At 64.6% G+C, this 902,998-nt stretch carries 812 protein-coding genes, 14 tRNA genes, 3 rRNA genes, 1 other RNA gene and 5 pseudogenes (2 of these 835 only partly in view); 420 read left to right on the top strand and 415 right to left on the bottom strand.

What is annotated here, in order from left to right; all coding sequences use genetic code 11:
- The 9 genes and pseudogenes from DVB37_RS21995 to DVB37_RS21955 form a co-directional block, all read right to left on the bottom strand.
- Positions 1 to 396: the beginning of a DUF1501 domain-containing protein gene (locus DVB37_RS21995; protein ID WP_120156767.1), read on the bottom strand. It extends 1,011 nt beyond the left edge of the window; 396 of the gene's 1,407 nt are visible here — the first part of the coding sequence; the start codon lies at positions 394 to 396; its stop codon lies beyond the left edge, outside the window.
- Positions 393 to 1,907, bottom strand: coding sequence for a DUF1800 family protein (locus DVB37_RS21990; RefSeq protein ID WP_120156766.1), 1,515 nt, complete (start codon positions 1,905 to 1,907; stop codon positions 393 to 395). The genes DVB37_RS21995 and DVB37_RS21990 overlap by 4 nt, the downstream gene beginning before the upstream one ends.
- Before the next feature lie 112 nt (positions 1,908 to 2,019).
- Positions 2,020 to 2,724, bottom strand: coding sequence for an SDR family oxidoreductase (locus tag DVB37_RS21985; protein WP_104145578.1), 705 nt, complete (start codon positions 2,722 to 2,724; stop codon positions 2,020 to 2,022).
- A gap of 124 nt (positions 2,725 to 2,848) precedes the next feature.
- On the bottom strand, positions 2,849 to 3,298 hold the full coding sequence (gene azu, locus DVB37_RS21980) for an azurin (RefSeq protein WP_046805249.1): 450 nt from the start codon (positions 3,296 to 3,298) through the stop codon (positions 2,849 to 2,851).
- A gap of 171 nt (positions 3,299 to 3,469) precedes the next feature.
- Positions 3,470 to 4,813 (bottom strand): sorbosone dehydrogenase family protein, encoded by a 1,344-nt coding sequence (locus DVB37_RS21975; protein ID WP_205571581.1) that lies wholly within the window; start codon positions 4,811 to 4,813, stop codon positions 3,470 to 3,472.
- A 126-nt stretch (positions 4,814 to 4,939) separates the two neighbouring features.
- Complete coding sequence (locus DVB37_RS21970) at positions 4,940 to 5,368, bottom strand: universal stress protein (RefSeq protein ID WP_046805211.1); 429 nt, start codon at positions 5,366 to 5,368, stop codon at positions 4,940 to 4,942.
- Between the two features lie 17 nt (positions 5,369 to 5,385).
- Positions 5,386 to 5,811: a universal stress protein gene (locus DVB37_RS21965; RefSeq protein WP_120156765.1), complete on the bottom strand. Its 426-nt coding sequence runs from the start codon at positions 5,809 to 5,811 to the stop codon at positions 5,386 to 5,388.
- 187 nt (positions 5,812 to 5,998) lie between these two features.
- The gene (murI, locus tag DVB37_RS21960) at positions 5,999 to 7,018 is read right to left on the bottom strand and encodes a glutamate racemase (RefSeq protein ID WP_240433955.1); all 1,020 of its coding nucleotides are present in this window, start codon (positions 7,016 to 7,018) and stop codon (positions 5,999 to 6,001) included.
- 276 nt (positions 7,019 to 7,294) lie between these two features.
- Positions 7,295 to 8,209: pseudogene (locus DVB37_RS21955) on the bottom strand (LysR family transcriptional regulator); the annotation flags it as partial.
- Between the two features lie 161 nt (positions 8,210 to 8,370).
- Here DVB37_RS21955 and DVB37_RS21950 point away from each other — a divergent pair.
- From DVB37_RS21950 to DVB37_RS21940, 3 genes are read left to right on the top strand one after another with little or no spacing between them, the layout of a single operon-like run.
- Entirely contained in the window at positions 8,371 to 8,946 is a 576-nt protein-coding gene (locus tag DVB37_RS21950) for a chromate transporter (RefSeq protein ID WP_046805213.1), read from the top strand.
- A complete protein-coding gene (locus tag DVB37_RS21945; protein ID WP_120156764.1) occupies positions 8,943 to 9,467 on the top strand; it encodes a chromate transporter in 525 nt (174 codons plus the stop codon). The genes DVB37_RS21950 and DVB37_RS21945 overlap by 4 nt, the downstream gene beginning before the upstream one ends.
- Positions 9,468 to 9,497: 30 nt before the next feature.
- Complete coding sequence (locus DVB37_RS21940; protein WP_240433954.1) at positions 9,498 to 10,343, top strand: DUF1345 domain-containing protein; 846 nt, start codon at positions 9,498 to 9,500, stop codon at positions 10,341 to 10,343.
- A 201-nt stretch (positions 10,344 to 10,544) separates the two neighbouring features.
- Here DVB37_RS21940 and DVB37_RS21935 read toward each other — a convergent pair whose 3' ends face one another.
- The 7 genes from DVB37_RS21935 to DVB37_RS21905 form a co-directional block, all read right to left on the bottom strand.
- Positions 10,545 to 11,666, bottom strand: coding sequence for a class I SAM-dependent methyltransferase (locus tag DVB37_RS21935; RefSeq protein WP_120156763.1), 1,122 nt, complete (start codon positions 11,664 to 11,666; stop codon positions 10,545 to 10,547).
- A 139-nt stretch (positions 11,667 to 11,805) separates the two neighbouring features.
- Entirely contained in the window at positions 11,806 to 13,473 is a 1,668-nt protein-coding gene (locus DVB37_RS21930) for an OFA family MFS transporter (RefSeq protein WP_046805216.1), read from the bottom strand.
- 74 nt (positions 13,474 to 13,547) lie between these two features.
- Positions 13,548 to 13,805 (bottom strand): formate dehydrogenase subunit delta, encoded by a 258-nt coding sequence (locus tag DVB37_RS21925; protein ID WP_120156762.1) that lies wholly within the window; start codon positions 13,803 to 13,805, stop codon positions 13,548 to 13,550.
- Positions 13,806 to 13,882: 77 nt separating this feature from the next.
- The gene (gene fdhD, locus DVB37_RS21920; protein WP_104145572.1) at positions 13,883 to 14,713 is read right to left on the bottom strand and encodes a formate dehydrogenase accessory sulfurtransferase FdhD; all 831 of its coding nucleotides are present in this window, start codon (positions 14,711 to 14,713) and stop codon (positions 13,883 to 13,885) included.
- Positions 14,714 to 14,741: 28 nt separating this feature from the next.
- On the bottom strand, positions 14,742 to 17,618 hold the full coding sequence (gene fdhF, locus DVB37_RS21915; protein WP_120156761.1) for a formate dehydrogenase subunit alpha: 2,877 nt from the start codon (positions 17,616 to 17,618) through the stop codon (positions 14,742 to 14,744).
- A 15-nt stretch (positions 17,619 to 17,633) separates the two neighbouring features.
- A complete protein-coding gene (locus DVB37_RS21910; RefSeq protein WP_120156760.1) occupies positions 17,634 to 19,238 on the bottom strand; it encodes an NADH-quinone oxidoreductase subunit NuoF in 1,605 nt (534 codons plus the stop codon).
- Positions 19,235 to 19,804, bottom strand: coding sequence for a formate dehydrogenase subunit gamma (locus DVB37_RS21905; RefSeq protein ID WP_120156759.1), 570 nt, complete (start codon positions 19,802 to 19,804; stop codon positions 19,235 to 19,237). The genes DVB37_RS21910 and DVB37_RS21905 overlap by 4 nt, the downstream gene beginning before the upstream one ends.
- A gap of 181 nt (positions 19,805 to 19,985) precedes the next feature.
- Here DVB37_RS21905 and DVB37_RS21900 point away from each other — a divergent pair, with 181 nt between their 5' ends.
- The 3 genes from DVB37_RS21900 (at position 19,986) to mobA (ending at position 22,848) form a co-directional block, all read left to right on the top strand.
- Positions 19,986 to 21,065 (top strand): substrate-binding domain-containing protein, encoded by a 1,080-nt coding sequence (locus DVB37_RS21900; RefSeq protein ID WP_046805221.1) that lies wholly within the window; start codon positions 19,986 to 19,988, stop codon positions 21,063 to 21,065.
- A gap of 42 nt (positions 21,066 to 21,107) precedes the next feature.
- Positions 21,108 to 22,223, top strand: a complete 1,116-nt coding sequence (moaA, locus tag DVB37_RS21895; protein ID WP_046805222.1) for a GTP 3',8-cyclase MoaA — start codon at positions 21,108 to 21,110, stop codon at positions 22,221 to 22,223.
- A 61-nt stretch (positions 22,224 to 22,284) separates the two neighbouring features.
- Entirely contained in the window at positions 22,285 to 22,848 is a 564-nt protein-coding gene (gene mobA, locus DVB37_RS21890) for a molybdenum cofactor guanylyltransferase MobA (RefSeq protein WP_240434170.1), read from the top strand.
- A gap of 18 nt (positions 22,849 to 22,866) precedes the next feature.
- Here the strand turns inward: mobA and glp are convergent, their stop codons facing one another.
- Genes glp through moaC form a run of 5 tightly spaced genes read right to left on the bottom strand, consistent with a single transcriptional unit; the run spans position 22,867 to position 25,804 of the window.
- The gene (gene glp, locus DVB37_RS21885) at positions 22,867 to 24,072 is read right to left on the bottom strand and encodes a gephyrin-like molybdotransferase Glp (RefSeq protein ID WP_120156758.1); all 1,206 of its coding nucleotides are present in this window, start codon (positions 24,070 to 24,072) and stop codon (positions 22,867 to 22,869) included.
- Positions 24,073 to 24,075: 3 nt separating this feature from the next.
- Entirely contained in the window at positions 24,076 to 24,597 is a 522-nt protein-coding gene (moaB, locus tag DVB37_RS21880; protein ID WP_120156757.1) for a molybdenum cofactor biosynthesis protein B, read from the bottom strand.
- Positions 24,594 to 25,076, bottom strand: a complete 483-nt coding sequence (locus DVB37_RS21875) for a molybdenum cofactor biosynthesis protein MoaE (protein ID WP_120156756.1) — start codon at positions 25,074 to 25,076, stop codon at positions 24,594 to 24,596. The genes moaB and DVB37_RS21875 overlap by 4 nt, the downstream gene beginning before the upstream one ends.
- Before the next feature lie 7 nt (positions 25,077 to 25,083).
- Positions 25,084 to 25,335, bottom strand: coding sequence for a MoaD/ThiS family protein (locus DVB37_RS21870; protein ID WP_046805226.1), 252 nt, complete (start codon positions 25,333 to 25,335; stop codon positions 25,084 to 25,086).
- Positions 25,316 to 25,804, bottom strand: coding sequence for a cyclic pyranopterin monophosphate synthase MoaC (gene moaC, locus DVB37_RS21865; protein ID WP_046805227.1), 489 nt, complete (start codon positions 25,802 to 25,804; stop codon positions 25,316 to 25,318). The genes DVB37_RS21870 and moaC overlap by 20 nt, the downstream gene beginning before the upstream one ends.
- A 137-nt stretch (positions 25,805 to 25,941) precedes the next feature.
- Between moaC and DVB37_RS21860 the strand changes: the two genes are divergently transcribed.
- Both DVB37_RS21860 and DVB37_RS21855 read left to right on the top strand, forming a co-directional pair.
- Positions 25,942 to 29,688: a DUF748 domain-containing protein gene (locus DVB37_RS21860; RefSeq protein ID WP_120156755.1), complete on the top strand. Its 3,747-nt coding sequence runs from the start codon at positions 25,942 to 25,944 to the stop codon at positions 29,686 to 29,688.
- 65 nt (positions 29,689 to 29,753) lie between these two features.
- The gene (locus tag DVB37_RS21855; RefSeq protein ID WP_046805229.1) at positions 29,754 to 30,632 is read left to right on the top strand and encodes a dienelactone hydrolase family protein; all 879 of its coding nucleotides are present in this window, start codon (positions 29,754 to 29,756) and stop codon (positions 30,630 to 30,632) included.
- A gap of 21 nt (positions 30,633 to 30,653) precedes the next feature.
- Here DVB37_RS21855 and DVB37_RS21850 read toward each other — a convergent pair whose 3' ends face one another.
- The gene (locus tag DVB37_RS21850) at positions 30,654 to 31,079 is read right to left on the bottom strand and encodes a hypothetical protein (RefSeq protein ID WP_120156754.1); all 426 of its coding nucleotides are present in this window, start codon (positions 31,077 to 31,079) and stop codon (positions 30,654 to 30,656) included.
- Positions 31,080 to 31,323: 244 nt separating this feature from the next.
- On the opposite strand from DVB37_RS21850, the gene DVB37_RS21845 reads away from it, so the two are divergent.
- Both DVB37_RS21845 and DVB37_RS21840 read left to right on the top strand, forming a co-directional pair.
- Complete coding sequence (locus DVB37_RS21845; RefSeq protein ID WP_046805231.1) at positions 31,324 to 31,827, top strand: peroxiredoxin; 504 nt, start codon at positions 31,324 to 31,326, stop codon at positions 31,825 to 31,827.
- 87 nt (positions 31,828 to 31,914) lie between these two features.
- A pseudogene (locus DVB37_RS21840) lies at positions 31,915 to 33,238 on the top strand (MFS transporter); the annotation flags it as partial.
- Positions 33,239 to 33,695: 457 nt separating this feature from the next.
- Here the strand turns inward: DVB37_RS21840 and DVB37_RS28560 are convergent.
- The 9 genes from DVB37_RS28560 to DVB37_RS21790 form a co-directional block, all read right to left on the bottom strand.
- Positions 33,696 to 34,739, bottom strand: a complete 1,044-nt coding sequence (locus DVB37_RS28560; protein ID WP_371683145.1) for an EamA family transporter — start codon at positions 34,737 to 34,739, stop codon at positions 33,696 to 33,698.
- Entirely contained in the window at positions 34,736 to 35,821 is a 1,086-nt protein-coding gene (bioB, locus tag DVB37_RS21825) for a biotin synthase BioB (RefSeq protein WP_240433953.1), read from the bottom strand. The genes DVB37_RS28560 and bioB overlap by 4 nt, the downstream gene beginning before the upstream one ends.
- Positions 35,822 to 36,187: 366 nt before the next feature.
- Entirely contained in the window at positions 36,188 to 37,681 is a 1,494-nt protein-coding gene (locus DVB37_RS21820) for a helix-turn-helix transcriptional regulator (protein ID WP_120157598.1), read from the bottom strand.
- A gap of 271 nt (positions 37,682 to 37,952) precedes the next feature.
- Positions 37,953 to 38,029, bottom strand: a tRNA-Asp gene (locus DVB37_RS21815).
- 78 nt (positions 38,030 to 38,107) lie between these two features.
- Positions 38,108 to 38,183 (bottom strand) — tRNA-Glu (locus tag DVB37_RS21810).
- 53 nt (positions 38,184 to 38,236) lie between these two features.
- A tRNA-Ala gene (locus DVB37_RS21805) sits at positions 38,237 to 38,312 on the bottom strand.
- 104 nt (positions 38,313 to 38,416) lie between these two features.
- Positions 38,417 to 38,493 (bottom strand) — tRNA-Asp (locus DVB37_RS21800).
- Positions 38,494 to 38,562: 69 nt separating this feature from the next.
- Positions 38,563 to 38,638 (bottom strand) — tRNA-Glu (locus tag DVB37_RS21795).
- Between the two features lie 54 nt (positions 38,639 to 38,692).
- Positions 38,693 to 38,768: transfer RNA gene (locus DVB37_RS21790), tRNA-Ala, on the bottom strand.
- 362 nt (positions 38,769 to 39,130) lie between these two features.
- On the opposite strand from DVB37_RS21790, the gene DVB37_RS21785 reads away from it, so the two are divergent.
- Complete coding sequence (locus tag DVB37_RS21785; protein WP_120156752.1) at positions 39,131 to 40,186, top strand: aldo/keto reductase; 1,056 nt, start codon at positions 39,131 to 39,133, stop codon at positions 40,184 to 40,186.
- A gap of 12 nt (positions 40,187 to 40,198) precedes the next feature.
- Here the strand turns inward: DVB37_RS21785 and lnt are convergent, their stop codons facing one another.
- From lnt to miaB, 5 genes are all read right to left on the bottom strand, one after another.
- Positions 40,199 to 41,830 carry an apolipoprotein N-acyltransferase gene (gene lnt, locus DVB37_RS21780; protein WP_120156751.1) on the bottom strand — a complete coding sequence of 544 codons (1,632 nt, stop codon included), beginning with the start codon at positions 41,828 to 41,830 and terminating at the stop codon, positions 40,199 to 40,201.
- The gene (locus DVB37_RS21775; RefSeq protein ID WP_046805235.1) at positions 41,827 to 42,717 is read right to left on the bottom strand and encodes an HlyC/CorC family transporter; all 891 of its coding nucleotides are present in this window, start codon (positions 42,715 to 42,717) and stop codon (positions 41,827 to 41,829) included. The genes lnt and DVB37_RS21775 overlap by 4 nt, the downstream gene beginning before the upstream one ends.
- 216 nt (positions 42,718 to 42,933) lie before the next feature.
- Entirely contained in the window at positions 42,934 to 43,410 is a 477-nt protein-coding gene (gene ybeY, locus DVB37_RS21770; RefSeq protein ID WP_046805236.1) for an rRNA maturation RNase YbeY, read from the bottom strand.
- Positions 43,400 to 44,425: a PhoH family protein gene (locus DVB37_RS21765; RefSeq protein WP_120156750.1), complete on the bottom strand. Its 1,026-nt coding sequence runs from the start codon at positions 44,423 to 44,425 to the stop codon at positions 43,400 to 43,402. The genes ybeY and DVB37_RS21765 overlap by 11 nt, the downstream gene beginning before the upstream one ends.
- Positions 44,422 to 45,876, bottom strand: a complete 1,455-nt coding sequence (gene miaB, locus DVB37_RS21760) for a tRNA (N6-isopentenyl adenosine(37)-C2)-methylthiotransferase MiaB (protein ID WP_120156749.1) — start codon at positions 45,874 to 45,876, stop codon at positions 44,422 to 44,424. The genes DVB37_RS21765 and miaB overlap by 4 nt, the downstream gene beginning before the upstream one ends.
- Before the next feature lie 192 nt (positions 45,877 to 46,068).
- Between miaB and DVB37_RS21755 the strand changes: the two genes are divergently transcribed.
- Positions 46,069 to 46,836, top strand: a complete 768-nt coding sequence (locus DVB37_RS21755; protein ID WP_120156748.1) for a phosphatase PAP2 family protein — start codon at positions 46,069 to 46,071, stop codon at positions 46,834 to 46,836.
- A 63-nt stretch (positions 46,837 to 46,899) separates the two neighbouring features.
- On the opposite strand, the gene DVB37_RS21750 is transcribed toward DVB37_RS21755, so the two are convergent.
- From DVB37_RS21750 to queA, 7 genes are all read right to left on the bottom strand, one after another.
- Complete coding sequence (locus DVB37_RS21750) at positions 46,900 to 47,637, bottom strand: alanyl-tRNA editing protein (RefSeq protein ID WP_120156747.1); 738 nt, start codon at positions 47,635 to 47,637, stop codon at positions 46,900 to 46,902.
- A gap of 35 nt (positions 47,638 to 47,672) precedes the next feature.
- Positions 47,673 to 48,350, bottom strand: a complete 678-nt coding sequence (locus tag DVB37_RS21745; RefSeq protein ID WP_120156746.1) for a VOC family protein — start codon at positions 48,348 to 48,350, stop codon at positions 47,673 to 47,675.
- Positions 48,351 to 48,611: 261 nt separating this feature from the next.
- The gene (secF, locus tag DVB37_RS21740; RefSeq protein WP_120156745.1) at positions 48,612 to 49,547 is read right to left on the bottom strand and encodes a protein translocase subunit SecF; all 936 of its coding nucleotides are present in this window, start codon (positions 49,545 to 49,547) and stop codon (positions 48,612 to 48,614) included.
- Between the two features lie 54 nt (positions 49,548 to 49,601).
- On the bottom strand, positions 49,602 to 51,482 hold the full coding sequence (gene secD / locus DVB37_RS21735) for a protein translocase subunit SecD (RefSeq protein ID WP_046804351.1): 1,881 nt from the start codon (positions 51,480 to 51,482) through the stop codon (positions 49,602 to 49,604).
- A 113-nt stretch (positions 51,483 to 51,595) separates the two neighbouring features.
- A complete protein-coding gene (gene yajC, locus DVB37_RS21730) occupies positions 51,596 to 51,940 on the bottom strand; it encodes a preprotein translocase subunit YajC (protein WP_006221220.1) in 345 nt (114 codons plus the stop codon).
- A gap of 250 nt (positions 51,941 to 52,190) precedes the next feature.
- A complete protein-coding gene (gene tgt / locus DVB37_RS21725) occupies positions 52,191 to 53,327 on the bottom strand; it encodes a tRNA guanosine(34) transglycosylase Tgt (protein ID WP_046804352.1) in 1,137 nt (378 codons plus the stop codon).
- On the bottom strand, positions 53,324 to 54,382 hold the full coding sequence (queA, locus tag DVB37_RS21720) for a tRNA preQ1(34) S-adenosylmethionine ribosyltransferase-isomerase QueA (protein ID WP_120156744.1): 1,059 nt from the start codon (positions 54,380 to 54,382) through the stop codon (positions 53,324 to 53,326). The genes tgt and queA overlap by 4 nt, the downstream gene beginning before the upstream one ends.
- Before the next feature lie 193 nt (positions 54,383 to 54,575).
- On the opposite strand from queA, the gene dacB reads away from it, so the two are divergent.
- Complete coding sequence (gene dacB / locus DVB37_RS21715; RefSeq protein WP_162941267.1) at positions 54,576 to 56,024, top strand: D-alanyl-D-alanine carboxypeptidase/D-alanyl-D-alanine-endopeptidase; 1,449 nt, start codon at positions 54,576 to 54,578, stop codon at positions 56,022 to 56,024.
- Positions 56,025 to 56,165: 141 nt separating this feature from the next.
- The gene (gene upp / locus DVB37_RS21710) at positions 56,166 to 56,804 is read left to right on the top strand and encodes a uracil phosphoribosyltransferase (RefSeq protein ID WP_120156742.1); all 639 of its coding nucleotides are present in this window, start codon (positions 56,166 to 56,168) and stop codon (positions 56,802 to 56,804) included.
- A 157-nt stretch (positions 56,805 to 56,961) separates the two neighbouring features.
- Here the strand turns inward: upp and cysG are convergent, their stop codons facing one another.
- Positions 56,962 to 58,380 (bottom strand): siroheme synthase CysG, encoded by a 1,419-nt coding sequence (cysG, locus tag DVB37_RS21705; RefSeq protein ID WP_120156741.1) that lies wholly within the window; start codon positions 58,378 to 58,380, stop codon positions 56,962 to 56,964.
- A gap of 227 nt (positions 58,381 to 58,607) precedes the next feature.
- Between cysG and DVB37_RS21700 the strand changes: the two genes are divergently transcribed.
- From DVB37_RS21700 to DVB37_RS21685, 4 genes are all read left to right on the top strand, one after another.
- A complete protein-coding gene (locus DVB37_RS21700) occupies positions 58,608 to 59,333 on the top strand; it encodes a hypothetical protein (RefSeq protein WP_082134441.1) in 726 nt (241 codons plus the stop codon).
- 84 nt (positions 59,334 to 59,417) lie between these two features.
- Positions 59,418 to 59,735, top strand: coding sequence for a YqjD family protein (locus DVB37_RS21695; RefSeq protein ID WP_006221213.1), 318 nt, complete (start codon positions 59,418 to 59,420; stop codon positions 59,733 to 59,735).
- A gap of 66 nt (positions 59,736 to 59,801) precedes the next feature.
- A complete protein-coding gene (locus tag DVB37_RS21690; RefSeq protein ID WP_046804358.1) occupies positions 59,802 to 60,215 on the top strand; it encodes a phage holin family protein in 414 nt (137 codons plus the stop codon).
- Positions 60,216 to 60,218: 3 nt separating this feature from the next.
- A complete protein-coding gene (locus tag DVB37_RS21685; protein ID WP_046804359.1) occupies positions 60,219 to 60,569 on the top strand; it encodes a hypothetical protein in 351 nt (116 codons plus the stop codon).
- A 137-nt stretch (positions 60,570 to 60,706) separates the two neighbouring features.
- Here DVB37_RS21685 and DVB37_RS21680 read toward each other — a convergent pair whose 3' ends face one another.
- Entirely contained in the window at positions 60,707 to 62,251 is a 1,545-nt protein-coding gene (locus DVB37_RS21680) for a UbiD family decarboxylase (protein WP_120156740.1), read from the bottom strand.
- An 83-nt stretch (positions 62,252 to 62,334) separates the two neighbouring features.
- Between DVB37_RS21680 and DVB37_RS21675 the strand changes: the two genes are divergently transcribed.
- Positions 62,335 to 63,153, top strand: a complete 819-nt coding sequence (locus tag DVB37_RS21675) for a lytic transglycosylase domain-containing protein (RefSeq protein WP_046804361.1) — start codon at positions 62,335 to 62,337, stop codon at positions 63,151 to 63,153.
- A 125-nt stretch (positions 63,154 to 63,278) separates the two neighbouring features.
- Here DVB37_RS21675 and DVB37_RS21670 read toward each other — a convergent pair whose 3' ends face one another.
- The gene (locus DVB37_RS21670) at positions 63,279 to 64,439 is read right to left on the bottom strand and encodes a pyridoxal phosphate-dependent aminotransferase (protein WP_120156739.1); all 1,161 of its coding nucleotides are present in this window, start codon (positions 64,437 to 64,439) and stop codon (positions 63,279 to 63,281) included.
- A gap of 44 nt (positions 64,440 to 64,483) precedes the next feature.
- Here DVB37_RS21670 and DVB37_RS21665 point away from each other — a divergent pair, with 44 nt between their 5' ends.
- The 4 genes from DVB37_RS21665 (at position 64,484) to DVB37_RS21650 (ending at position 69,517) form a co-directional block, all read left to right on the top strand.
- Positions 64,484 to 65,410: an FAD-binding protein gene (locus DVB37_RS21665; RefSeq protein WP_120156738.1), complete on the top strand. Its 927-nt coding sequence runs from the start codon at positions 64,484 to 64,486 to the stop codon at positions 65,408 to 65,410.
- Between the two features lie 144 nt (positions 65,411 to 65,554).
- Entirely contained in the window at positions 65,555 to 67,843 is a 2,289-nt protein-coding gene (locus DVB37_RS21660) for an NADP-dependent malic enzyme (protein WP_046804364.1), read from the top strand.
- Positions 67,824 to 69,053, top strand: a complete 1,230-nt coding sequence (locus DVB37_RS21655) for a patatin-like phospholipase family protein (RefSeq protein ID WP_370512738.1) — start codon at positions 67,824 to 67,826, stop codon at positions 69,051 to 69,053. Before DVB37_RS21660 ends, DVB37_RS21655 begins: the two co-directional genes overlap by 20 nt.
- Positions 69,050 to 69,517, top strand: a complete 468-nt coding sequence (locus DVB37_RS21650; RefSeq protein ID WP_046804365.1) for a barstar family protein — start codon at positions 69,050 to 69,052, stop codon at positions 69,515 to 69,517. Before DVB37_RS21655 ends, DVB37_RS21650 begins: the two co-directional genes overlap by 4 nt.
- Before the next feature lie 75 nt (positions 69,518 to 69,592).
- On the opposite strand, the gene DVB37_RS21645 is transcribed toward DVB37_RS21650, so the two are convergent.
- Positions 69,593 to 70,324 carry a 16S rRNA (uracil(1498)-N(3))-methyltransferase gene (locus DVB37_RS21645; RefSeq protein WP_120156737.1) on the bottom strand — a complete coding sequence of 244 codons (732 nt, stop codon included), beginning with the start codon at positions 70,322 to 70,324 and terminating at the stop codon, positions 69,593 to 69,595.
- Positions 70,325 to 70,541: 217 nt separating this feature from the next.
- Here DVB37_RS21645 and tkt point away from each other — a divergent pair, with 217 nt between their 5' ends.
- The 3 genes from tkt (at position 70,542) to DVB37_RS21630 (ending at position 74,893) form a co-directional block, all read left to right on the top strand.
- Positions 70,542 to 72,578 (top strand): transketolase, encoded by a 2,037-nt coding sequence (gene tkt, locus DVB37_RS21640; protein ID WP_046804367.1) that lies wholly within the window; start codon positions 70,542 to 70,544, stop codon positions 72,576 to 72,578.
- Between the two features lie 14 nt (positions 72,579 to 72,592).
- Positions 72,593 to 73,603, top strand: a complete 1,011-nt coding sequence (gap, locus tag DVB37_RS21635) for a type I glyceraldehyde-3-phosphate dehydrogenase (protein ID WP_046804368.1) — start codon at positions 72,593 to 72,595, stop codon at positions 73,601 to 73,603.
- Positions 73,604 to 73,696: 93 nt separating this feature from the next.
- Positions 73,697 to 74,893, top strand: coding sequence for a phosphoglycerate kinase (locus DVB37_RS21630; protein WP_120156736.1), 1,197 nt, complete (start codon positions 73,697 to 73,699; stop codon positions 74,891 to 74,893).
- Positions 74,894 to 75,002: 109 nt separating this feature from the next.
- Here DVB37_RS21630 and DVB37_RS21625 read toward each other — a convergent pair whose 3' ends face one another.
- Entirely contained in the window at positions 75,003 to 75,986 is a 984-nt protein-coding gene (locus DVB37_RS21625) for a tripartite tricarboxylate transporter substrate binding protein (RefSeq protein ID WP_120156735.1), read from the bottom strand.
- A 340-nt stretch (positions 75,987 to 76,326) separates the two neighbouring features.
- Here DVB37_RS21625 and DVB37_RS21620 point away from each other — a divergent pair, with 340 nt between their 5' ends.
- Positions 76,327 to 78,018, top strand: a complete 1,692-nt coding sequence (locus DVB37_RS21620) for a SulP family inorganic anion transporter (RefSeq protein WP_185975369.1) — start codon at positions 76,327 to 76,329, stop codon at positions 78,016 to 78,018.
- Between the two features lie 2 nt (positions 78,019 to 78,020).
- On the opposite strand, the gene fabI is transcribed toward DVB37_RS21620, so the two are convergent.
- The 6 genes from fabI to DVB37_RS21590 form a co-directional block, all read right to left on the bottom strand.
- Positions 78,021 to 78,815, bottom strand: coding sequence for an enoyl-ACP reductase FabI (gene fabI / locus DVB37_RS21615; RefSeq protein WP_104144621.1), 795 nt, complete (start codon positions 78,813 to 78,815; stop codon positions 78,021 to 78,023).
- 26 nt (positions 78,816 to 78,841) lie between these two features.
- Positions 78,842 to 80,035, bottom strand: a complete 1,194-nt coding sequence (locus DVB37_RS21610) for an acetate/propionate family kinase (protein ID WP_104144600.1) — start codon at positions 80,033 to 80,035, stop codon at positions 78,842 to 78,844.
- A gap of 81 nt (positions 80,036 to 80,116) precedes the next feature.
- Positions 80,117 to 81,061 carry a phosphate acetyltransferase gene (locus DVB37_RS21605; protein ID WP_120156734.1) on the bottom strand — a complete coding sequence of 315 codons (945 nt, stop codon included), beginning with the start codon at positions 81,059 to 81,061 and terminating at the stop codon, positions 80,117 to 80,119.
- A complete protein-coding gene (locus DVB37_RS21600) occupies positions 81,058 to 83,649 on the bottom strand; it encodes a DUF3141 domain-containing protein (RefSeq protein ID WP_120156733.1) in 2,592 nt (863 codons plus the stop codon). The genes DVB37_RS21605 and DVB37_RS21600 overlap by 4 nt, the downstream gene beginning before the upstream one ends.
- 260 nt (positions 83,650 to 83,909) lie before the next feature.
- On the bottom strand, positions 83,910 to 84,545 hold the full coding sequence (gene yfcF, locus DVB37_RS21595) for a glutathione transferase (protein WP_120156732.1): 636 nt from the start codon (positions 84,543 to 84,545) through the stop codon (positions 83,910 to 83,912).
- A gap of 167 nt (positions 84,546 to 84,712) precedes the next feature.
- Positions 84,713 to 85,042 (bottom strand): DHCW motif cupin fold protein, encoded by a 330-nt coding sequence (locus tag DVB37_RS21590; protein WP_120156731.1) that lies wholly within the window; start codon positions 85,040 to 85,042, stop codon positions 84,713 to 84,715.
- A gap of 223 nt (positions 85,043 to 85,265) precedes the next feature.
- Between DVB37_RS21590 and DVB37_RS21585 the strand changes: the two genes are divergently transcribed.
- From DVB37_RS21585 to DVB37_RS21575, 3 genes are all read left to right on the top strand, one after another.
- Positions 85,266 to 86,207: a DnaJ C-terminal domain-containing protein gene (locus tag DVB37_RS21585; RefSeq protein WP_120156730.1), complete on the top strand. Its 942-nt coding sequence runs from the start codon at positions 85,266 to 85,268 to the stop codon at positions 86,205 to 86,207.
- Between the two features lie 2 nt (positions 86,208 to 86,209).
- Positions 86,210 to 86,524 carry a chaperone modulator CbpM gene (locus DVB37_RS21580; protein WP_046804377.1) on the top strand — a complete coding sequence of 105 codons (315 nt, stop codon included), beginning with the start codon at positions 86,210 to 86,212 and terminating at the stop codon, positions 86,522 to 86,524.
- A 70-nt stretch (positions 86,525 to 86,594) separates the two neighbouring features.
- Positions 86,595 to 87,209, top strand: coding sequence for a glutathione S-transferase family protein (locus DVB37_RS21575; RefSeq protein ID WP_120156729.1), 615 nt, complete (start codon positions 86,595 to 86,597; stop codon positions 87,207 to 87,209).
- A 4-nt stretch (positions 87,210 to 87,213) separates the two neighbouring features.
- Here the strand turns inward: DVB37_RS21575 and DVB37_RS21570 are convergent, their stop codons facing one another.
- The 4 genes from DVB37_RS21570 to DVB37_RS21560 all read right to left on the bottom strand — a co-directional run bounded on the left by DVB37_RS21570 (position 87,214) and on the right by DVB37_RS21560 (position 90,863).
- Entirely contained in the window at positions 87,214 to 87,870 is a 657-nt protein-coding gene (locus DVB37_RS21570; RefSeq protein WP_120157597.1) for a DsbA family protein, read from the bottom strand.
- A 107-nt stretch (positions 87,871 to 87,977) separates the two neighbouring features.
- The gene (locus tag DVB37_RS21565) at positions 87,978 to 89,453 is read right to left on the bottom strand and encodes an inorganic phosphate transporter (RefSeq protein WP_104144595.1); all 1,476 of its coding nucleotides are present in this window, start codon (positions 89,451 to 89,453) and stop codon (positions 87,978 to 87,980) included.
- A 107-nt stretch (positions 89,454 to 89,560) separates the two neighbouring features.
- Entirely contained in the window at positions 89,561 to 89,686 is a 126-nt protein-coding gene (locus DVB37_RS28850) for a hypothetical protein (RefSeq protein WP_255221300.1), read from the bottom strand.
- A gap of 52 nt (positions 89,687 to 89,738) precedes the next feature.
- Positions 89,739 to 90,863, bottom strand: a complete 1,125-nt coding sequence (locus tag DVB37_RS21560) for a D-alanyl-lipoteichoic acid biosynthesis protein DltD (RefSeq protein WP_104144594.1) — start codon at positions 90,861 to 90,863, stop codon at positions 89,739 to 89,741.
- A 288-nt stretch (positions 90,864 to 91,151) separates the two neighbouring features.
- Between DVB37_RS21560 and mog the strand changes: the two genes are divergently transcribed.
- The 3 genes from mog (at position 91,152) to DVB37_RS21545 (ending at position 93,061) form a co-directional block, all read left to right on the top strand.
- On the top strand, positions 91,152 to 91,784 hold the full coding sequence (mog, locus tag DVB37_RS21555; protein WP_046804381.1) for a molybdopterin adenylyltransferase: 633 nt from the start codon (positions 91,152 to 91,154) through the stop codon (positions 91,782 to 91,784).
- Between the two features lie 63 nt (positions 91,785 to 91,847).
- On the top strand, positions 91,848 to 92,186 hold the full coding sequence (locus DVB37_RS21550) for a hypothetical protein (RefSeq protein ID WP_046804382.1): 339 nt from the start codon (positions 91,848 to 91,850) through the stop codon (positions 92,184 to 92,186).
- Between the two features lie 53 nt (positions 92,187 to 92,239).
- The gene (locus DVB37_RS21545) at positions 92,240 to 93,061 is read left to right on the top strand and encodes a peptidoglycan DD-metalloendopeptidase family protein (RefSeq protein WP_120157596.1); all 822 of its coding nucleotides are present in this window, start codon (positions 92,240 to 92,242) and stop codon (positions 93,059 to 93,061) included.
- A gap of 33 nt (positions 93,062 to 93,094) precedes the next feature.
- Here the strand turns inward: DVB37_RS21545 and DVB37_RS21540 are convergent, their stop codons facing one another.
- The 3 genes from DVB37_RS21540 to DVB37_RS21530 all read right to left on the bottom strand — a co-directional run bounded on the left by DVB37_RS21540 (position 93,095) and on the right by DVB37_RS21530 (position 94,861).
- Positions 93,095 to 93,382, bottom strand: a complete 288-nt coding sequence (locus tag DVB37_RS21540) for a hypothetical protein (RefSeq protein ID WP_046804383.1) — start codon at positions 93,380 to 93,382, stop codon at positions 93,095 to 93,097.
- A 175-nt stretch (positions 93,383 to 93,557) separates the two neighbouring features.
- Entirely contained in the window at positions 93,558 to 93,821 is a 264-nt protein-coding gene (infA, locus tag DVB37_RS21535) for a translation initiation factor IF-1 (RefSeq protein WP_006221179.1), read from the bottom strand.
- 602 nt (positions 93,822 to 94,423) lie between these two features.
- Entirely contained in the window at positions 94,424 to 94,861 is a 438-nt protein-coding gene (locus DVB37_RS21530; RefSeq protein ID WP_120157595.1) for a GFA family protein, read from the bottom strand.
- A gap of 204 nt (positions 94,862 to 95,065) precedes the next feature.
- Between DVB37_RS21530 and phnC the strand changes: the two genes are divergently transcribed.
- The 3 genes from phnC (at position 95,066) to phnE (ending at position 97,781) form a co-directional block, all read left to right on the top strand.
- The gene (gene phnC / locus DVB37_RS21525) at positions 95,066 to 95,908 is read left to right on the top strand and encodes a phosphonate ABC transporter ATP-binding protein (protein WP_046804385.1); all 843 of its coding nucleotides are present in this window, start codon (positions 95,066 to 95,068) and stop codon (positions 95,906 to 95,908) included.
- Between the two features lie 65 nt (positions 95,909 to 95,973).
- The gene (gene phnD / locus DVB37_RS21520) at positions 95,974 to 96,957 is read left to right on the top strand and encodes a phosphonate ABC transporter substrate-binding protein (RefSeq protein ID WP_046804386.1); all 984 of its coding nucleotides are present in this window, start codon (positions 95,974 to 95,976) and stop codon (positions 96,955 to 96,957) included.
- A gap of 29 nt (positions 96,958 to 96,986) precedes the next feature.
- A complete protein-coding gene (gene phnE, locus DVB37_RS21515) occupies positions 96,987 to 97,781 on the top strand; it encodes a phosphonate ABC transporter, permease protein PhnE (RefSeq protein WP_046804387.1) in 795 nt (264 codons plus the stop codon).
- Here phnE and DVB37_RS21510 read toward each other — a convergent pair.
- The 3 genes from DVB37_RS21510 to DVB37_RS21500 all read right to left on the bottom strand — a co-directional run bounded on the left by DVB37_RS21510 (position 97,778) and on the right by DVB37_RS21500 (position 101,222).
- The gene (locus DVB37_RS21510; protein ID WP_120156728.1) at positions 97,778 to 98,290 is read right to left on the bottom strand and encodes a GAF domain-containing protein; all 513 of its coding nucleotides are present in this window, start codon (positions 98,288 to 98,290) and stop codon (positions 97,778 to 97,780) included. The two genes, phnE and DVB37_RS21510, sit on opposite strands and share 4 nt — an antisense overlap.
- Complete coding sequence (locus DVB37_RS21505) at positions 98,287 to 99,261, bottom strand: tripartite tricarboxylate transporter substrate binding protein (RefSeq protein ID WP_046804389.1); 975 nt, start codon at positions 99,259 to 99,261, stop codon at positions 98,287 to 98,289. Before DVB37_RS21505 ends, DVB37_RS21510 begins: the two co-directional genes overlap by 4 nt.
- A 125-nt stretch (positions 99,262 to 99,386) precedes the next feature.
- Entirely contained in the window at positions 99,387 to 101,222 is a 1,836-nt protein-coding gene (locus DVB37_RS21500; protein ID WP_120156727.1) for a gamma-glutamyltransferase family protein, read from the bottom strand.
- 117 nt (positions 101,223 to 101,339) lie between these two features.
- On the opposite strand from DVB37_RS21500, the gene DVB37_RS21495 reads away from it, so the two are divergent.
- Complete coding sequence (locus DVB37_RS21495; protein ID WP_046804391.1) at positions 101,340 to 102,314, top strand: LysR family transcriptional regulator; 975 nt, start codon at positions 101,340 to 101,342, stop codon at positions 102,312 to 102,314.
- Here DVB37_RS21495 and phnN read toward each other — a convergent pair.
- From phnN to phnF, 4 genes are all read right to left on the bottom strand, one after another.
- Positions 102,311 to 102,901, bottom strand: a complete 591-nt coding sequence (gene phnN / locus DVB37_RS21490) for a phosphonate metabolism protein/1,5-bisphosphokinase (PRPP-forming) PhnN (protein WP_120156726.1) — start codon at positions 102,899 to 102,901, stop codon at positions 102,311 to 102,313. The genes DVB37_RS21495 and phnN overlap by 4 nt on opposite strands.
- Positions 102,898 to 103,641, bottom strand: coding sequence for a DUF1045 domain-containing protein (locus DVB37_RS21485; RefSeq protein ID WP_120156725.1), 744 nt, complete (start codon positions 103,639 to 103,641; stop codon positions 102,898 to 102,900). The genes phnN and DVB37_RS21485 overlap by 4 nt, the downstream gene beginning before the upstream one ends.
- 2 nt (positions 103,642 to 103,643) lie before the next feature.
- Entirely contained in the window at positions 103,644 to 104,837 is a 1,194-nt protein-coding gene (locus DVB37_RS21480; RefSeq protein WP_120156724.1) for an alpha-D-ribose 1-methylphosphonate 5-triphosphate diphosphatase, read from the bottom strand.
- 93 nt (positions 104,838 to 104,930) lie between these two features.
- Positions 104,931 to 105,653: a phosphonate metabolism transcriptional regulator PhnF gene (gene phnF / locus DVB37_RS21475; protein WP_120156723.1), complete on the bottom strand. Its 723-nt coding sequence runs from the start codon at positions 105,651 to 105,653 to the stop codon at positions 104,931 to 104,933.
- A gap of 195 nt (positions 105,654 to 105,848) precedes the next feature.
- Between phnF and phnG the strand changes: the two genes are divergently transcribed.
- From phnG to DVB37_RS21430, 9 genes are all read left to right on the top strand, one after another.
- On the top strand, positions 105,849 to 106,319 hold the full coding sequence (phnG, locus tag DVB37_RS21470; RefSeq protein ID WP_120156722.1) for a phosphonate C-P lyase system protein PhnG: 471 nt from the start codon (positions 105,849 to 105,851) through the stop codon (positions 106,317 to 106,319).
- A gap of 91 nt (positions 106,320 to 106,410) precedes the next feature.
- On the top strand, positions 106,411 to 107,049 hold the full coding sequence (phnH, locus tag DVB37_RS21465) for a phosphonate C-P lyase system protein PhnH (RefSeq protein WP_120157594.1): 639 nt from the start codon (positions 106,411 to 106,413) through the stop codon (positions 107,047 to 107,049).
- A 1-nt stretch (position 107,050) separates the two neighbouring features.
- A complete protein-coding gene (locus DVB37_RS21460) occupies positions 107,051 to 108,166 on the top strand; it encodes a carbon-phosphorus lyase complex subunit PhnI (RefSeq protein ID WP_046804398.1) in 1,116 nt (371 codons plus the stop codon).
- Complete coding sequence (locus DVB37_RS21455; protein ID WP_305781988.1) at positions 108,163 to 109,137, top strand: alpha-D-ribose 1-methylphosphonate 5-phosphate C-P-lyase PhnJ; 975 nt, start codon at positions 108,163 to 108,165, stop codon at positions 109,135 to 109,137. The genes DVB37_RS21460 and DVB37_RS21455 overlap by 4 nt, the downstream gene beginning before the upstream one ends.
- Positions 109,134 to 109,910 (top strand): phosphonate C-P lyase system protein PhnK, encoded by a 777-nt coding sequence (gene phnK, locus DVB37_RS21450; RefSeq protein ID WP_046804399.1) that lies wholly within the window; start codon positions 109,134 to 109,136, stop codon positions 109,908 to 109,910. The genes DVB37_RS21455 and phnK overlap by 4 nt, the downstream gene beginning before the upstream one ends.
- Before the next feature lie 2 nt (positions 109,911 to 109,912).
- Entirely contained in the window at positions 109,913 to 110,653 is a 741-nt protein-coding gene (phnL, locus tag DVB37_RS21445; protein WP_104144582.1) for a phosphonate C-P lyase system protein PhnL, read from the top strand.
- Complete coding sequence (locus tag DVB37_RS21440; protein WP_104144581.1) at positions 110,635 to 111,834, top strand: alpha-D-ribose 1-methylphosphonate 5-triphosphate diphosphatase; 1,200 nt, start codon at positions 110,635 to 110,637, stop codon at positions 111,832 to 111,834. Before phnL ends, DVB37_RS21440 begins: the two co-directional genes overlap by 19 nt.
- A 25-nt stretch (positions 111,835 to 111,859) precedes the next feature.
- The gene (locus DVB37_RS21435; RefSeq protein ID WP_046804402.1) at positions 111,860 to 112,402 is read left to right on the top strand and encodes an MOSC domain-containing protein; all 543 of its coding nucleotides are present in this window, start codon (positions 111,860 to 111,862) and stop codon (positions 112,400 to 112,402) included.
- 125 nt (positions 112,403 to 112,527) lie between these two features.
- Positions 112,528 to 112,962 (top strand): hypothetical protein, encoded by a 435-nt coding sequence (locus tag DVB37_RS21430; RefSeq protein ID WP_046804403.1) that lies wholly within the window; start codon positions 112,528 to 112,530, stop codon positions 112,960 to 112,962.
- A gap of 115 nt (positions 112,963 to 113,077) precedes the next feature.
- Here the strand turns inward: DVB37_RS21430 and DVB37_RS21425 are convergent, their stop codons facing one another.
- Both DVB37_RS21425 and DVB37_RS21420 read right to left on the bottom strand, forming a co-directional pair.
- Positions 113,078 to 113,452: a hypothetical protein gene (locus DVB37_RS21425; RefSeq protein WP_046804404.1), complete on the bottom strand. Its 375-nt coding sequence runs from the start codon at positions 113,450 to 113,452 to the stop codon at positions 113,078 to 113,080.
- Positions 113,453 to 113,619: 167 nt separating this feature from the next.
- Positions 113,620 to 114,861, bottom strand: a complete 1,242-nt coding sequence (locus DVB37_RS21420; RefSeq protein WP_104144615.1) for a dicarboxylate/amino acid:cation symporter — start codon at positions 114,859 to 114,861, stop codon at positions 113,620 to 113,622.
- Between the two features lie 292 nt (positions 114,862 to 115,153).
- On the opposite strand from DVB37_RS21420, the gene DVB37_RS21415 reads away from it, so the two are divergent.
- Both DVB37_RS21415 and fba read left to right on the top strand, forming a co-directional pair.
- The gene (locus tag DVB37_RS21415; protein WP_120156721.1) at positions 115,154 to 116,053 is read left to right on the top strand and encodes an SMP-30/gluconolactonase/LRE family protein; all 900 of its coding nucleotides are present in this window, start codon (positions 115,154 to 115,156) and stop codon (positions 116,051 to 116,053) included.
- A gap of 188 nt (positions 116,054 to 116,241) precedes the next feature.
- A complete protein-coding gene (gene fba, locus DVB37_RS21410) occupies positions 116,242 to 117,306 on the top strand; it encodes a class II fructose-bisphosphate aldolase (protein ID WP_046804412.1) in 1,065 nt (354 codons plus the stop codon).
- 127 nt (positions 117,307 to 117,433) lie between these two features.
- On the opposite strand, the gene DVB37_RS21405 is transcribed toward fba, so the two are convergent.
- On the bottom strand, positions 117,434 to 117,889 hold the full coding sequence (locus DVB37_RS21405) for a GFA family protein (protein WP_104144577.1): 456 nt from the start codon (positions 117,887 to 117,889) through the stop codon (positions 117,434 to 117,436).
- 242 nt (positions 117,890 to 118,131) lie between these two features.
- On the opposite strand from DVB37_RS21405, the gene DVB37_RS21400 reads away from it, so the two are divergent.
- The 6 genes from DVB37_RS21400 to DVB37_RS21380 all read left to right on the top strand — a co-directional run bounded on the left by DVB37_RS21400 (position 118,132) and on the right by DVB37_RS21380 (position 122,907).
- On the top strand, positions 118,132 to 119,013 hold the full coding sequence (locus DVB37_RS21400) for a phosphoribosylaminoimidazolesuccinocarboxamide synthase (protein ID WP_046804414.1): 882 nt from the start codon (positions 118,132 to 118,134) through the stop codon (positions 119,011 to 119,013).
- Between the two features lie 190 nt (positions 119,014 to 119,203).
- On the top strand, positions 119,204 to 119,362 hold the full coding sequence (locus DVB37_RS28445) for a DUF5993 family protein (RefSeq protein WP_046804415.1): 159 nt from the start codon (positions 119,204 to 119,206) through the stop codon (positions 119,360 to 119,362).
- 10 nt (positions 119,363 to 119,372) lie between these two features.
- Positions 119,373 to 119,945 (top strand): disulfide bond formation protein B, encoded by a 573-nt coding sequence (locus tag DVB37_RS21395; protein WP_046804416.1) that lies wholly within the window; start codon positions 119,373 to 119,375, stop codon positions 119,943 to 119,945.
- Between the two features lie 106 nt (positions 119,946 to 120,051).
- A complete protein-coding gene (gene purE, locus DVB37_RS21390) occupies positions 120,052 to 120,582 on the top strand; it encodes a 5-(carboxyamino)imidazole ribonucleotide mutase (protein ID WP_046804417.1) in 531 nt (176 codons plus the stop codon).
- On the top strand, positions 120,579 to 121,769 hold the full coding sequence (locus DVB37_RS21385) for a 5-(carboxyamino)imidazole ribonucleotide synthase (protein ID WP_120156720.1): 1,191 nt from the start codon (positions 120,579 to 120,581) through the stop codon (positions 121,767 to 121,769). The genes purE and DVB37_RS21385 overlap by 4 nt, the downstream gene beginning before the upstream one ends.
- Before the next feature lie 79 nt (positions 121,770 to 121,848).
- Positions 121,849 to 122,907 (top strand): L-threonylcarbamoyladenylate synthase, encoded by a 1,059-nt coding sequence (locus DVB37_RS21380; protein ID WP_104144575.1) that lies wholly within the window; start codon positions 121,849 to 121,851, stop codon positions 122,905 to 122,907.
- Positions 122,908 to 123,120: 213 nt separating this feature from the next.
- Here DVB37_RS21380 and DVB37_RS21375 read toward each other — a convergent pair whose 3' ends face one another.
- Genes DVB37_RS21375 through DVB37_RS21360 form a run of 4 tightly spaced genes read right to left on the bottom strand, consistent with a single transcriptional unit; the run spans position 123,121 to position 126,350 of the window.
- Entirely contained in the window at positions 123,121 to 123,948 is an 828-nt protein-coding gene (locus DVB37_RS21375) for an IclR family transcriptional regulator C-terminal domain-containing protein (protein WP_046804420.1), read from the bottom strand.
- Positions 123,948 to 124,589 carry a 3-oxoacid CoA-transferase subunit B gene (locus DVB37_RS21370; protein ID WP_120156719.1) on the bottom strand — a complete coding sequence of 214 codons (642 nt, stop codon included), beginning with the start codon at positions 124,587 to 124,589 and terminating at the stop codon, positions 123,948 to 123,950. Before DVB37_RS21370 ends, DVB37_RS21375 begins: the two co-directional genes overlap by 1 nt.
- Before the next feature lie 9 nt (positions 124,590 to 124,598).
- Positions 124,599 to 125,279, bottom strand: a complete 681-nt coding sequence (locus tag DVB37_RS21365; RefSeq protein WP_104144613.1) for a 3-oxoacid CoA-transferase subunit A — start codon at positions 125,277 to 125,279, stop codon at positions 124,599 to 124,601.
- A 51-nt stretch (positions 125,280 to 125,330) separates the two neighbouring features.
- Positions 125,331 to 126,350, bottom strand: coding sequence for a tripartite tricarboxylate transporter substrate binding protein (locus tag DVB37_RS21360; RefSeq protein ID WP_120156718.1), 1,020 nt, complete (start codon positions 126,348 to 126,350; stop codon positions 125,331 to 125,333).
- Positions 126,351 to 126,704: 354 nt separating this feature from the next.
- Here DVB37_RS21360 and DVB37_RS21355 point away from each other — a divergent pair, with 354 nt between their 5' ends.
- The 7 genes from DVB37_RS21355 (at position 126,705) to DVB37_RS21325 (ending at position 134,022) form a co-directional block, all read left to right on the top strand.
- Positions 126,705 to 127,727, top strand: coding sequence for an amino acid ABC transporter substrate-binding protein (locus DVB37_RS21355; RefSeq protein WP_104144572.1), 1,023 nt, complete (start codon positions 126,705 to 126,707; stop codon positions 127,725 to 127,727).
- A 156-nt stretch (positions 127,728 to 127,883) separates the two neighbouring features.
- The gene (locus DVB37_RS21350) at positions 127,884 to 128,750 is read left to right on the top strand and encodes an IclR family transcriptional regulator (RefSeq protein ID WP_046804424.1); all 867 of its coding nucleotides are present in this window, start codon (positions 127,884 to 127,886) and stop codon (positions 128,748 to 128,750) included.
- A gap of 284 nt (positions 128,751 to 129,034) precedes the next feature.
- Complete coding sequence (locus DVB37_RS21345; RefSeq protein WP_120156717.1) at positions 129,035 to 129,943, top strand: arginase family protein; 909 nt, start codon at positions 129,035 to 129,037, stop codon at positions 129,941 to 129,943.
- Between the two features lie 57 nt (positions 129,944 to 130,000).
- Entirely contained in the window at positions 130,001 to 130,789 is a 789-nt protein-coding gene (locus tag DVB37_RS21340; protein ID WP_120156716.1) for an ABC transporter substrate-binding protein, read from the top strand.
- 31 nt (positions 130,790 to 130,820) lie between these two features.
- On the top strand, positions 130,821 to 131,513 hold the full coding sequence (locus DVB37_RS21335; protein WP_120156715.1) for an amino acid ABC transporter permease: 693 nt from the start codon (positions 130,821 to 130,823) through the stop codon (positions 131,511 to 131,513).
- Between the two features lie 40 nt (positions 131,514 to 131,553).
- Positions 131,554 to 132,270, top strand: a complete 717-nt coding sequence (locus DVB37_RS21330; protein WP_371683144.1) for an amino acid ABC transporter ATP-binding protein — start codon at positions 131,554 to 131,556, stop codon at positions 132,268 to 132,270.
- Between the two features lie 192 nt (positions 132,271 to 132,462).
- Positions 132,463 to 134,022 (top strand): acetolactate synthase large subunit, encoded by a 1,560-nt coding sequence (locus DVB37_RS21325; protein WP_120156713.1) that lies wholly within the window; start codon positions 132,463 to 132,465, stop codon positions 134,020 to 134,022.
- Between the two features lie 21 nt (positions 134,023 to 134,043).
- Here DVB37_RS21325 and DVB37_RS21320 read toward each other — a convergent pair whose 3' ends face one another.
- The 7 genes from DVB37_RS21320 to DVB37_RS21290 all read right to left on the bottom strand — a co-directional run bounded on the left by DVB37_RS21320 (position 134,044) and on the right by DVB37_RS21290 (position 140,881).
- On the bottom strand, positions 134,044 to 134,772 hold the full coding sequence (locus tag DVB37_RS21320) for an ABC transporter ATP-binding protein (RefSeq protein ID WP_120156712.1): 729 nt from the start codon (positions 134,770 to 134,772) through the stop codon (positions 134,044 to 134,046).
- Entirely contained in the window at positions 134,742 to 135,548 is an 807-nt protein-coding gene (locus tag DVB37_RS21315; RefSeq protein WP_104144569.1) for an ABC transporter ATP-binding protein, read from the bottom strand. Before DVB37_RS21315 ends, DVB37_RS21320 begins: the two co-directional genes overlap by 31 nt.
- Positions 135,541 to 136,638 carry a branched-chain amino acid ABC transporter permease gene (locus DVB37_RS21310; protein WP_240433952.1) on the bottom strand — a complete coding sequence of 366 codons (1,098 nt, stop codon included), beginning with the start codon at positions 136,636 to 136,638 and terminating at the stop codon, positions 135,541 to 135,543. The genes DVB37_RS21315 and DVB37_RS21310 overlap by 8 nt, the downstream gene beginning before the upstream one ends.
- A 2-nt stretch (positions 136,639 to 136,640) precedes the next feature.
- Positions 136,641 to 137,522: a branched-chain amino acid ABC transporter permease gene (locus tag DVB37_RS21305; protein WP_104144568.1), complete on the bottom strand. Its 882-nt coding sequence runs from the start codon at positions 137,520 to 137,522 to the stop codon at positions 136,641 to 136,643.
- 25 nt (positions 137,523 to 137,547) lie between these two features.
- Positions 137,548 to 138,708: an ABC transporter substrate-binding protein gene (locus tag DVB37_RS21300; protein WP_046804433.1), complete on the bottom strand. Its 1,161-nt coding sequence runs from the start codon at positions 138,706 to 138,708 to the stop codon at positions 137,548 to 137,550.
- A gap of 81 nt (positions 138,709 to 138,789) precedes the next feature.
- The gene (locus DVB37_RS21295) at positions 138,790 to 140,334 is read right to left on the bottom strand and encodes a benzoate-CoA ligase family protein (RefSeq protein WP_120156711.1); all 1,545 of its coding nucleotides are present in this window, start codon (positions 140,332 to 140,334) and stop codon (positions 138,790 to 138,792) included.
- Positions 140,335 to 140,404: 70 nt separating this feature from the next.
- The gene (locus DVB37_RS21290) at positions 140,405 to 140,881 is read right to left on the bottom strand and encodes a DUF4863 family protein (protein WP_120156710.1); all 477 of its coding nucleotides are present in this window, start codon (positions 140,879 to 140,881) and stop codon (positions 140,405 to 140,407) included.
- Between the two features lie 201 nt (positions 140,882 to 141,082).
- Between DVB37_RS21290 and DVB37_RS21285 the strand changes: the two genes are divergently transcribed.
- From DVB37_RS21285 to DVB37_RS21265, 5 genes are all read left to right on the top strand, one after another.
- A complete protein-coding gene (locus DVB37_RS21285) occupies positions 141,083 to 141,991 on the top strand; it encodes a helix-turn-helix transcriptional regulator (protein ID WP_046804436.1) in 909 nt (302 codons plus the stop codon).
- A gap of 117 nt (positions 141,992 to 142,108) precedes the next feature.
- The gene (gene boxC / locus DVB37_RS21280; RefSeq protein ID WP_120156709.1) at positions 142,109 to 143,797 is read left to right on the top strand and encodes a 2,3-epoxybenzoyl-CoA dihydrolase; all 1,689 of its coding nucleotides are present in this window, start codon (positions 142,109 to 142,111) and stop codon (positions 143,795 to 143,797) included.
- Positions 143,798 to 143,872: 75 nt separating this feature from the next.
- Positions 143,873 to 145,300 (top strand): benzoyl-CoA 2,3-epoxidase subunit BoxB, encoded by a 1,428-nt coding sequence (boxB, locus tag DVB37_RS21275; RefSeq protein WP_006221121.1) that lies wholly within the window; start codon positions 143,873 to 143,875, stop codon positions 145,298 to 145,300.
- A gap of 54 nt (positions 145,301 to 145,354) precedes the next feature.
- Positions 145,355 to 146,629, top strand: coding sequence for a benzoyl-CoA 2,3-epoxidase subunit BoxA (gene boxA, locus DVB37_RS21270; RefSeq protein WP_120156708.1), 1,275 nt, complete (start codon positions 145,355 to 145,357; stop codon positions 146,627 to 146,629).
- Positions 146,630 to 146,709: 80 nt separating this feature from the next.
- The gene (locus DVB37_RS21265; protein WP_046804439.1) at positions 146,710 to 147,153 is read left to right on the top strand and encodes a MaoC family dehydratase; all 444 of its coding nucleotides are present in this window, start codon (positions 146,710 to 146,712) and stop codon (positions 147,151 to 147,153) included.
- 127 nt (positions 147,154 to 147,280) lie between these two features.
- On the opposite strand, the gene DVB37_RS21260 is transcribed toward DVB37_RS21265, so the two are convergent.
- Both DVB37_RS21260 and DVB37_RS21255 read right to left on the bottom strand, forming a co-directional pair.
- Positions 147,281 to 148,474, bottom strand: a complete 1,194-nt coding sequence (locus DVB37_RS21260; RefSeq protein WP_006221118.1) for an acyl-CoA dehydrogenase — start codon at positions 148,472 to 148,474, stop codon at positions 147,281 to 147,283.
- A 137-nt stretch (positions 148,475 to 148,611) separates the two neighbouring features.
- Positions 148,612 to 150,294 (bottom strand): thiamine pyrophosphate-binding protein, encoded by a 1,683-nt coding sequence (locus DVB37_RS21255; protein WP_104144564.1) that lies wholly within the window; start codon positions 150,292 to 150,294, stop codon positions 148,612 to 148,614.
- A 136-nt stretch (positions 150,295 to 150,430) separates the two neighbouring features.
- On the opposite strand from DVB37_RS21255, the gene DVB37_RS21250 reads away from it, so the two are divergent.
- From DVB37_RS21250 to ybaK, 3 genes are all read left to right on the top strand, one after another.
- Positions 150,431 to 151,345, top strand: coding sequence for a LysR substrate-binding domain-containing protein (locus DVB37_RS21250; protein WP_120156707.1), 915 nt, complete (start codon positions 150,431 to 150,433; stop codon positions 151,343 to 151,345).
- Between the two features lie 75 nt (positions 151,346 to 151,420).
- Positions 151,421 to 152,404 carry a site-specific tyrosine recombinase XerD gene (gene xerD, locus DVB37_RS21245; RefSeq protein ID WP_120156706.1) on the top strand — a complete coding sequence of 328 codons (984 nt, stop codon included), beginning with the start codon at positions 151,421 to 151,423 and terminating at the stop codon, positions 152,402 to 152,404.
- 93 nt (positions 152,405 to 152,497) lie between these two features.
- Complete coding sequence (gene ybaK, locus DVB37_RS21240; RefSeq protein WP_104144562.1) at positions 152,498 to 152,986, top strand: Cys-tRNA(Pro) deacylase; 489 nt, start codon at positions 152,498 to 152,500, stop codon at positions 152,984 to 152,986.
- A gap of 14 nt (positions 152,987 to 153,000) precedes the next feature.
- On the opposite strand, the gene DVB37_RS21235 is transcribed toward ybaK, so the two are convergent.
- On the bottom strand, positions 153,001 to 153,894 hold the full coding sequence (locus DVB37_RS21235) for a LysR family transcriptional regulator (RefSeq protein ID WP_240433951.1): 894 nt from the start codon (positions 153,892 to 153,894) through the stop codon (positions 153,001 to 153,003).
- A 141-nt stretch (positions 153,895 to 154,035) separates the two neighbouring features.
- Between DVB37_RS21235 and DVB37_RS21230 the strand changes: the two genes are divergently transcribed.
- The 4 genes from DVB37_RS21230 to DVB37_RS21215 all read left to right on the top strand — a co-directional run bounded on the left by DVB37_RS21230 (position 154,036) and on the right by DVB37_RS21215 (position 157,493).
- Positions 154,036 to 154,974 (top strand): dihydrodipicolinate synthase family protein, encoded by a 939-nt coding sequence (locus DVB37_RS21230; RefSeq protein ID WP_120156704.1) that lies wholly within the window; start codon positions 154,036 to 154,038, stop codon positions 154,972 to 154,974.
- Positions 154,975 to 155,073: 99 nt separating this feature from the next.
- Entirely contained in the window at positions 155,074 to 156,054 is a 981-nt protein-coding gene (locus DVB37_RS21225; protein ID WP_120156703.1) for a tripartite tricarboxylate transporter substrate binding protein, read from the top strand.
- Entirely contained in the window at positions 156,044 to 156,748 is a 705-nt protein-coding gene (locus DVB37_RS21220; RefSeq protein ID WP_120156702.1) for an SDR family NAD(P)-dependent oxidoreductase, read from the top strand. Before DVB37_RS21225 ends, DVB37_RS21220 begins: the two co-directional genes overlap by 11 nt.
- A gap of 166 nt (positions 156,749 to 156,914) precedes the next feature.
- Complete coding sequence (locus DVB37_RS21215; RefSeq protein ID WP_046804448.1) at positions 156,915 to 157,493, top strand: DJ-1/PfpI family protein; 579 nt, start codon at positions 156,915 to 156,917, stop codon at positions 157,491 to 157,493.
- A 152-nt stretch (positions 157,494 to 157,645) separates the two neighbouring features.
- Here the strand turns inward: DVB37_RS21215 and adhP are convergent, their stop codons facing one another.
- Positions 157,646 to 158,671: an alcohol dehydrogenase AdhP gene (gene adhP / locus DVB37_RS21210; RefSeq protein WP_046804449.1), complete on the bottom strand. Its 1,026-nt coding sequence runs from the start codon at positions 158,669 to 158,671 to the stop codon at positions 157,646 to 157,648.
- Positions 158,672 to 158,971: 300 nt separating this feature from the next.
- Between adhP and DVB37_RS21205 the strand changes: the two genes are divergently transcribed.
- The gene (locus DVB37_RS21205) at positions 158,972 to 159,361 is read left to right on the top strand and encodes a ribbon-helix-helix domain-containing protein (RefSeq protein ID WP_120156701.1); all 390 of its coding nucleotides are present in this window, start codon (positions 158,972 to 158,974) and stop codon (positions 159,359 to 159,361) included.
- Positions 159,362 to 159,472: 111 nt separating this feature from the next.
- Here the strand turns inward: DVB37_RS21205 and pbpG are convergent, their stop codons facing one another.
- Both pbpG and DVB37_RS21190 read right to left on the bottom strand, forming a co-directional pair.
- On the bottom strand, positions 159,473 to 160,714 hold the full coding sequence (gene pbpG, locus DVB37_RS28800) for a D-alanyl-D-alanine endopeptidase (RefSeq protein ID WP_162941266.1): 1,242 nt from the start codon (positions 160,712 to 160,714) through the stop codon (positions 159,473 to 159,475).
- A 310-nt stretch (positions 160,715 to 161,024) separates the two neighbouring features.
- Positions 161,025 to 161,099, bottom strand: a tRNA-Arg gene (locus DVB37_RS21190).
- 275 nt (positions 161,100 to 161,374) lie between these two features.
- On the opposite strand from DVB37_RS21190, the gene DVB37_RS21185 reads away from it, so the two are divergent.
- Positions 161,375 to 163,033 carry a PAS-domain containing protein gene (locus DVB37_RS21185; protein ID WP_205571580.1) on the top strand — a complete coding sequence of 553 codons (1,659 nt, stop codon included), beginning with the start codon at positions 161,375 to 161,377 and terminating at the stop codon, positions 163,031 to 163,033.
- Here the strand turns inward: DVB37_RS21185 and DVB37_RS21180 are convergent.
- The 4 genes from DVB37_RS21180 to DVB37_RS21165 all read right to left on the bottom strand — a co-directional run bounded on the left by DVB37_RS21180 (position 163,023) and on the right by DVB37_RS21165 (position 167,706).
- Positions 163,023 to 163,679 (bottom strand): response regulator transcription factor, encoded by a 657-nt coding sequence (locus DVB37_RS21180; protein ID WP_120156699.1) that lies wholly within the window; start codon positions 163,677 to 163,679, stop codon positions 163,023 to 163,025. The two genes, DVB37_RS21185 and DVB37_RS21180, sit on opposite strands and share 11 nt — an antisense overlap.
- Before the next feature lie 7 nt (positions 163,680 to 163,686).
- Entirely contained in the window at positions 163,687 to 165,642 is a 1,956-nt protein-coding gene (gene acs / locus DVB37_RS21175) for an acetate--CoA ligase (RefSeq protein WP_120156698.1), read from the bottom strand.
- Between the two features lie 112 nt (positions 165,643 to 165,754).
- Positions 165,755 to 167,431, bottom strand: coding sequence for a cation/acetate symporter ActP (gene actP, locus DVB37_RS21170; RefSeq protein ID WP_104144555.1), 1,677 nt, complete (start codon positions 167,429 to 167,431; stop codon positions 165,755 to 165,757).
- Entirely contained in the window at positions 167,428 to 167,706 is a 279-nt protein-coding gene (locus DVB37_RS21165; RefSeq protein WP_162941345.1) for a DUF485 domain-containing protein, read from the bottom strand. Before DVB37_RS21165 ends, actP begins: the two co-directional genes overlap by 4 nt.
- Positions 167,707 to 168,062: 356 nt before the next feature.
- Here DVB37_RS21165 and DVB37_RS21160 point away from each other — a divergent pair, with 356 nt between their 5' ends.
- The 12 genes from DVB37_RS21160 (at position 168,063) to DVB37_RS21100 (ending at position 184,558) form a co-directional block, all read left to right on the top strand.
- Positions 168,063 to 169,274 (top strand): MFS transporter, encoded by a 1,212-nt coding sequence (locus tag DVB37_RS21160; protein ID WP_046807928.1) that lies wholly within the window; start codon positions 168,063 to 168,065, stop codon positions 169,272 to 169,274.
- 184 nt (positions 169,275 to 169,458) lie between these two features.
- Positions 169,459 to 169,638: a hypothetical protein gene (locus tag DVB37_RS21155; RefSeq protein ID WP_046807929.1), complete on the top strand. Its 180-nt coding sequence runs from the start codon at positions 169,459 to 169,461 to the stop codon at positions 169,636 to 169,638.
- A 102-nt stretch (positions 169,639 to 169,740) separates the two neighbouring features.
- Positions 169,741 to 172,404, top strand: coding sequence for a PD-(D/E)XK nuclease family protein (locus tag DVB37_RS21150; RefSeq protein WP_120156697.1), 2,664 nt, complete (start codon positions 169,741 to 169,743; stop codon positions 172,402 to 172,404).
- A gap of 3 nt (positions 172,405 to 172,407) precedes the next feature.
- Complete coding sequence (locus DVB37_RS21145; RefSeq protein WP_120156696.1) at positions 172,408 to 176,118, top strand: exodeoxyribonuclease V subunit beta; 3,711 nt, start codon at positions 172,408 to 172,410, stop codon at positions 176,116 to 176,118.
- A gap of 638 nt (positions 176,119 to 176,756) precedes the next feature.
- Positions 176,757 to 176,854: signal recognition particle sRNA small type (ffs, locus tag DVB37_RS21135), an RNA gene on the top strand.
- A 151-nt stretch (positions 176,855 to 177,005) separates the two neighbouring features.
- Complete coding sequence (dnaX, locus tag DVB37_RS21130; RefSeq protein WP_120156694.1) at positions 177,006 to 179,567, top strand: DNA polymerase III subunit gamma/tau; 2,562 nt, start codon at positions 177,006 to 177,008, stop codon at positions 179,565 to 179,567.
- Between the two features lie 45 nt (positions 179,568 to 179,612).
- Positions 179,613 to 179,939, top strand: a complete 327-nt coding sequence (locus DVB37_RS21125) for a YbaB/EbfC family nucleoid-associated protein (RefSeq protein ID WP_006221090.1) — start codon at positions 179,613 to 179,615, stop codon at positions 179,937 to 179,939.
- Between the two features lie 21 nt (positions 179,940 to 179,960).
- The gene (gene recR / locus DVB37_RS21120) at positions 179,961 to 180,569 is read left to right on the top strand and encodes a recombination mediator RecR (protein WP_046806911.1); all 609 of its coding nucleotides are present in this window, start codon (positions 179,961 to 179,963) and stop codon (positions 180,567 to 180,569) included.
- 76 nt (positions 180,570 to 180,645) lie between these two features.
- On the top strand, positions 180,646 to 181,905 hold the full coding sequence (locus DVB37_RS21115) for a CaiB/BaiF CoA-transferase family protein (protein ID WP_120156693.1): 1,260 nt from the start codon (positions 180,646 to 180,648) through the stop codon (positions 181,903 to 181,905).
- Between the two features lie 12 nt (positions 181,906 to 181,917).
- Entirely contained in the window at positions 181,918 to 182,958 is a 1,041-nt protein-coding gene (locus DVB37_RS21110) for an ABC transporter substrate-binding protein (protein WP_046806909.1), read from the top strand.
- Complete coding sequence (locus DVB37_RS21105) at positions 182,951 to 183,760, top strand: ABC transporter ATP-binding protein (protein WP_104144548.1); 810 nt, start codon at positions 182,951 to 182,953, stop codon at positions 183,758 to 183,760. Before DVB37_RS21110 ends, DVB37_RS21105 begins: the two co-directional genes overlap by 8 nt.
- 3 nt (positions 183,761 to 183,763) lie before the next feature.
- Positions 183,764 to 184,558 carry an ABC transporter permease gene (locus DVB37_RS21100; protein WP_006222859.1) on the top strand — a complete coding sequence of 265 codons (795 nt, stop codon included), beginning with the start codon at positions 183,764 to 183,766 and terminating at the stop codon, positions 184,556 to 184,558.
- A 31-nt stretch (positions 184,559 to 184,589) separates the two neighbouring features.
- Here the strand turns inward: DVB37_RS21100 and DVB37_RS21095 are convergent, their stop codons facing one another.
- Genes DVB37_RS21095 through DVB37_RS21080 form a run of 4 tightly spaced genes read right to left on the bottom strand, consistent with a single transcriptional unit; the run spans position 184,590 to position 188,413 of the window.
- Positions 184,590 to 185,165 carry a biliverdin-producing heme oxygenase gene (locus DVB37_RS21095; RefSeq protein WP_120156692.1) on the bottom strand — a complete coding sequence of 192 codons (576 nt, stop codon included), beginning with the start codon at positions 185,163 to 185,165 and terminating at the stop codon, positions 184,590 to 184,592.
- A 10-nt stretch (positions 185,166 to 185,175) separates the two neighbouring features.
- Entirely contained in the window at positions 185,176 to 185,817 is a 642-nt protein-coding gene (locus DVB37_RS21090; RefSeq protein ID WP_240433949.1) for a hypothetical protein, read from the bottom strand.
- 25 nt (positions 185,818 to 185,842) lie between these two features.
- The gene (locus DVB37_RS21085; RefSeq protein WP_223264912.1) at positions 185,843 to 186,196 is read right to left on the bottom strand and encodes a response regulator; all 354 of its coding nucleotides are present in this window, start codon (positions 186,194 to 186,196) and stop codon (positions 185,843 to 185,845) included.
- 24 nt (positions 186,197 to 186,220) lie between these two features.
- Positions 186,221 to 188,413 (bottom strand): ATP-binding protein, encoded by a 2,193-nt coding sequence (locus tag DVB37_RS21080; protein WP_120156690.1) that lies wholly within the window; start codon positions 188,411 to 188,413, stop codon positions 186,221 to 186,223.
- A 99-nt stretch (positions 188,414 to 188,512) separates the two neighbouring features.
- Between DVB37_RS21080 and DVB37_RS21075 the strand changes: the two genes are divergently transcribed.
- On the top strand, positions 188,513 to 189,040 hold the full coding sequence (locus DVB37_RS21075) for a carboxymuconolactone decarboxylase family protein (protein ID WP_046806903.1): 528 nt from the start codon (positions 188,513 to 188,515) through the stop codon (positions 189,038 to 189,040).
- An 88-nt stretch (positions 189,041 to 189,128) separates the two neighbouring features.
- Here the strand turns inward: DVB37_RS21075 and tal are convergent, their stop codons facing one another.
- Positions 189,129 to 190,082, bottom strand: a complete 954-nt coding sequence (gene tal / locus DVB37_RS21070) for a transaldolase (RefSeq protein WP_120157591.1) — start codon at positions 190,080 to 190,082, stop codon at positions 189,129 to 189,131.
- 212 nt (positions 190,083 to 190,294) lie between these two features.
- Between tal and carA the strand changes: the two genes are divergently transcribed.
- From carA to DVB37_RS21055, 3 genes are all read left to right on the top strand, one after another.
- Positions 190,295 to 191,449, top strand: coding sequence for a glutamine-hydrolyzing carbamoyl-phosphate synthase small subunit (gene carA, locus DVB37_RS21065; RefSeq protein ID WP_162941265.1), 1,155 nt, complete (start codon positions 190,295 to 190,297; stop codon positions 191,447 to 191,449).
- Between the two features lie 10 nt (positions 191,450 to 191,459).
- A complete protein-coding gene (gene carB, locus DVB37_RS21060) occupies positions 191,460 to 194,705 on the top strand; it encodes a carbamoyl-phosphate synthase large subunit (protein ID WP_046806901.1) in 3,246 nt (1,081 codons plus the stop codon).
- A gap of 105 nt (positions 194,706 to 194,810) precedes the next feature.
- The gene (locus DVB37_RS21055; protein ID WP_120156689.1) at positions 194,811 to 195,575 is read left to right on the top strand and encodes an SDR family oxidoreductase; all 765 of its coding nucleotides are present in this window, start codon (positions 194,811 to 194,813) and stop codon (positions 195,573 to 195,575) included.
- Between the two features lie 37 nt (positions 195,576 to 195,612).
- On the opposite strand, the gene DVB37_RS21050 is transcribed toward DVB37_RS21055, so the two are convergent.
- The 6 genes from DVB37_RS21050 to DVB37_RS21025 all read right to left on the bottom strand — a co-directional run bounded on the left by DVB37_RS21050 (position 195,613) and on the right by DVB37_RS21025 (position 202,025).
- Positions 195,613 to 196,257 (bottom strand): histidine phosphatase family protein, encoded by a 645-nt coding sequence (locus tag DVB37_RS21050; protein ID WP_046806899.1) that lies wholly within the window; start codon positions 196,255 to 196,257, stop codon positions 195,613 to 195,615.
- Positions 196,258 to 196,282: 25 nt separating this feature from the next.
- Complete coding sequence (locus DVB37_RS21045) at positions 196,283 to 197,191, bottom strand: LysR family transcriptional regulator (RefSeq protein WP_120156688.1); 909 nt, start codon at positions 197,189 to 197,191, stop codon at positions 196,283 to 196,285.
- Between the two features lie 10 nt (positions 197,192 to 197,201).
- Positions 197,202 to 198,287, bottom strand: a complete 1,086-nt coding sequence (locus DVB37_RS21040) for an ABC transporter ATP-binding protein (protein WP_120156687.1) — start codon at positions 198,285 to 198,287, stop codon at positions 197,202 to 197,204.
- Entirely contained in the window at positions 198,284 to 199,996 is a 1,713-nt protein-coding gene (locus DVB37_RS21035) for an iron ABC transporter permease (RefSeq protein WP_120156686.1), read from the bottom strand. Before DVB37_RS21035 ends, DVB37_RS21040 begins: the two co-directional genes overlap by 4 nt.
- A gap of 113 nt (positions 199,997 to 200,109) precedes the next feature.
- Entirely contained in the window at positions 200,110 to 201,447 is a 1,338-nt protein-coding gene (locus tag DVB37_RS21030) for an extracellular solute-binding protein (protein ID WP_120156685.1), read from the bottom strand.
- A gap of 131 nt (positions 201,448 to 201,578) precedes the next feature.
- Positions 201,579 to 202,025, bottom strand: a complete 447-nt coding sequence (locus tag DVB37_RS21025) for a FlxA-like family protein (protein ID WP_120156684.1) — start codon at positions 202,023 to 202,025, stop codon at positions 201,579 to 201,581.
- A gap of 142 nt (positions 202,026 to 202,167) precedes the next feature.
- Here DVB37_RS21025 and DVB37_RS21020 point away from each other — a divergent pair, with 142 nt between their 5' ends.
- Together DVB37_RS21020 and greA are read left to right on the top strand one after the other, a co-directional pair.
- On the top strand, positions 202,168 to 203,493 hold the full coding sequence (locus tag DVB37_RS21020) for a solute carrier family 23 protein (protein WP_046806893.1): 1,326 nt from the start codon (positions 202,168 to 202,170) through the stop codon (positions 203,491 to 203,493).
- Between the two features lie 421 nt (positions 203,494 to 203,914).
- Positions 203,915 to 204,391, top strand: a complete 477-nt coding sequence (gene greA, locus DVB37_RS21015; RefSeq protein WP_006221068.1) for a transcription elongation factor GreA — start codon at positions 203,915 to 203,917, stop codon at positions 204,389 to 204,391.
- A gap of 130 nt (positions 204,392 to 204,521) precedes the next feature.
- Here greA and DVB37_RS21010 read toward each other — a convergent pair whose 3' ends face one another.
- Complete coding sequence (locus tag DVB37_RS21010) at positions 204,522 to 205,124, bottom strand: YhbY family RNA-binding protein (RefSeq protein WP_104144536.1); 603 nt, start codon at positions 205,122 to 205,124, stop codon at positions 204,522 to 204,524.
- Between the two features lie 18 nt (positions 205,125 to 205,142).
- Between DVB37_RS21010 and DVB37_RS21005 the strand changes: the two genes are divergently transcribed.
- The 5 genes from DVB37_RS21005 (at position 205,143) to DVB37_RS20985 (ending at position 211,107) form a co-directional block, all read left to right on the top strand.
- On the top strand, positions 205,143 to 205,775 hold the full coding sequence (locus DVB37_RS21005; protein ID WP_046806891.1) for an RlmE family RNA methyltransferase: 633 nt from the start codon (positions 205,143 to 205,145) through the stop codon (positions 205,773 to 205,775).
- Between the two features lie 216 nt (positions 205,776 to 205,991).
- Positions 205,992 to 207,881, top strand: a complete 1,890-nt coding sequence (gene ftsH, locus DVB37_RS21000; protein WP_104144535.1) for an ATP-dependent zinc metalloprotease FtsH — start codon at positions 205,992 to 205,994, stop codon at positions 207,879 to 207,881.
- Positions 207,882 to 207,899: 18 nt separating this feature from the next.
- Positions 207,900 to 208,745 carry a dihydropteroate synthase gene (gene folP / locus DVB37_RS20995; RefSeq protein ID WP_120156683.1) on the top strand — a complete coding sequence of 282 codons (846 nt, stop codon included), beginning with the start codon at positions 207,900 to 207,902 and terminating at the stop codon, positions 208,743 to 208,745.
- Positions 208,742 to 210,085: a phosphoglucosamine mutase gene (glmM, locus tag DVB37_RS20990; protein WP_046806888.1), complete on the top strand. Its 1,344-nt coding sequence runs from the start codon at positions 208,742 to 208,744 to the stop codon at positions 210,083 to 210,085. Before folP ends, glmM begins: the two co-directional genes overlap by 4 nt.
- A 215-nt stretch (positions 210,086 to 210,300) precedes the next feature.
- Positions 210,301 to 211,107: a GNAT family N-acetyltransferase gene (locus DVB37_RS20985; protein WP_120156682.1), complete on the top strand. Its 807-nt coding sequence runs from the start codon at positions 210,301 to 210,303 to the stop codon at positions 211,105 to 211,107.
- A 177-nt stretch (positions 211,108 to 211,284) separates the two neighbouring features.
- On the opposite strand, the gene ppx is transcribed toward DVB37_RS20985, so the two are convergent.
- Positions 211,285 to 212,772 carry an exopolyphosphatase gene (ppx, locus tag DVB37_RS20980; RefSeq protein WP_046806886.1) on the bottom strand — a complete coding sequence of 496 codons (1,488 nt, stop codon included), beginning with the start codon at positions 212,770 to 212,772 and terminating at the stop codon, positions 211,285 to 211,287.
- 223 nt (positions 212,773 to 212,995) lie between these two features.
- Here ppx and ppk1 point away from each other — a divergent pair, with 223 nt between their 5' ends.
- The 6 genes from ppk1 to DVB37_RS20950 all read left to right on the top strand — a co-directional run bounded on the left by ppk1 (position 212,996) and on the right by DVB37_RS20950 (position 219,495).
- Complete coding sequence (gene ppk1 / locus DVB37_RS20975; protein ID WP_046806885.1) at positions 212,996 to 215,071, top strand: polyphosphate kinase 1; 2,076 nt, start codon at positions 212,996 to 212,998, stop codon at positions 215,069 to 215,071.
- A 219-nt stretch (positions 215,072 to 215,290) separates the two neighbouring features.
- Positions 215,291 to 216,331 (top strand): phosphate ABC transporter substrate-binding protein PstS, encoded by a 1,041-nt coding sequence (pstS, locus tag DVB37_RS20970; RefSeq protein ID WP_046806884.1) that lies wholly within the window; start codon positions 215,291 to 215,293, stop codon positions 216,329 to 216,331.
- 176 nt (positions 216,332 to 216,507) lie between these two features.
- A complete protein-coding gene (pstC, locus tag DVB37_RS20965) occupies positions 216,508 to 217,524 on the top strand; it encodes a phosphate ABC transporter permease subunit PstC (protein ID WP_046806883.1) in 1,017 nt (338 codons plus the stop codon).
- Positions 217,525 to 217,550: 26 nt separating this feature from the next.
- Positions 217,551 to 218,405 carry a phosphate ABC transporter permease PstA gene (gene pstA, locus DVB37_RS20960; RefSeq protein ID WP_082134619.1) on the top strand — a complete coding sequence of 285 codons (855 nt, stop codon included), beginning with the start codon at positions 217,551 to 217,553 and terminating at the stop codon, positions 218,403 to 218,405.
- Between the two features lie 48 nt (positions 218,406 to 218,453).
- The gene (pstB, locus tag DVB37_RS20955) at positions 218,454 to 219,230 is read left to right on the top strand and encodes a phosphate ABC transporter ATP-binding protein PstB (RefSeq protein ID WP_006221056.1); all 777 of its coding nucleotides are present in this window, start codon (positions 218,454 to 218,456) and stop codon (positions 219,228 to 219,230) included.
- 188 nt (positions 219,231 to 219,418) lie between these two features.
- Positions 219,419 to 219,495: transfer RNA gene (locus DVB37_RS20950), tRNA-Pro, on the top strand.
- A 120-nt stretch (positions 219,496 to 219,615) separates the two neighbouring features.
- On the opposite strand, the gene DVB37_RS29000 is transcribed toward DVB37_RS20950, so the two are convergent.
- The 4 genes from DVB37_RS29000 to DVB37_RS20930 all read right to left on the bottom strand — a co-directional run bounded on the left by DVB37_RS29000 (position 219,616) and on the right by DVB37_RS20930 (position 223,381).
- The gene (locus DVB37_RS29000) at positions 219,616 to 219,834 is read right to left on the bottom strand and encodes an AlpA family transcriptional regulator (protein WP_120156681.1); all 219 of its coding nucleotides are present in this window, start codon (positions 219,832 to 219,834) and stop codon (positions 219,616 to 219,618) included.
- Between the two features lie 67 nt (positions 219,835 to 219,901).
- Entirely contained in the window at positions 219,902 to 220,126 is a 225-nt protein-coding gene (locus tag DVB37_RS20940) for a hypothetical protein (RefSeq protein WP_120156680.1), read from the bottom strand.
- 444 nt (positions 220,127 to 220,570) lie between these two features.
- Positions 220,571 to 221,854, bottom strand: coding sequence for a DUF1173 family protein (locus DVB37_RS20935; RefSeq protein WP_120156679.1), 1,284 nt, complete (start codon positions 221,852 to 221,854; stop codon positions 220,571 to 220,573).
- A gap of 1,101 nt (positions 221,855 to 222,955) precedes the next feature.
- Complete coding sequence (locus DVB37_RS20930) at positions 222,956 to 223,381, bottom strand: hypothetical protein (protein ID WP_120156678.1); 426 nt, start codon at positions 223,379 to 223,381, stop codon at positions 222,956 to 222,958.
- A gap of 72 nt (positions 223,382 to 223,453) precedes the next feature.
- Between DVB37_RS20930 and DVB37_RS20925 the strand changes: the two genes are divergently transcribed.
- The 5 genes from DVB37_RS20925 to DVB37_RS28785 all read left to right on the top strand — a co-directional run bounded on the left by DVB37_RS20925 (position 223,454) and on the right by DVB37_RS28785 (position 226,895).
- Positions 223,454 to 223,714 carry a hypothetical protein gene (locus tag DVB37_RS20925; RefSeq protein WP_120156677.1) on the top strand — a complete coding sequence of 87 codons (261 nt, stop codon included), beginning with the start codon at positions 223,454 to 223,456 and terminating at the stop codon, positions 223,712 to 223,714.
- 100 nt (positions 223,715 to 223,814) lie between these two features.
- Positions 223,815 to 224,564, top strand: a complete 750-nt coding sequence (locus DVB37_RS20920) for a ParA family protein (RefSeq protein WP_120156676.1) — start codon at positions 223,815 to 223,817, stop codon at positions 224,562 to 224,564.
- A complete protein-coding gene (locus DVB37_RS28995) occupies positions 224,561 to 225,739 on the top strand; it encodes a ParB/RepB/Spo0J family partition protein (RefSeq protein ID WP_120156675.1) in 1,179 nt (392 codons plus the stop codon). The genes DVB37_RS20920 and DVB37_RS28995 overlap by 4 nt, the downstream gene beginning before the upstream one ends.
- 536 nt (positions 225,740 to 226,275) lie before the next feature.
- Positions 226,276 to 226,623 carry an H-NS family nucleoid-associated regulatory protein gene (locus tag DVB37_RS20905; protein ID WP_120156673.1) on the top strand — a complete coding sequence of 116 codons (348 nt, stop codon included), beginning with the start codon at positions 226,276 to 226,278 and terminating at the stop codon, positions 226,621 to 226,623.
- A 140-nt stretch (positions 226,624 to 226,763) separates the two neighbouring features.
- On the top strand, positions 226,764 to 226,895 hold the full coding sequence (locus DVB37_RS28785; protein WP_240434165.1) for a hypothetical protein: 132 nt from the start codon (positions 226,764 to 226,766) through the stop codon (positions 226,893 to 226,895).
- 506 nt (positions 226,896 to 227,401) lie between these two features.
- Here DVB37_RS28785 and gcvA read toward each other — a convergent pair.
- The gene (gene gcvA / locus DVB37_RS20890; RefSeq protein WP_120156671.1) at positions 227,402 to 228,313 is read right to left on the bottom strand and encodes a transcriptional regulator GcvA; all 912 of its coding nucleotides are present in this window, start codon (positions 228,311 to 228,313) and stop codon (positions 227,402 to 227,404) included.
- Positions 228,314 to 228,417: 104 nt separating this feature from the next.
- On the opposite strand from gcvA, the gene yfcF (DVB37_RS20885) reads away from it, so the two are divergent.
- The gene (yfcF, locus tag DVB37_RS20885) at positions 228,418 to 229,053 is read left to right on the top strand and encodes a glutathione transferase (RefSeq protein WP_120156670.1); all 636 of its coding nucleotides are present in this window, start codon (positions 228,418 to 228,420) and stop codon (positions 229,051 to 229,053) included.
- Between the two features lie 369 nt (positions 229,054 to 229,422).
- Positions 229,423 to 229,866: a GNAT family N-acetyltransferase gene (locus tag DVB37_RS20880; protein WP_120156669.1), complete on the top strand. Its 444-nt coding sequence runs from the start codon at positions 229,423 to 229,425 to the stop codon at positions 229,864 to 229,866.
- Positions 229,867 to 230,064: 198 nt separating this feature from the next.
- Here DVB37_RS20880 and DVB37_RS20875 read toward each other — a convergent pair whose 3' ends face one another.
- Positions 230,065 to 231,525, bottom strand: coding sequence for a hypothetical protein (locus tag DVB37_RS20875; protein WP_162941264.1), 1,461 nt, complete (start codon positions 231,523 to 231,525; stop codon positions 230,065 to 230,067).
- A gap of 280 nt (positions 231,526 to 231,805) precedes the next feature.
- Here DVB37_RS20875 and DVB37_RS20870 point away from each other — a divergent pair.
- Positions 231,806 to 232,156: pseudogene (locus DVB37_RS20870) on the top strand (cupin domain-containing protein); the annotation flags it as partial.
- Positions 232,157 to 232,354: 198 nt separating this feature from the next.
- Here DVB37_RS20870 and DVB37_RS20865 read toward each other — a convergent pair.
- The 3 genes from DVB37_RS20865 to DVB37_RS20850 all read right to left on the bottom strand — a co-directional run bounded on the left by DVB37_RS20865 (position 232,355) and on the right by DVB37_RS20850 (position 234,788).
- On the bottom strand, positions 232,355 to 232,981 hold the full coding sequence (locus DVB37_RS20865) for a tyrosine-type recombinase/integrase (RefSeq protein WP_120156666.1): 627 nt from the start codon (positions 232,979 to 232,981) through the stop codon (positions 232,355 to 232,357).
- A 731-nt stretch (positions 232,982 to 233,712) separates the two neighbouring features.
- Entirely contained in the window at positions 233,713 to 234,138 is a 426-nt protein-coding gene (locus DVB37_RS20855) for a hypothetical protein (protein WP_162941263.1), read from the bottom strand.
- Between the two features lie 299 nt (positions 234,139 to 234,437).
- Positions 234,438 to 234,788, bottom strand: a complete 351-nt coding sequence (locus tag DVB37_RS20850; RefSeq protein ID WP_120156663.1) for a hypothetical protein — start codon at positions 234,786 to 234,788, stop codon at positions 234,438 to 234,440.
- A 459-nt stretch (positions 234,789 to 235,247) separates the two neighbouring features.
- Between DVB37_RS20850 and DVB37_RS28990 the strand changes: the two genes are divergently transcribed.
- On the top strand, positions 235,248 to 235,976 hold the full coding sequence (locus DVB37_RS28990) for an H-NS family nucleoid-associated regulatory protein (protein ID WP_120156662.1): 729 nt from the start codon (positions 235,248 to 235,250) through the stop codon (positions 235,974 to 235,976).
- Between the two features lie 358 nt (positions 235,977 to 236,334).
- On the opposite strand, the gene DVB37_RS28430 is transcribed toward DVB37_RS28990, so the two are convergent.
- On the bottom strand, positions 236,335 to 236,559 hold the full coding sequence (locus DVB37_RS28430) for a hypothetical protein (RefSeq protein ID WP_162941261.1): 225 nt from the start codon (positions 236,557 to 236,559) through the stop codon (positions 236,335 to 236,337).
- Between the two features lie 773 nt (positions 236,560 to 237,332).
- Here DVB37_RS28430 and DVB37_RS20840 point away from each other — a divergent pair.
- Positions 237,333 to 238,877, top strand: coding sequence for a PAS domain-containing sensor histidine kinase (locus tag DVB37_RS20840; RefSeq protein ID WP_120156661.1), 1,545 nt, complete (start codon positions 237,333 to 237,335; stop codon positions 238,875 to 238,877).
- A 333-nt stretch (positions 238,878 to 239,210) separates the two neighbouring features.
- On the opposite strand, the gene DVB37_RS20835 is transcribed toward DVB37_RS20840, so the two are convergent.
- Both DVB37_RS20835 and DVB37_RS20830 read right to left on the bottom strand, forming a co-directional pair.
- Positions 239,211 to 240,902 (bottom strand): mechanosensitive ion channel family protein, encoded by a 1,692-nt coding sequence (locus DVB37_RS20835; RefSeq protein ID WP_162941260.1) that lies wholly within the window; start codon positions 240,900 to 240,902, stop codon positions 239,211 to 239,213.
- Between the two features lie 1,305 nt (positions 240,903 to 242,207).
- Positions 242,208 to 242,378, bottom strand: coding sequence for a hypothetical protein (locus DVB37_RS20830; protein WP_240433948.1), 171 nt, complete (start codon positions 242,376 to 242,378; stop codon positions 242,208 to 242,210).
- Positions 242,379 to 242,580: 202 nt separating this feature from the next.
- Between DVB37_RS20830 and DVB37_RS28985 the strand changes: the two genes are divergently transcribed.
- Positions 242,581 to 243,030: a CrpP-related protein gene (locus tag DVB37_RS28985; RefSeq protein WP_371683082.1), complete on the top strand. Its 450-nt coding sequence runs from the start codon at positions 242,581 to 242,583 to the stop codon at positions 243,028 to 243,030.
- A 313-nt stretch (positions 243,031 to 243,343) separates the two neighbouring features.
- Here DVB37_RS28985 and DVB37_RS28780 read toward each other — a convergent pair whose 3' ends face one another.
- Both DVB37_RS28780 and DVB37_RS20810 read right to left on the bottom strand, forming a co-directional pair.
- A complete protein-coding gene (locus DVB37_RS28780) occupies positions 243,344 to 243,718 on the bottom strand; it encodes an SOS response-associated peptidase family protein (protein ID WP_240434164.1) in 375 nt (124 codons plus the stop codon).
- Positions 243,719 to 244,067: 349 nt separating this feature from the next.
- Positions 244,068 to 244,442, bottom strand: a complete 375-nt coding sequence (locus tag DVB37_RS20810) for a hypothetical protein (RefSeq protein WP_120156658.1) — start codon at positions 244,440 to 244,442, stop codon at positions 244,068 to 244,070.
- Positions 244,443 to 244,996: 554 nt separating this feature from the next.
- Here DVB37_RS20810 and DVB37_RS20805 point away from each other — a divergent pair.
- Entirely contained in the window at positions 244,997 to 245,407 is a 411-nt protein-coding gene (locus tag DVB37_RS20805) for an antirestriction protein (protein ID WP_120156657.1), read from the top strand.
- Between the two features lie 404 nt (positions 245,408 to 245,811).
- Here the strand turns inward: DVB37_RS20805 and DVB37_RS20800 are convergent, their stop codons facing one another.
- Both DVB37_RS20800 and DVB37_RS20795 read right to left on the bottom strand, forming a co-directional pair.
- On the bottom strand, positions 245,812 to 248,238 hold the full coding sequence (locus DVB37_RS20800) for an AAA family ATPase (RefSeq protein ID WP_120156656.1): 2,427 nt from the start codon (positions 248,236 to 248,238) through the stop codon (positions 245,812 to 245,814).
- Between the two features lie 298 nt (positions 248,239 to 248,536).
- Positions 248,537 to 249,223 (bottom strand): M24 family metallopeptidase, encoded by a 687-nt coding sequence (locus tag DVB37_RS20795; protein ID WP_120156655.1) that lies wholly within the window; start codon positions 249,221 to 249,223, stop codon positions 248,537 to 248,539.
- A 254-nt stretch (positions 249,224 to 249,477) separates the two neighbouring features.
- Between DVB37_RS20795 and DVB37_RS20790 the strand changes: the two genes are divergently transcribed.
- Complete coding sequence (locus DVB37_RS20790; RefSeq protein ID WP_120156654.1) at positions 249,478 to 250,440, top strand: GlxA family transcriptional regulator; 963 nt, start codon at positions 249,478 to 249,480, stop codon at positions 250,438 to 250,440.
- Positions 250,441 to 250,737: 297 nt separating this feature from the next.
- Here the strand turns inward: DVB37_RS20790 and DVB37_RS20785 are convergent, their stop codons facing one another.
- Entirely contained in the window at positions 250,738 to 251,397 is a 660-nt protein-coding gene (locus DVB37_RS20785) for an HD domain-containing protein (RefSeq protein WP_120156653.1), read from the bottom strand.
- Between the two features lie 174 nt (positions 251,398 to 251,571).
- On the opposite strand from DVB37_RS20785, the gene DVB37_RS20780 reads away from it, so the two are divergent.
- The 4 genes from DVB37_RS20780 to DVB37_RS20765 all read left to right on the top strand — a co-directional run bounded on the left by DVB37_RS20780 (position 251,572) and on the right by DVB37_RS20765 (position 254,983).
- Entirely contained in the window at positions 251,572 to 252,981 is a 1,410-nt protein-coding gene (locus DVB37_RS20780) for a PLP-dependent aminotransferase family protein (RefSeq protein WP_120156652.1), read from the top strand.
- Between the two features lie 119 nt (positions 252,982 to 253,100).
- A complete protein-coding gene (locus tag DVB37_RS20775; RefSeq protein WP_120156651.1) occupies positions 253,101 to 253,517 on the top strand; it encodes a cupin domain-containing protein in 417 nt (138 codons plus the stop codon).
- Positions 253,518 to 253,541: 24 nt separating this feature from the next.
- Positions 253,542 to 253,997 (top strand): carboxymuconolactone decarboxylase family protein, encoded by a 456-nt coding sequence (locus tag DVB37_RS20770; protein ID WP_120156650.1) that lies wholly within the window; start codon positions 253,542 to 253,544, stop codon positions 253,995 to 253,997.
- Positions 253,998 to 254,203: 206 nt separating this feature from the next.
- A complete protein-coding gene (locus DVB37_RS20765) occupies positions 254,204 to 254,983 on the top strand; it encodes an HD domain-containing protein (RefSeq protein ID WP_120157588.1) in 780 nt (259 codons plus the stop codon).
- An 817-nt stretch (positions 254,984 to 255,800) separates the two neighbouring features.
- Here the strand turns inward: DVB37_RS20765 and DVB37_RS28425 are convergent.
- Complete coding sequence (locus DVB37_RS28425) at positions 255,801 to 256,412, bottom strand: hypothetical protein (protein ID WP_162941259.1); 612 nt, start codon at positions 256,410 to 256,412, stop codon at positions 255,801 to 255,803.
- Positions 256,413 to 256,599: 187 nt separating this feature from the next.
- Positions 256,600 to 257,589: an IS110 family transposase gene (locus DVB37_RS20755; protein WP_120156648.1), complete on the bottom strand. Its 990-nt coding sequence runs from the start codon at positions 257,587 to 257,589 to the stop codon at positions 256,600 to 256,602.
- Positions 257,590 to 257,853: 264 nt separating this feature from the next.
- On the opposite strand from DVB37_RS20755, the gene DVB37_RS20750 reads away from it, so the two are divergent.
- The 12 genes from DVB37_RS20750 to DVB37_RS20700 all read left to right on the top strand — a co-directional run bounded on the left by DVB37_RS20750 (position 257,854) and on the right by DVB37_RS20700 (position 265,557).
- The gene (locus DVB37_RS20750; RefSeq protein ID WP_120156647.1) at positions 257,854 to 258,753 is read left to right on the top strand and encodes an N-6 DNA methylase; all 900 of its coding nucleotides are present in this window, start codon (positions 257,854 to 257,856) and stop codon (positions 258,751 to 258,753) included.
- Positions 258,754 to 259,053: 300 nt separating this feature from the next.
- Positions 259,054 to 259,701 carry a DNA methyltransferase gene (locus DVB37_RS20745; protein ID WP_120156646.1) on the top strand — a complete coding sequence of 216 codons (648 nt, stop codon included), beginning with the start codon at positions 259,054 to 259,056 and terminating at the stop codon, positions 259,699 to 259,701.
- Entirely contained in the window at positions 259,698 to 259,952 is a 255-nt protein-coding gene (locus DVB37_RS20740; protein WP_120156645.1) for a hypothetical protein, read from the top strand. The genes DVB37_RS20745 and DVB37_RS20740 overlap by 4 nt, the downstream gene beginning before the upstream one ends.
- A 3-nt stretch (positions 259,953 to 259,955) precedes the next feature.
- Positions 259,956 to 260,150 (top strand): hypothetical protein, encoded by a 195-nt coding sequence (locus DVB37_RS20735; RefSeq protein WP_120156644.1) that lies wholly within the window; start codon positions 259,956 to 259,958, stop codon positions 260,148 to 260,150.
- 466 nt (positions 260,151 to 260,616) lie between these two features.
- Positions 260,617 to 260,952, top strand: coding sequence for a ClpX C4-type zinc finger protein (locus tag DVB37_RS28980; RefSeq protein WP_120156643.1), 336 nt, complete (start codon positions 260,617 to 260,619; stop codon positions 260,950 to 260,952).
- Positions 260,953 to 261,439: 487 nt separating this feature from the next.
- Positions 261,440 to 261,871 carry a hypothetical protein gene (locus tag DVB37_RS20725; protein WP_162941258.1) on the top strand — a complete coding sequence of 144 codons (432 nt, stop codon included), beginning with the start codon at positions 261,440 to 261,442 and terminating at the stop codon, positions 261,869 to 261,871.
- A 13-nt stretch (positions 261,872 to 261,884) separates the two neighbouring features.
- Positions 261,885 to 262,115, top strand: coding sequence for a hypothetical protein (locus tag DVB37_RS20720; protein WP_120156641.1), 231 nt, complete (start codon positions 261,885 to 261,887; stop codon positions 262,113 to 262,115).
- Between the two features lie 18 nt (positions 262,116 to 262,133).
- Positions 262,134 to 262,556, top strand: coding sequence for a hypothetical protein (locus DVB37_RS28545; protein ID WP_205571578.1), 423 nt, complete (start codon positions 262,134 to 262,136; stop codon positions 262,554 to 262,556).
- Between the two features lie 69 nt (positions 262,557 to 262,625).
- The gene (locus DVB37_RS28420) at positions 262,626 to 262,775 is read left to right on the top strand and encodes a hypothetical protein (protein WP_162941257.1); all 150 of its coding nucleotides are present in this window, start codon (positions 262,626 to 262,628) and stop codon (positions 262,773 to 262,775) included.
- 26 nt (positions 262,776 to 262,801) lie between these two features.
- A complete protein-coding gene (locus tag DVB37_RS20710) occupies positions 262,802 to 264,787 on the top strand; it encodes a ParB/RepB/Spo0J family partition protein (protein ID WP_120156640.1) in 1,986 nt (661 codons plus the stop codon).
- Positions 264,788 to 264,925: 138 nt separating this feature from the next.
- On the top strand, positions 264,926 to 265,165 hold the full coding sequence (locus DVB37_RS20705) for a type II toxin-antitoxin system Phd/YefM family antitoxin (RefSeq protein ID WP_120156639.1): 240 nt from the start codon (positions 264,926 to 264,928) through the stop codon (positions 265,163 to 265,165).
- Positions 265,162 to 265,557 carry a type II toxin-antitoxin system VapC family toxin gene (locus DVB37_RS20700; RefSeq protein WP_120156638.1) on the top strand — a complete coding sequence of 132 codons (396 nt, stop codon included), beginning with the start codon at positions 265,162 to 265,164 and terminating at the stop codon, positions 265,555 to 265,557. The genes DVB37_RS20705 and DVB37_RS20700 overlap by 4 nt, the downstream gene beginning before the upstream one ends.
- Before the next feature lie 81 nt (positions 265,558 to 265,638).
- On the opposite strand, the gene DVB37_RS20695 is transcribed toward DVB37_RS20700, so the two are convergent.
- The gene (locus tag DVB37_RS20695) at positions 265,639 to 266,415 is read right to left on the bottom strand and encodes an APH(3') family aminoglycoside O-phosphotransferase (RefSeq protein ID WP_120156637.1); all 777 of its coding nucleotides are present in this window, start codon (positions 266,413 to 266,415) and stop codon (positions 265,639 to 265,641) included.
- Between the two features lie 823 nt (positions 266,416 to 267,238).
- Between DVB37_RS20695 and DVB37_RS20690 the strand changes: the two genes are divergently transcribed.
- Positions 267,239 to 267,919: a hypothetical protein gene (locus DVB37_RS20690; RefSeq protein WP_120156636.1), complete on the top strand. Its 681-nt coding sequence runs from the start codon at positions 267,239 to 267,241 to the stop codon at positions 267,917 to 267,919.
- Between the two features lie 269 nt (positions 267,920 to 268,188).
- On the opposite strand, the gene mobF is transcribed toward DVB37_RS20690, so the two are convergent.
- From mobF to DVB37_RS20510, 35 genes are all read right to left on the bottom strand, one after another.
- Positions 268,189 to 271,062, bottom strand: coding sequence for a MobF family relaxase (mobF, locus tag DVB37_RS20685; RefSeq protein ID WP_120156635.1), 2,874 nt, complete (start codon positions 271,060 to 271,062; stop codon positions 268,189 to 268,191).
- 55 nt (positions 271,063 to 271,117) lie between these two features.
- Positions 271,118 to 272,746 carry a type IV secretion system DNA-binding domain-containing protein gene (locus DVB37_RS20680; RefSeq protein ID WP_120156634.1) on the bottom strand — a complete coding sequence of 543 codons (1,629 nt, stop codon included), beginning with the start codon at positions 272,744 to 272,746 and terminating at the stop codon, positions 271,118 to 271,120.
- A gap of 63 nt (positions 272,747 to 272,809) precedes the next feature.
- Positions 272,810 to 273,139 (bottom strand): hypothetical protein, encoded by a 330-nt coding sequence (locus DVB37_RS20675; RefSeq protein ID WP_162941256.1) that lies wholly within the window; start codon positions 273,137 to 273,139, stop codon positions 272,810 to 272,812.
- An 86-nt stretch (positions 273,140 to 273,225) separates the two neighbouring features.
- The gene (gene stbB, locus DVB37_RS20670) at positions 273,226 to 273,933 is read right to left on the bottom strand and encodes a StbB family protein (RefSeq protein ID WP_105558061.1); all 708 of its coding nucleotides are present in this window, start codon (positions 273,931 to 273,933) and stop codon (positions 273,226 to 273,228) included.
- A 9-nt stretch (positions 273,934 to 273,942) separates the two neighbouring features.
- Positions 273,943 to 274,371: a hypothetical protein gene (locus DVB37_RS20665; protein WP_120156632.1), complete on the bottom strand. Its 429-nt coding sequence runs from the start codon at positions 274,369 to 274,371 to the stop codon at positions 273,943 to 273,945.
- Between the two features lie 44 nt (positions 274,372 to 274,415).
- Complete coding sequence (locus DVB37_RS20660; RefSeq protein WP_120156631.1) at positions 274,416 to 275,294, bottom strand: hypothetical protein; 879 nt, start codon at positions 275,292 to 275,294, stop codon at positions 274,416 to 274,418.
- Between the two features lie 735 nt (positions 275,295 to 276,029).
- Complete coding sequence (locus DVB37_RS20655) at positions 276,030 to 277,079, bottom strand: helix-turn-helix domain-containing protein (RefSeq protein WP_162941255.1); 1,050 nt, start codon at positions 277,077 to 277,079, stop codon at positions 276,030 to 276,032.
- A 64-nt stretch (positions 277,080 to 277,143) separates the two neighbouring features.
- Positions 277,144 to 277,413, bottom strand: a complete 270-nt coding sequence (locus DVB37_RS20650) for a hypothetical protein (protein ID WP_046804256.1) — start codon at positions 277,411 to 277,413, stop codon at positions 277,144 to 277,146.
- Between the two features lie 294 nt (positions 277,414 to 277,707).
- On the bottom strand, positions 277,708 to 278,727 hold the full coding sequence (virB11, locus tag DVB37_RS20645; protein ID WP_120156629.1) for a P-type DNA transfer ATPase VirB11: 1,020 nt from the start codon (positions 278,725 to 278,727) through the stop codon (positions 277,708 to 277,710).
- 115 nt (positions 278,728 to 278,842) lie between these two features.
- Positions 278,843 to 280,009 (bottom strand): type IV secretion system protein VirB10, encoded by a 1,167-nt coding sequence (gene virB10, locus DVB37_RS20640; protein WP_120156628.1) that lies wholly within the window; start codon positions 280,007 to 280,009, stop codon positions 278,843 to 278,845.
- Positions 280,006 to 280,824, bottom strand: a complete 819-nt coding sequence (locus DVB37_RS20635) for a TrbG/VirB9 family P-type conjugative transfer protein (RefSeq protein WP_120156627.1) — start codon at positions 280,822 to 280,824, stop codon at positions 280,006 to 280,008. The genes virB10 and DVB37_RS20635 overlap by 4 nt, the downstream gene beginning before the upstream one ends.
- Positions 280,821 to 281,408, bottom strand: coding sequence for a hypothetical protein (locus tag DVB37_RS20630; RefSeq protein ID WP_120156626.1), 588 nt, complete (start codon positions 281,406 to 281,408; stop codon positions 280,821 to 280,823). Before DVB37_RS20630 ends, DVB37_RS20635 begins: the two co-directional genes overlap by 4 nt.
- A 5-nt stretch (positions 281,409 to 281,413) precedes the next feature.
- Positions 281,414 to 282,109: a virB8 family protein gene (locus DVB37_RS20625; protein WP_120156625.1), complete on the bottom strand. Its 696-nt coding sequence runs from the start codon at positions 282,107 to 282,109 to the stop codon at positions 281,414 to 281,416.
- Positions 282,110 to 282,733: 624 nt separating this feature from the next.
- Entirely contained in the window at positions 282,734 to 283,627 is an 894-nt protein-coding gene (locus DVB37_RS20615) for a type IV secretion system protein (protein ID WP_120156623.1), read from the bottom strand.
- Complete coding sequence (gene virB5, locus DVB37_RS20610; protein ID WP_162941254.1) at positions 283,627 to 284,376, bottom strand: P-type DNA transfer protein VirB5; 750 nt, start codon at positions 284,374 to 284,376, stop codon at positions 283,627 to 283,629. The genes DVB37_RS20615 and virB5 overlap by 1 nt, the downstream gene beginning before the upstream one ends.
- A gap of 2 nt (positions 284,377 to 284,378) precedes the next feature.
- Positions 284,379 to 286,865 carry a VirB4 family type IV secretion/conjugal transfer ATPase gene (locus DVB37_RS20605; protein WP_120156621.1) on the bottom strand — a complete coding sequence of 829 codons (2,487 nt, stop codon included), beginning with the start codon at positions 286,863 to 286,865 and terminating at the stop codon, positions 284,379 to 284,381.
- On the bottom strand, positions 286,862 to 287,263 hold the full coding sequence (locus DVB37_RS28975; protein WP_120156620.1) for a type IV secretion system protein VirB3: 402 nt from the start codon (positions 287,261 to 287,263) through the stop codon (positions 286,862 to 286,864). The genes DVB37_RS20605 and DVB37_RS28975 overlap by 4 nt, the downstream gene beginning before the upstream one ends.
- 1 nt (position 287,264) lies before the next feature.
- Positions 287,265 to 287,591, bottom strand: a complete 327-nt coding sequence (locus DVB37_RS20595; RefSeq protein ID WP_120156619.1) for a TrbC/VirB2 family protein — start codon at positions 287,589 to 287,591, stop codon at positions 287,265 to 287,267.
- Positions 287,592 to 287,700: 109 nt separating this feature from the next.
- Positions 287,701 to 288,366, bottom strand: coding sequence for a lytic transglycosylase domain-containing protein (locus tag DVB37_RS20590; RefSeq protein ID WP_120156618.1), 666 nt, complete (start codon positions 288,364 to 288,366; stop codon positions 287,701 to 287,703).
- A 3-nt stretch (positions 288,367 to 288,369) separates the two neighbouring features.
- Positions 288,370 to 288,993 carry a TrbM/KikA/MpfK family conjugal transfer protein gene (locus tag DVB37_RS20585; RefSeq protein WP_120156617.1) on the bottom strand — a complete coding sequence of 208 codons (624 nt, stop codon included), beginning with the start codon at positions 288,991 to 288,993 and terminating at the stop codon, positions 288,370 to 288,372.
- A gap of 16 nt (positions 288,994 to 289,009) precedes the next feature.
- A complete protein-coding gene (locus DVB37_RS20580; RefSeq protein WP_120156616.1) occupies positions 289,010 to 289,840 on the bottom strand; it encodes a hypothetical protein in 831 nt (276 codons plus the stop codon).
- Positions 289,841 to 289,901: 61 nt separating this feature from the next.
- Positions 289,902 to 291,179: a type II secretion system protein gene (locus DVB37_RS20575; RefSeq protein WP_120156615.1), complete on the bottom strand. Its 1,278-nt coding sequence runs from the start codon at positions 291,177 to 291,179 to the stop codon at positions 289,902 to 289,904.
- Between the two features lie 66 nt (positions 291,180 to 291,245).
- On the bottom strand, positions 291,246 to 291,869 hold the full coding sequence (locus DVB37_RS20570) for a type 4 pilus major pilin (RefSeq protein ID WP_162941253.1): 624 nt from the start codon (positions 291,867 to 291,869) through the stop codon (positions 291,246 to 291,248).
- Between the two features lie 75 nt (positions 291,870 to 291,944).
- Positions 291,945 to 293,045: a hypothetical protein gene (locus DVB37_RS20565; RefSeq protein WP_120156613.1), complete on the bottom strand. Its 1,101-nt coding sequence runs from the start codon at positions 293,043 to 293,045 to the stop codon at positions 291,945 to 291,947.
- A complete protein-coding gene (locus tag DVB37_RS20560; protein WP_120156612.1) occupies positions 293,042 to 294,835 on the bottom strand; it encodes an ATPase, T2SS/T4P/T4SS family in 1,794 nt (597 codons plus the stop codon). The genes DVB37_RS20565 and DVB37_RS20560 overlap by 4 nt, the downstream gene beginning before the upstream one ends.
- Positions 294,832 to 295,368, bottom strand: coding sequence for a hypothetical protein (locus DVB37_RS20555; RefSeq protein WP_120156611.1), 537 nt, complete (start codon positions 295,366 to 295,368; stop codon positions 294,832 to 294,834). Before DVB37_RS20555 ends, DVB37_RS20560 begins: the two co-directional genes overlap by 4 nt.
- Positions 295,352 to 296,713 carry a hypothetical protein gene (locus DVB37_RS20550; protein WP_120156610.1) on the bottom strand — a complete coding sequence of 454 codons (1,362 nt, stop codon included), beginning with the start codon at positions 296,711 to 296,713 and terminating at the stop codon, positions 295,352 to 295,354. Before DVB37_RS20550 ends, DVB37_RS20555 begins: the two co-directional genes overlap by 17 nt.
- A 2-nt stretch (positions 296,714 to 296,715) precedes the next feature.
- Positions 296,716 to 298,407, bottom strand: a complete 1,692-nt coding sequence (locus tag DVB37_RS20545) for a type II secretion system protein GspD (protein ID WP_120156609.1) — start codon at positions 298,405 to 298,407, stop codon at positions 296,716 to 296,718.
- Between the two features lie 24 nt (positions 298,408 to 298,431).
- The gene (locus DVB37_RS20540) at positions 298,432 to 299,169 is read right to left on the bottom strand and encodes a TcpQ domain-containing protein (protein ID WP_120156608.1); all 738 of its coding nucleotides are present in this window, start codon (positions 299,167 to 299,169) and stop codon (positions 298,432 to 298,434) included.
- Positions 299,170 to 299,209: 40 nt separating this feature from the next.
- The gene (locus DVB37_RS20535; RefSeq protein WP_120156607.1) at positions 299,210 to 299,560 is read right to left on the bottom strand and encodes a hypothetical protein; all 351 of its coding nucleotides are present in this window, start codon (positions 299,558 to 299,560) and stop codon (positions 299,210 to 299,212) included.
- Complete coding sequence (locus DVB37_RS20530; protein ID WP_120156606.1) at positions 299,544 to 299,819, bottom strand: hypothetical protein; 276 nt, start codon at positions 299,817 to 299,819, stop codon at positions 299,544 to 299,546. Before DVB37_RS20530 ends, DVB37_RS20535 begins: the two co-directional genes overlap by 17 nt.
- Before the next feature lie 216 nt (positions 299,820 to 300,035).
- Entirely contained in the window at positions 300,036 to 301,514 is a 1,479-nt protein-coding gene (locus DVB37_RS20525; protein WP_162941252.1) for an integrase arm-type DNA-binding domain-containing protein, read from the bottom strand.
- A gap of 254 nt (positions 301,515 to 301,768) precedes the next feature.
- Positions 301,769 to 301,990: a hypothetical protein gene (locus tag DVB37_RS20520; RefSeq protein ID WP_120156604.1), complete on the bottom strand. Its 222-nt coding sequence runs from the start codon at positions 301,988 to 301,990 to the stop codon at positions 301,769 to 301,771.
- A gap of 166 nt (positions 301,991 to 302,156) precedes the next feature.
- A complete protein-coding gene (locus tag DVB37_RS20515) occupies positions 302,157 to 302,621 on the bottom strand; it encodes a DUF2269 domain-containing protein (protein ID WP_120156603.1) in 465 nt (154 codons plus the stop codon).
- The gene (locus DVB37_RS20510) at positions 302,621 to 303,919 is read right to left on the bottom strand and encodes an SDR family oxidoreductase (protein WP_120156602.1); all 1,299 of its coding nucleotides are present in this window, start codon (positions 303,917 to 303,919) and stop codon (positions 302,621 to 302,623) included. Before DVB37_RS20510 ends, DVB37_RS20515 begins: the two co-directional genes overlap by 1 nt.
- A gap of 115 nt (positions 303,920 to 304,034) precedes the next feature.
- Between DVB37_RS20510 and DVB37_RS20505 the strand changes: the two genes are divergently transcribed.
- The gene (locus DVB37_RS20505) at positions 304,035 to 304,562 is read left to right on the top strand and encodes a hypothetical protein (RefSeq protein WP_120156601.1); all 528 of its coding nucleotides are present in this window, start codon (positions 304,035 to 304,037) and stop codon (positions 304,560 to 304,562) included.
- A 133-nt stretch (positions 304,563 to 304,695) separates the two neighbouring features.
- On the opposite strand, the gene DVB37_RS20500 is transcribed toward DVB37_RS20505, so the two are convergent.
- Positions 304,696 to 305,202 carry a ferritin-like domain-containing protein gene (locus DVB37_RS20500; protein ID WP_046806222.1) on the bottom strand — a complete coding sequence of 169 codons (507 nt, stop codon included), beginning with the start codon at positions 305,200 to 305,202 and terminating at the stop codon, positions 304,696 to 304,698.
- Between the two features lie 94 nt (positions 305,203 to 305,296).
- Positions 305,297 to 305,881: a DUF4142 domain-containing protein gene (locus DVB37_RS20495; protein ID WP_046806259.1), complete on the bottom strand. Its 585-nt coding sequence runs from the start codon at positions 305,879 to 305,881 to the stop codon at positions 305,297 to 305,299.
- A 179-nt stretch (positions 305,882 to 306,060) separates the two neighbouring features.
- Between DVB37_RS20495 and DVB37_RS20490 the strand changes: the two genes are divergently transcribed.
- A complete protein-coding gene (locus tag DVB37_RS20490; protein WP_104144530.1) occupies positions 306,061 to 307,230 on the top strand; it encodes a zinc-dependent alcohol dehydrogenase in 1,170 nt (389 codons plus the stop codon).
- Between the two features lie 31 nt (positions 307,231 to 307,261).
- Here DVB37_RS20490 and DVB37_RS20485 read toward each other — a convergent pair whose 3' ends face one another.
- From DVB37_RS20485 to DVB37_RS20475, 3 genes are all read right to left on the bottom strand, one after another.
- Positions 307,262 to 308,170: a DNA/RNA non-specific endonuclease gene (locus tag DVB37_RS20485; RefSeq protein ID WP_162941251.1), complete on the bottom strand. Its 909-nt coding sequence runs from the start codon at positions 308,168 to 308,170 to the stop codon at positions 307,262 to 307,264.
- A gap of 85 nt (positions 308,171 to 308,255) precedes the next feature.
- Entirely contained in the window at positions 308,256 to 308,858 is a 603-nt protein-coding gene (locus DVB37_RS20480; RefSeq protein ID WP_120156600.1) for a LysE/ArgO family amino acid transporter, read from the bottom strand.
- Between the two features lie 172 nt (positions 308,859 to 309,030).
- Positions 309,031 to 309,939: a LysR family transcriptional regulator gene (locus DVB37_RS20475; RefSeq protein ID WP_104144528.1), complete on the bottom strand. Its 909-nt coding sequence runs from the start codon at positions 309,937 to 309,939 to the stop codon at positions 309,031 to 309,033.
- 150 nt (positions 309,940 to 310,089) lie between these two features.
- Here DVB37_RS20475 and DVB37_RS20470 point away from each other — a divergent pair, with 150 nt between their 5' ends.
- From DVB37_RS20470 to DVB37_RS20460, 3 genes are read left to right on the top strand one after another with little or no spacing between them, the layout of a single operon-like run.
- Positions 310,090 to 311,082 (top strand): hydroxymethylglutaryl-CoA lyase, encoded by a 993-nt coding sequence (locus tag DVB37_RS20470; protein WP_120156599.1) that lies wholly within the window; start codon positions 310,090 to 310,092, stop codon positions 311,080 to 311,082.
- Positions 311,083 to 311,111: 29 nt separating this feature from the next.
- Positions 311,112 to 312,338 carry a CaiB/BaiF CoA-transferase family protein gene (locus DVB37_RS20465; protein ID WP_104144526.1) on the top strand — a complete coding sequence of 409 codons (1,227 nt, stop codon included), beginning with the start codon at positions 311,112 to 311,114 and terminating at the stop codon, positions 312,336 to 312,338.
- 33 nt (positions 312,339 to 312,371) lie between these two features.
- Positions 312,372 to 313,358: a tripartite tricarboxylate transporter substrate binding protein gene (locus DVB37_RS20460; RefSeq protein WP_162941250.1), complete on the top strand. Its 987-nt coding sequence runs from the start codon at positions 312,372 to 312,374 to the stop codon at positions 313,356 to 313,358.
- 17 nt (positions 313,359 to 313,375) lie between these two features.
- Here the strand turns inward: DVB37_RS20460 and DVB37_RS20455 are convergent, their stop codons facing one another.
- A complete protein-coding gene (locus DVB37_RS20455; protein ID WP_120156598.1) occupies positions 313,376 to 313,600 on the bottom strand; it encodes a YdcH family protein in 225 nt (74 codons plus the stop codon).
- Between the two features lie 254 nt (positions 313,601 to 313,854).
- Here DVB37_RS20455 and DVB37_RS20450 point away from each other — a divergent pair, with 254 nt between their 5' ends.
- On the top strand, positions 313,855 to 315,003 hold the full coding sequence (locus tag DVB37_RS20450) for a sterol desaturase family protein (RefSeq protein ID WP_120156597.1): 1,149 nt from the start codon (positions 313,855 to 313,857) through the stop codon (positions 315,001 to 315,003).
- Between the two features lie 14 nt (positions 315,004 to 315,017).
- Here DVB37_RS20450 and DVB37_RS20445 read toward each other — a convergent pair whose 3' ends face one another.
- From DVB37_RS20445 to DVB37_RS20420, 6 genes are all read right to left on the bottom strand, one after another.
- Entirely contained in the window at positions 315,018 to 315,815 is a 798-nt protein-coding gene (locus DVB37_RS20445) for an anti-sigma factor domain-containing protein (protein WP_120156596.1), read from the bottom strand.
- Positions 315,812 to 316,381, bottom strand: coding sequence for a sigma-70 family RNA polymerase sigma factor (locus tag DVB37_RS20440; protein ID WP_046806212.1), 570 nt, complete (start codon positions 316,379 to 316,381; stop codon positions 315,812 to 315,814). The genes DVB37_RS20445 and DVB37_RS20440 overlap by 4 nt, the downstream gene beginning before the upstream one ends.
- Before the next feature lie 121 nt (positions 316,382 to 316,502).
- A complete protein-coding gene (locus DVB37_RS20435; RefSeq protein WP_120156595.1) occupies positions 316,503 to 317,066 on the bottom strand; it encodes a DUF3455 domain-containing protein in 564 nt (187 codons plus the stop codon).
- A gap of 144 nt (positions 317,067 to 317,210) precedes the next feature.
- The gene (gene ycaC, locus DVB37_RS20430) at positions 317,211 to 317,837 is read right to left on the bottom strand and encodes an isochorismate family cysteine hydrolase YcaC (protein ID WP_046806210.1); all 627 of its coding nucleotides are present in this window, start codon (positions 317,835 to 317,837) and stop codon (positions 317,211 to 317,213) included.
- A 116-nt stretch (positions 317,838 to 317,953) separates the two neighbouring features.
- Complete coding sequence (locus DVB37_RS20425) at positions 317,954 to 318,925, bottom strand: LysR substrate-binding domain-containing protein (protein WP_120156594.1); 972 nt, start codon at positions 318,923 to 318,925, stop codon at positions 317,954 to 317,956.
- Between the two features lie 77 nt (positions 318,926 to 319,002).
- On the bottom strand, positions 319,003 to 319,968 hold the full coding sequence (locus DVB37_RS20420; RefSeq protein ID WP_046806208.1) for an AraC family transcriptional regulator: 966 nt from the start codon (positions 319,966 to 319,968) through the stop codon (positions 319,003 to 319,005).
- A 314-nt stretch (positions 319,969 to 320,282) separates the two neighbouring features.
- Here DVB37_RS20420 and DVB37_RS20415 point away from each other — a divergent pair, with 314 nt between their 5' ends.
- The 3 genes and pseudogenes from DVB37_RS20415 to DVB37_RS20405 form a co-directional block, all read left to right on the top strand.
- Positions 320,283 to 321,329 (top strand): aldo/keto reductase, encoded by a 1,047-nt coding sequence (locus tag DVB37_RS20415; protein WP_120156593.1) that lies wholly within the window; start codon positions 320,283 to 320,285, stop codon positions 321,327 to 321,329.
- Positions 321,330 to 321,460: 131 nt separating this feature from the next.
- Entirely contained in the window at positions 321,461 to 322,186 is a 726-nt protein-coding gene (locus DVB37_RS20410; RefSeq protein ID WP_120156592.1) for a lysozyme inhibitor LprI family protein, read from the top strand.
- A gap of 72 nt (positions 322,187 to 322,258) precedes the next feature.
- Positions 322,259 to 323,011: pseudogene (locus tag DVB37_RS20405) on the top strand (YoaK family protein); the annotation flags it as partial.
- A 10-nt stretch (positions 323,012 to 323,021) separates the two neighbouring features.
- Here the strand turns inward: DVB37_RS20405 and DVB37_RS20400 are convergent.
- The 5 genes from DVB37_RS20400 to DVB37_RS20380 form a co-directional block, all read right to left on the bottom strand.
- Positions 323,022 to 323,867, bottom strand: coding sequence for a hypothetical protein (locus DVB37_RS20400; RefSeq protein WP_240433947.1), 846 nt, complete (start codon positions 323,865 to 323,867; stop codon positions 323,022 to 323,024).
- A complete protein-coding gene (locus DVB37_RS20395) occupies positions 323,864 to 324,589 on the bottom strand; it encodes a tetratricopeptide repeat protein (protein WP_046806205.1) in 726 nt (241 codons plus the stop codon). Before DVB37_RS20395 ends, DVB37_RS20400 begins: the two co-directional genes overlap by 4 nt.
- A gap of 269 nt (positions 324,590 to 324,858) precedes the next feature.
- The gene (locus DVB37_RS20390; protein ID WP_120156591.1) at positions 324,859 to 325,407 is read right to left on the bottom strand and encodes a fasciclin domain-containing protein; all 549 of its coding nucleotides are present in this window, start codon (positions 325,405 to 325,407) and stop codon (positions 324,859 to 324,861) included.
- Positions 325,408 to 325,494: 87 nt separating this feature from the next.
- Positions 325,495 to 326,175, bottom strand: a complete 681-nt coding sequence (locus DVB37_RS20385; RefSeq protein ID WP_104144516.1) for an anti-sigma factor domain-containing protein — start codon at positions 326,173 to 326,175, stop codon at positions 325,495 to 325,497.
- Positions 326,172 to 326,717 carry a sigma-70 family RNA polymerase sigma factor gene (locus DVB37_RS20380; RefSeq protein WP_120156590.1) on the bottom strand — a complete coding sequence of 182 codons (546 nt, stop codon included), beginning with the start codon at positions 326,715 to 326,717 and terminating at the stop codon, positions 326,172 to 326,174. The genes DVB37_RS20385 and DVB37_RS20380 overlap by 4 nt, the downstream gene beginning before the upstream one ends.
- Before the next feature lie 234 nt (positions 326,718 to 326,951).
- Here DVB37_RS20380 and DVB37_RS20375 point away from each other — a divergent pair, with 234 nt between their 5' ends.
- Positions 326,952 to 327,614, top strand: a complete 663-nt coding sequence (locus tag DVB37_RS20375; RefSeq protein WP_120156589.1) for a thiopurine S-methyltransferase — start codon at positions 326,952 to 326,954, stop codon at positions 327,612 to 327,614.
- A gap of 45 nt (positions 327,615 to 327,659) precedes the next feature.
- Here the strand turns inward: DVB37_RS20375 and DVB37_RS20370 are convergent, their stop codons facing one another.
- The 6 genes from DVB37_RS20370 to DVB37_RS20345 all read right to left on the bottom strand — a co-directional run bounded on the left by DVB37_RS20370 (position 327,660) and on the right by DVB37_RS20345 (position 334,124).
- A complete protein-coding gene (locus tag DVB37_RS20370; protein WP_104144514.1) occupies positions 327,660 to 328,427 on the bottom strand; it encodes an SDR family NAD(P)-dependent oxidoreductase in 768 nt (255 codons plus the stop codon).
- Positions 328,424 to 329,419, bottom strand: a complete 996-nt coding sequence (locus DVB37_RS20365) for an NAD(P)H-quinone oxidoreductase (RefSeq protein WP_104144513.1) — start codon at positions 329,417 to 329,419, stop codon at positions 328,424 to 328,426. Before DVB37_RS20365 ends, DVB37_RS20370 begins: the two co-directional genes overlap by 4 nt.
- A gap of 16 nt (positions 329,420 to 329,435) precedes the next feature.
- A complete protein-coding gene (locus tag DVB37_RS20360; protein WP_046806198.1) occupies positions 329,436 to 330,140 on the bottom strand; it encodes an ABC transporter ATP-binding protein in 705 nt (234 codons plus the stop codon).
- Positions 330,133 to 331,914 (bottom strand): ATP-binding cassette domain-containing protein, encoded by a 1,782-nt coding sequence (locus DVB37_RS20355; protein ID WP_046806197.1) that lies wholly within the window; start codon positions 331,912 to 331,914, stop codon positions 330,133 to 330,135. Before DVB37_RS20355 ends, DVB37_RS20360 begins: the two co-directional genes overlap by 8 nt.
- Before the next feature lie 22 nt (positions 331,915 to 331,936).
- Positions 331,937 to 332,803 (bottom strand): branched-chain amino acid ABC transporter permease, encoded by an 867-nt coding sequence (locus tag DVB37_RS20350; protein ID WP_046806196.1) that lies wholly within the window; start codon positions 332,801 to 332,803, stop codon positions 331,937 to 331,939.
- Between the two features lie 121 nt (positions 332,804 to 332,924).
- Entirely contained in the window at positions 332,925 to 334,124 is a 1,200-nt protein-coding gene (locus tag DVB37_RS20345) for an ABC transporter substrate-binding protein (RefSeq protein ID WP_046806195.1), read from the bottom strand.
- 332 nt (positions 334,125 to 334,456) lie between these two features.
- Between DVB37_RS20345 and DVB37_RS20340 the strand changes: the two genes are divergently transcribed.
- The 3 genes from DVB37_RS20340 to DVB37_RS20330 are packed head-to-tail and all read left to right on the top strand — an operon-like array spanning position 334,457 to position 337,123.
- Positions 334,457 to 335,239, top strand: coding sequence for an SDR family oxidoreductase (locus DVB37_RS20340; RefSeq protein WP_120156588.1), 783 nt, complete (start codon positions 334,457 to 334,459; stop codon positions 335,237 to 335,239).
- Positions 335,239 to 336,195: a 3-hydroxyacyl-CoA dehydrogenase gene (locus tag DVB37_RS20335; RefSeq protein ID WP_120156587.1), complete on the top strand. Its 957-nt coding sequence runs from the start codon at positions 335,239 to 335,241 to the stop codon at positions 336,193 to 336,195. Before DVB37_RS20340 ends, DVB37_RS20335 begins: the two co-directional genes overlap by 1 nt.
- Positions 336,188 to 337,123, top strand: coding sequence for a 3-keto-5-aminohexanoate cleavage protein (locus DVB37_RS20330; protein ID WP_046806192.1), 936 nt, complete (start codon positions 336,188 to 336,190; stop codon positions 337,121 to 337,123). The genes DVB37_RS20335 and DVB37_RS20330 overlap by 8 nt, the downstream gene beginning before the upstream one ends.
- A 58-nt stretch (positions 337,124 to 337,181) precedes the next feature.
- On the opposite strand, the gene DVB37_RS20325 is transcribed toward DVB37_RS20330, so the two are convergent.
- Both DVB37_RS20325 and DVB37_RS20320 read right to left on the bottom strand, forming a co-directional pair.
- On the bottom strand, positions 337,182 to 338,252 hold the full coding sequence (locus DVB37_RS20325; protein WP_120156586.1) for a glycerol dehydrogenase: 1,071 nt from the start codon (positions 338,250 to 338,252) through the stop codon (positions 337,182 to 337,184).
- Positions 338,253 to 338,261: 9 nt separating this feature from the next.
- Complete coding sequence (locus DVB37_RS20320) at positions 338,262 to 338,966, bottom strand: GntR family transcriptional regulator (RefSeq protein WP_046806190.1); 705 nt, start codon at positions 338,964 to 338,966, stop codon at positions 338,262 to 338,264.
- A 125-nt stretch (positions 338,967 to 339,091) separates the two neighbouring features.
- Between DVB37_RS20320 and DVB37_RS20315 the strand changes: the two genes are divergently transcribed.
- The 4 genes from DVB37_RS20315 to DVB37_RS20300 all read left to right on the top strand — a co-directional run bounded on the left by DVB37_RS20315 (position 339,092) and on the right by DVB37_RS20300 (position 343,428).
- Positions 339,092 to 339,949 (top strand): transketolase, encoded by an 858-nt coding sequence (locus DVB37_RS20315; RefSeq protein ID WP_104144509.1) that lies wholly within the window; start codon positions 339,092 to 339,094, stop codon positions 339,947 to 339,949.
- On the top strand, positions 339,950 to 340,936 hold the full coding sequence (locus DVB37_RS20310) for a transketolase family protein (protein WP_120156585.1): 987 nt from the start codon (positions 339,950 to 339,952) through the stop codon (positions 340,934 to 340,936).
- 28 nt (positions 340,937 to 340,964) lie between these two features.
- The gene (locus DVB37_RS20305; RefSeq protein ID WP_120156584.1) at positions 340,965 to 341,768 is read left to right on the top strand and encodes a shikimate dehydrogenase; all 804 of its coding nucleotides are present in this window, start codon (positions 340,965 to 340,967) and stop codon (positions 341,766 to 341,768) included.
- A gap of 61 nt (positions 341,769 to 341,829) precedes the next feature.
- Positions 341,830 to 343,428 carry a GMC family oxidoreductase gene (locus tag DVB37_RS20300; protein WP_120156583.1) on the top strand — a complete coding sequence of 533 codons (1,599 nt, stop codon included), beginning with the start codon at positions 341,830 to 341,832 and terminating at the stop codon, positions 343,426 to 343,428.
- Positions 343,429 to 343,517: 89 nt separating this feature from the next.
- Here the strand turns inward: DVB37_RS20300 and DVB37_RS20295 are convergent, their stop codons facing one another.
- Genes DVB37_RS20295 through DVB37_RS20275 form a run of 5 tightly spaced genes read right to left on the bottom strand, consistent with a single transcriptional unit; the run spans position 343,518 to position 348,352 of the window.
- Positions 343,518 to 344,531 (bottom strand): proline racemase family protein, encoded by a 1,014-nt coding sequence (locus tag DVB37_RS20295; protein ID WP_120156582.1) that lies wholly within the window; start codon positions 344,529 to 344,531, stop codon positions 343,518 to 343,520.
- Between the two features lie 51 nt (positions 344,532 to 344,582).
- Entirely contained in the window at positions 344,583 to 345,374 is a 792-nt protein-coding gene (locus DVB37_RS20290; protein WP_046806185.1) for an ABC transporter permease, read from the bottom strand.
- A complete protein-coding gene (locus DVB37_RS20285) occupies positions 345,371 to 346,237 on the bottom strand; it encodes an ABC transporter permease (protein WP_120156581.1) in 867 nt (288 codons plus the stop codon). The genes DVB37_RS20290 and DVB37_RS20285 overlap by 4 nt, the downstream gene beginning before the upstream one ends.
- Positions 346,234 to 347,286 (bottom strand): ABC transporter ATP-binding protein, encoded by a 1,053-nt coding sequence (locus DVB37_RS20280; protein ID WP_120156580.1) that lies wholly within the window; start codon positions 347,284 to 347,286, stop codon positions 346,234 to 346,236. Before DVB37_RS20280 ends, DVB37_RS20285 begins: the two co-directional genes overlap by 4 nt.
- Before the next feature lie 13 nt (positions 347,287 to 347,299).
- Positions 347,300 to 348,352 (bottom strand): ABC transporter substrate-binding protein, encoded by a 1,053-nt coding sequence (locus DVB37_RS20275; RefSeq protein ID WP_120156579.1) that lies wholly within the window; start codon positions 348,350 to 348,352, stop codon positions 347,300 to 347,302.
- 145 nt (positions 348,353 to 348,497) lie between these two features.
- Here DVB37_RS20275 and DVB37_RS20270 point away from each other — a divergent pair, with 145 nt between their 5' ends.
- The 6 genes from DVB37_RS20270 to DVB37_RS20245 all read left to right on the top strand — a co-directional run bounded on the left by DVB37_RS20270 (position 348,498) and on the right by DVB37_RS20245 (position 353,703).
- The gene (locus DVB37_RS20270; protein WP_120156578.1) at positions 348,498 to 349,580 is read left to right on the top strand and encodes a GlxA family transcriptional regulator; all 1,083 of its coding nucleotides are present in this window, start codon (positions 348,498 to 348,500) and stop codon (positions 349,578 to 349,580) included.
- A gap of 26 nt (positions 349,581 to 349,606) precedes the next feature.
- A complete protein-coding gene (locus DVB37_RS20265) occupies positions 349,607 to 350,317 on the top strand; it encodes a glutathione S-transferase (protein WP_120156577.1) in 711 nt (236 codons plus the stop codon).
- A 516-nt stretch (positions 350,318 to 350,833) separates the two neighbouring features.
- Positions 350,834 to 352,318, top strand: a complete 1,485-nt coding sequence (locus tag DVB37_RS20260) for a methyl-accepting chemotaxis protein (protein WP_046806180.1) — start codon at positions 350,834 to 350,836, stop codon at positions 352,316 to 352,318.
- A 97-nt stretch (positions 352,319 to 352,415) separates the two neighbouring features.
- Entirely contained in the window at positions 352,416 to 352,649 is a 234-nt protein-coding gene (locus tag DVB37_RS20255) for a DUF1653 domain-containing protein (protein ID WP_046806179.1), read from the top strand.
- Between the two features lie 29 nt (positions 352,650 to 352,678).
- Positions 352,679 to 353,335, top strand: coding sequence for a PolC-type DNA polymerase III (locus DVB37_RS20250; protein WP_370512762.1), 657 nt, complete (start codon positions 352,679 to 352,681; stop codon positions 353,333 to 353,335).
- An 8-nt stretch (positions 353,336 to 353,343) separates the two neighbouring features.
- A complete protein-coding gene (locus DVB37_RS20245) occupies positions 353,344 to 353,703 on the top strand; it encodes a nucleotide pyrophosphohydrolase (protein WP_104144500.1) in 360 nt (119 codons plus the stop codon).
- Positions 353,704 to 353,770: 67 nt separating this feature from the next.
- Here DVB37_RS20245 and DVB37_RS20240 read toward each other — a convergent pair whose 3' ends face one another.
- Complete coding sequence (locus DVB37_RS20240; RefSeq protein WP_046806177.1) at positions 353,771 to 354,061, bottom strand: antibiotic biosynthesis monooxygenase; 291 nt, start codon at positions 354,059 to 354,061, stop codon at positions 353,771 to 353,773.
- A 52-nt stretch (positions 354,062 to 354,113) separates the two neighbouring features.
- Between DVB37_RS20240 and DVB37_RS20235 the strand changes: the two genes are divergently transcribed.
- The 3 genes from DVB37_RS20235 to DVB37_RS20225 all read left to right on the top strand — a co-directional run bounded on the left by DVB37_RS20235 (position 354,114) and on the right by DVB37_RS20225 (position 356,200).
- Positions 354,114 to 354,554, top strand: coding sequence for a hypothetical protein (locus DVB37_RS20235; protein ID WP_240433946.1), 441 nt, complete (start codon positions 354,114 to 354,116; stop codon positions 354,552 to 354,554).
- Between the two features lie 388 nt (positions 354,555 to 354,942).
- On the top strand, positions 354,943 to 355,419 hold the full coding sequence (locus tag DVB37_RS20230; RefSeq protein WP_046806176.1) for a hypothetical protein: 477 nt from the start codon (positions 354,943 to 354,945) through the stop codon (positions 355,417 to 355,419).
- Positions 355,420 to 355,462: 43 nt separating this feature from the next.
- Positions 355,463 to 356,200: a hypothetical protein gene (locus tag DVB37_RS20225; RefSeq protein WP_120156576.1), complete on the top strand. Its 738-nt coding sequence runs from the start codon at positions 355,463 to 355,465 to the stop codon at positions 356,198 to 356,200.
- A gap of 62 nt (positions 356,201 to 356,262) precedes the next feature.
- Here DVB37_RS20225 and DVB37_RS20220 read toward each other — a convergent pair whose 3' ends face one another.
- Positions 356,263 to 358,680, bottom strand: a complete 2,418-nt coding sequence (locus tag DVB37_RS20220) for a DUF3772 domain-containing protein (protein WP_120156575.1) — start codon at positions 358,678 to 358,680, stop codon at positions 356,263 to 356,265.
- A gap of 227 nt (positions 358,681 to 358,907) precedes the next feature.
- The gene (locus tag DVB37_RS20215) at positions 358,908 to 359,834 is read right to left on the bottom strand and encodes a LysR family transcriptional regulator (protein ID WP_046807946.1); all 927 of its coding nucleotides are present in this window, start codon (positions 359,832 to 359,834) and stop codon (positions 358,908 to 358,910) included.
- 258 nt (positions 359,835 to 360,092) lie between these two features.
- Between DVB37_RS20215 and DVB37_RS20210 the strand changes: the two genes are divergently transcribed.
- Entirely contained in the window at positions 360,093 to 361,610 is a 1,518-nt protein-coding gene (locus tag DVB37_RS20210; RefSeq protein ID WP_104144496.1) for an acetyl-CoA hydrolase/transferase family protein, read from the top strand.
- 7 nt (positions 361,611 to 361,617) lie between these two features.
- Here DVB37_RS20210 and DVB37_RS20205 read toward each other — a convergent pair whose 3' ends face one another.
- Positions 361,618 to 362,586 (bottom strand): LysR substrate-binding domain-containing protein, encoded by a 969-nt coding sequence (locus DVB37_RS20205; protein WP_240433945.1) that lies wholly within the window; start codon positions 362,584 to 362,586, stop codon positions 361,618 to 361,620.
- Positions 362,587 to 362,713: 127 nt separating this feature from the next.
- Between DVB37_RS20205 and DVB37_RS20200 the strand changes: the two genes are divergently transcribed.
- From DVB37_RS20200 to rrf, 4 genes are all read left to right on the top strand, one after another.
- On the top strand, positions 362,714 to 362,980 hold the full coding sequence (locus DVB37_RS20200; protein ID WP_223264899.1) for an isoleucyl-tRNA synthetase: 267 nt from the start codon (positions 362,714 to 362,716) through the stop codon (positions 362,978 to 362,980).
- A gap of 1,016 nt (positions 362,981 to 363,996) precedes the next feature.
- Positions 363,997 to 365,527: ribosomal RNA gene (locus DVB37_RS20195) — 16S ribosomal RNA — on the top strand.
- Positions 365,528 to 365,870: 343 nt separating this feature from the next.
- Positions 365,871 to 368,755, top strand: a 23S ribosomal RNA gene (locus tag DVB37_RS20190).
- A gap of 203 nt (positions 368,756 to 368,958) precedes the next feature.
- Positions 368,959 to 369,071: ribosomal RNA gene (gene rrf, locus DVB37_RS20185) — 5S ribosomal RNA — on the top strand.
- The 16S, 23S and 5S rRNA genes sit together here, the layout of an rRNA operon.
- A gap of 150 nt (positions 369,072 to 369,221) precedes the next feature.
- Here rrf and DVB37_RS20180 read toward each other — a convergent pair.
- Both DVB37_RS20180 and DVB37_RS20175 read right to left on the bottom strand, forming a co-directional pair.
- On the bottom strand, positions 369,222 to 369,962 hold the full coding sequence (locus tag DVB37_RS20180) for an aldolase (RefSeq protein ID WP_120156574.1): 741 nt from the start codon (positions 369,960 to 369,962) through the stop codon (positions 369,222 to 369,224).
- Between the two features lie 70 nt (positions 369,963 to 370,032).
- Positions 370,033 to 370,746 (bottom strand): haloacid dehalogenase type II, encoded by a 714-nt coding sequence (locus DVB37_RS20175; RefSeq protein WP_120156573.1) that lies wholly within the window; start codon positions 370,744 to 370,746, stop codon positions 370,033 to 370,035.
- A 110-nt stretch (positions 370,747 to 370,856) separates the two neighbouring features.
- On the opposite strand from DVB37_RS20175, the gene DVB37_RS20170 reads away from it, so the two are divergent.
- Positions 370,857 to 371,735, top strand: a complete 879-nt coding sequence (locus DVB37_RS20170; protein ID WP_120156572.1) for a LysR substrate-binding domain-containing protein — start codon at positions 370,857 to 370,859, stop codon at positions 371,733 to 371,735.
- A 10-nt stretch (positions 371,736 to 371,745) separates the two neighbouring features.
- Here DVB37_RS20170 and DVB37_RS20165 read toward each other — a convergent pair whose 3' ends face one another.
- The 4 genes from DVB37_RS20165 to DVB37_RS20150 all read right to left on the bottom strand — a co-directional run bounded on the left by DVB37_RS20165 (position 371,746) and on the right by DVB37_RS20150 (position 374,980).
- Positions 371,746 to 372,147 (bottom strand): YchJ family protein, encoded by a 402-nt coding sequence (locus DVB37_RS20165; protein WP_104144200.1) that lies wholly within the window; start codon positions 372,145 to 372,147, stop codon positions 371,746 to 371,748.
- A 19-nt stretch (positions 372,148 to 372,166) separates the two neighbouring features.
- On the bottom strand, positions 372,167 to 372,439 hold the full coding sequence (locus DVB37_RS20160; RefSeq protein ID WP_046807808.1) for a GNAT family N-acetyltransferase: 273 nt from the start codon (positions 372,437 to 372,439) through the stop codon (positions 372,167 to 372,169).
- A 128-nt stretch (positions 372,440 to 372,567) separates the two neighbouring features.
- Positions 372,568 to 373,515 (bottom strand): 3-hydroxyacyl-CoA dehydrogenase NAD-binding domain-containing protein, encoded by a 948-nt coding sequence (locus DVB37_RS20155; RefSeq protein ID WP_120156571.1) that lies wholly within the window; start codon positions 373,513 to 373,515, stop codon positions 372,568 to 372,570.
- Between the two features lie 67 nt (positions 373,516 to 373,582).
- Complete coding sequence (locus DVB37_RS20150) at positions 373,583 to 374,980, bottom strand: MFS transporter (RefSeq protein WP_120156570.1); 1,398 nt, start codon at positions 374,978 to 374,980, stop codon at positions 373,583 to 373,585.
- A gap of 165 nt (positions 374,981 to 375,145) precedes the next feature.
- On the opposite strand from DVB37_RS20150, the gene DVB37_RS20145 reads away from it, so the two are divergent.
- Together DVB37_RS20145 and DVB37_RS20140 are read left to right on the top strand one after the other, a co-directional pair.
- The gene (locus DVB37_RS20145; RefSeq protein ID WP_046807806.1) at positions 375,146 to 376,015 is read left to right on the top strand and encodes a LysR family transcriptional regulator; all 870 of its coding nucleotides are present in this window, start codon (positions 375,146 to 375,148) and stop codon (positions 376,013 to 376,015) included.
- Between the two features lie 94 nt (positions 376,016 to 376,109).
- The gene (locus DVB37_RS20140) at positions 376,110 to 377,537 is read left to right on the top strand and encodes an amidase family protein (RefSeq protein ID WP_120156569.1); all 1,428 of its coding nucleotides are present in this window, start codon (positions 376,110 to 376,112) and stop codon (positions 377,535 to 377,537) included.
- Positions 377,538 to 377,567: 30 nt separating this feature from the next.
- On the opposite strand, the gene DVB37_RS20135 is transcribed toward DVB37_RS20140, so the two are convergent.
- From DVB37_RS20135 to DVB37_RS20095, 9 genes are all read right to left on the bottom strand, one after another.
- On the bottom strand, positions 377,568 to 378,353 hold the full coding sequence (locus DVB37_RS20135) for a 2-keto-4-pentenoate hydratase (protein WP_120156568.1): 786 nt from the start codon (positions 378,351 to 378,353) through the stop codon (positions 377,568 to 377,570).
- 4 nt (positions 378,354 to 378,357) lie between these two features.
- Entirely contained in the window at positions 378,358 to 378,738 is a 381-nt protein-coding gene (locus tag DVB37_RS20130) for a hypothetical protein (RefSeq protein WP_185975433.1), read from the bottom strand.
- Positions 378,739 to 378,897: 159 nt separating this feature from the next.
- Entirely contained in the window at positions 378,898 to 380,178 is a 1,281-nt protein-coding gene (locus DVB37_RS20125; RefSeq protein WP_046807802.1) for a glutamate-5-semialdehyde dehydrogenase, read from the bottom strand.
- 106 nt (positions 380,179 to 380,284) lie between these two features.
- Complete coding sequence (gene holA / locus DVB37_RS20120; RefSeq protein WP_120156567.1) at positions 380,285 to 381,340, bottom strand: DNA polymerase III subunit delta; 1,056 nt, start codon at positions 381,338 to 381,340, stop codon at positions 380,285 to 380,287.
- A gap of 3 nt (positions 381,341 to 381,343) precedes the next feature.
- Positions 381,344 to 382,006: an LPS assembly lipoprotein LptE gene (gene lptE, locus DVB37_RS20115; protein WP_046807800.1), complete on the bottom strand. Its 663-nt coding sequence runs from the start codon at positions 382,004 to 382,006 to the stop codon at positions 381,344 to 381,346.
- Positions 382,007 to 382,017: 11 nt separating this feature from the next.
- Positions 382,018 to 384,675 carry a leucine--tRNA ligase gene (gene leuS, locus DVB37_RS20110; protein WP_120156566.1) on the bottom strand — a complete coding sequence of 886 codons (2,658 nt, stop codon included), beginning with the start codon at positions 384,673 to 384,675 and terminating at the stop codon, positions 382,018 to 382,020.
- 100 nt (positions 384,676 to 384,775) lie between these two features.
- The gene (locus DVB37_RS20105) at positions 384,776 to 386,017 is read right to left on the bottom strand and encodes an MFS transporter (RefSeq protein WP_104144194.1); all 1,242 of its coding nucleotides are present in this window, start codon (positions 386,015 to 386,017) and stop codon (positions 384,776 to 384,778) included.
- A gap of 132 nt (positions 386,018 to 386,149) precedes the next feature.
- On the bottom strand, positions 386,150 to 386,668 hold the full coding sequence (locus DVB37_RS20100) for a MarR family winged helix-turn-helix transcriptional regulator (protein WP_046807264.1): 519 nt from the start codon (positions 386,666 to 386,668) through the stop codon (positions 386,150 to 386,152).
- Between the two features lie 144 nt (positions 386,669 to 386,812).
- Positions 386,813 to 387,271: an HU family DNA-binding protein gene (locus DVB37_RS20095; RefSeq protein WP_046807265.1), complete on the bottom strand. Its 459-nt coding sequence runs from the start codon at positions 387,269 to 387,271 to the stop codon at positions 386,813 to 386,815.
- A gap of 288 nt (positions 387,272 to 387,559) precedes the next feature.
- Here DVB37_RS20095 and DVB37_RS20090 point away from each other — a divergent pair, with 288 nt between their 5' ends.
- The 4 genes from DVB37_RS20090 to DVB37_RS20075 all read left to right on the top strand — a co-directional run bounded on the left by DVB37_RS20090 (position 387,560) and on the right by DVB37_RS20075 (position 392,296).
- Positions 387,560 to 388,720, top strand: coding sequence for a D-alanyl-D-alanine carboxypeptidase family protein (locus DVB37_RS20090; RefSeq protein ID WP_082134647.1), 1,161 nt, complete (start codon positions 387,560 to 387,562; stop codon positions 388,718 to 388,720).
- Positions 388,721 to 388,748: 28 nt separating this feature from the next.
- The gene (locus DVB37_RS20085) at positions 388,749 to 389,297 is read left to right on the top strand and encodes a hemerythrin domain-containing protein (protein WP_120156565.1); all 549 of its coding nucleotides are present in this window, start codon (positions 388,749 to 388,751) and stop codon (positions 389,295 to 389,297) included.
- 115 nt (positions 389,298 to 389,412) lie between these two features.
- Positions 389,413 to 390,285, top strand: a complete 873-nt coding sequence (locus tag DVB37_RS20080; RefSeq protein WP_120156564.1) for a phosphonopyruvate hydrolase — start codon at positions 389,413 to 389,415, stop codon at positions 390,283 to 390,285.
- Positions 390,286 to 390,490: 205 nt separating this feature from the next.
- Positions 390,491 to 392,296, top strand: a complete 1,806-nt coding sequence (locus DVB37_RS20075; protein ID WP_120156563.1) for a SulP family inorganic anion transporter — start codon at positions 390,491 to 390,493, stop codon at positions 392,294 to 392,296.
- On the opposite strand, the gene DVB37_RS20070 is transcribed toward DVB37_RS20075, so the two are convergent.
- The 6 genes from DVB37_RS20070 to DVB37_RS20045 form a co-directional block, all read right to left on the bottom strand.
- Positions 392,272 to 393,033: an ABC transporter ATP-binding protein gene (locus tag DVB37_RS20070; RefSeq protein WP_120156562.1), complete on the bottom strand. Its 762-nt coding sequence runs from the start codon at positions 393,031 to 393,033 to the stop codon at positions 392,272 to 392,274. The two genes, DVB37_RS20075 and DVB37_RS20070, sit on opposite strands and share 25 nt — an antisense overlap.
- Positions 393,030 to 394,907, bottom strand: coding sequence for an ABC transporter permease (locus tag DVB37_RS20065; protein ID WP_120156561.1), 1,878 nt, complete (start codon positions 394,905 to 394,907; stop codon positions 393,030 to 393,032). Before DVB37_RS20065 ends, DVB37_RS20070 begins: the two co-directional genes overlap by 4 nt.
- The gene (locus DVB37_RS20060; RefSeq protein WP_120157585.1) at positions 394,907 to 396,136 is read right to left on the bottom strand and encodes an ABC transporter substrate-binding protein; all 1,230 of its coding nucleotides are present in this window, start codon (positions 396,134 to 396,136) and stop codon (positions 394,907 to 394,909) included. Before DVB37_RS20060 ends, DVB37_RS20065 begins: the two co-directional genes overlap by 1 nt.
- Before the next feature lie 147 nt (positions 396,137 to 396,283).
- Positions 396,284 to 396,451 (bottom strand): 50S ribosomal protein L33, encoded by a 168-nt coding sequence (gene rpmG, locus DVB37_RS20055; RefSeq protein WP_003810296.1) that lies wholly within the window; start codon positions 396,449 to 396,451, stop codon positions 396,284 to 396,286.
- A gap of 37 nt (positions 396,452 to 396,488) precedes the next feature.
- Positions 396,489 to 396,725: a 50S ribosomal protein L28 gene (gene rpmB, locus DVB37_RS20050; protein WP_006385639.1), complete on the bottom strand. Its 237-nt coding sequence runs from the start codon at positions 396,723 to 396,725 to the stop codon at positions 396,489 to 396,491.
- A gap of 337 nt (positions 396,726 to 397,062) precedes the next feature.
- A complete protein-coding gene (locus DVB37_RS20045) occupies positions 397,063 to 398,211 on the bottom strand; it encodes a Bcr/CflA family multidrug efflux MFS transporter (RefSeq protein ID WP_046807272.1) in 1,149 nt (382 codons plus the stop codon).
- Between the two features lie 206 nt (positions 398,212 to 398,417).
- Here DVB37_RS20045 and DVB37_RS20040 point away from each other — a divergent pair, with 206 nt between their 5' ends.
- The 5 genes from DVB37_RS20040 (at position 398,418) to DVB37_RS20020 (ending at position 404,134) form a co-directional block, all read left to right on the top strand.
- The gene (locus DVB37_RS20040) at positions 398,418 to 399,692 is read left to right on the top strand and encodes a class I SAM-dependent methyltransferase (protein ID WP_120156560.1); all 1,275 of its coding nucleotides are present in this window, start codon (positions 398,418 to 398,420) and stop codon (positions 399,690 to 399,692) included.
- A 503-nt stretch (positions 399,693 to 400,195) separates the two neighbouring features.
- Complete coding sequence (locus DVB37_RS20035) at positions 400,196 to 401,197, top strand: ABC transporter substrate-binding protein (RefSeq protein WP_046807273.1); 1,002 nt, start codon at positions 400,196 to 400,198, stop codon at positions 401,195 to 401,197.
- A 309-nt stretch (positions 401,198 to 401,506) separates the two neighbouring features.
- Entirely contained in the window at positions 401,507 to 402,364 is an 858-nt protein-coding gene (locus DVB37_RS20030) for a proline/glycine betaine ABC transporter permease (protein WP_104144186.1), read from the top strand.
- A complete protein-coding gene (locus tag DVB37_RS20025) occupies positions 402,361 to 403,614 on the top strand; it encodes a glycine betaine/L-proline ABC transporter ATP-binding protein (protein ID WP_120156559.1) in 1,254 nt (417 codons plus the stop codon). Before DVB37_RS20030 ends, DVB37_RS20025 begins: the two co-directional genes overlap by 4 nt.
- Before the next feature lie 145 nt (positions 403,615 to 403,759).
- On the top strand, positions 403,760 to 404,134 hold the full coding sequence (locus tag DVB37_RS20020) for a tautomerase family protein (RefSeq protein WP_006220931.1): 375 nt from the start codon (positions 403,760 to 403,762) through the stop codon (positions 404,132 to 404,134).
- A gap of 57 nt (positions 404,135 to 404,191) precedes the next feature.
- Here the strand turns inward: DVB37_RS20020 and DVB37_RS20015 are convergent, their stop codons facing one another.
- Positions 404,192 to 405,190, bottom strand: coding sequence for a tripartite tricarboxylate transporter substrate binding protein (locus DVB37_RS20015; RefSeq protein WP_120156558.1), 999 nt, complete (start codon positions 405,188 to 405,190; stop codon positions 404,192 to 404,194).
- 111 nt (positions 405,191 to 405,301) lie between these two features.
- Entirely contained in the window at positions 405,302 to 406,471 is a 1,170-nt protein-coding gene (locus DVB37_RS20010) for a CaiB/BaiF CoA-transferase family protein (RefSeq protein ID WP_046807277.1), read from the bottom strand.
- 193 nt (positions 406,472 to 406,664) lie between these two features.
- On the opposite strand from DVB37_RS20010, the gene DVB37_RS20005 reads away from it, so the two are divergent.
- The 5 genes from DVB37_RS20005 to DVB37_RS19985 all read left to right on the top strand — a co-directional run bounded on the left by DVB37_RS20005 (position 406,665) and on the right by DVB37_RS19985 (position 412,900).
- Positions 406,665 to 407,729 carry an AraC family transcriptional regulator gene (locus tag DVB37_RS20005; RefSeq protein ID WP_120156557.1) on the top strand — a complete coding sequence of 355 codons (1,065 nt, stop codon included), beginning with the start codon at positions 406,665 to 406,667 and terminating at the stop codon, positions 407,727 to 407,729.
- 166 nt (positions 407,730 to 407,895) lie between these two features.
- Positions 407,896 to 409,080: a lipid-transfer protein gene (locus tag DVB37_RS20000; protein ID WP_120156556.1), complete on the top strand. Its 1,185-nt coding sequence runs from the start codon at positions 407,896 to 407,898 to the stop codon at positions 409,078 to 409,080.
- A gap of 88 nt (positions 409,081 to 409,168) precedes the next feature.
- Complete coding sequence (locus tag DVB37_RS19995) at positions 409,169 to 409,993, top strand: SDR family NAD(P)-dependent oxidoreductase (protein ID WP_120156555.1); 825 nt, start codon at positions 409,169 to 409,171, stop codon at positions 409,991 to 409,993.
- The gene (locus DVB37_RS19990; protein ID WP_240433944.1) at positions 409,990 to 411,165 is read left to right on the top strand and encodes an acyl-CoA dehydrogenase family protein; all 1,176 of its coding nucleotides are present in this window, start codon (positions 409,990 to 409,992) and stop codon (positions 411,163 to 411,165) included. Before DVB37_RS19995 ends, DVB37_RS19990 begins: the two co-directional genes overlap by 4 nt.
- A gap of 40 nt (positions 411,166 to 411,205) precedes the next feature.
- Positions 411,206 to 412,900 carry a long-chain-fatty-acid--CoA ligase gene (locus DVB37_RS19985; RefSeq protein WP_120156554.1) on the top strand — a complete coding sequence of 565 codons (1,695 nt, stop codon included), beginning with the start codon at positions 411,206 to 411,208 and terminating at the stop codon, positions 412,898 to 412,900.
- A gap of 35 nt (positions 412,901 to 412,935) precedes the next feature.
- Here DVB37_RS19985 and DVB37_RS19980 read toward each other — a convergent pair whose 3' ends face one another.
- On the bottom strand, positions 412,936 to 413,850 hold the full coding sequence (locus tag DVB37_RS19980; RefSeq protein ID WP_046807282.1) for a LysR family transcriptional regulator: 915 nt from the start codon (positions 413,848 to 413,850) through the stop codon (positions 412,936 to 412,938).
- Between the two features lie 252 nt (positions 413,851 to 414,102).
- On the opposite strand from DVB37_RS19980, the gene mdlC reads away from it, so the two are divergent.
- From mdlC to pcaG (DVB37_RS19945), 7 genes are all read left to right on the top strand, one after another.
- Complete coding sequence (gene mdlC / locus DVB37_RS19975; protein WP_240434163.1) at positions 414,103 to 415,638, top strand: benzoylformate decarboxylase; 1,536 nt, start codon at positions 414,103 to 414,105, stop codon at positions 415,636 to 415,638.
- 108 nt (positions 415,639 to 415,746) lie between these two features.
- Positions 415,747 to 417,237 carry an aldehyde dehydrogenase family protein gene (locus DVB37_RS19970; RefSeq protein WP_120156553.1) on the top strand — a complete coding sequence of 497 codons (1,491 nt, stop codon included), beginning with the start codon at positions 415,747 to 415,749 and terminating at the stop codon, positions 417,235 to 417,237.
- 107 nt (positions 417,238 to 417,344) lie between these two features.
- Entirely contained in the window at positions 417,345 to 418,574 is a 1,230-nt protein-coding gene (locus DVB37_RS19965) for a 4-hydroxybenzoate 3-monooxygenase (RefSeq protein WP_120156552.1), read from the top strand.
- A gap of 31 nt (positions 418,575 to 418,605) precedes the next feature.
- A complete protein-coding gene (locus DVB37_RS19960; protein ID WP_120156551.1) occupies positions 418,606 to 420,063 on the top strand; it encodes an MFS transporter in 1,458 nt (485 codons plus the stop codon).
- Positions 420,060 to 421,031, top strand: a complete 972-nt coding sequence (locus DVB37_RS19955) for a ketopantoate reductase family protein (RefSeq protein WP_120156550.1) — start codon at positions 420,060 to 420,062, stop codon at positions 421,029 to 421,031. The genes DVB37_RS19960 and DVB37_RS19955 overlap by 4 nt, the downstream gene beginning before the upstream one ends.
- Positions 421,028 to 421,813: a protocatechuate 3,4-dioxygenase subunit beta gene (gene pcaH / locus DVB37_RS19950; protein ID WP_082134649.1), complete on the top strand. Its 786-nt coding sequence runs from the start codon at positions 421,028 to 421,030 to the stop codon at positions 421,811 to 421,813. The genes DVB37_RS19955 and pcaH (DVB37_RS19950) overlap by 4 nt, the downstream gene beginning before the upstream one ends.
- Before the next feature lie 9 nt (positions 421,814 to 421,822).
- A complete protein-coding gene (gene pcaG / locus DVB37_RS19945; protein WP_120156549.1) occupies positions 421,823 to 422,431 on the top strand; it encodes a protocatechuate 3,4-dioxygenase subunit alpha in 609 nt (202 codons plus the stop codon).
- Positions 422,432 to 422,624: 193 nt separating this feature from the next.
- On the opposite strand, the gene DVB37_RS19940 is transcribed toward pcaG (DVB37_RS19945), so the two are convergent.
- From DVB37_RS19940 to DVB37_RS19930, 3 genes are all read right to left on the bottom strand, one after another.
- On the bottom strand, positions 422,625 to 423,047 hold the full coding sequence (locus DVB37_RS19940; protein WP_046807288.1) for a GreA/GreB family elongation factor: 423 nt from the start codon (positions 423,045 to 423,047) through the stop codon (positions 422,625 to 422,627).
- Positions 423,048 to 423,426: 379 nt separating this feature from the next.
- Positions 423,427 to 424,263, bottom strand: coding sequence for an alpha/beta fold hydrolase (locus DVB37_RS19935; RefSeq protein WP_120156548.1), 837 nt, complete (start codon positions 424,261 to 424,263; stop codon positions 423,427 to 423,429).
- A gap of 172 nt (positions 424,264 to 424,435) precedes the next feature.
- Positions 424,436 to 424,966: a CinA family protein gene (locus tag DVB37_RS19930; protein ID WP_120156547.1), complete on the bottom strand. Its 531-nt coding sequence runs from the start codon at positions 424,964 to 424,966 to the stop codon at positions 424,436 to 424,438.
- A 179-nt stretch (positions 424,967 to 425,145) separates the two neighbouring features.
- On the opposite strand from DVB37_RS19930, the gene DVB37_RS19925 reads away from it, so the two are divergent.
- A complete protein-coding gene (locus DVB37_RS19925; protein ID WP_046807121.1) occupies positions 425,146 to 425,400 on the top strand; it encodes a hypothetical protein in 255 nt (84 codons plus the stop codon).
- A gap of 197 nt (positions 425,401 to 425,597) precedes the next feature.
- Here the strand turns inward: DVB37_RS19925 and DVB37_RS19920 are convergent, their stop codons facing one another.
- The 3 genes from DVB37_RS19920 to DVB37_RS19910 form a co-directional block, all read right to left on the bottom strand.
- A complete protein-coding gene (locus DVB37_RS19920; RefSeq protein ID WP_240433943.1) occupies positions 425,598 to 426,797 on the bottom strand; it encodes a mechanosensitive ion channel family protein in 1,200 nt (399 codons plus the stop codon).
- A 66-nt stretch (positions 426,798 to 426,863) separates the two neighbouring features.
- Complete coding sequence (locus DVB37_RS19915) at positions 426,864 to 427,241, bottom strand: response regulator (RefSeq protein WP_046807122.1); 378 nt, start codon at positions 427,239 to 427,241, stop codon at positions 426,864 to 426,866.
- A 10-nt stretch (positions 427,242 to 427,251) separates the two neighbouring features.
- The gene (locus DVB37_RS19910) at positions 427,252 to 430,386 is read right to left on the bottom strand and encodes a CheR family methyltransferase (RefSeq protein ID WP_120156545.1); all 3,135 of its coding nucleotides are present in this window, start codon (positions 430,384 to 430,386) and stop codon (positions 427,252 to 427,254) included.
- 199 nt (positions 430,387 to 430,585) lie between these two features.
- On the opposite strand from DVB37_RS19910, the gene DVB37_RS19905 reads away from it, so the two are divergent.
- The 4 genes from DVB37_RS19905 to DVB37_RS19890 all read left to right on the top strand — a co-directional run bounded on the left by DVB37_RS19905 (position 430,586) and on the right by DVB37_RS19890 (position 432,625).
- Positions 430,586 to 430,765: a hypothetical protein gene (locus DVB37_RS19905; RefSeq protein WP_104144168.1), complete on the top strand. Its 180-nt coding sequence runs from the start codon at positions 430,586 to 430,588 to the stop codon at positions 430,763 to 430,765.
- A 13-nt stretch (positions 430,766 to 430,778) separates the two neighbouring features.
- Positions 430,779 to 431,165: a hypothetical protein gene (locus tag DVB37_RS19900; protein WP_146073912.1), complete on the top strand. Its 387-nt coding sequence runs from the start codon at positions 430,779 to 430,781 to the stop codon at positions 431,163 to 431,165.
- A 38-nt stretch (positions 431,166 to 431,203) separates the two neighbouring features.
- A complete protein-coding gene (locus tag DVB37_RS19895) occupies positions 431,204 to 432,211 on the top strand; it encodes a chemotaxis protein CheB (RefSeq protein ID WP_120156544.1) in 1,008 nt (335 codons plus the stop codon).
- 81 nt (positions 432,212 to 432,292) lie between these two features.
- Positions 432,293 to 432,625, top strand: a complete 333-nt coding sequence (locus DVB37_RS19890) for a four-helix bundle copper-binding protein (RefSeq protein ID WP_046807127.1) — start codon at positions 432,293 to 432,295, stop codon at positions 432,623 to 432,625.
- Between the two features lie 38 nt (positions 432,626 to 432,663).
- Here DVB37_RS19890 and DVB37_RS19885 read toward each other — a convergent pair whose 3' ends face one another.
- The 4 genes from DVB37_RS19885 to DVB37_RS19870 all read right to left on the bottom strand — a co-directional run bounded on the left by DVB37_RS19885 (position 432,664) and on the right by DVB37_RS19870 (position 434,712).
- On the bottom strand, positions 432,664 to 432,882 hold the full coding sequence (locus DVB37_RS19885; protein ID WP_046807128.1) for a hypothetical protein: 219 nt from the start codon (positions 432,880 to 432,882) through the stop codon (positions 432,664 to 432,666).
- A gap of 285 nt (positions 432,883 to 433,167) precedes the next feature.
- Positions 433,168 to 433,992 (bottom strand): DUF2243 domain-containing protein, encoded by an 825-nt coding sequence (locus DVB37_RS19880; protein ID WP_120156543.1) that lies wholly within the window; start codon positions 433,990 to 433,992, stop codon positions 433,168 to 433,170.
- Positions 433,989 to 434,456 carry a hypothetical protein gene (locus DVB37_RS19875; protein ID WP_104144163.1) on the bottom strand — a complete coding sequence of 156 codons (468 nt, stop codon included), beginning with the start codon at positions 434,454 to 434,456 and terminating at the stop codon, positions 433,989 to 433,991. Before DVB37_RS19875 ends, DVB37_RS19880 begins: the two co-directional genes overlap by 4 nt.
- Positions 434,446 to 434,712 carry a hypothetical protein gene (locus tag DVB37_RS19870; RefSeq protein WP_104144162.1) on the bottom strand — a complete coding sequence of 89 codons (267 nt, stop codon included), beginning with the start codon at positions 434,710 to 434,712 and terminating at the stop codon, positions 434,446 to 434,448. Before DVB37_RS19870 ends, DVB37_RS19875 begins: the two co-directional genes overlap by 11 nt.
- A gap of 229 nt (positions 434,713 to 434,941) precedes the next feature.
- Between DVB37_RS19870 and glf the strand changes: the two genes are divergently transcribed.
- From glf to galU, 5 genes are all read left to right on the top strand, one after another.
- Positions 434,942 to 437,320, top strand: coding sequence for a UDP-galactopyranose mutase (gene glf / locus DVB37_RS28970; RefSeq protein ID WP_120156542.1), 2,379 nt, complete (start codon positions 434,942 to 434,944; stop codon positions 437,318 to 437,320).
- 13 nt (positions 437,321 to 437,333) lie between these two features.
- A complete protein-coding gene (locus DVB37_RS19860; protein WP_120156541.1) occupies positions 437,334 to 438,479 on the top strand; it encodes a beta-glucosidase in 1,146 nt (381 codons plus the stop codon).
- A gap of 3 nt (positions 438,480 to 438,482) precedes the next feature.
- Complete coding sequence (locus DVB37_RS19855; protein ID WP_120156540.1) at positions 438,483 to 440,318, top strand: ABC transporter ATP-binding protein; 1,836 nt, start codon at positions 438,483 to 438,485, stop codon at positions 440,316 to 440,318.
- A gap of 74 nt (positions 440,319 to 440,392) precedes the next feature.
- Complete coding sequence (locus DVB37_RS19850) at positions 440,393 to 441,283, top strand: manganese catalase family protein (protein ID WP_104144158.1); 891 nt, start codon at positions 440,393 to 440,395, stop codon at positions 441,281 to 441,283.
- A gap of 94 nt (positions 441,284 to 441,377) precedes the next feature.
- Complete coding sequence (gene galU / locus DVB37_RS19845) at positions 441,378 to 442,214, top strand: UTP--glucose-1-phosphate uridylyltransferase GalU (RefSeq protein WP_046807134.1); 837 nt, start codon at positions 441,378 to 441,380, stop codon at positions 442,212 to 442,214.
- A 64-nt stretch (positions 442,215 to 442,278) separates the two neighbouring features.
- Here the strand turns inward: galU and nadE are convergent, their stop codons facing one another.
- Together nadE and DVB37_RS19835 are read right to left on the bottom strand one after the other, a co-directional pair.
- A complete protein-coding gene (nadE, locus tag DVB37_RS19840) occupies positions 442,279 to 443,187 on the bottom strand; it encodes an ammonia-dependent NAD(+) synthetase (protein WP_120156539.1) in 909 nt (302 codons plus the stop codon).
- A 116-nt stretch (positions 443,188 to 443,303) separates the two neighbouring features.
- Positions 443,304 to 443,534 (bottom strand): CrpP-related protein, encoded by a 231-nt coding sequence (locus tag DVB37_RS19835; protein WP_104144156.1) that lies wholly within the window; start codon positions 443,532 to 443,534, stop codon positions 443,304 to 443,306.
- Between the two features lie 370 nt (positions 443,535 to 443,904).
- Between DVB37_RS19835 and DVB37_RS19830 the strand changes: the two genes are divergently transcribed.
- Entirely contained in the window at positions 443,905 to 444,114 is a 210-nt protein-coding gene (locus DVB37_RS19830; RefSeq protein WP_046807136.1) for a hypothetical protein, read from the top strand.
- Positions 444,115 to 444,132: 18 nt separating this feature from the next.
- Here the strand turns inward: DVB37_RS19830 and DVB37_RS19825 are convergent, their stop codons facing one another.
- The gene (locus DVB37_RS19825; RefSeq protein ID WP_104144155.1) at positions 444,133 to 448,257 is read right to left on the bottom strand and encodes a CheR family methyltransferase; all 4,125 of its coding nucleotides are present in this window, start codon (positions 448,255 to 448,257) and stop codon (positions 444,133 to 444,135) included.
- A gap of 128 nt (positions 448,258 to 448,385) precedes the next feature.
- On the opposite strand from DVB37_RS19825, the gene DVB37_RS19820 reads away from it, so the two are divergent.
- The 15 genes from DVB37_RS19820 to DVB37_RS19750 all read left to right on the top strand — a co-directional run bounded on the left by DVB37_RS19820 (position 448,386) and on the right by DVB37_RS19750 (position 464,646).
- Positions 448,386 to 449,108, top strand: coding sequence for a PIG-L deacetylase family protein (locus DVB37_RS19820; RefSeq protein ID WP_162941249.1), 723 nt, complete (start codon positions 448,386 to 448,388; stop codon positions 449,106 to 449,108).
- Positions 449,105 to 449,977 (top strand): glycosyltransferase family 2 protein, encoded by an 873-nt coding sequence (locus DVB37_RS19815; protein WP_104144153.1) that lies wholly within the window; start codon positions 449,105 to 449,107, stop codon positions 449,975 to 449,977. Before DVB37_RS19820 ends, DVB37_RS19815 begins: the two co-directional genes overlap by 4 nt.
- 71 nt (positions 449,978 to 450,048) lie before the next feature.
- On the top strand, positions 450,049 to 450,522 hold the full coding sequence (locus DVB37_RS19810) for a hypothetical protein (protein ID WP_120156537.1): 474 nt from the start codon (positions 450,049 to 450,051) through the stop codon (positions 450,520 to 450,522).
- Between the two features lie 114 nt (positions 450,523 to 450,636).
- A complete protein-coding gene (locus DVB37_RS19805) occupies positions 450,637 to 453,411 on the top strand; it encodes an ATP-binding cassette domain-containing protein (protein ID WP_120156536.1) in 2,775 nt (924 codons plus the stop codon).
- Positions 453,412 to 453,570: 159 nt separating this feature from the next.
- The gene (locus DVB37_RS19800) at positions 453,571 to 454,842 is read left to right on the top strand and encodes a glycosyltransferase family 1 protein (RefSeq protein WP_120156535.1); all 1,272 of its coding nucleotides are present in this window, start codon (positions 453,571 to 453,573) and stop codon (positions 454,840 to 454,842) included.
- A gap of 57 nt (positions 454,843 to 454,899) precedes the next feature.
- Positions 454,900 to 455,643, top strand: a complete 744-nt coding sequence (locus DVB37_RS19795; RefSeq protein WP_104144149.1) for an SDR family oxidoreductase — start codon at positions 454,900 to 454,902, stop codon at positions 455,641 to 455,643.
- Positions 455,634 to 456,224, top strand: a complete 591-nt coding sequence (locus tag DVB37_RS19790) for an HAD-IIIA family hydrolase (RefSeq protein WP_046807143.1) — start codon at positions 455,634 to 455,636, stop codon at positions 456,222 to 456,224. The genes DVB37_RS19795 and DVB37_RS19790 overlap by 10 nt, the downstream gene beginning before the upstream one ends.
- 2 nt (positions 456,225 to 456,226) lie before the next feature.
- On the top strand, positions 456,227 to 457,351 hold the full coding sequence (locus DVB37_RS19785) for a glycosyltransferase family 9 protein (RefSeq protein WP_120156534.1): 1,125 nt from the start codon (positions 456,227 to 456,229) through the stop codon (positions 457,349 to 457,351).
- Positions 457,332 to 459,071: a carbamoyltransferase C-terminal domain-containing protein gene (locus tag DVB37_RS19780; RefSeq protein ID WP_120156533.1), complete on the top strand. Its 1,740-nt coding sequence runs from the start codon at positions 457,332 to 457,334 to the stop codon at positions 459,069 to 459,071. Before DVB37_RS19785 ends, DVB37_RS19780 begins: the two co-directional genes overlap by 20 nt.
- A complete protein-coding gene (locus tag DVB37_RS19775; RefSeq protein ID WP_120156532.1) occupies positions 459,068 to 460,054 on the top strand; it encodes a glycosyltransferase family 2 protein in 987 nt (328 codons plus the stop codon). Before DVB37_RS19780 ends, DVB37_RS19775 begins: the two co-directional genes overlap by 4 nt.
- On the top strand, positions 460,051 to 461,112 hold the full coding sequence (locus DVB37_RS19770) for a glycosyltransferase family 9 protein (protein ID WP_120156531.1): 1,062 nt from the start codon (positions 460,051 to 460,053) through the stop codon (positions 461,110 to 461,112). Before DVB37_RS19775 ends, DVB37_RS19770 begins: the two co-directional genes overlap by 4 nt.
- The gene (locus tag DVB37_RS19765) at positions 461,109 to 462,077 is read left to right on the top strand and encodes a glycosyltransferase (protein WP_120156530.1); all 969 of its coding nucleotides are present in this window, start codon (positions 461,109 to 461,111) and stop codon (positions 462,075 to 462,077) included. The genes DVB37_RS19770 and DVB37_RS19765 overlap by 4 nt, the downstream gene beginning before the upstream one ends.
- Complete coding sequence (locus tag DVB37_RS19760) at positions 462,077 to 463,141, top strand: UDP-glucuronic acid decarboxylase family protein (protein ID WP_082134641.1); 1,065 nt, start codon at positions 462,077 to 462,079, stop codon at positions 463,139 to 463,141. The genes DVB37_RS19765 and DVB37_RS19760 overlap by 1 nt, the downstream gene beginning before the upstream one ends.
- A 69-nt stretch (positions 463,142 to 463,210) precedes the next feature.
- Positions 463,211 to 463,438, top strand: coding sequence for a hypothetical protein (locus DVB37_RS19755; protein WP_143215474.1), 228 nt, complete (start codon positions 463,211 to 463,213; stop codon positions 463,436 to 463,438).
- A complete protein-coding gene (locus DVB37_RS19750; RefSeq protein ID WP_104144143.1) occupies positions 463,438 to 464,646 on the top strand; it encodes a zinc-dependent alcohol dehydrogenase in 1,209 nt (402 codons plus the stop codon). The genes DVB37_RS19755 and DVB37_RS19750 overlap by 1 nt, the downstream gene beginning before the upstream one ends.
- Positions 464,647 to 464,758: 112 nt before the next feature.
- On the opposite strand, the gene DVB37_RS19745 is transcribed toward DVB37_RS19750, so the two are convergent.
- The 4 genes from DVB37_RS19745 to DVB37_RS19725 all read right to left on the bottom strand — a co-directional run bounded on the left by DVB37_RS19745 (position 464,759) and on the right by DVB37_RS19725 (position 468,535).
- Complete coding sequence (locus DVB37_RS19745) at positions 464,759 to 464,986, bottom strand: hypothetical protein (RefSeq protein ID WP_120156529.1); 228 nt, start codon at positions 464,984 to 464,986, stop codon at positions 464,759 to 464,761.
- A gap of 431 nt (positions 464,987 to 465,417) precedes the next feature.
- Positions 465,418 to 467,109, bottom strand: coding sequence for a YbfB/YjiJ family MFS transporter (locus tag DVB37_RS28540; RefSeq protein ID WP_205571577.1), 1,692 nt, complete (start codon positions 467,107 to 467,109; stop codon positions 465,418 to 465,420).
- A gap of 177 nt (positions 467,110 to 467,286) precedes the next feature.
- Positions 467,287 to 468,150: a LysR family transcriptional regulator gene (locus DVB37_RS19730; protein ID WP_120156527.1), complete on the bottom strand. Its 864-nt coding sequence runs from the start codon at positions 468,148 to 468,150 to the stop codon at positions 467,287 to 467,289.
- A gap of 16 nt (positions 468,151 to 468,166) precedes the next feature.
- The gene (locus DVB37_RS19725; protein WP_046804895.1) at positions 468,167 to 468,535 is read right to left on the bottom strand and encodes a VOC family protein; all 369 of its coding nucleotides are present in this window, start codon (positions 468,533 to 468,535) and stop codon (positions 468,167 to 468,169) included.
- Between the two features lie 93 nt (positions 468,536 to 468,628).
- Here DVB37_RS19725 and DVB37_RS19720 point away from each other — a divergent pair, with 93 nt between their 5' ends.
- A complete protein-coding gene (locus DVB37_RS19720; protein WP_046804791.1) occupies positions 468,629 to 468,853 on the top strand; it encodes a hypothetical protein in 225 nt (74 codons plus the stop codon).
- Here DVB37_RS19720 and DVB37_RS28885 read toward each other — a convergent pair.
- Positions 468,806 to 469,063 carry a CrpP-related protein gene (locus tag DVB37_RS28885; RefSeq protein WP_104144140.1) on the bottom strand — a complete coding sequence of 86 codons (258 nt, stop codon included), beginning with the start codon at positions 469,061 to 469,063 and terminating at the stop codon, positions 468,806 to 468,808. The two genes, DVB37_RS19720 and DVB37_RS28885, sit on opposite strands and share 48 nt — an antisense overlap.
- 269 nt (positions 469,064 to 469,332) lie before the next feature.
- Between DVB37_RS28885 and DVB37_RS19710 the strand changes: the two genes are divergently transcribed.
- Together DVB37_RS19710 and DVB37_RS28965 are read left to right on the top strand one after the other, a co-directional pair.
- Entirely contained in the window at positions 469,333 to 469,812 is a 480-nt protein-coding gene (locus DVB37_RS19710; protein WP_120156526.1) for a carboxymuconolactone decarboxylase family protein, read from the top strand.
- Positions 469,784 to 469,873: pseudogene (locus DVB37_RS28965) on the top strand (hypothetical protein); the annotation flags it as partial. The gene DVB37_RS19710 and the pseudogene DVB37_RS28965, both read left to right, overlap by 29 nt.
- On the opposite strand, the gene DVB37_RS19700 reads toward DVB37_RS28965, so the two are convergent.
- Positions 469,862 to 470,959 (bottom strand): LysR family transcriptional regulator, encoded by a 1,098-nt coding sequence (locus DVB37_RS19700; RefSeq protein WP_120157583.1) that lies wholly within the window; start codon positions 470,957 to 470,959, stop codon positions 469,862 to 469,864. The pseudogene DVB37_RS28965 and the gene DVB37_RS19700 overlap by 12 nt on opposite strands.
- A gap of 174 nt (positions 470,960 to 471,133) precedes the next feature.
- On the bottom strand, positions 471,134 to 472,012 hold the full coding sequence (locus DVB37_RS19695; protein WP_120156525.1) for an RNA polymerase sigma-70 factor: 879 nt from the start codon (positions 472,010 to 472,012) through the stop codon (positions 471,134 to 471,136).
- Positions 472,013 to 472,245: 233 nt separating this feature from the next.
- Between DVB37_RS19695 and DVB37_RS19690 the strand changes: the two genes are divergently transcribed.
- Positions 472,246 to 473,178 (top strand): MBL fold metallo-hydrolase, encoded by a 933-nt coding sequence (locus DVB37_RS19690; RefSeq protein ID WP_120156524.1) that lies wholly within the window; start codon positions 472,246 to 472,248, stop codon positions 473,176 to 473,178.
- Between the two features lie 32 nt (positions 473,179 to 473,210).
- Here the strand turns inward: DVB37_RS19690 and DVB37_RS19685 are convergent, their stop codons facing one another.
- From DVB37_RS19685 to DVB37_RS19605, 17 genes are all read right to left on the bottom strand, one after another.
- Positions 473,211 to 475,637, bottom strand: a complete 2,427-nt coding sequence (locus DVB37_RS19685) for a TonB-dependent receptor (RefSeq protein ID WP_240433942.1) — start codon at positions 475,635 to 475,637, stop codon at positions 473,211 to 473,213.
- 217 nt (positions 475,638 to 475,854) lie between these two features.
- Positions 475,855 to 476,931, bottom strand: a complete 1,077-nt coding sequence (locus DVB37_RS19680; RefSeq protein WP_120156523.1) for a FecR family protein — start codon at positions 476,929 to 476,931, stop codon at positions 475,855 to 475,857.
- Complete coding sequence (locus DVB37_RS19675) at positions 476,918 to 477,418, bottom strand: RNA polymerase sigma factor (RefSeq protein WP_120156522.1); 501 nt, start codon at positions 477,416 to 477,418, stop codon at positions 476,918 to 476,920. The genes DVB37_RS19680 and DVB37_RS19675 overlap by 14 nt, the downstream gene beginning before the upstream one ends.
- Positions 477,419 to 477,518: 100 nt before the next feature.
- Complete coding sequence (locus DVB37_RS19670) at positions 477,519 to 478,253, bottom strand: helix-turn-helix domain-containing protein (protein ID WP_046804799.1); 735 nt, start codon at positions 478,251 to 478,253, stop codon at positions 477,519 to 477,521.
- A gap of 178 nt (positions 478,254 to 478,431) precedes the next feature.
- Entirely contained in the window at positions 478,432 to 479,097 is a 666-nt protein-coding gene (locus tag DVB37_RS19665) for a response regulator transcription factor (protein WP_082134470.1), read from the bottom strand.
- Positions 479,082 to 480,170: a PAS domain-containing sensor histidine kinase gene (locus DVB37_RS19660; protein WP_120156521.1), complete on the bottom strand. Its 1,089-nt coding sequence runs from the start codon at positions 480,168 to 480,170 to the stop codon at positions 479,082 to 479,084. The genes DVB37_RS19665 and DVB37_RS19660 overlap by 16 nt, the downstream gene beginning before the upstream one ends.
- Before the next feature lie 175 nt (positions 480,171 to 480,345).
- Positions 480,346 to 480,870, bottom strand: a complete 525-nt coding sequence (locus DVB37_RS19655) for a flavodoxin family protein (protein WP_104144133.1) — start codon at positions 480,868 to 480,870, stop codon at positions 480,346 to 480,348.
- Between the two features lie 28 nt (positions 480,871 to 480,898).
- On the bottom strand, positions 480,899 to 481,354 hold the full coding sequence (locus DVB37_RS19650; RefSeq protein WP_046804803.1) for a CBS domain-containing protein: 456 nt from the start codon (positions 481,352 to 481,354) through the stop codon (positions 480,899 to 480,901).
- Positions 481,355 to 481,521: 167 nt separating this feature from the next.
- Complete coding sequence (locus tag DVB37_RS19645) at positions 481,522 to 481,947, bottom strand: universal stress protein (protein WP_104144132.1); 426 nt, start codon at positions 481,945 to 481,947, stop codon at positions 481,522 to 481,524.
- Positions 481,948 to 482,048: 101 nt separating this feature from the next.
- Positions 482,049 to 482,894, bottom strand: coding sequence for an N-acyl homoserine lactonase family protein (locus tag DVB37_RS19640; RefSeq protein WP_120156520.1), 846 nt, complete (start codon positions 482,892 to 482,894; stop codon positions 482,049 to 482,051).
- Positions 482,891 to 484,168, bottom strand: a complete 1,278-nt coding sequence (locus DVB37_RS19635) for an alpha/beta fold hydrolase (RefSeq protein ID WP_120156519.1) — start codon at positions 484,166 to 484,168, stop codon at positions 482,891 to 482,893. The genes DVB37_RS19640 and DVB37_RS19635 overlap by 4 nt, the downstream gene beginning before the upstream one ends.
- Entirely contained in the window at positions 484,113 to 484,853 is a 741-nt protein-coding gene (locus DVB37_RS19630; protein WP_120156518.1) for a GntR family transcriptional regulator, read from the bottom strand. Before DVB37_RS19630 ends, DVB37_RS19635 begins: the two co-directional genes overlap by 56 nt.
- Before the next feature lie 117 nt (positions 484,854 to 484,970).
- Complete coding sequence (locus tag DVB37_RS19625) at positions 484,971 to 485,684, bottom strand: ABC transporter ATP-binding protein (RefSeq protein WP_104144128.1); 714 nt, start codon at positions 485,682 to 485,684, stop codon at positions 484,971 to 484,973.
- Entirely contained in the window at positions 485,681 to 486,421 is a 741-nt protein-coding gene (locus tag DVB37_RS19620; RefSeq protein WP_104144127.1) for an ABC transporter ATP-binding protein, read from the bottom strand. Before DVB37_RS19620 ends, DVB37_RS19625 begins: the two co-directional genes overlap by 4 nt.
- Positions 486,414 to 487,391, bottom strand: a complete 978-nt coding sequence (locus tag DVB37_RS19615) for a branched-chain amino acid ABC transporter permease (RefSeq protein WP_104144126.1) — start codon at positions 487,389 to 487,391, stop codon at positions 486,414 to 486,416. The genes DVB37_RS19620 and DVB37_RS19615 overlap by 8 nt, the downstream gene beginning before the upstream one ends.
- Positions 487,388 to 488,248, bottom strand: coding sequence for a branched-chain amino acid ABC transporter permease (locus tag DVB37_RS19610; protein ID WP_046804809.1), 861 nt, complete (start codon positions 488,246 to 488,248; stop codon positions 487,388 to 487,390). Before DVB37_RS19610 ends, DVB37_RS19615 begins: the two co-directional genes overlap by 4 nt.
- A gap of 48 nt (positions 488,249 to 488,296) precedes the next feature.
- Entirely contained in the window at positions 488,297 to 489,517 is a 1,221-nt protein-coding gene (locus tag DVB37_RS19605) for an ABC transporter substrate-binding protein (protein WP_104144125.1), read from the bottom strand.
- 228 nt (positions 489,518 to 489,745) lie between these two features.
- On the opposite strand from DVB37_RS19605, the gene DVB37_RS19600 reads away from it, so the two are divergent.
- The 3 genes from DVB37_RS19600 to DVB37_RS19590 all read left to right on the top strand — a co-directional run bounded on the left by DVB37_RS19600 (position 489,746) and on the right by DVB37_RS19590 (position 492,163).
- Entirely contained in the window at positions 489,746 to 490,159 is a 414-nt protein-coding gene (locus tag DVB37_RS19600; RefSeq protein WP_046804811.1) for a carboxymuconolactone decarboxylase family protein, read from the top strand.
- Complete coding sequence (locus tag DVB37_RS19595) at positions 490,156 to 491,070, top strand: NAD(P)-dependent oxidoreductase (RefSeq protein WP_120156517.1); 915 nt, start codon at positions 490,156 to 490,158, stop codon at positions 491,068 to 491,070. The genes DVB37_RS19600 and DVB37_RS19595 overlap by 4 nt, the downstream gene beginning before the upstream one ends.
- 115 nt (positions 491,071 to 491,185) lie before the next feature.
- Positions 491,186 to 492,163 (top strand): tripartite tricarboxylate transporter substrate binding protein, encoded by a 978-nt coding sequence (locus DVB37_RS19590; RefSeq protein ID WP_046804813.1) that lies wholly within the window; start codon positions 491,186 to 491,188, stop codon positions 492,161 to 492,163.
- Between the two features lie 19 nt (positions 492,164 to 492,182).
- Here DVB37_RS19590 and DVB37_RS19585 read toward each other — a convergent pair whose 3' ends face one another.
- Positions 492,183 to 493,073, bottom strand: coding sequence for a LysR substrate-binding domain-containing protein (locus DVB37_RS19585; RefSeq protein ID WP_046804814.1), 891 nt, complete (start codon positions 493,071 to 493,073; stop codon positions 492,183 to 492,185).
- 134 nt (positions 493,074 to 493,207) lie between these two features.
- Here DVB37_RS19585 and DVB37_RS19580 point away from each other — a divergent pair, with 134 nt between their 5' ends.
- The 4 genes from DVB37_RS19580 (at position 493,208) to DVB37_RS19565 (ending at position 497,748) form a co-directional block, all read left to right on the top strand.
- Positions 493,208 to 494,254, top strand: a complete 1,047-nt coding sequence (locus tag DVB37_RS19580) for a tripartite tricarboxylate transporter substrate binding protein (protein WP_120156516.1) — start codon at positions 493,208 to 493,210, stop codon at positions 494,252 to 494,254.
- Positions 494,255 to 494,345: 91 nt separating this feature from the next.
- Positions 494,346 to 495,725, top strand: coding sequence for an MmgE/PrpD family protein (locus DVB37_RS19575; protein WP_052946014.1), 1,380 nt, complete (start codon positions 494,346 to 494,348; stop codon positions 495,723 to 495,725).
- 77 nt (positions 495,726 to 495,802) lie between these two features.
- Positions 495,803 to 496,816 carry a tripartite tricarboxylate transporter substrate binding protein gene (locus DVB37_RS19570; RefSeq protein WP_082134473.1) on the top strand — a complete coding sequence of 338 codons (1,014 nt, stop codon included), beginning with the start codon at positions 495,803 to 495,805 and terminating at the stop codon, positions 496,814 to 496,816.
- A gap of 32 nt (positions 496,817 to 496,848) precedes the next feature.
- The gene (locus DVB37_RS19565; RefSeq protein WP_046804815.1) at positions 496,849 to 497,748 is read left to right on the top strand and encodes an NAD(P)-dependent oxidoreductase; all 900 of its coding nucleotides are present in this window, start codon (positions 496,849 to 496,851) and stop codon (positions 497,746 to 497,748) included.
- Between the two features lie 54 nt (positions 497,749 to 497,802).
- On the opposite strand, the gene DVB37_RS19560 is transcribed toward DVB37_RS19565, so the two are convergent.
- The 4 genes from DVB37_RS19560 to DVB37_RS19545 form a co-directional block, all read right to left on the bottom strand.
- Positions 497,803 to 498,867: a hypothetical protein gene (locus DVB37_RS19560; RefSeq protein ID WP_120156515.1), complete on the bottom strand. Its 1,065-nt coding sequence runs from the start codon at positions 498,865 to 498,867 to the stop codon at positions 497,803 to 497,805.
- Positions 498,868 to 499,119: 252 nt separating this feature from the next.
- Positions 499,120 to 500,463: an MFS transporter gene (locus tag DVB37_RS19555; protein WP_240433941.1), complete on the bottom strand. Its 1,344-nt coding sequence runs from the start codon at positions 500,461 to 500,463 to the stop codon at positions 499,120 to 499,122.
- A 6-nt stretch (positions 500,464 to 500,469) separates the two neighbouring features.
- Positions 500,470 to 501,480: an NAD(P)-dependent oxidoreductase gene (locus tag DVB37_RS19550; RefSeq protein WP_120156514.1), complete on the bottom strand. Its 1,011-nt coding sequence runs from the start codon at positions 501,478 to 501,480 to the stop codon at positions 500,470 to 500,472.
- 98 nt (positions 501,481 to 501,578) lie between these two features.
- The gene (locus tag DVB37_RS19545; RefSeq protein WP_104144119.1) at positions 501,579 to 502,232 is read right to left on the bottom strand and encodes a hydrolase; all 654 of its coding nucleotides are present in this window, start codon (positions 502,230 to 502,232) and stop codon (positions 501,579 to 501,581) included.
- Between the two features lie 263 nt (positions 502,233 to 502,495).
- Here DVB37_RS19545 and DVB37_RS19540 point away from each other — a divergent pair, with 263 nt between their 5' ends.
- Positions 502,496 to 503,386 (top strand): LysR family transcriptional regulator, encoded by an 891-nt coding sequence (locus tag DVB37_RS19540; RefSeq protein WP_120156513.1) that lies wholly within the window; start codon positions 502,496 to 502,498, stop codon positions 503,384 to 503,386.
- Positions 503,387 to 503,460: 74 nt separating this feature from the next.
- Here DVB37_RS19540 and DVB37_RS19535 read toward each other — a convergent pair whose 3' ends face one another.
- The 4 genes from DVB37_RS19535 to DVB37_RS19520 all read right to left on the bottom strand — a co-directional run bounded on the left by DVB37_RS19535 (position 503,461) and on the right by DVB37_RS19520 (position 508,105).
- Positions 503,461 to 505,746, bottom strand: coding sequence for a bifunctional diguanylate cyclase/phosphodiesterase (locus DVB37_RS19535; protein WP_120156512.1), 2,286 nt, complete (start codon positions 505,744 to 505,746; stop codon positions 503,461 to 503,463).
- A gap of 78 nt (positions 505,747 to 505,824) precedes the next feature.
- Complete coding sequence (locus tag DVB37_RS19530; RefSeq protein ID WP_082134474.1) at positions 505,825 to 506,001, bottom strand: DUF3606 domain-containing protein; 177 nt, start codon at positions 505,999 to 506,001, stop codon at positions 505,825 to 505,827.
- Positions 506,002 to 506,082: 81 nt separating this feature from the next.
- Positions 506,083 to 507,009, bottom strand: a complete 927-nt coding sequence (locus tag DVB37_RS19525; protein WP_120156511.1) for an oxidoreductase — start codon at positions 507,007 to 507,009, stop codon at positions 506,083 to 506,085.
- Between the two features lie 94 nt (positions 507,010 to 507,103).
- A complete protein-coding gene (locus tag DVB37_RS19520) occupies positions 507,104 to 508,105 on the bottom strand; it encodes an NADPH:quinone reductase (protein ID WP_240433940.1) in 1,002 nt (333 codons plus the stop codon).
- Between the two features lie 124 nt (positions 508,106 to 508,229).
- Here DVB37_RS19520 and DVB37_RS19515 point away from each other — a divergent pair, with 124 nt between their 5' ends.
- Entirely contained in the window at positions 508,230 to 508,583 is a 354-nt protein-coding gene (locus tag DVB37_RS19515) for a helix-turn-helix domain-containing protein (protein ID WP_120156509.1), read from the top strand.
- 82 nt (positions 508,584 to 508,665) lie between these two features.
- Here the strand turns inward: DVB37_RS19515 and DVB37_RS19510 are convergent, their stop codons facing one another.
- Positions 508,666 to 509,490, bottom strand: a complete 825-nt coding sequence (locus DVB37_RS19510; protein WP_240433939.1) for a L,D-transpeptidase — start codon at positions 509,488 to 509,490, stop codon at positions 508,666 to 508,668.
- Between the two features lie 524 nt (positions 509,491 to 510,014).
- Here DVB37_RS19510 and DVB37_RS19505 point away from each other — a divergent pair.
- The 3 genes from DVB37_RS19505 to DVB37_RS19495 all read left to right on the top strand — a co-directional run bounded on the left by DVB37_RS19505 (position 510,015) and on the right by DVB37_RS19495 (position 513,827).
- Positions 510,015 to 511,682: a SulP family inorganic anion transporter gene (locus tag DVB37_RS19505; RefSeq protein ID WP_120156507.1), complete on the top strand. Its 1,668-nt coding sequence runs from the start codon at positions 510,015 to 510,017 to the stop codon at positions 511,680 to 511,682.
- Between the two features lie 220 nt (positions 511,683 to 511,902).
- Positions 511,903 to 512,220, top strand: a complete 318-nt coding sequence (locus DVB37_RS19500; protein WP_120156506.1) for a hypothetical protein — start codon at positions 511,903 to 511,905, stop codon at positions 512,218 to 512,220.
- Entirely contained in the window at positions 512,217 to 513,827 is a 1,611-nt protein-coding gene (locus tag DVB37_RS19495; protein ID WP_120156505.1) for a bifunctional aspartate transaminase/aspartate 4-decarboxylase, read from the top strand. Before DVB37_RS19500 ends, DVB37_RS19495 begins: the two co-directional genes overlap by 4 nt.
- A gap of 548 nt (positions 513,828 to 514,375) precedes the next feature.
- On the opposite strand, the gene DVB37_RS19485 is transcribed toward DVB37_RS19495, so the two are convergent.
- From DVB37_RS19485 to DVB37_RS19470, 4 genes are all read right to left on the bottom strand, one after another.
- Entirely contained in the window at positions 514,376 to 515,689 is a 1,314-nt protein-coding gene (locus tag DVB37_RS19485; protein WP_120156504.1) for a 3-hydroxyacyl-CoA dehydrogenase, read from the bottom strand.
- Positions 515,690 to 515,712: 23 nt separating this feature from the next.
- Positions 515,713 to 516,864 (bottom strand): acetyl-CoA acetyltransferase, encoded by a 1,152-nt coding sequence (locus DVB37_RS19480; protein WP_120156503.1) that lies wholly within the window; start codon positions 516,862 to 516,864, stop codon positions 515,713 to 515,715.
- 91 nt (positions 516,865 to 516,955) lie between these two features.
- Positions 516,956 to 517,363 (bottom strand): Zn-ribbon domain-containing OB-fold protein, encoded by a 408-nt coding sequence (locus DVB37_RS19475; RefSeq protein WP_240433938.1) that lies wholly within the window; start codon positions 517,361 to 517,363, stop codon positions 516,956 to 516,958.
- Between the two features lie 260 nt (positions 517,364 to 517,623).
- Complete coding sequence (locus DVB37_RS19470; protein ID WP_052946018.1) at positions 517,624 to 518,526, bottom strand: LysR family transcriptional regulator; 903 nt, start codon at positions 518,524 to 518,526, stop codon at positions 517,624 to 517,626.
- A 299-nt stretch (positions 518,527 to 518,825) separates the two neighbouring features.
- On the opposite strand from DVB37_RS19470, the gene DVB37_RS19465 reads away from it, so the two are divergent.
- From DVB37_RS19465 to DVB37_RS19455, 3 genes are read left to right on the top strand one after another with little or no spacing between them, the layout of a single operon-like run.
- Positions 518,826 to 522,143, top strand: a complete 3,318-nt coding sequence (locus DVB37_RS19465; RefSeq protein ID WP_120156501.1) for a carboxyl transferase domain-containing protein — start codon at positions 518,826 to 518,828, stop codon at positions 522,141 to 522,143.
- Positions 522,144 to 522,176: 33 nt separating this feature from the next.
- Entirely contained in the window at positions 522,177 to 524,624 is a 2,448-nt protein-coding gene (locus DVB37_RS19460; RefSeq protein WP_120156500.1) for a CoA transferase, read from the top strand.
- A gap of 54 nt (positions 524,625 to 524,678) precedes the next feature.
- Entirely contained in the window at positions 524,679 to 525,686 is a 1,008-nt protein-coding gene (locus DVB37_RS19455; RefSeq protein ID WP_120156499.1) for a tripartite tricarboxylate transporter substrate binding protein, read from the top strand.
- A 255-nt stretch (positions 525,687 to 525,941) separates the two neighbouring features.
- On the opposite strand, the gene DVB37_RS28415 is transcribed toward DVB37_RS19455, so the two are convergent.
- Together DVB37_RS28415 and DVB37_RS19445 are read right to left on the bottom strand one after the other, a co-directional pair.
- Complete coding sequence (locus DVB37_RS28415) at positions 525,942 to 527,288, bottom strand: hypothetical protein (RefSeq protein ID WP_162941248.1); 1,347 nt, start codon at positions 527,286 to 527,288, stop codon at positions 525,942 to 525,944.
- Between the two features lie 268 nt (positions 527,289 to 527,556).
- On the bottom strand, positions 527,557 to 528,183 hold the full coding sequence (locus DVB37_RS19445) for a tyrosine-type recombinase/integrase (protein ID WP_120156497.1): 627 nt from the start codon (positions 528,181 to 528,183) through the stop codon (positions 527,557 to 527,559).
- 205 nt (positions 528,184 to 528,388) lie between these two features.
- Here DVB37_RS19445 and DVB37_RS19440 point away from each other — a divergent pair, with 205 nt between their 5' ends.
- The 9 genes from DVB37_RS19440 (at position 528,389) to DVB37_RS19400 (ending at position 542,168) form a co-directional block, all read left to right on the top strand.
- Entirely contained in the window at positions 528,389 to 530,767 is a 2,379-nt protein-coding gene (locus DVB37_RS19440) for an AAA family ATPase (protein ID WP_120156496.1), read from the top strand.
- A gap of 721 nt (positions 530,768 to 531,488) precedes the next feature.
- On the top strand, positions 531,489 to 532,652 hold the full coding sequence (locus DVB37_RS19435) for a Fic family protein (RefSeq protein ID WP_120157580.1): 1,164 nt from the start codon (positions 531,489 to 531,491) through the stop codon (positions 532,650 to 532,652).
- Positions 532,649 to 533,989 (top strand): hypothetical protein, encoded by a 1,341-nt coding sequence (locus DVB37_RS19430; protein WP_120156495.1) that lies wholly within the window; start codon positions 532,649 to 532,651, stop codon positions 533,987 to 533,989. Before DVB37_RS19435 ends, DVB37_RS19430 begins: the two co-directional genes overlap by 4 nt.
- A 5-nt stretch (positions 533,990 to 533,994) precedes the next feature.
- Entirely contained in the window at positions 533,995 to 536,361 is a 2,367-nt protein-coding gene (locus tag DVB37_RS19425) for a hypothetical protein (RefSeq protein WP_120156494.1), read from the top strand.
- Between the two features lie 913 nt (positions 536,362 to 537,274).
- Positions 537,275 to 538,609 carry an SMEK domain-containing protein gene (locus DVB37_RS19420; RefSeq protein ID WP_120156493.1) on the top strand — a complete coding sequence of 445 codons (1,335 nt, stop codon included), beginning with the start codon at positions 537,275 to 537,277 and terminating at the stop codon, positions 538,607 to 538,609.
- Positions 538,610 to 539,176: 567 nt separating this feature from the next.
- Entirely contained in the window at positions 539,177 to 540,157 is a 981-nt protein-coding gene (locus DVB37_RS19415) for a tripartite tricarboxylate transporter substrate binding protein (protein ID WP_120156492.1), read from the top strand.
- 114 nt (positions 540,158 to 540,271) lie between these two features.
- Positions 540,272 to 541,054, top strand: a complete 783-nt coding sequence (locus DVB37_RS19410; protein WP_120156491.1) for an aldolase — start codon at positions 540,272 to 540,274, stop codon at positions 541,052 to 541,054.
- 165 nt (positions 541,055 to 541,219) lie between these two features.
- Positions 541,220 to 541,774, top strand: coding sequence for a helix-turn-helix domain-containing protein (locus DVB37_RS19405; protein ID WP_120156490.1), 555 nt, complete (start codon positions 541,220 to 541,222; stop codon positions 541,772 to 541,774).
- A gap of 28 nt (positions 541,775 to 541,802) precedes the next feature.
- Complete coding sequence (locus DVB37_RS19400) at positions 541,803 to 542,168, top strand: cupin domain-containing protein (RefSeq protein WP_046804839.1); 366 nt, start codon at positions 541,803 to 541,805, stop codon at positions 542,166 to 542,168.
- A gap of 32 nt (positions 542,169 to 542,200) precedes the next feature.
- On the opposite strand, the gene DVB37_RS28755 is transcribed toward DVB37_RS19400, so the two are convergent.
- On the bottom strand, positions 542,201 to 542,620 hold the full coding sequence (locus tag DVB37_RS28755) for a hypothetical protein (protein ID WP_240433937.1): 420 nt from the start codon (positions 542,618 to 542,620) through the stop codon (positions 542,201 to 542,203).
- Positions 542,621 to 542,849: 229 nt separating this feature from the next.
- Here DVB37_RS28755 and DVB37_RS19390 point away from each other — a divergent pair, with 229 nt between their 5' ends.
- From DVB37_RS19390 to pdxK, 15 genes are all read left to right on the top strand, one after another.
- Positions 542,850 to 543,533, top strand: a complete 684-nt coding sequence (locus tag DVB37_RS19390) for a secretin and TonB N-terminal domain-containing protein (protein WP_240433936.1) — start codon at positions 542,850 to 542,852, stop codon at positions 543,531 to 543,533.
- A complete protein-coding gene (locus tag DVB37_RS19385; protein ID WP_082134478.1) occupies positions 543,523 to 544,110 on the top strand; it encodes an RNA polymerase sigma factor in 588 nt (195 codons plus the stop codon). Before DVB37_RS19390 ends, DVB37_RS19385 begins: the two co-directional genes overlap by 11 nt.
- A 2-nt stretch (positions 544,111 to 544,112) precedes the next feature.
- Positions 544,113 to 545,069: a FecR domain-containing protein gene (locus DVB37_RS19380; protein ID WP_240433935.1), complete on the top strand. Its 957-nt coding sequence runs from the start codon at positions 544,113 to 544,115 to the stop codon at positions 545,067 to 545,069.
- Positions 545,070 to 545,181: 112 nt separating this feature from the next.
- The gene (locus DVB37_RS19375) at positions 545,182 to 557,979 is read left to right on the top strand and encodes a filamentous haemagglutinin family protein (protein ID WP_120156487.1); all 12,798 of its coding nucleotides are present in this window, start codon (positions 545,182 to 545,184) and stop codon (positions 557,977 to 557,979) included.
- A 341-nt stretch (positions 557,980 to 558,320) separates the two neighbouring features.
- Positions 558,321 to 559,934 (top strand): ShlB/FhaC/HecB family hemolysin secretion/activation protein, encoded by a 1,614-nt coding sequence (locus DVB37_RS19370; RefSeq protein WP_120156486.1) that lies wholly within the window; start codon positions 558,321 to 558,323, stop codon positions 559,932 to 559,934.
- A 34-nt stretch (positions 559,935 to 559,968) separates the two neighbouring features.
- Complete coding sequence (locus tag DVB37_RS19365) at positions 559,969 to 561,954, top strand: DUF2341 domain-containing protein (protein WP_120156485.1); 1,986 nt, start codon at positions 559,969 to 559,971, stop codon at positions 561,952 to 561,954.
- 10 nt (positions 561,955 to 561,964) lie between these two features.
- Positions 561,965 to 562,384 (top strand): biopolymer transporter ExbD, encoded by a 420-nt coding sequence (locus tag DVB37_RS19360; RefSeq protein ID WP_046804844.1) that lies wholly within the window; start codon positions 561,965 to 561,967, stop codon positions 562,382 to 562,384.
- Positions 562,385 to 562,400: 16 nt separating this feature from the next.
- Positions 562,401 to 563,114, top strand: coding sequence for a TonB C-terminal domain-containing protein (locus tag DVB37_RS19355; RefSeq protein ID WP_046804845.1), 714 nt, complete (start codon positions 562,401 to 562,403; stop codon positions 563,112 to 563,114).
- Between the two features lie 36 nt (positions 563,115 to 563,150).
- Positions 563,151 to 564,845 carry a putative porin gene (locus DVB37_RS19350; protein WP_046804846.1) on the top strand — a complete coding sequence of 565 codons (1,695 nt, stop codon included), beginning with the start codon at positions 563,151 to 563,153 and terminating at the stop codon, positions 564,843 to 564,845.
- A 10-nt stretch (positions 564,846 to 564,855) separates the two neighbouring features.
- The gene (locus tag DVB37_RS19345) at positions 564,856 to 565,548 is read left to right on the top strand and encodes a DNA repair protein (protein ID WP_240433934.1); all 693 of its coding nucleotides are present in this window, start codon (positions 564,856 to 564,858) and stop codon (positions 565,546 to 565,548) included.
- Positions 565,549 to 565,605: 57 nt separating this feature from the next.
- Complete coding sequence (locus DVB37_RS19340; RefSeq protein WP_104144094.1) at positions 565,606 to 566,079, top strand: YbjN domain-containing protein; 474 nt, start codon at positions 565,606 to 565,608, stop codon at positions 566,077 to 566,079.
- A gap of 26 nt (positions 566,080 to 566,105) precedes the next feature.
- A complete protein-coding gene (locus tag DVB37_RS19335; protein WP_120156483.1) occupies positions 566,106 to 567,245 on the top strand; it encodes a peptidylprolyl isomerase in 1,140 nt (379 codons plus the stop codon).
- A 13-nt stretch (positions 567,246 to 567,258) separates the two neighbouring features.
- A complete protein-coding gene (locus tag DVB37_RS19330; RefSeq protein ID WP_223264850.1) occupies positions 567,259 to 567,720 on the top strand; it encodes an antitoxin Xre/MbcA/ParS toxin-binding domain-containing protein in 462 nt (153 codons plus the stop codon).
- Positions 567,717 to 568,250 (top strand): RES family NAD+ phosphorylase, encoded by a 534-nt coding sequence (locus tag DVB37_RS19325; protein ID WP_120156482.1) that lies wholly within the window; start codon positions 567,717 to 567,719, stop codon positions 568,248 to 568,250. Before DVB37_RS19330 ends, DVB37_RS19325 begins: the two co-directional genes overlap by 4 nt.
- A 58-nt stretch (positions 568,251 to 568,308) precedes the next feature.
- Complete coding sequence (gene pdxK, locus DVB37_RS19320; RefSeq protein WP_046804851.1) at positions 568,309 to 569,172, top strand: pyridoxine/pyridoxal/pyridoxamine kinase; 864 nt, start codon at positions 568,309 to 568,311, stop codon at positions 569,170 to 569,172.
- Between the two features lie 162 nt (positions 569,173 to 569,334).
- Here the strand turns inward: pdxK and cynS are convergent, their stop codons facing one another.
- The 6 genes from cynS to DVB37_RS19290 form a co-directional block, all read right to left on the bottom strand.
- Positions 569,335 to 569,778, bottom strand: a complete 444-nt coding sequence (cynS, locus tag DVB37_RS19315) for a cyanase (protein WP_046804914.1) — start codon at positions 569,776 to 569,778, stop codon at positions 569,335 to 569,337.
- An 11-nt stretch (positions 569,779 to 569,789) separates the two neighbouring features.
- On the bottom strand, positions 569,790 to 570,584 hold the full coding sequence (locus DVB37_RS19310) for an ABC transporter ATP-binding protein (RefSeq protein ID WP_104144090.1): 795 nt from the start codon (positions 570,582 to 570,584) through the stop codon (positions 569,790 to 569,792).
- A 4-nt stretch (positions 570,585 to 570,588) separates the two neighbouring features.
- Positions 570,589 to 571,431, bottom strand: a complete 843-nt coding sequence (gene ntrB, locus DVB37_RS19305) for a nitrate ABC transporter permease (protein ID WP_104144089.1) — start codon at positions 571,429 to 571,431, stop codon at positions 570,589 to 570,591.
- Positions 571,431 to 572,843 carry a CmpA/NrtA family ABC transporter substrate-binding protein gene (locus DVB37_RS19300; protein WP_120156481.1) on the bottom strand — a complete coding sequence of 471 codons (1,413 nt, stop codon included), beginning with the start codon at positions 572,841 to 572,843 and terminating at the stop codon, positions 571,431 to 571,433. Before DVB37_RS19300 ends, ntrB begins: the two co-directional genes overlap by 1 nt.
- Positions 572,844 to 572,977: 134 nt before the next feature.
- On the bottom strand, positions 572,978 to 573,616 hold the full coding sequence (locus tag DVB37_RS19295; RefSeq protein WP_046804855.1) for a response regulator transcription factor: 639 nt from the start codon (positions 573,614 to 573,616) through the stop codon (positions 572,978 to 572,980).
- Between the two features lie 36 nt (positions 573,617 to 573,652).
- Positions 573,653 to 574,795, bottom strand: a complete 1,143-nt coding sequence (locus DVB37_RS19290; RefSeq protein ID WP_104144087.1) for a PAS domain-containing sensor histidine kinase — start codon at positions 574,793 to 574,795, stop codon at positions 573,653 to 573,655.
- An 801-nt stretch (positions 574,796 to 575,596) separates the two neighbouring features.
- Between DVB37_RS19290 and hydA the strand changes: the two genes are divergently transcribed.
- Together hydA and DVB37_RS19280 are read left to right on the top strand one after the other, a co-directional pair.
- The gene (hydA, locus tag DVB37_RS19285) at positions 575,597 to 577,066 is read left to right on the top strand and encodes a dihydropyrimidinase (RefSeq protein ID WP_120156480.1); all 1,470 of its coding nucleotides are present in this window, start codon (positions 575,597 to 575,599) and stop codon (positions 577,064 to 577,066) included.
- A gap of 95 nt (positions 577,067 to 577,161) precedes the next feature.
- Positions 577,162 to 578,094 carry an N-carbamoyl-D-amino-acid hydrolase gene (locus tag DVB37_RS19280; protein WP_189371524.1) on the top strand — a complete coding sequence of 311 codons (933 nt, stop codon included), beginning with the start codon at positions 577,162 to 577,164 and terminating at the stop codon, positions 578,092 to 578,094.
- Here DVB37_RS19280 and DVB37_RS19275 read toward each other — a convergent pair.
- Positions 578,091 to 579,038 (bottom strand): LysR family transcriptional regulator, encoded by a 948-nt coding sequence (locus DVB37_RS19275; protein WP_120156479.1) that lies wholly within the window; start codon positions 579,036 to 579,038, stop codon positions 578,091 to 578,093. The two genes, DVB37_RS19280 and DVB37_RS19275, sit on opposite strands and share 4 nt — an antisense overlap.
- Positions 579,039 to 579,114: 76 nt before the next feature.
- Between DVB37_RS19275 and DVB37_RS19270 the strand changes: the two genes are divergently transcribed.
- Positions 579,115 to 579,771, top strand: a complete 657-nt coding sequence (locus DVB37_RS19270; RefSeq protein WP_120156478.1) for an aspartate/glutamate racemase family protein — start codon at positions 579,115 to 579,117, stop codon at positions 579,769 to 579,771.
- 80 nt (positions 579,772 to 579,851) lie between these two features.
- On the opposite strand, the gene DVB37_RS19265 is transcribed toward DVB37_RS19270, so the two are convergent.
- The 5 genes from DVB37_RS19265 to DVB37_RS19245 form a co-directional block, all read right to left on the bottom strand.
- Complete coding sequence (locus DVB37_RS19265; protein WP_120156477.1) at positions 579,852 to 581,612, bottom strand: ABC transporter ATP-binding protein; 1,761 nt, start codon at positions 581,610 to 581,612, stop codon at positions 579,852 to 579,854.
- 12 nt (positions 581,613 to 581,624) lie between these two features.
- A complete protein-coding gene (locus DVB37_RS19260) occupies positions 581,625 to 583,079 on the bottom strand; it encodes an amidohydrolase family protein (protein ID WP_120156476.1) in 1,455 nt (484 codons plus the stop codon).
- Between the two features lie 120 nt (positions 583,080 to 583,199).
- Positions 583,200 to 584,777: an ABC transporter substrate-binding protein gene (locus DVB37_RS19255; protein ID WP_120156475.1), complete on the bottom strand. Its 1,578-nt coding sequence runs from the start codon at positions 584,775 to 584,777 to the stop codon at positions 583,200 to 583,202.
- 46 nt (positions 584,778 to 584,823) lie between these two features.
- Positions 584,824 to 585,729, bottom strand: a complete 906-nt coding sequence (locus DVB37_RS19250) for an ABC transporter permease (protein ID WP_240433933.1) — start codon at positions 585,727 to 585,729, stop codon at positions 584,824 to 584,826.
- Complete coding sequence (locus DVB37_RS19245) at positions 585,726 to 586,664, bottom strand: ABC transporter permease (protein ID WP_104144078.1); 939 nt, start codon at positions 586,662 to 586,664, stop codon at positions 585,726 to 585,728. Before DVB37_RS19245 ends, DVB37_RS19250 begins: the two co-directional genes overlap by 4 nt.
- Before the next feature lie 411 nt (positions 586,665 to 587,075).
- Between DVB37_RS19245 and DVB37_RS19240 the strand changes: the two genes are divergently transcribed.
- Entirely contained in the window at positions 587,076 to 588,014 is a 939-nt protein-coding gene (locus DVB37_RS19240) for an ornithine cyclodeaminase family protein (protein WP_120156473.1), read from the top strand.
- A gap of 73 nt (positions 588,015 to 588,087) precedes the next feature.
- Here DVB37_RS19240 and DVB37_RS19235 read toward each other — a convergent pair whose 3' ends face one another.
- Together DVB37_RS19235 and DVB37_RS19230 are read right to left on the bottom strand one after the other, a co-directional pair.
- Positions 588,088 to 589,380: a phospholipase A gene (locus DVB37_RS19235; RefSeq protein ID WP_104144076.1), complete on the bottom strand. Its 1,293-nt coding sequence runs from the start codon at positions 589,378 to 589,380 to the stop codon at positions 588,088 to 588,090.
- Between the two features lie 198 nt (positions 589,381 to 589,578).
- Positions 589,579 to 591,081 carry an aldehyde dehydrogenase family protein gene (locus DVB37_RS19230; RefSeq protein ID WP_120156472.1) on the bottom strand — a complete coding sequence of 501 codons (1,503 nt, stop codon included), beginning with the start codon at positions 591,079 to 591,081 and terminating at the stop codon, positions 589,579 to 589,581.
- Positions 591,082 to 591,312: 231 nt separating this feature from the next.
- Between DVB37_RS19230 and DVB37_RS19225 the strand changes: the two genes are divergently transcribed.
- The 7 genes from DVB37_RS19225 (at position 591,313) to DVB37_RS19195 (ending at position 596,472) form a co-directional block, all read left to right on the top strand.
- A complete protein-coding gene (locus DVB37_RS19225) occupies positions 591,313 to 592,062 on the top strand; it encodes an amino acid ABC transporter ATP-binding protein (RefSeq protein WP_120156471.1) in 750 nt (249 codons plus the stop codon).
- Positions 592,063 to 592,167: 105 nt separating this feature from the next.
- On the top strand, positions 592,168 to 592,959 hold the full coding sequence (locus DVB37_RS19220; protein WP_120156470.1) for an ABC transporter substrate-binding protein: 792 nt from the start codon (positions 592,168 to 592,170) through the stop codon (positions 592,957 to 592,959).
- Between the two features lie 51 nt (positions 592,960 to 593,010).
- Positions 593,011 to 593,703, top strand: a complete 693-nt coding sequence (locus DVB37_RS19215; protein ID WP_120156469.1) for an amino acid ABC transporter permease — start codon at positions 593,011 to 593,013, stop codon at positions 593,701 to 593,703.
- Positions 593,704 to 593,705: 2 nt separating this feature from the next.
- Positions 593,706 to 594,395, top strand: coding sequence for an amino acid ABC transporter permease (locus DVB37_RS19210; RefSeq protein WP_046804863.1), 690 nt, complete (start codon positions 593,706 to 593,708; stop codon positions 594,393 to 594,395).
- Positions 594,396 to 594,411: 16 nt separating this feature from the next.
- The gene (locus DVB37_RS19205) at positions 594,412 to 595,704 is read left to right on the top strand and encodes an FAD-binding oxidoreductase (RefSeq protein ID WP_120156468.1); all 1,293 of its coding nucleotides are present in this window, start codon (positions 594,412 to 594,414) and stop codon (positions 595,702 to 595,704) included.
- A gap of 13 nt (positions 595,705 to 595,717) precedes the next feature.
- A complete protein-coding gene (locus tag DVB37_RS19200) occupies positions 595,718 to 596,302 on the top strand; it encodes a helix-turn-helix domain-containing protein (RefSeq protein WP_046804865.1) in 585 nt (194 codons plus the stop codon).
- 93 nt (positions 596,303 to 596,395) lie between these two features.
- A tRNA-Arg gene (locus DVB37_RS19195) sits at positions 596,396 to 596,472 on the top strand.
- A 188-nt stretch (positions 596,473 to 596,660) separates the two neighbouring features.
- On the opposite strand, the gene DVB37_RS19190 is transcribed toward DVB37_RS19195, so the two are convergent.
- The 10 genes from DVB37_RS19190 to DVB37_RS19145 all read right to left on the bottom strand — a co-directional run bounded on the left by DVB37_RS19190 (position 596,661) and on the right by DVB37_RS19145 (position 604,049).
- Positions 596,661 to 596,975: a hypothetical protein gene (locus DVB37_RS19190; RefSeq protein WP_120156467.1), complete on the bottom strand. Its 315-nt coding sequence runs from the start codon at positions 596,973 to 596,975 to the stop codon at positions 596,661 to 596,663.
- The gene (locus DVB37_RS19185; protein ID WP_120156466.1) at positions 596,972 to 597,355 is read right to left on the bottom strand and encodes a GFA family protein; all 384 of its coding nucleotides are present in this window, start codon (positions 597,353 to 597,355) and stop codon (positions 596,972 to 596,974) included. The genes DVB37_RS19190 and DVB37_RS19185 overlap by 4 nt, the downstream gene beginning before the upstream one ends.
- 70 nt (positions 597,356 to 597,425) lie before the next feature.
- Complete coding sequence (locus DVB37_RS19180) at positions 597,426 to 597,701, bottom strand: type II toxin-antitoxin system HicB family antitoxin (protein ID WP_120156465.1); 276 nt, start codon at positions 597,699 to 597,701, stop codon at positions 597,426 to 597,428.
- A 194-nt stretch (positions 597,702 to 597,895) separates the two neighbouring features.
- Positions 597,896 to 599,296: a 3-carboxy-cis,cis-muconate cycloisomerase gene (locus DVB37_RS19175; protein WP_120156464.1), complete on the bottom strand. Its 1,401-nt coding sequence runs from the start codon at positions 599,294 to 599,296 to the stop codon at positions 597,896 to 597,898.
- A gap of 22 nt (positions 599,297 to 599,318) precedes the next feature.
- A complete protein-coding gene (gene pcaG, locus DVB37_RS19170) occupies positions 599,319 to 599,894 on the bottom strand; it encodes a protocatechuate 3,4-dioxygenase subunit alpha (protein WP_120156463.1) in 576 nt (191 codons plus the stop codon).
- 3 nt (positions 599,895 to 599,897) lie between these two features.
- Positions 599,898 to 600,599 carry a protocatechuate 3,4-dioxygenase subunit beta gene (pcaH, locus tag DVB37_RS19165; RefSeq protein WP_046804879.1) on the bottom strand — a complete coding sequence of 234 codons (702 nt, stop codon included), beginning with the start codon at positions 600,597 to 600,599 and terminating at the stop codon, positions 599,898 to 599,900.
- Positions 600,600 to 600,688: 89 nt separating this feature from the next.
- Positions 600,689 to 601,969: a TRAP transporter large permease gene (locus DVB37_RS19160; protein ID WP_104144064.1), complete on the bottom strand. Its 1,281-nt coding sequence runs from the start codon at positions 601,967 to 601,969 to the stop codon at positions 600,689 to 600,691.
- Positions 601,966 to 602,541, bottom strand: coding sequence for a TRAP transporter small permease (locus DVB37_RS19155; protein ID WP_120157578.1), 576 nt, complete (start codon positions 602,539 to 602,541; stop codon positions 601,966 to 601,968). Before DVB37_RS19155 ends, DVB37_RS19160 begins: the two co-directional genes overlap by 4 nt.
- 37 nt (positions 602,542 to 602,578) lie before the next feature.
- Positions 602,579 to 603,022, bottom strand: a complete 444-nt coding sequence (locus DVB37_RS19150; protein WP_104144063.1) for a type II 3-dehydroquinate dehydratase — start codon at positions 603,020 to 603,022, stop codon at positions 602,579 to 602,581.
- Between the two features lie 19 nt (positions 603,023 to 603,041).
- Positions 603,042 to 604,049, bottom strand: a complete 1,008-nt coding sequence (locus tag DVB37_RS19145) for a TRAP transporter substrate-binding protein (RefSeq protein WP_046804883.1) — start codon at positions 604,047 to 604,049, stop codon at positions 603,042 to 603,044.
- Positions 604,050 to 604,181: 132 nt separating this feature from the next.
- Between DVB37_RS19145 and DVB37_RS19140 the strand changes: the two genes are divergently transcribed.
- A complete protein-coding gene (locus tag DVB37_RS19140; RefSeq protein WP_120156462.1) occupies positions 604,182 to 605,003 on the top strand; it encodes an IclR family transcriptional regulator in 822 nt (273 codons plus the stop codon).
- Between the two features lie 22 nt (positions 605,004 to 605,025).
- On the opposite strand, the gene DVB37_RS19135 is transcribed toward DVB37_RS19140, so the two are convergent.
- Positions 605,026 to 605,844 (bottom strand): IclR family transcriptional regulator, encoded by an 819-nt coding sequence (locus DVB37_RS19135; protein ID WP_120156461.1) that lies wholly within the window; start codon positions 605,842 to 605,844, stop codon positions 605,026 to 605,028.
- 154 nt (positions 605,845 to 605,998) lie between these two features.
- Between DVB37_RS19135 and DVB37_RS19130 the strand changes: the two genes are divergently transcribed.
- From DVB37_RS19130 to DVB37_RS19110, 5 genes are all read left to right on the top strand, one after another.
- A complete protein-coding gene (locus DVB37_RS19130) occupies positions 605,999 to 607,030 on the top strand; it encodes a TRAP transporter substrate-binding protein (RefSeq protein ID WP_120156460.1) in 1,032 nt (343 codons plus the stop codon).
- Between the two features lie 2 nt (positions 607,031 to 607,032).
- Positions 607,033 to 607,746 carry a hypothetical protein gene (locus DVB37_RS19125; protein WP_120156459.1) on the top strand — a complete coding sequence of 238 codons (714 nt, stop codon included), beginning with the start codon at positions 607,033 to 607,035 and terminating at the stop codon, positions 607,744 to 607,746.
- A 126-nt stretch (positions 607,747 to 607,872) separates the two neighbouring features.
- On the top strand, positions 607,873 to 608,331 hold the full coding sequence (locus tag DVB37_RS19120; RefSeq protein ID WP_046804888.1) for a hypothetical protein: 459 nt from the start codon (positions 607,873 to 607,875) through the stop codon (positions 608,329 to 608,331).
- An 88-nt stretch (positions 608,332 to 608,419) separates the two neighbouring features.
- Positions 608,420 to 608,692 (top strand): hypothetical protein, encoded by a 273-nt coding sequence (locus DVB37_RS19115; protein ID WP_046804889.1) that lies wholly within the window; start codon positions 608,420 to 608,422, stop codon positions 608,690 to 608,692.
- A 349-nt stretch (positions 608,693 to 609,041) separates the two neighbouring features.
- A complete protein-coding gene (locus tag DVB37_RS19110) occupies positions 609,042 to 610,418 on the top strand; it encodes an amidohydrolase family protein (protein WP_371683143.1) in 1,377 nt (458 codons plus the stop codon).
- Between the two features lie 416 nt (positions 610,419 to 610,834).
- Here the strand turns inward: DVB37_RS19110 and DVB37_RS19100 are convergent, their stop codons facing one another.
- On the bottom strand, positions 610,835 to 611,641 hold the full coding sequence (locus DVB37_RS19100) for an IclR family transcriptional regulator (RefSeq protein WP_240433932.1): 807 nt from the start codon (positions 611,639 to 611,641) through the stop codon (positions 610,835 to 610,837).
- Positions 611,642 to 611,808: 167 nt separating this feature from the next.
- Between DVB37_RS19100 and DVB37_RS19095 the strand changes: the two genes are divergently transcribed.
- From DVB37_RS19095 to DVB37_RS19085, 3 genes are all read left to right on the top strand, one after another.
- Positions 611,809 to 612,651 (top strand): enoyl-CoA hydratase/isomerase family protein, encoded by an 843-nt coding sequence (locus DVB37_RS19095; RefSeq protein WP_120156457.1) that lies wholly within the window; start codon positions 611,809 to 611,811, stop codon positions 612,649 to 612,651.
- On the top strand, positions 612,648 to 614,768 hold the full coding sequence (locus DVB37_RS19090; protein ID WP_120156456.1) for an acetate--CoA ligase family protein: 2,121 nt from the start codon (positions 612,648 to 612,650) through the stop codon (positions 614,766 to 614,768). Before DVB37_RS19095 ends, DVB37_RS19090 begins: the two co-directional genes overlap by 4 nt.
- Positions 614,769 to 614,868: 100 nt before the next feature.
- Entirely contained in the window at positions 614,869 to 615,861 is a 993-nt protein-coding gene (locus tag DVB37_RS19085; protein WP_120156455.1) for a tripartite tricarboxylate transporter substrate binding protein, read from the top strand.
- Positions 615,862 to 616,073: 212 nt separating this feature from the next.
- Here DVB37_RS19085 and DVB37_RS19080 read toward each other — a convergent pair whose 3' ends face one another.
- Positions 616,074 to 616,745: an NTP transferase domain-containing protein gene (locus DVB37_RS19080; RefSeq protein WP_240433931.1), complete on the bottom strand. Its 672-nt coding sequence runs from the start codon at positions 616,743 to 616,745 to the stop codon at positions 616,074 to 616,076.
- On the opposite strand from DVB37_RS19080, the gene DVB37_RS28750 reads away from it, so the two are divergent.
- The 5 genes from DVB37_RS28750 to paoC all read left to right on the top strand — a co-directional run bounded on the left by DVB37_RS28750 (position 616,711) and on the right by paoC (position 622,117).
- Positions 616,711 to 617,121: a hypothetical protein gene (locus tag DVB37_RS28750; RefSeq protein ID WP_240433930.1), complete on the top strand. Its 411-nt coding sequence runs from the start codon at positions 616,711 to 616,713 to the stop codon at positions 617,119 to 617,121. The two genes, DVB37_RS19080 and DVB37_RS28750, sit on opposite strands and share 35 nt — an antisense overlap.
- Before the next feature lie 97 nt (positions 617,122 to 617,218).
- Positions 617,219 to 618,301 (top strand): XdhC family protein, encoded by a 1,083-nt coding sequence (locus DVB37_RS19075; protein ID WP_120156453.1) that lies wholly within the window; start codon positions 617,219 to 617,221, stop codon positions 618,299 to 618,301.
- Between the two features lie 15 nt (positions 618,302 to 618,316).
- Positions 618,317 to 618,961 carry an aldehyde dehydrogenase iron-sulfur subunit PaoA gene (gene paoA, locus DVB37_RS19070; protein ID WP_046806014.1) on the top strand — a complete coding sequence of 215 codons (645 nt, stop codon included), beginning with the start codon at positions 618,317 to 618,319 and terminating at the stop codon, positions 618,959 to 618,961.
- A complete protein-coding gene (locus DVB37_RS19065) occupies positions 618,958 to 619,908 on the top strand; it encodes a xanthine dehydrogenase family protein subunit M (protein ID WP_120156452.1) in 951 nt (316 codons plus the stop codon). The genes paoA and DVB37_RS19065 overlap by 4 nt, the downstream gene beginning before the upstream one ends.
- Positions 619,909 to 619,912: 4 nt before the next feature.
- Positions 619,913 to 622,117 carry an aldehyde oxidoreductase molybdenum-binding subunit PaoC gene (gene paoC / locus DVB37_RS19060; RefSeq protein ID WP_046806012.1) on the top strand — a complete coding sequence of 735 codons (2,205 nt, stop codon included), beginning with the start codon at positions 619,913 to 619,915 and terminating at the stop codon, positions 622,115 to 622,117.
- A gap of 83 nt (positions 622,118 to 622,200) precedes the next feature.
- On the opposite strand, the gene DVB37_RS19055 is transcribed toward paoC, so the two are convergent.
- Positions 622,201 to 623,256: an Ldh family oxidoreductase gene (locus DVB37_RS19055; protein WP_120156451.1), complete on the bottom strand. Its 1,056-nt coding sequence runs from the start codon at positions 623,254 to 623,256 to the stop codon at positions 622,201 to 622,203.
- Positions 623,257 to 623,763: 507 nt separating this feature from the next.
- Between DVB37_RS19055 and DVB37_RS19050 the strand changes: the two genes are divergently transcribed.
- The 5 genes from DVB37_RS19050 (at position 623,764) to DVB37_RS19030 (ending at position 629,879) form a co-directional block, all read left to right on the top strand.
- Positions 623,764 to 624,348: a fimbrial protein gene (locus DVB37_RS19050; RefSeq protein WP_120156450.1), complete on the top strand. Its 585-nt coding sequence runs from the start codon at positions 623,764 to 623,766 to the stop codon at positions 624,346 to 624,348.
- 14 nt (positions 624,349 to 624,362) lie between these two features.
- Positions 624,363 to 625,124, top strand: coding sequence for a molecular chaperone (locus DVB37_RS19045; RefSeq protein WP_120156449.1), 762 nt, complete (start codon positions 624,363 to 624,365; stop codon positions 625,122 to 625,124).
- A gap of 110 nt (positions 625,125 to 625,234) precedes the next feature.
- Positions 625,235 to 627,841, top strand: a complete 2,607-nt coding sequence (locus DVB37_RS19040) for a fimbria/pilus outer membrane usher protein (protein WP_240433929.1) — start codon at positions 625,235 to 625,237, stop codon at positions 627,839 to 627,841.
- Positions 627,838 to 628,599: a molecular chaperone gene (locus DVB37_RS19035; RefSeq protein WP_120156448.1), complete on the top strand. Its 762-nt coding sequence runs from the start codon at positions 627,838 to 627,840 to the stop codon at positions 628,597 to 628,599. The genes DVB37_RS19040 and DVB37_RS19035 overlap by 4 nt, the downstream gene beginning before the upstream one ends.
- A 122-nt stretch (positions 628,600 to 628,721) precedes the next feature.
- The gene (locus tag DVB37_RS19030; RefSeq protein ID WP_120156447.1) at positions 628,722 to 629,879 is read left to right on the top strand and encodes a fimbrial protein; all 1,158 of its coding nucleotides are present in this window, start codon (positions 628,722 to 628,724) and stop codon (positions 629,877 to 629,879) included.
- 98 nt (positions 629,880 to 629,977) lie between these two features.
- Here the strand turns inward: DVB37_RS19030 and DVB37_RS19025 are convergent, their stop codons facing one another.
- The 3 genes from DVB37_RS19025 to DVB37_RS28410 all read right to left on the bottom strand — a co-directional run bounded on the left by DVB37_RS19025 (position 629,978) and on the right by DVB37_RS28410 (position 634,866).
- The gene (locus DVB37_RS19025; RefSeq protein WP_162941342.1) at positions 629,978 to 632,656 is read right to left on the bottom strand and encodes a filamentous hemagglutinin N-terminal domain-containing protein; all 2,679 of its coding nucleotides are present in this window, start codon (positions 632,654 to 632,656) and stop codon (positions 629,978 to 629,980) included.
- A 64-nt stretch (positions 632,657 to 632,720) separates the two neighbouring features.
- Positions 632,721 to 634,226, bottom strand: a complete 1,506-nt coding sequence (locus tag DVB37_RS19020) for a ShlB/FhaC/HecB family hemolysin secretion/activation protein (protein ID WP_162941247.1) — start codon at positions 634,224 to 634,226, stop codon at positions 632,721 to 632,723.
- A 298-nt stretch (positions 634,227 to 634,524) separates the two neighbouring features.
- Positions 634,525 to 634,866 (bottom strand): Hpt domain-containing protein, encoded by a 342-nt coding sequence (locus DVB37_RS28410; RefSeq protein WP_046806005.1) that lies wholly within the window; start codon positions 634,864 to 634,866, stop codon positions 634,525 to 634,527.
- A gap of 432 nt (positions 634,867 to 635,298) precedes the next feature.
- Between DVB37_RS28410 and DVB37_RS19010 the strand changes: the two genes are divergently transcribed.
- Positions 635,299 to 636,000: a response regulator gene (locus tag DVB37_RS19010; RefSeq protein ID WP_046806004.1), complete on the top strand. Its 702-nt coding sequence runs from the start codon at positions 635,299 to 635,301 to the stop codon at positions 635,998 to 636,000.
- A gap of 85 nt (positions 636,001 to 636,085) precedes the next feature.
- Here DVB37_RS19010 and ggt read toward each other — a convergent pair whose 3' ends face one another.
- On the bottom strand, positions 636,086 to 637,681 hold the full coding sequence (gene ggt / locus DVB37_RS19005) for a gamma-glutamyltransferase (RefSeq protein WP_120156443.1): 1,596 nt from the start codon (positions 637,679 to 637,681) through the stop codon (positions 636,086 to 636,088).
- 27 nt (positions 637,682 to 637,708) lie between these two features.
- The gene (locus DVB37_RS19000; RefSeq protein ID WP_104144042.1) at positions 637,709 to 638,695 is read right to left on the bottom strand and encodes a tripartite tricarboxylate transporter substrate binding protein; all 987 of its coding nucleotides are present in this window, start codon (positions 638,693 to 638,695) and stop codon (positions 637,709 to 637,711) included.
- Between the two features lie 217 nt (positions 638,696 to 638,912).
- Here DVB37_RS19000 and DVB37_RS18995 point away from each other — a divergent pair, with 217 nt between their 5' ends.
- Positions 638,913 to 639,569, top strand: a complete 657-nt coding sequence (locus DVB37_RS18995) for a GntR family transcriptional regulator (RefSeq protein WP_104144041.1) — start codon at positions 638,913 to 638,915, stop codon at positions 639,567 to 639,569.
- 264 nt (positions 639,570 to 639,833) lie between these two features.
- Complete coding sequence (locus tag DVB37_RS18990) at positions 639,834 to 641,102, top strand: MFS transporter (protein WP_046806000.1); 1,269 nt, start codon at positions 639,834 to 639,836, stop codon at positions 641,100 to 641,102.
- A 1-nt stretch (position 641,103) separates the two neighbouring features.
- On the opposite strand, the gene DVB37_RS18985 is transcribed toward DVB37_RS18990, so the two are convergent.
- On the bottom strand, positions 641,104 to 641,976 hold the full coding sequence (locus tag DVB37_RS18985; RefSeq protein WP_104144040.1) for an NAD(P)-dependent oxidoreductase: 873 nt from the start codon (positions 641,974 to 641,976) through the stop codon (positions 641,104 to 641,106).
- Between the two features lie 219 nt (positions 641,977 to 642,195).
- On the opposite strand from DVB37_RS18985, the gene DVB37_RS18980 reads away from it, so the two are divergent.
- The 4 genes from DVB37_RS18980 to DVB37_RS18965 all read left to right on the top strand — a co-directional run bounded on the left by DVB37_RS18980 (position 642,196) and on the right by DVB37_RS18965 (position 645,771).
- Positions 642,196 to 642,624, top strand: coding sequence for a PaaI family thioesterase (locus DVB37_RS18980; protein WP_046806026.1), 429 nt, complete (start codon positions 642,196 to 642,198; stop codon positions 642,622 to 642,624).
- A 111-nt stretch (positions 642,625 to 642,735) separates the two neighbouring features.
- Positions 642,736 to 643,965, top strand: a complete 1,230-nt coding sequence (locus DVB37_RS18975; RefSeq protein ID WP_120156442.1) for a CaiB/BaiF CoA-transferase family protein — start codon at positions 642,736 to 642,738, stop codon at positions 643,963 to 643,965.
- A 28-nt stretch (positions 643,966 to 643,993) separates the two neighbouring features.
- Positions 643,994 to 644,968, top strand: a complete 975-nt coding sequence (locus DVB37_RS18970; RefSeq protein WP_162941246.1) for a tripartite tricarboxylate transporter substrate binding protein — start codon at positions 643,994 to 643,996, stop codon at positions 644,966 to 644,968.
- Between the two features lie 20 nt (positions 644,969 to 644,988).
- Positions 644,989 to 645,771: an enoyl-CoA hydratase gene (locus tag DVB37_RS18965; protein WP_120157573.1), complete on the top strand. Its 783-nt coding sequence runs from the start codon at positions 644,989 to 644,991 to the stop codon at positions 645,769 to 645,771.
- Between the two features lie 53 nt (positions 645,772 to 645,824).
- On the opposite strand, the gene DVB37_RS18960 is transcribed toward DVB37_RS18965, so the two are convergent.
- Together DVB37_RS18960 and DVB37_RS18955 are read right to left on the bottom strand one after the other, a co-directional pair.
- Entirely contained in the window at positions 645,825 to 646,742 is a 918-nt protein-coding gene (locus tag DVB37_RS18960; RefSeq protein ID WP_120156441.1) for a LysR family transcriptional regulator, read from the bottom strand.
- A gap of 101 nt (positions 646,743 to 646,843) precedes the next feature.
- Entirely contained in the window at positions 646,844 to 648,301 is a 1,458-nt protein-coding gene (locus DVB37_RS18955; RefSeq protein WP_120156440.1) for a phospholipase D-like domain-containing protein, read from the bottom strand.
- Positions 648,302 to 648,474: 173 nt separating this feature from the next.
- Here DVB37_RS18955 and DVB37_RS18950 point away from each other — a divergent pair.
- Together DVB37_RS18950 and DVB37_RS18940 are read left to right on the top strand one after the other, a co-directional pair.
- Positions 648,475 to 648,550, top strand: a tRNA-His gene (locus DVB37_RS18950).
- Between the two features lie 719 nt (positions 648,551 to 649,269).
- A complete protein-coding gene (locus DVB37_RS18940) occupies positions 649,270 to 649,803 on the top strand; it encodes a GNAT family N-acetyltransferase (protein ID WP_205571575.1) in 534 nt (177 codons plus the stop codon).
- A 590-nt stretch (positions 649,804 to 650,393) separates the two neighbouring features.
- Here the strand turns inward: DVB37_RS18940 and DVB37_RS18935 are convergent.
- Positions 650,394 to 651,074: a trans-aconitate 2-methyltransferase gene (locus DVB37_RS18935; protein WP_120156437.1), complete on the bottom strand. Its 681-nt coding sequence runs from the start codon at positions 651,072 to 651,074 to the stop codon at positions 650,394 to 650,396.
- 227 nt (positions 651,075 to 651,301) lie between these two features.
- Between DVB37_RS18935 and DVB37_RS18930 the strand changes: the two genes are divergently transcribed.
- Positions 651,302 to 652,300, top strand: coding sequence for an SDR family oxidoreductase (locus DVB37_RS18930; RefSeq protein WP_104144036.1), 999 nt, complete (start codon positions 651,302 to 651,304; stop codon positions 652,298 to 652,300).
- Positions 652,301 to 652,575: 275 nt separating this feature from the next.
- Here the strand turns inward: DVB37_RS18930 and DVB37_RS18925 are convergent, their stop codons facing one another.
- Positions 652,576 to 653,418 (bottom strand): MBL fold metallo-hydrolase, encoded by an 843-nt coding sequence (locus DVB37_RS18925; protein ID WP_046805992.1) that lies wholly within the window; start codon positions 653,416 to 653,418, stop codon positions 652,576 to 652,578.
- 267 nt (positions 653,419 to 653,685) lie between these two features.
- Between DVB37_RS18925 and DVB37_RS18920 the strand changes: the two genes are divergently transcribed.
- On the top strand, positions 653,686 to 654,120 hold the full coding sequence (locus DVB37_RS18920) for a hypothetical protein (protein ID WP_120156436.1): 435 nt from the start codon (positions 653,686 to 653,688) through the stop codon (positions 654,118 to 654,120).
- 27 nt (positions 654,121 to 654,147) lie between these two features.
- On the opposite strand, the gene DVB37_RS18915 is transcribed toward DVB37_RS18920, so the two are convergent.
- Positions 654,148 to 655,221, bottom strand: a complete 1,074-nt coding sequence (locus tag DVB37_RS18915; RefSeq protein WP_120156435.1) for a S24 family peptidase — start codon at positions 655,219 to 655,221, stop codon at positions 654,148 to 654,150.
- A gap of 71 nt (positions 655,222 to 655,292) precedes the next feature.
- Here DVB37_RS18915 and DVB37_RS18910 point away from each other — a divergent pair, with 71 nt between their 5' ends.
- From DVB37_RS18910 to DVB37_RS18795, 23 genes are all read left to right on the top strand, one after another.
- Positions 655,293 to 655,532: a YdaS family helix-turn-helix protein gene (locus DVB37_RS18910; protein ID WP_104144033.1), complete on the top strand. Its 240-nt coding sequence runs from the start codon at positions 655,293 to 655,295 to the stop codon at positions 655,530 to 655,532.
- The gene (locus tag DVB37_RS18905; protein WP_120156434.1) at positions 655,529 to 656,368 is read left to right on the top strand and encodes a YdaU family protein; all 840 of its coding nucleotides are present in this window, start codon (positions 655,529 to 655,531) and stop codon (positions 656,366 to 656,368) included. Before DVB37_RS18910 ends, DVB37_RS18905 begins: the two co-directional genes overlap by 4 nt.
- Complete coding sequence (locus DVB37_RS18900; RefSeq protein WP_046805988.1) at positions 656,355 to 657,038, top strand: hypothetical protein; 684 nt, start codon at positions 656,355 to 656,357, stop codon at positions 657,036 to 657,038. The genes DVB37_RS18905 and DVB37_RS18900 overlap by 14 nt, the downstream gene beginning before the upstream one ends.
- Positions 657,039 to 657,159: 121 nt before the next feature.
- Positions 657,160 to 657,576, top strand: coding sequence for a hypothetical protein (locus DVB37_RS18895; RefSeq protein ID WP_240433928.1), 417 nt, complete (start codon positions 657,160 to 657,162; stop codon positions 657,574 to 657,576).
- Entirely contained in the window at positions 657,573 to 657,854 is a 282-nt protein-coding gene (locus DVB37_RS18890; protein ID WP_046805986.1) for a hypothetical protein, read from the top strand. The genes DVB37_RS18895 and DVB37_RS18890 overlap by 4 nt, the downstream gene beginning before the upstream one ends.
- Positions 657,855 to 657,943: 89 nt before the next feature.
- Positions 657,944 to 658,480 carry a hypothetical protein gene (locus DVB37_RS18885; RefSeq protein ID WP_120157572.1) on the top strand — a complete coding sequence of 179 codons (537 nt, stop codon included), beginning with the start codon at positions 657,944 to 657,946 and terminating at the stop codon, positions 658,478 to 658,480.
- A 63-nt stretch (positions 658,481 to 658,543) separates the two neighbouring features.
- Positions 658,544 to 659,902: a DUF3383 family protein gene (locus tag DVB37_RS18880; protein WP_120156433.1), complete on the top strand. Its 1,359-nt coding sequence runs from the start codon at positions 658,544 to 658,546 to the stop codon at positions 659,900 to 659,902.
- A gap of 13 nt (positions 659,903 to 659,915) precedes the next feature.
- Entirely contained in the window at positions 659,916 to 660,344 is a 429-nt protein-coding gene (locus DVB37_RS18875; protein WP_046805984.1) for a phage protein, read from the top strand.
- Complete coding sequence (locus DVB37_RS18870) at positions 660,344 to 660,829, top strand: phage tail assembly chaperone (RefSeq protein WP_046805983.1); 486 nt, start codon at positions 660,344 to 660,346, stop codon at positions 660,827 to 660,829. The genes DVB37_RS18875 and DVB37_RS18870 overlap by 1 nt, the downstream gene beginning before the upstream one ends.
- A gap of 148 nt (positions 660,830 to 660,977) precedes the next feature.
- Entirely contained in the window at positions 660,978 to 663,320 is a 2,343-nt protein-coding gene (locus DVB37_RS18860) for a tape measure protein (RefSeq protein ID WP_120156432.1), read from the top strand.
- Positions 663,321 to 663,328: 8 nt separating this feature from the next.
- Positions 663,329 to 663,916 carry a phage baseplate protein gene (locus tag DVB37_RS18855; protein ID WP_104144028.1) on the top strand — a complete coding sequence of 196 codons (588 nt, stop codon included), beginning with the start codon at positions 663,329 to 663,331 and terminating at the stop codon, positions 663,914 to 663,916.
- Positions 663,913 to 664,245, top strand: coding sequence for a hypothetical protein (locus tag DVB37_RS18850; RefSeq protein ID WP_046805979.1), 333 nt, complete (start codon positions 663,913 to 663,915; stop codon positions 664,243 to 664,245). Before DVB37_RS18855 ends, DVB37_RS18850 begins: the two co-directional genes overlap by 4 nt.
- On the top strand, positions 664,232 to 665,182 hold the full coding sequence (locus DVB37_RS18845) for a hypothetical protein (RefSeq protein WP_120156431.1): 951 nt from the start codon (positions 664,232 to 664,234) through the stop codon (positions 665,180 to 665,182). The genes DVB37_RS18850 and DVB37_RS18845 overlap by 14 nt, the downstream gene beginning before the upstream one ends.
- The gene (locus DVB37_RS18840; protein WP_240433927.1) at positions 665,179 to 665,787 is read left to right on the top strand and encodes a Gp138 family membrane-puncturing spike protein; all 609 of its coding nucleotides are present in this window, start codon (positions 665,179 to 665,181) and stop codon (positions 665,785 to 665,787) included. Before DVB37_RS18845 ends, DVB37_RS18840 begins: the two co-directional genes overlap by 4 nt.
- 87 nt (positions 665,788 to 665,874) lie before the next feature.
- A complete protein-coding gene (locus tag DVB37_RS18835; RefSeq protein WP_120156430.1) occupies positions 665,875 to 666,243 on the top strand; it encodes a hypothetical protein in 369 nt (122 codons plus the stop codon).
- Between the two features lie 25 nt (positions 666,244 to 666,268).
- Positions 666,269 to 667,720 carry a hypothetical protein gene (locus DVB37_RS18830; RefSeq protein WP_120156429.1) on the top strand — a complete coding sequence of 484 codons (1,452 nt, stop codon included), beginning with the start codon at positions 666,269 to 666,271 and terminating at the stop codon, positions 667,718 to 667,720.
- Positions 667,720 to 668,385 carry a DUF2612 domain-containing protein gene (locus DVB37_RS18825; RefSeq protein ID WP_046805974.1) on the top strand — a complete coding sequence of 222 codons (666 nt, stop codon included), beginning with the start codon at positions 667,720 to 667,722 and terminating at the stop codon, positions 668,383 to 668,385. Before DVB37_RS18830 ends, DVB37_RS18825 begins: the two co-directional genes overlap by 1 nt.
- On the top strand, positions 668,385 to 670,817 hold the full coding sequence (locus DVB37_RS18820) for a hypothetical protein (protein ID WP_120156428.1): 2,433 nt from the start codon (positions 668,385 to 668,387) through the stop codon (positions 670,815 to 670,817). The genes DVB37_RS18825 and DVB37_RS18820 overlap by 1 nt, the downstream gene beginning before the upstream one ends.
- A 16-nt stretch (positions 670,818 to 670,833) precedes the next feature.
- Positions 670,834 to 671,439 (top strand): tail fiber assembly protein, encoded by a 606-nt coding sequence (locus DVB37_RS18815; RefSeq protein ID WP_120156427.1) that lies wholly within the window; start codon positions 670,834 to 670,836, stop codon positions 671,437 to 671,439.
- A gap of 44 nt (positions 671,440 to 671,483) precedes the next feature.
- Entirely contained in the window at positions 671,484 to 671,774 is a 291-nt protein-coding gene (locus DVB37_RS18810; protein WP_120156426.1) for a holin, read from the top strand.
- 60 nt (positions 671,775 to 671,834) lie between these two features.
- Positions 671,835 to 672,329, top strand: coding sequence for a hypothetical protein (locus DVB37_RS18805; protein ID WP_120156425.1), 495 nt, complete (start codon positions 671,835 to 671,837; stop codon positions 672,327 to 672,329).
- Positions 672,313 to 672,579: a hypothetical protein gene (locus tag DVB37_RS18800; protein WP_120156424.1), complete on the top strand. Its 267-nt coding sequence runs from the start codon at positions 672,313 to 672,315 to the stop codon at positions 672,577 to 672,579. Before DVB37_RS18805 ends, DVB37_RS18800 begins: the two co-directional genes overlap by 17 nt.
- 223 nt (positions 672,580 to 672,802) lie before the next feature.
- On the top strand, positions 672,803 to 673,273 hold the full coding sequence (locus DVB37_RS18795) for a carboxymuconolactone decarboxylase family protein (protein ID WP_046805967.1): 471 nt from the start codon (positions 672,803 to 672,805) through the stop codon (positions 673,271 to 673,273).
- Positions 673,274 to 673,293: 20 nt separating this feature from the next.
- Here DVB37_RS18795 and DVB37_RS18790 read toward each other — a convergent pair whose 3' ends face one another.
- The 3 genes from DVB37_RS18790 to DVB37_RS28405 all read right to left on the bottom strand — a co-directional run bounded on the left by DVB37_RS18790 (position 673,294) and on the right by DVB37_RS28405 (position 676,423).
- Positions 673,294 to 675,084, bottom strand: a complete 1,791-nt coding sequence (locus tag DVB37_RS18790) for a hypothetical protein (protein WP_162941245.1) — start codon at positions 675,082 to 675,084, stop codon at positions 673,294 to 673,296.
- A gap of 18 nt (positions 675,085 to 675,102) precedes the next feature.
- A complete protein-coding gene (locus tag DVB37_RS18785) occupies positions 675,103 to 676,092 on the bottom strand; it encodes a DUF4105 domain-containing protein (RefSeq protein ID WP_120156422.1) in 990 nt (329 codons plus the stop codon).
- A 163-nt stretch (positions 676,093 to 676,255) separates the two neighbouring features.
- A complete protein-coding gene (locus tag DVB37_RS28405) occupies positions 676,256 to 676,423 on the bottom strand; it encodes a hypothetical protein (RefSeq protein ID WP_162941244.1) in 168 nt (55 codons plus the stop codon).
- Between the two features lie 554 nt (positions 676,424 to 676,977).
- On the opposite strand from DVB37_RS28405, the gene DVB37_RS18780 reads away from it, so the two are divergent.
- Entirely contained in the window at positions 676,978 to 677,172 is a 195-nt protein-coding gene (locus DVB37_RS18780; RefSeq protein WP_046805965.1) for a hypothetical protein, read from the top strand.
- A gap of 126 nt (positions 677,173 to 677,298) precedes the next feature.
- The gene (locus DVB37_RS18775; protein ID WP_120157571.1) at positions 677,299 to 677,931 is read left to right on the top strand and encodes an FMN-binding negative transcriptional regulator; all 633 of its coding nucleotides are present in this window, start codon (positions 677,299 to 677,301) and stop codon (positions 677,929 to 677,931) included.
- On the opposite strand, the gene DVB37_RS18770 is transcribed toward DVB37_RS18775, so the two are convergent.
- Positions 677,891 to 679,186: an MFS transporter gene (locus DVB37_RS18770; RefSeq protein WP_120156421.1), complete on the bottom strand. Its 1,296-nt coding sequence runs from the start codon at positions 679,184 to 679,186 to the stop codon at positions 677,891 to 677,893. The genes DVB37_RS18775 and DVB37_RS18770 overlap by 41 nt on opposite strands.
- Before the next feature lie 87 nt (positions 679,187 to 679,273).
- Here DVB37_RS18770 and DVB37_RS18765 point away from each other — a divergent pair, with 87 nt between their 5' ends.
- From DVB37_RS18765 to DVB37_RS18755, 3 genes are all read left to right on the top strand, one after another.
- Entirely contained in the window at positions 679,274 to 680,011 is a 738-nt protein-coding gene (locus DVB37_RS18765) for a helix-turn-helix transcriptional regulator (RefSeq protein WP_120156420.1), read from the top strand.
- A 269-nt stretch (positions 680,012 to 680,280) separates the two neighbouring features.
- Positions 680,281 to 680,937 (top strand): hypothetical protein, encoded by a 657-nt coding sequence (locus tag DVB37_RS18760; RefSeq protein WP_046805963.1) that lies wholly within the window; start codon positions 680,281 to 680,283, stop codon positions 680,935 to 680,937.
- A gap of 229 nt (positions 680,938 to 681,166) precedes the next feature.
- On the top strand, positions 681,167 to 681,439 hold the full coding sequence (locus DVB37_RS18755; protein ID WP_046805962.1) for a hypothetical protein: 273 nt from the start codon (positions 681,167 to 681,169) through the stop codon (positions 681,437 to 681,439).
- Here the strand turns inward: DVB37_RS18755 and DVB37_RS18750 are convergent.
- The 3 genes from DVB37_RS18750 to DVB37_RS18740 all read right to left on the bottom strand — a co-directional run bounded on the left by DVB37_RS18750 (position 681,436) and on the right by DVB37_RS18740 (position 683,772).
- On the bottom strand, positions 681,436 to 682,200 hold the full coding sequence (locus tag DVB37_RS18750; RefSeq protein ID WP_046805961.1) for a hypothetical protein: 765 nt from the start codon (positions 682,198 to 682,200) through the stop codon (positions 681,436 to 681,438). The two genes, DVB37_RS18755 and DVB37_RS18750, sit on opposite strands and share 4 nt — an antisense overlap.
- A complete protein-coding gene (locus DVB37_RS18745; RefSeq protein ID WP_046805960.1) occupies positions 682,197 to 682,733 on the bottom strand; it encodes a hypothetical protein in 537 nt (178 codons plus the stop codon). The genes DVB37_RS18750 and DVB37_RS18745 overlap by 4 nt, the downstream gene beginning before the upstream one ends.
- A 187-nt stretch (positions 682,734 to 682,920) precedes the next feature.
- Positions 682,921 to 683,772, bottom strand: a complete 852-nt coding sequence (locus DVB37_RS18740; RefSeq protein ID WP_046805959.1) for a neutral zinc metallopeptidase — start codon at positions 683,770 to 683,772, stop codon at positions 682,921 to 682,923.
- An 86-nt stretch (positions 683,773 to 683,858) separates the two neighbouring features.
- On the opposite strand from DVB37_RS18740, the gene DVB37_RS18735 reads away from it, so the two are divergent.
- From DVB37_RS18735 to bamC, 4 genes are all read left to right on the top strand, one after another.
- On the top strand, positions 683,859 to 684,485 hold the full coding sequence (locus DVB37_RS18735; RefSeq protein ID WP_046805958.1) for an L-threonylcarbamoyladenylate synthase: 627 nt from the start codon (positions 683,859 to 683,861) through the stop codon (positions 684,483 to 684,485).
- A gap of 72 nt (positions 684,486 to 684,557) precedes the next feature.
- Entirely contained in the window at positions 684,558 to 685,205 is a 648-nt protein-coding gene (locus DVB37_RS18730) for a site-2 protease family protein (RefSeq protein ID WP_046805957.1), read from the top strand.
- 87 nt (positions 685,206 to 685,292) lie between these two features.
- Positions 685,293 to 686,198, top strand: coding sequence for a 4-hydroxy-tetrahydrodipicolinate synthase (gene dapA, locus DVB37_RS18725; RefSeq protein WP_046805956.1), 906 nt, complete (start codon positions 685,293 to 685,295; stop codon positions 686,196 to 686,198).
- 17 nt (positions 686,199 to 686,215) lie between these two features.
- Positions 686,216 to 687,340, top strand: coding sequence for an outer membrane protein assembly factor BamC (gene bamC / locus DVB37_RS18720; protein ID WP_046805955.1), 1,125 nt, complete (start codon positions 686,216 to 686,218; stop codon positions 687,338 to 687,340).
- A 246-nt stretch (positions 687,341 to 687,586) separates the two neighbouring features.
- On the opposite strand, the gene DVB37_RS18715 is transcribed toward bamC, so the two are convergent.
- The 3 genes from DVB37_RS18715 to mutS all read right to left on the bottom strand — a co-directional run bounded on the left by DVB37_RS18715 (position 687,587) and on the right by mutS (position 691,870).
- The gene (locus tag DVB37_RS18715; protein WP_082134552.1) at positions 687,587 to 687,808 is read right to left on the bottom strand and encodes an endopeptidase; all 222 of its coding nucleotides are present in this window, start codon (positions 687,806 to 687,808) and stop codon (positions 687,587 to 687,589) included.
- 217 nt (positions 687,809 to 688,025) lie between these two features.
- Positions 688,026 to 689,219, bottom strand: coding sequence for a cupin domain-containing protein (locus tag DVB37_RS18710; RefSeq protein ID WP_120156419.1), 1,194 nt, complete (start codon positions 689,217 to 689,219; stop codon positions 688,026 to 688,028).
- The gene (mutS, locus tag DVB37_RS18705; protein ID WP_120156418.1) at positions 689,216 to 691,870 is read right to left on the bottom strand and encodes a DNA mismatch repair protein MutS; all 2,655 of its coding nucleotides are present in this window, start codon (positions 691,868 to 691,870) and stop codon (positions 689,216 to 689,218) included. The genes DVB37_RS18710 and mutS overlap by 4 nt, the downstream gene beginning before the upstream one ends.
- 225 nt (positions 691,871 to 692,095) lie before the next feature.
- On the opposite strand from mutS, the gene DVB37_RS18700 reads away from it, so the two are divergent.
- Complete coding sequence (locus DVB37_RS18700; protein WP_240433926.1) at positions 692,096 to 692,956, top strand: aldose 1-epimerase; 861 nt, start codon at positions 692,096 to 692,098, stop codon at positions 692,954 to 692,956.
- A 68-nt stretch (positions 692,957 to 693,024) separates the two neighbouring features.
- Positions 693,025 to 693,381, top strand: coding sequence for a hypothetical protein (locus tag DVB37_RS18695; RefSeq protein ID WP_046805952.1), 357 nt, complete (start codon positions 693,025 to 693,027; stop codon positions 693,379 to 693,381).
- A gap of 19 nt (positions 693,382 to 693,400) precedes the next feature.
- Here the strand turns inward: DVB37_RS18695 and DVB37_RS18690 are convergent, their stop codons facing one another.
- From DVB37_RS18690 to DVB37_RS18660, 7 genes are read right to left on the bottom strand one after another with little or no spacing between them, the layout of a single operon-like run.
- Entirely contained in the window at positions 693,401 to 694,162 is a 762-nt protein-coding gene (locus DVB37_RS18690; protein WP_120156416.1) for a carboxymuconolactone decarboxylase family protein, read from the bottom strand.
- Positions 694,150 to 695,484: an SDR family NAD(P)-dependent oxidoreductase gene (locus tag DVB37_RS18685; protein WP_240433925.1), complete on the bottom strand. Its 1,335-nt coding sequence runs from the start codon at positions 695,482 to 695,484 to the stop codon at positions 694,150 to 694,152. The genes DVB37_RS18690 and DVB37_RS18685 overlap by 13 nt, the downstream gene beginning before the upstream one ends.
- Positions 695,484 to 696,242, bottom strand: a complete 759-nt coding sequence (locus tag DVB37_RS18680) for an SDR family NAD(P)-dependent oxidoreductase (RefSeq protein ID WP_104145938.1) — start codon at positions 696,240 to 696,242, stop codon at positions 695,484 to 695,486. The genes DVB37_RS18685 and DVB37_RS18680 overlap by 1 nt, the downstream gene beginning before the upstream one ends.
- Positions 696,243 to 696,251: 9 nt before the next feature.
- Entirely contained in the window at positions 696,252 to 697,196 is a 945-nt protein-coding gene (locus tag DVB37_RS18675) for an acyl-CoA dehydrogenase family protein (protein ID WP_120156415.1), read from the bottom strand.
- Complete coding sequence (locus DVB37_RS18670; protein WP_120156414.1) at positions 697,193 to 698,398, bottom strand: acyl-CoA dehydrogenase family protein; 1,206 nt, start codon at positions 698,396 to 698,398, stop codon at positions 697,193 to 697,195. The genes DVB37_RS18675 and DVB37_RS18670 overlap by 4 nt, the downstream gene beginning before the upstream one ends.
- Entirely contained in the window at positions 698,377 to 700,680 is a 2,304-nt protein-coding gene (locus DVB37_RS18665) for an acetate--CoA ligase family protein (RefSeq protein WP_120156413.1), read from the bottom strand. The genes DVB37_RS18670 and DVB37_RS18665 overlap by 22 nt, the downstream gene beginning before the upstream one ends.
- Before the next feature lies 1 nt (position 700,681).
- The gene (locus tag DVB37_RS18660) at positions 700,682 to 701,452 is read right to left on the bottom strand and encodes an enoyl-CoA hydratase/isomerase family protein (protein WP_046805945.1); all 771 of its coding nucleotides are present in this window, start codon (positions 701,450 to 701,452) and stop codon (positions 700,682 to 700,684) included.
- Between the two features lie 277 nt (positions 701,453 to 701,729).
- On the opposite strand from DVB37_RS18660, the gene DVB37_RS18655 reads away from it, so the two are divergent.
- Positions 701,730 to 702,608: an SMP-30/gluconolactonase/LRE family protein gene (locus tag DVB37_RS18655; RefSeq protein WP_120156412.1), complete on the top strand. Its 879-nt coding sequence runs from the start codon at positions 701,730 to 701,732 to the stop codon at positions 702,606 to 702,608.
- A 57-nt stretch (positions 702,609 to 702,665) separates the two neighbouring features.
- On the opposite strand, the gene DVB37_RS18650 is transcribed toward DVB37_RS18655, so the two are convergent.
- Positions 702,666 to 703,613: a LysR family transcriptional regulator gene (locus DVB37_RS18650; protein WP_120157569.1), complete on the bottom strand. Its 948-nt coding sequence runs from the start codon at positions 703,611 to 703,613 to the stop codon at positions 702,666 to 702,668.
- 108 nt (positions 703,614 to 703,721) lie between these two features.
- On the opposite strand from DVB37_RS18650, the gene DVB37_RS18645 reads away from it, so the two are divergent.
- Entirely contained in the window at positions 703,722 to 704,786 is a 1,065-nt protein-coding gene (locus DVB37_RS18645) for an LLM class flavin-dependent oxidoreductase (protein ID WP_120156411.1), read from the top strand.
- 11 nt (positions 704,787 to 704,797) lie between these two features.
- Entirely contained in the window at positions 704,798 to 705,595 is a 798-nt protein-coding gene (locus tag DVB37_RS18640; RefSeq protein ID WP_046805942.1) for a flavin reductase family protein, read from the top strand.
- 100 nt (positions 705,596 to 705,695) lie between these two features.
- On the opposite strand, the gene DVB37_RS18635 is transcribed toward DVB37_RS18640, so the two are convergent.
- From DVB37_RS18635 to DVB37_RS18625, 3 genes are all read right to left on the bottom strand, one after another.
- Positions 705,696 to 706,658 (bottom strand): tripartite tricarboxylate transporter substrate binding protein, encoded by a 963-nt coding sequence (locus DVB37_RS18635; protein WP_104145945.1) that lies wholly within the window; start codon positions 706,656 to 706,658, stop codon positions 705,696 to 705,698.
- Positions 706,659 to 706,851: 193 nt separating this feature from the next.
- Positions 706,852 to 707,865 carry a zinc-binding alcohol dehydrogenase family protein gene (locus tag DVB37_RS18630; RefSeq protein ID WP_120156410.1) on the bottom strand — a complete coding sequence of 338 codons (1,014 nt, stop codon included), beginning with the start codon at positions 707,863 to 707,865 and terminating at the stop codon, positions 706,852 to 706,854.
- A gap of 36 nt (positions 707,866 to 707,901) precedes the next feature.
- On the bottom strand, positions 707,902 to 708,696 hold the full coding sequence (locus tag DVB37_RS18625) for an SDR family NAD(P)-dependent oxidoreductase (protein ID WP_046805939.1): 795 nt from the start codon (positions 708,694 to 708,696) through the stop codon (positions 707,902 to 707,904).
- Positions 708,697 to 708,819: 123 nt separating this feature from the next.
- Here DVB37_RS18625 and DVB37_RS18620 point away from each other — a divergent pair, with 123 nt between their 5' ends.
- The gene (locus DVB37_RS18620) at positions 708,820 to 709,722 is read left to right on the top strand and encodes a LysR family transcriptional regulator (protein ID WP_120156409.1); all 903 of its coding nucleotides are present in this window, start codon (positions 708,820 to 708,822) and stop codon (positions 709,720 to 709,722) included.
- Between the two features lie 33 nt (positions 709,723 to 709,755).
- Here the strand turns inward: DVB37_RS18620 and DVB37_RS18615 are convergent, their stop codons facing one another.
- Entirely contained in the window at positions 709,756 to 710,277 is a 522-nt protein-coding gene (locus DVB37_RS18615; RefSeq protein ID WP_104145949.1) for a DUF6496 domain-containing protein, read from the bottom strand.
- A gap of 186 nt (positions 710,278 to 710,463) precedes the next feature.
- On the opposite strand from DVB37_RS18615, the gene DVB37_RS18610 reads away from it, so the two are divergent.
- Positions 710,464 to 710,679: a dodecin gene (locus DVB37_RS18610; RefSeq protein ID WP_050449258.1), complete on the top strand. Its 216-nt coding sequence runs from the start codon at positions 710,464 to 710,466 to the stop codon at positions 710,677 to 710,679.
- Between the two features lie 652 nt (positions 710,680 to 711,331).
- On the opposite strand, the gene DVB37_RS18605 is transcribed toward DVB37_RS18610, so the two are convergent.
- The 4 genes from DVB37_RS18605 to hpxZ form a co-directional block, all read right to left on the bottom strand.
- Positions 711,332 to 712,045, bottom strand: coding sequence for a DUF6708 domain-containing protein (locus tag DVB37_RS18605; RefSeq protein WP_240433923.1), 714 nt, complete (start codon positions 712,043 to 712,045; stop codon positions 711,332 to 711,334).
- 126 nt (positions 712,046 to 712,171) lie between these two features.
- The gene (locus DVB37_RS18600) at positions 712,172 to 715,348 is read right to left on the bottom strand and encodes a T6SS effector BTH_I2691 family protein (RefSeq protein ID WP_120156408.1); all 3,177 of its coding nucleotides are present in this window, start codon (positions 715,346 to 715,348) and stop codon (positions 712,172 to 712,174) included.
- Positions 715,349 to 715,835: 487 nt separating this feature from the next.
- Positions 715,836 to 716,390 carry an NADPH-dependent FMN reductase gene (locus DVB37_RS18595; RefSeq protein WP_046804184.1) on the bottom strand — a complete coding sequence of 185 codons (555 nt, stop codon included), beginning with the start codon at positions 716,388 to 716,390 and terminating at the stop codon, positions 715,836 to 715,838.
- A gap of 180 nt (positions 716,391 to 716,570) precedes the next feature.
- Complete coding sequence (gene hpxZ, locus DVB37_RS18590; RefSeq protein ID WP_120156407.1) at positions 716,571 to 716,945, bottom strand: oxalurate catabolism protein HpxZ; 375 nt, start codon at positions 716,943 to 716,945, stop codon at positions 716,571 to 716,573.
- Positions 716,946 to 717,144: 199 nt separating this feature from the next.
- Between hpxZ and DVB37_RS18585 the strand changes: the two genes are divergently transcribed.
- Entirely contained in the window at positions 717,145 to 717,687 is a 543-nt protein-coding gene (locus DVB37_RS18585) for an antibiotic biosynthesis monooxygenase (protein ID WP_046804182.1), read from the top strand.
- 13 nt (positions 717,688 to 717,700) lie between these two features.
- Here the strand turns inward: DVB37_RS18585 and DVB37_RS18580 are convergent, their stop codons facing one another.
- From DVB37_RS18580 to DVB37_RS18535, 10 genes are all read right to left on the bottom strand, one after another.
- On the bottom strand, positions 717,701 to 718,408 hold the full coding sequence (locus tag DVB37_RS18580) for a GntR family transcriptional regulator (RefSeq protein ID WP_104144223.1): 708 nt from the start codon (positions 718,406 to 718,408) through the stop codon (positions 717,701 to 717,703).
- A 64-nt stretch (positions 718,409 to 718,472) separates the two neighbouring features.
- Complete coding sequence (locus DVB37_RS18575; RefSeq protein ID WP_120156406.1) at positions 718,473 to 719,861, bottom strand: AtzE family amidohydrolase; 1,389 nt, start codon at positions 719,859 to 719,861, stop codon at positions 718,473 to 718,475.
- A complete protein-coding gene (locus tag DVB37_RS18570; RefSeq protein ID WP_046804179.1) occupies positions 719,858 to 720,040 on the bottom strand; it encodes a DUF4089 domain-containing protein in 183 nt (60 codons plus the stop codon). The genes DVB37_RS18575 and DVB37_RS18570 overlap by 4 nt, the downstream gene beginning before the upstream one ends.
- Before the next feature lie 72 nt (positions 720,041 to 720,112).
- Positions 720,113 to 720,934 (bottom strand): ABC transporter ATP-binding protein, encoded by an 822-nt coding sequence (locus DVB37_RS18565; RefSeq protein WP_046804178.1) that lies wholly within the window; start codon positions 720,932 to 720,934, stop codon positions 720,113 to 720,115.
- Positions 720,935 to 721,729, bottom strand: a complete 795-nt coding sequence (locus tag DVB37_RS18560; RefSeq protein ID WP_120156405.1) for an ABC transporter permease — start codon at positions 721,727 to 721,729, stop codon at positions 720,935 to 720,937. It lies immediately after the preceding gene.
- An 84-nt stretch (positions 721,730 to 721,813) separates the two neighbouring features.
- A complete protein-coding gene (locus tag DVB37_RS18555; protein ID WP_046804176.1) occupies positions 721,814 to 722,821 on the bottom strand; it encodes an ABC transporter substrate-binding protein in 1,008 nt (335 codons plus the stop codon).
- Between the two features lie 240 nt (positions 722,822 to 723,061).
- Positions 723,062 to 724,051, bottom strand: a complete 990-nt coding sequence (locus DVB37_RS18550; RefSeq protein WP_120156404.1) for an NAD(P)-dependent oxidoreductase — start codon at positions 724,049 to 724,051, stop codon at positions 723,062 to 723,064.
- A 141-nt stretch (positions 724,052 to 724,192) separates the two neighbouring features.
- On the bottom strand, positions 724,193 to 725,152 hold the full coding sequence (locus DVB37_RS18545; protein ID WP_120156403.1) for a tripartite tricarboxylate transporter substrate binding protein: 960 nt from the start codon (positions 725,150 to 725,152) through the stop codon (positions 724,193 to 724,195).
- A gap of 129 nt (positions 725,153 to 725,281) precedes the next feature.
- Positions 725,282 to 726,082, bottom strand: a complete 801-nt coding sequence (locus DVB37_RS18540; RefSeq protein WP_104144226.1) for a class II aldolase/adducin family protein — start codon at positions 726,080 to 726,082, stop codon at positions 725,282 to 725,284.
- 105 nt (positions 726,083 to 726,187) lie between these two features.
- A complete protein-coding gene (locus DVB37_RS18535; RefSeq protein ID WP_046804208.1) occupies positions 726,188 to 727,114 on the bottom strand; it encodes a LysR family transcriptional regulator in 927 nt (308 codons plus the stop codon).
- Positions 727,115 to 727,325: 211 nt separating this feature from the next.
- Here DVB37_RS18535 and DVB37_RS18530 point away from each other — a divergent pair, with 211 nt between their 5' ends.
- The 5 genes from DVB37_RS18530 to DVB37_RS18510 all read left to right on the top strand — a co-directional run bounded on the left by DVB37_RS18530 (position 727,326) and on the right by DVB37_RS18510 (position 733,384).
- Complete coding sequence (locus tag DVB37_RS18530; protein ID WP_120156402.1) at positions 727,326 to 728,624, top strand: imelysin family protein; 1,299 nt, start codon at positions 727,326 to 727,328, stop codon at positions 728,622 to 728,624.
- Positions 728,621 to 730,138, top strand: coding sequence for a di-heme oxidoredictase family protein (locus DVB37_RS18525; RefSeq protein ID WP_162941243.1), 1,518 nt, complete (start codon positions 728,621 to 728,623; stop codon positions 730,136 to 730,138). Before DVB37_RS18530 ends, DVB37_RS18525 begins: the two co-directional genes overlap by 4 nt.
- Positions 730,139 to 730,299: 161 nt before the next feature.
- Positions 730,300 to 731,328 carry an imelysin family protein gene (locus DVB37_RS18520; protein ID WP_120157566.1) on the top strand — a complete coding sequence of 343 codons (1,029 nt, stop codon included), beginning with the start codon at positions 730,300 to 730,302 and terminating at the stop codon, positions 731,326 to 731,328.
- Positions 731,318 to 732,430 carry a DUF1513 domain-containing protein gene (locus DVB37_RS18515; RefSeq protein ID WP_162941242.1) on the top strand — a complete coding sequence of 371 codons (1,113 nt, stop codon included), beginning with the start codon at positions 731,318 to 731,320 and terminating at the stop codon, positions 732,428 to 732,430. Before DVB37_RS18520 ends, DVB37_RS18515 begins: the two co-directional genes overlap by 11 nt.
- Before the next feature lie 108 nt (positions 732,431 to 732,538).
- Positions 732,539 to 733,384, top strand: a complete 846-nt coding sequence (locus DVB37_RS18510) for a mechanosensitive ion channel family protein (RefSeq protein ID WP_120156400.1) — start codon at positions 732,539 to 732,541, stop codon at positions 733,382 to 733,384.
- Between the two features lie 102 nt (positions 733,385 to 733,486).
- Here DVB37_RS18510 and DVB37_RS18505 read toward each other — a convergent pair whose 3' ends face one another.
- Positions 733,487 to 734,248, bottom strand: coding sequence for an IclR family transcriptional regulator (locus DVB37_RS18505; protein ID WP_120156399.1), 762 nt, complete (start codon positions 734,246 to 734,248; stop codon positions 733,487 to 733,489).
- 160 nt (positions 734,249 to 734,408) lie between these two features.
- On the opposite strand from DVB37_RS18505, the gene DVB37_RS18500 reads away from it, so the two are divergent.
- On the top strand, positions 734,409 to 735,398 hold the full coding sequence (locus DVB37_RS18500) for a tripartite tricarboxylate transporter substrate binding protein (protein WP_120156398.1): 990 nt from the start codon (positions 734,409 to 734,411) through the stop codon (positions 735,396 to 735,398).
- Between the two features lie 73 nt (positions 735,399 to 735,471).
- On the opposite strand, the gene DVB37_RS18495 is transcribed toward DVB37_RS18500, so the two are convergent.
- A complete protein-coding gene (locus DVB37_RS18495; protein WP_120156397.1) occupies positions 735,472 to 736,263 on the bottom strand; it encodes an RNA methyltransferase in 792 nt (263 codons plus the stop codon).
- A 130-nt stretch (positions 736,264 to 736,393) separates the two neighbouring features.
- On the opposite strand from DVB37_RS18495, the gene DVB37_RS18490 reads away from it, so the two are divergent.
- The 3 genes from DVB37_RS18490 (at position 736,394) to DVB37_RS18480 (ending at position 739,839) form a co-directional block, all read left to right on the top strand.
- Positions 736,394 to 737,179 carry an inositol monophosphatase family protein gene (locus tag DVB37_RS18490; protein WP_046804166.1) on the top strand — a complete coding sequence of 262 codons (786 nt, stop codon included), beginning with the start codon at positions 736,394 to 736,396 and terminating at the stop codon, positions 737,177 to 737,179.
- 191 nt (positions 737,180 to 737,370) lie between these two features.
- Positions 737,371 to 738,957, top strand: coding sequence for a TerC family protein (locus DVB37_RS18485; protein ID WP_046804165.1), 1,587 nt, complete (start codon positions 737,371 to 737,373; stop codon positions 738,955 to 738,957).
- A gap of 18 nt (positions 738,958 to 738,975) precedes the next feature.
- Entirely contained in the window at positions 738,976 to 739,839 is an 864-nt protein-coding gene (locus DVB37_RS18480; protein WP_046804164.1) for an undecaprenyl-diphosphate phosphatase, read from the top strand.
- Positions 739,840 to 739,946: 107 nt separating this feature from the next.
- Here the strand turns inward: DVB37_RS18480 and DVB37_RS18475 are convergent, their stop codons facing one another.
- The 3 genes from DVB37_RS18475 to DVB37_RS18465 all read right to left on the bottom strand — a co-directional run bounded on the left by DVB37_RS18475 (position 739,947) and on the right by DVB37_RS18465 (position 742,040).
- Positions 739,947 to 740,720 (bottom strand): UDP-2,3-diacylglucosamine diphosphatase, encoded by a 774-nt coding sequence (locus DVB37_RS18475; protein ID WP_120156396.1) that lies wholly within the window; start codon positions 740,718 to 740,720, stop codon positions 739,947 to 739,949.
- On the bottom strand, positions 740,713 to 741,222 hold the full coding sequence (locus DVB37_RS18470; protein WP_006225507.1) for a peptidylprolyl isomerase: 510 nt from the start codon (positions 741,220 to 741,222) through the stop codon (positions 740,713 to 740,715). Before DVB37_RS18470 ends, DVB37_RS18475 begins: the two co-directional genes overlap by 8 nt.
- A 134-nt stretch (positions 741,223 to 741,356) precedes the next feature.
- A complete protein-coding gene (locus tag DVB37_RS18465; protein ID WP_046804161.1) occupies positions 741,357 to 742,040 on the bottom strand; it encodes a tetratricopeptide repeat protein in 684 nt (227 codons plus the stop codon).
- Between the two features lie 268 nt (positions 742,041 to 742,308).
- On the opposite strand from DVB37_RS18465, the gene cysS reads away from it, so the two are divergent.
- The 6 genes from cysS (at position 742,309) to DVB37_RS18435 (ending at position 748,287) form a co-directional block, all read left to right on the top strand.
- Positions 742,309 to 743,763 (top strand): cysteine--tRNA ligase, encoded by a 1,455-nt coding sequence (cysS, locus tag DVB37_RS18460; RefSeq protein ID WP_104144232.1) that lies wholly within the window; start codon positions 742,309 to 742,311, stop codon positions 743,761 to 743,763.
- Positions 743,764 to 743,783: 20 nt separating this feature from the next.
- Positions 743,784 to 744,428 (top strand): DNA-3-methyladenine glycosylase, encoded by a 645-nt coding sequence (locus DVB37_RS18455; protein ID WP_104144233.1) that lies wholly within the window; start codon positions 743,784 to 743,786, stop codon positions 744,426 to 744,428.
- A 36-nt stretch (positions 744,429 to 744,464) separates the two neighbouring features.
- Positions 744,465 to 745,430: an acetyl-CoA carboxylase carboxyltransferase subunit alpha gene (locus tag DVB37_RS18450; protein WP_046804158.1), complete on the top strand. Its 966-nt coding sequence runs from the start codon at positions 744,465 to 744,467 to the stop codon at positions 745,428 to 745,430.
- Positions 745,431 to 745,491: 61 nt separating this feature from the next.
- Positions 745,492 to 746,694 (top strand): tRNA lysidine(34) synthetase TilS, encoded by a 1,203-nt coding sequence (gene tilS / locus DVB37_RS18445; RefSeq protein WP_240433921.1) that lies wholly within the window; start codon positions 745,492 to 745,494, stop codon positions 746,692 to 746,694.
- Positions 746,695 to 746,839: 145 nt separating this feature from the next.
- Positions 746,840 to 748,105 (top strand): aspartate kinase, encoded by a 1,266-nt coding sequence (locus DVB37_RS18440; RefSeq protein ID WP_104144234.1) that lies wholly within the window; start codon positions 746,840 to 746,842, stop codon positions 748,103 to 748,105.
- An 89-nt stretch (positions 748,106 to 748,194) separates the two neighbouring features.
- Positions 748,195 to 748,287 (top strand) — tRNA-Ser (locus DVB37_RS18435).
- 140 nt (positions 748,288 to 748,427) lie between these two features.
- Here DVB37_RS18435 and mnmH read toward each other — a convergent pair.
- On the bottom strand, positions 748,428 to 749,486 hold the full coding sequence (mnmH, locus tag DVB37_RS18430; RefSeq protein WP_120157564.1) for a tRNA 2-selenouridine(34) synthase MnmH: 1,059 nt from the start codon (positions 749,484 to 749,486) through the stop codon (positions 748,428 to 748,430).
- 184 nt (positions 749,487 to 749,670) lie between these two features.
- On the opposite strand from mnmH, the gene DVB37_RS18425 reads away from it, so the two are divergent.
- Both DVB37_RS18425 and DVB37_RS18420 read left to right on the top strand, forming a co-directional pair.
- Positions 749,671 to 749,747 (top strand) — tRNA-Arg (locus DVB37_RS18425).
- 182 nt (positions 749,748 to 749,929) lie between these two features.
- Positions 749,930 to 750,006, top strand: a tRNA-Arg gene (locus tag DVB37_RS18420).
- 51 nt (positions 750,007 to 750,057) lie between these two features.
- Here the strand turns inward: DVB37_RS18420 and DVB37_RS18415 are convergent.
- Positions 750,058 to 750,279, bottom strand: a complete 222-nt coding sequence (locus DVB37_RS18415; RefSeq protein WP_104144235.1) for a DUF3079 domain-containing protein — start codon at positions 750,277 to 750,279, stop codon at positions 750,058 to 750,060.
- 319 nt (positions 750,280 to 750,598) lie between these two features.
- Here DVB37_RS18415 and DVB37_RS18410 point away from each other — a divergent pair.
- Positions 750,599 to 750,675: transfer RNA gene (locus tag DVB37_RS18410), tRNA-Arg, on the top strand.
- A gap of 183 nt (positions 750,676 to 750,858) precedes the next feature.
- Here DVB37_RS18410 and DVB37_RS18405 read toward each other — a convergent pair.
- Positions 750,859 to 751,455 (bottom strand): short chain dehydrogenase, encoded by a 597-nt coding sequence (locus DVB37_RS18405; protein ID WP_104144236.1) that lies wholly within the window; start codon positions 751,453 to 751,455, stop codon positions 750,859 to 750,861.
- Between the two features lie 145 nt (positions 751,456 to 751,600).
- Here DVB37_RS18405 and DVB37_RS18400 point away from each other — a divergent pair, with 145 nt between their 5' ends.
- Positions 751,601 to 752,485 carry a LysR family transcriptional regulator gene (locus DVB37_RS18400; protein WP_104144237.1) on the top strand — a complete coding sequence of 295 codons (885 nt, stop codon included), beginning with the start codon at positions 751,601 to 751,603 and terminating at the stop codon, positions 752,483 to 752,485.
- 60 nt (positions 752,486 to 752,545) lie between these two features.
- On the opposite strand, the gene DVB37_RS18395 is transcribed toward DVB37_RS18400, so the two are convergent.
- The 3 genes from DVB37_RS18395 to DVB37_RS18385 form a co-directional block, all read right to left on the bottom strand.
- Entirely contained in the window at positions 752,546 to 752,797 is a 252-nt protein-coding gene (locus DVB37_RS18395) for a hypothetical protein (RefSeq protein WP_205571574.1), read from the bottom strand.
- Between the two features lie 96 nt (positions 752,798 to 752,893).
- Positions 752,894 to 753,493 carry a helix-turn-helix domain-containing protein gene (locus DVB37_RS18390; protein ID WP_120157563.1) on the bottom strand — a complete coding sequence of 200 codons (600 nt, stop codon included), beginning with the start codon at positions 753,491 to 753,493 and terminating at the stop codon, positions 752,894 to 752,896.
- A gap of 121 nt (positions 753,494 to 753,614) precedes the next feature.
- A complete protein-coding gene (locus DVB37_RS18385; protein ID WP_120156394.1) occupies positions 753,615 to 754,541 on the bottom strand; it encodes an NAD-dependent deacylase in 927 nt (308 codons plus the stop codon).
- A 224-nt stretch (positions 754,542 to 754,765) separates the two neighbouring features.
- On the opposite strand from DVB37_RS18385, the gene DVB37_RS18380 reads away from it, so the two are divergent.
- Positions 754,766 to 755,392 carry a cysteine dioxygenase gene (locus DVB37_RS18380; protein ID WP_120156393.1) on the top strand — a complete coding sequence of 209 codons (627 nt, stop codon included), beginning with the start codon at positions 754,766 to 754,768 and terminating at the stop codon, positions 755,390 to 755,392.
- A 79-nt stretch (positions 755,393 to 755,471) separates the two neighbouring features.
- Positions 755,472 to 756,236 carry an IclR family transcriptional regulator gene (locus DVB37_RS18375; RefSeq protein ID WP_120156392.1) on the top strand — a complete coding sequence of 255 codons (765 nt, stop codon included), beginning with the start codon at positions 755,472 to 755,474 and terminating at the stop codon, positions 756,234 to 756,236.
- On the opposite strand, the gene DVB37_RS18370 is transcribed toward DVB37_RS18375, so the two are convergent.
- Entirely contained in the window at positions 756,136 to 757,851 is a 1,716-nt protein-coding gene (locus DVB37_RS18370) for an FAD/NAD(P)-binding protein (RefSeq protein ID WP_240433920.1), read from the bottom strand. The genes DVB37_RS18375 and DVB37_RS18370 overlap by 101 nt on opposite strands.
- Positions 757,848 to 758,813, bottom strand: coding sequence for a tripartite tricarboxylate transporter substrate binding protein (locus DVB37_RS18365; RefSeq protein WP_120156391.1), 966 nt, complete (start codon positions 758,811 to 758,813; stop codon positions 757,848 to 757,850). The genes DVB37_RS18370 and DVB37_RS18365 overlap by 4 nt, the downstream gene beginning before the upstream one ends.
- Before the next feature lie 312 nt (positions 758,814 to 759,125).
- Between DVB37_RS18365 and DVB37_RS18360 the strand changes: the two genes are divergently transcribed.
- Genes DVB37_RS18360 through DVB37_RS18340 form a run of 5 tightly spaced genes read left to right on the top strand, consistent with a single transcriptional unit; the run spans position 759,126 to position 764,264 of the window.
- Positions 759,126 to 760,295 carry a CaiB/BaiF CoA-transferase family protein gene (locus DVB37_RS18360; protein WP_120156390.1) on the top strand — a complete coding sequence of 390 codons (1,170 nt, stop codon included), beginning with the start codon at positions 759,126 to 759,128 and terminating at the stop codon, positions 760,293 to 760,295.
- Positions 760,292 to 761,014: an enoyl-CoA hydratase/isomerase family protein gene (locus tag DVB37_RS18355; protein WP_104144241.1), complete on the top strand. Its 723-nt coding sequence runs from the start codon at positions 760,292 to 760,294 to the stop codon at positions 761,012 to 761,014. The genes DVB37_RS18360 and DVB37_RS18355 overlap by 4 nt, the downstream gene beginning before the upstream one ends.
- Positions 761,015 to 761,046: 32 nt before the next feature.
- Positions 761,047 to 761,880 (top strand): CoA transferase subunit A, encoded by an 834-nt coding sequence (locus DVB37_RS18350; protein WP_104144242.1) that lies wholly within the window; start codon positions 761,047 to 761,049, stop codon positions 761,878 to 761,880.
- Positions 761,873 to 762,607, top strand: a complete 735-nt coding sequence (locus tag DVB37_RS18345) for a CoA-transferase subunit beta (RefSeq protein WP_104144243.1) — start codon at positions 761,873 to 761,875, stop codon at positions 762,605 to 762,607. Before DVB37_RS18350 ends, DVB37_RS18345 begins: the two co-directional genes overlap by 8 nt.
- A gap of 10 nt (positions 762,608 to 762,617) precedes the next feature.
- Positions 762,618 to 764,264, top strand: a complete 1,647-nt coding sequence (locus tag DVB37_RS18340; RefSeq protein WP_120156389.1) for a class I adenylate-forming enzyme family protein — start codon at positions 762,618 to 762,620, stop codon at positions 764,262 to 764,264.
- Positions 764,265 to 764,347: 83 nt separating this feature from the next.
- On the opposite strand, the gene DVB37_RS18335 is transcribed toward DVB37_RS18340, so the two are convergent.
- The 4 genes from DVB37_RS18335 to DVB37_RS18320 are packed head-to-tail and all read right to left on the bottom strand — an operon-like array spanning position 764,348 to position 770,865.
- A complete protein-coding gene (locus DVB37_RS18335) occupies positions 764,348 to 765,475 on the bottom strand; it encodes an ABC transporter permease (RefSeq protein WP_046804143.1) in 1,128 nt (375 codons plus the stop codon).
- Between the two features lie 2 nt (positions 765,476 to 765,477).
- Positions 765,478 to 768,297 carry a ribosome-associated ATPase/putative transporter RbbA gene (rbbA, locus tag DVB37_RS18330; protein WP_162941241.1) on the bottom strand — a complete coding sequence of 940 codons (2,820 nt, stop codon included), beginning with the start codon at positions 768,295 to 768,297 and terminating at the stop codon, positions 765,478 to 765,480.
- The gene (locus DVB37_RS18325) at positions 768,297 to 769,364 is read right to left on the bottom strand and encodes an HlyD family secretion protein (RefSeq protein ID WP_046804142.1); all 1,068 of its coding nucleotides are present in this window, start codon (positions 769,362 to 769,364) and stop codon (positions 768,297 to 768,299) included. Before DVB37_RS18325 ends, rbbA begins: the two co-directional genes overlap by 1 nt.
- Before the next feature lie 16 nt (positions 769,365 to 769,380).
- Complete coding sequence (locus DVB37_RS18320) at positions 769,381 to 770,865, bottom strand: efflux transporter outer membrane subunit (protein WP_120156388.1); 1,485 nt, start codon at positions 770,863 to 770,865, stop codon at positions 769,381 to 769,383.
- Between the two features lie 199 nt (positions 770,866 to 771,064).
- On the opposite strand from DVB37_RS18320, the gene DVB37_RS18315 reads away from it, so the two are divergent.
- Positions 771,065 to 771,667 (top strand): TetR/AcrR family transcriptional regulator, encoded by a 603-nt coding sequence (locus DVB37_RS18315; RefSeq protein WP_120156387.1) that lies wholly within the window; start codon positions 771,065 to 771,067, stop codon positions 771,665 to 771,667.
- Positions 771,668 to 771,674: 7 nt separating this feature from the next.
- On the opposite strand, the gene DVB37_RS18310 is transcribed toward DVB37_RS18315, so the two are convergent.
- The 6 genes from DVB37_RS18310 to DVB37_RS18285 form a co-directional block, all read right to left on the bottom strand.
- Positions 771,675 to 772,664: a GntR family transcriptional regulator gene (locus DVB37_RS18310; RefSeq protein ID WP_120157561.1), complete on the bottom strand. Its 990-nt coding sequence runs from the start codon at positions 772,662 to 772,664 to the stop codon at positions 771,675 to 771,677.
- Positions 772,665 to 772,669: 5 nt separating this feature from the next.
- Positions 772,670 to 773,722, bottom strand: coding sequence for a 4-hydroxythreonine-4-phosphate dehydrogenase PdxA (gene pdxA / locus DVB37_RS18305; RefSeq protein ID WP_046804139.1), 1,053 nt, complete (start codon positions 773,720 to 773,722; stop codon positions 772,670 to 772,672).
- A complete protein-coding gene (dtnK, locus tag DVB37_RS18300; protein ID WP_120156386.1) occupies positions 773,719 to 774,936 on the bottom strand; it encodes a D-threonate kinase in 1,218 nt (405 codons plus the stop codon). Before dtnK ends, pdxA begins: the two co-directional genes overlap by 4 nt.
- On the bottom strand, positions 774,933 to 775,898 hold the full coding sequence (locus DVB37_RS18295; RefSeq protein ID WP_240433919.1) for a 2-keto-3-deoxygluconate permease: 966 nt from the start codon (positions 775,896 to 775,898) through the stop codon (positions 774,933 to 774,935). Before DVB37_RS18295 ends, dtnK begins: the two co-directional genes overlap by 4 nt.
- A 260-nt stretch (positions 775,899 to 776,158) precedes the next feature.
- The gene (locus DVB37_RS18290) at positions 776,159 to 778,285 is read right to left on the bottom strand and encodes a TonB-dependent siderophore receptor (protein WP_120156385.1); all 2,127 of its coding nucleotides are present in this window, start codon (positions 778,283 to 778,285) and stop codon (positions 776,159 to 776,161) included.
- A gap of 257 nt (positions 778,286 to 778,542) precedes the next feature.
- Positions 778,543 to 779,067, bottom strand: coding sequence for a MarR family winged helix-turn-helix transcriptional regulator (locus DVB37_RS18285; RefSeq protein WP_120156384.1), 525 nt, complete (start codon positions 779,065 to 779,067; stop codon positions 778,543 to 778,545).
- A gap of 180 nt (positions 779,068 to 779,247) precedes the next feature.
- Between DVB37_RS18285 and DVB37_RS18280 the strand changes: the two genes are divergently transcribed.
- A complete protein-coding gene (locus DVB37_RS18280; RefSeq protein WP_120156383.1) occupies positions 779,248 to 780,222 on the top strand; it encodes a Bug family tripartite tricarboxylate transporter substrate binding protein in 975 nt (324 codons plus the stop codon).
- A 9-nt stretch (positions 780,223 to 780,231) separates the two neighbouring features.
- Positions 780,232 to 781,800, top strand: coding sequence for a sulfatase-like hydrolase/transferase (locus tag DVB37_RS18275; protein WP_120156382.1), 1,569 nt, complete (start codon positions 780,232 to 780,234; stop codon positions 781,798 to 781,800).
- Positions 781,801 to 781,975: 175 nt separating this feature from the next.
- On the opposite strand, the gene DVB37_RS18270 is transcribed toward DVB37_RS18275, so the two are convergent.
- The 10 genes from DVB37_RS18270 to DVB37_RS18225 all read right to left on the bottom strand — a co-directional run bounded on the left by DVB37_RS18270 (position 781,976) and on the right by DVB37_RS18225 (position 796,309).
- On the bottom strand, positions 781,976 to 783,673 hold the full coding sequence (locus tag DVB37_RS18270; RefSeq protein ID WP_120156381.1) for an AMP-binding protein: 1,698 nt from the start codon (positions 783,671 to 783,673) through the stop codon (positions 781,976 to 781,978).
- Between the two features lie 16 nt (positions 783,674 to 783,689).
- Positions 783,690 to 784,304, bottom strand: coding sequence for a chalcone isomerase family protein (locus DVB37_RS18265; RefSeq protein ID WP_120156380.1), 615 nt, complete (start codon positions 784,302 to 784,304; stop codon positions 783,690 to 783,692).
- A complete protein-coding gene (locus DVB37_RS18260; RefSeq protein ID WP_046804197.1) occupies positions 784,268 to 784,813 on the bottom strand; it encodes a PaaI family thioesterase in 546 nt (181 codons plus the stop codon). The genes DVB37_RS18265 and DVB37_RS18260 overlap by 37 nt, the downstream gene beginning before the upstream one ends.
- A gap of 31 nt (positions 784,814 to 784,844) precedes the next feature.
- Positions 784,845 to 786,044 carry an acetyl-CoA C-acyltransferase gene (locus tag DVB37_RS18255; RefSeq protein ID WP_120156379.1) on the bottom strand — a complete coding sequence of 400 codons (1,200 nt, stop codon included), beginning with the start codon at positions 786,042 to 786,044 and terminating at the stop codon, positions 784,845 to 784,847.
- 10 nt (positions 786,045 to 786,054) lie between these two features.
- Positions 786,055 to 788,445 (bottom strand): 3-hydroxyacyl-CoA dehydrogenase NAD-binding domain-containing protein, encoded by a 2,391-nt coding sequence (locus tag DVB37_RS18250; protein ID WP_120156378.1) that lies wholly within the window; start codon positions 788,443 to 788,445, stop codon positions 786,055 to 786,057.
- A 56-nt stretch (positions 788,446 to 788,501) separates the two neighbouring features.
- Positions 788,502 to 789,824 (bottom strand): OmpP1/FadL family transporter, encoded by a 1,323-nt coding sequence (locus DVB37_RS18245; protein ID WP_104144256.1) that lies wholly within the window; start codon positions 789,822 to 789,824, stop codon positions 788,502 to 788,504.
- Between the two features lie 65 nt (positions 789,825 to 789,889).
- Positions 789,890 to 791,908, bottom strand: coding sequence for a 3-hydroxyacyl-CoA dehydrogenase NAD-binding domain-containing protein (locus tag DVB37_RS18240; RefSeq protein WP_120156377.1), 2,019 nt, complete (start codon positions 791,906 to 791,908; stop codon positions 789,890 to 789,892).
- Positions 791,905 to 793,200, bottom strand: coding sequence for an acetyl-CoA C-acetyltransferase (locus DVB37_RS18235; protein WP_120156376.1), 1,296 nt, complete (start codon positions 793,198 to 793,200; stop codon positions 791,905 to 791,907). Before DVB37_RS18235 ends, DVB37_RS18240 begins: the two co-directional genes overlap by 4 nt.
- Positions 793,201 to 793,212: 12 nt before the next feature.
- A complete protein-coding gene (locus DVB37_RS18230; protein WP_120156375.1) occupies positions 793,213 to 795,561 on the bottom strand; it encodes an acyl-CoA dehydrogenase in 2,349 nt (782 codons plus the stop codon).
- Between the two features lie 76 nt (positions 795,562 to 795,637).
- Positions 795,638 to 796,309: a TetR/AcrR family transcriptional regulator gene (locus tag DVB37_RS18225; protein ID WP_046804126.1), complete on the bottom strand. Its 672-nt coding sequence runs from the start codon at positions 796,307 to 796,309 to the stop codon at positions 795,638 to 795,640.
- Positions 796,310 to 796,698: 389 nt separating this feature from the next.
- On the opposite strand from DVB37_RS18225, the gene DVB37_RS18220 reads away from it, so the two are divergent.
- The 3 genes from DVB37_RS18220 to DVB37_RS18210 all read left to right on the top strand — a co-directional run bounded on the left by DVB37_RS18220 (position 796,699) and on the right by DVB37_RS18210 (position 800,637).
- Positions 796,699 to 798,303, top strand: coding sequence for a hypothetical protein (locus DVB37_RS18220; RefSeq protein ID WP_046804125.1), 1,605 nt, complete (start codon positions 796,699 to 796,701; stop codon positions 798,301 to 798,303).
- 562 nt (positions 798,304 to 798,865) lie between these two features.
- The gene (locus DVB37_RS18215) at positions 798,866 to 799,615 is read left to right on the top strand and encodes a response regulator transcription factor (protein ID WP_104144260.1); all 750 of its coding nucleotides are present in this window, start codon (positions 798,866 to 798,868) and stop codon (positions 799,613 to 799,615) included.
- 356 nt (positions 799,616 to 799,971) lie between these two features.
- Positions 799,972 to 800,637 (top strand): response regulator transcription factor, encoded by a 666-nt coding sequence (locus DVB37_RS18210; RefSeq protein ID WP_046804123.1) that lies wholly within the window; start codon positions 799,972 to 799,974, stop codon positions 800,635 to 800,637.
- Between the two features lie 236 nt (positions 800,638 to 800,873).
- On the opposite strand, the gene DVB37_RS18205 is transcribed toward DVB37_RS18210, so the two are convergent.
- The 13 genes from DVB37_RS18205 to DVB37_RS18140 form a co-directional block, all read right to left on the bottom strand.
- Positions 800,874 to 802,166 (bottom strand): glycosyltransferase WbuB, encoded by a 1,293-nt coding sequence (locus tag DVB37_RS18205; protein ID WP_120156374.1) that lies wholly within the window; start codon positions 802,164 to 802,166, stop codon positions 800,874 to 800,876.
- Positions 802,163 to 802,723, bottom strand: coding sequence for a putative colanic acid biosynthesis acetyltransferase (locus DVB37_RS18200; protein ID WP_046804121.1), 561 nt, complete (start codon positions 802,721 to 802,723; stop codon positions 802,163 to 802,165). The genes DVB37_RS18205 and DVB37_RS18200 overlap by 4 nt, the downstream gene beginning before the upstream one ends.
- Complete coding sequence (locus tag DVB37_RS18195; RefSeq protein WP_104144263.1) at positions 802,720 to 803,607, bottom strand: glycosyltransferase family 2 protein; 888 nt, start codon at positions 803,605 to 803,607, stop codon at positions 802,720 to 802,722. Before DVB37_RS18195 ends, DVB37_RS18200 begins: the two co-directional genes overlap by 4 nt.
- A 13-nt stretch (positions 803,608 to 803,620) precedes the next feature.
- Positions 803,621 to 804,748, bottom strand: coding sequence for a glycosyltransferase (locus DVB37_RS18190; RefSeq protein ID WP_120156373.1), 1,128 nt, complete (start codon positions 804,746 to 804,748; stop codon positions 803,621 to 803,623).
- Positions 804,741 to 806,045 (bottom strand): O-antigen ligase family protein, encoded by a 1,305-nt coding sequence (locus tag DVB37_RS18185; protein ID WP_046804118.1) that lies wholly within the window; start codon positions 806,043 to 806,045, stop codon positions 804,741 to 804,743. Before DVB37_RS18185 ends, DVB37_RS18190 begins: the two co-directional genes overlap by 8 nt.
- Positions 806,046 to 806,057: 12 nt before the next feature.
- Positions 806,058 to 806,960 carry a glycosyltransferase family 2 protein gene (locus tag DVB37_RS18180; RefSeq protein WP_046804117.1) on the bottom strand — a complete coding sequence of 301 codons (903 nt, stop codon included), beginning with the start codon at positions 806,958 to 806,960 and terminating at the stop codon, positions 806,058 to 806,060.
- Positions 806,961 to 806,982: 22 nt separating this feature from the next.
- Positions 806,983 to 808,299, bottom strand: coding sequence for an oligosaccharide flippase family protein (locus DVB37_RS18175; RefSeq protein WP_120156372.1), 1,317 nt, complete (start codon positions 808,297 to 808,299; stop codon positions 806,983 to 806,985).
- A 33-nt stretch (positions 808,300 to 808,332) separates the two neighbouring features.
- Positions 808,333 to 809,295, bottom strand: a complete 963-nt coding sequence (locus tag DVB37_RS18170; RefSeq protein WP_120156371.1) for a GDP-L-fucose synthase — start codon at positions 809,293 to 809,295, stop codon at positions 808,333 to 808,335.
- A 6-nt stretch (positions 809,296 to 809,301) separates the two neighbouring features.
- Complete coding sequence (gene gmd / locus DVB37_RS18165) at positions 809,302 to 810,411, bottom strand: GDP-mannose 4,6-dehydratase (RefSeq protein WP_046804114.1); 1,110 nt, start codon at positions 810,409 to 810,411, stop codon at positions 809,302 to 809,304.
- A gap of 10 nt (positions 810,412 to 810,421) precedes the next feature.
- Positions 810,422 to 810,814 (bottom strand): VanZ family protein, encoded by a 393-nt coding sequence (locus DVB37_RS18160; protein WP_120157560.1) that lies wholly within the window; start codon positions 810,812 to 810,814, stop codon positions 810,422 to 810,424.
- 178 nt (positions 810,815 to 810,992) lie between these two features.
- On the bottom strand, positions 810,993 to 812,423 hold the full coding sequence (locus tag DVB37_RS18150) for a mannose-1-phosphate guanylyltransferase/mannose-6-phosphate isomerase (protein WP_046804113.1): 1,431 nt from the start codon (positions 812,421 to 812,423) through the stop codon (positions 810,993 to 810,995).
- Positions 812,424 to 812,428: 5 nt separating this feature from the next.
- Positions 812,429 to 812,881: a GDP-mannose mannosyl hydrolase gene (locus DVB37_RS18145; RefSeq protein ID WP_120157559.1), complete on the bottom strand. Its 453-nt coding sequence runs from the start codon at positions 812,879 to 812,881 to the stop codon at positions 812,429 to 812,431.
- Positions 812,882 to 812,951: 70 nt separating this feature from the next.
- Positions 812,952 to 814,361, bottom strand: a complete 1,410-nt coding sequence (locus tag DVB37_RS18140; protein ID WP_120156370.1) for an undecaprenyl-phosphate glucose phosphotransferase — start codon at positions 814,359 to 814,361, stop codon at positions 812,952 to 812,954.
- Positions 814,362 to 814,605: 244 nt separating this feature from the next.
- Between DVB37_RS18140 and DVB37_RS18135 the strand changes: the two genes are divergently transcribed.
- From DVB37_RS18135 to DVB37_RS18105, 7 genes are all read left to right on the top strand, one after another.
- Positions 814,606 to 815,742, top strand: coding sequence for a polysaccharide biosynthesis/export family protein (locus DVB37_RS18135; RefSeq protein WP_046804111.1), 1,137 nt, complete (start codon positions 814,606 to 814,608; stop codon positions 815,740 to 815,742).
- Between the two features lie 81 nt (positions 815,743 to 815,823).
- The gene (locus DVB37_RS18130) at positions 815,824 to 818,085 is read left to right on the top strand and encodes a GNVR domain-containing protein (RefSeq protein WP_120156369.1); all 2,262 of its coding nucleotides are present in this window, start codon (positions 815,824 to 815,826) and stop codon (positions 818,083 to 818,085) included.
- Positions 818,086 to 818,105: 20 nt separating this feature from the next.
- Positions 818,106 to 819,509, top strand: a complete 1,404-nt coding sequence (locus DVB37_RS18125; protein WP_046804109.1) for a phosphomannomutase/phosphoglucomutase — start codon at positions 818,106 to 818,108, stop codon at positions 819,507 to 819,509.
- A gap of 13 nt (positions 819,510 to 819,522) precedes the next feature.
- Positions 819,523 to 821,190 carry a glucose-6-phosphate isomerase gene (pgi, locus tag DVB37_RS18120; RefSeq protein ID WP_046804108.1) on the top strand — a complete coding sequence of 556 codons (1,668 nt, stop codon included), beginning with the start codon at positions 819,523 to 819,525 and terminating at the stop codon, positions 821,188 to 821,190.
- 11 nt (positions 821,191 to 821,201) lie between these two features.
- Complete coding sequence (gene galE / locus DVB37_RS18115; protein ID WP_120157558.1) at positions 821,202 to 822,275, top strand: UDP-glucose 4-epimerase GalE; 1,074 nt, start codon at positions 821,202 to 821,204, stop codon at positions 822,273 to 822,275.
- A gap of 148 nt (positions 822,276 to 822,423) precedes the next feature.
- Entirely contained in the window at positions 822,424 to 823,371 is a 948-nt protein-coding gene (gene epsC / locus DVB37_RS18110; RefSeq protein ID WP_046804107.1) for a serine O-acetyltransferase EpsC, read from the top strand.
- Between the two features lie 19 nt (positions 823,372 to 823,390).
- Positions 823,391 to 824,209, top strand: coding sequence for an NAD-dependent protein deacetylase (locus tag DVB37_RS18105; protein WP_120156368.1), 819 nt, complete (start codon positions 823,391 to 823,393; stop codon positions 824,207 to 824,209).
- Between the two features lie 142 nt (positions 824,210 to 824,351).
- Here DVB37_RS18105 and DVB37_RS18100 read toward each other — a convergent pair whose 3' ends face one another.
- The 3 genes from DVB37_RS18100 to DVB37_RS18090 all read right to left on the bottom strand — a co-directional run bounded on the left by DVB37_RS18100 (position 824,352) and on the right by DVB37_RS18090 (position 828,310).
- The gene (locus tag DVB37_RS18100) at positions 824,352 to 825,209 is read right to left on the bottom strand and encodes an inositol monophosphatase family protein (RefSeq protein WP_120156367.1); all 858 of its coding nucleotides are present in this window, start codon (positions 825,207 to 825,209) and stop codon (positions 824,352 to 824,354) included.
- A gap of 197 nt (positions 825,210 to 825,406) precedes the next feature.
- Positions 825,407 to 826,876, bottom strand: coding sequence for an NAD-dependent succinate-semialdehyde dehydrogenase (locus tag DVB37_RS18095; RefSeq protein WP_046804104.1), 1,470 nt, complete (start codon positions 826,874 to 826,876; stop codon positions 825,407 to 825,409).
- A gap of 171 nt (positions 826,877 to 827,047) precedes the next feature.
- Positions 827,048 to 828,310 carry a 4-aminobutyrate--2-oxoglutarate transaminase gene (locus DVB37_RS18090; protein ID WP_046804103.1) on the bottom strand — a complete coding sequence of 421 codons (1,263 nt, stop codon included), beginning with the start codon at positions 828,308 to 828,310 and terminating at the stop codon, positions 827,048 to 827,050.
- A 96-nt stretch (positions 828,311 to 828,406) separates the two neighbouring features.
- On the opposite strand from DVB37_RS18090, the gene DVB37_RS18085 reads away from it, so the two are divergent.
- Positions 828,407 to 829,900, top strand: coding sequence for a PLP-dependent aminotransferase family protein (locus DVB37_RS18085; protein ID WP_370512735.1), 1,494 nt, complete (start codon positions 828,407 to 828,409; stop codon positions 829,898 to 829,900).
- Between the two features lie 10 nt (positions 829,901 to 829,910).
- Here DVB37_RS18085 and DVB37_RS18080 read toward each other — a convergent pair whose 3' ends face one another.
- On the bottom strand, positions 829,911 to 830,807 hold the full coding sequence (locus DVB37_RS18080) for a DUF72 domain-containing protein (RefSeq protein WP_120156366.1): 897 nt from the start codon (positions 830,805 to 830,807) through the stop codon (positions 829,911 to 829,913).
- A 91-nt stretch (positions 830,808 to 830,898) separates the two neighbouring features.
- Between DVB37_RS18080 and DVB37_RS18075 the strand changes: the two genes are divergently transcribed.
- The 7 genes from DVB37_RS18075 (at position 830,899) to DVB37_RS18045 (ending at position 841,520) form a co-directional block, all read left to right on the top strand.
- The gene (locus DVB37_RS18075) at positions 830,899 to 833,034 is read left to right on the top strand and encodes an ATP-dependent helicase (RefSeq protein ID WP_120156365.1); all 2,136 of its coding nucleotides are present in this window, start codon (positions 830,899 to 830,901) and stop codon (positions 833,032 to 833,034) included.
- A 64-nt stretch (positions 833,035 to 833,098) separates the two neighbouring features.
- Complete coding sequence (locus DVB37_RS18070) at positions 833,099 to 834,187, top strand: magnesium and cobalt transport protein CorA (RefSeq protein WP_120156364.1); 1,089 nt, start codon at positions 833,099 to 833,101, stop codon at positions 834,185 to 834,187.
- Positions 834,188 to 834,357: 170 nt separating this feature from the next.
- The gene (locus DVB37_RS18065) at positions 834,358 to 835,008 is read left to right on the top strand and encodes a thermonuclease family protein (protein WP_120156363.1); all 651 of its coding nucleotides are present in this window, start codon (positions 834,358 to 834,360) and stop codon (positions 835,006 to 835,008) included.
- 104 nt (positions 835,009 to 835,112) lie between these two features.
- Positions 835,113 to 837,347 (top strand): ABC transporter substrate-binding protein, encoded by a 2,235-nt coding sequence (locus tag DVB37_RS18060; RefSeq protein WP_046804098.1) that lies wholly within the window; start codon positions 835,113 to 835,115, stop codon positions 837,345 to 837,347.
- Positions 837,344 to 838,321 carry an ABC transporter permease gene (locus tag DVB37_RS18055; RefSeq protein WP_104144273.1) on the top strand — a complete coding sequence of 326 codons (978 nt, stop codon included), beginning with the start codon at positions 837,344 to 837,346 and terminating at the stop codon, positions 838,319 to 838,321. The genes DVB37_RS18060 and DVB37_RS18055 overlap by 4 nt, the downstream gene beginning before the upstream one ends.
- A 5-nt stretch (positions 838,322 to 838,326) precedes the next feature.
- Entirely contained in the window at positions 838,327 to 839,835 is a 1,509-nt protein-coding gene (locus DVB37_RS18050; RefSeq protein WP_120156362.1) for an ABC transporter permease, read from the top strand.
- A complete protein-coding gene (locus DVB37_RS18045; RefSeq protein ID WP_046804095.1) occupies positions 839,832 to 841,520 on the top strand; it encodes an ABC transporter ATP-binding protein in 1,689 nt (562 codons plus the stop codon). Before DVB37_RS18050 ends, DVB37_RS18045 begins: the two co-directional genes overlap by 4 nt.
- A gap of 70 nt (positions 841,521 to 841,590) precedes the next feature.
- Here the strand turns inward: DVB37_RS18045 and DVB37_RS18040 are convergent, their stop codons facing one another.
- The 3 genes from DVB37_RS18040 to DVB37_RS18030 form a co-directional block, all read right to left on the bottom strand.
- Positions 841,591 to 842,136 carry a MarR family winged helix-turn-helix transcriptional regulator gene (locus tag DVB37_RS18040; RefSeq protein WP_046804094.1) on the bottom strand — a complete coding sequence of 182 codons (546 nt, stop codon included), beginning with the start codon at positions 842,134 to 842,136 and terminating at the stop codon, positions 841,591 to 841,593.
- Between the two features lie 27 nt (positions 842,137 to 842,163).
- Entirely contained in the window at positions 842,164 to 843,933 is a 1,770-nt protein-coding gene (locus DVB37_RS18035) for a collagen-like triple helix repeat-containing protein (RefSeq protein ID WP_120156361.1), read from the bottom strand.
- Positions 843,934 to 844,308: 375 nt separating this feature from the next.
- Complete coding sequence (locus DVB37_RS18030; RefSeq protein WP_120156360.1) at positions 844,309 to 846,018, bottom strand: ShlB/FhaC/HecB family hemolysin secretion/activation protein; 1,710 nt, start codon at positions 846,016 to 846,018, stop codon at positions 844,309 to 844,311.
- 488 nt (positions 846,019 to 846,506) lie between these two features.
- Between DVB37_RS18030 and DVB37_RS18025 the strand changes: the two genes are divergently transcribed.
- From DVB37_RS18025 to DVB37_RS17945, 17 genes are all read left to right on the top strand, one after another.
- On the top strand, positions 846,507 to 847,337 hold the full coding sequence (locus DVB37_RS18025; RefSeq protein ID WP_120156359.1) for an MHYT domain-containing protein: 831 nt from the start codon (positions 846,507 to 846,509) through the stop codon (positions 847,335 to 847,337).
- A 116-nt stretch (positions 847,338 to 847,453) separates the two neighbouring features.
- Positions 847,454 to 847,633 carry a Flp family type IVb pilin gene (locus DVB37_RS18020; RefSeq protein ID WP_046804090.1) on the top strand — a complete coding sequence of 60 codons (180 nt, stop codon included), beginning with the start codon at positions 847,454 to 847,456 and terminating at the stop codon, positions 847,631 to 847,633.
- Positions 847,634 to 847,784: 151 nt separating this feature from the next.
- Entirely contained in the window at positions 847,785 to 848,306 is a 522-nt protein-coding gene (locus DVB37_RS18015; RefSeq protein WP_046804089.1) for a prepilin peptidase, read from the top strand.
- Positions 848,276 to 848,713, top strand: coding sequence for a TadE/TadG family type IV pilus assembly protein (locus DVB37_RS18010; RefSeq protein WP_371683079.1), 438 nt, complete (start codon positions 848,276 to 848,278; stop codon positions 848,711 to 848,713). The genes DVB37_RS18015 and DVB37_RS18010 overlap by 31 nt, the downstream gene beginning before the upstream one ends.
- Position 848,714: 1 nt before the next feature.
- On the top strand, positions 848,715 to 849,197 hold the full coding sequence (locus DVB37_RS18005; RefSeq protein ID WP_046804087.1) for a TadE/TadG family type IV pilus assembly protein: 483 nt from the start codon (positions 848,715 to 848,717) through the stop codon (positions 849,195 to 849,197).
- The gene (cpaB, locus tag DVB37_RS18000) at positions 849,194 to 850,162 is read left to right on the top strand and encodes a Flp pilus assembly protein CpaB (protein WP_046804086.1); all 969 of its coding nucleotides are present in this window, start codon (positions 849,194 to 849,196) and stop codon (positions 850,160 to 850,162) included. Before DVB37_RS18005 ends, cpaB begins: the two co-directional genes overlap by 4 nt.
- Before the next feature lie 62 nt (positions 850,163 to 850,224).
- A complete protein-coding gene (locus tag DVB37_RS17995; protein ID WP_104144279.1) occupies positions 850,225 to 851,607 on the top strand; it encodes a type II and III secretion system protein family protein in 1,383 nt (460 codons plus the stop codon).
- A complete protein-coding gene (locus DVB37_RS17990) occupies positions 851,604 to 852,944 on the top strand; it encodes a MinD/ParA family protein (RefSeq protein WP_046804085.1) in 1,341 nt (446 codons plus the stop codon). Before DVB37_RS17995 ends, DVB37_RS17990 begins: the two co-directional genes overlap by 4 nt.
- Before the next feature lie 34 nt (positions 852,945 to 852,978).
- Positions 852,979 to 854,337 carry a CpaF family protein gene (locus DVB37_RS17985; protein WP_120156358.1) on the top strand — a complete coding sequence of 453 codons (1,359 nt, stop codon included), beginning with the start codon at positions 852,979 to 852,981 and terminating at the stop codon, positions 854,335 to 854,337.
- Positions 854,337 to 855,260 (top strand): type II secretion system F family protein, encoded by a 924-nt coding sequence (locus DVB37_RS17980; protein WP_104144282.1) that lies wholly within the window; start codon positions 854,337 to 854,339, stop codon positions 855,258 to 855,260. The genes DVB37_RS17985 and DVB37_RS17980 overlap by 1 nt, the downstream gene beginning before the upstream one ends.
- A 12-nt stretch (positions 855,261 to 855,272) precedes the next feature.
- Positions 855,273 to 856,274: a type II secretion system F family protein gene (locus tag DVB37_RS17975; protein WP_046804082.1), complete on the top strand. Its 1,002-nt coding sequence runs from the start codon at positions 855,273 to 855,275 to the stop codon at positions 856,272 to 856,274.
- Positions 856,274 to 857,206 carry a tetratricopeptide repeat protein gene (locus DVB37_RS17970; protein ID WP_240433917.1) on the top strand — a complete coding sequence of 311 codons (933 nt, stop codon included), beginning with the start codon at positions 856,274 to 856,276 and terminating at the stop codon, positions 857,204 to 857,206. The genes DVB37_RS17975 and DVB37_RS17970 overlap by 1 nt, the downstream gene beginning before the upstream one ends.
- Positions 857,207 to 857,359: 153 nt before the next feature.
- Positions 857,360 to 857,797: a DUF3613 domain-containing protein gene (locus DVB37_RS17965; RefSeq protein WP_120157555.1), complete on the top strand. Its 438-nt coding sequence runs from the start codon at positions 857,360 to 857,362 to the stop codon at positions 857,795 to 857,797.
- Positions 857,798 to 857,847: 50 nt separating this feature from the next.
- Entirely contained in the window at positions 857,848 to 859,950 is a 2,103-nt protein-coding gene (locus tag DVB37_RS17960; RefSeq protein WP_240433916.1) for a TadG family pilus assembly protein, read from the top strand.
- A gap of 49 nt (positions 859,951 to 859,999) precedes the next feature.
- Entirely contained in the window at positions 860,000 to 861,382 is a 1,383-nt protein-coding gene (locus tag DVB37_RS17955; RefSeq protein WP_120157553.1) for a sigma 54-interacting transcriptional regulator, read from the top strand.
- 116 nt (positions 861,383 to 861,498) lie between these two features.
- On the top strand, positions 861,499 to 862,209 hold the full coding sequence (locus DVB37_RS17950) for a DUF2968 domain-containing protein (RefSeq protein WP_120156357.1): 711 nt from the start codon (positions 861,499 to 861,501) through the stop codon (positions 862,207 to 862,209).
- Between the two features lie 135 nt (positions 862,210 to 862,344).
- Positions 862,345 to 862,803, top strand: coding sequence for a DUF1178 family protein (locus DVB37_RS17945; RefSeq protein ID WP_120157552.1), 459 nt, complete (start codon positions 862,345 to 862,347; stop codon positions 862,801 to 862,803).
- Between the two features lie 78 nt (positions 862,804 to 862,881).
- Here the strand turns inward: DVB37_RS17945 and efp are convergent, their stop codons facing one another.
- The 3 genes from efp to DVB37_RS17930 all read right to left on the bottom strand — a co-directional run bounded on the left by efp (position 862,882) and on the right by DVB37_RS17930 (position 865,903).
- The gene (efp, locus tag DVB37_RS17940) at positions 862,882 to 863,439 is read right to left on the bottom strand and encodes an elongation factor P (protein ID WP_046804079.1); all 558 of its coding nucleotides are present in this window, start codon (positions 863,437 to 863,439) and stop codon (positions 862,882 to 862,884) included.
- Between the two features lie 133 nt (positions 863,440 to 863,572).
- The gene (gene earP / locus DVB37_RS17935; RefSeq protein ID WP_120156356.1) at positions 863,573 to 864,685 is read right to left on the bottom strand and encodes an elongation factor P maturation arginine rhamnosyltransferase EarP; all 1,113 of its coding nucleotides are present in this window, start codon (positions 864,683 to 864,685) and stop codon (positions 863,573 to 863,575) included.
- A 15-nt stretch (positions 864,686 to 864,700) separates the two neighbouring features.
- Complete coding sequence (locus DVB37_RS17930; RefSeq protein ID WP_046804077.1) at positions 864,701 to 865,903, bottom strand: DUF2863 family protein; 1,203 nt, start codon at positions 865,901 to 865,903, stop codon at positions 864,701 to 864,703.
- A gap of 229 nt (positions 865,904 to 866,132) precedes the next feature.
- On the opposite strand from DVB37_RS17930, the gene DVB37_RS17925 reads away from it, so the two are divergent.
- Positions 866,133 to 866,915 (top strand): class III extradiol ring-cleavage dioxygenase, encoded by a 783-nt coding sequence (locus DVB37_RS17925; protein WP_082134420.1) that lies wholly within the window; start codon positions 866,133 to 866,135, stop codon positions 866,913 to 866,915.
- 121 nt (positions 866,916 to 867,036) lie between these two features.
- Here DVB37_RS17925 and acnA read toward each other — a convergent pair whose 3' ends face one another.
- Positions 867,037 to 869,742 carry an aconitate hydratase AcnA gene (acnA, locus tag DVB37_RS17920; protein WP_046804075.1) on the bottom strand — a complete coding sequence of 902 codons (2,706 nt, stop codon included), beginning with the start codon at positions 869,740 to 869,742 and terminating at the stop codon, positions 867,037 to 867,039.
- Between the two features lie 338 nt (positions 869,743 to 870,080).
- Entirely contained in the window at positions 870,081 to 871,013 is a 933-nt protein-coding gene (locus DVB37_RS17915) for a LysR family transcriptional regulator (protein WP_120156355.1), read from the bottom strand.
- A 141-nt stretch (positions 871,014 to 871,154) separates the two neighbouring features.
- Between DVB37_RS17915 and DVB37_RS17910 the strand changes: the two genes are divergently transcribed.
- The 3 genes from DVB37_RS17910 to DVB37_RS17900 all read left to right on the top strand — a co-directional run bounded on the left by DVB37_RS17910 (position 871,155) and on the right by DVB37_RS17900 (position 874,647).
- Entirely contained in the window at positions 871,155 to 872,042 is an 888-nt protein-coding gene (locus tag DVB37_RS17910) for an SDR family oxidoreductase (RefSeq protein WP_120157551.1), read from the top strand.
- Positions 872,039 to 873,565 (top strand): AMP-binding protein, encoded by a 1,527-nt coding sequence (locus tag DVB37_RS17905; RefSeq protein WP_120156354.1) that lies wholly within the window; start codon positions 872,039 to 872,041, stop codon positions 873,563 to 873,565. Before DVB37_RS17910 ends, DVB37_RS17905 begins: the two co-directional genes overlap by 4 nt.
- 86 nt (positions 873,566 to 873,651) lie before the next feature.
- Positions 873,652 to 874,647: a tripartite tricarboxylate transporter substrate binding protein gene (locus DVB37_RS17900; RefSeq protein WP_046804072.1), complete on the top strand. Its 996-nt coding sequence runs from the start codon at positions 873,652 to 873,654 to the stop codon at positions 874,645 to 874,647.
- Between the two features lie 75 nt (positions 874,648 to 874,722).
- On the opposite strand, the gene DVB37_RS17895 is transcribed toward DVB37_RS17900, so the two are convergent.
- Positions 874,723 to 875,631, bottom strand: a complete 909-nt coding sequence (locus DVB37_RS17895) for a LysR substrate-binding domain-containing protein (protein ID WP_120156353.1) — start codon at positions 875,629 to 875,631, stop codon at positions 874,723 to 874,725.
- Between the two features lie 166 nt (positions 875,632 to 875,797).
- Here DVB37_RS17895 and DVB37_RS17890 point away from each other — a divergent pair, with 166 nt between their 5' ends.
- Together DVB37_RS17890 and DVB37_RS17885 are read left to right on the top strand one after the other, a co-directional pair.
- Complete coding sequence (locus DVB37_RS17890) at positions 875,798 to 876,949, top strand: pirin family protein (RefSeq protein ID WP_205571573.1); 1,152 nt, start codon at positions 875,798 to 875,800, stop codon at positions 876,947 to 876,949.
- A gap of 259 nt (positions 876,950 to 877,208) precedes the next feature.
- The gene (locus DVB37_RS17885) at positions 877,209 to 879,446 is read left to right on the top strand and encodes a TonB-dependent siderophore receptor (protein ID WP_046804070.1); all 2,238 of its coding nucleotides are present in this window, start codon (positions 877,209 to 877,211) and stop codon (positions 879,444 to 879,446) included.
- A 238-nt stretch (positions 879,447 to 879,684) separates the two neighbouring features.
- Here the strand turns inward: DVB37_RS17885 and DVB37_RS17880 are convergent, their stop codons facing one another.
- The 4 genes from DVB37_RS17880 to DVB37_RS17865 form a co-directional block, all read right to left on the bottom strand.
- Complete coding sequence (locus DVB37_RS17880) at positions 879,685 to 880,284, bottom strand: lipoprotein (RefSeq protein WP_046804069.1); 600 nt, start codon at positions 880,282 to 880,284, stop codon at positions 879,685 to 879,687.
- A 321-nt stretch (positions 880,285 to 880,605) separates the two neighbouring features.
- Positions 880,606 to 883,197: a bifunctional aconitate hydratase 2/2-methylisocitrate dehydratase gene (gene acnB, locus DVB37_RS17875; protein WP_120156352.1), complete on the bottom strand. Its 2,592-nt coding sequence runs from the start codon at positions 883,195 to 883,197 to the stop codon at positions 880,606 to 880,608.
- A gap of 243 nt (positions 883,198 to 883,440) precedes the next feature.
- Positions 883,441 to 884,367, bottom strand: coding sequence for an FxLYD domain-containing protein (locus DVB37_RS17870; RefSeq protein ID WP_120156351.1), 927 nt, complete (start codon positions 884,365 to 884,367; stop codon positions 883,441 to 883,443).
- Positions 884,357 to 885,241 carry an FxLYD domain-containing protein gene (locus DVB37_RS17865; protein WP_120156350.1) on the bottom strand — a complete coding sequence of 295 codons (885 nt, stop codon included), beginning with the start codon at positions 885,239 to 885,241 and terminating at the stop codon, positions 884,357 to 884,359. Before DVB37_RS17865 ends, DVB37_RS17870 begins: the two co-directional genes overlap by 11 nt.
- A 216-nt stretch (positions 885,242 to 885,457) precedes the next feature.
- Between DVB37_RS17865 and DVB37_RS17860 the strand changes: the two genes are divergently transcribed.
- Complete coding sequence (locus tag DVB37_RS17860) at positions 885,458 to 886,222, top strand: sulfite exporter TauE/SafE family protein (protein WP_046804065.1); 765 nt, start codon at positions 885,458 to 885,460, stop codon at positions 886,220 to 886,222.
- Between the two features lie 73 nt (positions 886,223 to 886,295).
- Here DVB37_RS17860 and DVB37_RS17855 read toward each other — a convergent pair whose 3' ends face one another.
- The 4 genes from DVB37_RS17855 to DVB37_RS17830 form a co-directional block, all read right to left on the bottom strand.
- Positions 886,296 to 886,736: a CBS domain-containing protein gene (locus tag DVB37_RS17855; protein WP_046804064.1), complete on the bottom strand. Its 441-nt coding sequence runs from the start codon at positions 886,734 to 886,736 to the stop codon at positions 886,296 to 886,298.
- 129 nt (positions 886,737 to 886,865) lie between these two features.
- A complete protein-coding gene (locus DVB37_RS17850) occupies positions 886,866 to 887,771 on the bottom strand; it encodes a LysR family transcriptional regulator (protein ID WP_120156349.1) in 906 nt (301 codons plus the stop codon).
- A gap of 218 nt (positions 887,772 to 887,989) precedes the next feature.
- Positions 887,990 to 889,300: an acyl-CoA dehydrogenase family protein gene (locus DVB37_RS28745; RefSeq protein ID WP_240433915.1), complete on the bottom strand. Its 1,311-nt coding sequence runs from the start codon at positions 889,298 to 889,300 to the stop codon at positions 887,990 to 887,992.
- A 168-nt stretch (positions 889,301 to 889,468) separates the two neighbouring features.
- Positions 889,469 to 890,617: an acyl-CoA dehydrogenase family protein gene (locus DVB37_RS17830; protein WP_120156348.1), complete on the bottom strand. Its 1,149-nt coding sequence runs from the start codon at positions 890,615 to 890,617 to the stop codon at positions 889,469 to 889,471.
- Positions 890,618 to 890,840: 223 nt separating this feature from the next.
- On the opposite strand from DVB37_RS17830, the gene DVB37_RS17825 reads away from it, so the two are divergent.
- Both DVB37_RS17825 and bktB read left to right on the top strand, forming a co-directional pair.
- Complete coding sequence (locus DVB37_RS17825) at positions 890,841 to 891,626, top strand: crotonase/enoyl-CoA hydratase family protein (protein ID WP_046805447.1); 786 nt, start codon at positions 890,841 to 890,843, stop codon at positions 891,624 to 891,626.
- Between the two features lie 40 nt (positions 891,627 to 891,666).
- On the top strand, positions 891,667 to 892,848 hold the full coding sequence (gene bktB / locus DVB37_RS17820; RefSeq protein ID WP_120156347.1) for a beta-ketothiolase BktB: 1,182 nt from the start codon (positions 891,667 to 891,669) through the stop codon (positions 892,846 to 892,848).
- Positions 892,849 to 892,959: 111 nt separating this feature from the next.
- On the opposite strand, the gene DVB37_RS17815 is transcribed toward bktB, so the two are convergent.
- Entirely contained in the window at positions 892,960 to 893,733 is a 774-nt protein-coding gene (locus tag DVB37_RS17815; protein ID WP_120156346.1) for an IclR family transcriptional regulator, read from the bottom strand.
- 121 nt (positions 893,734 to 893,854) lie between these two features.
- Between DVB37_RS17815 and DVB37_RS17810 the strand changes: the two genes are divergently transcribed.
- The 8 genes from DVB37_RS17810 to DVB37_RS17770 form a co-directional block, all read left to right on the top strand.
- Positions 893,855 to 894,658 (top strand): enoyl-CoA hydratase, encoded by an 804-nt coding sequence (locus DVB37_RS17810; protein ID WP_046805444.1) that lies wholly within the window; start codon positions 893,855 to 893,857, stop codon positions 894,656 to 894,658.
- Positions 894,655 to 896,760: an acetate--CoA ligase family protein gene (locus DVB37_RS17805; RefSeq protein ID WP_120156345.1), complete on the top strand. Its 2,106-nt coding sequence runs from the start codon at positions 894,655 to 894,657 to the stop codon at positions 896,758 to 896,760. The genes DVB37_RS17810 and DVB37_RS17805 overlap by 4 nt, the downstream gene beginning before the upstream one ends.
- A 46-nt stretch (positions 896,761 to 896,806) precedes the next feature.
- The gene (locus DVB37_RS17800) at positions 896,807 to 897,790 is read left to right on the top strand and encodes a tripartite tricarboxylate transporter substrate binding protein (RefSeq protein ID WP_120156344.1); all 984 of its coding nucleotides are present in this window, start codon (positions 896,807 to 896,809) and stop codon (positions 897,788 to 897,790) included.
- Positions 897,791 to 897,795: 5 nt separating this feature from the next.
- The gene (locus DVB37_RS17795; protein WP_205571572.1) at positions 897,796 to 899,187 is read left to right on the top strand and encodes an acyl-CoA dehydrogenase family protein; all 1,392 of its coding nucleotides are present in this window, start codon (positions 897,796 to 897,798) and stop codon (positions 899,185 to 899,187) included.
- A 48-nt stretch (positions 899,188 to 899,235) separates the two neighbouring features.
- On the top strand, positions 899,236 to 900,282 hold the full coding sequence (locus tag DVB37_RS17785; protein ID WP_240433914.1) for an acyl-CoA dehydrogenase family protein: 1,047 nt from the start codon (positions 899,236 to 899,238) through the stop codon (positions 900,280 to 900,282).
- 38 nt (positions 900,283 to 900,320) lie between these two features.
- The gene (locus tag DVB37_RS17780; protein ID WP_046805440.1) at positions 900,321 to 901,091 is read left to right on the top strand and encodes a spermidine synthase; all 771 of its coding nucleotides are present in this window, start codon (positions 900,321 to 900,323) and stop codon (positions 901,089 to 901,091) included.
- Positions 901,092 to 901,201: 110 nt separating this feature from the next.
- Positions 901,202 to 901,954 (top strand): GntR family transcriptional regulator, encoded by a 753-nt coding sequence (locus DVB37_RS17775; RefSeq protein ID WP_120156343.1) that lies wholly within the window; start codon positions 901,202 to 901,204, stop codon positions 901,952 to 901,954.
- Positions 901,905 to 902,998: the 5' portion of a malonyl-CoA decarboxylase domain-containing protein gene (locus DVB37_RS17770; RefSeq protein WP_046805438.1), read on the top strand. 226 nt of this gene lie beyond the right edge of the window; only the first 1,094 of its 1,320 coding nucleotides appear in the window; it begins with the start codon at positions 901,905 to 901,907; the stop codon falls past the right edge of the window. Before DVB37_RS17775 ends, DVB37_RS17770 begins: the two co-directional genes overlap by 50 nt.

The raw sequence follows: 902,998 nt of genomic DNA, 5'->3' as shown, positions 1-902,998 counted from the left end.
GCTTTCGTACAGCGGGGCCAAGGGGGCCAGCGCGGGCGCCAGCGCAAATTGCGCACCGCCTGCGGCGGGTGCCTTGCCGCGCAAGACGGTGGCTTGCAACGCGTCGCGTGGCAGGGCGATGTCGCCGCGCGCGGCGGCGTAGGCGCGATAGGCGGGCGAGTCAAAGGGAACGATCGTGTTGTAGGGGTCGTTGCCGCCATACAGGAAGACGCATACCAGCGCCTTGTAGGAAGATGGCGACCCCGACCCCGATGCCGATGGCTCCGGCAGGGATTGCGCGGCCGCGGCACCCAGGGCCGCCAGGTTCAGCGCCAGCGGCGCGGCCGCACCCGTCGCCCCCAGCGCGCAGGCGCGAAGCAGGAAGGCGCGGCGGTCGGCGTCGTGGCTTCGTTTCATTTTTGCACCAGGTATTCGGGGCTGGCGGCCACCAGCATGATCGCGGCGCGCACGCGGTCGCGCGGCCGGTGGGCGGGCAGGGTAGCCACCGCTTGCGCGATGGCGCTGGCGGTTGTTGCGCTGAAGGCATCGCCCGCCAGCAACAGCACCACGCGCGCCACCAGCGCGTCGGGGTCGCGCGCCAAGGCAATTTCGGGCGCATACGATGTCTGCAAATCTTCCCAGCCGCGATCGGCGTAGACCGCCAGAAAATTCAGGTAGCCGGCAATGCTGGTCTCATCCGTGATCTGTAGTTCGGGCGCGACCAGATGCCGACGGGCCAACTCGGTGACGGGTGGCGTATAGCGCGGCCGAAAAAAGTTGAACACAGTGGCCGACCGCATCGGGCTTTGCGCCAGCCGTATCGTGTTGTCGGTGGTGTCCGGCATCGCCCACGCGCCATTGGTCGACGTGGCGCCGAACGCGCGCGCCCATCCCGAAAAGCGCAGGATGGGTTCGCGCACCTTGCCCCAGCCGGGGTTCGCCAGATCGGGGTTGCGCGCCTCCGGGTCCAGCAAGATGGCGCGCAGCACCGCCTTGAGGTTGCCGCGCGCGCCGCTGCCGTCGTCGTCAAACACGGCCGATACGCGCCGCACATACGCCGGGCTGGGGTTGCTGGTGACCAGCCGCTGTATCAGTTGCATGCCGATGAAAGGGCCCACGTTCGGATGCGCGCAAATGACGTCCATGGCGCGCTTGAGCGACAGATGCCCATCGGTGCCCGCGGGAATCACCGTGCCCAGGAAGCGCTTTTCCGCCATGGAGTGCTGCGCGTTGTTCAGCGCCATGGGGCGGCGATGAAATTGCACGTCGGTCTCGGGGCCGTTGATGTCCCAGCCGGTGAACACGCGCGCCAGCCCCTGCACATCGGCGTTGGTATAGGTTTCGACCGGCGCGCCGTTGACCTTCCTGACGGTACCATCGGGCTCCAGTTCCAGCAGCCCGATGCTGAACAGCTGCATGACCTCGCGCGCGTAGTTCTCGTCGGGATGGCGGCCGGTCTTGGGGTCTTCCTTGCGGTTGCCGCGATAGGTCAGCATGCAGCCCATCGACAGGTTCTTGGTCACGGCGGTCAGCAGCGCCTGGTAGCTGCCCAGCGCGTGCTCGGCCAGCAGGTCCATGAAGCCGGCCGCGCCGAACAGCGGCCACGAGGCGGTGATGGACTGCACGCCCACCACGAATATTTCCGACAACGCGAAGGCCATGCGCGTGCGCACCTGGTCTTCGGCGCTGATGAACTTGCGCCACAGCGTGGATTCCAGCGGCGCGTTGATGCCGTTGCCCTTGAATGCCTCGGTGTTTTTCTTCTGCTGTAGCAGCCAGTCGAAATGCGTTTGGGATGGCGGCATCGCCAACTGCGCGTCCAGCCACGCAGCGTAGCCGTCGCGCACCACGGCGTCGATCAGGGCGGGGGTGGGCCCGAACGTGGCCTGCGCCAGAAAGCGCGAGGCCTGGCCGGGGGTAACTGTCATCGCAAGCCTCTCATCGAATGCGAAAAACTACGGTACTGAACCGCGCGGCGCGCTTCAATACCGTCATTCGGACGAGAGGATTAATCCTTAAGCATGAGGCCCGGGCCGGGGCTCAGACCGAGCGCGTGATGCCGCCGTCGATACGGATGTTCTGGCCGGTGATGTAGGACGACGCGTCGGACGCCAGGAAGGCGATCAGGTCCGCCACTTCTTCGGCGGTGCCGTATCGGCCCATGGGGATGCGCGCGCGGCGGTCTTCCTTTTCGGGCAGGCTGTCGATAAAGCCAGGCAGCACGTTGTTCATGCGCACATTGTGTTCGGCGTATTCGTCGGAAAACACTTTGGTGAAGGCGGCCAGGCCGGCGCGGAACACGCCGGAGGTGGGGAACAGCGCTTCAGGTTCAAAGGTGGCGTACGTGGAGATATTGACGATGGCGCCGGACTGTTGCTGCTTCATCACCGGCGCCACCAGGCGCGCGATGCGCACGACGTTCAGCAGGTAGTACTCCATGCCCAGGTGCCAGTCTTCGTCGCTGATGGACAGAAGCGGGCCCTTGGGACCGTGGCCCGCGCTGTTGACCACCGCATCGACTCGGCCCCACTTTTGCAACGTGGTTTCCACCAGCCGGGCCAGGTCTTCGGGCGAGCGGTTCGAGCCGGTCACGCCCAGCCCGCCCAATTCACCCGCCAGGGATTCGCCCTTGCCGGACGACGACAAGATCGCGACGCGGTAGCCGTCGGCCGCCAATTTGCGCGCCGCCGCAGCGCCCATGCCACTGCCGCCCGCCGTCACGATCGCTACTTTTTCCGTGCTCATGCCTGCTCCCTGTCGGTGTGTACGAGAAAGCGGCCATTGTAGGGGGAACGCACCCAATGGAAACGGGCTGTCGCCCCGAAAGAATCGGGGGCGACAGCCCGTGTCGGCCGCGGCGTCAGGCGGGTCAGTCGACCAGCTTCAGGCTGCCTTTCATCAGCGCGAAGTGGCCGGGGAACGAGCAGAAGTAGGTGTAGTCGGTGCCGGCGGCCAGCTTGCTGACATCGAAGGTGACGGAGTCGGACTGCCCGCCGCCGATCACCTTGGTGTGCGCGATGACGCGCGCGTCGCCCTTTTTGACGTAGTCGTTGTCCAGGCCGGCGGCCATGCCGTCGTTGACGGCGCCCTGCATGTCGGCGGAGGTGGTCAGCACCCAGTTGTGGCCCATGACGTTCTTGGCCAGGTTGCCCGGGTGCTTGAGGTTCACGGTGAACTGCTTGCAGCTTTTGCTGACCGTGATTTCCTTCTTGTCGAACTGCATCTGGTCATTGCCGGCGATATCCACCGAGCATTCGGCAGCCAGGACCGGGGCGGATGCGGCAGCCAGGATCGCGGCCACGCAAAGTTTCTTGAACATCATTTCTTGCCTCCAACGTTTCACTACAAGCGGATTTCCGGCCTGCGCTTGCGCGCCGTGACCGGTTTCACGACATTCTGACTCCGCTACCGGCCAGAATGCCAACACCCGCGCAAGCGGGCTTGATGCAGCGCAAGCCAAGACGATTGAGTTGCGTGAAAGCGTGGCCGGTCAGGGCTTGGGGCTGACGCGCCAGATCACGTTGCCGACGTCATCGGCCACCAGCAAGTCGCCTTGGCCATCAATGGCGACCCCTACCGGGCGCCCCTGCGCCTGGCCGTCCTTGTTCAGAAACCCGGTCAGCACATCGCGTGCCGGGCCATTGGGCGCGTTATTTTCAAAGGGTACGAAGATGACTTTGTAGCCACTGCGCGGGTCGCGATTCCAGGAACCGTGCTGGCCGACAAACATGCCGCCGGCGTAGGGCGCGGGCAACCGCGCGGCGCCGGACCAGGCCAGCCCCAGCGAGGCGGTGTGCGGACCCAACGCATAGTCGGGCACGATGGCGCGCGCCACCAGGTCCGGGCGCGGCGGCGTGACCCGGGTGTCCACGTGCTGCCCGTAATAGCTGTAGGGCCATCCGTAGAAGCCGCCGTCTTTTACCGACGTCATGTAATCGGGAACCAGGTCGCTGCCCAGCTCGTCACGCTCGTTCACGGCCGTCCACAGTGTCTTGCCGTCGGGCGCCCAAGCCATGCCGACCGGGTTGCGCAGGCCCGTGGCGTAGAGCCGCTTGGTGCCGGTGGCCACATCGATTTCCCAGATGGCGGCGCGCCCCTCTTCGATGTCCATGCCGTTTTCCGCCACATTGCTGTTGGACCCGACCGACACGTACAGCTTGCTGCCGTCCGCGTTGGCGATCAGGTTCTTGGTCCAGTGGTGGTTGATGCCGGCGGGCAGGTCGGTGACGTGCACGCCGGGGGCCTGAATCTGCGTCTGGCCGGGCTGGTACGGAAAGCGCAGCACGGCGTCGGCGTTGGCCACGTAAAGCTGGTTGCCGACCAGCGCCATGCCGAAAGGCGAGTTCAGGTTTTGCAGCAGCACGCTGCGCGTTTCCGCCACGCCGTCGTGGTCGGCATCGCGCAGCAGGGTGATGCGATTGGCGCTGGGCGTCTTGGCGCCGGCGCGCTTCATGACGATGCCCGCCGCCCATTCCTTGATGCCGCCGCCCGCGCCTTCGGGCTTGGGCGGCGCGTTGGTTTCCGCGACCAGCACATCGCCGTTGGGCAGTACGTAAAGCCAGCGCGGATGGTCCAGGCCGCCGGCGTACGCGTTAACGGCCAGGCCGGCGGCGGCCACGGGCTGTGCGCCGTCGGACCAGCCGACGGCCTTTGCGGTGTTGACGGTGGGGATCAGCGTGGAGTTGGGCGCGGGCAGCGTCGGGTTCGGACCCATGCCGGATTCCACGGGCAGGGTGGCGATTTCACCGCAGGCGGCAAGCGTGGCCAGGGCGGCCATCGCGCCGATCGTCAGGCCGGCCTTCGCCAGGGGGCGCGCGGTACGCGGGGTGGGCATGATGCGACTCCAGGCTGTGGATTCGCATCATCATACCTAGCTGGGTGCGCCGGGCATCGGTTCGGCCCGGGCGGGGCCTCGGATTGCCGCTGCCACGAGGGATCGCGGCCGGGTCCGCGTAGCCATTCACTTCACCAGCGTGACCGGTACCTCGGCAAGTTGCAGCACCTGGTTGGCGACGGACCCCATCAGGATGTTGACCAGCGTACCGTGACCGCGAGTGCCCATCACGATGCGAGCGCAGTGCTGGTCGCGGGCGTATCCGGCGATCTCGGTGGCGGGGTGGCCAAACAGCACCTGGCTGGTGTGGTCGGTGCCCGTCGCGCCCAGCAGCTGCCGCGCATCTTGCGTGGCCTCCTGGCCCTCGCGGGCGTAGAACTGGTCGATCATGTCTTGCGTGATCAGGCGCGACACGCCGGCGCGGCCATGCGTGGGTGTCTGGACGTTGATCAGGTGGATGCGCGCGGACGCCGCGCCTTCGGCCAACTGACGGGCATAGAGCACTGCGCGGTTGGCATTGTCGGAGCCGTCGACCGGGACAAGGATGTTCAACATGGTTGCTCCTGTGTGCGTTACTTGACCAACGTGACGGGCAGGTCCGTCAGGTGCACAACGCGCGTGGCGATGGACCCCATGAACAGAGACGATACCGAGCCCAGGCCGCGCGAGCCCATGTAGATTTCGTCCGCATCGGATTCCGCCGCCACGCGGATGATGGTGTCGGCGGGTTCGCCGACTTCGATGCGCACGTCGAACGGCACGCCGGCTTTGGTGAGCAGGTCGCTGCTGGCCCGAAGCGCGGCGCGGGCTTCATCCCGGTGGTACGCATCAATGTCGGCTTGCGCCAGACCGCGTCCGATCTTGCCCGACTTGAGCGGAATCTGCACCGTCAGCAACTCGACGTGCGCGACGGGATCGTAAGCACGTGCCGCCAGCAAGGCTTGGACGGCGTGCAGCGCGGGCGGCGAGCCGTCGACGGGTATCAGGATGCGTTTCATGCGCGTCTCCTTGGGTGCGAGCCTGGGCAGGCGGATTTTTCTACTGTATTCGAATTATTCGCCGGTTTCGGGCCGGGGAAGATGCGCTGGATCAAGCGGGGCGCAGACAGGGAGTTTGCCGCGGTGCGGGATACTTGGGGTTTTTTCACCCCGATTTTTCGCCTGCAATGTCGACCGAGGGCCGCCGCTACCGCCAGCGCGCGGGAGTTTGAGCGACTGCCACGCCCGGCGCCCAAAGCCGGTCCGCCAGGGCGGCCACGGCCGGCGCATGGCCGGTCGTCTCCAGTTGGCAGATGGCGTGGGGGTGGTGGTCGGTGGCGGGGTCGCCACGGTCCGAGCGGCTTTGGTCCGAGGTGCCTTTGTCCAAGGTGCCTTTGTCCGAGGTGCCTTGGTCCGAGTCGTCGTTGTCCGAGCCGCCTTGGTTCGAGCGGTCTTTGTCCGAGCCGCCTTTGTCTGATCCGCCTTGGTCCGAGCCGCCTTGGTCCGGGACGGTCTTGCCCGGGTCGGCTGTGCCAGCGGCGCCAGAGCGCAACAGCCGGCGTTGCTGCAACTGGTGCTTGAGCCAGCGGGCGACGGGCGCGCCCGTTTCCAGCAACGGCACGCCAGGGCCGGCCGACGCCTGGATTGCGTCGCGCAAAAACGGAAAGTGGGTGCAGCCCAGCACCAGCACGTCGGCCCCGGCCGCGCGCAGTTCCTCGACGGGCGCGCGCACCGCCGCGTCCACCTCGGGGCCTGACAATTTGCCTTGTTCCACCAGCGCCACCCATTCGGGGCAGGGCCGCAATACGATGCGCACCTCCGGCGCCTCGCGCTGGACCAGCGTGGCGAACTTGGGGCTGGCCAACGTGCCGGTCGTGGCGAACACGCCGACCACGCCGCTATGCGTGAGATGCGCGGCCGGCTTGATGGCGGGCTCTACGCCGATGATGATCAGGTCGGGGTATCGCGCGCGCAGCGGCGCGATGGCGGCGGCGGTGGCGGTGTTGCATGCCACGACCATGGCCTTGGCCTGCCGCGAGACAAAATAGTCCGCCATGGCGTAGGCGCGCTGCAACACGAAGTCCTGGGTTTTGTCGCCATACGGCACGTGGGCCGAGTCGGCCACGTACAGCAAGGATTCATCGGGCAGGGCGTCACGAATGGCGCGCAACACGCTCAGGCCGCCAACGCCGGAATCGTATACGCCGATGAGGGAATCACAAGACATGGTGGCAACGCAAAAAGGAAAGACACGTGCCGCGCAGTGTAGCGCTGCGAGCAGGGCGTCCGGGCCGTGGTCCGGCCCGTCGTCCGGCCCCTAGTCCGAGTCCGATCCTGGACCTGTACCCGATCCCAGACCTGAAGCCGATCCTGTGCCCAAACCCGAACCCGAGCCCGAACCCGAGCCCGAACCCGAGCCCGAACCCGAACCCGAGCCCGAACCCGGAGCTGGCGCTGAACCCGAACCCGACTCCGCGCCTTCGAACCCGCCTTCGCCCGCGCCGACGCCGTCCGCGCGATGCCGGCGCACTTCGTCGATCAGCTTGCGGGTCGCGCCCGACAGCGGCGCATCGCGCCAGATCAGCTTCAGCGCGGCGCGCAGCGCCACCGGGCCGGTCACGTTGACGTACACCACGCCTTCGATGTTCACGCGCCGCAATGACGCGGGCACAAGCGACACGCCCAGCCCCGCCGCCACCAGGCTCAAGGTGGACAGCATGCGCGGCGCTTCCTGCACCACGCGTGGGCTGAAGCCCGACGCGCTGCATGCCGTGATGATGGCGTCGTACAGGCCCGGGCCGCTGTGCCGCCGATACAGAATCAGGGATTCCTCGGCCAGCTCGGACAGCGCGATCTGCTGTCGCGCGCGCCCCTTGACGGCGGGATGGTCGGCGGGAAAAGCGGCCAGCATGGTTTCTTCCAGCACCGTTTCCTCGGCCACGCCCGGCGTGCTGGCATACGCGCCGCGAATGAAGGCCACGTCGACCCGGCCTTCACTGACCGCGTCGCGCAGTTCGCCCGAGCTGCTTTCTTCCAGCACCAGCCGCACATTGGGCGCGCTTTCCCGAAAACGGCGGATGACCGACGGCACGAAGGGATGGAACGCCGCCGACCCGGTAAACCCCACCGTCAGCCGGCCGGCTTCGCCCTGCGAGACCCGGCGCACGCCGTCCACCGCCTGATCGACCAGCGCAAGAATGCTGCGCGCGTCTTCCTTCAAGGCACGGCCGCTTTCGGTGAGCTCCATGCCGCGCGGCAGGCGATGAAACAGGGTCACGCCAAGCTCCTGTTCCAACACGCGTATCTGTTGGCTCAGCGGGGGCTGGCGGATGCCAAGCCGTGCCGCGGCCTTGGTCAGGTGAGCTTCCTCGGCGACGGCCAGGAAGTAGCGCAGCAGGCGCAGGTCTACAGATGCCATATGCAGTGAATATGATTGGTTGCGTGGTCATATATTAGACATTATCCAAGCCGAAGAGTAGGCTGCGAGCCTTGATTTTCCGCTGTCGCCGCGCGCGTTTCGCGTGGTGAGAACGACGCGCCAGCCCTTGCCCCGCCGGCCTTGCCCCGGCCTACGACCCTATGAATGCAGCAGCCTTGACCCCCGACGCCGCCACGCGGCCGCCGCCCACTTGCGGGCAATTGTTCACCGGTTTCCTGATGCTTGGCCTGACCGCTTTCGGCGGCGCGTTGCCCCTGGCGCGCCGCATGGTCGTTGAAAAGCACGGCTGGTTGAGCGGCCCCGAATTCACCGACCTGCTGGGGCTGTGCCAGTTTCTGCCCGGCGGCAACATCATCAACCTGTCGGTGGCGCTGGGCATGAAGTTTCGCGGGCCGCGTGGCGCGTTCGCCGCCTTGATGGGGCTGATTCTTGCACCGTCGGCCATCGTCATTTTGCTGGGCATGGTGTACGACCGCTTTCAGAACGATCCGCATATCCAGCACCTGTTCGCCGGCCTGGCTGCGGCGGCGGCGGGGCTGCTGATTTCGATGGCGGTCAAGATCGGCGTGCCGGTCATCAAGCGCCGCGACTGGCTGGCGGGCGTGGTGGCAACGCTGTGCTTCGTGGCCGTGGCGGTGCTGCGCATTCCGCTGTTGCCCACCATGGCGGTGCTGACGCCGTTGAGCATTCTGCTGGTCTGGAGGCAACGTCGATGATCCACACACTGATTGCCCTGGCCCTGATCTTTTCCCAGCTATCGGTGCTGGCGTTCGGCGGCGGCAACACGATCCTGCCCGAGATGCAGCGCCAGGTCGTGGACGTGCACGGCTGGATGACGGCGGCCGACTTTTCGGCGCTGTTCGCGCTGGGGCAGGCCGCGCCGGGGCCGAACCTGATGGTGGTCACGCTGGTGGGCTGGCATGTGGCCGGTTGGTGGGGCATGTTGGTCACCACCATCGCCAAGTTCGGCCCGTCGTCGCTGATCACCATCGTGGCGCTGGGCTTGTGGGAACGCTTCAAGGACCGCCCATGGCGGGGCGTGATCCAGGCGGGTATTTTTCCCATGACGGTGGGGTTGGTCGCGGCCAGTGCGGCGCTGATCACCGAGGCGTCCGTGCACTCGTGGCTGCTGGCCGCGATCACCACCGTCGTGGCGGTACTGGGCAGCACCACGCGCGTTCACCCGCTATGGCTGTTGTTTGGCGGCGCGCTGGTGGGTTTGTTGGCGATCGGTTAGCGTAGGCGCTTGCCTAGCGCAGGAGCCCCCATGACCCAACCGAGTACGACCAAACCTCGGGTTGAAGAACCAAAGGACGGCGAACAAAAGGTTCGGACGGCGCAGCCCGACGAAGCGGATCGGGGCGATACCGATCGGGACAACGGTGAGCCGGACGACGCAGAGCCGGGCGAAGCCGAGCCCGACCACGCCAAGCCCGGCCACGCCAAGCCGAACGACGGCCACGGCGCCTCAGTTGAGCGCCTTCCCTTTTTTCACGCGCATCGACGCCTGATGTTGTGCGGCATGCTGTTCCTCGCGGTGGGCGGCGGCGCGTACGCGTGGGGGCGTTCAGTCAGCCTGGCGCTGTTGCTGGGCTTCGATGCCGCCGCGCTGGTGTTCCTGGTGCTGACGGCGCGGGTGTTCGGCAAGGCCAGCCCCGCCTCAATGCGCGTGCAGGCCCGGCAGCAGGACGTGGGCCGTTTCGGCGTGCTCTGGAGCAGCGTGGCCTTGTCCTGCATGGTGTTGATGGCGCTGTGGGTCGAACTGCACGGCGAAAGCAGCTCGGGCGGCGCACTGGATATCCTGGCGGCGGGCGCGACCATCGTGCTGTCGTGGCTCTACATGAACATGATTTTTGCGCTGCACTATGCGCATGGCTACTACGGCCATCGGACCGGCGCGCACAAGGGCCTGGATTTTCCCGGCACGCAGGAACCGGACTACTGGGACTTTGCGTATTTTGCGTTGGTGCTGGGCATGACGTTCCAGGTGTCAGACGTGCAGATCGTCAACCGCCGCGTGCGCCGCATGGCGTTGATGCACAGCGTGATCGCGTTCTTCTTCAACGTGTTCATCATCGCAATCAGCGTGAACGTGGCGGCGGGAAAAGCATAGCGAAAGCGGAGAGGGAATGCCCCCACGCGGCGCACGCTACGCGCGCTTGCTGCCCCCCGAGGGGGCGCCTCCCGCCTTGGGGCGGCCCGGCGGCGGGAGGGAATGCCCCCACGCGGCGCACGCTAGGCGTGCTTGCTGCCCCCTGAGGGGGCGTCTCCCGCCTTGGGGCGGCCCGCGCCGCAGGCGTCGGGGCCTTCGCGATCAGGCGGCGGCGCCCAATCTCCACAGCGAGGTGACTTCCTTTGAGCGCGCGGCGTACAGCGGGTCGCTGGGGTCTTTGGCGCGGGCGTGCGTGGGGCGGGTGTCCAGGCGTTCGATGACGCGCAGGCCGGCCGTGGCGATCATTTCAAGCAGCTGTTCGCGCGTGCGCAGGCCCAGGTGCTCGGCCAGGTCAGACAGGATCAGCCAGCCTTCGCCGTTGGGCGTCAGATGCGCCGGCAGCCCGTTCAAAAAGCCGCGCAGCATGCGGCTGTCGGGGTCGTACACGGCTTGCTCCACCGGCGAGCTGGGGCGCGCGGGCAACCACGGCGGGTTGCAGACCACCAGCGACACCCGGCCTTCGGGGAACAGGTCGGCGTCAACCACGTCGACCTGTTTGTCCAGGCCCAGTCGTTCCAGGTTTTCGCGGGCGCACGCCAACGCGCGCGGGTCCTGGTCGGTGGCGATGACGCGCTTGCCGCCTCGGCGTGCAATCACGGCCGCCAGCACGCCGGTGCCCGTGCCGATATCGAACGCCACGCTACCGCGCGGCATCGGCGTATTCGCCACCAGATCCACATACTCGCCACGCAGCGGCGAGAACACGCCGTAGTGCGGATGGATGCGGTTGTTCAAAGCGGGGATCTCAACGCCCTTCTTGCGCCATTCAAACGCGCCGATCAAGCCCAGCAGCTCGCGCAGCGACGCCACATAAGGCTCGTCGGCCGGGCCGTGCGCTTCTTCGCAGGCCTGGCGCGCATCGGGCGCGCGGCGCAGCGAAATGCCGTGGCCGGCGTCAAACGGAATCAGCAGCATGCCCAGGATGCGGGCGCGCTGCGATTGGATCTGGCGATGCTGGTTGAACGCTTCCAGCATGGTCTCGACCGGCTTGCGCGGGCGCTTGTCCACGCGCCGCGTCATGGCCAGCAGCAGCTGGCGGGCGTTCTGGAAATCTCCGCGCCACAGCAGGCCCGCGCCTTCGCACGCCTGGCGGTACGCCATGTCGGCGGTCAGTTTGTCGTCCACTACCACCACGCGCTTGGGCGGCGTTGCGCCGGTTTCAGAGCGCCAGCGGGCGGAATGGGGGACATCGTTTTCAACCCAGTGCAATTCGGGGGCGCTCAATGTGTCGCTCCAGCAAGGACGGGGGAAGGGGTAAGGATCATGGGGACCAATAAAAAAAGATAGGGCGCGGGCTGCCAATGTAGCAGCTTCGCGCCCCGGGGCGGGCGCGCGGCACGCCGGCCGCCGCGCGCAACACGCATCAGTGGAAAAGGACCACCGCCTTTTGCAACGTGATCCAGATCCCCCAGGCCAGCGGGATGCCCACGCAGGCCCAGGCAAACAGCACCAGCACGGCGGGTGTGCGGAACGTGGACGCGCCCACGCCGTGCGTTTCGGCGGCGGCCGCGCGCTCGTGCGCCAGCGCTTTTTCATGCGCCAGCTCGTCATCCGACATGAAGTACTTCGGATTGACCGGGCGTATCGCCAGATTGCACAGGAAGCCCAACACCAGCATGCCCGCCAGGATGTACATCGTGATGTCGTACACCTGCGCGCGCGGCACGCCGATCGACAGCTGGTATTCGCGGATATAGTTCACCAGCACCGGGCCGAAGATACCGGCCGCCGACCACGCCGTCAGCAGGCGACCGTGAATGGCGCCCACCATCTGCGTGCCGAACAGGTCCGCCAGATACGCCGGTACGGTGGCGAAGCCGCCGCCGTACATGGACAGAATCACGCAGAACGCGGCCACGAACAGCGCCAGCGCGCCGATGTGGGCCGTCCAGGGAATGGCGGCGTACAACACGAAGCCCAGCACGAAGAAGATCAGATACGTCATCTTGCGGCCCAGCTTGTCCGACAGGCTGGCCCAGAAGAAGCGGCCGCCGATGTTGAACAGGCTGAGCAGGCCCGTGAAACCGGCCGCAATGGCGGCGATGGCGGCCAGTTGATCCTTGTCCAGCTGGCCAAAGCCCAGTTCCGGCTTGTTGATCAGCCCGCCGCCGAACACCTCCTGCAACAGCGGCGACGCCATGCCCAGAATGCCGATGCCGGCCGTGACGTTCAGGCACAGCACCAGCCACACCAGCCAGAACTGCGGCACGCCCCAGACGCGCTTCACGTGCACGTGGCCCTTGGTGATCATGGCGTTGTTGGCATGCTTGGCCGGGGCGGTCCACCCTTGCGGCTTCCAGCCCGTGGGCGGCACGCGGTAACCCAGCGCACCCGACATCATGAACACGAAATACACCACGGCCATGGTCAGAAACGTTTGCCACACGCCCGGCGAGGTCGGCGTTGCGAAGTGGCGCATCAGCAAGTCGGCCAGCGGGGCGCCGATCATCGCGCCGCCGCCAAAGCCCATGATGGCCATGCCGGTGGCCATGCCGCGCCGGTCGGGAAACCACTTGATCAGCGTGCTGACGGGCGAGATATACCCCAGCCCCAGCCCGATGCCGCCGATGACTCCCGAGCCCAACCACAGCATCCACATCTGATGCAGGTACACGCCGATGGCGGAAATGACCAGGCCGCCGCACCAGCACACGGCCGACACCACGCCCGCCTTGCGCGGGCCGGCGCGTTCCAGCCAGCCGCCCCATAGCGCGGCCGAGCACCCCAGCAGCACGAAGAACAGGGTGTACATCCACCCCATGGTTGAAATTTTCCAGTCGCAGCTGGTGGTGAACAACTCGGCCACCAGGCTCATGTCGGCCGGGCAGGCCAGCGGCTTGGCGCCGCCCACCACTTTGGACAGCGGCAGCCAGAACACCGAAAAGCCATAGGCCATGCCGATGCACAGGTGGATGGCCAGGGCGGCCGGCGGCACCAGCCAGCGCGAGAAACCCGGCCCGGCGATGGTGCGTTCTTTATCAAAAAAGCCCGGCTTAGCGCCGGGCAGGTCCAAGGTGGCGGTGCTTTCCATGTAGTCTCCTCGATGGGTGCGGCTTTATCGCCGCTATGTTTTGTTTTGACTGCGGGTAAAGCGGTGGCGCCCGGCTAGTTCACGCGGGGCGCGGGCGTCAGGCGCTGGCGGTTCTGCGTGACCGCGTCCAGCACCAGCGGATGCAATTGTTCGTCGCCGGCATCGCCGTTTGGGGTGGCCGCCAGGAAGCCCAGCAGCTCGTTGCGCATGCGCGGTTCCCAGAACTTGTGGATATGGTTGGCCACGCCTTCCAGCGCTTCGTGGCGGTCCGGCATGGCGTCAAAGAACTGGCCGATGCGGTTGGCCATGCGGATCAGGTTGCCGATTTCCATTGCGAGTCAGGGTCCGGTTCAAGTGCGATTCAGGATGCGATTCAAGGTGCGATTCAAGGTGCGCTTCAACCCGCGCTTCAGGCGATGAATCGTTCGGGGTGCGAATACAGCGTGGCGTCGTCGCCGCGTAAGAAGCCCACCAGGCTGACGTTGGCGTCTTGCGCCAGGCGGATGGCCAGCGCCGTGGGGGCGGACACCGCGGCAAGCACGGCCACCCCGGCCGCCGCCGTCTTCTGCACCATTTCAAAACTGGCGCGGCTAGACACCAGCACGATGCCGTTACCGCCGTGCATCGCCTGTCGTGCCAACGCACCGATCAGCTTGTCCAGCGCGTTATGGCGGCCCACGTCTTCGCGCAGCAGCGCCACGGCGCCGTCGCCGCCCGCCCAGCCGGCCGCGTGCGTGGCGCCCGTGATGTCGTGCAGCGCCTGGCGCGCGCGCATGTCGCGCATGGCGGCCAGCACCGCGCGGATGCGCACGGCCGACCCGTTCGTCACGGGCGCCACCGGCCGCAGCACTTCGGGCAGCGTTTCCACGCCGCACAGGCCGCAGCCGGTGCGTCCGGCCATGGCGCGCCGCCGCGTTTTCAACCGCACTTCGCAAGCGCTTGAAATTTCCACCTGCACCACGATGCCATCGCATTGCGGCAGCACATCAATGCCGCGCACATCGCTGACGCTGTCGATGATGCCTTCCGACAGCGAAAAGCCCACGGCAAAGTCTTCCAGGTCGGCCGGCGTGGCCAGCATGGTGGCGTGGCTGATGCCGTTGAATTCCAGCGCCACCGGCGTTTCCTCGGCAACGAAATCCGATTCGGCGGCGGGGGCGATGGCCCCGCCCCGCACGCGCGTGACCTGGGTCGGCGTGCAGTCGGGGCGGGGCGGCGGGGGCGTTGTCTGGGAAGTCATGGCATCCGGGGCAGTAGCTGGCAGGCGGTCATTTCCCGGTCAGCGCCGCTTCGTTCTCGCGCGATCGCTCGCGCAGCAGCTTTTGCTGGATGTCGGCAAAGCGCGACCATTGGCGTTGCCATTCCGAAGGCTGGGACACGCGCGTCACCTGCACGGCCGTGACCTTGTATTCGGGGCAGTTGGTCGCCCAGTCCGAGCTGTCCGTCGTGACGACGTTGGCGCCTGACTCGGGAAAGTGGAACGTGGTGTATACCACGCCCGGCTGCACCCGGTCGGTCAGCGTGGCGCGCAGCACCGTTTCGCCGGCGCGGCTCTGGATGCCGACCCAATCGCCTTCGGCCACGCCCCGATCCTCGGCGTCTTGCGGATGCAGTTCCAGCACGTCCTCGCCATGCCACATCACGTTGGGCGTACGCCGTGTCTGCGCGCCCACGTTGTATTGCGACAGGATGCGGCCCGTGGTCAAGAGCAGCGGGAAACGGCGCGTGCTGCGTTCGTCGGTGGGCACGTACTTGGTGATCATGAACTTGCCCTTGCCGCGCACGAACGTGTCGATGTGCATGATGGGCGTGCCCTCCGGCGCATCGTCATTGCACGGCCATTGCAGGCTGCCCAGCTTGTCCAGCTTGTCGTAGCTGACGCCTGCGAACGTGGGCGTCAGCCGCGCGATTTCCTCCATGATTTCGCGCGGGTGCGTGTAGTTCATGGGGTAGCCCAACGCGTTGGACAAGGCCACCGTCACTTCCCAATCCGACTTGCCGTTCTTGGGTTCCATCACCTTGCGCACGCGCGAGATGCGGCGTTCGGCGTTGGTGAAGGTGCCGTCTTTTTCCAGGAACGACGAGCCCGGCAGGAACACGTGCGCGTACTTGGCGGTCTCGTTCAGGAACAGGTCCTGCACCACGATGCACTCCATGGCCGCCAGCGAGGCCGCCACGTGCTGCGTGTTGGGGTCGGACTGCACGATGTCTTCGCCCTGGCAGTACAGGCCCTTGAACGAGCCGCCCAATGCCGCTTCGAACATGTTGGGAATGCGCAGGCCGGGTTCCGGTTGCAGCGTCACGCCCCAGTCGCGTTCGAATTGCGCGCGCACGGTGTTGTCGGAAATGTGGCGATAGCCGGGCAACTCGTGCGGGAACGAGCCCATGTCGCACGAGCCTTGCACGTTGTTCTGGCCGCGCAAGGGGTTCACGCCCACGCCCTCGCGCCCGATGTTGCCGGTGGCCATGGCCAGGTTGGCAATGGCCATCACGGTGGTGGACCCCTGGCTGTGTTCGGTCACGCCCAGGCCGTAGTAGATGGACCCGTTGCCGCCGGTGGCGAACAGCCGCGCCGCGCCGCGCACGGCTTGCGCCGGCACGCCGGTGATTTCGGCCATGGCCTCGGGCGAGTTCTCGGGCAGCGATACAAAGTCGCGCCATTCGTTAAAGGCCTTGGCTTCGCAGCGTTCGGCCACGAAGGCCTCGTCGATCAGCCCTTCGGTGGCGATCACGTGGGCCAGCGACGACAGCAGCGCCGTGTTGGTGCCCGGCCGTACCTGCAAGTGATAGTCGGCCTTGATGTGCGGCGAGCTGACCAGTTCGATGCGGCGCGGATCAATCACGATCAGGCGCGCGCCCTGGCGCAGGCGGCGCTTCAAGCGCGAGGCAAACACCGGGTGCCCGCTGCTGGGGTTGGCGCCCATCACGATGACCACGTCGGTGTGCATGACCGAATCAAAGGTCTGCGTGCCGGCCGATTCACCCAGGGTCTGCTTCAGGCCGTAGCCGGTGGGCGAATGGCAGACGCGCGCGCAGGTGTCCACGTTGTTGGTGCCGAAGGCCGCGCGCACCAGCTTTTGCACCAGCCAGGTTTCTTCGTTGGTGCAGCGCGACGACGTGATGCCGCCCACCGCGTCGCGGCCGTACTGGCTTTGGATGCGGCGAAATTCCGACGCCGCGTAGTTGATGGCCTCGTCCCAGGACACTTCCTTCCAGGAATCGGTGATGTGCTTGCGGATCATGGGCTTGAGCACGCGTTCCTTGTGCGTGGCGTAGCCCCATGCAAAGCGGCCCTTCACGCACGAGTGGCCGCGGTTGGCCTGCCCGTCTTTCCAGGGCACCATGCGCACCACTTCCTGCCCCTTCATCTCGGCCTTGAAACCGCAGCCCACGCCGCAGTACGCGCAGGTGGTGATGACCGAGTGTTCGGCCTGACCCATCATGATGACGGTCTTTTCCTGCAACGTAGAGGTCGGACAGGCTTGCACGCAGGCGCCGCAGGACACGCATTCGCTATCCAGGAACGGCTGGTCCTGTCCGGGCGACACGCGCGATTCAAACCCCTTGCCAGAGATCGTCAACGCAAACGTGCCTTGCGTTTCTTCGCAGGCGCGCACGCAGCGGTTGCAGACGATGCACTTGGACGCGTCGTAGCTGAAGTAGGGATTCGAATCGTCGACCTTCGCGTCCAGGTGGTTGGCGCCGTCATAGCCGTAGCGCACGTTGCGCAGGCCCACCACGCCGGCCATGTCCTGCAATTCGCAGTCGCCGTTGGCGGGGCAGGTCAGGCAGTCCAGCGGGTGGTCCGAGATGTACAGCTCCATCACGCCGCGCCGCAGCTCGTGCAGCTTGGGGGTTTCGGTGACCACCACCATGCCGTTTTCCGCCGGCGTGGTGCAAGACGCGGGATAGCCGCGCCGGCCCTCGATCTGCACCAGGCAAAGGCGGCACGACCCAAAGGGTTCAAGGCTGTCGGTCGCGCACAGCTTGGGGATGTTGATGCCGGCCTCGGCGGCCGCGCGCATCAACGACGTACCCTCGGGCACGCAGATTTCCTGGCCGTCGATGGTCAGGGTAATGGTGTTGGCGGACTCGCGCGCCGGGGTGCCCAGGTCGCGGTCGCGCTTGATGACGGTTTCTAGCATGGTCGTCTCTCGGGTTCAGGCCGCGTGCGCGGCAGACTGCGAGGACTCGATGCCGAAGTCCTGCGGAAAATGGTTCAGCGCGGACAGCACGGGGTAGGGCGCCATGCCCCCCAGCGCGCACAGCGAACCGCCCATCATCGTGTCGCACAAGTCACGCAGCAGGTGCACCTGTTGTTCGCGCTGCGCGGGGCTGACGCCGCCGGCCGCGATCTTGTCGATGGTTTCAACGCCGCGTGTGGAACCGATGCGGCACGGCGTGCACTTGCCGCAGGATTCAATCGCGCAGAACTCCATGGCATAGCGAGCCATGCGCGCCATGTCCACGGTGTCGTCAAACGCGACGAGCCCGCCGTGGCCGATCATGGCCGAGATCTGTATGTAGGCTTCGTAATCCAGCGGCACGTCCCATTGCGATTCGGGCAGATAGGCGCCCAGCGGGCCGCCCACTTGCACGGCGCGCAACGGCCGGCCGCTGGCGCTGCCGCCGCCGAAGGTGTAGAGCAGGTCACGCAGGCTCAGGCCGAACGCCTTTTCCACCAGGCCGCCTTGCCTGACGTTGCCGGCCAGTTGGAACGGCAAGGTGCCATGCGAGCGGCCCACGCCGTAATCGCGGTAGTAGGCGGCGCCCTTGGCCAGGATGATGGGCACCGTGGCCAGCGATATCACGTTGTTGATGACGGTGGGCTTGCCGAACAGGCCCGAGATCGCGGGCAGCGGCGGCTTGGCGCGTACCACGCCGCGCTTGCCTTCCAGGCTTTCCAGCAGCGAGGTTTCTTCGCCGCAGATGTAGGCGCCCGCGCCCTTGCGCACTTCCAGGTCGAAGCGGCGTCCGCTGCCGTGCACGTCGGCGCCCAGCCAGCCGACGCTGCGCGCGCGGGCGATAGCGGCTTGCAGGGTATCGATGGCGTGCGGGTATTCCGAGCGCACGTAGATGTAGCCGTAGGTGGCGCCCACGGCCAGCCCGGCAATCGTCATGCCTTCGATCAGCACATAGGGGTCGCCCTCCATCAGCAGGCGGTCGGCGAAGGTGCCCGAGTCGCCTTCGTCGGCGTTGCACACGATGTACTTCTGGTCGCCGGGCGTGCCCGCCACCGTTTTCCATTTGATGCCGGTGGGAAACGCCGCGCCGCCGCGTCCACGCAGGCCGGAGGTGACCATTTCGTCGATGATGGCGGCCGGGTCCATTGCCAGCGCCCGCTTCAGGCCCGCCAGGCCGCCGTGCGCGGCGTAGTCCTGCAAGGACAGGGGGTCGATCACCCCGACGCGGGCGAAGGTCAGCCGCTCTTGCTGTTTCAGGTAGGGGATGTCTTCGGTCAGGCCCAGGCGCAGCGGGTGTTTCGGCGCGGCGCCTGCGGCGTTGTCGTGGTGCGTCAGCCAGCCGGCATCGAACAAGCCGGCCACGTCTTCGACCGCCACGGGGCCGTAGGCGACGCGGCCGTTTGGCGTGGTCACTTCCACCAGCGGTTCCAGCCACAACAAGCCACGCGATCCATTACGTACGACCTGCACGGCCAGGCCGCGCGCATCGGCGATGCGTTCGACCTCGCGCGCCACCGCGTCCGCGTCCATGGCCAGCGCGGCCGCGTCGCGCGGCACGTAGATGACGACGGGGGCGCTCATGGGGTGGTCTCCTGCGGTTGGGCCAACGTGCGCGCCAACAAGCGGTCCAGCTTCTCGGGCGTGACGCGGGCATGCGGCCGGCCATCGATCATGATGGCGGGCGACTGCGCGCATAGCCCCAGGCAGTAAACGGGTTCCAGCGTGAAATTGCCGTCAGCGGTGTGGGCATGAAAATCGCAGCCCAGATGCGCGCGGGCATGGGCGGCCAGCTGTTCGCCGCCCATCGCCTGACAGGACTCGGCGCGGCACACTTCCAGCGTGTGGCGCGCGGCCGGCTGGCTGCGAAAGTGCGGGTAGAACGTGATGACGCCGTGGACTTCGGCGCGGGACAGGTTCAGGGCCTCGGCGATGGTTTGCACCGCTTCGGCCGGGATACAGCCCAGTTCATGCTGCACCTGATGCAGCACCGGCAACAAGGGGCCGGGCAGGTCTTTCAGCCGCGCAACGATGCGGGCGGTGGTGGCAATGGCGGGGGTGGTGGACGCCTGGGCGGCGTCCAGAGCCAATTGGCCGCCCCGGGCGCCGCCGCTGGACGCCAAGTCGGATGTTGCCTCGCGCTGATGCACGGTGGTCTCCTCCAGTGTTGCTGGGCCCCTTGACGGGGTCTGTTGTGGCGGTCGAATGTTCGGGTATTCCCAGGCAATTAATATGCTTTTAAAAACATAATAAAAACCAGTCCGCCGCGTTATTTGTGTACTCTAACCACGTACTTGAACGCCTTCAATAAGAAATAAATGACATATAAAAATGACATATAAGTTCCGAATCGGGCTGCGGCCGCAATGGACCTTGGGCGGGGGCGACGACACGGCTCCTTTGCCCTTGCAGGACATGCTGGCGCTGTTGGCCGCCATCGACGCCACGGGCAACATCACCGGCGCGTGCCGCGCATGCGGGCTGTCTTACCGCCATGCCTGGGGCGTGCTGCGGCGCTTTGAAACGCTATTTGGCACGCAGCTGCTGGTGACGAACCGGCGCCAGGGCACGCAGTTGGCGCCGTTCGCGCAGCGCCTGCTGTGGGCCAACCGGCGCATCGAAGCGCGGCTGATGCCCACGCTGGACAGCATGGCGTCGGAATTGCAGGAAGAACTGGAAAAGCTGCTGCCCGAAAGCGGCCCGCATCTGCGGCTGCACGCCAGCCACGGCTTCGCGGTGGAATCGCTGATGCAGCACATGGGCGGCAGAAAGCCCGGGCTGGAACTGCGCTATCGCACCGCCATCGAGGCGCTGGCTTCGCTAGAGCGCCACGAATGCGATCTGGCCGGTTTCCAGGTGCCGCTGGGCGACTTTGAAGCGCCCATCATGGAACGCTACGCGCAGTGGCTGCACGCCGATGAATACCTGCTGATCCATCTGGCCGTGCGCAACACCGGCTTGTTCGTCACGGCGGGCAACCCCAAGCAGATACGCGGCATGGCCGACCTGGCGCGCCCGGATGTGCGCTTCGTCAACCGCCAGATCGGGTCCAGCACGCGTTACCTGGTCAGCTTGATGCTTCAGCGCGCAGGCGTGTCGATTGGCGAAGTCCAAGGCTACGAAACCAACGAATTCACCCATATGGCCATTGCCGCGCATATCGCCAGCGGCATGGCGGACACGGGCGTGGGCGTGGAAACCGCCGCCTGCCGTTTCGGGCTGGACTTCATCCCGCTGGTGCGCGAACGCTACTTCTTTGCCATCCGCAAGTCGGCACTGGAAACGCCCGCCATGCAAGACCTGCTGTCCATCATGCGCAGCGCCGACTATGTCGGCTACGTGGGGCAGCTGGTGGGTTACGACGCCAAGGACACCGGCCGCCTGCAAACCCTGGAAGAGGCCTTCGCCTAGGGCCGCCGCCCGGGACGCCGCTTGCCGATATATGATCGCCCCATGAGCAAAGTGATTTTCCTTGCCGACCGCCGGTCCGACCGTTCGGCGTGGCCCGCGCCCGGCGAACTTCCGGCCGACGGCCAGCCCGCGCTGGACCGGCGCGCCCGTCCGCTGCGCGACCTGCGCATTTCCGTGACGGACCGCTGCAACTTCCGCTGCACCTACTGCATGCCGCGCGAAGTGTTCGACGCCAGCTATACCTTCATGCCGCATTCGGCGCTGTTGTCGTTTGAAGAAATCAGCCGCCTGGCCGGCATCTTCACGCAACTGGGCGTGGAAAAGATCCGCCTGACCGGCGGCGAACCGCTGCTGCGCAAACATATCGAAAACCTGGTCGGCCAATTGGCGGCGCTGCGCACGCCGGCGGGCCAGCCGCTGGACCTGACGCTGACCACCAACGGCAGCGTGCTGGCGCGCAAGGCGGCCGCGCTGAAAGCCGCCGGGCTGACCCGCGTCACCGTCAGCCTGGACGCGCTGGACGCGTCGATGTTCCAGGATATGAGCGACAGCGGCTTCACGCCCGACGACGTGCTGCGCGGCATTGACGCCGCCGCGGACGCGGGCTTGGCGCCGGTCAAGGTCAACATGGTGGTGCGGCGCGGCCTGAACGACGGCCAGATCCTGCCCATGGCCGAACGCTTCCGGCACAGCGGGCACATCCTGCGCTTTATCGAATACATGGACGTGGGCAACACCAACGGCTGGAACCTGTCTGAAGTGGTGCCCAGCCAGGAAGTGCTGGACCGCATCGGCGCGGCCTACCCGCTGGAACCGGTGCAGTCCGCCGACATGGGGCGCGTGGCCGAGCGCTGGCGCTATCTGGACGGCGGTGGCGAAATCGGCGTCATTTCCAGCGTCACCCACGCATTCTGCGGGGGCTGTACGCGCGCGCGCCTGTCGCCGGAAGGCAAGCTGTTTCTGTGCCTGTTCGCACACGAAGGCTTTGACCTGCGCGCGCCGCTGCGCGATGGCGCCACCGACGCCGAACTGGCCGCGATGCTGGCCGGCATCTGGGGCGGGCGCGCCGACAATTATTCCGAACTGCGCGGCCGCAACATGGCGGACCCAACGCCGGACCCGGGCCGCAAAGTCGAAATGAGCTACATCGGTGGGTGACGCGTCGTTGCTGGCCCCTTGCATCGCCGGCTTGATCCTGGCGGGCGGGCAGGGCTCGCGCATGGCCCATCAGGACAAGGGGCTGGTGCTGTTGAACGGTGAGCCCATGGTGGCGCATGTCGCGCGCCGGCTGGCGCCGCAAGTGGCGCGGCTGATCATCAGCGCCAACCGCCATGCCGACCACTATGCGCGCTACGGCACGGTGGTGGCGGATAACGAACCGGGCTTGGAAAAATACCAGGGTCCGCTGCTGGGCATCGCGGCGGGGTTGGCCGCTGTGGCCGCAGTGGCGGATGTGGACTGGGTCGTGGTGGTGCCGTGCGACACACCGTTTCTTCCCGGCGATCTGGCCGCGCGCCTGGTCGACGCCGCGCAATCCGCGCAGGCGCCCATGGCCTATGCCATGGTAGGCGAACAGCGCCATTCGGCCTGCATGGCGCTGCGCCCATCGCTACTGCCGGGCTTGCGCGCCTACCTGCACGGCGGCGATCGAAAAGTCGGTCTGTGGCAGGCGCGCGTGGGCGCCGTGGCGGCGCGCTTTGACGACGCGCCGCATGCCTTCATGAACGTGAATACGCCCGAAGAATTGGCCGAGGCCCAGCGCTACGCCAGCCAGGGCCGCTGATCCGGCCAACGCCCGGCGCTACGCCAGCCAGTGCCGCAAGTCGTAATACGGCACGCGGTCGCCATCGTTGACCAGCACGTCGGCCGGCAGGCGCGCCAGGCCCGTGGCCCACGGCATCGAACTGATCACGCCCGAGCCTTGATGGCCGTAGGGCACCAATTCGGCGGTGCCTTCGGTGGCGACACGGCGCTGCACCCGCAGGAATTCCTCGCGTCCGTCCTTGCGCGGATTCTCGGTGCGCAGCGGCAGCAGGCTGACGGGCGGGAAGATCTCTTCGCGGCCTTGCATGCGGCGCACCAGCGGCGACACCAGCATGGCGAACACGGCGTAGGCCGACACGGGGTTGCCCGGCAGGCTGACGACGGGCTTGCCGTTGATCTGTGCCAAGGCCACCGGCTTGCCCGGTTTCATGCGCACTTTCCATAGCGACAACTCGCCGCCCAAGGTGGCCAGCGCGGGCTTGACCAGATCGCGTTCGCCCACCGACACGCCGCCCACGCTCAACACCAGATCGCAGTCGGTCAGCAGCGTCTTGAACGCGGCCAGCAGGTCTTCTTCGGTGTCGCGCGCGTGCAGCACGTGCACGGGCACGGCGCCGAGGCCGCGCGCCAACGCGGCTAGCATCGGGCCGTTGGAGTTGTAGATCTGTTCGGGGGCGCGGGGCGAGCCGGGCGGTACGAGTTCATCGCCCGTGGTCAGGATGCCCACGCGCAGCTGGCCGACCACCGGCACGGTGGCAAGCCCCTGCGAGGCCAGCAAGGCCACGTGCGCGGCTTGCAGCATGGCGCCGGCCGCAAGCAAGGGTGCGCCAGCCATCGTGTCTTCACCCCGGCGGCGGATATGCTGGCCGGGCGCGGGCTCACGCGAGATTTCCACGTGGTTGTCGGCTTCCACCGTGTCTTCCTGCATGACGACGGTATCGGCGCCGTCGGGAATCAGGCTGCCGGTGAACAGGCGGATGGCGTGGCCGGGCTTGAGCGGTTCGGGCACATCGCCGGCATAGCAGCGTTGCTGGATCGGCAGGCGCGCGCCGGCTTGCCAATCGGCCACGCGCAAGGCGTAGCCGTCCATGGCGCTGTTGTCGGCGGGGGGGATGTCCACCGTGGCTTGCAGGTCGGTGGCCAGCACGCGGCCGGAGGCCTCGGTCAAGGCGATGTCTTCGCGGCGTTGCAGCGGCCCGGCCGCATTGGCCAGCAGGGTCTGGGCGTGATCAAAATCCAGCATGGGTCAGTGGTCTTCTTTCTGAGGCTTGAAGTGCGAGGCGAAATTGCACGGGCGGTGGGCGCTGTCGAACTGCTCACGCAATATCTGCGCCCAGGCCGTTTCGCAGGCGTTGTTTGAACCGGGCAAGCAGAAGATCAGCGTCTGGTTGGCCGAGCCCGCGAACGCGCGCGACTGGATCGTTGAACTGCCGATCTCGGTGTACGAGAGTTGCCGGAACAGTTCGCCAAAGCCCGGAATCTCGCGGTCCAGCAGCGGCAGGATGGCAGCCGGCGTGTGATCGCGATGCGAAAAGCCCGTGCCGCCGGAGGTCAGGATGACCTGCACTTCGGGGTCGGCAATCCAGTCGCTGATGACGCGGCGGATCTGGTAGATGTCGTCGCGCACGATGTCGCGGCGCACGCACTGGTGGCCCGCATGCGCCAGGTTGTGGGCAAGCAGATTGCCGGAGGTGTCGTCGCCCGCGCTGCGGGTGTCGCTGACCGTCAGCACGGCGCAGGCCAGCGAGACGGGAATTTCTTCGCTCATTTGCTTTCCTTCGGTGGGGCGGTGTCTTCATCCCAGGCGTCGGTGCGGTCCTGGTCGGCCTGGCGTTGTTCTACCCAGAAGCTGTTGCCGCTGGCCAGCGTCTCGCGCTTCCAGAACGGCGCGCGCGTCTTGAGCGCGTCGATGATGTATTCGCAGCCGCGAAAGGCATCGCCCCGGTGGGCGCTGGCCGCCGCCACGAACACGATCTGCGCATTGCGCGACAGCGCGCCCACGCGGTGCACGATGACGGTGCCGTCCAGCTTCCAGCGCTGGCGCGCGGTGTTGGCAATGGCTTCCAGCTCGCGCTCGCACATGCCCGGGTAGTGTTCCAGGTAGAGCGTGTCGGTGGGCGAGTCGGGCGCGTAGTCGCGCACATAGCCTACGAAGGTGACAATGCCGCCCACGCCGGACCCGGCGTTCTCGCGTAGCGCCGCCGTCAGCGCGGCGGCGTCGAAATCGGCTTCCTGGACGCTGATCATGGCGTTCTCAGCCTCCGGTCACGGGTTCGAACACAGCCACTTCGTCGCCGGGCCGGATCGTTGCCGTGGGTTTGGAATGGGTTTGGTTGATGGCCAGTTTCAGGCGCGTGGCGGGCGCCAGCTGCGGGTAGCGTTCCCCCAGCGCGGCCAGCAATTGCGCGCCGGTGGACTCGCTGTCCAGCGGCCAGTCTTCACCGCGCTTGCCGACCAGTTCGGCCACGCGGGCGAAGTACAGAAGATTAATCGTTGCGCCATTCACCGCTTTTTCCTCCGGCCTTGTACTTAAGGCGAACTTGTTCAACCACGATGCCCTTGTCGGCGGCCTTGCACATGTCGTAGATGGTCAGCGCGGCCACGCTGCACGCCATCATGGCTTCCATTTCCACGCCGGTCTTGTAGCTGGTGCGGCAGGTGGCCTGGATGTCGATGCGGTGCGCGGCGTCGTCCAGCGAGAAGTCCACGCCCACGAACGCCAGCGGCAGGCTGTGGCAAAGCGGGATCAGTTCCGCGCAGCGCTTGGCGGCCAGCACGGCGGCCACGCGGGCAGTGTTGAGCACTTCGCCCTTGCCCTTGCCCGGCTGCGTCAACAGGCCATAGGCCACGGCATTCATGCGCACGCTGGCCACGGCAATGGCCACGCGTTCGGTGTCTGTCTTGGCGATGACGTCGACCATGCGGACCTGGCCGGCTTCGTCCAGGTGGCTCAGGGTGGGGGTGGCAGATGACATTGGGAATCGGGATCGAGAATTGTTAATGTTTGAAAAGGGCGGTCCCGGCAGGCCGGGCAGGCCGCTGTTCCGCCTATGATAGACGAGCCCTAATCGGGGCGCGATAATCGCCATCAACTCGTCTCAGGAGACTCGCGATGCCCTTGCGGCGCCCCAAGCTTCGGTTCACCCGGCGCGCCGGCAAAATCTTGTTGGGCATAGTGGCGGTTGTGCTGATCCTTTGCGCAATTGCCGCCTGGCAAGTCCCAAAGGTGCTGCACAACGTGCTGACGGACGACGTGGCCAAGATGATCGGGCGCGACGTTTCCGTCGGCAAGATCACCTTCAATCCGTTCACGTTGACCCTCCGCGCACGCGACCTTGCCGTGGCGCAACCGGGTTCGCAGACGCCGCTTCTGGCGCTGGCTGAAATGGATGTCAGCGCCGCGTGGAGCTCCTTGTTCTGGTTCGCGCCCGTCGTGGATCGGCTGACGCTGCGCCAGCCTACCATCGCCATCGTGCGCGAAGACGTCACGCGATTCAATTTCTCTGACATACAGCAACGCGTCGCGCAATTAACCGCCGCCCAGCCCGAAGAACCGCCCAAGCCCGATACCGGCCTGCCCCGGTTTTCGCTGAACAACATGGTGATCGAGGGCGGCGCCATCACGCTGGACGACAAGGTCACCGGGCGCAAACAGGTAGTGGACGAACTGGGCCTGGGCGTGCCGTTCATTTCCACCTTCGGCTATGCCACGGATATCGACGTGCAGCCGCGCGTGCACCTGCGCATCAACGGCAGCCCGTTTGACCTTACGGGCGTGGCGCGGCCGTTCGACAAGGTGCCGTCCTCCACCTTGCGCGTTGCGTTCAATGGCCTGCAACTTGAAAAGTGGGCCGACGTGTGGCCCATGCCGCTGCCGTTCAAGCTGGACAGCGCGCTGCTGGATTCGAACCTGCAAGTGGTGTTTGAACAGCCCAAGGACGCGCCGCCCAAGATACGTGTGGTGGGCGATCTGGCGCTGCGCCGCTTCGATCTGCGCGATACCGATGGCGACACGCTGGCCGCCTGGAGCGCGTTGACCGTCACGCGTCTGGAACTGGAACCCATCGCGCGCCAGGTGTATGTAGGCGAAGTGGGCCTGTGGGCGCCGCAGGTGCATGTGCGGCGCTACGCCAATGAACACCTGAACTGGCAGGACGTGGTGGTCAAGCTGAAGGCGCTGGGCGGCGTGGCCGCGACCGACACCCCCGTGGCGGACAAGCTCAAGCGCGACCTGGGGCTGAAGGTCGCGCCGAAGGCGCAGGAGGGCGCCGCGCCCGGCGCCGGCACCGGTGATGCGCCTGCCACTGGCACCGGCACGGCACCTGGGACCGACCCGGCACCGGCCACCGGCACCGCGCCCGCCACCGGCACCGCGCCCGCCACCGGCACCGCGCCCGCCACCGGCACCGCGCCCGCCACCGGCACCGCGCCCGCCACCGGCACCGCGCCCGCCACCGGCACGGCACCGGCCACCGGCACCGCACCCGCCACCGGCACCGCACCCACGACCGATCCCGTGCCCGCCCCAACGGCTCCGCCCGCGACGCCGCCCGCCGCGCCCGCGCCGTCCGAATGGAAGGTGACGCTGGACGCCTTCAACCTGCATGAAGGCGAGCTCTACCTGACCGATGCGGTCAGCAAGCTGGATTACGTCATGACCGGGATCGGCGCCACCGTGGAAGGCGTGGTGGTGCCCGAGGTCAAGAACCAGCCCATCGACCTGTGGCTGACGGTGGACAACAGCACCGACGGCGGCTGGATACGCGCGAAAGGCCCGCTGGAGTTGTCGCCGCTGTCGCTGGAACTGGGCGTGCGCTTGGGCAACATTGCCCTGGCTCCGTTGGCGCCGGCCGTGCGCAGCGTGGCCCCCATCCTGCTGCAAGACGGCCGGCTGGCCGCCAACGCGCAGATCCACGTGCGCGAAAAAGGCGGCGCCATCGACGCCTCGGCCACCGCTGTCCAGGCCGACCTGACCCAGTTCAAGGCACGCGACGAAGCGCAAAAACCTCCGCTGGACATCGCGCTGCAATCGCTGCACGTCACGGCCGACCGCCTTGCCATGGGCCCGGGCCAAAGCCGCTTCACGCTGGCGGCGGCGGGCATCCAGGGCAACGGCAAGCTGAACCTGGCGGGCGCGTTCACGCCGCAGCCGCTGACCTTCGCGTCGTCCGTCGACCTGTCCGACCTGAACGTCGCGCCGTTCGCGGCCTACGCCGCCGGCAGCCTGAACGCCACCGTGCGCGCCATTACGCTGGGGGCCAAGGGCGACGTGGCCTATGCCGCCGCCGCCGGCAACGCGCCCATGCGGGTCAACTGGAAAGGCGGCGTCGAGATCACCGGCGTTGACTTGCAAGACCGCGTCAACAACGACGACTTCCTGAATTGGAAGCGGCTGGCCTTTGCCGGCATGGACGTGTCCGTGGCGGGCGACAAGGTGGGCGCCAAGCTGGGCGACATCGCGCTGGAAGACTTCTACGGCCGCATTCTGTTGAATGCCCAGGGCCGGCTGAACGTGATGGACCTGGTGGCGGCGCCGGGCCAGGCGGGCGGCTCCATCACGCAGGACACGCAAACGCCGGGCCGCCAGTCGCCCGCCGCGCCGGCATCGTCGGGGGCGTCCAAGGCGGCATCCCCGGCAGCCTCCAAAGGCGGCGACGGCGCGGCCATGCCTGACATCGCCGTCAACAGCGTCACGCTGTCGCGTGGCCGCATGACGTTTACCGACCGCTTCGTCAAACCCAACTATGTGGCCGAGCTGTCGGCCATCGAAGGCGCGATCTCGGCCGTGTCGTCCACCAACCCGCAGCCCGCCAAGGTCAAGGTCACGGGGCGCGTCTACACCACCGCGCCGCTGTCCATCAGCGGCATCGTGCAGCCGTTCGCCAAATACCTGACGCTGGACTTGAAGGCGTCGGCCAAGGGCGTGGACCTGCCGCGCTTCAACACCTATTCGGCCAAGTACGTGGGCTACCCGATCAAGCGCGGCAAGCTGTCGGTGGACCTGGAATACAAGATCAAGGACCGCGCATTGCAGGCGTCCAACCACGTCGTGCTGAACCAGCTGACCTTCGGCGACAAGACCAACAGCCCCGACGCCACCAAGCTGCCGGTGCTGCTGGCCGTGGCGCTGTTGAAGGATTCGCGCGGCAATATCGACATCAACCTGCCCGTGTCCGGCTCGCTGGACGACCCGGAATTTTCGGTGGGCGGCATCGTGGTGCGCGTGATGATGAACCTGGTCGTCAAGGCGGTGACGTCGCCGTTCAGCTTGCTGGCCTCGGCCTTCGGCGGCGGCGAAGAGTTGTCGTATGTGGAGTTCGCGCCGGGCAGCGCGGTGCTGACCGAGGACTCGGTGCAGCGCATCGACACGCTGATCAAGGCGTTGACGGACCGCCCCGCGCTGAAGATGGACATCAGCGGCCGCGCCGATCCCAAGACCGACCTGGACGGGCTGCGCCAAGCCTGGGTCGACGCCCAGATCCGCGCCGCCAAGGCCGCCGACACGACGCCGCGCGGCAAGAAGCCCGACCCGGCCGGCGTGAAGGTGTCGGCCGCCGAACGCCAGAAGTATCTGGAAGAGGTCTACGACGACGCCGACATCAAGGACAAGCCGCGCAATTTCATCGGCATGTCCAAGTCGGTGCCGGCCGCGCAAATGGAAGCCATGCTGCGCGGCGTGGCGAAGGTGGGCGACGAGCAGTTACGCCAATTGGCCGATGCCCGCGCGCAGGCGGTATATGAGAAGTTGCAAGCCCAGGAAGGACTCGCGGACCGTGTCTTCATCGTCGCGCCGCAGCTGGACGCGGACGGCATCAAGGACGAGGGGCAACCCTCGCGCGTGGACTTCTCCCTGAAGTGAACCCGGCTTGGCCCACGGTGCGCATGGCGCCCCGGGGTCGGGCTTTTTTTGCCAGGAGATTCTCGATGAAAGATCAGGACGCGCACTTCGACAGCCTGCTGCCGCCCCTGCGGCTGGATCGGCGGGGCTTCATCGCCACGACCGTCGCGGCGGGCTTTTCCCTGGCTGCCGGGCAAGCCGTGGCGCAGACCGCCATCGCCACCGACGCCAAGGGGCTGACGGCGGGCAAGATCGATATTCCAACCGCCGACGGCAAGATGCCGGCCTACCGCGCGGCGCCCGAAGGCAAGAAGAACCTGCCCACCGTCATCGTCGTGTCCGAGATCTTCGGCGTGCACGAATATATCCAGGACGTGTGCCGACGCCTGGCGCACCTGGGCTATCTGGCGATCGCGCCGGAACTGTTCGCGCGCCAGGGCGACCCGTCCAAGTACACCGAAATCCCCAAGCTGCAAGCCGAGATCATCGGCAAGGTGCCTGACATCCAGGTGCAGGGCGATCTGGATGCCACCGCAAAGTGGGCGGCCGCCAACGGCGGCAACCCCGACCGGCTGGGCATCGTGGGCTTTTGCTGGGGTGGCCGCCAGGTGTGGCTGTACGCGGCCCACAACCCCAAGCTGCGCGCGGGCGCGGCGTTCTACGGGCAGTTGGCGGGCGAACCCAGCGAACTCAAACCCAAATCGGTGCTGAGCCTGGTGAACGAATTGAAAGCGCCCGTGCTGGGCGCCTACGGCGGCAAGGACGCCGGTATTCCGCTGACGGACGTGGACAAGATGCGCATCGAACTGGCCAAGGGCCCGGCCCCGGCAAAGGCGTCGCGCATCGACGTCTACCCGGAAGCACCGCACGCGTTCCATGCGGACTACCGGCCGTCGTACCGCAAGCCGGAAGCCGAGCAGGCCTGGACGCGGATGCTGGATTGGTTCAAGCAGAACGGGCTGTAGCCCGTCGGCTAGCGCGGCGGTCTACTGGGCTTCTTCGCCCGGCAGGCCGTCGCTGACTTCGGCCAGCGCGCTTTTCATATCGTCGTAGCTGATCGCGCGTTCGTTCTGAAAACTGCCCAGCACGCCCCGGCAACCGTCCACGCCGGAGCGCTTCATGTCGTCCATCATCGTCTTGCCTTCGGCCAGGCCCTTCTGGAACAACGCGTCGTAGGACGCGGCTGAAAATCCATATTCCTCGGCGTAGCGCGCCAGGTTCTTGTGGGCCGTTGCCTGATGCTGCGCCAGGTCGGGCTCCGATGCGCCGCACGCGCGCGCCGCGCCGTTCGATGCGCCGGCGGCCACCACGAAGGAATCGTATTGCGCCTGCTCGCTGGCGTCCGGTGCCGCCCAGGCCGGGGCGGCGGCGGTGGCCAGGACCCAGGCCAGGGCTGTCAGAAATTTGTGCATCTGTGGATCTCCGCTGGATGCCCGGCGGGCGATGGGCGATGTAGGCGCCGCGCGGGCGTGGGACACTCGCGCATTATGACAAGCAGCCGTATCCACGCGATGAGGTCCGGGTGTGGAGTCGTTTCAGACTGTGCGTGTTCTTTTCGTGTCGCTCTGGCGCAGCGGGCAGGGCGCGCACGCACTATGATGGAGGGTGTGAGGCGATCCTGCCTCAATGCATTGCCCCACTTTCCCTGGAGATACCATGACGATCAAAGTCGGCGACCGCGTGCCGGAAGGCACCCTGACCGAATTCATCGAAACCGAAACCGCCGGCTGCTCGCTGGGCCCCAACGCGTTCCAGGTTTCCGACCTGACCCGCGGCAAGACCATCGCGCTGTTCGCCCTGCCGGGCGCGTTCACCCCCACCTGCTCGGCCAAGCACCTGCCTGGCTACGTGGAACAAGCCGACGCCCTCAAGGCCAAGGGCGTGGACGAAATCTGGTGCGTGGCCGTCAACGACGCGTTCGTCATGGGCGCCTGGGGCCGCGAACAAAAGACCGAAGGCCGTGTCCGCATGCTGGCCGATGGCTCGGCGCTGTGGACCAAGGAACTGGGTCTGGAACTGGACCTGATCGCGCGCGGCATGGGCGTGCGTTCGCAACGCTACTCGGCGCTGATCGTCGACGGCGTGGTCAAGCAGCTGAACGTGGAAGGTCCTGGCAAGTTCGAAGTCAGCGACGCCGCCACGCTGCTGTCGCAAATCTGACCTAACGTAGCTTCCAGTTTTACCGCTCAACGCGGCGGGTTGCCTTTGCAGCCCGCCGTGCTAATGCCAGCAGCGGTTGCCAACGCCATGCTCGCCACCCTCTCCTCATTCTCGTCCCTGTACTTCGCGACCTTGCTGATGCTGATCGGCACGGGTCTGTTCAACACCTACATGGGCCTTCGCCTGACCGCGCAGTCCGTCAGCGAAGTGTGGATCGGCGTCCTGATCGCCGGCTACTACCTGGGCCTGGTGTGCGGAGCCCGATTGGGGCACAAGCTCATCATTCGCGTGGGTCATATCCGCGCGTTCGTCGCGTGCGCGGCGATTGCCACCAGCATGATCCTGGCCCAGACGCTGGTTGATTCCATGCCGTTGTGGCTGGTCTTTCGCCTGATTTCCGGCGTGGTCATGGTGACGGAATTCATGGTCATCGAAAGCTGGCTGAACGAACAAACTGAAAACCACCAGCGCGGCCGGGTGTTCTCGGTCTACATGGTGGTGTCCGGGCTGGGCACCGTGCTGGGGCAGTTGGCGCTGACCGCCTACGCCACGCTGGACCTGCGGCCCCTGACGCTGGTGGCCATGTGCCTGGTGTTGTGCCTGGTGCCCATTGCCGTCACCGCGCGTTCCCACCCGCCCACGCCGCTGCCCGCGCCGCTGGACATCCGCTTCTTCATGCGGCGCGTGCCGTTGTCCATGACGGTGCTGTTCGTGGCGGGCAACCTGTCGGGCGCGTTCTACGGGCTGGCCGCCGTCTACGGCGCCAAGCACGGGCTGACGACGTCGCAGGCCGCCGTCTTTGTGGCCGCCGCCGTCACGGCGGGGCTGCTGTCGCAATGGCCGATGGGCTGGCTGTCCGACCGCATCAACCGCGCGGGCCTGATCCGTTTCAACGCCTTGCTGCTGGTGCTGCTGCCCACCGTGATGTGGGGCTGGCTGACCTTGCCGTATTGGGCGCTGGTGGCCTTGTCGTGCGTGTTCGGCATTTTGCAATTCACGCTGTACCCGCTGGGTGCGGCATTCGCCAACGACCACGTGGAGTCCGAACGCCGGGTCAGCCTGTCGGCCGTCTTGCTGATGACCTATGGCGTGGGCGCGTGTATCGGCCCGATGGTGGCGGGGCTGATGATGTCGCTGGGCGGGCCCAGCATGTACTACGTCTTCATCTCGGCTTGCGCCTTGATCCTGGTATGGCAGGTGCGCCCCACGCGCGTCACCGGCGCGCACCAGGTGGACGAAGCGCCGACGCACTTCGTGCCGATGCCCGACACGCTGCAAAGCTCGCCCGCGGCGGCAGTGCTGGACCCGCGCGTGGATCCGGAAAACGACATCGCGATGGAAATGGTGCAGCCGGACCCCGCCGCCGCGCCGGTCGCCGCCACCGAGGACCCGGTCGTCGAAGAGCCGGCACTCAAGCAGGAATGGCCGGCGGACGCTGCGGCAGCCGATGCTGCGGCAGCCGATGCTGCGGCAGCCGATGCTGCGGCGGGCGATGCTGCGGCGGGCGATGCTGCGGCGGGCGATGCTGCGGCAGCCGACGCTGCGGCAGGCGATCCTGCGGCAGCCGATGCTGCGGCAGCCGACGCTGCGGCGGGCGATGCTGCGGCAGTTGACGATGCGGCAGGCGATCCTGCGGCAGCCGACGCTGCGGCGGGCGATCCCGCGGCAGGCGATCCTGCGGCAGGCGATCCCGCAGCAGGCGATCCCGCGGCATCCGATGCCACGGCAGCCGGTACCGGCGCGCCAGCTGGCGCTCGTGCTGCTGATGTTGAATCCGGGGCAGGCGAGAAGGATGCCTCGCCCTCGGAAACCGAATCCGACACCCAGCGCCGCCGCCGCACGGGCACCTGACGATCGCGCGGCGGGGATTACCAGGGCGCCATCACGACGATCGCGCCCAGCGCCAGCGCGATACCCAGCGCGTTGATCCGGGTCAGCGGCTCACGAAACACTAACGCGCCCACCAGCGTCCCGAGCGTGATCACGCCCATGTTCATCGACGCAAACACCAGCGCCGGATGTTCAGGCAAGGACTGGTGCGCGCGGATGTAGGTCAGGATGTTGCCAAAATTGGCCACGCCAAGCGCCACGCCCGCCAGCAGATGGCGTGGCTGCCAACGCACCCGGCGCGCCAGCAGATACGCCAACATCAACACGCCCGCCAGCACGAAGGCCAACAGCAGCCCGCCGGCAAACGCGGTGCCGGCGCGCGCCACCTGCTTGAACAGGATATCGATCACCCCGTATCCCGCCCACACCGCCAGCGGCCACAGCCAGATGCCACCGTCAGAGGCGGCGGCGTTGGTGGCGGCGTTGGTTGTGGCGGCGGTCGTGGTGGCGGCGGTCGTGGTGGCGGCGGCGGCGGCGGCGGTTGTGGCGACGGTTGTGGTGGCGGTGGTGGCGGCGTTCGTGGCGGCAGTCGTGGCGGCAGTCGTGGCGGCAGTCGCGGCGGTCCCGGCGGTGCGCGCAGCCGCGCCTGCCGACGCCCAGCGCGTCGGCCGCAGAAGCAAGCACGCCAGCGCGGCAAACGCCAGCAGGACCGCCGCCAGCTTGCGGCCATTGACGGGTTCGCCAAACAACAGGAACGCCGCCAGCAGCGGGATGAACAGCGACAGGCGCTGCGCCGCGTCGCTGCGCACGATGCCGGCGTGGCGCACCGCCGCCGCCATTGCCAGGAACACGCTGGGCAACAGCACCCCAAGCGCGGCCAGAACGGCCCACGGCGTGCTCGGCGTGAACAGCGCGGCAGGGTTCGGTTTCAGCACGGCCCAGCAAAGCAGGGCGGCCACGGCGTAGTTCATGGCAATCGCCTGCCGCACGTCCACGTCGTAGCGGCGCGCCAACTTGAGCAGCACGGCTACTGTGACGCTGCACGTCACGCTGGCCAACAGGTAAAGAACGCCAGGGGTCAACGGCATGTCGTGCCGCCTTCTGCGCAGGGTTGGCCGGAACCGGCTTGAGGTTGGGCGGCATGCCCCGCGCCCGAGAACTCCGGCGCGGCATGGTGCGGCGCCGGCTCCACGTGCATGCCCAGCCGTTGCAGCAGGCGCTGGTCGGCCTGCATCTGCGGGTTGGCGGTGGTCAGCAGCGCGTCGCCATAGAACATCGAATTGGCGCCCGCCATGAAGCACAGCGCCTGCATGGCGTCGTCCATGGTTTCGCGTCCGGCCGACAAGCGTACGGCCGCGCGCGGCATCGTGATGCGCGCCACGGCGATCGTGCGCACGAACTCGAACGGGTCCAGCGGCTCGACCTTGGCCAGCGGCGTGCCTTCCACCTGGACCAGGTTGTTGATTGGCACCGACTCAGGATAGGGCTCCATGTTGGCCAGTTGCGCGATCAAACCGGCGCGTTCCCGCCGCGATTCCCCCATGCCCACAATGCCGCCGCAGCACACGCTGATGCCGGCCTCGCGCACGCGCGCCAGCGTATCCAGGCGGTCCTGGTAGGTACGGGTGGAAATGATCTTGCCGTAGAACTCCGGCGACGTGTCAAGGTTGTGGTTGTAGTAGTCCAGACCGGCGTCCTTGAGCTGCTCGGCCTGACCGTCGCGCAGCATGCCCAGCGTGACGCAGGTTTCCAGCCCCAAGGACTTCACCGCGCTGACCATCCGCGCCACGGCTTCCAGATGGTGCGGCTTCGGGCTGCGCCAGGCCGCGCCCATGCAAAAGCGTTGCGCCCCGCCTGCCTGCGCGGCCTTCGCGGCGGCCACCACTTCATCCAGCGGCATCAGCTTGTCGGCATCAAGCCCGGTGTCGTAGTGCGACGACTGCGGGCAGTACGCGCAATCCTCCGGACAGCCCCCGGTTTTGATCGAGAGCAGGCTGGACAGCTGCACGGCATTCGGGTCGAAGTGCGCACGATGGACCTGCTGGGCGCGGTGCATCAAGTCGATGAACGGCATCGCGTACAGCGCCAGGATGTCGTCGGGGGTCCAGGCCGGGGCGGCTCGGTTGCGGGTCGTTTGCGGGACGGGGATGTAGGCGGTCTGCAAGGGCGGGCTCCAATCGATCTATCGAAAACCACGCCGCTTGCCTGGCGAGGCAAGGGCGGGATCGGCGGATCGTAAGAACCTGCGCGGGGTTTGCGCAATGCAGGCCCACTGCACGAAAATGCGGGCCACTTCGACGCATGTTCGCCGCGAATAGAAGATTTAACCGTGCGGCGCGGTCTAACGCGATGGCATCTTCGTCGACGCCGACCCCCTCAATATATTGATTCTAATTGTAAATTCCGGGCGCATCCGGCGGCGCCGGGACGGCACCATTGCGCGGCGGTCACTTTGCCGGATCACCCCGTTGCGACGACCCCGTTGCGACGACCCCGTTGCGATGACCCCGTTGCGATCACCCCGTCGCGATCACTCCTTAGCCGGCTTGTCACGCACCCGCGCGGACTCGTGGCCCGTGATCCCTCGATCGCGCGCCCAGACAATCGCCGCGCTACGACGGTGCACGCCGATCTTGCTGTAGATCGTGGCCACATGATTGCGCACCGTATTGCGCGACAGCTTCAACGCCTTGGCGATGCCGTCGTCGTCGTGGCCCTGGCAGAGCAGGCCCAGCACTTCGCGTTCGCGCGTGGTCAGTTGCGCCAGTTCCGCCACATCGCGCGAGGCCGGCGCGGGCTGGCGCAACTGCGCCAGCTTTTCGATGATGCCCCGGCTGAACCACGACGTGTCCTGCATCACCGCTTCGATCGCGGCCAGCAGTTCGATCTCGGAGCGTTTGCGTTCGGTGATGTCCTGCATCACGATCAGCAGTCGGCGTTGCCCGCCGATCATCACGGGCTCGGCCGACACCAGGCAATCAAGCGCGCCGCCATCCTGTGTGGCCAGCGTGGCTTCGCGGTTGCGCGCGCTTTCGCCGCGCTTCAGGCTGGCGGCCATGCCTTCGTAGGGTTGCAGGCCTACGTCGGTCAAGGCCGCGCCCACGCTGTCTTCGGGCGATGCGCCGGTTACCGCTGCAAAGGCGTCGTTGATATCCAGCACGCGCAGCGTATCGCCTTCGCATACGGCCATCGGCACGGGCGCCAGCTTGAACGCCTTGGAAAAGCGCTCTTCGCTTTCGCGCAGCGCCATCTCGGTGCGTTTGCGCGCTTCCAGGTCGATGAAGGTGAACAGCATGCAGGGTTCGTCCTGCATGTCGATCGGTTGGCCGGCGACCATCACGAATTTGGCGCCGCCGTCCGCCAGCTTCACGACGCCTTCGCGCTGTGTAATGGTCTTGCCTTCGTTCAGATTGGCCACGGCCTGTTCTTTGTCGTCGCCGCCGTCCAGCACATCCAACTCGTACGCGGACTTGCCCAGCACGGTCTCACGCGTGTAGCCCGTCATTTCCAGAAAGCCCTGGTTGACCTTGACGTAGCGCAGGTCGGAAAGCCGGCAAATGAGGGCGGGCGCCGGATTCGCGCCGAAGGTGCGTTCGAACCGTTCTTCGGCGTTGATCTGCTCGGTCTGGTCGTGCAGGATCAGCACGCGATAGTCAGCGCCTTTGTCGCCTTCCAGGTTCAAGCCGCGTGCGCGCACGTTGCGCAGGAACTCTTCGTCATCCTTGCGGCTCAGGTCCAGCAGCAGATCGTCAAACGTTTCTTCAGCGGCCAGGCGGTCCAGCGGATATTGGCGCGCGGGTACGCGGTGATGGTTGCGGTAGGTCAGCGTGTAGCGCTTGCGGTAGCCGGCGGGCGTGCCGCCCAACGCTTCAAGATTGTCGACGCCGTGTAATTCAAGTGCGCTGTTATTGGCCCATGCAATTGAGCCGTCGGGTTCAAGCAGGATGATGCCTTCATTCAAACCCGCGATGATGGCTTGCAGGTGTTGGCGATGCGCGTGTGGCGCGGCGGCGTTTGCGGTCACGTAGGCCTCTTCGGTTCGCGTGGCGTGAGCCCACAGGATGCAGGGGCGCGGCAAAGCTGTCCAGACAGCAAAACGGACGAGTCTTAGCGGCGGGGTAAAAGGAGGGGAGAACGCACAAAATAACGCGCGGACAATGCGGGCGCTGAAATGCAAAAAGCCCCGGAATCCGGAGCTTCAATGTGTACTGCGACGATGCGTATTGCGATAGTGGGTATTGCGAGGATCTGTCGTGCGATCTTTCAAGCTGCATGCTGGCAAACACCAAAGTGCTTGGCGGAGCGGACGGGGCTCGAACCCGCGACCCCCGGCGTGACAGGCCGGTATTCTAACCAACTGAACTACCGCTCCGCAGCGGCTTACTCAACAACTTCAAACTTCATCACTACACTGCGGTGTCAAGGCAGCTTGTACTACGTGCCAGAAATCTGGCGTCCCCTAGGGGATTCGAACCCCTGTACTCACCGTGAAAGGGTGATGTCCTAGGCCTCTAGACGAAGGGGACCTGAACTAACAGAACTGCAAACAACTTTACTACGGTACTGCGGTACTGCGTGCTGGTGGAGGTAAGCGGGATCGAACCGCTGACCTCTTGCATGCCATGCAAGCGCTCTCCCAGCTGAGCTATACCCCCCAGGGCGCCCTGATGTTCCAAACTTCAAACAACAAGGTCTCACACTCTATAAAAGCAAAAAGCCCCGAAGACGGAGCTCTTGAAAGACTCAGAGCGAGAGCTTTTGGCGGAGCGGACGGGGCTCGAACCCGCGACCCCCGGCGTGACAGGCCGGTATTCTAACCAACTGAACTACCGCTCCGCAGCGGCTTACTCAACTACTTTGTCACTTCAACTGCACTTATCTACTTCTTTACTGCTGCCAGTGAACTGGCGTCCCCTAGGGGATTCGAACCCCTGTACTCACCGTGAAAGGGTGATGTCCTAGGCCTCTAGACGAAGGGGACTTGGACTTGCTGTACTGCATAACTGGTACTGCAACTACATTCTTCGCTGTTGACTGGTGGAGGTAAGCGGGATCGAACCGCTGACCTCTTGCATGCCATGCAAGCGCTCTCCCAGCTGAGCTATACCCCCGTTTCTCTAATCAATTCCTGCTACGTTTTACGGTAAAAACACACGTTTTATTGTGCGCCTTTTCGTAGTTCGTTGCCGGTTTTGTTTAGTGCCGTTGGCGAAGAAACGAGATTATGCACGAACAAAATCGGGTGTGCAAGTCGATCGCGGGCAAAAATCATAAAACGACAAAAAAAATAGGGGTGGGATGCCTTTTTCTGCTTATTTTGTGAGCGAAATCAGACCATCCAAGGCCGGGTGCTAGCTCGTGGATTCCAGAAAAATCAAAGGCTTGTGCGGATGCTATCGTGGGCGATAAAAAATTTTCGACATCCTGTGGCTTGCGCGTAAAAAAAGCCGCGCGACAACCTGAGAATTCCGGCATGAGCACAAAGACTTCGTTTCCCACCCGGCCCCTGGGCCGCAGCGGCATGCACATCACGCGTATCGGATTGGGCGCCTGGGCCATCGGCGGCAACGGCTGGGCGGTGGGGTGGGGGCCGCAAGACGACGCCGATTCCATCGCCGCGATTCGCCTGGCCGTGGACCGGGGCATCAACTGGATCGATACGGCGGCGGTGTACGGGCTGGGTCACTCCGAGGACGTCGTGCGTCGCGCGCTGGCGCAGATGGCGCCCGGCGATCGGCCCTATGTGTTCACCAAATGCGGGCTGACGTGGTCCACCGATAATCCGCAAGCGATGCCGCGCCGTACCGGCGCACCGGCCAGCATTCGCCGCGAAATCGAAGGGTCGCTGCGCCGGCTTGGCGTCGAGCGCATCGACCTTTATCAAATGCACTGGCCGGCCGGCGACGGCACGCCGCTCGAAACCTATTGGCAGGAACTGCTGAACCTCAAGCAGGAAGGCAAGGTTGGCGCCATTGGCCTGTCGAACCACAATCTGGCGCAGTTGCAGGATGCCCAGGCGCTGGGCCATGTGGATTGCCTGCAACCGCCTTTTTCGGCGATCCAGCGTGGCGCGGCGGCCGACCTTATTCCCTGGTGCGCGCAGCATGACGTGGGCGTGATCGTCTACAGCCCCATGCAGTCCGGGCTGCTGACCGGCGCGTTTACCGCCGAACGTGCCCGGGCGTTGCCGCCGGACGATTGGCGCGCGCGCAATGCCGAATTCACGCCGCCGAACCTTGCCCGCAACCTGGCGCTGGCGGATGCGATGAAACCCATCGCGGAACACCACGGCACGACGGTGGCTGCGGTCGCCGCGGCGTGGACGTTGGCATGGCCGGGCGTTACCGGCGCCATCGTCGGCGCGCGCAGTGCCGCGCAGGTCAATGGTCTGCTGGGCGCGGCCGAACTGGAATTGGATAGCGACGACTTGGACGCCATCGCCGAGGCCATTGAGCTGACGGGGGCGGGCGAGGGGCCTGTGCGCCCGCCGCAAGACAGCGGCAGGTTGCCCGAAAACCTGTTCGCCTAGGAAAACCAGCGGTCAGTTGGCGGGCCGGGCCTTGCGGTGGCCGCCAATGGCCGCGATAAGAATCAGGCCCATCAAGGCCAAAGCCAGTTTGTCGCCAAAGCGCGCATACGGGGTCAGCCCTGTCATGCCTTGCACCGATACCGGCAGCACGCCGGGCTGCAACGGAGCAAGCTGCGCCGCCACGTGGCCCTTGGCGTCGATAGCGGCGGTAATGCCGGTATTGGTGGCCGTCAGCATGGGCCGAGCGGTTTCCATCGTGCGCAGGCGGCCGATTTGCAAGTGCTGGCGCAACGCCCACGAATTGCCGAACCAGCCCAGGTTGCTGACGTTGACCAGGATGGTTGCGCCCGGCTCGCCATTGGCGCCCGGCTGTAGCGCGGGCAAGAGGTCGGGGCCGAACAGGTCTTCGTAGCAGATGTTGAACGCGATGTGCTGGCCGCCCACCCCGAACGGCGTCTGACGCGCCGCGCCGCGATCGAAATCGCCCAGCGGGATGTTCAGCATGTCGACAAACCAGTGAAAACCGGGCGGCACGTATTCGCCCCACGGCACCAGATGGCGCTTGTCGTAACGCATGGCCGTGCTGCCGGTCAGCAGTTGCTGGACCGGCGTGTTGCCGTCGAATCCCACCACGCTGTTGGTGTAGCTGTCGCGACCATTGACGCGGTCATGCAGCGGCACGCCCATCGCAATCGTCATGTTGCCGCGCGCGGCCACGCCACGCCAGGCATCCCAGATGCGCGGATCCAGCTGGTCCTGAAAAACCGGCATCACGGTTTCGGGAAGAATCACAAGCTGCGGCGCCGGCACGCCGGGCGCGGGCGGCAGCGCGGTCATTTCCAGATGGCGCACCAGGCTTTGTTCCAGCAGCGCGGGGTCGAATTTTTGCGATTGCTCGATGTTGCCCTGGATCAGCCTGACGTTAAGCGGGTCACCGGTGGGCGAAGACCAATCGATGCGCGACAGCGGCCAACCCACGGCGGCCAGCGCCACCGCGACGCCCGCCGCCAGGGCCTGGCGCGAGTCCATGGCCTTTTTGCGGGACGGCTGCCACAGGCTGGCGATGGCGGCGGCGGCGAACGCAGCCACAAAGGCCATACCGTGCACGCCAAGAATGGGCGCCCATCCCGCAATCGGGCTGTCCACCTGCGCGTAGCCGATGTTCAGCCACGGGAACCCGGTCAGCAAAACCGCGCGCAGCCATTCGAAGGCGGCCCACAGGGCGGCCCAGGCCAGCGTGGATGACAGCCTGCCCAGCGGCGTGGCGCCCGCCGTCAGCGGAACGTAGCGGCGCGTCAGCGCACTGGCGGTGGCGGGAAACAGCGCCAGGAAGGCGGACAGGGCCAGCACGCCGGCCACGGCCAGCGGCGCGGCCAGATCGCCGTAGCGATGCATGCTGATGAATAGCCAATACAGGCCCACCGCGTAGGTGGCAAAGCCGAATAGCCAAGCGCGGAGCCAGGCTTGCGTGGCCGACGGCGCGGTCAGCGTGACGCGCGCCGCGATGGCCAGCATCAGTATCTGCGTGATGGCCAGCGCCCAATCCGGCAGCGGGCCGGGTGCGAAGGTCAGGGCGTGCACGGCGCCCGCCAGCGTCAAGCCGGCGGCGCCGCGCAGGAGGATGCTGCGCGGGGTACGGCTCATGCGTCGTCGTTGGGGCGGGAGGATTGGGCAGGCACGTTGCGCTTGACGCGCAACCAGATGGCGCGGCGGGCGTCACCGCGAGCCACTTCCAGGCGCAGGCCGTCGAATTCGGCTACGTCGCCACGGCGCGGAATGCGGCCCAGCTGGCCCCCCATCCAGCCGCCCACGCTGTCGTATTCGTCGTCAGGCAACTGGCAGCCGAAGACCTCGTTGAAGTGCGAGATGTCGGTGGCCGCCATGACGCGCCACTGGTTTTCGCCTTCGGGGAAGATCTCGTCTTCTTCGGTTTCGTCGAATTCGTCTTCGATGTCGCCGACGATCTGTTCCAGCACGTCTTCCATCGTGACCAGCCCGGAAATGCCGCCATGCTCGTCAATGACGATGGCCTGGTGGTTCCGGCTGGCGCGAAATTCGTGCAGCAGCACATTCAAGCGCTTGGACTCGGGGATGAACACGGCGGGGCGGACCAGGGTGCGCAGTTCGATGCCGGGTTCCAGCATGCAGCGCAGCAAGTCCTTGGCCAGCAGGATGCCGATGATGTTGTCGCGATCACCCTCGTACACCGGGAACCGCGAGTGCGCGGTTTCAATGACGGAGGCCACCAGGTACGGGATGGGCTGCGTGACGTCCAGCAGGTCCATGCGCGAGCGCGGAACCATGATGTCGCCGACCGTGCCTTCGGACACGGCCAGCGCGCCCTTGATCATCTTGTAGGACTCCGCATCCAGCAGGTTGCGGTCGTGGGCAGCTTCCAGAATGGCCTTGATGCCTTCGCGGTCCTCGGGCTCTCGGCGCACAAGGGAAAGCAGGCGGTCTAGAAGGGATTTGGTGGCGGGTTTGGATGAGCGAGCAGAGGTCGCTTCAGGAGCAGGGTAAGGGTCAGACATCGTCCGGGAGGACAAGTTATGGAGGGGCCAGCATAACCGAAACTGGCGTGGGTTTTGTAACGACGGCCCTGAAAATGCGGGCAAACGACGACATCTGCGCGTTGCTTGACGCCATTTTTCGCCAGAAGCTAGGGGTTGACCCGAGGGGCCGCAAGCGGCATGCCCGAACGCACGGCGGCGTTGGACACACGGGTGGTCACGGCCTGCCGGGCCTGCCTAGTCGGCCGCCACGTACGGGTCGGCAATGCCCATCTGCGCCAGCGTGGCCGTTTCCAGGGCTTCCATGCGTTTGGCGTCGCGCGCCTTGATGTGGTCGTAGCCCAGCGCATGCAGCACGCCGTGAATCGTCAGGTGCGCGGCGTGCTCCAGCAGCGGTTTGCGCTGTTCGCGCGCCTCGCGCACCAGCACCGGCACACACATCACGATATCGCCGCGCGCCACACCCAACGGGTCCACGCCGTACTCGAAGGTGAGCACGTTGGTGGCGTAGTCGCGTTCGCGGAAATCGCGGTTCAGGCGCCGGCCCTCGGCCGCGCCGACCAGGCGCAGGCTGAGTTCCGCAGCCGAAAAATCCACCAGCCCGTCTTCGGCCGCCGCCGCCAGCGCACGCTCGGCCCACCGGCGCAGGCGCCAGCGGGGCAGGCGGGCTTCCTCGACCCCGTACTGCACGGACAGGGACAGATCAGGCTTCATTTTCAGAGGCGCGATCGTAGGCGTCGACGATGCGGGCCACCAGCGGGTGGCGCACGACATCGCGGCTGGTGAAGCGGGTGGTGGCGATGCCCTGAACGTCTTCCAGCACCTTGACCGCATGGGCCAGGCCGCTGTCCTGACCGCGCGGCAGGTCCACCTGCGACGGGTCGCCGGTGATGACGGCCTTGCTGCCGAAACCGATCCGAGTCAGGAACATCTTCATCTGTTCCGGCGTGGTGTTCTGCGCTTCGTCCAGGATGACGAACGCGTGGTTCAGCGTGCGGCCGCGCATATAGGCCAGCGGCGCGATTTCGATGGTCTGCTTTTCGAACAGGCGCTGCACCTTTTCAAAGCCCATCAGGTCGTACAGCGCGTCGTACAGCGGGCGCAGATACGGGTCTACTTTCTGGGCCAGATCACCGGGCAGAAAGCCCAGGCGCTCGCCGGCTTCGACGGCCGGGCGCGTCAGCACCAGCCGCTGCACCGTATCGCGTTCCATGGCGTCGATGGCGCAAGCCACCGCCAGCCAGGTCTTGCCCGTGCCGGCGGGCCCGACGCCGAACGTGATGTCGTGCTTCAGGATATTGTTCAGGTAGTCGCGCTGGCGCGGCGTGCGCGGGCGCAGGTCACTGCGCTTGGTGCGCAGCGCGATGCTGTCGCTGTCGTCGTCCAGGGCCGGCAAGGCATCGGCCTCGCGCACCTGGGCTTCCTGCGGCTTGTCTTCCTGGCGGCCAACGCCGATTTCCACCAGGCCCAGCTGGATGTCATCGATCGACAGGGCGCGGTGCACGGCTTGTTCGTGAAAGCGTCGCAAGACCCGGCCGGCCAATTCGGCGCGTTCGCCTTCGATGGTGACGCGGCTGCCGCGACGCGACAGGTTCACGCCCATGCCGTCGGCCAGCTGGCGCAGGTTCTCGTCCAGGGGGCCGCACAGATTGGCCAGGTGGGTGTTGTCGCCGTCCAGGTTGACGACGGCGGGCATGCTGCGACGGGCGCGGGAACGGGGAGTGGTCATTCGGCCTCTTGGGGAACGCGGTCTACATCGGCCACCCGGGCGCGCAACGAATTGGTGTGCGCTTCGGTGATGATGACGTCGACCATTTGTCCGATGAGCCGCGCGGGCGCGGCGAAGTTCACAATGCGGTTGTTCTCGGTGCGGCCCATCAGTTCGTTGGGGTCGCGGCGCGAGGGGCCTTCCACCAGCAGCCGCTGGCGGGTGCCGACCATGTTGCGGGCGATGCTGGCCGCCTGCTCGTTGATCAGCGCTTGCAGGCGCTGCAAGCGGCGCAGCTTGACGTCTTGCGGCGTGTCGTCCGTGAGGTCGGCGGCGGGCGTGCCCGGCCGGCGCGAATACACGAACGAGAACGAGGTGTCGAAGCCGACGTCTTCGATCAGCTTCATGGTTTTTTCGAAGTCTTCTTCCGTTTCGCCGGGAAAGCCCACGATGAAGTCGGACGACAGCGTCAGGTCGGGGCGGGCCGCGCGCAGGCGCCGCACCACCGACTTGAATTCCAGCGTGGTGTAGCCGCGCTTCATGCCGGCCAGCACGCGGTCGCTGCCGGCTTGCACGGGCAGGTGCAGGAAGGACACCAGCTTGGGCAGGCGGGCGTAGGCGTCCACCATGCGCTGGGTCATTTCCTTGGGGTGCGACGTGGTGTAGCGGATGCGTTCGATGCCCGGGATTTCGTGCACGTATTCCAGCAGCATGGCAAAGTCGGCGATCTCGTCCGAGCCTTCCATCTTGCCGCGGTACGCGTTCACGTTCTGGCCCAGCAGGGTCACTTCCTTCACGCCCTGATCGGCCAGGTCGGCCACTTCGATCAGCACGTCCTCGAAGGGGCGCGACACTTCCTCGCCGCGCGTGTACGGCACGACGCAGAAGCTACAGTATTTGCTACAGCCTTCCATGATGGACACGAACGCCGTGGCGCCGTCCACGCGCGGGGGCGGCATGTTGTCGAACTTTTCGATTTCCGGAAAGCTGATGTCCACCTGCGACCGGCCCTCGGCGCGGCGGCGCGCGATCAGGTCGGGCAGGCGGTGCAGCGTCTGCGGGCCGAACACCACGTCGACATAGGGCGCGCGCTTGACGATGGCCGCGCCTTCCTGGCTGGCCACGCAACCGCCCACGCCGATCACCAGGTTGGGATTGGTTTTTTTCAGGTGCTGCACCCGGCCCAGGTCCGAGAACACCTTTTCCTGCGCCTTTTCGCGCACCGAACAGGTGTTGAACAGGATGACGTCGGCTTCTTCCGGGTTGTCGGTCAGTTCCAGGCCCTGGTCGCCGCGCAGCACGTCGGCCATCTTGTCCGAGTCGTACTCGTTCATCTGGCAGCCAAAGGTGCGGATGTACAGCTTGCGGGGGGAACCGGTGCCCGCGTCGGCGGCGGCAGTGTCCGGAAGGGCGGCGGCGGCGGAATCGCCGGCGCTGGGCGCGTTGGCGCGCTTGAGGGAGGTAGCTTGCATGAGTGTCGCCGTAACGGGTGTAGATCCCGGGGGCTGAAAGGGGTGGAAAGGCGGAATTTTAACCTTTGCCGGAAAATTGTTTCTTGGCCCCGCGGGTACGTCGCCGTTACGATAGCGAGCCGGCTCGATTCCCGCCGCAAGTAATATTCCCGTTTCCCCTTAAGCGTTCCTCTTTTCCCGTAAGCGGCACCGATGACACCGAACCCCCTGACGCCCCAGGCCGCCGCCTCCGTGCCCCCTGCCGCGCCCGGCCCCTCCGCCCAAAACCAGATCCGCAACCCATTTTCCTGGACGCCCTGGCTGTTGCTGGCCGCGGCCCTGGCGTTGCTGGCCGGCGCGAGTGCGCGCTGGGTGGACCTGCCCCTGGCCATCTGGATCAAGCAGTCGGTGTCCGCCGGCGTGAACGAATCTTTTGAATGGGTGGGCGAATTGGGCGAAAGCGGCCCGTATATCGGCGTGGCGCTGGCTTTCTACGTGGTGGGCTTGATCGGCCTGACGCGTGGCTGGCGCAACCCGCTGCGCATGAGCTATTCCAGCATGGCGCGCGGCAGCTTGCTGATGCTGTCGACCATGGCCGTGGGCGGGGTGGTCGTGTTGTTGCTCAAGCGGTCGGTCGCGCGTGCGCGTCCCGAGTTGTTCTTCGAAAAGGGCATCTACGGGCTGGGCGAATCGTTTTCACGCGCGCAGCAGTTCAATTCCTTTCCGTCCAGCCACACCTATGCGGCCTTTGCCGTGGCCGTGGTGCTGAGCATCCTGGCGCCGCGCTGGCGCGTGGTGTTTCTGCTGCTGGCCGCGTTGGTGGCGATGAGCCGGCTGGTCAACCTGGACCACTACCTTTCCGACGTGATGACTGCGGCGGGCATCGCGGTGCTGGTAGGACATCTGCTGGCGCCCCGCGTGTTGGGCAGCCAGTATCAATGGCCGCTGCGCGCGCCTTGGCGTTGGTGGAAGAAAGCTTGAACCCTGGCGCTCGTCAAACAAGGGCCGCGATAACATCGCGGCCCTTTTTTTATCGCGCATCGCTTATGCAAAGTTGACGACCACGCGTCGATTCGTGCGGCTTTTCTTTTCGATCTTGGCGATGGTCACCGAGCCGATTTCGCCGGTGTTGCGCACGTGGGTGCCGCCACAGGGCTGGCGATCCACCCCGGGGATATCCACAATGCGGATCTTGGCCGTGCCCGTCGGGGGCGCCGCGCCCACCGTGCGCACCAGGTCGGGCTGCGCGGCCAGTTCTTCCGGGGTGATGCCGGTGACGGTGACGTCCAGGCCACGGTTGATCAGCGCATTCAGGCGCTCGGTCAGCTCGGCCTTTTCCAGGGTGGATTCGGGCAGGTCGAAATCGATGCGGGCGGAGTCGGCCGAGATGCTGCATCCGGTCACGGGGGCGGGCACCAGCGCGCCCAGCAGGTGCAGACAGGTGTGCAGCCGCATCAGGCGATGGCGGCGCGGCCAGTCGATGGCCACGGTGACGCGGTCGCCCACTTGCGGGGGCGCGTCGCCGTCGGCCAGGCTCAGCACGTGCAGGATGCGCTGGCGGTCGTCCGCGTAGACCGTGTCCGCCAACGTCAGCACGCGTCCGTCCGTCAGCGTCACCGTGCCGCTGTCCCCCGCCTGCCCGCCGCTACGCGCATAGCAAACGGTCTCGTCCAGCTCGACGCCTTCGGGGCTGACGGCTGTGATGGTGGCCTGGCATTGGTCCAGATAGGGTTCGTCGTCGAAACGTTTGCGGGTGGCTGTGGCTGTGGCGGTGGCTGTCATGCGGGGTCTCCGGTTTGAATGCGATGTGCGGGCGGTTACGCCAGGGTCTTCTGCCCTTGCGGCGTGTCGATCAGCGCGGTCAGGCGCGGCTGCCCGTCGGTTTGTTCCAGGTCGATCAGGGTGTCCGCACCCATCCAGGTCAGCCCCTGGCGCAGCAGGCCGGCCTGCGGGTGGCATCCCGTCAGGCGCACCAGCGTCAACGGTTGCGGCGGCAGGCTGACGCCAGGGTAGGCGTCCACATCCCATTGGATCAGCGTAGGCAGCAAGCCGTCGCCGGCCGTGTGACCCGCTTCGCGCCACGCCGGCAGGCTGCCGTCGTCCGGCACCGTCAAGCGCCAGCGCAGATCACCGCGCGTCATGGGGATGACGGGGGCGATACGTTCGGGGTGTTCGGCCTGCATGCGCGTCAGGTCCAGCGGCGCTTGAACGCGCGCGGCCCAATGCGCCAGGAAAGGGCCCTGTTGCAAGCGCGCGCGCATGTCGCCCTGGTCCAGCCCGAACCAGCGCGGCCGCTCGGGTGCGGGCGCGTCCGGGTCAATGGCGATGACCTCCAGATACATGCCGCCCGCCATGCCCAGCACGCGGTTGTGGGTGCCCATGCGCGGATGCGCGCCGCCGCCTTGTGGCGCGATGCCCAGCAGCCCGGCGACATATTCCGTACCGCTGGCAAGGTCCGCCGCGGCGATGACGAGATGATCAATGGTGAGTTTCATGGGGACCTATGGTAGCGAATGCCGGCGGATTCGTACCCGCATGAATATATCTGTTCGGATATAACCGTCAATACGCCCCGCAGCGAGAACGGCGAAGGTAAGCACTTGGGGCCAACGCGGCTATTCGTAGCGGCCGCGGATTGTCGACGTGCCTTGCACGCCGCCCCAAAAGCAAAAACCCGTCGCGCATGCGACGGGTTTTTGTTTGCAGCCCGACCGGGATCGGGACCGGGACCGGGATGGGGGGTCAGCGGGCGGGAATCAGGCGACTTCGCCTTCTTCGCCTTCCTTCTTGACCGGCTTGATCAGGTCTTCGCGCTTGACGCCCATCCACATGGCCAGCGCGGCAGCGACGAACACCGACGAATAGATGCCGAACCAGATGCCGATGGTCAGCGCCATGGCGAAGTAGTGCAGGCTGGGGCCGCCGAAGAACAGCATGGCCAGCACCATCATCTGCGTCGAACCGTGGGTGATGATGGTTCGCGAAATGGTCTGGGTGATGGCGCTGTTGATGACTTCGGTGACGTCTGCCTTGCGGTACTTGCGGAAGTTCTCGCGGATACGGTCCATGATGACGACCGATTCGTTCACGGAGTAACCCAGCACTGCCAGCACCCCCGCCAGCACCGCCAGCGAGAACTCCCATTGGAAGAACGCGAAGAAGCCCAGGATGATCACCACGTCGTGCAGGTTGGCGATCACGCCGGCGACGGCGAATTTCCATTCGAAGCGAAAGCCCAGGTACACCATGATGCCGATGACCACGACAAGCAGGGCCATCAGGCCGTTGTGCAGCAGTTCCTGGCCCACCTGCGGCCCGACGAATTCCACGCGGCGCAGTTCGACGCTGGAATCGGCCGTCTTCAGCGCGGCCAGCACGCTTTCGCTTTGCGTGGCCGACGTTTGGCCTTCCTGCAGCGGCAGGCGGATCATGACGTCGCGCGAGGTGCCGAAGTTCTGCACCTGGAAGTCGGAGTAGCCCAGCTTGGACACCACGCCGCGCACGTTTTCCAACTGCGCCGTCTGGGCGTAGTTGACTTCCATGACCGTGCCGCCGGTGAATTCGATCGACAGGTGAAAGCCCCGCGTGACGATGAAGAAGATCGCCAGCACGAACGTGACGAGACTGATGATGTTCAGCACCAATGCATGGCGCATGAACGGGATGGTGCGGTGAATACGGAAAAATTCCATTTTTCGCCTTCGGTTCTTTTTATGGCGGACGGCTGTGGGCCGTCCGCCTTATTGTCAGTTTGCCTTCGGTTTCCAGATCTCGCCGATGGAGATCGAAGAGAGCTTCTTCTTGCGGCCGTAGTACAGGTTGGCCAGCGCGCGCACGCCCACCACCGACGAGAACATCGACGTCAGGATGCCCAGGCAATGCACCACCGCGAAGCCCCGGATCGGGCCCGAACCGAAGGCCAGCAGCGCCAGGCCGACGATGAGCGTCGTGAGGTTCGAGTCAAGAATCGTGCCCCAGGCGCGTTCGAAACCTTGGTGGATGGCCTGCTGCGGGGTTGCCCCGGCGCGCAGTTCTTCCCGTATCCGCTCGTTGATCAGCACGTTCGAGTCAATGGCCATGCCCAGCGTTAGCGCGATAGCGGCAATACCCGGCAAGGTCAGCGTGGCTTGCAGCATGGACAGCAGCGCCAGAAGCAGCAGCACGTTCAGCGTCAGGCCCACCGTGGAGAACACACCGAACAGGTGGTAGTACAGGATGATGAAGACGGCGATGGCCAGGAAACCGTACAGCGTCGAATGGAAACCCTTCGAGATGTTGTCGGCGCCCAGGCTCGGGCCGATGGTGCGTTCTTCGATGATCGACATCGGTGCGGCCAGCGCGCCGGCGCGCAGCAGCAGGGCGGTGTCGGCGGCTTCTTCGGAGCTCATGCTGCCCGAGATCTGCACCTGGCCGCCCGCGATTTCGCTGCGGATGACCGGCGCGGTGACCACTTCGCCCTTGCCGTTTTCAAACAGCAGGATGGCCATGCGCTTGCCGATGTTGTCGCGCGTGACGTCGCGGAAGATGCGCGCGCCCTTGGAGTCCAGCGTCAGGTGGACCGCGGCTTGTTGGGTTTGCGAATCACGGCCCGGCTGCGCGTCTTGCAGGTTTTCACCCGTCAGCACGACCTGGCGGCGAACCAGGATCGGACGGCCGTCGCGGTCGTTGTAGCGTTCCAGGCCAAAGGGCACGGTGCCGCCCAGCAGCGCGGCTTGCGCGGTGGGGGTGTCGTCGACCATGCGGATTTCCAGCGTGGCGGTGCGGCCCAGCAGTTCCTTGGCCTTGGCCACGTCCTGCACGCCGGGCAGTTGCACCACGATGCGGTCCGCGCCTTGTTGCTGGATGACCGGTTCGGCCACGCCCAGTTCGTTGATGCGGTTGTGCAGGGTGTTGATGTTCTGCTTCAGCGCGGAATCCTGCACGCGCTGGACGGCGGCCGGGTTCAGGGCGCCCAGCAGCACTTGCTTGCCGCCTTCTTCGCGTTCCGTGAATTCCAGGTCGGGCAGGCGGGTGCGCAGGGTGGCGATGGCGCGGTCACGGTCGTCGGTGTTGGCGAACGTGGCGGCAACGCCCATGCCCGAGCGCTCGACGCCGGCCACGTTGACCTTTTGGTCACGCAGCACCGAGCGCACGTCGGCGGCCAGGGAGTCGTAGCGGGCGGTCAGCGCGCCTTGCATGTCCACTTGCAGCAGGAAGTGCACGCCACCGCGCAAGTCCAGGCCCAGGTACATGGGCTTGGGGGCGAACCAGCCCATCGCGCGCATCCAGGCGGGCGAGGCGGGCAGCAGGTTCAGCGCCACGGTGTAGTGCGGGTCGCCGGCAACGGTGTTCAGGGTTTTGTCGAGCAGGTCGCGCGCCTGCAATTGCAGGTCGGTCGAGGGGAAACGGGCGCGCACGGTGCCGAGCGTGCCGTTTTGTTCGTAGAAGACGCCTTCGTTCGGAATCTTGGCGTCGGTCAGGATTTGATCGACCCGGTTCAACATCGCCGCGTCCACCTTGATGGTGGCCTTGGCGCTGGAAACCTGGACCGCGGGCGACTCGCCGTAGAAATTCGGAAGCGTGTACAAGAGGCCAATGATGACCGCGATCAGGACCGTAATGTACTTCCAGAGGGGATAGCGGTTCATTGCCGGCTACTTCATGTCAGGGTGATAAAAGGGCCGCCCGGGCGATGAACGCGGCGGGCGGCGGTGGGTCCCGTCAAACGTAATAAGAGCCCGACGGGGCTCCTATTAGACGCTTAAAGGGCCTTGATGGTTCCTTTAGGAAGCACCGTCGAAACCGACGACTTCTGCATGATGACTTCAACGGGCTTGTCGGCCAGTTCGGACACTTCAACGGTCACGTAGCTGTCGTTGACCTTGGTGACCTTGCCCAGCATGCCGCCGGCCGTGACCACTTCGTCGCCTTTGGCCAGGGCGGCGATCAGGTTGCGGTGTTCCTTCTGACGCTTCATCTGCGGGCGGATCATCAGGAAGTAGAGGATCACGAACATCAGGACGATGGGCAACATGCCCATCAACGCATTACCTTCAGGGGCGGCGGCTTGCGCCACGACGAGGCTTGCGGTATCGATAACGGACATTGAATTCTCCTGCGTTTAAGTCTGTGTGGGTTGTTTGTTGCTACGGCCAGCCATGCCCGGGTTCTTTATGTAACCGTGGGTCATTGCCAAACCCCTTAGCTGTGTTGTTATGCGCCCATCCCCGCGCGAGCCATGGATAGGGCAAGCCGACTATTGTATCTATGTTATTGCCGGCCTTTCACTAGGGATGGATCCCAATCTATGGGGACGGAATCCCGATAAAAAAGACCCCCCCTGGAAAAAGGCCCGGTTATTCGATGCCGCGCGCCCGGTCGGCGGCGAACTGCGCGCGCCAGGCGTCAAAGCGTCCTTGCCCGATGGCTTCGCGCATTTCCTGCATGATCGTCAGGTAGAAATGCAGGTTGTGCAGCGTGTTCAGGCGCGCGCCGGTGATCTCGTTGGCCCGTTGCAGGTGGTGCAGGTAGGCGCGCGAGAAGTTGCCGCAGGTGTGGCAGCCGCAGCTGGGGTCCAGCGGGCGGGTGTCGTCGCGGTACTTGGCGTTGCGGATCTTGACGTCGCCGAAGCGCGTGAACAGCCAGCCGTTGCGCGCGTTGCGGGTGGGCATGACGCAATCGAACATGTCCACGCCGCGGCTGACGCCTTCGACCAGGTCTTCCGGCGTGCCCACGCCCATCAGGTAGCGCGGCGCCTGGGCCGGCAGCTTGGGGGTGACGTGCGCCAGGATGCGCATCATGTCTTCTTTGGGCTCGCCCACCGACAGGCCGCCGATGGCGTAACCGTGAAAACCGATGTCTTGCAGGCCGGCCAGCGATTCGTCGCGCAGCGATTCGTACATGCCGCCCTGCACGATGCCGAACAGCGCGTTGGGGTTGCCCAGGCGGTCGAATTCGTCACGCGAGCGGCGCGCCCAGCGCAACGACATGCGCATGGACCGGGCGGCTTCCTCGACCGTGGCGGGGCGGCCGTCGATTTCGTACGGCGTGCATTCGTCGAACACCATCACGATGTCGGAATTGAGCGAACGCTGGATACGCATCGATTCTTCGGGCGTCAGGAACAGCCGCGCGCCGTCGATGGGCGACGCAAACTTCACGCCTTCCTCGGTGATCTTGCGCATGCCTTGCAGGCTGAACACCTGGAAGCCGCCCGAGTCGGTCAGGATGGGCTTGTCCCATTGCATGAAGCCGTGCAGGCCGCCGTGCTTTTCCATGATGTCCGTGCCCGGACGCAGCCACAGGTGAAACGTGTTGCCCAGCACGATCTGCGAGCCAATCTCTTTAAGCTCGTGCGGCATCATGGCCTTGACGCTGCCATAGGTGCCCACGGGCATGAAGATGGGCGTCTCGACCACGCCATGGTTCAGCGTGATGCGGCCGCGGCGGGCGCCGCCGTCGGTGGCTAGCAGTTCAAAGTTCAGACCGGTCATGGGGCGGGGGACTCGATAAACATGGCGTCGCCATAGCTGAAGAAGCGGTAGCGCTGGGCCACCGCATGGGCGTAGGCGCGGCGGATCGGCTCGACGCCGGCCAGCGCCGACACCAGCATCAGCAGGGTCGACTGGGGAAGGTGAAAGTTGGTGACCAGGGCGTCCACGACGCGGTACCGGTAGCCGGGGGTGATGAAAAGGCGGGTGTCGCCCTGGGCGGCGGCCAGCGGCAGGCCGGGGGCCGTGCGCCCTTCGGTTTGCGCCGCCGCCGATTCCAGCGCGCGCACGCTGGTGGTGCCCACGGCGATCACGCGGCCGCCCTTGGCGCGGGTGGCGGCGATGGCGTCCACCGTGGCTTGCGGCACCGTGAACCATTCGGCGTGCATGATGTGGTCGGCCAGGTTGTCGACCCGCACCGGCTGGAAGGTGCCCGCGCCCACGTGCAGCGTGACAAAAGCGCGTGCGATTCCCAGGTCGGCCAGTCGGTCCAGCGTGGGCTGGTCAAAGTGCAGGCCGGCCGTGGGGGCGGCCACCGCGCCGGGCTCGCGGGCGTAGACGGTCTGGTAGCGATCGTCGTCGCCCGCGTCGGCCGCGTGCGTGATGTAGGGCGGCAGCGGCGTGGCGCCGTGCGCGTCCAGCAGGTCCAGGACCGGGCCGGGAAAGCGGATGTCGAAAAGCTCGCCTTCGCGGCCCAGCACGGTGGCGTCAAAGGCATCGGCCAGGCGCAGCACCATGCCCGGCCCCGGCGATTTGCTGGCGCGCACATGGGCCAGCACGCGGTCGGACTCGGTGATGCGTTCGACCAGCACTTCGATCTTGCCGCCGGTGATCTTGTGGCCAGCCAGCCGCGCCTTGATGACGCGAGTGTCGTTGAACACCAGCAGGTCGTTCGGCCGCAACAGGCCGACCAGGTCGGCGAACTGGCGGTCGTGCAGCTGGCTGGCTGCGTCCAGATGCAGCAGGCGGCTGCCCGTGCGCTGGGCGGCGGGCGTCTGCGCGATAAGTTCTGGCGGCAGCTCGTAATTGAAGTCGGAAACGGTCAGGGACTGGGTCACGCGGGTATCTGCGGGTATCTGTCTGTCAGGAGGGGCGGCCCGGTAAACGCTGATGACGGCGGCCGGGCAAGCTCGGGGCAACCGGCTATTGTAAAGGCGAAGGTTATCAGGGTCGGATCTGCCCGCCGCCCGCAACCGTCCCAGGTTTTGTATGCTCTCGGTCTTGAGAGCAATAGCAACCGGTGGACAAGGCATGACGGGACAAGCGATGAAGCGGTGGGGCGGGCTGAAGCGGTGGCTGGCCGGCGCGCTGGTGGCCCTGTCGGCCGGCAGCGCCTGCGCGCAGGTCCAGGGCCTGCCGCCCAACGTCGTGAATGCCTGGAAGGCCAGCAAGTTGCCCGACAGTTCGCTGTCGCTGGTGGTGCAAGAGCTGGGCGGGCAGCGGCTGATCGCGCTGAACGCGAAAGAACCGCGCAACCCGGCGTCGGTGATGAAACTGGTCACGACGTGGGCCGCGTTGTCCGAGCTGGGCCCGAATTACGTCTGGCGCACCGAATTCATGACGGCGCCCGGCGCCCGGCCCGACGCCCGCGGCGTCCTGGCCGGCCCCCTGTACCTGCGTGCCGGCGGCGACCCTCAATTTCTGATGCAGGACCTGTGGGCGCTGCTGCGCGAACTGCGTCTGCGCGGCGTCAAGCAAATCAATGACCTGGTCATCGACCGCAGCATTTTCGGCCAGGTCGCCACGGACCCGGGCGCTTTCGACGGCGCCCCGGACCGCGCCTACAACGCCAGCCCCGATGCGCTAATGGTGGGTTTTGGCGCGCTGCGCCTGTTGTTCACGCCCGACCCCGTGGCCCAGAAATGGGTGCCGCTGATCGACCCGCCCTTGCCCGGTCTGAAGATTGAAGGCAGCGTGCAATGGAGCGACGTCCGCTGTCCCGGCCCCCCGGTCGTCACGACGGAACCCCTCATTACCCAGCAGGGCGTGACGATCCGGGTCGGCGGCAAGGTGGCCGGGTCTTGCGGCGAATTCAGCCTGTATCGGCTGGCGCTGTCGCAGCCGGATTACGCCACCGAAATCTTTCGCATGTTGTGGAAAGAGCTGGGCGGCACGTTCAAGGGGCAGGTCAAATCGGGCATGGTGCCGGCGGACGCCGTGGTGCTGGCCTCGCATGAATCCCCGACCTTGTCCGAGGTCATCCGCCAGATCAACAAGCGCAGCAACAACGTCATGGCGCGCACGCTGCTGCTGACGCTGGGCGCCGAGCGCGGCCGGCGGCCGGCCACGGTGACCAGCAGCGAGGCGGCGGCCAAGGGCGCCCTGATCAAGCAGGGGCTGGACATGCCCGAACTGGTCATCGACAACGGTGCGGGCCTGTCGCGCGAGGCCCGGGTGTCGGCCGACAGCCTGGCCTCGATGTTGACCGTGGCGTGGAATTCGCCGGTCATGCCCGAGTACATTTCGTCCTTTGCCATTGCCGGGGTGGATGGCACGGTGCGCCGCCGCCTGAAGGGCGATGGCACGCAGGGCATGGCGCACCTGAAGACCGGCTCGCTGCGCGACGTGCGATCCATCGCCGGCTACGTGCTGGGAGCCAGCGGCAAGCGCTACGTGGTCGTCAGCATCGTGAACCACGAACAGGCGGGTGCCGTCCGGGCCTTCGACGACGCCCTGATCGCATGGCTGGCCGATCAATGAAGGTGGCCCCCACGCGGCGCGCACGATGTGCGCTTGCTGCCCCCCAAGGGCTTTAAACCGATTACGATCCTCAGTTGCGGCATGCGAACGGCCGCCTGAGGCGACAAACCCTGTATTTCAATATTCTGGAGAATTACGCACATGCCCGTGCACGAAATCCGCCACCCGCTGATCCGCCATAAGCTCGGGATCATGCGTCGCGCCGACCTCAGCACCAAGAGCTTTCGAGAGTTGTCGCAGGAAGTGGGCGCGCTGCTGACGTACGAAGCGTCCAAGGACCTGCCGCTGGCGCCCGCCACCGTCGAGGGCTGGTGTGGACAGGTCGAGGTCGAGAAGATCGCCGGCAAGAAGGTCACCGTGGTGCCGATCCTGCGCGCCGGCATCGGCATGCTGGACGGCGTGCTCAGCCTGATTCCCGGCGCCAAGGTCAGCGTGGTGGGCGTGGCCCGCAACGAAGAGACGTTGGAAGCCCATACCTACCTGGAACGCCTGGTCGGCGAGCTGGACCAGCGCCTGGCGCTGATTGTCGACCCGATGCTGGCAACTGGCGGTTCGATGGTCGCCGCTATTGATTTGCTCAAGCGCGCCGGCTGCAAGGAAATCCGCGCCTTGGTGCTGGTGGCCGCGCCCGTGGGCATCGACGCCGTGCTGTCCAAGCACCCCGACGTGCATATCTATACGGCGTCCATCGATGACGGCCTGAACGAACACGGCTACATCATGCCCGGCCTGGGTGACGCGGGCGACCGCATCTTCGGTACGACCCAGAAGACGGTCTGACGCGGGGAGCCCGGCGGGCGACTGTCTGGCGGCCGGGCTGTCTGGCGATCCGGCTGTCTCGCGATCCGGCTAGCTAGTGAACCGGCTAGCTAGTGATCCGGCTAGCTAGCGCCTCGGACGGCTGCCGATCCGGCAGCCGGGGCCTGCGCGACGCAGCTCACGCGCCAGGTGCGCGGACCGCTTCCGCGTCGATGTGTTGGCCGAACCACCGCAGCTTTGGTGCCAGCCCGGCCACCTCGCCCACGATCAACAGGGCGGGGGACCGGATGCCATGTTCGGCCGCGAGTTCGGGCAGCGCTTGCAGCGTGCCCGACAGCACCCGCTGTTCCGGCCGGCTGCCGTTTTCGATCAGCGCGAATGGCGTGTCGGCTGCGCGGCCATGGCCCAGCAGGCGCCGGGTCAAGAGTTCCAGCTGCCCCACGCCCATATAGAAAGCCAAGGTCTGCTTTTCACGCGCCAGCGCGGGCCAGTCCAGGTTGTCTTCGTCTTCGCGGCAATGCGCCGTGATCAGCCGCACCGATTGCGCGTGCTCGCGATGCGTCAGCGGAATGCCGGCATAGGCCGCACAGGCCAGCGCCGCCGTAATGCCGGGCACCACTTCAAAGCGCACGCCATGCGCGCGCAGATGTTCCAGTTCTTCGCCGCCCCGGCCAAAAATAAAGGCGTCGCCCCCTTTCAGCCGCACCACGCGCTTGCCCGCTTGCGCGTGCTCGACCAGCAGGGCGTGAATGCGAGCCTGGGTAGCGTGATGGTTTTCGCCGGGCAGCTTGCCCACGCAAATGCGGTCGGCGTCGCGGCGGGCCAGCGACATGACGTCGTTGCTGACCAAGCGGTCGTAGAGGATGACGTCGGCTTCGTTCAGCGCGCGCAGCGCTTTCAATGTCAGCAGCCCGGGGTCGCCGGGGCCGGCGCCCACCAGCACGACGCTGCCTTCAGCGGGCGCAAGCGGTTTGTCCAGCGCCTGGCTTAGCGCGGCTTCGGCCTGGGCCGGTTGTTGCTGTCGCAGCAGGCCGGCCACGGGGCCGTCCAGCAGCCAGTCATAGAAGCGGCGGCGCGCGCCCAGGTCGGGATGGCTGGCGCGGATACGCTTGCGATAGGTTGCGGCCAACGCGGCCAGCTGGCCCAGCGTGTGGTCAAACAGGGATTCAATGCGCTCGCGCACGCGGCGCGCCAGCACAGGCGCGACGCCCGACGACGAAATGGCGACGATGACGGGCGAGCGGTCAACGATGGACGGCACCTGGAACGAGGACAGCTCCGGGTCGTCCACCACATTCGTAAAGATCCGGCGCGCGCCGGCCGCCTCGGACACGGCGGCGTTGGTGGCGCGGTCGTCGGTGGCGGCCACTACCAGCCAGACGTCCTCCAGCCAGGCGGCGTCAAAGCGGCCTGGCAAATGTTCAACGCGGCGCTGGGCCACCAGTTCGGTCAATGCCTGCGTCAGTTCCGGCGCGCCCACCACCACTTGGGCAAAGGCTTCCAGCAGTGCCAGCGTTTTGCGTTCGGCTACCGCGCCGCCACCCACCACCAGCACCCGCCGACCCTTCAGGTCAGCAAAAATCGGGAAAAGCTTCATCGTGTGCCCGCCTCGGGCGTACCCGGCAAAATATCCCCCGATCATAGGGACGGGCCTTCATCCCCACAACTTTTGATTTCTTGAATTCATATATCCAGAATTTATTTGGCGGGCAGCGATTAGCCGACACGAGTGGACATATGTCGGGCACGGCAACCGGTGTAGTATCAACCCAGCCGCCGCCAGCCGTGGGTGGCAAGTCCCGAATTCTGGAGTGGCAATTGACGATGCAAAAAATCGCATCCTTGGTGTTGTGCATGGGCGCGGTGGGCGCCTCGGCGTCGGTGCAGGCGGGCGTTTGCGACGCCCAGTTCATGCATGACGGTGGCGCGGTGCAGTTGACCGGCTCGGGCAACCTGTCCCTGGGCGCGGACCTGACCTTCACCGAAGTTACCAAAAGCAATGGCGATAACTGCCGGGCGCGCGTGCAAGGCGTGGCCACGTTTGGCTATGCGGGCCTGCCGCCGGGCAAGTCCAAGCTGGATTACCTGATGACGGTCAAGGGCGGGCAGGCCACCTTCCTGCGCTATGCCTCGGCGGGCGAAGCCCCCAAGCCTTCCGAGGGCCAGTTCGACCTGCGCATGCTGGGCTTGTTTGCCTACGACGGCAAACTGAACGCCGGGCAAAAGCTGCCCGGCTCGTCGTTCCGCTTGAAGATCGGCAAAGAAGCGCCGGTCGGGGGCCAGCCCAGCACCACGGTGCGCATCGGCGAGAAAAGCGTGGGCCAGAAAACGTCGTTGAACACGGCGTTGGGCAACCAGTCCTGTCACCCGGTCACCTACACGCGCAACTCCGACCCCACCATGGCCACGTTCCAGGGCCTGACCATTCCGATACCCGGCATGAACACGACGGTCACCGATTGGTATTGCCCGGCGGTGAACCTGGTGATGAAGCAAGACATAGATCAATCAGGCGTGAAATCAGCGGTTGAAATTACGCAGATCAAGTAGCACACGGTATCAAGCACGTCTTGCTGCGGGCAGGGCGGCTGGTATTATATTTTTGTCATAGACACACAACAGGAGCTCAAAAAAATGGCCACGAGAAAATCCGAAGAAGTCGCAAAAGAAAAACTGATCGACAGTGTCAAGACCAGCCTGAATGACGCCGAAAACCTGCTGCGCGAAGCGGCCGGCACCACGGGCGAAAAGGCCAACGAATTGCGCGACCGCGCCATGACCTCGCTCAAGCGCACCCGCGAAGCCCTTTATGAAGCGCAAGACGCCGTGCTCGAACGTGGCCGCAAAGCCGCTCGCGCCACCGACGACTACGTGCATGACAACCCCTGGCAAGCCATCGGCATCGCAGGCGTGACCGGCCTGCTGCTCGGCTTGCTGATCAGCCGCCGCTGATTGGTTTGAACGATCGGGCGGGCAACGTCGGCATGCCGGCGCTGCCCGCCCGCCGTTCCTGACAACATGGGTCTACGAAAATCTGTTTTCGGCGTCGCGTCCAGCCTGGTCGGGCTGTTGCGCACCCGCCTGGAGCTGCTTGCGCTGGAAGCCGCCGACGAAAAGGCGCGCCTGCTCAAGCTGCTGGGCATGGCCTTCGCGGCGTTGCTCTTTTTGACGCTTGCGGTGCTGGTGTTCACGGTAACGGTGGCGGTGTTGTTCTGGCCCACCGAAGACCGCTACATGGCCTTGGGCCTGCTGGCGGCGTTCTACGGCATTGTGGGCATTGCGTTGTTGCTGGTCGTGCGCCATGGCCTGGTCTATGGCGCGGTGCCCTTTGCGGCCACCCTTGACGAGCTCAGCCGCGACGCGGAACTGCTTGAACGGGTCCGCGACGCGCAAGACGACGAGCCCCCGGCGCGCCGACGCGAGGAGGACTGAACCATGTCGAAAAGGTCTCCCACCGTGGACCGCGCCGTGCGCATCGAATTGCTGCGCGCCCGCGCCGCCATCGAACGCGAATCGCTGGTGCATGACATCGTGACGACCGGCCATCGGCTGGAACCCGCCGCGATCATCCGGGGACTTCTACCCCGGCTGGCTGCGGGCGGGGCGTCGCGCTGGGCCTTGCAGGCCATCACGCTGGCGCGTCGTTATCCGGTCGTCACCTCGTCCGTGTCGACCTTGCTGATGCGCGGCGGCAAGCGCTTCAAGCTGCTCAAGATCGCGGGCGGCGCATTGGTCGGCTGGCAGCTGTTCAAGATGTGGCAAAGCTCGCGCCAGGACGACGAATAACGCGTTCAACCTTGCTGCGGCTTGCGCCATAAAAAAGCGCCACAAAAAACCCCGCGATGCCTCTGCATTGCGGGGTTTTTTTTTGGTCAGGACCAAAGCCTGACCGTGCGGCCACGGGCTGCACGCCACAGCCACAACTACAGGCCCAGCTGACTCCAGATATCGTCCACACGCTTCTTGACGTCGGCATCCATCGTGATGGGCGTGCCCCATTCGCGTTGGGTTTCGCCGGGCCATTTGTTGGTGGCGTCCAAGCCCATCTTGCCGCCCAGCCCCGAGACCGGCGAGGCGAAGTCCAGATAGTCGATGGGGGTGTTTTCGACCAGCAGCGTATCGCGCACGGGGTCCATGCGCGTCGTCATCGCCCAGACCACTTCCTTCCAGTCGCGCGGGTTGATGTCTTCGTCCACCACCACGATGAACTTGGTATACATGAACTGGCGCAGAATGCTCCACAGCCCGAACATGACGCGCTTGGCGTGCCCCGCGTATTGCTTGCGGATCGACACCACCGCCAGCCGATAGCTGCACCCTTCCGGCGGAAGATAGAAGTCGACGATTTCCGGCAACTGGCGGCGCAGCAGCGGCACGAACACTTCGTTAAGCGCCACGCCCAGCACGGCGGGCTCGTCGGGCGGCTTGCCGGTGTAGGTGGAATGGTAAATGGGGTTGCGTCGCATCGTGATGCGTTCGACGGTGAACACCGGAAACCAGTCCTGCTCGTTGTAGTAACCGGTGTGGTCGCCGTACGGCCCTTCCAGCGCCATCTCGTAGTCGCTGTTGGGCGGCGGGTTGACGCCGTCCGGCACCACGGGCTTGACGGCGCGCGGGTCGGAAGAGGGCAGCAGATGGCCTTCGAGCACGATCTCGGCCCACGCCGGTACCGACAGGTTGCTGCCCAGCGCCTGGGCAACTTCGGTGCGCGAACCGCGCAGCAGGCCGGCAAATTGGTATTCGGACAGGCTGTCGGGCACCGGGGTGACCGCGCCCAGCGTGGTGGCCGGGTCGGCGCCCAGTGCGACGGCGATGGGGAACGGCGTGCCAGGGTTGGCCAGCGCGTGATCGCGGAAATCCAGCGCGCCGCCGCGATGCGACAGCCAGCGCATGATGAGCTTGTTCGGGCCCAGCAGCTGCTGGCGATAGATGCCCAGGTTCTGCCGCTTGGCGTTCGGGCCGCGCGTGATCACCAGGCCCCAGGTCAGAAGCGGCGCCACATCGCCGGGCCAGCAGGTCTGGATCGGCAAGCGGTTCAGGTCCACATCCTTGCCTTCCCAGACAATTTCCTGGCAGGCCGGGCTCTTGACGTTTTTCGGGCTCATGTCCCACAACGCCGCTTTCAGCATCGACACCTTGGCCAGCGCATCGCGCAGGCCCTTGGGGGCTTCGGGCTCGCGCAGCGACGCCAGCAGTTCGCCGATATCGCGCAGTGCGCTGACGTTGTCGGCGCCCATGCCGCGCGCCACCCGGGACGGCGTGCCGAACAGATTGGTCAGCACCGGCATCTGCGCCGGTTGGCCGTCGTGCAGCGCTTTTTCAAACAGCAGGGCCGGGCCTTCGGCGCGCAGCACGCGGTCGGAAATCTCGGTCATTTCCAGCCGGGTGGACACCGGCGCGGCAATGCGTTTGAGGTCGCCCATGCGTTCAAGTTGGGCGAGGAAGTCTCTAAGGTCGCGGTATTTCACTACAGATCCCAGCGATTTGGTTACATTTGAGGTCGAAAGAGAGGTTAACATTGACTCCCTCTTTTTCCACGCAGGAGGTTTTCATGCCCGATGCGTCAGTGGCCAGCCTGTTCAGGAATATGGCCCAAGGAGTGCACGAATATCTTGCCGAGTCCTTGCGTATTTGCTCAGTCTATCTGGGCATTGCAGTGATTGTGACGGTAAGCATGGGATTTGCCCTGCCAGGTTTGCGCGACCAGGCATTGCAAGTGCACAAAGCCTTGTTGACCGCCCTAGCGCCTTCATCCATGCAAACCGGCGTCGAACCCGACACCGGCTCCGAACTGGGTTCCGACACGGCGTCGGCAATTGCCATGGCCGTACCAACCGCTCCTGCCAGCAATGCCACCGGCATGCTGGGGCCGGCGCGCGTCGCGCCGCCGGTGCCCAAGAAGCCCGCCTTGTCGGCGACCGGCCCGCAGGCAGAAGCGTTGCGCAACTATATCTCGCGCAAATACAAGGTGGCGTATGACGCTACCGGCCCGCTGTTGAACACCGTCTACAAGGTCAGCCGCGAAAAGCAGCTGGACCCCTTGCTGGTGCTGGCGGTCATCGCCATCGAGTCGCGCTATAACCCGCTGGCCGAAAGCCATGTGGGCGCGCAAGGCCTGATGCAGGTGATGACCAGCGTGCACCAGGACAAATTCGACGCCGTGGGCAAGACCGCCCTGGACCCAGCCGCCAACATCGGCGTCGGGGCGACGATTCTGCGCGACTGTATCAACCGGCGCGGTTCGGTCGACGCCGGGCTGGCCTGCTACGTGGGTTCCACGGGGCCGGACGACAACGGCTACGGCGCCAAGGTCCAGGCGGAACGCCGGCGCCTGGCCCTGGCATCGGGCATTGCCCTGGCGCGGGACTGATACCGGACACCCTGTCTGCGCGATACCGCCCGGCCGGCCAGACGAAAAAGCGCGCTCTTTACCGAGCGCGCTTTTTCATTGGGACGGTATCGCAACGACCGCCGGAAGCGCCGGCAAATGGCGGATCAGCGTTGCAGCAGCTTGCCGATGCGGGCCACGGCTTCCTCCAGGCGGTCCAGCCCCGTCGCGTAGGAAAAGCGCATGGTGTGCTTGCCGTGGGCCGGCCCGAAATCCAGTCCCGGCACGGCAGCCACGCCGGCTTGCAGCAGCAGCTGCTGCGAAAACGTGGCGCTGTCCATGCCCAGGTTGCTGATGTCGGCATAGATATAGAACGCGCCGTCTGGCTTGACGGGTACGTGGATGCCCAGGCGTTCGAATTCGGGCAACAGGTAGTCGCGCCGCTGCTTGAACGCTTCACGCCGGTGCTCGAAGGTTTTCATCGCCTGTTCGGTAAAGCATGCCAGCGCGGCGTGCTGGGCCAGCGTGGGCGCGCAGATCGCCAGGCTGGCGGCGATTTTTTCCACGGGCGCCACCATGTCTTCCGGCACGATCATCCAGCCCAGGCGCCAGCCGGTCATGTGAAAGAATTTCGAGAAACTGTTGATGACGATGATGTCATCGTCCAGCGTCAGCGCGGATCGCGGCGCGTTTTCATACGACAATCCCAGGTAGATTTCATCGACGATGGCAAAGCCGTCGCGCGCACGAACCTGCGCCAGCAGTTGCGCCAGTTCTACGTGTGCGATGGATGTGCCGGTGGGGTTGCTGGGTGACGCCACCAGCACGCCCTGCGTCGCAGGCGTCCAATGCCGGGCCACGTCGTCGGCCGACAGCTGGAAGCGTTTGGCGGCGGAACTGGGAATCAAGCGCGGCACGCCGCCCGCCGCCAGCACGAAGTTGCTGTTGGCCGGGTAGGACGGGTCAGGCATCAGGACTTCGCCACCGTGGTTGACCAGCGCCGCGCACGCCAGCGTCAGTGCACCGGATGCGCCGGCCGTGACAATAACGCGCGCCGGATTGATCTTGGCGCCGAACTTGTCGTGGTAGAACTGCGCAATGGCCTCGCGTAGCGGCATCAGCCCGGCGGGCGGGCCGTAGCCGCTAAGCCCGGCGCGGGCGGCGCGTTCCAGCGCTTCCACCACCTGGGGCGGCGCGGTAAAGTCCGGTTCGCCGATGCCCAGGCTGATAATGTCGTGGCCCGCCGCCTGTAGCGCCTGCGCCTGCTTGAATAGTTCCACTACCTGGAATGTCAGAAAGTCTTGAGTGCGAGCGGCAAGGCGGGGCATTGGATTCTCGAAAAGCGTCTTTGAAGCAAAAAGGAATTGTAGTCATGCAGCCATCCCGGCGCGCTTTCCTGCTTGGCAGGCGGCCCGCGCAAACGCCATGGGCCGCTTTCATGCAGCGGCTGAAGCTGCTTTGCCAAGGCCAGGTTGTTGATCTGGGCGAGAACGGCCCGGGTGGCGCGCAAGCCATTCTGACGCCCGCGCGTGACGGCGACGTGGCGCACGCCCGCGCGCTGTGCGCCGAATATCGCGTCGTGATGGCGCTGGAGGGCGCAACGGGGCCTTACGCGGCGAGCAGCGCACCGCGTTTGCGTATCGACCCGTCGCGGTTGGCGGGCTTGGCGCGCTTGGCCGGCGACACCCCCCGCTGGCGCGCGCAGCCCGGCGTGCCGATGGCCGCGCTGGCCCAGGCCGGGCTGCGGCAGTTCGCCGGTTTTCCTGACGCCATGACCTTGGCCGAATGGCTGGCCGCACCGGCGCCGTGGCCCGCGGGTTGCTGCGCGGCCTCGGGCGTGCTCGGGGTGGACGTGATGCTGGCCGACGGCGTTGAGGAAACCTTGGGGCCGTTTGGCGAGGCCGACGTGCAGCCCCTGCGATCGGCCACCGTGCAGGCCCTGGTGCCCGCGCTGTTCCAGCTGGCCTCGGGCGGCGATGCGTTCGCAACGAACGACGGCTATCACTGGCTGGGCCGCTATCGGCTGGACGCCCTGAAGCCGCAGGCGCCGGCCACGGTGAACCTGGCGCATTTGCTGTTGGGGCATGGCGGTACGCTGGCCTGGGTGCAAAGCGTCACGCTGATTGATGTGCCGCCCTCTAGCAAGCCCCAGCCCGAGCCCCAGCCCGAGCCGCAGCCGGGCGCCCATGTGCCGTCCCCGGCAACCCCCGGCTTGGCGACGTTTCGGCTGGACGCCCGCGTCAAGACGCTGTTCGATCCCGCGGGTCGATTTCCCTTATTCCTGCCCAATGAAACCTGAATTGTATTCAGGTTACTGTAAGATTTCGGCGCCTGCCCCGTCCGGTGGGCGAGCTTTCACCAGCGCTTTCGCAAACGTATCGCGGCGCGCGCCATGGGAATAGAATTCCTCCCTCTGTTTCACTTATAGCCAGTAGCCGCCCCTATGGATGCCAACCTTCGCAAAGCCGCCCTTGAATATCACGAGCACGGTCGCCCCGGAAAAATCTCGGTCACCCCGACCAAGCAGCTGACCAACCAACGCGATCTGGCGTTGGCGTATTCGCCCGGCGTGGCGGCGGCCTGTGAAGAAATCGTGGCGGATCCGGCCAATGTGTTTCGCTACACCGCGCGCGGCAACCTGGTGGGCGTGATCACCAACGGCACAGCCGTGCTGGGCCTGGGCAACATCGGCGCGCTGGCTTCCAAGCCCGTCATGGAAGGCAAGGCGGTGCTGTTCAAGAAGTTTGCCGGCCTGGATGTGTTCGACATCGAAATCAATGAAACCGACCCGGACAAGCTGGTCGAGATCATTGCCGGGCTGGAAGCCACTTTCGGCGGCATCAACCTGGAAGACATCAAGGCGCCGGAATGCTTCACCGTCGAGCGCAAGCTGCGCGAGCGCATGAAGATTCCCGTGTTCCACGACGACCAGCACGGCACCGCCATCACGGTATCGGCCGCGTTCATCAACGGCTTGAAGGTCGTGGGCAAGGACATCAAGAAGGTCAAGGTCGTGACCTCGGGCGCGGGCGCTGCTGCCCTGGCGTGCCTGGATTTGATGGTGGACCTGGGCCTGCCGCTGGAAAACATCTGGGTCACCGACATTGAAGGCGTGGTCTACGAAGGCCGTGTCGAACTCATGGACCCGGACAAGGCGCGTTTCGCGCAAAAGACCGATGCCCGCAAGCTGGCTGAAGTGATTCAGGACGCCGACGTGTTCCTGGGCCTGTCCGCCGGTGGCGTGCTCAAGCCCGAGATGGTTGCGGCCATGGGCACGCGTCCGCTGATCCTGGCGCTGGCCAATCCCACGCCGGAAATCCTGCCCGAACTGGCGCATTCCGTTCGCGATGACGTGGTCATGGCCACGGGCCGTTCCGACTACCCGAACCAGGTCAACAACGTTCTGTGCTTCCCGTACATTTTCCGGGGCGCGCTGGACGTGGGCGCCACCACCATCACGCGTGAAATGGAAAAGGCGGCGGTCTACGCCATTGCCCAGCTGGCCCAGGAAGAACAGAACGAAGTCGTGGCCGCGGCCTACGGCACGTTCGATATCTCTTTTGGCGCGGAATACCTGATCCCCAAGCCGTTCGACCCGCGTTTGATCGTGCGTATCGCGCCGGCCGTGGCCAAGGCCGCCATGGAAGGCGGTGTGGCCACGCGCCCGCTGGCCGACCTGGAAGCCTACGAAGAACAGTTGCAGCAGTTCGTGTACCACTCGGGCGCGTTCATGAAGCCGCTGTTCTCGGCCGCCAAGCGCATCGTGCGCGAAGGCGGCCCGGCGCGCATCGTGTTCGCGGAAGGCGAAGACGAACGCGTGCTGCGCGCGGTGCAGGTCGTGGTTGACGAAGGCCTGGCCCGCCCCATCCTGGTGGGCCGCCCATCGGTGCTGCTGACCCGTATCGAAAAGCTGGGGCTGCGCCTGCGCCTGGGTGAAGACGTTGAAGTGACCAACCCGGAATACGACGAACGCTTCCATCAGTACTGGACGACGTACTGGGAACGCATGTGCCGGCGCGGCATCACCAAGGAAATGGCGCGCGTGGAAATGCGCCGCCGCATGACCTTGATCGGCGCGATGATGGTGCACCTGGGCGATGCCGACGGCATGGTCTGCGGCTCGGTGGGCGCCTACCACGATCACCTGCGGTTCGTGGACGAAGTGATCGGCCGGCGCCCGGGCCATAACGTGTATGCCGCGATGAACATCCTGCTGCTCAACGAGCGCACGGTGGTGTTGGTGGACACGCACGTCAACGACGAACCCACGGCCGAGCAGATCGCCGAATTCACTATCGCGGCCGCCAACGAAATGCGCCGTATGTACCTGGCTCCCAAGGTGGCGCTGCTGTCGCGATCAAATTTCGGATCGGGCAGTTCCGCGTCGGGCGCCAAGATGCGTCGCGCGCTTGAAATCGTGCGCGAAAAAGAGCCCGAGCTTGAAATCGACGGCGAAATGCACGGCGATTGCGCGCTGGACGAAGCGCTGCGCATGCGCATCCTGCCGTCGTCCACGCTCAAAGGCGAGGCCAACCTGCTGGTGTGCCCGAACGTGGATTCGGGCAACATCGCCTACAACCTGCTCAAGACGGCCGCGGGCGGCAACGTGGCGGTTGGCCCGTTCCTGCTGGGCTGCAACGCGCCGGTGCACATCCTGACCTCAAGCTCGACCGTGCGCCGCATTGTGAACATGACCGCGATGACTGTGGTCGATGTCAACACGCCACGTTGAAGTGAGTCCCGCCGGTCCGGCGTGCCCACGCACGCCGACCGGTCTGGTCCTGACGGGTGGGGGCGCGCGGGCCGCGTACCAGGTGGGCGTGCTAAGCGCCATCATGGACTTGCTGGACCCCGACTGGCATTCGCGCTTTCAGAATCCCTTCGACATCATCTGCGGCACCTCGGCGGGGGCCATCAACGCCGCTGCGCTGGCGTGCCGCGCCGATCGCCCGCACCTGGGTGTGCGCCGTATCCGCCGCTTGTGGTCGTCGCTGAACACCGACATGATTTACCGCGCCGACGCGCCCGGCCTGATTCGCACGGGCGTGCGTTGGCTGGGGTTGCTGGCGCTGGGCTGGATGTATTCGGGCCTGACGCGCAAGCGGCCGCAGTCACTGCTGGACAACAGCCCCATGGAGGCGCTGCTGGGCCGCGTGCTGAACTTCGACCACCTGCGCGGCAACCTCGAGCGCGGGTCGCTGTCGGCGCTGGCGATCACGGCGTCGGGCTATACCAGCGGCGAGCACCTCACGTTCTACCAGGCGCACACGCCCATCGAACCCTGGCATCGCTACTTGCGGCTGGCCATACCCACGCCTATCGGCATCGACCATCTGATGGCCTCGTCGTCCATCCCGTTCGTGTTTCCCGCGCGCCAGGTGCCGGTGCACGGCAAGGGTGAATGGTGCGGCGACGGGTCCATGCGGCAACTGGCGCCGATCAGCCCCGCCATACACCTGGGCGCCCATCGCGTGCTGGTGATCGGCACGGGCTTTCGGGATGACACCCATCCCGAGAACCGGGAAGATTCTCCGCCCTATCCGTCGCTGGCCCAGGTGGGCGGGCATGCGCTGTCCAGCATTTTCCTGGACGGCCTGTCGGTGGACGTCGAGCGCCTGGAACGCATCAACTACCTGATGGACCACGCGACGCCGGAGGGCGCGCAGATCAACGTGCGCCGCATCCAGGTGCTGACCATCACCCCCAGCCAGTCGCTGGATACGATGGCGCTTGAGCACTTGGATGACATGCCCGCGCAAGCCCGTGCTCTTTTCCGCGTACTCGGTGTATCGTCCGACCCAGGCCGTCCTGGCGGCGGTGCGCTGATGTCGTATCTGCTATTCGAATCCAGCTACACCAAGCGATTGATCGAACTGGGTTATGCCGATACGATGCAGCGTAACGAAGAAGTGATCGCCTTTTTCAAGGAGGCTCAGGCATGACGCGCAATGGCCAATCTACGTTGCAGAAGCAGCTTCTGCGCGGGGGAGCGCTGCCTCATGAGGGGCTGGACAAGAAGGCCGTCGTGGACGCCTCGCACGAGCTTGGCTTGTCCTTGTTCGTTGCCAACTGTGACCCCGCCCGCAGTCGTTCAGCGGTGCTTCGCGCCATCGTCAAGGCGGTGGATTTCCCCGAGTACTTCGGCGGCAACCTGGATGCGCTGTACGACTGCCTGTGCGACACGGTCCTGGACCACAAGACGGGCGTGGTGTTGTGGCTGTACCGCCTGCACTCCGGCGACCCGGTGCTGGAAGAAGACGCCGCAAAAATTGAAACCGTGTGTTCGGACGCTGCCGACTTTGCACGTGAAAACGGCCGCATCTTTGCGTTTGTGATCGAACACGCGGGCCGCCACCCCGACCCGGAACCCGGCATCGCCGCAGCGCCCTATGGCGAAAACGATTAACCGCGGGCGAAAACGATTAACCGCGGCCTAAAACGATTCTCTGCGGGCGCGGACGATTAACCGCGCATCCTTCCGCTACCAGCTCATCAACGCGCTGACCGCCGCCAGCAGCGCCAGCCCGGCCGTTTCGGTGCGCAGCACGCGCGGGCCGAAGCGAACCGCCTGGACGCCGGCCTGGCGGGCCAGTTCCAGTTCTTTGTCTGACCAGCCGCCTTCGGGGCCGACCAGCAAGGTCAACGCCTGCAAGCCCGGCGTGGCGCGCAGCTTGCCGGCCAGATCGTCGCCGGCTTCCGGGTGACACAGCAGCCGCAGGCCGTCCGCCGGCTGGGCCAGCCAATCGGCAAGCGTTTGCGGCGCATCCACCGCCATCAAGCGGTTGCGGCCGCATTGTTCGCCGGCCGATTGCGCAATGCGCTGCCAATGCGCCACGCGCTTGTCCAGCCGAGGGCCCGATAACTGCAACACGCTGCGTTGCGCGGCAATGGGGCTGACGCGGGCGGCGCCCAGCTCAACCGCTTTTTCCACCACCCAATCCATCTTGTCGCCGGACGGCAGACCCTGCACAAGCGTGATGCGCCCGGCAAGCTCGGCTTCGCGCGGGTTGAAGTCGCCCAGCGTGGCGTAGCCCGCCTTGCCGTCCACTTCAAGCACGGCCGGGTATTCGCCGCCCTGGCCGTTGAACAGCACAACGGTTTCGCCCGCTTTCAAGCGCAGCACGCGCAGCGCGTGGTGCGCCAGGGCGTCGGGCAAGGCGATACGGGTACCGGCGGAAAGGGCGATGTCGCAGAAGAAGCGGGGGGCGGACATGAGGTTCGGGCGAAGAGGGCGGCTACGAGGGCGCGGGCAATCGGATTATTCGAGCGCGTAGCCTACCACTTTGATTCCCGGCGACACGCTTGTTTACATCGGGCTTAAGGGCGATGGCGTGAGGGAAATCCCCTGATGCTAAAATCGTCTGCTTCGCAACCCACTCAACTGGCCCCTATATTTCCCGTAGGCGCGCCAGCTTCAAAGAGCCTTCCGAATGAGCAATCCGACCGCCCCTAAACTTGCCTTGGCGGATGCCATCCGCGCCCTGGCGATGGATGCAGTGCAACAAGCGAACTCCGGGCATCCGGGTGCTCCCATGGGCATGGCGGAAATCGCCCAGGCCTTGTGGACGGGCAACCTGCGCCACAACCCGAAGGATCCCGCCTGGGCCAACCGCGACCGCTTCGTGCTGTCCAACGGCCACGGCTCGATGCTGATCTACGCGCTGCTGCACCTGACGGGTTACGACCTGTCGATCGACGAACTCAAGAATTTCCGCCAGCTGCATTCCAAGACGCCGGGTCACCCCGAAGTGGGCATCACCCCGGGCGTGGAAACGACCACCGGCCCGTTGGGCCAGGGCCTGGGCAATGCCGTGGGCATGGCGCTGGCCGAAGCGCTGCTGGCCGCTGAATTCAACAAGCCCGGCCACACCATCGTCGACCACCACACCTACGCCTTCACCGGCGACGGCTGCCTGATGGAAGGCATCTCGCACGAGGTGTGCTCGCTGGCTGGCACGCTCAAGCTGTCCAAGCTGGTCGTGCTGTATGACGATAACGGCATCTCGATCGACGGCCACGTTGAACACTGGTTTGCCGACGACACCGCCAAGCGCTTCGAAGGCTACGGCTGGAACGTGATCCGGGGCGTTGACGGCCACGACGTCGCCGCCGTGGACGCCGCCATCAAGGCCGCGCGTTCGCAGTCGGAAAAGCCCACGCTGGTGATCTGCCGCACCGTCATCGGCAAGGGTTCGCCCAACATGGCCGGCACGCACAACGTGCACGGCGCGCCGCTGGGCAAGGACGAAATCGCCGCCACGCGCGCCGCGCTGGGCTGGTCGTCGGAACCGTTCCAGATTCCGCAAGACGTGTATGACGGCTGGGATGGCCGCAAGTCGGGCGCCGCGGCCCAAGCCGAATGGCAGACCGCGTTTGACGCCTACAGCGCCGCGTTCCCCGCCGAAGCCGCTGAATTCACGCGCCGCATGAAGGGCGAAATGCCTGAGGGTTATGCCGACCAGTTCAAGGCTTTCCTGGCCTTAACGCTGGAAAAGGCCGAAACCGTCGCCACCCGCAAGGCTTCGCAATTCGCGATCGCCGCGCTGGCGCCGTTGCTGCCCGAAATGCTGGGCGGTTCCGCCGACCTGACCGGTTCCAACTTTACCGACTGGAAGGGCGTGGGCGCCGTTCGCGCCGGCGACAAGGGCATTCAGTTCGGCCGTCACATCAACTACGGCGTGCGCGAATTCGGCATGGCCGCCATCATGAACGGCGTGGCGCTGCACGGCGGCTACCTGCCCTTCGGCGGCACGTTCCTGACGTTCTCGGACTACTCGCGCAACGCCATCCGCATGGCCGCGCTGATGAAGCAGCGCGTGGTGCACGTGTTCACGCACGATTCGATCGGCCTGGGCGAAGACGGCCCGACCCACCAATCCATCGAACACGCTGCCAGCCTGCGCCTGATCCCCAACCTGTCGTTGTGGCGCCCTTGCGATACGGCTGAAACCGCCGTGGCCTGGAACGCCGCCGTGACGCGCCCGACCAGCATCGGCATGGACGTGCACGAGGGCGGCCCGACCGCGCTGCTGCTGTCGCGCCAGAACCTGCCGTTCGTGCCCCGTGATGCCGCCACCGTGGACGCTATCGCCCGCGGCGGCTACGTGTTGCGCGATGCCGAAGGCGCCCGCGCCGTCATCATCGCCACCGGCTCCGAAGTGGCCATTGCGCTGGACGCGCAGGCGCAGCTGGCCAAGGAAGGCATCGCCGTGCGCGTGGTTTCCATGCCCAGCACCGACGTGTTCGACAAGCAGGACGCCGCCTGGAAGCAATCCGTGCTGCCCAAGGGCCTGCCGCGCGTGGCTGTCGAAGCCGGCGTGACCGCGTTCTGGCACAAGTACGTGGGCCTGGAAGGCGCCGTGGTCGGCATCGACCGCTACGGTGAATCCGCCCCGGCCGGCGCATTGTTCAAGTTCTTCGGGCTGACCGCCGACAAGGTGGCCGAGACCGTCAAACAGGTTTTGTAAAAAAGGAGCTTAGTATGACTATTCGCGTCGCCATCAACGGTTACGGTCGCATCGGCCGCAACATCCTGCGTGCCCACTACGAAGGTGGCAAGAAGCACGATATCGAAATCGTCGCCATCAACGACCTGGGTGATCCCAAGACGAACGCGCACCTGACGCGCTACGACACCGCCCACGGCAAGTTCCCGGGCACCGTCGAAGTCGACGGCGACTTCATGGTCGTCAACGGCGACAAGATCCGCGTGCTGGCCAACCGCAACCCGGCTGAACTGCCCTGGGGCGACCTGAAGGTTGACGTCGTGCTGGAATGCACGGGCTTCTTCACGACCAAGGAAAAGGCCGGCGCGCACATCAAGGGCGGCGCCAAGAAAGTCATCATCTCGGCCCCGGGCGGCAAGGATGTGGACGCCACCATCGTGTTCGGTGTGAACCACGGCGTGCTCAAGTCGACCGACACGGTCATCTCGAACGCATCGTGCACCACCAACTGCCTGGCCCCGCTGGTCAAGCCGCTGAACGACAAGCTGGGCCTGGAAAACGGCCTGATGACGACCGTTCACGCCTACACCAACGACCAGGTCCTGACCGACGTCTACCACGAAGACCTGCGCCGCGCGCGTTCGGCCACGATGAGCATGATCCCCACGAAGACCGGCGCTGCCGCCGCCGTGGGCCTGGTGCTGCCGGAACTGAACGGCAAGCTGGACGGCTACGCCATCCGCGTCCCGACCATCAACGTGTCGCTGGTCGACCTGTCGTTCGTGGCCAGCCGCGACACGACCGCCGAAGAAGTGAACAGCATCCTGAAGGCCGCGTCGGAAGGCGAGCTCAAGGGCATTCTGGACTACAACACCGAGCCCCTGGTTTCGGTGGACTACAACCACAACCCGGCCTCCAGCACCGTTGACGCGTCGCTGACCAAGGTCTCGGGCCGCCTGGTCAAGGTCTCGTCCTGGTACGACAACGAGTGGGGCTTCTCGAACCGCATGCTCGACACCACCGTCGCGCTGATGTCGGCCAAGTAAGCAACACGGTCAGTCCATAGGGGACGGATTTGTTTTCCGCCAATGCGGAAAATGGGTTCGTCCCCTTTGTTCGCCTATCGTAGGAAAGCAAATATGTCCAAGGTCAATACCCTGTCCGCGCTGGCCAAGTCCGGCGCCCTGTCCGGCAAGCGTGTGTTCATCCGCGCCGACTTGAACGTGCCGTTCGATGACGCCGGCCGCATTTCCGAAGACACGCGCATCCGTGCATCCGTGCCTGGCATCCGCCTGGCGCTGGACGCCGGCGCCGCCGTGATGGTTACGTCCCACCTGGGCCGCCCGAAAGAAGGCGTGCTGACCGACGCCGATTCGCTCGCCAAGGTCGGCCAGCGCCTGTCCGAATTGCTAGGCATGCCCGTGCAGTTGGTGCGCGATTGGGTCGACGGCGTTCAGGTCGATCACGGCCAGGTCGTGCTGCTGGAAAACTGCCGCGTGAACGTCGGCGAAAAGAAAGATGACGAAGCGCTGGCCAAGAAGATGGCCGCGTTGTGCGACGTGTACGTCAACGACGCATTCGGCACCGCCCACCGCGCCGAAGCCACCACCCACGGCATCGCGCGCTTTGCGCCCGTGGCCTGCGCCGGCCCCTTGCTGGAAGCCGAGCTTGACGCCCTGGGCCGTGCGCTGCACGAACACAAGCGCCCGCTGGTCGCCATCGTGGGCGGCTCGAAGGTGTCGACCAAGCTGTCGATCCTGCAATCGCTGGCCGACAAGGTTGATCAGTTGGTCGTGGGCGGCGGTATCGCCAACACCTTCCTGCTGGCTGCCGGCCTGCCCATCGGCAAGTCGCTGGCGGAACCCGACCAGGTTGAGCAGGCGCGCGCCGTGATCGACATGATGAAGCAGCGCGGCGCGGCCGTGCCGATTCCGGTGGACGTGGTGTGCGCCAAGGCATTCGGCGCGGACGCCGAAGCCACCGTCAAGGCGGCCACCGACGTGGCCGATGACGACATGATTCTGGACATCGGCCCGCAGACCGCGGCGCAGCTGGCCGAGATCCTGAAGAAGGCCGGCACCATCGTGTGGAACGGTCCGGTGGGCGTGTTTGAATTCGACCAGTTCGCCAACGGCACCGAAGTGGTAGCGCGCGCAATCGCGGAATCGGACGGCTTTTCGATCGCCGGCGGCGGCGACACGCTGGCTGCCATCGCCAAGTACGGCATCGGCGAACAAGTCGGCTACATCTCGACGGGCGGCGGCGCGTTCCTGGAATTCCTGGAAGGCAAGACCCTGCCTGTCGTGGCCGTGCTGGAAGCGCGCGCGGCGGAGTAAGGCAGGGCGGCAGCGCCCAAGTCGTGGCGCTTGCCGCGCGCCGTTCTCCATGAAAAACGCCCCTTGGTTCGGGGCGTTTTTTTCGTCCGTGCGGGGTGCAAGGGCGGCGTTATTCCAACTTGGCGCCCGAAATTTTCACGATGTCCGCGTAGCGCGCGATTTCCGATTGGATGAAGGCGCCGAATTGCTCGGCGGTTTGCCCCGCCGGTACCAGCGCGCCCATGCTTTCCATGCGCTGCTTGACCTCGGGCTCGGCCACCACGGCGTTCACTTCCTTATTCAGGCGCTGCACCACGGCGGGCGGCGTGCCGGCGGGGGCAACGATGCCGTACCAGGCCGACGCGATCATCTTGGGCACCCCCGCTTCCTCGAAGGTGGGCACGTCCGGCAGTGCCGGCAGACGCCGGTGCGACGCGACGGCCAGCGCGCGCAACGCGCCCGCCTGAACCTGCGCCAGCGAGCCGGTGTCCAGCATCATGTCGACTTGCCCGGCCAGCAGATCCGACACGGCGGGGCCACTGCCCTTGTACGGAATGTGCAGCACGTCGGCGCCGGTCAGGTGCTTGAACATCGCGCCCGCCAGATGCTGCGAAGACCCTACGCCGCCCGAACCGTAGTTCAACTTGCCGGGTTCGGCCTTGGCGCCGGCGATCAGGTCGGCCACCGATTTGAAGGGCGACTGCTTGGGCACTTCCAGAATGTTGGGGATCTCGGCCACGAAGGCCACGGGCGCGAAGTCCTTGGACGCATCGAAGCCCAGGCGGGAATACAAATGCGGGTTTGCCGCGTTGGTCGAACTGGTGGCCATCAGCAACGTGTAGCCGTCGGCCTTTTCGCGCACGAACGACGCCGTGCCAATATTGCCACCCGCGCCCGCCTTGTTGTCCACGATCACCGTCTGGCCCAAGCGGTCGGTCAGGCGTTGCGCCAGCAGGCGCGCCAGGGAATCGGTGGCGCCGCCCGGGGGCCAGGGCACCACCAGCTTGATGGGGCGCTCGGGGTAAGTCTGGGCGTGGACAGCGGGGGCGATGCCGGCGGCAAGCGCGGTCAGAACCAGGGCGCGGCTGACGCGCCGAAGAATGGGCAAGGACATGGAGTCTCCTGAAATGCCGGCCTTGGGTCCGCGCCGGGTGGCAAGGGCGGTAGGCCGTGTCGGTGTGCGATGGTGCGGCGTGGCGCCGCTTTTCTTATGCCGAAGGACTCTACGCAATCCGGCTTTTCGATAAAAGAGATAAAAACGCAACGATCTTCATTCCTTTTGGGAATGCTCTGGATCTTCGAACCCCGGCGTGTTTTTCTGAAGGTGGCGAAAAAGCCCGCCTGATTTCGTGGCGACTTGATCTGAAGCCGTTGCCGTGGCTTGGCCTTGGTGTAGCCTTGACCGTCTATGCGTGTTGTCGCGCAGTCTCTTCGATCAGGTCGCTTGCAGCATCATGAACCTACGTTTTTTTCCCGGCCTGAATAATTTCCGCGGCATGACGCGGGAATCGGCACGACGCGACATCATGGCCGGCTTAAGCGTGGCCGCCGTCGGCCTGCCGGTGGGTCTGGCCTACGCGGCGATGATGGGCGTGCCGCCCGTAGCCGGGCTGTGGGCCGCCATTGCGGGCATGTTGGGCTATGCCTTGTTCGGCTCGTCACGCACGCTGATCGTGGGGCCGGACACGGCCACCTGCACCCTTATCGCCGCCACTTTGACCGGCATGGCGCTGACCTCCCCGGAAGACCGGTTGGTGGCCGCCACCGGCATTGCATTGACCGTGGGGGTCGGCTGCCTGATTGCGCGCGTGCTGCGGCTGGGCGTTCTGGCCAACCTGCTGTCGCGCCCCGTGCTGATCGGCTACATGGCGGGCGTGGCGATCACGTTGGGGCTGTCGCAACTGAGCGGGCTGACGGGGGTGGGGCTGCGCAACAGCGGCCTGGTGCACCCCTTCCTTGAGCTATCGCGCCGTATCCAGGAGATCCAGATTCCCACACTGTGCCTGGGGCTGGCGTCCTGCCTGTTGCTGGTGGCCTTCAAGCGCTGGCGCCCGACCTGGCCGGGGCCGATCCTGCTGGTGGTGGGCGGCTGCCTGTTGTCATGGCTATTCGATTTTCCCAGCCTGGGCATCGCGGTGGTGGGCGAGGTGCCCGCCGGCTTGCCGGGCATCAGCCTGCCGGTTCGGCTTGAGGGGGTCGACAGCATTCTGCTGGGCGCGGCGGGCGTGCTGGTGGTCAGCTTTTCCAGCGGCATCGTCACCGCGCGCAGCTTTGCGGCGCGCACGGGCGAACACGTGGACCCCAACCGCGAGCTGGTGGGCTTCGGCGCGGCCAATGTGGCGGCCGGACTGTTCCAGGGGTTTGTGGTGACGGGCGCGGATTCGCGGACGGCGGTGGGCTTGGTGGCGGGCGGCTCGTCGCCGCTGGTCAGCGTCAGCGCCGCCTTGGCGTTGGCCATCGTGGTGGGCCTGTTGAGCGCGCCCTTGTTCTGGCTGCCGCAGGCGGTGCTGTCGGCCATCTTGTTGCTGGCCGCCGCCAGCCTGTTCGACGTCAAGGCCTTCCTGCGCCTGGCGCGAATTTCCCGGATCGAACTGGCGTTTGGCATCCTGGCTGCCGTGGGTGTGGTGGGCTTTGGCGTGCTGCGGGGCGTGGCGGTGTCGGTGGGGGCGACCTTGCTGTATGCGATGTATGTGTCGGGCAACCCGCGCGATGCGCTGCTGGGCCGGCTGCCCGGCGAGTCCGTATTGGGCAAGCTGCACCTGAATCCAGATGCGCATCCCGTGCCCGGCACGGTGATCTGGTTGTTTGAATCGTCGATCTGGTTTTTCAACGCCGATGCGTTTCGGCGCCGCGCGCGCGACGTTATCGAGCAGGCGGCGGCCGACACCCAGTGGTTCGTGCTGGATGCCGAGGCCATGACGCAGGCGGATGCCGATGCGGTGGAAGCGCTTTATGAACTGAAGCGCGAACTGGACGCCCGCAACATCACCTTGTTGCTGGCGGGCGGGCACGGCCAGTTCCGCATGGCGCTTGAGCGTTCGGGGCTGGTCAAGAAGATCGGCCGCGACAAGATCTTCGGCACCCCGGAACAGGCGGTCGATGCGATCGAGCGCTGGCGCCAGGCGCCGCCGGCCACCTTGGCCTGAGCCTAATCGATGATGTGATAGCCGCCGTCGATATACAGCGTCTGGCCCGTCATCAGGCGCGCGGCGTCGGTGGCCAGCCAGGCGGTGGCTTCGCCCACGTCGTCGATGGACACCAGGCTGCGCGCGGGCGCCTTGGATTGGGCGCGGTCCAGCAGGGCATCGAATTCGGCAATGCCCGATGCGGCGCGCGTTTTCAATGGCCCGGGTGATATCGCGTGCACCCGGATGCCCTGCGGCCCAAGCTCGGCGGCGAGGTAGCGCGTGGCGGATTCCAGCGCGGCCTTGACCGGACCCATCATGTTGTAGTGCTCGACGACCATCTGCGAGCCGTAGTAGCTCATGCAGAACAGCGCGCCGCCTTTTTTCATCAACGGTTCGGCCAGTTTCGCCATGCGGATGAAAGACCAGCACGACACGTCCATGGCTTGCAGGAAGCCTTCGCGCGAGCAGTCGGTAACGCGGCCGTGCAGGTCGGCGCGCGGGGCGAACGCAATGGAATGCAGCACGAAATCCAGCTGTCCCCATTCGGCCGTGATGCGGTCGAACACGGCTTCGAGTTCGCCGTCGTTCAGCAGGTTAAGCGGCATCAGCAAGGGCGCATCCACCTGGCGCGCAAGGGGCTCGACGTGGGGCAGCGCCTTGTCATTCAGATAGGTCACGGCCAGTTCGGCGCCCATGGCGCGAAATGCCTTGGCGCAGCCCCAGGCAATGGAATCGGCGTTGGCGATGCCGGTGACCAGGCCGCGCTTGCCGGCCAGCGGCAGCGCCGCGCTAGAGGAGGGGGCGGGGGAGTTCATCGTCGGCTTGCTCATTGTTGGCTTGCTCATCGTTGGCGCACCAAAGCCAGCGTGTGCTGCGCGATGATCAGCTCTTCGTTTGTGCGCACCACGTAGACGCCGATGCGGCTGTCGTCGCTGGAAATGCGCGGGCCTTGATGGGCGTTGCGCTCGGGGTCCAGCTTGATGCCCAGCCAGCCCCAGTGGTCCACGATCATCTGCCGGATCTGGGGCGAGTTTTCGCCCACGCCGGCGGTAAAGACGATGCCGTCGATGCCGTTCATGGCGCAGCCCATGCCGATGATGCCTTCGGCCACGCGCCACGCGAAATACTTCAGCGCCAGCTGGGCCGACGGCGCGTCGCTGGCCAGCAGTTCGCGCATGTCGTTGCTGATGCCGGACAGGCCCTTCATGCCGCAGTCGTGATACAGCAGGTGTTCGATCTGGTCGTGGTCCATGCCGCGTTCCATCATCCACAGCACCACGCCCGCATCCAGCCGGCCCGGGCGCGTGCCCATGGGCAGGCCTTCCAACGCCGTGAAGCCCATCGTGCTGTCCACGCTTTTGCCTTCATGCATGGCGCAGGCGGACACGCCGGAACCCAGGTGCGCGGCAATGATCTTGCCCATGGCCAGTTCGGGCAGTGCCTGCTTCAAGCGCTGCGCGATGTATTCATAGGACAGGCCGTGAAAGCCGTAACGGCGCACGCCTTCCTGGTACAGCGATTCGGGCAGCGCGTAGCGGTCGGCCACGTCGGAATGGCTGCGATGAAACGCGGTATCGAAGCACGCCACTTGCGGTATCCACGGCCGACGCTCGCGGATGACGCGGATGGGCGCCAGGTTGTTGGGCTGATGCAGCGGAGCCAGCGGCGTGAACGTGTCCAGCTTGGCCAGCACACCGTCGTCGATCAGCACGGGTTCGGACAGATCAGGCCCGCCATGCACCACCCGATGGCCCACCGCCAGCGGCGTACCGCCCAGATGGCCGCTAAGCCACGTGCCCACGACTTCCTGCGCGTTGGGCACGTCGGGCGCATGGCCGGGCGCGATGTCGCGTTCCACCAGTGTCTGGCCCGCCGCGTCACGTACGCGCAGCTTGGGGTGCGACGTGCCGATGCCCTCAAGCTGCCCGCCCAGGCGCGGCGCAAGTTGCTCGTTGCCGTCGACGTCGTACAGGTAGAACTTGATGCTGGAACTGCCGGCATTGATGACGAGGATGGTGTCGCGGGTGTCACTCATGGCTCTGGGTTCCGGTGGTGGTAGGGGAGCGGCGAGAGGTGCGGCAACAGGGGCGGCAATACTTGCGGCAATAGGCGCGCGTCAGATCAGCGGGCGGGCCGCCAACTGGCTCAGGTGGTGCGCGTAGATGGCCGCCACCGCGCACGAGGCCAGCCGCGAACGCGGGCTGTCGGCGCGGCTGGTCAGGATGATGGGCACGCGTGCGCCCAGCACGATGCCCGCCGCTTCGGCGTTGGCCAGGAACGTCAGGTTCTTGGCCAGCATGTTGCCCGCTTCAAGATCGGGCACGACCAATACCTGCGCCACGCCCGCCACGGGCGAGCGGATGCCTTTGATGCGCGCCGCCTCGGGGCTGATGGCGTTGTCCAGCGCCAGGGGGCCGTCCAGCAGGCCGCCCGCGATCTGCCCCCGATCGGCCATCTTGCACAAGGCCGCCGCTTCGATGGTGCTGGGAATATTGGGCGTGACCTGTTCCACCGCCGACAGTATCGCCACGCGGGGCTCGCCCAGCCCCAGCCCGTGATGCAGGTCGATCACGTTGCGGATGATGTCGGCCTTGGTTTCCAGGTCCGGAAAAATGTTGATGGCCGCGTCCGTGATGAACAGCGGGCCGGCATAGGTGGGCACCTCCATGATGAACACATGGCTGATGCGCCGGCCGCTGCGCAGCCCCGTTGTGCGCGCGACGACTTCGTGCATGAGTTCGTCGGTGTGCAGGCTGCCCTTCATCAGCAGCGTGGCCTCGCCGTTGCGCACCAGCGCCACGGCGGTTTCGGCGGCAGCGTGGCTGTGCGGCGCATCCACGATACGGGCATCGCCCAGGTTCAGCTTGAACTGCGCGGCGGTATCGCGGATCTTCTGTTCCGGCCCCACCAGGATGGGGTGCAGCAAGCCCAGATCACGCGCCTCCAGGGCGGCCGACAAAGACGGTTCGTCGCAAGGGTGGGCGATGGCGCAGAAGGCGGGCTCCAGCGTCTGGGCGCGCGCGATCAGCGTGTCGTAATGCGTCGAGGTAGGCAGTGTCATGCGCGCTTGGCCTTGGCGGGTTGACCGGCGCCGGCGTTACCGGCGGACTTGGCGGCGGGCTTTGCCGCGCGCTTGGCCGCGGTCTTTGCGGCGGGTTTGGCCCCGGCCGTGTCAGCCGGCTTCCCGGCTGTCTTGCCGGTGCTGTTCGCGGCAGGCTTGGCATCGGACCTTGCGGTGGCCGGGGTTGCGGACTTTGCGGCAGACTTTGCAGCGGACTTTGCAGCGGGCTTCGGTGCCGACTTCGGTGCCGACTTCGCCACCGAGTCTTCCGCCGATTTGGCGGCTGCCGGGTGCGGCTTGGCGGTTTTGGTCGGTACCTGGGCGGCTGCGTCGATCAAGCTCAACGAAGGCGCCGTCGGCGCCGGGGCCAACGTCAGTTGCGCGGGCGCGTGGGTCTGCTCGCGCTTCTGTGCACGGCGTTCGGCGGCTTCGAAGATGCGCTCCATTTCCGTCAGGCTTTCGCGCGCGGCCGGGCTCAGCGGTTCGGCCGCTTCCAGCACGTGCTTCATGGTGTTCAGCGCGTCGCGAATCGCGGCCGGCGATGACTTGTCCAGCAGGCGCGGCATGGCCTGAATGGCCGCATCGGAATCCAGCGTCAGGATCAGGGCCTGGTCGCGTATGGTGTCCTTGAACTCCTGTAGCGTCATGGCGTTGTCGGACTCGGCGCGCACTTTGCGGATCAGTGCGAAGCTGCGTTCGTCCAGACCGCCTTCCGCGCCGGACACGTACAGCAGCATGCGGATCGCGGCCACGCGCAGGCCGCCTTCCTGGAGCAGCGAACGCAGGTCCGCCGTGCGTTCTTCCATGAAGCGGCGATGCTCGGGCGACACGCCCGGGTGCTTGCGCGGGGGGCCGGACCGTGCGCCCAGCCCGGCCAGGTCCTGCACCAGCGGCGATCCGTACACGCCCATGAACGTGCGTTCGTCCGCCGAGTCGCGCATTTCCTGCCAGATGTTCAGGCTGGTTTCGACCCAGTTCGAGAACATTTCCTGCGCCATCAGGAACGGGTTCGACTCGGACACCGGCTGGCGGTGCGCGCGAACCTGTTCCGCCACCTTCGCAATGGGCGCGATGGCCGGGTTGCGGTCCGAAATCAGCTCGTAGGGCAGGCGCAGCGGATGCAGGCGCTGCGCCCATTCGGCCGACTGCGGCGTGACCATGGCGCGCAGCCACGGTTGCACGAAGCTGCGGTACATGCCCAGGTTGATGTCCGAAATGCGGGCCACGGCGGCAAAGCGCCGATCGTCCTCTTCCTTGCGGTCGACAATGGTGCGCACATCATCCAGCGTGCGCTGCTCGAACGACAGCACGTAGTTGCCAAAGGCCAGGTCGGCGTTGGGCGTGTCGGGCGTCTTGTCGGCGATTTCGGCCTCGTAGATGCCCGGCGGCAGGACGTCAATCATGTCGATGTTCGACGTGAACTCCTGGTGTTCCTTGCGGGCCACGCTGCCCGACACGAAGATGCCCAGGTGGCCGATGCTTTCGTGCACGGCATAGACGATGGTCTGGCCATGAGCCAGCACTTCGGCTTCGTTCTGGTACAGGTCGGGGATCCAGCCCAGTGCTTGCGGCGGGGGCGTGATGTTGTCGCCCTTCGAGCAGAACACCACGATGGGCGAACGGATATTGCGCAGGTCGATGCGGATGCCGTCCGAGGTCACCAGGCCGGCCGTGGCCAGGCGGTTGCCCACGAACAGGTTGTCCACGATGTACTGGATTTCGGGGCCGTTCAAGAAGACGTGGCCGCCCCACCATTTTTCAAAGCTCAGGTAGCGCTGGGCCTCGGTGTCCACCTTGGAATACAGGTTGTACTGCTTGGACCAGAGCGTATTGGCGGGATTCAGGTTTTCGAAGTTCTGCACCAGCCAGGCGCCGTCGAACTTGCCGTTACCCAGGTCGCTGGTCATTGCCGTCAGCCAGCTGCCACCGAGCAAGCCGCCGGAATAGCGCATGGGATTCATCCCGCGCCAGCCCGCCCAGTACGACAGCGGGGCGCCGGCCACGATGATCGGGCCGAACAGTTCGGGGCGTATGGCGGCGGTCATCATGATCTGCCAGCCGGCCTGGCAGTTGGCCACCACCACGGGCTTGCCTTCCGCATCGGGATGCAGCGCGATGATTTCTTCCAGGAAGCGCGCTTCGGCCATCATCACATCTTCGACGGTCTGCTCCGGCATGGGCTGGGGCAGGAAGGTGGCGAAGTAGCAGGGGTGGCCGGCACGAATGGCTACGCCAATTTCACTTTCCGGCTTGAAGCCGCCGATGCCCGGGCCGTGCCCGGCGCGCGGGTCAACCACCAGGAAAGGGCGCTTGATCGGGTCGGTTTCCACGCCTTCGGGCGGCTTGATGCGCAGCAGCCCGTAGTTGACGGGGCGGGGCAGCTCGCGGCCGTCCAGCACAAACTCGGACTCCATGCTCAGCACGTTGGGCGCGCGCTTGGCCATGTGGTCGTGGTACTGGTTGCCGCGCTGGCGCAGCACGTCGGCGTAGAGCACGCCGCGTTGCCAGGCGTCCAGGGCGTATTCGTAGGCGGCCGTCCAGGGGTTCATGGGCGGGGCGGGGACGCGATCGTTGCCGGAATCGGCCATGGCGATCTCCTGTAAGTTGCTTCCGGCGGCGACGTGCCGCCGGGCCGGCCCCGAGTGGAACCGGCCAAGTTGACCTCCCCATTACACCGCAACGAATGCTGCGCCGCAACATAAGTCGGAGGGGGCCTGCAAAAAAGCGTGAAGCGTCCCTGCTTTTCAGATGTGTCCGACAACGCTGCCGGACCCCGGTGGGCGGCAGCGTCGCTTGCAAGACGGTCGTGCAGTGGCTGCTGCCACGGCGCCGTGGCGTGAACAGGCGCTTAGTCGCGCGCGGCGGCGTTGTGCTCCAGCCATTTCTGAACAGACGGGCGTTGCCACTGCGCGTCGACGTAGGCGCGCAACGGGTCGGGCAAATCATCCAGCGCCAGGCGCTTGAGCATCACGGCCAGGTCCAGGTCGGCAATACACCAATCCTCGAACAGCGTGGTCTGGCCCACCCCGATCAGATAGCTGGCCACCTGGATCAGCTTGGCCGAGGCAGCATGCGCGGCGTCCGACAAGGGCTGCCCCGGGGTGCCGTAGAACACGGTTTCGGTGGGGCGCTCCTGGCGCAAGGGGGCCAGGTCGCTGCGCAGCCACGCCTGCAACTGGCGGGCGCGGGCGCGTTCGCGCACGCCCGACGGATACAGCGCGGCGTGCTTGGGCGCGGGAAAAACCTCTTCCAGGTATTCGGCGATGACGCTGGATTCCGTCAGGTTGAAATCGTCATGCGTCAGCGCGGGGACCCGGGCAGTCAGCGCCCGACATTGGTAGGGCTGCATCCGTTGCTCGCCGGCGTTCAGGTCGATGGGGCGCACTTCGAAAGGCAATTGCTTTTCGGTCAGCGCCACGTACACCGACATGGCGTAGGGGCTAAGGAACTGGGAATCAACGTAAAGCGTAATCGGGGCGCCCAAATCTAGTCTCCGGTCAGGCGAGGGGTCTGGCAGGTGGCAATGCATCGACACGCGGCGGTGTGCCGCATGATTTTCAAAGCGTAACGCAACTGCAATTTTGCGTGTCGCGTGGCCGCGTCAGTGCGTCCCCGTGGCATTGCATCGTTGCGCTCGTTGCGCCGGCGGGATCAATCCACGATGAAGAGCTTGGCGCCCGTGGTGGTGGACGAACGGTGCGGCTCGGCCTGGTCGGCCACCTGGTAGCTCATGCCGGGGGTCAGCATGAACTGGCGGCCGTCTTCCAGTTCAGTGTGAAGCTCGCCTTCCAGACAGAAGAGGATGTGTCCCTTGGTGCACCAGTGGTCGGCCAGGTAGCCCGCCGTGTATTCGACCATGCGCACGCGCACGTCGCCAAATTGGCGGGTGCGCCAGTAGGCCATGCCCGTGTCGCCGGCGTGTTCGGTGCGTTCGACTTCGGACCAATCCGTGGTGCCGAAGGGGATGTTGCTCATCTTCATCGTGGATCCTGCGTGGGGGTAGGGCGGTGGCGGGGCCACCGGTAAAACGCCGGTAACAGCACCGGTAAAAACAGATACTACGCCACTCGGGTGACAGGGCGCATCCGCGACTTGGTCTGATATTGCGCATTGATAAATCGGTCCGCAACCCCTATCTTCTTGATATCCCAGGCCGGATACGGCACAGCCCGCGGCGGCCGAAACCCTTAAGGTGAGCTGGCATATGGAGTTCAAGGACTACTACAGCATTCTCGGGGTGGAGCGCGGCGCGTCGGAAGACGAGATCCGGCGCGCATACCGCAAACTCGCCCGCAAATACCATCCCGACGTCAGCAAGGAAAGCGACGCCGAGACCCGCATGCGCGACGTCAACGAAGCCTATGACGTCTTGCGCGACCAGGAAAAGCGGCTGGCCTATGACAACCTGGCCGCCGGCGTGTCGCCCGACGGCGGCTTTCAGCCCCCGCCCGGATGGGACGAAGGTTTCGAATTCCACCGAGGCTCGGCGCCCGGCGACGAGGCGCAGTTCAGCGACTTTTTTTCGTCGTTGTTCGGCGGCCGCGGGCAACGCGGCGGCGCGCGCCAGCAGGAGTTTCGTGCGCGCGGGGACGACCATCACGCCGCCATCGAAGTGGACCTGGAAGACGCGCTCAAGGGCGCCACGCGCGACATCAGCCTGCGGTCCATGGAAATGGACGAGCAGGGACGCCCACAGATGAAAACGCGCACCCTGAGCGTGCGCATCCCCGCGGGCGTACGCGAAGGCCAGTACATCCGCCTGTCGGGGCAAGGCATGCCCGGCTACGGCGGCGGCGAAAACGGCGACCTGTATCTGGAGGTGCGCTTCAAGCCGAATTCGCGCTACCGCGCCGATGGCCGTGATCTTTACATGACCCTGCCGGTGGCGCCCTGGGAAGCCGCGCTGGGCGCGAAAGTGAACGCGCCCACGCCCGGCGGCACGGTGGAAGTCTCGATTCCGGCGGGGTCGGGCAACGGCCGCAAGCTGCGCCTGCGCGGCCGCGGCATTCCCGGTGATCCCCCGGGCGACCTGTACCTGGTGCTGGACCTGGTGTTGCCGCCCGCCGATAGCGAGGCGGCCAAGGCGGCCTACCGCAAGCTGCAACAGGATGCGCCGTTCAACCCGCGACGCCACATGGGGGTTTGACCATGAACAAAGTTGTCATCACCAGCGCCACCGTCGTGGGCAAATCCCAGCCGCTCAGCGCCCATGACCTGGCCCGCGCCTGCAACGCGGAAGTGGAATGGGTAGCCCAATTGGTCGAGGTCGGCATCGTCAACGCCGACGGCCGCCAACCCGAGCAATGGTGCTTCTACAGCATGGACTTGCAGCGCGCGCTGCATGCTCGCAAGCTTGAGCACGATTTCGGCGCCAGCCTGGATGCCGTGGCGCTGATCCTGGACCTGAGCCAGGAAGTGCGGCGGCTGAAAGCGCAATTGCGGGCCTTGGGCGCGGCGGAATAATCCGCAATCTGGCGTCTTTCGCCCGTGCGCAAGCCCAGGCAAAATGGTCGGTGTCCAAAGGAGGCCGACCATGCTTACGCTCTACCATGCGCCGCGTTCGCGCTCGTTCCGGGTTCTGTGGCTGCTTGAAGAACTGGGTGTGCCGTACGACACCGAAATGGTGTCCATCCGGGGCACCGACAGCGCCGGGCACATGCCCGCCGACTACATCGACATTCATCCGCACCGCAAGGTGCCGGCCGTGGTGCACGACGGTGTGCCCATCTTTGAAACCCCTGCCATCGCGCTGTACCTGACGGACCTGTTCCCCGAGAAAGGCTTGGGTCCGCGCATCGGCGACCCCAATCGTGGCCCGTATCTGACCTGGTTGGCGTATTCCACCGGGGTGTTCGAGCCGGCCATGGTCGAACGCGCCTTCAAGCAGCCGCATCATGCCGGCGCCCCGGGGTGGGGGTCGGCCGACGAAGTCGAACAGGTCCTGACCCGCGTGCTGCAAGCCCGGCCCTTTTTTCTGGGCGACGCGTTTTCAGCGGTGGACATCGTGCTGGGCGGTTCGCTGCAATACATGATGCAGGTGAACGTGATTGCCGAATCGGACGTGTTCAACGGCTACATCGAACGCCTGGCCGCGCGCCCGGCCATGCACCGGGCTCTGCAACGCGACGGCGACATCGAAGAGTCCTGACCGCCTAAGCCGCCGCTTGGATCCGTTGCCGCAGGTCGGCCTGCCATTGGGCGGGGCGGCCCAGGTAGCGAGCCGGTTCCAGCAGCGTGTAAACGCCACCGATTTCCAGCGCAAACGTGGGGAAACCGCTGCCGCCTACCCGGGCTAGCAACTGCCGGCTGGCCGCGATGTGCGCTGCCGTGTCGGCGCCTTGCGCCGCGCCATAGGCGGCGTCGAACGCTGCGCCGTCCAGCCCGATGTCGCGCGCCAGGATGCCCAGCACGGCCGGGTCCGCAATGCGGCGGCCCTCTACGTAGTGGGCGTGCTGCAAGCGCTTGAGCAGGTCCAGCCCGCGCCCGTCCAGCTGCTCGGCGGCGAGGATGGCGGTGGTGGGGGGCTCGGAGTCAAACACCGCGCCGCTGTCGCGCAGCAGGCCGTCGAAATAGTCCTTGCCGAAGACCTGGCCGGTCAGGCCGGCGATGCGTTCGTCGTGCGGCATGACATAGCGGCGTAGGGCGTCGGTGACGGGCTGGCGGTTGCCGCCGGTCATCATGCCGCCGCCGTGCGGCGCCACGTGCAGGCCGGCGATATCGCGGGCGGCGTCCACCAGCGGCGCGGCGCCGTAGCACCAGCCGCAAAGCGGGTCGAAGACGTAATGCAGGGTGGGGGTCGGGGTAGCCATGGCGTGATGGTAGACGCGGGCTGCGGGCGGAAAAAGCCCGACGTGATCGCCAGAGTGTTGCATCGGCCGTGCAGATTGCCCGCACGGCCGGCAAAGACGTCAGCCGGTCAGCCGGTGAACTGCACGCCGATCCAGAACAGCGCGGCCGCCAACGCCATCGAGGCGGGCAGCGTCAGCACCCAGGCCAGCAGGATGTTGCGCACCGTATTGCCTTGCAGGCCGCTCTTGTTGGCGATCATGGTGCCGGCCACGCCCGAGGACAGCACGTGGGTGGTCGATACCGGCAGGCTGAACACGTTGGCCAGCCCGATGGCTGCCACGGCCGTCACCTGCGCCGACATGCCTTGCGCGTAGGTCATGCCCTGCTTGCCGATCTTTTCGCCCACCGTCAGCACCACGCGGCGCCATCCCACCATGGTGCCGGCGCCCAGCGCCAGGGCCACTGCCACGATCACCCAGAAGGGGGCGTATTCGGTGGTGGCGGTCAGGTCGGCGCGCAGGCGTTGCAGGTCGGCGCGTTCGCGGGCGGGCAGCCCTTCGATGCGCGCCACCTTCTTGGCGGTGTCGTCCAGGCACAGCAGGTAGCGGCGCACGTCAATGCGCTTGTCGGCCGACAGGTCGGCGTAGTTGGCGACACCGGCCAGGTCCGTTTGCAGCGCGGCGATGGTGGGCACGGTCAATTCGGGGTCGCAGCGAAAGTTGCGCGGCAGGTCGGACGCGGCCGGCGCCCGCTTCAGCGCCAGGAAGTCGCCCAGCATGGCTTCGTTGCGCTGGTAGAACACGTTCAGGTGGTTCGCGGCGTCGCGGGTGCGTTCGATCTGGTAGGTGGTGCTGGTCGTATCCAGCACGAAGTTGGCCGGCACGATGCCGATCAGCACCAGCATGATCAGGCCGATGCCCTTCTGCCCGTCGTTGGACCCGTGCACAAAGCTCACGCCCATGGCCGACAGCACCAGCACCAGCCGGTTCCAGAACGGGGGGTGCTTCTTGTTGTCGATGGCGCGGCGCTGTTCGGGCGTCTTGTGCATCTTGGAGGTGGGCAGCCAGCGCTTGAGCAGCAACAGCAAGCCGCCCGCGACGATGAAGCCGGCTATTGGCGAGGCCACCAGCGACATGCCGATGTCCACGGCCTTGCCCCAGTTGACCCCCTCGCCCAGCGGCAGGTCGGTGATCAGTGCATTGGCCAGGCCCACGCCAAGAATCGAGCCGATCAGCGTGTGCGAACTGGACGCGGGGATACCGAAGTACCAGGTGCCCAGGTTCCAGGCGATGGCGGCGGCCAGCATGGCGAACACCATGGCCAGCCCGCGGCCGGTGTCCACGTTGATCAGCAATTCCACCGGCAGCAGGTGCACGATGGCGTAGGCAACGCCCACGCCGCCCAGCAACACGCCAAGGAAATTGAAGATACCGGACAGCACGACCGCAAGATGCGGCGGCATGGCCTTGGTGTAGATGACCGTGGCCACGGCGTTCGCCGTGTCGTGGAAACCATTGATGAATTCGAAGGCCAGGACGAATGTCAGGGCCAGCACAAGACTGAGGCCGACCCAGAGATCAAGGCCGTGGAAGAGGTCGAACATGGAGGCGGGGGGCGAGGTTCCGGCGTGAGGAGCCGATTATTGCAGATTTGTGACCTGGCCCTGGTTGCGTTGGAAAACCAATTTTCCCCGCCCTGGGGGGCGCGCCGTCAGAATTTCGAATACTGGAACTCGATCTCCATCGGCTTGCCCAGATTGGCGGAGGTGTCCGCCTGGATCAGCAGCACGGCGAACACGCCGAGGTAAAGCAGGCACAGCCACAGCGTTCTTTTCATTGCGGCATCCCTCCAGCGGGAAAGGTCTGGCCAGGGGCGGGGCGGGCAGGGGTCATGGCCGGAACACCTGGGCAATCTTCTGGTTCACGCGCAGCCAGCCGAGCTCGCCCAGGTGCTGCACGTCGCGCAGCATGCCCACTTCAAAGGGGGCGTCGTACATATCCATGCACGTCATCGCATAGCGCCGGCACAGGGCGCCCACTTCCTCTTGCACGGGCTGGAAACGGTTCAGGTCCTTGAAGACCATCGGGTGCAGCGGCTGCATGACAAACAGCGCATTCACGCCATGCTGGTGCAGCAGCGCCATCAGGGCGGTCAGTTCGCGCAGTTCGTCGCGGCCTGTCAGGGGTTGCGGCAGGTACGCGGTTTTGCCGCCCTCGGGAAGGGTCCGCAGGTATTTGTTGAAGAAGTCGTCCCGCACCGCGTAGCGGTTGCCGGTCATCAAGTCCTGCTCGGCGCGTTGCGCCTCTTCGGCCAGTGCGTCCCAATCCACCACGCGGGCAGCAGCAGCGGGGCCCTCGCGTTCCCGCTCGGGGGCGGGGGCGGCATGGGCAGGTGTCCACAGGTCGACCAGCCGTTGCCTGAAAACATAGGCCTGCTCGGTCATCATCGACCAAGCCACGCCCGCATCACCTTTGTCGCGCAGCCAGCGTGCCAGTTCGGCGCGGCCTTCGGGTTGCTTGAGCAGCCGGGGCAGCAGCGGGTTGGCGTGTTCCTTGAATTCGTCAGCGCCCAGCCCGCCATCGCCGTCGAACCATCCGGGCGACAACATCACCACCACGCGCGAGGCGGGCGACAGGTCATCGGCCAGTGCAGCCAGCACTAGCTGCATTCCCAAGGACTGGAAGCCCGAATGGCCGTAGGCCAGCACCGGCATCTGTAACTCGTCGGCCAGATAGCGGTAGGGGACAAAGCGCAGGTCGTTGCTGGTCAGCTCGGAAGACCCCAGGATCACCACCCGGTCGCCGGTGCGCAGTGCCTGGCTCAGGCGCGACAGGTTGCGCGTCTGTTCTTGCAGCGTATTGCCCAGGTTGGGAATGTAGATGCCCGGGGCGGCGGCGGGCACGGGTTCTGTTTTCAATGCCAGCGTATGCCAGGCGAGCCATCCCGCGGCGACCGCGGCCGTCAGGGCCAGCGCGGCGGCCAGCGCGTGCTGCCGTAAAGTGCGTTTGAACATGGAGACAACAGGCGCGATGGGCCAGCCAGGGAAGTATTTTGTTAGCGGATGTTATCCAGGCCCCATGACGCAAACAAGCGCGCGAAACCGGGGCCACGGACGATTCGCTTTTTTGCCACACGTCCGCAGGCGGGTTGGTGGGGGCGGGGACGCCTTTTTCCTGGGAAAGAATGCGATAGCATCGTCATCGCGGCCGTCTTCTGGATTTCCATGATTGACCGCCGCGCCGCCCGCCTTATTGCCCGGCGCACCCGTTCCCCTTGTCGCTTTCAGCCATCGCCACCGCCTATGACCACGCCCACCCGAATCGCCCGCCGCCATCCCGACGACCTGATCATCGGCCTGGTGTCCGTCTCTGACCGCGCCGCCACCGGCGTTTACCAGGATCAGGGCCTGCCCGCCTTGCGGGAATGGCTGGGGACGGCGCTGGTGTCGCCGTGGCAGGCGGTGGACCGCCTGATTCCCGACGAGCCCGCGCGTATTTCCGAAACACTGATTGAACTGGTGGACATCTGCGGTTGCGACCTGGTGTTGACCACGGGCGGCACCGGCCCCGCCCGCCGCGACGTCACCCCCGAGGCCACGCTGGCCGTGGGCACCAAGGAAATGCCCGGCTTTGGCGAACAGATGCGCCAGATCAGCCTGCGCTTCGTGCCCACCGCGATCCTGTCGCGCCAGGTGGCCGTCATCCGCGAAACGCCGTCGCACGCCGCGTTGATCGTGAACTTGCCGGGCCAACCGAAGTCCATCCGTGAAACGCTGGAAGGCTTGAAGGGCGATGACGGCACGGTGATCGCGCCGGGCATCTTCGCCGCGATCCCGTATTGCATCGACCTGATCGGCGGGCCGTACGCCGAGACCCGCCCCGAGATCATCGACGCCTTCCGTCCCAAATCGGCCCGTCGCGCCCCGCAGTCCTGACCGGCTGCTGCGTTATAGTTTTGGCCGCTCCGTCCACTTATTTGCTTAAAGAGTCCTACCGTCATGAAGGTTCGCATCGCCCTGTCCCTCGCCGTCCTGACCGCCTTGTCAGCCTGCGCCAACGTGCAAGACGTGCGCAAGCGCGACCCCGTTTTCTACGGCGCCACCCAGCGCACGGCCGACGACTACACGACGTGCGTGGCCGACGCCTGGAAGAACATGGGCGTTAACTTCAAGCGCCAGGAAATCCGCAACGGGTTTGAATTGGTCCAGGAAGACAGCCTGGGTGTCGAAGCCGTGCTCAGCACGACTACCTGGAAGGGCAAGACCGAAGCGCGCCTGTCCACGCGCATCGCCCGCCGCGACCAGAGCATCATCGAACCGGCGAACCTGTGCCTGTAAGCCGTCTGATCCTGCGCCGCGACGTTCTGCGCCTGGGCCTTGCGGTGGCGGCCATGGCTTGCGGCCTGCCGGCGCGCGCCGCCACGCAGCAAGGCTTTATTTCACGCAAGCTGAACGCGCCCGTGCCGGGCGGCGTCGCCATCCTGCCGCTGGGCGATGCCGACCGCGCGCCCGAGGTCACCTTCCTGGACCGCCGCGTGATGGTGGTGCGCGAAGAGGGCAAGCAGTGGATCGCCGTGCTTGGCATTCCGCTTAGCGTCAAACCGGGCGAGCAGCAGGCCGTGGTGCGCGATGCCAACGGCGAACGCAAGGTGTCGTTCTCGGTGGGCACCAAGGAATACGTGGCGCAGCACATCACCTTGAAGAATCCGCGTCAGGTCGACCCCAACCCGGACGACATGAAGCGCATCGAACGCGAAATGGCCGAGCAAAGCGCGGCCAACCGGACCTACCGCGCCGGCGTCACGCCCAGCAACCTGTTGCTGGACCGCCCGGTAAGCGGTGGCCGTCTATCCAGCCCGTTCGGGCTGCGCCGCTTTTTCAACGGGCAGGAACGCAACCCGCATTCGGGCCTGGACTTTGCCGTGCCCGCGGGCACGCCGATCAAGTCGCCGGCGGCGGGTGTGGTGGTGTTGGTGGGGGATTATTTCTTCAACGGCAAGACGGTGTTCGTCGACCACGGCCAGGGCTTCATCAGCATGTTCTGCCACATGTCGGCCATTGACGTGAAGGTGGGGGATGAGGTGCCGCGTGGCGGCGTGGTGGGCAAGGTCGGCGCCACCGGGCGCGCCACCGGGCCACACCTGCACTGGAATGTCAGCCTGAACGATGCGCGGGTCGATCCCGCCATTTTCATCGGGGCGTTCAAGCCCTGATGCACCGCCGGGCGTGGCTGCCCGGCCGGCGCGTTACGCCGTGGCGGCCTGCTGCGCGATTTTGTTCAGCACGAACTGATGCATGCGCTCGGCATATTCCATCTGCTGGCGCACATGAAGCTGTTCGGCTTCCTGTTCGTCCAGGCAGTTGTCGTACTTGATCTTGGCTTCGGCGTAGGTCAGGCCGGTGTTGCGCAGGCTGTTGATGAACGCCTCGCGCGATTGACGCAGCAGGCGCAGCCCTTCCTCCCCTTTGGCGAATTTTCTTCGCGTCCGGGAAAGCTGGTCAGCAGCGGCTTGCAATTCTTCTGTGAAATCCATCTTGCTTCATGCGTATCCCGCCAGACATTGCGCCTGACCGGGTTGCCATTTTTTCACGAACGGACGTTCCACGCATTACGGCATGTCGCGGTTTGGCCTTAAGGGCGGTAAGGCCCCGGACCGGTGCGACATAAAGACAGGGAGCCGGCCTTGTGGCCGGCCCTGAGGTCCTGACTTAACGGCGGTATTGCTGGGGACGGTGCGGCGCGGGTGCGCGCTCGTCTTTGTGACGGAAGTTGATGCGGCCCTTGGTCAGGTCATACGGCGACATTTCCAGGGTGACGCGATCGCCCGCCAGGATGCGGATGCGGTGCTTGCGGATACGGCCGGAGGCGTAAGCGCCAACTTCGATGCCGTTGTCCAGTTTGACGCGGTAGCGGCTATCGGGCAGCACTTCGTCAACAATGCCATCCAATTCGATGAGTTCTTCTTTAGCCATTCTCTACTCCTTGATCAATACGCGCAGCCAGGCCGGCGGCATGACGCGCCGCACGAAGCGGCAAGCGCGTTGGACACAGATAACCAGGTCCAGCGGTTGAACGTAAAACGTTCGGGCAAGCGCGGGTAATGGCCACGGCATCCCGGGTGGATGTCTGAAATGACGGATACTCGCGCAGCGTGGGCAATGTGCGCGCACGGCGCGGCTTGGTCGCGATACCGTGCAAGTGCACAGCACCGGAAGAAGCGGGTTGGAACTTTTGCTGCGTGCCTTGCGGCGCAGAGGGCTGCGGCGCGTGGGACAGTCGTGACGTCGCCGACAGTAGGAAGGTCGCCCGGCAAGGTTCAACCAAACCGGGGGCAGCCTGGGTATCTTGGGGGGTGACCCGAAGGAGTACAGGTTGGCACGCAGAGTGACCGAAGCCCGGTTTTTGCGGAAAAATCACGGACTTATGTTACTGCAAAGCGCGCCGATTAGCCAGTATTTATCTGCGGCAAAGCCGCGATAGTTGCTGCTGGACGACTCATGGGCGCCCCGGGGGCAAACACGCAAGCCCGCGCGGTCTGCTCTATTTATGGGGGCAAATCGCGCCGCTTCAATGCCTAGCTGACGTTTTGCGCCTGCGCGTCCGGTTCGACTACGCCGGGGAAGTCGTCCGGGTATTGCGGCAGGTCGTCTGTGATGTCGAACCATGGCGCCTTGCTGGCCACGTGGCAGTGGGCGGCGGGCTTGACGCCCGGGTCGTCGTCCAGCGCGCCCAGCGGCAGGCCATAGGTGTCGGGCGTCTGATCAAAGCGGCTTAGCAAAGGCGTGCCGCAAGCTTCGCAAAAACCGCGATAACTGCCGGGTGACGAGGCATACCAGGTGACGTGGTTTTCGCCCTTGGTCCATTTGAAATCAGACACTTGCACCGAAGCGCGGCTGCGGAAAGCCGCGCCGTGGGACTTGCGGCACATGATGCAGTGGCAATTCAGGGCGTTGGTGAGGGGGCCGTTGATCTCGTAAGCCACGCGGCCGCACAGGCAGGAACCGGTAATCATGATGAGCGCCAAGCGAGTGGGGGATTTCCTGAATATACCCGCGCCGACCCAGGCTGCAAGCCGTCGGCGGCGGCGATTGTGACGGATCTCTTTCAGTGCGTTGCTGACCCCGGTTTTTATCCCATCCGAATTGTCCGCCGGGTCATCGCGCTGTCATGCCGCGAAAACAGAATGCGCCCATGACCACAGACAAGGGGATCAGCGATGACGGTCGCCATTGAAGTACAGGGCTTGAGCAAGACCTTCCATGCCGGGGCCAAGGCGCTGGACAACGTCAGCCTGCAAGTCGCCGACGGCGAAATGGTGGCGCTGCTGGGCGCGTCCGGTTCGGGCAAGTCCACCTTGCTGCGCCATCTGGCCGGCTTTGTGGCCGGGGATGCGGGCCAGGGCAGCGTGACCGTCAACGGTCAGCTTATTCAGCAGCATGGCCGGCTAAGCCGCAACGTGCGCGCCGCGCGCGCCGGCATCGGCTTTGTGTTTCAGCAATTCAACCTGGTGGGCCGCCTGCCGGTGATTACCAATGTGTTGACCGGAATGTTGCCGCGCGTGCCGCTGTGGCGCAGCCTGACCCGCTGGTTCCTGCGCGCCGAAGTGCGTCAGGGCCTGGATGCGCTTGCCCAGGTTGGTATAGACGACTACGCATTTCAGCGCGCCTCGACGCTGTCCGGCGGGCAGCAGCAGCGCGCCGCCATTGCCCGCACGCTGGTGCAGAACGCGCGCGTGATCCTGGCCGACGAACCCATCGCATCGCTGGACCCCGAATCGTCGCGCCGCGTAATGGACACGCTGGCCCACATCAACCGCACGCGCAAGGTGGCGGTGGTGGTGTCGTTGCATCAGGTGGATGTCGCGTTGCGCTACTGCCCGCGCGTAGTGGCGTTGCGCCACGGCAAGGTGGTGTACGACGGCCGCGCCGCCGACCTGACCCCCGAAATGCTGCGCGACCTGTACGGCTCAGAACTGTCCGAGCTGCTTCCCGAATACACGCAGCAGTCGCCCGCCATGCCGGCGCTGGCGCCGCTGTCGCGGTTGGCGCACGCCGCCTGATCCGATCCTTGATTGCAACGCCGCGACCCCACGGCCTTTTCACCGTATCCACTCCGGAGTCATCCATGCTACGCAGAACCTTCTTTACCCTGATCGCCGCCGCCGCGCTGTCCACCCAGGCCGTCGCGCAAGACGCCAAGACGTTGAACTTCGGCATCATCTCGACCGAATCGTCGACCAACCTGAAGTCGGTTTGGCAGCCCGTCATCGACGACCTGAGCCGCGCCATCGGCGTGCCGGTCAAACCCTTCTTCGCCTCGGACTACGCGGGCATCATCGAAGGCATGCGCTTTAACAAGGTGCAGATGGGCTGGTTCGGCAACAAGTCGGCGATTGAAGCGGTGGACCGCGCCAAGGGCGAAGTGTTCGCGTCGGTGATCGACAAGGACGGCAACCCCGGCTATTGGTCGCTGCTGATCGTCAACAAGGACAGCAACCTGAAGACGCTGGACGACGTGCTGAAAAACGGCGGCAAGCTGAGCTACGGCGCGGGCGACCCCAACTCCACGTCCGGCACCGCCGTGCCCGGGTACTACCTGTGGGCCGCCAACAAGATCGAACCCAAGACGTTCTTCAAGACGGTGCGCGCCAGCAACCACGAAACCAATCTGCTGTCGGTCATCAACAAGCAGGTGGATGTTGCCGTCAACAACACGGAAGCGCTGGAGCGCTATCGCCTGAATACGGGCAAGGACGCCAACGACAGCGTGCGCGTGCTGTGGAAGTCGCCGTTGATTCCGGCTGATCCGCTGGTCATGCGCTCGGACCTGCCGGCCGACCTGAAGGGCCGCATCCGCGACTTCTTCGTCAACTACGGCAAGGGCAAGGACGCCCAGCGCGAATTGGCCAACCTGAAGGCGCTGACGTACCAGGGCTTCCGCGCGTCGGATAACCAGCAGCTCGTGCCCATCCGCCAGATCGAATTGGCCCGTGAAAAGGCCAAGGTAGAAGGCGACAGCACGCTGGGCCAGGCCGAAAAGCAAAAGCAGTTGGCCGACCTGGACGGCAAGCTGGCCGCGCTGGGCCAACCCGCCGTCGCCAAGCAATAACTTTCCTGATCGCCATCCATCGGACCGCCATGAGCCTAGCCACCCATTCCCCTCGCCTGCCCACCGCGCCGCGTTCTTCGCTGCCGGTCTTGCTGGTCTGGGCCTTTGTTCTTGCACTGCTGGTGATGTCATGGGGCGGCGCGGACATGCGGCCGATGGATCTGTTGCGCGACTCGGGCAACATGGCGCAGTTTGCCGCCGACTTCTTCCCGCCGAATTTCCGCGACTGGCGCATGTACCTGGACGAGATGATCGTCACCGTGCAGATCGCGGTGTGGGGCACGTTCCTGGCCATCGTGGTGGCCGTGCCGCTGGGTCTGCTGTGTTCGTCGAACATGGTGCCGGCGTGGGTCTACCAGCCCATGCGACGCCTGATGGACGCGTGCCGCGCCATCAATGAAATGGTGTTCGCGATGCTGTTCATCGTGGCCGTGGGCCTGGGTCCGTTCGCGGGCGTGCTGGCCTTGTGGGTGCACACCACCGGCGTGCTGGCCAAGCTGTTCTCGGAAGCCGTTGAAGCCATCGATCCGCGTCCGGTCGAAGGCGTGCGCGCCACCGGGGCCAACGCGTTGGAAGAAATCGTGTACGGCGTGATCCCGCAAGTGTTGCCGCTGTGGATCTCGTATTCGCTGTACCGCTTTGAATCCAACGTGCGCTCGGCCTCGGTGGTCGGCATCGTGGGCGCGGGCGGCATCGGCACGGTGCTGTGGGAAATCATCCGCAGCTTCCGCTACGCCGAAACCTGCGCGGTGATGATCATCATCGTGGCCTTCGTGGTGGCCATAGACATGTTGTCCTCGCGCATCCGGCGCGCGCTGATCTAGTCGGTGCGGCGTAGCGCCAGCAGGGCGGGCAGGGCCAACAGGCCCGCCAGCCTAGCGTGGTCGATATCCGCGTCCGACACCCTGGGGCGCGGCATCAGGAAGTTGACGGTGCCCAGGCAAACCCCGTCATACGACACCGGCACGTTGATGACCGATTGCAGGCCCAGTTCGCGGATGGCGTCGTGGTCGTTGAAGAATTCGCGGATGGCGGCTTCGCCTTCGCCCACGAACACGCGCTGGTCCAGCAGCACGTGCTGGCCCCACGGCGTGCCGCGCTTGTCCTTGCTGCCGCCCGGCGGATAGGCGTTGGGGTTCGAGCTGTACAAGCGCACCACGCGCATGGTGTCGGCGTCAAAGCGGTTGACGGTGCACAAGGCATGTTCAAGCCGGCCATGGGCGTAGGCGTCTATGGCCTGCAAGGCCGCCGTCGCATCCGCGGCGGCGTAGGCTTGTGCAATGGCCGACACGCCGGCTGCCGCCGGCGTCACGGAAGTCGGCGTGGCGTTCATTCCGCCGTGATCCCCAGTTCCTTGATCAGCTTGCCGTACTTGTCGGCATCGCGCGCCAGGATCTGGCCGAACTGCTCGGGCGTTGTTTCCGTCAGCAGCACGCCCATGTCGCCCATCTTCTTGATGACGTCGGGGCGCTTGAGGATCAGGTTGATCTCGCGGTTCAGGCGCGCGGTCAGCTCCGGCGGCATGCCGGCCGGGCCGAACGCGCCGTACCACACCGACAGCTCATAGCCCGGCAGCGTTTCGGCCACGGTCGGTACCTCGGGCAACAGCGGCGAACGGTTTTCTTCGGTCACGGCCAACAGCTTCAGCTTGCCCGACTGCACGTGCGGCAGGGTTTGCGTGCCGGCGCTGAACAGCACCTGCGTACGACCGGCCACGGTGTCCAGCACCGCGGGCGCGCCGCCACGATAGGGGATGTGCATCATCTTCACGCCGGCGGCTTTCTCGAACAGCGCGGCGCTCAGGTGGTTGGTCGACCCTTGGCCGGCCGAGGCATAGGCCACCGCATCCGGGCGGTCTTTCACGTAGGCGATGAATTCCTTCACGTTGCTGACGGGCACCGAGGGGTGCACCACCATCGTGTTCGTCACCAGCGCCAGTTCTGCGATGGGCGTGAAGTCCTTGACACCATCGAACGGCATGTTGGAATACAGCGCCTGGTTCATCGTGTGCGTGCTCATCGAGCCCACCAGCAGCGTGTAGCCGTCCGGCTTGGCGCGCGCCACGAAGGTGGTGCCGATGTTGCCGGACGCGCCCGACCGGTTTTCCACGATGACCGGTTGGCCCAGCGATTGCGTCAGCCCTTCGGACAGCACGCGCGCCAGAATGTCGGTGGACCCGCCCGCGGCCCACGGCACGATCAGCGTGATCGGCTTTTCAGGCCAGGCGGCCTGGGACAAGGCGGGCGTGGCGAGGGCCAGGCCTAGCGCGCACACGCGCATCAGTCGTTGGAAAGACAGTTTCATGGTGATTACCCCTGTGTAAGTGCCGGTCTGGACGCCGGCTGTTTGAAAAAGTGGATGTGATTCGTGAATGGGGTTTGCGGTTTGCGGTTTGTGGTTTGCGTATGCGTGTTCAATGCCGCCTGTTGTCACCGGCCAACGGCGTACCCCTGCATGCCGCGCGGGTTGGCCCCCGCGCGCAGCAGCAAGCCGCCGCCCATGCCCGGTTCACGCGTGCACGCGCTGATGCGCCCTTCGGACCACGCGGGGCCGACCTTGACGTCGTGGCCCGCCGCGCGCAGCGCGTCGATGGTGGCCTCGGGCAGACGCGATTCCACCGTCAGGCGGTTCAGCGTTTGCGTGCGTGGCCAGAACGATCCCGGGAAGTGATCGATGTGCCAGGACGGCGCGTCGATGGCTTCCTGCAAATTCATGCCCATGGCGTGACGCAAGAAGAACGCCACCGTCCATTGGTCCTGCTGGTCGCCGCCCGGCGTGCCGAACGCCATATAAGGTTGCCCGTCGCGCAGCACCAGGCCTGGCGACAGCGTCGTGCAAGGGCGCTTGCCCGGTTGCAGCTGGCCGGGCACGCCATCGTCCAGCCAGGTCATCTGCAAACGGGTCGTCAGCGGAAAGCCCAGGCCCGGCACGACCGGGCTGGACGATAGCCAGCCGCCCGACGGCGTGGCGGCCACCATGTTGCCGTCGCGGTCAATCACGTCGATCTGGCAGGTGTCGCCCACGAATATCTCGCGCGCGGCCCATTCGGCCACGGGCGGCAAGGCTGCGAACGTGGGTTCGCCCACGCCAAAGCGGGTGTCCGAGGCGGCCAGCGTGCGGGCCGCGGCGTCCAGGTCCGGCAGGCGGGGCGCCAGGCCGGCCGGGCTGCCGGGGCGGAAATCGGGCGACGCGTTGGTGCCGATCAATGCCGCGCGTTCGCGGGCATAGGCGTCGCTTAACAGCGCGGCCAGCGGCACCGGGGTGAAGTCGGGGTCGCCATACCAGGCGGCGCGGTCCGCGAAGGCCAGCTTGGCGGCTTCGGCAATGCGGTGCACGAATTGCGGCGAGGTCGGGTCCAGCCCGTCCATGCCCAGATGCCGCAGCATTGCCAGCTGCTGCAAATGCACCGGCCCTTGCGACCACACGCCGCACTTGGCCACGGTGTAGCGGCCGTACTGGGTGGTAACAGGCTCGTCGTAGGTGGCGCGCCAATCGGCCAGATCGGACTTGCGCAGCAGGCCACGGTTGCGCTGCCCCGTGGTGTCGCGCACCGGCTCATTGGTGTAGTAGGCGTCGATGGCATCGGCCACAAAGCCGCGATACCAGCAGTCCAGCGCGGCGTCGATGCGCCCGCGCCGGTCGGTGCTGGCGGCGTGCGCCTCGTCCAGGATGCGCGTGTACGTGTCGGCGATGGCGGGCGTGCAGAACAGCGAATCGGGCGCGGGTACGCGGCCGTCGGGCATCCAGACGTCGCGCGAGGTGGTCCATTCATCACGAAACAGCGCCTGCACGGCCAGCACGGCCTGCGACACGCGCGGCACCAGCGGGAAGCCGTTGCGGGCGTAATCGACGGCGGGGCGCAAGACGTCGGCCAATTCCCACGTGCCGTAGTCGCGCAGCAACGTCAGCCAGGCGCCGAACGCGCCAGGCACGGTGGCCGGCAGCAGCCCGATGCCGGGCACCATCTCCACGCCCAGCGCGCGGAACGCGGCCGGCGTGGCCAGCGCGGGCGCGGGCCCCTGGCCGCACAGCGCGCGCATGCGCTTTTCGTTTTCGTTCCAGAGCAGGATGGGCACTTCGCCGCCCGGGCCATTCAGGTGGGGCTCGACGATTTGCAGCGTGAAGCCGCCGGCCACGGCCGCGTCGTAGGCGTTGCCGCCGCGTTCCAGCACGCCCATGGCTACCTGCGACGCCAGCCAATGTGTGGACGACACAACACCAAAGGTGCCGCGAATTTCAGGACGGGTGGTAAAGGATGCGCTCATGGGGCGGCTCGGTGACAGGCGGGGAACGACCGCAGTATAGGGTCGTGAAATAACTGGAATCATCTTTATGGGCATGATTCAATAACCGTCTGGTTATAGAACGCCACCGAGTACCGCATGAGCTGGGACCCCACCCGACTGTCCAATCGACTGAAGCACCGCCATCTGGCCCTGCTGGCCAACATTGCCCGGCATGGGTCCCTGACTCGTGTGGCGGCGGCTACCGGCATCAGCCAGCCCGCCGTCACCAAGGCGCTGGCCGAACTTGAAGATATTTTCGGCGGGCCGCTGTTTCTGCGCAGCGGTCGTGGCCTGTTGCCCACGCCGCTGGGCAACCTGGCGCTGGTGCGCGCGCGCCACCTGCAAAGCGACCTGGACCTATGGGCGCGCGAAGTCCAGGCGCTGCATGCCGGCCATTCCGCGCACCTGAACGTGGGCGTGGTGCCCTACGTGTCCAGCGCCTTGCTGACCGCCGCCATCAGCCGCCTGCATCAGCGTTATGGCGTCACGTTGACCCTGCATCGCGCGACCACGGACCACCTGGTGCCCATGCTGCGCCGCCACGAGCTGGATTGCATCATCAGCCGGGCCACGTCCACCGTGGCGCTGGACGACCTGATGCACAAGGTCCTGTACCGCCAGCGGCCGCGCCTGATCGCCCACAGCAGGCTGGCGCAACGGCTGGCGCGGCGCAAGCCGGATTGGGCCGCTGTCGCCGCCATGGATTGGGTGCTGCCCGCCGCCAACACCCCCACGCGGCAATTGATCGTTGAACACTTCATCCGCGCGGGATTGCGGCCGCCGTCCCCCGTGCTGGAAGCCTATTCCACGGATGTCATCGAAGGCATGTTGACGATGAACGAAACGCTGATATCCGTGGTGCCGGAAGACATCGCGCGCGAGCTTTGCCAGCGCGGAAAGCTGGGCATGCCGCCCTGGGACTTCGGGTGGGAACTGCCGCCCATCAACCTGATCCGACGCAAACGCGATCAGGTGCTGGCGGCCGAGGAACGGTTTTCGGAGATCCTGCTGGACCTGTGCGGCGACGCGGGGGCGTCCATTGGTACGGGGGCGGCCCCGGCTCCGGCCTAAACGGCGATTGTTCGCCGCACGATGTCCAGCAACTCGGCGGCCGCCACATCGGGGTCGGCATCGTTGCTGACGCGCCGTATCACGCACTGCGCCGGCACCGCGTAGTCCTGCGACGCGCGTGCCAGCCGTTGTGCGATCTGCTCGCCGCTTTCACGGCCCCGGCCCGCCAGCCGCTGCGCAAGCAGCGCCGGGGCAACGGTCAGCGCTACCGCCGTCAACGCGGGATAGCGCGCGTGCGCGATGGGCAGGTGCGCGCGCGAACCGTTCACGATCACCACCGCGCCACACGCCAGCCAGGTGTCGATTTCGATGCCGATGCCGTATTGCAGCCCGTGGCTGGCCCAACGCATCGCAAAGCAACCCAAGGCCGCGCGGCGGTCGAATTCGTCAGGCGTCAAAGACAGCGCGTCTTCCGTGGCGCCGCTGTCGCGCGTGATGTAGCGGTGCGCCACCAGCACGGGTTCATGCGCGTGCAATTGGGCGCGCACACGACGCAGCAGCGTGTCCTTGCCGCTGCCCGATGCGCCCATCAAGTAGATCAGCCGCGCGCCGCAAGCCGGCGGCGGAACCGGTGCGGGCCCGGTCATGGCGCGGGGGCGCCTTGCAAGGCCTGCACGCCGATGGCGTCTGTTTGCGCGCCGTCGAAATGGTAGTGGCGCGCGGCGACGAAATCCGCACCCGGCTCCGGCTGCACGAACAGGCTGACGCCAGACACGGGCATGGCCTGCCCGCGCAACGGCTCGGCAAAGGCGGCCACGCTGTGTTGCGCCGCGGCCAGCGCGTCGCCTTCCAACTTGCCGGTCAGCGTGATGTGGAACGTGTACGTATCGAAGACATAGGGGTAGCCCCAGCGCGCCAACATGGCTTGCTGCGCGGGCGTCAACGCAGTGGCCTGGCGCCTTGCCAGTTCGTCGGCGGTGGGGGGCGCACGCAGGGCGTCAAGATCGCGCACGGCCGCGTCCGCCAAGGCCTGGATGCGGCTGTGGCCAACGGCATCCGCCTGCGCGATGCGCCAGGCCAGGAAGCCGCGCAGCCTGGCGCATTCCAACATGACGCTAAAAGGCGCGAAACCGCGCGCAAGCGTGCGAGCCGCGTCGTCCAGCGCCTGCGGGGTCGCGCCCGATGCCAGGCGAAAGGGCGGCTTCAGCGTGGCATGCAGGCCGTAATGGCGTGGCGCGGCAGTCCAGTCGCGCGCGGCGGATGGCATGCCCGGCAGGGGCGGCAGCGCCGCGCCCGTGTCGGCGCAGCGTCCCAGCCAGCGGCTGCCAACATCGCGCCAGGGTTTGGCGGGCGACAGGTACAGGGCGTAGCGATGCGCAAGCGCCATGGTCAGGCCGCCATGCGTTGGCTGTGATCGTCGCCGAAGACCCGCGTGGCATAGCGCAGTTCGCCGCCGACTATGGCGGCCACCACGCGCGGCAGTCCCGGCAGATGGTCGTCCACCACGATGGCGTCGGCGATCAGGCCCGGCGCCAAGGCGCCCCGGTCTTTCAGGCCGGCGGCGCGCGCGGGGTTCATCGACACCAGGTTCCAGGCCTGCGCCAGGGGCAACACGCCGTCCTGCACCAGCCGCATCACGGCGGCCAGCGGCGCGGGGTAGTAGTAGTCGGACGTCAACACGTCGCACAGCCCGGCCTGGATCATCTGGGTGGCGCCCGGCGCGCCCGTATGGCTGCCGCCGCGCACGACGTTGGGCGCGCCGAAGACCACGGCGTTGCCCAGATCGCGGGCGACGCAGGCGGCTTCGCGGGTCAGCGGAAATTCGGCCACGCCGCAACCCAGCTGGTGGTAGTAGCGGCGCGTGGCGGCGTCGGGGTCGTCGTGCGAGGCCACCTTCAGGCCCGCGGCCTGCGCGCACAGCGCCAGGTCACGCATGGCGTCCGCCACGGAATCGGCCGCCGACATCGCGGCGCGGATGCGTTGCTGGAAGGCGTCCAGATCGCACTGCGCGCGGTCTGCGTACTGCATCAGCTTGCGTTCATCGCCAAGACGGCGCGCCATGCTGGGCAGGTGATCGTTCAACGCCAGAAAGCGCACCCGGCCATCGCGAATCCACTGCTGCGCCAGGTCCACGCCGCCGATGTGGTGGGTTTCAAAACGCAGGTGCACATAATGCCGTGCGCCCATCATCGGCTTCATGCGCTCCAGCGCGTCGAACATGCGTTCGGCATAGGCTTCGCCGCGCAGGCCGCCTTCCCAGGACAGGGTCACGCCATGGAATTCGGTGGTGATGCCGTTGGCCAGCAACTGGCGGTCGACATCGAACAACGCGCTGTCATACGGAAAGGTGACACTGGGGCGCGGCATGATGGCGCGTTCAAACGCGTCGCCGTGCAAGTCCACGATGCCGGGCAGCACCAGCAGGCGGCCGGCGTCGAACCACGGCGCGCCGCGCGCGGGGGCGCTTGCGCCGTCGTCGATCAGTCCGCCTTGAAAGCGCAGGCTGGCCTGTTCAACGCCGCGCGGCGTCAGGATGCGTTGGCCTGTGACACCGGCCAGGGGCGAGGGGGCGTGTGAGTTCATTGCGCCAAGTTATCGGTCTAGCATGACAGCCAGATGTCTAGATGATTGATATTGCATTTTCCGCGCCGGTGCGCGGCACGGCGAGCCGGCCGATCAGCTGTCGTCCGCCACCATCAGCTGCACCAGGTCGCCGACAAAGCGGGTGATGCTGTATTGCAACGGCGCGCCCTCCTGGTCCACGTTCAAGGCTTCCACTTGCAGGATGGGCCGCGTTTTGGGCTGACCCAGCAAGCGCGCGGTTTCGGGCGTGGGTAGTGTGGCGGTAATGCGCGACCACTTGCGCGTGTAGTCGCCAATGCCGTAGTGGCCATACACCTTCGACACCGAGCGCAGCGCGGTCAGCCGGTCGGCAAAATCGGGAAAGCGCTTTTCGTCGAAGTAGTGTTCAGAGGTACTGATGGTTCGGTTTTCGGCCTTGCCAACAATCTGCACGCGCAACAGCGGCGCCGTGCGAGCCAGGCCCAGGTGCTTGGCGATATCGGCGGCGCGCAGCGTCTGGCTGCCCAGCGCCTCCTGGTGGCCCAGCACGCCCTGGCTACGCAGGTTTTCGGAAAAGCGCGTGCGCTTGCCGATGGCGTAATCAATGGCGTGTTCTTGCACGAACGTGCCGCGGCCCTGTTCGATGCGCACCAGCCCGCTTTGCTCAAGCTCGCCCATGGCGCGGCGGATGGTGTGCCGGTTGACTGAAAACTTGGCGGCCAGTTCGGGCTCGGACGGCAGCTGTTCGCCCGCCATATAGAGCTTGTTGCGGATGTCGTCCGCCAGGGACTCGCCAATTTGCCGCCAGACGGCGATGCCGGAACCTCGTTCGACCATAGGGTGCGCTCTTGCTGTCACATCAGCTTCATGAAGAATGGCTGTGATTGTGCACCATGCGGCGGCGGCCGGGTAGGCGATGTGCAGCCGATGCATCGCCGCCGCAACTGTCATCAAAAATTCACGCCAGACTGTTGAACTTCAATTTGTCAGCGATCATACTTCATCCAGTCGTCTAGACGTGTAGAGGAAATAATGGATCACTCACAAGCAGGGCAGAACGCGGCGAACGCCAGGCGTGCCGCCTGGATGCGCGTGCTGTCGTTGGCCGACCCGGCCGCGCTGGAAGGCGCTTTAAGAGGGTTGGGCGGCGTACCCGCCCACCAGATGCTGCGGCCCGCGCAGACCGGCATGGCGATGGTGCGGGCGCGTAGCGGCGGCACCGGGGCGCGCTTCAACCTTGGCGAAATGACGGTGACACGTTGCGCCGTCATGCTGGCCGACGGCGTGGTGGGCATGGCCTATGTGCAGGGGCGCAGCGCCCGGCACGCCGAACAGGCCGCCGTGGCCGATGCGCTGCTGCAACTGCCCGAATGGCACGACACGGTGGATGCACAAGTGATCCAGCCGCTGGCGCGGGCGCATGCCGACAAGGTCGATGCCCAGGCCCGCGTGGCCGCGCAAACCAAGGTCGAATTCTTCACGATGGTGCGGGGCGAGGACTGACATGCCGACACAGACCATGCAGGCACAAAGCCTGCAAGCACAAAGCCTGCAAGCACACAGCGCGCAAGCACAGGACCTGCAAGCCCAGGCGATGCCGATCCGCACCGACGCCGCGCCCGCCGCGCGGCGCGGCTTGTTGCCCGGGTTTGCCAACCCCGTCAACGATGCGCAAACCACCTTCCGCGCCGCGTTGCGTGCGTTGGCGCATCCCGGTCGCATCCAGCGGATCACCGCGCGCACCGGCGTGCCTGCCGGGCTTTCGATGGCGATGACGGCGTTGCTGCTGACGCTGGTGGACGGTGACACCCCGCTGTGGTTGCCGCCCGGCGTGAACGAGGACGTCGTGACGTTCCTGCGCTTTCACTGCGGATGCCCCTTCGTGCCGTCGCCGTCGCTGGCTCGCTTTGCCGCCGTGCCGTCCGGCCACGCCGCGCCCGCGCTGTCGGCCTGCCATGCGGGCGACCCGGCGTATCCCGACCTGTCCACCACGTTGCTGATCGACGTCGACGCGCTGGCCGACGACGGCGTTATGAACGCCGCGCATGACACCGTCAGCCTCGGCGGCCCCGGCATCAAGACCTGTCACGCGCTGTCGGTAGCGGGCTTGCCCGACGGCTTTTGGCGCGAATGGCGCCTGAACCACCAACGTTTCCCGCTGGGCGTCGACGTGTTCCTGACGCAAGGCGAGCGGATCTGTGGATTGCCGCGCACCACGCGCGTGGAGAACTGACATGTACGTCGCCGTCAAAGGGGGCGAGCGCGCCATCCTGAATTCCTATCGCATGCTGGACGACTACCGCCGCGGCAACCGCGAGGTGCCCGAGCTAAGCCTGGACCAGATCCGCGAACAGATGCCGCTGGCCGTGTCACGCGTGATGGCCGAGGGCTCGCTCTACGATCCGCAACTTGCCGCGCTGGCGCTAAAGCAAGCCGCCGGCGACCAGATCGAAGCCGTGTTCCTGCTGCGAGCCTATCGCACAACGCTGTCGCGGCTGGGCTATACGCAGCCGATCGACACCGGCGCCATGCGCCTGCAACGCCGCATTTCGTCCACGTTCAAGGACGTGCCCGGCGGGCAGATCCTGGGCCCCACCTACGACTACACGCAGCGCCTGCTGGACTTCACGCTGGCGGCCCAGCGCGAGGCGGACGCGCTGCCCCCGGGCGCTGACGCCCTGGACAGCGACATGCCGCGCGTGACGGACCTGCTGGCGCACGATGACCTGATCGACGCCGAGCCCGTGCCCGAGGGCGACCCCGAGCCTTTCGACCTGACGCGCCAGCCGATGGAATTTCCGGCATCGCGCCCGGCACGCTTGCAAAACCTGGCACGCGCCGACGAAGGCTTTCTGTTGTCCATGGGCTATTCCACGCAGCGCGGCTATGGCAACACCCATCCCTTCGCCGCCGAGATCCGCTACGGCACGCTGGAAGTCGACATGATGGTGGAAGAGCTGGGCTTTGCCGTCACGGTGGGCGAAATCGAAATCACCGAATGCCAGATGGTCAGCCAGTTCGCCGGCAACGGCGAAGACGGCCCGAAGTTCACGCGCGGCTACGGCCTGACGTTCGGCTACGGCGAACGCCGAGCCATGTCGATGGCGCTGGTGGACCGTGCGCTAAAGGCGCAAGAACTGGGCGAGCGCGCCGACTCGCCCGCCAACGATCACGAATTCGTGCTGTATCACAGCGACAACGTCGAGGCGTCCGGTTTTGTGCAGCACTTGAAGCTGCCGCACTACGTGGACTTCCAGGCCAACCTGGAACTGCTGCGCCGGCTGCGCGCCGACCGGCACGCCCCGCAACCCGCTTCCCGCGACCTGATGGACGAGGCTGTTTCGCAATGACCCCGAACACGAATGCAACGCTGAACAACAAGGCGGACGCGACGGCCAACGCCACGGTCCGCGCCATAGCCAACGATCCGGCCACCGCCTCGGCTGCCTCGGCCGCCACGGTCCCGCGCGACGAGCACTACAACTTTGCCTACCTGGACGAATCCACCAAGCGCATGTTGCGCCGCGCCTTGCTCAAAGCCGTGGCCATCCCCGGCTACCAGGTGCCGTTCGGCAGCCGCGAAATGCCGCTGCCGTATGGCTGGGGCACGGGCGGCATCCAGGTAACGGCGGCCATCATCGGCACGGATGACGTGCTTAAGGTCATCGACCAGGGTTCGGACGACACGACCAACGCCATCAACATCCGCCGCTTCTTCGGCCGCGTCACGGGCGTGGCCACCACCACGTCCACGCCCGCGGCGACTATTGTGCAAAGCCGCCACCGCATCCCGGAAACCCCGCTGCGCGAAGGGCAGGTCATGGTGTTCCAGGTGCCCATCCCCGAGCCCCTGCGCTGGTTGGAACCCAGCGAAACCGAAACGCGCACCATGCACGCGCTGGCCGAGTACGGCGGCATGCACGTCAAGCTGTACGAAGACATCGCGCAGCATGGCCACATTGCCACCACCTACGATTACCCCGTCATCGTGAACGACCGCTACATGATGCGGCCGTCACCCATCCCGAAGTTCGACAACCCCAAGCTGGACGGCAGCCCCGCGCTGATGCTGTTCGGCGCCGGCCGCGAAAAGCGCGTCTACGCCGTGCCGCCCTACACCTCGGTCAAGAGCCTGGACTTCGACGATCACCCGTTCACCGTGGAAACCTGGGCCGAATGCTGCGACCTGTGCGGCTCGCGTGACAGCTATCTGGACGAGATCATCCTGGACGACGCCGGCACACGCCGCTTTGTGTGTTCGGACACCGAATACTGCAATCACCGCCAAACGCAGCAACGCGACAACGAGGCCGCCGCATGAACGCGCATCCACTGCTTTCCGTGCGCAAGCTGACCCGCACGTGGGACGGCGTGCACGGCTGCCGCGACGTCAGCTTTGACCTGTATCCGGGCGAAGTGCTGTGCATCGTGGGGGAATCGGGCTCGGGCAAAAGCACCTTGCTGTCGGCCGTGTCGCACCAGACCGCGCCCGATGCCGGCAGCGTCTGGTACGACACGCGTGACCAGGGCTTCATCGACCTGGCCGGCCTGCAAGGCGCGCGGCTGCGATTGTTGTCGCGCACCGATTGGGGCTTCGTGCGGCAGAACGCCCGCGACGGGCTGCGCATGCAGGTCAGCGCGGGCGCCAATATCGCCGAGCGGCTGATGGCGGTGGGCGACCGGCACTACGGCGACCTGCGCGCCGTGGCGGGCAATTGGCTGCAAAAGATGGAGATCGACGTGGGCCGGCTGGACGATACGCCGGTGTCGTTTTCCGGCGGCATGCAGCAGCGTCTGCAAATCGCCCGCAACCTGGTAACGCACCCGCGCCTGGTGTTCATGGACGAACCCACGGCATCGCTGGACGTGTCCGTGCAGGCGCGGCTGCTGGACCTGCTGCGCCAACTGGTCACGGACCTGGGCCTGGCCGCCATCGTCGTCACGCATGACCTGGCGGTGGCGCGGCTGCTGGCGCATCGCACGCTGGTGATGCGCGGCGGCGTTGTGGTTGAAAGCGGGCTGACCGACCAGATTCTTGACGACCCTCAACACCCCTACACCCAGTTGCTGGTGTCTTCCATTTTGCAGAGCTGACCATGCATGCATCCTTACCCATGATCGAAGTGCGGGGGCTGGTGAAACGGTTCACGCTGCACAACCAGGGCGGCATGCATCTGCCCGTGCTGGATGCCGTGGACATGACCGCCGCCGCCGGCGATTGCCTGGTGCTGGCCGGCCCGTCGGGCACCGGAAAAAGCACCTTGCTGCGTTGCCTGTATGGCAACTACCTGGCTACCGAAGGCAGCATCCGCGTGCGCGCCCATGATGAATGGGTCGAGCTGGTGGGCGCGCCCGAACAGCGCATCCTGGCGCTGCGCCGCGACGTCATCGGCTACGTCAGCCAGTTCCTGCGCGTCATTCCCCGGGTGTCCGCGCTGGACGTGGTGGCCGAGCCGCTGCGCGTGGCGGGCGTGGACGCCGCCGATGCGCGCGAGCAGGCCGGCGCCTTGCTGCAACGCTTGAATGTGCCGCCGCGTTTGTGGGGCCTGGCGCCCGCCACGTTTTCCGGCGGCGAGCAGCAGCGCGTCAACATCGCGCGCGGCTTTATTGCGCGCCATCCGATTCTGTTGCTGGACGAACCCACGGCGTCGTTGGATGCCGATAACCGCCGCGTGGTGATCGCGCTGATCCACGAAGCACTGGCGGCGGGCCGCTGCCTGCTGGGCATCTTTCACGACGCCGAAGTGCGCGACGCCGTTGCCACCCAAACCCTGGCGCTGCGCCCCGCGCCGCCCGCCTCGCTTGCCCTGGAGCCCTCATGCCAAGCTCATACCTGACCCATGCCCGCGTGATCATGCCCGACCGCGTGCTGGAGAACAGCGCGGTGCTGATCGATGACGGCCGCATCGTGGCCATCGAGCCGGACGGCGCGCGGGCGGACCGCGTGGTTGACCTGCAAGGCCAGACCTTGATGCCCGGCTTGATCGACCTGCATTGCGACGCCATCGAAAAGGAAGCGGAGCCTCGCTCGCGCGTGCTGTTTCCGTTCGATTTCGCGGTGGCGCAGGTCGACCGTCGCAACGCCGCCGCGGGCATCACCACGCCTTTTCATGCGCTGTCTTTCGCCAACAATGAATGGGGCGTGCGCAACAACCAGACGGCGGCGCAGGTGGTGCGCGCGGTGCATGCGTTCCGCCCGCACAGCCTGGTGGACAACCGCGTGCATTGCCGCTACGAAGTCACCGACCCAACCTCAGTGGACGTATTGCGCGCATTGATGGACGAAGGCGCGGTGGACCTGTTGTCGGTGATGGACCATTCGCCGGGGCAGGGGCAGTTCAAGACGCTGGAATCCTATCTGCAATACATGATGGGCAACCACGCCATGAGCCGCGAGCAGGCCGAAGAGGCGGCCCACGCCAAGACACGCGCCAAGGACGGGGCGGTGACGCGCGTGCAGGCACTGCTGGCGCACGCGCATGCGCTGGGCATCGCCACCGCCAGCCATGACGACGATTCCGTGCAGCGCATCGCCACGATGCGCAACCTGGGCGTGTCGATGAGCGAATTCCCCATCACGCTGGACACGGCGCGCGCGGCGGTTTCCTGCGGCCTGCCCACCATTCTCGGGGCGCCCAACGTGTTGCGCGGGCAAAGCCAGAGCGGGTCAATGCGCGCCATCGACGCCATCCGCGCGGGCGTGGCCAGCTGCCTGTGTTCGGACTACCAACCGTCCACGCTGATCGCCGCCGCATTTGCCGTGGCGGCGCAAACCGACCTGAGCTGGCCGCAAGCCATCGCGCTGGTCACGGCAAACCCGGCCGACGCCTGCGGGCTGTCCGATCGGGGCCGGATCGCGGTGGGCCAGCGGGCGGATCTGGTGGCAGTGGCACAAGTTGGCGCGCTGCCACTGATCAGTCACACCTGGTCGGCCGGCCGGCTGGTATTCTCCACGCACTACCTGCCGACGCGCACGCACGCGGCGGCGTCGCCCGAGGCGCAACGCGAGGCGGCATGACACCCTGTTTTTCCGGAGTACCGCGATGAATCCGATCGTGATTGCCGTGGCGCTAAGCGCAACGCATGCGTTCAGCAAGCCGGTCGTGCCGACCATCCTGCTGGTCAAGGGGCTGGGCGTCGAAGGCGACGCGCATCAGGGGGTGACCGTCAAGCATCGCTCGCGCGTGCGGGCCGACCCCACGCAGCCCAACCTGCGCCAGGTGCATCTGATTCAGGCGGAACTGCACGACGAGCTGCAACTGGCCGGCTTCAATGTGGCCGAAGGCACGATGGGCGAAAACATCACCACGCGCGGTATTGACCTGTTGGCGTTGCCGCGTGGGGCGCGACTGCGTATCGGCGAAGACGCAATCATCGAAATCACCGGGTTGCGCAATCCGTGCGTGCAACTGGACCAATATCAGAAAGGTCTGATGGCCGCCGTGCTGGGCCGCAACCCCGACGGCAGCCTGCAACGGCGCGCCGGCGTGATGGGGATTGTGATCGAGGGCGGGGCGGTCAGCCCGGGCGACAGTATCCGAACCGAGCTTCCCGCACTGCCGCATTTGGCACTGGAACGGGTGTAGCGTCAAAAACATCGCGGGCAGCCACAGACGGGTCGCCGCGCATCTGGTTAAATGGCGAAAGGCGTAACGGCCTGAGGCGCAGCCGATACTTTTTCGGCTCGCCATCCAATTTTCCGGAGCGCGCAATGGCACGATTCAATTTCACCCAAGACCCCGAAGAACCCGATCTGTGGGCGGCCGAAAACGTGCCTGCCGGCGATGGCCGGCCCCCCATTCACGTCATGATCCAGACGGATGGCGAAGAGCCCGACAGCGGCGCCTCCAAGGTGGTCAAGGGCATCATCGACAATCTTGACGATCACATCCTGGCAGCGGCCGAGTTCCTGCTGGATAACTATTCGTACGAGCACTACAAAAAGCTGGGTCTGGAAGACGACCAGCTGCTGCAGGAAGAAACCGCCGACGCCATGGCCGAAAAAGCCGTGCTGCGCGCATTGTGGCTGTTCGACGAAGACGGCGACGGCTACGAACTGTGGTTCACGCTGCCGTGGGATCCGGTCCACACGTATGACGTCGAATTCGAAGACGGCGCGCCGGTGTCGTGCTCGGTCAACGACTAAGCAGTTGAAAACCCGGCCAGGCGCTGACAGTCCGATCAAGCACTGAAAGCCTGACCCAGCACTGAAAGCCGGTTGCGCGCTCCGCCGATCCGCCCTCGTGGCGGCGGCGGGGTCTTCAGCGGACCAGCTCGAATTTTGTCGACAGGCTTTGCCCCAACGATTCGTCGTAGCGGTAACGCAGCTTGATTGGCTTGCCCTGGCGAATCTGGCCGGGCGGCGTGTCCTCCAGCGACACGTCCATTTCGCGGTTTACGAATTCGGTGCAATCCGTATCCGCGCGCGCGCCTTCCGGAATGTCGGCCGCCTTGACCTTGATACGAAACGTGGTTTGAGACAGCGTCGTGCCGTCGGTGCGGCTTTGCCGCATCTGTAGCGCGGGCGTGGTGACTGTGCCGGCCAGGTCGCAGGAAATGCGGGTCCAGGCGTTTGCGTCAGCGGCGGCAACCAGGGCGATTGCCGCCAGGATGCCGCGCAGGGGGAGGGGTGTCATGGCATTGCATGGGGCGGGCGCCGCCGGATGGCACGCCGCGCCGCAGGTCAAGAACGGGAAGCCTATGTTGCGCCCGCGCTTGCGGCGCGGTCAAGCGCCCGATCATGTGGCCCGATTACGTGGCCCGATCAAGCAGCCCGATCCAACAGCCCGATCCAACAGCCCGATCAAGCCGCCGCATCGTCGCGGTCGTCTTCCAGTTTCGCAATGACGGCGGTGGCCAGGCTGTTGCCCACCACATTGGTCGCGGTGCGGCCCATGTCGAAAAACTGGTCGATGCCCATGATCAGCAGCAGGCCCGCTTCCGGCAAATGGAACATCGGCAGGGTGGCGGCCACCACGACCAGCGACGCGCGCGCCACGCCCGCCATGCCCTTGCTGGTCACCATCAGCACCAGCAACAGCGTCAACTGCTGCGCAAAGCTCATCTCAATGTTGTAAGCCTGCGCAATGAACAGGACGGCGAACGACTGATACATCATCGAGCCGTCCAGATTGAACGAATACCCCAGCGGCAGTACAAAGCCCGAAATGCGCTTGGACACGCCAAAGCGTTCTAGTGCTTCGATGGTCTTCGGATAGGCCGATTCGCTGCTGGCCGTGGAAAATGCCAGCAAGGTCGGCTCTTTGATCAGCCCGCCCAGGCGGCGCGTGGACTTGCCCAGGAACAGGTAACCGACGCCAAACAGAATGGCCCACAGCAGCGCCAGGCCCAGGTAGAACTCGCCGATCAACTTGCCGTAGCTGACCAGCACGCCCAGGCCTTCGGTGGTGATGGCGGCGGCCATGGCGGCGAACACGCCCAGCGGCGCAAAGCGCATCACGTAGTCGGTGACGCGGAACATGATCTTGGCCAGCTCGTCGATCATGGTGTAGATCGTGTGGTGGCCCTTGCCGCGTATGAACGACAACGCTGCGCCAAAGAACAGCGAGAACACCAAAATCTGCAAGATCTCGTTGTTGGCCATCGCTTCGGCGATGCTCTTGGGGAACACGTGCGCGATGAACGCCTTGAGCGTGAAGTCGCCCGTCTTCAAGCCCGAGGTGATGCCCGTGTCCGGAATCGCCAGGTTCATGTGTGCGCCCGGCTGGAAGATATTGACCAGCAGCAGGCCCAGCAGCAAGGACACGGCGGACGCCGCGATGAACCACACCATGGCGCGCAGGCCAATGCGGCCCACGGCGTTCGCGTCGCTCATGCTGGCCAGGCCCGACACCAGCGTCGCGAAGACCAGCGGCGCGATGATCATCTTGATCATGCGCAGGAAGATGTCCGTGACCAGGCTGAAGTACGACGCAATTTCCGCTGCGTGCTTCGCGTCCTGCGCCGTCTTGTTGCACACGTAGCCCACCACGACGCCCAGCACCATGGCGATGCCGATGTAACGCGTCAGCTTCTTTGTATTCATGATCAAAACGGAAACAAGGGACCCGCCGCATAGCGCCCCGGGGTGGGGGTCGGCCCGCCGGCATGGGGCGGGAAAGGCGGTCCGGTTTTGGGGATGCCAAGGCAAATCCCGGGGTACGGGTTTTCCCTTGGGGCGCGATGTTAACGCCCGCCACCTGACAGTCAGTTGTCATCTTGGGGACATATCCGTAACACCTTTGACGTGACAGAATGGGTCCGCCCGGCCGAACGCATCGGCCATGCGGCGCATTTGAAAAGCCGGCCCCGATGGGGCGATAACAGGAGACAAGGCAATGCCGAAACGCGAACTGTCCGTGCTGGCAACGGGATACACCTACCTAGAGGGCTTGCGATGGCACGAAGACCGCTTGTGGGCGTCGGACTTCTATACCGGGCAGGTCATCGCCGTGGATCTGAAGGGCAATATTGAGCTGATCTGCCGCGTGCCCCAGCAGCCCTCGGGCCTGGGCTGGCTGCCCGATGGCCGCTTGCTGATCTCATCCATGAAAGACCGCAAGGTGTTGCGCCGGGAAGCTGACGCCACGCTAAGCGTGCATGCGGATTTGTCCTCGCTGGCGGGCGGCCCGATCAATGACATGGTGGTGGATGCGCAGGGCCGGGCGTACGTCGGCAACTTCGGTTTCGATTTGATGGCGGGCGAACCCGTCGCGACCACGGCGCTGGTGCGCGTCGACACGGACGGCGTTGCGCAGGCCGTGGCCGATGGGCTGTGCTTTCCCAATGGCTTGTTCATCACGCCGGATGGCAACACGTTGATTGTCAACGAGACGTTCGGCAACCGGATCTCGGAATTCGACATCCTGCCCACGGGGGCACTGGGCCCGCGCCGCGACTGGGCCAACTTCGGCCCGTTGCCGGATAGCGACGACCTGTCGGTATTGATCGCCGCGTCGGCCATCGCGCCGGATGGCGGCGCGCTGGATGCCGAGGGCGCGCTGTGGGTGGCGGACGCCATCGGCAAGCGCATCGTGCGGGTGGAGCGGGGCGGCACCATTCTGGAACAGATCGATACCGGCGAATTCGGCATCTTCGCCGCGGCGCTGGGCGGTCCGGACGGCTGCACGCTGTTCATGGCGGCCGCGCCGGATTTCATCGAGGCAAACCGCCGCGCCAAGCCCGAAGCCCGCATCCTGACGACTCGGGTGGACGTACCGCACGCCGGTCGGCCCTGAGACCGGGGCCGGAGTCGGGCGGGGGGCTGGGTGGAGGCTGAAGGCGTAGACCGGTTCTACGCCTTCCGTCCTCGGCTGAATGGACTGGATACCGGCGGTTGCAAGACCTTTCCTGGAAACCCCCGTAAAATCACCCCATTCAGCAAGCCTTCAACCATTTCAATAAACAGTACTTAGGAGGACCACTCATGGCCCTAGTCTCCATGCGCCAGTTGCTCGACCACGCCGCCGAGAACGGCTACGGCATTCCGGCTTTCAACGTCAACAACCTGGAACAGGTCCAGGCCATCATGGAAGCCGCTGCGGAGACCGACAGCCCGGTGATCATGCAAGCCTCGGCCGGCGCGCGCAAGTACGCGGGCGAAGGCTTCCTGAAGCACCTGATCCAGGCCGCGGTTGAGTCCTACCCGCACATCCCCGTCGTGATGCACCAGGATCACGGCCAGTCGCCCAAGGTCTGCCAAGGCGCCATCGACCTCGGTTTCTCCAGCGTGATGATGGACGGTTCGCTGAAAGAAGACGGCAAGACCATTGCCGACTACGACTACAACGTCGAAGTGACCAAGAAGGTCGTGGACGTGGCCCACAAGCTGGGCGTGACGGTTGAAGGCGAACTGGGCTGCCTGGGTTCCCTGGAAACCATGGAAGGCGACAAGGAAGACGGCCACGGCGCCGACGGCAAGCTGACCATGGACCAGCTGCTGACCGACCCGGAACAGGCCGCCGACTTCGTGCGCCGCACCCAGCTGGACGCGCTGGCGATTGCCATCGGCACCAGCCACGGCGCCTACAAGTTCACGCGCAAGCCCACCGGCGACATCCTGTCGATTTCCCGTATCAAGGAAATCCACGCCCGCCTGCCCAACACCCACCTGGTGATGCACGGCAGCTCCAGCGTGCCGCAGGAACTGCTGGCTGAAATCCGCGAATTCGGCGGCAACATGAAGGAAACCTACGGCGTGCCGGTCGAGGAAATCCAGGAAGCCATCAAGTACGGCGTGCGCAAGATCAATATCGACACCGATATTCGTCTGGCCATGACCGGCGCGATCCGCCGCTTTTTTGCCGAGAACCCCGAAAAGTTCGACCCGCGCGAATACCTGAAGCCCGCCCGCGCCGCCGCCAAGGCGATCTGTGTGGCTCGCTACACGGAATTCGGCACCGCCGGCAACGCCAGCAAGATCCGCGCGCTGCCGCTGACCGAAATCGCCGCGCAATACGCGTCGGGCAAGCTGTCGCAAGTGGTGCAGTAAACCTATCCAGCGCCGCCTTCGGGGGGCGCCGGGATAGCAAAAAGGGGTGGGTCCGTCGTGGACCCACCCCTTTGTTTTGGCCGGCTGCCAAGACGGGCGTATCGGCTGGCCGCGTCAGCCCCGCAAGTCAGGCGGGCGGCGAGTTTTGCGGGAAGTGCGGCACGCTGCGGTCCACGTGGTGCCAGGACGGCGCCGAACTCGTCCACAGGCTGGCCTTGGCGTGAAAGGCTTCCGGATCGTCCAGCGAGCCCGCGCGCACCACTTCGTATCCCATGCCTTCCGAGCCGCCGAATAGCGGCGTGCCACAGGCGGCGCAGAAGCTGCGCATGACGGTGTGCCCGGAATCGCCCTTGTAGCGGTGTTCCTTGGCCTGGCCGCGCAGCATCGTGATCGAGCCGGCGGGAAAGATCAGCGCATGGGCCGGCGCGCCGCCGCTGGAATATTGGCAGTCGCGGCAGTGGCAGGTGGCGGCGGTGATGGGTTCGTCGGTGACGGCGTAACGGATCGCGCCGCACTGGCAACCGCCAGTCAGGTGTACCTGCGCGTCGGCGGCGGACGGGCGTTTAAGGGAAGCATCCTGCATACGGCTTTGTCTCCGGGCGTGAGGTCTGCGCCGTGACGCGGCTGGGGCGGTCGGCGCGAATCGTGAGTCGGGAATCAGAGGCTAACCCGGCCCTTGCCGCCCGGCAAGACGGGCATATTTGCAGTAATCTATGCGTCTTGCACAGGCCATGCCGCCTTTTGCGCAAGTTTCGATTTCGTTCTACTTCCCGCCCTGGCGCTCGCCCGTGGCGGGAATCTTCATTTTTGCCATAGGCCATTCCCGTGACTTCTGCTTTGCATCAATCCAGCATCAAGTCCTTGCCGCTGCTGGGCCGCGGTAAGGTGCGCGATATGTACGCGGTGGGCGACGACAAGTTGCTGATCGTCGCGTCGGATCGTATCTCCGCGTTCGACGTGATTCTTGACGACCCCATTCCCGGCAAGGGACAGGTGCTGACCGAGCTGACCGAATTCTGGTTGCAGAAGCTGGCCCACATCCTGCCGAACCACTCCACCGGCGTGAAGCCCGAAGACGTGGTGGCGCCGGACGAAGTTGACCAGGTGCGCGGACGCGCTGTCGTGGTCAAGCGCCTGAAGCCGATTTTGGTGGAAGCCGTTGCACGCGGCTACCTGATCGGCTCCGGCTGGAAAGACTACCAGGCCACCGGCAGCGTCTGCGGCATTCAGTTGCCCGCCGGCCTGCAACAGGCCAGCCAATTGCCCGAACCGATCTTCACGCCCGCCGCCAAGGCCGAATTCGGCATGCACGACGAAAACGTGGACTTCGCGCACGTGGTCAAGGAAGTGGGTCAGGAAATGGCCGAACGCATCCGCGACGTGACCCTCAAGCTGTACGCCGAAGCCGCGCGCTTTGCCGCCACCAAGGGCATCATCATTGCCGACACCAAGTTTGAATTCGGCCTGGACGATAACGGCACGCTGCACTTGATGGACGAAGTGCTAACGCCCGATTCGTCGCGCTTCTGGCCGGCCGACGGCTACCGCGTGGGCATCAGCCCCCCGTCGTTCGACAAGCAGTTCGTGCGCGACTGGCTGGAAACCCAGACCTGGGACAAGACCCCGCCCGCCCCGCGCCTGCCGCAAGAAGTGCTGGAAAAGACCGCCGCCAAGTACCGCGAAGCGCTGGACCGCCTGATTGCCTGATCCCGTCGGGCGCCGTTGACGCCGCCTAGACGAAAACAAACCCGCCGGTGAGTCCACCGAGCGGGTTTTTTCTTTGGGGGGACGCATAAGTTCGCCGCGCGCGCATCCGGGCTTTCGATAACAAATATGTCGGATTGTTACGTTATACTCCTCGGTTGCTTACAGGACGCCGCCGACAGGAGCCCGTCGCATGATCATGATGTTGCCGTTTCTGACTGGTCTGATCGCCGTGTGGTTTGGCGTGCTGGGCCGTCGCCGTCCATGCGTGACCTTCTGGCTGCTGACCTTGCTGATCTTCGCGGCCTGGTGCGTGCATCACATGAATACGCCGCTGGCGTTGTCGCTGTAAAGGCCGGGCGATGATCTTCTCTGGTAATCCGGCGCGTGGCTCGCGTGTCATCAATGGGCTGGCGCTGCTGGGCGTGACCGGCATCCTGGCCATGGCGTTCGCCTGGCAACTCATTTATGACGAACTGCCGTGCCCGCTGTGCCTGCTGCAACGCGTGGCGCTGATTCTGGCCGGCGTGGGGTTCCTGCTGAACCTGCGCCTGGGCCCGTCGCCCATGCATTACGCGATGAGCATCGCGGCGTCGCTGGGCGGCATGGTCGCCTCGGGCCGGCAAGTGCTGCTGCACCTGGCGCCCGGCGATCCCGGCTATGGCTCGCCATTCCTGGGCATGCACTTCTATACCTGGGCGTTCATTGCGTTTGCGGCCATCATCGTCTTCTGCGTGCTGATGCAGACGGCCGACCGCAAATGGGGCGACACCATGCTGAAAAAGCCCGTGTCGGCGCTGGGCGTCCTGGTCATGGCCCTGTTTTTTGTCATGACGCTGGCCAACGTCGGCGGCACCACGCTGGAATGCGGTTTTGGCCCGTGCCCGGACAACCCCGACACCTATCTGTGGCTGCCCAAGGCCACCGCGCCATAGCCTGCCGCGCGCGCCGGGTAAAATACCGGGTTTCGCGGACTGGATCCGCGGTCCATTGACATTCCGCGGGCAGGTTTCCGCGGTCTTACCCTCTTTGACACCGGTTATGACAGCCAAGACTTCCGCAGCGGCCAAGGCCTCGCCCGTGGTGGGCGTGATTATGGGATCTTCCAGCGATTGGGAGGTCATGAAGCACGCGGTCAGCATGCTTGAGGATTTCGGCGTGGCCTATGAGGCGCGCGTGATTTCCGCGCACCGCATGCCGCAGGACATGGCCGAATACGGCGCGGCCGCGCATGGCCGTGGCCTGCGCGGCATCATCGCCGGCGCTGGCGGCGCGGCGCACCTGCCGGGCATGATGGCGGCGCTGACCGAAGTGCCGGTGTTTGGCGTGCCGGTGCCGTCCAAATACCTGCGCGGCGAAGATTCTCTGCTGTCCATTGTGCAGATGCCCAAGGGCGTGCCGGTGGCCACGTTCGCCATCGGCGAAGCGGGCGCCGCCAACGCGGCGCTGCACGTGATTGCCACGCTGGCCGGCACCGATGCGGACCTGCATCAGAAGCTGGTGGCGTTCCGCGCCCGCCAGACGCAAGCCGCGCGCGACATGAAGGTTCCGCCCGAGGCGTCGATCGTATGAGCCAATCCACTTCTTTCATGATCGCTCCCGGTGGCTGGTTGGGCTTGTTGGGCGGCGGCCAATTGGGCCGCATGTTCTGCCATGCGGCGCAAAGCCTGGGCTACAAGGTCGCGGTGCTGGACCCGGCCGACGAATGCCCCGCGGGCATGGTGGCCGACCTGCACATCCAGGCTGCCTATGACGACGAAGCCGGGCTGGCCCGTTTGGCCCAGACCTGCCAGGCCGTCACCACCGAATTCGAAAACGTCCCTGCCGACAGCCTGCGTACGCTAGCCACGCGTTGCCGCGTCAGCCCGGCCGCCGACGCCGTCGCCATCGTGCAGGACCGCATCGCCGAAAAGACCTTCATCGCCTCGCAAGGCATCGCCGTGGCGCCGCACGCCGCCATCCGCACCGAAGCAGACCTGCGCGCCGCGCCCGACGCCTTGTTCCCCGGCATCCTGAAAGTGGCGCGCCTGGGCTATGACGGCAAGGGCCAGGCCCGCATCAACACGCGCGACGAAGCGCTGGCCGCCTTCGCCGAATTTGGCGGCGTGGCCTGCGTGCTGGAAGCGCTGATGCCGCTGGACTACGAAATCTCGGTGGTGCTGGCGCGCGGTTTCGACGGCGCAAGCGTCGTCTTCCCGGTGGCGCGCAACGTGCACCGCGACGGCATCCTGGCGGTGTCCACCGCCGCGCCCGTGCAGTCGGACGCCGCGCATGCCGAACGGCAGGCCCGCGCGACCGAAGCCGCGCAATCCATTGCGCAAGGCCTGGGCTATCACGGCGTGCTGTGCGTGGAATTCTTCGTGCTGAAAGACGGCAGCCTGATCGTCAACGAGATCGCGCCGCGTCCGCACAACAGCGGCCACTACACGATGAACGCCTGCGTCACCAGCCAGTTCGAACAGCAGGCACGTGCCATGGCGGGTTTGCCGCTGGGCAGCACGGCGCTCTTGGCGCCCGCCGTCATGCTGAACATCCTGGGCGACATCTGGTACGAATCGCCCACGGCCACGCAGCAGCGCGAACCCGATTGGGCGGCGGCCCTGGCGGTGCCCACCGCCAAGCTGCACCTGTACGGCAAGCGCGATGCGCGTCGCGCCCGCAAGATGGGTCACATCACCATCGTGGCTCCCACGCTGGAGCAGGCCCGCAGCGATGCCGCGAGCGTGGCTGCCGCGCTGGGCATGCAGGCGCCCGAGTAACGCCCGAGTCACGCCCGAGCCATCCCCGAGTCACGCCCGAATAACGCCGAGTCACTCCGAGTCACCCGCGACCATCCCGATGTCTTCCTTGCCCCCGCCCGACTCCGCCAGCGACGCGGAAATATCCCACGCCGCGCAACGCCTGCTGGACGGTGAACTGGTCGCCTTTCCGACCGAAACCGTCTACGGCCTGGGCGCGGATGCGCAAAGCCCGCAGGCGGTGGCCAAGATCTACGCGGCCAAGGGCCGGCCGTCGAACCACCCTGTCATCGTGCACATTGCGCCCACGGGCGACGTGGGCTATTGGGCGGCAGACGTGCCGACCGAGGCGCGTCTGCTGATCGACGCGTTCTGGCCCGGCCCGCTGACGCTGATCCTCAAGCGCGCGCCGCACATCGCCGACACCGTCAGCGGTGGGCAGGACAGCATCGGCATCCGCTGCCCGTCGCATCCCGTGGCGCAGGCGCTGCTGGCGGCGTTCGCGGCGGGCAAGCCAAACGGGCAGGGCGGCGTGGCGGCGCCTTCGGCCAACAAGTTCGGCCAGGTATCGCCCACCCGCGCGGACCACGTGCGCGCCGAATTCCCTGATGAAGTCGCGGCCGGCATGCCGGTGCTGGAAGGCGGCGCATCGGAAGTGGGCATCGAATCCACCATTCTTGACTTGTCGCGCCTGGATCGCGGCGCGGGTCCCGTGTTGCTGCGCCCGGGCCATATCAGCGCCGCGCAGATCGAAGCGGTGCTGGGCGTGCAGGTGTTCGCGCCGGATGCCGCCGCGCCGCGCGCCTCGGGCACGCTGAAGGCGCACTACGCGCCCCGCACCCCCCTTGAGCTGGCATCCGACGACCGCCTGCGCGACGTGGCGCAAGGCCGCAACCTGCCGCCCGGCAAGGTGGTGGTGGTGGCGTATGGCGACAAGCCCGACGCGCTGGATGCGCGTCTGCAATGGCACCCGGTGCCGGCGGACCCGGCGCGTTATGCGCAGGCGCTGTATGGCTTGCTGCGGGATCTGGACAAGCAGGGCTATGCGCGCATCGTCGTGCAGGCGCCGCCTGCCACCGACGCCTGGCACGCCGTCAACGATCGCATCGGCCGCGCGGCGGCGGCGTTCACGCTGGATACCACCGACCTGGCTTCATAGGGACAGGCGCGCGTCACAGAACGGGCTCGAATAGAAGGGGCCCGCACAGCACGGGCTCGATCAGGAGGGGCTCAACGGATCGGGGCTCGAACAGATCGGGGCTCGAACAGATCGGGGCTTGAACATCGGGGCTCAAACAGAACGATGCTCGAACGCCGGGCCGTCGTTCCCCCACAGCGGCGGCCGCCTTGCCCTGGCCGCGCGTTCACCTTCCTACGCCACCAGGAATTCCCCGATTCGTTCCACCGCCTGACGCAGCGGCGGCAGGAACTCGTCCGTCAGCCGCGTCAGCGGCACGCGCGCCGCTTTGACGCTGACATTCACGGCGCCGCACGCCTTGCCGCTGGCCGAGCGCACCGGCACCGAAATCGCGCGCACGTTCAATTCCAATTCCTGGTCGACCACCGCGTAACCCTGCTCGCGAATGCGCGCCAGTTCGGCGCGCAGCGGGGCTTCGGTGGTCAGCGTGAATTCCGTGTAGGGCTGCAACGGCGTGGCGGCAAAGTAGCGGGCCAGCGCCGGCTCGGGCAATTGCGCCAGCAGCACGCGCCCGATCGATGTGCAATACGCCGGCAGGCGGCTGCCCAGCCCCATGGACGTGGCCAGCAGGCGGTTCACTTCCGAACGCGCCAGGTACAGCATTTCGTTGCCTTCCATGATGGCCAGCGCGCAGGTCTCGTTGACCGTGGCGCTTAGCTCTTCCAGCACCGGCTGGGCCAGGGACACGAACGGCGTGGACGAGAAATACGCGTAGCCCAGGCCCAGGATGCGCGGCGTCAGCACAAACAGCCTGCCGTGCTGTTCCGCGATGCCCAGCAGCACCAGCGTGTGCAGGCAGCGCTGCACCACGGCGCGCGGCAGCCCGGCGCGGCGGCTCAGTTCAGCGGCGGTTTGCGGATGGCGGCGCGTGCCGAATGCGCGGATCACGTGCAGGCCGCGCGCCAGGGTCAGCATGTAGTCCGGGTCGCCACGGAACTGGTCGGGATGTTCGTCCTCGGCCAGCGGCAGCGCGTAGCCGGGTGGGGGCAGGTTGGGCAGCATCAGCCCGCGCGCAGCGGCGCGCCGGTGCGTCCTTGCAGTTCGGTCAGCGTCATGCCGTCGATCATATCTCGAACAATCAAGCCGTCCGGCGTCACGTCGATCACGGCTAAATCCGTGTAGATGCGGTCAACCACGCCCGCGCCCGTCAGCGGATAGGTGCAGCGTTCGACGATTTTCGGATCGCCGTTCTTGCTGTTGTGTTCCATCATGATGAACACGCTGCGCGCGCCCACCGCCAGGTCCATCGCGCCACCCACGGCGGGCGCTTCGCCCGGCTTGGCCAGCGACCAGTTGGCCAGGTCGCCGTTGGCCGCGACCTGCATGCCGCCCATGACGCAGATGTCCAGATGGCCGCCACGCATCATCGCGAACGAATCCGCGTGGTGAAAATATGCGCCGCCGGCAAGCAGCGTCACCGGCTGCTTGCCGGCGTTGATCAGGTCCAGGTTGATGGCGTCTTCCGAAGGCGGCGGGCCCATGCCCAGGATGCCGTTTTCACTGTGCAGCACGATCTCGCGATCATCGGGCAGGCAAGCGGCCACCAGCACCGGCATGCCGATGCCCAGGTTGACGTAGCTGCCGTCGGGAATATCCAGGGCCAGGCGGCGCGCCATGGCCTCGCGGGTCAGGGGTTGGTACATACGTGGGCCTCAGCTGGAAAAGGCGGCGTTCGCCACCTCGGTGATGCGCTTGACGAAGATGCCGGGCGTGACGATGGCTTCGGGCGGCAGCTCGCCCAGGTCGGCTTTGGCGCGCACCTGCACGATGGTGGTCTTGGCCGCCATGCACATGATCGGGCCGAAGTTGCGCGCGCTCTTGTGATAAGTCAGGTTGCCCCAGCGGTCGCCCTGGTCGGCCTTGACCAGCGCAAAGTCGCCATGCAGCGGCGTTTCGAATACGTGGCCGCGTCCGTTGATGATGCGCGTTTCCTTGCCTGCCGCCAGTTCGGTGCCGTAGGCAGTGGGCGTAAAGAACCCGCCCAGCCCGGCCCCGGCCGCACGCAGCCGTTCGGCGATGGTGCCCTGCGGCACGCATTCCAGTTCGATGCCGCCGCGCCGGTACAAGTCGTCAAAGACCCAGGAGTGCGAGGCCTTCGGAAACGAGCAGATCACCTTGCGCACGCGGCCCGCCTTGATTAGCGCGGCCAGCCCGGTTTCGCGATTGCCCGCGTTATTGCTGACCACGGTCAGCTCGCGCGCGCCCTGGTCGATCAGCGCGTGGATCAGTTCGGTGGGCATACCCGCGCCGCCGAAGCCGCTGATCAGCACCGTGGCGCCGTCGTGGATATCCGAGACCGCGGCCTCGGGGGTGTCGATGAACTTGTTGATCATGGTGAAGCTCCGATCGGGCGGGCGCCCGGCCATGCCGCCGCCCGCCGCCTTTCAGTTCGCGGTGATGCCGACTTGCTTGATGACCTCGGCGTAGCGGGCCGACTCTTTCTGCATCAGGTCGGCGAATTGCGCGGTCGTGCCGCCCACCGGCATGAAGCCCACGTCCACGAATTTGCGCTTGACCTCGGGGTCCTTGACCACCTCGGCGATCTCGCGCGCCATGCGGTCGATGATCGGCTGAGGCGTGTTGGCCGGCGCCAGCAGGCCCGCCCATGATCCCGTTTCAAAGCCCGGCTGGCCGGCTTCGCCCATGGTGGGAATGGAGGGCTCGTCGGGCCAGCGTTCCTTGCCGGTGAAGGCCAGTGCCTTCAGCCGGTTCTGCTTCACGTACTGCATGGGCACCAGGATGGGGTCGAACACCATCGACACGCGCCCGCCCAGCAGGTCGGTCAAAATCGGCGCGCTGCCCTTGTAGGCCACGTGCGTCATTGCAATCTTGTTCTGCGAGGCGAACATGGCGCCGGTCAGGTGCGCGTTCGACCCCGTGCCGCTGGAGGCATACGTCAGCTTGTCGGGGTGCTTGCGGCCATAGTCGACCAGCTCGGCCACGGTCTTGACGGGCACGTCTTCGGACACGAACAGGAACAGCGGCAGGTCGGCCATCTGCACAACCGGCACCAGGTCGGTGGGCTTGAAGTTCAGCTTGTACAGGTGGAAATTGACCAGGTAAGCGGGAAGCATCGCCAGAAAGGTGTAGCCGTCGGGGTCGGCCTTGGCCGCCATGGCCGAGCCCACGCTGCTGTTCGCGCCGGGCTTGTTTTCCACAATGATGGTCTGGCCCAGGCGCGGCGCCAGCTTTTCCACCACGATGCGGGTGACGATGTCGGTGGAGCCGCCCGGCGTGTAGGGCACGATGATCTTGATGGGCTTGGTGGGCCAGTCATCGGCGGCATGCGCGGGGCCGGCCATCATGCCGACGGCGGCCAGCGCTGCGCACAGCACGGTTTTCAGGGCAAGGCGGCGCGGGGCGACGGCATTGCGGCGGGGCTGCGAGTTGCAAACATGTGCCATGGATTTGTCTCCTCCATGAATCGACCGAATATCGATGCGCGCCGGGTTTTTTATGTGGCGCGCTCGGCGTTTTAGGGCTGGGGCGGCGATGCCGCGTATCGGACATCGACGCAAAAAAAGTATGGCATGCAGGGGCCTGCCATACGGGGCGCAAGGGTTCGATAAAGTTCGGTCATCGGACAAATGCCCGGAATCTATCAAGCTTGTCATCCTTGGGGTTTCCTCTAGGGAAAGCCGCGTTGTTCACGCCGTGGACATGGCGTAATCTGGCGGCCGGCCCTGTAAAGCCGGGCTTGGTTTCAGCCGCCGCCGTCTTACAAGCCGGCACGGACATCACTCTCAGGAGAGGCATCAATGAAGCGGTCAACTTTGTTTGCAGCCGGCGCCCTGGCCCTGGCTTGTGTGTCCCAGGCGGCGCTTGCCGGCCCCACGCTGGATGCGGTCAAGAAAAAGGGATTCGTGCAATGCGGTTTGACCGACGGCGTCTCCGGCTTTTCGGCCACCAACAGCAAGGGTGAATGGGAAGGGATGGACGTGGACATCTGCCGCGCCGTCGCCGCAGCCGTATTCGGGGACCCCACCAAATTCAAGGGCACCGCGCTGTCCACGCAGCAACGCTTCACCGCTTTGCAGTCCGGTGAAGTCGACGTGCTGCTGCGCACCGTCACGCTGACGCAAACGCGCGATACGTCGCTGGGGCTGTCCGCCGTGGCCGCCAGCTTCTATGACGGCCAGGGCATTCTGGTCAACAAGAAGCTGGGCGTGAAAAGCGCCAAGGAGCTGAACGGCGCCACGGTCTGCGTGCAACCGGGCACCACCACCGAACTGAACCTGGCCGACTGGTTTCGCGCCAACAAAATCGAATTCAAACCCGTGGTGATCGACAAGGTGACCGAAGTGGTGCGCGCCTTTGAATCCGGCCGCTGCGACGCCTTCACCGACGACGCCTCGCAACTGGCCGCCGTGCGCGCCACGCAGGTGGCCAAGCCGGACGACTACGAAATCCTGCCCGAACGCTTCTCCAAGGAACCGCTGGGGCCGATGGTGCGCCAAGGCGACGAAAACTGGCTGGGCATCGTCCGCTGGACGTTGTTCGCCCTGCTGGAAGCCGAGGAATACGGCATCACGCAAAAGAACGTGGACGAGATGCTCAAGAGCAACAACCCCAACGTGTCCCGCATCCTGGGCGTGACGCCGGGCGCGGGCAAGAACATGGGGCTGGACGAAAAATGGGCCTACAACGCCATCAAGGCAGTGGGCAATTACAGCGAAGTGTTCGAGCGAAACGTCGGCAAGGACAGCAAGCTGGGCCTGCAACGCGGCACGAATGCACTGTGGAGCAACGGTGGCGCCATGTACCCATGGCCGATCCGCTGACGCTGCCACACTGACGAGACGGCCTGCGCATGCAGGCCGTTTTTCTTGTGAGCGCGGTGACGGCGATCCGAGGTCGGATTGTCGCCCCAATCGCCATGCGATATAAGCGAACCGTTATACGGTACGCTATGCGCTTTATCCTGCATGCGCTGCGCCATGACCCAGACGCCACATCCCGAAGATTCGCCTTTGTTCATTGCCGCGCTGGCGCGCGGCATTTCCGTATTAAGGGCGTTCAACGAAGGCGAGCCTGCCATGACGCTGCCGGAACTCGCGGAAGCCACCGGCCTGGGTAAAAGCGCGGTTCAGCGCTTTACCCACACGCTCTGGACGCTGGGCTACCTGCGCAAGGATCCCGTCACCAAGAAGTTCTCGCTGGCGCCCTGGTCGCTGGAGCTGGGCATGCACTACGTGCAGACAAGCCCGCTCGTTCTGGGCGGAAACCCGTTCCTGCACACGCTGAACCGCAACAGTCAGGAGACGTGCAGCCTGGCGGAGCCCGACGGTTTGGACATGGTCTATGTGGCGCGCTTTGCCACGCACAAGGAAATGTTTGTGAACATGCCGGTCGGCATGCGCTTGCCTTTCTATTGCACGGCAGCGGGGCGCGCGGTGCTGGCCAAGTTGGACCCCGGCGTTGCGCAAGACTTGCTGGAACGCTGCGACCGCAAGCCTTTCACGGGGAATACGATCACCAGCATGGACGCCTTGCTGGCCGAACTGGAGTTCGCCCGGCGCCACGGCTATGCAAGGTCCAACGGCGAGTTTTACCCCGGTGACATCACGGTCAGCGCGGCGGTCCTGGATGCCGGCGGCACCCCCTTGGGCGCCGTGAACGTGTCCGTGCCTTCCAGCCGCTGGTCTTTTGAACAGGCGCAAGCCGTGTTCGGCCCGCAAGTGGTGGAGACCGCGCACGCCATTAGTGCATCACGCACCTTGGGCCGTACGCATCCCTTCTACTTGATGGAACCACCAGGTGGCGCGTTGCGCGGGGCGATGCCCTTGCCAGACGACGAGGTCTGATCCCTTTCGCACGCCCGTTTTCGGTGCACGCGGCGCGCCATGACGGGGCGCATTCTTTTTTAATCCCGACTATTCAAATCAAGTAATTCCACGCCTGTAGGGGGAACACCCTAATAGGCCGGCCAAGTTTTTGCCTGCTAATCTATTTACGACACACTCGTATCGCATGGCGATTCGACTGAATCTAAATATAGCAACGCCCGCCTATCAACGACGGGGCAAATCCAGGGAGCCGCGCAGTGCCGCAGTCATCTGAAGTTAGTTTCCATCCCGCAGCCGGGTTCATGGGTTTGCCATCGGCCCGCGAGTCTGAAGCGGGCAGGGCACGCGCTTGCGTGGTGGGCATTCCGTTCGATTGCGGCACGCACCCCTTTCGCGTGGGATCGCGGCAGGGTCCCGACGCGATCCGTGAGCAATCCCGTTTGCTGCGCCCCGTCGACATCTTTCGCCGCCATGGCATCGACAGTCCTCCTGAATTCCTGCGCGCCATCGATGTGGGCAACGTGGCGTGCCACCCGGGAGACCCCGACGCTTCGTACCCGCTGATCGAAGCCGGCATCGGCGCCATCCTGGACGCGGGTGCCATCCCCATCTCGATGGGCGGTGACGGCGCGGTGACGTTGCCGCAGTTGCGTGCCGTGGGGCGCCGCCATCCGAATTTCGTCGTGCTGCATTTCGACTCGCACACCGACACCTATCCCATCCCCGGCTACAACACGGCCACCACGTTCACGCGCGCCGCCGAAGAGGGTCTGCTGGACGTCGCGGCCAGCTTTCACGTAGGCACGCGCGGTAGTTCTTTCATGCCCGGGGTGCTGGAGTTCGGGCGCGAGGTCGGCTACACGATCGTGCCCTACGACGACTTCGACCAGGACCAGAAGGCCACGCTGGCGGACATCAAGCAGCGTATCGGCCAGCGCCCGGTGTACCTGTGCTTCGACATGGACATCTTTGACCCCTCCTGCGCGCCAGGAGTTTGCACGCCGGAGTGGGGGGGCTTGTCGGCCAAGGAAGGGCTGGCGCTGGTGCGCCAGCTTGCCGGCCTGAACTTCGTGGCGTTCGACATCAATACCGTGTCGCCGCCGCAAGACGTGCAGGGAGCAACAGCCTTCCTGGCCGCCACCGTGATGCAGGAATTCTTCGCGCTGGCGGCGGTGGCAGTGCAGCAGTATCCGCAAGGGCGTCCGGCCTGAGACGAGGCGTTCGCATCATCCATGTTCGCGGCAATCATTCATCCAAGGGGAAAAACGATGACATTCAAAGCCATTCTGCTGGGCCTGGCGGCCGCCGGCCTGCTGATTCAAACCGGCGCGCAGGCGCGCACGCTGGACGAAGTGCGCGCCGATAAAAGCCTGGCCGTCGTCACCACCGCATCGGCGCCGCCGCACGGGTTCAAGAATCCAAAGTCCAACGAGCTGGAAGGCATCATGGTGGACGTGGCGGCGGGCGTGGCCAAGCATCTGAAGGTATCGGACAAGCTGTCCGACGTGCCATTTTCCGGCCTTATTCCCACGCTGACCTCGGGGCGGGCGGACGTCATGTCGGCGCCGCTGTTCATTACCGAAGAACGCGCCAAGGCCATCGACTTTTCAGTCCCGGTCTACGGATGGGGAGAGGGCGTGGTAGTCAGCGACAAGGCGACCAAAAAGTACGCCAAATTCGAAGACATGCAGGGGCAGCGGGTAGGCGTGCTGGTGGATTCTGTCCAGTTCAACATGATCAAGGACATGCCGGACACCAAAGTTACGACGTACCAGGACTATTCAACCTTGCTGGCTGACGTGCGCGCTGGCCGCGTCGACCTTGGCATCGTGGATCCCCCCAGCATCATTTACCAAATCCAGACCAAGAACATCCCGGGCGTGAAGCTCGATACGGGCTACCAGCCGCAACGCACGTGGCAAGTGGGCATGGCCGTGCAAAAAGGCAATACCGCGCTGCTTGAAGCCGTCAACAAGGCAATTGCCGACATGAAGGCGAACGGCGAAATGGCCGCCATTGGCAAGAAGTGGGGCGTGTCCGACCTCATCAGCAAGTAAGCGCCGTTACGGCACGGATAAGGAGCACGACTTGGATCTCCCTACGCTGCGCATGTACCTGACCCCGTTGGCCGAGGGCACGGTCTGGACCCTGGCGCTGTTTTTCTGTTCGGCTTTCCTGGCGGTGGCGTTGGGCCTGGTCGTTTGCTTGTGCCGCCTGTCGCCTTCGCGCCTGTTGAGCCGTGGCGCGCGGTTCTACATCGAGGTGATTCGCGGCACGCCCCTGCTGCTGCAATTGTTCTACATCTACTACGGCCTGCCCGAGATGGGCGTCGTGATCAACGGCTTTGTCGCCGGGGTGCTGGGCCTGACCTTGAACTTCGGCGCGTACCTGGCCGAACTGTTCAGAAGCGGCATCCAGTCGGTGGACACGGGTCAGTACGAGGCGGCGCGCGCATTGGGTCTGCGCAAGGTGCAGCGGCTGCGTCGCATCGTATTGCCGCAAGCGCTGCGCACGGTCTTCCCGGCTTTGGGCAACTACGCGCTGGTGCTGATCAAGGAGACTTCGCTGGTGGCCGTTATCAGCGTGTACGAATTGATGCGGGCGGGCGAGATGCTGGCCGGTGCGACCTTCCAGGCACTGACGGTCTACACGATGGTGGGGGTCATCTACTTCGCCATGTGCAGCGTGCTGTCGTACCTGTTCCGACGCTCTGAAAAGCGTCTGACGGTGCCGGGCTACTGGAGCGGCGCCGGCGAAAACCACGACATTTCCAAGGCTTGAGACGATGAATGCAACGACTGCCTTGGCGCCCATCATCACGATGCAGGGCGTCAGCAAATGGTATGGAGACTTCCAGGTACTGAACGACCTGGCCCTGGAAGTGTCGCCCGGAGAAAAGCTGATACTTTGTGGGCCGTCGGGCTCGGGAAAGTCCACGACGATCCGCCTGCTGAACCGGCTGGAAGAGCACCAGAAGGGCCGCATCGTTGTCGACGGCATAGAGCTCAATGAAGACGTCAAGAACATCGAGCGCATCCGCGCGGAAGTCGGCATGGTGTTCCAGCACTTCAATCTGTTTCCGCATTTGACGGTGCTTGAGAACTGCACGCTGGCACCGCTGCTGGTCAAGGGCGTGCCGGCGGACGAAGCCCGGTCGCGCGCCATGGAATATCTGGAACGGGTGCGCATTCCGCAGCACGCTGACAAGTATCCCGGCCAGCTCTCGGGCGGCCAGAAGCAGCGCGTGGCGATTGCGCGCGCCTTGTGCATGCAGCCCAAGATCATGCTGTTCGACGAACCCACGTCGGCGCTGGACCCCGAGATGGTCAAGGAAGTGCTGGACACCATGGTCGCGCTGGCCAAAGACGGCATGACCATGGTCTGCGTCACGCACGAAATGGGTTTTGCGCGAGAAGTGGGGGATCGCGTCGTCTTCATGGACCAGGGAGCCATCGTGGAAGCCGACACGCCGGAGAACTTCTTCAATGCCCCCCGATCGGAGCGGGCGCAGGCATTCCTGGGGCAGATCCTGGGGTGATGTGGGCAGCGCTCATGCCTGCCGTCACGCCAGCGCTAATTCCGGCTGGCGGAACGCGGCGGCCATATCCCGGAATGGTTCCATGCCCGCAAGCTGAAATGGGTCTATCGCGTTTTTGATACGCTACCTATCATGCATATCAGGCGGGCGCGGATGCGCCCGCATCGCCATTGAAAACGACTAGGGAAAATCATGAACGGCGCTGACAGTCTCTGCGATACCTTGCTGGCCAACGATGTGGACGTGTGTTTTGCCAACCCCGGCACGTCTGAAATGCACTTCGTCGCGGCTTTGGATCGCAAGCCCCGGATGCGGTGTGTGCTGGGTCTGTTCGAAGGCGTGGTGACGGGCGCTGCCGACGGTTACGCGCGCATGGCCGACAAGCCGGCCGCCACCTTGCTGCACTTGGGGCCTGGCCTGGGCAACGGGCTGGCCAACCTGCACAACGCCAAGCGCGCGCGTACGCCCATGGTCAATATCGTGGGCGACCACGCCACTTATCACGTGCAATACGACGCGCCGCTGACCAGCGACGTGGAAGGCGTGGCGCGGCCGATGTCGCACTGGGTCAAACGCACGATGACGGCCGCTGCCGTGTCGGCGGACGCCGCCGAAGCCATTGGCGTGGCGCGGCAGGCGCCCGGCAATATCGCCACGTTGATCCTGCCGGCCGACACCGCCTGGACCGATCTGCCCGACAACGCGCCCGCGCCCGTACAAGTCAAGGATGCCGCGCTGGCGCAGACTTCCGCCGACGCCGTGCGCGCGGCGGCCGCGGCGATCCGTTCGGGCGAAGTGACCGTGCTGATGCTGGGGGGCGCCGCGCTGCGCGAACGCGCGCTGAACGCCGCCGGGCGCATCGCCCGCGCGACGGGTGTGCGCCTGATGTCGGAAACGTCCAACCGCCGCATCGAGCGCGGCGGCGCGCGCACCCCGGTCGATCGCTTGCCGTATCCGATTGATCTTGCGGTGGCCAAGCTGAAAGACGTCAAACATCTGGTGCTGGCAGGGGCGAAGGCGCCGGTGGGGTTTTTTGCTTACCCCGGCAAGCCCAGCCTGTTGGCCCCGGCTGACAGCAATCAGGTGGTGCTGGCCTCGGCCGAACAAGACCTGGCCCACGCGCTGGAATGGCTGGCCGACGAACTGGGCATTGCCGCCGACGCGCCGCGCCTGGCCACGCCGGCCGCCGCCTATGAGGTGCCGTCCTCGGGCAAGCTGACGGGCGCCGCTGTGAACATCCTGATCGCGCATACCTTGCCCGAGCAGGCCATCGTGTGCGATGAGTCCATCACGCAGGGCCGCGAATTTCCGATCTACAGCGCCAGCAGCGCTCCGCACGATTGGCTGATGCTGACGGGCGGCGCAATCGGTATCGGCCTGCCGCTGGCCACGGGCGCGGCCGTGGCGTGCCCGGACCGCAAGGTCATCACGCTGCAAGCCGACGGTAGCGGCATGTACACCTTGCAGGCGCTGTGGACGCAGGCGCGCGAAAACCTGGACTGCCTGACAGTGATCCTGGCCAACCGTTCCTACGCCACCTTGCACGGCGAGATGAAAAACGTGGGCGTGGAGGAACCCGGCCGCAATGCGCGCCGCATGCTGGATCTGGAAGAACCCTACCTGGACTGGACGCACCTGGCGCGCGGCATGGGCGTGGAGGCGGTCAGCGTGGATACGGTGGAAGGCTTCGCGCGCGCGCTGGCCGACGGCCTCAAGCGCCGTGGCCCCTTCCTGATCGAAGCCATCATCTGAAGTACGGCGGGGCGCGTACGTCTACACGCCCAGATAGCGCGTCAGCTGTTCCGGTTGCCGGGCCAGCGACGCGCTATTGCCGTCTTCGACTATCAGTCCTTTTTCCATCACCAGACACCGGTCGGTGTGTTCGAGCACCGCGCGATAGTTGCGGTCGACGATCAGCGTGGACATGCCGGTCAAGCGGATCTCGCGGATGATGCGCCAGATCTCGGCCACGATCAGCGGGGCCAGCCCTTCGGTGGCTTCGTCCAGAATCAGCAGATCGGGGTTGGTCATCAGCGCGCGTCCGATGGCCAGCATCTGCTGTTCGCCTCCTGATAGTTGCTGCCCGCCGTGGCCCAGCCGTTCGCGCAGTCGGGGAAAGGTCTCCAGCACGCGCGCGTAAGTCCAATCGCGCCCGCCGCGCACGCCGGCACGCGCCGCCACTTGCAGGTTTTCGCGTACGTTCAAATTTGGAAATATGCCTCGGCCTTCGGGCACGTAGGCCACGCCCAGTTGTGCAATGGCGTGCGCAGGCGCCCGTGTGCAATCGCGCCCGGCCACGCGCACCTGGCCGCGCGAGCTCTTGACCTGGCCCATCAGGCTGCGGATCAAGGTGGTTTTGCCCATGCCGTTGCGGCCGACAAGCCCAACGGATTCGCCGCGCGCGATGTGCATGTCGACACCGCGCAGCACATGGCTGGCGCCGTAGTACACGTGCAGGCCGCCGGCCTCGATCAGCGCGTCGTGGTTTGCGATGGCGTGCATGCGGCGGCTCCTGGTGCGTGGGTGGGCTGGGCGTCTTCACCCAGGTAGGCGGTGCGCACGTCGGCGTTGGCGCGTATGGCCTCGGGCGTGCCGCTGGCGATGGCGGTGCCGTTGACCATTACCGTGATGGTTTCGGCGATACGAAAAACCGCGTCCATGTCGTGCTCGACCAGCAGGATGGCGTGGCCCGTCTTCAATGTTTGCAGCAGGTCCAGGATGCGGTCGGTTTCTTCCGGCCCCATGCCGGCAAGGGGCTCGTCCAGCAACAACACCTGCGGCTCGCCCGCCAGGCACATGGCGATTTCAAGCTGACGCTTGCGGCCGTGTGGCAACAGGCCGGCCGTGCGCGTGGCATCGCCGGCAAGGCCGGTGCGTTCCAGCGCGTGGTGCGCCAGCTCGGCGCTGCGGCGGCAGTCGGCGGCTGGGCGCCACCAATGCCAGAAGCGCTGGCGTGCCGCCTGCGCGGTCAGGCGGCAGTTTTCGAACACGCTTAATTCGGGGAATAACGTGGACCGCTGGTAGCTGCGGCCCAGCCCGGCGCGGGCTCGTTGCGGTTGGCGCCAGGCGGTAATGTCCTGTGCGCCCAGCATGACCTGCCCGCTGCTGGGCGCAAGCTCGCCGGACAGGATATTGATCAGCGTGGACTTGCCCGCGCCGTTGGTGCCGATGACGGCGTGCACTTGCCCGCGCGCCAGCGACAGGGACACGCCGTTCACGGCGGTCAGCCCGCCAAAGCGCCGCGTAACGCCCGTGGCGGCAAGCAGAAGATCAGACATGAGGTTCCCCTTGGACGGGCAGGCGATCCTGCGGCAGGCGATCCTGCGGCAGGCGTCCCTGCGGCAGGCGAACCGTAGAGACGGCAGGCGAACCTGCGGCATGCGTCCCTGCGGCATGTGCGGCCGCGACTCGCGCATCGCGGCGTTGTCGCCATTGCGCGGGCAGGCCCGCGATGCCGTTGGGCAGCAAGGCCACCAGCGCGATGATGGCGATGCCCAGCGGCAGATGCCAATGGCGCGCGTAGTCGCCAAACAAGGCTTGCGACTGAAACAGCTCTTGCATCAGCACCAGCGCCACGGTGCCGATGACCGCCCCTCCCAGGCTGGCCATGCCGCCCAGGATCACCATCAACAGCACCAGCCCCGATTGTTCCCAGGCCAACAGTTCCGGCGTGACAAAACCGTCTTTCAGCGCGAACAAAAACCCCGCCAGGCCCGCCAACGTGGCGCCCACGACATACGCCGTCAGCTTGTAGGGATACGTGGAATACCCGGCCGCGCGCATGCGCTGCTCGTTGATGCGGATGCCTGCCAGCGCCGCCCCGAACGGCGAGCGCCGCAGCAGCGCCAGGAAGCCCCAGGTCAGGGCCAGGCAGGCGAGTACAAAAAAGTAGAACGTGGTGGCGGTGCCCAGGTCGAACGGCACCCAACTGCCCAGCGCCAATTCGGGCCGGAAATACAGATAGATGCCGTCGCTGCCGCCGCCCACTTTGGTGTCGTGAAAGACGTAGTAAGCCATCTGCGAAAACGCCAGCGTCACCATGATGAAGTACACGCCGCGCGTGCGCAGCGCCAGCGCACCCGTCACCACCGCATAAAGCGCGGCCGCCAGCAGGGCCGCCGGCAGCAGCCACCACAGGCTTGCCGCCTCGGATTCCGGTGACAGCAACGCCGCCACGTAGGCGCCGATGCCGAAGAACGCCGCGTGCCCCAGGCTGACCAAACCGGCTCCGCCGACCAGCAATTGCAGGCTTAGCGCGAAGATGGCGTAGATCATCACCTTGATCGCCAGCCCGGTGTAGTAGTCGCTGCCGCTGAACGCGAAGGCGGCCAGCGCCAGCAGCGTTGCGACGGGAAGTAGTTTCTGCATGGCTAGCCCTGTTTGAACAGCCCTTCGGGCTTGCATAGAAGAATGAACGCCATCAGCAGATACACCAGCACGCCCGCCGCCGACGGAAACAGCACCTGGCCAAAGGTTTCGACAAAGCCCACCAGCATCGCGGCCAAAAAGGCGCCGCGTATGGAACCGATGCCGCCGATCACGACCACGACGAAGCAGATGATCAGCACGCCGTTGCCCATGCCCGGGTACACCGACGACACGGGCGCGGCGATGGTGCCGGCCAACGCGGCCAACGCCACACCGGCCGCGAAGACCAGCCGGTACAGCTTGTTGACGTCGATACCCAGCGACCCCGTCATCTCGCGGTTGCTGGCGCCGGCGCGCAGCATCATGCCCAGCCGGGTGCGCGATATCACCCAATACAGCAGCAGCGCTACCGCAATGCCGACGGCAGAAATGAACAGCCGGTAGACCGGATACGTCATCACGCCGCCCAGGGAAATGCTGCCCTGCAGCCACGCCGGCAACGGCACGCCGTGCACGTCGTTGCCCACCAGAATGCTGCGCAGTTCTTCAAAGACCAGGATCAGCCCGTAGGTCATCAGCACCTGCTGCAAGTGGTTGCGGTGGTACAGGTAGCTGAAGAAGGCGGCTTCCAGCACATAGCCCAAAGCACCAGCCAGCACCACGCACACGGCCAGCGTGGTGAGGAAGCCGCCGCCCAGCCAGCGGTCCACCACCGGCCCCAGCGCAAACGCCATGTAGGCGCCGATCATGTAGAAGCTGCCATGGGCCAGGTTGATGATGCCCATGATGCCGAAGATCAGCGTCAGGCCGCTGGCCACCAGGAACAGCAGCAAGCCGTACTGGAATGCGTTCAGGCTTTGAATAAGCAGGATGCTGATGTCCATGGGGCCCTCCTGTGGCCGCGTCGCGTCAGAGCTTGCAGCCGCGGGCCGGGTCGGCCAGCTTCTTCACGGCGACGTCCACCACCTTGTTCTCCAGGCCGTCCACGCGCCGCAGGTAAATGTCCTGCACCGGGTTGCCGGCCGCCGACAAGGTGAACGGGCCGCGCGGGCTGTCCACCGTCGCCCCGCGCATGGCGCTGCGAAAGTCCGCCTTCTTGGCAAAGTCGCCCTTGACGGCCGTCAGGCCCGATTGCATGAGCTGCGCCGCGTCATAGCCCTGGACGGCGTAGACGTCGGGCGGGGCGTTGTAGTTCTTGGCGTAGTCGGCGCGGAACGCGTTGTCGCGCGGCGTATTCAGGCCGTCGGCATAGTGCAGCGTGGTCAGCAGGCCTTGTGCGGAAGCACCCTGCGCCTGCAAGGTGCCGTCGGTCAGGAAGCCCGAGCCATACAGCGGAATGGTCTTGTCCAGGCCGGCGGCGTGATAGTCCTGCACGAACTTCACCGCGCCGCCGCCCGCAAAGAAGGTGAACACCATGTCGGGCTTGGTGGCGGCAATCTCGGTCAGGAGCGATTGGAATTCCACGTTGGGAAATGGCAGGCTCAGTTCCTTGACGACCTTGCCGCCCGCTTTTTCAAAGCCTTCCTTGAAGCCGCCGATGGCTTCATCGCCCGCCGCGTATTTCCAGGTGATGGTGACGGCGGTCTTGTGGCCCTTGCCGTAGGCGACGGGGCCCATGGCGTAGGCGGGCTGCCAGTTGGTGAACGACGTGCGGAAGATGCCGGGGCCGCACAGCGGGCCGGTGATGGCGTTGGCGCCCGCGTTGGTCACGATCAGCGTGGTGTCGCTGTCCTTGGCGGCCTTGGCCAGCGCCATCGCAACGCCCGAATGCACCGTGCCGATCAGCACGTCGACCTGGTCGCGCTTGATCAGCCGGTTGGCGTTTTCAGCGGCCTTGGCCGGATTGGATTCATCGTCGACCTTGAAGTATTCGATGTCGCGCCCGCCCAGCTTGCCGCCTTGCTCGGCAACGTACAGCTTGAAGCCGTTTTCGATGGCGTTGCCCAGCGCGGCGTAGGTGCCGCTATAGGGCAGCATGAAGCCCACTTTGAGCTTGTCGGCGGCTTGCGCGCTGGTGGCGGCTAGCGTCAAGGCCGCGGCAATCGCAGCCTGGGTCAGGGCGTGGTTCATGGTTTGTCTCCGTGCTTATCATGGGCTGGCGCAAAGCCGGCCGGGGTTAGTCCGCGCGCCGAGAGTGTCGGCAAGCGGACTTCATAGCGTGGCTTCTTCCAGCTGGCGCAGCCGAAAGCGCTGGATTTTTCCCGTGGCGGTCTTGGGCAGTTCTTCGGTGAAGTCGATCTGGCGCGGGTACTTGAACGGCGCCAGATGCTGCTTCACGTAGTGCTGCAACGCGGCGCCGGTCTGGGCGTCGGGTTCGAAGCCGGGGCGCAGCACGACGTACGCCTTGGTCTTGACCAGGCCGTCGTGGTCGGGCACGCCGATCACCGCGGCTTCCAGCACGGCTTCGTGCTGCACCAGGATGTTCTCGACTTCAACAGGCGACACGTATTGGCCGCTGACCTTGATCATGTCGTCGCTGCGGCCGGCGTAGGTGTAGTAGCCGTCGGCGTCGCAGGTGTATTTGTCGCCGCTTTTGAGCCAGTCGCCCAGGAAGCATTGGCGCGTCTTGTCGCGGTTGTTCCAGTACATCAGCGCGGCGCTGGGGCCTTTGATGTAGAGGTCGCCGATGGCGCCCGGCGCGACCGGCGCGCCGTTGTCGTCACGCAGTTGCACCTCGTATCCCGGCACGGGCTTGCCGGTGGTGCCATAGCGCAGTTGTCCGGTCTGGTTTGAGATGAAGATGTGCAGCATCTCGGTGGAACCGATGCCGTCCAGAATCTCGCAGCCGAAGTGCCGCGTGAAGCGTTCGCCGATGTCGCGCGGCAAGGCTTCGCCGGCCGACGTGCAGACCCGCAGCGCGACCTGATCGCGCGGCGGCAGGTCGGGCGATGCCAGCATGCTGGCGTACAAGGTGGGCACGCCGTAGAACACGGTGGGGCGGTGCCGCGTCAGCCGTTGGAAAACGGCTTGCGGCGTGGGGCGTTCGCCCATCAGGATGACCGTGGCGCCGACCGACAACGGAAAGGTCAAGCCGTTGCCCAGGCCGTAGGCGAAGAACAGCTTGGCGGCGGAAAACACCACATCGTCTTCGCGGATGCCCAGCACGGGCTTGGCATACAGTTCGGCGGTGTGCCACAGGTTGCCGTGCGTGTGCACCACGCCCTTGGGCTTGCCGGTGGAGCCCGACGAATACAGCCAGAAGGCGATTTCATCGGACAGCGTGCGCACGGCGGGGGCGAGCGGGGCGTCGGCCCGCGGGGCGTCGGCCAGCAGGGCTTCAACGTCCTGAGTGGTCACCACATGCTCCACATCTGCCGGCGATTGCGCCAACGCGGCTTGCAGCGTTGGCAGCAACGCATCCGACACGAACACGGCGCGCACGCGGCTGTGCGTCACGATGTAGGCATAGTCATCCGGCGTCAGCAAGGTGTTGACGGCCACCGGCACCACGCCCGCGTGCAGCGCGCCCAGGAACACGACGGGCCAATCGACCGTGTCCTGCATCAGCAGCAGGATGCGTTCTTCGCGGCGCAGGCCCAGCCCGCGCAAGGCGCCGGCCATGCGCGCCACGCGTTCTGCCAACTGCCCATAAGTCAGCTGGCGCGTGTCGTCGATGTAGGCGGGTTTGTCGGCGCGTGAGGCGTTCAGCGCCGCCAGATGGCTGGCAAAGTTCAATTCTGCGGGGCAGGTGTTCACGGTTGTCTCCTGATGTCCTGGTGGGGCCCGCCCGGGCTATGTTTTTTTGTCGCCGGGCGGCAAGCGGGGGCTAGCTGACGGGCCGCGTGAACTCGATGGCGCCGCCGGGCAGCAGGTACAGCACCAGTGCGCGGCCTTGCGTTACGGTGGGGCTGTGCGCGCTGCCGGGGCCGTAGACCAGCCAGCCGGCGCCGTGGCCGTCAAAGCGGGCGTCGGCGGTCAGCGGCATGATCAGGTCGATTTCGCCATTGGGATGGGCGTGGTGCGGGCCGGCCAGGTCATCCATGTCCACGACATCGACCGAGCAGCCGCCCAGGTCGTCGGCCGGCTTGATGACGCGTCCGTAGCGGATGCCGCCGCCTTCGCGGTTGCACATCCAGCCGTCGGCCACGCCTTGCTTACAGGCGGCGAAGATCTGCTGGTACAGCGCGCTGGTGGGGCCGGCCTCGCGGTTCAGCTTCGCCTGCAACCCGGCATCCAGCGGCTCGTCGGCCACCAGCCGCGTGGCCGCTTGCATCAGGGCATGGAATTGATCTGGCGTGCTCACCGGGACTCCTCCTTTACACTGTCGGCGCTTTGGAATGCGGCATGAACTTCAGTGCTGCTTCAATGGCGCTTTATTGCCGCTTTAATGCGCGATGACCGCTTGGAACTGCCTGGAAGGAAAAATAGTGCTTCCATACGAAAGGGTCAAGCACTATAGTGCATAAAACAAGGCTTATCAGGGTATTTGCGGAGTCAGCCAAACATGAATCAAGCGCTAGATGCGGCGCCAACCGAACCCAGGCGGGAAGCTTTCCTGGTGGCTTTAGGCGAGCGGGTGCGCCGCCTTAGAGCCATACGCGGCATGACGCGCAAGGGTCTGTCGCAGGTGACGGGGGTGTCTGAACGGCATCTGGCCAATCTGGAACACGGGGTGGGCAACGCGTCTATCCTGGTGCTGTTGCAGATTGCGCGCGCCTTCAATTGCGCGCTGGCCGAACTGGTGGGCGACGTCACCACGGAGTCGCCCGATTGGCTGCTGATCCGCGAACTGCTCAGCGGACGCACGGAATCCGACCTGCAACGCGCACGCGAGGCGCTGACCCAGCTGTTTGGCGTGGGGGCGGGCGCGCAGCGGCCCAACCGCACGCAGCGTGTCGCGCTGATTGGGCTGCGTGGGGCGGGCAAGTCCACCCTGGGCCAGATGCTGGCCGACGACCTGGGCTACCCCTTTGTCGAGCTGAACCGCGAGATCGAACGCGTGGCCGGGTGCAGCATTCTTGAAATCCATAACCTGTACGGCCCCAACGCCTATCGCCGCTACGAACGGCGCGCGCTGGAAGAGGCCGTGCAGATCTATCCCGAAATGGTGCTGGCCACCCCCGGGGGGCTGGTATCCGAACCGGCCACGTTGAACCTGCTGCTGGCCCATTGCTACACGGTTTGGCTGCGCGCCACGCCCGAAGAACACATGGGCCGCGTCATGGCGCAAGGCGACTTCCGCCCCATGTCTGGCAACAACGAAGCCATGGCCGATCTCAAGCGCATCCTTGCCGGGCGGGAAGCCTTCTACGCCAAGGCCGACCTGACGTGGGTCACCAGCAACCTGGAAGTCCAGGAAAGCTTTGCCGGCCTGCGCACCCAGGTTCGAAAGGCCTGCGGCCTGCCGCTATAAATCTGCACTTTTATGCATGTCTCGCTTGACGTGCGTTTTTGCCTGAACTAATCTGCACAATAATTCATGTGATGCAGTATTTTTCCTGTCCAGGCAGGGCGTACGAGGAGACACACCATGAGCAGCACCGCAAACGGCCATGAAACCCGGCCCGAGGCCCGCGTTGATTTCCGCACCCGGCCCGACCTGTACCGCCACTGGCGCCTGACGTTTGACGGCCCCGTTGCAACGCTGGCCATGGACGTGGCCGAAGACGGCGGCCTGCGCCCCGGCTACAAGCTCAAGCTCAATTCGTACGACCTGGGCGTGGACATCGAACTGCACGACGCCCTGCAACGCATTCGCTTCGAGCACCCCGAAGTGAAAAGCGTGGTGGTCACCAGCATGAAAGACCGCATCTTCTGTTCGGGCGCCAACATCTTCATGCTGGGCTTGTCGTCGCACGCGTGGAAGGTCAACTTCTGCAAGTTCACCAACGAAACGCGCAACGGCATTGAAGACTCCAGCCGCCATAGCGGTTTGAAATTCATTGCGGCGCTGAACGGCGCCTGCGCGGGTGGCGGCTACGAGCTGGCGTTGGCCTGCGACGAAATCCTGCTGGTGGACGATCGATCGTCGTCGGTGGCCTTGCCCGAAGTGCCGCTGCTGGGCGTGCTGCCCGGCACCGGCGGCCTGACCCGCGTGACCGACAAGCGCCGCGTGCGCCATGACCACGCCGACATCTTCTGCACGCTGGTTGAAGGCGTGCGTGGCCAGCGCGCCAAGGACTGGCGTTTGGTGGACGACGTGGTCAAGCCCGCCCGCTTTGAAGAAGCGGTGCGCGAGCGCGCGCTGGCGCTGGCCGACACCAGCGACCGCCAGGCAGGCGAGCACGGCATTGCGCTGACGCCCATCGAACGCACCGAAACCCCCGATCGTCTGTCGTATCGCTACGTCGATATCCACCTTGATCGCGACAAGCGTCTGGCCACCTGGACCGTGCGCGCGCCCCAGGAACCGGTGCAATCCGAACTGGACGACATCGTTACGGCGGGCGCCGCTTGGTGGCCGCTGCAAATGGCGCGCGAACTGGACGACGCCATCCTGTCCATGCGCACCAACGAGCTGGACATCGGCACCTGGATCTTCAAGACCGAGGGCGACGCCGACGCCGTGCTGGCCGCCGACGCCGCGCTGCAACGCCACGCCACGCATTGGTTTGTGCGCGAAACCGCGGGCATGTTGCGCCGTACGCTGGCCCGGCTGGATGTCACGTCGCGCAGTCTGTTCGCGCTGATCGAACCGGGTTCCTGCTTTGTGGGCACCTTGCTGGAATTGGCGCTGGCCGCCGACCGCAGCTACATGCTGGACAACGACGCCGAACCGGATGCGCCCAACGCGCACATCGTCGTGGGCGAACGCAATTTCGGCGCTTATCCGATGGTCAATGGCCAAAGCCGCCTGCAACGTCGTTTCTATGAAGAGACCGCGCCGCTGGAAGCCGTGCGCGGCCGGGCCGGCCAGCCGTTGTCCGCCACCGACGCGTTGGACCTGGGCCTGGTGACCTACGCGCCGGACAGCATCGACTGGGACGACGAAGTGCGAATGATGCTGGAAGAGCGCCGCGCGCTATCGCCCGACGCATTGACGGGGCTGGAAGCCAACCTGCGTTTCGGTGGCAAGGAAACGATGGAAACGCGCATCTTCGGGCGCCTGACCGCGTGGCAGAACTGGATCTTCAACCGCCCCAACGCGGCCGGCGACAAGGGCGCGTTGAAGCTCTACGGAAAGGGCGAGCAGGCCACGTTCGACTGGAATCGCGTCTGAGCCTGCACGGGCTGGGAATGCGGGCTAAAAGCGCGTACCAACAGCGCGGACCCGAAAACAAACAAGGAGCGAGACATGTCTGGAATCAACTACACCGATAAGATCCCCAATAACGTCAACCTGTCCGGCGACCGCACCTTGCAACGCGCGCTGGAACACTGGCAACCCAACTACCTGCAATGGTGGCAAGACATGGGGCCGGACGGCTCGCACGGTTTTGACGTGTACCTGCGCACCGCCGTCAGCGTTGAACCCGACGGCTGGGCCAACTTCAACCACGTGCGCATGCCGGATTACCGCTGGGGCATTTTCCTGGCGCCGCAAGACGGCCAGCGCAAGATTCACTTTGGCGAAAACATGGGCCGCGACGTCTGGCAGGACGTGCCCGGCGAGCATCGCGCCAACCTGCGCCGCATCATCGTCACGCAGGGCGACACCGAACCCGCGTCGATTGAGCAGCAACGCCACCTGGGCCTGACCGCGCCGTCGCAGTACGACCTGCGCAACCTGTTCCAGATCAACGTCGAAGAAGGCCGCCACCTGTGGGCCATGGTGTATCTGCTGCATCGCTACTTTGGCCGCGATGGCCGCGAAGAAGCCGATGCGCTGTTGCAGCGCACGTCGGGCGATGCCGACAACCCGCGCATCCTGGGCGCCTTCAACGAAAAAACGCCGGACTGGCTGGCGTTCTACATGTTCACGTATTTCACCGACCGCGATGGCAAGTTCCAGTTATGCGCGTTGGCCGAGTCCAGCTTCGACCCGCTGGCACGCACCACGAAGTTCATGCTGACCGAAGAAGCGCACCACATGTTCGTGGGTGAATCGGGCATTTCGCGCGTGATCCAGCGCACTTGCGAAGTCATGAACCAATTGAAGACGGACGACCCGGAAAGCGTGCGCGCCGCCGGTGTAATCGACCTGCCCACCATCCAGCGCTACCTGAACTTTCACTACAGCGTCACCATCGATCTGTTCGGCGCCGACCAGTCTTCCAACGCCGCCATCTTCTATGGCTCGGGCCTGAAGGGCCGCTACGAAGAGTCCAAGCGCACCGACGACCATCAATTGAAGAACGACACCTACCGCGTGCTGACCGTGAACAACGGCAAGCTGAACGAGGTCGAGGTGCCCATGCTGAATGCGCTGAACGAAGTGCTGCGCGATGATTTCATCCGCGACTCCGTGGCGGGGATCGGCCGCTGGAACAAGGTCATCGAGAAAAGCGGCATCCCGTTCCGGCTGCACGTGCCGCACAAGGCGTTCAACCGCCAGATCGGCACGCTGGCCGGCATCCGCATGTCGCCCGAAGGCGAAATCCTGTCTGAATCACAATGGCAGGCCAACAGCCACAAGTGGCTGCCCACGCCCGAGGACCGCGCCTTTGTGGCGTCGTTGATGGGGCGCGTCACCGAACCGGGCAAGTTCGCCAACTGGATCGCGCCGCCCGTCATGGGCATCAACCGCCAGCCGGTCAACTTTGACTACGTCCGTTTCAACTGAAGGCGAAGGGGGCGGCGCGCGCGTGCCGCCCGCCCGCGCATTGGGAAGACCGCGATGAACGCCCCATTACCCGTAGATGTGCTCAAGCAGCACCTGATCGACCCCGAGATCTGCATTCGCTGCAATACGTGCGAAGAAACCTGCCCGGTCGACGCCATCACGCACGATTCCAACAACTACGTGGTGGACCCGGACATCTGCAATGGCTGCATGGCCTGTGTGCCGCCGTGCCCCACCGGGTCCATCGATAACTGGCGGCTGATGGTGCGCAGCGAAGCGTATTCGGTGCAAGAGCAGTTCGGCTGGGAAGAGCTGCCCAAGGAAAAGGCGCTGCCGGCGGCAAGCCCGACATCGACCCCGATCGAAGGCGCCGACGCATCGTTGGATTCGCCGTTGTCGCAGGCCGCCGAAACGCTTGCCGCAGCGCCCGTGCAAGCGTCCTTCACCCCGGCCGGCGCGTCCGTGCCGCCGTGGTCGGCGGCGCATCCCTACGTCAACCTGTACACGCACAAGGCGCCGATGACGGCCACGGTGGTGGGCAACTACCGCGTGACGGGCGCCGATACCGAAAGCGATATTCACCACATCGTGCTGGATTTTGGCGAACTGCCGTTTCCCGTGCTGGAAGGGCAATCGATCGGCATTCTTCCGCCCGGGGTCGACGCCCAGGGCCGCCCGCATCATGCGCGCCAGTATTCATTGGCCAGCCCGCGCGATGGCGAACGCGCGGGCTACAACAATCTGTCGTTGACGGTAAAGCGCGTTACCGAAGACCACGGCGGCGCGGCGGCGCACGGCGTGTGTTCCAACTACCTGTGCGATCTGGCCAAGAACGATACCGTGCAAGTCATCGGCCCCTTTGGGCATACGTTCCTGATGCCGAACCACCCGCGCGCCAACCTCATCATGATCTGCACCGGCACGGGTTCGGCGCCGATGCGCGCCATGACCGAGCGCTACCGGCGCCGCATCGACTCCGGCGAAAACGGCAGGCTGATGCTGTTCTTCGGCGCCCGCACCGAGCGCGAGCTGCCGTACTTCGGGCCGTTGATGAAGCTGCCGCGCGACTTCATCGATATCAATCTGGCGCTATCGCGAGAGCCCGGCCAGCCCAAGCGTTATGTGCAGGATCTGATCCGCGATCGAGCGGCGCAAGTGTGCGATTTGCTAGCGGATCGCAACACCTGTATCTATGTCTGCGGCTTGAAGGGAATGGAAGTCGGCGTGCTGGACGCCTTGCGTGATGTGACGATGCAATCGGGGCAGGATTGGTCTATCCTGCACGAGGTGCTGCGCCGCGAAGGGCGCCTGCATTTCGAGACCTATTAGCGTCATTCACCAGCGTGACATACGTGAAGACCACGGCGCGCCTTGAGCGCGCCGCTTGTTATTCCGGGGGAAAAAAACAAATGAAGTTCGCTGAATTCAAGGACGGCATGCTGATCAAGGCCGGTCCCATCACCGTGACCGAAGCCGAGATCCTGGAGTTTGCTCGCAAATTCGACCCGCAATGGTTCCACACCGACCCGCAGCGCGCGGCGGAAGGGCGCTGGGGTGGGCTGATCGCAAGCGGTTGGCACACGTGCGCGTTGGCGATGCGGATGGCGGTGGACGCCGCGCTGCACGATTCCGAATCGTTTGGTTCGCCCGGCCTGGGCGAAGTGCGCTGGCGCACGCCGGTGCGCCCCGGCGATACGCTGCGCCTGGAAGCGCGCGTGCAAGGCGCGCGCACGTCGTCATCGCGCCCGGACCTGGGCATCATCACGTGGGCCTGGACGGTCATCAATCAGCACGACGAAGGCGTGCTGGAACTGGACGCGACAAGCCTGTTTGATCTGTCGGGCGAAAACTAAAACAACGGGTCCGCGCGCCGGGTGCCGTGTGCCGCGCGCCCAAAAAAAAACCGCCTTCATCCGAAGGCGGTTTTTGCATTCAAGCCGGCGAACCGGCAAGCGATCGATCCATCAACGGATCAAGCGATCAATAGAACGCCTGGATGCCCGTTTGCGCGCGGCCCAGGATCAGGGCGTGCACGTCGTGGGTGCCTTCGTAGGTGTTGACCACTTCCAGGTTCACCAGGTGGCGGGCCACGCCGAATTCATCCGAAATGCCGTTGCCGCCGAGCATGTCGCGAGCCAGGCGGGCAATGTCCAGCGCCTTGCCGCAGGAGTTGCGCTTCATGATGGACGTGATTTCGACGGCGGCGGTGCCTTCGTCCTTCATGCGGCCCAAACGCAGGCAGCCTTGCAGGGCCAGCGTGATTTCGGTTTGCATGTCGGCCAGCTTCTTCTGGATCAGCTGGTTGGCGGCCAGCGGGCGGCCGAACTGCTTGCGGTCCAGCGTGTACTGGCGGGCGGTATGCCAGCAGGCTTCGGCGGCGCCGACAGCGCCCCAGGCGATGCCGTAGCGGGCAGAGTTCAGGCAGGTGAACGGACCCTTCAGGCCGGACACGCCGGGCATCATCTGGTCTTCGGACACTTCCACTTCGTCCATGACGATTTCGCCGGTGATCGACGCGCGCAGGCCGACCTTGCCGTGGATGGCGGGGGCCGACAGGCCCTTCATGCCCTTGTCCAGGATGAAGCCGCGGATCTTGCCGTCGAAGTCGCCGCCAACGCACTTGGCCCACACCACGAACACGTCCGCGATGGGCGAGTTGGTGATCCACATCTTGTTGCCGGAAATCTTGTAGCCGTCGGACGTCTTGACGGCGCGGGTTTCCATGCCGCCGGGGTCGGAGCCGTGGTTCGGTTCGGTCAGGCCGAAGCACCCGATCCATTCGCCGCGAGCCAGCTTGGGCAGGTACTTCTGCTTTTGCGCTTCGCTGCCGAATTCGTTGATCGGCACCATCACCAGCGACGACTGCACGCTCATCATCGAGCGGTAGCCGGAGTCGATGCGTTCGACTTCGCGGGCGATCAGGCCGTAGCTGACATAGTTCATGCCGGCGCCGCCGTAGGCTTCAGGAATGGTGGCGCCCAGCAGGCCGAGTTCGCCCATTTCCGAGAAGATTTCCGGATCGGTCTTCTCGTTGCGGAAGGCGTTCAGCACGCGGGGGGCAAGCTTGTCCTGCGAATAGGCATAGGCGGCATCGCGCACCATGCGTTCTTCTTCGGTCAGTTGCTGGTCCAGCAACAGGGGATCTTGCCATTGAAAAGAAGGATTCGAGGACATGCTGGGTCTCCGCTATGGATTTCCGTATTCGGAATCTAGAAAGTTTAAACCTAAAATAATTCGGGCGGCAAGTTCGGGTTTCCGAGGGCGGCGCGCGGGGGAGCGCGCCGCTGGATTGCCGGCCGGATCAGGGGGTATTAGTGCTGGGCTTTGAGCGCCGCGTCGCGGATCTTTTCCAAGGTCGTCGACGGGGTGATGGTTTCGGGGTCGATGAAGCAGTGCAGGATGGCCGGCTTGCCGCTGGCCAGCGCGCGTTCGAAAGCCGGGCCGAATTGTTCGGTGGTTTCCACGCGTTCGCCGTGGCCGCCAAAGGCGCGCGCGTAGTCGGCAAAGTCCGGGTTTTTCAGTTCGGTCGCGGACACGCGGCCGGGATAGTGCTTTTCCTGGTGCATGCGGATGGTGCCGTACATGCCGTTGTCGACCAGCACCACGATGATGGGCAGGTCGTACTGGACGGCGGTGGCAAATTCCTGGCCGTGCATCAGGAAGCAGCCGTCGCCGGCAAAGCAGACAACCGTCTTGTCGGGCCAGACGCGCTTGGCGCCCACTGCCGCGGGCAGGCCATAGCCCATCGAGCCCGACGTCGGCGCCAACTGCGTGCCAAAACGCGTGAAGCGGTGGAAGCGATGCAGCCAGGTGGCGTAGTTGCCCGCGCCGTTGGTCATGATGGCGTCGGCCGGCAGCGTCTTTTCCAGATAGGCCATGACCTGGCCCATTTGCAGCGCGCCCGGCGTCGTGATGGTTTCCGGGTCGCTCCATTTCAGGTACGACTCGCGCATGGCTTGCGTGCCTTCCGCCCACACGGGCTTGGCCGGCGCCTTCAGGCCGCCCAGCGATTCGGCGAACGCGGCGGGCGACGTGTTGATGGCCAGCGTGGCGCGGTAGACGCGGCCGAGTTCGGCGGTGTCGGGATGCACGTGCACCAGCTTTTGCTTCGGGACAGGGATGTCCAGCAGCGTGTAGGCCTGGCTGGGGTTTTCGGACATGCGGCCGCCCACCAGCAGGATCAGGTCGGCGTCGGCCACGCGCTTGAGCAGCGCCGGGTTGATGCCCAGGCCCACGTCGCCGATAAAGCACGGGTGGTCTGCCGGGAACAACATCTGGCGGCGGAACGACACCGCCGTGGGCAGCGCATGGCGCTGCGCGAAGTCGGCAAACTGCTGCACCGCGCGGGCGTCCCAGCGGGTGCCGCCCAGGATGGCGACGGGGTTCTTGGCGTCGGCCAGCAACTTTTCCAGGTCGGCCAACTGGCCGGCCGTGGGGGAGGATTCGATCAACTCATAGCGCGGGGCGTCGGCCACCTTGGCCGCTTCGACCAGCATGTCTTCGGGCAGCGCAATCACGACGGGGCCGGGACGGCCCGACGTGGCGATGTGGAACGCGCGCGAGATCAGTTCGGGGATGCGTTCGACCTGATCGATCTCGGTGACCCACTTGGCCTGCGTGCCGAAGACGGCGCGGTAGTCCATTTCCTGAAAGGCTTCGCGTTCGCGCATGCCCCGTTCGATCTGGCCCACGAACAGGATCAGCGGCGTGGAATCCTGCTTGGCAATGTGCACGCCGGCCAGCGCGTTGGACGCGCCCGGGCCACGGGTCACCATGCAGATGCCGGGTTCGCCGGTCAGCTTGCCGTGCGCGTCGGCCATCATGGCCGCGCCGCCTTCCTGACGGCACACCGTCACTTTGATGTCCGCGTCGTGCAGGCCGTCCAGCACCGCCAGGTAGCTCTCGCCGGGAACGCAGAAAACGTGTTTGACGCCCTGGGCGACCAGTTGGTCGACCAGAATGTGACCGCCAAGGCGGGAATCTTGCTGAGACATGGTGGGGTGTCGTGGGTAGCCGAGGATAAGACTCCCGAGGATATGTGCCCTGGCCGCACAACGCAATTGATAAAATTGCACAATCTATTGATTCCCCGGCACGTAGTGCCCTGTTGGCTTTCAGGCAGTTTGGTCCATGAGAAACGGCATCCCCAATTTGACCGCCTTGCAGGCGTTCGAGGCATCGGCCCGGCTGGGCAGCTTTTCCCGGGCGGCCGAAGAACTGTCCCTGACGCACAGCGCGGTCTACCGCCAGGTGGCCAGCCTGGAAGCACGCCTGGGCGTGCAACTGTTCACCCGCGTGCGCCGGCGCATCGTGCTGACCGATCACGGCGCCGAATACGCGGGACGCATCCGTCACCATCTGGACCAGATCGAGAAAGACACCTTCGGGCTGGTCAGCCGTACGGGCATGGGGCGCAGCATCCATATCGCGGTGGTGCCCACGCTGGCCACCACGTGGTTGATCCCGCGACTGGCCGATTTCCAGGACGCGCACGCGGACATCACCGTCAGCCTGTCGGTGCGCACCTTGCCGTTTCAGTTCAAGGACCAGCCGTTTGACGGCGCGCTGTATCACGGCGACGGCCTGTGGCCCGGCACCCAGGGCGTGTTGCTGTTTCCCGAGCGCGAACTGGTGCCGGTGTGCGCGCCGGCGCTGGCCGCCCGGGCCGCCAAGACGGCGCAAGCCGGGGTCAGCGTGCTGGCGGGCATGACGCATCTACACCTGGCCTCGCGGCCGGACGCCTGGCGCCAGTGGTACGGCGCCAATAACCATCTTTATGGCCCGCAGGCGGCGGGCGGCCCGCGCTATGAGCTGTTCACCATGGTGATGGCGGCGGTGCAGGCCGGCTTGGGGGTGGGGCTGATGCCGCGCTTTCTGGCGCAGCCCGCGCTGGACCAGGGCACGCTGGCCATGCCGGAGCCGCAGTCGCTGACCGTCAGCCAGGGGTATTACTTTGGCTATCCACAGCGCAGCGAACGCTCCGACGCACTGAAGCTGTTTGAAGCCTGGCTGAAGTCCGCGGCGGCGGGCGTCGGGGAACGATAACCGCCGGCTGCCCGACGCGCCCTCGGCTTTCGAGCCTGCCGCCGTCTTCCGAACGTTCTAGAATGCCGCATCCCTATGTCGACTTCCCGCCCGCCCTTAGCTTCCCAAGCCGATATCGACGCCTTCATCGACGCCGTGTGGCTTGAAGACGGCTTGTCCGCCAACACGCTGGCCGCCTATCGCCGCGACCTGACGGGTTTCGCCCGCTGGCTGGAAGACCCCGAAGCGTACGCCCGAGAAATGGCCGACCGCTATGGCGATGCGGCCGGCGCGCACGCGTTGCCCGTCGGGCAAGCCAAGCCGCTGTCCAAGGCCGACAAGGCCGACATCGAAGCCTGGTTCGCCTTCCGCCACGAAGAAACCCGCGCCACCACCGCCAACCGCCGGCTGGCCGCGCTGCGGCGCTTTTTCGCCTGGGCGCTGCGCGAGCATCGCGCCGAACGCGATCCCTGCCTGACCCTGATTGCCGCCAAGCAGCCGCCGCGCCTGCCCAAGACGCTGTCTGAACAACAGGTGGATGCGTTGCTGCGCGCACCGGATGCCACGCAACCACGCGGCCTGCGCGACCGCGCCATGCTGGAAACGCTGTATGCCACCGGCCTGCGCGTGTCCGAACTGGTGGGCGTGCGCGCCCTGGATGTCAGCCTGAACGAAGGCGTGGTGCGCGTGGTGCTGGGCAAGGGCGGCAAGGACCGCCTGGTGCCGCTGGGCGCCGAGGCCGCCCACTGGATCGACCAGTACATGAAGACGGCGCGCCCCGAACTGGCGGCGGGCCGGCAGAGCGACGCGCTGTTCATTACCGGCCGCGCCGAAGCCATGTCGCGGCAAGCGTTCTGGCAGTTGGTGAAAAAATACGCGTTGCTGGCCGACATCCACGCACCGCTATCCCCGCACGTGCTGCGCCACGCCTTTGCCACGCATCTGCTGAACCATGGCGCAGACCTGCGCGTGGTGCAGATGCTGCTGGGCCACGCCGATATTTCCACCACGCAGATCTACACGCACGTGGCACGCGAGCGCCTCAAGGCGCTGCACGCCGCCCACCACCCGCGCGGATAGCCACCGGCGGACGCCCGTTCTTTGCCTTGTATTTAGCCTTGTTTTTAGCCCTGCTCTTGTTCCTCTTCTTCCCCATCTCGACCCGGCCTATCCATGAGCAAAGCCCGCCACGTTTCGGAAACCCCCGCCACCCAGCTCCTCAAGCAGCACAAGGTGCCTTACACCGAGCACACCTACGACTACGTCGACCATGGCGGTGCCGGTGAGGCCGCGCGCCAGCTGGGCCTGGACCCGCATGCCGTCGTCAAGACCTTGGTGATGGAAGACGAATCGGCCAAGCCCTTGATCGTGGTGATGCACGGCGACCGCGAGGTCTCCACGAAGAACCTGGCGCGTCAGGCCGGCCTGAAAAAGGTCGAGCCCTGCAAGCCCGAGGTGGCGCAGCGGCATTCCGGTTACCAGGTGGGCGGCACGTCGCCCTTCGGCACGCGCAAGAAAATGCCGGTGTGGGTCGAAGCCGATGTGCTGACGTACCCGGTCGTCTATATCAACGGCGGCAGGCGCGGCTACCTGATCGGCATCGACCCCAACGTGCTGGTCACGGTGCTGGGCGCAAAGCCGGTGTCGGTGGCGTTGGAATAAGGCGGCCGTGCGGCTCAGGCGCTGACCAGCGCCCACAAGTTTTCGGCAACCGGCGCCATGTCGCTCGGTTGCCTGAAGAGGCAGATCTCAAGCGGGATGTCCCATTCCGGTCCCCCGGCGCGGACCAGCTTGCCGTCTTGCAAGTCTTCATGCACCAGCATGTCCGGCAGCCACGCGATGCCGCGGCCCTGGATCGCCATGGACCGCAGCAGCGTGGCGTGCGGTCCGACAAAGCTGGTCTGAATGCGGTCAGCGTGCATTGGCTTGTATCGCAATTGGCTGGCCACGATGCGGCCCAGTCCTGATGTGGACCCATAGGCCAGGAACGGCACCGCGTCGTCGCCATCCAGGCGGTGTGTCGGTTCGCCCTTGGCGTCCGAGGCCGGCGCACTGACGGGCACCAGCACGTCGGTACCCAGGCACACCTTGGGATAGGCGAATTCATCCAGCCGGCTGGCTACCTGAGGATGACGGTGGCACAGCAGGAACTGCACGCGACGCTGCGCCATCAGGTCTTCGCAGGCCTGGAAACTGTCGGACATCATCTGGATGGCGCCGACTTCCATCCTGGTTTCCAGCCGCGTCAGCCATTTGGGGAAGAACGACAACGCCAGCAGATGCGTCGCGGCAAAGCGCAGGCTGGCGCCGTGCTGCGCGTGGGCGGCCATGGCCTTGATGCGCGCGGCCCCCAGGTCGGCCATCACCTGCTTGAGCAGCGGCAGGAATTTCTGGCCCGCCGCGGTCAGCTCGGTGGGGTGGGTGCTGCGGTCGAACAGGTCGGCGCCCACCCATTCTTCCAGCGCGCGAATGTGTCGGCTGAATGCCGGTTGTGCGATGGCGCGCGCGTCCGCCGCGCGCGAAAAACTGCCTGTCTCGGCCAGGGCGCAAAAGTCCTCCAGCCAATTCATGTCCAAAGGTCGATTTCCGGGTCCCATGAGGTGTGTGCGCCGCAGCAAAAATAATTCTATGCAATTCGAGTATTGGACGGCCGCAAGGGGCTACCGCGATCATAAAGCCATTCCAACACGTACAAGATACGGAGACGCAGCATGGCTTCCATCTCGAATTACCGCGGCATCATCCCGGCAATTTCCTGCCCCTTTACCGCCGACCACCGCATCGACGAACCCGCGCTTCGCCGCCTGGCGTCGTGGCTGGCCGGCCATGATGGCGTGGTTGCCGTCATGACCAACGGCCACACCGGCGAGGTGTTTTCCCTGACCCCGTCCGAACGCACGCAGGTCACCCGTATCGTGGCCGACGAGCTGCGCGGCAAGCTGCCGGTGATTTCGTCGATTGTGTGCGAAGGCATTGCCGAGGCCACGGAACATGCCCGCGCCGCGCGGGAAGCGGGCGCCGCCGCATTGGACGTCATGCCGCCTCATCACTGGCTGCGCTTTGGCTTCACGCCCGGGCACGCGCTGGATTATTTCGACGCCATACACCGCGCCGCGCCCGACCTGGACCTGGTGTGCCACGTATATCCCGCGTGGACGCGCGCCTCGTATTCGTCGCAGCTGCTGGCGGACCTGGCCCGCCTGCCGTACGTGCAGGCGTTCAAGGTGGGCCAGCGCGACATGAACAAATATGCCCGCGACATCCAGGCGCTGCGCGACGCGGATGCGTCCAAGGCCATCCTGACCTGCCACGACGAATACCTGCTGGCCTCGATGGTGCAGGGCGTGGACGGCGCGCTGGTCGGCTTCGCCACCTTCATCCCGCAACTCATCATCGACCTGTGGGAAGCCGTCAAGGCGGGCGACCTGAAGCGCGCCCAGCAGGTGCAGGCGCTGATCACGCCGCTGAAAGATGCGGTCTACGGCGGCGGCGAGCCCACTGGCGAGGCGCATGCCCGCATGAAGGCCGGCATGTACCTGGCCGGAGTGCTGGACAACGCCACCGTGCGCCCGCCCACCGAGGCGCCCGGCGACGCCGACATGGACGCACTGCGCGCGGCGCTGTCGAACGCGAAGTTGCTGGCGCGCTAGCACCGATTGCGCGCGTGGCGGCACGCAAGCAGGCGGATGGCCTTGGGGCCATACCGCCGCACGATGCCGCAACGGATCATCAATAAGAGGAGACAAATCATGCAAAAAAGAATCGTGTTGCGCGGCCTGGTTGCGCTGTGCGTCGGTCTTGCCGGCGGCGGGGTGCATAGTCTGGCCCAGGCCCAGAACAGCTACCCGTCGCATCAGGTCCGGTTTGTGATTCCCTTTCCGCCTGGCGGCACGCTGGACATGCTGGGCCGCGATCTTGCCCAGAAGCTCAGTGAGCAGACGGGGCAAACCTTCATCGTGGAAAACCGCTCGGGCGGCAACGGCATCATCGGCGCCGACGTGGTGGCCAAGTCGCCGGCCGATGGCTACACCCTGCTATTTAACGCGTCGACCTTCACGACGGCGCCGATGACGATGAAGTCGGTGCCTTACGACGTCGACAAGAATTTTGTGCCCGTGGCCCTGGCGGGCAAGGCGCCGTTGTCCCTGTCCGTGAAAAAAGATCTGCCGGTAACGGACCTGGCCGGCCTGCTGACGTATGCCAAGCAGAACCCGGGCCGCCTGACTTTTGCCGTGGGCTCGATCGGGTCGGCCGGCCATCTGGCTACAGAACTGCTCAAGCGCCAAGGCGGCCTGGACTACACGGTGATCCCGTATCGCGGCACGTCGCCCGCGCTGCAAGATCTGGTGGGCGGGCGTATTGACGGCTTCATCGACCCCGTGCTGGGCGCGGTGTCGTACTACAAAAGCGGCATGCTGAAGATACTGGCCGTGACGTCCGAGGCGCGCTTGCCCAACCTGCCCGACGTGCCCACCGTCAGCGAAATCTTGCCGGGTTATCAGTTCTATAGCTGGTACGGGCTGTGGGCGCCGGCCGGCACGCCCGCCCCCGTTGTCGAGAAGTTGAACGCCGAGGTCAACAAGGCCCTGTCCTCGGGCATGACGGCCAAGTACGAACAGCTGGGGGTGACCTTGACGCCGGGGTCCGCCGGTGCGTTCGCGCAATTCCAGAAAGACGACATGGCGCGCTCGCTCAAGATCGTGCAAGAGGGGCGCATTCATGTCGAATGAACGCAGCGCCGGCCTGGCCGTGGTGACGGGCGCCACGGGCGGCATCGGGCTTGCCATCGTGCAGCATCTGCTGACGGCGGGGTGGCAGGTGGCGGGCCTGGACATCGGGCCGGCCGTGGCGCGGCACGATGCCTATCGCCACATTACGGTCGACCTGTGCGACGAGGCTGCAACGCGGCGCGTGCTGGATACGCTCAAGGATGCGCGCGCGCTTGTTCATGCCGCGGGCATATTGCGGGTCGGGCCCCTGGCGCTGATGGACCCGGCCGACGGCGAGCGCATGTGGAAGCTGCACGTGGATGTCGCCGTTCGCCTGGCGCAGATCCTGACGCCCGAGATGGCCGCGCGCGGTGATGGCCGTGTGGTGCTGATCGGCAGCCGCGTGGCGCAGGGCATGGCGGGTCGCAGCCAGTACGCCGCGTCCAAGGCCGCGCTGGTGGCATTGGCGCGCAGCTGGGCCGCCGAGCTGGCGCCGCAGGGCGTGACGGTGAACGTGGTGTCGCCGGCCGCCACGCAGACGGCCATGCTGGATGACCCGGCGCGCGCGGCCAGCGCGCCGCGCATGCCGCCGATCGGGCGGCTGATCCAGCCCGACGAAATCGCGGCATTGGTGCACTTTCTGATGTCGCGCGAGGCGGCGGCGATCACCGGCCAGGACATCGCGATCTGCGGCGGCGCATCGCTGCCGCGCTGAACGCCTTTGCGGCACTGCGCGGGATACCACGCTTGCCTGCCGCGCGTGGTATCCCATTACCACCATCCGTCTTCGCGGCGGGGGCACAATGGCCGCTACAACATCAAGAACCGGGCCCCACCACGCTGGGCGCGCAACCGGCTGCCCTCATCCCAAGGAGACTTCCATGAGCAAAAGACTGTTGATGCTGGTCGGCGATTACGCCGAAGACTACGAAACCATGGTGCCGTTCCAGACGCTGCTGGCCGTGGGGCACACCGTGCACGCGGTCTGCCCGGACAAGAAAGCGGGCGACACCATTGCCACCGCCATCCACGACTTCGAAGGCGCCCAAACCTACAGCGAAAAGCGCGGCCACAACTTTGCGCTGAATTTTGATTTTGCCCGCGTCGAACCGGCGTCGTATGACGGCCTGGTCATTCCGGGCGGCCGCGCACCGGAATACCTGCGCTTGAACGAAAAGGTATTGGAGATCGTGCGTTATTTCGATCAAGCCGGAAAGCCGATCGCTGCCGTGTGCCATGGCGCGCAGTTGCTGGCCGCTGCCGGCATCCTGAAAGGCCGCACCTGCTCGGCGTACCCGGCGTGCGCACCGGAAGTGCGTCTGGCGGGCGGCACCTATGCCGAGATCGGCATCGACCAGGCCTATACCGACGGCAACCTGGTGACCGCGCCCGCGTGGCCCGCGCATCCGGCATGGCTGTCGCAGTTCCTGGCGGTGCTGGGCACGAAGATCACGCACTGACGCGACGAGCGCGCAACGGCTCCCCGGGGCATGGGAGTGCCCCGGGGAGCCGTTGCGTTCAAGCCATCAAGCCATCAAGCGATCACGGGATCACGGGATCACGGGATCACGCCCCGAAAGCCCTTGTGTTCAACCGATCCCGTCAGGTCGGGTCAGGCAAAGTCCAGCACGACGCGGCCTTCGATCTGCCCTTGCTTCATGCGGTCGAACACGCTGTTGATGTTCTCCAGCCGGTCCGTGGAGACGGTCGCGCGGACCTTGCCCTCTTCGGCGAATTGCAGCGATTCCTGCAAGTCCAAGCGCGAACCCACGATGGAACCGCGCACGGTCACGCCGTTGAGCACCATGTCGAAGATGGACAGCGGGAAGTCGCCCGGTGGCAAGCCGTTCAGCGCCACGGTGCCGCCGCGCCGCACCATGCCCAGCGCCTGTTCGAAAGCCTTGGGCGACACGGCGGTGATCAGCGCGCCATGGGCGCCGCCAATTTCACGCTTCAGGTAAGCCGCCGGGTCTGTCGTCCGGGCATTGACGGTGACTTCGGCGCCCAGGCGGCGAGCCAGATCCAGCTTGGCGTCGTCGATGTCCACGGCGGCCACGTTCAGGCCCATTGCGCGGGCGTATTGCACGGCCATGTGGCCCAGCCCGCCCACGCCCGAAATCACGACCCAGTTGCCGGGCCGCGTGTCCGTCATCTTCAAGCCTTTGTAGACGGTCACCCCCGCGCACAGCACGGGAGCAATGTCGATGAAGCCAACGTTCTTGGGCAGCAGCCCCACGTAGTCGGCGGCGGCCAGCGCGTATTCCGCGAAGCCGCCGTTGACGGAGTAGCCGGCGTTCTGTTGCTGTTCGCACAGGGTTTCCCAGCCGCCCAGGCAATGTTCGCAATGGCCGCAAGCGGAATACAGCCACGGGATGCCGACGCGATCGCCTTCTTTCACATGGGTCACGCCCGCGCCCACCGCCACCACGTGGCCGACGCCTTCGTGGCCGGGAATGAAGGGCGGGTTGGGTTTGACGGGCCAGTCGCCCTGCACGGCATGCAGGTCGGTATGACAAACCCCGCAGGCCTCGATCTTGACCAGCAATTCGCCCGGCCCGGGTCGCGGCACCGCGACTTCCTCGATCACCAGGGGTTCACCAAATGCGCGCGCTACTGCGGCCTTCATGGTTTTATCCATCTCTACCTCCGAAGTCAGGTCTGTTTCACCATGCTCGAACGCGGACAGCTTTTAATCCATGATTTATATCAACCCGTAGTTGATGGAAGGCGATAGGAAACGTGTCGTTGCAGAATCGTTAGACTCCGGCCCCCAAAAATGCCGGGGTCGCGGGCCGCGTATTCAAGGGTTAACGGGACGGGGCAGGGCGCGGCGCATGGCGGCGGCGTGGCATCTTGCAGCCGCCGCGCCAAACGTCGTACAGTGGTCCACCGCAGGCGCGCTGTTTGGCATGGCGCGCCGACCTTGCAGGAGCCCCCCATGTGTGAAATCTTCATCCGCGCAAGCGAGCAGTCGTACGCGCCCGAAACCCGGTCTTTGCGCCTGCACGGCGTGGCAACCAGCTTGCGACTGGAACGGCTGTTCTGGCAAACCCTGGAAGAAATCGCGGGGCGCGACGGCATGCGCGTTACGCAACTGATCGAGCGCCTGTACGACGAACTGGTCGAATATCGGGGCGAAGCCGCCAACTTCACGTCGTTCCTGCGCGTGTGCTGCCTGCGTTATCAACTGCTGCAAGCCGATGGCCGAATTCCGCGCGACGCGGCCGTGCCGATCCAATCGCTGAACCCGCAAGCCGTGCTGCAAGGCCTGCCCGCTTCCATGTACGACGCTGAGCCGCTGCGCCCCAAACGCCGCGCCGCCGCGTAGCAAGACCGAATTGCGCCGGCGAACGTAGCGCATTCAAGCGCCGCGCATCCAAAAGAAAAGGCCCGATCAGATCGGGCCTTTTCATTGCGCAGCGCTTAGCGGGTCAGGCGTTCAGCCACCCGGTTGAATCGACGCCAGCGCCACTTCGTTCTGCACGATACGGCGGATGCGCACCGCATCGCCAATCCGTGACAGCTTGCCCTGCGAATCCAGCAGCACGATGGCCAGGTCGCGGCCATTGATGCGAGCCAGCATCACCAGGCATTCGCCGGCTTCGTTGATGTAGCCGGTCTTGGACACCTTGATGTCCCAGTCGGGTTTGCGCACCAGCAGGTTCGTGTTGCGGAAGGTCTGCGTGCGGTTGTTGATTTCAACTTCGTACTCGGTATCGGTCGAGTAGCGGTGAATCAACGGCCGCTGCGAGGCCGCGCGCAGCAGGCGGGCCAGATCGTGCGGCGACGACACGTTGTTGCTGGACAGGCCGGTGGGCTCGATAAAGCGCGTGCTGGTCATGCCCAACGATTGCGCCTTGGCGTTCATGGCGGCCACGAACGCGGGCAGGCCGCCCGGGTAATGGCGGCCCAGCGCGTTGGCGGCGCGGTTCTCGGAAGACATCAGCGCCAAGTGCAGCATGTCGCCGCGCGACAGCTTGGTGCCCACGCGCAGACGCGACGTCGTGTGCTTCAGGCCATCGACGTCGTCGTCGGTGATCTCAAGCATTTCATCCATCGGCAAGTTGGCGTCCACCACGACCACGGCGGTCATCAGCTTCGAAATGGAAGCGATGGGGCGCACCACGTTTTCGTTCTTCGCAAAAAGGACGGTCGAGGTTTCCAGGTCTTGCACATAGGCGGTGCTGGATCGCAGCGCCGCCGCTTCCGCGCGTACCGACGAGGCGGGCGGCGGCATGGCTGCCGACGCAGCCCCGGCCGCAGCCAGGCGCTGGGCGCGGCCGGGCTTGTTCGGCTTGCCGTTCTTGCCCGTGGCGGCGCCTTTCTTAGGCGGCGTGGCCTTGGCGGCCACCTGCTTGCCGCCCTTGGGCGCGGCGTTCTTGGCGGTGGACGCAGACTTGGGCGGGGCTTTCTTGGCGGTGGACGAAGATTTGGGCGCGGCTTGCTTGGCAGAGGCCGAAGACTTCGGCGCGGCTTGCTTGCCCGCCGACGTCTTGCCGGCGCTGGCCTTGGGAGCAGGCGCTTTCTTGGCTTGTTGCGCCTTGCAAGCCGCCGATTTGGCGTTGGTCTTGCAAGGGTCAGAATTTTTCGCGGCTTGCGCGGCGGGGGGCAGGAGCGCGCACAGCGCCAGCGCCGCCGGCGCTACCGCGTTCGCAATTGCACGTTTCCAGGAAAATGCCATGGTTGAGCAGGCTTGTCAGTCTGTGAAAAAGTATTTCTTAAGCCGGCGTGACGTCGGTTCAGGAAAAGTCCAGATGAATTAGGGGCTTACGCGTCGAATTTAAACAGCACATCAAGTTGCACGCAAGGCGATTCGCCATCTTGCCCGAAAAAAATATCGGTGACGTATTGACGAAGATTCAATTCGTCACAAGGAGCGACATGAGAAGCTACCGGCGCAAGGCGCGTGAGCGTAGCCCGGATTAACCCTCATCTGGCTGAACGCGTGGCATGGCGGGAAGCAAATTGGCGTGGGAATCGAGGCCGGAGGGTGGCCTCGCCGGGTGGAATCGAACCACCAATTGACCCTTAGGAGGGGCCGGTTATATCCATTTAACTACGGCGAGACGGTCAGGCTGGGGTCGCGCATGGGGTGGCGACCGGGCCAGAGTTTATCACTGCCTTGGGCCTTCAGCGGCGTACAGCCACCGGCGGCGGCCGGTGCAAAGGGTATGGCGGGCTTGCCCGCCCGACGGCTTCGTACTTGTCTGATATTGCAGGCCAGACGTCAGCCCGGAGCGCGTTCGCCGCCGCGCCCGCGTCATAATGCGCAACGCCGCCGGGCATCATCACAATTACAACTTGCGCCCTCGGCCCGCCCCCTATGCAGGAGACTTGCGCCATGACGCTGGGCTGGCTTGCGCTTGCCTTGTTCGCCCTTGCCCCGCTCGCGGTTGCCGCGCTTAGGTGGGCGGGACGCTTTCGGCCCGGCGCGGGGGCGCTGCCCCGCGTGCCCGACCTGCTGGCCACGTTGGACAGCATCGATCAGGGCGTCAGCGTGGTGGATGCCCGTATGCGGCTGGTGGCGTGGAATCGGCAATATCAACGTTTTTTTGACTATCCGGACGGCCTGCTCAAAGTCGGCCGACCCGTCGCGGACGTGATCCGCTTCAACGCGCGGCGTGGCAAATTTGGCTCTGGCCCCGGGCTGGATATCGAAGCGGTCGTGCGCAAGCGGGTCGGCTTCATGCGGGCGGGCACCGTCTATCGCGGCCAGCGCACGTTGCGGTGTGGGCGGGTGGTGGAGCTTCGGGGCCGGCCGTTGCCGCGAGGCGGCTACGTCACCAGCTACCGCGACATCACCGACTTCAAGCGCGTGCAGCTTCAACTGCGCGACATCCATGACACCTTTGAGCGGCGTGTCAGCGCGCGCACCCGCCAGATCGAGGCGGCGCAGCAGTCACGCACGCAGTTTCTGACGGCGGTAAGTCACGATGTGCTGCAACCGATCAACGCGGCGCGCTTGTTTGCGTCGGCGCTGAACGAGGAACATGAGCCCGAGGCGCAGCGCTACCTGGCCGGGCGGATCAACACGTCACTGCGCGCGGCCGAAGAGCTGCTTGACGGCTTGCTCGATGTGTCGCGCTTGAACGCCGGCATGTTGCAGGCAGAGCCTTGCGACTTCGACGTCGAACCGCTGCTGCGCCAACTGGCGGACCAGTACGGCCTGGTCGCGCTGCGGGCGGGCTTGCAATTGCGCCTGCATGCCAGGCGCCCGCTGCCGGTGCGCAGCGACCCGCGCCTGTTGCGCCGCATCTTGCAGAACTTCCTGGCCAATGCGCTGCGCTACACACGCAGCGGCCGCATCCTGTTAAGCGCGCGGCCCTGCGGCGGGCACGTGCGCTTGCAGGTCTGGGACACCGGGCCGGGGATTGCGCCCCACCAGCTACGCACCGTCTACGACGAGTTTCAGCGCCACGCCCCGGAGCAGGACGAGCCCCTTCGCGGGTATGGTCTGGGCCTGTCCATCTGCCGGCGGTTTGCCTCGCTGCTGGGGCATCCGCTGGACGCGCGATCGGCCGTTGGGCGCGGCAGTGTGTTTTCGATCAGCGTGCCGCGATCAAACACGTGCCTGCAAGGGCCGCCGCCGCGCCTGGAACGCCCGCTGTCGCATGGCTCGCTACAAGGCCTGCGTGTGTTGTGCCTGGATAGCGACCCCGACGTGCTGGGCTGCATGCAGGCGCTGCTGGGCCGCTGGCAGGCCAGCGTGCTGTGCGCCGCCACGCTGGACGAGGCGCTGTCGATGATGCGGCATCAACCGCACGTGCTGCTGGTGGACTATCACTTGCGCGACCGCCTTGACGGCCTGGACAGCCTGGATGCGCTGCGCGCGGCCGCGCCGTCCGTACGAGGCGCGTTGCTGTCGGTGGATGGCGATAGCGCCTTGAAGCAGGCTGCGCGGTTACGCGGCTATCGGGTGCTGGCCAAGCCCGTCAAGCCCGCGTCGCTGCGCGCCTTTCTGGCCGCAAAACTGCGCGCTCAGGCCACGCTCAAACCTTGATGCCGCAACGCCAGGTGCCCAGCCCCAGGCGTTCGGCGATCAATACCGCCTGCGTCCGGTTGGACACGCGCAGCTTGCGCATGATGGCCGTCATGTGCGCCTTGATGGTGGCTTCGGACACCTGCAATTCATGCGCGATCTGTTTGTTCAACAGCCCGGCGCCCACCATCTGCAACACGCGAAACTGCTGTGGCGTCAGTTCGCGTACGCTGGCCGCCATCATGGGTTCGCGTGCCGCCGACGCCTTGGCGGCAGGGGTGGCGCCTGGCACCCAGGCGCCACCGTCCATCACGTGGATCAGGGCCGCGCGCAGCATTTGCGCATCGGATGATTTCGGGATGAAGCCCATCGCGCCGTGATCCAGCGCCCGCCGTATCAGCAGCGGATCTTCATGCGCCGACACAATGACGATCGGCAGTTGCGGATGTTGGCCGCGCAACTGCTTCAGCGGCCCCAGGCCCGACGAGCCGGGCATGTCCAGGTCCAGCAAGAGCAGGTCGGCGTCGGGGCAGGAATCGACCAGGTCGTAAAGCACGCTGACCTGGTCGGCCTCGTGGATGACCGCGCCGGGAAAGACCCGGCCGATCACACCACGCAGGGCTTCACGAAACAGCGGGTGGTCATCGGCGATAAGCAGGACAGGCATCGGCCGATCATGCCACACGCCGTTCGCGGACCAGCGCCTGCACCACCGACGGATCGGCCAGTGTGGTGATGTCGCCCAGATCGTCCACGGAGTTCTCGGCAATCTTGCGCAAGATGCGCCGCATGATCTTGCCCGAGCGCGTCTTGGGCAGGCTGGGCGCCCATTGCAGATGGTCGGGCGTGGCGATGGGGCCGATCTCGCGGCGCACGTGCGCCACCAGTTCGTGACGCAGCGCATCGGACGGTTCCGCGCCCGCCTTCAGCGTGACATACACGTAGATGCCCTGGCCCTTGATGTCATGCGCGAAGCCCACGGCCGCGGCCTCCGCCACCTTGGGATGCAGCACCAGCGCGCTTTCCAGTTCGGCGGTGCCGATGCGGTGCCCGCTGACGTTAAGCACATCGTCCACGCGCCCGGTGATCCAGTAGTCGCCGTCTTCGTCGCGGCGGCAACTGTCGCCTGTGAAGTACATGCCGGGGTAATCCTTGAAGCAGCTCTGGATATAGCGCGGTTCGTCGCCGTACACGGTGCGCGCCTGCCCCGGCCAGGAGTCGCGGATGAACAGGTTGCCCTCGCCGGCGCCCTCGATGATGGCGCCGGTCTTGACGTCAACAAGCTCGGGCCGGATGCCGAAGAACGGCGTGCCGGCCGCGCCGGGTTTGGCGGCCTTGGCGCCGGGCAACGGCGAAATCAGGATGCCGCCGGTTTCGGTCTGCCACCACGTGTCCACGATGGGGCAACGGCCCGCGCCCACCACGCCGTGATACCAGCGCCAGGCTTCGGGGTTGATGGGTTCGCCCACGGTGCCCAGCAAGCGCAACGACTGGCGTGACGTGCGCAGCACCGGGCCCGGGCCTTCGCGCATCAGGGCGCGGATGGCGGTGGGAGCGGTGTAGAAGATGGTCACGGCATGCTTGTCGATAACCTGCCAGAAGCGCGAGGCGTCCGGGTAGCTGGGCACGCCTTCGAACACGACGGTGGTGGCGCCGTTGGCCAGCGGGCCGTACACCAGATAGCTGTGGCCGGTGATCCAGCCGACGTCGGCCGTGCACCAGAAGACATCGCTGTCGCGAATGTCGAAGATGGCGGCGTGCGTGTAGGCGGCGTAGACCAGATAACCGCCCGTGGTGTGCAGCATGCCCTTGGGTTTGCCGGTGCTGCCCGACGTGTACAGAATGAACAGCGGGTCCTCGGCGTTCATGCGCTCGGGCGGGCAGTCGGTGGACTCGGCTTGCATCAGCTGATCCAGCCAGTGGTCGCGGTTGGCGGTCATGGTGACCGGCGTGCCGGCGTGGGGCACCACCAGCACGGTGCGCACGCCTTCCATGCCCGGCATGTTCAGCGCGGCGTCCACGTTGTCTTTCAGGGGGATGCCGCGGCCCGCGCGACGGCCGCTATCGGCGGTGATGATGGCTTTAGCGCCGCAGTTGCGCACGCGGTCCGCGATGGAAGCGGGCGCGAAACCGCCGAACACCACGTTGTGCACGGCCCCGATGCGCGCGCAGGCCAGCAACGCCACGACGGTTTCGACGATCATCGGCAGATAGATCGTGACGCGGTCGCCCCGCCCGATGCCTTGGCGGCGAAGCGCGTTGCCCATCTGGCAGACCTTGGCGTGAAGCTCGCGATACGTGATGCGTTGCGAGGGCAGATCGGGGTCATCGGATTCCCAGATCAGCGCGACCTTGTCGCCGCGCGCTTCCAGGTGCCGGTCCAGACAGTTGACGCTGACGTTGAGCTCGCCATCGGCATACCAGCGGATGTGAAAGTTATCGGCCGACAAGTCCACGTCGCGAATCTGGGTGGGTTCCTGATACCACTGCAAGCGCTTGGCGGCGTTTGCCCAAAACGCGTCGGGGTCTTGCAAGGACGCCGCGTACTGCTGCGCGTATTGCTCCTGCGTCACCGTCTGCGGCCCGGCAAACCCTTGCGGGACGGGGTAGCGATCGGGGATGGGTTCCATTAGGGCTCCTGGGGCGGTTGATGGCAGATCGTTATCGGGCACGGTGCATGTTCATGCTCATGTTCATGTTCATGTTCATGTTCATGTTCATGTCCGTATTCATGCGCGGCGTTCAATGCGCAACCGCCGTGGTGGCGCCGATGCCCGTCTGGCTGCGCACGGTCAGCGCGTCGAAGGCCTCGGCTTCTTGTTGTGCGCGCGGGCTGTTGTCCAACTTTGAAAACAGCCAGATCGAGAAGAACGCAAGCGGGATGGACAGGATGCCGGGGTTCGGAAAGGGCGTGATGGGGGTGGCGAAACCGAACACATCGACCCAGACGGTGTCGCTTAGCACGACCCACAGCGTGGCGCTGGCCAGCCCCAGGAAGCCGCCGATGGTGGCCCCGCGCGTGGTGCAGCCGCGCCACGAAATGGACAGCACCAGCACCGGGAAGTTGGCGCTGGCCGCGATGGCGAACGCCAGGCCCACCATGAAGGCCACGTTCTGGTTTTCAAACACGATGCCCAGCAAGATCGCCATGATGCCCAGCGCGATGGTGGACAAGCGTGAAATGCGCATCTGCTGGCGTTCAGTGGCGCGGCCGCGTGCAATGACGTTGGCGTACAGGTCATGCGAAATGGCCGCCGCGCCGGCCAGCGCCAGCCCGGCCACCACCGCCACGATGGTGGCGAAGGTTACCGCCGCCAAAAAGCCCAGCAACAGGTTGCCGCCGACGGCGTTGGCCAGGTGCACCGCCACCATGTTGGTGCCGCCGATCAGGCTTTTCAGCATGTCGAACTTCCCGTCGGCTCCCGTGACGAAATACTCGGGATGACGCACCAGCAACGCCACCGCGCCAAAGCCGATGATGAACGTCAGCAGGTAGAAGTAGCCGATGAACGAGCTGGCGTAGATGACCGATTTGCGCGCTTCTTTCGCGTTGGACACGGTGAAGAATCGCATCAGGATATGCGGCAGGCCAGCCGTGCCGAACGCCAGCGCAATACCCAGCGACAAGGCGTTAAGCGGGTTGCTGCTGACCTGCGCGCCCGGCGCCAGCAGTTCGCGGCCGGACGGGTGCACCCGCGTGGCTTCGGCCAGCAAGGCGTCGGGGCTGTAGCTGAACGCAGCCATGACCAGCACCGTCATCAATGTAGCGCCCAGCAGCATCAGCACGGCCTTGATGATCTGCACCCAGGTGGTGGCCGTCATGCCGCCGAAGGCCACGTAGATCATCATCAGGGATCCGACGATGACCACGGCCACGTTGTAGTCCAGCCCGAACAGCAGCACGATCAGCTTGCCCGCGCCCACCATCTGCGCAATCAGGTACAGCGCGATGATCAGCAGCGATGCGCTGGCGGCCAGCACTCGCATCGGCGTTTGCGCCAGCCGGAACGAGGTCACGTCGGCGAAGTTGTAGCGGCCCAGGTTGCGCAGCCGTTCCGCGATCAGGAACATGACCACGGGCCAGCCAAACAAGAAGCCGATGGCGTAGATCATGCCGTCGAAGCCGCTGACGTACACCATGCCCGCGATGCCCAGGAACGAGGCGGCGGACAGGTAGTCGCCCGCGATGGCCAGCCCGTTCTGAAACCCCGACAAGCCGCCGCCGGCGGTGTAGAAATCAGACGTGGTGCGGGTGCGCTTGGCGGCCCAATAGGTGATGCCCATGGTGCCCGCGATGAACGTCAGGAACATGACGATGGCGGACATGCTGGCCTGGCCGGTGGTGGCGGCGCGTGCCGATCCGGCCAGCGCGCAACCCGATATGAAAATCAATGCGGCGCCCAGTTTCTTGTTTTTCATGACACGTCCTTGATGATGGCGGCCAACAGCGGGTCGAACACGGAATTGGAGATATGCACGTAAGCGGAAATCAACACCACGGCGCTGCACACGACCAACGTGCCGGTCAGCACGCCGATGCTCATCGTCATGTCCGGCACGGGGCTGCCGAAGAAGACGGGGTCGAATGCCAGCGTCAGGATGAAGCCGGCGTAGATGACGGCGGTGATGGCGAAGAACAGCAGGCTGGTGCGGCTGCGGCGTCGCAACAATTCCCGGTATTTGGGATGGCGCATGACGGCGTCGGTGATGGTCGCGGGGGTGGCGGGAGTGGCTGAGGTGGCGGGGGTGGCGCCAGGGGTGGGGTCGGGGGTGGGCACGGTCGGGCTCCTTGTTGTTATTGCCGGACGGCGTGTAGGCATCCGGGTCGGCCCGCGCAGCGATGCCTTGCGGGCCTCTGCCCAATATAGAGATGCACCACCGGCTCGGACACTCGACCTTGGTCGTACGGGGTAGGCCCTAGTGACAGCGCGGCATAAAGCGTGATTCGCCAGAAGGGCTATTACGGTTTGGCGCGCGGCGACTTGTATATGATGTTTGCCGAGTCCCGAGGAGGGGACGCAAACCCACACAACAACCAGACACGGGTTTCATGTCTACGCAAACCGATACGATTTCCACGCGCACCCTGATCCTGGGCACCCTGGTGGTGCTGCTTGCCATGGGCGTGCGCGCCACCTTCGGCCTGTTCATGCAGCCGATGGGCCTGGCCCACGGCTGGGGCCGCGATGTCTTTTCCATGGCCTTCGCGCTACAGAACCTGGTCTGGGGCGTGGCCTGCATCTTCATGGGCATCCTGGCCGACCGCTACGGCTCGGGCCGCACCATCGCGCTGGGTGCCGTGCTGTACATGTTGGGCATGATCGGCACCCGCTTCGCCACCGATGAAACCACCTTGTACCTGTCGGCCGGCGTGCTGGTCGGGCTGGGGCAGGCGGGCACGACGTTTCCGGTGATCCTGCCGGTCGTGGCGCGCGCGGTGCCGGCGGCCTACCGCAGCACGGCCATGGGCATTGCCAGCGCGGGCGGCTCCTTGGGCCAGTTTGCCGTGGTGCCGACCGGGCAGGCGCTGATCACCGGCATGGACTGGCCCGGCGCGTTGTGGGTCTTGTCCCTGTTCGTGGCCTGTGCCGCGCCGCTGGCCTATTACCTGCGCGGGCGCCCGCAAGCGCAGTCCGGGCCGCAGCAGTCGCTGGCGTCCGCGGTGCGGCAGGCCGTGCGCCATCCGTCGTTTCACTTCCTGTTCTGGAGCTACTTTGTCTGCGGCTTTCACACCGCGTTCATCACGCTGCACTTGCCGGCCTACGTGACGGATGGCGGCTTGACGGCGGGGCAGGGCGCGACGGCGGTGGCGTTGATCGGCCTGTTCAATGTGCTGGGCTCGTTCTATGCGGGCAAGCTGGGCGGCAAATACAGCAAGAAGCGGCTGCTTGCCGTGGTGTATTTCATGCGCGCGTTCGGCATCCTGCTGTTGCTGGCGGTGCCGCTGTCGGCGTGGGTGCTGTACGTGTTCGCCGCGTGGATGGGTCTGTTCTGGCTGGGCACCGTGCCGCTTACCCAGGGGCTGATCGGGCAGATCTACGGGCTGCGCTATGCCGCCACGCTATCGGGCATCGTGTTCCTGGGCCACCAGCTGGGCAGCTTTATCGGAGTGTGGTTGGGCGGGTACGCGTACGCCAAGACCGGTAATTACGACATGGTCTGGTGGCTGGGCGTGGCGCTTGCCGTGATTGCCGCGCTGCTGTGCCTGCCGGTGCGCGAACAGCCGGTCACGCCTGTGGAGACGCGCCCGGTGTCGGCCTGAGATGGCGTGGTGGCTGGCGTCGGTTCGGAGCCGCTTCGGAGCCGCTTCGAAACGGCTTCTAACCCGTTTCTAACCCGCTTCGAAACCGGCCCAAAATCGCCGTTACGCTTGCCTGCCCCCTTCGTGTTTGTTTGAAACCGAGATAAAACTGTCCCGCAATTTCACCGAAATCGACGCGCCTGTGATGCCCTCCCACGATCCTTCGCTGCCGCCTGCCCAACCGCCCGCCGCCCGCCGCCATCGCGCCTGGCGCGCTGTGGGCATGCTGGCGCTGGCGGCGGTGCTGGGCCTGGCGTTCTGGGGCTACACCACGCCCAACATGCAGGTGCATTGGGAAAACCTGGCATCGCTTTGCGGCTTTTAGCCGCCTTTGCCCCGGCGGCTCGCGGTATCCTACGACGGTAATCTTCCCGTCGTTTTTTTCGTCTTCCCGCGCGGCCTTCGGGCGCGCGATTTACGGATGCTCATGCAGGACGCGTCGCTTTCCCATCCCTTTCTATCGCTGCCGGATATCGGCGCCCTGGCTGCCGCCGACACGCTGGTGTTGACGGTGAACAACCGGCTGTCGCGCCGCCTTACGCTGGAACTGGCCGGGCTGCTGCGCCAGGAACGCCAGGTCAGCGAGTTGCCGCGCATCCTGCCGCTGTCCGCCTGGCTGGCCGAATCCGCTAACGAGCTGGCCTTCGAAGCGGACGACGACGTGCCCGCCTATCGGCTGGACAGCTTCGCCACGCAACTGGTCTGGACCGAAGCCATCCGCGCCGAAGAAGCCGAACGCGTGCTGCTGGACGCCAGCCAGGCGGCCAGGCTGGCGATGGACGCCGACCTGCTGATGGACGAATGGGACCTGCACGTGCCTTCGGGCGCCGACACGGACGAATATCGCGGCTTTGCGCGCTGGCGCGTGCGCTACCGACAAACGCTGGCCGGCATCGACGCCGAAGACGCCAACCAAGGCTACGCGCGCGTGCTGCGCGCGCTGGAAGAGCGCCGTCTGCGCACGCCCGCGCAGTTGGTCCTGGCCGGCTTTACCGATATGTCGCCGCGATTTCGCCGCCTGCTCAGCGCCTTTGAAATGCAGGGTTCGCGGGTGTCGCAATGGCGTGACGAGCAGCGTGTTGAAACGGTGGCGCGCCGTTTCGAAGCGGCCGACCAAGGCGCCGAATGGCGCGCGGCGGCCGCTTGGGCTGCCGGCCAATTGAAGGCGCATCCGCAAGGGCGCTTTGCGATCGTCTCGCCGCAGCTGGAAGCCGAATCGCCATTCGCGCGCCGCATCTTGAGCCAGGCGCTGGCCGGTCGCGACGGGGCGCCCGCGCATGCCTTCAACGTGGCCGTGGGCCGGCCACTGAATGAATGGCCGATGGCGCGTGCCGCACTGGCGTGGCTGCGCGCGTTGGCGGAATGTGCAAGCGGCAAGGGCTGCGGCGTAGACGTTCTGGGCGCGGCCTTGCTGGCCGGGCATTGTGCCGGCGATGTCCGTGACCGCGCGCGCCTGGCCGCCATCGACGCGCGCTGGCGCCGTCAAGCCGTACAACATGTCAGCCCGCATGATTGGAAAAAACTGCTGGCCGATCTTCCCGCGCTGGCGCCGGCCTGGCATCAGGCGCTGGAAATCTGGACGCAAGGCGGCCGCCAGGCGACGTGCGACGTCTGGATGCTGCGCATGAAAGCGGCGCTGACGGCGCTGGGTTTCCCGGGCGAAGGCGTGTTGGACAGCGTGGCCTACCAGGTCATGGGCGCATTGGGCGACGCGCTGGGCAGCTTTTCGGCCTTGGCGCCGGCAGCCGGCCGGCTGGGCGGGGTGGCGGCGGTCAACCTGCTGCAAAGCGTGGCGCGGTCGGCATCGTTTCAACCGCAGCGCGATCCCACGGCGCGCCTTGACGTGCTGGGCCTGCTGGAAGCCGAAGGCGGCTATTGGGACGGCGTCTGGATGCTGGGTTTGACGGACGACGTGCTGCCGGCCTCGCCCAAGCCCAACCCGCTGTTGCCGCTGGCAGTGCTACGCCAGGCCAAGGCGCCACGCGCCACGCCGGAACGCGAACGCGAATGGGCCGAAGGCATGTACGCCGCGCTGTGCCGCTGCGCGCCCGACATCATCGTCAGCCACGCGCACATGGACGGGGAACGGGAACTGCGGCCATCGCCGCTGATCGCGGGCGCTTCACTAAGCGACTGGATGCCGCCGGCGGCGGCTCCCACTGCGCCCTTGCCACAAGAGTCGCTGGACGACAACCAGGGGCCGCCACTGGCGCCGGGCAACCGGGGCGGCGGCGGGCTGGACGTGCTGGACACGCAGGCGCGCAACCCGCTTTGGGCGTTCGTGCGCCACCGCCTGGGCGGGCGCGAGCTGGCGCCTTATGCGGACAGCGCCACGGTCAACGTGCGCGGGCAGTTCCTGCATAAGGCGCTGGAATTGGTATGGGGCATGATGCCCGACCAGGACACGCTGCATGAAATCATGGCCACGAGCCGGCTGGCTGCCTTGCTGGAGCAGGCCGTGGCGCAGGCTGCCGACGAAGAACTCAAAGACTACGCGCCCGCGTTGAAGGCGCTGGAATGCCAGCGCGCGCGCGCCGTGCTGGCCGCGTGGCTGGACATGGAAGCGCAGCGCTTGCCGTTCGCGGTTGCCCAGGTCGAAAAAAACCACCAGTGGCAACGCGGCGCGTTGAACTTGAAATTGCGTCTGGACCGTATCGACACCCTGGCCGATGGGCGCAACGTCATCGTCGATTACAAGACGGGCGTGGCCGCCGCCAAGCCGGAACCCGATTGGTCGCGCAGTCGGCCCGTGAATGTGCAGTTGCCGTTCTACGCGTCGGTGCTTGCCGATGCCGCGGGCGGCGAGGTCGCCGGGCTGGTGCTGGCGCAGATCCATGCGCGGCAGGTCGCGGCGCAAGGCCTGGCCGATGAAGACCTTGGCGTGCCCGGGGTGACGCTGGCCAGCGACAGCAAGTTCTTCGATGGTCTGACATGGCCCGAGATCCGGCAGCGTTGGCGCGTTGCCATCGAAGCGCTGGCGGATGAGTATGTGGCGGGCGTGGCCACCAACATGGCCTACCGCCGGGACGATTTGAAATACTGCGATGCATTGCCGTTCTTGCGTTTGCATCTTGACGACGAGGACGCCTAAGCCATGGCCGACACTGAACGCCTGCCACAGGACCACGCCGCGCGTACCGACGCGCTGGATCCCACCCGCTCTTTTCTCGTGCAGGCGCCGGCCGGCTCGGGCAAGACCGAACTGCTGACCGACCGCATCCTGGCGCTGCTGGCCACGGTGAACCGGCCCGAGGAAATTGTCGCCATCACGTTCACGCGCAAGGCTGCATCCGAAATGCACGCGCGCGTGTTGAGCAAGCTGCGCCGTGGGCTGGACGCCCCGCCCGAGGCCATGCACGAGCGCCGCAGCTGGGAACTGGCACGCGCCGCCTTGGCGCGCAATGCCGAGCAGGGCTGGCATCTGCTGGACCATCCGGCGCGCCTGGCCATACGCACCATCGACTCGTTTTGCGCGGGCCTGGTGCGCAGCATGCCGTGGCTGTCCGAGCTGGGCGGCATGCCGGACATTACCGACGATGCACGCGCGCACTACGAAGCGGCGGCGCGCGCCACGCTGGATCTTGCCGATGACTACGACGCGGTGCGCGTGTTGCTCAAGCATCTGGATGTGGACGTGCAGGCGGCCAAGGATGCCCTGGCCGACATGCTGGGCCAGCGCGACCAGTGGCTGCCGCTGCTGCGCCACGGCTCCGATCGCGCCGGCATGGAAGCGATGCTGGCCGAGGCCATCGGCGAAGACCTGGACGCGCTGTGCGACGCCATGCCGCTGGGCTGGGCCGATGCGCTGTGCGGCCCGGCCCGCCTGGCCGCGTCCCATTTGCAGGATGGCGAGGACGACAACAAGCTGCTGGCGCTATTGGACTGGACGGAAGAACTGCCGCCGGACGCCGAAATGCTGGACCAGTGGCGCGCCGTGGCGCATCTGCTGTTGACCGGCACGGGCAGCCTGCGCAAGACCGTCAACAAAAACCTGGGCTTTCCGGCCAAGTGCGCGCACAAGGAGCCCTTTGTGGCATGGCTGGAATCGGCCGACGGGCAGGCCGCCTGGGTGCGCCGCCTGCACGCCGTGCGCGACATTCCGGCGCCGCATTTCACGGACGCCCAATGGGAAGTGCTGGGCGCGCAGTTGATGACGCTGGCGCTGGCCGTGGCGCAATTGCGCCTGCGTTTCGCGGACAAAGGCGAGGTCGATTTCATCGAAATCGCGCAACGCGCGGCCGCTGCGCTGGGCAGCGCCGATGATCCCGGCGAACTGTTGCTGAAACTGGACGCGTCCATTCGCCATCTGCTGATCGACGAATTCCAGGACACCAGCCAGACACAGCTGGACTTGCTGCGCACGTTGACCTCGGGCTGGCAGGCGGGTGACGGGCGCAGCCTGTTCCTGGTGGGCGACCCGATGCAATCGATCTACCGGTTTCGCAAGGCGGAAGTGGGCCTGTTCCTGGAGGTGGCCGATATCGGCGTGGGCGAATTGACGCCTGATTTCCTGAACCTGACCGACAACTTCCGCTCGCAGGCGGGCATTGTGGAATGGGTGAACCGTTCGTTTGCGGGTCTGCTGCCCCGGCGTAGCGACGCCGCGGCGGGCGCCATCGCGTACAGCCCGTCCACCGCGTTCCACGAGGCGCTGCCCGACCCCGCGGTGCGATTCCACCCCGCTTGGTCGCGCGCGGGCGGCACGCCCGCCGAGGAGCAGGCAGAAGATATCGCCGTCGGCCTGGTGCGCCAGGCGCTGATCGATCACAAAGGCGCCAAGCACCCCGTGGCGGTGTTGGTGCGCGCGCGCAGCCATCTGGGCAATCTGACGCGCCGGCTGGCGCAGGAAGGCATCCGCTGCCGCGCCGTGGACCTGGTACCCCTGGCGCTGCGGCCGGTGGTGGCCGACCTGGTGCAACTGGTGCGCGCGCTGTCGCACCCGGCCGACCGCATGGCCTGGCTGTCGGTACTGCGCGCCCCGTACTGCGGGCTGACGCTGACGTCCCTGCAACGCCTGTTCGGCGACGACCACGTCACGCCGGTCCCGGTACTGCTGGAACGCGCGCTGCGCATGACGCCGGCCACCGCTCCGACGGCGGCTGCTGGCGCTTCGGCTGTCGCTGGTAGTGGTGGTGGTGGTGCTACTGATGCTTCCGCTGCTGCAACTGCGCCGTCTGCTGCCGCCTCGCGAGTCGTCGCGCCGGCGCGCGGTATCTCCGCCAGCGGCCCGCAAGGCTCGTTGTTCGAGGCCGACTCAGGCGCGCAGGGCGGTGCCGCGCAAGGCTCGTTGTTCGACGCCAATCCAGGCGCCGCAGGCAGCGCCTCGCAATCCGCACCGTTGGACAGCGCATCGTCCGGCGTCGGCCGTGTTGCACAAGGCGCATGGCCTGAAGCCGAATCGCCCGCGCCCGAGCCGCCATTGGCGCAAGCCCTGCTGAGCCCCGACGAATTCGAACGGCTGCGGCAAGTGGCGGCCGTGCTGCTGGACAAGCGCAATGCCTCGGGCGCGATGCCGTTCGCCGCCTGGGTGGAATCCCTGTGGCGCCGCCTGGGCGGCCCCGCGCTGTACGCCGGCCTGTCGGTGTCGAACGACGCCGAAAGCCTGTTCCAGCTGGTCGAACGCCTGGCCCCGCACGGGGCCATCGACCCGGCAGCGCTGGACGCCGGGATCTCGCGCTTGTTCGCCGCGCCCGACGCGGCGGACGAGGACGACGGCGCCGTCGAGATCATGACCATGCACAAGTCCAAGGGCCTGCAATTTGAAACCGTGATCCTGTACGGCCTGCATCGCGCCCCGCGCGGCGACCAGGCGCCGCTGGTGCGTTTCGAACAAAGCAGTGGCCGCGTGCTGTTCGGCCCTGTCAAGCCGCGCGCCGAGGTCGAGGCCGACCCGATATCGCGCTACCTGGGCGCCCGCGAGGCCCGCCGCGCATCCTATGAAATCGACCGCCTGCTGTACGTGGCCGCCACCCGCGCGCGCAAACGCCTGCACCTGGTGGGCCACGTGTCCATCGACGAAGCCAGCGGCCAGGTGAAAGCCCCGCCATCCGCCAGCCTGCTGGGCCGCCTCTGGCCCTGCCTGGTCACCCCCGAACCGCCCCCGCTGGACCAACAGCCCGAACCGGACGCCGCCGACACTCCCGAATGGCAAGGCGAACCCCTGCGCCGCGTCGCTGGCAACGGCTTGACGCAATTGGCCCAACAGTCCAACGTCCTTATCAGCGCCGGTTTCGGCACCGCCGACCGCGGCGCCTGGGGCGACGGCACCGAACACCCCGCCTGGCAACTGGAAGCCGGCTACGACGCCGCCATCGGCACGCTGGCCCACGCCTGGCTTGCCCGCATCGGCCAAGACGGCGTACAAGCCTGGCCGCCCGAAGCCCTGACCGACCGCCTGCCCGCCATGCGTCGCCAGCTGACCCGGGCCGGCATCCCCGCCTCCCAAGCCGACGACGCCGCCGAAGCCGTACTGGAAACGCTGCAAGCCACCCTGTCCGACGAACGCGGCCTATGGCTGCTATCCCAATCCGGCGCCCGCCGCGAATGGCCCCTGATCGACGCCGCCGGCAAGGTCTCCGTCATCGACCTGGCGCTGAGCACCGAAGACGGCTGGCTGATCGTCGACTACAAAACCGGCCGCCCCCACCCCGGAGAACCCCCCGCCGCCTTCGCCACCAGAATGCGCCAACGCCACGGCGACCAACTCCTGCGCTACTGCTCGCAAGTCACGTCCCTAGACGGCCGCAAAGCCAAAGCCGCCCTCTATTTCCCCCGAGCCAAAGCCTGGATCGACCTGCACCAATAACCAAAAGCCCCCTGGCCCAAAACAAATAACCCCGTCCCAAAGCCGCCAAGCAACCCCAGGCAACCCTCTCGCGAACGCCATCAATGCGAGCCAAACATACAGATAAGGCGCAAGCAAGCCGATAAGGCGCAAGCAAGGCCAAGCAAGGCAAGGCGGAACAAGGCAACGCAAGGCGAGCACGGCAGCTGGACCAAGGCAAACCGGACCCAGGCAAGCTGGACCAAGGCAAGCCGGACCAAGGCAAGCCGGACCAAGGCAAACCGGACCAAGGCAAACCGGACCAAGGCGAACCGGACCAAGGCAAACCGGACCAAGGCAAACCGCAGTGAGGCAAACCGGAGCAAGGCAAACCGGAGCAAGCTAAAGCGCAGCAAGCCGAAGCGAAGCAAGCCAAAGCGAAGCGAGGCAAGCGAAGCAAGGGCAAAGCGAAGCGAGGCAAGCGAAGCAAGGGCAAAGCGAAGCAAGGGCAAAGCGAAGCAAGGCAAAGCGAAGCGAGCCAAAAATGGCAAGCGAAGCAAAGCCATCACCCCCTCCCCCTCGGGGGGAGGGCCGGGGAGGGGGCAACATACCGCCCCTCAGGGGCCCGCCAACCGGAAGGCTGCAAGCAAGCGAAGCGCAGCTCTGCTAGAATTCCGGTTGGCGGGCCCCTCCGCATGGTTCGACGGTGAACCTGGTCAGGTCGGGAACGAAGCAGCCATAGTCGTTTAGGGTCAGTGCCGGAGTAAGGCTCGCCAACCGGATTCTTCAAAGCAAAGGGTCATGATTTCATTTCATGGCCCTTCGCTTTCAAGGGGGACGGGGTTATTTTCCAGGGATTCGTTCCACGGGAATAAGCCCGTCCCCTTTGCATTTCAGCCAGCACGCGAAACAGGCTCTACAATCCAGCCATGACTTATCTGGTACTGGCCCGCAAGTGGCGGCCGAGATCGTTCGATACCCTCGTGGGACAGGATCACGTGGTGCGCGCGCTGACCCATGCGCTCGACACCCAACGCCTGCACCATGCCTGGTTGTTTACCGGCACGCGGGGCGTGGGCAAGACCACGTTGTCCCGCATCCTGGCCAAGTCCCTCAACTGTGAAACCGGCATCACGTCCAAGCCTTGCGGTGTCTGCCGCGCTTGTACCGAGATCGACGCCGGACGCTTTGTCGACTACCTGGAACTGGACGCTGCCTCGAACCGCGGCGTCGAGGAAATGACGCAGTTGCTGGAACAGGCGGTGTACGCGCCGGGCGCGGGGCGCTTCAAGGTCTACATGATCGACGAAGTGCACATGCTGACCGGCCACGCCTTCAACGCCATGTTGAAGACGCTGGAAGAACCGCCCCCCCACGTTAAATTCATCCTGGCCACCACGGACCCCCAAAAGATCCCGGTGACGGTGCTGTCGCGCTGCCTGCAATTCAACTTGAAGCAGATGCCGGCCGATTCCATCGTCGGGCACCTTCAAGCCGTGCTGGGCCACGAAGAAGTCGCGTTTGAAGTGCCCGCCCTGCGCCTGATCGGCCAGGCCGCGCAAGGGTCCATGCGCGACGCGCTGTCGCTTACCGACCAGGCCATTGCCTATAGCGCCGGCAACATGACCGAGGACGCCGTGCGCGGCATGCTCGGCACCATCGACCAACGCCACCTGGTGCGCCTGCTTGAGGCCTTGGCCACCGGCGACGCCAAGGGCGTGCTTGCGGTTGCCGACGAACTAGCCATACGCGGCTTGTCGTATGCCGGCGCCTTGGCCGACCTGGCAGTGTTGCTGTCGCGTGTCGCGATCGAGCAGCGCGTCACGGGCGTCACGCCCGCCGAAGATCCGTTGGCCGCCGACATTGCGCGGCTGGCGCTGGGCCTGCATCCCGACGCCGTGCAGCTGTTCTATTCCGTGGCGGTGCACAGCCGAGGCGAACTGACGCTGGCACCCGACGAGTACGCAGGCTTCATCATGGCCTGCCTGCGCATGCTGGCGCTGAACGGCGATGCGGGTCCGCAGACCGCGCTGGAAGCGCCCGCCACGCCCGCTCGCCAGGTGGCGGCGCCGGCGACAGTGGCGGCAGCGACTGCGGCCGATGCGTCGGCCGCGCCGGTGGCTCATGCTGCGGCTGCGATTGAGGCTTCTGCCGCTCCCGCCGCTACTCCCGTCGCTTCCGCAGCTGCCCCTGTCGCTTCCGCAGTTGCCCCTGTCGTTGCACCCGCAGCGGCTTCTGTCTCTGCACCCGCAGTTGCGCCCTTGGCCGCGCCAGCATCCGCGCCCGCATCCGCGCCGATGTCGGCCTCCGCGACGGCTTCGACTGCGAGCCCCGTCGGCCAGGCCGCACCCTCGGTGAACGCCGACTCGACGGCGGCCGCCGCCTCGAAGGCAGCAGCGGACGCGCCGTCGAACTTGCCCGGTTCAATGGCCGCCAATGCTCCAGTGGTCGCCTCACCAGCAGTTGCTTCTTCGGCGGTTGCTTCTCCGGCTGTCGCCTCACCGACCGTCGCTGCTCCGACCGTCGACGCCCCGGCTGCCGACTTCGCGCCCGCCGCGCCGCAGGTGGCCATCGCGTCGGCACAAGCTGGCGCAGCTGCTCAGCAGGCTGCTGCTTCTCCAGCCGTCGCCTCTGCGGATGGCGTGCCACCCTGGGAAGACCTGCCTGAAGACTCCGCGCAACCGGCAAGCACGGTTGCATCCCCGGCCAATGCGTCGGGATCGCCCGCCGCCGGATCGCCCCTCGCCGGATCGCCCGCCCAGGCCCCCGCCGCCTCCGCATCCCTCCCCACGCCGGAGGCCTCGGCCGCCAAGGCCGCAGGCTCTGCGGCGCTGGCGGTGACGCCTGCGGTTGCTGCCGTGCTGGCGACTGCGCCGGCCGAAGCTGACCCCGACGGCCCGCCGTCCTGGGTCGACGAAGAAATTCCATTTGAAGCCGAAGGCGGCTTTGTTCCCGAGAGCGGATTCACATCCGATCCCGACGACGATGGTTTTGAAACGCTGGCCAGTGCGCCCTCCGTGGCGCCGCCCGTGGCCCCCGTCCGCCGTGAGGGCGCTGCGCCTTCGCGCAAGCGCTCGTCGCGCGCCCGCATCGAAGACATGACGCAAGCCGCCTGGCCCGGGCTGGCCGCGACCCTGCCCGTGACCGGCCTGGCCGCAGAACTGGCGCGGCAAAGCGAATGGGCCGGCGTGCAGGGCGATGCCATCATCCTGCGCGTTGCCGTAAAAACCCTGGCCGAAAGCGAAAGCCGGGTTCGCCTGCAAACCGTCTTGTGCGAACATTTCGGGCAGGGCATCCGGCTGGACGTGCAGGTCGGCGTCACCGGCGAGGACACGGCGCATGCCGTGGCCAAGGCCGAACGCGCCGCGCGCCAGCAGGCCGCCGAAGACGCGGTGGCCGTCGATCCTTTTGTGCAAGCCTTGTTGGCCGATTTCGGCGGGTATGTCGTGCCCGACTCCATCCGCCACGTTGATCCCCCGGCCGCTGCCTGACGCGGCGGCCCCTCTCTTATTTCCCTCGTTCAAGGAACATCCATCATGATGAAAGGACAACTGGCCGGCCTGATGCGCCAGGCGCAGCAGATGCAGGAAAACATGAAGAAGGCGCAAGATGCGCTGGCCGAAATCCTGGTCGAAGGCGCCTCCGGCGGCGGCCTGGTCAAGGTCACCATGACCTGCCGCCACGACGTCAAGCGCGTCGTGATCGACCCGTCGCTGCTGGGCGACGACAAGGACATGCTGGAAGACCTGGTTGCCGCTGCGTTCAACGACGCGCTGCGCAAGGCCGAAACCACGTCGCAGGAAAAAATGGCGGGCGTCACCGCCGGCATGCCGCTGCCCCCGGGCATGAAGCTGCCGTTCTAAGCAAGGCTGCCCTGGGCTGCAATGGATCCTTTACTGCCTGAACCCGAACCGCTGGTGTCTCTGATCGAGGCGCTTCGGCGCCTGCCGGGCGTCGGCGTCCGATCGGCCAGGCGCATGGCTTATCACCTGCTTCAGCATGACCCGCAAGGCGCGGACATGCTGGGGCGGGCGCTGGCCGGCGCCGTGCGGGACTTGAAACATTGCGCCCGGTGCAACAGCTTTTCTGAAGACGAGGTCTGCGGCACCTGCGCTAACCCCAAGCGCGACCCCTCGCTCTTGTGCATCGTGGAAACGCCGGCCGACCAGAACATGATCGAGTCCAGCCACGGCTACCGTGGCCTGTACTACGTGTTGATGGGCCGGGTGGCGCCGCTGGAAGGCATCGGCCCGCGTGAGCTGGACTTCGACCGCGTTATCAAGCGCGCCACCGACGGCGTGGTCGCGGAAGTTATCCTGGCCACCAACTTCACGGCGGAAGGCGAGACCACCGCCCATTTTCTGGGCGAAGCGCTGGGCGAACGCGGCCTGCGCGTGACCCGGCTGGCGCGCGGCGTGCCCGCGGGCAGCGAGCTTGAATACGTGGACGCCGGCACCATTGCCTGGGCGCTGATGGAGCGCAAGACCACTTAGCAAAGCAGGGCTCGCAACGTCAAAATAGCCGCCCGGCAATGCATCGGCGCGGCACGAAACGTGAGGAAGACAAACCATGTCAGCGCTGACCGGACTGAAAGTCCTGGAACTCGGCACGCTCATCGCCGGCCCTTTCGCCGCGCGCATCTTCGGCGAATTCGGCGCCGACGTCATCAAGGTGGAAACGCCCCACGGGCTTGATGGCACGGGCGGCGGAGACCCCATCCGCAGCTGGCGCCATCTGCACGAGGGCAATTCGCTCTGGTGGACGGTGCAGGCGCGCAACAAGCAGTCCATTGCCCTGAACCTGAAAGATCCGCGCGCGCAGGAAATTGCCCGCAAGCTGGCGCTGGACGCCGACGTCGTGGTTGAAAACTACCGGCCGGGCGTGCTGGAAAAGTGGGGCCTGGGCTTTGAGCAATTGCGCGCCATCAACCCGGCGTTGATCATGGTGCGGCTGTCTGGCTACGGCCAGACCGGCCCCATGAAAGACCAGCCGGGTTTTGGCGCCATCGGTGAATCGATGGGCGGGCTGCGCTACGTGTCGGGCCACCCCGACCGGCCGCCGCTGCGGGTCGGCATTTCCATCGGCGATTCCATCGCCGCCTTGCATGGCGTGATCGGCGCGATGATGGCGCTGCGCCATCGCGACGCCACGGGCGGGCGCTGGAACGGCAAGACGGGCCAGGCATGCCAGGCGGGGCAGGGCCAGATGGTTGACGTGGCCCTGTACGAAGCCGTGTTCAACATGATGGAAAGCCTGGTGCCCGAATATGACGTGGCCGGCGTGGTGCGCGAACGCACCGGCGGTGCGTTGCCCGGCATCGTGCCCTCCAACACCTACACCACGCGCGATGGCCAGAACATCGTCATCGCCGGCAATGGCGACGCCATCTTCCACCGACTGATGCGCGCCATCGGCCGCGACGACCTGGCCGAAGACCCTGATCTGGTGCGTAACGACGGCCGCGCGCGCCGCGTCCAAGAGATCGATGGCGCCATCCAGCAGTGGTGCGACGGCCGCAATATCGACGAGGCGCTGGGCACCCTGAAAGCGGCGGACGTGCCGGTCGGCAAGATCTACAGCGTGGCAGACATGTTCAACGATCCGCAGTTCCTGGCGCGCCGCATGATCGAACAACATCGCCTTGCCGACGGCAGCCCCGTCAAGCTTCCCGCCGTGGTTCCCAAGCTGTCTGAAACCCCTGGCCAGACGCGCTGGGTAGGCCCGAAATTAGGGGAACATACCGAGGAAGTCCTGAAATCGCTGGGGTATGATTCAGCGGCTATTGACGAGCTGGCGAAGACCGGCGCTATCGGTAAACCCGACAACTAAGGAGACAACCCCATGTCAGTTACTCGCCGTGAGTTGCTCAAGATCGCCGGCGCCGCCGGCATCATGAGCCTGGCGCCCGCCATCGTGCGCGCACAAAAACTGGAAAAGACCAAGGTGCAGATCGCCGTCGGCGGCAAGCCCCTGATCTACTATCTTCCGCTGTCCATCGCCGAAGCCCGCGGCTACTTCAAGGACGAAGGGTTGGACGTCAGCATCGCGGACTTTGCCGGCGGCTCCAAAGCGCTGCAAGCCGTGGTCGGCGGCAGCGCCGATGTCGTGTCCGGTGCGTTCGAGCACACGTTGTCGATGCAGTCCAAGGGCCAGGCCTATCGCGCCTTCGTGCTGCAAGGCCGCGCGCCGATGATCGGCGTGGGCGTGTCCAAGAAAAACCTGCCCAACTACAAGGGCCCGGCCGACCTCAAGGGCAAGAAGATCGGCGTGACCGCGCCGGGCTCGTCCACCAACATGGTGGTCAGCTTCTTCCTGGCCAAGCACGGGCTGAAGGCATCGGACGTTTCCATCATCGGTGTGGGCGCCGGCGCCGGCGCGGTGACCGCGCTGCGCAGTGGCCAGATCGACGCCATCTCCAACACCGACCCCGTGGTGTCGATGTTGGAAATGCCGGGCGATATCCAGATCATTGTCGACACGCGCACGTTGAAAGACACGCAGGACATCTTCGGCGGCAACATGCCCGCCGGCTGCCTGTACGCGCCGCAAGCATTCATCGACGCCAACCCCAACACCACCCAGGCGCTGACCAACGCCCTGGTGCGCGCCGATAAATGGATTCAAAAGGCGGGCCCCGACGAGATCGCCAAGATCGTGCCGGAAACCTACCTGCTGGGCGATCCGGCCGTGTACAAGGCCGCCATTTCCAAGAGCCTGGAAGGCCTGTCGCCCAATGGCATGATCCCCGAGGACGGCGCCGCCACCGCGCTCAAGGCGCTGGCCGCCTACCAAGCGGATTTCGACGGCTCGAAGATTGATCCGTCCAAGGTCTGGACCAACGATTTCGCGCGCCGCGCCAACGAGAAGTACGCCAATGGCTGAAGCCGCACTATCGCTGGAAAATATCAGTTGCACCTTTGTTTCGCGCGACGACCGGTCGCAGCGCTACACCGCCGTCAGCGACACGACCCTGGCCATCGCGCCGGGCGAGTTCGTGTCGGTGGTGGGCCCGACCGGCTGCGGCAAATCCACCCTGCTTAACGTCGGCGCCGGCTTGCTGGCACCGTCCAGCGGGCAGGTAAAGGTCTTTGGGCAACCGCTGTCGGGCATCAATTCGCGCGCGGGCTACATGTTCCAGGGCGAGGCGCTCTTGCCCTGGCGCAGTGCGCTGGACAACGTGGTGGCCGGTCTGGACTTCGCGGGCGTGCCGCGCCCCGAAGCGCTGGAACGCGGCCGCGAATGGATGCGGCGCGTGGGCCTGGGCGGCTTTGAAAGCCGCTATCCGCACCAGATGTCGGGCGGCATGCGCAAGCGCGCCATGCTGGCCCAGACGCTGATCCGCGACCCCGACATCATCCTCATGGACGAGCCGTTCTCGGCGCTGGATATCCAGACGCGCCAGTTGATGGAAAACGAGGTCCTGGATTTGTGGATGGCCAAGCGCAAGGCCGTGCTGTTCATCACGCACGACCTGGACGAAGCCATTGCCATGAGCGACCGCGTGATCGTGTTGTCTGCCGGCCCCGGCACGCACCCGATCGGGGAATTCGCCATAGACCTGCCGCGTCCGCGCGACGTGGCAGAGGTCCGCGCCCATCCGCGCTTCGTTGAACTGCATTCGGCCATCTGGGCCGTGCTGCGCGAAGAAGTGCTCAAGGGCTATGCCCAACAGAAGCGAGCCTGAGGTATGTCGAAGTCATTCAAATCCGGTTCCGCCAGCCTGCGCTTCTGGCAACTGCTGCTGCTGGTCGTCATCCTGGGCGTCTGGCATTTTGCGTCGCGCGATTCCAAGGTGGCGTTCTTCTTTGGCGAACCGCTGAAAGTCTGGGGCCGCATCTGGGCCTGGTTCGTCACCAACGCCGACATCTACACCCACTTGTGGGTGACGTTGACCGAAACCGTGCTGGCGTTTTTCATCGGCACCATCGCGGGCCTGGGCTTTGGTTTGTGGCTGGGGCTGTCGCCACGCGCCAGCGCCATCCTTGACCCCTACATCAAGGCGGCCAACTCGATGCCGCGCGTCATCCTGGCGCCGATCTTCGGCATGTGGTTCGGGCTGGGCATCTGGTCCAAGGTGGCGCTGGCGGTCACGCTGGTGTTCTTCATCGTGTTCTTCAACGTCTACCAGGGCGTGCGCGAAGTCAGCCCCACTTTGCTGGACAACGCTCGCATGCTGGGCGCTCGCAAGCGTCAGTTGCTGCGTCACGTCTACCTGCCGTCTGCCACCAGCTGGGTGTTCTCCAGCCTGCATACGTCGGTGGGCTTGGCCTTCGTGGGCGCGGTGGTGGGTGAATATCTGGGGTCGGCAAGCGGCGTCGGGTACCTGATCCTGCAAGCCGAGGGCACGTTCGACGTGAACACCGTGTTCGCGGGCATAGTGGTGCTGACGGCGTTTGCGCTGGTGCTGGACTACATCGTGGGCATCGGTGAAAAGCGTTTGATGAAGTGGCAGCCCAAGTCGGGCGAAACCGAAAAGCTGTAGTCGGTCAGCCGGCGCTGCGCACCTGACAGATTCAGGTTCGCAGCGCTTGCCGGCTGTGCAGCCAGACCGTCAGGCTGTCGAAGGCGTCGCGCGCGCCTTGCAATGCGCGGGCTTCGTGCCCCTGGGCGCCGGCCTCGCTGTCCAGATAATGCAGAAAGTTCTTCCACATCGGGCCCAGGTTTTCGCCATAACCGCGCAGATAGCGCAGTGGCAGGGCAGGGCTGATATCTGCCAGCTGTTTGGCCAGAAAGCGTCCGCCCAGCTGTGATCCTTCCACCACATAGGCCACACCCAGCGCGTAGGCATCGGCAGCGTTTACGCGGGGCGCGTCGGGGCAGTGCGCCACGGGCGCGGCGTCGCCGGCCGCCGCCAGGTCCGCGCGTATCCAATCGCTTTTGCCGGCACGGGCGTGCGCTTGCAAACTGTCAGGCCAATCCAGCTGCCACAGGCGGCGCTCCAGCGGTTCCAGCCACCCCAGCAAGGCGCGCAGATAGTTCAGATACCCGTCGCGGTCCAGGTCGCCGCTGGTCAGGGCCAGCCCTTCATCCAGCGTTTCATGCCTGTCGCGCGTGCCGTCGCGCAGCACTTGGTGTACCGGGGAAATCATAGGCAGTCGCTCATGCTAAGGCAGGCGTTACGGGCAGGTGCAGCGACCAGCATTGCGCCTGCCGTTGCAGCCGCCAGCCTGATGCCGCCGCCAGCAGTTCAATGTCTTCGGGCGGGAAGGCGGCGGGGGCGTCGGCAGGCGCCTTGGCGGTATCGGGCAGCGCCGGGAAATGCGCGTGCCACACGTCGGCCCGCGAACAATCCAGCGTCAGCGCGGCATCCGCCGGCAACGTGGACAGCAGGCTCAACAGCCAGGCCAGCAACAGGTACCGCGACGTGAATTGCGGCACCTGCAAATCCGCCACGTCTTCCGGCCACACTATGCTGTGTCGCGACAGCAGCAGATGCGAGAACATCAGCTTGCGGCATTCGCGCAATAGCGTCTGCGTGGACGTGGTTGCACCGCTATCGAGCAGCCATTGATCCAGCTCGCGCACGATGGTGACGCTGTCTTCCAGCATGCCGGTCAGGTCGCCGGCCAGGCGGTGGCATCGTTGCTGCAAGGTATCGGCGTCGGCGCCTTCCGGGCTTTGGCGCAGCATCGCGGCGGCCAACGTGGCGTTGGACAAGGGGCCGACAACTTCATGGCGCAGCACGGGAAATACCTGCGCCAGCACTTTGAACCGCACGCCCTGGGCTACCAGGGCATTCATGGGATTGGCCGTCGACATGGCGGCCTCAGTGCGCTTGCCGCAGGATGGCCAGCAGCGCGTCGGGGTCCGCGGGCTTTTCGATCCAGCCGTTGAACATGCCGTCTTCGTCGCGGCGCTCGTGGCGAGCCAGGCCGCTTAACGCGTAGATGCGAGGAGATTCGGTGCGCGCGCGCAGCCGCGTTGCCAGTTCATAGCCGTCCATGTCGGGCAGCAGTATGTCCACCAACACGGCCTCGGGCCGGAAGCTGTCGACCATTTCCAAAGCGGCTTCGCCTGTGGGGGCGCAGCGTGTTTCCACGCCGGAAAGCGCCAAGAATTCGGCAAGCAACTCCGAGCCCATTTCATTGTCGTCAACCAGCAGGACGCGAACTGCGCGCACTTCGTTCAAAAGGTTCTCCATACTTCAGGGGGTGGCTGCGGCGCGGGATTCGCGCGGCAGTCTTACCGTAAAAATGACCAGGCCATCCCGGCACTGCACCGAGATGTCGCCGTCATGGCCGCGCACCACCTGCTCGGCGATGTACAGGCCCAGTCCCAAGCCATTGCGGTTGCGCGAATGGCCCAGCGACTCGGGTTTGAACGGCGAAAACAGGTGCGCCAGCACTTCCGGTGCAATGGGCGCGCCATGGTTGGTGACTTGCAATTCTATGTGGTCGCCGTCTTGCCGCGCGCGCACCTGGATGGGCTGGCGGGGCGCGCCATGCTGGCGCGCGTTGCTCATCAGGTTGGTCACGACCTGGGCGATGCGGTCGGTGTCCGCCATCAGCGCCAGTCCGGGTTGCACGTCCGGCTCGATGCGCAAGCCGGGGTAGGCCTGGCGCTTTTCCTCGATCAAGCCATTGACCAGGTCGCTGAGGTTGCACAGGCCTTTTTCGATGCCCAGCCCCATGCCGCCCTGTAGGCGCGACAAATCCAGCACTTGCGAAATCAGGCGTTGCATGCGGCCGCTGGAATATCGGATGCGCTCGCCCATGCGCGCGCCCGAATCCGTTTTGGACAGCAGCGTGGCCGCCATCGAAATCGATTGCAGGGGGTCGCGCAGATCGTGGCCCAGCATGGCCAGCAGCGCGGTGCGGGCCCGGTCTACGTCAGCGGCGCGGCTGGTGGCGATGTGGGAGAGTTCGTCGCGCAGGTTGTCGGCGGCTTCCAGTTCGCCCGGCAGCCACGATGTGCAGGTATTGCGCACCACTTCGCGCCAGGCCTCGAACGAGCCGCGCGGCGTCAGGCGCGGCCCCTGGCTGCCCACGGCGTATTGCTTTTCGGGCTTGCCGCCCCACACCAGCGTTTCAACCTGCTCTTTGCGCAGCCAGATCAGCCAGCCGTTGTTCATGGGGTCGAATTTGCACGCCAACAGGCCGGCGTACGGCACCAGATCGGTTTGCAATTCGGGGTAGTCGCGCGCGATGTTATCGGTGTGCACCACCCGCTGTCCGCTTTGGTCTAGCGCGCACAGGATGCCGGCCAATTCACCGCGCGGGGCAATGCCGCCGAACACGGTGACGCTGTTGCCCCACAGGCACAGCGCGGCGTCGTTGGGAATCAGCGAGGCGGGCGTGTCCGGGCCGCTGGACAAGGCCAGGTGCAGGTTTTCGGACGCCGACACCCGTTCCGTTATTTCACTGACCAGCGCGGCGTTGCGGCGCGCTTGCGCCGCGCGTTCGGCGCCTTCGATATTGGCCACTGCGGCGGACAGCACCTGCGCCATGGCTTCGCAAGCCAGCCGGGCGGGGTAGGGGATCGGGCGCGGCGCATGGTGGTGGCACGCGATCATGCCCCACAGCTTGCCCTCGATCACCAGCGACAGGCTCATCGAGGCCTGCACTCCCATGTTCGCCATGTATTCCAGGTGAATCGGCGACACGCTGCGCAGCGCCGAAAAGCTCATGTCCAGCGGCGTGGCGCTGGCGGACGGTGCGCCCCGGACGCGCACGGGCGCATATCGGGCGTCCGCGATCTGGCGCAGCGTATTCACGGTGTACAGGCGGCGAGCCTGCGCGGGGATGTCACCGGCGGGGTAGCGCCGACCCACCCAGTCTTCCAGCGATTCGTGGCGCTCTTCGGCCACGATCTCGCCGCTGTCGTCCGGATGAAAGCGGTATGCCATCACCCGGTCAAAGCCGGTTGCGCGGCGGACTTCGCGCACGGCGCACTCAAGAAGCCCGGCGATATCGCGTTGGCGCCGGACGCGTTCAATGCTGCGGTAGATGCGCGCCGGGTCCGCCATATCCGCGTCCGTTGAAACGCGCAGTTCCAACTCCACGATAGTCAGCCCATTGCTGTTGCGATGGCCGATGACATCGAACATGGCGCCGTTCAGGGACAGCGTCAGGGGATCGAAGATGGGTTCGGGATCGTCCAGCCACGCCGTCAGGCAATGCGCCAGGCTGGGGGGCAGCGTGCCCGCTGGGCAGCACTGGCCCAGCGTCAGCGGCGCGCCAAGCACGGTGGGGGCGTTCTCGCTGGCAAACTGCAAAATGCCATCCGAGTCGAACGCCAACAACGCGCCCAATGGCTGAATAGCGCCCGGAATATGAATGGGTTCGCTATCGCAATTGGCGAGCGTGACTGGCGTAGGGGAATGGGTCGGCGCATTCATTGTGGGTGGGGTACCTGGGACGCGCAATGAGCTGTCATTATGTCAAATATATTGTATGAATGTATGCATTTGCAGCCCTGTCACCTATCTGGAGCTTCCATGGCCCGTCTTGCCTACGCCGATCTGTCTCATCCCGACGCACGTCCCCTGGTGGAGCGCATCGTTGCAGAACGCGGCAGCGTGCTTCATCTGTACCAAATGCTGCTGCACAGCCCCGCAGTGGCCGGAGGCTGGCTGAACTATTTGACTTCCATCCGGCAACTGAGCAGCTTGCCGGGAGACCTGCGCGAACTGGTCATCATGCGCGTTGCCGCGCTTAACGGCGCGCCTTACGAGGCCGATCAGCACGCGCCGATCGCGCTTCGTGAAGGCGTGTCGCAGGCCCAGCTGGATGCGCTGGGCGATTGGGAAAACTCAACGCTGTTCGACCCACGTCAAAAAGCCGTGTTGGCCTACACCGACGCCATGACGCGCCACGTGCAGGTGCCGCAGCCGGTGTTTGAAGCCGCCCGCGCCGCCATGGGCTCGGAAAAGCTGATTGTCGAACTGACCGCAACCGTCGCGGCGTACAACATGGTGTCGCGCTTTTTGGAAGCGTTGCAGGTGCATTCGGACGATCACCGCTAAGGCCACCATCCAGCAGGCCAACAGGTATGTCAGCAAGTCGCGTGCCCAAACCTTGGGCGCGCGATTTTTTTTGCGCAATGCCGGAGGATCAGCGGCGCTGTGCGTCGATCAGTGCATCCAGCTTGACGGCGTCGGCGACAAACAGGCGGATGCCTTCGGACAGTTTTTCGCTGGCCATCGCGTCCTCATTGAGCAGCGTGCGGAAGCTGACCTCGTCCGCGCCGATACGGTCAATTGACGGGCCCGTGTCGTCGGCGCGCAATTGCGCCGGTGCATCGCCTTGCGTGCCGGCCAACTGATTGAGCAGGTCCGGGCTGATGGTGAGCAGGTCGCACCCCGACAGCGCCAGGATCTGGCCCACGTTTCGGAAGCTGGCGCCCATGATTTCGGTAGAAATGTCGTGCTGTTTGTAATACCGGTATATGCGCGTCACCGACAGCACGCCGGGATCTTGCGGCCCGGCGTTGTCGGCCTCGACCCACACGGCGCCGGCGGTCTTCTTGTGCCAGTCATAGATCCGGCCGACAAAGGGCGAGATCAGCTGTACCCGGGCATCGGCGCAGGCAACGGCCTGGGGCAGCGAAAACAACAGCGTCAGGTTGCAGCGCACGCCTTCGGCTTGCAGGGCGCGGGCGGCCTGGATGCCTTCCCAGGTGGAGGCTATCTTGATCAGCACGCGCTCGCGCGGCACGCCGGCGGCTTCATACAGGGCAATCAGGCCGCGCGCCCGCTCGATGGTGGCGCGGGTGTCGAACGACAGGCGGGCATCGACCTCGGTCGACACGCGGCCCGGCACGATGTTCAAAATGGCGCGGCCAAAGGCGACCAAGAGGCGGTCGACCAGCTCGGGCGCCGAGGCGCCCTGGTGATCGCGCACCGTCTGTTCCAGCAACGGGCGATAGGCCTCTTGCTGTACGGCTTTCAAAATAAGGGACGGATTGGTGGTGGCGTCTGTGGGACGCAACGCCTTCATCGCTTCGAAATCTCCGGTGTCGGCGACAACGGTGGTGTGATTGCGCAGGGCGTCAAGTTGGCTGGACATGGACAAGTAACGGCTCACGACGGCTAAGGTTGAAGGTTCCTTAGCGTATCACTGCCGTGGGCGTCCGGCCGTCAGCCAGGAGTGGGAGAGGGAAGCCGGGGGAAGGGGGGGAATCGCCATCCTGGCCTTATTTGGCGCGGTTCGCCGGGGAATCGGCCCGGTCAAGGTATAATCCGAAGGTTTGATTATCGATTCTAAAACCGGGGTTTACTGTGCTGCCGCAACTTTTTCCCGAGGGGATCAACCGCTTCCCTCCTGCAATTCTGGCTCTGGCGGACGGTACCATTTTTCGAGGCGTGTCGATCGGTGCGCCTGGGGCTACCGTTGCCGAAGTGGTGTTCAACACCGCGATGACCGGGTACCAGGAAATTCTCACCGATCCCAGCTATAGCGGTCAGATCGTTACGCTGACCTATCCGCACATTGGCAACACCGGCGTCAACGCCGAAGACGTAGAAGCCAATCGCGTCTATGCCGCCGGACTCGTGGTCCGCGACTGTCCCGCCCGCGTGTCGAACTTCCGTTCCACGCAATCCCTGCCCGACTATCTGGCCGCGCAGGGCATCGTCGCCATTTCCGGCATCGACACCCGCAAGCTCACCCGCATCCTGCGAGAAAAAGGCGCCCAAGGCGGCTGCATCTTCGTGGGCACCGACGCCGAACGCGCCGTTGAAATGGCCAAGGGCTTTGCCGGCATGGCTGGCCAGGATCTGGCCAAGGACGTGTCGCAAAAATCCACGACGGAATGGACCGAAGGCACGTGGCAACTGGGCGAAGGTTTCGCAAAGCCCGACCAGTCCAAGTTCCACGTCGTTGCCTACGACTACGGCATCAAGACCAACATCCTGCGCCTGCTGGCGGATCGTGGGTGCCGCCTGACCGTGGTGCCGGCGCAAACCAGCGCCGAAGAAGTCCTGAAGCTCAATCCTGACGGCGTGTTCCTGTCCAACGGCCCCGGCGACCCCGAGCCCTGCGACTACGCCATCGACGCCACGCGCGTGTTCCTGGACAAGAAGCTGCCGGTCTTCGGCATCTGCCTGGGCCATCAGATCATGGGCCTGGCCGTGGGCGGCAAGACGCTCAAGATGAAGACGGGCCACCACGGCGCGAACCACCCCGTGCAAGACCTCCAGTCCAAGCGCGTGTTCATCACCAGCCAGAACCACGGCTTCGCGGTCGATGCGGCCAGCCTGCCGGCCAATGCGCGCGTCACGCACGTGTCGCTGTTCGACGGCACGTTGCAGGGCTTCGAGCTCACCGACCGCCCGGCCTTCTGCTTCCAGGGTCACCCCGAAGCCAGCCCGGGTCCGCACGACATCCTTGAACTGTTCGACAAGTTCATCGCCCTGATGTCCGGCCAAAAGTAAAGATTGCATCATGCCCAAGCGTACAGACCTAAAAAGCATACTCATCATCGGCGCCGGCCCCATCATCATCGGGCAGGCCTGCGAATTCGACTATTCCGGCGCACAGGCGTGCAAGGCGCTCAAGGCCGAGGGTTATCGCACCATCCTGGTGAACAGCAACCCCGCCACGATCATGACGGACCCGGAAACGGCCGACGTCACCTACATCGAGCCCATCACCTGGCAAGCCGTTGAAAAGATCATCGAGCGTGAAAAGCCCGATGCCTTGCTGCCGACCATGGGCGGCCAGACCGCGCTGAACTGCGCGCTGGACCTGGCCCACCACGGCGTGCTCAAGAAGTACAACGTGGAACTGATCGGCGCGAACGAACACGCCATCGAAAAGGCCGAGGACCGCCAGAAGTTCAAGCAGGCCATGACCGACATCGGCCTGGAATCGGCTAAGTCGGGCGTGGCCCACAGCATGGACGAAGCCTGGGAAGTCCAACGCCGCATCGCCGCGGAAGTGGGCACGTCCGGCTTCCCCGCCGTGATCCGCCCCAGCTTCACCATGGGCGGTTCGGGCGGTGGTATCGCCTACAACGCCGAAGAATTCGAAACGATCTGCCGTCGCGGCCTGGAAGCGTCGCCGACCAACGAGCTGCTGATCGAAGAATCCTTGCTGGGCTGGAAGGAATTTGAGATGGAAGTGGTCCGCGACAAGGCGGACAACTGCATCATCGTCTGCTCGATCGAAAACCTGGATCCGATGGGCGTGCACACCGGTGACTCGATCACCGTGGCGCCGGCCCAGACGCTGACCGACAAGGAATACCAGATCATGCGTAATGCATCGATCGCGGTATTGCGCGAGATCGGCGTGGACACGGGCGGCTCGAACGTGCAGTTTGCCGTCAACCCGAAGAACGGCCGCATGATCGTCATCGAGATGAACCCGCGCGTGTCGCGTTCGTCGGCGCTGGCATCCAAGGCCACCGGCTTTCCCATCGCCAAGGTTGCCGCGCGCCTGGCCGTGGGCTACACGCTGGACGAGCTCAAGAACGAAATCACCGGCGGCGCCACGCCCGCCTCGTTTGAACCGTCGATCGACTACGTCGTCACCAAGGTGCCGCGTTTTGCCTTCGAAAAATTCCCCACCGCCGACGCGCGCCTGACCACCCAGATGAAGTCCGTGGGTGAAGTCATGGCCATCGGCCGCACCTTCCAGGAATCGTTCCAGAAGGCGCTGCGTGGTCTGGAAGTGGGCGTGGACGGCCTGAACCAGAAAACCACCGACCGCGAAAAGCTGCAAGTCGAACTGGGCGAGCCCGGTCCGGAACGCATCTGGTACGTGGGCGATGCCTTTGCGCAAGGCTTCACGCTGGACGAAGTGCACAACATCACGCACATCGACCCGTGGTTCCTGTCGCAGATCAAGGAAATCGTCGACATCGAACTGGCGCTGGAACAAAAGACGCTGGCCGATCTGGACTACGCCACCCTGTGGGAACTGAAGCGCCGCGGTTTCTCGGACCGCCGCCTGGCCTTCCTGCTGGATTCCGCTGAATCCGAAGTGCGCAAGCTGCGCCACCAGTTGAACGTGCGCCCGGTCTACAAGCGCGTGGACACCTGCGCCGCCGAATTCGCCACCCGCACCGCGTACATGTATTCCACGTACGAAGAAGAGTGCGAATCCGCGCCCACCGATCGCAAGAAGATCATCGTGCTGGGCGGTGGCCCGAACCGTATCGGCCAAGGCATCGAGTTCGACTACTGCTGCGTGCACGCCGCGCTGGCGCTGCGTGAAGACGGGTACGAGACCATCATGGTCAACTGCAACCCGGAAACCGTGTCCACTGACTACGACACGTCCGATCGTCTGTACTTCGAACCGCTGACCTTGGAAGACGTGCTGGAAATCGTCCACAAGGAAAACCCGGTCGGCATGATCGTCCAGTACGGCGGCCAGACGCCGTTGAAGCTGGCGCGCGCCCTGGAAGCCAACGGCGTGCCGATCATCGGCACCAGCCCGGAATCCATCGACGTTGCCGAAGATCGCGAACGCTTCCAGAAGCTGCTGAACAAGCTGGGCCTGCGTCAGCCGCCCAACCGCACCGCGCGCACGGAAGGCGAGGCCCTGGCCCACGCCACCGAGATCGGCTACCCGCTGGTCGTGCGTCCCAGCTACGTGCTGGGTGGTCGCGCCATGGAAATCGTGCACGAACAGCAAGACCTCGAGCGCTACATGCGCGAGGCCGTTAAGGTCAGCAATGACTCGCCCGTGCTGCTGGACCGCTTCCTGAACAACGCCACCGAAGTCGACGTGGACTGCTTGGCCGACGGCGAAACCGTGTTCATCGGCGGCGTCATGGAACACATCGAGCAGGCCGGCGTGCACTCGGGCGACTCGGCTTGCAGCCTGCCGCCTTACTCGCTGTCTGCGGAAGTCATCGCCGAGATCAAGCGCCAGACGACGATGATGGCCAAGGCCTTGAACGTCAGCGGCCTGATGAACGTGCAGTTCGCCATCCAGGGCGGCGACGTCTACGTGCTGGAAGTGAACCCGCGTGCATCGCGCACCGTGCCCTACGTGTCCAAGGCCACTGGCCTGCAGCTGGCCAAGATCGCCGCGCGCGCCATGGCCGGCCAGACGCTGGCCAAGCAAGGCATCACCAAGGAAGTCGTGCCGCCTTACTTCTCGGTCAAGGAAGCCGTGTTCCCGTTCGTGAAGTTCCCGGGCGTGGACACCATCCTGGGTCCGGAAATGAAGTCGACGGGCGAAGTGATGGGCGTGGGCATGAGCTTTGGCGAAGCCTTCGTGAAGTCGCAATTGGCTGCTGGCGTGCGCCTGCCGGAATCCGGCACGGTGTTCATCAGCGTGAAGAATCAGGACAAGCCCCGCGCCGTGGAAGTGGCGCGTGGCCTGCATGCCCTGGGCTTCAAGCTGGTCGCCACGCGCGGCACGGCGGCCGAAATTGAAACCGCGGGCATTCCGGTGCAAGTGGTCAACAAGGTCACCGAAGGCCGTCCGCACATCGTGGACATGGTCAAGAACGGCGAAATCGCGCTGGTCATCAACACGGTTGAAGAACGTCGCAACGCGATCGTCGATTCGCGCACGATCCGTACGCAATCGCTGGCCGCTCGCGTCACCTTCTTCACCACCATCGCCGGCGCCCGCGCCGCGGTTGAAGGCATGCAGTATCTGCGCCAGGGCCTGGGCTTGCAGGTGTATCCGTTGCAGGACTTGCACGCATCGCTTAGCGGCCAAGGCTGACGCGACAGCGCCAAGCCCGCGGGCTTGAGGTAGGATGCCGGGGCGGCCCTTGATCAGGGCCGCCCTTTTTCCATCCCTGCATTCCTATTCGCTTAAGACGATTCCATGAACAGAGTCTTCATCACCGGCGCCAGCAGTGGCCTGGGACGCGCCCTGGCGCAGCAGTACGCCGCATCGGGCGCCACGCTGGGTCTCCTGGGCCGGCGCGAAGACGCGCTGCGTGAATTGGCCGACAGCTTGCCGGGCAGCCATCGTTGCTATGCGGTTGACGTGCGCGACCGTGCCGCGCTGCATGCAGCGGCGGCCGATTTCATTGCGTTCTGCCAGGGCAGGGTGGATGTCGTCATCGCCAGCGCGGGCATCAGTGCCGGCACGTTGACCGAGCACGGTGAGGACTATGACGTCTTCAAAGCCATTGTCGACACCAACTTGCTGGCCACCGTGGCCACCTTCGAGCCCTTTGTCGGCGCCATGCGCGCCGCCGGATCGGGCCGTTTGGTGGGCATTGCCAGCGTGGCGGGCGTGCGTGGACTGCCGGGGGCTGGCGCCTACAGCGCCTCTAAATCCGCGGTGGTGACCTACTGCGAAAGCCTGAGGCTGGAGCTGGCGGGCGATGGCATCCGCGTGGTGACCATTGCGCCGGCCTACATCAAGACCGCCATGACGGCGAAGAACCCGTATTCGATGCCTTTCCTGATGGAGGCGGACGCCTTTGCGCAACGCGCGCAGGCGGCCATTACGCGTGGCACGTCTTACACGGTGATTCCGTGGCAGATGGGCGTGGTGGCCAAGCTGATGCGCCTGTTGCCCAACGCGGTGTACGACAAGTTGGCGCGTGACGCGCCACGCAAGCCGCGCAAAGCGGGGTAGCCCTTTACCGCGCGCTTACGGCACGTCTACAGCAGGTTTACGGCACCACGTCGTCGCCGACCTCGTCGGCCACGTGTCCAACGTCGCCCCAATCCAGCACTTCCCACTTGCGGCCCTGTACCGCGACGCGGTTGATGCTGACATTCAGCAACGCGGCATCGCGCGCGCCATTGAGCGGCACACCCGATGCATGACGCCAGATGATGTCCAGCACGCCTCCGTGCGTGAACATCAGGATGCGCTCGCCATCATGGCGGCTGGCAATGTCGTCCACGGTGGAGATCACGCGGGATTGGAATTGCCCCAGGGACTCGCCGCCATCCAGCGGGCGCAGCGGGTCGCGGCTTTTCCAGGCGGCAGCGGCTTCGGGCGCCTGCACATCGATGTGTTCGTGGTCCAGCCCTTCCAGGACGCCAAAGCCCCGTTCGCGGATGCCCGGCTCGACCCGTACGCGCAGCCCCAGCTGTTCGCCCACGGGCACGGCCGTGGCATGGGCGCGTTGCAGGTCGCTGCTATAGATAGCGTGGATGGGCGTGTGGCGCGCGTCTTCGCGCAGGCGCGCGGCAAGCAGGCTGGCCTGATTGACGCCGAATTCGTTCAGGGGAATGTCTTTCCAGCCTTGCAGGCGGCGCTGGCGATTCCAGTCGGTTTCGCCATGGCGGATGAACCAGATTTCAGTCATTACGTTTGTGATGCGCAAATAAGGCTTAAAGCTGGGCCGGTGCGATTGCCGCGCGCGGCTTCCAGATGGTTTGGATGAGGGAGCTTAACGCCACCAGGGCGGGTTCGCTGGCGCGTTCATAGGGCAGGATGAAGCCTAGCATGGCGTCGGCACGTGCCTGGCCCCACACCATGAAATCATTCGAGGCCGCGCCGGCCAAGGCGGTTTCCTCCCGCAACAGCGCGCAGCCCGCGCCGGCGCGCACCAGCGCTTCCAAATTGGCCTGGTCATCGTTTTGCATGACGACGCGAGGCGACAGGCCGTGGCGTTCAAACATGTCGCGCAGCAACAGATGCGTGTGGCTGCCCGACGGGCCATCCAGCCACGGCAACTGCGCTACTTCGCGCCAGCCGCCCCGTTTTAGCACCGCGGCATGGTCGTGGGGCAGTGCGATGCGATACCGCACGCTGCGCAGCGGCAGCCACAACACGCCACGCGGGGGATTGGCCGCGATGGTCAGCGCCGCCGGCAGCCGCCCGGTGCTGACTTGTTCGGCCAAGGTGGCGGTGGGCAGTGTCTGCGTCTTCAGTTCCACCAGCGGCAGGCGTTGCGTGACGGCCGAGGCCAGCTCGCCCAGGCGCAGGAAATCCGGTTTTTCGCTGGGTACGCCAAGCTCCACAACGCCATGCAGGCTGCCTTGCAGTTGTTGCGCCTCGGACTTGAATTGCGCGCCCAGCACCAGCAGCGATTCCGCCGTGGGCAGCAGCACCTCGCCCGCCTTGGCCAGCGCCAGCCGCCCGCCACTACGGTCGAACAGCGCCACGCCCAGGCTCTGTTCCAGCGCCTTGATCTGCGCGGTCACGGCGGGCTGCGTCAGGGACAGCGCTTCGGCCGCCTTCGTCAGGTTGCCCAGGCGGGCAACCGTGACGAAGGCGCGGATCTGATAGATTTCCATGGCCGCCAGTTTAGGCCGCCAACAGCCGCACTTGCGTGGGTTCCAGTCCGATGGATACCGGCGCGCCGATAGGAAACGGCGACAGCCCGGCCAGGTGCGACTGATCCGCCGTCAGGCGTTGTTCACCGATCAGCACCTGGTAGCGCGTGAATTCGCCCAGGAATTCGCTGCTTTCCACAATGCCGGGCAGCCACACATAGCGCGCGTCGCCCAGGCCGTCCGCCATTTCGATCTGTACGGTATGGGGGCGGAAGCTGGCGGCCAGGCGGCTGGCGGCGGGGGCTTCGGCCGTCAGCGGCAGATGCAGATCACCCACGCCAGGCACGGCCAGCACTACGCTGCCGCTGGTGCGTTCACGCACATCGCCTTCCAGCACATTCATCGTGCCCACGAAGTTGGCCACGAAGCGGTTCGTCGGATAGTCGAACAGCGTGCTGGGCGCGCCGATCTGCTGGACCACGCCGTGGTCCAGCACCGCCATGCGGTCGGCCGTGGTCATGGCTTCTTCCTGATCGTGCGTGACGAAGATGGTGGTGATGCCCAGGCGCCGTTGCAGGCTCAACAGGTCCTGGCGCATCTGCACGCGCAGCTTCTTGTCCAGATTGGACAGCGGTTCGTCCAGCAGCAGCACCTGCGGTTCAATGACGATGGTGCGGGCCAGCGCCACGCGCTGCTGCTGCCCGCCGGACAGCTGGTTGGGCCGGCGCTTGCCATACTGCGACAGGCCCACCAGTTCCAGCGCGGCTTCGACCTTGGCGCGAATCTCGGCGCGCGGCAACTTGCGTTCGACCAGCCCGAAGGCCACGTTGTCCCAGACCGTCATGTGCGGCCACAACGCGTAGTTCTGGAACACCATGCCGATGTTGCGATCCCAGGGCGGGGTGCCGGTGATGTCCTTGCCGTCCACCAGCAACTGGCCGGCGCTATGGCGATTGAAGCCCGCGATCAAGCGCAGCAGCGTCGACTTGCCCGAGCCGGACGGGCCCAGCAGCGCAAAGAACTCGCCCGGCTCGATGTGGATGTTCACGTCTTTCAGCACTTCCGTCTTGCCATAGGACAGGCGGATGTTGCGGCACTCTACGCTGACCTTCTTCATGCGGATTCCCCTTCAGTGCGTGCCGGACGCTGGCGCGACTGCGCGCGCTCTACCAGCAGGTGCGATACATACGTGCCGATGGCCACCGCGGCCACCGCCAGCACGCCCAGCGCGGCGCCGGGCCCCCGGCCCGCCGCGCTTTGCATATACAGATAGATGCCGTAGCTCATGGGCGCCTGGCTGTCCTTGGTGACCAGCATGATGGTGGCCGACAATTCCACCGCCGCCGTCACGAAGCTGGTCACGAAGCCGGCCAGCATGCCGCCCGCCATCAAGGGCACGACGACACGGCGGATCGTGCTCATGCGGGTGGCGCCCAGCGATTGCGCGGCTTCCTCCAGCGACACGTTGATCTGCTGCAACGAGGCCACGCACGAGCGCAGCGCGTAGGGCAGGCGCCTGACCGAATACGCGATCATGATGATGATCCACGACGAGGTCAGCAACGTGCCGGTACCCGGCAGCTCGATGCCGCGAAACGTGCGCAGGAAACCGATTGCCAGCACGATGCCCGGTATCGCCAGCGCGGCCGACGCCATCAAGTCCAGCCACTGCCGCGCCGGCAACCGCGTGCGCAGCATCAGGTAGGCGATGGCGGTGCCAAGAATGACGTCCACCCCGGCCGCCAGACCGCAATAGAGCAAGGTGTTGGCGATCATGCCCTGCGATTCCGAGAACACCGCCGAGTAATGCGCCAGCGTGTAGCCATCCGGCAGCGGGGCGAAGCTCCAGACGCTGGCCAGCGACAGCAGCAGCACGCCCATGTGCGGCGACAGCACCAGCAGCATCACCAGGATGATCCACCCATAGGCCAGCACGCTTTCCATTGGCCCCAGCTTGCGCTTCTGGATGGAGTTGCCGCCCTTTTGCAAGGTGGAATAATCGCGCCCCTTGAGCACGCGCGCCGACAGCCACAGCGCCAGAATCGAAAACGCGATCATGATGACGCTGATCACATAGCCCAGCGGATCTTCCAGCCCCACCTGCGTAATGCGCAGGTACGCTTGCGGCGCCAGCATGTTGGTGGTGCCCAGCACCAGCGGGGTGCCCAGGTCGTCGAACACCTTGACGAACACCAGCGACGCGCCGGCCACGTAGCCGGGCAGGGCCAGCGGGAAAATCACGCGGCGGAACAGGCGAAACCCGCGCGAGCCCAGGTTGAATGCGGCCTCTTCCATGGCGCCGTCGATATTGCGCAACGCCACCACCAGGTTCATCAGGATGAACGGAAAGTAGTGCAGCGCTTCAACAAAGATGACGCCGTTCAAGCCTTCCATGAACGGGATCGTGAACCCGAACCAGTCGTTCAGCAGCAGGTTGACGCTGCCCGACCGCCCGAAGATCAGCTGCATCGCGACGGCGCCCACAAACGGCGGCATGATCAGCGGCAGCACGCCCAGCGTCTGGATGATCAGCGCACCGCGAAAATCGAAGCGCACCGTGAAGTACGCCAGTGGCACCGCGATCAGCGACGCCAGCAGCGCCGACCAGCCCGCCGCGTACAGGCTGTTGAAGAACGCTTCCTGCATTAGCGGTTGATTGAAGAAGGCGCCGAAGTGGCCCATCGTGAAACTGCCGTCGGCGTTCACGAAGGCGCTGTAGAAGACCGTGCCCACGGGCACGACAAGAAAAAGCAGCAGAAAGCCGAATACCAGCAGCGCCGTCAATACGGGGCCGGCGGGCAGGCGTGAGTGGCCCGAAGAATTCATCGAGATTCCCGAAATCGTTGCCAGGGGACTGCGCCCCGGGCGCGTGCCCGGGGCGGTTCGCTATGGGCGGTTCGCCACGGGCGGTCAGCCACGGGCGGTCAGCCAGAGGCGGCTTACAGCGCGGCAGCCTGCTTGGCCAGCTTCACGGCTTCTTCGTAGTTGGCCTTGGACTTGCCGTTCCACTCGCCTTCCAGCTGGGTGATCTGCTGGTTGACCGCGGCGTCTTTCTTATTGCCCGCGAAGATCGCCAGGAAGGCCGGGTCGGCGGCCTTCTTGCCATCGACCAGCGGTGCCCAGGCAAGCTTGCGCGCCTGGGCCAGCAGCTCGGCCGCCTTGCCCGACTTGGCCTTGTCGCCCAGCTTGGCCTCGGCGTCGTAGATCGCCTTGGTGGCGGCCTGCAATTCCTTCAAGCGGAAAGTGACGGTTTGGTCATATAGCGATTGCACGACGTAATAGCGCGTCTGGGACAGGTCGGCGTTAAATTGCACCTTGCTGCGCTTGGCAATGTCCGCGGGGTCTGGATAGCCGGGCGGGATCTTGCCGGCAAGCGCGGAATACGGCAGCACCGGAAGACGCGAGATCTTCGGTTCCAGCAGCAGCTCCTGGCCGGCCTGGCTTAACGTGAAGGCGATGAACTTCTTGCCTTCCTCGGTATTTTTCGCGCCGTCGATCAAGGCGATGTTGGCGGGCACGATCGCGGTCTCGGACGGATAGACGAATTCAACGGGGAACTTCGAATACTTGCTGGACAGGCCAAAGAAGTCGATGACCGGGCCGGCGCCGAACTGGCCGTTGTTCACGCCGTCGGGCACGCCGAATGACCGTTCTGTCACCGCGCTGCTGTTGCCGGACATGCGCAGCAAGGTGTTCCAGCCGTCATCCCAGCCTTCGCCTTGCAAGATGGTTTCCACGGTCAAATGCATGGTGCCCGAGCGCGACGGCGACGTGATGCCCACGTGGCCAAACCACTTGGGCGACAGCAAATCCTTCCACTCCACCGGCGCGGGAATCTTGTGCGCCGCGATATACCGCGTGTTGTAGACGATGCCGTAGCCGGCCAGCGCCTGGCCCAGGTACATGCCCGACGGATCGTTGATGGGATAGTTGCCCACCTTGTCAGGCACGTCTTTGTTCGCCACGTCGGACGATTTGGCCAGCAGCTTGTCGCGGCCCAGCACTTCGAAGGCGTCGGGCGCGCTGGCCCAGAACACTTCGGGGCGTTGGCCGGCGGGCGTTTCGCGCACATAGGCAATGCCCGACACGGTGTTCTTGTTCAGGATTTCCAGCGTGATGCCGGGGTTGGCCTTTTCAAACGCGGTCTTGTAGGCCTGCGTCAGGTCCTTCGGGAACGACGTGATCACCGTGACGGTGCCGGCCAGGGCAGGTGCCGAGCAGACGGCCAGCAGGGCGCCTGCAAGGGCGCCTGCAAGGGCGGTGCGCATTGCGTGCATGGTTTGTCTCCGTAGTTTTAATTTGTCTGGAGACAGTAATGTCTGGTCTGCAACGCGTCCAATCAGAAATTTTGATGCGGCTCATCAGCGTGGGGCCGTGATGGTGGCCCCCCGCTGATGACGCGCTGCGGTCAAGCCGTGGTGGATACGCCGCCGCCCGATGCGCCGGCCGCGGCGCTGGCCATGGCCGCCTTGGCCTGCTGGACCAGCACCTGCTGGATCTGGCCTTGGATCTGCATGGCCTGGCCGTTCAGCGCTTGAAGCTGCTGTGCCTTCATCTCGTCCGACATGCCGCTGGCCTGCACCTTGGCGATCTGATCCATGATGCGCTTGAGCTGCTTTTGCAGCTCTTTGATCTGACGCGTGAATTCGTCGTCGTTACCGGTGTCTTCCGAGGCCTTGGTGCCCCCAACGCTCAGCGCCCCAGCGTTGTTGACGCGGATCTTGCCGTCGGGGGTGACCGTGGTCGCCTCCCCGCCCGCGGGATCCTTCGCTTCCTTATTGGCTTGAATCTTCTGGACCCACAGGTCGGCCAAACTGCCGATCCGGGATGAGCCGCCGAGGGAATTGATAGCCATGATGTCTCCTGGTACTTGGGGGGAATTGCGGGGCGTTCAACTAATGAACGGCATTGGGCAAGCGCAACTTAAACATTGCCGCCCTTTCGTGGCCCCCTTTACACTGGCGCCCGCTTACCCCGACACCTTATTTGGGATATCCATGTCCAATTCCTATTTCCCGCGTTGGCGCCTGGCGGACGACGCTGAACCCGGCGTTATTATTGCGCCCGACGAACGGCTGTCCTGGCCCAAGAACATCGCCATGGGCGCGCAGCACGTCGTGGCCATGTTCGGCTCGACGGTGCTGGCGCCGTTGCTGATGGGCTTTGATCCCAACGTGGCGATCTTGATGTCCGGCATCGGCACGCTGATCTTCTTCCTGTTTGTCGGCGGCCGGGTGCCCAGCTACCTGGGGTCCAGCTTCGCTTTCATCGGCGGCGTGATCGCGGTCACCGGCTATGCGGGCGGTGGCGCCAACGCCAACATCGGCGTGGCGCTGGGCGCCATCATCGCGTGTGGCCTGGCCTATACGCTGATCGGGGTGATCGTGTGGATCGTCAACGCGCGCTCGGGCAGTGGCGCCAACTGGATCGACGCCCTGATGCCTCCTGTCGTCACGGGCGCGGTGGTTGCGGTGATCGGCTTGAATCTGGCGCCCATCGCGGCCAAGGGCGCCATGGGCGCGTCGGGTTTTGACACGTTCATGGCGCTGGTCACCATTGTTTGCGTCGGCGGCATCGCCGTCTACACCAAGGGCATGGTCCAGCGCCTGTTGATCCTGGTCGGGCTGATCCTGGCGTGCGTGGTCTACGCCGTGCTGGCCAACGGCATGGGGCTGGGCAAGCCCATCGACTTTTCAGGCGTGGCCGCCGCGGCCTGGATCGGCTTGCCGCATTTTGCCGCTCCGGTCTTCAAGGCCGAGGCCATGGGCCTGATCGTGCCTGTCGCCATCATCCTGGTCGCCGAAAACCTGGGGCACGTGAAGGCCGTCAGCGCGATGACGGGCCAGGACCTGGACCGCTATCTGGGCCGCGCCTTCGTGGGCGACGGCGTGGCAACCATGGTGTCGGGCGCGGTGGGCGGCACGGGCGTCACGACCTACGCCGAGAACATCGGGGTCATGGCGGTTACCCGCATCTATTCCACGCTGGTCTTCGTCGTGGCCGCGCTGATCGCCGTCGTGCTGGGCTTTTCGCCTAAGTTCGGCGCGCTGATCCAGACGATTCCCGGCCCGGTGTTGGGCGGCATGTCGGTGGTGGTGTTCGGCCTGATCGCCATTGCGGGCGCGCGGATCTGGGTGGTCAACCAGGTGGATTTCAGCGACAACCGCAATCTGATCGTCGCCGCCGTCACCTTGGTGCTGGGCGCGGGCGACTTCACCATCAAGATCGGTGACTTCATGCTGGGCGGAATCGGCACCGCCACGTTCGGCGCCATCATCCTGTATGCGCTGCTGCGCCGTCGGAAGCCGGGGCCGGTGGTCTAGGCGTGGGGCGGCCGGGTCGTGGCCCCGGTCGTTGATCTGGCCGGTATCTGGCAGGCGCCGCGCCAGGCTGGATGACAAAATACTATTGAATAGTATCTTTTTGGCCACAGCCCTTCGCGATCGTCAAGCCAGCCCGCGCCGCCTTGAGGGATTTTTGACGAAATAGCCGTTTTTGGCGGGTTACAGCCCCGAAATGCGTGCAAAAGCACGTTTTCCGGGGTGGCTTGCAATTCCGGTGGAGTTTGCCCACAATATGACTTTGATTGCCCCGGTTCCGACCCGAGCCGGGGTTTTGTTTTGGTCGTCCGCGCCGCTAGCTTCGTGTCAAATCTTGCACCGACAGCGGGTGCGCGCCACGGTAACGACCTTCACCGAGAACGCTCCGTCGGGGCGTTTTTCTACTTTTTGTTTGGGAAACGACATGTCTGCCATTCCTTTGACCGTGCGCGGGGCCGAGCGCTTGCAAGAAGAGCTCCAGCGGCTGAAAACCGTGGAACGTCCTGCCGTTATCAACGCCATCGCCGAAGCGCGAGCGCAGGGCGATCTGTCGGAAAACGCCGAATATGACGCTGCTCGCGAGCGCCAAGGCTTTATCGAAGGCCGGATTGCCGAACTTGAAGGCACGCTTTCCAACGCCCACCTGATCGATCCGACTTCGCTGGATGCCGAAGGCCGCGCCGTGTTTGGCGCTACCGTGGATATCGAAGACCTGGATTCGGGTGACCGCGTGACGTACCAGATCGTCGGTGACGTCGAGGCCGACATCAAGGCCAATCTGATTTCCGTATCCAGCCCGGTGGCGCGTGCGCTGATCGGCAAAAGCGAAGGCGACGTGGTCGAGGTCAAGGCCCCGGCTGGCGTTCGCGAATATGAAGTTCTGGGCGTGCGTTACATCTAACGCGATCGCCTTGGCGGTACACTGTCAAAACGCCATAGCTTGAAGCCTGCGTTAGGCTGGCTGCCCGCGGTACCTACGCGGATCGCTATGGTGGACCGGGCGCGTAAAGCGCCCGTTTTTGTGCCCGGCCTTATTTTTTTGCTGTCTTGCGGCTGGTGCCGCTGCGTGCTCCGGCCCGCAGGCTCAGCGCACTGCCGGCGCGGCGGGGAATGCCGTGGCCGCTGGCGGTAGCCCGCTTGTTGCTGGGGCGCATGGGCTTGCCGTTCTTGTTGAGCTGGTCTTGCGGCACGAAGCGGGCCTTGGCCGGCTTGGGCTCTTCGGACTCGCTACGGCGCGGACGCTTGGCCAGGCTCTTGCCTTCGGCGGCCAGCTTCTTCGGCGTGTAGGGTTCGGAAGCGCGGCGCTTGGCAGGAGCCACGGGCTCCATAGCAGCCAGCGCGGCGGGCTTGACGTTGCCGGCCAGGGGGCGGAACAGAATCAGGGTCTTGCCCAGGTGGTGCACCGGGGCGCAAGACAGGGTGTCGCAGATCGTCGACAACATGGTCTCGCGGGCCTCGCGGTCATCGCCGCCGGCGCGTACCTTGATGAGGCCATGAGAAGCCAGTGCCAGGTCGATTTCCTTGAGCACGGCTTCGGTCAGGCCATTGTCGCCAATCAGGACGACGGGGCGCAGAGGGTGAGCGGCGGAGCGAAGGTCGCTGCGCTCACGAGAGGTAAGTTCTAATATAGGCATGCGTGGAATTGTACGGTAATGGCCAAGAATAAATTCTCTAAAGACTGGATTCACCAGCACATCAACGATCCCTATGTGAAGCTGGCGCAACAGAAGGGCTATCGCGCCCGTGCCGCCTTCAAGCTGATCGAGATCCTGGACACTGAAAAGCTGATGCGCCGGGGCGACCTGGTCATTGACCTGGGCTCGGCCCCGGGCAGCTGGTCCCAAGTGGCGCGCGAGCGCCTGGCCGGGCCGGGCGGCGTCGTGGACGGACGTATTATTGCGCTGGATCTGCTTCCCATGGAGCCGGTGGCCGGGGTGGAATTCATCCAGGGCGACTTCCGCGACGATGACGTTCTGAAACAATTGGAAGACATGGTCGGATCTCGCGCCGTAGACCTTGTAATCTCGGATATGGCCCCCAACTTGTCAGGCGTGGGTAGTGCCGACTCCGCGCGCATTCAGCATGTGTGCGAGCTGGCGATGGAGTTTTCCCGCGCTCATCTCAAGCCCAATGGGGCGCTGATCGTCAAGGCCTTCCACGGTAGCGGCTTTTCGCAGATCGTGCAGTCCTTCAAGCAGCACTTCAAGCGTGTAGTCGAGCGCAAACCAAAGGCGTCTCGGGATAAATCCTCGGAAACCTTTCTGGTTGCCCGCGATCTGAAGTAACCCGGGCCTGGGCATGCTGCCTTGGAACCCCAAAGAACTTACCTGCTTGCCGAGACAACGACCACCATAACGACAAATCAGACGTAACTACACGGACCCCAGGGATCCCAGGACGCAATCGGGTCCAACAGGGTAGAATGGGCTATTGACATACTTGTGACTGTGCCATATGCGGGTGCGCGGTTGCCGGTCGGAATCGAAAGCAGGAGATCGACCTTGAATAATTCATTTTCGAAAGTCGCTGTCTGGATGGTGATAGCCCTGGTGCTGTTCACCGTCTTCAAACAGTTCGACGGACGCGCTCAGACCCAGGACGGCGTGACCTACACGCAGTTCATGGACGACGCCAAGGCGGGACGTATCCGCAAGGTCGACGTTCAGGGCGACGTGCTGTACGTCACCCCGGACGCGGGCCGCGCCTATACGCTGACTTCGCCCGGCGACCTCTGGATGGTCTCCGATCTGCTGAAGTACGGCGTCCAGGTCTCAGGCAAGCCGCGTGAAGAGCAATCGCTCCTGATGAGCATCTTCGTGTCGTGGTTCCCCATGCTGCTGTTGATCGGCGTATGGGTTTTCTTCATGCGACAGATGCAGGGCGGCGGTAAGGGCGGAGCCTTCAGCTTCGGCAAATCGCGCGCTCGCATGCTCGACGAAAACACCAATCAAATCACCTTTGCCGACGTTGCCGGCTGCGATGAAGCCAAGGAAGACGTCCAGGAACTGGTCGACTTCCTGCGCGACCCCAGCAAGTTCCAAAAGCTGGGCGGCCGCATTCCCCGTGGCGTGCTGATGGTGGGCTCGCCGGGTACCGGCAAGACGCTGCTGGCCAAGGCCATCGCCGGCGAAGCCAAGGTACCGTTCTTCAGCATCTCGGGTTCGGACTTCGTTGAAATGTTCGTCGGCGTGGGCGCGGCCCGTGTCCGCGACATGTTCGAAAACGCCAAGAAGCACGCGCCTTGCATCATCTTCATCGACGAAATCGATGCAGTGGGCCGTCAGCGCGGCGCCGGCCTGGGTGGCGGCAACGACGAACGCGAACAAACGCTGAACCAGATGCTGGTTGAAATGGACGGCTTTGAATCCGGCCAGGGCGTCATCGTGATCGCCGCAACCAACCGTCCCGACGTGCTTGATCCGGCGCTGCTGCGTCCGGGCCGTTTCGACCGTCAAGTCGTGGTGCCGCTGCCCGATATCCGTGGCCGCGAGCAGATCCTGAAAGTCCACATGCGCAAGGTTCCGCTGTCGCCTAACGTCGACGCGACCATCCTGGCGCGCGGCTGCCCCGGTTTCTCGGGCGCCGACCTGGCCAACCTGGTCAACGAAGCCGCGCTGTTCGCCGCCCGCCGCAATGGCCGCACGGTGGATATGTCCGACTTCGAAAAGGCCAAGGACAAGATCATCATGGGCGCCGAGCGCCGCTCGATCGTCATGCCCGAAGAGGAACGCAAGAACACCGCGTACCACGAGTCCGGCCACGCGATCGTTGCCCGCCTGCTGCCCAAGACTGACCCGGTCCACAAGGTCACCATCATTCCGCGTGGCCGTGCGCTGGGCGTGACGATGCAGTTGCCGGAAACCGACCGCTACAGCATGGACAAGGGCCGCTTGCTGTCCACCATCGCCGTGCTGTTCGGTGGCCGTATCGCCGAAGAACTGTTCATGGACCAGATGACGACGGGCGCCTCGAACGACTTCGAACGCGCCACCGCCATCGCCCGCGACATCGTCACCCGCTACGGCATGACGGACGAGCTGGGCCCGATGGTCTATGCCGAGAACGAAGGCGAAGTGTTCCTGGGCCGCAGCGTCACCAAGACGACGCACATGTCCGAAGCCACCATGCAGAAGGTGGACACCGAGATCCGCCGCATCATCGACGAGCAATACCAAGTCGCGCGCAAGATCCTGGAAGACAATCGCGACAAGGTCGAAGTCATGACGGCCGCGCTGCTCGAATGGGAAACCATCGACGCCGACCAGATCAACGACATCATCGAGGGCCGTCCTCCGCGTCCCCCGAAAACGCCGCAAGGTCCGTCGGACTCGACGGACACGCCGCCCAGCACCGGGCTGGCGGCTGGCGGCAGCACGGCTGCAGCAGTCTGAGGTTTTTTGTCCTGAGTTATGGCAAATAACTTCCTTTGCGGGCGCTTCGAGTTTGATCTCGAGCGCCCGCTTGTCATGGGTATCGTCAATGTCACGCCGGACTCGTTTTCCGACGGCGGCCAGCACGACGATACGGATTCCGCGGTGGCGCACGCGCGCCAACTGATCGAAGAAGGCGCCCAGATCCTTGACCTGGGCGGCGAATCGACGCGGCCGGGCGCCGACCCGGTGTCCATCACGCACGAGCTTGATAGGCTGTTGCCCGTGATCGAGGCCCTGCGAGATTGCGGCGTGCCGCTGTCCATCGACACCTTCAAGCCCGAAGTCATGCGCGCCACGCTCGATGCGGGGGCCGACATGATCAACGACATCTATGGCTTCAGACAGCCCGGCGCCATCGAGGCGGTAGCGCAATCGCGCTGCGGGCTGTGCGTGATGCACATGAAGGGCGAGCCTCGCACCATGCAGGCCGCGCGCCCCGAATACACCGACCTGATCGGTGAAATCGGACTTTTCCTAGGTTCGCGCGCGCAGAAGCTGCGTGCCGCCTGGGTTGACCCCCGCCGTATCGTGCTGGACCCGGGTTTCGGCTTCGGCAAGACGGCAGACCAGAATTTCCAGTTGCTGCGTCGGCTGTCCAGCTTGCGCAGCGGTGGCTATCCATTGCTGATCGGCCTGTCGCGTAAAAACATGATCGGGCAGGCCACGGGCCGACCGGTCGGCGACCGGCTGCCCGGCAGCATCGCCGCAGCGCTTGCCTGCGTGTCGCGGGGCGCCTCCATCGTGCGTGTGCACGATGTTGCCGCCACCGTTGATGCCCTTAAGGTATGGCATGCGGCCGAACAAGGAGCAATCAGTTCATGAGTCAACGCAAGTATTTCGGCACCGATGGGGTGCGCGGTGAAGTAGGCGGCCCGGTCATCAATGCCGAGTTCGCCCTGCGCCTGGGTTATGCGGCCGGCCGTGTGCTGGCGCGCGAGCACGCCGGACGCGGCGGCAGCCGCCCGCAAGTGGTCATCGGCAAGGACACGCGCATTTCCGGCTACATGCTGGAATCCGCGCTGGAAGCCGGTTTGTCGGCTGCGGGCATCGACGTGCTGCTGGCCGGCCCGATCCCGACGCCGGCCGTTGCGTACCTGACCCGCGCGCTGCGCCTGGTGGCCGGCATCGTGATCAGTGCTTCCCACAATCCGTACCAGGACAACGGCATCAAGTTTTTCTCGGCGCAGGGCATGAAGCTGCCGGACGAAATCGAAGCCGCCATCGAAGCCGCGCTGGACGAGCCGCTGGGCTGCGTCAGCTCTGAAGGCCTGGGCCGCGCCCGCCGCATGTCGGACTCGCAGGGCCGCTACATTGAATTCTGCAAGAGCACCTTCCCCAACGACCTGGACTTGAACGGGATGAAGATCGTGGTAGACGCCGCCCATGGCGCCGCCTACAACATCGCCCCCCATGTGTTCCGCGAACTGGGCGCCGAAGTGCATGCCATCGGCGTGCATCCGGACGGCTTCAACATCAACAAGGGCGTGGGCGCGCTGCACCCCGAGTCCCTGGCCAAGGAAGTGCAGGCGCGTGGCGCGCATCTGGGCGTTGCCCTGGATGGCGACGCCGACCGTCTGCAAGTGGTTGATGGCGAAGGCCGCATCTACAACGGCGACGAATTGCTTTACGCCATCGTCCGCGAGCGCATGCAGCGCGGCAAGGTCGACGGCGTGGTGGGCACGCTGATGACCAACTTCGGTTTCGAGCGCGAAATGCAGCGCCTGGGCGTTGGTTTCGAGCGCGCCAACGTGGGCGACCGCTACGTGCTGGAACAGATGCAGGCGCGCGGCTGGCAGTACGGCGGCGAAAGCTCGGGCCACCTGCTGTGCCTGGATTGCCACTCCACGGGCGACGGCATTATCGCCGCCCTGCAGGTGCTGACCGCATTGCGTCGCGGCAATACGACGATGGCCGAGTGGGTGCGCGACCTGCGCATGTACCCGCAGAAGATGATCAATGTGCCGTTGACCCCGGGCCAGGACTGGAAAACGCATCCTGGCCTGACCGCCGCCCGTGCCGCCGTCGAGGCCGAACTGAACGGCCGTGGCCGCATCCTGATCCGCGCATCGGGCACTGAACCGAAGCTTCGCCTGATGGTCGAAGCTGAAGATGAATCCCTTGCCGTTTCCTCCGCAGAGAAGCTCGCCGCCAGCCTGGCCTGAGCCCGGCCCAGCCGCTTTAGAAAAAGCCATCCACCGAGTCTCGGTGGGTGGCTTTTCTGCATTCGGGCTTGGTATTCAATTGTAAAGTTTTGTCGAGATTCGCCTAAAGTTGACCCATCTCCCCCGAACTAAACTTCATAGTCACGTAACATATTGGTCAAGTCTTTGACATACAGGGCGTCCAAACTGACCGGACTCTCTAGGAGCTACGCGCAATGCTGGAATTAGCACGCACCACCCCAAGCCGTAAACCCGCCGAACCCTGGATGGGCAACTCCCCGAAAGTGTTGGCGGTAGGCCTGGCGCGCACGGCTGAAGAAATCGAGCAGATCCAACGTCTGCGCTACGACGTCTTCACCGAGGACATGGGCGCGGTGTTTCCCGACGCGCATGACGGTATCGAGCATGACCGCTTCGACCCCTATTGCGAACATCTGATGGTGCGCGAAATGGATACGGGCCGCGTCGTCGGCACCTATCGCATCCTGACGCCGGAAAAAGCGCGGGAAGCCGGCGGCTACTACGCGCAGTCGGAGTTCGATCTTTCCGGGCTGGGCCCGATTCGCGACCAGCTGGTTGAAGTCGGCCGCTCGTGCACCCATTCCGACTACCGCAACGGCGCGGTGATCATGCTGCTGTGGTCCGGCCTGACGGAATACCTGCGACGCGGCGGCTACGAATACGTGCTGGGCTGCGCCAGCGTCAGCCTGCGCGATGACGGTGTGACCGCCGCCGAAGTGTGGCGCACGATCATGCCGCAACTGCCCCAGGGCGGCGATCCCCACGTGACCCCGCTGCACCGTTACCCGGTTGAAAAGCTGAACAGCACGCTGCCGGCCCGCGTGCCGCCACTGATCAAGGGGTATCTGAAGCTGGGCGCCAAGGTCTGTGGCGAACCCGCCTGGGACCCGGACTTCAACGCCGCCGACTTCCCGGTGCTGCTGAAAATGGAGCGCATGGACGAGCGCTATCGCCGCCACTTCGGGCTGGACCAGCCCGCGGCCCTGAACGGCCAGCGCTGATCATCATGCGCCGCCTGTTCCGCCGAATGAAAATCAGATTGATACGGCGGGCCACGCGGCCTTTGCGGCTTGAACTCAAGCAGCTGCGCCGTCAGACGGATCTGTCTTTGTTTTAAAAAAGGGCAATGGCGCCAGCGCCATTGCCCTTTTTGTTGCCAACGCGCCGGAATTGCGCTGTCAGAATTCCAGCACTTCGAACGAAAAGCCCACCTTGTTCCATTCGGCTTCTTCCGCACGTAGCGTGAAGTCGCTCAAGGGGTGTTGCGCCAGCCATTCCCGGTTGACCCGGACCACGATGGAGTTTTCGCGCACCGACGCGGTCAGCGGCAGCGGTTCGATTTCGCCACGGCGGCGGAACAGCAATACCGCCAGGCGCAGGCTCAGGATGGCTTTCCATTGCGGCCGCGTGCGGATCAGCGGTTCCAGCTTGGTCAACTTGCCTTGATGGCCCAGCGCCAGTAGCGCCAGCAACTGCTGGTCGGCGCGCGAGAAGCCCGGCATGTCGGCGTTTTCAAGCACGTACGCCGTGTGCTTGTGATACGCGTTGTGCGCGATCGACAGGCCCACTTCGTGCAAGTCAGCCGCCCAGCCCAACGCCGGCCGAAGTTCGGCGCGTTCCGGGCCTTCGGGGAACATGGCGTCGAACAGCGTCAGCGCTGCGTGGCGCACGCGCCGCGCCTGGTTGACGTCGACGTGATAGCGCTTCATGAACTGGCGTACCGATTCGTCGCGCTTGTCGTGCTCGTCGTCGCGGCCCAGCAGGTCGTACAGCACGCCCAGGCGCAATGCGCCGTCACCCGTGTGCATGACGTCGATGCCAAGCTCGTCGAACAGCGCGGTCATGATGGCCAGCCCGCCGGGCAGCACATCGGAACGCTCGATCTTGATGCCCGGCAGCTCTGACGGGATGACGCGGCCCGAACGCACGATGCGGTCTTTCAGCTTGGCTAGCCCGGCGCGCGTGATGCCGCGATCGGAAAAGCGGCTTTCGGTCAGGATGGCGAACAGGGCCTTGGCGGTGCCGGACGAGCCATAGGCCTCTTTCCAGCCCATCTTGCGGTACTGCTTGGCGATGACTTCGATTTCGCGTCGCGCTGCCAGCTCGGCCTGCTTCATCTGGTGCGCATCGACAACGCCATCCGAGAAAAACTGGCGGCTGTAGCTGACGCAGCCCATGTACAACGAGGACATCAGGGCAGGCTCGTGGCCCTTGCCGATGATGACTTCGGTGGACCCGCCGCCAATGTCGATGACCAGGCGCTTGTTGGGCGATGGGGGCAGGGTGTGGACCACGCCCGAGAAGATCAGGCGCGCTTCTTCACGGCCGGCGATGACTTCAATGGGAAAGCCAAGCGCGGCTTCCGCGCGCGGCAGGAAATCCCGCGTGTTGCGCGCGACGCGAAACGTATTGGTGGCAACCGCGCGCACCCGGTTGGGGTGGAAGCTGCGCAGGCGGTCGCCAAAACGCTCCAGGACGGCGATGGCGCGCTCGATGGCGTCGTCGCCCAAGCGTTTCTCGGCATCCAGGCCGGCGGCAAGCCGGACGGTTTCCTTGAGACGATCGATCTGGTAAATCTGGGGCGTACCGTCCTGTTGAACGATGCGTCCGATGGAGAGGCGAAAGCTGTTGGACCCGAGGTCCACCGCGGCCAGAAGTTGATCCATGCGGCTCGTAATATAGGCTTTGAGGTGGCCTGATTATAGAGACCCCATGTGACAGTGCCTTGAGATTCGGGTTTTCGCTTGTGGATCATGGGCTTGGCCGAATAATCCGGTTGCGCTATATGTCCCGAATTTGACGTACGCTACGGTTTTGCACTTGTGTCATAGAACCGTCACTCTTTTGCAGTAAAACTCCACGCTCTGTTCCCAACGTATGGAATCCGGTATGCCCACACGCCCGCCCGGCGAGCCCTTGCTCATGAATCGTGAGTTGTCGCTGCTCAAATTCAACGAACGCGTGCTTGCGATGGCGGAAGATCCGAAAACGCCGCTGCTGGAGCGCCTGCGGTACGTGTGTATCGTCAGCTCGAACCTGGACGAGTTCTTTGAAATCCGGATTTCCAGCTTGAAAGAGCAGCAGCGCCAGTCGCCGAACCTGGTCGGCCCTGATGGCATGACGCCCGATCAGGCGTTTGAAAACGTCCAGCAGGCCGTGCACGAGCTGGTGGCGCGGCAATACAACCTGCTTAACGACGCCATCCTGCCGGCCATGCAGTCCGAGGGCATCACCCTGCATCACGCGTCCGAATGGAATGCCGAGCAGCAGCAATGGGCGCGCGACGTGTTCAACCGCGATGTGATGCCGCTGCTGACCCCCATCGGGCTGGACCCGGCGCATCCGTTTCCTCGTGTCTACAACAAGAGCCTGAATTTCATCGTGTCGCTGGCCGGCGCCGACGCCTTCGGGCGTCAGGCGTCGATTGCCGTGGTGCAGGCGCCGCGCGCGCTACCGCGCCTGATCAAGATGCCGCCCGAACTCTCCGGCCATCCGGAAGGCTTCATCTTGCTGACGTCGCTGCTGCGCGCCTTCGTGGGCGAACTGTTTCCCGGCCTGGAAATGCTGGGCTGCTACCAATGGCGCGTGACCCGCAACAGCGACCTGTTCGTGGACGAGGAAGAAGTCACCAACCTGCGCCACGCCCTGCAAGGCGAGTTGTCGCAACGCAATTTCGGCGCCGCCGTGCGCCTGGAAATCGACAAACTGACGCCGGTGGAACTGGAGACCTTTCTTCAGCGCGAATTCTCGCTAAAGGCCGAAGACACGTACCGCGTGCCCGGGCCGGTGAACCTGTCGCGTCTGATGCAGCTGTGCAATTCCGATCTGCGACCCGACCTGCTGTTCCCGGAATACCGCGCGCCCGTGCCTGCGCCTTTTGACAAGGTGGGCGACAAACCACAAGACCTGTTCGACGCCGTGGCCCAGCAGGACCGCCTGCTGCACCACCCGTACCAGTCGTTTCAGCCGGTCATTGATTTCCTGACGGCGGCGGCGCTGGACCCCGACGTCATGGCCATCAAGCAGACCATCTACCGCACCGGTGAAGACTCCGAGCTGATGAAGATCCTGCTGGCGGCGGCGCGCGCCGGCAAGGAAGTGACGGTGGTGGTGGAATTGATGGCGCGCTTTGACGAGCAGACCAACATCAACTGGGCGTCCAAGCTGGAAGAGGTGGGGGCGCATGTGGTCTATGGCGTCGTGGCCCACAAAACGCACGCGAAGATGGCCGTGGTGCTGCGCCGCGAAAAAGGCCGCCTGCGCCGATATGCGCACCTGGGCACCGGCAACTACCACCCGCGCACCGCGCGTCTGTACACGGACTTTGGCCTGCTGACGGCCGACCCGAAATTGTGCGAGGACATGGATAAGGTCTTCGCGCAGCTGACGGGCCTGGGCGCGCGACGGTCGCTGAAGGCGCTGATGCAATCGCCCTTCACCATGCACGACGGGATGGTGGCGCTGATACGCGCAGAGGCCCGCGCGGCCAAGGCGGGCAAGCGCGCCCGCATCATGGCCAAGATGAATTCGCTGCTGGAAGAGCAGATCATCGAAGAGCTTTACAAGGCCAGCCAGGCGGGCGTGAAGATTGACCTGATCGTGCGGGGCGTGTGCGCGCTGCGGGCCGGCGTGCCGGAGCTGTCCGAGAATATCCGCGTGCGGTCCATTGTGGGACGCTTCCTGGAGCATTCCCGCGTCTTCTATTTCTACGCCGACGGCGAGGAAACGGTGTATCTGTCGTCGGCCGACTGGATGGACCGCAATTTCTTCCGCCGGGTTGAAATCGCGTTCCCGGTCTACGACAAGGCGTTAAAGAAACGCGTCATCGACGAGGCGTTCACCTATGCGCTGCGCGATAACCAATTGGCATGGCAGCAGCGGCCCGATGGTGATTACACCCGGGTAAAAAGCCGGCGCGAGCCCTTCAATCTGCATCAATACCTGATTGAAAAGCTGGGCGTGTAGCGTCCGTTCCGACCACAGGGCCTTTGCGTGAGCGAACGCGGCCGCCCCGGTATTTCCGGGGCGGCCGCGACGTTTTTAGCGGGGCGCAAAGCGCTTGATGAAGCGTATGTGACTGTCACTATCTTGTCACGTTGGGCCCCTAAGATGCGAGGGTCGCTGAAAGACAGGCACTAGAAAAAGCCTGACTAGACTCCTTTAACGAGCACAGAAGGAACCCTGATGTTCAAACGTGTCTTCAAACAAGTTTCCGTGGGCGTTGCGCTGAGCGCCGCCGTTTTCGCCGTCCAGGCCGCCGATGTGACCGGCGCGGGCGCATCGTTCCCGTACCCGATCTACGCCAAGTGGGCGTCGGACTACAAGGCAGCCACCAACAACGCGATCAACTACCAGTCGATCGGTTCGGGCGGCGGCCAACAGCAGATCATCGCCAAGACCGTCGATTTCGGCGCCTCGGACGATCCCATGAAGGCGGCTGACCTGGAAAAGAACGGCCTGCTGCAATTCCCGGCCGTGATCGGCGGCACCGTGGCCGTCGTGAACATCGACGGCGTGGAACCGGGCAAGCTGAAGCTGTCGGGCGCCGTGCTGGCCGACATCTTCCTGGGCAAGATCAAGAAGTGGGACGACAACGCCATCAAGGCGCTGAACCCGGACGTCAAGCTGCCGTCGGCCGACATCATCGTCGTGCACCGTTCGGACGGCTCGGGCACCACCTTCGGCTGGACCAACTACCTGTCCAAGGTGTCGGCTGACTGGAAGTCGCAAGTTGGTGAAGGCAAGGCCGTCAAGTGGCCCACCGGCCAGGGTGGCAAGGGCAACGAAGGCGTCGCCGCCTACGTCGGCCAGCTGAAGAACTCGATCGGCTATGTGGAATACGCCTACGCCAAGCAAAACAAGCTGGCCTGGACGCAACTGCAAAACAAGGCCGGCAAGTTCGTCCAGCCCGAGCAAAAGGCGTTCGCTGCCGCGGCCGCCAACGCCGACTGGAAGGGCGCGCCGGGCATGGGCGTGGTCCTGACCGACGAGCCGGGCGCCGATTCGTGGCCCGTTACCGCCGCCACGTTCATCCTGGTGCACAAGTCGCAAGCCAAGCCGGCGCAAGGCAAGGCCGTGTTGGAATTCTTTGACTGGGCGTTCAAGAACGGCGCCAAGTCGGCCGAAGCCATGGACTACGTGCCGCTGCCGGAAGCCGTGACCAAGGAAATCCGCGCCGCCTGGGGCGAAGTCAAGTCCGCCGACGGCACCCCCGTCTGGAAGTAAACCGGGGACAGCGCGCAAGATTGGCGTCTGACCTGCCTTGGGCACGGCCTGACGCTTCCCTGCCACACGCTTGACCCGATGGCGACCGCCCCGGAAGTCTTGGCCACCAAGAGACCCGGGGCGGCTCGCCCCAGCAGTTCCCGTTTCCACCCAGGTCATCTAAGGAAAGTCCATCCATGAGCGCGGTAATGGATAATAGTGTGCCGCTTTCGCCCAGCGTGGCGGACTCCGTGACTACCGGCACGCCTTCGCCTATGAAGCAAAATAAAAACGCGCTGATGGATGCGCTGTTCAAGAATCTGACCCGCCTGTTCGCCTTCCTGGTGTTCATCCTGCTGGCGGCGATTCTGGTATCCCTGATCTACGGCAGCCGCGAATCGCTGGCCAAATACGGCTTGTCGTTCCTGTGGCTTAACGATTGGGACCCGGTCAACCAGAACTACGGCGCCGTGGTGCCCATCATCGGCACCTTGCTGACGTCGGCCATCGCCCTGATCATCGCCGTGCCGGTTTCGTTCGGCATCGCCATCTTCCTGACCGAACTGTCGCCGACCTGGCTGCGTCGCCCGCTGGGCACCGCCGTCGAAATGTTGGCTGCCATTCCGTCCATCATCTACGGCATGTGGGGACTGTTTGTCTTCGTGCCGGTATTCCAGCAGTACGTGCAGCCGTTCCTGATCGCCACGCTGGGCAACGTGCCCGTCATCGGCGGGCTGTTTGCCGGGCCGCCTTTCGGCATCGGCATCTTCACCGCCGGCCTGATCCTGTCGATCATGATCATCCCGTTCATTGCCGCCGTGATGCGCGACGTGTTCGAGCTGGTGCCCGCGATGCTGAAGGAATCGGCCTACGGGCTGGGCAGCACGACCTGGGAAGTGATGTGGCGCGTGGTGCTGCCCTTCACCAAGTCGGGCGTCATCGGCGGCATCATGCTGGGCCTGGGCCGCGCCCTGGGCGAGACGATGGCCGTGACGTTCGTGATCGGCAACGCGTTCAAATGGTCGGGCTCGCTGTTCTCGCCGGGCAACTCGATTGCTTCCGCGCTGGCCAATGAATTCAACGAAGCAGGCGGCATTCAGAAGTCGGCGTTGCTGGAACTGGGCTTGATCCTGTTCTTGATCACGACCATCGTGCTGGCCCTGGCCAAGGTGCTGCTGGTGCGCCTTTCCGCCGGCGAAGGCCGTAAGACCTGACGCGCCGCGAGCACAAGGAAAAGATCATGGCTGTCTCCGTACTCAATATGCAGAATGGCGTCTACCGGCGCCGCCGCATCCTCAACCGCATCATGCTGACGGTGTCGCTGGGCACGCTGGTGTTCGGCTTGTTCTGGCTGTTCTGGATCATCCTGACGCTGCTGACCAAGGGCGCGCCCGCGCTGTCGTACACGCTGTTCACCGAAATCACGCCGCCGCCCGGGCAAACCGGTGGCCTGATCAACGCCATCTTCGGCAGCGTGGTGATGGCGGGCGTAGGCACGCTGATCGGCACGCCGGTCGGCATCCTGGCCGGCACCTACCTGGCGGAATACGGCCAGCGCGGCTGGCTGGCGCCTGCCACGCGGTTTTTGAACGACGTGCTGCTGTCGGCGCCGTCCATCATCATCGGCTTGTTCATCTACGCCGTGTACGTGGCGCAGGTGGGCCATTACTCGGGTTGGGCCGGCGCGCTGGCCTTGTCCATCCTGGTGATTCCGGTGGTGGTGCGCACCACCGACAACATGCTGCTGCTGGTGCCCAACAGCCTGCGCGAAGCCGCGGCGGCGCTGGGCTGCCCCAAGTGGCGCATGATCACGCTGGTGTGCTATCGCGCCGCCAAGACCGGCATCATCACCGGCGTGCTGCTGGCCATTGCCCGGATTTCCGGCGAGACCGCGCCGCTGCTGTTCACGGCGCTGTCCAACCAGTTCATGTCGTTCAACATGAACGCGCCGATGGCCAACCTGCCCGTCGTCATCTACCAATACGCCGCCAGCCCCTTCAAGGACTGGAACGACCTGGCCTGGGCCGGCGCCACGCTGATTACGCTACTGGTGCTGGGCATCAACATCATTGCCCGCAACATGTTCCGCAAGTAAAGATCGCTTTGCCGGCGCGCGTGGCGCGCCGGAGCCAAGGGAAAAGAAATGGAAAACACCGCTACCGCCGTCAAGAACAAGATCGAGGTCAAGAACCTGAACTTCTACTACGGCAAGTTCCATGCGATCCGCAATGTAAACATGTCGATCCAGGAGAAGAAGGTCACCGCCTTCATCGGCCCGTCGGGCTGCGGCAAGTCCACGCTGTTGCGCACGTTCAACCGCATGTTCGAGCTGTACCCGGGCCAGCGCGCCGAAGGCGAAATCATCCTGGACGGCGAGAACCTGCTGACGGCCAAGACGGATATCTCGCTGATCCGCGCCAAGGTCGGCATGGTGTTCCAGAAGCCCACGCCGTTTCCCATGAGCATCTACGACAACATCGCGTTCGGCGTGCGCCTGTTCGAGCGCCTGTCCAAGGGCGAAATGGACGAGCGCGTGGAATGGGCCTTGAGCAAGGCCGCGCTGTGGAACGAAGTGAAGGACAAGCTGCATCAAAGCGGCAACAGCCTGTCGGGCGGCCAGCAACAACGCCTGTGCATCGCGCGCGGCGTGGCGATCAAGCCCGAAGTGCTGCTGCTGGACGAGCCCTGCTCGGCGCTGGACCCGATTTCCACCGCCAAGATCGAAGAGCTGATCGCCGAACTGAAGAACGACTACACGGTCGTGATCGTGACGCACAACATGCAGCAGGCGGCGCGCTGCTCGGACTACACCGCCTACATGTACCTGGGCGAACTCATGGAATTCGGTCAGACCGACCAGATCTTCGTGAAGCCCTCGCGCAAGGAAACCGAGGACTACATCACGGGCCGCTTCGGCTGATGGATGCTGCGGCGCGGGCCCTGTCGTAACGACCGTTGGCCCGATGCGCGGATAAAAAAATCGGCGCGCCTTCATGGCGCGCCGATTTCTATTTGGGCGCATCGTCTTGGGCGACATGACCACGTTCGCACGACCGCGCGGCGCGTCTACGCCCGGGGGGCCGGGATTCTGGTATAGTTGCCACCCTTCGGGGCGTAGCGCAGCCTGGTAGCGCATCTGCTTTGGGAGCAGAGGGTCGTGAGTTCGAATCCCACCGCCCCGACCAATAAAATCAAGGGCTTACGTGTTCATTGCGTAAGCCCTTGTCCATTTCTCCGGCACCAAGGGTACACCTATATGTACCCTGCCGATTGCGTGTTGATGTGCGTCGCCTTCCGGGCGACGGCTAGCGCTCAGCGACCCAGCGGTCGATCTCCGATGCGACCCAACGCGACGCGCCGTCAATCTTTCTTTGGCGGGGGAACTGTTGAAGCTTGATCAGCGCGTAAATTTTGCTCTTCTTGAGGGACACGACTCTCTCGACGTCAGTCAATCGATAGAGCCTGTCACCGGTAGGTGTAGGTGTTGCGCTCGGGGCAGTAGGGGTATTTTGTAGGCTGTGCATCCAAGAGTCCTCGAGTGCCTCATGTCGATTGGAGCGTTCAACGCTCCCGCCACTCGGCTCGGAATTGTTAGGCGTGATGTTCACCGTCGCGACGGTCGCTCTTTAACGCCAAAAGTCCCACTTCCAGTTTGAACACCAAAGCAATGATTGCGAATGCGATCCCGCCCAATGCCGCGTCGCCCTTGATCACGGTATAGACCGCTAAGACCGTTGGCAGGATGCAGGTTGCATACGAAGCAAGGGAAGCGAGCTCGGCGGCGTGGGTTTCGAGCGAGGCAGTGAGTTTTTTCATTCGTTTTGGTCCTTCAGAGCTTGGGCGGAAGCAGCGAGTTGGCGATGTAGCCGAATCCGACAAGTGCCTCGCTGAGTACAAGGATCCAGGCCGCTCGCGTCTTGGTCATCGTTGCGTGTCCCACTGTGCCCACGAACACCAGGGCGAAACTCCATAAATACTGGTCATTCCGTTGCCCTCATTTGGATAGTCCGAGCATGCGAGAGAAGACGGGACTGCATTCAGGTTGTCCAGAGGCGCAGGAGTAATAAATCGCCCCTACTGCCGTGAGCCCAATACCGATACCGAGTACAGCGCATATCAGCATTTTCCCGCCTGGTCTGCGCGCGCACGACGCGATTCTGTAAGGCCAAGGCCGATAACAAAAGCGGAAAAAAGATAGTAAAAGTGAGCACGCTCGTCGGCTCCATGAGAAGTTCAGTAGAGAGCGGTCTGGATCACTGCTTAATCGTGCGATCTCAGTGGTGCCGGGAAGTCCGGTACCGGATCGCCGATGGACGCGTTCCAAGACCACCAGCCTTCTTTGCCGTACGTCTCGTCGTAGTGCGCGCCCTTTTCTGCCTTGCGCGCCAGGTATTCCGGCGTGCTCATGCCCCACACTTCCAGCGGCGCAGGCGTGTGCCTGTCGCGCAACCAAAAATCCGGGAAGGCTACGTCCTCGCCAGCGTCAAACCGGAGAGGCTTTTCAAAGCGGCGCTTTTCAGCAACCAGCTTGTCGGCGACCAGCGCTTCGTAGCCCGAATCGACTGGGATCCAGTCTCGCGTGGTTTGCATGAGAGCGATATCGACAACCTGCGCGCGCATGCTGCCGCTAGAGGACTTGGGCGGATCAGTTTGTACGACAGCGACGACGGCATTCCCTGCTCGCCATGAGTCGAGTTCTCGGGGAAAACGGCGCTCCAAGGGTTCCCAGGCGTTCTCATCGAGGTTCAGGTAAGGGATGCCATGAAACCCTGCGATAGGCAGCGTGGCGCTGCCGTCCATTGCTTCTTGGTGCTGCGCGAGGGGGGCAATCACAACCAAACGCCGTCGTTGAGTAACCGCCTCCAGGGCCTTGGCCTTGTTGTGTCCCGCTTGCTGTCCGCTTGCCGTCGGCGTGGAGATCAGGAGGTTTTGAGCCAGTCGCACACGCCCCGCATAGGTAGTCATGGCCGAGCGCATCAAGTGGTGATGCACCACACCAAGATTGCGCTTTCTTTCCATGCCTGGCGACCATGCGTGGAGGCCTGCTTGTGTCCAAAGAAAATGCAGGAGGCCGAGCAATGTCATGCTGGCTTGTCCAGTTCGCGGGCGTGTAGCAGGCATCGACGGCGCGGCGGCGGACGAGGCGTCCCCTTCTTCTGGGGCGGCCGTCGCACGCTGTTGAAGTCCGACCTTCAGCTTAATCTTCACAGCGCCATCGTCGAGCTCTTGGACCACGCCACGTCGATATGACCCGAGCCCGGACATGCTTGGATCCACACCGTAGTAGACGCAGTCTTCGCTGTGCTCTGACCCTGTCTCGGGAAAGCGGGCAAGGTGGAACCGATCAGAGTTGGAACGGCTGTGGATCGACAAGCGTCGTTCGCCCGATCCAGGGCAAGTACACCTGACGTCTGCCTTGCCATGCGCCATCAGCAGCACGCGCTTCCAGCCTTCCTTGAACTGATCGGCCATTTGAAACTCGGGCGAGTACGGCCGCGTCGTGGACCCAAGCGTTATTTCAACCGGGTAGACCTTGCGATCCATGGCCTACTTCCGCACGATCGAACAAAGCGTGGTGGCTACGTATGCCTGCTTGTAGCAGTCTTCTTTGGCGGAGGAGTAAAACTCGTACGACGCATAGCCGGCAGCGAGGATCACGGATACGCCCCCCCAGATAATCATGCGTTTTTTCATTGAATTACCGTATGAAGGAGGCCCCGTTTGACGGACTCATGTCGGACGCGAGCGGCACCATTGGCACCAGAACAGGAAGCCTCTCGTTAGGATGGAGATGCAGACCGATATCGAGACAGCGGTCGAAGAACGCGCCAACATCCGGAGGATGCCGTTGCTGTGGAAGTCGCGCTTTCTTTGAACAGCGTTTATTTGTGTGTAGAGCTGCGTGAGATGGAGCCATGTGCCATCCGAATCGGAACGCTCGACTTCCGTAGTGTTTAGCAGCTAAACACCGGGAAAAATCTTGGTGAACGCCGATTCGGATGCCGCCGCCGAGATACCACGACGTTGGCGGCTTCCTGCCGACTTGCACGGCACAGGCAAGTTGAGACCCTGCCCGGTGTTCGCCCAACACGTTATTCGCCACGTGGGGCATGTCGTACTTAGGCGCTCGTGTGAAACTTGGAGTCCCGCGTTGGCGGTTGTCGGTTTCACTAGGGTGGGCTTCAATATGCTTCCATCCCCGCACGAGATCAATGCGCCTGCCAGGCTCTGCACCTGGCCGGATTTGTACGTCAGCACAATCGCTAACGAGCTTCACGGGCCTCTTTTGGCGCAATGATTCTTGCCGCTTGTTTTTGTCCCTGGGGCCTCTCAATGTCGCGACCGGCTCCCCTTCTGACATCAACGCGTGCGCCGATGCAGGACGAATAAAGGTTCAGTTGTTAAAGAGCGCAACCCAAATTTGGGTGTATGCGAACATGATAACCCGTAAATAAACGTTGTCAACCCAAATATGGGTTTATGAATGCAGCGACGGCTTACCCTGATCTAGGAGGGAACAAAATGATATTGTTTTCAAGTTTTGATACGTCCGGCCTAAATTTTTTGCGCAAGCTGCCGTTTCTGCCTATATCCAAATAGCAGACAGTGGCACCGGTCGTGTGTTCGACCCGCCATTGCGGGGGTCTATGCGCGTCGCTTCGAGGACTCCCCCTTTTTAAGCATCGTCTGGCGTTCCGCCTCAGCATACCGATCTATATCGTTCAGGATGAGTTGTTGGAATGCTGGGTTCAGACTGCGGAAGCTGACCAAGAGCATCCTTTCTTCTTCGGAAAGTGCCGACACCCCATCGGCATCATCATGTCCGAGTGAAGGCAATTGGCCGGGATCCAGACCTTCCACGAACAATTGCCAAACATCCAACCCGAAAGCCCGTGCGATTTCCGCAACGCTTTCAACACCCGCGCTGCCCTCGGCGCGGCGGACGCGGTCGACCGTCGAGCGCGTTAAGCGGCCGTTTGTTTTTTTCTCCAGTGCGGCATTCGACAAACCGGCGCTGCGCATCAGCTGGTCTACGTTCGCCCCGACGATTTCTGTAGCTTTTTTTGCCATACCGCACTATGCCGCGCTGGCGCGCAGATATGTGGGTTGAAATAACCCAAATACGGGTTAGAATCTTCGTCTGTGAGCGAACTTCAATTTTTCGACCGGGTGCTGGCCCGTCTCCGCGCCGTCCCATACACCGACCTCAAGACCGTCGCGGACGCCACGCATGTGTCTCTTAGCAATCTAAGGAAGATTCGCTACGGCGAGGTGAAGAACCCGGGAGTGCAGACGGTGCAGGCTCTGGATGACTACTTCGCAAGGATAGACGGCACCGGCGGGCACCCTTGTCCCATTCCCGAATCCCTTCGGTCTCCCGACCCGACCGTCAAGAAATCCTGAGCGTGACGCCAATCTACTGGTGTTTAGCAGCTAAACAGCGGAACTGGTGTGTGGCTGCTCTGCGCCCGTACCCCACAACACAAGAGGGATCGCAAATAGCATGAAAATTCTCGCAGTCGCACAAGGAAAGGGCGGTGTTGGCAAGACCACGACCGCAGTCAACACCTCATTTGAAGCAGCCGAAGCAGGAGCTAGGGTCTTGGTTGTCGACTTGGATTCTGGCGACATCTCCAAGACCATGGCCCGGTTCAAGCTGGAAATCCCTGCAAGCGCGCTCTTTCTCGACAGCACGCCTGTGGCGCCGACACACGACTCGAGCATCTCCTTGATCGCGGCAGATCAACTGCTGGCGAACTTGATTTACATGCCGCTCGAGACCGCGCTGAGAAATTTCCGGGTAAATCTGTCGGCCTTCGCCGAACAAGGTTATGACCTCTGCGTGATTGATACAGCGCCGGGCGTGAGCATCGCCTTGGCAGCAGCGCTTCACGCTGCCGATGCGGTCATATCACCTGTGGAGATGGAGGAGTACAGCATCGAAGGGATCAAGAAGATGATGCGCGTGATACTCAATGCTCGGCAGCGCAATCCTAGGCTGCAATTTCTCGGGCTTCTTCCCAGCATGGTGGATCGGCGGAATCCGCGCCAGGTCCGCCATTTGGCAGAAGTCCGTGCCACCCACGAGAAGCTGCTTGCGCCCGTCACCATCGGCCTACGCAGCAGCGTCGCTGAAGCACAGTCTATTGGCGAACCCGTCTGGAAATCCAAGAAGACTACCGCGCGTGCGGCCGGCGCCGAAATGCGTGCCCTGGGACAGTACATCCGCGCCAAGATGGGAGTAAAGGCATGATGGATCTGAAAGGACTGGGCGACCTCGCCTCGATGCTGGACGGCCCGCAGCGACAGGTCGGCGAACCCGACCTATTCGACGTGGATACGATCGACGAGGACCGGAACGTCCGGCTGGATTACAACCCAGGCTTGAGCAAAGAGAGCATCGACGAACTTCGCGAATCGCTGCGCCGCGATGGAATGTTGAGCCCAATTTCGCTCAGGCCTAACCCGGATCGTCCTGGTCGGTTTCTGATCAACTTCGGTCACCGACGCTTTCGCGCGGCCAAGGCTGAAGGTTGGTGCCAGGTGCCCGGGATCATCCGGCAAAAGTTAGATCGCTTCGCACAAATGGCCGAGAACATGAAACGCGAAGCTATAACCGCTCTTGAGATTGCCGAGTTCATCCGCGACGAGTTGGCGCAGGGCAAAACCCAGAGCGAGATCGCTGTCGGGCTTGGAAAGTCGAAGGCCTGGGTTACCCAACACGCAAAGATGCTCGATCTGCCGCCTGCGGTAGCGGAAGCCGTCGCCTTGGGAAAAGTCACGGACGTGACGCTGGCCAGCGAGCTGGCCGTTGCTCATCGAGAAGATCCGCAGGCTGTTGCAGATCTGCTGAATGCCACCGAGACCAAGCCGACGCGGTCCGCAGTGAAGGCGATTCGGCAAAGCACCAAGACGAAGGACCGTCCGGCCGTCCCCGAGACTCATGCGCAATCCGAAGATCGCGTTGAAGATCGACAAGAGGGGCAGGCGGTGGATCAGGGTGCGACGATCACTTTTGTGGCCGACACGACCGGTATCCGCTTTCAGCGCGAAGTCCCCAGCGACGTGAAGGCCGAACTTCAACGCCGTAGAGACGTACTCGAGAAAGCCGAACAAAACCGGCCCAATCCCGCACTTCGCAAGGCAGGGATCGCCGCGCTGGAACGCCTCATCGTCATCGCTCGACGCGATACCGGACAAAGCCAACGCGTAGCAGATTTCCTGCTGGCTTGGTGGAACGCGACCAGTTGCGGAGGATTCGATCTGGCTGACTTCTGGAGCGTGGATGCCGAAATCGCGGACGACATGCTCGTTGTGATCGGCCTAATCCGCGAAAGTCGTGCTTATCCTGACACGTTGGGGACACCTGCTGACCAAGCATTCCAGGAACTTGTCAAGCTTTGGAGGCCGCACCTTGCTAACGAATGAAGAAGCGTGCCGATGTTTAGCGGCTAAACACCATCGAAAGGTAGCCATGATTAGTATGAAAACCAACATAGAAGGCGGTCGCTCGCAGCCAACGGAGCTTCAGACCGAACAGACCGGAGTAGGGATGCAGAGAAGAAGGTGTACTACTCATTCAAGATCCAAACAACGCGGCGGCGGCTCCAGGAAGCGATGCAGACAGTCGTCCTAATGCAGACCCTAGCGGATCATTCCGAGAATGAGATTGCCATCGCATCGAAGCGGATGGTCTCCCACGCCAAAGACATTGAAGCCGTTTGCATGACGTTGCGGGTGCAAGTATGCGACGAAGGAAGATTTGTAGAATGCCTTCAAACTATGACGGCGGAGCACGTGTTTGTGGAGCTGAGCCAGGCCAGTCCAGCGGATCCGGTCAACGCACTCCAATTCAGGGACTCTGAATCATTCTGAACATCCATGAACGTCGTGATCCGCTACGCGGCACGAAGTCGCCCCTCATCTGCTCACATAACCAATCCAAAGTGTTCAAGGAAGTCGCTATGCAATCCACGAAAGCTCTCGCTAAGCTCACCGCACAAATTGAAGCCCTTGAGCGACGAGCCAGAACGCTCCGCGCCAATGCCCGCGCGTCGGCCGTACGAAAGATCGTCGCGCAGATGCACGAGTTTCAGATTTCTCCTTCAGATGTTAAGGCCGCGTTTGGCGCGATGAAGCCGATCCGTGCCAAACAGAAGAAGGCGCTTGAACGGCCCGTGCCTCGTCGCGTCGTGCCGGAAAAGTACCGTCATCCCGAAACTGGCGAGACCTGGACTGGCCGTGGGCGTGCGCCCCGGTGGCTCGCTGCGGCCGAGCGAGCCGGCGCCAGCCGTGAGCAGTTCCGAGTCTAAAGACGGCGAAACCCCCTATCTGGGGGCCTATCGCGGTAAAATGACGTTCCCCTGGAGGTCCACAATTGCTAAGCGCGCACGACCGGAAAGAACGACGCCACGCCGTTGCCAATGCGGTCGCTAGCCAGCGGCTTGAAGGCATGGAGCCGGATGCGCATACTGTGGCGGATCTCATTCGAGGATCGGCCGGAGAATTGAGCGTGGCGGACGTCCTTCGAACTCTGAAGGATCGCATCGCGGCCGGCGAATTTCGTTCGACGCCCGCACGATAGCTTCGATGACCACATAGGCCAGCTCATGGCCAAGTACCCCATCAACGCCAAAGACCCCTACGCAGATCCTGATACAGGCGTTCTACGCAACCGCTTGGGCATCAGCGATCAAGCCGAATTGGATCGAGTGGAAGCGACCTTTGCTAACGCGATCCGATGAGTTGCATCAACGATTGCCCGAGACTTTGCTGCAAAGCCGATCATCTGTCCATTTCCGGGGTGCTGTGGTTGATCATCGTATGGTTTGCTAATTACGAAAAAGGGGCGTGTGCGACCTGCGTCATGCCAGCCGGCCCATGGCCTCTCGGCATCGCAAAAGCGCCTCTCCACACCAAGACTCGCGAGGACAGCGCTATAAAAACGCAGCGATCGCTCGAAGTCGGTCACGCTGACGAAAACATGTGAAAACACGCTGGCTCCTCGTAGAAAGCGGTGGGCGCTATATGCGATCGACCTATATTAATGGGCAGCTGCCGTAAACGGATGGCAGTTCTCGACTGTCATGCTCAATCCACCGCTTCACCGGTCTGCGTCTTGAAGATCGCAATTTCCTCCATCAGCCATTGTCGAAACGCCTGCACCTGGGGTTTGTGCAGTGCTTCCGGCGGACAGGCAAGATAGTAGTGCCAGGGGCTTTTGACCGCCACGTCAAACAGCCGCACCAACTCACCCGAGGCAATCTCCTGCATCGCGACCACATGTCGCACCAGTGCAATGCCGTTCCCTGCCACGGCCGAGCGGATCAGCATCGACAAATCTTGAAATCGAACGCCTCCGGCGGGCTCGGCAAGCGTCAGATTCGCTGCCTGAAACCAGGGCAGCCAGGGTTCATCCGAGCGCAACAGTTGCGCTGGTGTGAGCTGCTGTGGGGTGGCCGGCAGACCTCCCCCGTTGTAGCTAGGGCTTGCAACCGGGTAATACGAGTCGCCCATTAGCCGCTGCACCGCCAAGCCGGGGTATTGGCCCTGACCAAAACGTATGCCTACGTCAATACCGTCGCGCACCAAGTCGTGCAGCCTTCCGCTGGTCTGCAAAACCAGCTCTGTGCCCGGGTTCTGTTCAATGAATTTGCCAAGGCGCGGAGCCAGCCAGCGCGCGGCAAATGACGGGATGGACGACACCGTGATTCGCTTTTGCCGCGATTCTTCGCGTATCGCCTGGGTGGCCTGCGCGATGTCCTGCAATGCGCGGCGCACCGCCTGCGCGAACTGCGCACCTTGCAGGGTGATCGTCAAACGCTTGCCATGGCGGGTAAACAGCGCGACACCCAGGTCTTGCTCCAAAGCCCTGATCTGGTGGCTGACCGCACCGTGGGTGACGTGCATCTCATCGGCGGCGCGGGAGAAGTTCTGATGCCGGGCGGCCGCCTCAAAGGCGCGCAAGGTCAGTAAATTGGGCAACCGGTGTAGCTCTGACATGAGTCTATATGAATTTATTTGGCAAGGATGTCAAAGATAAATCGTTTTGCGAGCGGCGGCCGCACCCATAGACTTCACCTACGTTTTATTTTTGGAATCCGCCCATGCCGCAGAACATGCCAACCCTTTTTGTTGACCACCAGTTCACCAGCCCCTATGCGCTGTCCGTGTACGTCACCTTGCTTGAGAAAGGCATTGCGTTCTCCACTGATTGTCTTGACCTAGCTGCACGGCAACACCAGCAAGCCGCGTATCGTCAGCAGTCTCTGACGGCCCGGGTACCCATGTTGGTGCACGAGGATTTCACCTTGTCGGAGTCCAGCGCCATTAGCGAGTATCTGGAAGACGTCTTTGCACCGCCCGCGTATGCGGCAGTCTATCCACAAGACGCACACCTCCGCGCCCGTGCCCGACAGGTCCAGGCCTGGCTGCGCAGCGATCTCATGCCTATTCGCAACGAGCGCGGGATGGACACGGTCTTCATCCAACCTACGGTGACGCCCTTGAGCGCCGCCGCGCAGGAAGCTGCTGACAAACTGTTCCAGGTGGCCGAGCAACTGCTGCCCGCGCAGGCCGCAAACCTTTTTGGTAACTGGTGCATTGCCGATACCGATTTGGCGGTGATGATCCACCGCTTGATCATGAACGGTGATGCCGTCCCAGAACGCCTCAAAGCCTACGCAGCCCAGCAGTGGCAGCGTCCAAGCGTGCAGCAGTGGGTGCACCAGCAGCGCGCTTGATTGCCGTTCAGTCATGATCGCCTGCTGCCGGCGCCCTGTGGCGCGGGCAGCGCGAGGGACGCAACGGTCAGCCGGAGGTGAACCGGCTGGGGCGAGAGGCATCTGAGTCGCTGCCGATACGGGCGTGCCATCTCGTGCACAAGCCACCCGCGGCCAAGGGCAGATATGAGGGCGCGCTGCGCGCCAGTCATAGTGCGTTGCGTACGGTGGCCACGTTCCAAGTGTGTTGCTCCAGCGACGGACGGAGAGGAACTGGACGGCCGCTTCTGGCCGGGAGTGGTCCCTGACGCGGCCGACCGCTTCTAATCCCGAAGCGGAGCTAGCATTCCTCACACGATAGACTCACCGCTCTTCTGATATGTGGCCACTATGTTCTCCCAGATGAACGTCCGACCCGCCTCTCGTGAAGACATCGATTCGATCATTGAGCAGGATCCGATTGCCAAGTACGAACTGGGTAGGAGGGTGTTTATCGCCGATGCGGTGGCCGCTGGCCAATGCTGGGTCGCAGTAGAAGCGATGGGTGCTTCGGCGCTGATCGGTTACGGGGTACTAAACAAGTCCTTTTTCGAAAACAACTTTGTCCCGCTGATCGTCGTCAAGGTCTCGGCACGTCGCCGTGGGGTGGCTACAGCAATCATGACCGCGCTGGAGTCGCAATGCGCAGGAAAGTTGTTCACGTCGACAAATACGTCGAACATCGCGATGCGCCAATTGCTCAAGCGGCTTGGCTTTGTCGAAAGCGGTTGGATTGAAAATCTGGATGACAACGACCCCGAACTTGTGTTTGTGAAGCTCCGATCATCCTGTTGATTTTCCCGGTTCGTCTGGAGATGGCCGGAAGGAGGCTATCGTGAAAGCCCGCTTCCGACCCCAACCGGTCGCCGACGGACGCTGATCTTGCTGGTCCGGCTGGACCCTCCCGGTTGAAGCCGTATACGGCCCGGGCGACATACTGTGGAGCAGGACAGCCCAGGCCGATGCGATGATTAATGGAGACCAATCTTTAGTTCAGCCCACGTACAGGGCCAATCTAGTGAACCCCGCGTTCCAGAGAACGGTGGCGGGCCGAGACCCACTTTGTTCGCAAGTGCGTTGCGCAAAGGTGTGCGCAAGGGCCGTGGCCGCGAACTGTGCAACCTCAGCCCAATCGCTGGTGGGTCCGAAGTGCTTTTTCAGTATCAGATTAGTGAACTGCCCGGGGTCTTCCTTGATCCAGCCCGCTTCAACTAACGTGTCGGGAATCATGGCGCCTAAGCCGTCATCAGATCGGTAGTCGTATAGTGTTATATCGACGCCGGACGAAAAATCGCCGTCAATCAAGATGACACCACGTTCCTCGTAGCGCGCATCGGCCAACCTTTGCATGGATATGTGAATCGCTGCGCTGACACCTTGGGGAATATGTTCCAGTAACCTCGTAAGCTGTGGAACTGCCTTTTCGATGTCCGTGTCGAGATCCTGCTGGATTGCGCCGTGCCCGTAATCCATTGCGGGGTTTGTGTCGCCGCGAACGACCTGTTCAGCCTCCATTGATTCCTGAAGCAGAAGATCGTCCAGCGCTACGCGGCAGTTGCATAGAAAGTCGAAGGGGGGGACGCCGTTCTGATGCGGGCTATATGGTCCGGCGATCTTCATCCCGGGGCAACCGGAGCGGCACAGAGAAGTGTCGAGTTTGATAAAGCCGGTCGATTGGAGCACATCCGGCGACGCGTACGATTTTCGGGAAAAGGCCTCTATCACCGCACCCGTGTACTCTCGAGAAAATTCCAGGGCCGATGTCAGCACTGTGGCGGACGGAACGACCCCTTCGCGAAGAACGTAGACGTTTTCCAATGCTTCGGCGACGCCTGAAGTACACCAGACGCCCTGCGGGCCAATTTTGGCCAGCAAACGGTGCGCAAGTGCATCTTTCGACCCGCTGACGGACAGCCCAAAGGCAGCGGCGGTCTGCTGGAGTAGCTTTGTCGTAAGGGCTTTCAGAGCTGTTTGTGCATCGACATCTCGCCCGCGCGCTGCCCAGCCCATTGCCCAGATGAAGTGAAACGCGGCCTCATTATCGGGCGCTTTTAGTGTGCTGCTAGAGGCCCCGTGCCGGGCTAATTGTTGAAGCCTGTGAAGAACGTCTGTATTAGGGCATTGCGCTGCAAGGTCGGCCAACCATTTGCGGTCCGTCGTATTAATGGCGCAGCCCCGTAGCAATGACACGGGAATTGGCAGTTGGATTTTTTCTGCCAAAGCGTCTTCAACATCTGAAAGCACCATCGCGCGCTGGGAGTCGCTTGCTGCCGTGAGAAAACGACGGCTCTGCTTCGCCAGGGCGATTTTTTCTTGAACAAAGGAGCCTTCACGCTCTATGACGTCGTCCAATTGCGGACAGGTCCATTCGCCCCTGAGGTGCAGTAAAGTGAGGGCATCATAAGAAGCAGCTATGGCAAAGGCGAATGCGCGCCGACTACCTAGAATTTCCAAGGCGTAAGCTTCACCTGGAGCTGTGCTAGCGACTCCCTCGTGCCTACCGGCGAACTCAGGATCACAAAGGGTGAAACGAAAGTCTGATAGTGGTAATTGCGACATGAGAACAATGGCAAGGTTTGAAGGATGGATATTGCGGTCGGAGCGCGAGGACGTCAACAATATCTACAAGGCGGAAGCGATCTTCGACCATGATCCAGCATAGGTCGTGGCTCATTCGATCACTTTCTGACAACGAATGGATGAGCCCATAACTATCAACGATTCGCCCATGGCCGAACAGAATTTCACCGGGTCGGTGTTCGTTGATTCGCGCTTTCAAGCTGCTGCGCCTGCACGAGTGGGCGGAGGTATTGTCACTTTTTCACCTGGTGCACGTACAGCTTGGCATACGCATCCTCTAGGCCAGACGCTCATCGTCACTTCAGGTCTGGGGCGAGTACAGAAATGGGAAGATACCGTGCAGGAGATGCGCCCGGGCGACGTCATTTGGATACCACCGGGCATCAAGCACTGGCACGGAGCCAGTCCCTCAGTCGGTATGAGCCGCGTTGCAATCGCTGAATCCCTAGATGGGAAGTCGGTAGATTGGATGGAAAAGGTCAGCACGGACCAGTACGGGCAATGAACTTGATCGACACAAGCATTCATTGATTGAAAACTGGGACTTGTTCGAAAGAAGGGGCCTCGGCGCGTTGCCTTGGGTTCCACGATTGGATCGCCCGGGATGCGAGTGCGCCGGTGCTTAAAGTAAAGCAGTCACTGAAGCTACAGTAGTCGGCGACCGCTCCTGGCCGGCAAGCGTCCGCTCGCCGGCCGGGATCCATCAAACCTCTGTTTGTTCAGCCATCTCAAGCGCATCGTCGACTTCGATGCCAAGGTAGCGGACTGTGCTTTCCAGCTTTGTATGCCCGAGCAGCAGTTGTACAGCCCGAAGATTCTTCGTCCGGCGGTAGATCAGCGAGGCTTTTGTACGGCGCATAGTGTGGGTGCCATATGCGGTATCGTCTAGGCCAATCGATGCGATCCAGCGATGCACAATCCGGGCGTACTGCCGCGTCGATAGATGTGGCGACGTATGCAACCGGCTCGGAAACAGAAAATCCGCCGCCTTTAGCCCTCGCGTCTCGATCCATGCTTCAACGCTCTCACGGGTTTGCCCCGTGATCTCGAATTGCACCGGACGCTGGGTCTTCTGTTGCATGACGGTTGCTCTCGTGGCTACGTGGCTTCCGTGACGGATGTCCTGCACCTGCAATCGCGTGAGATCGCACGCTCGAAGCTTGCTATCGATTGCGAGATTGAACATTGCGAGTTCGCGGACGTTCGACGCCATCTGCAGTCTCGTTCGGATTGCCCAAATTTCTCCTAGCTTTAGAGGTGGCTTCTGCCCGGTGAGTTTGCCTTTGTTCCATGGCACACGATGGCCAACGGTGACATTCGTGGATTCCATGACAATGTCCTTTCGCGTAAAGGGAGATTCAGTGTGCTCCTACGGAGGGTCGCTATGCGACCCGTTGCTGCCGTTCAATCCGCGTAAGCCTGTGCCTACAGCGTGGTGAAATCGGTCATTCATAGTCAGCTGCTTCTGACACACTCCCGACATGGGCTAGCGCTAAATAAGAAGGAAATTAGTCGGCGCGCGGGTCTGCCCCAGAACACATACCTGTCAATTAACTCCAAACTTCGCCGCGCGGTATTGGTCATTCCACCAACGCACTAGTTCAATATGCTGCGGGTGAGAAAGCCAAGTCACATTGTCGTCGGCTTGCGGATCTCCCCCGAAAACTAGCGGCTTTATGAGCCACCGTACCTTCCCGCAAAGGCCGGGGTCCGACTCAAGTTCCTGACTGGCAGGCGGTTCGAATCGGGAGAGATACTCGGCATCAAGCGGGACAGTAGGAATCGTAAATGTAGTCCCCGACAAGTCTCTGACAATGAAGTCCTGCCATCCGCGCAACCCTACAAGCGAAAAGCCGGGCAAAGTCGAATCAAGCTCGCACGTTTTTTCGAAAGCCTGCGCTTGGTCGAGTGAAAAAAAGACCAGGTAGTCGTCGCCGTACCAACCCTCGTGCATGCATGTCCTCATATCTAAACTAAATACACCCGGTTATAACCGGGCTTTTCCCGCAATAGTCTGGGGTTGCTGCTGCGGCGGCGCCTGGCCGCAGGCAGCCAGTTGGGTTAGCTCGCTGATTTGCGCTCAATGCGAATCACCTGGGGGTCAACGGCATCCATGAACATGTAGCAGCGGCCAAAGAGCGCCGCATTTCCCTGGTCGTCAAACACATTCGGCCCGGCGCCGGTAATCAGAACCTCATCAGTGGCCCGGGCGTCCAGATGCCGCGTCTGAATTTCGGCCCAATGGTCGTCAACCAGTTCCTTAAGGACGACCGTCGCGACGTCGTGGTTGTATTGAACAACGATGTTGCCGTCCCTCATTGCGACCGGATTCATGTCAATGTGAGCGTGAAAAACGCTTCGAAGGGCAGCCAACGCATGCGCCTCGGCGCCAGTGTCGGACAGCCCGTCCGGAAGTATGGAAATGGTGCCCTCGCGAAACACAGCGAAATCTCGGAATCCGTTGCAGTACGTGTGGGTTCTGTCCACGACCCTATTGATGGGTATCGGGTAGGTCGGCCGCCACGCGGGAACCGCAGGAAACTGACTATCCGCAGGCGCTTGTGGGGGGCTCAACCGAGGGGCGTGACGCGGCTCGCTCGCCTTCTTCTTGAATGGCCAAATCATGCTATCTGTTCGATTCAATACATGTTGGTGGTGGACAGCCAACACTATAGATCGAGCGGCAGTTCCTGCCGTCCGCTATTAGCCGTCGGAGGTCATCGGCTACAGACCACTTCCGATCAAAGCAAAGCCATATCATGGCTGCTTCAACGACCTTGACGAGATTACGGCGTCGCCGCTTGATATCCGCTCTGCACGAAGTTCCAAATCTCTTCGACTGAGCCGTAATGCCACGGCTCTTCATCTTCTGGATTCCACAGCAGCGCTTGTTGATTGATTGGATTCCAGCCGATCACATTACCCACTCCATCGTCACCGAACCAGATCACATCGGATAACGCCAAAGGATAAGGCGCTTCCTCCCCGCGGAGCCAATCGTTCATTCGCCGAATGCAGTCTTCGGTTCCATTATCCAGCGGCCTTACCAGCCATAGACCTTCGGATGGGTGGTAGCCGTCCTGAAAGTGTTCTTTGACGATTGCCGGAAGTTCAGTCGGGATGAATTTGAAGGGCATTGGTTCTCCATTGGAAATCGACGCGTGGAGGGTAGGCTACCCGAAAACTTCATTTTTTGAGAGGCCGAAACTGGCCGAAAACGGGCCCAGACCGACGTCCGAGTTCGACCCGGAGCGGAGCCGCTCTCGATCCGAAGTCGATCGATGCGATCGTTCCGGGCTTTATCCGCTGGTATCAGAAAAGCGTTAAGCGCCAGTCCCTGAATCCGGCAAGCATTCGAATATTTCGCCACTTGCTGCAATCCGTAGAAACTCTAGCTGATCGCTTCCGACCCGCGCCGCTGGGGAGTATCCGTATTTATCCGGAGGTGCCGTGAGAAAAGTGAGTGCCCGTCGAGCCGCAGCAGAAAATGCGGCTCGCTCTTCTGTCGTCATTTCCTCTAGATATGCTGGAATTACCTGACACAAGCTGGAGGCATCGTCAGGGTCAAGTGGACCCTCAAACATGAGTAAGCAAAAATGGTCAATGGCGATATCGGCAAGAGTGTTCACGGAACTTCCAAGGAAAAGTTGAACGGCGGATTATGGCCGTTAGCAGGCCTACGCCGACGCCCCGCTTCCGACCTATCGCGGCGTTCGACCACGAAAAAGCGCTGGATCGCTCGTCGGGTTGTGGCCGCTACCACACGATCGCCTCCCACGGCGACTGTCAGTACCCGACTCGGATGGCGGGGCGGCGGGGTCCTCAATGGACAGGCCGTTCCACCGCGCCAAGTGGACGTCAACTCGGAAAGTCACTCATATGACGACGTTTTAAACCCGAGGGTTTGTACCGAAGATCAAAGGTCGCGACACGCATACAGTGTGCGCGTGTGGAGGAGGATCTTGATGAGAGCACACGATGAACTGACTAAAGTGCGGGCTGAAATACGAAAACTGAAATCTAGGCTTCGCTTAATTCGCGCACGCGGCCGACGCTCCGCGTTGCGCACGATATTGACCCTAATGGATGCGAACCAGCTTTCTTTGCACGACGTCTCAGTAGCCGCGGGCGGCGCTGCAGATGGGGTCGAGCATTTCCGCGGATTTGTCGGTACTCCATCGAAGCTGCCACCGAAGTACAGGCAACCGGGGACCAACTTAACGTGGACCGGTCGCGGGCTGACGCCGCGATGGATCGTGGCTGCCGAAACGGGCGGTGCTCATCGCAGCGTATTTTTGATAGACAACCCTTTGCAGCGTCGTTGAACGATCGGCGGTTGTTCTATTGCTTCGGGTCGACTGTTTTTGAGCCTAGCGCCTTTTTCTACAAACGCCGGAGGCTTCGGGGAGCAATTCGACGCGTCGTATCAAAGGCCTTCACCAAGCCAGCCCGCGGTCGGGCCACTTACGGTGGAGCGGCATCACTGTCAAAGCGGTCAACTCTGGGCGTAGCGTGCTTTAAGAATATGCATTGATGACCGTTCGAATCGTCAATAAGCCGGACGACACCAAGCGGCGCTGAGTTCCGCCGGTGCTCGATAGCAAGCACCGTCAGCTGGAGGTTGTCCCAGATCTTTTCAACGACCTGCCCAGGTGCTTGACACCGCCAATCTGTCGTCGCGACTCACTTCCGTAGCTGGCAAGCCACCACTTTTACGACAGTGCCGTCGGGCAGTTCATATCGTCCATCGCCTAGCCACGCCACTTGCCTGCCGTCCGGCAAACAGCAGTAGTAATGTGAGCCGTCATCATCGCCGGGAAGCGTTCGGCAACGCCTTTCGATTCTGTACGTATCGCCGCTGTCGCTGATGGCCAGCACTTCTAGAGCCCGCTGGGTGTAGTCCGTCATAACGTTCCCCTGCAGCATAAACTTGGCAGATTCATTTGCTCACTAACCCAGTAATGATTCAACCGGGCATACCCTGCCTGAAGCGCGATTGGCGCCCTTCGCCTATCGCTTCGGTGGATCACACACCGGTATAGATTGACCAGCCAAAATTCCCCGGCATGCAACCGAAGCTGCCAGGCGACTAGGCTGGCGCAAACCCGTGTCGGCCACAAGAATGTTCGCGCTGCGGCTACGGCAATGCTGCCATCGGAGCGTTTGGCGTTTGCCGCACCGAGCTAAGTGACCGCCTGGCGGGTTTGTAGGGAGAAAACGTACTGATGCACGGGCGCCGCCTGTCCGCTCCGTTCCATGACCAAGCGCCTTTCTCCTCGCAGTTCGATTGATCAGGGAGCGTCACGAGGACCTCGGACAACGGTGAGCCGTAGGCCACGGTTCACCACTTCTTTTGATGCGCGTGAGCGGGGTCCGTTCAATATGCCAGCGGACGACGCCTTCCCGGGGCACTTGACATCATGAACGACAGTACGGGGAAGATCCGCCACGCCGGCGATGCCAGAAGGAAAGATCAAAATCCCTGATGACAGCGACGGAAGAGCTTCTATAAGATCGCAGCGCCAAGAGGTCATGAGCTTGCAGGCTCATGCGTAGCGAGCGCGCAGAAATAAGGGTGTCCCCGTTTCGGTGGGGCACCCACAGCGTACGATCACGAAACTAGGTGGCTTGCACCTTCCCCCGAGCAACTTCGAACCAATTTACGACTATCAAGAACTAGCATGCCAGAATCGCCTTCAGGGTTTCCCGAACAAGACCGTTATCGACTCCTCGTAGATGCGGTGATGGATTACGCAATTTATCTTCTGGACGCAAGCGGCCGGGTCAGTAGTTGGAACCCGGGCGCGGAGCGTTTCAAGGGCTATAAAGAAGAGGAGATTATTGGCCAACATTTCTCTGTCTTTTACACCGAGGAAGACCGCTCCGAAGGCGTGCCCCAGCGCGCGCTGGAAACGGCAAAAAAGGAAGGGCGCTTTGAAGCAGAAGGCTGGCGCGTGCGAAAGGACGGAACTCGCTTCTGGTGTAGCGTCGTCATTGACCCAGTCTATGATGGTGAACGCCAACATGTGGGCTTCGCGAAGATCACGCGCGACATTACTGAACAAAGAAGACACCGGGAGGAACTCCAAGCCGCGCGCGATGCGATGCACCAAGCTCATCGCATGGAAGCAATTGGACGTTTGACGGGAGGCGTCGCCCATGACTTCAATAATTTCTTAACGGCGATCCGATTCTCCGCCGAATTTCTGAAGAGGGCGGGGGAGATGCCGCCTTCGCTGATGCGATACGTGGGGATCATTTCCGACACTACGGAGAAGGCGGCTCAACTAACCCGTCAACTCTTGGCATACGCGAAGAAGCAGCCTCTGAAGCCGCACGTATTCGACGTGCGTGACAGCCTCTCATCGCTTCGAGAACTGTTCGAGGCATCGGTTGGCTCTTCCATCGCCGTAGCGTATGAGATTGGCGCCGGAAATACGACTATCTACGCAGACCCGGCCCAACTTGAATCGGCGCTTTTGAACTTGGTGATAAACGCGCGGGACGCGATGCCCTCAGGCGGTCGCCTGACTATTTCGGTGCAAGGAATTGACGGGGCGCCGACGCTGAGCGGAAGTATGAATTCGGATGCGCCGCACGTTGCAGTGGCCGTGGAGGACACCGGCACTGGGATGGAAGAAGACGTCGCTAAGCACATTTTCGAACCGTTCTTCTCGACTAAAGGCCACCACGACAATTCGGGTCTTGGCCTAAGCCAAGTACAGGGTTTCGTCAGGCAGTCCGGAGGTGATGTCGAAGTCCAGAGCCAGTTAGGAAATGGGACAACAATAACCCTTTACCTGCCCGCTGCGGATTCCACACCCAAAGCCGGCGATACGAACGCTCGGCGGTCTGATCGCCCGCACGTGCGGAATCGCGTCTTGCTGGTGGAAGACAATCGCATGGTGGGCGAGGTGGTGTTTACGATGTTAGAGGACCTGGGCCACCAAGCAACTTGGGTGCTTGATGCGGAAGCGGCGCTGGCACATCTAACGGACAAAGCGGGTGCGTGCGACATTGCGATTCTCGACGTTGTGCTCCCGGGGATGAATGGCGTAGAGCTGGGTCGCCATATCCGAAAGCAATGGCCTAACGTACGGGTCGTGCTAGCCAGCGGATATAGTGACGCTATCAGTGGCGAAGCGGCCGTACCATTTCCGGTTATGCAAAAGCCGTACTCAATTGACACTTTGACGCGTGTTCTGCATGCACCTGAAGACAGCTAGCGCTGGAGAGAAAGCCATGCCTGGAGCGTGACACCGGCGCTGGTGCCGTCAATCACGCCTCCTATCCCAGAGGAGCAAAAGAAAGCGCCCCTACAAGGGCGCTGGTTTTCCAGAGAGATCCTGCACTAGAGCATGGTAGTTCTAGGAAGGCAAGGGTCCGGGTTTCGGAGATACGTTGTTGGAAGGGCATCGCGCTGGCGCGAGGGTTTGGTGTTTCGGGACACGCTCACGAAGTCGCTTGGCCGATGCTGGTCTCTGTTCTGGCTCGGAAATTGATGTGTCCGCTTGAGTCAACCACGGATAGCGAGCGATTCTCCCGTTCTGATTTGCCGGCTATGTTGCCTTGTATGCTCTGGAAAGTAAGGGCGCGGAGAGCTTGATTTCAGTTTCTTCGACCGCTTCGATCGCCTGTAAGAGCAGCGCCTCCTGGACGGCGAGAAACTGGCCATAGTGCGCCGTCGAAATCTGGGCTCGCAGCTCCACTTCAATGCGTCCAACTGCGACGCCGGTACAACGGACGCGAGGCCAACCTTCCGACTTTTCGACCATCTCGTGGGACGCAATCAGACTGTGAAGGCGATCCAGTAGGAGTCTGATCTTGCTTGCGGAGTTGGCTACGTCAAGCGAAAGGGTGTGTACGAATAGACACTTGTCGCGAGCCGTGAAATTCACGATCTTCATTTTTGCTAGATCACTATTCGGTACAGTGACTAGCGTCCCATCCAGAGCTCGAATTCGGCTTGACCGAGTTCCTACCGTCTCGACCGTGCCGCGCTGGTCGCCGAAACGAATAGTGTCCCCGATACGAAACGGGCGGTCCACGAATAGCGCCACCCCGCCAATCAGATTTTCAATGGTGGATTGCGCAGCCAGCGCCAGCGCGAATCCGCCTACACCTATACCGGCGATAAGACCATAGGCCGGTATGCCGATTTCGTTCGCGCCATAGACGAGGATGCCTCCAACAGAGCCAATTGCAGCGATTCGCGCGGCAAGCCGCAACAAGTGAGCGTCGAGGCTGTTTCCCGTCCTTCGAGGCGCCTTGATGGTGGCTTCGGCCAACAAAAAACACCCGAGCCATACCGCCCATGCAACGATAGCGTAAAAGGCCGCCGTCGCAATAAGACTCTCACCCGTAGCAAAGTTCCCCGCAGGATTGATATGCGCAATAACATACCAATCCGCAACGAAATAGATGGCTAGAAGCGTTAGAGGTATGGTTATCCGCCACGCAAGCCTTCGCAGTTCACCTCCGTGTTGCCCCCGTCGTCGAGCCACAACGGTCCATCCATAGGCCAGCCCGAGCATCGTAAGTCCGACAAGCGCGATGGCAATGATCTTCCACACCGGTGTGTCGAGATAGACAACTCTCAACGCGTCAGGGATATTGTCTGTTAGCCAACCGGGAATCAGAGGTCCCGTTGCGCTGATGTGCTCGCGATGGAAGGAAGCATATTGGCGTGGGGCCTGAAGGGGAAGATTGCGCACGCGTCCGTAATAGTCGGCTAGACGTGCGATGCTGTCGCTGGTGACGAGGTAGTCCCCTGCACTGGGCCCACTTTCCACGCGCGCGAGCTGGATATCGGTGCCTGGTATTGTCCAACGTGCTGGCAGCGCTTTGTCGGTCGAAGTCGCCCCTGGAATGGAGTGCGGATCAAGGGGCGCTAGCCGGCTGAGGATATCCGCAAGGTAGGTTAACGAAGCGTTGCCAACCTTTACTCGATTTGCCGACGGCAGTCCGCTCAGATCTAAAAGCCCTCGTAGGCGATCAAACTGATACCGAACTTCGCGTAGGTTGGCGAAGCTCTTGTCCGTCTTGTAGCGGGCGTATGACTCTTCGAGGCGTTGCGCCCCAGAAATCAAAGACTGATAGGTCTCGCTCGGGCTTGCTCTATTGACCGGCATCAACGGATTCCCGCCGTTGTTCGGCAACGAAGATGCAACCGCCGCTGAAGCAAGCAGCGCGATGCAAAAACCGAGGACAGTCCATGTCAACTTAGCCCGGTAAGAACTTAGATCTGCCACTTATCTCTCCTTCGATGGCCCGGTTGAGGGCGACATTCCCACGGAATACTTTCAGCACGCCATGCCCTGTCCTGGGATTGTTCGCGTGGCTCCCTGGATGTCGCACGCTATCAAAAGGGGTGACATTTTGGTAGGCATTCTTGCCTTAACTTATTTGGGCCAGGAGCATAACATTGCAGTCCAATGCCCACGCCCTCGGCGTGGGGAGGTCAAGATTTTGACTGCGGCGCCGCGCCTACGCCGCCGCCAATTAGCGGCGAGCTTGGAAACTAGCACCGCCTCCTAGAAGAAAGGTAGGCGGTGCGCGCGCGAGAACACACGGGTTCGTGCCTCGGAAAGAAAGCCGGGTACGCGCCATCCAATTTCCTATATCCCGAGGCGGCTGCGGAGGGGCGTTTTTGCTCAACCATCAGATCATGCTTTCTGATATTGAAAGATCTTCGCTCCAGTTTTTAAAGCCTCATGGACAGACTTTTTCGGCGCTCTGTTCGCCAACATGTCATGCGCAGGCTTTCGTCACTCACCGAGGGTGAGAAGCAAGTCCTTCGCTATTCCCTGGCCAAGAACACGCGAGCGAACATGCTCAAGGTAGACGATCGGGCAGTCCAAGGTCCTGTAGCGGATCTGGACGCATGGCGAAGGCCTGCGTCCGGCCTGAACTTCTGACGGTGCCAACCAAACGGCGGCATTACATGCCGGATACAACGGCGGATGAGGCCCCGCCAATTTTCGCATAGGCGAACGACAGACCGTTCATGGCCATTTAAGGCCTTTCGGTTATGTTTAGCCGCTAAACACCAAATTCAAAACACGTCTATCCGGACCCGTGGATATGTGGACGATCGCTTCGCGACCGCTCCGCTCGCTGTGCTCGACCCGTGGACAACCGCTGATGGACAAACGGTGGACAGGCTCCGCCTGACCACGCGCTTGACCACAGGGTATGCCCACCGGCTACCCGCGCTTCTCCCACATACCCACCGGCCCCCATCAAGCAGCCAAAAGATGGATAACTTCAAAACAGGCACGGTAGGTACTACTGCACGTCGTTCAGGGAAAACGAAGCCGAGCATGTAACCCGGCACAGGGGCCAACACTATCGTTCGTCGCCGATGGCCTTCATCTCCCTTTCCTCAGTGATTGGAGCAGATGGTCATTCCACGGCGTGTTCGCGACATAGAGTCGATCGTTGACTTACCAAGCGCACTCTGAAAGAGCCATCAAACGTAAGACGGAATCGATCGTTCGAGGGTAACGGGCGTCTTCGTGCCGTCCGCTATCCGGGCGCCTAAATACGCAACGAAGTCATGATTGGATCCAGCGCATCCACCATCCCTGGTAGTAGCGTCGACCGTCGATCTCTTCAAAGCCGCAGACCATCATGCCTCGGTCCGACGAGAACGTTAGCAATTCCGGCTGTAACAGGTCGGGTATCGCGCCCTTGTCGGCCGCCCCGAACTTTTGAAGGCCGTCCATAGTCATGACGCGTATGTACCGCTTCATGTCATCGCGCATGATGGAGTACATCCGAACCGTGCCGGTGAGCGCCGGACCAGGGTCCCGGTCGTGACGTTTTACGCCAAGATGATGGGTACGAGTGACAGTGCAAAGCATGATGTGAGGGTGGAGTAGTACTGTATGGATGAACAGTATAAACCGAGTACTGCTACGCCCTTGAATGGATAGGGCCGCGTGCGCGCCATGCCGGCCAGTGGGCCGAGGCTGGGCACTGCGGTCCCGCGCTGCAGCGACTGAGATGTCTACGCGCCGCAGTGTGTCAGTTATGCCTCGAATTGTTGCACTGGTTGACCCAACCGCAGTGGTTCGGGAAACTAACGAAACCGTCTCTCGGAGAACCATCATGCGTTGCGTTATGGAACTGGGTGCGATGGCCGCGCGCCGAGGCGACTCGATATTTTCGTGCCCTTTCTTGAAGGCCCACAACATGCCGGCGCATAGTGGACAGCCGATTCATGAGTGGCAGGCAGCTGTGGACGCTTGGGAAGCGGGGTGGCGATCTGTTCAGGATGTTTGCAGGCCGCGGCTGGCGTCACGGGTCCGTGATGACGCACTTCCGATAGGCTTCCGCACGCGCGAGCGTTCGATAGAACATGGCGCCGACCTCTAACAGGCGGTCGAGTTCTTCGGCATCCAGTTTCCCACTGCATCTCTCTAGGCAGGAAGCGTATTCATCCAGGATGTCCGCCCAGTCCCCGAAATGAAGTGGAGGGGGGGAGCGAAGGATCATCGTTGCAAGAATTTCGTCTGAGTTCATCGCCATTTTTTTTACGCACGCTGGCATGGTTTAGCCGAAGACAGGTCCCCGCAAAGATTGTTCCCGATGTCGCCCGCTAGACGGCTCAGCCTAGTTGCTGGGAGTTGTTCAGCCGCTAACTTCGGGGCGGACTACAGGTCGGGGACGCAACGAACCGCTGGCGCCGTTATATTGGTTCTATGGCGTCCGCAAGCTGATATTTCGAATTTCCCACCTCTTGTCGCACCGGGTGCCAGGTGAAGGCGTCTTCAGGCACGCCTTTGTTCAACAGCTCCCGGGCGTCGTCCGTCAGGTAGGACGGGTTGATCCATCGCCAAGCGACATCCGATGGCAGCGCAACAGGCCGCCTGGCGTGGATGTCCACCATCCCCCCTTCGGTGTCGTTCGTCACGATAGCGAATCCGTGCGCGGCATCGAGTTCGGTGCCCGGTTTCCACGCGGTGAGCGCCGCAAAGTAGAGCGGGCCATCACCGTGAATGTAGTGGGGCTGCTTCGTGCCGTCCGCAAGCACGGGCCACTCGTACCAGCCGTATGCCGGCACCAGAATGCGGCCAGCCCCGATGAGAAAGCGCCAGGGCCATCCGTTTTCAGGATGGTCTCCAGCTTCGCGTTGCTCATGAAGTGTTTGGAGTCGGGGCGCTTGTAACCCCACGGCAGCTTACCTATGGCCTCGGTGCCTTCAGCCAGGCGATGCAAAGTAAGCGGGCGCGTGCCCGGGGGTATGTTGAATCGCGGCCCCGTTGGGTCCGCGAAGATCTGGCTCTGGTTGGTAAAGATCCGCTCAACGTAGTTTAGCGGACCCGATTTCTGGACAATTCGACCGCACATCGCTGAGCTCGTGGAAAGGAGCTATCAGTTCAGTATAGGCTGCGCTCTTTTGGCTCGTGCCTCTAGTCCTCTCCCGGCCCTAAAGATTCCGCGATCCCTTCTTGCGCATCGAGCAGGAAGGCCCTGGATTCGGACGTCAGGATCATTGATGGCACGGCCAGTTCAACCAGGCAAGTGAGCAACTCAGTGAACCACCATTTCGCATCAACTCCAACAGGAGCGACATGGGTGTAGGTAAGGTAGCTGACCGCGCGTGTGACTATGTTGGGATCTCGACCACATTCGATCACGTCAGCGACCTGCGTAGCTGCAATTCGCATGAATTCGCCCGCAAGCTTCGCCACGGCAATCTCGGGAGTTCCCTGTTCTGACCATAGGGCGCCTCTCGCCAAATTCCGGCAGGCGATCTGCAATGCAGCAAGGTCAACGTCTTTCAAAGGCCTTCCTTGAAGGGTTGGTATGACAGGACCGAGAGTGGCCGGGTCCTGGCAGCTGACAGTACTTGTATTCCTCCCCGCAAATTCCGGCAAGCTATTGTTCAGATCGAAGAAAATCGGGCTGCAGGAGTGATGTGCGGCATAGGCAGCGTACCCAAACGATTCCACGTCTGGCGCGCACGTGGCAGGCAGAGTAGCTTCCGTCTCTGGCCAGACTTGTTGGTGCGGCTCGCGCACAGCATCCTCGTAAGGGGAATCGCCCGCCACAACGCTGATCACGCCCCGGCTCTCAGCCGCCGCACTTGCTGTTATAGGGACGCCATCCGATTCGGACAAGGCGAACGGTATGGTGCTGGGAACGGGACCAGCCTGGGTGTCAGGCCTGGGCGCATCTTGGCCCTGCGCGCGCCAGGCGCAAGGGGCTTTCGCGGCATATAGCCGCTCGCTGCGCTCACTTTATATTCCACGTCCCCTTGCCCCCGGCGCTTGTTCCGCAGGGCGCCAGTGCTCCCGTCCCGCCACCCTGGCTGGGGCCCTCTACCAAGGAGCACTACATGACGCACGCCACCCTCGCTAAAGCCCGCCTGGTTCCCGATCACGATCGTCTGGCCTTCTTGCCCAAACACTTCGGCATCCGCCTGATGCTGCGCGGGGAAATCTCCGTCTACAACTGGCTGGATCGCCTGTCGCAGGAGTACAGCGGCGGCTACTGGCACTACTACGAGATCCCGAACGGCTTCTACATGGCCCCGGCCGACTACGAGACGCTTCACATCGTGTGGCCGATGAACTGGTGCGACCGGACCATGTCGGCGGACGCCGCCGGCATCGTGGCAACGCTGTACGCGCTCTGCGAACTGTGCAGCCAATACCGTAGCGACGACCTAGCCGAGAAGTATCACGCCCTGCGCGACTTCGCCGGCGAACACGCCGAGGCAAAAGCCATTTTCGCCGCGATCGATTGACGCCATCCCGGCCCGCTTCGGCGGGCCTTTCTGCTTCTGCGCGCCATCAGCCCATCGTGGCTCAGCCCCTGCTAAGCGACGCTGCAGGGCAACGGCTGCTCTTCGAAGTTGGACCGTTGCAAGCCATACGGGGTGGCGGGTCTGCTTTGCCGGTCAGGGTGCCACGTCGTTCTCGCGTTCAAGTGCGGCGCGACGCCGGCTGCGCCGGCGTCACTTGCGGCCGCCGGCCGTCTTCGACACTTGAGTAACTGTGTTCGATGTCAAGCCATAAGAGTGTTTTTACGGGCCGGCCCATCCGGAGATAGCACCACTTGTCCGACCGATTTCGACCCGGAGCGGCCGTTCGGCATGGATTGATTTATGTGGCGGCCTCCGTCCAACAATCGAACATTGCGAGCGATTCTTCAGCCCACTCGCTCAGGCTCTCCAATGCTCTTCAACAAAGCGTTATATTGCACCTTGTCGGCAGCGTAAATCTTGTCCAGGACATAGTTGGCTACCTTGGCGATCTCAGGAATTTCCACGGGCTTAAAGCCTCTATCTGGGATGGCCTCCAGATGCGAAAACTCGTTGTTAAGCCGATTTACCAGTGCAACTGCTGTATCTTCCTCTTCCCCAAAGAATTTCTTGATCCGTTCAAAGGCGTCATTTCTATCATCATGATAGGGGTACTTGAAGAACAGAAAGGCTTCTAGGAATTTTCGCAGGTTGTTGCCAAAGCCGAAAAATGGTTCATGGCTATCTGCTGCGGCAGATTGATCTTTGCACTTGTAGATTTGATGGAAGAGGTAGTGAAACTCAGTTATGTAATCTTTGAGATAAGACGGCATGAGCAAGATGTTGCTTGAAGCGCCGTTGCGCTCGATCATGAAATGTTCGTGGTCATCGGCACTTTTCGTCTTGCCTTCACCAGCAGTGATTTTCTTCTTCGGAATGGACAGGCGCTTGAGGTACTTCAGGAAATCCAGATTATGGGTGGAGATAAAAAGCTGCTTGTAGCGGTAGGCGTTTGAACCGTCAGCATTCTTGATCGGCTTGGCAATCAAGCTCTCAATCAAGCTGAACATGAAGAAGATATGGTTTCCGTCTAGGCTAGAAATTGGATCATCAATGTAGATAATCAGTTCTTTGCCTTTGCTCTCAGGGTCTTCCAGCTTGGCAATAAAATAGCAGAAGGCAATCAGGCTGCACTCCCCTTCGCTGAGGTTGTACGCGGCGTTGCCGTTTCGCGTGATTTCAAACTTGACCGTGGCTTTGTCTGCGCCGTCGCGCGCTTCAAGCTTGATACCGTCATGGCCGAAGAAGTTGTTGAGCAGGGAGTTGACTCGCTCGGCCCCCTTCCGCTCATCCTTTTGCCTGGCTCTCAAATTTTGGACCTCTGCTTCCGCGTCACGGATCTCTTTTTCCGCTTCCGCATGGGCCGTGCCTGCCGTGTCGGCGCCGGCCTTTAGGGTGGCTATGCGGGCAACCTCCTTGTCATAGGTGATCGCATCAGCAAACGCGAACACGTTAGCCATGCGAAGTGCATCTATGGCAGCAGTCTTGTCTTTTTCCAGGGTCCTCGTCTTGCCGTTGCTCGTGACGATCAGCGCATTGATGTCCTGAACATGCTTCTCGATCTCCTTGGCGTCATGGGAAGGGGGCTTCAGAAGCACGAGCTGGAACAGGTTGTTCTTGCGAGTCTCAAGCGACTTCTTCAGTAATTCCAAGTCCTTTTTGTAGACACCAAGTGCTTCCGACAGTGCCTTGCTGCTCGCTTCAAATGCGGTACGCTCATCCGCATAAAACTGAGTACCTGTAAAGGTATTGAGCCCAGCGATGGACTTGATCTCGTCCGTGACTGACGCTATAGCAGCATCCAAGGCGGTTTCCAGGTCGCCCGACTCTTTGCTGAAGTGCTCGTCCAGCATCTGCCAAATGTCGTGCGGCAAGTCCTGTCGGCAGAAGGCACAGGTGTCCCGTTTGTCCCGGTGGTGTCCGATACCTTCCTTGACCCAAAGCTGCAAAGCGCTGTCCTTTAGCAGCTCTTCAATCGCTTTGGTAGGCGTTATCGCCTTGGACAGAAGAGGTTCAGCAGTGGCCTTCAGCAACTCCAGCTGGAGAGTGATGGCCAGAGTGCCTTCGATGTCAGGTAGGGCTTCCTGCTTGAGCAAGGTGAGCTTGCTTGCTTGTTCCTCAGGGCTCAGGGCGATGAAGCCGGGCGTACAGGTGGAAGCAATGTCGCGTTTGATATGGTCGATGGTGTAGACGGGCACACGGTACAGGGGATTCTTCTTGATCTTCTCAGCAGCATGTGAGCGCAGCTTCTGTTCCAGACCGTTCAAAGCCGTGCTGTGGGCTGTCTTGGTGCGATCGCGCTCTCTCTTCTTGGCCTCCAGGTCAAAACGCAGTCCAGCCTTGCCCTCCACACTACCAAGCTTGGCCTCGATGGCAGCAATGGCGTCGTCAATCTCCTTGTTCTGCTCGCCGACGATGGCGAAGGTCTTGATAACGCCTCCGATCTCCTGATTGACTAGGAAGCTCAGGTTGTCGGTCACGAAGTCGCGGTTGTAGACCCGCACGTCATAGTTGTGCGTCAGCAGGTCAGCATCGGTGACCGCACCTTTCTCACCAGTCACCGTGAAGGACGAGCCAATATAGTTCAGGGGGAGCTTGCGCGTTTCCAGCGCACGAAAGACGCGAGAGAGAGTTGTCTTGCCAGAGTAGTTGCGTCCATAGAGGATGTTCAGACGCTGGAAGAGCTTGACGTTTTTGCCGCTGTCCCGAACGGTCTTTTTCCACTCCAGACCTTGGAAGCTACCAAAGCTTGCTATGTCTATCTGATTAATCACCGGCTTAGTCCTCCTATAGCGGCCCTCGGGCTGTTCGAAACAGAATGTTGCTTCAGTCTACAAGGCTCACCTTGTGCAAGACAATTCCTTTCCGAGCAAGGAGGACTTTCCTTCGATAATCAAGTGACCGGCTACAGAGTGGATCTGACGCCTGGATGTTTCACCGACGACACACCTGAACGGCCGCTTCTGGCCGAGAGGTGACGCTCGCGCGTGGCGGCCGCCAGCTCGTCGGGCACAGCGCGCAGAAGAGGCGGACGGTGCATCGGACGGTTCTAGGCCCCGCCTCCGTCTGCCTTCATCCGTACTGCGCGTCGTCCAGCAGCATGTCCTCGAAGAATGCACCGAATTGGCGGCGTGGGTCCAGAAGATGGATCTCAAGAATCCAGCGCATTTCCGACGGCGCGATCTCCAGGTCGGCGAGCGACCCCGTGTAGATGGCCGCGTGGGGAAAGTCGGAGATGCGGTGGCCTGGCAGGTCGAAATTCAGTTCCCAGCCCATTGCGCGCGACTGGCGGTCGGCATAGGCGTAGAGCGCTTGGCCAGTTAGGCGTTCGCGCAGCCATTTGTTGCGAACGTCGTGAAAGAGGACTTCGGCGTCGCGCGCGCACCGGGCTTGCTCCGCATCGTTGCCCACTACGTACGACTTGCCGCCGTCGCCCTCCCAGGCGTCGAGCCGGGGCGCGATGTCCAGAAAGAAGATGTCATGCTCGCCCAGTACCGCACCCGGTACTGAGGGTTGGCGCATGGACTTGAGTGTATTGGCGCCGAACCGCACGCGCGTGGGATGCCAGCTCAGCGCCATGCCGGCGTCGATGAGCGTCTGCTTGGCGAGCTTTACCGCGTCTTCCTCCACCATGCCCGGCTGGATGCGGGCCGCGATGTCGGCTATGGCTTGGCGCGTATTGTTGCGCGCCCGCAGCATGCCGTCCACGGAGAAGGCGGGGCCAACGCATTCGCTGGCGGGGGAGAGAGGCATCGTCATGGCGGGGTTCCTGTGGGCTTGGCGCGGCGGCATGCCGCGCTGGATAGGTGACAGTCTGGGCGGATGAGGGGTGTCTGACAGGAAAGTGCGGGACGAAATCGTGCCAGTCTGGCGCGATACCGGGCCAGACCGGCGGACAAGGGCGCTTTCCGGCCGCCTTGGCCCGTTTAACGGCCATGGGCGCGGGAGCGCTGGTGCGCCTGGCCGACGCTGAGCTAACGTAGCGTTTTTCTCTTCGGCGTCCGTTAACCGCCATGAAAACCGTCGCCCTTCTCGTGTTTCCCGGCGTGCAGGCCCTGGACGTCAGCGGCCCCATGGATGTGTTCGCGGAAGCGAACCGCTTCCTGCTGCCTGCCCGGCAATACCGGCTGGAGCTCATCGGTCTCACACGCGGCGCCGTTCCGTGCTCTAACGGCATGACTATCCTGCCACAGCGTTACTTCGCCGAGGTGTCTGACAGCCCCGACCTGCTGCTGGTCGCGGGCGGTCCGGACGTGCCGACGCAACGCGAGCCGGCCGAGGCGCTAGCTTGGTTGCGCGCCGCCTGTCGGCTCGCGCCGCGGTATGGGTCCATCTGCAACGGCGCCTTCCTGCTGGCGCGCGCGGGTCTGCTGGACGGCGCAGTTGTAACCACCCACTGGAACGATGCGCAGGCGTTGGCCGCGGAATACCCAGAGTTGCGGGTCGAGGCGGATAGGCTGTATTTGCAGGATGGCCGCCTGCACACGTCGGCGGGCGTCACGGCGGGGATCGACCTGTCGCTCTATCTGCTGGCGCAGGACCATGGGCCTGAGGTCGCGCTGAACGTGGCGAAGCGGCTCGTGGTGTTCACGCAGCGCGCGGGCGGGCAGTCGCAGTTCAGTCCGTTTCTGACGCCGTTTGTCGAGGAGACCTCGGCGGTGGCGCACGTGCAGCAGTTTGTGCTGGAGAACCTGTCCGGTCAGCTGGGGCTAGCGGAGTTGGCGGCCGTTGCCCGGATGAGCCGCCGCAATTTCTCGCGGGTGTTCCGGCGCGATGCGCGTGTGACGCCCGCGGAATTCGTGGAAAGCGCCCGGGTGGACGCCGCGCGGGCGCGCCTGGAACGCGACCTGGCGCCATTGAAGACCGTGGCGTACGAATGCGGATTTCGCGACGCCCGCCGCATGCGCGAGGTATTCACCCGTCGGCTGGGGGTGTCACCCAGCCAATACCGGACAAGCTTCCGCTTGGGGCGGTGAGGCAAGCTATCTTTATTTCCTTTGCGTTGGTAGGGTGTAGATGAATTGATCTTCACATTGGGGAAAGCTGGTTTTGTAGATCTGGTGGTGTCAGTTGGTTACCAGCATGGACTCCAACCCTGCATGGCGATCAGATCATCCGTGTTGAAGCGAGTCGTCCGAATAGTTGAGGATGTGACATGACATTGCACTTTGTCGCTGGTCAGCATCAGGCCGATAGCGGAGTCACGCCTCGACTTCGACTCAGCTGGCTTGCATGAATAGGATGGGACGCGAGCCCTGAGGCAAACCGTCCGCTCAACCCCACCTGGAATTCAGGATGATGCTGCACACGTTCACGCGTTCGAAGCTCGGATCCTTGTGAGCCAAGAAATCATCATTAAACGTGCCAAACGTAGTGCCAGGGCGATGCTTCATTCCCTCATAGAAAGCATCAATAATGCTCGCGGCGAAATCCGCGCCCCGAGGGTAGGTCTTGACGACCGCTGCGCGTTGCTCCCTGGTGATCGCATCGAAGCCCCGTCCAGCCACGTCCATCCCGGCACCGGCTTGTACCAGCGCGATTTCGCCGTGCATATGCTCGGGAATGCCCGGCGTCGTATGGAGTGCGATAGCGGCCCACACCGTCGTTACGTCCGCCTCGTCGACATGATGGCTGCGCAGAAAAGCGCGCGCCGCGTTGGCGCTGTCCACTTCGAAGCGAAGTTCGCTTTCTCGATAGTCCGACGTCAGGCCGATATCGTGGAACATGGATGCAACGTAGAGCAGCTCTGGGTCGAAGGAAATCCCATTTCTTTCGCCCAACAGCGCGCCCCAAAGATAGACCCGTGTCGAATGATTGAATAACAGCTCACTTTCGGTGTCTCGAATGAGCTGGGCTGCGTGGCGCGCCAACGGGCTGTCGGGGATCGCGATGTCGCGTAATCCGTTCGTCGGGGCGGTTATATCTTGGGTCATTGGGTAGCTCGAATTGTGTAGTACATGAGTTTTCTGGTCACGCTTCCGCGTCGCACCCGCTAGCTCACGCTAGCCGTGGGGGACTGACCGTCGGTGGTGGAAGAAGAAAGTTACGCCGCGCGCGGCACCTCGAACAGGCCCAAGATCGAAAATTCCGGATGTACTATCGCGTCCATGGCAACCCTTTCTGTCGGCCTCGAACGCTCAGGAGGCATTCCGCTCTCGGTGCAAATCTACAACTCGATTAGAGGCGCGATCGAGTCGGGGCAGCTCGCGGTAGGTGCGCGGTTGCCATCCTGGTCGGATTTGGCCGCCCAGCTCGGTGTGTCGAGAGGAACTGTGCGGGCCGCCTACGAACGCCTGATCGACGAGCAACTCGCGATCGGCCTAGGCGCGGCCGGCACGCGGGTAGCGGCGCGGCCGGTTCCCGCGGCCATTAGGTGGTCTCCGGAGGCGCCGCCGCTTCCTGATCTATTCTACGAATTTAGCGTGGCTCCCCTGGCGTTTCAAATGGGTGTTCCAGCGCAGGATGCCTTCCCATTCAAGCTCTGGTCACGCATTCACGCGCGGGCAGCGCGCCGCGCTTCTGCGGCTCCTGTAGGGTACCCTGATCCACGCGGCGAGCCCCACCTGCGCCAGGAGATCGCGGCCTATCTGGGCGTCTCACGCGGGCTTCGATGCAGTCCCTCGCAGGTCTTCGTCACGGCAGGTTTCGCCGGCGCACTCAATCTGGCGATTCGCGGCTTGCGAGTTGAGGGCGGACAAGCCTGGATGGAAGACCCCGGATTTCCGCTCACGCGTCGGGCGCTGGGCCTGGCAGGCATGACCGTGACAGGGGTGCCAGTAGACGGGGACGGACTCGATACTGACGCAGGAGTTCGGATGGCCCCCGAGGCGGTCCTCGCGGTGGTGACGCCTGGGCAGCATGCGCCGCTGGGCACAACAATGTCACTTGCGCGACGAATTTCCCTTCTCTGCTGGGCCAAAAATCACGACGCCTTTATCGTCGAGGACGATTATCTCGGGGAGCTGCAGTTGAAGGGACGGGCCGCACCGGCGCTCGCCTCGCTTGATGAGCATGGACGTGTGCTGCACATAGGAACCTTCAGCAAGACAATTAGCCCCGCCCTACGGTTAGGATTTCTGGTGGTCCCGCCGGATATGGCCCCCCGCTTCGGTGACGTTGTCGCCTGCCTTGCGCCGGCCCCTGCTTCTTCAGTGCAGCACGCTGTGACCGAGTTCATGCACGACGGACACTATCTTCGCCATTTGAGGCGCATGAAGCGCCTTTACGCTGCCCGGCAGGAAGCCCTCGTTCGATGTCTGAACGAGCAGGCTAGGGAGTCGCTCAAGGTGCAGCCCGCCGCAGGAATGACCGTCGTGGCCAAGCTTCCCGACTCCTCGTCGGATGTCGATATCGCTCTGCGTGCGCGAAGTGTAGGCTTGGCGCCAGTGCCTCTTTCGCCTTGGTACTTGAGCAATCCGACTCAGCAGGGACTGCTGCTTGGGGTCACAAATCTGAACGAAGACACGCTATGGGCCAACTGTTCCCGTCTGCTGAACCTCGTTCGCCCGCGCAACTGACGGAAGAGCGGCCACCTCTACGCGGTTGCTTCTTGGTGCATTGAAAATGTTCGTTCCTGGTGCTGTTGCGTGCCTCGATGTCACCCGACAATTCGGGAGCACAAAGGAGCCCGACATCCATGAACTTACGATCCATCCTAGCAGCAGCCGGCTTAGCGATGACCTTCAGTATCGCCGCGCCAGTATCTGCACATGGCCCTACTGAAATCGTCACACCGAACTTTCATCGCGGCATACCTAACATCCCGGGCAAGTCATTGACCGCTGTCGTCGTCGATTACGCGCCGGGGGCAGCGTCGCCCGCGCATAAGCATGCGAACTCAGCTTTCATCTATGCCTTCGTCGTATCCGGCGACATCGAATCCCAAGTGGATGACGGTCCGAAGCGCATCTACCATGCCGGCGAGAGCTTCTTCGAGGAGCCCGGCGCGGTGCACCGCATAAGCGCCAATGCAAGCGAAACAAAGCCTGCAAAGCTGCTCGCCGTGTTCGTCACAGACAGCAACGACAAAGCGCTGACTACCCCATTCAACTAAAGCACCGTTTCAAGGAGCGAACCCATGAACATGCGGCTCAACTACACCGAAATTGCGCCCGCAGGCGTCCAAGCGCTCGGCGGCGTCTATGGCTACGTAATGCAGAGCGAACTGCCGCCGGTGCTCGTCGATCTGGTTTACCTGCGCGTCTCGCAGATCAACAATTGCGCCTATTGCCTCGACATGCATACACGCGATCTGCTGAAGAGAGGTGTGAAGGTTGAAAAGCTTGCGCTCGTGCAGGCGTGGCGGGAAGGGGGGCACCTGTTCGATTTGCGGGAGCGCGCAGCACTTGCGTGGACCGAATCGGTAACGCTGGTGGCGCAGACCGGTGTGCCAGATTCGGCCTATGACGTTGCCAGCACGGTTTTCACTGAGCGCGAATTGGTTGATCTGACCATCGCCATCGGCCTGATGAATACCTATAACCGTATGGCCATCAGCTTCCGGAACACGCCCCTGGTCTTGAAGGAAAACTAAACCATCTCGCAGGTTTTTGCACCATATTCTATTGGACGCTCCGACGGCCGAGCCCCCGCATTGGACCTCGCGTCTCCAGATCGATAAAAGCAGGGACGCAGTCTTTCACCCGCATTTCGAGCTGTCCCGGTTCGGTCGTCATGCGAAAGCGGTGATGATAAGAGATCGGCCGGAAATCAGGGTTCTTTCTTAACAGGAAATAGATGATGAAAATTGGTTCTTATATCTGGAGCGGTTGGATGGCATTCGCCGTTGCTGTCCTAGCCGCCAGCGCGATAGGCGGAGCGGCGACGAGTCGTGCGCAAGCCCTCCCTCGCGAGCACGATCGAACCTTGACGAATCCAATTGAAGTCGCAGGCGTAAAAATTCCCGACAGTCATCTCGCACGCGACGCTGCCAAGCTCATCCGCGATGCAGAAGGCGAGCTCCTTTTCGAGCACTCCACTCGCGTCTACTATTGGGCGGCATTGGCAGGAAACCGCAGAAACCTTAGTTATGACCCGGAGTTGCTCTACGTAGCAGCGATGTTTCATGACTTCGGTGTGACGAGTGCTTACGAGCAGAGCCAGTTGCGGTTTGAGGTGGACGGCGCGAACGCCGCGCAGAATTTCCTGCGCAGTCGCGGAGTTTCCCAAGCAGACAGCCATACGATTTGGCTTGCCATAGCGCTGCACACCACGAATGGAATCTCACCTCACATGTTTCCAATCGCCGCGCTTCTTGCGGAAGGTGCCAATATGGACCTTGTCGGTGCGGGGATTGACAACTTCACGTCGGCGCAGCTGGACGCTGTCGAGATGGCGCACCCACGCCCGCCGGAATTTTCTGAGCGCTTTATGCAGATCCTGTACGACAGCCTCAAACATCGACCGCAGACTACTCAGGGCACAGGTCTAGCAGATGTAATGGCCTACAAGGATTCCAGTTTCGTCCGGCGGGACTTCAGTAAGCTAATGCTCGAATCACCTTGGACCATCGGACGTTAACTGTAAGTGCGCGTATCGCTTTTAGTCGCAGCCACGGGCCGCGGTGGAGCGGCACGCCGTTGTGCCTCAGTTTGAAACCCGCGTGGCGAGGAAAAAGAGGCAGAAGGGATGGGTTTCATGATATCGGCCTTCCAACGTTCCGCATCACGGGGCGGACGACGTCTCTGGTTCCACCAAGCTCATACGCCGTCAGATTTTCACCAGGCGCTAAGGGCCGGGGATCTGAAAGCACAGACGACATGCCAAAAGGTGCCTTGCTCAGCCACGTCTTAGTGGGAAGCGGCTCGGCCATCCCTGCGTTACGTCAAGCAAATTCCTTGTCTTCCACTTTGGACGGAGCACGTCAAAATGTCCAACTTCCATACACGTTGGGAAGAGGGAATGGGACACAGGGTGTCGAAGCGGACACATCCAGCAGGGGACCGCTGCTGGCCGATCGCAGACCTTTCGGTCTGTTTAGCCGCTAAACACCCCATCAAAACACGTTTATCCGGACCCGTGGATATGTGGATGATCGCTTGGCGACCGCCCGGCTCGCTGTGCTCGGCCCGTGGACAACCGCTGATGGACAAACGGTGGACAGGCTCCGCCTGACCACGCGCTTGACCACAGGGTATGCCCACCCGCTACCCGCGCTTCTCCCACATACCCACCGGCCCCCATCAACCATCAATTGGAGCAGAAAATCCAAACCGGCTCCGGCGAGGTATTGAGTGCTACGTATTTCACGCCGATCGCGGGCAGCTCTTGCCTCTTCTTGACGCGTCGGAAGGAGCTGTCAGTTCAGTATAGGCCGGGCTCTTTTAGGCCCCCGCCTCTAGTCCTCTCCCAGCCCCAAAGATTCCGCGATACCTTCTTGCGCATCGAGCAGGAAAGCGCTGGATTCGGGTGTCTGGATCATTGATGGCACGGCGAGTTCAACTAGGCAAGAGAGCAACTCAGTGAACCACCATTTCACATCGACTCCGACTGGAGCGACATGGGTATAGGTCAGGTAGCGGACTGCACGTGTGACTATGTTGGGATCTCGACCACATTCGATCACGTCTGCGACTTGCGTAGCTACGATCCGCATGAATTCGCCCGCAAGCTTCGCCACGGCAATCTCGGGTGTTCCCTGTTCTGACCATAGGGCGCCTCTCGCCAAATCCCGGCAGGCGATCTGCAATGCAGCAAGGTCAACGTCTTTCAAAGGTCTTCCTTGCAGGTTTGGTGTGACATGACCGAGAGTGGCCTGATTCTGGAGGCTGACCGTACTTGTATTCCGCCCAGCGAATTCCGGCAAGTTATTGTTCAGATCGAAGAAAATCGGCGTGCTGGGGCGATATGCGGCATAGACATCACACCCAAACGATTCCACGTCTGGCGCGCACGTGGCAAGCAGAGTAGCTTTCGTCTCGGGCTGGATTTGCTGGTGGGGCTCGCTCACAGCCTCCTCGGAAGAAGGGATCGCCCGCCATAATGCCGATCACGCCCGCCTCTCAACCGCCGAACTTGCTGCCATTCAGACGCTATCCGATCCGGAGAAGGCGGACGGCATGGTCCTCGGAACGGGACCAGCCGGGGTGTCAGGCCTGGGCGCATCTTGGCCCTGCTCGCGAGTCCTCGTTTTGAAGCTATGTCTTCAAACGAACGCAAGATGAAGCGTCGTGAAGTGAGCTATCCCACTCCCTGTTATCTCGAACCATCGCGTTAATGAGGGTCAATAGCTTGCGCATGCAAGCGACCAGCGCCACCTTGGGGAGTTTTCCAGCTGCCTTCAATCTTTTGTAGAAGTCCCTGATGACCGAGTTGTGACGTGCGGCAGTTAGCGCAGCCATGTAGAGCACCCGACGTATCTCAAATCTCCCGCCTTGAACTCTTCGCCTGCCTTTGGTTCCTCCCGAGTCATTAGCCATAGGAGCAACGCCGACCAATGCTGCTACCGCGCGCCTGTTCAATCGGCCAAGTTCCGGAAGCTCGGCAATGAACGTGGCACTAGCCACGGGCCCGATCCCACTGACTGTCTGAAGAAGGCGGTTCAACTGGGAGAACTGCTGCCTTACATGAGCGACCATCTCGGATTCGAGTTCAGCCAGCTGGGTTTCTATCGCCTCCACCACAGCCTTGATACTCGAATGCAATCGGACGGGCGTGGTGTGCAGACGCTGGCGCTCGGAGTTGATAAGGCCCAGTAACTGACGCCTGCGCGTCACCAGGGCGGCCAGCCAGGCGCGGTGGTCATCAAAAGGGGAAAGGGCAAAGCGAGCCGCATCATCTCGACGTACCAATACGGCGGCCAGTTCCGCAAGCATTCGAGCATCCACAGTGTCGGTTTTCGCAAAGCGACCCATGGATTTCGCGAAGTCGCGTGCCTGCCTTGGATTAATCACCGCTACGGGCAGACCTGCGGCTTGAAGCGCACGCGCGAGTGTTGCCTCATAACCCCCTGTTGCCTCCATTGCCACCAAGCCAACCGCATGCGGTTGTAGAAGAGTTGTGATTTCCGCAAATCCTCCTACGTCATTAGTGACTCTGAGTGCGGTGAGCTCGGCCCCCAGTACACAAATGTCTAAGTGTGCTTTTGCGACGTCAATTCCCACCGTTACGGACGAGATAGACATGATCTTCAGCTCCCTTGCTTGTGCATGCGCGCTCAGAATGGCGCGCGTAACCGTTCGGGCTTCAGGAAGACCAGCACGGCGCTCGTGGGTTTTTTACTCAAGTACGGGCTATGACGCCCCAGCGCTAGGCTAACTGCACGGGCCGGTCTAACCGCTTCCACGGTGTAAAAAATCTACCATGCTGGCCTGGCACCAACATACAAGCGCTGCGCTGCGCCGTGCCTCTCAAGTTCCGGGCATTCCCGCCCTGGCAACCGGAGAGACCACATGGCCAAAACGTCAAATGCACAACAACGCCGTTTCCTGAACAGCGCCGACGCCCATCAGAAAGAAATCGTCAGCCTCATTCGGCAGGTCGCGCGTACGCGCGGCATCGACCGCGTCTGGACCGATTGGGTGGAGGTCTGCGCGATCGCATTGGCCCGAGCAGATCTGGCGCAGCGCGAGGCGCGCGAACAGCGCTACCTGCAGGTGATCGCTCAGTACGAGCGAGCCGAACTCGACCAGCTTGTCCAAGCGTTCTCGCACCTGGTCATGGCCTACGAGGTCCGGGTTCAGGCAGCAGACTTTGGCGACGTGCTGGGAAGCACGTTCATGATGCTCGACATGGGCAACGCCGGCGCCGGACAATTCTTCACGCCCTATGAGGTGTCGCGCCTGATGGGCAACATGATGATGGGCAATGGCCAGGATTTGGTCGACAAGACGAGCGCGCACGGTTTCGTTCGCGTACTGGAGCCGGCCTGCGGCGCCGGCGGCATGTTGATCGCGGCGGCGCACGCGATGCACGATGCGCAGCTGAACTATCAGCGGTGCATGCACGCGACTGCAATCGACATCGATCAGCGCTGCGTGCATATGACATTCATTCAGCTGGCGCTTTTGCACGTGCCGGCCGTGGTGATTCATGGCAACGGCCTCACGGGCGAGTGCCGGGAGCAGTGGTTTACGCCCGCACACATCCTGGGCGGCTGGGGCGCACGGCTTCGCCGTCGCGAAGCGGAGGAGGGCGCTCGAGCGCTACTGCAGGCGCCGGCGGCCATGGACGAGATCCACGTCGACCAGGTGGCGGCCGACAGTCCATCGACTGAGATCGATGCGCCGCCGCAGGCCATTCTAAAGGCCATCCGCCAAGCTGCTGCCGCTGGCCAGATGTCGCTCTTCTAGCGAGGTTGCAATGGCCCCTCTCGGGGCCTGGCGCGCCGGCGACGCGCCACCTTCGGCACATGCAGACCAACAAGCACTGCACGGAGCATACAGTCGCATCCCACTCCCGCACGGACGCTAGGGCCGCTGCGCGCGGCTTTGTAGCCGCGGCCCCATCTTCAAGGGCTTTCGCGGCATGAACCGCTCACCGCGTTCGCTATTTATTCCACGTCCCTTGACCGCGCTTTCGTGGGCTGCGCCCGCCTGCCCCGTGCAGTGCAATGCAGATCGGCTGACATTGCTGCACGCAAGGAGCCAACCATGAGTCGTGTTGTCCTGGGCGATTGCCTGTCCGTTCTTCCCACCTTGCCAGATCGTTGCGTCGACCTGGTGTTGACCGATCCGCCGTACCTCGTTAACTACGTGGACCGCTCCGGTCGGAGCATCGCCAATGACCGCACCGATGAATGGATGACGCCAGCGTTTGCCCAGATGTTCCGCGTGCTTCGCGATGATGCGTTCTGCATTTCGTTCTATGGCTGGAACCGGGTGGATCGGTTCTTCGCGGCCTGGCGCGCGGCGGGCTTTCGTGTGGTCGGCCACATCGTGTTCGCCAAGCAATACCAGTCAAATGCGCGATTCTTGGCGTACCAGCACGAGTCAGCCTACTTGCTGGCCAAGGGCCAGCCGGCGCTGCCGGCGACACCGTTGCCCGATGTGCTGCCATGGAAGTACACCGGGAACCGCCACCACCCGACCCAGAAGCCGGTCGAATGCCTGACGCCGCTGATCGAAACCTTTAGCCGCCCACGCGACATTGTTCTAGACCCGTTCGCCGGCTCTGGTTCCACGTGCGTGGCCGCCCGCCAAACCGGACGACGCTTCTACGGGATCGAAATGGACCCGAAGTATCACGGCGCCGCAGTGCAGCGCCTTGCGCTGGCCAACCAGGAAAGGATCGCAGCATGAGCCGGGATGAAAACGAACTGAAGAATGGGTTAACCGCATACCTGCACGGCTACGGCCGCAACAATCGGGGCGGTTTGTCCGCGATCGCCGCATATGGCGCCTGGCCGGTGCTGGCGGCGCAGGAAATTGAACAACGCATGGGGCGATTCCTCGAAGCCTTGCCGCTGGAAGAATTGCGCGCCATCGCCCAGTCGGCAATCGATCTGAACGAGCTGGCCAGCCAAGTGCTGGCCCAGCTGGACAAGGAGTGAAGCATGGCAATGCCCCAGCTATCCGCCACTGCGAAACTGGCCATCGAAAACATCGCCCTGGAGATTCTGGACATGGAATGTACGGAACTTCAGTGGATCAGCTCCAAGGACTATCACGAAATACCAGCATGTGATCTTTGGAGGGCGTTGCAGGCGGCGTACTTGGCCGGCATGGTGGACCATCACCGAAACGGCTGAACGGCATAGCCAGGCCTGGCGGCCTGGCTATCTCACTTGGACTATCAGACGTCCAAGGCTGTCCAGGGAGGCGCGCTCACAGTCGCCGGGTAATGTTCAGTCTTTTGGACCAATCCGCGGTGACATGACTTTGGATTGCTCGGCGAGCCAAGGCGTCATCCGCGAATACCGCGCGCGCGCCGCCGACGCTCTCCCACGGTCCGCTCGGGGCATACTGCACTTCAGCTATGACCCCATTTCCATTCGGCGATTGAATGGTCCGATACGTCGCCCGGACTCCGTTGATAACCAGGGTACCGTCCAAAGTGGTTCTCCTCGTCCGAAAAATCCGCGCGCGATTTGCCTGAGAATGCCACCGCAAGACGGGTAGGGCACTAGGGATAAACACCCGTTCGGATCGGCGTGCCATATGCTAGATTTCGCACCTCTCTGACCTCGCGACGCGTTGACGCGGCCCCTGCGCCAAATGGACGAAAACAAGAAAAAAAACCCACGGCGTAAAAAGCAGCCGGCCGCGCTGCATTGCTCGTTTTGCGATAAGTCTCAGAACGAAGTGCACAAACTGATCGCACGGGAGAACGCCCCTGGCGCGAGTGCGCTTGCAATCTGCAATGAGTGCGTAGATTTGTGTACCGAAATCATCAACGACCAAGGCTTGGTCGAGGCGGAAAACAGCCCCAAAGCTCTGTACGAGTACATCGTTCGGCAGAATCAAATCATCGACGACGCACGAGATAGGGCAAATAAGGCCCTGGATTTGCTGAATGTCTCGATGCCGCCCGGGTCCCAATCTCAGCACTAATTTTTTGATCACGACTCCCCGTTGGGCGTGCCCCTGCGGCTACGCCTACGGGTCGGGCCATCGCGCTTCGCGTTGAGCCTGGCCAACCCCGCCAGTCTCACCCCCTCGCGGGGCTTCAGTCCTACCCTCCCTACGGTCGGCTCACGCCTTCGCGCCTGCCGGCGCTGCGCGCTGCCGCTTGCCGGCCGCCTTGCGGCCAGGTTGACCCGCGCTGCGCGCGGGTAGGGGCGCTCGGCGCGCGCCTGGCTTTGGTGTCGCCGCCCTGTCTCTCGCAATGCATCCATTCCCGCGAGCCCCGTCCTAAAACGCCGACCGTACCACTGCGTTTCTCCCTCCAAGGGTCCGGTGCTCACCCGTTCGGTGCTCGCCTTCGGCTGCGCTCCGCATGCGGCCTCTGCTCCGGCCCTTTCCAGTCGTCACTACGTGGCCACGGACGGCACGGACAGGCCTCACAGGAACGGATGCGAATAACGCGGAGGGAAAGACCATGAACAACCAAATCCAACAAACCTACGCTCGGACGACTTCTTCAGGATCGGTCAGCGCTCCAAAAACGCTCTTGAATGTAAAGGAAATAGCCATGGCAAACACTGTTCAGACAATCGCAATGCCGAAGCCCGCAGTGGTGTTCCTTCGCGGCCTGGACGCCCGCGTTGCTCACACCAAAGCAGCAGGGATGTTCGATGAAGACAGCCGTTTCATGGACCTTGGTTACGCGCAAATGCTGGCTCACGTTCAAGGCCGCCAAGGCTTCACCCGTGGCCGTGACGCCGACGACGTACCGCCGTTGCTGGCCGATGTTGCCGAACTGGCAAGCGCATGGGTGGACGGCTGGGACGCAGCAGAAGAGACCGTAGTGATGGCAGCGTGTTCGGGTTGCAACGATGGTTCTGGCAATCCTTGCCCGCATCACGGCTGAGAGGGGAACCCAGATGCTTATCAAGTACGTAACGGACCAGATGGAAGGCGAGCCGGACATTCTGACCGCACTGCGCCACCAGCCTTTGCTCCTGCGCGGCCTGGATGGGTCGACCCTGCACGTCCAGCAGGCACCGGCACACGGCTGGACACATGAGGGGCTTTGCGCTGTGCAACCTGAATCGGCCGTGATCGGCTGCGATGCGTTCCTGGGAACGTCCTGGATCGGTTCAACCGAAGTCTAGTCAACAAGGAAATCCGCCATGTCTTGCGACGTCGTTCTGTACACCCACCTGGCTTGCGTCCAGTGCGAGCTTTCCAAGGATGATCTTGCCGCGCGCGGCATCGACTTCACCGAACGCAGCGCTGCCGACTTCGCTCAAGCGCTCGCGGCAAAAGGCTATGACACCGCGCCGGTCTTGGCCGTCGCCATCGAAAACGAGTTGGTCGCCTGGACAGGCCACCGGCCCGACATGATCGAACTGCTGGCCGACCTGTTGGACACCGGCCCAGTCGCTGCGGACGGCTTGCGCGAAAAGGACGCGGCAGAGGAAGCCGTGTTGACCCGGTTCCAGGTGATGCAGGAGATCCGTGATCACCAACTGAGCGCCGAAGACTTTTTCACCGACAACGGGAACCACCCGCTATATCGCGGGCGCGACCTGCTGAACTGGCTTGGCTACTAAGTAAAAGGCCCCTGTCGGCTGCAACCGACAAGGGCCATCACCCGCAACCCTCGGACTAGGAGAATCGTGATGAACCACGACTTTATCAGATTGGCGAACGACATGCGCCGCGCTCACTTGCTGGGCCTGGGCTTTCGCATTCCCGCGATGACCATGCGCCAGCTTGCTGCCCTCATCGCGGCGATTGACGCGCCCGAAATCCCCGCGCAACTGCATTGATCTCGATATCGACCCGGAGCATTTTGATGAAACTCGATTCCAACGAACTCGCCGCCATCCACGCCGCCGCCACGCGCATGGATATCCCGCATTCGCAACTGCGCCTCAGCGAAGCGTACCAAGCACGAAGTGCGCAGGACCGCAAACAGGACACCGAGATTCTGGAGCTGAAAGCCACCATCCAGGCGATGGGCGGACTCCTGCAAAACCTCGTTGTGGTCGCAGCGCCGGACGGCTCCTATGAGGTGTGCGCGGGCGGACGGCGGTGGACAGCCCTTGGCCTGCTGATCGAAGGCGGCGTTTTCCCAACCGACTACCCGGTCCCTTGCCTCGTCATTCCGAGCGAGTACGCCTACCACGCCAGCCTAGTCGAAAACTTCGGGCGCAAGGCGATGCACCCGGCAGACGTGTATGCAGGCTATGCGCGTCTGCGCGCCGAAAACTGGACGGTTGCGGCCATCGCCGCCGCGCATGGCGCTTCAGAATCGGCCGTCAAGAAGCTGCTGGCGCTGGGCGGCGTTTCGCCCACGCTCATGCAGTTGTTCCGCGACGGCAAAATCAAGATGGACGAAATGCAGGCGCTGGCTTCCGTGTCCGACCACACCCGCCAGGAGGCGGCATGGAAGGCGTCGGCGGGCCAATACTGGAACCGCGATGACCACATCCGCCAGTTGCTGGCCGAAACTGAAATGCGCGGCGACTCGCCCGTGGCGCGGTACGTGACCGTCGCCGCGTATGAGAAGGCGGGCGGGGAAGTTCGCCGCGACCTATTCGAGAACGACGCCTATCTGGCCGACCCGGAGAAGGTGCGCAGCATGGGCGCTGCCAAGATGCAGCGGTCCAAGCTGTTCAAGGCGGTGCAGGCAGAGGGCTGGTTGTGGGTGGAATGCCGTGTTTCTTTCGAGTACGCCGACAAAAAGCCCTTTGGCGAGATTCAGCGCGTCAACCAGGAGCCGACCAAGGCCCAGGCCAAGCAGATCGACGGACTGCAAAAGAAGATCGAAGCGGCGCGGACAAAGCTTGCTGAATTGCAAGAGTCCGAAGGCCTCGGCGCGGCCGACCTGGACAAAGTTCGCGGCGTGATTCGCGGCTGTGAAGGGCAGATTCGTGAAATCCAGGCCGAGCTTTACGACTACCCGGCCGACCTGAAAGCCCTGTGCGGCGCGATTGTGCACCTGGACTATCAAGGCGACTTGACCGTCACTCGGGGCCTGATCCGTCAGGACGAGCGCGACGCCGTGGCACAAGCCAAGCGAAGCAACGACGCAGATGGCCAGAAAACGGCGGGCGTAGACTTGCCCCCCATTATGACGCGGCCCGTGCATTCAGAGGCGCTGACCAACCGGCTCCAGGCACAGCGCGTCATTGCGCTCCAAGCCGAAATCATGATGCGCCCGACGCTCGCCCTCTGCCTGCTTATCGAACAAATGCTGGGGGATTTCGACAGAAGCCGCCGCAGCAGCGCCGGAGACACGTTCGATTTTTCGTTGCGAACTGCGCACCACGAGTTGGCGAACACGGACGCTGGCATCAAGGAGAGCCCGGCCTGGGCAGCGGTGCACGCGCACATTGAAGCCGTCACGAAGCAGACTCCCGATGACGGCGTGGCGGTGCTGCCCTGGTTGCTGGAGCAGCCGCACGCGGACCTGATCGAGCTGCTGGCTGTGCTGGCGGGAGCTTCGATCTACCGCCGCAAAAGCAATTCCTACGGTGAAGAACCCCAGCACCTTGACCGCTTGGGCGAACTGGTCGAGTTGGACATGAGCAAATGGTGGAAGCCGACGGCGCAGTCCTACCTCGCGCACGTGTCGAAGGACCGAATCGCGGCTGTTGTTGCCGACGCAGCCGGTGCCGACCAAGCCAAACCTCTGCTGGCGATGAAGAAGGGACCAGCGGCGGCGGCAGCCGAGGAACTGCTGGCAGAGACGCGGTGGGTTCCCGAGTTGATGCGCAGACAGCCCGTGCCGGTGAATGTGGTGTTGGACGTGAAGAACGATCTGGCCAAAACGTAGTGGCCGTGCCCGCCGGGCGGACGTCCGGCGGGCCGCATAGGGGGCATTGCTGGCCATTCGGGCACGCAAAAAATGACCATGCTAAATAGTCTTTTATGCTAAAATGACTATATGAAATGACCGCTTGGAGGGCGCATCGTGCATAGTCATCAACAGGTATCGAAAACCGAATTCAAGGCGAAGGCGTTAGAGTTTTTTCGGCAAGTGGAGGCAACGGGGGAACCCATCGTTGTCACGGATCACGGCAAGCCCGCGTTGGAAATCCGCCCCTACCGGGCGATTGATCGGGATCCGCTGGCCGTGCTGCGGGGGTCGGTCGTGCGGTTCGATGATCCGCTGTCGCCGATTGGCGAAGATTTTTGGGAGGCTGCTCAATGATTGTGTTGGACACCCATGCTCTGCTTTGGTGGGTTTCGGGTGATTCCCAGCTCAGTCGCGCGGCACGGGAGGCAATCGACGCAGAGGGCCAGGACGGGGAGATCTTGATCTCGGCTATCACAGCGTGGGAGGTTGCAATGCTGGTCAAAGCTGGACGCCTTGCGTTGACGATGGACGCGGCGGATTGGCTTGATACCGTTGTCCAGGTTCCGGCCGTGCGCTTCGTGCCGGTGGATGTGCGGATTTCCGTCCAGTCGGTTGAGCTTCCTGGGGAGTTTCATAAAGACCCGGCCGACCGGCTCATAGTGGCTACGGCGCGGCATTTGTCTGCACCCTTGGTCACTGCTGACTCGAAGATTCGGGACTATCCCCACGTTCAGACCATCTGGTGATGTAACCCATCAGCCAATGCAAAAGGGCGCCCTCGGGCGGCCGCTGCTTGAGAGGCTTCGGCGTTCGCGACACCACCTTGGTCAGAATAACTCGTCGAGTGCGCAGAAGAACGCTATACGCTGCGCGTCGGGTTCCACGCCATATTCGCGAAAGAATGGATCAACCCACTCCTGCCCCAAATTACGGGCAATGCTCCTTGCGGTCAAGGAGAGGTCTTGATAACGGTCGCTAACGCCTAGGCCACCACAGTCAATGAATCCCGCAAAGGTGTGTCCATCAACGATGAAGTTCGGTAAGCAGGCATCCCCGTGAACCACTACTCGCTCATAAGCGTCTGGGCGCGTTGACCACAACTCAGCGAGCAGTTCCCTAGCGGTTCGTCCTTGAAATGCCCTGTCGAAATCGGATTCGTCAACGAGTCCTTTTCTGACGCGATTTTCGGCGGCCGCGATGCGCTCGTCGAGACTGATTCCGAAGGGGCAGGTCTCACTTGGCACACTGTGGAGGCAATGTAGCGCTGCGGCCAACATTTTTATGATCTGGTGCGGCTCTAGGTGGTTTGCGCTGGCCAAATCGAGACCCGGGACAGCCGTCATGAGTAGCCAGTGGCGATCATATTCGGTCGCTTCATCGAGAACTGAAGGTCCGGGTAGACCTAGCCGTGTCATCCATCTAAGGCGCTCAGCTTCGCCCGCAAGCTCGCTTTGCAAGACAGCGGACTCGGACTTTAGAAATAGCTGGTTTCCGGTCTTGCAACGAACGCGAAACACTTCTGCCGCCGACTCGCCGATCACTTGCCGCTCGAAGACTGCTCCGGCTAATTTCTCTCGCCATTTGGTCGGGATATCCTTGTCCATGCTGCCCTTGTCTACAAGATTTTGATTTGTGTCCAGTGGCACGAACGTTTGTTATACGAATCCCCGGACTGATGACCGATCGACCCCGGACAGGCGGCGTCGGCCGGCGAGTGTATCAAAATGGCCCCATTCGCTGACGTTCGATGGTCGCAACTCCGGCAAAGCAAAGGGCCGCCCTATGGGCGGCCCTTTGCTTTGGATGTACGGCGTTTTGGATCGGAGCGCCCAGTCCCACCGGCTGCGCCGGCGGGGCCGTCCTTCCGACTTCGTGAGCGTCCCCCGGACGCTCACAGGTGTCCTTAAGGCCCCCGCCGCCAGGGCGGCGGCGGGTCCCTTAAAGCCACCACACAGGACGCACCCTCCGGGTGGGTTCATCTCTTTGTTTTTTTTGGATTTTCCTTGCGGCAGGTTGTTTTCTTTTGTCTGACAACGAACGGTCCACAAATGCCGCAGGCCACCAGGGCCGCTGCTCTGCGCGAGTTTCCGCCGTATACATCTGTTCGTTTTTCGGCATTTTCGGCGTCCGGCCCCCCGCCTTGAGACATGTGTGAGACACATATGAGACATGTGTGAGACATAAATTAGACATACATGAGACACACATAAGACAGATGTGAGACAGCATTGAGACAACGGTGAGACAAACCCACCGTTGGTAAAGAACTCAGCGTGACACTGACCCGCACCGCCCCGTTTCTTGAGCCTGACGGTCTTTCATCACCGCCTCAGCGCGGCCGATCCTCACGGACTCGGTCGTCCTGACAGGATCGAAACGTCGTTGTTCAAGTAGACTTTCGGCTGCCGAAATCGGGAGGACGTCTGCATGGACGAGAAGGTTGTAACCGCCATACACGAGCTGGCGAATGCGCTGGCCGGACTGGGTAGCTGGCAGCAGCAGTTAGTGTCGATGGCGATCCTGCTGGTGGTGGCCGCCGGTGGATCGTTCTTTGGGGCCTACCTCAAGACGCGCGCCACGAACGCTGCGATCAGCGCCGACCTAGAGAAGATCAAGGGCCAGCTCACCACGACGACGAACACCACGGAGACGATCAAGAGCCAGATCGGCAAGCGGGGGGAATTGCACACCCTGCGGATCAAGAAGTTGGAAGAGCTGATGGAATCGTTTCTGAAGACGCAGGATGTTTACCGGCATTCATTCGAAACGCTCATTACAGGAAATCCGGCCGCGCATCCAACGGATTCTGGCCAGCACCTCATCATGCTCACCAAGTTCTACTTTCCTGATCTGGAGGATGCGATCGGTGCATTCAATAACGACTGGTGGTATTGCCTGATTGATACCAACGTCGCCCGACAGGACAGGGTCAAGCACGACGACAAGGATGTCGTCGATATCATGCTGGAAATCTGGCGGCAGAACGGCTTTCCCTTGAGAGATGAGGCGGAGAATAAGGGCGCCGCCGTGGAGAAACGGCTGGTTCAGACGATGCATGTGTTGCTCGGCGAAGAAGGCCCGAAAGATGCCGGGCCCGCGCCGGCATAATCTCTTTCTCGGTGCTGCATGCAACGCACCGCGAGCATTACCCAACACTAGGCATGGTGTGACTTTCGACCCCATCTGGCACGCTCGATGGAGTCATTTTTCGCCCAAATTCGCCTATTTCAAGCTCTCATTAAACATCCAGGCTGCATGCGTCTGCACGAGCTTGGTTTTCGCCAGTGGCCCGCTCCCTGTTGGTACCTCCAACGTGTACAAAGCTGACCATGCTAATTAGGTGAAGCACGGCGTTTGAATTCATTGCATTTTTCATCCTATTTAGTGTGGAGTTCCATCGCTACGGGCGCTTTGTGTGGTCGCCATGGACGGGTAGATTCCAAGCCTATGTCCAACGCCGCCGTCTTCTCCTCGAGCCGGTTCACGGCGCCGGACAGCTTTGCGGCATTCTCGGTATAGATTTCCGTGTGAAAGCGTGCTCGGGAAATCGCCACGTAGTAGACGTCGCGCTGCGTGGTGCGGCTAAAACTCTCAGAGTTGATCAGCGCGCGATCGCATGTCAGTCCCTGCGCGCTGTGGCTTGTGGACGCGTAGGCGCGGTCAAGATGCAGCGGTGCTGTTGCCGCGTTCATCGTGATTCGTCGGCCGTTGCCGCCGATGGTGACCGTTGTGGGCGTGACCGCGAGCACTTCAAACCGATCACCGTTGGCCAAATCAAGAGCCGCGTTGTGCCTCGTCACCCGAACCCAATCGCCGGCGGATAACTCTGCTTTGACTGGTTCGTAGACTGACAACTTGGCGGCACGCGCAGGATTGAAGGTGGTCCGGACCTTCTTTTCCATATGCTCAACGACTAGGTCATTGGGCTTTCCGGCAAGCGCGCCAATGACGCGGTACATCTCGCCCTGCCGCAAATTCCCAGCTTTGTAGTCCCGCTCCGGCTGCACAATATCCCCAGCGATGAAGTACTTGGCCACTCGCCGTTCTGCCTGCGTAGTGTCACGTCGGGTAAGCATCTTGAATTCAAAGCCGCGGCCGCCGAGGCCAAGTGCTTGATGGGTGGCCTCGTTTAAGGCATTTCGCGAATCGTTCGTCCCGGTCACGATAAGGGTCTCCCGCCGCTCATCGTCGTTCAGCGTTGCGTATCGCGTCGCTATGGCGTCATATCGTTCGCCGTCGTCCTTGATGGTGTGCACCGCTTTCAGCTTCTGATCTAACACGCCAAGGGAGGCCGACGCCTGACCCTTTGCCGCTAGTTCCACCGCAGCCTTCAATTCGGGGGTTTTCTGGCGAATGATGTCGCCCATTAGGGCCGTAGCCATGCCAGCTACCTGCAACTGGTGAAACGGGCGGCCAGCCTCGATGGCCTTGGTTTGGCCCGTGTCGCCCAGCATGACGATGCGTGCGTCGTCGGCCTCGGCCATTTTCATCAGGCGTTCCATGAGGCGGGCAGGGACCACGCCCGCCTCATCGATGACAAGGACGGTTTTCGGGTCGAGTTTGAAGCGCTCCTTCTGACGTGCCTCCAGAACGGATGCTACGGTCCTGGATTCCATTCCGAGTTCCCGCAGGGCCTCGATCTGCTTGCCGTAGGACGCCACGGCCTGGACCTTGAAGCCCGCAGCTTCAGCGGCCTCCTTGACCTGAGCCAGCATGTGCGACTTTCCGGTTCCCGCCAGGCCTTGGACGCCGATGAACCGGTGTGGCGTGCTGAGGATCAGATTGGCGGCCGCCAGCTGGCCAGGCTTGAGCGAGCGGCCAGCCATAGCGCTTTGGGCTGCTTGAATATCCAAGATTGGCGCGACCTGGTCACGCCCCTCGCGCTCGATCTGAAGGATTCGCTTTTCGCGCTCCCGAGCCACCTGTGTGGTGTACCTTGCGCCGGTCGGAACAAGCTCGCCTCGAGCAATGGAAATGCGGATTCTTTCTTCCGCATGTTTCTTGCTCATGCCACCGACAACGAGGGCGGCGACCAAGTCCGACCGCGATTCGCCGGCGCCGTCTTTATCCTTCGCGTGCCGGTACTGAATCGTCCCAAGGATCAGATGGCCTTTATCAAGTGAGCGCTTGACGGCCGATTTGAGGTCGCCCAGCTTTATGCCCATGCCGTGCGAACGGCGCAGCGCGGTCTTCAGCATCTCCTTTCCGTCCATCACTGATTCGCGTTCGGTGTGGTGCTTGATCGCCCACCGGAGGCATTCGTCCGCAATCAGAGCAGCCGCCTCCGGCGTCAATTCCTGCCGGGGTGGCTTGCCGCTTTCCAATCCGGCTTCCTTTTCCAGTGGTTGCTTTGCTCCATTGAAATCAATGCCGAGTTCAGTCGCCTGTCGTTCCCAGTCACGCTGAAGTTCTTCGCGAGAAATTTCGGGGGCCTTGTCCAGGCGAGTTTTGAGGGCGATAGTTTGCTTGAGTGCTCTGCTCGCAGATTCGCGGGTTTCACCCAATGCCGCCAGTTCAGCATTGATGTCCTGCGAACGCTTGGAGAACCCTTCGATGTGGTCCCGAGAGATATGCGCGAGTTCGAAGCTCTTGCCCTCGTAGCGGATCTGATGGCCGGACTTCTCCAGGCCGCTGGCCAGCTCGGCGTGATACACCGATTCCACCATGGACTTCAATCGATAAATTTCATCGTTCGATATGGCGACCCAGCGCCCATCGGCGCGTTGGGTAAGGTTCATCAACAGTGCGTGGGTATGCAGCTGGGGATCCGAATAAGCACCGTCGGTGGGCCTGGCCGTCTCGTGTCGAAACTTCGCGATAGCCGCGTTGCCCGTCCGCTCCGTAGTGGTTATTCCCTGCTCCGTCTGGCGCGCGCGCAGTAGCTCATGTTCCAGAAATTCCAGCGCCTTGCTCACCGCGCAGTCGTGTGCCTCGATGACTGACGGATCCTTGCCGGCCAGCGCCTGGATGCTGACGCTCTTAGGCGGAGAGAATGTCATATCCAGTGCCGCGCGTGCCTCAGCATCCAACCTGATAGAGCGCGATAGTTTGACGTCTGGACCAAAGTCACCGCGCAGCGCACGCAGAAATTCCTCCTGTTGAACCGCGCCGGTAAGCCCTAGTGCGTCGGCCGCCTTGCCTTGCCATTGCGCGGCCGTACCGTCGCGACTGTAGTAATCGTCTTTCTGGTCTGCGTAGTAATGCGACGCCTTTGTGGCGGCGCTCCGATGGATTGATTTCAAAGAGATCATTAGATTTCCAAGACGCGCAGACCGCCCTGAACGGTGACGGTCCGGCGTGAAATGGTTATGCGGCCATGGTCGGATCTTCGGGCAGATCCACCGGCGACCATGATTGGGGGTCGTCAGCTGGCGACTTTGCCATCCTGTGGGCTCCGGCGCGCTTCGCCTCTACAAACGGGGCATTTCGTACCGCGAAGGTCATTGGTTGTAGAACGAACTTGGCAATCGGCCGATCACCAGCGAAGGCAACCCAGCCGGTTAGATCGGGCAGCGACTGGATTTGCGCAGGCGTCACCACTCGTTCGGTAGAGCGAACCATGCGTTCGCTGGTGTTGCGCGAACTGCCGGGATTACGGCTGTCGGTATACTCCGGCCGCGCCACTTCGTGCTCACCCAGGGCCTTCGACATCTCTTCGGCCGTTTCTGGATCGGTCTTCGACCCACCAAGCACCACGAGAGAGCGGAAACTAGCGCGAAGGGTCTGCGCTTTATCTGCACCGTAGATGTCCCTAAGCTGGGACACCGCCTGCAGACCGGCCACCACTCCCAGTCCTTGCTTGCGGCCCTTGGTCAAACCGTCTTGGATCGAGGCGAGCTTTTCCAACGACGGGATTTCATCCAGGTAAGTCCACCACCGTCTTTGAAGATCTTCGGGCAGAGAAAGCACCGCCGACAAGAAGACGTCCACCCACGCAGACACGAGCGGTTTTAGGGCCTCCATCATGTCTTCGCGCCACGTGATAAACAGACTGCCCGTGCCAGTGTCCATCCAGTCACGGATGCTGAACTTACCTTGCGGCACACTTACGTGCTCGGCAAGGTACTTGGACAACACGAATCGAGAGCTCGTAAGCGCCTTGCTCGCCTCGGCGGATCCGGCAAACAGCGATTCAGCAAGGGTTCCGGAGAGGAAGGTTCGGAGGTCGTTGTCCGATGCTATGGTGCACCAGCGAAACAACTCTTCCACAGAGGGCGTTCCTAGCGAATGCAGCTTGCGCGCAGTTTCGCGCAAAAGCAGGCGACCATATTCGTTCCATTCCTCTGCATTAGCGTCCTTCCCGAGGGGTACGATGGAGAGCGCAAGCCGCTTCCAGTCAAAGTCCGCGCGGATCTCGTTGAAGAAGGACCAGCCCTCCGTACGAGCGTCGTATGGATTGAGTAAGACGTCCTCGGCCCGTCCGAATTTGCTGTAAAGGTCCCCGTTTGGATCGACGATGACGCACCGGTTTCCGCGCTTCAGTGCAGAGAAGGCTAGCGCACGCAGTAGGACCGATTTACCACTGCCGGTCGCACCGTTCAGAAGAAGGTGCAAGTTTTCGATACCGGTTGGCATTGGGATGCCTGCAACGTCGATCTGTGCCTTCCCTTTTTCGGTGCACAGTTGAGCGAGCTTTTTTACCGGGACTACTTCGGTGCCGCGTATGTGCTTCTTGTACCCCGCGCCGTCAAAGCCTTCTTTGGTCGAGTATTTTTTGAGCGTGAGCGAGATTGCCAGGGCCAGAACGAAGCCGATGCTCGGCGCCGCGATCAGAGCTGGGTAGTCCGGCGTCGATATGACCCAATGCGACAGGACTAGCCAGGTAACGTGCGATAGCGGAATGCCTGACATGATCTTGGCAGTGAGAAGCCACGCAGAAAGGGGCAGGAATAAGAGGACGAATTTGATGATTCGCCGGCGTATGTCGGGTGCCATGAATGTCCTTTTGGAAGATGATTAAGGCGCCCCGGGGCGCCTTGGAGATTGGGCCTGCGAGGGCTACTGGCGAAGAGCGAGGGCCACCAACGCGCCGCCGATCCCGCTGCCGATGAGCGCGCAGACCCCGCACAGCACGCCAGCTCGCCACGCGGCCGCCGGCAACGCTCGGGTGGCAACGCGAGTCGCAACGCGGGCGTCTGAGGTCGACTTGGCCAGGGTGCGGCTGGCCTCAAGAAGCGAGCGGGCGGCTTGACTGCCCGCATTGGCCGCCGCCTCCAGGCCAGCTTGACGCACCATGGTCGGAACCGCCTGCATCGTTGCCGCGATTTCTTGTTGCCGGACGGTCAGCTGCTCGATCAGAACGACGAGCTGCGCGCTTTCCTGCAGCATGTCGCGGTATAAAAGCTCCATCCTGCTGCGGGGGATAGCAGAGGAGGTGGCCGGGCTTCCGGACGGTATTGCGGTCACTGTGCCTCCTACATGAAGAGGGCGTCGAATGCCTTGTCCAACTGCCGGTCAACAGGACGCGCCAGGGACTGTAGGGCGTGCATGTCGCTGAGATGGCTGACGAGCTTCACGTCGTCACGATCAGCTTGGCGCAGCTCCTGGCGGTAGTCGCGCGGGTCGGCGAGGATCTCTTTGATCGTTGTGCGCTTGTTGGCCAGCAGATCGAACACCTCGTTCTCAAAGATCGCTGCTTCAGGATTGGCGCGAAAATCGCCGGACTGCACGGCGTATCCGAAGATGGCGGCGAACTCCTCACGCACGTCGGAATCGACGCGATTGAAGAGCACGCGTACGCGGTCTGGCGGCACACCCATCTGCGCGAGAACCTGGATCGTTTTGATCGTTTCCCGCTGCGCTTTACCGGAAGTGACCACGGGCAGCACGTAGTAATCGATCTCGAGATGCGCCTGGTCGTACTTCACCAGCTCGGCCAGGAAGTCCTCGATGTTGGAGGCACCGACGTCGACGATTGCAGCTTCCGCCATGAGCAGCTTGCGAAAAAGGCGGCCGAACTGTCCCCCACGCATCTGTTCGACATCCAGACCGAGATCGGCAGCGCTTTCGTTGGTCGACTCAACGGCGATAATTTCGGCTTCCGGAATGCGGGGCGCCAGAAGGTGGCTGGTCGTGACGGTTTTGCCGACGGAGCCGGAATAGTTGACGGTTGCGATTTTCATGCGGGGTTCCTATTTTTTTCGGCCGAGTTCGGCCAGTTCATTGAGGTCAATGGGATCTGAAGCTCGGCTAAGCCGAACGAGGTCGGCTTTGCTATGGATGCCGCTCGTCGACGAGCTACTGGTGACGGGGGCTGCGGCGGGCAGATCTGCTGCAGTGCCGGGCGTTGAACGGATGTCAGCCCGGTTCTCGTCGATTGGCACAGGCCCGGTCCGCTTACGCCATCGGTAAAGGGCCTGCCGCAGCGACAGGATGGTCACGGGTACGCCAGCGTTGATCAGCGTTTCAACGATCTTGGCGTGGGTGACCCCTCGTCGAACGAGCTGGTCTATCAACGGCAGGAGCGCGCGAAACCGCGCGCGCTGGTCGATGGCATCCAGCCTGTTTAGCTGCTGAACGATCTCGGCTCTATTCGCCGGCGGGGCGTGATTCTGTTGCATGGAGGGTAGTTCCCCAGGTTCGGTAGATTGCGCGGCAGGCCGGGTTAGCGCTCGAAGCCGCCTGCGGACTTCTCAGCGCTCGGCTTATGCAAAGCCGTCGCTCCGAGTGCAAGGGGGTCGACCTGGCGCAGAAGGCCGAGCTTGCCGCAGGGGTAGCTAATTTCGACTTCCTTGCCCACGAACTGCTGCGGGTTCCTGACGGCCAATGCTCCGAGCCAGTGGGCGATGGTTTCTTGCCCGACTCTTTGATAGGCCGTGTCGCCCGTGATGGAGACGAGCTCACCGCGATAAGTCGCCCCGATGATGGGGGCCTGCACGAGTTCGGTTCGGATTTGGTGGCGTTCGGCTGTGCCGAGCGTCAGATCTGCGGCGGCGTCGTAATCCCGTAGGAGCTGTGCGGTTCGGTCGGTGGACATGACGGTATAGGACCAGCCTTCAGCATTGCGAGCATCATCGACCACGTATTCCTTGACGAGCGCCTCGCCAAGCCGGTCGACGGCCAGCACCGTGATGCTGGACCGATAGCCATGGTCTTGCGGCGCAGGGTTCCAGCGCTCGGCGCGTGCCTGCTTGGGCACGCTGCCCTGCAGCGCCGTGTGCGTCTCGAGATCCGGATGGTCGTAAAAGCGGTCCGTGTCGATGTCGCGCACTGACTTTCCGTCCCAGCGCTTGAGCCCATCGGCCGCGGCGCGTTCGAGGTCGTCGTGATACGGGTCTGGCGACCAGTAGCGCGGATCGACGACGGCGTCCTCGAGCGACGGGGCATGTACGAATCGCTCGCCGGTGCTGATGACCGTGATTCCGACCGGCTTGCGGTCGGCGATGGCGGCGAGGGTGCGCGGGCCGCTCAGAACGGGCGCGTGATCGTGCCGGGCAGGGCGAAATAGCGATAGGACTTTGGTTTTCCAGTCGGAGATTTTCATGGGATTCCTCGGAAGGGTGATGGTGCGAAGCGGTCGAGACCGTGCTCCGGCGTGCGATTAAGTTGACGTGAGTGGTGGCGCCCTCCGGCTGGAGAACCTGGGGTTGAAGGAGGGGGAGCCGCGCCCGTGAGCGGGCGGGGGGGAACCGTTGCGGTTCCCCGGGGGGTCGGAAGCGCGGACGCCGCCAGGCGGCCGGCCAGGGGGGCAGTAGCCCCCGCGCTTTTGGGGCCTGTCACTCCCCGCCCGGCGGAAGGTCCGCCGGGAAGGGGACGGACCTTTTCTGCTGGGCGCAGACACCGGTGTGGCCAGGGAGGTCTGCTGCGGTGGCGCGGCGTTGATGGTGTTCGGCAGGCAGGCCGTGGTGGTCGGGGCGGCGCGAGGCCAGAGGCCCGCAACGCCCGGGGGGCTGCCTTTCCCCCGCCCGCCGGCGCATCGCGCCGGCGGGGAGGGGGACTGAAGCTAAGGGGTTCAGGCCGGCGCCGCAGGCGGCGGGGCGGAGGGAGCGTAGCGACCGGAGGGTAGGCGGATCGGCGTTCGCGACGAGCCAGCGCCTCGCGCGCGACTCTCTCTAAAACCTATAAAACCTATATATACCTATTGGGTACCGTTTTTGGTACTGGCAAAAAGCAGTTTTCGGTACTGGCGAAAGGACAAATTGGGACGGGCAAAAACGCTTTTCGGGCTAGGCCCAAAACTGGGACTGGTCCCGATATGGGTCCAGGCTGTGGACAACTTTTAATGGGACGGCACGAGTCCGGCGGCGAGGAATACGCGCGCCTTGAAATGGGGCGGCGGCTCGTTCGGAGCCTGCTCAACGCCGAGCTTCTTGCCGGTGGCCACGATGCCGGTCCAACTGTTCTGCCAGGCCATGCCCGCCGTCTCTCCGGCGTCGCGTTCCCGGAAAACCCAGAGCCGCCATGACTCGAACCAGTCGGGTGACATGCCCAGTTCTCCGGGTCTGGACCGCATGTAGGCGCTGAAGGTGGCGGCCATGGCGTCGATCTTCTCCTGCGTCCAAAGCGGCCGCTGCTCCTGCGTCCAACTTCGCCACTGTTCCGGCAGGCTCCAGCTCGCTGGAAGTCTGGTCGGGCCAGCGCCGGCACCGCGCGCTTCGGGCGGGCGCTTTCGGCCCTTTCGCTTGGCTCCCCTGGGCGCCTTGCTGGCAGGCCTGTGCCCTGCGGCAGGGGAAGTGGGAAAGCATGCAGCTGCGAAGCCAGCCCCCGTTGCTTCGGTTGATTCGCACACTGAATAAAAACTCCCGCCCGTCCCGCCGCAGTGCGGCGAAGGTGCGTCCCCCTTGGGAAGAGACAGCGACTCGTCAACTGTGGCCCCACCCCGCTCTGACGGCCCGCTTGGGTTGGCATTCGTCTCGCGGTCGTCGGCCGGAGATGCCGGCGGCGCGTTTCCATCGTCAACCTCAAAGCCGTCCTGCAGCGCCAGGTCTTGCTGCGCTGCCTGCGATTCGCCGCCAGCGACGGCGCCGGTAGCCGCAAGGTCGATCAGAGGGACCGCATTCGGGCACAAGCGATAAACTATGCTGCTACGGTTGTCGCCTGCACGTCGCCCTGTGTCCTGGATCGCGCCCAAGTCGCGAAGGCGGCCAAGGGCTTCGATGACCGTCTTGCGATTTAGATGCGTGACCTTGGCCAGGTAGTCGATCGATGCGAAAACCGTCCAGTGGTCGGCATCGTAACGAACGAGCTGTGCCAGGTTCAGCAACACGAGCTTGGATGAGGATTTCTGGACGTCGGCCATTCTGGCCCATTTGGATGCTTCGACGCTCATGTTCGCCCCTTGCGTTGCTGCGAGTTATTACCGGGTAATGGGTCTTGCTGGTACAGCGTGCCGGTCACGAGTCCGTCTCCAGTGATTCAGCGATGGTGCGGCGTGCCCGCAGGGGCAGGCCGTGTGCTTCATAGAATTCGCGGCGGGCCATCAGCCAGGCCTTGTATGGCCACGCGCGGCGCTCACCCCAGGGGTAGGCGTCCTTGATTGCTTGGTGGGTTTGTTCGGCGCTGAGGCCTTCGGCGCGGCAGCGTTCGAAGACGCTTTGCATGATCTTGTAAGCCATGCGGGTGCGTGCTTCCTGCGCGCCGCGTTGGCGGTTCGCTCGGGTCATGGAAGTCTCCGGGAGGAATTGACGGCGGGACGCTGCGGTCGGCCGCCGGCGGCCAAATTTTGATTTACAGCCGCTCTTGTCGTTCGATGGCGTGGATCGCGTCCATCAACCCGTCTACAAGCCGGTGCATGTCGGCAGTGGTAAGAGGTGCGGATCCAATCGGCCCGCCAAGCATCTCACGGCACTCCATGGATAGAAGTGCAGTGTTTCCCTTGCTGCATTCGTGGCGGAGCCGCAGAACACCTGGCAGTCCTACCGGCGATATAAACGGAAGTTCGACTTCTACAAGCGTGCTCATTGCACGCGCCCAGGGTTGAAATAGACCTGAGTGAGCTTGTAGTTGGCGAAGTACAGCGAAATGTCCAGCGTGGAAAACAGGTAGCGCCGAATCGTGTCGATATCCATCTGGTTGCCGGCCGCGGACTGTTTCACGAGAAGCGCAACGCGCTCAAACGTATCGCGCGCACTGTTAGCGTGGGTGGTCGTCACTGATCCAGGGTGGCCTGTGTTCAAAGCGTTCAGGTAGTCCCACGCTTCGGGGCCGCGCAGTTCGGACAGAAAGATCCGATCGGGCGAGCTGCGCATGGTGGCCTCGATGCACTCTGTGGCCGACATCCGGCCAGCACCTTTGCCGTAGATCATGTGCACGCGGTTGGGATGGTTTGGCAGGAAGAGTTCGTGTACATCCTCGATGGTCAAGAGCCGTTCGAAGGACGGCACGCAGTCGATGAGACTGCGTGCAAACGTCGTCTTTCCTGAGCCGGTCTTGCCCGCGACAATGATGTTGCGGCATTGAGTGACTGCACGACGAAGAAACTGGAGGATGTCCCCTGCCTTCATGAGGTCGAGCAATTCCTTGTCGTGCTCGGTCAGGTTGTCGCCGTTACCCATGGGGCCGCTCACATCGACCCAGTTAGCAAAGGCGCCTTCGGCGGCCAGCTCGTCCAAGGTCTTCACGGCGCTGCTGTGCTTGCGAATGTTGATCGAAAGCGAGCCGTCGATCACGGCCGGCGGCTGGGCCACCTGAGCGCGCTCACCGTCGGGCAATAGCAGCGACATGATGGGGCTGAAGTTGACGTTGTTATAGCTGGCCATGGCCGACACCAACGCTTCCAGGAAGCTGAACGTCAGCTTCGGATCATGGCGTTCGTGCCATTGCCCGTGAGAGCGCGTAAAGATCACACCGGGCCGCGTAATGGTGATCTCGCGGACGGCGTCATCTGCCATGTAGCCGGAGATAGGTCGCATCATCTGGCGTAACGCCGTGTCACGGCCGTCCGAGTCGATGGGCGATGTGTTGTGGGAATCTTTCATGGGATGCCTAGTCAATGAACGCTGGCCCCGCGACCGAATGGTCAGGGGGCCAGGCGCTTGGTCGAGTAAGAGGTGTCTGTGCGCGAGGCGTCATTAGCGGCTCGCGACCGCGCTGCTAACGAGCGACGGATCTGAACGTGTAGACCGAGCTGAAGTCCAGATCTCGAGCGACATAAATTCCCAGCCGGCCGCCCTGGTTGCGGTAAAGCGTCGGCGGGATGTTGATGGTGTTGTCGAGCACGGTGGTTACTGCGTTTGTGGCCGCCTCGCCCGTGGTATTGAACTGAACCTGGCTGTTGTCGCTGCTGCCACGCGAGGTTGCCCACGTACCCAAATCGCTGATCAAGCTGACCATGATGGCCCCGCCGAATCGCTCAGCGAAGTGCGTATCGATGAAGCCATCCAAGCCTGCCTCACCCAGGGGGCCCGTGCCCGGAGAATCCAGCTGGATGACGACGCCCTTGGGAGTTTCGAGACGTGACCACACTACGCCGACACGCGGCTGGCCTTGAGCCAAGACACCTTGCTGATAGCCGATGAATCGCGTCCCCTTGTCGATCAGGACCACGCGGCCGCTCGTCGAGCGGATATCGTGCGGCGCAAAGCAGCTGAGCATGCCCGCCTGCGCAGTCACGAGCTTGGTTTCCTGCACACAATCGATCATTGATCCTTGCGTGATCAACATGTCTCGATTGCCAACCAGCCCAGCCCGAGAAGCGGAGAGCTTCATAGGGGTGAGCTTGCCGGCCATCGGGCCGCTGTCCGCTTCGCGGGGCTCCGGCTGGGACGAGCTTTGCTGAGCAGAGGACTGCCCCCCCTCTCCCTTGGTATTTCGCAGCCCGCTGCTAAGGCGCCGCTGTGTGACAGCATCGACAGCAACGGTCTCTGCCAGGTTTGAAAGCGTGCCTTTCTGCTCCGTCTTGCCTTCCGGCCCGGGCACCTTGGGCGCCGATTCAGGCGGCTCTGGCGGGGCTGGCGGGGGTGGTGGTGGATCGGGTCGGAGCTTGAGACCGGGAAGCACGTTCTCGATCTTGGCTTGCATCGCCGGTGCGGCCTCTTCGGCAGCAGGCGTATTGAATGCTCGCCAACCCATCGTGGCGATCACCATCAACGCCATCAAAGTGATGAGCCACATGAAGGCCTTCGCACCCTGTTGCATCGGCCTTGCAGTACCCGACAGGTCCGGGCGGCCGCGGCCCTCGATCTGCGCCTGGTGCTCTTCGATCTCCGCCACCGCGTCTATGGTTTGACCGGGTTTTTTTCGCCTCTTGAAGAGATTCATGGCGCAGTTTCCTCACGAATGACGCGCTCGACCTGCGGCGAGACGGTACCGGTGGCCAGACTGCGTGTAACGGGCGCCCCGTCGTTGTGGACGGCCAAGACCTGGTTACCGATACGCAGATGCCAGCGCTTAGCGACCCGATGAAGCACGACAGTCTGCTCGTCCTCCATATGCCAGTTCACGATCACTTCCTGGCCGTCTGCGTCTACGAAATAGATCGCAGGCAAATCCTGGCCAGGAGCAAACCGAAGCCATGTCTGCGCGCCGTCATCCCATGCGGCGACCGGCGCCAGGCTGGTGTCGCCGCTCATCGAGTAGGCCGCCCAGTTGATCGCGACGTCGGCGGTGGCCAGATCGCGCTGCACGCGGTCGCGCTCATCCTGGGCTGCAGACTTCGCCTGTTCGAGCTCGGGATACCGCAGCACCACCCGGAAGACGCCGCCGCTCTTACGCGCCTTTTCATACTTCAGCAGGAACGAGTAGTTTCGCTTGGTGGTGATGTAAAGGAGGTTGGTGTCGGCTTGCTCGACGATGGGCTTGAGCAAGAGGTGCTTGCCCACTTGCTGGAAGTCGTACGCCGCCGAATCGCCAAAGGCGTGCGTCACGTAGTCCTCATCATCGTTCAGTTGGACTTGAGTGGCCACACCAAGCGTTGTATCGACCTGAATGACGTCGGCGGCGTCATAGTCCGTCCAGCGGATTCGCTGATCCTTGGGCGAAGCTGCAGGTCGGTCGAGCGACCAGGCAGGCGCTGCGGCCGCGCAAAGCGCGACCGACAGCACCGCCACGGCCAAAGGCCTGAAGCGGATGTTCATCGGGCGTGTCCCATCTCGAGGTTGCTTTCACGCTGGCGCGCCGACTCGTGCGTACGTTGGTGGTCCATCCCCATCCCCGCCTGCTTGTCGTGGTCAGCGTCGCGCACCAGGCCCACGCCGCCTACCGCCTTGAAGGGGTAGCTGATGGCGAGCGCCGCTTCCTGGCCGGTCATCTCAAAGGACCGGTTCAGCGTGTTGCGGGCATGGACGATGAGGTCCCCTGTTTCGTTGTCACGCTGGATCAAGCAGTTTGGCGTCGTACCAACGATCGGGCCCTTGTACTCGCGCCCATCCTCCGGCTGACGGATTTGCCGGTCTTGCTCGCCGTAGAGCTCCACCGGTCGGCGCGCCTCACGGATGCGCTCTTCAAAGTGTTTGCCGATACGATCGGCAGCCAAGACAGGCGTGGGAAGACGAAGGTTCGCGTCCTTGTGAAGATGGTCCTTGCAGAGGCGCGCGGCGCCGTAGAGATCGCTCTTCGCGTACCGTTCGATGTCGCGCAACAGTGCCGTGCGCTCTGCGTTGCTCATGCGCCCTGCATCTTCGAGGCGGCGGGCGAGTTCGTTGATCTGTGCTTTTTGCATGACGATTACCTCAGCGTTTCGACAGCGGTCGAGTAGGAAATGACTTGAAAGCCCAGCGGGTTGTCGCGAATTACGCTTTCCGGCATCGGCGCGTTGACAAACCTGTAGGCGATGGTGGCGATAAATTGCTCACTGCTGGGCGAGCGCTGGGGGCCCATCTCGCTGCGCGTGAACCGGACCGTAGCGGTCTGGTTGGGTCCCGGAGTGATCGACCGGACGTTGATGACCAGGCGGGTATGTTCCCCATACTTTTTGTCCAGAGCTTCACGGCCGGTCTTGGGGTCGTCTTCAAACTTGGCGTGGTACTGCTGTTGCACATCCGGCGAGCTGAACAGCCCGCAGCGGTCGTACATGTTTTGCAGGGTGCGCCAGTCGTAGCCTTCGCACGACAACACGTACTGAGTGACGAAGTAGCGCGCGATCCGAGGGCCATAGTCCTCCTGTGCGTCGCCGAGCTGGGATACGTTTTCCACCTCGCCGGTCGCATCGTTGACCCGCACGACATAAGGTGGCTGGGGCGTGTAGCTCAGCATCAGTGAGGCCAGGGCGCCGACCGCCAGAAACGCCAGCACGAATGCGCCAACTGCCACGCGCCATGCTTTCGCTCTGGATGAAAGGACCTCCGTGAGGAGGTCCCGGTCCAGGCTCCGGTTTCTGTCCAGCTCTTGCTGAAGCGAAAGCTTCGGGTCTTCAAAGGACATGTTGGTCCTCCGAATGCCGAACAAGATTGAGGGGCCGCACGTTTCGTACGGGCGCAAATGGGCGGACCGCGGCGAGCGTGGCCGAAATGGCGAGATTCATTTGTTCTCCGAAGAGATGAGGGGATTTAAATCAGAGACGGCTGGCTAACGCGCAGCACAAAGAGAAAGGCACAGCGATTGCTGTGCCTTTTACAGGGTCTGGACACTGTCGCGTCCCGACCGGCCTACTAATGATGCTTTGGGAAGCTTTAACGCTCTTGGCGCATGTCCCGAGTCATAGCCTCGGTCATCTTCATGCCCTGCTGGTGGTCATGCTCCCGGCGCCAATCCCAATTGCTCTTTGAGCGGGGCGTTGACATTCCAATCAGGAACAATTGAGACGGCCACTTGAAGCAGAGATACCACAACGGACGGAGAATCCAAGTCCAAGTCGCCTTGGCAAGGCTCATCCATTGGAAAGCTGATATCGGCTGATCGGGCGCAACACCGGGCGGCACCGATAGCGGCACATCCGTGCCCATCAAAGGGTTCTGAGAAAGGGCCTTTCCCAGCGGCTTTAAAGGAGCCATCTATATCCTCGAATTATTGTGCTTGTCAGGGAGGGCGGCGATTTGAAACTCAATATTAGCCAATCTTCCCAATGAAGGGAACTGCAATTCCGCCGCCAGCGCCGCTGCCAGTTATTTTGGTAGCCACCACTGAGACCTGTTCTAGCATGAACTTGGAGCACATCATGAAGAACACGATAGCCGTGAGCATGGAAAATATATTGATCTGGTCCGCTTTCGATAGATCGATTAACCCTTGCTGGAGTTGTCCGAACATCCCCATGATGAACATGAAAACGACCATAAAGAGGCCTGCGTAAATAGCATAGTAGAGGGCCTGGCCGAGCCAGCTGTGGAAGAACTGCTTGGTCGGTTCGAACAGTAGTGCGAGTATGCAAAACGGCCCCAAGACGACAACTAAGCCCATCCCAACCTTTACGGTGATTAACACCAGCATCCCAATCGCGCTCATGACCGCTGAGATTATGGTGATGATGACCGAGACAACCACAAAGACAAAGGCCTGCGCGATTTTCTTGAGACCGCTTGGTGCGCGCTCTTGCAACCGTGTGCCGATTTCTGCGCCATTGTTCGCCGCGTCGTCCATCATTTCGGATGGAGTTTTGACGGTGCCCGTGAACACCTTAGCCACGGAGGTGGGTAAGTCCAGCATGACGCCGACAATCTGCTGTTGGTACAACCCATTTGCGCTGGCGATGCTCACGATGATCGCAATATTGACGACACGCCGACACGCATGGAGGACCGGAGTTTGAATGGCGCCCGAGCAGATGAGCCACCCGTACCAGACCAGCGCGACGGACAAAGAAACGGACACGAACGGCAATAGCTTGGCGGTGGCGGACGCGACCAACGGCGTGATGACGCTCGTTAGCATCTTAGTCACCGACTGGTCGATCCAGTTCGCGATCCCGCCGAGACTGGCTAGACTGACCGCGGTGGTGGCCATTATCTCGCTCCAGGAAGCGGCGCGCGGATTGCTCCAAGGCTGAAAGAGCTATCGGCCAGCTTTTCGGCTTGCTGCTCCATCAGGGCTTGCTCGGCCTCAATCTGGCGGGTGAGCATGTCCGCCCTGGTTTGGTCGGCCTGGATGTTTGCCTGCTCGACGAGCAGCCGGGCCTGCAGATCAGCGATGGCCTTTGGATCCTGGGCCTGATTGATCTTGGCCTGGAGCTGGTCCACCTGCTTGACACGGGCGGTCATCGCTTTTTGCGTCTGCGTCATCATCGCCTGGCTGCGAACGGCGAGTTTTTCGGCTCGGGCGTCAAGGTTCTTCTTGTCCTGTTCATAGTTGCCCGTCAACCGTTCCTCGCGTTCAATGCGCTCCACAGCGTCCGAGATCCCGCCCAGCCCGCCATTGGAGGCACGAAGAATATCCCGTGCGTCTGCCGGCAGTGCATCGCGAATCGCCGGGTTGTTAAGGATATCGCCGAGATTTCGCGTGCCTGTGAGCGCTTCGAGCTGCCGCTTCTGGCTTTCGAGCTGGCCCCGGAGGACTTCGATTTGCTCGGCGTACTTGGCCAGCGTCTCCACATGTTGGAGTGCCCGTTGTGCGGCCGCCATAGCGTCCGCCGTCGGTACACCTGCTGCGTGAACTGGGAGCACTGCGTTACCCAACACAACCGCGCAGGCAAACACTGCTGCGTGCTTGCGCTGGGCATGGACGGACAGGAAGCGGGTCTTGAACGATGCAAACATAATCATCTCCTTGTCGCCTCTTGGGCGAGCTTGAGGTAGTGGGGCAGCCAGAGCGCGGGGTCGTCACCATGCTTGGCAACTGCCGCTTCGGCGATTTCGGCCAGGTCTTCGGATCCGGAGAACACCAGCAGCGCCTCGGGACATGAGGCGAGGTCCAGTTCGGCCGTGACGGCAGACTCGTTTTGTTTGACGACGAACTGGCGGCTGAACGGCGGCAGATCCTTGACCATCTTGAAGACAGCGGGAGACAGCTTGAATCCGTCAACGTAGTCCTCGGCAGTGGCCTTGGGATTCTCGAGAAACATGGCGGTCGCGGACTGCTGAATCAGCGAGCGACCTACTGGGTTCTCCAGGATCGCGGCGGGCTCCTGCGTCGCGAAGACCAGGACGCCGTTTTTCTTACGAACCGTGCGGCTGGCATCCTGCATCGACGCCTGGAAGTAGGGCACTTTCAGAGGGTGCTGAACTTCGTCAAAGAAAAGGGCGATTCGCCGCCCGTCCATCATCTGGTCCGTTCGGTAAAGCAGGTACGTTATTGCTGCGTCACGGACGGGGCCTTGCTCGAGGAACTCCGTCAAGTCAAAGCCAAAGAGGTTGTTAGCCGCCAGGTCAAGTTCGTCTTTGGGGTTGTCGAACAACCAGCCATACTCGCCGCCCGCGCACCAGCGTTTGAGGCGCTCTTTCAGGCTCAGCTGACCGTCAGGTGCAGGCGCGGCGGGGAGAAAATTAACCAGGTTGGACAGGCATCGATCCTCCAGGTCGATGTGCTTCACAAGCTGGTTGACGGCCATGGCGATTTGCTTCTGCTCGGAGGGACTGGCCTCCTCGTCCCCGTTTGCCCCCAACAGCTTCGTCATGCTGGCCATGAACGCGACGTTTGAAGCGGTGTCAGGCAGTTGCAGGTAGTTCCAGCCGGTTTTCACGCCCAGGCGCAGCGGGAAATACTTGCCGCCCATCGCCATGACGGTCACCTGCATGCCGCGATCCTTGTCGAACACGATGCCCGTGTAGTCGAACTTGCGTGCCTGGGTGATGAGATGACCCAAGAGGACCGTCTTGCCGGCGCCGGACTGGCCGATGATGGACGTGTTCCCGAGGCGGCGCTTGCCGGTTTCGTCAACGTCCTGAAGCGAGGCGTGAAAGTTCAAGTAGTAAGGCGTGCCGCCCGTCGTCTTGAGCATCGTGACCGCCGGCCCCCACGGATTGCTTGCCGGCTTTCCGAAGAGGTAGTTGTGCATCGAGGAGAAGCTCAGGAAATTCAGCGAGGTGATCGGCGCCGGGCGAGGGCGCCATTTCCAGTTGCCCGGGAACTGGGCGGCCCACGCGGCCAAGGATGAGCGATCACACAGACGACCGATGATTTCTTCGTCAGCCAGCGCGCCGCTGATACTCGCGGCCGCCCGAAGGGCCCCCTCGCTGTCATCGCCGAACACCTGGATAGTGGCGTGGTGGTCACCCATGACGAAGCGACCTGCGGCCAGTTCGTCGCGGGCCTTCTTCAGATCTTCGATCTGGGACGCGGAGTAGTCGCCAGAGTCTTCCAGCCACTTGATTTGGCGTGACAGCGCCTTCAGCCCATCGGGCTTTGACATCGCGCCAAAGGACTGCGACAGCACAAACTCGTGCGGCTGGTTGAGCAAGCAGTTCAGGTGGCCGGCTTTGGTGTTGTTGGAGTACTCCCGAAGTTCCAGCATCACGTAGCGGCGTGTCCAGTCAGGCCCCCGCATCTCGGCGAGTTCGCCGTGCGTGGAGAAGAACTGACGACTGGTGGGCAGATAGTTGTACAGGCGCGCGTTCACCAGCGGCACCGGCTGCATCTTGCCGTTGAGCAGAAAGCCAAGGAATTCGGCCGGTTCCGAGAACCGCGATTTCCGGCGCGGAGGCTCCTCGCCGCTCATGTCGTGCGGAGACTCCTCGTCGTTCATGTCGTGCGGAGACTCCCGCTCGACAATGGTTAGCAGCTCCGGTGAATAGAGCTTGAGCGATCCGCGAAGTTTGCGGTTGACGTCATCGAGCTGTTCGATCGCCTGGTTCTGCCACGCAAGCGCCGAGCGCGCCGTTCGCTTTTCAAAGTTAGACAGCAAGCGCAAGGCGGGATCGATCTGCACCCGTGTCAGTACCGTCAAGTACATCTCATTGATCATCGGCGGCTTACCGGCGAAGACCTTGCGATACGCGGCATCGTGAGCGCGGGAGAACTGGTCCGGATAGTCGCTTTCGGGATACTCGAAGACCCTGCGACGGACAAGGTGCGACCAGATCCCGAATCCCGTTGGGAACCCCCGGAACACGTTGTTGAGCTCCTCGACCCAGCGGTAGTGCTCCTCATCGCTGTAGCCTTGAAAGGTGCGCCCGTCGATGCGCCAGACCGAGAGGTACTCCCAGTCGCGGGTCGCGATGATGGTGGGCGTGACGTGGTGCGAGTAGGGAACGTACGTGCTGACCGGCGGCTCATACGCCGGCAGCGTCACGATGGCTTGTTGTTTCATCGGTCGTGAACTCCGAGCCAGCGGGCCCATGGGCGCCGCCGGCTGTAGGGTGTTGGCGTGAGGGATATCGCACCCCAAAAGCGCTTGTTCTTAGCCAAGAACTTGGTCTTGACCCAAAGCTCCCAGATCCAGAAGGCGCGGTCATCATGGCGGCTCAGAATGGCCATCACCGGATAAAGAACGGGAAAGAGCAGCCAGCCCCACAGCGTGAATGAGGCGGCTGTGACGGTCAGAAAGACGAGCCCTGCGAATGCCCGCGTGGGCACCCCTCCCGGAACGGTCGCAGTCCGGGTCGCCCCTTTGAAAAGCGGAAAGCGATTTGGGGGGACGTGCGACCCGACCGCCGCTGGCGCCGCGACGGCGGGAGCTTTGGCCTTTTGCTTTGATGCGGCCGCCATGTCAGAACAGCAGCTTGATGATGCCCCCGGCGATGGCGCCAGCGAAGCAGATGCCGACCGCCCACTGATAGGCGGTTTCCTTGCGAATCACGTCGAACGAGTAAAGGATGCCGATAATTCCGGCGGAAACAAGACCAATGACAGGGATGATGAGCCACAGCCAGTCTTTCACCTTCTGCACGGCAGTGGTGGCCTTCTCGAACTGCGCCATCGCCAGTTCCGGTTGCAGCAGTAGGAGCACGGCAAGGGTCGCGTATGCCAGGGCGACAAGCGTACGGCGGTTCTTGGGCTGCGAATCGGCAGGGGAGATATTGGATGCGGCGGTCATTTTGAAACTCCAATGGGTGACGCCACCCGGCCGATGAGCGGGGCGGCATTCGTTTGAGGTAGATGAGAGGGCCGGTGTTTAGCGGCTAAACACTGGCGAGGGTGCGCTTCTACTGCGTCGGCAGACGCGAGGAGGGCGTTGGGACCGGCCTGCCGAATGTGGCATCTGGGCGCGGCTCGAATGCGTCTTTGCGGGGTGCCACGAAGGCGTCATCGCGGGGCTTCTGAAAGGCGTCGGGTTTGGACGACTTCGGAAGCGGGGGGCTACGCATCTTGGCGTCAGCGTTGGCGGGCGCGCCGCCCTCCTTCACGATGGCCGGTACCGCCAGGCCAGCGCCGGCGATGACCTTACCGACATACCCATTCCTGAAGCCCGAGGTCAGGTTGCCCGTGTTGTAGCAGCTGAATGCCGCATACAGCGCGTTCTGTCCGGGGCCGTGCAGCTTGGCGGCTCGCTTGTAGCAATCGACGAGTACGCGCTGGGCAGATGCGAGGTTGACGCAAGGGTCGAAGATGCTCTCGGGCGTGACACCGAGCCACTTCCAGTTCCGCACGTTTATCTGGCCGTAGCCGACGTCGAAGTCCACACCTTTAGCCATCAGTTCGCGCACCGCCTGGATTGCCTCCTCTTTGGACTTCGGGCGGATGCTTACATGGGGCTTGGCGTTGACGCCAATGGCGAGCGGATTGAATGCGGACTCGTGACGGACCACAGCGCTGAGCGTACTGATGTGCACGTCGGGCGCACACTGCCTGGCGAGTGTAGGGAAGTCCATCGGTCAATTCCCCACCATGCCAAAGCCCGGGCCCTTGCCGCTTTGTTCACGCTCTTTGCGCTCGGCAAGTGCCTTTTGATACTTGGCAAGTTCGCGCTCATAATCCCGTGGCTCTACCCAGTAGCCCCCGTCAACGGGGGTGCCGACGTAAAGCGGTAGGCCATCGTCAAAAGCTGTGTATTCATGCGCCGCGTAAACGTTGCAGTAGCCCGGCCGCTTGTTGCTGACGATCGGGCCACCGTCGTCGCTCCCACCGCCCCAGGTTTTGAGCGCAACGTTCAGCGCTGCGGCATCGCACCGGCCCGCGCCTTGCGAAATGGCGCGCACCAAGTCGCTCATTTCCTTGGAGTCTTCTGATGCGGGGCATAGCGAAAGAAAATCGCGTCGGGCTTCCAGCGTGTCGGATAGCTTCTTCATGTTGATGCCGAAGTATCGCGACAGGGACGGCGAGCACTCACTCGGCCGGGTGCCGCTGGACAAGCAAAGAATGGCTTCGCATGCCAGGCGCTTGTCACCTTCCAGGACGTCACCGACGTCGAGACTGGGCGCTCCAGTTGCGTACGCCGGCGTGATTACCGGCGCAAGTGCCAACGCCAGCAGGAGGAGCAGGTTTCGGAGGGGTCGCATATTGGGTCTCCCGAATTTAGTTGCAGATGCCGTAGTTGCCGACATCGATGAGCTGGCCGCGCAAGCGCGTCTCGGTTGTCACCGTGCAGCCGCTAACAGCCGTGATGTTGACCACGCGTGTCGCGCCCTGGCAGACGTCAGCGTCACCACCGCTTCCTGTGTCGCAGCTGCCGAACAAGGTGGCGGTCCGGTTGCCGTTAGAGAGCTGGCAGTAGCCGGACACGCCCTTGGTCACTGAAGTGCCGGGCGGCATCAGCTGGCCCATCCAGACCCGCGCGGTGTCCCCTGACGTCGTGCCTGAAGCGTGGATGCAGTTCAGTTCGGCGGTGGGGCGATAGATGGTGGCGCCAAACATCGTGCCGTAGTTGACCTGCATCTGTGCGGCTATCGTTCCGCCCAAACTGTTGTCGAACGTCTCGCCCGTCTCGTTGCCACGGGCTTTCGCGATCACGACATCGAGGACGCCGCCGGCGCGGGATGCTGTGCAACCGTCTTGCCACGGCCCCCATCCCTCGTAGGCCACATCGTTCGCGTTGGCTTGTAATACGTAGTAGGTCCGATAGCGGACCTGACTGCCGGTGTACCCGGCAGGGCACTGCGAATACTCAGCCTGCGTCTGCGCGATTCGGCACCCGCCGTAGGTCGTGTGCCAGGAGTAGCCACCGACGCAGCCGCCAGGCGGTAGCGGCGCACCTTGGTCGACACGCACGACCATCGTATTCAGGTCGGTCTGCAACTGTACGTCTGCCTGTTTCGCGGTAGACGCCTGGCTGACCGTGGGCACGAGCAGCGCGAACAGCAGGGCGAGCAAAGCCCGGCCCTGTCCTCGCGTGGAGGGAAGGAACATGGATATCTCCGATAGATTTGCCGCTCGATATGCGGCCTGGGGGAAAGACCTGCTGGAGGAGCTAGTTCTTGCAGCCTTGGATCACCGAGGCGCGAGCGCCCATGTCTGGGGGTGAAATCACGACCCGGTCACCGGCGATGCTGGCGCGCTGCGCCATGCGGACGTAGCTATTTCCAGAGTTCTGAAATGTGCCACTGAAGGAACCGCCGACCGAAACCGCACCGGCTGCATTGACGTAGCCTGAGCCTTGGATGCTGCCGCCGATCGCGCCACCGATATTGATGTCGCTGCCGCGTGCCGTGGCGTCGGTCGCCTGTAGCGCGACCTGCCGCCAGGGCGACAGCCCCGCTGGGCATGTGACAGCCGGGATTGCGGCGTCGTTGGGAAGATCGCCGTACGTGCCGGTGATGACGTGGCCGGTTTGGGCGAACCACACGCCACCGGTGCAAACGGCAAGCAGCTTGTTTGCGGTAGACGCGTATAACCCTTCCGGTGTGCACGCCGAGCCAGGTGCAACGGCCGTGTTGAGCAGTAGGCCCGTGTTGGTCTGAATCGCACCGGCCACCGTCAGGGTGTTGTTGAGCGTGACTGGTCTGGTTTCTCCGTGGCGTACAAATTGACCGAATGGCGTGGCACTCAAACCTGCTGCCAGGACGGCGTGGCCGGGCTCTGCTCCGAAGTCGAACCAGCCGCGCGGAATACTCATAAGCGGACCGCGCACATTGGCCCCTCCGTTGGCGTCATGACCCCCGTACCCATCGGACGCCGCCATCACCTTGCCAAGCAGAACTTGATTGAACCGAGCAGCCTTGCCGGCCGGTGCGGTGCAGGTGTCATTGAGTCGACGACTCCGCACATCGCTGATCGGTTGGCAGGTATATACGTAAGCGCCCGTGCGGCAGTTTTCGCCGGGGCAAGTTCCTTCGCGGACAAGGATGAAGCGGGCGGTTTCTCCGAGGGATGGGAAGCGTGGCGTGCTAGGCGGCAGCAGGCCTAGCGCTGCGAGATCCGCGACACCACCTCGTGCGACCTGGGCTCCTGGGGCGGCGACCCAGCTAAGTGCTGGTGGCGCGGGGTAGGTGCCAGCTGGGGCGTTGGCGATATTCTCACCGCGCAGCCAGGCTTCGTGCTTGACCTGAAGGTCCACTACTGCACCGCGAAGTTGCGCAAGGTAGCGGCCGGTGGATTCCGCAGCGGTCGCGTCAACTTCTCGCTTAAGGGCCGGTCCGCCAAGGACGATGGCGAGCGTGACGAGCGCGATCACTACCATCAGTTCGATAAGCGTGAAGCCAGCCTGGCGGGGTATTGATCGAGGCACGGAAACGTCAGAAGGACACATGGCAGCTTCGTCATCAATGCAATGCCAGGCGAGGCAATGCCACGCCCGGCTCGCGGGTTTACGGATTTATCGCGTGGCGAAGACAAACGTATTGTTGTCGCCCTTCACGCATAGGTCTTGAGCAGTTACCGCATTGAAGGAGCCCGGTTCGTTGTTTGTGCCTAGCGTTTTTGCTGCTGTTCCGTTCACACTGATCATCTCTGAGACGGAGTTCAACGTGGTGGCCAAACCGGGGCAGGCCCTGTGGTTCACATTGGTTAGCGTCAACCCCAGACCGCTGCCCATAGCACCACCCCCGAGAGCCACCGGCCCGATTGTGATGGTTCCGTTCGAGCCCACGCCAGAGCCGCCCAGGCGGTGCGCTACCGTGGCGCCGTTCACCTTGAAGACGGAAGACTCGGCCATTGCAGGCGCCAGATTGGACGCATTGTTGATGGCTGCGTAAGGCGTGACGGAGTCGCCTTCGCCCAGCAAGCGCGTCGCCGTCATGAAGCGCTGGAGTTCGGCAGCCGCCGGCCCGACCCGGGTTTGGACGAAGAATCCTTTGATGGAGGGCATGCTTATCATGATGAGGACGCCGATAAGCACGAGCACCGCGGCGAGTTCAACAAGGGTGAATCCTCCTTGGCGGAGGCGCTGGTGGGCAACGCGTGTATTGATGACTTGCAGTTGCAGGATGGTGTGCTTCATGTTGATTTCCAGATACTCAGGATTTGTGGTGACCATCTGCAAGATGGCCGCGATCAGAATTGAGGGTCGGGCACGCTAGCTCATCGAGTCGAGCAATGCGGCGTTTTGCATATCCCAGAGCACGCTTTGATGCCACCCCAAGATGCCCGCCATTGCCAAGACGGCGAGGATCAGAATGACCCAGCGGAGCACTTTCGCGCGCGTTTCGACATGCTTTAGGACAACGGACTCCATTCGGACACGAGTCTTCTGCAATGCGGCGTCCAAGCCCTGGGTGCCTGCAAGATCTTCGAGGTACCAATAGGTCTCCCGGTCCATCAGTCCAACGTCAAAGACCTGCGCGCCTGATTTCGAGTCTTCGAGTCGGTGCTGAATGGCCTGCAAGCGGCCCGTTAGCCAACGAGAAGCCCCGTCGAACTGAAGTTCGATGGCCTCACGTAGCTGCATGGTCTTTCCGGTCCTGGGTTTAACCGCGGTTGCCGCAGTGCTGATGACACCAATGCCCTGAACGTCCCGATACAGGCGGTAGGGCCCCCAGCGATCTAGGAACCTTCGTATCGGACCGTCCAGGTACGGGAACGAGAGCTTGAATGCAATTCCAACAACAAGTGCCCCAAACCAAAGACGAATGCCCTTTTGCCGTATCCATTCGGCAAGATCAAAGAACGCATGGGTGGACGCGCTCAGGTAAGCGCGGGGAACAGCAGGTAACGTGTCGACGATCATCGGGGCAGTGACGTAGGGAAGCGCGACCATAATCACGAGCCATAACACGATCACTGCGATCAAGGAGGTCAGCAGCGTCGTGATCAGGATCCAGCGGAGCTTAGAGTTCAACCGTACAAGGCTGGCCATATCGCGCAGGCCGCTTGACAGGACCGCTTGGTCTTGGCCCTGTAACGAGACAAATTCGGCGACTTCCTTTGGGGGGAGCGTGCCGTGGAGCGTTTTCCCGATGTTGCCCGTTTCGACAATCTTGTGTGCCCAGTATGCCGAAAGGACCCCCCGTGCGCTCCTCCCATAGCGCTGGGCGTCTCCGTCAAGAATGTTCAAAATCGTGCGCTTTCCCTGGGTGTCCTCGGCTATGTCCGCCAGGTACTCATACCAGTCGGCTCGCTTTCGAGCGAACTTTCGCGCAGCTTGCCCAACTCTTGTGAGTACGAACGGCAGTTTCATTCCGGTTTCCTTTCACGTAATAGCGTCGCAAAAGCCTGGAAATGCGGCTCGATGTCCCGTGGATCGATCAGGCCTTGACTCATTTTGTAGACAGCGCAGTCCATGGTGGTCTTGCCTTCCATGTCGGGGTGGTCATATGCGGCCGTCCTGTGACCGGCGTAAATCTCCCGTAGACGTAGCTCATCGCCGCTGCTGATGGCGCGAAGCGCTTCTGGATCTGACGACGGTTCGAACATTTCAGCGACAACTGTCCGACCGGCGTACCCGAACAGCTCCGGAATTCCTTTGATTCGACATTTCTCGCAACCGTCCGGATTGCGAACTTTGATGCGACCGCTGCCAAAGTCATACAGGCTTTCGATAACGTCCAGGTAGCGGGCCCAGTCATCGCGTGATCGGCGCACTCCCAGTCTATCGGCGGCGCCTTCCAGCAGTGAATCTGCCGGCAGTGCGCAGTCGCAGGTGACCGGCATCAGTGCTTGGTGCGAGAGCAGCTTCAGAACGCCGGGCGTGCCCAAAGTCGTTCGCGGAACGCCGATTTCGCTGGAGGCAAATCGCTGCGGAATCGAGAGCGCATGGCCAACGTGCGTCGTTGTATAGAGACTGCTTCCCGACAAGACGATGTCCTGAAACGCCGATCCTGTAAGCGAATCGCGGATTTCGCCAAGAAACACGTCGCTCGCAGCAGCGCGCTTGAGTGCCATCAGCTTGGACCGCATCGTGTCGCGGTCCGAACCATCAAGCGATCGAGAGACGCTGGCGGCCAACGCGCGCGGAATGGTCAGTTCGACCGGGTCTTCGATCGTCATGACCTTGCGTGTTGCGGGCAACCGCACGATCAATTGGGCGTTGGTGACGGTCTTTCCCGATCCCGGAATGCCGCCCGTCACGATCGCGCCGCCCATGCTTTGCAGACACCGTTGAAATTTTGCGACGTGCGAAGGCAGGAAGCCCAGGGTTTCCATGTCCACCGGCTCAACTTTGGCGTCCATGTCCAGAATCCGCAGGGTGATGGACGGTCCCTTGTCCGCCACAAAGGATCCCCAGCGCAGCATGTAAGAGCGGTCGTCCACAACTTCGTAAAGCCGACCCTGCTGTTCATTGGTCATATCGAGGAATAGCCCGCTGCCGCCGTGGACGTCCAACCAGGCGACGTTGCCCATTTCGATGAGACGTTCGGTCGGCATCGCCAACTGTTTGGGCGTTGTGTATTGCCCGTCGATCGTCACGCTTACGTGAGAGATCGCGGCCGTGGTGTCAATGTTCAAGTGCATGTCGCTCGCACCGTTACGGACGGCCCAAGCGGCCAAGTCATGGAACCCGACGCGCACCGCGGAGCGTGCGCCGAGCGCGCGCGTCTTGGAAGTGCGCTGCTTAACGTCCTTGGCCTGCATGCGCTCCCGTACTAACGCAAGCAACACGACGGGGTTAACTGTGTACACGTCCACGTTGCCACGCCCTGTGGCCTCCCGAGCGCGTTGGAGAACGGCGCGGTATAGGTCAGAGTCTTGTTCCCCTTGCTTGACGAAGACCACGTACCGCTCACCTTCGAGTTCTGCCACGCACGCTTTGGCGGCAGCTTCGGAACCGCACCAATCAACGCGGAGCAGCTCGAACGCGGGGCGCATGTTCTCGACGTCTTCGAAAGAGTCAAGATGACCTTCCGGAGAATCGTCAGTTTGGATGGGCGTCAGCGACATGCTCAGGACAGGCGCCGGCTCTTCTTCGCGAAAGCCGACGCGCAACATGCGCGTCATTCGCCGAGCCCATTGGAAAATGCTGAACTTCATGGTGCCCTCTCGTCTAGGCAATAGGTGAACGTCTCATCCTCTTGAGACAGGAACGTGGCGCAGGGAGGGGAAATCTCCAGCAGACGCAATCCCTGGCCAGCGCCTGTGACCGGTGCGGCTTTCCCTGTCAGATAGACGGCCTGTCTGTTTTCCAGTTGCACATGCGCTGCGAGGTGGCGTCCAACGCCCACGATGGCAATTAGCCGCGCCAGGCGTTGTTTCGGCGGTGATGCTGAGGGCGCGGCTGCCTGTTCCGCATCCGCCGGCGTGATTCCTGTCACGGACGGCACTGCGAGCGGCGAGCCAGCAAAGGCAGTCTTCGACTTCTCGCGTTCAATGGCGAGCGCCTGTTTCGCGTCATGCTCCAGCAGCTCGCGCACCAGGTGGCTTGGCGGCGCAGCCGGAGCTTCAGGCGCCACGGCGAGATTGTCGGATTGCGCCGATACGCCGGCAGGCAGGGCAATCGCCAGGGCGAGGCCGGCCAGACACAGGGCAGGCCGATTGCGCAGCGAAGTTTCACGGCGCGAGTACATAGATATCTCCTTTCAAGGTGGCCGAGAACGCGCTCGCGGCGAGTCCGGGGGCTGAGTCCGGCTGGTAACGCACATGCAACTGCGTTATCTGAGTTGTTGTCGGCAAGGCCAGGCCATAGAGAGAGCGCAGGGGCGCATTGATCACCAGTGCGCGGCTGGCGGGCAGCTTCGTGCCCGATGGCATCGGCACAGGTTCTTCCAGGCCGTTGGGCAACTTGATGTTGGGCACGAGAATCTGCACGCTTGCCGGCTTTGCCAGCGTGAAGTCCTGCAATGCGGGCCGAAGCGCTTGCCAGCTTGGTTCCCACGTTGTCTGGATCGCAGCTGCCGTCGGGAGGTCCCCCAAGGCCACAGTCGGCGCCGAGCGCCCCTTCGGAAGTGGCCATGTTGCGGTAGCAGTATCCAAATCCGGATGGACGATGCGAAACGATTCGGCCAGTGCTGCCCGCAGCGTGTGGTTGTCGGCCAGACGTGTACGGCGGTATGTGGCGGTGCACGACCCCGCGCTCGGTCGGCAGTCGACTTCCGTCAACCGCCAGCGCCCGGGCTCTACTGGTACCGTCAGGATGACATTGAGTAGTTCGGTCATGCCCGCGCCGCCCTGGGTCTTTACCGACTTAGCCCAAGCGCTGATAGCGCTTTTCCATAGCGCGGTGGCGTCGAAATGGGGCTGCGCCGCCTGGGCCTCTTCTTGAAGTTTCGCCTGCCGTTCGTCCCACCAAGCGGATCCGTAGTCCCATGCCTCATAGGCGACGACCGCAGCTATGAGCACCCACCATATGGGCGACACCATGGACAGCCTAAAGGACGCCCTGCGCAAAGCAGACTGTCCGTTCACGTGTGCAGTGAGCTGTTGCAACGAGAACAAACGCGCTTGCGTGATGTAGTTGCTGTGGACCTGGTGTTCCCGGTAGCGCGCAGCCAGTTCTTCGACTGCGTTCTTTGCTTTTTCCTGGTCGGGGAATATCGTGTCGCCGCCCGTCTGCACCACCCCGTCGACGACCACCGCCAACCATACGGATTGGTCGGGGAGCGTGCATGCAACGATATGCGTGCCATGTCGATGCATCTGCGCAAAGGCAGCGGCGCCAGAGAAAAGCGTTGCTCTGCTCTTTGCACGCGTTTCGCTTCCTTTGGCGGCCAACAAGCCGACCGACGAACTGCGCGCATCACTTTGCACAAAGTGCGTTGCCCGTGCTTTGCGGGCGGTCTTGAGGGCAAGCTTTTCCAGGTCTTCCCCGAGGACGGTGCGCCACTTGAGCCCGAGGACCAGTTGATTCGGCGAGCCCGGTATCGCGACGAGCTTGTAGCTCGTGCGCCGAGCGACTTTCTGTCGCGTTGCCACGGTCAGAATCCTTCTTCTGGAATTGCGGTTACCAGCACCACTGTCAGCAGCTGCTGTTCTTGCGAGGCGTCAGACCCGCCCATGAGCATCGGCGCCTTGTCGTCGAGACGGCGGCGGGTCGAACTGTCGGCAGACTGTTGATATCCGCCAATGACCACTTGTTCTCCGGGGCGAACCATTACCTGCTGTACGCGCCCTTGGCCTCCGATGTTGGTCTGCTGCACGAACGATTGATCATCACGCGACCCAACCGGCTCCTTCTTCATTTCGATGAGTCGGGTGTCGTCGTAGGCAATCGTCAAGAGCACCTGGCCGTCGTCCTGCGCATCGGGCACGACGGTGAGGAAGGTGCCGACCGTCTTTTCGTCTTGCGTAACCGTGACCGTGGGAGCCGAGCTGTCGGACGTGCTCTGCGTTTGTTGCAGATCCTTGATGTACTGAAAGGTGTTTCGGGTGTCGTACTTCGCGGGTCGGCGGTTTTGCGAGAGGAGCGGAATGCTCTTGTGATTGACGATCGAACCCAGCTGCGATAGCGCGCTCAGTGCGATGTTCGTGCCGGCGAAGGGACCACTGCCCACCGATGCGCCCACGCTGCCGGCAGCTTTGGCCGCGTCGAGCAAGGGGCCGACGCCAATTGCCGATGCAGTGTTTTCGCGTCCAAGGCTGTTGAACAGAATCTTCCAGTCGATGCTTCCTTGGTTGAGTTGGTCGCGTTGGACCGTGATTTCTTCGAAAACGAGCCGCACGCGCCGTGTCATCTGGCGGTTCTCAGCGTCCAGAAATTCGCCTATCCGGTCCTGCGCATCCTTTGTGTCAGTGACGACGATGGTGTTGGCCGCGCCGTCCGCAGACTTGATCACGCCGGCGCGACTGAGGAACTGGCTGACCTTGGTGACGACCGCCGCGAGCTCGCGGGCCTCTTCCTTGGAACTGCTGGTCGACTTGTCCGCGAGCGTCGAATTTGCCGACTTGATATCGCGCTGAAGGCTCTCTTCAGCCGCCTGGGTCGGCGTGCGCACGACGTAGCTTTTCGTCTCCGTGCGATAGAAGCGAAGCGCGCCGATTTTCTCGTCGTAGCGCCAGTAGACGCCCAGCCGCAGTGCAATCGAGTCCAGTACGGTGGCGAGGGGCGCTTGGCCCGGGGGCAGGGGGGCCATCTTCGTGCGGGCAACGCCTTGGGGCAGGACGGGGCCTGCGATACGGTCGACGGCAATCCCGGGTACAAGGGCTGGAACCAGCGTGTCCGCCGTCGCGGCAGCAAAGTTCGCACTTGCTGTAGCACCGCCCTGTTCGACCGCCAGGCGCGGAAGGAAATACTCGGCCGGCAGCAAAGCGTCGGCAGACACGTGGGCCAGGATTCCCGTTGCGAGTTGGATGCGGTCGGCAAGGGTTTTGAGGTCGGCCGCGCTGTTTTCGAACAGCAGCGTCGTGTTGACGTTGGCGCGCAGCGCCGGCGGCAGGGTGACATCGCGGGCAAGCGGTTGGGGCCGGCCTGCGATCCATGGCAGTTCGACGACCTGGCCTTTGGCCCGGTCGGTGTCGCCTGCCATGCCTTTGAAGGCGTCCATAGCGAAAGCGCCCTTTGAGCCTTCGTGGTCAGCACGGGCGCTGACTCGGCCTGTCGATTGGAGCGCGGAGCAGCCAGACAGCGCTGCAAGCGTCAGTGCGGCCGCTACAGTGCGGTATGCAGTCATGGGTATTCCTGGTCAGCGCCACGGCTAGGATTGCGTGGCTGGGGATCGGTTGCAGCTGCGGGTGAAGGGCAACATGCGCAGCACGCGGTTGCCGTAGAAGCAGGGGCGGATAGGCGACTCGCCCATCGCGACCGCCTGGGACAGCGCCTGTGTGGCCTCCCGGAAGGAGGCCACCTCGAACTCGGCCGGAGCCTGTATCGGTATGTCGAAATTCAGTTCCCACTGGTCAGGCCCAAACGTCCAGTTGGCGCCCGACGCCCAACGCGCGAGCGCTTGACGGACCGTTCCGTCTTGCGGGCTGATGCGCCAAATTTGCTTGGGGGGTTCCACGATTTCCGGTTCGGCGACCGGCTCCGTCGAAGCGACCTCCACGGTGATGACAGGGCCGGGCGCCGCCGCGACCTGCTGGCGACTTGTGCCCGCCTCAGTGGCCTGTGCCGTCGTCTCGGCAGCCGGTGCCGGCGTCGCGGTGGAGCTGGCGCCAGGAACAGCAGCCGCTGCATTGCTAGCCATCGGCGACGTGGCGCTGGCGGGGGACGCTGGATTCCCAAGCTTGGGCGGCGCTTCCGGCACCGGGATCGGGGGAATGTCCGCCGAAGCCAGAGCTGTCGGCGATTTACCCGGTAGAACGGTGCGCGGATCCGCATGGTTAATCAGGATGCGTCCGGAGTTCGGGGGGGTCGGAGGGGCGGGCGGTACGAATCCGCAGGCCGAAAGGATGCAGGCCACCGATATGACGGTGGCCAGGAGACTGACTTGCATGGGTAACTCCAGAGAAGATGCGGCCAGAACGGCCGGTGTGTTATCCCGGTAGATCTCGGCCCTGGGCCGCCGGTGTCCACGGGGGGATTCCTTGACGCTCGAGTTCGAGATGCACGGCTCGCATATCGCCGGGGGAACTTTGGCGCCGCGAGAGCAACAGCATTTCCAAGAGGATCGGAAGCATCGGGGATGCGTCGCTGCCGCCGGCGCCGGCGTCCATCAATGTGAGCCGGAGTTGAGCAATGTGTTCAGCCACCTGGTCGTCGACTTCCAGCCTGTCCCGTAGATAGGCCGAAAGTGTCATACCCCGATCGAGGGCGGCGCTTTCGTAACGTCGGTAGGCCGCGTCCGAAAGGCGGAAACTAATGGGACGCTCAAGCAGCGAGCGCATGAAAACGTGCCTCTTCCACGACGATATGGCCCATGGCCTCCGCGAACGCTTGCTTGAAAGCGGCCCTCCGGACCCTGCGCTCGAGCGGCGAGTCGGTCTTGTCCGCGCAGTGCGCGCGGAACTGCTGATCGCGGTATTGCGCCGGGGGCAGATTCGGCGCGGATTCGAACCAAGTCCGGGCGGCGTGCCGCGCTGCCCGCGCCGTGGATGGAAATTCAAAAGATGCGGCCGCACTGCGGGCCGCGGGCGGATAGGCCATGCGGGGATCCTTGATTGAGCTTTATGCGGGGGTCGCCCGGCGTAATCGGCGGGCGCGTTCCGAAAGGTAGATACGGAAGTGGGGAGTGAGACGGCCGCAACCAAATTGATTGGGCGCTCAGTTTGGACAAGAGGCTGATGGTCAAGGCGCACCCCTTGGAGTGCATCAGCCCGGAAACCACAGGACAGGCGGTGTTAGGCAATGCCGCCAGTCGGGCTACTGTTTCGCGGATCGTCCCTTTTTCGGCGATTTTTCGATACGCGTCTTTGGGAGCGTCAGATCCAAAGGTAAAAGCTGCTCCAAATATTCGCCGAGTTTTTCCCACGCGGCGCGCTTTTCGTCGGCAAATTCATAAAGTTGGTAGTGGCGCCGAATCTTGTTTCGTCCCGTGTGGGCGACGTGACCCTGACAGCGGTCAATGATGTTCTCGGGAATCCCTTGAGATTGCATGATCGTCGCGCCCGTCCGCCTCAAGTCGTGAGGCGTCCATTTTCCATTCGCTCCGTCAGCTAGGACGAGGGTGTCGTCGTTACGGCGACCGGCGAGGGGCGTTCGGTCAGAGGCCTTGAATCGTGTCTGGCGGTCTCCGATTTGCTTCGTCACAGTCTGCGCAGAAAGGGGACCGAGGCCGTCTCGAGCTGGAAAGACGTAGCGCGAATCCGAGAGTGCCATAGCGGCTTCGAAATGGCGCACTGCGAATTCTGAAAGGTGGACGATCTGGTCTTGCTTCTGCCGGCGGCGTCCTTTCGAGTTTTCCTTTGGTATAAACCAAGTTTGTTCAGGAAGGTTGACGTGCGCCTTCTCGGCTTTTGTCAATGCTCCGATCCGTGTGAGCGTGCTCAGACATATCCACACGGCATGTTGGGTCGCGGCTGCGACCGGTAACTTAGCGACACGTTTGTTGGGTGCCTGCTCGTACTCGTTTTCGCCGAATCTGAAGCGTTTTGCTAGCTCCACGATTTCGGTGTCTAGCAATACTCGTGTACGCACATTTTCCGGGTCGTATTCATCGTCCAACAACAGATCAAGGTCGACGAGCTTCGCGGGGTTTCCTTCGATGAGGAGGCGCCTCCAAGGCTGCCGGTCCTCCGCCCATCCAAGCATTTGACCTATAGCGCCGAAAATTATCACTGCGAGACGATTGGCGCCTCGTCCAATCACTTCGCGCAGGACCTTCTTTATGTCACTCTCGGACATTGTCCGCAGGACGGAATCGCCGATAACGGGCAATACGTCCTTGCCAAAAATCCGTTTCAGCTCGGCATTGTCGTCAGACCGGCGAACCCCTTCTTCTATCCAGGCGTCGTACAGGTCCTTGAACTTTAGGTCTTGGGCGCGGCGCTGGCTCTCTTCGCAAATTAGCTGGTCGACCTTGCGTTGGGCCTCGATCTTATCGGCGACTTTTTGGCGCCTAGGATCGACGCCGTTTGCGACGAGTTCCCGAGCGTTGTCTCGCCGTTCTCGGATTGTGGCCAAGTCGACAGTCGGCCAGTTGCCACAGTAGTACCAAGCCTTGCGCCCTTCCCACTTGAAACCGTAGCGGAATGCCACCGCCGCGGCTCCATTCGACACACGAACTTCTCCAGTCAGGCCTCCGCCGTCTGCGATACTGTCTTTCGCCCAAGCAGTCGGTATGGATTCAAGCTCTCGAATTGTCCATTTGTGACCTCGGCCTTTTTTCGGGTAACGCGTCATGCACCTATTCCCATATTGTGTACACCCATAGGTACACCCGGTCGCGGATTGCGGCGGATGTGGGTGGATGATAATGGAAATTTGTGCGCTGTAAGTCGTTGAAATCGAAGGATTAGTTTTCCAGCGTTGTCCGCACGCTTCCATGCGCAACCAATTTGGGAGCAGAGGGTCGTGAGTTCGAATCCCACCGCCCCGACCAAAAAAATCAAGGGCTTACGCTTTTACGGCGTAAGCCCTTGTGCTTTTGTGGCGGGCTATTCGCTGATGTGGTTGAACTGCACCGATTCCGGGGCAATGCCGCCTTGTTTCAGGCGGATGTCCACCTGTTGTTCTTCGGTGCTGGCGCTGCTGCCTTCAGGCAGTTCCAGCCAGTTCGCCAATTCACGCTTGGCTTGCAGTGTCTCTGAGATACCGCCGTTGACCAGGGCGACGCCGTGGTCGCCGTCGAGTTTGCGATAGCTGATCTGCGTTTTCATTGTTTTCTCCTGACGTGAAGCATCCAAGGACCGCCCGCGCTTGTCGGGCGGTGCCAGTGCCGCTCAGCAAGTCCCGTTCCAAGCTGGCCCCTTGCCCGAACCAGACGGCACCAGGCCGCGCCACGGGGACGGATGCAAAGGCGCCGGATCCTTCCACGGCCCACCCCTACGCCGGCTTGAACACCATCAGCCAGAAAATCCCCAGGAACGCGCCCAGCGCCGGAAAGCCCAGCACGAACCATGCGCGAAAGTAGCGCATGAACCGGGGCGATAGCGGTTCGCCGGCGGCGGCCGAGGCCGTCGCGCTGTCGCGCATCAGCATTTGCAGCTTCACGACCGGCAACCAGCAAGCGATCGCCACCGCATACAGCATCAACGAGGCGGACAGCCACGGCGTGTTCCAGGGCAACTGCATCAGGTGGGCCAGATACCAGCCCGTCAGCGGTTGAATGACGGCGGTGGTGGCGGTGAACAGCCAGTCGGCCACGACCACCACGCGCGCCACCGAGGCCACCACCTTGACGTCGCGGCGCAGGACCACGCACAGCAGGTAGAACGCCGACCCGATGCCCGTGCCGAACAGCAGCGTGGAAGACAGAATGTGCAGCAGCTTGAACCAAAGATATTCCATCACGGCCTCCGCGCGCGGCTATCGCATAGATACAGCAGCGCCAGCACCGCCAGCATCGGCACATTTTTCGAAATGGGGCCGAAGGGGTGCAGCCACTGCTCGGGCAATTGCACGGTGATGATGGCGGTGTAGCCCAGTATCAAGGCCATCTGCGCCAGCCACACCCAGCGCTTGCGCCCCCCCAGGTTCATCAACGTCAACACGCCCAGCACCAGGTCCAGGCCCGCCGCGCCCGCCAGCATGATCGGGGCCAGGGCGTGGGGCACGCCGGCGTCGGCAAGCAGCGCCAGGCTGTCCTGGATGGGGTACAAGCCCATGGACACCGCCGCCGTCCATAGCCAGACGGCGGCGATGCACAGCCGCATCACGGGCAGCATCGTGCGCAGGATGCTGTCGGCGCGCAGCGGTGCCTGCTCATGCGGCGCTATGAACGATGCGGGGCCGACGGGGCTGCGGCCCAGCAGCGTGGCGAAGGCGATCGGGTTGCCGGTATTACCGCGGTTCAACATGGCCAGGCTGTCCGCGTCGACCAAGGAGCCTGGCATCCAGCTGCCGGCCCTGGCCGCGGCGCTCGCCATACGCGACGGCACCGGAATGATCCACTGCCTTCCCGCCATGCCCAGCCCGCCGCGCAGCATCGACAGGTAGGTCCTCACCGTGACGGGCTCGGGGCCGCAGAACGCCACGGTGACCGCACCGGGCGCCGGCTGCGCCAGCATCGCGCGCACGCCCGCAACCACGTCATTGATGTGCACGGGCTGAACGCGCTGCCAGCCGCCCGCAGGCAAAGCGACGACAGGCATGACGGCAAGCTGGTTGAACAGCGCGGCGCTGCTGCCGCCCACGCCATAGACCAGCGACGGCTGCACGATGTAAGCCGGTGCGCCGGCCGCGCGCAACGCGTCGTCCGCGGCGCGCTTGCTGATATGAAAGCCCGATGCGGCCTCGGCATCCGCCCCCAGCGCCGAAAACTGGATGACCTGCGCGCCGTATTGCCGGGCCGCCGCGAACAGCGCCTTGGCCGCCTTGTCGTGCACGTTGGCAAAGCTGGCCGAACCCGACTCCCGAAAAATTCCGACCGTATTGATAACGGCATCCACGCCGGACAACAGCGGCGCCCAGTCTTCCACCCGCGTCAGCCGAGAAAAGTCCGCGGGCACGTATCTTGCTCGCGGCACGTTCAAGTCGCGGGGGCGTGGCGTGCGCACCAGGCATACCAGCTGATGGTCGTCTTCGCGCAGGGCGTCTACCAGCCGGCTGCCGATGAATCCATGCGCACCGGTCAGCAGAATTTTCATGCCTGTTCCTTTTTTGTCGCGGCGCCAGATCGGTTCAGCGGGTTCAGCAAACTGCATACCTGGCGGCGCCGGGGCAAGAGCCCCGGGCTGCCACCACACCAACCAGGGGATCACCATGCATGAATGGCGGCAAGCTTTTGTAGAAGGCGTACGTAGCGGTAGCGCGGCCAGCGCGTTGTCCACGTTGGCATTGATTGCGTTGGCTAAGCACCAGACCGGGCACGCCGCCGCCGCGACCAATGCGACCAGCCAGTGGCTGTGGGGCGAGCGCGCGCTGCACCAGGATGACCCCAGCTGGAAGCACACGGCGACCGGCCTGCTGATCCACCATGCGGCGTCTATCTTCTGGGCCACGCTGCACGCCCGGGCCAGCGCACGCGTACAGCAGACGCGCTGGGGCAAGCGGCCGTGGATGGAAGGGGCGCTGGTGGCCGCCACATCGTGTTTTGCCGATTACCAATTAACGCCCAAGCGCTTGCAACCCGGCTTTGAGCAGCGACTGACGCGCGGCGCCTTGCTGTTGGTGTATATCGCTTTCGGCGTCGGCATTGCGTTGGCAACGGGCGGGGCATCGCCAGGCAGGCGGAACGATGCAAGCGGCAGCGGCCGTCGTGCCCGGCGGCCTTCACGCATACGTGATTGATGCGGGTTCGATTCGGGATTGAACCGGCTGCGGCACCGTTCGGACCCGCGCATCAAGAAAACACCCCGAGATCCGAAGACGCCCCCACGCGTCGGACCTCGGGGTGTGGGCGGCTCAGGCCGCTTGCCTGGCCTTACTTGGCTTTACCGGCCTGCGCGGCTTCCGCGTTGGTCTGCTGTAGCGCCAGCATGCTGAGCTTTTCGTCGGTGGCCTTTTCCTCGGCCAACGTTTCCTTTAACAGCGTCAACGCCTCGGTCAGGCCCAACTGCTTGGCGAAGGTGCACAACGTGCCGTAGCCGGCAATTTCGTAGTGCTCGACCTTCTGCGCGGCGGCAATCAACGCAGCATCGCGCACCGGCCCTTTTTCAACGTCTTCGATCACGTCGCGGCCTTCCTCCACCAGGCCTTCCATCGCCGCGCACTTGATGCGCTTGAGGCGGAAGTCGGCGGATTCGATGATCTTGTCGATGCGTTCGACCTGGCCGCGCGTTTCTTCCAGATGCTGGGTGAACGCTTCAGCAAGCGCTGGGTCGGAAGCGGCGCGGGCCATCTTCGGCAACGCCCGCGTCAGTTGCTTCTCGGCGCTGTAGATGTCCGACAGTTCATGCACGAATAGATCCTGCAAAGTCTTCTGGGTCATTGTCTGCTCCCGTGTGTTGATGGGTGTGATGGGTGTAAAGGTGGCCATGATTGGCGCAGCGCCATTCAGCAAACACCATGCCTGGCGCGCCGTGCTATTTCGCCTGGCCCTGGCCCTTAATGGCCTTTTGCAGTGCGCGCGCTTCTTGCAGATGGCGCTTCAGCGCGGGTAGCGTGTCGGCGGCAAAGCGCTTCAGGTCGGGATCGTTGGACTCTTTGGTGGCCTTGTCGAAGAGTTCGACGGCGTCTTCGTGCGCGGCCACCCCGATCTCGTCGCTGTACGCCTCATCAAAGCCGTCGCTGCGCAGGTCCAGCGCCTTGAGCTTGGCGCTTTGCACCAGCGAGGGCTCCTTCGGCGTCTCGAAGCCTTTCTGTTTTGCCAGCGCTTGCAATTGCTGCCCCACGCGGGTGTGGTCGTCGACCATCTTTTGCGCGAACTGTTTGACCTTTGCGTTCTGCGATTTCTTCAACGCCAGTTTGCTGCCGTCCACTTCCAGATAACCCGATTCCGCCGCCCGGGTCAGGAAGCCGCGGTCTTCGCTATTGAGCTTGGTGATCGACGCGGCGGAGTCGGCGGGGTCCGGCTTGGGCGCGGATTGCGCGGATTGCGCGGCGGCCACGCCATGTGCGCCCAACATGATGGCGCCGCAAAGCGCTGCGACATAGACGTGCTTGGTCATGCGTGTCTCCTGGATGAGGCCCGCCAGCGCGATGCCGCCCGGCGGGGCCATGCAACCTAGCAATCCGCATGCCCACGCACGCACGCGGTGCGCTCGGAAAACCCGCTGCGAAGGCACGATAGTTGCTGCCCCCACCGCGCGATTCGCAACGCTGCGGTTGCATGTCTAAGGGGACACACATGAAAGCACTTTGCTGGCACGGAAAGCACGACATCCGGTACGACACGGTTCCGGATCCGATTCTGGAACATCCCGGCGACGCCATCATCAAGGTCAGCGCCTGCGCCATCTGCGGGTCGGACCTGCACTTGTTCGACGGCTTCATGCCGGAAATGAAATCGGGCGATGTGATGGGGCACGAATTCATGGGCGAGGTCGTCGAAGTGGGTAGCGAGACCAAGCGCCTGAAAGTAGGGGACCGCGTGGTGATTCCATTCACCATCACCTGCGGTCAGTGCGACCAATGCCGACGGGGCAATTTTTCGGTCTGCGAACGCACCAACCGCAATGCCGACGATGCGGCCAAGATGTTCGGTCACACCACGGCCGGGCTGTTCGGCTACACGCACCTGACGGGCGGCTACGCGGGCGGACAAGCGGAATTCGTCCGCGTGCCGTGGGCCGACACCACGCATATTCCCGTACCGCCCGAACTCACCGACGACCAGGTCCTGTTCCTGGGCGACATCCTGCCCACGGGATGGCAGGCCGCGATGCAATGCGAGATCGAGCCCACCGATACCGTTGCGGTGTGGGGCGCGGGGCCGGTGGGCCAGATGGCGGTGCGCAGCGCCGTGCTGCTCAACGCCCGTCAGGTGATCTGCATCGACGATGTGCCCGAGCGGTTGAAGATGGCCAGGGACGGCGGCGCCATTACGATCAACTTCGAGGAAGAAAGCGTGGTGGAACGGCTGAACGCGCTGACGCAGGGCAAGGGGCCGGACAAGTGCATCGACGCGGTGGGCATGGAGTCGCATTCAGCCAGCGCCATGGGCGGCATGTACGACCGCGTGAAGCAGGCGGTGGGCGCCGAGACCGACCGGCCGCACGTGCTGCGTGAAATGATCTACGTATGCCGGCCGGGGGGCGTGTTGTCCGTGCCTGGCGTATACGGCGGCATGATCGACAAGATTCCGTTTGGCGCGTCGATGAACAAGGGGCTGACCTGGCGCATGGGCCAGACGCACGTGCAACGCTGGACGGATGAGTTGCTGGACATGATCGTCAAAGGCCGCATCGATCCGTCATTCGTCATCACGCACCACGAACATCTGCAAGCCGGCCCGGACATGTACAAGACCTTCCGCGACAAGCAGGACGGCTGCATCAAGGTGGTGTTGAAGCCGTAATCGTTGCGACCCCGCGCACGGCTGCCGTCGGCTAGCCGCCCGACGGCAGCAGCTGGATGCCGGTGCGACGCACGAATTCGTCGTAGCTGATGGGCGCGCCTTCCCTGGCGCTGGCGGCGTTGGCCTGCCAGTGCACCCACGAGCGGCCCGTCGTGGCGTCGTACACGACTTTATAGACGTGGCTGGGCACGGCGACGCCGGCGCCGATCGTCGCCGGTTTGCCGCTGTAGTAGGGGCCGGTATAGACGTACACGTCGCCCGCCGCGCGCATGACGTATTTGCGCGTGTCCTGCTCGATGCGGCTCCACGAGCCCGCGTTCTGTGTCTGATCTTGGGGCACCATGTTCGCCAGCGAGAAGCTTTGCGCCATGGTTTCCTTGGAATACATATCGCCGGCCGGCGCCATGTGGCCGCGCGAATAGCCCGACCCCTTGTAGTCATCCAGCGCGGCGCGTTCGGCGCCGGGCAGCCGCGCTTCCGCGTAGAACTTGTCGGTGCGCTGCATGCCCTGCGCCTGCGCGAGCAGCTTGCGGTTCAGGCGTTCAACAACGAAAACGGGGGTTTTGGTTTGACCGTTATGCAAGACGGCAAAGCCGGTAAAGCACAGTTCGCGCAGCGCCGCGCCGGACGGCACGACAGGCATCTGGCCTTTCGGAAAGAACTGCGGACAGTCGGCAAACCGCGTGTGGGTCAGCGCGCCCGACGGAATCACGGCCGGGGCAATTTTTTCCTGCGCGGGCCAACCCAGGCGAGCCAGAATGGCGTCGGGCGTCAGTTGCGCGGGCCATTGCGGTTTCAGCACATAGGTGGCGGCGCCGAAGCTGGCCAACGACGACACCAGCAGCGCCCTGATGAACCGGTAGGCTCGGCCGGCGGATTTTGTATTGCCCCGGGCGGCGGGGCGTTTCTTTCTTGCTGCTGGTTTCTTCGCGCGCGTCATGCTACCTGTGTGTTGCGGGCCGGCCCTTGATGCGGCCGGCGTCAACGGATTGTAGATGACTGCGGCCAGCCGCAAGTCGGCGCGTTTACAGCACCAATTTCAAGCCGATCGCCAGCATGGCCACGCCCACGCAGGCATCCAGCACGCGCCAGGCGCGCGGGCTGGCGAACAGCGGCCGAAGCAGGCGGGCGCCGTAACCCAGCGTGAAGAAAAACGCGAATGAAGCCGACATGGCGCCCAGCGCGAAAGCGACTTTCTGCCCTTCGTATTGGCTGGATATGGACCCCAGCAGCACCACGGTGTCCAGGTAGACATGTGGGTTCAGCCAGGTGAACGCCAGGCACGTGGCCAGCGTGGCGCCAAGCCCGGCTGTCTGCGTGGCCGACGGCGCCAGGCTGTCGTGCTGCGTGCGCCACGCCGACCGCAGGCTGCGCAGCGCGTACACAAACAGGAACAGCGCGCCGCCATAGCGCATGGCCGGCTCCAGCCAGGGCAGCGTGTCCACCGCCAGCCCGAAGCCGGCCACGCCCGTCGCAATCAGGATGGCGTCGGACACGGCGCAGGCCAGGCACACGGCAAACACATATTCCTGGCGCAGGCCCTGTCGCAGGACGAAAGCGTTTTGCGCCCCGATGGCAACGATCAGGCCCAGGCTGAGCAAAAATCCAGGAACGAACGCGGTCGTCATTGCAACCCCCATGAAAAGGGCGACAGACTAGCTGCTGGGGCCAGATTAGAAAAACTAATTAATCTAAACCGAGTTCAGGGCGGCTTAAGACGATGTCCGGGGGGCGCGCCATATGCGAACTTGGGTACATGCCCGGCCCGGCACGCCGTGCCTTGCCGCGCCGTGGTGGCGTTCACGCAGAGGCATGTCCGGCCGCCACCAGGTGGTCCAGCAACAGGCTGGCCGCCGCCGACAGCGCTTGCGCGTCGCGCAGGCAGATGGCAAAGCGGCGATGGCTCCAGGGATCCAGCAGTGGCAGCACGCGCAGCCCATGGGCCAGCGCATAGGGCGTGGCGACCTCGATGGGCGCGACGCTGATGGCCAGGCCGGCCAACACCACACGAAACGCCGAATCGAAATTGCTGACGGTGACGCGGTGGCGCAGGGTCTTGCCGCTATGGCTTGCCGCCGTCTGCAACATGCGCAAGACCGCGCCGGCGGCGGGCATGTTGACGTGTTCGAAGTCCAGCGCGTCGTCAAACCATACCGCCTCGCGCTGCGCCAGCGGATGGCCGGGCGCGGTCACGACAGCCAGGCGGTCGCCCCGGTAGGGCCGGGTTTGCAGGCCGTGGAAGTCGGCCGCGTCCCAGCAGATGCCCAGGCTGGCAATGCCGCCCTTTACCTCGCGCACGACCTCCTGGCTGACGCGTTCTTCCATGTCGACCCGGATGTTCCGATGGGGCGCCATTTGCAGAAAGGCCGCGATGTCGTCGGCCAGGGATTCCGCCAGCACGGACGCCGTTGCCAGGATGCGGACCTGGCCCTTGACGCCGCTGGCATAGGCCGACATGTCGCGTTCGATGCGGTCCGAGCTGGCCAATATGGCGCGCGCGTGTTCCAGCAGCGTCTCGCCAGCCTCGGTGGGCTCGACGCCCCGGCGTTTGCGGGTCAGCAGCTTGGCGCCCACCGTGTCTTCCAGTTGCGCCAGCCGCTTGCTGATGGCCGATCCCACGATGCTGGCGCGTTCGCCGGCGCGCGCAATATTGCCGGTTTCGCATACCGAGATGAAAAGGCGCAGGGTGGTGATGTCCAGATCGCGCATGGCGGGCTGCCTTGATATGAAATTCCGATTGGGAATATTAAACGTTCCAAAATACCGCTGGTGCGCGAATAGAGAATATCTAAACTGGCTTCATCTTCATCTTCATCTTCATCTTCATCGGTCTTCCCACCCCTTGCCGAATCCGCCGCCATGCCGACTGCCCCATCTTTTGTGATTCCCCCCACCGCCGTCGTGCGCGAAGTGGGGCTGCGCGATGGGCTGCAAAGCCTGCCCGTGGTGCTGCCAACCCACACCAAATGCGAATGGATCGACGCCGCCTACGCCGCCGGTCAACGCGAAATCGAGGTCGGCTCTTTTGTGCCCGCCCGTCTGCTGCCGCAGTTGGCGGACACGGACGCGCTGGTGGCTCACGCGAAAAAACTGCCCGGTCTGTCGGTGTCGGTCCTGGTGCCCAACGTAAAGGGCGCCGAACGCGCGCTGGATAGCGGCGCCGACCTGATGCTGGTGCCCTTGTCGGCCAGCCATGCACACAGCGTGGCAAACCTGCGCAAAACGCCCGACGAGGTCGTCGCGATGGTGGGCCAGATACGCGCGGCGCGCGACGCGGCGGGCTCGTCGATGTTGATCGAAGGCGGCGTCGGCACGGCCTTTGGCTGCACCTTGCAGGGGCAGGTACCGCCGCACGACGTGTTGCGCTTGATGCAGGCGCTGCTGGACGCCGGCGCGGACCGCGTCAGCCTGGCCGATACGGTGGGCTATGCGGACCCCGCGGCGGTGCAGCGTCTGTTTACCGACGCGCGCCGCATTGCCGGCGAGCGCCTGTGCTGTGCGCACTTTCACGACACGCGAGGGCTGGGCCTGGCCAATGTGCTGGCCGCGTTGCAGACCGGCGTGTCGCGCTTTGACGCCTGCCTGGGCGGCATCGGCGGGTGCCCACATGCGCCCGGCGCCAGCGGCAACGTCAGTACGGAAGACCTGGTGTTCATGCTGGAAAGCATGGGCGTCGCCACCGGCGTGGACATCGATCGCCTGCTGGCGCTGCGCGCTGCCGTGGATGGATGGCTGCCCGGGCAGCCATTGCATGGGGCGTTGTGGCGCGCCGGCGTGCCCAAGACGTTCCGCGCTGCATCGCATTCGCTTGCGCAGCCCCACACCCAGGGTCCCCGCGGCGCGCGCCTTTAAGCGCCCGCGCACTTCACACGAGCTTTGTCATGTCACAACCACATCAAGAACCGTCCTTGCCGCAGACTTCGCGCGCGTTGCCGCTTGCCGGCCTGCGCGTGGTCGAATTCACGCACATGGTGATGGGCCCGACCTGCGGCATGGTGCTGGCCGACCTGGGGGCGGAAGTCATCAAGGTCGAGCCCGTACAGGGTGACCGCACGCGGCATCTGCTGGGCGTGGGCGCGGGGTTTTTTCCCATGTTCAACCGCAACAAGAAGAGCATTGCGCTGGACATCCACAGCGCCGCCGGCGCCGAGGCCGCGCGCAAGCTGGCCGCGGGCGCCGACGTGGTTGCCGAGAATTTCCGGCCGGGCACCATGGCCAGGTACGGGCTGGATTACGCGTCGCTGGCACGTGACAACCCCCGGCTGATCTACGTCAGCCACAAGGGTTTCCTGCCCGGGCCCTACGCCATGCGCACCGCGCTGGATGAAGTCGTGCAGATGATGGGCGGCCTGGCCTATATGACCGGGCGGCCCGGCGACCCGGTGCGCGCCGGCACCAGCGTGAACGACATCATGGGCGGCATGTTCGGCGCCATCGGCGCGATGGCCGCGCTGATCCAGCGGGGCATCACCGGACGCGGCCAGGAAGTGCAATCGGCGCTGTTCGAGAACAATGTCTTCCTGGTGGGGCAGCACATGCTGCAATACGCGATCACCGGCCAGCCGTCCGCACCGATGCCCGAACGTGTATCCGCCTGGGCGCTGTACGACGTTTTCACCGTGAAGGATGGCGAGCAGATTTTCCTGGCGGCCGTCAGCGATGCGCAGTGGATCACGTTTTGCGACGCTTTCGGCTTTGATGATTTGAAGCGCGACCCCGCCATGGCGACCAACAACGACCGTGTGCGCTTGCGCCCCACCTTGCTGGCGGACCTGCGCGCGCGTCTGGCGGGGTACAGCGCGGCGGAACTGGCGGCGGTGTTCGAACGCATCGGCCTACCGTTCGCGCCCATCGTCAAACCCGAAGCGCTTTACGACGACCCTCATTTGCGCGCGACGGGCGGGCTGGCCGACATCCGGCTGCCCGACGGCGAACGCGCCGGCCAGATGGCGGGCGCGGCGCTATTCCCCTTGATGATGGACGGCCATCGGCTTGGGGTTCGACAGCATCCCCCCACCTTGGGCGCGGATACCGACGCACTGCTGGCAGACCTGGGGTATGACGCGACGCAGATCGCGGCGCTTCGGGAGCAGGGCGCGGTGGCCTGATGAACGGCAATAAAAAACAACCAGGAGACAGACATGAACGATCAACGCGCGGGTTGGAGCCGCCGACAACTATTGGGGGCGCTGGGCGCCGCGATGCTGGCCGTGCCGGGCCTGGGGCGCGCGCAATCGGACCGGCCCGTGAAGTTCATCCTGCCGGTAGGCGTGGGCTCGGGCGTGGACACGATCACGCGCTCGGCCGGCCCTGCCTTGTCGTCGGCGCTGGGCCACACGGTGGTGGTGGAAAACCAGCCGGGCGCGGGCGGCATCGTCGGTACGTCGGCGTTGGTGCGGTCGGCGCCCGACGGCTACACGCTGAGCATGGTGTCGAACAACCATGTGATTTTTCCCAGCGTCTATAAGTCCTTGCCGTTCGATCCGCTGGCGGACATCACCCCGATCAGCATGGTGGGCATGACGCCGTTCCTGTTGGTGGCCAACCCGAAGAACATCACGGCCAACAACCTGAAGGATCTGACGGCATTGTTGTCGCGGGAACCGGGCCGCTACAACTACGCGTCGTCGGGCAATGGCACGATCCTGCATCTGGCGGCGGAAATGTACGTGCAGCAGGCGGGCGTCAAGGCGCGCCATATTCCGTACAAGGGCGTGGGGCCCATGATGGCGGACCTGATCGGCGGGCAGGTGGATTTCGGGGTGTTGTCGCTGCCGTCGGTACTGCCGCAGATCAAAAGCGGGGCGCTCAAGGCGCTGGCTGCCTGTGGGGGCGAACGGATGGAGGCATTGCCGGATCTTGCCACCGCGCGCGAGCAGGGCCTGGTTGACTACGAGATAGGCGGCTGGTTCGCGGCAGCGGGGCCGGCAAAGCTGCCGGCGGCCGAGGTGCGGCGCGTCTACGACGCATTGGGGCGGGCGTTCAACGCGCCCGAGGTCAAACAGGCCATGGCCACCCAGAACAACAAGATCTTGCTGATGCCCCCCGAGCAGACGGCGGCGTACTTCCGTTCTGAAATGGCCAAGTACGCGGTCATCGTGCGGGGGGCGGGGCTTGAGCTGATGTAGCGCCCAAAGCTGGGGTGTCAGCCGGCCTTCTGGTCGGCGGCCCGCAGCAGGCCGTAGAGCTTGTCCTTGAGCTGTAGTTTTTCTTTTTTCAGCACTTCAATGTTGACGCCCGAGGTTGGCACGACGCCGTCCTCCATATTTTGAATCTCCTGGTCCAGGTCGTTGTGGCGCTGGAACAAGGCCGAGAAATGCGCATTCTCGGATTTCATCTGCGTAATGAGTTGGCGATATTCAGGGAACATTAGGGCCTCTCTCTTGGGAACCCGTTGACGGGAACCGGCGACGCACCGGGACGCGGCACGCGTCGGCTCGCCCATGACACGCCAACCCCCGCGCCTTGTCAACCACGCGGCCCCCGCCGCCCTTGGTGTGAATTGACCGCCCGCAAAGCCGGCAGATACGCGGCGTGAAAATGTCGTTGATGCTCACTTTTGATTACATGAAAGGGTTTGCCCGGAGATACACTCGGCACCCCGTGGTCCGTCATCTTTTAGACATGAAACAACGCGCGTCCAATGTTCGGCAGGTTTTTGCTCTTTTCAGCAAGGACGGGCGTATCCACCCGGGCACCGGCATGATGAGCGGCGTGATCGCGCTGTTCCTGGCCATTCTGGCCGTGCTGGGCGTATTGGCTTTCCACTTTCCCGCTTACCTGACCACGCCGGAACTGCGCGCCTTCTATTCCGTGGAGGCGATGCGCACGCTGCTGTTTTCCGCGTTGCTGGTGTCTGGGTCGATCGCACTGGCCAACATCGTGCTGGGCCGCCAGCGCTGGCTGAATATTTCGGCTTTCGTGCTGGTCTGCTGCGCGGTGGCCGCCGGGGGCAGCCAGGTCGTAGTGACCACGTCCAATACCGGCAACCACCCGTACCTGGGCCTGGACTGGTTCATCCTGGACCTGCTGGCGTCCAGCATGGTCTTCATCATTTTCGAAAAGCTGACGCCGCTGTATCCCGGCCAACCCGTGTTTCGCGGCGAGTGGCAGGTGGACATGAAGCATTTCCTGTTCAATCATCTGTCGGTGGGGGCGGTGCTGCTGTGCATCAACTTCTTTATCCACCGGCTGTTTTCCTGGGCAGCCTACGAGCCGCTACAGGCCGCCATCCAGTCGATGCCGTATCTGCTGGAATTGTTCGTAGCGGTGCTGGTGGCGGACCTGGCGCAGTACGCGGCCCATCGGGTCTACCACGAGGTCCCGTTCATGTGGCGCATCCATGCCGTGCACCACAGCACGCGCACGCTGGACTGGCTGGCCGGATCGCGCCTGCACATCGTTGAACTGCTGATCACGCGCGTGGCGGTGTTGGGCGTGTTGTTCGTGCTGGGGTTTTCAAAGGCCGTGCTGGACGCCTACATCATCATCGTCGGCTTCCAGGCCGTGCTGATCCATTCCAACGTGCAGCTGCCGTGGGGCTGGCTGCGCTACATCATCGTGACGCCGGACTTTCACCATTGGCACCACTCGTCGGACACGGAAGCCATCGACAAGAACTACGCCGCCCACTTCTCGTTCATCGACTACATCTTTGGAACGGCCGTGCGCGGCGTGGGCAATCGCCTGCCCGAAAACTACGGCATCCTGGACAATGACATGCCGGGCACCTTCCTTGCCCAGCAAGCGTATCCCTTCAGCCGCAAGCGCTAGCCCGCGCCTGCCGGCTACAGCATCTTGACCGCGCGCCCGATGAACTGAATCGGGCCGGTCGGCTTGCCGATGGGCGAGCCGGTCTTGGGTTCAAGCGTCAGCTCGAAAAGCTGGTTGGGCTCCAGCGGCGGCAGCTTGTCCAGCGGGATTACGACGGGTTCGCCCGGCTTGATCAAACCCAGCGATACCGGGCCGGCCCAGCCGTCGGCCTTGGTCCAGAATTCCAGCGCCCGGTCCGGCGGCACTTCCGTTGCGGCGATGGGCACCAGTTGCACGGCGCTTTGCCCGGCCTGCGCCTGCACCACCCAGCCCGGCGCCTGCGATTGGGGCGCCACCAACACCACCACGTATTGCGGGGCCGACGGTGTCGATGCGGGGCGCAGCGCCAGCGTGCTGCCCAGGATCAGCACCGCCGCCATACCGCCCACGGCCACGCTGCGCCAGAACATCAGGCTGTCCCACAGCCCCGGCTTGGATGGGCCGATAGGGCGCGACCGCGGGGCCGCCGACGCGTTCGTCTGGGCTTGTCCCCGGGCATGGGCTTGTACGCGGGCATGGGCGGTGCCCTTGGCCTGCGCCGCATCCAAGGTGCCGACGATGCGCGGCCAAAGGCTGGCCGACGGTTCCACCGGGGTCGACAGATTCGTCAATGGCAGCAGGCGCGCTTCCCATCGCGCCACGGCGGCCCGCAGGGCGGCATCGTGCGTCATACGCGTTTGCACCGCGCGGCGCGCGTCGGCCGACAAGGTGCCCAGCACGTATTCGCCTGCCAGTTCGTCGGTGTCGTCGTAAGCTTCTTGCGGGGCGTTCATGCCAGGCACTCCCGCAGCGCTTGCAGGCTGCGCTTGATCCACGCCTTGACGGTGCCCAACGGCGCGCCCAGGCGTTGCGCGATCTCGCTGTGCGTCAGCCCCTCGACATACGCGTGCAGCACGCAGTTGCGGCGCACGGGTTCCAGTTCTTCCAGGCACGGAGCCATGCGGCCCGCGCTGGCGCGCCAGTCGAACGCGTCACGCGTGTCGTGCCAGGCTTCGATGGCGTGTCGCGCGTCCAGGGCGGCAGCGGCGTCATCATCTACGTCGGTTTCGCGCGCGGTGTCGCGCAGCGCGTTCAACGCCAGGTTGCGGGTGATGCTGTAGACCCAGCCACGTCCCGAACCCCGCGATGCGTCAAAGGCGCCCGCCTGCTTCCAGATCTTGACGAATGCGTCATGCACGATGTCCTCCGCCCAAGCGCGGTCGCGCAGGAGTCGTTGGGCCACACCCAACAGGCGCGGGCCTTCTTGCCGATACAGGGCCTCCAGGGCGGCCCGGCGGCCGGCGGCGCATTCCTGCAAGGCGGCTTCGTAATCGAAATCCGGATCAAGGCGGTTCGGCATGCGAGAGCGGGGGAACGGGAAGAGGGCGGCCGCGCGTGATCTGCCTGCGCGGTGGGAAGTTGCGCCATCTTACCCGGAGTCCCCTGCCGTGGGCCCGTCGGAATACGACGGGCCCACGGGATCAGTTCGCCTTGTAGAAAATGTAGTCGGCCTGGTATTGCACCTGGCTCTTCTGGCCCAGCATGGCGGTGGTGCAAGGGGTCTTGGGCGCCACGCCGCCCTTCAGGGCCACGCGCTGAATGTAGGTCACCCCGGTCAACGCGCCCGCGCCCATCGCGGGGTTTGCCTTGACCAACTGGTAAGGCAGGTTGCCGTCACCCGCCGGCGCCACGGCCACTTGCGTGCCGGTCAGCTTCGAGCCGTCCATGGCTTCCCACGTGGCGGGCGGGCCGTAATACGTGCCCACCTGCTTGCCCTTGCGGTCGTTAAGCACGGCCTTCGGGCCGGCAAACACCCATTCGGCCTGGCCCTTCATATCGGCCTTGGCGCGGCATTCGTAGGTGATCTCGCCCACGCCCACGGTTTCCCAGGCCACCTTGTTGCCGGCGGGCGCCTGGACGCTGGCGGGCAGGTTGGCCTGCGAATAAGCCATGGATTGGGAACTCATCGAGCCGCAGGCGGCAAGCAGCGACACGGCGAACAGGCCGGCAACGGCGGGAATGCGGTGCGAACGTTGGGTCTTCATGAGCGGTCTCCAGCAACGTGAAAGGTCTGTGGACGACGCGCCCATTGCGCGCCGGTACAGGTACTACACGCGGGGAGCCCAAACGGATGCAGGCCGGATGCAAATATTTTTGCATCCGGCCTGCATCGGCAAAACGGGCGGGCTTTACTTGGCCTTGCGGTTGGCCGAGTACGACGCCATCAGGTTGCGGTAGTCGGGGATGTGGTTGGCGAACAGGGTGCCCAGGCCTTCCACGTCGTTGCGCCAGTCGCGATGCAGTTCGCACGCCACGCCGAACCAAGACATCAGCTGCGCGCCGGCTTGTTCCATGCGGCTCCAGGCGGCGTTGCGGGTGACTTCGTTGAAGGTGCCCGAGGCGTCGGTCACGACGAACACATCAAAGCCTTCTTCCAGGGCCGACAGGGCGGGGAAGGCGACGCACACTTCGGTGACCACGCCGGCGATGATCAGCTGCTTCTTGCCGGTGGCCTTGACGGCCTTGACGAAGTCTTCGTTGTCCCAGGCGTTGATGTTGCCGGGGCGGGCGATGTAGGGGGCGGTGGGGAACTTGTCTTTCAGTTCCTGGACCAGCGGGCCGTTGGGGCCGTCTTCGAAGCTGGTGGTCAGGATGGTGGGCAGCTTGAAGTATTCGGCCAGGTCGGCCAGTGCCAGCACGTTGTTCTTGAATTGGTCCGGTTGGAAATCGCGCACCAGCGAAAGCAGGCCGGCTTGGTGGTCAACCAGCAGGACGGCGGCTTCGTTCTTGTCCAGTTTCACGTAGGGCTTGGTCATGGTTTGCTCCGTTATGTCTTCAGGTTTGGTGCGCGGTGTTGCGCGGTGAGTGCATGAACAGAATTCTAAATATCAACCAATAGCCCCGGTAGTTGGGCAAATTGCGTCTCAGCGTTCTATTTATCGGACGATGGGTGCGGGGCTTTCGGGCCAGGGATGCCGTGGCGCTGCTGCGTATCGCATTCGCGTTGGGCGTTTTCACGATACTCCGTCGCCATGAAATCCAGTAGCTCGCGCACGGCGGGCAGCAGCCCCCGCCGTGAGGGGAACACCGCATGGACGGCGCCCGGCTCCGGCACCCAGGGCGCGCCCACCGGCACCAGCGTGCCCGCGTCCAATTCTTCGCGAATCATCATCAGGGGCAGTGCGGCCACTCCCACGCCGCGCATCGTGGCCTGCTTCAGCGCCAGCATGTCGTCGGTGACCAGGCGCGGGGTGAACGCTACGTTCTGACGCACGCCATCGGGCCCGTCCAGCCGCCACTGGCATTCGCGCTGTTCCGTGCCCAGCGCCAACGTGGGCAGTTCGGCAATCCTGGCAACGTCGGCGTCCGGCGGCAGCCTGCGGGCCAGCGCGGGGCTGGCGACCAGGCTCTGGCAGCTCGTGCCCAGCGGCTTCATGACCAGATCGCTGTTTTCCAGGGGACCAAAGCGCACGCGCACGGCCAGGTCAAAGCCTTCGCGCAGCACGTCCACGGAACGCGAAAAGCTCTTCAAATACACGTGCACCTTGGGGCACTTCTGCATGAACCGCGCGACCACATCGCCCAGAAAGTAATAGATCAAAGCGGGCGGCGCGCTCATCCGTATCGTGCCTTGCGGCTCGGCATGCGTGCGGTCGATGACGTCTTGTGCGGCCTCGGCGCCGGCCAGCATCGACAGGCACTGGTCGTAATATTCCTGCCCCAGCTCGGTCACGGCAAAGGTGCGGGTGGAACGCTGGATCAGCCGCACGCCCAGCCGTTCTTCCAGCAGGGCAATGCGGCGGCTGAGGCGGGATTTGGGGATGTCCAGCGCGCGGCCCGCGGGCGCGAAGCCGCCGTGTTTCACGACCTGGACAAAGTAGTAAAGATCATTCAAATCGTGCATGACTTCCCGCGCTTTCGGAATTAAGACGTAGCGGGAGCATATAACGCGATGACGGCCGCGCGGGCCCTAAGCCGAACTCAGGCGGCCGCGCCCACCGATTCTTCTTTCCAGCGCTGCTTGTCGCGCAGGGGCGGGGTGCCGAACAAACGGCTGTATTCGCGACTGAATTGCGACGAACTTTCGTAGCCCACGGCGTGCGCGGCCAAGGCCACGCCGGCGTCATCGCTCAACATCAGCCGGCGCGCTTCCTGCAAGCGCAGGTGCTTCTGGTATTGCAGCGGGCTCATGGCGGTGGCCTGCTTGAAATGGTGATGCAAGGACGACACGCTCATGTGCACGTCGCGCGCAATTTCTTCCACGCGCAGCGGTTGCGCGTAGTTGTCGCGCAGGATACGGATGGCCTTGGCCACGCGGTTGAGCTGGCTGTCTTGCAGCACCGTCTGGCGCAGCACGACGCCCTGGCCGTTCATCAGCAGCCGGTACAGCAGCTCGCGCTTGACCATGGGCGCCAGGATGGGGATGTCGCGCGGGGTGTCCAACAGCCGCAGCAGCCGCAGCACCACGTCCAGCAGCGAGCCGCCCAGGGGATTGACGCACAGCGCGCGCGAAGCCTCGGCGGGCACCAGCGGCGGCAGGTTTTCGTCGCTGATCAGCTCGGCGATTTCCTCGGGGTTCAGGTCCAGCCGCAAGCCCAGGTAGGGCAGGGTGGGGCTGGCCACCGACACCTTGGCCACCACAGGCAGGTCCACCGACGAGATCAGGTAATGAAAGGGGTCGTATTCAAAGCTCTCGTCGCCGATCAACAAGCGCTTGGAGCCTTGCGCGATGACGGCCAGCGCGGCTTTTTGCAAACCAGGCTTGGCGCCGGTCGGTTGCGACAGGCGATGCAGATACAAGCCTTCGATGGGTGTATCCAACGAGCCCTCCAGCGTGCCCGTCATGCGGTCCAAGGTGCAAAGCAGCTCGCGGCGGGCGGGCTCGTAAGCACCGTCCAAGCCGGGAATATTGACGGAAGCTTCGGTTTGCTCGGTAGTAATAGGCATGGAGGCTCCGAGAGGGGCGCGGGCCTGGCGGCGGCACAGGCGCGGCGGAATAAGGGGCGGGCTCCAGTGTATGCCCGCTGTGGGCGCGCCGAACCGGGGCCAGATAGGCTATGGAGAAATGGGCAAAAAATCAGGAGGATCGGGCGTATGCCTGATTCTCCGGCACACCCGCCAGAGAATCAGGCAAAAAACGGGCAGGATCAAGCAGCGCGTGGCGGCCGCTTGCGACGCATACTGTTCGCACCCCGGCCAGTTGCGTTCGGCGTCCCATCCCGGGGCGCACGGATCCGCCGCGCCGCAGAAGGAGCACCACCATGCGATACAAGAAATTTGGCAGCACCGGCCTATTCGTTTCGGAACTCTGCCTGGGCACCATGACCTTCGGCGGCGAAGGCGAGTTGTGGAGCAAGATCGGCAACCTGCAACAGGAAGACGCCAACCGTCTGGTCGGTCGCGCCCTGGAAGCGGGCGTCAACTTTATCGACACGGCCGACGTCTATTCCGAGGGGCGCTCGGAAATCATCACCGGCCAGGCGCTGCGCGATTTGAAGGTCGCGCGAGACGACGTCGTCATTGCCACAAAGGTGTTCGGCCAGACTGGCGCGGGCGTGAATGCGCGTGGCAATTCGCGTGTGCACATCCTGGATGGCGTGAAGAAAAGCCTGTCGCGCTTGCAGCTGGATCATATCGACCTCTACCAGATCCACGGCTTTGACCCGGCCACGCCCATTGAAGAAACCGTGCGCGCGCTGGACACGCTGGTCCAGCATGGCCACGTGCGTTACGTGGGCGTGTCCAACTGGGCGGCCTGGCAGATCATGAAGGCGCTGGGCATCGCCGAACGCCTGGGGCTGGCGCGCTTTGAATCGCTACAGGCGTACTACACAATTGCCGGGCGCGACCTGGAGCGCGAGCTGGTTCCGATGCTGCAAAGCGAAGGCGTCGGCCTGATGGTGTGGAGCCCGCTGGCAGGCGGCTTGCTCAGTGGTAAATACAGCCGTGACGGCTCTGCCGAAGCCGGCAGCCGCCGCGCCGCCTTCGACTTCCCGCCGGTGGACCGCGACCGCGCTTATGACAGCATTGACGTCCTGAAATCCGTGGCCGATGCGCGCGGCGTGTCGGTGGCGCAGGTGGCGCTGGCATGGTTGCTGCACCAGCAGGTGGTGACCAGCGTCATCATCGGCGCCAAGCGGGTAGACCAGCTGGACGACAACCTGGCGGCAGCCGCCATCAAGCTGACGCAGGATGAGCTGGCGGCGCTGGACAAGGTCAGCGCGCTGCCGCCCGAGTATCCCGGCTGGATGCACGTGCGCCAGGGCGAGTTCCGCCGCAAGCAATTGGCGGAATCGGGCGCGGTGTAAACGGCGCGGGGCCACCTGCGGCGCAAGCGCGCCCAGGTCATTGGGCGGTTCGGAGTGCGACCGAGAGCTGCGCGAAACGGGGGTGGCGCGAGTAGAATCTTCGCGTTCCGTCCCCGCCTTGAAGATCTCCCATGACACATCGCTTTCCCGCCAGCGTGCCTTCCCCAACGGTCAAGCCGTGGTTGGCTGCGCTGGCCGTCGTCGCCCTGGCAATGGCCGCGCCCGCCGGCGCCGCGCCGCAGCCCTCGTTTGACTGCGCCAAGGCGACGGCCGACGTAGACCGCGCCATCTGCGCCAGCGATGCCCTGGCCACGCAAGACGCCAGCATCGCGCGCCGCTTTGCCGAGGCCAAGAAGGCATTCGACGCCGACACCGCCCGCGCGCTGACGCAAGACCAGCGCTACTTTGTCGGCGTGCGCAACGAAGACTATGCCGTGCCCGGCAGCGCCGCCGAGCGCGTCGAAAGCTTGTCCGACCGCCTGAAATACCGCGACGCTTTTCTTGCGTCGCTGGTGCTGACGCCACGCCAGGGTTTTGAAGGCAGCTGGGACAACCTGGCTGGTGGCATCACGATCGTCCGTCAGGCCGATGGCAAGCTGATGGTCGAGGCCCAGGCCGCGCAGCCGCAGAATGCGCGCTGGTTGTGCGACGCCAGCGGCGTGGCGACGGTCAAGGGAGACACGCTGGTGGTCGAGGCGGACGACCCCGGTGGCTGGACGCTGACACTGTCGCGCAAGGGCGCGGCGCTTGTCGTGGTCGATACCCCGCCGGCCAAGGACAAGGCGGCGGGCGGCCCGCCGTATTGCGGCATGAACGGCGCGTTGGGCGGCGTCTACTTCCCCGTGCGCCAACCCTAGGCCGGCCCGTGGACGCCGACTAGAATGTGTGTCGCGTTGCCGTAGGCACGCTCTTCGTTTGAAGGGAATCGCGTGGCCATTCCGTATTTGCGCCGGCTGACGGCGGTCAGCCGCAGCCCGCAAGCCAACAGGCACCTTGCCTATTTTCTGACCTTTACCGCCGGCGCGGTAAACGCGGGCGGGTTTCTGGCCGTCCAGCAGTACACCTCGCACATGTCCGGCATTGTCTCGATGATGGCGGACCACATGGCGCTGGGCGGCATCGTGGTGGTGTTGCAGGGCATGGCGGCGTTGCTGTCGTTTCTGGCGGGCGCGGCCAGTTCCGCGTTCCTGATCAACTTCGGGCGGCGGTCCCATCTGGCTAGCGAATACGCCTTGCCGCTGCTGGTGGAAGCCGTGTTGCTGCTGCTGTTCGGCTTGCTGGGCGCCAACCTGGAAACGCTGCGCTGGTTCTATGTACCGGGCACCGTGATGCTGCTGTGCTACATCATGGGCCTGCAAAACGCGATGATCACCAAGGTGTCGCGCTCTGAAATCCGCACCACGCACGTCACGGGCATGGTGACCGACATCGGTATCGAACTGGGCAAGCTGTTTTACTGGAACGTGGCGAAAAGCGATGCCCAGCACACGCCGCCGGTGCGCGCAGACCGCGGCAAGCTGATCGTGCTGAGCCTGATGGTCACGCTGTTTTTTGTAGGCGGCGTGACGGGCGCGTACTCGTTCTTCCACTTTGGCTTCGGGTCGACCTGGCCCCTGGCGCTGCTGCTGACCTTGTTGGCCGCCGTGCCGATCGGGGACGACCTGCGCAGCCTGATGCGGCGCGTCTAGCGCATCACCGCTTGGCCTTGCGCACGACGGCGTGGCCCAGGAACACTTGCAGCGCGGCCAGGGTTTCGTAATGCAGGTTCTTCAGACGGGCGTCTTTGGCCGCTTCGGTGATGGCGGTGCCCTGGGCGTTCAGGGGATACGGCTCATCCAGCAGGCGCGCCATGTCGATCTGGTAAAAACTGGCGTCGCCATAGGGCCGCTTGCCGTCGATCATGGGCATCGGCCAGAAACGATCGCCTTCGCGCAGCACGGCTTGCAGCTCTTGCGGGCCGGCCTCGCGCCACACCGCAGCGCGCAACACTGTCAGATGTTCGGCGCGCAGCCTGAAGCCGCCTTGCGCGTCCACGCCGCTTTGCGGGAAGTCGAATGTGTCTTTCATCTCGGCCGGCACCGTGTAACGGCCCGGGGCGAGTTTGCCCGCCGACGTCACAAAGCCCGGCACCACGCGGCACACTTCGGCCAGGCGTTGGATGACCAGCGCATCGTCCGACGTTTTCAGTGCGCGGCGAGCGGCCGCCAGCGTGTCCGGGCCACCGAGCAACGGCTGTTCAAAATCGATGCCCGGCGCGCCGGATTCGATCGGCATCCATTGCACGCGCAGCAAACGTATCAGCGCTGCGTGCTGGGCCGTGATCGGAATGGCTTCGATCGGCGTGGCGAAGACTTGCCGAATGATGGGCTTGCGGTCGATAGCGGCCAGTGCGCGTAGCGGCGCCAGCAGCAGCCCGCCCAGGCCCAGCCTTAGACCCAAACTTAGCCTTAAACCCAGACCCAGACCCAAACCCAGACCCAGACCCCGGCCCGGCCCCGCCAGCAGCTGGCGACGCGTCATCATGGCGCGTCCGCTCATTTGCGCAACTCGTCCAGCGCGGACTGGGCCAGTGGGTAACCGGGCTGGATTCGCAAGGCGTCTTCATAAGACAAGCGCGCGTCGGTCTGCCGGCCCAGGCGCCGCAGCAAATTACCCTGGTTGGTCAGAATCAGCGCGCTGGCGGGTTTGGCGCGCACGGCCTTTTGGTAGGCTTCCAGCGCGTCGGCCTGGCGGTCCATGCTGTCCAGCAACGCGGCCTGAAGGTTGTAGCCGATGCTCCAGTCCGGGAAACGGCTGGTCAGCGCTTGCGCGGTAGCCAGGGCGTTGGGCAGGTCTTTGCGTTGTGCCTGGGCGCCGGCTTTGTTGACGTACGCCCATTTGTCGTCCGGATTCAGCTTGATGGCTTCGTCAAACAGGTCCTGGGCGGCGGGCAGGTTGCCTTGCTGCGCTTGCAGCTTTCCCAGGAACAGCCTGACGTCGGCGTTGCGGGGGTCTTGCTTGGCCATCTCTTCGGCCACGCGCTGCGCCTCTTGCGGGTCGTTGGCTCGCAGCGCGGCGGATATCCGCGAGTTCAGCGTCTGCATCGCGGGCGGCAGTTGCTGGACGCGCGCGTGCAACGCTTCGTTTTCGGCGCGCAGCTCGGCTTGGTACGCGTGGTCCAGCTGTGCGGCGCCTTGTGCGTGGGCGGCGGGCAAGGCCAGGGCGGCAAGCGCCGATCCCAGTAAGCAGGCAAGCAAACGGCGGCGTAGGGGCGCAAGCATGGCGGTCGGCGGTTCCTGAAGCGGTTGGGCAAGCGGGGCGGAGTGTTGGACGCCTACGATACCGGAAGCGCGGCGCGCGGTAAAAAAAGAGAGGCTGAAAAAGTCAGCATCGCGCCAACAGCAAGCAACAGTAAGCCCACAGCAAACAAACAGCACGCCCACATCGCGCCCACATCGCGCTGCAAAACGCGCCACGAAAAAGCCGAACGCAAAAAAGCCCGGCGCTTGGGCCGGGCCTGGAACCACGGCCCCGCAGGGCCGGCTCCCAATCAGTTGGGCATCAGTACCGTGTCCACGACATGGATCACGCCGTTGGACTGATAGACGTCGTACGTGCTGATGGTCGACATACCGCCCTTTTCGTCCTTCAGGGTCAGGTTGTGCTTGCCGTTCATCATCACCCAGAGCTTGCCGCCGCTGGCCGTTGTCAGTTCCGTCTTGCCGCCGCCCTTCTTGATCTTGGCCGCCAGCGCGTCGAAGTCCAGCTTGCCGGGCACCACGTGGTAAGTCAGGATTTTGGTCAGCGTGGCCTTGTTTTCAGGCTTGACCAGCGTGTCGACCGTACCGGCGGGCAGCTTGCCGAAGGCGGCGTTGGTGGGCGCGAACACCGTGAACGGGCCCTTGCCCTGCAACGTATCGACCAAACCCGCCGCCTTCACCGCAGCCACCAGCGTCGTGTGGTCCGCGGAATTGACCGCGTTGGCGACGATGTTCTTGGTGGGCATCATCGCCTGGCCGCCCACCATGATGTCAGCCGCGAAAGTGGGCGACATGGTCAGGGCAGAGGTAGCGATGGCAATCTGGGCTAGCAATTTCATGACGATCTCCTTTTGTGTGGCCGTCATGAGGAGATACGGGGCTGGCCTTCGATTGGATGCGCGAATTCTTCCTGGGACAAACCCTGATCAGATGACCTTGCCGCTAAGCACGACCGGGCCGGTCGGGATGCCATTGGGCGCGCCGCCGTCCGGTTCCAGCGTAATGGCAACGGTGTCACCCTGTTGCGGCAGCTGGCTGGGAGCCAGCACCGTGGTCTGGCCGGGTAGCACCACGCCCAGCGAGCGGGGCGCCTGCCCCGGCGAAATGGCCCACAGCTCCAGCGCGCGGCCATCCGCCAGCGCGACCAAGTCCTGCATGGGCTGCACGGCCAGACGGTTGTCCGGCAGGGTGTTCACGACCATGGCGCCGGGCACCTTGTCGTTCGACAACACGGCAACGGTGCGGACCTGGACAGGCTCGGTGGGCGGCTTGAGCATCAGGAAGGCCAGTACCACCACGGCGGTTGCCAGGCCCGCGGACACGGCGCGCCACCAGGACAGGGCACGCGGGGGCGCCGACGTGCGGGCGGCGGCGGGGGCCGGCGCGATGCGCGCGGCAATGGCTTTCCAGACATGCGCGGGCGGGGTTTCGGGCGGCAAGGCCAATGCCAAGGGCAGCAGGCGGTCTTCCCATTCGGCCACGGCGCGGCGCAGGCCGGCGTCGTCGCGCATCAGTGTGATGAAGCGTTGCCGCGCACCCGCGCGCAAACCGCCCAGCACGTAATCGGCGGCCAGGCGGTCCTGCAATTCGGGGTGGCGGTAGTTCATTCCAAGCACCTTTTCAGCCGTTGCAAGCCCCGGCGTATCCAGCTCTTTATCGTTCCCAGCGGCGTGTCCAGGCGCGCCGCGATGTCGGGATGCGCCAGGTCGTCAAAAAACGCCATGGCGATGGCAACGCGTTGCGGCCCTTCCAGTTCGCCCATGCAATCAGCCAGCCGACGGCCTTCCTGGTTGCTTTGCAGACGCGCCAGCGGACCCGGACTGTCATCGGCCATGGCCAGGGTCAACGTGTCGTCCGGGTCCGGCACCACCACATCGGGCCGACGAAGGCGGTCGATGCAGCGATTGCGAACGATGCGAGTCATCCACGTCATCGGCTGGCTTTGCGTGGCCTGATACTGCCCGGCCTGGCGCCAGATCGATACGAAACACTCTTGCAGCACGTCTTCCGCGGCGGCCTGGTCTCTCAACATACGTCTGGCCAGCGCAAACAGATGCGGGGACGCAAGGCGATAGACCTCCGCCAGGGCGGGTTCGCGTTTTTCCGCGCACTGGCCAAGCAGGGTCTGAAGGTGTTGAGCGTCGGGCATCGGTTCCTAAGGGGTAAGGGCATGCTGGTGCAGAGCATACCGGCCTGTGACGCCGGCGTCACTGTGTTGGCGTCACTTATTTATCCCGGCACTACAATGCCCGGCACCGGATCGCGCGTCAGCGCGCGCGCCGCAGGTGGCCCGGTACGCCGGGCGCGCCGCCGTCCCGGGCCCCGGCCGGCCCGGCAAAAAGCGTATAGCTTGCAATCGAAACACAGGAGGAGCAGACAGGACATGGACGCAGAATTCTGGTTGGAACGCTGGCGCGAAGGGCGCACGCACTTTCATCAAACCCGGATTACGCCGCTCTTGCAGAAGTATTGGCCCACGTTGGCCGTACCGAAGGGGGGTCGGGTTTTGGTGCCGCTATGCGGCAAGTCGCTGGACATGGTCTGGCTGGCGGCGCAGGGGCACACCGTGCTGGGCGTGGAACTGTCGCAGCTGGCGGTGGAACAGTTCTTCAGCGAAAACGAGTTGCGCCCGGTCACGCATGAATCCGTCTACGGCACGCACTACGTGGCGGGCAACATTGAAATCATCCGCGGCGACATCTTCAAGCTGGATTCCCAGCTGCTGTCGCACTGCGTGGGCGCTTACGACCGCGCGGCGCTGGTCGCCTTGCCCGAGGACATGCGCGGCGACTACGTGCGCCACGTATACGGGCAGCTATCGCCCATTGCCCGGGGCTTGCTGATTACGCTGGACTATCCGCAAGAAGAAATGGCGGGGCCGCCGTTCGCGGTGCTCGACAGTGAAGTGCAAGCCCTCTTCGCGGGCGTGGCGCCGGCGGTCATCATCGACCGCCGCGACATCCTCGACAAAGAACCCAAGTTCCAAGGGGCGGGCGTCAGCCGGCTTGACACGGTGGTGTACCGACTGGGCGTGCAAGGCGCCTGATCCGCAGTGCGGGCGGCGGCGCGGCGTGCCTACAGGCTTACAGGCTCAGGTCATCAGCCAGCCGCCCGCCACATCCAGCACTTGGCCGGTCACGAACCGCGCTTGGTCGGACGCAAAAAACAGGCAGGCGTCGGCCACTTCCTCGGGGGTGCCCAGACGCCGCAGCGCCGTCACCCGCGCCACGGCGTCGTTGATTTCCTGCGGCACGCTTTTCAGCAGCGGCGTGCTGATGCGCCCCGGCGCCAGCCCGTTCACCGTCACGTTGAATTCACCCAGCTCGGCAGCCCAATGCCGGGTCAGCCCAAGCAGCCCCGCCTTGGTGGCCGCGTAGTGCGCCGCCACGATGTCGCAATACGCCTTGCCCGCCACCGACGACATGTTGATCACGCGACCCTGGCGCTGCTGGACCATGTGCGGGGTGGCCAGGCGCGTCATGTAGAACACGCTGTTCAGGTTGACGGACACCACCTTGTCCCATTCGCCGGGCGGCATTTCCCAGACCTTCAATGCGCGCCCGTCCGTTTTGGGCGAAATGCCGACATTGTTCACCAGGATGGTTGCCGCGCCCAGTTCGGCGGTGATGCGATCGTAGGCCGCCTGGCACTGGTCGAAGTGCGCGACGTCGGCGGGCACGAAGGCGACGTCGTGGCCGCGTTTTTGCAGGACCTTTTCATAGGCCTGTCCAGCCTGGGCATTGAAATCGATCAGCCCGACGCGGCCGCCTTCGGCCACAAAACCTTCGACGATGGCCGAACCGATGCCGCCCACCGCGCCTGTCACGATGGCGACCTGGCCATCAAAGCGTCCGCTCATGCCTGCACCTTCAGCATGATCTTGCCGATGTGCCGGCTGCTTTCCATCAAGGCATGCGCGCGGTGGGCGTCGGCCAGCGGGAAGACCTCATGGATCAGCGGCAGGCATTGCCCTTGTTCCATCAACGGCACCACCTTTTCCGCCAGGGAACGGGCAATGGCGCCCTTGTCCTCGTCGGAACGCGGGCGCAGCGTCGACCCGGTGAATTGCAGGCGCTTGGTCATGATGGGCAGGGCGTCGATCTCGGCCTTGCTGCCTTCCAGGAAGGCGATCTGCACCAGTCGGCCGTTCACCGCCAGCAGCCTGATGTTCTTGTTGATGTACGACCCGCCCACCATGTCCAGGATGACGTCCACGCCCGTGCCCTGGGTGGCGTCGCGCACGGCGGTTTCGAAGTCGGTGTCGCGGTACAGCAGCGCGTGATGCGCGCCGGCTTTCACGCAGGCGTCCGCCTTGGCCCGGTTGCCCACGGTGGTCCAGACCTGCGCGCCGAACGCGCGGGCCAGCTGAATGGCCGTCAGCCCGATGCCGCTGGAGCCGCCATGCACCAGGAACTTCTCGCCGGCGGACAGGCGGGCGCGGTCAAACACGTTGGTCCACACGGTGAAGTAGTTTTCGGGAATGGCGGCGGCGGTCAGCATGTCCAGCCCGCGCGGCACGGGCAGGCAGTGGCGCTCGTCGGCCAGGCAATACTGGGCATAGCCGCCGCCGGGCGTCAGCGCGCAGACGGCGTCGCCCACCTTCCACGCGGTGACATCGGGGCCGATACCGATGATGGTGCCGGACACTTCCAGCCCCAGGTAGGGGGATGCGCCCGGTGGCGGCGGATACGAGCCCGAGCGTTGCAGCACGTCGGGGCGGTTGACCCCGGCGTAGGCCACTTCAATCAGCACCTGGCGGCCGGTGGGCTCTTCCATGTCGCGTTGGGCGACCTGCATGCAATCGGGCGCGCCGCCCTTGCCATGGTCGATGAATGTGCAGCGTAGGGACATAAGGGAATCCTGGAGTTCAGTGGCCCAGATAGGCCTTTTTGACATGGGGGTCGCTAAGCAGCTCGGCGCCGGTGCCGGTGCGCACGATGGCGCCGTTTTCCAGCACGTAGCCCCGATCGGCAAGCCGCAGCGTGCGGAACACGTTTTGCTCGACCAGCAGCACCGTCACGCCATGCGACGTCACGTTGCGGATGATGTCGAACATCTGCTGCACCAGCAGCGGCGACAAGCCCAGCGAAGGCTCGTCGAACACCAGCAGCTTGGGGTCCGCCATCATGCCGCGCGCAATCGCCACCATTTGCTGTTCACCGCCCGACAGCGACCCGGCATACTGCGACAGGCGTTCTTTGACGCGCGGGAAAATGCGCAGCACTTCGTCCAGCTTGCGGGCCACGATGGGGCGCGCCGCGCGCTTGTACGAACCCATCAGCAGATTGTCTTTGACCGTGAAGTGCGGAAACAGCTGGCGGCCTTCGGGAATCATCGTGATGCCCGCATCCACGATGTCGTACGGGTTGCGGTTGGTCAGGTCCTGCCCTTCGAATTCAACCTTGCCCTGCATGGCCGGAATGACGCCGCACAGCGTCTTGAGCGTGGTGGTCTTGCCCGCGCCGTTCGCGCCGATAAGCGTCACGATTTCGCCGGCATTCACTTCGAAGTTCAGGCCGTTGAGCACCTGGCTCTTGCCATAGCCCGACGACAGATTCGACACCTTAAGCATCCTGGTACTCCTTGCCCAAATACGCCTCGATGACGGCGGGGTTCTCGACCACGTCCTTCGGTGCGCCGCTGACCAGCACGGCGCCTTCGTTCAGGACGATGATGCGGTCGGACAGCGCCATCGTGGCTTGCATCATGTGTTCGATCAGCAGCACCGACACGCCCGAATCGCGGATGCGCCGGATCATCTGGATCGACTTCTCGATGTCGGTCGGGTTCAACCCCGCCATCACCTCATCCAGCAGCAGGATGCGCGGCTTGATCGCCAGCGCGCGGGCGATTTCCAGCCGCTTCATGCCGCCCACCGTCAGACTGCGCGCCTCGGTGTTCAGGTACTTGAGCAGGTCCGTCTGTTCCGCCACTTTCAGGGCGATCTGCTCCGCTTCGTCACGGTTGGACGTGCGGATGAACGCACCCAGCATGATGTTCTCAAGCACCGTCAGGCCGGTGAACGGCTTGGCGATCTGGAACGTGCGGCCCAGGCCCTTGTGCGCGAACTCGTCCGGCGTCTTGCAGGTGACCCAGTTGCCGTCGGCGTCCAGCATCGAAATATCGCCCTTGTCCGGCGACAAAAAGCCCGACAGCAAATTGAACACCGTGGTCTTGCCCGCGCCGTTCGGCCCGATCATGCCCAGGATTTCGTTCTGGTTCAGCGTTAGCGATACGTCGTTGGTGGCGCGCAGCCCGCCGAAACTCTTGAACAGCTTGTCCGCCTTCAAGACAGGCTGGTCGGATCGGGTCGCGGCGCGCAGCCGCAGTTCGTCGGCCAGCTTCGGCTTCTTGCGCGGCGTGCCCAGATACGGCAAGCGCGCCAGCCCGCGTTCAATGGCGGGGCCGAAGGCGCCCGCCAGCCCACGCGGAATCGTCAGCACCACGGCCACCAGGATCAGGCCGTAGATCAGCCCGTGCATGCCGTTGCCCACGCTGGACAGCCAGCCGCGCGCCAGCTCGGCGATGGGCAGCACCAGGAACGTGCCGGCAATCGGCCCGGCCACCGTGCCCAGGCCGCCGATCAGCGCAAACATGGCCACCTGGATCGACAGCTCCAGCGAGAACGCGGAACTGGGATCCACGAAGGTCAGGTAGGTGATGTGGAAGGTGCCGATGATGCTGGTCAGCATGGCCGAGACGACGGCCGCGATGATCTTGACCCGCACGGTATGGATGCCCACGGCCAGCGCGGCGTCCTCGCGTTCGCGGATCGCGATCAGGTAGTGGCCGATGCGCGACTTGCGTATCGCCCACGACACCCACGTCACGAACAGGAACAGGCCGAACGCGATGATCACGTAGTTCATCTTTTCGCGGAACACGATCCACGCCCAGCCGATATTGAGCGGCAGACTGATGCCGCTGGAACCGCCCGTCCAGCTTTCCTCGTGGATGACCAGCAGCCGCACCACCTCCAGGATGGCGATGGTGGCCAGCGCGAAGAAGGGCCCGCGCAGCCGCAACGTGGGATAGCTGATCAGGATGGCGACGGCGGCCGAGATGGCCGCGCCCGCCAGCATGCCGATCCACGGCGAAATGCCGAAGTTCTGCGTCAGCAGCGTGGCGGTGTAGCCGCCGATGCCGTAGAACACGGCATGGCCCAGCGACAACTGGCCGGCGTAGCCGCCGACGATATTCCACGCCACGGACAGCGAGGCAAAGACGAACAGCAAGACAAAAAGGTTGGTCCAGAAAGGCGTGCCCATGACGGCGGGCACGAGGAACATCACGATCAGCAAAATCAGGCTGACGTAGGCTTTGGGGCTTCGAAAGTCGGGAAACACGTCTCGCTCCTTGTGGCTCTGATCACTCTGTGCCGACGCCGAACAGGCCGTTCGGTCGCAGGACAAGGATCAAGAGGAAGATCCCGAAATACACGACCTCTTTCAGGTCGGGGGCGATGTAATAACCGGCCAGCGTATCGACGATGCCGATGATCATGGAGCCGGCCACGGCGCCATACAGGCTGCCCAGTCCGCCCAGCACCACGATCACGAAGGCGGTCAGCACGAAGTACGTGCCCACCGTCGGAAACACCGGATACTGCGGCGCCAGCAGGCCGGCCGCGATGCCGACGAACGCGGTGCCCAGGCCGAAGGCGATGGCGTAGACGTTGTTCACGTTGACGCCCATCAGTGTGGCGGCATAGCGATGCTGGGCCACGGCGCGCAGCGCGCGGCCCAGGTAGGTGCGATGCATGAACAGGTGCAGCAGCACGGCCAGGCTGATGCCGATCACGAAGGTGATCAACTGCCCGGTCACCATCGAGAAGTTGCCCACGTCGATGGCGTTCGTGCCCAGCTCCACCGGCGCGCGATACACGTTGGCGCCGAAGATCACCAGCGCCAGGTTCAGCAAGATGGTGGACACGCCCACCGTGGCGAAAATCTGAATGTGCTGGTCGGCATTGAGCAGCGGCTGGATGATGCCTTTTTGCGTCAGCGCACCCAGCGCGAACAGGATCACCGCAACGGGAACCAGCCCCACATACGGGTGGACGCCGAATTGCGCGGCAATCAGATAAACCAGATACATGCCGATCATCAGGAACTCGCCGTGCGCGAAGTTCACGACACGCACGACGCCGAAAATCAGTGTCAGCCCCAGGCTGATGATGGTGTATGCGCCGCCCAGCAACAGGCCGTTGATGACCAGTTGAATGAAGATATCCATGGTGCAACCTCTTAGAGCGGGATGCGGCCCCGGCGCGGCTGCTGCATTGGCGGCCGCGCCGGGGCGCGCGTGTCCCGGGAAACATCAGGCGCCCCCGAGCGCCTGATCACTGGCGTCGCGCTTACTTCTTGAAGACGGGCTTGCCAAGTGCGAGGTTGCTGGGCGCAATGGTGACGAGCTTGCCGTCTTGCCACTGCATGACGTAGAACGTGGAGGCGTTGTTCTGGCCGTCTTCGCCGAAGTCGAACGCCCAGCCGTTGGCCGTTTGGCCGGCCGGCTTTTTGTAGGCCATGACGGCGGCGCGGATCTTGTCCTTGTCGGTGGACTTGGCGTTGCCGATGGCTTCAAAGAAAGCCTTGGCGCCCACGTAGTTCGTCAGGCTGTGGCCCGACTGCGGGTCGCTCTTGTAGGTGGCTTTGTAGGCTTGCAGGAACTTGTCCAGGCCCGGCGCGCCGGCCGGGTTGATGGACGACTGGGGAAAGTCCAGGTCGAACACGCCGTTCATGTCGGCTCCCACGGCCTTGGCCGTATCGGCCAGCGAATAGCCGCCGCCCGCGCCGATCACGACCTTGGGCTTGAAGCCCGCGGCGCGTGCCTGGCTGAAGTACAGGATGGCGTCGTTCTGGTAGGCCGTTTGCAGCACGACGTCGACCTTGGCGCCCTTCAGGCGCAGGATCAACGACGACAGGTCAACGGTCTTGGCGGAATACGGCAGCACTTCGGCCACGGTGTAGCCCAGTTCCTGCGCGCGCTTTTTCTCGGTGGCCGCCACGTCGGTGCCATAAGGCCCGTCTTCGTGGATGATGCCGATCTTGATGTCCTTGGGGTTCAGCCCCATGCCCGGGGCAATGGTGTCATGCAGCGCGTTGACCACCGACACGCCGTACAGCGCCGTATTCGGGTTGCTGCGGAACAGGTACTTGTAGCCGCGCGTGGTGATCTTGTGGGCGGTGGCGCCCAGTTCAAAGTACGGCACGCCGGCCAGTTCCGTCACGGGCGAGGCCGCGTAAGAGATGCCCGATGCGTAGCTGCCGAACACGCCCACCACGTTGGCCGAAATCAGGCGCTTGGTTTCCGATACGGCCTGCGTCGGGTCCACGGCGTCCGCCTTGATGATTTCGATCTTCTCTCCGTTGACGCCGCCGGCGGCGTTGATCTCGTTGACGGCCAGCTCCAGACCGCGATAGCTCTCTTGACCCAGGAGCGCGAGCGCACCGCTGAACGGGAAGAGGGCGCCCACTTTCATATCGGCCGCTGCGGTGCCGCTTGCCAGTGCGCCACACACGCCCAGCGCCAAAATAATTTTATTGAACTTGAACACTGTCTACGCTCCTTTGTCGGTATGGGATGCGGACTGTCTTGAGTGCTGTCCGTCTTTTTTTAAATATATGATATATGCGCCGGTCAGGTACAAAAACCCCGCCTTGGATTCTAGTGGGGGCCGCAGCAAGCCGAATCGGGGAATTCCCTAAAGCCGCATGAATAAAGCCTTAGCGGCCGATGGCGCCGGAAATTAACCGCAATATTCCGCCTGGCGAAAGGGGCCGGGCCCCTGGCGCGGGGTACCACGGAAAGTCTGGAAATTTCCGCGCTTCGTCATATATCGTATATGATCGAACGCGAGCTTTTCCATAAAAACCAGGAGACAACAGCATGTTCGAGGAAGTCGATTTCGCTGGCAAAAAGGTGCTGATCACCGCGGGCGCGGATGGTCTGGGTTTGGAGATGGCCAAGGTTTTCCACCACGCCGGCGCCACGGTTTTCGTCTGCGACGTGAACGAAACCAGAGTGGCCGCCATCCCGTCCGAGCTGCCGGGCGTGCAGGCCATGGTGGCCGACGTGTCCGACGAAGACAGCGTGGGCGCGCTCTTTGCCGCCGTCAAGAAAAAATTGGGCGGGCTGGACATCCTGATCAACAACGCGGGCGTTGCCGGCCCCACGGGCTATGTCGAAACCTTGTCCAAGGCCGACTGGGACCGCACGCTGGCCGTGAACATCACCGGCCAGTTTCTTTGCGCGCGCCAGGCCATCCCCCATTTGAAGCAGTCCAAGGCGGGCGTGATGATCAACCTTTCGTCCGCTGCCGGTCATCTGGGCTTTGCCGGACGCTCGGTGTATTCGGCGTCCAAGTGGGCCGTGATCGGGTTCACCAAGTCCCTGGCGATTGAGCTTGGCCCGCACGGCATCCGCGTCAACGCCATCCTGCCGGGCGCCGTGGAAGGCCCGCGCATCCGCGCCGTGATCGCCGCGAAGGCCGACACGCTGGGGCGGCCGGTTGAGGAAATTGCCGCGCAGTACGAAAACCAGGCGGTGCTGGGCCGCATGGTCACTGCGCGTGACATCGCCAACATGGTGTTGTTCAACGCCAGCGAGGCTGCCCGCAGCGTGACGGGCCAGGCCATCGTGGTGGACGGCTTCACGCAGAAGCTCTACTGATGGACGCCGATTCCGCGGCCCCCGTTGCCGCCATCATCGGCACCGGCCTGATCGGCCAGGGCTGGGCCATCGTGTTTGCGCGCATGGGCTGGCAGGTGCGTCTTCATGACGTGAATGCCGCCATGCTCGCCGAGGCCCGCACGCTGATCCTGCAACAGTTGCAGGAGCTGCAAGTGCAAGGCTTGTTGACCGACGCCGACGCCATCATCCAGCGCGTGCACGTTGCCGACAGCCTGGCCGATGCGGTCAAGGGCGCGTGCTACATCCAGGAAAACTCGCCCGAGAAGGTCGACATCAAGCGCGCCTTGTTCACCGAGCTGGATGCGGCCGCCGAGCCCGACGCGGTGATCGGCAGTTCCACGTCCAGCATCCCGGCCAGCCAGTTCACCGAGCACTTGCCAGGGCGCCATCGCTGCCTGGTGGCGCACCCCGTCAACCCGCCGTATCTGATTCCGGTTGTGGAACTTTGCCCAGCGCCGTGGACCAGTCCGGATACGCTGGAGGCGGCAAGCCGCATCATGACCGCCATCGGCCAAAAGCCCGTGCGGCTGCGTCGGGAAATCGAAGGCTTCATCTTGAACCGCCTGCAAGGCGCCTTGCTGCACGAGGCCTTCCGTCTGGCGAAAGCGGGCATCGCCAGCGCCAAGGACATCGATACCACCGTCAAGGACGGCCTGGGACTGCGCTGGTCGTTCATGGGGCCGTTTGAAACCATCGACCTGAATGCGCCCGGCGGCATTGCGGATTACTGTGCGCGCTATGGTGGGCTGTACCAGTCCATAGGCGCGGACCAAACCGAATGCGTGGCATGGGACGCGCCGCTGGTGCAAGCGCTGGCCGACGAGCGCCGCCGCTTGCTGCCGGAACCAGACCTTGCCAAGCGCCGCTTCTGGCGCGACGAAAAACTGATGCGCTTGATGCGCCACAAACAACAGGACGGAGACAACAATGGCTAAGCCCAAACAGAAAGTCGTCATCACCTGCGCCGTGACGGGCGCCATCCACACGCCCAGCATGTCGCCGCACCTGCCGGTCACGGCGGATGAGATCGCCGAAGCCGCCATCGGCGCGGCCAAGGCCGGCGCAGCGGTGCTGCACCTGCATGCGCGCGACCCCGAAACGGGCAAGCCGTCGCAAGACCCGGCGCTGTTCAAGCCGTTCCTGGAACGCATCAAGAACGAGACCGACGCCATCATCAACATCACCACCGGCGGCAGCCCGCACATGACCGTCGAAGAACGCATGCGCCCGGCCACGACGTTCAAGCCGGAGCTGGCGTCGCTGAACATGGGGTCGATGAACTTCGGCCTGTTCCCGATGCTGGACCGCTTCAAGGACCTGAAGCACGATTGGGAACGCGAGCATCTTGAGAACAGCCGGTCGCTGATCTTCCGCAACACGTACCAGGACATTGAATCGATCCTGACGCTGGGCAACGCCAACGGCACGCGCTTTGAATTCGAGTGCTACGACATCAGCCACCTGTACAACCTGGCGCATTTCGTTGACCGCGGGCTGGTCAAATCGCCGCCTTTCATCCAGTCGGTGTTCGGCATTCTGGGCGGCATTGGCCCGCACCCGGAAGACCTGATGCACATGAAGCGCACCGCCGACCGCTTGTTTGGCAACGACTATGAATGGTCCATCCTAGGTGCCGGCCGCAATCAGATGCCGCTGGCCACCATCGGCGCGGCAATGGGATCGAACGTGCGGGTCGGGCTGGAAGATTCGTTGTGGATCGGGCCGGGCCAGCTGGCCGAATCGAACCGCTCACAGGTCGAGCGCATTCGCACCATTGTCGAAGCGCTGAACCTGGAAGTGGCCACGCCCGACGAAGCGCGCGCCAAGCTGGGGCTGAAAGGGCGGGACAACGTGGCGTTCTGATCTCTGATCGGCAAGCGCGGCGGGCTGGCCTGCCGCGCTGCGGGCGGGGGCGGCGTGACTACGCGTGGCGGCGCAGCGCGTCCGCCAGCTTGGCGACGTCCAGCGGATGATCGAAGTTGGCGGCGTGGCGGGCCTTCAGGCTCAGCTCGGCCGCCAGCGTCAGGTCTGCATCGCTGGGCATGTCGGCCGCGCCCAGCTCGCGCAGGGTGGTGGGCAGGCCGACCTGCGCGTACCACTGGGTCAGGTCCGCCAGCATGCCGTCGTTGCGTTGTTCAAGGTCCAGCTGCACCAGCAGGCCGACCGCCACTTGCAGGCCATGCAGCGCGGTGGCCACGCCGCCGATCTTGGGCAGGCCGCGCGTCAACGCGTGGGCAATGGACAAGCCGCCGCTTTCAAAACCGAGACCGCTCATGAGGATCATCGCTTCCACCACGCGCTCGAATGCAGGCGTGGGCTGGCCGGTGCCGGCCGCGGCCACGGCGTCCACGCCGTCGGCCAGCAGCGTGCGCAGGCAGCCGTCCGCAATCAGTTGCGCCGTCAGCAGCGGCGCGCCGTCGTACATGTTCTTGCCGCCGTTGCGCTGGCATTGTTCCGCTTCGAATTTCTTGGACACGGCGTCGCCCAGACCGGCGCGGAAAAAATGCACGGGCGCGGTGGCAATGATGGCGGTGTCGACCAGCACGATGGTGGGGTTGAACAGCATGTGCTCAACGGCTAGGAGGTTGTGATGCGCGTCGTAGAGCACGTAGTTCTTGCTGGTGGGCGCATCGTTGGAAGCCACCGTCGGCACCGTGATCAGATGGCAGTGCGAAGACTTGGCCACCGCCTTGCCCGCATCCAGCGACTTGCCCCCGCCCACGGCGATCACCATGTCGATGCCTGCCTGTGCGGCTTGCGCGCGCAGGGCGTCGATCAGCTCGGGCGTCAGGTCGCCGTCGACGATCAGCGGTGTCACCGCAACGTCGTGCTCGGCGCACAGGCTCTCGATTCTTGGACCCAGTACGCCATGTACATAGCTGTCGATGACCAGTGCCGCGCGGCGTCCGAACAAAGTGGCGGTCTGGCCCAGAGTGTCCAATGCGCCCGCGCCTTGTATGTAGCGGCTGGGCGCGCCAAAAATCTTCAGCATGAAGTCTTCCTATTTGCGTGGCACGGGAGGGCGGTAGTCGAGCTCTTTTTCGCGTTCGACCAACCAATCGATCATGATCTTGCCGCCCCAGACCAGGTCGGCCTGGATGGCGCTGCGCGCGGCTTCGGAATCGCGCGCTTCAAGCGCTTCCAGAACGGCTTCGTGGCGATGTTCGTTTTCGGAATAGTCCAGCCCGGCGGTCTTGACGTGAAACACCTTGAGGATCGGCCCGGTAATGACCCAGAACGATTCGACGGTGCTGCGCAAGATGGGCTTGTTGCTGGCTTCCAGGATGGCGAAGTGGAACTTGCGGTTCAGGTAGCTGGCGCGCTTCGGATCGGTGGACGTGCAGGAGATGAAATCCTTTTGCAGGGCGATCAGGTTGTCCAGCTGCTTGCGCGTGATGTTCTGCGCGGCCTCGGCCGCGCCCATGCCTTCCAGGTGGAAACGGATCTGCTGGATTTCCCGCAATTTTTCCGAATTCACATAAGGCACGTAGACGGCCGTGGCCGCCTGCATTTCCAAGCCCTGTTCGCTGATGAGCCGGAAGATGGCTTCGCGTACGGGCGTGATCGACACGCCCATCTCTTGAGCCAGTTCGCCGATGATCAGGCGTTCGCCGGGTTCGTACTGCCCGTTGATGAGGGCATTGCGGATTTCGTTGTAGACCCTGACGGACAGGTTCTCTTTCTTTACCGGTTTAAGGCTGGGCATGACGTTTCGGGCTTGCTGTATTAGGGGGAACGGGTGAATCCGGGATGAATTCTAGCCCGCCATAGCCAATCCGAGCACAATGGGTATATTATATATCATATATCCTAACGTAGAAAGGACGCGCCATGCGCCAGCACCAGGAGGCCCCCACCGAGGGGGAAGTTGCGATGCTGCGGGAAAAGGCCCGCTACATCCGGCTTGAGACAATCAGGTTGATTGAAATTGCCAAGGTCGGGCATTACAGCTCGGTCTTTTCGTGCGCCGAGATCTTTGCGTCGCTGTACTACGACGTGATGCGGCTGCGTCCGGGCGAGCCGCATTGGCCCGATCGCGACCGCTTCCTGATGGGCAAGGGCCACGCCGCCGTCGGGCTGTTTCCGGTGCTGGCCGACCACGGCTTCATCGACCGCGCGTTGCTGGACGGCTATACGCGCCTGGGCAGCCCGCTGGGCGACCACCCCGACATGAGCAAAGTCCCCGGCGTCGATTTCAGTTCCGGTTCGATCGGGCACGCGCTGTCCAACGGCGTCGGCATGGCCATGGGTGGCCGCATGAGCCAACGCGACTTCAACACCTTCGTGATGCTGGGCGATGGCGAAATGCAGGAAGGCCAGGTCTGGGAAGCCGCGCTGTTCGCCGCCCACCACCGGCTGTCGCGCCTGGTCGCCATCATTGACCGCAACGGCTACCAGCTGGACGGCAAGGTGGACGACGTGATGGGCGTGGAATCGCTGCGGGAAAAGTGGCTGGCGTTTGGCTGGGACGTGCACGAGGTTGACGGCCATAACCTGCGCGACCTGACCGCGCTGCTGCGCCGCCTGCGCGCGGACGACACGCGCGACAAGCCCGCCTGCGTGATCGCCAAGACGATCAAGGGCAAGGGCGTGTCCTACATGGAAACCGAGCCGGGCTGGCATCTGGGCTACCTGGCGCCGCAAGACGCGCAAAGCGCCGTCGACGAAATTCTTTCCCGCGAGATCTGAATGGCACAGGCACAAGTCCTATCCCCCGACTCCTGGCAGTACCGCGCGCTGAACGCGGTGAACCCCGGGCTGTCGTACCTATCCGATGCGCTGATTGAATTGGCCCAGGCCGGGCACCCGGTGGTCGCCGGCTCGGCCGACCTGCAATACTCCAACGGCCTGAACCGCTTCGCCACCGCCTACCCCGACCGCTACATCCAGTTCGGCATTTCAGAGCAGAACATGGTGTCGGCCGCCGCCGGCCTGGCCACCACCGGCATGATGCCGTTCGTGGCCACCTTTGCGTCTTTCCTTGGCTTGCTGTGCTGCGAACAAATTCGCATGGACGTTGCGTACACGAAGCTGCCCGTGCGCCTGATCGGCCATCACACCGGCATCAGCCTGGGGTTTTATGGCACGTCGCACCACGCCACCGAAGACATCTCGACGATGCGTGCCCTGGCCGGCCTGACGGTCGTGTCGCCCGCCGACGGCCCGCAGCTGGCCGCCGCTATCAAGGCATCGGTCAATTGGCCCGAGCCGATCTACTTTCGCATCGGGCGCGGCCGGGATCCGCAGGTTTATGAAGACGGCACGCCGTTTGAATTCGGCCGCGCCATCATGCATTCCACCGGCTCTGACTTGAACATCATTGCCTGCGGCATCACGCTGCACGCCGCACTGGCCGCCGCCGAGCAATTGCGTGCGGATGGCTTGTCCGTGGGCGTGATCGACATGCCGACCATCAAGCCGCTGGACCGCGATGCGGTGCTGGCCGCCGCCGGCCAGGCCCGCCGCATGATGACGGTGGAAGAGCACAATGTGCTGGGCGGCCTGGGGTCTGCCGTTGCCGAAGTGTTGGCCGACGCCGGCACCGGCACGCGCCTGCGCCGCCACGGCATCTACGACGAATACAGCCTGATCGCGCCGCCCACGACGCTCTACGCGCATTACCAGCTGGACGCGGCCGGTATCGGCGCCGTCGCCCGCGAAGTCATCGCATCCTGAATCTACCGCTTTTGAATCTGGAGAACCCATGAAGGAAATCACCGGCAACACCCGCCTGTTCGGCATCCTGGCCGACCCCATCCATCACGTGAAAACGCCGCAGCGCATGAACGAACTGTTCGCGCAGCTGGGCTACGACGGCGTCTGCGTGCCGTTTCACACCCGCCCCGATAATCTGGCCGCCGTGGTCGAAGGTTTGCGCCGGCTGGAGAACCTGGGCGGCGTCATCGTGACGATGCCGCACAAGACCGCCATCCTGGACCTGGTGGATGACGTGACGCCGGTGGCGCGCAAGATCGGCGCCGCCAACGTGGTGCGCCGCGATGCCGACGGCAAGCTCACCGCGCACATGCTGGATGGCGAAGGCTTTGTGCGCGGCCTGCAAACCGCGGGCGTGGACCTGCGCGGCAAAAGCGCCTACCTGGCGGGCGCGGGCGGCGCGGCCAATGCCATCGGCTTTGCCTTGGTGCAGGCCGGCGTGTCGCGGTTGACCATCGCCAACCGCACCCCGGCCAAGGCCGAGGACCTGAAGGCGCGCATCCTGTCGCTGCATCCCGACGCGAACATCGCCGTGGGTACGCCCGACCCTTCGGGCCATGATGTGGTGGTCAACGGCACGTCGCTGGGCATGAAGGAAGGCGACGCGCTGCCGCTTGATACCGAGCGCCTGACGCCCGAGCAGCTTGTGTGCGAAGTCATCATGCAGCCCAAGGACACCGCGCTGCTGCTGGCCGCGCAAGCCAAGGGCTGCAAGGTGCATTACGGCGCGCCGATGCTGGTCTGCCAGATTGCATTGATGGCCGAAATGCTGGGCGTGACGGCACCCAAATAAGCCTGCCAACTAAGCCTGCCAAGTTAGGCAGGCGGCGGACATCAGGACAAGGTGTAGAACGATGGGCGATTTCGATTTCATTATTGCGGGCGGCGGCACGGCGGGCTGCATCCTGGCCAACCGGCTCAGCGCCGACGGCAAGCATCGCGTCTTGATGCTGGAGGCGGGCCAGGAAGCCCGCAGCATGTGGATTTCAATACCGGCGGGTTTTTCCAAGCTACTGGTGAACCCGGACTACAACTGGCGCTTTGCCACCGAGCCCGAAGACAACGTCTATGGCCGCACCATCGCCGTGCCGCGCGGCAAAGGCGTGGGCGGTTCCACCTTGATCAACGGCATGATCTACGTGCGCGGCCAGCCGCGGGATTACGACGGCTGGGAAGCCGCGGGCGCAACCGGGTGGAATTACGCCCAGGCCGAGCGGCTGTTTCGCAAGATCGAGCATTACGAGCGCGGTGGCGAGACACGCGGCAAGAACGGCCCCATGCATTTGGAAGAAGTGGCCGAACGGTTTCCCGTGTCCGACGCGTTCCTGCGCGCCGCGCAAGAAGACGGCCAGCCCTTGAACCCTGACTACAACAGCGGCAAGCAAGAAGGCGTGGGCCACTACCAGGTGCTTCAGCACCGTGGCCGCCGCTGGAGCGTGGTGGACGGCTACCTGAGGCCGGCCGCCGGGCGCAAGAACCTGCGCGTCGAATGCGGCGCGCACGTGACGCGACTGGTGTTTGAAGGCAAGCGCTGCGTGGGTGTCACGTACCGCAAGAACGGGCAGGAACACACCGTGCGCGCCGCCCGCGAAACCATCCTGTGCCTGGGCGCGGTGCAGTCGCCGCAGTTGCTGGAACTGTCCGGCATCGGCAACCCCGCCTTGCTGCAATCGTTCAACATTGCGCTGGTGCATGCGCAGCCGCAAGTGGGTGAAAACTACATCGACCACTTCGCCACCCGCATGAATTGGCGGGTGAAGGGCACGGTGACGTTGAACGAGATGTCGCGTGGCTGGCGCCTGGCGCAGCAGGTGGCGCGTTATTACACCCGCCACACCGGCATCCTGACGCTGGGCACGGGGCTGGTGCACGGCTTCGTGAAAAGCGCGCCCGATATGCCCACGGCTGACGTGCAGTTTTTCTTTGTGCACGCCAGCTACGCCAATGCCGCCGAACGCATCCTGGACCGCCAACCGGGCATGACGGTCGGTGTGGCGCAGCTGCGCCCGGAATCGGTCGGCACCATACACATCAAGTCGGCGGACCCCCTGGCGGGCCCGTCCATTCGCCCGAATTTCCTGTCGGCGCAGATTGACCGCGACAGCTTGGTGGGCGGCATGAAGGTTGCACGGCGCATTGTCGGGCAACCCGCGATGCAGCCCTATATCCAGGCCGAGCTCAGCCCCGGCGACGCGGTGCAAAGCGATGAACAATGGTTGGACTTCGCGCGCCGCAATGGGCAGACCATCTATCACCCCATCGGCACCTGCCGCATGGGGTCGGACGCCGCCGCCGTCACCGATGTGCGCCTGCGCGTGAACGGGGTGACGGGCTTGCGCGTGGTGGACGCATCGGTGATGCCGAAGATGGTGTCGGGCAACACGCAGGCCGCCGTGATGATGGTGGCCGAGCGCGGCGCCGAGCTGATTCTGGAAGACGCCGCCACGGCGTGATCGCGCACCGCGGCACGATGAGACAATGCGCGCCGGGCCGGGTAGCCCGGTGCGCATTGTGGTTTCTGGACGATCGGTGATTGACCCGATCAACGGATCAGGAAGCCCGCGCCGACCGGATCGTTGCGATCAATGACCCAACGCGCGGTGCCCAGGATGCTGGCCGTGCCCTTGACGGTAGGACGCACGGCGCGCGTGCCGTTCAAGTCCACTTCGCCCAACAAGCAGCCTTCAAACGTGCCGCTGCCCAGCAAGCCTTCGGACTTGATCGGCTGGTTCAGCCCCATCTTTCCGCGCGCTTCGAACATGGCCATCATGGCGCTGGTGCCGGTGCCGCCGGGCGAGCGGTCCAGCTGGCCGGCGCTGAACACGTGCACGTTCTTGTAGAACGCGCCTTCGATTGTGGGCTGGTGCCAGAAGGTGATGAAGTTCAGGTTGTTGATGTGCGCTTCGGTCGGATGCTGGATGCGGTGGCGCGCGTTCAACTGATCACGCACGATCAGGCCCATGCGCGACAGCTCGGTGCCGTTGTCCGGCGAGATGCGCAGGTCGCAGCCCGACAGGTCGACGATGCCGAAGTAATTGCCGCCCCACACGATGTCGGCCGACAGCTTGCCGTAGCCCGGCAGTTCCACCGGGATGTCCTGCGCGGCCACGTACGCGGGCACGTTTTCAAAGCGCGTCCACAGCACGTTGTCGCCTTCGGACGCGACTTCCGACACGACCAGGCCCGCCGTGGTTTCAAAGCGGATCTTGGTGATGCCGTCCTTGCCGCGCGCCACCAGGCCGTTGGCCACCATCGCCATGCTGACGGCAATGGTGCCGTGGCCGCACATGTGCGAATACTCGGTGCCGTCGATATAGATCAGGCCGGCATCGAATTCCGGGCTGGACGGCGGCGTGAGGAACACGCCGAACATGTCCTTGTGGCCGCGCGGCTCGCGCATCAGCGCCTGGCGCAACCAGTCGTAGTTCTGCTCCAGAAAGGCCCGCTTTTCCAGGATGGTGCATCCGGCGGGGTAGGGGATGCCGCTGTGCACGATGCACAGGGGCTCGCCTTCGGTATGGGTATAGATGACATCGAACGCGTCTTGCTTGCGCATGACTGTGGCTCCAGACTAAGTAGGATGAAGGGGAAAAGCGGATGGGGGAAACTATTTGCCGCGTTCGGACAGCATGTCCAATCCGACGGTCAAATCCAGGATGACGATAGCGATCACCGCAACCACAATCGTGGCGCCCGATACGGCTGCGATGGTCGGATCGATCGTGTACTGCACATAATTGAATAGCTTGACGGGTATGGTGTTCAGGTCCGCCGTGGTGTTGAAGATGGATAGCTCCACGTTGATCCACGACGAGATGAACGCGAAGATGGAACCCGTGACGATGCCGGGCCGGATCTGCGGCAGCACCACCAGGAAGAACGTGGTCCACGGGTTGGCGCCCAGGTCGGCCGACGCCTCTTCCAGCGCGCGTTGTTCGGGCGTGAGCAACGTCAGCGTCGAGCGCAACACGAACGGCGCGATGATGACGATGTGCCCGATCAACAGCGACAGGAAACTGCGTGTCAACCCAAAGTAAGCGCCGTACTGCAACAGCGCCGCGCCCAGCACAATGTGCGGCAACACCAGCGGCGACATCAGCACCGATGTCATCGCCGCCTTGCCCGGGAAGTCATAGCGCGCCAACGCCAGCGCGGCCGGCACCGTCAGCAACACCGCCACCACGGTGGCCGCCAGCGCAAGCACCGTGCTGGTCGTGAAAGCCGCCACGTAGCCGGCTTCGACCAGCAGCGTGCGATACCAGTCCAGCGTCCAGCCGTGCGGCGGAAACGCCAGGTACGGCGTGGTCGTGAACGACGAGCCCAGGATGACGACCAGCGGCAGCGCCAGGTAGGCAAGCACAGCCAGCGCGATCAGGCGGATCAGGTGGCGGGCGATCATCGCGCGGCTCCCGGCAAGGTGGCGGCGCGGTTGGCCAGCGCCACCAGGATCAAGGTGAAAACCAGCAGCACCATGCTGAGCGCGCCGCCGTAATGAAAGTCGAAGACCGAGCTGTATTGCTGGAAGATCAACATGGACAAGACCGATATCCGTCCACCCGACAGCAGTGCCGGCGTCACATACGCGCTGACCGCCAGCGTGAAGACGATGATGGCGCCGGACACCACACCCGGCAGCGTCAGCGGCCACGTGATGTGCAGGAAAGTGGCGGCGGGGCTGGCGCCCAAGTCGGCCGAGGCGTGCTCGCAAGCCGGGTCGACGCGCGCCAGCGCATTGCCCACCGCCAGCACCACGAAGGGCAGCAGCACGTACACCATGCCGATCAGGATGCCGGTCTCGGTACCGATGAAGCGCACCGGCCGGTCCGCCGCGCCCACGCCTACCAGCGCCTGGTTCACCAGCCCGTTGCGGCCCAGCAGCACCATCCAGCCGAACGCGCGCACGATGTTGCTGGTGAACAAGGGCACCACCAGCAGGATCACGCAGAAGCGCCGCCACGCCTGCCATCGCACGACGCGCACCAGGTACCAGGCCAGCGGATAGCCCAGGATCACGCAAACGATCGTGGTGAAAAAGGCCAGCCGGAAGGTCGTCAGGATGACGTCCCAGTGGTACTGGTCTGCCAGCACGCGCAGGTACTGCTGCGCGGTCAAGGTCATGCCGCCCGCGCTGTCGGGGCCGGCGGCAGCACTGGTGATGCTGGCCACCGCAACCACGGCCAACGGCGCCAGGAAGAATGCCGCGAAGAACAGCGCGGGCGCCGCCAGCAGCAAGCCGGGCGATAGCCAGGTGCGGCGCGTCATGGTTGTTCACCGATCAGGTGCAGTTGTTCGGGCGCGAACGACAGGCTGACGGTCGCGCCCGGCAGCAAGCCCGACGGCGCGATGCCGCTATGGCGCGCCACGACCGTCTGCCCGCCCACATCCACGTGGATCATGCTGTGGCTGCCCACATTGATTACGTCGGCCACCACGCCCGTCAACCTGCACGCGTCTTGCCCGTCGGCCAGGCGCAGATCTTCCGGACGCAGCACCGCCACGCCGCGTGCGGGCGCGGCATGGCCCGCCAGCGGGACCAGCACGCCTTGCGTATCCAGACGCAGCGCGTCGTCGTCCGCCGCGGTATACGTCATGAAGTTCGCGTCGCCGATAAATTCCGCCACGAATCGTGTGGCCGGCCGGCGATAGATATCCGTGCCCGCGCCCACCTGCTCAATGCGCCCGGCGTGCATGACGACGACGCGGTCCGCCATCGTCATTGCTTCTTCCTGGTCATGCGTGACGAAGATGAAGGCGATGCCCAGCTTGGCTTGCAGATGCTTGAGTTCCAGCTGCATGCGCTTGCGCAGCTTCAGGTCAAGGGCCGACAGGGGCTCGTCCAGCAACAGCAGCTTGGGCTGGTTCACAATGGCGCGCGCCAGCGCCACGCGCTGCTGTTGGCCGCCGGACATTTCACGCGGGTAGCGCGCACCGAAGTCGGCCAGCCCCACCATATCCAGCGCGGCGCTTGCGCGATCCGCCGCGTCCTTCTTGGATGCACCCTGGCGCCGGGGACCGTACGCCACGTTCTCCAACACGGTCATGTGCGGAAACAGCGCGTAGTTCTGGAACACCGTATTCAGCGGGCGGTGGTGCGCGGCCAGGCGGCTGATGTCCTGGCCCTCGATCAGGATGCGGCCCGATTCCGGCGTCAGAAAGCCGGCAATCGATCGCAGCAATGTGGTCTTGCCGCAACCGCTGGGCCCCAGCAGGGCCACGAATTCCCCCTGCTGGATGTCCAGGTCGATACGGTCCAGCGCCTGGTAGGCGCCAAAGCGCATCGACACGCCTTCGATGGAAAGCAAAGCAGACATGGTCGACCCCGGCCTAGCGCTTGCGAGCGACTTGGCGGTTCCACGCGTCGGTGACTTCGGCGCGGCGGCTGTTGATCAGGTTCCAGTCGAACAAGCTCAGGTTCTTGACGGAACCTTCGGCGCCCCACGGCAGCTTGCGGGCCACGTCCGGCGGTACCTGCACGCCCTTGACGGCCGGGCCCAGGTACAGGCGCGTGGCCAGGCAGGCGGCGGCGTCGGGCGTCAGCGCGGTGTCGATGAATTTCTTGGCGGCCGCCGCGTTGGGCGCGCCCTTGACCAGATGCAGGCGGGCGTCGGTGGCCCACGCGCCTTCCTTGGGTACGGCAAAGCCGATGGGCAAGCCCTTGTCGATCAAGTCCCAGGCGCCCACGTTGAAGTGCGCGCCGATAATGGCCTCGCCACTTTGGTAGGCGTTGCTGGCGGCGCCCGAGCTGTCAAAGAACAGCGCGGTGTCCAGCGAGGCCAGCTTGGTGTAGAGCGGCGCCAGGTTGGACGGATCTATCGCCCAGACGCGCGCCAGGAAGAACACGAACGGCACGCCGGAAGAGTTGGCGGGGGACGGCACGGCCACGGCGCCGGCGTACTCGGGCTTCCACAAGTCCTTCCAGCTGGTTGGGGCCTCGCGCACTTCCTTGGTGTTGTAGGTGATGCCCAGTGAGTAATAGCCGGTGCTGACCGCGTAGGCCGCGTCGCCATTGCGATAGACGCCCTGGTCGATCACATTTTTCAGATTGGGAATGGTGGCCGGGTCCAGCGTGTCCAGCACGCCGGCCTGCGCGGCCAGTTCGCTGATGCCGCCGTCCATCCACGCCACGTCGATCGTTGGCGCGTTCTTTTGCTGTTGCAGCTTGGCCAGGGTGGTTGTCGACGTGCCCACTTCAGGCACCACCGTGACGCCCGTGGCCTTGGTGTAGGGCTCGGCCACGCAAGCGCGAAACGCATCGCCCCAGTTGCCGCCGTACCAGGCGACGGTGATCTTCTGCTGCTGCGCACCGGCGGGGCCGGCCATCAAGAGGCCGGCGCCCATCAGGGCGGCGGCCAAAGCGCTGCGGGTAAGTGTTGCCATCGTGGATTCCCCTTGTCGATTTGTTGGCATGTTCCGGAAGTCTGAGCCCAGTGAGGCGCTTGCCGACATTGCCATGGATGCATCTTGGGCGATGCGCGGGAAAACGAGCTTGAAGGCGCGGGACAAAAACTTGAATAATTGCGTCATGACCGCCACCGACAACCCCGCCGCCGAGTCGCCCTCCTATGACGACGCCCACGACGCGCTGCCTCGGGAAAAACCCGCATTGAACGTCGGCATCGTGTTGATGGACCAGTTCACGCTGGCCGCTTTCGCCGGCCTGGTGGATGTTTTGCGCCTGGCGGGCGACCACGGTGGCCGCAGTCGTCAGATCCATACCTCGTGGCGTGTCATGAGCTGGGACGGCAAACCGCGCCGCGCCAGCGCCGGGCTGACGATCGATGTTGCCGACGGCTTGCCGGCCGACCCCGCCGAATTCGACTACGTCGCCGTGTGCGGCGGCAACGACTACATCAATGGCCGCATGCCGGAACCGCTACGCGACTGGCTGCGGCTGGCGGCGGCAAGGCGGGTGCGCCTTCTGGGCATCTGCACCGGAACGTTCGCCCTGGCGCAGGCCGACGTGGTCGGGCCGCGCACGGTCTGCGTGCATTGGAATGTGCTGGATGCTTTCCGTGCGCGCTTTCCGCAAACGCGCGCGGTCGTGGACCGCCTGTTCGTGGACGAGGGCGACCTGATTTCCTGCGCCGGTTCTACGGCCGCCATCGATCTGGCGCTGTATCTGGTGGCCCGGCATTGCGGGCGGGACAAGGCCCAGCAGGCAATGCGGCACATGATGCTGCAAGGTGTGCGCCCCGGCCGGGTGCCGCAGGCGCATTTCCGCACCGACTTGTCCGGCATCCAGGACCTGCGCGTGCGCCAGGCTGCGCACTTTATCGAACAGCGCATCGACAATCCCCCGCCGCTGGACGCCATTGCCCGCTATGTCGGTGTGGGGCGACGGCAACTGGAGCGCGCGTTCCGGCAGGCGACAGGAAAATCCCCGATGGCGTTCCAGCGGCAACTGCGGCTGGAATATGGAAGCTGGTTGTTGCTGAATAATCCTTGCAGCATTACGCAGATTGCGTTGGACTGCGGATTTGCAGACGGCGCGCATTTCTCGCGTGATTTCCGCGCGCACTTTGGCGTATCGCCGCGCCAGTATCAACAGGCCCAAGGCCTGCAACCCCAGGGGCAGGAAGACAGCGTCAACGCCTTGCCCGCCTGAGCCTGCCCCCGACGCAAGGAGACGGCATGACCTACGACCTTTGGTATTGGGAAACCATTCCCGGACGCGGTGAATTCGTGCGCCTGGCGCTGGAAGCGGGCGCCATCCCTTATCGCGAGCGGGCGCGCGAGCCGGGCGCCTCGGACGATGCGTTGATCGAAGATATGCGCACGCCGCGTCCGCATCCTCCATTTGCGCCGCCTTATCTGGTGGCGGGCGAGATGACGCTGGGTCAGACTGCAAATATCCTGCTGTTCCTGGGTGAAAAGCACGGCCTGGCGCCCGAGTCGCTGGAAGGGCGGTTATGGGTCAATCAGTTGCAGCTGACCATCGCCGATATGGTGACCGAGGCGCACGACACCCACCATCCCATTTCGGCCAACGATTACTACGAAGACCAAAAAGAAGAGGCCGCGCGGCGCGCCCGGCCTTTCCGGGAAGAGCGCATTCCGAAGTTCCTGTCCTATTTCGAGCGCGTATTGGCCGGGCCGAAGGCATGGTTGGCGGGCGAAGACCGCTGGACCTACGTGGACCTATCGCTGTTTCATCTGGTCGATGGCTTGCTCTACGCCTTTCCGAAGCGCATGGGGACGGTGGCGTCGAATTATCCGAATGTGATGGCGCTGCATGCGCGCGTTGCGGCGCTGCCCGCATTGCAGCCCTACTTTGCCAGTGGCAGGCGGTTGCCCTTTGGCGAATGCATATTCCGCCAGTATCGCGAGTTGGACGCAGCCTGATCGTTTGCACGACGCGCCAGAGGCAAAAGCGGGAGACATTAACGGCTCGCGCATGGTCGATATTAAGTGACAAGCCGGACAGTATTTTATAAGGGACGGATAAATCCCGATGACGTTTTTCATATTAATAAAAGGGCCGGTTCCATATATGGAGTCGGCCCTTTTTAGTTAATTGTCAGAAACTACAATGTGCCCATGTGGTAACTCAGTTTGCACCGGGTTTATACCAACATAGAAACCCATCAGGATTATCGAATAACGCGATTTTTTTTCGTTGAACGAGCCAAAAGGTGGAGAAACGTACGTTTATAGGATTAATATTTTCGACTAGATACATTCTGAACGGTTTATCTTCTTAGTCGGTTTCGTCGCCGTTGGCGCGACGGCCATACGTGGTAGTGCATGCGGCGCGGCGTGCATCGCCTAGGCAGGGTTGGGACGCGCCAATCGGTTCTGATTTGAAATTACCTTTTGGTCATCGGCAGCACTTCGTCCGACTTTGGCAGGAGAAACCCTATGCAATGGATCACATTAAGCCGGCTGTTCCGTGGAAATCGCGGCATGCAAAAGGCCGACCTGTACGGTCAGATATCCGCCATTCACAAAGCGCAAGCCGTAATCGAGTTCGACCTTCAGGGCCATGTGCTCATGGCGAACCAGAACTTCCTGGACACGATGGGTTATACGCTGGATGAAGTCGTGGGACATCATCACGGTATGTTCGTAGACCCTGAAGAACGGGAATCAGCGGAATACGCGGCCTTCTGGCACAAGCTGGGCCAGGGCGCCTATGACGCCGGGCGCTATCGCCGTGTGCGCCATGACGGCACGGACGTCTGGCTGCAAGCCTCGTACAACCCCATTTTCGATAAGCGCGGACGGCCGCTCAAGGTCGTGAAATACGCCACCGACATTACCGACCAGCAACAACGGCAAGCGGATACCGAAGGGCAGTTGGCCGCGATTTCGAAAGTGCAGGCGATTATTGAATTTGAACTTGACGGCACAATCATCCGCGCCAATGACCTGTTCTTGAAAACCGTGGGCTATCAGGCCGCGGAAGTGGAAGGCCAGCATCACAGTATGTTCGTGCGCCCGGACGAAGCGCGCGGGGCGGCCTATAAGGAGTTCTGGCGCAAGTTGCGCAGCGGCCAATATGACACCGGCCAGTATCTGCGCATCGGCAAGGGCGGCCGCCAGGTCTGGATCGAGGCCAGCTACAACCCCATCTTCGACGCCGAGGGCCGCCCGTTCAAGGTGGTGAAATTCGCTACCGACATTACGAAGCGCTTCACCGCGGCGCAGACCTTGCGCGTGGCGGTCCAGGGCCTGACCGAAAACGCCGAGCGCGCCAGTCAGGCCAACGCGCTGGCGCTGGACGCCAGCCAGGTGGCCGAGCAGGGCGGCAAGACCGTGCAGGGCGTGGTGCGCACCATGGGCGCCATTACGGAAAGCTCGCGCCGCATATCGGAAATCATCGGCGTCATGGACGGCATTGCGTTTCAAACCAACATCCTGGCCTTGAACGCGGCGGTAGAGGCTGCGCGGGCCGGCGCGCATGGCAAGGGCTTTGCCGTGGTTGCGGCCGAGGTCCGCAGCCTGGCCCAGAGCAGCGCGGCGGCCGCCAAGGAAATCAAGGGCTTGATCACCACGTCGGTTGAACAGATCGAAAGCGGCGCGGGGCAGGTCCAATCCGCCGGGGTCACCATGGAGGACATTGTGGCGTCGTCGCGCCGCGTGACGGAAATCATGGCTGAGGTGGTCAATGTGTCACTGGCGCAGTCGGCCAAGCTGGGCGGTGTCACGCAAGACATCACGCAGATGACGGCCGACGCCGAACAGACCTTGCGCGCGACGCAGGCCAGCGCTGACGCGCAGGCGGCGCGGGCTAGCCGTCAGCCCGCGGGCGTGGTCAAACCGGTGACCGCCGCGTTGCGCGCCCGGCCCGCGGCCAATACGGCGTTGCCGCCGGCGCCGGTCTTGGAGTACGTGCGGTACTGAAGCCGGCGCCGATTGCGCTATAAAGACGGTATTGTTTGAATCCCAGGCCTGGGCCGGAGCATTCCCGCCCAGGTCGATTTTTTTGCGGCCACCGTCCATGACTGAATCCGAAGCCCTGGCTCTTGCCTCTCACCGCCACTACAAGGGCGGCCTTTACCGTTATGTGGGCACGGCCCGACATTCCGAAACCGAAGAGTCGATGGTGGTGTACGAACACCTGTGGCCTCACGAGCGCGGCCTGTGGGTGCGGCCGGCTTCGCTGTTTTTTGGCCAGTTGGCTGATGGGTCGCCCCGTTTTGCGCCCTTAGCTACAACGACCGTGACGCCGTGACGTTCTTTTATCGCCGCGCACGCACGGGGGTGTCGCCCGCGCTGACGACATCGACCGATGCATTGGCCGGACCTGCCGGCAAATCCACCAGCGGAACGCCGGCAAGAACGTCCGCAAGAACGCCCGCCAAGACGCAGGCTTCGGCGGCCTTGGCCTCGGCGCTTCAAGCGCTGCGGGGGCCATTCATCGTGGCCGACCTGGAAACCACCGGGCTTTCAACCGCCACCTGCGAGATCCTGGAATTTGCCGCCGTGCGCGTCGAAACCTGCGGCACGCTGGCGCGCGAATACACGCAGGTGGTTCGAACGTCGTCGCCCGTGCCGTCCTTCATCACCCGCTTGACCGGTATCACGCAGGCCGAAGTCGACCGTCACGGCGTGCCGGTGATGCAGGCGTTTTCGTCGTTTCTTGAATTCGTCGAAGACCTGCCAGTGTTCTTTCACAACGCGTCTTTTGACCGGCGTTTTCTGGGCGCCACGGCGGATCGCACCGGCCTGCCGTTCGTCAATGCCACGCATTGCACGCTGGCGTTGGCGCGCCGCGCGTGGCCCGAATTGCCCTCCCATAAACTGGAAATCCTGGCGCGGCACGTGGGTGCATCCAACCCTACCCACCGGGCGCTGGCTGATGTGCGCACCACGGTCGCGGTGGCGCTGGCGGCCAATGCGCGGCTGGCCACGGCGTAGGAACGAAGATGTCGGATCTGCAAGATATCAAGCTGGCGCTGCGGGCCTTCACGGCCGAGCGGGCCTGGCAACCTTTCCATTCGCCCAAGAACCTGGCGATGGCGCTGTCGGGCGAGGCAGGCGAGCTGGTGTCGCTGTTCCAGTGGCTCACCGAGGCCCAGTCGCGCGAGATGACGCCGGCGCAACTGGCGCACGCCGCCGACGAGATTGCCGATGTGCAGATGTACCTGGTGGCGCTGGCGGATCAGTTAGGCATCGACATTGCCGATGCCGTGGCGCGCAAGATGGTGAAAAACGCCGAGAAATATCCGGCGGACCGGTTCGCGGGCAGCGCCCGCAAATACGACGATCCGCCTGGCGAAGCCTAATGCCTGACGCCTGACGCCTGACGCCTGACGCCCGGCGCCTGGCGCCCAGACATCAGGCGCCGGGCGGTCAGATCACCTGCTGTTCATGATGCACCACGGGCGGCTCGACGAAGAACCCCGCCACCAGCTTGCGCCATTCCTGGAAGTCGGGCGATTCGCGGAAATCGACCATGTGGTTTTCAACCGTTTCCCAGGCCACCACCAGCGTGTAGCGCTGCGGTTGCTCGATGCTGCGGTGCAGTTCCATGCCGTGGCATCCGCGCGCGCGCAGGAACAGCGGCTTGGCCTGCGCGACGCCCGCTTCGAACAGCGCTTCCTGGCCCTCGCGAACGTGGATGCTGGCAATTTCCTGGATCATGACGAGTCTCCAAATAAATGGGGCCGGGTAAGCACCGGCCGGCCGGAGTAGTATGGCTGAAAATTTCTTGCTTAGCCTGTTCATGAATTCCCGAGCCGCCGTCCTGACTCGTCTCATTACCCTGCGCCTGTTCTGGTATGTGGGCATCGGCGCCATTGCGCTCATGGCCCTGTCACTGCACACACAGTTCAGCGTAGCGGTCTTGCTGTCGGCCATCGCCGTCTACATTCCCCTGTCGATGCTTTTCTTGCCCCTGATGGCGTGGCTTTGCGTCCGGCGCGGCACGTCCGCCAACAGCGACAGCTTGCTGTCGCCCTGGCCCGCCTGGCTGGCCGGTTTGTCGGGCATCGCACTGCTGGTCAGCTACCACCTCGTGTCCGACCTGGACCTTGCCGAATGCGGCTTCCTGTTGCTGCTGGTGGCCGGCGACCTGTGGTTGGCGCGCCGCGAGTCGGCACAATTGCTGCGCATTGTCAGCTTGTCGCAAGGCTGACAGTAAGCCTAAAGGTCACTCGCGCGCTCATCCCCGGCGTGCGCGGTAGGCCCCTTGTCCGAGCCGACCGCGCGCCAAGCCATCCTTAGAGTTGAAGGTCGGCCCGCGGGCACGGCACGCGCCTGCGACTTTCATCGGCCATACGCACGGCGTAATGCCGGTTGGCATGCCATTCGTGCGGCCCGCTACCTGCCTTTGACTGCATCCTTACGGAACCGGTCGCCCGTTTAGCCGATATCGACGAGCCTAGGACGGAGCAATCATTCCGTACCAATACGAAAGTCCCGCGCCCAACATTTCAGTCAGGCGCCCGGCATGACGTAGGGGTCCGCGCCGGTAGGCCACCGGCACCTGAGCATCCGTATGAAACGGATCAGGAGGAGCTCAAATGAAAAAGCTCGCAGTCGTCGCAGCGCTGTCATTGTTTGCCGCATCCGCGTATGCCAGCGGTCCAAACATGCCTTCCGTGTCGATCACCGGCCACGCCGGCACGATCAATGGCACGGCTTCATCCATCTCGACCGGCAGTTCCGTCGTGGCCACCCAGGTCAACGGCTACGGCTCGTCCAGCCAGACCTCGTTTGGCGAAACGGGCGGCGTGGCGCAAGTTGGCGGAACGTTCAATCGGGACGGCACCACGGTGGTGACCAGCACGCGGCAATATGCCACCAGCGAATCCTACGGCCACATTTCGGGCAACGCGCCGATCATGGTCGGCGACAGCATCGCCAACGGCGGCGCCTCGTTCGGGAACACGGAAACCAAGGCAACGGCCTCCGGCACCTTCGCGTCCGCCAACATCGGCGCATTCGGGGCGATTGGTGGTGTGGGGTCGATGGGTCACGTTGGCGGGTTCAATCGCTGACCGATTTTCCGGACGGCTACGGCCGTCCGGTCGAGAGGACATCATGAAGAAAATCGTGTTTGCCATCACGCTGTCGCTTGCAGCCGGCTCGGCCGTTGCACAGACCAGCAATTCAAGTTCCACGACGTCTGCATCGTCGGGGGCAACCAACGCCGGCAACAACCAGGGCATTACGCTGAACTCGAACAACAGCGGATCCAGCACCGTGAAGACGGTGCCCCCGGTTGGCGGCCAGAGTTTTTATGGTTCGTTTTCGTCCGATAGCTGCATGGTGTCCGCCGGTGGCGGCGGGTCCGTGGTGGGCTTCGGCATGAACGTGGCCATTCCGATCGAAGACCAGAAGTGCAGCCTGCGGCGCAATTTTGAACGCACCATGCAGGCCGCCGCGTCGACGAAGGACGCCGATCGTTCACGGCGGCTGGAAACGGCGGCAATCGACATCCTGTGCCAGACCGACGACCGCACCAAGGCGGCGTTGGTGGCGCAAGGCTTGTGCACCAATCCCGCCTTGACGACGGCCGATCACCGCTTTGACACGACGGCGGTCGCACAGGCGGCCCCGACCACGGCGACCGCCGGAGCGCCCGCTGTGGGGACGCAGCCCGCCGGCACTTTGGCGGCACCCTCGCAACCCCAGGCGCAATTACGCCCGCTTGCGACTACCGCCGCCTTGCAAGCGGTGCCGGTGCAAACCGCGCAAACCACCGCGCTGGCCTCGCCGCCGCTGCGCAATCCGCGCCTGGAGCGCCAGCGCTTCGCCGACCTGTATTCGCCGGGATGAACTGGGATGAACTGGGATGGCCGGGCTTGAAGCGGGGCCGGTCGCGATGAACCGGCTGGTGCCTACGCTGAGGGCGGGGGCGCCACGGCAGCGGTGGGTTCGGGCGGGTTCGGCGGGCCGGGGGGCGCCGATGCCAGCAGCATGGTGGGCGGCGACGAGACCTCCAGGCCCGCATCGTGCAGACGCTTCAGAACGGTGAACAGCAAGGCGCTGCGTACGCCATAGGCGGCGCGCGGCGACGATACGTAGCCCTTGGCGTTAAAGATCAGATGGCCATTTTCCAGGCCATCCAAAAATACATTGGGAGCCGGGGTGTCCAGCACATCTTCGTGGTCGGCAAAGGCTTGCAGCATCAGTTCGCGCACGGCTTCCGCATCCGTTGACAGCGGCAGGGGCAGCTTGATCTGCACCAACCCAAGCGGATTGGACCGCGTCACGTTGCGCACCGTCTTGGTCACGAACTCCGAGTTCGGAACGATCACGGTCGACCGGTCGCCCATCTGGATTTCCGTGGCGCGCACGTTGATGCGCAGGATGTCGCCTTCGACCCCGCCCAACGACACCCAATCGCCCACCTTGACCGGGCGCTCGGCCAGCAGGATCAGGCCGGACACAAAGTTCTGCACCACGGCTTGCAGGCCAAAACCGATACCCACGGACAGCGCGCTGGCAATCCACGCCACGCGTTCCAGGCCGATGCCGGCGGCGGACAGCGACAGGGCGAACGAGATCACAAAGCCCGCATAGCCGAACAAGGTGGCCGCCGACAGCTGCATCCCCGGGTCCAGCTCGGTAGTGGGCAGATAACGGTTGGACAGCCAACGCTTAAGCACCTTGACGCTAAGCAGTGACAAGGCCAGCACCATCAGCGCCTGCAAGACAGCGCCAGGCCGGATCTGCGCTTCTCCGATCGCCAGGCCTTTGCGCAGCTGGTCAAAGCGCTGGAGCAGGTCCATCGGGCCTTCGCCAAACGGTGCCAGCAGCAGGATGATGGCAAGCAGGCCCACCGCCACGCGGCCCACGCCGGACAGCAATACGGCCGCCTGGTCGCGCAGGCTGGGACCTTCGCGTTCGCCGTCGCGGTGGGACGTGCCCAGCAGCGTGCTGAAACCGTCTTCGATCAGTGTCGACAGCAGATAAGCGGACGCCATCACGATCAGGATCCACAGCACCTGTTTGGCCAGGAACGCGCCAAAGGCCACGTAGCCGGCCAGCAGGCTGGCCATGCCCAGGATCAGCACGGCCCAGACCGCGCCAAGCAACAGCGACACCCAGAAGGGCGCGGGCGCCTCGTTTTCCTGAACGATCTTGCGCCGCAAGCGCCGGCCGATGGCCAGCACCGTGCTCATGGTCGCCATGATCAACACGGCCACGATGCCGGTCAGCGTGATGGTCGTCGTCAGGCTGGCGTTAAGCAAAACGGGCAGGCGCTCGGCCAGCCAGATCATGACGACCAGCGTGCCCAGCAGATTGGGCAGCCAGTGCAAGCGCGCGGCGACCAGGTCATGGATAGGCGGCAAGCGCCACGACGGCCGGTTGCGCGACAGCAGCGCGTTGCCCAGGCCCGACACGTAGCCGCCGAAACAGACCGTGGCTACCAGCGTGGCCAACAGCGCGGCCGTGTTGTCGGACAGCTGCGAATTCCAGTCCAGGCCGGTATGGATCAGCAGGGCGATGACGCCCGGCGTCGCCACCGACAACATCACCTGCGCCACGGCCAGGAACGAGCGGCGCAGGCGGCCTGGCGGCACGCGCGTCGCGGTCAGCTTGAGGATCAGGCGGCCGATCCAGATTCGAAGTGCGATCACCAGCGCGGCCATGGCAATCAGCAGCAGCCAGCCCCATTTCGGTGTCTGTCCGATGGCTGTGGACAGGTCGTCACCCAAGGCTTCCAGGCGTTCCAGATCGCGCGGAAATTCGGAACGGAATTCCGTCCAGAACTGGCTCGACAGGAAGGAATCGCGGCGCTCGCCCATGCGCGCCTGGAATTGGGTTCGCCGCTGCGCCGAAATCTGTTCGGCGGTTTGGCCGGCGTCCACGGACAGCAGCCGGGCCAGCTTCAGCTGCGCGTCCAGGGCGCGGCTGTTCTTTTCCAGTTGCGCGCGCTGCGCCGCCACGTCGGGCGCTTCTTTTGCGCCGTCGGGCGGAGCGCCCAGCTCGCTCAGCCTGGCGGTCACGCTGGCCAGTTGCGGGGTCAGCGCTTCGGTAGCCGCATCGGCCTTGGACTGGATGTCCAGCGCGTCGCCGCGTTGCTTGACCAGGGCGGCGTCGTCGGTCTCGTCCGTGAAACGCTTGCGGATGTCGTCAATCTGCTTGCGAGCCGCCGCCAGCACCGCCTCGGTTTCAGTAGGGTTGGGCGGCGGCGCCGCGAAGGCGGGCATCAAGCACAGCGACAGCAGTATCGCGGCGAGAAAGGCGGCGAACGCGCGCATGCGCCCGTGGCGCAGGCTGGGGAAAAAAGGGGAGGGGATGGGGGTCATATTCCGGGGGCGAATCACTCGCGTCGAGGCGGCAGCATAACAAGCCGCGAGCCCCGCCGTTGCAACAAAAATAGTGCTGTGTCCCCGGTTCAAAATTCCTTTTGCCGCGTGGCAAGTCAGTCTTCTGCCCACCGGATAAATAGGGCCGGATTCCGCCCGAAAGGCCTGGACACCGCCGCTAGCCCAGGCGCCTTCGAAAATCCTGTTTACCAGGCCAACGTTTGGATTCAATCGGCGCGCGGCGCCGGCCCCCTCGTGCCGGACTTTTTGGGCTTGCCCAACACCGCGTCGCACACCTCCAGCCAGGCGCGCGCGGCGAACGACAGGTAGCCGGACCGCAACCAGATATGGCCCACCTCCCATTGCATGCCGGACTTGGCCAACTTGGCGGTGCTAAGCCCGCGCGTCTTGATGCGCTGCATCAGCGGTTCAGGCAGCAGCGCCACGCCAAGCCCGGCCGACGCCATTGCCACCAGAAAGTCCCAGTGCGCGCTTTGGGCGGCGATGCCGGGCTGAAAACCCGCGTCGGCAAACGCCTGGCGCAGCCGACGAGTGATGGCGAAGTCGTCGGTGGGGATCAGCAGCCGCGCGTCGCGCAGGGCGCTAAGGGGCAGCGACGTCTTTCCCGCCCAGGGCGCATCTGGCGGCCCGATCACCCAGATCGGGTAGCGCCCGAAGGGCTGCGCGGCCAGCCCACCGTCGGGCGCAATGGGCAGGATGGTGGCGCCTACCTCGAGTTCTCCGCTGGCGACCAGCGCCTCGACGGCTTGGCCGGTGCCTTCGCGCAAGGTCAGGTGGATGCCGGGGTGCAGTTCTCGGAAGCGCTTGACCACCGGCGTGAACAGCAAGTTGATCATCGGCGGAATACCCACTTCCAGCGCGCCCCGCCGCACGTCGGCGGTCTGGCGCAGTTCTTCGGTTAGTTGGCGCATGGTCTCCAGCACCTGCAAACCGCGCAGGTACATCACGCGCCCGGTATCGGTGGGCCGGGCGGTGTGCCCATCGCGAATGAGCAGCGGCGTGCCCGCCTCTTCTTCCAGCTGGCGGATCATTTTGCTGACGGTGGATTGCGTCACGAACAGCGTCTTGGCCGCTTGCGTGAAGCTGGCGTGCCTGACCGTTTCAACGAAATACCGCAATGCGCGCACGTCCATGGCGGCAGGCTCCCGGTGCGCTCGTGGGCGCAATGACCATTCAAACGATGAAAAAAACGACTGATTTGGATGATTTTAAGTCATTACGAGATTTCAACGCGCCTTCCTATACTGCGAAAAATTCGTCCCGGACGGCGGCAATGTGCCTGTGTCTGTGCCGGGATATCGGGAAACGCCGCGTCAGACGGCGCCCGGACGCGCAAGGCCGTCATGGTTGCGTCCGGCCGCAAGCCGTTGGCCTTTAAATGTGGAGACACCATGCATTCCGACCGTATTCGCCATCCCGGGCTGCTTGCCCGGATCACGTCCGCCGACCAGGCGGCATTGCTGATCAAGGACGGCATGACCGTCGGAATGAGCGGTTTCACGCGTGCGGGCGACTGTAAGTCCGTGCCGGCCGCGCTGGCCAGCCGCGCCGAACACGAGCCGCTGTCGATCACCTTGATTACGGGTGCGTCGTTGGGGCATGACACCGACAAGATGCTGGCCCAGGCAAACGTGCTGTCGCGCCGCATGCCGTTCCAGGTCGACACCACGTTGCGGCGCAAGATCAATCAGGGCGATATTGCCTTTATCGATCAGCATCTGTCCGAAACGGTCGAGCAATTGCGAGCCGGCCATATCGGACCGATCAACGTGGCGATTATCGAAGCAGCCGCCATTACCGAAACGGGCGCCATCGTGCCCACGATGTCGGTGGGAAATTCGGCGTCGTTCGCGCAGCAGGCCGACCAGATCATCATCGAATTGAATCTGGGTATCCCTGCTGCCATCGAAGGGCTGCACGACATCTACGTGCCCGCCGACCGCCCCGCGCGCCAGCCCATCGGCCTGGTGACCGCCGATCAACGTATCGGCCAGCCGTTCATCCAGGTGGACCCGGACAAGATCGCCGCCATCGTGATCACACACGAGCCGGACAGCCCTTCCAACGCCTTGCCGCCGGACGACGAAACCAATGCCATCGCCGGGCATATCAATACGTTCCTGCGCGGTGAAGTCGACGCCGGCCGCCTGACCAATGCGTTGTTGCCGTTGCAGGCCGGCATCGGCACCATCGCCAACGCCGTGCTGCACGGGTTTGAATCATCGGACTTCGAGGCGCTGACGATGTACTCGGAAGTGCTGCAAGACAGCGCCATCGAGTTGCTGGATCAGGGCAAGCTGGCGTTTGCGTCGGCCTCGTCCATTACCGTGTCCAAACCGGTGTACGACAAGATCTTGGCAAACCTGGAGCATTACCGCGAACGCATCGTGCTGCGGCCGCAAGAGATCAGCAATGCGCCCGAGATCGTTCGTCGGTTGGGCATTATCGCCATCAATACGGCATTGGAATTCGATATTTACGGCAACGTGAATTCCACGCACGTCGGCGGTACGCACATGATGAACGGCATCGGAGGCTCGGGCGATTTCGCGCGCAACGCGCACTTGGCCATCTTTGTGTCCAAGTCGATGGCCAAGGGCGGCGATATCTCAAGCGTGGTGCCCATGGTGTCCCATGTGGACCATACCGAGCACGATGTCGACGTGCTGGTTACGGAATGCGGCCTGGCCGACCTGCGCGGTTTGGCGCCGCGTGAACGCGCCCGCGTCATTATCCAGAATTGCGTGCACCCGTCCTACCGTGCGGCATTGCAGGATTATTTTGATCGCGCTTGCCAGCGCGGGGGCCAAACCCCGCATCTGCTGGAAGAGGCCTTTTCGTGGCACCAGCGTTTCAACGAAACGGATTCGATGCAGGCTGACAAACCGGCGACGCGCAAAGCTGCTTAAGCCGGCGTCACTGGCGGGCTGGCCCCGCGTCCGTGCCCGTGTCCGTGTCCGTGTCCGTGTCCGTGTCGGACGAAGGCGTAACCAGCGCGCAGCGGGACAACTCCAGCTCTTCGTGCAGCCACTGTTTCAACGCGACGAGCGGCGCCCACTCGCGCAGGCTTGGCGGATAAACCAAGTGGTAGGTCTGCGCCTGCTCATAGTGCACGCGCATGGGCGACACGCGCACGAGCCGTCCCGCGCAAAGCGCATCTGCCGCGAGTAGCTCGCGGCCAAGAGTGATGCCCAGCCCTTGTTCGGCGGCCTGCAACATCATGCCGGCGTCGTTGAACGTGGCGACGGGCGTAACGAGCGTGCGCAGACCCGCCGCGTTGAACCAGTGTTGCCACATTTCCCGCTCGCCCAGCAACGGCTGGCGGGCCAGCGTTTGCGCCGTGTCGTCTTCCAGCGACGCGGCGGTTTCTGGCGACGCCAAGGCGATCAAGGGCAACGGCATGTCGAACAACGGTTCGGACTCCACGCCCGCCCACGGTCCGCGGCCAAATCGCAGGGCCGCATGAAATCCGTCCCGAACCAGATCGACCACCTGTTGGGACGTCTCGATCTCAAGCGACACACCCGGATGGCGCGCACGCCAACGCGCCATGCGCGGCAATAGCCAACGCTGAGCGAATGAAGGCAGTACCGACACGCGCAGCCGTTGCTCACTACCGGTAGCCGATGCGGCGGCCGCCATGACGCCTTCGTCCAGCAGGGCCAGCGCGCTCTGCACGCTGCACAACAACGCCGCGCCGGCGCTATTCAAGACAATGCCGCGTCCGCTGCGCTCAAACAGCGCGAAACCCAGTTGCTCTTCCAATCCCTTGATTTGCTGGCTGACCGCGCTGTGCGTCAAATGCAGGCGCTCGGCGGCGGCGCGCAGGTTCTGCAATTCGGCAACGGCCCTGAAAGCGGGCAGGGTGTTGAGCGGGAGGCGCATGGCGGAATGTTCGGGCATTAAGTGGGTGGTTAGCGTAACTGACCAATAGGCCAAAAACAATTGGATTTTCATCGGGTATTTGGGCGGCTACGCTTACCGAATCGTCAAACGCAATAAGGAGACGGTCATGTCTGCCCAACTTTCACCTGTTTCACCGTCATTCCCGGCTACCGCGTCCGGCGGGCACCCGAGCTTTCAGCCAGGCGCCGGGTTGGTGCCGCTGCTGTGGGCGGCATTCCGCTTGTGGCGCGTGCAGTCTCGCATGCGTAACGTGGCCGCCGACATGGACCCTCGCATCATGCAAGACGTCGGCGTACCGGAGTGGCTGGTTCACGAAACCACCGTGCACCGCGAACTGGCCCGCCTGCGCAACGTGGACTATCTGCGCTGGTAGACGTCTCCACCCGCGATAAGCGTGGCAGGCTTTGTCGCTATATATAGGGGCGGGGCGCGCCAAGGGCATCCTCTATATATAGAGAGGCAGGAGGAAGCCCTGGTCGGCGCACCCTATGCGTCGACGTTTGAGTCGTCTTCATGACAGGCCCGAAACTTGTGCTATAGTCTCGCTCCTTCGCAGTTCAGACATTTTGAACGGCGAAGCCAAGCAGTACGACGGGCTCCGGCCTGCCGCCAAGCAGCCAGCGATGGCAGTCAGGTGGGATTGCAAGGAATGGTGCAAATCAGGCAAAAGCCAGTTGCACAATCTGCAAAAATCGTGCTATAGTCTTGGGCTTGGCTGGTGATGACGAGCAAGGGTTTACCCGGATCGAAATCGCAAGCCACCTGAGTAGTAACCGACCTCTGGTTTCCAGAGTCGCCCTAGCGAAAGCCGGTGGCGGGGTTGCAAGATAGGATGCAAATTAGGCAAGAGCCGGTTGCATAATCTGCAAAAGTCGTGTTATAGTTTCAGGCTTGGCAGTTGCCGAAAACTTAGGGTTTACCCGGATGGGTGTTCTGATGTTTCGGTAGCTGCTAAAGAGAGCAGACCTGAAGAGGTCGCAGGCAAGAAAGCGGTGGCGCGAAAGCGAACGAAGCTGACTTGACAAGCGATAAAAACTTCTTCATAATCTCGCCTCTCTGCTGCTGAAAACAGCAAGCGACGCGAGGCAAAAGCCGCGCAGCGCGGGCAGGATCAGCAGGTAGCAGTAAGTAGTTTGTAGTACCGAATTTGCAGTACCGCTCTTTAACAATTAAACAACCGATAAGTGTGGGCGCTTGATGCGATGCACTGTGATTCAAGTCTGGGGTTAAACCTTGGCTTGCTTCACAAGCACAATGAAATCAAGTGCTCACTAGAAGTGAAGTACCTTAGACGTCAAGTTTAAGAACATACCTCACTTCCTTTGAGTAGCGACGTATGACCTGGTTCGGATTTATTCGGACCAAGAATACGAAACAAATACAGAGATTAAACTGAAGAGTTTGATCCTGGCTCAGATTGAACGCTAGCGGGATGCCTTACACATGCAAGTCGAACGGCAGCACGGACTTCGGTCTGGTGGCGAGTGGCGAACGGGTGAGTAATGTATCGGAACGTGCCTAGTAGCGGGGGATAACTACGCGAAAGCGTAGCTAATACCGCATACGCCCTACGGGGGAAAGCAGGGGATCGCAAGACCTTGCACTATTAGAGCGGCCGATATCGGATTAGCTAGTTGGTGGGGTAACGGCTCACCAAGGCGACGATCCGTAGCTGGTTTGAGAGGACGACCAGCCACACTGGGACTGAGACACGGCCCAGACTCCTACGGGAGGCAGCAGTGGGGAATTTTGGACAATGGGGGAAACCCTGATCCAGCCATCCCGCGTGTGCGATGAAGGCCTTCGGGTTGTAAAGCACTTTTGGCAGGAAAGAAACGTCATGGGCTAATACCCCGTGAAACTGACGGTACCTGCAGAATAAGCACCGGCTAACTACGTGCCAGCAGCCGCGGTAATACGTAGGGTGCAAGCGTTAATCGGAATTACTGGGCGTAAAGCGTGCGCAGGCGGTTCGGAAAGAAAGATGTGAAATCCCAGAGCTTAACTTTGGAACTGCATTTTTAACTACCGAGCTAGAGTGTGTCAGAGGGAGGTGGAATTCCGCGTGTAGCAGTGAAATGCGTAGATATGCGGAGGAACACCGATGGCGAAGGCAGCCTCCTGGGATAACACTGACGCTCATGCACGAAAGCGTGGGGAGCAAACAGGATTAGATACCCTGGTAGTCCACGCCCTAAACGATGTCAACTAGCTGTTGGGGCCTTCGGGCCTTGGTAGCGCAGCTAACGCGTGAAGTTGACCGCCTGGGGAGTACGGTCGCAAGATTAAAACTCAAAGGAATTGACGGGGACCCGCACAAGCGGTGGATGATGTGGATTAATTCGATGCAACGCGAAAAACCTTACCTACCCTTGACATGTCTGGAATTCCGAAGAGATTTGGAAGTGCTCGCAAGAGAACCGGAACACAGGTGCTGCATGGCTGTCGTCAGCTCGTGTCGTGAGATGTTGGGTTAAGTCCCGCAACGAGCGCAACCCTTGTCATTAGTTGCTACGAAAGGGCACTCTAATGAGACTGCCGGTGACAAACCGGAGGAAGGTGGGGATGACGTCAAGTCCTCATGGCCCTTATGGGTAGGGCTTCACACGTCATACAATGGTCGGGACAGAGGGTCGCCAACCCGCGAGGGGGAGCCAATCCCAGAAACCCGATCGTAGTCCGGATCGCAGTCTGCAACTCGACTGCGTGAAGTCGGAATCGCTAGTAATCGCGGATCAGCATGTCGCGGTGAATACGTTCCCGGGTCTTGTACACACCGCCCGTCACACCATGGGAGTGGGTTTTACCAGAAGTAGTTAGCCTAACCGTAAGGGGGGCGATTACCACGGTAGGATTCATGACTGGGGTGAAGTCGTAACAAGGTAGCCGTATCGGAAGGTGCGGCTGGATCACCTCCTTTCAGAGCTTAAGTGCTCGTGTTAAGCGTCCACTCTTATCGGTTGTTTTTTGTAGCTGGGGTCAGTCTTGTTTGACCCCGCGTAGAAGCTAACGCATAGCGCTGCTTGCAGCGCTATGCGTTGGGTTTTACTCAACAGCTATATTCGTTCTTTAACAATCTGGAAGAAGCACAACGAAATGTACTTATTAAGTACTCGGCGCAAGCTGAAGAAAATAAGTACGGGTTGTGATTGCATTATTTTGTTCCAAGTTCTCAAGACTGAGGTGAATAACCTCAGACTGCTTTGAAACTTATGAACGGCACAAACGCTAATACTCAGGTCCTATAGCCTACAGCGTTATAGGATCAAGCGACTAAGTGCATATGGTGGATGCCTTGGCGATCACAGGCGATGAAGGACGTAGTAGCCTGCGAAAAGCTACGGGGAGCTGGCAAACAAGCTTTGATCCGTAGATGTCCGAATGGGGAAACCCACTGCAGCAATGCAGTATCCCTAGCTGAATACATAGGCTAGTGGAAGCGAACCGGGTGAACTGAAACATCTCAGTAGCTCGAGGAAAAGAAATCAACCGAGATTCCGAAAGTAGTGGCGAGCGAAATCGGAAGAGCCTTTACGTTTTAGCGCGCAAGATAGTCGAACGGAATGGAAAGTCCGGCCGTAGCAGGTGATAGCCCTGTAGATGAAATCTTGTGTGTGGAACTAAGCGTAAGACAAGTAGGGCGGGACACGTGAAATCCTGTTTGAAGATGGGGGGACCATCCTCCAAGGCTAAATACTCGTGATCGACCGATAGTGAACCAGTACCGTGAGGGAAAGGCGAAAAGAACCCCGGAAGGGGAGTGAAATAGATCCTGAAACCGTATGCATACAAACAGTAGGAGCCTCCTTGTGGGGTGACTGCGTACCTTTTGTATAATGGGTCAGCGACTTACATTCAGTGGCAAGGTTAACCGAATAGGGAAGCCGTAGCGAAAGCGAGTCCGAATAGGGCGATTCAGTCGCTGGGTGTAGACCCGAAACCAGATGATCTATCCATGGCCAGGTTGAAGGCACGGTAACACGTGCTGGAGGACCGAACCCACTAATGTTGAAAAATTAGGGGATGAGCTGTGGATAGGGGTGAAAGGCTAAACAAATCTGGAAATAGCTGGTTCTCTCCGAAAACTATTTAGGTAGTGCCTCAAGTATTACTGCGGGGGGTAGAGCACTGTTATAGCTAGGGGGTCATGGCGACTTACCAAACTATGGCAAACTCCGAATACCCGCAAGTACAGCTTGGGAGACAGAGCACCGGGTGCTAACGTCCGGACTCAAGAGGGAAACAACCCAGACCGCCAGCTAAGGTCCCGAATTATCGCTAAGTGGGAAACGAAGTGGGAAGGCATAGACAGTCAGGAGGTTGGCTTAGAAGCAGCCATCCTTTAAAGAAAGCGTAATAGCTCACTGATCGAGTCGTCCTGCGCGGAAGATGTAACGGGGCTAAGCGATAAACCGAAGCTGCGGGTGTGCACTTTTAGTGCACGCGGTAGGAGAGCGTTCTGTAAGCCTGCGAAGGTGGCTTGTAAAGGCTGCTGGAGGTATCAGAAGTGCGAATGCTGACATGAGTAGCGATAAAGGGGGTGAAAAGCCCCCTCGCCGTAAGTCCAAGGTTTCCTGCGCAACGTTCATCGGCGCAGGGTGAGTCGGCCCCTAAGGCGAGGCAGAGATGCGTAGCTGATGGGAAACTGGTTAATATTCCAGTACCGTCGTACAGTGCGATGGGGGGACGGATCGCGGAAGATCATCAGGGTGTTGGATGTCCCTGTTGCTGTATCGAAGATGGCGCTTAGGCAAATCCGGGCGCGTAAATCAAGGGTATGGCACGAGCGAGCATTGCTTGCGAAGTGATTGGAAGTGGTTCCAAGAAAAGCCTCTAAGCTTCAGCTGTACGAGACCGTACCGCAAACCGACACAGGTGGACGGGATGAATATTCCAAGGCGCTTGAGAGAACTCAGGAGAAGGAACTCGGCAAATTGATACCGTAACTTCGGGAGAAGGTATACCCCGGTAGTGTGAAGCGCCTGCGCGCTTAGCATGATGGGGTCGCAGAGAATCGGTGGCTGCGACTGTTTATTAAAAACACAGCACTCTGCAAAGACGAAAGTCGACGTATAGGGTGTGACGCCTGCCCGGTGCCGGAAGGTTAAGTGATGGGGTGCAAGCTCTTGATCGAAGCCCCGGTAAACGGCGGCCGTAACTATAACGGTCCTAAGGTAGCGAAATTCCTTGTCGGGTAAGTTCCGACCTGCACGAATGGCGTAACGATGGCCACACTGTCTCCTCCTGAGACTCAGCGAAGTTGAAGTGTTTGTGATGATGCAATCTACCCGCGGCTAGACGGAAAGACCCCATGAACCTTTACTGTAGCTTTGCATTGATCTGTGAACCGGCCTGTGTAGGATAGGTGGGAGGCTTTGAAGCGTGGTCGCTAGATCACGTGGAGCCATCCTTGAAATACCACCCTGGTTTGTTTGCGGTTCTAACCTTGGTCCGTTATCCGGATCGGGGACAGTGCATGGTGGGCAGTTTGACTGGGGCGGTCTCCTCCCAAAGTGTAACGGAGGAGTTCGAAGGTACGCTAGGTACGGTCGGAAATCGTGCTGATAGTGCAATGGCATAAGCGTGCTTGACTGTGAGACTGACAAGTCGAACAGGTGCGAAAGCAGGACATAGTGATCCGGTGGTTCTGAATGGAAGGGCCATCGCTCAACGGATAAAAGGTACTCTGGGGATAACAGGCTGATACCGCCCAAGAGTTCATATCGACGGCGGTGTTTGGCACCTCGATGTCGGCTCATCTCATCCTGGGGCTGTAGCCGGTCCCAAGGGTATGGCTGTTCGCCATTTAAAGAGGTACGTGAGCTGGGTTTAAAACGTCGTGAGACAGTTTGGTCCCTATCTGCCGTGGGCGTTGGATACTTGACGGAGCCTGCTCCTAGTACGAGAGGACCGGAGTGGACGTACCTCTGGTGTACCGGTTGTCATGCCAATGGCATTGCCGGGTAGCTAAGTACGGAAGAGATAACCGCTGAAGGCATCTAAGCGGGAAACTCGTCTGAAGATTAGGTATCCCGGGGACTTGATCCCCCTAAAGAGTCGTTCGAGACCAGGACGTTGATAGGTCGGGTGTGGAAGCGCAGTAATGCGTTAAGCTAACCGATACTAATTGCTCGTGAGGCTTGATCCTATAACACTGATGGTTATTGACCTGGTGATATAGCGTTCCAAGTGTCGTTCAATACAAAATCTGGCTGCACCGTCAGCAGCCAGCCAACACCAATTACGACCCCCCTGTGCATGATCATCGAGCTAGCCTCTGATCATCCACACGTTGTGTTTCTTCCAAGATTGGAGCCGCTGCGCTAACCCGCAACCGCTCAACCAGTTACGCCTGACGACCATAGCAAGGTGGTACCACTCCTTCCCATCCCGAACAGGACAGTGAAACGCCTTCGCGCCGATGATAGTGGACGGACGTCTGTGAAAGTAGGTCATCGTCAGGCTTTTATTGCGCAAAACCCCACAGGTAATCCTGTGGGGTTTTGTTTTTTGCGCATCCCAGACGTTGCAAGTACAGATCATTTAAACCCCCTCGTAGCTCGCGCTGCGAGGGGGTTTTGTTTTTTATTTTGCGCGAACCAGACGACGACTGCTTATGGCAGCTGGCGGCGCAATGCTTCGAAGAACAATTCTGACTGAAGACGTTCGCTTTGAATCTGCGCGGCGACTTTGGTGGCGATGTCAGCGTTTACCGGTTTGAGCGGACGGCCAGTAGATTGCGCAAGGACCTGCGCTGCGCAAGCGCGTTCCAGGAAAAACAAATCGTCGTAAGCGTAGTCCAGCCGTTCGCCGCAAACCACAACGCCGTGATTGCCAAGGAAGACGATGTCCGCGCCTTGCATGGCATGCGCAATGCGCTCGCCCTCGGTGACGTCCAGGGCCAGGCCGTTGTAGTTTTCGTCGATGGCAAGCCTGCCGTGGAACCGCATTGCGTTTTGAGACAGCGTTGTGTCCAGACCTCGATCTGCGGTAAGCGTCAGTGCCGTGGCATATGGCATATGCGTGTGCAGGACACAGGCCTTGCCCGCGATACGGTGGATGGCAGCGTGAATAAACATCGCCGTGGGTTCAACGGCATGTCGACCGGCCAGTTTGTTTCCTTGCGCATCGATCAGGACAATGTCGTCGGCTTGAACTTCATTCCACATGAGACCGCGGGGATTCAGCAGAAAGTGGTCGGGGTCACCAGGCAACGCCACGCTGAAGTGATTGCAGACGCCTTCGCCCAGGCCATGAGCCGCAGCCGCCCGCAAGGCCAAAGCCAAGTCGGCGCGAAGCGCAGTCACGGGTTCCGCGTGATATAGGGCGTCTGCGAAATGGGGTTCTTGATTCATGTCTGCCTTAAGGCTTAGGGAGGGGTAAGGGAACGCGCCTGATCCGACTATAGAGGGCCAGGCTGCGGCGTTATAACCAACCGGCGCTGCGAAAAACTCCTGGCACCCGGTCCAATGTCGGTACGGTAGCGTCCGGACGATAGTCAGGCAATAGCTGACGGCCTGTTCCCCGATCGATCCAGACGCATCGGAAGCCGATGTCGCGGGCAGCGGCATGGTCAAGATGTGGACTGGCGCAAATATGCACGATGTCGTCTGGCGTGACGCCAAGGCTCTGATGAGCATGCGCGAAGATTTTGCGAGACGGCTTATAGGCGCCCGCGGATTCGGCCGTGATCACCCGGTCGATATGCCCGCCCAGCTGCGCGACGTTGCCGGCAATGATGTCTTCATCGGTATTCGAAATGATGCAAAGTCGGAAACCTGCCTGTTTCAGCGTGGCCAACGTGTCCACGACTTCCGGAAACGGTGGCATGGCGGATATGCTGCCTGTCAGTATGTCGGCATCTTCTGGTCGATATGGCAGCCCAAAGTCCTGCATCGTCAATCGTAGCGACTCGCGCGAGATGTCGGCAAAGCTGCGATGGGGCGGAGTGCGTTCCAGGCGATGCTCGTGCTGGTCGTACGCGTGCAGGAACGCATCGGCTGTGGGCGCTGAATGCGCCGGCGGCTTGCCAGCCAGGATGCGGGCAACCGCCGCCTGTAGCCCTTCGTCCCACTGGATCAGCGTGCCGTAACAGTCAAACGTCAGCCACTGCGGGCGGGGAAGCGAATTCAACGGCATGGTGGATCCCTAAGAAAAATAGAAGAATCCTCAGCGTAGGACGTCCTGCATCAAGTCGTAAAATTAATAATAGAACTCCTCTCAGTTGATAAACGAATATCAAGGCCGCCATGCTTGACCTGGAACTCTTGAGAACGCTGGTTTGCGTTGCCGATGAAGGCAGTTTCACCCGCGCTGCCCAGCGCGTGCATCGCACACAATCCACCGTCAGCCAGCAGGTGCGCAAGCTGGAGCAGACGGTGGGCAAGACATTGCTGCTGCGCGACCGAACCGGCAGCAATGTGTCTGCGACCGAGGATGGCGAGGTGATGCTTGCGTACGCCCGCCGCCTGTTAGCCATTGCCGATGAGGCCGAACATGCCTTGATGGCGCCACAGGCAGCGCGTGTTTTACGCCTGGGCATTCCTGAAGACTTCGACGTGGCGCGGCTGACGTTGCTGTTGGCGCGATTCGCGGCCAGCCATCCCGGCGTCCGGCTGGAAACCGCCAGTGGTATGAGCACCGAGCTACGCGCCAAACTGGGTTCCGGCGACTTGGACCTGGCCCTGATCAAACGCGAGCCCGACGACGGCCCATGCCTGGCGGCATGGCCCGAGCGTCTGGTCTGGATCGGCGCCAAGCGACACGCTGCGCTGGCGCCGCATTGCCCCGTGCCGTTGGTGATGTTTCCGCACGGCTGCATCTATCGCAAGCGGATGATTTACGCGTTGGAAAGCGCCGGTCGCGCCTGGTACGGCGCTTATCACAGCCATAGCCTTGCTGGCGTGCAGGCGGCCGTGGCGGCGGGGCTGGGCGTGAGCTTGTTGCCCGCGTTTGCCACTCTGGAATCGCATCATGTGCTGATGGCGCGCGACGGGTTCGATCCGGTGCCGTCGACCGAGTTGGCTATCGTCAGCAATCGCCGCGTGCCAGGCAGCATCGAGCAACAACTCGTGTGCGCGTTGCAGCAGGCCATAGAAGCCGACACGCGCGACCCGGCGATGGCGTGAACGCCGGCGTTCAAGTCACATCGCCGTCCACGTAGTACCACTGCCCGTCTTCACGCACGAAGCGACTGACTTCGTGCATGCGATGCGCGCGGCCTGCCTGGCGGCTGCGGGCCACGAATTCCACGGTGGCGTGATCGGCGTCCTGTTCGCGCGCTTGTTTGATGGACAGCCCCAGCCATTTCAAGTCCGGCGGATTCGGGTCCAGCGTTGCGGGCCGCGTCCTGGGATGCCAACTGGCTAGCAGGTAAGGCAGTTTGTCCAGGACGAAAGCGCTGTATCGCGATCGCATCAGCGCCTCGGCGGTGGGCGCCTGCATGGCCAGGGGGCCTTCATGCCAGCGGCCGCAGCAGCGGTCGTAGGCCGCGCCGCCGCAAGGGCACGGAGCGGCCAGGGAAGCAGATTTCTTGGTCACGGTTTGGCAGCGGTGCGTATCAGGCTCGCAGGTCGTTGTATTCGGGATGGCGGCGCATGTAGACCTCGGCATACGAGCACAATGGCCGGACTTTCCAGCCATTGGCGCGCGCGGTATCCAGCGCTGACCGGGTCAGTTCCGCAGCGATGCCGCGCCCGCCGACCTGGCTGGGGACGCCGGTGTGCACGATGGCCATCGTGTCGCCTTGCAACTGGTAGTCCAACACGCAAAGCACGCCGTCGACGGTGGCGGTGAAGCGGGATTGACGGGGGTCCTGGGTGACAACAGTCATTCGAAGGCTCCTTGGATGCACCGGTGGGTCAGCCGGCATTCATCCGATGATCGGTAATCGGTAATCGGCAGTCGTAAGCAAACAGCTTAACGCGTCAGCGCCCGGGGGCAGAGGGCTGCACCGTCGACTTATCGGTGCAACACCTTGATCAACGCCGTCAGTTGGGCGTCGCGCGTTTGCACCATGTCGGCGATGCTGCGCCGGCCCGCCTCGGCGTTGACGCCTTCGATGAGTTTGCACTGTAGTTCCGGAGTGACCTCGGGTGTGCCCAGGTCGTCCCACCAGGTTTGCACCGGGCCCAGCAGGTGGTCCATGAAATGCGCCAGGCCGCCCGCGCCACCGCCCAGGTTGAACGTCATGTGGGGTCCGAACAATGCCCAGCGCAACCCCGGCCCTTGCGACACCGCGGCGTCGATATCGGCCACGCTGGCGACGTTTTCGGCGGCCAGATGGATGGCCTCGCGCCAAACGGCCGCTTGCAGACGGTTGGCGATATGACCCGGCACTTCCTTGTTCAGCCGGATCGGGTATTTGCCCATGGCCCGGTAGAACGCGATGCTTTGCTCGATGACTTCAACCGACGTCTTGTCGCCCCCCACCACTTCCACAAGCGGAATCAGATGCGGCGGATTGAACGGATGCCCGATGACGAAGCGCTCCGGGTGTTGGCAGCGCGATTGCAGACGGCTCATGATCAGGCCCGACGAACTTGAGGCCACGATCACGCGAGGCGGCAGTAGGGCGTCCATCCGCGCAAAGAGTTCGATCTTGAAGTCCTCGCGTTCGGGCGCGTTTTCCTGCACGAAGTCCACATCCACCAAGGCCGTCGCCAAGTCCGGCTCGAACAGCAGGGCGTCCGGCGACGCGCCTTCCACGACGCGGCCCAATTCCTTCAGCACGGGCCAGGCGGCCTGAACGCGCGCGCGCGTTTGTGCTTCGGCGTCGGCGGCGGGGTCGCTGACCACCACCGTCAGCCCATGCGCCAGGAACAGTGCTGCCCAACTGGCCCCGATGGTGCCGGCGCCAACGATGGCGATGCGGCGGATGGCTGGCGTGGGCGTGGCAGGGTGCGGCATAGGGCTCTCCGAGTGGCAGGGATCGGCCCATATTGTGATGCAAACGCCCCGCGCTTGCATGCCCGCCTTATGCGTTATGCGCGCGACGCAAGTGACGCCAGACCAGCCCGACCCCCGCCGCGTAGCTTGCGGCGATCACGCCGTAGGCGACGGGCAGGGTCGCGTTCCAGTCGGGCAGCACATGCATGATGGTGCCCATCAATGCCACCCCGACCAATGCGCCGGACTGCCGATTCGCGTTCAATGCCGCCGCCGCGCTGTTGGCGTGGTGCTTGCCCGAACTCTGCATCACAATGCCGGTCATCGCGGGCACGGCGATTCCCACGCCCAGATTGCCCAGCGCAACCAGGATGGCGAAGGGCCAGTAGGCGATCGTGGGCGTGAAGGCGACGATCCCCAAGGCGCTCATGGTGGCGGCCAGCGACATGCCCCCCAATAGCGCTGCCGACACATTCCAGCGCGCGGATACACGCCCCGAAATCAAATTGCCGATTGAAAAAACCGCAAGCATCGGCACCAGCTGGATACCGGTCTGAAGCGCGTCGGCGCCGCGCGCATGTTGCAGGAACAAGCTAAGCAGGAACAACTGCCCGTACGAAGCAAGATTGATCAGGAAGCCCACCGCGTTGGCCGCCGCAAAGTGCGGCGTCTGGAACAGGACGCGGGGCAGTATCGGTTCGGCGTGGCGGCGTTCGCGCCGCACCAGCAATACGATGGCCAGGGCGCACAAGGCGGTGACGCCGGCAATGCGCGGCGACGTCCAGCCGTAGGCGTTGCCCTGGATCAGCACGAAGCACAACGACGACAACGCGATTACGCCCAGCAGGTGGCTGATCGGGTTCAGCGCGCGCGGCCGGCGCGGGGCCGCCTGGATGCGGCGGCGGGCAAGCCACAGCCCGACGACGCCCAACGGCAGGTTGATAAGAAAGATGCCGCGCCAACCGAATTGATGGATCAACACACCGCCCAGCAAGGGGCCGGTGGCGCCCGCCACCGCGACGATCGCCGACCAGGCGGCCAGCATGCGGTTGCGCACGTGGTCGTCGTCGTAGGCGTGCGTCAGCAAGCTTAGCGAGCTGGGCATGAACAGCGCGGCGCCCAGGCCTTGCAGCATGCGGGCCGCGATCAATGTGTTGGCGTCGGGCGCCAGGCCGCACAGCAATGAGGCAAACGTAAACACGGCCAGGCCGGCAAGATAAACCGTTTTGGCCCCATAGCGGTCGGCCAGCGCGCCGGCCACCAACAGCAGCGCGGCAAACGTCAGCGTGTAACCGTCGACGATCCAGACCAGATCCGTCAAGGGAACGACAAACTGCACGGCAATGCTGGGCAGCGCCACGTTGACCACGGTCACGTCCAGCATGGCCATGACGAAACCGATGGCCAGGGTGACTAGCGGCAGCCAGGCAGTGGCCGGCTTGGCGTCGAGGGAGGGCACGGGGTGTGATGGGCAGGCGGTGTTCATGAGAGGCAGACGGCGGGATTCCAAGGACTGAAGCTTAGAAGTTTTCGGGTATGCAAAAAAGCCGAAATACTGCTTTATAGTGATGCATAAATGCATCGCGGTTCCCAGGGTGGCAGGGCTGAAACGCGTTCGGGATGCCAATGGACTGAAGCGAGGGTCAGCGCTATGGATTGGGACAATGCCAGGATCTTCCTGGCGATTTATCGCGTGGGAACGCTGCGTGGGGCGGCGGCATTGCTGCAGATCGACCAGGCAACGGCGGGCCGGCGCCTGGCCGCGCTGGAGTCATCGCTGGACGCGCGCCTGTTTCTGCGCACCCCTGGCGGGTACGTGCCCACGCCGGCGGGCGAATTGGCGTTCGCCGCGGCGGAGCGCATGGAGTCGGCCGCCGACCAGCTGCAGCGGCAGATGCAGGGGCTGGACCATCGCCTGTCGGGCGTGGTGCGTGTGGCGGCATCCGAAACCGTGGCCAGCTACTTCATCATGGAGGCGGTGCGCCGCGTGCATGTCCAGCATCCGGACATACGCGTGGTGCTGTCGGCGTCGATACAGATCAGCAACTTGACCCGTCGCGAAGCGGATTTGGCCATCCGGAACGTCAAGCCTGACAGCCCCGATTTGATCCAGCGCCACCTGGCCCGCAAGGAAGTCGGTCTGTATGCCTCGCGCGAATATCTTGCCGCGCACGGTGAGCCCAAACCGGGTACGGCCTTCGCCGGGCATACCTTGGTGACGTACCAGCAGGCGGTCTTGCCCGGCTGGTCGGACACGTTTTGCGGCGAGCCGACGGGCAACGGGCGCATCGCGATCGAGCTCAATTCCGGGATGATGATACTTGCCGCCGTGGTGGCCGGCCTGGGCATCGGCGAGCTGCCCACCCACATGGCGCCGGATTATCCCGACCTGGTCCGTATCTGGCCGGGTCGCAGCGAACCGTATGATTTGTGGCTGGTCATGCACGGGGACCTGAACCGCACCGCGCGCGTGCGCGCCGTGGCCGACGCCATCGTCCAGGTGTTCGAAGAAGACAAATAGCCGCGCAACTGCGGTAAGCCGTGGCTTGTCGAGCCGCGCGACAGGCGCTAAGGTTTGCGTGCCCCGCAGGAAAACCACGAATCAGGAGTGACGCGTGTCCGATCTTTGGCGTTTATCCGCAGTTGAGCTTGCCTCTCTAATCCGACAGCGCGACGTATCGGCTGTCCAGGCCGCGCAAAGCGCATTGGACCGGCTCGATGCCGTCAACCCCGCGCTTAATGCCGTGGTCGATCATCGCCCTGACGAGGTCCTGGCCCGGGCACGCGAGGTCGATGCGCAGCTGGCACGCGGCGAAGATCCCGGCTTGCTGGCCGGTGTGCCCGTTACGGTCAAGGTCAACGTCGACCAGGCAGGCTACGCCACGACCAACGGCGTCAGCCTGCAAAAAGACGTGATCGCCGCGCAGAACAGCCCCGTCGTCGACAACCTGCTGCGCGCCGGCGCGGTGATTCTTGGCCGCACGAACACGCCCGCGTTTTCGTTGCGCTGGTTCACGGGTAACGGCCTGCACGGGGACACGCACAACCCGCGCAACAAGGCATTGACGCCAGGTGGCTCGTCGGGTGGCGCGGCATCGGCGGTGGCGGCGGGCATCGGCCATCTGGCCCATGGCACCGATATCGCCGGGTCCATCCGCTACCCCGCCTACGCCTGCGGCGTGCACGGGTTGCGGCCATCGCTGGGCCGCGTGCCCGCGTACAACGCGGCCTTGCCGGAACGTTCCATCGGCGGCCAATTGACGGCCGTGTCGGGGCCATTGGGGCGCACCATTGCCGACGTGCGCTTGGGGCTGGCGGCCATGTCCGCGCGTGACCCTCGCGACCCTTGGTGGGTGCCGGCGCCGCTTGTGGGCCCCGACGTTCCCCGCCGCGCCGCGCTGTGCGTGAACCCGGATGGCATGAACCCCGAGCCCGCTGTCGTCAAGGCATTGCAGGAAGCCGCGCGCAGGCTTAGCGACGCAGGCTGGACGGTGGACACACTGGACGCCGTGCCACCCATGCAAGAGGCGGCCGACTTGCAGATCCGCATGTGGATGGCGGACGGCTATGAGGCCATGTTGGCGGCGGCCGAAAAGGAAGGCGACCCAGGGGCTTTGGTGGCCCTGCGCGGCCAGCGCGACAAGGCCGCCGACGCAAACCTGAACAATTTTTCCGCGGTGCTGACGCGTCGGGCTACGTTGACCCGCTTGTGGGAAATCTTCCTTTCCGAATATCCGGTGCTGTTGCTGCCGGTATCCGCGGAATTGCCCTTTCCCGACAATCTGGATTTGCAGGGCGACGCGGCTTACGCGCGCGTGTGGCGTGCGCAAATGACGCAGATCGGCGTGCCCTTCATGGGCTTGCCCGGGCTGTCGGTAGCGATGGGCAACGCCATGAGCAGCGTCGGGCAAAGCCCCATCGGGGTGCAGATCGTTGCGGGACGCTATCGCGAAGATCTATGCCTGGCCGCTGGCGAAATTATCGAGGCGGGCGATGCCGCCGTCACCATCGCCGAACCGGACTTCAAACCCGCACCGCGTTGACGGCGTGCGGCCTTGCGTTAGCCCGACGCCCTAGCTGCCAAACCGCACGCGCAGCACGCCGAGCTCGCCGTAGACGAGCTCGATGTCTTGATGCGCCGGCACGTCCAGGAACCCGGCATACGAACCGGTAATGACGTGCTGCCCGGCATGCAGCCCCAAGCCTTGTTCGCGCAGGAAATTGGCCAACCAGTACAAGCCGGCCTTTGGGCGATCGTTAGGGTGAAAGCCAGGATGTTGTTCAACTTCGCGTCCGCCGACCGACAAGGTCAGCGTCATGCTTGAAGGAACCGCGTCGGCGCTGGCGATGCGCGCCCCCAGCACCAGGCCTTCGTTGAACATGTGGTCGGCAAGCAGCTCTGGCAGGCTGGCATGTTCGGGCGACGCGTAGCGGCAGCCCAGCACTTCCAGCGCCAGCCGAGCGCCGCCCACGGCCGCGTCAATCTCGGCGTCGGTGTAGGGCGTGTCGCGGGCGGGCAGGTCTTGCGCCAGCTCGAACGCAATTTCCGGCTCAATGCGCACCACTTGCGTGCGCGTGGCAACGGGGCCAGCCTCGGCATAGACGGTGCCCGATGCGTAAATCGGCGCCACAACCATTTTCTCGGGCGAGGGCAGCGCGCTTTTCCAGGCCGCGACGCGGTCCTGGCGCGTTTCCTGCAATAGCTGTGCGGTGCGCTGTTGAACCGCGAATGCCTGTCCCATTGATTGCGGGCGGCATTCCGCCGGCAAGCGCGGGCCGGCCACGCCGGATTCGCGCGCGGCGATCAACGTGCGGGCGGCGTCGATGCTGCCGGGATAGTCTTCGATTCGGATCTGCATGGGCTCAGGCTCCCAGGTACAGCATCACCCACAGGACGATCATGGCGATCAGGCCCAGCCAGCACGAGCCCCAAAAGCCAACGATGGGCCATTTCAGCGAAAGCGGCGTTTTCTTGGGGTCGACGTGACCCAGCAAATCGTTGGCATTGCCGATCAACCAGAACCGCGTGCCGGGAAACATCAGGCGGAAAAAATAGTCCAGCATGATGGCCGCCTGGATCGACAGGGGATACTGTTTCCACGGGCGGTGTTGCAAATAGGGATGCTTGAACGCGGCGTTGATCTCTTTGTTTTTCAGGAAAAACAGGACAATGCCGCTCAGCGTGCAGGTGATGAAGCAAAGCACGAAAAGGCTGAAGGCCATGGCCATGACAGGTGAATGCATGGGGATCTCAAGATTGCGCGGCGTGCCGCGTTAGATGAAAAAAGGGCAGAACGAAAGCGGGGAAAAAATCTGCCCGTATTGTAGAAGGCTTGGCGCCGCCCCGTGTTCAGGGCAGCGTCAGCGATGTCGGGCGGCCAGGCCGCCCAGGGCTGATGTGGTTCAGCCGCGAACCTGGCCTTCACCGTTCAACACCCACTTCAGCGTGGTCAGGCCTTCCAGGCCGACCGGGCCGCGCGCATGCAGACGGTTCGTCGAGATGCCGATTTCAGCGCCCAGGCCGTATTCGAAACCGTCCGCAAAGCAGGTCGGCAGGTTGACGTAGACCGAGCTGGAATCCACTTCACGCTGAAAGCGCTGCGCCGCCGACAGGTCTTCGGTGACGATGGCGTCGGTGTGGCCCGAGCCCCAGCGCGCGATGTGCTCGATGGCGTCATCCAGCGTGTCAACGATACGAACGGCAAGGATCGGGCCCAGGTATTCCGTGCCCCAGTCTTCTTCCGTGGCAGGGGTGATGTGGGGCAGCAAGGCCATCGTGCGCGGGCAGCCGCGCAGTTCGACGCCATGCTCGATCAGGGCTGCCGCCAGGGTGGGCAGAATGGAAACGGAGGCCACGGCATCGACCAGCAACGTTTCCATGGCGCCGCAGATGCCATAGCGGTAGGTCTTGGCGTTAAAGGCAATGGTGTGCGCCTTGTCCGGATCGGCCGCCGCGTCAATGTAGATGTGGCAGTTGCCGTCCAGGTGCTTGATCAATGGCACACGGGCTTCTTGCGCCAGCCGCGCAATCAAGCCCTTGCCGCCGCGCGGAACGATGACGTCGATATGTTCCGTCATGGTGATGAGTTTGCCCACGGCGGCCCGGTCCGCGGTGGCAACCACCTGCACGGCGTCCGGCGGCAAGCCGGCCGCGGCCAGACCGGTTTGCACGACCCGGCCTAACGCGATATTGGAGTGCAAAGCTTCGCTGCCGCCACGCAGGATCGCGGCGTTGCCGGACTTCAAGCACAGCGCGGCCGCGTCGATCGTGACGTTGGGGCGGGACTCGTAAATGATGCCGATGACCCCGAGCGGGACCCGCATTTGCGCCACGCGCATGCCGTTAGGACGCACCGTGGTGGCCGTGATGCTGCCGATAGGATCGGGCAGGGCGGCAATCTGGCGCAAGCCCTCGGCCATGTGCGCCAACGTTTTGTCGGACAGGGTCAGGCGGTCCAGCAGTGCCGGTTCCAGACCGTTGGCGCGGGCGGCGGACACATCCTTTTCGTTGGCGGCCTTGAGCTCATCGTGGCTGGCAGCCAGGGCGTCGGCCATGGCCAGCAACGCCTTGTTCTTGGCGGCGCTGTTGGCGCGCATCATCGCGCGCGAGGCGCGCCGGGCGTTTTCGCCCAAGGTCAGCATGGCGTGTTCAATGGAAGACGAGGACATGGCAGTGTCAATCATGAATGAGTGCAACGGAAGAGACGGCGGAGCCCGTGGGCGTAACCCTAAGCGCCGTCTGAAGATTCAGTTTATATCCGGACAAAGGACGGCGTGCGCGGGGCGACCTTCACGGTCGCCCGCCGGCGGCGGCCACGCGCAGCGCCAGCCGGGTCATTTCTTCCCAGGGGTCCGAAAGCCGTCCGGCGACGGACAAGCCCTTGATCAGGCGATCCACGTCGTGGGCGTGCTGCACGGCTGCGGGCCAGACGGCGGGCTGCACCCGGTTCAGCGCCTGTAATGCCAGGCGCTCGTGCGCGCCGAAGATGCGCAACCGACGCATCAGCCCGTTGGCGTCCTGGCCCAGCGCACGCGCTTCCGCGATGCGGGCAAGCAGGCGGATTTCTTCGCCGACCGCCCAGAGCACCAGCGGCAGCGCTTCGCCTTCGGCGCGCAGGCCGTCGATCATGCGGATGGTGCGAGCGATGTCGCCCGCCAGCATGGCGTCGCGCAGGCCGAAAACATCGTAGCGCGCAACGTTCAGTACCGCGCGCTCTACGTCCTCGGCCGCCAGTTGGCCTTCGGGATACAGCAAGCCCAGCTTCTGGATTTCCTGGTGCGCAGCCAGCAGGTTGCCTTCAACCTTGTCAGCCATCCATTGCAACGTGGCGGCGTCGGCACGCTGGTTTTGCCGAGCCAGCCGCATGCCCACCCAGGCAGGCAGCCGGCCGCGCTCGATGTTGGCGATGTCGACCATCACGCCGCCCCGGTTCAGCGCCTGCACCCAGCGGCTTTCGCGGGTGGCTTTGTCCAGCCGGGGAAGCGCAATGAGGATCAGCGTGTCGGCATCAGGCTGCTTTTCGGCCTGCTCGGCCAGCTTGGCCAGCGTGTCGGCGCCGGACTTGCCGGGCTTGCCGGTGGGGATCTTGATTTCAAGGATGCGGCGGTCGCCGAACAGCGACACGCTTTGCGTTGCGGCAGTGACGGCGCTCCAGTCGCTGCGGGCGTCCATCACCATCGAAAGCCGGTCGGTGTAGCCGGCGTTGCGCGCCGAGGCGCGCAACGTATCCACGGCTTCGGTGACCAGCAAAGGCTCGTCGCCGGACACCGTGTATAGCGGCGCGAGCCGGTTGCCCGGGCGCTGCAGGTGTTCGGCAAGCCGATCCGCGTCCAAAGGCTGTGCCATGGGCTAGCGCAAGATCGCCGGGTCGGTGGTTTGCGGCGTCTGCCACGGCGTGGGCGTGCTCTTTTGCTGCGGCGCGTTCGGGTCGTACAGCGGAATCTCGCCGGTTTCCCCGCGTTCTTCAGCCTGCTCGAATGCGCGGCGCACGTCCGGTGCGGTCATGCGGCGCAGCAGACGGGACACCAGGTCGCGCTGCATGGCTTTATACAAGGTGTCGATCTGACCTTGCTTGGCCTGCACCACTTGGTCGTCGTACGGCATTTCGCGGTAGATGGACAAGGTGGTGTCGGGGATCAACGCACGGCCCTTGTTGTCGATGAGACGGAACGTGTAGTTGATACCCAGCTCGTATTCCTCGACCCGGCCCTGGGCGTTCAGAGACACCTCGCGCAACGTACGCGTATCGCCAACCTGCTGCAGAATGGCCTGCGCTTCCTTGGGCGAATCGACCAGCTTGGTATTGGGCGAGGCCGCGCGCAGCGCGCGGCGCACGTCCGCCCCGAACTGAGTGGTATCGGGCATGCCGACATAAAGCGTGTCGAACGGCATCGGCGTAACGCCGCGCAGTGCGAAGCCGCAAGCGGACAGCAGCATGAACAGCGCCAGGCAGGCGCCGCGCAGCAGCCACGATTGGCGGGGGGAGTGCGAGAGTTGCCCGGCGAAGTACATGCTTGACCTCATCAGCCTACGACGTTGACCAGTTTGCCCGGCACCACGATGACGCGCTTGGGCGGGCGGCCTTCCAGGAAGCGCGAGACCTCTTCCTGGCTGGCAGCGAGCTTTTCGATGTCTTCCTTGGCGGCGCCGGCGGCCACGCGGATCGAGCCGCGCAGCTTGCCGTTGACCTGGAGCATCAGCTCGATTTCGTCCGCGATCAGGGCGGCTTCGTCCACATGCGGCCACGGCGCGTCCAGCAGGTCGCCCAGCTCTTTCGCGTAGCCCAGGTCTTGCCACAGGTGCCAGGTGATGTGCGGGACCACCGGGTACAGCACGCGCAGCAGCACGCCCAGCGTTTCGGCGTAGGCGGCATCGGCCGCGGCGTCCTCGGGCAGCTTGGCGTCGTCGATGGCGTTCAGCATCTTCATGCAGGCGGACACGACGGTGTTGTACTGGATGCGCTGGTAGTCGTAGTCGGCTTGCTTGAGCAGCGTGTAGACCTCGCGGCGCAGATCCTTGACGGCGGCGGTGGCTTGCGACCAGTCACCGCCATTGGCCAGGCCACGCGCCACGGCGTCGCGGCGCGCGTAGCTGATGGACCACAGGCGACGCAGGAAGCGGTTGGAACCTTCCACGCCCGAATCCGACCATTCAAGCGTCTGCTCGGGCGGGCTGGCGAACATGACGAACAGGCGTGCCGTGTCGGCGCCCAGCGTGTCGATCAGCGATTGCGGATCGACACCGTTGTTCTTGGACTTGGACATCGTGCCCACGCCGCCGTAGTTGATGGCGGAACCGTCCGACTTGAGCTTGGCGCCGGTGATGGCGCCACGGTCGTCGTAGACGTTTTCAACGTCTTCGGGCCAGAAGTATTCAATGCCGCCCTGGGGCGTCTTGCGCGAATAGATATGGTTCAGCACCATGCCCTGGCACAGCAGCTTGGTGAAGGGCTCGTCGAAATTGAGCAGGCCCATGTCGCGCATGACCTTGGTCCAGAAGCGGGCGTACAGCAAGTGCAGCACGGCGTGCTCGATGCCGCCGATGTACTGGTCCATCGGCATCCAGTAGTCATTGCGCGCGTCGACCATGGCGTTGTCGTTGCCCGGCGAGGTGTAGCGCATGAAGTACCAGGACGAGTCCACAAACGTGTCCATCGTGTCCGTTTCGCGGCGCGCGGGCTTGCCGCAGCTGGGGCAGGCGCAGGACAGGAAGGCTTCGTTCTTGGCCAGCGGGTTGCCGCTGCCGTCCGGGATCAGGTCGTCGGGCAGGACGACGGGCAGGTCTTTTTCGGGAACCGGCACCGGGCCGCAGTCGGCGCAGTGGATGATCGGGATCGGGGTGCCCCAGTAGCGCTGGCGCGAGATGCCCCAGTCGCGCAGGCGCCACGTGGTTTGCTTTTCGCCCAGGCCTTGCGCGCCCAGGTCGGCCGCGATGGCGTCCACGGCTTCCTTGTGCGACAGGCCGTCGTACTTGCCGGAATTGATGGTGCGGCCAGACTGCTTGTCGCCATACCATTCCTGCCAGGCGGCGGCGGAGTATTCCTTGCCGGGCACGTCCACGACTTGCACGATGGGCAAGTCGTATTTCTTGGCGAAGGCAAAGTCGCGTTCGTCGTGGGCGGGCACGCCCATGACGGCGCCGTCGCCGTAGGTCATCAGCACGTAGTTGCCGACCCACACTTCGACGTCCGCGCCCGTGACGGGGTGCGTGACGGTCAGGCCCGTGCGCATGCCTTCTTTTTCGCGCGTGGCCATTTCGGCCTCGGTCGTGCCGCCCAGCTTGCACTGTTCGATGAACGCGCCCAGCTCGGGGTTGTTTTGCGCGGCATGCGTGGCCAGCGGGTGTTCCGGCGCCACGGCGCAGAAGGTCACGCCCATGATCGTGTCGGCGCGGGTGGTGAAAACGTACAGCTTGCCGTCCTGGATCAGCTGGCCATCCTGGCCGGCGATCTTGTGCGGGAAGGCAAAGCGCAGGCCTTCGGACTTGCCGATCCAGTTTTCCTGCATCAGGCGAACGCGCTCGGGCCAGCCGGGCAGGTCGTTCTGGACAGCGCCCAACAGTTCGTCGGCGTAGTCGGTGATGCGCAGGTAGTAGCCCGGGATCTCGCGCTTTTCAACCAGCGCGCCTGAGCGCCAGCCACGGCCGTCGATGACCTGTTCGTTGGCCAGCACGGTCTGGTCGACCGGGTCCCAGTTCACGACCTGGGTCTTGCGATAGGCCACGCCCTTTTCCAGCATCTTCAGGAACAGCCACTGGTTCCATTTGTAGTATTGCGGATCGCAGGCGCACATTTCGCGCGTCCAGTCGATTGCCAGACCCATCGCCTTCATCTGCTTCTTCATGTAGGCGATGTTGTCGTAGGTCCACTTGGCAGGCGGCACCTTGGACTTGATGGCGGCGTTTTCCGCCGGCATGCCGAAGGCATCCCAGCCCATGGGCATCAGGACGTTATAGCCGCGCATGCGCAACTGACGCGCCATCATGTCGTTGATGGTGTAGTTGCGCACGTGGCCCATATGCAGCTTGCCACTGGGGTAGGGCAGCATCGAGCAGGCGTAGAACTTCGGCTTTTCGGAGCCGTCGGCGTTCTTCGCGTGTTCGTGGACCAGATAGGCGTCGCGGGCCTGCCAGTCTTGATGGGCGGCCGCTTCGACGGTAGTGGGGAGGTAACGTTCCTGCATGGGCTCGGGCACGGTGGCAAAAAAGGGCTAGCCGCCCTGCCGCGTGGACGCGGGGGCGGCCTGACGCGGTGGCGGTCAAAACCCCTGATTATAGGAGGTGCTAGACGCGGCTAGGGGGCGGGGCTGTTTCGGGGATGCGCGCACTGGGCGCCAAGACGCCGTATGCCAATGTAACTACGCCCAGAACAGCGCCCGCGATGACCACGCCGGGCCAGCCGAAATGGGCGTAAAGCCAGGACGATACCAGTGAACCGGAGGCGCCGCCGAGGAAGTAGCTGGTCATGTAGCCCGCGGTAAGGCGGCTGCGTGCTTCGGGACGCAGGCGATAGAGCGAACTGCTATTGGTGACATGAACGCCCTGGATGGCCAGGTCCTGCACCAGAATGCCCGCCAACAGGGCAAATACCGAGACCTGGCCAAAGGCCATCAGGCCCCAGGACCCCAGCAGCAGCAGCAGGCCCACGCGCGTGGCCAGGTTGCCCAGGCCCCGGTCCGCCAGACGGCCGAAGCGGTTCGCGGCATAGGCGCCCGCCGCCCCGGCCAGGCCGAACAGGCCGATGGTGGTGTTGCTGTATTGATAGGGCGGGCTGGCCAGCAGGAAGGTCAACGGCGTCCACAGCATGCTGAACGCGGCGAACAGCAAAAAGCCTAGCAGCGACCGCGCGCGAAACAGCGGCTCTTGGACAAACATGCGCAGGATCGAGCCCAACAGGCGCGGATAGCTCATCGTGGTGGGACTCTGGTAGCGCGGCAGCACACGCCACAGGGCGGCGGACATGCCCAGCATCAGCACGGCGGCCACCCAGTACACGGTGCGCCAACTGCCCACGTCCGCCAGCACGCCTGCCACGGTGCGAGCCAGCAGAATGCCCAGCAGCAGGCCGCTCATGACCGTGCCCACCGCCTTGCCGCGCTCGTGCGGGGCGGCAAGGGTGGCCGCGAACGGCACCAGAATCTGGGCCACCACGGACAACAGCCCCGTCAGCGCCGTGCCCAGCAGCAGCACCGCGATGTGGGTGGCGAAGGAAGAAATCAACAGGCCGCCCGCTGACAGCAAGGTCATCAGCACGATCAGACGGCGGCGTTCAAAGAGATCGCCCAGCGGCACCAGCAGCATCAAACCCAACGCGTAGCTCAACTGGGCCGTGGTGACGATGGCCCCCGCCGCGGCGTTGGACAGCCCGAATTGCTGGCCGATCGTATGCAGGAGCGGTTGCGCGTAGTAGTTGCTGGCGACGGCCAGGCCGGTCGCGATCGACATCAACAGGACGATCGGCGCGGTCAGCGTCGGGGTGGGCGGGGTAGGCGGGGCGGGGGGCGCGGAGGCGGGGGAAGCTGTCATGAAGCGGAGCGAAGGCGGTTCGAAAATGGCGGGAGAAAGCGAAGGGAGAGGGGAGGCGGCAACGGTGGCAACGAGGGCGACGGCGACATCAACGTCTACGTCTAGGGCAACCGCGCCATGGGCGGCAGCGCGTCAGACGCCGATCCCTCCGGGCGTTTCCTGATCGTGCTTGATCAGCAGCTTTTTCAGCAGGCCGGCCAATTGTTTGCGTTCGGCGGCCGAGAGCGGATCCAGCAGTTCGCCCAGATCCTTCAGGTAATCCTTCAGCACCTGCTTGATGACGCGCAGGCCGTCAGGGGTCAGTGACACGATGATGCCGCGCCGGTCGTCGGGGTTCGGATTGCGCACCAGCAGCCCCGCCTGTTCCAGCCGGTCAAGCCGGTTCGTCATCGCCCCTGATGTCAGCAACAAGGCTTCGACCAACTTCTGCGGGTTCAAGGCGTGCGGCGCGCCGGTGCGGTAAAGCGTCGCCAGGACGTCGAATTCGCCCTGGTGCAGGTGATGGCGGCGAAAGCTGCGATTGACGTTTCGGGTCGCAAAGGCGTTCAGGCGGAACACCCGGGTCACAACCGCCATGGCCGCGAAGTCTTGGTTGGGGCATTCGGTGGTCCATTGCGAGATGACGAGATCGACAAGGTCGGACGTGGGCATGATCGAATTTATTTGATGTGAAGTTTCTTCACGTAAAGATAAATTCTAGTCCCCTGAACCCGGCTCGCGCAAATCGCGCGGCAAAAAGAAAGGCCCGCCTCTTTCGAGGCGGGCCTTTCCGGCTTGACCGGATGGTCGCGCGAATTACTGCGCGGCGTCCTTCAGCTTCTTGAGCGGGCGAACCTTCACCTTGACCGAAGCCGGCTTGGCGGGGAACCAGCGCTCAACGCCAGTGAACGGGTCCTTGCCGAAGCGCTTGGCCTTGGCGGGAACCTTCTGCACGGCAACCTTGAACAGGCCGGGCAGCGTGAATTCGCCGGCGCCCTTCTTGTCCACGGAACCCAGCACCGAGGTTTCCAGGCTGGCCAGCACGGCCTTGACGGCCTTGGCTTCAACGCCCGATTGCTCAACGATGTAAGCGACCAGCTGGGTCTTGTTCATTGCAGCCTTGATGGCCTTGGGTGCAGCAGCGACCTTCTTGGCGGCGACGGCCTTCTTGGCTGCGGGCTTCACAGCGGTCTTGGCGGCGGTTGCCTTCTTTGCAGGTGCCTTGACGGCGGTCTTGGTGACTTTCTTGGCAGGAGCTTTTGCTTTCGTGGCCATGGTCAAAATCCGTAGTTGAGGACATGGGGCAGCGCGCGCCGGGTATCGGCAATTAACGCCACGCGCCCGATGATAGCGGAAGACTAGCCGTTCTAGCGGTTTTCCGCCGGGATTTCAGCCGTTGTTTGTTGTTTTCCACGCAGAAAAGTGCTTCCTGCAAGGGTTTCTTCAAAATAATGCCATCGCGCAATGGCTCGCGGACGTGGCCTCGCGCATCACTGAACCTTCCGCGCATCCCGTGTTCCAATTGCGTCGCGAAAAACAAAAGCATGGATTTCAAGCACCGATATGTTGATGAAGAAATTGGCGGCGAGCCTGCTCGTCGCAACCGCATGCCTGTCCAGCGCGCTGGCGCAGCCGATGCCCGAACCTGTGTTGTCGGCAAAGGCCTGGCTGTTGTTGGATGAAACCAGCGGGCAGGTGATCGCGTCGCACGCGGCCACCACGCGCATCGAGCCGGCGTCCCTGACCAAGATCATGACGGCCTACGTCGTGTTTGACGCTCTGAACAAGAAAGAAATCACGTCGAGCCAAACGGTAGTCATTTCCACGCGCGCCTGGAAAGTGCCGGCAGGCAGCTCCAAGATGTTCCTGGAGCCGGGCTCGAAAGTGAGCGTGGACGACCTGCTGCGCGGCTTGATGGTCCAGTCGGGCAATGATGCGGCCATTGCGCTGGCCGAGGCGGTCTCGGGCAGCGTGGAAGCCTTCGTGGCGCGCATGAACGACACGGCGGCAAAGCTTGGCCTGCATGCCACGCACTTTGCCAGCCCGCACGGCTTGCCCGATCCGGGCACGTATTCAACGGCCAGCGACTTGTCCATCCTGGCCACGCGCTTCATCCGCGACTACCCGCAGCTGTACAAGACGTACGATTCCGCCAAGCAATTCACCTTCAACAAGATCACGCAGCCCAATCGCAACCGGCTGCTGTGGCTGGACCCCAGCGTGGATGGCTTGAAAACCGGCCACACCGATTCCGCCGGTTACTGCATTGTGGCCACCGCGCGGCGGCCCAATGGCACCGACCAGCGCCGCCTGATTACGGTGGTGGTGGGCACGGCCTCCGACAAGCTGCGCACGCAGGAAAGCCGGCAGTTGCTGGAGTGGGGTTTTCAGGGTTTCAATACGATCAAGCTGTACGCGCGCGGCCAGGCCGTGGCCACGCCGGAAGTCTGGAAGGGCGAAAGCGACAGCTTGAAAGTCGGTTTTGCGCGCGACGCCTATGTGACCGTGCCGGCCGGCGCCAAGGTCGAGCCGGTGTGGACGCCGACGTTGCCGCTGGTGGCGCCGATTGCGGCGCAGGACACGGTGGGCGCGTTGCGCGTGCTGGTGGACGGCAAGCCCGCCATGCAGTTTCCCGTGGTGGCGCTGGAGCCGGTGGCCGAGGCAGGTTTTGCCGGCCGCGCCTGGGACAGCGTTCGACTGTGGTGGCGCGGCCATTCTGGTTGATGGCGCAGCAACATGCAGGAGGTGTGCGATGGTGGTGAGCATTCCCGCAGGCCCGGCGCCCGCGCCCGGATCGGATGACCCATTGGCCCTGCTGTCCGCCTGCCACGGACGCATCGCCCGCCAGTGCGCCACGCTTGAACGGCTGGCCGCGCACCTGCCCGTGCACGGCAGCGACGAGGCCGCGCAAACCGCCGCCGCCAGCGTGCGCCGGTATTTCGACACTGCGGCGGTGCACCATCACGAAGACGAAGAAGAAGACCTGTTCCCCGCCTTGATCGATTCCATGGCGGGTTCGGATGCGGGCTGCCTGCATGCGTTGGTAGCGGGCCTGATGGACGACCATCGCCGCCTGGCGACGTTCTGGGCGCCGCTGCGCCAGGCCTTATCCGATATCGCGGCGGGCCTGCCGGCGATCTTGCCGGCGGAGCAGGTCCGCGAATTCACGCAGGCCTATGCCGCGCATATCCAGCGCGAGGAAGACGAGTTGCTGCCGATGGCGTCGCGGCTGGTTTCGGACGAGGCGCTGGCCGCCATCGGGCACGCCATGGCGGTGCGCCGGGGCGGCGACGCGGGCTGAGCGGCGACGGGGTTCGACTGTCTTTCAGCCCTTGCGCCCTGAATCGCCGTTCAGAAAAATGACGCTACGATGCGTCAAACCGGCGCGCTGGGCGCCGCCCTGACGACGCCATGCCATGAACCGCAACCTTCGTTTTCGCCAGAAACTGCAAGATTCCGCATTGATGCACGCCATGTCGGCGCACAACCCGATGGCGGCGCGGCTGGCCGCCGACGCCGGCTTTGACGCCATCTGGGGCAGCGGCTTTGAGTTGTCCGCCAGCTACGCGGTGCCCGACGCCAGCATTCTTTCCTCGTCCGTGCATCTGGACATGATGCGCGCCATCGCCGCGACGGTGGACGTGCCCGTCATTGCCGACATCGACACCGGTTTTGGCAACGCGATCAACGTGTCGTATATGGTGCCGCAGTACGAAGCGGCGGGCGTGTCGGCCGTGGTGATGGAAGACAAGACGTTTCCCAAGGACACCAGCTTGCGCGCCGGCGGCAGGCAGGAACTGGTTCGGACAGAAGAATTCCAGGGCAAGATCGAGGCCGCCTGCGCCGCGCGGCGGGACGCGGATTTTTGCGTCATCGCCCGCACCGAGGCGCTGATCGCCGGCTTGGGCCAGCAGGAAGCGCTGTCCCGCGCCCTGGCCTACGAGGCCGCGGGCGCCGACGCCATCCTGATTCATTCCAAGCAAAGCACGCCCGACGAGGTCCTGGCGTTCATAGCCGCCTGGCCCGGCCGCGTGCCGCTGGTGCTGGTGCCGACCGCATATCCGCAACTGCGCGAAGCCGACATCCAGGCGTTGGGCAAGGTGGGCTTGGTGATCTACGGCAACCATGCCATCCGCGCGGCGGTGGGCGCCATGCGCGATGTGTTCGCGCGCATCCGGCGCGACGGCGGCATACACGCCGTGGATGCCGATCTGCCTTCGGTCAAGGACATCATCGCGTTGCAGGGCGATGCCGCCATGCGCGAACTTGAGCAGCGATATCTGAAGTAGTCCGCCCCCAGGCGTCAACGCTGACCATGCATGTTGTAGCGCCCCATCCGAGGCCACCCCACCAAAGCCACCCCACCAAAGCCACCTATCCGCGGCAATCTCCCGCATGCCTCTTTTGCACGCATAGGCCGTTGCGCGCACCCCAGCGAGGGATTACGCTAGACGGCTTTTGGCGCCCCGGAGGCACGATGGAGCAGGCGACACGATGACGCAAGCGGCAAGCAAACTGGCGAGCCGCCTGTTCGGTTCATGGGTGAACGAGGTCAGCCGCGTCACGTTGCGGGCGGACCTGTTCGCCGGCCTGCTGGGCGCGCTGCTGGTGCTGCCGCAAGGCGTCGCCTTCGCCACACTGGCCGGGTTGCCTGCTGAATACGGGCTGTATTCGGCGATCGTGCCCTGTATCGTCGCGGCCTTGTTCGGGTCGAGCCGCCACGTGATGTCGGGTCCGACCAATGCCAATTCGCTGGCCTTGTTCGCGGTGCTGACACCGCTGGCGGTCGCGGGCAGCCCCGGCTATATCGAACTGGCGCTGGCCGTCACGGTGCTGGTGGGGGTGATGCAGTGGCTGGTGGGCGCGCTGCGCCTGGGGTCGTTGGCACATTTCATTTCGCCGTCGGCGCTGTTCGGTTTCACCAGCGGTGCCGCGCTGCTGATCGCCGTGCATGCCTTGAAAGACGGGCTGGGTGTGCCGTCGCCCGCGTCGCACGGGGCGGGCGCCTTGCTTGTCAGTGTGGGCACGCATCTGGATCAAGTGCATCCCGGCGCCGTCCTGGTCACGCTGACCACGCTGGGCGTGGCGCTGCTGGTGCGGCGGCTGGACAAGCGCAAGCCCTACATGTTGCTGGGCCTGGTGGCCGGTTCTGTGGCGGCAGCGGCGTTCAATTCGTGGGTGGCCAAGGCGGGTGGGGATGCGGTATCGGTGGTGGGCGCCATCGCGCAGCCGTGGCCGCCGTTCCACGTGCCCAGCGTGGACTGGCGCGCCTTGCCCGACCTGATGAGCCTGGCCTTCGCGCTGACCATCGTGGCCCTGGCGCAATCGATATCCATTGCCAAGGCGGTGGCCACCCGGTCGGGTCAGCGTATCGACGCCAACCGCGAATTCGTGGGGCAGGGGCTGTCGAACATCGTGGGCGGCTTCTTTTCCTGCTACTTGTCCTGCGGTTCGTTGAACCGGTCGATTCCCAATTTCGAAGCGGGCGCCAAGACGCCGCTGGCGGCGGTATTTTCGGCGGTGTTGCTGGTGGTGCTGGTGGCCCTGTCCGCCCCGCTGCTGGCCATGATTCCCAACGCCGCCATCTCGGGGCTGTTGTTGCTGGTGGCATGGACGTTGCTGGACATCCCGCGTTGGCGCCAGCTGATCCGGATGCAGCCAGGCGAATGCGCCATTGCCGCCGCCACGCTGGCCGCCACCGTCACGATCCGCATGGAAGTGGCCATTCTGCTGGGCACCGTGCTGTCGCTGATGGCCTACCTGCACCGCACCTCGCGCCCCGCCATGCGCACGATGGGCTTTGATTCACGCGGGCCGGATCGGCGCTTCGTGGTGCTGGCACACCAAGCCGACGCGCTGCCGGAATGCCCGCAGCTGAAGTTGCTGCGCATGGAAGGGTCCATCTACTTCGGCGCGGCGGCGCACGTGGCGCAGCGGCTGCACGAGCTGCGCGAAGCGCCCGATGCGCCGCGCCATCTGCTGGTGATGGCCAAGAGCATGAACTTCATCGATCTGGCCGGCGCCGAGGTATGGGAAGACGAACTTGTTGCGCGGCGCGCGATGGGCGGCGACCTGTATTTCCACCGCCCCCGGCCCGAAGTGCTGGACATGTGGCGCCGCACGGGATTCCTGGATCGGTTGGGGGCGGACCATATCTACCCCGACAAGGCGACCGCGCTGCGCGACATCTACGCCAGGCTGGATCGCGGTATCTGTGCGGGCTGCCAGGCGCGGATATTCTGGGAATGCCAGACCCCCGCGCAAGCCTCGCCGGATCAGGGTGTTTCCGTACCCAGGTAGGCGGCCCGCACGCGCTCATCCGCCGCGATGACGGCGGGGGCGCCTTCGGCCAGCAGAGCCCCGCGCACCAGTACCGCGATGCGGTCCGCGTGTTTGAACACCACGTCCAGGCTGTGTTCCGTGAACAGCACGGCGATGCGCCGGCTGTCGGCCAACTGGCGCGTCAGCTGCATCAGGGCGTGCCGCTCGTTGGTGGCCATGCCCGCGGTGGGTTCATCCATCAGCAGCAGCCGTGGTCGGTGCGCCAAGGCCATGGCAAGCTCCACCCGCTTGACGTCGCCATAGGCCAGCGTGCCGCAATGCGCGTGGGCCTTGTCCGCCATGTGGACCTGCGCCAGCAGGCTCATGGCCTCGTCCAGCGCGTGGCGGCCGGCGCGGCGCCAGGCGCGAAACAGCAGGCGGTCGCGCGCCAGCAGCGCGGTCTGCACGTTTTCGCACACCGTCATCGAACGAAACGTGGCTGCGGTCTGGAAGGTGCGGCCCACGCCCAGCTGGCAGATCCTGCCCGCCGACAAGCCGACCAGCTCGCGGCCACCCAGCCGCACGGATCCGGCATCGGGCCGCAACTGGCCGCCCAGCGCGTTAAAGCAGGTGGACTTGCCCGCGCCGTTTGGCCCGATCAGCGCCAGCATCTGACCGGCGTCCAGCGTGAACGACACGCCCGCCAAGGCATCGATTCCGCCAAAGGACTTGCGCAGGCCCTGCACCTGCAACAAGGGGGAGGTGGGCGAGGTCATGCGCGCCTCCGGTTCAGGCGCGCGGCGGCGCCCGCCAGGCCATCGGGAAATGCCATGACCAGCACCAGGATGGCCAGGCCCAGCACCGCGTGCCAGTACTCGGTGCTGCGCGCGGCAACGTCTTGCAGCCAGGTGTAGGCGGCCGCGCCAACCAGCGGCCCCGCCAGCGTTTGCAGGCCGCCCAGCAACACCATCACCAGCCCGTCTACCGACCGGCTGACCGCCAGCACGTCCGGTGCGATGCTGCCCTTGGAAAAGGCGTACAACGACCCGGCCAGCCCCGCCGCGAAGGACGCCGCGACAAAGCCCGCCCACTGCACGCGGCGGGTGTCCATGCCCAGCGCCTCGGCGCGCAGCGGCGAATCGCGCACGCCGCGCAGCGCGTAGCCCAGCGGCGCAAACGCCAGCCGGCGCAGCCACGCGATGCCTGCCGCGCACAGCGCCAGCGTCACGTAATAGAACCACGGGCCTTGCGACAGCCACGCCGACGGCCATAGCCCGATCAGGCCGTTGCTGCCACCGGTGACGTCGTCCCACTGATAGGCCATTGCCCACAGAATCTGCGCCACGGCCAGCGTCAACATGGCCAGATACACGCCGGACAGGCGCACGCAGAACCAGCCGAACAGCAGCGCCCCGAACGCCGCGGCGAAGGGGCCCAGCAACAGCGCGGCTTCCATGGGGATGGCGGCCAGCTTCAGCAGCAGGGCGGCCCCATACGCGCCCAGGCCAAACCAGGCAGCGTGGCCGAACGACGTCATGCCCGCCAGGCCGGTCAGAAAATGCAGGCTGGCGGCGAACAGGGCGGCGATCAGGATCTCGGTCATCAGGATGCCCAGATACGGCCATTGCAGCGTGGCGACGGGCACCAGGGCCAGCAGCACCAGCAGCGCGCCATAGGCGTAGCGCGTACGCGGGCCGGCGGGGGTAATGGGCCGTTCCGGCGCGCCGGCGTGCGACGCGGGGGCAGGCGGCTGGCCCAGCAATCCCCAGGGGCGCACCACCAGCACGACCGCCATCACGGCAAATTCCGCCAGCAAGGTCAGTTTGGACAGGTTGAACACCCAGGGGCCGATGGCGACCTGGCCCAGGAATACGAAGACAGCCTTGACCGAGCAGATCAGCACCGCGGCCAGGAACGCGCCGGGAATGGAGCCCAGCCCGCCCACCACCACCACGACAAAAGCGCTGGCGATGATTTCCAGGTCCAGGCCCAGCGTGGCCGGCACGCGCGGTGCGGCCAGCGCGCCGCCCAGCCCGGCCAGAAACGCCCCCAGCGTGAAGGCCGACGTAAACAGCCACGCCTGGTTCACGCCCAGGGCGGCCAGCATGTTGCGGTTTTCGGAGGCGGCGCGCAGCAAACGGCCCCAGCGCGTGCGCATCAGCAGCAGCCACAGCAGCCCCAGCACGACGGGGCCGGCGGCGATCAGCAGCAGGTCATATTGCGGATAGCGCCGGCCCAGAATCTGCACGGCGCCGGACAGGCCCGGCGCGCGCGCGGCGAACAGGTCCTCGGGGCCCCAGATGGCCAGTGCCGCATCACCGATGATCAGCACCAGTGCAAAGGTGGCCAGTAGTTGAAACAGTTCGGGCGCGCGGTACAGCCGCTTCAGCACCAACCATTCGGCGGCCAGGCCGACCAGCCCGGTCACCAGCGCGGCCAGCAGCAAGCCCAGCCAATAAGCGGGGCCGGTGCCGAACCAGTTGGTGAAGGTCCAGGCCAGGTACACGCCCAGCATGTAGAACGAGCCGTGGGCGAAATTCACCACGCGGGTCACGCCGAAGATCAGCGATAAGCCCGCGGCCACCAGGAACAAGGCGCTGGCGTCCGCCAGGCCGTTAAGCAGCTGCGACAGCAGCCCCGACAGGCTCATCAGTTGGCGGGACGCATCTTGCGCACCTGCTCATCGGGCGGCTGCAAGCGCGCGCCGTCGATGTAGGCGAAGTCTTTCATGACGCCCTTGCCGTCTTCCACCGCCGTGACGCCCACGTAGACGCCCATCGTCGATTGGTGGTCGATCTTGCGGTATTGGATCGGGCCGTAGGGTGTGTCCACCTTGAGGCCGCCAAACGCGTCCACCAGCTTTTCCGTATCCACGGCGCCGGCGGCTTTCAGCCCCTGGGCGATCGACATCAGGGACGCATAGCCCACCACCGAGCCCACCTTGGGCGTTTCGTTGTAGCGCTTCTTGTAGGCGTCCACGAAGGCGGTATTGGCGGGGGTGTCGATGGCGTACCAGGGGTAGCCGGTCACGATCCAGCCGCTGGGCGTGTCGGCGCCCAGCGGTTCCAGGTATTCCGGTTCGCCCGACAGCACGGACACCACCGGCATGTTCTCGAACAAGCCGCGCGTGTTGCCCTCGCGCACAAACCGCGTCAGGTCGGCGGCGAACAGCACGTTAAAGATGGCATCGGGCTTGGCGTCGGCCAGGGCCTGCACCACGGCGCCCGCGTCTACCTTGCCCAGCGGCACGGCCTGTTCCGCCACGAATTCCACATCCGACTGGAACGACTTCATCATGGCCTTGAAGGTGGCCACGGCGGACTGCCCGTATTCGTAATTGGGGTAGACGATGGCCCAGCGCTTCTTGCGCAAGGCCAGGGCCTTGGGCGCAAGCGCCGCCACGTGCATCCAGGTGGACGGGCGCAGGCGCCAGGTGTAGCGGTTGCCCTCTTGCCAGGTGATCTTGTCGGTCAGCGGCTCGGCGGCCAGGAAAAACACCTGCTGCTGCTTGGCGAAGTCGGTCAGCGCCAGGCCGGTGTTGGACAGAAAGCCGCCGAAGATCAGCTCTACTTTTTCGCGGGCAATGAGCTCCTGGGCGGCGCGTACCGAATCGCCCGGGTTGCCGTTGTCATCGCGCGAAATCACTTCCAGCTTCCGGCCCAACACGCCACCACCGGCGTTGACCTCTTCCACCGCCAATTGCCAGCCCTTTTTGTAGGGGCCAAGAAAGGCGGGAATGGCCTTGTAGCTGTTGATCTCGCCGATGCGTATGGGCGGTTCCTTGTCCTTGGTGGTGGCGGCGCCAACAGGCGTCAGTGCCAGGGCCAGGAGTGCGGGCGCGAGCGCGCGGCGCAGCAAAGTAAGGCAGGGACGAAGCATGGCGGTCATCGCAGGCAAGGGGTCGGGGCAGGGTAGCGGCCAATTGAAGCACGCCCCTTTGCCGCGCGGCAATAATAAAAAACGCTCCGCGCCAACAAAAAAAGCCCCGCGAGGCGGGGCTTTTCACTACCTGGAAAACCGGCTGAATTACTTCAGCTTGGTTTCCTTGTAGTCAACGTGCTTGCGAGCGACCGGATCAAATTTCTTGATCAGCATCTTCTCGGGCATGTTGCGCTTGTTCTTGGTCGTCGTGTAGAAATGACCCGTGCCGGCAGTCGACTCGAGCTTGATCTTTTCGCGGATACCTTTGGCCATGTCGTGCTCCTAGTATGTAGATTGGCGGGGAGGCCGATTAGGCCAGTTCGCCGCGGGCACGCATTTCGGCCAGCACGGCGTCGATGCCGTTCTTGTCGATCGTGCGGATGGCCTTGGCCGAAACACGCAGGCGAACCCAGCGGTTTTCGCTTTCAACCCAGAACCGGCGCGATTGCAGGTTGGGCAGGAAGCGACGCTTGGTCTTGTTGTTCGCGTGCGAAACATTGTTGCCCACCATCGGGCCTTTGCCGGTCACTTGGCATACGCGTGCCATGGATGCACCTCTTTATGTCGTTCTTGTCGCGCATCGCTTGGGGGAGGTAGACAGGGTTTTAGCCGCCGGGCTGTAGTGCGCTGTAGTGCACTTTTGGTGCGCACTGTGTTGCGCTGCCGGCCACCCAGTCTTAGTGGATGAGGGGCAAGTGGAACCTGCCCCGTGCTTATACCCGCTGCCTGCCATCCGCCGTGTACCTGGGTTGTTGCCAAAGTACCGAAATGCGCGGTTGGGGTCAGAGTGCTGAACTACAAAGCATAGTAGTCCCGCACGGGAAACTTCATGTGAAGACGTAGATTCTAATACGAAAAACGCAGGCAGATCAAGCGGCAGTGCGTCAGGCGGTGTGCGAACGCGCCACACGCCCCGAGATCCAGGACAGGCACGCGCACGTGGCCAGCGTGGTGGTCAGGGGCAGGGCGCTGTCGGTCTGCCAGGCGCTGACGGCAAAGCCGGCCAACGCGCCGCAGGACAATTGCAGCGTCCCCAATAGCGCCGACGCCGCGCCCAGGCGCTTGCCTTGGTCCGACAGCGCCAGCGCGGCCGAATTCGGGTTCACGAAGCCCTGGCTGCCCATGTAGCAGATCAAGCACACCATCAAGAGAGGCAACGTCATCCAACCGGCCAGCGTCAAGCCCACCGCGACCAGGCTGGCAATGGCCAGCGACGTCAGCGCGTAACGCTGCAACTGGCGGGGCTGATAGGTGCGCAGCAGTCGCGCGCTGATCTGCGAACAAACGATCAGCGACAGCGCATTCGTGCCGAACAGCAGCCCGTAGTACTGCGGCTGCACGCCGTAGAGCTCGATAAAGACACGCGGCGATCCAATGATGTAGGCAAACATGCCGGCCTGACCGAAACCGCCCGCCAGGCTGTGCGCCATGAAGCCACGATGCCGGAACAGGTCGCGATAGTTGCGCAAGATGGTGCTCCAGCGCAGTGGCACCACGCGTTCGGGCGCCAGCGATTCCTTCATGATGCGGGCCACGGCCACCATCAGCATTGCGCCGCCAGCCAGCATGATCCAGAACAGGCTGCGCCAGGACGCGATGGCCAGCAACTGCCCGCCCGCCAGCGGTGCAAGAATCGGGGCCAGCCCCATGATCAGCATCAGCAGCGACATCGCGCGCGCGGCTTCGTGGGTTTCGTAGTGGTCGCGAATGACGGCGCGCGGGATCACGATACCGGCCGCGCCGCCCATGGCCTGCACCACGCGCCAGCCGGTCAGCGCTTCAACCGAGCCGGACAGCGCGCAGCCCAGCGAGGCAATCATGAACAGCGCCAGGCCTACCATCAGCGGCGGCTTGCGGCCGAAGCGGTCGGCCATCGGGCCGTAGAACACCTGCGCCAGCGCCAGGCCGATCAGGTAGGCGGCCAGCGTGCGTTCGACATCGCCGCGCGGCACGCCCAGGTTTGCCGCGATGGTCGGGAACGCCGGCAAATACATATCGATGGCGAACGGACCGATCGCGGTCAGCGCGCCCATGAGAATGAGCCAGCCGGGCAGGCCGCTGCGGGAAACAGATGATGGGGACATGGTGATCGCGGTAAAACGCAGGGACAGGGCGCGCGTCTCGGTTACCCGTCCGTTCAGCGCCAAGCCAGCGACTTTATCACGCGCCACCTGACAGGGAAATGTCACCGCTTTTCCGATAAAGTCGCCGACGACCTGTCGTGTTCAGTGGAGATGCCGTGAATCCTTTGCTGTCTGTCGTGGAACGCAAACTTCAAGCCCTGCCGGTGCCGGTGCAACTGGTGCTGCCCGATGGCGCGGTGGTCGGGCCGCCCGATCCGCGCGTGCGATTCGTCACGCACGACAAGGCCGCGCTGGTGCACCTGGCCGAAGGCGCCGTCGGCGTGCTGGGGCAGGACTACGTGGAAGGGCGCATCGATATCGAAGGCAATATGCGCGACGTCATGGCGGCCGCCTCGGCGTTGCTGCCGGGCTCGCCCGTGGAGGCCGCGCGCGGCGGCTGGTTGACCGAACTGGTGCGCCGCGTGATGTCGGTGTGGCGCCATTCCATCGAGCGCGACGCCAAGCAGATCGAATTCCACTACGACCTGTCGGATGACTTCTATGCGCTGTGGCTGGACCCGCGCCGCGTGTATTCCTGCGCCTATTTCCGCACGCCGGACATGACGCTGGCACAGGCCCAGGAGGCAAAGCTGGATCACATCTGCCGCAAACTGCGGCTGCGCCCGGGCGAACGCTTTCTGGATGTGGGCGCGGGCTGGGGCGGGTTGCTGTTGTGGGCCGCCGAGCACTATGGCGTGGACGCCACCGGCATCACGCTGTCGCGCAACCAGCACGCCTATGTGACAAAGCTGATCGAGGAAAAGGGCCTGTCGGGCCGGGTCCGCATGTCGCTGCTGGACTACCGCAAGCTGGATGAAACCGCCCCTTTCGACAAGATTGCGTCGGTGGGCATGTTCGAGCACGTGGGCCGCGCGCAACTGGACGGCTATTTCGCCAAGCTGCGCCGTCTGTTGCGTCCCGGCGGCTTGATCATGAACCATGGCATCACCGCGGCGGGCGTCTACAACGCCGAACTGGGCAACGGCATGGGCGAGTTCATCGAAAAGTACATCTTTCCGGGCGGTGAGCTGACGCACATCAGCGTGGTCATGCAGGCGATGACCAATGGCGGCCTGGAAGAGGTGGACGTTGAAAACCTGCGCCCGCATTACGCCCGCACGCTGTGGGCCTGGAGCGATGCGCTGGAAGCCCGGCTGCCCGAAGCGGCGCAGGTGCTGCACGGGGAAGAGGGCGCCCGGTCGCTACGTGCCTACCGCCTGTACCTGGCGGGCTGCGCCATGGCGTTCGAGCACGGCTGGATCGCGCTGCATCAGATCCTGGGCCAGACGCCTGCCGTGGGCCGCGCCGACGAATTGGACAACCCGGGCGACCTGGCCTACCCATGGCGTCGCGACTACATGTATGGCGACTCCGAAAGTCCGGCCCGCTGACCAGTCGGTCGTTGACTGCCCGCTGAATACAAGCTGAAAAAGGACAATAAAAAGCCTTCGACCGCGGACCGGAACGCGCTTTTCAGGCCGCTGGAACGCGTTGTATGTACTGATAAGATTAAAATATTAACTGAATGTATCGGCTATTTGATACCAATATTCCCCAGGGGAAATTCACAAACCGCCCCTGATCGACAAGGGTAATCCCGTAGCTTTTCGGCCGGGAATGTATCTGACTTATTCAGGCTTGCACTTGGGCAGCGCAGCAATTTCGTTTAAGATGCTGCCTTCTTCGTTCAGTTTTGTTCAATTTCTGTGGGTTTTCAAAAACCATGTTTTTGAAACTCCTGTCTTGCAAGAACCCGCGCCTTTGCGGTTGTTCTTGTCGCTAGTGTCGGTTTGTATTGGCGGTTCTGCCCGTCTTCCGCACAACCCCCTTAGCTCCACGGCACTTCCGGGCCAGACCCGGCGTGTGTCCTTGAACCTATGGAGGCAAAAAGCCAATGCGTTTTACCCCTGTCAAGACCCTGGCCGCCGCGGCCGTTATGTTTGCATTTGCCGGCGCGGCCCAAGCCGCCGACGCTCCGCAGTGTGAAATCAAGCGCCCGGTCAATTTCGGCGCCATGAACTGGGAATCCAACCTGGTTCTGGTCGATGTCGAACGTTTCATCATGGAAAAGGGCTACGGTTGCAAGACCGAAACCCTGCCGACGGAAACGCTGCCTGCCCTGGCCGCGCTGGAGCGCGGCGATCTGGACATCAATACCGAAATCTGGCTGAACAGCGTGGCGGACCCCTGGGACCGCGCGCAAAAGACCGGCAAGGTCAAGCGCATCGGCGACTTGTACATGGGCGCCGAAGGCTGGTACATCCCGCGTTACACCGCTGAACGCCTGCCCGAACTGAAGTCCGCCGCCGACCTGCCCAAGTTCAAGGACGAATTCAAGGATCCGGAAGAACCCGGCAAGGGCCGTTTCTACGGCTGCCCGGCGGGCTGGGGTTGCGAAGTCACCAGCAACAACCTGTTCCACGCCTTGAAGCTGGACGATACCTACACCCTGTACTCGCCCGGCACGGGCGCCGCGCAGAAAGCCGCGCTGATGTCGGCTTACAAGCGCAAGCAGAACGTGGTGTTCTATTACTGGTCCCCCACGCCGCTGGTGGGCGCGATGGATCTGGTCAAGCTCGACATGCCGCCTTACGATGCCGAAAAGCACAAGTGCCTGACGTCGACCAAGTGCGCCAAGCCCGAGCCCAGCGCCTACCCGGACAACCCCGTCTTCACGGCGGTGAACACCAAGTTCTCGGAAGAAGCGCCCACGCTGACCGAGTTCCTGTCCAAGGTGTCGGTGCCGCTGCCGGTCATCAACGAAACCCTGGCCCACATGGAAGAGTCCGGTGACGAATCGAACGCCGTGGCCAAGTGGTTCTTGAAGAACAAGCCCGACGTCTGGACCAAGTGGGTTCCCGCCGACGTCGCCACGCGCGTCCAAAGCGCGCTGTAACCGTATTGGAAGTCGGCCTAGCGCTGTCATGGCGCGGGCCGGCCGCCTTAAGGGAAAAAGCCCGTTGCGGTCTTTGCATCGGGCTTTTTCCCCTGAGATGGCCGCTGGCCGGGCGTTTGTTACCCCGCCGCCAGCAAAAGGCGTTGCACCGTATGTGGCCCGCTTTGTGGCCCGTTTAGTGGCCTGCTTTATGGCCTGCTTTGTGGCCCGCTTTCGTCAAGAAAGCGCCCCGGCCGCATGCCCCTCCGGAATCCGGAATGCGTGGTGGCCACCGGCCGCCGGAAAGCGCCAAAGAATGGAGTCGAAACTATGTTTCCTGAAATTATTCCCGCCCGTCAGGTCAGGGCGGCGATCGACGGGTTCGTCGATCACCTGGTCACCAACTACGCGGACACGCTAGAGACCCTGTCTCAGCCGGTCCTGCACGCCCTGGTGTGGCTGGAGCAGTTGCTGCGCAGCTCGCCCTGGTGGGCCGTCGTCGCCGTCACCATCGCGATCGCGTGGGGCGTCAGCCGCCGCATCGGCCTGAGCCTGGCCATGGGCGCGCTGCTGTGCGTCATCGGCGTGCTGGGTCTGTGGGACGCCGGCATGCAGACGCTGGCGCTGATGATCATGGCCGCCGGCCTGTCGGTGCTGATCGGCATCCCGCTGGGCGTGCTGATGGCACGCATCAACTGGCTGCGTTCCATCATGCTGCCCGTGCTGGACGTGATGCAGACGATGCCCAGCTTCGTCTACCTGATTCCGGTTGTGATGCTGTTTGGCCTGGGCAAGATTCCCGCCATCATCGCCACCGTGATCTACGCCGTGCCGCCGCTGATCCGCCTGACCGACCTGGGTATCCGCCTGGTCGACCGCGAAGTGCTGGAAGCGTCGCGCGCCTTTGGCGCCAACCCGCGCCAGCAACTGTTTGGCGTGCAATTGCCGCTGGCGTTGCCCAACATCATGGCCGGTATCAACCAGACCACGATGATGGCGCTGTCCATGGTGGTGATTGCGTCGATGATCGGCGCGCGCGGCCTGGGCTATGAAGTGTTGCTGGGCATCAACCGCCTGGAAGTGGGCCGTGGCCTGCTGGCGGGCCTGGGTATCGTGGTGCTGGCCGTGCTGTTCGACCGGATCACGCAATCGTATGGACAGCGCATGCGCATGGGAGGCCAGCGATGAGCAAGATCGAAGTCAAGAACATCTACAAGGTCTTCGGATCGCATCCGAAGAAATGGCTGGCGGCCGCCCAGGGCGGCATGAGCAAGGAACAGCTGTTGGCCGAAAGCGGCCACACGCTGGGCCTGCGCGACATCAGCCTGTCGATTGAAGAGGGCAGCATCTACGTCATCATGGGCCTGTCCGGGTCCGGCAAGTCGACGCTGATCCGCCACTTCAACCGCCTGATCGAACCCAGCGCCGGCCACATCCTGGTCGATGGCGTGGACGTCGTCAGCCTGAACAAGCGAGACCTCGAAATCTTCCGTCAAAAGAAGATGAGCATGGTGTTCCAGCGCTTTGGCCTGTTCCCGCACCGCACCGTGCTGGACAACGCCGCATACGGCCTGACGGTGCAGGGCGTGGGCAAGGCTGAACGCGAGAAGCGCGCCCGCGACTGGCTTGAGCAGGTGGGCCTGGCCGGCTTCGAAAACCAGTATCCGCACCAGCTGTCCGGCGGCATGCAGCAGCGGGTGGGCCTGGCGCGGGCGCTGGCCACCGACGCCGAAATCCTGCTGATGGATGAAGCGTTCTCGGCGCTGGACCCGCTTATTCGACGCGAAATGCAGGACCAGCTGCTGCAACTGCAAGCCAAGCTGAACAAGACCATCGTGTTCATCACGCACGATCTGGACGAAGCGCTGCGCCTGGGCAACCGCATCGCCATCCTGAAGGACGGCGAACTGGTGCAGGAAGGCACGCCGGAAGACATCCTGCTGAATCCGGCCAATGACTACGTGCAGTCCTTCCTGCAAGACGTGAACCGCACCAAGGTGCTGAACGCCACGCACGCCGTCAACCCCGCGCGCCTGACCTTGACGATGCGTTCGCGTCCGGCGCATGCGCTGGACCGCATGCGCGCCATGGACTACGAATACGCGCCGGTGCTGGACGGCAAGCGCCTGGCCGGCGTGCTGACCGCCAAGGCGGCCGAGCAGGCCATCCAGGAAGGCGTGCGCGATGTGTCGCGTTTCGTGGAAGACCTGGCGTCCGTGCCGGCCACCGCCGGCCTGGGCGAAGTGCTGGCCCAACTGGTGCACAGCGACCAACCGGTTGCCGTTACCGGCGAAGACGACGAATTCCTGGGCATGCTGTCGCGCAAGAAGGTCGTTGAACTGGTGACGCCGGCGCTCACGGAAAACGCCACGGCGGAACCCGCCGCGATGGATCTGGCAAGCGAACCCGTGCACGAGCCCCGCGACCAGGCCGCCTGACCCTCGTTCGCACCCCCGCGCCCCGCTGTTTTAGGGCGTATCGACTTTGCCCGGCTGCAATCCGCTTGCAGCCGGGCAAAGTCGTTTTATGATGGCTGGCCGGCCACGCGTCCGGCATTCCCCGTTCGAATCACCGGAAGCCGTCATGCCCATTTTGAATGTCCAGATCCTGCAAGGCCACTCGGCCGCCCAGAAGGCCGCCTTGTTGCGCGCCGCGTCCGACGCGGTCGTCCAGAGCATTGCCGCGCCGCTGCCCAGCGTGCGCATCGTCTTGCAGGAAGTGCCCGCTGAAAACGTGATCGTGGCCGGTGAAATCGGCAAGCGCATGGTGCGCGTCGACGTGGCGCTGATCGAAGGGCGCGACGAAGCCAAGAAGGCCGCGCTGATCGCCGCGCTGAACCAGGCCGTGTGCAGCAGTATCGATATCTCGGGCGAAGACGTGCGGGTGCTGATCCGCGACGTGCCCAAGGTGGACATGGGCGTGGCCAACGGCATCAGCGCCAAGGCCGCCGGCCGCTAAGCTGCCGTTGCCGCATCCGCCGCGCGAAGATCCCGCGCGGCTTTTTTGCGCCCGGCCTTATTGCATCTTCAAGCCCAGTTCGGCCACGAAGTGTTTTTCCTCGGCCACCTGCTTGACTGCAAATTCCGTGTACGCGGCGCTGTCCATCAGCATGTGCGGCTGGTCGGCATTGTCCAGCGCGCGGTTGTACTCGGGGTCGCGCGAGGCGCGGTGGAAGGCCTTTTGCAGTACGGCGACGATCTTCGGGTCCATGCCCTTGGGGCCGGCGATACCGACAGGGTTGGTCGCCACGATGGGGTAGCCCAGTTCGGTCATCGTCGGCACGTCGGGCACGCGCTTGGCGCGCGCGTCGCCGACGATGGCCAACAACCGCGCGCGGCCCGTGTCGATCATCGGCCCCCAGCCCGCGTCCGACACCATCTGGATGTGGCCGCCCAGCAGTGCCGTCGTTTCTTCGGCCGCGCCCTTGTACGGAATGAAGTTGAACCGTGCCCCGGTCAAGCGCGACAGGCGTTCGATGGCGATGCGGCCCGAGCCCCCCGCGCCCGTGCCGCCGTAGCTGATCTTCTCGGGGTTGGCGCGCGCGTGCGCGATCAGTTCGTCCAGCGTTTTCCAGGGCGCGTCCTGGCGCACCACGATGCCGTAGGAATAGGCCGTCATGCAGGCGATGTAGGTGAAGTCCTTGACCGGGTCGTAGTTCACCTGTTGCAGGAACGGGTAGCGAAACAGCGTGCCCACTACCACCGAGATCGTGTAGCCGTCCGGCGCCGCCGTCTGCGCCATCGCAGCTGGCCCCAACGTGCCGCCCGCGCCGGGGCGGTTCGCGATGACCACGGTTTGGCCCAGTTCTTTGGAAGCCGCCACGGCCAGCGCGCGCATCTGCGTATCGGTGGCGCCGCCCGCCGGAAACGGCACGATCAACGTGATCGGGCGTGCCGGAAACGTGGCGGCTCGGGCGCCGCGCCAAAGGCCCAACGTGGCCGGCAAGATCAGCCCCAGCTTGAGCAGGCTGCGGCGTCGGGGCAAGGCGATGCTGCTGCGAGAGGAATCCGTCATGGTTGTCTCCGTCCTGATTTGTTATGGGGCACAGCAAGGGGCACAGCGACAGGCACCGCAAGGCGCGGCAAGTGTCACAGCAAGGGGCACGGCAACGGCTTCCCGCCCGCCTCAACGCGCAATGCCGCGCGTGGACAGGCTGGCGATGGCGGCGTCGTCATAGCCGGCGTCGCGCAGGATCTGGTGGGTGTGTTCGCCCGGCAGCGGCGCCTGGCGTCGGATGGCGAATTGAAAGCCGGACATCTTTACCGGGCTGGCCACCTGCGCGCCGGCCCCGTATTCCGGGTGCCGCGCCGCGTGCACCATGCCGCGCGCGGCGTAGTGCGGATGCGCCAGGCTTTCGGCCAGCTTCAGCACCGGCGCGACGCAGCAGTCGGCGCCGTCCAGCAATTGCAGCCAATGCGCCAGCGGTTGCGATCCAAACCGTTGCTGCAATTCCGACCGCACCCACGCTTGCCGTCTCGCGTCTTCATCCCGATGCCAGGCCAGCAGATCCGGCCGCTCAAGCCTGCGGCACAGCGTGTCCCAGAACTTCGGTTCCAATGCCGCGACGGCCAGATAGCGGCCGTCTTGCGTTCGGTATTGGCCATAGCACGCCAGCGCACCCGACAAGGTGTCGCCGCCGGCGGGCCGCGTCGCGCCGTGCGCGTTCAGCGTGGCCAGCGGCACCACCGCGCCCGCCAGCAAGCCGTCGGCGATGGCGATATCCACATAGCGTCCGCGCCCCGTGCGCTGCGCATCGACCAGCGCCGCCAGGATGCCCATCACCGCCGTCAGCGAGCCGCCCAGAATGTCGGCCACCGGCAGGTTCGACAAGGCCGGTTGATCCGGCCCACACCCCATCTGGTCCGCCACGCCCGCAACCGCCGCATAGTTCAGGTCATGCCCCGCGTCATCGCATAGCGGGCCATCCTGCCCGTAGCCCGTGATGCTGCAATACACCAGCCGGGGATTGTGTCGCGACAGCGTTGCGTAGTCGGCCTTCAGCCGCGCCGTCACGCCGGGCCGGAAACTCTCGACCACCACATCGGCGTCGCGCGCCAACCGTGCCAGCGCCGCCTGCCCTTCGGGATGCTTCAGGTCCAGCCGCAGCCCGCGCTTGTTGCGGTTGCACACGGCGCGCAACGCGGGCGGCGCGTAGTCGCCCGCTTGCGTGTCCTCGATCTTGATGACGTCGGCGCCCAGGTCGGCCAGGTACTGCGCGCCCAGCGGGCCGGGCAGCAATCGCGACAGGTCCAGCACCTTGATGCCCGCAAGCGGGGCGGTGTTCGGCGTATCCAAAGAGGGACTCCGGTAAATACGAAGAGGCAGCCAGCCAGCGGCAAAAGCCAGTCTAGGCGCGGCTTTGCGCCGATCCAATGGCGAAATGGATGATTCCGCTTGGCGGGAATGCTCACGCCGGGCATTCCTTGGCCGCATGGCTTTCGCTACCATCGACCCGACTCGGTTCGCGCCCCCGCCGTAGGAATCCGCCATGACGCATCACACCATCGCCGTGGGGCACATCGCCCAGATCCTGCAAGGCGCCCGCGCGCGCGGCGTGGACGTGGAACGCGTGCTGCGGCGCGCCCAGGTGCCGCCCGCCTTGTTGCATGCGCCACTGGCGCGCGTATCGCAGGCCCAGTTCGCACAGATCCTGCGGATGTTGCGGCGCGCCACGCGTGACGATTTTTTGGGCATGGGGCGCCATCCGGTGCCGCTGGGCGCCTTTGCCCACGCCTGCCGGCTGGCCTTGCAGGAAGGCACCGTGGGCCAGGCGCTGCGCGTGGCGTTTCGCTACTACCATGGCGTGCTGCGCGACTTCACCGCGCGGCTGTGCGTCAGCGGCGATACCGCGCGCATCGTGCTGGACGCCCGCGGCGCGCCGGACTGCACGCAGTGGTACGGCGAGCGCACGTTTCTGTTCTTCACGCTGGGCGTGGCCAACTGGCTGGCGGGGCGCCGCCTGCCCATCCTGGGCGTGGATTACAAAGCCGGCGCGCGTAGCGCCGACGCGCAAAAAGTCTTTCACGCGCCGGTACGGTACGGCCGGCCCGACACCGGCCTGTGGCTTGATGCCCGGTGGCTGGCCCTGCCCGTGGTGCAGGACGCGCAGGCGCTGCACGCCTTTCTGGCGAACGCGCCGTTCGACCTGCTGGTGAAGTATCAAGACCGCGCCACGCTTACCGATCGCATCCGCCGCCTGCTGCGCAACGACTTGTCGGGGGATCTTCCATCGCTGGCGCAGGTCAGCGCGCAGCTGTCGATGACGCCGCAAACGCTCAGGCGCCATCTGCGCGACGAGGGGCAGGGCTTTCAGGTACTGAAGGACGATCTGCGGCGCGATGCCGCCGTTGAATACCTGGGCCGTCTGGATCTGTCGCTGGTGGACATCGCCGCGCGGCTGGGCTTTTCCGAACCCAGCACCTTTCATCGCGCGTTCAAGAAATGGACCGGCGTGTCTCCCGGCGAATACCGCCGCACCCAGCTGACCTGCGCACCGGCATCGATGCCTGGCCGCGCGCCGTCGGCCCCTGACACTTTCCGCCAATCCGTTTGACGCCTGCGGCCATTGCCGCGCGCCGCGCCAAGCCGCCAAGCTACGGGCTGGGCAAGGTCGGTGACGATGGCAATCCGCAAACTGCAATCTGCAATCCAAAATCTGCAAACACGCCGATCCGCCGACCCGCAGCCCGCCACCGCGACACACTTCAGGAGAACCCCGCATGAATCGAAAAGTATGGGTGGCCGGCGTCGGCATGATTCCGTTCTGCAAACCCGGCGCCAGCGACCCTTATTCCGTGATGGGGATGCGCGCCGTGCAAGAAGCGCTGGCCGATGCGGGCGTGCCCTACGACGCCGTGCAGCAAGCCTATGCCGGATACGTCTATGGCGATTCCACCTCGGGCCAGGCCGTGGTGTATGGCGTGGGCCTGACCGGCATTCCCGTCTTCAACGTCAATAACAATTGCGCCAGCGGTTCGTCGGCGCTGTTCCTGGCGCGGCAGGCCGTGGAAAGCGGCGCGGTGGAATGTGCGCTGGCCGTGGGGTTTGAACAAATGGTGCCCGGCGCGCTGAAAGGCGTGTACGAAGACCGGCCGTCGCCACTTGCCGGCTTCGTGTCGGCCATGACCGACGCGCAGGGCTATGACGCCGCCACGCCGCGCGCCGTGCAATTTTTCGGCGGCGCCGCGCGCGACTACATGAAGCAGCACGACATACGCGCCGATACGTTCGCGCGCATCTCGGTCAAGGCGCGCCAGCACGCGGCCCGCAATCCCTACGCCGTATTCCGCAATACCGTCACGCTGCCCGAAGTGATGGACGCGCCCATGATCTTCGATCCGCTGACGCGCCTGCAATGCTGCCCGCCCACCTGCGGCGCGGCGGCGGCCATTCTGTGTTCGGACGCGTTTGCGCGGCGCCACGGCTTGCGGCCCGCCGTCAGCATCGCCGCGCAGGCCATGACGACCGACACGCCGTCCACGTTCGACACCGCCGACATGCGCCGGCTGGTCGGTCTGGACATGACGCGCGCCGCCGCCGACCGCGTGTACGAGGCCGCGGGCGTGGACCCCGCCGACCTTGATGTCGTCGAATTGCATGACTGCTTCACGGCAAACGAATTGATCACCTACGAGGGCCTGCGCCTGACGCCCGAGGGCACAGCCGAAAAATTCATTGTCGATGGCGACAACACCTACGGCGGCCGCGTGGTGACGAATCCATCTGGCGGCCTGCTGTCCAAGGGCCATCCGCTGGGGGCGACGGGCCTGGCGCAGTGCGCCGAACTGGTCTGGCAGTTGCGTGGGCAGGCCGACTTGCGGCAAGTCGAGGGCGCGCGTCTGGCGTTGCAGCACAACCTGGGGCTGGGCGGCGCTTGCGTCGTCACGCTGTACCAGGCCGCGTGACGGCGGCCAGCGCCACACGCATCCAACATCTGGCGGCGGATCGATACCCGATACTCGCCGCCCCGCACCCAGTCAGGAGACAACAACGATGGGAACACTTGAAGGCAAGGTAGCGCTGGTGTCCGGCTCGGGCCGTGGCATCGGCCAGGAGATCGCGCTGAAACTGGCGCGCGAAGGCGCAAGGGTTGTCGTCAACGACCTGGACGACGGACCGGCGCAAGACACGGTGACACGCATCCGCCAAGCGGGCGGCCAGGCCCAGGCATGCCCCGGCAGCGTCACCGCGCCGGGCTTTGCCGACCGTTTCGTCAACGCGGCAATCGATACCTACGGCGGCCTGGACATCATCGTGAACAACGCCGGCTACACCTGGGACAACGTCATTCAGAAAATGACGGACGAGCAATGGGATGAAATCCTTGCCGTGCATCTATCCGCCCCTTTCCGCATCCTGCGCGCCGCGTCCGGCTTCATCCGCGAAGCCGCCAAGGCCGAGGCCGCCGAAGGGCGCGAAGTGTTCCGCAAGGTGGTCAATATCTCGTCCACCTCGGGCGTGATGGGCAACGCCGGCCAGGCCAATTACGCCGCCGCCAAGGCCGGCATCAACGGCCTGACGCGCGCGCTGGCCAAGGAATGGGGCCGCTACAAAGTCAACGTCAACAGCGTGGCGTTCGGCCTGATCAAGACGCGGCTGACCGACGCCGTGGCCGACGGCGACACCACGCTGGACATCCAGGGGCGCCAGATCAAGGTGGGCGTCAACCCGCAGGTGCACAAGAACGCCGAAAGCCTGATCCCGCTGGGCCGCGCCGGCACGCCCGCCGAGGCAGCGGGCGCGGTCTATCTGTTCTGCCTGCCTGAATCGAACTACGTCAGCGGGCAGGTGCTGGTCGTGGGTGGCGGCCGCCCATGACGCGCCTGCCTAACCCGATGGAACCGCCACGCGCCGCGTGGATGGACGCCGACCTGGCGTTGTTCCAGGATGCGACGCGCCGCATCTTCGAAAAGGAATTCGCGCCCGACGAAGAACGCTGGCGCAAGCAGCAGCACGCCGATCGCGACATCTGGACACGGGCCGGGCGCCTGGGCCTGCTGTGCGTCAGCATGCCCGAGGCCTATGGCGGCGGCGCGGGCAGCTTCGCGCACGAAGCCATCGTGGCGGCCGAGCAGGCGCGCGCCATGGTCCATGGCTTTAGCAACAACGTGCACAGCGCCATCCTGGCGCACTACATCCTGAACTACGGCACCGAGGCGCAGCGGCAGCGCTGGCTGCCGGGCATGGCCACCGGCGAGCGCGTGGGCGCCATCGCGATGAGCGAGCCGGGCGCCGGGTCCGACCTGAAAAGCGTGCGCACCACGGCCCGGCGCGACGGCGACAGCTACGTCCTCAATGGTTCCAAGACCTTCATCACGAACGGCCTGCACGCCGACCTGATTTGCGTGGTGGCCAAGACCGACCCGCACGCCGGATCGCGCGGCGTGTCGCTCATCATGGTGCAAACGGATGATCTGCCCGGCTTTCGGCGCGGGCGGCTGCTGGAAAAACTGGGCCAGAAAAGCGGCGATACGGCCGAACTGTTTTTTGACGACGTGCGCGTGCCCGCCGCCAACCTGCTGGGCGAGGCCGAAGGGCAGGGCTTTACGCAGCTGATGCAGCAATTGCCGCGCGAACGGCTGCTGATCGCGGTGGGCGCGGTGGCCACCATGCGGCGCGCCGTCGACGACACCGTGGCCTATACCAAGACGCGGCAGGTCTTCGGCCAGGCGCTGATCGACATGCAGAACACGCGCTTCAAGCTGGCCGAATGCGAAACGGTGGCGACCATCGCCGCGCGCTTTGTCGACGACTGCATCGCGCGCCAGTTGCAGGGCACGCTGGACCTGCCCACCGCCGCGATGGCCAAGTGGTGGACCACCCAGATGAACTGCCAGGTCATCGACGAATGCCTGCAATTGCACGGCGGCTACGGCTACATGCTGGAAACGCCCATTGCGCGGATGTACGCGGATGCGCGCGTGGGCAAGATCTACGGCGGTTCGAATGAAATCATGAAAGAAATCATCGCGCGGGGCATGGCCGCGTAAAGCGGCCGGCACCTTGCGCGGGACTCGGAGAGAGACACGCATGCAGCAAGCGCATTTTCGGTTGGAGCCCAAGGTATTGCCCCGGGTATGGCCCAAGGGCTTGCCGGCCCACATCAACCAGCCCCGCTCCAGCCTCGTCTTCAATCTGGAGGCGTCGGCCACCCGCTATCCCGACAAGCCCGCCATCGTGTTCTACGACACGGTGCTGGACTATGCGCGCCTGAAGCGCGAGGTCGACGCCATGGCCGGCTATCTGCAACACAGCGCGGGCGTTGCAGCCGGCGACCGCGTGCTGCTGCTGAGCCAGAACTGCCCGCAATTCATCATCGCCTACTACGCCGTGCTGCGCGCCGATGCGGTCGTGGTGCCGGTGAACGCGATGAGCACGGAAGATGAGCTGGATCACTATCTGAAGGACAGCGGTGCGCGCGTGGCGTTTGCCGCGCAGGAACTGGCGCCACGGCTGGCGGGCTTTGTTGAAGACGGCCGGCTGGAACGCGTCATCGTCCATGCCTATTCCGACTACCTGGGCGAGGGCGGCGATGGCCAGACGCCGCCGCCCGACTGGATCGCCGCGCCGCGCGACAAGGTAGACATGCCGGGCGGCGTGCCCTGGTACGGCGCCTTGGCGGTCAACGCGCCGCCCAAACCGCACCGGGCGCACGCGGGCGATCTGTGCCTGCTGCCCTATACGTCCGGCACCACCGGGCGGCCCAAGGGCTGCCGCCACACGCACGGCACGCTGGGCGCGGCGGTGACGGGGTCGGCGCTGTGGCGTGGGCTGACGTCCGAAGCCGTCATCATGGGCGTGGCGCCGCTGTTTCACCTGCTGGGCATGCAGAATTGCATGAACCTGCCCATCCTGCTGGGCGCCACCGTCGTGCTGCTGCCGCGCTGGGACCGGCAGGTGGCCGCGCAATTGATGGCGCGGCATCGCGTCAGCGTGTGGGCCGCGCCCCCGGCGATGGTGGTGGACTTCTTTGCGCAGCCCGACATCGAATCGTATGACCTGTCGCGCCTGGCCTTGTTGTGCGGCGGCGGCGCGCCCATGCCCGAGGCGGTATCGGCCATGCTGGCCGAGCGCTACGGCATCGTCTTCAACGAAGCCTATGGGCTGACCGAGACCGCGTCGTTCCTGCACTGCAATCCCATGCACCGCAACAAGCGCCAGTGCATCGGAGTGCCGACTTTCGGCGTCGATACGCGCGTGGTGGACCCGGCTACGCTTGAAGAATTGCCGGCCGGGCAAGTGGGCGAACTGGTCACACGCGGCGCGCAGCTGATGCTGGGTTACTGGAACAACGCGGCCGCCGATGACGAGGCGTTTTTCATGTTGGAAGGCGAACGCTACTTTCGCACCGGTGACCTGGGGCGGGTGGACGAGGACGGCTATTTCTTCATCACCGATCGGCTCAAGCGCATGATCAATGCGTCGGGCTACAAGGTGTGGCCGGCCGAGGTCGAGAACGCCTTGTACGAGCATCCCGCCGTGCACGAGGCCTGCGTCATCGGCGTGCCCGACCCGTGCCGGGGCGAAACCGTCAAGGCGCTGCTGGTGCTGCGGCCCGAGGCCCTGGGCAGCGCGCGCGAAGACGAGGTGATCGCGTGGGCCCGCGCCCGCATGGCCGCCTACAAGGCGCCGCGCATCGTTGAATTCGTGGACGCGCTGCCCAAGTCCAGCACGGGCAAGATCCTGTGGCGGCAATTGCAGGAAGCGGGGCGGGCGGGCCGCTAGCGCAACAGCGTGGCGCGGCGGTATCGCCCGGCCGCTTACCGCAGCGGCACGCCGTTGGTCAATTGGCGCAGTTCGTTCAGCAGCTTCGCGGCGGGCAGGGGCAGCAGCCCTTGCGTGCGCCGAAACGCCGTCAGCATGCGCGTGTCGGACGCGCCGGGAATCGGCAGCCGGTCAAGCAGGCCCGCGCGCAGTTCGGCGTGATACATCGGTTCGGGCATCCAACCCAAAAATTCCGAATGCGCAATCAGATTCTTCAGCACCGTGATGGAACGCGTTTCAACCGTGACGTCCGGCATGGACAAGCGGTGCCGCGTGAATAGCTGGTTCATGTGTTCGAAGGGCTCGGTGCCGCGCGGCAGGATCGCCCACTTGTACGCCAGCGTATCGGCCAGGCTGAGACCGGGGCGGGAGCGCAGCGGGTGGCTGGTGCTGGCCACCACGTAGCTCGTGTCTTCCCAACGGCAGTCCGGCACCGAGACAATTTCGTCCGTGTCGTCGGTATGCGCGCCCAGCGCCAGGTCGATCTCGCGCGACAGCAGCGCGCTGGCCAGGCGATCCCATACGCCTTCCACCACCTGCACCTGCAACGTGGGCCAGCGATTGCAGGTTCGGGTCAGCGCGGTGGGAAGAATCAGGCACGCAATGCTGCCCACCGTGCCGACCCGGATGGTGCCCTTGGCCAGCCCCAGCAGCGCACGGATTTCCTCTTTGGCGCTTTCGGCATCGCGCAGCAGCGCGGTGGAATGCGGCAACAGCGTCAGCCCGATATCGGTCAGCTGCATGCCCTTGGAATGACGTTCGAATAGTGGAGCGCCGACCTGGCCTTCCAGGCGGCGCACGATGCGGCTTAGTGCGGACTGCGTGACATGCATGGCGTCGGCGGCACGTCCGAGGCTGCCGGCGGCTACGACCGCGTTGAATGCCGCCAATTGGTGTAGGTCGAATGGCATGCCAAAGCGTAATGACTTTGTCTCGATATATCAATTCTCAAGTCTGCTAGGGGGGGCGACACTCTGCCATCGCTGTTGACCGTGCCCAGGCCCAGCCCGGCGCCTCGTCAACCCCGCCACCTCACCACAAGGACCCAAGCTATGAACGGACCCGTTTTTGGCCTTTTAGGCGCGCTGAACGCCTCTGGTAGCGAGTCCGACCTGGTCCCGCCCCCGCAGCCGCCCACCGTGCGCGACGCCGTCTACGACCTGATGCGCCGCGTCGGCATGACGTCGGTATTCGCCAACCCGGGCTCAACCGAGCTGCCCATGTTTCGCGGGTTTCCCGATGATTTCCGCTATGTGCTGGGCTTGCAGGAAGCCACGGTGGTAGGCATGGCCGACGGTTATGCGCAAGCCACGCGCAATGCGTCGATGGTCAACCTGCATTCGGCGGCCGGGGTCGGCAACGCCATGGGCAACCTGTTCACGGCATACAAGAACCGTACGCCCATGGTGGTGGTCGCCGGCCAGCAGGCGCGCGGCATCCTGCCCTTCGACCCCTTCCTGTCTTCCAGCAATGCCACCGAGTTGCCCCGGCCTTACGTCAAATGGAGCACCGAGCCCGCCCGCGCGCAAGACGTGCCACTGGCCATCGCGCGCGCCTACTACCTGGCCATGATGCCGCCGCGTGGGCCCGTGCTGGTGTCCGTGCCCGTAGACGACTGGGACGCGCCTTCGCCGCCGTTGGCGCATCGCGGCGTCAGCACTGAACTGCGCCCGCAGCCCGAGGCCATCGGGCGCATCGGCGCCTTGCTGGACGCCTGCCGACGCCCCGCCATGGTCGTGGGCGCTGCCGTGGACCGCGACGGCGCCTGGAACGAAATCGTGGCGCTGGCCGAACTGCACAGCGCGCGCGTGTGGGCCGCGCCCATGTCGGGCCGTTGCAGCTTCCCGGAACGCCATCGCCTCTTCGCCGGGTTTTTGCCGGCCGCGCGCGAGGGCATCGTCGCCCGCCTGCAAGGGCACGATCTGATCCTGGTGGTGGGGGCGCCCGCCTTTACCTATCACGTCGACGGCGCCGGGCCGCACGTGCCCGACGGCGCCGAGCTTTGCCTGCTGACCGACGACCCGGACACGGCGGCGTGGGCGCCGGCGGGGCTGGCGGCCGTGGGCAGTATCCGCCTGTGCCTGCGCGATCTGCTGGCGCGGCCCGCGCCCATCATGCGGCCCTTGCCCGCGCGGCGCGCCGCCAGTCCCGCGCCCGGCCCGTCTTCGCCGATGTCCACCGCCTTCGTGCTGCAGACGCTGGCCGCCATGCGCGACCCGTCCGACATCGTCGTGGAAGAAGCCCCCAGCGCCCGACCCGTCATGCAGCACTATCTGCCGCACGTGCGCTCGCAAACCTTCTACACCATGGACAGCGGCGGCCTGGGTTATGGCATGCCCGCAGCGGTGGGCGTAGCGCTGGGCAAGCCCGACCGGCGTGTCATCGCGCTGATCGGCGACGGTTCCAGCCTGTACTCGATACAAGCGCTCTGGAGCGCCGCGCAGCACAAGCTGCCGATCACCTTCGTCATTCTCAACAACCGCCGCTATGCCGCGCTGCAAGACTTTGCGCCGGCATTCGGCTTCGGGCCGCACGACAAGGTCATGGGCACCGAACTGCCCGGCATTGACTTCGTTGCGCTGGCCCGGGGGCTGGGCTGCGGCGGCGTGCGCGTGTCGGACGCCGCGCGCCTGGGCGCGGTACTGGCCGACGCCATGGCCAGCGGCAGCCCCACGCTGGTTGAAGTGCGGGTGTCCTGAATCCTGTCCGCGGGGTTTCCGGAGTCTGACTCCGGACCCCAGGTTCCTGGAACCTGACGTCGGACCCCAACTCGCGGCAAGTCGTATCCCCAAGGAGGCCACAGCGCCATGCAGGTATCCCCCGTGCAGGTTCCCGTGCAGGTTTCTCCCGCGCAGGTATCCCTATTGATCAACGGCGACGCCACCGGCGCGCGCGACGGCCTGACGTTCAAGCGCCACAGTCCGCTGGACGGCAGCATTGCCTCGCTGGCGCCCGCGGCCAGCGTGCAGGACGCCGTGGCCGCCGTGCAAGCCGCGTCGGCCGCATTTCCGTCCTGGTCGGCCACCGGCCCGGGTGAACGGCGCCAACTACTCATGCGCGCGGCAGAAGCCATCCAGGCCCGGGCGCAATCGTTTGCCGACATCATGGCACTTGAAACCGGCGCCTCGGCCGGCTGGGCACGGTTCAATGTCCAACTTGCCGTCAGCGTGCTGCTGGAGGCGGCCGCGCTGACCACCCAGGTCAGCGGCGAGGTCATCCCGTCCGATGTGCCGGGCAACCTGGCGCTGGCCGTGCGCCAGCCGGCGGGCGTGGTGCTGGGCATCGCGGCCTGGAACGCGCCGGTCATTCTTGCCGTGCGCGCCATCGCCACGCCGCTGGCTTGCGGCAATACCGTTGTGCTCAAGGGCAGCGGCTTGTGCCCGGCCACGCATGGGCTGGTCATGCACACGCTGCAAGCGGTGGGCTTTCCGCGAGGCGTGCTGAACTTCATCACAAACGCGCCGGCCGACGCGGCCACCGTCGTCGAGGCCATGGTGGCGCACCCGTCGGTGCGGCGCGTCAGCTTCATGGGGTCCACGCAGGTAGGCAGGCGTATCGCTTCGGCGTGCGCAAATCATCTGAAACCTGTCGTTCTTGAGCTTGGCGGCAAGGCGCCTTTCGTGGTGCTCGATGACGCCGACCTGGACGCGGCCGCGCGTGCCGCCGTGTTCGGCGCCTTTGCCAATTCCGGGCAGACCTGCATGGCCACCGAACGCATCATCGTCGACCGCACGGTGGCCGACGCCTTCGTGCAAAAGCTGGCCGACCGCGCAGCCGGGCTGCCGCTGGGGGATCCGCGCGAAGCCGCCGTGGCGCTGGGCGCCGTGGTCGACATGAACGCGGTCAAGCTCTGCAATGCCCTGATCGACGACGCGCTGGCGCAAGGCGGCCGCTTGGTGGCAGGCGGCAAGTCCAACACCACCTTGATGCCGGCCACCCTGATCGACCACGTGACGCCCAGCATGCGGCTGTACCGCGAAGAGGCCTTCGGGCCGGTCACGGGCATCGTGCGCGTCAGCGGCGTGGAAGAAGCCGTGGCCTGCGCCAACGACAACGAATACGGGCTGGCGTCGGCGGTGTTCGGGCGCGACGTGGGGCGCGCCATCGCCGTGGCGCGTCGGATTGAATCCGGCATTTGCCACGTCAACGGGGCCACCGTCCACGACGAGGCCCAGATGCCGTTCGGCGGCATGAAGGAAAGCGGCATGGGACGCTTTGGCGGCAAGGCCGGCATCGACGCCTTTACCGACCTGCGCTGGCTCACGGTGCAAACCACGCCACGTGACTACGCGTTTTGACGCGGGGCGGGCGTTGCTCTCGGCGTTGGCTTCGCGTTCCACTTCGCCTTCCACTTCGCCTCCCACTCCACCTTCCTTTCCGCCTTCCCTTTGCCAAAGGACCATGTATGCGTACTCAGGTAGCCATCATCGGGGCCGGCCCGGCCGGGCTGATGCTGTCGCAGTTGTTGCACTTGCAGGGCGTCGATTCCGTGGTGCTGGAATGCCGTGGCCAGGAAACCATCCGCGCCACCGTGCGCGCGGGGGTGCTGGAGCAGGGCACGGTCGACGTGTTGACCGAAGTCGGCTTGGGCGGGCGGCTGCGCAGCGAAGGCTTTCGGCACGAAGGCACGGTGTTGCGGGTTGGCGGCGTTGACCGCCGTATCGACTTTGTCGACCTGACGGGCGGGCGCGCGGTAATGGTTTACGCGCAGCACGAAGTCATCAACGACTTGCTCGATGCGCGGTTGGCGGCGGGGGGCGACGTGCGCTTCAACGTCACCGACGTCACGCTGCACGACGTCACCCATGCCAACGATGTGCCCCGCGCCCCACACACCACGGCGTCATCCGGACCCGTGGTTCGGTTCCGCGATGACGGCGGCGTCCCCGTCTCGCTGCGCGCGGATTTTGTCGTGGGCTGCGACGGCACGCACGGCGTCAGCCGCGCCGCCATCGCCCCCCATGCCTTGCACACCCTTGAGCACCGCTACCCGTTCGGCTGGCTGGGCATCTTGTGCCAGGCACCGCCGTCTTCCGACGAGCTGATCTACGCCTTGGGCGCCGACGGCTTTGCGCTGGTCAGCACCCGGTCGCGCGAGGTGCAACGCATGTACCTGCAATGCGACCCGCGCGAGGCCCCCTGCGACTGGTCCGATGACCGCATCTGGGCCACGCTGCGCGCCCGCCTGGCCACGCCAGACGGCTGGGCGCCCAAGGAAGGCCCCATCTTCGACAAGACCGTCATCGGCATGCGCAGCAGGGTGACCGAGCCCATGCGGCACGGCCGCCTGTTCCTGGCGGGCGACGCCGCCCATGTGGTGCCGCCAACCGGCGCCAAGGGCTTGAACCTGGCCGTGTCCGACGTGTGCCTGCTGTCGCGCGCGCTAACTCGTTTCTATCGGCATGGCAAAGACGACCTGCTGGACACCTACAGCGCTGACGCCTTGCGCCGCGTTTGGCGCGCGCAGCGGTTTTCAAAATGGATGACGGCGTTGCTGCACCGTTATCCCCACGCGGACGCCTTTGACCGCAAGCTACAAGACGCCGAACTCGACTACCTGACGCAATCACGCGCCGCGTGCACCACGCTGGCGGAAAACTATGTGGGGCTGCCCATGGCGCCGCCCTGGGACTGAACGCGGGCTATTTCCGCAAAGGAGAACCAGCATGACTCGTAGTGCCCAGAACGCGGCGGTTCGCGCCGCGCCGCCCGACCGCCGTAACGTCGATCCCGGTAGCGCCGACCCCGGTAGCGCCGACGTCGGCGACCTGCTGGACAACGGCCCCTTCACGTCCATGCAGAAGTTTGTGGTGATGCTTGCCGCCATGTCCATCGTCATGGACGGGTTTGATGGCCAACTGATCGGCTTTGCGATTCCGATGATGATCCAGGAATGGGGCATCACGCGCGAGGCTTTCGCGCCCGCCGTGGCGTCCGGCCTGATCGGCATGGGGATCGGCAGCGCGTGCGCCGGCCTGTTCGCCGACCGCTACGGCCGCCGCATGGCCGTCATCGTCAGCGTGTTTGTGTTTGGCACAGCCACGTGCGCCATCGGGCTGGCGCCCGATGCCCTGACCGTGGCCGTGCTGCGCTTCATTGCCGGCCTAGGCATCGGTGGCGCGCTGCCCAGTTCCACGACGGTTACCGCCGAATTCACGCCCGCGCGTCGCCGCACGCTGGCAGTCACGGCCACCATCGTCTGCGTGCCTTTGGGCGGGATGCTGGCGGGCCTGTTTTCGGCGTATGTCCTACCTTTGTATGGGTGGCGCGCTTCGTTCTTCATCGGCGGATCGCTGCCCATCGCCCTGGGCTTTGCCTTGATGGCCACGTTGCCCGAATCGCCCCGATTCCTGGCGCGCCGACCCGAGCGCTGGAACGAGTTGGGCGCGTTGCTGGGCCGCATGGGCCGGCCCATGCCGCAAGGCGTGCACTACACCGACGCCGTCGAGCAGGCGCTTGAACAGCCGGGCGCCCAGCCGCAGCGTGGCGTGCGGGCCTTGTTCTCGAAGGGCTACGGCGCCGACACCATCGCCATCTGGGTGGCCTTCTTCATGTGCCTGACGGCGGTGTACAGCGCGTTCAGCTGGTTGCCCACGATGCTGACCTCGGAAGGCTTGCCGCTGGCGGTGGCCGCGTCCGGGCTGACCGCCTACAACCTCGGAGGCGTGATCGGGGCGCTGGTGTGCGCCGTCGCCATGACGCGCTGGGGCTCGCGTTGGCCGCTTGCCATCTGCTGCGTGGGCGCGCTGGGCAGCGCCTTCCTGATGCTGATGGTCGACGTGCGGCAAAGCTCTTCCTTGCTGGTGTTTGGGTTCGGCGTTCACGGGCTGTTCGTCAACGCCGTGCAATCCACCATGTATGCGCTGTGCGCGTACGTCTATGCCACCGGCGTGCGCGCCACCGGCACGGCGGGGGCGCTGGCTTTCGGGCGTCTTGGCGCCATCCTTAGCGCCTTCGTCGGCGCAACCGTCATCACGCTGGGCGGCGCGCAGGGCTACCTGCTGTTACTGGGCACGGTCATGGTGTTTGCGCTGATTGCGTTGCTGATGGTGCGCCGGCATATCCCCGGCAGGCGCGCGGCGCCGCCGCTGCGCACCGTTGCCGTCGTGGGGGGCACACGATGAATATCGCGATGCTGGGCGCGGGCGCCATGGGTTGCCTGTTTGGCGGGTTGCTGGCCGAGAGCGGTCGGCAGGTGACGTTGCTGGATATCGACGATGCCCATCTGGAGGCGATACGCCGCAGCGGTTTGCGGCTGGAGACCGACCAGGGCGACAGGCGCATCCACGGCATGACGGTGGCGCGGCCCGAGCACCACCGGCAGCCGCCGGACCTGTTGATCCTCTTCACCAAAAGCCTGCATACCGACGCCGCGCTACGCAGCGTGGCGCCGCTGCTGCGCGCACCTGCGCGGGTGCTGACCTTGCAGAACGGGTTGGGCAACCTGGAAGCGGTTTCGCGCCATGTGGACCCGGCGCGCATCCTGGTCGGCATGACAACGTGGCCGGCCGATCTGGCGGGGCCCGGCCACGTCAGATCGCATGGCGGCGGCGTGATCCGCATGTGGCAGGCGCGCGGTAGCGGCGGGGATGGTGAAGGCGACGGCAACGTAGACACCGACGTCATGCACATCGCGACAGTGCTCAATGACGCCGGTTTGCAATGCGAAGTCGACCCCAACGTCTGGAAGGCGATCTGGCAAAAGGTGGCCTTCAACGCCGCGCTTAACAGCCTGTGCGCCGTCTCGGGCTGCGCGGTGGGTCAGTTGGGCAAGGTGGCTGACGGCCCGATGCTGGCGCGCACCGTGGTGTCCGAGGTGATCGCCGTGGCGCGCGCAAGTGGCGTCGACGCCGACGCGGCGGCCTGCCATGCCAGCGTCGCGCACGCCATTGCGCATCATCGCGGCCACAAGCCGTCGATGTTGCAAGACGTGCTGGCGGGCAGGCCTACCGAAATTGAAACGATCAACGGCGAAGTGGTGGCGCGGGCGCGCGCGGCGGGCGTGCCGGTGCCACACACCGCCCTGTTGCTGGGCCTGGTGCGCCTGATCCAGGCGCGCCAATCTGATATTCCGACCGAGAGACACCCATGACCTCATCCGAAACCGCTCCTGTCCCGCCGCAGCCGCGGCGCCCGTCATCGCGACCCTCATTGGCGTCAAGCTCGCGCCCACCCGCGGGCCTGTCGCCGCGCGACTGGGCCAGCCATCCGGCCTATCTCTACGAGGACTATCGTTCGACGCAATTGCGCGGCCCGACACTGCCGCTCGTGCCCCTGGCCGCGGCGTTGGGCGAAATGCGCCGGCCGGTCTTTGGCGACGACAGTGTGGGCAAGCTGGACCACGACCTGACGCGCAATGCGCGCCGCAATGGTGAACCCATCGGCGAACGCATGGTGTTGGCCGGCCGGGTAGTTGACGATCTTGGGCGGCCGGTGTCGCACACGCTGATCGAAATCTGGCAGGCCAATGCGGCCGGCCGCTATGTGCACAAGGCCGACCGCCACGACGCGCCGCTGGACCCGAACTTCCTGGGCGCGGGCCGCTGCCTGACCGATGCGGACGGGCGATACCGCTTCTTGACGATCAAGCCGGGCGCCTATCCCTGGGGCAACCATCCCAACGCCTGGCGCCCGCAGCATATTCATCTATCCCTTTTCGGCCAGCACTTCGGTACACGGCTGGTCACGCAAATGTACTTTCCGGGCGACCCGTTGCATGCCTTCGACCCGATGCTGAACGGTACGCCGGAAGCGGCGCGCAGCCGGCTGATCGCGGACTTCAGCGTGGGCCTGACCGAAGAAGGTTTTGCGTTGGGATATCAGTTCGACATCGTGCTGCGCGGGGCGCGTTGCACGCCGTTTGAAAACGGCTAAGGAGGGGTCATGTTGATGCAAGGCTTGCAAGACAATTTTGGGCAGACGCCATCGCAGACGGTCGGCCCGTATTTCGCGTACGGCTTGACGGCGGCGCAGTACGGCTACGACTTCGATCAGCCCTTTGACACCGTGCTGGCGGATGACGAGGCGCGCGGTACGCGCATGCGCCTGGAAGGCCGTGTGCTGGACGGCGATGGCATGCCGGTGTCGGACGCACTGGTGGAAATCTCGCACGTGGACGGGCAGGGCCGGTATCCGCGCAATGTGTACGAGGCATCGGCCATGGGGTTTCGGGGCTTCGGGCGTTGCGGCACGGGCACCGACCTGGGCCACCGCTACGCGTTTCACACGGTCAAGCCGGCGTCGCAGGCAGACGGCGAGGCGCCGCATATCGACATGATCGTGACCATGCGAGGGCTGTTGCTGCACGTGTTCACGCGCGTGTACTTCCAGGACGAGGCCGAGGCGAATGCAGAGGACGCGGTCTTAAATTCCGTGTATGCCGCGCGGCGCCACAGCCTGCTGGCGCGCAAGGACGAGCGGGGTGGCGAGCTTATCTACCGATTCGACGTCCATATGCAGGGGCCGTACGAAACGGTGTTCTTCGACGTGTAGCCTGCGCCATCACGCGATCCGGGCAAAAACCCGGCCCGAAGATTCGGCCTGAAGATTCGGCCCGAAGATTCGGCCTGAATATTCGGCCTGAATATTGGCCTGAACATTCGGCCTGAAAATCACCGCGAAAAAAAAGGCGCTGAAAACTTCAGCGCCTTGCCAATGCGGGGGGTATGACACCGCCCGCGTTGCATCAGGCCGTGGTGTCGCCAGCCGCTTCGGGCTGGTACAGAATTTCTTCGATGCTGGCCGAATGCTCGGTCTGGTTCGGCGCCGTCCACGTGACCAGCTGGCCGGTGCGCGAGCCGATCAGGCTCAGGCCCAGCGGCGACATCACCGACACCTGGCCCTGCGCCAGGTTGGCATCGGCCGGATAGCACAGCGTGACAACCATTTCATCGCCCTTGTCGTTCAGCAGGCGCACGCGCGAACGCATCGTGATGATGTCGGGCGTGACTTCCTCGATGGCGATGATGGGCGCGGAGTCCAGCAATTCCTGCGCGGCATCGACGGCATCGCGCGACAGGGTCGCGGCGGTGGCGGGGCGGGTGATCATGCCCAGCAGTCGGGCGTGGTCCAGGGCGGTAATGAGTTTGTCTTGCGGCACGGCGTTCATGTCGGTTCTTCTTGGACGAAAGGCCCCGCTAGGCGTAGGCCTTTCGGCGTGCGCGGGCGAGGCAATGGAGGAGATGACAGCGCTTTGGGAAGAGAATGTTCAAGCGGTGCCGCGACGAAGCGTACGGTGTGGATCGTGCCCGGGCAGCGCGCCGACGTTGCGGCTTACTGCGGCTAGCCCACCCTAAAGCAGGCTTCGGACCCCGGAAAGAGATGATTACCGGGCTGATTCGAGCGTCGAAGCGGTGCAGTTTTTGCGCGTTTGGCGCCCAATCTGCTGTCGGCAATAGGCGAGTATATAGGCCATTGCCACATGCGTGTGTCGGAATATTCTGAAAAGGGGCGATTTGCGCCGCCCCTTCCCGGGTACACGCGGTAAATCAGCCCTTGATAAAGGCCAGCAGGTCCGGATTGATGATGTCGGCGTGGGTCGTCAACATGCCGTGCGGCAAGCCTTGATACACCTTCAACGTGCCGTTTTTCAGCAGCTTGACCGACAGGCGCGAGGCGTCGTCGATGGGCACGATCTGGTCGTCGTCGCCGTGCATGACGAGCGTGGGCACGGTGATGGCCTTCAGGTCTTCGGTCTGGTCGGTCTCGGAAAACGCCTTGATGCCTTCGTAATGGGCACGCGCGCCGCCGATCATGCCTTGGCGCCACCAGTTGTTGATGACGCCCTGCGACACCTTGGCGCCCGAACGGTTAAATCCGTAGAACGGGCCCGAGGCCACGTCTACGTAGAATTGGGCGCGGTTGGCGGCAAGCGCTTCGCGGAAGCCGTCGAACACTTCCATCGGCAGGCCGCCTGGGTTGGATTCGGTCTTGAGCATCAGCGGAGGCACGGCGCTGACCAGCACGGCCTTGGCGACGCGGCCTTGCGGCTGGCCGAATTTGGCGACATAGCGCGCCACTTCGCCACCGCCCGTCGAATGGCCGATGTGCACCGTATTGCGCAGGTCCAGGTGTTCGACCACGGCGGACGCGTCGGCGGCGTAGTGGTCCATATCATGGCCGTCGCTGACCTGGCTTGAGCGTCCGTGGCCACGGCGGTCGTGCGCAATGACGCGAAACCCCTTGTTCACGAAGTACAGCATCTGCGCGTCCCAGTCGTCGCTGGACAAGGGCCAGCCATGGTGGAACATGATGGGCTGGGCGGTCTTGGGACCCCAGTCCTTGAAGAAAATCTGCACGCCGTCGGGGGTGGTGATGGTGCTCATGGGCTTGTACTCCGGGTAGGTGCCACGGGGAGGGCGGGCGTCGGTGCAGGCTTGGGAACAAGCCGGCCCCGGCGCCGCGAAACCCTGAGCGTAGCGCTGCCCACCTTGCAGCGCTTGAAGATTATGAACCGGCTTTGAACGAAATCATCTTGCACTGGGGGGGCCGGCAGTACTAGGCATTCTGGCCCCCGCCCCCGGCCCGGCCCCCGCCTTTTTGCAGCGCCCGATAGTGTTCTACCACCCCTTGCAGGGCATATTCGGCGCTGGCCTTGCGTATGCTGTTGCGGTCGCCCGAGAAACGCTTGGTGGCGGTGAACACCACGGGGTGGGCGTCGGCATTGCCCATCTTGAAGACCCAGGCGTAGCACTGCGTGCCGCTGGGAATTTCGTCGTCGGTGGCGTCGGTGACGCCGGTATTGGACACCGCCACGTTCGCGGGGCTTTTGCGCGCCGCGCCCAGCGCCATGTCGCGCGCGACGGCTTCGCTGGTCAGATTGTGCGAGCGCAGCGTGGCCTGCGGCACCCCCAGGCAACGCTGCTTGGCCTCAACGGAATACACGACGAAGGCACAGTCCAGCAATTGGCCGGCGCCGGGAATGTCGGCCAGGGTGGCCGCAATCAGCCCCGCCGTGCAGGACTCGGCGGTCACCAGCGTCAGGTCGTTTTCCTGCATGAATGTCGCGACTCGTTCGATAGCGTTCATCGTTGCGCTCCGGTAAGGGGGCCGCCTTGTCATGGCCATTGCCCCAGGCGAGTGCCCCCCAAGCAAACCGCGTTCCCGGCGGCGCTGCGGGCATGGCAGTTGCTCCGGCATGGCGTTATCCCGACATTCCGTCATCCCATCAATGGGGGCCGTTGCCCCACCAACGCCAGGAGCCTGCCATGAACATCCCGTCGACGCTGCAGCAAAAGCCGACCTCGCCGCAGCCCAACCAGGGCCAGCCCGACCAATCCCCGGCCGAGAATCCGGACCGCCGCGCGCCGGGCCAGGAACGGGACAAGGACGGGCGCTGGCCGCCCGATGCCCTGCCCAATCCGATGCCGGGCCTGGACCCGCAGCAGACCCCCGGTATCGACCGCTTGGGTGACGCCAATATCGCCGACCAGCAATGGCTGCGCAGCACGCGCGGCCTGTAATGGCCGGGATGCCGGGCGTTTCCGCCCGGCCCGGCCGCCAGGCCGCTAAGCCGCTACGCCGCTAAGCCGCTACGCCGCTAAGCCGCTACGCCGCTAAGCCGCTACGCCGCTAAGCCGCTACGCCGCTAAGCCGCTACGCCGCTAAGCCGCTACGCCGCTAAGCCGCTACGCCGCTAAGCCGCTACGCCGCTACGCCGCTAGGCCGGTAGCGGCGCGGGCGGCGCACTCCCCCCCGGGTTGCGTCCCCCCGCCGACCCAACGCCCTTGCCGGGCGAGGATCCCGCCGCATTCCCCGCCGCATTCCCGGCCGTATTCCCTGCCGCGTCTTCCGCCGCCGGCGCCGCATCCGCCGCATCCCGCGGCATATGCAAGATCTGTTCCGGCAATGCCAGCGCGATGCCCGCCGCCTGCAACTGCCGCATGATCCCCAGGTTGATCGCCTGCTGGATGTCCATGTAGTGGTTGTAATCCGCCGTCAGCACGTAATAGACCGCCTCGAACTCCAGCGCGCCCTCGCCAAATCGGGCCAGATGCGCGCGGTCAAAGCGCGTGTCGCTCTGGCCCTCGATCTGCGAACGAATAATGCCCGGCACGGCGGCCACTTTTTCCACGTCGGTTTTGTACGTAATGCGCACTGAAAACACGATGCGCCGTTGTTGCATCCGTTTGTAGTTTTGGATGGTCTGTTTGAGCAGCTCGGTATTCGAGCAGACGATCTGCTCGCCGCCCAGGCTGCGAATGCGCGTGGTTTTCAGCCCCACGTGCTCGATGCTGCCGGCCACCTGCCCGAACACAATGAAGTCGCCGGCTTCAAAGGGCTTGTCCAACCCGATGGAGATCGACGCGAACAGGTCGCTCAAGATGGTCTGCACCGCCAAGGCCACGGCCACGCCACCGATCCCCAGGCTGGCGACCAGCGCGGTGATGTTCACGCCCAGGTTGTCCAGCATGGCCAGCAGCGCGATCACCCACACCAGCGCCCGCAGCAGAAAACTCAGCAAGGTTGCGGTCACGGTGCCCCGGTTGTGCAGGGCGTGGCTCAAGCCCACGTCCACCGCGCGGTCCAGCCATAGCGCCAGTTGCAGCGCGATCAGCACAAACCACAAATGTTGTGCACCGCCTTCGCTCCAGGGGAACGGCGCGCCCGCCACGTCGATGCCGATCAGCAAGGCGAAGATGGCCAGCAGGATCCAGCTGGTGCGCTGCATGACGCGGATCGCGCCCGCCGCCATGCCGTGCCCGGGCTGCGCCGCGCGCCGCTCCAGCCGCGTGCGCACGAGGCGGAACGCAAAGATCAATATCAAATACAGGGTGGCCGCGACCGCCGCCGCGATCAGCCACAGGGCGATGGGATGGTCCGCGAGCGCGCGCGTTCCGGAAATCCATTGACTCAACATACCGCCTCCGCAAGGTTGGACTCGCGGTGGGCAGCAAATGTTGTGCCGCCGTGCGGCGGCGCCAGGCTACTGGCCGAACCGGGACAGCAGCATCGATATCAATCTGGCCTGGTTGAAGGGCTTTTCGCAACGGGGAAATTCGCGATAGCACGCTTCCAGGGCCTCGACGCCAAACCCCGTCAGCAGCACCACATGCACGCCCTGCGCCGTCAACGCATCGATCAGCGGATAAGACAGCGTGCCGTGCAAATTGATGTCAACCACCGCGCAATTGAATTGCCCGGCGTGTGTGTCGGCAAAGCGCGTCGCCTCGTCCAGCCATCCGATCATGCCGACGATCTCGGCGCCCACTTCGCGCAGCGCTTCCGCCAGCGTTTCCGCAATGACGTATTCGTCTTCAACGATCAGCAACTTGCAAGCCGACAGTGGGAGAGTTTCAGTCATGGTGATCCTTTTACTTGGCCGCGATCTTAAAGTTGGTCGACGGTCGTAATGGAACTTCAATACGGCAGCGCAGGCCATCTTCCCTGAAATCCAGCGACGTGCGCGCTTGCAGGGTGAACGTCAGTGCCTGTTCGATAAGCTCGCGCCCATAGCCCTTGCGGCGCGTATCAGGCGGCGTGGGCAGGCCGGACTCGTGCCATTCCACAACCAGCGTCTGCCCGTCGCCCTGTGGCCGCGTGTGCCATTGCACCTGCAACTGCCCACTGGAGTATTTCAAGGCGCCATGCTTGAGCGCGTTGGTGCCCAGTTCGTGCAGCGCCAATGCCAGTGACTGGCTGCATTCCGCGCTGACGAACGTGGGCTCGCCTTGCACCGACACGTGCTGCCCGTGCCCCACGGCGTCCAGCTCGCGGCGCACGATCTCGCCAAAATCCACGGCCTCGTGCGACGCATCGCTTAGCAGGCCCTGCACCCGGCTCAGCGCCGACAGCCGGCTGTCCAGCCGGTCATAGGGCTCGCCACGCCCCAGGGTGCGATACGCAATGCTCTGCACCAGCGCCAGCAGGTTGCGGGTGCGGTGTTGCAGCTCGGCAATCAGGATGCGATGCCGCTTTTCGGCCTGCGTGATCTGCGTGATGTCGATGAAGGTGACGACCACGCCGTCCACGCGGTTGTTGGCATCGCGGTAAGGCGCCAGCCGCAGCAGGTAGTGCTTGGCGTCGCCATCGCCTTCAATGCGGCGCTCGATCACTTCCTGGGTTCGAAACACCTGCTGGATGTCTTGCGCGAACGAGGGCAACGGGACGCGGCTGGCCAGGTCGGTAATGGGCCGACCCCGGTCGCTGGGCAAGATGCGGAACACGTCTGACACGGGCGGCGTGAAGCTGCGGATCACCAGGTTGCCGTCCAGGAACAGCGTGGCGAACGCGGTGCTGGCAAACAGGTTGTGCAGGTCGCTGTTGCTGCGGTCCAGCTCGTCGACCTTGCCTTGCAATTCGGCATTCACGGTGTGCAGCTCTTCGTTGAGCGACACCAGTTCTTCCTTGGACGCTTCCAGCTCTTCGTTGGACGATTGCAACTCTTCGTTGACCGAGACCAGCTCTTCGTTGGATGACTTCAATTCTTCCAGCGCGGTTTCGTATTCCTCGATGGTCGATTGCAGGCGGTCGCGCGTTTCGCGCAGCTCGCTTTCAATCTGTTCGGCCGCGCCGATGTGCGCGGCGTGCAGATAGGCGTCGGCCTCTTCGCGGCTGACGGGCGGGCCGTCGTCGGCGAACAGCACCAGGTACAGCGGTTCGCCTTCGCGGTTCTCCAGCAACGGGTCCACCGTCAGGCGCAGCAGCTGCACGCGGCCGTCGTCGCCTTCGATGGCCACGTTATGCCGCGTGGCCGTCACGCCGGTGGACATGGCGTCGTTGAGCAGCGCGCGCAGGTCCAGGCGCAGGTCCTTGCGCGCCAGCGCCAGGATCTGGCGCGTCGGCACGCCCGCCGCCGCCTCCAGGTACTTGCCCGTGCGGCCCGAGTAATACACCACGTCGCCATCTTTGTTGACCAGTACGTGGGGCGGCGCATGCTGGTTCAGCACCTGCGAATCGATGGATTGGCGCAGCCCCGTGGCACTGGCCGGCAGGCGCCGATGCAGAAGGTCCTGCGACGACGGCATCCCCGCCGATGGCAGGTTGAAATGCGGTCGCGGGCGTACGGCGATGTCGCTGCGCCGCTGGAAAATCCGATGCTTTTTGTCCACGGGGCCGAACATATCGGAGAACTGCGTCGTGTTTTCCGACATGCCCAGGAACAGATAGCCGCCGCTGCGCAGCGCGTAATGGAACGTCGGGAACACCTGCTTCTGAATGGTGCCGCCGAAATAGATCAACAGATTGCGGCACGACACCAGGTCGATGCGCGAAAAGGGCGGGTCGCGCAAAACGCTGTGCGGCGAAAAAATGCACAGTTCGCGGATCTGCTTGCTGACCAGATAACTTTCGCCATCGGCAATGAAGAACCGCTCGCGGCGTTCCGGGCTGACGCTGTCCAGCAGCGTGCCCGGATAGCGGGCCGTGCGCGCAATATTCAGCGCCCGCTCGTCGATGTCGGTGGCGAACAGCTGCACGCGCGGAGGCGTATCCATCTTGTCCATGTGCTCGCGCAGCAGGATGGCAAGCGAATAGACTTCTTCGCCGGTGGCACAGCCAGGCACCCACACCCTGACGGTATCGCCAACGCTGCGCCCTTCCAGCAGCTGCGGCACCACCAGCTTGGCCAGCGCCTCGAACGCCTCGGGGTCGCGGAAGAAGTCGGTCACGCTGATCAACAGGTCACGAAACAGCGCGCCGGCTTCCTGGGGCGTTTGCCGCAGGTACGCCAGGTAGGCCTCCAGCGAGTCCGACTGGTTTACCTTCATGCGGCGATGCACGCGACGCATGAAGGTCTTGCTTTTGTAACCGCTGAAATCATGGCCCGTGCGGGTCAGCAAAATCGCATAGATGTCCGACTTGATCCTTTCCATTTCGGGGAGCATGGCTTCGTCTTCGTCGGCGCTTAACAGGCCGATCGGGGAGGTCGGCGCGGCGTCAAGCATGTGCAGGCGCGTGCCCATTTCGACTGCGGGCAGCGCAAAGTCGATGATGCCGGCGCCGATGGCGCTGTCGGGCATTTCGGCATAGGCCGGCCCGTTGCCATTCGGGGCCTGGGCCATGGTGATGCCGCCATATTCCTTGATGGTCTTCAAGCCCAGGGTGCCGTCGGAATCGCTGCCGGACAGCACAATGCCCACCGCGCGTTGGCCATAATCGCGTGCCAGCGACATGAAGAACTGATCGATGGGGCGCCGCCCGGCGCGCTGGCCGGACGTGGCGGCAAGCTTGATGCGGCCCTGGCTGATCGAGATGTCGGCGTCCGCCCCCAGTACATAGACCTGGTTCATCTCGATCGCCATGTCGTTTTCCGCGGTGTTGACCGGCAACGACGTGTGGCGGCCGATGACCTCCGGCAGATGGCTTTCGCGGCCCGGGCCCAGATGCGTCACCACGATGAACGACATGTCGGGCTCTTTGGGAATGCCCGCAAAGAAACCTTCCAGGGCCTCCACGCCGCCGGCGGAAGCACCGATACCCACAACAAAAGCGGCACTGGAAAGGGTCATGTCGTTCCAAAAATGGGAAAAGCAGGATGATATTCGACGACGTTAGCACGGGGAATCACTGGGTGTCCCGGTCGGAAAAATCTACATACCTATGCGGGACGCACCCTGAAAAAACCGTGCGGTAACGGTGCTATGCGACGGCGGTTTCAGGAATGCAGCTTGCTGGAAGACAAGCGCCACTTTTCAAAAGGAATTCGCGATGAAATCCAAAGACAACAAGCCCAACCCCACCGCCGACGACACCCCGCGCGAAGCGCAGGCCAGCCACCGCGACACGCAGAACCGCAGCAAGAAAGAAGGCCATGTCACGCAGATCGGCACCGGCCAGGATCAGCAGAGCCAGCGCAATCGCGGCGCCGGTTCGCGTAGCAAGCCTTAAAGGAGAACACGCCATGACACATCCTGGGCATAGTTTGCATGGCGCTCGCCGCTCAGCGCTTGCCCTCGCTTTGGCGGCGGGCCTGGCCTGGGCGCCGTTGACCTTCGCGCAATCGGCCGGTGGCCCGGCGGGGCCGGCGGGGCAGGGTGGCCCGCCGCCTGCCGGCACGCCGGCGCCCCAGGGGCCCGCGCCGGACAGCGGCGCACCGGCACCATCCAAAGGCGATCCGTCGCGCCCGCCGCCCACCGTGCCGCAGGCCGCGCCGGGCACCACGCCGTCGCAGCCGGTGCAGGGGCAGGGCACGGTCAAGGGCTCATCGGCCAACCCGGCGCCCGACGGGCAGATTCCCGGCGGCAAGGCGGGCTCGGGCGGACACAAGACCAACATGTTCGGCCGCTGAAAAAGGCCGGACGCCATGTAAAGCAAAGGCGGCGCATCATGCAAAACCGAGACATCGTGGTGGTGGCGGTCTCCACGGGCGGCCTGGCCGCGCTGGAGGTCTTGTTGGGCGATCTGGACCCAGGCCTGCGCGCATCGGTGTTCGTGGCGATGCATGTGGACGGCTACCGCAGCGTCCTGCCCAGCCTGCTGCAAAACCGTACGCGCTGGCAGGTGCAACATGCCGAGGATGGCCAGCCCTTCGCGCCCGGCGTCGTCTATATCGCGCCGCCCGACCGGCACATGATTTTGCAGCATGACGCCACAGTGTTGACGCGTGGCCCGAAGGAAAACTTCACGCGGCCGGCGGCGGACCCGTTGTTTCGTTCAGCCGCCGTGCATTACGGGCCGCGCGTCGTGGGCATCGTCCTGACCGGGCGCCTGGACGATGGCTCGGCCGGGCTGAAATCGGTGCACGCGTGTGGCGGTTTTGCCATCGTGCAGGACCCGGAGGACAGCGTGGCGCAGGATATGCCTGCCAACGCGATCGCGGCCGTGCCCACGGCGCAGGTGCTGCCGCTTCAACAAATTGGAAATGCGATGGCTAAAGCGATCAACACAGCAGTGGCGCCTCGCGCAGCGGGCAGCGGGCCGTCCGAAACGCTGCGCACCGAGTCGCGCATGACGGAAACGGGCCAGTCCTCGGCGGCCGTGCTCGAACGCATCGGGCGGCAGGTAGGCCTGACCTGCCCGGAATGTGGCGGCGCAATCTGGCGCGTGGACACGGGCGTGCCCGTCCGGTATCGGTGCCACACCGGTCACGCATTCTCCTCCGCCTCGCTGAACGCCGCGCAGGCCGAGCAGGTTGACGATGCCATCTGGTCCGCCGCCCGCCTGCTGCGCGAGCGTATTTTGCTGGCCAGTGAAGAAATCGCTACGGGCGGGGCAACGGCCGACGCCACGGGCCGGTTGCGGGCGTCGGTGGCGCAATGGGAAGCGGCCTACCAGCAACTACGCAGCCTGGCCGCGACCACCGACGGCCCCTTGGCGAAGACCGACATCGCTTGACCGGCGCGCCGAGCGCGGCAGGAATGCGATTTGCGGCCCTTGCGGTCCCACCCCGGGGATAACTATGCAAGGAGATCAGCGATGACCGCCGTGAACAAAGAAATGGAAGCCTGCATCGACAACTGCCTGGCCTGCTATCGGCACTGCCTGCAAACCGCGTCCAACCACTGCCTGGAGGCGGGCGGCGAACATGTCGAACCCGAACACTTCCGCCTGATGATGGCCTGCGCAGAAATCTGCCGTACGGCCGCGCACACGATGCTGATTGGCATCGAACAACACGATCGCGTTTGCGGCGCGTGCGCCGAAATATGCGCCGCTTGCGCGGACAGCTGCGAAGGCGTCGGTGGCATGGACGACTGCGTTGCAGCCTGCCGGCGCTGCGCCGACAGCTGCAAAAAGATGGCGGCCTGAACGGATGGCGCCCTGCACGCGCGGGCGCGACTGGCCGGCTACGCCAGCCGCTGCGACGCCAGCCAAAGCGTCACCAGGAGCGAGCCGGCCACCATCCAGAACACGATGGCCAACAAAATACCTAGCGACAGCCGGAAGCCGGTTGCGGGACCGGCAAGCGGCAAACGAGTCGCGGGCGTGATCGGAAGCGAGGTCGCGGCGCCGGCCAGCGGCAGCGGGGCGGCTTGCGGCACGGAGGGCAAGGTGGGGGAGGCCATGGTCGATCCTGTAATCCAAGGACGTGTGTGGAAGGGTCCCGCCCACGCCGTGCGGGTCTGCAAAGGAATGCGGCGCAGGCCGCGGTCCTATACAGCAAGTGCCGTGCCCAAAGAAGAGCACCTTCCCCGGGAGCACCTTCCCCGGGAGCACCTTCCCGGGAGCACCTTCCCCGGGAGCACCTTCCCGGGAGCACCTTCCCCAGGAGCGGCTTCCCCAGGAGCCCGCCCCGGGCAGCGCCCGTCGGGGCAGCGCCGTCCCGGCAGCACCGTCACGGGTAGCGCCTATCAGGCCCGCCCGTCGCGCGGCGCAATCCACGCCGAGCAGCCGCCCGGTGCGCTGGCGCCGCTGACGTAAAGCGCGCCCGCGCCAAACAGGGAAAACAACGTCGCGCTGGGCGCATCCGCCAATACCCACACGCCGCCCGACGCGTCCGCCCACACCACGCGGGCGTCCGTGCCGTCCAGCGCGGCCAGCAGACCCGCCGCGCTGGCGCCCGGCCGCAACACCACCACCGACGTGTCCTGGGCCGGCGCCGACACCGGATACAGGTTCAGGGCCGCCGCCGTGGTGATGACCACGGCCAGCAACGCGGACACGGCGGCGCCGCCCGCGCCGCCCGCGCCCCCCGCGCCCGCTCCTTGCCGCCGCAGCGCCCACCCCGCCAGAAGCGGCACGATCCCAAACAGGACCAGCCACGCCAGCTCCCAGGGCAAGGGGTCGGCCACATCCATGCGTAGCCGATGCAGGCCCACCACCCAATGCGACAACACGGCATCGATCACATGCCATGCCCCAAAGCCGATCAGGAATTCGGCCAGCAGACGCTTGCGCGGCGGCATGCCGGCACCGCGCGAGCGGTACAGACTCCACAAGCCTGCCCCTGCCACCGCATACATCAGGGCGTGGAAAACGCCATCGGCCACGACTTGCACGCGCAAATCAGCCAGGGATGCCGCGTTCAGACCGGAAAGAAGGTGGTGCCATTGCAATATCTGATGCAGCAGGATGCCGTCGAAAAAGCCCCCCATGCCGAAGCCCAATAAAAAACCCGCCCACGGATGGCGGCGGGGCAGGGTGGCGGCCGGGCCGGCCCGCAGCGGCGCGTTCATTGCGAGACCGGGCCAGAACGTTTGGGCAACACCGCCGGTGTGTCGTCCGCCGGCTTGAAGGTATCGCCTTCGGTGTCGCGCTCGGGGTTGGGGTTGCCATCCATGGGTTTGACGCCGCCCGCGCGGGTGGCCGGCTGCCGGCCTTTCTCGCTATGGTCATCGGCGTGCTTGATGCCGTCCTGAACACGGTTGGCGATATCCACCTGGTCCTCGGTGGACGGCTCCACCGCGCCGCTGCCAGCGGTGGGCGGGTTGGTGGCTTTCTCTGCTTGCGTGGGCTTCATGGGGGGCTCCTGGAATTCAGGTTCAACAATGGACACCGCGTAGTCCGGATATTCGGTGCGGGCGGCTTCTACGGCGGCTTCGCAGGTGGGATAGGCGCGGGCGTCCTGCTGCACGCCCAGCATGGCTATGCCGCGAAAGCTCCATTTGCCGTCCGGGCGCTGAAAGGCTTCAACGATCATCTTCCGACTCCTCGCGCGGTGGCGCGGGGCGCGTGTCGTTCGAGCCGGGCAAGGTGCCGGTGCGCGCCTCGGTTTCTTCCTGGGCCTCGGCGCGGTCAAAGCCCGTGCCCTCGTGGCTGCGCGCGGCGGGCGGATGGTCAATGTCCGGAATGTCACGCGATGCCTGAGGTTTGGACGACGGCCGCAACGCGCCAGCGTTGACGTCGGGCTGGCCGGGGATGGTCTTGCGGGAACCGTCTGATGGGGGTTGGGGCATGGGAGCTCTCCTGGCGGGGTTCAACGAGTCCGGCAGGCGAGCAATTGGCGTGCCCGCGACGCCGCCGCAAGGCCCTTCAAAAGCCTGACGGCGAACAGGCGGCAAGACAGCCGGCCCGCCTGCGCAAGACCGCGTGATCCGGCCCCGCAATCGGCAAGTTTTCGGCACGCCAATTGCGGCATCCGTCGCGCCCTTCCCTTGCCCCTTATTTCTCCTTTGGAGTATCCCCATGAGCAGCACTGTCGACTCTCGATCCGGCCACCAGCCGGCAGCCGAACGCACCTACCTTGAAGATGCCTTGTCGGGCAGCTCATGGCTGGCACGCGATACTCCCGCCATCGTTTGCTTTTCGCACTTGCGTTGGAACTTCGTGTTCCAGCGCCCCCAACATCTGATGACCCGGTTTGCGCGCTCGCACACCGTCTATTACGTTGAAGAGCCAGTTTGGGTGGACAGCGCGCGGCATGGCTGGCTGGAGGAAAATCAGTGCGACGGCGTCACCGTGCTGACCCCGCACCTGGCGCGCGATAACTGGGTGGAAAGCCACCGCCGGCTGTTGCAGGAAAAGCTCTGGGCCGACGGCGTGACGCGGCCGGTGCTCTGGTACTACACGCCCATGAGCCTGCCGTTCTCGGATCAGGTCGAAGCCAGCCTCGTCGTGTACGACTGCATGGACGAGCTGTCCGCATTTCGTGGCGCGCCGCCGGAATTGGTCGACATGGAAAAGCGCCTGCTGGCGCGCGCCGACGTGGTGTTTTGCGGCGGCCACAGCCTGTATGAATCCAAGAGCCGCCTGCATCCCAATGTGCACGCGTTTCCCAGCAGCGTGGACTGCGCGCACTTTGGGCAGGCGCGCGCCGTCACGCAAATTCCGGCCGACTTGCAAGAAATACCCGGTCCGCGCCTGGGCTTCTACGGTGTGCTGGACGAACGCTTCGACACGCGTCTGGTCGCCGAGGTGGCGGCCTTGGCGCCAGACTGGCATTTTGTGTTCATTGGCCCGGTGGTCAAGATAGACCCCGCTGAATTGCCGCAGGCCGCCAACATCCATTACCTGGGACCGCGTTCGTATGACCAGTTGCCTGCTTATCTGGCGGGCTGGGACGTTGCGTTGATGCCGTTCGCGCTGAACGAATCCACGCGCTTCATCAGCCCGACCAAGACGCCTGAATATCTGGCGGCGGGGCGGCCCGTGGTGTCCACGCCCATCAACGACGTGGTGCGCACTTATGGCGGTTCTGACGTGGTGTTCATCGCGCAGGACGCGTCCGCCTTCGTGGACGCCGCCGCGGCCGCGTTGCAGGCCGCCAAGACCCCCGACCTCCTGCTTGCCAAGGCCGACCATGCGCTGCGCGGGATGTCGTGGGACGCCAGCTGGGACGGCATGTGCCGCGTGATGAACCGCGCCTACACCAGCAGCGCAACGCGTCGCGCGGCGGCGCACGAGCCCGCGCGCGCCGTCAAGTCGGCCGGCACCGTGCGGCACTACGACTACATGATCGTGGGCGCGGGCTTTGCCGGCAGCGTGCTTGCCGAACGGCTGGCGCGCGGCAGCGGCAAGCGCGTGATGGTGGTGGACAAGCGCCCGCACGTGGGCGGCAACGCGTATGACTACTTCAACGATGCCGGCCTGCTGCTGCACCGTTATGGTCCGCACATCTTCCACACCAATTCCGCCAAGGTGCTGGAATACCTCTCGCGCTTCACGGCGTGGCGCAGCTATGAACACCGCGTGCTGGCGGAAACGCCCAAGGGGCTGGTCCCCATGCCGATCAACCTGACCACCTTGGAAAAGCTGTACGGCAAGCGCTTTTCGGCCGAAGAGGCCGAGCGCTTTCTGAAGTCGGTGGCCGAACCCATCGCCAACGTGGCCACGTCGGAAGATTTCGTGGTGTCGCAAGTTGGCCGTGAATTGTACGAGACCTTCTTTCGCGGCTACACGCGCAAGCAGTGGGGGCTGGACCCGTCACAGCTGGACCGTTCCGTGGCCGCCCGCGTACCCACGCGCCTGTCCACCGACGACCGCTACTTCACCGACCGCCACCAATGCATGCCGCTGCACGGCTACACGCGCATGTTCGAACGCATGCTGGACCATCCGAACATATCGCTGGCCCTGGGGCTGGATTATCAAGAAGCCCGCGCCGCGTTCACCTTCGATGGCCTGATCTACACCGGCCCCATCGATGAATACTTCGGCTACCGCTTCGGTGCGCTACCGTATCGATCCTTGAAGTTCCGCCACGAAACGCTGGACGAAGAATGGCATCAACCGGTGGGTGTGGTGAATTACCCGTCCGAAGATGTGCCGTACACCCGCGTCACGGAATACAAGCACCTGACCGGCCAACAGCATGCGCGCACGGCCATCACTTACGAATATCCGTCGGCGCAGGGCGACCCTTACTACCCGATCCCGCGACCCGAAAACGCCGCGCTGTTCCAGCGTTACCAGGCGCTTGCGGATGCCACCCCCGGTGTGCATTTCGTGGGGCGCTTGGCCACGTATCGCTACTACAACATGGACCAGGTGGTCGCGCAGGCCTTGGCCACGTACGAGGCCATCGCCGCGAAGAACGCCGAGGTGCACACCGCGCTTGTCGCCTGAGCGGGGGCGCCCGATGCATTTTCAAAGTGCTTTCCTGGCGGGTTTCGAATGTTCATGCCACCGCTTTCCCGACGGACGCCAGCTGGATCTGCTGGCGTCCACCGGCCACGCCCAATGGGCCGAGTCGGACTATGCCCACGCCGTGTCGCTGGGGCTGCGCACCGCGCGCGACGGCGTGCGCTGGCACCTGGTCAACCCGGCGCCCTATGCCTACGACTGGTCCAGCGTGCTGCCCATGTTGCGGGCGGCGCGCGCGACCGGCATGCAGGTCATCTGGGATTTATGCCACTTTGGCTGGCCCCAGTGGATCGACATCTGGTCCAGCCGCTTTCCCGAGGCGTTTGCGCGCTATGCCGCCGCCGTCGCGCGCCTGATCGCACAAGAGTCGGAGCTGCCGACCTGGTTTTGCCCGATCAACGAGATTTCGTACTGGAGCTGGGCAGGCGGCGACATGGCGCACTTCAGCCCATGCGGCACCGGGCGGGGAGGCGAGCTTAAGCGGCAGCTGGTGCGGGCCTTTGTGCAGGCGGCCGACGCCATTCGCGAGATCGATCCCGGCGCGCGTTTTTTGGCCGCCGAGCCGATGATTGCGGTGCATCCGTGGCAACCCGGTGACGACGGCCCGGCCGCCGCCGCCAACGCCTCGCAGTTCGAAGCGGTGGACATGATCACCGGCCGCACGCAGCCGGAATTGGGCGGTGACGAGCGCTACCTGGATATCGTGGGCGTCAATTACTACCCGCACAACCAGTGGCTGCATTGCGGCCCGCAGTTGCGCCATGACGACCCGCGCTACCGGCCGCTGGGGGAGTTGCTGGCAGAGCAGGCGCAGCGCCATGGCCGTCCGATCCTGATCGCAGAGACGGGCGCGGAAGGCGCGGCGCGCGCGCCGTGGCTGCGCTACGTGGCGGACCAGGCGCTGCTCGCGCGCGGCGCGGGAGTGGATGTGGCGGGCATCTGCCTGTACCCGGTCACGGACTACCCCGGGTGGGAAGACAACCGCTACTGTTCGACCGGCTTGCTCAGCGCGCCGTCGGACACAGGCCAACGCGCGGTCTACGCGCCGTTGGAAGTCGAGCTGCGTAAACAGGCAGCGCGCTTTGGTGATGGCCCGGCCGGCTTGCTGGACGCGCCGCGCGCCGTTGCACTAGGGGGTTGAACCATGTCGTCGGATCAACAAGCATTGCCCACCCGACCGTTGGCGTTTATCTGGCGCTACGTTGCCCAGCGGCGGCTGGCGTTCGGGTTGCTGGCCTTCGTGGTGGTGTTGGCCGGCACGTGCTCGGTCGCCGTGCAGTACGCCATGAAGCTGATCGTGGACGCCATGGCCGGCGGGCAGGCGTCGGCCGGTGATGTGTGGTGGCCGCTGGGCGTGTTCCTGGCGCTGATCGCCGTCGAAGCGGCGTTGTGGCGCAGTGGCGGCTGGCTGGGCTGCCGCAACATCGTGGCGGCCTGCGCGGCCTTGCGGGTGGAACTGTTCGAACACCTGAGCCACCACTCCACGCGCTACTTCCGCCAGCACCATTCCGGCGCGCTGGCCAACCGCATCACCGCCACCGCCACGGCGGCGGGCGCGATCTATGGCGCGGCGGTGTGGAGCATCATTCCGCCCTGCGTGGACTTCATCGGCGCCATTGTGGTGTTGTCGACGGTGGACTGGCGCATGGCTACCGCCTTGCTGTGCTTCGTGATCGTGTTGGGCGCGGTCATCATCGCCTTTGGCGCCCGGGGGCGTGGCCTGCACCAGCACTATGGCGAACAGGCGGCCCACGTCGGCGGCGAAATCGTCGACGCCATTTCGAACATCTGGGCGGTGCAGGCGTTTTCGGCCCAGGCGCGTGAGCGCGCGCGGCTGGAGCGGGCGCTGGGCGAAGAAGCCCGCGCGCAACGCCGCAGCTGGATGTACGTGGAAAAGGCCCGCGTGATCCATGATGCCTGCCTGTGGCTGGCGGCCAGCGCCATGCTGTTCTGGGTGCTGCATTCCTGGCAACGCGGCAACGCCACGCCGGGCGATGTGGTGGTGGTCAGCGCGCTGACCTTTCGCATCCTGCATGGGTCGCGCGACCTGGCGCTGGCGTTGGTCGGCACCGCGCAGCAGTTTGGCGTCATCGGCGAAATGCTGCGCGTGGTGGCGCGTCCGCCCGCCGTGCCCGACCTGCCCGGGGCGCGACCGCTGCGCCCGGAATCCGCATCCATCGTGTTCGACAACGTGCACTACACCTACCCAGGCGGCAATCGCGCGGTGCGGGGCGTGTCCTTGACGATACCGGCCGGGCAGAAGGTCGGCTTGGTGGGCGCCTCCGGCGCGGGCAAGTCCACGCTGCTGTCCTTGCTGCAACGGGCCGACGAACCGGACGGCGGCAGCATCTTGATCGGCGGGCAACCCATTCGCCACGCCACGCTGGAAAGCCTGAAGGACGCGATCTCGGTGGTGCCGCAAGACATCAGCCTGTTCCGCCGCAGCGTGATGGAGAACATCCGCTATGGCCGTCCGGATGCGTCCGAGGAAGAGGTGCTGCAAGCGGCCGCGCAGGCGCATTGCGCCGAGTTCATCAGCAAGATGCCGCAGGGCTATGACACCGTGGTGGGCGAACGCGGCGCGATGTTGTCCGGCGGCGAACGCCAGCGCATCGGTATTGCGCGCGCATTTTTAAAAAATGCACCCATTCTCTTGCTCGACGAAGCCACCTCGGCGCTGGACAGCCATTCCGAAATGCTGATCCAGCGCGCGCTGGCGGAACTGATGCGCAGCCGCACGGTGGTGGCCGCCGCGCACCGCCTGTCTTCGTTGGCGCGCTACGACCGCATCGTGGTGCTGGAAAACGGCGCGGTCGTTGAAGACGGCACGCTGGATGAACTGCTGCGCGCGCGTGGGCCGTTCCGCGCGCTGTGGGACCTGCAAGCCAGCCGCAAGGGCGCGATGCCGCATGATGACGGGGCGGTGGAATCGCTGGACGATGCGCGCGCCGCGCGCGAAGGCCAGCTCAAGCAGGCGTAGGCGGTTTCGGCATGGCGGTTGCGAGGGTCGCGGCAGCCGGGCCATTAGGGGAACGGCGTCAAAGGAGATAAACCATGTTTGCTCACAACAAACGATTGCAGTACACCGTCCGCGTCTCGCAGACCAATCCCGGTCTGGCGAACCTGCTGCTGGAACAATTTGGCGGGCCGCAAGGAGAACTGGCGGCGGCGTGTAGATATTTCACTCAGGCCATCGCCGAAGACGATCCTGGCCGCAAAGACATGCTGCTGGACATCGCCACCGAAGAACTGAGCCATCTGGAAGTGATCGGGACCATGGTGGCCATGCTGAACAAGGGCGCCAAGGGCGCGCTGGCCGAAGCCACCGAATCCGAGGCCGAGATCTACCGGCGCTTGAACGGGCCGGGCAACGATTCGCACGTGACGCAAGTGCTGTACGGCGGCGGGCCGGCGCTGACCAACTCGGGCGGCCAGCTGTGGAATGCGGGCTATATCGACACCATCGGCGATCCGTCCGCCGACCTGCGCTCGAACATCGCCGCCGAAGCCCGCGCCAAGATCATCTACGAACGCTTGATCAACGCCACGGACGACCCCGGCGTCAAGGAAGCCCTGGGCTTTTTGATGACGCGCGAAGTCGCGCACCAGCGGTCCTTTGAAAAGGCGCTGTATTCCATGGAGCCCAATTTCCCGCCCGGAAAGCTGCCGGGCGATCCGCGCTTTGCCAACGTGTACTTCAACATGTCGCAGGGCGAAGGCGATATGCGCGGCTCGTGGAACAGCGACGAAAACTTTACCTACGTGACGGCCCGCGAAGAGCAGCGCGCCATCGATGGCGACGGCATGGCCAGCGTTGGGCTGACGGAAGAAGAAACGCTGGCGCTGCAAGCCATGGTGGCGCGCACCGCGTCGGACCCCTCGGCGGACCCGGAGACGGGCGCGGAGCTGGGTCAGGGGCCGGGCGCCAGCGACAAATTGACCTGATGCCACGGGCGCTCTGGCAACCCGGATCGCGGGCACGATTTTTGCTCAATTCCGGCACCCCGTTCCGGGTTGTCATCACAGTGAGAGCCAAGCCATGCTTCCCATTCGAAAAGCGGTATTTCCCGTTGCCGGCCTGGGCACGCGTTTCCTTCCGGCCACCAAGGCCATGCCCAAGGAAATGCTCCCCATCGTTGACCGGCCCCTGATCCAATATGCCGTCGAGGAGGCCGTGGCGGCGGGCATTACCGAATTGATCTTCGTCACCGGCCGCAACAAGCGCGCCATTGAAGACCACTTTGACCGCATGCCTGAATTGGAACGCGACCTGGAGTTGAAAAACAAGGTGGCGTTGCTGGACAGCGTGCGCAACGTGATTCCCGATTCCGTCAAATGCGTCTACACGCGTCAGCCCGCCGCGCTGGGGCTGGGCCACGCCGTGATGTGCGCGGCGGCCATCGTGGGCGACGAGCCGTTCGCGGTGCTGCTGGCCGACGACATGATCGACGCTGACACGCCGGTGATCGGCGAGATGATGAAAGTGGCGCGCGAGTTCGAAGGCAGCGTGCTGGCGGTGCAACACGTGCCGCGCAGCCAGACCAATCAGTACGGCATCGTGTCCGGCAAGCCGGCCTCGCAAAGCGTCGTGCAGGTGTCCGGCATCGTGGAAAAGCCCAAGCCCGAAGACGCGCCCAGCGAGCTCGCGGTGGTGGGCCGCTACATTCTTGAGCCCCAGATCTTTGACGCGCTCAAGGCCACGCAGCCGGGCGTGGGCGGCGAAATTCAATTGACCGACGCCATCGCGTCGCTGTTGCAGGATCGCAAGGTGTACGGCTACGAGTACGACGGCGTGCGCTACGACTGCGGCAGCAAGGAAGGGTTCTACCGCGCCACGATGGAAATCGGGCGCAAGTACCACGGCATGGTGGGGTGATGGGCTGGGGCGGGGCTAAGAGGCTGCCCCGCGGCCCCTTGGCCCCGCGCGGGGCCTGGAAGTCCTAAGCCGCCGCCGAGGGGTGCCCGTTGCCGTTGGGGGCGTCGTTGCCGCTGCCCCGATCGTCCGTGCCGGGCGCTGGCGGCGCGGCGGCCGGCAAGCGCTTGTGCGCGGTCGCGTCGTATTGCTTCAGGATCGTCTCGCGCGCATCGTCGCGTACCGGCCGGCCTTCCAGGAAATCATCGATCTCGTCGTACGAGACGCCCAGCGCCACCTCGTCCGGCAGGCCCGGCCGCAGCGATTCCAGGTCGGCCGTGGGGGCCTTGGTGATGAGCTTGGCGGGTGCACCCAGCACCACGCCCAGCGCGCGCACGCGCCGCTTGGTCAGACCGCGTAGCGGCAGCAGGTCGGCCGCGCCATCGCCGTGCTTGGTAAAAAAACCCATCAGCGCTTCCGCCGCCTGGTCGGTGCCGATGACCAGGCAGTCCAGCGCGCCGGCAATCGCGTATTGCGCCACCATGCGTTGACGCGCCTTGATGTTGCCAGCGACGAAGTCTTCCGCTGCCTCGTCGGTGAATACCAATCCCGCTGCTTCCAGCGCGTCACGCTGGGCGTTTACCGCCGGCTTGATATCGACCTGCATGACGTGGTCCGCGCGAATGAAGTCCAGCGCGCGCGTGGCATCCTCTTCGTCGTGCTGTTCGCCGTACGGCAAACGCACCGCCACGAAGAATGCGCGGCGTCCCTTCAGCCGCAGCCGCTCGGTGGCCAACTGCGCCATTCTTCCCGCCACCGTCGAATCCACGCCGCCGCTGATGCCCAGCACATAGCCGGATTTTCCGGTGTCTGACAAATAATTTTCCAGGAATGCGATCCGGCTTTCGAGCTCGCGGGCCGAGTCGAAGCCTTGTTGGACGCCGAGTTCACACGCAATGGCAGCTTGGCGATCTTGCGTGTTGGTATTCCGAGCCATGATCAGGTCTCCCTCCACAGTTGCGAATGCGGCGGACCGGCGTCCGCCATGTGCACCTGAGGGGCGGTAGCAAGTACCGAACCCGGCCCCGGATAGTCGGGGGAAAGCGGCTGGCGTCAGTGCATTACCGGCGTGTCGCGCACGACGGCGGGCGGTTGGGAACGGCCCAGCCAACTTTCCACTTCCATCTTCCAGCCGGCTTCCCAGGCGGCGACCTTGGCGCGCCATTCGGAGATGGGCTCGCCGGTGTGGCCGGGCATTTGTTGCGCCCGCAGGTAGGGGCAATCGAACAGGCTCCACCCGTTCCGGGCGGCCTGTGCACCCTGATTTTGGATGTCTTTTTCCATCTCGGAACCTTGATGTTTGTGTGAGCGCCGAGTATGAGCGCAGACCCTGACAGCTGCAATAGTGTGACAGCACTAGACGGCATAGCGTGGCGGGACCCCCGGGGTCCGGCTTGGGCACGCTACGTGCTGGACAACGCATGCCAGGCATCGCCGCCGTTCGGGCGGATCGGAGCTGAAATGAAAACGCCAAACCCTACTCAGCCGTTTTCGGACGAAGCTCAAGCACACGCTGCGCGCAAGTCCACTTCCGGCCGTGGGCCGTGGCGGCAGTTCGCAACCTTTATCGGAGCGCTTGTGGCGATCTTGCTCGTGGTATGGGCGGTAGCGATCTGGCTGCGATAGCGGCCGTTCCTTCTTTGAGGTGAGCCTTATGGAAGTCACCAATGAATGGCTGCTGCGATGGCAAACCGCGGGCGGCGGCTATAACCAAAAGCAGCTGGCGCTGCTGGGCGTGCCGTGGCCGCCCAAGCGGGGGTGGAAGCACGACGTGCTGGATACCGAAATTCCCGACGACGTGGCGCGGGCGTTTCAGGTGCTGGCGGGCCACCGGAGTTCCGGGCAAGGGCAGGCCGGCGCCTGAAGCGCGCCGCGTTCCCCCTTAGCCGCCGTCGCGCAGATGGCGCACGATGTCCAGCAGGTTGTCCAGCGACACCGGCTTGCTGATGTGCGCGGAATAGCCGGCTTGCAGCGCCTCGTTCATGTCTTCCTTCGAACCAAAGCCGGTCAGTGCGATGGCCGGCACCGCGCTGTCCGGATGCTTTTCGCGAATGGCGCGGATCAGCTCATACCCGTCCATGTCGGCCATGCCGATATCGGAGAGCAGCAGGTCGAACGGCGCATTCGCGAATGCTTCCAGCGCCTCGCGGCCACTGCCCACCGCGGTGACGCAGGCCTCTTCCATTTCGAGCAGCTCGCGCATGATGTGAAGAATATCCTCGGAGTCATCCACGATCAGCACCTTCAACCCTTTGAGGGGACTCTCGCCGGGTAGCGGCAGCTGCACTTCCTGTTGCTGTGTGTTGGCCAGCGCCATGCGCACGGTGAAGCGCGCGCCACGCCCATTGCCATCCGAATGCGCCTGGATGGTGCCGCCGTGGGCCTTGACCAGTTCGCTGGCCACCGCCAGGCCAATACCCAGGCCGGGGCTGGCCAGATTGCGCTGGCGCAGATCCGCCTGGCTGAACATGTCGAACACCTTGCCCAGGAACTGGGCGTCGATGCCCTGGCCGTTATCGATGACATCCAGCCGCAAGCGTTCGTCTTCCACGTCCAGCTTCAGCGTGACGGTGCCGCCCGGCGGGGTGAACTTGATGCCGTTGTTCAGCAGGTTCCAGATGATCTGCTCCACGCGCAGCGGATCGGCGTTCAGATGGATGGCGCGGTTGGGGTCGAACTCGCCGCGCAGCGTCAGGCCTGCCGTGCTGGCCACGGGGCCCAGCACTTCAAGAATGTTGGTGGCTATCGCGGTGATATCGAATATCGATTGGTTCAGGCCCAGCTTGCCCGTGCGCACGCGGGAAAGGTCGAGCAGGTCGTCGATGATGCGCGCTTGCCCTTTGACCGACCGCTGGATCAGGTCTGCCGAGCGGGCCGCTGCCGGGGAATTGCGCACCGCCGGCGTGCGCGCCAGCAATTCCGCGTTCAGCTGGATCAGGTTCAGCGGATGCTTCAGCTCGTGCGACACCATGGCGAAGAATTCGTCCTTCAGCACGTTGTCGGCGCGCGCGCGGTCCAGGCGCGACTCTTGTTCGGCATCGCGCAGCTTCAGTTCCGTCACGTCGCGCACGATCTTCGCAAAGCCCTGATAGTGCGGGTCGTCCATGCGGTTGACGCCGCCCGTGCAGAAGATCAGGCCGCCGTCCTTGCGCCGGTGCCAGCGTTCGTCGGGCGCATAGCCGATATGCCGGGCGCGTTCCAGCTCTTTCTGTGGTCGGCCGGCTTCGTTGTCGGCGTCGGTAAAGATGATGGAGAACGACTTGCCGATGGCCTCTGAGCGGCTGTAGCCGAACATGGTCTCGGCGCCCACGTTCCAGTTGGTGATGATGCCGTCGTTGTCCAGCGTCAGGATGCCGAAGTCGCGCGCGCTTTCCGTCATCAGCTTCAGATGCGCTTCACCCAGCCGCACGCGGTCTTCGGCCTGGCGGCGGTCGGTGATGTCGATGAAGGTCAGCACCGCGCCTTCGATGCGGTGTTCGGCGCTGCGGTAGGGCAGCAGCCTGGCCAGATACCAACGGCCGGCATCGCTGCACACTTCGCGTTCCACGGCGCGCAGGGATTCAAACACGCCTGCCGCGTCGCGCGCCATGTCGGGGTAGTCCAGCCGATGCGTGATGTCCAGCAGCGAGCGGCCCGCGTCGCTGTTGATGACGTTGAACACGTCGGTAGCGCGTGGCGTGAACCACTGGATGTGCATTTTGCGGTCGACGAACAACGTGGCGATGTCGGTGGACGCAATCAGGTTTTGCAAGTCGTCGTTGATCTTGGCCGTCTCGTCCACCTTGGACTTCAGTTCGGCGTTGACCGTGATGAGCTCTTCGTTGACCGACTGCAACTCTTCCTTGCCCGTTTCAAGCTCTTCAGTGGCCGAGCGCAGCTCTTCGTTGATGGCTTGCAACTCTTCGTTGGACGCCTTCAATTCTTCGGTGGAGGTCTCGGATTGTTCGATAGTGGATTGCAGCTGGTCCTTCGTGCCTTGCAGCTCGGCCTCCAGCTGCGTCAGCACGGCCGAGGCGCCGACGATGGGCGCGATGGCTTCGGGGCTCATCACGTCTTCCACTTCGTCAAACAGCACCAGCATGTAGTCGTTGGACGTTTCTTCGTGGCGAAACGGCCGCACCACCATGTTGACGTAGGCCTGGCGGTCTCCGATCTTCATCTTTACGCGGCGCGCCTCGACGCTTTTGCGCGTGTGCAGCGCCTGGAACATTGCCGTGCGCAGTTCGGTGCGCAGTTCCGGATAGACCAGGGACGGCAGGTTGCGCGACGGTTCGCCGCCGCCATGGCGCAAGAACCTGCCGGCCCGCTCCGACATGTGCACGATGTCGCTTTCGGCGTCCACGATGACACTGGGCGGCGCGTACATCTCCAGCGCGCGCTGGTGGACATCGGCGTACGACACCTTGTTGTGGCGGTTGCGCGTCAAGGGCGCGGCGGCGGTGCTGGGGCGTTCGAACGCGTGGGCGGCCGGCAACGCCGGCACGTTGCGCAGCTTCGCGGGCGTTTCCTTGGCCACGTAGATACGGTTGCGCTTGTCCACCACCTGGAACAGTCGGGGGCAGGCATCGGCCGATTCCGAGCTGCCCAGGAACAGGTATCCCCCGGGCTTGAGCGCAAAGTGGAACATGCGCAGCACGTCTTGCTGCACCTCGCGGTCCAGGTAGATCAGCAGGTTGCGGCAGCTGACCAGGTCCAGCTTGGAAAACGGCGGGTCGCGCAGCACGTTGTGCACGGCGAACAGCACGCGTTCGCGCACTTCTTTCTTGATGCGGTATTCGTGTTCCAGCCGGGTGAAATAGCCTTGCAGCAGGCTGGACGGCACGTCCGCTTCGATTGCCATGGAATAGGCGCCCGCGCGGCCGGTGGCCAAAGAGGCCTCGTCGATGTCGGTGGCGAATAGCTGGATCTTCTGGCTGTAGTTGAGCGCGTCGGCGCGCGCGCTGAGCAGGATCGCCAGCGAATACGCCTCTTCGCCGGTCGAGCAGCCCGCGACCCAGACCCGCATGGGACTGCCGGGATTTTTCTGGTGGCGCTCGAACAGCTTGGCCAGCACGAAATTATCCAGCGACGTAAAAGCTTCTTTGTCGCGAAAAAATTGCGTCACGCCAATCAGCATGTCCGATAGCAACAGCGGCGTTTCTTCCACGCGGTCTTGCAGCAGCTTGCCGTATGCGGTCAAGGTGGACACGCCGGTCACCTGCATGCGGCGTTCGATGCGCCGCAGGACCGTCGCGGTCTTGTAATGGCGAAAATCGTGACCGGTGCGGGCGCGCAGCAGCGTCAGGATGTCGCGCAACGCGTTGCGGTCTTCTTTGTCGGGATCGGCTTCGTGCACCGCGTCGGCCGCCGATCCGGTGGCCTGGGACAGCCGCGGGATATGGATGGCCGCCATGTTGTCGGCAATCTGCTTGAGCCGCTCGGGCATGGCCGCCACCGGCAAAATGATGTCCACCATGCCGGTCGCGATGGCGCTGCGCGGCATGGCGTCGTGTTCGGCGTCTTCGGGCTGCTGCGCGAACGTGACGCCGCCCTGTTCCTTGATGCGCGCCAGGCCCACCGACCCGTCCGACCCGCCGCCCGTCAACACGATGCCGACCGCGCGCGTGGTGTGCACGTCGGCCAGCGTGCGGAAGAATTCGTCGATGGCGACGCGCGTGCCTTGCGGTTGGCTGGCGGGCGACACGCTTAAATAGCCGTCGTTCATCGCCAGCATCGAGGCCGGCGGGATGACGTAGACGTGGTTGCTCTGGATGCGCTGCGGGTGGGTCACCTGCACGACCGGCATGCGGGTCGTGGCTTGCAAGATCTTGTCCAGCACGCTTTCGTGGTCGGGCGACAAATGCACGATCACCACGTAAGCCATGTTGGATTCGTCGCGGGTGTTCGAAAAGAAATCCTGTAGCGCTTCGATGCCCCCCGCCGAGGCGCCGAGGCCCACAACAGGAAAGTGCAAATCGCTGATGGCAAGACCCGGCTTGTTGACCGGCGCTGAAGGAACGTTGGACATGGGGGGGAGGGCTCGCGATGGGCTGCGTTGCCTGGGATGATACAGCCGGACAAGGCAGTCGGGGGGCCTGTGTCGGGTACGTGACTTGCTGCATGGCGGGCAGATTCCATTCCGGTCAGACACCCCTCATGCCAGACGCTTTCTCTTGCACCCCAGCGGCGCGCGACCCCGGCCGATGCGCCGGGTCGCTGGTCGTCATTTCTCCGCACCTGGACGACGCGGTATTCAGCTGCGGGAGCCTGCTTGCCCGGTGTCCGGGCAGCACGGTCGTCACCGTATTCACCGGCGTGCCGCCAGACCCGGGCGTGCTGACGGACTGGGACCGCGCCTGCGGATTCGCCAGCGCCGGCGAATCGCTGCGCGCGCGCCATGAAGAAAACCGCCGCGCCCTGGGCATGCTGCGTTGCGAGGGCCGTTCGCTGGACCTGCTGGATTGCCAATATATCGACTGCCCGGATGCGGGCATGCCCCGGCTGACCGAGGCGCTGCTCAGCACGGTGCACGAGCTGGCGCCGGACGCGGTGGCGATACCGCTGGGCCTGTTCCATGGCGATCACATCCGGGTCAGCGACGCGGCGCTGCTGACCTGGGAAACCTGGCCCGGCATGTCATGGTTCCTGTATGAAGACGCGCCGTATCGCGCCCAGCCGGGCACCGTGCAGCAGCGGCTGGTCCAGTTGCACGCGCGCGGGCTGATGCTGACGCCAGCCAGTTTCGCGGGCGATCCCGCCGACAAGGCAGACGCCATTGCCGCCTACGCCAGTCAGATCAAGGGGTTCAACGGCCTGCCCGAAGACCTGTCCCGGCCCGAGCGCTATTGGCGCCTGTCCAGCAAAGGGGACTGCCCGTGAGCGAAGAGCGCGTATCCATTGTGGTGCTGACCCACAACCGCTGGCGCGAACTGCGGCGCACGCTTGAACGGCTGGATGCGTTTTGCCGGGGCTACCCCGTCATCGTGGTGGACAACGGGTCCACCGACGGGACGGCCGATCATTTACAGCAGGAATTTCCGGCGGTGCTGCTGGTGCGCGTGGGCAAGAACCTGGGCGCGGCGGGGCGCAATCACGGTGTGGCTCAAGTCACCACGCCCTACGTCGCTTTCTGCGATGACGACACCTGCTGGGCGCCCGGGGCGCTGGAACGCGCGGCCGATCTGCTGGACGCGCATGCCGAGATTGCCGTGCTGAACGCCCGCATCCTGGTCGGGGCGGACGCGCGACTGGACCCCGCTTGCGCGGCCATGGCGCAAAGTCCCTTGCCGGCGTTGGCCGGCATCGGCCCCGAGCTGGTCGGCTTCATGGCGGGGGCGAACGTGATGCGCACCCGCTCGTTCATGGACGCAGGCGGCTACTGGGAACCGTTTTTCATCGGCGGCGAAGAAACCTTGTTAAGCCTGGACATCATGGCTGACGGGGGCCGCATCGTTTACGCGCCCGACCTGGAAACCTACCACTGGCCGTCCAAGTCGCGCGATGCGCCGTTGCGTCGCCGGATGCTGGCGCGCAACGCCTTGTGGACCGCGTGGCTGCGGCTGCCGGCGGGCATGGCGGCCCGGCGCAGCCTGGCCGTGCTGCGTGATCTGCCCGGCTGGCCCGAGCGCCTGCGCGCCTGCCGCGACGCGCTGGCCGGATGGGAGTTGATCCGCGAGCACCGTCGCCGCCTGGACCCAGCCACCTGCGAAAAGCTCAACACCGTCTGGCAGACGGAAGCCGCAGGGTGACGCGGGGCGGTTCATCATTCCCATTGCAACCCACCGCGTCCGCCGCGGACGCCGTCAACAGGAGGATCCACATGAACACCTTGCCCCAGACCCGCCACCGCGAGGCGGCAGAACAAGCCGTACAGCTGGCCATGCCGATGCTGGAGGCGGCCCGCGCCGATCGGCGCGTAGGCGAGAGCGGCTTCTTGCACGTGGTGATCATGGACCCCCAGGCGCGGCCCGCCGACGGCGATTTTGAATCGGCCATCCTGTACGAAAAAAGCATCGGCGACACGTCCAAGTGGGACGCCGACTATGGCGCCTATGCGCGCGCCAAGGCGCGCTTGAGCTGGCGCACCGGCCGGCCCAGCCACGAGGTGCTGGCGTTGCAACCGCATCTGGTCGCCCAGGGCGACGTGCTGGTCTGGGGCAGCGCGGTGGTCGATGGCGTGGTGGTGGCGGTCAGCGGCGCCAACCCCTGGTTTGACGAAGCACTGTCCGGCGCCATCGCGCATCTGTTCAAAGCCTGCGTGCACGCCCAGGTGGACGCCCAAGCCAGCGCCTGAGCCAGCGCCCAAGTCCGCGGGGCCTGATTTTTCCGCACCCCCGTTCACCCGGAACCGGTACGCGCGGAACGGCATTTGCTGGCCCCGGCGCTCATCGTTTTGAGGGCCGGTCCCATGAAAGAAGCAGACGCCAGCGCGAATGATTTCGCTCGCAAGGAAGTCAACCGCACCATCTGGGCGGCGCTGTGGAAGTATCGACGTCGCACCGGCGCGGCGGTGGCATTGCTGGTGGCCGCCAAGCTGCTGATGGTGCTGGTGCCGGTCGTTCTGAAAACGATCGTTGACACCTTCAGCGCGCCAGGCCCGCTGATGCTGCCCGTGTTCCTGTTGTTGGCCTATGCCTTGATCCGCTTTGGCGGCAGCGTGTTCACCGAGCTGCGGGATGTGGTCTTCGTCAAGGTGGCCCAGCGCACCGTCGCCGACTTCACGGTGCGAGTGTTCGGGCAGCTGCAACAGCTGGGCGCGCGCTTTCACGGCGCCCGCAATACCGGCGGCCTGGCGCGCGATGTCGAACGCGGCACGGCCGGCCTGGGTTTCCTGCTGGGCACGGGCTTGTTCACCCTGCTGCCCACCCTGGTCGAAATCGTTTCCGTGGTGCTGATCCTGGTGATGGGCTATAGCGCGTGGTTCGCGCTGATTGTCACGGTGACCTTCGTTGCCTATTTTTCCTACACCACGGTGCTGGTCAGAAAGCGCGTTAGATATCAACGCCGATTGAACGAGCTGGATTCCCGGGCGAGCGGCCAGATGGTTGACAGTTTGCTGAATTACGAGGCAGTGAAACTCAACGCGAACGAAGCGCTGGAATCTTCGCGCCTGAGCCGCATCCTGAACGAATGGACCGAGGTGGGCATCCGCAACCAGCGGTCGTTGTCGCGGCTGCATGTGGGGCAGTCGGGCATCATCGCCTGCGGCGTGGCGGCGGTGATGCTGCTGGCCGGGCAGCAGGTGGTCACCGCGCAGATGACGGTGGGCGACCTGGTGCTGGTCAACGCCTACATCATCCAGATATGCCTGCCGCTCAATACGCTGGGCCTGATATTCCGGCAGGCCAAGGAAGCGTTTGTGAACGCCGAACGCGTGTGCGATCTGCTGCGGCATCCGCCTGAAACGGGCGATGACCCCAACCTGCCCGCGCTGGACCCGGGCGCGGGCGAAATACGTTTCGAGGGCGTGAGCTTTGGCTACGACCCCGGCCGGCAGATCTTGTGGGACATCGATTTCACCGTGCCGGCCGGCACCACGCTGGCGGTGGTGGGCGGCAGCGGCTCGGGCAAATCCACGCTGGCCCGCCTGCTGTTCCGCTTTTACGACCCGGATGCCGGGCGCGTCCTGATCAATGGGCAGGACCTGCGCACGGTCAACGTGCGCAGCCTGCGCCGCGCGCTGGGCATCGTGCCGCAAGACACGCTGCTGTTCAACGAGACCATTGCCTACAACATCGCCTACAGCCGGCCCGAGGCCACGCGCGACCAGGTCGTGCAAGCGGCGCGGGGCGCGCGGGTGCATGACTTTATCGAAAGCCTGCCCGACGGCTACGAGACGCCGGTGGGCGAGCGTGGCGTGATGCTGTCCGGTGGCGAACGGCAGCGCATCGCCATTGCGCGGGCTATCTTGAAAAACCCGTCCATCGTGGTGTTCGACGAAGCCACCTCGGCGCTGGATACGCGCACCGAACGCGCCATTCAGGGCGAGCTGGAGCGCATCTCGCGCGGGCGCACCACGCTGATCATCGCGCACCGCCTTTCCACGATTGTTCACGCGCATAACATTCTGGTGCTGGACCGAGGCCGTGTGATCGAGCAGGGCCGTCATGAAGACCTGCTCAAGCGGCAGGGCATGTACGCGCAGATGTGGGCGCTGCAACGCCAGCAGTCCGCCTTGGAAGAAGCCATGGGGCGCGAAACGCGCCAGCCCGTGAACCTGGTGGCCGTGGTGGCGGGCGTGCTGGACGCCGCGCGCGAACTGGCGCAGGACAAGGGCGTGAACGTGTACACGACCATCGGCAACGAGGCCGCGCGCATCACCGGCGACCCCAGTTCGTTGCAGCAGCTGGTGTGGGACATGTGCCTGCACGCCATTGCCGTTACGCCGATGGGCGGCCGCATCGAGATACGCCTGCAACGCGAAGGGCAGATGACGCGGCTTGCCGTCACGGACGGCCGGACGGTGGCGGCGCAGCCGGATGAGCCGGAGGCCGTGCCCGCTGACATTTCGCTGAACATGCCCGAGCCGCTGCGCGCCGCCGCTGCGTTGGACCCGGCGCAATTGGCGGCGGAGGTGCAGCGCCAGGGCGGTGCGTTCCACAGCACCACGGGGCCGGCCGGCGGGCTGACCTATTGCGCTGATTTTCCGGTGCGCGCGGTAGAGGCGACCGCGTTGCGCGCCGACGTCGGCCTGCCCGACCTGCAAGGCGCCACGGTGATGGTGGTGGATGACCAGCCGGAAGCGGGCGACATGGTGGCAGAGATCCTGCGGTCCAACGGCGCCGACGTTTCGCAATGCACGACGGGCCAGGAAGTGTTGAAGGCGTTCGCCGATCTGCCGCCCGACCACTGGCCGCGCGTGCTGATCTGCGACCTGTCGCTGGGAGACATGGACGGCTACGAGGTCGTGGGCCGCATTCGCGACATGGAAGCGCGGCGCGGCGCGTCGCTGGCGCATCGCCTGCCGGCCATCGCGCTGTCGGGCCACGTCAGCCCCGAGTACCGCTTGCGCAGCTTGCTGGCGGGCTTTCAGGTGCATCTGGCCAAGCCGGTGGACCCTAACGAATTGCTGGCGACCGTGGGCGCAATGCTGCCGCCCGCGGGCGGCAAACGGGCCGACAAACGCACTGACAAAAGCGCAGACAAAAGCACAGACAAAGGCGCAGAGGGCACCGAGGCCTAAGCGTGCGATACGGCACTTCTTACCGTGCGTGTAAGAAGTGCCGTGTCAAAAAACCGACCCCTGAATATCGACACGTTGCATCGCCGTGGTGGCGTGCGCTTTGGCACACCACTTGCTCATCGTTGGTTTGGAAACAGGCACGATCAACGGAGTCGGACCATGAAAAGAATTGCCATCATCAGTGAGCATGCCTCGCCGCTTGCAATTGCAGGCAGCGTGGACAGCGGCGGCCAGAACGTTTATGTGGCGAATGTGGCGCGCGAACTTGCGCGCGCCGGCATGCAGGTGGATGTGTTCACCCGCAAGGACAACCCCGCGTTGGAGGCCGAGCAGACCATGATGCGCGGCGTGCGTGTCGTGCATGTGCCGGCAGGCCCCGACAGCTACCTGCCCAAAGAAAAAATGCTGCCGTACATGGATGAGTTCTCGGCCTTCCTGCTGCGCTATTTCGGCCGGCAGGGGCGCGGCTATGACGTCATCCACGCCAACTTTTTCATGTCCGCGATGGCCGCGCTGCCCGTGGCCCAGCACTTCGGCATTCCGCTGGCAGTGACCTTCCACGCGCTGGGCAAGGTGCGCCGCCGCCACCAGCAAGAGGCCGACCTGTTTCCCGACGTGCGCTTTGATATCGAAGACGAAATCACGCGCCGCGCCGACCGTATCGTGGCCGAGTGCCCGCAAGACCGGGCCGACCTGATCGAACTGTATGGCGCCGACCCCCGTCGCATCGAGATCGTGCCTTGTGGTTACGACGCCGCCGAAATGGCGCCGCGTCCCGCCGCCGCATCCCGCGCCGCACTGGGCTGGGACGATTCCGCATTCACGCTGTTGCAGCTGGGCCGGATGGTGCCGCGCAAGGGCGTTGACAACGTCATTCGCGCCCTGGGGCGCCTGCGCCACCAGCATGGCGTGAACGCGCGGCTGTGCATCGTGGGCGGAAACAGCGATAGCGCCGACGAGGCCTCGACGCCCGAGATCGGCCGCCTGCGCCGCATTGCCGACGAAGAGGGCGTAGCGCAATGGGTGGAGTTCACTGGCCGCCGTCACCGCGATCAATTGGCCACTTATTACAGCGCCAGCGACGTGTTCGTGACCACGCCGTGGTACGAGCCCTTTGGCATTACGCCGGTCGAAGCCATGGCCTGCGGCAAACCCGTGGTCGGCTCTGACACCGGCGGCATTCGCAGCACGGTGGTGCATGGCAAGACGGGTTTCCTGGTGCCGCCCCGCGATCCGGACGCGCTGGCGCAGCGCCTGGCCGAGCTGGCCGCCGATCCGCATTTGCGCGCCCGCATGGGCGAGGCCGGCCGGATGCGCGCGCGCCGTCTCTATACCTGGAAGCGGGTAGGCCAGGACCTGATGTCCGTCTACGGGCACATGGTGGCCGGCGCCGTCCACGCGGATCGCCACGCCACGCGCATTGCGGCTTGATCCGACATAGCCCTTGAATAACCCCGGACCGGGTCCGGACCAATCACGGAGTACACGATGACCGACCTTGCGAACAACCACTTTGAAAGCCTGAAAGGGCGCTGCGTGCTGGTGACCGGCGGAGGCAGCGGCCTGGGCGCGGCGCTGTGCGAAATGTTGGCGGCGGAAGGCGCCAGCGTTGCGGTGACCGACGTCGATGAACAGCGCGCCACCGCGCTGGCTCGCCGGCTGTCGGAGCAGGGCGCCAACGTCATGGCCTGCATCATGGACGTGGGTGTGGTGGCCGACGTGCGCGAAGGGCTGGACGCGGTGGTGCGCCAGTTCGGCAAGCTGGATGCCATTGTCAATAGCGCGGGCGTGGACGTGACCGCGCCCATCGACGACCTGGACCCCGACGTGTGGGAACGCGTGCTGCGCACCAACCTGACGGGGCCCTTCCTGATGGCCAAGCTGGGTAAGGACCGGCTCAGCCCGGGCGGCCACATCGTCAACGTGGCCTCCACCGCCGCGCGGCGCGCCTGGCCCAATGCCAGCGCCTATCACGCCAGCAAGTGGGGCTTGATGGGCTTGTCGCATGCCTTGCACGCCGAACTGCGCGGCGCGGGCATCAAGGTCAGCGCGGTGATTGCGGGCGGCATGCGCACCCCGTTCCTGCTTGACCGCTTTCCGGACATCGATACCAACACGCTGCAAGACCCCGCCAATGTGGCGCGCGCGGTGCGCTTCGTGTTGACGCAGCCGGAAGAAACGGTGGTGCCTGAAATCATGGTGCTGCCGATGAAGGAAACGTCATGGCCTTGAGGCCGGCGGTCTTTCTGGACAAGGACGGCACGGTGTTGGCGGACGAACCCTACAACGTGGACCCCGCGCGCATGGCCTACGCGCCCATGGCGCTGGCGGGCCTGTCGCGCCTGGCCGCCTCGGACCTGCCGCTGGTGGTCATCAGCAACCAGTCGGGCGTGGCGCGCGGCATGTTCGCGGCCAGCGCCCTGGATGCCGTGCACGTGAAGCTGGCGTCGATGTTCATGGCGGCCGGCGCCCACCTGGAAGGCTTCTATTGGTGCCCGCACCATCCCGACGGCGTGGTTCAGGGCTACGACATCGAGTGCGATTGCCGCAAGCCCAAGCCGGGCCTGCTGCTGCGCGCGGCCGACGAGCTGGGCCTGGACCTGCGCGCGTCCTGGTTCATCGGCGACATCCTGGACGACATCGAAGCGGGCAACCTGGCCGGCTGCCGCACCATCTTGCTGGACGTCGGCAACGAAACCGAATGGCGCGAGGGTCCCCACCGGCTGCCGCACTGCCGCGCGCCCGACCTGGACGCCGCCGCGCAGATCGTGCTGTCGAACCCGCCGGTGCCGCTGGCGCCGGGCAAGGGGTGACCATGGCCTGGAACTGGCAGGAATGCGCGCACGTGCTGTGCATACGCCTGGACAACATGGGCGACGTGGTGATGTGCACGCCCGCGTTTCGCGCGCTGCGCCAGGCGGGCGCACGGCGCCTGTCCTTGCTGACGTCCCATTCCGGCGCGCGCGTTGCGGCCTATATCCCGGAGGTGGACACCGCGCTGGCGTACGACCCGGCGTGGGTCAAGAACGATTCGCACGGCCGCGACCAGGACCTGGACGCCATCGCGCGTGTGCGGGCGCTGCGGCCCGATGCCGCCGTGATCTTCACCGCGTACAGCCAAAGCCCGCTGCCCGCCGCGCTGCTGTGCCACCTGGCCGGCGTACCGCGTGTGCTGGCGCACTGCCGCGAAAACCCGTATCGGCTGATCTCCGACTGGGTGCGGGAAACCGAACCGGCCTCGGGCGTCCGCCACGAAGTGCAGCGCCAGCTGGACCTGGTGGCCAGCGTCGGGGCGCATTGCGACAACGCCCGCATGTCGTTCCGGGTCAGCGATTCGGACCGTTTTTCGCTACAGGCCAAACTGCACCGCGCGGGCGTGACCGAGACGGGCGGCTGGATCTGCGCGCATGCGGGCGCCACCGCGTCGTCACGGCGCTATCCGGCCCGGCAGATGGTGCAGGCGCTGGTCGAGCTGCGCGGCGATGGCCGCCGCATCCTGCTGCTGGGTGGGCACGAGGACGCCGAGCTGGCCGTGGCGCTGGCCGAGGCGCGGCAACTGCTGCCCGGCCTGATCGACCTGTCCAACGGCCTGACGCTGGGCGAACTGGGCGCGGCGCTTGAGGCGTCGGCGCTGATGATCTGCAACAACAGCGGGCCGGCGCACATTGCCGCCGCGTTGGGCGTGCCGGTGGTGGACCTGTACGCCCTGACCAATCCGCAACACACGCCGTGGCAGACGCCCGCGCGTGTGCTGAACCACGACGTGCCCTGCAAATACTGCTATCGCAGCGTGTGCCCGGAAGGACACCAAGCTTGCCTTGCCGGCGTTGCGCCCACCCAGGTGGCGACGGCGGCGCGGGAACTGTTGAACGAGACTCGCGTGGACCTGTTCGGTCCTCGCGCGGCCAAGGAGACCACCCATGTACACACTAGGCATTAACGCGGCCTACCACGACTGCTCCGCCACGCTCGTGCGGGACGGCATCGTCCTTGCGGCGGCCGAGGAAGAGCGCTTCACGCGGGTCAAGCACGGCAAGCGCCCGGTGCCCTTCACCACCTGGCAACTGCCGTACTACGCCATCGACTACTGCCTGTCGGTGGCGGATATCCGGCTGCGCGACGTGGATCACATCGTCTATTCGTACGACCCCGCGCTGCTGGCCGACGGCCAACCCCGCCCGCTGGATATCGCGCTGCCGCTGGAGCCATCGCGCGCCGGCTTCGGACCCAATGGCGAGTCCCCCTGGGACCCGCTGTTCTTGTCCTATCTGGTGAACGCGCCGCGCCAGTTGCTGGATGGGGCGCCACACCATTTGAAGTCGCCGCGCTTTGACGACCTGACGCTGGAACATATCCTGGACCGCTGGGTGTACCTGGACCACCACCTGTCGCATGAGGCCAGCGCGTTCCTGGCCGCGCCGTGCAAGGAGTCGGCGGTGTTGACGATGGACGGGCGCGGCGAAAAGACCACCACCAGCTACGGCCATTTTTCAGGCGGCGAGTACGCGCGGCTCAAGCAGATCGACCTGCCGCATTCGCTGGGCCTGCTGTACGAGGACGTCACACGCTATCTTGGATTTTTGCATTCTTCCGATGAATACAAGGTGATGGCGCTGGCCTCGTTCGGCAAGCCGAAGTACCGCGCCGAATTCCGCGACATCCTGCGGCTGGAGGAAGAGGGCGGTTATTCCTTGCAGCCCGCTCGTCTGGCCGAGCGCTTCGGCCCGCCGCGCCGGCGCGGCGCGCCCTTTGAAGAGAAGCACAAGGACATCGCCAGCTCGTTGCAATACGTGTTGGAAGAGACCGCGCTGCACATGGTGCAGTGGCTGCATGAAAAGACGGGCGCCAAGGACCTGTGCATGGCGGGCGGCGTGGCGCTTAACTGCGTGATGAACGCGCGCATCGCCAAGGACGGGCCGTTCGATTCCGTCTGGGTGCAACCGGCGGCGGGCGACTCCGGCACGTCGCTGGGCGCGGCGCTGTACGTGGACTATCACCGGCGCGGCTGCAAGCGCGAATGGTCGATGGAACACGCCTACCTGGGCCCTTCGTACGGCGACGAGGAAATCGAACGTTTCCTCTACAACTCGCGCTTGGAGTTCCGGCGGCTGGACGACGTGGCGGGCGAGGCGGCCGCCTTGCTGGCCCAGGAAAAGATCCTGGGCTGGTTCCAGGGGCGCATGGAATTCGGCCCGCGCGCCCTGGGTGCGCGGTCCATCCTGGCCTCGCCGCTGGATAGCGGCATGCAGGCACGCTTGAATGGCTTGAAGGACCGCGAGGACTTCAGGCCCGTGGCGCCCGTGGTGCTGGAAGAACGGGCGGCGGAGTGGTTCGATGGCCGGGGCGCGTCCTCGATCTGCGCGCCATTCATGCTGTTCGTCTATGACGTGCTGCCGCATCGCGCGCAGCAGATTCCGGCCGTGCGGCACATTGACGGCACGGCGCGCGTGCAAACCGTCAGGCACGATCAGAACCCGCGCTATTACGATTTGCTGGTGGCCTTTGAGCGGCTGACGGGCGTACCCGTGTTGGTGAACACATCGTTCAACACGCGCGGGGAACCGGTGGTGTGCTCGCCCCGCGACGCCGTGGAATGCTTCTGGACGTCGCCACTGGATGCGCTGGTGATCGGTTCGTATCTGGTCGAGAAACCACGATGAGCGACGACGCGTCCATTCTGGTGTCGGTGGTGGTGCCTACGTATCGGCGCCCCGACCTGCTGGCGCGCTGCCTGGATGCGCTGGGCAACCAGCGTTTTCCGCGCGACCAGTACGAAGTGCTGGTGTGCGACGACGCCGCGCTGGCCAGCACGCGTCGCCAGGTCGAAGCCTTGCAGGCGGCCTGGGGCGGGCGGCCGGCACTGCGTTATCTGCCGGTGGTGGGCACACGCGGCCCGGCCGGCGCGCGCAACCAGGGCTGGCAAAGCGCACGCGGCGAAATCATTGCGTTCACCGACGACGACACCATCCCCCAGCCCGATTGGCTGGGGCATGGCGTGCTGGCGCTGCGGCCCAACCTGGCGGCGGTGACCGGCGTGACGGAAATGCCGCTGCCCGATCCGCCCAGCGACTACGAACGTGATGCGGCCGGCCTGACGCGGTCTGAATTCATTACCGCCAATTGCTTCGTGCGGCGCACGGCGCTGCAAGTGGTAGGGGGCTTTGACACCCGCTACACCATGGCGTGGCGCGAAGATTCAGACTTGCATTTTGCCTTGCTGGACCATGGCTTTTCGGTGCAGCGCGCGCCCCTGGCACGGGTGCTGCATCCGATGCGCCCGGTGCGGTTCGCGGCGGGCCTGGGCATGCAGAAAAAAGTGATGTTCGACATGCTGTTGCGCAAGAAATACCCCCTGCTGTATCGCAGCCGCATCCGGTCGCGCCCACCACGCTTTTACCTGGGGGTGACGGCGGCGGCGGTGGGCGCGGTGGCGTTGGCGGCGCTGGGCTATTTCACTGCCGCCGTCGCGGCGGCGGGCGCGTGGCTGGCGTTAAGCGTGCATTTCTTCATGCGGCGCTTGCGCGGCACGCGCCGCAGCTTGCGCAACGTGGTCGACTTGGCGATCACGTCGGCCTGCATCCCGCTGCTGTCCATCTGGTGGCGGCTGGTCGGCCTGCTGCGGTTTGCCAGGAGCGAACCATGACGCCGCTGTTCGATCCCTTGCGCCCGCCCGCCACGCTGGTGGTGTTTCGCGCCTTGCAATTGGGCGACATGCTGTGCGCCGTGCCCGCCTTGCGCGCCTTGCGGCGTGCGTTTCCGTACACGCGCATCGTTCTGGTGGGCCTGCCCAACGCGCATGAATTCGTTGACCGCTTTCACGCGTATGTGGACGAGCTGATCGAATTTCCCGGCATACCGGCCTTTCCCGAACAGCAGCCACGTCCGGACGATCTGCCGGCGTTCTACCGGCGCGTGCGCGCGTTGCACGCCGACGTGGCCTTGCAGTTGCACGGCAGCGGCACGCAGTCCAATCCCGTCGTCGCGCAGTTGGGCGCGGGGCGCTGGGGCGGCTTTGTGGCGGACCCGACCGCGCAGATTCCCGGCTGCCGCATGTTGTGGCCGGACGACCTGCCCGAGCCGCGCCGCTATCTGGCCTTGTTGCGATACCTGGGGTTGCAAGCGGATGACGATGCGCTGGAATTTCCGGTGTCGCAGACCGATCAGCGCGATGCCGAGGCATTGATGCGCAAGCATGCGCTGGACCCCGCCAAGCTGATCCTGATGCACGTCGGCGCGCGGCTGCCGTCGCGGCGTTGGCCCTTGGAGCGATACGCGGCGCTGGCCGGCGAACTGTCGCGCCAGGGTTGGCAAGTGGCCTTGACCGGCATGCACAGCGAGATGCCGCTGGTGCAGTCGCTGCAAGACCAGGCGGGTGTGCCGCTGACCAACCTGTGCGGGCAGACCAACCTGGGCAGCCTGGCGGCGCTGCTGACGATGTGCCGTCTGCTGGTGTGCAACGACACGGGGGTGTCGCACGTGGCGGCGGGCGTGGGCGCGATGAGCGTCGTCATTGCCTGCGGCAGCGACCAGCGGCGCTGGGCGCCCATCGACAGCGCACGCCACGTGGTGCTGGCCGCCGACATGGCGTGCCGCCCCTGCGCGTTCGAGGAATGCCCCATCGGGCACCCGTGCGCCTTGGCGGTGACGGTGCCCGACGTACTGGGGCAAGTTCAACATCAACTCAAAGGGGCCGTGCAATGACGCAGTCCGTGGCGGCGCCGCGTCGGCGCCTGCGCATTCTGACCTGGCATGTTCATGGCAATTATCTGTATGCCCTGAGCCATGTGCCGCATGACTTTGTGGTGCCTTCCCTGCCGGGCAATCCGTCGGGCTATGGCGCGCTGGGCCGCAAGATACCGTGGCCCGCGAACGTGGTGCAGGTGCCCGCCGAGGACCTGCGCGGCATGGCGTTCGACTGCGTGCTGTACCAGTCGCGGCAGAACCTGGCGGATGCGCCGCGCTGGCTGAACGAGGCGCAACGCGCGCTGCCCAGCGTCTACCTGGAACACAACCCGCCCGAGCCGCATCCCACCGATACGATGCATCCCTTTCGGCACGAGCGTGGCCTGGTCGTGCACGTGACCCCGTTCAATGCCGCGATGTGGGACTCGGACGGCATGCCGGTGCGCATCGTCGAGCACGGCGTGCCGCCGCCCGATGTCAGCTATGACGGCGGCAACGCGCGAGGCATCGTGGTCATCAACCACCTGGGCCGCCGCGGCCGCCGCATGGGCCGCGACCTGTTTGACCAGCTGCGCGCGCAAACGCCCATGGACCTGATCGGCATGGGCTCGGAGGAATTGGGCGGGCTGGGCGAAGTGCCCAATATGGAAGTGGGCGCCGTGATGGCGCGGTATCGCTATTTTTTCAGCCCCATCCGCTATGCCAGCCTGGGCCTGTCCTTGGTAGAGGCCATGCTGTGCGGCGTGCCGGTGGTGGGCTTTGCCACCACCGAACTGCCGACCGTGATCAAGAACGGTGAAAACGGCTATGTGGATACGCGGCCTGACCGGCTGCTGGCGGTGGCGCGGCAACTGGTGGCCGAGCCCGAACTGGCGCGGGCCTGGGGCGCGGCGGGGCGCCGGACCGCGCTGGAACGCTTTGGCATGGGCCGCTTTATTTCTGATTGGATAGACGTGTTCGACACGATCCTGGAGGCAGCATGATGAACGATATTCCACGTAGCGGCCGCGCGCTGGTGGCGGGCGGGGCGGGCTTTCTGGGCTCGCACCTTTGCTCGCGGCTGTTGAACGACGGGTGGGAAGTGATATGCGTCGACAATTTCCAGACGGGGCGGGCGTGCAACGTGTCGCCGCTGGCCGCGCACCCGCGCTTTACCGTCATGCGCCACGACGTGGTCGACAAGCTGCCGCGCGTGCGCGTGGACCGCATCTACAACCTGGCGTGCCCGGCCTCGCCCGTGCACTATCAGGCCGACCCGCTCAAGACGCTGCGCACCTGCGTGCTGGGCGCGATGCAACTGCTGGAACTGGCGCGCGATGTCGGCGCGCGGGTGTTGCAGGCCTCCACCAGCGAGGTCTATGGCGACCCGCTGGAGCATCCGCAGGGTGAAGGCTACTGGGGGCACGTGAACCCGGTTGGGCCGCGCTCTTGTTATGACGAGGGCAAGCGCTGCGCGGAAACGATTTTCATGGAATATGCGCGGCGCGAAGGCGTGGTGGTGAAGATCGCGCGCATCTTCAATACCTATGGGCCGCGCATGGCGCCGGATGATGGGCGCGTTGTGTCGAACTTCATCGTGCAGGCGCTGGCGGGGCAGCCGCTGACCGTCTACGGCGATGGCACCCAGACGCGTTCGTTCTGTTATGTGGACGACCTGATCGACGGCCTGGTCCGCCTGATGGAAAGCCCCGAAGACCTCGCGCAGCCGGTCAACCTGGGCAACCCGGCCGAACTGACGATGCTGGAAATGGCCGACATGGTGCGCAAGCTGACCGGGTCACGCGTGCCGCTGGTGCACCGCGAATTGCCGGTGGACGATCCCACGCACCGATGCCCCGACATCACGCTGGCGCGTACCCGGCTGGGGTGGAGCCCCAGGGTGGACCCGGCCGAGGGCATCGCGCGCACGGTGGCGTACTTCGCGGCCGAGGCCAAGCGCACGCGTCCGGCGGACGGGCCGGTCCAGCACGCCGAACACGCCGAACACCCCGAACACGCCGTGCCCGGCGCCAGCGTGCGCCGCTACGCGCCCGCCGACCGGGCATAGCGATTGCTGCGTGCTCCCGCATGCGGCGCCATCCTGTCGCCGCGCACATCGCCCACCAAGGAGCACGTGATGACTACCAAGCCACACTCCCATCAGGACGACCCGCAGGCGGCGGACCGCAAGCCCGTGCCGGAATCGGAACGCACGCTGGCGGGGCGCCCCGCGGACCCCAACCGTACCGGCGCCGGCCAACAAGTGCCGCCCGGCATGCACCCCGATGACGTCTGGGACCCGGGCAACTCCACGCCGGACGCGCCGCCGGTAGACAACCGGTCGGGCACCTCAAGGAGCAAATAATGAAAGCTGTTGTATTTCACGGCATCGGCGACATCCGTCTGGACACCGTCCCCGACCCCGTCTTGCAGGAAGACAACGACGCCATCGTGCGCCTGACCGCCAGCGCCATCTGCGGCACCGACCTGCACTTTATTCGCGGCACCATGGAATCCATGAAGCCCGGCACCATCCTCGGCCATGAAGGCGTGGGCGTGGTCGAGCAACTGGGGCCCGGCGTGCGCAACCTGAACGTGGGCGACCGAGTGGTGATTCCGTCCACCATTGCCTGCGGCTATTGCTCGTACTGCCGCGCCGGCTATTACGCGCAGTGCGACGTGGCCAACCCCAACGGGCGCGATGCCGGCACCTCGTTTTATGGCGGCCCGCAGTCCACCGGCCCGTTCAACGGCTTGCAGGCCGAACTGGCGCGCGTGCCGTTTGCCAACGTCAACCTGGTCAAGGTGCCGGACGGCGTCAGCGACGAGCAGGCGCTGATGCTGTCCGACATTTTCCCCACCGGATATTTCGGCGCCGACCTGGCCGACATCAAGCCCGGCCACACCGTGGCGGTGTTCGGCTGCGGGCCGGTGGGGCAGTTTGCCATCGCGTCGGCCAAGCTCATGCACGCCGGCCGGATCTTTGCCGTGGACACCGTGCCCGACCGGTTGGCCATGGCGCGCGCCCAGGGCGCCGAGGTCATCGATTTCAATGCGGAAGACCCCGTGGCGTGCATCAAGGGCTTGACGGGCGGCATTGGCGTGGACTGCGCCATCGATGCCGTGGGCGTGGATGCGGTGCATGCGCACGATGGCCCGGCGGGCGATGCGGAAACGAACGCGTCAATGGAAGAAGAGGCGCGCAAGGGTGCGCCCCATGCCAAGCCGGACGGCGAGAACTGGCGGCCGGGCAACGCGCCGTCGCAAGCGTTGCAATGGGCGGTGCAGGCACTGGCCAAGGCCGGCACGCTGTCGATCATCGGCGTATATCCGCCCAATGACCGCACGTTTCCGATCGGCGAGGCCATGAACAAGAACCTGACCTTGCGCATGGGCAACTGCAATCACCGCAAATACGTGCCGATGCTGATGGAGCTGGTGCGCACGGGCGCGGTGGACCCGGCGGCCATCCTGACGCGACAAGAGCCGTTGACGCAGGCGGTGGATGCATTCAAGGCGTTCGATACCCGCCAGCCCGGCTGGCTGAAGGTTCAGCTGGAGCCGGCGGCGTAATGGTGCGGCCGGGTGCGGCTTTGGCGGCCGGACGGGCAGGTGGGGCCGGCCCCGTGCTTGCTGCTCGGGCAGGGCGCCGGCTTGAGCTGACGCGCAGGCCGGCGCCTTGGCCTTACTTTCGATTCGGCCGGGCCGGGTCGACCGGACGTCCGTAGACGTCTTTGCCTTCCTCGGCCTGCGAGCCGCCGGCCGGATAGCCCGAATTGGTATTCGGGTCGTGATTGACCTCGCCTTGAGGAGGCCCGTCGGCCACGGGCTGGCCGGTGGCGCCCTTTTCGGCGGGGTCCACGTGCGGCGAGGGCGGCGGGTTGGGGGCGGGCGCGGGTTTGGAATCGGTCATGGTTCCTCCTGGCAGGGTGCGGGTTGCGTGCCTTGCGGGATGCGCGGCGTCGGCACCGGTTCAGCAACTGCCATTCCTGAAGGAGACGGTATGTTCACTCACATCCAAATCGGCGCGCGCGATTGGCCGCGGCTGGTGGACTTCTATGACGCCGTGTTGGCGCCGCTGGGTTTGGCGCGGCGCAACGCCATCGACAACGCGGGGCCGGAAGGCGTGATCTGGGGCGTGGGCTCGGCGCGCTGGCCGACGTTTGTGGTCGCGCCTCCGTTCAACGGCTTGCCCGCCACCTGGGGCAATGGCTGCCAGGTCAGTTTCGAGGCGCCGTCCGAAGACGTGGTGCGCCAGTGCTGGACCGCGGCGCTGGCGCACGGCGCGGTGGACGAAGGCGCGCCCGGCTTGCGCAGCCGGTACGCGCCCGACTTCTACGCCGCCTACTGCCGCGACCCCGAGGGCAACAAGCTGGCCTTCGTATGCGCCAGCCGACACGAAAAGTCGACCGCAGGCCCATCGGAACGTCCTTCGGCGAACCCTTCAGCAAGCCCTCCGGCAAACCCTTCAGCAAGCCCTTCGGCAAAACCGCCCCCGGCCCCGCAAAGCAGCGGCCCCGCAGCCCCGCCCGCTGGCACGGCGCCGGCGGCCCCGGCCACCCCCGCGCCCGATCCCAGCGAGGACTTGTCCGCGATCCCCTGATTGGAAGCCGCGCCCAGGCGGCGGCCAAGGGCGCGTTCAATCGGGCGCAGTTCGGCCAGCAATGCCACCACCAAAGCCACCGCGCCCACCGCGAACAGCATCCGGTGCTGGCCTCCGGTGGCGCTGAATACGGCCGAGTAGGCGTATCCCGCCACCGCCTGAAAGGTGGCGAAGCTGACGGTGGCGCGGCTCCACGCGCGGTTCTGCGCCAGCGGATCGTGCGGGATCAGGTCATGGATGCGCGCCAGCGCCAGCGGCACGATGCCGGGGGGGAAGGTGCCCACCATGAACGCAGCGGCCGCCAGCAACCCGCCGCCGTGCGCCAGCGTCAGCGCGGCCATGGCAACGGCCTGCATCGCCAACACCAGGCGCAATGCGCTGCGCGGACCCAGCCTGTCGCCCAGCCAGCCGTACAGCGGCGGCCCCATCATCGCGCCCACCCCGTACAGAATCCAGTAATACGCACCGGCGTGCGGATCGCCGGTCAGACCGCGTTGGACAAAGTCCACCAGAAACACCATCGGCGCCACCAGCGCTACGGCCATCAGACCGTATTGGCCGAACAACAACACAACTCCGGCGCGCGGGTCGGAAGCGTTCGCATGGGCTGACGCGGGTGCGGATGAGTCGCGGGGCGTGCCCCTGCCGGACGTGCCCGCGCCGCTCGTTCCAGCGCCGGTCGTTCCAGCGCCGGTCGTCCCAACGTCGGTCGTCCCAACGTCGGTCGTCCCAACGTCGGTCGTCCCAGCGCCCCTCGTCCCAACGCTGCTCGTCCCAACGCCGGCGCTGACCGAGGCCAACGCCGACGGCGACGGTGCCGCCGGCGATACGGGCACGGTCACGCCATGAGCCGGCCACGCGCTCCATGTCAACAAGGTCAGCACCGCCGAGATCGCGGCCAGCCCCAGCCATGCGGCTTGCAGCCCGAAGCCCAGCAGCCACGGCACGACCGTGCCCGAGCCCGCGATGCCCACGCCGATACCCAGGAATATCGCGCCGCCCGCCAGCCCCCGGCGTTCGCGCGGCACGTGCGGCAGCACGGTGGCGGCGGCCAGCACCATGATGGCGCCGCCCGCGATGCCCGACATCAGGCGCCAGCCGAAGAACCAGCCCAGCGCTTGGCGGTACGCGCAAGCCAGAAACGCCAGCGTCACCAGCGCCATCATGGCGCGCAGTACCTGGGTGTTGGAAAAACGCCGCGCCAAAGGCTGTCCGATCAGTGCGCCGACCAGGTAACCGGTCAGGTTCGCGGCGCTTAGAAACACCACGCTGGACGACGAAAACCAGTGCGCCTGGATCAGCGCGGGAACCAGGGGCGCATAGGCAAAACGGGCCAGCCCGATGCTGGCCAGACTGGCGGCAAACCCGGCCAGCACGTAGCGCCAGGGGGCGCCGGCGGAGCTTGGCAGGGCAGGGGTGGATGGGCGTGACATGGTGGGACCTCTACGTGTTCAGCACGACCCAATCGGGTCGATATGCCAAAAAGTATAGGAACGCCAGGTGCTGGAATCACGCAGCAATTTGCAATGGCGATGATGCAAAAACGCAGCGGTTTGTAGGCGGCGTGCGCAGGGTGCGGCATCGATCCCCCAGCCGCATTGCGCACCGCGCTATTCGAACTGCGCCACGACCGTATCGATGAACGCGCGCACGCGTGCCGTGTGGCGCAGGTCCTGGTGGGTGACCAGCCAGACGGCAAAGCCACCTTCCCGCTCGCGGTCGGACCATAGCCGTGTCAGGCCCCCGCGTTCGCCCATCGGCACCGGCAATTCACCGATGCCCACGCCGCTAGAGATCAGCGTGCGCAGCATCAGGCTGGAATTGGCCGTAGCCACGATGCGGCCCGCTTGCGCCGGTTCGCCCACGATGGTCGGCGGCCGTCCGCCTTCCAGGTAGGGCTGGTAATACACCAGATCGTGTCCCTTGAAGCCGCCATGCTCGGTGGGCGCGCCGTGTCGTTCCAGATAGCCCGTCGAGGCATACAGGCCCACCGGCCACAGCGCCAGTTGGCGCGCGATCAGGTCCGGGTTGTCGGGCTTCATGTTGCGGATGGCGATGTCGGCCTCGCGCCGCGCCAGGTTGGCCATCTGCGTGGCCACGCTCAGTCGCACCCGCACGTCGGGGTGGCGCGCGTGCAAGTCGGCGATGGCCGGAATAACGAATTCCATCGCCAGCGAATCGGTGGTGGCCACCTTCACTTCGCCTTCCAGCCGCCCGTCCGTGCCCTGGGCCTGGCGCACCAGGTCATTGGCGAACTGCTCCATGCGTTCGGCAGCGTGCAGCACCGCGCTGCCGGCCGTCGTCAGCGTGTAGCCGGTGGAGCTGCGCAGAAACAGGGTGGCGCCCAGGTTGTGTTCCAGCACGCCGATCCGCCGTCCTATCGTGGCTTGGTCCACGCCCGCCACACGCGCCGCGCGGCGCAGCGTTCCTTCGCGTTGCAGCGCAAGAAATATTCTTGCATCGTCCCAATTCATGGTGTCGTCCCGGCGCTCAGGCCGGGGGCAGGTGGCACACGGCTTCCAGGTTGTGGCCGTCGGGCGCCCGCACGAAGGCGGCGTAGTAATTGGGGTGGTAGTGGGGGCGCAGGCCCGGGGCGCCATTGTCGGTGGCGCCTGCCGCCATGGCGGCCTGGTAGAACGCGTCCACCTCGGCGCGGTTGGCGGCGGTGATGGCGATGTGCAGCGGCGGCGACACCGCCTGGGTGCCGTACAGCCACATTGAGGGCTTGCCCGCGCGGCCCAGGCCCACGCTGTCGGGCCCTTGCATGGCAAGGCCAACCCCCAGGGGAGCCAGCGCTTGCAGGAAGAATGCGCGACTGCGTTCCATGTCGCTGACGCCGAATCCGATGTGATCGAACATGCTGGCCTTAATCAATTGAATGCGGCGGCCGATGGCCGCCGGGTATGGCGTTTGCTTCGCACGGCTCTTGTCGGCCACACAGAGGCGAAACCCATGCTACAGGACGAACTACTTGCAAAGATGATCGTAAAAACTGCACCGTGTCGTCGTTTTGACGACTGGGCCGAGGTGCTGACGGAATTCGCCAGCTGTCTGGTGCAGATCAGCCCGCGCCTGAGCCCGGAGGAGTGCGACAGGCTGATCAATATTGGCGCCTCGTTCTATCGCACCCTAGCCCGTGCGGAGGACTACCGGCGCACTTCGATCCATGGCGACTAGCTGATGCGCGCGGTCGCGCGCCGGCGTCGGGCGGCTGCGCATCTGCATGCGCCACCCGGCTTCCCAGGCGCGCACCTTTTCACGCCACAGGGAGATCGACTCGCCCGTGTGGCCGGGCATTTCAACAGCGCGATAGTACGGGCAGTCCCATAAGGTCAAGCCCTGCCGGGCGGCGTTCGCGCCGAGCTTCTGGATGTCATCGCGATGCATTGCTGAACCCTCCAAAAGTATGAAGAACGGACCGCCAGTATCGTGCGGTTCGGGGGAGCTTTGCAATAGTGTTGCGGTACCAGATGAGGGGAGTTGGATTGTTCCCGGGGCAAGGCGCATTGTTGCCCCGCGGGCAACACCGTGGTCCCTGGTGCAGGCCTACTGCCTTGGTGCGGGCAGGCCTACGATTTGGGCGTCGTTCAAACATCCCGCGCCCCCCGCGACACCGCGCGGCGCGCTTACCCAAATCCAACCTCCCGGGAGCCACCATGAGTCAACGCCTTAACGCTTTTGCGCAATCGCCCGCGCTGTTCAAGAAGTTTGTCGAATTCGGCATGTTGTTGAAGTCGGGGTCGATCGAGCCGTCCATCCTGGGCCTGATCGAGATCCGCGCGTCCCAGATCAACGGCTGCGGCTTCTGCCTGGACATGCACGTGAAAGAGGCCAAGATCCGCGGCGAAGGCGAATTGCGCCTGCACCATGTTGCGATCTGGCGCGAGTCCACGGAATTTTCACCGCGCGAACGGGCCTGCCTGGCATGGACCGAAGCACTGACGACGTTGGGCGCACACGGCGTGCCGGACGACATCTACGAGCGCGTACGCGGCGAATTGTCCGAAAAAGAAATCAGCGACCTCAGCTTCGCCATCATGGCCATCAACGGGTGGAACCGGCTGAACGTGGGCTTTCGCACCGTGCCGGGCTCGGCCGACAAGGCCTATGGCCTGGACAAAGCCAACTTCAGCTAAGGAAAGCGCCATGAAAATCCTGGTCATCGGCGGAACCGGCCTGATCGGCTCAAAGCTTGTGAAGCGGCTTGTCCGGCGGGGCCAGGAGGCCATCGGCGCGCTTGGGTTCGATAGACTTCGACACCTGGTTCAGCCAGTCGGGCGTCAGGAAATAGCGGGGCGGCGCCGGGGGCGGCAGCAAGCCGGAGCCCCGGATGTGCTCGGTCATGTAGTCGATGAACACGCGCATGCGGGCGGGCAGATGCTGGCGGCTTAAAAAGCACAGGTAATGCCCGCGGTCATCGGGCGCGTGCTGCGGCAGGCAGGCCACCAGCGTGCCGGCACGCAGATGGTCGCAAACCTGGTAGGCGGCCATCTGCGCAATGCCGTGGCCGTCGAGCACCGCCTGCAACACCAGGTCGGCGTCGTTGAAGGTCAGCATCGCGGGCGGCGTCACCTTCTGCAAGCGGTCGCCCAGCTTGAATTCCCATTCAAAGATCCGGCCCGACGCCAGTCGGAAGTTCACGCCACGGTGGTCCAGGATGTCGTCCACGCTGGCGGGCAGGCCGTGCGCGGCGGCGTAGCCGGGCGAGGCGCACAGCAGCATCTGCATGGGGATGATTTTTTTTGCGATGACCTGGCTGTCTTCCATGCGGCCATTGCGAAACGACACGTCAACGCCGTCCGCCGCGAAGTCGGTCGGCCCATCGTCCAGCAGCAGGTCCACCGCAATGCCGGGGTTGGCCCGGCAGAACCCGTGCAGCAGGGGCGCGACGACCTTGCGGCCAAAGCCCACGGTGGAACACACGCGCAGGTGGCCCGACGGCGGGCCTTCGCGCAGTTCGCGCATGTCATCCAGCGCTTGCACGATACGCGCCACGCCGGGATGGCACTGGTCGTAAAACTGCCGCCCCTCGGCGGTCAGTGACGTGCTGCGCGTGGTGCGCACGAACAGCCGGGTGCCCAGCTGGTCTTCCAGTTTCTGCACGCTGCGGCTGACGGCCGACCGCCCGATGCCCAGCCGGTCGCCCGCCTTGGCGAAGTTGCCTTCGACGGCCACCGCAATGAATGCCACCACGCCGGCATAGCTGGTGGCAAAGCTGTCGGCCAGGGAATCCGGCCCAAGGGGAGAGGGGGTGATCGATGGGGCAAACAAGGGTGTCGACATGGTGGCGGCGCGGCAAGGGTGGGTCTTATGGCTAAGACGGCGCACGCGGCCATTCTGTGACATCAAACGAAAAAATACCGGGTTTTTCCTAGGAAGAAGGCGTCAAGCGTGGCGCGCGGCTGCACTGCGGGGGCACCATGTGGCCCGCCGTGCACCCCCGCGACGGCGTAGTCCTCAGCCCTGCGGGAGCGCTGCTGCGATCCGCGCGAGCTTGTCGGGGTTGCGCTGCACCAGCACGCGCGTCAACCGTTGTCCGTCCGTCTCGTACGACTGCACCGATTCCAGTTGCCCGTCGATGTATCGAAGCAAGGTCCATTGCCCGTTGATCTCTACGACCTCGGCGCGCAGGCCGTCGCCAAAGCGGCGCTTGCCCGCGTAGAACAATTGCGCCAGCCGTTTGCCACCCACCAGCCGCGCAAACGCGGTGGCCTTGCCACCGCCGTCGCCGATCAGTTCGGCGTCGTCGCTTAATAGCGCATGCAAGCCGTGGAAATCGCTGCGCTGCATGGCGTCGGCAAAGGCCAGCAACAAGCGGTGCAGGGCCGCGCGCGAGACGGTTTCACGCGGCGCGCCCTGGCGCAGTTGCAGCCGGGCGCGCCGTACCAGCTGGCGGCAGGCTGCCTGTGTCTTGCCCAGCGTGTCGGCGATGTCTTCGTAATCGGCATCGAACACGTCGTGCATCAGGAAGGCCGCGCGCGCGTCGGGCGACAGACGTTCCAACATGAACAGAAACGCCACGGACACATCGTCCGCGAATTCGTGGATCTGTTCAGGCGTGGACGGCGCGGCCATCAGCATGGGTTCGGGCAGCCATACGCCCGTGTACTGGGCGCGTTCAAGCTTGGCCGCGCGCAGGCGGTCGATGGACAAGCGCGTGGTGGCCGTGACAAGCCAGGCCTCGGCGTTTTCCACCAAGGCGTGGTCGGCGCCGTGCCAGCGCAGCCATGCTTCCTGCACCACGTCCTCGGCCTCAGCCACCGCGCCCAGCATGCGATACGCCAGCGCGAACAGGCGCGGGCGGTGACGCTCGAAAAGTAGCAATGAATCGGTCATGTCGGACGCAAGCGCCAGGTAGAAGTCGGGGCGTGCAGCCGCGTATTTTGCCGCACTTTGCCGGGGCAATGGGTCAGCCGGGCAATGGGTCAGCGCGCCACGGTGTGCAAGCCGCAACACCCGCCAGCGATTGGTGCGCCGTTCGCAACATGGCGCTTCACCTCGCGTGGCTACCGCGCATCCGGGGCCGCGCTTAGGATGGCTACGCTGTCCAGCCACTTAGGAGATTCGTTATGTTTCGCACCGATACCCCCCTGTCCACCTCCCCTTCGCATGCCGGCGTCCAGACCCCCGTGGACCTGGTCGCGTCCCGTTACGCGGTACGCATCGGCGACATCGACGCGATGGTCGTCAGTGACGGCGTCCTGCCCCTGCCCACGTCCACGATGGCCACCAACGCCGACCCCGCCGACCTGGCGGACTGGCTGGACCACATGTTCATGCCGCCCGATGCGTTCGACTGGCCGCTGAACGTGATGGTGGCTTGCAGCGGCGAGCAAACCATCTTGATCGACGCGGGCCTGGGCGGGCAGTTTCCCGGCTTCCCGCGTGCCGGGCTGTTTCCGCAGCGGCTCGCTTGCGCGGGCATTGCGCTGGAATCCGTGACGGACGTGATCATCACCCACATGCACATGGACCATGTTGGCGGCCTGCTGGTGGACGATGTGAAAAAGCGGCTGCGCCCGGACGTGCGCATCCACGTGGCGGCTGCCGAGGTCGCGTTCTGGACGTCGCCCGACTTTTCGCAGACGGTGATGCCCAAGCCGGTGCCCGACGTGCTGCGTACCACGGCCACCGCGTTCTATAACGAATACCGCGACCGGCTGCGCCTGTTCGACGACAAGCACCAGGTGGCGCCGGGCGTGACGGTGCGCGTCACCGGTGGCCATACGCCCGGCCACAGCGTGGTCGATCTGGTCTCGGGCGGCGAACGCCTGACCTTTGCGGGCGACGCGATGTTTCCCGTGGGCTTTGACCACCCGGACTGGCACAACGGCTTTGAGCACGACCCCGACGTATCCGCCCAAGTTCGCATCGGGCTGTTCCGCGAGCTTGCGGAAAACCGTGGGCTGCTGGTGGCCGCCCACTTGCCGTTTCCGTCGGTGGGCCGGATTGCGGTGGCGGGCGACGCGTTTCGCTGGGTCCCGGTGATTTGGGATTTCTGATCGCCGCGCGTCGCCCGGTCTGCCTTAACGCATCAGTAGTTGATCGACGCCGACAACATATACGTGCGACCCGCCGCGTTCGTCACGAAAGAGCCCGAGGCCAGCCAGTACTTCTTGTCGGCCACGTTTTCGACGTTGGCGCGGAACACGACGTCCTTGCCGGCGATCTGCGTCGCGTAGCGCGCGCCCAGGTCAAAGCGCGTGTAGCCGGGCAGGCGCAGCGTGTTGGCGTTGTTCAAGTAGACCGACGATGTGCGGATGGCGCGGCCGTTCAGGCTCAGGCCCTGCACCCATGGCGTGTCCCAGTCCAGCCCCAGGTTGTAGGTGCTGGCGGGCACGCCGGCCGGGCGGTTGCCCTGGCTGACGCCGCCGGGCGTCTTGGTCAGTTCGCTGTCGATGAAGGCGGCGCTGGCCATCAGGCGCAGGCCGCGCACCAGTTCGCCGTAGCCGGTCAGTTCCAGGCCACGGTTGCGCTGTTCGCCGAAGTAGCCGTAGACGTTGCTGTCGTCGGCCTGGCCGGACGGGCGCGCAATCTGAAAGAGCGACAGGGTGGTGATGATGTTGCCGTCCCAGTCCACCTTTACGCCGGTTTCATACTGCTTGGACTTGTAGGGCGCCAGCACGGCGCCACGGTTTTCGTAGGTGTCGCCCACGATCGTGCCGCGCGTCAGGCCTTCGGTGAAGTTGGCGTAGACCGACACGTTCTGCAGCGGCTTGACAACGATGCCGCCGATGGGCGAGTTGGCGCTGGCCCGGTAGCCGCTGGTGCGCGCGCCGGCGGTGTTGTAGCTGTCTACGTCCACGACCTGGTGGCGGATGCCGGCCGTCAACAGGATGCGGTCCTGCGCAAAGGACAGCGTGTCGGCCAGCGCAAAGCTGGTCAGCGTGGTGTCGGACGCTTTTTGCGGCGTCAGGCGTACGGCTGGGCCGTCGGGAATGGGCGTGGGGTCGTAGATGTTGGACGCCACGATGGCCGACCCGGTGGAATAGGCGTTGCCCAATTCCTGCTTCATGTAGGTCGCGCCCAGCGTCACGCGGTGATTGACCGGGCCCGTGGCAAAGCGCGCGGTCAGGCCGGCGTCGCCGCTGCGCGTTTTCGAGTACGAGTCGTAGTACGTCGTCATGACGTTGAAGTTGCCGTCCTGGTCCACCGACTGGCGCGCGCCCGCCATGTTGACGGTGACGGGGAAAATCTGCCGCACCTTGCCGTCGCGATAGCCCGCCGCGATGTGGCCGGTCAGGTTGTCGGTGAAGTCATATTCCAGGCGCGACATGATCGTGCTGTCGCGCTGCGACAGACGCGTGCCGGGGTAGAAGTTGATGTCGCCGTCGGGCGGCGAGGGCAGCTCGGTCACGTTGGCCTGCCAGCCGATCTGCGAGCGGAAATTCTCGATCACGTCTTCCTGGTGGATGGCGTCGGCTGACCAGCGCAGCCGCGCGCCGCGATAGTCGATGCCCAGCGCGCCCATGTCCAGGCCTTGCTTGCCGTCGCGCAACGTGGATTCACCCCCGCGCTTGACGCCGTTAAAGCGCAGGCCCCAGGCGTTGTCTTCGCCAAAGCGGCGGGCCAGGTCCAGTTGGCCGGTGAAGTTGGCCTTGCTGGCGTAGCCCAGCGTGGCGCGCGCCAGCGGTTCGTCTTCGGCGCGCTTGGTCACCACGTTGATCGCGCCACCGATGCTGCCGTTGGGCGGAATGCCGCGCATGAAGGCGCCGGGGCCCTTGAGCACTTCCACGCGTTCCAGGATCTGCACCGGCACGCGGCTGGACGACACCAGGCCATACAGGCCGTTCACGCTGACGTCGCCGCTGCCCACGGCAAAGCCGCGGATCTGGAAGTCTTCGCCAAAGCCGCCGCTTGAGGTCAACGTGCGCACCGACGCGTCGTTGACCACCACGTCGGCCAGCGTGCGGGCCTGTTGGTCGTACAGCAGTTCGGACGTGTAGTTCACGGTGCTGAACGGCGTGTCCATCACGTCTTCCGAACCCAGCACGCCCAGGCTGCCGCCGGTGGCAAGCTGCCCGCCGGTAAAGGGCGGGGCCAGCTCGCCCAGAATGCCGGCGGTGACGGTCACCGCTTCAAGCTGCACGGTGCCGCCGGCCGTGCCGGGGCGCGACAGCGTGACGTTGTTGCCGTTGCGCGTGTACTCGATGCCGGTGCCCTGCAACAGCTGGCGCAGCGCGTCTTCGGGCGACAGCTTGCCCGACAGGGCGCGTGCCTGCTGGCCGGCAAGAATGTCCTGCGAATAAAAGATCTGCAAGGAAGTCTGCGAGCCCAGTTGCAACAGCGCGTCGCCCAGCGGCTGCGCGGCAATGTTGACGCTGACGGGGGCTTCCTGCGCGTGCGCGGCGGGTGCCATGCCGAAGGCAAGCGATAGCGAGAATGCAAGCGCGCTGAGAACCACGCGCGAGGGCACGCGCGAGGGCACTCGCAAAGCGGGTCGGGCAGATACGGGTTTCAAGATCGGTAGCTCGGGTGGAAGGCGCACCCGCACGGCGCGCCGGTTTCAACGGAATCGGGCAGGGATGCCCTGGGGCGATCGGCCCCTTCCTATCTAGACGCATGAGCCCCACGAAAACCGGAATAAGAATCGATATTATTGTGTAACCGGTGTGTTACAAAAGGGCCGGCGCGCCCGGGACCAGCGGATCGGCTGACCCGTGGATCAGCGCCCCCCCTCAACGCGCCACGATGCGTATCGCGCCGTCCTGTTGGCGGTCCAGCGTGACGGGGGCAATGGCCGGCAGCGCATCGATCATCGCCAGCGGGTCGTCCACGCTGAAGATGCCGGACACGCGGTGTTGCGCCAGCGCCGGGGCGTCCAGGCTGGCGGGCCGGGGCAGGTAGCGGTTCATCTCGCTGATGACGGTGGCCAGCGGCACGTTGTTGAATATGATCTTGCCGCGCTGCCACGCCGTCAGGTCCTGCACATTGACGGCGGCGACCTCGCTTAACGTGCTGCCCGGGTAGGCAACGGCTTGCTGGCCGGCGCTCAGCCGGCGTTCGTGCCGGCGCCACCAGGACCCCGTCTGCAAACGCACGGAGCCGGATTCCACGCTGACCTGCAAACGGTCGCTGTCGCGCCGCACATTGAACCGGGTGCCCGTCACGGTGACTTGCCCCAGCCCGCCGACCACCACGAATGGGCGCGACGTATCGTGCCGCACATCGAAAAATGCTTCGCCCTGTTCCAGTTCCACGCGCCGCTCCCCCGCGCCAAAACGGGCCGCCACGCGAGTGTCGCCGTTCAGGCTCAGCACCGAGCCGTCCGGCAAGGTGACCTCGCGCCGCTCATTCTTGCGCGTGGCGTAATTGACCAGCGTGTCGTTGCCGTCAAAGACGAACGGCGCCGCCACCAAGCCGGCCACCAGCGGCACCGCACAGGCCGCCGCCACGCGCAGGCCAAAGCGCCGCCGCGACATCGCGGGCGGGCGGGGCGCCGTCAGCGAGGCGTCCATCAAGCCGCGCAGGCGCGCATGCGGCAGCGACAGCACGGCGTCCCATTGGGCGCTCAGGCGGCGGTAATCGTGGTCGTTGTCGGGGCTGGCATCGCGCCAGGCGGTGAAGGCCTGCCGGTCCGCGGCGGTGACTTCGCCGGACTGCATGCGCGCAAACCAGTGGGCGGCGTCGGCGGGATGGTCCAGCGCGTCGCTGCCATCGCTGCCGCCGTCGTCATTGCGCGGCGGCATGCGCGGGTGCCTGGGGTCGCCGCCACCGTGGCCGGGTGCGGGGTAGCCGGTTTCAGAGTGGGGCATGGTGTTGCAGCCGTTCGTTGATGTGACGCACCGAGCGCGTCATGTATTTTTCCACCATGCTGCGCGACAGGCCCATTTCTTGCGCGATCTCGGTATGCGTCCAGCCTTCCAGCCGGCATCGCAGATAGACGTGCCGGCACTTAGGGGGCAGGTCTTCCAGTGCGCGGGTAAGTTCGTCGGCCAGTTGCTGAAACCGCACGCCGTCATCGGCGGGCGGCGTGGCGGGGTGGTCGCTGCGCGCCATCTCGTCCAGCGACGTGATTTCCAGCGTGCTCACATGCCGATGCTTGCTGACCAGCCGGTTCGAGGTGCCGCGCGACAGGTAGGCGCGGGGATCATAAATCGCCGCGACGTCGCCTTCAAGCATGCCCACCACGGTGTCGTGCATGGCGTCCTCGCCATCCTCGTGCCCCCGCCCGCGCCATTTGCCGATCATCTCCGCGTAATGGGCGAGCCAGTCTTTCCTGGCCTTGGGAGGGTGGGACATGAGAGAGAAACGCTTGGGCAAATGAAAAGTTATTGATTCTAATATGCATTTGCGTCTTTCGGTGAGCTGGCGTGATGGACGGCGCACCGGCGCCGCGCCGCTAACCGCAACTCATCTTGCGCAGCGCGTCTACGTTACGGATCTCCAGTTGCCGTTTGCGCACCTGCACCAATGCCGCCTCCTGTAGCCGCGAAAACACCCGGCAGACGGTCTCGACCTTCATGCCCAGATGGTTGGCGATGTCCTCGCGCGTCATCTTCAGCGTGAAGGCCATGGGCGAATAACCGCTGGCGGACATTTGTTCGGAAATGCCTATCAGGAAGCCCGCCACCCGTTCTTCCGCCGACATGCAACCCAGGGTCAGCAGCAGCCGGCAGTACTGGTTGGTGTCGTGCGCGATCAAACGGTTGAAATGCTGGGCCGCGCCAAAGTCGTCGCGGCAGTTGCGCATCAGATCGGCGAACGGCAGCACGCAAACCAGTGAATCTTCCAGGGCGATGGCGTCGCAGGTATGGTGACCCGTTTCGATGCCGTCCAACCCCAGCATGGCGCCGGCAACCGGGAACGCGGTGATCTGCTCCAGCCCCGAGGAGTTGGTGACCCGCATCTTGACCGATCCCGAACGCAGCAGGAAGAAATTCTGCAACGCGTCTCCGGTCCGGTAGACGGATTCGCCGCGATGAATCACCTTGCGGCTACGGTTCACGGGGAACATGGAAGACGGTTCGGCTTGCCCCACCGGACGGCAGAAGCGTTCGGCCGAGCACGTCTGGCAAGCGGAAGGCATGGCGGGCTGCCATGCGATGTTGCTGGGACTGACAAGGGCAGCGTCCATGGCGGCATCTCGCTAGGTTGGGACGACGGGACTTTCCTCGTCCGAGGATCAGAGCGCTGCTCACACCCGCAGGCTCGACCGTAGTATGGAAGTCTTGCCGGCCTCCGGCTATCAGCGCGGCTCATCAGTTGACGCCGAAGAAGCCTGACGCGCGTAGGAATATTCCTACACGGTGCACTTAGTCATCCGGCGGGTCGTGATCGTCGATCAGGCGATGCCGGATGGCATAACGCACCAGGTCGGTCTGGTTGCGCAGGCTCATCTTGACCAGGATCCGGCTCTTGTAGGTGCTGACGGTCTTGACGCTAAGGAACAAGCGCCGCGCGATGTCTGAGTTGTCCAGGCCGGAAGCCAGGTAACGGAACACGGAGAGTTCGCGATCGGACAACAACGAATGCGGCAGGTCACCGGTCTGGCCGTGCCGCTCGAATGCGATGCTCTCGGCCAGCAAGGGACTCAGGTAGCGCCCCCCCGCCGCCACTTTTCGCACCGCCTGCACCAATTCTTCGGCGGCGCTGTCCTTGGTCAGGTATCCCGCCGCCCCCGCCTTGATCGCCTGCACGGCGTACTGCTGTTCACCATGCATGGTCAGCACAAGGATGGGCAGCGTCGGATGCGCATTTTTGATTTGCCGGATCAGTTCCACGCCGTCGCGGCCCGGCATCGACATGTCCAGCACCAGCAGATCCCCCTGATGTTGCCGCAGCAACTGCATCGCTTCGACGCCGTTTGCCGCTTCGCCTTGAACCAGGATGTCGCCCGCCTGCTCCAGCAGGCGCCGAAGGCCTTCCCGCAGCAAGGTGTGATCGTCTGCCAGCATGACGGTAATCACGATTCCTCCCATGGGGACTCGGGATGCTGCGCCGGCACGTCGGCGTGCAGCCGGAATCCGCCTTTTTTCCGGGTGTTGATGGTGACTTCTCCGTTAAGCAGCCGCACGCGCTCGCGTATGCCTTGCAGCCCCAGCGACAGGGGCAGCTTCTTGGTCAGGCTTTCCGGCGTCGCGCCCACGCCGTTGTCTTGCACCGTCAGCTTGCAGTGCGTTTGGTCGCAAGAAAGTTGGACGCGCACCTGCGTGGCCTGGGCATGCTTGGCGATATTGGTCAGCGCTTCCTGAACCACCCGAAACAGCGTCGTGGCGACACGCTTGGAGGGTTCGGCCGGCCCCATGCGTATGTCGGCATGGGTGTCGATGCCATAGCGCGACACAAAATTGGCGACCAACCATTCCACCGCGGCGGCCAGGCCCAGGTCATCCAGCATGACGGGCCGCAGGTCCGAGGCAATGCGCCGCAGCGAAGCGAAGGTCGCCTTGATCACCCGACGCATGGCGCGCACCCGCTCGCGGGCGCCTATGTCCTCCGGCGCCAGCCCGGCTTCCAGTTGGGCCAGTTCCATGGTCAGCGCCGTGAGGCTCTGGCCCAGGTCGTCGTGCAGCTCGCGTGCGATGTGTTTCTTTTCCTGTTCGCGCACATGCAGCAAGGCGTTGGACAGCCGCGTCAACTCGTCGCGCGAGGCGCGCAGGGCCTGGTCGATGCGTTGGCGTTCTGTGATGTCGCGCAGGAAGATGGACAGGAATACGCCGGCGTCGGTCCGGGTTTGCGAGATGGACGCTTCCATCGGGAATTCTTCGCCGTTGGAACGCAGACCCCATAGCGGCGCGCCCAGGCCCATCTGCCGGTCCGACACGCCCGTATCCTTGAATCGGCTGACGTGCTTGGCGTGAATCGCGCGAAAACGCACGGGTATCAGGATGTCCAGGCTGGCGCCGATGGCCTGTCGGGCCTGGCATAGAAACACGCGTTCGGCCGCCGGGTTGAACATCACGATGCGTTGATGCTCGTCGATCGTGATGATCGGCTCGGTAGCGGACTGGATGATGTCCAGCAGCGGCGGGGCGATAGGCGATGGCGTCATTGCAAAATGTGCGAAGCCCCGACTTGGCCTTGAACGGCGACAAATCATTGCAGCACACATTACTGCGCGAATCCATAGACATCACGACACCGCGCCATGCGCGCTGCGCAGTGCGAAATGCGCACTAGTACGTATGAACGATGACGCCGCCTGGCCGAAGCGTCAGGGGCAGGCGTCAGGCGTCGATCGAGGGCAGCAGCGGGTCGTTCCAGCCGCCCGGGCCCGGGGCAGCCAGCGTCTGCTCGCGAAAGCGGCAAAGGGACGCATCGCATTCCTCGGCCAGCACCTCGGACTCCTTCAACAGCAGCACAGAGCGAGGCTTGGCTCCCGCGGCGCGGACCATATCGTCCACCGCGCGGAACCCGCCATATCCGGACATGACGCAGATCACCGAGTACGCGCGGATCAACCGGCCGTGCGTTGTCAGGAACGAGCGCATGGGCGCCGCCAGCGCCCGCATCCACACGGGCGCGATCAGCACCACGTGTTCAAACTGGTCCGGCGCGGGGCCGTCGTAACGAAACGGCGGGCTGCGCTTGAGCAGAACGTCGAGCACGCAGCGCAGATCGCCCTGCAACCCCACGCGCGGCGAGACATCGCGGATTTCGTAAGCGGGCCAGCCGCTGACCGATGCCAGGCGCTGGGCCACCATGCGTCCGGTGCCGGTGCGTGAATAAAAGAAAATGCCGATGCGTCCCATGGTCAGGCCCCTTGCCGCCCGAGCGGCATCATGTTTCCTGAGCCAGCAGCGCGCGCAGGATGTCGCGCCGGCTGACCACGCCCACCAACTTTCCTTCGCGCGTGACGGGCACGCGCTTGATCCCATGCGTGAGCAGCACGTCCGCAATCTCGGCCACGCCGGCCGTTTCCCGCACCGTGATGGCAGGGCTGCTCATCACGTTGGCGGCGGTTTGCTCGCTGAGTTGCAGGCTGTGCAGGAAATCCAGATTCAGCGACTCGCCTTCCGCCAGCGCCGCCAGCCAATGATCCAGCTTTTTTTGATGCCCGCTGTCTTTGCGACGGACCAAGTCGCCCTCACTGACGATTCCCATCAAGGCGCCGTCGTCGCCCAGCACCATCACGGCGCTGATCTCGCGGTCCAGCAGGGCATGCATGATCTGCGATACAGGGGTTCTGGCGGTCACGCAAAAGGGGGCGGGGGTCATGAGATCGCGCGCAAGCATGGTGTTCTCCGGAATGGCGGGGCCGTATCCTGTCCTGTGGAATCGTGGATTCCATAGTGGCCTTCTGCCAGGCCGCAATGTTGATCTGGGTCAAGCAGGGTCGAGCGAAAAGGGCGGGGCGGCCGAGTTGATGAGCGGCCTAGCCGGGGCATTGATAAGCCGTCGGCCTAGTTCACCAGCGTGACCGGGATGTGGACCGCGTGCAGTACCTTCAAGGCGACAGACCCCAGCAGCAGGCTGCCCGCCGCTCCCAGCCCGCGCGAACCCATGACGATGTGATCGCACTGGTGCTCGGTGGCATACGCCTTGACCGATTCGGCAATGGGTCCAACCCGCATGCTCGCTTCATATTGGACGCCCGCTTTGTCCAGCGCCGCTTTCGCATCGGCCAATGCCGTCTTGGCCTCGTCGTTGTAGTAGTCCTGGATCATTTCCTGCGATACGAACGCAAGCACCGAGCCCGACACGATGGGTAATTGGACATTGAGCAGATGCACGGTGCAGGGGCCATATTCGCGGATGTGCTCAACCATGTAGTGAACCGCGCGCAGCGCGTTGGCGGACCCGTCCACGGGGATCAAAACGTTTTTCACGATGCCTCCAGATCTTGGTCGCCCACGGCCCGATGGTCGTCGGTGCGCATGTCATCTTTGCACCGTGGCGCGTGCATCCATTGACCGGGATCAAGTTTCTGTTAACCAGACTCGGAGGAAGCGGGCGCGCAATTTGTCCCCGATTCGGCATTGCGCAAAGGCGCCTGGTGCAGCGCCACGATCTCGGCATTGCCTTGCACCAGGGCGGGGTAGCGCACGCGCACCAGCGGGTCGTGGCCGGGCACGATGTGGTCGGGGGAATCCGCAAACTTCAGCAGCGTGTCATAGCCGGCCAGCATGTCGGCCACGTTCAACACGATGGGAAAGGGCGCGTCCAGGCCCATGTTGTCGTAGTAGTGGCTGGCGTCGGAGGCCAGCACCACCCAGCCGCGCGCCGTATGCACGCGCACCGCCTGCAAGCCTTGCGTGTGGCCACCGATGTGCAGCAGTTGCAGGCCGGGCGCGATTTCGTCGTGGCCGTGGTAGAAGGCCACCCGCTTGTCATATACCCCGCGCACCACATCAACCACGTCCTCCACGGCATAGGCGTGGCGCAGCATGTCAAAGCGCATGTTGCAGCCGCAGGCGTAATGCAGTTCGCTTTCTTGCAGGTGCAGGCGGGCGCGTGGCAGCTTGCGGATGTTGCCGGCGTGGTCGTAGTGCAGGTGCGTGACGATCACATCCAGGATATCGGCGGGCGCGATGCCCAGGGTATGTAGCGCATCGATCGGGCAACGCAAAAACTCCCGGCCCCGCGCCTGTGCGGCGGCCTCGTTAAAGCCTGTGTCCACCAGCCACACCCGCTTGTCATGGCGGATGACCCAGACGAAATAATCCATCGGCATGGGACCGTCGTGCGGGTCGGGCGGGGTAATGAAGTTCTGGCTGCGACGGCGCGCCACGGTGGCGTAGCGCAAGGCATAGACTTCGTGGTTCGGCAGCGTCATGCAATTCCCCTGGTGGCGCGCAGGTGGTCCAGTTCAGGCTTCAAGTACTGCATCAGCCGTTGCGGGTTTTCAACCATTGGGAAATGGCCCAGCTCGGGCATCTCGGTGAAGCGCGCGCCGGGAATGCGCGCCGCCACGCGGCGGCTGTCGTCCGGGCTGGCGGAATAGTCGTAGGCGCCCGTCAACAGCGACACGCCGAAGCGGCGCGTGTCCAACCCCGCCAGGTGTTCGGCGGCATCGAAGTCTTCGCTATAGAACCAAAGGTCGTTGGCATACACGTTAAAGCCGCCTTGCGAGTAGATCCACGCGGCGTCCCGGCGCGCGTCCAGCGTGGCGGCCGGGCCCATCAGGCCGCGCACATAGGCCGGGTTGTGGGCCGCCTGGTTGACCTGGGGATGGCACAGCAGCGGCGTGCGCCGGCCGCTGGCCTGGTACGGCGCCTCCAGCGCCACCACGCCGGCCACATCGTCCGGGCTGCGGGCGGCGACGACCAGCGCCATCGCCGCGCCCATCGAACAGCCCAGCAGGACGGCGGGGGCGCCCACCACCTGGCGGATCACCGCCACACAGGTGCGCAGATACGCGTCACGGGTCAAACCCGCTTCGGTCCAGGCCTGGCCGGGCAAGGGCATGCTGCGGCCGTGGCCGGGCATGTCAAAAGCGATCATGCGCCATTGGCGACGCAGCTCGGCGTCGGCCATCAGCGCGTGATATTGGCGCGAATCGGCGCCGGCGGTGTGCAGCATCAACAGCGGCGGGCCGTCCGCCAGGCCGCTGGTTTCCACGTACAGAGAGGTGGGGGGGGTGCCCCCGTCGGTCGCGCCCCGGTCGCTCACGCCCCGGTCAGCCCCGCCCAGGTCCAGGTTGACGTAATGGCCCGCGATGGCGCTGCGGTCCAGCAGGGTAGGCGCCGCGTCATGCTGGCCGCGCAAAATCTCGAACAGGCGTTCCAGGGCATGCAGCGCCTGCGCAATGGCCAGCGCATCGCCTTTGACGCGCAGGCCGTGGGCCTGGCGTTGCGCGGCGGTAAACGACTGATAACCCGGTGGCGGGGCGGGTTGCAGCAGCTTGCGCCATGTGTCCGGCGGCGCGCTGATGACCAGGCACTGCGACGGGGCGGCGGGTTGGCCGGCCCAGGCAAGCATGCGGTCCTCCGGCTGCGCGCCGACTTGCAGCCAGATGGCGCTGGGCAGGCCCCGGGTGGCCGCGATGAATTCGCTATCCTGCTGCGCCAGGGCCGTCGCGGCCCTCAGTTCCTGGTCGATCGCCTTCACGGGTGGATGTCTCCTCTTGTTGGCGCCTTAGCACTTCAAGCGCCGTGCGTTCCGCATTCACAATGTGGTTCTGCGCGGCGGCCTGGGCGCCTGGCGCATCCCGAGCCTGGATGCGCTCGAAGATGTGGTCGATTTCGGCCATGCTTTCCGGCAGCCGTTCCGGCCGCGCGAAGGACGTGGCGCGCAGCAGATTGATGCGCGACAGCAGGCCGGGCAGCATGTCCTTGATCAGGTCGTTGTCACAGCCCGACAGCAGCACGTCATAGAAATCGCGCTTGGCCGCCAGCAAGGCCGACTTGTTGCTGCCCTTGGCTTGGCGGTGCAGCGCGTCCACCGCCTTGCGCAGGCGCTCGACGTCGACGTCGCTGGCCAGCCGCGCGAATTCATGCGCGGCAAAGCCTTCCAGCAGCGCGCGCAGCGAATACAGATCGCGCGCGGCCTTCTCGGTAATGCGCACCACCGTCGGGCCGCGATGCGGTTCGATGGAAATCAGCCGCTCGGCTTCCAATGTGCGCAACGCCTCGCGCAGCGTGCTGCGGCTGATGTTCAGCTGTTCGCACAGTTCGGCTTCGCGCAGGCGTTCGCCGCCCTTGATGCGCCCGTCCATGATGGAGGCGCGCAGGAATTCCTCGACGCGGGTGCGCAGGGTGGTCGGTTTTTCAAATACTGCGCCGTTAGGGGGCATGGCTGTCTCTCGCTTTGCGTAGCGGTGCGCGCAGGCGGCGACAGGGGCTTTTGGCCCGGCCGCGGCGCACCGCCGGTTCAACGTAAAGACGCAATATATCCCGCCGGCAGGCCATCGCTATAACCCCAGGTACGCCGCGCGCACACGGCTGTCTTCCAACAGCGCGCCGCTGGGGCCGGACAGCACCATCGTCCCCGATTGCAGCACGTAGGCGTGTTCGGCCACCGACAGCGCCAGGCGCGTGTTCTGTTCCACCAGCAAGATGGTCAGCCCGCTGCGGTGGATGTCGATCATGGCCTGGTGCATTTCCTCGACGATCTTGGGCGCCAGGCCATGGCTGGGCTCGTCCAGCAGCAACAACCGGGGCTCCAGCATCAGCGCGCGGCCAAAGGCCACCATCTGCTGCTCGCCCCCGGACAGCGTGCCGGCGGCCTGGCGGCGCCGTTCAAGCAGGCGGGGAAACAGGGCGTAGACGCGGTCGCAACCGCGCTTCAGGCCCGCCATGTCGCGGCGGCGCGTGTAGCCCCCCAGGTACAGGTTTTCTTCTACCGTCATGTCCGGAAAGACGTGGCGGCCTTCGGGCACGTGGGCGATGCCCAGTTCCGGAATGCGGTGCGGCGGCAAGCGCAGGATGTCGCGGCCGTCGAAAAGAATGCTGCCGCTGACCTTGTCCAGCAGCCCTGATATGCAGCGCAGCAGCGTGCTCTTGCCCGCCGTATTGGCGCCCACCACCGCGATGAAGCCGCCTTCGGGCACGTCCAGCGACACCTGGTGCAGCACCGGGCTGCGGTCATAGGCGGCCGTCAGGTTCTGGATCTGCAACAGGCTCATGCCGCCGCCTCCGACTGTTCCATGGATTTGCCCAGGTAGACCTCGATCACCGTCGGGTTCGACGCGATCTCGGCGGGGCTGCCCTCGGCAATTTTCTGGCCGAACGACAGCACCAGGATGCGGTTGCACAACCGCATGATGGCGCGCATGTGATGTTCCACCACGATGAAGGTGATGCCCGCCTCGTCGCGCAGCGTGCGGATCAGATCCAGCAGGGCATCCATTTCGGATTCGTTCAGCGCCGCCATCACCTCGTCCAGCAAGAACACCTTGGGGTCGGTGCACAGCGCACGCGCCAGCTCTACCCGGGCCTGCTCGGGAAACGACAGCTCGCCGGCCGGCTTGGCGGCAATGGCGGACAGGCCGACGCGGTCCAGGTTGTCGCGGGCGACCTGGCGCGCGCGCGGCACGTCGTGGCGCAGCAGGCCTCCCACCAGCACGTTGTCCAGCACCGTCATTTCGGGAAACAGCGCCACGTTCTGAAAAGTCTTGGTCATGCCGCGCGCCGCGATCTGATGGGGGCGCAGGCCGCTGACGTCCACACCGTCCAATTCAATGCGGCCGCCCTGGCTGGCATATAGGCCAACCAGCAGGTTGAACAGCGTGGTCTTGCCCGCGCCGTTCGGGCCGATCAGGCCCAGGATGTCGCCGCGCGCCACGCTGAACGACACATCGTCCACGGCCTTCAAACCGCCAAAGCGGCGCTGCACGTTCGATACCTTCAGGATGTCAGGCATGCTGGCCCCGCGTCAGGTTGCGCAGCCGCGTCCATAGCGCCGACAGGCCGCGCGGCTCGATCAGGATGATGGCGATCAGGATCAGCCCGAAGGCCAGTTGCGATACGCCCGCCGTGTGGCCCGAGAGCCAGTCGTTGAACACTTCTTCCAGGGGGATGATGACCAGCGCGCCGATCAGCGGTCCGGCCACCGTGCCCACGCCGCCGATGATGCAGATGAGCGCCACGCGCACCGAGATGCCCACCAGCGAAAACACCGTGTCGGGGTCGAAGAAATAGATGAACTGTGCGTACAGCGTGCCACAGGCGCCCATCAACGCCGCCGAGATCACGGCGGCAAGTATGCGCGTTTGTGCGGTGTTCACGCCGATGACTTCCGCCGCCTGCGGGTTGGCCTTCACGGCGCGCAGGCGGTAGCCCAGGCGCGAATGGCTGATCAGCGCGAAGACCACCGACGTGACCAGCGCGGCGCCCAGCATCAGGTAGTAGTAGGGGATGCTGGACTTGAACTGCATCTGCGCCACGCCTTCAGCAAACGGAATCGACAGGCCCACCGGTCCGCCCGTCACCGATGCCCAGGTGTTGGCCACCGCGCGCAGCACCTCGCCGAACGCCAGCGTGGCCAGCGCGAAATAATGGCCGCGCAGCCGCATGGTCGGCAGGCTGAGCAGCGCGCCCGCCACCGCGGCAACGGCCATTGCCGCCACGATGCCCAGCCAGGGAGAAATGCCGTAGCGCAGCAACAGCAGGGTGGAGGTATAGGCGCCTAGCCCGAAGAAGGCGGCGTGCCCTAACGATATCTGGTTGGCCAGCCCGCCCACGATGTTCCAGGACTGCCCCATGGCGGCAAACAGCAGCACCAGCGTCAGCACGCGAATGCCGTAGCCCTGGTCTTGCATCAGCCACGGCGCGCCCAGCGCAACGGCAAACAACGCGGCCCATGGCAGGAATTGTCGAGTCGTCGCCATCATGCAGCCCTTTTCAAAAGACCTTCCGGGCGCACGGCCAGGACGAGGATGAAGATGGCGAACAGCACCAGGTTTTGCAGTTGCATGGGCAGCACCAGCGACGACAGCGACTGGATCACGCCGACCGCGATGCCGCCGACCACCGCGCCCAGCACGCTGCCCAGCCCGCCCAGCACTACCGCCGTGAACATCAGCACGCTGAACTGCGCGCCGACGGTGGTGGACGCCGTCAGGTAGGGCAGGATGATGCCGCCGCCCAATGCCGTCAGGCCCACGCCCAGCCCGAAGGCCAGCTGATGCACGCGATGCGTGGAAATGCCCGACAGCCGCGCCGCCATCGGGTCCTGCGCCGTGGCGCGCACCGCCATGCCCCACCACGTTTTCTTCAGCACCCACCACAGCGTCAACCCGGCCACCGACGCCACCGTGAAGGCCAGCAGGTACGGTGCGCTCAGCAGAATTGGGCCAACCGCCAGCGCCGTCATCTGATACGGCGTCTGCACCGAGCGGAACTCCGAGCCGAACAGGATCAGCGCCAGATTTTCCATGACGATCAGCAGGCCCACGGTCAGGAATATCTGCGCCACCGCCGGCGCCTTCAACACCCGGTTGATCAAGAACTTTTGCGTCAGCACGCCCAGCACGAAGGCCACCGCGAATGACAGCAAGGACCCCAGCAGCGGGTCCAGCCCCAGCAGCTTCCAGGCGAAGTAGGCGACGAACATGCCCACCATCAGGAACTCGGCCTGGGCGAAATTGACGATGGACACCACCCCGAAGACCAGCGTCAACCCGATCGAGATGACCGCATACACGCCGCCCAGCAACATGCCGTCCACCAGCGCCTGCAAGAATTGCATGACTGTCCCTTGTGCTTGGTTCGTAAGCTTGCTTGTGTGCGACGCGCGCTAGCTGGCGGCGATGACGGCGCCCTTGGCCAGCGCCCTGGGCCACACCGAGACCAGCTCGTTGTTCTGCCACTGCACCATGATCGGCTGCGCCAGCGTGTTCAGGCCGTTGGCGTCAAAATGCACGCCGCCACCCGACATCACGCCCGCCCAACCCTGGTCGTACTTCTGCGCGCGCAGCGCCTTGGACACCGCCTCGGGCTTGTCGGACGCCGCCACCTCAAGCGCTTGCGCCAGCACGCCCGCGCACACCGCGTGTTCCAGCGCCTCGTGCGGCATGAAGGTGCCGAAGCGCTTGCGATAGCGCTCGGTGTATTCCGGCGCCTGGTCGTAGTTGGCCGGCGCAATCGACAGCACGGCCTGGGAATACTGCCCCAGCGCCTTGGCAAAGTCGGGAATGACATAGCCCGCCGCGCCGCCCACGATGGGCACCGTCAGGCGTTGCTGGCGCATCACCCGGATGATCAGCAGGCTGTCGTTCAAGTACGAAATCGGAAACACGATCTGGGCGTCCGACGCGCGCAGCTTGCTGATCAGTGGCGTGACGTCGGTAATGCCCAACGGGTAGGCCTCGTCCAGCACGATTTGCGCGCCCGCCGCCTTGGCCGCGTTGCGCACACCGATCGCCTGCGACGTGCCGTAGGCGGTGTCTTCGTACAGCAGCGCGATCTTCTTGATGTCGGACGCGCCGGCCACGACAGAGGCCGCATAGTCGTATTGCGCGCGGCCCAGCACCGAGCCCTTGGAGACCACCTGGAAGATGTGCTTGAAGCCGCGTTCGGTCAGCACGTCCGAGAACGACATGGTCAAGAGCGGGATGCCACGCCGTTCGGTCACTTCGGACACGGCCAGGGTCAAGGATGAGGCATAGGCGCCGATCAGCGCCACGCATCGGTTCTGCGTGATCAGGCGCTGCGCGACGGTGGCGGCGGTAGTGGGCTGGGACGTGGCGTCCGCGATGATCAGTTTCAGCTTGGCACCGCCCAACGCCTTGATGCCGCCTGCCGCATTGATCTCGTCGGCGGCCAGTTCCAGGCCCTGCCGCGAATTGATGCCGAACTGCGCGTTGGCGCCAGACAAGGGCAGGATCACCCCGACGTTGATGTCGGCCGGCGCCGCCAGCGCGCGGCCCGGCAGGGTGGCTGCCAGCGCGGCCGCGCCCAGCCCCGCGACAAATTCCCGACGCCCGTGGCGCACGGCCTGTTTGGGAAAGCTTTTCATGGTTGTCTCCTGGCTTTTGTGGTTGAGGGCGCACGGCAGCCAGCCCGGCGCTTTGCCGCATTATTGTGTTCAAACTTTAAGCAGTCAAGAAGATTGTCGGACAATCCGACTATTGACGTTCGGACGAAACTTGACTGACAATCAGACAAACTAGAACCGACTCCAGACAAACCCGCGACCGGGCACAGCCCCGGTTTGACACCCGTCACCATCACCAACGAGGAACCTATGGCAGACACCAAATCCGAAACCCAAGCCCTGTTCGACCAAGGCCTGAAGCTGCGCCGCGAAGTGCTGGGCGCCGAATACGTGGACGGTTCGCTGGCCCGCGCCAACGACTTCATGATGGCCTTCCAGCACATCACCACCGAATGGTGCTGGGGCTACGCCTGGGGCCGCCCCGGCCTGGAAAAGAAAACGCGCAGCATGCTGAACCTGGCGATGCTGACGGCGCTGAACCGACCGGCGGAAATCAAGTTGCACGTCAAAGGCGCGCTGACCAATGGCGTGACGGTTGAAGAGATCAAGGAAATCCTGCTGCAAGCCACCGTGTACTGCGGTATCCCCGCCGGGCTGGACGCCTTCAAGGTGGCCAACCAGGTGCTGGAGGAAGAGGGCGCCTTCAAGGAGCAGCAAGCATGAGCGCATCGCAAGAACGCGTGGGCCTGATCGGCATCGGCAGCATGGGCTGGCCGATGGCGGCGCGGCTGGTGCAGGCGGGCTTCGCGGTGACGGTGTTTGATGCCGTGCCCGGCCAGGCCGATAAATTCGCGCAGGAGGTCGGCGGCCAGGCCGCGGCCACCTGCGCCGAACTGGCGGCGCAGTCCGACATCATCGTCACGATGCTGCCCACCAGCGCCATCGTGGAACAGGTGCTGGGCGGCGACCAGGGCGCGCTGGCGGGGCTGCGCCCCGGCAGCGTCGTGGTGGAAATGAGCTCGGGCGTGCCGGCGCATACGCAGCGGCTGGCCCAGGCCGTGGCCGCCGCCGGTGGCCAGATGGTGGACGCGCCCGTGTCGGGCGGCGTGCCGCGCGCGCGTACCGGCGAACTGTCCATCATGTTCGGCGGCCCCGCCGCCACGCTGGAACGCGTGCGCCCCGCGCTGTCCGCGATGGGCACGTCGATTACCCCCGTGGGCGATGTCGGCAGCGCCCATGCCATGAAGGCGTTGAACAACCTGGTGTCGGCGGGCGGCTTTTTGATCGGCGTTGAAGCCATGATCATCGGCCAGCAGTTCGGCCTGGACCCCAACGTGATCGTGGACGTGCTGAACGCGTCCACCGGCATGAACAATTCCACGCAGAAGAAATTCAAGCAGTTCGTGCTGTCGCGGGAATTCAATTCCGGCTTCGGGCTGGACCTGATGGTCAAGGATCTGGGCATTGCGCTGGGCATCGCCACCGATACCGGCACGCCCACGCCGTTTGCCTCGCTGTGTCGCGAGCTCTGGGCGTCAGCGGGCAAAACGCTGGGCAAGGGCCAGGACCACACCGCCGTGGCGCGTCTGTCCGAACAACTGGCCGGCGTGGAGCTGTCGGCCAGGAAAAGCTAGGCCGTCTCCACCACGGCGCGGCAGCCGCCGCGCCGCCTTTCAACCTGCATCACCCCAACCGCCAAGACAAGGCGGAGGGCCGGCTGTTGCCGGCACAAATAGCGAGGAGCAAACCATGAAGAAGATTTTTCTGGCGACCCTGGGCGCCGGCCTGATCACGCTTGGCGCCAACGCCCTGGCGCAAAACTATCCCACGCGTGCCATTTCAATGGTGGTGCCGTACGCGGCCGGCGGGTCCACCGACGGACTGGCCCGCATCGTGGCGCAAGCCATGGGAGAGAACCTGGGCCAGACCGTCGTGGTGGAAAACCTGGGCGGCGGCGGCACCATGATCGGCAACCAGCGCGTCACGCGCGCCGCGCCCGACGGCTACACCATCACCTTCGGCAACATGGGGTCGCTGGCCATTGCGCCGTCGCTGTACCCCAAGGCCAAGTTCGACCCGCGTCGCGACATGAGCGCCATCGGGCTGGTTGCCACGGTGCCGATGGTGCTGTCCGTCAGCAAGAAAAGCGGCATCACCACGCTGCCCGACTTTGTGGCGCGTTTGAAAAAGAATGGCGCCGACGTGAACTTTGGCAATGCGGGGTCGGGGTCGACCAGCCATATCGCTGCTGCGTACTTTCTGCATGTGACGAATACGCAGGGCATGCAGGTCCCGTATCGGGGCGCCGGCCCGGCCATTGCGGATTTGATGGCGGGTACGGTGGACGCGGTGATCGACCAGACCGTCACGATGATTCCGATTCATGAAGGCAAGCGCGTCACGGCGCTGGCTGTGGCCGCTGCCTCGCGCCTGCCGCAGATTCCCGACGTGCCCACCTTCGCGGAAGGCGGCGTACCCGACTTCAACATGAGCGTGTGGAACGGCATCGCCGCGCCAGCCGGCACGCCGCCCGCCGTGATCGCACGGCTCGAGCAAGCCCTGGCGGCGGCCTTGAAAAGCCCCGGGGTGCGCGAGTCGCTGGACAAGCTTGCCGCGCAGGCCCCGGACGCCAAGCAGCAGGGCGCGGCTGCGTTCCAGGCGCTGATCGCAAAGGACGTTCCGCGTTTTGCCGAGCTGATCAAAGAAGCGAACATCACCGTGAATTGATTGCGTAAAACAACCCGCATCAAGGTCCGCCGCGCGCCTGCTTCACGCTGATCAGCCAATCGGTAAACGTGCTGAACGGCGCGGTGGCGGCGCGGTCGGGCTTGCTGACCAGGTAGTAGCCGTTGCTGCTGCGCGCGGTGTGGGCCAGCGGTTGGACCAACTGGCCGGTGGCGAAGTCCTGCGTGATGTAGGCGCGTTGCGTTACCGCGATGCCCAGCCCTTCGGCGGCCGCTTGCAAGCACAGCACGGCATTGGCCAGCGGGATGAAACGGGTGTCGCTGCTTGCGCTCAAGCCCGCCGACAGCAGCCAGCGGTCCCAGCAGTCGGGTGCAATCATGGATTGCAGCAGCGTTTCGCCTAGTACGTCTTGCGCGCGATGCACGCGCTTGGCCAGCGCGGGCGAGCACGCCAACACCAACTCGTCCGGAAATAACAAGTCGGCCCGCAGGCCGGGCCAGTGGCCGTCGCCGCAACGCACGACGAAATCGGCGTTGTGCAATTCGGTGTCATCGGCGCGCGCCACCGTGGCTACTTCAATGTCGATATCGGCGTGTTGCGCATACAGCGATCCCAGCCGTGGCATCAGCCATTTGATGGCAAAGCTGGGAATTACCTTGACGCGGATGCGGCGGTTGGCGCCGGCCTCGGCCGCCCTGGCCAACGCGGCTTCCAGTTGATCGAAAAGTTCGGCGGCCTCCAGGGCAAGCTCGGTGCCGACGGTGGTGAAGGCGATGTCGCGGCCGTCCTTATGCACCAATTGCACCCCCAGATCGCTTTCCAGCCGGCGCAATTGGTGGCTGACCGCACCGGGCGTGACGTGCAGCAATTCGGCCGCGCGCCCCACGCCGCCGCCTCGGTGGACGGCATCCAGAACCCGCAGTGGGCCCAGGCGATTTCTGAGTTTGTGCATGATTGAAAACAACTCAATGGTCGAACAATAAGATTCGACAGACGCTGAGAAAGAACGCGCCTACAGTCTGCCTTGATTGATAAAACTAAATCAAGCGTTCGCATGCAGTGCGGCGCCACAAGGAGGAGACAAGCATGCACGGATTTATTCGACGGCGCGCTAGCGTCATGGCGCCGCTGCCCCGGTTTTGCGCGGCATTGGGCGTGATGGGCGGTGTGGCGTGGGCGGTGACTTTCGGTACGGCATCGTGGGCCGCCGGCGCGCAGGCGGCTTACCCCGAACGATCCATCCGCCTGATCGTGCCTTTCGCGGCGGGCAGCGCGGCCGATACGCTGTCGCGCGTCGTCGCATCCGCCTTGTCCGACGAGCTGGGTCAACCGTTGGTGGTAGATAACAAGGGCGGCGCCGGGGGCACCATTGGCACGGTTGACATTGCCCGCGCCAAGCCGGATGGCTACACGTTAGGCATCGCCGCGCAAGGCACCTTCGTCAACAACCAGGTGCTCTATAAATCGCCCGGCTACGACTCCATCAAGGATTTCACTTTCATCAGCGAAATTGCCGACGTGCAGAACCTGCTGGTGGTTGACACAAAATCGCCGTACCAGGATGCCCCGTCGCTGCTGGCCGCCATCAAGGCCAAGCCCGCGGAAACCTTCCGCTATTCCTCAAGCGGTGTGGGCACCAGCCACCACATCGCCGGCGCCAGCGTGGCGCAAATGCTGAACAAGCCGCTGCTGCACGTGCCATACACCGGCGCGCCCCAAGGCTTGGGCGCCATCATCAGCGGCGACGTGGACATGGGCCTGTACAACCTGCCGGCCGCTATCGGGCTGGTGCGCGGCGGCAAGCTGCGGGCGCTGGCCGTCACCGGGCCCAAGCGCTCCACGCTGCTGCCTGACGTGCCTACGATGCAGGAAAGCGGCCTGACGAACTACTCGGTCACGCTGTGGTGGGGCCTGGTCGGTCCGGCTGGCTTGCCGGCCAACGTGTCAACGCGCCTGCATGCCGCGCTGGACAAGGTCATGAGCCAGCCCGCACTGCGTGACAAGCTGATCGGACAGGGCTTTACCTTGCCCGACACGCCGTTGCCCAAACCGGCCGCTTTCGAGGCCCTGGTGCGCCAGGATCTTGCCAAATGGGTTCCCGTTCTGAAGGAACTGGGAACGGCCGCTCAGTGAGTGGCGTGCAGTAACGCTCGCGCGGCAACGGCTCACGCAGCAACGGCCGCGCGGTAACTCCCGCCGTCACGCACTCTTCAAGGAAACCACTGTGCAATCTTCTTCCAAGGCGCGCCCGCTGGCGCGTCAGTTGGCGGACCTTGTCATGTCCACGCCCGCCGACGCGCTGCCCGCCCTGGCGCTTGAACACGCCAAGATGAGCCTGGCCAGCACCTTGGCCAGCGCCGCGATGGGCTATGACATTGCATCGGCCCGTATCATTCGCGACATCGAACTGGCCAATGGCGGCACGCCCGCCGCCAGCCTGTGGTTCGACGGCCGGCGCTTGCCGCTGGCAGCAGCCGCGCGCGCCAACGCCGTGGCCAGCGACGCAGCCGCATCGGACGACAGCGACATGCGCAGCATTGCCCACATCGGCACCATCGTGTCCAGCGTGGCGCTGGCGGTGGGCCAACAGCAGGGCGCGAGCGGTCGCGATGTGCTGGCTGCCATGGTGCTGGGCTACGAAGTGGCCGGACGCATCGACGAATCCTTGACCCCGGGCCGCATGCAACGCGGCTTTCACGGATCATGGTCAACCGTGTTCGGCGCCTGCGTCGCCGCGGGCTTGTTGCTGCGCCTTGACGCCTTGCAGCTGGCGCACGCCATGGCGCTGTCGGCAACGTCAGCCAGCGGCATGGCCATTGCGGCCGACACCAGTTGCGCGCGGGAATATCACGCCGGCCAGGCCGCTGGCGCAGGCATACGCGCCGCGCTCGCGGCGCAGCGCGGGTTTGAGGGTGAGCTGGGAATCTTCGAAGCGCCGCGCGGGTTTCTTGATGCACTGGGCGGGCAGGCGCGCGAGGACATCGTGTGCGATTGGGGCGAATCGTGGGACATCGTCACCGACTTGGCCATCAAGCTGATGCCCGGCGCACACCCCTTTCACGCATGCGCCGAGGCGGCGGCCGAGGCCGCGCGCGCCGGCACCGTCCGGCCCGCCGACATCGATCGCATCGTTGTGTCGGCCGCCGTGCAATGGACGAACTTCAAAGGCGAGCCACACCCCCGCAATCTGGTCGATGCGGCGCACAGCCTGCCGTACTTCGTGGCCGCCGCCATCGCCGACGATGGCTTTGCCTGGGCCCACATGGACGAGACCAAAATGGCGGACCCCGTCATTTCGGCCTTGCAGGACAAAGTCGAATTCGATCCCGACCCGCCGCCGCTACCCGACCGCTTTCCCCACCGCCACGGCGGCACGGTATCGATCATCCTGCGCGACGGCGCCGTGCATCGCGCGACGTGCCGTGCCCCCCGAGGCTCCGGCGCGCGCGGCATCGACTGGCAAGACGTGCGCGACAAATTCCTGCACCTGTTCCCGCTGGGCGGGCTGCCGCCCAGCGCCACCGACGGCTGCTTGCAAGCCATCTTGGATCTGGACAAAGCGGGCGGCGTCGGCACGCTGGTGGAGCTGTTGCGCCGGCGCTGAGGCGCATATCGCATAGCGCATATCGCAGATCGATAACGCGGCGTGACACCGCATCGCCGCTGAACGAAGGAGACGACATGAAGCGACGCATCGCATCCCGCTTGCCGGGCGCGGCACTCTGGCTTGGTCTTGGCCTGGTGCTGGGCCCGGGCCCAAGCCTCGCCCAGACCGCCAAAGCCGAGGACGCCTTCCCATCCAAGCCCGTCACCATCATGGTTGGCGTTGCGCCCGGCGGCAGCGTGGACGCGCTGGCGCGGCTGGTTGCCACCGAACTGGGCAAGGCCACCAAGACCACTTTTGTGGTCGAAAACGTCACGGGCGCGGGAGGCCTGCTGGCATTTCAGCGTCTGGCGCGTTCGGCGCCGGATGGCTACACCCTGATGTTCAGCAATCAATCCATGGTGCTGATTCCCTTGCTATACCCCAAGGCGGGCCTGGACATCGTGCAGGACACGAAGGCCGTCGGCACTGTTGCCAACGTGCCTATGGTGCTTAGCGTCAGCAATCAAAGCGGCATCAAGGACCTGCCGTCGATGCTGGCGGGCATGCGCAGCGGCGAACTCAAGATGAACTTTGGCTCAGGCGGACCGGGCACCACCGCGCATTTGGCCGAAGCGATGTTCCTGCGCATGGCCGGCGTCCAAGCGCAACTGGTCCAGTATCGCGGGTCGGGCCCCGCCATCACCGACCTGATGGGCGGGACCATACAGTCGGTGCTGGACCAGACCGTCACGATGCTGCCCCTTCATAAAGCCGGGCAGATCAAGGCCATCGCGGTGGCATCGCCCCAGCGCCTGCCGCAGATGCCCGACGTGCCCACCTTCGCCGAGGGTGGGGTTGCGCAGTTCGATATGCAGATCTGGAATGGCCTGGTGGCGCCGCGTGGCACGCCCGACGCCGTGGTGGACAACTTGGCGCGGGTCCTGAGCCAAGCGGTTCAGTCGCCTGACTTCAAGGCGCGCATCGACAGCTTGGCGGCGCGCGTTCCGTCAGCACAAGAGCGCAGCCCCGCCGCCTTCGCGCGTGTCCTGCAACAAGACCAACAGCAGTTTTCCGAACTGGCCACACAAATTGGCCTGCAACCGCGCTGATGCGCCGCCGGCATCGCGCCCAAGGAACAAAAATGAGCAAGACAATTTACGGATTCATCGGATTGGGCAATATGGGCAACCCGCTGGCCAGACGCTTGATCCAGGCCGGCCATACGCTGCACGTTGCTGATACCGATTCAGCCGTGCGCCAGCAACTGGAAGCGCTGGGCGCCGAGGGGCACGACACCCCGCGCGCCGTTGGGGATGCGGCCGATGTGGTGTTCTTGAGCCTGCCCGATGGCAAGGTGGTAGACGAGGTATTGGGCGGTGAGCGCGGGCTGGCCGCCGCGTCGCGCGCCAAATGCGTGGTGGATCTATCGACCGTCGGCCCAGTGGCGGCGCGGCGCGCCTACGACACGCTGGCAGCCCAGGGCATCGACTACGTGGATGCGCCGATCAGCGGCGGACCCACCGGCGCGGAACGCGGCACGCTGGCCATCATGGTGGCTTGCCCCCCGTCGCGCTACGACGCTTTGGGCGAGGTGCTGAGCCACTTCGGCAAGACCTTTTATCTGGGCGCCGAAGCCGGCCAGGCCCAAGTCATGAAGCTGGCCAACAACCTGCTGTCCGCCACCGCCGTGGCCATTACGTCGGAGGCGATGGCGCTGGGCGTCAAGGCCGGGCTGGACCCCAGCGTGATGCTGGACGTCATCAACGCCGGGTCCGGCCGCAATTCGGCCACCCTGGAAAAGTTTCCCCGTGCGGTGCTGACCGGCACCTTCAACGTGGGCTTCGCTGCGCGCCTTGCCCACAAGGATGTGCGCCTGTGCCTGGAAGAAGCCGAGCGTCATGGCGTGCCCATGGTCGTGGGCTCGTCAGTGCGCGAGATGCTGGTGATGACGACCGCTATCCATGGCCGGGACGCCGACTACGCCGACGTGGCGCGGATGGTTGAAGATTGGGCAGGCGTGAAAATCCGCGCCAGGGGTTAAGAGCGGGAAGGGCGGACAGGGCTGCATGACGCCGATGGCACTTGGCCTCCCGCCTTATCGCCCCTTCATCGACACCGGCACGCCCCACACCGGGTCTTCCATGCCTTGCTTGCCCAGCGGCGTGATCTGCATCGGCTGCAAGGTGGACAGCAGTTGCCGGTGCGCATCGCTGACGTTGGTGCGCTGCGCGATGAGCTTTTGCGCGAAGTCCATCGGTGCGGGGCGCGTGTAGACGGTGAAGTCTTCCAGCGGGCATTCGATCATCTTGGGGTCGACCGCGCGGCAGGCCGATTGCTTGTACTGGTAGCTGGGCGTCTTCATGTGCATGCGCTGGCTCAGCACGAACTGGCCGCCCTTGAGCGTAAAGCTGGCCAGCGCCAGCTTCGGCGGCACGCGCGATTGCACCTTGATCGCCGGGATGTCGCGCCAGGCCGTCTCTTCGTAATAGCCGGCGCGCGAGCCTTGCGTGGTTTCGGTGTACTGCTCTTCGCCCCAGGCGACGCAGGCGCCCGTGCCCCGATGCACCGCCGTGCAGACGGTGCGGGTCTTGAGCTGCGAGCCCGTGGTGCCCTCATGCCAGTTGGTCTCTTTATAGAACTCGCGGTAGAGCTCCGGCGACAGATACGCGGTGCCGTTGGCGCCTCGGCCCGAGCCCACCGGGCCGCTACGCGCGCCCACCTGGTCCAGCAAGGCGTTCAGCTTGTAGTCGTCGCCACCGGTCAGCAGGTATTTGCCGGGCGGCAGGATGTGCACTTCAAACGCCTTGAACAGATAGGTGGCCTTCTCGTCACGTTGCAGCGAGTTGTTCTGAAACTTGCGGCCGAAGGTGATCTTCGGCTGTTGCTCGTGCATCCAGACCGTGTTACCGGTCCACTTCGTCATGGACATTGCATCCTTGAGCGTGGCGTGCGGCATCACGTCGGCCACCAGCACCACCGCCATGTCCGCCTTGAGCGCTTCGTCAATCAGGTCCAGCAACTGCGCGTAGCGCGGGTCGTCCATCGTGCCTTCGCCCTTTGAATCCGGCAGGGTGATGCACCCGGACAAGGCAAGCGGCAGGGCCAGGGTCAAGGTCAGCGTCAGGGCGGAAAGGGCAACTCGCGGTCGCGGCGGCGTCATGGGGGGCGGTCCTTGGAGGGGCTGGGTCGGTTCAATGACCGCGCATCCTACTGGCTTGGATAAACGCTGCAAGCGTTGGGTGGCCGCTGAAACATGGCGCGCGTCCGCGCACGCAAGGGGCGACGCGGTCGGCAAGCGTGGCCGGGGTGGCATCGTTACCGTGCGGACCCACGGCGGACGCGGCTTGTGACCCGTCGGCGGCGGTGGCGGCGTCAAGCCAGGTCGTAGAACCGCGTCGGGCGCGTTCGTAAATTATTGTTGCGACTGTTTCTTGCACGCTGGAAACCGGCGGCGCTGGGCATTGTCGGCGGTCTCGGCCCGTACGATTCCCGCCGTCAAGGCAAGGGCGGCAAACAGGATAACGGCGTGATTGGCCGTGAAACGGTCCATCAGCAGCCCGAAGATCGCCGCGCCCGCCGTCTGACCGATGGCCAGCGCCAGAAACGCAATCATCACGCCGGTGGCGGGGCGCTGGGGCAGGGCCGACACGCCCCATAGCAGATAGACGCCGGTGATCGTGATGTAGGCCACGCCGAACAGCGCGCCGCCCAACAGCGCCAAGGGCGCGGACGTGCCGTCGATGCCGACCAGCAGCACGCTTGCGGCCATGGCCGTCAGGAACACTCGGTGCACGCGGTCAATGCCGAACCGTGCGATCCAGTGCCCCGCGCCCGCGCCCACGATCCCGGCAGCGCCGATGGCGGTCCACAGCAGGCCCGCGCCGGTGCTGCTCCAGTTCAAGCGCAGGCCGACCAACTGCCCTCCGAAAGACCAGATCGCGGTGCTGGCCGCGCCCGTCAGGAAGGCCGCCGCGATCAAGCGCCGCAGGGCGCCACTTAACATCGGGATGCCGTTGCCGGTGGTGGTAGCGCCGGTGGTAGCAGCGCCGGTGGTGGTAGCGCCGGTGGTGGTGACGCCGGTGGTGGTGACGCCGGTGGTGCTAGCGCCAGTGGCAGTAGCGCCAACAGCAGTAGCGCCGGCAGTAGCGCCGGCGGTTGCGCCCGGCGTGCGCCGGGGCAGGATGAACGCCACGGCAAACGCCAACCCGAAAGCCACGGCGGCAAAGCCCGCGAAGGCCACGCGCCACTGCTCGCCCATTATCAGCGCGACGGGGCCGGACAAGGCCACGCCCGCGCCGGTGCCCGCGTTGATGAATGCGTTAGTGGCGTTCTGGCGGCCAGGCGGAACGCCCGCCGCAACCGCCGCCGCCAGCGCGGGCGATACCAAACCCGTGCTGGATCCGGCCAGCATGACGGCGCCCGCCAGCCAAGGCGCCGTGGGCGCCGCCGCGATACCCGCCATGCCCGCCGCCGCAATCAGGGCCGCGCCGATGGCGACAAAGCGGGGGCCCAGGCGTTCGGTCAGCCAGGCCGACAGGATGACTGCCACGCAGTAAGTCAGAAATGCCGCGCCCGACATCAAGCCGCTCAGGGTTGAAGACAGGCTAAGTTCCGCGTCGATCCGAGGCAGGAAGAGCCCGAAGGCAAACCGCGCGAAACCGTAGCAGGCGGCGATCAGGGCAAAGCCCGTGATGCCCAGATAGCGGCTGGTGTTGATGGCCATGTCGTCGACGCCCGGATTTGACGCGGTTGTCACCGGACCCTACTGCACGGGGTCAAGCGCGACGATGCTGCCGCCCTCGGCCCGCAGGCGCGACAGGTAGGTACCGTGATCGACCAGCTGAAAGGGAAAGAGCAGCCCCGGCGGCGTGGGCGGTTTGCCGTCCAGGCCGGCCAGCCGCTCAAGAATCATGCTGACGCCCAGCGCCGTCAAATGGGCCGCGCCGCGCGGGTGGAACACCGCATGACGGGTCCGTAGCGCACGGCCGTCATGGCCTTTGCCCGCGAGCTCAATGATGATCTCGGTCGATTTCGGTTCACCGCGCCGCCGCGATGAACTGACGCCGGTTGCGATATCGAACTGCACGTTGGGCGCCCCGGTTGCCGTGGCCAGACCCGCCACATCGATGGACGAGAAGCCGTGGGCTTGCATCACCGTGCCGTCGATGGCGCGAAACTCGGCCCGGGCGTCTTCTTTGCCACGCCAGACGTAGCGGCCATCACGCAGCGTCAAGGCGGCCGGCATCATGCGGTTCAGGCGCTCGAAATCCTCGGCCACGGCAGGGCCGCCGCCGTCCTGATCGTCGACAAGGGCGCCGATCTTGATGTCGTGCAACTGCGCAAAGGCGCGCGCGCAATCGAACGTGGCGATGGTGGTGGCGCCCACCAGCCATTCATAGCCCAGCACGATGGCACAGGTGCCGGGCGACTGCATGTACGCAGCAACTTCGGGCGCAATTTCATAGACACCGGAAGAAATTCCCAGGTGGGGCGCACCGCGACGCTGCGCAAAGCGCAGGCCGGCCAATCGATCATCGGCGTAAAACACGGCCACGGCCGCTACCGGCCGCTCGCCCAGCCCCAGGTCGTTGGCGCGCGGGTCAATCACCACGCCTTCGGCGTTGCCCAGCTCGGCCGCCGCGTCGGCACTTTTTGCCGCATCGCGCCCGCCGATCAGCAACGGGACATCGGGGTAAACGGCCCGCAAAGCGCGGGCGCTCAAGCGGCCGATGGAACCGGTGCCTCCCATCAGCAAGACAGCGTTTGTCGTCATATCAGCGTTCCTCGGCACCTTGCCCCGGGCCGGAATGGCCCCGGCGCCAGGCAGGGCAACTTGCGCCTTCCCGGCGCCGGTTCGGGGCGCCGCCGCGATCAGCTTGCGGTGGCGGGCGCGGGCGTATTCAGCAACTGCTGTTCCCACAGGTATGCGATGCCGCTGCCGGCCGCGTGCTGGACCAGCACATTGGTCAGCGCTTCGGCGGTGCCCAGGCGCGCCCAGTCGCGCTGCCATTCGGCGGCCACCGCCAGCCACGTCATCAAGTTGACGCCGGCCGCCGCCATGCGCTGAAGCGCCACTTCGTGCGCTTCGACCGACACGCCGCCGGACGCGTCGGTCACCACCGTCACATCCCAGCCTTCGCCCGCCGCCTGGATCGCCGGCATCGCCACGCAGACCTCGGTCCACAAGCCGGCAATGATCAGCTGCTTGCGGCCCGTGGCCTTGGCCGCTTCGACGACCTTCTTGTCTTCCCACGTGTTGATGAGCGTGCGGTCGATGACCTCTTGCCCGGGGAACACATCGGTGATCTGCGAAAAGATGCGGCCGCCCCGGTCAGCAATCACGCTGGTCAGGATGGTGGGCACGTTGAACGCCTTGGCGGCCTTCGCCAACGCCGTCGAATTGTTGACCACCATGTGCGGGTCGTGGCTGTTCAGGTTGGTCAGCTGGTAGGGCTGATGGTCGATCAGAACCAATAACGAGTCTTCAGGACGGAGTAGCGAATCGAGGCCATTACGAAATTTCATTGGTGATCCCTGGCTTGCTGTGGTTGGAGGGGGTGCTCTGCAACATGCAGTGCCGGGTGGCGGACGCGGGTAGCGCCGTCCCCGGAATGGGCATTATGTTTTTGTGGCCCGGGATGCGGTAGTGACGTTGCGCGATGAGCTGTGTCGCGCGTTGCGGAACACCGCCGCGCGGCGTCTTCCATCGCGGCAGTTGGGGCTGTTGGTGCCGGATTGCGTAGTGCTATCCTGCGGCGAACTGCGTCGCAAAACGGGGGCAACGCCAAGTGGATATCGAAGAGCTACAGACTTTTATCGAGGTGGCCGACGCGGGCGGCGTGTCGCCGGCCGCGCTTCGGATGGGCGTGTCCAAGTCCATCGTCAGCCGTCGCCTGCTGCGCCTGGAAGAAGAGCTTGGCGTGCAGTTGCTGGCACGCTCGACACGCGGCGCGGCGCTGACGGAAGCGGGCGCCACCTTCCGTGACCATGCGGCCCGCGCCTGCGCCGAAATAGACCTGGCGCGCGAAACCATCGTGCCCGCCGGCGAGCTGCGCGGCCGCCTGCGCGTGGCCGTGCCCGTGTCGTTCGGCCTGACGCACTTTGCGCCGGTGGTCGCGGAAATGGCGCGGCGCCATCCCAAGCTGCACGTGCAGACCTGCTACAGCGACCGCTTTGTCGACCTTATCGCCGAAGGCTACGACTGCGCCATCCGCGTCGGTTATCTGCAAGACTCCAACCTGGTCGCCAGACGCGTCGGCCCCATCCTGGGCAAGCTGCTTGCCAGCCCCGACTACATCAAGACGCATGGCGCGCCGGAAACGCCTGCCGAACTCGCTGCCCATCAAGCGCTGATGCAGGGCACCGAGGCGTGGCAATTCATGGACGGCGACAAGATCATCACGGTGCGTCCGCAAGGGCGCTTCAAGGCCGACAACGGCGCGGCCCTGGTTACGGCGGCCGCGGCCGGCCTGGGCCTGGCGTACCTGCCCGATTGCCTGACGCATGACTACGTGGTGGCGGGCGCGCTGGTGCCCATCATGCCCCGCTACCCGCCGCCGCCCGCGGGCGCCTACGTGATCCGGCCGCCCGGTCAGCATCCCGCACGCAAGATCCGCGTTTTGACGGAATTGCTGATCGAACACTTTGGCAGCTCGCCACATTTTGCGGGCACGGTTTAGGCGTAAGCGGCCAGGCGGCCCGGAGGCCCGCTGGCCCGCTGGCCCCCGGGCGCGTTCGCCCGTTCGCCCAACGTTCAGTCCGCCGCGCGTGCCATTTGCAAATGCTGCGTAATTTCTTCCGCCGGCACTGCTTTCGAAAACAGAAAGCCTTGCAGCTCGTCGCAGCCGGCAGCGCGTAGAAAATCGCGTTGCGCCGCCGTCTCGACGCCTTCGGCGTTGACCGTCAGCCCCATCGAGCGGCCCAGCGTCACGACGGCATTGACGATGGCGGTGGAATCCGCGCCTTCGCCGATATTGGCCACAAAGCTGCGATCGATCTTGATTTTGTCCACGGCGAATTTCTGCAAATAGCTCAGGCTGGAATAACCGGTGCCAAAGTCGTCCAGCGCGATCCGGAACCCTACCGCGCGCAACTGTGCGATGGCGTTTTGCACGCGCCCGTCGTCCTCGATGAACACGCCTTCGGTGACCTCCAGTTCGATCTGCGTCGGGCTGACGCCCGCCGAAGTCACCAGGTCGATGACGCGGGCGGCGAAACCGGTGCTGCGAAACTGCACCGGGGAAAGGTTCACTGCGATGGACAGTCCCGGCCATTGCAACGCGGCGCGGCACGCTTCGCGCAGCACCCAATCGCCCAGTTCCACGATCAGCCCGGTCGACTCGGCAACCGCCACGAAAATCTGTGGGGGCACCGCGCCTTGGGTCGGGTGATGCCAACGGATCAGCGCCTCGACGCCCACCAGCTGATGCGTGCTGCTGTCGATCTGCGGCTGGAAATACACGCTTAGCTGGCCGCCGTCCGCCAGCGCGGCGCGCAGGTCCGCTTCCATCAACGCCTTGGCCTTCAGCGTCTCGTCCATTTCCGGTTCGAAGAAGCAATACTGATTTCTGCCCGATTCTTTGGCGCGGTACAGAGCGATATCGGCTTTGCGCATCAATTCACTGCGCGTCGTTGCATCGCGGGGCGCCATGGCAATGCCGATGCTGGCGCCGACAAAAGCGCGCCCGCCCAGCAGCTCGAACGGGGCGCGCACTTCGGCCAGGATGCGCCGGGTCAACGCGTTGGCAGACGCTTCGGAGGTGTTCTGCGCAAGCACCGCGAACTCGTCTCCTCCCAGGCGTGCAATCACATCGTCCGGCCCCAGGATGGCTTTGACGCGTCGCGCGAATTCCTGGATCAGCGCGTCGCCGGCGGCGTGCCCCCAGGTGTCGTTGACCTGCTTGAAGTGATCCAGGTCCAGCAGCAGCACCGCACAGCTGGAATCGGGTTGTCGGCGCACCAGCGCCTGGTCCACAAAGGTGGCGAAGTAGGCACGGTTGGCAAGCCCGGTCAGCACGTCATGAAAGGCCAGGTGCTGGGCATGCGCTTCGCTGGCTTTCAGCTCTACGTGCGCCGCGCGCAGCGCGCTCAGATGCGATTGCTGGTCGCGCAATAAACGGTACGTGCGCAGCGCCAGGAACGCCACAATGACCAGGGCGCCACCGATCATGGAGACGAAGGCGGGCAGCATCGCCCGCCATAACTCCGAGCCGGGAAGGTCGGGCCGCCACATCAGATATCCGATAGGCGCGCCGTCCGATGAGGTCAACGCCAGCTCGCGTTCCCCGTCATCGTCGTGGTGGACGCGTTCAGGATGGTAGTGCAGCCCTTCAACCAGATTGCCGCGCGAAAACGCATACAGAAAATCACCATCGATATACCGGACACTGACGAGCAGATTGTGCGGAGCGGCTCCCGGCGTGGCGGGCCGCATCTGAAAGTGGTCGATATGCATGGCGCTGACGACGGCGGGCCGATCCTGCACGATGGCAAGATCCGTGGCGTGCACGGCGGACGGGGTCGTGCGCAAAGTGGCCTCGGTAGCCGGCGCCTGGCCTGGCAAGCGTTCATGGTCGTTGTTGGGCCGGCTGATGCGACCGCGCGCCAAGTCGACGAATCTTTTGATGGCGGCCTGGTACGACAGGTACATCGACGGCGAGGCCGCCTGGCCGTTCACGCTGGCGTAGACGGGGGCATCGTCCGGACCCAGGATGAAAATAACGTCCTGGTTGAACAGCCGGTGCAGCAAGGTGCCCACGTTCTCGTCCAGCCAGGCCTGGTCGGGCTTGGGCTTGGCAAGTTCATCCAGCAGCATGTCCCACAGCGCCACCCCTTCTTGTGCCTGCGACACGTCGTCCAGCACATTGCTGACGGCCTGGGCCAGCTCGCGGCGTTGCCGTTCGGCCGACATGTCGTCGCTTTTTTCCACTGAAAGATGCAGGGAAAACACCATGGCCGCCAGGAACAGCCCGAAGGCCGCCAGCAGCAGGACAAGAAGCCCCCCGGCAAATTGCGGAAGTCGCTCGACGCTTGTTTTCATGCCCGTGTCTCCGGGAAGGGCTGGCGCCTCGTCAACAAGAAATAGAAAAGGGCCGGCACTGACGCGCCGGCCCTGACTTCATTTACCCAGATGCTTGCGAACCGCGGCGGCTGATGCGCCCACCGCTTGCACCGCCTCGCGCAGCTGCGCTTCGGTGACCCCAAGCGCCTGCGTCCAGTAGCGCAGTTCGTGGGCTTCGTTCACATTGATGCGGGACCGGTCTTGGGGTCCTCGATCCTTCAGGTCGTCGGCCATGATGTCTCCTCTGTTGGAAGAAACACCTATCCAGCAAGCCGCGTTCCCGATGCGCAGCTTGCGGCCGGGGCTTGCCGGAGGTCAGCCCGGTCCGTCGCTGGCGGCGGCCAGCAGCGGCACCACGATGTCGCTGATTGGCGTGGCAATGCCATGCGCGCGGGCGCGGCGCGCGATGACGCCGTTGCGGATATCCCATTCCAGCGGCCGGCCCGCCTGGCGGTCCGCCAGAATGGACGTGCCCATGTCGGCCGGAGCGGCCTGGAACTTTGCAAGAATCTCTTCTGGGGTCTCGTCGCCCAGCTGCGCGCCTTCTGCGCGGGCCACGGCCAGGCATTCCTGTAGATAAGCGATGGCAAGCGTGGCGATGTCGGGCCGCGCAAACATGCCGGCGCGGCGGTGGGTAAGCGCCATCAAGCCCGCCACCGCGTTCTGCAACAGCTTGCGCCAGGCCAGCGTCTGGAAGTTGGCGGTGACGTCCACCGCGCACAGCGTGCCGCGCAGCGCCTCGGCCACCACGTGCGCCGCCTGCGTGTCCGGCAAGCTAAGGCGCGCGTCGCCACGCAAGCGCACCGAGCCGTCCGGCTGCCCCTGCGCGGGAAACCACACCACGGCGGGAATGATGCGAGCGCCAGGGGAGTCCGAGGTGTCTGGGGACTTTGGGGCGTGCCGGGCGACCTGCTCCATTTGCTCGACCCCGTTCTGCAAGACGCACACGACGGTGTCCGGGCCGCACAACGCCGCCAGCCAACCTGCCGCAGCCTCGGTCTGGGTTGCCTTGACGGCAAGAAAAACGATATCGACGGTGCCATCGATCTGGCCGGGATCGTTGCGCACCGGTCCCGGAACCGTGATGCGGCGCTCGCCGTCCTCAAGAATCAGTTCACTGCGCGGCGTGCGCCCGCACAGCAAGGGCGTACGGCCGGCCTGGTGCAAGGCCGCCGCCACCGTGGTGCCGATGGCGCCGGGTCCGACGATGGCGACGGTTGCTGCATCTGTTGCGGTACTCATGGAATGGGGTTCCTTGAAAAGCACGGTGGAGGGCGGGGGCGCGCACGGATAGCGGCCAGACCGTGCGGCGTGGCACACCGGGCTGGCAAACGCTTCACAAGGCGACCAGCACCTTGCCCACGACAGATGCCGATTCAAGCGCGACGTGAGCGTCGGCTATTTTATCCAGTTCGACTTTCATCCCGATATGCGGGGCATAGTCGCCGCTGGCCAGGCAGGCGTTTATGTCCCGGATCGCCTGGATTTTCGCCGCCATGGGCACCGTATAGATAAACACGAACCGCAGCACGCAGCCGTGCATCATCGCGCTTAACAATGGCAACGCAAGCGCATCGTCGGCATGCGACATCGCGTAGGAACTGATGACACCTCCTGGCGCCAGGCATGCCATGTCGATGTCCAGATTCGCCTTCACGTTGACGTCGACGATGCGGTCCACGCCCGCGTTGCCCGTGCGCGCCTTGATTGCCGTGGCCACGTCATCATTCAGGCGGTCCAACACCAGATCCGCGCCCGCCGCGCGAGCGACGGTGGCCTGTGCTTCATTCATGACGGTGGCCGCGACCCAAGCGCCCGCCCACTTCGCCAGCAGGATGGCGGCGGTGCCGACCACGCCGGCGCCGCCTTGCACGAGCACGTTCTTGCCACGGATGTCGCCATCGGCGAAGAGACAGCGATGGGCCGTCAAGGCCGGGATGCCCAGTGACGCCCCGACCTCGAAAGATGCGTTATCCGGCAGTGGCACCGCCTGCGCCGACGGCACCACGACATAGTCGGCCGCCGTTCCTGCCGGCCTGCCGTACTGCGCCTCATAGATCCATACCCGCTGACCCACCCGACCGGCCTCGTTCGGATCGCCCACGGCATCGATGACGCCCGCGCCGTCCTGGTGCGGGATGATTCGTGGGTACGGCATCGCAGAGGAGAATCCCGTTCGGGCTTTGAGATCGGTAGGGTTCAGCCCCGACACATGCACCCGCACCCGGACTTCACCTGGGCCGGGTCGGGGATCGGGAAGTTCAGCGACGCAAAGCACTTCATGCGCGGGGCCCTGGCGTTCGTAAAAAGCAGCTTTCATGGATTTTTTCTCGGACATGGAAGACATGCTTCCGTGAGCCGGCATTATCGAAATCCAGTGGCTTTTCTACAAGTAGGCACATTGTTTATACGTAAGGATAAAAAATATACTATCGAGGCTTTATCCGACTCAGGGCAGCATCATGGCGCGTGGCAAGCTAGATCAATACCGATGCGCGGTGGAAATCACCGTACACATCGCGGGGGGGAAATGGAAGCCGTTGATCATTCACTATCTGCTGAGCGGAACCAAGCGTTTCGGGGAGCTGAAAAAGCTGATCGGCGGCGTTACGCAGCGCTCGTTGACGTTGCAGTTGCGCGAACTTGAGGCAAGCGGCATCGTCAGCCGCGAAGTCTTTGCCGAAGTGCCTCCACGCGTGGAATACACGCTGACGGCGCTAGGATCCACACTGGCTCCGACGTTGGAAGCGATGAAGGCCTGGGGCGAACACTACCTGCAAAACAAGACTCGCAAACGGAAAGCGCCCGCTTCCTGAAGTACATATTCCCCAGGCGCAGGCGCGCAAGGGAAGCCTGTTCCTTTGGTCGGGCGATACCATTTCAGGAAAGATCCGCGCCTCAACGAGGCATGGAGCCGCGACCCGTGTCGCGGGGGGATGGCTCTGTCCCGAAATGTCGTACAGCGCTCGGGGTCGACGACCAGGCGGGGCGCGTATCGCGCAGCGTTTCCACGACGATAAGGTAACGTCCCGCGCCATAGGTCGGCGTCCGGTCACGCCGCAGCACCCAAGGCGTCGACACGAGGTCGGCGGCAAGCTCATAGTCGGCATCCAGCAGGCCAAGTCGGTCAATCAGCTGGTTGAACGTTGCGGCGATGCGGATGCACCCTTTTGACTGCGGCGAGCCCAGCTTGGGTTCCAACGTGTAGGGGTCCGTCGCGTGCATCTGCAAACGCATCTCGCTCACGCCTTGCTTGGTCCAGCCCTGGCGGGCTTGTTGCCAGCCAAAATCGTAGACCCGCATGCCCTTGGCGCCATACCCAAGGATGCCGTTGGCGTTTTTCGTCCCTTCCGCACGGAAATCCGGGTTGTTCAAGTTATGGGCGAATACCCCTGTCGGGGTTTCGAAATGGTCGAACTGGCCAACCCTGCCCGTGGACACGGGGCTTGCGCCCACGTAAATTGGGGGCGCTCCGGGGCTCATCCAATAGAGCATCGCCGCTTGGACTTTGACGTGGCGATCCACCACGAGGATGTATTGGGGACCCAACAAGACGATCCCGGCGGTTTGCAGTGTCCGCAAGGCCAGATTGGCATAGCGCTCCTGCTCTTCGTCGGGCAGTAGCAGCGCAGGCGACACCTCTAGACGAAAGGCGCGTGCCACCTCGTCGGGCGAGACTTGCGCGAATGCCGGGATGGAGCAAACGAGGGGCATGACGATCATTGCGCGCGCGGTTAACCACGCCCGCGCGGCCCGACGCTGAGGATGTAGCAGACTCATGCGGCTTGACCTAATCGGATCAGGATGTTTGCACGATGCTTCCGGGATGTTCATGTGGCCTTCATCAACTGCCCGTTAACCATTTGAACCCCATCATGGCACTGCGGCGGTTGATGCTATTGACGTCGGTCAAGTTCATCAACATCAGGCGAAATGGCAACCAGGTAAATGCGTCATTCCTCGATCGGACGAGAACGTGAAGCGCTTGCGCTGCGGAAGATCTGAATGGGGAAATGCGCGCGCACTGATCTCCTGATATTTATCAACGATTTCTTTTCGGACGGACTCATCATTAGCTCGCGCCGGATGCCTATGCGCTCATTTCCCGTTCCTTCGGGGGGCTGACTGAACGGGCGGCCCAGACGGCTAGCCCTGTCAGGGGTGTTCACGAACGACTTCGCGGCTTGTAGACGGCTTGCGGCAGACGGAACCGATTTTTCTCAAAGTCCCCAAGGGCGAGAGCGATCATGAGTGCGAATGCCGTTCCAGAGGCGCCGGAGAATTCCGTTCGTCGCGACATCGTCGCCGGCCTGACCGCCGCAGCGGTCGTGCTTCCCAAAGCCATGGCCTACGCGACGGTGGCCGGTCTGCCCATCGCTGTGGGTCTCTATACCGCTTTTGTGCCGATGGTGGTCTACGCGTTGCTGGGTTCGTCACGCGTGCTCAGCTTTAGCTCGACCGCTACGCTTGCCATTCTGGCTGGGGCGCAATTAAGCCTGGCGGTACCGGATGCTGATCCGCACAACGTGGTCGTCGCGGCCGCGACCTTGAGCGCACTGACCGGCGTTGTGTTGCTGCTGGCCTCCGTCCTGCGCCTTGGCTTTGTCGCCGATTTTATTTCTAGCCCTGTCCTGAGTGGCTTCAAGGCCGGCATCGGCTGCGTGATCGTACTTGACCAGGCACCGAAGTTGCTCGGCATACACATTGTCAAGGACGGGTTCTTTCATGACGTGATCTCGCTTGTGCAGCAGCTGCCGGATACGTCCCCTACGACGCTGATGGTCGCACTGGCAACACTAATCCTGCTGATCGGCATAGAGCGCTTCCTGCCGAACATACCGGCCCCCCTCATTGCCGTCGGCGGCGGCATTTTGGCATCGTGGATATTGGCGCTGCAGGCTGTGGGTGTGTCGACGGTCGGACAAATTCCGCATGGGCTTCCACCGTTGACCTTGCCCGACCTCGGCTTGATGAAGCAACTGCTACCCGGGGCCGCTGGTATCGCGCTGATGAGTTTCACTGAATCGATCGCCGCGGGTCGGGCATTCGCTGCGCGCGCCGATCCGCCGATCAACGCCAATCGTGAATTGCTTGCCAGCGGTGCGGCCAACGTCGCGGGTGCGCTGTTCGGCGCCATGCCCGCTGGTGGCGGCACGTCGCAAACCGCGGTCGTGCGTGCCGTGGGCGGCAGGTCCCAAAAGGCTACGCTGGTCACCGCGGGTATTTCGGTGGCAACGATGCTGTTCCTGGCTCCGCTGCTGGGTCTGTTGCCGAACGCGACTTTGGCGGCGGTGGTCATTGTGTATTCCGTGGGGTTGATTCAACCCCGCGAGTTCTCTGCCATCCTCAAGGTTCGAACGATGGAGTTCCGCTGGGCCGTCGTCGCCCTGCTCGGGGTCCTCATCTTCGGAACCCTGCAGGGGATCGTCGTCGCCATCGTTGTTTCATTGATCGGTCTGACGCATCAAACGGTCAATCCCAAGGTCTATGTCATGGGGCGCAAGCGCGGAACCGATTTCTTTCGGCCGGCTTCCCCCGAGCATCCTGAAGACGAAGCGTTTGATGGCTTGTTGATTCTCCGGCCGGAGGGGCGTCTGTTCTTCGTTAATGCGCAGGCCGTGGCGCAGAAAATCCAAGCGCTGGTGGTGGCCCATCAACCGGCGGTCGTGGTGCTGGACCTCAGCAGGGTCCCGGATATCGAGTATTCGGCCTTGCAAATGCTGATGGAACGCGAGCAAGCGCTCAACGCTGGTCCAACGCAGTATTGGTTGGCGGGGCTGAATCCGCGAGTGCTGGATGTGGTCAGGCGCTCCGGCCTTGCCGAGCGACTGGGCCGCGGTCGCTTGTTGTTCAACGCCGAAGCCGCCGTGACGCGCTACCTGTCTTTGGCCGGGCTTGCGCCCGACAGTAGCTGAAATGCCACGGGGTAAAAATCTTTTCGCCAACAAGAGCAGGCCGGATTCTTACCGAACCACGATTGTTCGCATCGGCTCTCGCTTTGGCGCTCTGTGAGCCAAGAGTATTTGAATCCTGAGAGAAGCAATATGAGTAAGCGGAAAGTGACAACGAAGTTGACAATTATCAGGTTCGAAAAGGCTGGTCGCTCTAAATTGGGCTTTGTTATTCAGCGCGCAGATGGACCAGCTGCAGAAGACCACGGACCGCGCGGAGCGTCAGAAACTGGCACGCGAGCACCAGGCGTTGATGCAAACGACCATGGGCATGATGAGCGAGATGTGGGGCAACGGCCCGATGAACTGCTGCTCGCCGGTAGGAAGCGGCGGGCCTCATCATCGGGGTGGCTCAACGATGGGCTGGAATGCCGTGCGCAAGGACTACTCGAACCTGACTCCCGCGCAGCTCAGGGAACGACCGTGCGTGACGGCCGTCGCGCTAGTTCGCGGTTCTTCTTTAATTGACCAGGTTTCCATCCAAGATCGGAGGCTTCAATGAACACTCGCGATACATCCCACCTAGCTAGTCTTTCGCCGTTTGAACTGAAAGATGAGCTGATTAAACTGGCAGGAAGCGCCGCTAACAGGCTGATGCTGAATGCAGGCCGGGGAAATCCCAACTTTCTTGCCACCATCCCTCGTCACGGCTTTTGGCAGCTTGGGCTGTTTGCGATGATCGAGTCCGAGAGATCGTTTTCCTACCTGCCCGAAGGGGTAGGCGGTTTCCCACGGCGAGCGGGTATCGAAGAACGCTTTGACCTCTTCGCCCGTAGCCAGGCCGACATCCCTGGCGTGAAGTTCCTTGCCAGCGCGGTGTCCTTCGTGCGGGATCAGCTGGGGTTGGATGGCGGCGATTTTCTCTACGAGATGTGCGCCGGCATCCTGGCCTGTAGCTATCCGGTTCCAGACCGGATGCTGCGGTTATCGGAACAGATCGTCAAGCAGTACATCCGAAAAGAGATGATAGGCAACTATCCATTTTCCGGCGACTACGATTTGTATGCTGTTGAAGGCGGCACGGCCGCCATGACCTACCTGTTTAACTCGATGAAAATCAACCACCTGCTCAGGGCCGGTGACGTCATCGCGTTGGGCAAGCCGATTTTCACGCCCTACATCGAAATTCCGGAACTGTCGGAGTTCGGCTTGACCGAGCTGGCCATCGACGCTGACGCCACGAATGGCTGGCAATACCCCGAGAAAGAACTCGACAAGCTGCGCGATCCCAAGGTGAAGGCATTCTTCCTGGTGAACCCCAGCAACCCGCCTTCGGTCAAGGTCAGCGACAAGAGCCTGCAATACCTGGCCGGCATCGTGAAGGAACGGCCCGACCTGATCATCCTTACTGACGACGTCTACGGCACGTTCGCCGACAATTTCGTTTCGCTCTTCGCCCTGTGTCCGCACAACACCTTGCTGGTGTACTCGTATTCCAAGTACTTTGGCGCAACGGGTTGGCGCCTGGGCGTGATCGCTGCGGATAAATCGAATGTCTTCGACGCGAAGATCGCGCAATTGCCGCAGCAAGAGCGGGACGCTTTGAACAAGCGCTACGCGTCCATTACCACCGAACCCGAGAAGCTTCCCTTCATCGACCGAATCGTGGCCGACAGCCGCACCGTGGCGCTTAATCACACCGCCGGCCTGTCCACGCCGCAACAGGTGCAGATGGTGCTGTTCTCGCTGTTTTCGCTTATGGATACGGCGGAAAGCTACAAGAACGCCATGAAGCGGCTGATCCGCGGGCGCAAGGCGGCGCTCTACCGGGGCATGGGCGCCGCGCCTGGCGACGTGGACGAGAACGTGGTTGATTACTACACGCTCTTGGACGTGGAACAGATGAGCCGGGAAGTCGGCCCGGGCTTCGTTAAATGGTTGCTGGCCTCGATCAAACCGCACGAGTTGCTGTTCAGGCTGGCGGAAGAGGCGGGCGTCGTGCTGCTGCCCGGCAAGGGCTTCGGCACGCTTCACCCGTCCGGCCGCGTATCGCTTGCCAATCTGAACGAACAGGACTACGTAAAGATCGGCCAATGCGTGCGCAATCTGAGGGACGAGTACCTAGAACGCTATCAGCAACAACATGGCGGTGCGGGGAAATCCAGCTAGTCGGCTCGCGACGTGCGTCGAAGCAGGATTTTCGTCGGGACACCACCAAACGCGGGAGCAGAGCGCGATGCCGGCGCTATCTGGTAGCGCCGGTAATCGCAGATTGCGCGCGCGGTGGAGCTAAAGAGGCAGGGGCTTCGGATAGCAAGCCCAGGCCGCCGAATACAGCGTGCACGATTTTCATGCGCGCAGCGGCATCCGCGCTTTTCTTGACGTCAATGTTGAGCGCGAAATCGAAAACCTTTTCCTGCCGTTCCAGGTAGCCTACGAGCCAGCCCGTTTGCGAACGCCTCGTCATGCTATTGGACCGTGACGTGCGCCCGATCGATGACGGTTTTCCATTTGTCGAGCTCGGCGTCGACGAAGCCCGTGACCTGTGGCGGCGAGACCTTGCCCGGCGTGGCGTTGTTGTCGTTGAGCCAGTTGATGTTGGCGTCGGTGTTGGTGCTGTCGGTGCGCCGAGCCGCCCACGCATGGCATGTATCGACAGTGCCTGCGTCCCTCCGGAACAGCGTTGACGTGCTCTCTTTTATTGCGTGTGCACGGATTCAGGCAGGGTCATCGTGAAAGCCTCGCCCCTCCTGGGCGAGCTTGACGATGAGATTGGCCGGCTTCCAGTATTGGGTACCGTGCACGGCTTCATACTTGCGCAGGCCCGCCAGAATGGCGGGCAGGCCGATCTGGTCCGCATAGCACAGCGGGCCTCCCCGATAGGCGGGAAAGCCGTAGCCTTTGAGCCAGACGACGTCGATGTCGGAGGCGCGTTCGACGATATTCTCTTCCAGGATATAGGCGGCTTCGTTGATCATCGAGTACAGGCAGCGCTCCAGGATTTCCTCGTCGGAGATCTGCCGCGCTTGTCTGCCTGAGGCGGCGCGGTGTGCGGCAACGAGTGCTTCGGCAGCCGGTGATGGGGTGGCCTTGCGGTCGCTGTCATAGTCGTAGAAACCGCCCTGGGTCTTTTGGCCCAGCCGGCCGGCGGCGACCATGCGGTCCAGCATGTCGCATTCGCGCTCGCGCGGCGTCAGGCGTTGCAGGCGGCTCTGGCGATTGCGCCAGCCCACGTCCAACCCTGCCAGATCCGCCATGGCGAACGGCCCCATCGGAAGGCCGAAGTCGCGCAGCACACCGTCGATCTGAAAGAACGAGGCGCCTTCCTGGAGCAGGAAATAGCTTTCGCGCGTACGCTTGGCCAACATGCGGTTGCCGACGAATCCGTCGCAGGACCGCACCAGCACCGCGACCTTGCCCAGGCGGCGGCCCACGTCCATGACAGTGGCGCACACGTCGTCCGAGGTGACGGAGCCGCGCACGTTTTCCAGCAACTGCATGACGTTGGCCGGGCTGAAAAAGTGCATCCCTACCACGTCCTGGGGCCGCTGAGTGGCGCTCGCGATAGCGTCGATGTCCAGGAAAGAAGTGTTTGAGGCCAGGATGGCGCCGGGTTTGCAGACCCGATCAAGCGTCTTGAATATCTCGTGTTTAAGCCCGATTTCCTCGAACACCGCTTCAATGACCAGATCCACGTCGGCCAGATCCTCGAAGCGCGTGCTGCCCTGTATGCAGGCGAGACGCTGTGCGACGTCGTCTGCGCTGAGCCTGCCGCGCCGCGCGGAGTTGGCGTAGTTTTCTTTGATGCGCGCCATGCCCTGGCTGAGGCGCTCGGCGTCTTTCTCCAGCAGCACTACGGGTATGCCGGCGTTGGCGAAGCACATCGCAATGCCGCCGCCCATCGTGCCGGCGCCTATCACCGCCGCCCGGTTGACGGACCTGGCCTTGGCCGCAAACGGGGGCTTGTGCAATTGACGTTCGGCCACGAAGGGGTGGTGGTTGACGACTGGCGTGCTGGTGGTGGTGCTCATGATTGTGTCCGCGGTTTCAACGATTACAGGGTGGCGCGCGATCCGAGAATCGCCGTGACCTGGCTGGCCAACTGGCCGCCATTGCCGTGGGCCAGGGCCAGATTGGCGCCGTCAACCTGCCTGGCGCCTGCGGAGCGCCGGATCTGGTGCACCGCTTCGATGGCCGCAAAAATGCCATACATACCCGGGTGATTGCAGGACAGGCCGCCGCCGTTGGTGTTGACCGGCAGTGCGCCACCGGGCGCGGTCACGCCTGATGCCACGAACGCGCCGCCTTCGCCCTTGGCGCAGTAGCCCAGGTCCTCAAGAAACAGAATCGGGTTGATGGTGAATGCGTCATAGAGCTGCAAGACGTCGATGTCTTGCGGTGCGACGCGCGCCATCTCGAAGGCGCGTTGGCCGGATTGCACGGCACCGGTGACCGTGAGGTCTTCCATGCTTGAAATTTGGCGATGCGTGGTTGCCGCGCCGACACCCAGGACATAGGCCGGCGTGTTGGCAAATTCCGGCACGCGCTCAGCGGCGACCAGAATCATCGCTCCGCCGCCGTCCGTCACCAGGCAGCAGTCCCGCAGCGTGAGCGGGTCGGATATAGGCCGGGAATCCAGAACGTCGGCGATGCTCAGGGGGCCGCGCTCGTGCGCGGCAGGATTGAGCTGCGCCCATTGGCGCGCGGCGACCGCGACGCTGGCCAGCTGCTCGCGCGTGGTTCCGTACTGGTGCATGTGGCGTGCGGTCGCCAAGGCGTAGCCACTGATGGGGTTGCGCGGCGAATACATCGCCTCCCAGGGCGCGGGTTCAGTCAGGGTGGTCAGCTTGCCGCCCGCCGACAGTTGGTTCGACCCATAGCAAATGCAGGCCACTTTGCACAGCCCGGCTTGCAGGGCAAGCGTGGCCGACAACAGGTGGGCCAGAAATGAGGAGCCGCCGATGTTGGTGCCGTCCATATAGGTCGGATGGATGCCGAGATACTCCGCCACGGACAGGGCGGGCATGAAATGCGTCAGCGTGGACGTGAACAAGCCGTCGATCTGGTCCACACCGATGCCCGCATCGGCCGCCGCCGCCTGAACGGCGATGCCAAGTTGATCCAACGCCGAGAACCCGGGGCTGTTCCAGCCAGGGGTGGTGCCGACCCCGACAATTGCCGAGGCCCCTCTTGTACTAGTAGCCATCAAGTCATTCCAATTAACAGGCGTCGCGCGGTCAGCCCGCGCGCACAGACACCACACGCGGTGAGCCCGCGCGCACAGACACCACGCGCGGTCAGTCCGCGCGCACGAACACCACGCGCGGCACGCCAGAGGACTGGCGGCGCACTTCTGCACGGACTCGCATGCCGATCGTCACCGCAAGGGGATCGATGTCGACAACGGTACTCATCAGGCGCGGCCCTTCTTCAAGGTCCACCAGGACGACGCAGTAATTTCCACCCCGTTCGGGGCGTTGGCGCACGACGGTGGTCGAATAGATGGTGCCGCCGCCACTGGCCGCTTCCCAGCGCAGGCGTCCGCCGCCATAAGGGGAGATGGCCCGAGGATAGAAAACGGCGCGGCCGGTGGTTTCGCAGCGCTGAATCATGAACTGCCCTTGTTCGAGCATGCGCTGGAAGTACTGCTCCGGGCCGACTGCCTCGTCGCCCGCTGTGTGTGTGCTGTTAGAGGAATTCTGCACATTCGCCTCCCAAGATTCTTGGCCCCGGCCGGCCGGCAGGCGGACGGGGCATACACCCGTTGGGTGCATGGCTTGTCTGCTGGCGATGCCACGACGCGGGATTGATCTTAGGGGGGCGACCCGTCTCGGGACAATTAACTAATTTTGACGAGGGTCATAGCGATTGAGCATAGCTGGCCCGTGGCCCGGTGCGTGCCGGGTCCGCGTGCAGAGGGGGTACGCGAAGGGTGTACGCGGACGTTGCAGGCAGAGGGATGTACTCAATCAGCCAGCCAGCGTACGCCGACGTACTCGAACTGTTTGATGTAGGGCTCGAGCAGGCGGATCAGCTCGGCGTGCAGCACATTGACGATGCGGGGGTTGCGGTTCAGCACGGCGGTGCCGATGATCACGGTGCGTTGCAGCGTGGGGCTGATGATGGGCGCGCCTTCGATGCGTTTTTCGGCCAGCATCGTCATGATGGGGATGACGGGCAGGATGGTGTAGCCGACGCCGCGTAACACCAGATCAAGAATGACCGCGGTGCTGTCCGACTCGGCAACCAGATTCAGGTTGACGCCAAGGATGGTGCAGGCGCGGTCTATCACGTTGCGCAAGCTGCGCGCTTCCGGCACCACCATGGGCATTCTGGAGACGGCCTCGAGCGTCATCGGGGTGTCTTCGGATAATCCGGATCCCGGCAGGCCGAAGACGTAGATGGGCTCGGAATAAGCGGGCGAGGTCTGCAGAAGTTCGGATTGCAGATAGTCGCCCATCAGGCAGATATCAAGCTTGCCGCCCTCCAGCCCCTCTTGCAGGAAATCCGAAAAGCCGGTGGCGATGCGCACGCGCAGATTGGGATACTGCTGCTGCAACGCGATGACGAGCGGGCCGGCAAGCGGGGCCGCCAGGCCGGGCAGCATGCCGATGGACACCGTGCCAAGCAAATCCGATTTTGCAGCGCCGATGTCGGCCCGGGCTTCATTGAGCCCCTTAAGGGAAACCCGCACCTGATCGACAAACCGGCGGCCTGGCACCGTCAGCACCATTCCAAGCCGGTTGCGCTCGAAAAGCGCAGTGCCCAGTTCGTCTTCCAGTTGCTTGAGCTGCCGGGACAGGGCGGGCTGCACAACGTGCAGCAGTTCCGCCGCCTTGGTGAGGCTGCCGGTTTCCGCGATCGCCAAAACCGTTCTTAATTGCCTGAGTTCCATTTCCGCCTGCTTTTATCGAGACACATGCCGAACGGCTATAGGGGTCAGAGAAAAATGTGAATTGTGCGGCTGTGGCACGACTCCTACCATCCTCACCAAGTTAACGACAACCGCCAGATCAAGCCGGGCTGCGATTGCGCGTATCCGCTTGCATGTTAATGCCTATCGGGGCCTGCCCGCGGGCGCGCCTCGTCTGGCAGGAACATGCAAGGGCTAGGGGCAGCAGCCGAAGAACTTGAGCATAAGAGTTAGAGCAAAGACATAGGATCGCTATGAAAAGAGTGTTGGTTGCCAATCGTGGCGAAATCGCCGTGCGAGTCATTCGCGCGGTGCGCGACCTTGGGTTGGAAAGCGTCGCGGTGTATTCCCAGGACGATTCAAACTCCAGGCATCGAATTGTTGCGGATACTTCGGTTGCGCTGACCGGCTCCGGTCCGGCGGCTTATATCGATATCGACGCCATCATTGCCGTAGCCACGGCCGAACATTGCGATGCTATTCATCCGGGGTATGGCTTCTTGAGTGAAAGGGCGGATTTTGCCCTGGCTTGCGATGCGGCGGGAATCACGTTCATCGGCCCGAATGCCGATCACCTCGCCCTGTTCGGAGACAAAGGCCGCGCGTTGCAACTGGCCCGCGAGTGCGGCGTGCCCGTCATGCCCGCCACGCCGGGCGGTGCAAGCCTTGCGGACGTCGAACGGTTCTTCGACGAGCAGGGCGGGGTCGGGATCGTCATCAAGGCGGTCGGCGGAGGCGGCGGGCGCGGGATGCGCGTCGTCAAGTCCAAAGCCGATATCGCCGAACGCTATGCCCGCTGCCGGTCGGAAGCCATGTCGGCCTTTGGCGTGGACGCACTGTACGCGGAACGTCTGGTCAATCGCGCGCGTCATATCGAAGTGCAGATTGCCGGCGATGGGGCGTCGGTGGTCGCGCTTGGCGATCGGGATTGCACGCTACAGCGCCGCTTTCAGAAAGTGGTCGAGATCGCGCCCAGCCCGGTGCTAAGCGCCCCGCTGCGCGCCGCCATTCTTGCCGCGGCAAAGAAAATGGCGGCCAAGGTGGAGTACCGCAGCCTGGGTACCTTTGAATTCCTGGTCGAAGAGAACGAGCACGGGGTGCAGACGGACTTTGTGTTCATCGAAGCCAATCCCCGGTTGCAGGTCGAACATACGATCACCGAGCAGGTCACGGGGGTGGATCTGGTGGCCTTGCAGATCGGCGTCGCGCAGGGTAAGCGCTTGGCCGAACTGGGCGTGGACCCGGCCAACCCGCCGGGGCTGAACGGTTACGCCATCCAGGTGCGCATCAATGCAGAATCGACCGATGCCACGGGCATGGCACGCCCGGCACACGGCAGGCTGGCGCGTTTTGAGCCGCCCGCCGGCCCCGAAGTGCGCGTCGACACCCATGCCTATAGCGGCTACGCGCCGGCCCCGGCGTTCGACACGCTGCTGGCCAAGTTGATCGTGTTCAGCAGCAATGACGATTTCTCGGGCGTGGTGCGGCGCTTGCGCCGCTGCCTGGCCGAGTTCCGCATTGCCGGTGTCGCGACGAATATCCATCTTTTGCAGGCGCTTGTGGCCCGCGAGGACTTCCTGTCGCAGCGCAACCATACGCGCCACATCGAGGCCATCCTAGGGGAACTGCTTGCAGCGGCCGAGCAGTACGCAAAGGAGCAGCAGGCCAAGGACAGCCTGATCGGGGATTCGGGCGGGCGCAGCGCGGCGGCGGCCAACTTGCCGCAGGCAGCGCAGGCCGCGCTGCCCGAAGGGCTGTCGGCATCGCGCGCGCCGCTAAGCGGCCGCCTGGTCGAGGTGTCCGTGAGCGCTGGCGCGGTCGTGCTCAAGGGCCAACCCATCGCCGTGATCGAAGCGATGAAAATGGAATACACCGTCGTCGCCGACTTCAATGGCAGGGTCGTCCAGGTGCCGGCCGCCAGTGGCGGCAACGTGCTTGAAGGCCAGATCCTGGTCTTGCTGGAACAGGAATCGAGTGGTGACGACACCGATGTCGTGACAGACGCGATCGATCTGGACGCGGTGCGCCCTGACCTGCAAGCCGTGCTCGACCGCCATGCGTCGCTTTACGATGACGCGCGCCCGCAGGCCGTGGCCAAGCGCCGTTCGCGGGGGCAGCGCACCGCACGGGAGAACGTGGACGACCTGTGCGATGAAGGCTCGTTCGTGGAGTTTGGCGCGCTGGTCATTGCCGCGCAGGCCACCCGCCGCAGCAAGGAAGACCTGATCGCCAACACGCCCGCGGACGGCATTGTCACCGGCATTGGCAACGTCAACGGCGATGCATTCGGCTACGACGGGTCGCTGACCGGGGTGATGGCCTATGACGCGACGGTGCTGGCGGGCACGCAGGGCAAACGCAACCACATCAAGACCGACAGGCTGGTGGAACGGGCCCGCCGCGACGAAATGCCGATGGTGTTGTTTGCCGAAGGCGGAGGCGGGCGCCCGGGCGATGTGGATTTTCCGTTCGTGTCCGGGCTATATCAGCCGTCGTTCGCCGCGCTGGCCGAACTCAGTGGCGAAGTGCCTTTGCTAGGCATTGTTTCGGGACGCTGTTTCGCGGGCAACGCCGCCTTTCTAGGGGTCTGCGATGTCATCATCGCGGACAAGAGCGCCAACATCGGCATGGCCGGCCCGGCGATGATCGAAGGCGGAGGACTGGGCATCTTCCGGCCGGAGGACGTTGGCCCCGCGCCGGTGCAGTTCGCCAATGGCGTCATCGACATCCTGGTCGACAACGAGGCGCAGGCCGTCGCGGCGGCGAAGCACTATCTGTCTATGTTCCAGGGCCGCACCAAGGATTGGGTGGCGCCCGACCCGCGCCACCTTCGTCATGTGGTGCCCGAGAATCGCCTGCGCGTCTACGACAGCCGCAAGGCCATCGAAGGCATTGCCGACGTAGGCAGCGTATTGATGCTGCGCTCGGGGTTCGGCCTGGGAATGCACACCGCGCTGGCGCGTGTGGAAGGGCAGCCTGTCGGGATCATCGCCAACAATCCGCATCACCTGGGAGGCGCCATCGACGCCGATGCGGCCGACAAGGCGGCACGCTTCATGAACCTTTGCGATATCCACGGCCTGCCCATCATTTCCTTGATCGATACGCCGGGATTCATGGTCGGGCCAGAGCAAGAGGCCAAGGCACAAGTGCGGCATGTGTCGCGCATGTTCGTGGTCGCGGCCAAGCTGCGCGTCGCCATCCTGGCAATTGCCTTGCGCAAGGGCTACGGCCTGGGCGCCATGGCCATGGCCGGCGGGGGATTTCGCTCGGCCAGCTGCGCGGTGTCGTGGCCAACGGGCGAATTCGGCCCCATGGGCCTGGAAGGGTCCATCCGGCTGGGCTTCAAGAAAGAGCTTGAGAATGTCCCCGAGGGGCCACAGCGCCAGGCGCTTTACGACGAGTTGGTGGCTCGCGCCTACGATCGCGGGCACGCCATCAATGTCGCGTCCACGACGGAGATCGACGCAGTCATCGACCCCGCGCAGACTCGCACGTGGATACGCCAAGGCATCGCGTCGGCCTCTTTGCGCGCCGGCCGGGCCCGTCGCGCCTTTGTTGATACCTGGTGATCAAGGTGAAGTCCGTTGGAACAGGTTGCGACGATGCATACATCTGAAAGCCGGCTCGCCTTCGCCGGGGTGCGCGTGCTGGAAATCGGCTGCGGTGCGGCAGTGGCTTATGCCGGGAAGCTCTTTGCGGATTTTGGCGCCGAGGTCATCAAGCTGGAGGACGCCGACGGCGACATGCTGCGCCGCCTGCCGCCCCTGTTGAACGAGGCCAACGACGAGCCCGCAAGCGCCTTGCATGCCTGGCTCAATACCAACAAGCGCAGCGTGGCACGACAAGGAAAGACAGGCGCGGATGCCGCGTGGCTGTCACGGATCGCGCGGACATGCGATGTGATTCTTGACGCCCGCGCCCTGGACGAAGGCTTAGAGGTCCTGACGCGCCCCGCCTACGCCGGCGATGGGAATGACGGCCAGGGCAATGTGCCGATCGAAGTCTGTCTGACCTGGTTCGGCGAGTCCGGGCCGTACCGTGGCTTCGCGGGGACCGAGGCCGTGTGCCGCGCCCTGGCCGGCGCGGTGTATTGCAGTGGCGCACAGCAGGGGCCGCCCCATCTGCCGCACGACATTCAGACCGCCATTGCCGCCGGTGTCGCCGCATTCTCCAGCGCGACCGCCGCGCTGCTGGGACGATCCGACGGCAGCCGGCGTTATCTGCTGAGCATCCATGAGATTGCGTTTTCGCTGGTCGAGATGGAAGCCGGCATGGTGCAGGATGGTCGGCATCCCTTGGCCAGGCTGGGGGTCAACCGGTTCTGCACGACGCATCCGGCCGGCATCTACGAGACCAAGAAGGGCTGGATTGGGCTGTTCGCCCATACCGGCCCGCAGTGGGCTGCGCTGTGCGCGGCCATCGGCCACCCGGACCGGGTAGCGGATCCGCGGTTTGCAAGCGGGCCGACCCGTATGGTCCATGCCGACGAAATCGATGCGTTCCTGATTCCCAGTCTGCGCGCCAGGACAGCCCAGGAATGGTTCGATGTGCTGCGCAAGGAAAAATTTCCCGCTGTCATCGTGCCGACCATGGCAGAACTGCTTGAACAGAGCGTGCATCGCGAACGCGGCGCTTTTGTTCCCGTCACGGTCGGGGCGGCCAAATTCGAGGGGCCGGTCGTTCCGCTGCCCATGGGCGATGCGGGCCCCTTGCCGGGCGGTAAGGCAGCGCGTCTGGACGCTGACGGCCCCCGCTACCGCGACGTGCAGAGCCTGACGCCGGCCGCCGACTTGACCCCGGCTGCGCCGGGCGCGCTGCCCTTACGAAACATCCGCGTGGTCGATCTGACGATGGGGTGGGCCGGGCCATTGGCGGCAAGGACGCTGGCGGACTTTGGCGCGGAAGTCATCAAGGTTGAAAGCACGCGCTATCCGGACTGGTGGCGGGGCACGCATTACACCGATGAGTTCTATCAGGAAAAGCTGTACGAAAAGAACTCGAATTTTGCGCTGATGAACCGCAACAAGCTGGGCATCACGCTTGATCTGACCCGCGCGCAAGGGCGTGCGGTCCTGCTCGATCTGGTGGCCAAGGCCGATATCGTCATCGAGAACTACTCGACCGAGGTGTTGCCCAAACTTGGGCTGGACTACGCCGTGCTGTCCCAGGTCAACCCGCGCTTGGTCATGGTGTCCATGCCGGCATTCGGGTCGGGCAATGAATGGAGCACGATCAGGGCCTATGGCGGCACGCTGGAGCAGGCCAGCGGCCTGCCCCATCACACCGGTTTCGCGCAGGACCCTCCGGCGCTGACCTCCTACGCCTATGGTGATCCCGTGGGTGGCTTTAACGGGGGGGCGGCAGCGTTGTTGGCGCTGTTCGTGCAGCAGCGCTCGGGCAAGGGCCGCCACGTCAATCTGTCTCAGGTGGAATGCATGCTGCCCATGACAGCGCCGTTCGTCATTGAACAGTCGGTGCATGGCACTACCACGCCCCGCATCGGCAATGCACATCCTCTTCATGCCCCGCAGGGTATTTACTCGTGCGCGGGCGATGACGCCTGGGTGGTGGTGAGCATCACGAGCGATGCGCAATGGCAGGCATTGCTGGCGGTCATGCAGGCAACTGATCTTGCCCGGGACCCTGCTCTGGAGAAGGCGGCCGGCCGACGCACCCGACACGAAGAGATAGACCGCAGGATCAACGCATGGACCCGCGCGCGCTCCGCGCAAAGCGCAATGGCGGAACTGCAACAGGCGGGCATCAGCGCAGGAGAAGTCAAACCGGTCTGGACGCTGCTCGATGACCCGCATCTGAAGGCCCGTGAGTTTTTCAAGGCGACTTCCCGGCCTTATATCGGCGAGTTTCTGGCGACCACGCCCTGGTTCAGGGAGCCGGACGCTACGGTCGCGGCGGTGCGTCCGGCGCCTACGCTCGGGCAGCACAATGGCGATGTGTTTTCGCGCGTGCTGGGCATGAGCGTGGATCAGCAACAGTCGCTGGAGCGCGACGGAATCATCGGAAGCACCGCAACCAGAAAGGCGGCCTGACAAGCCCCGCAAGCACGACGCAATGCACAAGACCTAACCTCGTGGAGACAAAAAATGGCTACATCCGATTCCCGCCGTCACTTCCTCATCACTTCCGCGCACCTTGCCGTGGCTTCGGCATTGGGCTTGGGGACTACCGCCGCGTTCGCGCAGGACAAGGCATGGCCCACCAAAGCCATCAAGATCATCGTGCCGTTTCCGGCCGGTTCAATCACGGACACGATGGCTCGCCTGCTGTCGGACTCTTTGTCCAAGACGCTCAAGCAGCCCGTCATCGTGGAAAACAAGGGCGGCGCCAATGGATCGATCGGGGCGGCCGAGGTGGCCCGTTCGGCGCCGGATGGCTACACGCTGCTGGCCACCAACAGCAGCAGCATCACCGTCAACCCCTTGATCTACAAGAACTCCCCGTACAAGACCAAGGATTTCGCGCCCATCGCCCTGGTACTGGACGCGCCGTTCATTCTGAACGTCAACCCCGAATGGGCCAAGAAGCACGCCATCGCGTCGGTCAAGGACCTGGTTGAGTACGCCAAAAAGAATCCGGGCGAGCTCACCTATGGGTCCGGAGGCCAAGGCAACCTGGCCCATCTGGCGTTTGCGCAACTGAGCAACGACACGCAGTTCAAGGCAACCCATGTCCCTTACAAGTCGGCCTCGCAAGCAAGCATGGCGGTCATGGCGGGCGAGGTGAACACGTCTTTCGATACGCTGGCCAGCGCACCGCAAGTGGCAGCCGGCAAGTTGAAAGCCCTGGCGGTCACGCAGAAGCAACGTATTTCCCAAATGCCGGATATCCCCACGATGGCCGAGGCAGGCTATCCAAACATCGACGTCACTTTCTGGCTGGGCCTGTTCGCCCCGGCAGGCACCCCAGCCCAGATCGTCGACACCTTGTACGAGCAGTCCAAGCTTGCGATGGAGCAGCCCGCTGCCAAGACTTCACTGAGTGCGCAGGGTAGCGTCGTCATGAGCAATCCAAAGGAATTGTCCACGCGCATCGGGCGTGAGGTCGATCAGCTGTCTCATGTCGTCAAGCGGGAGAATATTGTCATCGATTAAGGCGAGCCCGGCGCGGCGGACGCCAGCCAGGCGTCTTGCCGCCGGTTTGGCGGGCAAGGATTGGGGTGGTGGGGCTGCACGCTGCTCTGGTTTCGTGCGAAGGGGACGCTGTCCGCTACCGACCCAAGGCTGCCATCTAGAGATAAGCACCAGATACGTTCCTGGGCTGTCGGACGCTCGAACTGGCTGTTTGCCGGTTCGTTGCGGGGTGGCCGGAGAGCAGCGGCAATCATGAGTCTGATCTCCCCCTTTGCCCTAGTAGTTCAGACGATCGTACAGTTCGGCCTTCCTGAACGACGGCAGGTAGATGGAGCCATAGGTCTCCAAGGCGTCCACTCGATAAGGGATGAAGTCTTTCAATAGCTGCTCTTTCACGCTATGCACCCACCTGATTCCATCAGAGATCGCGTCGTCGGAGTAGATCCTGTCGGCATCGATATTTCGAGTTCCTAGCACTTCCTTCCGCAGAGCAAGGAGGCGGTCTATCGGCTCGGGATGAGTCTTGGGCGCGCCCATAGAAGGATTGATGTAGTCAGAGACGGCGTACAGCAACTCGAGACCAAGGAAGAACCACGTCGACGCGTTAAGTCGACCGGCAAGTTCTTCTTCATCGAGCTTGGCATGTAGAAGCGCGCCTACATCAGCTTCGAACTCTTGATGCTGTCTCGGCGTGTAGTAGCGAGCAGAACTGTGGGCGGGTGTCGGAAAAACCCCGAGCGGCGCCTGCTGCACCGAGTTCGCGTTCAGATGTCCGAGCAGTAGATGTGCATACTCATGCCCGACAACGAACTGCAACTGATCTTCAACGAGTGTGGCCATGCGACCATGAACTTCTTCTGGAAGCTGACCTCGCGGGTCAAGGTCAAAGTCTAATGCCTCTGTGAGGAACATCACTCTTAGCGAGATCATCAGGGCTGCCATGCAGTCGTCCATGGGAATATCATCCCGCGCAAGCAAGAAGACATTCATGTAGTAGAGATAGATTTTCAGGGCCTCCGAAACCACGATGAAATCGCCGTGAGGCGAGCGAATACATGCGCCATTTGGCTCACGAAGAAAGGCCATTCCGGCTGGAACGCCTTCGCACGCAGCGCGCATCTCTTCTGGCAACGCATTCAGATACCGCTCGAACGCAGCCGTCTCAAAGTGCGATGAAAGTGACCAACCCTTCGGCTGACGCGTCCGCCGCTCAAGGAAAACTCGCTTCAAGCGTGGACTGTCGGCAATGGCATCTGCTCTGAGTACGAGTAGGTGATCTGCGGCACTTGACGGCATTTCAATACGCCTGATTTCTTCTATCGTACAAATCGGATAGTGAAACGTCAGTTCGGGCTTGATTCCAGCAACCTCCTTGCGTGCAAAGCTTGATTGCAAGTGGATTGCAAAGTTCTCGCCAAAGTATGAGCGGCGCCGAATAGCCGATGGGTCAGGATGACTTAAGAGTTGCTTCTTGAACTCGGCGCACAGGCCGTCGTAGCGCTCCGGGTCTTGTTTGCGTCGAATGATCTCGACGCTCACAACATCATGCTCGGGGTTCAAACCAAACTCAGTTTGGATGACTCGGTCGATTTGGTCTATCGAGGGTTCTTGCATCTTGCTCATATGTTGAGACCCGTATGCTAGCGGACTGTAGAATTTTTGTGGGAATGCATTCGTCTTGAAGATGATAGAACCTATCAACTGACGTTAAAGGACTTCGTGTATCTAAACAAGCGTTTTGATCAGGCGGGCATTCAGGGAAGATATATTGACCAGCTGCTCGACCTCATTCGCCCCGATAAATTTTCCGGAGCCGTTGCCAGCGGTATGTTGGCCAGGCTTCCACAGGCTGCTCATGGCCGGCAAGCGACCGCTCGCCGGCCGGGATGCATCAAACCTCTGTTTGTTCAGCCATCTCAAGAGCATCGTCGACCTCGATGCCCAGGTAGCGAACTGTGCTTTCCAGCTTCGTATGCCCGAGCAGCAACTGTACAGCCCGAAGATTCTTCGTCCGACGGTAGATCAGCGAGGCTTTTGTACGGCGCATAGTGTGGGTTCCATATGCGGTATCGTCGAGGCCAATCGATGCGACCCAGCGATGCACAATCCGGGCGTACTGCCGCGTCGACAGATGCGGCGACGTATGCAAACGGCTCGGAAACAGAAAATCTGCCGCCTTTAGCCCTCGCGTCTCGATCCATGCTTCAACGCTCTCACGGGTTTGCTCCGTGATCTCGAATTGCACCGGACGCTGGGTCTTTTGTTGCATGACGGTGGCTCTCGCGGCCACGTGGCTTCCGTGACGGATGTCCTGCACCTGCAATCGCGTGAGATCGCACGCTCGAAGCTTGCTATCGATTGCGAGATTGAACAGTGCGAGTTCCCGGACGTTCGACGCCATCTGCAGTCTCGTTCGGATTGCCCAAATTTCTCCTAGCTTTAGAGGTGGCTTCTGCCCGGTGAGTTTGCCCTTGTTCCACGGCACACGACGGCCAACGGTGACATTCGCGGATTCCATGACACTCTCCTTTCGCGTAAAGGGAGATTCAGTGTGCCGCTACGGAGGGGCGCTATTGACCCTGAAGAGACATACCTCGACAAGATCTCGTCAACACAAGCTGCCAGTCTTTCGTAGCTCGGCCCCGAGACGTTTGAAGCTACTATGCCAAAACAATCAGCACCCGTACTGGATGCTTTAAACCAGCTCAGCGTTTCCTCCGTTCATGGCTAGATTATTTCCAACACTCGATCACACGGAATTTCGCAGCCAAGGCGAATTCACCCTCTTTCAGGAACTGGCGGAACTCGACGATGGGTTCACCGTCATTCACTCACTTCCTTGGCTGCGAGGCAGGACCAAGCGGGTGTACTCGCAAGAGGTGCAGAAGTACCTGCAGGTCTCCTTGGAAAAGAAGCACCTGTCCGGAGAAGTGGACTTCGTAATCCTGCATGCGGAACTGGGTATGCTTTGCATCGAGACGAAGTCGGGTCTGTACAAGCCTTCGGGTGTTCGATTCATTCACGAACGTGACGGATACGAAATCGATCCCCTGACTCAGGTCAAGGACAACACTTTCGTCCTCGCCGAGATGCTGCAGTCGTGGCAGATGAAGTGTCCGGTCGGCTACGCAGTACACTTTCCGGACTTCGATATCGAGAGCTCACAGATCGCCAGCGCGTACGTGCCGCTCGGCCGGCCGCTCCCCGACGGCATCCTGATCCTACAGAAGCATCGTCGGGACATACCTTCGCGCATCGTGCAACTGATGGCGCACTGGAAGACCGCACTGAACTATGGCAGCCAGAACAACTTCAGTCGTGAAATCGATCAATTCCTCGACGCCGTCTGGCCGCGGGAAGCGCGGGAGGGACATCTCGGACGCAAGATCGTTGCTGACGGCGAGTTGTGGCTTCGATTAGACGACAAGCAAGCGAATCAAGTGACCTTGTGCCTCGACTCCGATCGGAGGCTGATCGCGGGTTTCTCGGGCAGCGGCAAGACGCTCATTGCGCGCTCCCTTGCCGAGCAGTTCGCGTCTCAGGACCTCAAGGTACTCTTCCTTCTGAAGAACCGTCAGATCACGCAGAAGGTGGCCGCTCAATTGAACCATCTCGACCAGGCGGTCACAGTTCAGACCTTCCATTCCTACTGTGAGTCCCTGGGCACACGGAACAGGGACAGCAGCTCTGGCGAGACCAACTATGACGAGCATTATCTTGCCCTGCGTGGGAAGGTAGATCGCCAGTACGCGGTGCTGATCGTCGATGAAGCCCAGGCGCTCAACGAGGCGGATCATTTGGCGCTGCACGACCATTTTTCGAATGCGCGCAAGTTCGTCTTTGCTGATGAGCTCCAGGTGCTTCCCGGTATCGAGAAGGGCAGCTTCTATCGATTCCTAGAGGACACCTACGGAGAGCGATTCTTCTATCTGGCGACGGTCTACCGGAATCCCGGAGGCATTACTCAGGCGATGGTGGACATGCGACCGCCACGGCATGAGGTGAACTGCCCTCGTCCGATCGCCAAGGAGGACTTGTCCAGAGGCATCAGTTGGGATGTTTCCAAGAGGATCCAGACCTTGACGGCGGAGCTCTCGAAGGCCGGTGTCATGAGGCAGGACATGATCGTGCTCAGTCAGTTCTCCTCGTCACTTGAGGGGATTGATGTCTCACAATCCACAATCTCGGCGTATCGCGGCATGGAGAAGCCCGTCGTCATCGTCGTGGCGGGTATCGACATGGATGACACCACATTGGCTTGCGCTCTCGGGCGGGCAACCACGCGCGCTTACATTGTCGTGCCCATCGAACTGATCACATGCCTGAGCCGCGTGAAGTCGGATTTCCTGCGCAAGGGCTTGGAGACCATCGATCTCGCATCGCTGCTCGAACAGGATGAACGTGATCCGGAACCACGAATCATCACCAACAGGGTGAAGAAATACGCAGGCTTAGTCGGAAGACACGAGATTTTCGGTGAAGGATTCTCCTATGCAAGTCGATGGAGGCGATGGGTCTATGAAGGTGGAGCTAGATGGAGCAACCGTGGAGTTCAGCTCTGGGGCTGGTGGCTCTCACTAACGACAAGCCTTCCCATCTCCGGGATCGACCCTGAGCGTAACGAGCCGACCGGATGCTATCTCCACCACTGCGTCGAATGCAACACCATGACACCGCATATGGCGTTTCGTACATGTTTGACTTGCCTGGCCGTACCATTGGACGAATCCAGGGCCACTGAGATCGTCCTGCAGGCGGCCGAATTTTGCATCGCGCGGTCAGGAACGTGGGGGCAATCTCTGATTAAAGTGGCGGCATTGGTCGGTGATTTCCAATTTCCTCGCTCTAATGACGCTGTGCATGGGCAGACTGAAATACCTGTCCTGTTCCTCGCCACTACGATCGTCGAGTTTCGGATGCGCCAAGGGGCGACAGTTGCCACCAAATCCCAGATTGAGCAGTGGCTGCGAGAGATGTTGGTGGCCAGCGATTTAGATGGATCAATCGAGAGCCTTGCGGGCCGCACGATCAGTAGTCTCTGCGCCCAGAAGCTACTGCTGAGAATTGGCACTGGCCAATACCGCCTAACGGATCTTCAATAGCCTCGAAAGCGGGACTCCTTGAGTCCCGACCTGTTTGTTCATATTGTGCGGTATCAAGCCTTCGACAGGTCCGCGTCCGTCAACAGCAGTTGCCAGATCCCTTCGCCCATAGCGGCGAAAAAACCGTGTTGAGTAAGACCGGCGAGGCCACTGCGATGGTGCAGATTTCGGTTCGAATCTTCTGTAGCCATGAGTGTGGCGCGGAAGTGCCAACAAGCAGCCGATGGCGAGTGGCCGTTCTTGGCCGGAAGCCGCCGTGTCCCGAGTCATGACGCATCCCAGATTACCTCGAGCCGCAGCTTGGTTTCCTCGCTCAGGGAAAAATTTGACGCTATGTGATCTATTTTCGGAAAATTCCTAGTTAGATGAACCATCGGTTCCATTCGTCAATGATCCAAATACGGGTAGGTCATTGATTTCTACAGGATAGCGATGCTGCCTTGGGTGAACTTCGACACGGTGAATGGGCCGTCGCATCGCTGCACCAATCTCTGCAATATTCCCGTGCGCTAGCCGAACGTGGGAAAGATCCGAGAATCGAGATCGGCGGTACGGGGCACCGTGCTATTCAGCGGATTAAACCGGTCGATAAACCGGAATGAAGTCCGTTTGAAAAATTCATCAAATTAACCTATATCGTTGATTTTAAAGGAGAAATAAAACTGCAAACCGGCATTTAATCCGGTATCATACCGGGATGGATACCACGAGCATGGGCCCTATGGTCCCCGACGAGTCATCGCGACTCCTCGATGATGACATCTTGCCGCTTATCGCCGAAGCCAACTTACTCGCGGGCCAGATTCGTCCACTTCTCCGGGACTCGATCGGTGATCTCATTCGCTCGATGAATTGCTATTACTCCAATTTGATTGAGGGTCACGACACTCATCCGCGCGACATTGACCGGGCTCTGGCCAACGACTTTTCTACCGAACCCAAGAAGCGTGATCTTCAGAAGGAGGCCGTTGCGCATATCTACGTCCAGCGGCTCATTGATACCGGGCGCGATCCCGATGCCTGGCCAGCATCCGCGGCATATGCGTCTTGGCTCCATGAAGCATTTTGCTCGCGACTGCCTCCCGAAATGCTGTTCGTTACTGACGAAAAAACTGGGGCGCGCCTGGAAATCGTTCCCGGCGAATGGCGCAAGCGAGACGTGCAGGTCGGACGGCACGTCCCGCCGCCACATGAAGATCTACCCCGATTTATGGCGCGTTTCGACGCGGCGTACGGATCGCCGCCGCTGAGCAAATCCCGACAGCTTCAGACCGTTGGAGCCGTCCATCATCGCCTGCTTTGGATACATCCCTTTCTTGACGGCAATGGCCGTGTCGCACGGCTGATGTCTCATGCCTTATTCAGACGCCTCGGGGTGGGCACCAGCCTTTGGTCAGTTGCCCGAGGCTTGGCGCGAGATGAAGGGCGGTACAAGTCTTTGCTAGCGCAGGCCGATAGACCGCGCGAAGGCGATCTCGACGGTCGCGGCAATCTGACGCAACGTGGGCTGATCGAGTTTTGCAAATTCTTCCTAGATTGCTCAGTAGATCAGATCCGCTTCATGAGTGGCCTGCTCGAACCGGCGACGCTGCTCACGCGCGTGGAAATCCACATCGAAGAGGAGGTGCGGGCGAAGCGCCTGCTCCCTGGCAGCTTTGCAGTTTTGCGCGAAGCTGTGATAAGTGGCGAGGTTGAACGCTCAAAAATTCCTTCGCTCACAGGCTACGGGGAGAGAGGCGCGCGTAATGTCACGGCCAAGCTGGTCGAGAGGGGGATGCTCACGGCAGCGACTCACCGCGCGCCCCTGCGTCTGGCCTTTCCCTCCGACGTCGCTGACCGGTGGTTCCCCAATCTCTACCCTGCAAACGCTGGATCCCGGACATGACGGATAAGAGCGTTGAACTCATCCGGCGGTTTTCGCCGATGTCGTCTCACTTGAAGGAGTGGGACTATTTGATGCCGGCCCCAGGCCGGTCTAAGCGATGGAACGAAATCGCGGACGAGTTCCGCGTCCTGATAATTGCGGATCCTGGAGCTGGCAAGACATTCGAAGCTCAGACTCGTGCGCGTCGGATCAAGGAGCGTGGCGACTACGCCTTCTTCATCCGGATCGAAAAAATCGACGCGACGTTCGATCAGTCGTTCGAAGTGGGGACTGCAGCCGAGTTCAACGACTGGCTCGCCTCAACGAAAGAAGCTTGGTTCTTCCTTGATTCGGTCGACGAAGCTCAGTTGGAAACGCCGCGCGCGCTAGAGAATGCTGTGCGTATTTTCGGAGCCAAGATCTATGCCGGCTTGGATCGCGCGCGCATCTTCATCACTAGCCGAGAGGACGCTTGGCGCGCGCTGCCTGATCAGACGTTGGTCGAGCAGAACCTCCCCTATGGCGAGCCGGCTCCCGACGAGGAAGACGACCGTACAGTCCGTGATACCGATCCTACGCTTAAGATGTATCGGCTCGCCGGTCTTTCCGAAGACGAGATCTCGCTCTTTGCGGGTCATTATGGCGTGAGCGACGTCAACGATTTCGTCGATGCGGTGAAGCGGGCTAACCTGCTGGCCCTCGCCGAGCGTCCCTTCGACCTAATAGGGTTGATTGAGGTGTGGGTTGCGGATCATCGGCTAGGGAGTCGCTTCGAAGTGCTGCAGCGAATGATCGCCTTGCAGATCAAACCGCGGTCGGCCGGAATTATCCCGCCTCGCCATAACGCTGCCAAGATGCGGGATGGGGCGTGCTTACTGGCTGGTGCCGTAACGATGACCGGCAAAACCGTCATCGGTTTACCCACCGGGCCCCATTCTGCCGATCGTATCGATCCGCGAACCTTACTGACGGGCTGGTCTGACGTCGAGATCGATACGCTCCTTCGGACCGGCTTGTTCGATGACATCGTTTATAACGGTGTCCGGTTTCGCCACCGGGAGATCCGCGAGCTGCTCAGTGCAGAATGGGCAAACGCTCTCATGAATCAGCCAGGGGCACGGGTGCGAGTCGAGAATCTATTCTTTCGCGAAAGTTATGGTGAGGAAGTCATCGTACCGAGAACACGCCCCATCCTGGCCTGGCTAATCTTGTTTGACGAAGCGATGCGAGACAAAGCTCTTACCTTGGCCCCGGAAATCGCGAGTGAAGGCGGCGACCCGTCTCGCCTGCCCTTGACGGTTCGCCAAGCCATGCTTCGCGATATCGTCGATCGCATTGCCAACGAAAGAGGAGGTTAAGGCTCATGGACAACAGTGCGATCGAACGCATCGCCGCTCCCGACCTGGCGCCCGACGCATTGGAGCTACTCGAAAAATATCGAGACAATGACGACGTTATCTTTTTTCTCGGGCGGCTTGTCTGGCAAGGCGAGATGACGAGCTGCGCGCCGGCACTTAAGCAAATCGCCGCGGACCCATCGCGTGGTAAATACGCGCGCATTGCCGCAATCCGAGGTGTCATGGCGGTAGGCGACAAAGCATTGAAGGATGAGCTCTTGACGATGATCGCCGAGGATTCCAATCCCTTGGATCGCGCCGTGATCTCCGAGATGGTCGATTGGGCCGCACCGACTGCGGTTGGTGTGGCGTTGGTGCTGCAAACTCTCGCCCACGCGGCGCCGTACAAGCGGTTCGGAGTGACCGGTCTGAGCGATTCCCTTCACCGGTTCGTCGACAAGCTACCGGTGATGGCAGACGCAGCTGAAGATCAACCGCTTGGACGCTTGGTTGAGGGTCTACATACCTTCTTCAGCCAGGAGCCTTTTGTGGAGCGTGGCATTGTCCACGTCTCGAAAGAATCCGCGTGGCTCATGCCGGTCGCACTGCACGCCGTAGATCGCTTGGTGGCCGCACGGTCCGCGCAAGCGCTCACGCCTGCGGCGCTTGCGGTGCTAAGTAGTTTTCCGGTCTTACGATATTGGCATAGCGGCGATTTCGACAACTATGAGAACGGGCTAGACAAAAACGTCCCTCGCTGGCCGGAACTTAATGATCTCCTTTACTGGACGTCGATCGCGGCATGCCGCGCGCAAAAGGCCGCGCAAGGTGAGACCTTGACTGACGATTGGCCGATTTCCCATCTCGGTCAATTCTGGCGATTTGGCTCGGAGGATTTCGAGCGTTGTCTCGACTGGATCACTACTAAAGAAGGGGACGACCGAGCCGTAGCGCTGTCGCGATGTGTCCAAATCTGTTTGGATAACGATAGACCATCGGCTTGGCTCGCGGCGCTGCGCACAGCCGTCGCAGACGACGTGGCGCTTGCCGAGATGCTGGAAGCGCGCCTTGATTCCAAACCATCGCCGGCGATGATTGAGAGGGCCGCGCAACAGCGGCGGTGGAAACTCAAGAGCGACATGCGTGAACGCAAGCAAAAGAAGGATCGCGGCGACTGGGTGCGCGCGCTCATGGCTAATCCTGATCGGGTGTTGCATCCTGCAGGAGTCGAGCCTGGGCAATTCAGCAACGATCAGTACCAGCTGCTCCTCACTGCTAGGAGCGATGGTGCGAACACGAGCCGCGATGACGGGGCGAATTGGAGAGCACTGATCCTCGAGTTTGGAGAGCCTGTGGCGCGCGCTTATCGCGATGCCGCGATCTCGCATTGGCGTATCTATTGCCCGACCTTGCGATCGGAGGGCGGCGATATCGGCTCGACGCCCTACTCGCTGATCTTTGCAATGAGCGGCCTTGCAATCGAGGCCACCGAAGACAGCGCCTTTGCTCACCGCCTGACCGAGAAAGAAGCGCGTCACGCTTTTCGCTACGTCACGTGGGAGGTAAACGGCTTTCCCGCGTGGTTTGAGGCGCTCTATCGTGCCTTTCCGAAAGCGGGATTCGAGGCCGTGGCAACTGAGCTCATCTGGGAACTCAACAATAGCAATGGCGAGCAGCCGCTGCACTATATCCTCCATGACATCCTCTATCACGCACCATGGCTGCACAGTGACGTCGCGCCTTTGATTCTGGATTGGCTGGGATCGCATGATGTGCTCAATGCCGTTGCGCTGGGCTACTGCTTGAGCATCGTGGCCGGCGGCAGTGTTGAGGCCGAATCCCTCGCGGATCTAGCGGCAAGGAAAGCTTCCGATGCTAAGTTGGCTGAGCAACGGCCCCGCTGGTTCTCGCTCGGGGTCGATACCAATCCGGCGGCGGCAGTTCCTGCCCTGGAAACTTGTCTTGAAGCACTAACTTCAACCGAGGCGTCAACGTTTGCTCAACTTTTCATTGTCGCTCTGCAGGGGGATCGTCACGGCGCGGGCACGCGTGTGGGCGCATATCGCAACGCTCGCGATCTGAAACGGCTCTACGTTCTGATGCATCGCCACATTCGCACCGAGGAGGACATCAACCGGGTCGGAAGTGGTGTCTATTCGCCGACGCTGCGGGACAACGCGCAGGACGCTCGGGACGCGTTGTTCAACATGCTCGTCGAGGTACCGGATTCAGAGGCGTACGCGGCGATCAAAGAGCTTGCCGACGAACATCCGAACCTCGACTATCGCCGATGGATGGCGAAGCGAGCGCAAGCACGCGCTACCCAGGATGCCGACGAACCGCTTTGGACGGTCGAGCAGATGCGTGATTTCTCAAACAAGATCGAGGACTGACAAGTTTGGGTAGGCTGGCGCGACCGTGGAAAACAAAATTCTTATTGGGATTAACTTACCATCGACATGCTTTGTAGGTCGGCTAAGCATTCCATGTTTGAGCACGGTGTACCAAGGACGTCGCAAACTGCCTTCGCTGGTCGTTCTTCGGCAACGAGGATGCGCGTGCAATCCACCTTCGGCGATGCATGACGTCGGCACCTTTCACACGATCTAGTTTCCCATCATCTCTTGTCCAGCAATTGCTGCAGCTCATACAGCATTGCCAACCTTTCTTGCGCCGACCGGCGGCGCATCCTCTTAGGCCCGGTTAACACTTAAATCACTTCTTGCCCCGTGTTAGTTAAGGCACAGCCATATACGTATCCAGTGTTTTAGGTGACGGTTTCCGGTTAGTCAGGGAGGGCATTGCAGCACCGACGATACGCTGGCTCATTGCTGTTGTCGAAGTGCAGGAGAGGTGGAATTATGTTCACGTAACTGGAACTGCCTTGGCCGTGTCCGCTGATCGGCAGGTCAATAGCCGGTTGCGGCTCCTAGCCGATGTCCGGTTCCGACCCATTGCTGCCGTTCGTGATTTGCCTGCAGACGTCTGCTGTGCCGCGACTACAGCAATCGACGATTTGCAGCCGACTTCACGCTATTTGACATAAACCAGTCGCCGGCGCACGTCGCCGACTGACGGCTTCGAAGACTGGTGTCGAGGGGTGCTGCGTTGGCGGCCCGCAGCTGCCGCCCCTAAACCACGGCATGTGGGCGGCTGGTGGAGCAAGGTACATTCATAGTTAGCTGCTCAGCTCAGTGTCTTCGAGCATCGGACGTACCGTAAGCAGATTCAGCCTCTCCCTTCGCACGGTCGCCTACCGAAAATCTGTAGGATGATGGATTTCTGACTACTACTTCCCAGCCTAAGATGAATACAACTTCATTAGTCCACCGGCTCGCGATCTACCTTGCAGCATACAAACACTATCTAGACTTCAAGACTCAAGCAGGGCTACTTGACGCTGCAGTTTTGGGCGAAGCGGTAGCGCTGGATCTCGCACGGATCACGTGGGGGTACACCGACCTGGAAAACCTGAATCTGAAGCACAACTTTCCCGCAGTCGATCTGGGCACCAAGAGCGGCGACTGCGCCATTCAGGTGACGGTCACGTCGAGTTCTACCAAGATTGTCGAGACGCAAGAGAAATTCTTCGAACACGGCATCATGAATACGTACGCTAAGTTGATCTTCGTCATTTTGGGGGAGAAACAGGCCAGCTACGACAGCCAGCGGATCGTTCGATCCCAAGGCGAATTCAAATTCGATCCCGAAAAGGACATCTACGATCTCAATGACTTGTACAACATTGTGGCCAAAAGCGGAGATGCGGCAAAGATCGAGCAGTTCGCTGATCGGATCGAGCAGGAGCTTTCGGACAAGATACGACCATTCTTGGCCGGCGTAGATAAGCCAGGTCAGAACCTACGCCGCCTTTTCGAGGCTCACGACGTTTCGATCGCCAACGCCGTCGAGCCGCTGAAGAAGTTCGGGATCACTCGCAGCATCTTTTCCAACAACACAAGCCTCTCTGAAGCAGCCGACTTGCACGTTGTGTCCTACATTGCTGATCAGTTCAGCGTCGCCAGCGACTGGATCGACGGATCTTACGGCCACATATACAACGGGCGGCCGGGCTCGGTTCCGCAGGACTGGCGTAGGTCTCTTGAGAAGTCGTATCAAGTCATACGGGAAGCAATCAGCAATTCAGAGGAGCTGATTCTTCTCATCCCCAGTGAAGTAGGTCTCAATTCTCTAGACCGCGTGAAAGACGTCGCTGACGTGAAGTCAGCGGACTACCAACACTTCTTCCTCGCTGCGCGAAAGACGAACGACTTCGGGGAGCACCGGTATCGCATGGCGATCAGCGAGCCACTGAGCTACAAGGGCACAAGGGACGGAATATTCTTAATCTTCCTCGCCGCGGAGATCCATGAAGCAATAACGCAAAAGACCATCTACATCAATGTCGTTGGTGTGCCAAGGGATGAACTATTGAGCTGCTACTCAGGTGATCGTTTTCTGGTCGACCTGGTACGGCACGCACCCACGCTGGGGAACCAACGAGACTTTCTCCAGGCCGCGAACAATGGGTTCATGACTCGAAGCATTGTTTCGCCGAGCACGGTCGGGGTCTTGCAGCAGATGCTGACAGACTACGCTTCGAGACATCAGCTACCGGCGAACGCTGTCGTGCATCAGTAGCCGACATGATCGTGTATCGGTAGCCGAGATGAAACAGAACAAGTATCAACAAGGAAAGCAGCGCTTCGTACCGGCGTGTTAACCGCCATCTTTGTTCTGCTTCAAAACGAAACGCCCCTCCGCTACGCTGCGCCGAACGACTGCATCTGGCCGGAAGCGGCCACTGACCGCAGGATCCTCCGGGCCTTCCACACAAGACAGCTTTCTTCTCTTACCGCTCCCAACCTGGAGCGGAGTGCCTCGAGACGTCTGTCGCCCTTGCCTAATGCCCTTTAGCAAAAGCCCCGAATCTGCGGGCTTGGCCTGTCGCGCCAATTTAATCGCGCTTAACGCGAAGTTCGCCTTTCTCCAACCCGCAGTCCGTTCATCTGCACAGAAGAAAAGATGTTGCCCACGCAATAGCAGACGTTGCCCGCCAAAGCCAACAGGCGAACTTCATCAAAAATCGCGAACGTTATTCGCCGCCCCTCATACTCCCTCCATCCAAAATTCCCCTTGCGGAAAATCAATGTTCTGTAGGACACTTTGTGTCATTGGGGCAAATAAAGCCCGTCCAAGGGGAATGACATGAAGGTGCTTGGCAAGTTCGCCGCGCTGGCGACGATGTGTGTGACGGCGGGAATGGCCGTCTGGGCGGGTGGGGCGCATGCGGCGTATCCCGATCGGCCGATCCGGCTGGTGGTGCCGTTTGGTGCGGGCGGGATCACGGATATCGTGGCGCGGCAGGTGGGCAAGGGGATGGGTGATGCCTTGGGGCAAAGCGTCGTCATTGAAAACCGGCCCGGGGCTGGCGGGGTGATTGCCGCGCAGTTGGCGGCTGGTGCGCCGGCCGACGGCTACACCGTCTTCATGGGCACCGTGGGCACGCAGATCGTGAATCCGCTGATCTACAGCAAGCTGAGCTACGACGCCGGCAAGTTCGTGCCGGTGGGCATGGTGTCTGGGTCGCCTTTCGTGCTGGCTACGCGCGCCGGGTTGCCGGCTGCGGACTTTGCTGCGTTTGTGGCTTACGCGCGTGCGAATCCCGGGCGGTTGAATTTCGGGTCGGCGGGCAATGCCAGTTCACCGCATCTGGGGCTGGAATTGTTGAAGCTGACGGCCGGCGTGGATATTGTGCATGTGCCGTTCAAGAGCGGCAGCGAAGCAGTCAACGCGGCCATCGGCGAACAGGTGGATGTGGTGATGGACGCCAGCCCGATCATCATGCCGCACGTGGCCTCGGGCAAATTGCGCGCGTTGGCGGTGGCGGCGGACAAGCGGCTGGCGTCGGCGGGCGCCGTGCCCGCCAGCGCGGAAGTGGGCGATGCGGCCTTGCAGATCAGTTCGTGGAACGCCTTGCTGGCGCCCGCCGGCACGCCGCCCGAGGTGGTGGCCGCCCTGAACGCCGCGTTGCAAAAGACGCTGGCGTCGGCGGAATTGAAGGATCGATTGGCGGCGCAGGGCACGCAGTTGTACACGGGGTCGGCAGAGGAATATCGGCGCTTTATCGCGGCCGAGAATGCCAAGTGGGCCGACATCGTCAAGCGCGCCAACATCAAGATGGATTGACCGGCGGGCGGTCGCGACGCGGCCGCCCTTTATGCTATGGACACCCCGGCAAGCGCGCCCATGTGCGCGGCCGGGATTTACGCCGTTGATGAAGGACGGCACGACGGAGACATGATGACCGATACGATGCACCTGGGAAAAGAAGAACTGATCGCGCGTGCGCAAGCCGAGATGCAGCGCCAGTTCGATACGCCGCAATGGAGCTTGCGCGAACGGCTGGCGCTGACGTGCCGCATCTTGTTCGATGGCGGCCACGATTCCGGGCTGGCGGGGCAGATCACCGCGCGTACGCCCGAAGCGGGGCGCTATTACACGCAGCGGCTGGGCCTGGGCTTTGATGAAATCACGGCCAGCAATCTGTTGGTGGTGGATGAAGATTTGCGTGTGCAAGAGGGCGGCGGCATGCCCAACCCGGCCAACCGTTTTCATTCGTGGATCTATCGCGCGCGCCCCGATGTGAATTGCATTATCCACACGCACCCCTTGCACGTGGCGTCGCTGTCGATGCTGGAGGTGCCGCTGGAGGTGTCGCACATGGACAACTGCACGCTGTACGACGATGTGGCTTTTCTGAAGGACTGGCCGGGCGTGCCGGTGGGCAATGAAGAAGGCGAGATCATCTCGGCGGCGCTGGCCGACAAGCGGGCGATTCTGTTGTCGCACCACGGTATGTTGATTGCGGCCGGGTCGGTGGAAGAGGCCTGCGTGCTGGCCTTGCAGTTCGAACGCGCGGCGCGCATGCAGTTGCTGGCGATGTCGGCGGGCAAGATCCAGCCTATTCCGCCCGCGCTGGGACGCGAAGCGCATGACTGGATCCTGACGCCCAAGCGGTCGCAGGTGGGGTTTTCGTATTACGCCCGCCGGGCGCTGCGCGCGCATCCGGACGTGTTGTCGTAGCCCGAGGCAGCGGGCGGCCGGATAGGAGACCGGACAGGGGACCGGTTAGGGCACCGGACAGGCGAGCAGGATGCGGCGCGGATCGGGCAGTCAGGGCGGGCAGGGCGGCTCGACGGCGGCGCTGGTTTCGGGCATTCTTACCGGTCCGATTTTCCACCCCCCGCCATGATCGACCTGCCCCCCCGCCTTCGCACCCTGCGCCGCCAGCAAGCGCTTTCCCTGGAACAGCTGGCGCAGCGCACCGGGCTGACCAAAAGCTACCTGTCCAAGCTGGAACGCGGCCTGAGCGAACCGTCGATTTCGACGGTGCTGCGCCTGGCTGAAGCCTATGGCGTAGGCGTATCGCAACTGGTCGGCGAAGACGGCGCCGCGCAAGACGAAGTGGTCAGCGTGGTGCGCGTGGGCGACCGCGAGGCGCTGCAACGCGGCGGGCCGGGCGTGCAATACCACTACGAATCACTGGCCGGGCGTCGCAAGGTCAAGGCGATGGAACCGTTTGTGGTGCATCCGCCGCGCGAATTTCCCGACGCGACGGCGGTGTTCCCGCATCCGGGCGAAGAATTCCTGCTGGTGCTCAAAGGCGCCGTCGAAGTGCAGGTGGGCGAACGCCAATTCCGCCTGGAAACCGGTGATTCCGTTTACTTTGATTCCGAACTGCCGCACCGCATGCGCACGGTCAGCCGCGCCATGGCCGAGGTGTTGGTGGTGGCGGCGCACTGAACCCAAGACAACTTTGCATAGGTAAGCCATGAAGCACGATTCATCGCGGCTAGTCCGCATCGACGCAGGCCCGATGAAGAATCCGGTGCCCGGCAAGCCCCGCCGCCCGATCTCGGGCGATGCGGCCTTTCAGACCGTCACCGCCTTTGAAGGCAACGCCGGTAAGGCGGAAGCGGGCGTATGGGAAAGCACCGCCGGGGTGTTCCAGGCGAACACGACGGGCTATATCGAATTTGGCACCATCGTGGAAGGCGCGGCGCGGCTGGTCGATCCGGACGGCACCGTGCACGAACTGACCGCGGGCGTAGCCTTCGTGATGCCCGAGGGGTATACGGGCCGCTGGGAAGTGGATCAGTTCGTCAAGAAAATCTATTTCATCTGCCGCACGGTGTAGCGCCGCGCGGGAGTGCGCCACAGTCACTTCGATTACGGCTGCGGCCGTTGCGGATAGGCTGACGTACCAAACGTGTTGCCCATGCGGTTGCCGATGGTGGCGGGCGTGGGCAGGCCCATCTGGTTGGGCGGGCGTTGCGTGATGGCCTCGGACGCCAGCCCCGGCGACGGCCGGTTAGCCGTTGTGTCCGGCGCCATCTTCTGGCTCAGGCAGTCGTAGGACAGGGCCCGGTAGCCGTTGACCTCGGTCTCGATGCACGCGCCACTTGACCGGGCCGAAGCCGGTGGCAGGGCCGACTGCGCCGGTTTCTGCTCCTCTACGGTCCGCGCCTCCACGGTCTGCGCCATGGCGCCCGCGCCCACAAGCCCCAACGCGCCAACCACGCCCAGCGCGCCGCCGCCCATCACGACGACCTCCAGCCACAGGCCCCTGGCCCCCCGCACCTTGCGCATGCGCGCTCCCTTGAACGGTCCGGCCAAACGTGGCCGACGCAATCCAAAAAGTATAGAGACCGCCCGCACCCCGTAGGTGACCGTTGCGTGGCGGCGGCGCGCGCCGCGCGCGTCAAGTGTCACGAATGCGTCATTCAGCCGCTCTAGCATGGCGGCTTTTCCAGGCGCGGGCGCTGATGGCGTTCTCTGTTGCGGCCATGTCAGGCACTTTTCCCTTGCGGTCACGTTTATGAAGAGCGTCTTCAAGGGCCGTGGCGTGGCCTTGCGCGCGTGTCTGGCCTGGGGCCTGCTGGCGTTGTCGCCGACTGGGCATGCCGCGGCACCCCCCGCCAAGCCCATGCGCTTCGAGATTGCCGCGCAGCCCCTGGCGCAGGCGTTGGTGGAATACAGCCTGGCCAGCGGGCTGACCGTGTTGGTGGACAGCACCTTGACGGCGGGCAGGCAGGCGCCCGCGGTGGTGGGCGCCTACACGCCCAGCGAAGCGTTGCGCCGGCTGCTGGCCGGCTCGCCGCTATCGATTCGCTATGCCAGCGCGCGGTCTTTCACGCTGGTCGCCAAGGACGAGGACACGGCGGCAGGCGCCGGCGCGGCGGGCAAGCGCCTGCGCGACACGCCTTACGCCGCCGTGGTGCAGACGGCGTTGAAACGCGCCCTGTGCGCGGCGGCGGCCACGCAGCCGGGCAACTACCGCGCGCTGGTGCAATTGTGGTTCGACAAGGCCTGGCGCGTCAGCCGGGTTGGGTGGGTGTCGTCAACGGGGCAAGCCGGCCTGGACGGACGCCTGGAAGCGGCGTTGCGCGGAGCAGTGATTGGTCCGCTGCCGGCAGGGATGCCGCAGCCGTTGACGGTGCTGCTGACGCCGCGCAGTGCGGCGCAATGCGATGCGGACAGGGGAGCCGGCAGTGCGGGATAACAAACCGGACGGCTCGTTGCGGGCGTTGTTTCTGGAACGCTACAACGACTTTCGCAGTCAGCTGCGTCGACGACTGGGTTCGGACGACCTGGCGCACGACGCCATGCAGGAAGCGTTTTTGAAGGTGAACGACCTGCCCGCCAGTTCGTCCATCCAGCAACCGGCCGCCTATCTTTTTCGCGTGGCGCTGAACATCGCGGAAGACCAGCGTCGCCGCGACTCCCGCCTACTGACGGGCGTTGAAATCAGTGAATTGATCCACCTGGCGGACGAGGCCGCAGACCCGGCCCGCATCGCGCAAGGCCGCAACCAGATCGATGCGTTCCAGCGTGCGCTGAAGAAACTGCCCGAACGGACGCAGCAGATGGTGCTGGCCGCGCGCGTGCAAGAGCTGCCGCATGCGGAAATTGCACGGCGCTATGGCGTGTCCGAGCGCATCGTGTCCAAGGAACTGAAGCGCGCGCTGGAACATTGCGCGCAAGAACTCCTTGCGGCCGGGCAGGCGACGGGCAACGGAACGAGCCACCCGGGCGTCCCCTCCCGCGAAGCGTGCCGGGACGAAACACCATGGCGTTGACGATGAGCATGCCCCGACGGAACAAGCAGGAAGACGCCGCTACCGTACAGGCGCGCGAGTGGCTATTGGCGCTGACCTCGGGCCGCGCCACCGAAGACGACGCGCAGGCGTTTCGCGATTGGTTGCGTGCAGACAGCCGACACCCCGCCGCGTTCGCCGCCCAGAAGCAGCTGTGGCAAGGCATGGGCCACGCCATTCAGGGCGTGGTTGCCGACCGCGCGAGCCGCCGTGCGCAGCGGCCGGCATTGAACGGTCGCCGCGCGTTCCTGGGCGGCGCGCTGGCGGCGTCAGCGGCGTATCTGGCGTTCAAGCCCCCGCTGGGCTTGTGGCCCGGCGTGGACACGCTGGGCGCGGACTACCGCACGGCGGCGGGCGAACAGCGCCGCGTGGCGCTGGGCCAGTCGGTGGACGTGGACATGAATACGCTGACGCGTCTTGACGTGGGCAACGACGCAAACGGTGCGGTGATCGAGCTGGCCGAAGGCGAAGCCGAGATACGCGCCGGTGCGACGCCTGCCGTGGTGGTCGCGGGCAAAGGCCGTATCACCGCGCGCGAAGCCACGTTCAACCTGCGCTATATCGACGGGCAGGCGCGGCTGTGCTGCCTGTCCGGCGCGTTGCGGCTGGTGCATGCCGAAGGCGTGTTCGATGTGGCGGCCAACCGCGAACTGCGCTATGACGATGCGCGCGTGATGCCGCCGGTGGCGGTGGACACGGCGGTCGTCACCGCGTGGCGTCAGGGCTGGCTGGTGTTCAACCAGCAGCCGCTGGCGCAGGTGGTGGATGAACTGAACCGCTATCGCCGGGGCCGGCTGGTGCTGATGAACGATCAACTGGGCAAGCGTCTGGTGCAAGCGCGGTTTTCGTTGGCGCAGGTGGCTGACGCCGAACGCCTGATCCGCGATGCGTATGGCGCGCGTGTGACACATCTGCCCGCTGGCGTGGTGTTGTTGTCATAAGCGCGTCGTAAAACGCCTGTCTGGATGAATTATTTGTGACAGCGTTCTGGTCTGCATTTTTCTATCCGTCTGTCTTGTTCTAAGTGAAGAACTCGCGCGATTGGAACAAGGGATGGCGATCATGCAGGCACGGATGTCGGACTCGGGTGGCAAGCGGAACATGGGGCGGGTGCCGGGGCGGCAGCGCCCGAACTGGCGTCCGACGCCACTGTCCCAGGCGGTCACCGCGCTGCTGATCGCAGGCAGCGCCAGCGGCGCGGCGCAGGCGCAGCAGCGCGCCTTCAGCCCCGGCTGGTTCTCGGACAAGAATGCCGTGCAGTCGACGGCGCAGCGCACCGGCCGCATGCCCGACGGCAGTATGGCGGGCATAGGCGCCGGCGCGCGCCAACAGGCGCAATCGCGCCAGCAGTTGCAGCGGTCGCTGGATAACCTGAACCGCTCGGCCGCCGCCGTCGCCGCGCAGCAAGCCGCGCAGGCGGCAGCGCGCGCGGCGGCCGCCGCCGGTGGCGCCGATGTGCCCGACGGCCTGGTCGAGGGCGGCTTGTGGGCCGCCACGGGGGACCTGGCCAAATGGGAAGGCGCGAAAGCCGCGTCGCCCAGCGTGCAGAACGGCCGCCAGGTCGTCACCATCGAACAGACGCAATCGCGCGCCATCCTGAACTGGGACAGCTTTAACGTCGGGCGCAACACGACGCTGCAATTCAAGCAGGGCGCGGACGACGCGGTGCTGAACCGGGTGGTGGGCGCGGCGGCCAAGCCCAGCCAGATCCAGGGCGCGATCAAGGCCGACGGCACCGTGATGGTGGTGAACCAGAACGGCGTGATCTTCACCGGCACCAGCCAGGTCAACGCGCGCAACGTGGTGGCCGCCGCCGGCGCGATCACCGACGCGCAGTTTCGTGACAAGGGGGTGTACGCCGACAACGGCGCGCAGCCGACCTTTACCGACGCGCACGGCAATATCGACGTGCAGGCCGGTGCGTTGATCGGCACGGCGGCGCCGGCCACGTCCACGGCGGGCGGCGGCTATGTGCTGCTGCTGGGCAAGGAAGTAAACAACGCGGGCACGATCAAAACGCCGTCCGGGCAAGCCGCGCTGGCGGCGGGCGACAACTTCGTCATCAAGCGCGGCCAGGGCACGTCCGGCAATCTGCTGTCCACCACCAAGGGCAACGAAGTCACGCCCACCGGCACGCCGGGCCGCGTTGCCAACACGGGCCTGATCCAGGCCGCCGTGGGCGACGTGACGATGACGGGCGGCGACGTCGTGCAAAGCGGCGTGGTGCTGTCCAGCACGTCGGTCGATACGCGCGGCACGGTCCACCTGAACGGGGTGGGCGAGGCCGGCAAGATCACCCTGGCTGAATCTGGCACCACGGCCATCCTGCTGGACCGCAGCGGCGCACTGGCGCTGGACAGCCAGCGCGACGGCCTGCGCGTGCCGGTCACCCCGGCAACCGATGCGACAGTAGTGGCGGCGGGCGCGGACCGGCGCGAGTTGTCCCGCGTGGAAATCAACAGTTCCGGCACGGTGGACTTTGCCACCGGGTCGATCACGCTGGCCACGGGCGGGCAGATCGCCGTGCAGGCCACGCAGCGCGCGCTGGTGCGCGAGGGCGCGATTCTGGACGTGGCGGGCGCCGTGGGCGTGCCCGTGGCGATGGAGAACAACAGCGTCAAGATCAACGTCCAGGGCAATGAGCAGCGCGACGCGCCGATCAACCGCGATAGCGGCAAGCTGAACAACAACGACATCTGGGTAGATGCGCGCGACCTGGTGCTGGTGCCAGCCGGCACCAACGGCTACGCCACCGACCGCTGGTACACGGCGGGCGGCCTGTTGGAGGTGAGCGGGTATCTGGGCACGCAGGGCCATGCGGTCAACGAATGGATGGCGCAGGGCGGCAACGTGGAATTCACGGGCGGCGACGTCGTGATGCGGGCCGGTTCGCAAATCAACGTGTCGGGCGGCACGCTGGACGTGCAGGACGGCAAGATCCGGCAGACCTGGCTGCGCGGGGCGGACGGCCGGCTGTACGAGGTGTCGCGCGCGCCCGGCGACCTGGCCTATACCGGCCTGTACAAGGGCTATGAGGCCACGCACGAGCGCTGGGGCCAGACGCAGTATTTCTACAATCCGCTGATCGCGCCCAAGGAACGTTTCGAAAGCGGCTACACGGTGGGGCGCGACGCGGGCAGGCTGTTGATCGGCACCCGCAGCGCGGTGCTGGAAGGCGAGCTCGTTGGCCAGACCTATCAAGGCGAACGCCAGACCGCCGCCGCGCAAGCGGGGCTGGACGGCTATCAGCAATCGCAACGGGCGGCGGCGCGCGGTGCGCAGCTGGTGGTGGGCGCGTACACGCCTTACTACGACAAGCGCACGGGCGCGTTGCAATACGCGCTGGGCCTGTCGGAAAACACGATCCAGCACGTCAGCTTGTCGGATCAGGTGGCCGCGATTGCGGCGGGTCTGGATCTGGACACGGCGTTGCCGGACGACCGCGCGGGCACCCTGCAACTGGACACCGCGCAGCTGAACCGCGCGGGGCTGGGCGCCATCAAGATCGCCGCGCAGGACATCACCGTGCAGTCGGATCTGAAGGTGGGACCGGCCGGCGACATCACCTTGTTCGCGAACCAGGTGTCGGTGGATGCCACGCTGACGGCACGCGCCGGCAGCATCCGGCTGGGCAATGTGTTGAGCCAGATCTCGCCGTCGGGGGTGACCGATACGGTGGCAGGTGTGGCGGGCGCGGCGGGCGAGGGGGATGGGCCCCGCGTCGCGCTCAGCGCGCGCACGCGGCTGGACGCCACGGGCATGTGGACCAACCTGGCCCTGTCGCCCGAACAGACGGCCGCCATGCCGTACCTGAACGGCGGCTCGGTGTCCGTGCGCGGCAGCGGCGATATCCAGCTGGCGGCGGGCAGCGTCATCGACGTCAGCTCTGGCGCGGTGTTGCGGCCCAAGAACAAGGTGACGGGCGGCAAGGGCGGCAACACGACCATAGACGCGGTGGCGGCCGGCGACGGCTCCGTGGGCGAGGTGACCCTGGGCGCGCAATTGCGCGGCTACGGCGTGGAAGGCGGCGGCACGCTGAAACTGGTGGCGGGCAAGATCGTGTTGGGCGATGGCCCGGCAGCGGTGCAGCCCTCCGTGCCGGGTGCTGTGCCGGATGCGTCCGGCACAGCACCCGGGGGCGCGGCAGCCGTGGCTGTCGGCGCCGACCCCTTGGCGTCCGCCGAGGCCACGCTGACCCTGGCCGCGCCGTTCTTCCAGCAGGGCTATTCGCGTTACGAGATTACCGGCAGCCAGGGCCTGACCGTGGCTGACGATGCGCGCGTGGATGTGCTGATGCCCGTCTATCGCCCCGTGTCGGGCGCGCAAGGCGTGCCCACCGGCACGGACCCGGCAGCGGTGTTGGACACGTGGCTGCCGCCCGTCTATCAACATGATCCCGTGGCGGGCACGGCAACGCGGCGGCGCGGCGCCAGCCTGCTGCTGCAAAGCGGTCGCAGCGTGGCGACCGCGGGCGCCGACAAGCTGGTCGAACTGAACATCGGCCGGGGCGCGCGCATCAACGTGGACCCGGGCCAGAGCATCGAACTGCTGGGCGCCGGGCAGATCACGGTCGCGGGCGCGCTGACGGCCGCCGGCGGCAAGATCGATATTCGACAACTGCGCGTGGGCACGCTGGACGTGGCCGAGTCCTTCGACACCGCCGATGGCGAACTGCACAACCGCTCGATCTGGATCGGCGAACAGGCGGTGCTGGACGTGGCCGGGCGCGCGGAAAGTGGCATCGACGCGCAGGGCCGCCGCTATGGCGTGGCGGACTCGGGCGGCGTCATCGTGATCGGCGGCGAGATCAATCATGACCGCGCCACGGCGACGTCGGCCGACGCCTACGTGATTGTGCGCCCCGGCGCGGTGCTGAACGCGTCGGGCGCGGGCACGGTGGTGGACGTGAACGGCGTGGGCGCGGTGCCACTGAACGGCGACGGTGGCCGCATCTCGCTCAGTTCCTACAACGGCCTGCATCTGGACGGCACGTTCATCGCACGGGCGGGCGGCGCCAACGCATCGGGCGGCACGCTGGATATCGCGCTGGAAACCCCGCTGTACCGCATTGCGGGCGACAACGTTTCAAGCATTGACGTGCAAGTGCCGCGCGAGCTGGTGCTGGGCGCGACCGCTCACGGCCAGGGCCTGCGCGCCGACCTGAAACCGGGCGAGGCCGAAGAGGGCCTGCGTTATGGCCAGACCCGCCTGGACACCACGCGCTTATTGGCAGGCGGAGGCTTCGATCATCTGGGGCTGCTGTCCAACGGCCTCATGTCCTTTGACGGCGACGTCAACATCCAGACGGCGCAAAGCCTGCGCCTGTATGCCGGCGCGTTCTCGGTGGCGCCGCAAGCCGCCGCAACAGCCGCCGCAACAGTCGCCGCCCAAACGCGCGTGAACCTGGCTTCGTCGTATGTGCGGCTGTCCGGCCTGGGCAAGTATGCGGCCACCAATGGCGTGCTGCGTCCGCGCGTGTTGTTCGCCGATGCGGCAGAGGTGGGCGAAGGCGCCTTCACCGTGCGCGCCGGCAATCTGCTGGAAGTGGGCAACAGCTTGTCCTTCGGCACGCAGGGCTCGATCGTGCGCGGCGTGGGCGGTGCGCTGCCGGTGGCGCGCGCGGGCTTTGATCGCGTGACGCTGGACAGCGCGGGCGACCTGCGCTTTCTGGCCAACAACGACAACGAACCGCGCACGCGACTGTGGACACGTGGCGATCTGGCATTGATTGCCGCGCAGGTCTATCCCGCCACCGGCGCCGAGGCCGAAGTGCTGGCCGGCTACACGCGGCGCGAGGACGGCACGCAGGGGTTCGACCCCGATCGCCGCCTGACCGTGGCGCGTCACGATGCCGCGACGGCTGCGTTGCCGCCCATTCCGTATTCGGCGTTCGGCTCATTGCGCCTGGCGGCCGCCACCGTAGAGCAGGGCGGCGTCATCCGCGCGCCGCTGGGCGCCATTGTGCTCGGCGACCTGAGCGAACGGATGGGCACGCAACGCCTGAGCCTGCTGCCCGGCAGCGTGACCTCGGTCAGCGGCGCCGGCTTGTTGATGCCTTATGGCGGCACGACGGACGGCGTGTCGTATCAGTTCAAGGGCGCGCCGGTGTCCTTGGTGGGCGTGGGGGGCGCAGCCGGCATCGGCGACCAGGCCGCGCTGCGCACCGGCGTTACCCTGGCATTCCAGGACGTGGATGCGCTGCCGGGCTCGGTGCTGGACCTGTCCGGTGGCGGCGAGTTGACCGGCGCGGGCTTTGTGTCTGGCCGGGGCGGTTCCACCGATGCGCGCTACGCGCCGCTGGTGCGCAACCAGCCCGACGGCGGCTTTACGTTGCCCGGCCTGGCCGCCAACCCGGTGTACGCCATCGTGCCCGGCGCGCAGGCGCCCGTGGCCCCGGTGGGCGGCGAGGCCGGCGCGTCCACGCCCGGCGTGGGCCGGCAGATCACGTTGGGCGCGGGCGTGCCCGGCTTGCCGGCCGGCACCTACACCTTGCTGCCGTCCACCTATGCCTTGCTGCCCGGCGCATTCCGCGTCGAGATCAACGGCGCGGCCACGGCGGGCGCGGCGGTGACGCCCATGCGGATGCGCAACCAGTCCTGGGCCGCAAGCGGGTCCTTGTCGACCGCCGGCACACAGGTGGCGAACAGCCTGGCCAGCGCGGTCATCCTGACGCCGGCGAACGTGCTGCGGACCCTGTCGCAATACAACGAGATGAGCTACGCCAGCTTTGTGGCGGCGGACGCCGTGACGCGCGGCGTGCCACGCGCGATGCTGCCCGCCGACGCACGCACCCTGCGCTTGGCGCTGCATCCCGGTTCGTCCGACGGGCAGGCGTTCAGTTTTGAAGGCCAGGCCAATTTCAAGGCTGCGCAAGGTGGCTTCGGTGGCGCCGTGGCGGTGAACGGCGGCAGCACCGCGGTGGAGATCCTGGCCCCGGGCCAGGCGCCCACGGCAGGCTTCGCGGGCACGTCGGTGGGCGCCGATGCGCTGACGGCGCTGGGCGCCAGCCGCCTGGTCGTCGGTGCGATGCCGGTGGTGTCCTACGGGCAGGGCGGGCGCTTTTATACCTTCCAGCAGTCCGCCCGCGAAGTGGTGCTGCGCACCGGCGCGCAGCTGACCGCGCCCGAAGTGCTGCTCTCGGCGAACACCATCGAGCTTGAAGCCGGCGCCGGGATATCGACGCTGGGCCGGGGCGCGCCGTCCGTGGATTCCACCAGCGGCTACGCCTTTCAACCGGGCAGCGCCAGCCTGCTGGCCGTGTCCAATGGCCGCCTTGACGTGCTGGCGCCCGACGCGCTGGCCACCGGCGCCATCCGCATCGGCACATGCGCCACCACGGCGTGCAGCGAGGTGACGCGCCTGTATTCCGAAGGCACCATCGCCGCCGCCACCAACGGCGCCTTCGACCTGGGCGAGCAGGTGCGCTACGGCACCCGCAACCTGTCCTTGGCGGTTGGCGCCGTCAATGTCGGCACGGCGCAAACGCTGGCGCAGGCGGCGGCGCAGGGCATCCTGCCCAGCGGCCTGACGCTGAACCAGGACATCCTGGCCCGCTTGCTGCGCGGCGACACCAGCATGGGCGCGCCCGCGCTGGAAGTGTTGACGCTGACCGCGCGCGACGCGATGAACTTCTACGGCACCGTCGCGCTGGACACGCGCGACCCGGTCACCGGTAAATACAGCCTGGCGACCTTGGCGCTGGGCACCCCGGCCATCTACGGGTTTGGCGACGCGGGCGACGAGGCGGGCATCCGCACCCAGAACCTGATCTGGAACGGCGCAACCCAAGCGCCCGGCGCAGTGGTGGCCGGCGGCGCGGGCACGGGCAAGGGCGTGCTGCGCATCGACGCCGAGCGCATCGAATTCGGCTATGGCCAGGGCGCGCAGCCCAGCGGCCAGGAAGACAATGCGCGTCTGGCGCTGGGCTTTGCCAGCGTCAACCTGAACGCCAGCGACCGGATCACGGCAAACCATCGCGGCAGCTTGTCCGTGTATGAATCGCAGGGCGCATTCGACAGCAGCACCGGCCGCTACGCGTACCGCGGCGGCAACCTGAACCTGAACACGCCGCTGTTGACCGGGGGCGCGGGTTCGGTGAACCAGATGCTGGCGGGCGGCGACGTCCGCCTGTCCGGCGCCGGCGCCGGGCCGGTGGCGGCCGTGCAGGACCTGGGCGCGCAAGTCGGCCTGTCCGGCGCCACGGTGCAGGTCGACGGCCGTATCGTGTTGCCCAGCGGCAAGCTCACGTTGCAAGGCCGCGACGGCGTGTTGCTGACCGGGGCGTCGCAAATCGACGTGTCCGGCCGGGCCATCGCGTTCAACGACGTGCTGCGCTACAGCTGGGGCGGCGATGTGATTCTGGAAAGCGCGCAGGGCGGCATCCGGCAAGCGGGCGGCGCGCTGATCGACCTGTCGGCGCAACAGAACAACGCGGGCACGCTGCGGGCCGATGCGCTGGCGGCGTCGGCCGGTGTGGTCGACCTGCAAGGCCGCATCCTGGGCGCCAGCTCGGGGCATTACGATGCCGGCGGTACCGCCGTGCCGTATCGCGCGGGCAGCATCGACGTGCGCGCCCAGCATCTGGGCACGGCGGCCACGCTCAGCACGGATTTCGATGCGCTTAACCAGCGCCTGAACGAGGGCGGCGTCTTCGGCGCGCGCAGTTTCCAGCTCAAGCAAGGCAGCCTGACGCTGGGCAACACGCTGCGCGCCAATGACATCAATCTGTCGATCGACAGCGGCAGTCTGACGGTGGCCGGCGTGGTGGATGCCAGCGGCGAACGCGTGGGCCGCATCCGCCTGGCCGCGCGCGACGGGCTGACCCTGGCGTCCAACGCCGTGCTGGACACGCACGGCACCGTGTTGCGCGTGGACAGCTACGGCAAGATCATCGACGCGCCCAACCGCGCGGTGGTCGAACTGAACGCCGGGCGCGGCGTGTTGACGCTGGCCAGCGGCGCGCGCATCGACCTGCGCCACGGCACCGCCGCCACGGCAGGTACCGGCGCGGGTCAGCACGATGGGGCCTCGCGGGGCACGCTGGACTTGCTGGCGCCGCGTATCGACGCGTCGGGCAACGCGGGCGTCAATGGCGGCGCGGCGGCCACGGCCGGCGACATCGCTATCGACGCGCGTGGGCCGCTGACCATCGACGGCGCCAAATCCATTTCGCTGGCGGCCATGCAGCGCTATGACGACGCGCGCGTTGGCGACCCGGCCGACCGCGCCAACGGACGCAGCCATCAGATCATTGACCAGGCCTATCTGGACACGCTGCATGGCGACAGCGCAACGTTCATCGGCAACGCACTGGCAAACGGCAATCTGCTGAACGCCAAGCTTGCAGGCTTGAACAACGCCACCTACCGCGACGTGTTCCACCTGCGGCCGGGCGTAGAAATCGTCAGCAAGACGGGCGATGGCGACCTGGTCGTGCAAGGCGACCTGGACCTGTCGGGCTATCGCTATGCCAGCCTGAACCCGCGTTCGGCCATGACGTCGGTGTACGGCTCGGGCGAGGCGGGCGCGCTGACCTTGCGCGCCAAGGGCAATCTGGACGTCTTCGGCAGCATCAACGACGGCTTCGCGCCGCCGGCAGCCACGCCCGACGACGAGCACGGCTGGATTCTGACGCCGGGCGCGCAGCCCTTCGGCGGCGATGTGGTGTTGCCGCGCGGCGGCGTCGTGCTTGCCGACGGCACCGAATTTCCCGGCGGCAAAACGCTGAACTACGCGCTGCCCTTGCAGCCGACGACGCTGGCCGCCGGCACGCGCCTGCCCGTTGAAGCGGCGCTGAACCAGCCGCTGTCCATCGCGGCGGGCACGGTGTTGTCCGGCGACGTGCGCGATGCGGCCGGGCAGCTGGTGTACGCGGCGGGCAGCATCCTGAAGCAGGCGGTGGACCTGCCGGTGGGCACGCGCCTGGGCGCGGGCACGCTGTTGACGGCGGGCACGGCCATGCAGGCGTTCACGTGGCCGGCCAATGTGGCCCTGCCCAACCTGTACACCACGCAAGGCTACGAGCCCAACGTGTTGTTGATGGCGGGCACGATCACGCTCAAACAAGGCGCGGTGATTCCGTCGCAGGCCAAGCTGGTGTTTCCGGATGGCGTGGACTATGTCGAATTGCGCCCCGGCACGACGGCCGACCAGCGGCGCAACTGGGCGCTGGCGCAGATGTTGCCCGCCGGGAGCCAGTCGTGGTCGGTGCGCCTGGTGGCCGGCGCGGACCTGGATGCGGCGGACCCGCTGCGCGTGCAACCCGGCCCTGGCGCCGGCAAGCTGAACCTGGCCGACAGCCACTACAACGTCACGCTGGCGATGGGCGCCGGCCTGGTGTGGGGCCCCGAGGCGGGCCCCTCCGGCTTCGAGCCCTATGCGCCGGTGCCGGAAGACCTGCTGTGGTTGTGCGACGCGATCGAAGGGCTGTGCCTGCCGCCGCCCCGCTGGGCCTGGGCGCCGGACAACACGTACGGTCAGCCCGCCGGGTCGCCGGTGTCGGACGAAGACCTGGAAAAGTGTGCGCGCTCGCCAGAGCAGTGCTATGAGAACAAGTCGTCGACGACGGTAACCGCGCACACGCAGAACTTCAGCGTGCTGCGCACCGGCACGGGCGACCTGGACCTGGCGGCCGGCGGTGACATCAGCCTGATGTCGGCTTACGGGGTCTACACGGCGGGCACGCAGTCCGCCGACGTGGCGCCCGCCTACCAGCTGCCGCGCGGCCGCTACGAAGCCACGGTGCTGGGCGATGCGCATTCCAGCACCTACGAACCCTTCGTATCGGAGGGCGGCACTTATCAAGCCTGGTATCCGGAACAAGGCGGCAACCTGGGCCTGTACACCGGCGGCGCCCTGCGCGGCGACGTGTGGGGCAAGACCACCGGTGGCCCCTTCGACGCGCGCGTGCTGGCGCCCAGCGTGGGCGTGGGCAACTGGTTGTGGCGGCAAGGCTCGGGCAGCGCCAACGGCGGCGATACGCCCACCGCGTGGTGGATCAACTTCGGCAGCTACGTCAAGGCGCCTTCCGACTTCAAGGACAACACGCCGCTGCTGGTGGGCTTCACGGGCTTTGGCGCGCTGGGCGGCGGCAACGTCAACCTGCGCGTGGACGGCGACGCCGGCAATATCGAATCGCGCGGGTCCGTCACCAACCCGCGCGGCCAGGGCTTGATCGTGGCGGTGGGCAGCACCGGGCGTGTCGCGGCCGATGGCGCCATCACGCTGACGGGCGGCGGCGACATCGACATCCGTGTGGGCGGCGGGCTTAACCCCACGCAGAGCGCACGCGGACGGGTCTCGTCCACCGCGGGCCCCACGCCGTACTACGGCGAACCCGCGCTCGACCTGCAAGGCGCGCTGATCAACCTGCGCGGCCACGCCGGGCTATCCAGCGGCGCGGTGGGCGGCCTGGATTTGCGGTACGGCAACGAAGTCAACCAGCAGGACGCCAAGGACAGCCGCGGCTACGACCCGTATGTCTCCACCCTGACCAGCGCCACGGGCGGGCTGGTGCTGATTCCCGGCGATTCGGTCATGCGCATCGATACGCGCGGTGACCTGGTGGTGGGCGGCGCCGGCGACCCCGGCCGCGTGGCGGTGCCCAACACCACGCCGTACCACCTGCTTGATGGCACCCTGCGCACCGGCGGCGGCACCAGCTGGTTCTCGATGTGGACCGAGAACACCGCCATCGAACTGTCCAGCGCGGGCGGCAACCTGACGCCCAGCCGGCAGACCTCGCACAGCGCGCAGGGGCTGTCGGTGCAGACCGGGCGCAATACGTCGCCGTCGGACGGACGCTATCTGTATCCGTCGATTCTTCGCGCCACGGCCTACGACGGCAGCGTGTATGCGGGCGTGTCGGCCGGCTACCTGAACAACGAGGCCTCGGGGCTGCCGTATTCGTTGACCCTGGCGCCGGGCGCGCGTGGCCAGCTGGAAGTGCTGGCCGGCAATTCCATCTACGCGGGCGGCTACGCCATCAACCGCTCGGGCGCCGACCCCGCCAGCGTGGCCAACGTGTTCGCGCCGGCCTTTGCGGGCTACCTGTCCGAAGCCAACTCCAATGTGGCCCTGGGCAACAAGGGCGTGGACGGCATCGACGGCGCCCGCGACACCCATTTCCCCTTGTTCTATTTCAATGCGCCGACGGCCGGCGCGGCGGGTTCCAATGCGGTGACGCGCTTTTACGCCCGCGATGGCGACATCGTGGGGCTGCGCACCGGCGAAGCACTCTCGGTCTTGCAGGGGCCGAATACCGGGCAGACGTGGTACGAGGCGTCGGGCCCGGTGTGGATGATGGCGGGCCGCGACATCGTGGCCTCGGGTACCGACACCGGCGTCAAGACCGATGTGCCCACGACCAACGGCATGAACTTTGGCGCCAGCTCGACGTCGGTGACCTCGGCGGGCAACCTGTTCCTGCACCGCGACGCGCTGGACGTATCGCGCGTGTCCGCCGGGCGCGACATCCTGTACAGCTCGTTCCAGGTGGCCGGCCCCGGCGTGCTTGAGGTATCGGCGGGGCGTCACGTGTTGATGGCGGATCGCGCGTCCATTACCAGCCTGGGGCCGGTGCTGTCGGGCGACCACCGGCTGGGCGCGTCCATCGCCGTGCAGGCGGGCGTGGGCGCCAAGGGGCCGGATTACGCGGGCTTTATCGACCGCTATCTGGACCCGGCCAAGGCCGCCGACCCCGGCCGCCCCTTGGTCGACCAGGGCCTGGCCTTCAAGACCTACGAGGCCGAACTGCTGCTGTGGTTGACGCAGCGTTATGGCTTTGCCGGCAGCACGGACGATGCGCGCGCGGTGTTCGCGGCGCTGCCTGCCGAGCAGCAACGCATCTTCGCGCGGCAGGTGTATTTTGCCGAGCTGCGTGCCGGGGGCCGCGAATACAACGACAAGAGCAGCCCGCGCAACGGCAGCTATCTGCGCGGTCGCCAGGCCATCGCCGCGTTGTTTTCCGACGCGACGCCCGGCGCGTATGACGGCGACATCACCTTGTACGGCGCGGCGGGCATCCGCAGCAGCTTCGGCGGCGACATCCAGTTGATGACGCCGGGCGGGCAGCAGGTGTTCGGCGTGGAAGGCGTGGCGCCGCCCGCCACGGCCGGCATCATCACGCAGGGCGAAGGCAACATCCAGCTGTATGCGCAAGGCAGCATCCTGCTGGGGCAAAGCCGCGTCATGACGACCTTTGGCGGCGGCATCACGGCGTGGTCGGCCGAAGGCGACATCAACGCGGGTCGCGGGTCCAAGACCACGGTGCTGTATTCGCCGCCCAAGCGCGAATATGACGCCGTGGGCAACGTGACCTTGTCGCCCAATGCGCCCAGCACCGGCGCGGGCATCGCCACGCTGGCGCCGCTGCCGGAAGTGCCGGCGGGCGACGTGGACCTGTACGCGCCGCTGGGCACGATCGACGCGGGCGAGGCCGGCATCCGCGTGTCGGGCAACGTCAACATCGCGGCCTTGCAGGTGGTGAACGCCGCCAACATCCAGGCCCAGGGCGACAGCGCGGGCGTGCCGGTGTCGGCGGCCGTCAATACCGGCGCGTTGTCATCGGCCAGCGCCGCGGCGACTTCGGCCGTCAATGCGGCCGAGGCCTCGGCGCAGCGTGCGCAAAACGAAGCGCGCCAGAATCAGCCGTCGGTCATCAATGTGCAGATCCTGGGCTATGGCGACGAGCCGGTGGCGGGCGCCGCCCCGACCGCGCCGCCGGCCGGGGCGGCATCGGCGGCGCCCAAGTACGACGCCGCCAGCGCCGTGCAGGTGCTGGGCGCGGGTGCGCTGAACGCCAGCGAAACCGGCGGCTTGAGCGCCGAGGAGAAAAGCCGCCTGACGATGTAGGGGGGTGCCTCCTGCATGCCCCAACCATGCCTGGTATGCGCGGCCGGTTTGCACCGGCCGCGTTTTTTTTTCGCCACGCCGCTTGCACTGCATTCGCCGTCATGTCGCGTGGCCAGAATCCCCGCGCAAGGCGGCGACCCCCGGCGACCGCGCACGCCGCGATTCTTTTTCATGAAGTTTTTCTTACAACGCGTCGTCCCGGGCCTGCCAGTACGTCTAGTAACAAGCAGAAGCCATGGACGCGCTGTTGCGGGCAAAAGCCGTAACGAAATTGTCGCGTAGCGCTGCACGGCAGCGGCCGGCACCGACCGGTTTTCACACAAGGAACTGAGTGCATCGTCATGCATGATTTCGAAAGTAGGGGTAGCGCGTTGCGCGCCATATTGCGCCGTGCGCCGCATGCGTTTGCCTTGGCCATTGCCATGAACGGCGCCCTGGCGCAGGACGCGCCCACGGGCGTAGAGCGCCGCGTCAACATCAACGAATACATCGTGCGCGGCAACACCGTGCTGCAAGCGCGCGACATCGAGCGCGCCGTCTATCCCTATCTTGGGCCTGACCGCACGCTGGCCGATATTGAATCGGCGCGCGAAGCCTTGCAGGCGATTTATCAGGAACAGGGCTACCAGTCCGTCTATGTGGACCTGCCCGAGCAGCAGGTGGCCGATGGCATCGTCTTCCTGCAAGTGTCCGAAACCAAGATCGGCCGCGTGCGTGTGGTGGGCGCGCAGCACTATTCGCCGCTGACCATTCGCGACGAGGTGCCCTCGTTGCAGGAAGGGCAGGTGCCCAACTTCAACCAGGCGCAGGCCGAGCTGACCGGGCTGAACAAGGGCGCCGGCCGTCAGGTGGTGCCGCTGGTCAAGGAAGGGCGCTTGCCGGGCACGATGGACGTGGACCTGAAGGTGGAAGACAAAAGCCCCTGGCATGCCAGCGTCGGCTTGAACAACGACTACAGCGCGGATACCTCGCGCCTGCGCAGCACGGCCTCGCTGGGCTATGACAACCTGTGGCAGTTGGGCCATTCCGTCAGCCTGACGTTCTTTACCGCGCCGCAGGATACGGACAACGCCAAGGTGTGGTCGGGTTCGTATTCGATGCCGCTGGCGCCGCGCTGGGCCTTGCAATTCTCCGGCTACAAAAGCGACAGCAACGTGGCCACCATCGGCGGCACCAACGTGCTGGGCAAGGGCTATTCGTTCGGCTTGTCGGCGATCTACACGATGGACCCGCAAGGCGACCGGAGCAATTCCCTGTCCCTCGGCCTGGACTACAAGAAGTTCGACGAGTCCACCCGCTTTGGCGCCAACGAAGACCAGATTCCCATCAAGTACCTGCCGTTCACGCTGGCCTACAACGGCTACCGCTACAGCGAGTCCTCGCAAAGCAGCCTGGGCTTGTCGCTGGTCGGCGCCAGCGGTTCCTTCTTCAACCAGGGCAGCGACTGGAAGGAATTCGACGACAAGCGCTATCAGGCCAACCCCAGCTTTGCCCTGGTGCGCGGCGACGGCACGCACTCGCAAAACCTGTTTGGCGACTGGCAGCTGGGCCTGCGCGGATCGTTCCAGCTGGCCTCCGGTGCATTGGTGTCCAACGAACAGTTCTCGGCGGGCGGCGCGACCAGCGTGCGCGGTTACCTGGCGGCCGAACGCACGGGTGACGACGGCATCCTGGCGTCGCTGGAATGGCGCACGCCGTCGCTGGCACGCTGGCTGGGCGCGAACGTCAACGAATGGCGCTTCTACGCTTTTGCCGACGCGGCCAGCCTGCGCTTGCGCGACCCGCTGCCTGAGCAGGATTCGCGCTATTCGCTGGCCAGCGTAGGCCTGGGCACGCGCCTGCAAATGATCGATTGGCTGTCGGGCTCGCTGGACTGGGGCTATCCGCTGAAAGACGGCCCCAATACCCGCAAACACGATCCCCGCCTGAACTTCAGCGTGCGCGCCAGCTTCTGAGCGCACGCCACTTTTCCATCCCGGAGTCTTACTCATGCAACGCCTATTGATGCTCCTGCTAACCGTGCTGGCCGGCGTCTTGCCGTCGGCCGCCAACGCCTGGTGGCAACCGGATTGGCAGTACCGCAAGCAAATCACCGTTGACAGCACCGCGCAGGGCCTGCCGCTGGGCGGCCCCGCCGCCCGCACGCCGCTGCTGGTGCGCCTGCATACGGGCAACTTCACCTTTGACGGCATCAACGAGAAGGGCGCCGACATCCGCTTCGTGGCGGCCGACGATCAGACCGTGCTGAACCACCAGCTGGAATCGTTCGACCCCTTGCTGGGCATGGCGCTGGTGTGGGTGGACGTGCCGGAACTTGCCGACGGCCAACGCCAGGACATCTGGATGTACTACGGCAACCAGAAGGCGCCCGCGTCCGCCAATGGGCAACTGAGCTTCGACCCGAACTACACGCTGGTCTATCACTTTGACGGCGCGGCCGGTGCGCCGCCGCGCGACACCACCGCCTACAGCAACCACGGCCAGACGCCGACGGGCGCAGCGGTCGACGGCGTGATTGGCCGCGCCGCGCAGTTCACGGGCAACGCGCCGCTGATGCTGCCCGCCAGCCCCTCGCTGGCCATCCCGGCCGCGGGCGCGTTCACGTTCAGCGCCTGGGTGCGCGCCGACCAACCGGCCGGCGAACAGCTGGTCTATGCGCGTCGCGATGCCGGCAACGCCTTGCTGATCGGCATCAACCAGGGCGTGCCGTTTGTGGAAGTGAACGGCCAGCGCAGCCAGCCCGGCCAGCCGCTGACGCCCGCCGCGTGGCAGCACCTTGCCGTGACGGCCGATGGCAGCCAGGTGCACCTGTACGTGAACGGCCGCGCCACCGCGTCGCTGGCCGCCAGCCTGCCGCCGCTGGCCACGCCTGCCGCGCTGGGGGGCGACGTGCCGATGCCGGCCGCCTCCGCTGCGTCGGCCACGTCGGCAACGCCTGCCACGCCGGCGACGAATTCGGCGAACTCCGCGAACGCCGCGAACGCGGCGAATACCGCCAGCGGTGCGGTCTCCGCCGACGCCGCCGCGCCCGCTGCCGCACCGCGTCCGGTGTACGCCCCGTTCGTGGGCGCCATGGACGAAGTGCGCCTGTCCAAGGTTGCGCGCCCCGCCGCGCTGATCCACGCCGACGCCGCCTCGCAAGGCGCCGAGTCGCGCCTGGTGGCTTACGGCGCGGATGAAGAGCAGTCGGGCTTCGGTTTCGGTGGCCTGGGCTTTCTGCTCAAGGCCGTGCCGATCGACGCCTGGATCATCATCGGCGTGCTGGTGCTGATGATGGTGCAGTCCTGGATCATCATGTTCAAGAAAAGCCGCAACGTGGCGCGCGTGGCCGCCGCCAACGAGGTGTTTCGCGACAGCTTCGCCACGGTCGGCCAACGGCTGGAATTGCTGGCCGATGACAACGCCTTGGCGCAACGCCTGGCGAACGCTTCGCTGTGGCGCTTGTACCGCGTAGCCATCAACGAAATCCGCACGCGCCGCGCGCAGGGCGCCGACACCACGTCGATTTCGGCCGCCACCATCGAAGCCATTCGCGCATCGATGGACGCCGTGCGCACCAAGGAAAACCTGGCGCTGGGTTCCAAGCTGGGTTCCTTGTCCAACGCCATCGCGGGCGGCCCCTACATCGGCCTGCTGGGCACGGTGCTGGGCATCATGGTCGTGTTCCTGGGCACGGCGATGGCGGGCGACGTGAACATCAACGCCATTGCCCCCGGCATGGCGGCCGCCTTGCTGGCCACCGCGATGGGCCTGTTCGTGGCCATCCCCGCGCTGTTTGGCTACAACCGCCTGGTGTCGCGCAACAAGGAAGTCAGCGCCGACATGCGCGTGTTCGTCGACGAATTCATCACGCGCCTGGCCGAAGTGCACGGCGAGACCCAGGCGCAGGAAGCGGCGCATCACACCGCCCCGCGCGCGCCTGCCCCCGGCCACCCCGCCATGCGCGAGGCGCAGCCCGCGCCCGCCCACGCGTAAGGAGCACAGCATGGCTTCCGTATCCACTTCCCAGGACGATGATGACGACGCGCCCGTCGACGGCATCAACATCACGCCGCTGGTCGATGTGCTGATGGTTGTGCTGGTCATGTTCATCCTGACCGCCACCGCGCAGATCGCCGGCATCAAGGTCAACCTGCCCAAGGCCAGTTCCACCATGGCGTTGTCGCAGCCCAAGACCAAGGCGATTTCCGTCAACGACGCCGGCCAGGTGTTCCTGGACGCCTACCCCGTCACCTTGCCCGAACTGGAAGACCGGCTGCGTACCGAGAAAGCACTGAACCCCGACTTCCCGGTGATTGTGCGCGGCGACGCCGCCGTGCAGTACCAGAAGGTGGTGGAAGTGCTGGACCTGCTGCGTCGCCTGGAGCTTGCGCAGGTCGGCCTGGTTACCGGCAAGCCGCAATAGGGCCGGGAACCACGTCATGTCGCAACACGCATCCGATCCCTTGCGCGGGCCGCATCCGGCGCGCCGCTGGCTGAAGCTGGCGGCCGTGGCGGTGGCGGCCGTCGTGGCGGCCTATGCGCTTTGGCGCTGGGCCAACGATATGTCCGGTGTCCGGCGCGATGCGCCCAAGGTCACCGCCATCATCCCGCTGCCCCCGCCGCCGCCACCGCCACCCGAACCCGAGAAGCCGCCCGAAACCGAGCCTCCCAAGGAAGAGCCCGTGGCCACGCCCGAGCCCGAGCCGCAGCCCACGCCCGAACCGCCCAAGCCGCAGGACGAGGCGCCGCCGCGTCCGGCCGACGACCTGGCCAACCCGATGCAGATCGACGGCGATGCGCAAGCCGGCAGCGACGCCTTCAACATCGGCGCGGGGCAGGGCAAGGGCATGTCGGGCGGCGGCGGTGGCCGCGCGGGCAATGCCACCTACAGCCAGTACCTGGCCTATGCGCTGCAAAAGATCCTGCGCGAAGACGAACGCACCCGCAACCTGACCTTCCGCCTGCAAGCCAACATCTGGCTGACGGCAGCCGGCCAGATCACCCGCGTGGAATTGACGCGCGGCAGCGGCGATGCCGACGTCGATGCGCGCGTGATCGCCGCCTTGCGCGCGGTGCCCGGGCTGGACGAGCGCCCGCCGGCCTCGGCCAACATGCCCATCCGCGCGTCGCTGACTGGCCGCCGCCCGTCTTGATGTCCCAAATTGAATTGATCCTGGAGTGACAACAGCATGAAGTTCCCTTTGAACCGGTTGGCGGCATCGCTGGCGCTGGCCGTGGCGGGTGCCGCCTGCCTGCCGGCGCACAGCGCGCCCGCGCCGTCCGAGAACGCCACCATCAACCTGATCCGCCTGCTGGTGCAGCAAGGCGTGCTCAAGCCCGAACAGGCCAATGCGCTGGTCGCGCAGGCGGAAGCCGAAGCCAAGGCGGCCCGCCAGGCCACGCCCGACCGGGGCGCCGCCGTGGCGCAGGCCGGCGATGTGCGCGTGCCCTACATTCCCCAGACCGTGCGCGATCAGATTCGCGACGAGGTCAAGGCGGAAGTCATGGTGCAGGCCAAGGAAGAAAACTGGGCGCAACCCAATACGTTTCCGGATTGGGTATCGCGCATTACGGTGGAAGGCGACGTGCGCGTGCGCGATGAATCGCGCCTGTACAACGGCGGCAACAGCAATGAAATCACCGACTTCGCCAAGCTGAACGCCAATGGGCCGTACGACGTCAACCCCAACACCAACGGCGGCTATCCGCCCATGCTGAACACGCGCGAAGACCGCCGCAACCAGCTGCGCATCCGCGCCCGCCTGGGCGTGCGCGCGGAAATCTCCGAGGCCTGGACGGCCGGCATCCGCCTGGCCACCGGCAGCGACGACAGCCCGGTATCCACGTCGCAGACGCTGGGCGGCGGCATGGGCAAGAAGGACATCTGGCTGGACCAGGCCTACCTGACCTATCGCCCGGCCAAGTGGGCCACGGTAACCGGCGGGCGCATCGCCAACCCGTTCGAATCGACCGACACGCTGTTCTCCAACGATCTGAACTTTGACGGTATCGCCGCCATCTTCAAGCAGCCGCTGCAAGGCCGCGACGTGACGCTGTTCGGCACGCTGGGCGCGTTCGCGACGGAATACGCGAACAACGGCTGGAGCTCATCGTCGATGAGCGAAGGCGAAACGGAAAACAAATGGCTGCTGGGCGGGCAGGTGGGCGCAGACTGGAAGATCAACAACCAGAACAGCCTGCGCGGCGCGTTGGCCTACTACCACTTCGACAACATCGCGGGCAAGCGATCCAGTTCATGTTCGCCGTGGGCGGGTGCTGAAAGCTGCGACACCGACTGGTCGCGCCCGGCGTTCATGCAAAAGGGCAACACGCTGTTCCTGCTGCGCAACATCGCGCCCAACCCGCTGAACCCGGCCGACACGCCGCAGCCGCAATACGTGGGCCTGGCGTCCAAGTTCGATCTGCTGGACCTGAACCTGCGTTGGGACACGCGCGTGTTCGACGGCCTGGGCCTGCGCCTGAACGGTAACTACATCCGTAACCTGGCCTACAGCAAGAGCAAGATGGCAAGCCGCTCGCAAGGCTACATCGTCAATAACTTCGGCGACAACGGCGATATCGAAAGCGGCCCCAACGCCTGGATGCTGCAAGCCACGCTGGGGCGCTCGTATGACCTGAAGGACAAGGGCGATTGGCTGGCCTTTGTTGGCTACAAGTACATCCAGCCGGACGCGCTGCCCGACGCCTACAACGATTCGTCGTTCCACCAGGGCGGCACCAACGCGCGCGGCTACTACATCGGGGCGGGCTACGCGTTCGAAAAGAACGTGTATGGCGTGTTCCGCTGGATGAGCACCAAGGAGATCTACGGTCCGCCCTTGGCCATCGACACGATGCAGTTTGAAATCAACGCCAGGTTCTAAGGCCATGGACATGCATACCGTTTGGGATGAATCCCGCCACGCGGCCACGACGGGACGCGGGCGGCGCTTGGCGGCGGCCGTGGCCTTGTGCGCGGCCGGCTTGAGCGTGGCGGGCGGCGCGCGGGCCGAAAGCATGGAAGAGCGCCTGCGCGCGCAGCTGCGCAGCACCACGCAGCAGCTACAGCAGCTGCAAAGCGAGCAGGCGCAGATCAACGCGGCCAAGACGGCGGCGGAAACGCAACGCGACGCGGCGCAGAAAGAACTGGAGTCGCTGCGCGCGCAGTTGGCCAAGACCCGTGGCCAGGCCGAAAAGCTTGCCGGGCAACAGGACGCCGTGGCGCAAGCCGCGCAGTCGCAAGTCGCGGCCAGCCAGGCACAGCTGGGCAAGTTCAAGGGCGCGTACGACGAGCTCTTGACCTTGTCGCGCGCCAAGGAAGCGGAGCGCGCCGCGCTGGCCCGCACGGTGGCGCTGCGCGATGCGGACATCAAGACCTGCGTGGCCAAGAACCGCCAGATGTACGAGGCGGGCAAAGAAATTCTGAACGCCTACGAAGGCATCAGCACGGGCGACATCCTGGCCATCAAGCAGCCCTTTGCCGGCAAGGCCCGCGTGCAGTTCGAAGAGCAGGCGCAGGCCTATGGCGATCAGCTGTACGACGCGCAGGTGGCTGGCAGTCAAGCCGCTGCAACGTCGCGCCCGTAGCCTTGCTTGCCCGAATTGCTTCCTCCGATTGCTTCCCCATTTTTCAGGACCCTAAGAATGACCGAAACCAGCTTGATTCTTGATGTCGATGCCGAACGCCTGCAAGCGTTGCTGCAATCCGTGGGCTACCGCGTCACGCTGTCCGAGCAGAACGGCATGGTGCAGTTGCTAAGCGCCAGCCAGGGCGTGGGTTTTGCCGCCCGCATGGGCAACCCCGCCCAAGAGGACGGGCATTTTCTGGACTACACGCTGAGCTGCGCGCTGCGCGTGCAGGGTGACGTGCCCGCCGGCCTGGCAGAGCGCTGGAACGTGGAAAAGCGCTTTGCCCGGCTGACGGTGCAAGGCGTGTTCCTGGTGCTGGAGCTGGACGTGATCGTGGCGGGCGGCGTGTCGGAATCGTATCTGCGCGCCACGACGGAATTGTGGGACCGCTTGCTGCAAGAGTTCCTGCTGTTCCTGCGCGCCAATGCGTCGCCGCAGGGGGACGTCAATGCGTTGGAAACGCCGGCCGACTCGTTGGCGACTGCGTAACGTGGATTGCCTGAAGGGATAGAACCATGAACCAGACCCTGACCGCCAACAAACCGCTGCGCGTCACGGCGGCGGTGTTGCTGATCGCCGTGCTGGCGGGCGCCGTTGCGTTGATGCGCGGCAAGGATGCGCAAAGCAGCGAGGCGTCGCCCACGGCTGCGGCCGCCGCTCCTGCATCGGCGGCGGCCCCCGCTCCCGCACCCGGCTCGGCGAAGGCCCGAACGCTCGCCGCCACGGCAGCCACCGCCACGCCATCCGCCAACGCCACCGCCAAGCCGCAAGCAAACTCGCCCCAGCCCCAACCGGCCACGGCCATCGCGACGCTGGGCGCCGTACGCGTGGATCGCGATGAGCTGCTGCGGCAATTGCAGGCCTTGCCGCCGCAAGCGCGCCAGCAGTTGCAGGACAACCGGGCGGGGCTCGAGCAATGGCTGCGTGCCCGGCTGGCAGAGAAGGCGCTGATCGAACAGGCGCGCGCGCAGGGCTGGCAGGATCAGCCGGAAATCCGCCGTGCGGTGCAGGCGGCCGAGGAACGCATCGTGATGCAAAGCTATCTGGAGTCGGTCAGCCGCGCGCCGGACGGCTACCCCACCAACGCCGACCTGCAAGCGGCGTACGAACGCGCCAAGCCGCAGCTGGCCGTGCCCGCGCAGTACCACGTCAGCCAGATCTTCCTGCCCGCGCCGCTGGGCGATGCCGACGCCGTTGCCGCTGCGCGCAAGCAGGCGCAGGACCTGGTCCGCCGCGCGCAGGCGCCCAAGGCCGACTTCGCGGCGCTGGCGCAGGCCAATTCCCGAGACGAGACCACGCGCGCGCAAGGCGGTGACATCGGCTTCGTGCCCCTGGCGCAATTGACGCCTGAAATGCGTCCGGTGGTCCAGCAGATGAAGGCGGGCGATGTGTCGGCGCCGGTGCAGTCGGCGGCCGGCTTTCACATTTTGAAGCTGACGGCGTTGCAACCGGCCGGCGTGACGCCGTTCGACCAGGTCAGCCAGCAACTGCGCGTCGCGCTGCGCAGCCAACGTCAGGAACTGGCCGCACGGGCCTACATGGAGGGCTTGCTGAATGCCGGAACCGTCAGCATCGATGGCGCGGCACTCAACGCCGCATTCGAGCAAAGCACGGCGGCAACGCCCGGCCCGGCCTCCGTCGCCCGCGCTCCGTAAGCGGCCGGTTGCCGTGGACGATGCGCCGGCAAGCACGGTGATCCACGCGCCGCCCGGCGCTGCGTCAGCAGCTGACCACGGCGTCACGCTGGCGTTGGACTGGCGGCTGACGCAGGCCCTGGGCACGACGCGGGCACCGTCTACGTTGCAGGGCGCTGCCCCGCTGTTGCAGGCGTTGCGGCAGACGTTCCCGGACGACTTGGCGCGCTGGTTTCCGCTGGTGCCGTTATGCCCACCGGAGCCCGGCCTGGCATTCGGCCTGGACGTGTCCGACCTGCGGGTGCTGTATCGGGCGCTTCGGGTGGTCTGGTTGGCCGAGCTGGTGTTCGGCGGCCGGGACGAGGGGCAGCGCTGGCTGCGCAGCCCCAAGCGCCGGCTGCTGGGCCGGGTGCCGTTGCTGCTGTGCCAGCACGGGCGCTATGCCGGGTTCATCGAAAGCTGGCTGATCGATATCGACGAAGGCAACGGACCATGATGCTGCTGTGGCGCTTGAGCAATGCCGGCGATCTACAGCCGCGCGCCTGCCCGCCTGGCCGCTGGCATGGCGCGGGCGTGCCGGTCATCGTGCTGGAGGCCAGCCCGGCGGCGGCGGTGTTGGCGCGGCTGGTGTTGGCCGAGGTGACGCACCCCGACGCCTTGCCGCGCGGCTATCAGCTGCTGTCGGTGACGACGCCCGGCCGTTCGGTCAGCGTGGCCGACGCCCCCGCGCCCGGGCAGACGGACCTGCGCGCCACTCGCGCGATAGGCGACGCCTGGGTGGCCAGCGGCCAGTCCTTGCTGCTGCGCGTGCCGGCCACGTCTGGCGGCTTTCAATACCTGCTAAATACCGCGCATCCCGACATGCGGCAGTGCCGCGTCACCGCGTCGTCCGCCTATCCCTATGCGCCGCATCTGGGAGCCATGGCCAAAGCGATACGCGACGGCGCCGATTGGCTGGCCGCCGCCGGCCAGGGCGGAGCGCGGGAGGGATCGGCCGCTGCCGTCGATGGCGCCGCGCGGGACTAGAATGTTGCACAGCCGGCGCTACGCCGCATGCAACTTTGTTCCGTCAGGAGCCCGCCGTATGACCGTCATCTCCGCTGCCCTTACCGCCGGCGCAGCGTTGCCTGCCACCACCGCGCAGGTGGACATAATTTCGATCCAGTCCCAAGTGGTCTATGGCTACGTGGGCAACAACGCGGCCATGCCGATCTTTCGCCGCGCCGGGCTGCGAGCCATCGCGGTGCCGACGGTGCTTCTTAGCAACACGCCGCACTATCCCACGCTGCATGGCGGGGCGGTGCCGCTGGACTGGTTCGCCGGCCTGTTGAAAGGGCTGGACGAACGCGGCGTGACGCGCGTGGCGCGCGCCGTGGTGTGCGGCTACCTGGGGCAGCCGGGGCAAGCGGATCTGCTTGCCGCCTGGCTGCCCGCGCTACGCGCCGCGCGGCCGGACGTGCGCGTGCACATCGACCCGGTCATGGGCGACCGCAACGACGGGCTGTATGTGGACGCGGGCCTGGTCGCGCAATACCGCGACCTGCTGGTGCCCTTGGCCGACGGCATGACGCCGAACCATTTCGAACTGGAAATGCTGGTGGGCCGGGCGTTGTCGACGCTGGACGAGGTGGCGGCGGCGGCGCGCGAGCTGATGGCGCTGGGGCCGACATGGATTGTCGTGACCAGCGCGGCGCCGATGGCGGCGGCGCCCGGGACCTTGCAGCTGGCGGTGGTGACGCAGGACAAGGTCAGCGTCGTGACGCATCCGGAAATCGCCATCCCGCCGTCGGTGCACGGCACCGGCGACGTGTTCATGGCCAGCGTCACCGCCCGGCTATTGACCGGGCTGGATCTGGTGGACGCGGTGCGCGAGGCGGCCGACGAGGTCACGGCCGCGCTACAGCGCACGCGCGAGCTGGGCTGGGAAGAGCTGGCGGTGGAGGGGTAGGCGGTGGAAGGGTAGGCGGCGGAAGGGTAGGCGATACGCCGACCCCTGGCGCCCAAGCCGAGGCTCAGTCGCCAAGCCGCAGCCGCAGCCGCGAGCCCACGGCCAAGCCCTGCCGCAGCCACAGCCGCAGCCCGCTACCCAGCAACGCTGCGGCGCAATCCCTTAATACGTCTTGTACGGCAGGAATTTGCCGCTCATCACGATCTGCACGCGGTCGCCCTTCGGGTCGGCTTCGCGCGACAGGTCCATCTTGAAGTCGATGGCGCTCATGATGCCGTCGCCGAATTCTTCGTTGATCAGCGCCTTGAACGTCGTGCCGTAGACGTTGATCAGTTCATAGAAGCGGTAGATCAGCGGGTCGGTGGGCACGGTGCTGGGCAGCGAGCCCTTGTAGGGCACCACTTGCAACTGCACCACGGCGTCGTCGGGCAGGTCCAGGATGCGGGCCGCGGCCAGCGCCTGTTCCTCGGTCAGCGTCATCTGGCCCAGCAGCGCGGCGGTGGTCCATTCCTTGCTTTGCCCGACGGCGTCGGCGATGGCGGTCCAGGACAGCTTTTTTTCCAGCTTGCGGGTAACGACCAGTTCGGTCACTTCAGCGCGGGACATCATGATGGGGTTCACTCCTTATGGGATGCCTTGTCGACCAGGAAGTCGACGAGATGGTTACGGATGTCGTAGTAGCGGGGTTCGTGGTGCAGGCTGGCGCGCGTCCGGTCGCGCGGCAGGTCCACGCTGACGGACTCGGCAATGCGGGCATAGGGGCCCGCGCTCATGAGCAGGATGCGGTCCGACAGCAAGATGGCTTCGTCCACATCGTGCGTGATCATGAATACGGTCTGGCGGGTCTGCTGCACGATGGCGCGCAGCTCGTCCTGGATGGTGCCGCGCGTCAGCGCGTCCAGCGCGCCGAAGGGCTCGTCCAGCAATAGCATCTTGGGCTGGATGGCGAAGGCGCGGGCGATGCCCACGCGCTGCTTCATGCCGCCCGACAATTCGCTGGGCTTCTTGGCGGCCGCATGCGCCAGGCCCACCATGTCCAGGTAACGCATGCTGTGTTCGCGGACCTGATCGCGGCTGTACGCGGGCCAACGCGAGCGCACGCCGAATTCCACGTTTTGCAGCGCCGTCAGCCAGGGCAGCAATGCGTGCGCCTGGAACACCACGCCGCGTTCCAGCGACGGGCCAGAGATCTGGCGGCCGTCCATGATGACCACGCCTTCATTGGTGTCGTCGATGCCGGCCAGCACATTCAGGATGGTGGTTTTGCCGCAGCCGGAATGGCCGATTACGCAGACGAACTGGCCCTGTTCGATATCGAAGTCGATGTTCTCGAACACCGGCGCTTGGGGCTGCCCATTGCGCCCGGGATAGCGTTTGCCCAGGCCCTGGACTTGCAGAAATGCATGGCTCATGGCGTCATTCCCGATAGCTGACCAGCCGCGCGGCACGTGCCAGCACGGTGTCCAGCAGCATGCCGATCAGGCCGATGAAAAATATCGCGCAGATGATGTTGGCGATGGACAGGTTGTTCCATTCGTTCCAGACGAAGTAGCCGATGCCGGTGCCCCCGATCAGCATTTCGGCGGCCACGATCACCAGCCACGCAATGCCCACCGAGATGCGCATGCCGGTCATGATGGTGGGCGCGGCGGCGGGCAGAATGACTTGCAAGGCGGTGCGCAGGCGCGACACTTCCAGCGTGCGCGCCACGTTCAACCAGTCCTGCCGTACCGCACCCACGCCGAAGGCGGTGTTCACCAGCATCGGCCACAACGAGCAGATGAAGATGACGAAGATGGCGGAGGTGTCGGCGTCCTTGATGGTGTAGAGCGCCAGCGGCATCCAGGCCAGCGGCGAGATCGGTTTGAGCACCTGGATGAAGGGGTCGAACGCGCGGTAAACGGTCTTGGACATGCCGATCAGAAAGCCCAGCGGGATGGCCACCAGCGCGGCCAGGCTGAAGCCGGTCAAGACGCGCGCCACCGAATACGCCAGCTGCACGCCGATGCCTTTGTCGTTGGGACCGCGGTCGTAGAAGGGGTCCTTGATGTGTTGCCACAGCTTTTCCCCGACCTCGGCGGGGCCGGGAAACGGCGTCTTCGACCCGCTGGCCGCGGCGTTGCCGACCAGCGCGGCATAAGCCGGGTCCACCGCCACGCCGCCGGTGTCGGGGCGGGTGGCGGCGTGCCAAAGCAGCAAAAACGCCAGGAACAGCGCGACGGACAGAAACGTTGCCCGCCAATATTGCACAGACCGCATCAGGTTCTCCGGATCTTGAAGCTGGCCAGATAGGCCTCGGGCTGCGCCGGATCAAACGGCTTGCCCATGACGCTGAAGGTCTTGGCCGATTCCGCCGGCGGCGTCAGGCCGGCTTCGCGCATCAGGCGTACGGCGTCGGTGGCCAGGAAGACGTCGGCCGCGACCTTCTGGTAATCGATGTCGCCCTTGACCTGGCCCCAGCGCTTCATCTGCGTCAGGATCCATACGGCAAACGACTGCCATGGCATGGGATCGAAGTCGATGCGGTTGGGGTCGGTCAGCACTTTGCCCAGCCCATCGGCATAGGTGCCGGTCAGCACTTGTTCGACGACCGTGACGGGCTGGTTCAGGTAGTTGGGGGCGGCGATGACGGACGCGATCTCTTTGCGATGCGCGGCGTCACGAGCGTAGGCGGTGGCTTCGATGATGGACTTGAGCAAGGCCTGGTAGGTGTTGGGCATGGCCGTCACGAATTCCTTGCTGGCGGAAAACGCGCAGCAGGGGTGGCCGTCCCAGATGGCTTTGGACAGGGTGTGGATGAAGCCGACGCCGTCGTACACGGCGCGTTGGTTGACGGGGTCGGGCGCAAGAAAGCCGTCGATGTTGTCGGCGCGCAGGTTGGCGACCATCTCGGGGGGCGGCACGGAACGGATCTGCACGTCGGTGTCGGGGTCCAGGCCGTGTTCGGCCAGGTAGTAGCGCAACAGGTAGTTGTGCATGGAAAAGTCGAACGGGACGGCAAACTTGAAGCCCTTCCAGTCTTTGGGGTCGCGCCGGTCTTTGTGTTTCATGGACAGGGTGATGGCCTGGCCGTTGATGTTCTCAACGGCGGGCATGGTCCATGGCACGGCGCGGCTGGCGCCCACGCCCATCGAGATGGCCAGCGGCATGGGCGACAACATGTGGGCGGCGTCGTATTCGCCGGACATGGCTTTGTCGCGAATCAGCGCCCAGCCGGCGGTCTTGACGACTTCTACGTCCAGGCCTTGCTTGGCGTAAAACCCCATGGGGTGCGCCATGATGATGGGCGTGGCGCAGGTGATGGGGATGAAGCCGACTTTCAGTTTCTGCTTTTCCAGCGGGCCGGTGGATTGCGCGAAGGCTTCGCGGGCGGCGGCCAGCGGGAAGATCGACGCAATGGCGGCCATGGCGGTGCTGCTGCCCACGGCGCGCAGGAAGCGGCGGCGCAGGGCGTCTTGCGGGAACAGGGCGCGCATGACGGCTTGGTCCACGGCGTTGCTCGTGGTGTCGTCGTGGCTGGCGCGGAGTTGGGCGGTGCCTTGGCGGGCAAGCGCGGCGGCTGCCTCCGTGGCCGATTGCGTGGCGCGTTCGTGGTCGGCCTGCGAGGCGTGGCGGCCGCAGCCGCAGGCAAGGCGGCTGTTGGCGTCGAACGGGTTGCTGAATAGGGACATGGGATGGCTCCGGCCAGAAGGGTTGGAGCCATCATGGGGCCGGGCGCATGGCGCCGGTATCCCGGGTTCGACGATATGCGTGTAGTGCGTGTACTACGCGGTGCGCGGGCGCGCCGCGCTGGTGCGCCGGGGGGCTAAATCGCACCCAGCTGGTGCGTGTTGGCGTAGGCGACCAGCTCGACCAGGGTGCGCACGCCCAGCTTTTCAAAGATGCGGCTGCGGTAGGTGGAAATGGTGTTGACCGACAGCGCCAGCTGTTCGCCGATGGCAGAGACGGATCGCCCGGCGACCAGCAGTTGCAAGACCTGGAATTCGCGGTTGGACAGTTGTTCGTGCGGGGGGCGGGTGCTGTCCTGGCGCACGGTATGGGCAAGCAGTTCGGCCACGGCGGGGGTGACGTAGAGTTTGCCGGCGGCGGCGTTGACCAGGGCGGACAGAAGTTCGTCGGGGTCGCAGCCTTTGTTCAGGTAGGCGTGCGCGCCGGTGCGCAGGGCGCGCACGGCAAACTGGGTTTCGGGGTAGACGGACAGCATGACGACGCCAAGCGCGGGGTAGTCGGCGCGCACGGTTTTCAGGACGTCCAGGCCATCGCGTTCGCCCAGCGCCACGTCCAGCACCATGGCGTCGTAACGGGTCTGGCGCAGGGCGCGCAGGGCCGAGGGGGCGTCGGCGGCTTCGTGTACCAGGGCCACGCGCGGGTCTTCTTCCAGGATGCGGGCCAGGCCGCGCCGGATGATGAGGTGGTCGTCGACGATAAGCAGGTTCAGGGCCATGGGGCGGGACAAGTAGGGTTCAGGCGCAGGCGGGATTCAGGCGCGGGTAGGATTCAGACGCAGGCGGGCGCGCATGCCGGCGCCGGGGGCGCTGTCCAGGGCAAGGTCGCCGCCGATGCCGCGCGCGCGTTCGCGCATGCCCAGGATGCCGAAGGTGTGGCGGGCTTCGGGCAGCTGCATGCCGATGCCGTCGTCTTCAACGGTCAGCAACAGCCCGTCGTCGCTCCAGACGGCGCTGACGCTGACGCTGCGGGCGCAGGCGTGGCGCTGCACGTTGGTCAGCAGTTCCTGGACGATGCGGTAGACGGCGATTTCCGCGTTGCGGTCCAGGCGGCGGCGTTCGGTGTCGGGCGGGCACAGGTAGCGGCATTGCAGGCCGGTGCGGGTCTGAAGGTCTTGCAGCAGGGTTTCCAGGGCGGCCCACAGGCCCAGGTGGTCAAGCACGACGGGGCGCAGGTCGCTGAGGATGCGGCGCGTGGCGCCCATGGCGGTCTGGGTGACCTCAAGCATGCGGTCGACGTGGGATTGCAGGGCGGGGGTGGCGCCAAGCTGGCGGCGCAGCCAGTTAAGGTCCAGTTGCAGAGCGGTGAATGAGGCGCCCAGATCGTCGTGGATGTTGCGGGCAATGTGGGCGCGTTCTTCTTCGCGCAGGGTGGACAGGTGGGATGACAGGCGGCGCAGCGAATCGTGGGCATTGCTGAGTTCGGCGGTGCGTTCGCCCACGCGGCGTTCAAGCAGGGCCTGGGTGCTATGCAGTTCGCGTTCGATGCGTTTGCGGTCGGTGATGTCTGAAAACGTGACCACGGCCCCGACCACTTCGCCATCGTTGCGGATGGGGTACGAGGCGTATTGGGCGTCAAAGCAGGAGCCGTCGCGGCGCCAGAGCACTTCGTCGTCCACGCGCACGCCACGGCCTTCACGAAAGGCCTGGAAGATGCGGCAGTCATGCACGGGCATCAGGGCGCGGTCGGCGTGGGAGTGGTGGATCAGGTAGTGCATGTTGCGGCCTACGACTTCGTCCGGGGTATAGCCCAGCAAGGTGGCGCCCGCGCCATTGATGAAGATGCAACGGCCACGCAGATCAATCCCGTAGATGCCTTCGCCGGCGGATTCCAGCAGCATTTCCAACTGACGACGCCAGGCGGCGTGGTGGGATAGATGGTTCAGGTCGGCAAACATGATGGGGTTGTTGCGGGGCGAGGGCGGATTTTTTGGGGAAGTTTACGGGAGGCTTGGCGCGGGAGAGGGGAGGGAATGCCCTTGGTGCGTGAGGGATTGGGGCACTAGAGGTGGGGTTCTTGAGGCGCTTGGTGTGAGGGGCGTTGGGCGATCGGGGGGCGGTTCTTGAGATGCTCAAGGCGGGGTTCTTCAGACGCCCGGGGCGGCGGCGTCCTGGCGGCGCGGGTCAACGATTGCGGTCCGGAGCCTTCGCTCCGGACTGCCCCGTCGTCATCCTCATTGCCGCCTGCGGCGGCTGCCTTCGGATTCCCTCGGGCTTATCGACTCCCCGCGCCACCAGGCCGCCACCACCCCCAGCTGCGCCGCGGAAACTTGTCGGTCGCCGGGGCGGGCGGTGTGCTTGGCATGCTTCTGTGAGACCGGGGGGAGTGGAAGAGTGTGCAGGGCCGCCAAAGCCGGCCGCGCGGGCGGCCTCTCTTGGCATTTTGTTTGACGGCATTTTGCGGGGCTACGATGCGCCGGTCGAACGGCACATGCGCCGGTATCGAGGGGAAACCCGATATAAAACTTTGCATAGCGCCCATGATCCAGGGTTATGCGTGGACACCGCCTCCATTCCCGTCCATCCCCGAATCTTCAATCCAATCAGACCCTTAGCCGAAACTCCTACCCCCGCCGCCACCCCACGCGCCGCGTTTCCTTGCGGTATCGGATTTTTTCGGACGCATGCATGCTTCCTACCTTCAGCCGTGCCCGCCATCCGGCGCGTCGCGGCAAGCAATCCTTGCGTTCCTATCCCACATGACCGACTTCGATCTGACTCTGCACAACGGCCGCATCATCACGGCGGATGCCGATTTCGTGGGTGATATCGGTATCGTCGACGGCGTCATCACCGCGATTTCCGCGACGCTGCCACCAGGCAAGCGCGCCATCGACGCCGCTGGCCGGCTGGTCATGCCCGGTGGCATCGACAGCCATTGCCACGTCGAGCAACTGTCCAGCATGGGCGTGTTGTGCGCCGATGACTGGTACAGCGCATCCGTGTCGGCGGCGCATGGGGGCAATACCACCATCGTGCCGTTCGCGGCGCAGCACCGGGGCCAGTCGCTGCGCCAGGTGGCGGACGGCTATGCCGCATCGGCCAACGAGAAATCGGTCATCGACTTCAGCTATCACCTGATCATCTCCGACCCCACGCCGCAGACGCTCAACCACGATTTGCCCGAACTGATCCGCGCCGGCATCACGTCGTTCAAGGTCTTCATGACCTACGACAAGCTCAAGCTGGACGACAAGCAGCTGCTGGACGTGTTTGCCATTGCCGCGCGCGAAGGCGCCTTGCCCATGGTGCACGCCGAGAACAATGACGTGATCAGCTGGATTGCGCGTCATCTGCTGGCCGCGGGCCATACGGCGCCGAAGTATCACGCCGTCAGCCACGACCCCATCGCCGAGAACGAAGCTACGCAGCGGGCCATCAGCCTGGCGTCCGTGCTGGAAGTGCCGGTGCTGATCGTGCACGTGTCGACCCAGGGCGGGGCGCAGGCCATCCACGCCGCGCAGACGCTGGGCGCGCCGGTTTACGGCGAGACCTGCCCGCACTACCTGCTGCTGACGGCGGAAGATATTGATATCCCCGGCGTTGAAGGCGCCAAGTTCTGTTGCAGCCCGCCGCCGCGCGATCCGGTGTCGCAGCAGGCGCTGTGGCAAAGCCTGGACAGCGGCACGCTGGCGCTGTTGTCGTCGGACCATGCGCCGTACCGCTATGACGAATCCGGCAAGCTGCCTGCCGGCGATGCCACCACTTTCAAGCAGATTGCCAACGGCCTGCCGGGCTTGGAAGTGCGCATGCCGTTGCTGTTTTCCGAAGGCGTGCGCAGCGGTCGGCTGAGCTTGCAGCAGTTCGTGCAACTGACGTCGACCAACCATGCGCGCATGTATGGCCTGTATCCGAAGAAGGGCACGATTTCGGTCGGGGCGGATGCCGACATCGCCATCTGGGACCCCGAGCGCGTCGTCACGCTGACCGCCGACGCGCTGCACGACAACGTCGGCTATACGCCGTACGAGGGCCGCACGGTAACGGGCTGGCCCACCACCGTCATCAGCCGGGGCGAGGTCATCGTGGACGATGGCGTGCTGCATGCCGCGCGCGGACGCGGACGCTTCATTGCGCGCGGCCTGCCTGCCCCGCTGCAAAAGGCGCGCGAAATCTCGCCGCGCGCCGCACTGCTGCGCAAGATTTTCCCCAACATGGTCGAGCCGTAGATCAAGCCGTGATCGTCGGCGCACTGCACTTGAACACCATTCGATAAGAACTCCTGGAGATTGACATCGTGAGTAACGCTTCCCCCGCCCGCAAAATGGGCCTGGCGGTTGCCCAGATGGGCGCCGTGAACCTGGCCGACACCCGCGCGGTGGTCGTGCGCCGCCTGGTCGAGATGATGCGCGAGGCCGCTGCCCGCCAGGCGGAATTCGTCGTGTTCCCGGAACTCGCCCTGACCACCTTCTTTCCCCGCTATTGGATGGAAGACGCCGAAGCCGTGGACCGCTTTTTTGAAAAGTCCATGCCCAATGCCGACGTGCAGCCGCTGTTCGACACCGCGCGCGAACTGGGCATCGGCTTCTACCTGGGCTATGCCGAGCTGACGCCCGAAGGCCGTCAATTCAACACCGCCATCCTGGTGGACCGCAGCGCCAAGGTCATCGGCAAGTACCGCAAGATCCATCTGCCGGGGCATTCCGACCACAAGGTTGATGCACCGTTCCAGCATCTGGAAAAGAAGTTCTTTGAAGTCGGTGACCTGGGCTTTGGCGTGTGGGAGACCAACGACGTCAAGATCGGCATGTGCCTGTGCAACGACCGCCGCTGGCCCGAGACGTACCGTGTGATGTCGCTGCAAAGCGCCGAGCTGATCGTGCTGGGCTACAACACGCCGTCGCTGAACATCCACTGGGACGAACCGGCGCACTGGCGCACCACCACGCACGAGATCGTGTTGCAGGCCAGCGCCTACCAGAATGCCGTGTGGGTCGGCGCCGCCGCCAAGTGTGGCCATGAAGACGGGCACCACATGATCGGCAGCTCGATGATCGTGGCGCCGTCCGGCGAAATCGTGGCGCGCTCCAGCGGCGAGGAAGACGAAGTCATCACCGCGAAGATCGATCTGGCAATGGGCCAGACCTTCCGCGAACACGTCTTCAACTTCGCCAAGCACCGCAGCCCGCATCACTACAAGCTGATCACCGAGCGCACCGGCGCGGGCGAACCGCTGCCCGTGCCGGAAGTGGTCTAGGCCCGGCTGATGATTGCCTGCGTCATCGCAGGCAATTCTTTTTTGACGATCTGGGAAAACTGCGTCAAGAACGCCTTGGCGATGGATGGCGGAGGTTCAATCCGCGAGTGGGACACATGCACCGAGAGCGAAATCGCTGGCTCGATACGACGCACCACGATGCCGTGCATCAGCGTATCCGTGAGGCCGTAAGAATCCACCAGCGCCACGCCGACGCCCTGGCGCACGAACGAGCACGCCGTTTGGGACGAACGCACCTCGATGGCCGGGGTGATCTGAGGCCCCAGGTAGTTATGCAGGGTCTCGCCCAGCGGCGTGTCGCGGCCGTAGCCCACCAGCATCTCGCCCGCCAGCATCTCCGGCCTGATGACGCTTTCGCGTGCCAGCCGATGGCCGGCGCGCAGCACGCAGACGATCTCGCCTTGCGCCAGTTCGCTGGTGATCAGGTTGGGGTGTTCGGGCTTGAAGGTAGAGATGGCAATGTCCGCGTGTCCCAGCAGCAATTGGGGCAGCAGGGCGTCCATGCCCAAGGGGCGGTAGCGGATGCGCACGCCGGGGTTGCGCGCACAGAACTTGGCGGTGGCCGCCGGTATCAGCCATTCGCCGAAGCTGGGGCTGGACACCACGCTGACCAGCCCGCTGCCATGGCCCGCCAGGCCGGCGGCCATGTCATTCAAGCGGTTGACGCCCGCCTGAATGGATTCCACTTCCTGAAAAAGTTTGCGCGCTTCCTTGGTGGGATGCAGACGGCCTTTGAACCGTTCAAACAGCGCATAGCCCAGACGCAGTTCTATCGAGGCCAGCACCCGACTGATGGCGGGCTGGGTCACATGCAGCAGCCGGCCCGCGGCGCTGAGCGAACCCGTGATCATGATGGCGTGAAACACCTCGATCTGCCGCAGGTTCAACGGGCCAGACCGGACATTCCGGGGTAATTCCGACATGCTGCTTTCTTTCCTATTGACCTGAGCGGTGCGCGCACAGCGCGGGTCCGCTTCTTTGCAGGGATTCTACTCAAACATGCCCAACGCTCGCATCACTCTCGTAAACCCGAACTCCTTGACCGGTGTCACGCAAGCGATCGACCGCGCTGTTGCGCCGTTCCGGCGTCTGCCGCTGGAGTTGCGCTGCCTGACTTCCACGGACGGCCCGGCCGGTATCCAGACTCAGGCCGAAGCGGACGCCTGCATCGCGCCGATGGCGCAATTGTTCTTGCAAGAAGCCCCCAACACCGACGCTTTCGTGGTGGCCTGCTTCAGCGACCCCGGCCTGCATGGCCTGCGCGACCTGGTGTCGGCGCCCGTCATGGGCATCGGCGAATGCTCGGTCCTGACCGCCATGAGCATGGCGACACGCATCGGTGTGATCGCCATTGCCGGCGCGTCCATTGCGCGGCATCTGCGCTACTTTCGCGCGATGGGGGTTGCCGACCGCATCTGCGGCGAACTGGCGCTGGATATGAAAGTCAGCGAGCTTGCCGACACGGAGCTGGCGTTTGCGCGCATGGTCGCCGTGGGCAGGACTCTGCGCGATGCGCATGGCGCCGATGTTTTGATCATGGGCTGCGCCGGCATGGCCGACCTGCGCGACCGGCTGGAAGACGCGTGCCGATTGCCGGTGGTGGAACCGACGCAGGCAGCGGTGGCGATGGCGGCTGGGCGACTTTTCAGCCGCTAAGGGAGCCGGGGTGCACCCGCACCCTTTGGCAACCCTTCAGCAATCCTTTGGCAAGCCTTTAGCAAGCCTTCGGCAACCCGTTATGCGGCCTGCTGCACGAAGTGCCCCGCGCCGACCTGCACCAGTTGCGTCACGTGTGGGTTATCGCCCAGCTTGCGGATCGGGCTGGGAATTTCGCGCGCGGCGCGTACCGTGCGCTGGTGACGACGGGCCGGATCGGGTATCGGCACCGCCGACAGCAGGCTCTGCGTGTACGGATGGCGCGGGCGATGCAGCACTTCCTGCGTGGGGCCGATCTCGACAATCTGCCCCATCACCATTACCGCCACGCGGTGACTCACCTTTTCCACCACCGCCATATCGTGCGAGATGAACAGATACGACAAGCCCATCTCGGCCTGCAATTCCTTCATCAGATCCAGCACGCGCGCCTGCACCGACACATCCAGTGCCGACACCGGTTCATCGGCCACGATGATCTTCGGGTTCACCGACAGGGCGCGCGCAATGCACAGGCGCTGACGCTGGCCGCCCGAGAACTGGTGCGCGTACCGGTCCAGGAATTCGCGCGGCAGGTTGACCCGTTCCAGCAGTTGCGCGGCGCGTTCGCGACGTTGCTCGCGGGTGTGACCGCCATGGACTTTCAAGGGCTCACTGACCAGATCCCAGGCATGCAGGCGCGGGTTCAATGACGCATAGGGATCCTGGAAAATCATCTGGATATGGCGGCGCATGTCGCGCATCTTGTCGGGCGACATGTGCGTGACGTCCTGGCCCACCAGCCGGATCACGCCTTCGGTCGGCTGCACCAGCTTCATCAACAAGCGCCCGGTGGTGGATTTGCCGGAACCGGACTCACCCACCAGCGCTAACGTTTCGCCCGCGCGCAGCGTGAACGACACGCCTTCCACCGCGTGCACGTTGGCCACCACCTTGCCAAACGCGCCGGACTTCACGGGAAAGCGCTTGGCAAGTCCCGAGACCTCCAGCACGGCCGGCCGGTCGCGCACCGCGGCCTCGTCGGGCGATCCATCGCCCAGCTTGGGCACGGCCGCCAGCAGATCCCGCGTATAAGGCTGCCGCGGTGCGTCGAACAACGCTTCCGTGGTGTTTTCCTCAACTTTGTCGCCGTGGCGCATCACGACCACGCGGTCGGCAATTTCGGCCACCACACCCATATCGTGCGTGATGAACAGCACCGCCATGCCCACATCGCGTTGCAGCTCACGGATCAGGTCGATGATCTCGGCCTGCACCGTGACGTCCAGCGCGGTGGTCGGTTCATCGGCAATCAACAATTGCGGCCGGCAGGCCAGCGCCATCGCGATCATCACGCGCTGGCGCATGCCGCCGGACAGGTCGCCGGGGTATTGCGTCATGCGGCGCTGCGGCTCCGACATCTTCACCGCTTCCAGCATCGCCTCGGCCCGGGTCCAGGCCGCTTCGCGCGAGATGTCCTGGTGCAGCAGATAGACCTCGGCCAACTGGTCACCCACCGTCATCACCGGATTCAGCGACGTCATGGGTTCCTGGAAGATCATCGATATCTCGTTGCCTCGGATGCGTCGCAACGCCGATTCCGGCAGCTTGAACAGATCCACTTCCTGGCCGTCGCGCGGTACGAAGCGCGCCGCGCCCGTGGCGATGCGGCCCCCGGCGCGTTCGATCAGGCGTAGCAGGGACAGCGCCGTGACCGACTTTCCCGACCCCGATTCGCCCACCAAGGCCACCGTTTCACCTCGGCCGATGGTGAAGTCCAGGGACTTCACGGCCCGATACGGCTTGGCGCGCGCACCGAACTCCACGCTCAAGCCCTGCACGGTCAGTAGTGTTTCGCTCATCAAGGCTCTCCGTCAGGCGCGGCTGGGAAACACGCGCGGCGACATGGCGTCGATGTCGCGGCCTGCATAGTCGCGCTGCGACACCGTTGCAATCGTTTGCGCCTGGGCGCGTTCCACTTCCTGCATGCAGTGTTCGATATCAATCGTCAGCAACTGGCCGTTCCTGACCACTTGTTCGCCATCGACGTACACATCGCGAATGGCGCGGTCCCCCGCCGAATAGATCAGGCTGCGCAGCGGTTCGCGGCCCGGGCGCATGTAGGGATGGGTCAGGTCGACCAACGAAAAGTCGGCCTTGCCGCCTACGGCCAGGCGTCCGATGTCGTCTCGGCCCAGCATCCTGGCGCCGTTCACGGTGGCGGCGTTGAACACTTCTTCGGTGGACGCCGCGCGGAAATGGCCGGCCTGCAGGCGGGCCACGTAGCAGGCCAGGCGCATCTCATCCAGCATGTTGTGCGGGAAGGTATCGGTGCCCAGGCCCACGTTGATGCCGGCGCGCAGATAGCGGCCCAGGAACGTCAGCGCGATGCCACGGCGCACGAAGACGGTGGGGCAGTGCGCCACGTGCGCGCCCGACCGTTGCAGCAGGCCGAAGTCGTCGGCGTGCGGCCAGTACAGCGTGCGATGGTCGTTCAGGAAGATGCCGTGGCCGATGATCAGGTCCCGGTCAAGCAGGCCCTGGTCATCCAGCCATTCGATCGGCGTGCGGCCATGGCGACGCGTCATCTCGGAAAATTCCACCACGCTTTGCGCGGCGTGGATCTGCATGGGTATGCCCAGGCGGCGCGCGGCGGCCTGCGCCTCTTTCAATAGTTCGGGCGAGCAGGTGTCCACCTGCGACGGGCACAGCATGGCGGACAGACGGCCGCTGGGGTGCTTGACGGCGCTGTCCACCACATCCAGCGCGGCCTCAAAGGATTTGACGGCGGCGGCCTCGTCCCAGGTGTACTCCACCGAATGGCCGTCGGTGGTGCGCCACGCGGCCGAGCGGAACATCGGGCCCAGTACCCCTCGGATGCCGGTGGACGCGACCACGTCGGCCCAGCCCGGGCGCGGCAGCGACATATCGACAAAGGTGGTCACGCCCGACAGCAGCATTTCGGACACGGCCACCTGGTTCGCATATTGCGCGGTGTCGATGCCCATGCGGAACACGGGCATGTATTCGTACAGCGAGCTTTGACCCAGCTTGTCGCTGCCCAGCTCTTCCAGCAGGCCGCGGTTGCCGGGTTCGGACGACGGATGGGTGTGCACGTTGACCAGACCCGGCATGGCCATCAGGCCGCCGCCGGGCACGACGTGGTCGGCCGGACCGGTATAGCCGGTGCCGGCGTGGATGACGGTGTTGCCGCGCATCACCAAGTCGGCGTTTTCGATATAGACGTGCGAACCCAGGTCCGCGTCCCAGGCCACCAGGGTGGACAGGTTCTTGAAGTGGGTAATACGGGCTTGATGGGTGTCGCTCACGGCAGGCTCTCTGTGCGGCATGAAAGGTTGAAGCGAATAGGGCGGGAAGGGCGGGAAAGGCGGGACAGGCGGGACAGGCTGCACACGCGGCGCGCCGGTAGGAGCGCGCCGCCGGCTGGCTTACTTGAACGCGATGTCCAAACCCTTGTAGGCCGCCGCGCCAAAGATGCCGTGGGCGCGCATCGGCTTCATGCGCACGCCGCCCACCAGGTACAACGAGTCGTGGTACAGCGGGATCCACGCGGCGCCGTCCGAGATCTTGGTCAAGGCCTTGGACAGGATGGCGTCGCCTTGCTTGGTGTCCAGCGCCTGGCTGCCTTCGGCCAGCCAGGTGTCGGTGTCGGCGTCCTTCCAGTTCATACGGTTGGGCGTGGGGATGCTGGTGGACAGGAAGTAGCTGTTCAGCGCTTCGCCCGTGCTCATGTAGCCGAAGCTCATGCTGAATTCATCGAATTCCTGCGTGGCCAGCTTGCCCCAGGCCGACGTCGAATCAAACAACTGCACGCGCAGGTCGACGCCGACTTTCTTCATGTCGCCTTGCACGGCCTCCATGATGTCTTTCCAGTAGCCGGTGATGCCGTAGTGCAGCAGTGACAGCTTCTGGCCGTCTTTGTAGCGAAAGCCGTCGGACTGCTTCTTCCAGCCGGCTTCATCCAGCAGCTTGTTGGCGGCGGCGGGATCGTAGCGGTAGGCGTCGTTGCTGCCTGCGGGCGTGTCGGTGGCCAGCATGCTGGTGGCGGGCTGCGCCTCGCCGAACGTAATGGCTTCGGTCAGCGCCTTGCGGTTGATGGCCAGGTTGATGGCGCGGCGCACGTTCACGTCCGTCAGCATCGGCTTGTCGATCTTGAAACCCAGGAAGAAGGTCCAGTAGAAGGGGTCGGCGCGGCTCACGAACAAGCGCTTGTCGGCCTTCAGGTCCTTGATGGCCCATTGCGGCAGGTAGCGCGACAAATCGGCCTGGCCGCTTTGCAGTGCGGTCAGGCGGGTGCTTTCCTCGGGCACGATCTTCCAGATGATCTTGTCGACCTTGGGCGTTGGGTCTTTATAGATCGACGGGCCCCAGTTGTAGCCGGCATGCTTGGTCAGCACGACTTCGTTGCGCGGCGACCAGCTTTGAAAGCAGTAGGGGCCGGTGCCGTCAAAGGCCTTGACCCCGTAGTCCGGGCCCAGTTCCTTGACCTGATCGATATTGATGACCGAGTGCATGTAGTGCGCCATTTGCTGCAGCAGCTCGTTGTAGGGCTTTTTCAGCTTGTAGACCACGGTCACGTCGTCAGGCGCCGTGATGCTGTCGACGGGGCCGGCGCGCCAGCGCTCCAGGCCCTTGGTTTCCGGGTTCAACCAACGTTCGTAGCTGGCCACCACGTCCTTGGCCGTCATCTTCCGGCCGCTGCAGAACGTCACGTTGTCACGCAGCGCGAACGTGTAGGTCAGGCCATCGGGCGACACCGTCCAGCTCTTGGCCAGCGCCGGCACCGGCGTCTTCATGTCGTAGTCCAGGCCCACCATGGTGTCGGCGGCCATGAACAGCACTTCCGCCGCGCCGCGCGCGGTGGTGCGGTGCGGGTCGTACTTGTCGGTGTCCAGTTCGCGCAGGATCAGCACGGTCTTGTCGGATTGGGCGACGGCGTGCGTGGGCGCGGCCAGCAGGCAGGTCAGAGCCAGCGGCGCGACGGCCAGGCCTTTGATGAGCTTCATGGTGGTGTTTCCCCGGTTGTGGTGTGTTGTTTGGTCAGGCGCAATGTCAGAAACGCAGCTTGGGATCCAGCGCATCGCGCAGGCTGTCGCCCAGCAGGTTGAAGGCCAGCACGATGAAGAAAATCGTCATCGTCGGAATGGTGGAAATGTGCGGGAAGATCTGTAGGAACTTGCGCCCGTCGGCGGCCATGCTGCCCAGTTCGGCGAAGGGCGGCTGCGGACCCAGGCCCAGGAACGACAGCACCGAACCCAGCAGGATGGTGTGGCCCAGTTGCAGCGTCGCGTAGATCATCAGCATGGACGAGCAGTTCGGCAGCAGGTAGCGCGTGATCAGGTAGAAATTGCCAAAGCCCATGGCATGGCCGGCTTCCATGTATTCCTGCTTCATCACCACCATGGCGGACCCCCGCGCAATGCGGGCCATGCCGGGGATGGCGGACACGCCCAGCGCCAGCACCATCGCCAGCGTGCCCGGGCCCAGCAGCGCCGACAGGCTCAGGCCGAACAGGATGGCGGGAAACGACAGCAGCACGTCGACCACGCGCATGATCACGCCTTCCAGCGGCCGGTAGTAGGCCGCCAGGATGCCCAGGACGGCGCCGATACCCGAGCCGCCGATCACCGCCAACACACTCAGCATCAGGGTGGCGCGAATGCCGTAGATGATGCGGGACAGGATGTCGCGGCCCTGCACGTCGGTGCCCAGCAGATACGTGATGCCGTCGGAAGACATCCAGCCCGGCGTCTTGCGCGCGATCGACATGTTGGTGGAGTACGGGTCGTGCGGCGCCAGCCACGGCGCGAATAGCGCCGTCAGCACGATGGCGATTACCGCCAGCAGCGACAACAGCAGAATGGGGTCGCGGCGCAGTCGGTCGGCAATGCGCGCAAGCGGGGTGGCCATGGCCTGGGGCGGCAAGGCGCCCATGGAAGAAGTGGAACCTGCGCTCATGATTTTTGTCCTCGCGGATCCAGATAGCCGTACAGCAGGTCCACGATCAGGTTGATGATGATGAAGCCCAGCGCCGTCACAAGGATCGCGCCCTGCGCCAGAGGGAAGTCACCGGCAAAGATGGCGCCCACCGCCATGCGTCCCACGCCGGGCCAGGAATAGATCTGCTCGGTGACCACCGCGCCGCCCAGCAGGTTGCCCACTTGCAGGCCCACCAGCGTCACGATAGGCAGCAGCGCGTTGCGCAGCGCATGGCGCAGGACCACGCGGCGTTCGCCCGCGCCCTTGGCGCGCGCGGTGCGCACGTAGTCGCCGCTAAGCGTTTCAATCACGGCAGTGCGTGTAATGCGAGCCACCGGCCCGATCAATACCGAGCCCAGCGTGAGCGCGGGCAGGGCGATGGATTCCAGGCCGGCCAAGGTCCACAACGGACCGTTGCGGCCGATGTAGGGCAGGATGCCCGCGCCGCCCACGTGCTGCACCAGCAGCAGCCCCACCCAGAACACCGGCAGCGACACGCCGATGACCGACAGCGTCATGACAAAGCGATCGATCAATTTGCCGCGCCGATACGCGGCCAGGGTGCCCAACAGGATCGCCAGCGGGATCGACCAGATCACGCTGGCCAGCATCAGTTCAACAGTGGCCCCGATGGTGCCGCCGATCTCGTCGATTACCGGCACGTTCGAAATCATGGAGCGGCCCAGATCCAGGTGCGCCAGGCGCCACATATAGCCGGTCAGCTGCACCAGCAGCGGCTTGTCCAGGCCCAGTTCCTGGCGCACCTGGGCCAATTCGTCGGCGGTGGCGGTCGGGCCGGCGATGACGGCCGCGGGGTCCGCGGGCGCCACTTGCAGCAGCACGAAGCACACCACGATCACGCCCAGCAGAACAGGCAGCGAGATATACAGGCGGTTAAGCAGTTGCCGGATCATGCGCGGGCGGCTCCGGTCGCGGGCTGTCGCAGGCCGGCGCGGCAACCCACCGGGGCGGCTGCGGGGGCGGGGTGTACGGAACTTGGCATAACGACCTCTCTTGATGCGCCCGTGGGCTTGGGGTGGTCGAAGAATGCCAGTGCGCCTGGATGGCGGGGACCCAGGGAAATCCACTATGAAGGCAATTGCGCGCGGCCCGTCCAGGGTGGCGCAAGCGCTTGATATGCCAAGGGATTGTTGAATTTCCCCGCGCGCCGCCAAGCGCATCCAATAACGGGGTGTTATGACGCCTGCGCAAAGATTGATAGACCCCGAAGGCCTGGCCGTCACCCTGGCGGGACGGCGTGCGGACCGCGCTGCTAGACTGCCTTCGGCCCTTTGATTGATTGACCCTTTTCCGGCACCCCTCCCATGCGCTTTATCGACACCGAACAGACTCGCGGCGCCCTGTCATTCGACGCCGTCATCCCCGCCCTGCGGGAAGCCTTCCGCCAGGGCGCCACCGTGCCCGCGCGCCACGTGCACGCCATCCGGTCGGGCGATGCCCAGGGCACCACGCTGATCATGCCGGCCTGGAGCGACCGGGGTTACTTCGGCGTGAAGATCATCAACATCTTTCCCGAGAATACGCACCAGGGCCTGCCCGGCCTGCACGCCACCTATAACCTGTACAGCGCCACGACCGGTGTGCCGATCGCGCAGGTGGACGGCGATATCGTCACCGTCTACCGCACCGCCGGCGCGGCCGCGCTGGGCGCCGACTATCTGGCGCGCAAGGATGCGAGCACGCTGCTGATCGTGGGCTCGGGCCGCATCGCCGGCCTGCTCGCGCAAGCGATGCGTACGGTGCGCCCGATTCAGCGTGTGTTGGTGTGGAATGTGCGCCAGGCCGGCGCCGATGCGCTGGCCGAAACGCTGCGCGTACAGGGTTTTGACGCCCAGGCCACGTCCGACCTGGAATCCGCCGTGCGCGAGGCCGACATCATCAGTTGCGCCACCCTGTCTACCGTGCCGCTGATCCAGGGCGCCTGGTTGCGCCCGGGCGCGCACCTGGACCTGATCGGCAGTTTCACGCCCCAGATGCGCGAGACGGATACGGCTTGTTTTGATGGCACGTCGGTGTACGTCGATACCGACGAGGCCCCCACCAAATCCGGCGACCTGCTGTCGGCATTCGAGGCCGGCGTGCTGACCCGCGAGGCGATCCAGGGCGACCTGCACCAGCTGACGACCGGCGCCCGCCAGGGCCGGCGCAACGATCAGGAAATCACGGTGTTCAAGGCCGTGGGCAGCGCGCTTGAGGACCTGACGCTGGCGACGCTGGTGTATGAATCAACGAACGCGGGGTGATTGCGAGGTGATTGCGAGGTGATTGCGAGGTGATTGCGGGCTGTCGCGGGCTTTTGCCCGCGATGCCCGCGCACTACGGCACCAGCGACAAGCCCACCCGGAACTGCGATTCGTTGCGCTGGTTGTAGCCCAGCAGCGTTTCGCCGTACCCGTTGAAATACTGCAAGTGCAGATACCCGTTCATATTCAACCACGTGCGTTGGAGCGGCCACGCGAAATCCAGCTGAGTCGTGCGGCGCTTCTGGTCGCCTTGGCGGTACATGGCGGAGACCACCGCGCCGTTGTCCTGCGCCCAGCGCAATTGCCAATCCACGTGGCCGGCGTAGTCGGCGTAGTCGCGGTTTTCGTCGGCCACGCCGAAGTAGGCCTTGACCTTGGGGGCGAAGGTCAGCGTGCTGCCGCCATCAAAGCGATAGTGAAAGCGCGGTTCGATGTAGCCGTCGTTGACCGAACGCGAGTCGTCGCCGTCCTTGCCGTTCGAGCTGTGCTCGACCCCGGTGTTCATGCCGAAGCGCCAGTTCTGGTTGGCGGACTGCCAGATGTTGTCCGACAGCCAGAAGGCGCTGGGGTTGAACGTGGTGTCGATGAAGGGCATCGAATCGCTTTGCAAATCCCACAGCGAGGTCTGGGTGTAGGCCAGGTAGAAGTTCTGGCCCCAGGTGGCCGGTTGGTCGCCGGCGGGGCTGAACAGGCGGTACTTGGCGCTGATCTGGAAGCGGGCGGTGGTTTGGCCGCGCGTGCCGATATCGAAGTAGACGGGCTTGTATTCCGAGATGGAACTGCGGAAGCGGTCGAACGCCGTTTGCGGCTGCACGCTGGGCATGACGGCGGCGTCGGGCGCCGGGCCGCCTTCGGGCGATGCGCCGACGGCGGTCACGGCGGCGACCGGTACGGGTTCGCCGCTGCGCGCGTCAACGACGGGGCCTTGGGCGGGGCGGCTGGCGACGGTGCCGGCGTCGCGGCCGGTCGCGTCCAGCGCCATCATGGAAGGTTGGCCTTCAATGGAGACTGCTTGCAGGCCGTGGGCGGTGCTGGGCACGACGGCGGTCCACGCCATGCGCGCAAAGTTGTTGACGGGCACGCTGTAGCTGGCGCGGTCGCCGGCCAGTTTGGCCAGGCTGCGGACAATCTGGCCGTCTTGGCTGCGCCATTGCAGAACCAGTTCCGGCGGGGCTTCCCAGTTCGCGCGGGCGCTGCCTTCGTTGAAGAACACAGCTTCGATGGTGACGGTTTCGCCGGGCGCGGCCGAGGGGCGGTCCAGGCGGTACGACACGCCCGCGGCGGCAGAGCCGGCGGCGCCAAGGGCGACGGCGGCGGTCAGGGCGCGCAGGGCGAAACGGCGATGAGCAAGACGGCGTAAGGGCATGGTTGCGTGTGTTGTTCTTGTGACGAGGCAATGTAGCATCGCCCGCCGCAACTGTTTGTAAGGCAGGCTTATCGGATGTAGGAGGTGTAATAAACAGGCGTTACGCGGCGTGTCGCGGGCAGACATGGCCCATGCAATAAGGCCCCGCGCGTTGCGGACAACGCGCGGGGCCTTGTGCATCAAATCATGCGGGCGGGTTTATTCGCCGAACTTGATGCCTTGCGCCAGCGGCAGGTTGCGCGAGTAGTTGATGGTGTTGGTGGCGCGGCGCATGTAGTTGCGCCAGGCGTCGGAACCGGATTCGCGGCCGCCGCCCGTTTCTTTTTCACCACCGAAGGCGCCGCCGATTTCCGCGCCGGACGTGCCGATGTTGACGTTGGCAATGCCGCAGTCGGAACCGGAGGCCGACAGGAAGGTTTCAGCTTCGCGCAGGTCGTTGGTGAAGATGGCGGACGACAGGCCCTGGGGCACGCCGTTTTGCAGGGCAAGCGCGTCGGAAAATTCCTTGTAGCGCATCACGTACAGGATCGGCGCGAAGGTCTCGTGGCAGACGACGTCGGTCTGGCCAGGCATTTCGGCGATGGCGGGGCGCACGTACCAGGCGTTGGGATAGTCCTTTTCCAGCACGCGTTCGCCGCCGGTGACCTTGCCGCCTTGTTCACGCGCAGCGCGCAGGGCATCTTGCATGGCGTCGAACGAGCCGCGGTCGATCAGCGGGCCGACCAGGTTGCCAGCGTCCAGCGGGTTGCCGATGGTGGCGCTGGCGTAGGCTTTGTGCAGGCGTTGGACCAGGGCGTCGGCCACGCTTTCGTGCACGATCAGGCGGCGGGTGGTAGTGCAGCGCTGGCCGGCGGTGCCGATGGCGCCAAAGACGATGCCGCGCGCGGCCATGTCCAGGTCGGCAGTGGGGCCGACGATGATGGCGTTGTTGCCGCCCAGTTCCAGCAGCACGCGGCCGAAGCGTTGGGCAACGCGCGGGCCGACCTGGCGGCCCATGCGGGTCGAGCCGGTGGCGGACACCAGCGCGACGGCGTGCGAATCGACCAGCGCTTCGCCAACTTCGCGGCCACCGATCAGCACTTCGGACAAGCCGGCGGGCGCGTCGCCAAAACGTTGCATGGCTTGCGCGAACAGGGCTTGGCAGGCCAGGGCGGTCAAAGGCGTTTTTTCAGACGGCTTCCAGACCACGGCGTTGCCGCAGACGATGGCCAGCGCGGCGTTCCACGACCAGACGGCAACGGGGAAGTTGAAGGCGCTGATGACGCCGATGACGCCCAGCGGGTGCCAGGTTTCCATCATGCGGTGGCCGGGGCGTTCGGACGCGATGGTCAAGCCGTACAACTGGCGCGACAGGCCGACGGCGAAATCGCAGATGTCGATCATTTCCTGCACTTCGCCTTCGCCTTCGGCCAGGATCTTGCCGGCCTCCAGGCTGACCAGGCGGCCCAGCGCGGTTTTGTTCTGGCGCAGCGTTTCACCCAGCAGGCGGATCAGTTCGCCGCGGCGGGGCGCGGGCACGTCGCGCCAGGCCAGGCTGGCCTGGCGTGCGCGCGTGATGGCGGAATGGGCCTGGGCCACCGTGTGTTCGTGCACCTGCGCCAGCTCAGCGCCGTCGATCGGGCTGCGCGCGGTCAGGGTGCCGCCGGTAAGGGCGTCGGCGGAAAGGCCGAGCGCTTGCAGGATGGTTTGAGGGGTGTCCATGCCGGTTCCTTGGAGTGCCAGCGAAATCAATGCTTCGCTAAGTGGTTATGCGGGTTATGCGGGAAATGCGGGGGTTATGCGGGTTATGCCTAAGTGGCGATTCGGGAAAAAAATTTACTATACGAAACTCCAGCGTGAATTGCGAAACTTTTTTTCTAAACCGGCTTTAGCGTCGTTTGCCCGTTGGCGGTGGGCGCGGGCAATAGAAAAACCCCTCTTCGAGGAGCATCAGTGGCAGACGCTTTACTTGATGTCCAGGCAGTCACCAAGACGTTCCAACGCGACGGGCAGCCCCCGCATCTGGCGCTGGATCACGTGGACTGCCAGTTGAATCGAGGCGAGGTCATGGTGGTGGTCGGGCCGTCCGGCTCTGGTAAAAGCACCTTGCTGCGCACGCTCAATGGTCTGGAAAGTATCGATAGCGGCACGATCCGCGTGGACGGCGTGTCGCTGACCGACCCGGCTACCGACGTGAACCACTGGCGCACCGAAGTGGGCATGGTGTTTCAGCACTTCAACCTGTTCCAACACCGTACTGCGCTGGACAACGTTGCGCTACCCCAGCGCGTGGTGCGTGGCCGCAGCCGCGCCGACGCGGAAAAATATGCGCTTGATCTGCTGGGCCGCGTCGGCATGGCCGACTACGGCCAGCGCTATCCCAGCCAGTTGTCCGGCGGCCAGCAGCAGCGCGTGGCGATTGCGCGCGCCTTGGCCATGGACCCCAAGCTGATGCTGTTCGACGAGGCCACCTCGGCGCTGGACCCCGAAACGGTGGGCGGCATTCTTGAATTGATGCGGCAACTGGCGCGCGACGGCATGACGATGGCGGTGGTGACCCATGAAATGGGTTTCGCGCGCGACGTCGGTGACCGCGCGCTGTTCATGGACGCGGGCCGCATCGTGGAAACGGGTACGCCCGACGAGGTGTTCTGCCATCCCAAGGAGCCGCGCACGCGCGCCTTCCTGGAAAAGATCCTGTAGTCCAAGCACAGGCCGGTCCGGCAAATCCGGGCGCTGCCGGCCATGCGGCAACACAACGCTTTGCCCGGAATGACAAGGTTTCATCCACCTCTAGGGGACATTCAAATGTTGAAAATCAAACAATGGCTGGGCATGGCCGGCGTCGCGTTCGCGGCGGCCACCGTGGCGCTGCCGGCGCAGGCCGACGAGCTGGGCGACATCATCAAGCGCGGCGAATTGCGCGTGGCGGTGCAGACGTCCGGGCCCCTGATGAGCTTCATGGACAAGTCGGGCAACCGCACCGGCCTGGCCGTGGAAGTGGCCAAGCGCATGGCCGACGACCTGGGCGTCAAGCTTGTGCTGCAAGACTACGAATGGAAGGGCTTGCTGCCCGCGCTGCTGTCGGGCAAGGCCGACATGGTGGCGGCCGACATGACGCCCACGCCTCAGCGCGCCGCGCAGGTGCTGTTTTCGGCGCCGATGTTCTACGCCGAAACGGTTGCCGTCGTGCCCAAGGACTCGCCCTACAAGTCGTACGAAGAACTGGACAAGGCGGGCGTGAACGTCGGCGTGCTGGGCGCCAGCACGTACGCCGAAGTGGGCAAGAAGATGTTGCCCAAGGCCACCATGAAAGAGTTCTCGGGCGGCAGCGCGCCGGTCGGTCAGGCCTTGTCCAGCGGTCGTCTGGACGCCGGCATCATGTCCATGTCCACCGCCAACCAGTTCCTGGTGGACTTCGGCAACTTGCGCGTGCTGGACGGCGTGATGGTGCGCGAACCGTTGGCCTTCGCCGTCGGCCCCAACGCCTTTCGCCTGAAGTTCTGGCTGGATAACTGGCAAACGCTGAAGACCGCCGACAACACGCTGCCCGATCAGGTGAAGTACTGGTATTCCACCGACTGGAAGAAGGACCACTGATCACCGATCACTGATCGATAGCGCGGCACAACAGGGGAGGCCGAAGCGCCCATGGACTGGTTGACTGACTATTACAACTGGCGCATCGTCAGCCAGTACACGGGCGAATTCGCCAGGGGCCTGGGCAACACGCTGATCGCGGCGGGCGCCAGCCTGGTGCTGTCGTTGTTGGCCGGCGTGCCGCTGGCCTTGCTGCACATGTCGCGCCGCGCCGCCGTGTGGCGGCCGGTAGCCGCCTACGTGCAGTTCATCCGGTCCACTCCCTTGCTGGTGCAGATCTACCTGGTCTATTACGCGGTGCCCATGCTGATACCGGGCGCCGGGCGCTGGAGCGAAATGATCCTGGGCATCCTGGCCATGACGCTGCACCACGCCGCCTACATGAGCGAGATCATCCGCGTGGGCATCGAGTCCGTGCCGCGTGGCCAGGTCGAAGGCGCCAAGGCGTGCGGCATGAATTATCAACAGCGGCTGCGCTACGTCGTGCTGCCGCAAGCCTTTGCCAATACGCTGCCGCCCTTGCTGGGGCAGACCGCCGTTCTTATCAAGGACACGTCGTTGCTGTCGCTGATCACGGTGTTTGAACTGGTGGCCGCGGGCGTGCAGATGAACAGTGACCGCATCGTGCCCAGCGAAAGCTTCCTGACGATTGCCGCTGGCTATCTGCTGATCTACGGCGTGATGCTGTTGTTGTCGCGAGGCGTCAGCCTGTGGTTGGCCGGCCCGGCCTGGAACGCGAGGTAAGCATGCTGGATTCCTATCTGTCCACCGCCGGCGTCGTGCTGCCCTTCCTGCTCAAGGGCTTCTGGGAGACGCTGAAGATATCCTTTGTGGCCATCATCGCCGGGTCATTGCTGGGCTTTGTGATTGGTGTGATCCGAAGCTATCACATACGTGTTATCCATCAGCTGCTTGGGCTGTACATCCACGTTCTGCGCGGCACGCCGTTCCTGGTGCAGCTCTACATCTTCTATTTCGTGCTGCCCAGCTCCGGCATCGAGCTACTGCATTGGGATTCCGGCACCGCCGCTTTCGTGTCGCTGTCGGTGTATACGTCCTGCTATGTTGCCGAAATCGTCATGGGCGCCATCCAGTCCGTGCCGCGCGGCCAGACCGAAGGCGCGATGACGCTGGGCCTGCGGCCCCTGCAAATCCTGCGGCTGGTGGTGTTGCCCCAGGCCATGCGCCTGATCGTGCAACCGATGAGCGGCGTCTACGTCATGCTGATCAAAAGCACCGCCATCCTGTCGGTGGTCGGCATCACCGAACTGACGCGCCAGGGCGAGGTCTTCATCATCACCTTTCCAGCCAAATCGCTATTCATCTACGGCCTGATCGCCGCCATCTACTTCATCTACTGCTACCCGTTGCTGCGCCTGGCCAACTGGCTGGAAAAGCGCCTGACGGGCGGCCTGCAAGGCGCAAGCCTGCACTGACACGGACCCCACCGGCATGGCCTCCGAGTACATCGACACCTATTACAAGCGCACCCTGTCCGGCAGCGATACGCGCTACGCGCCGCTGGCCGGCGTGGCCAGCACCGACGTCTGCGTGGTGGGCGGCGGGCTGGCGGGCTTGTCCACCGCGCTGGAACTGGCCCGGCGTGGGCGCAGCGTTACGTTGCTTGAAGGGCGGCGCATTGCCTGGGGCGCGTCGGGCCGCAACGGCGGCTCGGTGTCGCCCGCGTTCTCTGCCGGCGCCGACGCCATCAAGCGCCATGTGGACGAAGACCATTACCGGCAGCTGTATCGGCTGTCGATGGAAGGCGTGGAGATCATCCGCGACAACATCCGTACGCTGGCCATCGCCGACGCGCACAAGGTCGACGGCCGCCTGCGCGTGGTGCGCTACGAAGCCACCGATGCGCTCCAGCAGTGGTGCGAGGCGCAGCGCCGTGACTTCGGCCGCGACGTGCGTTTTCTGAAGCGCGAGCAGGTGCGCGAACGGCTGGTGTCCGACGTCTATCACCAGGGCATTGAAGACCCGTCTTCGTTCCACTTCCATCCGCTCAATTACGCGCGCGCGCTGGCCCGAGAATGCCAGCGCCTGGGCGTGCGCATCCATGAAGATTCCGCGGTCACCGGTTTGGCGCTGGAAGGCGCGGTCAAACACCTGAAGACGGCGCAAGGCCAGGTCGATGCGCGCGCCGTGGTGTTGGCCACCGGCGGCTACACGGGCGATGTCGTGCCGGCGCTGCGGCGCGCCATGTTGCCGATTGCCACCTACATCATGCTGACCGAACCGCTGGGCGACCGCGTCAAGGAAGCCATCCGCAGCACCGCCGCCATCGGCGACGATCGGCGCGCCGGCAATTATTACCGCGTGCTCGATGGCGGGCGCATCGGCTGGGGCAGTAGAATCACCACCCGTGTCGACGACCCGCCCGATCTGGCCGAGTCCTTGCGCCGCGAATTGCTGTCCGTCTACCCGCAGTTAAAAGGCGTGCGCGTTGAAACTGCATGGTCGGGGCGCATGGCCTACGCCCGCCACCTGATGCCGCAAATCGGCCAACTGGCGCCGGACGTGTGGTACTGCACGGCGTTTGGCGGGCACGGCATGAACACCACCTCGATCGGCGGACGCGTCGTGGCCGAAGGGATCACCGGCGACACGCAGCGCTACAAACTGTTCGCACCCTTTGGCCTGGCCTGGAACGGCGGCGGCCTGGGCACGGCGGCGGTTCAACTGACTTATTGGTCTTACCAGGCGCGCGACTGGTGGCGGGAGCGCACTACGCGGGCATGACAAGGTACACAGGATGCAAGGCAACAAACAAAGCGCATTGGCACAACGGCTGCGAGCCCTGCGCCAGGCGCGTGACTGGACACTGAAGCAGGCGGCGGCGGCCACCGGCGTCGCCGCGTCCACGCTGTCCAAGATAGAAAACAGCCTGCTGTCGCCCACCTATGACAACCTGATCAAGATCGCCGCGGGCCTGGAACTGGACGTGGCCGAACTTTTCACCGCGTCCGACGCCCACATGGGCACCGGCCGCCGCAGCCTCAGCCGCCAGGGCGAGGGCCGCCAATACGAAACCCCGTACTACGACCACCGCCTGCTGTGCACGGCCCTGTCGCACAAACGCATGATGCCGTTTCACACCCGCGTCAAGGCCCGGTCGTTCGACGAATTCCAGGACTGGAGCCGCCATGGCGGCGAGGAATTCGTCTACGTGCTGGAAGGCGAAGTCCAGCTTTTCACCGAGTTCTACGAGCCGGCCCGTCTGAAATCCGGCGAAAGCTTCTATATAGACAGCCGCATGGGCCACCGCGTCATCAGCCTGAGCCCGGAAGACGCGATTGTGCTGTGGGTGTCGACGCACGCGGACATCGAGGAAGAGTAGGGGCGCCGGCGTAGGAGCAAGGAGCCGCCGCAAAGTTTCCCGCAACAAGGTAAAATGCGCCGCCCGGATCTCTTGCCGGGTGTCAACGACTGCGCGGCAGTAGCTCAGCTGGATAGAGCACGGGCCTTCTAAGCCCGGGGTCGGGGGTTCGAGCCCCTCCTGCCGCGCCAGAATAGTCAGCTAACTCAAGGGCATACCCCTTTCGAAATTCGCTAACAGCTAAATGGACTAATACGCTCGTCTACGGCGTTGCTTTATGGCGCGTGCCGAAAGGGCGGCATACCTCCGCGCCGGACGCCGCTGCAATAAAAAGCCCGCAAGTCTGCGGGCGGTCGGCGATTCGTATATTCCTGGCGGGTTACGGCAGGGCCAACAGATAGTCCTTGAAATTGGCGATAGCTATGAAAGCGTTGGGTTGACACCCAAACATGTTGTCGCAGGTTGCAGCCATCTTGATGGTGTGAGTACCGTAAGGCCCCGGTTCCTTGATGACCGTGTAAGCCAGCTGCGGAGAGTTGCGCGTGGGGCCATAGGTCTGGATCACCGAGCTGGACACGCTCTGGATCTTGTACGCCCCGTTTTGTGCCAGCCAAACCTGGGCACCATCCCATAGCTTCCCGCATTGCTCAGCGCCTTTCTGCTGCGCTACTAACAACTTTCTGTTGATTTTCAAATCGCCAGCCCCGCCCCGTCCACCTTCAGGACCGGCACCCCCGCCCAATCCACCCCATCAAGACACCGCACGTTGACCGCCCAACCGACGAACGCCTGCTTTCCCTGCGCCAGCTCTTGAGCCGTGGGGGCGCTGGGCACTCGAAACGGAAGGATCCCGCAGTGCGGACAAAAGTAGTCCTTTGCGGTCTTTGAGCCCCACTGATAAACGCTCAAATCATCCAGCGGCGTCAACATGCGCAGTGCTGCGGTCGGTACGCGATGAATCAGCGCGCCACGCCGCTTGCAGATCGAGCAATTGCAGCTGCGGACATGGTCCAGGTTCATGTCCACTTCAAAGCGGCACGCGCCGCAATGGCAGGAGCCTTGATAGGTGCGCATAGGGGTCGTCCGCCTAAAAGGAGTGATTCTAGACGTGTAGGACCGCACGATCAGAAAGGCCGGCTGATATTCAGCCTTGGGGCAGAGGGGCTCCGATCTTGGATAGGTTGATGTCCACCTGCATCCAGAATCCACCTTGAAATGCCTTCTTCTGCGCCCACGCCTCTTGCGCGCTGGGCGGGGCGATAGGCTCGATTTGGCCATAGAGGTGCGCTTCGACTGCCTCTTGCGCGGCGGCTGGAAGGTGTTGCAGCGAGGATGCCGCCGCGTGGCAGCCGGGGAAATCCGGGAAGGCCGCTCCGTAGGCGCTGCCCTTTTCCTTGTGTACGTAGATGGGGTAGAGCACCGGGTTCTCCTGACGGATCGCGCCTACAAGCCGACTTGCTTGAGGTCGCGGCGCCCTCGTGGCGTTTTCCATGTGGCCAGGGTAAGCGCTACACCGCAGTACACAACAGCGTTGCTTCGGAAATGGGCAGATGCCGGACGAATCCTGATGTTATCTGCGAGTTCAAGACTTCAAGACTGCAAAACGTCGAGACTTCATCGGCTACCCCGCCGTGCTTCCCCTACGCCCCTCCACCCCGCCAACACCCGATCACAAACCTCCCCCGCTTGCCCCAGATAAGCCGCCGGATCACTTAAGCGATCCAGCTCTTCCTTCCCAAGCAGATCCCGCGTGCCCTCATGCGCCGCCAGCGCTTCCTGCATCGCAACCTTTAGCGTGCAGTTCCTGCGAACCGCCTCCTTGGACGCCCGTTCGACCAATTCATGCGCTTCGAGACGACCCATTCGACCGCCAAGCGCCAGCGCGTACGCTTCGGCCAGAATCAAGCCATTCGTCGCACCAAGATTTCGGATCATGTTTTCCGGGTGAACTTCCAGCCCGTCCAGCAGGCTCGCCAGATGCCGTAATGCGCCGCCCGCCAACGCGCAGATCTGCGGCAGGACGTCCCATTCCGCTTGCCAGCCGCCCAACGCGCGTTCGTGTTCCTGCACCATCGCGGACAGCATGGTGGACACCAGCGGTGGCATGCGGGTGGCGGCGGCGAGGATGGCGGCGCTGCTGACGGGGTTGCGCTTGTGCGGCATGGTGCTGGAGCCGCCGCGCCCCGGGCCGGCGGGTTCGGCTAGCTCGGCGATCTCGGTCTGCGCCATCAGCGACACGTCGCGGGCGATTTTGCCCAGCGTGCCGGTCAGCACGCCCAGTGTTGCCGCCAAGTCGGCCAGGCGGTCGCGATGCGTGTGCCAGGGCATGTCGGGCAGGGCAAGGCCCAGTTCTTCGGCCAGGACGCGCGCAACATCGGGGGCGGCGTTGCCCAGGCTGGCCAGCGTGCCGGCGGCGCCGCCGAATTGCAGCAGGGCGCATTGTTCGGCGTCGTGCCGCAAGCGTTGTCGCGAGCGGGTCAGCGCTTCCAACCAACCGGCCGTCTTGACGCCAAAGGTCGTGGGCAGTGCGTGTTGCAACCACGTGCGGCCGACCATGATCGTGTCGCGATGCGTTGCGGTCAGCCGGGCGCATGCGCGTTGCGCCGCGTCCAGGTCCTGGTCCAGCTGCGCGGCAACCTGTTGCAGTTGCAAGACCAGCGCGGTGTCCAGCACGTCTTGGCTTGTCGCGCCCCAATGCACGAAGCGTGCCGCCTCGGCGTCTGCCTGGCGCACGGCGGCGGTCAGTTGCTTGACGAAGGGGATGGCGATGTTGCCGGCCAGCATGGAGGCGGAAGCGATGGCATCCAGGTCCAGAATGCTGTTGATGTCTTCGGCATGGCAGACCTTGTGGATGCTGCGCGCCGCGCTGTCCGGGATGACGCCGCAGCGCGACTGGGCGCGGGCCAGCGCGGCTTGCACCGCCAGCATCCGCCGGATGGTGCCGGGGCCGGAGAACAGGCCCATGATGTCGCGGTCGGAATAGATCTGTTCGGTCAGGCCGGAAAGAATGGTCATGTTGCGTCCGTTGCTGACTCGGTCAGAGGTCGAAGAACACGGTCTCGCCCGCGCCCTGCAAGACGACGTTCCAGCGCAGTACGCCGTTGTCCGACGCCTGCGCGATCAGCGTGCTTCTGCGCGCGGCAGGCGTCTGGCGCAGGACCCAATCCCGTTCATTGGCTTGCGCTTCGTCCGGGAAGTACAGGCGGGTGGACAGATGCTTGAGCAGGCCGCGCATGAACAAGGACACCAGCAGATGAGGCGCTTGCAGCGAGCCGTCGGGCGCCGGCACGCCGCCGGGCTTGATCGTGGTGAAGCGGAACGAGCCGTCTGCTTCCGTGGGCACGCGTCCGAATCCCGTAAAGCCGGCTGGCGCGGCGTTGTCCGCATGGCGTGGATCGTCCGGGTGACGGTACACGCCGCGTGCGTCGGCTTGCCAGATTTCTATCATGCCGTCGGGCACCGGGTTGCCCTGGCCATCGATGATGCGGCCTTCAATCACGACCGGGGGCGCGCCCAGGTCGGGCTGACCCGCCGTCAAGTCCGCACAGTTCAGGCCGGACAGGCCGATGTGCAGGTAGGGGCCGACGGTTTGCGAGGTAGTGGGGTAGAGCATGCGTTACTCCATCGGGGTAGCGTTACGGCCGCGCAGCACGATATCGAAGCGGTAGCCCAGCGCGTAGTCGGGCACGGTGGTTTCCCAGTCCAGCGTGGCGACCAGGCGGGCGCGCGCCTTGGCGTCCGGCACGCATTGAAAGATGGGGTCGAATTCCAGCAGCGGATCGCCGGGGAAATACATCTGCGTGACCAGCCGCGTGGCATACGCACGGCCGAACAACGAAAAGTGGATGTGCTGCGGGCGCCAGCCGTTGTAATGGTTGCCCCACGGGTAGGCGCCCGGCTTGATGGTTTTGAACTGATAGCGGCCGTGCGCGTCCGTTACCGTTCGGCCTTCGCCGCTGAAGTTCGGGTCCAGCGGTGCGTCATGTTGATCGCGTTTGTGCAGGTAGCGGCCGGCGGCGTTAGCCTGCCAGATTTCGATCAGCGCATCGGGCACCGGCCGACCGTTCTCGTCCAGCACGCGGCCGGACACGATGATGCGTTCGCCGATGGCGTCGGCGCTGGCGATGCGCGTCAGGTCGTTGTCGCCCTGCTTGACGAAGGCGGCGCCGAACGCGGGGCCGGTGATTTCGGACAGGGTTTGCGGCACGGCGATCAGCGGCTCATTCGGCGACCGCAGCAGCGTGGAACCATAAGCGTCGAAGCGGTAAGCGGGCTGGGTGTTCCAGAACGGACGCCGGTATTGGGCAAGATCGGACATTGCGAAATTTCTCCTTTGTGTAGCGGATCAGGGCGTGCGATACGGCTGTGCGGGTGCAGGCCTGACCCGCCCCGCACAACGCCTGCGCATCACCCGCCGAACCAGCGCGCGGGCACGATCACCAGCGCCGGGAAAACGACCATCAGGAACATGATGGCGAACTCGGCCACCATGAATGGCATGACCCCGCGTGTGACGTCGTCCATCTTCATCTTGCCCACGCCCGCCACCACGTTCAGCACGGTGCCCACGGGCGGCGTCACCAGGCCGATCGAGTTGTTGATGATGAACAGCACGCCGAAATACACCGGGTCGATGCCGGCCGCGCGCACCACCGGCATCAGCACGGGCGTCAGGATCAGGATGGTGGGCGTCATGTCCATGGCGGTGCCCACCACCATCACCAACACCATGATGGCCGCCATCAGCAGGATCTTGTTGCCGATGAATGGCTGAAGCATGTCCACGACTTTGGCGGGCAGGTCGGCCACGGTGATCAGCCACGCGCTGACCATGGCGGCGGCAATCAGGAACATGACGATGGCGCTTGTCTTGGCGGCCGACACGAACACCGCGTACAACTGATTCAGCTTCAGCTCGCGGTAGACCAGCGTCGATACCAGCAGTGCGTACGTGGCGGCCACCACGGCGGCCTCCGTCGGCGTGAAGACGCCCATGCGCAGGCCCACCAGGATGATGACCGGCAGCATCAGCGCCCACAGCGCATTGCGCGCCGCCGTGCCGATTTCCTTGGCGGATTTACGCGGCGGCGGCACCACTTTTTCACGGCGGACGAGCCAAGCCCACGTCAGCCACAAGGCGCCACCGATCAGCAAGCCGGGAACGATTGCAGCCATGAACAGTTTCGAGATCGACACATTCGCGGCCACGCCGAAAATCACCAGGCCGATGCTGGGCGGGATCACCGGGCCGATCACGCCCGTGGCCGCGATCAAGCCGCCGGCCGTTGATTTCTTGTGGCCCGCGCTGACCATCATCGGCAGCAGCAACGCGGTCAACGCCGCCGCGTCCGCCACGGCGGAACCGGACAAGGCCGACAACAGGCAGCCCGCCATGATGGTGACGTAGCCCAGCCCGCCCTTGACGTGCCCGACCAGCGCCAGGGCCAGGTCCACGATCCGTTTGGACAAGCCGCCCACGTTCATGATTTCGCCGGCCAGCATGAAGAATGGCACCGCCAGCAGCGGAAAGCTGTCCGCGCCACCGATCACGTTCTGCGCCAGGATCTGCGAATCAAAGATATCCAGATGCCACATCAGCGCCACGCCGCTGGCCAAGAGCGCAAAGGCAATGGGCACGCCCAACGCCATCACGCCCAGCAGCGACCCGATGAATACGAAGATGGTCATGCGCTTCTCCCCGGCGCGCCGTGGTTGGCGTCGTCCAGAATCTGCTTGAGCTGCACGGCTTCTTCGGATTCCTGGACCATGATCAGGTCCTGGTCGCGCAGCTTGCCGGCCAGCACGCGATAAAGATCCACCGCGATGATCAGCCCAGCCAAGGACGAGAACACCAGCCCCGCCACATACACGATCGCCATCGGCAAACCGCTGACCGGCGCGCTGACGTCCGCGTTGATCACGGCCTGTTCCCAGCTGCCCTTGAACATCAAGCCCACGATGTAGAGCATGATGATCTGGCCCACGACCAGGCATATTTTCTTGCCCGCCGTCGGCAGCTTGGCCACCACCATGTCCATGCCCAGGTGGCCGCGTTCCTTGAGCGCGATGACGGCGCCCAGGAACGTCAGCCAGATGAACATCCAGCGCGACAGTTCTTCCGACAAGGTGATGCCGGAATTGAAGCCGTAGCGCGCAACGACGTTGCCGAAAACCAGCACCACCATCGCCGCCAGCAGCAGCGCGATGGCCAGTTCCAGCACGCGGCACGCGACCGCGATGAACCCGTCTATGAAAACCATGAAGCCGCCCCCTTCAGCGTGCAAAGCGTGCGCGGTGTCATGCGCGCGCTTCTTGCAGGATGTCGACCAGCCCGCGCAGCGCCGTCAGGTACGAATGCGGCCCCAGCCCTTGCACGGTGCCTCGCACCGCCGGCGAAATGATCGAATGCGCGCGCCACGTTTCGCGCGCGGCGATGTTGGACATATGCACCTCCAGCGTCGGAAACGGCATTGCCTTGATGGCGTCGTGCAGCGGCACGCCGTGCTGTGTCAGCCCGGCCGGATTGACCAGCGCGCCTTGCGCCGCGTCGATGTTCTGGTGCAGAAAGTCGATCAACGCGCCTTCGTGGTTCGATTGCAGCGTGGCCAGTTCCACGCCCAATTCGTCCGCCAGCGTGGCCAGGCGCTGGTTGATTTCAGCCAAGGTCGTGGTGCCGTAGATGTGCGGCTCGCGGCGCCCGAACAGGTTCAGGTTCGGGCCGTGCAAAACAAGAATCTTCATGATGGATACGCCGGTGCGTTTACTTGCGGATGCGTGCGAGTTCGTCGTTGTAGAGCTTGACGATGGCGGGGTCGTAGCTGCCGGTGAAGTGCTCAATGACCGGCTTGACGACCTGCTGCATGCGGACTTTTTCCGCCGGTTCGATCGTGTTGTATTGGATGCCCTTGGCTTGCAATTCCGCCACGGCTTTTTGCGCGGCTTCGCGGCTGACCTTGCGCTGGTAGCCACGCGCCTCGTCGGCCGCCTCTTGCATCAGGCGCTGTTCGGTGGGCGACAGCTTGTCCCAGAATTTCTTGCTGACCAGCACGATGTTGGCGGCGTAAACGTGGTTGGTCGCGCTGACGTACTTCTGCACTTCGTAGAACTTGTTCGACAGAATCACCGAGTACGGATTTTCCTGGCCGTCCACCGCTTTGGATTCCAGCGCGCCGTACAGCTCGGCAAACGGCATGGGCACGGGGTTGGCCTTGAACGCCTTGAACGTGTCCAGGAATACCGGGTTGGGAATGACACGGATCTTCAGGCCAGCCAGGTCTTCGGGCTTGGTGATGGCGTGCTTGGAGTTAGTCACGTTGCGAAAGCCCAGGTCCCAGAAACCCAGCGCAACCAGGCCTTTTTCAGGCAGCTTGGCGATCAGCGCGCGGCCCAGCGGCCCGTCCAGCAGCGCGTCTGCCTGGCCAAAGTCGGTGACCGAGAAGGGCAGGTCGATCAAGCCGAATTCCTTGACGATGCCGGCCAGCGACGTGGACGCGGGCGCCGACATTTCCTGCACGCCGCCTTGCAGGCCGGACTGCTGCTGCATTTCATTGCCCAGCTGCGATGCGGGGAATTCTTTCACCTTCATCTTGCCGCCGCTTTTGCTGGCAAGGATCTCGGCAAACTTCTGCACGCCCGCGCTGACGGGGTGGTCGGTGTTGTTCAGGTGGCCGAACCGGATGGTGCGTTCCTGGATGTCCTGCGCATGGGCCGTCATGGCGGTCGAGCACAGCAGGCCCATCAGGCCCAGGCAGAAAATGCGGGTCTTCATCGTTGTCTCCTTCCGTGATTTTTTTGGAATGTTTTCGATGTCTTGGAGGACTCGGTAGTGGAATGTAATTCCGAGTGGAATAGTTTTCCACCTAGGGTTATCATCCATCACCCCATTACTTGTTGAGATGACATGGCCGGAGTCCTCGAACGCGCGCTTGCCGTCATGGAGCACCTTTCCTCCCGACCCGAAGGCGTGCCGCTAGCCTCGCTGGCGCAGCAGCTTGAGATCCCCCAAAGCGCCGCCCATCGCTTGCTGACCGACCTGTGCCGTTGCGGCTACGTCAGGCAGATCCGCGACCACGGCGACTACGCGCTGACCGCCCGCGTGGCCTCCATTGGCCTGAGCTATCTGGCGGCGACCGGCATCGTCGATATCGCGCAGCCGCTGGTCGACCGGCTGGCCGATATCTCCGGCGAGCTGGTGCGCCTGGCCATCGTCGATAACGAACGGCTGACGTGGGTCGCCAAGGCGCAGGGCGCGCGTCACGGCTTGCGGTACGACCCGGAAATGGGATCGGACGCGCGGCTGTCGTGCAGCGCGTCCGGGCACGCGTGGATGTTGACGATGTCGGACGAGCGCGCGCTGGATCTGGTGTCGCGCCAAGGCTTCGGTTCGCCGGCGGAATATGGCCCCAACGCGCCCACCACGATTGCGGCGTTGACCAAGATGCTGCAAGCCGGCCGCAAGCGCGGCTACGCGATGATCAACGAAGTGTTCGCGCCCGGCATGACGGCCATGGCGGCGCCCGTGCAGCGCAAGGGCGAAGACGCCATCGGCGTGCTCAGTATCGCGGGCCCTGCCATGCGCCTGACCGAAGCGCGCATGCTGGAACTGGGCCCTCAGTTGCTGGCGGCCACCGAAGAGTTGGCGCTGGCAAGCCTGGCGTCGCCGATGTTCCGAAAGCGCTTTCCCATGCAGGGCCGTAGTGACGGCGACGATACGGCGAAGTAGGCCGTGAACCGGCCACGGCGCGCTAGTCCTCTGCGGTCGGGCCATTGCCCCACGTGCCCACGCGGGCCGAGCGCAGCAGCGGCGACGCCTCTGCCGCCTGCGCCAGCTCGCTGGCCGCGCGCAGCAGCGCCGGCCCGAACTTTTCCATTGCCTTCAGCGTCAAGCGTTGCGACGGGCCGGCTACCACCAGGATGCCGGTGCTTGCGTGGCCGGGGCGGCGAATTGGTGCCGCCATCGCGCTCATGCCCGCCGCATAAACGTCTTGCAGCATGCTGTACCCGCGCCGCCGGTGGCCGTCCAGGCCGGCAAGCAACGCGCGGATCGACGTGGGCGCGTTCGGCCCGAAATCGCGCGGCTTGCCCAGCCCTTGTTCGGTGACGTACGCAATCGCCTGGTCCTCCGGCAACGTCATCAGCCAGGCGTGGCCGGCCGCGCTGCAAGACAGGCGCAGGTCGATGCCCATGTCGGGGTCATACAGCAGCCCCGACTTTGCCCCTTGCGCCTTGGCCACCAGGGTCAGCCGCTTACCGTCGACGATGGCCAGCCGCACCAGTTCGCCGGTGGCCAGGGCAAAGCGGTCGATGACCGGTTGCGCAATGTCGACCACGCCCGAACGCCCCAGAAAGCTCAAACCCATCGACGCCAGCTTGGTCGTCAACGCATATTCGCCGCGCACCGGCGTCTGCCGCACGTAGCCGTACTTCATCAGCTCGTGCAGGGTGCGGTGGCAGCCGCTGCGCAACTGGTTCAGGTCGTCGGCCACCGTTGCCAGCGCGACGCCGTCGGGGTGCTTGGCCAGGTATTCAAGCAATGCCAATGTCTTTTCGATTGCCCCGCTCATTGCAACTCCTTGGGTTGGCCACCATGAAAAAACCGAGCGCTGAATGCCGCCAAATTCAAATTTTGAATTCGGCCAAAATTTGAACGGCATTCAAAATTATGCCCTATGCTCGCAGCGAAATATTCCTTGCCGACACCAAACCAGAGGGGTTGTGATGCAGATTGGAAAGCCGTTATTTCGCCTTGCCGTAACCGCCGTCGCATCTCTTTCGGTTTGCCTGGCGCTAACCGCCACCGTGGCCGCGCAAGAGGTCAAGGCGCGTACCCTGAAGTTTGCATTCAGCTTGGCCGCGGATCATCCGCTGGGGCAGGGCGCGCAGAAGTTTGCCGACCTGGTCGCCGAGAAAAGCGGCGGCAAGATGAAGGTGTCGATCTATGCCAACGCCGTGCTGGGGGGCGACCCGCAAAACCTGTCGGCGGTGCGCGGCGGCACGTTGGACTTCACGTCGATGGCCACGGGGCTGCTGGCCGGCATCGACAAGCGCTTCATGGTGTTTGACCTGCCGTTTCTGTTCGACGATGCGCGCGAAGCGTATGCGGTGTCCGATGGCCCGGTGGGCAAGCGCCTGCTGGACGGCTTGGCCGACCACGGCTTGGTCGGCCTGGGAATCTGGGACCTGGGCTTTCGCAACATGACCAACAGCCGCCGCCCCATTACCGGCGTGCAGGATTTTCAGGGCTTGAAGATCCGGGTGATCGCCGCGCCGGTGTATATCGAGATGTTCAAAACCTTGGGCGCCAACCCCGTGCCGATGACGTTCGGCGAAGTCTATGGCGCGCTGGAGTCCAAGGCCATCGACGGGCAGGACAACCCCGTGGGCGTGATCCAGTCCGCGAAGTTCGCCGAGGTGCAAAAGTACCTGTCGCTGACACGGCACATCTATACCGGTATGCCCTTCCTGATGAGCAAGAAGACGTGGGACGGCATGTCGCCGGCCGAACGCCAGATCATCCTGGACGCGGCCAACGAAGCCAAGCAGCAAGAACGCAAGATCTCGCAGGCCAAGGAAGCCGTGGCCATCGACGACTTGCGCAAGCTGATGCAGGTCAACGAGCCGTCGCCCCAGGCGGTAGACGGCTTGCGCCAGGCCGTCAAACCGGTGGTCGACAAGTTCGCCGGCGAGATCGGCACGGACTTGATGCAGCAGGTGGCCACGGAATTGTCCGCGCTGCGGGCAAAGCGCTGATCATGGCGCTATTGGGCAGCGCCGCCATCGCCATGTGGTGGGATATTGCGCCGGCATGGCGCTCGGAATTCGAAGACTGGCATTCGCATGAACACTTCCCCGAGCGCATGGGCGTGCCGGGTTTCCGGCGCGGCTCGCGCTGGGTCAGCGCCCATGGCGGCGAAGGCTTTTTCGTCATGTACGAACTGGACGGCTACGACACGCTGAGTTCGCCCGCCTACCTGGGCAGGTTGAATCAGCCCACGCCCTGGTCCACCAAGCTGATGCCGCAACATCGCAACATGATCCGCAGCCAGTGCAGGGTGCTGGAAAGCGTCGGAGGTGGTTTGGCGCGGTACGCGCTGACCCTGCGTTTGTCACCGCGCGCAGGCGCGCAGGACGCATTGCGCGCGTTTGTAAAAGCGCATGCTGCCGCCTGCTGCGTGCGCCCGGGCATTTCGGGCGCGCATCTGCTGATGACGCAGACCCCCGCGATTGCGCAAACGACCGAGCAAGCCATACGCGGCGCCCGCGACGGCGTTGCCGATTGGATCTATATCGTCAACGGCTACGACATCAACGCGGTCACTGCCTGCGAAGGCGAGGTGCGCAACGCCGAGGAACTGGCGAGGCACGCCGACCCGGCCGCCGCGTGGTCGGATATTTATTGTTTGTCGCATACGCTGGAGGCCGTTGGGACCGGGCTATCGGGCCAAGGGGCGACACCAAACGCGTGAGGGGGATGCGCCGGACAGACGGTTTATCGGCCACGGGCAAATGCTAATCTCGTAGCCTGATCTATCGGCGCTACGGTGAAGCTCAGGCTACGCGCTGCCGGCACTCCCATTCTTTAAAGGCCCCCCATGCCCTCCATCGATCCGTCCCTTTCCTCTTTGACCCTGAATACCAGCGAAGACGGCCTGCGTTACCTGCAAGGCAATGTCGATACGCCAGACATAAACGGGGGCCAGGTCTATGTGTCCGTCCAGGTGCTGGCGGACTCTCGCGACAATGAGGCCGGGATGGCGGCGTTTACGCGGATCATGGCGGATCTGGGCGCGTGGATCGCCAAGGCGACGGCGTACTTGGAAGAGGTGTATCGCAGCGATCCCGAGGTGCTGGGCTGCGACGCGTCGTTCCAGCTTCCGGTGGGCGTGCCCCTGGTGGATGGCCCGGAAGTCATCTTCCATGGTGAGGAAGACTGGTCCATTCTGTTCGAGGAAGGGGTGTTTCCCATCTGCGAACCCTACGGCATCATGGTCAACTTCCAGGACGGCGAAGTGGCGGATTTCACCGACCTGTCGGGCGTCGAAGACGAGTGACGGCCGGGCCGCGCTGCTACGACTTGGAACGATTTTTTGACGTTTGCCTTGCTATAAATACCGCTGATGAAGCCATGGGCCAGGGAAAATGTTGATTCGATTGTTGAGCCGCCACAGCGTGGCGCTCTTGTTTGCCGCACTGATATCCGCCTGTTCGTCAACGCCGACCACACCGACGGGCTCCAGCGAAACCGCCAAGGTTGCCGCGTCCGAGCGGGTGGTCAGCGATAACTGCAAGATTCTGCGCAGCCGCTGCATCTTTGAAGGGTCTTACGATGCGGGCGAACGAAATTACGCCGAGCTGGAAGCCAAACGCCTGAACAAGGCGGAATTGGATCGGCTGCGGCGCATGGCGCAGTAGCCTCTCGACGCCCGCAAGGAATTGCACGCGCGGCACGCAATTCCCGTTATTGATCGGCTTGGTTACAGACCGGCAATCAGGCCGGTAATTATTTGCGCTGGCATCCTGTTTATTGAGTAGCATCGGCACATCGCATTGCCGTGTATTCAACATCAGGAGAAGTTCGATGGCCCGCGCTACCGCTCATGCAGTCGATTCTCCGCAGCGTTATTTATTCAGTGGCGGAGCCGGCCGCGCGCCGAACGGCGCCAATGGCGCCACCGGCGGCAACGGCGTCTTGAACCTCAAGCGGCCCTGCCAATGTGGCAGCGTGGCGTGTGGCTTGATTTACCAGCGGGTGATGGCGGATATGTCGCGTCGCAAGTTCCTCGGCGGCGCGGCGGCCATGATGCTTCCCTTTACGGGCGCGCGCGCGGCCAGCAACTGGCTGCGTCACCCCACGCCTTCCGATCGTCCCTTGCTGCTGACCAACCTGCGTTTGTTCGATGGCTCGGGCAAATCGGTACAAAACGGCGTGCAGGTATTGATTCAAGGCAACGTAATTGCCGCCTTGCCCAGCGCCGGGCAATCGGTTGACGGCGCACAGGTGATTGATTGCCAGGGCAAGCTCGTCATGCCGGGCTTGATCGACGTGCACTGGCATTCCATGTTGGCGGCGGTGGGCCAAACCGTCGCCATGACGGCCGACCTGGGGTATCTGTATATCGCGGCTGCCGAGGAGGCCGAGCGCACGTTGATGCGTGGGTTTACCTCGATTCGTGACGCAGGCGGGCCGGCGTTTGCATTAAAGCGCGCCATCGATGAAGGCATGGTTCCCGGTCCCCGCATTTATCCCAGCGGCGCCATGATTTCACAAACCTCGGGTCATGGGGATTTTCGCTTGCGCAGCGACTTGCCGCGCGCGGCCAATACCCCGTTGAGCTTTGTGGAAAGCGCCGGCGTGGCGATGATTGCCGACGGCACCGCCGAAGTATTGCGGCGTGTGCGAGAGCAGCTGATGTTGGGCGCGTCGCAAATCAAAGTCATGGCGGGCGGCGGCGTGTCGTCGCTTTACGATCCCTTGGACAGCACGCAGTTTTCTGAAGTGGAATTGCAGGCCGCCGTTGACGCGGCGGCCGACTGGAATACCTATGTGATGGCCCACGTCTACACGCCCAAGGGTATCCAGCGCACGATCAAGGCCGGCGTCAAATGCATCGAACACGGGCAATTGGCCGACGAGGAAAGCGTGCGCATGATGCGTGAAGAGGGCGTCTGGTGGAGTCTGCAACCGTTCTTGATGGACGAGGACGCCAACACGTATCCCGATGCCGCGCGTCAGGAATCACAGCGGCGCGTGTCGGAAGGCACGGTGCGCGCCTATGAACTGGCGCAAAAATACGGCATCAAGACGGGCTGGGGCACCGACATTCTGTTCAATGCCAAGAACACGCCCAGCCAAGGACGCCAGTTGGCCAAGCTGGTGCGGTTCTATGACCCACTGACCTTGCTGGCGCAGGCAACCGGGGTCAACGGCGATTTGTTGGCCTTGTCGGGCCAACGCAACCCGTACCCCAAGCCGCTGGGCCGTATCGCGCCGGGCGCCCTGGCCGATATTCTGGTGGCCGACGGCGACCCGTCTCGCAATCTGGATTTTCTGGGCGACCCCGAGACCCATCTGCGCCTCATCATGAAAGATGGCAAGGTTTACAAAAATACCTTGAGCGCGGCCCCGGCCGGTCAATAGTCTTATTAACGCGCATTATCTGGTCGGATTATCTCGCTGGCGGATTATTACAGAATAATCCGCAATAAAGTTAACGCGTTAGATACTTTCTGTCTGGTTTGATTGCCTTTCCTAAACATCGGGGACGCATCCCTCACTACACTTCGCGGTCCGTGTAGAAATGCGAATCCGGGATGTTCAATAGGGCGGTGATAGTGCATGTGGCTGTGTTACTTGTGCTCTGGCCATCACAAAAAATAAGGCAGGAGATAATCTGTGCGCAATACCCCTTTGGTACCCGAATAATCGTGCTGATCCAGAAAGATATTTATATGAAATGGAACGCGCCGGTGCCGGGTAGCTGTACATCAGAGTCCGAATACGGCGCCGTGCGGATCAAGGCGGTGACCGGCGTCCGTGGCTGAAAAAGTCGCCGTCTACGGCGGCGGCGCGCGGCGATCAAGCTCGTGAACGATTCGCTCTTTCAATCCCAGCAAGTCCGCCGCGTGCAACCTTTCCACGGACGCGGCCGTGTCGTCCGTCATCAAGCTCAGGTTCAACGCCAGCGTCTGGCCACCGGGCGCATGTAGCGGGGTAGACATGGCGACAACGCCGGGCTGCCATGACGCCACGCAATAATCCGCAGCCACCACTTTTGCGATGGCCCGATCAATTTCCGCGCCGATCGGTTTCCACGACGCGCTGCGATACCCCGCCATTATTTTCTTGAGCAGCGCCTGGCGCGCCGCCGCGGGGCGCGTGGCCAGATACGCGCGACCTAAGGACGTGAGTTCGATCGGTACCCGTTGGCCCGCCACGATGGTGCGAAGCGAGGCCCGGCGGTTATAGCGGATGGACTCCAGATAAACCATTTCAGTGCGGTCCGCGCTGGCAAGGCCGATATTGACGTGCAGTTTGTTGGATACGTCGCGCATGAACGGCGTGGCGGCGTTCAATACCGGCGACGCAGCGCGCATGGCGTGGCCCAGGCTTAACACCGGCGCGGCCAGCCGGTAGGCACGCGCGCCGCGCTCGTATTCCAGAAAGCCGCTGGTCACCAGCGTCTGAGTCAGCCGGCTGACCGTGGCGGCGGAAAGGCCGGTGCGCTCGGCAAGCTCGCCATTGCCAAGCAGGTCGGTGCCGGGCTTGAACGCGCGCAGGATTTCCAGGCCACGGGCCAGCGACCGGTTCTGGCTGACGCCATCGAAACGTTGCTGCGCGGGGGGCGCATCATCGAGTGTCACAGTCGCCATCATCCTTGAAGCCATCCTCGTTGAAGCCCACCGGCCCAATTCCACCAAGTGGAATTGGGCCGGTGTTTTTGCCCACTGTAGCGCCTACCGTGTCGATATCGCCAGCGAAAAAAAAGCATCGGATCGCGCTGGCCTATCGACCAAGACGGAGCAACAAGATGGCGGACTACGAATTCATCAAACTGCACGCGGACGGCGGCGTGGCGACGCTAACGCTGAACCGGCCCGAGAAGCGCAACGCCATCAGCGACGCCATGCGTGCCGAACTCATCCATGCGCTGGAGGCCGTGGCCGCTGACCGGGGCACCAAGGCGCTGGTGCTGACAGGGGAAGGCAAGGGCTTCTGCGCGGGCGGCGACATCTCTGGCATGCAGCGCCGCATGGACGCGCCCTCGGGCGAAGTCGCCTTCAACGGCTGGTCACGGCAGCAGCGTGTGCACCATGCGGTCAGCCTGCTGTTTCGCATGCCCAAGCCCACCATCGCCGCCGTTAACGGCGCGGCCGCCGGCCTGGGGGCGGACACGGCGCTTAGCTGCGATTTCATCGTGGCGTCGGACAGCGCGTCGTTCACCTGGAGCTACATCACGCGGGGATTGATTCCGGATGGTGGCGGCATGTTTTTCCTGCCTCGTCGCGTGGGGCTGGCACGCGCCAAGGACCTGATCTATTCCGGTCGCAAGGTCTTGGCGGAAGAAGCCCTGGCCCTGGGCATCGCCGACCGGCTCGCCCCGGCTGGCGACGAAGTGCGCGCGGCGCAGGCCTGGGCCGCCGAACTGGCCAAGGGCTCGGCCACGGCCTTGGCGCTTAGCAAATCGATACTTGACCAGAGTTCCGAGCTGACCGCCGACCAGGTCTTCGCCATGGGCAGCCAGGCGCAGGGCATCTGCTACACCAGCAGCGAACACCGCGAATCCGTTGCGGCATTCCTCGCCAAGATGGCCCAGGCCAAGATGGCCCAGGTCAAGGCCGCTTCGGGCGGTCGCGACGGAGACGCGCAATGAGCGGCATACAGAAATTGCTGCGACCGCGCAGCGTTGCGGTCGTGGGGGCGTCGGCGGACCCGGCCAAGACGTCGGGCCGGCCGGTGGCCTATCTGCAAAAGCATGGCTTTGAAGGGCGCATTTATCCCGTCAATCCCAAAGCGTCCGAGATTGGCGGGCTGCGTTGCTACCCCGATATCCGCTCCTTGCCGGAAGCGCCGGACGTGGCCATCGTGTTGCTGAGCGCGCAGCGCACGCAGCAGGCGATTGCCGAACTGGCGGCCATGGGCACGGGCGCGGCCATCGTGCTGGCCAGCGGCTACTCGGAAACCGGGGACGTGGGCGCACGCCGTCAGCGCGAGCTGCGCGAGGCGGCGGGCAGCATGCGCATCCTGGGGCCAAACACCATCGGCCTGGTCAACCTGACCGACCGCATCACCCTATCCGCCAGCGGCGCGCTGGAACTCGATGAGCTGACCAGCGGCGCGATTGGGCTGGTGTCGCAAAGCGGCGGCATCCTGGGTGCGTTGCTGTCACGCGCGGCGGCGCGCGGCATCGGGTTTTCCAAGCTGATCTCCACCAGCAACGAGGTCGATCTGGACCTGGCGGATTTTGTGGATGCGTTGGTGGACGACCCGGCCACGCGAGTCATCGCCCTGTATGTGGAAAGCATCCGCAACCCCAGGACGTTCCGCGCGGCGGCGCGCAAGGCGGCGGCGGCCGGCAAGCCCATCGTGGCGTTCAAGGTCGGCCGTTCGGCATCCGGCGCGCAGGCAGCGGCCTCGCATACGGGCGCCTTGGCCGGTGCCGACGCCATGTACGACGCGCTGTTCGACGAGACAGGCATCATTCGCGCGCAAACGTTTGCCGACCTGCTGGATATACCCGCCGCGCTGGCCGACGATCGCAAGCTAGGCGGCAATCGCGTGGCGGTGCTGACGTCAACCGGCGGGGCGGGCACGCTGGTGGCCGACAGTCTGGGCGTGGCAGGCTTTGAGCTGCCCGCGCCCGATGCCGCCACGGGCGCCGCCTTGCGCGCGCTGCAAACCGGCGACCACGCCGCGCTGGATCGCAACCCGATCGACGTGACGCTGGCCGGCTTGCAGCCGGACCTGCTGCGCAACGCCATCCGCATCGTGCTGGAAAGCGATCAGTATGATGCGCTGGTCGTCATCGCGGGATCTTCCGCCGTGGCGCAGCCCGAGCTGATGGCCGGTGCGCTGCGCGATTCACTGACGCCTGACGGCAAACCGGTACTGGCATATATCAGTCCGCACGCCCCGCGCGCCGCGGAAGTCCTGAGCCGCTACGGCGTGCCCGCCTTTGCCGCGCCCGAAAGCGTCGGCGCGGCGTTGTCCGCCATGCGGCGGGTGCAGGGTGGCAAGCTGAGCGGAGTGCGCGCGGAGCGCCCGGTGCGCGACGACACGCCGGCGCACGCGGCTTCGCCCGCAACCGTCGAACCGCACAAGGCGCTGGACGAAGCACAGGCCAAGGCGCTGTTCGCGCAGTTTGGAATCCCGGGCGTGCGGGAAATCATCGTCAATGCCGACGCCGAAGCCGAAGCCACCCGCGCCGCCCGCGCATTGGGCCCGCGCGTGGTGCTCAAGCTGCTGTCGCGCGACATCACCCACAAGAGCGACGTGGGCGGCGTGGCCGTCAATGTCGCGCCGGAAGACATCGCGCAGCGCCTGCGACAGATGCGCATCGACGTGCGCCAGCACACCGGCAAGCCGCCCCAGGCCTACCTGGTGCAAGAGATGGTCACCGGCGCGGCCGAGGTCATCGTCGGCCTCCATCACGACCCGCTGGGCACGGCGATATTGCTGGGCATGGGCGGCGTGGTGGCCGAGCTGGTGCGCGACACCACCTTGCTGCTATTGCCGGACGACGGCGCGGCCTTGACGGCGCAAGACGTCGAGGCGGCCCTGCGCCGCTTAAGAACATGGCCCTTGCTGGACGGCTATCGCGGCCGACCGACCTGCGACGTGCCCGCGCTGGTGCAGGCAGTGCTGGCGTTTGCGCGCATGGCAAGCACCTTGCAAGGCCAGTTGCTGGAAGCCGAGATCAACCCGCTGTTCGTCAAGCCGACAGGGCAGGGCGTCTGCGCGGCCGATGGCGTCGTGGTGATGAAGGACTAGGCGGGCAGCCCCGCCGTCCCTTCCCCCCCACGCAACTTTTTTGCCGACGCGCCGCACAGGATCCGCACAAGACCGGCGCAAAAAAAATCAGGAGACAACGATGAAGACCTACCCATTTGTGTTGCGGCCCATCAAGGCAGTCGCCGCCGCGATGTTGACGATATGCACCGTGGTCGCGCCGCAAGCGCACGCCGCTTTTCCCGACCGGCCGCTGCGGATCGTGGTGCCGTTCACGCCCGGCGGCGGCACGGATATCATTGCGCGCCAGCTGGCCAAGGGCCTGACCGACGAACTTGGCCAATCCGTCATCGTCGAGAACCGGCCGGGCGGCAGCACCATCATCGGCACCGAGAACGTGGCCAAGAGTCCGCCCGACGGCTACACGCTGCTGATGGCGACGTTCGCGCACGCGGTCAATCCGGCCATTCACAAGAAGCTGCCCTACGACACCGACAAGGCGTTTGCGCCCGTTGCGCTGATCGGCAAGTCGCCCAATGTGCTGGTGGTGTCGCCCAAGTCCAAATTCAAAAGCGTGCAGGACATCCTGGCGTACGCGCGCGCCCATCCCGGCAAGCTGACGTTCGGTTCCTACGGCAATGGCACGTCGGCGCATCTGGCCGGCGAGCTCTTCAAAAGCCTGGGCAAGGTCGACGTCCTGCATGTGCCGTACAAGGGGGCGGGCCCCGGCATCAATGACTTGATGGGCGGGCAGATCGACATGATCTTCTCTACGTCGGCCAGCGTCAGCGGCCACGTCAAGACCGGGCAGTTGCGCGCGCTGGCTGTCACGACCCAAGACCGTTCACCGTCGTATCCCGGCGTGCCCGCCGTGGCCGAAGCAGGGGTGCCGGGCTACTACGTGGACAGCTGGTACGGCGTGTTCGTCCCGCAAGGCACGCCCGCCGCCGTCATTGACCGGCTGAACGCCGCCATCAAGAACGTGTCGGACAAGGCGGATTTTCAGGCGGCGCTGAAATTGGAGGGGTTGGTGGCCAACGTCGGCACGCCCGCCGCGCTGGGGGACTACGTGAAGCAGGAAGAGGCGCGCTGGAGCAAGATCGTTAGCGAGGCCGGCATTACCGACGCCCCTTGATCGGGTGGCGCGCCCGGGCGCGAGGTTCACACCGGCAGCGGTGCAAACGTGGGCCTGTGCCGCGGGCAAGCGCGGGCAAACGTTGGGCAAACGTGGGCACGCAGTGGGCGCGGGAAGGGGCGAGAAGTGGCGAGAAGGGGCGAGAAGGGGCGAGAAGGGGGGTAAGGGGCGGGAAGGCGCGCGATGAAAGACATCGCCACGATCCGGCAGGGTCAATGACCGCCTTGCAGATCTTGCGGCGTGTCGACATCGGTGTGCACGCCGGGATCTTCCACTGCCAACTCGTGCACGGGATGGCGCAGCAGCAAGCGGCGCGCGCCCACGTCGCCCGATAGCGCGGCAAGCTCAGGCCAGAGCTCGCGAGCGAAGGCGACGGGGTGGCCGCGCTTGCCTTGCCACGTGGGCGTCACGATGCGATGGTGCGGGGCTGCGGCGGCCACTTGCATGCAGGTGTCGGCGCGCAACCACGGCATGTCCGCCAAGGCGACCAGGCACGACGATGCGGCGGGCAAGCGCTGCGTCTTAGCGTGAACGTCTCGCCCTTCGGGTGGAAAATCTTCGCCCCGGCCAATGCCCGGGCCGAGCAAGTGGCGGGCGGCGGTCGCCAGGCTATCGCCCATGCCGTCCGCGTTCGCGCCCACCATGACCAGCTCGCATCCTTCCGCTTGCAGCAGCGCGCCCAGCGCCGCTTGGTCGGGTCGAAGCACCGCAATGGTGCGTGATGTGGCGCTGCCCAGCGCGCGGGCGGACGCCACCGCCACCGGCGTGCCATCTTCCAGCCGCGCCATCAACTTGTCCTGACCGGGGGCGTCCGCGGCGTAGCGCCGCCCATGGCCCGCCGCCAGCAAGATGCCGACGCACGCGGCCGAGGGCAAAGCGCGCAACGCCGAAGAGGGGGACGCGGAAGGCGCTGACAAGGAAGGCGCAGACAAGGAAGGCGCTGACAAGGAAGGCGCTGACAGGGAAGGCGCTGACAAGGAAGGGGCTGACAAGGAAGGGGCTGACAAGGAAGGCGCTGGCAAGGAAGGCGCTGACAAGAAAGGGGCTGACAAGAAAGGGGCTGACAAGAAAGGGGCTGACAAGAAAGGGGCTGACAAGAAAGGGGCGGCCAAGGAAGAGGCTGACAAAGCAGAGGCTGACGAAAACGGTGGCGGCTTAGGCATGGCGCTTGCTGGGCGATCACGGTTGACAGTGGGCAACTGGGGGGGGGAGACGTGGCGTCTTGGACAACCCGCGCCACTCCTGACATTCCCCCGTTGATTCGTGAATTTCACTCAACGGTGTATGCGGATTTTGCCTCTTTTCTTGCCGGGCGGGCCACTGGTAGAGTGAGTCCGATATTTCCAAAGGCACCAACATGGAAAGTCTTGATCTACAAGTGTTGGCCGCTATCCAGGACTGGCGGCGCCAGGGCCACGCGTTTGTCCTCGCGACGGTAGCCGCAACCTGGGGCGCCTCGCCACGGCCACGCGGATCGTGGCTGGCGGTGCGCGACGATGGGCGCATTGCCGGGTCGGTATCCGGTGGCTGCATCGAAGGTGACCTCATCGACAAGATGCGGCGCGGCGATCTCTGGCGCGCCGGCCCTTATGCGCTGACCTACGGCGCCACCCGCGACGAAGCGTTGAACTTTGGCCTGCCCTGCGGCGGCATCCTGGAATTGCTGATCGAACCCATGCCGGATGCGGTGCAGCTGCATAGCCTTGCCGACCGACTGCGCCAAGGCGAACTCGTCAAAAGAACGTTGAGCCTGGCCGATGGCACCGCGCAACTGACGCCGGCGCAGCCGGGCGACCGGTTCGACTGGAGCGGCAAAGTGTTGACCACGCTGCACGGCCCGCAATGGCGCTTGCTGCTGGTGGGCGCCGGCGACATCGCGCGCTATGTGGCGCCGATGGCGGTAGCCCTGGGATTCGACGTCACCGTGTGCGACCCGCGCGAAGAATACGCCGCATCGTGGAACGTGCCGGGTACACGACTCGTCACGACGATGCCAGACGACACGGTGATGGCCCTTGCGCCCGACGTGCGCACGGCGATCATCGTGCTGGCGCATGACCCGAAGCTGGACGACATGGCCTTGCTGGAAGCGCTGCCGTCGCCGGCGTTCTTTGTGGGCGCGCTGGGCTCGCGCCGCACCAACGAAGCGCGACGCGCGCGTCTGCGTGAACATTTCGGTTTTACAGAAGAGCAGGTTGCGCGCCTGCGTGGCCCGGTGGGCCTGCCCATCGGCAGCCGCACCCCACCCGAGATCGCAGTGTCGATCCTGGCGGAGCTGACGCAGCAACGTATTGAACATACGACACAGGCCGCCGCGCATTCCCGGCGGGAGTGGGAATGCGGGTTGCTGCATGCCGGACCGCAATCCGGACCGCAACCCGACCCGCAACCCGACCCGCAACCCGACCCGCAGCGCGCCGCCATCCGCGTCGCCGACTAAACGAAAGGGGCAGACTTGGAAAACTCATCAGCAATCAAGATCACCCGGCGCAACCTGCTGAAGGCGGGCGCCGTTTCTGCAACCGCCATGGCTGCCTCATCGTCGGTGTCGTTGGCCCAGCAGGCCGCGCAGACCGGCGTGCAGCCAATGTCCGCCACCGTGACGCTGCGGGTGAATGGCTCGTCACGCGAAGTGTCGCTGGACATGCGCACCAGCTTGTTGGACGCGCTGCGCGAGCACTTGCATCTGACCGGCACCAAGAAGGGTTGCGACCACGGCCAGTGCGGCGCCTGTACGGTGGTGCTGGACGGACGCCGCGTCAATTCCTGTCTGACACTTGCCGTGATGCACGACGGCGCCGAGATCACCACCATTGAAGGGCTGGGCTCGCCCACGGCGCTGCATCCGCTACAGGCCGCCTTCGTCAAGCACGACGGTTATCAGTGCGGCTACTGCACGCCGGGCCAGATCTGTTCGGCGGTGGCGATGCTGGAAGAATTGTCGCAAGGCGTGCCCAGCCACGTCAGCGAGAGCCTGACCGAGCGCCCGCTGCTTAGCGTGGACGAAATCCGCGAACGCATGAGCGGCAACATCTGCCGCTGCGGCGCGTATTCAAACATCATTGAAGCCATCACCGAGGTGGCGGGGAGCAAAGCATGAGGCCGTTTACCTACGAACGCGCGCGCACCCCCGCCGACGCCGCCGCCAGCGCCGCCCAGGCACGCGGCGCCCGCTTCATTGCGGGCGGCACCAATCTGCTGGACCTGATGAAGCTGGAAGTGGAAACGCCCACGCACCTGATCGACGTGAACGGGCTGGCGTTGGACCAGATCACGCCGACGCCCGAAGGCGGGCTGCGCATCGGCAGCCTGGTGCGCAACACCGATCTGGCCGCCGACGAGCGCGTGCGGCGCGATTACGCCGTGCTGTCGCGCGCCATTCTGGCCGGCGCGTCGGGGCAGATACGCAACCGCGCGACCACGGCGGGCAACCTGCTGCAACGTACGCGCTGTCCGTATTTCTACGACACCAACATGCCGTGCAACAAGCGCGCGCCGGGCACGGGCTGTTCGGCCATCGGCGGCGTGACGCGTCAATTAGCCGTGATAGGCACCAGTGACGCCTGTATCGCCACGCACCCCAGCGACATGGCGGTGGCCATGCGCGTGCTGGACGCGCAGGTGGAAACGGTGCGCCCGGACGGCGCCACGCGCGTGATTCCGATCGCGGACTTCTACCGCCTGCCCGGCGATACGCCGCACATTGAAACCACGCTGGAAGCCGGCGAGCTGATCACGGCGGTGGCCCTGCCCAAGCCGGCAGGTGGCACGCACGTGTACCGCAAGGTGCGCGACCGCGCCTCTTACGCGTTTGCGCTGGTGTCCGTGGCCGCCGTGGTGCAGCCCGACGGCAGCGGGCGCGTGGCGTTGGGCGGGGTGGCGCCGCAACCGTGGCGCCTGGACGCCGCCGACGCCGCGTTGCCGCAAGGCGCGCGGGCGGTCACCGACCGCCTGCTGGCCGACGCCCGGCCCACCGACGACAACGCATTCAAGCTGACACTGGCCGCAAGAACCCTGAGTGCAGTGCTGGCGCAAGCGAGGGCCTGACGCGATGAAATTCGATACTCCCGCTACCCAAAATCCCATCGACCAGCTAAAGGTCGTGGGCCATGGCGTCGACCGCATCGACGGCCCGTTGAAAACCACCGGCAGGGCGCCCTACGCGTACGAGCGGCATGACGTGGCGCCCGATGCCGCCGTGGGCTATGTACTAGGTTCTGCCATCGCAAAAGGCCGCATCACATCGATGGACATCGAGGCCGCGCGCCGCGCGCCTGGCGTGCTGGCGGTGGTGACCGCGCAAAACGCCGGCAAGCTGGGCAAGGGCAAGATGAACACCGCCACGCTGCTGGGCGGCCCCGCCATCGAGCACTATCACCAGGCCATCGCCCTGGTGGTGGCCGAAAACCTGGAACAGGCGCGCGCCGCCAGCCGGCTCATCCGCGTGCAGTACGAACGCACGCAGGGCGCGTTCGATCTGGCCGCCGAGAAGGCGTCAACGGACAAGGCCGGCAAGAACGATCCGCAAGAGGACCGCGTGGGTGAATTCGAAAGCGCCTATGCGCAGGCGCCGGTGAAGATCGACCACACCTACACCACGCCCGACCAGTCGCACGCGATGATGGAGCCGCATGCGTCCGTTGCCAAATGGGAAGGCGATGCGCTGACGGTGTGGACGTCGAACCAGATGGTGGACTGGGGGCGTGGCGACCTGGCGCGCACCCTGGGTGTGCCGCGCGAAAAGGTCCGCTTGATCTCGCCCTATGTGGGCGGCGGTTTTGGCGGCAAGCTGTTTGTGCGCGCGGATGCCTTGATGGCGGCGCTGGGCGCGCGGGCGGCGGGCCGACCGGTCAAGGTGGCGCTGCAACGCCCGTTGATAGCGAACAACACCACGCATCGCCCCGCAACGATTCAGCGTGTGCGCATCGGCACGACGCCAGACGGCAAGATCACCGCCATCGGCCACGAAAGCTGGTCGGGCGATTTGCCCGGCGGCCAGCCCGAGCTGGCCGTGCAGCAAACGCGGTTGTTGTATGCCGGCGCCAACCGGCTGACCGCGCTGAACCTGATGCAGCTGGACCTGCCCGAAGGCAACGCCATGCGCGCGCCCGGCGAGGCGCCGGGCATGATGGTGCTGGAAATTGCCGTGGACGAAATGGCGGAAGCGGCCGGGCTGGACCCGGTGGAATTTCGGGTGCGCAACGACACGCAGGTGGACCCGGCCAAGCCCGAGCGGCCGTTCTCGCAGCGCCGCTTCATTGAATGCCTGCGCCTGGGCGCGGACCATTTTGGATGGGCCAATCGCAGCGCCAAGCCCGGTACTCGCCGCGAAGGGCGCTGGCTGGTGGGCATGGGCGTGGCGTCGGCGTTTCGCAATAACCTGGTGACCACATCGGCGGCGCGCGTGCGCTTGGACGCCGCGGGCCAGGTCATCGTTGAAACCGATATGACGGACATCGGTACCGGCAGCTACACGATCATCGCGCAGACGGCCGCCGAAATGTTGGGCGTGCCGCTGGCCAAGGTCGTCGTGCGGTTGGGCGATTCTGACTTCCCGGTGTCGGCCGGCTCGGGCGGGCAGTGGGGCGCCAATAGCTCGACGGCGGGCGTGTACGCGGCGTGCGACAAGCTGCGCACCCAGATTCTGCAACGCCTGGGCTTCGCCACGGACGGCGCGGTGTTCGCGGACGGCTCGGTCACCGATGCAAATGGCCGAACGGCAACGCTGCGCGATGCGGCGGCGGGCGGCGACCTGGTCGCGGAAGACACGATGGAATTCGGCGACCTGGACAAGAAGTTCCAGCAGTCCACCTTCGGCGCGCATTTTGTCGAAGTGGCGGTGGACGCGGCCACCGGCGAGACGCGCATCCGGCGCATGCTGGCCGTGTGCGCCGCCGGGCGCATCCTGAACCCCAAGACGGCGCGCAGCCAGGTGATCGGCGCCATGACGATGGGCGTGGGCGCGGCCTTGATGGAAGAGCTGGCGGTGGACGACCGGGTCGGCTTCTTCGTGAACCACGACCTGGCCGGCTACGAGGTGCCGGTGCACGCCGACATCCCAAGCCAGGAGGTCATCTTCCTGGATGAAACCGACCCGATTTCCTCGCCCATGAAAGCCAAGGGCGTGGGCGAGCTGGGCCTGTGCGGCGTGGGCGCGGCGATTGCCAACGCGATCTACAACGCCACTGGTGTCCGGGTGCGAGACTACCCGATCACGTTGGACAAGCTGCTGCCGGGCTTGCCGGAGCTGAGCTGACCAGGACCGTGATTCCCAGCCGCGTCACCCCCTGCTGCCAGCGGCCGCCAGCGCGCCAAGGTGCCGGCTGGCCGACGCGCGTGTCAGCCCTGCGTCTTCAATGACCCCAACGACCTGATCTCGTCATACAGCGCGCGGCCGACCCATACGCCTTCCTGTTCGCTCTTGGCGCGCGCCTTGAAGCGGCGTTCGGAAGGCAGGCGTGCGCCCTGGCCGCTGATGGCGTCCAGCATGGCCTCGGCGGCGTCGGCGTTGGCCGGCGCCAGGCCACGGCCCAGGATGTTCGGGTCCAGCGCAATTACCAATTCCCCGTGCAGGGGCGTGCCGCCCTTGCCGGCATCGTGCGCTTGCGACTGCATGCTGGTCCAGTCGCCGATGAGCGGTCCGGCCAGCAGCTCGATCATCGTGGATAGTGCCGACCCCTTGTAGGTACCGAACGGCAGCATCGCGCCCGCCAGTCCCGCAGCGGCGTCGGTGGTGGGCCGTCCTTGCGCATCAATCGCCCAGCCTTCTGGAATGGCGCGCCCGGTGCGACGGTGCAATTCGATTTCGCCGCGCGCGACCATGCTGGTGGCAAAGTCAAACACATATGGGTAGGGGCCAGGGCGCGGCCAGGCGAACGCCAAGGGGTTGGTGCCGAACACCGGACGCGTACCCCCCGCCGGCGCCACCCAGCTATGGCTGGGCGTCATCGCCAAGCCCGCAAGGCCATGCTGCGCAATGGCTTCGACTTCGGGCCACAGCGCGGAAAAGTGGAAGCAATTGTTGATGGCCAGCACGGCCACGCCGTTGCGCTTGGCCTTGTCCACCAGATGCGGCAAGCCTTCTTGAAATGCCAACAAGGAATACGCGCGCTGCGCATCGACCTGCACCACGGCTGCGGTGGGGTGCGTGACGATGGGCAGGGCTTCAGGGTCAACCAGCCCGGACTGCAAGGTACGCACGCAAGCGAGCAGGCGGTACATGCCATGAGACTGGCAGTCATCGCGCTGACCCGCCGTGATCGTTTGCGCGATGGCCTTGGCGTGCGCCGTCGAAAAGCCGTTGCGGCTCAACACATCAAGCGATAACTCATAGACCTCGGTGATCGAGAGATTGACCATGTCGGTGTTCACATTACCTCCGGGTTTGCATTGCATGGCCCCGGCCGGCAGCGCGGACGGGGTCGAATCAAAGCGGCGCGGGGCAGTCTGCGCTTGGCCAGTGTAGCGAGGTTGATGGCCAGCCTGATTGTGACCCGAATATGTCGCGCTTGAACAAGCCGTGGACGCGCCTGTGGCAGTGCATCAATTCAAGCGCGGGACCGCTTTGGCAAAGGGATGGAAGCTGTTTTGCAATGCAGCAATGCAAATGGCGTTCGACATTCAGCCAAAGGGCTTTTTTTCTGATTTATCAGAGCGCCAATTAAGCATCTTCCTAGTTAAATCCGCGCGCCTAAATCGTATCGTTCATGGACTCGCACCAACCCATCCCCGCGGCATTGTCTTGCCGGGGTTGGCGAGCCCTGTTGCCAGGACACGGTGTGCCGGGTTCTGGCAGTCATCAAGGCTTCGGCGGCATATCGCGCCCGCGGCGTATCCGCAAACCCCATGGTTCACCGCGTCGCCTTTTCAGCCGCCATATTCATCTTCACAAAAGGAATACGCATGAAGCGCAGTATCGTGACATCCCTTGCCGCCTCTGGCTTGCTGCTCGCCGCATTCGCGCCGGGCGCCAGTTTCGCCGCCGGCGGTACCGTCAACTTTTTTGGCACGATCAGCGACGTGACGTGCGACGTTGAAGGCAGCGCGGGCGGCGCAAATGGCGTCACCGACGTGCCTTCGTTCGGCACGGTCAATCCCGCGGACGTCGTGAATGGGTCCGCGCCCGAACGTGACTTTCAAATCAAGGTGCACGGCTCTGCCGACTGCACGGATGACACCAAGGTGCGGCTGCAATTTCATGCCAACCACCCGAACGTCGACAAGGTGACGGGCAACCTGAAGCTGGTGGGCGCAGACCCGGCTGCCGGCGTGCAGATCCAGATCCGCAACAACCGCAGCGAAGCCCCCGCCAACACCACGCCGATCCGGCTGGGCATCACCGACGCCAACCCGCAAGTGGCCGAGGTCAAGAACAATCAGGCCATCCTGTACTACTCGGCCAAATACGTCCCGCAGGATCCCTCCGCCACTTCGGTCGGCATGGGTGGTGGCGATTCCTTCGTGACCTACACGCTGCGCTATAACTAAGTTCGGCGACCGCAATGAACACGATCATCGGGGCGCTTGCCCGCCATGCGTTCACGCGCGTGCTATCGCTCGCTTTGGTCCTGTGCGCCTGGGCGTTTCCCGCCCAGGCCGCATTGGTCTTGCAAGGCACGCGCCTGGTCATCAAGTCCGACGCGCGCGATGCCATCATGATTGTCCGCAACAACGGGGCAAGCCCCGTGCTGGCGCAAAACTGGATCGACGACGGCAAGGAAGGCGTGCTGCCCACCGATTTGCGCCTGCCGTTCGTGTTGACGCCGCCGATCATGCGAATCGAACCCAACAGCGCGGCCAATATCCGCATCAGCTACACCAAGGAACCGCTGCCGTCCGATCGCGAGACCCTGTTTTATCTGAACGTCGTGGAAACGCCACCGCGTGATCCAGCCACCGTCAACGTGCTGCAATTTTCCTTTCATACCCGCATCAAGATTTTCTTTCGGCCCGCCACGCTGCCCGACGAGGCCGCGACGGCGCCCGACAAGCTGACCTGGAAACTGGTGGGCGGCGCGGGCGGAAAGCGCCAGCTTGAAGTCACCAACCCCACGCCGTTTCATGTGTCGTTCGCGCGTGTCGGGCTGGTGTCGGGCGGCAAGACGATAGCCGTGGATAACGGCATGGTTGCGCCGTTTGGGCAAACGAACTTTGCGCTTTCCTCGAATGCGGCTGGCCTGCAAAGCGCGAAATCCACCGTCCAGTACGAAGCCATCAACGACTTTGGCGCACGGCGCGAAATCAACAAACGCTTGCTGGACTGAGCGCTTTACCTGGCCCTTGTCGCGGGAGTTTCTCCGGTTTGATCAACGTTCGACTTGCGCGACCTTCGGTTCGCCATCCTGTTTTCACGCCTGTCGGGGCGCGGCGACGCATGCGTCCCTGGCGGCGCACCGGCCGCTGCTTGCTTGCGGCCGCCTGCGCGGTCACGGCCAGCAGCGCGGCGGCGCAAGACGAAGTCGCAATTTTCGACCCCTACATGCTGATGCAGGAAGTGGGCGGCGCCACGATCGACACGCGCCGCTTTCAGCGGGTGAACTTTGCCGATCCCGGCATGCATCGCCTGGACTTGTATTTCAACGGGCAATGGCGCGGCGTCGACGACATCGAGTTTCGCAATGTGCCCGGACAAGACAGCGCCGCGCCCTGTTACGACGCATTGATGCTGGAGCGTGGCGGGCTGGACCTGGGCAAGGTGTCGCGCGCGGATGGCGTCGAGCCGCTGCCCGAGGTGCTTGCCTGCGACGACCTGGGTCGGTATGTGCCCGGCGCAAAGATACGGGTCGATATGGCGCAGCTGGCCCTGTACGCGACGTATCCCGAGTATCTCCAACGGCTGGCGGCGTCCAACCGCTACGTGGACCCGTCGCAGTGGGACAGCGGCATCACGGCCGCTCGGCTGAACTACAACACCAACGTCTTCAGCACCGAAAGCAATGGCCGCCGCACGACGCGGGGCTACGCCGGTATCAATGCGGGGCTGAATCTGGGCGCGGTGCGGTTGCGGCACAGCGGCTCGGCGTCCTGGTCGCAGACCAGCGGCGCGCGCTATCAAGCCAATTCCTATTTTCTGCAAACCGATATCCCGACCTGGAAGTCGCAGTTGCTGGTGGGCGAAAGCTCAACCAGCGGTGAACTGTTCGACGCGGTGTCGTTCCGGGGCGTGCAGCTGGGCAGCGACGACCGCATGCTACCCGAGACGATGCGCTATTACGCGCCCATCGTGCGCGGCACGGCCAACAGCAACGCGAAAGTGTCCGTGTACCAACGTGGCTTCCTTATTTATGAGACCACCGTGGCCCCCGGCCCCTTTGCCATCGAAGACGTGCGCGCCGCCAGCTACGGTGGCGATCTGGACGTGCGCGTGACGGAAGCCGATGGCAGCTTGCGCAGCTTTGTGGTGCCGTTTGCCACCATCGTGCAGCTGTTGCGCCCGGGTGTGACGCAATACAGCGTAACGGCGGGCCGCGCGGCCGACCCCGGCTTGCGCAGCAGCTCCCGGTACGTGTTGCAGGGCACGCTGAAGCGCGGAGTGGGCGACTCGGTGACCGGCTACGGCGGGATGGCGTTTACCGACCACTATGGCTCGGCGCTGCTGGGCGCCGCCATGAGCACGGCGATAGGCGCCTTTGCGTTTGATATGACGGGCGCGCGTGCGAAGTTGCCCTCGCGGGAATCGCGCGCCGGGGCCAGCTACCGGCTGACCTATAGCCGCGACCTGCCCAACAGCGGCACCAACTTTTCATTATTGGCCTACCGCTATTCGACCAGCGGTTACCTGGGATTGCGCGACGCCGTGGCGCTGGGCAACCTGCCGCAAAACACGCGCTACCAGAACGATGGCCGCATGCGCAGCCGCTTCGACCTGAACGTCAGCCAAAGCCTGGGCGGCAGCCTGGGCAGCCTGTATGCGTCGGCGTCCACGGCCAACTATTGGAAGCAGGCCGGCAACGACATGAACTTCTCCGTGGGCTACAACAACGACTGGAACGATGTGTCGTATTCCATTGCGCTGCAACGCGTTCACGGCGCCAGCTCGGACTATTGGGGCGGCGGCAGCGTCAAAAGCACGCAGATGACGCTTAACGTGGCCATTCCGCTTGGCCGGGCGACGTCATCGCGCGCAACGCGCGTCAGCGCCGTCTACACCGCCGACAGCCGCGAGGGCGCGCGCGTATCCTCCAGTGTCAGCGGCGCGCTTGATGATGCCGGCGCGGGCTCGTATTCCTTGTCGGCGTCGCACAACGGCCGCACCAACGCCAATTCGGCGGACGCGGGCCTGGGCTACAACTTTCCGCAAGCCGCGGTGTCGGCCAGCGTGGGGCAAGGGCGCGGATATCGCCAGGCGTCGTTGAACGCCATGGGCGCCATGGTCTTGCACAGTGGCGGCCTGACGTTGGCACAGACCCTGGGCGAAACGGTGGCGCTGGTGCAGGCCAAGGACGCGCAGGGTATGCGGGTGGGATACGGCTTGAACCGCGTGGACGCGGCTGGCTATGCCGTGGTGGGCAGCCTGAGCCCGTACCGCTTGAACGCCGTGGACGTGGACCCGGCGGACCTGCCCGCCGACATCGAACTCAAGGCAAGCTCGCTGAACATCGCGCCACGAGCCGGGGCGATCATCAAGCTGGTCTACCCGACGTTGCGCGCTCGCCAGGTGCTTATTGTGGGCAAGCTGGAAGATGGGTCGCCGTTGCCTTTCGGCGCCGAAGTCATCGACCCGGACACCGGCGTGGCGGTGGGCGCGGTGGGGCAGGGAAGCCGCATCGTCATGCGCGCGGAAAAAGACCGTGGCACGGTACGCGTCGAATGGGGAGAGGGCGACGGCGAACGTTGTTTTGTTGAGTACGCATTGCCTGACCGCGCGTTGCGGGGCGACAGCGCTTACGACATCCTGGAGCGGGAATGCGTGCAGGCGGCGCAGGCCGATCCGCCCTCCACGCCACCTCAAGGCGGCGTCGGACCGCTGACGCTCCGATGAGCCGGCCGCGCGCATGGGGCCGCTGGCGATTCGCGCTGGTGCTTGCCCTGACGGCTGCCTGGTGCGTGTTGTGCCCTGGGGGTGCGCGGGCCGATCTGGTCGTGACCGGCACGCGCTTCATCTACCCGGCCACGCAACAGTCACTGACCTTGCGCACCGCCAATACCGGCCAGCATCCCATCCTGGTGCAAAGCTGGCTGGACACCGGCGACTTCACCTCGGACCCAAGCTTGCAAACCGTGCCATTCCTATTGACGCCGCCGGTGTACCGACTGGACCCGGGGCAGCGCGCGAGCCTGTTGCTGCGGCACACGGGAGAACGCCTGCCGTCAGATCGCGAATCCGTGTTCTGGATCAATTTCCTGGAAGTCCCCGCGCGGGATCGCACGCAAAACAACCTGCTTCAGCTGTCGTATCGGCTACGCATGAAAGTGCTGTATCGGCCCGACGGCCTGTCGGGATCCGCCTACGAAGCTATCGGACAGGTGTTGTGGACGTATCACGCGGCGGATCACGAAATCGAGGCCGTCAACGCGGCGCCGTATGCGGTGTCGCTGGCGCGGCTGGAGCTGGACACCCAGGAAAAGCCCGGCGCGTTCATCACACTGATGGGGCTGACCGTTGCACCGCTGTCCCGCACGCGCTTCCCGTTGCCCCAGGGGGCGACGCCCCGGGCAGGCAAGGACGCACTGCGTTACCAGGCCGCTAACGACGACGGCGACATCATTGAAGGCCGGCTGGCGCTGGGCCTTCGGTAAGGCAATACCAACACCCATGCCAACCGGGGGGCTATCGCCGGGCGGCAGGGCAGGGCAAGGAGATCGAGATGCAGCATGAACGATGGCGCCGCCCGCGGCGTTGGAAAGGATGGGGTGCCGCAATGGCGATAGCGGCGGTGCTGGCGACAAGCGCACAGCCGCGATGGGCGTGGGGCGCCGACGCGGTGATCGCGGCAGCGGACTGCAAGAACGACGTGATCTTCGGCCAAGGGTGGCGGCAAGTTGAGCCGTTGACGACGCAGTCGCAAATTCACCAGGTGCTGTACGAAAGAGTGGCGCCGCTGGCAATCACGTTTTTGGTGGCAAGGCTGCCTGGCATGACCGAGCCGCACAAACTGTTCACCACCGGGATGTGGCGCAATCCGACGTACCTGGCCGAGGGCATTGTCGCCACCAACGTGGCCGGCATAGGCATGAGGATCATCTATCGCGACACCGTCATCGCGTTGGATCGCGTCTCGTTGGTTATAGACGCGGCGGACCTCAACGTTGGCGTCGCCGGGCTGGGTGGGATGCAATACATGCCGTTTGTCCAGCAGTTGGTGTTGATGGCAAGGCCGGAAGATCTGCCTCGCGACTTGAAGGTAACGGGGGTAGCGCCCCATACCGCGTTGGTCCTGGAGATATTCACGAACCGCGTCGGTGCTACCAAGCCCGGCCAGGTCGGCATCGTCCCGCCTACGTGGCAACCGCCACCCCAGACGATTCCTCCCGGGCTGAAGCTGTGCGCCATGAAGGCCGTGTATCAGGGCAGCCAGATTCTGGAGATCGGAGCGGGGGGGACGGTACCCGGCATCGATATCAAGCACCAGTGCGACGCCGGCGCGCATCAGGACATCAGGGTCGACATGCCCCCCGCCTTTGTCGCGGACTTTCCCGTTGAAGGCGCGACCGCCGCGCCGAAACCCTTCAACATCCGGCTGAATAAATGCAGCGCGCTGGCGCGGCCACAGGTCAAGTTCCGGGCAAGAAGCGGCCTCGTTCCGGGTACCGATACGGTCCTGGCGCTGCACGGCGCGAACGCCAAGGGCGAGAAGCCGGCCCGGGGCATCGGCATCATCGTGGTGGATGCGCAAGACCGACGTGTGCGGTTTGGGCCCGTCGGCGGCGCCTATGGCCCTGACTATGCAATGACGCTGATGGACGGTAGCGCGCAACTGTCGTTGGCCGCCCGCTACATCCGCACGGCGCGTGACCGCGACGACGTGCAAGGAGGCGTGGCCAATGCCGCTGCGGAATTCACGTTCGAATTTCCCTAGGTATCGCATCAGTCCGCGAAGCCGACGCATCGCGGCCGCAAGAAAAGGTGGCGCAGTCCTGTCGGATGGCGCCACCTTCGTCATCGCACCATCGCGGCCTACCAGACCGTACCGGTGTTGCGGCCCACCAAGGCGCCGCGCGTTTGCAGCAACCACTGGCCCCACCAGTAATTCACGCTATTGCGCGCATGCGACTGATGGACCAGCCCTTCGTTCACACCGACCAGGCCGCCCATCGTGACGTGCAGGCCGCCGCTGATGTCACCGTGCGCGGTGCCGCCCATGATCTCGGCGGTAACCAGATTGCGGCCTGCCAAGCCGCCTATCCGGCTCTTGTATTCTCCGCGTACGGTGCCGTTCGCGACGGCATGTTCAATACTGCCGCGGTTCACGCCGACCAATCCACCCACGTCGCCCCGATCCCGCCCAGAGACATTGCCCCTGGCTTCGGTATGGGTCAGCTTCCCGTTGTTGTACCCCACGAGTCCGCCAACGGCGCTGTGATGGCCCCCGCTGGTTTGGCCGTATGCGGTGGCGTTCTCGATCATGCCGCCGTTGTATCCGGCCAGCCCGCCCACGGAAAAAGCCGAGCCGCTTTGCACTTGGACGCGGCCGTAGGCGGCGGACTTGGCGATGATCGCCTGGTTGGCGCCGACCAGGCCACCAAAGTGACCATTGCCGGATTCGCCGCTATGGGTGACCGAGCCACGTGCTTGCACGTTGTAGAGCGCACCGGCCGCGTCGTTATAGCCGGCAAAGCCACCGGCGTGGACGTTGCCCGATACCTGCACGGCGACGTTGGCCACCGAGTCGCTGATGAAGCCCCCGTTGTTGTCGCCGATCATGCCGCCGACGCGTCCGCCCGTGGCACGCAGTGTCGAAGCCGTGACGCTTGATCGGTCGATCGTTCCGCCATTGCTGCGGCCGATCAAACCGCCGACCGCGCCGATACCCGCGCCCAGGTCGGTCATGCGCGATCCCGTCGCATGCACGTTGGTGATGGCGCCGGAATTGGTGCCCACCAGCGCGCCGGCGGCCTTGTCGATCGATCGCGCGCCTTTGGCCGTGGTGACGGATATGTCCGACAGATTCAGGTTGCGGATGTTGCCCGAGGACTGGGCGAACAGGCCCGCGTGGTTGTCGGCGTCGACCTCGAACTTGCTTAGCGTGTGGCCCATGCCCTCGAATTCGCCGGTGAATACGTTGTGGTCATCGCCGATGGTGGCGACTTTGCCGCCCGCCTCAAGGCTCTTGCCCAGCGCATAGCGCCCGGCCAGATCCTTGTTCATGGATTCCCACTGGCTGATATCGTTGATGACGTCATAGCGTCCCTGGCGGGTTTCGTAGGTGGTGCCCTTGCCGCTCAGTTCGATGGTCACGCCGTTGTTCAGGTCGAAGTCTGATCTTGCAATCAAGGCCAGCGCCGCGTTGTCGCCTGCCAGCGTCATGCGGGCATTGATGCGCAGATCGCCGCCCAGCGTCTTGGCGGCCAGGCCCGCGCCGTCTCCGTGGGCGATTACGGGGGCGTTGAACTCTACGTCCCTGGCGGCTTGCAAGGTCAGCGACGTGGCGCCATTCCACTGCACGGGCGCGTTGATCGCGACGTTGCCGTATGGGCTGATCAGCGCAACGTTGGTGGTGGCCAGGTTCTTGTTCAGCACGCTGGCGGACAACGTGGCGCCCGTTTCGGAGTCGTCCCCGGCAACGTTCACGTTGTGCGCTGCTATCGACAGCAGGCCGGTTTGTCCGGGCGCGCCGCGTGTGTCGATGTCGGCGTACGGGTGGATGGAGGGGGATTTTGCGATGACGGATATCGTGCCGCCCGCCATGGTGTCGCCGCCCGTAGCGGTCAGGCGTCCACCGACCTGGACATGGCCGAAGTTGCCGCCGTCCAGAACGATGGTGCCGGATTTTCCGTCCAGCGAGTTGGCTTCGATCACGCCACGATTATTGACGACGAGGGCCGACATGGCGTCTTTGGCCGGCCCCTTGAGCAGTACCTGCCCGCCATGCGCGCGCAGCAAGCCGGTAGTTTCTATCAAGGGGTTCAAGGTGGCCCCTTCCACTTGCAGGTCTATCAACGAATTCCCGGCCAAAGACACGGTTATCGTTTTGCCGGATGCCAGCGCGACGCTGCCCCGGTCCGCCTGGATGCTGCCGTAGCTTTTGATATTGTCGGCGACCAGGATGACACTGCCGCCACCATGGGCGGTGATCGAGCCCAAGTGGGTGATGCCGGCGTTGCCTGCACCTGTCAGTTGCATTGGGCCTCCACTAAGAAAATCGTCGTGGCTGACAGGCTTGCTCGAGGCAAGCAGGCTTCCTACGTTTACCCGCGACGATTGACCGAACACGATCCCGTTGGGATTGATCAAGAATACGCTGCCGTTGGCGCTGATCTCCCCCCGGATGTCGCTGAAGAAGTCGCTTAGGACCTTGTTCAGCACGACGGATTCTCGGCCGGGCTGGTTGAAAACCACGTGCTTGCCGGGGCCCACGTCAAACCGATGCCAATCGATGATCAGCTTGTCCGTCTTTTGATTGACCCGCATGGTCTTCTTGTCGGCATCCACGGTGATGTCGACAGCGCCAAGCTTGACCACCCCGTCCTTCGGAAAATCCTGAGCATGGACGATGCCAACAACGCCCATCAGCGCCACTGCGACCGCGACCCGCCGCAACGCGCCCGGCGGTTTGCCGCGCCGGCGCGCGCCTTCACCGGCGGCGACCCAGCCTCCGCGTGGTTCGCTCCACACCAATGCAAAAGTCTTGTTCATGTTTTCCTCTGGGAAAGTGCGACGCGGCGCGCTTGTGGCGCGCCGCGTCGCAGGTGGGTAAGACTCAGAAGTAGCGGGTGGCCTGCACCCAGAATTGGGGTTGGCGGTCCGTTTTTGCGGCGCCGCTGCCTTGGCGCCAGGGCCACGCGGCGCTGACATTGACCAGGTGCTGGGCACCGCCATGCGCCACGCCCACGCCGAACGCACTTAACGATTGACGGTTGGGTTCCGCCGTCCATGCACGTTTGTTGACCTGGACGGACCCGGTGTCCACGAACGCCGAGAACTGCAAGCCGGGCAAGGGCAAGTAACGCAGTTCGCCCGTGGCCTGCCAGCCCTGGTCGCCGCTGGCGGCGCCCGGTGCGTAGGCGCGCACGCCATACGGGCCGCCCAGGCTGAATTTCTCGGAGCTGTCCAGGTTCTTGCTGGACCATTGCGAGCGCATGCGCGCAAAGAACTGAACGGGACCCGATATGCGTTGCAGCCGGCTCATTCCAAGGTTGAACACGCCGAAGCCCCCGCCGGCGTGCTTGACGAAGCGATCGTCGCGCCGCTGGGCGTCGTCGCCAAAGCGCAGGTTGCCGCGCGACACCGCCAGACTGACGCCGTTGCTGGCGCCGCCCCCCAGCGTATCGTTCAGACTGGCGTTGACGGTGGCGGTCCATAGGCCGATGCGTTGCGCGCGCGACAGATTGAAGTAGTCGTAGTTGTCGCGCAGGCGCTTGTGTTCGTACTGGAGCGTGGCCTGGACGTTGGCGTCGCGGCCGCGCAGCAGGGTTTGCCGCAGGTAGGCGTTGGTGTTCCGCGCTTGGCCGTGCGCCTCTAGCGCGGCGAACTCGCGGCCCAGCTCGTAGCGCATGTTGGAAGCGCCCGCGCCGATGCGGGTGGACCAGGGGCCGACGGGCACCTGGAAATCAAGATGGTAATAGCGCTGCCGACGGTCGCTGGACAACAGGCGCACGTCGAACTGGTCGCCCAGGCCCAAGGGGCTGTTGATGCTGGCGGCCGCGCTTAAGCGATATTCGCCGGTGTAGGCGCCGCCATAGTTGTCGGCGTCGATGCTGCCCGCGATCCAGGGGCCGGGCTGCGCGTTGACGATCAGGTCGGTCTCGCCCGTGACGGCGCCCGCGCGCAAGGTGCCGATGGCAACGACACCGGGCAGGTCGTTCAGGCGCAGCAACGCGCTGTCCAGATCCGCGCCTTGCACCGCCGTGCCGGGGGGCAGGGCGTCAAGGATGGGGCTTAACGCACCATCGCGCGTGCGCGACGCGTTGTTCAGAATGACCTGACCGTACAGCCCTTCCATGACGCGGATGCGCACGACGCCGCCGTCGATCTGCTGCGGGGGCAGGTAGGCCCGCGCAAGCAGGTAGCCGTGCGCGTGGTAGTGCTGGGAGAGGCGGGCGGCGGCGGCGCGCAGCCCTTCCAGGCCCTGATGGGTTCCGATCACATCAACCAGCAGCGCCTGCAACGTTGCGTTGTCGTAGACATCGTTGCCTTCCAGCTGGAAGGCATGCACCAACACGGTGGTGACTTTGCCGGATTCGGTGTCTGAGTCGGGCGCGGGCATTGCGCCGGCCGGGCCGCCTGGCAGTTTCAGCGCGGGCGCGGGGGCGGCGGGCGGCGGCGCGGGGATGGTCGATTCCAGATCGCGGAGGGAACGACCGGCGTCGGGGATTTGCGCAAGGGCGGGTCGCCCGCAAAGCCATGCCGCGGACAAAGCGGCAACGATCGCCAAATGGGGAATGGGCAGCATCGAACCACTATACGAATGGCGACGCACTCAATCTTTACGACGAGTCTGAATTCCTGATGTGACGATTACGAATTTCAAGAACTTGCGTCGCCGCGTCGCGCCCTTGGCGGCGTCAGGACGACTTGGCTTCCTTGGCCATTCGTTGGCAAGACGCGCCAAATTCCAACAGGGCATCACCAAGCTGCTCAACAATGGCGTCCAGCGATAAGGCATGGCTGATGGGTGCCGCGCAGGCTTCGCTGAGCACGGAACACAGCCGACTCAGTTGCGCGTCGCCCGTCATTTGTGCCGCGCCCTTGATCCGATGGGCAAGCTGGCGCAATGCGGGTCTGTCATCGCGTGCGTGCAGTTCGCAAAGGCGCAGCATATCGATGTCGTTGGCCTTGACGAACGCGTGCGCCAAGGCGCGGACGCGGGCCGGATCGGCACCGGTCAAGTCCGTGATGGTGCGCACACGGCGTTCATGGCGCCGTTGCGCCGTACTCGAGGCAATGGGCGGACGGCCGCCGTTTGTAGGGGGCGACGCGCCATTTGGGCTTGCGGGTCGCGCAGGGTCTTCGTTGTTGTTTTTGTTCATGGGCTTGCTGACTGGGCCTGTTTCACCGCGCACCAGACGACGATAATCGCGAAACCTGGCCCGGCGTGATGGGGATACGTCCGACTCATGCGCCGGAACGTTGCGCATCGGATACTTTCGTAGTATTCCTATTCTCTTATTGGCTGTACGGCAGCACTATATCGGTCTATCGATATAGTGGCTTCACACGGCGTACACCCATGCAAATCTGCCGATGAAAAAAAGAACTTGCTTGCGTCGGGCGCTATTCCCGCGTGCAAGGCTATATGTTGCCCGGGGGCTCCCGATGTGGAAGAGGGAAATGCAGCAATGTCATCACGATACATTCGCGTGATCGTCGCCGACGACCACCCCGCCGTGGCGCTGGGGGTCAGCTATGAATTGGGGCTGGACCCGGCCATCGATGTCATCGGGTGCGCCGAAAACTCCACCGATCTGGTCGCGCGGCTTGAAACCCAGCATTGCGACGTGGTCGTGTCGGACTACACCATGCCCGGCGGCAAGTACGGTGACGGCCTGGGCCTGATCGCGCTGTTGCGGCGTCGATACCCCGCGCTGCGCGTGGCGGTGCTGACCATGATCGACAACCCCACGCTGATCCGCGCGTTGCTGGCTTACGAAAATCTTTGCGTACTGAGCAAATCAGATTCCACCAGCCACATCATCAACGCCGTGCACGCCATGTACCAGGGCAAGACCTACTACTCGCCGACCATCAAAGAGATGATCGTCAACCAGGCGTTTGTGCTGGGGCGGGCGCGGCTGACCAAGCGCGAAGCCGAGATCGTGCGCCTGTTCTGTGCAGGCGCCACCGTGACTGAAATTTCGCAGATGTCGCATCGCAGCGTGCAGACGGTCAGCTCGCAAAAGCGCAGCGCCATGCGCAAGCTGGGCATCGAACGCGACGCGGATCTGATCCGGTACGGCGCCGACGCCGTTCAAAGCCAACTGGGCGAAGGCGGCTTCCCCGCGCTGCCCCGGCCGGACAAGCCAACCTGGAGCTCGGCCTGAGCTCAGGCCGAAGCCGGGGCAGGCAAGCCGGGCCGAAGCATGAATTGCCTTCGGCGACGGCTTCAGCCCTGAAGCCGCCTTGCTGTCAGAAGCCGACGGCTTGCCCGTCGCGGCGCGAATCCGACGCCGCGATATAACCGCCTTGGGGCAAGCGGCAAATCAACTGCGCCGAGCCGAATTCCAGGCTGTCCACGGGCGCCACGGCCACATTGTGACCACGGTCGCGCAGCGTCTGCACCACGTCTTGCGGCAGATGCGATTCCACATTCACCACCGGGCCCTTTTCAACACGGAAGCGCGGGGCATCGCTCATTGCCTGCGGGTTCTGTTTGAACGCGGCCAGACGCGTGACCATTTGCAGGTGGCCCTGCGCCTGCATCGATCCGCCCATCACGCCAAACGACATCAACGGCTGGCCGCCACGCGTGACAAACGCGGGAATGATCGTGTGCATGGGCTTTTTGCGCGGCGCCACCTGATTGGCGTGGCCGGGCGTCAGCACGAAGTTCAAGCCCCGATTGTGCAGGCTGATGCCGGTGCCCGGCACGACCACGCCGGAACCGAAGCCGTGATAGTTGGACTGGATGAACGACACCATCGTGCCGTTCGCATCGGCCGTGGTCAGGTAAACGGTGCCGCCGGTGGCGGGCGTGCCGGCGGTGGGTACGCTGGCACGATCCATCGAAATCAGTCGTGCGCGTTCGGCCAGGTAGGCGCGGTCCAGCAGCGCCCTGGCGTCCGTGCGCATGTGGCGCGGGTCGGCCACATGGTGATGCAGGTCGGCGAACGCCAGCTTCATCGCTTCGATGCTGACGTGGTAGTAGTCGGCGCTGTCCACACCCATGCCTTCCAGGTCGAACTGTTCCAGCATGCCCAGCGCCATCAGCGCGGAAATGCCTTGGCCGTTCGGCGGAATTTCATGCAGTTCGACGTCGCGGAACGATTGCGAAATGGGAGCGACCCATTCCGGACGATGCTCGGCCAGGTCCGTGGCGCTGAGAGCGCCGCCCGTCTGGCTGGCAAAGTCGGTGATCTTGCGGGCGAGTTCGCCCAGATAGAAGCTGTCGCCGCCGCTTTCCGCAATGGCGCGCAGCGTCTTGCCCTGTGCCGGAAAGCGCCACCATTCGCCTGCTTGCGGTGCGCGGCCTTCGGGTAGAAAGGCCTCGGCAAAGCCGGGCTCGTGCGCCAGCTTGGGCGCTTGCGTGGCCCATTGGCGCGCGATGGTCGGCGACACGGGGAAGCCTTCTTCGGCATAGCCGATGGCGGGCTCGAACAGTTTGGTGAAGGGCAGCTTGCCGAAGCGGTCGGACAGCGCCTTCCAGCCGGCCACCTGGCCGGGCACGGTGACGGTGCCCCAGCCGGTGCCGGGCATGGCGTCGCGGCCGTTGAAGAAGTCCGGCGTCCACGCGGCGGGCGCGCAACCGCTGGAATTCAGGCCATGCAGTTTGCCGTCGTGCCAGACCAGCGCGAACATATCGCCGCCGATGCCGTTCATGACGGGTTCGACCACCGTCAGCGCAATCGCGGTGGCAATGGCGCTGTCAACGGCATTGCCACCGGCCAGCAACATGCGTAGCCCCGCCTGCGCAGCCAGCGGCTGGCTGGTCGCGACCGCGTTGGCGGCCAGGACCGGCATTTTTCGGGAAGCGTACGGAAAAGACCAATCGAAGGAGGGGGACATGGATGCTGGAAACTCGTGGTGTAAGGGTTACTGCGGGGTGATGCCGGCTTGGTCGATCAACTGCTTGGTGCGCGGAATTTCGGCCTTGATGAAGGCGGCGAATTCGGCGCGGCTGCCGCCACGCGGTTCGGCGCCCGCTTCGGCGAGCTTACCGCGCAATGCCGGATCCGCCAGCACCTTGTTGACGGCGCGGTTCAGCTTTTCAAGAATCGGCTCGGGCGTGCCTTCGGGCGCGACCAGGCCATACCAGGGGGCGATGTCGTAGCCCGCGTAGCCTTGTTCGGCGATGGTGGGGATGTCCGGCGCCAGCGAGGAACGCTTCGAGTTCGACATGCCCAGCGCCAGCAGCGAACCGCTCTTGACCTGCGGCAGGCCCGTCATGATGGTGTCGAAATACATCGATACCTGGCCGGACAGCAGGGCGGGGATGGCTTCGCCCGCGCCCTTGTACGGCACGTGCAGGATGTCGATGCCGGCAATGGACTTGAGCATTTCGCCCGCCATGTGCGACGTGGTGCCGGTGCCGAACGACGCGTAGGTCAGCTTGCCCGGATTGGCGCGCGCATAGGCCACCATTTCGGGCAGCGTCTTGAAGGGCTGCTGCGGATTGGCCAGCAGGATGTTGGGGGTGTAGGCCACCAGGGACACCAGCGCGAAGGCGTCCGGGTCATAAGCCAGACGCTTCTGCAGGAAGCGGTTGGTGACGACAGCGGCCGGGCCGCCCATCAACAACGTGTAGCCATCCGGCGCGGAACGCGCCACCGAGGCGCTGCCGATGGCGGCCGCGGCGCCCGGGCGGGCTTCCACGACAAAGGGTTGGCCCAGTTCGGTGGCCAGCGCGGCGCCCAGCTGGCGCGAGATCAGATCCGTGGCAGAGCCGGCCTGGAACGGCACAACAATGCGCACCGGGTGCTGCGGCCAGTCGGTGGCGGGCGCGGCGGTTTGTGCGCCGGCCTGGGCGGCGAAAGCGGCTACGGCCAGGCCGGCCAGCGTCCGGATGAGACGAAATTTCATTGGATTCCCCTTGATCGCGTAATGGAAAGCTTGGGCTTGCCGGGCGGGTCTGTTGCCCGTTCCGGCGCGTGACAGGCCTTGCGACGCCGTCCGCAAGCAATTAGACGGGACCGTGCCCCGGCCGACCATTAGTATTTGCATCCATGGATCACTGGATCCAGTTTGTGTTATTTTTGCGTTTATCTATCATGGCGGCTTTCCAAGCCCGGGGACGACAATGCTGCAATTCCAGAAGACAGCGATCAGTGCCGAAGACGAGGCTTATCTGCACCTGCAACGCGAAATCCGCCTGGGCAACTATGCGCCCGGCCAGCGCCTGGTGCCGGATGTGGTCGCCACCGAAATCGGCACCAGCCGGATGCCCGTGCGCGGCGCCCTGCGGCGGCTGGCCTCGGAAGGCCTGGTCGAGATCCGGGCCAATCGGGGCGCCGTGGTGCGCGGACTGAACCAGCAGGAAATGCTGGAAGTGTTCGAGATGCGGTCCGTGCTGGAAGGCCTGGCCGCGCGCAATGCCGTGCTGCACATGAGCGCCGAGCACGTCCGCCGCCTGACCAATATGCTTGAGCAGCTGGACCAGGACGCAAGCGACGATCTGGACTGGACGACCGCGCACCGGGAGTTTCATGAATACTTGTGCAGCTTCTGCCACAAACCGCGACTGCTGCGCCAAATTTCGGAACTGCATTCGGTGGTGGAACCTTATATGCGCTTGTGGGCGGCGCAGCCCGGCCGCGTACTGCGTGTGCGGGAATCGCATCAAGAACTGATCGACGCCCTGCAAACGCGCGACCCCGCCCGTTGCGAAGCAGCCATGCGCCAACACGTGTTGAACACCGTGCCCGCGTTGCAGGCGTTCCTGGAAAAGAAGGCGTAACACCGTCTGGCGTTGCCTGCCTTGGCGACGCAATGGGCGAATGCCCGCTTACCGAACGAATTTTTCGGCCCCGCAACGTGATCCCCGCTTATAGCCAGGAGTAATATGTTGCGTCCGGCCGGCCCCTGGCCACCGGCAAGAACACGCCGATTCGTGCCGCGTCCTTCTCACCCGTGTCGATAGCGGATTTTGTCCGCGCGTTCCCTGCGGTGTCTGCAAGCCCTGGCGCGCCTGCGGCTACAAGAAGACATCGAGGAGACGGTTGTGAACAAGCAAGAGTCGGGCGGCTGGTATTTCGGCTGGAACATCGTCGGCGCCGCCGCGGTTCTTACCCTGTTGACGGTGGGCCTGCGCATGGGCATCGGGCCTTTTTTCCTGCCGATGGCGGACGGGCTGGGGTTTTCGCGCAGCCTGCTGTCGGCCATCGTGGCGGTGGGCATGCTGTGCTACGGGCTGGCCATGCCGCTGGCGGGTTACCTGGTCAGCGTGCGCGGCACGCGCTTCGTGCTGCTGACCGGCACGGCCATCGTCGTGGCGTCTTCGCTGTGGACGGTGTTCGCGCGTGGCCCCATTGAGTTCCTGCTGTCCTTCGGCGTGGCCTTGTCCGTGGGCCTGGCGTTTACCAGCCCCGTTGCATTGACGCCGGTCATCAGCCGCTGGTTCACGCGCCAGCGCGGCATGGCACTGTTCTTTTTGTCCACCGGGTCCATGGCGGGCATCGCCTTGATGACGCCGACGCTGACCTTTGCGATCGCGGCCGTGGGCTGGCAGGAAACCCTGCTGGCCTTCGCCGTGCTGTTCGCCTTGCTGACCGTGCCCGTCGCGCTGTTCATCATGCGCGACAACGCGCCCGAACACACCGACCTGCTGCCTCACCAGATTCCCGATCGAAAAGTGTCGGCCGCTTCCTCCACGCCAGGCAAAGCCCCCGCGCCGAATGTGCGCGACGCGTTGCGCACCTTGCCCTTCTGGCAGGTGGCGCTGGGCCTGTTCGCCTGTGGCTACAGCATGAACCTGCTGGGTACGCACGGCATGCCCATGCTGATGGACCACGGCTTTGACGCCACCACCAGTTCGCTGGGCATCGGCTTGATCGGCCTGGTTGCCATCTTCAGCACGCTGGTGCTGGGCCGCATGTCCGACCAGGTTGAACGGCGCAACATCCTGGCCGCCATCTACCTGGTGCGCGGCCTGGGGTTCTTCGCCCTGGTCATGGTGGGCGCGCACTGGGAACTGTATGCGGCGGCCACCATCGGCGGCATTGTGTGGGCGGGCAGCATCGCCTTGTCGTCGGCCATTCTGGCGGACGTCTACGGCATCCGGCTGGTCGGCGTGCTGTACGGCCTGACGTATCTGGGCCACCAGGTGGGCGGCATGATCAGTTCGTGGCTGGGGGGCTGGGCGTTCGACACGTTCCACACCCACTGGGTTGCCTTCGGTTCGGCGGGCGTGCTGCTGTTGATGGCCGCGGCCATCTCGCTGCGGTTGCCCGGACGCGGCCTTGCGCCCGCCCCGGCAACCGTGGGACGCTGACCTAGCGGTCTTTCAGCAACGTCACCAGTTCGGGCACGTAGCGTTCGCCACCGCCTTGCGTGACGGCCTGGTCGAACGTGTGCTGCACGGCGGCGCCGATCTCGCGCACGGCGCCGGCCTCGGCTGCCATGGTGTTGTAGTAGGACAGGTCCTTCTGCGCGTTCGACATGAAAAAGCGCAGCGACGACGGGTCCTGTTCCAGCAGGTACGGCTTGATGCGTTCCAACGCCACGCCGCCGCCACCGCCCTTGCTCAGGACTTCCGCGAACACCGCCGGGTCGATATCGGAACGCAGCGCGCACGCCGCTGCTTCCGACAGCAGCGCGACGACCCCCAGCGACACGTAGTTGTGCAGCAGCTTCATGCGGTGCCCGGCGCCGATGGGGCCGGCATGCGTGATGTTTTCGGCAAAGCAGGCCAGGATCGGCTTGCATTCTTCAAACAGCGCGGCGTCGCCGCCCACCAGCAGGTTCAGCCTTCCTTCGGCGGCTTCCTTGGGCGTGCGCGTCATCGGCGCATCCAGAAAGCGGCCACCCGAATCCGTCACGGCTTGCGCGACCTTGATGGTGGACGACGGAATCGCCGTCGAGCAATCGATGATGACGGTGCCTGCGCGCAGCCCTTCCAGCACGCCGCCTTCGGCCAGCAACACGGCTTCGACCTGCGGGCTGCCCGTTACGCACAGGATGATCACATCCGACTGCGCCGCCAACGCCGCGCCGCTGGTCACGCTGGCCGCGCCCGCGGCTTTCAATGCGTCCAGGGGCTGATTACCCGGATGTTCAAGCACCGTCAACGCATGCCCGTGCTTGACCAGATTGCTTGCAATGCCATGGCCCATAAGGCCGATACCCACCATGCCGACTTTCGCCATCGTTTACTGCTCCTGCCAGGTATAGGAATGTTGTGGCGTAAATCTTACTCTTAGATTTCCACCGGAACGAAGCCCGTCCGCGCTTGGGCGGTGCCCGGCCCGCGATACGCCCCGCTTCGTTCGCTGCGCGTACACCTCTTGCCGCCGGCCATGTTCGCCGGGGCCGGCTTTGCGGTACTTTCAGCCATCCAATGTCGGATTGCCATCGATTTTCCCGCCATGACTGAATCCATCCCCGAAGGTTTTGCGCCGTGGCGCCCCAGCAGCCCGTTCATGACCCATCTGGCCGACCTGGGCGCGCTGTACCGGCGCGACACGGACAACGTGCTGGCGCTGCGCGTCAACCACGCGCACACCAACATGCACGGCATGGCGCACGGCGGCTTGCTTGCCACCTTGGCGGATAGCGCGCTGGGCTTCACCATTGCCGAACAGGCGCAAGTGTCGATCGTGACCGTGCAGATGTCGGTGGAATACCTTAGCGCCGTGCAGCCTGGCGACTGGCTTGAAGCCCATGTGCAGATCGACAAGCAGGGCAAGCGGCTGATCTACGCCCATTGCTTGTTGCGGGTCGACGGCCGCGTCATGCTCAAAGCGAACGCCGTGTTCGCCGTGCGCGCCGCGCCCTCGCCGGTGTCGGACGGCTAAGCGTCCGCCGCGCGTTGAACGCTGTCGAACGCAGCGTTCGAAACATTCAACTCCTCGTGGGACGAGGGCGCGAACATAATTCTCCGAAAGCAGTTGAATCACGGAGACACTATGCTTCACAACGCCCTCTGCGACATCAAGGTCGTGGACCTGTCGCGCATTCTTGCCGGCCCCTGGTGCACGCAGAACCTGGCCGACCTGGGCGCCCAGGTCATCAAGATCGAACACCCGACGCGCGGCGATGACACGCGCGGCTGGGGGCCGCCCGACTTGCGCGCCGACGACGGCAAGGCGGCCATGTCGGCCTATTTCATGGCGTGCAACCGTGGCAAGCAGTCGGTCGCCATCGACTTTGCCTCGGAGGCGGGCGCGGCCCGCGTGCGCGAACTTGTCGCCGACGCCGACATCCTGGTTGAGAACTACAAGGCCGGCGGCCTGCGCAAATACGGCTTGGACTACGCGGCGCTGGCGCGCATCAACCCGCGCCTGATCTACCTGTCCATTACCGGCTACGGCCAATCCGGCCCCATGGCGGACAAGCCGGGCTATGACTACGTGTTCCAGGGCATGGGCGGCTTGATGAGCTACACCGGTCAGCCTGACGGTACGCCCGGCGCCGGCCCCTTGCGCACCGGCGTCGCCGTGGTGGACCTGATGACGGGCATGTATGCCACGACCGCCGTGTTGGCCGCCTTGCGCCAGCGCGACCTTACGGGGCAGGGCATGCCGCTGGACATCTGCTTGCTGGATGTGGCCGTGGCCATGAACGCCAACCAGGGCGCCAACTACCTGGCGTCCGGCGTGGCGCCCCAGCGCAGCGGCAACGCGCATCCCAATTGCGCGCCCTACGAAGTGTTCGCCTGCGCCGATGGCCATTTGATTCTGGCGATTGGCAACGACGCCCAATTTACGCGTTTCTGCGGTGTGGTCGGTCATCCCGACTGGGCACTGGATACGCGCTACGCCACCAACAGCGCGCGCCTCTTGCACCTGGACAGCTTGCGCGCGCAAGTGGCGCAAGTGCTGGCCGGCGCGCCGCGCAAGCATTGGACCGACGCGTTCGACGCCGCGGGCGTGCCATGGGGGCCGATCCACACGCTGGACGAGGTCTTTGCGCATCCGCAGGTGCGCCACCGCCAACTGGTCCAGGCCACCGTGCATCCGGTGCTGGGCGACATGCGGCTGGTGCGCAACCCCTTGCTGGCCGGCTCGCCCGCCAACGCGTTGGGCGCCGCGCCGCCTTTGCTGGGCGAACACACCGACGCGGTGCTGGGCGCGCGGCCCCGCGCCATGCCGGTCGGCCACACCGACGCCGCGCCGGGCCGTCCACCCACGCTTTGAAGACCTGATTCATCCCGAGGAGACAACAATGACAATCATCAAAAAAATACCGCTTGCCATGTTTTTTGCGGGCCTTGCCGTACCCGGCCTGGCCGCCGCCGAGTATCCCGACAAGCCCATCCGCCTGGTGGTGCCGTATGCCGTGGGCGGCACCACTGACATCATCGCGCGCGTCGTGGGCAACAAGCTGGGCGCGCAGCTGGGCCAGTCCGTCATCATCGAAAACAAGCCGGGCGCCGGGGGCAGCATCGGGTCCGCCTACGCCGCCAAGCAGCCGGCCGACGGCTACACCCTGGTAATGGCCGTGGAAAGCTCGCACGCCGTCAACCCAAACGTCTATGCCAAGAGCCTCTACGACCCGGTCCAGGACTTTGCCCCCATCAGCAACCTGGCGGACGTACCCAACGTGCTGGTCGTGAACCCGGCGTTGCCGGCGCGAAATCTGACGGCGTTCCTGGCCTTGCTCAAGGCCGATCCCAACAAGTACGCGTTCGGCTCATCCGGCAATGGCGGCTTAAGCCACATGAACGGCGAACTGTTCATGAAGACGACGGGCACGCGCATGCTGCATGTGCCGTACAAGGGTCTGGGGCCCGCGTTGAACGATCTGGTGGCCGGGCAGGTGCAGGTCGTGTTCGACAATATTCCGTCGTCGTATCCGCTGATCCAGGCGCAGCGCATCCGCCCCTTGGCCGTGGCGGCCCGCGAACGGCTGAAGGTGTTGCCCGACGTGCCGACCTATGCCGAAGCGGGGTTGCCCGCCATGAACAACCCGTCATGGTTCGGCCTGGCCGCACCCGCCGGCACGCCCGCGCCGGTGTTGGATAAATTGAACGCGGCCGTACGCCAGGCCCTGGCGGACCCGGCAACGGTGGACGCCATCGAAAGACAGGGTGCCGTGCCCAGCCCGATGTCGCGCGACGCATTCCGCGCGTTGATCGCGCAGTCGTACGGGCATTGGAAGACGGTGGTCGAAGACATCAAATTTCAGAAAATGCAGTGACCGGAGCGCTTGTGAACACCATGAATCTGTCCCTTCCCCACGCCGACGTCCGCATTGACGCGGCCGGCATCGCCACGCTGACCATGCAGGACGCCGGCGTGCTGAACATCTTGAGTACGCCCGTCATCAATGGCCTGCGGCACGCATTGTCCCAGTTGAGCCACAACAAGGCGGTGCGCGTGCTGGTGCTGCGCGGCGCGGGCGACCGCGCCTTCGTGGCGGGCGCCGATATCGCGGAAATGGCCGCGCTGGATGCGTCCAGCGCCCAGCGCTTCATCGCTAATCTGCGCGACCTGTGCAACGCCGTCCGCCACTTTCCCGTGCCCGTCATCGCCCGCATACCCGGCTGGTGCCTGGGCGGCGGGTTGGAGTTCGCGCTGGCTTGCGACTTGCGCATCTGTGCCGACGAGGCGCAGTTCGGCATGCCCGAGGTCAAGGTCGGTATCCCCTCCGTGATCCACGCGGCGCTGATGCCGCGCTTGATCGGGGCGGCCCACAGCGCGTGGATGCTGTTGACGGGTGAACTGATCGACGCGCGTCGCGCACAGGACTGGGGGCTGGTCAATGCCGCCGTGCCGCAGGCGCAGCTGGACGAAACCGTCTACAAGCTGGCGCAGAGCTTTGCCGCGCTGGGGCCGGAGGCTCTGCGTCAGCAGAAGAAGCTGTTGCGCCGCTGGGAAACGATGTCGGTTGACGACGCCATCGAGGACAGCGTGGGGGAATTCGGCGCCGCGTTCAATACCGGCGAACCGCAGAAGTTCATGAACGAGTTTCTGGCCAGCAAGCGGCGCGGCAAGGGTTGAACTGGGGTGAACTGCGCTGGGCCGGCCTGAGCTGGGTTGAGCAGGGGGGGGGATCAGTCCAACCCGCCGCGCGTCGCTGCAACGATCGGATCGTCCAGCAGATACTCGGCAACCTGCTCCACGAAGGGTGACAGCGGCACGTTGGCTTGCGTCACCAGCGTCAATTCACGGCGCGCCCAGGGTTCGCTGATGGCCACCGCCGCAATGCGCTGTTCACGCAGCGCGGTGGCCGCAACGCTGCGCGGCACCAGCGATACGCCCACGCCGGCCTGCACCATGGACAGCACGGCGTCGAAGGTGTGCACGTGGATGCGCACCTTGGGCGTCTTGCCCGCCAGCTTGGCCATGTCGCGCAGGAAGATGTAGTTGCTGCTGGCACGGCTCATGCAGACAAAATCCAGGTCCAGCACCGCCGGAAAGCGCACCGGCGAATGCTGCGCCACCGGGTGGTTCGGCGGCGCTGCGATGATCAGTTCGTCGATGGCATAGCGCACCGCCTGCACGCCGGCCGATTCGGCATGACCGGCAAATATGCCGATATCCGCTTCCTGTCCCGCGATAGCGGCCTCGATCGTGGTGCTGGACCGCTCTTCCAGCAGGATGTTCACGTTTGGATTGGCCGACAGAAACCGGCTAAGGCTGGGCACGATGAAGCCGTTGAGCGAACTGCTGTTGGCAAACAGCTTGACGCTGCCTTTCAGGCCACTGGCAAAGCCGCTGACTTCGCCATGCATGCGTTCTACGCCGGCCAGCAGCGACCGCACGTGCTTGAGCACAAACGCGCCTTCCGTCGTCAACTCCATCCCGCGTGCTTCGCGCTTGAACAGCGGCACGCCCATCGCCGCTTCCAGATTCTTCAGGCGGTAGCTGGCGGACGAAGCGGTAAGGTGCACCGTATTGGCGCCGCCGGAAAGGCTTTGCGCCTCGGCGATGGCAAGGAACAGGCGCAGGTCGGTCAGTTCATAACGCATCGTGCAGGAAAGTTCGGCGGTGTTGGGGGTGGCGCGTGTGGTTGGCGCGTGTTGTTGAAGCGTGTTGTCTAGGCGTGTTGTTGACGCGTGTTGTCGAAGCGTCACAAATACGGGGTAGCCAGCCAGATGACCTTGTTGCGCAGCCGTTTGGCAAACGGCGCCCGGGCCAGGGTATCCAGCGTTTCCGGTTTGGCATGATCGATCAGCGCATCGATGCGCTTGCCGATCCAGCGCGCCACGTCCGGGTCATAAATTTCGGTGTCCAGCTCGAAGTTCAAGCGCAGGCTGCGCGGGTCCAGGTTCGACGAACCGACGTAGGCCCAGGCGTCGTCCACCGTCATCAGCTTGGAGTGGTCGAACGTGCCCACCGCCCGCCACACATGGCAGCCCGTGCGCACCACCTGGTCCAACTGCGCCGACATGGCGTAGTCCACCAGCCGCAGGTTGTTCTTGTCGGGGATGACGATGTCCACCCGGATGCCGCGCCGCGCCGCGGTAGCCAGCGCGCCGATCAACGTCTGGTCAGGCAGGAAATAGGGCGACTGAATGCGCACGTGATGCTGCGCCACCGCCAGCGCGCCCAGCAGCATATTGTGTGAGCTGCCCAACGCGCGGTCCGGGCCCGACGGCACGCAGCGCATCGGCACGTTGCCAGTCGGCGGCAGCGCGTGCGGGTCGAACCACGGGCGCGCGGGCAGCGATTCGTGCGTGGTGAAATTCCAATCGTGCGCGAACACCGACATCAGCTGCGTCACGATCGGCCCCTCCATGCGGAAATGCGTGTCGTGATTGACGGCCTTGCCCGCCAGCGCCGTCACAAACGCCGCCCGCACGTTCATGCCGCCCGAAAAGCCCACGCGTCCATCGATGACCAACACCTTGCGGTGGCTGCGCAGATTGGCATAAGGCATGCGCAGCACGCCCAGCGGATTCGTCATGAAGCGCGCCACGGGCACGCCGCCGCGCGCCAACATGCGCACGATGGGCGGACGCGAATACTTGGAACCGATGGCGTCGATCAACACACGCACCTGCACGCCGCGCCCTTGCGCTTCAATCAGCGCCTCGGCCATCTCGCGGCCGATCTCGTCGTTATCGAAGATATAGCTTTGCATCGCGATGGCGCTACGCGCTTCGCGTATGGCCTGCATCATGGCCGGATAGGCTTCGTCCCCGCCGTCCAGCGGCTGCACCGCATTGCCACCCAACAGCCGAAACCGGCTGACGCGATCCCCCAGTATTTTCAGCGACGCAAACTGCGCACCGGATACCGCCGCCACATCCACCGGCAGGGTATCCACCTGCTCGGCATCCACCACCATGGTCTCGTCGCGCAGCTGCGACACCCGCGTCTTGCGGATGCGATTAATGCCGGCCACAAAATAGAAGAGGGCGCCAAACAAGGGGGAAAACAGCGCCACCCCCACCCACCCAATCGCCGCCCGCACATCCTGCTTGGTCATCGCGGCATGCACCGCCGCGCCCGTCCCCGCCACGATGCTGATGGCAAAGACCAGATGAGGCCAGTAATCGATCAAAATTGCGTGTATGCGATCCATAGCAATGACGTGAAAACCAGCCTTGGGAAGTGAGCCATGCGGAAGAATAGCAAGGTGCGTGGCATTGGCAATGCAAAGGCAAAAGCGGGCTTTTGACACGCAGAAAAAATATGCTATAGTTCGGCCTCTTCGTTGTTGAGCTTCTTTTGAAGCACGGCAAAGAAGCACCAGAGGTGGCTGTAGCTCAGTTGGTAGAGTCCCGGATTGTGATTCCGGTTGTCGTGGGTTCGAGCCCCATCAGCCACCCCAAAGAATTCCTTAGAAATCAGCCGCTTAGAGCGGCTTTTTTCTTGCCTGTCGAATTTGAAATGGTGGCAAGATCTGGATTTGATGGCATGCTTGAGGCGCTGCACTTTATGCTCATGGCACGCCTGGCGTCCAAACCCGTTGCGATGTTCCTGCATGTACCTCGGCACTGCCACCCAGTCGGCTATGGAGGCGACTACGTTACCGCGCAACAGCCTGACAACAACGTCTCCGGAAAGCGCAGATTATTCGACTTCCTTTGCATCGGCATCTGTCCCGCGCGTGGAGCGATCTTGGGTCACGTCGGTGCGGGCGCTCCGGCCAAGTCGCTCCAGCGCTAGTTGCAGAGCGGATGGCGGGTCTTGAGGCGGGGGCGTCTAATCTGCACGGTGCGACGTGCTCGGGATCGCGGTACGCCCATCGGATCGGATGGGAGTGCCTGAACTGAGCTTCGGGTTGAGCGGTCAGGACGCAAGGTCGTGGCGGCAGGGAGCCGGGAATAAAGCAGCAGTCGCTTCAAACGAAGTTGATATGTTCGCAATAAACGAGGGGACTATGCGTTGACAGCGCAGTTCACCGTTTGTTTCGATCTGGGCAAGGGTGAATGAGAGGCGAAGCGAGTTCTATCTGTGCTTGTTGGAGTGCACGATACGCGGGGCTGATCGTGGTCGGACGGTGTTATTCCGTCTGATATGATTGCCTCGATATTTAGGGGATATGTCGTGGAATTGATCGGGAAAACTGTCAAGCTAAGGTATGCCAACATTGGCGACGCAGAGTTCATTCATAGTCTTAGGGTGGATCCCCTAAGAAACAGTCATGTTTCTGCAGTCGCCGGCGGCATTGAGAATCAGCGCAAGTGGCTGGAAACGTATAAATCCCGAGAATTTGCCGGCACGGAGCACTATTTCATCATTGAACTTGAGGGGAACGCTATTGGGACTGTCAGGATCTATGACATCCAAGGCGACTCATTTTGTTGGGGATCCTGGATGATGAAGCCAGGCGCGCCCGCTTCATGCGCGATGGAATCCGCAGTCCTGATCTATGAGTTCGCCTTCTACAGTTTGGGGTTTGCAAGATCTCACTTTGACGTGAGAAAGGCAAATTCGAGAGTAGTGGCATTCCATCAACGCTTTGGTGCCTCAATCGTGCGAGAGTCGGATGTCGACTTTTTTTTCGATTACCCGAAGAGCGCGTATGACAAGGTGCGTACGAAGTATAAAAAATTTATAGCAGCCGACAGGCCAGCATGAATTACTGTAGCCCCTCCGTGTTCTTGGGGCTTCTTCGATAGCCAGACGTATACAGCCGTTGTGTGTGCTGTGGCTTGAGAGGATAGAAAAAATCGTAGTTTTTCTGGACAGTGCGAGATGCTCACTGGTAGAGCAACCAAGCAGGGGTATGACACCCATCCAGTAGAGGCCGCCGCTCGGGCGGTTTTTATTTGCCTGGGAAATGTCGGCGGGTGCAACGCGCTGCCATTTTGGGCATGCCGGCGCTTTTTAAGGGGCCGACGGCAGGTGTCAGCCGATGAAATGCGACGGGGCTCCTAGGTGCTGATGAGCGGTCAGCTCTCCGCAGGTGACGAGGAGCATCCCGTCGTGCTGATCAAGCTGATCCTCAAGCTTCGTCCGCAGTAGCCGGCCGATACCAGACGCTGCATCGATCCTGGCCGCACTACCAAGTTCGGATGCAGCCCGACATCGAGACTTTACCCCAAGACCTATACGCCATCCTCCTGCGTAAAACTCGGAAAATCCGGGCGCCCGTCCTGGGTAAGGCGCGGAAGGAGCAGATGAGAAAGCGGCTACGCGATGCCCACCACCTCGTCTCACGAGGAAGCTCAGCTAGGACGGGTTCCGCAGATCCAATATTGCCCACCGAGTGGCAGCCACCCCAGATATCTTTCGATCCAGGACAGAGCCTTGAGCTTTGGGGGAATGAAGAGGCAGTATTCGAAAGTTCGGAGGTCCAAACCGGAGTTCTTAAAAAGCCCCTTCAGTTCCTGCGGCTTCAACAAGACTGCGTCTGCGTCGTAGATGCAATTGTTAACGATACGCCGGGTGATGGGGTTGTAGGGATTGTGTTCAAACACACAAAGAATGCCTCCGGGTCGCAATCTCTGCACCAGGCTTTCGGTCACCCGCTGCCGTTCCGCCGGGGGTATATGATGGAAGACACTGGCTACGAAAATCAAGTCATATGGCTCGCCATCGGTCTGGCCGGCTTCCAAAAAAAAGAAGTTGTCGGGGTGCTGCTCCCGAGCCATATCAAGGCTGAGCTCTGAAACGTCGGACCCATCAATTGCTGCTTTCGGGAAGGAGTCTCTTAGGAAGGGGATGTTGCGACCGATTCCGCAACCGTATTCCAGAATCCTCTGTGGTTCGGCTCCAAGCGATTTTTTTACAAGGTCGACTTTGTATCTAGCAAAATACTCATCGTCAGAAGAAAAAAATCCAAGGCTCTCTCTGAGCAATGCGTTGTAATTTTCTGTGTGTTCGTCGAAGTCTACTTTCCCGCCCATGCCAAGCTCCAAATTTTTCGTGGGGGTGATGGTACAAGAGTGAGCCGGCTTGTAGTAGTGTATTCGAACGGAATTTGCCCGGCATGCTGAATGTAGCCGATCGAATGGCACTTGCGGCAGGGCATTCGCGAAGCGCCGCACTGCCGCTTGCGCCCCCTCAATCAGGCATGTCCCTTGCTGCCCTCCCACAGCCGCGCATGTTGCGCGCCGCTGACCGGGAGGCTCACATGTATCAACCCAGATTGAAATTGAAAGCACTGCGTGACCAGGTGATCGTCATCACTGGCGCGGGCAGTGGTATTGGCGCGGCCACGGCCAGGATGGCTGCGAAGCAGGGCGCGAAAGTGGTTTTGGCGGGCAGGCAGGAAGAGGCGTTGACCCGCGTGGCGGACGATATCGTCCAGGCGGGTGGGGCGGCTATTACCGTGGTGGCCGATGTGGGGGTTGCCGAGGATCATGACCGTATCCTGGAACAGGCCGTGCAGCACTACGGGCGGGTGGACACCTGGGTCAACAACGCCGGCGTTTCCATCTTTGGTACGTTGGAACAGGTGCCGGTCGAGGATCAGCGCAAGCTGTTCGATACCGTCTATTGGGGCGTGGTGTACGGCTCGATGGCGGCGGTGCGGCACTTGAAGCAATCGGGCGGCGCCTTGATCAATGTGGGCAGCGAAGTGTCGGATCGCGCGGTGCCGCTGCAAGGCGCCTATTCCGCCGCCAAGCACGCGGTCAAGGGTTTTACCGATGCGCTGCGGATGGAGCTGCGCGAAAGCCAGGCGCCGGTATCTGTCACGTTGATCAAGCCGGCTTCTGTCGCAACCGGGTTTGCCGCGCACGCGCGCAACTACATGGATGTGCAGCCTAACCTGCCGCCGCCGGTATATGCCGCCGACACCGTTGCCGAAGCGATTTTGCACGCGGCGCAGTATCCGACCCGGGATCTTCACGTGGGCAGCGCGTCGCGCGCGATTTCGGCCTTGGGTCAGAATATGCCGACGCTGGCCGACCGTATGACAAGCTGGCTGTTCCGGCACCAGCGCGGAGACATGCCGGCGGGCGGCGGGTCGGACTCGCTGTACGAAGGGGGCGGCGAGCATCCCTCGACGCCGCTGCATCCGCGCCGGCACAGCGTGTACACGCAACTGGCGATGCACCAACGCACTGTTCTGCTTGCGGCGGTGGTGGCGGCGGGGCTGGCGCTTTGTCTGCCGCGTGGGCGGCGTTGACGCATGGGCTTGAAAGCTGTGCCGCGCGTAACTGCGCTGTAGGCCGTGGAGCGTCTCAGGTCGTGGCCCGGGCGAAGGTTTGGGAACTGCGGCCTGAGGCGCGGCCCGAGCGCGCCATACCCGGCGCGCCCCGCCCGGCACGCCACACCCGGCACGCCACACGGAGCACGCCACTTCCAGCGCACCGCACCCGGCTCACCATACCGGCGCGCCATACGCAGCAAGCCTTGCACGGCTTTCACCGCATTGCGTTGGACAGTCGAATACATCGCCGGCTACGCGGGCCGTCCGGCCAGACGTTGGAATTCCTCGGTGTCGTGCCCCGAAAACACGTCCACTTCGCCGCCTTTCGTGCGGATCAGTTCGCGCAGCCGATGCTGGTTACCCAGGCGCGCCGCGCGATCGTGGTCCAGCATGTGCTGATACATGCGCAGGCCGATGGGGCAACTCGGCCGGTCCAGCGCCATCTCGTTTGCGTGAAAGTATGCGTCGCCTGCCAGCAGCATCCAGCTGGCGCCTCGGTTGACGGCGATGCCCGCGTGACCCACGGTGTGGCCTCGCAGCGGAATCATTGCAATCTCGGCGGGCAAGCCTGCCAAGGGACGCGCCCGCTTGAAGCCGTACCAGGACTCGCCGGCGGCTTCGTCGTACACCTGCCAACGTTCGCGGGACGACCATTGTTGCGGCCGAAAACGCTGGCGGTCCATCCACGTGCCTTGCCGCTGCGCCACGTCGGCTTCGGCCCGCATCATGTGCACGGTCGCCTGCGGGAAATCGTCGAGTCCGCCTGCGTGGTCGAAGTCCAGATGCGTCAGGATGATGTGACGCACGTCCGATGCGGAAAATCCCAGCGCCTCGATCTGCCGTCGGGCCGTCATGGCGGCTTTCCATTCGGGCTTCACCAGGGCCAGAAAGAACGCGCTCAACCGGGGGCGCGGATGCGCCACGTCCTGCAAGCCCAGGCCAGTGTCCAACAGCGCCAACCCGCCCGAATCCAGTTCCAGCAATACGCAGTGGCAGCACAGGCGGCCGCGCGTGGCCAGCCACGATGACCGGCCATCCATCAGCCGGCCCCCAGCGGGGCAAGTTGAAATGCAGTTCAGGTGATGCACTTTCATGGAGGGGCCTCCTGATCTCAAACCGTCTCGGCGCGCGGCGGACGGACGGTGCCGCTGCGCGGGATCGGACCGCAAACCGCGTGCCGTGCAGGCGAGAGGGAAAGGCGGTGTCGGGCGACGCCTACAAAGCAGCCCTCCGAAGCGGGCCTGCGGAGCGGGCCTGCGGAGCGGCGCCGTCGGTCAATATTGCAAGCGACGTGTAGGGATCGCACCCGCGCGGGGATCGCACCCGCGCGCGCACGTCGCGACTGTTAAGCGGATAGGCACATGGCCGACTATTCAAATGGCGCACGTTCGCGCCCGATGCGCGCATCCGTGATGTGCCCCTTGCGGCATGGCGATTGCTGCGTGACGTTCGTTTATCCCGCGCGCAAGACGTCAGCGTGCGGGCAACCGAAACGGGGGAACGTGATGGACGAGCCGACACTTCAGACGCATCAGCCACAGCGGGCGAACCCCGCGCCACAGCCACAACTGTCGGAGCAACCGCAGCAACCGCAGCAACAGCAGCAGCAACAACCGCCGCAAACCACGCCATCCGCGCAACAAGATATCAACCCCGGCGATGACGCCGCGCCGGGCACGCCTGGGACCGGAGAAGTGGATTGCCCTGACTGCTCGGGAAGTGGTCAGCTGAACGACCGACCGTGCCAGACATGCGGCGGCACGGGCAAGGTTGTGAAGGCGGTGGGTGGTGCGTAGAACGGGTGGCTAACTCGCGGACGAGCCTTACAGCAAGCGCTCGTCCACCCCATTTCGCAGGTCGTACGGCGACCACAGGATGCGTCCGACGATGCGGACTTCGCAGCCGTCTTCTTTCTCAAGCGCAAAGGGCGCGTAGGCGGGGTTCAACGATTTTGCCAGCCAGCCACCCTCGCGTCCGCGCGCGATGCATTTGACGATCATCTTGCCGCCGTGGTTGATCGCGTAGACCGTGCGCGGGTCGATTTCGCGGGGGTCGATGATGGGGTCTTCGTAGAACAGCATCGGTCCGCCGTTTCGGATGACGGGCTCCATGCTGTCGCCTTGCGCATACACGATCTTCATGCGGCTGATGGGCAGCTTGAACGACTCCAGGAATGACCGGCGCAACAGGATCTCGCCGATCTCCGTCTCGTGGTAGTTCTCGATGCCAAGCCGGCCGGCGGCCAGGCGCACGTCCAGTTCGGGGACGGGCATGAATTCCTGATCGTTGGCGGAGTAGCCGGCGTTGGCGACGTGGCCGACATTGGCCGCCGTGCTGATGCGCAGCGCCTGCATGCGTTCGGCCTGATGCGTGGTGACGCCTTCGGGGTCCCAGGGGGCCGCCGAGATCGGCGCCATGGGAAACTCGTCCGCCACGCTGTCGATGCTGACGAGCGCACCGCGTTTAGGGCTTGTGTTCTTGCCCAGGCCCGCAGAACCCTTGGTCTTGACGCCCATCTGGCCCAGCGCCAATAGCAGCGCGCCTTCCAGCCGTTTGACCTGGTCATCCGCCAGCCCATGGATCAGCGATGCCGGCACGGATGGAAACGGCCATTGGGCGTCGGCTGTGGGGGCGGCAAGCGGGACGGCGGTCGACAGCGACGCGGCCTTTTTAGCTTCAGCTGCCAGACGAGGGCTGATTGCCGCCAGCGTGCAGCCGAACCCTTCGGCGTAGGCCATTGCCGCTTCGATCCCAATAGGACGGCGGCCGGTGATGTGTTGATAAATCATCGCCTGGCCGCCCTTCACGTGGTGGTCGCGAGCAAATGCCGCGCGGTTCACGCCTTCAAAGCGTGCGCGCAGGGCGGCGGCTTCCTCTTCGATAGTCCACATTTTCATATAGCAATGCTATGCAAATAAAACTATAGCATGGCTTGCTAATAAGCTGTAGCGTCGCTATAGTTTTGGTGATGAATCTACCTGATTATTTCAAGCAGGAAGGGGCGCTGACCGCTGCCATGTTCGCCCGGCTCGTGGGCGTGTCGCCCGCGCTGGTCTATCAGTGGCGCACCGGCCGCAGGCCCGTGCCGGTCAAGCACTGCGCCTTGATCGAACTCGCCACCGACGGCGCCGTCACCCGGCGCGACTTGCGCCCTTCCGATTGCACTCAAATCTGGCCGGAGCTGGCCGAAAGGATCACGGCGCAATGAACTATTACCCCCACCACATCGGCGACTTCAATAGCGCAACGCGGCATCTGACGCGCATCGAGCGCAGCGTCTATCGGGACTTGATCGAGCTTTACTACGACACCGAAGCGCCGCTATCGCAAGACATCGACAAGCTTTGCCGCTTGTTGATCGCCCGGTCCGACGACGAGCAGAACGCCGTGGTCCAGGTGCTGCACGAGTTCTTCGTGGAATCCGAGCAGGGCTGGCGACATGCTCGCTGTGACGCCGAGATTGCGCGTTATCACGGCAACAAGGAAGCCAAGTCGGCAGCCGGTAAAGCCAGCGCGGCCAAACGCGCTCGGCAGGCAGGCATGCCGGCAAGGCAAGCAGCGGATCAACAGCCGTTGAACATCCGTGCAACCAACCAGGAACCACAACCAGAACCACAACCAGAACCACAGCCAGAACGACCACAACCCGAATCGACAATCCCGAAAGCGGCCCCCATGCGCTCCGGCAAGCCCGCCTTCGATGCGGCCGAGTGTGCGTTGCCTGATTGGCTGGATCGGGCCGATTGGGCTTGCTGGGTGGCGGACCGCAAAGCGCGCAAGAAGCCGATCACCCAAGAGGCGGCGCGGCGCCAGCTGCAACAGCTTGCCGGCTACCGGGCCGAAGGCGTCGCGGCGCGCGACGTCATTGCCCACAGTATCGCCAGCGGCTACCTGGGCCTGTTTCCGCCGCGGTCGGCGGCCCGCGTCACGGCACCCCACCCATCGCGGCAGCGCGCGCAATGGTCGTCGGAATTGCGCAGCGTGCTGGCCGAGGGCCATGTCCGGGGCGAAATCGACATGGGGGTGATCGATGCCAGTCGTTGAATCGACGGTCGGACTGGGCGCGCTGGTCGTCAACGAAATGCACTTGCTGTATGGCGCCAAGTTCGCGCAGCAATGGGAAGGCCTGACGCCGCGCGAATTGAAAGACTCCTGGAACCAGAAGCTGGCCGGCCTGACCGAAGCGCAAGTGCGGCGCGGGCTTACCGCCTGCCTGACACGGGAATGGCCGCCGACGCTGCCGGAATTTCTGAAGCTTTGCTGCCCGTGGTTGATCCCCGAACTTGCCTATCACGAAGCGGTGCGCGGCGTGTCGGCGCGGCGTCGTGGCGAGGTGGGGGACTGGTCGCACCCGGCGGTGTATTGGGCGGCGGTGGGCGTCAGCACGGTTGACCTGTTGAACAGCAACTTTGGCGCAATCAAAGTCCGTTGGGAAAGAACGCTGTCCGAAGAGTTGGCAAAAGGTGCATGGCCCGACATCCCGGCACCGCGCGCGGCGTTGCCCGCGCCCGGACAGACGCTGGCCACGCGTGCCGAGGCCGAGGCCGCGCTGAGAAAAATGGGTGCGGGAAAAATGCTGGCAGCCCGCAGCCGGTCACATCGCGAGTGGATCGAACGCTGGGAGGCGCGCATCGCGTCCGGCGGGCATCCCACCAAGGCCATCGCCGACATGTTGATGCACGCCAGGCACACGGCCAAACCGGAGGGCACATGACGATGCGGCGCATGAATGATGGGCCAACGCGCGCGAACGGCGCGTCAGCTAAGGATCGCAAAGCACGGGCCGCAAAGCACGGATCGCAAAGTAAGGACCGCAAAGTAAGGACCGCAAAACAATGAAAATGAAAAATACACCGTCAGTACAAGCCGGCATGCCGCGTTGGGTGGAAGACGAAATTCATAACTGGGCCAGGTCGCAATGGGAAGGCGATTGGCCCGGCCCGCGCCGCATGTTGCACGAGACGCCCGACGTGTGCGAATTTCCGCCGCTGCCCGGTCACGACGATGACGACGAGCCACTGCGCATACCCGTGAACCATGAACGCGCGCGCCGCGTGCACGCCCTGTATGAAGCGTTGCCGCTTCTGGAACAGCGCGTGGTCCAGGCGGAATACACGCGCCGCGCCGACTACGGGGACCTGCCCGCGCATGGCCGTCAGGACAAGGCATGCCGCGTCATCGGCATCACGTTGCCGTACTACAAAGTGGCGCTGGGCAGCTTCAAGCAAGAAGTCTGGAGGGCGTTCCGATGAAATACGCACACGAAGTCATCGACCTGCTGGCCGCGTATCCCGGCCGCGAATTCAGAATGGCCGAGATCTTGCGGCACGTCAGCCGAGGCATGCCGTTGACGCCCGCCTCGCAAGAGGCAATGCGTCGCGGCGCGCGTCGTGTGCTGGACCATCTGTTAGACGCGGGGCATGTCCAGCGCTGCGGCGGCAACACCAAATCCGCCACGTATTCCTGGCAGCAATTGGGACATGCACTTCATAAAAACCATGCCCATTTGGGACCGGATTTGAGACAATAGCCGCGGGGCATTGCGCCCACACGAAATGCAGCCCGCCAACCGCTCCGGTTCGCGGGCTTTGTTTTTTTCCGGAACCAACAGTGACCGACATGACGCCTGAAGACGCAATCCTTACGCTGGTGACGGCCGCCGCGGGCGGCGTGCCGGTGTTTCTTTCCGACGATGCACCGTCTGTTCCGCCGCCGCCCTGTATCGCGCTGGCCGTACGCTGGGTGCAGGCCGGCCCCGCTGAAACCGGCCCGGTCGACGCCGACGGTAATCAGCTGGTGCGTGACCATCGCGATGCCACCGTCGAGCTGCGCAGCGTGGGCGCTGCCGCCTATCGCGCCCTGGACAAGTTGGGGCTGGCACTGCGCCATCCCCTTCACGAGGATCGCGCGGAAGCGCTGGGCCTGGCGGTGTTTCACGCCGGCCCCGTGCAGCGCGTGCCGCGCGACGGCAACGACGCCACCCCGGGCACGTCGAGCGAGCCGCGGGGCGCGCTTGACCTGGGCATTCGCTACGCGCAGACCTATACGGATGTTGTCGGCCTCATCGAAACGGTGACCGGCAACATCACGACCACGGGCGGGCTGCTGCCTTCTTTTACAACCTCATTTTCCGCGAAGACCGAAGCGACGAATTGACGTTCAAGGTCTTCTTAACGCTGTCCCCCGCCGCCCTTGGGCGGTTTTTTTTTGGAGCCGCAAATGGCAAAAATCGACCGGATCGTCAATGTGGCGATCTCGCTGAACACCACGGCGATCAAGGAGCAGAATTTCTCTGACATCCTGATCCTTGGCGCACACGCGCTGGCCGTCAACCGCGTCATGGCGGTGACCGAGGCAGGCGAGCTGCTGGACATGGGCATCGCCCCGAACGACCCGCTGTACATCGCGGTGCGCGACGCCTTCAAACAGATTCCGACGGTGGCTCGCGTCTTTGTCGGCCGCCGCCAGGTGGATGCATCGCGCATTGCCGTGACGCACGCCGCCGCGTCGGACTACGCCGTGTCGCTGTCCTGGCGTGACGCGAATGGCGCCGTGCAAAAGGTGGCTGCCAGCGTGCCGGGCGCCGCTGACAGCACGCCGCAGACGCTCGCGACGGCCCTCGCCGCCGCCATTGCCGAGACCGACGCACCGGTGACGGCCACCGCAACCGGCGCGGACGTTGCGGTGACCGCCGATGTGACCGGCCAGGCCGTCGCCATCGCCGTGACGGGCAACCTGGAATTGGCCGCGCCGGTCAGCACCGAAACGCCGTCGGCCGCACTGAACGCTTGCCTGCGCGAGAACGGCGACTGGTACGGCGTGTCGCTGGCCAGTCGTGTGGAAGCGGATGTGTTGGACGCCGCCGAATGGGTGGAATCGAACGAGCGCCTGTTCGGCGTATCCAGCGCGCAGGCGGGCATCATCGACGCAGCCGTGTCCAACGACATTGCGTCGCGCTGCCAGCAGAAGCAGTACTTCCGCACGCATGTGTGGTACCACGGCCAGGCCGATAGCGAAGCGCTGGACGCCGCCGTCGCCGCCAACCGCTTCACCTTCTATCCGGGGGGTGAAACCTGGGCCAACACGCGGCTTTCGGGCGTGACCTACGACAACCTGACCGAAGGCCAGGCGCTGGCCGCGCATGCGAAAAACGCCAACACGTTCGAGCAGATGCGCAACTTTGCCGTGACGCAAAACGGCAAGGTCGCCGCCGGCGAATGGATCGACGTGATCCGTGGCCGCGACTGGCTGGCCGAGCAGGTCAAGATCAACGTGGCATCGCAGCTGATCAACGCCAACGGCAAGGTGCCCTATACCGACGCGGGCATCCAGGTCCTGGTCAACGGCATCCGCCAGGCGCTGCTGCTGGGGCAGAGCCGTGGCTTGGTCGCGCCCGACGAAATCGATGACGCGGGCCGCAAGATTCCCGGCTTTGTCATCAACGTGCCGCGCGCGGCCAGCGTGTCGACCAACGACAAGGCCAACCGCGTTCTGCGCGACCTGAGCTTCAGCGCCCGCCTGGCCGGCGCCATCCATGTTGCCGAGATCAAGGGCAACCTCACCTACCAACAACTGTAATCGGGGCATATCCATGTCAGTCAAAACCTACGCACCCAACCAGGTCAAGATCGTGATGGGCGCGCTGCCCATTTCGGGCCTGGCCGAAGACACCTTTGTCACCGTGACGGAGATCGGCGAAGGCATCGCCTCGGTCGTCGGCGTCGACGGCGAGGTGGCGCGATCGATGTCGCGCGACTCGCGCCTGCGCATCACGTTGACGCTGATGCAGACCAGCGCCAGCAACGCCGCCTTGACCGCGCTGCACCAGGCCGACCGCGCCACCGAGGGCAACGGCGCGGTACCGATTTCCGTGACCGACCTGCGCGGCACGTCGCTGCACGCCTCGGATTCCGCGTGGATCGTCAAGATGCCCGACGCGGGCTACGGCGCCAAGGTCGGCAGCCGTGAATGGACGATCGAGACCGGCCCGGCCATTCACGTGATCGGGGGCAATACCTGATGAGCGCCATCAAGGAAGTGAGCATCGGATCGACCGTCTTTCGTATTTCTCGGTTTGATCCGTTTCGCCAGCTCAAGCTGTTGGGCGACCTGCAAAAAGAAGTGCTGCCGGCCGCCGGCTCGATGCTGACCTCGGTGTTCAGCGCGGACGGCGCCGGCGAAGGCCGCGACGAAAACGCGATGCTCAATGCGTTCCGGGAACTGTCGGCCAAGCTGGGCGGCGATGCGCTGGCCGGCTGGGCCGAGCGCTTGGTCGACCCGGAGCTGGTCAGCTTCGAACTGGCCGGCCGCGAGCCGCAGAAGCTGACGCCGGCGCACCGGGGGCTGGCGTTTGCGGACTATGCCGAGATCCTGGAGTTGCTGTTCCACATCCTTGAGCACAACTTCGCCGGCCCTTTGGCGCGTTGGGCCGGCCGCTTTGGTCCGGCCCGCGCGACGTTGGCGAGCCTGTCGGGCGGTTCGACGCAGGCTTCGAACGAGAGCTGATCATCTGGCGGCCCATCCTGGCCCGCCATGTCAGCCTGGACGCCGTCAAGCGCGGCGACGTCGATCTGCTGGACATCCTGAAGCTCAACGCGCTGATGGATGCCCAGCAGGCCGCGCAGGCCGCGGCAGATAACAAGGCGAGGTAACGATGATCGTTGTACGAGAGGTGGTGACGCTGCTGCGCTACCAGGTGGATCAATCCGGGTTGCTGGCCTATCGGCAGGCGTTCGAGTCGACGTTGCAGGCCATGGTGGGCGCCAGCGTCAGGGCGGGCGCCGCGATGCGCCTGGCGCTGGCGGATGTGCTGCCCGGCGTGGCGAACACGCCGCAAGCGAAGGCAGGGCCGTCGGCAAGCGCGCGGACGCCCGGCGCGTTAATGACGATTGCGCAGATGGCCGTTGCGCAGATGACGGTTGGCCAGATGGCAAGCCAGCGAACGGCGAATGGTCAAACCGCAAATGGTCAAACTGCTAATGGCCAAACCGCAAGCGCCTCGGTCGGCCCCCGGCCTCAAAGCACTCCGGCAGCCCGCCAGCACGCGGGGGCGTTGGGCGGCCTGCGCGGTGTCATCCAGCTGACGCTGGGCGCGTCGCCGTTCAAGCGCGTCCTTGGCGACATCGACGCGTGGGTGCAGATCCAGGCGCGTTTGCTACAGGCAGCGGGGTCTGAGGGGAATGCAGGGCAAGCCGACCGCGACCTTGCCCGCGTGTCACGCACCAGTGGCACGCCGTATGCCGACAACGTCGACACGTACGCACGCTCGGCGCTAACGTTGCAAGACCATGGGCGCACGCGGCAGGAAGCCACCGGCATCACGGAAGCCGTGGCCTTGAGCATGCGGCTGTCGCAGACGCCGGCCCAGAACCGCGACGGCATCGTCACGGCACTGACGAATATGGTCGAGCAAGGCCGGTTGGACCTGGGGCAATTCAACACCTTGCCCCAGCGCATGCAGGACGCGTTGGCCACGGGGCTGAATCTAAGCCGTGGCCAATTGCGTGATCAAGTGCAGGGCGGCCTGGTTACGACGGACCGGGCGTTGCCGGCATTGCAATCGCAATTGCCGGCCATGCGCACCGAAGCCGAGGCTGCGCCCGCGTCCATCACGGCAGCAATGACGGTGTTTAACGACGCCATGCAGCGCTACCTGGGCCAGGCGCTGCCGGCGGGCCGCGGCGTGTTGAACGGCGTAGCCACGTCGATCCTGTTTCTGGCCGACCACATCGACGCGGTCGTCAAGCTGCTTGCCCTGACAGGCGCCAGCATCGGGCTGGTCTCGTTGGGCAACGGGCTGCGGCGGGCCAGGGCGGTGGCGGGCGGCCTGTTTCAATCGCTGATCGCTGCCACGCGCGCCGCCCTGGGGTTGGATGCCGCGATGGCGATGCGCAGTGGCCCGGCGGGCGCCATGCAGATGCTCTCTGTGTGGACCCGGTCGATAGCGCCCATGCTGCGCATGGCGGCGGTGTTGACCACGATCTATCTGATCGGCGAAGACATCGCCAACTGGATGGCCGGGGGCGAGTCCGTCTTGGGCGGCTGGATCGGCGGTGTGGAGGAATGGCAGGACGAGCTTGATGCCGTGTCGTCCGTGCTGACGTTTGTGAAGGACCTGCTGGGCGGTGCGGGCGAGGCGCTGGGGCCGTGGATCCAGCGCTTCGGATCGATTGCCGTGATGGTCTACGGCCTGTGGCAGATCCTGTCGCCCGTCGGCGGATTCCTGCTGAACCTGGCAAGGGTCGTGGTCCCCATGTTGTGGAACGCGTTTGCCATGACACCGATCGGCCGGATCATTTCGCTGATCGGCATGCTGGCCGTCGCGCTGTGGCAAATCTGGGAAAACTGGGACGCCATCAAGGCGTACATCTCGGCATCCTGGGATGCGCTGATGGCGATGGCCATGGATTCGTTCCTGGGACCGGTCATCGAATACATCCGGGCCATCTGGAAATTCTGGAGCGGTCTGGTCAGCGGCGTGATCGCGGCGTTTACCGGTGACTGGGACGGGGCTATCGCGCATTGGGCGGGCGCCTTCAACGGCCTGTGGACGTTTTTCTCGGACATGGGCGGCCGCATGGTCGCCACCGTCAAGGAGATCGGCCGCGCCATCCAGACCTGGGTGATCGACAAGGCGCGTGCGGCAAAGGACTGGCTCAAGAGCTTGCTGCCTGGCCAGTCAGGCCCCGACGCCGGCGACCAGGCGTCGGTAATGGACGGGTGGTCGCCGGACGCGGCGCCGAATTGGTTGACGACGGCAAGCAGCGCAGCGGGGCTGGTCGTGCCGCCTGTGTCCGTGATCGGTCCTGTGCCGATGCGCGTCGGCGCCCCATTCAGCTTCCAAAGCAGCAACAACTTCGTCGTCAACGTGGCGTCCGGCGATCCTCTAGTGGTGAAAAAAGCGGTTGCCGATGCCGTGAGCCAGGGGCAGCAACGCGGTCTTCAAAGCCTGCCGCACTGGTACGACCTGACGCCCGGCGTCGAAAGCCCCGGATAGGAGCCCTAATGAACTTTGTTTCCATGATCTTTGGATGGAATGGCGGCAGCAGCATCGGCACCTTGCCCCTGGATGCGCTGGTCAACGAAACCACCCAGCTCAACAGCCGAACAACGTCATTCGCCGTGGAAGACGGCCCGCCGGTCACCGACCACGTGGGCCAGGATCCCGAGCAACTGACGCTGACAGGGTGGGTGACTGCCGCCGACATCAGCTTGCTGGGCGGCTTTCGCAGCGCGGCCTTGGGCGCCGGCCGGTCAAAGCTGATCGGCGCCAAGGACGCGCTGCGCAAGATCCATGCGGATCGCCTGCCCATCACCATCACGACGGGGATGGACGTCTACGTGGACTTCGTGATGGAAAGCTGCTCCATCGGCCGCACCAACACCGCGGGCGACCGTTACGAGCTGTCCGCCACGTTCAAGCGCATCCGCAAGGTGACGTTGCGGCAGGCGGACATTCCTCCGGAAAAAACCTCGGGCAGCGCGACGGGCAAGGCCGGGTCGACCAAGGCCAACGCGGGCAAGCAAAGCGGCGTGCCCGCCAGCCCGAAGCAACGCGACACTTACAACTCGGCAAAGGGTTTGAACCCATGATCCAGATACTCGTACCGGACGCCAACGACAGCCTTATCGAATTGGAGCTGGACGGCATGACGGTGTTCTTGCGGCTGTCCTGGAACAGCGAGGCCCAGCAATGGGTGCTGTCCATCGAGAACGCCTACAACGAGCTGGTCGTTGCCGGCATCGCCGTGGTGCCGGACACGCGCTTGCTGGCGGGCTACCGCCATCTGCCCGTGCCGCCGGGCGAACTGGTGGCCTTGGCGCCGGACCGTCGCGACACCATCAGCCGGTCGGCGCTGCCGTCGGGCGAAGTGGCGTTGCTGTACGTCAACGCGGCGGAGGTGGTTGATGGCAAGGTTTGATCGCGTCTACCGCCTGCTGGTTGGCAAAAGTGGCGCGCGCGGCCTGGAAATCATGCCCCCGATGCGCATCACGTTCGATATCGCCAAGACGGCGGCCGAAGAGCCCAACGACGCCAAGATCAGCGTGTACAACCTGGCCGAGCAAACCCGGCGTTCGTTGGAAGAGCCGGGCTTGCAATGCGTGCTGTATGCGGGCTATGCCGAAGAGGGCGGTCCCCTGTTGATGGCATCGGGCAGCATCGTCTTTGCCTATACGCGCTATGGGCCGCCGGATGTCGTGACCGAACTGACGGTCAAGGACGGCTATATCGAAGTGCGCGATACGGCGGTGTCGATCGGCCTGGGCCCGGGGGCGCGCGCTCGCGACATCATTCGCGACATTGCGCGGCAGATGGGCTTGCCGCTGGTCATGGCCGACGATGTGCCCGACCGTCGTTGGGAGCACGGGTTTTCTTTCTACGGCGCGGCGCGCACCGCGCTGCACAAGGTGACGCAAGGGACCGGCCTGGAATGGTCGGTTCAGAACCAGCAATTGCAGGTGGTGCAGCGGCTGGGCACTACGCGGCGCCAAGCCGTTGTACTGGCCGTGGACAGTGGCCTGTTGGGCCAACCCGAACGCACGCGTGAAGCGGCCACTGAAAAGGCGAAGTCGAAAGGAAAGGCGCCGGCACAGGCGGGGGCACGCGCGCCTGCGGCCGGCGCCGTGGCGGCCAAGCCCGCCAGCGCCCAGCAACAGCGCGACGGCTGGAAGGTCAAGTCGCTGTTGCTGCCCACCATCAGCCCCGGCGACCTGGTCAAGCTGGAAAGCCGGTCCGTCCAGGCGTTTCAACGCGTTGAAACCGTGCGTCATACAGGCGATAGCGAAGCCGGTGACTGGCAAACGGAGTTGACCCTGGTGGACACCCAGGCCGCGCCATCCAAAAAGGAACAGACATGAGCAATGCGGTAACCCTTATCCGCCGTCTTATCGCCACGGAATTGGCGGATATCTATACGACGCTGCCTGGCGAAGTGGTCGCGTATGACGGCACGTTCGTCACGGCGCGCCCCACGCTGGCCAAGCGGCTGGCCAATGGCGAAGTGCTGTTGCCGCCCCAGGTGGTGCGCGTGCCGGTGTGTTGGCCGGTAGGCGATGTGCACGGCGCGCAGGCGTTGATCTCGGTGCCGCTGGCGCCGGGCGATGCGATCAAGCTGTCTTTTTCCGCCCGTGCATTGGAAAACTGGCTGGGGGGTGATAACGGTCCGCCGGACGATCCGCGCCAGTTCGATTTGTCTGACGCCTTCGCCTCGCCGCTGCTGCGGCCGGGCACGATGGCGGCGGACACACAGAACGTCAGCATCCAGTACGGGCCGGGCACGTTGAAGCTGTCGCCGGCCGGCGACCTGACGTTTCATGTCAAGACCTGGACGGTGCAGGCGGAACAGGCCACCTTCAACACGCCGGTCACGATCAACGGGCCGCTGACCTATACCCAGGGCATGGCGGGCGAGGGCGGCCAGGGGCGGCGCGTCGATGCGCATTCGGGGCGGCGTGGCCTATGAAGGCGGCGCGATCACCCATAACGGCACGAACATCGGCGACGCGCACCGTCACCCCTACGCCGGTGGCACGACCCAGGGACCGCTCTGATGGCACTGGACCTTGCTTTATCCCCCGACCGCGATCTGGACCTGGACCTGCTAGGCCGCGCGTCATTCGTGGAGGGCGCCGACCGTATCGCGCAGCAGATCAACACCACCTTGCTCGCCTTCATGGGCGAGTGGTTTCTGGACACGACCTTTGGCGTTCCGTACTTCGAAGACATCCTGGTGAAGTCGCCCGATCGGTCCGGCATTGAAGCCATCTTCCGTGCGCGCATCCGCGAGGTGCCGGGCGTGACGCAGGTCAGCGCGATGCAGCTGCAACTGGAACGCCAACTGCGCGTGCTACGCGTGACCTACCAGGCCGACACCACCTTCGGGCGACTGGAACGCGTGGTCTTGCTGCAAGCGTCTTAACCCCCTTATTTTTGTCGAGGTAACTATGGCCTACGGTGTCACACCGGACGGGTTCGTCCGACCACGCCTGCCCGAAATCCGCCAGGAAATCGTGGCCGACTTGCGTGCTCGCATGCAATCGGCCGGGTTCAATGGGGCGGTGGAAACCCGCCCGGACAGTATTACCGGCCTGCTGATCGACACCTTCGCGGAACGCGAAGCCACGTTGTGGGAGCAGGCTGAAGGCGTCTACTACGCGATGTATCCGGGCTCGGCGACGGGCGTCTCGCTGGACCGCGCCGTGTCGTTCACCGGCGTGTCGCGCTATCGCGACGAGCCTTCGCGCGCCTATGTGGTGCTGTATGGCGCGGCGGGCACAACGGTGCCGGCCGGTGCGCAAGCGCGGCATCGCGTCAGCCAGAACTTATGGGCGCTGGACAGTGCCGTGCAAATCCTGCCGGGCGCGGCAGCGGATGTGACGCTGCAACCCGCCGTCGCTGCCCAAACCGCCTATACCGTGTCGATTGACGGCGTGGACTATGCCTACACCAGCGGCGTCACGACGAATTTGCCGCAGGTGCTGGCGGGCTTGGTGGCCGCGCTGAACGGCAGCGGGCTGGCGGTGTCCAGCGACGGCGTCTCCGTGCGGCTGCATACGGACGGGCGGCAGGCAGCGTCGTTCGCGTGGTCCCCCGCGTTGTCATTGGTTCGTCTGGGGTCGCCCGGCCTGATGACAACGGTGGACGCGTCCGACGAAGGGGCCGACGTAGGCGACCTGAATGGCATCGTGACGCAGGTGGACGGGTGGGACGCCGTCAACAATCTGCAAGCGGGTGTGGCGGGACGCCTGGCGGAAAACGCCGCCCAGCTGCGGGCCCGCTACACCACCGGCCTGTTTCGTCTGGGCGCGGCAACGCTGCCCAGTATTGCGCCCAACGTGCGCGACCGCGTGGCCGGCGTGCGCGTCGTGAAAGTCTTCATGAACAGCACCGACGTGCCGGACGCACAGGGCCGCCCGCCGCACAGCGCGCACGTGGTGGCCGACGGCGGGCTGGATGACGAGGTGGCCGATGCCATCTTTCGCGTGGTGGCGGCGGGCATCGACACCCACGGCCAGCGTCAGGTGGTGGTCAAGGATGAAGAGGGCGCCAACCATCTGATCCGTTTCGACCGGCCTGAACGTGTCTACCTTTGGGTGCGTTGCGCCACGACACTGCTGCCGCCGTCCGAGCAAGCATTTCCGCCCGACGGCTTTCAGCGCATCGCCCAGAGCCTGGCGGCGGTGGGCGAGGGCTTCACCATCGGCGAGGACGTCGTCTTGCAACGGCTTTACGGCGCCATCTTTCGCACGCCGGGGCTGGCGTCCGTGGACCTGGCGCTGGCGTTCTCGACCAACCCGGCCTTCACGCCCGCGCCCTCGGACTTTCGCGCCGCCAACGTGGCGATCCAGGACTTCCAGGTGGCCGCGTTTGACCTGTCGCGCATTGAGGTGACGTGATGGATCTGCATCAGAACCACGGGCAGGTTGCCTGGGGCCATTGGCTGGGCCAATTTCAAACCAAGCGGCGGTTGGAGGCGCTGGTCAAGGCGCTGCTCAAACCCGCGGACGGGCTGCAAGGCGCGCTGCGGGCGCTGTACGAAGACCGCTGGCTGGACACCGCGGTGGGCAGGCAGTTGGACGGCATTGGCGAGATCGTCGGCTTGCCGCGCGTGATTGATGAAGCGATCTACCTGCAATTTTTCGGGTTTGAAGGGCAGCCGAGCGTAGGCGGTTTCGGCCAGGCGCGCTTTCGCCGCGCCAATGAACGGCCCGTGGCCGGCTCTACCGCGCTGCTGGACGCGGAGTATCGCAAGCTGCTGTATTGGAAGATCGCCTTGAACAACGGGCATGGCACCACGCCGGAGATCGCCCGTTCGCTCAAGCCGATCTTCGATGTGACCCGGGTCGTGGTGCAAAACGCCGGCAACGCAAAGATCCGTATCTGGGTCAGCCGCATTCCCGGCCCCAACGACCCACTGATGGCCAACCCCTACAAGTGGGTGCCCCAAGCCGCCGGCATCGGCGTGCAACTCATCACCGGCTCGACCGACAAGCCCTTCGGCTTTCGCGAGCAAGGTTTCTTTGGCTTTGGCGTCGGCGTGCTGGCGCGAGGGATTTACTGATGGCAGACCCTACTTTTTTCGACCTTTTCAAATCGACCTGGGCACAAAACGGCCTGACGGAGGACATCACCGACCAGCAGTACAAGACCGGTTGGTCGTTCATCGGATCCGTGCCGCCTTCGGTCGAGCAATTCAACAAGGTGCAGCAGACCACCGACGAACGGCTGGCCTGGCTGTACAAGCAGTTGGACGGCCTGGCCGAGGTCACCGGCAGACCGCTGGCGGCCACGAGTTTCGATGCGTTGAGCTACGCGCAACAGAACCTGAACGCCGCGAACCTGAAGACCGGCACGGTGCCGGTGGCGCGTCTGTCCGGCACGGCCACGTCGTTGACGGCGGGTGCGGCGACAAAGCTCGCGACGGCGCGCACCATCGCCGCCACTGGCGACGCCACGGGTACCGGTTCGTTCGACGGGTCCGCCAACCTTTCCCTGGGCCTGACGCTCAGCCCCAGCGGTGTTACGGCCGGCAGCTACGGCAACGCGAATGCGGTGCCGACGTTCACGGTGGATGCCAAGGGCCGCGTGTCCGCCGCCGGCGAAGTCGCCGTCGGCAACGCGGCCACCGCAACCAAGCTTGCCTCGGCCCGCACGTTCTCGGTCACGGGTGGCGCAACGGCGGCCGGCGTCAGCTTTGACGGGTCGGGCAACGTGGCGCTGAACGTGACGGCGCTGGACGTCTCGAAGGCATCGGCCGGCACCTTGCCCGTGGCGCGTGGCGGCACGGGTATGGCAACCGTGGCGGCAGGTTCGTATGTGACGGGCGCGGGAACCGGCGCGCTGGTGCCCCGCACCCCAGCGCAGGTGCTGGAAGACATCCAGGCGCTGCCCAAGGCCGGCGGCGATATCAGCGGGCCCTTGGTGCTGGGCACGGGCGCGGCGATCGGCGCCCAGTACGGAACGAATACCGCGTCAGGACGCACCGCGCATGTCCTGCTGCCGGATGGTGGGGGTTATTCCACGCACACCGGAACCGTGGTTGGCGCGATGAAAATCACGTTGCCCGCCGCGGCGGTCGGCGCGAACACGATGCTGCGTTTGCGGGTGGATGTCTTCGAGTACCTGGACGGCGTGCCGCCGGTGTCGTTGTTGATCCATGGCTACGTGCAAACAACGAAGGCGTGGGCACGCTGCGGCGCGACGGTGCTGGCGGGCAGCGCGGCTTCCGATCTGCCTGTCCGGTTCGGTTCGGACGCGGCGGGCCTTCCATGCATCTGGATCGGCGACACAACCAAGTCCTGGTCATACGCAAGCGTGACCGTGTCGGAAGTGCAAGCCAAATACAACACCTCCGGCGCGTCGGTGGCTGGTTGGGGCGTGGGTTGGAAGGTCGAGCCGGTGACGGCGTTTGAGACCGTGTCGCAGACCCTGGCGAGCGGCAATCTGGCTTTCGGCCGGGCGGATATCCCCACGGTAAACGGCCTGCAGGACGCTTTGGACCTGAAAGCCAATGCTGCCGTATCACTTCTGGCTGGCAACGGCCTGAGCGGCGGCGGTACATTGGGCGCCAATCGCACTGTGGCTCTGGGCATTCCGTCCAAGCTGACCGCCGTGACGACGAACGCGGTCACGTCGACCAGCCATACCCATGAACTGGATACGCAAACCGCCCCGAACGATGCGACAGCAGGGCGGATTCTGACCCTGGGTAATGCGTTCGGGCTGGGGGCGGATAATCCGTTGAAATCGATGAATTTGAACACCGTGATCGCTCCGGGGCTGTATGGCCAAAGCGTAAGCAGCGATGCAACGCTGACGAGAAATTATCCGGTGCCGCTCGCAGGGACCTTGTTAGTCGGCGTAGCAGGGCAAACTATCTCTACGCAGATGTACACGGTCTTCAACTCAGGCGCGACGTATTCGCGTGCCAGATATGGCGAGACGTGGTCGCCTTGGCAGCGGGGCGTCTTGGAGAATGATCTTGCGTCTGCGACACAGTCCGGTCTGGTGAAGCTCGCAACAGCGGATCAAGCTGTTGCGGGCACAGACGGCTCTTCTGCGATGACGCCTCTGACCGCTGCCATTGCGGTCAATGGGCGTCTAGCGACCGATGTACTGGCGCAGGCCGGCACCGACAATTATCGGCTGTTGACGCCGCAACTTATGGCTCGGGCGTTCGGCGGGGGTAACAGTCGACTGGAGGGGCAGGGGTTCCAGCGGCTGCCAGGGGCGGGAAATCTCGTCATTCAGTGGGGATCGTCAGCAGGCTATGACAGCTACACCATTGCTCCTTATATCCCGAGCTATATCCTGGGTTATGTAGCGACATGCTATGGCAACGTAGGGTCCGCGGCGTCAGCCGCATGGTGCGAGGTCAGCCTTATTGAGTCAGCCACGAAAATGCAGATCGCTGCCTACCGACCTGGCCCCGGTGGGGGCGCCATTGCGGCTCCTCGGGGCGTGCAATGGCTACTTTTCTGCTTGCCACGATAACGAAAAAGGAAATGACATGAAATGGATGTTTAGCGCGTCGATGCAGGAGTTCTATAACTTGGCGGGCGAACCCGAAGATCGCCTTCCCGCAGATTGTGTCGAGGTGAGTTCCGCAGTGGCGGAAAAATTGCTTGGCGAACTGGAAAGCGGGGATCGGCTGCTCATCGTGCAGGAGGACGGGCGGCCTTCGACCGTTCCTAGAATCGTATTCAGCCCGTCGGAATTGATGTTCTTTCATACCGGTATCAATAGCGCGGCGGCGATTCCGTCGGATTCTGTGCCCGTGAGTGTTTCCCTGGCCAACGATATTCAGGCACAGCTGGCTCTGGGCAGAGTCATTGCGGCTAATCCCGACGGGCAACCCATTACATTGCCGCGCCCTCCCGAGCCGCAAGAGGCTGTTGCTGCTCGCGTGCTTGCTCAACGTGACGCGTTGCTTGCAGAAGCCGCGATTCGTATTGCCCCGTTGCAAGACGCGGTGGATCTTGGCATTCCTCTCGCTGGAGACGAGGCACGGCTTCAAGCATGGAAACGCTACCGGATCGCGCTGAATCGTGTCGAATCTAACGCGGGTTTTCCGCGGAACGTCTCGTGGCCGACGCGGCCAGAAGCCGTTGTCTAGCGACCGCCCGTTTCGACGGGTTTTTTTTCGTCTATGGAGGTCGTATGTCCGACTGGGAACGAACCCTTGCATGGTTGGCTGGCGTAGGCGCGCTGGTGGCGGTCGGCCGTGCTCTAACAAACAAGGAAGAACTACCGTGGCGTGTGGTGGCCGGACGAGTGATTCTCGGAAGCGCTCTTTCAACCGTAGTCACACTGTTGCTGATTCCGTATCCGGACGCGCCGATGCCGGTATTAGTCGGCGCCGGGGCGGCAGTGGGCATCCTGGGTGAACAAGTGCTGGAGGTTGCCGCGCGGCGGATCCTTGCATTCAAACTCGGAGGCGGCGCGAAGTGATTATGTCTTCGGCACCCCCTTTGCGTCGTAGTGCGTCAGCGGGCAAGATGAGAGGCGGCTATGGACCTACACGCAATTTGTGATTACACAGTTACCCCCGCCTTGACGCTGCTTCCGCCCGCGATGGACACGCCGCAGGCCCGCGTTCTCTTGCTGGCTATCGGCTTGCAGGAAAGCCGCTTTCTGCATCGTCGGCAAGTCGGTGGACCGGCCCGAGGCTTCTGGCAGTTCGAGCAAGGCGGTGGCGTGCGAGGCGTGTTGACGCATGCTGCCACTTACGGACCTGCCCGCCGGCTCTGCGCCGAACGCGACGTGGCGGCCACGGCGGGCGCCGTCTACACCGCCCTGGAAGCGGACGACGTGCTTGCCGCCGGCTTTGCGCGTCTGCTCTTGTGGACCGACCCGGGTCGTTTGCCTGACGAGGGGGACGCCGACAGCGCCTGGGCCTTGTACCTGCGCACCTGGCGCCCCGGCAAACCGCATCAGCACACTTGGCTCGCGCTGTATGCCCAAGCCATGGGCGCTATCGGGGGACGGCATGTTCGCGTGGCTTGAACGGTTCAAGACCTTGGCGGTGGCCGCGTTGGCCGCAAGCGCTGTGGTGCTGCTGGCGTATTTGCGAGGGCGCAGCGTGGGATCGCGCGCTGAACGCCAGGGGCGCGACACGCAAATCAATCGGCAGGCCGACCAGGCTCGGCAGGAGGTAAGGGATGTGCAACATCAAACGGCTGGGATGGACGATGCTGCCATTGCTGACGAGCTTAAGCGTGACTGGGTGCGTGGCGCCCGCCCGGGTGGGCGTTGAATATTGCGAGCACGCGCGGCCCGTCTACTTTGATACGGCGGCGCAGGTGGATGCCACGCCGGCTTCCGTCCGGCGGCAGATCCGGGATGGCAATGCCGTCTGGCGCCAGCTGTGTGGCGGGGCGCCATCATGACCTAGTCCATATTGCGCGTCATGGCTCTGTCCGGCTGGGCCAAGTGGGCGCACGATAGCGGTTCTGAAATGTCTTTACCAGGATGCCATCATGAATGCTCGCCTTGACTATGCCAAAGCTTCGCCCGACGGGTATAAGGCTTTTGGCGCGGTATATGTTTATCTTCAGCACTGCGGCCTGCCGAAGACCTTGATTGATCTGGTGTTTTTGCGGGTGTCGCAGATCAACGGATGCGCCTATTGCATCGACATGCATTCGCGCGACCTGATCAAGCAGGGCGTGACGGTGGACAAGCTGGTGCTGGTGCCGGTGTGGCATGAAGCGGGCGCGGTGTTTACGCGACAGGAACGCGCGGCGTTTGCGTGGGCGGAAAGCGTGACGCGCGTGGCTGATACCGGTGTGCCGGATGAGGCCTATGCCGCGGCCGCCGCCGAGTTCAGCGACAAGGAATTGGCGGACCTGACCTATGCCATCGGGCTGATGAATGCCTTCAACCGCCTGGGCGTGTCATTCAGGGCCACGCCGGCTGCCACGAAGGCGGCTGAGCGGGCGGCGGAATGAAGGGGGGCGCGAATCTGCCGTCAGTCCAGGTTGATGACGGGAGCGGTGCCCGGCGCATAGCCGTTCGCATCTGCGTCCGCGCCGCTATCGAACCCGGCTTGATCGAAAGCTTGGCGTTTGGCTTGGGCCGCATCAGCCGGCGCGCCACCGAATTGGCCCGCTTCCAGCACTTTTATCGTGCCATCCACCGTGCCGACAACCAGCGATTGCGCGTCGGCGTCCATGGCGAAGATCAGCGTTGGCAAACCATCGACCCGCACGCGGGCATAGCGCCGCAGCACGCCGGTTTGCGCGTCGATCAATTGCAGCGAGCCGTCAAGAAAGGCGGCTGCGATCAGGTTCAAGGCGGGCATGTGCACGATGGCGCTGGGCGATGCGGGGATGGGGCGCCGCCATAGTTCGCGATCCCGGTCCAAGGGCTTGCGGTAGATAAAGCCGGCGTAGGGCGCGCGCACGTTGGGCGAATAGTGCTTGCCGCCGATGACAAGGCCGGGGCCCAGTGCATCGTCGACGTAGGCGCCGCACAGTTCCATGGCGTGGCTGGCGGCATCGTTGCTGGCTTTTAAAACCGGCCATAGCCGGCGCACGGCGCCATCGGGTTGCACCACGCACAGGGTTTTGCGTTCGTGCGAGCTGGCGGGCGTGCCTTGCAGCAGGAACAGATAGGGCGCGTGGCGGATGCGCAGGTAGTGGTTGAAGCAGTCGTAGTGGCCAAGGTCTGGGCGATGCTCGACGCCGGTCGCCAGGTCCAGCAGCACATCGCGCGCCTGCCCGGGGTGCGCCGTAACGCGGTTTTGGCGGCCCAGGATCCGGCCTTGTTGCGTGGCGGAAAACGTGAATTCGCCGTCATAGGCGCGCGTCAGTGGCAGTCCGGCATTGGTGTCGGCGTTGGCGATGGCGCCGGTGCTGGCGTTGGCGTTGGCGTTGGCACCGGCGCCGGTGTACGTGTACAGCCGCGCGTCCTGTCTTCCCACGATTTGGCCCGCCGGGCCGCTCTCGACCACGTGCACCAATACCTGCTTGCCGGATGTGATGATCTCGACGCCGTGGCCCGCGCCGGTGTGGGTGGCAAGGCGGTCGCCGTTGCGGTGGTAGACCTCTAGCTGGCAGCCCTCGTGCACGGCGGCGTAGCGGTCGTGATCCAGCCAGGCCACATCCAGGATGGCACCCCGGTGTGTCCACCTGGCTACGCCGAACCATGCTTGCAAGCGCGCTTCCAGCTCCTGGATATCTGGGGCGCGCAAGGCTTGTGCGCGCAGCTCGGCGGGGACGCTGGAGGCTGCATCCATGTGTAGGTTCAGCGCTTGCGAACCGGAGCAAGGCGCTGGCGCTTGCACGCGGAACAAGGCGTCGAAGGCATCGCAGGCGTCATCGCCGTCGTCCCACGGCCGCACCCATGCTTCGATCTGGTCGCCCGCCGCGTTGTAATGGCATCGCACCACTTCGGGAACCTGGTTGTACAGCTGAACGCCGTGCGTTTCGCGCCAGTCCCAGACGATGAGTTCGCCTTCAAACAAATAGCCGCCGTCGTAGCTGCCGCCGCCAATGGCGACGGTCGTGCCGGCAGGGTGGAACGCCACATCGTTGACGGGATAGTGCAGGTCATCAAAGGCGGCGAAGGGAACGAGCGAGTCGCGGCGGTACAACGCTACCCGATAGCGCAAGGTGCGCCCGCCATAGGCGGCGCGCGCCCGAGGGTGGGCCAGCAGGGCAAACGTGGACGCGACGGCCGCCACATCGCCCGCCGCGTTGAAAAACACACCGTTGATCTTGCCGCTGCCGCGTAGCGCCAGGGCCGTTGATGTTGTCATGGTGCGCGTGTGCAAAAGCTACGAAGGATCGATGCTCGGCACGCCTTGCCGGATCGCTTGAGAGAACCCGGGGGCATCCCCGTGGCCGCGGGCGCGATCGGTGTAGCGACCCCGTTCGCGGTATTGCGCGGCGCTGTCCGCGCCTTGCAGCACGTTCAGGTCAAAGAAGTATTCAGGCAGATATCCCGATGCCAGCTGGCGATAGTCCAGCGGCAGTCCGGGCACGATGCGCCGCGCCATCTGGAACACGATGGTGGTGCAGTTGCCCGTCACGGTGTGATAGAAGCGGGGCGTGTCGCGCAGCCGATTCGCGCTGTCCACATACGCCAGGAATAACGAACGCGCATTGTCCAGCGGCATGTGGATGCGGTACAGGTAGCTGTCTTCGCCTCGCACGTTGGTGCGCACGCGCAAGCTGTCTTCCTCGGTCGAGGCGATCAGGCTTAATTCGTATTGCTTGAAAAAGCCGCCGATCTCGGAAAATTGATCGCCTTCCTTGCGGCGGATTTCCACCGAGAAAACCACGTAGCGATCCTGCCCGAATCCGAACGACACCAAGGCGTGAGCGATGGCGGGGCGGCCCCAGTACGACAGCGCAACGTCCACCGACTCAAGCTCGTCAAGCGCGTAGCGGCGGGTTTCCCATCTGGGGGTGAAGTCGGTGCGGCTGCGCCAGTCGAAGTTGCGCACGTTTTGCAGCGTGACGACGTTGCCATCCACATGCCCCAGGGTTTGCCGTGAGACTTCTGGCATCCACGGCCGGTCGTTCGACGCGCGCAGGCGTGCCCACCATAGCCCCAGCGCCAGCGTGGCCAGCGCAAAGCCATAGGCCGCGGGGCGCCACGTGGGCCAGGCCAACGCGGCCAGGGCCGCGAACGCCAACACCAGCCAGGCCAGCGTCAGCAAGCCCCTTGCCGCGCGGGGCAATGGCGCGCGTATCCACAGCGCCAAGCCGCCCCAGGCGGCGACCAGCGTGATGGTGATGCCAAGCAAAATGGAAGCGGTCATAGGATCTCTAGGCGGTCGAGGCCGCCAGAGTATGGCCGGGCTTGATTTAAGCCGTCAATTGCGCCGGGGAGGTCGGCGCGGGCCCGTCATGGCAACGGGCGGCGGCGGGGCCGATCCGGGACGGGCAACGCCGCAATAGCGGCGCGCGTCCTGGTCGGCAACATCATGAACGCGCCCGGCTTGCGGCCGGCGGTTCTTTTTTGGCGCGCGGTTTAGGCGCGGGTTTCTTGACTTCGGCAGGAGCATCGAACTCCTGTTTGTTGCGCTCACCGCGTGGGGTGTTTTCCGGATGAGGCTTGGGAAAGGCCCAGGGCTTCGTTTTCTGATCCATTGCATGTACTCCTTGCACAGGCGGAACAGTAGCATTAGCCGTGGCTGTGAGTAAGTGAGGGTTGACGTCAATATTCATCACATCGTGATTTTTAAGTAAAAATTTTGGGTTTGGACCGCGTTGGCGTCGGCGATGTTCCCCGTTTGCGACAAGTTGTCGGCAACGAGACCAGACGCCTCTGCATGCGGCGTGCCCAAGGCTGATCGCGCAATGCCGGCCAACGCATCCTGTTTGGAAACGCTACGCGTTCCGGTTCAACGCGTCGTTCCGTTGAGCTGATGGAACGGGCGCGGCGCGTGCGAAGTTGAATCGGTCGTTGTCGGGCTTGTCGCCACGGGCTCGCATCGCGCAAGACGAAGATGCGTTTACGCGCCCCATCCGGGCTGCGGGATTTTACGCAACTTGCGCGGCGCCGCGATCTGATGGCTGGCCGCCACAGATTCGACGGGTTAACCCTGTCAGGGATTGGTGCTCATCCTTTTTTAATCGCGAAAGCGCGCGGCCCCCCGCGTGTGCGGCGCTACGATGGAAAGCGTGCACATAGGGAGACAACTATGGACACCGCCAAGGATTGGTACGCCGCTGTCCGGGAATGGCAACGCGCCCGCGACGAACTCACCGCGGCCATCGCCGCCATCAAGTGGCCCAGCCCCACGCCCGGGTGCCTGGAAAGCTACGACCGCGCTTACGCGCGCGAAACGCAGGCGCGGGAACGCATGAACCAAGCTTATGAGCGTGTCCGACGATAAGGCTGTCCGCGTGCACCCTGCCGGGGGAGCGCCGAAGTGGCTCTATAAAACAGTGAAGCGATGGACCTGTGCATGGGGCCACGATGGCGTTATGTTGTGTTTTTCCCTGACTACGCCTGGCCCACCATGTACCTGCCATCCGCTTTTCGCGAAGACGACCTTGCCGTCCAGCACGACTTTATCCGCGCCCACCCGTTGGGCGTCGTCATGACCAGCGGCGAGGGGGGCTTGATGGCCAACCACATCCCCTGTCTGCTCTATCCCGAAGGGGACCATGGCGTGCTGCGCCTGCACGTGGCCCGTGCCAACCCGCAGCTTGCGCATCTGGCGGCGGGGCAGGAATGCTTGATTGCGTTTCATGGCGCGCAGGCCTACATCACGCCGTCCTGGTACGCCACCAAGGCGCAGACGCACAAGGTGGTGCCCACGTGGAATTTCGTGGCGGTGCATGTGTGGGGCACGCCGGTTATCCAGGATGATCCCGCCTGGTTGCGCGCGCAGCTGGAAGCGCTGACCGCCAGCCAGGAAAAGGCGCGCGCGCAGCCTTGGAGCGTGGACGAGGCGCCGGCGGATTTCATTGCGGCGCAGATGCGCGCCATCATCGGGATCGAGATCCCAATATCGCGCATCGAGGGCAAATGGAAGGTCAGCCAGAACCGGACACCGGCCGACCGCGAAGGCGTGGCGGAAGGGCTGGTGAACGAGGCCGGCGACACCGTCATGGCTGCGCTGGTGGCGCGCCGGGGGCCACCGGCCTGATCGTGGCGGGCGGCGCAACCCGCGCCGCCGCATGGCCGCTTCCGGCCGCAAAGCACGCGATGGCCGCCGCCTGCAACAGGGCCGCCGCCACCAGGAAGCCGAACATGGCGTGTCCGCTTGCGTCGAGCACGGCGCGCAGCAAGCCGAACAGCGCGGGCGCGAAGGCATAGGCGCCTTGCGACAGCGCGACGATCAGCGGCACCACGCGCTGGCTGTCTTCGCGGGCGAATTCCGTTTGCGCGATCAGCGGCGGCAACGACGTGGCATTGCCGATGCCCGACCCGAACAGAATGACGCCCAGCCACACCGCCCACATATGGTCGGCGGCCAGCATCAGCGTCAGCGATCCGCAGATTTGCACGGCATAGGCCGCGCAGGCCACCTTGCGTCGGTCGGTGCCGGCCGGCATCAGCGCGCCAACCAGCATGCGCCCGGCGATGGCGGCCACCGTGGCCAGCCCCATCGCCGCACCGGCCGTCTGCGCGCCCAGCAAGGGCGCCAGCAACGACAGCAGGTGCGCGATCAGCCCTATCTGGGCGAACAGGCCCAACGCCATACCCCCGGCAAGCGTCAGAAAAGCGCGGTCGTGCCACAGTCGCGATACGCGCGGTAACGCGGTAGACGCCGCCGGCGCGGGTGCGTCCGCGCTATCGCCGTCCGGCAGTTGGCCCAGCTGCTGTGGGGTTACCGCGAACACTTTGCGCGACAAGCCCCCGATGACCGCGACCATGGCCACGCCCACCCACAACGCGGCTTGCGCAAAACCGGCTTGCGCGATCAAAAACACCCACAGTGGTGAAAACACAATGCCGCCCACGCTGGCGCCGTTATAGGCCATGCCCAGCGCGGACGGGCGGCGCCGCACGAACCACGGCGCGATCAGCGCATTGACCGCGGCCGCGCCCAGCGCCACCCAGCCCATGCCGCTAAGCACCGCCGCCCCATACAACTGCCATGGCGATACGGCCAGCGACCACCCGGTCACCCCCAAGGCCAGCAGCACCGCGCCGCCGAACGTGGCCCGCGCCACGCCGACGCGGCGGTACAGGCGTGGCAGGTTGGCGACCACGATCGTGCCGCTAAGAAAGTGCAGCGTGACGGCGCCGGACACCAGCGCCACACTCCAGCCGGTGCGTTGCACCACGGCGTGCAGGAACACGGGCGGCCCGTAAAAGCCAACGCCCCACCCGAAGACGGCCAGCACAAAGGTGGCGGCAAGCACTTTCCAACCGAAGAACGAAGAAGACTTGGGCATGGCTTTTCTGATTTGTCCGGATGTCATGTTGCGATAGGGCGCAGTATGCTTACGCCTTGCACACAACACTTTGGTCCACAGCGAATCATGGAATCCAAGTTCGCCGACATCAATCTTTCCGCGGTGGCCGGCGCCATTGCCGACCCCGCCCGCGCCCGCATGCTGTGCCTGTTGCTGGATGGGCGCGCGCGTACCGCCACCGAACTGGCCGCCGCCGCGGATATCGGCGCATCCACCGCCAGCAGCCATTTCCAGCGCCTGCGTGAACAGGGCCTGGTCGACATGGCCGTGCAGGGCAAGCATCGCTACTATCGGCTGGCCAACGGAGAAGTGGGGCACGCGCTTGAGGCCCTGCTGGTGGTGGCCGGCGCCGACCGCGTGCCGTTCAAGCCCAACACGCCGACCGCGCTGCGTGACGCGCGCACCTGCTACGACCACATGGCGGGCACGCTGGCCGTGCGCGTCCATGACGCCATGGTGGCCCGCCAATGGCTGGCGCAGGACGGCCGCGATTACGTGATGACGCCGCTGGGCGAAGCGTCGATGGCGCAGATTGGCGTTGACGTTGCCCAGGCACGCCAGCGCCGCCGGCGTTTCGCCTGCGCTTGCCTGGACTGGAGCGAGCGTCGATCCCACCTGGGCGGCGCGCTGGGCGCGGCGCTGCTGGACGCCCTGATGCAGCGCGGCTGGATCACCAAGGACCTGGACTCGCGCGCGCTGTCCGTCACGCGCAAGGGCGCACGCCAATTTCCGGCGTTCTTCGGCATGCCCGACGTGGATGCGGACGACGGCCTGATGCAGGGGGACGCGCATGCGGCGGCTTGATCGGAAGGTAATGGCGCGGTCAGCGGTGATGTCTTTGACATCTTCTTTACCGCGCCATCCATCGCTTGCATCGCGCACGTCCCCCTCGATTCGCACCGCTCGAAGGCGGTGCTTTGAACACAGCCATTCCCGCCGCGAATGCGGCTTTTTTTTCGTCGGCCGGGGACGGGGCTCGGTGTGTGAAACAGCCCGTCTTCAAGCCGTGTTGAACATTATTCCCCCGACCTTTTTTTCCCATTAGTCTTATCAACGTTTTTCAGGAGGTGGCCTTGCCTACCCTGGCGCTGCGCGCAATCTGCTTTCCCGCCCGCTTGATCTCGGAGCTACGCATCGACGTCAATCACGCTCCCCAGGAAGTCCAGAACGAACTGGACGCCATTCATCAACGGATGCAGCGGCCGTCGGACCGCCTGTACGCGTTGCCGGAGGTGCATACCGACATTCCCGGCCTGGTGCTGCGTTATCGCGAAGCGGATGGCGAGTACTACGTGTACGTGGTGGATACGCGGCGCGACCGCGTGGCCGGCTATACCGTCTTCAACCGGCTGATCGAAGTGGGCAAGCGGGCCGACCCCTACGTGCGCGCGCCGCATTCAAAGTACGCGCCGGCGTATCAGGGAATGGGTCTGGCCACCGCCGTGTACCGCTGGGCGCTGGATGCCGGCCTGTGCATCATCAGCGGCGCCCGCCAGTCGGTGGGGGCGCATCGCCTGTGGATGGGGCTGGCGCGGGACTACGAGCTGGGGTTTGTAGACCTGCGCAAAAAGCAGCTTAGCTATCTGGGCAAGGCCGTTTCGCAGCGCGTGCAGGAAGACTTGCACACCCGCATGATCCTGCTGGGACGCGGCTGGGCGCTGCCGGAATACATGCGGCTGACGGGCATGATTTCGGCCAAAGAGGCGATTTCGCAACACGACCTAGGGTAATCCCCGTAATGGCTTTGCCGGGGGCGGCACGCAAAAGCGCCGCCCTTTCAAAACCCGCGCCCCGCTTGCCGTTGCGCCGATCCCGTCAATTCTTCGACCGCTGCCGCAGAAACGGGGACGCAATTATTGCTCTGCAACAATGTTTCTATTGGCTGCCGAGGTTACAAAACATATCCGGACTGTCATCAATGCCGGGGTATGCTGATTCGCAGAACGAGGGCATCCGAAAGTGCATCAGAACAATTTGATCTACAAGGGATACCGGCTCACGGCCAAGGTGTCCCGGGGCGAGGACGCTGACATTTCAGCGTTGCAAAGCGGCCCCGTATTCATTGCATCGGTCATGGTGGTTCAGGCCGGCGCCGTGCTTGAAGGTGGCGACGAATACCCGGTTCCGCGCTTTGCGGACGGCGGATTCGTCTATAGCCCCCGCGAAGCCGTGCACGCGGCCATTACGCATGGCCGCGAAATCGTCGACGGCCTGACGAACATGCCGTCCTAGCCGGAAAAGACTTCCCGCCAATCGCGCGTCTTGGCCAGCGTCTGCACCGTTGCGGATTGCTCCAGGATGGTCACGGCCTTCTTGAATTCCTCGGCCGTGGCGCCGTCTTCCAGGATGACCATGCGCGAATTGCGCGCGTCAGCCATCTTTACGTCCGACATCTTGCCGTGGGTTTGATAGACCTGCGTCCAGTCCATTTTCTTGCCGGCCTTCAGTGCAATCGGCTCGATATAGGTCAGCGCCGTGCTGCCCGCCGCACGCACGGCGAAAGCGAAGTCGGCGGTGTGGCCGCTGCTGCCCTTGGCGCGCGCGCCCTTGACCATGCGATTCACGCCCACGCCCTCGGCCAGCGCGCGGCCCACCTGGGCACGAAAGCGCAACTGGCTGAAGCGGGGCATCCACTTGGCGCATTGGAACGACAGCGCCATCGCCAGCTTCACCGCGTCCCACAACGCTTCCTGCAATTGCTCGTTCGGGCCGGTCGCCACAATGGCGCCGTCGCGGTCGAAATGCGCCAGGCTGACGCCGGGCGTTTCATTCAGCATGTCGATGCGCTTGGGGCCGATTTCGATGCCGTAGCTGGACGCGTGCATCGAGGTCTCACAGGCGTCGGTCAGGTAGAACGTGGCGTCGTCCGGGTGCGCGATGAAGAAGGCGGCGTGCTGGCCATCCAGCCCCAACGTCATGGGGGCGACGGCGCGTATGGCGTGTTCACCGGCCGGCAGGACGGTCCAGCCGGAGGCTTCCAGAAAATTGCTCATAGGATCAGTTCGATTTGGCGGCCTTTAAGGGGATGCGCAAAACCGCCGACTAGCGTGAGGTTCGCCCGCGGCAGGAAATACTGCATCAGCGCGCCGATGGTGTGCAGGGCAGGCACGATGGGCTCGGCATAGCCTTCGCCTTCGTCCACCCAGATATGTTCATGGCTGCGGTCCGCAAGCGGCTTGCGAAAATGCGGGCGGCCTTCGCCCACCAGGCTGGTATGGAACGAGTCATCGGTATCGACGCCGAACACGCGATGCGGGCCGACGAACAGGCTGGCGCAAAACGCTTCAGTGAGGAAGATCGTGGCTTGGCCGTGCACGACCGTACGCGCGCCCCGATAGGTCACGCGAAAGATCACGTCATCGCGCGCGTCGCCCTTGACCTTGCATGGGCTTGCGAACTCCATCCACTGGATGTTGTTGGCCGCGGGCTTGGGGATCCAGGAGATCGGTTTTACGGTTTCCTTGGGTTCGGCAAGAATCTCTTGCACCTCATCAACGGTAATTAACGGTTCGAACTTGTTGGCCATAAAACGAATCTAGGGTCTTTGAATTGCGCTACCAATGCGCTCTGCCGCTTGCGTCGCGGCGCAGGCAATGCGTGCGTGCAAACAGGGCGAGGGGGCGTAATCTTACAAGATGGAGTCAGTGCAAACCCGCAAGCTGTATGGATATACAGCTTGCGAGCCGGGCGCGATGCCCGGTTTCAGCGCCTGGCTACAGCGCGCTGGCCCCGAAGGTGTCGCACTGCTTGATGCTGCCGCTTTCCAGGCCGCGCTTGAACCAGCGCACACGCTGGGCCGACGAGCCATGGGTGAAAGAGTCGGGCACGGCATAGCCTTGCGCCTGCTTTTGCAAGCGGTCGTCGCCGATGGCGGTGGCCGCGCCCAGCGCCTCTTCGACGTCGCCGCCTTCCAGGATGTTGCGCGCCGCGTTGGCCCGCTGCGCCCAGAGGCCGGCAAAGCAGTCGGCTTGCAACTCCATGCGCACCGACAAGGCGTTGGCCTGCGAGGGGTTGCGCCGGCGCAGCTGGTCGACCTGATCCGAAATGCCCAGCAGGTGCTGCACGTGGTGGCCGACTTCGTGCGCGATCACATAGGCTTGCGCGAAATCGCCTGGGGCCTTGAAGCGGTTTTGCAGTTCATCGAAGAACGCCAGGTCGATATACACCTTGCTGTCGCCTGGGCAGTAGAAGGGGCCCATCGCCGATTGGCCCGTGCCGCACGCCGTGGGCGTTGCGCCGCGAAACAGCACCAGCTTGGGCGCGACGTATTGGCGGTTCAAATCCTTTTGAAAGACGGCGGCCCAGGTGTCTTCGGTTTCGCCAAGCACCTTGGCCACGAAGCGCGCTTGTGGGTCGTTGACGGGAGGCTTGGTCGCGGGGGCTTCTTGCGTGGTGGCCGGGCCTTCGGCCATTTGCAGGACGACGCTGGGGTCGACGCCAAAATACATGGCCACCAAGGCAAGTACTATCGTACCGATGCCGATGGTTCCACGACCGCCGATACGGGGACCGCTGGCACGTCGGTCTTCCACATTGTCGCTTTCGCGCGAGTCATCGAGGCGCATACTGTTTCTCCGGGCGGGTCGGCGTTCCCGCCATTTTGCATCGCCGCGCTTTACTGGGCGGCATTCAAGAGTGTTAGGATAAACCCATGGCTCTGTATTTATCTATTCATCCTGCGAATCCTCAACCTCGCCTGCTCAAGCAGGCAGCCCAATGGCTGAACGATGGGGGCCTTGTGGCCGTACCCACCGATTCCAGCTACGCCGTTGTCGCACGGCTGGACGACAAGGACGCCGCGGACGGCTTGCGCCGGCTACGCGGTCTGGACGAAAGACATCACCTGACTTTGCTGTGCCGCGACCTGGCTGAAATCGGCCATTTCGCGCGCGTCGACAACAAGCAATATCGCTTGCTGAAGGCCGCCACGCCGGGTCCGTGGACCTTCATTCTGGAAGCCACCAAGGAAGTGCCGCGACGCGTCTCGCATCCGTCGCGCAAGACGATCGGCATACGCGTGCCCGATCACGCCGTGATGCTCGGCCTGCTCGAGCAAGTCGGCGCGCCGCTGTTGTCCACCACGTTGATCCCCAAGGACGAAACCGAGGCCCTGAACGACGCCGAGGCCATCCGCGAACGCTACGACCATCAGCTGGCCGCCATCATCGACGCCGGCGCGTGCGCGCAGTCCCCCACCACCGTCATTGACCTCACCAGCGACGATCCCGTCGTGGTGCGCGTGGGCCGCGGCGACCCGGCCACGCTTGGCCTTGCCTGATTCCCCTTTTACTGTTTTGCCCTTGCGTGCCGGCCCCCGCCGGCACGCGGCTCATCTACAATCCGGTTCGCCATGAACGACATCATCCAAACCATTGCGGTCTACGCGATACCGGTCATTTTCGCCATCACGCTGCACGAGGCCGCCCACGGCTACGTGGCTCGCATGTTCGGCGACCCCACGGCCTATGAAGCCGGCCGTGTCAGCCTGAATCCCGCCCGGCACATCGATCCGATCGGCACGCTGCTGGTGCCGATGGCAATTCTTCTGGCGTCCAAACTGCTGGGCAGCCCCGGCATGTTGTTCGGCTGGGCCAAGCCCGTGCCGGTGGATTTCGGGCGCCTGCGCCGCCCCAAGCGCGACATGCTCTGGGTGGCGCTGGCCGGTCCCGCCGCCAACCTTTTCATGGCGATTTTGTGGGCCTTTTCGCTGCGGCTGATGCTGGAATCCGGCATGCAGGAATCGTTCTGGTTCCAGATGGGCGTGGCGGGCGTGAACATCAATCTGGTGCTGATGGCGCTGAACCTGCTGCCCATCCTGCCGCTGGATGGGGGACGTATCCTGTTCAGCCTGCTGCCGAACCGTCTGGCCTGGCAATACTCAAAAATAGAGCCGTATGGGCTGGTCATCGTGATCGTCCTGCTGGTCACGGATGTGCTGTGGCTTTTGATGCGCCCGGTGTATGAACTTGGAACGACTATCGTCCAGTGGTTTCTGTAGGATTTCATCCAATATCCGTTAAACTCAGCGGTTTCTTTGATTCTGGCCCTGGGGCATCCTGCCGCGGGGCGTTGGAGCCCTACATTTATGGCATCCCCTGCATCCGCCGCAGGCGTTAATTTCCAGGGCAGCTTGGTGGCCCTGGTCACTCCCATGCAGCCCGACGGCAGCCTGGACTACGCTGCCTACCGGTCATTGATCGACTGGCACGTCCAGGAAGGAACCGACGCACTCGTGGTGGTGGGCACCACCGGGGAGTCGCCCACGGTTTCCATGGAAGAACACGCGGAGCTGATTCGCGTAGCGGTGGAACATGCCGCGGGCCGCATCCCGGTCATCGCCGGCGTGGGCGCCAACTCCACCGACGAAGCCATCCACCTAACCAACCACGCCAAGGCCGTGGGCGCGCAGGCCGGCCTGTCGGTCGTTCCTTACTACAACAAGCCCTCGCAAGAGGGCTTGTACCGTCACTTCCGCGCGATCGCGGAAGCCGTCGACCTGCCGACCATCCTGTACAACGTGCCCGGCCGCACCGTGGCCGACATGACCAATGAAACGGTCCTGCGCCTGGCGCAGGTGCCCGGCATCATCGGCATCAAGGACGCCACCGGCGACATCGCGCGCGGCGGCTTGCTGCTGCGTGAAGCGCCGGACACGTTCCAAGTTTTCAGCGGCGACGACCCCACTGCCGCCGCCCTGATCCTGCTGGGCGCGCGCGGCAATATCTCCGTGACCGCCAACGTGGCGCCCAAGCTCATGCGCGACCTCTGTGCCGCCGCATTGGCGGGCGACGTGCCCAAGGTGCGTGAACTTAATGCCTATCTGGCGCGTCTGAACAAGGCTTTGTTTGTTGAAGCCAATCCCATCCCCGTCAAGTGGGCGCTGGCCGAAATGGGCCGCAGCGCACTGGGCTACCGGCTTCCGCTGGTTGAACTGGGTACGCAGAACCACGAAGTCGTGCGTCGCGCGCTCCAGGAAACGGGTCTGCTCTAAATATCGTGAGGATACGTATGAACAAACGTCATGCCGGTTTGTCGGCATTGATGTCTCTGGTGTTATTGGCCGGCTGCAGCGAGGTCAATCAATTCCTGGGCAATGAAGAATCCGTCAACTACAAGAGCGCCGTCACCCAGCGTGGAGAGCCTCTGAGCATCCCGCCGGATCTGACTCAGGCCAACAGCGACCCGCGTTATCGCGCGCCCGCTTCGGGCTCGACGACGTACTCGCAGTTTCAGCAGCAGGGCCAGGCGCAAGCCACCGCGCCCAAGACCAGCAACGTGCTGCCCGGCCGCCAGGACATGCGTGTCGAACGCGACGGCGACCTGCGCTGGCTCGTCGTTGACCGCGCGCCGGAAGACGTCTTTCCGCGTCTGGTCGACTTCTGGACCGAAAACGGCTTCACCGTGGCCAGCAACAACCCGTCGGCCGGCCTGATCGAAACCGACTGGGCGGAAAACCGCGCCAAGATTCCGGAAAGCTGGTTGCGCCAGGCATTGGGCGCCGTGCTGGAATCGGCCTGGGATAGCGGCGAACGTGAAAAATTCCGTACCCGCGTCGAACGCGTGAACGGCCACACCGAGGTCTACGTCAGCCATCGCCAGATGCTTGAAAAGCGCGTCGGTTCCGACGGCGGCCAGGTGCAGTGGCAGAACGGCAAGGAAGATCCGGGCCTGAACGCCGCCATGCTGGCGCGCATGATGGTCTACCTGGGTTCCGACGTGGACAACGCCCGCAAGCTGGTGCAGCAGGCCGAAGCCTCGCCGCAAAAGCCGGCCGTGCAGGAAGACGTCCGTTCCCAAGGCGCCTCGTTGCTGGTGGCTGAATCGTTCGACCGCGCTTGGCGCCGTGTCGGCGTGGCCCTGGACGGCGGCGGCTTTGCCGTCGACGACCGCGACCGCTCCACGGGCGACTACTTCGTGCGCTACGTCGATACCGACACCGGCGAAAAGAACGAGCAGCCGGGCTTCTTCAGCCGCATGTTCTCGGGCGACAAGAAGGCCGGAGCGCCTCAGTTCCGCATCCACCTGGCCGCCACGGGCGACCAGACCACGGTGACGGTGCTGGACGCCAACGGTGCGCGCGACAGCAGCGCTACCGCCCAGCGCCTGCTGAGCGTGCTGAAGGACAAGATGTAATCAGGCGATCTCGGCCGGTGCCATGCGCCCCGGCCGGCAATGCCCAAGGCCCCCAGATGGGGGCCTTTTCTTTGCAGCGCCGCCCTGGTTGGGGACGGACGGACCAGCCGATGCCTTTGATGGGCAGGGCATCGCCGCTGTGCACGGCTCTTCCCACCCCGCATCGCGCGCAGACGCAAAAAAGCCCCGGCAACTTCTTGCCGGGGCTTTTTTGCGTCTTCAGAGCGGGGGTTCGTCTCTGTTTTATTAAGACGCCGGGGTGGTCGAGCCGCCCGGGGTATTCGAACCGCCGCCAGGCGTGGTGCCAGGCGAAGTCGGGGCCGGCGACGTGGCCGGAGGCGTGGTCGAGGGGGCCGGCGTGCTGGCGCCAGGGGTGGTCGCGGGCGCCGCCGGGGCATCTTCCTTCTTGTTGCAAGCGCTGAGCGCAACGGCCAGCACCGAAGCAATAATCAAGGTTTTGCTCATCATTTTTGGACTCCTGTAGATGACGACTCTTGAAACCCCCTTAGGGGAAACCAGAAGTCAGGCTACAGGAAGCTGACGCCGCAGCGCGTGTGAAAGTTAAAAAGGTCGCATCCCAACGGCAACAAACCTTTCAGCTTCGTGTTATCTCTTTCCTTATGTGTCCCCACGCATGGATCTGATTGCGTTCTGTCCGAATCCGATACGTGGGCGTGTCCGGATACTACGCCGCCACGTAATGAATCCACCCGGAGTCCAGCCAATCGGCCAGGCACGAACGGGCCTCTTCCGACAGCTTTGCGCAGGCGGGGTCGGCGCAGTCCAGGCTACGAGCGTCGGCCAGCGTGCGCAGCGCGGCGCCGGCGGGCGTCATGGCGGTTTCGCCGTTGATGAAAAGCTGCTTGCCGCGATACAGCATGCGGCTGCGGCGGTCCAGCACCAGGCGACCGGACGCGGGCCAGTCTTCTTCCAGATCCACCTGCACGTCTTCGGGCGCGTCGAAGACGCTTTGGTTGTGCGGTTCGGTCAGCCAGCAACCCAGAAAGCGCGAAGCCAGCGCATCGTCAAAACGCAGTTTTTCCACGGTTTCCAGCGTGGCCGCCACCAGCGCATCCGGCAGCGCAGCCGGGGTGTCGACGGCGGGTTGGCCCGGGTCGCGGTAGACGGCGGACAGCTTCGGACCGGGCAGGGCGGGTTCACCATACGGGCCGCCCAGCAAGCCCACGCGCGCCATGACCTGGTCGGCGGCGGCTTCAAGCAGCCCGCGCGCCAGGATGGCCTGCGTAGGCGCGCGAAAGCCGATCGAGATCGTCATGCAGCCATCGCCCATGGCAACGCCGTCATGCGCGGCCTGGGGCGGCAGGTACAGCATGTCGCCCGGCGCCAGCACGGCCTTTTCCTCGGGCTGGAAGTTGCTGAGGATCTTCAGCGGCAGGCCGGGTTCCAGGGACAGGTCTTTTTGCCGGCCATAGCGCCATTCGCGTTCGCCCGCCGCTTGCAGCAGGAAGACGTCGTAGCTGTCGAAGTGCGGGCCCACGCCGCCGCCATGGCTGGCGATGCTGATCATCACGTCGTCCAGGCGGGCGTCCGGAATGAAGCGGAACAAGCCCATAAGTTCGGATGCGGCGTCGCTGAGCAGGTCCACGCTTTGCACCAGCAGCGTCCAGTCGCCCTCATTGTCTTTGGGCAGGCGCGCAAAGGGGCCGTTTTCCATTTGCCATTCGCCGTTTTCGCGCCAGATCAGGCGCGATTCCACATCGTCGCGTCGCGCCAGCTTCTTGATGGCGGCGATGGTCAGCGGCGGTTGAAAGCCCGGGATGGCCTGACGAATCAGCAGCGGCTTGCGCTGCCAGTAGCGGCGCATGAAGTCGTTCGGGCTTTGGTCGCCTAACAGCGGCAGGGGTTGGTCAAGGTTCATTGAAGGTGCTTCTTCAGGCGGTAGAGAGCGTCCAGCGCTTCGCGCGGGGTGAGGCTGTCGGGGTCGATCGTGGCAAGTTCTTCGCGCAGTGCGTCCAGCGCCTCGATGGCGTCGTCGCGATCAGCCTGGGCGTAGGCGTGCGCGTCGGCGTCCGCCGCCGCTGAAAACAGGCCCAGTTGCGGCGTCGGTGCGCCTTGCGCCTCCAGCCGTTCCAGCTCGCGCGTGGCCTGGCGGATGACGGCGGCCGGCACCCCCGCGCGTTGCGCCACCTGGATACCGTAGCTGCGGCTGGCCGGGCCTTCGCGCACTTCGTGCAGGAACACGATGCCGGCCGCGGATTCGGCGGCGGCCAGGTGCACGTTGGCCGATGCCGGTTGTTCGGCCGGCAGGCGCGTCAGTTCAAAGTAGTGGGTGGCGAACAGGGTCAGTGCGCGGTTGTGCGCCAGCAGGCGGCAGGCAATGGCCCACGCCAGCGCCAGGCCGTCATAGGTGGACGTGCCGCGACCGATCTCGTCCATCAGCACCAGGCTGTTGGGCGTGCTGGCCGACAGGATGGCGGCGGCCTCGGTCATTTCCATCATGAAGGTCGAGCGCCCGCCCGCCAGGTCGTCGGCCGCGCCGATGCGGGTGAAGATGCGATCGATCTTGCCGATGCGAGCCCGCGCGGCCGGCACGAAACTGCCGATGCGCGCCAACAGCACAATCAGCGCCACCTGCCGCATGTACGTCGACTTACCGCCCATGTTCGGGCCGGTGATCAGCAACATGCGACGCGCCGGGTCCAGCCGGCAACCGTTGGGCGTGAAGCGTTCAATGGCGTGTTCCACCACAGGGTGGCGGCCAGCGTCGATGTCGATGTCGGCGTTCTCGGACAGCTCGGGCGCGATCCAGTCGTGACGGCGCGCGTGCTCGGCCAGGGCGGACAAGGAATCCAGCTCGGCCAGCGCGGCGGCGCAGTCCGACAACGGCCGCACGTGTTCGGCCAGCACGTCCAGCAATTGCTCGAACAGCCACTTTTCGCGCGCCAGCGAACGGTCTTGCGCGGACAGCACCTTGTCTTCCCACGTTTTAAGTTCGGGCGTGATGTAGCGTTCGGCGTTTTTCAGCGTCTGGCGGCGGCGGTAGTCTTCGGGCACCTTGGCGGTCTGGCCCTTGGTCACTTCAATATAGAAGCCGTGCACGCGGTTGAATTCCACGCGCAGGTTGCTGATGCCGGTGCGTTCGCGTTCGCGCGCTTCCAGTTGCAGCAGGAAATCGCCGCCATCGGCGGCCAGGCCGCGCAGCTCGTCAAGTTCGGCATCGAACCCGGCGGCCAGCACGCCGCCGTCGCGAATGGCGACGGCCGGTTCCGGCGCAATGGCGCGCACCAGCAAAGCGGCCAGCGCGGGGTCCACGGACAGGTGCGAGATCAGTTCGCCCAGGCGCGGCGACGCTGCCATGGGTTCGACCAGGTCGCGCAACGCGGGCAGCGATTGCAGCGCATCGCGTAGGCTGGCCAGTTCGCGGGGGCGTACCGAGCGCAGCGCCAGGCGCGCCGCGATGCGCTCGATGTCAGGAAACGCATTCAGCGCGGCGCGCAGCGATTCCAGCACACTGGCGGACCCGAAGGTCTGCTCAACGTCCATGCGGCCTGCCAGCAGCGCCGAAATGGCCTGCTGGCGCGCCAGCGCCTGATCGTTTTCACGCAAGGGGTGATGCAGCCAGCGGCGCAGCAGCCGGCTGCCCATCGGCGTGCGGCAGCCGTCCAGCAGCGAGAACAGCGTGGGGGCGTCTTCGCCCGACAGCGTTTGGGTCAGTTCCAGGTTGCGGCGGGTCACCGGGTCCAGCAGCACGTACTGGCCCGGCCGTTCGGCGGACAGGCTTTGCACGTGGGCCAGCGCCTGCGATTGCGTGCGTGCCGCATAGCGCAGCAGGGCGCCGGCGGCGCAGATGCCCGCGGGCATGTCTTCGATGTCGAAGCCCGCCAGGGTGTCGGTCTTGAAGTGCGCCAGCAGATGCGCGCGCGCGCCATCGTTTTCGAAATGCCAGTCCGGCACGCGCGAGCGCGCGCCGTCGAAAGGAAAGTCGAACGCGGCGCTGTCGGCGCAGACGATCTCGGCCGGCGCTATGCGGTGCAGTTCGGATTCCAGCTGCGCGGGCGCGCATTCGGTGACGCGGAATTCGCCGCTGGCCAGGTTCAACCACGCCAGGCCGGCGCGCGGCGCGCGGGCGTTGCCGGACACGAACACGGCCGCCAGCGCGCGATCCGCCTTGGCGGGCAGCAACGCGTCATCGGTGAGTGTGCCGGGCGTGACGATGCGCACGATGCGGCGTTCGACGGGGCCCTTGGAGGCGGCCGGGTCGCCGATCTGTTCGCAGATGGCAATGGATTCGCCCATGGCCACCAGCCGCGCCAGGTATTGCTCCATGGCGTGTACGGGCAGGCCCGCCATGGGAATCGGCGTGCCGTTGGACGAGCCCCGCTTGGTCAGCGTGAGGTTGAGCAGGCGCGCGCCGCGCTCGGCGTCTTCGTAGAACATTTCATAGAAGTCGCCCATGCGGTAGAAGAGCAGCAAGGGGCCGGCCTCCGCTTTCAGGCGGAGGTATTGCTGCATCATGGGGGTGTGGCCCGCGTGGGCCTCGGCGGCGGTGAGTTGTGTTGCGGAATTCATGCCCGTGATTGTATCGGGGCGAGCGGGCGCGTGCGGGGGCAAGCAGGACGGATTTGCCGCGCCCCGCTGCCGACGGCACAATCGCACGATGCGGTCTTGTGTTGGCCGTTGGAGCACCAGATGCCGGACTTGCCCTTTCCCGACCCCGCCTTACCCGATCCCGCTTTGCCCGATCCTGCTTTTCCCGACCCGCCATTTCCTGACCCCATAAACGCGGCCGCACGCGTGACGATCTCCAGCGGGGCGCATCAGGCCGAGTTCGCGCCGGGTGGCGGCGGGCGGCTGACCCGCTTGTCCACGGGCTCTCACGACTGGATCGTGCCGCTGACCGCCACCGAATGGGCGGCCGGCAAGTGGCCCCGCGCGGGCTCCTACCCGCTGGTGCCGTATTCCAATCGCATCCGCAACGGCGTGTTCACGTTCAATGGCGCGCGCCACGCGCTGCAATCGGTGCCCGGCCGGCCGCAAGCCATCCACGGCGCGGGCCTGTTTCAGCCCTGGCAGGTGCGCAATCACACAGCCGACAGCATCGACCTGGTGCTGGCCCAGCCGGCGGGCGTGCTGGGCTGGCCCTGGCCGTTCGAATGCGTTCAGCGCTACCGGCTGGACGCGCGCGGCTTGCGCCTGTCGCTCAGCGTCATCAACCAGGGCGATTCCGCCATGCCTTGCGGGCTGGGCATCCACCCGTACTTCACCGCCGAACGCGTGACACTGAACGCGCGGCGCGTGTGGCCCGCCGATGCCGACGGGTTGCCCACGGGCAGCCGGGTCAAGCATGTGCGCGAGTTGCGCTGGTCGGCCGAAGGTTGCGATACCTATCTGTCGCAATGGGAGGGGCGCGCCACGCTGCACTGGGCGGATGGGCACGAACTGGCGTTGCACGCGGACCCGGCTTTTGCCCATGTCGTGGTCTACACCGCGCCGGGATCGCAATTTCTGTGCGTGGAACCCGTCACCAATGTGGCCGACGCGTTCAACCTGGCGGCGGCCGGTGAAACCCGCACGGGGATGCAGGTGCTGGAACCGGGGGCGCGCTTTGCGGCCACGGCGCTGATGGTGCTGACGCCGCCTCGCGGCCAACGCTGAACGCCGCGCTTGGAAACGCCGGCTTCCTCCGGCGATAATCCGCCAACCCCAATCCAGGAGTCTCCTACGTGAAAAAGCTCAGCACCGAACAATTGCAGGCGGCGGCCGAAACGCTGCGCCGGGTGCAGGCCAAGCTGGCCCGTTCTGGCAGCCTGCCGCTGGAGCCCACGCTGTATGCCAGCGCAAAGGGCTTTCGCCGTAACGTGCCGGACTATCTGTGGAACTGGTTGTCGGGGCTGCTGGCGCCGCACAAGAGCCTGGCGTCGTGGATGGACACCCATCAACCCGGTTGGCGCGACGGCAAGACGCCCGCCGCCGTGGTGTATGCCCGCACCGAGAAGGGCTGGTTCGATTGGCTGATTGCCGAACTGGAAACGGAAATCAACGATCCGCATGCCCGCGCCAAGCGGGAAGGGCAGGCCTGAGCCAGGCAGCAGGATCCGGTCAAGCCGTTGCGTCGGCCTTGCCGGGCTCGTTCCTGTTATCGGCAACCACCTTCGTGTACACCGTGGCGCCCAACGACGCGCCATGCACGGCAAGGTGGGCGCCCAGTTGAATGACTTGCAGTATCTCCGCGCGCGTCACGCCTTGCGTCAGCGCATGCGGAATCAGCGCCTGCAATGCGCCGCGGTTGCCCTCCGTGAACGCGGCGTGCAGCGCAATGCGCACCAACAAGCGTTCGGCATGGCTAAGGCCGCCTGCCGGCGCGCCGCCTTCCACAAAATCCAGCAGCACGGCCACATAACCCGGGTCCTGCGCCGCCAGTCGCAACAGGCTGGCCGCCTGATCGGGCCATAGCGCCTGGATGCGGGCGGCAAGCGGATCATCCGGCGGCAGGGCCGCCGACGGGGCGGCCTCGTCCAGCACGTCCGCCGCTTGCAGCACGGCGCCCAGGCCTTGCAACGTCACCAGGTGCAGCACGTCGAAGACGTCCGCCTCGCTGGCGCCCGCCGCAAGGGCCAGCTTCAGGTGCGTCGTCAAACCCGCTTCGTACAGGTGCGTGGGGGACGTGTCCAGCGCCACGTAGATCAGCTCGACCATGCGCGGCGTCAATGGCCCGGTGCGCGCCGGATAGCCCGCGTACTCGGCATAGGTCGACAAGAACGCGGGGTTGGCATGCAACAGCGTCTCGGTCCACGGCCGCCAGTAGCCGCGCGCGGCGATGAATCGGGCTTTGATCGCGGCGGGATCGTTCAGCGCGTGCATAGCGTTTGCCCTGTCAGGTATTGAGCTTCGGCGCCCGCGACGAAACGAAGCAGGGGGTTCAGCGCGGCGTCCGGGTTGGCGGCGTCCACTTCGACGGCATTGATGCGGCGCGCGCGCGGCCCCCATTCACAGGCCAGCGTGGCGATCAGCATGCGCGCGGCCGCGTCGTCGCCCGCGTGTTCCCAGGCCGTAGGAGAGTTCGCATGGGAGTCCACTTGGAAATCCGCCTGGGCCGCGCGCGGCAGCAGCAGCGTCAGGCTGCCCGGCCCACTGCCGCCGCCATGGCGCTGCGCGGCCGCCAAGGTGGCCGCCAGCCGCCCGCCAGGCGGGCTGTGCAGCACAGACGTGTCGATGATGGCAGCGTAGCCGTCGCGCGTATCCGTGCTGCCCAGCCCGGGCCAGCCGCCGTGCACGGTTAACGACAAAGGCGTGTCGCAGGGCACGGCGGGGATGGCGTTGGGGGCATAGGCTTGGCTGCCGCCAAAGACAGACGACCCGCCGTCTACGGAAAGGCGGCTGCCGCTTAAGCTCGCGGCGTGCCGGCTGGCCAGAAACGCCAGCGCGCAGGCCAGTTCTTCGGGCTTGGCCAGGCGCCCCAGCGGAATCTTCGCCACTGCGCGCACCGGGTCCAGGCGGCCGCTTGCGATCAGCCCGTCAACCAATTCCGTTTGCACGAAGCCGGGACACAAGACGCTGACGCCCAGGTCGGGCCGCGCGCGCGCCAGCGCGTGCGTCTGCGCGATCAAGCCGGCTTTGCTTGGGCTGTACGCGCCGCGCAGCGGAATGGCATGCAGCCCCGCGCCCGACGCCACGTTGACGATACGGGCGTGCGGCGCCAAGCGCCCCTGTAGCGCGCGCAGCAGCCGGGGCGGCGCATGCAGGTTCAGGTCCAGCAAGCGCTGCCAGTCGCGGTCATGTTGTTCGACGACCGGCAGGTTGCTGGCGTCAGTCATCCCCGCGTTATTGATGATGGCGTTCAGCGTCGGCATGCCGTCGGCCAGCGCCAGGATCTGTTCGGGGTCCGTCAGGTCGACGACGCGGGCAAGATGTTCGACGTGGACGGTGGCGGGCGCCTGGGACTGCGGCGCGGGCCGGTCCGTGGCTCCGGTGCGCGAGGGCCTTGCGATTGGGGCGGCGATGCGGTCGGCATCGGCATCGGCGTCCACATTCGCCTTCTTCGCCGCGTGCAACTGCGCCAACAGTTCTTCCAGCGCCGCTGCATTGCGGTCCACCAACACGCAGCGGTGGCCTAGTCGGGCCAGATGCCAGGCCGTGGCGCGGCCGATGCCGCTGGCCGCGCCGGTCAACAGAACCGTATCCATCAAAGCGTGGTGAACGTGATGCCGCCGTCCACCACCAGCGCCTGCGCCGTGATGAAGCGCGCTTCGTCGCTGGCCAGGAACGCGATGCCGCTGGCCACGTCTTCCACCGTACCCAGCCGCCCCAGCGGCGTGCTGGCGATGCGGCGCGCGTCGCGTTCGGCGTTGCGGTTGCGCTGCGTGCCTTCCGTCGGCACCGCCGATGGGCAGACCGCATTGACGCGGATGCCGCGCCCGCCCAGCTCGGCCGCCGCCGCCCGGGTAATGCCCAGCACGCCCGCCTTGATGCCCGAATACACCATCGACGCGGGCGCGGATTTCAGGGCGGCGGTGGACGCCACGTTGACGATGGCGCCGCCGCGTTCCGGGTCCATCGCCTCGGCGGCGGCCTGGATGCCCCAGATCACCGCCTTGAAGCCAATGTCCAACATGCGGTCCATCGTGTCGGCCTGGATCTCGGCCGCGCTTTGGTAGCGCACCCACGCCGCGTTGTTGACCAGGATGTCAAAGCGCGAGCCGTATTCGGCCGCCTGCCTCACGGCCTGTGCGATGCCTTCGCGCGATGCCACGTTCTGCACCACCGCAAACGCCTTGCCGCCATGGGCGGTAATGTCGGCGACGGCCGCGTCCACCAGTTCCTGTTTCAAGTCGTTGACGCCCACGATGGCGCCGCGCGCCGCCAGCGCGCGGGCGGTGGCGCGGCCGATGCCGGCGCCTGCGCCGGTGACGAGCGCCACGCGCCCAGCCAGATCTTGTTGCATGGTTTCTTCCTACACCGATTCAATGAAATCGCCGCCCACGGCGCGTGACACGCCGCTGAATGCCGCGTCCAGCTTGCGCACCGCGCGCAGCGCGGGGTGCAAGGGCAGCTCCCAGGTAAAACCCATGCCGCCGTGCAGGTGGATGGATTTTTCAATGACGAAAGCGGCGTTGGCGACGGCGCCCGCCAATGCGGGCCGGGTGTCGCGCGGCGCACCGAATTCATCGGTGTGCATCGCGCGGCGGATCGCGGCGCTGGACACGTCTTGCAGCAAGCGCATGCGTGCCAGCAGATGGCGCACGGCCTGCTTGGCCGATAGCGGACGGCCGAATTGCACGCGGGTCGCCAGGTAGCCCGCGGTGGCTTGCAATGCCCCCTCGGCCGCGCCGTTGGCGAACTCGGCCAGCAGCAGTTGCGCGGACGCTTCCAGCGCGCGCCAGGCCTGCGCGTCAAGCCGCGCCAGCACGGGTGCGCCGGCCAGCGTCAGCCAGATCTGGGGGTGGTCGGGGTCCAGTGCCGCTTGGGGTTCTTGCGCGGCATCGCGCACGTCCAGCAGCGCCGCGCCGTCGCCATCGGCCACCAGCACCCAGTCGGCCGGGCCATGATCCACGCGCGCGCTACCTTGTTGCACGCTGCCTTGCCACGCGATGCCCGCCAGCCGCTCGCCGGCCACCAGCACGGCGGCGTGCGGGGTGCCCGCCAGCGCCTTGGACAGCAACATCTGTTCGGCCAGCGGCAAGGGCAGTTGCAGCCGGCCCGCCGCGTGCGCAATCGGCAAGGCAAACGCCAGGTCCAGGCCCAGCCCGCCGTCGGCCTCGTCCGCCATCACGCCGCACAGCCCGGCCTGCGCCAGCACGGCGGCCATCTCATGCGCGTCCGCGCGCGACAGCGCATCGGTGATGGCGGCGTCGGCGGCTTGCGCGAACTCTTCGGGACGCAGTTCTTCGCTACTCATGTCAAATCCTTGGGCAGGTTCATGACGCGCTGCGCGATCACATCCAGCTGCACTTCAGTGGTGCCCGCGTAGATCGTTTCAGCGCGCGCGAACAGGTACGCGTTGGTAAAGGCCTTGTGCGCGCGCCGCGCCAGCGGGCTGGAATGCGGCCCCACCTGCGACAGCAGCGATAGCGCCAGCCCGGCAAAAGCCTGATGGCATTCGGACCAATACAGCTTCGTCAACGATCCGCGCGCGCCGAGGGATTCGCCGCGCAACATGCGTTCCACGGTCAGTTCGACCAGCCCCTTCAAGCCATCGACCTGCGCGACCACTTCGCCCACGCGTTGTTGCACATAGCCGTCGTCCAACGATGGCGCAAGACGCGCGTCGGATTTGCACGCCGCGATCAACTGGCGCAGTTCGCATTCAAAGCGCCACGGCCGGTACATGCGGTTGGTGGCGCGTTCGATGGACAGCACGCGGATGGCGGCGTTCCAGCCTTCATCCGGCGCGCCCAGACGCGCGCTATCGGGCACCACCACATCGTCGAAGAACACCTCGGCAAACGACTCCTTGCCGTCGATCGACTTGATCGGCACCACGCGGATGCCCGGGGTGTCCATCGGCACGGCAAACATCAGCAGCCCACGGTGCTTGTCCGCCACGGTGCCGGTACGCGTCAGCAGCAGGCAGTAGTGCGCCTTGGCCGCGCCGCTGGTCCAGATTTTCTGGCCGTTGATGCGCCAATGCCCGCCTTCCGCGACCGCCTTGGTGCGCAAGCGCGCCAGGTCCGACCCGGCGTCCGGTTCGGAAAAACCCTGGCACCAGAATTGCCGCATCGTCAGGATTTCCGGCAGGAAGGCCTGCTTCTGCGCATCGTCGCCGACGGCCATGATGATGGGGCCGGCCAGTTCCTTGCCGATGGAGCTGACGCTTTCCGGCATCGGCAGCGCGCCGATTTCCTTGTTCACCGCCAGATGTTCGCGCAGCGTCAGGCCGTGGCCGCCATAGATCTTGGGCCAGGTCATGCCGGCCAGGCCGGCCTGATGCATGGCCGCTTCCCAGGCGCTGCTTTCGGCCAGCGTGGGGGCGCGCCAGTCCGGGCTGTCCGCCCGCATGAAGTCCGGCAAATTCGCGCGCAGCCAATTGCGCGCGTGTTGCCGGTAGACCTCGACGCCCGAGGCGGGGTCGGGAACGATTACCTGTTGTTCGAATTGCATGCTTGTCCTTGCTCTGCGGGCTCGGCTGCGGGCTCGGCTGCGGGTGTAGAGGCACGCGTGGCGCGCGGAATCATCAGCGCGTCCAGCACCACCACGCCCTGGCCCTCGGGCCTTACCAGAATGGGGTTCATGTCGATGTCGGCGATGTCGTCGCGATGGCGGTAGGCAAATTCCGACAAGCGGGCCACGCTGCGTGCAGCGGCTTGCACGTCGGCCTTGGGCCGACCACGCGCGCCGTCCAGGATCGGGAACATCTTTAATGACCGGATCATCGCCAGCGCTTCGTCTTCGGTGACGGGCGCGGTCTGTACCGCCACGTCGTTCAGCACTTCGGCATAGATGCCGCCCATGCCCACCATGACAATCGGCCCGAAGACCGGGTCTTGCGACACGCCCGCGATCATTTCCGTGCCACCGCGCAGCATCGGCGCCACCAGCACGCCGTCGATGCGGGCGCTGGGCGCGTGGCGCGCCACATTGGCAAGAATGCGGGCATGAGCCTCGCGCACGGCCTGGGCGTCGGCCACATCCAACGCCACACCGCCTGCCTCGGTCTTGTGCGCCACATCCTCAGACGCGATTTTCAGCACGACGGGGTAGCCGATGCTGTCGGCGGCGCGCACGGCCGCGTTGGCATCGATGGCGATCACTTCGCCCGGCACATCGATGCCGGCTTGGCCCAGCGCCTGCTTGGCGTGGAATTCATTCTTGAAGACGACGGGGTCGACGGGGGAAGGGGCGGGGGGCGCATTGTCGATGGCTGCAACCGAAGCGCCGTCGGGCTCTGCAAGCGGTGTTGCCGCCGTGTCGCCCGCTCCAGCCGCACGGTCAGCGCCACCCCTCGCACGCAACTGCCCCAGCCGTGCCAGCCCCGCCAAACCCGTGGCCGCGGCATCAATGCTGGCGAACACGGGTATGCCCAGCGCATTGATCTGTTCGATGGCGTCCGCCGGCCCCTGGCTGATGATCATCAGCAGGCGCTCCGGATGGCGGGCGCGCACCTGCGCCAGCGCTTCCAGGTAGATGCCGCGCAGCCGCGTGTTGTACAGCGACAGCGACATGAACAACACCAGCGAACTGTCGGACGGATCTTCCAGCAAGGCGGTCAGCATCTTTCCCAGGATGTCGGGCCGGCTCGACATCTGCGCCGACGCGTCGACCGGGTTGCCGGTGCTGGCGGTGGGCACGGCGTCGTGGATGCGCTGTTGCGTCAGCGGCGCCAACGCGGGCAGCGTCATGCCCGCCTCGCTCATGGCGTCGGCCATCATGATGCCGAAGCCGCCCGAGGCCGCCACCAGCGTCACCGCGTCGTTGCGGGGCAAGCGGTTCGGCATCAGCATCGACGCCGCGTGGCCGACGTCGATCAACGCTTCCACCGAGCGCACGCGCAGCACGCCATGGCGGCGGAACACGGCGTCGATGACGGCATCGGACCCGGTCAGCGCGCCGGTGTGTGACGCGGCCGCCTGCTGGCCCTTTTCAGTGGAGCCGATCTTCAACACGATGACCGGCTTGCCGCGCTGGCGCGCCAGGCGCAGCGCGCTGATCAGCTTGTCGGCATCGCGGCACGTCTCCATGCAGCACAGGATGATGTGCGTGTCGGGGTCGTCGGCCAGCGCCGCGATGCCGTCGGCCACGTCCACGTCGGCTTCGTTGCCGGTCGCCATGAAGCGGCTGACGCCCATGCCGCGCCGCGCCACGCTTTGCATGGTGTGGCTACCCACATTGCCCGACTGCGACACGATGCCCGCGTGCCCGGCCGGCGGCATGTGTTCTTCCAGCGCGATCGAGAACGAGCCGATCAGGCGGTCGGCCACGTTGACCGCGCCCAGGCAGTTCGGCCCCAGCACGCGCATGCCGTATTCCCGGGCAATGGCGACCAGCTCAGCTTGCAGCGCGGCGCCAGCAGGGCCTGCTTCCGTGAAGCCGGCCGACAGCACGATGGCGGCCTTGGTGCCGCGCGCCGCGCAGTCGCGCAACGCGGCGGGCGTGGCGGCGGCGGGCACGGCCAGGATGGCCAGCTCGGGAGCGGATGGCGTGTCGCGCACCGAGGCGTAGGCGGGCAAGCCCTGGATGACTCCGCCCTTGGGGTTGATGGGATACACGGCGCCGGCATAGCCGTGCTTGATCAGCATCTGCACGGGGCGCCCGCCGATCTTGGTGACGTCGTCCGACGCGCCCACGACGGCGATGCTGCCTGCCTTGAAAAACGGCGTCAGCCCGGCGCCCGCGCGCTGGGGGCGATGTTGCTGCGCGCTGTGCGCTTGTGCGATCCGCGCCATGTCAGCGGCCCTTGAATTGCGGCTGGCGCTTTTCCAGGAACGCCATGCGCGCCTCGCGGGCGTCTTCCGTCTTGGCCAGCGCCATCGTGAAGTCCTGCTCGAAACGGTAGGCATCGCGCTGCGGCATCAGGTCCACCATGTTGGCGGCGCGCTTGGCATACAAGACGGCCAGCGGTGCCTTGGACGCAATTTCATGCGCCAGCGCCAGCGCCGTGGGCAGCAACTGGTCGGGCGGCAGCACGTCTTCCAGCACGTTGCGGCGCAACAGGTCGTGCGCGCTAAGGCGCTGGCCGGTGAAGAACATGCGGCGCAAAGTTGACCGGCCCACCAGCGTGCGCAACATGGACGCGCCGCCCGCCAGGCCCACGTTGATCTCGGGCATGCCGAAGGTGGCGTTGTCGGACGCGTACATGATGTCGCACGCGGCCATCAGCCCCAACCCCGCGCCCAGCGCCGCGCCGTTCACCGCGGCAATCACTGGCTTGGCGCATTCCTTGATGGCGTTGCCGGTTTCGCGGGTGATGCGGTTGTGCTCGAGGAAGTCGCCGGCGATGTCGGCGTTGGGTCGGTCTTTCAAATCCGCCCCGGCGCAGAACACTTTTCCCTGGCCTGTCAGCACGGCGCAACGTATGTCATCGCGCTCGGATATTTCGTCGAAGATGGCGACGATGCGGCGGCGCATGGCGCGGTTCAGCGCATTGACCGGCGGGCTGTTCAGCGTGACCAGCGCAACCCCTTCGTTGACTTCCAACGTGACGGTGGCATCGCTCATGCGGGCACCTTGTTGATTGGGGAAAAAGCGAGGGCGCGCAGGGCGCCGATGGCATGCTGCATGACGTGTCTCCATGAGTCCGATGGACCGGTCTTGCCCCGTTTTCAGCGCGGGGTGGCCGGTTTTTTTTGGATTATATGGACGGGTATTGCGCAGGATTCAGGCCAAAAATGTTGGTTGTGTTCTGCACGAAAACGGCATATTCCCGCGCCGCGCAAGCCGATACCATGGTTTGGGAATTCGTCCGCCGGACGAGCAGAACAGGGGCGGTCGGCACATGCAGATCGAGCGTATCGGCACGGTTCGCGCAGCGCTGGGCGAGTGCCCGGTGTGGGATGCGGCCGAAAATTGCTTGTGGATGCTGGATTGCCGCAGCGGGCAGTTGCTGAGGATCGATCCGGAAAACGGTGCGACGCGTGAATGGCGCTTGCCGGCCCCGGTGGGCTCGTTTGCGCTGAACGGCGGCGCCAGCATCATCGTGGCGTTGAAAGAAACCTTTGCGCTGGTCAGCCTGAACGACGGCGCTACGCGCACGCTGGGGCGCATTGACGACAGCCACCCGAACCTGCGGCTGAACGATGGCGCCCCGCTGCCTGATGGCAGCTTCGTGGCCGGCACCATGCATGTTCATCGGCAAGAGGGCGAAGCGGCGCTGGGCGGTTTGTACCGCGTGGATACGGGCGGCCGGGTCAGCCGCATCGCGCAAGGGCTGGGCGTGGTGAACGGCCCGGTCATGCATCCGGACGGCCGGCATTTTCATGTGTGCGATAGCGCGCAACGCAAGGGGTTTCGCTATCGCATGGAGGAAGCGGGCCGGTTGTTGTCCCCGGAGGTATTCATCGATACCGATGCGCTCGGTTCGGCCCCGGACGGCTGCTGCTTTGATCGCGAGGGCGGCTTGTGGACCGCGTTGGTGCACGCGGCGGCCATTGCGCGGTTCGATGCGGCGGGCAAGCTGGATCGCCGCATCGACCTGCCGGTGGCGCATCCGGCATCGCTATGTTTCGGTGGCCCGGACTTGTCGGATATCTTTGTCACGACCATCAGCGACAGCGGCCGGCTGACAGCCACGGGGCCGCTGGATGGAGCCTTGCTGCGCGTTCGGGGCGCGGGCGCCGTGGGCGCGCCGCGCGGGCAATGCCGCATTCGGCCTTGATGCGTTCGGCCTTGATGCTTCGGCCATAATGCAACGCCCTTGATGCATCGCCCCTTATCAGGGGCTTTCGGCGGCGGCCGTCTTGTTATACGCCGTGAACCGCAGCGCCGAACCCGACACATGCGAGGCCACGAAATCCAGGAACAGCCGGATCTTCACGGGGATCATCGCGGTGTCCAGGATGGTGGCGTACATGCCTTCTTCGAAGGTCGTATTGGTGACGTGATAATCAGGGAATAAACGCACCAGCGTACCGCGCGAAATATCGTTGTGCACGGTGTAGTCGTCCAACAGCGCAATGCCCTCACCCAGCAGCGCCAGTTCCAGCAGCGCGACGCCGTTGTTGGTCACGTGGCGCGGCTTGATCAGCACTTCCTCAATCGCTTCATCCTGCTTGAAGCGCCAGCAATATTGATCGCCGGGCAGCAGGTAGGCCAGGCAATCGTGCTGCGCGATATCGGCGGGCCGGGCGGGCGCGGCGTGCTTGGCCAGGTAAGCGGGCGAGGCCACCAGAAAACGTTCGCTCTTGAACAGGATGCGCCGCTTTAAGCCCGCTTCAACGGGGGGAGAAATGCGGAAATCGATATCGAAGTTGTTGCGCCGCAGGTCTGCCTTGGTTTCGGACAGCACCAGTTCAATATGAATGTCGGGGTACTGCTGGCGAAACGCGGCCACCAGCGGCGGCAGCACGCCCAGGCCGAACATCATGCGCGAATGCACCCGCAGGATGCCCTTGGGCGCGGCGCGGATTTCGGTGATGTTGCGATGCGCCTCGTTGATGTTCCACAGAATGGACTCAAGCTGTTGCGCATATTCCTGGCCGGCTTCGGTCAGCACGACCTGCCGGGTCGAACGCAGCAGCAGCTTCACGTTCAACTCGTTTTCGAACTCGGTGATCATGCGGGATACCGACGTTGCCGACACCCCGAACTGCCGAGCCGTTTCAGAAAAACTCTCGGTCTTGGAGATCGACAGAAAGAGCTCCATCGCGCGCAGCCTGTCCATCATTCCTCCACTTTACGCAGCACAGAACGCCGCATTTCCTGTATTTCCCCGATGACTGCCGGCCTCTAGAATTTCCTCAGAACGTCAAGCAATCAATGAGGAGACATTATGGAATTCGGCGTGTTCATTCTGGCGCAGCAGCGAGGTTACCACCAGTCCTCAAAGCAAGTCATCAACAACTCCATCGAGCAAACCGTGGTGGCGGAGCAGGCCGGTTTCGATGCGGCCTGGTACGCCGAGCACCACTTCAACAACTACTCCTTGTCGCCCTCGCCGCTGATGACGGTGGCGCACGCGGCGGCCAAGACGCAGCGCATACGCCTGGGCACGGCGGTGTGCATTCTGCCGCTGTATCACCCCGCGCGCTTCCTGGCCGAAGTGGGTTTTGTGGACACCGTTTCCAATGGCCGCCTGGACCTGGGCGTGGGCTCGGGCTATCAGGAATTCGAGTTCGAACGCTTCGGCGTGCAGATCGCGGATTCGGGCGCGATCTTCAACGAATTCCTGGACGTGATTCCCAAGGGCCTGACGCAGAGAATCTTTGAACACGACGGGCAATTCCTGAAGATACCGCCCAGCTCGATCGCCGTGCGCTGCTTGCAGGACCCGATGCCGCCGCTGTGGATCACGTCCGGCAACCCGGTCACGCTGGGCCGTGGCGTGCGCGAAAACCATAACCTGTTCGTCACGGCGCTGCTCAAGGGCAACGACGCCATTTCCGAGCTGCGCGGCAGGCTGGAAAAAGTGGCCGAGGACAACGGTCGCGACCTGGACCGCGATGTGAAGTTCGGCTTTTTGCGCTGTGGCTACGCGTCGGACAACAAGGCCGAGATCGACGCGTACCTGGACTGCGCGCGCTTTCAACGCCGCATTTCCGAAAGCCTGAAATTCCGCCGCGCGCAAAGCGACGATGGCTACATGGTCAAGGAAGTGCCGTCTGAAAACGATCCCACGTTCGAGCAGCTGCGCAAGAACCTGCCGGTGGGCTCGGTCAATGAAGTGATCGACAAAATGCTGGAAGAGATCAGCATCCTGCGGCCCAAGCACATTGCGTTGCAGACGCAGCTGGGCGACTTCGATCAGAAGACGATGCTCAAGCAGATCGAGCTGTGGGGCGACAAGATCATTCCGGCCATCCGCAAGGAAGTCGGCAGCACGACGGCCGTGGCCTGAAGGAGTGCAAGATGCAGATCTATCTGAGCAACGCGGGGGCGATCACGCTGCGGCATCCGTCGGACTTCCGGCGGCTGGACGTGCTGGCCGATCCGCAGCCGCGTGACCGCCTGGAACACGCCATCGCCCGCGTCGGGCGACGCGAAGACGAGCGCCATGTGCGGCTGTCGCCATCGGTGCTGCGTTTTTTGTCGCAGCATGCGGGCGACCCGAAATGGGAAGCGGATTTTTCCGCCATGGTCGACTACGCGGCCAGGCACGGATGGGTCGACGAACGCGGCGACATCCGCGCGCACATGGTGGTCAACGAGCATGACCAGGTGGTGTCGGTTGACGACTTCAAGGCGGCGATGCGTTCGCTGCCCGCCGGCATCAGCGCGGTCACCACGGGGCAGGGCGATCAAGTGGCCGGCATGATCGTGTCCAGCCTGACCTCGATCTCGGCCGACCCGCCGATGGTCGGCTTCTTCGTTCAGCAGACCTCGTCCGCGCGCGAGCCCTTGCTGCGCCACGGCCGCTTTGTGGCCAATGTGCTGGGTGAAGGACATGAGGCCGTCATGCAGGCGTTTTTGGGCCAGCCGCAAGGCATGGCGCGCTTTGCGCAAGGCGGCTGGGTGATGAATGAGCAGGGCACGCCGGTGCTGCCCGATGCGCTGGCCAGCATCGAATGCGATATCGTCTGCACCGAAGTGCTGGGCACGCATGATCTGATCGTGGGCAAAATCCGCAAGACGACGTGCCGCGAAGCGCAGCCCGTTATCAACTTCAAATCCGCCACGCATCGCATCGCGCCCGTCCGGCTTCAATAGGCAAGGGCCGCGTCCAGGAAAATGCCCGCCATGTCGGCGGGCATTTTTTGCTGCTGTTGAAACGCAAGTTGCCGCCGGCTGCGCGGCGGCAAGCCTCTGATCAATCCAGCACGATATGGTTTTCCTGGATGACGCGACCCCAGTATTGGCGGTCGGCTTCCAACTGCGCGTCCAGCGCTTGCGGGCCGCCGGCTTTTTCGGTCTGCCCGTTCGCCACCAACATTTGGCGAAAGCTCTCGGCCTGTACCGTCTTGATCGCCGCGGCGGAATACGCCTGGATCAAATCGGCGGGCGTGCCCTTGGGCGCGTGCAGCGCGGTCCAGTAGCTGGCCTTTAACTGCGGATAGCCCAGCTCAACCACCGACGGCACATCGGGCAGGCCGGGGTCGCGCTGATCGGTCGTCAGCGCCAGGATCTTCACCGCGCCCGCCTTCTGGTGATCGGCCAGCGCGATGGGCGTCATGTAAGACAGGTCGTTGCGGCCGGTGATCAGGTCGATCAAGCTGGTCGGTGTGCTCTTGTAGGGCACGGCGGTCAGCGGGATACCCAGCGTCTTGGCCAGGATCAAGCCGTACAGGTCGGTGACGCTGCCTGGCCCCAGCGAACCATAGGTCAGCGCGCGGTTTTCCTTCTTGGCGTAGGCGACCAGCTCGGCAATGGAATTGACGCCCATCGTGGCGGGCACGGTGATGGTCAACGGCCCATCGAACATCATCGCCACGGACGCGAAGCTGTCGAACCGGTATTGCAGGTTGGGACGCAGCAAGACGTTCAGCGACACCGGGCCCGAGCCACCCATCAGCAGCGTGTTGCCGTCGGCGGGGGCGCGCGCGACTTGCGCGGCGCCGATGATGCCGTTGGCGCCGGGCTTGTTTTCAACAATGAACGGCACGCCCAACTGCGCGCTCATGCCTTCGGCCAGCAGCCGGGCGAAGTTGTCGTTGGGGCCGCCGGGCGCGTAGGGCACGATCAGGGTCACGGGCTTGGGGGCGGCGCGCAACGGCCGCGCAAGCATCATGAGGGTGCCGGCCGCGAGGAAGCCGCGGCGCGTGAGCTTGAACATTGTCTCTCTCCTTGATCCCGCCGCCGTGCATGTCCGTGCCTTCTGTGGGCCGGGTCAGCGTATTGTCAGCGTGGCGACAGGGGCGGCGGGCGGCGCTGGGCCGCCCGCCTTGGGTTGTCACAGGAGTCGATGATAATTTTTATCGGACTTCCCGATTACCCCATCTTTGCGCAGAACAGTTCTGCGAAGGCCGTCAGAAACCTTCCAGGACGACCTTGCCCTGCGCCTTGCCGCTTTCGATAAAGGCATGGGCGCGGCGCAGGTTCTCGGCGTTGATCTTGCCGTAGTGCTCGCCTAGCGTCGTGCGCAGCGTGCCGTCGTCGATCAGCCGGGCCGCCTGGTTCAGCAATTCGTGCTGCGCGATCATGTCGGGCGTGTTGTGCAGCGAACGCGCAAACATGAACTCCCAATGCAGCGACGCCGATTTGCCCTTCAGCAACCGCACGTCAATGGCGCTGGGGTCGTCGATCAGCGCAATCTTGCCTTGCGGGGCGATGGCTTCGGCCAGCTGGGCAAAGTGCTTGTCGCTATGGGTCAGGCCGGCGATGTGGCTGACCTGCGGCACGCCGATGCGCTTGAGCTCTTGCGCCAGCGGCTTGCTGTGGTCGATGACGTGATGCGCACCCAGTTCGCGCACCCAGGCCTGCGTCTCGGGCCGCGACGCGGTGCCGATCACGGTCAGCCCCGTCAGCTGCCGCGCCAGCTGCACCAGGATGGACCCGACGCCGCCGGCCGCGCCCACCACCAGCAGGCTGCCCTGGCTTGGGGCGGCGTTGTCCAGCACGCGCAGCCGGTCAAACAGCAGTTCCCAGGCGGTGATGGTCGTCAGGGGCAACGCGGCGGCTTGCGCAAAGTCCAGGCTCTTGGGCATGTGGCCGACGATGCGTTCGTCCACCACATGGCGTTCACTGTTGGCGCCGGGGCGATTGATGGCGCCGGCGTACCAGACACGGTCGCCCGGCTTGAACAGGCTGACCTTCGCGCCCACGGCGCGCACGACGCCGGCGGCGTCCCAGCCGATGATCTCGGGCTTGCCGTCCTTGGGCGCGCGGTTGGCGCGGATCTTCACGTCGACCGGGTTCACCGAAATGGCGTGCACGTCCACCAGCAGGTCGTGGTTGCCGGGGGTGGGCTCGTCGATGGTGATGTCTTGCAGGGCGTCAGCCTGGTCGGCCGGCAGGTTCTTGAAGTAGGCAATGGCTTTCATATCGGTGGCTCGGGTTTTCGTTGTGATGGGGGGAGATCAGAGGATGGAGCGGACCACGCCGCCGTCCACGCGCAGCGCGGCGCCGTTGGTGGCACTGGCCTGGGTGGAGCACGCGTAGACGACCATGTTGGCCACTTCATCCACGGTTGCCAGGCGGCGCAGCAGGGACGTGGGGCGGTGTTGGGCAATGAAGTCGCGTTCCATCTCGTCTTGCGACACGCCTTGTTCCTTGGCCATTTCGGCGAAGAAGTCGGACACGCCTTCCGAGCGCGTCGGGCCGGGCAGCACGGCATTCACGGTGACGCCCGTGCCGGCGGTCAGCTCGGCCAGGCCCCGGGACACAGCCAGCATCGCCGTCTTGCTGACGCCGTAATGGATCATTTCCGCCGGAATCTGCACCGCCGATTCGCTGGAGATGAACACAATGCGGCCCCAGTTGGCCGCGATCATGCGGGGCAGGTAGTAGCGCGATAGCCGGATGCCGCTCATGACGTTGGTGTCCAGCATGTGCTGCCAGTCGTCATCCGTGATTTCGGTGAACGACTTGGGGGCGAAGAATCCGGCGTTGTTCACCAGGATGTCCACGTCGGGGTGGGCCGCCACGATGGACGCGGCGCCATCGGCGGTGGCCAGGTCGGCCTGCACGGTCGTGACCTTGGCGGCGGGAAATTTCTGTGCAATCGCGGCCGCCGCCTGGGCCAGCTTGTCGGCGCTGCGGCCGTGCAGCACCACTTGGGCGCCGGCTTCGGCCAGGCCCAACGCAATCGCCAGGCCGATACCGCCGGATGACCCGGTGACCAGCGCCTTTTTGCCATTCAGTTCGATGTTCATGTGTCAGCTCCAGTAGAGATCAGGACAGGCTTGAAAACGAAACCATGATTACCCAGTTCGCAGGCATGAAAAACCGGCTAGCATCGCACTCAGTTTCAATAATTTTTTGAAAATGAGTCGACCATGGTGCGGTTTGAAGACCTGCGGATCTTTGTGGCGTCGGCCGATCACGGCAGCTTTTCCGGCGCCGCGCGCGAACTGGACGTGTCGCCCGCCGTGGCCAGCGCGGCGCTGAAACGGCTGGAGCAGACGTTGGACGCGCGCCTGTTCGTGCGGTCCACGCGCAGCCTGCGGCTGACGGCGGACGGCGAGCGCTATCTGGAATACGCGCGCTCGGCCATCGCCACGCTGGAGGCGGGCAAGAACGCGATGGCGCGCGACAAGACGGCGATATCCGGCACGCTGTCCGTCTCCATTCCGTCCGACCTGGGCCGCCACGTGCTGCTGCCCTGGCTGGATGATTTCCAGACCCAGCATCCGCGCGTTAGCTTCCAAGTGCGCATCAGCGACCGCTTGGCCGACCTGTACCGCCAGCCGGTGGACATCGCCATCCGCTACGGCAAGCCCAGCGATTCCGCCTTGGTGGCGCTGCCGCTGGCCGAACAAAACAGCCGCGTCGTCTGCGCGTCACCCGCCTATCTGGCGCGGCACGGCGTGCCCCAGAAACCCGAAGACCTGCGCGACCACAACTGCCTGTCGTTCGTGCTGGGCGAAACGCTGCACGACCGCTGGGCGTTCGAGCACGAAGGCACCGCCATGACGGTACCCATCAAGGGCGACCGGGTGGGCGACGACGGCGATCTGGTGCGCCGCTGGGCGCTGGCGGGCAAGGGCGTGGCGTACAAATCGCGCTACGACGTGTTGCGCGATTTGCGCGCCGGGCGTCTGGTGGCGTTGCTGCCCGACTACGCCACCGAACCCTCACCGCTATACCTGCTCTGCGTGCACCGCATGTTGCTGTCCCCCGCCGTCAAGCGCCTGCGCGAGTTTCTGCAAGAGCGCTTTCGGCAGTTCGACGCGGGGTAGCGCGACGCGGGTTGCGGCGACGGGGCAGCAGGCCTAATGCGCCGCGCGGTGGTGCGACCCCGATGCGGCCTTGTTCCTGGCCCGAGTCTGCGCCGCCTTCTTCGCGGCGGCGGAACGGCCGGCCGCGCCCTTGGTTGCGGCGGCCTTCTTCGCTGCTGCCGAGCGGTCGGCGGCTGTGCGGCGGCCCGCCGACTTGCTGGCGTGATGCGACAACGCCGAACGCGACGCGGGCTTGGTGCTTTCCTTCTTCAACGCCTTGGTCGTTGCGTGAGAACGCGTGGACGACTTGGCATGCCCGTCGTGCGCGGCCTCGGTATCTTTTTTCGCCCGATGCTTGGTCGCCGCACTGGCCTTCTTCGACGGCGTGGCCTTCACGCCCGCGCGGCGCGCTTTCGACAGTCCGATGGCAATGGCTTGCTTGGTGGAACGTACACCGTGCTTGCCTTCGCGCACGTGCTCGATTTCCTCGCGGACGAATTCTCCGGCCTGCGTAGATGCGGCCTTTCCTTCTCGCTTGTCTTTCTTCGCGCGTTCCAGGGTTTTCCGTTCAGGCATGGTGATCTCCTTGCTGGGTTGCGGGAGCGGGCTCCGTCGCCAGTCGAGACCACGCGACGGAACTCGTAACACCACGATAGCGCCGCGGCGTTATCCTGTGTGTTCGAATGGATTGCCGGTCGTAAGCGCCGGAACACGGGCCACAGACCGTCGATTCACGACTCACCCCCTTAGCGGAGACGAGCTATGTCGAATCATGTCTACAAGCAAATCGAACTGGTGGGATCTTCCACCACCTCCACCGATGACGCGATCGCCAAAGCGATCGAGCGCGCATCCGAAACCTTACGCAATCTGGACTGGTTTGAAGTCACTGAAGTGCGCGGCCATATCAAGGACGGCAAGGTGGCCCATTGGCAGGTCGGTTTGAAAATCGGCATGCGTCTCGAAGGAGACGAGTAATCCGCGCGCTGGTCGTTCTTTGACCAGCGCCTGCAAGTGCTTGTCGGATAAGGGGTTTTCGGGCTTGTTATCCGACTGTTCATAGGCTTGTCCACATTCCATGGGGACAAGCCTTGTCTTTTATCCCCACGTTGTGCGGCGCGGCACGCGACACGACCCGCGTCGCGCCGGCTGGGCAGCGGCTGGGCGTTTATTGCCCGCTGCTCTCAAGTGCTTGGCCTGTAAGCCTTTTTCGAGACTACCCGCATACTGTCCTCAGCCTTATCCACATTTGCCGGGGACAACTCGGTGCCATCCAGTCCCCCGTTGAGCCTTTATTGACCACGCCATGCAGGTTATTGATCTGCATACGCTTTTTGCACCTGCCCTCAAACTGTCCTCATGCTTTTCCACAGAATGCTGGGACAAGACCCACAATCAGTTCACGCCTTGAAGACCGCTGTGCAGACATACAGCACTTTCGGGGATAACTTCGCCCAAACTGATCCAAAAGGACGATTGCGCATTGTTTGACCAGCACACGCAAGTGCTTGGCGGAGCAGGGGATTTTGACTGTGCCCCAATACTGTCCTCAGCCTTCTCCACAGATGGCGGGGATAAGTATTTATGGCGTCGAGGGCGCGGGCGGTAGTACGTGTCGCAAACCCCCCGGTCAAGCCGGACCCGTCCGCGATTCCACATCCATCGCAGCCGGCCATTCGACCTTCGGCGCCAGACGAAGCGCCAGGTTGTGGGAGGGCACTTCGTTAGGGTCGTTGAACTCTCGTACCGGTGGCACGGCGTCGACCCCGTACTGCATGTAGGCGCGCACGTAATCCCAGGAACTGCCTTCGTCCTGGTAGACGCTTAAAGGAAACCGGTCGATGACGTGGTTTGTGCCGGGCTTGACGACGGCCACGGATACGCCCCACGAAATCATCAAGCCGCCTTGCCCGGTGGCCCCCCGTTGCCGCCAGACTTCGGCACGCAGGTCGGCCCAATCGTAGGATTTCGTAGTGACCTGCCATTTCGCGAATGGATTCCACCAGATCTGTTCAAAGCTGTATACGTATACGGTTCGGCGTAAACGATTAAAACGAACCGGCTCGTCGCGCGGGATGGCGGTGTCTATGCGTATGCAGAGGTATGCCATGGCGCCGGTCATGATGCCCGGTGCCAGGATTTGCAACGAGAAGACGATGCCGTGCTCCCAGCTGCTACAGGCCATAGCCAGCACAGCTAAGGTGAAGCAGATTGGAAAGATGGCGAAGAACATTAATAGCCCGCGCATTTTTGTAGAGCGACGGGAAATCTCCAGATAGGCGTCGTTGAGCGCGTTGAGTGTAGGGGCATGATGGGGCTGGACTTCAGCGCGCTCGCCGTCCATGGGGGCGGCTAAATCGCATTGCCACCCCCGATATGGTCTATCAAGTAAAGGTCTTTGGTTTGCCATAATTCCGGTTCTGAAAAAAGGGGGCGACTAGGGGCCTATGCACATAGCGAGTCGCGCACGTTATCGAAGAGTGGTTAGCACCAGCTCTGCAAACAATTCGGGCTGAGTTTTGTCGGGCCAGTATTTCGCCTTGACGGTTGCGGACTCAATGTCCCGTTCCAGAAAAGCCAGAATGAGAGTTCCGGCAATCAACGGATTCATAGACGTCGGCATACGCGCGGCGTTGGCATCTACGTGGTAGCTCGGGCGCTTCTGGGGCCGAGACAATTGCACCGACGCCGAAGCGTTGCACTGTTCAACAACGGCGATGTGGTTGCCGTCGTAACTTTTTAAGCTCACGTGCATCGTGTACGCAGAGAGTCCTGGATCCCACGCGGGAAGTCGAATGCGGTATACAAGCGCTTGCGACCAGATCGGCTCTACGCTGGAGATATCCAGTGTTGGCTGGGGGTTGTTAACGAACTCTGCCGCCACATCCAGGCCCAAAATTGCTGCGTTCAGCGCGCCGATGGCCGTGTATTGATCGTTATTGGCCGCCTCGTTTTTGACCAATTCGGCTTCAAGGCTGGGGGAGGGCGGGACGGTGATGACAGTTTTTGCGCCATTCCACCAAACCGCGGGAGATTCGTTGTGCACTCCGAAATAGCATCTCCTGCACCACTTTTCCAACGCGGTGGACTGATGGTCTTTGGCACTTTGCGAGCTGGCGTAGGCGGCCAGGCCCAGAGCAATCGCTAAACCTAATGGTCCCATCAGTGAACTTAAGCCGTAATAAGCGGCTACGGCGCCCATCGCACCGCCTGTTAGCGCGAATCCCGCAGCCCAGCTGTAGAGACTCCTTGCGGGGAAGTCGCCGGCGCGTTGATTTCTATAAGCCGCAAAGCCGAACTGCACGGCGTCCGCTGCTCCCGACAGCGCACTGGTCACGCCACCAAACCGAATCAGTCCCTTTCCCACGGCCAGTGCATTCACCGCGTGCGCTTGCGCGATCGAGGCTTTCTCCATCGCCTGGGCCACGCTTCGTATCGCCACGCCCGTTGCTTCGATTCCGACGCCCATCACGCCCGCCGCGCTTGCGGCCACGCCAGAGACGGCTTCGCGGTATCGGCCGCCCGCCACGCGATCCAAGTCGTCCAAACTGGCCTTAAGCCCGTCCTGTTGAAAGAACAACGCGCCCATGGACAACGCCACGTCCATGTTCGCCATCCCGCGCATACCCACAAAAGCCGTATGTGCTCGTAGCTTTGCATCCGCAGCCGTGGTTCGTAGTTGCCCGACTACCGCGTGTGCCTCAGGCTCCAAACTTCCAAGGCCCACCACCACGCTGCGCCAGCCAGTGTCCATGGCGTCTGCGCCAGCGTCCGACACGGCAATTAGCTTTTCTTTCAACCCTTCTGCGTTATCCGCCACCCAGAACGTGGCTTTGAATATGTGGTTCTGAGCCGGGCCGGGCAAGGTCAGCATGCCGCTGAATATCAGCGCACGGGCCTTCTTGCCGGTCTCCTTCGCGGCCTTGTCGTATTGCTGGCGAATTTGTTGAGTGAGTAATTCCTGATACTCGCCCAGCGTCAGTTCGATCTGAACTCGCAGTAGCTGGGTGCGCTCGTATAGCAGCAGGGCGGCTTGATGAACTGTCGTCGCGACGGGCAGAAGCCGTTCTTGCGCTCGCGCTTCCAGCACCGTCATCGCGTTGATCATCGCGCCTTGCAGTTGGCCCGCCGCGTCCCTTACGGTGCTGCGTAGGTACATCTCGCCTTCTTGCGAGGCCATCACGTCTTTGATGGCGGCATACAGCTTGCCGGAATCATTGGCCTTGAAGCCTTCCGTAAAAGTGGGACGCAGGCCTTCGAGCAGGCGGGCGTTCTTGGCCAGTAGCGCCTGGTACAGAATGCTGTCGGGGTTTTCCAGCAAGGCCTTCCACAGCTGCTGCGTGGGACCAAGATCCGCGCCACCAACCGGGGGCGCTTCGCTGGGGCCGCCGTCCAGGCAGGCCGCCACCATCTTGGTGTACGCCGCTGCCGAGTGCGGATCGGTAGCCGAGTAGTCGTACCGTGCAATGCGCAGCCAGGCCAGGGATTGCAGCCATGCGACATAGCGGGCCGCCATCGTATCTATCTGTCCTTGCCGACGCTGCCACTCCTTATCGTGCATGTCCTGAAACTGCTTGCGACGCGGCTCGCTGTAGCGTTGTTCCAGGCGTTCGTGATACTCAGCCGTGATGCGCCTGGCTGCGATCTCCGTTTCTCGTGGGACATCCACCGGCGGCAAATGGGAACGCGTGCCCAGCACCGGATGGTCATTATGTTGTCGGCGGTATTCGATCTGTTTTTCGACTTCCTGTACCGCTTGCGTGTGCGCCCAGGTCTTCTCCAACTCTCTGATCTGCACCAGCGCCGCCGATGTAAAAAGCAGATACTGCCGTTCGGCATTGCCCGCCCATGCGAGCCGGTCGTTAATCAACAAATGGCGTTGTTGATTGAATTCCAACACCGCGCCCACCGGATCGGGCAACGCCAATACCGGCACACCTTGCGGCAGGCCTTGCGTCTTTGCGATGTCGTCGACGTAATCATTTATCGGCACAAACCTGGGGGTACGTGTACGCACCGCATGCCGGCTGCCGAAATCTTCCCCGTCGTAACGGTATTCCCACACGTGATCGGTCAGAAACCCATCGGCGAATTTCAACCCGTGCAATACCGTTTGGGGCGTTTCTCGCAACGTTGCCAGGTCCACTTTCAAGAACCGCGCGGATGGCGCCGTCTGCGCCTTGTAGGCATCCAACACCGGCTCAGGCCACCGATCTTGCGAGAACGCGATCCACGCTTCCTTGTAGGCCTTCGTGTCGACGTGTATGAACGAAGCGCGCACGTCGTGCCCTACACCCGTGCAAGCCTTGGACAAGGGGCGGGGAGTGCCCCCGGGCATTCGGTACGGATCATATTGGCGCATGTGCCCGTCGGCGGTGACTTGGTACGCGTGCCAGATTTCCTGATCCAGCAGCACATACACAAACCCTTCGCGCAGTAGGCGATAGTTGCCCGGCTGCATATCGATGCGTACGCGGTCTTGTTCGGGATCGAAGGGGGACGGCCCCGGCGGCAATGCCGCATCGCGCAGCAACAGGATCGGCATCCCGCTGCGCTCGCACGCGCGGCAAGTACCGACCGGCACCGCCATGGTTTCCAATACCGCCAGCCGAGCCTGATAGGCGAACGAACCCGCATGCGAACCCATGATGCAACTCCCCGTAAATGCCAACACGTCACGACCGCAATGCCGTCGGCATGCCGTCAAGCGTTCGGATCGGCGCGCGGCACGTTCGACAGGTACGCGCTCGCGCTGGTCCGATGTCGGAGCAATGCAACATCCGTGCCATGAAACCGAATCTTGAAAATAGACGCGCGATATCAATGGCTTGCGGCGAAATTGGCGGGCTTGTAGTGGCATGCGGTTGGTGCCATGCCCGGAAAACGCCCGCTTTTCACGAGAAATCGAGCCAGAGTTGGCTCGATTAAAAATAACCTGCGTCTTATCAACGACTTGTAGCGGGCCAGATTTGGCTCGATCGGGTCAAATCTGGCTCATCCAGTCATGCCCCGGCGCCAGCCCCCACAAACGCGGCGCAAAAAAAAGCCCCCCGACGTGTCAGGGGGCTTGATCGCCCGGAGGTAGATCGGGCGATCGGCGCCGGTGGGCGTGGCCCTGCCGGCTGCGGCGGCAATCAGGTGTTCAGTTTCTTGACCCAGTCTACGTAGCGGTCGACCCAGCCTTGCAGGAACTTGCGGGTGCCTTCGTTGGTGATCGTGTATTGGTCGTCGATCAGGCCGTCGGAATATTGCAGGAATACTTCCGGCGTGGTCAGCGCGATGGCGCCTTCGGCGGCCAGGATGTTGCGCAAGTGCTGCTGCATCATCGCCGTGCCGGCGGCGCTGGGCGATGCGCCGACGATGCCGGCGGCCTTGCCCGGCCAGGAGTTCTGGCCCCACGGGCGCGAGCCCCAGTCGATGGCGTTTTTCAACGCGGCGGGCAGCGAGCGGTTGTGTTCGGGTGACACGAAAAGCAAGCCTTGCGCGTCGGCGATCTGTTGCTTGAGCTTGGCGGCGGGGGCGGGCAGATTGTTTTCGTTGTCCTGGTTGTACAGCGGGATGTCGCCCAGGCTGACGTAGTCGAACTTGAAGTCTGCGGGAACCAGCTTTTCCAGCGCACGAGCCAATCGCAAATTGATCGAGGCGGCACGCAGGCTGCCGACGAAAACTGCAATTTTGTAGGTGCTCATGGGCAAATGCTCCAACGGGAAAGGGAAAAGCCAGTGTAGACCTGCTTGGCGACGCGCTCAATCATTGTCGCGTTATGTCTTAATGCGAGCCCCGCCGTCCTGCGGCAGAGCAGGCCAGCGGCTTGGCCGCGCGCGCCATGTCGGTGACAGCGCCGCGGCCGCGCGTCGCCCTTCAACGGGTCACACCATCAGGCTGACATGCGCCGACACCACGCGCCACCCTGCGGGCGTGCGCATCCAGGTCTGGCTTTGGCGCCCGATGCGGTCGCTGCCCTCGCGTTGGAATTCGATGTTGGTGGTGGCGAAGTCCGTGCCATACGTGGTGATGGCGGTGCGCAGGACGCGCCGTGCCAGGCCTTGCGGCGAGCGTCCGGCGCGGAATTCGCGGATGGCCTCATAGCCGTACAGATTTTCGCCGGCGCCGTAGCGCAAGGTGTGGGGGCTGTTCCAGAACAGCGTGTCCAGTTCCTGTACGTCGTTGGTCACCAGCGCGGTTTCGTAGCGCTCGAAAGCGGCGGTGACCTCGGCCACGACGTCCGGCAAATTGATGTCCATCTCTGTTTCTCCGCATGCACCGGCATGGTGCGTTGTGTAGGGGTAATCACCAATATGGTGTGTGTTGCGGTGCGCAAATTTCGGCGCGCAACGCGTTGATGTCGTTCACGCCAGGGGAATGCTGCACCGCAAGGCTGGCACGGGGATTGCTAGGGTTAACACTGCATAACAAGCTACACCGTTGCCCAGGAGTTCCGTCATGTCCAGTTCCGCTGTTTCCGCCCCGGTCACCATGCTGGTCACGCGCCATATCGCGCCCGAACGCTATAGCGATTTTCTGTCCTGGATGCGCCAGGGCGAAATCCTGGCGGCGGGGTTTCCCGGATTTTTGGGATCGGGAGTGCTGCAACCGCCTGAAGGGGGCGATCAGTACCAGATCGTGCTGCGCTTCACCGACGAGGCGAGCCTGTTGCGGTGGGAAAAATCCTTGCCGCGCCGCATGTGGCTGGAACGCGGGGCGAACCTGGTGCGGGCCAGCCATGAACACCGCGTCAAAGGCACGGACGGCTGGTTTGCGCCGAAGGCCGCCAGCGCGCCGCCGCGCTGGAAGCAAGCGGTGAGCATCTGGCTGGCGTACTTTCCGGTGCTGCTGGTGTTCTCGATTCTGGTCAGCGAGCATCTGAGCGCGCTGCCGGTGTTCTGGCGCGTCTTGATCACAAGCGTGATATTGACGCCGATTATGGTGTTCATCTGCATACCGGTGATTTCTCGGGTGCTGCAACGGTGGCTGCGGGCGGGGTGATGCCTTGTGCCCGTCACGCCGCCTTGGCGGGACGGGTGGAATACAAGCGGTGCAGCGTGATCTTTCGCACCGCGCTTTGGCTGTCGCGGATATGCGCTTGCAGCAGCTGCGCAGCGGCGGCACCGTCGCGGGCCAGCACGGCGCGCAGGATGGCGCCGTGTTCTTCATAAGTGTTGTCGATGCGGTCTTGCAGCGTGAAGTCCAGGCGACGCACGATGCGGATGCGCTCGGTGGCCGCGCGATGCACGCGTGCAATCTCCGGGTTGCCGGCAGCCGCCACCAAGTCGATATGAAAGCGTTCGTCCAGGTCGGCCAGCCATTCGCCGTCGCTGGACCGGTCGCTTGGCGCGACCAGCCAGGTGTCGGCCAATGATTGCAGCGCGCGCAGCGGATCGGGGCCCTGGGCCGGCAAACACAAGGCATGGACCGCGGCGGTTTCCAGCACGCTGCGCAGTTCGTAGAAGTGGTCCAGCGTATTGAAGTCCAACGGCTTGACCAGCCAGCCGTTGCGTTGCCGAACCTCCAGATAGCCTTCACGCTCCAGCCGGAACAGCGCTTCGCGCACCGGCGTGCGGCTCACTTGCAGCCGGTCCGCGATTTCGGTTTCGGTAAAGCGATCGCCCGGCGCCAGCCGGAAATCCAGGATGTCCCGTTTCAATGCACCGTAGGCGGTGTCGGCCAGGGTGCGGGGCATGTCGATGGCGGCGAATGCGGATTCCATAACGGGCCTTGGATGTCGAGTGGTGGGACGGTCGGACGGTGGCGGAAGGCGATGAAAAGAAATCTCAGACCGGGCGCACGCGCGCCGCGCCGGCGTGTTCCAGCGCGTAGGCGGCGGCCAGGCAATCGGCTTCGCGCCAAGGCGCGCCGATCAATTGCACGCCCAGTGGCAAGTGGCCGTCGTGTTCGGTCTCGGGCCAGGTGGGCGCGGTGCAGACGGGCAGGCCGATACATGAGATGGGTTGCGTCAGCAGCCCCATGCTGGCTCGCGCGGGCAGTTCCTTGCCGGCCAGCGTCAGCCAGTCGGTGCCGATGGGCGTGGCGGACACGGGCGTGGCGGGCGCGATCAGCACGTCGTACTGGTCGAACAGCGCCATGGCCTCGCGGTAGACGCGGTGGCGGATGCGTTGCGCCTGCTGCACCCACGCGGCGGGCACCAGGCTGCCGGCGACCAGGCGGTCGCGCGAATAGGGTTCGTAGTAGTCGTAATGCGTGACCAGCTTGCGCCGATGCAGCGCGCCGCCTTCGGCCGCCGTGATGATGAAGGCCGCGGCGCGCGCTTGCGTGGCGCCGGGCATGTCGACGATGGCGGTGGCGTCCAGCGCGCGCGCGGCGATCTCGACGGCGCGGCGGGCTTGTGGGCCCGCCCAGTCGGCAAAGTAGCCGCCCAGCACGGCCACGCGCAATTTGCGCGCGCCCGAGGCTAGCGTGGGCAACACGGGGTCCACGGCATGCTGCGCGCAGGCGGCATCGTCCGGGTCCGGGCCTTGCAACGCATCGTAGGCGGCGGCCAGGTCGCTGGCGCTGGCGGCAAAGGGGCCCAGGTGGTCCAGGCTGCCGACAAACGGAAACGACCCCGTGCGCGGCAGGCGGCCATAGGTGGGTTTCAAGCCGAAGACGCCGCACAGCGAGGCCGGCACGCGGATGGATCCGTTGGTGTCCGACCCCAGGGTCAGCGGCACCAGCCCGCCCGCCACGGCGGCCGCGCTGCCGCCCGAGGACCCGCCTGCGATGCGGCTGGTGTCGTGCGGGTTGCGGCAAGGGCCGTAATGCGTGTTTTCGGTGGTGAAGCCGTAGGCGTGTTCGTCCATGTTCAAGGCGCCGATCAGGACCGCGCCGGCGTCCCGCATCCGCGCGACCAGTCGTCCGTCTTGCGCGGCGGGCGGATTGGCGGCGTTGACGCGACCGCCTGCCAAGGTCACTTCATCAGCGATGTCGAACAGGTTTTTCACGGCGTAGGGCACGCCTGCCAGCGGCGGCAATGCTTCGCCACGCGCGCGGCGCGCGTCGATGGCGGCGGCTTCCTGGCGCGCGCGGGCTTCGGTCACGGCGGTAAAGCAGTTGTACGCGGGGTCGCGTTCGCGCACGCGGGCCAAGGTGGCGTCCAACACCGCCAGGGCGCTGCGTTCACCGCTGGCGACCTGGCGGGCGATGTCGATGGCGGGGCCGCTCACGGACGGAACACCGATGCGGATTCCAGTTCGACGGGCAGGGGCTCGTCGACGAAGCTGGCCGCAATGTCATGAATGCGCGAAAACTGTTGCACGACTTCGGCCGTGGCGGCCTCGCGCAAGGCGTAGCCCGACAGCGCCAAGGCGCTGCGCACATAGTGGTCGATGGTTTCCTGGGTCATGGCGGATGCTCCGATAGACGCGTTGGGGGGGGGCTGAAGATGTTTGCCTGCGCAGTCGCGGTGGTGACCGGCTTACCGGCGCACCTCGCGCTGGAAAATCTCCAGGCTCAGTTTCTTCATCTGAATAAAGCTGGGCTCGGACAGCGTATCCACCGTGCGCGGGCGGGCGTCCGTGTAGTCCAGGATCTCGGCCACGCGGGTGGGGCGCTTGGTCAGCAGCAGCACTTGGTCAGCCAGGTACACGGCTTCTTCCAGATCGTGCGACACCAGCAACATCGTGGTGCCCGTTTGCAGAAACACTTCTTGCAGCTTTTCGCGGATGAACAGCGTCATCTCGAAGTCCAGCGCAGAGAAGGGTTCGTCAAGAAACAGCACCTCGGGTCCGGGGGCCAGCGCGCGCATGATGGACGCCGTCTGCTGCTGCCCGCCACTGAGTTCGTACGGGTAGCGCTTGAGGTCGAACTTGACGTCGAACGAGGCGACCAGCTCTTCCACGCGCGCATCCACTTCGGCCTTGCTGCGGCCTTCCAGACGCAGCGGGTAGGCAATGTTGTCAATGGTGCGCAGCCACGGGAACATGGCTTCGCGGTAGTTCTGGAATACGTAGCCGATCTTGGTTTGCGCCAGGGACTTTCCGTCGAACAGGATCTCGCCTGAATCGATGGGAATGAGGCCCGCGATCATGTTGATCAGCGTGGACTTGCCGCAGCCGTTGGGGCCGAAGACCGACACGATCTTGCCCTTGGGGATGTCCAGGTTGAAGTCTTCGTATAGCGGCCAGCCCGCGAAGTACTTGGTCAGGCCACGGATGGTGATGTGCGTGCCCAAGGGGCCGGGCGCGAACGGCGCGGCGGCGGGGGCAGGGGCGATGATGGGGTTGATGACGGTGGACATTTATCGGCCGCTCCAATGGACCACGCGCTTTTCCAGCACAAGAAAAATAATGTTCAGCACATAGCCCAACGCGCCGGCCGCCAGGATGGCCGCGTACATCTCGCGCACGTTCAGCACCTGCTGCGCGTTGATGATGCGATTGCCCAGGCCGCTGTCGGACCCGATGAACATTTCCGCCACGATCACGATCACCAGCGCCATCGACACGCCGCTGCGCAGGCCGACGAACGTGGGTTGCAGGCTTTCCCAGATCAGCACGTCCTTGAAGATCTGCCAGCGCGATGCGCCCATCACGCGGGCCGCCATCACGCGCTGCTTGCGTGCGTTGATGACGCCATAGGCACTGTTGAACAGAATCACCAGCACGGCGGCGAACGCGGCGATGGCGATCTTGTTCATGTCGGTGACGCCAAAGATCATCAGGAACAGCGGGATCAGCGCGGACGACGGCGTCGACCGAAAGAAGTCCACCAGGAACTCCACGCTGCGATACGCCTTTTCATTGCTGCCCAGCAGCACGCCCAGCGGCACGCCGATGACGCCGGCGATCACGAAGGCTTGCAGCGTGCGGTTCAGCGACGACAGGAAGTCCCACAGCAGCGGCCCGCCGGCCAGCCCCTTGACCAAGGCCACGATGGTGGCGCTGGGCGTGGGCAGCAGCACGGGGCTGACCAGTTGCAGTCGCACCACCAGGTCCCAGATCACGAAAAGCGCCAGGGGGCCGATCAGCGGCAGAAAGCGTGCGCCGTTGAACTTGCGCGGCGGCTGCCTGGTGGGGGCGGAGGGGGTGGTCATGGAGGTCGGTGCCTTTGTCGCGGTCGCGGTCGCGCTTGCGGGCACGGTTGAGGTTGCGGAAGTCGCGGTCGTGGCTGTCATGGGTCAGCCCTTGTAAAGCATGGTCGACACGTCGACCTTTTGCGCGAAGATGCCCTTCTCGGTGAACAGGTCGAAGAACTTCTGGAAGTACTGGATGTCGCTGGGCGTGAACTCGTTGTAGAGCGTGTAGGCGGCCAGCGGCACTTCTTCGGTCATGGGGCCTTCGATGGCGGTGTAGCCCTTCATGAAGGGGCGCGCCTCGGCCGGCTTGGTGCGGATCAGTTCGATGCCGCGCGCGTAGGCCGCGATGAATTTCTTGCTTTCTTCCGGATGCTTTTTCAGGAACGCGGTGGTCAGCGAAGCCGACCCGCCAAACCACGGCGCCATCGGATCGCCCAGCACGTACTTGGCGATCACGCCTGTTTCCAGCACGCGCGTGGTGCCGTTCAAGCGGCCCACCGTGCCCGTGGGTTCCAGCGTGTAGCACGCATCCAACTGGCCGGCGGCAACCGCGGCCACGTGCTGGCTGATTGCCAACTCGACCACGGTTGCTCCGGTTGCGCCGGCGCGCTCCAGTACTGCTTTGGCCAGCGTGGCGTTCTGGATGCCGGGTCCAGATCCGACCTTTTTCCCCTTGAGGTCTGCTATGGATTTGATGGGACTATCTTTCGCGACGATGAACTCATCCAGCACGTTCTTGGCGTTGCTGGGGTTGGACGCAAAAATCTTGAACAAGCCGGGCGAGGCGATTTCGCCGATGGCCAGGTTGGCCGAGCCGGTACCGTTGGCGCTACCGTCCGCGCGACCGGCCAGCATGGCTTCCATGACCTGCTGCGCGCCCGCGAACTTCAGCGGCTCGACATTCAGGCCCGCTTCCTTGAAGTAGCCTTTTTCGACGGCCGCGTAGAACGGCAGGCCGGCGGCCACCGGCCAGAAGCCGATGCGGATCACCGGGCCCGACTGGGCGCGCACCAGCGCGGGCGCGGCCAGCGTCGCGGCGCCCAGGGCAGCGCCCTGGATCAGGCGGCGGCGGGTGGCGTTGAAGGCGAAAGGCGCATTGCGGTTGATCATGAAGGCTCCTGGAGGGCTTGCTGTGAAAGGTGTTGCGACGCTTGCCTTGTAGACAAGCTTGCATACCAGTCATCAAGCAAAACCCGTGCCAGGTTTGCCGGGGTGGGGTTAGCCCTGGGCGGCGCGCGCGGCGGCCTCGCGCTGGTGCCGCGCGTGAACCATTTTGGTGCATGACGCACCACTGAAGGGGACAGTTCGAACGCCGGGCGGGGCGTCGGCAGGCTGGCGGACGCGGCGGCGTCAGCCCACCAGACGGTTGGCCAGCGGTTCTGCGCGCGCCCAACGGCGCAGGTTGTCCACGAACAGGCCGCGCACGCGCGCGCGATTGCCGTTCGAGAAACCCGCGCTGTGCGGCGTCACGATGACGTTGTCCAAACCCCATAGCGGGGACTCCGGCGGCAGCGGTTCTTGCTGGAACACGTCCAGGAACGCGCCGCCCAGTCGGCGCGCCGACAAGGCGTCGATCAAGGCCGCTTCATCAATGACGTGGCCGCGCGCCACGTTGACGACCGACGCGTGCGCGGGCAGGGCGGCCAACGCCTGCTGGTCGATCAGCCCACGCGTGGCCGGCGTCAGCGGGCAGGCAAGCACCAGCCAGTCGGCCGGTGGCAGCAGGCTGCGCAGGTCGGCATAGGTGACGGTGTGGCGCGCTTGTGGCACGGGCATGGCGGAATGGCGCACCACCGACAGCGTCAGCCCCAGCGCGCCCAGCAGCGCGCCAATGCGTTGGCCGATGCCGCCCCAGCCCACCACCACGGCGTGTTGCCCAGCCAGATCGCGTGGCGTGCGATCGCCCAACAGAGGCCGCCACGCGTGTTCGCGCTGATCGGCGGCCAGCAGGGGCAGGCGGCGCGCCAAGGCCAGCACGCCGGCGATGGCGGTTTGCGCAACCACGGCGTCGGTCGCGCCTTGTGACGTGGTGATGGCGACGCCGCGCGCGTGCAGTTGCTGATAGATGTCGCGGTCCGCGCCGGCCGAGTGCACATGGACCCATTGCAGCTCAGGCGCGGACAGCAGCGCGTCATAGTAACGCGCCGTGTCGGGCGTGATCTGGAACTTGGTGGACGCGCCGGTGATGTCGCGCGAAATAAACGCGACGTGCGCGGGGCACGGCTCGCCGGGCTGCGGGTGGCAGAGCGCGATGCGCGGTGCATCAACGCTGGCAAGCGCCTGGCGCAGCGCGCCCGCCTCGGCGGGCGAACAAAGGATGCGGATCTCGTCGTGCGGCATGGATGGCTCGGTGGTGACGCAGTGGGCGGCTGCTGGGGGGCTACTTAGGGGCGAATGCTTTAGGGCGAATGCTTAAGGGCGAGTGCTAAGGGCGGCTGCTTGGAGATGTACCTGCTTAGGCGTGCTGCTTACGCATGCTGCTTAGTTGGCGGCCGGTTGGAACTTGCGCACCAGCGCGGCCCACTTGTCGTGTTCCGCGCGGATGAACGTGGAGAACTGCGCGGGCGTTCCACCCACGGGCTCGGCGCCTTCATGCAGCATCTGCGCCTTCAGCGAGGGCAGGGCGGCGTTGACTTCGCGGTTGATCACGGTGACCACCTCGGGCGGCGTGCCTTTCGGGCCGAAGAAGCCAAACCATGACCCGGCATCAAAGCCCGGATAGCCGGACTCGGCAATGGTGGGCAACTCGGGCAGGGTCGCCGACCGTTGCAGCGTGCTGACGGCCAGCGGGCGCAGCTTGCCCGCGCGTATCTGCCCGATCACCGACGGAATGGTGGCGAACATGAAGTCGATGCGTCCGGCCAGCAGGTCGTTGACCGCGTCGGCCCCCTTGTACGGCACGTGCGTGGCCTGCACCCCCAGTTGGTCCATCAACATATAGCTGGACAAGTGCGACGACGTGCCCACGCCGGTAGAGCTGTAGTTCAAGTGCTGCGCCTTTTTGACGTAAGCCAGAAAGCTCTTGATGTCCTTGGCGGGCGAGGACGGCGGCACGACCAGCACGTTGGGCACGGTGGCGATCTGCACCATCGGCACCAGGTCGGTCAAGGGGTCGAACGACAGTTTGGCCAGCGACGCATTCACCGCGATGGGGCCCACGGAATTGACGATCAGCGTGTGCCCGTCGGGCGCCGCGCGCACCACGAACTCGGTACCGATGTTGCCGCCCGCGCCCGGTTTGTTTTCCACCACGAACGGTTGCTCCAGCTTCTTGGACAGCGCGTTGGACATGCTGCGCGTCAGCGTGTCGGTGGTGCCGCCGGCGGTGAACGCCACGATCACTTTCACAGGCTTGTCGGGGTAGTCGGCGGCCATGGCGGGCGGCGCGGTACAGGCGCAGGCCGCCGCTGCGGCGGCGAGCAGGGCTCGGGCAGTATTCATCGTTGTCTCCGTCCGTGGTTGTCGTTTGGATAGGTCGGCGCCGTGCCGCCACGTCGGCCGGCGCCATTGAAATGCAAGATCGAATGCAGGACTCAATGCAGGAATCCGTCGTCGCTCAGGACGCCGGGGTCAATCCCGAAAGCCGGGGTCGATGCGGTCCAGCTTGCGCAGCAGGGCCGGCCATTCCATGACGCCGTAAGGGCGCCGCGTGCCAGGCTGATAGTTGTTCCAGGTTTCTTCCAGCACGGCGGGGCTGACCTGGCGCAGCGGCGAGCCCGTGGCCATGGCCGCCAATTGGGCGCGGCAAGCCAGCTCCAGCCGATGCATCCAGTTAAAGGCCTCGCCCACCGTGCGGCCCACCGTCAGCGCGCCATGGTTGCGCAGGATCAACGCTTCGCCCTGACCCAGGTCCTGCAACAGGGATTGCTGCTCTTGCAGGTCCAGCACCACGCCCTGGTAGTCGTGATAGCCAATCTTCAAAAAGCGCATGGCCGTCTGCGTCAATGGCAGCAGCCCGCAGTCCAGCGAGGCCACAGCCATCGACGCCCAGCTGTGCGTGTGGATCACGCAGTCCACGTCATGGCGCGCGGCGTGCACCGCGCTGTGGATCACGTAGCCGGCCTTGTTGATGCCGTAGTGCATGTCGCCAAAGTCCGGCTTGGCCAGGATGGTGCCGTCCAGGTCCACCTTGATCAGGCTGGACGCCGTGATCTCTTCGTACATCATCCCGTAGGGGTTGATGAGGAACGCATTGTCTTCGCCCGGCACGCGGGCCGAGATGTGGTTGGCCATCATGTCGGCCATGCCGTAAAGCTCGACCAGCCGGTAACAGGCGGCCAGATCGACACGGGCCTGCCATTCCTGGTCGGAACAGTGCGGCCGCATGGAAGCAATGGGAAGCGTGCCCGGGCGTCGGGAGTCAGTGGTCATCAGCTTTGCAGAGGTCCGTTGCCGCGGCACCATGCCACGGCGTTCACCAATGCAATGTATGCGTGTGACCTGGCGCGGCCTAGCCCTGCGCCCGGCATGGGGGCATCACGAATCCAGAAGGGTGGCGCCGGGCCAGCCGCCGTGGCGCACCTGCGCACGCATCACGTCCACCAGCACCACGCGCGCGGCCAGCGCGGCGGGCGATAGTTCTTCGTCGTTGATGCAGTAGACGGCGTTGCGGCGGTACAGGAAGGGGTCGTCGATGGGGTGCATGTTCAACAGCCCGGCCTCGGCCCGCGCCACGGCGGCGCCCGGCTGGATGGTGGCGATGGGGTTGGCCTGCACCAGGTCCATCAAGGTCGTCAGCCCGTCCACTTCCACCGCCACCCAGGGCTCGATGCCGACGCGTTCGAAGGCGGCTTCTACCCAGGCGCGCAGGCCATGGGCCTTGCTGGTCACGGCCAGCGGCAGGCCGGCCAACTGGTCGATGGTGGCGGGTTCGCCGTCGGGCAAGGCGAACACGCCGCGCTGGGCCAGCAGAAACAATTTTTCGTCCAGCACCGGGATGGCGCTGCGGCCCTGGCTGCTGTCATTCTGGAACAGCACCGCCAGGTCCAGACGCCGGTTGTTCAGCTGGTCGCCCAGGTTGCCGGACAAGCCTTCGACCAGATGCAGCCGCACGTTGGGATAGCGTTCGGCCATGGCCGCGTAGAACGGCCGGGCCAACATGGATGCTGTGGTGGGCGCAAAGCCCACGCTGACCATGCCCGACAGCCGGGCCTCGCGCGCGGCGGCCACGGCGTGTTCCGCGTGCCGCAGTGTCAGCCGGGCCTGGCGCAGGAACGCGGTGCCGGCGGCGGTGGGCACCACGCCGGTGTGCGTGCGCATCAGCAAGCGCGTCGCCAATTCGCTTTCCAGTCGGCTGATCTGCTGGCTTAGCGCCGAGGCCACCACGCCCAGATCGCGCGCTGCCCGGCCGATGCTGCCAAGTTCGGCCACGCGCACGAAGTAGCGGAGTTGACGCAGTTCCATGGTCTTCAAAACGGGGACGGTAATAGCGGGATAGTAGCGGCACGCTTTGGTGGCGCGCATTTTTTTGCGCGGATGTCGTTCAAAAAAAATGTCAGGTATCTGACTTGGCGCTGAACATCAAACGAAAATTGTTTACACTCGCATCCACAAAATTGAAGTCGGAACGGCCCGCCGCGGGGGCGGACACCGTTCGAGTCACGGGAGAAAGTCGATGCGCAAGTTGTTGTTGGGGGCGGTGTTGGCCGCAGCGGTATTCGGGGGAACGGCCCACGCGGCGGCGGAACCCCGTGCTGTCGTCGCCACCTATTCGGATCTGGCGCTGGCGGGCTATGAAGATTCGCTGGCCGCCGCCAAGACGCTGCGCTCTGCCATCAACGCGCTGATCGCCAAGCCCAGCCCCGACACGCTGAAGGCCGCCCGCGAAGCCTGGCTGGCCGCGCGCGTGCCCTACCAGCAGACCGAGGCGTATCGCTTCGGCAACCCCATCGTCGACGACTGGGAAGGCCGCGTGAATGCCTGGCCGCTGGACGAAGGCCTGATCGACTATGTGGATGCCTCGTACGGCACCGACAACGACGAAAACGCCTACTACGCCGTCAACGTCATCGCCAATTCAAAGATTTCGGTCGGCGGCAAGACGGTGGACGTCAGCAAGATCACGCCGCAGCTGTTGTCCGAAGTGCTGCACGAAGCCGACGGCAACGAAGCCAACGTGGCCACCGGCTATCACGCCATCGAATTCCTGCTGTGGGGCCAGGACCTGAACGGTACCGGCCCGGCGCCGGCGGACCGCAAGGGCACGCCGCAAGAACGCCATTCGGGCAACCGCCCGCATACCGACTTCGACACCAAGCAATGCACGGGCGGCCACTGCGAACGCCGCGTGCAATTCCTGAAGGCCGTGACCGACCTGCTGGTGGCCGACCTGGAAGAAATGGTCGGCAACTGGAAGAAGGACGGCGCGGCGCGCAAGGCCGTGGAAGAAGATCCCAAGGCGGGCCTGATCGCCATGCTGACCGGCCTGGGCAGCTTGTCGTACGGCGAATTGGCCGGCGAACGCATGAAGCTGGGCCTGATGCTGCACGACCCCGAAGAAGAGCACGATTGCTTCTCGGACAACACCCACAATTCGCACTACTACGACCAGATCGGTATCCGTAACGTCTACCTGGGCACCTACACCCGCATCGACGGCAAGCAGGTCACGGGCGCCAGCCTGTCTGAACTGGTCAAGGCGCGCGATCCCAAGCTGGACGCCGAAGTGCGCGCCAAGCTGGACGCCACTGTGGCGGCCATGCAGGCCATGAAGACGCGCGCCGAAACGGTCGAAACCTACGACCAGATGATCGCGGACGGCAATAAGGAAGGCAACGCCGTGGTGCAGGCCGCCATCGACGGCTTGGTGGACCAGACCCGCAGCCTGGAACGCGTGATCACGTTGCTTGAGCTTGGCAAGGTAGCCATCGAAGGTTCCGACAGCCTGGATAAACCTGACGCCGTATTCAAGTGAAACTCGTTCTAGCCGCCGTACTGGCGGCGTCGGCCTGCGCCGCCGCCGCCGCTGCCACCGAAGTTACTGCCGGGCGTGACGACTTAACGCCCGAAGACCAAAAACGCGTCACCGCCATCACCGCGCCCACGCGCGATTTCTCCAAGGTTGAAACCTTCGAGACCATGCAGGCTGGGGCGGCAACCACCAATAAGCTGATCAACGCCGATATCTTTTCCCAGCCCTCGGCCAACATGAGCTTCGAGGGCCGCCAGGAATTTCAGGTGGGCAACGGCCTGTTCCGCAAGGACTGGGTGTCGGCGCCGGCATCGACGCAGGCCTCCGATGGCCTGGGGCCGCTGTTCAACGCGCGCTCGTGCCAGGCCTGTCACACCAAGGACGGGCGTGGCACCGTGCCAGGCTTCGACCCCCTGGAACGCACCGACGCCGTGGCGCTGCTGTTGCGCCTTGCGGTGCCGCGCGGCCCGGACCGTGGTCATCCGACGCTGGCGCCGGGCGAATTGGCCGAGTTGCCCGAACCCGTCTACGGCGTGCAATTGCAGAACTTCGCGGTGGCGGGGCTGCCGGCCGAAGGCCGCATGGAAATCGAATACGCGCCCATCGCGGTGGCATTGAACGGCGGCGAGACGGCCACGTTGATGAAGCCCACGTATCGCATCGAAAACCCGGGTTATGGCCCCCTGCGCGCCGACACGCAGATTTCGCCGCGCCTGGCGCCGCCCATGATCGGGTTGGGCTTGCTGGAATCCATACACGAAGCCGACATCCTGGCCAACGTGGGCGCGGACAAGCGCGACGGCATCGTGGGCAAGCCGAATTGGGTGACCGACGCGCGCAGCGGCAAGCGCGTGCTGGGCCGCTTCAATCTGAAGGCGGGCCAGCCCACCGTTGAACAGCAGAGCGCCGCCGCGTTCTCCAACGACATGGGCCTGTCCACGCCGCTGTTCCCGAAACATTCGGGCGATTGCACGCCCGCGCAAAAGCAGTGCCTGGATATGCCGCATGGCGCGCAGTCGCGCTTTGGTCCGGAAGAGGTGCCGGCCAAACTGATGGACTTCGTGACCATCTATTCCACCAACCTGGCGGTGCCGCAGCGCCGCGACGCCGACGACGCGCGCGTGCTGGCCGGCAAGAAGCTGTTCTACGAAGCCAACTGCGTAGCGTGTCACGTGCCCAAGTACGTGACCAGCCGCAACGCCAAGCAGCCGGAACACCGGTTCCAGCTGATCTGGCCGTACACCGACATGCTGGTGCACGACATGGGCGATGACCTGGCCGATGGCGTGTCCGACGGCCAGGCCACCGGCCGCGAGTGGCGCACGCCGCCGCTGTGGGGCATCGGCCTGACCAAGACCGTGAATCCCACGGCGACGTGGCTGCACGACGGGCGCGCCCGGACGCTGCTGGAAGCGGTGCTGTGGCATGGCGGCGCGGGCAAACCCGCGCGCGATCGCGTCGTGGCGATGACGCCGGACGAACGCGCTGATCTGATTCGTTTCCTGGAGTCGTTGTGATGGCATCTATGACGCAAGCGGGGGTTAAGGCTGCGCGGGGCAGGGCGATTGCGTGGAATGCCCTGGTGACGAAGAGCGCCGCATGGAAGTCCACCGCGCTGAACGCCTTTGCATTGAAATCCTTGGCATCGAAGGCCACCCTGGCGGCCGCGCTGCTGGCCATGCCGCTGGCCGTGCAGGCGCAACTTTCCCCGGACCTGGGCGAGCGGCTGGCACGCGACTACGCCCGCCCGGCCGTCAGCAAGATGGTGGATGCCGCCGCCGCGCTGGATGGCGCGCTGGGCGGCTGGTGCGCCAAGCCGGATGCCGCCGGCGCCACGCGCGTGGCCGACGCCTATACACAGTTGGCGCTGGCGTGGTCCGGCGTCGAGATTCTGCGTTTTGGCCCGCTGGTGCAAGCCAACCGCTTTGAACGGCTGGCGTTCTGGCCCGACACGCGCGGCGTCATGCCGCGCCAGGTGCAGCAGTTGATCGCCGCGCAAGACGCCGCCTTGCTCGCGCCCGGCGCGCTGGCGGGCCGCAGCGTGGCGGTGCAGGGCCTGCCCGCGCTGGAATACGTGCTGTACGGCGACCCCGCGCTGCTCAAGCAGACCGGCGCGCCGACCTTTGCCTACGCCTGCGGCTATGCCCGCGCGGTAGCCGCCAACGTTACGACGATATCGCGCGATGTGGCCCAGGCCTGGAGCCCGCAAGGCGAGTTCGGCCGCCAGTTCGCCAAGCCGCAAGCCGGCAACGACCTGTACCGCGACCCCCAGGAAATTGCCGCCGAGGCCATGAAGGCCTTGTCGACCGGTTTGCAGTTTGCCCGCGACGTGAAGATCCTGCCGGTGTTGGGCGAATCCCCCGACGCCGCGCGGCCCAAGCGCGCCGCGTTCTGGCGCAGCGGCATGTCCACGCGCTTGCTGGCGGCCAATCTGGATGGCTTGAGGGCGTTCTATCAGGCGGGCGCCTATGCCTTGCCCGCCGGCAGCGACTGGATGGATGTGTCCGTGCGCGGCGAATTGCAGTCCGCCGCCCAGACCTTGCAAGCCGTGCCCGCCCCGCTGGACGCCGCGCTGCAAGACGAAGAAGGGCGACGCTTGTTGCTGTTGGCCTCGCTGACCATCCAGAACGCCAAGGCCATCGTCGACCAGGATCTGGCCCCGGCGCTGGGTGTCACCATCGGGTTCAATGCGCTTGATGGTGATTGACCGCCGCCGCTTCCTGATGCTGGCCACGGCGCTGGGCTTGTCGCCCAACGCCGCCCGGGCGGTGCTGCCCGCCGATGGCGGCGCGTTGTATCTCAGCGCGCGCAAGCGCGGCGGCCGCGACGAAGCCGTGTTGCTGGACGAGGCCGGGCACGACCGTCTGGTGGTGCCGATGCCCGCGCGCGGCCATAGCTTTGCCATCGACGCCGCGCGCCAGCGCGCGGTGGTGTTCGGCCGCCAGCCGGGCTTTTTTGCCGTGGCGTTTTCGTTGCGTGACAAGGGCCAGCCACAGGCCTTGCCTGTGCCGGACGAACGCCATTTTTTCGGACATGGCGCGTTTATTGATGGCGGGCGCCTGTTGGCCGCCACGGAAAACGACTTCGAAGGCGGGCGCGGTGTGCTGGGCATCTACGATGCCTCGCCGGGCGGCGAGTGGCGCCGAATCGGCGAATTCGATTCGGCCGGTATCGGTCCGCACGAAGTCGTATTGATGCCGGACGGCAAGACGCTGTGCGTCGCCAACGGCGGCATCCTGACGCATCCCGATTACGGCAAGCTGGAACTGAACCTGGACACGATGCGGCCATCGCTGGCCTATATCGACGCGGCCAGTGGCCGGTTGCTTGAAAAGGTGGAGCTGCCGCCCACGCTGCATCGCTTGTCGATCCGGCATCTGGCGCTGGCGGCCGACGGCTGCGTGTGGTTCGGCTGCCAGTACATGGGACCGGCATCGGATCGGCCCGCGCTGGTCGGGCGGCATCGGCGCGGCGCGCCGCTGGAACTGTTCGAGGGGCCGGCCGAGACGCTGCGCAATATGCGCAACTACGTCGGGTCGGTCACGGTGGATGCGGCGGGCGGCGTCATCGCCACGTCCAGCCCGGTGGGCGGGCAGGTGATGTATTGGGACGCGGCCAGCGGCCGCTGCCTGGGCACGACGCCATTGGCCGACGGGTGCGGCGTGGCGCCCGCGCCCGAAACCGGGTTTCTGATCAGCAGCGGCCTGGGCGCCATGCTGCGCGCCGATGCCACGGGTTACCAGGCACCGGTGCTGCCGCCTTCGCGCGAGCTGTCCTGGGACAACCACTTCCGCGTCGTCAAAGCCTGACACTGCGCACGGCACTTACAAAGCTTGACATAGCAAGCCCGCGCCGCGCCCCTTTGCGTCGGCGTCATCTGATACAGTTTTCGGTTGTTATTTTTTGTGGAAAATTCCATGGAAGACGCCTTGAACGAATTCCACGCCTGGGCCCCCAGGCTGGTTGATATGGGCATCAATCTGTCGGTGGCCCTGCTGATCCTGATCATCGGGTGGTGGGTGTCGTCGCTGCTGGGAAGGTGGGTGCGGCGCGCGTCCACGCGTTCCACCAAGATCGACCCGACCATCGTGCCGATGTTCTACAGCACGGTCGTGTGGGCCGTGCGCATCTTTACCGTCATCGCCGTGCTGGCGCGATTCGGCGTACAAACGGCCAGCTTGATCGCCGTGTTGGGCGCCGCCGGTCTGGCTGTGGGCCTGGCGCTGCAAGGTACGCTGCAAAACATCGCGGCCGGCATCATGCTGCTGATCTTGCGCCCCATCCGCGCGGGCGAATACATCGCCCTGAGCTCCGGCGCCGATGGCACGGTGGCCGAAGTGGGCTTGTTCCTGACCCGGCTGGTGCAAGGCGACGGCATCCACCTGACGCTGCCCAACAGCACCGTCTGGAACGCCACCATCACCAACTACAGCCGCAACAAAACGCGCCGCCTGGATATCCCGGTGCCGGTGCGCTATGGCGACGACCTGGATCAGGTGATGAACAAGCTCAAGGAAATCGTGGCCGCGCGCCCGGATGCGCTGATGGATCCGGAGCCGCAGATCAAGGTGTTTGAGTACAAGGAAAGCGGCGTCATCGTGAACGTGCGCGTGTGGGCGGAATCCAGCAAGTATTGGGATCTGCGCTGGGGCCTGTACCAGGAAATCCGCACCTCGCTGGAAGCGGCCGGTTTTCAGCCGCCGATTCCGCTGCGCGAAATCCAGAACCCCAAGACTGCCGGCAAGGCGGACGCGGCCACCTGATGGTCGCCGGCTTGTCGAGCATGCAAACGGGCGCCTTCGGGCGCCCGTTGTTTCATGCGGCCAAGAAGGCGTCCGCCATCTGGTCCACCCTCTGGCTCGCCATCAAGCCTGCATCGCCAGCCGCGCCAGTTCCGATTTGATCCAGCCCGCGATCTCGCGCTGACGCTGGGCCGGCATGCGGTCGATGATGGCCGTGACACTGACGGCCAGCAGCGGCGAGCCGTGCGAATCCAGCAGCGCGCAACCCACGCCCAGCGCGCCACGCACCGCGTGATTGCCCACCACGGAATACCCGCGCGCGCGGGTGTTGTCGATCAGCCGGTACATTTCCTGCGGCGTCATGCCGCCGTATTCGTCCAGCCGGCCCGAATTGCGGTCGACGATGCTGCGTGCAATGTCGTCCGGCAGCGCGGCCAGCAGCGCCATGCCGCCTGAGCCCACGCCCAGCGGCTGGCGCTTGCCGGCGTAGGTGGCCAGGATCTGCACCGGGTAGCTGCCGATTTCGCGATGCAGGCTGATGGAATCATCATCGTCGCGCACCACCAGGAACACGGCGTCGCCCGTGCGGTCCGCCAGGCGGCGCAGCACGGGCAGCAGTTGACGCACGCGCGGATCGCGCGAGCGGGTGTCGGGGTCCACGGCCAGCTGGGCGCGATATTTCTTGGTGCCCGTCACGGGCAGCACCAAGCCGGCGTCCAACAGGGCGGCCAACAGGCGGTAGATGGTGGGGCGCTGTATGCCCGTCAAGCGGGCGATATCGGTCACGCTGAGGCCGTCGGGCCCTTGGTCGCGCAGGGCGGCCAGCACGGCAAGTCCGCGCCGCAACGTACGTGGGCCTGCGGCCGCGGCATCACTGTCTTGCATGCAAATCTCTGAAAACTTAGGGTTATTGCGGAACGGTCAAGGGAAAACCATTGTCCGTAGCGTGGACTCTACCTTGATGCAACCGTCGTGTATAGCTCAAAATGCGTCATCAAATAATTCGAATCGTCCATCTAATGGACAGTACCTGCACGGAGACACTATGACTACAGGTCAAAAGCCTGGCCTGCGGCGTTTTGCCGCCACCCTTCTGGCTACCGCCGCAAGCGCGTTCGCAATGGGTTCCGCCCATGCCGCATACCCTGACAAACCCGTCCGCATCGTGGTCGGATTTTCCGCCGGTGGTACCACCGACGTGATCGCCCGCATCATGGCCAAGGAACTGACCGAGGCCCTGGGCCAGTCGTTCGTGGTTGAAAACAAGCCGGGCGCCGGCAGCAACATCGCCACCGATCAGGTGCAGCGCGCCGCCCCGGATGGCTACACGCTGCTGTTCGTGGCCGTCACCAGCGCCATCAACCAGACGCTGTACAAGAACGTCACGTTCGATCTGACCAAGGACTTCGCCCCGGTCGCCCTGGGCGCCAAAGTGCCCAACATCCTGGTCGTGAACCCGGAAGTGCCGGTCAAGTCGGTCAAGGAACTGGTCGATTACGCCAAGAAGAATCCGGGCAAGCTGGCTTTTGCCTCGTCGGGCAGCGGCACCTCCATCCACATGGCGGGCGAGCTGTTCAAGATGAAGGCGGGCATTGACGTGCTGCACGTGCCCTACAAGGGCAGCGCGCCGGCCATGACCGACCTGATCGGCGGCCAAGTGCAATTCATGTTCGACAACATGCCGTCGGCATGGCCGCACGCCCAATCGGGCAAGCTGCGCGCCCTGGCCGTCACCACCAGCGACCGCTCCAAGAGCGCGCCGGACCTGCCCACCATGAAGGAATCGGGCTTTACCGATTTTGACGTGTCCTCCTGGTTCGGCCTGCTGGCCCCGGCCGGCACGCCGCCGGAAGTGATCAACACGCTGAATGCCGCCATGCAGAAAGCGCTGGACAAGCCTTCCGTGCAGACCAGCTATGAAAAGCTGGGCGCCGTGGGCGTGAAGACCACGCCGGCTGAATTCGGCGCGTTCATCAAGTCGGAAGTCGATGGCTGGGCCCCGGTGGTCAAGGCCTCGGGCGCCAAGGTGGACTGATAGCGGGACACCCCGGCCAGCACCAGTTGCTGCCGGGGCTGTGATCCCAAAGGGACGGACCTTGCGCCCGTCCCTATTTTTTTGCGCCGCCGTTGCGCCGAGCGGTGGCCAGCATGGCGGTGCAGACGCCGCGCATCATGTCCACTTCGTCGCGCGTCAACGCCGGCCGCGAAAACAGGTGGCGCATGCGCGGCATCAACTTCTTCGGGTGCGCCGGGTCCAGGAACTGGACGCCGATCAGCGCTTCTTCCCAATGCGCCAGGAACGCCTGCACGGCCTCGCCCGAAGCGGGCTCGGCGCCGCGCGACGGCTCTTGCGCGGTCGACGCGGGCAACAGCGCCGCGCCTTGTTCCACCAGCAGGGCGTAGCGCAGCTCCCAGGCGGCCAGCTGCAAGGCCTGGGCCACGTTCAGCGAGCTGTATTCCGGGTTGGCGGGAATGTGGCAAATGCGATGGCACAGCGCGATCTGCGCGTTGGTCAGCCCGGCGCGTTCGGTGCCCAGCACCACGGCGGCCACGCCTTCGGCTGTGCCGGCCAGATGCGCGCGGGCCAGGTCGGCCGCCTGACGGATGTCGCAGGGCGGAGGACCCAGGTCGCGCACGCGCGCGGTCAGGGCAAACGCCATGGTCACGGGCGCCAGCGCTTCTTCCAGCGACGGATAGATGCGCGCGTTTTCCAGCACGTCCAGCGCGCCGCTGGCCAAAGCCACGGCTTCGGGCTGGCTGGTTACATCTGGAAATTTAGGCTCTACCAAGACCAATTCGGAGAAGCCCATTGTCTTGATGGCGCGGGCCGCCGAACCCACGTTTCCGGGGTGGCTGGGGTTCACCATAATGAAGCGAACACGTGAAAATGCTTGAGTCATTTAAAATGGCGCGTTTGGCTTCACGCCTTCCTGGTTTTTTGGGTCGATTTCCCCGTTGGGGCGACGACGATTCGGGGGGGCGGCAAGTGGCCTATCATCACGCGAACCCACCGCATACGTACGGAATTTTATGCACCCGATGCTCAACATCGCCATCAAGGCGGCCCGGCGTGCCGGCACCATTATCAACCGTGCCAGCATGGATTTGGAACGACTCAGCGTGGCTCGCAAGGGGCCGCGCGATTATGTCACGGAAGTCGATCGCGCCGCCGAGGAGTCCATCGTCGAGACACTGCATGCCGCTTACCCGGACCATGCCGTGCTGGGCGAGGAATTCGGGCTGCAAGGTCCCGACCAGGCTGAATTCCAATGGATCATTGATCCCCTGGACGGCACCACCAACTTCATCCACGGCCTGCCCAACTACGCCGTGTCGATCGCGCTGACCCAGCGCGGCCAGGTCACGCAAGCGGTCATCTATGACCCCTCGCGCAATGAACTGTTCACGGCCAGCCGTGGCAGCGGCACCTTCCTGAACGACCGCCGCGTGCGCGTCTCGGGCCGCACCCGCTACCACGAAGCCCTGTTGGGCGCGCACTGGCCCAACGCCGGCGATCCCGAACAGGGTTCGCAGCGTTTCCGCCATATGGCCGAAAGCGTTACGGGCGTGCGCCGCATGGGTTCCACCGTGCTGGACCTGGCCTACGTGGCCAGCGGCCGCCTGGACGGCTTCTGCGGCGTGGGCCTGAAGCCCTGGGATCTGGCCGCCGGCAGCCTGATGGTGCTGGAAGCCGGTGGCCTGATCGCCGATTTCGACGGCGAACAAGGCTGGATGGACAGCGGCAACGTCCTGGCCGCCACGCCCAAGATCTTCACGCAGTTGCTGACGTCGCTGAACCCGCCGTCCGCCGCCTGATCGCGCGGGCCGATGCGGCCTGCAACAGACCGGCCTTCGGGCCGGTTTTTTTATGGCCCTCGCACGGCGAACACAAGCCATGCACATGGCTGAAAACCATTGGCCATCAGGCAAACGGAGGGCCGCGTGTCACCGGCATGTCACGAATTTTCCATGTACGATTACCGGTCGTGTAACTTCTGGAGCTCCTGATGGAGTGGCTGCTAGACCCCGCAGCGTGGGTCGGCTTGCTTACCCTGGTCGTCCTTGAGATCGTCCTGGGCATTGATAACCTGATTTTCATCGCCATCCTGGCGGACAAGCTGCCCCCTGCGCAACGCGACCGCGCGCGCATCATGGGGTTGAGCCTGGCCCTGATCATGCGGCTTGGCCTGCTGTCCGTCATGTCGTGGCTGGTCACCTTGACCACCCCTTTGTTCACAGTCGGTCCGGTGTCGCCTTCGGGGCGCGACCTGATCCTGATGGTGGGCGGCCTGTTCCTGCTATTCAAAGGCACGATGGAACTGCACGAGCGCCTGGAAGGCGGCCAGCACGCGGGGTCCTCCGGGCCGCGCGTTTACGCCAGCTTCTGGGTGATCGTTACGCAGATCGTGGTGCTGGACGCGGTGTTCTCGCTGGACTCGGTCATCACGGCCGTGGGCATGGTGGATCACCTTGCCATCATGATGATCGCCGTGGTCATTGCCATCGGCATCATGCTGCTGGCCTCCAAGCCGCTGACGCGGTTCGTCAACGCGCACCCGACCGTGGTGGTCCTGTGCCTGGGCTTCTTGCTGATGATCGGCTTTTCGCTGCTGGCCGAAGCCTTTGGCTTCAAGGTGCCCAAGGGCTACCTGTATGCGGCCATTGGTTTCTCGGTAGCCATCGAAGCGCTGAACCAGGTGGCGCGCCGCAACCTGCTCAAGCTGGACGCCCGCCGCCCGATGCGCGAACGTACCGCGTCGGCCGTGCTGCGCATGCTGGGCAAGCGCCCGCCCACCAGCGACGAAGCCGACCTGCCCAATGCCGACGGCCCGGCCATCCCGGCGTTCGGCGTGGAAGAACGCAACATGGTCAGCGGCGTGCTGACGCTGGCCGAACGTTCCATCCGGTCGATCATGACGCCGCGCACGGATGTGTCCTGGGTCAATATCGACGACGACCCGGAACTGATCCGCCGCCAGTTGACCGAGGCGCCGCACAGCTTTTTCCCGGTGTGCCGGGGGTCGCTGGACGAAGTGCTGGGCATCGCGCGGGCCAAGGACCTGGTCGCCGACCTGATCACCGAAGGCCGCGTGCGCCGCAACCGGCTGCGCGATCCCATCATCGTGCACGAGTCGATCGGCATCCTGCGGTTGATGGACACGCTGAAGCGTTCGCGCGGGCAGCTGGTGCTGGTGGCCGATGAATTCGGCGCCATCGAAGGGCTGGTTACCCCCATCGACGTGTTCGAGGCCATCGCCGGTGAATTCCCCGACGAAGACGAACTGCCCGACATCGTGGCCGACGGCGACAACACCTGGAAGATCGACGGCGCGGCCGACCTGCACCACGTCGAACAGGTGCTGGAAACCGAAGGGCTGGTCGACGAGGCCCAAGACTTTTCCACCCTTGCAGGCTACCTGCTGTCACGCTTTGGCCACCTGCCCAAGCCCGGCGATGTCTGCGAACACGAAGCCCATCACCAGCGCTTCCGCTTCGAGGTGCTGGAAATGGACGGCCGCCGGATCGCGCTGGTGCGCGTTGAAAAGCGGCCACAGGAAATGCTGTCGGACGAAGCCCCGCTGGCCAACGATTAACCGGAACCCCTACCTATCGTGACTGACAACGCGCTCTATCTGATCAAGGCCTTCATTCTTGGCATTCTTGAAGGCCTGACCGAGTTCATCCCCGTGTCCAGCACCGGCCACCTGATCCTGGTGGGCGACTGGATCAACTTTCAGTCCGGCGATGGCAAGGTGTTCGAAGTGGTCATCCAGCTGGGCTCGATCCTGGCGGTGATGTGGGTGTTCCGCGCGCGGCTGATGCAGCTGATCCGGGGCACCTTGACGGGCGTGGCCAGCGAGGTGGCCTTCACCCGCAACCTGATCATCGCGTTTCTGCCCGCCGCGGTCATCGGCGCCATCTTCATCAAGACCATCAAGTCGGTGTTCTATCACCCCGGCGTGGTGGTGGTGACGCTGGTGGTGGGCGGCCTGATCATGCTGTACGTGGAACGCCGAACGCATCACACGCCGGGCGACGCGCCGGGCGCCGCCGACGACACGGCGTCCGACGAACGGGCATCGGCGCATACGCTGGAACAGATCACCTGGAAGCAGGCGCTGGGCGTGGGCGTGGCGCAGTGCTTTGCCATGATCCCGGGCACGTCGCGGTCGGGCGCCACCATCATCGGCGGCATGATCGCCGGCATCCAGCGCAAGACGGCCACGGAATTCTCGTTCTTCCTGGCCATGCCCACCATGCTGGGCGCGGCCGTTTTCGATATGTACAAGAACTTCGGCCTGCTGACCCAGCACGACCTGTCCGGCATCGCCGTGGGCTTCATCGCGGCGTTCCTGAGCGCGATGGTGGTGGTGCGCGCGGTGCTGCGCTTTGTGGCCAACCATACGTACCGCGTGTTTGCCTGGTATCGCATCGTGTTCGGCGCGGTGGTCGCCGCGTGGATCTTCACGCGCTAGTCCCTTTCAGTCGCGCATAAAAAATGGCCTCGCGGTTGCGAGGCCATTTTCATGGTGCGGCCGTTGCCGGCATTGCACAGCGTTCGGCTTTGTCCTGAGTCTTACTCTTACGATTCCGTTTCCAGGTCGTAGAACGTCAGCCCATCGCTATCGATGATCAGCCAGCCACCGCGCGGGGGCGACACGTGGTCGCAATCCCAGTCGGGCAGCACCCAGCGTTCACGCTTCTTGCCGTCCACGTCCAGCACGTGACGCGCCGGGCGATGCGTGTGGCCATGGACCAGTACGGGCACGCCGCTGTCGCGGAAGATCGCCTCGATGGCGGCGCCATTGACGTCCATGATTTCCATGGACTTCGTCTGGTTGGCTGCCTGGCTTTCGCCGCGAGCCTGCTGCGCCATCGCCAGGCGCTCGGGGATGGTCTTGGCCAGGAACTCGGCCTGCCACTGCGGATTGCGGACCATCTTGCGGAACTGCTGATACGCGGCGTCGTCCGTACAGAACTCGTCGCCGTGCGTCAGCAGCACCGGGCCGGCATCCGTTTGCAGCAGGGCGGGCTCGGGCAAGAGCTTGGCGCCCACCGCCGTCGCCAATTCTTCCCCGATGAGGAAGTCGCGGTTGCCGCGCCCCAGCCATACCGGAATGCGTGCGCTGGTGTCGCGCAGCGCCGTCAGCACCGTGGCAAGCCACGGCGGCGCGGCGCGGATCACGTCATCGCCGATCCAGGCGTCAAAGATGTCGCCCGGCAGCAGCAACGCGGCAGCTTCCTGCCGCGCGGCCTCCAGAAACGCCAGGAATGCCTCGGAGGTGGCCGGCGTGGCCGGCCCCAAGTGCAGGTCGGACGCCAGCCAGATCGGGCCGGGCAGGGCAATCTTATTCAAGAATCTCGGCCTTCTCGATGATCACGTCTTCGTTGGGCACGTTCTGGTGGAAGCCCTTGTTGCCGGTCTTCACGCCCTTGATCTTTTCGACCACGTCGGTGCCTTCGGTGATGGTGCCGAACACGGCGTAGCCCCAGCCGTTCGGCGTGGGCGACGTGAAGTTCAGGAAATCATTGTTGGACACGTTGATGAAGAACTGCGCGGTGGCCGAGTGCGGGTCGCTGGTGCGGGCCATCGCCAGGGTGTACTTGTCGTTCTTCAAACCGTTGTTGGCTTCGTTTTCGATCGGGGCATGCGTTTGCTTTTGCTTCATGCCGGGTTCGAAGCCGCCGCCCTGGATCATGAAACCGTCGATCACGCGGTGAAACACCGTGCCGTTGTAGAAGCCTTCCTTGACGTAGGTCAGGAAATTTTCGACGGTCTTGGGCGCCTTGGCGGCATCCAGGGTGATGACCATATCGCCTTGGTTCGTAACAAGCTTGACGCGCGGGTTGGTGCTCATGGCTTTTGTGCCTTCAGAAGTAGTGGTGGTGGTGGAGGCCGCTGGGGCGGCGCTGACAAGCGCTGGGGCAAATGCGGCCAGCGCGAACGAGCACGCCGTCAGGCGCAGCAGGTGGAAGGGTGAGTAACGGGACATCATTTGCCTTGTTTATCCTTCAGCATGGTTTCGACTTCACGGGCCTTCTCCTGCATGCCGGGCACGCCATCGCTGGCGGCCTTCTTGTAAGTGCGCAGGGCCTGTAGAAGTTGCAGATCGCCCAGGTTGGCTCGGGCGGCGGCGTAGCCGGGGTCAGCGCGTAGTGCCATTTGGAGGGCGTCTTGCGCTTTTTCAAGTTCACCGCGGCTGGCATATAGAGCGGCCAGGTTGTTCCAAGGTTCCGGCAACTCGGGGAAACGCGTGGTCATGTCGGTGTAGATGTCGATGGCTTCGCCCGTGCGGTTCAGGGCGGCCAGTGCACGCGCGTGCTGGAACATCAGCTGCACATCGGTGCCGCGTTGGTCCTTGATTTCGGCCTCGCGCTTTTCGATCATCGCCAACGCTTCTTCGTTATCGCCGCGGTTCAGCAGCATTTCGATGCGGTTGGTGATCTGTGAGGGCGACGGCGTCAAGCGCGTGTCGACACCGGGCTTGGCCGCTTCCAGCAGTTTGGCCAGACTGTCCCAGCCGCCTTCGGGGGGGATGGGGTCCAGGGTGGTGCGCGTGGCGTTGGGGCTGGCCCCACCGCCGCCGGCCATCGACTGGGCAAGGGCGCTACCGGCCGGCGCGCCGGCAAAGGCCAGCGCGAGCAGGGCGACACAAAAACGCGGCTTGATAGTCACGTGGGTATCCGTTAAAAGTCGTGGCCGGGCAGCACTTACGCGTGCGACCGGGCCGCTTGCTATACTTGACGACCGCCATTTTAGCCCCGGTTGCGTTTTTGTTTCGGCAAGAGCTTGAGCTGGAACAGAGATGTCGAGCTGGAGCCCCCCGGCAGGACGCACGGTACCGGGGGTATCAGCGGTACCGGTGATACCGGCGGTATCGTCCCGCCCCAGCAACTTTTTCCGATTTCGCCGCGGAAAGCAATCAGACCAATACATAAGCGCCATGCTGCAAATCTACAACACGTTATCGCGTACCAAAGAACCGTTCAAACCGGCCCAGGCTGGTCAGGTGCGCATGTACGTGTGTGGCATGACCGTGTACGACTTCTGCCATCTGGGCCATGCCCGCATGCTGGTGTCGTTTGACGTCGTGCAGCGTTGGCTGCGCGCCAGCGGCCTGGCCGTGAACTACGTGCGCAATATCACCGACATCGATGACAAGATCATCCGTCGCGCCGTGGAAACCGGCCGCCGCATCGGCGAGGTGACCGAGTTCTATATTGCCGCCATGCATGCCGACGAGCGCGCGCTGGGTGTTCAATCGCCCGACCGCGAGCCGCGCGCCACGCAATACGTGGGCGACATGCTGGACATCATCGGCAAGCTGGAGCAGAACGGCCTGGCCTACCAGGCCGACGACGGCGACGTCAACTACGCCGTGCGTGGCTTTGCCGGTTACGGCAAGCTGTCCGGCAAGACGCTGGACGACCTGCGCGCCGGCGAACGCGTGGCGGTCGGCTCGGCCAAGCGCGACCCCCTGGACTTCGTGCTGTGGAAGTCGGCCAAGGCCGACGAACCCGCCGACACCAAATGGGAATCGCCCTACGGCATGGGCCGCCCCGGTTGGCACATCGAATGCTCGGCCATGAGCCAATCCTTGCTGGGCCTGCCGCTGGATATCCACGGCGGCGGTCCCGACCTGAAATTCCCGCACCACGAAAACGAAATCGCGCAGACCGAAGGCGCGTTCGGCGGCACGCTGGCCAACATCTGGATGCACTGCGGCCCGCTGATGGTGGATTCTGACAAGATGTCCAAATCGTTGGGCAACTTCCGCACCATCCGCCAGACCGTGGCGTTGGGCGACCCGGCGGCGGACGACGCCGACTACCGCGTCAACCCGCGCGAAGCCGAAATGGTGCGCTTCTTCATTGTGCGCAACCACTATCGCAGCTCGCAGAACTACACCCCCGACAACCTGATCGACGCGCAAAACGCACTGGACCGCCTGTACCAGGCCTTGCAGAACGTGCCGGCCGACGACCAGGGCATCGACTGGAACGAGCCGCAGGCCCAGGCCTTCAAGGCGGCCATGGACGATGACTTCAACAGCTCGGGCGCCGTGGCGGCCCTGTTTGAACTGGCCACCGAGGCCAACCGCGACAAAAACGCGCGCAGCGCCGGCCAGTTGAAGGCGCTGGCGTCGTTGCTGGGGTTGTTGCAGCAGGACCCGGCAACGTACTTCCAGTCGCCCACGCGCTATTCGGCCGCCGCCATCGAACAGGGCCCGCGCGCCACGCTGGACGCGGCCGCTATCCAATCGCTGATCGATGCGCGCGCCGCCGCCAAGGCCGCCCGTAATTTCGCCGAGGCCGACCGCATCCGCGCCGAACTGCGCGAGGCCGGTATCGAACTTGACGACAAGCCGGGTGGCTTGACGCAATGGCGGCGGGCCTGAGCCCAGTGGATACGCCTGATATGTCCACCGCCGATCTCGACATTCCCAAGCCTGACTATTGGGAAGCGGCCGTCGCCCATCTGATGCGGCGCGACCGCATCCTGAAAAAAGTCATCCCGCAGCATCCCGAAGTGTGGCTCACGTCGCGCGGCACGCCGTTCGTGACGCTGGCGCGCGCCATCATCGGGCAGCAGGTGTCCACCAAGGCGGCCGACGCCGCCTGGACCAAATTCATCGAAGCCGTCGGCAAGCGCCCCACGCCCGTGGCCGTGCTGCGCGTAGGCGTCGATGGCCTGCGCCGCGCCGGCTTGTCCCAGCGCAAGGCCGAGTACGTGCTGGACCTTGCCGTGCACTTCGGCGAACGCCGCGTCCACCCTGAAAAGTGGGCGGCCATGGACGACGAAGCGGTTATTTCTGAATTGGTCGCCATCCGGGGCATTGGGCGCTGGACGGCGGAGATGTTTTTGATTTTCAATCTACAGCGGCCTGACGTCCTGCCGCTGGATGATCCAGGGTTGCTCAAGGCAATCTCGCTTCACTATTTCAGTGGCGAGCCTGTCTCGCGCTTCGAGGCTCGCGAAGTCTCGCTGGCGTGGCAGCCCTGGCGTACCGTGGCGACCTGGTATCTATGGCGCAGTCTGGAACCGACACCGGTTCAATACTGATGCACACCAGGCAGCCCATCTACGGAACCACACTACATGCGCAATACATTTCTGGAATTTGAACAGCCGCTGGCCGAACTTGAAAACAAGATCGAGCAGCTGCGCTATGTGCAGGCCGATTCTGCGGTAGACATCTCCGACGAGATCGGGCGTCTTCAGCAAAAAAGCCAGACCTTGGCCAAGGAGATCTACGCCAAGCTCACGCCGTGGCAGACGGCGCTTGTCGCCCGCCACCCCCAGCGTCCCTACACGCTGGACTACGTGCGCGAAATGTTCACCGACTTCCATGAACTGCACGGCGACCGCATGTACGCCGACGACCAGTCCATCATCGGCGGCCTGGCGCGCTTCAATGGCACGCCCTGCATGGTCATCGGCCATCAAAAGGGCCGCGACACTAAAGAACGCGCCGCCCGCAACTTCGGCATGCCGCGTCCGGAAGGCTATCGCAAGGCCCTGCGCCTGATGCGCCTGGCTGAAAAGTTCGGCGTTCCCGTGTTCACCTTCGTGGACACCCCCGGCGCATACCCGGGCATCGGCGCCGAAGAACGCGGCCAGTCCGAAGCCATCGGCCACAACCTGTACGCCATGGCCGAACTGAAAGTGCCCGTGATCTGCACGATCATCGGCGAAGGCGGTTCCGGCGGCGCGCTGGCCATTGCCGTGGGCAATGCCGTGCTGATGCTGCAATACGCCACCTACGCCGTGATTTCACCCGAAGGCTGCGCGTCGATCCTGTGGCGCAGCGCCGACAAGGCGCCCGATGCCGCCGAAGCCCTGGCCATCATCGCGCCGCGCCTGAAAGACCTGGGTCTGGTTGACCGCGTCGTCAACGAACCCGTGGGCGGCGCCCATCGCGACCCGCGCGTCATGGCGCGCTTGCTGCGCCGCGCATTGGCCGATGCCCTGCGCCAACTGCAAGGCATGACGCCCGAACAGCTCGTAGAGCAGCGTGTGCAACGCCTGCTGTCCTACGGCGCTTATACGGAAGTGCGCGCGTAGCCCTGGCAAAGGCGCCGGCTGGTACGCCGGCGCCACGGCCGCGCTGCCCGCGCTCCAAATCATGAATGCGCACCCCACGCCCGACACGCCCGACCAGGCCGAGTCGGGCGTGTCGCATTGCGCGTCCGCAGCGCCGTCGGTGTCGACGGAAAAGGGGGCGGCGCCATCCGCTGCGTCTTCGGTGTCGACAGCCGGGCAGACGGTGTTGCCGGCCACGGCGTCGGTGTCGGCCGCAGGGCGACCGGCGTCAACGGTTGCGCTGCCGACATCGCCGGCGCTGACGGTGGCGTTGCGAGACGCCTTGCAGGCGCTGCCCGCCCGTCCCGCACGGCTTGCTGTCGCGTTGAGCGGGGGCGCCGACTCGGCCATGCTCGCCGTGCACGCGGCGGCCGTTGCGCATGATCTTGGCATCGGCCTGTCGCTATTGCACGTGCATCACGGCTTGCAGGACGCGGCCGATGAATGGGGCAGGCAAGTCCATGCGCTGGGCGCATTGCTGGGCCTGCCGGTGCAGGAAGCGCGCGTGCAGGTCGAGCAAGCGGCGGGCAAGGGCATCGAGGCCGCCGCGCGCGATGCCCGCTATGCCGCGCTGGCGCGGTTGGCACAGGCAGAAGGCGCGACTCACGTATTGCTGGCGCATCACCGCAACGATCAGGCGGAAACCGTTTTGCTGCGGCTGCTGCGCGGCACCGGCCTGCTGGGCATGGCCGCGATGTCACCGGTCTCGCAACGCGACCGCATCACCTATGTGCGCCCCTGGCTTGCGCAGGACCGCGCGACGATCCTGCTGGCCGCCGACGCCGTGCGGCACGCGTGCGGCTGGCAACCCGTACAAGACCCCACCAACGCCGATCCCCGCTACACCCGCGCCGCCGTGCGCGAACTGCTGGCGCCCGTGCTGGACAAGCGCTGGCCCGGCTGGCGTGCCATCGTGGCGCGGCATGCCGCGCACATGGCCGAAGCGGCGCAGATCCTGGATGAAGTCGCGCGCGAAGATTTTGCCCGTCTGGACCCCGGCCCCGACGGCGCCAGCTTTTCACTGAAGGCGTGGCGCGAATTGTCCCCGCCGCGCCAGTCGCAGGTGCTGCGCTTCTGGTTGCAACAAAACGGTGCGCGCATGCCCACGGACGCGCGCCTGCGCGACCTGCTGCGCCAGCTACGTGAACTGCACAGCCTGGGGCACGACCGTCAACTGCGGGTGCGGCAACCCGGCCACGTCGTGCGCTGCCATCGCGGGCGCGTGTGGATCGAAGCGCAGGAATAAATCCCGGTTTCTGGGAAGAATCCACGGAAAAATAGCCGCGCAATGAACATAAATTTCCTCAAACTGAGCAAATTTTTACCGCCGCGCTAGAATATATGGTTTTGCCCGTCACCACTTTGCGGCGGGTTTCCAGCCAGAGTACGAGATGTCCCTGATCGTTCATAAATATGGCGGTACTTCGATGGGCTCGGTCGAGCGCATTCGGAACGTGGCGCGTCGCGTCGCGAAGTGGCACGCCGCCGGCCACCAGGTTGTTGTAGTGCCGTCGGCAATGGCGGGCGAAACGAATCGCCTGCTGGGTCTGGCGCGCGAAATTTCGCCGCAGCCCGATAGCCGCGAACTCGATATGATCGCCGCCACCGGCGAGCAGGCCAGCAGCGGTTTGCTGGCCATTGCGTTGCAGGCCGAAGGCGTGCCGGCGCGCAGTTATGCGGGTTGGCAAGTGCCCGTGCGCACGGATTCGTCCTTCACCAAGGCGCGCATCAGCTCGATCGACGACGCCCGCATCCGCGGCGACCTCGACGCAGGCCGCGTGGTGATCGTGACCGGCTTCCAGGGCATCGACCCCGAAGGCCACATCACGACGCTGGGCCGTGGTGGTTCGGATACCTCGGCCGTGGCCGTGGCCGCCGCCATCAAGGCCGACGAATGCCTGATCTACACCGACGTGGACGGCGTCTACACGACCGATCCGCGCGTGGTGCCTGAAGCGCGCCGTATGGCCGTCGTTTCCTTCGAGGAAATGCTGGAAATGGCCTCGCTGGGCTCCAAGGTGCTGCAAATCCGCTCGGTGGAATTCGCCGGCAAATACCGTGTTCCGGTCCGGGTCCTGTCCTCGCTGACCGACCCGCTCATTCCGCTCGACGAAGAAATGGTCTCGGGCACGCTGATTACTTTTGAGGAAGACGAAAAAATGGAAGCCGCCGTTGTCTCCGGCATCGCCTTCAGCCGCGACGAAGCCAAAATCACCTTGCTGGCGGTGCCCGACAAACCGGGTATCGCTTTCTCCATCCTGGGCCCTGTCGCTGCCGCCAACATCGATGTCGACATGATCGTGCAGAACCAGTCCGTGGCTGGCACGACCGACTTCTCGTTCACCGTGAATCGCAACGAATTCGCGCGTGCCGTCGACCTGCTCAAGCGCGAAGTCATCCCCGCCGTGGGCGCGCGTGAACTGTCCACCGACGAGAAGGTCGCCAAGGTCTCCATCGTCGGCATCGGCATGCGTTCGCACGTGGGCGTGGCCAGCCTGATGTTCCAGACGCTTTCGCAAGAAGGCATCAACATCCAGATGATCAGCACCAGCGAAATCAAGACGTCGGTCATCATCGACGACAAGTACATGGAATTGGGCGTGCGCGCGCTGCACAAGGCCTTTGGCCTGGACCAGGCGCCCGCCGCCAAGGAATAAAGGCAGCGGATCGGCACGTTTTTTTTGATTGATGGCCCCGTTTGCGGGCAAGCATCAAAAAATTCGTGCTAGAATCTCGTTCTCTTTTCGGAGACGTGCCCGAGAGGCTGAAGGGGCTCCCCTGCTAAGGGAGTATGTGGCTAAAAACTGCATCGTGGGTTCGAATCCCACCGTCTCCGCCAGATCTTCGGCGCTGGTCCTAAACAACCAGCGCTGAATTAAAAAACCCGCAATCGCGAAATCGATTGCGGGTTTTTTTCATTGGCGCGTGTCGTTCGTGGGGGTATTGGTCGTCGGCGCTTTTTTCATCAGCGTTTTTTCATCAGCGCGTTTTGCATTCCAGCGCGGATAGCAAACCGTGCGCCTGCTCCACGACATCCGCATCGTTCGGCCTGAACGGCATCGGCAACGCTTGCGACAGGCGCTGGTATTGCGCGTGGCTGCTGCGGGCGTAGGCGGGGTCGTAATGGCGGTCGATGAGCTCGCGCGCCAGATCGATGCGGCGGCCGTCGTCCACCATCTGCTGCCAGCCCTGGATTACTTCGCGGCTGTGCAGGCCCAGCATGCGTTGCAGCTGGGCTTTCAACCATTCCGGGTTTTCGAATAGCTGCGCGTAGTCCTGTTGAAGGAACGCGGCGCGGTCTTCGCGCGTGGACGCCACGTTGACGCATACGCCTTCATGCATGGCTCGCAGCAAGGCGGGCGGCAACTCGACGGCGCCTATCTTGCGGCTCTCGGCTTCAACGAACACGGGTTGTGATGCGTCCAGCGCGCGAAGGCGTGCGGCAAGCAGCGTGTCGAAGTGCTTTTGCGAAGGCTGCGCCACGCCGGGCAGGGCGCCCAGCAACGAGCCCCGGTGCGAGGCCAGTTGTTCCAGGTCCAGCGTCTGCGCGCCGGCTTGCGCCAGTGCGTTCAGCAAGCGCGTCTTGCCGCTGCCGGTGGGGCCGACCAGCACCACGCACTGCAAGGCCGCCGGCAAGGTCGCCAGCGCTTGCAGCGTGGCACTGCGATAGCTTTTGTAGCCGCCGTCCAGCTGCCGCGCGCGCCAGCCGATCATGTTGAACATCAGCGTCATGGAGCCGGACCGCTTGCCGCCGCGCCAGCAATAGATCAGCGGGCGCCAGCCTTGCGGCCGGTCGGCGAAGCGCGTTTCCAGATGCTGGGCGATGTTGCGGGCGACCAGCGCGGCGCCCAGTCGGGACGCTTCGAACGGCGACGCCTGGCGGTACAGCGTGCCGACCTGTACGCGTTCTTCATTACTGAGCACGGGCGCGTTGATAGCGCCCGGGATGTGATCGTCGGCGTATTCAAGCGGCGAGCGTACGTCGATGATTTCATCGAAGTCGTGCAGCTTGTCCAGACTTACCAGCAGGTGTTTCACGATGACGGCCAAGAGATAAGGGGGCAATGGAAGCGGCCACTAGGATAGTGCTTTCTGGCGGCGTGGGTTCACGATTGCGATGGCAATGGCTGCCGTATCCGACCCGCGCCGCCATGCGATATTCCAACGCCCCGACTTGCACGTTTTCTGAAACAACGCTATTATTCAAGGCTTGCTTTTTGACGCGCCCGTAGCTCAGCTGGATAGAGTACCTGGCTACGAACCAGGGGGTCGTAGGTTCGAATCCTGCCGGGCGCACCAAGTTTTCTAGAGTGGTTTTTTTTGTAGGGTGGTTTGTAGAACGTAGCGGATTCGTTTCGCGAAATTCGGCAAAAGAACTTGCGAAAAAAACTTCAAAAAAAACTCAAAAAAAACTTAGGAAAAAAGGCAAAAGCAGTAAAAATGGTGAAATTGTTCTGATATAATTTCGCCTCTTTGTCGGAGCGCCCGTAGCTCAGCTGGATAGAGTACCTGGCTACGAACCAGGGGGTCGTAGGTTCGAATCCTGCCGGGCGCACCAAGTTTCACGTCACACTGAAACGCCGAACAAAGAAAATGGAAAGGCCTTTGATCATTGATCGAAGGCCTTTTTGTTTTGCGCGGACGCTTCTTTGTTTTCGTCTTCAAAGCCCCAGTTCCCAACGCTTGCCCAATCGTCGCCCAGCAGTTCGGCCGGGTGCATCGTGCGGTCGGAACCGTTGCCGCATTTCATGGCGTCGGATGCGCAGTATTGATCGCAGCCCCAGCAGACCCGTTCGGGGCGCTTGGGATGCATCGGAAATTTCTTAGCCATGCTGTGCCTCATCAGGGAATCGCTGTCGCGCAGATGCTCGCGGCCTGCCATGGCAGGCGGCTGAAATTTCAGCGTACTGCGCGGCCCGCACCGCGTTCCTTGACTTGAAGCAAACGATGATGAAGCCCAGGGCATGAAGCAAACGTGATGAAGCAAACGTGATGAAGCAAACGTGATGAAGCAAAGGTGATGAAGCAAAGGTGATGAAGCAAAGGTGATGAAGCCGACAAGGGCGCAGCCGTGCCTGACACCAAGTGCATTTTCCCGCACCGATTTGCACGATGTGGTTTTTCCATGTTATAAACACGCCTCTTTCGGGGCGCCCGTAGCTCAGCTGGATAGAGTACCTGGCTACGAACCAGGGGGTCGTAGGTTCGAATCCTGCCGGGCGCACCAACCTATATCGAACACGTGATGGCAATGCGCTAAGCAACGCAATCGCGGTTCCGCCAAAGCGCAACAGCGCGTAGGCCTTGCAAGAAAACGAAGCGGCTTGATGGTCATCCATCAAGCCGCTTTTGTTTTGTCCGGGGCGGATCGTCAGACCCGTATCGTCAGACCCGCATCACCAGACCCGCATCACCATACCCGTATCACCCGGCCCGTCTGCGCGCCTTCCACGCTGCGGCGATAGGCCAGGGCCACCCGCGATGCGGGCGCCGCTTCAAAGCCCGGAAAATACGGCCCGTAGGCCTGCATGGATTCCTGCAACACCGTCGGGCTGACCGCGTTGATCCGCAACCCTTGCAGTTCTACCGCCGCGCCGCGCACGAAGCCGTCGATGGCCGAGTTCACCGCCGATGCGTTCGCGCCATACCGGATCGGTTCGTCACTGACGATCCCGCTGGTCAGCGTGATGGACCCGCCCGCGTTCAGGTAGTGTTGCCCGATCAGCGCCACATCCACCTGACCCAGCAGCTTGTTGTGCAGCCCGATCTTGAACTGTTCGGCCGTCATCTCGGCCAGCGGGCCGAAGTGCATCGCGCCGGTGGTCGAGACAATGGCGTCGACCTTGCCCACGCGTTCGAACAGGTTGCGGATGCTGTCGCTGCGCGTGATGTCCACTTGGTACTGGCCACTGGTGTTGCCCACGGCGATGATGTCGTGGCGTTGGCCGAGTTCTTCGGCAACCGCGCGGCCGATGGTGCCGGTTGCGCCGATCAGGATTATTTTCATGGAAGCCTCCGGGCCGTGCCCGTTGTTTGGTTAGCATTTGCGAAGCGCTGGCGCCGCGCCAGTGCATAGAGGCATTCTCGCTTTTCGCTATCCGTGGAAAAATCCGCACATGGTGCAAACACTTCACACTCCGGGTGCGTAATTCATGGATCGCTTGCTCAGCATGGAAGTCTTCGTGGCGGTCGTTGAGTTGGGCAGCCTGACCGCGGCGGCGGCGCGGCACGAGATGTCGGCGGCCATGGCGGCCAAGCACGTCAAGGCGCTGGAATCGCGATTGGGCCTGCGCCTGTTGAACCGCACCACGCGCCGACAAAGCCTGACCGAAGCCGGCCAAGCCTATTACGCGCGCAGCAAGACCATTCTGGAAGACATCCGCGACGCGGAGCAGGGCGCCGAGGCCTTGCGGCTGACGCCGCGCGGGCATCTGCGCATTACGTCCACGGTGACCTTCGGTTCGCTGGCGTTGACGCCGGCCATTGCCGACTATCTGTCCGTCTATCCCGACGTGAGCGTCGAGCTGGTGCTCAGCGACATGGTGGAAGACATTGTGGCCGCCCGCTACGACGTGGCGGTACGTATCGGCGAGCCGGCCGATTCTGGATTGATCGCGCGCACAATAGGCCGCTACCAAATGGTGATCTGCGCCGCGCCCGCGTACCTTGAACGCTATGGCACGCCCACCACGCCAGACGACCTGATGCAGCATCAATGCCTGGATTTTTCGTACTGGAGCCGCCGCACGGGCTGGCAGCTGTCGGGAGACGACGGCAGCCAGGCCGGCTACCCCACCGGCCGCTTCGTGTCGAACAACGGGCAGGCGCTGCGTCAGGCCGCGCTGGCGGGCTTTGGCGTGGTGTTGCAGCCCGAGCTGTTGCTGCGTGAGGATATGCACGCCGGCCGGCTGGTGCCGATCCTGCAACCGTATTGGCCCGCCGCACGGCCCATTACGCTGCTGTACCAGAAGGACAGGCAGGCGCTGCCCAAGCTGACCACCTTTGTGGACTTTCTGGTCGAACGCTACACACGATAGTGGCCGGCGCCCAAGGCAAGGCGCCTGTTGTCAGCGTTTTGCCGGCCTCTTACCGGCCTCTTACCGGCCTCGTCGCCGGTCCACCGCGGTCAACGAAATACCGTTCTTGATCATCCGATACGCCTGGCCCCCCAGCCACGTGACCTGCTCGCCGGAACTTGTGCGGCAGATGCAGTGCGTCTTGGGATCGAAGCGCGAGGTACCCAGCGCGGAATATGCCTCCATGTCCGCAACGAAGCGTTCGATGCGATACAGGGTGCCGTCGGGAGATGTGACAAGCACATCGGTCAATCGTCTTGCGGTGCCGAGCATACTCAGTACCTCCAGGGGCCGTCGGTGTTGCGGCGGCAAAGCCTTGTGGACGCTTCTGCGTGTAGCGACGCGTGCGCGTGTGGCGCGTTTGCGGCACTACCGAAGGCGGCCTCCAAACAAAGAATCATCAAGCTGGTCGGGTGACACGCCCAGCGCCTCGGAGATGCGGTCCAGCACGATCTGCCGTGGGCGTGGCCGTGGCCGTTCCAGTTCAATGTATATGGAATGATCAACGCCAAGGCGGGCAGCCATATCAGCGGTAGTGATATTGAGGTGCTCGCGCCACGCGCGTATCAGACTCCAATCGTTGCCGGTTTTTAAGTTGACGACAGCTAGTGGTAGGGGGTTGTGTCCGGCGGTCAGTCTGTGGTGCGGGCCTGCCGGGTCGGGGTCGAGCACATTGCGCTTGGCGGCACCGCTTTTGCGGGGTTCGCCACGAGGCGTTGTGACATCGGGTTCTGCGGTGAATATAGCGCCGCCGTTGATTTGCCGATACTGATCATTGCCGATCCAGGAGATTGCCTCGCCGTTATCGAGCATGCACTCGCAATCCAGGTGGTAATTGCTGGGAACGCTCTCAAGTTTGGCAATGGTTTCCGTGGTCGTGGCGTGGCGCACCACACGATGCAATGCGCCGTCGGATGAACGCACGAACACGTCGGGAAGTCTCCAGGAAAATGGGATGATGATCTCCACGGTCAAAGCCACTTTTGCCACTGTAGCCCGGTGACAAAACGGTGAGATTTGGGGTTTCCCCTCGGCTGTTGTGGCTAGTTCGTTTCTACTCGATCTTCGACGTAAAGATCTTCACAAATGTTCACGGTGCGTGATCGCCCTTTAACCCTTCATCGCGTTGATCGAAGGCGGCCGCCAGCACGCGCGGCATGATGTCGGCGGCGGCGCCATGCAGATTGCAGTGCGCGTGCGCGTCCAGCGGTGTGGCGTTGGGATTGACCTGCACGACCGTGGCGCCGGCGGCCAGTGCGCGCTGCGGCAGTTCGGCGGCGGGATACACCAGCGCCGACGTGCCGATACTGAACAGCAGGTCGCATTGCTGCGCGGCATGCAACGCCGTGCTCCAGGCGTCCGACGGCAAGCTCTCGCCAAACCACACCACGCCGGGCCGCACGGGGGCGCCGCACTGTGTGCAGGCGGGCGGCGGAATGCGGCGGCCTTCGTCGGCGTTGCTGGCGGCGTGGGTGTCGGCGTGGGTGTCGGCGTAGGTGTCGGCATTGCTGCCAGCGCGGGTCTCAGCATGGGTCTCAGCATGGGCCTCGGCGTGCGTTCCGATTACCGAGCTAACCGTTGCCGGGCCGTCGTCGACAACGTGTGGGGCGCCGCATGCCGAGCAGCGTGGGGCGTGCAGGCTGCCGTGCAGATGCACCACTTTGGTGGCCCCCGCGCGCTCGTGCAGGTCGTCCACGTTCTGCGTGACGATCGTCAGCGCGGGCACGTGGCGTTGCAGCGCGGCGATGGCGTAGTGCGCGGCGTTTGGCGCGGCGCGCAGCACTTGCGCCCGGCGCCACTCGTACCAGCCCCACACGATGTCAGGATGCTCGCGAAACGCTTGCGGCGTGGCAAGCGCCTGCGCGTCAAAGCGCGACCACAATCCGGTCAACGCATCGCGAAACGTCGCGATGCCGCTTTCCGCCGACACGCCGGCCCCCGTGAATACAACGACGCGCTGCGCGTTGCGCAATGCCTCGATCAGGGCAGACGGAATATCGTGATGCGTATTTTTCATTTCAAACCTTCAGGACAGTTCGATACGCTGCGCGCGGGGGCGCCTGCCTGTCAAGCTCGCCCTGTGATGTGCACCCGTGATGGGCACCCGAGATGGGACCCGCGATGTGCCCCGGCGATGTGCACCCGTAATGTGTACCCGTAATGTGCGCGTGCGCAAGCATCCCGAATGATGGATACTGCTTTTCTCATCTGGGATTTCCCCTCCCGCACTGGAGACCCGCAATGCCCGAATCCGCCGCCGGTCTGGACCGGCTTCGCCACTTTATCGCCACTGCCACCCGCCTGGCCGGCGCCGACTCCCTGGCGCAAACGCCCGCCCTGCAAGAGGCGTTTGCCGATCTGGTGCGCCATGATGACTGGCTGCCCGAGGCCTGTACCGCCCCGCATCCGCAGTATTACCAGCAATATCTGCTGCACTGCGACCCCTTGGAACGTTTTTCGCTGGTCAGCTTTGTGTGGGGCCCGGGCCAGTCCACGCCCGTGCACGACCATGAAGTGTGGGGCTATGTGGGCATGCTGCGTGGCGCTGAAATCAACCAACGCTACGTGCGCCACGCAGACGGCAGCATCGAAACCGCCGGCGAACCCACCACCCTGCGGCCCGGCGACATCGAACGGCTGGACCCCGCCCAGGGCGACATCCACCGCGTGTCGAACGCGTTCGCGGACCAGGTGTCGATCAGCGTGCACCTGTACGGCGGCAACATCGGCGCGGTGTCGCGCCATGTCTACGAGCCTCAGACGGGGCAGCCCAAGCCTTTCGTGTCCGGCTATTCCTCGGCCAACCTGCCGAACCTTTGGGACCGGTCTGCCGCCGTGCGCGCCACCATCCCGGGGTTGAAAGCCTGAGCGCGGCGGGTGTGACGCACGTTGTCCGGCGGCCGCTGCCCGTGCTATGTTCGCGTCCTAAATATTAGGAAATACAAAGATGGACAAGACGCTGCTCAAGGGCCTGATGGTATTGGAAGCGGTGACCGACGTGGACAATCCGCCGCGCACCATCGACGCCCTGGCCGCGCGGGTCGGGCTCACGCGCAGCAACACGCATCGCACGCTGCAAACGTTGATCCACGCCGGCTACGTCATCAAGGACGACGACGGCGGTGGCTACCGTGGCGCGGTGCGCCTGTTTGAATTGGCCGCGCGCCAGCTTGCCCAGCTGGATGTACGCAAGCTGGCCGCGCCGTTCATGCGCACGCTGGCGGACCAGACGGGCGAGACGGTGCATCTGTCGGTGCTGGACGGATTCGATGTGGTCTACGTGGACAAGATCGACAGCCCGCAACCGATACGCGCATATTCCATGGTGGGCGGCCGCGCGCCCGCCTATGCGGTGGCCACGGGCAAGGCGCTGCTGGCCTATCAGCCCGAAGGCTATGTCGAGCGCTATGCCGAGCAATTGGTGCGCCACACGCCGTCGACCATTGTTTCCATGCCCCTGCTGAAAGACGAACTGCGCAAGATCGCGCGCGCCGGCTATGCCGTGAACCGCGGCGAATGGCGCGAGGGCGTGGGCGGCCTGGCCGTGACCCTGTTCAACAGCCTGGACCAGGCGGTGGCGGCGGTGGGCATCTCCGGCCCGCTTGACCGCCTTAGCGCGGCCAGGATGAAGCAGCTGGCGCCGGATGTGTCGGCCTGTGCGCAGTCCATTTCGCAAGGGATGGGCTACCGGCGAGGTTATCTGGATCAGTAGCATCCGTGCGCGGCGACAGCGCCGTGGCGATGCGCACGGCCTGGTCGCACGCCAGCCGCGCATTCACATCCATGGACGTGGTCCAGAAATACGTGCCGCCGGCAAGGCTGCCCAATACCGACACCTGTTCCCACACCGCACCCTGCGCGTTCCTGACGCAGCCCGTGTCGAAGTCCAGCGCCAGTCCGCCAAACGGGTCCGACACCGCGTGGCCGTCGCGTAGCAAGCCGGCCACCAGCGCATCGTCGGTGCGCGCCACGTCCACCGAAAAACTGGTGGCGTTGATGAGGGCGTCGCTGCGATGCTCGGCGTTGCCGTCCGGCATGCTTAGCCGGGTATGGAACTGACCGGTGCCTGCGTCATGGCGGCTGTCCACGAAGCCCGCGCGCACTTGCAACTGACCCGTCTTGAACAGCGCTTGCAGCTTCAAGGCGTTGCGCATGGGGAAGGTGGCGCGGCGTGCCATCCACAGCGCGCGCCAGCGCGATTGAAAGCGGTGGCGTTCCGTGTCGGGCAGCAGGCGCCATATTTCGTCCACCGCTGCATTGGTGGCGGCGGCCACGGCCTGCCAGGGGCGCGCGGCTTGCGACGACCGGCGTATCTCGTCGTCCAGGGCGCGCACCGCGTCGGTGGCCAGGCCGAAGATCTCGTCGGCGTCCAACGCGCCGCCCATGGCCCGCACTTCATCTTGCAAAGCCTGCGCAATGACCTCTAGCGATAAGGCGCCGCCGTGCCGCCTGGCAAGCGCCACGGCGCCTTCACGGCTAAGGTGGCGCAGCGCCGTCGGGGGCTGGTTGTGCGGGCTGCGCACCGATGGCAACCGGCCATTGCGCGACACGCACAACAGCGGGCCGCGATGGCCTGCTTGCTGCAAGGCCGCCACCGCGTCCACCGCGCTGAGGCTGGTGCCGATGATGCAGACGGACGCATCGGGTGCGATCCGGGCCGCCAGATCAGCCACGGGGTAGGGGCTGTTGAAATAGCCCGGCGCGTCGTGCAGCGCGGGGAAGGCTTGCGACGGCAAGTTGCCATTGCACAGGACGGCATAACGGGCCACGCACGGGGGCGCACCGTCGGGCTCGACGTGCACCGTGCCGTCCGGCAGCGGCGACACGCGCCGCACGCGGCAGGGTACATGAGCCAGCGCGATGCCCAGTGCGTGCGCAAGGTCCCGACAGCGCGCGTAGACCGCGCGCAGATAGGCGCCGAACAGCGGGCGGGGAAGAAAGTCGGAGGGCTGAATATCGGTCACGCCATATCCACGCAGCCAGGCGGGGTCCTGCGCGCGCAGCCACTCGACAAAGTCCAGGCGATGATCCGCCCGCGCCGACATATTGCCTGCGGGGATGTTCAACAGATTGCTGGGCAGGTCTTCCTGATAGGCGCCGCCGGGGCCGGGCTCCGCTTGCGGTTCGAATAGCGACACGGTCAGCGATACGGATCGCGACGCCGCCAGCGGGCACGGCACGCCTTGCGCTTGCCATGACAACAGCAACTGATACAGGAAGCTGACGGCGACCGAGCCGCCGCCCACGATGGCGACGTCGACCGGCAGCGGCGTATCACCGCCCAGGCCCATCTCTGCCGCGCCCGGCTTCACGTGAGCGTCGCTCATTTGGCGGCCGACATGCGCACCACGTCGCCCCAGCGCGCCACCTCCTGCTTCAGCACACGGCTGGTGTCGGCGGGCGATGTGGCCACCGCATCGGCGCCCAGCTTCAACGCGGCCTGCTGCACCGAAGGCATCACGGCGGCTTTCTGCATGCCGGCCGACAGCTTGTCCACCACGTCGGGCGGCGTGCCGGCGGGCGCCAGCAAGGCGTAGGCGGTAGCCACGGAATAATCCTTCACGCCTTGTTCCATCAACGTGGGCAGGTCGGGCAGCGCGGTGGCGCGCTTGGCGGTGGTCACGCCCAGCAGGCGGATCTTGCCGCTGGCCACCTGGGGCAGCAGGGCGGGCAGGGTTTCGATAACCATGTCGATCTGGCCGCCCAGCAAGTCGGTAATGGCAGGGCCGCTGCCGCGATACGGCACATGCATCAAGCGCGTGCCCGTCACCACCTGGAACAGCTCGCCGGCCATGTGCTGCGAGGTGCCGGGGCCGGCCGAGCCAAACGTGATGGTGCCCGGCTTGCTCTTGGCCAGCGCGATCAGCTCCTGCACGTTGTTGGCGGGCACCTTGCTGTTGACGGCAACGGCCATCGGCATGCTGGTGGCCATGGAAACGCCGACGAAGGCGGTGGCGAAGTCGTAGCCCGGCTTGTCGGGCATGGCCGCGTGGATGGCGTGGCTGCCCACCGCGCCCATCAGCAGCGTGTAGCCGTCGGGGGCGGACTTGGCGACGTATTCCGCGCCGATCTCGCCGCCCGCGCCCGCCTTGTTTTCGACCACCACGCCTTGTCCCAGGAAGTCTCCCAGGTGCTGCGCATAGATGCGGGCCGCGGCATCGGTGGCGCCGCCCGGCGGAAAGGGCACGACCATGCGTACCGGTTTGGCCGGCCAGGTCTGGGCTGGGGCCGGGGCGGCCGCCAGGGCAAGTACCGCGCCCGCCAGGGCAATGCGCCATGTCTGCTTCATGAATGTCTCTCCTTGGTGTGATCAAACCGTCAGACGTGTACCGGCCCGTGTCGACCGTGCCCGGCACCGCTGCGACTCGTTTTTATAAATCCTAAAATATAGGACTCGTATTCCAAAAGATGGTTTACGTAGAATTCCACACGGTGATATGCTGGTCAACAATTAAGCGCAGCACCTAGGGATTGCACTAGGGAACATGCGGAAACCTGGCGCTTGGTATCGGGCGACAGGCATGATGCCATCGACGAAAGCCGCGCTCTTATATTATTTTTTGCATCCCAAATATTGAATTTTCATAATGAGAGGTCAGACATGACACCCAGTTCGGCACTGGCCGGCATCACCGTGCTTGAAATTTGCAACGTCGCGGCGGGACCCTTCTGCGGCATGTTGTTGGCGGATATGGGCGCCGACGTCATCAAGGTTGAAAACCCGGAGGGCGGCGACACGCTGCGCAGCTGGCCGCCCATTTCCAACGGCTATAGCGAGAACTTCGCGTCGCTGAACCGCAATAAAAAGTCGGTGACGCTGAACCTGAAAGACCCCGCCGACCTGGCACTGGCGCGCGAACTGGCGCAGACCGTTGACGTGCTGATCGAAAACAACCGGCCCGGCGTGATGGACCGTCTGGGGCTGGGCTATGCGCAGTTGCGCGAGGCCAATCCCAAGCTGGTGTATTGCTCGATCTCGGCCTACGGCCAATCGGGGCCGCGCTCGCAAGAAGGGGGGTTCGACCTGACCATCCAGGCCATGAGCGGCATCATGAGTGTGACGGGCGAAGCCGGCGGCGAACCCGTGAAATGCGGCGTGCCGGTGGCCGACTTTTCGGCCGGGCTGTACGGCGCGTTTGCGATTGCGTCGGCGTTGCGCGCGGCGCAGGCCAGCGGGCAGGGCACGCACATCGATGTGCCGATGCTGGGCGCCACGTTGGGCATCGCCGCGTTGCAGACGTCGGAATTTTTCGGCAGCGGTAAAGACCCCGTGAAGCTGGGCTCGGCCCATCCGCGCAACGCGCCGTATCAGGCGTTTCGTTGCAAGGCCGGTTATTTCGGCATGGCGGCCGGCAACCAGGCCTTGTGGAAAAGCGTATGCGCCACCGTGGGCCGCGACGACCTGCTGGCTGACCCGCGCTTTACCGACACCAGCGCGCGCGCCCGCCACCAGACGGACCTGCGCGAAATCCTGGAAGCCATCTTCGCCACCGAAGACGCACAGACCTGGTTGACGCGTTTTCGCGCGGCGGGCGTGCCGTGCGCGCCCATCAACACCTATTCCGAAGTGCTGGCCGACCCGCAGGTGGAACACATGGGCTGGGTGCAGCCCGTGGAATTGCCCAACGGCGTGCAGACGCGAACCTTCGGCCTGCCCGTGCGCTTTGATGGTCAGACCACGGCGCTGCGCCTGCGTCCGCCCGCGCTGGGCGAGCACAACGACGAAGTGCTGGGCGCGTTGCGTGCGGCCGGGAAAGGGGTGCCGGCATGAGCGGCGTGTTGCGTATCGACAAGCAGGGCGCGCGCCATGTGCTGACGCTGACGCGCGCTGAAAAAATGAATGCGCTGTCCGCCGAGCTGGTGGACGCGCTGATCGCCGCGCTGGACGAGGCCGAGGCGCAGGGCGCCAAGCTGATCGTGATCAAGGGCGAAGGCAAGAACTTCAGCGCCGGCTTTGACTTTGGCGACTGGCAGACGCAAAGCGAAGGCGACCTGCTGCTGCGCTTCGTGCGCATCGAGACCTTGCTGCAACGCCTGGCCGCGTCACCGTGCCTGACGGTGGCGCTGGCGCACGGCCGCAACTTTGGCGCGGGCGTGGATCTGTTCGGCGCATGCAAGTGGCGCATCAGCGCGCCCGACGCCACCTTCCGTATGCCGGGCCTGAAGTTCGGACTGGTGCTGGGCACGCGCCGCTTTGCCGCGCTGGTGGGCGCCGAACGCGCCCGCACCGTGTTGGAACAGGCGGCCACGTTCAACGCCGAAGAAGCGCTGCGCGATGGCTTTGCGACGCGCCTGGCTGTGGCCCAGGAGTGGGCCGACGTTGAACAGCAGGCGGCGGAAACGGCGGTCGCGCTGACCGACGCCAGCCGCATTCAGCTGTATGCCGCGCTGTCCCAGGAAACGCCCGACGCCGACCTGGCGCGCCTGGTGCGTTCTGCGGCGGCGCCCGGCTTGAAGGACCGCGTGGCGGCTTACCTGCAAGCGCGCTAAGGGCACAGGAACCTGCAAGGGAGAGGAAGACGATGGCTTCGGGATTCAACCAAAAGAACAAGCAGTGCACGGTGGCCGAGCTGGCCGCGCTGGTGCCCAATGGCGCGTCGATTGCGCTGGGCGGCAGCTTTCTGCATCGTGGCCCGTTCGCGTTCGTGCGCGAGCTGATCCGGCAAGGCAAGCGCGACCTGGAACTGGTCAAGCAATCGCCCGGGTATGACGTGGACATTCTGTGCCGCGCCGGCGTGCTGCGCCGCGTGCGCGCGGGCATCGTCGCCATGGAAGGCAATTTCGGCCTGGCGCCCTGGTATCGACGCGCGGTGGAACAGCGCCAGATCGAACTGGAGGAACACGCTTGCGCCAGCCTCACGGCGGGCTTGCGGGCGGCGGCGTTCGGCGTGCCGTTTCAACCCTGCGGCGGCCTGCATGGCAGCGGCCTGCCGGAATTGAACGGCTGGGCCTGCCTGGACGACCCTTACGGCAGCGATCAGAAAACGTATGTGGTGCCGGCGATTCGCCCCGACTTCGCGGTGATCCAGGCGTCCGAGGTGGACGCGCTGGGCAATGTGCGCGTGCACGGCACCGCGCATTGGGACCGCATCATGTCGCGCGCGGCGGGCAGCGTGCTGGTGGTGGCGGAAAAGCGTGTCGACAGCGCCGTGTTCGAAGCGCAACCCGAATCCACGCTGGTGCCGTACTTCATGGTGCAGGCCTACGCCGTGGCGCCGGGCAGTGCGTGGCCCGGGTCGTGCTGGCCCGACTACGCCATCGACTATCCGGCGGTGGAAGCCTACATGGACAAGAACAGCGATCTACAAGCGCATCTGGCCGCCGCGCCCGAAGCACAAGGGGGCAATCATGGCTGAACAGTGGTCGGGCTTTTCCTACATCGTGACGAACCTGGCGCGCTTCATCCGGCCAGATGAAATCACCTTCAGCGGCGTCAATTCCACCATGCCGATGCTGGCGTGCCTGCTGGCCAAGCGCGCCTATGACTGGGACTTCGTCTACATCAACGTGGCGGGTGGCGTGAACCCGCGCCCCTCGCACATTCCCATTTCCAGTTCCGACCCGGTGTTGGCAGAACACACCGCGTCGATCTTCTCGAACGAAGATTTCTACGACCTGTGCACGCGCGGCCGCATGGACCTGACCTTCCTGGGCGCGGCCCAGATTGACGGCGCGGGCTGCGCCAATAACTCCTGCATCGGCGACTGGCACGCGCCCAAGGTGCGCTTGCCGGGCGGCGGCGGGGGCGCGGTGATGCTGCCCACGGCCAAGCGCGCCTGCACCTGGCGCACGGAGCATTCGCGGCGCACCTTCGTGCCCAAGCTGGACTTCATGACATCGTGGGGCGGCTTTCATGGGGTGGTGACGCCCATCGCGGTGTTCATCAAGCGCGACGGGCGCCTGGCGCTGCAATCCTGGCATCCGGAATCCAGCCTGTCGGAAGTGCGCGAGCGCACCGGCTTTGAGTTCGATGCGAGCGGCGCGGCGCCGACTGAACCGCCGACCGAGCAAGAGGCTCGCGCGCTGCGCGAACTGGACGCCGACGGCCAGTTTGAACGCGACGCCGCCGTTGCGCTGCGCTAGGGAGGCCGCCATGACTCTTGCCGAACCGACGCTGGTCGCGGCGTTTGCGCGTGCCTGGCGCCAGCCGGAGTGGGCATCGCGCGCCGCCATCGTCACGGCTGACACGACGGTGACGTATGCCGACCTGCACCAGCGCGTGGCGCGCATCGCGGATGGCATCCGCGCGGCGGGCGTGGCGCCGGGCAGCTATGTCGCCATCGCCATGGAGCGGTCGCTGGAGCAGGTGCTGACCCTACTGGGCGTGATGGCGGCGGGGGCATGCCCCTGCCCGTTGGAACCCCGCTTGTCGGCCGAGGAAACGGCGCGCCGCGTCGCGGCGGTGGGCCTGACCTGGCTGCTGCACGACAAGCCCAATGCCGCGACGGCGGCGGCCAGCGGCCTGGCTCCGGCGCGGGTGCTGGAGGCGGCAAGCGTGGCAAGCGCGGCGAGCGTGGCCGACGTGGCGAACATGGCGAACATGGCGAACGCGGCGAACATGGCGGGCGGGGCAACTGTGGCGGACGTGCCGGACCCGGCAACTGTGGCCGACCTGGCGCGCCCGGCACATCCCGCGCGTCCGGACTACGCGTCGGCGCTCGGATGCGCCGAACAGATCTTGCCCGATGCACCCGGCCTGTTGCTGTTCACCTCCGGCAGCACCGGCCACCCCAAGGGCGTGTTGCTCAGCCATCGGGGCTTGGCCAACAATGCGCGCGGCGTGTTGGCGCATACCGGCCTGACGCCTGACGACCGCTTGCTGCACGTGATGCCGCTGCATCACACCAACGCCTTGAACAACCAGATCTTCGCGCCGTTGCTGGCGGGCGCCAGCGTGGCGTTGGCCGGCCGCTTTCGCGCCGACGACATGCCGGGCTTGCTGCGCACGTTCCGGCCCACGATCATCACGGGCGTGCCCACGATGTACGCGCGCATGCTGGAACTGGAGTTCGATGCCGCCAGCCTGGCCGGCCTGCGCTTTGCGCGCTGCGGATCGGCGCCGATCACCGAAGCGCTGCATCGGCGCATCGAAGCATTCCTGGGCTGCCCGCTGGTGGTGTCCTACGGGCTGTCAGAGGCCACCTGCACGTCCACGATGAACCCGCCCGACGCCCGCCGCGTGGGCTCGGTCGGCACCGTGCTGGCCGGCCAAAGCGTCACGCTGCGATTGCCGGACGGCGCCGAAGCCGCGCCCGGCGGCGAGGGCGAAATCTGCATCGCGGGCGACAGCCTGATGCTGGGCTACCTGGGCGTGGACAACGGCAACGATGGCGCGCCGGCGCTGTTGCGCACGGGCGACCTGGGGCGCTTCGACGACGCGGGCTACCTCAGCATCACGGGCCGCATCAAAGACGTCATCATTCGTGGCGGCGAAAACATTTCGCCCGCCCTGATTGAAGGCGTGGTGACGGGGCTGCCCTTTGTTGCCGCGTGCTGCGTCGTGGGCGCGCCGGACGATGACCTGGGCGAAGTGCCGGTGATCTTCGCGCAACCCCAGGCGGATGCCACGGCGGGCGCGCAGGAAGCCGCCGCGCTGCAAGCGGAAGTGCAGTCTCGGCTGGGGCGGATCTACGTGCCGCGCGACGTGTTCTGGGTCGAGCGGCTGCCGGAGAACGCCGTGGGCAAGGTGGACCGCAAGGCGCTGGCCGGCATGGTGTCACGCAAGCCCGAGCACGCGTGATCCCTCTGCTGCAAGCACGTTGACCCCAAGCGGCCCAGTGGCGCATCCACCGGGCCGCCCGCAAGATCCCGGGGCGCAAGGCGTCACGCCATCTGGCTGAGCGTCTTGCGAAAGCGCTTCAACGAAAAGGCAAACAACACACTGCCGATCAGCGCCAACGCCAGAAAGGGCTGCCAGACCACGCTTAGCCCCGCGCCGCGATACAGGATGGCCTGGCCCAGCTCCACGAAATGCGTGGTGGGTGCGGCCAGCATGATGTCCTGAACCAACTGCGGCATGCTTTCGCGCGGCGTTGTGCCGCCCGACAGCATCTGCAACGGCAGCAGCACCAGCACCAGCAGCATCCCGAACTGCGGCATGCTACGCGCCAGCGTCGCCATGAAGATGCCCATGGATGTGGTGGCAAACAGGTGCAGCGCCACGCCCGTCAGGAACAGCGCCACGGACCCTTCGATCGGTACGTGCAGCAGCCCCCGCACCACAAACGTCAGCGACAGGCCGGCGGCCACCAGCACCACCAGCCCCATGGACCAGACTTTGGCCACCATGATTTCCGTCGGCGTCACCGGCATGACCAGCAGGTGTTCGATCGTGCCATGTTCGCGCTCGCGGATGAGGGCCGCGCCGGTCAGGATGATGGACAGCATCGTGACGTTGTTGATGATCTCCATCAGGCTGCCGAACCAGGCTTGCGTCAGGTTGGGGTTAAAGCGCATCCGCACCGCCAGCTCTACCGGCAGTTCGGTGGGCTTGCGGTAGCGCCTGACAAATTCGTTGATTTCGTCGCTGACGATCTGCTGGATGTAGTTGCTGCCGGTGAAGGCCTGGCTCATCCGCGTGGCATCCACGTTCAGCTGGATCTGCGCGGGCTTGCCGGCCAGTACGTCGCGCTGGAAATTTGGCGGGATGTTCACCGAAAACGTGTAGCGCCCGTCGTCCATGCCGGCGTCGGCCTGGGCCGCCGTGACCATCCGCGGCGGCGTGAAATGCGGGGGATAGAACGCCGACGTGATGCGCGAGGACAGCGGCGAGACGTCTTCATCGACCACGGCGATGGCCGCGTTGTGCAGCGATTCCGGCACCGCGGTTGCCGCCGTGTAGATCATCAGGGTGAACGAGATGAAGATCAGCACCAGCATCATGGGATCGCGCGCCAGGCTCCACAGCTCTTTCACGCCCAGCCGGTAGATATTGGCGACATGTCGCGGCATGGTCAGGCCTCCTGCTTTTTCAGTAGCAGCACCGACGCGCCCAGGATCACGGGTATCGCCAGCAGCAGCGGCCAGAACGAGCCCTGCAAGCTGGCAAAGTCCAGCCCTTTGCTGAACACGCCACGGCTGATGGTCAGCATGTGGGTGGCCGGATAGACCTGCCCGATCAAACGGCCCACGCCTTCCAGCGACGACACCGGATTGAGCAGCCCGGCAAACTGCACCGCCGGCACCAGCGTGCCGATCATGGTGAAGAACAGCGCCGCGATCTGGCTGCGCGTGAAGGTCGAGGCCAGCAAGCCGATGGCAGTCGCCACCACGTTGTAGATCAGCGCGGCGGCCAGCAAGGTCGTGAAACTGCCGGTGATGGGCACGCCGAAAACGGTTACCGCCAGCAGCGTCATGAGCAGAAAGTTAAGCATCGCCAGCGCCACGTAAGGCAGCTGCTTGCCCAGCAGGAACTCCAGCCGTGTGACCGGCGTGACGTACAGGTTGATGATCGACCCCAGTTCTTTCTCGCGCACGACGGCCAGCGCCGTCAGCATGGCCGGCATCATCAGCAGCAACAGCGGGATCACGGCCGGCACCATGGCCGGAAGGCTGCGCACGTCCGGGTTGTAGCGAAAGCGCGTTTCGATGCTGATCTGCGGCGCGGCCGCGCTGCCCAGCCGTTCGCGCGCCTGTTGTTGCAGCCAGCCCTGGTGCATGCCCTGCACGTATCCCCGTATGGTCTCGGCGCGTTGCGGCATGGCGCCATCGATCCAGACGCCGATCTGCGCGTTGCGCCCGCGTTCGACATCGCGGGCGAAGCCCTGCGGGATCTCGATGGCCAGGGACAGCTCGCCGCTGCGCATGCGGGCATCCATGTCCTGGTAGCTGGCAATGGGCGGCTGCTCGATGAAGTAGCGCGAGCCCGACAGGTTCAAGGCGTAGTTCTGGCTCAGGCTGGTCTGGTCGCGGTCCATGACGCCATAGCGCAGGTCTTCCACGTCCAGGCTGATGCCAAAGCCGATGACGAACATCAGCAGCAGCGAGCCGGCCAGGGCCAGTGTGGCGCGCACCGGGTCGCGGCGAAGTTCCAGCGTCTCGCGCCACAGGTAGCTGATCATCCGTTGCAGGTTGAAGCCACGCTGCGTGGCAGCGCGCGTTTGGGGATGCGTGGTGGTGCTTTCCGGCGATGCACTCGTGTCTTGCGCCGGGCAGGCGGGCGCCGGTGTGTCGGTGGCTGGCGGGGTGGCTGGCGGGGCGGGCCGCGTGCCCGCACCGGCGTCGATCAGATAGGCGATGAAGGCCTCTTCCAGCGTCTTGGCGCCGCGCATCCGGATGATGTCGGCGGGCGAGGCACTGACCAGCACCTTGCCTGCGTGCATCAGCGACATCCGATCGCAGCGCTGGGCCTCGTTCATGAAGTGGGTGGAAATAAAGATCGTGACCCGGTCCTCGCGCGCCAGCGAAATCAGAAGGCGCCAGAAATTGTCGCGGGCCACGGGGTCCACGCCCGAGGTCGGCTCGTCCAGAATCAGCAGCTCGGGTTTGTGCACCATGGCCACCGCCAGAGACAGGCGCTGGCGCACGCCCATCGGCAGCTTCTCGGGCAACGCATCCAGCACGTCGGTCAGGTCGAAGCGCGCCACCATTTCGTTCATGCGGGCGGGGATATCGGCTTCGGGCACATGGAACAGCCGGGCGTGCAGCACCAGGTTCTGGCGCACGGTCAGTTCCCCGTATAACGAGAACGCTTGCGACATATAGCCGACCCGGCGCCGCGTATCGATGTTGCGCGGGTCGACCTCGGTGCCGAACAGCCAGGCCTGGCCTTCGCTGGCCGGCAACAGGCCCGTCAGCATCTTCATGGTGGTGGATTTGCCGCAGCCGTTCGATCCCAGGAACCCAAAGATCTCGCCTTGGCGGATGCGAAAGTTCACATGGTCCACAGCCACGAAATCGCCGAAGCGCATGGTCAGGTCGCGCGCCTCGATGGCGATGGGGGCGTTGTCGTCCAGCGCCAGTGGCGTGATCTGCACGGGCTTGTGGCCGCGCCGCTTGGCTTCGGGCAACAGGGCAATGAAGGCGGCCTCCAGCGAGTCGGCGCCGGTGCGTTGTTGCAGCTGGGCGGGCGTGCCGGTCGCCAGCACGCGGCCTTCGTCCATGGCGATAAGCCAGTCAAAACGCTGCGCCTCGTCCATGTAGGCGGTTGCCACGATGACGCTCATGCCGCGGCGTTCGCGGCGGATGTCGTTGATCAGGTCCCAGAACTGCGCGCGCGCCAGCGGGTCGACGCCGGTCGTCGGTTCGTCCAGGATCAGCAGGTCGGGGTCGTGGATCAGCGCGCAGCACAGGCCCAGCTTTTGCTTCATGCCGCCCGACAGCTTGCCGGCCGGCCGCGACAGGAACGCGGCCAGGCCGGTGCTGCGCGTCAGGCTATCGATACGGCGGCGGCGCTCGGCTTCGCCATGGCCGAACAAGCGCGCAAAAAATTGCAGGTTCTCTTCCACCGACAGCGTCGGGTACAGGTTCTTGCCCAGGCCCTGTGGCATGTAGGCGATGCGGGGGCAGACGGCGTCGCGATGACGCTTGCTGGCCATGTCGCCACCCAGCACGTTCACCGTGCCGGTCTGAACGGCGCGCGAGCCGGCGATAAGCGCCAGCAGGCTGGACTTGCCCACGCCGTCCGGGCCGATCAGGCCCACCATGCGGCCGGCGGGAATGTCCAGCGTGATGGCGTCCAGTGCAAGGGTCTTGCCGTAGCGCAGGCTCACGTCCGCCAGCGTGACCACCGCGCGGGTGGGCTCGGCGGCGGGGGCCGTCGTGGGCGTGTCCATCAGGGCACCTTGACTTCCAGGTTGGCGGGCCACGCGGCATCAGCGTCCAGCTTCAGCCAGGCAACACCGGGCACGCCGGTCTTGACCTGCTGCAAATGCTGTTGCAGCAGTTTGGGATCGATCTGCGCCTTGACGCGGAACATCAGCTTTTGCCGCTCGGAGGCCGTCTCCACGGTTTTAGGCGTGAACTGCGCGGTGCTGGCCACGAAGGATACCTTGGCCGGTATGACGTATTGCGGCGCGGCGTCCAGAATGATGCGCACGTCCTGGCCCAAGGCCACGCGGCCGGCCGCCCGCTCCGGCAGGAAGAACGTCATGTAGACGTCGGCCAGGTCCACCATGTTCAGCACCTTGCCGCCAGCGCCCAGTACTTCGCCGGGTTGGGCCACCAGGTACTGGACGCGGCCGGCGCGCGGCGCGCGCAGTTCGCTGTCGGTGATGTCGGCGTCGATACGCGCGATGGTGGCCAGCGCCGCGTTCACTGCCGACTGCGCGCCCACCTGCGCCGCGCGCGCTGCCTGGATGGCAGCCTGCGCGGCGTTCACTTGCGCGCGCGCGGCATTCACCGCCGCCTGGGCGCTGCGGACGCGGGCCCGGTCGTCGTCCAGTTCCTGGATGGACGAGGCGCCTTCCTTGGACAAGGTTTCCGATCGGGCCAAGCGTCGGCGGGCCGCGTCCAGCTCGCTTTCGCGTTGCACCACCACGGCTTCGGCGGCCAGCTTGTCGCTTTCGCGCTGGGCGATCTGCGCGCTGGCGCTGGCGGCGTTGTTGATGGCTTGCTGATGCTGGGCACGGGCTTCCTCGCGCTGGGCATTGAGCGTATCGATCTGCATGCGCGCCAACGCCTGGCCCGCGGTGACGAAGTCTCCTTCGGCCACCAGCACCTCTTGTACGCGGCCGGCCAGCTTGGTGGCGACGTCGATCTCCGTGGCTTCGATACGCCCGTTGCCGCTGATGAAGCCTTCTCCCGGGCCGTTGTCGGCCAGCATGCGCCAGCCGGTGTACGCGGCAACGGCCACGGCCAACACGAGCACGACGGGTATCAGTTTTCGGGTGGGCAGCTTCATGGTTTTTGTCCTGTTGTTATTGCGGGGCGGGCGCTTGAGTTGCCGCGCCGTCAGGGCCGGCTGCCGACACGCCCGCCTGCGTGCCGCCTCCCAGCGCGGCGTACAGGCCGACGCGCGCCGATAGCAGGGCGCGGCGCGTCTGCGCCAGCGCCTGCTGCGCGGCCAGCAGGTCGCGCTGCGCGTCCAGCACTTCCAGGTAGGGCGACGCGCCATGGTCGTAGCGCAGCTTGGCGAGCCTGGCGCGTTCGCTTTGCGCGGCCACGGTGGCGCGCAACACCTGCACCTGTTCGGCCAGCCAGCGGCGCGCGGCCAACGCGTCGGACACGTCCCTGAACGCGCTCTGGATGGTTTGTTCGTAGTTCGCGACGGCCTGGTCGCGGCGTATCTCGGCCAGGTCCAGGTTGGCGCTGCGCCGGCCGGCGTCAAAGATCGGCAGGTCCAGGCTGGGCGTAAAGGTCCAGGCGCCACTGCCGCCGCCGAACAGGCCGTTGAGTTCGGCGCTGGCGCTGCCGAAGGCGCCGGTCAACGTAATGCGGGGAAAGAAGGCGGCGCGCGCCGCGCCAATATTGGCGTTGGCCGCCCGCAGCTGATGTTCGGCCGCCACAATGTCGGGGCGCTGCGTCAAGAGGTCGGACGGCAGCCCGGCGGGCAGGTCGCGCATCACGGCCACATCGTTCAGGCCGGTGCGAGGCAGCGGCAGGTTCAGCGGCTTGCCCACCAGCAGTTCCAGCGCGTGCGCCTGCGTGGCGCGCGCCTGTTCCAGTTCGGCGCCCAGCGCGCGGGCCTGCTGCCACAGCGTTTCCACCTGGGTCAGGTCCAGCTTGGCGATGGCGCCGACTTCGTAGCGGCGGCGGAAGATGCGCAGGGATTCTTCGCGCGAGGCGATGGTCTGGCGGGTGAGCGCCAGCCGTTCGTCCAGTTCACGTAGCGACAGGTAGCTGTCCGCCACCTGCGCAATCAGGGACAAGGTGACGGCCCGCGCGGCGGCATCGGACGCCAGGTAGTTTTCCAGCGCGGCGTCTTTCAGGCTGCGCACGCGACCCCAGAAATCCAGCTCCCAGGTGGCCATGCCGACACCGGCCTGGTACTGGTTGGCCACCACGGGCCGACCCGTCAGGTTCAGGTCCGCCGGCGTGCGCGAACGGGTGCCCGTGGCCTGCACGCCCAAGGTCGGAAACTGGTCCGACCGCTGGATGCCGTACAGCGCGCGCGCTTCTTCCACGCGCAGCAGGGCCTGGCGCAGGTCGCGGTTGTTGGTCAGCGCTTCGTCGATCAGGCCTTGCAGAACCGGGTCCGAAAAATAGCTGCGCCAGCCCACGCGGGCGGCGTTCAACTCTGCATTCGGTTCATTGGATGGCGGGGTGGCCCAGGTGGCGGCCACTGGCAGGGCGGGGCGTTGGTAGGGCGGGGCCATGGACACGCAACCCTGCGCCAGCAGCACGGCCAGGGCGGCCGGCGCCAGGCGGGCAGCGTTCCATGCCGAAACCGGACGGCGAGTCATGTGTCGTTCTCCATCGCGTCAATGGAAGCCTTACGTCCGACGGCGGTAACCGTGGCGTCTTCACGGAGTCTATTTTGCCCGGCGCGTAGCGGCGAATCCTTGATCGACATCAAGCTAGCGACTGACTGGTCGGTTTTTAATAAGGCCGCAGGACGGCGTGCGACGTCTACGCCGCGCGTCATTTCGCAAGGAGCCACGAATGCGTACGCAACGCCAGCGTCTGCCTCCCACGGTGCGGACGGGGCAGATTCTGGATGCCGCGCTACAGGAATTCTCGGCGGCGGGTTACGAGGGGGCGCGCATGGAAGACATCGCGCTGCGGGCCGGTTTGTCCAAGGGCGGCCTGTACGCCCATTTTTCCAGCAAGGAACAGGTCTTTCGCGCGCTGCTGGAACGTCACCTGACCCCGGCCCGCCTGGACGCGCGCGCCATCGTCGAGGCCTCGGCGTCGGTCCGGCAATTGGCGGAACGCCTGGTGGACCATCTTTACGCCAGCCTGGCCAACCCGGCCATGATCGTCACCATGCGGCTGCTCCTGGCCGAAAGCGCGCGAGTACCGCATCTGGCGCGGCGTTGGCGGCAAGAGACGGCCGACGCCCATCTGGCCGATATCGCCAGCTTGCTGGCCTTGGCGCGTGAGCGCGGCTTGTGTGAAGGGGGCGTGGCGGCGCGGCACCCCGAGCTGTTGCTATCGCCGGTGGTGCACGCCATCGTCATGGCGATCCTGGCAAGCGCGGACGAGCCCTTCGATCTGGCGGCGCGGCGCGACGCGCACATGGCGCTGATTTGCGGGTTGCTGTAGGGCGAGGTCAGGCCTGGCCGCGCAGCCGGGCCAGCTCGGCCGAAAGCTCGGCAACCAGCGCCTGCGCACGCGCCAGGGGATCGTGCGGCGATGTGGCGTCTTGCGGGGGCCGGGGCACGGGCCTGAAGGCGACGTCGGCCGCCTCGGCCGGGTCGGCCAGGTTCGCTACGCTGGCCGAGTGGGCCGATTCGGCCGGCTCAGCCCGTTCCGCCGGCGCATCCTGCAAACGCGGATGCACGCTTTCGTGGCCCATGCTGACGTCCACGTCGAACACCAGCTGCTCGGCGCGATGCCAGGTGGTGAACCACTCCAGGGGACGATCATGCTGATCCATGCCCTGGCCCTGCAACATCAGCAGCGGCGTGCCGGTCTGGGTGTGCAGCAGTTTGGCGAGCTTGGCGTCGGCGGCCACGGCGCGGATCTGGTTGCGGCCCGCGCCGGGTCGCAGGCCGAAGCGCCGCGTCAACACGCCATGCAAGGAAGCGTCGGCCAGATCGTCGGCGCGCAGCCCGGGCACGGCGTCAGCCGGCAGCCACGTACGCACATACGCCAGCGGCGCGTCGGCCACATGACGCAAGCGTTCCAGCATCAGTAATTGCGTGGTGCCAAAAAACGCCGCCACGTCGGCGGGCGGTTCGGCCCGCGCGAACGCCAGCACGCGCGTCTGCAAGGCCACGCCGGACTGCGCGAATTGTTCGTACAGCCCGGTGGACCGCTGCACCAGCCGGCGATGTTCCTGCGGCGCGGCAACCGTTGCCGGGCGCCCGCTTTCGCGTTGGATCAAGCCTTCGGTGGCTAGCGCGGCCAGCGCCTGGCGGACCACGCTGCGCGCCACGCCAAAGCGTACGCACAGCGCGGCTTCGCTGGGCAGCACGGCGCCCGCCGCCAGCTTGTTCGTCCGGATAAAGCCCCGCAGCAAGGCCGCCACCTGGGCGTGCAGCGGGGTATCGCCAGAGCGATCAAGAACGGGCAGTGCGTCGTGCGTGGCGGGCGCCATGGAAATCAACCTCCGGTTTGTGCCCGCGCAGTTTCCCATACATGCGTCCAGCCCGGGGCCAGGTGCGCGGCGCGCTCGGCGGCCAGGATCAGGCTGTCTTCGCGCGCGATGCCCTTGCCGGCGATGTCGAACGCGGTGCCGTGGTCCACGGACACGCGCACGACGGGCAGGCCGACGGTGATGTTGACGCCGTCATCGCCATACACGGCCTTGAACGGCGCGTGCCCTTGGTCGTGATAGCAGGCAATCACGAACTGCCACTTGCCGCGAACGGCTTGCGGGAACAGGGCGTCGGCGGGGATCGGGCCGGCGGCCAGGATGCCGGCCGCGTTGGCTTCGGCCACGGCCGGGGCCAGGATGTCGGCGTCTTCGCTGCCGAAGATGCCGTTTTCACCGGCGTGCGGGTTCAGGCCCGACACGGCCACCGGCTGGTCGCCACGGCCCAGCGCCTTGGCGAACGAGCCCGCCAGACGCAGCACGGCGCGCATGCGCGTGGGCGTCAGATCGTCGATGGCCTGGCGCAGCGATACGTGCGTGGTGGCGTGGAAAATGTAGAGGTCGCCGGCCGACAGCACCAGCGAGAACGTCTTGACGCCGAACTCGTGCGCCAGCAGTTCGGTGTGGCCGGGCCACTTGTGGCCGGCGGCGTGCATCGCGGCCTTGTTCAGCGGCGCGGTGACGATGCCGTCGACTTCGCCGGCGCGCGCCAGGGCGCAGGCCGTGGTCACGAAACGCACCGAACCGTCGCCCGCGTCGGCGCTGATTTCGCCCAACTTGACGTGGGCCAGCGACGGGCCGGCTTGCAGCACTTCGATGGTGCCGGGGGCATTGGTACAGTCGGCCGCGCGGTCCAGCTTGCGCACGATGGCGGGGTCGCCGCCCAGGCCGCGCACCGCGTTGACCATCACGTCCACATCGCCCACCACCAGCAGGCGGGCCTTTTGGCGCAGTTCGTCATGGCCCATCAGCATCTTGGCCGTGATTTCCGGCCCGATGCCGGCCACGTCGCCCAGGGTGACGGCCAACAGCGGCAGCTTGTTTGATTGAGGTTGTGTCATCGCTTGAATCTCCTGTCGCGGATCGCGCGCACGGCGCGAACCAGTACGTCTTCGGTGCCAAAGCCGCCGGCCTTGGTCACCACGGGCAGGCCCGCGGCCATGCCCCCGGTCAGCGTGCCAAGAGGCACGCCGCCCATGACTTCATCCACCAGCGCGATGCCGCGCGCGGCCAGCGCCACCAGCACGCTGCGCGCGCCGTCGCCACCCGTGGCGACCACGCCCGCCGCGCGGGATGCCGTGATCAATTGCGCCGCCAGGCTGCCCAGCCGTTCGGCGACTTTCTCGGAATCCAGGCCGTCCAGCTGCCCTTCGGGCGCCAGCAGCAGTACGGTGCCGGCGTCGGCCGGCGCCTTGGCGTGGGCCTGCAACAGCGGCTGCGTCCAGGCCTGCCAGGCGGCGTCGTCGGCCAGTTGTTGCAGCGAGGGCGTCCAGGTGTCGGCGCCCGACGCCTTCAGTGCAGCGGCTTGCGCGCGTGCGGCGCTGTGCTGCGACGTGACCACGACGACGACGGGCGCCGTCTGGTCCGCACCGGCCCACACGCGAGCCAGCGGCACGGCCAGGCCGCCCGCGCCCACGGGCAGGGCGTGTTCGCCCAGCAAGCCGATGGCGCGCGCCAGGCGCTCCAGGTCGGCGTCCGTGGCGGCATCCACCACCACGGTGTGGCCCGCTTCGCGAATGCGCGCGGCCAGCGCTTCCGGCGTGTCGCCGTCTTGCACCGCGACGTGGGCGCAACCCAGCAACGTGGGGATATGGCTTTCGGTGACGGGCGTGACCGGGTCCGTCGCGGCGGACGTTTCCGTGACGGGCTTGCCGTTCACCCTCAGCACGCCTTGTTCAACGGTGCGGCCGGTGGCGGGAAAGGCGGGGCAGATCACCGCCACCGTGTCCGGGCCCCAGGCCAGGCGGGCCGCGTCGATCTCGGCCTGGAAGGCGCCGCGCAAGGTGGAGTCCACCTTCTTGTACAGGCGCGACACGCCGGCCGCGCGCAGCTGGCGCACGTTCTGGTCGATGACGCGGGCGGCCTCGGCGGCGGGCAGGGCGCGGCTGTTGGTCGTGACCGCCAGCACTTCGACGCCGGCCGTGGCCGGGCCGGACAGCGCTTCCTCGGCGCCGCCGATGGACAGGTGCGTGCTCCAGCCGGCGCGCACGAACTGCACGGCGGTGTCGCCCGAGCCGGTCAGGTCATCGGCAACGATGGCGATGGTGGGGGTCAAAGCGCCTCTCCGCGCGCCTCGCCCAACGTCGGCGTGGCGCGGCTTGCGTCCGCGTCCTCGGACTTTAGTTCACCGGCGCGCTTCAGGAAGTACGACGCCAGGATCGGAGCCAGGATGGAACTGATCAGCACGCAGGCGGCCACTTGCGCGGTGGCAGTGGACACGTATTGCTGGAAGTTGGGATCGGCGGCGGCCACCACGGCGGGCGTGGCGATGGCGTTGCCGGCGGTGGTGCCGGCGGCAAAGCCCAGGCCGCTCTTGCCGCCACGGCGCAGGATCAAGCGGTAGCCCAGGTAGACCAGGCCGCCGGTAATCGGGCTGATGATCAGGCCCAGGATCAGGCCGCTGATGCCGCCGCTGACGACCGCGCCCAGGTTGATGCCGGTGCCCAGCGCAAAGGCGAAGAACGGGATGACGATGTTGGGCACGGGCTTGAGCACGTCGCGCCACTTCGGGTCCAGGTTGCCGACCACGACACCCAGCAGGAACGGCACCAGCGCCGCCACCAGGGCAATCATGGGAATGTCGGCCAGGCCCGAGGCGCCCAGGAACAGCAGGCTGAAGAAGGGGCCGTCATTGACGGCGCTGGCAACGTAGGCGCCACGGTCGCGCGCATCGCCGTACTGGCCGGTGTAGGCCAGCCACAGGCCGCCGTTGCTGTTGTCGAACGCGGCCAGCAAGGCCAGGATCGACACGCCCAGCACGCCGTCCAGGCCGACGTAGCTGCCCAGGATGATGATGAGCGTGGCGGGCACCAGCGTCTTCATCAGCAGGATGGTGCCGGCCGTGGCCAGGATGGGGCCGCCGGTGCGGGCGTTGACCTGCGTGCCGGTCGCGAAGATCAGCAGGGCGATCAGCGGCAGGGCGCTGTTCTTGAAGAGGGCGGTGGTGAAGCCGCCGATGGCCAGCGCATCAGGGGCAAAGGTGCCGATCAGGGAACCCAGGATGAGCGGCACAAGCATCAATCCACCAGGGATTTTCTGCATGGTGCCAAAAAAAGGCGAACGGGAAGAGGCAGCGGTCGACACTTGCGTAAGTCTCCAGGACGGTTCTGGTGGATTGCAGACGTTCGTTGACGCGTCTGTCAGTGGGGGTTGAAAAACCGCTAGTGTACACCTGTACGTACTGCCTGTACGTACAGGTTTTGCAGCTGGCTCGGGTTTTTCAGGATTTCCGTCCTGGAGGGTTTAGCGCAAATGCCGGCGTCGCGACGAGCCTTGCGTCAGAAGCGGTACGCCCCGCTCAACATTACCGTGCGGCGGGCGCCGTAGAAGCAGTCGCCACGGTCCAGGCAAACCACTTCATAGGTGCGGTCGGCAATGTTGTTGACATTCAAGGCATAGCGCCACGGGCCGTTGTCGTAGCTGACCATCGCGTCGAACAAGGTGACGGCGGGCGTTTCGGGCGCGCCGCCATCGCGGAAGGCCGTCAGGTAGCGCACGCCCGCGCCCACCGCGAAGCCGGGCTGGCCGGCCAGCGCAAAGCGGTACTTGCCCCACAAGGACGCCATGTGCTTGGGCAGGGCTTCCAGTTGCGGGTCGACATCGGTGTAGAGGTAGTTGGCGATGACGTCGACATTCTTGGTGACGCGGCCGCGCAATTCCAATTCCACGCCGCGCGTGCGCGTCTTGCCGGCCTGGAGCTGGTTGTTGGGGTTGTCGGGGTCATTGGTTTGACGGTTCTTTTCGCGCAGGTCGTAGGCCGCGGCGGTGAACTCGATGTCGGCGTCCTTGGGCATGTATTTGATGCCGGCCTCGACCTGCTTGCCGCGCAGCGGCTTGTAGCGTTCGTTGTAGAAGTTGGAGCCGGCAATGGGCGTGAACGATTCGCTGTAGCTCAGGTAGGGCGACCAGCCGTTGTCGGCCGCGTACATCAGGCCGAAGCGCTTGGTGGTGGCGTAGTCGGTTTCCTTGTCTTGGCCTTCGATGCGATTGTCGGCGCGGTCGCGGCGGATGCCCGCCAGGAAGATCCAGTTCTGGTCGAACTTGATCTGGTCCTGCGCGTAAAAGCCCAGCTGCTGCTGCTTTTGCTTGGGCGTGTCGGACAGTTCATATTCCGGCCGGTTGCCGTAGATGGGGTGATACAGGTTCAGCGGCGCGCCCAGGCCGGAGGCCGTCTGGCTGGTCTCGCGGTAGTGCGAATAGTCCATGCCGAAGATAACGGTGTGCTCGGTGCGGCCCCAGTTCAGCTTGCCCTCGATATTCTGGTCGGCCAGCAGCGTGCGCATGCGCGGCTTGTTGACGTAGAAGTAACGGTCGGTGGTGGTCTGTTCCGCGTCGATATAGGAATCGCCACGGCGTGCGCCGTACACGTTCGGGTACAGCGATTGGTAATCAACGCGGCTGACGGTGTTGCGGAAATTCTGGCGGAATTTCCACGTGTCGTTGAACTGGTGTTCAAACAGCCAGCCCACGCTGAATTGCTCGGTGTCGTAAGCGTCAAAGCCCGGCTCGCTGACGAAGCGGCGCGTCGGGATGCGGCCGTTGGGGTTTTCTTGCACCGACCCGCTCCAGGGCAGGAACGATTGCGTCGTGCCCGCCTTGTCCTTCTGCCACAACGCCTGCAAGGTCAACGACGTGGCGGCGCTGGGTCGCCAGGTCAGCGACGGCGCCAGCATCAGGCGGTCGTCGGGCGCATGTTGCACCTGGGTGTCGCTGTCGCGCCCCACGCCCACCACGCGATACAGCCATTGGCCGTCTTCCGTGACCGGGCCGGTCAGGTCGGCCTGGATTTCGCGGCGGCCGTGATTGCCCACCACCACGCCGATTTCGCGCTGGGCATCGGCTTGCGGGCGCTTGCTGACCAAGTTGACCAGGCCCCCGGTGCTGCCTTGTCCGTACAGCATGGACGACGGGCCGCGCAGCACTTCCACGCGCTCCAGGCCGTAGACCTCGGTGCGCGGGTTGTTGGAGTTGAAGAACTGGCGCAGCCCGTCCAGGTATTGCGCGGGCTCGGTGCCGCGTATGCGCACATAGTCGCCGCGGTTGTCCACGCCGTACGCATTGGGCCGCACGCCCGCGGCGTAGTTCATGGTGTCCTGCACGTTCAGCGCGCCCTGGTCCACGATCTGGTCCCGCGGAATGACGGTGATGGCCTGCGGCGTTTCGGACAGCGGCGTGTCGGTCTTGGTGCCCGTGGCGCTGCGCGTGGCGACGTAGCCGTCCACGGGGCCGGTCGCGGTTTCGCCCATGCCGGTGACCTGCACGGCAGGCAGGACGGTGGTGGCTTCGGTGGCCGGATTGGTGGTTTGCGCCTGCGCGGTGGCGCCCAGGCAGGCGGCCAGCGCGGCGGCGGGCAATAGCGTCTGCGGCCGCGCCAGGCGGGCGGCACGAAGTGTATGGCGTTTCAAGAGTCGTCCCCTACGGCGCTGCGGCCGCTGATTACATACAGGAATAGCAACGATAACTATTATTAATTGCGTTGCGGCCACGCGCCAAGACGCATGGGCGATCCCAGATGTAAAAAAAACCTGCAAGGGTGGGCGGCGGCGCTTGGCTGCCGGCAATAAATACCTTGCGTTTCAGAGGCTTGGCGGGACGCCAGGCAGGCCCCGCCATTGAAGAGAAGAAGGCGCCGTCCTGTTGGCCCCAAGCGACACCGGACGCGTCATGCGTACTGCGCGCGCCGCGTGCCGCCTTCGCGGCGGCTGGCCTTGTCGGCCACGATATTGTCTTGCCCCATTTGCCGGCCGCGCTGTTCGATGCGGCCCAGAAAGTCGCGCAGCTGCGCCACCTCGCTATCGCTCAGGTCTTGCACCAGCAGTGCATTCAGCCGCGACACTTCGGGCAGCAGCGCCTGGTATCGCGCCAGCCCCTCGGCCGTGGCCTCGACCCGCACGACCCGGCGGTCGGCGCTGTCGTGCAAACGCCGCAACCAACCTTTTTCACACAGCGCGCCCAAGGTGCGCGACGTGCGCGCCAAGTCCAGCTTGGCGGCGGCGGCAAGCTCGGCGGAATTCATGATGCCGCCTTCAATAGCGCAGGCCAGAATGCGCCACTCGCGTCGCGTGATGCCAAAGCGCCCTTCGCACAGGCGCACGAAGACGGGGTTCGATTGCGACCATGCCTGATACAGCCGGTACATCAGCATGTCGGCCAATTGCGGCGGTGCGGGGGTGGGGCGGGTTGGCATGGCGTCTCCTCCTTGCCGCAGCGCGTGCCGCGTCGGCGCGTTGCGCTGCATATCGTTATGGAAAGTCCTGGATTAGATCAAGCAATGGACCCGTTGCTACAGTCAATCTGCTTATTTCGGTATACGGCCAGGCAGAAAGAAACATAACCGACGGCGGGCCACTGTCGACAGGAGAACACCATGCGTAAATGGATGACGGGCGCGGCCTTGGGTGCCGCGTTGGCGGGGGCCGCGTCGCTGGCCTGTGCGCAGCAGGCGCCGCTGGATGGCGCGTTGACCATCGTGGTGGGCTACCCGCCCGGCGGAAGTTCCGACCGCATTGCGCGGCTGGTGGCCGACCGCCTGAAAGACCGCGTGGGCGTGCCCGTCGTCGTGGAAAACAAGACGGGCGCCGGGGGGCGCATCGCGGCCCAAGGCCTGCATGCCGCGCCTGCCACGCAGAACGTGTTGATGCTGGCCAACCCGGCCGTGATGGTGGTGGCGCCGCTGGTCTACGCCCAGCCCGGCTACGACGCCCAGCGCGATTTCAAGCCCGTGTCCCTGGTCAGCGAATATAAGTTCGCGCTGGCCGTGCCCGCGTCCTCGCCCATCCAGGACGTCGCCGCGCTACGTCTGTGGCTGCGCGCCAATCCCAAGCAATTCACCGTGGGCGTGCCCGCCACCGGCAGCTTGCCGCATTTCTTTGCATTGATGCTGGGCCGTGAAATCGGCCAGGAGCCCGAGGTGGTTGGCTATCGGGGGTCGGCGCCGCTGATCTCGGAACTGATCGGCGGCATCCTGCCGCAAGGCATCGACACGCTGGACACCTTGTTGCCGCAGCATCGCGCCGGCAAGATCCGCATCCTGGCGACCTCCGGTGAAACGCGTGACGCCGATCTGAAAGAGGTGCCCACCTTTCGCGAAGGCGGTGTGAACCTGGCGGCCGACGGCTGGAACGCGTTCTTCGCGCCGGCCGCGATGCCCGAGGCGAAGGTCAAGCGGCTGGGCGCCGACATTGCCGCCATCCTGCGCGAGCCCGCCATGCAGCAAGCGGTGCGCGCCGTGTTCCTGGAGCCGGTGTCGCGGGACGCATCCGACACCGCCAAAGCGTTGGCCGCCTACCGCCAGCAATGGGAGCCGGTCGTGCGCGACTCCGGCTTCACGGCCACGCAATAAGGGGCGGCGATGCGTACCGTGCAAAACGTGTTGTTCATCATGGCGGATCAGCTGCGCGCCGATCACCTGGGCTGCTACGGCCATCCCTATCTGCAAACGTCAAACCTGGACGCCCTGGCCAGGCGCGGCGTGCGCTTTGATCGCGCCTTCGTCAATTCCGGCGTGTGTGGCCCGTCGCGCATGAGCTACTACACGGGCCGCTATCCGTCGCGGCATGGCGCGACGTGGAACCGCGTGCCCTTGTCCGTCAACGAGATCACGCTGGGTGAATACCTGGCCGGGCAGGGGCGCGACCTGGCGCTGGCGGGCAAGACGCACATCATTCCCGACAAGGCCGGCATGGAACGGCTAAGCATCGATGGCGCCTCCGAGCTGGGGGTGCTGCTGGCGCGCGGCGGCTTCACCGAACTGGACCGCTACGACGGCCACCATCCGCCCGGCGACGAAAGCGGCTACCCGGCCTACCTGCGGCGCCAGGGCTACGACAGCGCCGACCCCTGGACGGACTTCGTCATTTCAGGCGTGGATGCCAACGGCCAGATCGCCAGCGGCTGGCACATGCGCAACGTGCATCTGCCCGCGCGCGTGGCCGAACCGCATTCCGAAACCGCCTACATGACGGACCAGGCGCTGGACTTCATGCAGCGGCGCGGCAGCCAGCCCTGGGTGCTGCACTTAAGCTACGTCAAGCCGCACTGGCCCTACATGGCGCCCGCGCCGTACCACCGGCGCTATACCGCCGACCAGTGCCTGCCGGTGCAACGCAACCGCGAAGAACTGCGCGACGCGCACCCCGTCGTTGCGGCGTATCGCCAGCAAGAAGAAAGCATCAGTTTTTCCACCGACGAATGCGTGCGCGTGGTGCGGCCCGCGTACCAGGGGTTGATCCAGCAGCTGGACGACCACCTGGGCCGACTGTTCGACTACATGGAAGGCGCGGGCCTGATGAAGAACACGCTGATCGTGTTCACCGCCGATCATGGCGACTTCCTGGGCGACCACTGGCTGGGCGAAAAGGAATTGTTCTACGACACCGTGCAACGCGTGCCGTTCATCGTGATGGACCCATCGGCGGCGGCCGACGCCACGCGCGGGCAGGCGCTGGATGACATGGTGGAAAGCGTGGATCTTGTGCCGACCGTGCTGCGCGCGCTGGGCACGCCAGGCCCCGCGCACCGGCTGGAAGGCCGCGAACTGCAAACGCTGCTGCATGGCCGCGACGCCGCCACGCCGTGGCGCGACTGCGTGTTTTCTGAACTTGACTACAGCTTTCGCCACGCGCGCATCCTGCGTGGCAAGACGCCGCAGAACGCCCGGGCGTGGTCGGTGCGCACGGACCGCTGGCGCTATGTGTACTGGCTGGACGAGCCCGAGCAACTGTACGACCTGCATGCTGACCCTGGCGAATTCCAGGACCTGGGTACAAGCAGCGAGCACGCCGCCGTCCGCCTGGAACTGCGTCAGCGCCTGTTGGACTGGATGCTGCGCGGCAAGCGCCGCACCACCCTGAGCGACGAGGCCGTGGAAAAGGCCACCAACGCGCACAAGCGGGCGGGGGTGTTTTTCGGGCAGTGGTAAGGGGCGGGCGCCGTTGCGCGGTAAGCGGCGGGAAGGCGTCGCGCACCGAGGGGCGGGCCGCCGTCGCGCACTAAGGGGCGGGCCGCCGTCTCGCACTAAGGGGCGGGGCGCGTCTTGCACTAAGGGGCGGGGCGCCGTCGCGCACCGCCAGGTCGCCGCGATTGGGCGTGCCCCCTCAGGCGTGCCCCGCGCTTTGCGTTTGCGTCGGCGCGGCGGTCTCGGGTTTCAGTTCCCGCCGCAGGATCTTGCCCACGTTCGAGCGCGGCAGGTCATCGCGAAATTCCACATAGCGCGGCACCTTGTAGCCGGTCAGCTGCGTGCGGCAATGCGCAATCAGCGTGTCGGCGTCCAGGCCCGGATCCTTGCGGATCACGAACAGCTTGACCGCTTCGCCCGACCGTTCATCCGGCACGCCCACGGCCGCCACCTCGCGCACGCCCGGATGCAACGCGGCGGCGTCCTCGACTTCGTTCGGGTACACGTTAAAGCCCGACACCAGGATCATGTCTTTCTTGCGGTCGATCAGGAACACGTAGCCGTCGTCATCGACGTAGCCGATGTCGCCGGTGCGCAGAAAGCCGTCCGGGTACATCACCAGCGCCGTTTCGTCGGGGCGATTCCAATAGCCCTGCGTGACCTGTGGCCCGCGCACGCAGATTTCGCCGGGTTCCCCTACGCCCAGTTCTTCGCCTTCGTCGTTGCGGATCGAAATCTCGGTGGACGGCACGGGCAGGCCGATGGACCCGGTGAACGTCGTGACGTCCAGCGGGTTGACCGTGACGGCGGGCGACGTCTCGGTCAGCCCATAGGCCTGCGCCAGCGACTTGCCTGTGACGGCGCGCCAGCGGTCCGCCACGGCGCGTTGCACCGCCATGCCGCCGCCCATCGTCAGGCGCAGGCGAGAAAAATCCAGCTTGGCGAAATCGGGATGATTCAGCAGCGCGTTGAACAAGGTATTGACGCCGGTAAACGCCGAAAACGGCACCTTGCCCATCTCTTTGATCAGGCCGGGGATGTCGCGCGGGTTGATGATCAGCAGGTTGCTGGCGCCGATTTTCATGAACGTCAGGCAGTTCGCCGTCAGCGCAAAGATGTGATACAGCGGCAAGGCCGTCACGACGCATTCCTCGCCATCAGTGACCAGCGGCTTGATCCAGGCGTGGGCCTGGCTGACATTGGCCACCAGGTTGCCGTGCGACAGCATTGCTGCCTTGGCTACGCCCGTCGTGCCGCCCGTGTATTGCAGGCAGGCCAGGTCACGCTGGTCCAGCTGCACGTCGGTAAACGGCTGGGCGCGGCCGGCAAGCAGCGCGTCGGCCAGGCGCACATGCCCGGGCAGGGACCACGCCGGCACCATGCGCTTGACGTGGCGGATCGCGAGGTCCACCAAGCGCCCTTTGACCGGCCCCAGCATCTGGCCGATGGAGGTGACCAGCACGTGTTCCACCGCGCTGTTGGGTAACGCCTTTTGCACCGTGGCCGCGAAGTTGTCGGCCACCACGATGGCGCGCGCGCCAGAATCCACCAGCTGGTGTTCCAGCTCATGCGGGGTGTAGAGCGGGTTGCAATTGACCACGACGCAGCCCGCGCGCAAGGCGCCGAACAGGCACACGGGGTATTGCAGCAGGTTGGGCATCATGAGCGCGACACGGTCGCCACGGCCCAGGCCTTGCGCGTGCAGCCACGCGGCGAAGTCGCGCGTCAGTGCGTCCAGCTGGGCGTAGCTGATGGATTTTCCCATGCTGATGTACGCGGTTTTATCCGCGTAGCGGCGGCAGCTGTCTCGCACGATCGAGACCAGCGTGGTGACGCCGTCCATGTCGATTCGTGCGGGGACGCCGGCGGGGTAGCTCTTGTGCCAGATAGGTTCCATCTTTGAGGATTTCCGCCTAGTTGCCCAACAGGGCTTTTTTCAGGGAGGCCTGCGCCGGCTTCTCGCCCAGCCACACGCGCAGCAGCGCGCGCGCGAAGTCGGGGCTGTCGATGCGGCCGCGTTGCTTGCCGTTATGTGACCCGGTCACGCCACGGGCATCGAAATCCAGGTCGACCACATCGCCTTCCTTGAGGGCGCCGATGTCGGCGATCATGCCGGCCAACTGGTCGGCCGGCGCTTTCATGGCGGCCAGCTCTGCCTTGGGCGTATTGTCGCGCAGGCCTTCCTGCAAGGCCTCGTCCAGGCTTTTGCTGTCTACGTCGCGCAGCAATTGCAGACGGATGCGGCGCGGCTCGGTGCTGTTGATCAGCGCCGCCGCGTCGTGGCTTTTCGTGGTGACGTACAGCGACGCCACGTACACCTTCACCACGATTTTCGTGCGCACGCCGGCGCCGTTGAGCACCAGCGCATGGCTGCCCGCGGACAGCTGCTCCGGCACGCGCCTGCCCGCCACGTCGAGGTCGGCGGCAAAGGCCGGCGCACCCACCAGGCCGGCCGCCAGCGTGCCGGCCAGAACGCCTGCCTGAAGTCGGCTCAGGGCGGTGGATCGCCCTCCAGGGATACGTTGCATGTGTCTCCTCCTGTGGTCTTTCGCTTGTAGAACTTCTTGTCGGCGATATAGATCGTGCGTTCCACGACGGCGTACACCACGCCGTCCTTGTCCTTCAATTCCACCGTGTACGTGCGGGTGGTTTCGTGGTCGCGCGCGAGGTCGGCGCGGATGTCCGCGATTTCCCCGGGCGGCAGCCGGAAGTCGACATACAGGGTCGTGTAGGCGGGCTTGCGAAAGCGGATCGAGGCGGCCTTGTCCCACACGATGTGATCCGGTCCCAATGCCGACATCAACATCGTCGGGTGGGCGCCGTCCGTTACCGCAAACAGCGACCCGCCGTACATGGACCCCACGATGTTGCGCGTGCGGCGAAGCAGCGGCAGCTTGATGCGGATGTGCAGGAAATCCGGCGACACAAACATCACACGGCCGCCGGTGGCGCGAAACGCCGGATGCAGGTTGAAGCCCACCCGCATCAGGCGCGCGCGCCATTGCGGCGACAGGCTTTTAAGCCAATAGGGCTTCAGGCTGGGCATGCCGGTCGATTCCGCAATGGGCCTACATCGCTTCAAACAGCCCGGCCGCGCCCATGCCGGTGCCGATGCACATGGTGACCAACCCGTACTTGCCGCCCGTGCGGCGCAGCCCGTGCGTGATGGTTGCCGTGCGGATCGCGCCGGTGGCGCCCAGCGGGTGGCCCAGCGCGATGGCGCCGCCCAGCGGGTTGACCTTGGCCGGGTCCAGCTTCAGTTCGCGAATCACGGCCAGCGATTGCGCGGCGAAGGCCTCGTTCAGCTCGATCCAGTCCAGCGCGTCCTGCGTGATGCCGGCGCGTTGCAGCACCTTGGGGATGGCGGCAACGGGGCCGATGCCCATCACTTCGGGCGGCACGCCGGCGACCGAGAAGCTGACGAAGCGCGCCAGCGGGCTCAGGTTGAATTCGCGCAGGATGCGGTCGGACACCAGCACTACGGCAGCCGCACCGTCGGACATCTGCGAGCTATTGCCCGCCGTGACGCTGCCGCGCGTCGAGAACACCGGGCGCAACCGCGCCAAGGCTTCGGCGCTGCTGTCCGGGCGCGGGCCTTCGTCCACCTCGACCAGCCTGCGCGCCACCCGCACCGCGCCGCTGGCGCCGTCGGGCAGATGCGATACCACTTCATAAGGCGTGGTCTCGGCGCGGAAATGGCCGGCCGCAATCGCCGCGCAGGCTTTCTGGTGCGAGGCCAGTGCGAAGGCGTCCTGGTCTTCGCGCGACACCTTCCAGCGTTCCGCGACCTTTTCGCCCGTCAGCCCCATGCCGAACGCCATGCCGATGTTCTCGTCATGGGCAAAGATCTCGGGGTTCATCGACACCTTGTTGCCCATGATCTGCGGCATTGCGCTCATGGATTCGGTGCCCGCGCCGATCATGATGTCGGCTTCGCCCATGCGGATGCGCGCGGCGGCGTCGGCCACCGCCTGCAAGCCGGACGCGCAGAAGCGGTTCACGGTGACGCCCGCGACGCTTTGCGGCAGGCCCGCCAGCAGCAAGCCGATGCGCGCCACGTTCATGCCTTGTTCGGCCTCGGGCATGGCGCAGCCGGCAATGACGTCTTCGATGCGCGCGGTGTCCAGCGACGGCACCTGCGCCAGCGCGCCGTTCAGCGCGGCGGCCAGCATGTCATCGGGCCGCGTGGTGATGTAGGCGCCGTTGCGCTTGCCTACCGGCAGGCGCGTGGCGGCGACGATGTAAGCGTCTTGAATCTGCTTGGTCATGATCGTTTCCTCAGTTGCGCAACGGCTTGCCGGTTTCGAGTGTGTGGCGGATGCGGGCCTGGGTTTCAGGCGTGCGCAACAGAGCCACGAACTCGCGGCGCTCGACCGCCAGCAGCCATTCTTCGTCCACCTTCGTGCCGGTCTCGACCTCGCCTCCGCACAGGGCCACGGCGGCGCTGCGCGCCACGCGGTAATCGTGCGCGCTGATCATGCCGCCTTCGCGCATGTTGACCAGCACCATCTCGAAGTTGGCGATGCCATTGCGTCCCGCGACGGGGATGTTCGACAGGCGTGGCGGCGGCGTGTAGCCCGCTTCGGCGGCGGCGCGGGCCTGGCCAATGGCCACGAACAGCAGCTCGTCGGGATGGAACAGCACCACGTCGTGCGCGCGGGCGAACCCGGCGTCGATGGCTTCCAGCGCGCTCTTGGCCACCTGCGCCATGGCGATGGTCTGGAAGACCGGTTGCAGGTACGGGAAGACTTCACCGGGCGTGGCGGTCTTGGCGGCAAGCGCCGCCGCACGGCCGGCGAATTCCTTGCTGCCGCCGCCGGCCGGGATCAACCCGACACCGGCTTCCACCAGGCCGATATAGCTTTCCAGCGCCAACACGCGGTGCGAGGCATGCATCAGGAATTCGCAGCCCCCGCCCAGCGCCATGCCCTGCACGGCGGCCACCGTGGGAATGCGGGCGTACTTGAACGATTGCGAGGCGCGTTGGAATTTCTCAACCATCGCTTCCAGCATGTCGAACTTGCCCTCGGCGCAAGCCTGCACCACCTGCTGCAAGTTGGCGCCCACGGCAAAGGGCGGTTCGTGCCAGATCACCAGGCCGTCGAAATCGCGTTCGGCGCGGGCGACGGCTTGCAGCACGCCTTCCAGCACTTCACCGCCCAGCGTGTGGTTCTTGGACGTGACGGACAGGATGGCGATGCCGGGGTCCACGTCCGGCAGGTTCCACAGGCGCACGCCTTCGTTGTCCCAGACGGTAACGCCACGGTCGTCGGGGCCTTCGCCAAACACGCGTTCGGGGAACAGCTGGCGGCGATACACCGGCAAGGACGAACGCGGATGCAGCTTGCCCGTGCGCGCGGAATACGAACCCTGCGGCGCGTGCACGCCCTGGCGGTCGGCTTCCTGCACCCAGGCGGGCAGGGGCGCGTTGCTCATGGCGCGGCCGGCGGCGATGTCGTCCGCCACGGCGGCGGCAATGGCCTGCCAGCCGGCGGCCTGCCAGGTTTCAAACGGGCCTTGCGACCAGCCGAACCCCCAGCGCATGGCCAGGTCCAGGTCGCGCGCGTTGTCGGCCACGTGTTCAAGCTGCACGGCGCTGTAGTGGAAGATGTCGCGGAACAGGCCCCACAGGAACTGCGCCTGCGGGTGGGTGCTGGCGCGCAGGGCGGCAAAGCGCTTGGCCGGGTCGCGTTCTTTCAACAGCGCGGCCACTTCGTCGGCCAGCTTGCCGGCGCTGGGCACATAGTCTTGCGCGTTCAGGTCCAGCACCAGGATGTCGCGGCCCTGTTTGCGGTAGACGCCGGCGCCGGTTTTCTGGCCCAGCGCGCCCTTTTGGATCAGCGCCGACAGCCAGTCGGGCAACGCGAAGTAGCGGTGCCAGGGGTCATCGGGCAGGTTCTTTTCCATGGTGCCGACCACGTGGGCCAGCGTATCCAGGCCCACCACGTCCGCCGTGCGGTAGGTGGCGCTTTTGGGCCGGCCGATCTTCGGGCCGGTCAACGCGTCGACTTCGTCAAAGCCCAGGCCCAGCCGCGCGGTGTGGTGCATGGCGGCCAGGATGGAAAACACGCCGATGCGGTTCGCCACGAAGTTGGGCGTGTCCAGTGCGCGGATCACGCCCTTGCCCAGCGTTGACGTCAGCCAGGTTTCCAGCTGGTCCAGCACGGCCGGCTGTGTATGCGACGTGGCAATGATCTCCACCAGCCGCATGTAGCGGGGCGGGTTGAAAAAATGGATGCCGCAGAAGCGCTCGCGCAGGCTTGCGGGCAGGGCGTTGGCCAGCGCGTCGATCGACAGGCCGGACGTGTTGGACGCGATGATGGCGTCGGGCGACACATGCGGAGCGATCCGCTCGTAGAGCGCCGTCTTCCAGTCCATGCGTTCGGCGATGGCCTCGATGACCAGGTCGCAGCCGCGCAGCGCATCCAGGTGGTCGTCGTAGTTCGCGGGAGTGATCAGGGCAAGGCGGGCCGCGCCGGCCAGCGGTGCGGGTTCCAGTTTTTTCAGTCCGGCCAGCGCCTTGTTGACGATGCCGTTGCGATCGCCTTCACGGGCGGCCAGATCGAACAGCGTGACGGGCACGCCGGCATTGGCCAGGTGGGCGGCAATCTGCGCGCCCATGACGCCGGCGCCCAGGACGGCAACGTGTTTGACGACGAACTTGCTCAAGGGGATTCTCCTGTGTAAAGCGGGCGGGCGGCGCGCGGCCGCCCACCCGCGCAAGGCTAGAAGCGGGACGACAGTTGCAGGCCCACGATGTGGCCGCTGCTGTCATAGGTGCCCGCCACGCGGCCCTTGGTCGCCTGGCTGCCGGACGTCGTGTCGATGTCCGTCTTGCGCAGGTACAGATAGGTGTAGCCCAGATCCAGCGTGGTGTTCTTGGTGGCCGCCCACTGCACGCCGGTCGAGAACCAGTAGCGGTCGTTATCGGGCAGGGAGGTGGGGCGGTCGGCCTTGTCATGCACCGGCGACTGGTCGTACGCCAGGCCGAACTTCCACTTCCAGTCGGGGGCGAACTTGTAGTTCGCGCCCAGTGCGACGCGCCAGGTGTCGCGGAAGTTCAGCGGCAGTTCGTCATCGCGCGCGCCGGGGCCGGAGTTGCGGATCTTCAGTTCGGGGATGCTGCTCCAGCCCGTCCAGGACACGTCGCCCAGCAGTTCCCAGCGCTCGTTCAACTGATGCGCGGCGCTCAGGATCAACGTGTCGGGCAGGTCCACCGAGGCCTTGGCGTCAAACGACACCGATTGCTTGGTGGGGCCGATGCTGGTGATGTCGGTGTCGCCCTTGGCGGTGTGCTTGATCTTCGAGCGGTACGACAGGCCGATGCGCGTGTCCTCGGTGGGTTGCAGCATGAAGCCCACGTTCCAGCCCCACGCGTCGCCCTTCAGGTTCAGGTCGGCGTCGCCGTTGGTGGCGACCGGCAGGCCCGCAATCGGCACCACCGTTTTCTTCTTGTAGTTGGCGTCGATGTGTTGCCAGTTCAGCCCGAAGCCCATCGAGAACTTTTCGTTGACCTTGTAGGCAATCGACGGGTTCACGTTGATTGTCTTGATCTCGAATTTGTTCGAATGGTATTGGCCGACCCAGCCGTCGTCGTATTCGGTCATCAGGCCGAACGGCGCGCCGACGCCCAGGCCGATGTACCACTGCTCGTTCAATTGCCAGGAGGCGTAGAGGTTGGGCACCACGCCCAGGTTGCCCGCATCGCCGCCGTTGCCGCCGGTGGGGGCCGACCCGTTCAGGCCCGAGCCGGGCAGGCCGGGAACGCTGGGATTACGGCTGTTGCCGTTGTCCTTGAACTTGAACGAGGGCTTGATCAAATTGACCCCGCCCGAAAAGTTCACGCCGGGCAGGTACGTCATGCCGGCCGGGTTGAAGTAAATGATGCTGGCGTTTTCCGGATTTGCCGCCGAGCCTGCGTAAGCGTTGCCCAGGCCACTGGCGTTCTGCTCTAAAAGCTGAAAGCCGGCGGCGTAGGACGTTGCGGACGCGCCCAGGCCGACCACAAGGGCCGACAAGGTGCTCAGGGACAATGAACGTCTGCGCATGGTACTGCCTCCTCGAGTTGGATGTATGTCTCTACTTGCACTGCCGGTCTGTTTGTGACCCCGGTCTATTCGGCGTTAGCCGGTTTGCTGCTGCGCCAGGCATGGCTGGCCTGGTAATGCAGGGGTCCGCCCGTGAAAGGCGCGAACCCCGTTCCAAAAATGACCCCGGCATCGGCCGAGTCGGCATCGGCGACCACGCCGGACTGCACGCGTTCCAGGGTGGCGTCCACCAAGGGCTGGATCAGGCGCTGCGCCAGCCCGGCGGGGGCGGCCGTGGTGGTGGTGCTGCTGCCGCTGCTGCTGCTGCTGCTGCTGCTGCTGCCGTGTCCGGCGGCGCCTTTGCCTTGCTTGACCGGTTTGCCGTCGCGCCACGTATAGAAGCCCTTGCCGCTTTTCTTGCCCAGGTCGCCGCGCGCCAGGCGTTCGGCCAGGCAGCGCGGCGGCTCGGCGCCACCGGCCAGTTGCTCGCCTGCCGCGCGCGCAATGTCCAGGCCGACGGTGTCGGCCAGTTCCAGCGGCCCCATCGGCATGCCGAATTCGACCATGGCGGCATCCACCGTTTCCGGCGCCATGCCGTCGTCCACGCTGCGCATGGCTTGCAGCATATAGGGCGCCAGCACGGCGTTGACGAGGAATCCCGGCGCGCTCTTGACGGGAAGCGCCAGTTTGTCGATCTGGCCCACGAATGCGCAGGCGCGCGCCGTGGCCTCGCCCGAATCGCCCTCGGCATGCACCACTTCCACCAGCGGCATCTTGGCCACGGGGTTGAAGAAGTGGATGCCCACCAGACGCTCGGGGCGAGCCAGCCCGCTGCGCAGCGTTTCCAGCGACAGGCTGGACGTGTTGGTGGCCAGCAGCGCGTCGGCCTGCATGCGCGGTTCCAGCGACGCGTACAACGCGCGCTTGGCCTCGGGTTGTTCGCTGATGGCTTCGATGATGATGTCGGCGCGCGGCACGCCGCCGCCGGTGGGATCGGGTATCAGGCGGTCCAGCGCGGCGCGAACCAGGCGCGGGTCTTTCAGGCGGCGCGCATACAGCGTGGCGGCACGTTCGATGGCCGGTGCGATGCGCGCGATGTCCTGGTCTTGCAGCGTCACCGTCAAGCCCTTGTACGCGCACCAGGCCGCGATGTCGCCGCCCATGGTGCCGGCGCCCACCACGTGCACATGGCGGGCCGGCGTGACGCCGGTCTGCTTGCCGTTGGCCTTCAGGCGCTCTTGCAGGCGGAACACGCGCAACAGGTTGCGCGCGGTGTCTGACGAAATGATCGCGTCGATCAGGTCAGGCGCCTGCAAGGCGTTGCCGCCGTGCTTTTCCCATAGCGTGACGATGGCGGGCGCGGCGGGGTAGTGGCCCAGCGGGTCCTTGGCGGTAATCTGCTTGCGTGCGCGGTTGGCGACCAGGGCCTTGAAGGGCCAGCGGTTGGCCCAGGCGCCGATACCACGCGCGCGGCGCGGCGGCTTTTTCGACAGCACCAACTGGCGCGCCGCAGCCTGTAGCAAACGCGGTGGCACGCGCGCGTCGGCCAGGCCCAGCGCGGCGGCGCGTCGCGCATCCGCGCCCCGGCCGGTCAGCATCATGTCCAGCGCGGCGGGCGCGCCGATCACCTGCGGCAAGCGCAGCATGCCGCCCCAGCCCGGGAAGATGCCCAGCATGACTTCGGGCAGCGCCAACGACGTGCCGGGCTGATCGGCGACCAGGCGGTAGCGGCACGCCAGCGCCAATTCAAGCCCGCCGCCCAGGCAGTGGCCCTGGATCAGGGCAAGGGTGGGGTAGCGCACGGCGGCCAGGCGGTTGAACAGGTTCCAACCACGTGCGATCAGGCCGCGCGCCTGTTCGGGCGTGTCCAGGCTGGCGAATTCGTTGACGTCGGCGCCCACGATGAAACCGGTGGCCTTGCCCGACTGAATGATCAGGCCGGCCGGCGGCGCGGCGTCCAGCGCGTCCAGCACCACGGCCAGTTCGGCCATCGTGTCGGCCGACAGCGCGTTCACGGCGCTGCCTGCGCGGTCGAACGTCAGGCGGGCCAGGCCGTCGGGGTCGCGGTCCAGGCGCCAGTGGGAAAGCGTGTCCATGGTCGTCATGGGCGGTCCTCGTCCAGGGTTTCAACCAGCATCGCGCCGCCTTGGCCGCCGCCGATGCAGATGGCGGCCATGCCGCGCTTGGCGCCACGGCGCTTCAACGCTTCAAGCAGATGCAGCACGATGCGCGCGCCGGACGCACCCACCGGGTGGCCGATGGCGATGGCGCCGCCGTCCACATTCAGCTTGGCCGGGTCCAGCGGCCCCCATGCTGGCGTACCGAAATGCGCTTGGCAATAGGCATCGTCGCGCCATGCCGCCAGGCACCCTAGCACCTGCGCGGCGAAGGCTTCGTTGATCTCCCACAAGTCCAGGTCATTCAAGCCCAGGCCATGGCGTTGCAGGATGGGCGTGGCCGCATGTACCGGCCCCAGGCCCATTTGCGCGGGGTCCAGGCCGGCCCACTGGCTGTCCACAATGCGGCCAAGGGGGCGCAGGTTCCACTTGGCCACCGCTTCTTCGGACGCCAACACCAGCATGGCGGCGCCGTCGGTCACCTGCGAACTATTGCCCGCCGTGATGTTGCCCCAGGGTTTGTCGAACACCGGCCGCAGCTTGGCCAGTTTTTCGGGCGTGGAATCCTCGCGCACGCCGTCATCGTCGGGGTAGAACTTGCCTTTGTTGTCGATCAGCGGCGTGATTTCATTGAGCGCACCGGCCGCGCGCGCGGCCAGGACGCGCTGGTGGCTGCCCGCCGCATAGGCGTCCATGGCGGCGCGGTCGATGCCGAAACGGGTGGCTACGTTTTCCGCCGTCTGGCCCATCGACAAGCCCACCACCGGGTCGGTCAACCCCTTTAGCAGCCCGATGACGGGCGCCAGGTTCTTCAGCCTGAAGCCGCGCAGCGCTGCCAGCTTGGCGCCGATGCCGCGCGCCGCGTACCAGCCGGACAGCCAGCGCACCATGTCGTCGGAAAACAGCAGCGGGGCACGGGACAAGGCGTCGGTGCCGCCCGCCAGCACCAGCTGCGACCGGCCGGTTTGAATATTGGCGATGCCGGAATCCAGGGCCTGCATGCCGGACGCGCAATTGCGCATCACGGTCCATCCGGGCACGTGGTTGCCGCAACCCACGCGCAGCGCAATCACGCGGCCGATGTTGACTTCATCCGGCGACGGCGCGGCGCAGCCGATGATGACTTCGTCCAGATCCGTGGGGGCATAGGGTTGGCGCAGCAGCAGGGCGCGGCCGGCTTGTACGGCCAGGTCCCCGGCCGAGAACGGGCCGGGGCCGGTGCGCGCTTTCAGGAAGGGCGTGCGAGTCCCGTCAATGACGTAAACCGGTTTGAATGCCATCGGTTTCCTCCGTCAGGCGACCTTGCGTTCGGCGGCGGGCCGGTCGGCCTGTGCCTTGCCCAGGTCAAAGGGGAAATCATCCACGTGCACCACGGTATCGCGCAAGCTGTTGCGGTGCTTGACCACGGCGTACTCTTCGGCGGTGATGCCACCGGCCGCGTAGGCGGCGTCGGCGATATCGCGCACGTTGGCTTGCGGGTTGCCTTGCAGGGCGCCGCGCTTTTCAAGTTCGCGGATCTTGGCTTCGATGGGCTCGGCGGCAAGCGTGGCCGCCAGCGCCAGTTCGATGGCGCCCACGGGCTCATCAGCGGTGGCGGGCAGGTGGCAGCCCGAGGTCAGGCGGTCGCGCGTGGCGCTGGGGCTGATCAACAGCCGCGCCACGTCCTGGCCCAGCGCGTCGGACGGCGGCGTCTGCGTGCGGCCCCACGGGAAGATCAGACGCGCCAAGGTCCAGGCCACGAAACGGTTGGGCGTGTTTGCCAGCACGCCGTCAAAGGCTTCCTGCAACTTGAACAGCGCGTCCTGGATGGACCAGTGCGCCAGCGGCGCATCGGCGGCCTGGCGGCCTTCGTCTTCAAAGCGCTTGAGCGTGGCGCTGATCAGGTACATCTGCGACAGCACGTCGCCCAAGCGCGCCGACAGGCGTTCGCGGCGTTTCAGGCTGCCGCCCAGCACAAGCATCATCGAGTCGGCCAGCAGCGCGAAGGCGGCGGAATACCGGCTAAGCAGCTGGTAGTAGCCCTTCATGTCGGGCGCCACGTCGGCGTTCACGGCAACAAAGCGCGCGCCGGTCAGCGCAGTGCCCAGGGTGCGCAACGTGTTCTTGGCCACAAAGCCCACGTGACCCCAGAACGCGCGATCAAAATCGTCCAGCCCTTGTTTGGCGTTGGGCGATTGCGCCGCCTGCATTTCCGCCAGCACGTAGGGATGGCAGCGAATCGCGCCTTGTCCGAAGATGATCAGGCTGCGCGTCAGGATGTTGGCGCCTTCAACAGTGATGCCGATGGGAATCTGCTGATACGCGCGGCCCAGGAAGTTGTTGGGGCCCAGGCAGATGCCCTTGCCGCCGATCACGTCCATGCCGTCGTTGACGACCTGGCGGGCGCGTTCGGTCACATGGTATTTGACGATGGCGGACACGACAGACGGCTTCTCGCCCAGGTCGACGGCGCCCGCCGTCATGCTGCGCGCGGCATCCATCATGTAGGTGTGGCCGCCGATACGCGCCAGCGCTTCTTCCACGCCTTCAAACTTGCCCACGGGCATGCGGAACTGGCTGCGCACGCGGGCATAGCCGCCCACGGCGCGCGCCGTGAGCTTGGACATGCCGGTGTTGGACGAGGGCAGCGATATGGACCGGCCGGCGGCCAGGCATTCCATCAGCATGCGCCAGCCTTGGCCCGCCATGGCCGGGCCGCCGATGATGAAGTCCAGCGGCATGAAGACGTCGGTGCCGCGCGTCGGGCCGTTCATGAACATGGCGTTCAGCGGGAAGTGGCGGCGGCCGGTGTCCACGCCGGGGTGGTCGTGCGGCACCAGCGCGCAAGTGATGCCCAGGTCTTTCTTGCCGCCCAGCAGGCCATCGGGGTCGTACAGGCGGAACGCCAGCCCCAGCAGCGTGCAGACCGGGGCCAGCGTGATGTAGCGCTTGTCCCAGGTGACGCGCATGCCGATCACTTCGCGGCCTTGCCATTCGCCCTTGCAGACGATGCCGCTGTCGGGAATGGCCGCGGCGTCGGAACCGGCCCACGGGCTGGTCAACGCAAAGGCCGGCACCTCGTCGCCACGCGCCAGGCGCGGCAGGTAGTGGTTCTTCTGTTCGTCGGTGCCGTAGTGCAGCAGCAGTTCGGCCGGGCCCAGCGAGTTCGGCACCATCACCGACACAGCCAGCGCGGACGAGCGCGTGGACAGCTTGGTCACGATTTCGGAATGCGCGTAGGCCGAAAATCCCAGGCCGCCGTATTCCTTCGGGATGATCATGCCCAGGAAACCCTGGGTCTTCAGATAGGTCCACACGTCCGCCGGCAGGTCGTAGCGTTCCTGCGTGACGCTCCAGTCATTGACCATGCGGCAGGCCTGCTCGGCCTGGTTGTCCAGGAACTGTTGTTCGGCGTCGGTCAGGCGCGGGCGCGGGTAGGCCAGCAGACGGCTCCAGTCCGGGCGGCCCCGAAACAGTTCGCCTTCCCACCATACGGTGCCGGCTTCCAGCGCGTCGCGCTCGGTGTCGGACATCTGCGGCAGCACCTTGCGATACAGGTTGAAGATGGGCGCCGACAACAGCGCCCGCCGCAGTGGCCGCACGCCCAGCACGATGGCGGCTAGCACCGCGATGACGACTAGCGTGAGGATGACTGCGGACATGTCTTTGTCTCCGTAAAGGGTGTTCTGGTCGGTCTGGTTCTGGTTCTGGGGATGCCGATGCTGATGCCGATGTCGGCTAGGCGCCGGCCACCGGTGGCAGCGGGGCGCGCAAGCCGCCCAGCAGGAAGCTCATCAGGCGGGGCAGCAGCAGTTCGGGGTTGTCGGGTTGTTCGGCTTCGTCCAGCTGCCAGCCCGTGACGGAACGCAGCAGGTCGGTGCCGATGATGGCGTACGACGTGGCGCCCAGCATGAACTGGAAGCGCCACACGATTTCAGCCTTGGGCACATCGGGCAGGGCGGCGAACAGGGCATTGCGATAGCGCTCCAGCACGTCCGCGTATTCCTCCGCGAACAGCGCGCGAATGAAATCGGACGGCTCGGTCATGGTGCGTTCAAGCAGCGGCAGGAAGGTGCTGCCGGCCTGGGCCGGGTCGGCGGCCAGGCGCAGCAGCGTGCCGAAAAAGGCGTCGACGATCTGCGACGGCTTGAGCGGCTTGCCTTCGGATTGCGCCTCAAGTTCGTCCAACAGGCGCAGGCGCTCGCGGTTCAGCACTTCCAGCCGCCGTTTCAGCACCGCTTGCACGAGTGACTCTTTAGAGCCGAAGTGATAGTTCACCGAAGCCAGATTGACGCCGGCCGCGCCGGTGATCTGGCGCATCGAGGTGCCCTCGTGGCCTTGCTGCGCAAAGAGCGCTTCGGCGGTGTCCAGGATGGATTCGCGGGTAGTGGGAGTTCTGATTTCTTGCATAAGGTTGAATTCAAACGTTCGTTTAAAAATCATTATGCGGCAGGGAAGAACGAGAAGCGAGCCTCGGCTATCCCCAATAGGGTTTACCCCTAACGTACGGACGCAGCATCCTTTGTGCACTAGGCAAGGGGCTTTTCATACCGGGTCAGCTAGACCAGAAGGATGAGCCGGCAGGCGCGCTTGCATGAGCCCGGATCGGCCGCCGGCACGAGCTTGAACCGTTCGTCCTCGGACGGCCGGCCTAGGATGAATGTGGTCTGGAAGGCGGGGGAAAAACGCCGCAGTATCAGCGCGAGGACTCAATTGCGTTGTACCGGCGATGCAAGGGGCTAGCCCGCGCACCAGGCCGGTGCGCTCGCCCTAGACGCCCTGACACAGGAGCGGGACATATGAAAACCTACCGAGTGGGACTGTTGGTTGACGGGTATGAGCAACCCGGCTGGATGCATGAGATGGTGGATTGGCTGGTCCATAGTCAGGATTTCGACATCTCGGCCTTATTGGTGATGAGCGGCGAGGGGGCCGAGAAGGCGCCGCGCCTGGCGGTCAAGGCGCTGTTCGGCACGTTGTCGCGCTTCGAGGCCCGGATGCTGCCGGCCAAGCAACGCCAGATGCTGTCTTGCGCGGACCTGCGCAAAAGCATGCCGTCGCCCTCAGTGCCGGTGCTGCCGCTGGAAGCGGGCGTGACCACGCCCGGCGCGCAGGACGCGGTCACTGCCCTGGGCCTGGATCTGGTCATCACGCTGGGCGCCTCGTGCGCCACTCGCGCGCAAATGGCCGACTGGGCGAGGATGGGGGTATGGCAATTGAGCTACTCCGATATCGCCGTGTCGACCAGCCGCTACGCCGGATTCTGGGAGGTGTTTCATCGCGAGGATCACACAACCGTAAAACTCTGGCGCATGGGAGCCAAGTCCGAACAGGACGAGCTGCTGGACCAGCGCAGTTTCAATACTGAAGTGTTCTGGTTGAAGAACCAGGCGCGCGCGTTCAGCCTGGGAAACTTCATGCTCTACGACGCCTTGCAGGCCCTGGCGCGCGCGCGCCAGAGCGAGCCGGCGCCCGACATGCAGATCATGAGCGGCCCGCGCCGGGCCGACCCGGCGGAGTGGGATAGCGCGGCGTATATTGCGCGCCAGGCGTGGTTAATGTCTGATTTGATTGTGCGGCGCATCATGAAGCGCAATGTGCGCTGGCGGATTGGTATGTTTCCGTCATCCCGGCAACAGGCGGTGGTATCGGAAGCCATGGTGCTGCAACCTCCCAAAGGTAGGTTCTTCGCAGATCCGTTTGTTTATACGCACGATAAAAAACCATATATATTTTTTGAAGATTACGACTTCACCTCCCGGAAGGGTACGATTTCGGTCGCGACCTACTCCGACGGGGCTTTCCGGCTGTTGGGCACTGCCTTGAACCTGCCTTATCACCTGTCGTTTCCATATATTTTTGAACACGAAGGTGTGACGTATATGGTTCCGGAAACGTGCGGAAATCGCAGTATTGAATTATGGAAATGCACTGAATTCCCGTTGAAATGGGAGCTTGATGTCACGTTGATGACCAATATATCCGCCGTTGATACCATTATTTTTAAACACGGAGAATATTGGTGGCTATTAACAAATATCGATCGAACGGACGGCCAAAGCCATTGCGACGAGCTGTTTGCGTTTTTCTCGGATTCGCCGCGCTCGACCGAGTGGACGCCGCACGCTTGCAACCCCATCGTGCGCAACCCCATGCGCGCCCGCAACGCCGGAATCGTTGTGTCGCCTAGCGGAGAGGTGATCCGCTGCGCCCAGTACCAAGGCTTTTGCCACTACGGCAAGGGCGTGTCCCTGAACCGCATCGAAGAGCTGACGCCGTCCACGTATGTGGAAACGGATGGCGAAATCCACTACGCCAGCTTTTTGCGCAAGCGTCATGCTTCAATGCACCATTGGCACCATCAGGGGGGTCATACCGTATTTGACTTCGCCTATATGGAGTAAATGGAGCGTAGCGTTCCAAAATAAAAATGTTACCTATATTGCGATTCGGCGATCCGCAGCGGGCAGGGGTGTGTCTGCGGAAACATATCGAAAATTATTTGGTCCAAATTTCGGCATATCGGCCGTGAGGGGCTTGCGCCCGGTCGCGGCTTTTTTATGGCCCCAATTTGGCCGACAGCGTTACGAATCAAGCCTCTTGGCGCGGGTCCCCATAGGGGGGAAGCCGTCATCGCCCCAGGGGAGTCAGTGAAAACCCTAGCGGTAAAAAGGCGGAGAGGGCGCTCTCATCCGTATTTACGAGAGTGATTAAGGCTAACGAATGATTTCTGTTTTTATCGGATTATATCGCCCTGAAACGTCTTGATTTTGAAGGTTTCGAACCATAAGATGGGTTCATGCCATCCGTTATGTTGGCTACCAAAGTTGCCCAGCCCAAATGCCCCGGTCCAGCTTCATTAGATATTCCGGGATATTGCGGACCACCCCCGCGGGGCTGGAAAAAAAATAGTCTTCAGCACAGCGAAGATCCCTTCTAGGCCCGTCGAAAAACCGGGAGGACACCATGGCCAAGATGGTCCTGATTGAAGCCCATCCGCTACTGCGGTTGGGGTTGTGGCAGATACTTAGCAAGTTGGACGATGTGTGGGAAATCGAGGGTATGGGCTTGGCGGACTTGTCCAAGGCCGATGGCGCGCACGCTGGCGCCGATCTCTTGATCTATGGGTTGCCGGTGGATACCGATGAAGCCTGGAGCGCGCTGCACGAAATTCAGCGCGTTCTGACGCCCAAGCGGATTCTGCTGCTGACCGATGTGATGCCGTTGCCGATGCCGGTGCAAGGTTTGCCTGGCGCCAGCGTGTATGGCTGCTTGATGAAGACGGCTTCGGTCGAAATCCTGGAAGCCGCGATTCGCCTGGTCATGGCCGGCGGTCAGTGCTTCCCCAGCGAGCAGGCATTGCAAGCGCCAGCCGCGACGGTCTGCGCGTTGCCGGCACGTGATGGCGACGACGCTTCCAGCAAGGGCTCCATGCCGGTCAGCGCCGGTGCGCAGCTGCTTCAGATCACGCCGCGTCAGTACGAAGTGCTGGTGTTGCTGGCTCGGGGGTATCCGATCAAGACGGTCAGCCGCATGCTGAACATCTCGGTCGCTACCGCAAAGACGCATGCTTGCACGCTTTATCAGCGTCTGCATGTCAAGAACAAGGGCGAAGCCGTATACGCAGCGCTGCAACGCGGCGCAACCTTGGAATGGCATGAACCCAATGGCAGGGAATCGGACGCCGGGCAGATCTATGGGCGCAAGCTCGGCTAGCAAGAACGGGCGCGCCGCCTGCCCGGCAGCCAGGAACAGGTCTGTTCTGTTGCTGCCGGGGTCGCCCCACCATCCCGCCTAAGTCATACATCGCAGTTGCCGCGGCCCTTTCGGATGCGGCTTTCCCCCACCATTCATCCTCCTGAACGAGATTCAGCGAACGGTGCCGCTGATAGCATGGGTTGTGTCCGCAAGCATGGGTCGAGAGCGCGAACCACCACGCCTCGCCATCGCGATCCAATAGCGCGGACAAGATTCCCTTGGGGTTGGCGCCGCACAGAACCTGCCATCGCAGTGTGATGCGCCGACGTCATGGGAACCGTGCATGGGCCATGTGTCACAAGGTTCTCCCCGGGATGACAACCGTACTGATCGAAGACTACGCTCTGCTTCGCGTCGCGATCCAGCATGTGCTGGAGCGTGTACGGAACGCCGACGACATCCTGGCTATATCGCCAGCTCATCTACTCAACATGTCCAGTTCGATCAACCGCCCGGTCGAGTTGCTGGTGATCGGTTGCAGCGGCATTGCCGAACAGGACATGGGGCTTATCTCGCAGGCCATGGCCTTCTTCATGCCCAGGCTGGTGCTGGTGCTGTATTCCGTGCTGGACCCCGCCGTGATGGGGGCGTGTGCGCGGGCAGGCGTGGCGGGCTATCTTCCCAAGGCTTCCAGCCCCGACGCGCTGGCCGCTGCCGTAAGCCTGGTCGTGGCGGGCGGCGAATGCTATCCGCAACCGGCCGGGCGGCCCCAAGGCGTCGCCCAGGCGCCCATGCAGGAACTGCGTGAACTGACACAACGCCAGGAAGAGATTCTTCAGCTGTTGGTGCAAGGCAAGACCATGCGCGAGATCGGCCAGCATGTCGGCATATCCGTGGCGACGGTCAAGAGCCACGCGCGCACGTTGTACTGGAAGTTGAACGCGCGCAACCAGGCCGAGGCCGCCTACATCGCGGTGCAGATGGGCCTGGTGCGTAGCGGCGGCCCGCCGCCCACCCCGAAGAAGGATGTGCTGGGCTAAGGGGAAGGGGGGCGGTCTCTTGCTCACCACGCCTGTCGGCCGGGGTTGCGCCCGGCCGATTGCTTTTGACTGCGGCCGGCAAGCGCAAAGCAAGCCAGGAGCCCGAAGGCAAAGGCAAAAGGCCAAAACCAAAAGGGCAAAACCAAAAGGCCAGAACCGAAACCATAAAAAAAACGGTAGAGATCCGTCGATCTCTACCGCTCCTTAAACGCTTGAATCTCCCGCCCAGCCAGCCGCTACCGTTCGCCCTCGCGCGGGACTGCATCCACCGCTGCCGCTGCCGTTGCCGCTGCCCCCTTCGTTGCGCGCTTGCCCACCACCTTGGCGAATTCGCGTTCCGCCGCCGCCAGCACGGCATCCACGTGCAGGTGGTTCAACGCATACTGGCGCGCGGCGGCGCCCAGCGTTTCGCGGATCTGCGCGTTGTAGCTTAGCTTGCGCACCGCCTCGGCCATGGCCTCGGCGTCTTCGGGCGGCGTCAGCAGCCCGCAGCGCGCCACCACGCCGGCAAGCTCGGTGCCCGGCGCCGCGCCGCACACCACCGGGCGGCCGCTGGCCAGCATGCCGGTCAGCTTGGACGGCATCACCAGGTCGGCCGCGCCCGCGCGTTGCGGCAGCAGATGGATGTCGGCCGTGTTCAGCAACGCGCCCAGCCGATCGGCCGGCTGCAAGTCCAGGAAGCGTACGCGGGGCAAACCCTGGCACGCCGCTTCCAATGGCGCGCGCTCGGGTCCCTGACCGCAAAAGATGAACCACAGGCGGCTTTCGCGGCCCAGGCGCCGCGCCACGTCGGCCAGCGTCTGCAAGCCTTGCTTGCCGCCCATGTTGCCGGAATACAGCGCCACGATCGCATTGGCGGGTATGCCCAGCTGGGCACGGTAATCGCCACCCTCCGTGCGCGGCGTGATGGCGTTGACGTCGATCCAGTTGGGCAGCAGCACGGCGCGGTCGGGCTCGACACCCTTGGCGATGGCCAGGTCCAGCATGCGATTCGAAATGGTCGACACGCGGTCAAAGCGCCGCATCAGCCAGCGCTCGCCCCGCTTGACCAACGCGCGCAGGCCCGCTCCCTTGAGCAGGCCCAGTTCAAAGGCCGCGTCGACCTCGTAGTCCTGAATATGCAGCCACGCGCGCGCGCCGCACAGCCGCGCCGTGATCCATGCCGCGGGCGCGCAGAACAGCGCCGGTTCCACCACCAGGATCAGGTCCGGCCGGCCGGCTGCCGCGCGTAGCAGCGAGGGCAGGCTGGAGACCGCGAAGCTGGCCAGATGGATCAACCGCTTCAGGCCACCGGGGCGCGCGGGCACCCACAGCGGCGCTCGCCGCACGGTCACGCCGCGCCGCTCTTCTTTGCGATAGCGGCCGGCGCGGTAGCCGTCGTGCACCTGCCATTGCGGATAGTAGGGCGGGGCGGTCACCACGCTGACCTGGTGCCCGTGCGCGGCCAGCCACTCGGCCAGCTCGGCGCTGTACTTGCCGATGCCGGTCAGTTCGGGCGCGTAGTTGATCCCGTAGATCAGGATCTTCATGGCGCCGTCGCCATGCGTGGGCGCACCGGGCGGCAGGGGTTGCCGTGGCACACCATCGCCGCCGGCATATTGCGAAACACGGAACTGCGCGCGCCCACCACCGCTTCACGGCCGATCGTCACGCCCGGCCCCACGAAAACATCGGTGGCGACCCAGGCGCCGTCTTCCACGCGCACCGCGCGTTCGCGCAAGGGAAAGTCGGGCTGGCCGGCGTCGTGGTCGGCGGCGCACAGGTAGCTGCGCTGCGACACCACGGCGTGGGCGCCGATGTGGATGGGGCCCAGGCTGTACAGCACCGCGTCATCGCCGATCCAGGCGTAATCGCCAATCTGCACCTTCCACGGGTAGGTCACCGTGGCGGACGGGCGAATCAAAACCTTCTTGCCCACCTGCGCGCCAAAGCAGCGCAGCAGCCAGCGCCGAAAGCCATACGCCACCTGGGGCGACCATCGAAACAGCGTGGCCTGCACCGTCCACCACAGTTGCACCGTCAGCGCCGAGCGGCCGCGCTGGCCGGGGGCCAGCGCAAAGCGGTCCAATTGCTGAAGCGCGCTCATTTGGCGGCCCCCGGCACGGCGTCCGCCTGGGTTCCGTTGGCGCGCGCCAGACGGGCCTTTTGCAACTCTTCGGTCTTGATGCGGATCTGCCAGTAGTACATGGCACGCGCCACCGCGTAGTCGTAGCCCGCCTTGCCATCCAGGAATCCCAGGCGGAACACGTACGAATGCAGGAACGAGATGGGCGCCTTGAACGGCATGGCCTGGAAAATGCGCTTGAGCAACGCGCGCGCGCCCACGTTGGCCTCGCGCGGATCGTTCATCAGCCCCTTGGTGCGCAGGTTGGCTTCCCAATCCGAATAGCGGTTGTGCTTGTCGAAATAGTGGAACAGGGAATCGTGGTCGTTATGCACCATGCGCTGGCGCAGCGCAAAGGTCTCGCCCTTGACCTGCGGCTGGTAGTGGCCTTCCACTTCCCACATATGCGCCACGTCCAGGTCGTCGTAGTCCAGAAAGCGCGATTGGTCGCGCGCCAGCAGCGCCAGCTTGTAGACGCGGTGGCCGTGCACCAGCTTCTTGCCGCAGAACACGTAATCAAAAGGCACGAACGCGCCGCCCGCGCCCGCCGCGAAGCGCGGCAGCACCTCGCGAATTTCGGCGGCAAGCTGCGGCGTCATTTCTTCGTCCGCGTCCACGTACAACACCACCGGATGCGAGAAGGGCAGTTGCTCCAGGCACCACTGCTTTTTCTTCGGGTACTTGCCGTTCCACTGGAAATTGGACACGCGGGCGCCCAGGGCGGTGGCCATCGCGCAGGTGGCGTCGGTGCTGTTTGAGTCCACCACGAACACTTCATCAAACTCCACCAGCGCCTTCAGGCACTTGGCGATGTTGCGCTCTTCGTTCTTCGTCATGACAACCACGGATACCGGTATTTTCTGCATGATGCTGTCCTGTTCAGGGCGTGCCGCGTTGCATCAGCGGCTGGAATAGCGCGATGACGTTGCGGCAGTGCCGCTCTAGGGAAAAGGCGTCGGCGCGTTCGGGGCCTTGCGCGGCCAGCTGTTCGCGCATCTTGGCGTCGTAGGCCAGCCGGCGCACGGCGTCGGCCAAGGCTGCCGCGTCGCCCACCGGCACCAGCAGCCCGTAGCGCCCGGCGTCCAGAATCTCGGCGGGTCCGTGCGGACAGTCGGTGGAAATCACCGGTACGCCCAGGCACAAGGCTTCCACCAGCACGTTGCCGAAGCTCTCGCGGATGGACGTCAGCACAAACGCGCCGGCGCTGGCGATGACGGGAAACGGATTGTCGATGTGGCCGGCCAGCGTGACCGGGCTGCGGGACGGGCGCTCGTCGATGCGCTTTTGCAGCGCGTCGTGTTCGGACCCTTCGCCCAGGATGGTGAAGGCGATGCCCGGGTCGTCCAGCAAGGCGGCCGCATCCACCAGCGTGGCGTAGTCCTTCACGGCTTCCAGCCGGCCCACCGCCACCACGTGATAGGGCGCGGCAGCATCGCCTTGCGTGCGCTGCGCGCCTTGGCGGCGCACGTTGTCCAGCGGCACGCCGTTGTAGATGGTGTGGACCTTGCCGCGCAGCGGCGGAAACATGCTGACCAAATCTTCCTTGACGCCGCGCGACACGCCCACCACCGCGTCGTGGCGCCGATACGTCTGGCTGACCAGCCAGCACTTCAGCCGACGCATGCGCGAGGCGCCGTAGTGGATGGCCGGGCTGCTGTGCTCGAATGCCACGGTGCGAAACGTGCCGCCCAGTAGCTTGCGGGCCAGCACCACCAGCATGTTGCACAGCAGCCCGTGCGAACACACGATGGCCGGCTTGTCGCGGCGGATCTGCGCCAGCAGGCGCATAAAGGCTACGGGCAGCATCAGCCGCAGCTTGGTGGGCGATTCAATGATGGGCAGGGCGCGCGTCACCTTCGGGTTGGCGACGGGGTATTCGCGGTTGCGCGAACGCAGCAGGAACAGGCCCGAATCAACGCCCTGTTCCGGCAGGGCATCCACGATGAAGGCAACGCATCTACCGACGCCGCCGTGCAAGTCTGGCGCGACAAACAAGACATCAGGCATGAGGAATCACTCGAGGTGGCGTCCGGCGCACGGCATCCGGACGGTGGCTGGGGGATAGCGGCGCACGGGGCGCGTCCGCGCGGGGCACGGGCATGATCTGCGCATTGCGCATCAACGACAGGCAATAGCACAACAGGAAGCCGGTGAACGCGGTCTTGGGCGCGTAGGCCAGCCCACCGGACAGTGAATCGATGAAGATGTAGATGGGCGCCGTGGCCAACAGGTAGCGCCGGTGCATTTCCAGGCCGGGGTGCGCGTATCGCCGCAGCAGCGTCAGCAGCAATATCAGCAAGGGCGGCAGCATGATCATGATGGTGCCGACCACGCCGAACTTCATCAGGTAAAAGGCCCAGGAGTTATGCGCGAACGTGCTCAGTTCAAAGCCGTTTTCGCCCATGACCCAGCTGCGAAAGCCCGCGCCCTTGCCGAACACGGGGCTTTCGGCAAAGTAGTCCATCTGCCCCTGCATTTCCTGGATGCGCGCGCCGTAGCTGGAATCTTCGTCCAGCTTTTCCACGCTGAAAATGCGGTTGCTCAGCACGTCCAGGTAGCCGATGCTGGCAAACACCAACACGCCCGCGACGGCGGCGGGGGCAAAGATCAGCACCGCGCGCCGGCGCAGCTCGGGGCCGGTGCCCAGCAGCACAGCAATCACCACCGATATCGCCAGTTGCAGGTACTGGCTGCGGTTCAGCGAAAACACCAGCGCCAGCAGCATGTACAGCGTCAACGCGTAGGCCTTGGGTCCGGACACGTTCAAGGTGCGCCGGAACGTCAGCAGCGACACCACGCCAAACGGAATGGCCCACACGCCCAGCCGCACGTTGCGCAGCGGGTTCGACACGCTGAACCCCTGCAATTGTTCCAGCAGCATCAGCGTGGCCACCGCCAGGCAGGCCGCCACGATGTACTTCTGCAACACCGCGTAGGCGGCCGGGCTGTCGATGTCCTTGTAGCAAAGGAACGGCGTGCACAAGAAGTAGAAGACGATGCGCAGGTCGCGCGCCACGTCGCCGGTTTCAATGCCGGGGTGGTGCATCGACACCAGCAGCAGATAGATCACCGACATGGCCTGCAAGCCCAGCAGCGCGCCAAGCAGGCCGCGCGGCAGGGCGTAGGCGCTGGGCTCGGCCAGCCGCAGCGCCTTGACGGCCAGCATGGCCACGAACAGCACATCGAAGGGCGACAGCTTGAAGCTGCCCACGCCCAGGATGAAGCGGTCGTCGTTCAGGGCCAGCGCGGTGAAGGCGAACAGGCCCAGCAGGTGCAAAGTGGATAAGCGGCGGTGCGGGCTCATGTCGGCGTCGTCCTAGTGCGCGGCCCAGTCGTCGCGTCCGAAGATCTTGGTGGTCAGCTTTTCGAACAGGTACGACAAGTCGCCCTGGCGCGCGTGCGCGGCCACCTTGGAGGCGCGGCATGACAGTTCGAACAGCTTGCCAAGGCCCGGTTCGGTGCGCCGGATGCGCGTGACGATCTGTTCGCGTTCCTCCAGCAGCACGTCCTGCATCAGCGCGGTCTTGGTTTCGTCATGCGCGGTGTAGACGCCCAGCGCATCGGGCACGATCAGGTTCTTGCCTTCGCGCAGCAGCCGGCTCCACAGCTCCAGGTCCATGCAGTAGCGCATGCTTTCCTGCAACAGCCCGTACTTGCGCAGCAGGTCGCGGCGGAAGATGGCCGACTGGTTGGGTATGGACGCCTTGACCACCGTCAGCGTGCCGCGATTGACCGGCGTGTAGTGGATCTTGCGGAAGATGTGGTTGTTGGCGTCGGCCACGAACAGGTTGCCGCTGACGATCGGCGCGCGGCCCCGCGCGGCCGCCGCGCCCAGCTTGCGCAAGGCGCCGGGGAAATACAGGTCATCGGAATTCTGCCAGCCGACATAGTCGCCCGTGGCGCGTTCAAAGCCCTTGTTGATGGCATGGGACTGGCCGCGGTCCGGGGTGCTTTCCCAGTACGTCAGGTAGCGCTCGTACTTGCGGATGATGTCCACGCTGCCATCGGTCGAGCCGCCGTCGATGATGATGTATTCCAGACGCGGATAGCCCTGGTTCAGCACCGACAGGATGGTGCGCTCCAGGAACTTGGCCTGGTTGTACGAGGGGGTCACGATGGTCACCTTGGGCAACAGGCCGCCGGCGATCGGCGCGGGCGGGCGCAGCTCGCGGACGAAGTCGATGAGCTGACGTGAATACTCGTTATGACGCTTGCGCATGTAAGACCTCAGCATGTAGGTGTTATCGGGTGGCCGCTGGCAACGCGCCCGGAAATTCGGGGCGGGATTGACGGATGGCGAGGGCCACGCCGGCCAGCGTGATCGCCGCATACGCCATGCGGCCCCACGCCGCGGCGTGTTCGCCCGCCGCGTGCACCAGGCCCGCCATGACACACAGCATCGCCAGTCCGCCCAACCCGTTCAGGATGGCGACGGCGCGGGAATTGCCCAGCCCCAGCAAAGAAAAGTGGGCCGCGGCGTTCAGCGACAGCAGCCCGGAGGCCACGATCAACAATTGGAAAGTGCCCAGATGACCGGCCGCCACGTTGTCGCCTAGCAGCAGGTTCAACAAGGGATGGCTCACGGCCAGCACGGCCAGCGTGGCGGTGGCGGACAGCACCAGGTTCCATCCCATCATGCGGCGAATCTCGCGTTCGACGGCGCCCGCGTAGGGCGGCGACACCGACAAGCGCGTCACGCGCGGCATGGCCTTCTGGAAGATGGCCACCGAAGCGGTATGGATGATCTGGCCAACCTGCACGCCCACCGTGTAGATGGCCAGCGCGGCCGGCCCCATCATGCTGCCCACCAGCACGCGGTCGACCGAGCCGAAGGCCAGTGCGCTAAGGCTGTTCAGCCATGACCAGCGTGAAAACTTGAAGGCGTCCATCATGGCGCCCCGATCGCGCACCGGCCGCACCAGCACATGGCCGTAGGTGCGCGAGAACACGCGCATTTTCACGCTGCCCGCCACCAGCAGCCCCAGCGCCTGCGCCAGGCCGGTGTAGGTGGGCGACGCGGTCATCCAGGCGGTGGCGCAGGCCAGCGCCATGGTGCCGCTGCGGCTGAAAACCTCGCACAGCGCGGTGGCGCGAAAGTCCTCTCGGCCTTTCAGGCAGCCCGAAAACAATTGGTCGTATTGCTGCGTCAGGTAGATGGCCAGCGCCGGCAAGGCCAGCAGCGTGACCGCCACGCCGCCGAACGTGGCGGCGGGCCAGGCCAGCCCCACCACGGCCCAGAGCAACACGGCCGCCAGCGTCACCACGCCCAGCGCGCAGCCGATCAGCGACATGCTGACCCCCGCCGCGCGATACGCGCCGCCGGGCTCGTGCATCCGCTCGGACACCAGCTTGGTGGCGGTCACGGCCGCGCCCAGGTTGGCGGCGTTGCCGAAGCCGGCCAGCGCGATGATCATCGAGTACTGGCCGAAGCCCACCGTGCCCAACTGCCGAAACAGGATGGGCAGGGCGATCAGCGCCGCGACCGGGCCGATGCCGTATTCCACCAGCCCCCAGAAGGAGGCGTTGCCGGCGATGTGTTTCCTGACGAATCCAAACATCGGGGAAGCCTGTGGTGAGTGCTGGCGTGGCCGTCAGGCCACGGGCAGCGCCGATTGGGATTGATCCGCGCGTTCACGCAGGAAGTGCTGGTAGGCCAGCGCGATGCCTTCGGTCAATGACACGGCGGGTTGCCAGCCCAGCGCCGTCACGCGCGACGAATCCATCAGCTTGCGTGGCGTGCCGTCGGGCTTGCCGGTGTCGTAGACGATGCGGCCTTGGTAGCCGACCACACGCGCCACCAGCGCGGCCAGGTCCGCGATGCTGATGTCCTTGCCCGCGCCGATGTTGTAGATGCCCTCGGCGTCGGGGTGTTCCATCAGCATCACGCTGGCTTTGGCCAGATCGTCCACGTACAGGAACTCGCGCAGCGGCGTGCCCGTGCCCCAGATCGTCACGCTGTCCTGACCGGCTTCGCGGCCTTCATGGAACTTGCGGATCAGCGCGGGCAGCACGTGGCTGCTGTGCAGGTCGTAGTTGTCGTGCGGGCCATACAGGTTGGTTGGCATGGCGCAGATAAAGCGCGCGCCATATTCCCGTTGGTAGGCTTCGCACAACTTAAGCCCCGCGATCTTGGCGATGGCGTAGGGCTCGTTGGTGGCTTCCAGCGGGCCGGTCAGCAAGGCGTCTTCGCGGATCGGCTGGGGCGCCTCGCGCGGGTAGATGCAGGACGAACCCAGGAACAACAACTTGCGCACGCCGGCCGCATACGCGGCGCGGATGACGTTGCACTGGATCATCAGGTTCTTGTACAGAAAGTCGACCGGATGATTCTGGTTGGCCAGGATGCCGCCGACCTTGGCGGCGGCCAGGTACACCACATCGACCGGCGTGGTCGAGAAAAAGCGGTGCACCTGGTTCTGGTTTTCCAGGTCCAGCTCGGCCCGGCTGCGGGTCAGCACGTTGGGGTAGCCGCGGCGATGCAGTTCGCGGGTGATCGCCGCGCCCACCATGCCGCGATGGCCCGCCACGAACACGCGTTGGTCCAGGTTCGTCATGGCGCGCTACTCCTTGTAGGCGTAGATTTCGTAGCCGTTCTGTTCGACCAGCGCATCGCGGCGCGCGTCCTTCAGGTCGGCTTCCACCATTTCCTTGACCAGCTCCGCGAACGTGGTGCGCGGCGACCAGCCCAGCTTTTCGCGCGCCTTGGTGGGGTCGCCCAGCAGGGTTTCCACTTCGGTCGGGCGGAAGTAGCGCGGGTCGACCCGCACGATGACCTGGCCGGGCTTGACGTCGTGTACCGGCGAGAACAGCACGGTGGCCGTTTCTTCCAGGCCTTCGCCTTCCCATGCCAAGAGGATGCCCAGCTCGCGCGCCGCCGTATTGATGAATTCGCGCACGCTGTATTGCAAGCCGGTGGCGATGACGTAGTCCTCGGGCGTGTCCTGTTGCAGCATCAGCCATTGCATTTCGACGTAGTCACGCGCATGGCCCCAGTCGCGCAGCGCGGACAGGTTGCCCAGGTACAGGCATTCCTGCAAACCCAGCACGATGCGAGCCAGGCCGCGCGTGATCTTGCGCGTTACGAACGTTTCGCCGCGCTTGGGCGATTCGTGGTTGAACAGGATGCCGTTGCAGGCGTACATCCCATAGGCTTCGCGGTAGTTCACGCTGATCCAATAGGCGTAGAGCTTGGCGGCGGCGTACGGGCTGCGCGGGTAGAAGGGGGTGGTTTCCTTCTGCGGCGTTTCCTGCACCAGGCCATACAGCTCGGAGGTGGACGCCTGGTAGAAGCGCGCCTTGTTCTCCAGCTTCAGGATGCGGATGGCTTCCAGAAGGCGCAGGGTACCCAGGCCGTCGGCGTTGGCGGTGTACTCCGGCTCTTCGAACGAGACGCCCACATGGCTTTGTGCGGCCAGGTTATAGATTTCGTCCGGCTGCACCGATTGCACGATGCGGATCAGGCTGCAAGAGTCGGTCATGTCGCCGTGATGCAGCACGAAGTTGCGCGGCTTGTCATGCGGATCTTGGTACAGATGGTCGATGCGGGCGGTGTTGAACAGCGAAGCGCGCCGCTTGATGCCATGGACTTCATAGCCCTTGGCCAACAGAAACTCGGCCAGATAGGCCCCGTCTTGTCCGGTAACGCCGGTAATGAGTGCCCGTTTTGGCATGGTTGTATCCTTAAGACTTAGTGACTGCACGAAAGGAGCCGAAGGCTGCGGAACCAATGTGCAATGAGATTACTGTTGCACCCGCCGCCAAGATATCGGCCAAAAGGTCTAAGAGTTCAGCCTGTCGATAGGGAAAAAAGGATTGGATTGATTCATCCAGCGCACCCAGCGCGGTGACGGCAAGCATGGCCACCAGGGCAGGGCGCCGGTTGACCGACAGGTAGATCAATCCCGTCAATACGGCGTAAGCCAGAAGATGCAGCCGCTTGTCCCCAAACGCATCCGACATTTCCGCCGCCAGCCCGGGCAGATTCCCCACGGTGATCAACACCCCGAAGAACAGCCCCGCAACCGGCAGGCAAAGCCGGGCTACGCCAGGTCGCCAAAAGGGTTCCCCGTCCAATAGGCCCGCACCCCCGCCGCCGGGCCGCCCCAAGGCGGGGGTAGCCCCCTCGGGGGGCAGCGCGGGCCCGGAGGGCCTGGCGCGTGGGGGCAACCCTGCGCCGCCGGGCCGCCCCAAGGCGGGGGTAGCCCCCTCGGGGGGCAGCGCTGGCCCGGAGGGCCTGGCGCGTGGGGGCTCCCTAAACTCGGCCATACATGTCCTGGAAACGCACGATGTCGTCCTCGCCCAGATACGCGCCTGACTGCACTTCGATGATTTCCAGGGGGATCTTTCCCGGGTTTTCCAGGCTGTGGGTTTCGCCCAGCGGGATGTACGTCGACTGGTTTTCCGTCAGCAGGTACTGCTTGTCGCCGTTGTAGATCCGCGCCGTGCCCGACACCACGATCCAGTGTTCCGCCCGGTGGTGATGCATCTGCGACGACAGCCTGGCGCCCGGTTTCACGGTGATCCGCTTGACCTGGTAACGCGGCCCGTGGCCCACCGAGTCATACGACCCCCACGGGCGCTGCACCTCGCGGTGATGGTTCAGCTCCGACCGGTGCTGCGTCTTGAAGATCTCGACCAGGCGCTTGACGTCTTGCGAGCGCGACTTGTGCGCGACCAGCACCGCGTCGGCGGTTTCGATCACCACAATGTCATCCAGCCCCACGGACGCCACCAGCCGGCTGGTCGAGTGGATCAGGCAATTGCGCGAATCCTCCACCATGACGTCGCCCGTGGTGGAGTTGCCTTCCACCGTCTTCTGGGCGATGCCCCAGACCGCGTCCCACGCGCCCACGTCGCTCCAGGACGCCGCCAGCGGAATCACCACCGCGCTGTCGGTGCGTTCCATGATGGCGTAGTCCATCGAATCGCTGGGGCACGCTTCGAACGACGGCCCATCCAGATGAAACAGGCCAGCCTCGCCATGGCCGGTGGCCACCGCCGCCTGCACCTGTTCCAGCATCTTGGGCGCGAGCCGCGCCATCTCGGACAGGAACACCGACGCCTGGAACGCGAACATGCCGCTGTTCCAGTAATACCCGCCGTCATCGATCAGCCGCTGCGCGACTTCAGGCGACGGCTTTTCCACAAAGCGCCGCACGCGGCGCGCCGGCGCCATCACGCCGGGTTCGTCCGACTGGATGTAGCCATAGCCGCTAAGCGGCGCGGTGGGCGTGATGCCGAACGTGACCAGCGCGCCCTGGCGTGCCGCCTCGTAGGCCTGCGCAAAGGCTTGCCGGAGCACGTCGCCATCTTCCAGCACATGGTCGGACGGCATGATCAGCATGATCGGGTCTTCGCCGTCGCGCATGGCGCGCAGCGTGGCGGCGGCAATCGCCGGCGCGGTGTTGCGTGCAAAGGGCTCCAGGATCACTTCCGCGTCCTTGATGCCCAGCTCCTGCGCCTGCTCGGCGGCAATGTACTGGTGCGCGTCGTTGCAGACCAGCATCGGCTTGGCCTGCGCGCCGGCGGACCCAAGCCGCAGCAGCGTGTTCTGCAACAGGCTGCGCGAATCGGTCAAACGGATGAACTGCTTGGGCAGCAGTTCGCGCGACAGCGGCCACAGGCGCGAGCCGGAACCGCCGCAAAGGATGACAGCCCGGTAGGCGGGAGGGGGATTCGTCATGGCGCTCACTCCTTGAAGTAGGCCTGGGTGTACGGATGCACGCCGGGATCGGCGGCGATCTCTTCCGCTTGCAGCCAGCGGTAGCCATGGTGCTGGCCGCGCGGAAGGGTTGCGGTATCCAACGAAAGCTCGGCCTCATACGCGAGGACGACATAGTGGGTGGAGCGTCCCGCTTCACCCGCGAAATTGGTGCCGTAGAAGTGCTCGTACACGCCGCGCGGCGTCCACGATTCGGGGGCAATGGCCAGCCCCAGTTCTTCACGCGCGATACGGTCCAGCGCGGTGCGCAGCGGTTCGTTCTTGCGGATGCGTCCGCCCGGTACGAACCAGGCGCCACGCGCCGGCGGGTTGGTGCGCAACCCCGTCAAGTAGCGTCCGGCGCCGTCGCGCAACAACAGGTCGATGGACACCAGCGGCAGCATCTCCACCGCCTGGCGGAAGTCCGCGCGCGGCAGCACGCCGGTGGATGCCGCATGTGCCGTCATGGCCGTCGGCACGGGCACGGGCGCGCCGGGCCATCCCAATGGACTAGTAGACATTTCGGCCCGTCCATCCCGACACGGCCGTGCGGGCGATGATCAGCAGGTCCATCCGGAACGTCCAGTGCTGGATGTAATAGATGTCGTGCTCGACGCGGTCGCTCATCTTGCGCAGCGTGTCCGTCTGCCCACGAAAGCCATTGACCTGCGCCCACCCCGTGATGCCGGGCTTGACGCGGTGGCGCATCATGTAGCGCTGCACCAGGTCCTTGTACATTTCGTTGTGCTCCAGCGCGTGCGGGCGCGGGCCGACCACCGACATATCGCCCATCAGCACATTCAGGAACTGCGGCAGCTCGTCCAGGCTGGTACGCCGCAGGAAGCCGCCGATGCGGGTAATGCGCGTATCGTTGCGCGTGGCCTGCGTGACGGTGCCGTGTTCCTGGTGCACCGTCATCGTGCGGAACTTGTAGACGTGGAACACCTTGCCGTCCACGCCCAGGCGAGGTTGCGTAAAGAACACAGGCCCGCGCGAGGTCAGCTTGATGGCCAGCGCAATCGACAGCATCAGCGGCGCCAGGCCGATCAGCGCGAAGAACGCAAAGCCGCGGTCGAATACTTCTTTCGCCCAGCCGCGCACGCCGGCGGCGGGCAGGCTGTTCAGCTGGATGGCGGGCAGGCCCAGGAATTCGCCGATGCGATGGCCCAGCAGCTGGATCGACATCACATCCGGAATCCAGCGGATATCCACCAAGTCGTTGCGCAGGTGGTACAGCACTTCGCGCAATTCCTGGCCCGCCTCCATCGGAAGGACGATCCAGATCTCGCGCACATTGTTTTCGTGCACGAAGGAATGCAGGTTGTCCAGATCGTGCAAGCGGCGCACTTGCGGCGGCAGGCTTTCGTGCGGCTCGGCGTAGATGCCCGCGACTTCATAGCCCGCGCCCCGGTAGCGTTCAACGCGGCGCCACAGGTCATGGCCCAGCGCGCCGAAGCCCACCAGCAACACGTTCTTCTTGTTCAGCCCGCGATCGCGCGCGGCGCCCAGCGCGGCGTAGACCGCGATACGTACGCCGGCCAGCGTCAGCGCCGCCATGCCGAACCAGGTAGCCGCCCACATGCGCGATATCGCGGCGGTCTGATGCATGAGAAAACTGACAAGGATGCCCAGCGCAAACACCGTGGCCCACGCAGCCAGGCTGCGCACGACCAGATCGGTCAATAGCCGCCCGCGCCATGACACATACAGGCGGAATGCGGGGAACAGGGCGATCACGCCCAAGCCGCACAGATAGATCAGGAATAGATGAATTTGCGGAGGGTCCGCCATTGCATCTTCCGAGAACTTCAAACCGGTGGCAGTCAGGCCGCAGGTGATTACGATCGCGGCATCGAGCAGGCGGTACAGATAGCTTGCTCCGCTGAATCTTGCCGATGTGTCCGAGTGGGACGGGTCCATCGCGCACTCCTGTTCGTGGGGAGTCTTCTTGCGGCGAAGAAAAAAACGATGCACTGCCGCAAAACATGTGGCTACCGACGAAATCTTATTGAGTGCGTGGCGTACCCGAAACCTCCAAACGATGTAGGAGAAGGCTTAGGACATCCGTCGAATGTGCGGGGCTTCGAAAAGAGAGTGGAATGTCGCAACCCGTTACGCATCGGGCTCCATTCCAAGCAACGAAGTCATTCACAGTGGATTTGCCATGACGACATTTTTCGGAACGTTGAGCCGAGCCATCGCCGCTATCGCGCTCGTGTCCTCGCTGGGCGCTTGCGCCCTGTCTCCCGGTATGACCTTTAATTCCGGCCACCTTGTTGATCCCATGGACCCGAACTCCGTGGCGCCGATCAAGGAAATCACCCCCAGCCTGGTCGTCGACGACCTGCGCAACCGCCAGGCGTTGATCGATAACGACGGCGTCGAAAAGCTGGTCGGCAGCGTCGAGCCCTACCGCATCGGGCCGGGCGACATCCTTTCCATCGTGGTGTGGGACCACCCCGAACTCGTCCTTCCGACGCAAACCTATGCCATCGGGACTGGGGTGACCGAACTAGTCATGGGGGATACCGCCTCGGGCATACCGGGGTATACCGTCTCATCCACTGGATATATCCAATTTCCGTATACGGGACTGCTGAAAGTGGCGGGGTTGACGGAACTTCAGGCGCGCAATCTCATAGTCAATAGTTCCGGCAAGTACATCCAGGATCCGCAGATCACGGTACGCGTGCTGGGCTATCGAAGCAAGCGTGTCTACGTCGAAGGCGAAGTCAAGTTGCCGGGCACGGTTGCCATCAACGACATTCCGATGACTCTGCTCGAAGCGGTCAACCGCGCGGGTGGCTTGCTGCCCACCGCTGACCGCAGCGCCGTCTATGTCATTCGCGATGGCCGCCGTACCCGTGTGAACCTGCCCGCGCTGATCGAACGTGGCCAGGACTTGAATCAGGTCATGCTGAAGTCGGGCGACATCGTGCGCGTTACGCCGCGCGACGACAGCAAGATTTTCGTGATGGGTGAAGTGTTCTTGCCCACCACGGTCGTGATGCGCGATGGACGCATGTCGTTGACCGAGGCGCTGGGCATGGCGGGTGGCCCGAACCAGTTGACGGCCGACGCGTCGCAAGTGTTTGTGGTGCGAAGTACCGAGCAAGCGACGCCGCAGGTGTTCCACCTGAACGCCAAGTCGCCGCAAGCCCTGGCTGTTGGTGCGAAGTTTGAGTTGGAACCCAAAGACGTCGTGTTCGTGGATACGGCCGCGCTGGTGCGGTGGAACCGCTTCATCAGCAATCTGTTCCCGAGCGCGCAAACGGTACAGACCGTCAAGTCGATCAACTAGTCCGCCTTTCGGGCCTTCGGGCCCAAAACAACGCCTTTGGGGGCGCCGCATCCGCCGCGGCGCCCACGTCTGGAGAGCTGCATGTCGTTGCCCATCGAAGCATTCGAGCCGAACGTCCCGGCTCGCCAGCAGGAAACCCCGTTGTCCTCGCACGTGGACGCCATTATTTCGAATCGTTGGATGATCCTTGGGATCACGTTGCTCGCCTTCCTGGGCGCGCTGGCCTACGTGATGGTGACCCCATCCGTGTACTCGGCCGACATCATCGTGCAAGTCGAAGAGGAAATGCCTAACGGCCAGGCGCGCAGCCTGCTGGGCGACGTGTCCGCCATGTTCGACACCAAGGCAGAGACCTCGGGCGAAATGGAAGTGCTGCGTTCACGCATGGTGGTGGGGCCGGCCGTCGACAAGTTTCTGTTGTACATCCACGCCAAGCCGCGTTATTTCCCCGTGGTGGGCGAATGGCTTGCGCAGCGCTATGAAGCGTTGCCGTATCCGTCCAGCCTGCCGCGCGGCGGCTATGCGTGGGGCGGCGAACAGATTGCGATCTCGCAGCTGGACGTGCCCAACGAATGGCTGGGCAAGCCGTTTCGCGTGACCACGCAAGGCGAGGGCCGCTACACGTTGACGGACAAGTTCACGGGCGCCACGTTCAGCGGCGCGGTGGGCAAGCCGGAACACTTCCTGTTGCCCGGCGGGGGCGCGATGGACGTGCATATCGACGCGTTGACGGGCCGGCCCGGCACCGAGTTCACGATCTCGCGCAGCTCGCGCCTGGCGGCGATCGAAAACGTGCAATCGCATCTGGGCATCTTTGAACGAGGCCGCGCATCGGGCGTGATCGGCGTCACGCTGGAAGGCAACGACCCGGCACTGACCACGGCCGTGCTGAACCAGATCGGCCAGGAATACGTGCAGCAGAACGTCAACCGCAAAGCGGCACAGGCCGAGAAATCGCTGGGCTTTCTGGAACAGCAGCTGCCCATCCTGAAGGGCGAGCTGGACGCGGCCGAAACCAAGTACAACGCCTTGCGCAACAAGCGCGGCACCATCGACCTGTCCGAAGAAGCCAAGCTGATCCTGGCGCAGTCGGTGGACGCGCAGACCAAGGTGATGGAGCTGCGCTCCAAGCGCCAGGAACTGATCACGCGCTTTGCCCCCACGCACCCCAGCATCGTCGCCATCGATCGCCAGATCGCGTCGCTGTCGGGTGATGTCAGCCGCATCGGCAACAACATCAAGGCGCTGCCCGACCTGGAGCAGGACGTGGTGCGCCTGGTGCGTGATGTGCGCGTCAACACCGAGCTGTACACGGGTCTGCTGAACAACGCGCAGCAACTGCGCTTGATCCGCGCCGGCAAGGTCGGCAACGTGCGCATCCTGGATGCCGCGGTGCAGCCGGACCGCCCCGTGCGCCCCAAGGCCGCGATCATCATCGGCGTGGCCACGGTCATCGGTTTGATCTTCGGCATGCTGTGCGCCTTTGTGCGAAACGCGCTGTTCGGCGGCCTGTCGGAACCCGACGACGTTGAACGCTACACGGGCCTGCCGGTGTTGGCCGCCATTCCGTACAGCGACATGCAGGACAAGCTGTGGCGCCGCAGCCGCCGCAAGAACGCCACGGTGCCCGCGCTGCTGGCGCAAAGCCAGGGCAACGCGCCACCTATCGAAAGCCTGCGATCGTTTCGCAACGTGCTGCAAGCGTCGCTGCGCCAGTCCGCCAACAACATGGTCATGTTCACCGGCCCGGTGGCGGGCGTGGGCAAGTCGTTCCTGTCGGCCAACTTTGCCTTCATCCAGGGCGGCGTGGGCAAGCGCGTGCTGCTGATCGACGCCGACTTCCGCAAGGGCCAGCTGAACCGCTATTTCGGCGTGCCCAAGGAAGACGGCTTGTTCGAAGTGCTGTCCGGCACGATTCCGCTGGCGCGCGTCAGAAAGCACAGCGTGTCCGAAGGCGTGGACTTCATTGCCACCGGCGCGGTCACTTTCGATCCGTCCGAGCTGCTGGCCTCGCCCGTGTTCGGCGCCACCTTGCGCGAGCTGTCCTCGCAGTACGACATGGTGATCCTGGACACGGCGCCGGTGTTGTCCTCGCCCGATGCGGCGGTGGTCGGCACGCATGCCGCCGCGGTGATGGTGGTGGTGCGCTCGGGCATGAACACCGTGGGCGAAATCCGTGAAACGGCCAAGCGCCTGATCCAGGCCGGCGCGCCGGTGGACGGCGTGCTGTTCAACGGCTTGAAACTGATGCCGGAGCGCTTTGGCTTCCGGTCCAAGTATGGGAATTATCGATACTCCCGTGCGGCGTATTACGGCGATTTCAAACAGAACGGTCCCAAGTAACGCCACCCGGAGAAACTGGCATGCACGGAACTTTTGGCTGGGATACCCCGCAAATTCTGGATGCGGTTTTCAAGGCTTACGACATACGCGGCACGGTGCCGGACGAAATTGACGCGCGCTTCGCGCACAGCCTGGGCATGGCGGCCGGCACCAAGGCGCGCGAGCTGGGGGCGCGGTCGATGGTGGTGGGGCGCGATGGCCGCTTGAGCAGCGTCGAGCTGGCGGCCGCGTTGCAGGCCGGGCTGCGTTCGGCCGGCATGCACGTCATCGACATCGGCATGGCCACCACGCCGATGGTGTATTTCGCCACGCGCCTGATGGACACAGGCGCGGGCATCGCCGTCACGGGCAGCCACAACCCGCCGGCCCACAACGGCTTCAAGATCGTGCTGGACGGCGCGTCGCTGTACGGCGACGGCATCACCGCCTTGCGCGATGCGATGCGCCTGCCGATCGAATCGGCCAGCGTGTCCGGCGGACGCACGCAGATGCAGATCCAGCCCTGCTACGCGGCGCGCCTGGTGGGCGACATCCGCATGGCGCGTCCGATGAAAATCGCCATCGACTGCGGCAGCGGCGTGGCGGGCGCGGTGGCGCCGGCGCTGTTTCGCGCGCTGGGTTGCGAAGTCACCGAACTGTTCTGCGAGGTAGACGGCTCGTTCCCCGGCCACCACCCGGACCCGGCCGACCCGCAAAACCTGCAAGACCTGATTTATTGCCTGCGCTATTCCGATTGCGAGGTTGGGCTGGCGTTCGACGGCGACGGCGACCGGCTGGGCGTGGTGACAAAATCGGGACAGATCATCTGGCCGGACCGGCAGCTGATTTTGTTCGCCCGCGACGTGCTGTCCCGCAACCCCGGCGCGGAAGTCCTCTACGACGTGAAATGCAGCCGCCACGTGGCCCGCGCCATCTTCGAGGCCGGGGGCAAACCCACCATGTGCAAGACCGGGCATTCCCTCATCAAAGCCAAGATGCGCGAGTCGGGAGCGCTACTTGCTGGAGAGATGAGCGGTCACATGTTTTTCAAGGAGCGCTGGTACGGCTTTGACGATGGGATCTACGCCGCCGCCCGGCTGCTGGAAATCCTGTCCGCTGCGCCGGACCCGTCTGCCCTTCTTGAAGGCTTGCCGCAGTCCTGCGCGACCCCCGAAATCAAGCTGGACACCGCCGAAGGCGAACAGTTCGAACTGGTGAAGTTGCTGCGCGAGCAAGGGGAATTCCCCAGCGCGGTCTCCATCAACGATCTGGACGGCGTTCGGGTGGACTACGTCGATGGCTTCGGCCTGGCGCGTCCATCGAACACCACGCCGACGGTGGTTTTGCGTTTTGAAGGAGACACCGTGGCCGCACTGGCCCGGATCGAGGAGGATTTCCGCAACGCGTTCCGGCGCATTGCACCTCTCGTTCGTTTACCGTTCTAAGGAGCATCACGCGATGGGAAAGGCCAATTTTGCGATTGAGGCGTTAAGGGCGGATTCCGGCCTGGCGCAGAGCCCTGAGTGGCAGGCGTTCGCGCAGGCTGCCGAGGCCGCCGAACTTGACGCCAACACGCTTAAAGTCATTGAAGCTGCCGGTTTGTGCGTGGACCTGACCATGCAACGGCAATCGCCCGCGCTGGAAGCGGCCGCACTGAACCTGCTGCAAGCGCGCGGGCTGGCGGACGCCCGCCATGCGCTGTTCACGGGTGAACCCGTCAATTGGACCGAAGGCCGACCCGCCTGGCACACGGCCGTTCGCGCCGGGCGCACGCCCGAGCAACCGGACGGGCTGGACGCCGATTCCGTCTGCGAATATTCGCGCATGAGCGACTTCGTGCGCCGGGTGGACCAGACGGCAGATTTTTCAACCGTGCTCCATATTGGCATCGGCGGCAGCGACTGGGGCCCGCGCCTGGCGGTCCAGGCGTTTGGCGGACCCTCGCAGCGCCGCCAGATCCGCTTCGTGTCCAACATCGACGGCCACGCCTTCCATGACGCGGTGGCGGGCCTGGACCCGCGCCGTTGCCTGGTGGTGATTTCGTCCAAGTCGTTCACCACGTCCGAAACCATGCACAACGCCCGCGCCGCGATTGCGTGGCTCAAGCAGGGTGGGGTGGCGGACGTGTCCGAGCACCTGGCGGCCGTTACCGCCAACGTGTCGGCCGCGCGCGCGCTCGGCGTGCCCGCCAGCCACACGTTCAAAATGTGCGACTGGGTAGGCGGCCGTTATTCCGTGTGGTCAGTGGCCGGCCTGTCGATTGCGCTGACCGTGGGCGCCGACGTGCTGATCGGCATGCGCGCGGGCGCCGAGGCGATGGACCAGCATTTCCAGAACGCCCCGTTCGCCGCGAACGCACCGATCCAGCTGGCCTTGGCCGGCTTGGTCAATTGCAGCGTGCTGGGCTACAACTCGCTGAACATTGCCGCGTACAGCGCGCGTCTGCTGCACCTGGTGACCTATTTGCAGCAGCTGGAAATGGAATCGCTGGGCAAGCGCGTGGCGGGTGATGGCACGGCGGTGGGCGTGCCCACGGCCCCGATCATCTGGGGCATGCCGGGCACCGACGGCCAGCACACGTTCTTCCAGTGGCTGCATCAAAGCGAAGACGGTGCGCCGGTGGACTTCATCGCCAGCCTGCAAGGCCACGCCGACAGCCCCGACGCCCATCGCCATCTGCTGGCCAACTGCCTGGCGCAGCGCCAGGCGTTGCTGCGCGGCAAGAACCTGGAGCAAGCGTTGCAGGACGTCGCGCACATCGACGATCAGGAAAAGGCGTTGAGCCTTGCCCAGCACATGGTGCACCCGGGCGGACGGCCGTCCACGCTGATCGTGCTGCGCCAGCTGGACCCGCGTGGCCTGGGCGCCTTGCTGGCCTTGTACGAACACAAGGTGTTCGTACAAAGCGTGGTGTGGGGCATCAACCCGTTCGACCAATTCGGCGTGGAACTGGGCAAGCGCCTGGCCACGGGCATCGACCGCGAACTGGCCGTGCCGGTGTCGGCCGGGGTGGTCGACTGGGGCCATGACGCGTCCACCTCGTACTGGATCGATCGCTATCGCAGCCACACGCAGGCGCCGCGTCCGCGCCATGCGTGGGTGCCGGGCGTGGCGGCGCATCTGTGACGAGCGCCGCCATGTCAGGCATGCACGTACTGGTGACGGGCGGGGCCGGCTACATCGGCACGCACACGCTGATTGCGATGCTGGCGGCGGGCCAGCGGCCGCTGGTGCTGGATAACTTCAGCAACGGCAGCCGCGAGGCCGTGCGCCGCGTCGAACGGCTTTGCGGCCAGCCGATAGCGCTGATAGAAGGCGATATCCGCACCCCCGGCCTGATCGAGCGCGTGCTGTCGGACGCCGCCGCGCGCGGGCAACCGGTGCAGGCGGTGTTGCACCTGGCCGGTTGCAAGGCCGTTGGCGAATCGGTGGCCGACCCGCTCAAGTACTACGACAACAACGTCACGGGTTCGATGGTGTTGCTGCGGGCCATGCGCGAGGCGGGCGTGTCCCGCCTGGTGTTCAGCTCGTCGGCCACCGTCTACGGTGAACCGCAATTCCTGCCGTTTACCGAAGCGCATCCGTTGGCCCCGGCCAATCCGTATGGGCGCACCAAGCTGATGGTCGAGGAGATGCTGCGCGATGTCTGCACGGCCGACCCGTCGTTCAGCGCGGTCACGCTGCGCTACTTCAACCCGATCGGCGCGCATCCCAGCGGGCAGATCGGCGAAAGCCCGCGTGACCTGCCCAACAACCTGTTCCCGTATCTGACCCAGGTAGCGGTAGGCCGCCAGCCGTTCCTGCGCGTCTTCGGCAACGACTACGACACCGTCGATGGTACCGGCGTGCGCGACTACCTGCACGTCATGGACCTGGCGCAAGGGCACGTGCAGGCCCTGGCGTACGGCGCCGGCCAGAGCGGCTTTGTCGCCGTGAACCTGGGAACCGGGCACGGCACCAGCGTGCTGGAATTGGTGCGCGCCTTTGAAGCCGCCAGCGGTCTGCGCATACCCGTGCAGATCATGCCGCGCCGGCCGGGCGACGTGGCGCGCACCTGGGCGGACCCGTCGCTGGCCGAGTCGCTGCTGGGCTGGCGCAGCACGTACGACGTGGCGGCGATGTGCGCCGACGGCTGGCGCTGGCAGCAGGGCAATCCACAAGGCTACGAGGCGGACGACGCCAGCCAGGGCGTGCAGGCCGCCGTGGCATAACCCCTACGCCATATCGGAGGCCTGTTGAAAAAGGGGCGCCAGCGGTTACAGTTGACGGGACTATTGCGTAGCACCGTCAATGAGGCATTCCCATGTTTGACATCCATTCTCAGCCCGGGTCCACCCGCCCCGCCCAGGGGCAGTCGCGATGAACGGGCCCACCTACATTCCCCCCGCCCACTGGAATCTGGACAGCATCGTGTCCGGCTTGCGCGAAGCGCGCGTCGCCTGGCGCGGCCCGCGCGGCCGCCTGCGCGAAGATTCCGGCCTGCGCGAATTCCCGTCGCAGGAAAGCCTGCGCCAGATCATCAAGGACCTCTGCGGCGCCTTGTTCCCCATGCGGCTTGGCCCGATCGATCTGCGTGAAGAAGTCGAAGACTTCTACGTGGGCCACACCATTGGCGCCGCGCTGGACGCGCTGCTGCATCAGGTCTGTCTTGAGCTGCAATACGTCGGCCGGCACGAACACGTCGACCCGGCCGAGACGCAGCGGCGCGCCATCGAAATCGTGCGCCAGTTCGGCGCCGAGCTGCCGCGCGTGCGCGCCGCGCTGGACCTGGACGTGACTGCCGCCTACCAGGGCGACCCGGCCGCGCACAGCGTGGACGAAGTGCTGCTGTGCTATCCCGGCGTGGCGGCAATGATCCACCACCGCCTGGCCAACGTGCTGTACCGGCTGAACGTGCCGATGCTGGCCCGCATCGTGGCGGAAATCGCGCACGCGGATACCGGCATCGACATCCACCCGGGCGCCACCATCGGCCGCAGCTTTTTCATCGATCACGGCACGGGGGTGGTCATCGGCGAAACGGCCATCATCGGCGACCGCGTGCGGCTCTATCAGATGGTGACGCTGGGCGCCAAGCGCTTTCCGCCCGGCGAAAACGGCGAGCTTAAAAAGGGCCTGCCGCGGCATCCGCTGATCGAGGACGACGTCGTCATCTACGCGGGCGCAACCATTCTGGGCCGCGTCACCATCGGCAAGGGCTCGACCATCGGCGGCAACGTCTGGCTGACGCGCAGCGTGCCGCCGGGCAGCAACGTCACGCAGGCCAGCCTGGTCAGCGACATGCCCGATTGTGGGCTGGGCGGCTGAACGCAGCGTAGGAATCAGGATGGACACCCAAGTCTCGGATCTGGCCGCGTTGCGCGGCTTTGTCGACCGCCACCCGCGGCTGTTCGTGCTGACGGGGGCGGGCGTCAGCACCGATTCCGGCATCCCCGACTACCGCGATACCGAAGGCGAATGGAAGCGCAAGCCGCCCATGACGCTGCAAACGTTCATGGGCGACGACCTGGCGCGCGCCCGCTACTGGGCGCGCAGCATGGTGGGCTGGCGTCGCTTTGGCCATGTTCAGCCGAACGAGTCGCATCGTGCCCTGGCGCGGCTGCAAGCGCGCGGCTTGATCACGGTGCTGGTCACGCAGAATGTGGACGGCCTGCACGAAGCGGCCGGCAGCCGCGACGTGGTGGACCTGCACGGCCGCCTGGACGAAGTGCGCTGCATGAATTGCGACTGGCGCGGTGGGCGTGCCGACTGGCAAGACCGCCTGCAAAACGGCAACCCCGCCTGGACGTCGCTGGATGCCACCGACGCGCCGGACGGCGACGCGGACCTGGAAGGCGAAGACTTTTCGCAATTCACCGTGCCGCCGTGCCCGCGCTGCGGCGGCATCGTCAAGCCCGACGTGGTGTTCTTTGGCGAAACGGTGCCGCGCGACCGGGTCGACCGCGCCAACGCCGGCCTGATGAGCGCCGATGCGGTGCTGGTCGTGGGGTCGTCCTTGATGGTGTATTCGGGCTACCGCTTCGTGACTGCCGCGTCACGCAACGGCATGCCGATCGCCGCCATCAACCTGGGCCGCACGCGTGCCGACAGCCTCTTGACCCTGAAGGTGGAACAACCTTGCGCGGTCGCGCTGGAAGCCTTGTAACACGGGTTTTCGGCGGCCGGTTTTTGACCGGTTTAAGCAAGTGCTTGTCCTGTAAGCGTTTTTTGACGCCGTTACAGACCTTTCCATAGGGTTGTCCACAGGAACTGTGGATAATTCCTAGGGAATACCCCTGGTTTTGCGATCATCCCGCGTCCGCGATGTCCACCGCTTCGCCTAGCAACGCGCGGCGGGCGGCGTGCCAGCTGCCGGCATCCGGGGCATACAGCAGGCCGCCGGTGCGGTGCGTGGGCTTGTAGGGCGATCCGTCAAAGCGCGCGGCGTAGCCGCCCGCCTCGCGGTGCAGCAGCCAGCCCGCGGCGTGGTCCCAGGCCGTCAGCTGGTTGTACAGCGCAACGTGGCAATGGCCGGCCGCCAACATGCGGTATTCGTGGGCAGCGCAGCGCAGCGACGCGGTACTGCCCAGGCGCGACAGGTGGCTGTTCACGGTAGTGCGCAGCGGCTCGGGCAGGGCGTCGGTCGAGATCAGGCCGTCCATGTCTTCCAGCGGCGCGGGGCCGGCGACGGTCAACGGCGCCCGGCGCCCATTTTCGTATTCCATCCACGCCCCTTCACCCCGCACGGCCAGCGCGCTGTCGCGGTTGACCGGGTCGTAGATCACGCCGGCGATCACGTCGCCGCGATGGCAGGCGGCGATCATCATGCCGAACAGGGGCAGGCCCGCCACGTAGTTGCGGGTGCCGTCGATGGGGTCGATCAAAAAGGCCAGGTCGGCGTCGACCAGCATGTTCAGCAGCGAAGGGTTGCGCGCGGACGCCTCTTCGCCGATGAGCACGGCGCCTGGGTACAGCTTGGACAGGCGCGCGCCGATCATGCGTTCGGCGGCCTCGTCCGCATCCGTGACCAGGTCGCGCGGTGAACTCTTGCCCCGCACGGCGCCTTCGGGCAGGTTGCGAAAGCGCGGCATGACTTCCACCAGGGCCGTTTCGGCCAGCACGGCGGCAAGCTTGCGGGTGTCGTCAAGGGTAAAGGTTCTGCTCATACGGATCCATTCAGGGAACGCGCAAATCTATCATGCCTGGGCGGCATTTGATCGCGTTTCGCAAGTGACTGGATTGAAAGGACTTTTCCGGGCTGTGCAGGACTTATCTGCCGGGTTGTCCACAGTTGTTGGGGATAAGCGGCGGGGATAGCCGCTTATCCCCGGTGCGCGGCGAGCGCCGCGCACCGGTCGGGGCCTCAGGCGCCCAGGTCCACGCACAGGTACTTGATTTCGAGGTATTCCTCGATGCCGTACTTGGAACCTTCGCGTCCCAGACCCGACTGCTTGACGCCGCCGAACGGGCCGACTTCGTTGGAGATCAGGCCGGTGTTGATGCCGACGATGCCGTATTCCAGCGCTTCGGACACGCGCCAGATGCGGGCGTAGTCGCGCGTGAAGAAGTACGCGGCCAAGCCGAAGATGGTGTCATTGGCCATGCCGATGACTTCTTCTTCGGTTTCAAAGCGGAACAGCGGGGCCACCGGGCCGAAGGTTTCTTCGGTGGCAAAGCGCATCGATTGCGTCACGTCGCGCACCACGGTCGGTTCGAAGAACGTGCCGCCCAGCGCATGCGGCTTGCCGCCGGCAATGACCTTGGCGCCGTGCGAGGTGGCGTCGGCGATGTGCTCTTGCACCTTTTCGATGGCGTTCGTGTCGATCAGCGGGCCTTGCGTCACGCCGTCTTCAAAGCCGTCGCCGACCTTCATGGCGTTGACCTTGGCGACCAGGCGCGTGGCGATTTCCTCGTACACGCCGGCTTGCACGTAGATGCGGTTGGCGCACACGCAGGTCTGGCCGGCGTTGCGGTACTTCGAGGCCAGGATGCCGTCAACCGCGCGGTCCAGGTCGGCGTCGTCGAACACGATGAACGGCGCGTTGCCGCCCAGTTCCAGCGACAGCTTCTTGATGGTGGGCGCGCATTGCTCCATCAGCGTGCGGCCCACTTCGGTGGAACCGGTGAAGCTCAGCTTGCGCACCACATCGCTTTCGCACAGCGCGGCGCCGATATCGCGCGAGCTGCCGGTGATGACGTGGAACACGCCCGCCGGAACGCCCGCTTCTTCGGCCAGCACGGCCAGCGCCAGCGCCGTCAGCGGCGTCTGCTGGGCGGGCTTGACCACCATCGTGCAGCCGGCGGCCAGTGCCGGACCGACCTTGCGCGTGATCATGGCGGCCGGGAAGTTCCACGGCGTGATGGCGGCGGTGACGCCAATGGGTTGCTTCAGCGCCAACAGGCGTTGGCCGGCCTTCGGGCTTTGCAGCACGTCGCCGTCGATGCGCTTGGCTTCTTCGGCAAACCACTCCAGGAACGATGCGGCGTAGGCGATTTCGCCCGCGGCCTCGGTCACCGGCTTGCCTTGCTCGGACGTCATGATGGCAGCCAGGTCCTGCTGGTTCTGCATCATCAGCTGCGACCACTTCAGCAGGATCGCGGCGCGTTCCTTGCCGGTCTTGGCGCTCCAGGCGGGCAGGGCGGCCTGCGCGCTGGCGATGGCCTGTTCGGTTTCCTTGCGGCCCAGCTTGGGCACGGACACGATGGTCTTGCCGGTGGACGGGTTGTCAACCGGGATCGATGCGCCGTTGCCGGCGCCAACCCACTTGCCGTCGATGTAGCAGGCGTCGCGCAGCAGATCGGGGCGCGACAGGGGATGGGTCAATGCGGTCATTATTGAAGTCTCCTTGATTGGGATTCAACGGGGCCAAGGCAGCGAAAAAAGCGCAACAGCAATGCGCAACAGCAATGCGCAACAGTAAAGCGCAGCGGGCGCGGCGGAAAGATCCGCAACGCCCGCAATCACCGTGCCTGTGGCCCAAGAACAGGGTTCAGGCCGTGAACGTTACGCTGCCAGTGCGTCGGACAAAATCGCCAGCGCGCGGTCGAACTGCGCGTCGGGGATGGTCAGCGGGTACAGGAAACGCAGCACGTTGCCGTAAACGCCGCAGCTCAACAGGATAAGCCCTTGTTCCAGCGCGCGGGCCTGCACGCGCTTGACGGCTTCAGCGTCCGGCTTGCCGTTGGCGTCGTTCAGTTCCAGCGCCACCATCGAACCCAGGCCACGCACGTCGGCAATAGCCGGCACCTTGGCGCGCAGGCCTTCCAGGTGGGCGCGCAGCTTTTCGCCCAGCACGTTGGCGCGATCGCACAGCTTTTCTTCGGCAATCACGTCCAGCACGGCGTGGGCCGCAGCCACCGCCAGCGGGTTGCCGGCGTAGGTGCCGCCCAGGCCGCCCGCTGCCGGGCCGTCCATGACGTCGGCACGGCCGACCACGCCCGAGATCGGGAAGCCGCCGCCCAGGCTCTTGGCCATGGTGATCAGGTCGGCTTGCACCGAGTGGTGTTCCATGGCGTAGAGCTTGCCGGTGCGGCCAAAGCCCGTTTGCACTTCGTCGGCGATCAGCAGGATGCCGTGCTCGTCGCAGAGCTTGCGCAGCGCGCTCATCAGTTCGGGCGGGGTGATGTTGAAGCCGCCTTCGCCTTGCACCGGTTCAATGATGATCGCGGCGACGCGCTTGGGGTCGATATCGCACTTGAACAGCAGGTCCAGCGCCTTGAGCGAATCGGCAACGGAGATCGACTGCGTGGCGTTGGGGAACGGCACGTGATAGATGTCGCCGGGCATCGGGCCGAACGACAGCTTGTACGGCGCAACCTTGCCGGTCAGCGCCATGCCCAGCATGGTGCGGCCATGGAACGAACCCGAGAACGCGATGACGCCCGAACGGCCCGTGGCCGAACGCGCGATCTTGATGGCGTTTTCAACGGCTTCGACGCCGGTGGTGAAGAAGGCGGTTTTCTTCAGGCCGTCGATGGGGGCCAGGCGGTTGATGCGTTCGGCCAGCGAGATGTAGCTTTCGTACGGAACGATCTGGTAGGCCGTGTGCGTGAAGTTGTCCAGCTGGGCGGCCACGGCGGCCTTGACCTTGGGGTGCAGGTGGCCGGTGTTGAGCACCGCGATGCCGCCCGCGAAATCGATGTATTCCTTGCCGTTGGCGTCCCACAGCGTGGCGTTCTCGGCGCGCACTGCGTAGAAGTCGCACATGACGCCAACGCCGCGCGGCGTGGCCAAAGAACGGCGGGTATTCAGGTCTTGATTCTTCATCTCAGCCTCGATGAACAGGGTGGGCGGGAAAAGCCTTATTTAATGCTACGATGGCCCCATTTGTGGGAACCACTTTGATAAAACAGGTAGAACCAATTGCGGTCCATTGTAGGTGACTTGCTGCTGCTGCGTCTGGCGGACGGATCTAGCGAGCCCATGAACAAGCGCTTGTATCGCGGCATACGCGAAGCGATCCTGGATGGCGCCATCGCCGCCGACTCGCGTTTGCCTGCGTCGCGCGACCTGGCAACAGAGCTGGGCATTGCCCGCAATACCGTGGTCCACGTCTACAGCCAGTTGCTAGCCGAAGGCTATACGCGCAGCCGGCAGGGCAACGGCACATTCGTCAACGCGTCGGTGCCCGACTCTTACCTGGCCAGCGGCCGACGCCTGCGCCAGCCCGCGCAAGCGCAACCGGGGCCCGCGCTGTCACCACGCGGCGCGGCCATTGTCGAAGGCGTGTCGGCCTCGCCCTACCAGTGGGGCGCGTTCATGCCCGGCGTGCCCGACCTGACCGAATTCCCCCACAAGAAATTTGGCCGCATCGTCAGCAATCTGTGGCGCAACCCGTCGCCCGATTTGTTGACCTATGCCTACGGCGGCGGCCTGCCGGCGCTGCGCGAAGCGCTGGCCCAGCATCTGGCGCTGACGCGTTCCATTGACTGCGACCCTGACCAGATCATCATCACCGAAGGCTCGCACCAGGCCATCGACCTGACGACGCGCATCCTGGGCGAAGCCGGCGAAACCGCCTGGGTCGAAGACCCCGGCTACTGGGGCGCGCGCACCATCTTGCAAGCCAACGGCCTGCACACCGTGCACCTGCCGGTGGACGAAGAGGGCATGCGCCTGCCCGAACCCGGCGGCACGCCGCCGCGCTTTATCTTCGTCACGCCATCGCACCAATATCCCTTGGGGCCGGTGATGTCGCTGGCGCGCCGCCGGCAACTGCTGGCCGTGGCGCGGCAAAGCGGCAGCTGGATCATCGAAGACGATTACGACAGCGAATTCCGCTTTTCGGGCCGCCCCATCGCCTCGTTGCTGGGCTTGGAGCCCGATGCGCCCGTCATCTATATGGGCACGTTCAGCAAGACGCTGTACCCGGGCCTGCGCGTGGGCTATCTGGTCTTGCCCAAGCCGCTGACCGCCGCGTTCCAGGCCGCGCACGCTGAGCTGTATCGCGAGGGCCATCTGATGACGCACGCGGCGCTGGCCACGTTCATTTCCGAAGGCCATTACGCCGCGCACATCCGTCGCATGCGCATGCTGTACGGGCGACGGCGCGCGATGCTGGTCAACCTGATTGAACGCCGGCTGGGCCCGGACTGGCTGCACCGTGACGCCAGCATGGCAGGGTTGCATCTGGTGCTGACCTTGCCGCTGGACATGGACGACCTGCGCGTGGTGGATGTGGCGCGCAGCAAGGGCGTGCTGACCCGCGCGCTGTCGCGCTATTACGTCAATGCCGAAGGGCGGCGGCCCGGCCTGCTGCTGGGCTATGCCTGCGTGCCGGAAAACGATATTGCGCGCAAGTTCGAGGTGCTGCTGGAAAGCCTGGCCGACGTCGCCCGCAAGCCCGCGGCGGCTTGACCGGGTCCGCCTAGAAAAGCGGCAGCGCCGCGCCGAATGCCGCCGCGTTGCGCATGCCCTGGTCTTCGAAGTTGGTGTTGAAAACGGCATGCGCCTGGCTGCTTTGCGTGGCCAGCCGCGTGAAGCGTTCAACCAGTTCGGCAAGCTCCTGCTCGGTATATTCATATTGAAAGCGGCCCGACGACGCGCTGCCCGAGGCGTTCCATGCGTCGGCATTGCGGCCGTGCAGCCGCAGCAGCGTCAGATCGGGATGCGTGCTTTCCCAGATGGCGGGCACGGTATTTTCAAAGCCCTGCGGTGCGTCCACCACCGTGTGCACCACGCCCAGATCGCGTTCGAAAGCCAGCGTGTCGGCGATGGCGCCCGGGCTGTCGAACCAGCTGCGATGGCGAAATTCCACCGAAATCAAATGCTCTTGCATGCGCGCGGCGCAGTCGGCCACATGCGCGCGTCCTCGCGCGTCGCGCCGGATCCACGGGGGAAATTGAAAATGCACCGCGCCCAGCTTGCCCGGCATCCGCAGCGGTTCCAGCGCCAGCTGATAGCGGCGCCACATTTCATCGCGCAGGTCTTCGGGCATCTGGCGTTGGTAGATGATCGGGTCCGGCCAATCTTCCAGTTCGCGTGCGATGTCCCCGGGCAGGGCGGCCAGCGGCGTCTGGTGGCCGGTGAACAAGCGGAACGCCTTGATGTTGAAGACGAAGTCGTCCGGCGTGCGCTGCGCCCACAGATAGGCGTTGTTGGCCGAGGGCAGCGCGTAGTAGCTGGAATCGATTTCCGCCATCGAAAAGCGCGACGCGTAAAAGCGCAGCCGCGCTTCGGCACCGCGCACGTCGGGCGGGTAAAACCGCCCGCAGGCGAGCAGGGTGGGGTCGGTCCAGGAGGCGGTGCCGGTCAGGATACGCATGGCAAAAGGGTGGCGGATGGGGCGCGGGGCAGGGCGACGACGCTGCTATGATAGCTGGATAAATAGCCAGTCATTTGGCCTACTTGCCGCCATGCCCGACCACGATCCCACTGCCAACACCCGCCCCGATCCCCTTGCCGATCTGAACCCTGCCCAGCGCGAAGCCGCCGTATTCGGCGTGCGGCCGGGCTCAAGTTCGGGCTCAAGTTCGGCCGAAGACGCGGCGTTCGATGACGGCCCCCTGCTCGTGATTGCGGGGGCGGGATCGGGCAAGACCAACACGCTGGCGCACCGCGTGGCCCACCTGATCCTGAACGGCGCCGACCCCCAGCGCATGCTGCTGCTGACGTTCTCGCGCCGCGCGGCACAGGAAATGGACCGGCGCGTGGGCTCGGTGCTGCAACGCGTGATGAACCTGCGCGGGTCGCAGCAGGCGCCGTCGTTGCCTTGGGCAGGCACCTTCCACGCCATCGGCGCGCGGCTGCTGCGCGACTGCGCACTGCGCATCGGCCTGTCTGAAGCCTTCACCATCCACGATCGCGGCGACGCCGAAGACCTGATGGGCATGGTGCGGCATGAACAAGGCTTGTCATCCACCAAATCGCGTTTTCCCTTGAAGGGCACCTGCCTGGCGATTTATTCGCGCGTGGTCAATAGCCAGACGCCGGTGGCCGACGTGCTGAAAACGTCATTCCCCTGGTGCGCACAGTGGGAAGAGGAATTGAAGACGCTGTTTCGCGGCTATGTGGCCGCCAAGCAGGACCAGCAGGTGCTCGACTACGACGACCTGCTGCTGTATTGGTCCGAGATGATGACCGACCCGGGCATCGCCGCCGATGTCGGCGCGCGCTTCGACCACGTGCTGGTCGACGAATACCAGGACACGAACCGCCTGCAATCCGCTATTCTGCTGGCCATGAAGCCCGACGGGCGCGGGCTGACAGTGGTGGGCGATGACGCGCAATCCATCTATTCGTTCCGCGCCGCCACCGTGCGCAACATCCTGGATTTTCCCTCGCAGTTTCCCAAACCTGCCCGCGTCATCACGCTGGACCGCAACTACCGGTCGACCCAGCCCATCCTGAACGCATCGAACGCGGTGATCGGCCTGGCCACCGAACGCTACGCCAAAGACCTCTGGACCGATCGCGTCTCGTCGCAACTGCCCGAACTGGTCACCGTCAGCGACGAGGCCGGGCAGGCGCGTTGGGTCGCCGACCAGGTGCTGGCGCAGCGCGAGGGCGGCGCCACGCTCAAGTCGCAAGCGGCGCTGTTCCGCACGGCCAGCCATAGCGCCGCGTTGGAACTGGAACTGACCCGGCGCAACATTCCTTTCGTCAAATTCGGCGGCCTGCGCTTTCTGGAAGCCGCGCACGTCAAGGATCTGCTGTCGCTGTTGCGCTGGGCCGAGAACCCGCGCGGACGCATGGCGGGTTTTCGCGTCGCGCAGTTGATGCCCGGCATCGGCCCGGCCACCGCCGGCAAGCTGATGGACGCCATGGCGGCCAGCCCCGAACCGCTGCGCGCGCTGCGCGAGTTCAAACCCGGCGCGGCGGCCCAACAGGAATGGGGCGCGTTCGCCGACACCTATGCGGCGCTGTGCGACCCGGGCCTGCGTTGGCCCGCCGACGTGGACCTGGCGCTGCGCTGGTACGCCGGCCAGCTTGAACGCCTGTACGACGACGCGCGGGTGCGCAAGACCGACCTGGACCAGCTGGTGCGGCTGGCGGCGGGCTACCCGTCGCGCGAACGCTTTTTGACCGAGCTGACCCTGGATCCGCCCGACGCCACCAGTGACGAATCCGGCGCGCCGTCGCGCGACGAGGACTACATGATCCTGTCCACCATCCACTCGGCCAAGGGCCAGGAATGGAAGGCTGTCTATGTGCTGAACGTGGTCGATGGCTGCATCCCGTCCGACATGAGCACCGGCACCGCCGAAGAGATCGAAGAAGAGCGGCGCCTGCTGTATGTGGCCATGACGCGCGCCAAGGAACGGCTGCAACTGATCGTGCCGCAGCGCTTTTACGTGCACCAGCAGACGGGCATGGGCGACCGCCACGTGTACGGTTCGCGCACGCGCTACATCACCAACGCCATGCTGCCGCTGTTTGAACACCTGCCTCGGCCGCCCGCGCTGGGCGACCTGCCTGCCGGCGCGCCGTCCAAAGAGGCGCAGGCCCCGGCCATCGACGTGACCCGGCGGGTGCGCAACCTGTTCTCATAGCCTGCGCTATCATCAGCCGATGCCATAAGTTGTGCCGCAGGGCTCGCATTGCCAAAGGGTATCCATGTCTGCTGAAGAGAATTTCGCCGACGTCCACAAGGGCGAGGTGGTGGCGTCCATCGCCTATGTGAACGGCCGCCGCGACCGCGAAGTGCCCATCGATGAAGTCGGCCAGCACATCGGCCGGTATAGCAGCCAGAACAGCGACCAACTAGGCGGCCCATCAGACGGCAAATCAGGCGGGCAATCAGGCGGATTAAGCCCCGGCCAACCGCCCGGCATGCTGTGGATCGGCCTGCGCAACCCCACACCCGAATTGCTGGCCCGTGTCACCGGTGAATTGGGCGCTTGTGGCAAGAACCAGGAAGAGATGCTTGAACCGCACCGGCGGCCCAAGATCATCGATTACGGCAACATGGTTCTTATCGTGACCATCACCGTCGAGGTCGAGGCCGAACGGCCTGTCTTCGGCGAAACCCAGCTCTTGATCGGCGACGGCTTTCTGGTCACCGTGCGGCGCGGCGCCACGGCGGCGCACAGCCCGCTGCGCGAACGCCTGGAAGCGTCGCCCGACCTGCTCAAGCGCGGCAGCGACTACGTGGCCTCCGAAGTGCTGGACTGGCTGGTCGACCGCTACGTGGCGGCGGCGGGCAAGATCGAAAGCGTGGTCGAAGGCGCCGAACAGAAATTGCTGATCCGTGGCGCCAAGGATTCCGATATCCGCAGGCTGTACCGCCAGCGCCGCGACTTGCTGCGCATTCATACCGTGGTGTCGCCGATGGCGGAAATATGCCGTCGGCTGGCGCGCGTCGAGATGTCGGCCGTGGACGAGCATGCTCGCCCGTACTTCGGCGAGGTCGCCGACCGCGTGCTGCGCGTGGACGAGCTGTTCAACGCGTTGCGCGAATCGCTGGCGTTCGCCTTCGAAGCCAGCCTCATGATCGGCCAGGCGGCGCAGAACGACACGACGCGCAAGCTGGCGTCCTGGGCCGCCATCCTGGCCGTGCCCACCGCGATTGCCGGCATCTATGGCATGAACTTCGAATTCATGCCGGAACTGAAGTCGCCCCTGGGCTATCCCATCACGCTGGGCGTCATCGCGTCGATCTGTTCGGTGTTGTACTGGCGGTTCCGCAAGTCCGGCTGGCTATGAAAGGCGGGCGGGGAACAGCGGGCAACGCAGGCCGACACGCCAGCCCGGGCGGCAGGGGCGGCGAGACGTCCAGCAAGGCAAGCGACCGGGACATTTTCCGCACGGTCGATTAACGAAAAACCGGGCCGCCTGTGGCACACTTGCCGCGTTTCTTACCTGGAGGCCGGCCGGTGCGTGGCAAACCCCCATTTCGCGGCGGCGGCAAGCTGACCGCCCTGATCGTTGCCGTGATTCTTGCGGCGGCGGGCGCCATCGTCAATTGGCTACAGCCGTCGGGGCAGGGCGATTCGCCCCGCCCGTCACGTCCGCCCTCGGCCGATGGGCGCTCGCCTGCGGCCGACGGCATTCCGCCCGGCAGCTACACGCTGACCGGCGCGATCGTCAACGTGGCCGATGGCGACACCGTCACGCTGCGCGCGCGCGATGGCCAGCGCCGCATCCGCATGGACAGCATCGATGCGCCTGAAGAAGGCCACGGCGCCGACCAGCCCGGCCAACCCTTTGCCGAAGCGTCCCGCAAGAATCTTGCGGATCTGGTCGCCGGCAAGACCCTGACCGCCCAATGCTACGAACAAGATCAGTACGGCCGCGACGTCTGCGCGCTGATTCTGGATGACGGCCGCTCGGCCAACCGTTTGCAGGTGCAGTCCGGCTACGCCTGGGCCTACACCGCCAGGCGCGGCGATTACCTGCGCGACAAGGCCATGACGAGCTTGCAACGCCAAGCCCAGGACGCCAAGCGCGGCCTATGGGCCAAAGAGGGCGCCATGCAGCCCTGGAAATGGCGCTATGACTGCTGGCGCCAGCGCCAGTGCGGGTGATGAGGGGCGGTCGCCGCCCCGTGCACCCGCTAGGGCATGCCTGGGTACTGGCTGCGTCCCGCCTTTGCTATCCTCTGTCGCAACGTTTTGAAGGGAAGGTTTCCATGCTTGCAATGAAGCGGCTCAGGGCGACAGCCATGCTGATGTTGCTGGCGCTGGCGGGCTGCTCTCAAGAAAGCCCCATCAACAGCCCGTATCCGTCCGGCGCCGAAAGCCAGAACACGCTTTATTCCGCGTTTGTCCAGCGTTCGCCCAAATACCTGGACCCGGCAAGCTCTTATTCCGGCGACGAAACCCCTTATACCTACAACATCTACGAGCCGTTGTACGGGTATCACTACCTGAAGCGGCCGTACGAGCTGGTGCCACGCGCCGCGCAGTCCATTGATCCGCCGCAGTATCTGGACGCCCAGGGCAAGCCCTTGCCCGCCGATGCGCCGGGCGAACAAATCGCCGAAAGCATCTACGACATCAAGATACGCCCGGGCGTGCGCTACCAGCCGCACCCCGCGTTCGCCCGCAAGACCGACGGCAGCTACGACTACTTCCCGATTTCCGAAGACGACCTTAAAGACAAGTACTACATCCCCGACTTTCCGCGCACCGGCACGCGCGAACTCACGGCGGACGACTACGTCTACGCGTTTCGCCGTCTGGCCAGCCCGCGCGTGGTGTCGCCCATCTATTCGGTGATGGCGGACCACGTGGTCGGCATGCAGGAATACGGCGACCGGCTGCGCAAACGCGACCGGGACCTGCGCCGCGATCTGCCCGGCGGCGGCGCCGCCTCGTGGCTGGACCTGCGCGATGCCGACGGCTTTACCGGCATCCAGGCGCTGGACCCGCACACGCTGCGCATTCGCGTCAAAGGCAAGTACCCGCAGTTCAAATATTGGCTGGCCATGACGTTCACGGCGCCCATCCCCTGGGAGGCCGACCGCTTCTACAGCCAGCCGGGCATGGCCGCGCATGACCTGTCGTTGAACACCTGGCCGGTCGGCACCGGCCCGTACATGATGGCGGAATCGTTGCAGAACCGTCGCCACGTGCTGGTGCGCAACCCCAACTTCCACGGCGAAGCCTACCCCTGCGAGGGCGCACCCGGCGACAAGGAAGCCGGCATGCTGGCCGACTGCGGCAAGCCCACGCCCTTTATCGACCGCGCCGTGTTCAGCCTGGAAAAAGAAGCCATCCCGCTGATCGGCAAATTCATGCAGGGCTATTACGACGTGCCGCAAATCGAACGCGGCGAATACGGCGTGGCCATGCTGGTGGCGGCGGGCGACAGCCAGGACAAGGCCAAGCAGTACCGCGAACACGGCATTCGCCTGCCCACCACGGTGGAAACCGCCAACTGGTACATGGGCTTTAACTGGCTGGACCCAGTGGTGGGCAAGGGCGACACGCCCGAGCAGGCGGAAAAGAACCGCAAGCTGCGCCAAGCCATCAGCATCGTGTTCGACTGGGAAGAATTCGTCACCGTGTTCGAAAACGATCAGGCGTCCGTTGCCCAAGGCCCGGTGCCTCCCGGCGTGCTGGGTTACCGCGATCCGCCTGAGGGCGTGAACCCGGTGGTCTACGACCTGGTTGACGGCAAGCCCGTGCGCAAGTCCGTCGACGTGGCCAAGCGGCTCTTGGCCGAGGCCGGTTACCCCGACGGCCGCAACGCCAAGACCGGCGCGCCGCTGGTGCTGTATTACGACGCCATGCAGGGCGGCGGGTCGAACCCGCGCTTTGACTGGATGCGCCGGCAGATGGCCAAGATCGGCGTGCAGCTGGACGTGCGTTCCACCGACTACAACCGCTTCCAGGACAAGATGACGCGCGGCGCCGCGCAGATCTTCCTGTGGGGCTGGAACGCGGATTACCCCGACGCCGAAAACTTCCTGTTCCTGCTGTACGGCCCCAACGCCAAGGCGCGGGGGGGCGGCGAGAACGCAGCCAACTACCAAAGCCCGGAATTCGACAAGCTGTTCGAACAGATGAAGTTCCTGGACGACGGCCCCCAGAAAGAACAGCTGATCGCCAAGATGGTGGCGGTGGTGCAGCGGGATGCGCCGTGGATGTTCGGCTATTTCCCGATGTCGGGCGGCGCCTATCAGCAGTGGGTCGGCAACGCCAAGCCCACGCAGATGGTGCGCAACACGCTGCAATACATGAAGATCGATCCCGCGCTGCGCCAGCAGAAGATCGATGAATGGAACGTTCCAAGATGGTGGCCGATCGGCCTGTTCGTGCTGCTGTTGGCGCTGGCGATCTGGCCTTCGTACGTGGCGCTCAAGCGCCGCGAACGCCAGACCGCCTTCGGCCCGGCGGTCCGCAAGGAGCATCAATCATGATCGGCTATGTGATTCGCCGGCTGCTGTATGGCGTGCTGATCCTGATCGGCGTCAACCTGTTCACCTTCATCCTGTTCTTTGCCGTGAACACGCCCGACGACATGGCGCGCCTGGCCATCGGCGGGCAGCGCGCCAGCCAGGACGCGGTGGAAAAATGGAAGGTCGAACGCGGCTACGACAAGCCGCTGTTCTTCAACGAACGCGCGCAAGGCACGGCGCAACTGACCGACACCATCTTCTACCAGCGCTCGGTGCCGCTGCTGGCCATGGAATTCGGCGCATCGGACAGCGGGCGCGACATCGGCCGCGAGATCCAGACGCGCATGGGCCCCAGCCTGGCGCTGGCCGTGCCCACCTTCATCCTGGGGTTGTTCGTCAGCATCGTGTTTTCGTTGACGCTGGTGTATTTTCGCGCCACGCGGCTGGACTTCTGGGGCGTCGTGGTGTGCGTGCTGCTGCTGTCCATTTCCAGCCTGTTCTACATCATCGCGGGGCAGTGGGTGTTCGCCAAGCTGATGCGGCTGGTGCCGTTCTCGGGGTTTTCGGGCGGGCTGGACGTGGTCAAGTTCCTGGCGCTGCCGGTGCTGATCGCCATCGTGTCGCGGCTGGGTCCCGAGGCGCGCTTCTACCGCACGCTGTTCCTGGAAGAGATCGGCAAGGACTACGTGCGCACCGCGCGCGCCAAGGGCCTGGCCGAACGCGTCGTGCTGTTTCGCCACGTGCTGCGCAACGCGATGCTGCCCATCCTGACCAGCACGGTGGCCGCCTTGCCGCTGCTGTTCATGGGCAGCCTGATCGCCGAGTCTTTCTTCGGCATCCCGGGCCTGGGCAGCTACACCATCGACGCCATCAACGCGCAGGATTTTTCCGTGGTGCGCGCCATGGTGTTCCTGGGCGCCGCGCTCTATATCGTGGGGCTGATCCTGGCCGACATTTCCTACACGCTGGCTGACCCCCGCGTTCGATTCGAGTAGCCGCCATGCCCAAGATCGTCTTCCTTTGGACCGACATCGCGCTGTGGCTCATGGTGCTGGGTGCGCTGGCCTATGTCTGGCACGTGCGCCGCAGCCCCAACCTGCGCGCCACCTGGGGGCGCGTTGCGCGTGACACGCCGGCGATGTGCTCGGCCGTCATTCTTGCCGCCTTCACCGTGGTGGGGCTTCTCGATTCCGTGCACTATCGGCCACAACTGCCGCCCGCGCCGGGTGCCGCCGCCGACGCCGCGCCCATCTACGCGCCCGTGGTCAAGTCGGCGCTGGACGGCTTGTTGGCCGGCACGGTGTTGACGCAGCCCGAAAGAAATTACTCGCAGCCGTTGGCAGTGAAGCTGTTCCTGAAAGAAACGATGCTGGTCAACGACAAGCCGGTGCGCGATTTCCCGCGGTTGCGCGGCGCCGCCACGCATGTGACCGATCCGGATACCCAGCACGTGCCTGACGTGTTGAAGCGCCTGGGCTGGGGCCTGGCCGGCGGCTTGGCTGTTGCGCTATTGTCCGCCGCCGTGTTGTTTGCCTTGCTGGCGCGACGCGCGCAGTCGGCCAGGCAGGCGGCGCATATCCTGCTGGGCGGAGAGTCGGACGTGCCCTGGCGCGCCATGGCCATCACCTTTACCCTGCTGTGCCTGACGGCCGGGGCGCTGGCCGGCCTGTCCAGCGGCTACCACGCGCTGGGCACCGACCGCATCGGCAACGACGTGTTGTGGCAGGCGCTTAAAAGTATTCGCACGGCGCTAGTCATCGGCAGCCTGACCACCCTCGCCATGCTGCCGCCCGCCATCATCTTCGGCATCGCGGCCGGGTATTTCAAGGGCAAGGTCGACGACGCCATCCAGTACCTGTACACCACCATCACGTCGATTCCCGGCGTGCTGCTGGTGGCAGCCTGCGCGCTGATGATGCAGGTGTATATCGACAACCATGCCGACCTTTTCGACACCTCCGTCGCCCGCGCCGACCTGCGCCTGTTCCTGCTGTGCATGATTCTTGGGCTGACCGGCTGGGCGGGCCTGTGCCGCCTGCTGCGCGCCGAAACCCTCAAGCTGCGCGAACTGGAATACGTGCAGGCGGCGCGTGCCTTTGGCGTGTCGCACTGGCGCATCATGACGCGCCACCTGCTGCCCAACGTGGCGCACCTGGTGCTGATTACGGTAGTGCTGGAATTTTCGGGGCTGGTTCTGTACGAGGCCGTGCTGTCCTACCTGGGCATCGGCGTGGACCCCAGCATGAATTCCTTTGGTTCGATGATTGACGGGGCGCGGCTGGAAATGTCCCGCGATCCCATGATCTGGTGGAGCCTGATGACCGCATTCCTGTTCATGCTGGCGCTGGTGCTGGCGGCCAACCTGTTTGCCGATGCGGTGCGGGATGCCTTCGACCCGCGCACGCGCCGCTACAAACCCAGCCGCATGGCGCGTCTGGGCGGCTGGTTTGGCCGCCGCCAGACGCTGGCCGCCGAGCCGCGCCCATCGAAGTCCGGAGAAGCCCCATGAGCCAGGATTCCATCTTGCTGGATGTGCGCGGCCTGGATGTGGACATTGCCGGGGAATCCGGCATGACGCATGCGGTCAAGCGCCTTGAGCTGGCCATTTCCCAACGCCAGACCTTTGCGCTGGTGGGCGAATCGGGCTGCGGCAAGAGCATGACGGCGCTGGCGCTGTTGCGCTTGCTGCCCGACGCGGGCCGCATCGTGGGTGGGCAGATCGACCTGGATGGCCAGGACCTGAACCGCCTGCCCGAAAGCGCAATGCGCGGGGTGCGCGGCGGCCGCATCGGCATCATTTTCCAGGAGCCGTCCACCAGCCTGAACCCGGTCATGCGCGTGGGCGACCAGATCATCGAAACGCTGACGGCGCATACGCCCCTGCGCGGGGCGGCGGCGCGCGCCCGCGCCATCGACTGGCTGCGCCGCGTGGGCATCCCCGAGCCCGAGCGCCGCGTGGACGACTACCCGTTTCAATTTTCGGGCGGGCAAAAACAGCGTGTCATGATTGCCATCGCCTTGGCGGCCGAGCCGCTGTTGTTGATCGCCGACGAACCCACTACCGCGCTGGACGTTACCGTGCAGGCGCAGGTGCTGGACTTGCTTGCCGATATCCAGCGCGAAATGGGCATGGCCGTGATGTTGATCACGCACGACTTGGCCGTGGTCAAGAACGTGGCGCATCACGTCGCCCTGATGCGTGGCGGTGAAATCGTGGAAAGCGCCAGCGCCGAAGAATTCTTCCGCGCGCCCAAGCATCCGTACGCACGGCAGTTGTTCGAAGCCATTCCCACGTTCGACAAGCGCGGCGCGCCGCTGTCCCAGCAAGGCCGCGAGGCCAGCGCGGGCAAGGCCGAGCGCGCCCGCCCACGCGCGCCCGGTAACGCGGGCGACCTGGTGCTGGACGTACAAGACCTGAAGGTGCACTACCCCGTGCGCAAGGGGCCGTTGCGGCGTGTCGTGTCTTGGGTCAAGGCGGTGGACGGCGTCACCTTTACGCTGCGCGCGGGCGAGACGCTGGCCTTGCTGGGCGAGTCCGGTTGCGGCAAGACAACCACCGGCAAGGCGCTATTGCGCCTGATCGACGGCGCGCGCATTTCGGGCCGCGCCATGCTGCAAGGCAAGGACTTGCTGAGCGCCGACCGCCGCACGCTGCGCGACCTGCGGCAAGACATCCAGATCGTGTTCCAGGACCCTTATGCGTCGCTGGATCCGCGCATGCGGGTGGGCGATATCCTGGATGAGGGCCTGGCATCGTTACGGCGCTCTATGAGCCCGCAGGCACGCGCCGCGCATGCCGCGCAGTTGATTGAACGCGTCGGCCTGCCGGCCAACACGCTGACGCGCTACCCACACGAATTTTCGGGCGGGCAGCGCCAACGCATCGCCATCGCGCGGGCGCTTGCCGTCGAGCCCAAGGTCCTGATCTGCGACGAACCTACGTCCGCGCTGGACGTGTCCGTGCAGGCGCAGATCCTGGACCTGCTGCGTGAACTCCAGGACGAGCTGGGCATCGCCTACCTGTTCATCACGCATAACTTCGGCGTGGTGGAATATCTGGCGGACCGCATCGCGGTCATGGACGGTGGTCGCATCGTCGAGCTGGGCGATGCCGATACCGTGCTGCATGCGCCGCGCCAGCCACTGACCCAGCGCCTGCTTGCGGCGGTGCCGCGCTTGCAGTTCGGCTCATAAAAAACGCGCCCTGATCCGCAAGGATGCAGGGCGCGTGGCAGGCTGGCGTCCGGGCAGGACGCCAGCCGCGTCACAGCTCGTGATGGGACGTCGGCGTTTCCAGCCAGACCAGCGTGTCGTGCCGCAAGGCGCGCACGCATTGCGCCAGGAAGGCATGCACGGTTTCCAGTTCGGTGGTGTCGTAGCGTCGCGCCATCAACATCACCGCGTCAGCGACCCACTGGCGTTCCTGCGCCAGATGCTGGCACTGTTCCTCGACCGGCCGGATCACGATCATCCGGCGGTCCAGCGGGTGGCGGCCACGTTGCACATAACCTGCCGCCTCCAGCCGGTTGATCAAGGCGGTGGCGCCGCCCGAGCTGATTCCCATCAGCTGTGCCAGTTGCCCGGTGGGCAAGGCGTCGAATTCCATCACTAATTCCAGCGCTTTCAGATCCGCCAGGGGGATGCCCAGCTTGTCTGCCAGGGCCGACTGGCACGCGGCGTTGTACACCGAGAACTGTCGACCCAACATCAGGGCGATATCGTCGAGCATGCCTGGGCGCAATTCATTCGTGCGGGATTCTGGCATAACAGTCACATGCTCATGGTGGGCGATCGTTTCTTGTTGCAGCATGATTTCGCTCCTAGGCGGATCAGTTGTTTACTTCTTGGCCAAGCCGCCGAGCAAACCGCCCAGCAACCCGCCGTTGGCAGCGCCACCCGAGGTGCCGCCCGCCGTTGAACCGCCGGTCAAGCTGCTGGTGACACCACCCAGCAAACCGCCCAGCAGACCCCCGTTACTTGCCGTGCCGGCACCCGCCGCACCGCCGGCTGCCGCACCGGCCGCGCCACCCGCACTGACGCCAGCACTGGCGCCTGTACCGGTCGTCGCACCGACCGACACGCCACCCGCCACGCCGCCGAGCACGCCACCCAGCAAGCCGCCGCCGACCGCGCCGCCCGAGGCGCCGCCCGCCGATCCACCCGTGGCGCCGCCGGTCACACCACCCAGCAAGCCGCCGAGCAATCCGCCGTTGGCCGCGCCGCCCGCCGTTCCGCCCGTCGCGCCACCCACCGCACCCTTCACGCCGCCCAGCAAGCTGGTCACCGGTGCCAACAAACCGTTCACGCCGCCCGCTGCGGGCGTTCCGCCCACGCCACCGACCCCGCCGAGGATGCCGGTGATCGGGCTGAGCAGGCCGCCCGTACCGCCACCGGTCACGCCGCCCGTTATGCCGCCTGTTACGCCGCCCAGGCCCAGGGCGCCGGTCACCGACGCCACCGCGCCGGTCGCGTTGGCCAACGTGGAGCCCAACGGATTCGTATTGCCCGGCGTGGCGTGAACCAGACCGCCCGCGCTGGCGACCGCGCCGCCCAGGCCCTGCAACACGCCGTTCAGGCCGGCGGTGTTACCCGGCAACGTACCGCCCGCGCCGGCCAGCGTGCCGCCCAGGCTGGTCAACAGGCCGGCCACCGGGGCGCCCAGCTGCGTTTTCGCGCCCACTTGCTGCGTCAGGTTGGTCACCGTGCCGGCGATCGGCGCAACGTTCATGTCCAGCGCGGCCCCAACGCCGCCCAGCGTGGGTTGCAGGCCCAGGGGCAGCACGTTGTCCACTGTTTTGCCAACATTGGACAGGGCCGGTTGCAGGACAGGGCTGGACGGGCCATCCAACAGGCGCCCCGTCACGCCGCCCGCCAGTTGCATGACCGGATTGAGCAAGCCCCCTTGGCCACCCAGGCCGTCCGTCAGGGCGCCCACGGCGTTGGTGGCGTTGCCCAGCATCGTCGTCAGCGGCATGGGATTGGCGGGGTCCGCGTTCAGCAGATCGCCCGCGCCGCCTACGGTTTTGCCCAAACCGTCCACCAGGCCACCCAGGCCGGAGCTCAAGCCTCCGGGCAGGCCGGCGCCCTTGATCGACGTGCCCAAATCGCTCACTGCGCCGCCTACTTGCGTCGTCACGCCGTCCACCGGAGCGCCCAGCCCGGTCGTGGCGCCCACTTGCTGAGTCAGCCCGACCACGGTGTTGACCACCGGTTCCACCGTGGGATCCAGTGCCTTGCCCACGCCGCCAAGCGTGGGGCCCAGATTCAGGGGCAACGTGTTGTCCACGGCGTTGCCGGTGTTGCCCAACGTCGTTTGCAGCAGGCCCGCCGTCACCGGATTGACCGGGGGATTGGGGTCGGTGCCGCCGGGAGTGCCCGGGGTGCCAGGGTTGCCGGGGTCCGTGCCACCGGGATTGGTGCCGCCCGGGTTGGTGCCACCGGGGTTCGTGCCGCCTGGGTTGGTCGGGATATCGATGCCGGGCAGGCCGGCGGTTTTCTTGCTACCACCGCTGCTTCCGCACGCGGCTAGAGCGCTGACGACAGCAGCGGCCATGACGGTGGCGGTCAAAATGCGTTGAATGCGGCTGGCTTCAATCTTGGACATCATGGCGAGCTCCTCGGGTTGGTAGGTCAGGCGTGGAAACCGCCCGGTACCGCTCTACATGCATAATCCGTGCCAAGATTTTTCAAACGGACCCACATTGCACGGGTCCACGCATTTGAGGGCTAATAAAATCCTTTGTTTTCAATGCACTGGTGTGGATTCGAGGGTTTGTACCAGGCTTGGGAATTCGTCACTTTTGCGACCACAAAAAGCCTGCGAATGTTACGAATGGCCGGTTATCCGACGTTACGTTACGGGCGACGTTACGTAACGCGGTGTTGGGAACCGGCGCAAATAAAGGTCGTTTCAGCCTGCCGCAAGCGCGCAAAAAAAAGCGCCTGTCGGAGCAGGCGTCAAAGGGGTCGGGAATGCGGTGCGTCAGAACGCGTCGTAGAACAACGAATAGTTGGCGTTAAAGCGCACGTCGCGGTCGTTATTGACCGTGGCCGATCCGACCGGCTTGGCCACGTTGAAATCGAACAGATAGTATTTATCGTCCGTGAAGCGCAGCCCCAGCGCCACCGAGGACAGGTGCCGCTGGTTCAGCGCTTGCAAGCCCTTGTTGTTGTACCAGGTGCGCGCATAGTCGATCAGCGCATAAGGCTGGACGGCCGACAGGTATTCCCAGCCTGTGCCGAAGCGCCGGTTGATTTCGGCCGATACGCCCACACCCTTGTCGCCGCTTTGTTCCCCTTGCGGGTATCCCATTGCGTAGCGCCAGCTGCCAAAAGAGATTTGCTCGGACGAGGGCAATATATTGCTGGAATATTGCGCAGCGCCTGAAAACGTCAGGCCGAACTGGGCGGGCAGGGCGACGGTTTGTTTGGCGTTCAGGTTATAGCGGGCGAAATCCAGGTCCAGAATCGGCGTGGCGGAATAACCGTAATTGCTTGAGATATCCTTCTTCGCGCCCGCCGCATCAAAGCCTTTGGACACGCTGGCGGTTATGTCGGTTGTTTGGATTTCCGACAACTGTATATATCGTAATTCGATATTTGCAGCGCGTACCCGAGCGTCCTGTTGCAACCAGAGGTCGGCATTGCGCGATTCATATCGGTCTTTGGAATTGGCGGCGTACATGCCCACCGTGCCCGTCAGCGACCGCGTATTGCTCAAGAGGATCGGATAGCTGACCCCGATACCGATGCGGTCGTTCTTTACCCGTCGTTCAAACCCCAGATATTCGATCGCGTCGTCTTTGGGCTTGGCGTCATAGTGGTAACCATCCACTTTGATGGCCAAACCGTCAGGGCCGATGGGCACGCTGATTTCGCCCATTACATATTTCACGTCGTCGGTATTGAAGGGCACCGCCGCGGTCAACTTGACCTGTTCGCCCAACGGGGTAAGGCTGCTGGCGCCCACATTGACCAAGGGCTGCATACCGGTGCCCAGGTCGGCCACGCCGCCTGTCAAACTGAAAGGATGCCGGGTCGCGTTCAATACCAGTTCGGTGGCGCCGTCAGCGCGGCGCGGTAAATCCAGGCTGGGCGTGAATTTCACACCTGGCACCGTGCGCATCAGGTTCAGCTGCCGCTCCAGCGTGGATTGTTTAAGCGGACGTTCCTCTTTCAGCGGGCCAGCCAAGGTGTCCAGGCGATCTTGTGCGTTACCGATATCGCCTTCGATGCGCACATTGCTGATAAACCCTTCCACCACGGTCACGACGACCAGCCCATTCGCAAATGTCTGGTTTTGTACTAGTGCAAACGAAAGGGGGTATCCCTTGTCGCGATATAGCTGCGTGATCTTATCGACCTGCTGGACCAGTTCCCCCAGGCTGATTTCCTTGCCTGACAAGGGGCTGAGTATTGCGGAAACCTCGTCGAAGGGAATCGCGTGCACGCCGCTGACATCGAAATTGCGCGGCACGATGCGTTGGGCCAGCCGCGCCTGCAATGCCAGTTGCTCGGGGGTTGCCGTCTGCACGACGGGGGGCGGTTGTGTGGCGCCAGGCGGCCTTTCCAGCTGCGGGACCGCGTCGACGGGGTTGCCTCGCAAAGGGCCGTCGGCGCGCGCGGGGGCGCCACAGAAAACCGTACAGATCAGGGCGAGGGTAAGCGAACTTGCCGGGTACGTACGTCTCATTGCCTAGTGTGTCTCTGTTTCTACCAACGCCGTCCCGATGAGTATTCGATATTGCGGGAATACTGAATAAAAATGGGGACGCAGTATTGTAAAAGGTGCTTCAGTGCGTCGTAGGCAATATGGTGCCAGCGGACGGAGTTAACAACAAATTATTTCATTGTGACCAGTCGGGAACGGCAGGATTACAACATATTGAGATTCTCATGAAAGAAAATATTTAAGTTTTATAAGGGTTAACTAGGGGATTTTTATTAAGTTCACCCTAGTTTTGCTGTATTGGTTACATGTCGGTGGGCGTCGGGATGTGAATATACGTGTAAACCCTGATGTGTATTAAATGTTAATAGATAAGACTATATAAACGTTTCAAAACACATCGGTTATGAGCCACCGGGAGTCCACGAGATGGGCACGCATCACCCTAGTAATCATTGGCGCGATCAACCGATCCCGCTTTCCCTATTGCCGCTGTTTCACCGGGGCCGTTCATGAACCCGGGCGATATTGTTCCGCTTTCGTTCAACGGCGGCCTGGTCGCCCTGTCGTTTCTGACAGCGGTACTGGGCTCGTACGTCGCCTTGCTGGCGGCGGCGGGCATTCGCACAGAAACCCAGGACGGCGACCTGCGCATCGGTTACATCATCATCGGCGCGGTAGCCATGGGCGGCGTGGGCATCTGGAGCATGCACTTCATTGGCATGCAGGCGCAGAACCTGCCGTTTGATGTCGGTTATCAGGTTGGCCTGACCATACTGAGTTTCTTCGTTGCCGCCGGGTTTTCCGGCTGGGCCTTCTGGTATGTCGGCCGCGAACGCTTCACCTTTGGCCGATGCCTGGTGGGTGGCATGGCCGCCGGCCTGGGCGTGGCCGCGATGCACTACCTGGGCATGGGCGCGATGCGCATGCCGGCCGTGCTGCTGTGGAATCTGCCCATTGTCGTTTTATCGGTGCTTATCGCCGTAATTGCCGCTTCGGCCGCGCTCTGGCTGGCGTTCAATACCCAGAACGAGTTTCAACGAGGCGGCGCGGCCATTTTGATGGCAGTGGCCGTTTGCGGCATGCATTACACCGGCGCGGCGGCCGGCACGGTTATCTGCTCAACCCCCCGCGAGGCGTCCAGCCTGCAAATCGGCGGGGTGATGCTGCCGTATATCGCGTTTGTGTTGTCGGCGCTCATGTTGCTGATCATGCGTTGGCAGCTGCAACGCGCGTCGACCCGTTTCCGTTCGCGCATGGCGCAGCGTATCGACTCGTTTATTGAATCGGCGCCTGTGGCTGAAGCAGGCAAGGCGCCCGGCTCCACATTGGGGCCGGGCTAGCAGGGCCCGGTATGCGTTCGGATGCTTTTCATTCGGACGCGAGAAATACCGGCAATAGGGGGTCGGCACCGCCACGCGGATCGGCTCAATTATCAATCGAGTGTTAGGAGCTCGACATGAAAGCGAAACTTGCGCAGTTCTGGAACGACGAAGACGGCATCACCGCCCTGGAATACGGGTTGATCGCGGGTCTGGTGGCGGTGGCCCTCATCGCTGCCGTGGGGACTTTCACCGACGCCCTGGGCACCATGTTCACGGGACTCGGCACCAAGCTCAATACCGCAGGCGGGGGTTGATGCCCTAGCGCGCTAACGCGTACCGCGATGACCCAATGTGTCGGGGCATCGCGGTACGTGGCTGAAGTCCGAGGTTGTTTGCTTGACACGGGTTGCGCTCTTCTGGACGAGCCGGCCTGCCGTTGAATCTGCTTGATCAGAAGGTCCTGCCTTGTATCCAGGGGAAGTGCTGTGGCTGCTGTTGTTCGCATGCTGGAACGTGGTGCTGATCTACAACGATCTGCGCTATCGCCGCGTACCCAACACGTTGATCGTGGTGGGCTTCGTGGCGCAGCTGCTTTGGCTGCTGGCGGCCGCCTTCGTGCCTGGATGGACGTATCCGCCGCGCTGGACCGGGTGGTTGATGTGTGGGGCAGGGTTTTTGGCAGCCTTGCTGTTCTTGCCGCTTTGGGGCCGGCGCCTGATGGGCGCGGGCGACGTCAAGGCAATCGCCATCCTGGGGCTGTGGCTGGGTCTGGCGCCGCTGATCCTGGTGATGGTGCTGGCCAGTCTGCTGGCCGGCGTGCACGCGCTGGCGTATGTGGTGGTGTCGCGCTATTGGGCGGTGTCGCACCGGCTGCGTCAAATTCCGTATGCCATGTATCTGGGTATCGCCGCGCTCAGCGTGGTTCTTATGCCCTTGAATTCGCCCTGGTATTCGTGGTGTTCTTCCTGGTGCTCTACGGCATCCTGACCTACGGGCTGGTGTTTCTTGCGCAGAATTCCGTCACGCTGGCCGCACAGGACGGCGCCCGCAAAGTCCTGCAATGGCAGGCGGGCACCACGTCGCTGGCCGCGCGCGCCAACGCAGGCCGCGACACCGCACTGAATATCGCATCCTGGATGTCTTCCATGTCGGCCGCGCCGATCAAGGTTGCGGTCTGCGGGAGCGGCGGCGCCTTGAGCAGCAGCGCGGGCGGCACGTGCAGCGGTCAGCCGCTGGCCGCCGATCAGATCGAAGTGACGGTGTCGTATGCCTACGGCGCGCATCCGTTGATCCCCTCGTTTCCGCTGTTGCAGACGATGTTGATGCCGTCCACCAGCGTGCTCAGCGCGCGCGCCACGGTTCATCTTGGCAACACGCTGGGCGTGGGAGGCTGACATGGCACTGCCACGCACCCGTTTTGCGCCAGCGCTGCGCCAACGCGGCATTGCCGCGCTTGAACTGTCGCTGACGCTGACCATGCTGCTGATCTTCATCTGCGCCGTGGTGGGCTACGGCGTGTTGTTCTGGATGCAGCAACAGTTGGCAGCCGCCGCCGGAGAGGGCGCCCGCGCCGCCGTGTACGCGCAGATCAGCGGTAGCGCCAACGTGCAGGGCGATGCCTGCTCGGCCGCCATGAGTGTTTTCTCGACCGGCTCGGCGGTGGCATGCGCGACCACGCGCGCGCCGTGCGCCTGGGCCGGGTCCGGCGGCGAAGTCGCCAATTGCGCCACCGTCGCCATGACCTACAACACCCAGTCCTGGCCGCTGCTGGCCACATTGCAATCGTTCATCGTCATGCTGCCCGGCACGAACAAGAACTGGGTACCGAGCAGGTTGTCGTCGAAAGCCATCGTGCAGATATCGCAAGGGACACCATGAGCAGTATTAGCAAGATCATTGCGGGCGTGTTGTTGGTGGCGGGCCTGGTGCTGGCCTTCCTGGCGTGGCGCCTGGCGTCGCATTCCGGTCCTCCGCCCGCCAATCCGTCACCGGTCGCCACCGCGCCGGCAGCGACGCCCGCGCCGCAAGTGACCTTGCACGATGTTGTCGTGGCCAAGGAAGCCATTGCCGCCGGCACGCGCATCGACGCCGCCAAAATGCTGACCGTCGCGCAATGGCAGGTGGCGCTTTCCAACAGCTTCAACACCCCGGCACCGCTGGAAGGCGCCGTGGCGCGCGTGGACATCGCAGCGGGTGACCCCATCGTTCCCAGCCTGCTGGCGCAGGGCCTTGCCAAGCAGCTCAAGCCCGGCGAACGGGCTGTCGCCATCGCGGTCGACGAAGTGGTCGGCGGCGGCAACCGCATTGCGCCCGGCGACCTGGTGGATGTGTTCTTCATGGTGGAAAAAGGCCAGGAAATCTCCGGCGGCCAGGCGCGCCTGCTGCAATCGCAGCTGCGCGTGCTGGCCTTTGGCAAAAGCTCGGTGGACGGTCCCGAAGAAAAATCCGTGCTGCAACAAGGCCCCGGGCAGCCGGCGCGCACCGCCGTGCTGGCGGTGCCGGTCGAACAGATCAATGAACTGATCCTGGCCAGCCGCGCCGGCCGTCTGCAACTGGCGTTGCGGCCCGTCGGTGATGACGCCGTGCCGGACGCCACGCTGTTCGCCAAGCGCGGCACGGTGTTGCCCACCCGCGCCGACCTCACCCCCGCGCAGCGTGAAGCCTTGCTGACCGGCCCAAACCGCGCCTTTGCGGGCGACAGCCTGGTGCAGCTTGAAGGCGCCACACCCGCGGCGCGAGCGCCCGCCAACCGCGTGTCGGCGCCCACTGCCGGCAGTGGCGGCGGCGGGGGCCGTACCGTTGAAATCGTGCGGGGAGACAAATCCGAGCGCGTTCGTTATTGAACTTGGCTGCGCGTGGCAGGTGCCGCCGCGGCTGGACCATTAGAAGCAACCAGATCCAGCACATGAAAAGATATCAGCGCACCACCATGATCTGCGTCCTGTCGGCCGCAGCGGCGATGACATACGGTGCCGTAAGCCTGGCCCAGGGCGCCGCGCCCTCGGCGGCGGCGAACGCACCGGTCCGTGATATCGCGGTGGCCGTCAAAGGCCAGCAATCGCTGATGCTTGACGGCGCCGCGCCCAGTCGCATTGCCATCGGCGACCCCGAGGTCGCCGACGTGAAAATCCTGCCGGCCTCCGGCAAGCGCGCGGGCTCGCTGCTGTTGTACGGCAAGAAGGCGGGCACCACGCAGTTGCAGATATGGACGGGCAACAGCCCCACGCCGCAGATCTGGAACGTGCGCGTGGCCACGTCGGTGCAGGCGGCGTTGGCCAGCCGCGGCATTCAGGGCGGCCCCAACATCGACATCGCGGGCGAGCACGCGGTGGTGTCCGGCTACGCCGAAACCCCGCTGGCGCAGATCGCCGCCGCCAAGGCAGCCGCCGCCGCAGTGGGCGACAAGAACGTCGTGGACGTGTCCTCGGCCGGCGCGGGCGGCGTCGTGCAGGTCGAAGTCAAGGTCGTGGAAGTGTCGCGCTCCGTGATGAAGCAAGCAGGCATCAATTTCGCCGCCAGCAATGGCCCCTGGGCCGGCGCCAGCGCCGTATCCCCGACGGGGCTGGCCGCGCCCCTGGGGTTCACGCCGGGCGGCCCGATTGCCGCGGGCTTCTCGCTGTTCTATGACACGAACAATTTCGCGGCGCGCCTGCGCCTCTTGCAAAGCAACGGCATGGCGCGCGTGCTGGCGGAACCCACGCTGGTCGCCTTGACGGGTCAAAGCGCCAGCTTCCTGGCAGGGGGCGAACTGCCGATTCCCGAAGCGGGGGGCCTGGGCACCACCACGGTGACCTTCAAGCCATTCGGTATCGGCCTGACGGTCACCCCGACCGTGCTGTCGCGCGATCGCATCTCGTTGAAGGTGGCGCCAGAGGCCAGTGAACTGGATTACAGCAACGGCATCGCCATCAACACCAGCAACGACGCCAGCACCGTCATCCCCGCGCTGCGCACGCGCCGGGCGGATACCACGGTGGAATTGGGCGACGGCGAGAGCTTCGTGATCAGCGGCCTGGTGTCGCGCCAGACCAAGGCGATGGTCAACAAGGTGCCCATGCTGGGCGACTTGCCGATCATCGGCGCGTTCTTTCGCAGCGTGGACTACTCGCAAGAGGACACGGAACTGGTCATCGTCGTGACGCCGCGCCTGGTGCGCCCGATTGCGCGCGGCGTGACGCTGCCGCTGCCCGGCGGCCGTCAAGAAACAGCAGATTCAACTTTCAATGCCTGGGGCTATTACCTGATGGGCCCGGTAGGCGGGCAGCAAATGCCGGGCTTTTCACGGTGAGCAATATGAAGACACATGCCAGCGAGTGGGTTGGCCTGCAAAACGGCAAGCGGTTCCTGTTTTGCTCAAAAGGCGATGGCGTCGCCGCGCAGCTTGGACAAGCTTTGGGAGACATGGGCATGTTGACCCAGGAATCCCCAAGCATCGAAGAGTTGGCGCGGCGATTGACCGAGATCGGACCGCAAGTGGTTTTCCTGGACTTCACGCTCAGTGAGGACGAACCCGGAAAGCTGTTCAAATCCGCCGAGTTGGCACGCTTGCTGGCGCGTATCGCGCCGACCGTGCCGCGTGTGGCGGTCGGTTTTCTCAGCCAGCCTGAAGGCGCCATCGCGGCGCTGCGTGCGGGCGTCAGCGATTTCGTGGACCCCACGGTCGCACCCGAGGAAGTCAAGGAAGTGGTGCTGCGCCTGCTTGACGTGCCGGCCAGTGGTGGCCGCATGGACGGCTCGCGTCGCAGCGTCCTGTTGCTGGGCGCGCGTCCGGGCGTGGGGACCAGCACGCTGGCCGTGCATCTGGCCGGCATGGTGCAAGACCGCTTGAAGCAGGCGCACCTTGCGCGCGCCAGCGCCAACGGCGCCAAGCCCGTCAAGCCGGCCGAACAATCGGGCGCCATGCTGCCCCTGGCCAGCCGCGTGGCCTTGATGGACCTGGGCTGGCCGGTGGGCGATTGCCAGCTTTACCTGAACATCGGTAGCGACTTTGATTTTGCGGAAGCCGCGCGCAACCTGCGCCGGCTGGATTCCACCTTGTTGGGTTCGGCGATGGCCCACACCAACAACGGTCTGAGCGTGTTGGCGCTGCCGCGCGATCTATCCCAGATGCGCGACGTTTCGCAATCCGACTCCCTGCTGGTGTTCGAGCGCTTGCGCCAACACTTCGGCGTGGTCGTAGCGGATGCGGGCGGGTTCTCCAACCCGGAATTCGTGGCGGGCCTGGCTCGCTCGTCTCAACAGAACTGGATTGTGACCGACCAGAGCGTCGGGGCGTTGGTGTCGCTGGCCGGCCTGCTGCAAGAGCTGGAGCAACTGCATGTTGACCGCCGCAGCCTGGGCCTGATCGTCAACCGCTACGACGAACGCTACGGCATGACCGCGCAGCAGATTGCCGACCGCTTCCAACTGGATCTGGTGGGCACGTTGCCGGACCGCACGCTGGCCCTGATGGTCTGCACCAACCAGGGTCACCTGCTGCATGAAGAGGCCGAGCGCGACGTGTATGTGCGCGCGGTGCAGACGCTGGCGGAAAAACTCAGCGCGGAAGAGAACACCCCCGGCGGGCGGGCTAGCTGGCTGGCCACATGGCTGCCCGGTGTGCACCGCCGCATGATCGTCGGTTAACGGCAAGCTTCACGGGACGGCGGCGGAATCCGACATGATCATGACAGCGACCATTGAATTCGGCGGTGACGGCGACAAGGACTTTGCCTCGTCGAACCGCTTCCAGGAAGTCAAGACGGCGGCGTACGAGCACCTCTTGTCGCGCATCGAAGAACTGGGCGCCGAGTTCGGCCGCTGGGCGCGATCGGCCATCCAGGAGTTCGTCGATATCGAAGTCGCAAGCTTTGTACGCTTGCGGCGCGTGCCGATCAACGAAGGCGAAATGCGCCTGATCGCCGAGGCGCTGACCAAGGAACTGGCCGGCCTGGGGCCGCTGGAAGACCTGCTTGCCGATCCGGCCGTCGAAGACATCCTGATCAACGGTTACGACAACGTGTTCGTTTCGCGGCGCGGGGTGCTGGCGCGCGAGACGCTGCGCTTTACCGATAACCAGCATGTGCTGCGCATCGTGCGCCGCATTCTTGCGCCCATCGGCCGGCGGCTGGACGAGTCCAGCCCCATGGTGGACGCGCGCTTGCCCGATGGCGGCCGGCTTAACGTGGTGATCGAACCCTTGGCCGTGGATGGCCCGATGGTGTCGATCCGCAAGTTTCGCCAGGACCCGCTCAAGCCCGCCGACCTGCTGACGCTGGGCACCTTTGACGAAGACATCTACCGGCTGCTGCATGAAGCCGTGAAGAACCGTTGCAACGTGCTGGTATCGGGCGGCACCAGCTCGGGCAAGACTTCGCTGTTGAATGCGCTGGCGTTCTTCATTCCGGAGACCGAGCGCGTGGTTACGGTGGAAGACACCGCCGAACTGTCGCTGAACCATCCGCACGTGGTGCGGCTGGAGTCGCGGCAGGGCGGCTTTGATGGCAGCGGCGCGGTCAGCATCCGCGAATTGATCCGCAACAGCTTGCGCATGCGGCCCGACCGCGTGGTGGTGGGCGAAGTGCGCGGCGCGGAAGTCATGGACATGCTGCAAGCGATGAACACCGGCCATGAAGGGTCGATGGCCACCATCCACGCGAACTCACCGCGCGAATGCCTGTACCGGATCGAAATGCTGGCGGGCTTTGCGGGATTTCAGGGCAGCGAAGACAGCCTGCGCCGTCAGATCGCCAGCGCGCTGGACTTCATCGTGCAGATCGGCCGGCTGTCTAACGGCAAGCGGCGCGTGCTGTCGGTGACCGAAGTCACCGGCATGGGCGACAACGTCATCTCGACGCAGGAACTGTACCGCCACGAAACCTTCACCACGCCCGAGGGCGAAGAGAAAGACCGCTGGAACTGGCTGGGCATACACCCGCACACGCCCAAGCTGGCGAAGCTGCGCAACGAGCAGCGCGTGAACGACAACCCGCCCGGCGACAACGATGGCGGCGGCGGCTTCTGGAGCCGGAGGCGCTGATGCAAGACGCTTTGATCCTGGGGGCACTGGCGCTGGTGATGGCTTCGGGCGCGGTGCTGCTTTGGCGACATGCCAACAGCGGCGCCCGGCGCGCGGCCAGCTCTGCGTTCCTGGAAAACCAGCTCAAGCGCGGCCGGGAAGCGCCGGAAGAAACGCCATTCGCCGAGGGCGGGCGCGCGATGCGCAGCGGGTTTTCCAGCTGGGACCGGCTGCTGTTGCTGGCCGGCGTGCGCCAAAGTCCGGGCTTCTATTTACGCACGGCGGTGCCCGTGGTGCTGGGCGCGGTGCTGGCCTGGGTGTTCCTGGGGCCGCTGTCGGGCGTTGTGTCCTTCGTGATGCTGGCCGTGCTGATGTACTTCCTGCTGTGGCTGCGCGCCGACAAGCGGCGGCGCCGGATGATTGCTCAGTTGCCCGCCTTCCTGGACAACATCGTGCGCCTGATCACCATCGGCAACAGCATGGGCGCCGCGTTCCAGACGGCCGCCGCCACCACCGACCAACCGCTGCTGGAAGTGGTGGAAACGGCGGCCAGCCTGAGCCGCTCGGCCAAGGAACTGGACGCGGCGCTGGTACAGGTGTCGCGCATGTATGGCTTGAAAGAGTTGTACATGGTGGCCGCCGTGGTGTCGCTGGCGATGCGCTTTGGCGGACGCAGCGACCAGGTGCTGGAGCGCATGGCCGCGTTCATGCGCGACGTGGCGCAGGCGCGCAATGAATTGTCGGCAAGCTCGGCGGAAGTGCGCCTGTCGGCGTGGATCCTGGCGCTGCTGCCGGTGGGAATCGCCGGCTTCATCATCGTGGCGAACAACAAGCTTTTCATGGGCCTGTGGGAAGACCCCTTGGGCTTCAAGATGCTGCTGACGGCCGTGGTGCTGCAAATTGGCGGCTGCTATTGGCTGTATCGCATGGCTAAGTCGATTTAAGGGAAGGCAACGATGCGGATGCTGCAATCCTGGGATGTCTCTACCGTGCTGGCGGCGGCGCTGATGCTGGTGGCCGCCGCGCTGCTGGTGCTGGGCGTCAGCATGGCGCGCCGGCTGCGCGGGCAGGGCCGTAGCCGTCAGGTGATCGATCAGGCGCTGGCCACGCGCCAGGGCGGTGCGGCCGCAGCCGCGGCGGCCGCGACGGCCGACACAAGCCGGGGCCGTTTTTCGTCGGCGGCGCGGGTGGCCGACGCGTTCGGCAAGCGCCTGAGCGAAGGGCGCCTGGCCGACACGTTGCTGGCCGCCGAAGACCGCAAGATGGTCGACATGGCGGGCTATGCCAATACCGGTACGGCACGCTCGCGCTTTGTCGCGGCGCGCTTCGGATTGGCCATTGCGCTGCCCATCGTGGCGGTGGTGATCGACCTGCGCAAGCACCTGACCGATTCCTCGATGGGCGTCTTCATCGCCGCGTTCTTCGGCTTTGCCATCGGCTACATGCTGCCCAAATGGGTGGTCAGCCGCCGCCTGGCGCGCCGCAAGCGCATGGCCGGCGATGAGCTGCCGCTGCTGATCGACCTGCTGCGCTTGCTGCAAGGGGTGGGCTTGTCCATCGACCAGAGCATGCAGGTGCTGATCAAAGAGTTCGCGCAGGTCTTGCCGGTGCTGTCGTACGAATTGCGCCTGGCCTCTGAACTGTATGTGCGTGGGCGCACGCGCGAGCAATCGCTGGCGCGGCTGGCCACGGGGTTTGATAACGACGACCTGTCGGCCATTTGCCGGCTGATCGCGCAGGTGGATCAGCATGGCGGCGCCGTGCAAGAACCGTTGAACCGGTTTGGCGAACGCCTGCGCGACAAGCGCCGGCTGGAACTGAAAGAGAAAGTGGGCAAGACCACCGTGAAGATGACGGGGGTCATGATCGTGACGCTGTTGCCCGCCCTGTTGATCGTGACGGGCGGCGCGGGGTTTATCGCGGTATTGCGTGGCATGTCACGCATGGGGGGCATGTAATGGCGGGCGTGATCAAGAAGGGTGGGGGCAATAACGGCGGGGGCGCCTTGCGGTGGACCCTGGTGGCGGCGGCCGTGGCGGCCGGCGCGGGCTTGACCGGATGCAAGACCAATAGCGCGGAATCGGCGTGGCAGCTGATCCAGCAGCAACAGCAGGAACAGGCGCTGGCGCGCCAGAAGGAAGATGACGCGGACGCCAAGCGGCGTCCGAAAGAGCCTGAGATGATGCTGTCGCTGATTGCCGAGGCGCAGCGCCAGGAGCGTTATTTCGCGTCGCTGGCGTATATCGACGCGTATCAGCAGAAGTTCGGCAACGATGCGCGGGTGGCGGTGCTGCGCGCCGAGGCCTTGCGCCAGACCGGGCAGACGGCCATGAGCGAGCAAGCCTATCGCGCCTTGTTATCCACCGATCAGGCGGCCGATGGCTGGCATGGCCTGGGCTTGATTGCCGGGGCGCGGGGGCAGTTCGATCAGGCCGCCGACGACTTTGCGCGCGCCGCCAAGCTGTCACCCATGGACGCGCGCATTCTGGGCGACCTGGGCTATGCGCGGCTGCGTGCCGGCGACCCGGCGGGCGCGCGCGTGCCCTTGGGGCAGGCGGCCGAGCTTGCGCCCGACAACGCCAAGGTGCTTGCCAATCTGGCGGTGCTGTTGCTGGTGGAAGGCGAGCCGGTGCGCGCGCAACGGCTGATGGACCAGGCCAAGCTTGGTGACGAGGCGCGCGGACAGGTGCTGCGCATGGCCTCGGATATCCGCGTGCAGCGGCCCCCGATGCCGGCATCCATGTCCACTTCTACGTCCACATCCGCATCGGTCGCCGTGCCCGTGGCGGCCGATGCGTCGACGACTCGCGTGTCCAGCGGCGGCGGCATTGTCCTGCCGGTGATGAGTCCGTTGATGGATGGCCTGGGCAATGGGCCCATCGTGCGCTAACCCGAATCAGGAACGATATCCATGTCCACAACCCGCTATTTCGCATCCCGCGCTTTGCCCTCGGCAGTGGCTTGCGCACCGGCACTTGCCTCGCCTGCTGCATCGCTTTTCGCATTACCTTTCGCATTGCCTTCCGCGTTGAGCATCACGCTGATGGCAGCGCTGGCCGTGCTGGCCCCCATGTCGTCTTTGGCGCAGTCGAACGCGCCCTTGACCGGTGGCATGTCGGGCGGCGCAGCCGCCAGTGCACCCGCGCAGCCATTGCCGCAAGCGCAGCTGCCCGCTCGCCCCGTGGTGCAACAGGTGCAAAGCCCCATGCCGCAGCCGGGCACGGCGGCAACGACCCCGGCGACATCCACGACCCCAGGCGCCCAAAGCGCCCAGGCAGCGCAGGCGGCCGCGCCCGAAGAAGCGTTTGGCGACGTCACCCGTGGGCTGCTCGCCGCGCAGGCCGATGGCCGCCGCGCGGGCAATGCCTTGCCCGTGCTGGGGCCCGTCTCTACGGCCGCGTGGAATCGCTACCTGGAGAGCTTCTCGCATCCCATCCCGGAATATTTCCAGAAGCGGGTCGAAACCAAAAACACCAACTGACCCGCGCCCACCCCGTTGCCAGCTGATGGCAACTTCAGGATTGCCCGATCATGCCTGCCCCAGTCCAACCCTTTTGTCGTGTGTCCCTGTCGCGCCAGCGCGGCAGCATGGCCGTCGCCGTGGTATTCGCGGTGTTGGTCGGCTTGGCGATGTTGGGCGTGGCGCAGTTGGGCTACGGCTACTACATGAAGCGCGAGATCCAGAAGGCAGCGGACCTGGCCGCCTTGACGGCCGTGCAGGTGCTGGGCATGGGCTCGGCCGCCGACTGCACCCGCGCCACGTCGGCCGGCAAGGCCTCGGCGCTGGCAAACGTGCCCAACATTTTCGACACCTTCACCGCGGCCGACATCACGGTGCAATGCAAGCTGTGGGATTCCACCCGAGCCGACGCCTCGGGCATGCACGTATTCGATCCGGCCAGCGGCCAGGCGCTGAATGCGGTGCGCCTGACCATCCGCAAGGAATTGGCCAGTTTGTTCGGCACCTTGGGCTTGAGCACCACCGTCTCGGTGAATGCGGTGGCGACCAATACTCAACCCGTTGCGGCCTTCATGGTCGGTTCGCGCCTGTTGCGCTTGCAACGCGGCGGCCTGCTGTCGCAGCTGTTGTCGACGGTAGGCGCCACCCCCACGCAGCTGGACGTGCTGGACGCGGCCGGGTTGGCCAGCGTCAACATCACGCCGTCGGGCTTGCTCAAAGCGCTGGGCCTGCCGCTGTCGGTCGCCACGGGCGTGGGCACGCCGGCCGAGTTGGCCGCCGTCAATAACCTGACGCTGGGTCAATTGCTGCAAGCCACCCTTACCGTCGTCAACCAAAGCGGTACCGCGGGCGCCGATGTCGGCCTGGTCAGCAACGCCATCAACACGGTGCTGGCAGTGATGCCGCTGAACCTGCCGGTCAAGCTGTTCGGCAATGGCGGCGTGTTGAACCTGGCGGTGGTGGGCGGGGACGCGACCGGCGCGCTGTCGGCGAACGTCAACGCGCTGAACGTGCTGGAAACCGCGCTGGTGGTGGCCAACGGACAAAACCTGATCAACCTGGGGCTTAGCGTGCCGCTGCTTGGCGTGGACGCGCGCGTGCGCGTAGTTGAACCGCCCACGCTGGCTGTTGGCGGTATCGGCACGCAGGCCACCAGCGCGGGCATCCGCGTCTACCTGCGCGTCAGCACCAGCAATATTCCGCTGGTGGGGCCGTTGCTGGCGAACACGTTGGGTACCAAGGTCGATCTGCCCATCATCATCGATGTGGCGCAGTCCACCGGCACGCTGACCAACCTGTGCCAGGCGCCGCTGACCCAGCATCAGGCCACCATTGCCGTGACCTCGTCGTTGGCGAATATCTGCCTGGGGCGCTTTCCCGGCATGACGTCCAGCACCGACCAGACCGCCGCCAACTTCGTGTCACTGACCAACAGCTGCCAGCCCGGCGCGTTTGCGGCCATCCAACGCCATCAGCTGTTGAACGTGCTGGGCATTCTGCCGTTGACTGCCAAGGTGACCTTGCCCGTGTTCAATTCCACCGCGCCGGTGTCGGTAACGTTGACGGAACCGCCCGGCACGCCGTCCACACAAACGGTCAACGCCACGTCCGTGAACCTGGGTGCGCTGGCCTCGAACCTGTCCGACGCCGTCGTCGGCGGCATTTTGGGCGATCTGTACAGCACGGGAACCCCCCTGTCCGCCGCGGACCGCACGGCGCTGGCCACCAGCCTGGTGGGCGGGGGCGGCAGCAGCGCGGGCAAGTCGATCACGCAGGTCTACAACGACATGCAGTGGTCCACGACCGCGCTCAACCAGCTAAGCACCAGGCTGACCACGGGCGGCCTGACGGGCGTGCTGGGCGGCACGCTGCAACTGGTCGGCAACATCCTGACGTCCCTGCTGGTGGCGCCCCTGAATGACGTGGTGTGCGCGCTGGGGCTTACCCCCAGCGCCATTCGCACGTGCCGGATCAACTCGGTGGCCGCGCAGGCGCTCAGTGGAAGCTCGCAGGTGGGCGGGGTGCTGTCCATCGTGGTGAACCTCTTGCAGCCGGTGCTGGCACCCCTGTCCGCCGCGCTGCAACAGTTGCTGGACCTGCTGGGTATCAGCGTGGGCCAGACCGATGTGTCGCTGCTGTCCGTGGATTGCGGGCAGCCCCGCCTGGTGTACTGATGAAGATGACTTTGATCACCGTTCAATCCTTGCCGCCATGGTTGCTGCCATGACTCAGAAATTCGCCCGTGACGAGTTCGATCTGTACGTCTGGGAAGGCACGTCCGACATCGCCAGCCGCGCCGAGCGCTGCCTGGCCGGCATGGACGTGACGCTGGTGCGCGCGGACGTGGGCACCGCATTCCCGCCGCCGCGCGACCCAGGCCGCCCGGCCGTCGCCCTGCTGTCGGTGTCGGTCATGGGGGACAACCGGTTCAGCGGCTACGACTGGTTGTCGGCGCAGGCCATGCCGGTGATCTGGGTGTCCGCCGAAACGCGTGGCCGCGATCCTCGCTACTACCCGCCCGAATATTCCTACACCTTGCCGCTGTCGTTCACCACGGCTGACCTGCGCAAGCTGCTGTATGAATTGCTGGGCACGCTGGAGCAGTTCAGCCGGTCCGCGCCCAAGCGCGAGCAACCCCTGATTGCGGTGTCCGAACCCATGCGCGCGCTGCTGGCCGAAGCCGAGATGTTTGCCGATTGCCGCAGCAATGCGCTGATCCACGGCGAAACCGGCGTCGGCAAAGAGCGCATCGCGCGCCTGCTGCACGACCGCGCGGCCTGGTCCGATGGCCCCTTCGTGGCGGTCAACTGTGGCGCCATCCCGGAAGGCCTGTTCGAGGCGCATTTCTTCGGACATGCCAAGGGCGCGTTCACCGGCGCCGTGGGCGCCCACAAGGGCTATTTCGAACAAGCCAACGGCGGCACGCTGTTCCTGGATGAAATTGGCGACCTGCCGCTATACCAACAGGTGAAACTGCTGCGCGTGCTCGAGCAAAGCGCAGTGACCCGGCTGGGTTCCACCGTGGAAATTCCGGTGGATTTCCGCCTGGTCGCGGCAACCAATAAAGACCTGCGCGTGCTGGTGGGGCAGGACGAATTCCGGGCCGACCTCTATTACCGGCTGGCGGTGATCGAACTGCGCATTCCGAATCTTGAGCAGCGGGGCGGCGATGAAAAGATCGCCATATTCCGCGCGTTGCTGGCTCGCCTGGGCTGCGACGGCGAGCCCCCAGAATGGCTGCTGGACCGCGTGGCGCGCACGCGCTACGCCGGCAACGTGCGCGAACTGTCCAACGTGGCCGAGCGCGTGGCCATCATGCGCCGGCAATTCGGCGCCTGGGACGAATCGCGCATCGCGCGCATCTTCGATCAGATCGGGGAACCCCTGCGCGCCGCCAGCACGCTGTGCGAGCCACCGGTATTTACCGACGCCGAGCGGGCCGAACGCGCCCGCATCCTGGCGGCGCTGGACGTTAACGGCTGGCGCCGGCAAGACACCGCGAACACGCTGGGCATCAGCCGCAAAGTGCTGTGGGAAAAGATGCGCAAGCTGCATCTGGGCGGCGGGCAGGGCGAAACGGCGGAGGGCGTCGTGGAGGCCTCCTGATCCTGCAATTGGGGAAGCCCCCTAGGGGGCGACAGATCGTTCGCGGCCTATGTAAGCAGATCAACCGTAAGCGAAATAAATTGCTATAGTTCCGCAACGATTTTTTTGGGGAAGGCATGAACGTCCAATTTATCCGTGCCGCCACACGCATGGCGCTGTTAGGCACGGCGTTGTCCGGCCTGGCGGCGTGCGCCAGCGCTCAATCCGAAGCGCCACGGCCCACGGTTAAGCAGGTCGAAGATACCAAGGCGGCTGACGCCCCGGTAACCCCGCCCGTGACCCCGCCCGCAGCGCCCGCCCGGCCTGCGTCCACGGTGGCCGAACTGCAAGGCCTGATCCAGGCGCGCCAGGTGTCCGAGCTGCGCACGGCCTACAACGGCACGTATGGCGCCAGCCTGTTGTTCAAGCCCGACGACCTGACCTATTACGTGGCGCTGTTTCAACAGAAGGATTTTTGGCGCGTGCTGAAGACGGTGTCTGAAAAGCAGGCCGAATCCACCTACCGCGCGTTCGCCGCGCAATCGGCGGACCTGGCTGAAGTGGACATCAAGCGCATCAAGCTGCAAGCCGAATATGCGCATGCCGAAAAGCTGCTGGCCAGCCGTAGCGAGCAACTGAGCACGCTGCAAGCCGACCGTACGCTGCGCATGCAGCAGGAACAGCAAGTGGCCGCGCGCCAGGAACAGTCGCGCCAGGAAGCCACGGCGCTGGCCGACCAGCAAAAGGACGTACGCCAGCAACTGCGTGATTTGCAGCGCCAGATCGATGCGCTTCAGGCCCAGCAAGCCCAGATCGACGGCGGCCCGGGCGCCAAGCGCGGCAAGTAATCGCGCGCTATTGCCAAGACGGGCCTGCGGGCCCGTTTTTCTTGGCCAGGCGGTAATGACCCCGCGCATTTCAGGGGATAGTGGGGTGGCTGGCCGGATACTTGTATTCTTGCCGCAGACCCCCATATGGCAACCATGGCTCTTAAAGTTTTTGACCTCCAGTGCGAACACAGCCACGTATTCGAAGGCTGGTTCGGCTCGCACGAAGACTACGACGCGCAACAGGCGCGTGGCCTGGTTACGTGCCCCGTTTGCGGGTCGGCCAGCATCACCAAGCGTTTGTCGGCGCCGCGCCTGAACGTGTCGCATCTGCACGCGCCGGCCAGTCCGCCCGCCGTGCCCGCGGGCGCCTCGGACGCCGAGAAAATGGCCGCGGTGCAGGCCATCGTGATGAAACAGGTGCGCGCGTTGCTGCGCAACACTGAAAACGTCGGCCCGCGCTTTGCCGAAGAAGCGCGCCGCATCCACGAGGGCGACGCCGACGAGCGCCCGATACGCGGCACGGCCACGCCGGAAGAACGCGCCGCGCTGGTCGAAGACGGCATCGAAGTCATGGCCGTGCCGGACTTTCTAGACGACGAGCGCCTGCAATAACGCTTGCGGTGGTCAACAAAAAAAAGCCAGGCCCGCGAATTGCGGGCCTGGCTTTTTCGTACCTGCTACCGGATCAGATTACTGAACGCGGCTGCGGTATTCGTTCGTGCGGGTGTCGATTTCGATCTTGTCGCCGATGGCGCAGAACAGCGGCACGTTCAGTTCGTAGCCGGTGTTGATCTTGGCCGGCTTGGTGACCTTGCCCGAGGTATCGCCACGCACGGCGGGTTCGGTGTAGGTGATTTCGCGAACGATCGTGGTGGGCAGTTCAACCGAGATGGCGCGGCCGTCGTAGAAGACCACTTCCACGGGCATCGCTTCTTCCAGGTAGTTCAGGGCGTCGCCCATGCTTTCCGCTTCGATTTCGTACTGGTTGTACTCTTCGTCCATGAAGACGTACATCGGGTCGCCGAAGTAGGAGTACGTGCACTCCTTGCGATCCAGTTGCACCACTTCGAACTTTTCGTCGGCCTTGTAGACCGATTCGCTGGCCGAGGCGGTCAGCAGGTTCTTGAACTTCAGCTTCACAACAGCAGCGTTACGGCCAGACTTGTTGTATTCGGCTTTTTGGACCACGAGGGGATCCTTGCCGACCATGACCACGTTGCCGACTCGCAATTCCTGAGCGGTTTTCATCGATAAAACTCCGGGGGGTAGGTGCACTCGCCGTGCTTGCAAAAAGCCGCATGGCTTGCGGCTTCGTGCACACCCCGGGAGGCGTCATAGTTGAGGCCCGACAAATCCAGGGCGACTCAGAAAACTCTCTATTCTAACGTTTCTTGGCCAAGTCTGCGCAAAAGTCGGCCAGATTTTCGGCCAGATCCGGCAGCGCGGCCTGGCTTGCGTCCCAGGTTCGGGCGGCGTCCTGCCATGCCGCCCACGCGTCCGGCACCAGCGCCGCCGTCATGGCGGCCCGAGTTTGCCCAGTCTCTGGCTGGTTCCAGGCTCGGATCAAGGCTTGCGCGGTATCCGGGGCCGGATAGCGGGCCAGCCAGGCTTCCAGCTTTTCCAGATGCACGTTCTGGTCCTGGGGATAGATTTGCCACACCAGGGGGCGCGCGGCCCAGGCGGCACGGATGAACGAGTCTTCGCCGCGCACGAAATTCATGTCCGACAGCCACAGCACGCGGTCAAAGTCGGGCTGGGCCACGAAGGGCAGGCGCGCCAGCAAGGGGGCGCCGGGCGCTTGGCAGGCGGCCTCAAGGCCGGGGGCAACGCCCTCGGGCGCCAGCAGCACGCTGGGCCGGGAGTCGGCCGCCAGGGCGCGGACCAGATCGCCCGCGGGCGCCGTGGGATAACAGAACAGCGATACCGTACGCGCGCCGTCCTGGCGGTGCGCGAGCACGGCGTCCGACACGCCCAGCGACTGTAAAAACCCGTTTTGCTGGTCCATTGACGCTTGCAGGGCGTCACGTTCGGCGCTTAAACCCGGTTCGCGCAACAGGCCGCCCGTGGCCGCGGTGAACCCGGGGAAGAAAAAATGTTTGACCAGCCCGTCCGGCCGCTGCGAGGGCAGGCCGTGGCAGCTTTCCACCCAGGCTTCGGCGCTTAGATATTCCAGGTTGATCCAGACGGGATGCACCCGTTGCATGCTTTGCAGAAACGCCTCGGGCGGGTCGCAGGCAAAGGCTTCGATGACCACATCCCGAGCGGTCAGGGTGGGATCGGGCGTGTCGGACCAGTGGACGATGTCCACGCCGGCCAGCGCTTGGCGCGGGGCGTCGGGCGCGATGCCCGGCTGAATGCGGGCAAAGCTGGCCAGGTCGTCTACCCACAGGCGCACGTCCCAGCCGGGGCCGCCAGCCAGCCGGCGCGCCAGCCGCCAGCAGACGCCGATGTCGCCATAGTTATCGACGACTCGGCAAAAGATGTCTGCTTGCATGGCGGCCTGGTGAAACTAGTGGAACTTTGCCGGTGCGGCTTCGGCGTCCTCGGGCAGTTCGGCGTGCACCAGTTCGCCCAAGGGGTTGGGGAAGTAGGGCGCGCCGCAGTCTTCGCAGTATTCCGCCGGCAGCACGCCGGGGATGCGGCGCAGTTCCGTCACGCCGTATTCCTTGAGCAAGGCGGCGATTTCGTCGACCACGTCGGGTTGGCCTTCGTCGGACGGCAGCTCTTCCTCTCGGCCATACAAAGGCCACACGCAGCCGTAGTAGACGTCGTTGCTGCTGCGCGCCGTGAAGCTGATGCGGTATTCGTCGATGCGGTTTTCGCCACAGCCGGCCACGACCGCGCGCAATTGCGAGGCTTCCAGGTTGACCGCGCCTTCCAGCCAACTGACGGCCGCGCGCAAGGACAAGGGGCGCACGCGGCGGTCGGCCTCGCGGTTGCTGACGTAGTAGGCGTCGGGCAGCAGGGCTTCGAAGCCGCAGCCGGGCATCAGCGCGGCCAGCGTGGGTTGCGCCTGGGCGGCCCATTGTTGCTGGCACGCATCGCGCGTGGCATCGGCGTCGCCCAGGCTTTCCTGCCAACGGAAGATCGGTGCGTTTTCAGGCACCGCCACCGCGCCGATGATGTAGCGCGTGTCGGCCAGCATGTTGGCGGTTTCGATCTCGGTGTTCAACGCGGGCTTGGTGGTTTCCGCGCCCAGGGCTTGCGAGCCCAGGCGTTGCAGCCACTGCCAGGTTTCGCCGAACGTGCGCGGCATCTGGTCCACGCTGACCAGCACCGGCATCAGCGCGGTGCGCGCCTGGCTGGACAGCACGTGGCCGTGCAACTGCGCCAGCAGCGCCTGCTGGGCGCTGGCGGAAACGGGGCCGGTGGGGATGGCGTAGCGCGTCCAGGCGACGATTGGTGCAACGATCAGCAATACGTCGTACACCACGCCGTTTTTCTCGATCTTCATCGACTCGGACAGCGTTTCGGCCTGTTCGATCAAGACTTCGTAGGCGCCGATGTCGCTTTGCGCCAGGTGGTCCAGGGCCGCTTCCAGCGGGGCGTCCTGCCCAGCCTTGAGCAGCTTGGGAATCGCTTCGCCAAGCTGGTTCTCCCAAAACACGTCTTCAACGCGGCTGCCCGAGCGGTTAAGCGATTGGGCCAGCGCCACCAAACGGGTGGCGTCGCGGGTCATGCGGGGAGCGGATTGGCTGCGGGTTCGGGCCATAACTTCGAGGGACGTCCAGTAAGTGTGTAACGACGTAGTTTACCGCTCGCCGCCCATCGCGGCGTTGTCGCATTGGTTTCCGACTTCAGAGCCCCGCACAGCGCTGCCTGCGGGCGCATTGCCGGCATTGATGCCGTATCGGCAACAGAGCATCCCCCTGACGGGGGTTTATTGCTGATTGGGAATATTCGACAATTCCTCATCGAATTTATCTACAGGAGGCTGCGCCATGCGTTGGCCTACGCTTTTTATTTCCCACGGCTCGCCAATGCTGGCCGTTGAACCCGGGCGCACCGGCCCCGTGCTGACGGCATGGAGCCAGGCGCAAGGCCGCAAGCCGCGCGGCATCCTGGTCGTGTCGCCGCACTGGATGGGCGAAGGGCTGGCGCTGTCCACGCGCGACCGGCAAGTGGCGTGGCACGACTTCGGCGGTTTTCCGCCCGAGCTGTATGCGCTGCAATACGCGGCCCCCGGCTCGCCCGAACTGGCCGACCGTGTCCAGGCGGTGCTGGCCGAATCGGGTATCGCCGCCGATCGCGACCCGCGCCGCCCGCTGGACCATGGCGCGTGGGTGCCGCTGCGCTACCTGTACCCCGACGTTGATGTGCCGGTGGTGCAGCTGTCGCTGGACATGGGGCGCGACGCGGCCGGCCAACTGGCTTTGGGCCGCGCGCTGGCGCCGCTGCGTGATGAAGGCATTCTGATCATCGGGTCGGGTTCGCTGACGCACAATCTGCGCGATGTCCGCATGCCGCAAAGCGCGCCGCCCGTGTCGTACGTGCCCGGATTTCAGGCGTGGTACGCGCGTAACCTGGCCGAACACAACGTGCCGGCGCTGCTGGACTGGCAGGCGCAGGCGCCCGGCGCATTGCAGGCCCATCCGCACGACGATCATTTGATGCCGTTGTACGTAGCGCTGGGAGCGGGCGGCGACGATGCCCGCGCCACCCGCCTGAACGACGAAATTTCCTATGGGGCGTTGGCGATGGACGCGTATCAGTTCGACGATTGATGCTGCACGGGCAGGGCAGAGGCGGCGATCTATCGCCCCGGCCCAGACCATAAAAAAGCCCCGGAACTGTCAAGGTTCCGGGGCTTTTGCATCGCGCCCCGACTGAGGGGCGCGTCGCCCGTTAGGCAGCCAGCAGCTGGCGCAGCACGAAAGGCAGGATGCCGCCGTGCTGGTAGTAATCGACTTCAATCGGCGTGTCGATGCGCAGCAGCACCGTCACGTCCTGCTTCGAACCGTCCTTGCGGGTGATCGTCAGCGTCACGTCCTGCATCGGCTTGATGCCGTTTTCCAGGCCCGAGATGTCGTACGTTTCTTCGCCGGTGATGCCCAGCGACTGCACGCTGTCCGTGCCCTTGAATTGCAGCGGCAGCACGCCCATGCCCACCAGGTTGCTGCGGTGGATACGTTCAAAGCTGCGCGTGATCACGGCCTTGACGCCAAGCAGCTGCGTGCCCTTGGCCGCCCAGTCGCGTGACGAGCCGGTGCCGTATTCCTCGCCGCCGAACACAACGGTGGGGGTGCCCTGGGCCACGTACTTCATGGCCGCGTCGTAGATGGACATCTGTTCGCCCGTGGGCTGGAACAGGGTCTCGCCGCCTTCGAAGCGGCTGCCATCGGGCAACGACGGAATCATCAGGTTCTTGATGCGCACGTTGGCAAAGGTGCCGCGCATCATGATTTCGTGGTTGCCGCGACGCGAGCCATAGCTGTTGAAATCGGCCTTCATCACGCCGTTTTCCTTCAGCCACTTGCCGGCTGGCGACGTTTCCTTGATGGAGCCGGCGGGCGAGATGTGGTCGGTGGTCACGGAATCACCGAACACGCCCAACGCGCGCGCGCCCTTGACGGTGGGCATCGGGGCCGGCGTCATGTCGAAGCCTTCGAAGAAGGGCGGTTCGGCGATGTAGGTGGAGTCGGGCCAGTTGTAGGTATCGCCGGCGACGCCCTTGATGTTCTCCCACAGCTTGCCCGGGTTGCTCTTGACCTGGCCGTAGTTGGCCTCGAACACCTTCGGGTCCAGCGCGTGCTTCAACAGCGCCTCGACTTCCTCGGACGTGGGCCAGATGTCGCCCAGCCAGACGTCGCCGTTCTTGCCACGGCCCACCGGTTCGGTCATCAGGTCGCGCGTGACGGTGCCGGCCAGCGCGTACGCCACGACCAGCGGGGGCGAGGCCAGGAAGTTGGCCTTGATGTTCGGGTGGATGCGCGCTTCAAAGTTGCGGTTGCCCGACAGCACCGCCGAGCACACCAGGTCGTTGCCGATGATGGCTTCGTTCAGGTCGGGCGTCAGGTCGCCCGCGTTGCCGATGCAGGTGGTGCAGCCGTAGGCGGCCACGTCAAAGCCCAGCTTTTCCAGGTAGGGCAACAGGCCCGTCTTGGTCAGGTAGTCGGTGACCACGCGGGATCCGGGGGCCAGCGACGTCTTGATGTGCTTGGGCACCTTCAGGCCGGCTTCCACGGCCTTCTTGGCCAGCAGGCCGGCGGCAAGCAGCACGTTCGGGTTCGACGTGTTGGTGCACGACGTGATGGCGGCAATCAGGATGTCGCCGTTCTTGATCTTGGTGCCGGCGCTGGTGGTGAACGTCTGGTTCAGCTTTTCGGCCGGCTGGTTGAAGCCGTTTTCGGCAACCGGCTTGGAGAACAGATCAATGAAGGTGTTCTTGACGTTGCCGATTTCGATGCGGTCTTGCGGGCGCTTCGGGCCGGCCAGCGACGGCGCGACGGTGGACAGGTCCAGCGTCAAGAGCTTGGTGAAGTTGATGTCCTGGGCGGCGGGGATGCCGAACATCTTCTGCGCCTTGAAGTAGGCCTCGAAGGCGGCGATTTCGTCTTCGGTGCGGCCCGTGCCACGGAAATAATCGATGGTGCGTTCGTCGACCGGGAAAAAGCCCATGGTCGCGCCGTATTCCGGGGCCATGTTGCCGATGGTGGCGCGTTCGGCCACAGTCAGGCTGGCGGTGCCTTCGCCGCAGAATTCAACGAACTTGCCCACCACTTTTTCACGGCGCAGCATTTCGGTGATGGTCAGCACCAGGTCGGTGGCGGTGACGCCGCCGCGCAATTGGCCCTTGAGTTCAACGCCGACCACGTCGGGGGTCAGGAAGTACACGGGCTGGCCCAGCATGCCGGCTTCGGCTTCGATGCCGCCCACGCCCCAGCCCACCACGCCAATGCCGTTGATCATCGTGGTGTGGCTATCCGTGCCCACCAGCGAATCGGGGTAATAGACATTGTTTTTCTTGTCCTGGTGCACGCCGCGCGCCAGGTATTCCAGGTTGACCTGGTGAACGATGCCAAAGCCCGGGGGCACAACACCGAACGTGTCAAACGCCTGCATGCCCCACTTCATGAACTGGTAGCGCTCTTGGTTGCGCTTGAATTCCAGCTTCATGTTCAGGTCCAGCGCGTCCTTGGTGCCGAAGTAGTCGATCATCACCGAGTGGTCGACCACCAGGTCGACCGGTACCAGCGGTTCGATGCTCTTGGGGCTCTTGCCCATCTTGTCGGCCACGGAGCGCATGGCGGCGATATCGGCCAGCAGCGGCACGCCGGTGAAGTCCTGCAGCACCACGCGGGCAACCACGAACGGGATTTCATCTTCACGGCGGGCGTTGGCCTGCCAGTTGGCAAGCTGTTTGACGTGTTCTTCGGTGACCTTCTTGCCGTCACAGTTGCGCAGCACGGATTCCAAAACGATGCGGATCGATACCGGGAGCCGCTGCACATCGATGCCAAGCGACTTGCCCAGCGCCGGCAGCGAATAGTACTGACAGGATTTATTGCCGATCTTGAAGTTCTTGAGGGTGTCTAGAGTGTTGTGCGGCATGATGGACTCCGTGGTTTTGCCCGGCTTTTTTTACCCAAGCGCAGGCGGCATTTTCTGGCGTTTTTGCGCGTTTGTCATTGTAGGGGACACAAGCCCGCGCCCGACCGTATGTCTTATATCTTATATAAGACTTGGGCGGCACGTCAAAGTTCCGACCCGTCCGCACAAGACATATGGCTTTGCAAAACCCCTACTTTGGCGGACATGGCCCAAGCCCGCAAGACCCCATGGTTGTAGCAGGGCTTTCCTACAGCGGGGTTGCGCTGACATCGTGCTGACTGTGCACGGCGTCGCCGTGCCGTCGCCATCGGCGCTCCCGGCCCGGACGCGCCCTGCCATCAGGCCAGAAAGCCGCGCAGCAAAGGCTCCAGTTCGCGCTTCAAGAAGTCCACCAACGCCCGCTGCGCGGTCGACGGGTAGGGCGTGGGCGACGTCAGGATGTACAGCTTGTCGCCCGGGCCTTGCGTCCGGTAGGCCGGCAACACCTCGCGCAGCCGGTTTGCTTCCAGGTCGGGTTGGACGATGTAGGCGGGCAGCAGGGCGACGCCCGCGCCATCGCGCGCGGCCTGGGCCAAGAAAGGGAAATACTCGGATTGCAGCCGTGGCGCCAGCTGGATCTCGTGCGTCTGGCCCCGGCGGCTCGTCAAGCGCAGCGTGGCTCGCGGCTTGGTTCCGGGCGGGCACAGGAAGTCCAGCCGGCTCAGGTCACGCGGGTGGGACGGCGCGCCCACGCGCTGCAAATACCCGGGCGCGGCGCACAGGTGCCATTTCACGTCGCCCAATTCGCGCGCGACATAGTCTTGCGGCGGCTGCGAGATCACCCGTAGCGCCACATCTATCTCGGACGAAATCAGGTCGCCGACGCGGTTCGAGAACAGCACACGCAGGGTCAGACCGGGATGCTCCAGTGCGAAACGCACCAGCAGCGGGCGCAGGGCGTCCAGCTCGCCAAGCCCGGTCGGCAGCGACAGGCGGACATGGCCGGTGGGTTCAGCGCCCAGCTTCTGAAGCGCATGCCGCGCTGCTTCGACCTCGCGGGCCATCCGCGCGCCATGCTCGTACAGCACCGTGCCTTGCTGCGTCAGTTCCAGCCGGCGCGTGGTGCGCCGGATCAGTTGCGCGCCAAACGTGCGTTCCAGCTTTTGCAGATTGCGGCTGACATGGGAACGCGTCACGCCCTGGCGCAGGGCGGCTTCGCTCAGCGTGCCCGCTTCGACGATGGTCACAAACAGCTGGATCAGGTTCAGGTCTAGCGCGGGTACGGCGGACATGGGGGGAGGGGGGGGCTATTGTTGCCTTGGAGGAAACAGAGTTTACCCAGACTGAAGGATTGTCGCGGTATCTGCGCGTTGATAATCTGGTCGCCATTGCGTATTGCAGTCACAACAAGGAGACAAACCATGGCCCAAAGCATGTATCGCAGCGACCTCTTCCAGGGGCGGCGCATCCTTATCACGGGCGGCGGCACGGGCTTGGGGCTGGCCATGGCCGAACGGCTGGCCGCCCTGGGCGCGACAGTGCATGTGTGCGGGCGCCGCCTGTCCGTGGTGGAAGAAGCCGCAGCCGGGCTGCAAGCCCGGTGCGGCGCGCAAGCCTACGCGCACGCTGTCGATATCCGCGACGCCGACGCGGTCGACGCCATGGTGCAAGGCATATGGGACACGCACGGCGGCCTGGACGGACTGATCAACAACGCGGCGGGCAACTTCATCAGCCCGACCGAAAAGCTCTCGGCGCGGGGATTCAACGCCATCGCCGACACGGTTTTTCACGGCACCTTCTACATGACGCAAGCCGTGGGCAAGCGCTGGATCGCTTCGGGCATGCCGGGCGCGGTGCTGTCGATTGTGGTGACCTGGGTATGGACGGGGTCGCCGTTTGTCGTGCCGTCGGCCATGTCCAAAGCGGGCATCGACGCCATGACCAAATCCCTGGCGGTGGAATGGGGCCGCCACGGCATCCGCTTGAATGCGATTGCGCCGGGCGTGATCCCGACCGAGGGCGCGACCGCGCGGCTGCGTCCCAACGGCGACGGCCAGGATGCGCTGACTCAGCAGAACCCCATGCGGCGCCTGGGCACGGGGCATGACATTGGCGAGCTCGCGGCCTTTCTGCTCGCTCCGGACAACGACTGGGTCAATGGGCAGACCATTGCGCTGGACGGAGGCGACTACCTGGCCAACGGCGCGTACTTCAAGCAGTACTTCGATTGGTCCGACGAGGACTGGGCCGCAGCCCGCGCCGCCATCGAAGCCCGCACGGCTCAGGACAAGGCCCAACGCGCCGGGAAGCCGGCATGAGCGGCCACATCATCGCCGGCAATGTCAGTCTGACGCGTGATGTGCTGGTCGGCCGAGGCGAGCAGGTGGCGGCCGGCCTCGCCGCGATGGGCGTGCGCGAAGGCGATGTCATCGCGGTGCTGCTGCGCAACGGCATGGCGTATCTGGAAATCATCCAGGCCTGCAAACGCCTGGGCTGTTATTACTGCCCCATCAATTGGCATTACACCGCCGACGAGGTCGCCTTCCTGGTAAGCGACAGCGGCGCCAGACTGCTGATCGCGGACGACGACCTGTGGCGACAGGCGCAAGGCGCGCTGCCCGCCGGCCTGCCCGTGTTGCGTGTGAGCGGGCCAACAGCGGGGGCGGGTGGGTCCGTCGCGGAAACCAGCGTCGACTTCGCCGACTACGACGCCTGGCGTGATGCGCAGCCGCGTTACGACGGCCCCTTGGTGGCGCCGCGTGGGCACATGGCCTACACGTCGGGTACCACAGGCCGGCCCAAGGGCGTAGTGCGCCAGCCATTTCCGATGGACCGTCTTGCCGACCATCTGGCTGCCGTCGAATCCGTGGTGGAACAGGCGTATGGCTTGCGTCCGGGCTGCCGCGCGTTATTGCCCGCGCCCATCTATCACAGCGCGCCCAGCGTGTTCGCGCAGGTGGCCTTGCGGGTGTGCGACACGCTGGTGCTGATGCCGCGGTTCGATCCGGTCGACGTGCTGCGCCTGATCCAGCAGCATCGCATCGACACCGTGTATCTCGTGCCGATCATGTACGTGCGCCTGCTGAAGCTGGACGCGCAGACGCGGGGTTCTTTTGACTTGTCGTCGTTGCGCTTCGTGGCCTCGACCGGGGCGCCGTGTGCGCCGGATCTGAAGCGCGCCATGATCGACTGGCTTGGTCCCGTTGTGCATGAAACCTACGCGTCCAGCGAAGCCGGCATGGTGACCGTGATCGATTCGCACGAAGCGATGGCGCGGCCCGGCAGCGCAGGACGCCCCATCGGCGCGGCGCAGGTACGCATCTATGCCGACGATGGCAGCCAGTGCGCTCCGGGGCAAATTGGCCATATCCACGTCCGCCAGCCCGCCTATGCCGACTTCACGTACCGCAACCACCCCGAGGCGCGACAGGCGATTGAACGCGATGGGCTGATCGGCCTGGGTGACCTGGGCTATGTGGACGCGGACGGCTATCTGTTCGTCTGCGACCGCGAGTCGGACATGGTGATATCGGGCGGGGTGAACATCTACCCCGCCGAAATTGAACACCACCTGACGCAATATCCCGGCGTGGCCGACTGCGCCGTGTTCGGCGTGCCCGACGCGGAATTTGGCGAGCGCCTGCTGGGCTTGATCCAGCCCGCGCCAAATGCCGATGTCGACGTGCAGGACGTGATGCGTTGGTTGGACAGCCGCATCGCCCGCTACAAAGTGCCGCGCGAGCTGCTGTTGCGCCCCGCGCTGCCGCGCGACGACAACGGCAAGATCGCCAAGCGCCGCCTGCGCGCCGAGTTCTGGGAAGGCCACGCACGCCGGGTCTAGGCGCGGGCACATCGATTTACCCCCGCGTGCGTACGTGCGCGGGGCTCGTACCAAGATAAGAGTCGCCAAAGACTCGGGAGACAAGCATGTTGAAGATCAACCGTTGGGTGGGTCGCGTCGCGGCCGCAGTGCTGCTGTGCAGCGGTGCCGTGTCGACGTCCGCGCCGGTGTGGGCGGCGACGTTTCCGGACAGGCCGCTAAAGCTGGTGGTGCCGTACACGCCGGGCGGCGCGGCCGACCAGTTGTCTCGCACGTTGGCCGAACGCCTGTCTCGCGAGTTGGCGCAACCGGTCGTTGTTGAAAACAAGCCGGGCGCAAACACCATGATTGCCGCTACTCAGGTAGCCCGCGCGCAGGCGGACGGCTACACCTTGCTGTTGGCCAGCAATGCCAGCATGGTGCTGAACCCGGCGCTTTATCGCAAAATTTCCTACAACGCCGAGCGCGATTTTCGCGTGTTGTCGGTAGTGGCCGAACTGCCGCTGGTGGTGGTCGCCAATAACCAGGTGCCGGCCACCACGCTGGCTCAGTTCGTGGGCTACTCCCAGGCGCATCCCGGCAAGCTGAACTATGCGTCCGTCGGCATCGGCAACCCGCTGCAACTGGCCACCGAACTGCTGAAGTCGCGCACGGGCATGGACGTGGCGCACATTCCCTACAACGGCAGTGCGCCCGCTTTGAGCTCGCTGATGGCCAACGACACGCAACTGATGGTGGACGTAATCAGCACGTCTTTGCCGCTGGTGAAAGAGGGAAAAATCAAGGCTTTGGCGGTGACGACGGCCGAGCGCCTCCCCGTGCTGCCGGACGTGCCGACGGTTGCCGAAAGCGGCTTCCCGGGTTTTCGCGCGGCGACCTGGTTCGGCGTGGCGGTGCCGGCGGGCACGCCGCCGCAAGAGACGACCGTGTTGCAGCAGGCCGTCAATAACGTGCTGCGGCAAGCGGAATTTCGTGAACGATTCCAGACCCTGGGCTTGGTAATCCAGGCGCCGCGCGATCAAGCCGAGACCGACGGCTATGTGCGCGATGACCGCCAGCGTTGGGGCGAAGTCATCCGGGCCAACAACATCAAGCTGGATTGATACGGCCCAGCTCAACCCCCAAGGGCGGCGCGGCCGGCCGCGCGGCGGGTTCGCGCTGCCAAGGGGCCGCGCGGCTCACGCCAGCAAGGCCGGCAGTTCAGCCGCTGCGATTTCCAGAAAGCGGCGCAAGGCCAGGGGCTCGCCACGGCGGGCTGGCATGATTGCGTAGATGCGCGAGGGCGCGGCCTGCCAGCCGGGCAGGATGGCGATCAGTTCGCCCCTGGCCAGCATGTTGGCGCACAGATAGTGCGGCAGCAGCCCCACGCCCAGGCCCGCGCGCACCATGGATCGCAGCGTGGCCATGTTGCTGCTCAGGCATTTCGGCTGGAATTCCAGTGATTCTGTTTCGCCCGCCGGGCCGGTAAAGCGCCAGGTCTGGCGACTGTCCTGCGTGGCATGCGCCAGCAGCGGCAGCGCGGCCAGATCGCGTGGATGACGCGGGCGCGCCTGCGCCAGTGCCGGGGCGCCCACCAGGGTCAGCGGCACCAGCGCCAGCTCGCGACCGATCAGCCGGGAATCCGTCAGCGGGGCGCCCATCGCGCGAAACGCCAGGTCGTAGCCTTCGCCCACCAGGTCGATGATTTCGTCGCGCGTGTCCAGCAACACGCGCACGCCGGGATGCGAGATGCAAAAACGGGCCACCATTTCGCCCAGCAACGTTACCGCCAGCGGCGACGGCGCGGTGATACGCAACAAGCCACTGGGTGTGTCGCCCATGGAGGCCGCCAGCTCAAACGCGGTGCGGGCCTCGCGCGCCACGGCTTGGGCGTGCACGTAGATCTGCTCGCCCATCGGGGTCAACGACACCCGCCGGGTATTGCGCTGAAGCAGGCGCACGCCCAGCCGCGCTTCCAGCTCGGCCACGCGCCGGCTCAGCTTGGAACGTTGCATATTCAACACACGCGCCGCTGCCGAAAATCCGCCTTTGGCGACGACTTCGCTAAAGAGCAGCAGGTCGTCCAGGTGATGAATGTGGGGGTACATAGAGGGACACGGCGCAAAAGAGGAGGCGGGCGCGGATTGTCCTGTACGGCATGACAAATATTCCTGAAATTGGCCTCTACTGTCCGCCAGGTGGAACGCATAAGCTCTGCGTCAGTCGGCGCCACCCCCTTTCACATTGGCGCGACCCACTCCAGGCAGCGCCTTTTTGACCATTCATCTTAGTAACGTCGCGGCGAGCCAGCCCGAATCGGCCGGCGATTGCTGCATCACGCGCACGTTTCGCCACACCGACTTTTCCCGTGGCTCATCCCCCGTCATCAGGGTCGACCATTTCGACATGACGGCCTCGGCCGCGCCGGCCCCGTGGCCGCCCGAGCCGCGCCCCGGCTGCTACGTCGCCACCTTGCTGCTGGAAGATACGCGGGGCAGCCTGCTGAGCTCCGGCGCCGACGGCGATGACCAGGACGTGCAGGCGGGCGACCTGCATTGGGCGCGGGCGGACGCCGGCGCTACCCGGGTGCGCCAGCCGGCCAATGGCGCGCGGCCCAGTGGTTGGCGGCTGAACGGCTTGCGTATTGTCGTGGGTCCGCTGGACGCGGCGGATGCGGGCAGCCCCGCGCCCGCGTTGATCCGGGGCTGGGAGATGCCGGTGATTCAGACTGACGCCGGCCGTATTCGCGTGGTGGCGGGCAGCCATGGGGGCTGGCAATCGCCGCTGGTGACGGCGGCATCGATGCTGGTCCTGGATGGGTGGCTGCGCCCGGGGGCGACGCAGCTGGTGCCGTTGCCGCCCGGCTGGAACGCCTGGCTTTACGTCGTGTCTGGTGAGCTGGGCGTGCGCGCGCGGCACCGCCGCACCGGCGCGCCGGCGTTGCCCAAGCAGATGGGCGGGGATCCCGACTTCGCCGTCTTGGACACGGGCTGCGCGCTGACGGCGTCCGCGTCCACGTGCGCATCCGCGTCGGCGGGGAATGAGGAAGGCGTGTTGGTGTTGATGGCGGGCAGGGCGCCGGTGCACTTCGTGCTGGTGGGCGGGCCAGCAGGCGGGCCGGTGTCCGCGCGGGGTGTGTCCGCTGGCACAACTGCGGCGCCTGTCACAGCGAAGGCCAAAGCCACGGCCACAGCCACAGCCGGAGCCGCTGCCGAAGTCACAACCGCATCCGCGGCCGCTGCCGCAGCCCCAGCCCCAGCCCCAGCCCCAGCCACAGCCACAGCCACAGCCAAAGCCAAAGCCAAAGCCAAAGCCAAAGCCACGACCACGGCTGCTGTCGCTGGCCCAGCCGCTCCCACGACCACCGCCCGGACCATGCCGACCACCCCACGTCGCCGCGCCGGCTCCGAGTCCGTCCCTACATGACCCTGATTCCACCAGGGCTGTTTGTTGCGTGACGGCAACGTCGCGTAAAAGCGAAAACGGGGACGAGTGAGAATGATTATCGATTTGATAATATTTGCGCCTTAAGACCTCAAGACCCCTGGGTGAACGGGCTCGGTCAGGGCCTGGTGCCAGGCTTTCACGGTAGTGCCAGCTGATACGCCGTTTTCCGTGCGTCATTCCATCGGGATTGTGTGTTTCTCCGCGCGGCAACGCGCACTTACCGTCCCCTGACCCCGATATGAAAATTCGAACACTTGCCTGCGTGGCCGCAACGCTGCCGTGCATCAGCGCCGTCCACGCTCAAACCGCCACCCCCGTTCCTGCGCAAACCGGCACCGCCGGCGGCTCCGTAGTGTCGATGGAAGCGATCAAGGTCGAAGCCAGCGCCGACGCCTCGGCGGGCGGCTTGGCGGTGCCCTTTGCGGGCGGGCAGGTGGCCACGGGAGGCCGAGTGGGCATCCTGGGCACGCAAGACAACATGAGCACGCCGTTCAGCATTACCAGCTACACGAACGAGTTGATCCAGGACAAGCAGGCGCGCAGCGTGGGCGATGTCTTGCAGAACGATTCCGGCGTGCGCGTGGCGCGTGGCTTCGGCAATTTCCAAGAGTCCTACTTCATTCGCGGCTTCATCCTGAGTTCGGACGACGTGGCGTACAACGGCTTGTACAGCCTGCTGCCGCGCCAGTACATTGCCACCGAATTGTTCGAGCGCGTGGAAGTCCTGCGCGGTGCAACGGCTTTCCTGACGGGTGCAACGCCGGGCGGCGGCGGCATCGGCGGCGTGATCAACCTGGTGCCCAAGCGCGCGCCCAACGAACCGCTGACGCGTGTCACCACCGGCGTGGGCAGCGGCGGCCAGTTCCAGCTGTCGACCGACATCGCGCGCCGTTTTGGTCCCGACGACAGCACGGGCATCCGCCTGAACGCCGCGCAACGCAGCGGCGACACGGGGATCGACGACGAACATTCGCGTACCAGCCTGGTGTCCCTGGGTATCGACTGGCGGTCGGCGGATACGCGCTTGTCGGGCGATATCGGTTGGCAGGAAAACAAGCTGAAGCGGCCGCGTCCGAACGTGACGATGGGCTCGACGGTAACCACCGTTCCCGACGCACCGGACGCCAGCTCGAACTATGCGCAGCCGTGGTCGTATTCCAATGAACGCGACGTGTTCGGCACCCTGCGCGCGGAGCATGATTTCAGCGACAAGCTGACGGGTTGGGCGGCATACGGCTTTCGCCGCAGCGATGAGGCGAATTCGCTGGGCAACGTGACGTTGACCAATGGCAGCACGGGCGCGGGCAACTTCTATCGCTTCGACAATACGCGCGAAGACAGCGTCAACACGGGTGAAGTGGGCCTGCGTGCCAAGCTGCGCACCGGCCCCGTCGGCCATGAAGTGGTGGTGTCGGCTTCCTTCTTCGATCTGAAGAAGAAGAACGCGTACATCATGGATTTCGGCAACACGTATCCGACGAACATCTACGATCCGATTTCGTACGACAAGCCGGCGTTCAGTGCCGGTGCTTTGCGGGGCAACGATATCGACAACCCAGCCTTGCAAGGACGCACGCGCATGAGCAGCTACGCCTTGGGCGACACGATGTCGTTCCTGGACGACAAGGTGCTGCTGACCTTGGGCATCCGCCATCAACGTATGTCGACTCGCAGCTATTCCTACGACAACGGGACCGGTAACGGGGGCAACGAAACGGGTGCATACGACAAGAGCCGAAATTCGCCGGCCGCTGGTGTTGTTTTTAAGGTGGCGCCAAGTGTCTCTCTGTATGCCAACTACATTGAAGCGCTAGTGCAGGGCGATACGGCTCCCGCGAACGCTAACGGCAAACCCGTACCCAACGTTGGTACAGTGCTGTCGCCCTATGTCTCCAAACAAAAGGAGATTGGCGCAAAGTACGAAGGCGACGGGCTGGGGGCGGGCCTTGCACTGTTCTCTACCGACAAGCCGCGGTCCGCATACAACGCCAACAACGAGCTGACGGCCTCCGGTAAAGACCGGCACCAAGGCGTAGAACTGACGGTCTATGGCGAGCCGATCCAGTCTGTTCGCGTTCTCGGCGGACTCACGTGGTTGGACGCCGAGCAGCGTTCTACCGGCAAGCCATCAATCGACGGCAACCGCGTGATCGGCGTGCCTCGCTTCCAGGCCAACATGGGCGTGGAATGGGATATCCCCGGCGTGCAAGGCCTCGCGGTCGATGGCCGTGTGGTCTACACCGGTTCGTCGTACGCTGACGACGCCAACACCCTGAAAGTCCCCGGCTGGACGCGCTTTGACGCCGGTCTGCGCTACATGACGGACGTCGACGGCCACGTCGTGACCCTGCGCGCCCGCGTTGAGAACATCGCCAACCGCAACTACTGGTCGTCGGTTGGCGGGTACCCCGGCAACGGCTACCTGGTCCTTGGCGGCCCGCGCACGTTCCTGCTGTCGGCCAGCATGGACTTCTGATCGCTGCACGACAGGTCACGCAAGCGAAAAAAATCCCGGCCCAGGCCGGGATTTTTTTGTTTTGGAAAGGGCGTCTCAACCGCCGATCACACTGCTTCCTGAATCGTCATATGCACTTGCAGGCCCGCGGATCGTCAAGTGCCGTACCCAAAAAAGGTGACGAGTTCCGGGCCTTTCACGCGGCGGTTATACCAATTTTTGTATAGAGATCAAGGCAAGCGCGGCAGTTGCTATCGGCTCACCACAACCACCCCCCACGCGTCAGGTCGCTTTCGCAGCTTTTGTATTGCGACGTGAATTTTTCCGCGCGTGCCTGCACCTTTTGCGACACCGTTTTCAACCATGCCTTGCGGTCGTAGCTGCGGTTGCGGTAGCCGGTCCAGCCTTCGTGGTAGTTCAGGTACTGCCCGTAGGCGTCCCACTTCGAGATGCCGTTGAGGCGTTGCGACTTGCTCATGTACCAGCCCATGAAGTCGAGCGCGTCGGCAAAGTCGTCGCGGCTTGAGCCCCAGCCGCCGGCTTCGCGCTTGTAGTCGGCCCAGGTTTCGTCCTTGGCCTGGGCGTAGCCGTAGGCGGAGCTGACGCGGCCCCAGGGGATGATGCCCAGGAAGTAGTAGCGGGGCGGCACGGCGTCCTGCTTGAAGGAGGATTCCTGGTACATCATCGCCATGGGCACCGGCACGGGCGCGCCCCATTTCTTCTGCACCTTCAGGGCGGCGTCGTGCCAGTCGGGCTTTTCTCGGAAGATCGCGCAAATGTTCTCGGGGTTCGATGGCGGCGCCGTGGCGCAGCCGGCAAGCGCCAGCAGTAGCAGCGGCGGCAGCAAAAGCCGGGTCATTGGCGGGCTTCCTCCTTGGGGTGGGGGCGCGGTTGAAGGCAGCGCCCGGGGCGTGACAACGGTTGACAGTGTCACAAGATACCGCGATTGTATGAAAACGTATCGCCGGAAAAGTTCCGTCCCTGAAATGGGTGAGTAAGCCTGGTTGGTCGCGGGGAAGGACGCCGGATAAGCCGCCGCCCGAAGCGAACGGCGCCGGATTGGAAACCCCAGATTGCAAACGGCCCCGGATTGCTCCGGGGCCGTTGTCTGCATGCAAAGCCGGCACAGAAACCAGCTATCGCATATGGCGTGCACGCATCAGGCTTACACCTGAAAGGCTTACACCTCGATCACGTCGGCCACGTCCTTGTAGTCGGCGATCTTGTCGAAGTTCAGGTACTGGTAGATCTGGTCGCTGCTCTTGTTGATGACGCCCATGTCTGCCATGTACTCGTCCTTGGTCGGGATGCGGCCCAGCTTCGAGCAGATGGCGGCAAGTTCGGCCGAACCCAGGTACACGTTCGTGTTCTTGCCCAGGCGGTTCGGGAAGTTGCGGGTGCTGGTCGACATCACCGTTGCGCCTTCGCGCACTTGTGCCTGGTTACCCATGCACAGCGAGCAGCCCGGCATTTCCGTGCGGGCGCCGGCGGTGCCGAAGACGCCGTAGTGGCCTTCTTCGGTCAACTGCGTGGCGTCCATCTTGGTCGGCGGGGCGACCCACAGCTTGACCGGGATGTCGCGCTTGCCTTCCAGCAGCTTGGACGCCGCGCGGAAGTGGCCGATGTTCGTCATGCAGCTGCCGATGAACACTTCGTCGATCTTGGCGCCGGCAACTTCCGACAGCGTCTTGACGTCGTCCGGGTCGTTCGGGCAGGCCACGATGGGCTCGTGCACGTCGGCCAGGTCGATTTCGATGACGGCGGCGTATTCGGCGTCGGCGTCCGGCTCCAGCAGCTTGGGGTCCGCCAGCCAGGCTTCCATGGCCTTGATACGGCGGCCCAGCGTGCGTTCGTCTTCGTAGCCGTTGGCGATCATCCACTTCAACATCACGATGTTGCTGTTGATGTATTCGATGATCGGTTCCTTGTTCAGGAACACCGAGCAACCGGCAGCCGAACGTTCAGCGGACGCATCCGACAGTTCAAAAGCTTGCTCGACCTTCAGGTCCGGCAGGCCTTCGATTTCCAGGATGCGGCCCGAGAAAATGTTCTTCTTGCCTTGCTTGGCCACCGTCAGCAGGCCTTGCTTGATGGCGTACAGCGGGATGGCGTTGACCAGGTCACGCAGGGTGACGCCGGGTTGCAGCTTGCCCTTGAAGCGGACCAGCACCGATTCCGGCATGTCCAGCGGCATCACGCCGGTGGCGGCGGCAAAGGCGACCAGGCCCGAACCGGCCGGGAACGAAATGCCGATGGGGAAGCGCGTGTGCGAGTCGCCGCCGGTGCCGACGGTGTCGGGCAACAGCATGCGGTTCAGCCACGAGTGGATCACGCCATCACCCGGGCGCAGCGACACGCCGCCACGGGTGCTGATGAATTCCGGCAGCGTGTGGTGCGTCTTGACGTCCACGGGCTTGGGGTAGGCGGCGGTGTGGCAGAACGACTGCATCACCAGGTCGGCCGAGAAGCCCAGGCAAGCCAGGTCCTTCAGTTCGTCGCGGGTCATCGGGCCGGTGGTGTCCTGGCTGCCGACCGAGGTCATCTTCGGTTCGCAGTAGGTGCCCGGGCGGATGCCCTTGCCGTCCGGCAGGCCGCAGGCACGGCCAACCATCTTCTGGGCCAGCGTGTAACCCTTGCCGGTGTCGACCGGGTCTTTCGGCAGGCGGAACAGCGTCGACGGGGCCAGGCCCAGTGCTTCCCGCGCCTTGCTGGTCAGGCCACGGCCGATGATCAGCGGAATGCGGCCACCGGCGCGCACTTCGTCGAACAGCACGTCGGACTTCACTTCGAATTCAGCGATGACTTCGCCGTTCTTCAACGCCTCGCCATCGTAGGGGCGCAGTTCAACGACGTCGCCCATTTCCATCTTGGACACGTCCAGTTCGATCGGCAGCGCGCCGGCGTCTTCCATCGTGTTGTAGAAGATCGGGGCAATCTTGTTGCCCAGGCACACGCCGCCAAAGCGCTTGTTCGGCACGAAGGGGATGTCTTCGCCCGTGAACCACAGCACCGAGTTGGTGGCCGATTTGCGCGACGAACCCGTGCCGACCACGTCGCCCACGTAGGCGACCAGGTGGCCCTTTTCTTTCAGCGATTCAATGAACTTGACCGGGCCGCGCTTGCCGTCTTCTTCCGGTTCGAACGCCGCGCCGTCGCGCTTGTTCTTCAGCATCGCCAGGGCGTGCATCGGGATGTCGGGGCGGGTCGTGGCGTCGGGCGCGGGCGACAGGTCGTCGGTGTTGGTTTCGCCAGGCACCTTGAAGACGGTGATGGTCAGGCTTTCCGGCAGTTCCGGACGGCTGGTGAACCATTCGGCGTCGGCCCAGCTTTGCATCACGGACTTGGCGTTGGCGTTGCCCTTGTCGGCCTTTTCCTTCACGTCATGGAAGGCGTCGAACATCAACAGGGTCTTTTTCAGCGCATCGGCGGCGATGGTGCCGATTTCCGCGTCATCCAGCAGGTCGACCAGCGGGCCAATGTTGTAGCCGCCGAGCATCGTGCCCAGCAGTTGCGTCGCCTTGGCACGGCTGATCAGCGCACAAGCTTCCTTGCCCAGCGCCACGGCGGCCAGGTAGGACGCCTTCACCTTGGCGGCATCGTCCACGCCGGCCGGCACACGGTGGGTCAACAGTTCGACCAGATTCTGCTCTTCGCCAGCGGGCGGGTTCTTCAGCAGTTCGATCAGTTCGGCGGTTTGTTTAGCCGTCAGGGGCAGCGGGGGAATCCCCAGAGCCGCGCGTTCGGCAACGTGTTGGCGGTAGTTATCCAGCATGTGAGGCCTGCTCAAAAGTCGGGTTGGAAGAAGGGTTGTCGGCCGGAATTGTAGAGGGAAGAGGGGGCGGCAAGCAAATGTCTTATATCTTATATAAGACTATGGTCCGTCCCTTGTTGTTGGGTGGCGACGTTGGGAAGCAGACGGCGCGCCGTTGCCGCCCGCAGCGAAGGGCGCCAGCCAGCAAAATGGCGGCTCGATGGCCGCCATTACGAATTCAATGCTGGACGGGCAGGCGCAATCCTAGCGCGTGGCTACGTCATAAACGACGGCAACCCGGGCAAAATTGCCACCAAATTGCTTCACGTCCATTTCGAACGGGGCGCTGTCGCCCGGCTTGAGCTTGGGCAGGCGTAATTCCTTGAACAGGGCGCCCGATAGCTTGTCCTGCGCGTCGTACAGGCTGACCCAGACCCGCACGTTTTCCACGTCGACCTGATCCTCGTTGCGAACGCGGCCGTGAACCGTGACGTATTTGTAACGATAGCGATAGCTGAAATTCAGCGTGCCGGTGCCGATCCCGGCCTCGGTGTTTTCAACCGTGACGGCCAGCTTGGGACGCGGGCCGGGCAGGGCGGCGCGTTTGGCCGGCAACCAGTTGGTCTTGACCTCGGTCACCCGTTCGAAGCTGCCGCCCGACAGCATCACCGGCACCCGCTCGCCGGGGTAAAGGTGCGTGGGCAAGGTCCATTCCTGGCGCAGGTTCAACGGTCGAGAGCCGTCAAACACCGAAATTTCAACGCGGGGCGACAGGGCAATGTCGGTGTTGCTGGTGTTGGACAGCTCCGCGAACATCACCGGCCGCTCGATTTCATCCAGCAGGCGGCGTGGCGCCGACAAGCTGAACGCCTTCGGGTCGAACAACGCGAAGTTCGGGTCCAGCAGTTCTTCGGTGGACAGACGCACGTGGTCAATGACCCGCACATTCGCGGGGCTGACGCGGTGCATGCGGCTGGTGGAAGCGGTTTCCTTGGGCGCATCCTCTGCCGGCTTGGCCACGGCCGTGTTGGCGGACCCGGCCGGCGTTTCATGCCCCAGCTTGTTCGCCACCCAGGGGCCAACGGCGGTGTACTGGGTCAGCGCCACGCCGGCCGCCGCCAGCATCAGCAGCACCAGCGCGGTTTTGGCCGGCCAGGCAAGCGGCTTGGATTGGGAACGGTCAGCTTTCACTTTGCACCATGTAGTCGTAGGACGCGACCTTGTCGTCGCCAAGCATTTCGCAGCGCACGTCGAACGCCGTCATGGCGCCCGACGCCAACGCGCCCGCGCTGCCATAGCCGTTGCCGGTGCCGATCAACGCGCCGTCCTGGCCGTAGAGCAGCACGGTGATCTGCGCGGCGCCGGCCTCTTTGGCGCCGTCGTTCTTGAGCAGGCCGACCAGGCGATACGCGCCGTCGTTCTTCACCAGTTGCACCTTGCTGGCGGACACGTCGTTGTTCTTGCCGCGCGCCGGCGTCGGCGTGGCGACCTGTAATTCGTAGCGCGAGTAGGCTTTTTCAGGGGCCGAGATCAGCACCGGCGCGTATTCGCCCGGTTCCAGTGACCGTGGCGATGGCGTGGACAGGGTCGACGTCAGCGTCAGGTCGCCCTGGAAGAACGTTGCCGTGACACGCGGCACGTCGATCTTCTTGCCCGTTTCGTTGCGCATGATCATCACCAACTGCTTGCGGCCGCGGATCTGGACTTCGCGCACGTCCGTCAGTTTGACCAGCGACGCGTCAATGGGCGGGGCGACGGGCGTTGGGCGGTAAGGGGTCGACGGGCTGGACGTCAGCATCGACGCCACCAGCGGCACGAAAATCACGGCAACCACTACCAGCACGATGGCCGCCAGCGCACTGGGCTTGATCTGCGCTTGCCTGGCCGGCTGCTGCATGCCGCGCAATATCTTTTCTAGCCGCTGGGCAACGTCGTCCTCCACCAGCGTCAAGGCGTGGCAATGGTTGCAGCGGTATTCGTTGGGGGCCAGTTTGGTGAATTGCGCGCTGCCGCAAGTGGAGCAGGTCAGCGTGACCGTGTTGATCGTCGTGTGTTTTGGTGTCATGCGTTAAGCGTCATGCGTTTGGCGTCATGTTGGCGGAGCGTGCATGGGGGACGGACAGGGCGGCAAGGATAGCGGCAGCGCGCCGGGGGCGGGGTGCAGGTGCGCTTCTAGTTGTGACGATATGTGCCAAAAGCGACGCCCCGCCGCCTTATCGCGACAAACGAACGCTGTTCGTCCGGGTGATATCATCGCCGCGACAAAAACCCGGCCCCACGCATGAGCATTTCCCATCACCTGCTGTTTCTGGCCTGCGTGGCGCTGGCCACCTATGCCCAGACCATGACCGGCTTCGCGTTCGGGCTGGTGCTACTGGGTCTGTCCGGCGTATTTCAGCTGGCCTCGGTGGCCGAAGTGGCCAACGTGGTCAGCGTGCTGTCGCTGGTGAACGCCGCCGTCACGCTGGCGCGCGCCAAGCCGCAAGTGAACTGGTCGCTGATGCGCCCGGCCATGGTCGCCAGCCTGGTGGGCGTTGCCGTGGGTGTGGCCGCGCTGACGTGGATCAGCGGATCCATGACGGTCCTGCTGCAACTGTTGCTGGGCATCACCATCCTGGCCTGCGCGGTGCTGCTGGTGGCGCGCGCCAAGCCATTGGAACGCTTGTCGTCCAAGGCGTCCTTTTTGTTCTTCGGGGGCATTTCGGGCGTGTTGGGCGGCCTGTTTTCCAGCGCCGGCCCGCCGATGGTGTATCACCTGTATCGCCAGCCCTTGCCGCTGGCGTCCATCCGCAACAGCCTGCTGGTGCTGTTCTCGCTCAATGCCGTGGTGCGGCTGGCGCTGGTGACGGGGCAGGGCCACTTCATGGCGTCGTCATTCTGGCTTAGCGTGCAGGCGCTGCCCGTGGTGATCGGGGTGACGTGGGTGGCGCGGCGCTACAGCACGGCGGGCTCCATGAAGACCGTGAAGCGGATGGTGTTCGTGCTGCTGCTGGCGGCCGGCATGGGCCTGATCGTGCCGGCGGCGCGGATACTGGCGGCCGGGTAGCCGCCAGGGGCGATGGGACAACGGCGCGCGGCACTTGCGCGTGCTGCCGCTGACCGGGCTTGGCCGCCGCTGATTACGCGTGGCCGCCGCTGATGTAGCGTTCCAGTTCGTGGATGATGAATTTCTGTTCGCTCATGATGTCCTTGACCAGATCGCCGATGGACAGCAGGCCGATGAGCTTTTCGTTGTCGATGACCGGAAGATGGCGGAAATGCCGTTCGGTCATCATGGCCATACAGTGCTCGCGCGTATCGCCCGGGCCCACGTAATACACCGAGTCGGTCATGATGTCGCGCACTTTGGTGCTGCGCGACGAGCGGTCTTGCAGGACGACTTTGCGGGCGTAGTCGCGCTCGGACAGCATGCCCAGCACCGTATCCCCTTGCACGACCACCACTGCGCCGATGCTGCGTTCGGCCATGGTCTTGATGGCGTCGAACACCGAGGAATCCGGTGAAACCGTCACGACGGCATTGTTCGACTTTTCCCTGAGAATCTCAGCCACTGTTTTCACGATGTGCTCCCGGATCGCTGACAAGGTTCAAACGCCAACCGCGCGTCGCGCCCTTGGATAACGGCCAGGGCGCCGCGGCGCGGTCATGCTCCATCCTAAGCCTGCTGGCCACCTTGCCGCAAGCGGGGCCTATTTGGCCGCCTTGGGCCGGAAGGCGTGGGCGGCCACTTCGCGCAGGTTGCGCGCGGCGCTGCGTTCGGCCCCCGGGTTCCATGCCAGCGAGATCCCGATCGACGCATCCGCCGGAAAATCGGCAAGCGTTTTGGTGATCACATTGGGGCTGGGGTGACGGCGGGCGCCGGCCGGCACCAGCGCCACGCCCAAGCCGCTTTCCACCAGGCTCAACAGGGTTTGCACCTGCACGGCTTCCTGCGCGATGCGGGGCGTGAAGCCGCGCAGCTGGCAGGCGTTGATGGCGGCCATGCGCAGGCCGGCCGCCTCGGTGGCGGTGTACATGATGAAGGGTTCGTCGGCCAGGTCGGCCAGCCGGATGCGGCCGCGGCGGGCCAGCGGATGGCTGTTGTGCACGGCCAGCACGAAATTTTCGGTGGTCAGCGGCGCCAGCCGCACGCGCGAGCCCATGGCCACCGGCACACGCACGATGCCCACTTCCAGCGCGTCCTCGGCCAGGTCCTGCATGATGCGTATCGAGGTGGCTTCGCGCAGCACCACTGTCACGCCCGGATAGCGTTGGCGAAACAAGGGCAGCACGCGCGGCAAGATGGCGTGCGTGGCGGATCCGACGAAACCGATACGGACGGTGCCGCCTTCACCGACAGCCCCGGCACGGGCAGCCAGCCGGAATTGCTCGGCATGAAACAGCGCGCGGCGCGCTTCGTCCAGCGCCGCCAGCCCGGCCTCGGTCAGCTGCACGCCTTGCCGGCCACGCACGAACAGCGGCACACCCACCATCTCCTCCAGCTTGCGGATCGACACCGACAGCGGCGGTTGCGACATATGCAGCTTTTCGGCCGCGCGGTGAAAGTTCAGCGTGTCGGCAAGCACCAGAAATTGCTGCAAGTGGCGAAAGTCCATGGAAGGGGTCCAGGGCGGCATGGGCTTTCGATGATACGTGCTGTGTGTCGCGATGTGTGTGGTGTGGTGTGTGGTGCTGTGTGTCGCGAATGTGTGAGGTGCTGCGTATAGCGATGTGTGTGATGTGTGTGATGTGGTGTGTGGGGCTTGGTATCGCGCGGTGTGCCGTGCGGTGGATCGCCGCCGGCATCCGGGCTATCCCTTGCGGTATCGCCGCGTCAGGCTTGACCCTGCGCCACGCGGCGGATGAGGTCCAGTGCACTGTCTTCGCCTTGCAACGCATGGGCGCCGATGTGTGCATGCCAGAAGGATTCCGACCCTGCCGCCAACCGCCAGTCGCGCAGGCGGCGCGTGTAAAGCTGCAAGTCGAATTCGGCGGTGACGCCGATGGCGCCATGCACCGCGTGGGCGATGTCGGCCACCCGCGGCGCCGCCTGGCTGGTTCGCGCTTTGCCGACGGCAGCTTGCATCGCATCGGGCATCACGCTGGGCATCACACCGGGCATCGCACCGGGCGTCGCACCGGGCGTCGCTGCCGGCATCGCGCTGGGGATCGAACCGGGCGTCTCACCCGGCATCGCATTGGGCAGCGCACCGGCCATCACTCGGGGCAAATTGCCGGGCTGCGTGTCCTGGCTTTGAAACGCCAGCTGCGCGGCCATGTTCGCTGCACACACCTCTTCGGCCATCACGCTGATCTGCTGCTGCACCGCCTGGAAGCGGCCGATGGACTTGCCGAATTGAGCCCGGGTGTTGGCGTAGTCCAGGGTCATCGTCAACACGCGCTCCATTGCGCCGGCCATCAGGCCCGCGTAGGCCGTGGCGGCCAGCAGGGCCAGGGCATCCGGCGTATCGGCCGCGCGCTGCCCGTTGTGCCCGTCCGGCCCGTCCTGCCCATGCCGCCCGTCCTGTCCGTCCCGCCCGTCGTGCCCGTTCCGCCCCAGCCGGCCCTCCCGCCCCTCCCGCCCGTTCTGTTCATCGCTTGCGCGGATAGGGCCCAGGCATTGCGCGTCGGCCAACGCCCATGACGCCTCGCCGTCCAGCGAGCCATGTACGCCGTTGCTCTGCACATCGGCCGCTTGCACGGGCAACAGCCACGCTTGTCCATCGATCTGCGCCAGCACGTGGCTGGCCACGCGTATCCAGGGCACGTTCTTGCCGGCGATGCGGTGGTCGGCCACGGACAGCCCGTGCGGGGCCAGCGCGATCGGCCCCGCGGGGCGCGCATGTCCGTGGGCCGCCAGCCAGCCGCGCGCCAGCATCGTATGTGCGATGGGGTAGGGGCACAGGTGACGGCCTGCCGCCAGCACCACCGGCAGTGCCGCCGCCAACGGCAGCCCGGCGCCGCCCAGCGACTCGGGCACCAGCGCATCGGCGAATCCCGCGTCCTCGCACGCCCGCCACGCGGCATCAATGGGCTGCCCCTGCTCGGCGGCGCGCAGCAGCGCGGGCGTGCAGGTTTGGGCGAACAGGCGTTCGGCCGCGTCGCCCAGCAGGTTGTCGGAAAGCGTGTCGCCAGCGTTGTTCATGATGTAGCCCTTGTCCGTCCGTATTCGGTTAACGCGCCGCAGATCATCCTGTATGACATCAGCGGCCTGATATCAGCCCAGTGACATCAGCCCAGTGACATCACCGGCCTGACATCATCGGCCTGACATCAGCGGCCTGACATCAGCCCCGTGACATCAGCCCGCGCCTTACCGCAGCCCCAGCCCGCGCGCGATGATGCCGCGCAGAATTTCACGGGTGCCGCCGCGCAGCGAGAACGTGGGCGCAACCTGTTCCAGGTACGTCAGCGTGCGCAGCAGGGGCAATGGGGGCGGCAGGTTGGGGTGACGGCCCAGCGCGTCGCCGAGCAGGCGGGGAATTTGCTGCTCCAGTTCCGTGCCCAAGTCCTTCACCAGCGCCGCTTCGGTGGCCGGGCTGCCGCCCGCGGCCAATTTGCCCGCCACCGCCAGCGACATCGCCCGCAACACCGCCATCTGCGACAAGATGGCGCCCAAGGTCGCGCGGTCCACGGCGTCGCCCGACAAGGCGCGGCAGTGCGTTAACCAGCATTCAAGCAGCGCAACGCTGGAATACAACCGTTCCGGGCCGCTGCGCTCGAACGCCAATTCGGCATTGACCTGCGCCCAGCCCGCGCCTTCTTCACCGATCAACGCATCGTCCGGCAATTCCACGTTGTCGAAGAACACTTCCGAGAAATGCGCATCGCCGGTCAAGTCTTGAATCTGCCGCACCGACACGCCGGGTAGCGACAGGTCCACGATCAGCTGCGACAGACCCTGGTGCCGGTCCTGGGCCGAGCCCGACGTGCGCACCAGCGCAATCATGTAGTGCGAGCGGTGCGCGTTGGTGGTCCAGATCTTGCTGCCGTTCAAGCGCCAACCGCCAGGCATCGGCTCTGCCCGCGTGCGGATGCTGGCCAGGTCCGAGCCTGATCCCGGTTCGCTCATGCCGATGCAAAAGAACGCCTCGGCGCGGCAGATGCGCGGCAGGTAAAACGCCTTTTGGGCGGGGGTACCGACCTTCAGGATCAAGGGGGCGCTTTGGCGGTCGGCGATCCAGTGCGCCGATACCGGCGCGCCCGCGCCCAGCAATTCCTCGGACAGCACGAAACGCGCGAAATGGCCTCGGTCAGCGCCACCGAATTCGCGCGGCAACGTCAGGCCCAGCCAGCCGCGTTCGGCAAGCTGGCGACTGAAGCCCGCGTCAAACCCCATCCAGGACCGCGCGCGTTCATCCGGCTCCAACCCGTCCAGCGTGTCCGTCAGAAAGGCGCGGATATCCGCGCGCAGCGCTTCGTCGCGGGCGGGGATGGGGGTCAGGTCCAGCGGTTCGATCATGGTCCGGTTCCGTTGCGACGCCGCCTGGATGGCGGGCACGTCAGGGCACTATCCGGCAGCGCCACCACCGCCGTCCAATATTATTTTTGGCCTTTTCGATACCGGATTCGTATCGCCGGTGCAAAAACTAATATTGGACGCTGCCCGGCCACGCGCCTACGCTGGACATTCTTGCCGGCGCGCGCGGCGGCGATCCAAAACCTGTAATCGGGAAAGGGAAAACATGACGGAACTCGTGCATTTTGAATTGGACGCGGACGGCGTGGCGACGCTGACGCTGGATGACCCCGCTACGCGTAACGCGCTGACCGGCAGCGATATCGTGGACCAGATGCTGGCCATCTTCGCGCGTATCGAGCACGACCCCGACGTGCGCGTGCTGATCCTGACCGCGACAGGCAAGGTGTTTTCATCGGGCGGCAACATTCACGAAATGCAGCGCCAGATCGGGCCGGACGTGAGCCCGGCCGCGCTGCGCCAGGAATATCGGCACGGCATCCAACGATTGCCCTTGGCCTTGCACGCGCTTGAAGTGCCCACCATTGCCGCCGTCAACGGCCCGGCCATTGGCGCGGGTTGCGACCTGGCCTGCATGTGCGACGTGCGCATCGCGGCGGAGTCGGCCACTTTTGCCGAGAGCTTCGTCAAGCTGGGCATCATTCCCGGCGACGGTGGCGCGTGGTTTTTGCCGCGCTTGATCGGCATGGCGCGTGCCGCCGAAATGTCGTTTACCGGCGACGCCATCGGCGCGGCCACGGCGCTGGAATGGGGCCTGGTGTCGCGCGTGGTGCCGGGCCAGGAACTGCTGCCGGCAGCGCGCGCGCTGGCCGGACGCATGGCGGCCAATTCCCCGCAGGCCGTGCGGCTGACCAAGCGCCTCTTGCGCGAAAGCCAGCATGCGCGCCTGGACGCCTTGCTGGAACTGTCGGCGGCGTACCAGGCGCTGGCCCACAAGACCGACGCGCACGCGGACGCCGTCGCCCAATTCCTTGCGGCGCGGCGGCGCTAGGCCGGCGTTATGATGGAAAACATCACAAGGAGGAAACACCATGAATGAAGTTATCGTCGCATCCGCCGTGCGCACCGCCATCGGCGATTTTGGCGGCGCGCTGAAAGACGTGCCGCCCTGCGACCTGGGCGCCACGGTTATCCGGGCCGCGCTGGAACGCGCCGCCGTCAAGGGCGAAGAAGTCGGCCACGTTGCGGTGGGCCACGTCATCAACACCGAACCCCGCGACATGTACCTGTCGCGCGTGGCGGCCATGAACGCCGGCATCGCCAAGGAAACCCCTGCCTTCAACGTCAACCGCCTGTGCGGTTCGGGCTTGCAGGCCATCGTGTCGGCCGCGCAGACCATCATGCTGGGCGATGCCGATATCGCCATCGGCGCGGGCGCCGAAAGCATGAGCCGCGCCCCATACATCGTGCCCTCGCAACGCTGGGGCGCGCGCATGGGCGACAGCGTCATGCTGGACATGATGACCGGCGCCTTGTCCGACCCCTTTGGCCGCATGCACATGGGCGTCACGGCCGAAAACGTGGCGGCCAAATTCAACATCAGCCGCCAGGACCAGGACGCGCTGGCGGCCGAATCGCATCGCCGCGCCGCCGCCGCCATTGACGCTGGCTACTTCCGCGACCAGATCGTGCCGGTGGTGCAAAAGACCCGCAAGGGCGAAGTCGTGTTCGACACCGACGAACACGTGCGCCGCGACGTCACCGCCGACACCATGGCGGGGCTCAAGCCGGTGTTTCAGAAAGAGAACGGCACGGTCACGGCGGGCAATGCGTCGGGCCTGAATGACGGCGCGGGCGCCGTGGTGCTGATGAACGCCTCGGTAGCCGCCAAGCGCGGCATCAAGCCGCTTGCGCGCCTGGTCGCCTACGCGCACGCGGGCGTCGACCCCAACATCATGGGCATCGGCCCGGTGCCCGCCACGCAGGCCGCCTTGAAGCGCGCGGGTCTGACGGTGGACCAGTTGGACGTCATCGAAGCCAACGAAGCGTTTGCTGCCCAGGCGTGCGCCGTGGCGCGTGAATTGAAGCTGGACCCCGCCAAGGTCAACCCCAACGGCAGCGGCATCGGGCTGGGCCACCCTATCGGGGCGACGGGCGCGATCATCACCGTCAAGGCCCTGCACGAACTGCAACGCGTGGGCGGCCGCTATGCGCTGGTGACGATGTGCATCGGTGGCGGCCAAGGCATTGCCGCGATCTTCGAACGCATTTAAGGGTTTGATGCCGGTTTGGCTGCGGCTTCGGATGCAGCCGAGCGACGCAGCCGAATGACGCAGCTGAATGACGCCGCCCAGCGCCCCGCCTCCCCGCGGGGCGCTTTTCCTTCATGCCTGGCCCAGATAGCCCGCCGCCCAGGCCTGGCACTCGGCCCGCAGCAGCTCGCCCATCTCGGCGCGGCGCGGCGCATCCAGCCGGCTGCTGATGGCGCCGAAGCTGAACGCCACCCACGTCAACTCCGATACCGGAAACGCGACGCCCACGCCCGAGACGCCCGGCGTGATCGTATCCACGATTTCAGAATGCCCCGTGGCGCGCGTCTGCTTGACGGCCTTCATCAACGCCGCGCTTGAGACGCCAATCTGCGCGTAGCTGGCCGCGTGCCGCGCATACAGCGCCGCGATTTCTTCGTCCGGCAAACTCGCCATCAACGCCAGCCCGCCCGCGCCCACGCCCAGCAGCCGCCGTTCGCCTTGGTCGATGGTGAACACCTTGACCGGAAACGAGCCCGCCTCACGCAGCAGGCACAAGGCGTAATCCCCCTGGCGGATCACCAGGAACACGGTGTCGCCCGACAATCGGGCCAGCTTCTGCGCGAAAGGGCGCAGCGCATCCAGCAAGGGCGTGCGTCGCAACGCCGCGAACCCCAGCTGCATCGAGTCCACGCCCAGGCGATAACGCCGCGTGCGTGCGTCGCGTTCGGCGAATTGCTCTTCCAGCAGGCAGCTCAACAGGCGGTGGGCGGTGGACCGTTCCAGCCCCGTCGCGCTCATCACGCCTTGCAGGTCGATGCCGTCTTCCTGATGCTGCGCCAGCACGCGTAGCAGGCCCAGCGCGCGCCGCATGCTTTGGGTGCCGCCGGTAGCCATCGTCTTGTTCATATTGTGGGAAAAAGTGGTCGAATATTTTGTATTCTAGGATTCCAGGTGCGTTAATTCAATCGAATCGACCCATCGACCCGTGCCATCCACAAGCGCGGGCGTTGCAAAAGACGAGGAGACTATGGAATACGCCACCCTGGCCGTCGAGCACCACGACTCGATCTGCCGCATCAGCCTGGCGCGCGAATCGGCGCGCAATGCCCAAAGCCAGCAAATGCTGGATGAACTGGACGACGCCCTGACCCGGGCCGAACAAGACGACGCCGTGCGCGTCGTGGTGCTGGCCGGACGCGGCGCGCATTTTTCGGCGGGGCACGACCTGAAAGAAGCGCAAGCCAAGCGCGCCGACTTCACCGTGGAAGAACGCTGGGAATACGAGTCGCGCCGCTACTACGGCTATTGCCTGCGCATTTGGGATTTCCCGAAACCCACCATCGCGCAGGTGCAGGGCGCGTGCGTGGCGGGCGGCTTCATGATCGCCAACATGTGCGACCTGGTCGTGTGCGCCGACACCGCGTACTTTTCGGACCCCGTCGGCCACACGCTGGCCGCCGCCGCCACCGAAGTGCTGATCCACCCCTGGGTGATGGGCCTGCGCAAAGCCAAGGAAATGCTCTACACCGGCGAAAAAGTCGACGCGGCCGAGGCGCTGCGTATCGGCATGGTGAACCGCGTGGTGCCCGAGTCCGAGCTGGACGAGGCCACGCTGACGCTGGCCCGGCGCATTGCCCAGGCGCCGCCGTTCGGGCTGCGCCTGATCAAGCGCTCGTTGAACCGCACGGCCGATGCGCAGGGCTTTCGCACGGCCTTGTCGGCGCATTTCGACACGCACCAGCTGTCGCACCTTAGTGAAGAATTCCAGGCCGTTCGCGAACGCGGCCTGGCCCAGGCCATCCAGCGCAACAAGAAGGGCGAAACGGCATGAGGCCCGCGCTGGACTGCCTGCTGGACCCGCGCTCGATTGCCATGATCGGCGCCAGCGCCAACGCCGGCCGCATCGGCGGCATGCCGCTGGAACTGCTGACGCGCTTTGGCTACGCGGGCGGCATCTACCCCGTCAACCCGAAGTACCAGGAAGTGTTCGGCTTACGTTGCTGGCCCGACATTGAAGCCGTGCCCGAACCCGTGGACCTGGCCGTGCTGGCGATTGCCGCCGCCGAGGTCACGCCCATGCTGCGCCGTTGCCACGCCCGGGGCGTGCGCGCGGCCATCGTGTATGCGGCGGGTTTTGCGGAGGCGGGCGGCGAGGGCGCGCGCCTGCAAGACGAGCTGGAAGCGTTCGTGGCGCAAAGCGGCATGGCCGTGGCGGGCCCGAACTGCATGGGGTTTGCCAACTTGAACACGCAGGCGCACACCGCCTTTGCCTCGGTATTCAAGACGGCGCCCGCGCAAACGCAGCCGGGCGTGGTCAGCCTGCTGACGCAAAGCGGCAATGTGTGCGCGGCGGTGTACGCCATCGCGCGTCGGCTTGACCTGCCGTTTTCGCACTTCATCAATACCGGCAACGAGGCCTGCCTGGATTTCTCGCAATACCTGGAATATCTGGCGGCAGACGCCCACACCGAGATTGTGCTGGGCTACATCGAACAACTGCGCGATGGCGAACGCTTCGTGCGGGCCTGCCAGGCGCTGGAACGCCAGGGCAAGTTGTTGATTGCGTTGAAGGCCGGCAACACCGATAAAGGCGCGGCGGCGGTGCGTTCGCACACGTCGGCGCTGGCGGGCGACAAGCGCGTTTACGCGGCGGCGTTTCGCCAATTGAACGTGATCGAAGCCACCGACTTTGCACAGATGGCGCACCTGGCCAGCTTGGCCACGCTGCGCCATCGCAGCGCCGGCAAGCGCGTGGCGGTGCTGACGATGTCGGGGGCGCTGGGCGCCATCCTGGCCGACAAGTTCATCGGCGCGGGGCTGGAACTGCCGGATCTGCCCGACGACCTGCAAACCGTGCTGCGCGGCGGCATTCCGGACTACGGCATGGTTGGCAATCCGGTGGACGTGACCGGCAACGTGGTCAACGATCCGGCGTTTGTGCGCACGGTGTTGCAAGCCCTGGCCACCACCGACGCCATCGACGCCGTGGTGGTCTACGCGCCCGGCTACATGCTGGATCGCATGGCCGACGCGCTGGCCGAGGCATCGCGCCAGCATCAGCGCTTGTTCGTCGCCATCGACACCGGCCTGGCGCAAAGCCGTGCTGCCTTGCGCGAGGCCGAGGTCGCGGTGTTTGAAGACCTGGGACTAGCCGTGTCCGCGCTGGCGCCGTATCTGTTGTGGTGCGAGGCACGCGGCACGCGGCGGATGGCGGCGATCGACAACCCCACCGACCAACCCATCAACGTCAACGCCCCGCCCGTGCCGGCGCTGCCCTGCAACGAAGTGGACGCGCGCGCCTACGTCGCCGCCTTCGGGCTGCCGCAAGCGCTTGCCGGCGTGGCGCGCACGGCGGATGACGCGGTGGCCCACGCGCGCCAGGCAGGCTATCCCGTGGCGCTGAAAATACTTAGCGCCGACATCGCGCACAAGACCGAGGCCGGCGGCGTAGCGCTGGGGCTGGCCGACGACGCCGCCGTCCGCGCTGCGTTCGACCGCGTGCTGCACGCAGCGTCGGCCGCGCAACCCGACGCGCGCGTCGATGGCGTGATGGTGCAGAAGATGGAACGCGGGGTGGCGGAGCTGATCGTGGGCGCCACGCGCGACCCCGTCTTTGGCCCCGTGCTGACGGTGGGCCTGGGCGGCGTGCTGACCGAGATCTATCAAGACACCAGCCACCGTCTGCTGCCCGTGGACGAGGCCATCGCCATGCGGATGCTGCAAGAACTGAAGGCGTACCCCTTGCTGGACGGCTACCGGGGCAAGCCGCGCGCGGACGTGGCGGCGGCCTGCCGGGCGATTGTCGCCGTGGGCAACGCGCTGTTGGCCGCGCCCGCGCAGGTGGCCGAAATCGAAGTCAATCCCTTGCTGATCAAAGAGGCGGGACAAGGCGTTGCCGTACTGGACGCGTTGATCCTGCCCGCAACCCCGTAGTGCCACCGCGCCATGCGCGCAACGCATTCCCCAGGAGGAGACAGGCATGAAGAAGAGACAGGCAATCAAAGGGCTGTTGGCCGGCATGGCCTTCGCCGTGGCCGGCGCGGCCACCCCCGCGCTGGCGCAGGACGCGTATCCCAGCCGGCCCGTGCGCATCGTGGTGCCGTTCTCGCCGGGTGGCGCGGCCGACATCATGAGCCGCTTGCTGGCCGAACGGCTGACCGCCAAGCTGGGCCAGACCGTGATCGTAGAGAACAAGCCGGGCGGCGGCACGATGATTGCGTCCGACTACGTGGCGCGCGCGGCGCCCGACGGCTACACGCTGCTGATGGCCGCGTCATCGCTGGGCATCGCGCCCAGCACGTACGCCAAGGTCAACTACGACCCCATCAAGGACTTCACGCCCGTCAGCCAGGTGGCCTCGGTGGTGCATGTGCTTGAAGTGCACCCGTCGATTCCGGCCAAGAACGTGGGCGAACTGATTGCGTATCTGAAGGCCAACCCCGGCAAGGTCAGCTACGGCTCGGTGGGCGCTGGCAGTTCCACGCACCTGGAAGCCGAACTGTTCAACAGCATGGCGGGCGTGCAGATGGCGCATATTCCGTACAAGGGCAGCGCGCCGGCGCTGAACGATCTGGTGGCCGGGCGTATCCAGGTGATGTTCGACGCCTGGGCCTCGTCCGGCCCGTTCGTCAAGGACGGCAAGCTGCGCGCGCTGGCGGTGACGACCACGAAGCCCTCGGCCTCGGTGCCCGACCTGCCGACAGTGGCGGCTTCCGGCCTGCCGGGCTATTCGGCCATGCCGTGGCTGGGACTGGTGGCGCCGGCGAACACGCCGGCTCCGATCGTCGACAAGCTCTATACGAATCTGGCGCAGATCCTGCAACAGCCCGACGTGAAAGCGCAATTCGTGGGGTTGGGGCTGGACATCATCGGCAGCGACCCCAAAGCTTTCGCGGCGTTCATCCGGCAAGACGTGTCGACCTGGGCCAAGGTCGCGCGCGATTCGAATATCCGATTGGAGTAAGCGGTATGGATCGACAGGACAACGCGGCCGCTCGCATCCTGGCTCTGGACGACGACGCCTTTCGCCCGCAATTGCGCGCATGGCTGGCCGAGACCTATGCCGGTTTCGTGCGCGGCTGGCCCGGCGGCGCGTGCCCCCGTGACCTGGACTTTCGCCGGGCGTGGGAAGACACCTTGTGCGGCCACTGCTGGTCCGGCCTGGGTTGGCCCAGCGAATATGGCGGGCACGGCTTGCCGCTATCGCGCCAGGCCGTATTCCATGAAGAGCATGCGCGTTGCGGCGCGCCGTTGGGCGTGAACCTGATCGGCCACGGCATCCTGGCGCCTACGTTGCTGCACTTTGGCACGGACGCACAAAAGCGCCGTTTTTTGCCGGGCATATTGTCCAACCGCGACGTCTGGTGCCAGGGCTATTCGGAACCCGGCGCCGGGTCGGACCTGGCCTCGGTCCGCACGCGCGCCGAGCCGGTGGCGGGCGGGTATCGACTCAATGGGCACAAGATCTGGACGTCGTTCGCCGACCGCGCCCAGTGGTGCTTCGTGCTGGCGCGCACCGATGCCAACGTGCCCAAGCACAAGGGCCTGAGCTTTCTGTTGGTGGACATGCGCAGCGCGGGCGTCCGGGTCGAACCGATCCGCCAGATCACGGGCGACGCGGAATTCTGCGAAGTGTTTTTCGAAGATGTATTCGTGCCGCAAGACCTGTTGCTGGGCGCCGAGAACCAGGGTTGGAAGGTGGCGATGGCCGCCGCCAGTTTCGAACGCGGCACTTACTTCATTCCGCGTCTGGTGCGGTTTGCGCAAGAGCTGCAAGCGGTGCGGCGGCTGGCGCTGCGGCCCGACGCTTACGGGCACACGCCGGCTTCGTCGGCCGACGTGCGCCACCGTTGGGCGCGGCTGGCGGCCGACAGCCACGTGCTGGCGTTGAAGTCGCGGCGCGCGCTGGAAGGCGCCATGCGTGGTGATCCGCCCGGGCCGGAAGGGTCGTCCACCAAGATTCACTGGAGCGAGGCGCACCAGCGCCTGCTGGAGCTGTCCTTGCAGATGCTGGGAGAAGGCGCGTGCCTGGAAGGGGCGGGGCATGGCGCGGGCGACGGCAAGGGAGCCGGCAAGGCGGGCGCGGTCTGCAAGGCGGGTATCGATGCGGGTATGGATGCGGGTATCGATGCGGGTATCAATGTGCGCGGTACTGCCGGTGTTGAGGCCGATAGGGAAGCTGGCATCAGGCCCGCTTGCAACGCTTGTATCGAAGCCGATTTCAACGCCGATATCGACGCGGACGCGGCAACGCTGACGCACGCCTACTTGTGGTCACGCGCCGAAACCATCCTGGCCGGCACCTCCGAGATCCAGCGCAACATCATCGCCGAGCAGATGCTGGGATTGCCTAAAGCCTGAAGCCCAAAGCCCAAAGCCCAAAGCCTGATTCGAACCAACGCCGACACCATGACTTTTTCCTTGAACGAAGACCAGCGCATGCTGCAAGAATCGGCCGCGCGCTTTCTGGCGGATCGCCATCCGCCCCGCGTGGCGCGCGCCGCCGCGACGCAGCCGGCCGCCGATCGGCTGGCGCTGTGGCAAGACCTGTGCGAACAAGGCTGGCCCGCACTGCTGGCGCCCGCTGAACAAGACGGCCTGGGCCTGGGGCTGGCCGACGCCTGGGTGGTGGCCGAAGCGGCAGGGCGTCATCTGCTTAGCCTGCCGCTGGTGGCAAACCTGGTGCTGCTGCCAACCCTGTGCAAGGCGGGCTTGCCCGAGCCGGCGGCAACCTGGGCGCGCCAGATGATGCAGGGCCAGCGATATTTCGCGGATGTGACGCTGCGCCCGGACGGGTCTGCGTTTGTGGAAGGCGCAGGCCAGGGCGTGTCCGGCTTGGCGGTGCATTGCCCCGCGCCGGGCGTGTTGCGGCTGGAACACCACGCGCCCGTGGCGGGCAGGGCAGGGCTGGACCCGACGATGCCCGTCGCAAGCGTGGCGAGTCCTGACATAGCGGAAGCCGTGGATGTGCGGTTGGACGCCGGCCAGTGGCGGCGCGTGAAGACGCGGCTGACCTTGCTGCGGTCGGCCGAGCTGCTGGGCGCGGCAAGTGCCGCGCTGGACATGGCGGCGGCGTATGCCCGCGAACGGCGGCAGTTTGACCGCGCCATCGGCGCCAACCAGGCCATCAAGCACCGCTTGGCGGACGACTGGATGGCGCTGGACGATGCGCGTCTGGCCGGTCGAGCCGCCGCCGCCACGCACGATGCCGACGCGCCCTCGGCCGAACGCGACAGCCTTTACGTGCCGCTGCTGGCGGTGGAAGCGGGCCGGCGCGCGGCCCAGAACGCCATCCAGGTGCATGGCGCCATGGGGATCACCTGGGAATGCGATGCGCACTTGTATCTGAAGCGGGTGTTGCGCTTGGCGGCAAGCCTGCATGCGGACGCATCTTGCACCCAGTGGCTGGAGCGCATCTGGGAAGGCGCCGCCGAGGAAAACGCTGATCTGCCTTGAGCCACCGTTGGCGCGGCGTCCGACCTACAATCGCCGCCATGAATAAATCGAACTTCCCCTCTGAACTGGACCAGCCGACCCTGTCCGAGCTGGATGGCGTGCGTTATCTGCACTTCAACACCCCGTGGGTCCAGGGTGCGATGCACGTCAAGCGTCCGGCTGAACTGGTGCTGGAATACACCGCGCAGATGATGGCCTGGCTGCTGTTCCTGGAACCGCCCAAGGAAGAGTCCATCGGCATGTTGGGCCTGGGCGCGGGGTCGCTGGCGCGCTTTTGCGTCAAGCACACGCGTAGCCCGCTGCTGGCCGTGGAATGGAACCCGCGCGTAACCGCCGCCTGCCATATGTTCTTCCGCCTGCCGGGCTCGAACCGGCTGCTGGTCGAACACGCGGACGCCGGCCAGTGGGTGGCCGACCCCGCCAATGCCGGGCGTTGCCCGGTGTTGATGGTCGACCTGTACGACGCCTCGGCCGAAGGCCCCGTGCGCGACAGCGTGAAGTTCTACCGCGACTGCCGCCGCGTGCTGGGCGAGGTCGGCGTGGTGGCCGTCAACCTGTTCGGCCGCCACGAAAGCTTCGGCAAGAACATCGACAACCTGTCCAAGGCCTTCGACGACCGCGTGGTGTTGCTGCCCGAGGTGGACGCCGGCAACCAGATCGTGCTGGCCTTCTCCGGCCCGCGCCTGGCAGTGACGCCCGCCGATCTGCTGGCGCGGGCCGAAGTCGTGGAATCCAAATACGGCCTGCCGGCCCGCCGTTGGGCCCGATCGCTGACGCGCCACGCCGTGGACGGGGTTCTGCACTTCTGAAGCAGCCGACGGGCGGAAGGGGTTTTCCAGGGGTTTACCTTTTTCCGCGTCGGGATTTAACATGGGCTTGTTCATAATTATGAATTACGGCGCTGCCCGCGCCGGCCCCCATGAGCCAACCCATCGTCCGTCAAGCCCTTTACCTGGAAGTCGCGGATCGCCTGCGCGGCATGATCCATGCGCGCGCCCTGTCCAACGGCGAATGGATCGACGAACTTCGGCTGGCCGGCGAAATGGGCATATCCCGCACCCCCTTGCGCGAGGCGCTGAAGGTGCTGGCCACCGAAGGGCTGGTGCGGCTGGAGCCGCGCCGCGGCTGCTTTGTCAATGAACTGTCCACGCAAGACCTGGAAGACATCTTCCCGCTGATGGCCATGCTGGAAGGGCGCTGCGCTTTCGAAGCCGCCCGCAAGGCGACCGACGCCGAACTGGCCGCGCTTGAGCCGCTGCACGCCGAGCTGGCCGGCCATGCCCGCGCCGGCCGCATCGACGCCTACTACCAAACCAATTACCTGATCCACGAAGCCGTCCAGGCGCTGGCCGGCAACCAGTGGCTGTCGGACATGGTGGGCAACCTGCGCAAGGTCCTGAGCCTGTCGCGGCACCGCAGTCTGGCGCGCCCCGGGCGTATCCAGCAGTCCTGCGCCGAACACCTGGCCATTTTCGACGCCCTGAAAGCGCATGACAGCGAGGCCGCCCAGGCCCTGGCGCACACCCATCTGATGCGGCAGCTGGAAGCGCTGCGCATTTTGGCCAATGAAGACGCCGCCGATCCGGCGTTATCCGATCCCATCGTTATCGAGGAGCCCGCCCATGTCCGTACCCGCCAATCTCGCGCCCGCGCGGGGCGCACGCACGCCTGAGCCCGAGCCCGAGCTGATCGACCCCGCGGCGGCTGCCGAGGGCGCCAGCCTGATGACGCGCCTGGGCAAGCTGTGGGAACGCGGGCGCCTGCCCAGCGAATCCGAGGTGCGCCGCCTGTTCGAGGCGCGCCTGACCGATGTGGCGGCCAACAAGCTGGCGCGCCGCTGGTGCGAGCAATACAGCACGGCCGACAGCAAGGACCGCCGGCTGATGCTGGCGGCGTTGGCTCAGGTGCGCGCCACGTACGCGGGCGACGGCGGCGAGGGCACGCGCCTGTTCAAGCGCTTTAACGCGCTGCCGCACGGCTTGCGCTTCCTGGTGGATCTGCGCGCCGACATGCTGCGTTGGCGCAAGCAGGTATCGGGTATCCAGGGGCTGGACAAGGAACTGGAAGGGTTGCTGTCCGCCTGGTTCGACGTGGGTTTGCTGGAGTTGCGCCCGCTGACCTGGGATTCGCCCGCGTCGCTGCTGGAAAAACTGATCCTGTACGAAGCCGTGCACGAGATCACCTCGTGGGACGACCTGCGCCGCCGCGTGTCGCCCGACCGCCGCTGCTACGCCTATTTCCATCCGCAGATGCCGGGCGTGCCGCTGATTTTCGTGGAAGTGGCGTTTGCCAGCAGCATGGCCGACAACGTGCAGGTGCTGCTGGACAGCACCTTGCCGCCGCAGGATCTGGACAAGGCGCGCTGGGCCATCTTCTATTCCATTTCGAATACGCAGCCCGGCCTGAAGGGCATCAGCTTCGGCAACTTCCTGCTCAAGCGCGTGGTCGAGCAGCTGCTGGAAGAGCTGCCCAAGCTGAAGAACTTTGCCACGCTGTCGCCCATCCCCGGGTTTTCGGATTGGCTGGGCAAGCTGGACGCCGACGCCGTGGAGGCCATCGTGCGCGAAGACAAGTCGCGCGCCAAGGACCGCAAGCGCGAAGGGGTGCCGGACGGCCAGCGCTGGGTGTCGCGGCTGGCCAAGGCCGCCGCGCAGGGCAAGGCGTCCGACGTGATCAAACGCGCCGGCTTCCGGCTGGCCGCCACGTATTTGCAATC

Source organism: Achromobacter sp. B7, assembly GCF_003600685.1.
Classification (GTDB): Bacteria; Pseudomonadota; Gammaproteobacteria; order Burkholderiales; family Burkholderiaceae_B; genus Achromobacter; species Achromobacter spanius_B.
This window is presented reverse-complemented; position numbering and strand designations above follow the sequence as displayed.

What these genes read in the sequence shown, in the direction of transcription:
- DVB37_RS21990 (WP_120156766.1), bottom strand. Translation starts at nt 1,907, where the DNA reads ATGACAGTTACCCCCGGCCAGGCCTCGCGCTTTCTGGCGCAGGCCACG.
- DVB37_RS21985 (WP_104145578.1), bottom strand. Translation starts at nt 2,724, where the DNA reads ATGAGCACGGAAAAAGTAGCGATCGTGACGGCGGGCGGCAGTGGCATG.
- azu (WP_046805249.1), bottom strand. Translation starts at nt 3,298, where the DNA reads ATGTTCAAGAAACTTTGCGTGGCCGCGATCCTGGCTGCCGCATCCGCC.
- DVB37_RS21975 (WP_205571581.1), bottom strand. Translation starts at nt 4,813, where the DNA reads ATGCCCACCCCGCGTACCGCGCGCCCCCTGGCGAAGGCCGGCCTGACG.
- DVB37_RS21970 (WP_046805211.1), bottom strand. Translation starts at nt 5,368, where the DNA reads ATGTTGAACATCCTTGTCCCGGTCGACGGCTCCGACAATGCCAACCGC.
- DVB37_RS21965 (WP_120156765.1), bottom strand. Translation starts at nt 5,811, where the DNA reads ATGAAACGCATCCTGATACCCGTCGACGGCTCGCCGCCCGCGCTGCAC.
- murI (WP_240433955.1), bottom strand. Translation starts at nt 7,018, where the DNA reads ATGTCTTGTGATTCCCTCATCGGCGTATACGATTCCGGCGTTGGCGGC.
- DVB37_RS21950 (WP_046805213.1), top strand. Translation starts at nt 8,371, where the DNA reads ATGAATGCAGCAGCCTTGACCCCCGACGCCGCCACGCGGCCGCCGCCC.
- DVB37_RS21945 (WP_120156764.1), top strand. Translation starts at nt 8,943, where the DNA reads ATGATCCACACACTGATTGCCCTGGCCCTGATCTTTTCCCAGCTATCG.
- DVB37_RS21940 (WP_240433954.1), top strand. Translation starts at nt 9,498, where the DNA reads ATGACCCAACCGAGTACGACCAAACCTCGGGTTGAAGAACCAAAGGAC.
- DVB37_RS21930 (WP_046805216.1), bottom strand. Translation starts at nt 13,473, where the DNA reads ATGGAAAGCACCGCCACCTTGGACCTGCCCGGCGCTAAGCCGGGCTTT.
- DVB37_RS21925 (WP_120156762.1), bottom strand. Translation starts at nt 13,805, where the DNA reads ATGGAAATCGGCAACCTGATCCGCATGGCCAACCGCATCGGCCAGTTC.
- fdhD (WP_104145572.1), bottom strand. Translation starts at nt 14,713, where the DNA reads ATGACTTCCCAGACAACGCCCCCGCCGCCCCGCCCCGACTGCACGCCG.
- fdhF (WP_120156761.1), bottom strand. Translation starts at nt 17,618, where the DNA reads ATGCTAGAAACCGTCATCAAGCGCGACCGCGACCTGGGCACCCCGGCG.
- DVB37_RS21910 (WP_120156760.1), bottom strand. Translation starts at nt 19,238, where the DNA reads ATGAGCGCCCCCGTCGTCATCTACGTGCCGCGCGACGCGGCCGCGCTG.
- DVB37_RS21900 (WP_046805221.1), top strand. Translation starts at nt 19,986, where the DNA reads ATGACATATAAGTTCCGAATCGGGCTGCGGCCGCAATGGACCTTGGGC.
- moaA (WP_046805222.1), top strand. Translation starts at nt 21,108, where the DNA reads ATGAGCAAAGTGATTTTCCTTGCCGACCGCCGGTCCGACCGTTCGGCG.
- mobA (WP_240434170.1), top strand. Translation starts at nt 22,285, where the DNA reads ATGGCCCATCAGGACAAGGGGCTGGTGCTGTTGAACGGTGAGCCCATG.
- glp (WP_120156758.1), bottom strand. Translation starts at nt 24,072, where the DNA reads ATGCTGGATTTTGATCACGCCCAGACCCTGCTGGCCAATGCGGCCGGG.
- moaB (WP_120156757.1), bottom strand. Translation starts at nt 24,597, where the DNA reads ATGAGCGAAGAAATTCCCGTCTCGCTGGCCTGCGCCGTGCTGACGGTC.
- DVB37_RS21875 (WP_120156756.1), bottom strand. Translation starts at nt 25,076, where the DNA reads ATGATCAGCGTCCAGGAAGCCGATTTCGACGCCGCCGCGCTGACGGCG.
- moaC (WP_046805227.1), bottom strand. Translation starts at nt 25,804, where the DNA reads ATGTCATCTGCCACCCCCACCCTGAGCCACCTGGACGAAGCCGGCCAG.
- DVB37_RS21860 (WP_120156755.1), top strand. Translation starts at nt 25,942, where the DNA reads ATGCCCTTGCGGCGCCCCAAGCTTCGGTTCACCCGGCGCGCCGGCAAA.
- DVB37_RS21855 (WP_046805229.1), top strand. Translation starts at nt 29,754, where the DNA reads ATGAAAGATCAGGACGCGCACTTCGACAGCCTGCTGCCGCCCCTGCGG.
- DVB37_RS21850 (WP_120156754.1), bottom strand. Translation starts at nt 31,079, where the DNA reads ATGCACAAATTTCTGACAGCCCTGGCCTGGGTCCTGGCCACCGCCGCC.
- DVB37_RS21845 (WP_046805231.1), top strand. Translation starts at nt 31,324, where the DNA reads ATGACGATCAAAGTCGGCGACCGCGTGCCGGAAGGCACCCTGACCGAA.
- DVB37_RS21785 (WP_120156752.1), top strand. Translation starts at nt 39,131, where the DNA reads ATGAGCACAAAGACTTCGTTTCCCACCCGGCCCCTGGGCCGCAGCGGC.
- lnt (WP_120156751.1), bottom strand. Translation starts at nt 41,830, where the DNA reads ATGAGCCGTACCCCGCGCAGCATCCTCCTGCGCGGCGCCGCCGGCTTG.
- DVB37_RS21775 (WP_046805235.1), bottom strand. Translation starts at nt 42,717, where the DNA reads ATGTCTGACCCTTACCCTGCTCCTGAAGCGACCTCTGCTCGCTCATCC.
- ybeY (WP_046805236.1), bottom strand. Translation starts at nt 43,410, where the DNA reads ATGAAGCCTGATCTGTCCCTGTCCGTGCAGTACGGGGTCGAGGAAGCC.
- DVB37_RS21765 (WP_120156750.1), bottom strand. Translation starts at nt 44,425, where the DNA reads ATGACCACTCCCCGTTCCCGCGCCCGTCGCAGCATGCCCGCCGTCGTC.
- miaB (WP_120156749.1), bottom strand. Translation starts at nt 45,876, where the DNA reads ATGCAAGCTACCTCCCTCAAGCGCGCCAACGCGCCCAGCGCCGGCGAT.
- DVB37_RS21755 (WP_120156748.1), top strand. Translation starts at nt 46,069, where the DNA reads ATGACACCGAACCCCCTGACGCCCCAGGCCGCCGCCTCCGTGCCCCCT.
- DVB37_RS21750 (WP_120156747.1), bottom strand. Translation starts at nt 47,637, where the DNA reads ATGACAGCCACCGCCACAGCCACAGCCACCCGCAAACGTTTCGACGAC.
- DVB37_RS21745 (WP_120156746.1), bottom strand. Translation starts at nt 48,350, where the DNA reads ATGAAACTCACCATTGATCATCTCGTCATCGCCGCGGCGGACCTTGCC.
- secF (WP_120156745.1), bottom strand. Translation starts at nt 49,547, where the DNA reads ATGGAATTTTTCCGTATTCACCGCACCATCCCGTTCATGCGCCATGCA.
- secD (WP_046804351.1), bottom strand. Translation starts at nt 51,482, where the DNA reads ATGAACCGCTATCCCCTCTGGAAGTACATTACGGTCCTGATCGCGGTC.
- yajC (WP_006221220.1), bottom strand. Translation starts at nt 51,940, where the DNA reads ATGTCCGTTATCGATACCGCAAGCCTCGTCGTGGCGCAAGCCGCCGCC.
- tgt (WP_046804352.1), bottom strand. Translation starts at nt 53,327, where the DNA reads ATGACCGGTCTGAACTTTGAACTGCTAGCCACCGACGGCGGCGCCCGC.
- dacB (WP_162941267.1), top strand. Translation starts at nt 54,576, where the DNA reads ATGACGGGACAAGCGATGAAGCGGTGGGGCGGGCTGAAGCGGTGGCTG.
- upp (WP_120156742.1), top strand. Translation starts at nt 56,166, where the DNA reads ATGCCCGTGCACGAAATCCGCCACCCGCTGATCCGCCATAAGCTCGGG.
- cysG (WP_120156741.1), bottom strand. Translation starts at nt 58,380, where the DNA reads ATGAAGCTTTTCCCGATTTTTGCTGACCTGAAGGGTCGGCGGGTGCTG.
- DVB37_RS21700 (WP_082134441.1), top strand. Translation starts at nt 58,608, where the DNA reads ATGCAAAAAATCGCATCCTTGGTGTTGTGCATGGGCGCGGTGGGCGCC.
- DVB37_RS21695 (WP_006221213.1), top strand. Translation starts at nt 59,418, where the DNA reads ATGGCCACGAGAAAATCCGAAGAAGTCGCAAAAGAAAAACTGATCGAC.
- DVB37_RS21690 (WP_046804358.1), top strand. Translation starts at nt 59,802, where the DNA reads ATGGGTCTACGAAAATCTGTTTTCGGCGTCGCGTCCAGCCTGGTCGGG.
- DVB37_RS21685 (WP_046804359.1), top strand. Translation starts at nt 60,219, where the DNA reads ATGTCGAAAAGGTCTCCCACCGTGGACCGCGCCGTGCGCATCGAATTG.
- DVB37_RS21675 (WP_046804361.1), top strand. Translation starts at nt 62,335, where the DNA reads ATGCCCGATGCGTCAGTGGCCAGCCTGTTCAGGAATATGGCCCAAGGA.
- DVB37_RS21670 (WP_120156739.1), bottom strand. Translation starts at nt 64,439, where the DNA reads ATGCCCCGCCTTGCCGCTCGCACTCAAGACTTTCTGACATTCCAGGTA.
- DVB37_RS21665 (WP_120156738.1), top strand. Translation starts at nt 64,484, where the DNA reads ATGCAGCCATCCCGGCGCGCTTTCCTGCTTGGCAGGCGGCCCGCGCAA.
- DVB37_RS21660 (WP_046804364.1), top strand. Translation starts at nt 65,555, where the DNA reads ATGGATGCCAACCTTCGCAAAGCCGCCCTTGAATATCACGAGCACGGT.
- DVB37_RS21655 (WP_370512738.1), top strand. Translation starts at nt 67,824, where the DNA reads ATGTCAACACGCCACGTTGAAGTGAGTCCCGCCGGTCCGGCGTGCCCA.
- DVB37_RS21650 (WP_046804365.1), top strand. Translation starts at nt 69,050, where the DNA reads ATGACGCGCAATGGCCAATCTACGTTGCAGAAGCAGCTTCTGCGCGGG.
- DVB37_RS21645 (WP_120156737.1), bottom strand. Translation starts at nt 70,324, where the DNA reads ATGTCCGCCCCCCGCTTCTTCTGCGACATCGCCCTTTCCGCCGGTACC.
- tkt (WP_046804367.1), top strand. Translation starts at nt 70,542, where the DNA reads ATGAGCAATCCGACCGCCCCTAAACTTGCCTTGGCGGATGCCATCCGC.
- gap (WP_046804368.1), top strand. Translation starts at nt 72,593, where the DNA reads ATGACTATTCGCGTCGCCATCAACGGTTACGGTCGCATCGGCCGCAAC.
- DVB37_RS21630 (WP_120156736.1), top strand. Translation starts at nt 73,697, where the DNA reads ATGTCCAAGGTCAATACCCTGTCCGCGCTGGCCAAGTCCGGCGCCCTG.
- DVB37_RS21625 (WP_120156735.1), bottom strand. Translation starts at nt 75,986, where the DNA reads ATGTCCTTGCCCATTCTTCGGCGCGTCAGCCGCGCCCTGGTTCTGACC.
- DVB37_RS21620 (WP_185975369.1), top strand. Translation starts at nt 76,327, where the DNA reads ATGAACCTACGTTTTTTTCCCGGCCTGAATAATTTCCGCGGCATGACG.
- fabI (WP_104144621.1), bottom strand. Translation starts at nt 78,815, where the DNA reads ATGAACTCCCCCGCCCCCTCCTCTAGCGCGGCGCTGCCGCTGGCCGGC.
- DVB37_RS21610 (WP_104144600.1), bottom strand. Translation starts at nt 80,035, where the DNA reads ATGAGTGACACCCGCGACACCATCCTCGTCATCAATGCCGGCAGTTCC.
- DVB37_RS21605 (WP_120156734.1), bottom strand. Translation starts at nt 81,061, where the DNA reads ATGACACTGCCTACCTCGACGCATTACGACACGCTGATCGCGCGCGCC.
- DVB37_RS21600 (WP_120156733.1), bottom strand. Translation starts at nt 83,649, where the DNA reads ATGGCCGATTCCGGCAACGATCGCGTCCCCGCCCCGCCCATGAACCCC.
- DVB37_RS21590 (WP_120156731.1), bottom strand. Translation starts at nt 85,042, where the DNA reads ATGAAGATGAGCAACATCCCCTTCGGCACCACGGATTGGTCCGAAGTC.
- DVB37_RS21585 (WP_120156730.1), top strand. Translation starts at nt 85,266, where the DNA reads ATGGAGTTCAAGGACTACTACAGCATTCTCGGGGTGGAGCGCGGCGCG.
- DVB37_RS21580 (WP_046804377.1), top strand. Translation starts at nt 86,210, where the DNA reads ATGAACAAAGTTGTCATCACCAGCGCCACCGTCGTGGGCAAATCCCAG.
- DVB37_RS21575 (WP_120156729.1), top strand. Translation starts at nt 86,595, where the DNA reads ATGCTTACGCTCTACCATGCGCCGCGTTCGCGCTCGTTCCGGGTTCTG.
- DVB37_RS21570 (WP_120157597.1), bottom strand. Translation starts at nt 87,870, where the DNA reads ATGGCTACCCCGACCCCCACCCTGCATTACGTCTTCGACCCGCTTTGC.
- DVB37_RS21565 (WP_104144595.1), bottom strand. Translation starts at nt 89,453, where the DNA reads ATGTTCGACCTCTTCCACGGCCTTGATCTCTGGGTCGGCCTCAGTCTT.
- DVB37_RS28850 (WP_255221300.1), bottom strand. Translation starts at nt 89,686, where the DNA reads ATGAAAAGAACGCTGTGGCTGTGCCTGCTTTACCTCGGCGTGTTCGCC.
- DVB37_RS21560 (WP_104144594.1), bottom strand. Translation starts at nt 90,863, where the DNA reads ATGTTCAAACGCACTTTACGGCAGCACGCGCTGGCCGCCGCGCTGGCC.
- mog (WP_046804381.1), top strand. Translation starts at nt 91,152, where the DNA reads ATGACCACGCCCACCCGAATCGCCCGCCGCCATCCCGACGACCTGATC.
- DVB37_RS21550 (WP_046804382.1), top strand. Translation starts at nt 91,848, where the DNA reads ATGAAGGTTCGCATCGCCCTGTCCCTCGCCGTCCTGACCGCCTTGTCA.
- DVB37_RS21545 (WP_120157596.1), top strand. Translation starts at nt 92,240, where the DNA reads ATGGCTTGCGGCCTGCCGGCGCGCGCCGCCACGCAGCAAGGCTTTATT.
- DVB37_RS21540 (WP_046804383.1), bottom strand. Translation starts at nt 93,382, where the DNA reads ATGGATTTCACAGAAGAATTGCAAGCCGCTGCTGACCAGCTTTCCCGG.
- infA (WP_006221179.1), bottom strand. Translation starts at nt 93,821, where the DNA reads ATGGCTAAAGAAGAACTCATCGAATTGGATGGCATTGTTGACGAAGTG.
- DVB37_RS21530 (WP_120157595.1), bottom strand. Translation starts at nt 94,861, where the DNA reads ATGATTACCGGTTCCTGCCTGTGCGGCCGCGTGGCTTACGAGATCAAC.
- phnC (WP_046804385.1), top strand. Translation starts at nt 95,066, where the DNA reads ATGACGGTCGCCATTGAAGTACAGGGCTTGAGCAAGACCTTCCATGCC.
- phnD (WP_046804386.1), top strand. Translation starts at nt 95,974, where the DNA reads ATGCTACGCAGAACCTTCTTTACCCTGATCGCCGCCGCCGCGCTGTCC.
- phnE (WP_046804387.1), top strand. Translation starts at nt 96,987, where the DNA reads ATGAGCCTAGCCACCCATTCCCCTCGCCTGCCCACCGCGCCGCGTTCT.
- DVB37_RS21510 (WP_120156728.1), bottom strand. Translation starts at nt 98,290, where the DNA reads ATGAACGCCACGCCGACTTCCGTGACGCCGGCGGCAGCCGGCGTGTCG.
- DVB37_RS21505 (WP_046804389.1), bottom strand. Translation starts at nt 99,261, where the DNA reads ATGAAACTGTCTTTCCAACGACTGATGCGCGTGTGCGCGCTAGGCCTG.
- DVB37_RS21500 (WP_120156727.1), bottom strand. Translation starts at nt 101,222, where the DNA reads ATGAGCGCATCCTTTACCACCCGTCCTGAAATTCGCGGCACCTTTGGT.
- DVB37_RS21495 (WP_046804391.1), top strand. Translation starts at nt 101,340, where the DNA reads ATGAGCTGGGACCCCACCCGACTGTCCAATCGACTGAAGCACCGCCAT.
- phnN (WP_120156726.1), bottom strand. Translation starts at nt 102,901, where the DNA reads ATGACCGGGCCCGCACCGGTTCCGCCGCCGGCTTGCGGCGCGCGGCTG.
- DVB37_RS21485 (WP_120156725.1), bottom strand. Translation starts at nt 103,641, where the DNA reads ATGGCGCTTGCGCATCGCTACGCCCTGTACCTGTCGCCCGCCAAACCC.
- DVB37_RS21480 (WP_120156724.1), bottom strand. Translation starts at nt 104,837, where the DNA reads ATGAACTCACACGCCCCCTCGCCCCTGGCCGGTGTCACAGGCCAACGC.
- phnF (WP_120156723.1), bottom strand. Translation starts at nt 105,653, where the DNA reads ATGGTCGAACGAGGTTCCGGCATCGCCGTCTGGCGGCAAATTGGCGAG.
- phnG (WP_120156722.1), top strand. Translation starts at nt 105,849, where the DNA reads ATGGATCACTCACAAGCAGGGCAGAACGCGGCGAACGCCAGGCGTGCC.
- phnH (WP_120157594.1), top strand. Translation starts at nt 106,411, where the DNA reads ATGCCGATCCGCACCGACGCCGCGCCCGCCGCGCGGCGCGGCTTGTTG.
- DVB37_RS21460 (WP_046804398.1), top strand. Translation starts at nt 107,051, where the DNA reads ATGTACGTCGCCGTCAAAGGGGGCGAGCGCGCCATCCTGAATTCCTAT.
- DVB37_RS21455 (WP_305781988.1), top strand. Translation starts at nt 108,163, where the DNA reads ATGACCCCGAACACGAATGCAACGCTGAACAACAAGGCGGACGCGACG.
- phnK (WP_046804399.1), top strand. Translation starts at nt 109,134, where the DNA reads ATGAACGCGCATCCACTGCTTTCCGTGCGCAAGCTGACCCGCACGTGG.
- phnL (WP_104144582.1), top strand. Translation starts at nt 109,913, where the DNA reads ATGCATGCATCCTTACCCATGATCGAAGTGCGGGGGCTGGTGAAACGG.
- DVB37_RS21440 (WP_104144581.1), top strand. Translation starts at nt 110,635, where the DNA reads ATGCCAAGCTCATACCTGACCCATGCCCGCGTGATCATGCCCGACCGC.
- DVB37_RS21435 (WP_046804402.1), top strand. Translation starts at nt 111,860, where the DNA reads ATGAATCCGATCGTGATTGCCGTGGCGCTAAGCGCAACGCATGCGTTC.
- DVB37_RS21430 (WP_046804403.1), top strand. Translation starts at nt 112,528, where the DNA reads ATGGCACGATTCAATTTCACCCAAGACCCCGAAGAACCCGATCTGTGG.
- DVB37_RS21425 (WP_046804404.1), bottom strand. Translation starts at nt 113,452, where the DNA reads ATGACACCCCTCCCCCTGCGCGGCATCCTGGCGGCAATCGCCCTGGTT.
- DVB37_RS21420 (WP_104144615.1), bottom strand. Translation starts at nt 114,861, where the DNA reads ATGAATACAAAGAAGCTGACGCGTTACATCGGCATCGCCATGGTGCTG.
- DVB37_RS21415 (WP_120156721.1), top strand. Translation starts at nt 115,154, where the DNA reads ATGCCGAAACGCGAACTGTCCGTGCTGGCAACGGGATACACCTACCTA.
- fba (WP_046804412.1), top strand. Translation starts at nt 116,242, where the DNA reads ATGGCCCTAGTCTCCATGCGCCAGTTGCTCGACCACGCCGCCGAGAAC.
- DVB37_RS21405 (WP_104144577.1), bottom strand. Translation starts at nt 117,889, where the DNA reads ATGCAGGATGCTTCCCTTAAACGCCCGTCCGCCGCCGACGCGCAGGTA.
- DVB37_RS28445 (WP_046804415.1), top strand. Translation starts at nt 119,204, where the DNA reads ATGATCATGATGTTGCCGTTTCTGACTGGTCTGATCGCCGTGTGGTTT.
- DVB37_RS21395 (WP_046804416.1), top strand. Translation starts at nt 119,373, where the DNA reads ATGATCTTCTCTGGTAATCCGGCGCGTGGCTCGCGTGTCATCAATGGG.
- purE (WP_046804417.1), top strand. Translation starts at nt 120,052, where the DNA reads ATGACAGCCAAGACTTCCGCAGCGGCCAAGGCCTCGCCCGTGGTGGGC.
- DVB37_RS21385 (WP_120156720.1), top strand. Translation starts at nt 120,579, where the DNA reads ATGAGCCAATCCACTTCTTTCATGATCGCTCCCGGTGGCTGGTTGGGC.
- DVB37_RS21380 (WP_104144575.1), top strand. Translation starts at nt 121,849, where the DNA reads ATGTCTTCCTTGCCCCCGCCCGACTCCGCCAGCGACGCGGAAATATCC.
- DVB37_RS21375 (WP_046804420.1), bottom strand. Translation starts at nt 123,948, where the DNA reads ATGCTGCCCAACCTGCCCCCACCCGGCTACGCGCTGCCGCTGGCCGAG.
- DVB37_RS21370 (WP_120156719.1), bottom strand. Translation starts at nt 124,589, where the DNA reads ATGTACCAACCCCTGACCCGCGAGGCCATGGCGCGCCGCCTGGCCCTG.
- DVB37_RS21365 (WP_104144613.1), bottom strand. Translation starts at nt 125,279, where the DNA reads ATGATCAACAAGTTCATCGACACCCCCGAGGCCGCGGTCTCGGATATC.
- DVB37_RS21360 (WP_120156718.1), bottom strand. Translation starts at nt 126,350, where the DNA reads ATGGCACATGTTTGCAACTCGCAGCCCCGCCGCAATGCCGTCGCCCCG.
- DVB37_RS21355 (WP_104144572.1), top strand. Translation starts at nt 126,705, where the DNA reads ATGAAGCGGTCAACTTTGTTTGCAGCCGGCGCCCTGGCCCTGGCTTGT.
- DVB37_RS21350 (WP_046804424.1), top strand. Translation starts at nt 127,884, where the DNA reads ATGACCCAGACGCCACATCCCGAAGATTCGCCTTTGTTCATTGCCGCG.
- DVB37_RS21345 (WP_120156717.1), top strand. Translation starts at nt 129,035, where the DNA reads ATGGGTTTGCCATCGGCCCGCGAGTCTGAAGCGGGCAGGGCACGCGCT.
- DVB37_RS21340 (WP_120156716.1), top strand. Translation starts at nt 130,001, where the DNA reads ATGACATTCAAAGCCATTCTGCTGGGCCTGGCGGCCGCCGGCCTGCTG.
- DVB37_RS21330 (WP_371683144.1), top strand. Translation starts at nt 131,554, where the DNA reads ATGCAGGGCGTCAGCAAATGGTATGGAGACTTCCAGGTACTGAACGAC.
- DVB37_RS21325 (WP_120156713.1), top strand. Translation starts at nt 132,463, where the DNA reads ATGAACGGCGCTGACAGTCTCTGCGATACCTTGCTGGCCAACGATGTG.
- DVB37_RS21320 (WP_120156712.1), bottom strand. Translation starts at nt 134,772, where the DNA reads ATGCACGCCATCGCAAACCACGACGCGCTGATCGAGGCCGGCGGCCTG.
- DVB37_RS21315 (WP_104144569.1), bottom strand. Translation starts at nt 135,548, where the DNA reads ATGTCTGATCTTCTGCTTGCCGCCACGGGCGTTACGCGGCGCTTTGGC.
- DVB37_RS21310 (WP_240433952.1), bottom strand. Translation starts at nt 136,638, where the DNA reads ATGCAGAAACTACTTCCCGTCGCAACGCTGCTGGCGCTGGCCGCCTTC.
- DVB37_RS21305 (WP_104144568.1), bottom strand. Translation starts at nt 137,522, where the DNA reads ATGGACATCAGCATCCTGCTTATTCAAAGCCTGAACGCATTCCAGTAC.
- DVB37_RS21300 (WP_046804433.1), bottom strand. Translation starts at nt 138,708, where the DNA reads ATGAACCACGCCCTGACCCAGGCTGCGATTGCCGCGGCCTTGACGCTA.
- DVB37_RS21285 (WP_046804436.1), top strand. Translation starts at nt 141,083, where the DNA reads ATGAATCAAGCGCTAGATGCGGCGCCAACCGAACCCAGGCGGGAAGCT.
- boxC (WP_120156709.1), top strand. Translation starts at nt 142,109, where the DNA reads ATGAGCAGCACCGCAAACGGCCATGAAACCCGGCCCGAGGCCCGCGTT.
- boxB (WP_006221121.1), top strand. Translation starts at nt 143,873, where the DNA reads ATGTCTGGAATCAACTACACCGATAAGATCCCCAATAACGTCAACCTG.
- boxA (WP_120156708.1), top strand. Translation starts at nt 145,355, where the DNA reads ATGAACGCCCCATTACCCGTAGATGTGCTCAAGCAGCACCTGATCGAC.
- DVB37_RS21265 (WP_046804439.1), top strand. Translation starts at nt 146,710, where the DNA reads ATGAAGTTCGCTGAATTCAAGGACGGCATGCTGATCAAGGCCGGTCCC.
- DVB37_RS21260 (WP_006221118.1), bottom strand. Translation starts at nt 148,474, where the DNA reads ATGTCCTCGAATCCTTCTTTTCAATGGCAAGATCCCCTGTTGCTGGAC.
- DVB37_RS21255 (WP_104144564.1), bottom strand. Translation starts at nt 150,294, where the DNA reads ATGTCTCAGCAAGATTCCCGCCTTGGCGGTCACATTCTGGTCGACCAA.
- DVB37_RS21250 (WP_120156707.1), top strand. Translation starts at nt 150,431, where the DNA reads ATGAGAAACGGCATCCCCAATTTGACCGCCTTGCAGGCGTTCGAGGCA.
- xerD (WP_120156706.1), top strand. Translation starts at nt 151,421, where the DNA reads ATGTCGACTTCCCGCCCGCCCTTAGCTTCCCAAGCCGATATCGACGCC.
- ybaK (WP_104144562.1), top strand. Translation starts at nt 152,498, where the DNA reads ATGAGCAAAGCCCGCCACGTTTCGGAAACCCCCGCCACCCAGCTCCTC.
- DVB37_RS21235 (WP_240433951.1), bottom strand. Translation starts at nt 153,894, where the DNA reads ATGAATTGGCTGGAGGACTTTTGCGCCCTGGCCGAGACAGGCAGTTTT.
- DVB37_RS21230 (WP_120156704.1), top strand. Translation starts at nt 154,036, where the DNA reads ATGGCTTCCATCTCGAATTACCGCGGCATCATCCCGGCAATTTCCTGC.
- DVB37_RS21225 (WP_120156703.1), top strand. Translation starts at nt 155,074, where the DNA reads ATGCAAAAAAGAATCGTGTTGCGCGGCCTGGTTGCGCTGTGCGTCGGT.
- DVB37_RS21220 (WP_120156702.1), top strand. Translation starts at nt 156,044, where the DNA reads ATGTCGAATGAACGCAGCGCCGGCCTGGCCGTGGTGACGGGCGCCACG.
- DVB37_RS21215 (WP_046804448.1), top strand. Translation starts at nt 156,915, where the DNA reads ATGAGCAAAAGACTGTTGATGCTGGTCGGCGATTACGCCGAAGACTAC.
- adhP (WP_046804449.1), bottom strand. Translation starts at nt 158,671, where the DNA reads ATGGATAAAACCATGAAGGCCGCAGTAGCGCGCGCATTTGGTGAACCC.
- DVB37_RS21205 (WP_120156701.1), top strand. Translation starts at nt 158,972, where the DNA reads ATGTGTGAAATCTTCATCCGCGCAAGCGAGCAGTCGTACGCGCCCGAA.
- pbpG (WP_162941266.1), bottom strand. Translation starts at nt 160,714, where the DNA reads ATGGCATTTTCCTGGAAACGTGCAATTGCGAACGCGGTAGCGCCGGCG.
- DVB37_RS21185 (WP_205571580.1), top strand. Translation starts at nt 161,375, where the DNA reads ATGACGCTGGGCTGGCTTGCGCTTGCCTTGTTCGCCCTTGCCCCGCTC.
- DVB37_RS21180 (WP_120156699.1), bottom strand. Translation starts at nt 163,679, where the DNA reads ATGCCTGTCCTGCTTATCGCCGATGACCACCCGCTGTTTCGTGAAGCC.
- acs (WP_120156698.1), bottom strand. Translation starts at nt 165,642, where the DNA reads ATGGAACCCATCCCCGATCGCTACCCCGTCCCGCAAGGGTTTGCCGGG.
- actP (WP_104144555.1), bottom strand. Translation starts at nt 167,431, where the DNA reads ATGAAAAACAAGAAACTGGGCGCCGCATTGATTTTCATATCGGGTTGC.
- DVB37_RS21165 (WP_162941345.1), bottom strand. Translation starts at nt 167,706, where the DNA reads ATGCGCCATCCCAAATACCGGGAATTGTTGCGACGCCGCAGCCGCACC.
- DVB37_RS21160 (WP_046807928.1), top strand. Translation starts at nt 168,063, where the DNA reads ATGTCTACGCAAACCGATACGATTTCCACGCGCACCCTGATCCTGGGC.
- DVB37_RS21155 (WP_046807929.1), top strand. Translation starts at nt 169,459, where the DNA reads ATGCCCTCCCACGATCCTTCGCTGCCGCCTGCCCAACCGCCCGCCGCC.
- DVB37_RS21150 (WP_120156697.1), top strand. Translation starts at nt 169,741, where the DNA reads ATGCAGGACGCGTCGCTTTCCCATCCCTTTCTATCGCTGCCGGATATC.
- DVB37_RS21145 (WP_120156696.1), top strand. Translation starts at nt 172,408, where the DNA reads ATGGCCGACACTGAACGCCTGCCACAGGACCACGCCGCGCGTACCGAC.
- dnaX (WP_120156694.1), top strand. Translation starts at nt 177,006, where the DNA reads ATGACTTATCTGGTACTGGCCCGCAAGTGGCGGCCGAGATCGTTCGAT.
- DVB37_RS21125 (WP_006221090.1), top strand. Translation starts at nt 179,613, where the DNA reads ATGATGAAAGGACAACTGGCCGGCCTGATGCGCCAGGCGCAGCAGATG.
- recR (WP_046806911.1), top strand. Translation starts at nt 179,961, where the DNA reads ATGGATCCTTTACTGCCTGAACCCGAACCGCTGGTGTCTCTGATCGAG.
- DVB37_RS21115 (WP_120156693.1), top strand. Translation starts at nt 180,646, where the DNA reads ATGTCAGCGCTGACCGGACTGAAAGTCCTGGAACTCGGCACGCTCATC.
- DVB37_RS21110 (WP_046806909.1), top strand. Translation starts at nt 181,918, where the DNA reads ATGTCAGTTACTCGCCGTGAGTTGCTCAAGATCGCCGGCGCCGCCGGC.
- DVB37_RS21105 (WP_104144548.1), top strand. Translation starts at nt 182,951, where the DNA reads ATGGCTGAAGCCGCACTATCGCTGGAAAATATCAGTTGCACCTTTGTT.
- DVB37_RS21100 (WP_006222859.1), top strand. Translation starts at nt 183,764, where the DNA reads ATGTCGAAGTCATTCAAATCCGGTTCCGCCAGCCTGCGCTTCTGGCAA.
- DVB37_RS21095 (WP_120156692.1), bottom strand. Translation starts at nt 185,165, where the DNA reads ATGATTTCCCCGGTACACCAAGTGCTGCGCGACGGCACGCGCGACAGG.
- DVB37_RS21090 (WP_240433949.1), bottom strand. Translation starts at nt 185,817, where the DNA reads ATGAATGCCCTGGTAGCCCAGGGCGTGCGGTTCAAAGTGCTGGCGCAG.
- DVB37_RS21080 (WP_120156690.1), bottom strand. Translation starts at nt 188,413, where the DNA reads ATGAATGCGCCGACCCATTCCCCTACGCCAGTCACGCTCGCCAATTGC.
- DVB37_RS21075 (WP_046806903.1), top strand. Translation starts at nt 188,513, where the DNA reads ATGGCCCGTCTTGCCTACGCCGATCTGTCTCATCCCGACGCACGTCCC.
- tal (WP_120157591.1), bottom strand. Translation starts at nt 190,082, where the DNA reads ATGTCCAGCCAACTTGACGCCCTGCGCAATCACACCACCGTTGTCGCC.
- carB (WP_046806901.1), top strand. Translation starts at nt 191,460, where the DNA reads ATGCCCAAGCGTACAGACCTAAAAAGCATACTCATCATCGGCGCCGGC.
- DVB37_RS21055 (WP_120156689.1), top strand. Translation starts at nt 194,811, where the DNA reads ATGAACAGAGTCTTCATCACCGGCGCCAGCAGTGGCCTGGGACGCGCC.
- DVB37_RS21050 (WP_046806899.1), bottom strand. Translation starts at nt 196,257, where the DNA reads ATGACTGAAATCTGGTTCATCCGCCATGGCGAAACCGACTGGAATCGC.
- DVB37_RS21045 (WP_120156688.1), bottom strand. Translation starts at nt 197,191, where the DNA reads ATGGAAATCTATCAGATCCGCGCCTTCGTCACGGTTGCCCGCCTGGGC.
- DVB37_RS21040 (WP_120156687.1), bottom strand. Translation starts at nt 198,287, where the DNA reads ATGAAGAAGGTCAGCGTAGAGTGCCGCAACATCCGCCTGTCCTATGGC.
- DVB37_RS21035 (WP_120156686.1), bottom strand. Translation starts at nt 199,996, where the DNA reads ATGAATTCTTCGGGCCACTCACGCCTGCCCGCCGGCCCCGTATTGACG.
- DVB37_RS21030 (WP_120156685.1), bottom strand. Translation starts at nt 201,447, where the DNA reads ATGCACGCAATGCGCACCGCCCTTGCAGGCGCCCTTGCAGGCGCCCTG.
- DVB37_RS21025 (WP_120156684.1), bottom strand. Translation starts at nt 202,025, where the DNA reads ATGGCTATCAATTCCCTCGGCGGCTCATCCCGGATCGGCAGTTTGGCC.
- DVB37_RS21020 (WP_046806893.1), top strand. Translation starts at nt 202,168, where the DNA reads ATGTCCAATTCCTATTTCCCGCGTTGGCGCCTGGCGGACGACGCTGAA.
- greA (WP_006221068.1), top strand. Translation starts at nt 203,915, where the DNA reads ATGTCTGCCATTCCTTTGACCGTGCGCGGGGCCGAGCGCTTGCAAGAA.
- DVB37_RS21010 (WP_104144536.1), bottom strand. Translation starts at nt 205,124, where the DNA reads ATGCCTATATTAGAACTTACCTCTCGTGAGCGCAGCGACCTTCGCTCC.
- DVB37_RS21005 (WP_046806891.1), top strand. Translation starts at nt 205,143, where the DNA reads ATGGCCAAGAATAAATTCTCTAAAGACTGGATTCACCAGCACATCAAC.
- folP (WP_120156683.1), top strand. Translation starts at nt 207,900, where the DNA reads ATGGCAAATAACTTCCTTTGCGGGCGCTTCGAGTTTGATCTCGAGCGC.
- glmM (WP_046806888.1), top strand. Translation starts at nt 208,742, where the DNA reads ATGAGTCAACGCAAGTATTTCGGCACCGATGGGGTGCGCGGTGAAGTA.
- DVB37_RS20985 (WP_120156682.1), top strand. Translation starts at nt 210,301, where the DNA reads ATGCTGGAATTAGCACGCACCACCCCAAGCCGTAAACCCGCCGAACCC.
- ppx (WP_046806886.1), bottom strand. Translation starts at nt 212,772, where the DNA reads ATGGATCAACTTCTGGCCGCGGTGGACCTCGGGTCCAACAGCTTTCGC.
- ppk1 (WP_046806885.1), top strand. Translation starts at nt 212,996, where the DNA reads ATGCCCACACGCCCGCCCGGCGAGCCCTTGCTCATGAATCGTGAGTTG.
- pstS (WP_046806884.1), top strand. Translation starts at nt 215,291, where the DNA reads ATGTTCAAACGTGTCTTCAAACAAGTTTCCGTGGGCGTTGCGCTGAGC.
- pstC (WP_046806883.1), top strand. Translation starts at nt 216,508, where the DNA reads ATGAGCGCGGTAATGGATAATAGTGTGCCGCTTTCGCCCAGCGTGGCG.
- pstA (WP_082134619.1), top strand. Translation starts at nt 217,551, where the DNA reads ATGGCTGTCTCCGTACTCAATATGCAGAATGGCGTCTACCGGCGCCGC.
- pstB (WP_006221056.1), top strand. Translation starts at nt 218,454, where the DNA reads ATGGAAAACACCGCTACCGCCGTCAAGAACAAGATCGAGGTCAAGAAC.
- DVB37_RS29000 (WP_120156681.1), bottom strand. Translation starts at nt 219,834, where the DNA reads ATGCACAGCCTACAAAATACCCCTACTGCCCCGAGCGCAACACCTACA.
- DVB37_RS20940 (WP_120156680.1), bottom strand. Translation starts at nt 220,126, where the DNA reads ATGAAAAAACTCACTGCCTCGCTCGAAACCCACGCCGCCGAGCTCGCT.
- DVB37_RS20935 (WP_120156679.1), bottom strand. Translation starts at nt 221,854, where the DNA reads ATGGATCGCAAGGTCTACCCGGTTGAAATAACGCTTGGGTCCACGACG.
- DVB37_RS20930 (WP_120156678.1), bottom strand. Translation starts at nt 223,381, where the DNA reads ATGGCAAAAAAAGCTACAGAAATCGTCGGGGCGAACGTAGACCAGCTG.
- DVB37_RS20920 (WP_120156676.1), top strand. Translation starts at nt 223,815, where the DNA reads ATGAAAATTCTCGCAGTCGCACAAGGAAAGGGCGGTGTTGGCAAGACC.
- DVB37_RS28995 (WP_120156675.1), top strand. Translation starts at nt 224,561, where the DNA reads ATGATGGATCTGAAAGGACTGGGCGACCTCGCCTCGATGCTGGACGGC.
- DVB37_RS20905 (WP_120156673.1), top strand. Translation starts at nt 226,276, where the DNA reads ATGCAATCCACGAAAGCTCTCGCTAAGCTCACCGCACAAATTGAAGCC.
- DVB37_RS28785 (WP_240434165.1), top strand. Translation starts at nt 226,764, where the DNA reads ATGGAGCCGGATGCGCATACTGTGGCGGATCTCATTCGAGGATCGGCC.
- gcvA (WP_120156671.1), bottom strand. Translation starts at nt 228,313, where the DNA reads ATGTCAGAGCTACACCGGTTGCCCAATTTACTGACCTTGCGCGCCTTT.
- yfcF (WP_120156670.1), top strand. Translation starts at nt 228,418, where the DNA reads ATGCCGCAGAACATGCCAACCCTTTTTGTTGACCACCAGTTCACCAGC.
- DVB37_RS20880 (WP_120156669.1), top strand. Translation starts at nt 229,423, where the DNA reads ATGTTCTCCCAGATGAACGTCCGACCCGCCTCTCGTGAAGACATCGAT.
- DVB37_RS20865 (WP_120156666.1), bottom strand. Translation starts at nt 232,981, where the DNA reads ATGGAATCCACGAATGTCACCGTTGGCCATCGTGTGCCATGGAACAAA.
- DVB37_RS20850 (WP_120156663.1), bottom strand. Translation starts at nt 234,788, where the DNA reads ATGCCCTTCAAATTCATCCCGACTGAACTTCCGGCAATCGTCAAAGAA.
- DVB37_RS28990 (WP_120156662.1), top strand. Translation starts at nt 235,248, where the DNA reads ATGGTCAATGGCGATATCGGCAAGAGTGTTCACGGAACTTCCAAGGAA.
- DVB37_RS28430 (WP_162941261.1), bottom strand. Translation starts at nt 236,559, where the DNA reads ATGACGGACTACACCCAGCGGGCTCTAGAAGTGCTGGCCATCAGCGAC.
- DVB37_RS20840 (WP_120156661.1), top strand. Translation starts at nt 237,333, where the DNA reads ATGCCAGAATCGCCTTCAGGGTTTCCCGAACAAGACCGTTATCGACTC.
- DVB37_RS20830 (WP_240433948.1), bottom strand. Translation starts at nt 242,378, where the DNA reads ATGGACGGCCTTCAAAAGTTCGGGGCGGCCGACAAGGGCGCGATACCC.
- DVB37_RS28985 (WP_371683082.1), top strand. Translation starts at nt 242,581, where the DNA reads ATGGATAGGGCCGCGTGCGCGCCATGCCGGCCAGTGGGCCGAGGCTGG.
- DVB37_RS20805 (WP_120156657.1), top strand. Translation starts at nt 244,997, where the DNA reads ATGACGCACGCCACCCTCGCTAAAGCCCGCCTGGTTCCCGATCACGAT.
- DVB37_RS20795 (WP_120156655.1), bottom strand. Translation starts at nt 249,223, where the DNA reads ATGACGATGCCTCTCTCCCCCGCCAGCGAATGCGTTGGCCCCGCCTTC.
- DVB37_RS20790 (WP_120156654.1), top strand. Translation starts at nt 249,478, where the DNA reads ATGAAAACCGTCGCCCTTCTCGTGTTTCCCGGCGTGCAGGCCCTGGAC.
- DVB37_RS20785 (WP_120156653.1), bottom strand. Translation starts at nt 251,397, where the DNA reads ATGACCCAAGATATAACCGCCCCGACGAACGGATTACGCGACATCGCG.
- DVB37_RS20780 (WP_120156652.1), top strand. Translation starts at nt 251,572, where the DNA reads ATGGCAACCCTTTCTGTCGGCCTCGAACGCTCAGGAGGCATTCCGCTC.
- DVB37_RS20775 (WP_120156651.1), top strand. Translation starts at nt 253,101, where the DNA reads ATGAACTTACGATCCATCCTAGCAGCAGCCGGCTTAGCGATGACCTTC.
- DVB37_RS20770 (WP_120156650.1), top strand. Translation starts at nt 253,542, where the DNA reads ATGAACATGCGGCTCAACTACACCGAAATTGCGCCCGCAGGCGTCCAA.
- DVB37_RS20765 (WP_120157588.1), top strand. Translation starts at nt 254,204, where the DNA reads ATGAAAATTGGTTCTTATATCTGGAGCGGTTGGATGGCATTCGCCGTT.
- DVB37_RS20750 (WP_120156647.1), top strand. Translation starts at nt 257,854, where the DNA reads ATGGCCAAAACGTCAAATGCACAACAACGCCGTTTCCTGAACAGCGCC.
- DVB37_RS20745 (WP_120156646.1), top strand. Translation starts at nt 259,054, where the DNA reads ATGAGTCGTGTTGTCCTGGGCGATTGCCTGTCCGTTCTTCCCACCTTG.
- DVB37_RS20740 (WP_120156645.1), top strand. Translation starts at nt 259,698, where the DNA reads ATGAGCCGGGATGAAAACGAACTGAAGAATGGGTTAACCGCATACCTG.
- DVB37_RS20735 (WP_120156644.1), top strand. Translation starts at nt 259,956, where the DNA reads ATGGCAATGCCCCAGCTATCCGCCACTGCGAAACTGGCCATCGAAAAC.
- DVB37_RS28980 (WP_120156643.1), top strand. Translation starts at nt 260,617, where the DNA reads ATGGACGAAAACAAGAAAAAAAACCCACGGCGTAAAAAGCAGCCGGCC.
- DVB37_RS20725 (WP_162941258.1), top strand. Translation starts at nt 261,440, where the DNA reads ATGAACAACCAAATCCAACAAACCTACGCTCGGACGACTTCTTCAGGA.
- DVB37_RS20720 (WP_120156641.1), top strand. Translation starts at nt 261,885, where the DNA reads ATGCTTATCAAGTACGTAACGGACCAGATGGAAGGCGAGCCGGACATT.
- DVB37_RS28545 (WP_205571578.1), top strand. Translation starts at nt 262,134, where the DNA reads ATGTCTTGCGACGTCGTTCTGTACACCCACCTGGCTTGCGTCCAGTGC.
- DVB37_RS28420 (WP_162941257.1), top strand. Translation starts at nt 262,626, where the DNA reads ATGAACCACGACTTTATCAGATTGGCGAACGACATGCGCCGCGCTCAC.
- DVB37_RS20710 (WP_120156640.1), top strand. Translation starts at nt 262,802, where the DNA reads ATGAAACTCGATTCCAACGAACTCGCCGCCATCCACGCCGCCGCCACG.
- DVB37_RS20700 (WP_120156638.1), top strand. Translation starts at nt 265,162, where the DNA reads ATGATTGTGTTGGACACCCATGCTCTGCTTTGGTGGGTTTCGGGTGAT.
- DVB37_RS20695 (WP_120156637.1), bottom strand. Translation starts at nt 266,415, where the DNA reads ATGGACAAGGATATCCCGACCAAATGGCGAGAGAAATTAGCCGGAGCA.
- DVB37_RS20690 (WP_120156636.1), top strand. Translation starts at nt 267,239, where the DNA reads ATGGACGAGAAGGTTGTAACCGCCATACACGAGCTGGCGAATGCGCTG.
- mobF (WP_120156635.1), bottom strand. Translation starts at nt 271,062, where the DNA reads ATGATCTCTTTGAAATCAATCCATCGGAGCGCCGCCACAAAGGCGTCG.
- DVB37_RS20680 (WP_120156634.1), bottom strand. Translation starts at nt 272,746, where the DNA reads ATGGCACCCGACATACGCCGGCGAATCATCAAATTCGTCCTCTTATTC.
- DVB37_RS20675 (WP_162941256.1), bottom strand. Translation starts at nt 273,139, where the DNA reads ATGCTGCAGGAAAGCGCGCAGCTCGTCGTTCTGATCGAGCAGCTGACC.
- stbB (WP_105558061.1), bottom strand. Translation starts at nt 273,933, where the DNA reads ATGAAAATCGCAACCGTCAACTATTCCGGCTCCGTCGGCAAAACCGTC.
- DVB37_RS20665 (WP_120156632.1), bottom strand. Translation starts at nt 274,371, where the DNA reads ATGCAACAGAATCACGCCCCGCCGGCGAATAGAGCCGAGATCGTTCAG.
- DVB37_RS20660 (WP_120156631.1), bottom strand. Translation starts at nt 275,294, where the DNA reads ATGAAAATCTCCGACTGGAAAACCAAAGTCCTATCGCTATTTCGCCCT.
- DVB37_RS20655 (WP_162941255.1), bottom strand. Translation starts at nt 277,079, where the DNA reads ATGAGCGTCGAAGCATCCAAATGGGCCAGAATGGCCGACGTCCAGAAA.
- DVB37_RS20650 (WP_046804256.1), bottom strand. Translation starts at nt 277,413, where the DNA reads ATGACCCGAGCGAACCGCCAACGCGGCGCGCAGGAAGCACGCACCCGC.
- virB11 (WP_120156629.1), bottom strand. Translation starts at nt 278,727, where the DNA reads ATGAAAGATTCCCACAACACATCGCCCATCGACTCGGACGGCCGTGAC.
- virB10 (WP_120156628.1), bottom strand. Translation starts at nt 280,009, where the DNA reads ATGAATCTCTTCAAGAGGCGAAAAAAACCCGGTCAAACCATAGACGCG.
- DVB37_RS20635 (WP_120156627.1), bottom strand. Translation starts at nt 280,824, where the DNA reads ATGAACATCCGCTTCAGGCCTTTGGCCGTGGCGGTGCTGTCGGTCGCG.
- DVB37_RS20630 (WP_120156626.1), bottom strand. Translation starts at nt 281,408, where the DNA reads ATGCAAAAAGCACAGATCAACGAACTCGCCCGCCGCCTCGAAGATGCA.
- DVB37_RS20625 (WP_120156625.1), bottom strand. Translation starts at nt 282,109, where the DNA reads ATGTCCTTTGAAGACCCGAAGCTTTCGCTTCAGCAAGAGCTGGACAGA.
- DVB37_RS20615 (WP_120156623.1), bottom strand. Translation starts at nt 283,627, where the DNA reads ATGGCCACCACCGCGGTCAGTCTAGCCAGTCTCGGCGGGATCGCGAAC.
- virB5 (WP_162941254.1), bottom strand. Translation starts at nt 284,376, where the DNA reads ATGTTTGCATCGTTCAAGACCCGCTTCCTGTCCGTCCATGCCCAGCGC.
- DVB37_RS20605 (WP_120156621.1), bottom strand. Translation starts at nt 286,865, where the DNA reads ATGAAACAACAAGCCATCGTGACGCTGCCGGCGTATGAGCCGCCGGTC.
- DVB37_RS28975 (WP_120156620.1), bottom strand. Translation starts at nt 287,263, where the DNA reads ATGGCGGCCGCATCAAAGCAAAAGGCCAAAGCTCCCGCCGTCGCGGCG.
- DVB37_RS20595 (WP_120156619.1), bottom strand. Translation starts at nt 287,591, where the DNA reads ATGACCGCCGCATCCAATATCTCCCCTGCCGATTCGCAGCCCAAGAAC.
- DVB37_RS20590 (WP_120156618.1), bottom strand. Translation starts at nt 288,366, where the DNA reads ATGGACTTCCCTACACTCGCCAGGCAGTGTGCGCCCGACGTGCACATC.
- DVB37_RS20585 (WP_120156617.1), bottom strand. Translation starts at nt 288,993, where the DNA reads ATGCGACCCCTCCGAAACCTGCTCCTCCTGCTGGCGTTGGCACTTGCG.
- DVB37_RS20580 (WP_120156616.1), bottom strand. Translation starts at nt 289,840, where the DNA reads ATGTTCCTTCCCTCCACGCGAGGACAGGGCCGGGCTTTGCTCGCCCTG.
- DVB37_RS20575 (WP_120156615.1), bottom strand. Translation starts at nt 291,179, where the DNA reads ATGTGTCCTTCTGACGTTTCCGTGCCTCGATCAATACCCCGCCAGGCT.
- DVB37_RS20570 (WP_162941253.1), bottom strand. Translation starts at nt 291,869, where the DNA reads ATGAAGCACACCATCCTGCAACTGCAAGTCATCAATACACGCGTTGCC.
- DVB37_RS20565 (WP_120156613.1), bottom strand. Translation starts at nt 293,045, where the DNA reads ATGAAACTGCCGTTCGTACTCACAAGAGTTGGGCAAGCTGCGCGAAAG.
- DVB37_RS20560 (WP_120156612.1), bottom strand. Translation starts at nt 294,835, where the DNA reads ATGAAGTTCAGCATTTTCCAATGGGCTCGGCGAATGACGCGCATGTTG.
- DVB37_RS20555 (WP_120156611.1), bottom strand. Translation starts at nt 295,368, where the DNA reads ATGTACTCGCGCCGTGAAACTTCGCTGCGCAATCGGCCTGCCCTGTGT.
- DVB37_RS20545 (WP_120156609.1), bottom strand. Translation starts at nt 298,407, where the DNA reads ATGACTGCATACCGCACTGTAGCGGCCGCACTGACGCTTGCAGCGCTG.
- DVB37_RS20540 (WP_120156608.1), bottom strand. Translation starts at nt 299,169, where the DNA reads ATGCAAGTCAGTCTCCTGGCCACCGTCATATCGGTGGCCTGCATCCTT.
- DVB37_RS20535 (WP_120156607.1), bottom strand. Translation starts at nt 299,560, where the DNA reads ATGCGCTCGCTGCTTGAGCGTCCCATTAGTTTCCGCCTTTCGGACGCG.
- DVB37_RS20530 (WP_120156606.1), bottom strand. Translation starts at nt 299,819, where the DNA reads ATGGCCTATCCGCCCGCGGCCCGCAGTGCGGCCGCATCTTTTGAATTT.
- DVB37_RS20525 (WP_162941252.1), bottom strand. Translation starts at nt 301,514, where the DNA reads ATGACGCGTTACCCGAAAAAAGGCCGAGGTCACAAATGGACAATTCGA.
- DVB37_RS20520 (WP_120156604.1), bottom strand. Translation starts at nt 301,990, where the DNA reads ATGAAAACGCAGATCAGCTATCGCAAACTCGACGGCGACCACGGCGTC.
- DVB37_RS20515 (WP_120156603.1), bottom strand. Translation starts at nt 302,621, where the DNA reads ATGGAATATCTTTGGTTCAAGCTGCTGCACATTCTGTCTTCCACGCTG.
- DVB37_RS20510 (WP_120156602.1), bottom strand. Translation starts at nt 303,919, where the DNA reads ATGAAAATTCTGCTGACCGGTGCGCATGGATTCATCGGCAGCCGGCTG.
- DVB37_RS20505 (WP_120156601.1), top strand. Translation starts at nt 304,035, where the DNA reads ATGCATGAATGGCGGCAAGCTTTTGTAGAAGGCGTACGTAGCGGTAGC.
- DVB37_RS20500 (WP_046806222.1), bottom strand. Translation starts at nt 305,202, where the DNA reads ATGACCCAGAAGACTTTGCAGGATCTATTCGTGCATGAACTGTCGGAC.
- DVB37_RS20495 (WP_046806259.1), bottom strand. Translation starts at nt 305,881, where the DNA reads ATGACCAAGCACGTCTATGTCGCAGCGCTTTGCGGCGCCATCATGTTG.
- DVB37_RS20490 (WP_104144530.1), top strand. Translation starts at nt 306,061, where the DNA reads ATGAAAGCACTTTGCTGGCACGGAAAGCACGACATCCGGTACGACACG.
- DVB37_RS20485 (WP_162941251.1), bottom strand. Translation starts at nt 308,170, where the DNA reads ATGACGCGCGCGAAGAAACCAGCAGCAAGAAAGAAACGCCCCGCCGCC.
- DVB37_RS20480 (WP_120156600.1), bottom strand. Translation starts at nt 308,858, where the DNA reads ATGACGACCGCGTTCGTTCCTGGATTTTTGCTCAGCCTGGGCCTGATC.
- DVB37_RS20475 (WP_104144528.1), bottom strand. Translation starts at nt 309,939, where the DNA reads ATGCGCGATCTGGACATCACCACCCTGCGCCTTTTCATCTCGGTATGC.
- DVB37_RS20470 (WP_120156599.1), top strand. Translation starts at nt 310,090, where the DNA reads ATGCCGACTGCCCCATCTTTTGTGATTCCCCCCACCGCCGTCGTGCGC.
- DVB37_RS20465 (WP_104144526.1), top strand. Translation starts at nt 311,112, where the DNA reads ATGTCACAACCACATCAAGAACCGTCCTTGCCGCAGACTTCGCGCGCG.
- DVB37_RS20460 (WP_162941250.1), top strand. Translation starts at nt 312,372, where the DNA reads ATGAACGATCAACGCGCGGGTTGGAGCCGCCGACAACTATTGGGGGCG.
- DVB37_RS20455 (WP_120156598.1), bottom strand. Translation starts at nt 313,600, where the DNA reads ATGTTCCCTGAATATCGCCAACTCATTACGCAGATGAAATCCGAGAAT.
- DVB37_RS20450 (WP_120156597.1), top strand. Translation starts at nt 313,855, where the DNA reads ATGAAACAACGCGCGTCCAATGTTCGGCAGGTTTTTGCTCTTTTCAGC.
- DVB37_RS20445 (WP_120156596.1), bottom strand. Translation starts at nt 315,815, where the DNA reads ATGAACGCCCCGCAAGAAGCTTACGACGACACCGACGAACTGGCAGGC.
- DVB37_RS20440 (WP_046806212.1), bottom strand. Translation starts at nt 316,381, where the DNA reads ATGCCGAACCGCCTTGATCCGGATTTCGATTACGAAGCCGCCTTGCAG.
- DVB37_RS20435 (WP_120156595.1), bottom strand. Translation starts at nt 317,066, where the DNA reads ATGAAGACCCAACGTTCGCACCGCATTCCCGCCGTTGCCGGCCTGTTC.
- ycaC (WP_046806210.1), bottom strand. Translation starts at nt 317,837, where the DNA reads ATGACCAAGCCCTACGTGAAACTGGACAAGAACGAAGCCGCCGTCCTG.
- DVB37_RS20425 (WP_120156594.1), bottom strand. Translation starts at nt 318,925, where the DNA reads ATGCACGATTTGAATGATCTTTACTACTTTGTCCAGGTCGTGAAACAC.
- DVB37_RS20420 (WP_046806208.1), bottom strand. Translation starts at nt 319,968, where the DNA reads ATGCCTATTACTACCGAGCAAACCGAAGCTTCCGTCAATATTCCCGGC.
- DVB37_RS20415 (WP_120156593.1), top strand. Translation starts at nt 320,283, where the DNA reads ATGCGATACAAGAAATTTGGCAGCACCGGCCTATTCGTTTCGGAACTC.
- DVB37_RS20410 (WP_120156592.1), top strand. Translation starts at nt 321,461, where the DNA reads ATGACACATCGCTTTCCCGCCAGCGTGCCTTCCCCAACGGTCAAGCCG.
- DVB37_RS20400 (WP_240433947.1), bottom strand. Translation starts at nt 323,867, where the DNA reads ATGAGCGGACGCGCCATGATGACGCGTCGCCAGCTGCTGGCGGGGCCG.
- DVB37_RS20395 (WP_046806205.1), bottom strand. Translation starts at nt 324,589, where the DNA reads ATGCTTGCGCCCCTACGCCGCCGTTTGCTTGCCTGCTTACTGGGATCG.
- DVB37_RS20390 (WP_120156591.1), bottom strand. Translation starts at nt 325,407, where the DNA reads ATGAAATTGCTAGCCCAGATTGCCATCGCTACCTCTGCCCTGACCATG.
- DVB37_RS20385 (WP_104144516.1), bottom strand. Translation starts at nt 326,175, where the DNA reads ATGAACTACCGCCACCCCGAATTGCAGGACCGCCTGGCCGCCGATTAC.
- DVB37_RS20380 (WP_120156590.1), bottom strand. Translation starts at nt 326,717, where the DNA reads ATGCCCGACGCTCAACACCTTCAGACCCTGCTTGGCCAGTGCGCGGAA.
- DVB37_RS20375 (WP_120156589.1), top strand. Translation starts at nt 326,952, where the DNA reads ATGGACGCAGAATTCTGGTTGGAACGCTGGCGCGAAGGGCGCACGCAC.
- DVB37_RS20370 (WP_104144514.1), bottom strand. Translation starts at nt 328,427, where the DNA reads ATGAGCGGACGCTTTGATGGCCAGGTCGCCATCGTGACAGGCGCGGTG.
- DVB37_RS20365 (WP_104144513.1), bottom strand. Translation starts at nt 329,419, where the DNA reads ATGTCCCTACGCTGCACATTCATCGACCATGGCAAGGGCGGCGCGCCC.
- DVB37_RS20360 (WP_046806198.1), bottom strand. Translation starts at nt 330,140, where the DNA reads ATGCTTAAGGTGTCGAATCTGTCGTCGGGCTATGGCAAGAGCCAGGTG.
- DVB37_RS20350 (WP_046806196.1), bottom strand. Translation starts at nt 332,803, where the DNA reads ATGGATATCTTCATTCAACTGGTCATCAACGGCCTGTTGCTGGGCGGC.
- DVB37_RS20340 (WP_120156588.1), top strand. Translation starts at nt 334,457, where the DNA reads ATGTTCGAGGAAGTCGATTTCGCTGGCAAAAAGGTGCTGATCACCGCG.
- DVB37_RS20335 (WP_120156587.1), top strand. Translation starts at nt 335,239, where the DNA reads ATGGACGCCGATTCCGCGGCCCCCGTTGCCGCCATCATCGGCACCGGC.
- DVB37_RS20330 (WP_046806192.1), top strand. Translation starts at nt 336,188, where the DNA reads ATGGCTAAGCCCAAACAGAAAGTCGTCATCACCTGCGCCGTGACGGGC.
- DVB37_RS20325 (WP_120156586.1), bottom strand. Translation starts at nt 338,252, where the DNA reads ATGCTGAAGATTTTTGGCGCGCCCAGCCGCTACATACAAGGCGCGGGC.
- DVB37_RS20320 (WP_046806190.1), bottom strand. Translation starts at nt 338,966, where the DNA reads ATGCCCAGCCTTAAACCGGTAAAGAAAGAGAACCTGTCCGTCAGGGTC.
- DVB37_RS20315 (WP_104144509.1), top strand. Translation starts at nt 339,092, where the DNA reads ATGCGCCAGCACCAGGAGGCCCCCACCGAGGGGGAAGTTGCGATGCTG.
- DVB37_RS20310 (WP_120156585.1), top strand. Translation starts at nt 339,950, where the DNA reads ATGGCACAGGCACAAGTCCTATCCCCCGACTCCTGGCAGTACCGCGCG.
- DVB37_RS20305 (WP_120156584.1), top strand. Translation starts at nt 340,965, where the DNA reads ATGAAGGAAATCACCGGCAACACCCGCCTGTTCGGCATCCTGGCCGAC.
- DVB37_RS20300 (WP_120156583.1), top strand. Translation starts at nt 341,830, where the DNA reads ATGGGCGATTTCGATTTCATTATTGCGGGCGGCGGCACGGCGGGCTGC.
- DVB37_RS20295 (WP_120156582.1), bottom strand. Translation starts at nt 344,531, where the DNA reads ATGCGCAAGCAAGACGCGTTCGATGTCATCTATACCCATACCGAAGGC.
- DVB37_RS20290 (WP_046806185.1), bottom strand. Translation starts at nt 345,374, where the DNA reads ATGATCGCCCGCCACCTGATCCGCCTGATCGCGCTGGCTGTGCTTGCC.
- DVB37_RS20285 (WP_120156581.1), bottom strand. Translation starts at nt 346,237, where the DNA reads ATGACGCGCCGCACCTGGCTATCGCCCGGCTTGCTGCTGGCGGCGCCC.
- DVB37_RS20280 (WP_120156580.1), bottom strand. Translation starts at nt 347,286, where the DNA reads ATGTCTGCTTTGCTTTCCATCGAAGGCGTGTCGATGCGCTTTGGCGCC.
- DVB37_RS20275 (WP_120156579.1), bottom strand. Translation starts at nt 348,352, where the DNA reads ATGGCAACACTTACCCGCAGCGCTTTGGCCGCCGCCCTGATGGGCGCC.
- DVB37_RS20270 (WP_120156578.1), top strand. Translation starts at nt 348,498, where the DNA reads ATGACCGCCACCGACAACCCCGCCGCCGAGTCGCCCTCCTATGACGAC.
- DVB37_RS20265 (WP_120156577.1), top strand. Translation starts at nt 349,607, where the DNA reads ATGACCTACGACCTTTGGTATTGGGAAACCATTCCCGGACGCGGTGAA.
- DVB37_RS20260 (WP_046806180.1), top strand. Translation starts at nt 350,834, where the DNA reads ATGCAATGGATCACATTAAGCCGGCTGTTCCGTGGAAATCGCGGCATG.
- DVB37_RS20255 (WP_046806179.1), top strand. Translation starts at nt 352,416, where the DNA reads ATGACTGAATCCGAAGCCCTGGCTCTTGCCTCTCACCGCCACTACAAG.
- DVB37_RS20245 (WP_104144500.1), top strand. Translation starts at nt 353,344, where the DNA reads ATGTCGGATCTGCAAGATATCAAGCTGGCGCTGCGGGCCTTCACGGCC.
- DVB37_RS20240 (WP_046806177.1), bottom strand. Translation starts at nt 354,061, where the DNA reads ATGATCCAGGAAATTGCCAGCATCCACGTTCGCGAGGGCCAGGAAGCG.
- DVB37_RS20235 (WP_240433946.1), top strand. Translation starts at nt 354,114, where the DNA reads ATGGCTGAAAATTTCTTGCTTAGCCTGTTCATGAATTCCCGAGCCGCC.
- DVB37_RS20230 (WP_046806176.1), top strand. Translation starts at nt 354,943, where the DNA reads ATGAAAAAGCTCGCAGTCGTCGCAGCGCTGTCATTGTTTGCCGCATCC.
- DVB37_RS20225 (WP_120156576.1), top strand. Translation starts at nt 355,463, where the DNA reads ATGAAGAAAATCGTGTTTGCCATCACGCTGTCGCTTGCAGCCGGCTCG.
- DVB37_RS20220 (WP_120156575.1), bottom strand. Translation starts at nt 358,680, where the DNA reads ATGACCCCCATCCCCTCCCCTTTTTTCCCCAGCCTGCGCCACGGGCGC.
- DVB37_RS20215 (WP_046807946.1), bottom strand. Translation starts at nt 359,834, where the DNA reads ATGGACGTGCGCGCATTGCGGTATTTCGTTGAAACGGTCAGGCACGCC.
- DVB37_RS20210 (WP_104144496.1), top strand. Translation starts at nt 360,093, where the DNA reads ATGCATTCCGACCGTATTCGCCATCCCGGGCTGCTTGCCCGGATCACG.
- DVB37_RS20205 (WP_240433945.1), bottom strand. Translation starts at nt 362,586, where the DNA reads ATGCGCCTCCCGCTCAACACCCTGCCCGCTTTCAGGGCCGTTGCCGAA.
- DVB37_RS20200 (WP_223264899.1), top strand. Translation starts at nt 362,714, where the DNA reads ATGTCTGCCCAACTTTCACCTGTTTCACCGTCATTCCCGGCTACCGCG.
- DVB37_RS20180 (WP_120156574.1), bottom strand. Translation starts at nt 369,962, where the DNA reads ATGAATCAAGAACCCCATTTCGCAGACGCCCTATATCACGCGGAACCC.
- DVB37_RS20175 (WP_120156573.1), bottom strand. Translation starts at nt 370,746, where the DNA reads ATGCCGTTGAATTCGCTTCCCCGCCCGCAGTGGCTGACGTTTGACTGT.
- DVB37_RS20170 (WP_120156572.1), top strand. Translation starts at nt 370,857, where the DNA reads ATGCTTGACCTGGAACTCTTGAGAACGCTGGTTTGCGTTGCCGATGAA.
- DVB37_RS20160 (WP_046807808.1), bottom strand. Translation starts at nt 372,439, where the DNA reads ATGACTGTTGTCACCCAGGACCCCCGTCAATCCCGCTTCACCGCCACC.
- DVB37_RS20155 (WP_120156571.1), bottom strand. Translation starts at nt 373,515, where the DNA reads ATGCCGCACCCTGCCACGCCCACGCCAGCCATCCGCCGCATCGCCATC.
- DVB37_RS20150 (WP_120156570.1), bottom strand. Translation starts at nt 374,980, where the DNA reads ATGAACACCGCCTGCCCATCACACCCCGTGCCCTCCCTCGACGCCAAG.
- DVB37_RS20145 (WP_046807806.1), top strand. Translation starts at nt 375,146, where the DNA reads ATGGATTGGGACAATGCCAGGATCTTCCTGGCGATTTATCGCGTGGGA.
- DVB37_RS20135 (WP_120156568.1), bottom strand. Translation starts at nt 378,353, where the DNA reads ATGCAGATCCGAATCGAAGACTATCCCGGCAGCATCGACGCCGCCCGC.
- DVB37_RS20130 (WP_185975433.1), bottom strand. Translation starts at nt 378,738, where the DNA reads ATGCATTCACCTGTCATGGCCATGGCCTTCAGCCTTTTCGTGCTTTGC.
- DVB37_RS20125 (WP_046807802.1), bottom strand. Translation starts at nt 380,178, where the DNA reads ATGATTGACACTGCCATGTCCTCGTCTTCCATTGAACACGCCATGCTG.
- holA (WP_120156567.1), bottom strand. Translation starts at nt 381,340, where the DNA reads ATGGCACAGCCTTTGGACGCGGATCGGCTTGCCGAACACCTGCAGCGC.
- lptE (WP_046807800.1), bottom strand. Translation starts at nt 382,006, where the DNA reads ATGTACTTCGCCGGGCAACTCTCGCACTCCCCCCGCCAATCGTGGCTG.
- leuS (WP_120156566.1), bottom strand. Translation starts at nt 384,675, where the DNA reads ATGCAGGAACGTTACCTCCCCACTACCGTCGAAGCGGCCGCCCATCAA.
- DVB37_RS20105 (WP_104144194.1), bottom strand. Translation starts at nt 386,017, where the DNA reads ATGACAGCTTCCCCCGCCTCCGCGCCCCCCGCCCCGCCTACCCCGCCC.
- DVB37_RS20100 (WP_046807264.1), bottom strand. Translation starts at nt 386,668, where the DNA reads ATGCCCACGTCCGACCTTGTCGATCTCGTCATCTCGCAATGGACCACC.
- DVB37_RS20095 (WP_046807265.1), bottom strand. Translation starts at nt 387,271, where the DNA reads ATGGCCACGAAAGCAAAAGCTCCTGCCAAGAAAGTCACCAAGACCGCC.
- DVB37_RS20090 (WP_082134647.1), top strand. Translation starts at nt 387,560, where the DNA reads ATGTTGATGAAGAAATTGGCGGCGAGCCTGCTCGTCGCAACCGCATGC.
- DVB37_RS20085 (WP_120156565.1), top strand. Translation starts at nt 388,749, where the DNA reads ATGGTGGTGAGCATTCCCGCAGGCCCGGCGCCCGCGCCCGGATCGGAT.
- DVB37_RS20080 (WP_120156564.1), top strand. Translation starts at nt 389,413, where the DNA reads ATGAACCGCAACCTTCGTTTTCGCCAGAAACTGCAAGATTCCGCATTG.
- DVB37_RS20075 (WP_120156563.1), top strand. Translation starts at nt 390,491, where the DNA reads ATGACGCAAGCGGCAAGCAAACTGGCGAGCCGCCTGTTCGGTTCATGG.
- DVB37_RS20070 (WP_120156562.1), bottom strand. Translation starts at nt 393,033, where the DNA reads ATGACCTCGCCCACCTCCCCCTTGTTGCAGGTGCAGGGCCTGCGCAAG.
- DVB37_RS20065 (WP_120156561.1), bottom strand. Translation starts at nt 394,907, where the DNA reads ATGAGCCTGTCGGGGCTGCTGTCGCAGCTGCTTAACGGCCTGGCGGAC.
- DVB37_RS20060 (WP_120157585.1), bottom strand. Translation starts at nt 396,136, where the DNA reads ATGCTTCGTCCCTGCCTTACTTTGCTGCGCCGCGCGCTCGCGCCCGCA.
- rpmG (WP_003810296.1), bottom strand. Translation starts at nt 396,451, where the DNA reads ATGGCCAAAGGTATCCGCGAAAAGATCAAGCTCGAGTCGACTGCCGGC.
- rpmB (WP_006385639.1), bottom strand. Translation starts at nt 396,725, where the DNA reads ATGGCACGCGTATGCCAAGTGACCGGCAAAGGCCCGATGGTGGGCAAC.
- DVB37_RS20045 (WP_046807272.1), bottom strand. Translation starts at nt 398,211, where the DNA reads ATGGGCGCGCTGACCGCGATCGGTCCGTTCGCCATCGATATGTATTTG.
- DVB37_RS20035 (WP_046807273.1), top strand. Translation starts at nt 400,196, where the DNA reads ATGCGTTTTACCCCTGTCAAGACCCTGGCCGCCGCGGCCGTTATGTTT.
- DVB37_RS20030 (WP_104144186.1), top strand. Translation starts at nt 401,507, where the DNA reads ATGTTTCCTGAAATTATTCCCGCCCGTCAGGTCAGGGCGGCGATCGAC.
- DVB37_RS20025 (WP_120156559.1), top strand. Translation starts at nt 402,361, where the DNA reads ATGAGCAAGATCGAAGTCAAGAACATCTACAAGGTCTTCGGATCGCAT.
- DVB37_RS20020 (WP_006220931.1), top strand. Translation starts at nt 403,760, where the DNA reads ATGCCCATTTTGAATGTCCAGATCCTGCAAGGCCACTCGGCCGCCCAG.
- DVB37_RS20015 (WP_120156558.1), bottom strand. Translation starts at nt 405,190, where the DNA reads ATGACGGATTCCTCTCGCAGCAGCATCGCCTTGCCCCGACGCCGCAGC.
- DVB37_RS20005 (WP_120156557.1), top strand. Translation starts at nt 406,665, where the DNA reads ATGACGCATCACACCATCGCCGTGGGGCACATCGCCCAGATCCTGCAA.
- DVB37_RS20000 (WP_120156556.1), top strand. Translation starts at nt 407,896, where the DNA reads ATGAATCGAAAAGTATGGGTGGCCGGCGTCGGCATGATTCCGTTCTGC.
- DVB37_RS19995 (WP_120156555.1), top strand. Translation starts at nt 409,169, where the DNA reads ATGGGAACACTTGAAGGCAAGGTAGCGCTGGTGTCCGGCTCGGGCCGT.
- DVB37_RS19990 (WP_240433944.1), top strand. Translation starts at nt 409,990, where the DNA reads ATGACGCGCCTGCCTAACCCGATGGAACCGCCACGCGCCGCGTGGATG.
- DVB37_RS19985 (WP_120156554.1), top strand. Translation starts at nt 411,206, where the DNA reads ATGCAGCAAGCGCATTTTCGGTTGGAGCCCAAGGTATTGCCCCGGGTA.
- DVB37_RS19980 (WP_046807282.1), bottom strand. Translation starts at nt 413,850, where the DNA reads ATGCCATTCGACCTACACCAATTGGCGGCATTCAACGCGGTCGTAGCC.
- mdlC (WP_240434163.1), top strand. Translation starts at nt 414,103, where the DNA reads ATGCGCCGCGTCGGCATGACGTCGGTATTCGCCAACCCGGGCTCAACC.
- DVB37_RS19970 (WP_120156553.1), top strand. Translation starts at nt 415,747, where the DNA reads ATGCAGGTATCCCCCGTGCAGGTTCCCGTGCAGGTTTCTCCCGCGCAG.
- DVB37_RS19965 (WP_120156552.1), top strand. Translation starts at nt 417,345, where the DNA reads ATGCGTACTCAGGTAGCCATCATCGGGGCCGGCCCGGCCGGGCTGATG.
- DVB37_RS19960 (WP_120156551.1), top strand. Translation starts at nt 418,606, where the DNA reads ATGACTCGTAGTGCCCAGAACGCGGCGGTTCGCGCCGCGCCGCCCGAC.
- DVB37_RS19955 (WP_120156550.1), top strand. Translation starts at nt 420,060, where the DNA reads ATGAATATCGCGATGCTGGGCGCGGGCGCCATGGGTTGCCTGTTTGGC.
- pcaH (WP_082134649.1), top strand. Translation starts at nt 421,028, where the DNA reads ATGACCTCATCCGAAACCGCTCCTGTCCCGCCGCAGCCGCGGCGCCCG.
- pcaG (WP_120156549.1), top strand. Translation starts at nt 421,823, where the DNA reads ATGTTGATGCAAGGCTTGCAAGACAATTTTGGGCAGACGCCATCGCAG.
- DVB37_RS19940 (WP_046807288.1), bottom strand. Translation starts at nt 423,047, where the DNA reads ATGAACGCCGTGCCGCAAGACAAACTCATTACCGCCCTGGACCACGCC.
- DVB37_RS19935 (WP_120156548.1), bottom strand. Translation starts at nt 424,263, where the DNA reads ATGAGCACCATCACCACCCCCGACGGCGTGCAGATTTTCTTCAAGGAC.
- DVB37_RS19930 (WP_120156547.1), bottom strand. Translation starts at nt 424,966, where the DNA reads ATGAACGCTATCGAACGAGTCGCGACATTCATGCAGGAAAACGACCTG.
- DVB37_RS19925 (WP_046807121.1), top strand. Translation starts at nt 425,146, where the DNA reads ATGAACATCCCGTCGACGCTGCAGCAAAAGCCGACCTCGCCGCAGCCC.
- DVB37_RS19920 (WP_240433943.1), bottom strand. Translation starts at nt 426,797, where the DNA reads ATGTTGAGTCAATGGATTTCCGGAACGCGCGCGCTCGCGGACCATCCC.
- DVB37_RS19915 (WP_046807122.1), bottom strand. Translation starts at nt 427,241, where the DNA reads ATGACTGAAACTCTCCCACTGTCGGCTTGCAAGTTGCTGATCGTTGAA.
- DVB37_RS19910 (WP_120156545.1), bottom strand. Translation starts at nt 430,386, where the DNA reads ATGACCCTTTCCAGTGCCGCTTTTGTTGTGGGTATCGGTGCTTCCGCC.
- DVB37_RS19905 (WP_104144168.1), top strand. Translation starts at nt 430,586, where the DNA reads ATGAAATCCAAAGACAACAAGCCCAACCCCACCGCCGACGACACCCCG.
- DVB37_RS19900 (WP_146073912.1), top strand. Translation starts at nt 430,779, where the DNA reads ATGACACATCCTGGGCATAGTTTGCATGGCGCTCGCCGCTCAGCGCTT.
- DVB37_RS19895 (WP_120156544.1), top strand. Translation starts at nt 431,204, where the DNA reads ATGCAAAACCGAGACATCGTGGTGGTGGCGGTCTCCACGGGCGGCCTG.
- DVB37_RS19890 (WP_046807127.1), top strand. Translation starts at nt 432,293, where the DNA reads ATGACCGCCGTGAACAAAGAAATGGAAGCCTGCATCGACAACTGCCTG.
- DVB37_RS19885 (WP_046807128.1), bottom strand. Translation starts at nt 432,882, where the DNA reads ATGGCCTCCCCCACCTTGCCCTCCGTGCCGCAAGCCGCCCCGCTGCCG.
- DVB37_RS19880 (WP_120156543.1), bottom strand. Translation starts at nt 433,992, where the DNA reads ATGAACGCGCCGCTGCGGGCCGGCCCGGCCGCCACCCTGCCCCGCCGC.
- DVB37_RS19875 (WP_104144163.1), bottom strand. Translation starts at nt 434,456, where the DNA reads ATGATCGTTGAAGCCTTTCAGCGCCCGGACGGCAAATGGAGCTTTCGC.
- DVB37_RS19870 (WP_104144162.1), bottom strand. Translation starts at nt 434,712, where the DNA reads ATGCCCCAACCCCCATCAGACGGTTCCCGCAAGACCATCCCCGGCCAG.
- glf (WP_120156542.1), top strand. Translation starts at nt 434,942, where the DNA reads ATGAGCAGCACTGTCGACTCTCGATCCGGCCACCAGCCGGCAGCCGAA.
- DVB37_RS19860 (WP_120156541.1), top strand. Translation starts at nt 437,334, where the DNA reads ATGCATTTTCAAAGTGCTTTCCTGGCGGGTTTCGAATGTTCATGCCAC.
- DVB37_RS19855 (WP_120156540.1), top strand. Translation starts at nt 438,483, where the DNA reads ATGTCGTCGGATCAACAAGCATTGCCCACCCGACCGTTGGCGTTTATC.
- DVB37_RS19850 (WP_104144158.1), top strand. Translation starts at nt 440,393, where the DNA reads ATGTTTGCTCACAACAAACGATTGCAGTACACCGTCCGCGTCTCGCAG.
- galU (WP_046807134.1), top strand. Translation starts at nt 441,378, where the DNA reads ATGCTTCCCATTCGAAAAGCGGTATTTCCCGTTGCCGGCCTGGGCACG.
- nadE (WP_120156539.1), bottom strand. Translation starts at nt 443,187, where the DNA reads ATGGCTCGGAATACCAACACGCAAGATCGCCAAGCTGCCATTGCGTGT.
- DVB37_RS19835 (WP_104144156.1), bottom strand. Translation starts at nt 443,534, where the DNA reads ATGGAAAAAGACATCCAAAATCAGGGTGCACAGGCCGCCCGGAACGGG.
- DVB37_RS19830 (WP_046807136.1), top strand. Translation starts at nt 443,905, where the DNA reads ATGGAAGTCACCAATGAATGGCTGCTGCGATGGCAAACCGCGGGCGGC.
- DVB37_RS19825 (WP_104144155.1), bottom strand. Translation starts at nt 448,257, where the DNA reads ATGTCCAACGTTCCTTCAGCGCCGGTCAACAAGCCGGGTCTTGCCATC.
- DVB37_RS19820 (WP_162941249.1), top strand. Translation starts at nt 448,386, where the DNA reads ATGCCAGACGCTTTCTCTTGCACCCCAGCGGCGCGCGACCCCGGCCGA.
- DVB37_RS19810 (WP_120156537.1), top strand. Translation starts at nt 450,049, where the DNA reads ATGAACACCTTGCCCCAGACCCGCCACCGCGAGGCGGCAGAACAAGCC.
- DVB37_RS19805 (WP_120156536.1), top strand. Translation starts at nt 450,637, where the DNA reads ATGAAAGAAGCAGACGCCAGCGCGAATGATTTCGCTCGCAAGGAAGTC.
- DVB37_RS19800 (WP_120156535.1), top strand. Translation starts at nt 453,571, where the DNA reads ATGAAAAGAATTGCCATCATCAGTGAGCATGCCTCGCCGCTTGCAATT.
- DVB37_RS19795 (WP_104144149.1), top strand. Translation starts at nt 454,900, where the DNA reads ATGACCGACCTTGCGAACAACCACTTTGAAAGCCTGAAAGGGCGCTGC.
- DVB37_RS19790 (WP_046807143.1), top strand. Translation starts at nt 455,634, where the DNA reads ATGGCCTTGAGGCCGGCGGTCTTTCTGGACAAGGACGGCACGGTGTTG.
- DVB37_RS19785 (WP_120156534.1), top strand. Translation starts at nt 456,227, where the DNA reads ATGGCCTGGAACTGGCAGGAATGCGCGCACGTGCTGTGCATACGCCTG.
- DVB37_RS19780 (WP_120156533.1), top strand. Translation starts at nt 457,332, where the DNA reads ATGTACACACTAGGCATTAACGCGGCCTACCACGACTGCTCCGCCACG.
- DVB37_RS19775 (WP_120156532.1), top strand. Translation starts at nt 459,068, where the DNA reads ATGAGCGACGACGCGTCCATTCTGGTGTCGGTGGTGGTGCCTACGTAT.
- DVB37_RS19770 (WP_120156531.1), top strand. Translation starts at nt 460,051, where the DNA reads ATGACGCCGCTGTTCGATCCCTTGCGCCCGCCCGCCACGCTGGTGGTG.
- DVB37_RS19765 (WP_120156530.1), top strand. Translation starts at nt 461,109, where the DNA reads ATGACGCAGTCCGTGGCGGCGCCGCGTCGGCGCCTGCGCATTCTGACC.
- DVB37_RS19760 (WP_082134641.1), top strand. Translation starts at nt 462,077, where the DNA reads ATGAACGATATTCCACGTAGCGGCCGCGCGCTGGTGGCGGGCGGGGCG.
- DVB37_RS19755 (WP_143215474.1), top strand. Translation starts at nt 463,211, where the DNA reads ATGACTACCAAGCCACACTCCCATCAGGACGACCCGCAGGCGGCGGAC.
- DVB37_RS19750 (WP_104144143.1), top strand. Translation starts at nt 463,438, where the DNA reads ATGAAAGCTGTTGTATTTCACGGCATCGGCGACATCCGTCTGGACACC.
- DVB37_RS19745 (WP_120156529.1), bottom strand. Translation starts at nt 464,986, where the DNA reads ATGACCGATTCCAAACCCGCGCCCGCCCCCAACCCGCCGCCCTCGCCG.
- DVB37_RS28540 (WP_205571577.1), bottom strand. Translation starts at nt 467,109, where the DNA reads ATGTCACGCCCATCCACCCCTGCCCTGCCAAGCTCCGCCGGCGCCCCC.
- DVB37_RS19730 (WP_120156527.1), bottom strand. Translation starts at nt 468,150, where the DNA reads ATGAATTGGGACGATGCAAGAATATTTCTTGCGCTGCAACGCGAAGGA.
- DVB37_RS19725 (WP_046804895.1), bottom strand. Translation starts at nt 468,535, where the DNA reads ATGTTCGATCACATCGGATTCGGCGTCAGCGACATGGAACGCAGTCGC.
- DVB37_RS19720 (WP_046804791.1), top strand. Translation starts at nt 468,629, where the DNA reads ATGCTACAGGACGAACTACTTGCAAAGATGATCGTAAAAACTGCACCG.
- DVB37_RS28885 (WP_104144140.1), bottom strand. Translation starts at nt 469,063, where the DNA reads ATGCATCGCGATGACATCCAGAAGCTCGGCGCGAACGCCGCCCGGCAG.
- DVB37_RS19710 (WP_120156526.1), top strand. Translation starts at nt 469,333, where the DNA reads ATGAGTCAACGCCTTAACGCTTTTGCGCAATCGCCCGCGCTGTTCAAG.
- DVB37_RS19700 (WP_120157583.1), bottom strand. Translation starts at nt 470,959, where the DNA reads ATGTCGACACCCTTGTTTGCCCCATCGATCACCCCCTCTCCCCTTGGG.
- DVB37_RS19695 (WP_120156525.1), bottom strand. Translation starts at nt 472,012, where the DNA reads ATGACCGATTCATTGCTACTTTTCGAGCGTCACCGCCCGCGCCTGTTC.
- DVB37_RS19690 (WP_120156524.1), top strand. Translation starts at nt 472,246, where the DNA reads ATGTTTCGCACCGATACCCCCCTGTCCACCTCCCCTTCGCATGCCGGC.
- DVB37_RS19680 (WP_120156523.1), bottom strand. Translation starts at nt 476,931, where the DNA reads ATGCCCCACTCTGAAACCGGCTACCCCGCACCCGGCCACGGTGGCGGC.
- DVB37_RS19675 (WP_120156522.1), bottom strand. Translation starts at nt 477,418, where the DNA reads ATGTCCCACCCTCCCAAGGCCAGGAAAGACTGGCTCGCCCATTACGCG.
- DVB37_RS19670 (WP_046804799.1), bottom strand. Translation starts at nt 478,253, where the DNA reads ATGGACGCTGCCCTTGTCAGTCCCAGCAACATCGCATGGCAGCCCGCC.
- DVB37_RS19665 (WP_082134470.1), bottom strand. Translation starts at nt 479,097, where the DNA reads ATGGGAGGAATCGTGATTACCGTCATGCTGGCAGACGATCACACCTTG.
- DVB37_RS19660 (WP_120156521.1), bottom strand. Translation starts at nt 480,170, where the DNA reads ATGACGCCATCGCCTATCGCCCCGCCGCTGCTGGACATCATCCAGTCC.
- DVB37_RS19655 (WP_104144133.1), bottom strand. Translation starts at nt 480,870, where the DNA reads ATGGGACGCATCGGCATTTTCTTTTATTCACGCACCGGCACCGGACGC.
- DVB37_RS19650 (WP_046804803.1), bottom strand. Translation starts at nt 481,354, where the DNA reads ATGCTTGCGCGCGATCTCATGACCCCCGCCCCCTTTTGCGTGACCGCC.
- DVB37_RS19640 (WP_120156520.1), bottom strand. Translation starts at nt 482,894, where the DNA reads ATGACGCTGCCGAACCACGAAGTCTATGCCTTGCGCTACGCCACCGTG.
- DVB37_RS19630 (WP_120156518.1), bottom strand. Translation starts at nt 484,853, where the DNA reads ATGCCCCCTAACGGCGCAGTATTTGAAAAACCGACCACCCTGCGCACC.
- DVB37_RS19625 (WP_104144128.1), bottom strand. Translation starts at nt 485,684, where the DNA reads ATGAGCCTGTTGCAGATCCAGAACCTGACGGCCGCCTATGACCGCAGC.
- DVB37_RS19620 (WP_104144127.1), bottom strand. Translation starts at nt 486,421, where the DNA reads ATGCCTGACATCCTGAAGGTATCGAACGTGCAGCGCCGCTTTGGCGGT.
- DVB37_RS19615 (WP_104144126.1), bottom strand. Translation starts at nt 487,391, where the DNA reads ATGATGGCGACGACTCGACAATTCCTGCCATGGGCCGCGTTGTTTGCC.
- DVB37_RS19610 (WP_046804809.1), bottom strand. Translation starts at nt 488,248, where the DNA reads ATGCAATTCTTGCAGGCGCTGGTGGACGGCATGTTGCTGGGCGGCGTG.
- DVB37_RS19605 (WP_104144125.1), bottom strand. Translation starts at nt 489,517, where the DNA reads ATGAAAAGCTTTCCCAAACAGGCCGTGCGCCACGGGCGTCGGGAATTT.
- DVB37_RS19600 (WP_046804811.1), top strand. Translation starts at nt 489,746, where the DNA reads ATGGCAGACACCAAATCCGAAACCCAAGCCCTGTTCGACCAAGGCCTG.
- DVB37_RS19595 (WP_120156517.1), top strand. Translation starts at nt 490,156, where the DNA reads ATGAGCGCATCGCAAGAACGCGTGGGCCTGATCGGCATCGGCAGCATG.
- DVB37_RS19590 (WP_046804813.1), top strand. Translation starts at nt 491,186, where the DNA reads ATGAAGAAGATTTTTCTGGCGACCCTGGGCGCCGGCCTGATCACGCTT.
- DVB37_RS19585 (WP_046804814.1), bottom strand. Translation starts at nt 493,073, where the DNA reads ATGCACAAACTCAGAAATCGCCTGGGCCCACTGCGGGTTCTGGATGCC.
- DVB37_RS19580 (WP_120156516.1), top strand. Translation starts at nt 493,208, where the DNA reads ATGCACGGATTTATTCGACGGCGCGCTAGCGTCATGGCGCCGCTGCCC.
- DVB37_RS19570 (WP_082134473.1), top strand. Translation starts at nt 495,803, where the DNA reads ATGAAGCGACGCATCGCATCCCGCTTGCCGGGCGCGGCACTCTGGCTT.
- DVB37_RS19565 (WP_046804815.1), top strand. Translation starts at nt 496,849, where the DNA reads ATGAGCAAGACAATTTACGGATTCATCGGATTGGGCAATATGGGCAAC.
- DVB37_RS19560 (WP_120156515.1), bottom strand. Translation starts at nt 498,867, where the DNA reads ATGACGCCGCCGCGACCGCGAGTTGCCCTTTCCGCCCTGACGCTGACC.
- DVB37_RS19550 (WP_120156514.1), bottom strand. Translation starts at nt 501,480, where the DNA reads ATGACGACAAACGCTGTCTTGCTGATGGGAGGCACCGGTTCCATCGGC.
- DVB37_RS19545 (WP_104144119.1), bottom strand. Translation starts at nt 502,232, where the DNA reads ATGAAATTTCGTAATGGCCTCGATTCGCTACTCCGTCCTGAAGACTCG.
- DVB37_RS19535 (WP_120156512.1), bottom strand. Translation starts at nt 505,746, where the DNA reads ATGAAAACAAGCGTCGAGCGACTTCCGCAATTTGCCGGGGGGCTTCTT.
- DVB37_RS19530 (WP_082134474.1), bottom strand. Translation starts at nt 506,001, where the DNA reads ATGGCCGACGACCTGAAGGATCGAGGACCCCAAGACCGGTCCCGCATC.
- DVB37_RS19525 (WP_120156511.1), bottom strand. Translation starts at nt 507,009, where the DNA reads ATGAGTACCGCAACAGATGCAGCAACCGTCGCCATCGTCGGACCCGGC.
- DVB37_RS19520 (WP_240433940.1), bottom strand. Translation starts at nt 508,105, where the DNA reads ATGTCCGAGAAAAAATCCATGAAAGCTGCTTTTTACGAACGCCAGGGC.
- DVB37_RS19515 (WP_120156509.1), top strand. Translation starts at nt 508,230, where the DNA reads ATGGCGCGTGGCAAGCTAGATCAATACCGATGCGCGGTGGAAATCACC.
- DVB37_RS19510 (WP_240433939.1), bottom strand. Translation starts at nt 509,490, where the DNA reads ATGATCGTCATGCCCCTCGTTTGCTCCATCCCGGCATTCGCGCAAGTC.
- DVB37_RS19505 (WP_120156507.1), top strand. Translation starts at nt 510,015, where the DNA reads ATGAGTGCGAATGCCGTTCCAGAGGCGCCGGAGAATTCCGTTCGTCGC.
- DVB37_RS19500 (WP_120156506.1), top strand. Translation starts at nt 511,903, where the DNA reads ATGGACCAGCTGCAGAAGACCACGGACCGCGCGGAGCGTCAGAAACTG.
- DVB37_RS19495 (WP_120156505.1), top strand. Translation starts at nt 512,217, where the DNA reads ATGAACACTCGCGATACATCCCACCTAGCTAGTCTTTCGCCGTTTGAA.
- DVB37_RS19485 (WP_120156504.1), bottom strand. Translation starts at nt 515,689, where the DNA reads ATGAGCACCACCACCAGCACGCCAGTCGTCAACCACCACCCCTTCGTG.
- DVB37_RS19480 (WP_120156503.1), bottom strand. Translation starts at nt 516,864, where the DNA reads ATGGCTACTAGTACAAGAGGGGCCTCGGCAATTGTCGGGGTCGGCACC.
- DVB37_RS19465 (WP_120156501.1), top strand. Translation starts at nt 518,826, where the DNA reads ATGAAAAGAGTGTTGGTTGCCAATCGTGGCGAAATCGCCGTGCGAGTC.
- DVB37_RS19460 (WP_120156500.1), top strand. Translation starts at nt 522,177, where the DNA reads ATGCATACATCTGAAAGCCGGCTCGCCTTCGCCGGGGTGCGCGTGCTG.
- DVB37_RS19455 (WP_120156499.1), top strand. Translation starts at nt 524,679, where the DNA reads ATGGCTACATCCGATTCCCGCCGTCACTTCCTCATCACTTCCGCGCAC.
- DVB37_RS28415 (WP_162941248.1), bottom strand. Translation starts at nt 527,288, where the DNA reads ATGAGCAAGATGCAAGAACCCTCGATAGACCAAATCGACCGAGTCATC.
- DVB37_RS19445 (WP_120156497.1), bottom strand. Translation starts at nt 528,183, where the DNA reads ATGGAATCCGCGAATGTCACCGTTGGCCGTCGTGTGCCGTGGAACAAG.
- DVB37_RS19440 (WP_120156496.1), top strand. Translation starts at nt 528,389, where the DNA reads ATGGCTAGATTATTTCCAACACTCGATCACACGGAATTTCGCAGCCAA.
- DVB37_RS19435 (WP_120157580.1), top strand. Translation starts at nt 531,489, where the DNA reads ATGGTCCCCGACGAGTCATCGCGACTCCTCGATGATGACATCTTGCCG.
- DVB37_RS19430 (WP_120156495.1), top strand. Translation starts at nt 532,649, where the DNA reads ATGACGGATAAGAGCGTTGAACTCATCCGGCGGTTTTCGCCGATGTCG.
- DVB37_RS19425 (WP_120156494.1), top strand. Translation starts at nt 533,995, where the DNA reads ATGGACAACAGTGCGATCGAACGCATCGCCGCTCCCGACCTGGCGCCC.
- DVB37_RS19420 (WP_120156493.1), top strand. Translation starts at nt 537,275, where the DNA reads ATGAATACAACTTCATTAGTCCACCGGCTCGCGATCTACCTTGCAGCA.
- DVB37_RS19415 (WP_120156492.1), top strand. Translation starts at nt 539,177, where the DNA reads ATGAAGGTGCTTGGCAAGTTCGCCGCGCTGGCGACGATGTGTGTGACG.
- DVB37_RS19410 (WP_120156491.1), top strand. Translation starts at nt 540,272, where the DNA reads ATGACCGATACGATGCACCTGGGAAAAGAAGAACTGATCGCGCGTGCG.
- DVB37_RS19405 (WP_120156490.1), top strand. Translation starts at nt 541,220, where the DNA reads ATGATCGACCTGCCCCCCCGCCTTCGCACCCTGCGCCGCCAGCAAGCG.
- DVB37_RS19400 (WP_046804839.1), top strand. Translation starts at nt 541,803, where the DNA reads ATGAAGCACGATTCATCGCGGCTAGTCCGCATCGACGCAGGCCCGATG.
- DVB37_RS28755 (WP_240433937.1), bottom strand. Translation starts at nt 542,620, where the DNA reads ATGCGCAAGGTGCGGGGGGCCAGGGGCCTGTGGCTGGAGGTCGTCGTG.
- DVB37_RS19390 (WP_240433936.1), top strand. Translation starts at nt 542,850, where the DNA reads ATGAAGAGCGTCTTCAAGGGCCGTGGCGTGGCCTTGCGCGCGTGTCTG.
- DVB37_RS19380 (WP_240433935.1), top strand. Translation starts at nt 544,113, where the DNA reads ATGAGCATGCCCCGACGGAACAAGCAGGAAGACGCCGCTACCGTACAG.
- DVB37_RS19375 (WP_120156487.1), top strand. Translation starts at nt 545,182, where the DNA reads ATGGCGATCATGCAGGCACGGATGTCGGACTCGGGTGGCAAGCGGAAC.
- DVB37_RS19370 (WP_120156486.1), top strand. Translation starts at nt 558,321, where the DNA reads ATGCATGATTTCGAAAGTAGGGGTAGCGCGTTGCGCGCCATATTGCGC.
- DVB37_RS19365 (WP_120156485.1), top strand. Translation starts at nt 559,969, where the DNA reads ATGCAACGCCTATTGATGCTCCTGCTAACCGTGCTGGCCGGCGTCTTG.
- DVB37_RS19360 (WP_046804844.1), top strand. Translation starts at nt 561,965, where the DNA reads ATGGCTTCCGTATCCACTTCCCAGGACGATGATGACGACGCGCCCGTC.
- DVB37_RS19355 (WP_046804845.1), top strand. Translation starts at nt 562,401, where the DNA reads ATGTCGCAACACGCATCCGATCCCTTGCGCGGGCCGCATCCGGCGCGC.
- DVB37_RS19350 (WP_046804846.1), top strand. Translation starts at nt 563,151, where the DNA reads ATGAAGTTCCCTTTGAACCGGTTGGCGGCATCGCTGGCGCTGGCCGTG.
- DVB37_RS19345 (WP_240433934.1), top strand. Translation starts at nt 564,856, where the DNA reads ATGCATACCGTTTGGGATGAATCCCGCCACGCGGCCACGACGGGACGC.
- DVB37_RS19340 (WP_104144094.1), top strand. Translation starts at nt 565,606, where the DNA reads ATGACCGAAACCAGCTTGATTCTTGATGTCGATGCCGAACGCCTGCAA.
- DVB37_RS19335 (WP_120156483.1), top strand. Translation starts at nt 566,106, where the DNA reads ATGAACCAGACCCTGACCGCCAACAAACCGCTGCGCGTCACGGCGGCG.
- DVB37_RS19325 (WP_120156482.1), top strand. Translation starts at nt 567,717, where the DNA reads ATGATGCTGCTGTGGCGCTTGAGCAATGCCGGCGATCTACAGCCGCGC.
- pdxK (WP_046804851.1), top strand. Translation starts at nt 568,309, where the DNA reads ATGACCGTCATCTCCGCTGCCCTTACCGCCGGCGCAGCGTTGCCTGCC.
- cynS (WP_046804914.1), bottom strand. Translation starts at nt 569,778, where the DNA reads ATGTCCCGCGCTGAAGTGACCGAACTGGTCGTTACCCGCAAGCTGGAA.
- DVB37_RS19310 (WP_104144090.1), bottom strand. Translation starts at nt 570,584, where the DNA reads ATGAGCCATGCATTTCTGCAAGTCCAGGGCCTGGGCAAACGCTATCCC.
- ntrB (WP_104144089.1), bottom strand. Translation starts at nt 571,431, where the DNA reads ATGCGGTCTGTGCAATATTGGCGGGCAACGTTTCTGTCCGTCGCGCTG.
- DVB37_RS19300 (WP_120156481.1), bottom strand. Translation starts at nt 572,843, where the DNA reads ATGTCCCTATTCAGCAACCCGTTCGACGCCAACAGCCGCCTTGCCTGC.
- DVB37_RS19295 (WP_046804855.1), bottom strand. Translation starts at nt 573,616, where the DNA reads ATGGCCCTGAACCTGCTTATCGTCGACGACCACCTCATCATCCGGCGC.
- DVB37_RS19290 (WP_104144087.1), bottom strand. Translation starts at nt 574,795, where the DNA reads ATGTTTGCCGACCTGAACCATCTATCCCACCACGCCGCCTGGCGTCGT.
- hydA (WP_120156480.1), top strand. Translation starts at nt 575,597, where the DNA reads ATGACCGACTTCGATCTGACTCTGCACAACGGCCGCATCATCACGGCG.
- DVB37_RS19280 (WP_189371524.1), top strand. Translation starts at nt 577,162, where the DNA reads ATGGGCCTGGCGGTTGCCCAGATGGGCGCCGTGAACCTGGCCGACACC.
- DVB37_RS19275 (WP_120156479.1), bottom strand. Translation starts at nt 579,038, where the DNA reads ATGTCGGAATTACCCCGGAATGTCCGGTCTGGCCCGTTGAACCTGCGG.
- DVB37_RS19270 (WP_120156478.1), top strand. Translation starts at nt 579,115, where the DNA reads ATGCCCAACGCTCGCATCACTCTCGTAAACCCGAACTCCTTGACCGGT.
- DVB37_RS19265 (WP_120156477.1), bottom strand. Translation starts at nt 581,612, where the DNA reads ATGAGCGAAACACTACTGACCGTGCAGGGCTTGAGCGTGGAGTTCGGT.
- DVB37_RS19255 (WP_120156475.1), bottom strand. Translation starts at nt 584,777, where the DNA reads ATGAAGCTCATCAAAGGCCTGGCCGTCGCGCCGCTGGCTCTGACCTGC.
- DVB37_RS19250 (WP_240433933.1), bottom strand. Translation starts at nt 585,729, where the DNA reads ATGAGCGCAGGTTCCACTTCTTCCATGGGCGCCTTGCCGCCCCAGGCC.
- DVB37_RS19245 (WP_104144078.1), bottom strand. Translation starts at nt 586,664, where the DNA reads ATGATCCGGCAACTGCTTAACCGCCTGTATATCTCGCTGCCTGTTCTG.
- DVB37_RS19240 (WP_120156473.1), top strand. Translation starts at nt 587,076, where the DNA reads ATGCGCTTTATCGACACCGAACAGACTCGCGGCGCCCTGTCATTCGAC.
- DVB37_RS19235 (WP_104144076.1), bottom strand. Translation starts at nt 589,380, where the DNA reads ATGCCCTTACGCCGTCTTGCTCATCGCCGTTTCGCCCTGCGCGCCCTG.
- DVB37_RS19230 (WP_120156472.1), bottom strand. Translation starts at nt 591,081, where the DNA reads ATGGACACCCCTCAAACCATCCTGCAAGCGCTCGGCCTTTCCGCCGAC.
- DVB37_RS19220 (WP_120156470.1), top strand. Translation starts at nt 592,168, where the DNA reads ATGTTGAAAATCAAACAATGGCTGGGCATGGCCGGCGTCGCGTTCGCG.
- DVB37_RS19215 (WP_120156469.1), top strand. Translation starts at nt 593,011, where the DNA reads ATGGACTGGTTGACTGACTATTACAACTGGCGCATCGTCAGCCAGTAC.
- DVB37_RS19210 (WP_046804863.1), top strand. Translation starts at nt 593,706, where the DNA reads ATGCTGGATTCCTATCTGTCCACCGCCGGCGTCGTGCTGCCCTTCCTG.
- DVB37_RS19205 (WP_120156468.1), top strand. Translation starts at nt 594,412, where the DNA reads ATGGCCTCCGAGTACATCGACACCTATTACAAGCGCACCCTGTCCGGC.
- DVB37_RS19200 (WP_046804865.1), top strand. Translation starts at nt 595,718, where the DNA reads ATGCAAGGCAACAAACAAAGCGCATTGGCACAACGGCTGCGAGCCCTG.
- DVB37_RS19185 (WP_120156466.1), bottom strand. Translation starts at nt 597,355, where the DNA reads ATGCGCACCTATCAAGGCTCCTGCCATTGCGGCGCGTGCCGCTTTGAA.
- DVB37_RS19175 (WP_120156464.1), bottom strand. Translation starts at nt 599,296, where the DNA reads ATGACCATTCTTTCCGGCCTGACCGAACAGATCTATTCCGACCGCGAC.
- pcaG (WP_120156463.1), bottom strand. Translation starts at nt 599,894, where the DNA reads ATGCTCTACCCCACTACCTCGCAAACCGTCGGCCCCTACCTGCACATC.
- pcaH (WP_046804879.1), bottom strand. Translation starts at nt 600,599, where the DNA reads ATGTCCGATCTTGCCCAATACCGGCGTCCGTTCTGGAACACCCAGCCC.
- DVB37_RS19160 (WP_104144064.1), bottom strand. Translation starts at nt 601,969, where the DNA reads ATGACCATCTTCGTATTCATCGGGTCGCTGCTGGGCGTGATGGCGTTG.
- DVB37_RS19155 (WP_120157578.1), bottom strand. Translation starts at nt 602,541, where the DNA reads ATGGTTTTCATAGACGGGTTCATCGCGGTCGCGTGCCGCGTGCTGGAA.
- DVB37_RS19150 (WP_104144063.1), bottom strand. Translation starts at nt 603,022, where the DNA reads ATGAAGATTCTTGTTTTGCACGGCCCGAACCTGAACCTGTTCGGGCGC.
- DVB37_RS19145 (WP_046804883.1), bottom strand. Translation starts at nt 604,049, where the DNA reads ATGAAGACCCGCATTTTCTGCCTGGGCCTGATGGGCCTGCTGTGCTCG.
- DVB37_RS19140 (WP_120156462.1), top strand. Translation starts at nt 604,182, where the DNA reads ATGGCCGGAGTCCTCGAACGCGCGCTTGCCGTCATGGAGCACCTTTCC.
- DVB37_RS19135 (WP_120156461.1), bottom strand. Translation starts at nt 605,844, where the DNA reads ATGAGCGGGGCAATCGAAAAGACATTGGCATTGCTTGAATACCTGGCC.
- DVB37_RS19130 (WP_120156460.1), top strand. Translation starts at nt 605,999, where the DNA reads ATGCAGATTGGAAAGCCGTTATTTCGCCTTGCCGTAACCGCCGTCGCA.
- DVB37_RS19125 (WP_120156459.1), top strand. Translation starts at nt 607,033, where the DNA reads ATGGCGCTATTGGGCAGCGCCGCCATCGCCATGTGGTGGGATATTGCG.
- DVB37_RS19120 (WP_046804888.1), top strand. Translation starts at nt 607,873, where the DNA reads ATGCCCTCCATCGATCCGTCCCTTTCCTCTTTGACCCTGAATACCAGC.
- DVB37_RS19115 (WP_046804889.1), top strand. Translation starts at nt 608,420, where the DNA reads ATGTTGATTCGATTGTTGAGCCGCCACAGCGTGGCGCTCTTGTTTGCC.
- DVB37_RS19110 (WP_371683143.1), top strand. Translation starts at nt 609,042, where the DNA reads ATGTCGCGTCGCAAGTTCCTCGGCGGCGCGGCGGCCATGATGCTTCCC.
- DVB37_RS19095 (WP_120156457.1), top strand. Translation starts at nt 611,809, where the DNA reads ATGGCGGACTACGAATTCATCAAACTGCACGCGGACGGCGGCGTGGCG.
- DVB37_RS19090 (WP_120156456.1), top strand. Translation starts at nt 612,648, where the DNA reads ATGAGCGGCATACAGAAATTGCTGCGACCGCGCAGCGTTGCGGTCGTG.
- DVB37_RS19085 (WP_120156455.1), top strand. Translation starts at nt 614,869, where the DNA reads ATGAAGACCTACCCATTTGTGTTGCGGCCCATCAAGGCAGTCGCCGCC.
- DVB37_RS28750 (WP_240433930.1), top strand. Translation starts at nt 616,711, where the DNA reads ATGCCGACGCACGCGGCCGAGGGCAAAGCGCGCAACGCCGAAGAGGGG.
- DVB37_RS19075 (WP_120156453.1), top strand. Translation starts at nt 617,219, where the DNA reads ATGGAAAGTCTTGATCTACAAGTGTTGGCCGCTATCCAGGACTGGCGG.
- DVB37_RS19065 (WP_120156452.1), top strand. Translation starts at nt 618,958, where the DNA reads ATGAGGCCGTTTACCTACGAACGCGCGCGCACCCCCGCCGACGCCGCC.
- paoC (WP_046806012.1), top strand. Translation starts at nt 619,913, where the DNA reads ATGAAATTCGATACTCCCGCTACCCAAAATCCCATCGACCAGCTAAAG.
- DVB37_RS19055 (WP_120156451.1), bottom strand. Translation starts at nt 623,256, where the DNA reads ATGCAATGCAAACCCGGAGGTAATGTGAACACCGACATGGTCAATCTC.
- DVB37_RS19050 (WP_120156450.1), top strand. Translation starts at nt 623,764, where the DNA reads ATGAAGCGCAGTATCGTGACATCCCTTGCCGCCTCTGGCTTGCTGCTC.
- DVB37_RS19045 (WP_120156449.1), top strand. Translation starts at nt 624,363, where the DNA reads ATGAACACGATCATCGGGGCGCTTGCCCGCCATGCGTTCACGCGCGTG.
- DVB37_RS19040 (WP_240433929.1), top strand. Translation starts at nt 625,235, where the DNA reads ATGCGTCCCTGGCGGCGCACCGGCCGCTGCTTGCTTGCGGCCGCCTGC.
- DVB37_RS19035 (WP_120156448.1), top strand. Translation starts at nt 627,838, where the DNA reads ATGAGCCGGCCGCGCGCATGGGGCCGCTGGCGATTCGCGCTGGTGCTT.
- DVB37_RS19030 (WP_120156447.1), top strand. Translation starts at nt 628,722, where the DNA reads ATGGCGATAGCGGCGGTGCTGGCGACAAGCGCACAGCCGCGATGGGCG.
- DVB37_RS19025 (WP_162941342.1), bottom strand. Translation starts at nt 632,656, where the DNA reads ATGAACAAGACTTTTGCATTGGTGTGGAGCGAACCACGCGGAGGCTGG.
- DVB37_RS19020 (WP_162941247.1), bottom strand. Translation starts at nt 634,226, where the DNA reads ATGCCCGCGCCCGACTCAGACACCGAATCCGGCAAAGTCACCACCGTG.
- DVB37_RS19010 (WP_046806004.1), top strand. Translation starts at nt 635,299, where the DNA reads ATGTCATCACGATACATTCGCGTGATCGTCGCCGACGACCACCCCGCC.
- ggt (WP_120156443.1), bottom strand. Translation starts at nt 637,681, where the DNA reads ATGTCCCCCTCCTTCGATTGGTCTTTTCCGTACGCTTCCCGAAAAATG.
- DVB37_RS19000 (WP_104144042.1), bottom strand. Translation starts at nt 638,695, where the DNA reads ATGAAATTTCGTCTCATCCGGACGCTGGCCGGCCTGGCCGTAGCCGCT.
- DVB37_RS18995 (WP_104144041.1), top strand. Translation starts at nt 638,913, where the DNA reads ATGCTGCAATTCCAGAAGACAGCGATCAGTGCCGAAGACGAGGCTTAT.
- DVB37_RS18985 (WP_104144040.1), bottom strand. Translation starts at nt 641,976, where the DNA reads ATGGCGAAAGTCGGCATGGTGGGTATCGGCCTTATGGGCCATGGCATT.
- DVB37_RS18980 (WP_046806026.1), top strand. Translation starts at nt 642,196, where the DNA reads ATGACTGAATCCATCCCCGAAGGTTTTGCGCCGTGGCGCCCCAGCAGC.
- DVB37_RS18975 (WP_120156442.1), top strand. Translation starts at nt 642,736, where the DNA reads ATGCTTCACAACGCCCTCTGCGACATCAAGGTCGTGGACCTGTCGCGC.
- DVB37_RS18970 (WP_162941246.1), top strand. Translation starts at nt 643,994, where the DNA reads ATGACAATCATCAAAAAAATACCGCTTGCCATGTTTTTTGCGGGCCTT.
- DVB37_RS18965 (WP_120157573.1), top strand. Translation starts at nt 644,989, where the DNA reads ATGAATCTGTCCCTTCCCCACGCCGACGTCCGCATTGACGCGGCCGGC.
- DVB37_RS18960 (WP_120156441.1), bottom strand. Translation starts at nt 646,742, where the DNA reads ATGCGTTATGAACTGACCGACCTGCGCCTGTTCCTTGCCATCGCCGAG.
- DVB37_RS18955 (WP_120156440.1), bottom strand. Translation starts at nt 648,301, where the DNA reads ATGGATCGCATACACGCAATTTTGATCGATTACTGGCCTCATCTGGTC.
- DVB37_RS18935 (WP_120156437.1), bottom strand. Translation starts at nt 651,074, where the DNA reads ATGGGCGGGAAAGTAGACTTCGACGAACACACAGAAAATTACAACGCA.
- DVB37_RS18930 (WP_104144036.1), top strand. Translation starts at nt 651,302, where the DNA reads ATGTATCAACCCAGATTGAAATTGAAAGCACTGCGTGACCAGGTGATC.
- DVB37_RS18925 (WP_046805992.1), bottom strand. Translation starts at nt 653,418, where the DNA reads ATGAAAGTGCATCACCTGAACTGCATTTCAACTTGCCCCGCTGGGGGC.
- DVB37_RS18920 (WP_120156436.1), top strand. Translation starts at nt 653,686, where the DNA reads ATGGCCGACTATTCAAATGGCGCACGTTCGCGCCCGATGCGCGCATCC.
- DVB37_RS18915 (WP_120156435.1), bottom strand. Translation starts at nt 655,221, where the DNA reads ATGAAAATGTGGACTATCGAAGAGGAAGCCGCCGCCCTGCGCGCACGC.
- DVB37_RS18910 (WP_104144033.1), top strand. Translation starts at nt 655,293, where the DNA reads ATGAATCTACCTGATTATTTCAAGCAGGAAGGGGCGCTGACCGCTGCC.
- DVB37_RS18905 (WP_120156434.1), top strand. Translation starts at nt 655,529, where the DNA reads ATGAACTATTACCCCCACCACATCGGCGACTTCAATAGCGCAACGCGG.
- DVB37_RS18900 (WP_046805988.1), top strand. Translation starts at nt 656,355, where the DNA reads ATGCCAGTCGTTGAATCGACGGTCGGACTGGGCGCGCTGGTCGTCAAC.
- DVB37_RS18895 (WP_240433928.1), top strand. Translation starts at nt 657,160, where the DNA reads ATGAAAATGAAAAATACACCGTCAGTACAAGCCGGCATGCCGCGTTGG.
- DVB37_RS18890 (WP_046805986.1), top strand. Translation starts at nt 657,573, where the DNA reads ATGAAATACGCACACGAAGTCATCGACCTGCTGGCCGCGTATCCCGGC.
- DVB37_RS18885 (WP_120157572.1), top strand. Translation starts at nt 657,944, where the DNA reads ATGACGCCTGAAGACGCAATCCTTACGCTGGTGACGGCCGCCGCGGGC.
- DVB37_RS18880 (WP_120156433.1), top strand. Translation starts at nt 658,544, where the DNA reads ATGGCAAAAATCGACCGGATCGTCAATGTGGCGATCTCGCTGAACACC.
- DVB37_RS18875 (WP_046805984.1), top strand. Translation starts at nt 659,916, where the DNA reads ATGTCAGTCAAAACCTACGCACCCAACCAGGTCAAGATCGTGATGGGC.
- DVB37_RS18870 (WP_046805983.1), top strand. Translation starts at nt 660,344, where the DNA reads ATGAGCGCCATCAAGGAAGTGAGCATCGGATCGACCGTCTTTCGTATT.
- DVB37_RS18860 (WP_120156432.1), top strand. Translation starts at nt 660,978, where the DNA reads ATGATCGTTGTACGAGAGGTGGTGACGCTGCTGCGCTACCAGGTGGAT.
- DVB37_RS18855 (WP_104144028.1), top strand. Translation starts at nt 663,329, where the DNA reads ATGAACTTTGTTTCCATGATCTTTGGATGGAATGGCGGCAGCAGCATC.
- DVB37_RS18850 (WP_046805979.1), top strand. Translation starts at nt 663,913, where the DNA reads ATGATCCAGATACTCGTACCGGACGCCAACGACAGCCTTATCGAATTG.
- DVB37_RS18845 (WP_120156431.1), top strand. Translation starts at nt 664,232, where the DNA reads ATGGCAAGGTTTGATCGCGTCTACCGCCTGCTGGTTGGCAAAAGTGGC.
- DVB37_RS18840 (WP_240433927.1), top strand. Translation starts at nt 665,179, where the DNA reads ATGAGCAATGCGGTAACCCTTATCCGCCGTCTTATCGCCACGGAATTG.
- DVB37_RS18835 (WP_120156430.1), top strand. Translation starts at nt 665,875, where the DNA reads ATGGCACTGGACCTTGCTTTATCCCCCGACCGCGATCTGGACCTGGAC.
- DVB37_RS18830 (WP_120156429.1), top strand. Translation starts at nt 666,269, where the DNA reads ATGGCCTACGGTGTCACACCGGACGGGTTCGTCCGACCACGCCTGCCC.
- DVB37_RS18825 (WP_046805974.1), top strand. Translation starts at nt 667,720, where the DNA reads ATGGATCTGCATCAGAACCACGGGCAGGTTGCCTGGGGCCATTGGCTG.
- DVB37_RS18820 (WP_120156428.1), top strand. Translation starts at nt 668,385, where the DNA reads ATGGCAGACCCTACTTTTTTCGACCTTTTCAAATCGACCTGGGCACAA.
- DVB37_RS18815 (WP_120156427.1), top strand. Translation starts at nt 670,834, where the DNA reads ATGAAATGGATGTTTAGCGCGTCGATGCAGGAGTTCTATAACTTGGCG.
- DVB37_RS18810 (WP_120156426.1), top strand. Translation starts at nt 671,484, where the DNA reads ATGTCCGACTGGGAACGAACCCTTGCATGGTTGGCTGGCGTAGGCGCG.
- DVB37_RS18805 (WP_120156425.1), top strand. Translation starts at nt 671,835, where the DNA reads ATGGACCTACACGCAATTTGTGATTACACAGTTACCCCCGCCTTGACG.
- DVB37_RS18800 (WP_120156424.1), top strand. Translation starts at nt 672,313, where the DNA reads ATGTTCGCGTGGCTTGAACGGTTCAAGACCTTGGCGGTGGCCGCGTTG.
- DVB37_RS18795 (WP_046805967.1), top strand. Translation starts at nt 672,803, where the DNA reads ATGAATGCTCGCCTTGACTATGCCAAAGCTTCGCCCGACGGGTATAAG.
- DVB37_RS18790 (WP_162941245.1), bottom strand. Translation starts at nt 675,084, where the DNA reads ATGACAACATCAACGGCCCTGGCGCTACGCGGCAGCGGCAAGATCAAC.
- DVB37_RS18785 (WP_120156422.1), bottom strand. Translation starts at nt 676,092, where the DNA reads ATGACCGCTTCCATTTTGCTTGGCATCACCATCACGCTGGTCGCCGCC.
- DVB37_RS28405 (WP_162941244.1), bottom strand. Translation starts at nt 676,423, where the DNA reads ATGGATCAGAAAACGAAGCCCTGGGCCTTTCCCAAGCCTCATCCGGAA.
- DVB37_RS18780 (WP_046805965.1), top strand. Translation starts at nt 676,978, where the DNA reads ATGGACACCGCCAAGGATTGGTACGCCGCTGTCCGGGAATGGCAACGC.
- DVB37_RS18775 (WP_120157571.1), top strand. Translation starts at nt 677,299, where the DNA reads ATGTACCTGCCATCCGCTTTTCGCGAAGACGACCTTGCCGTCCAGCAC.
- DVB37_RS18770 (WP_120156421.1), bottom strand. Translation starts at nt 679,186, where the DNA reads ATGCCCAAGTCTTCTTCGTTCTTCGGTTGGAAAGTGCTTGCCGCCACC.
- DVB37_RS18765 (WP_120156420.1), top strand. Translation starts at nt 679,274, where the DNA reads ATGGAATCCAAGTTCGCCGACATCAATCTTTCCGCGGTGGCCGGCGCC.
- DVB37_RS18750 (WP_046805961.1), bottom strand. Translation starts at nt 682,200, where the DNA reads ATGAGCAATTTTCTGGAAGCCTCCGGCTGGACCGTCCTGCCGGCCGGT.
- DVB37_RS18745 (WP_046805960.1), bottom strand. Translation starts at nt 682,733, where the DNA reads ATGGCCAACAAGTTCGAACCGTTAATTACCGTTGATGAGGTGCAAGAG.
- DVB37_RS18740 (WP_046805959.1), bottom strand. Translation starts at nt 683,772, where the DNA reads ATGCGCCTCGATGACTCGCGCGAAAGCGACAATGTGGAAGACCGACGT.
- DVB37_RS18735 (WP_046805958.1), top strand. Translation starts at nt 683,859, where the DNA reads ATGGCTCTGTATTTATCTATTCATCCTGCGAATCCTCAACCTCGCCTG.
- DVB37_RS18730 (WP_046805957.1), top strand. Translation starts at nt 684,558, where the DNA reads ATGAACGACATCATCCAAACCATTGCGGTCTACGCGATACCGGTCATT.
- dapA (WP_046805956.1), top strand. Translation starts at nt 685,293, where the DNA reads ATGGCATCCCCTGCATCCGCCGCAGGCGTTAATTTCCAGGGCAGCTTG.
- bamC (WP_046805955.1), top strand. Translation starts at nt 686,216, where the DNA reads ATGAACAAACGTCATGCCGGTTTGTCGGCATTGATGTCTCTGGTGTTA.
- DVB37_RS18715 (WP_082134552.1), bottom strand. Translation starts at nt 687,808, where the DNA reads ATGATGAGCAAAACCTTGATTATTGCTTCGGTGCTGGCCGTTGCGCTC.
- DVB37_RS18710 (WP_120156419.1), bottom strand. Translation starts at nt 689,219, where the DNA reads ATGAACCTTGACCAACCCCTGCCGCTGTTAGGCGACCAAAGCCCGAAC.
- mutS (WP_120156418.1), bottom strand. Translation starts at nt 691,870, where the DNA reads ATGAATTCCGCAACACAACTCACCGCCGCCGAGGCCCACGCGGGCCAC.
- DVB37_RS18690 (WP_120156416.1), bottom strand. Translation starts at nt 694,162, where the DNA reads ATGCACGCGCTGAACGATCCCGCCGCGATCAAAGCCCGATTCATCGCC.
- DVB37_RS18685 (WP_240433925.1), bottom strand. Translation starts at nt 695,484, where the DNA reads ATGGATACGGTTCTGTTGACCGGCGCGGCCAGCGGCATCGGCCGCGCC.
- DVB37_RS18680 (WP_104145938.1), bottom strand. Translation starts at nt 696,242, where the DNA reads ATGCAACAAGATCTGGCTGGGCGCGTGGCGCTCGTCACCGGCGCAGGC.
- DVB37_RS18675 (WP_120156415.1), bottom strand. Translation starts at nt 697,196, where the DNA reads ATGAGTAGCGAAGAACTGCGTCCCGAAGAGTTCGCGCAAGCCGCCGAC.
- DVB37_RS18670 (WP_120156414.1), bottom strand. Translation starts at nt 698,398, where the DNA reads ATGCAATTCGAACAACAGGTAATCGTTCCCGACCCCGCCTCGGGCGTC.
- DVB37_RS18665 (WP_120156413.1), bottom strand. Translation starts at nt 700,680, where the DNA reads ATGGCGCGGATCGCACAAGCGCACAGCGCGCAGCAACATCGCCCCCAG.
- DVB37_RS18660 (WP_046805945.1), bottom strand. Translation starts at nt 701,452, where the DNA reads ATGAGCGATGCCACCGTCACGTTGGAAGTCAACGAAGGGGTTGCGCTG.
- DVB37_RS18655 (WP_120156412.1), top strand. Translation starts at nt 701,730, where the DNA reads ATGCAGATCGAGCGTATCGGCACGGTTCGCGCAGCGCTGGGCGAGTGC.
- DVB37_RS18650 (WP_120157569.1), bottom strand. Translation starts at nt 703,613, where the DNA reads ATGGACAGGCTGCGCGCGATGGAGCTCTTTCTGTCGATCTCCAAGACC.
- DVB37_RS18645 (WP_120156411.1), top strand. Translation starts at nt 703,722, where the DNA reads ATGGAATTCGGCGTGTTCATTCTGGCGCAGCAGCGAGGTTACCACCAG.
- DVB37_RS18640 (WP_046805942.1), top strand. Translation starts at nt 704,798, where the DNA reads ATGCAGATCTATCTGAGCAACGCGGGGGCGATCACGCTGCGGCATCCG.
- DVB37_RS18635 (WP_104145945.1), bottom strand. Translation starts at nt 706,658, where the DNA reads ATGTTCAAGCTCACGCGCCGCGGCTTCCTCGCGGCCGGCACCCTCATG.
- DVB37_RS18630 (WP_120156410.1), bottom strand. Translation starts at nt 707,865, where the DNA reads ATGAAAGCCATTGCCTACTTCAAGAACCTGCCGGCCGACCAGGCTGAC.
- DVB37_RS18625 (WP_046805939.1), bottom strand. Translation starts at nt 708,696, where the DNA reads ATGAACATCGAACTGAATGGCAAAAAGGCGCTGGTCACCGGGTCATCC.
- DVB37_RS18620 (WP_120156409.1), top strand. Translation starts at nt 708,820, where the DNA reads ATGGTGCGGTTTGAAGACCTGCGGATCTTTGTGGCGTCGGCCGATCAC.
- DVB37_RS18615 (WP_104145949.1), bottom strand. Translation starts at nt 710,277, where the DNA reads ATGCCTGAACGGAAAACCCTGGAACGCGCGAAGAAAGACAAGCGAGAA.
- DVB37_RS18610 (WP_050449258.1), top strand. Translation starts at nt 710,464, where the DNA reads ATGTCGAATCATGTCTACAAGCAAATCGAACTGGTGGGATCTTCCACC.
- DVB37_RS18605 (WP_240433923.1), bottom strand. Translation starts at nt 712,045, where the DNA reads ATGGACGGCGAGCGCGCTGAAGTCCAGCCCCATCATGCCCCTACACTC.
- DVB37_RS18600 (WP_120156408.1), bottom strand. Translation starts at nt 715,348, where the DNA reads ATGGGTTCGCATGCGGGTTCGTTCGCCTATCAGGCTCGGCTGGCGGTA.
- DVB37_RS18595 (WP_046804184.1), bottom strand. Translation starts at nt 716,390, where the DNA reads ATGAGCACCTACAAAATTGCAGTTTTCGTCGGCAGCCTGCGTGCCGCC.
- hpxZ (WP_120156407.1), bottom strand. Translation starts at nt 716,945, where the DNA reads ATGGACATCAATTTGCCGGACGTCGTGGCCGAGGTCACCGCCGCTTTC.
- DVB37_RS18585 (WP_046804182.1), top strand. Translation starts at nt 717,145, where the DNA reads ATGTCCAGTTCCGCTGTTTCCGCCCCGGTCACCATGCTGGTCACGCGC.
- DVB37_RS18580 (WP_104144223.1), bottom strand. Translation starts at nt 718,408, where the DNA reads ATGGAATCCGCATTCGCCGCCATCGACATGCCCCGCACCCTGGCCGAC.
- DVB37_RS18570 (WP_046804179.1), bottom strand. Translation starts at nt 720,040, where the DNA reads ATGACCCAGGAAACCATCGACCACTATGTGCGCAGCGCCTTGGCGCTG.
- DVB37_RS18565 (WP_046804178.1), bottom strand. Translation starts at nt 720,934, where the DNA reads ATGTCCACCGTCATCAACCCCATCATCGCCCCTGCCCCCGCCGCCGCG.
- DVB37_RS18560 (WP_120156405.1), bottom strand. Translation starts at nt 721,729, where the DNA reads ATGACCACCCCCTCCGCCCCCACCAGGCAGCCGCCGCGCAAGTTCAAC.
- DVB37_RS18555 (WP_046804176.1), bottom strand. Translation starts at nt 722,821, where the DNA reads ATGATCAACCGCAATGCGCCTTTCGCCTTCAACGCCACCCGCCGCCGC.
- DVB37_RS18550 (WP_120156404.1), bottom strand. Translation starts at nt 724,051, where the DNA reads ATGCCGCACGACGAGATCCGCATCCTTTGTTCGCCCGCCGAGGCGGGC.
- DVB37_RS18545 (WP_120156403.1), bottom strand. Translation starts at nt 725,152, where the DNA reads ATGAATACTGCCCGAGCCCTGCTCGCCGCCGCAGCGGCGGCCTGCGCC.
- DVB37_RS18540 (WP_104144226.1), bottom strand. Translation starts at nt 726,082, where the DNA reads ATGACCACTGACTCCCGACGCCCGGGCACGCTTCCCATTGCTTCCATG.
- DVB37_RS18535 (WP_046804208.1), bottom strand. Translation starts at nt 727,114, where the DNA reads ATGGAACTGCGTCAACTCCGCTACTTCGTGCGCGTGGCCGAACTTGGC.
- DVB37_RS18530 (WP_120156402.1), top strand. Translation starts at nt 727,326, where the DNA reads ATGCGCAAGTTGTTGTTGGGGGCGGTGTTGGCCGCAGCGGTATTCGGG.
- DVB37_RS18520 (WP_120157566.1), top strand. Translation starts at nt 730,300, where the DNA reads ATGCCGCTGGCCGTGCAGGCGCAACTTTCCCCGGACCTGGGCGAGCGG.
- DVB37_RS18515 (WP_162941242.1), top strand. Translation starts at nt 731,318, where the DNA reads ATGGTGATTGACCGCCGCCGCTTCCTGATGCTGGCCACGGCGCTGGGC.
- DVB37_RS18510 (WP_120156400.1), top strand. Translation starts at nt 732,539, where the DNA reads ATGGAAGACGCCTTGAACGAATTCCACGCCTGGGCCCCCAGGCTGGTT.
- DVB37_RS18505 (WP_120156399.1), bottom strand. Translation starts at nt 734,248, where the DNA reads ATGCAAGACAGTGATGCCGCGGCCGCAGGCCCACGTACGTTGCGGCGC.
- DVB37_RS18500 (WP_120156398.1), top strand. Translation starts at nt 734,409, where the DNA reads ATGACTACAGGTCAAAAGCCTGGCCTGCGGCGTTTTGCCGCCACCCTT.
- DVB37_RS18495 (WP_120156397.1), bottom strand. Translation starts at nt 736,263, where the DNA reads ATGACTCAAGCATTTTCACGTGTTCGCTTCATTATGGTGAACCCCAGC.
- DVB37_RS18490 (WP_046804166.1), top strand. Translation starts at nt 736,394, where the DNA reads ATGCACCCGATGCTCAACATCGCCATCAAGGCGGCCCGGCGTGCCGGC.
- DVB37_RS18485 (WP_046804165.1), top strand. Translation starts at nt 737,371, where the DNA reads ATGGAGTGGCTGCTAGACCCCGCAGCGTGGGTCGGCTTGCTTACCCTG.
- DVB37_RS18470 (WP_006225507.1), bottom strand. Translation starts at nt 741,222, where the DNA reads ATGAGCACCAACCCGCGCGTCAAGCTTGTTACGAACCAAGGCGATATG.
- cysS (WP_104144232.1), top strand. Translation starts at nt 742,309, where the DNA reads ATGCTGCAAATCTACAACACGTTATCGCGTACCAAAGAACCGTTCAAA.
- DVB37_RS18455 (WP_104144233.1), top strand. Translation starts at nt 743,784, where the DNA reads ATGTCCACCGCCGATCTCGACATTCCCAAGCCTGACTATTGGGAAGCG.
- DVB37_RS18450 (WP_046804158.1), top strand. Translation starts at nt 744,465, where the DNA reads ATGCGCAATACATTTCTGGAATTTGAACAGCCGCTGGCCGAACTTGAA.
- tilS (WP_240433921.1), top strand. Translation starts at nt 745,492, where the DNA reads ATGAATGCGCACCCCACGCCCGACACGCCCGACCAGGCCGAGTCGGGC.
- DVB37_RS18440 (WP_104144234.1), top strand. Translation starts at nt 746,840, where the DNA reads ATGTCCCTGATCGTTCATAAATATGGCGGTACTTCGATGGGCTCGGTC.
- DVB37_RS18415 (WP_104144235.1), bottom strand. Translation starts at nt 750,279, where the DNA reads ATGGCTAAGAAATTTCCGATGCATCCCAAGCGCCCCGAACGGGTCTGC.
- DVB37_RS18405 (WP_104144236.1), bottom strand. Translation starts at nt 751,455, where the DNA reads ATGAAAATAATCCTGATCGGCGCAACCGGCACCATCGGCCGCGCGGTT.
- DVB37_RS18400 (WP_104144237.1), top strand. Translation starts at nt 751,601, where the DNA reads ATGGATCGCTTGCTCAGCATGGAAGTCTTCGTGGCGGTCGTTGAGTTG.
- DVB37_RS18395 (WP_205571574.1), bottom strand. Translation starts at nt 752,797, where the DNA reads ATGCTCGGCACCGCAAGACGATTGACCGATGTGCTTGTCACATCTCCC.
- DVB37_RS18385 (WP_120156394.1), bottom strand. Translation starts at nt 754,541, where the DNA reads ATGAAAAATACGCATCACGATATTCCGTCTGCCCTGATCGAGGCATTG.
- DVB37_RS18380 (WP_120156393.1), top strand. Translation starts at nt 754,766, where the DNA reads ATGCCCGAATCCGCCGCCGGTCTGGACCGGCTTCGCCACTTTATCGCC.
- DVB37_RS18375 (WP_120156392.1), top strand. Translation starts at nt 755,472, where the DNA reads ATGGACAAGACGCTGCTCAAGGGCCTGATGGTATTGGAAGCGGTGACC.
- DVB37_RS18370 (WP_240433920.1), bottom strand. Translation starts at nt 757,851, where the DNA reads ATGAGCGACGCTCACGTGAAGCCGGGCGCGGCAGAGATGGGCCTGGGC.
- DVB37_RS18365 (WP_120156391.1), bottom strand. Translation starts at nt 758,813, where the DNA reads ATGAAGCAGACATGGCGCATTGCCCTGGCGGGCGCGGTACTTGCCCTG.
- DVB37_RS18360 (WP_120156390.1), top strand. Translation starts at nt 759,126, where the DNA reads ATGACACCCAGTTCGGCACTGGCCGGCATCACCGTGCTTGAAATTTGC.
- DVB37_RS18355 (WP_104144241.1), top strand. Translation starts at nt 760,292, where the DNA reads ATGAGCGGCGTGTTGCGTATCGACAAGCAGGGCGCGCGCCATGTGCTG.
- DVB37_RS18350 (WP_104144242.1), top strand. Translation starts at nt 761,047, where the DNA reads ATGGCTTCGGGATTCAACCAAAAGAACAAGCAGTGCACGGTGGCCGAG.
- DVB37_RS18345 (WP_104144243.1), top strand. Translation starts at nt 761,873, where the DNA reads ATGGCTGAACAGTGGTCGGGCTTTTCCTACATCGTGACGAACCTGGCG.
- DVB37_RS18340 (WP_120156389.1), top strand. Translation starts at nt 762,618, where the DNA reads ATGACTCTTGCCGAACCGACGCTGGTCGCGGCGTTTGCGCGTGCCTGG.
- DVB37_RS18335 (WP_046804143.1), bottom strand. Translation starts at nt 765,475, where the DNA reads ATGCCGCGACATGTCGCCAATATCTACCGGCTGGGCGTGAAAGAGCTG.
- rbbA (WP_162941241.1), bottom strand. Translation starts at nt 768,297, where the DNA reads ATGGACACGCCCACGACGGCCCCCGCCGCCGAGCCCACCCGCGCGGTG.
- DVB37_RS18325 (WP_046804142.1), bottom strand. Translation starts at nt 769,364, where the DNA reads ATGAAGCTGCCCACCCGAAAACTGATACCCGTCGTGCTCGTGTTGGCC.
- DVB37_RS18320 (WP_120156388.1), bottom strand. Translation starts at nt 770,865, where the DNA reads ATGACTCGCCGTCCGGTTTCGGCATGGAACGCTGCCCGCCTGGCGCCG.
- DVB37_RS18315 (WP_120156387.1), top strand. Translation starts at nt 771,065, where the DNA reads ATGCGTACGCAACGCCAGCGTCTGCCTCCCACGGTGCGGACGGGGCAG.
- DVB37_RS18310 (WP_120157561.1), bottom strand. Translation starts at nt 772,664, where the DNA reads ATGGCGCCCGCCACGCACGACGCACTGCCCGTTCTTGATCGCTCTGGC.
- pdxA (WP_046804139.1), bottom strand. Translation starts at nt 773,722, where the DNA reads ATGACACAACCTCAATCAAACAAGCTGCCGCTGTTGGCCGTCACCCTG.
- DVB37_RS18295 (WP_240433919.1), bottom strand. Translation starts at nt 775,898, where the DNA reads ATGCTTGTGCCGCTCATCCTGGGTTCCCTGATCGGCACCTTTGCCCCT.
- DVB37_RS18285 (WP_120156384.1), bottom strand. Translation starts at nt 779,067, where the DNA reads ATGCCAACCCGCCCCACCCCCGCACCGCCGCAATTGGCCGACATGCTG.
- DVB37_RS18280 (WP_120156383.1), top strand. Translation starts at nt 779,248, where the DNA reads ATGCGTAAATGGATGACGGGCGCGGCCTTGGGTGCCGCGTTGGCGGGG.
- DVB37_RS18275 (WP_120156382.1), top strand. Translation starts at nt 780,232, where the DNA reads ATGCGTACCGTGCAAAACGTGTTGTTCATCATGGCGGATCAGCTGCGC.
- DVB37_RS18270 (WP_120156381.1), bottom strand. Translation starts at nt 783,673, where the DNA reads ATGGAACCTATCTGGCACAAGAGCTACCCCGCCGGCGTCCCCGCACGA.
- DVB37_RS18265 (WP_120156380.1), bottom strand. Translation starts at nt 784,304, where the DNA reads ATGCAACGTATCCCTGGAGGGCGATCCACCGCCCTGAGCCGACTTCAG.
- DVB37_RS18255 (WP_120156379.1), bottom strand. Translation starts at nt 786,044, where the DNA reads ATGACCAAGCAGATTCAAGACGCTTACATCGTCGCCGCCACGCGCCTG.
- DVB37_RS18245 (WP_104144256.1), bottom strand. Translation starts at nt 789,824, where the DNA reads ATGCGCAGACGTTCATTGTCCCTGAGCACCTTGTCGGCCCTTGTGGTC.
- DVB37_RS18240 (WP_120156377.1), bottom strand. Translation starts at nt 791,908, where the DNA reads ATGACGACCATGGACACGCTTTCCCACTGGCGCCTGGACCGCGACCCC.
- DVB37_RS18235 (WP_120156376.1), bottom strand. Translation starts at nt 793,200, where the DNA reads ATGGCATTCAAACCGGTTTACGTCATTGACGGGACTCGCACGCCCTTC.
- DVB37_RS18230 (WP_120156375.1), bottom strand. Translation starts at nt 795,561, where the DNA reads ATGTCCGCAGTCATCCTCACGCTAGTCGTCATCGCGGTGCTAGCCGCC.
- DVB37_RS18225 (WP_046804126.1), bottom strand. Translation starts at nt 796,309, where the DNA reads ATGCAAGAAATCAGAACTCCCACTACCCGCGAATCCATCCTGGACACC.
- DVB37_RS18220 (WP_046804125.1), top strand. Translation starts at nt 796,699, where the DNA reads ATGAAAACCTACCGAGTGGGACTGTTGGTTGACGGGTATGAGCAACCC.
- DVB37_RS18215 (WP_104144260.1), top strand. Translation starts at nt 798,866, where the DNA reads ATGGCCAAGATGGTCCTGATTGAAGCCCATCCGCTACTGCGGTTGGGG.
- DVB37_RS18210 (WP_046804123.1), top strand. Translation starts at nt 799,972, where the DNA reads ATGACAACCGTACTGATCGAAGACTACGCTCTGCTTCGCGTCGCGATC.
- DVB37_RS18205 (WP_120156374.1), bottom strand. Translation starts at nt 802,166, where the DNA reads ATGAAGATCCTGATCTACGGGATCAACTACGCGCCCGAACTGACCGGC.
- DVB37_RS18200 (WP_046804121.1), bottom strand. Translation starts at nt 802,723, where the DNA reads ATGAGCGCGCTTCAGCAATTGGACCGCTTTGCGCTGGCCCCCGGCCAG.
- DVB37_RS18195 (WP_104144263.1), bottom strand. Translation starts at nt 803,607, where the DNA reads ATGCAGAAAATACCGGTATCCGTGGTTGTCATGACGAAGAACGAAGAG.
- DVB37_RS18190 (WP_120156373.1), bottom strand. Translation starts at nt 804,748, where the DNA reads ATGCCTGATGTCTTGTTTGTCGCGCCAGACTTGCACGGCGGCGTCGGT.
- DVB37_RS18185 (WP_046804118.1), bottom strand. Translation starts at nt 806,045, where the DNA reads ATGAGCCCGCACCGCCGCTTATCCACTTTGCACCTGCTGGGCCTGTTC.
- DVB37_RS18180 (WP_046804117.1), bottom strand. Translation starts at nt 806,960, where the DNA reads ATGCGCAAGCGTCATAACGAGTATTCACGTCAGCTCATCGACTTCGTC.
- DVB37_RS18175 (WP_120156372.1), bottom strand. Translation starts at nt 808,299, where the DNA reads ATGTTTGGATTCGTCAGGAAACACATCGCCGGCAACGCCTCCTTCTGG.
- DVB37_RS18170 (WP_120156371.1), bottom strand. Translation starts at nt 809,295, where the DNA reads ATGACGAACCTGGACCAACGCGTGTTCGTGGCGGGCCATCGCGGCATG.
- gmd (WP_046804114.1), bottom strand. Translation starts at nt 810,411, where the DNA reads ATGCCAAAACGGGCACTCATTACCGGCGTTACCGGACAAGACGGGGCC.
- DVB37_RS18150 (WP_046804113.1), bottom strand. Translation starts at nt 812,423, where the DNA reads ATGACGAATCCCCCTCCCGCCTACCGGGCTGTCATCCTTTGCGGCGGT.
- DVB37_RS18140 (WP_120156370.1), bottom strand. Translation starts at nt 814,361, where the DNA reads ATGGACCCGTCCCACTCGGACACATCGGCAAGATTCAGCGGAGCAAGC.
- DVB37_RS18135 (WP_046804111.1), top strand. Translation starts at nt 814,606, where the DNA reads ATGACGACATTTTTCGGAACGTTGAGCCGAGCCATCGCCGCTATCGCG.
- DVB37_RS18130 (WP_120156369.1), top strand. Translation starts at nt 815,824, where the DNA reads ATGTCGTTGCCCATCGAAGCATTCGAGCCGAACGTCCCGGCTCGCCAG.
- DVB37_RS18125 (WP_046804109.1), top strand. Translation starts at nt 818,106, where the DNA reads ATGCACGGAACTTTTGGCTGGGATACCCCGCAAATTCTGGATGCGGTT.
- pgi (WP_046804108.1), top strand. Translation starts at nt 819,523, where the DNA reads ATGGGAAAGGCCAATTTTGCGATTGAGGCGTTAAGGGCGGATTCCGGC.
- galE (WP_120157558.1), top strand. Translation starts at nt 821,202, where the DNA reads ATGTCAGGCATGCACGTACTGGTGACGGGCGGGGCCGGCTACATCGGC.
- epsC (WP_046804107.1), top strand. Translation starts at nt 822,424, where the DNA reads ATGAACGGGCCCACCTACATTCCCCCCGCCCACTGGAATCTGGACAGC.
- DVB37_RS18105 (WP_120156368.1), top strand. Translation starts at nt 823,391, where the DNA reads ATGGACACCCAAGTCTCGGATCTGGCCGCGTTGCGCGGCTTTGTCGAC.
- DVB37_RS18100 (WP_120156367.1), bottom strand. Translation starts at nt 825,209, where the DNA reads ATGAGCAGAACCTTTACCCTTGACGACACCCGCAAGCTTGCCGCCGTG.
- DVB37_RS18095 (WP_046804104.1), bottom strand. Translation starts at nt 826,876, where the DNA reads ATGACCGCATTGACCCATCCCCTGTCGCGCCCCGATCTGCTGCGCGAC.
- DVB37_RS18090 (WP_046804103.1), bottom strand. Translation starts at nt 828,310, where the DNA reads ATGAAGAATCAAGACCTGAATACCCGCCGTTCTTTGGCCACGCCGCGC.
- DVB37_RS18080 (WP_120156366.1), bottom strand. Translation starts at nt 830,807, where the DNA reads ATGCGTATCCTGACCGGCACCGCCTCCTGGACCGACCCCACCCTGCTC.
- DVB37_RS18075 (WP_120156365.1), top strand. Translation starts at nt 830,899, where the DNA reads ATGCCCGACCACGATCCCACTGCCAACACCCGCCCCGATCCCCTTGCC.
- DVB37_RS18070 (WP_120156364.1), top strand. Translation starts at nt 833,099, where the DNA reads ATGTCTGCTGAAGAGAATTTCGCCGACGTCCACAAGGGCGAGGTGGTG.
- DVB37_RS18060 (WP_046804098.1), top strand. Translation starts at nt 835,113, where the DNA reads ATGCTTGCAATGAAGCGGCTCAGGGCGACAGCCATGCTGATGTTGCTG.
- DVB37_RS18055 (WP_104144273.1), top strand. Translation starts at nt 837,344, where the DNA reads ATGATCGGCTATGTGATTCGCCGGCTGCTGTATGGCGTGCTGATCCTG.
- DVB37_RS18050 (WP_120156362.1), top strand. Translation starts at nt 838,327, where the DNA reads ATGCCCAAGATCGTCTTCCTTTGGACCGACATCGCGCTGTGGCTCATG.
- DVB37_RS18045 (WP_046804095.1), top strand. Translation starts at nt 839,832, where the DNA reads ATGAGCCAGGATTCCATCTTGCTGGATGTGCGCGGCCTGGATGTGGAC.
- DVB37_RS18040 (WP_046804094.1), bottom strand. Translation starts at nt 842,136, where the DNA reads ATGCTGCAACAAGAAACGATCGCCCACCATGAGCATGTGACTGTTATG.
- DVB37_RS18035 (WP_120156361.1), bottom strand. Translation starts at nt 843,933, where the DNA reads ATGATGTCCAAGATTGAAGCCAGCCGCATTCAACGCATTTTGACCGCC.
- DVB37_RS18030 (WP_120156360.1), bottom strand. Translation starts at nt 846,018, where the DNA reads ATGAGACGTACGTACCCGGCAAGTTCGCTTACCCTCGCCCTGATCTGT.
- DVB37_RS18025 (WP_120156359.1), top strand. Translation starts at nt 846,507, where the DNA reads ATGAACCCGGGCGATATTGTTCCGCTTTCGTTCAACGGCGGCCTGGTC.
- DVB37_RS18020 (WP_046804090.1), top strand. Translation starts at nt 847,454, where the DNA reads ATGAAAGCGAAACTTGCGCAGTTCTGGAACGACGAAGACGGCATCACC.
- DVB37_RS18005 (WP_046804087.1), top strand. Translation starts at nt 848,715, where the DNA reads ATGGCACTGCCACGCACCCGTTTTGCGCCAGCGCTGCGCCAACGCGGC.
- cpaB (WP_046804086.1), top strand. Translation starts at nt 849,194, where the DNA reads ATGAGCAGTATTAGCAAGATCATTGCGGGCGTGTTGTTGGTGGCGGGC.
- DVB37_RS17995 (WP_104144279.1), top strand. Translation starts at nt 850,225, where the DNA reads ATGAAAAGATATCAGCGCACCACCATGATCTGCGTCCTGTCGGCCGCA.
- DVB37_RS17985 (WP_120156358.1), top strand. Translation starts at nt 852,979, where the DNA reads ATGATCATGACAGCGACCATTGAATTCGGCGGTGACGGCGACAAGGAC.
- DVB37_RS17980 (WP_104144282.1), top strand. Translation starts at nt 854,337, where the DNA reads ATGCAAGACGCTTTGATCCTGGGGGCACTGGCGCTGGTGATGGCTTCG.
- DVB37_RS17975 (WP_046804082.1), top strand. Translation starts at nt 855,273, where the DNA reads ATGCGGATGCTGCAATCCTGGGATGTCTCTACCGTGCTGGCGGCGGCG.
- DVB37_RS17970 (WP_240433917.1), top strand. Translation starts at nt 856,274, where the DNA reads ATGGCGGGCGTGATCAAGAAGGGTGGGGGCAATAACGGCGGGGGCGCC.
- DVB37_RS17965 (WP_120157555.1), top strand. Translation starts at nt 857,360, where the DNA reads ATGGCAGCGCTGGCCGTGCTGGCCCCCATGTCGTCTTTGGCGCAGTCG.
- DVB37_RS17960 (WP_240433916.1), top strand. Translation starts at nt 857,848, where the DNA reads ATGCCTGCCCCAGTCCAACCCTTTTGTCGTGTGTCCCTGTCGCGCCAG.
- DVB37_RS17955 (WP_120157553.1), top strand. Translation starts at nt 860,000, where the DNA reads ATGACTCAGAAATTCGCCCGTGACGAGTTCGATCTGTACGTCTGGGAA.
- DVB37_RS17950 (WP_120156357.1), top strand. Translation starts at nt 861,499, where the DNA reads ATGAACGTCCAATTTATCCGTGCCGCCACACGCATGGCGCTGTTAGGC.
- DVB37_RS17945 (WP_120157552.1), top strand. Translation starts at nt 862,345, where the DNA reads ATGGCTCTTAAAGTTTTTGACCTCCAGTGCGAACACAGCCACGTATTC.
- efp (WP_046804079.1), bottom strand. Translation starts at nt 863,439, where the DNA reads ATGAAAACCGCTCAGGAATTGCGAGTCGGCAACGTGGTCATGGTCGGC.
- earP (WP_120156356.1), bottom strand. Translation starts at nt 864,685, where the DNA reads ATGCAAGCAGACATCTTTTGCCGAGTCGTCGATAACTATGGCGACATC.
- DVB37_RS17930 (WP_046804077.1), bottom strand. Translation starts at nt 865,903, where the DNA reads ATGGCCCGAACCCGCAGCCAATCCGCTCCCCGCATGACCCGCGACGCC.
- DVB37_RS17925 (WP_082134420.1), top strand. Translation starts at nt 866,133, where the DNA reads ATGCGTTGGCCTACGCTTTTTATTTCCCACGGCTCGCCAATGCTGGCC.
- acnA (WP_046804075.1), bottom strand. Translation starts at nt 869,742, where the DNA reads ATGCCGCACAACACTCTAGACACCCTCAAGAACTTCAAGATCGGCAAT.
- DVB37_RS17915 (WP_120156355.1), bottom strand. Translation starts at nt 871,013, where the DNA reads ATGTCCGCCGTACCCGCGCTAGACCTGAACCTGATCCAGCTGTTTGTG.
- DVB37_RS17910 (WP_120157551.1), top strand. Translation starts at nt 871,155, where the DNA reads ATGTATCGCAGCGACCTCTTCCAGGGGCGGCGCATCCTTATCACGGGC.
- DVB37_RS17905 (WP_120156354.1), top strand. Translation starts at nt 872,039, where the DNA reads ATGAGCGGCCACATCATCGCCGGCAATGTCAGTCTGACGCGTGATGTG.
- DVB37_RS17900 (WP_046804072.1), top strand. Translation starts at nt 873,652, where the DNA reads ATGTTGAAGATCAACCGTTGGGTGGGTCGCGTCGCGGCCGCAGTGCTG.
- DVB37_RS17895 (WP_120156353.1), bottom strand. Translation starts at nt 875,631, where the DNA reads ATGTACCCCCACATTCATCACCTGGACGACCTGCTGCTCTTTAGCGAA.
- DVB37_RS17885 (WP_046804070.1), top strand. Translation starts at nt 877,209, where the DNA reads ATGAAAATTCGAACACTTGCCTGCGTGGCCGCAACGCTGCCGTGCATC.
- DVB37_RS17880 (WP_046804069.1), bottom strand. Translation starts at nt 880,284, where the DNA reads ATGACCCGGCTTTTGCTGCCGCCGCTGCTACTGCTGGCGCTTGCCGGC.
- acnB (WP_120156352.1), bottom strand. Translation starts at nt 883,197, where the DNA reads ATGCTGGATAACTACCGCCAACACGTTGCCGAACGCGCGGCTCTGGGG.
- DVB37_RS17865 (WP_120156350.1), bottom strand. Translation starts at nt 885,241, where the DNA reads ATGACACCAAAACACACGACGATCAACACGGTCACGCTGACCTGCTCC.
- DVB37_RS17860 (WP_046804065.1), top strand. Translation starts at nt 885,458, where the DNA reads ATGAGCATTTCCCATCACCTGCTGTTTCTGGCCTGCGTGGCGCTGGCC.
- DVB37_RS17850 (WP_120156349.1), bottom strand. Translation starts at nt 887,771, where the DNA reads ATGGACTTTCGCCACTTGCAGCAATTTCTGGTGCTTGCCGACACGCTG.
- DVB37_RS28745 (WP_240433915.1), bottom strand. Translation starts at nt 889,300, where the DNA reads ATGAACAACGCTGGCGACACGCTTTCCGACAACCTGCTGGGCGACGCG.
- DVB37_RS17830 (WP_120156348.1), bottom strand. Translation starts at nt 890,617, where the DNA reads ATGATCGAACCGCTGGACCTGACCCCCATCCCCGCCCGCGACGAAGCG.
- DVB37_RS17825 (WP_046805447.1), top strand. Translation starts at nt 890,841, where the DNA reads ATGACGGAACTCGTGCATTTTGAATTGGACGCGGACGGCGTGGCGACG.
- bktB (WP_120156347.1), top strand. Translation starts at nt 891,667, where the DNA reads ATGAATGAAGTTATCGTCGCATCCGCCGTGCGCACCGCCATCGGCGAT.
- DVB37_RS17815 (WP_120156346.1), bottom strand. Translation starts at nt 893,733, where the DNA reads ATGAACAAGACGATGGCTACCGGCGGCACCCAAAGCATGCGGCGCGCG.
- DVB37_RS17810 (WP_046805444.1), top strand. Translation starts at nt 893,855, where the DNA reads ATGGAATACGCCACCCTGGCCGTCGAGCACCACGACTCGATCTGCCGC.
- DVB37_RS17805 (WP_120156345.1), top strand. Translation starts at nt 894,655, where the DNA reads ATGAGGCCCGCGCTGGACTGCCTGCTGGACCCGCGCTCGATTGCCATG.
- DVB37_RS17800 (WP_120156344.1), top strand. Translation starts at nt 896,807, where the DNA reads ATGAAGAAGAGACAGGCAATCAAAGGGCTGTTGGCCGGCATGGCCTTC.
- DVB37_RS17795 (WP_205571572.1), top strand. Translation starts at nt 897,796, where the DNA reads ATGGATCGACAGGACAACGCGGCCGCTCGCATCCTGGCTCTGGACGAC.
- DVB37_RS17785 (WP_240433914.1), top strand. Translation starts at nt 899,236, where the DNA reads ATGACTTTTTCCTTGAACGAAGACCAGCGCATGCTGCAAGAATCGGCC.
- DVB37_RS17780 (WP_046805440.1), top strand. Translation starts at nt 900,321, where the DNA reads ATGAATAAATCGAACTTCCCCTCTGAACTGGACCAGCCGACCCTGTCC.
- DVB37_RS17775 (WP_120156343.1), top strand. Translation starts at nt 901,202, where the DNA reads ATGAGCCAACCCATCGTCCGTCAAGCCCTTTACCTGGAAGTCGCGGAT.